Consider the following 922,746-nt stretch of genomic DNA (forward strand, 5'->3'; position numbering starts at 1 on the left):
ATGTTGAATGATGTGATCAGCCAGGTTCAGGCAATTTTCGGCGCCCATGTAGATTGGAAGCAAGTCGTGTTGATGGCGGCAACGCCAATCTTTATTGTGGCATTTATCGTCGAGCTCTATGTGCGCAAGGCCAAAGGGCCTGGCCACCGAATGTGGTCGCAGTTTGAATGGCGGGAGATTCTCACCAATCTCGGTTTGGGTGGAAGCTACCAGGTTTTTGAGTTGCTGCTGCACATCGCCATCACCGGGGCAGTGATTAATTGGATCTATCAGTTCCGCGTATTTGATATTCCGGTGAATGCGTGGACGGTTGTGCCCTTATTCGTGCTGATGGAGTTTTGTTACTACTGGTTCCACCGCGCCAGCCATCGCATCCGCTGGTTTTGGAGTGCGCATGTTGTTCATCACTCCAGCGAAACCATGAATATGACGACGGCGATGCGCCAAAGCCTGCTGTATTCAGTGACTGGCTGGTGGTTGTTCTTCATGCCGATGGTGCTGTTAGGTGTGCACCCAGGCGTTGTATTTACCCTGTACGCGGTGAACCTGTTTTACCAGTATTTCATTCACACCGAGGCGATTGGCAAACTGCACCCCTGGCTGGAGTTTTGGTTTAACACGCCCAGCGCCCACCGCGTTCACCACGGTCGCAACCCCGAATATATCGATCGCAATTACGGCGGTGTGCTGATTATTTTTGACCGTATGTTCGGCACGTACACCGAAGAGCAGGACGATAACCCGGTTGAATATGGCATTGTCGACCAGATCCACTCTCACAATATCATCACGCTCAACTTCCACGAGTTTAACGATATGTGGCGGGACGTATTCGCTGCCGATACGGTAAAAGACGGGATCAAACAGTTGGTGCTGCCGCCCAAGTGGGATCGCCCCCAGTCGTAACGCCTATATTGGCCACTGGCGCCGCGTGCTGAAAAGCCCGCGGCGTTTTTGTATCGCGTGGCCGCAAATGCCTACTAAACTGATTCATTATGATGTGTCGTAGTGCGAGGGTCTGCGCTATGATTAAGACACTTGCCTTAACGGCATAACAATAATGAAAACGTAGGAAGTGATGCGATGATGAAGTGCAGTTGTCGGCGGTGGGCCAGTGGCCTGCTTATTGCCTCGCTCGGGGTGGCAGGTTCAGCGGGTGCGCAGCCAGCCTTGGAAGAAGTGGTGGTGACCGCGCAGAAAAAGGCGGAGAGTTTGCAGGACACGCCAATCGCGCTGGATGCCTTTGGTGAAGAGGCATTGGAGCGCGAAGGCATTGGCGGCGTGGGCGATCTTGCCAACAACGTGCCGGCAATGACCATCCAGCCGTTTCCGATCAATACCACCACTCTGCGTATCTATATTCGCGGTATCGGCCTGATCGATGCCCAGATCACCCAGGATCCACCAGTGGGCGTATATGTCGACGGCGCTTATATCGCCCGTTCTGCGGCTCTAGCTACTGACCTTGCCGATCTAACGCGAATTGAGGTCCTGCGCGGGCCGCAGGGTACGCTCTATGGCCGCAATTCCACCGGCGGCGCCGTTAATCTGATTACTCGCCGCCCCAATGTCGATGCGGCGCAGTTCAAGCAGGCATTTACCCTTGGCGACCGCAATCTATTCAGTAGTAAAACCATGCTGAATACGCCGCTCTGGCAGGGCGCTGCGGCCAAGTTTGCCTACTTCACCAAGCAGGTAGACGGCTATATTGAAAACACCGGCGCAGGTGGTGACTTTGGTGATTCCGATACGATGGGTTACCGCATTGATTTCGCCTGGGATGTTTCAGATAGCGTCCATATCGATTACGCCTATGACCTGGCTGAGGTGACGAACACCAATATGGCCTACTCCCATATCCGGCCTTCCGACCCCATTCCCAATCCAGAAGTCAATCAGGGCATCGCCTTCACCAATTTAATTAACTCGGGGGCGCGGCAGTTTTACAACTTTAATACCTCGGGAAATCGCCCCGACCGAATACACTCGGCTATCCCTATGGAAGAGGCCGATAGCGAAATTTCCGGCCATCAACTGTCGGTCGACTGGCAGATTAGCGAAACACTGGCGGCGAAATACATCTATGCCCAGCGCGAGCTCTACGACAACACGCCAACCATTTTGGCAACTGGCGCGCGCAGCGATGGCTACCGCTTAGATAATAGCCCGGTGTTCAGTTTTCCAGTGGCGGCAACACCCGGTGATTCGGCAGTGTGTAGTCCCTGTATTGGCCGCAGTGAGCAGTACGGGGCGGTTCATCCATTGATCGATCAGGATCAGTTCTCTCACGAATTGCAGTTATCCGGCAGTGCGTTTGCAGGGCGTCTGTCTTACATCACCGGGCTCTACTACTTTGAAGAGACGGCTACCCAGGGCGCGGGCAAGGTAGGGCACCTGCTGTCTGCTCCTTTGGGCAGCACTGCCGATGGCAACAACACCGGCAACCGTATTGAGGTGCTCACCGAGGCGCGTTTTGATATTGAAAACACCGCCATGGCAATGTTTGCGCAGTTTACCTGGCAACCACCGGTGCTGGACGACCGCCTAAGCCTGACCTTTGGTGCGCGCCATTCCGAAGACAACCGAAAGTCTGCCGCGCTGCGCCGCCAGATCAGTTTTGTGGTGGTGCCGGGCGATTTGGATAACACCGACCGCGACAACAACGACATTGCCACCCAGTTGTCTGATGTCTTTTATGATGTGCGCGGCGATAAAGACTTTAAAGACGACTCCTTTAGCTTCATTGCTGAGTATGAGCTGAGCGACGATATCAACCTCTACTTTAAGGTCAATGAAGCCTACAAAAGCGGTGGCTTCAATACCCGCGAGCAGGTTACCGAGGAGGGCGCTCAGCGTTATATCGACGGCTTTGATGAAGAGAAGGTGACCGCCTACGAGCTGGGGCTGAAGTCGCGTTTATTTAGCAATCGCTTACAGGTGAATGCCGATATTTTTCAGCAGGATTTTGTCGACCAACAGCTTAATTTCAGCGTGCCGAATACCACCAGCGACACCACCGTAGCCAATGCCGGCGAGTCCACACTCAAAGGTTTTGAGATGGACACGACCTGGCTGGCGACAGAGCACCTTATGCTCGTGCTCAACTATGCCTACTTAGATGCGGAAATTGCGCCCAGCCGCAATCCGCTATCTGGCGATGTCGACGATGGCTTCGTGTTTGATTCGGCGCCGCGACACGCTTACACGGCGATGCTTGATTGAACGCTATGGAACAGCTTGGACAAGGGCAATATTGCCTTTAATGCCACCTACTCATTTACTGATGAACGCAATGGCGGCGGGCGCAAGGAGTTCGCGACTTTCCAGGCGGACCGTCAGGACGACTTCGCCGTGCTGAATGCGCGCCTGGGTTGGTATCAGTTGCCGGTATTTGACGGCGTGTTGGATGTAGCAGTGTGGAGCAAAAATGTGCTCGACGAGGAATACAGCGTTAACAACGTCCACAATTTACCGCAGGCGGGCCGCTCGGTAATGTTTGGTGAGCCGCGCAGCTACGGTCTGGATTTGATCTACAACTGGGGAGGCTAATCGCCTTCGGTTAGGTGAACACCATCTTGTTTTTCCCCTATGAAGGTCGGCTCTGCCGGCCTTTTTTATTGGCTGATGTCGCTCGTTAGTGGCATCAAGCAAGGCGGCTTAATATGGTCTTGAGAGGCGGGTAACAACAGCTGATATGGAAGAAAGCGCCCACCAGCGGTGCTGGTGGGCAACGTGTTTAAGGCGCCGTTTGTTGTGGTGGGAGTAGCGGCAGATTCACCGAGCCGCTAATTTGCACCGGAATGGGTAGGGGAGACGCTGAGGTGGCGTACTGGCTGGGGTAGGAGCCATAGACCATCAGCACCAGCTTGTCGCCGTTTTGCATACGGCTCATCACCCCGACCAAGTCGACATTGTGATCGCCGAAGCCTCTGAAAGGTGTTACCTGGTTCATCAACGGCGTGGGCGCCTGAAGCGGGTTGCTGTCGCCGGATTCTCTAATTGCCAGTCCGACAAACACAATGGGCTCAAGCAGCGGGGCATCTGCTTGCTGGTCGGCAATGCTCATGCTCAAGCTGATTGTCGGTACGCCGGCGATTACCTCATTGTCGGCCTGGGCGGTGTAGAGTTCGATCTCAGTCGGTAGCAGGTTGGCTTCGTGGGCAATGATCGGCAGCGGGCTGCTAAAGGCAAAGTTGCCTCCGCCGTAGGGCACATCGTTGAGTACGATGCCATCATTGCCTTCACTGCCTAAATTGAAGCAGACCTCTGGAATCTCATCGGCCGCGCCTTGCACAAACTGTAGCTTTTCTTGAAACCAGCTCACGGTTGTGTCGGTAGTATTTAAGCGTCCGCAGACACTTTGACCGTCGCCACTGTCGATGCCGTGGCCGGCGGCTTTGGTGAACAAACGCACATCGCCGCCCTGATCACTCAAACAGCGGTAGTTTCGGTAGGCATCATTAAAGTTAAACAGGGTATCCATGTGGGACTGGGTAATGAACGCGTCAATAGACCGCAGGCTGCCGTCGGCCGTCGTGTCGTTCTCACCGGCGCAGTGTGAGGCCGGGCTGTGGCGGTATAGTAGCGCCAGCTTATCGTCGGCCAGGGTGTTTGCTGCCAAGCCGGTGGCGAGGCCTTCGTTGACTTCCTGGTCTTGATTGCCAGCCAGGTTGCCGCCAGCCGACAGTACGCTCGCCCAAAACGTTTTAAACACATCGTTTGGGTACAGGGAATAGCGCAGATCGTTCCAGGTAATGTCCGGAGCGATCGCGTCCAGGCGGTGTTCTGGGTCAATCGCGTAGATCATTAATTGATAACCGCCACCGTAGGAGCCACCCACGGCGCCGATCAGCGGATTGTCTTTCTCGGTAGCGGGAGTCGGGCCATTATCCGCATAGGCAAGCTGACTCAGATTCTCTTCGGCCCAGTCCAGCACTTGTAGCCAGTCTTTGCCTTCCAGGTCGGGGTCCAAAATGCGGATGGTGCCACCGGAGTCACCGTGGCCACGTTCATCCAGGCTCAGTACGTAAAAGCCTTCGTCGAGTAAGGCTTTCAGCAAGCCACCGGTGGGTCGACTTGACTGACGGCTGCCAGAGTAGCCATGGCTGTGCAAAATCAGCGGATAGCTTTCCTCTGAAGACAGCGACGTGGGTTCGTGCAGGGTGAACGCAATATTTTCGCCATCGACATTTGATGCAAGGTTTACATCGTAGGAGATGCCGTCGGTAATGGTCGCTGGCGGGCAGCCATCGGCTTCAACAGCGGTGCCTGGCGGGGTATCGGGGCACTGGTCATTGCCATTGAGCACTCCGTCGCCGTCGTTGTCATCTTTTTGCACATTACTGCAGCCCTCGCTGTCGACGGTTGCGCCGGCAGTGGTATTGGGGCAGATGTCGTCGGCGTTATTGACGCCATCGTTGTCGTCGTCCAGTTGTGAGGGCGAGCAGCCCTGAACATTGGCGGTTTCCGTTGTCGGGGTGGCCGGGCAGTCGTCTTGACCATTGCTGACACCGTCGCCATCGTCGTCGCGCTGCGCGTCGGAGCAGCCATTTTGGTCAACGCTGGCACCTGCCGGTGTCAGTGGGCAGAGATCCTGGGCATTGCCAACGCCGTCGCCATCGTTGTCGCCGTTTTGACTGTTACTACAGCCATTGGCATCCACCGTGACGCCTGCCGCTGTATTTGGGCAGTTGTCGCTGCTGTTGTCAACGCCGTCATTGTCGTCATCCAGCTGTGAGGCGGAACAGCCATTGGTATCGACGCTTTCTCCCGCTGGCGTGGCTGGGCAGCTGTCGTTGGCATCTGCAACCCCGTCGCCGTCAGCATCTTCAACCGTAATCGCGCAGCCCTGAGCATCGACATCGGTGTTGCTTGGGGTTGCCGGGCAACTGTCAGATTGGTTGCTCACGCCGTCGCCGTCGTCATCCAACTGCGAGGCAGAACAGCCGTTGCTGTTGGCGATTTCGCTACTGGGCGTGGCGGGGCACTGATCTCGGGTGTCGGCAATGCCGTCGCGGTCGCTGTCAGTGCTGCCTCCTGAGTTATTGCTAGAAGAGTTGCTGCTCGAGCCACCACAGGCGGCGAGCATGAGGGTGAGCAAGAGTAAGCCGAGCGACTTCCTCGACGGGAAAAGCAGCGTGCGTAACGTCATGGCAAATGTCCGTATTGTTAGTGTTGTTCGGGTGCTGGCGAGGCGGGCGATGTCACGTTGTAGCAGGGGCAGCCACTGGCTGTGCTTGTGCGAGTCGCCGCCTGAACTGCGAGCAGCAGTCAGAAGTGTGCGCGGCTGACACAGTTATGTCAATTCGTGAAGTTGAGTGCGGGCAGGGTTGCCACAGCCGGGCGAATCATCTGAATGGCGTAATCCGCATAGATGAGTTGCCAGGATTCTCACCTACTGGGACGAGGGGCGGGCTTTACAAAGCTGACTAGATTCGACGTGTGCCCACGAGCACCACAATAATCATTGAATGGAGTCACGTCATGTCACAACAACGCCCGCCTTTTCCTCCCTACCAAATTCAGGCGGAGGACATACCCGACCGCTACCCGAGGGGGTGGTTTTGCCTTGGATTACTCGACGATTTTCGCCCGCCTGCGGACAGCCCGCAAAACATCGACGGTTTTGGCGGCAAGGTCGTCGTGCGTTGTCGCGGCTCACAGATTGACGCGAGTCTCAATGGCAAGCGTCTGCCGACCCTGGCCCGCAACCGCTTGTTGCTCTGCTGGTACGACCCCGATGGCAATCCGCCGCTGGCTATGCAGGAGCCGCCAATTATGGGCGAGTGCAATACGCGCCAGTGGAGCCGCTGGCAGATGCGGGAGTACCGCATACACGCCAATTGCCGCGAGCTGATCGACAATATGGCCGATGCGGCGCACTTTGGTCCCGTGCATGGTGCAAATGTGCGCAGCTTTCGCAACGTTATGGATGGCCACACCTTTGTGCAGGAAATGCGCGGCCACAGCGAACGCCTGTCGGCGGAGAGCGAGCTGTATAGCTACGCCAAATACTATGGCCCGGCCTACCAAACAACGTATATGCGCGGCAGTTACGACGGCCACACCGTTGAAAGCTACCTGCTGCTCAGCCACTTGCCGGTGGCGCGCGAATGCTTTGATATTCGCTACGCGGTGATGGTGAAGCGCCTGCCCCTTTTGAACGAGGCGCAAAATGCTGAGCTGTGCAAAATGTATGCGGAGAAGGCTTTTGAGGCCTTTGCTGAGGATGTGGCGATATGGCACAACAAGACGCGCATCGACAACCCCATTCTCTGCGATGGTGATGGCCCGATCCACAAACTGAGAACCTGGTACGCACAGTTTTATCAGCCGCTGGCGGAGATCAATGAAGAGCGTCTGCGCTACCGCGAGTACCAGTTGCGTTATGACTAACATAGCGGCCCCAATTGGGGCCGCTATTCACCGCTCATGGAAGCAGCGCCGAGCAAAGCAATGTTAAGCAAAGCAATACCAGGGAAAGGAGAGACAAGCATGCGCAGTTTGAAGGATCGCTTAAATATTGATGTTGTCGACAGCATACGCATTCGCGCACCCGCTCAACGGGTATTCGCCACCGTGGCGAATTATCCGGCAATCGCCAACTGGTTCCCACCCTATTCATGCAGTGTGGAGGGCGGTGGCGATATCAAGGAGGGTGCGCTTGTGCAGCACCGCTATGGTCGTCCGCCATTTGTGCTGAGCCGCTTTACACGCCGTATAGAGCGTATCGTGGACGGCGAGCGCATTGAGGAGCGGTATATCGATGGAGACTTGCGTGGCACCGGGGTATGGTGTTTCGAGCAGCACGGGCAGGAAACATTGGCCAGTTATCACTGCCGGGTGGAAGCCCTGAGCTGGTTCGCTCGACTCGGCTTTGTTCTTCAGGGCAGTCGCGCCCACAGCGAGGTGTACCAGCAATACCTGGCGGCCTTAAAGCAGCAGTGCGAGGCCGCTGGCGTTTAACGTATCAAGGAAGAGGTCATGTCTAAAATCGATCAAGCCCCGCAACATGCCGCGTTACCCGGCGGTGGCATTCAGTATTACGACGCGGGCAACGGTCCCTGTGTGATGTTGATCCACGGTTCTGGCCCAGGGGTGAATGCCTGGGCGAATTATCGCGATAATTTGCCGGTATTTGCCGAGCATTTTCGCTGCATCATGCCTGACTTGCCGGGCTACGGCGGCAGCGATGCGCGAGACGGAGGCCCGGTACAAAGCTGCGTGGCCGCCTGTGTTGAGCTGCTCGATACCCTGGATGTTTCCCGCGTACATATTATTGGTAACTCCTTGGGTGGCATCGTCGGTTCGTATATTGCGGCGCAGTATCCCGAGCGGGTCGCTAGCTTTATGACTATCGGCGGAATTGGCTTGAATCTGTTCAGCGCTTTTCCTGGGGAGGGGCTGAACTTGCTAACGGCCTTTACCGAGCAACCCAGCCGCGAAAATTTACGACGTTGGTTGGCGTCCATGGTTTACGATCAGGCGATTATTACTGACGAACTGCTCGAGGCGCGATACGCGGCGGCAACTGAGCCCGTCACCCTGGCGACCACTCGGGCGCTGTATTCTCGGTCGGCGATCGCTGCAATTGCCGATTACCGGCGGGGAGAAAACGCCGCGCAGGTGGTCGCGCATTTGCCCAGCATTCAGGCGCCGACGCTAATTACCTGGGGACGGGATGACCGCGTGAGTCCGCTGGATATCAGCTTGTTGCCTATGCGGATGATCCCCAATGCCGAGTTGCATGTTTTCCCCAACTGCGGTCACTGGGCGATGATTGAGTGCAAAGCGCGCTTTGAGTCTTTGGCCATCGACTTTATTAACGACGCGGAGCGCCGTTGTGCGCAGGTGCAGCCATGAGCGTTGCAGCGATGCTGGGCTTGGCGCTGGCAATGATGGCGCTGGCAGCGCTACCAAGTAGTAGTGTGCGCTGGTAGTCGCCTGCAGTTTGCGCGGTGGTCGGCGCCACGGTCTTGCCGCAGCGCTGGGTATTGTTATTGGCGACCTGCTGTTTGTCGGCCTAGCGATTGGCGGTGTTGCCGCGCTGGCTCAGGCTATGGGCGCGGTGTTTATCGTGGTTAAGATTGCCGCAGCGCTGCTCCTGCTGAGTGTGGGCTTACGCTTGTTGCTATCATCCCGCGCCGGTCGCTCTCAGGCCTTACCGGCGGCGCCCGGCTCGCTTTGCACTAGTGCTATCGCGGGCTTGGTGGTGACACTTGCAGATCTGAAAGCGGTGGTTTTCTACGCCAGTCTATTGCCGCTATTTGTCGACATGCAAAGTGTGTTGCCGGGAGATGTCCTGGCAATTGCGGCAATCACGGTGGCGGCCGTTGGTGGCGTGAAATTGTTATATGTGTTGCTTGCGCAGCGACTGGTGCAAGGATTGCCGGTGATCGCCAAGCGGGGTGAAGCGGCGGCGGGAGTTGGACTGATCGCTGCGTCTGGGGTATTGCTGTTGAAGGATTAGTTGTCGCCGCTACAGAAACAGGCGACCAATAATGCTGGGTACGGCGGTCTCAACTTTCAAAATACGCGGCCCCAGGCTAAAGCCCTGCATTCCGGCGGCCAGCAGTTTTTCCACCTCATAGGGAATAAACCCGCCTTCCGGGCCGATGGCGAGTAGGCGCGGCTGGTTACTTGCCGCCGGCACACCCTGGCTGTGGTAGGGGTGGGCCAATAGGCCTTGCCGATGTTGCAGCAATGCTGGCAATACATCTTCCACGAAGGGCTTAAAGCGGGTGGCGCGTTCAATGCTAGGCAATTGCGTATCGCCACACTGCTCCAAGCCCTCCAGCATGGCCGCGTGGAGGTGAGCGTCGTCGACTAACGGGCTTTGCCAGTAGCTTTTGTCCACCCGGTAACTGTTCAACAAAACAATTTTTTCCACGCCCAGTTCGGTTGCTGAGCGAATGATCCGCCGCGCCGCTTTTGGGCGAGGCAGGGCCAGCAATAAGGTCAAAGGGAGCTTTGCCGGAGCGGGCGTGTTCAGGTTAACGCGCAGTTCTATGGTGCCGCCAAGTCCGATGATTTCCGCACTGCCAATCTGGCCGTTAAGCACGCCGCAGCGCAGCTGCTGGCCAAGTTCAGCGCGAAGTACCTTGCGGATGTGCTGGGCGCGCGTATCGCTGATTTGCACGGTATCGGCGCCAGTGAAATCCGATGGCTGCAGCAGCAGCAAATTCATTGGGCGGGCTCGGCCCACAGGTCGTAGTCGTCAGCGCCTACGACATTCACCAATAGCGCATCGCCTGGGCGAAGGTCGGTAACGCCATCGAGGTAGACTTTGCCATCAATCTCGGGGGCATCCGCATAGCAGCGTCCAATCGCGCCTTCTTCGTCGACGACATCGATCAACACTTCCAATTGCTGGCCGATGCGCTGCTGCAGCTTTTCTGCGGAAATGCGTTGCTGCACTTCCATGAAGCGCTCCCAGCGCTGTTGTTTCACGTCTTCGGGCACGGGGTCTGGTAGGTCGTTGGCGCTGGCCCCATCGACAGGTGAATACTGGAAGCAGCCGACGCGGTCCAGTTGAGCTTCTTCCAGCCAGTCGAGCAGCAACTGGAAGTCTTCTTCGGTTTCGCCCGGAAAGCCGACAATAAACGTTGAGCGTATTACCAGGTCGGGGCAGATTTCTCGCCAGGCTTTGATGCGCTCTAGCGTTTTTTCCTGATTGCCGGGGCGCTTCATCAACTTGAGCACACGCGGGCTGGCATGCTGAAACGGAATATCCAGGTAGGGAAGGATCTTGCCCTCAGCCATGAGGGGTATCATTTTGTCTACGTGGGGGTAGGGGTAGACATAGTGCATGCGTACCCACACGCCGAGCTCGCCCAGTGCAACGGCGAGGTCTTGCATGCGGGTTTCCAGAGCGCGGCCATCGACAAAGTCCAGCTTGTATTTGGTGTCCACACCGTAGGCGCTGGTGTCTTGCGAGATGACCAATAGTTCGCGGCTGCCGGCGGCGACCAGCTGCTTGGCCTCATCGACCACCTCAGCCAACGGGCGGCTGACGAGGTCGCCGCGCATCGCCGGAATAATGCAAAAGCTGCAGCGGTGGTTGCAGCCTTCGGAAATTTTTAAATACGCATAGTGCCGGGGCGTGAGTTTCACACCCTGCGGCGGTACCAAGTCGCGGTGAGGCTGGTAGCTGTCGTCCTGGGGAACATACTGATGAACCGCGCCCACAACGGCGTCAACGGCGGCCGGGCCGCTTACGTCGAGGACTTCTGGGTAGGCATGTTTAATGGCTTCGGCGTCGCTGCCTTTGCCCATGCAGCCAGTAACAATGACCTTGCCGTTTTCATTGATCGCCTCGCCAATCGCGTCCAGCGACTCCTGCTTTGCGCTGTCGATAAAGCCGCAGGTATTCACTACCACAACATCGGCATCGTTGTAGCTGGGAACGACCTCGTAGCCGTCTAAGCGCAGCTGGGTGAGTATGCGCTCGGAATCGACAAGCGCTTTCGGGCAGCCCAAACTAACAAATCCCACTTTTTGGGTTTTGTCAGCGTTTTTCTGCGGTGTGTTGTCGGGTGTGGCCATGGCTACCTCGCTATATAGACGGCGCGCATTTTACCTCAATTGCTGCCAGACTGCTCAATCAGAGAGGTGGGGGCGGCGAACGGTTTGGTTTAGCTTGCGCTGCAGCGATCGAGAGCGCTTCGCCAATTTGGTGCACCGCCTGATGGCGTTGAATAAAGGAGCGGGTCACTATGTCAAAAATACTGGGCTTTGATGTCTACGGCACGCTGGTCAATACGGCGGCGATAGAGACCCCGCTCCGTGAGCTTATGGGTGATCTCGCAGGGGTATTCGCTGCGCGCTGGCGGGAGAAACAATTGGAGTACAGCTTTCGGCGCGGACTGATGCAGCACTATGCCGATTTTTCTGTGTGTACGCGCCAGGCCCTGGATTATTGTTGTGAGGCCATGGCGCAGCCCCTTTCCCGTGAGCAGCGCAGCGCGTCGATTGCTGCCTACGCCGAGCTGCCAATTTTTGCCGATGTGCTCGACGCGCTGGCGCAGCTGGCCGGCGAGGGCCATCGACTTTTCGCCTTCTCCAATGGGGCTAAAGCAGATGTTCAGGCTATCCTGGCGAAGGCAGAAATTAGCGATTGGTTTGAGGGGGTGGTGAGTGCGGAGGAGGTGCGCGTGTTTAAGCCTAGCCCGGCAGTGTATGCGCATTTTCTGCGGTCAACGGGTGGCCTTGTCGGGCACAGTTGGTTGGTGTCGTCTAACCCATTTGATGTGATCGGCGCGCGCAGTGCAGGTATGCAAGCGGCATGGGTAAAGCGCGACGCCAATGCAGTGTACGACCCCTGGGATATCGCACCGAGCGTGTGCGTGAAAAGCCTGGCAGAATTGCCTGCCCAATTAGCAGAGAGGGATGTAAGTGAATAGAGTGTTCGTATTCGTTGCCGTATGGCTGTGGGCGCTGCCCACGTGGGCAGCAGAGGCGGCGTGGCAACAGGCCTATGTCGAGCAAAATATCCGCTTTATTGCCGAGCATACCGGGGCGCCCGCTGGTTTTAAGGCGGGGTTGAGTAACGCCGCGTCGCAGCAGCGTTTTGGCAGCGATAGAACGGTTTATGGCAGTTTGAGCGCGGCGGGCCAGCGGGCCTCGGGTGAGCGTGTCGCGCTGGCGGATTTTTCCCGCGGTATGGTTGAGCTGGAGTTGGCCTTTCAGTTAAACCAAACGGTGGAAGCGCCCATTGCCAGCGTGGCAGAGCTGCAGTCGATCGTTCGCCGCGCGGCCATTGCACTCGAGTTGCCCGACTTGGCGTTATTGCCGGCTAGCCCCACCGCCAAAGAGATTGTTCGCGCCAATGTCGCCGGTAAATATTTTGTTATTGGCAATGGCGTGTCTCCGCAGGGCCTCGACCTGGATGCCCTGCCGTTGCGACTGTTTCGCGATGCGTCAATGATCGCACAGTCCTATGGCGGCGGCGTGAGTGGCGGTCAGTGGCAGGCCTTGTTAGCGCTGGTCAACCAACGTGTTGCCATGGGGTGGCGCATCACTCCTCAGCAGTGGTTGCTGACTGGCGCGCTGGGCGGCATGAATGCGCTGGAGCCCGGCTACTATCATGCCGAGTCTGTAGCGCTTGGCGGCGTCGCAATAACGGTGTACTAAGCAGCCTACATTGCCAGCGTGTCGGGGCGGCTGTGTTGCTGAACGCGCAGTCCCAGGCGTTTTAATGCTGCCAGCAATTCAACGCTGTCTTCGCGATTTAAAAATGCCCCGACGCGAACGGTTTTTGCGCGGCAACACAAGCTGATTTCCAGGGGTGCCCAGGGGTGTTGGTGCTCCAGCACCAATATGCCACTGTGTTGCTGTGGCCACTGCCATTGTTGCTCTGCGCAAAAATAACCGCTTTCAATACGCAGCTGCTGTTCGTTTATGTGAATCACTTGTTGAATCTGCAGTTTGCCAAAGACGCGCCGCAGTAATACCCAGAGCAAAAATAATTCCAGCCCCATAAAGGGCAAGATCATCCATGCGCCAATAGCCAGAAACCCTGAGGCAAATACCAGATTGAGTCCCGCGATGGCCGCTAAGATGCGCCGGTTACTCTGCCAGCTGGCGGAACGGTTCGGGCGCAGCACAATTTGGCTGCCATCTCGGTTTGTTTGCGTTTCAACCACCAGCCTATCCTCGTGCACTGGCTATAGTTTAGAGCAGGAAAACCTCACCGGTAACTATACGTCTCCAGCGACAGTGAAAGATGTTTTTCCATTAAATGGCAAAGGGTGGCGGGCAGGTAAACTGTATCGCTTTACCTGTGCTGGGGTGGTGCAAATTGAGTGCGCTGGCGTGCAGTAACAGCCGGGCCGATGCCTGCCTGGCTTGTTCATGGGCGTAGAACTCGCAGCCGAGGATGGGGTGGCCAATACTGGCGCAATGCACACGCAATTGGTGGGAGCGACCGGTAATGGGGCTGAGCAGCAGGGTGCTATGGCTGTCACTGCGGCGCAGGCATTGGTAGAGGGTTTGTGCAGACTTGCCGTGCTCAAAGTTAATATGCTGGCGAGGGCGGCGCGGCCAGTCGCAGGCCAGCGGCAGATCGATTATGCCTTGAGCAGGGGCAACGCAGCCGCTGACGACGGCGTGATATTGCTTGGTGATCTGGCGTCGCTCGAATTGCTGGCTCAGGCGGCGGTGGCTGTCTTTATTCCGCGCAATCAACATCAGGCCAGAGGTGGCCATATCGAGTCTGTGCACAATTAATGCATCGGCGTATTGCTGCTGAATACGGCTTATCAGGCTATCGCGATTGGCCGGGTGACGGCCGGGAACTGACAATAAGCCCGCCGGTTTACTCACGGCCAGCAGGTCGTCGTCTTCATAGAGAATACTGTGGGACTCATTGCAGGCGGGCACGATAAATTCAGTGGCTTGTGACACGGTAGGCTCTCGACAGTGGCTGGCTAAATTATGCGTGATCAGTGTGCGTGAGGCGAGTGCTCAAACGGCATCAATTTCGCTGGATTGGACGCCGACGTAGCGGCCGGTAGTCCGTATACTATCGCCGCCGAGAGCCGACTGGCGCTTGACTGCTTACCGTTGCCCTTATCGCGCCGGCCTTAAAAACAGGACAAATGATGAAAATACCGTCACTGCAAGCGCGTCTGCGCGAGTACCTCCCGTATGGGCAGTTATCCCGCCAGCGCCTGCCTTTAGCGCCCGAGCTGGAGTTGTGGCTGCTCGATGAAGCCTACCCCCAGCACCTGCTCGACAGTGAGCAAATTCAGCGCATTATGAACTACCCGGCCTATTGGTGTTTTTGCTGGGCGAGTGGCCAGGTTATGGCGCGCTATATTATTGACCACCCCGAGTTGGTGCGCGGCAAGCGGGTGCTGGACTTCGGTTGTGGTTCTGCGGTGGCCGCGATCGCGGCGGCCAAGGCAGGCGCGTCATCGGTGGTCGCCTGTGACCTGGATAGCGATGCATTGGCCGTCAGTAAACTCAATGCCGAGACCAATGCCGTGAACCTCGCGTACAGCGCAGATTTCTTTGCTGACAGTGAATCTTACGATGTGATTTTGGTTGCCGACGTGCTCTACGATCGCGCCAATTTACCGCTGTTAGGCGAGTTTCTGACGCGTGCCAACACGGTGTTGGTGGCGGACTCCCGGGTGAAGGACTTTTCCTTTCCCGGCTATCGCCACCTGCAATTTCAGCGCGCAACCACAATTCCCGATCTGGCGGAGTCCGAGGAATTTTCCCGCGTGAATGTGTACTTGGGAGAGCGTTAGGCGGGCCCGTGTAGCGCATCAAGAAAGGCGCTCGCCAGCGGGCTGAGGCGCTTGCCGCGTTGATAGGCGCTGCACCAGGAGCGCTTAATGGGAAAACCCTCCACCTGTAATGCAACCAGGCTACCGTCGCTAATTCCTTGTTCGGCCACGCTGGCTGGCAGCACGGCGCAATCCTCGGAGTCGACAAGAGCATGGCGTATTGCCTGGTTGCTGCCCAGCACGCGGGTGCGGCGAATCACGCAGCTTTGCTGCTGGCAGTAGTCCTCGAGTACTTGCCTGCTGCCCGAGCCGGGTTCGCGCAGTAGCAGGCGGTTTTCCAGAAATTCATGCAGGCTAAGCGCCCCTGCACCGGCCAGGGGGTGGTGTATGGCAGCTACTGCCAGCAGTTGATGTTCGGCGAAGGGGGTGTACTGCAAGCCCTGGTCGCTGGGGACGCGAGTCATTATCGCGAGGTCATGCATATTGTCGTGCAGGCGTTTTATCAGGTGCTGGTGGTTGTCGACATGCAGGCTCACCTCCGCATCTGGATGCTGCTGGCAGAATCGGTTGATGTAAGCGGGAATCAGGGCCTCGGCGCTCGACTCAATAATAATATTCAGGCTGCCCTGCAACTTGCCGTGTAGCTCGGTAAGTTCTATCTCTAAATTTACCAGCCGCTGCTGCAGGTCGCGGGCCGCCCGCTGTAACAGCTTGCCTGCCGGTGTCAGATAGAGTCGGCGGCCAACGTAGTCGAACAGCGGCTGGCGGATTAATTCCTCCAGGCTGCGTATTTGCGCGCTGACGGCGGGTTGCGTGAGCGACAGCTCTTCGGCGGCGCGCGAGTAGCTCATGTGCTGGCAAACTGCCAGAAAAACATCAACTTGGCGCAGAGTAAGCCGTTGTAAGTAGCTGGTTTGCATCCCCGTCTCCTGCAAAATTTACTCGTTTTATAAGTTATTGCTTATATATAGGCAAATAAATATTAATTTCTTATGAGGAATATTTTCCGCTAGGGTGGATCGCATATTTGATACCGGCTTAGGAAACCAGTCGCTATGCTGAAAAAAATCCTAATTGCCAACCGTGGTGAGATTGCGGTTCGCATTGTTCGCGCCTGTGCCGAGATGGGTATTCGCTCAGCGGCCATCTACACCGAACCCGATCGCTTTTCCCTGCATGTTAAGCGCGCTGACGAGGCTTACAACGTGGGCGCAGACCCCCTGGAGGGGTATTTGAATCCTCGCAAGCTGGTGGCGCTGGCGGTGGAAACGGGCTGCGACGGTCTGCACCCCGGCTACGGTTTTCTTTCCGAGAATGCCGAATTGGCGGAAATCTGTGCTCAGCGCGGCATTACCTTTATTGGCCCCAGTGCAGAGGTTATCCGTCGCATGGGCGATAAAACCGAGGCTCGCCGGGCGATGGTGGCGGCGGGTGTGCCGGTGACACCGGGCACTGAAGACAACCTTGCCGATGTCGAGGAAGCGGTGACGGTCGCTGCAGGCATTGGTTATCCGGTGATGTTGAAAGCCACCTCGGGTGGCGGCGGTCGCGGTATTCGCCGCTGCGACAGCGAAGCAGACTTGCGACGTCAGTTTAGTCGTGTGGTCTCAGAGGCCACCAAGGCTTTCGGTCGCGCTGATGTATTTTTGGAGAAGTGTATTGTCAACCCGCGCCATATTGAGGCGCAAATTTTGGCCGACTCACAGGGCAATGTTATCCACCTGTATGAGCGTGATTGTTCGATACAGCGCCGCAATCAAAAGTTGATTGAAATTGCGCCATCGCCGCAGCTCACGCCGGAGCAGCGCGCCTATATCGGCGACTTAGCGGTGCGCGCGGCAGAGGCGGTGGGCTATGAAAATGCCGGCACCGTAGAGTTTTTGCTTGCCGATAATCAAATTTATTTTATGGAGATGAATACCCGCGTTCAGGTGGAGCACACCATCACCGAGCAAATTACCGGGGTTGATATTGTGCGCGAGCAAATCCGCATTGCCTCCGGCCTGCCGCTTGGGTATCGGCAAGAGGATATTAGCTATCGCGGCTACGCGCTGCAGTTCCGCGTGAACGCCGAAGACCCCAAGAACGGTTTTTTGCCCAGCTTCGGCAAAATCAGCCGCTACTACGCTCCCGGTGGCCCGGGTGTGCGCACCGACACCGCGATATATACCGGCTACAGCATACCGCCGTATTTTGACTCGATGTGCCTGAAACTGGTGGTTTGGGGACTGACCTGGGAAGAAACGCTCAACCGCGGCGCGCGGGCGTTAAATGATATGCGTGTTCAGGGCGTACGAACCACCGCGCCTTACTACCAGCAAATACTTAAGCACGCGGACTTCCGCGCCGCGCATTTCGACACCAGCTTTGTTGATAGTCACCCCGAACTGATCGAGTACTCCGATAAGAGTCGGCCCGAAGAGCTTGCCCTGGCGGTGGCGGCGGCGATCGCTGCTCACGCAGGACTGTAAACCCAATAATGATTGCAGCCGCTCAGCGGCCACGATGTGCACACAGGAAAGGAAGGCACTATGACTACGCCGATTAAAATTACCGATGTCTCCCTGCGAGACGGCCATCAATCGCTTATTGCCACGCGGCTGCGCACCGAGGACATGTTGCCGGTGTGCGCCGAACTGGACGCCCTGGACTATTGGTCTCTGGAGGTATGGGGCGGCGCAACCTTTGATGCCTGCGTGCGTTTTTTGAAAGAGGACCCCTGGGAGCGACTGCGCAAGTTGCGTGAGGCGCTGCCCAATAGCCAGCTGCAAATGTTGCTGCGTGGCCAGAACCTGCTGGGTTATCGCCACTATGCTGACGACGTCGTCGAGGCCTTTATTGCCAAGGCGGCAGACAATGGCATGGATATCTTCCGGATATTCGATGCGATGAACGATGTGCGTAATTTGCAAACGGCGATCGCCGCCGTGAAGGCCGCCGGCAAACATGCTCAGGGTACTATTTGCTACACCACCAGCCCCGTGCACAACACGGAAACGTTCGTCGAGCAGGCGCGTAAGATGGTGGACATGGGCGTAGATTCCCTGGCTATCAAAGATATGGCGGGCCTGCTGACGCCGAGTACCACCGGTGAGTTGGTCGCGGCGTTAAAGGCCGAGTTTGACCTGCCGCTGGCCCTGCATTCGCATATGACATCGGGTTTGGCTGGACTGTGTCAGTTGAAGGCGGTAGAGGCGGGCGTGGATATTATCGATACCGCTATCTCAGCCTTTGCCAACGGCACCAGCCACCCGGCGACCGAAACCATGGTTGCGGGCCTGAAAGACACGCCCTACGACTCGGGCCTGGATCTGGAAGTTTTGCAAAGCGTTTCCAAAAAACTGTGGGCGGTGCGCAAGAAATACCGGCAGTTTGAGAGTGAGTTTACTCGCGAAGATGTCAGCGTTCAGATAAACCAAGTGCCGGGCGGCATGATGTCTAACCTGGCGAACCAGCTAAAAGAGCAGGGTGCCTTGCACCGTATCGATGAAGTCTTCGCGGAGATTCCCCGGGTGCGCAAGGACCTGGGCTTCCCGCCGCTGGTAACACCCACCTCGCAGATTGTCGGTACCCAGGCGGTGATGAATATTCTGGCAGAGGCGCCCTATACCACCATTACCAATGAGGTGAAGCGCTATTTGCAGGGTCACTACGGCGCGGCGCTGGGAACGGTGAATGAAGAATTGCGAGCCAAGGCGATTGGCAGTGAAGCGGTGATCGATGTTCGCCCTGCAGATTTACTGCCGCCTGAAATGGAGAAATTGCGCGCAGAAATTGGCGAGCTGGCCGACAGTGAAGAGGATGTACTGAGTTACGCCATGTTCCCGGATCTGGGCCGCAGCTACCTCCAGCAGCGTCGCGATGGCACATTACAGCCTGAGGTTTTAGAGTCGGAACCCGAGGCCGATCGCCCCGCCGCGGAAAATGCGGTGCCCACCGAGTTTGTGATCGATGTGCACGGTGAAAGTTATCAAGTGGCGATTACCGGCGTCGGCATTAAGGGTAAAGGCAAACGGCACTTGTACATGACGCTGGACGGTATGCCAGAGGAAGTGGTTTTCGAGGCATTGAATGAATACCAGCGCGACGGGGGAAGTGGGCGCCGGCAGGCAACTCAGCCGGGGCATGTTACAACGAATATGCCGGGCAATATCGTCGATGTATTAGTGGCGCAGGGCGATGTGGTTAAGGCGGGCCAGCCAGTGCTCGTCACTGAGGCGATGAAAATGGAAGCGGAAGTGCAGGCGCCGATTGATGGCACAGTTCGTGATATCCACGTTAGCAAGGGAGATCGCGTCACCCCGGGTGAGGTATTAATAGAAATTGAGTAAAGAGCAAGAAAAACGCTTGCAAACCTCAATGATAATGATTATCGTTTAGTTGTGTCGCGGCGGGATGGTGTCTCCCCCCTCTCTCTGACGTTCTTATCCCGTCGCGACCTCTCTCCGTATTGGCCCCGGTTGCTTACCCTGCTTCCGGGGCTCTTTTTTTACGTCCCGCCACGCCTGCCCCTTGTCATGTAAGCAGTTTATGTAATTGCACTACAACGCAGTATTTGTGACATAGCGTCAACATCCTGTTTTCCCTCGCGTAAGCTCTATGGCTCACTCGCTGGTATCAATGCGCGGGGATTACATAACAATAATAGAGGTTGTATCGCAGTGAATAGGGTTATGTTGGGTAGCGGCCTGCTGCCGCTTTGTTTTGGCAGTATCGTCACGGTATTACCGATTTTCAGTGCACCCGCTTACGCGCAGTTAGAGGAGGTGGTCGTCACGGCCAGGCGCCGGGAGGAGAGTCTGCAGGACACGCCGATTTCTGTTTCGGCGATCGGGGCATCGGCGCTGGAGGATGCGGGCATCACATCGCTGGCGGATGTTAAGAACATCGTGCCGAATTTGCAGATAGCGCCGACGGCGACCAAAAGCCAAGCGATTTTTGTGCGGGGTATCGGTCAGCGCGCCTCAACACCTGAGCTCGACCCAGGAGTAGGCCAGTATTTGAATGGTATTTTCATCGCCCGTCAGGACTCTCAACTCCTAGATGCGGTTGATGTTGAAAACATCCAAGTATTGCGCGGGCCACAGGGCACGCTGTTTGGTAAAAACAATACCGGTGGCGCGATGCTGGTGACCACGGTTGCGCCAGATTTTAGTCGCCCGAGCGGCAGCGCCACGGTCACTGCCGGCTCTCACGGCCGCCAAGATATTAAGGCCAGCGTTAATTTGCCATTGATCGAAAATCAAATGGGCCTGAGGCTCAGTGGCACCGTGCGGCGCCTGGATGGCTACGTTAAGAATATTGTCGATGGCACACGCTTTGGCGATGAGGACCGGCAAGCGGTGTCTGCGCGGCTATTGTGGGACCTTACCGAGAACCTGCAACTCGATGTCTTCTCATTCTGGAGCTCGCAGGATGAGAAAGGGCAGGCGAACAATTGCGAAGTAATCAATGCGCAAGCGGCCGCGGCCACATTCTTTGTTCCCCAGCAGCCTGATAATTACGCCCAGCGATGTCAGCAGCAGGAGGGCTTGGCTGAGCAGCGCAAGGTGGCGATCAACACCGAAGCCAGTTTTTATCGCCAGCAGTCACAGCTTCACGCGATAAAGCTGAATTGGCATATGGGGCCGCTTGACCTTGAGTCGATCACCGCCTACAGCCGTCAATATGGCTTGGGTAAGCAGGAGGACGTTGACGGCAGTGACTTTAGCCTCGTGCACAATGGTGAGCGTTTGGCATTAAAAGCCTTGACGGCCTCCGGCGTCGACCCGGATCAAGAAACGCGTTACCAACTCAGTCAGGAGCTGAAATTCAACGGGCGGTTTTTCGAGGACAAGCTCGACCTGACGTTTGGCGCCTTCTACTCTGCAGAGCGCATCGATGGATTTCCCTACCCACAAATTATTGGCGCCAACGGGGTTCTGGGTATTCCCCCGGAATTTCTGCTGAGTAGTGCCGCAGGCGTTGCGCTGCCTGGGGTCGATTTACTGTCGGCGGCTGCCAATAACCTTGTGCTGCCGCTGCTGTCAGCGTCGGTCAATTTAAGCTATATCGAAAATGAAACACGTGCGCTGTTTGTACAGGGTAGTTACGATCTTACGTCCCATCTGCAACTAACGCTGGGTGTGCGTTACACCGAAGATGATAAACAGCGGGAGATTGCTTTATACAACGCCGATTTCAATGCCTTTGGGCTGCGTGAGGGGCTTATTCATGCTCAGGGCGGCATCTATAACCCAGTGCCCAGAGCGTATTTTGACAATATCGACTTTGCACAACCCATTCCGTTTCTCGCGCCGGTGTCGACGTCGTCAGAGCTGTCCTTTGACCAGGTTTCGCCAGCGTTGACGGTGAGCTATATCTGGGAGGAGGCGGACATCGCGGCGATCGGCCTCAATAGTTTGATGACCTATGTGACCGTCAGCGAGGGCTATAAATCGGGCGGTATTGGTCTGCGGGGGCGACGCCTCAATGAGTTCGAGCCAGAGGTGGTGGAGAACAGTGAGGTCGGGTTTAAGCTCGATGCCCTCGATTCGAGTTTGCGTCTCAATGGTGCGATCTACCATATGAGCTACGACCAAATCCAAGTTCAGCAAGCCGAGACGGGCCCCGGTGGGCCGACCGATGTCATTCTGTTTTTGGATAACGCGGGTTCTGCCGTAGTGCAGGGCGCCGAATTGGAGGCAACCTGGCTCTACGAAGGGCTACAGGTCAATGCCAACGCCGGCTATACCGATGCCTATTATCGGGATTACACGGTATTTTTAGCGGATGGCTCCAGCTTTGATCGCAGTGCCGAGCCCTTTGCGGTGGTGCCAAAAAACACCCGCTCGCTCGCTGTGCAATACCATTGGCAAACGCGCTTTGGCGCGTTCATTCCGCGGCTGCATTACTCTTACCGCTCGGAAATTTTTGTCGGCCTGGACGCCAAGGCCAATCTCTACGATGGCGCGACATTGGGCGGGCAGGAGTTGTATAACGCCCGCCTGACCTGGCTGCCCGACGAGAAGCTGCGTGTGGCGATGTACGTGAACAACCTGAAGGACTCGCTGTTCTTTGGCGGCGGGGTGGCTCTGGGTGACAATCTTGGCACAACAACAAAGGCGCAGTTGCCGCCGCGTCACTACGGCCTGGAAATTTCGTATCAATGGGATTAATCGTGGCTGCCAAACAAGCCAATGAAATAACGGTTGAGCAGGCCGTGGCAGAAGCCGAGGCCTCTGCTGAACGGCTCTTGAGTATGGCGCGGGCAATAAATGCGAGGCAGTGCCAGCCGGACACCTGGTCCTGTCGCCGTCAGTGGTGTGCAGATGCCGGGACCTATGTCTATCACAGTCATATCGCTGTGAGTTGTCAGGATCGCGAGCGACTGCATTGGCTGAGCAATGTGTTTTTTCACGCGGCTAGCCTGCACGGTCAGCCTTGGTACCCGGAATTTAAGGGCGGTAAACGCCAGGTATTGGCCCGCCCGCCCGTGGGGCAGGTTGTCGATCATCAACTGTGTTGGGGGCGCTTTGATCTGGGGCTGCCAAGCCCCCGTTATTACCGGCAATTACTGTCTTTGCTTCGCCCGGCAGATGACGCTGCGGTAATCGTTGCCCGCTCTGTGGACCATGGCCCAGCGCTGCCACCTAAGGCCAAGCTGGCTTATACGCTGTCGCCCAATGGCGAGGTCTTGCTGTGGCGCGACGATCAGCTGCACTGGCACCATATCTGCTGTACCCCCGGGGCGGGTATTTTGAATGGTTCTGCTGACCGCTGGCTGATAAATGCCCTACGGTGGCTGCGCTTAGATCAGTCGGAACGGCGCACCTATCGACGTGAAGCGGAGCAGTTGCGAGACTGGTTACACGCCGGTCAGCCCAGTGTCTCGCCGGCGATCCCGGCTTAGCACGCCAGTGTGCGATAGCTGAAGAGTGGAGCATGGAAGAGGTGGCGCCCCGGAGAGGATTCGAACCTCTGACCTGCCCCTTAGGAGGGGGCCGCGCTATCCAGCTGTGCCACCGGGGCGAAAAGCGCAGCGGGAGATTCTACTGACTCTATCTGCGTGGCGCAAAGGCTTCGTCGGCGGTTCGTTATTTAATGAGCGGCTCGCTGTAGCTGTGCTCGATATCCCAAGGGAAATGTATCCAGGTATCTTGAGCGAATTCGCGGGTGTAGTACTCGGCCAGCGCCATCGCCTGAGGTTTGGCGTAGATGGTGACGAATGTGGCCTTGGGCAGCAGCTCGCGGGCAATTTTTGCAGTGCCTCCGGTATCGACGAGGTCGTCAACCAGCAGATAACCGTCACCGTCACCTTCCACTGATTTGAGAATACTAATCTCGCCCTGCTTGTCGTGGTCGTAACTGGCGATACACAGGGTGTCGACGACGCGAAGATTGAGTTCGCGAGCGAGAATGGCGCCCGGTACCAAGCCACCGCGGGCGATACTGATAATGCCTTTCCACGGCGTGGCGGTGAGTTTGCGCGCTAGGTTACGGGTGTCGCGGTGCAGTTCGTCCCAAGTTAGGTAGTACACGGGCGTTTCGCTGGTCGACATGCTGAGATCCTGGCTGAGTGTAGGGAAAGGCAGTAGGGCGCGATTTTGCAGCAAGCGTGGTGCCCGGGCAAGAGGGGAGGTGCTTGTGTCAAAATACCGACATGCTGGTGTGGTTATGCTGCCCGGGCTTGGCTATAGTCAAAAAAACGACAACGGCAAGCAGAGAAAATGTGGCACCCATGCCAACGCGTATCCAGTTACTCATCGACGCAGCCCCCGATATCATCGCCCACTACCGTGTGTTGTTAGAGGCACTAGACCCAAACCAGCAACGGGTGACCTGCGTTGAGGCGTTGGCACAGGCGAATGCCGTGTTGTTGGCCGACGGTGCGCGCCTTGCGCCCGAAGCGCTCGACGAGCGTCCCTGTCTGCTGGCGGGTGCGCTGGCTCAGCAAGGGCGGTGGCCGAACTGCGTGGCCTGTATTGACGCTCCGGTATTTGATTCGCTACTAGAGGGCTTGGGGCGCCTGGGGTCGATGCTCGGCGATGTCCCATCGGACATTGATCACGGCTTAGTTGCCAGCAGTCCGGCAATGCAGGAGTTGACGCACCTGCTAGCCCAAGTTGCCGACAAATCGGTAACGGTGCTGATTAACGGTCCCTCCGGCGCGGGTAAGGAATTGGTTGCACAGGCAATACACCGACTTTCTTCCAGAAGCTCTGGCCCTTTTGTGCCGATCAATTGCGGCGCCATTCCCCGAGAGTTATTAGAGTCAGAATTGTTTGGGCATGAGCGCGGCGCGTTCACGGGCGCGATTTCTAGCCGCGCCGGTCGCTTTGAGCTGGCTGACGGCGGCACTTTGTTTCTGGATGAGATTGGCGACATGCCGCTGGACATGCAGGTGAAGATATTGCGCGCTATTCAGGAGCGCAGTTTTGAGCGTGTTGGTTCCAGCGAGAGCCGCAGCGCCGATGTGCGAATCATCGCCGCGACGCACCGGGATTTGCCGGCAATGATCGACGCGGGGGAATTTCGCGAAGACCTTTACTACCGCTTGAACGTTTTCCCGCTGCAGGTTCCTGCCTTGTCCGAACGTAAAGAGGATATTCCCGCCCTGGTGCGCGACATCATCCGCCAGCTTGCCGACGACGGTTTGGGCACCCTGGCGCTAGCGCCGTCAGCAGTCGCTTCTCTGCAGGCTCACTCTTGGGCGGGCAACGTTCGAGAGTTGGCAAATTTGTTGGAGCGGCTGCTGATTATGTACCCCGACAAAGTGGTGGGGCGCCAGGACTTGCCTGACGCCTACCGCGGTGCTGAGGTGGTGTGGCAGCCACCAGCGCGCGTTGAAGTGCGCACGAGCGGGGCGGCAATCGCCGATGATGAGCTTCCGGTTGAGGGCGTATCGCTCAAGGAAGAGGTGGCTGACTTTGAGCAGCGACGGATTCAACAGGCCCTTCGGGCGGCAGATCATGTTGTGAGCCGGGCGGCGCAGCTGCTCGGCTTGCGGCGAACCACGTTGATCGAAAAAATGCGCAAGTACGGCATGTCTGCCGACGTTTAACAGCCGCCGAACAGCTCAATCCAGTTGCCGTCAGGGTCACATACAAAGGCGAAGCCAATGTTTTCGGCAAAGCGGGTAACATCGACGGCAATCCCGACATTGGCCGCTTTGAGTTGGGCGATAACGCTGTTCAGGTCGGCGACGCCAAAGCTGATATAGCGATAGCCGCAGGCAGCGTGGCCACCGCCAGGAATACATTGCTCGGGCGTTTCGTCACCGTAGTTCACCAGCTTGATGACTGCCGTGCCCAGTCGGTAGCGGTGCATTGTTCCGCCGGGGAAGTCGAGCTTGCCCTCGAAGGCCAAGCCAAGGGTGTTGCCATAGAAGTGACACATGGTGTCGATGTTGTGAGTGACGATGCCGACTTCAATTGTTTCGCTAAGTGCTGTCATGTGAGACGCCTCGATCTTTTTCTTTCAGGCTACCAGAGCGCCTGTACTGACGGCAGGCTTAGCTGGCAAATCTTCATAACAGTATGAACTGCTTAACCACCGGCAAGTTTGACGGTGTAGCCGCGTTCTTCCAATAGGCGCTTCAGGGCTTGGCGCTGATCCCCCTGGAACTCTAGTTGTCCGTCCTTTACCGCGCCGCCAATACTGAGCTTTTGTTTTAACTCCTTGCCGAGTTTTTTCAGGGCGGCGTCGTCTAGCGGTATGCCGCTGACAATACTCACGCCCTTGCCTTTGCGGCCTTTGGTTTCTCGACGAATACGCACAATACCATCGCCGCCGCGGGCGCTGCGTTCAGCGTCGGCGTTGATATCTTTGCAGCGGCACTGTTGTTGGGCTTCTCCACATTGTGGACACATCCGGCCTTGGTCTGTGGAGTAGACGATACGTGACATAAAGAGGGTTCACTCGAAAAATTCTGATGCAAAAAAAGTATAATAACCAGCGAGGGCGGTATAGTAGCCCACGATTTTTTCAGGAGCCTGCACCGATGTCCAGTCGCGAAACAGAGCAGCTAGTGGAGCTGCAAACTCAGTTGGCCTATCAGGAAGACTTACTCAATGCGCTTAACGACAGGGTAAGTGAGCAGGACGGCGAACTGCGTATCTTGCGACAGCAGCTGCGCCAATTGGCGCAAGCCAGTCGTGTAATGCGTGAAACGATGGAAGAACAGGGCTTGGCTCAGCCCGGCTTCGCGGCGGATATGGAGAAGCCGCCGCATTATTAACCCAGTGGTAACGGACGCTAGTCGACGACCGAAACTTCCTCGGCCTGCGGACCCTTTTCGCCTTCGCTGAGCACGAACTCCACGAGTTGTCCTTCCATTAGGCTGCGGCGACCTCGGCCTTTGCCACGGATAGAGCGAAAGTGAACGAATACATCGTCACCACCCTCACGAGTGATAAAACCATAGCCCTTGCTGACGTTGAACCATTTTACGGTACCGCGCTCGCGCTTGCTGCCTAGAGCGTCAATGATGCCGGGTAGTCGTGGAGAGAGCAGCATGGCAAATAGCAGTGCTGCAAATACAAGAGCGGCTGGTAGCGCTGCCAGGCTAGCCAGACCCAATTTGGAGAGAGAAAATACCGTCAGTGCGCTGAGCGCTGCAGAAATAATAATTCTTAGAATTAACAACATAACAATACAAAACCAAAAATAAATAAACAAAACAAGGGATTAAGGGCCAGCAATATCGGCCGCAGCCGGCGGAGTATAGCACTCCAATTACAGTTCGTCGCCGTGCAGCGTACTGAGCTTGAAGCGGCGTGACAGCAACCAATCGGTAACGCGGCTGGGCAACTTACTGAGTGAATACAGCCGCCGATGCCCGTTCGCAACGCCCACGTAGGCGGGGCAGCGTGATCGTTGGCTGGCGTCGAAGATACGCATGGCAACGTCGTCGGCATCACTCGCGTTTTGCTGAGACAGGCTTGCTCGCTCGGCAATGGCTTGTTGCAGTGGCTGGTAGGGCCCCTGCGTTTGCTGTGGCGTCAATTCAGATTCGGCGCGTTCAGCGAATTTAGACCGGATTGCGCCGGCTCTAACCACCATCACCCGAATGCCAAAGGGCGCTAATTCCATGCGCATGGCATCGCTTAATGCGTGCAAGGCGGCTTTGCTGGCGCAGTAGCTGCCGGCAAAGGGTGTCACCAAACTTGCTGACACGCTGCCGATGTTTACAACCGTACTCCCGCGCTTTAATGACTGGCGTGCAGACTGAACAAGCTCGAGCGGCGCGATGCTATTGGTTTGGAATTGCTCGGCGAGTTTTTGTGGGCTAATTTCCAGCATCGGCCCCATCAGGCCAAAGCCCGCGTTATTAATGAGTAGGTCAATCTGGCCGAACTCCTCGTGCAGCTGAGTGCAAAGCGTGCGGATGTGCTCGGGGTCATTAAGGTCTAAAGCGCGCTTGTGAAGGCGGGGGTGTTCCAGAGTAATCGATTCGGGCCTGCGGGCGGTGGCAACCACGTGGTAGCCACGAGCAAGGCCCTGTTCGGCAAGGGCCTTTCCCAAGCCGCTTGAGCAGCCGGTAATCAGCGCTAACTTAAATGAATCTGTCATGGCAACGCTCCATCTGCGGGGTGTTTCATCGCGGTAAGTCACAGGCCTACGTTAGTGGAACTACGCATTTTTATGCCCCGCGTGCTGGGAGATGATGCGCTATATTCATGGGTGTTGGCAACGATGAGCCTTCAGCAAATCAGGGAGGGGTGATATGCGTGCAAGCACCACTGCGCGTCGGTATGTTGTGCGCCGTTGTGCCTTTCGCTTGGTGTGGTTGGCGCTGTTGACGACAAGCCTGGCCGTAGGAAACGCACGGGCTGAAGTTACTGGATTTATCGAGCGACCCGTCCCGTTTGCTGAGACCTTGGCAGAAGTCGACTATTTACTTGACCACGGTGCGGTCATTCCGCGTTTCTTCGACCTGCTGGAAAATTCCGATCTCGCCGCTTTTCAGGCCCTTCAGCAGCAAATGAGTCAGGCGCTGCCCCCATTGGCAACACTACAATCGCTAGGGGGAGAGCAACAAGCCCTGCTATCGCTGCAATCTATTGTGTCCGCTTACTCCGCTTACAAGGTGGGGAATGTCGGCGCCGTTCCACTTAATGCTGAATTGGATCAGCGCATTGTTATCGATGCGCTCAGCAAGCTGCATGGGCAGTTAGTTGCGCAGATCGCGCGGGATGAAAAACGTTGGCAGAGCGCGGAACGCAGCCGCTTGTTGTTGCTATTTGCTTTGGTGTTAATGGCGTCAGCGACTCTGGTGCTGGCAGTGCTGCTGTCGCGGCGTCAGCGCACGGTCTCGGCCTTGAAGGCCAATGTCGAAACAGAGGTATTGCGCCGCCAGACCCTGATGGCATCAATTCCTGGTGCGGTTTTGATATGCGACGCGCAAGGGATGTTGATTGCAGCGAGCGAAACCGCATCCAAGCTATTGGGCTATCGAAATGCCGCATTGATAAAGCGCTCTCTGCGCAGCTTGTTTGCACCGCGATTCGAACACAAATATGAGTTTCTGATGGAGTCCTCGTCAGAGCAGGATGCCAGCTTTAAAGGCATCGAGTTGATGTTGATGAGTCATTCCGGCAGTGAAGTGGCAGTTGAGTTATACCCCGGTTGGTACACCGATGCAGACGGCAGCCGTCGCCTGTTGTTATTGATTCGCGACATGAGTGACCAGTACTTGATGCACGAACAATATCAGCATAGCCAGCAGCGTTTTGATCTGGCGGTTATGGCCTCTCACGACGCCATATGGGATTGGGATTTGCTCGCAAAGGAGGTGTACTTAAGCCCTGCGTGGCTGAAAATGGTCGGGCTGTCTCGCTGCAACGAGCGCGACGGTTTACGCGTGCTGATGAACAGTATTCCGGAAGCGGATCAGCAACGGCTGAACCCGGAATTCATCGCGTTTTTGAAGAGTGATGACAAGCTGTTTTCTGGGGAGCACAAGATACGTCGTCGTGACGGCTCCGTGCTTGAAGTGAGTTTTCAAGCGGCCGTGCAGCGCGATTCTGACGGACGCGTTGTGCGTATGGTGGGCGTTCAATCGGATATCAGCGCGGCGAAGCAGGCAGAGCGACAGCTGCTTGCTGACAAGCGTGGGCTTGAAGATCGTTTGCGGTTGCAAAGTATGCAACTCGAAGAAGCGAATCAGCGGGCAGAGCAGGCCAGTAATGCTAAGTCGGCCTTTTTGTCGGTAATGGGGCATGAGTTTCGCACCCCGATGAATGCTGTGGTGGGTATGACTGACCTGTTGTCAAAGTCGGCCTTGAACCGCGAGCAGCGGTTGATGCTCGATACCATTCGCCGCTCGTCACAGAGTCTATTGGCAACCCTCGACAATATTATCGACTATTCACTGCTTGAAACCGGTGACGTCAAATTAGAGGAGGAGAATGTCCAGCTGTGGGATTACCTAGAGGGAGTCGCCTTGGCGGTAGCGCCAATGGTGGCGCGGAATCAGCAGCAGTTTCTGTTGCGCATCGATCCGCGGTTGCCGGAGCAATTATTTACCGACCCCATTCGCTTGCGGCAGTTACTGTTAGTGCTGCTTGAGAATGCGGTTAAGTTTTCTGTTTACAGTACGCCGAGGGGAATTATTGAGCTGCAAGTGCGTCCGGCCAGCGACGTGGAACGGCAGTACTACGACTGGGCTGAACTTGTATTTGAAGTTCACGACAACGGTGTGGGGATTCCTGAGCAGGGCAGTCGCGAGCTATTTCGACCCTTTGTGCAGGCAGAAAATTCTCGAAACCGCCGTTTTGGCGGGGTGGGCTTGGGGCTGGCTGTCGCCGAAAAACTCGTGTCTCTCATGCGTGGGCATATCCTGGTGAGTAGTGCCGACGATGCCGGTAGCTGCTTCTCGGTGCTGTTACCCGCGCAACAGCTGGAATTGAATCATGCGGATGTCGACGCCGCAGGCCTGCCGATTATCGCGCTGGTCAGTGATGAGCGTTTGCGCTTATCGCTGTCGGCGGCGCTGAGCCGGCGGGGCTGGCGTGCACATTTCGTTACCGATGTTCACGGCCTGCAAAAACAATTGGCCAAAATGCCAAGCGACTCGCCGCAGTTGGTAATTAGTGAGCGACGTGAGACCTGCTTGGAAGCGTTGGACACGGTTATCTATCTGCGAGAGCGGCCTGAACGCGAAGAGTCGCTGCCGGCGGCGAGTGAGCGCGTTGTATTAACTAACCCACTGTTGCCATCGCAACTTTATCGCGCCATTGATGCCGTTATACCGTCGGAGCAGGACTCTGCCACAGCGGTCAAGCTCAGACCTTGAGCACGTCCTCGGCTTGCAGACCCTTGGGGCCTTCTACAAGTTTGAACTCGACATTCTGGCCTTCGTCCAAAGTGCGATAGCCGTCCCCCTGAATGGAGCGAAAGTGGACAAAAACGTCCTCGCCCTCGTTTCGGGTAATAAAGCCAAACCCTTTGGCATTATTAAACCATTTCACGGTGCCAGTTACGCGGTCGCTCATTGCTTATCCTCTTTGTCGCAGTTGGGTCGCATAAAGGTACTTTCGGTCGGGCGGCGAGATAATTGCCACCAGTCCGGGGAAAAGAGATAGGAAGCGGGCAGAGCGGTCTGCTTCGGGGCGGGGAGCCGGACTTGCCGGTTGTCAGCGAAACGAGAAAACATCACAGTTGGGCGAATAGCGCTGCCGAGATTGCTGTTTACTATAACGACTCTAGCGCTGTTGTCCATGCTTTGACCCATTCATTTGGATCAAAGCATGGCAATGAGACGTTACAGCGCCTCTATTTCGCCGCGCTGCTCAACGAGTCGCAGGCGGGCATGCTGCTGGCCTTGCAGCTTTTCTTTTTCCTTCTCGACGACCGCCGCCGGTGCCTTGTCGACAAAGCCGGGGTTACCCAGCTTTCCGCTCAAGCGCTGGATGTCCTTGTCCAGTTTGGCAATTTCCTTGTCGAGGCGAGCCAGCTCCGCGGCCTTATCAATGAGGCCAGCCATCGGGACGAGAACCTCCATATCGCCAACCAGCTGTGTAGCGGCCATCGGCGCTTGCTCGCCGTCGTTCAGGGGGCGAATATCGTCCAGTTTTGCCAGTTTCAGCAGGAACTGCCGATTGGTTTCCAGGCGTCGGGCATCTTCGTCGCTGGTGTTGCGCAGCAGCACATTGAGCGCTTTCGAGGGGGGCACGTTCATCTCGCCGCGAATATTGCGTATTGCGGTGATAACGGCTTTTAGCCACTCGGCATCGCTAAGGGCTTGCTCGTCAATGCCTTGATCATTTGCACAGGGATAGGGCTGCAGCATAATGCTGCTATCGCCCGCATTAATGCCGGCAATCGGGGCCACGCGCTGCCAAATTTCCTCGGTGATGAAGGGCATAAAGGGGTGAGCAAGGCGCAGGGTTGCTTCAAGAACCTGAATGAGCGTACGCCGCGTGCCGCGTTTTGCTTCGGCGCTGGCATTGTCGTCCCAAAGGACGGGCTTGGAGAGTTCCAGGTACCAATCGCAGTACTCGTTCCAGATAAATTCATAGACCTCTTGGGAGGCGTGATCCAAGCGGTAGGCGGCCATCGCATCGGCCACGCGCCGCTGGGCTTGTTCTAAGCGCGCGCAGATCCAGCGGTCGGCGAGGCTGAGTTCTACGGGCTCATTGCCCGTGCCGCAATCTTCGCCCTCCGTATTCATCAATACATAGCGGGCAGCGTTCCAGATCTTGTTACAGAAATTCCGGTAGCCCTCTAAGCGTTTCATGTCCCAGTTGATGTCGCGGCCGGTCGAGGCCAGCGAGTAGAGGGTAAAACGCAGTGCATCGGTGCCGTGGGCGCCAATACCCTCGGGAAAGGCTTTACGCGTTGCTTTGCCAATTTTCTCAGCAAGTTGAGGCTGCATCATATTGCCGGTGCGTTTTTGCAACAGGCTGTCGAGGTCAATGCCGTCGATCATGTCCAAGGGGTCGAGGACGTTGCCCTTGGACTTGGACATTTTTTGCCCTTGCTCGTCGCGTATCAAACCAGTGACGTAAACCGTTTTGAACGGGACTTGGGGGCTGCCGTCTTCGTCTTTCATAAAGTGCATGGTCATCATGATCATGCGAGCGACCCAGAAGAAGATAATGTCGAAGCCGGTTACCAACACATCGGTGGGGTGGAAGGTTTTCAGGCGCTCTGTCGCCTCCGGCCAACCGAGGGTACCAAAGGTCCACAGCGCGGAACTAAACCAGGTGTCGAGTACGTCTTCATCCTGCTGCAGCGCCAGCTCGGGGGGCAAGTCATACTTGCTGCGGGCTTCTTCTTCATTGCGGGCCACATAGATATTGCCCTCGCTGTCATACCATGCGGGCACGCGATGGCCCCACCACAGCTGGCGAGAAATGCACCAGTCTTGGATGTCCCGCATCCAACTGAAATACATATTTTCATACTGCTTGGGTACAAATTGGATGCGGCCGTCTTCTACGGCGGCAATGGCGGGCTCGGCTAATTTTGCCGTCGCCACAAACCACTGGTCGGTGAGCAGGGGCTCGATCACCAGGCCTGAGCGGTCGCCTCGGGGGACTTTCAGCGCGTGATCGTCGACTTTTTCCAGCAGGCCTGCTGCGTCTAAGTCGGCGACAATGGCCTTTCGCGCGGCGTATCGGTCCAGCCCTGCATAGGCCTCAGGCAGGCCGGCATCTAATTCATCGTTCGCGCTACTATCGCTGTTGTAGACGTCTGCGCGGCCGAGGATGGCAGCGTCCTGATCCATAATATTGATCATTGGCAGCTTGTGACGCTGGCCAAGTGCGTAGTCGTTGAAATCGTGCGCGGGGGTGATTTTGACACAGCCAGTGCCGAACTCGCGGTCGACATAGTCGTCGGCAACGATGGGTATACGGCGGCCAACCAGCGGTAGCTCGATAAATTTACCGGCCAGCGACTGGTAGCGCTCGTCTGCGGGGTTTACCGCGACGGCGGTGTCGCCGAGCATGGTTTCCGGACGGGTGGTGGCAACGACAAGGTAGCGGCTGCCATCGGCGGTTGTTTGGCCGTCAGCCAATGGGTAGCGGAAGTGCCAGAGATGACCATTCTCGTCCTTGTTTTCAACTTCCAGGTCGGAAATGGCGGTGTGGAGCTTGGGATCCCAGTTGACCAGGCGCTTACCGCGGTAGATTAATTTGTCGTCGTAAAGGCGAACGAAGACTTCTTGAACGGCCTTGTAGAAGCCGTCATCCATGGTAAACCGTTCGTTTTGCCAGTCGACAGAGGCGCCGAGGCGACGCAGCTGGCGAGTAATTGTGCCGCCAGACTCCTCTTTCCATTCCCATACCTTGTCCAGGAAGGCGTCGCGGCCCAGGTCGTGACGGGTCTGGCCACTTTCCGCAGCGAGTTTGCGCTCGACGACCATCTGGGTGGCAATACCTGCGTGATCGGTTCCCACTTGCCACAGCGCCTTGGCGCCTTTCATGCGCTGATAGCGGGTGAGCGCATCCATGATCGAATCCTGAAACGCATGCCCCATGTGAAGGCTGCCGGTGACATTGGGAGGTGGGATCATGATGCTGTAGGCAGGGCCATCTCCGGCGGGGGAGAAATACCCTTTTTCCTCCCAGGTCTGGTACCACTTGCTTTCAATGTCCGCAGGCTGAAATGTTTTATCCATGGGTTTCCGTTCGGCGATAACTGTTGGGCGCAGAGCGCGGGAAGGCGCTAACGCAAAAAGGCGATAAGTATACTGAGTTTTGGTCCTCTGGGCCAAAGCGCGAGAGGATTGTTTGGAGAGGTTTTACGCTGGGGGCGAGCGCCAGTGCTCTGGCGCGCTGCCTTAGCGCTGACGGCTTTGTTGATACCAGCGCTCGAGTACGTCGCCGTCGAGCTTAAGCAGACGCCTGCGAAGTTCCGCTTCTATGTCGGGCAGCATATCGTCGATCAATTCTTGTAAAAAAATCTCCCTGCTGTGGTCGTCGTCACCGCCGGCCAGCCAGTCACTGTTGTTACTGGCTGTGTGTTCCGCGCTATCTGAAGCCTCGGCGGGCTCGGTATCGGGCGTGTGGATAATGTCGTTCAGCACCGGGATGTCGTCGCCGGTGTCACTGAGGACGGTTTTTAATGATTGCAGTTCGTCTAACAGGGGAAGTTGTTCGTCGTTGGTGTGGCTCATTGCAGTCCCCCTTATTGGCCGACGTTGTGATTGTGCAGCGGGTAGCCGTGACGCTTATAAAAGCTGTAGCGCTGCCGCGATGCCGCCAGCGACTGCTCGCGTTGATCGACAATTTCTGCCAGCCGTGTAAAGCGGCTGAATGGCTCGGGCACATCATGGGCGAGATTGATCAGCAGGTCGCAATGATCGCCCATGGCGGTGTGGTCGCCTGCGTGGCAGATCGCTATGTCAGCGCCACCCTCTGCACCCAGCTCATGGGGGAGAAAACTCTCTGGCTTAAACTGCCAAAGACGGTCGTCGAGTTCGGCGGCTTGCTGGGCATCGGCGCAGTGCATCAATATTTGATGACCACCGCGCCACGCTTTCTCGGCCAGCCGGCAGCTGAAATCCATTGCCGCATCGGCCGAGGTACTTCCGATAATGTAAAAATCGACGCGAGTCACCTAGTCCTTTGCCTTGCTTTGCAGGTAGTTGAAGAGCAGACCTACCGGGCGACCAGTAGCGCCTTTGTTGGCACCGGACAGCCAAGCGGCGCCCGCGATATCCAAATGTGCCCAGCGGTAGTCGTTACAAAAGCGCGACAGGAAGCAGGCGGCGGTAACGCTGCCGGCCTCGGGGCCGCCGATATTTGCCATATCGGCAAAGTTACTGTCCAGTTGCGGCTGGTAGTCATCCCACAAGGGCATAGGCCAGGCGCGGTCGCGTGCCTCGTTACCACAGTTTTGCAGCTCTGCAGCGAAGTCGTCTTGATTACTGTATAGGCCGATAGCGTGTTTACCTAGGGCAACAACGCAGGCGCCTGTCAGCGTTGCGATATCGATGACTGACGCGGGTTTATACTTGCCTGCGTAGGTGAGAGCGTCACAGAGCACCAATCGGCCCTCGGCGTCGGTATTGAGGATTTCGATGGTTTGCCCCGACATACTGGTGACGATATCACCGGGCTTGGTAGCTCGGCCGCTCGGCATATTTTCGGCTGCCGCGATAATGCCGACCACGTTGACCTTTAACTCTGCTCCGGCAACGGCGCGAAGTGTGCCCACCACACTGGCGGCGCCGCACATGTCGTATTTCATTTCATCCATCTTGGCGCCGGGCTTAAGGCTGATACCGCCCGTGTCAAAAGTGACCCCTTTACCCACCAGTACGTGCGGGCGCTGACTCTTCTCCGTGCCTTGATATTCAATGGCAATCAAGCGCGCGGGCTGGTCGCTGCCGGCGCTAACCGAGAGCAGGGCGCCCATACCGAGCTGCTGCATTTTTTTCTCATCGAGCACGCTAACTTTTACTTTCTCGAACTGTCGAGCGAGTTTGCGTGATTCTTTCGCGAGAAAATCCGGCGTGCATATATTGCCGGGCAAATCACCGAGGCGACGAGTGACGTTAATGCCTTCTGCCGTTTGTTGACCATATTCGACGAGCTTACGGTTGCTGTCGCTGTTGCTGCCTTGCAACACGGCGCGCCGCAATGCACTGCCCGGTTTTGCCTTGCTCAAGGTTTCGCTGTAACGGTAGCGGGACACTTCCAGCAGCTGGGCGCTGCGCTGCAGTAGCCAACTGGCTTTGCGCCCGTCGACGCGCAGATCGCCAAACAGAAGACAGCAGTCTTTGCTCTGCTGCTTGTTCAATACGGCAATGCCGCTTTGCAGGAGTTTGTCGGCGTCGGCGTCGCTGACGGTCTCGCTGTCACCAGTGCCGACCAGCAGCAGCCGTTTGGCGCGAATACCGGGTAAATAGGGGATATAAAGTGTTTCTGCGACCGTGCCTTTAAAATCGCCGCGTTTCAGCAGCGCGTCGATTGCGCCATCGCTCGCTTCGTTAATGGCGGTGAGGGCGCCGCTTAACTGGCCATTGCTGAAGACGACAAGACAGTCAGTGGCGATGGTTTTTGGGTCTTTGCAGGGCTTTAGGCTGATTTGCATTGATTCTCTCTCAGACAAACATTCGCAGAGGGCGCCGCGATAAGCGATAATGCGGGCCAGATTTTTATATCGGTGCTTGCTGCGTCCAAAACCGGGACGGGCAGCGTGTTATGACGCTAGTGTAAAGGGTATTATCTGCGCGTGAAACCATTTGCCAGCAGAGGGGCTTGGTAGCTGTGATTCTTTTTCGTTACCTCGCGAGTGAAATTTTTAAATCTGTATTTGCGGTTACTTTAACGCTGCTGGCAATCATTATGAGCGGGCGGTTTGTAAAGTACCTTGCACAGGTGGCGTCGGGCGATTTCTCGCCCGATGTGCTGTTTCTTATTATGTTGTACCGCCTTCCCGGTTTTTTGGAGGTGGTGCTGCCGCTGGGGCTGTTCATCAGTATTTTGCTGACCTACGGCCGCCTCTATGTCGATAGCGAAATGACGGTAATGAGTGCCTGCGGGATGAGTCGTCGCCGATTGCTGCTCTATACCCAAATCCCCGCCTTTATTATTGCTGCCATCGTGGCCTATATCAGCATGGTGGTGAGCCCCGCAGGTATACAGGCCTATGCGGCTAAGCTGGCGGAGAGTCGCGCAGAAATTGGTGTGAAAGCGGCCGTTGAGGGGCGCTTTCGAATTGATAAGGGCAGCGGCAGGGTCACCTATATTGAAAAAACGGATCGCGATTCCCAGACGATGCGCTCTGTGTTTATGGCTCAGGCCGAGCCTCAGCAAAGCGGCGGGGGCGAGCGCCCCTTGGTGTCACTGGTTACCGCCGAGAGCGGTCGATTTGAAGTGGATGCGGCCACTGGTGAGCGCCATTTGGTGTTGGACAAAGGGGTGCGTTATGTTGGCGAGCCTGGGCAGTCCGATTATCAATTTACCCGCTTTGAACGCCTTAGCCAGCTAATGCGCGATCCGGAAGTAAAAACCTATCGCCAAGAGATCGATGGAAAATCAACGCGAGAGTTATGGCGCAGTGACGCCCTGGAGGATATCGCTGCGGTTCAGTGGCGCATCTCTCTGAGCGTGTTGGTGCCCATTGCGGCCTTGATCGCGGTATCGCTGAGTAAAACGGATCATCGTCGCGGGCGCTACGGCAAAATGTTTCCGGCGTTTATGCTCTACATGTTTTATCTGGTGGCGCTCAATGCCGTGCGCGATGCCATTGCCAAGGGCAATTGGCCAGTGCTGCCGGGAATGTGGGTGATTCACCTCATCTTTCTCACGCTGGGGCTTATCCTGCTTTACTGGGATAGTGTGTTGCGGCACTGGTGGCTGACCTGGAGGCGAAGCCGTGGTTGAGTGTCATGCATAAATTAAATCGCTACATCGGGCGCACAGTTGCCGCGGCTATCTTGCTGGTTTTGTTGGTCATCGTCGGTATCGACTTACTCTCCAGCCTGATCGACGAGCTGAAAGAGATACGGGGCGACTATACCTTTGGGTCTGTACTCCAGTATGTCGGCTTGGTGGCGCCGGGCAGTCTCTATAAGTACCTGCCTTTTGCGGCGCTGGTGGGCTGTTTGGCGGGGCTGGGTAGCTTGGCGAGCAGCAGCGAGCTGGTGGTAATGCGAGCGGCGGGCGTATCAACCGCCAAGTTGGTGATGGCGGTGGTGCGGCCGACGCTATTTATCACCTTGATTGGCTTGTTCGTCGCCGAATACGTTGCGCCAGCAGCCCAGCAAATTGCGGAAAGTCAGCGCGCGATTGCGCTGCAGAAGTCGACCAGTAGTCACTCGCGGCATGGAATGTGGCACCGCGAAAGCGACGCCTTTATGCATTTCAATGCGGTGCAGCCCAACGGCGTGTTGTACGGAGTGAGCATCTATCGCTTTGATGATCAGCAACGGCTGGTGCAAAGTACCTACGCTGAACGGGCCAATTACCTCGGTGGCAGCTGGATGCTTGAGGATGTCCGGCAAGTTGATTTCAGTGAACAGCGTGCTGAGCAGCAGTTTTTCCCGCAGCGAGACTGGGAGTCTGATCTGTCACCGGAGCTGCTCAATGTTCTTGTGTTGGATCCTGAAGACCTCTCCATCAGCGGGCTGTGGCGTTATGCCAGTTACCTGAATAAGCAGGGGCTGAATGCGGGCGACTACGAGCTGGCGTTTTGGAATAAGCTGCTGCAGCCGGTAACCATACTGGGTATGGTGTTCGTGGCGATCTCGTTTATCTTTGGCCCGTTGCGCGATGTGACAATGGGTTTTCGTATCTTCGTGGGAGTGATGGTCGGTATCGTGTTCCGCACCCTGCAGGATATTCTGGGGCCATCGAGCCTGGTGTATGGCTTCGACCCCATCTATGCCAGTGTGTGTCCGATCATCATCTGCTTTGCGGTCGGTGGCTTGCTGATGATGAAGCGCACGTAATTAGCGCCTCTATTTCTTATGCTTGGGAAGTTGTACCACGCGGCTAGATGAAGCCATGTCCTGCCAACTTCTTCCCTGCTTATCCAGCCACGCCCACCAGTATCCGGCCCCAAAAAGGAAAAAAGCCAGCGCTGCCACAGGTAGCCGAATCATCACTTGCTGCCATGTGACCTGCTCGCCAGAAGTTGACTCCAGTTTTAGGCGCCAGGCCTGCATGCCCAGGGTTTGCCCGCTTTTTCTCCAGAACCAGCCGTAAAAGGCAACAATAAGTACTAACAGATAGGCGCTGTAGGCCCAGCCTTGCAATGGGGCATTGAGTTCGTGCACCACGCTATCGGTTGCCGGTGAGTTGCCCAGCTGCTCGGCATTAAGCAGAAGTGCCGGTAGTAGCGAGGCGACAAATAACACGGCAAACATCAGGAAGCCGTCATAAACAGCGGCGGCGAGGCGAGGCCAAACGCCGGCCACGGGAAAAGCCTGTTGAGTCATTTTTTTCTACCCAAATAAAAACGGCCGCCATTGTAGCAGAGCTATGGCGGCCGATGTTTATTGCCCTTGGGTCTAGAAGTTTACGGCGACACCGAAGGCCAGTGAGCTGCTGCGGAGATGGAGGTTGTAGTCGACGGCGAAGTTCTTGCTGGATTTCGCGACGCGAACCCGGCCATTTTCATCGGGAAGAAAGTTCATGGATGCACGTTTATGAATAGCGCGGTAAAGTGCTTTGGCGCCGAGTTTGATAAGCTCTTTTTTCGCCGCATTGCCTGTTTTAGCGCGGTGCTGGTTCATCCAGATGCGATTAAAGCGGGCTTCGGTGGCGCTATGGGCGATAAAGCTCCCTGTCATTTCATCTTTTTCGATGCAAAAACGCAGGGTTGGTTGATAGCCAGGGCGGTGGTCGGCGGGTAAAGTGAGCTCGCCATCGTAGCTGTTGCTTTTACCGGCGTGAGCCAGGGTGCAAAGCAGAGTGGCGGCGAGGGCCAGGATCACGCGCTGCAGGGAAGCGGGAATGATTGCGGTCTGAGTGATCGTGATCATGTGCTTGTATCCTCGGCTATGCTGGAATTATCGTTGTTGAGCATGGACTTAGAATATCCAGCGGGGCGCCGGGAAATAATCCGTAGATGTACCGTAGGGGTTTAGCCATAGGCCCTTAGTGGGCAACCGCTGATGCAATAGCGAATGCCAAGAAAAACTGTGTAGTGAGTCACAATAATGAACAAGGGAAGCCGTACGCGATGCGCATACTACTGATCGAAGATGACCTGAGTGTCGCTGAATATATTGTAAAAGGGCTGCGGGAGAGTGGTTATCAGGTTGAGCACGTGGCCGATGGCAAGTCCGGGTTGGTCAAGGCAACCACAGAGGAATACGACGCCCTGATTGTCGATCGTATGTTGCCCAATGTGGATGGCTTAACCATTATTCAAACCCTGCGAGCGGCCAACGACGCCACACCGGCGCTCATCCTGAGCGCCTTGGGTGAGGTAGATGACCGGGTGAAGGGGCTTAAAGCGGGCGGCGACGATTATCTGGTTAAACCCTTCGCCTTCGCCGAACTGCTAGCGCGCATTGAAGTGATACTGCGTCGCCACGAGTCCAGTTCTGCGGTGACACGCCTCAAGGTTGCCGATCTGGAAATGGACCTGTTGGCACACAAAGTGACCCGTGGCGGCGAAACCTTCAACTTGCAGCCTCGCGAGTACAAACTATTGGAATACCTGATGCGCCACGCCGGTCAGGTCGTGACCCGCACCATGCTGTTGGAGAATGTGTGGGACTATCACTTTGACCCCCAAACCAATGTTATCGACGTGCATATCAGCCGGTTGCGGCAGAAAATAGACAAGGGCTTTGATCGTCAATTGCTCAACACTGTTCGCGGCGCCGGGTATATGTTGGATGATTCTGAGTAAGATATTTACCAGCTTTACCTTCCGGTTTTTGGTCAGCTACGTCGCGTGGCTGAGCGTTGCGGTATTTATGGTACTGGCGTTGATTTACGCCTTTATCGCCTACGATTTCTTTAGCGACGTACATCGCTCGGTCAAGCTTGAACTGGAGGCGCTTAGCCAGGCCTATGAAGAGGGTGGTAGCGAAGCCGTTGATGAATTCGTCGAGGTGCACAGCGGGCCGACGCGACTGATTCGGTTTTTTTACTTTGTCGGCGACGCCGAGAAACGCAAAATCGCCGGCAACCTCAATGAGTGGCCCGACGCCAAGGAATACCGCAATGGCTGGATCGGTTTCGACTTTGAGTCCTTAACCAATATGGCGGACCCGGTCGGCAACGAGTTTGTTGCGTTGTCCACTCAGCTGCCAAGTGGCGAGCGCCTGTTAGTGGCACGTCATTATGCCGATGTGCTTAACAGTACAAAGCTGGTCGCTGGGGCATTAACGCGTTCCATGGTCGCGACCATTATCCTCGGGACGATTGGTGGTGCGATCACCGCTGGACTGAGTTTGCGGCGGATCGAGCACATCAATACCACCCTGCACCGCATCATGAGCGGCGATTTCTCCGAGCGCATTGATGTCAGCGGCAGCACCGGAGACTTCCGGCGCCTGTCGGAAAACGTCAACCAGATGCTCGACCGCATTGAGGTGTTGATGACCGGGGTCCGGCAAGTTTCCGATAATATTGCCCACGATTTGAGAACGCCCCTAACACGTCTTAGAAATAAGCTCAGCGATTTACACGACGACTGCAGCGACCCCGCCAATCGCGAGCAGGTGGAGGCATTAATAGAGGAAGCGGACGGCTTGCTCGGCACCTTCAGTGCGTTGCTGCGCATTGCTCAGGTGGAGTCAGGTAATCGCCGCTCCGGTTTCGCCGATGTCGACCTGTGCACCCTTGTGTCTGACGTTATCGAGCTTTATGAACCGCTGGCCATGGAGAAAGACCAGCAGTTCAACACCGCGCTGGCGAGGGTGGGCAAAGTCACCGGGGACCGAAACCTACTCTTTCAAGCGGTGGCGAACCTGGTGGATAACGCCATCAAGTACACACCGGAAGGTGGTGAGGTGCAGGTTGGCTTATCGGTTGAGCCCGATTGCTACCGCGTGTATGTCGCAGATACGGGCATTGGTGTGCCGGATGCTGATCGTGAAAAAGTCTTTCAGCGTTTCTTCCGTGTAGAAAGCAGCCGCGGCTGCCACCCCGGTAATGGTCTGGGCTTGAGTTTGGTACATGCGGTGGTGAAGTTGCATGACGGCACAATTAGCCTGGAGGATAATCGGCCGGGCCTCAAAGTGGTGATGCGCCTGCCTCGCCAGAGCAGTGTGAGTAAAAAGGGGTAGGCGGCCTGCCCTTTTTAAGCCTTGAACTGCCGTGAATGACGTAAGCGTTTTAGTCGTGGTCGAGAATGTGTAGGTGGTCGGTATTGGGCGCCTTTACTGCGGTCTCTCTGGGCTCTTGAAGGCGACTGCCCACTTGCGCCAAAGAGAGGGCGCTTGTGTCTATACTGACAGCATCCACCTGCCGACGTTCGTTTTCGCGCAGTACCGGGCTGCCCGTCGGGCACAGTGACAAGGTATCCTGGCTGTCGCCAATATTCTCAGCGATGGCGCGCTGTTGTGGGGTGCCTTCAGGGCAGGGCCGCGCTTCAGTAAGAATTCCGATTTTGTCGAAGCCGGCCTGCAAGCGCTGTACCTCCGCCGCATTGAGCGCCTTGCGAATACGGCTGCTGCGCCCGCGCAATAGTTTGTCTATTTGGTCGGGCGGGCGCTTAAACAGCGCGGCCAGCTGTTGGACAGCGCGATCGCGGTCGCTGCCAACAGCCAGGTGGCCGGTTAAGAAAAGATCGAAACGTTGCTCTTCCATCACTGTTAAGACACTCTGTTATCCATTTGTGCAAGCGAATCTGCGTTTATTACCTTATCTTCACAACTTAGCAGACAGTGTAGAGGGGTGTTAACATTCTGGCGGTAAATTTGTGACTTGGTTGGGTCTTGCTCCGTCGTGCGGCGGTGCCAGGGGCCAGCAAGCTGTGCATTTGTCCGACACTAATAGCGAAGTTTATGGATCTTGAAGCTGTTCCCAGTCGTTTTGCTCGCTCTCTGCTCAACCTAGCGGTGGAGCGCGGCTACGATGCGGGCAAAATTCTGCAATATGCGCAGATTCCCTTCAATCCGATAGACAGCCGCAGTGACGGCTATCAGCCTCATATCACCGCGATGCAGTACACGCGCCTGTATCAACAGGTAATGAGCCTGATACAGGATGAAGCCTTTGGCTTGATGCTCGGCCACAAGGTGACCCCGGGCGCTTTTCGTATGATGTGTTATTGCCTGTTGGGTTGCGACAACCTAGGCAAAGCGATCAAACGCGCCTGCGAGTTCTTTCGCACCTTCTACGAAGCCGATACCCAGATTCAGTTAGATACACGCCGAGACAGTGCCATCGTGGGTTATGGCAGTGTCAAGAAAGGCTTTGCCGGCGATTTTGTGGAGGCCTCCGACCTCTATGGCCTGAGTTTGTGGCACCGTTTCTTTTGCTGGCTGGTGGGCACAAATATCGAGCTAAAAGAAGTGCGCTTCGCTGGTCAGGCGCCCCGGGAGCGGGCGCGTGTGGTGCGTTATCAGCAGCTGTTCGAATGCCCTGTGTACTATGGCCAGCTGCGTGATGAATTTGTCTTCGACACGCGCTATCTCAATTTTCCGCTAGTGCAGAACGAGCGCAGCTTAAAAGAGTTTTTGCGCACGGCGCCTTATCCGCTCATGGTGCTGAGCAGTGGTCGTGACGATGGCAGCCTGGTCGCCAGGGTACGCGCCATGATCGGCCAGGATTTCTCGCAAGGTTTCCCCAGTTTTGAACGGATCACCGAGGCCCTCAATATGTCGGCGCCAACACTGCGGCGGCGCCTAAAAAAAGAGGGAACGACCTTCCAGCAACTTAAAGACGAGTGTCGGCGTGATGCGGCGATGGCCTACTTGAGTGGCTCAGAGCTCTCCATCAATGGTGTCGCGGCGCTGATGGGATTCACTGACCCCTCGGCGTTTCACCGCTGTTTCAAAAAGTGGACGGGTATCACGCCGGGCGAGTTTCGTCAGCGAGAGCGCGATAGCGAAAGCTAACATCTGCCTTCTTCGGCTAAGTGGCTGTTAAATAAAACGAAATATCATAGATGTCAGTCCATTGACCGGATATGTTATTGCCCGCATCCCAGCTCAGACGCCATGCTTTGCCTATTTGACGTAACCCCAATCTACTTTGGCAGGACACAGCATGGCAGACGCTTTTATTTACGATGCGATTCGCACCCCGCGCGGCAAGGGCAAACAGGGCGGTTCGCTCTACGAAGTAAAACCTATTGACCTGGTGACGAATCTTCTTGAGGAGATGAAAGAGCGCCTCAATTTGGATACCAGCAAGGTCGAAGATTTGATCCTCGCCTGTGGCGAGCCAGTCAAGGAGCAGGGACAGAACATTGCCAAAGCGGCACTGGTCTACTCGAGCTGGGACGACATTACTACCGGTGCGCAGCTTCACCGCTTCTGTGCAGGTGGTCTGGATGCCGTGAATATGGCGGCGGCTAAAGTCGCTTCCGGTTTTGAAGAGCTAGTGGCTGCGGGTGGTGTTGAGTCCATGTCGCGCCTCGGTATTGGTGCCAGCGGCGGTGCAACCGGCGATCCGTGGGTGGCGATGAAGTCCTACTTTATCTCCCAGGGTTTGGGCGCCGACATGATTGCCACCATGGATGGGATCAGTCGTGAAGAGGTGGATGCGTACGCAGCGCGCTCACAGCACCGCGCAGCGCAGGCGCGTGACAATGGCTACTTCAAGTCCATCGTTCCCGTCCGCGATATGAACGGCGTTGTGGTGTTAGAGCAAGATGAGTTGATTCGTGCTGAAACCACTGCCGAGGGTCTGGCCAAACTGAAGCCGGCCTTCCAAATGTTCAACGATTTCGGTCACGGCGGCGTCGCCAAACTGAAATACCCCGAGTTGGAAAATATCGAATGCGTGCACACCGCGGGTAACTCCTCGGGTATTGTCGACGGCGCCGGTCTGGTGTTGATCGGCAGCGAAGCCGCTGGTAGAGAGCAGGGCCTAACACCGCGCGCACGTATCGTTAGCTGTGCGCTGGTTGGCAGTGAGCCCACCATCATGCTGGACGGTCCCGTTCCCGCGACACAGAAAGCGCTGAAAAAAGCTGGCCTGAGCGTTGACGATATCGACCTGTTTGAACTCAACGAGGCCTTCGCGTCGGTGGTGCTGCGTTACCAAAACCGTCTCGGTATTCCCGATGAGAAAATTAACGTCAACGGCGGCGCCATCGCCATGGGTCACCCCATTGGTGCGACGGGTGCAATGATTCTCGGCACCCTGTTGGATGAACTCGAGCGTCGTGACCTGAAGCGCGGCCTGGTTACGCTGTGTGCCGGCGGTGGTATTGGCATCGCGACCATCATCGAGCGCGTGTAATTCGCGGGAATAGTGAATTTTTGGCTCGGCACTGGCTGCCGAGCGGCAAAGAGAGATACAGAACAATGGGATATATTCGTTTAGAGAAAGACGCAGACGGCATCGTTGAATTGATCTTTGATCAGCCGGGTAAAACTGTAAATACCATGGGCCTGGAATACGACGAGGCCATGCGCGCAGCCGTGGCAGAATTGCAGGGTATGGTCGAGGCTGGCGGCGTCACCGGTATTTATCTGCGCAGTGGCAAGCCCAACCAATTCTTTGCTGGTGGCGACATCAAAGAGATGTTGGAGATGGATCTGAATCCACCTGCCGATAAGAAAAAAGAAATGTACGACGGCATTATGGAGACCAAAGCGCCACTGCGTATCCTGGAAACCCTGGGTGTGCCCGTAGCGGTGGGTATGAATGGCCCGGCGCTGGGTGGCGGTTTTGAAATCGCCTTGGCGTGTCACTATCGCGTGGCCGTCAAAGGCATTCAAATGGGCTTGCCAGAGGCGATGATCGGTTTGATGCCTGGTGCCGGCGGTGTTGTGCGTATGACCTACCTGCTGGGTATGCAGGAAGCGATTGGCCTGATTAGCCAGGGCCGACGTCTGAAGGCGGATAAAGCCTTGGAGAAGGGCCTGGTTAATGCCCTGGCCGATGATGAAGCGGATATGCACGCCCAAGCCAAGGCGTGGATCAAGCAAAATGCCAACACTGAGGGCGGTGTTAAGCAACCCTGGGATAGCGAAGGCTACAAAATGCCTGGCGGTGGCCCTGAAGAGGAAGCCAACCAGGGGCTGACCTTCTTTGGCCCCGCCAATGTTATGGTGCAGACCAAGAACCTGATGCCGGCACAAAACGCCATCTTTGCCTGTGTGGTTGATTCTGCCCGTGTCGATTTCGATACTGCGCAGAAGGTTGAAGGTCGCTATTTCCTCAGCTTGCTGCTGGATCAAACGGCCCGCAATATGATGACCGCCTTCTTCGTGCAAATGGAAGCGTTGAACCGCGGCGCCAGCCGTCCGCAGGGCCCTGAGAAATTCAGCTGCCAGAAGCTCGGCATCATCGGTGCCGGTCAAATGGGTGCGGGTATTGCGACAATGGCTGCTCAGAAAGGTATTGACGTCGTACTCAAAGATATCAGCATGGAAAATGCTGAGCGCGGTAAGGCCTACGCCGAAGCCTACTTTGATAAAGGCATCAGCAAGGGCAAGGTGACCGAAGAGAAGAAAGCGGAGTACATGGCGCGCATTCTGCCCAGCGCTGACTACGCAGACTTGAAAGGCTGTGAGCTGGTGATTGAGGCGGTATTTGAAGACCGCAAGATCAAGGCAGCGGTAACGCAGGAAACGGAAGCGGCGCTGGATGCCAGTGCAGTGTTTGCCTCGAATACCTCAGCCTTGCCAATCACCGAGTTGGCGCAGGCGAGCAGCCGCGCTGAAAACTTCATTGGCATGCACTTTTTCTCGCCCGCTGAAAAGATGCCGCTGGTTGAAATTATCCGCGGCGAAAAGACCAGTGACGAGACCTTGGCGAAAGCCTTCGACTTGGCCCAGCAGCTGGGTAAAACCCCCATCGTTGTAAACGATGCACCAGGCTTCTTCACCACTCGGGTCATCGGTAAAACGGTATCTCAAGGGGCTGAAATGCTGGAAGAGGGTGTTAATCCGGTACTTATCGAGTCGGCGGCGCGCGACAATGGTTCACCGGTTGGGCCGCTGGCGGCGATCGATGAAATCAGCCAGGAAACAGCGTACAAAAACGGCCAGCAAGCCAAAGCCGATGCAGAAGCGCAGGGCAAAGTGTGGGAAGACAATGCAGCGTCCCGCATTCTCGACCGCATGGTGAATGAGTTCGGGCGTCGCGGTAAAGTTCACGGTGGCGGCTACTACGAGTATCCCGAAGGTGGCAAAAAGCACATGTGGCCTGGCCTCAAAGAGGCGTATGCGCCAAATGGATACATCGATATGCCCTACGAAGACATTAAGGACCGCCTTGTCTTCAGCCAATGCCTGGAAGCCGTACGCGCGATGGAAGAAGGCGTGGTAACCAACGTCGGCGACGGCAACATCGGTTCCATTATGGGGATTGGTTTTCCCGCGCAAACGGGTGGTGTCTTCCAGGCGATTAATGCCTATGGTTTGAAGGCATTCGTGGCGCGCGCTAAAGAACTACAAGCACGTTACGGCGATGTGTTTGCCGTTCCTGCGCTGCTGGAGCAGCGTGCCGAAAGTGGTGAGCTGTTCCTGTAAGACGCGCGTTTTTTGTGAGTGTAAAGGCCGGCATATGCCGGCCTTTTTTATGCCCGCTGAGTAAAATCCAGAAAGGACTCGCAGAAGATGTGAGAGCGTGAAGCGCCGCGCATAAAAAGGCGCCGCTGATAGTGCCGGACGAAGTCAGTGCTGCCGCTCAGGTAGCAGGCGGTGTCGGACAGCGCTCCCAACTTATCAAGCACATCATCCAGTTCCGAGGCGGCGCTGTCTGCCCAGCTGGCGCTTGCCACGGTGATATCCGCCTGCTTGGCCAGCGCATCTAGCGTCGTGCAGTGGTAGGGTTGCTGTGTCGAGCGATAGGCGTGGATCAATGTAATGGGTGTGGCGGGGAGTTCTTGCAAGGCGTGTTGGGCCAGGGCAAGGAGCGGCGCCAGGCCGGTGCCGTTACCCAGTAATAATATGCGCTTGGTTCGCGCGTCGCTGCGCAGTGTGAAATCTCCGAGTGGGCCTTGCAGCGTGACCTCACTACCTATCTCGGCGCGGCACAGCGCGTCGCTGACTTGCCCGCCCTCGTAGCGGCGAAGTTGCAGCCTCAGGTTGCCATCGTCGGCGAGGTTGCTCGCGGAATAGCAGCGGTAATCGACGCCGTTTACTGACACACTAAAGTACTGACCGGCCTGCCAGCGCAGTCGCGTGCCCAGGGTGAGTTCCCAAACCTGTTCGTTCAGAGCGCTTCGCGCGACAATACTGGCAGTGTGTTGGTCATTTTTTGGGGAAACACCGCGAATTTCTAAGCCTTCTGAGGGCTGTAACTGGCAACTAAGCGCGATACCGTCGGCTCGCTCATCGGGGCGCAGCCCCTGTTGCGCGAGGTGCATTTGCTGCGCCGCCAGTGGGCCGTTTACTTTGACTCGGCAGCTTTGGCAAGCACCTGCTTGGCAACCGTGAGGAATCTGCTGGCGGTGACGCAGTAAACACTGCAGCACAGTCTCCGTTGGCAGGTAGTCCAGGGTTTGATCATTGAAGCGAATGCTGGGCATAGTGAGTTGTCTGCTGCGAGATAACCCGGAAATGGTACTTTGCCTGGCGTGGGCTGTCAGCGACTTTTTAACGGACGAATAGCGGTGCGTAGCGCAATGGAGCGGAGGGAGAAATACGGTGGCTGACAGCGAGAAACAGATAGTAGAGAGCTGGCAAAGGAATGCGGGGCCTTGGGTTGCTGCGCTTGATCAACAGGCAATCGCCAGCCGGGTGACGGTAACAAATGGGGCAATTGTTAACGCTGTGCTGAGCCATCACCCGCAACGCGTTCTGGATGTGGGTTGCGGAGAGGGCTGGCTAATGCGTGAGCTTGCTGGGCACGGTGTTGACGTTGCCGGTTTTGACGCCGTCGCCGAATTGGTGGCGGAGGCAATAGCGCGGGGCAGTAAGAATTGCCAGTGCATTGCCTATGAGGCGCTAGATGAGGTGGCATGGCCGCAAACATTCGATTTGGCGGTGTGTAACTTTTCTCTGCTGGGTGAATCAGTCGAACAGCCCTTGAGGTCGCTCAAGCGGGCCTTGGCGGCTAGTGGCCATTTATTGGTGCAAACCTTGCACCCCTGTTTTATCACACGCGGCGAGAGTTACTGCTCAAGGTGGTTAACGGGCAGCTGGGAAGGCTTGCCTGACCACCTTCATCAGCAATTTAAGGATGCGCCGCCGTGGTATTTTCACACGCTCGGCGACTGGTCTTTAGTATTTCAACGGGCGGGCTATAGCATCGCGAATGTTGAGGAGCCAAACGCGGGCAAGGGTGCGATGCCGTTATCCATTCTATTCCATTTGCGCCCCGTGTAAGGTGGCGTAACGAAAACTGCAAGCAGTGGGAGGGGAAGTGTCTACTAAGTTGTCTGCGCCCGGCAGTGATACTCATAATATCGTTATTGCCTACGTATTGTGGCTATTCGGCTTCATGGGGGCTCACCGTTTCTATTTGGGACGGCCGATAAGCGGAACACTGTATTTTTTTACCCTGGGCTTGTTTTTTATCGGCTGGATTATCGACTTAGTGTTGATTCCCGCCATGGAGCGCTCCGCCGATCGACGCTATCAATCAGGCACTGCCAGCTATTCCGTCGCATGGATATTGCTAACCTTTCTGGGTATTTTCGGTTTGCATCGTTTCTACCTCGGTAAATGGCTGACTGGGATTGTGTATTTACTAACGGGCGGCGTGTTTCTGCTTGGCGTTATATATGACTACTGGACGCTCAACGAACAAATCAGCGAGCACAATACACGCCTCTTCCACTAGCCTGAATGGGCCTGTTCACAGGCCCTGGTAGTCTTAACAGGCTCTAGTAGCGCGTCCAGCTGCTGCCATCGAGTGACAGATAGCTCTCGCCGTCGATACTGAGCATTGTGCTGCCATCATTCTGAGAGACAGGCTCGGTGCGGGGAAGGGTGCTCAGCCAGTCACTGCTGCTAAATTGCTTATTGGCAAAAATATCGGCAGCCATAAAGTCAGCCAGCAGTTGGCCAATGGCTTGATAGCTGCTGGGCTGAGTAATACGCGCGGCGGGGCCCTGACGCTCCAGGTTTGGGCCAATGAGCTTGATGGCAACCGGCACCTTTGTAATCGCCGGTGTGGGAATTTCACGCATTCCCGGAATTTGCATGGCGTCGCCGCGCAGCCCCGCGCCGTGCTCGGGAACTAGCACGACAACAACATTTTTGCCGCTTTGCTGAAGGCGGTCTAAGAAGCGTGAAATATCGCCAAATAAGCGATCCATTCGGCGCTTATAACTTTGGGCGCCGCGCAGATTTTCCCGACTGTCCAGTAGGCGGTTGCCATCGTGCAGACTGGTGGTGTTGTACAGCGCGACTGTTGAGGGAGACGGCGATTGTAGCCGCTGTTGCCACCAGTTCTCCAACACCGCGAGGTCGCTGTATATCGGCGATCCGTCAAAGGCCTTCTGTGCTTGGGGGATGCCCGCAAGGGGAAACAGTTCAGCGTCGACGTGGCCAAGTTGGCGTGTGCTCTCGAGAAAATTGTCGAAGTGACCATCGTGATTCATCAACAGGGCGTGGTCGTAACCCTGTTGCGTAAACTGGGTCATTAGCAGGCACTGGTCACTGGTTTCTTCATAGAGTCCAGAGTGGGGTAGCTGCCCACAACTCGCTCTGCTTAGCCTGAGAACAGCCGGGCCGCTGTAACTGGTGGCCGAGTTAAATTGTTCAAAGACAAAGTCAAAGCGCTGCAATAACGGGTGCTGTCGCTGCTCAACGACATCAAGGTCGTCCCAGGAGAGGGAGCAAACGCTGAGGAAAATAACGTCGAAGGCCTGGCGTTCTTCCGCGAGAGGCGGGAAGCGAACCTGGCGTCGAGCTTCTCGGCTGAAGAAGCTGCTCAGGTAGTTGTTTAGTGCCTCGTCGCCCTGCGGCGAGCCACTCGCCTGCGCTTCATGTTCGCCGTGTCCGTCTGCTGGAAGGCTGGCGATGGGGGCGGTCGGCTGTGGGCTCAGGCTGTGAAGGCTTGCTGCGAAAAGTGCTAATAGCACGAATGATGTTAAACGAAAGTAGCGGTTGGCTATGAGGTAAACGGCAATGCCTACAACCGCGATTAGGGGGTTGATATCGGGCACAAAACGCCAGGCGAGTTCGACGAGATAGTCCGACTCAAAGTGGGAGAGTTGTTCGAGTTGGGCAAATAACCGTTCCAGTGGAGGCAGATTAGAATCCAGGTGGATTAGCCATAGCGCGAAGATCACGGCGCTGATCTGACGAGCCACGCGCAATACAGGAAGAGAAACCGGTAACAAAAGAAAGATCGCAAATGCGATATTTTCCACGACGTGAAACTGCATTTTTCCCTGAAAATACAGCACCAACTTAATTAAAAAATAGGCGTTCCAGATCGCCAGCTCGGGTAGCACTAACTCCTGCGATTGAAGCTTGCGGACCTTGCCATTCATTGTTGGGCGTCATCCTTGTTTGAGGGGGCATTGGCCGTTGGTGTCGTCGGTCGATAGCGGCGAAGATGGCGGGGTTCAAGATGGCGATGCATGAATTGACTAAAACCCAGCAGCGCCTCGCGAAAAAAATAACCCAGCAGTAGTCCGACGACCAGGCTGCAGCTCACAGTGAGCATAAAGTCATGGATATTCATGGCTGCTTACTCGCTCTCACTTTATATTGTGGTGTCCAGTCGGCGGCGTTTTGCAAAGGCGGCCGCGCCACGCTGCTTTTCTGCCGGGGCAAGCGGGCGGTGCTGTGAACGATGGTCCATTAGTTTGCGGGCTCGCTGTGCATTGATGGACGGGGAGGCTAGCAAGAGTTTGTCTAGCAGTTCATCAATATCGTCGGCATCACAGTGCAGCAGGCGGCTGGCGAATAAATCATTCACCGGTAAATCTAAACTGTTGCGCAGCGCCGTATCTACGTCTCGTAAAGAGCAGGCGTAGAGAAAAAAGTACACTTTACCGTCGACCACGGTAAGTAAGTCTCCTTCTCGCCGCAGGCGGCACAGACCAAAAATCTGCTCTATGCTGATGCCTGGCAATGGCATGAGTTCAACAATCAAATGCTGAAGTTCACTGAACAGGCTGTTGTCGAAGGCCCGCCTTGCGTAGCGAGCGAAGGCAGCCGGTTCGGTGTAGCCGTAGTCGCTGGAATAGGGGCGCGTTTCTATCAGTTTATTCAAGCTGCTGGGCAGGTTGCGCGTAAATACGTGGCCTTGAATTGCCGCCACTAAACTGTGTACAGCGCTTGCGTGGACGCCATGGGGGATGATTAGACTGCAGCCAGCTCTGAGCAAGTAGGCCTCATCTGCCGCACGCAGGCAGCGCAGTGACTCGCGTACAAGAATCTTTAGCTGCTCGCCGGCACTTGCGCGAAGCTGGTAAATCATTAGCGCCAGGGTTTCGATATCGTCGGCCTGTTGGCAGTCGAAGATGACGGTTGCCGCGACGACGCCGTCCAGACTTTCAAGCAGTGCGCTGTTGTCGCTTTGCTCGGCAATGACATTCGCACTTTGGTAAAGCTCTTCTTTAAGGCGCTGCACGGTGTAGATGGTGTCAACGTCACTGCTCTCGATCGTGGCGTTTGCCTGTGGCTTCAGTAACTGCTCAAGATGCTCGATCGCATGATGGCTGTCGAGCTCTAGCAAAAATTCCTGGTGTGCCAGCATGCCCTGGGGGCTGAGCCAGTGATCAATGAGCAGCGAGTAGCGCAGCTTGGACATGCGGGTTTGTGTTGCGATCCCGGATAAGGTTTTGCTGTGGCGTTTTAACAGTGGCCGCAGTGTTTCACAGGGGCCGCAAACAAGAAACATGATGCGGTATTGGCCGTGCCGACAAAAGCGACGCCACGCGCCCAGCGCCTGCTGAAGTTTAGCGGGTGAAGAGCGGTCGAAGCTGTCTTCATTCAGGACGACACAAAGCCCGCTTTTACGCGGTAGCGAGAGCCTTTCGGTGTCGCGCAGCAGTTGCTTTAAATTGAGTGTCTTCGAACTGTGGTTGAAAAAGCAGCCCGCTGAACGAGATTGGCAAAGATTTGCCAGCGCCTGCTGGTCTTGCTCATCCAGGCCATTGAAGACGTTTTTCTGCGTTTCTTGAAAGACAAAACTCTGGTGACTTGATGAAAGCAGTGAAAGTGTAGCGATGAAATCGGCGTAGGAATGACCCAGCAAGCAGAACAAGCCGTCCTGTGACAGGGTCTCTTCAAAACTGTGTTGTGTCGCCTGAATACTCATTCGCTGTGCTGTCTCGTATATTTCGGGACGTAATACGCGGTGATTGCACTATAGCGCAGGGGGCGTCAGAATGGCTAGGAATCGCGGCTGTGCCTGCCAAAAACCCTATAAATATAGGTGTGATTGCCAATGGTTGCCGACGCGAGCTTCGGCTAGATTTGGGACTTAGTGTATGGATATTCCGCCCAAGGAAAAAACGATGGAGCTGCAGGAGCACGCTCGAGAATCTCAGCGCGTTGGCAAGCTCAGTGCTGAGCCATTGAGCCGTGATATACGATCGGTGATGCGCGCGCTGGGTGCGGGCGCGGCCTTTTCCTATAAAGAGAACTTCAGAGTGAGTGAACGCTCGCGGCTGATGACTCGCTGGCCGCTATTGCAGGCACTTAATCGCCGCGATGACAATAGCGAGTGCTGACGCGTGCTTGAAACTCACCCAGTGGCTTACGTTGTGACTAGCCTTGCGACTTACGTAGTGGCCTACGTTGTGGAACGCACAGTACTATGTTGACGATTACGGTAAGTGGTATGCACGGCGGTGTTGGCACGACAGCAGTCGTGGCGAATCTATCGGCTGCCCTTCAGCAGCAAGGACTGCGGTGTTTGTGCATCGATGCCAACGTCGACAATATGCTGCGTTTGGCCCTGGCGGTAAACCCCGAAGAAAAGGTGGGATGGGCGAAGGCAAGCCTAGAGGGTGCTTCCTGGAAAGAGGCAACACTGCAGCATGACGATGGGCGCTGGGTATTGCCCTTCGGCGAGCTCGATGCCGATGAGCTATCGCGCTTTTTTCCAACACTGGTGGCAGGTCAATCGCCATTGCACGCCGTTGTAGCGGATCTGGCCTCACTGCCGCTGGACTGCGTATTGATTGATGGCCCGACGTCGCGCTCCCTGCCGCATTACTCGCTGCCCAATGTAGACCTGACCCTATACGTCGCAGCACCGGATGCCGCGAGTTACGCCTTGTTAAAGCAAGATGCGGGGCATTGGCCTGCGTCGAATTATCGAATACTCATCAACCGTTTGCAGCCAGCTCAGGCCCTGGCCAGTGCCATTGCCAACCTGATCGCCGATGATTTCGAAGAGCAAATGGTGCCGGGTGTGGTGCATGAAGACCTGATCATCGCCGAGGCCCAGGCCGAATTAGCATCGGTTATTGCCCGCGCGCCGGATAGCCAAGCGGCTCAGGACTTTCAGAGCCTTGCGCTCTGGTGCCAGAGCGAGTTTCAGAGTCGAGTAGAATGAAGGAGGACTTTTCATCTATTTTGCGGGCGCGATACCGGTACTACGCCGGTGTTAAGGTCGTGTCGCTGCCCGGAAAGTGTGTGTTAGTCAGTTGGTTGCTCTTTTCGGCGCTGTTTTTACGCAACCGAATTGCGGGTTGCGAAAGTTGGCGACTGCCAGAAGTGTTTTTTCCTCATATTTCCTTAATTCGTCCCCAGCTGCTCGACCCGCTGCGCATAGTTGTGCAGATTTTCTGGCTCTTCTTTATGCGCACGCCGCCGCAAAAAAGTCGTACAAGGGGACTCCCACGGCGGTTACGGTATGCGGTCGGCGGGGCCAAGGGCCGTTTGCAGGGGCTGGCAAACAAGACTTGGCTTCAGCCGTCATTCTGGCAAACGCGAGATGCCAATGTTGCCAGGCGCCATCGCCAACCACTAACGATTGCGCTTGCGGCCGTGCTGGCAGTGCTGTGTATTACCGTCCCCCTTGATCCGCTGGCCCAGTTTGTTTTCGCAACGGCGCTGTTTGGCATTCTACTGGTGTTCAACCGTTTGCCCGGTCGTTTCCCGCAGATGCTGATGATCGTACTGTCGCTGTTGATCTCCTGCCGCTATATCTGGTGGCGCTGCAGCTCAACGCTGAACTTTGATGACCCTCTCGGTCTTGCACTTGGCATCGTACTTTTACTCGCTGAACTCTATGCCTGGCTGGTGTTATTACTCGGCTATTTTCAGAATATCTGGCCGCTCAACCGACCGGCAAAATCATTGCCTAAAGATACCGCCGACTGGCCATCGGTAGATATCTTTGTGCCGAGTTACAACGAAGACCTGGAGGTTGTGAGGGCAACAATTTACGCTTGCCAGGGTTTGGATTGGCCCAAAGACAAGCTGGAAATTTACCTCTTAGATGACGGCCGGCGGGATGACTTCCGCGATTTCGCCCGCGACGTGGGCGTGCACTACATTACCCGCGATGATAATCGCCATGCGAAGGCGGGGAACATCAACAACGCTTTAAAACAGTCGCGCGGCGAGTACGTTGCGATATTTGACTGCGACCATATTCCCACCCGCGCCTTTTTGCAGCTGTCGATGGGTTGGTTTTTAGGTGATCCTAAGCTGGCGCTGGTACAGACTCCCCACCATTTTTTCTCACCGGATCCCTTTGAGAGAAACCTCAGCAACTTCAGAAAAGTGCCCAATGAGGGCGGCTTGTTTTACGGCCTGATACAAAATGGCAACGACCTGTGGAACGGCACGTTTTTCTGTGGTTCCTGCGCGATTATTCGCCGTGGCCCGCTGGAGGAAATTGGTGGTGTTGCGGTTGAGACTGTCACCGAAGACGCCCACACCTCGCTGCGGCTGCACCGGCTTGGCTACAACTCCGCTTACATACGCGCGCCGCTGGCGGCCGGGTTGGCGACGGAAACGCTCTCTGCCCACATCGGTCAACGTATTCGCTGGGCGCGGGGCATGGCGCAGATTCTTAGACTGGATAACCCCCTGCGGGGTCCCGGCTTAAAGCTGCGACAGCGCCTGTGTTACTTCAATGCGATGTTGCACTTTCTATCCGGCATTCCCCGCTTAGTATTCCTGTTGGCGCCGCTCGCGTTTTTGCTGCTGCATACTTATATTATCTACGCGCCCGCCATCATGATTTTCCTGTATGTGTTGCCCCATATGCTGTATTCCTCGGTGGTAAACGCCAAAATCCAGGGTCGATATCGGCACTCTTTTTGGGGGGAAGTCTACGAAACGGTGTTGTCTTGGTACATTGCCAGGCCGACCACGGTGGCGCTGTTTGCGCCACACAAGGGCACCTTTAATGTCACCGCTAAAGGCGGGCTGATCCACGAAAAATATTTCGACTGGGTTATGTCCCGGCCGTATATCTTGCTGGTGCTACTCAACGCCTTTGGTTTTTTGGTTGGCTTGTGGCGTTTGTATGCGGGGCCGAGTAATGAGATCAGTGCGGTCTTACTCAATCTGTTCTGGGTGGTTTACAACTTATTGATCCTGGGCGGCGCTGTGGCCGTTGCCGCCGAAGCGAAACAGCTGCGCAGCGACCATCGCGTGCAGGTGAGATTTCCTGTAGCGCTGGAGTTGCCAAGTGGGCATTTGTTGCACGCGCAATTGGTAGACTTTTCCTTAAGCGGTGCGCGGGTTGAGCTATCTCCATATGCTGCAGAGCAAGTGGGGCAGCAAGTGAATGTCATTATGGATCGCGCGGGCAGGGAATACAGTTTCGCCATGACGACAGTGTTTAAAGGGCGAGAGGTTGTCGGCTTGCGTCTGTGTGATCAGTCTCCAAGCAGCATGGTGAATTATGTGCAGTGCACATTTGCGCGCGCTGATAACTGGGTGAGCTGGAAACAAAATATGAGCGTCGATAAACCCCTGACCAGTATGGCAGCGGTAATGAGCATCAGCATACAGGGCTATCGACGTTTACTGAGGGCGGGGCCGCGGCCGCTTCCCCAGTTACTGACTACAATTAATGCGCTGGTGGGGATGGCGAAGAGTCTTCGCCCTCAGCCAATTTTAATTAGGGTGGAAGAAGCATGAGTCAGCGTGACAAGACACTGAGAGCAAGTAACACCTGTCGATGGCTGCTGTTGCTGCTATGGGCAGTGTGTATGCCGACGTGGGCTGAGCAACTGATGCCAGCGCCCTCCGAGTGGCGACAGGCTGAAGAGCTGAGACGCTATGATTACTCGTTGACTGAGTTGGGCTTTCCGCAGAGCGTATTACTGCGCGGTAGTGAAAGTTCGGCTGGACTCAGCTTTGGCTCACGGTTGGACGAGCTCGTTGAAGAAGCCACGCTGGATTTGGGCTTTTCATTTTCACCGTCATTGGTGCCCCATTTATCGCACCTGAAGGTGTATTTGAACGGCGAGTTTATGTCGGCGGTGGCCGTTGATCCTGAAAAACGCTTGCAGCAAAAGGTGAGTATTCCGCTGAACACGCGCTACTTAGCTGACTTTAACCAAGTGCGTGTGCAACTGGTCGGGCAACCACCAGAAGAGTGTTACAGCCCCGATAGCCCAAGCATTTGGGCAGAGTTAACCGGTGACACCCGCCTGCGAACGGTCAGCCGCGTGCTGCCCGTTGCCAACAACCTGCAGCAATTGCCGGCGCCATTTTTCGATCGGCGAGATTACCGCGCCCTGCAATTACCGGTAGTGCTCACTGGTGGCGGTAGCCTGGAAAGGCTGCACGCAGCGGGTATTGTGACATCCTGGTTTGGGGCACTTGCAAGCTGGCGCGGGGCGAGCTTCCCGGTGGAAACGGAGCGCCTGCCTAGGCAGCACGCCTTGGTGTTTATGACCAATACACAGCGTCCGAAAGCGTTGCAGGATTTCCCTCCTGTCAGCGCGCCGACCCTGCAAATGATCAGCCACCCTGAGAACCCCGCAGCCAAGTTGTTGTTGATCCAGGGGCGCGATGATGCCGATTTGGTTCAGGCGGCACGGGGCTTGGTGCTGGGCAGTGAGCTGTTATCCGGGCCTGTCGCAGAGATTCAACGGGCGGTGCAAAGCGAGCCAAGAAAGCCCTACGATGCGCCGAATTGGCTGCCCACCGATCGCCCCGTTCGCTTTGGCGAGCTGGTTGATAACCTCAACCAACTGCAAGTCGAAGGTCGCACACCGCCACCAGTGAGGGTGGGCTTCCAGCTTCCGCCCGATCTGTTCACCTGGCGCAGCCGCGGCATTCCCGTAGAATTGGATTACCGATATTCGCCTCCGGTTGAAGATGGCAGTGGCTCGCAAATGAGCCTGAGCATTAATGAACAGTTTATTGAGGCGTTTAACCTAACTCGCAAAGGGTTCTCCGGTGAGGCCAAGCGCTTCCGTGTGCCTTTGCTGAACGATGGCTTCTTATCGGCCAATCAGCGCCTGCGTATTCCGGCCTTCAAGGTCGGCAGCCGCAATCAGCTGGAGTTTAAGTTTGATTTTGCCGGTATCAATAGTGGCGAGTGTAAAAGCTTGGCGCCCGCCCAGCGCTACGCTGTTGTCGATGCCGATTCAACCGTTGATTTTACCGGCTTCGCGCACTACATCGAGATGCCCAATCTGCGTGCGTTCGCTAACGCCGCCTATCCCTTTACGCGTATGGCCGACCTGTCAGAAACGGCTGTGCTGCTGCCCGACAGCAAGAACAAAGAGATTATCCAAACCTACCTGCAGCTAATGGGCTTTGCGGGAGCCAGTTCCGGTTACCCGGCGTTGGCAATGGCCTTGTATGACGATTGGCAGGAAGCCGCATTAAAGGATCGGGATGTGCTATTGATTGCCGCCAACGGTCAGCTTGCACAAGGCGGTGAGGATTTACCGTTATTGTTTGATCGCAGCGAGCGCATGTTGCAGAAACCGCGCAAAAATATCGTGTCTGAAAGCGATACCTGGGCCGGGGCGGCGCCAACACTGGCATCGGCAACAGCGGAAGTGGAAGTGCGCGCCAGTGGGCCCTTTGCGGCGCTGCTAGGGATGCGCTCTCCCTATAACGACGACAGAAGTGTTGTTGCCGTGCTCGCTGCACACCCGAGTGATATGGCCTTGGTGCGAGAGGCGCTGGCAGATAGCGGAAAAATTGCCGAGATGTATGGCTCGGTGGTGGTATTTCGAGAAGGAGGGCAAGCGAGCTTCAATGTCGGCGATAAATACTATGTCGGTAAACTGCGCGTTTGGGACCTTATCTGGTACCACTTCTCTCGCTATCCAATGCTGCTAGGTATTATCAGCATCATCGTGGTATTGATGTTGGCCGTGGTGCTTTGGCGCTTACTCAGTGGTGTGGCGCGCCGCCGCCTGCAACAGGGGGACGAGTGATTCGTCGGTGTTTGGCACTATTGCTGGCCATGTTCCCGAGCGTGCTGTGGGCGGAGTGTAGCTGGCCCGCATGGCAGCGTTTCGCAGAGCAGTATATAGAGAATGGCCGGGTTATTGATGGCAGTGACCCGCGCCAGATTACGACCTCTGAGGGCCAGTCCTACGCGATGTTTTTTGCCCTGTTGGCAAACGACCGGGAGCGCTTTGCAAACCTCCACACCTGGACAGAGAGACACCTTGCCAAGGGCGATTTAAGCACTCATTTGCCCGCCTGGTTGTGGGGGCGCTCACAGGAAGGTGGCGGGGCAGTGCTGGATGCCAACTCAGCGGCAGACTCCGACACCTGGATCGCCTACTCCCTTGCTGAGGCGGGCCGCCTCTGGGGGGATCACCACTATCGCTCGCAGGGGTATTTTCTAGCCAGGCATATCGCCGAGCAGGAAACGCGCGTCATCGACACCGTTGGCAGGGTGCTAATGCCGGCGCCTGAGGGTTTTGTCAGCGACAATACATTGCGGCTCAATCCGAGTTATTGGATGCCGCAGATCTTTAGCCGCTTTGCTGAGCTGCAGCCCAACTCCGTTTGGCCGGAGTTGGCCGCTGCTTTGCCCGACTTGCTGCGCGACACGGCGGCAAATGGCTTGAGCCCCGACTGGGTGGCCTGGCGCCAGGGCGCGTGGCGACAAGACCCCAAAAGCGGGCAACGGGGTAGTTATGACGCGATACGCGTGTATCTCTGGGTGGGCATGTTGCACCCAGAGGCGAGGGCGGCAGCGGCATTGCGCGATCACTTTGACGTGATGCTGGCGCTTACCCAAGAGCGCGAAAATGTTCCCGAGGTGGTCAATGTTGGCAGTGCAACGGCGCGCGGCAACGGCCCATGGGGCTTCTCTGCCGCACTATTACCGATGCTGTCGAACAGCGGCAAAACGACGCTACTGGAAGCGCAGCAGCAACGTGTCCGCAATGGCAGAACCAATAGCGACAGCCTTGGCCAGCGTGATTATTACAATCGGGTATTGGATTTATTTGCTGACGCATGGATGACGGGTCGGCTGCGGTTTTCGGCTAGTGGCGCGGTGCAGCCAAATTGGCAAGCGGGGTGTTCATGAACCGCGCAGGCCTGCTCTGGCTTATATTGGTGTGCGCGGTGGGCGTATTGTTGTGGCAGCGCGATCCACTGAATTTGCGTGAGGCAGATGAGGGCGCGACGACGGCCGACATCATCGTCACCGGAGGGCGCACTGATTCGCTGACGGTGGATGAGTCCTTACAAAGAAGCATCGAAATACAGCTGATTGAGTCGCAGTTACTGGGCCGGGATGACTTGGTCAGAGCCAAGTTGCAGCGCTTGGATGTGATCAACCCAGATGCACAAAGCGCTTATGTGTACCGAGTGTGGCTTGCGGTTCGCGACGGCAATGTTGAGGACGCAGAGCGCATGCTTTCGGAGTTGAAAGCGCGTTTTGGTGAAACGCAGACATTTTTGCAGCTTACCGATTACCTCGCTCGGCACAGCTACAAAAAATCAGCGATGCAGCAGGTGACTCTGCTGGCGAAAACCGGTCGGGTAAAGGAAGCGGCGCAACAACTCATACAGCTTTACCCTCGCGGCTTTGTGTTGCTATCCAGTGAATTGGAGTATCTGCAGATACTGGCGCGAGTCGACGGAAAAAGGCCCGTCGTTATACGCCGGCTCCGCGCGCTGAACGACAAGTACCCCAACGTAGCGCCATTGCGCTTAGCGCTGGCAGATCAATTGCTCTCGCAGAATCCGGGTAGCCAGGCTGGTCAGCGTATATTACGCGATTTGCTCGATGACCCCTCACTCGCTCAACAAGCGGTGCAACGTTGGCTTGCGGCCCTTGCTGAGCAGCCCATCGGGCCGAGCCGTATACGCACACATACCCTGTTGGCCGAGCGATTTCCCGACAATATAGCAGCGGTACAGGCCAAAGCGCTGGCATTGGAGATGCGGCAGGAGGAGCGCCGTTTAATGCGCGACCCTCACTACCGCGCGCGCAGCCAGGGCTTAGCATTACTGGAGGCGGGCAAGCTCGTCGGGGCAGAGCGCAAATTGCGCTACGCCCTGAACGGCCGCCCCAACGACCCCGAAGTACTGGGTGGCTTGGGGCTTGTCTATTTGCGGCGCGGCGAGCACCAACAGGCACTGAATTACTTTCGCGATGCGGAACGCGTCAACCGCGATCCCGACCAGCAATCGCGTTGGCGTTCCCTGATAGATACTGCGGCATATTGGCGCGCACTTCGTCGTGGCGAAGCGCTTCTGGAAGCCGGGCAATTTGCCAGTGCGCGCAAAGCCTTTTACGACGCATTGGCAATTCAGGGTAGTGAAGTCGAGCCATTGATTGGCTTGGCTGAGCTGGCGCGCAGAGAGGGCGATTTTTCCGGTGCAGACGCCTTCTACCGCCAGGCACTGTCGCGTGAAGCCGATAACCAGGATGCATTGTGGGGGCGAATTCAGCTCCACCGCCAGTGGCGTGGCCCGCAACAAGCTGAGCAGGTTTACCGGCGTTACAGCGCGGCGCAGCGCGCTCGTGTCGCACCGTTGCGGCGAGCGTGGCTGCGCGAGCAAAGTGTTGAGCAATTGGCGCGTGCCCGTGCATCGGGAGATAGCGCGGCGGTGTCGTCGGCACTTGAGGAACTATTGCGCTATCCGCCGCTTTCACCGTGGCAGCGGCTTGATGCCGCAGAGGCCATGATCGAACTTGGCGATAGCGAGCGTGCTGACCAATATATGGCCAAAACGCCTGGGGTTAGCGGCGATGCTGAAGGCGTTTTCGCCTACGCCTTATACCTGTCAGCCAGAGGGCGGCCTGGCCTGGCCATAGAACAGCTGCGCTCGATTCCCAGGGCGCGCCGCAGCAATGCCATGCGCAGCAATTTATTGCGTCTGGAGTTTGCGCAAGCGGTGGCAGGCTTGCCTGTCGATGACCGTCAGGGCCGATTGCAAAGCCTGCAGGCGCTGGAAGAGCGCTATCGCGATGATGCCGATACCCAGCTCAGTCTGGCGGAAATGTGGTGGCAAGAGGGCGAGGAAGAGCGCGCTCGCGCACTGATTGAGCCGCTGTTGCCTATGAGCTCCCAGAGTATCGAGAGGCAGCAACGTGTGGCTTTGCTCTGGTTGGAGATGGGCGACCTCAACGCCTTTGAACGGTGGTATCGGCCACTGCGTACCGAGGCGAATGCAAACGGCTTGAGTGATGCCGAGTTGGAAGCCTTATCAGCGCGCTATGCGATGGCAAAAGGGCAGTACTTCGCTGAGCGTGACAAGGCTATTCTAGCCCGCCGCTACTATAGCGATGCCGCTGATATTCACGGTGAACACCGCCCCCAGGCATTGCTGGCCCTGTTGAGCTTGAGCGGTAAATCTGGCGATCAACGCGCCTTTGCGCAGCATCAGGAAGCGCTGTTTTCAATGCGAGCACGGTTGATGGGTGAGCAGGTGTTAGAGGCGGCGACGCTGCAAAGCCAGTATGGAAAACCAGCATTAAGCGAGCAGTGGCTGGCACTGTTGCCCAAGCGCGGCGACGTTAGCGATCAGCAGTTGCGCACGGCGATGCAGCAGGCCATTGCGGCAAAAGATTGGTCGGCGGCGCAGCGTTATGCCTACGCCGCCTTGCAGCGTGCGCAGGGGCAGCCCGTTGATACGGCGCTGTCTGAAGACGCACGCCGACAACTGTATGACAACGCCGACCGCGAATACTGGCTGGGTAACAGTGTGGTGGCCGCCATTGACGAGCTGCGCGAACGGCAGTCGGGATACATTAAAGCGGGCATAGACCTCACCCAGCGTCGTTCCGGAACTGGCTTGCAGCAAATTCCGATTGAGTTGCGCTGGCCCTTTCCCCGCTACGATGGACACGCGCTACTGCGTGTCGATCGTGTGTCCATCGATTCCGGGAAGGTTGACTATCTCGACCCCGATGGCAATACCCCGCCAGGCATCACGCGCATACCCTTTGAGGAATCGGCAAGCGGCACCGCCGTTGGTGTCGGGTGGCAGGCGCGCAACTGGCAAGTGGATATCGGCACCACGCCACTGGGTTTTACCAAACAAGACTGGGTGGGGGGCGCGTCGATTCGCGGCAAACTGGGTAAGTTCGGCTGGTCTGCCACGGCGTCTCGACGACCCGAAACCGGCACGGCGCTGTCCTACGCGGGTATGACGGTTCCAAGCGGCGCCACCGGGGCTGGTAAGGAGTGGGGCGGGGTGCTGCGCAGCGGCATTAAATTCGGTTTGAACTATGACCAGGGCGGCCGCTACGGCTACTGGTCGAGCGCGCAGGTTCATCAATTGCATGGCGACGATGTCGCCGACAACCAGCGGCTTGGGCTGTTGGGGGGCGTCTACCGTCGTATTATCGCCGAGGAGAACCGCAACCTGCGTATCGGCCTCAATGCCATGTGGTTGAGCTACGATAAGAACCTGAGTGAATACAGCTTGCAACACGGTGCCTATTACAGCCCGCAGCAGTACGTATCGCTGTCCATACCGGTGCGCTACTTCGGTCGCGTTGGTGAACACTGGTCTTACTTGCTCGGCGGAGCCGTGTCGTTCTCGCAGAGCGATGAGGACCCTTTGTATGAGCTCGCCACTGGCGGCGGCGCTGGCGGTGGCCCCGGGTATTTTTTGGAAGCGGCGATAGAGCGGCGCGTGAGTCGCCACTGGTATATCGGCTTGGCAGCGGATATTTATCGAGCTGATTTCTACGAGCCCAATCATGCATCGCTGTATGTGAAGTACCAGTTCGATGATCGCTGGCAGCCCATTTACACGCCGCCTGAGCCTCCCATTCCGTACAGCGATTTTGACTAGCCATCTGAAGGAAGGCGATATTGAGCGCCCCTGAGAACATTTTATATATCGGCCACGTTTGGCCCGAGCCAAATTCGTCTGCGGCGGGGCGGCGCACACTGTCACTGATTCGCTGTCTGCAAGCCGCTGGCGGCCGGGTGACGTTTGCCTGTGCGGCGGCACTGTCTGAACACCGCTACCCGCTTAGCGACATCGCGGTGGATGAGGTCGAGATTCGGCTAAATTGCGATAGCTTCAATCAATTGCTAAGAAAAATGCAGCCAGACCTGGTTGTGTTTGACCGCTTTCTCACCGAGGAGCAATTTTCCTGGCGGGTGGCCAAAGAGTGCCCTCAGGCGATGTGCATACTCGACACTCAGGATCTTCACTGCCTGCGCGACGCCCGCCATCAGGCGCTCAAGCGCGGGCAGAACACCATGCGGCCCGATAGCGAGTTACTGAGTAGTGAGCTGGCGCTGCGCGAGTTGGCATCCATATGGCGATGCGACCTGAGCTTGATGATTTCTACTGCTGAGATATCGCTGCTGCAGTCCCACTACGGTGTTAGTGCCGAGCTGCTGCATCACCTGCCTTTTAGCAGTGGAGGTGGAACGGCGTCGCCGCTGCCTTACGCGCAGCGGCGCCACTTTATCTGTATTGGCAATTTTCGACACGAGCCAAACTGGGACAGCCTGCGTTATTTACGCAGCGAATTGTGGCCCGAGATACGCCGACAACTGCCATCGGCGCAGTGTCATGTGTACGGGGCGTACCCGCCGCCAAAAGCGCAGCAATTGCACAGTGAAAAACAGGGTTTTTTGCTGAAAGGGTGGGCCAAAGATGCCGCCGCCGTGATGCGACAGGCCCGCGTTTGTATCGCGCCTCTGCGCTTTGGGGCCGGGCAAAAGGGCAAGCTGCTGGAGGCGATGGAGCAGGCAACTCCCTCGATAACCACAAGCATTGGTGCGGAGGGGATGGTGGATACGCCAGCCAACTGGGGCGGGGTGGTTGCGGATTCGCCGCAGGCGTTGATTGAGGCAGCGGTGTCGCTATACCGCGATGAATCGAACTGGCGCAGTGCCCAAGAGCGCGCTGTGCGCTGCCTGGCGCCGTTTACGTCCGCAGAGCCAAGCCAAGCACTTCGGTCGCGTATTGGTCGGCTATCTGGCGAGCTGGCTGTTCATCGCCAGGGCAATTTCATCGGTGCCATGCTTCGCCACCACAGCCTGCGCAGTCATCAGTATATGTCTCAGTGGATCGCGGCTAAGTCACAGCTGGCTACTGCGCACTGAGGTTTGCAAAGTGGCTATTCATCTGCCATGTTGGATGCGCTGTATGATTTTTGATCAAGCCCGCCGGGCATCTTCACGGCCCTGAGCAGCGACCCAACGTTGGAGCGGAGTGGCAATGGACCATCTTATTTTCGATGCACATTTGCACATCATCGATCCCGCTTACCCATTGACCAGCAACCAGGGCTTTCTGCCGTCGGCGTTTACTGTCGACGACTACATCCACCAGACCGCTGACCTCGGCATTGCCGGCGGGGCAGTGGTGTCAGGGTCATTTCAGAGCTTTGATCAGTCCTACCTGCAAGCCGCGCTCGCCAGCCTCGGCCCGCACTTTGTGGGCGTTAGCCAGCTGCCCCATGACACCCCCGATGATACTTTGGTGGCACTCGACCGCCAGCGGGTTCGCGCCGTTCGTTTTAATTTGCGGCGCGGGGGTTCGGAGTCGGTGCAGCACCTGTTTTCGTTTGCGAATCGGGTGCACGAGCTATTGGGTTGGCACACGGAAATCTACTGCGACAGCGCAGCACTGGAAGAATTGGAAACGTCGCTGTGCGCACTGCCGGCGGTAAGCATTGATCACCTGGGCTTGAGTAAGGCCGGGTTGCCGCTGCTGTATCGTTTGGTTGAGAAGGGCGTCAAGGTCAAGGCAACGGGCTTTGGACGGGTCGACTTCGCTGTCAGTCAGGTCGTCAAACGCCTCCATAGCATTAACCCAAAGGCCTTGATGTTCGGCACTGACCTACCTTCAACGCGCTCGCCTAGGCCATTTAATCCAATAGATATTGAGATCATCGGCAATGCACTTGGCGATAGCGATGCGCGCTGTGTGTTGTGGGAAAACGCCGTCGAATTCTACCGCTTGCAGGGCGAATAACCGCGCCAACCTTGACCGCCGATTGCCCCTTGATTACAGTCCCGCCCCTTGCATCGACTCACCTGAGATCATGGCTGTGCCCGCGCAGCTCGCCAATACCATGACAGAACTCACTATACCCACCGCAGTACTCGCTCTGCTTGCATTGCTTGCCGATCGTGTATTGGGCGAGCCGCGTCGCTGCCACCCACTGGTTGGCTTTGGCAGATTTGCGCATTATCTGGAGGCCAGGCTAAATCGGGGCAGTGGCTCCCTCAAATTGTGGGCAGGTGCTCTGGCATACACCGTCGCGGTGCTGCCTCCGGTGCTTATGCTCTATGGCATCAGTGTTGTGCTGAGCGAATTCTCCCCTTTGCTGGAGGCGCTGTTGTCCGTGGTCATTTTGTATTTGGCCGTCGGCTGGCAGAGTATGCGCGAGCATGTGCAGCCGATTTTAACGGCGTTAGAACAGCGTGATCTTCCCGGTGCCAGGCAGGCTTTGTCATACATAGTCAGCCGGGACACGGCAGAGCTCAACGACGCCCAGGTGCTCAGTGCCAGCATCGAGACGACGTTGGAAAATAGCAGTGATGCGCTGTTTGCCTCGCTGTTTTGGTTTGCCGTGGCGGGCCCTTGCGGGGTGCTTGTGCACCGTTTGAGCAATACCCTGGATGCGATGTGGGGCTACCGCAATGCGCGTTTTAATTTGTTCGGCCGCGTGGCGGCGCGCTGCGATGATGTGTTGAATTTTATTCCCGCTCAGCTCACCGCGCTGAGCTTTGCGCTGGTGTCTTTCTCTGCGAGCGCGATTCGCTGCCTGGTTTTTCAGGGGTGGCGCTGGAAGAGCATTAACGCCGGCGCGGTAATGGCCAGTGGTGCCGCCGCTTTAGGCATCACTGTCGGAGGCGCCGCCAATTACCATGGGCAGCAGCAACAGCGCGCGACGCTGGGCGCAGGTCGCCTGCCCCAGCCGGGGGATGTGCGGCGGAGTGTGCGTTTAGTGGATACGGTTTGCGCGGTGTGGTTGCTCAGTGCATTGGTGGGAGCATTACTATGAGCGAGCGAATCGTGCCGCCTCGCCACGGTGGCGACCCCAATGAGCTTCACTACCCCGAAGGTATGCCGAGGCCCTTGTTAAATCTGGCCACCGGGATCAACCCCTGGCCATGGCCTGTTCCGGCCCTGCCGAGCCATTGCTTTACGGAATTGCCCTATGAAAACCCCGCATTACAGGCGTCGGCAGCGGCCTATTACCAGGTTGATGTTGCGCAGTTGTTGCTGTGTGGTGGCAGCCAACCGGTAATTCAGTTGCTGCCGCAGTTATACCCCCAGGGCAATGTGCTGTTGCCCGCTGTGGCCTACGAAGAACACGCCTACCGCTGGCAGCTGGGGGGGCATCACTGCCGGTTTTTCAGCGACTACAGCAGCGAGGCAGTGGCCGCGCAAATTCGCGAGCAAGATATTCAGTATTTAGTGCTGATCAGCCCCAATAATCCCGATGGCCAGCAACTCCCGGTCACCGTTGTCGCGCAGTGGTTGGCGCTACTGCCGCCAGAGGGTTGCCTGGTAATTGATCAAGCCTATGTGGATTGTGTGCCGGCCTATCAGGCCAATGCCTTGTTGGCCGATAAGCGCGTTGTGCTGCTGCGCTCGGTAGGAAAGTTCTTTGGTTTGCCCGGGCTGCGTCTGGGCGCCGTGCTGAGTCACCCAGAGACGATTATCCGCTTGCGCGAGCAACTTGGGCCCTGGTCGGTTAATCATGCCGCGCAGCTGATTGGCCAGCAGTTATTCGCCGACCGTGAATGGCAGGAAACGATGAGGCAGCAATTGCCGCTTGCCGCCCACCAACAGGCGCAACAGCTGCTGCGCTGCTTTGGGCGCGACGTCGAGCACTGTGCGGTGACGCCGCTATTTACCACGCTAAAAATGCCGCTGGGGCAGGCGGAAAAGTGGGCGATGCAGGCCCTGAAGCAGGGACTACTGTGCCGGGTTTATCGCTGTGGCGAACACGGTTATATGCGCTGGGGACTCGCTGCCAACGCAGATTTGCTGGCCGAGCGACTGGCGTTAATTGAGGCGGCGCCCTGTGGATGAAGGTATTTCCTACCTGTTGGAGCAGTTACAGCCGCTGGGCGCAGTTAGCGCGCGGCGTATGTTTGGCGGCTACGGCATCTTTTGCGACGGACTGATGTTCGCGCTGATCGCTGATGAGCAGCTGTATTTCAAGGTGGATTCACACAATACCGGCAACTATGAACAGCGCGATTTGCCGCCGTTTCGATACCAACGCCGACATCAATGGGTTGAACTTAGCTACCGGCTTGCACCGGAGGAACTCATTGATGAGGCCGACGAATTAATTCTTTGGGCTGCCGATGCTGTCGCCGCAGCACGGCGTGCTCGCGGTGTATAATGGGCGAGGATTTAGCAGGAGTAGAGCACCATGCACATTGAACAGGCCATTCGCGACAAAATTACAGATGCCTTGTCGCCGACTCACTTTGAAGTGACCAATGAAAGTCATATGCACAGCGTGCCCAAAGACTCTGAAACTCACTTTAAGCTTGTCATTGTTGCCGAGGGCTTTAGCGGTAAGCGGCGAGTGGCCAGACACCAGGCCGTCTACGCTGCACTTGCCGAGGAATTAGCTGGACCGGTACATGCGCTGGCCCTTCACCTGTTTAGCCCTGAGGAATGGCAGGAAAAAACGGCAGCGGTTCCCGATTCGCCGCAGTGCCTCGGTGGCAGTAAAAAGGAGGCCAAGGGCTGATATGTCAAACATTGTTGTAGCGGCGCTGTATAAGTTTGTCAGCCTGCCAGACTTTCACGAACTGAGAGAGCCATTGCTTGACCATTGCCTTGCCCAGAATATTCGCGGCACATTGCTGCTGGCCGAAGAGGGCATTAACGGTACCGTCGCAGGCAGCCGCGAGGCCATCGATAGTCTATTGGCCTATCTGAAAGCTGACCCCAGGTTGGCAGATCTCAGCCATAAAGAGTCCTTCGATAGCAGCCAACCCTTTTACCGTATGAAGGTAAAGCTGAAGAAAGAAATCGTTACCATGGGGATCGACGGCATCGACCCGAACGAAGTCGTGGGCACCTACGTAAAGCCAAAAGATTGGAACGCCTTAATTTCTGACCCCGATGTGGTACTGATCGATACGCGCAACGACTACGAAGTGGAGATTGGCACCTTTAAGGGGGCTGTAGACCCGAAAACCGAGAGCTTCCGCCAATTTCCGGAATATGTACGTCAGAACTACAACCCCGCCAAGCACAAAAAAGTTGCCATGTTTTGCACCGGCGGCATTCGTTGTGAAAAGGCCTCAGCGTTTATGAAACGCGAAGGGTTTGAAGAGGTCTATCACCTGGAGGGCGGCATTCTCAAATACCTGGAGGAGGTCGACCAGCCCGATAGCCTTTGGCAGGGCGAGTGTTTTGTGTTTGATAACAGAGTATCTGTGAAACAAGGCCTGGAGCCGGGTGAATACGCACTGTGCCACGGTTGCCGCTGGCCCATTACCGATGCCGACCGGCAGAGCGATAAATATGAAGAGGGGGTAAGTTGCCCCGCGTGCCATGACACGCTCACTGACGAGCAACGGCAGCGTTTTCGCGATCGCCAAAAGCAGATAGAACTGGCGCGGCAACGCAACGTGCCTCATGTTGGTGCTCCGCCGCCGGAGCGTCAGCGCAGCCGCACCAAGGATGGGCAGAGCTAGGAGTGGGCACTGGCCCAAACTGTCACCAGTATTGGGCCATCAGGCTATAGCGCCGAGCAGCATTCAGTTTTACACTGTTGGAACAAACTGTGCATTGAGCTGGAGAGGTGTGCAGTGTGGCCCCAAAACAATAATTTACTGATCGGCCGTTGCACGGATACAGGAACATGAGGTTTAAAGGATGAAGCAGTTAGGCGTACTCGATACCGCGTTTGTCAATTTGGAACACCCCAATACACCACAGCACGTTGGGGGAATGGGTATTTATGACCCCTCGACGGCGCCGGGTGGTTTTGTGCGCTTTAAGGGTGTGATCGCAAACTTTGAGCGGCGTTTAAAGAAACACTCAATTTTCCGCTCCAGATTGGTGAATGTGCCGGGTAAACTTGACCGTCCCTACTGGGTGCAAGATGCCAATTTTGATGTCGAGTTTCACATTCGCCACCTCGCCTTACCCCAGCCCGGCGATTGGCGCCAGCTGTGTATCCTGATTGCTCGCCTACACGCCCGTCCACTCGATATGTCGCGCCCGCTTTGGGAGGCCTATATTATCGAAGGCCTGGACAATATCCCCGGTGTGCCCAAAGGGGGCTTTGCTATCTACACGAAGATGCATCACTCACTGGTTGATGGCGCTGGCGGCTCGTCAATTATGTCGGTGATTCACGACCTCGAGCCCGACCCCGAAGCGGTGCCGGAAGCCCCGGAAACGGTCATGGTCGATATCGCGCCAAGCCCGCTGTATCTGGGAACGGCGACGGCAGTTAATCAGCTTAAAAACAGTGTGAAAATGCTGGGCGGCGCCGCCAATACCCTGGCGGATTTGGGCAAGCTGGCGTGGGGCGTTGCGCGCAAGCGTATTCCCATGCCGTCTATCACCTCGCCGCGCACGCGCTTTAACACCCCTGTTGGCCCCTACCGCGTGTTTGAAGCAGCAGAGTTCTCGCTGGAAGACGTCAAGCTTGTGAAGAACCATAGCGGCGTCAAAATCAACGATGTGGTGTTATCCGTGGTCGGCGGGGCGATGCGCAAATACCTGCAGCACCACAACGAATTACCCGAGGACAGCCTGGCGGTGTCCATCCCGCTGAACATGCGCACGCGCCGCGGGGTGTCTGATGAGAACAACCAGGTCGGATCGGTGTTCGTTGAAGTGCACACCGAGCTGGATGACCCGCTGGCGCGTTTGAAAGCCATTTATCAAAGCAGCCAGGACGCCAAGACCTTCGGAGAAAACTCCCCCCTTGTCGACGTGCTGCGCTTGGCCGGCGTGATGCCGCCAGCAATGACACGGCCCATCGTCAATACCTACGTCAATAACGAACTGACGCAGCACTTGCCTCTGGGTATCAGCTCCGTGGTGTCAAATGTAGCAGGGCCTCCGTTCCCACTGTATTCCGCGGGTGCGCAGATGGTGCGCTATTACGGGCTGGGCCTGCTCACACCGGGCGTAGGGCTATTCCACTTGGTATTTAGCTCATCCGGTGTCGTGACTATGTCGATTCTGGGCGATCGCGACAGCATGCCGGACCCTGCTTTCTACCGCGAATGTGTCGAGAAAGCCTTCCAGGAACTGCTGGATGCGGTGAAGGCGGATATCAGCAAGCAGGAAGCGGAGGCCAAGAAGCCCAAAGCGCGCAAGAAAGCGCCTGCCAAAAAAGCCGTGAAGAAAGCCGGCAGCGGTGCTGTTGCTAAGGCCCCGGTTAAAAAGGCACGTGCGGCATCCACCAAAGCCAGCTCAACCAAGTCGGCGGCCACAGCCAAGCGCAGTCGTGCTAGCAGTGGCGCAGCGGAGCCTGTTGAGTCGATACTTAAGCCCGAAGCTGAAGTGAGCAGCGGCGCGGCGAGTAACGTTGTTAGCCTGAGTGCAGAGTCGGGTAAATAACAACAGCGGCGCGAACGAAAAACGGGGGCGTTGAAGCCCCCGTTTTTTTATGGCCGAATTCTTTTGCGCGAAAGATGGCGTGATGCGGTCAAGCGCGTGAATCAGGGCTGATAGACACCTGATCCCGTCCCGCTGCCTTTGCCTCGTAAAGTGCTTCGTCGGCTTTTCTAATCAGCTCATCGGGACTGTTATCTTTGATTGGGGTAAACGACGCAACCCCGGCGCTAACCGAGACGACTCCCGATTGCGGCGAGGCTTCGTGGGGGATGGCTAATAAGCGTAAATCGCCTACGAGCCTATTCGCCAACTTCAGGGCATTGGCCTTGGACACATCGAACAGCAGAACAATAAATTCTTCCCCACCCGTGCGGGCAATCACATCGGTTTCGCGGGTGAAGCGTTTTTTCAGTAAGCCGGAAAACTGACGCAATACATGGTCGCCGCCGTCGTGGCCGTAGCGGTCGTTGTACTGTTTGAAGTAATCCAGGTCGAAAACAATGGCACTGAGACTTAGCTGACGGCGTGATGCCAGCTTCCACAGGTAATCCAGGCGTTCCTGGAAAAGGCGGCGATTGCCAATGCCGGTGAGGGCATCTTTGTAAGAGTAGGCTTCGAGCTTGCTGGTGTGGTTGGCAACATGTTCCAGGAGCTCATTGTACTCATCGACCAGTTTGCCCAGCTCGTCATTGTGTTTGTAATTGAGTTTTTGCTGATAGTTACTCGACTGCCGTATTCGTCGCATGGTCTGGGCGAGGTTTTCAATGGGGTAGATAACGGCACGTTTCATAAGCACGATAACCACCGCCCAAGACAGCGTTGCTATGATCAGGGCCGCGACGATGGTCGGGCTGAAAATTTCGTCGTCAAAGGCGCGCGGCGCTGTTTTGAAGCGCATGTGTACGATGACGTCGCCGGCGTCGTTCCTGAGCAGGGAGTACAAGGTGTCATCTTCACTGCGCTGGCCCAGCCCGACGCCATAGTGCTCGCGTTGCTTGATGCTCTCATCGTGAGTCATGGCGTTCACGGTGAGGCCGAGCTGCTCACCCAGCGACGCGATCAGTGCATCATCGATACGGCGCACCGCAATATATATCGACGGCAGTTTATCCGTGCTCCAGTTGGCTCGGCCAGCAGCATAGATCAGAGGGCCGTGCCCCTCGCTTAGTAGCAAGCCGGAAATACTGGCGCTGCCCTGTTGGTCAAGACGCGATATTGCCTCGTTAAATATTTCAACTTGGGTGGCGTTGTCGGGAAGGTGACGGGTTTTTTCCGCGATTTCGCCGGCTTTTACAATTCTGTTCTCACCGGATTCATCCGCGAGGATAAAGTAATCCAGTTCGCCATAGCCGCCTATATGGGCGAGTTGCAAGATTACCGGGGACCAATCGAGTTGCCCTTCAAGGCCCTGAAGCAAGCCTGCTGCCGCGTATATTCTGCCAATGCGGCTCTCCAGATTGGCGCGGTAACGGTCAACCGCCTGCTCGAAGCGATCTACGTCACGCAGGTCGGCAGCGTTCTCGATTTTCTTCAGATGGGGATTAAGTATTAGCTCACGTGCCAGCAAACCAGAAAAAATGGTAAACAGCATGGTGCTAGCGATAATCAGAGTGGCTTTTCGGGTAAGCGTCATGAGATTACTGGATGTCCGTGTCCAAGTGCGCAAAGGATATCTCAGTGCCGCGTTGGTGGCTAACTCTCAATAGCGCTCCTTACAATTTACGTCACAGTAATATAACCCATTAAACCCGTTTTCATGTGTTCAATCACGTGACAGTGAAACATCCAGCGGCCGGGGTTGTCGGCAACGAAGGCGATGCGGGCGCGTTCGTTCTTCTCCAGCAGTATGGTGTCACTCTGATAGGGGTTTACCTTACGTTTATTAGAAGACAATACAGTAAAAATCAACCCGTGTAGATGAATAGGGTGAGCATGCGGCGTGGCGTTGTGCAGCTCGGCGATATAGCTTTTGCCAAGGCTCAGTGTCGCCAGTGGTTCGGGAAGGCTATGGTGGCCGTGCGAACCCCAGGCGCGGCGGTTAATCAGCCAAAAGCTGTGGTCGGTCTTCCCATCCCGGTCAAGCGGCGACAGCGCGCCCTGCCACTCAAAGACAAAGCGCAGTAATTCGGCCTGCTCAAGGTTGGGTATTGCAATCGGGTTGGGCGGCAAACTCGTCACGGTGTTTGACGGCGGTGTTGGCGGTTTACTGTCTACCGTGCGCAGGCGGCACAGCTCGACACCAAAGCGGCCTTTTTGATCGTAGAGAACAAACTCCTTACCGGGCTCCGGGGCGACAAAACCGAGATCCATACGCATGCCCGCACCCAGTGGGGTTACTTCAAAGGGGCGGTGAGGAATTACGGGGCTGCCATCCAGGGCGAGAATGCGCGGCGAATTTCCTTCCAGGCGCGGTCGGTATACCCGCGTGTTGTCCATATTCAGCACGCGCAGGCGCGTGGCCTGGTTGGCGGGAATATCAATGGTGGGTTGCTGGCGGCCATTCACTGTGTTGACGGTGCCGAGTGTGCCATCGCGGAAGGCCTCTCTGGGAATGGAGAGCGGCAGGTAGTCGCCGTTTTTATCCAGCCGCCAATCTTTCAGGCCGATAATCACCTCGTGGTAGGGTTGCGGTTCCCGCTCTTCCACGATCAATACCCCGACCATTCCCATGCCTAGTTGGCGAATGGAGTTGATATGGGGGTGATACCAAAAGGTGCCCGCGTCGGGGCAAACAAAATCGTAGAGGAAGCTTTCACCGGGCTGAACAGGCGCCTGACTCAGCACTGGTACGCCGTCCATCGCGTTGTCAATGCGAATGCCATGCCAGTGAATGGTGCTGGCTTCATCCAGGTGGTTTTCGAAGCGCAGGCGCAGCCGCTCACCCTGGCGAACACGAATGGTCGGTGCGGGGAATTGCCCGTTAAAGCCCAGTATCTCGCTCTGTTTGCCAGGTACTAAGGTTGCGCTACCTCGCTCTGCGCGCAGCACGTAATCGTAGCGCTCGCCGTTGTCACTGTCGCCGCCTGGCGGCGTGGCCATTGCCAGACTAAAACGCGGCAGGCAAGTCAGTGCCGCGCCGCTCAAACCGTGTTTAACAAATTGGCGTCGTTTCATAGCGTCTCTGTGGCTAGCCGAGGGTATTGGCCAGATGTGGTGGGATCAGGCTTAAATGATTGTCCCAGCGCAGGCCCGGTAGGTAGGCCAGTGGTGACAGCTGGTCTTCACCGGCGCGGGCAGCCATTAGCTGCCCGGAGCTGCTGCTTACAATGAACTGTTTGTTGGCGGCGTCATACACGGCGCCAGCGCAATCCCGCAAGCGCCAGCTGTGCAGCAGGCGGCGCTGGGGTATTGACCACAACCCCAGCTGATTGTCGCGGGGGAAGCTGCAAAGCACGTTTTGCTGATCGTCGGTGGCGACGCTGGCGACATAGTCGTTGCGCATGGCCAGCTCGGTGTTGATATCCAGTGCAAGCATCTCACCACCCAGCCGATGGTGATAGATGAGTGGCTTGGCGGAGGGTGTCGTTCCCTGATATTGACCGCCTACCACAACATCGCCGTTGGTATTGACATCCAAATGGCGCAAGCTCAGTTGGGCGTCGGGGGAGGGGATGAATGCGACGACGCGCTGCTCCGCCAAATTCAGGTAGCTCAAACCGGGTTCAAGCGCTCCGGGGTTGAGGGTTTTACGACCACTCGCTGGCAGCGTTTTAATGCCGCCCACCGCCACCACAATGTGCTTGCCATCAGGCATTAAGGCGAGTTCGTGAGGGCCGATGCCGCCGCAATCCATGTGGCTGATCAATCGATACTGGTCGTAGCAATCGTAGACGCCAATAACGCCGCGACCGTTATCCGCAACGTGGTTTTCTGTGGTGTAAAGGTAGCGGCCATCGCCGCTTACACAGCCGTGACCGTAAAAATGGTAGCCCTCGGCGGCGTTGATTTTATGGCGAAGCTTGCCGGTTTTCAGGTCGACAACATAAATGTGGGTGCCGGGGCGACGCGCAAAAAATAGCGCTTCTGCTCGCTCATTGTGTACACAGCTATCGTGGCCACGCTCGTCACCCGGCAGCGTAAAAGCCCAGTGATCACCGTGCATTGCCCCCAGTATTGGTTGGCCCTCGGCATTGTTTGCCGCGCTGCACACCGGGCTGTAGTTGGCCTGCGCTGGGGCGGATGTGAACTGCCAAAGTGCTGCAGCTACAGGTAAACCCAGCGCACCAGCGATCAGGGTGCGGCGTTGCATACTAGTCTCCGTCGGCGCCGTTAAAACTCAGGGTGATACCCAGAGCATCCGGCAGGGCATTTTTTAGCAAGTCGAGTAATTGCTGTACCTCAGTATAAAGTGCGAGCAACTGAGGTTTTTGCGCTGGATCAGTCGCGGCCGAGAAAAGGTCACCCTCAACGGCCTGCGCAGCGACAATGGTTTTTTCAAAGGTGCTGGTAATTTGCTCTGCCAGCTCACTGTGCTGATGCTGCCGCAGATAGTCGTCGATCCCGTATAGTTCATCGGCCAGATAAAGGCGCTGCAACGCATTGAGGTTGCCAATAATGGCTTCGCGAGAGAAGCGGCTACGCCACCACTCAAGCAGGTACACCTGGCTTAGGCCCCGGCTGTTGGCAAAGCCCAGAGGCCGCTCAAGCTTATCGCGTTTTATCAATTCGGCACCGGCAACCAATGATTCCAAAAGCGCTGCAATGGCTTGTTGGCGGTCGGGATAAACCGGGTTTTTAGGGCCGGGCTGCGCAAAGGTGCCAAGGTAGTTTCCGTGATCGGGCAGCCAGGCTTCGTGCAGTGTTTTGCTTAACGTTTTCTGATGCTCGGCGATAGCGCTCAGCACTTGACAACGCAACGGGGCGGTTTGATAACGATCAAGCTGAGCCGCTTTTTCATCGAACAGTAAATACTCCAGCGCACTTAAGCCTTGTACCACGACGCTCGCGTCGGCGATCGTGCTGGCGGTGAAGGGGGTGGCGTCGGCATGCTCGGCGATCAGGCCCTCGAGCTTGCGAGCGACCAGGTTTTTACGATCTGGCCAAAACTGGATTTGCCAGCTTAGATTGTCTTCCATCAGGGGGCCGAAGCTTTTTACTTGCAGCCCCGACCACGCTACCGCGCTGTGTCGCCAATGTTCTTGGGCTGCTTGTAGCCCCGCGTCGTCAGGCGATTTACAAAATGCCTGGGTGGCCTGAGAAAGCTGCTTTGCCGCCAGAGCAAAATCCCGGTGAGCGGGCAGCAAGCTGGTTTGCGCAGTGTCTTCAAGCAGCTGTTGTTCGGGGGGCGGGGTGCAGGCAGCGAGCAGGCTGAAACAGGGCAGCAACAGCCACTTCCGGCAGTGTTGTATCAGGGTCGCTGGGGTAGACATTTACAGTTCCTTTAAAAATTCGAGTAGACGGGCCTGCTGTGCTTGCGATAAGGCGTTGAAACGCTGCCTCGCGGCGCGGGCTTCGCCGCCGTGCCAGGCAATCGCCTCGCGAATACTGTTCGCGCGGCCGTCGTGGAGCAGTCGGGTATTGTCCGCCTCTGCGCTGCGGATTCCAAGCCCCCACAGTGGCGCAGTGCGCCATTCTTCGGGGCGCGCTGCGCCCTCGGCGACGCCGTCATTCAGGCCGTCGCCCATATCGTGAAGCAGCAAATCGCTGTAGGGATAAATCGTGCCGCTGGCCGTGGCGAATGCCGGGCGGTGGCAGCTTGCGCAACCGATTTCGGCAAAGGTTCTGGCGGCGGGGCCATGATGGTCAGCCCTGCTGTCGGGGATCGCTAAATTGGCAATGTAGTGTTCAACCGCGCCGAGAATCTTCGGGCTGATTTCGCTGCCATCGGGCTGGTCGGCGCCAGAGGCGCGCTCACAGCGGGCGCGGGCAGCCATTCTGTCGTTCTCAGAAGCGGCCGCGCTAATTTGGTCGCAGCGGGTGGCGCGACGTATTGCACTGTCGATGCCCATGTCCTCAGCAAAGGCCTGGGCAATTTGCTCGCGCAGCGAGGCTTGGGAAGCTTTCCAGCCAAAGCGGCCAAGCTGCCCGTTATCCAGTGTGGCCGCTCGGCCGGAAACACCGTCATTGTCGCGGTCATCGACATCTTCCCAGGCCAGGATCTGGGCACGATCAATGGCGTCGAGCTTGCCCAAACCGATCAGCATGGGGGCCAAGCGTGCCGAGGCTGAAAGCTGCCGATACTCGGCGATAAGGTATTGCCGGTGGGGGCGGGGCGCATGGCGGGATACTCGCCAGGCAATTCGGCCTTCCGCTGTGAAACCGGGCAGGGCGCGGTCTTGCAGTTGGCTGCCAAACAGGCTGTCTTTCGGCAGCCTCAGTACCGTTCCAAGACCTTTTGCGGGAAGTTGGCCCTGGCCGTTGCCTGGGTGGCAGCCGGCGCAGCTTCGCGCATTAAATAGCGGGCCGAGGCCATCGCGTGCGGTTGTGGTTGCCGGTGACGACACCCACGGGCGGTGGGCAAAGCTGCGGCCGACGGCCCAGTCAAGTTGTTGCTGTGGACTCAGTTCAGGCGCTGGCCGCTCAAGGGCTGGAGTGCCCCAGCTCGATAGTGGTATCAGTGCCAGGGCGACAAGGGTGAAAAAACGGTTGCGAGGCAAGGCGTCAAATCGCGTTGGGGTTGATGCCGAGGCTTGCCGCGGCGTCTTCAATGGCGCGGGTTTGGTTTGTCAGCGCTTGCAGAATACTGCCGAGCAAGTTGCGACCCTGCGCATTGCCTGGGGCGATCAGCATATCGAATTTTTGTGGGCGCTCCGGGTGTTCGGCCACTTGCGTTAGCAACTGCAGGCGCGCCATGGTGGTACTCAGGGCGGCCGTTAATGCTTTGTCAGCCTGCGCTGACGATGCGGCAACCGCTTGGCTCAGCGAGGGGCCGCGAACCCAGCTGCCATCTATGCGCTGGTACTCGCCCTTATACACATTGCTGATGCCCAGGCCATTGTAGTAGTGGGACCAGTGCGTGTTGTCGCTAAAGCAGTCGTGCTCATCCTCGGTTGAGTTGGCTTCCAGGGCCACCTTGATACGCTCGCCACCAAGCTCGCCCAAACTCAGTGAGCCAATGCCGTAGAAGATGCGCGCCAGTGCCTGTTCGGTGGGCAGCGACAGTAATTCACGGCGATAGTTGTCGCCCTCGGCAGCCCATTGCTGGGTCATGTAGGCGAGGTCGCTAACGAGTAATTGTGTCGCGGCCAGCAAATATTGACCGCGGCGCTCGCAGTGCCCGTTTGTGCAGGCTTCACCCTTACTGAAGTCGGTGTAGGGGCGCTCGCCCGCACCGGCTTGATGGCCGTTAAGGTCTTGGCCCCAAAGCAGGAATTCAATCGCGTGGTAGCCGCTGGTCACGTTGGCGGCATTGCCGGCCAGTTCATGTAAGTCCTGTAATAACGCTGGGGTGATCGTGGTGGCGTCTATCGCGCCGCCGCCCAGTGTAATAGTGGGGTTAGCGATGATATTCATATCGGCGGCGATATTGCCCAGGCTCGCGGCGTAGCTTTGGTCCACGTAATCGATCAAGCCTTCATCCAACGGCCAGCTATTGAGCTGCCCCTCCCAGTCGTCAACCACTGGGTTGCCAAAGCGAAAGGCCTCACTTTGCTGGTAGGGGATGCGCGCGGCGACCCAGGCCTGGCGCGCCGCCATTAAGGTTTTTTCTGATGGCTCGGCGAGCAGGGCCTCAACACGACTCAGCAACGTTCGCGCTGTCGTTTCTGCATCGTCGAACACCGCGTGTGCCAAATTGGTGTAGTGCGTCACGATAGCGCGGCGATTGTCCGGCGCGGCTTGCGCAACGCTAAACTGGCACAGCAAGAGCAGTGTTAGCACATATTTAGTCATGAAGAGTCCTCAAGTTGGCGACGGTAAAGCAGCGAGATATTTTGCGCTAATTGAAAATGATTCGCAATTGTAATTCCTCTGGTCCGAGCGATCCACCGGTTAAGCCCTATGCTAGACTTGGCGTTTTTTTGCGGAGTGACCTCAATGGCGTACCTTCCCCGTCGATCAGTGTTATACATGCCTGGCGCGAATACGCGCGCCCTGGAAAAGGCGCGAAGCCTCGACGCCGATGTATTGATCCTCGATCTTGAAGATGCCGTTGCCCCGTCGCAAAAGGTGCAGGCCCGCCAGCACATTCTGGATGCGCTCGCCGAAGGTGGCTACGGGCACCGCGAATTGGTGGTGCGCGTTAACGGCTTTGATACGCCCTGGGGCCGAGAAGAAATAGCCGCCTTTGCTCACGCGCCGATCTCCGCCCTGTGCTTGCCGAAAGTGGAATCCGCCGCCGAAGTGCAGGCCGTGGTGCAGCTACTTGTTCAGGAACAAGCGCCGGAGACGCTCAAGCTTTGGGCAATGGCAGAAACGCCCAGAGGCGTATTGGCCATCGACGAGATAGCGGGCAGCCATTCGCGGCTTGAGGCCATCGTGATGGGCACCTCGGACCTGGCTAAGGAGCTTCGTGTACCGCACACTCCGGACCGGTTGGGCCTGCAGGCATCGCTTAGCCAATGCGTGCTGGCGGCGCGCGCCCACGGTTTGGATGTGCTCGATGGTGTGCATCTTAACCTCGACGATGAGGCGGGCTTTGTGCAAGCCTGTGAGCAGGGCGTGCAATTGGGCTTCGATGGCAAGACGCTGATCCACCCGAAACAGATTGCCGCGGCTAACCAAACCTTTGGCCCGTCCGAGCAACAATTAGCGCAAGCGAAAAAAATTCACCAAGCCTGGGTAGAAGCCGAGGCCCAGGGGTTGGGCGTGGTTGTTGTGGATGGCCGCCTGGTGGAGTCGCTGCATGTTGACGAAGCGCTGCGAATCCTTGCCATTGGTGACGCGCTGGCGGCGCGTTAGGTCATTGTTGCGGCTTCGGTGCTGGCAGCCTGTCGAGGCTGCTGCTTTCGCAGCTGGATGATCTCCAGCATTCGGTCATCGACCCAGCTGTCCAGCCGCCAGTTTTTAACAAAGCCGCAATGGCCGCCAAAGCGCGGCGTTTCTATACTCAGCGGTTTTACCCCGCGCAGTTGCTCGAAGTCCTCGGCAATAATCATTGGGTCATCCTGGGCCGCAATAATATGGGCGGGGTTGCTCAATGTGCTCAGCAGGTCTGCGCTCAGGGCGTAGGCGCGAAAATACTCGTCGGGTTCGTTAAACGGCGTGTGGTTGGGAACAAAATAATCGTTAAAGTCCCTCAGTCGTTTCATGCCGTGCAGTTGCTCAGAAAAGTTCAGCTCGGGGTAGAGCGCCAGTTTCTTTTTCAGCGAGCGCTTCCACTTGCGCACAAAATATTGCTCGTACACCCACCAGCCCTGCTCAATGGCCGCCATGGTTTTTACCGGGTCGACAACGGGGCATATCGCAATGGTTTGGTGAATGTGAATGCCCGCCTCGGTGGCTGCGGCAGCCAGTCGCAGGGCAAAGTTTCCGCCCAGTGAAAAGCCGGCGAGAAACTGCCAATCGTGAGGGTAGTTGGCCTGTATGGCGCGCAATGCGCCGAGCACTTCTTCAAGCAGGGTTGAATTGAAAAGCTCTCGGTTTAAATGGTGGCTGGGGCCGTGGTCGCGAAGATTCAATCGAAACACATCATAGCCAGCGCGGTAGAAGGCAATGGCGGCAGACAGCAAATAGGTCGACCGCGAGCTGCCTTCCCAGCCGTGAATCAGGGTGATTAAACCGCGACTGCGCCCCTGTTGCTGAGGGCTGTATTCACCGAGCAATTGGCTGCCATTGCCGCAGTCCAGAATCACCGACTTGCTGGCACTCTGCAATTGGCGAACCCGTGGCATCAAGCGTATTTTGCGCGGCGCCGTCGAGGCCAGCAGCGATTGCACGTGGGGGTTTTGCAGTAGCGCGGGTGGGGCGAATTCACTGGTGTGAGACATTGTTGAAACTACTCGATTTTTGCTAAGCCGAATGGACGATAGGCCGTGCTGGTTTGGAACTGCGACTATAGGCGGCTACTGGTGTAGCGCATGGATGCACACTCTGCGCTTCCAATAAATAATAAAGCAGTATGACACGGGAGATACTCATGACAAAAATTCTTGGCCGCCGTTCACTTTTGGCAACCGCAATCTGCGGGCTAATGTCGGCTGGTGCCGTTGCCAACGACCTCGCGCTAGAGGAAGTATTGGTAACGGCAGAGAAGCGCGAGAGTTCGCTTCAGGACACCCCCATTTCACTACTGGCCTTTTCCAATGAGCGTTTGGACCGCTTCGGTATTACCGATCTGGCCGACGTCGCCGGTTTAGCACCAAACGTCACCATTACACCGTTCCCCAACAGCCGCAGCTCCCTGGTTATTTTCATGCGCGGCGTGGGTAACAACGACAGCCAAACCACCCAGGATGCCGCCGTCGGTGTCTATATTGATGGCGTGTATGTGGCGCGCAGCATCGGTCTGGGTAGCGACGTTGCCGACCTGGAGCGCATCGAAGTACTGCGTGGCCCGCAAGGCACACTTTACGGCCGCAATACCACGGGCGGTGCCATTAACCTGATTACTGCAAAACCCGCTGACGAATTTGGCGTTAGCCAGAAAGTCAGTGTGGGCAACCGCGACTACTGGCAGTCGCTCACCAAAATTGAAAGCGGCAAGGTTGGTCAATTCGCCGGCAAATTCACCTACATGGAATCGGCCCACGACGGCTGGGTGAAGAACACCGGCAGTGGTGACAACTTCGGTGCCGAAGACAAAAAAGCCGGCCGTGTCGCCGTGCGTTGGGACGCCAGCGAAAACGTCACCGTTGACTACGCCTACGACTTCTCAGAAATCGAAGGCCCTCAGCAGTACTACCAGCCTACCGAGTCTTTTGTACCCGGTTTGTACCCCAATGCCAGCGATCAGCGCTCGGAAACAGGTTCGTGGTCTGGCGGCGTTAAACCCAGTAATACCGATATTTCAGGCCACAGCCTGACCGTCACCTGGGACACCGCTGTGGGTACCCTGAAGTCGATCACCGGCTACCGTGAACTGGAAGAGAGCATTGAACAGAACTACGGCGGCGGTGCGCCCGGCTTTGCTGTAAGCGTGGATATCGACCAGGACCAGTTCTCGCAAGAGTTCCAGCTGGTTGGTGATGCCGGAGCGAATATTCGCTACGTGGCGGGCCTGTACTACTTCGAAGAAGACGGCCTGGAAGAAGAGTTTGACACTGCACCAGTACCGCCTACCTTCGCAATTTTCCCCGTGGAAGACCGTACCATTAAGTCTGACGCCAAGGCCTATGCAGCCTATGGGCAGATCACCTGGTCGCCTGAAGCGCTGGAGCAACGCTTAGACGTTACTCTTGGCGGTCGCTACACCGTGGATAAGCGCTCGGCCACCAAAGACAGCAGCGTGTACTTTGTTGGCGGCGAGCAGTCGGGCAGCGATGAGTGGAGCAACTTCAACCCAAGCCTGACTCTGGATTACGCCTGGAGCGATGACCTGAGCACCTTCGCCAAAGTTGTTACTGCCTACAAAGCGGGTGGCTACAATGTGCGCAGTACCGAAGCCGGCTTCCAGCCACCCTTCGACGAAGAGAACATGACCTCTTTCGAACTGGGTATGAAGTCGAGCTGGCTGAACAATCGCATCACCGCGAATGCTTCGGTATTCCACGCCGAATATGAAGACATGCAGCTTCAGCAGGTAACCAACAATGCCACCATCTTCCTCACCGACGTTTACAACGTGGGTGAAGCTGAAATCGATGGTCTGGAACTGGACGTGATGGCTGTGCTGGTGCCCGGCTTAACCATGCAGCTGTCCTATGGTTATACCGATGCGGACTTTGTTGAGTATATCGACCAGCGCAATGGCGCGCCGACCCAGGGCCAAAACATTGCCGACCAAGCGGAAATGCCCTACGCGCCAGAGCACAATTACACTATTGGTCTGGAGTATCAGCGCGCGGTAGGCACTGGCGCCAACACCTCAATGCTGACCGCATCGCTGGACTACAGCTGGACTGATGAGCGTTATGGCACCGCCTTTAACGACGATATCGAAGGCTATTTCCTGGATGACTATGGCGTCGTCAACGGTCGCGTTGCGCTGTCAGGTATGTCTATCGGTTCCACCGAGCTGGAAGTTGCCTTCTGGGGACGTAACCTCGACGACGAGGAATACAAAGTTCACTCCATCAGTTTGGGAGCGTATCAGTCGGCCTACTTCGGCGAGCCAAAAAGCTACGGTGTCGATGTAAAACTAAGCTTCTAAGTTACACAGTTGCTTGTCCAAGCGCCGCCAGCAATGGCGGCGATTTTGTTTGGGGAATATATGTTTAGAAAAATCATAATGCCGTTCTCAGGCGCTCGTTCATTGCTGCCACTTGCGCTGGGTTATAGCCTGATTACAGGCGCCCAGGCGGATGGTCTCGCATTAGAAGAAATCCTAGTCACAGCGGAAAAAAGAGAAAGCTCACTGCAAGACACGCCGATATCGCTGCTGGCGTTTTCCAATGAGCGCTTGGAACGATTCGGCATTACCGATCTCGCCGATGTTGCGGGGTTAGCCCCTAACGTCACTATTACCCCTTTCCCTAACAGCCGTAGCTCGTTGGTGGTGTTTATGCGCGGCGTGGGTAATAACGACAGTCAAACGACTCAAGACCCTGCAGTAGGGGTGTATATTGATGGCGTGTATGTCGCTCGCAGCGTCGGTTTAAGTAGCGATGTCGCCGACCTGGAGCGCATTGAAGTGCTGCGTGGCCCCCAGGGTACGCTCTATGGACGCAACACCACCGGTGGCGCCATCAACTTGATTACCGCCAAACCCAGCGACGAGTTTGGGTTTAGTCAAAAAGTCGGTGCGGGCAACCGCGGCTTCTGGCAGTCACTCACCAAAATTGAATCAGGCAAAATCGGGCCCGTTGCGGGCAAACTCAGCTACCTTAAATCCGGGCACGATGGCTGGGTAGAGAACATCGGCGAGGGCGACAACTTTGGTGAAGAGCGCAAAGAGGCCGGCCGTGTTGCACTGCGTTGGGATGTTAGCGACAGCATTACCGTTGATTACGCCTACGACTTTTCGGAAATCGAAGGGCCGCAGCACTACTACCAAAAAACCGTCACCCTCGACCCGGTTTTCTCCACGCTGTTCCAACTCAATGCGCCTGCCAACGAAGGTCGCCAGAGTAAGGGATCATGGTGGCGCAAGGCCGATCCCAGCCGCACAGAAATCTCCGGCCACTCACTGACCGTCACCTGGGACACCGCCATTGGCCAGTTGAAGTCGATTACCGGTTATCGCGAATTGGAAGAGAGCATCACCCAAGACTACGGCTCCGGTGACAAATTCTTTGAAGCAAATGTGGATATCGATCAAGACCAGTTCTCCCAGGAGTTTCAGCTGGTGGGCGATGTGGGTGAAAGCTGGCGCTATGTGGCCGGCCTTTACTACTTTGAAGAAGAGTCCTACGAAGCGGAATTTAATCGCGGTATCGGCCTGGTGCCCGGTTCCTATGAGCCGAACGAGGACCGCCAAATTGCCTCAGAAGCGGAGGCCTCAGCGGTTTATGGACAGGTTACTTGGTCGCCCGAAGCACTGGCGCACCGTTTGGACGTGACGCTGGGTGGACGCTACACCGTTGATAAGCGTGCCGCGACCAAGGACAGCGCCATCTACTTCGCTAATGGCGAGCAGTCGGGCAGTGACGAATGGAGCAACTTTAATCCAAGCCTCACGCTGGACTACGCCTGGACAGACCAAGTCAGCACCTTTGCAAAGGTTGTTACCGCTTATAAAGCCGGCGGTTATAACGTTCGCAGCACGGAGGAAGGTTTTCAGCCGCCCTTCGACGAAGAGAATATGACCTCCTACGAGCTTGGTATTAAGTCGAGCTGGCTGGATAACCGCATGACCCTGAACGCGGCGGTTTTCCACGCCGAGTATGAGGACCTGCAAACCCAGCAAATTACTGACAACAGCACCATTTTCCTCACCGACGTGTACAACGTGGGTGAAGCCGAGATCGATGGTTTCGAAATGGACCTGATGGCGGTGCTGGCACGTGGTTTAACCCTGCAAATTTCCTACGGTTATACCGACGCCGACTTTATTGAGTACTTGGATCAGCGCGAGACCGTTGCCAGCCCGATTCCCGGTCAGAACATGGCTAACCCCGACTTCGGTAAAAACGTCGCCGACCGCACAGAGATGCCCTATGCGCCCGAGCACAACTACACCGTTGGCCTTGAATATCAGCGCCCGCTAAGCGGCGGCAATATCCAAGGCGGCGCGATGCTAACGGCTTCCGTTGACTACGCTTGGACCGATGAACGCTACGGCACCGCCTTCAATGACGATATGGAAGGTTTCAAAATGGATGATTACGGCATCGTCAATGCGCGCCTGGCCCTGTCAGACATCGCGGTGGGCGAGGGTGACCTGGAGATCGCGGTGTGGGGGCGAAACCTCGACGATGAGGAATATAAGGTTCATGCCATCAGTCTGGGGCTGTATCGTTCCGCTATTTTTGGCGAGCCAAGAAGTTACGGCCTCGATCTAAAACTGAGCTTTTAAACTATTAAAAAAGGTGGGTGCTGCCCACAAGGGCAGCGCTTTTGGGGAAGTGAATATGTCATACGGAAAGTTAGCGCTGGAAGCCAGTCGTAAATCGGGCGAATACGTGGCGGCGGGTAACCGCGAGGCGTGGCTGGCATTGTTTGCCGACGATGCCGTCGTACAAGACCCGGTCGGTGTCTCCCCACTGGACCCAACAGGGCAGGGGCACAAAGGCAAAGAGGCGATCGCCTCGTTTTGGGATATGATCATTGCCCCAGGCAGTATCGATTTTACTATCCTGAGCTCTCACCCAGCGGGCGACGAATGTGCCAACGTTGTTCATATGGAAAATACTATGCCCGGCGATATGAAAATTATCGTGGATATGGTGGTGGTCTACACCGCCAATGCCGAGGGTAAAATCACCTCGTTGAAAGCCTACTGGGACTACGATGCGGTTATGGCGCAGATGGCATAGCGACCGCTTCAGCGCAGCATCGTTATTCATTACTCATCGCTTGTAAGGATGCTGAGCTAGTCTATGCGTGAAGAACTTGCCGGTTTTATTTGTCCGCGCTGTGGTCACCCTCATGACCCGGATGCCATTAACCCCGAGGGGTTTACCTGTTGGGAATGCCCCAAGTGTGAGGCGGAAATGCGTATACATATTACGCCGGATCGGGCTCGGCGGCAGCGATATGAGAGGGATGGGGAAGGGGGCAGCTAAGCAGCCTTATTCACCTATAGCCGGTCTATCTATCTTGGTTCCGTTTTTGATTCCAAGCCCACGATGCGGAGGGGGGGATTTCGCCTGACCGGTAGGAGCGGGCCTGACCGCGACCGACCCAGCTTCGGAGCAGAGTGGTTGTAGGCGCGGTTTACCCAAAGCACTCCCTGCGGTCGCGAGGCACGCTGTCAACCGCGATGACGTTGCCTGATGGCACGGCGAAGTGCTCATTATTGTAGGTGCTGGTAGCACTGGTTTCGCCCTTGCTGGGCGACCCACTTATTTTTATGCGAAAAATAAGTAGGCAACGACAATGCGTTTTCTGCATTGAGCGCCGCTTGTCGGCGACCCGGAGGGCGAGGCATGTAATGCCGAGTAAAAGCGCACCCCGCATCACTGTCGTCGGCTGTCGCCGCCGATCCCCTGCGCGCGACGCGAGCTGCGCGGGCGCTGCGGAACTCGCTTCGCTCAAACAGTCCTCGTATATGGTCTCCTCCTCGTTTGCAAGACAACGTTATCGATAACACAAGCTAGGCTGCTCTCGTATATCCGGCCTGTTTGTGGGGCTTATCTGCCCCTGGCCTCGATGAAGATGCGCCCGTACTGTCCTAATCGCGCTTACGGCATTAAATGCCTGCGAGGACTCCAGGTTTCCAGTACGGTGGTGTGACCTTGTGTGTCATCAATATTGTTACCTTCGCAACCTAAAAAACTATTTCCTGCCCTGCCTGTAAGCGTTGTTAAGCGTGTGCTACCTGAGCAACCGGTTTCGGGGAGTAAGTTTCCCCTCGTGCGACAATGACCCAGGCAATCCTAATCAACTTATTGGCCAAGGCGACCGTGGCTTTGTTATAGCCTCGGGTCTCAACCAAGCGACTGATCCAACGGCTTAGCGGGTCATCTTTTTTATGAGCCTCGCGCACGACTGCCCTGGCACCATGTACAACTAGTGAACGGGTATATTTATCGCCCCGTTTTGTGATGCCCATTAATCGTATTTTGTCTCCGCTAGTTGCCTGCCTCGGTACTACACCCAGTGCGGCCGAGGCATCACGCCCGCGTTTGAATTGTCGCCCATTGCCCATCCAGCCTTTGACCGCGCTACTGACCACGGGCCCAAAACCAGGCAGGGCCTTAAGTCGTTTGCAGACGTCATCTTCTTTGCTCTGATGGAGCAATTGCTGATCAAACCACTCAACGTCTTCAATCCAGAAGCGTAAGCGCTGATATTCCCGGTTAAGCAGCGCTCGGAAACTAGGTGTCAAACCGTTCTCTGCATCCTCTAATAATAGCGGTAGCTGAGCACGAAGGGCCTGTTTCCCTTGAGGAAGCACAATGCCATATTCACTCAGCAGCCCCCTCAGTTGATTGGCCAAACTACGCAGCTCCTTGATTCTCAATTGCCTGATGCGGTGCAAAGCTTGGTCGTCTTGCTGTTCGACAGTCTTCACAGGGACACTGCGAACTGCTCCATGCGATAGGGCCTCGGCAATAGCCAATGCATCGTTGTAATCGTTCTTCTGGCCTCGAAGGTAGCCTTTCACATGTTGAGGGGGGAGCAGCATGACCTGATGACCATATTCACGAAAGCGCCTCGCCCAATGATGGGCACTACCACAAGCTTCCATCGCAATTGTTGCAGGCTCAAGCTGGCTCACATACTCCGCCAACTGAGCACGCGAAAACTTTCTGCGTTTGATGACTTTGCCTTCAGGCCCGAGCACTATCATGTGGAACACATTTTTTGCCAAATCGATACCAATGCGAGTATGGTTCATTGCGGTCTCCTCTGATCTCGGTCGATTGTTTGTCGCAAATCAATCATGGCACATTACGATGCCGATATTGGGTGAGGAGGAGACCATCCCATCACGCAATTCCCGCACAGCTCCCGCCGTGCTCGGCAGTGCTGAGGGGAGGGGGCGCCACGATAGAGTTTGGTGAAAATACTTGCCTCAAGCATCTAGCAAACTTATCTTAAGTGCTTAACGCAGTGATGGACGTACTGCCCCGCTACCGAAGGAACGGTGTGTTATTTCAGCAAACTCTCACCATTTCTTCTGTATACAAGGCACGGCCTGCTTAACAGGTTTTACTGCAGAATCGTAGGCCATTGTTAATGGGATTTGAGTCGATTTATTTTAGAAATAGTCCTTTACCTGCAATGGGATAGGCGCTCACTGGGCGGATGCTGCTGCGTGATAGATGGCCGCCCGATAATATTTATTATGAGGCCGAACCGGCCTCATAAGCAGGCTGTTAGAAGGCCCGTCAAATCCATCGCAAAGGATATAGTTTTAGGATGCTAAAAGAATTACTAGAAAAAGGATATTTCCCGAGCGAATTACCTGCGCCATTTACCACGCAGGACTATGCCGCTGCAATATGTGACCCTTCGTTACCTACTACTCATCCATATACCTTTGGAAGGAAAGGACCGAAATATAACTCTAAGTGCGCGGTTTTTAACTTAGCTAGAAGAGGAAAACTTAGGCGGGCTCTATCTATTCCTAATCCGATCAATTATTACCACTCAGCAAAATCCATTGCAGATAATTGGTCGGACATTGAAACTCACTATAAAAAATCAAACCAATCATTAAGTAGGCCCGTACCAGACACAAACCGTGCATTAGGCTGGGAAAAAGGGTTTTCTAAGCTTTCTGACTCTAAGCTACGAACTAGGTCTGCTTCAAAGTATCTTCTTCAAGCAGATATTAGTAATTTTTACCCGTCAATCTATACGCATAGTATTCCTTGGGCTCTACATACAAAGCCCGTCGCCAAAAGCAGCTTTGCTTTCTCTGCTAACATTGGAAACCAGATTGATGCCCACATCAGAAACTGCCAAGAAATGCAGACAAAAGGGGTTCCGATTGGCCCCGACGCTTCATTCGCAATTGCCGAAATTGTAATGACATCAATTGATGAGATGTTGGTTCCAATTGTAGGGAATAAGTATCATCGCTATATAGATGACTTTGAATTTGGTTGTAGCTCATATCAACAAGCTGAGACGACGCTGGGTAAGCTACAAGAAGTATTGGAACAGTTTGAATTAACGCTTAACTCATCGAAAACGAAAATCATTGAGTCACCGTGCCGCCTAGATCCTATTTGGCTACACGAGCTAAAGAACTACAGGTTTCGTAGTGAGCCAATCCAGCAACGAAATGATTTTCTTCATTACTTTGATCTCGTAATGGATTATCTCGGCAAATACCCAGACGATCCTATCGTCAAGTATGCCATCCTTAAGTCTTCCTCAAGGTTAATATATTCTGCCAATTGGTCTACTTACCAAAGTATCATTTTGCAGTGGGCAATTGCCGAGCCAGGGATACTTCCAATTGCATTAGATTTTATTAAGTTTTACGAAAGCAAGGGCTTTGCAATAGACAAGGACGAAGTGCAAGAAACAATGGAGTTCCTCATAACCGAACATGCGCCAATGGGGCATACTAGTGAAGTTTCGTATGCCATATTTGTCATGATTTTATTTGGCATTAACTTTTCTGCTAGCACGGTCGGTGTGCTTGAGTCGATTGAAAATCCTATTGTCGCTTTGCTCACGCTAGATGCGCAGCAACAGGGCCTTATTCCCAGCTCCCATGTGTTTGGCTTGTGGCAGTCATTGATGAATCCAACAGAGCTAAAGACTTCAAACTGGTTGCTTGCATACGAGGCGCTAATCAAAGGCTGGCTTCCATCCGCAACCGGCTCAGATTACATAAAAACCGATGATGGATTTAAGTATTTGCAAAGTAAAAATGTACAATTCTACGACCATTCGCTAATAACGTCTTATTCGCCATCAACAAAATATTGGGCGCTGAAAGATATTACACCTGAGCAGCTGAAGTACGTGCTAGAGCCTTCTAAAAAGGCGCTCCAGCCGACCTCGTACCTCGGCGGCTGAGCTTGGCGTTGATCGACGAGGGGCGAATGCGGGAACCGGGTCTGGTGCATGTTCGCGCGGCGCAGGCGGATGGACGTTGGGAAAATGCCTACGCGGTGAGTGAGATGGTGGTGCCGGAGGATTTTCTGGCGGCGCTTGAAAGTGAACCGAAGTCGAAGTCGTTTTTTGATACGCTGAATAAAGCGGGTCGTTTTGTGATTGCCTACGGTTTGATCAGTGCGAAAAAGCCGGAGACGCGTCAGCGGCGTTTTGCCAAATACATAGCCATGCTGGCAAACGAGGAAAAGCCGAAATAAGCGCAAGGCGGTCAGTGGTTTGCTGATGGCGCTTGGCTGGTCAGCCCTGATTCCGATACCATTCGCTGTTCTTTTGCGTATCACTCCATTTCTCTAAAACGATCTCAAGGCCTTTAACATGAAATTGAATGTCTATCTTTCCGGCGAAATCCATACAGACTGGCGGGAGCAAATTATCGCTGGCTGCAAGGGCAGTGGTATTACGTTTTCGTCGGCGGTGACGAATCATGAGGCCAGTGATGCCGCGGGTGATGTGTTGGGCGCGGAGGAGAATAGCTTTTGGCGCGATCACAAGTCGGCAAAGGTGAATGCGATGCGGATATCCACGCTGATCGAGCAGTGCGATATTGCGGTAATCCGCTTTGGCGATAAATATAAGTGACCTTTCCCCCGATTTTGGAACCATGACCAAGATGAGATTTCCAGTTAACCTAACGGGATGGAGATCTCAGTATGAAGAAGCGATACAGCGACGAACAAATCATCAAGGCCATCAAAGAGCATGAGGCTGGAGCCAAGGTTGAAGACATCTGTCGCAACCTGGGGATTTCAACTGGCACGTTCTACAACTGGCGTAGCAAATTCGCCGGGATGGAAGTTAACGAGGCCAAGCGGCTACGTGAACTGGAGAGCGAGAACAACAAGCTTAAGAAGTTATTAGCCGACAAGCTCCTTGAAGTTGAAGCGATGAAGGATGTGCTGTCAAAAAAGTGGTGAAGCCCGTCGGTCGCAAGCAGGTAGCCAAACACATGATCCTTGAACATCGCATCAGTGAACGAGCAGCCTGTCGATTAGCGGGCATCAGCAGGACGGCCTATCGCTATCAGGCGAGACCAAGTAACGATGGAGCTCTGAGAGCACGGCTAAAGGAATTGGCGGTTGAACAGTCTGCTTATGGCTATCTGCTTCTACATGGCCTTCTCAAAGCTGAAGGGCTAGTTGTTAATAAGAAGCGTACGTACCGGATATACACCGAAGAAGGCCTTCAGGTACGCACCAAGAAGCGGAAGAAGCTACAGCGCCCAAGGCTGCCAATGGAGGCGCCTCTGGGCATCAATCAGCGCTGGTCGATGGACTTTGTATCAGACCAGTTGACTAATGGACGACGCTTCCGAGTGCTCAATGTCGTTGATGATTATTCCCGCGAGATGGTTGGGCAATTGGTTTCCGTGTCAATTAGTGGACGGCAAGTTGCTCGCTTTCTTAGCCAATTGATCGAGGCTCGCGGTAAACCGAATATGATTGTCTGCGATAACGGCACCGAATTTACCAGTAAGGCCATGTTTTTCTGGAGCCAGGAGTCCGGAGTAAAGCTTGGCTTCATACAGCCAGGAAAACCAACGCAGAATGCTTTTGTAGAAAGCTTGAATGGAAAGTTCAGGAACGAGTGTTTAAACCGTCATTGGTTCCGGTCAATGGAGGAAGCCAGAGTCGAGATCGACCAGTGGCGGCACCACTACAACCACGTTCGACCACACAGTTCTCTGGATTATCTGCCACCTGTTGCATTTGCAAAACAGGCGGCATAACTTTTGGATAATCTCATCGGGGCTGTGGTACTAACTCTGGGGAAAGGTCATAAGCAGTGGAACGCGGCCTTTGACGCGGGGTATTGCGCGGCGAAGGGTAAGCCCTATATCACGCTGCATGGTGAGGAGATTATTCACCCATTGAAAGAGGTGGATGCCGCCGCGTATGCCTGGGCGACGACGCCTGAGCAGGTAGTGGAAATGTTGACCTACATTGTTGCTGAGTCGTAGGTTGTCCGTATTTTGAGGGGTAAAGGCTGAGCTGTCGCGGTGGGTAACTGCGTCAGCTCACCTTCATTTCAAGCCTGGCGTTAGTTAATCGCCCGTTCCTGATTTTCCCAGTAGGGCTCGCGCAGCACTTTTTTCAGAATTTTCCCGGTTGGGTTTCTCGGCAGTTCGGCAAACACTTTGAGCTGGCGAGGAATTTTGTAGCCTGCTAGGTCATTGCGTAAGAACTCGATCATCTCCGCCTCGTTTAGCTGCTTGCCCTCGGCCAGCACCACGCAGGCCAGAGGCGTTTCGCCAAAGTTTTCACAGGGAATGCCCACTACGGCAACATCGGCTACGGCTGGGTGTTGGCTGAGGGCGTTTTCGATCTCGATAGGATAGATATTTTCGCCGCCGCTAATAATCATGTCTTTAATACGGTCTCGCAGGAAAATATAACCGTGCTCGTCGATCACCGCGGAGTCGCCGGTGTGCACCCAGCCGCCGGCCAGGGTTTCGGCGGTCGCGTCGGGGCGGTTGTAGTATTCCATCATGTTGGCGTCGCAGCGGATGAGCAGTTCGCCGGTTTCGCCATTGGGTAGTGGATTGCCGTCGCGGTCGACCACTTTCACGTCAACGCCTGCTTGGGGTCGGCCGCAGGAGGCGAGCAGTTCGGGGGCGTCGTTCGCTGCGCGGCGGTGATCGTCTGCCGAGAGTGACACGACAGCGCCGCAGGTCTCGGTCATGCCGTATACCTGATAAAAGTTGCAGTCGAATACCTCCATCGCCGCTTGTAATAGTGCGCTGTTGATGGGGGAGGCGCCGTACACAATTTGCCGCAGGTGGCTGAAGTCTCGTTGGCGCAGGTCGGGCACCATATGGATCAGCGCCATGATCATCGCCGGAACCATAAAGGTGTTTTCAATTTTATAACGCTCAAGATCTTCTGCGATTTTAAAGGGATCGAAGGTCTTGTGCAGTACCACGCTGGCGCCGGATAACACTGGCAAGATCAGTGTACCTGCGCCGCCGATATGGAAGTTGGGCGCGCTAACGAGATCGCGGCCGCCAGGCCCGGACTTAACCTCCCAGGACGCGCTGGTCATGCAGTACAGCGACAGGATGTTTCGCTGGCTGAGCACCACCCCTTTGGGGCGGCCGGTGGTGCCGCTGGTGTAGAGCTGGAATAGTGCTGCCGAGCTGTCACTGCTGTTGTCGACCTCGCCAGCATCACTCAGCGAGGACAGCCACTCTGTCCAGCTTTGGTTGTGGCTGGCCAGAATATTCAGCTCGGGCTGGGCTTGTTGCACAGCGTCGCTCAAAGTGGCCAGTTCCTCGTCGGCAACAATCAGTAATTTTGCTTCGCTGTCTTGCACAACGTAGCGAATTTCTTCGGGGGCAAGGCGGTAATTTACCGCACACAACACCGCGCCAATGCGGCTGCAGGCCAGCAGCACGGTGAGAAAGTCCGGACAGTTCTGACACATGATGGCGATGCGGTCGCCGGGTTGAATGCCCCGCGCCAGTAACCCTGCAGCAATGCGGTGAGATTGCTCGGTAATGTCGCCGTAGCTGAGGACGGTGTCTTGGTAAATGATGCAGTCGCTGCTAGCACGCACACGCGCGTGATAGTCGACGAACTGGTGAATCTTCATAGCCGGAGCTCCTTGGCGTGTTATCGGTATTATTTGCTCGCGGCTATCAATGTAAAACGCCTCAGCGCGTTTTGCCAGCCTGTTATGGCAGCGGTTTGGCTGTGTCTTGCTCGGTGCTAATTGTGTTGTTGCGCCGGTATTCGCCGGGGCTGCTGCCGGTCCATTTTTTGAAAGAGCGGATAAAAGCACTGGGCTCAGAAAAGCCGAGTTGATAAGAAATACTTTTGATATCCAGCTCCGGGTCGGCGAGTAAATCGATGGCGAGGTCGCGCAGTAATTCGTGCTTGAGCTGGCGGTAGTCGCAGCCTTCCTGTGCGAGCCGTCGCCGCAGTGTTTGCGCGCCAATGCCGAGTGCCTCGGCAATGTGTTCGTAGTTGGGGAGCTGCGGCAGCGACTTCTTCAAATAGCGCCTGATCTGCTCGGTATAGCTGCCGTCTTGGTCGGGCATGTGCATGAATTCATAGGGCACCCGAGGCAGGAACTCTTCCAGTTCAGCGGCGCTGCGTACTATCGGCAGGCTGAGCAAGCGGCGAGCAAACACAAAGTCTGTATGGGCTTGGGCGAAGCGCGTTTCTGTATGAAACAGGTAGTGGTATTCATCGCGGTGGCGAGGTACGGGGTAGTGCAGGTTGACCCGAAGCAGGGGCAGCCGCGTGCCACACAACCAGCAAAAATAGCGGTGGTGCATCAACATATGCTGCTCGCAGGTCCACGATGTTAATTCAAAGCCCGGCTCCGGGCTCAGTCGATAAAAGGCGTAGTCGTCACGCTGTTGCAGGCTGACCTTGTAACCAAAGTCGAAGAGGTTGAACAGTTCGATATGTCTTTCAAATGCCTGAAGCAGGTCTTCGCTGTTGTGGGCATAGCGCATTAGCGCCAACAGCGTACCCGGTTTTTGAGGGTGTTTGTTGTAGCCGAGTGACTCGTCGCCACTTAGCTCGGTGACGGCTTCAATGAGGCGTGCGAACTGGGCCGGGCGTATGCGGGCGCGGTCGCTGGTGAGCACGCTTTCAGGAATGTCGCACTCGGCGAGCAGCGCCGATTGTTGGTTTGCCGACAGGGGCTGGCGCGCTCCGATGGCCCGCACAAAGGCGGCAGAAATCGTGCGGTGGTCACTGACACTCACTACTGTGGCGCTCCGTCATTCTTTTGTCTTGGCGCGCCAGTCTACGTCGACCTGTAAGAAAATGTCTATCGTCTGTCACAGCAGATCATTGTTCAGGCGGCCCCCCGCGTCCAATCTTTGGTGCACGATTTTCATGCAAAGTGAGAGAACCATCATGAGCAACAGTGCTTTTATCTACGACGCGGTAAGAACACCGCGTGCCAAAGGCAAAATGGGTTCGCCCCTGAGTCAGGTGAAGCCCGTCGATCTTCTTGCTGGCCTGCTAAACGGCCTGCGTGACCGCCACGGTTTAGATACCGCCTTGGTGGATGACGTAGTCATGGGCTGTGTAACGCCAGTGGGTGAGCAGGGTTCCTGTATTGCGAAAACCGCGGTGATGAAGGCGGGCTGGGATGAGTCAGTGGCCGGTGTTCAGCTGGACCGCTTCTGCGCATCTGGCCTTGAGGCCGTAAACCTGGCGGCGATGAAGATTGCCTCGGGCTGGGAAGAGCTGGTGGTTGCCGGTGGTGTGGAAAGCATGTCGCGCGTGCCCATGGGTGCCAACGGCGGCGCCTGGGGTGAAGACCCGCAAACCGCATCAGATACCGCGTTTGTTCCCCAGGGTGTGGGCGCAGACTTGATTGCGACAATGGAAGGCTTTAGCCGCGAAGACGTTGACGCCTTTGCGGTTCGCTCACAAGAGCGCGCAGCGGCGGCCCGCGAGGCCGGTTACTTTGACGGCTCGGTGATTCCGGTGAAAGACGGCAACGGCATGGTCATCTTGCAGCGCGACGACTTTATTAAGCCAGGCACCACCGTAGAAAGCCTGAGCAAGCTGAAGCCCTCCTTTGAGATGATTGGCGGCATGGGTTTTGACGATATTGCCTTGAGCAAATACCCCCACGTTGCGCGTATTAATCACGTTCACCATGCAGGTAACTCCTCAGGTATTGTCGACGGCGCAGCCGCAGTATTGATCGGCAGCGAAGCGGCGGGCGCAAAACTGGGGCTGAAACCCCGCGGCCGCGTAGTGGCAACAGCGGTTACCGGAACCGAGCCCACCATTATGTTGACGGGCCCTGGCCCCGCCACATTTAAGGTACTGGAAAAAGCCGGTATGACGATCGATCAGATCGACCTGTTTGAAATCAACGAAGCGTTTGCGTCGGTGGCGATGCGTTTCCAAAAAGACACCCAAGCCCCCTGGGAAAAGATCAATGTAAACGGTGGCGCCATTGCAATGGGCCACCCCCTGGGCGCGACCGGTGCCATGCTGATCAGCACAGTACTGGATGAACTGGAGCGTCGCCAACAGCGCTTTGGCTTGGTGACCTTGTGTGTGGGCGGCGGTATGGGTATCGCAACGATTGTTGAGCGAGTGTAAGCGCGCTGCCCTGCATTTTTCAGATTTAACAGAATAGGTAAGTCCGATGACTGGAACATTCAACTACGAAAAAGATAGCGACAACATCGTAACGGTGACTATGGACATGAGCGGTCCGGTCAATGCGATGAACGACGAATATGTAGCGCTGATGGGCGAGACCATTGACCGCCTGGAAGCGGAGCGCGAATCCATTGCCGGTGTGGTGCTCACATCTGCAAAAAGCAGTTTCTTTGCTGGCGGTGATATCAAAAGCATGCTCAGCCTGACGCCCGGTGAGGGCGAGGCAGAGATGTTTGAGATGAACCTCAAGATCAAAGGTATGCTGCGCCGCATGGAGAAACTGGGTCGCCCAGTGGTTGCGGCCATTAACGGTGCGGCGCTCGGCGGCGGTTACGAGATTTGCCTGGCCTGTCACCACCGCGTTGCACTCGATAGCAAGGCCGTGCAAGTGGGTCTGCCGGAAGTGAGCCTGGGTCTGCTGCCTGGCGGTGGCGGTATTGTGCGCATGGTGAACAAGTTTGGCGTTGAGCGCGCCATTATGCCGCTGCTGGAAGGCACCCGCTTTAATGCCAAGAAAGCACTGGAAGCCGGTTTGGTTGAAGAGCTGGCTGACGATGTGCCAAGCATGATCAGTAAAGCCAAGGCGTGGATCAAAGCCAACCCGGAGGCGATGAACCCCTGGGATGTGAAGGGCTTTAAAATTCCTGGTGGCAACGCCAAGAACCCCAAGATCACCCAAATGTTGCAGGGTGCCAACCCCATGCTGTTCCAAAAAACGCGGGGCTTGGTGCCAGCGCCCGTTAAGATTTTGGACGTGATTGCCGATGCTCTGCGTGTCGACTTCGACACCGCAATGGAAATTGAGGCGCGGGTTTTTGTTGGCTTGGTGACCACGCCAGTTGCCAAAAACCTGATGAGCTTCTTCCTGCAAATGAATCAGGTGAACGGCGGCGGCAGTCGTCCGGCAGGCATCGAGAAAACCGCTGTGAAGAAAGTCGGTATTCTCGGCGCCGGTATGATGGGGCAGGGGATCGCCTATGTGTCGGCGATGGCTGGTATTGAAGTCATCCTTAAAGATATCAGCCAGGATGCAGCAGATAAGGGTAAGGCTTACAGCGATACACTGCTGACCAAGCGTGTTGCCCGTGGACGCATGACCGAAGAGAAAAAAGCATCAGTGCTGGGCTTGATTACCCCTACTGATAATGCCGATTTGCTCGAAGGCTGCGACCTGATTATTGAGGCGGTGTTTGAGAACGTTGACCTCAAACATAAGATCACAGAAGAGCTACAGGGCAAGCTGGCTGAAAACGGCGTGTGGGGCTCAAACACCTCAACCCTGCCTATTACCCTGCTGGCAGAGCCGGCAAAACGCCCGGAGAACTTCATCGGTATTCACTTCTTCTCGCCCGTCGACAAGATGCCACTGGTGGAAATTATTACCGGTGAACAGACCTCTGATGAAACCCTGGCGCGCGCGTTTGACTACGCTCAGCAGATTCGCAAAACGCCGATTGTGGTCAATGACTCGCGTGGCTTCTTTACCTCGCGCGTATTCGCTACCTATATCGAGGAAGGGGCGCAACTCATTGAAGAAGGTGTCGATCCGGTATTGATCGAAAACCTGGGTCGCGCTGTGGGTATGCCGGTTGGCCCGCTCGCCGTGCAAGACGAAGTGAGCCAGCAATTGGCGGTGAAGGTGAGCGAAACGAATCGCGAACTGGACGAGCGCCTCGGCGACAAGTTTGCCGGAGAAACGGCCAGCTACCGCATTGCCAGCAAAATGCTGAATGAATACGGCCGCGGCGGCCGCGCCCATGGCGGCGGTTACTACGACTACCCAGAGGGTGGCGAAAAGCAGTTGTGGTCGGAGCTTTACTCGCTGTACCACAAGCCCGAGGTGGACCTGCCCGTAGACGATATTAAAGACCGTTTGCTGTTTAGGCAGATTGTTGAGTCGCTGCGCTGCTACGAAGAAAACGTGGTGAACCAAGTGGCGGATGCCAACATCGGCTCCATAATGGGCATTGGTTTCCCGCCTCACACCGGGGGTGTTTTACAGTACGTAAACACCTACGGCTTGAAAGCCTTTGCCACGCGTTTGGCCGAGCTGGAAAGCCGCTACGGCGAGCGCTTCGCTGCACCGCAAGTCCTGCTCGACAAGGCTGAAAAAGGCGAGACCTTCGCCTAAGCCGACGATGAGCTGCCGGCGTTCTCCGGCAGCTCTTTCTCTAATTCTTCGCAACACTGCACAAGCTGTTCCCGCAGCCAGTTAATGCTGGGTTCGTGGTCGGCATTTTTGTGCCAGAACATATGCAATTCCAAAGCGGCGCAGTCGAAGGGCAAGGGCTTGCTGTGCCAAGGGCCAAGTTGGGCCAGGCTCTGGGGAATGGCGGCAAGGTCATCGCTGCGAGCCAGCAGGGATGGCAGGCTGGAGTAGTGTTGCAGGCGCAGGGCGATACGCCGTTGGTGACCAAGGCTGCGCAGCGCCAGATCGATATGCCCGGAGCCGCGGCTGCGACTGGAGATGTGAATATGACGCGCGGCCAGAAAGTCCTCCAGACTCAGCTCGTGTTTGGCGAGCGGATGGTCGCGGCGCATCACGCAAACGTAGTGGTCGCGGCGAAGGGGTTTCGATACCAGCTCACTGTGGTTGATCAGCGGCGCGTCAATCGCGAGCTGCAGCTCGCCCGCCGCCAGTGCCAGCGGGATTTCCCGCCGGCGCATAAATTCCACTTCCAGGTTGATGCCGGGCGCGTGTTTGGCCAGCCGCTCCAACAGGCGAGGGAGTAGGAAGATTTCGGCCTGCTCGGTGGTATGCAGGCGCAGCGTTTGTTTTGCCGTTGCGGCATCGAATTGCTGGCGGGTTTGTACGCACTGTTCCAGACCCTGCAAGGCGTCGCGGATCGGCGTGATCAACTGCCGGGCCAGCGGTGTCGGGCTCATGCCCTGCGGGCTGCGCACGAACAATGGGTCGTCGAGGGTGTTGCGCAGTCGCGTGAGTGCATTGCTAACGGCGGGCTGGGTGACATGTAAAACACCCGCCGCGCGTGTGAGGCTGTGGTGGGTGTAGATGGCATCAAAGACGATAAATAAGTTTAGGTCGATGCGAGAGAGGTTCATATCGCTCACCTTGCTATAAGTTTCGGTGATGATAACCGATAAGAAAAATAAATTTCTTTAATTATAATCGGCTGGGTAGACTCCGTGTAGATGTTCAGGAGGCGATATGAGCGAAGTGTATGTCGTGCGGCATGGTCAGGCAGCCTTTGGCACCGATGACTACGACCGCTTAACCGAAGTTGGCTGGGAGCAGTCGCGTTTGCTGGGTGAATACTGCCACGGCCGCGACCTGCATTTTGACGCGGTCTATACCGGCAGTATGCGCCGCCACCGCGAAACGCTGGCTGGCGTGAAGGATGTGTTGGCCACGACACCCGAGGCCACCGTATTGCCGGGGTTAAACGAATATGACTTCCACTCCTTGGTTGATGCGTATTTACCCAGCCTCGACGAAGACATTGACCTGAACGACGCCCGCGATTTTTACCGCTTACTGCGCCGCGCACTGCTGGCATGGAGCCGGGGTGAAATAGCGGGCGTGAGCGAAAGCTGGCAACAGTTTGAACAGCGGGTGCGAGACACCATGACGGAAATTGGCAGCCAGCGCGGCCGCGTATTGGTAGTGACCTCCGGTGGGGCGAGCAGTGCGATATTGCGCGAGGTGCTCACCTTGGATGTAAACACCATGATCCAGTTGAATTTGCAGGCGAAAAATACCGGCATCAGTCAGTACTTCTGCAAGGCGGGCAGCTTCCAGCTAAACAGCTTCAATGGCGTTCCCCATTTGGAGCGCCCGCAGGACCGCCACTTAATTACCTATACCTAATTACCTACACCGCATTGGCCAGGGCTGCGGCCCAAGGAGAATATGATGGATTTACGACCCTCTGCTAAAGCGCAAGATCTGTTGGCGCGTTTAAAAGACTTTATGGACGCGCATATCTACCCGAATGAGAAGGCCTACGCCGAGCAGTTGGCCGAGGCCAGTAATCGCTATGCGCCAATGCCACTGATGGACGAGCTAAAAGCCAAGGCCAAGGCGGCCGGGCTGTGGAATTTGTTTGTGCCGGAGGAGTACGGCCAATACAGCGAGTGCGGCGGCCTGAGCTTTTTGGACTACGCCCCCCTGTGTGAGGAAATGGGGCGGGTGCTGTGGGCGGCAGAAGTCTTTAACTGCAGCGCGCCGGACACCGGCAATATGGAAGTGTTGATGAAATATGCCACGGATGCGCAGCGCGAGCGCTGGTTAACGCCGCTGTTGGCAGGGGATATTCGCTCGTCCTATGCCATGACGGAGCCGCAGGTGGCGTCCAGTGATGCGACCAATATTGAGCTGCGCATCGAAAAAGACGGCGACGAATGGGTGCTCAATGGTCGCAAGTGGTTTATTACCGGGGCGATGAACGAGCGTACCCAAATTTTTATTGTGATGGGTAAATCTGACCCCGATAACCCCAGCCGACACAAGCAGCAGACACAAGTGCTGGTGCCCAAAGGCACGCCGGGTATGGAGATTATTCGCCCGCTGACAACCTTTGGTTACGATGATGCGCCGGTTGGCCACGCCGAGATGCGCTTTACTGATGTGCGCGTGCCCCTGGAGAATGTGTTGCTGGGTGAGGGTCGTGGCTTTGAAATTGCCCAGGGGCGTCTAGCACCCGGGCGTATGCACCACTGTATGCGGTTGATCGGCGCCGCCCAGCGCTCCCTGGAGCTGGCTTGCCAGCGCGCGGTATCGCGAACCACCTTTGGCCGCACGCTGAGCCGTCATCAGTCGGTTCGCGAGGATATTTCGCGCAGCTTCTCTGAAATAGAAATGGCGCGCCTGCTAATTTTAAAAACCTGCAAACTGATCGACGAGCAGGGCCCCATGGCAACGGTGGATATGATTGCCGCAACGAAAACCACGGTGCCCTTGCTGGTGCAAACGGTGATCGATCGCTGCATGCAATTGCACGGTGCGGGCGGCTTTACCGAAGACTATATGATGGCAGAGGCCTTTAACTATGCGCGCTGGTGTCGTCAGGCCGACGGCCCGGATCAGGTGCACCAAATGGCGCTGGGCAAGCAGATTATCAACCGCTTTAGCGGTGAGGCATAAAAAGGAGGGAATATGGCAGCTTTTGATCTCGATACCGACGCGCTATGCGCCTATCTGGAAACATCCATCGATGGGTTTTCCGGGCCACTTACCGCAGAAAAATTTCCCGGTGGGCAGTCCAACCCCACCTACCGCATTGATGCGGCAAGTGGTGCCTATGTGTTGCGCCGCAAGCCGCCGGGGAAGCTGCTTAAATCTGCACACGCCGTGGATCGCGAGTTTACCGTGATGTCGGCGCTGGCCGGCAGCAAGGTGCCTGTGCCGACCATGCGCATTCTCTGCGAGGATGAGCAGGTGATTGGCTCCATGTTTTATTTGATGGACTACCTCGACGGCGACATATACTGGAACGCCGCGCTGCCGGAGCTCGACCCTGAGCGCCGCAGTGCGATGTACGACAATATGAATCAGCTCCTTGCCGATTTGCACAATGTCGATGTCGAGGCTGTGGGGTTATCCGGCTACGGCAAGCCCGGCAACTATTTCGCCCGGCAGCTGGACCGCTGGACCAAGCAGTATCGGGCCAGTGAAACCCAGCGCCTGGAGCCGGTGGAAACACTCATCAGTTATCTGGAGGCGAATTTGCCCGAGGATGACGGCCAGGTGTGTTTGGTGCACGGCGATTTCCGGCTGGACAATATGATGTTCGCCAAGGGCGGCACCGATATTATCGCGCTGCTGGATTGGGAGCTATCGACCCTGGGCCACCCCTATGCAGACCTCGCCTACCAGTGCATGCAGTGGCGCCTGCCTGGCAGTGCCGCAATTCCCGGCTTGGGGGATGTGGACCGCGAAGCACTGGGTATTCCCAGCGAAAAAGACTATGTGCGCCGTTACTGTGAGCGCCGCGGTATCAGTGCCATTGATGATTGGGTATTCTACCTGGCCTTTTCATTCTTTCGCCTCAGTGCCATTTTGCAGGGTGTTTATAAACGCGCCCTCGACGGCAATGCCTCCAACGACAAGGCAAAACAGCTTGGTGGTATGACTGCCCCCCTGGCGCAAATGGGCGTTCAGGTGGTAGAGCAGGGAGCGTGAGTGCCGTGGGTCGCAACGATGGCGACCCCAGCCCTATCAGGAGAGATTCATGACAGACCGACAAACCGTAATGTTGAGTAGCGAGGGGGCGGTAGCCACCATCCTTCTAAATCGCCCCGACTCGCTCAATGCCTTCACCCGTGAAATGCGCAGTGACTTGCTGGCAGCGTTACAAGAAGTCAGCCAGAACAGCGCCATACGCGTTGTGGTACTTGGCGCTCAAGGGCGCGGGTTTTCCTCGGGTGCAGATTTGTCTGAAGGCCCGGGTCCCGGTCAGAGTGTCGAGCGGCAGCTGCTCGATGAGTACCTGCCTATTTTCACCATGATCGCCTCAATGGAGCAGACCGTTATTGCGGCAGTGCCCGGCGTAATGGCTGGCATTGGCGCGGCGCTGGCCATGCACTGCGACCTGTCGGTGATGGCCGACAGCGGCAGCATGGTGATGGCATTTACCAATATTGGCCTGGTGCCCGATGGCGGTGCCAGCTGGAATTTATTGCGCGGCATGGGCTATCAGCGCGCCTTTGCTTTTATTGCTGAAGGCGGGCGACTGGATGCGGCCCAGTGCCTGGAGCTCGGTTTGGTGAACAAGCTGGCGGCCGCCGACAAGGTTTTGAGCGACGCACAGTCGTGGGCGGCAGCGCTGGCCGAGCGAGCGCCGATTGCACTGCGCGAGACAAAGGCACTGTTGCGCGGCGCGGCGGCGCAGAGTTTTCAGCAAACGTTTATGTCGGAAGCGCGCTCGCAAAACACCTGCCTTGGCAGTGAAGATGCGGCGGAGGCCATCGGCGCCTTTTTGGAAAAGCGCCAGCCGGTATTCAAAGGTAAGTAGCAAGCACGGCATGCGTGCACATAATAACGATAGAAAGGGAGTGGATTATGGCCAATGAAGTTATCGTTGCGGTTGAAGACGGGGTGATGCTGATCACCATCAATCGCCCGGAGGCAAAAAATTCGGTCAATTTGGCCGTTGCCAAAGGGATTGCCGCCGCAATGGAAGAGCTGGACAGCAACGATGAGATTCGCGCTGCGATACTCACCGGCGCGGAGGGAACCTTTTGTTCCGGTATGGACTTGAAAGCCTTTGTCACCGGTGAGCTGCCCATTATTGAAGGCCGCGGTTTTGCCGGGCTTGTTGAAGCGCCGCCGCGCAAGCCGCTTATCGCCGCTGTCGAGGGCTTCGCGTTGGCGGGCGGTTTTGAGCTGGCGATTAGCTGCGACATGATCGTGAGCGCCGGTAACGCCAAGTTTGGTATTCCCGAGGTGAAGCGCGGGCTGGTTGCCGGGGCGGGTGGCTTATTAAAACTGCCACGGCAAATTCCTCGCCGGGTGGCGATGGAGTTGGCCCTGACCGGCGATGCCATCGACGCTCAGCGAGCCTATGACCTTGGCCTGATAAACCGCGTGGTGGAGGCGGGAACGGCGCTGGCTGCAGCGCGTGAGCTGGCCGATAAAATTGCTGCCAACGGGCCGATGGCGGTATTGGCCAGCAAACAGATTATGAACGAGTCGGAAGAGTGGTCATCGGAAGACATGTTCAAAAAACAAAATGATATTGCCTTGCCGGTCTTTGCCAGCAAGGATGCTATTGAAGGCGCGACTGCCTTCGCCGAAAAGCGTCCTCCGCAGTGGAAGGGCTGCTAGTCGACGCGTATCAATCTCCTTCGATACAAAGCCGGCGTATGCCGGCTTTTTTGTGTGAGCGTTCTTTCTTCAGGGGGGCTGATCGTTATGGCTCAGAGCGCGTCCAAACCCCGGTTCAGCGGTTCTGGTAAATAGTCGGAGACAATACGCGGCGGCGGCACGCGGTAGCGATTCAGTTCGTCCCAGGTCAGCAGTGAATAATAGCGGCGTATATTCTCTACATAACGCACCGGCTCATCGCCCCGGGCATAGCCGTAGCGGGTTTGTTTGTACCACTTTCGCTGTCGCAGTAGCGGCAGGGTTTCTTTTACATCGCTCCACAGGTTCGGGTTGCCGCCGCTTTTTTCGGTGAGAATGCGGGCATCTTCCAGGTGGCCCAGGCCAATGTTGTAGGCTGCCAGCGCAAACCAGCTGCGGTCCGGCGGCTCGATGCCGCTGGGCAGGCGGGTGTACAGTTTTTTGTAGTAGCGCGCGCCGCCGCGCAGGCTCTGTAGAGGGTCCAGGCGGTTGTCCACGCCCAACTCTTTGGCTGTGGGACGGGTGAGCATCATCATGCCCCTCACGCCCGTTGGGGATTTTGCTTTGGGATTCCAGAAGGACTCCTGGTAGCTGATGGCGGCGAGAAAGCGCCAGTCCATATCGTATTCTATGGCGACCTGCTCGATCAGGCCTTTATAGCTGGGTAGGCGCTGCTCTTTCATTTTGAGAAAGGTTTGCGTGCGAATAAACGACTGGCGCTCATTAAAGGTAAAGAAGCGATCGATCAGCCGGTCCAGCTCGCCGTTTGCCTTGATCTCTTCAAAGAATGTTTCAAGAGCCTGCTGCAGTGCGGTGTTGTCTGCATTCTTGCTAAGTGCCCAGGCCAGCTTGCCCGGTTTGCCCGCGCTCATGGCGATTCGGAAGTCTGGATAGAAGGCCCGGTTCGCATGAAATTCGTTGGCGTCGACCATGGTGATATCGATCTCACCTTGCTGCAGTTGCTCAAGTAGGTCGATGGTTTCCTGGTCGCGGCTTTCGCTCCACGTTAATGACGGGTACTGCTCGCGCAACTCCCGCAGCACTTCGGCGTGTGAGCTGTTGCCGAGCACGCGAATGCGCAAGTCGGGCAGGGCAGCGTAATCGGCGGGCTTGTCGGTAAGCGTGCGGTTGTAGATAAATAGCTGCTTTACGCTCATGTAGCTGGGGCCGAATTGCAGTGCGGCGCTGCGCTCCGGGGTAATGCTGAGTCCAGCCGCGGCAAGGTTGGCGCGACCTTCGTGGAGGTTTTCAAATAGCTCGTCCAGGCTGACCACCGGGATCATTTCCAGCTCGACATTCAGGTAGTCGGCGAAATCTTTGACTAAATGGTATTCAAAACCGCTGGGGTTGCCCTGGCTTTCGTAGTAAGTGGTTGGGCCGTTGCGGGTCAATACGCGCAAAACGCCTTCCTCGCGGATGGTGTCCAGGGCATCTTGCGGGGGAGAGCACGCGCCGCAAAACAGCAGTAGTAGCCAGACGCTCAGGCGTCGAAAGGGCCACGAATGACTGTTTTTTGTGTTCCTCAATCGCTGTGCTCCGCAGAATTATTTAATCATTGTATCGGGCTTGCAGAGTTCACACCATAAGCCTGAATTTTCCCTTGCGATTCCTGTACAATGTCGGCCTTTATTCCCGTCGACCGAGGTTCTAGACCTGCATGCTGATCGTTCCCGGCGCTGCGGCGCTTTCTGAATTCCGTATTGAAAAACTGCTGACCACCCTGCGCACCGCGATTCCGGAGCTACAGGCGCTCAGTGCGCAGTTTGTGCACTTGGCCGACGTGGAAGGTGAACTCAGTCATGAACAGCAGACAATACTTGAGCAATTGCTGCAGTATGGGCCCGGCTCAGGCGCGGCGCCGGCTGAATTAAGCGGCAGTGAGTTTTTTGTTGTGCCGCGCCCGGGCACGATATCGCCCTGGTCGAGCAAGGCCAGTGATATTGCCCATATCAGCGGCTTGACGACGCTACGCCGCCTGGAGCGAGGTGTTCTTTACCGGCTGGAAAGTGCGCAACCGCTTAGTGAAAGTCAGCGCGCGGCAGTGGCGGCGGCTATTCACGACCGGATGGTGGAAGTGGTTTTAGACTCGGTGCCCGCCGCCGCGCAATTGTTTAGTCAGCATTCCCCCAAACCGATGCAGCGCGTAGACGTGCTTGCCGGTGGGCGCGAGGCTCTGGTGGCGGCGAATGCCGAGCTGGGCCTGGCGCTGGCCGAGGATGAGATTGACTACTTGGTCGATAGCTTCAAAGAACTCCAGCGCAACCCCAGCGATGTTGAACTGATGATGTTCGCGCAGGCCAACTCTGAGCACTGCCGTCACAAAATTTTCAACGCGAGTTGGACGATTGACGGTAAGCCGCAAGACAAGTCGCTATTCGCGATGATCAAAAACACCAACGAATTGGGCGGCGAGAATGTACTCAGCGCCTATTCGGATAATGCCGCGGTTGTAGTGGGTAGCCCTGGTGGGCGTTTTTATCCCGACCCGGTTACGGCGGAGTACCAATTCCACCACGAAGATATTCACCTGCTAATGAAGGTGGAGACGCACAATCACCCTACGGCAATTGCACCATTCTCCGGTGCCGGCACTGGTGCGGGCGGCGAGATTCGCGATGAGGGCGCGGTGGGCCGCGGCTCCAAGCCCAAAGTCGGCCTGACCGGTTTTACCGTGTCTAACTTGCAGGTGCCCGGCTTTGAGCAGGCGTGGGAGCAGGATTACGGCAAGCCTGAGCGCATTGTCTCGGCCCTGGATATTATGATTGAAGGGCCAATTGGTGGCGCGGCATTCAACAACGAGTTTGGCCGCCCTAACTTGTGTGGCTATTTCCGCAGCTACGAGCAGAATATTGTTACTGCGGAGGGCGAAGAGCGCCGCGGCTATCACAAGCCGATTATGTTGGCGGGTGGATACGGCAATATTAAGGCTGAGCATGTCGTCAAAGACGAATTCCCAGCGGGTTATAAGCTGATCGCCCTTGGTGGCCCGGCAATGTTGATTGGCCTGGGTGGTGGTGCGGCCTCGTCGATGAGTTCTGGCTCCTCCAGTGCCGATCTGGACTTCGCTTCCGTGCAGCGTCAAAACCCCGAAATTGAGCGTCGTTGCCAAGAGGTGATCGACCGCTGCTGGGCGCTTGGCGAGAATAACCCCATCGCCTTTATTCACGATGTGGGCGCTGGCGGCCTGTCCAACGCCTTCCCTGAGCTGGTGAAAGACGGTGGCTGCGGCGGTAATTTTGAGCTGCGCGAAGTCCCCAATGACGAGCCCGGTATGTCGCCATTGGAGATTTGGTGTAACGAGTCTCAGGAGCGCTATGTTATTGCCATTGCGCCGGAAAACCTGGCGACCTTCGAAAGCATTTGCGAGCGCGAGCGCGCCCCGTATGCGGTAGTGGGCGAATCGACCGAAGAGAAAACACTGCGTGTCGGCGACCGTCACTTTGATAACAATCCCGTTGATTTGCCGATGTCGGTACTGTTCGGCAAACCCCCGAAGATGCACCGCGAAGCGCAGCGCAGTGACGTGGTTCAGCCCGCGTTCGACTGTGCGCTGAGTGTTGAAGAGTCGCTGGACCGTCTGCTGTGCTTGCCAGCGATTGCCAGCAAAAACTTCCTGATTACCATCGGCGACCGCTCGGTTACCGGCATGGTTCATCGAGACCAAATGGTTGGCCCCTGGCAGGTGCCTGTGGCCGACTGCGCGGTGACCACGGTGAGTTACGACAGCATCGCGGGTGAGGCGATGTCGATGGGCGAGCGCACGCCGTTGGCCTTGGTGAATGCGCCGGCATCGGGTCGCATGGCGGTGGCGGAAGCGATCACCAATATTGCGGCGACGCGCATTGCCCAGTTGTCGGATATCAAGCTGTCAGCAAACTGGATGTGCGCAGCGGGTCACGGCGACGAGGACGCGCGCCTGTACGACACAGTGCAAGCGGTTGGTATGGAGTTTTGCCCAGCCTTGGGGCTGACTATCCCCGTGGGTAAAGACAGTATGTCGATGCGCACCGCATGGCAGGACGACGGTGAAGACAAGGCCGTTACCGCGCCGATGTCGCTGGTAATTTCCGCTTTTGCGCCGGTGGTCGATGTGCGCAAAACCGTGACGCCGGTCCTGGATGCCAAGCAGGACAGCGTGCTGCTGGCCATTGATCTGGGCGCAGGGCAACGCCGCATGGCAGGGTCTTGCCTGGCGCAAGTTTGCGGCGAGCTGGGCAATGATGCGCCGGATATCGATGATCCCGCACTGTTGAAAGCCTTCTTCAATGCCACCCAGGCCTTATTGGAGTCAGGCCATATTCTGGCTTACCACGATCGCTCTGATGGCGGTTTGCTGATTACCCTGTTGGAAATGGCCTTCGCCGGACACTGCGGTTTGGATATTGCGTTGCAAGGTTCTGCGACGCCGCAAGCTGAGCTGTTTGCCGAAGAAGCGGGCGCCGTGATTCAGGTGCGCCGCAGTGGTTTGGCGGCGGTGATGGCGCTGTTTGCCGATTACGGCCTCAGTGATTTGGTTCAGGATATTGGTGTGCCTGTTCTGGGCAGCCAGATTAAGGTGTCGCTGAACGGCGACGAGATTCTGCTGGCAGACCGGTTGGCGCTGCACCGTCGCTGGGCAGAGTTGAGCTACCGTATGCAGGCCCTGCGCGATAACCCCGAGTGCGCCGAGCAGGAATTTGACGCCTTGCGCGAGGACGACACCGGCTTATTTGTCGATCTGAGTTTCGATCCTCAGCAAGACATCGCTGCGCCCTATATTCAGCGAGGTGAGCGGCCCAAGCTGGCAGTGCTGCGTGAGCAGGGCGTCAATGGCCAAATGGAAATGGCCGCGGCCTTTGATCGCGCAGGCTTTGCCGCCGTCGATGTTCACATGAGTGACATTCTCAGCGGTCGCCTCGACCTTGCCGAGTTTAAAGGCTTGGCTGCCTGTGGCGGCTTCTCCTACGGCGATGTGCTGGGTGCGGGCGAAGGCTGGGCGAAGAGCATTTTGTTCAATGCCCGCGCGCGGGATGTGTTCCAGCAGTTTTTCAACCGCCAGGACAGCTTCGCGCTGGGCGTGTGTAACGGCTGTCAGATGATGTCGAATTTGCACTCGCTGATTCCTGGCGCTGAGCACTGGCCGCATTTTGTGCGCAACCGCTCAGAACAGTTTGAGGCGCGGGTGGCGATGGTTGAAATTCCCGAATCGCCCTCCATATTGTTAAGCGGTATGGCCGGTTCGCGCCTGCCGGTAGCGGTGGCGCACGGCGAAGGGCGTGCTGAGTTTGCGAAAGCTGAGCAGCTTCAGGCGATGGCGGCGTCGGGGAATGTCGCACTGCGCTATGTGAATAACGCCGGCGAGCTTACCGAGCAGTATCCGGCGAACCCCAATGGTTCGCCCCAGGGTATTACCGGCGTGAGCTCCAATGACGGCCGTGTGACCATTATGATGCCGCATCCGGAGCGCGTATTCCGCAGCGTTACCAACAGCTGGGCACCTGCTGGTCAGGGTGAAGATAGCGGTTGGATGCGTATGTTCCGCAATGCGCGGGTGTGGGTTGACTAGTCGGCGATCAAATTTATAAAAATGGATACCGCCGTTGCGGTGGTTTTGGTGGATAACAATGCTCAATAAATACCCCCTTTGGAAGAACCTGCTTATCGTGGCGGTTCTGGGGATTGGTTTGCTGTATGCCTCGCCGAATTTGTACCGGCCAGACCCTGCGGTACAGATCTCTGGTGAAAGCAGCGGTACGCAAATTTCTGCCCGGGAAATCGATAAAATCACGGCGGCGTTGACGGCGGCCGATATCGACCATTTCGGTGCTGAAGCGGACACCACTGGCAAAAGTGGTTTGGTGAGGCTCCGCCATGCTGACGACCAGCTCCACGCGCAGAAATTAATTCAGCGCGCCTTGGGTGATGGCTATGTGGTCGCCCTCAATATGGCCTCAAACACCCCTGACTGGCTGAGCGGACTCGGGGCCGGCGCAATGAAGCTGGGGCTTGACCTCAGTGGTGGTGTGCACTTTTTGCTTGAAGTCGACACCGACGCCGCCATTGCTACCCGCCTGGAGCATTACAGTACTGGCATTAAGAAAAAACTGCGTGAAGAGCGTATTCGCGGCTTTGTGCGTTTGGGTGAGCAGGGCATTATTCGCGGTAAATTCAGCAGTGAAGAAAATCGCGACAAAGCCTTAAGTGTGATTCGCAAGGAATATACCGAGCTTACCGCCCAGCGCGTTTCAGCCCCGGAAGGGGAGGAGGCGTTTTATCTCGAGGCGCTGCTTTCTGAAACCAAACGCAAAGAGATTGAAGACTACGCCGTGGGTCAAAACCTGACCACTCTGCGCAACCGCGTCAATGAATTGGGTGTATCAGAGCCCTTGGTTCAGCGCCAGGGGCGCAACCGCATTGTTGTGGAATTACCCGGCATTCAGGATACCGCAGAGGCCAAGCGAATTTTGGGTAAAACGGCGAACCTGGAGTTCCGGCTTGAGGCGCGCTACGACGCCGAGCCCTCTGATCGGGAACAATTTAATTTCCGCAACCCCGGTCGCGGTGAGCCCAACGCCTGGTTGGAGCGCGAAGTGGTGATCACCGGTGAGCGTGTTGCCAACGCCCAAGCCAGCTTCGATGAAAACGGCATGCCTCAGGTAAGCATTACCCTGGACAGCGAGGGCGGCGCATTGATGCACCGTGTTACCCGCCACAATATCAACCGCCGTTTGGGTGTGCTGTTTATTGAGCGCAAGAGCCGCACGCGTTATGAAACCAATGCCGCTGGGGAAGAGCAGGTTGTTCGTGTTCCCTACGACGAGAAAAAAATCATTTCTCTGGCAACCATTCGCGATGCGCTGGGCGTCCAGTTCCGTATTACTGGCCTCGATGCGCCAGGTGAGGCCACTGAACTGGCGCTGTTGCTCCGCGCAGGTGCCCTGGCCGCGCCGATCGATTTTGTTGAAGAGCGGACGGTAGGTCCATCACTCGGGGCAGAGAATATCTCTAAAGGCCTGTTGTCGGTGCAGATCGGTCTCGCTGCGGTAGCGCTATTCATGCTGGTTTACTACCGCGTGTTCGGCATTATCGCCGTGGTGGCGCTGGCTTTTAACATTGTATTGCTTGTCGGCGCCATGTCGCTGCTGGGCGCAACGCTAACCCTGCCGGGTATTGCGGGTATCGTCCTTACCGTGGGTATGGCGGTGGATGCCAATGTGTTGATCTTCTCGCGAATACGGGAGGAAATTGCCGAAGGGGCATCGCCGCAACACGCCATTAATGCGGGCTACGGCCGAGCCTTTGTCACAATCATGGACGCCAATATTACCACCCTGCTGGTGGCGGTGATCCTCTATGCGGTGGGCACTGGCCCAGTGCGCGGCTTTGCCGTAACCCTGTCACTGGGCATTGTGACGTCGATGTTCACAGCGATCATGGGAACGCGTGCAATTGTGAATCTGATCTACGGCCGCCGCCGTGTCAGCAAACTGGCAATATAAGGAAGGGCCCATGTCAGAGGAAAAGAAATTTATCCGTTTTATGAGTGCCCGCAAAGTGGCGGCGGCATTCTCGTTGGCGGCCGTGCTTGCCTCCATATTGTTGATCGCCGTGAAGGGCCTGAACTTCGGTTTGGACTTCACCGGCGGCACATTGATCGAAGTGATCTACGAAGAATCGGTGCCCCTGCAAGAGGTGCGCAATACGCTGGAAACCAATGGCTTTGAGAGTGCCATCGTTGTCAATTTTGGCTCCGATACCGATGTTCTCGTGCGACTGCCCCAGGGCTTGAGCCCCACGCTGGGCGAGCAAGTGTTGTCGGCGCTGCGCGCGGACAGCCCTTACGACGTAGAGCTTCGCCGTATTGAGTTTGTTGGCCCACAGGTCGGTGAGGAGCTGCGTGAACAAGGTGGCCTGGCAGTATTGCTGGCGCTGATTGTGGTGCTGATTTACGTGGCAATGCGCTTCCAGATGAAGTTTGCCTTTGGCGCTGTATTGGCATTGGCGCACGATGTGGTCATCACCTTGGGCGTGTTTTCGCTGGTCGGTTGGGATTTCGACTTAACGGTCTTGGCGGCCGTACTGGCGGTTATCGGTTATTCCTTGAATGACTCCATTGTTGTTGCCGACCGGATTCGCGAGAATCTGCGTGGTATGCGCGGATACTCCCCGGTGGATATCGTCAATATCTCGCTTACCGATACGCTTGGCCGTACGTTGGTGACCTCGGGTACCACCTTGATGGTGCTGGTGGCTCTGGCGCTGGTGGGTGGTGAAATGATCCATAGCTTTGCACTGGCATTGCTGGTCGGTGTGGGTGTGGGTACCTATTCGTCGGTATTTATTGTTGCGAGCTTGTTGGTGGCAATGAAGATCAGTCCAGAGGATTTGATGGTGCCGGAGAAAGAGGGCGCCGAGCTGGACGAATTGCCGTAGCAATATCGCGGTATTTACGGCAAAAAAAAGGGCGCATGTAGCGCCCTTTTTGGTTTTTACAAATGGCTAGTAGCGACTAGCGAATGTGCTCAAGCGGCGGTTTCACTGCCTGCAGCAAGCCTTTTAAGCACTTCGGATTGGCGGCCACGATGTTGCCGCTCTCCAGATAGTTGCCACCGCCTTGGAAGTCGCTAATCAGACCACCGGCCTCGCGAACCAACAGCACGCCAGCAGCAATATCCCACTTGCTCAGGCCGATTTCCCAGAAGCCATCCAGGCGACCCGCCGCAACATAGGCCAGGTCGAGAGCAGCTGAACCCGCGCGGCGGATTCCCGCGGTTTCGCGCGCGACGGCTTCCAGGCTCTTCATGTAAGCAGCGATATGCTGTTCACTGCGCGACTTAAATGGAATACCGGTACCGATCAGGGTGCCTTCCAGGCTGGCGGCCATTGTCACGCGGACTCGACGACCATTTAACTGGGCGCCGCGGCCACGGCTGGCGGTAAATTCTTCGCGGCGGATCGGGTCCAGGACAACGGCGTGCTCAATCTGCCCTTGATGAAGGCAGGCGATCGAGATGCAGTAGTGCGGGATGCCGCGCACGAAATTCGTGGTGCCATCGATGGGGTCGATAATCCACAAGTAATCGCTGTCGGGGTTACCGGTTTCGCCGCTCTCTTCACCGAGAAAGCGGTGCTCGGGGTAGGCTTTTTGGAGGTGGTAGATGATTTCCTGTTCGGCCTTGCGGTCGATTTCGGTAACAAAATCATTCTCGCCCTTTGATTCAATTTTCAGGCGGTCAATCTGCTCGGCGGCGCGGGCGACCAGATCACCGGCCTTGCGCGCGGCGCGCAGGGCGATATTCAACATGGGTTGCATAGAACTAAGACCTTGAATGTGCAAGCAATTAGCCGGGCAGTATAACAGAGCATACGCCTGGCTCAGAGGCCTAATTTCATTGTCTAGGTCGATCCATGCTGTTAAACTGAGCGCCCATCATATAGGGGCCTTTAAAGCATCGCTTTTTTGAGTCCTGCACCCTTACTAGCTCGATATATAGGCATCACATGGCGCGTTTCATCTTCGTCACTGGCGGCGTTGTTTCTTCTCTTGGCAAAGGTATTGCCTCTGCATCGCTCGGGGCGATTCTCGAAGCGCGTGGGCTGAAAGTAACCCTGCTGAAATTGGACCCCTACATCAATGTGGATCCAGGCACCATGAGCCCGTTTCAACACGGCGAGGTGTTCGTAACTGAAGATGGCGCAGAGACCGACCTGGATCTTGGCCACTACGAGCGTTTTGTTCGTGCAAAAATGAACAAGCGTAATAATTTCACCACCGGCCGCGTTTACGAAACCGTATTGCGCAAGGAGCGCCGCGGCGACTACCTGGGTGGCACGGTGCAGGTGATCCCCCATGTTACCGACGAGATTAAGCGCCGCGTCATTGCGGGTGCTGGTGATGCAGATGTCGCCATTGTCGAAATAGGCGGCACCGTTGGTGATATTGAAGGCCTGCCGTTCTTCGAAGCGGCTCGTCAGCTGAAAATAGAGCTCGGCGCCAAGCGCGCGATGCTGATGCACCTGACGCTGGTGCCTTATATTGCGACAGCCGGTGAGACCAAAACCAAGCCAACTCAACACTCGGTGAAGGAGTTGCGCTCTATTGGTCTGCAGCCAGACGTATTGCTTTGCCGCTCAGATCACGAAATCGACCTCAGCAGCCGTCACAAGATTGCTCTGTTTACCAATGTGGAGTCGCGCGCGGTTATTCCTTTGCGCGACGTGGATTCCATCTACCGTATTCCCTCGCTGCTGTCTGCGGAAGGCCTGGACGACTTAGTGGTTGAGCGCTTTGGCCTCGATTGCCCTCAGGCCGACCTGTCGGAGTGGGATAGCGTTATCGACGGTGACTTGCATCAGGATCAGAGCCTGACCATTGCGATGGTGGGCAAGTATATGGAGCTGCTCGACGCGTATAAGTCGCTGAACGAGGCTCTGAAGCACGCCGGTATTCACACGCGCACCAAGGTCAATGTGCGCTATATCGACTCCGAAACCATCGAGACCGAAGGTGTTGATGCGCTGAAGGATGTCGACGGTATTCTTGTACCGGGTGGATTTGGTAATCGCGGCGTCGAAGGTAAAATTCGCACTGTTCAGTACGCCCGCGAAAATAACATTCCCTACTTGGGCATCTGCCTGGGTATGCAAGTTGCCGTTATTGAATTCGCGCGCAATGTCCTGGGTATCAGCGATGCCAACAGTAGTGAATTCGTTGAAGATGGCGCCAACCCGGTTGTTGGTCTGATCACTGAATGGGTAACCTCTGAAGGTGAAACGGAGCAGCGCGACGCTGAATCCGACTTGGGGGGAACCATGCGCTTGGGTGCTCAGATGTGCCACCTCAGCGACGGCTCGTTGGCGAAGGAGATATACGGCGCCGAGCAAATTACCGAGCGTCATCGCCACCGCTATGAGGTGAATAATAATTACGTTCAGGCTCTGCAGGATAATGGCCTGCGCATTGGTGGCTGGTCGGCCGATAAGAGCTTGGTCGAAGTGGTTGAAGTGGCGGACCACCCCTGGTTTGTCGCCTGCCAGTTCCACCCGGAATTTACCTCGACACCGCGCGACGGTCACCCGTTGTTCACCGGTTTCGTGCGTGCTGCCCTGAAGCACCAGCAGGCGTAATGATCGCGCCCGCGCCCCTAACTAAAAACATGGTGGTGCGGGATGCGCGCCGCCTTGCAAGCGGAGTTCCCTATGCAGGATAAACATCTCAACGTTGCTGGCTTGGATGTGGGCAATGATCTGCCCTTCGTGCTTTTCGGTGGTATGAATGTACTGGAGTCGCGAGACCTAGCCATGCGCGTGGCGGAGGCCTACGTGGAGGTGTGCGCCGAGCTGGGTATTCCCTATGTTTTCAAGGCGTCTTTCGATAAAGCCAATCGATCTTCCATTCATTCTTACCGCGGCCCCGGTATGGATGAAGGTTTAAAAATCTTTGAAGAGATCAAGCGCAGCTTTAATGTGCCGGTGATCACCGACATTCACGAAATTCACCAGGCCGCGCCGGTGGCTAAGGTTTGCGATGTTATTCAGCTGCCAGCCTTTCTCGCCCGGCAAACTGATTTAGTTGCGGCGATGGCGGCAACCGATGCGGTGATTAATATCAAAAAGCCGCAGTTCCTGAGCCCCGCGCAAATGAAGAATATCGTCGAGAAATTTGCGGAGTGTGGCAACGAAAAAGTCATGCTGTGCGAGCGCGGCAGTAATTTTGGCTATGACAATCTGGTTGTCGATATGCTGGGTTTTCGCACTATGCGTGAAGTCAGTGGCGGCGCGCCGCTAATTTTTGACGTTACCCACGCCCTGCAGTGTCGCGACCCGATGGGCGCGGCCTCCGGTGGTCGCCGTCACCAGGTTGCGGAGCTGGGTCGGGCGGGGATGAGCCAGGGGCTGGCTGGGCTGTTTCTGGAGGCGCACCCGAATCCGGATCAAGCGTTATGCGATGGCCCCAGCGCGCTACCGCTGTCTGCACTGAAACCGTTTTTACAGCAAATGAAAGCCGTCGATGATCTTGTGAAGTCATTGCCGGCGCTGGACATTCGCTAAACCCTATTCATTTTTTAAAACAATAACGACGCTCGGCGTCGCGATACGACTTATAGGAAGGAGATCACCCCATGGCAGAAATCGTCGATATTAAGGCATACGAGGTACTGGATTCTCGCGGTAACCCCACCGTGGAGGCAGACGTTGTGTTGGCCTCTGGGGCGGTAGGTAGTGCCTGTGCGCCCTCTGGTGCATCGACGGGATCACGTGAAGCCCTCGAACTGCGTGACGGCGATAAGTCGCGCTACCTGGGTAAGGGTGTGACCAAAGCCGTTGCCAATATCAATACCGATATTCGCGACCTGTTGATGGGGATGGATGCCGAAGATCAGCGTGCGATCGACAAAGCGATGATCGACGCCGACGGTACCGAGAACAAAGCGAAGTTTGGCGCCAACGCGATTTTGGCAGTCTCTCTGGCGACTGCAAAGGCGGTTGCGACAGAGAAAGGTATTCCGCTTTACCAGCGCATTGCACAAATTAACGGTACGGAAGGCCAGTACACCATGCCGGTGCCGATGATGAACATTTTGAATGGTGGCGAGCACGCGGATAACAACGTCGACATTCAGGAATTCATGATTCAGCCCGTTGCGGCGCCGACGTTTGCGGAAGCGCTGCGCATTGGCGCTGAAATCTTCCATGCATTGAAAAAGGTGCTTGCCGGCCGTGGTCTCAGCACCGCTGTGGGTGATGAAGGCGGTTTTGCTCCCAACTTGCCCTCGAACGAAGCGGCTCTGGAAGTTATAGCAGAGGCGGTTTCTAACGCCGGTTACACCCTTGGCGAAGACGTGACTCTGGCGCTGGATTGCGCGGCCTCTGAATTTTACAAAGACGGTAAGTACAAGCTTAGCGGCGAAGGTAAAGAGTTTGATGCCGCCGGCTTTGCCGCCTATCTGGACGGCTTGTCTCAGCGCTACCCCATTATTTCTATCGAAGACGGTATGGATGAGAGCGATTGGGACGGCTGGGCCGCACTGACTGAGCTGACTGGTGAGCGTGTGCAGCTGGTGGGCGACGACCTGTTTGTGACCAATACCAGCATCTTGAAGCGCGGTATCGATAACAACATCGCCAACTCAATTTTGATTAAATTCAACCAAATCGGCTCGCTGAGCGAGACACTGGATGCAATCAAAATGGCAAAAGATGCCGGTTACACGGCTGTGATTTCTCACCGCAGCGGTGAGACAGAAGACACCACGATCGCCGATTTGGCGGTTGCAACCTCTGCTGGCCAGATCAAAACCGGATCACTGTGTCGCTCTGACCGCGTTGCTAAGTACAACCGCTTGCTTCGTATTGAAGCAGAACTCGGCGCAGCCTATCGCGGTCGCGATGAGTTCCGCGCCTGATCGCACTGTGTACGTGTGCTCAGAGGCAAACGTGGCCTCTGAGCACCGACAAAGGATAAGCAATGACCCGCCGCCGATTGCTGCTACTGCTACTGGTATTACTGCTTGCGCTGCAATTGCGCCTGTGGAATGGCAGCGGCAGTTGGGAGCAGATTGTTAGTCTGCGGCGGGAAATTGGCGAACAACAGCAACACAATACCGCGCTTCGGCAGCGCAATGATCGGCTGCTGGGTGAGGTGCATAGCCTCAAGAATAACCTCGATAGCATCGAGGAGAGAGCCCGGAATGATATGGGGTTGATTCGCGAGGACGAAACGTTTTATCTCATCATAGAAGACTCACCGTGACACAGCGTTTGTGGGCCATTATTCCAGCGGCCGGCCGAGGCAGCCGTTTTGCCAGTGAGCGTCCCAAGCAGTACATGCCTCTCGCTGGTCGCACGGTTATCGAACACAGTGCATCAGCCCTGCTGGCTGAACCTCAAATATCAGCCGTGTTGTTTGCTCTCCACCCCAGTGACGAGCAGTTTTCCTCTCTGCCCTTAAGCCATCACCCCCGGGTTCGGGCCGTCGTTGGCGGCAGTGAACGTGCTGACTCTGTGGAGATGGCACTGCTGACGCTGCGCGGTGAGGCCAGTGATGCAGATTGGGTGTTGGTGCACGATGCCGCGCGGCCCTGCCTGACGTCGGCCGATTTGTCGGCGCTGATTCAGGCTACGCTTTCTCAGCAGTGCGGTGGCCTGTTGGCGGCGCCGATTGTCGATACTGTAAAACGTGCGGGCCAAGCCAATGAGGTTGAAGAAACCCTGGACCGCAGCGGCTTGTGGCGCGCGCTAACGCCGCAGGTATTTCGCTATGGAGAACTGGTGTCCTCGCTGCGCTACTGCCGAGAGCACCGCTTGACGGTAACCGACGAAGCGTCTGCGATTGAACACTGTGGCGGCAGCGTACTGCTGGTGGCAGGCAGTGCCGCGAATATCAAAGTGACCTATCCCGAGGATTTAGCATTGGCGGAATTCTATTTGCAGGCGCAGTCGCGTGAAGGAGTGCGGTGATGAGTAGTGTGCGTATTGGTCACGGCTACGATGTTCATCGCTTTGGCAGCGGGGATCACATTGTTTTGTGCGGTATTCGGCTCGATCACCACCAAGGGCTGGAGGCGCATTCCGACGGTGATGTTGCCATTCACGCGCTCTGCGATGCGTTGCTCGGTGCCTTGGCACTGGGCGATATTGGTCAGCATTTTCCCGACACCGATGCGGCATACAAGGGCGCCGATAGTGCTGAGCTGTTAACGCATTGTTACGCGCTGATAAAGCAGAAAGGCTATGTACTGGGAAATGCCGATATTACCATCGCCGCTCAGGCGCCAAAGCTCGCCCCGCATATCCCCGTTATGCGTCAGCGCCTTGCGAGCGTCCTGAATGTGGCGCTGGCTGATATTAGCGTGAAGGCAACCACGACTGAAAAACTTGGCTTCGTGGGCCGGGAAGAGGGCATTGCCGTTGACGCTGTTGTATTGCTTGAGCGCGATACCAATGCTGCCTGACTGGCCCACCTATCTCGGCGTTCCTCAGGCGCGCGGACGCCTGCGCAGCGTGCCCGAGGATTTTGAAGTCGAAGAACAGTTTGATGTTGAATTTAGCCTCGATGGTGAATTCGATTGGCTGTGGGTGGAGAAGCGTGGCAATAACACCGAGTATGTTGCCCGTCGTATCGCTGACCTAGCCGGTGTTTCCCTCAAAGCCGTTACCTATAGTGGATTGAAGGACCGATATGCCTTAACTCGGCAATGGTTCTGCGTTCATCTGCCGGGTAAGCAGGGGCGAGACTGGGACGATATTGCTGAGCTATCGGGCGACAGTTTTTGGAAGGTACAGCGCTGGGGGCGGCACCGGCAGAAACTGCGCCCTGGCAGTCACCGTGCCAATCGCTTTGTGATTCGCCTGCGCGAGGTGGTTGGTGACCGCGATGACATCGATCGCCGTCTGAAGATACTGTGCGCCGGCTACCCCAACTATTTCGGTGAACAGCGCTTTGGCCACGAGGGTGCGAATATCGAGCAGTGCCGCGCTTGGTTTGAGGGAGAGAGTAAACCTCAGCGATTTCAGCGAAGTATTTACCTGTCCTCGGCGCGCTCTTACCTGTTTAATGAGGTTTTGGCATTACGATTGCAGGCAGGAACGTGGCTATCGCCCTTAGAGGGTGAGCTATATAGCTTGCGCGACAGCGGCAGTGTTTTTGTGGCTGAGCCGGATGAGGATATCGAAAAACGCATCGCCGAGGGGGATATTCACCCCAGTGGCCCGTTGTTTGGCAAGGTGGCGCGCCACAGTGTTACCGCCGAGGTGGACGCCATTGAACAATCGGTGTTTGCTGCCCATAAAACGCTGTGCGACGGTTTACTGCGCCACGGCATGAAAATGGAGCGGCGCAGTCTGCGGGTTGTTCCAAAGGAATTATGCTGGCAGTGGTTAAGTGATGATCATCTGCAGTTGCAGTTTTCACTGCCCAGTGGCTGTTTCGCTACAGCGCTTGTGAGAGAATTTATTAACGCCTGAAGGCCATAAAACAGAGAAGAGCAAAGGTGAGCAGTATTAACTTGCAAGGTATTGGGATGACGTCCCAGCGTACCCGGGATCGACTGATTGAGCGTTTGCGAGCGCAGGGTATTAGCAATCAAAAAGTCCTGGATACCATTCGCGCCACGCCGCGGCATATTTTCCTGGATGAAGCGCTGGCTCACCGCGCCTATGAGGACAGTTCGCTGCCGATAGGCTTTCAGCAAACCCTGTCTCAGCCCTATATTGTCGCCCGTATGACAGAGCTGTTATTGGCCAATGGCCCGCGTGAGCGCGTGCTGGAAGTGGGCACAGGATCGGGCTATCAAACAGCCATTCTGGCGCAACACGTCGGGCGCGTGTTCAGTGTTGAGCGTATCCGTCCCTTGCAAGAGAAAGCGCGTAAGCGCCTTCGCCATTTGGGCCTGCACAATGTGCATTTGCGCCATGCTGACGGCGGTATGGGCTGGCCTGAGCGTGGGCCCTTCGATGCGATACTCTCGGCGGCGGCGCCAGAGGTGGTGCCAGCTGAGTTATTAGAACAACTCGCGGTGGGCGGCAGGCTGGTTATTCCCGTCGGTGAACAGGGCAAACCGCAGAGTCTATATGTTTACGACCGCCATGAAGACGGCATTGAAGAGCAATGCATTGAACCGGTGTTATTTGTGCCCTTGGTGGGTGGTGTTGTCGCCTAAACGTGTTGCCAAATTCAATTAAGGAAGATGTATGAAGGGCTTTAGCGCCGGCGTGATGCTGCGCGGGGCGGCAATGGGTGCTGCTGATATTGTACCGGGAGTCTCGGGGGGAACGGTTGCCTTCATCACCGGTATTTACGACCAGCTGATTGAAAGTTTGAAAGCCTGCAACCTGCAGGCACTCAAGTTGTTGTTCACGCGTGGTCCGTCGGCGGCATGGCAGTACGTTAACGGCGGTTTTCTGCTGAGTTTATTGCTGGGAATCGCCATTAGTGTGTTGTCGCTGGCACGGGCGATATCCTGGGCTCTGGCTACTCATCCGCTATTGCTGGCAGCCTTCTTTTTCGGGTTGATTCTCGCGTCGGCATTGTTTGTCTACCAACAGATTCCCGGCCGGGGTCAGCCTGTTGGCTTTGTTGTACTGGGCTTGGTTTTCGCGCTGGCCATCTCCGCGCTGCGCCCGGCTGAGGTGCCGGTGAATATGCTGACCGTTTATGGCGCGGGTGCGGTGGCGATATGCGCGATGATCTTGCCGGGAATTTCAGGCAGTTTTATCCTGCTGTTGCTGGGGATGTATGAGCCCATTATCAATGCCATTAAGTCGATGGACCTTGGCATGATCGCGGTGTTCATGCTGGGTTGCGCCACGGGCCTGATGTTATTTGTGCGCCTGCTTAGCTACCTGATGCACACCCACCGGCGCTCGTTGCTGGCTACGCTGACGGGGATTCTGCTGGGATCATTGGCGGTGATCTGGCCGTGGAAGCTTTCCTCAGCGGGGCGGTTATTAACCGATGAGCACAGCGTCGATTGGCATAATGTCTTGCCCATGCAGTACGCTGAACAGGCGGATCCCCAGTGGTTGATGTGTGCGCTGCTGATGGCCGTGGGTTTCGCGACTGTCCTTTTGCTCGAACGCGTAGCCAGTAGAAATTGAGACTTTTTTAAGATTATTTTTACATAAGCCGAGGCGTTTAAATCACTGATAATAATCAAAACCCGCTTGATCCTGCTGCGGATAAAAAGAATCTTTTGTTCGCTTTAGGGTCAATGAGTCGTTGCCAATGACAAATTGCCACTGGAAAGCTCGCTATGAAGGTTCCGCGTCAGTGAAGAGGGTAGGATACACGCTGCTTGTGGCTGTGCTGTTGTTGGCGCTTGGCGCATGCAGTGCTCCCCATCGTGCTGCGCCGGTAGTTGACCGATACAACCCCTCAGAAAAACCGCCGCCCTATTATATTGTCAGCCGTGGTGACACCCTTTTTTCAATCGCATGGCGTTACGGCTTCGACGTTAAACGGTTAGCGAACGCTAACAACATTCGAGCGCCGTACACCATCTTCCCCGGCCAGGCGATCATGTTGAAAGAGCGTTATGCTGCGCCGTCCGCGCCGAAAAAAATCGCGGGGAAATCCGTTTCTTCACCCTCAGTAAAAACCCCTACGCCAACCGTAAAGCCTCAAAAAAAGACCATTGCGAAAAAGCCGTCGCCGCCGCGTAGCGCCGCGAAGGAGTCATGGCGCTGGCCGGTAAAGGGGCCGCTTACGCGAGGGTTTGTTGCGACCGGGCAGGCCCACAAGGGTATTGATATCAAAGGTAAAATGGGTGAGCCTGTAAGGGCATCGAAGAGTGGTGTTGTCGTTTATGCAGGCAGTGGCCTGGTCGGTTACGGCAACCTGCTTATATTGAAACACTCAGAGCGCTACTTAAGTGCCTACGGTCACAATCGGCGCTTGCTGGTAAAAGAGGGAGAGAGCGTTAACGCTGGGCAAACGATCGCTGAACTTGGCGATAGCGGTACGAACTCGGCGAAATTGCATTTTGAAGTTCGAATTGACGGAAAACCGGTTGATCCCTTGAAGCTGCTTCCGCGGCGGTAGAAGAGGAGGAGCAAGAGGGCGTCACCCAAGTCGAAACAATAACAATCTTGCATAAGGATTCGACGATGCGGGTATATGAATCGAACGGAAAAGCGTCGCGGCCTGTTAAGGGCGTGGCAGATACGGATATAGAAAAACAACAAGAATCCACAACTGAGAAAGGCATCAGTCGCTTAAAACGCAGTAAGCGCCACAGCGCTGAGTTAGATGTTACTCAACTATACCTCAACGAAATCGGCTACTCGCCGTTACTCACTGCCGATGAAGAAGTCTATTACTCGCGCCTGGCTCGCAAAGGCGATGAGGCCGGTCGCAAGCGCATGATAGAGAGTAACCTGCGCTTGGTGGTGAAAATTGCCCGCCGCTATCTAAATCGAGGCCTTACTTTGCTCGACTTGGTGGAAGAGGGAAATTTGGGGCTTATTCGCGCCGTTGAGAAGTTTGACCCTGAGCGCGGCTTTCGTTTTTCTACCTATGCCACCTGGTGGATTCGCCAAACTATTGAGCGGGCGATTATGAATCAGACCCGCACGATTCGTTTGCCGATACACGTGGTAAAAGAGCTCAACAGTTATTTGCGCGCGGAGCGCGAGCTGAGCCAAAAGCTGGACCACATGCCCTCGCCTGAAGAGATGGCAAGGGAGTTGAATCGTCCTGTTGCCGAGGCCAAGCGCCTGTGTGGGCTAAAAGAGCGTGTGGCGTCGGTGGATGTGCCCCTGGCGCAGGACTCAGATCAAGTGCTGCTGGATACAATCGCCGACCACAACGCGCTAAACCCCAGTCAAATTCTGCAAAATGATGACCTCTCCGACAGCATTGACCACTGGCTCGATGAGCTGAGCGATAAGCAAAGAGAAGTGGTGGTAAGGCGATTTGGGTTGCGCGGCCACGAGGCGGCAACACTGGAAGAGGTCGGGCGTGAGATCGGCTTGACCCGCGAGCGGGTTCGGCAGATCCAGGTTGAGGCCTTAAAAAGCCTACGGGGCATGTTTGAAAGCAATGGCCTTAGCGCGAGTGCGCTGTTTGCCGACGAGCCCGACTGAGGGGGCTACTCTGACTTTGGAAAACACTCCCCCAGGCGGTAGCGCTTGAGGCCTTGAGTGTTTTCCAGGCTGCGCTCCAGCATCGCTTGTGCCAGTTGTGTGCCTGAAATCGGCCGGTAGTTTTTTAAGCCCGGAAGGTGGCAGGCGGCTTCCATAAGCGGGGCGGAGAGTGATTCTGCCCAGCGGCGTTGGTCGCGAGCACCTGTTAGCAGCGACGGTTGAAATATGCTGGTGCTTGCGAAGTTAAGCGCAATGACCGCGTCCTCTAACTCGCCCTTCATTTGCATGTAGGCGCTAAGACTATCCGCATTCGCGCCCATGGCTGACACAAGCAAATAGTGTGGCACGCCCTGTTGGGCGGCTATTTGAGCGGCGCGAAGCTGATAATCCACGTCGACGCGACGCTGAGCGGCCAGTGAGCCCGCCTGCTTGCGCGTTGTTCCTAGGCAGGAAAAGAGACAGTCGCCCTGAAACGCCTCTGCGTAATTTTCCAATTGCTCAAAATCAGCGTGACAATGCGTTAATTTGGGATGGTCGAGGTGGGGAGCCCGGCGACTGATGCAGCGCACGTTAGAGAATGCTGGGCTGTGAACCAAGAGTTCCAGCAATGCACTGCCAACCAGGCCTGTGCCACCGAGTACCACTGCGGTTTTATTCATTGATATGTCCCCGTTGATGGCTGGTTCTATTTACGCGCTTACAAAAAAGGCGGCCTGAAGGCCGCCTTTTCCTTTACTGCCTGGCACGATGCCTTAGGGCAGCAAGTGCTTAACGCCGTCGCGCTCTTCAGCCAACTCTTGCTCAGTCGCCTGCATTTTCGCACGGCTGAAATCGTTGACGTCAACGCCTTGAACGATCTCCCAGTCACCGCCTTTGCAGCGGCAGGGGAAGGAGTAGATCAGGCCTTCTTGAATGCCGTAGCTACCGTCGCTGTATACGCCCATAGATACCCAGTCGTCACCTTCAGTACCCAGTGCCCAGCTGCGCATGTGGTCGATAGCCGCATTGGCTGCTGACGCTGCAGAAGACGCACCGCGTGCCTTGATGATGGCTGCGCCACGCTGCTGAACCGTTGGGATGAAGTCGTTCTCCAGCCATTCTTGATCAACCAGGTCAGAGGCCGTTTCACCCGCAACTTTTGCGTTGAACAGATCCGGGTACTGAGTGGCAGAGTGGTTGCCCCAGATGGTCATGTTCGTTACGTCGTTAACGGTTTTGCCGGTTTTCTGAGCAATCTGCGTCATCGCGCGGTTGTGGTCCAGGCGAGTCATTGCAGTGAAGTTGCGCGGGTTGATAGAAGGCGCATTGCGCTGCGTGATCAGAGCGTTGGTGTTGGCAGGGTTGCCGACTACCAGTACTTTGATATCTTTGCTGGCGTTTTCGTCGATCGCTTTACCCTGAACAGAGAAGATCGCGGCATTTGCTTCCAGCAGGTCCTTGCGCTCCATGCCGGGGCCACGTGGGCGAGCGCCAACAAGCAGGGCGTAATCGCTGTCCTTGAAGCCAACATTGGGGTCGTCAGTGCAGACAACACCGCTCAGCAGTGGGAAGGCACAGTCTTCAAGCTCCATTTTTACGCCTTCCAGCGCGTCCAGAGCAGGAGTGATGTCCAGCAGTTGCAGAATGACGGGCTGATCGTCGCCCAGCATAGCGCCGGAAGCGATACGGAAAAGCAGTGCATAGCCAATCTGGCCTGCTGCACCGGTAACGGTGACACGAACGGGTTGTTTCATGGAGCGTTCCCTTTCTGGTAAGTGATCTGGTCTTAAGCCGGTTGTGAGCGGGTGCGACCGGACGTGGATTACACAATCCGGCATGCACCCGTGCCGGGGTCTGGCCGTGTAAAAATAACACCTCATGCCAGCAGATTTTGGCGCGCTAATAATAGACACCTAAGGCAAAGATTACCAGTCGCAGCGGCGTTTCCAACGCCGGAAGGGGAATTTTTCAAGCCTTTGTGGCTGATATTTAGCCAACTCTATATAATGCGCCGCTCGTCTTCGTTCACCGATACACAGGCAATAGCTATGTTTTCCGCTTCTGAAACCCCGAGTTCTGCGACGCCGGCAATGTCTAAGCTGGAATTTAACAAGTTGCAGAAGCGCCTTCGCCGCCACACCGGGCAGGCGATAGAGGATTTTCAGATGATCGAAGAGGGCGACCGGGTAATGGTTTGCCTGTCCGGTGGTAAAGACAGTTACACCATGCTCGATATCCTGATGAACCTGCAAAAGAGCGCACCGGTCTCCTTCGAGTTGATCGCGGTGAATATGGACCAGAAGCAGCCGGGTTTCCCTGAGCATGTTCTTCCCGAATACCTCGAGACGCTGGGTATCGAGTACTACATTGTTAACAAAGACACCTACTCAATCGTCAAAGAGAAAATCCCCGAGGGCAAGACCACCTGTGGGTTGTGTTCGCGACTCCGGCGGGGAACACTATACGGCTTTGCCGAGCAAATTGGCGCCACGAAAATCGCACTCGGACACCACAAAGACGATATCGTACAGACGCTGTTTTTAAATATGTTCTATGGCTCCAGGATGGCTGCGATGCCGCCAAAGCTGCTGTCTGACGACAAGCGCAATGTCATTATTCGCCCGCTGGCGTATTGCCGGGAGGCGGATATCGAACGCTTTTCAACCTATAAAGCGTTCCCCATCATTCCCTGCAACCTCTGTGGTTCGCAAGAAAATCTGCAGCGCCAGAATATCCGCAAGATGCTTCTGGAGTGGGAAAAGCAGGATGGTAGCCGCATAGAGAAAATTTTCTCGGCAATGCAAAACATTGCTCCCTCACAGCTCGCAGATCGCGACTTGTTTGACTTTGCCAACCTCAATATTGACCGCTCTGCCGAGCGCGAGGCTCACCCCTTTGACGCCGCCCAGAGCATTGATGCGGGTGGCCCTCAGTCTCTGCCTTTTGTCGAAGTGCGGCTGTAAGCTCAGCTGGCCTAAAACCTGCATTACAGTCAGTGTAGGCAGTAACTAGTCGCGTAAGTCATTGATAACCAATGTATATGCGCAGGTGCTGCTGTCAATAATTTGACGAAACGGGTTTGAGTGGCTTTGAAAATCAGCGCTGTCAAAAAAATGACTATTAGTGGAGGGGCTAGCCAATGGCAATAGCCCCGCGCGTGCTGATTACATTCCAGTTTTTCCTGCTGGTCGCATTGCTCGGCGGTGCAGCGGTCGCGGCGCTGCTCAGGCAGGCGGAGTGGCTCAGTGTGAGCCTGTTGTCCGGCGGCGCAAGCCTCTCCGTTGCGCTATTTATACAACTTATGTCGCAGCCAGCGACCAAACCCCGAGTCAAAAAACATAAACGGGTCGACTACGGTGTTCATTTGCGTTTGCTGCGCACCACCGCTGAGGATGAACCAGCGCGTGTCGCGGCGGTGATTGATCACTGGCTGGACGGGCAAACCTCACAGTGCTCCCCCGAGCAAGCCGCCATGGTGCTAATGGCCCTGGAGGCGAAAGTTGCCGCAAGCGTGATGCGTGAATTCAGCCCGGAACGAATTCAAGCATTGACCGGCTATATGGCCACCCTGGCAACGCCGGATGCCGGGCAGCTAGCGCAATTACTGGCACGCTTTAACGACGATATGCTGCAGTTTTCCCTGGTGCGGCCCAGCCAGGCAGAAGATATTCGCGATTTGCTTGAGGAGGCCCTCGGTGAAGAGCGGGCGGCCCTGGTGAAAAGCAACCTGGCGCTGCAGGGGCAGTCGCAGCAGATCGCTAAATTGAAATGGTTGGCGGCAGATACCATAGCGGACATGCTTCGCAGGGAGCATCCGCAAATACAGGCCGTACTGATCGCCTGTTTGGAACCGGCGCAGGGGGCGGCCGTTATTACCTGTTTTGACCCCCAGCGACGCAGGGAGTTACTCAGCCGTTTGGCGTCGCTGGAGTCCCTGTCGACCGCTGCGTTGGCGGAATTGGATTGGTTGATTGAAGAATACTTGAACGCGCGTGGCCACAGTGGCCGCCGTTTAACCGGGGAAAGCCTGGCAGCCGCGTTGCTTAATGAGCTGGATGTTGCCGATGAAAGTGCGTTGTTGGAGGGCTTGAGGGAGCATCGCCCAGGCCTGGCCGAGCGTGTTGAAGACCAGATGTTTGGGTTTGATCAGTTGCAGCGCTTGACGGAGGCCGATATGAAAAATCTGGTATCTCAGCTCAACCCGCAGACCGCGCTGCGTGCGCTTGAAGGCGCCACCGGTGAATTACGTGCGGCATTGCAAAACGCGTTGCAGAGTCAGCACCCTGAAGAGCGTCTGCTTGGGCAGCCCTCTAACGGCGAAGTAGAGCTCGCCAAACAGGAGCTTGTTGCCGCCGCTAAACGGCTGGCAGGTGTTGGCGAGATCGTGCTCGACAGTCGCAAATTATCACTTGGAAACTAACCAGCTTATTGGCTTTTGCAGGGATAGCTATGACAACAATTGACCAGCAACAATACGATGAACTTCGGCGGGTTATGGGCAGTGATATCGGTGTGTTGGTCGCGAGTTTTGAGCGCGATTGTCAGCAGCGTATCGCTGATGCGCAAGACGCCTTCGCCGCCAGCGACTTTGAGCGGCTGCGACGCATTGCGCACACCTTAAAAGGGGGGGCATTAGGGATGGCTGCATTGGCTTTGGCTGAGGAGTGCAAGTGCCTGGAGGGTGCCGCAAAGGACACAGATTCCGCGGCGGCAAACCTGGCGCTTCGGCGTGTTGAGGAACATTTGGCAACAACACTTCGGGTACTCAGGGAGCGTTGTTAAGTGCGCGTCATTTTTTTGACTAACACAGGCTGGTGGTGGCCGAGGGGGCAGAAGCAGCGATGAAGGATTTGCTTTCTCAAGCAGAGATAGACGCGCTACTGGCCGCCGTGAAGGACGAGCCAGCAGTTCCCGGCATCGAGCCCAAGCCCAGCTATGCCCAGTTTGATCTGGCCAGTCGGCAGCAACCGAAGGCACGTCGCCTGCCGGGTTTAGAGCAACTGAGTAAGCGCTTTGCCGAACATTTTCGCAGTAGTTTGCTCGACGTGCTGGGGCAGGACGTTGATGTCAGCCTGCTGGAGCTACAATTCTCGCCCTACGCGGAATATCTTCACTCGCTGTATATCCCCTCAAGTATGAATTTAATGCGCGTCGAGCCGCTACTGGGTACGGCGATGATGGTCTTTGATGCGCGCTTGGTCTTTCGCTTAGTGGAAATCTACTTCGGCGGCAGTGAGGCCCAGGGTGTGCCGGATGGTCGCGATTTTAGCCCCTCCGAGCGGCGTTTGATCGGCAAGCTCCTCAGCCGCGCTCATGCTGACTTTGAAGAAGCGTGCAAGCCTGTTGCCGCACTGCAGTGTAAGCCGATGGGCACCGAGTTGAATCCCTCGCTGGCCAATATCGTTGGCGCGGCGGACACCGTTGTGGTTTGCCGTTTTCAATTGGATGCCGAGGGCGGTGGCGGTGGCGAGCTGCATATGTGTTTTCCTCTGGCAATGCTCGAGCCCTTGCGAGAGAGTCTCTCTCAGAGTGAGTTGGCGCAGAGCCGGGCACCCGACCCGCAGTGGCAAGGCGCCATGCATCGCGCCGTGCTGGATACGCCACTGCCTACCCGCTGCGTGTTGGCAGATAAGGCGATGACACTGGGGCAGGTCGCCAATTTAAAAGTGGGGGATGTGCTGAGCTTGGGGAGTTGTCAGCAAGCCGAAATTCGCGCATCCGGCGTATCGCTGCTCAAGGCCAGTGTCGGTATGAGCAAGGGGCAGTTGGCGTTAAAAATAAAAGGGCGCGCATAGTGTATAAGGAGTGAGGCAATGACAGAGCCAGAAAACCTGCGGCGAGAGCGTGAGATGCTGCGTCAGCAAATAGAAGCGGAAGAGGGAGAGTCGTCTGGAGCGTCTGACCTGCTGGGGCAGGCCCGGCTTCGAGAGCGCACAGCGGCGGCGCCGGACCTCGATATGGTGATGGACATTCCCGTCCGCGTCACGCTGGAGGTGGGTGGCAGTGACATGGCCATTCGCGACCTGTTGCAACTTCAGCAGGGCGCGGTGGTGGAGTTGGACCGCCAAGCAGGTGAACCGCTGGATGTCCTCGTCAATGGTCGACTGATTGCGCGGGGAGAGGTGGTGGTGGTTGATGACAAACTCGGTATTCGGCTGACCGAGGTTGTGAGTGCCACCGAACGTTTGCAGTCGCTGCGATAGCTTATGAATAAACTGGTATTTGTTATTCCCGACGCACCCGCACTGTCTGCACTGGAATGTTGGGCGCAGATGCAGCGTGAGCAGGGCACGCACTGGCGCCTGCGGTTGTGGGCGAGGGACGATGCGCGTTCTCCGGCAGCGTCGCTGCCACATCTCAATGAGCTGCAGCTGAGTGATATTCCTGGGCTCAGCTGGCGTGGTGCAGTCTGGGCCGCTGTCATGTCAGTGGTGTTGATTACCGTGCTCTGGCCATACAGCCGCGAGCTCTCCGAGGCGATGCAGGCAGTGGTTCGCTACGCCCTGCCCGGCGCGTTGATTTTCTTTGGGCTTTGGCTGGGCGGCTTACTCGGCACCATGCGTGTAAATCCCGTGTATGAGGCATACCGGGAGGCGTGGTCGACCGCCAGCGGCCTGGTATTTGTTGATTGTCCCACGCTTCATCAGCGGCTGCTGAGGCGCGAGCTGGCCCAAATCGGATTGCAATACCTCGATACTCGGCACCGCTATCTTGGTAGCTATCGATACCCGCAAAACACCCTTGCCGGGAGACGCGCTTTATGACGGTTCAGGTTATTGGGGTAAGCGGCGGCAAAGGCGGTGTAGGAAAAACCAATGTCGCTATCAATACCGCTGTGGCGCTGGCGCACCAGGGGAAGCGCGTGGCGATTCTCGACGCCGACTTTGGCTTGGCTAACGTTGATGTTTTGTTGTCGCTGTCGGCCCCGCAGACTATTGAGCAGGTCCTTAGTGGTGAGTGTTCGCTGGAAGACGCAATGATCAGCGGGCCGTCTGGTGTGCGCATTATCCCGGCGTCCTCCGGCGCACGGCAGCTGACTCGCCTGAGTGAGTTACAGCATGCCGGTGTGATCCGGGCATTCAGTGACCTGGCCGCGCAGCTGGACGTATTGATCGTCGACACGGCAGCGGGGATCACCGACACCGTTTTAACCTTTACCAACGCCTGCCAGGAGGTGCTGGTGGTGGTTTGTAATGAGCCCTCGTCACTGACCGACGCCTATGCGCTGATCAAATTATTGAATCGTGATTTTGGCCGCCAACGTTTCCGCATTCTGGCCAATATGGTTAGCGACGAAGACGAGGGGCGCCGCTTGGTTCAAAAGCTGGCAGGTGTCTGCGAGCAGTTTTTAACAGTCAGTCTGATCTACAGCGGCAGCATTCCATTTGACCCGGCATTGAGAGAGGCGGTGAAAAAGCAACGGCCAGTGCTCGATTATGCCCCGAGTGCGCCGGCCTCGCGGGCGTTCCGGGACTTGGCAATGCGGGTGAGCGATTGGCCTCTGCCGCGCAAGCCGTCGGGCCAGCTTGCGTTTTTCCTAGAGAACCTGATTCAGCAGCCCGTTGGAATGGAGGCGCCGCATGAGTGATGAGCGCTCCCCCGATCCTTTTGCCAGCAGTGATGTCGGTAGCGACTCGCCCGCCCGGGGGGCGTCGTCCTTGCGCGATATCAGAATTCTGGTGGTCGAGGATTTCGCCACCATGCGTCGTGTGATGCGCAATTTGCTCAACGATCTGGGTTATGCGCGCATTAGTGAAGCTGATGATGGCAGCGTGGCATTGCCGATGCTTCACAACCAACACTTCGACTTAGTGATTACCGATCTGTTGATGCCTGAAATGGGAGGCTTGGAGCTGTTGCGGGTTATTCGCGCCGATAGTGCCCTGAGGCATATACCGGTGATGATCGTCACGGCTGATGCGCAGCGGGAAAAAATCCTCGCCGCTGCGCAGGCTGGGGTGGATGCCTACATCGTTAAGCCGTTTACGGCGGCAATGCTGGAAAGCAAAATTCGTGAGCTGTTTTGCACGAATACGTCGAAAACATGACCATTTGATTACAAAATTGGCCCTTTGTGACCGGGCCAACAGTGTTACTGCAAGACTTTGCGCATAATTGCCAGCCATTACAAATCCGGATTCGCTGATCCAGCTGGCCTGAGATCAATAACAATAGAGTGCATACTGTGGACGCAAACGAACACGAAGGTATCCTGGCGATATTTTTGGCGGAAGCCGAAGATATTGTTAAGGGCTTGTTTGCGCAGCTGGAAGAGCTGCAGTACGGCTATGATGGTCAGCGAATACTGGATGATATCCACCGTGGCTTTCACACCCTCTATGGCGGTGCTGCGGTCCTGGAACTGGCCGAGCTAACCGAGTGTGCGCGTTTAAGTGAACGCGTAATGGATAGGCTCAGAACGCGGCGTATTGCCCTCAGCCCGAGTCTGGTGTCGCTGATTATCGGTGCGACAAGCGCGATTGAAGTGATGTTGAGCCGGCTGATTAATCACCAAACCGTTAATCGAATTCCCGATGAACTCAGAGGACGCCTGCTGAAGGCTGCAGGGCAGGCTGGTGACGAGTCGAAAGCGAAGCCCGAAGCGCCCGCGCCGCGTAGTGGCGATGCCTTACTGGATGTATTTTTCGACGCGGCTGCAGGGGGGCGGTCATCGGCGGCGAACCCACGGCCTGCCGCCACCTCTGGTCGCGCGCCGCAATCCGATGCAAAATTGAACACCTTGCTGGATAGCCTGTATAGCCCAGCGACTTCGGTGGTGGACAAGGAATTGAAATCGGCACCCGCGGCGGCGCGTGTCAGCGAGCCGCAAATCAGTGACCTCGTCAGCGAATTGGCCTGGGTGCGCAATCGCTTGATGGGATTTCGAGGTGAGAGTGAGGGCGACAAGCTGAATAAGGCGTTAGCCTACCTCGACCTCGTGACCCAGGATATGGAGCGCTGGCTACAGCGCCATCAATCCGGCGGTCAGTAACCGCCACCTCGTAGTGGGTGCACTCACCGGCCTGTCAGCGAGGCTTTTGCCGCTGCGACAAATTGCCGCGCCAGATTCCGGGCGCGGATTTCAATGTTATTTCGTATATACTTACCCGCGTTTTAAATCGGACTGCCGCCATGCGGTGGCCTTTAGCAGCGAGAGTGAGTTTGTCGTCACCAGACCTCAAGTTACACAACCTATACAGCGAGCGAGATGAGCGCGTGTTGTTTGCGGGCCTGTCGCTGTCTGTTAGCGCTGGAGACGTTGTGCAACTGGCCGGCCCCAATGGCAGTGGCAAGACCACGTTGCTAAAGATTCTCGCCGGTTTGTCGTCACGCTACGAGGGCGACATTCACTGGCGGGGTGAGAATTTGATCACCCAACGCGAAGACTTTCGGCAGCACAGCTTGTATCTGGGGCACGGCAGCGGTATCAAAGCGCAGCTGACCGCCCTGGAAAACCTGCGTTGGAGTTGTGCGGTGCGGGGGCAGCATGTTGCCGACACCGATTTGCATCGCGCCCTGACGACAGTGGGGCTGGGCGACTTTATTCAGCAGCCCTGCTACAGCTTGTCAGCGGGTCAGCAGCGACGTGTAAATCTGGCGCGACTATTTTGCTGCCCGGCCCGGCTTTGGTTATTGGATGAGCCTTTCACCGCTATAGATCAGCGCGGTGTCGCGGAAATAGAGCAGTGGATCTGCGACTTTGCCGATAACGGGGGAATGGTGTTGTTAACCACCCACCATCCGCTGTCGTTGCCCCGTCCATTGCGCCGTATAGAGCTGGGGAGGGCGTCGTGATCCCGATGGGCACTGGTGCGGTGATGTTTGCCGTGTTGCGACGCGACTTGCAGGCTGCGCTGCGACGCGGTAGCGAGTGGAGCAACCCCCTGCTGTTTTTCTTAATGGTTTGCAGTTTGTTTCCGCTGGGTATCGGCCCCGAGCGACAGCAATTGGCCGTGTTAGCGCCGGGCATTATCTGGGTGGTGGCCTTGCTGGCGTCAATGATGGCAACAGATGGCCTGTTCCGCGGAGACTACGACGACGCGACTTTGGAACAGCTGTTGTTGAGCCCGCTACCGCTGTACCCCCTGGTGCTGGCGAAGACCTTCGGTCACTGGCTGGTCAGTGGTTTGCCGCTGAGCCTGTTGTCGCCCTTGTTGGCAACCATCCTGCAGTTGCCCTCTGGGGGGCTTGTTGTACTGATGGTTAGCCTGTTGCTTGGCACGGCGGTATTGAGTTTTATCGGTGCGATTGGCGCCGCCTTGACGGTCGGTTTGCGCAAGGGTGGACTATTGCTGTCGTTGATTGTCTTACCCCTGTATATTCCGGTGTTGATTTTTGGCAGTGCAGCGGTGAAAAGCGCCATCGATGGCATGGCATATCTGCCGCCGCTGGCGGTGTTGGCGGCGCTGTTGATGACAGCCCTCGCGCTGGCGCCGCTGGCCATTGGGGGCGCCCTGCGCATTAGCGTGGATCAGTAAGTATTGGTTTGAATTAAGGAAAGACTGGCTTTGGCAAATTGGCAATGGTTTCACAAATGGGGCTCCCCACGCTGGTTTTACCAATTTAGCGGGCGCCTGTTGCCTTGGTTGGCGATTCCCGCCTTGCTATTGCTTGTTGGGGGCTGTGTGTGGGGGCTCGCCTTTGTACCCGCTGATTTTAAGCAGGGTAATAGTTTTCGCATTATCTACATCCACGTTCCCGCCGCCGCCGTTGCGATGGGCGGCTATATGCTGATGGCAACCGCGGCCGCAGTACATTTGATATGGCGTATGAAGCTGGCGGCCATTGTCATGAAATCCGCGGCGCCGATTGGCGCGGCACTGACGTTTCTTGCGCTGTTGACTGGCGCTGTGTGGGGGAAACCCACCTGGGGAACATGGTGGGTGTGGGACGCCCGCATCACGTCCGTATTGATTCTGTTTTTCCTGTATCTGGGGCTGATCGCCCTGCATCAAGCTTTTGAAAACCGCGACGCCGCTGCGCGCGCTTGCGCGGTGCTGGCAATTGTTGGGGCGGTGAACATCCCGATCATCTACTGGTCTGTCGAGTGGTGGTATAGCCTGCACCAGCCTGCCAGCATCAAGTTTGTCGGTGAATCAACAATTCACCCGACGATGTTGCGCCCGTTGATGGCAACGCTCAGCGGTATGTATCTGTTTTTTGGCTGGGTACTGTTGCTGTTCGTTCGCGCCGAAATTATTGAGCGAGAGAAAAATACCCGTTGGGTGCAAGCGTTGGTGAGCGGCAAGTAAGGGAGAGGTAATAGTGGTATTTGCAAATCTTCAACAGCTTTGGCAAATGGATGGTCACGGCCCTTACGTGTGGTTCAGTTTTGCCGCCAGTGCGATCGTGCTGGTTGCTCTGGTATTTGAATCGCGGCGTCGCGGTCGCAATGCGCGGGCGCTAGCGGCGGCAGCGGCCCGCCGTCGTCAGGCTGAAAATCAGTTTTAAATTATTGCTACGGAGGCTGTAATGGCCATGCACCCCCTGCGTAAACAGCGCCTTGGAATCGTCGTGTTTATTTTACTTGCCAGTGCGGCAGCGGCGGCGTTCTTGGGTTACGCCTTGCGAGAGAACATTAACCTGTTTTACCCACCTGCCGATATTGTCGCGGGCAAAGCGCCGGTCGACAAAAAGATTCGCGCTGGCGGGATGGTGGAAGAGGGCTCCGTGGAGCGTGCCACTGACAGCCTGAAAGTTCGCTTTCGCGTGACGGATTACAGTGCCAGCGTAGCGGTGGCCTATGAAGGGATCTTGCCTGATCTCTTCGCCGAGGGCGAAGGCGTGGTGGTTACCGGTCGGCTTGCTGAAGACGGGGTGTTTTACGCGGATGAAGTGCTGGCCAAACACGACGAAAATTATATGCCGCCGGAAGTCAGCGAAGCCCTGGAAAAATCTGCGCAGTCACGTGCCGAGGAGGCGACAGCAGGCAAGGAGTACAACGGCTCGTGATTATTGAACTGGGGCACTTCTCGCTCATTCTTGGTTTTGCTTTTGCGCTGTTATTAGCGGTTGTTCCCATGTTGGGTGTCTGGCGTGGAGACCGGCGCGCAATGGCTGCAGGCGCGACCCTGGCGTGGGGGCAGTGTCTGTTCACCACGCTGGCCATAAGCGCTCTGTTTTACGCTTTTCTCAGCGATGATTTCTCCGTCAATATTGTGGCGCTGCAGTCCAACTCTCAATTACCCGTCGCGTATAAATTCAGTGCGCTGTGGGGTGGTCACGAGGGCTCCTTGTTATTGTGGTTGGAGATTCTGACCCTGTGGACCGTTGCCGTGGCGGTGTTTTCCAAGCAACTCCCCTTGGATATTTTGGCGAGAGTGCTGTCGGTCATGGGCATGGTTGCCATTGGCTTCTTCGGCTTTGCCCTGTTTACCTCGAACCCGTTTGCGCGCAACCTTCTGAATACCCCTGCAGATGGCCAAGACCTCAACCCCCTGCTGCAAGACCCTGGCATGGTCATTCACCCACCGATGCTCTACATCGGCTATGTGGGCTTTTCCGTGGCGTTCGCCTTTGCCATCGCAGCCTTACTCAGCGGGCGTATGGATGCCAGCTGGGCGCGGTGGTCACGACCCTGGACCAATATCGCGTGGTTGTTCTTAACCATTGGTATCACACTGGGTAGCTGGTGGGCCTACTACGAACTTGGCTGGGGTGGCTGGTGGTTTTGGGATCCAGTCGAAAATGCCTCTTTCATGCCTTGGCTCGTAGGCACCGCGTTGATCCATTCCTTGGCGGTCACAGAGAAACGGGGCATTTTTAAGTCCTGGACACTGTTACTGGCGATTTTTGCCTTCTCGTTGAGTTTGCTCGGCACCTTCCTGGTCCGCTCCGGGGTGCTGACGTCGGTGCACGCCTTTGCGGCAGACCCCACCCGAGGAATGTTTATTCTGGCTTTTCTCGTTGTCGTGGTTGGCGGCTCGTTAACTCTGTATGCCTTAAAGGCGCCGTCGCAACATAGTGCCAAGCCATTCGAGTTGCTATCGCGAGAAGCGCTGCTGCTGGCAAATAATATTTTGCTGGTGGTTGCCGCATTGACCGTGCTGCTCGGCACGCTGTTCCCCCTCATTATGGATTTTGCCGGCCTGGGTAAATACTCGGTGGGGCCGCCGTATTTCAATGCTTTGTTTGTACCCATTACCTGCTTGCTGGCGCTGCTGGTGGGTATTGGCCCCAGTTCGCAGTGGAAACGCAGTAATACCCAGCGCTGGATGAGTGCGATGCTTGCGGCGTTGTTGGCCTCAATGCTGTTAGGAGTAGCGGTGCCGTGGCTGTACGGCGGCGAATTTCATTTCGCTGCCAGTGCCGGGGCCTTGCTATTTGTATGGATTGTCGCGACGACACTGATTAATTTGCGCGATAAGACCCGCAATGCGTCGAATGTTGTCGCGGGTTTGCGACGCCTGACACCGTCTTACTACGGCATGCTTGTGGCCCACCTCGGGCTGGCCTTGGCCCTTATCGGCGTGGGTATGGTGACCAGCTTTCAAGACGAACGCGACCTGCGTATGAATGTGGGAGAGAGTACCGAAACCGCCTTTGGCTATCGGGTTGTTTTCGACGACCTTCAGGCCATTAATGGCCCTAACTATCAGGGGCAGCAGGGGCGTTTTAGTTTGTATGACGGTGACACGCTACTGGCGCAGTTAACGCCCGAGAAGCGCCGCTACCACGCCCGCGCATCGCAGGTGATGACCGAGGCGGCGATCGATGCCGGCGTGCTGCGCGATGTGTACATCGCGCTTGGCGAGCCTGTTGCCGAGCGCGCTTGGGCGGTCAGAATACATATTAAACCCTTTGTGCGTTGGATCTGGTTGGGGGGCATCCTCATGGCTTTGGGTGGTTTGTTAGCGATTTGCGATAAGCGCTACCGGGGAAAAATTACTGGTGGTTCGAGGGGGAAAGCGTGAGCAGGATTAAACTATTTTTGCCGCTGATTATCTTTTTAGTGCTGGTGGCCATTTTCTTCGGCGTGCAGCGCCGAGTGCAAACCGGCGACTACAGCCCCACGGCGCTGCCATCGGCATTGCTCAATAAGCCCTTTCCGGAGTTCTCTTTGCCAACCCTGCAAGGTGAGTCGCTCAGCCGGGCAGAGCTTCCAAAACAGTGGTTGCTGGTCAACGTATGGGCAACGTGGTGCCCGACCTGTCATTACGAGCACCCCTTCCTGGTGGAATTAGCGGAGCGCGGCGTGCCAATTTTGGGCGTTGACTACAAGGATCGACGCGAGCCCGCCCTGAAGTGGTTGGCGGAAAAGGGCGACCCCTACTTTGCAACGGTATTTGATGAGCAGGGCACTTTAGGTTTGGATTTGGGGGTGACCGGTGCACCGGAAACCTACCTCGTCGACGCCGAGGGCATTGTGCGCTTCCGTTATCAGGGCGCACTGGATCAAAAAGTCTGGGATGAGCAGTTCGCGCCCATGCTCAGCTCACTGGAGGAGGCGTCGCCGTGAACCACCGCGTGTTGCTCCTCGCACTGCTGCTTTTGGCGTTGCCGTCCTGGGCGGTTATTGAAACCTACCAGTTCGATACCGATTTGCAGCGCCAGCGCTACAATGCCTTTATCGAAGAGCTGCGCTGCCCAAAGTGTCAAAACCAAAATTTGTCTGGTTCCGATTCGGCAATCTCTCAGGATCTTCGTCGGCAGTTACACGCCATGATCATGGCCGGCAAGTCAGACATTGAAATTACCCAATACATGGTTGATCGCTACGGCGACTTCATTTTGTATCGGCCGCGGTTTAATGCCGCGACGGCGGTTCTCTGGTTGTTGCCGGTGGGCTTGCTGCTCGGTGGCTTGGCAATCTGGGCGCTGATGGCGTCGCGGCGAACCCGCCGCGTGCCGATTCAGCCACTCGATGATCACGACCGCGCTGCGCTCGACTCGTTGCTCAGCGACGAAGAAAAGCCTTCTGAACGCTCTGGGGGTAATTCATGAGTCCACTTGTACTCGGTGTTATCTTGCTATTGGCGCTAGCCATGGGCCTGTGCTTGCTGGCGTTTCGTTCGCGCCGGGTGATCGGTGACGATAAAGCACAGCACCGTCAGGCGCAGCGCGATTTTTATCGCCAGCGACAGCGTGAGCTACTCAACGACCGTGAGATGGGTTTGATCAGCGAGGAGCAAATGGCTGAGCTCAACGCTGAGCTGGACAAGCAGTTGCTGGAAGAGAATGCAGAGTTTTCGGCTCGCGCTGGAATTTCGCGCGGGCCGGTGCTTTGGCTGTCATTGCTATTGCTTCCCGCGCTTGCCCTGCCGTTGTACGACTATCTTGGCTATCGGCTGGATTATCGGCTTCTCGACGTTCAGCAGCAGTTATTTGCCGCCGACCAGCCCAGCGAAGATGATCTACATCGGTTCGAGGCGCTGGTCGATGATATTTTAGTTCGCCGGCCTGAGAACGCGGAGTTATTGATGACGATGGCATCAATACGCCGCCAGCAGGGTAATTACGCGGAGGCGGTGAAGTACTACGAGCGCCTGCTTAATTTATTTCCCCAGGATGCCGATATTCTCGCCCAGCTGGCCCAGGCGCGCTATTTATCGGCTAACCGCGTGATAGATGCGCAGACACGCAGCCTGCTTGAGCGCTCACTGGCAGTGAATCCCCAGCAGGGCACGGCTCTGGGCGTGCTCGGTATCGACGCCTTTGCTGCCGGTGACTATCTCAATGCGATCACGTACTGGCAGCGTCTTCAGATGGGGCTCGATCCGCAGACGGGCGAGGCGATGGTTATCGCCGCTGGTTTAAACGAAGCGAAGCGCCTGGCGATTGAAACCGGGGCTATTGAGGGCTTGCAGCTGAGTGTGGATATTGCGCCGGCGCTGGGTGACTTCCCAAATGGCGTGCTGTTTGTGGTTGTGCGAGAGCCCAGTGGCTCGCCTATGCCGGTTGCCGCAGTGCGGCTTCCAGTGCGGGCTGGCACGGCGGCCTTTCCGCTGACGGTGTATGTGACAGACAGTGACGTGATTCGCCAGGGCGCGACCCTCAGTGATTTTGATTCGCTGCGCGTTTCCGCCCACATTAGTGTTAAAGCGGTGGCGATGCGCAGCCCCGGTGACTGGGTGTCGGCAGCCGCCACGTTGCGTGGTGACGCCACGTCGCAGCCGGTCAGTCTGCTTATTGATCAGCTACAGCCCGCCGCACGTTGAATTTCTACTGATGTTGCCCGGTTCTCGGGCTATAATCGCGCTTTGCATACATCTGGTCCTATCCCAACGCAGGCATTCTGCGGATAACAACAAAGGGATAGGCACAAAGCTTGGTTACGGTTTTTATGCGTCTGAAAAGTATCAAACTGGCGGGTTTTAAGTCTTTTGTCGACCCCACCACAGCCCATTTTCCCAGCAATCTGTCTGCGGTTGTTGGTCCAAATGGCTGCGGAAAATCCAATATTATCGACGCGGTGCGCTGGGTCATGGGGGAGAGCTCGGCGAAAAATTTGCGCGGCGAATCGATGACGGACGTCATCTTCAACGGGTCGGTTAACCGCAAGCCCGTTGGCCAAGCCTCTATCGAACTTGTGTTTGACAACACGGCGGGAAAGTTAGGCGGCGAATATGCCCGCTATAACGAAATTGCCATTCGACGCAAAGTCACCCGCGAAGGCGCCTCAGAATACTACCTGAATGGCACCAAGTGTCGGCGCCGGGACATTACCGACATCTTTCTTGGTACCGGTCTTGGGCCGCGTAGTTATGCCATTATTGAGCAGGGCATGATTTCGCGCTTGATCGAATCTAAGCCAGAAGAACTGCGGGTGTTTATCGAAGAGGCGGCCGGTATCTCTAAGTACAAGGAGCGCCGCCGCGAGACCGAAAACCGCATGCGCAGAACGCATGAGAATCTGGAACGTTTAACAGATTTACGCGACGAGTTAGAACGACAACTACAGCACTTGCAGCGCCAGGCCGCCGCCGCTGAAAAATACACCGAATACAAAAAAGAAGAGCGTCTGTTGCGAGCGCAACTGCAGGTGTTGCAGTGGAAGGCGCTGGATGGCCAGGTCGGCGAGAAAGAGGCGGTGATACGCGAACTGGAGCTGGACCGGGAAGCGGTTGTCACCGAACAAGTATCGCTGGGCACTGCCATTGAGCAGTCGCGCGACGAGCACACTCAGCTCAATGATACCTTCAACGAGGTGCAGGGGCGCTTTTACAGTATTGGCGCCGATATCGCCCGCGTAGAACAGAGTATCCAGCATCAGCAAGAGCGCCGTAGCCAATTGGACGCTGACCTGCAGCGGCTCGAAATCAATATTCAGGAGACGGCCGGTCTGCTGGACGGGGACCGCAGTAAAATTCAGCTGTGGGAAGAGGAGCTGGCCGGCATCGAGCCTGAGCTGGAAATCAGCCAGGCAGAAGAGGAGAGTGCCTCAGAGTCCCTGTTGGCAGCAGAAGATGCGATGCAGTCATGGCAGCAGCGCTGGGACGAATTCAACCAGAATGCGGCGGGGCCGCGTCAACGGGCTGAAGTGGAGCAGTCTCGCATTCAGCATTTAGAGCTGAGCATGCAGCGCCTGCAGGAGCGTATTCAGAAAGCCGAAGGAGAGCGCGCCGGGCTGACTGAAGGTGACGACGGTGACCTGGAGTTATTGCAGGAACAAGCAATGGCCCTTGAGCTCGAAGGCGAGGCCTTGCAGGAACGCCACGACCAGCTGCAACCGTCAATTAGCCAATGTCGTGAGCGCATTCGTGAAACCAGTGATGAGGTGGACCGCCAACGCAGTGAAATGCAGCGTTTACGTGGGCGGATGGCATCTCTTGAAGCATTGCAGCAGGCGGCCTTAGGGCAGGGTGACAAAGCCCTTTCTAATTTGTTGCAGCAACATGGCTTGGCAGATAAGCCTATTGTCGCCGAGGCCTTGCAAGTGGAAGAGCGCTGGCAGACCGCCGTCGAAACAGTCCTTGGCGAGCAGCTGCAGTCGCTGTGTATCGACAGCCTGGAGGGTGTTCAAAGACTGTTGTCAGAGCTTCAAGAGGGCCAGCTCTGCGTTGTTGAACAGGCGCAAAGTGGCGATGTTGGCGTGAAGGCGGATAGCCTCGCCGCGATGGTTTCCGGCTCGCCGGCGTTGCAAGGCGTGTTAGCGAATGTGAAAACGGCTGACAGTTTGGCGGACGCCCTGGCGCGTCGAACGAGCCTTGCAGCGGGTGAGTCACTGGTGACCCCGGAGGGCTTGTGGCTGGGGAGAGATTGGCTTCGCGTTCGGCGCGGAGACACGGCGCAAGGCGGCGTATTACAGCGCCAGGAAGAATTGCAAGAACTCAAAGCAGCGATAGATGAGGGCGAAGCGGCGCTAGCGGCGCTTACCGAACAGCTGGATGCAAGCCGGGAGCAGCTGAAGCAGCTGGAGGCCGATCGCGAAACGGTGCAGCGCGAGCTTCAGCAACACAGCCGGCAGCAGAGTGAATTGCGGGCGCAGTTAAGTGCTCAGCAGGCAAAGAGCGAGCAGCAGAGCCAGCGCCGCCAGCGGCTGGACAGTGATATTCACGAGTTGCGCAACCAGTTTGAGATGGAGCAGGAATCGCTGGCCGATGCACGCATGACCTTGCAGGATGCCATTGAGGCGATGGAGCAAGACTCGGGGCGTCGCGAACAACTGCTTAGTGAGCGCGACAACAACCGCTCGCAGCTCGATGCCGTTCGTCAAAAAGCGCGGCAAAGCAAGGATCACGCCCATCAGCTCGCGATGCGCTATCAGTCGCTGCAAACCCAGCGTGATGCTGCCCTGCAAAATATTGCCCGCACAGAGGAGCAATTAGAGCAATTGCGCGAGCGCAAAGAACAGCTCAGAGAGAACCTGGACGACAATGACTCGCCAATCGATGATTTGAAGCTGGATTTAGAGGCCCGCCTTGAGCAGCGCCTGCTTGTTGAAGAAGAGCTCAGCGCGGCGCGTCGCGCATTGGAAGAGGTAGATCAGAAGCTTCGTCAGCACGAGCAAAGACGGCACGACATCGAGCAGCGCCTGCAACAAGTCGCCAGTAAGCTCGAGGGCGCCCGGGTTGAGAATCAGGGCTTGCAGGTACGGCGCAAAGGTCTGCAGGACCAACTTCAAGAAGCACAATTTGACCTTCAGTCCGTTCTCGAAAGCTTGCCCGATGAGGCAAGCGAAGCTGCCTGGCAAGAGCAGTTAGAGGCTGTGGGCCGACGCATTGCCCGCCTGGGGCCGATTAACCTGGCGGCGATAGAGGAATACAAGCAACAGTCAGAGCGCAAAAATTATCTGGATGCACAGAACGCCGATTTAGAGGACGCGTTGGAAACGCTTGAAAATGCCATTCGCCGTATCGACAAAGAAACGCGTAACCGCTTTAAAGAAACCTTTGACCGCGTGAACAATGGCTTGCAGGAGCTGTTCCCGAAAGTGTTCGGCGGCGGTAGCGCCTATCTGGAAATGACCGGCGACGACCTGCTGGATACCGGTATTTCTATCATGGCGAGGCCTCCGGGTAAGCGCAATGCGACCATTCACCTGCTCTCCGGCGGGGAAAAGGCACTCACGGCAATTGCCTTGGTATTCTCAATCTTTCAGCTTAACCCTGCGCCATTTTGTATGTTGGATGAGGTTGACGCGCCGCTGGATGACGCCAACGTTGGCCGTTACTCTCGCATGGTGAAAGAGATGTCCCGCGACGTGCAGTTTATCTACATCAGCCACAATAAAATCGCGATGGAAATGGCCGACCAACTAATGGGGGTCACCATGCATGAGCCAGGTGTCTCACGCCTTGTGTCGGTGGATTTGGAGAAAGCGGCAGAGATGATCGCTTCCTAGATATTTCGGTGCCCGCGTGGAACAATATCGCCAATTGCGACTCGAACAGGACGAAGTCCGCGTCGAGTGTGTTGAGCGGGCCGTATAACAGGCAGATAAGGGCCGAATAATGGATCTCAGCGTAAGAGATTGGTTGATTATCATAGGGGCATTGTTGGCGATAGCCGTTTTGTTAGACGGTTTTCGTCGGATGCGCAATGAGCGTAAAGACACGCTGCGGCTCGCCTCGAAAAAGCGCCGCGAAGCTGAAGAAGAGCTGATTAACCCCGAGCTACCGGGTGAGGCAAGGGTCGTTGCGGTTCGCGAGGCGCCGAGTTTGCACCAGCGCGACGCCAGCCAAAAGCATAGGCCGCAGGCGTCCCACGACGATGACGACGTGTTGATGCGTGATTATTCCGCACCGGAAACCACACAGGACCCTATGGCCGAGACGCCGGTGGAGCCTGATTCAGAGCCAGCACTGGGCAAGGCATCGACAGCTGAGCCCGCTATCGAACCGGACGAGGCATTTACTGACGAGGCAGTGTCTGCGCCGCGACGGGTAGAGCGCGAGCCTGCTCCCCGCCAGTCTGAAAAACCGGCGGCGAGTGAGCCCCAGGAACTCATCGTACTGAATGTCGTTGCTGATGAGGGTAAACCCTATGCCGGGGCCGACTTATTGCAGGTGTTGTTGGCCTGCGACCTGCGCTATGGACGCATGAATATTTTCCACCGTTTTGAAAAGGCCGACGGCAGTGGTGCCGAGCAGTTCAGCGTTGCGAATTTGGTCGAGCCAGGTAATTTCGACTTGGATGCAATCGACGGTTTCTCCACCCCGGGGGTGGTTTTCTTTATGAATATGCCGGGCCCCGAAGATAGCATGCAAGCCTTCGATGCCATGTTGGAAACCGCGCGCTGTTTGGTAAAAAACCTCGGTGGTGAATTGCGAGACCAAACTCACAGTGTGGCGACGAAACAAACGTTGGAGCACTACCGGCAGATCATTCGCGATTTTGAACGCCGCCAACTCACCCTGATGTAATTTCGCTACTACGGTCTTATCAATGTCCGATGCCTCTTCCCGCGCACGCTTGGAAAGCCTGCGCGAGCAGCTTCACGAGCACAGTCACCGCTACTATGTGCTCGACGAACCCAGTATTCCCGACGCGGAGTATGACCGCTTGTTCCGCGAACTCCAGGAGCTGGAAGAGCAATATCCGGAGTGGCGTAGCGACGACTCACCAACGCGCAGGGTGGGGGGAGCACCGCTGGCGGCTTTCAGCCAAGTGCGTCATGAAACGCCAATGCTGTCGCTGGACAACGCTTTTTCAGAGCAGGAACTGCGGGATTTCGATGCGCGTATTCGCGGTCGCTTAGAAAGCGAGCATCCGCTCGGCTATGTCTGTGAACCAAAGCTCGATGGCATCGCCGTTAGCCTGTTATATGTCGACGGCGTGCTGGTTCGGGGAGCGACCCGTGGCGATGGCCAAACAGGCGAAGATATCAGTGAAAATGTCAGAACGATTCAGTCTATCCCCCTGAAATTGAAAGGCGAGGGTTGGCCCTCTGAGCTGGAAGTGCGCGGCGAAATTTATATGCCCCGAGCGGGCTTTGAAAAGCTCAATAATGAGGCTCGGGAGCAGGGCAGCAAAACCTTTGTTAATCCACGCAATGCGGCAGCGGGCAGTTTGCGGCAGCTCGACAGCCGAATCACCGCCAAGCGGCCATTGGAAATGTGTTGCTACGGTGTGGCTGTTGCCGGTGACTCGTGGTTTGAGCGCCACAGTGACGCGCTGGCGCGTTTGGCTGACTGGGGGTTCCGCGTCAATGCTGAAATGGCGGTTGTTGAGGGCGTAGATGCCTGCGTGGATTACTACCATCGCTTGTTGTCTCGCCGGGACAGCCTGAGTTACGACATCGACGGCATTGTTTTTAAAGTAGACGACGTCGCGCTGCAGCAAAAACTGGGCTTTGTGTCACGGGCGCCGCGCTGGGCGATTGCACACAAATTTCCAGCGCAGGAAGAAACTACCGTTCTCCGCGATGTGGAATTTCAGGTAGGCAGAACGGGGGCGGTAACCCCGGTAGCAAAATTGGAGCCGGTATTTGTGGGCGGCGTAACGGTGAGCAATGCCACGCTGCATAACTTTGATGAAATTGATCGTCTCGGCGTAAAAATTGGCGACACGGTGGTTGTGCGTCGCGCCGGGGATGTTATTCCTCAGATCGTGCAGGTGGTGCTGGCGCGCAGAGATGCCAGTGTTAGAGACATCGCGGTGCCGGCGTGTTGCCCTGTTTGTAACAGCGAGCTCGAGCGGGCGCCCGGTGAGGCGGTATTGCGCTGCACGGGGGGGCTGGTGTGCGCAGCTCAGCGCAAAGAAGCGATTAAGCACTTTGCCAGTCGCAAAGCGATGGATATCGATGGCCTCGGCGATAAGTTAGTAGAACAGCTGGTGGATGCCGGGTTGATCGAGACCATGGCAGACCTGTACAACTTGTCTCTCGATCAGTTCGTCGCGCTAGAGCGAATGGGTAAGAAGTCGGCGGAGAATTTATTGGCGGCGCTGACTGCCTCAAAAGATACCAGCTTTGCACGATTCTTGTATGCGCTGGGTATTCGCGAAGTGGGCGAGGCCACGGCGCTGAATTTAGCCCAGCACTTTCAAACACTAGACGCCCTAGCCGAGGCCTCTGAAGAATCGCTCTTGGAGGTTGCTGATGTGGGCCCGATCGTGGCGAGTCATATACATAGCTTTTTTGCGAGTGATCACAACCGCGCGGTGATTCGCCAACTTCGCGACTGTGGTGTTAGTTGGCCAGAGGTGGTTTCGCGCAGCGATACCGACCAGCCGCTTGCCGGGCAGACTTGGGTGTTAACGGGTAACTTAGAATCGATGACGCGTAGTGAGGCCAAGGAAAAGTTGCAGACCTTGGGGGCGAAAGTGGCGGGCAGCGTGTCCTCAAAAACTGACTGTTTGGCCGCCGGGGCGAATGCCGGCTCCAAGCTGCGCAAGGCAGAGGAACTGGGGATTTCAATAATTAACGAGGCCGAGCTGCTGGCACTGTTCGACCGGGAGAAGCTTTGATGCGCTATGTTTTCTTGGTTCTCGCACTGCTGCTATCGACGGCGTGTACGACGGCGCCCCCGCGTAATCCCGGTGATATTTGCGCGATTTTTCGCGAAAAAGACGACTGGTATGACGATGCCAGCGAGGCGTCTAAACGCTGGGACTCGCCCATTCCAGTGATGATGTCGATTATGTATCAGGAATCGCGTTTCGTGGCTGACGCCAAGCCGCCACGCAAATACTGGTTGGGCTTTATTCCTGCAGGGCGTATGTCTGACGCCTACGGCTATCCTCAGGCTAAAGATGCAACCTGGGATTGGTACAAGGATAAGTCGGGCAATTGGGGCGCCGATCGCGATGACTTTGAGGATGCCATAGACTTCATCGGCTGGTACAACAACGTGAGCCGACGCACCAATGGCATCGCCAACACCGATACCTATTCTTTGTATCTGGCTTACCATGAGGGCCACGGCGGTTTTAAACGCCGGACCTTCGCCGGCAAGCCCTGGTTACAGCGTGTTGCCGGCAAAGTGTCGGCGCGCTCGCGCAGCTATGCTGCGCAGTTGGCGCGTTGCGAAGAGGACCTTAAAAAAGGCGGTTGGTTCTTCGGTCTTTTCTAAGGTCTACCACTCGCCGGTATTGGGCATGGACTGCCAAGGCTCTGCCGGAGGCAGCGCCTCACCTGCTTGCAGAAGCTCAATGGAAATATTGTCTGGCGATCGCACGAAGGCCATATGGCCATCGCGAGGAGGTCGGTTAATGACGACCCCGCCGTCTTGCAGCTTTTTACACAAGGCATAAATATCGTCTACCTGGTACGCCAAGTGGCCGAAATTACGTCCTCCATCATACTTCTCTGGGTCCCAATTATAGGTCAGCTCCAGCGTGGGGCATTTGTCCCTTTCTGCTTGTTCTTTATCTGCGCTTGCACTCAGGTAAACCAGCGTGAAGCGCCCTTGCTCGCTGTCATAGCGCGCCACTTCTGTCAGGCCCAGTAGGTTGCAATAGAAATGCATTGACGCCTCAAGGTCGGCGACCCGCACCATGGTATGTAGATACTTCATAAATTCTGGCTTCTTGTTGGTGGTCTATGGATGGCAATGGCTGTGCTGCGTTATCTTACCGCTAGGGGCAGAGCCGAGTGAACACAGTACCAACAAAATATCAGGCGGAGTAAGTGTGGCTAAAAGCAATTTACTTATTGTGTATCACAGTCAGTCGGGCAGAAATTTACGACTCGCCTACGCGGCAGCGCGTTGTGCCGAGGCGGCCGGCGCTAGCGTGCGCCTGCTTCGCGCGAGCGAGGCGGGTAGTCGAGATGTCATATGGGCTGAGGCGCTATTGTTGGTCTTTCCTGAAAATTTTGGTCAGCTTCCTGGCGCATTGAAGGATTTTTTGGATCGAAGTTTTTACCCCGCCTGCGCGCGCGAACTGATTCTTCCCTACGCGGCGTACTTGTGCACCGGCAATGATGGCGAAGGTGCAGTGCGAGCGCTTCAGCGCATTGCTAAAGGCATGGTATTGAAGCCGGTCACCGAGGCGATTATCTGTAAAGGGCCACCGCAAGCTGAAGACTTTGCGGCGCTAGAAGAGCTTGCGGAAGCGATGGTAGCCGGACTGGAGATGGGTATTTATTAAAAAACTACTACTATTCACGCTAACGAATAGGTAAATCCCACATTAGACAGCTATATTCGACTATATAGACTTCATCGGGACATGATCGTGCGCGACAAAAAGTGCGTAAGGTTATGTTTAATACAATAAGTAGCTCCTAGGAGAGTCTGTTCATGAAGATAATGCGTGTGTGCTCCATTGGTTTGGCTTCGGCGGCAATGACAGCAGGGTTAAGTCCACTGTCGTCAGCGATTGCCGCCCCAGCTCTTGAAGAGGTCTTGGTAACCGCAACCCTGCGAACCGAGAGTCTGCAAGACGTGCCGGTGTCGGTGAACGCGGTCAGTGGTGAAAAAATGCAGGAAGCCGGTATCGACAAAATCGAAGACCTGCAGGCCTATGTACCCAACCTGTCAATGTCGGAGACAGGCATTGGCACAAACATCTATATTCGGGGGATCGGGTCTGGGATCAACCCCGGCTTTGAACAGTCCGTCGGTATGTATTTTGATGGCGTTTCATATAGCCGAGCCCAGTTAACGCGGGCACCCTTTCTAGATTTGGCCCGTGTTGAGGTATTGCGTGGTCCGCAAAATATTCTCTACGGAAAGAACAGTATCGCTGGCGCACTGAGCCTGATTTCTGCGCGACCAGGAGACGAGCAGGAAGGCTCGCTATCGGTGTTGTACGAGCCGGATCACGAAGAACAAATTGTCGACTTTATTTTGTCGGGCCCACTTACCGACACCTTGGGCGCGCGCATCGCGATGCGCAAACGCTCGATGGACGGCTACATTGAAAATCTCACCCTGAACCGCGATGAGCCAGCTCGTGATGAGAGTACTTTCCGCGCAATTTTGGACTGGGAGGCGAGTGCAGACCTGACGGCGATGTTGAAATTCGAGTTGGGTAAATTCAATGTTGACGGTCGCCAAATTGAAATTGTGAACGACCAGCCCTCAACGAATCCGGCCTTTGGTGGCGCGAGCTACAGTCAAATTCTTGTAGCGCAGTTTGGTGCGGATCCCTCGGTGCTGAATACCGGATTGGATTACAAGCGCTCCTCGAATGGGGATTACAGCAATAACCGGACGCGTAATTTTACCTTGAACGTTGACTATGCGCTGGGTGAAGGCACGCTGACTTTCATTACCGCGGCATTGGAGTACGAGTTTGATGAGCTCTGTGACTGTGACTTCACTGGCGCCAATGTGTTTAGCATTCCGTTCAGCGAGGACTATGAGCAGTACAGCCAAGAAATTCGCTGGGCCTCACCGGTAGGGGAAACCTTTGAGCATATTGGTGGCTTGTACTATCAGACCAGCAAGCTCGATTTCTATGACAGCATTGTGATTGATAGTGCGATTATCCCCACTGCAGTAGCATTGAGAACAGGCTCGCAAGCGGCGGGTAACTCCATTGCCAATACCACAACACCACGCTACTTCAGCTCAGACGCTGAATTGTGGTCAGTGTTCTGGCAGACCACCTGGAATGTTACAGATCGCTTACGCGCCAACTTTGGTCTGCGTTATTCTGAAGAGGAAAAAGACGGCTCGCGTAGCCTGACAGTTGCTGATCTGCAGGGCAACGAACGGCCACTAGGTACGGTGGACGGTGTTCTAGCGGGGGTTTTCAAAATTGAACGGCATGATTTGGAAGACACTCAAGACACTGACCAGCTCGCACCGTCGATCAATGTTCAGTTTGATGCGACCGATGAGATAATGGTTTACGCAACGGCGAGCCGCGGCTACAAGTCCGGCGGCTTTGATGCACGCTCAAACGCATCGCCAAGCGCTGCCCCCAACGCAGCGGGCAGCGTCATCATTGGCTCATTTGAATACGACGAAGAGGAAGCAACCAGCTTAGAAATCGGCGCCAAGAGCAGTTTTTGGGACGGGCGTGCTGAGCTCAACGTTGCCGTGTTCATGACTGAGTACGACGATCTCCAGGTGAGTATCTTCGACGGTACCCTCGGCTTTAATGTCGGCAATGCTGGTAAGGCTGAAACTCAGGGTATTGAATTCGATGGCCGTATTGCGCTTACCGATGAACTGGTGATGAGTGCAGCGATCGCCTTCCTTGATTTTGAATTCACTGAGTTCGAAAACGGTCAGTGTTTCCAAGGGCAAACTCCAGACTCTGTCGTGAATGGGGTCGCCTTCTGTGACTACAAGGGCAAGACTAACCAATACGTTGCCGATTACTCAGGTAACTTGGCATTCAACTACACGCATAGCTTTGGCGATGCCATGGAGTTTCGTGCGGCCACTGACTTTGTCTTTACCGATGACTACAACTCCTCGCAAAACCTCGATCCTAGCCAGGAGCAAGACGGCTACGTGAAAGTGAATATGCGCTTGGCGATCGCCGATGTGAAGGACGGTTGGGAATTGGCGCTGGTTGGTAAAAACCTGACTGACGAAGAGGTGGTGTCGTATTCCAACGACACGCCGTTGGCGAACAGCAGCTTCGGCAGCGTTAACCACTATGCGTTTATTGAAAGACCACGCAGCGTAGCAGTTCAAGCAAGCTGGCGCTGGTAAGCACAAGCTGGCTTACACTTAGGCGCCGCATTATAGCGGCGCCTTTGCTTTTAACCTTGAGCTATATGCTCTACAACGATAAGCTTTCGTGACATTGCGTAGACACCTTATTTCGTATATGTTGTCGGCGATCACATTACCTTGCGCGCAGCAATGCGACGCGGGAATCCTGGAGGGGACATTACTGGAGCATTCGCGCCAGTGGGGTCAGTCATAATAAAACAAGGCATCTGGAGGTCATATGACCTTGAATAAATCATTAGCACGTTTTCGGCGCTCGGCGCTGGCAGCGGCGGTTTCTGTAGCAGCAACACCGCTGTTTGCAGCACCCGCTTTGGAAGAAGTTATTGTTACTGCAACACTGCGGGCAGAAAGCTTGCAGGATGTTCCGGTATCCGTGAACGCTGTGAGCGGCGACAAAATGGCTGAGGCGGGTATCGCCAAAGTTGAAGACCTGCAAGCATATGTACCCAACCTGACAATGTCAGAGACGGGGATCGGTACGAACATCTACATTCGCGGTATCGGCTCGGGCATCAACCCGGGTTTTGAACAGTCCGTGGGTATGTATTTTGACGGTGTCAGCTACGGCCGTGCGCAGCTGACGCGCGCACCTTTTCTTGACCTGGCCCGCGTCGAAGTTTTGCGTGGCCCGCAGAATATTTTGTTTGGCAAAAACAGCATCGCTGGTGCGCTAAGCTTGATTTCAGCGCGTCCCGGACAAGAGTTTGAAGGCTCTGTGTCGGCGACATACGAGCCCGACTTCAACGAGCAAATTATCGATTTGGTATTGTCTGGTCCGTTAACGGATACCGTGGGTGCGCGTCTTGCGATCCGTAAGCGCGATATCGATGGTCATATGGAAAACCTGACCTTGAATCGCGACGAGCCAACGCGCGACGAGGGGACCATTCGGGCAATCTTTGAATGGGATGCGACGGAAAACTTGGTTGCAGCCTTGAAATTGGAAGTGGGTAAGTTTGATGTTGATGGCCGCCAGATCGAAATCATCAATGATCAGCCGTCAACCTCGAGCACGGGCTCGTTCAACGGCCGCACCTACGCAGAGATTCTCGACTTCACTGAAGTTGCAGCCGGTCCCATTGTATTGGCCTCTGTTGATGCGGACTCTTCTGTACTGAACAACAAACAGGACTTTAAGCGTTCGTCGAACGGTGACTACAGCTACAACGACACGCAGAACATCACGCTGAACGTTGATTATTATCGCGAAGGCCACCAGTTTACTTTCATTACTGGTTTGCTGGGTTACGATACCGAAGAGCTGTGTGACTGTGACTTCACTGGCGCGCCAGTATTCAGTGTGGGCGCTGAAGAAAACTACGACCAGTTCAGCCAGGAATTTCGTTGGGTATCGCCTGTCGGTGAAACCTTTGAATTTATCGCCGGTGGTTTCTATCAAAAGAGTGAGCTTGAGTTCTTTGATAGCATCCGTGTAGACAGTGATATCCTGCCCGGGCTGTTGAATGCTGCGGATATTCAAGAAGCGGGTGCTCGCGGTGAACGCCCACCGGGTGATATTGAAGGCGGCCCTCTGGATAATGTGGCTTTGGGCCTTTTCGCTGGAACTCCCCTTGAGGCACTTTTGCAGCCCGCAGCTGACGCCGGTTTGCTTAACGCGCTGGATTTGGGTGGTTTCGGTGATGCAGGGGATGCAATTCGCGACTTGGGCACCCCCCGTTACTTCACTACGGAGACAGAGCTGTTCTCGGCTTTCCTGCAAACAACGTGGAACGTTACAGACTTGTTCCGAGCAACCATAGGGCTGCGGTATTCGCATGAGACTAAAGATGGTAGCCGTAAGTTAGACTTCGTTAACCGTGCGACGGGTGAGCGCCCAGATGAGGGTGAGATCGACACCGTTGTGGCGAAGAACTTCTCCGCTGAGCGTCACGACTTGAGTGGCTCACGTACCGAGGAAAATATCTCGCCGTCGTTGAACCTGCAGTACGATGTGAACGATGACGCGATGCTCTACGGTACATTGTCGCGTGGTTACAAATCAGGTGGTTATGATGCGCGCTCCAATGCGTCTCCGGCAACCAATCAGATTCGTCCGCTACAGAACTTAGATAACGGCGATCCAGTGGTTCTTGTTGGTAGCTTTGAGTATGAAGAAGAGCAGGCGACGAGCTTGGAAATCGGTGCGAAAACAACGCTGCTGGATGGCGCTGCTGAGTTGAACATCGCGGCATTTTACACTGAGTACGACGACCTTCAGGTAAGTATCTTTGATGGTACGCTCGGCTTCAATGTGGGTAATGCCGGTGCTGCGACGACCATGGGTATCGAGCTTGATGGCCGTATCGCATTAACTGAAAACCTGATGATGACCGGTGCCCTGGCCTTCCTTGACTTTGAATTTACCGACTATGAAAACGGTCAGTGCTATCAAGGACAGACGCCAGATACGGTGACTGCTGAAGGGATTGCTTATTGTGATTACAAAGGTAAGACCAACCAGTACGTAGCTGATTACTCTGGTAACTTGACCTTTGTATACACCACGATGCTGACCAGTGATATCGAATTCCGCGGTGGTGCGGACTTCGTCTTCACCGGTGACTACAACTCGTCGCAAAACCTCGACCCGAGCCAGGAGCAGGATGCCTACGTGAAGACTAACCTGCGTTTGGGGTTGTCAGATGTATCTGCTGGATGGGAAGTGGCGTTACTGGCTAAGAACTTAACCGATGAAACGGTAATTTCTTACTCCAACGACACGCCGCTGGCGAACAGCATCTTCGGTAGCACGGGCCACTACGGTTTCGTTGAGCCGCCACGTAGCTTTGCCATTCAGGGTACTTACCGCTGGTATTGATCCGTCGGTAGTACGCTATAAACGCCGCTTTATGCGGCGTTTTTTTTGCCTTTTTTAAATGGCTGGTTTCATAATGTTGGGGATGTTTAGGGTTGTATAAATCTGGGGATGGCATTTGAAAAATACCGATCAACTGGTTTTGGCTGCTGCGGCGAGCGCCGTTGACGAGGGGCAGGGCGGCTGGCTATGTACGATTGCAGCGACATTTGGCGCGTCGCCCAGGCCGCTCGGGGCGATGGCGTTTTTGGCCGCTGACGGCGCGTTAACAGGTTCGCTGTCCGGTGGGTGTATAGAGGATGATCTCCTGGAGAAGCTGGCATCCGGGCAACTCGCCGCCACTCACTGTGAGTTGCTGGAATATGGTGTCAGCCCAGAGGAGAACGAGCGCTTTGGGCTGCCTTGTGGCGGCCGTATGAAAATTTTCATCGAGCCGCTTACCGCCAGCCACTTAGCAGATATTCGCCGCCTTTTGCTCGCCTTGGATGAGCGCAGGGCGATGCGTAGGCAGGTTGATTTGCAAAGCGGGGATTGGTCTCTGCAAGGCTTGGAACACTGCCAGGCGTTGAGCCTGGGCGAGACGACCTTACAGCAGGATTTTGGCCCCCGCTTTCAGCTATTACTGGTTGGGGCTAACGAGCTGGCTCGCTGCATTGCGGAGCTTGCCTTGGCGATGGATTATCGCGTGCTCGTGTGTGACCCGCGCGATGACCGGCGACAGCGCTGGTCTTTGCCTGCGGTTACGGTGTTGCCCGGCATGCCCGATGACGTGGTGGCAGAACATGCCGCAGATGCGCATAGCATCGTCATTACCCTAACCCACGACCCGCGTATCGACGATATGGCCTTGATGCAGGCCTTGTGCGAAAACTGCTACTACGTCGGCGCCTTGGGTTCATTGCGAACGTCTGAAAAGCGCCGCCAACGCCTGCTTCAGCTCGACTTAAGTGCCGAGCAAATTGATCGCCTTCACGCTCCGGTGGGTTTGCCCATTGGCAGTAAGTCGGCGATGGAAATCGCTGTGGCGGTTATGGCAGAGTTAACCCAGTTGCGCAGTGGTAAACGGGCTGTGTAATGGCGGTGTTGCCGTTATTGTTGTTGGCCGCTGGCCGCAGTCGTCGCTTTGGCGAACAGGACAAGCGATTCACGCCGCTTCCCAAAGGTGGTGAGATGCTGCCTGCCTTAATCCGGCGGGCTGGCAAGGCGGGAGCGCAGGCTTTCGCCGTGTTGAGTGAGTCCGACCGCCACAATAACGTTGCGGCAAAGCTCGATGCGCCGTGTTTCTATGCACGCCGAGCGGAAGAAGGCATGGGCTTCTCCTTGGCCGCGGGTATGCGCGCGTTGTTGCAGCGCTTCGACTGCACCGAGGAGCAGTTGCGCTCTCACGCGTTGCCGCCGAGCTTGCCTGAGGCGGTATTAATCATGCCCGCGGATTTGCCGCTGCTGCGAATTACCACGATTTCTCAGCTGATTAACGCTGCCTCTGCGGACGATATCGTCGTGCCACGTTGTCAGGGGCGGGTCGGTCACCCGGTGGCCTTTGGTAGAAAATATTGGCCGGCGCTATGTGCGGTAATGGGTGAGCAGGGCGGGAAGGGAGTAATCCAAGATCCAGCGTCGACGCGTCGGTTTATCGACGTCAGTGACCCGGGTATTTACAGCGACGTGGATACGCCAGAGCAATTGCTGGCGTTGGCTCCTCACTTCACGCCGCCGTGATCAATATTTGGTAAAAGGTCTATGAAGGCGCGCGATGCATTCGACAGACTGCGGTTGCGGTGGTGTACGCAGCCCAGGGTGCGACTCAGTTGCATGTTCTTCAGTTCCAGGGCGGTAACACTGTCGTCCAGAAGGGTTTGCGGCAGGATGCTCCAACCTAAACCGATGCTCACCATGACCTTGATGGTCTCAAGGTAGTTGGTGGACATACCAATATTCATTTCCAGCCCGGCCTCATCGAAAAGGCGTTTGATAATTTGCCCAGTATAGGTGTTCAGCCCGGGTGGTAGGGCGGTGTGTTGGCTCAACATTTCGGCGGTTACCACACCAGCGTTACTCAGTGGGTGGTCGTTCGCGACCGCCACGGTGAGCTGGTCTTGCCACACCGGCAGGAAGCTCAAATGTTCCTCCTGGCTTGGAGATAGGGTGATCACTGCCAAATCCATCTCACCGTGGAGGATGCGGTGGTGGGCCTGCTCTGAATCCATAAAGTCGATATCCAGCTGGACGTCTGGGTATCGTTGGCTGAATTCCCGCAATACCGGCGGCAGGCGGTGTAGCCCTATGTGGTGGCTGATGCCCATCGACAGGCGGCCCGATACGCTGCCGCGAAGGTCGTCGATGCGTCGGCGGGCTTCGCGGATGTCTTGAAGAATGCGCTGCGCTTCCGGCAGCAGTGCGCGACCGGCTTCGGTAAGGTGAATATGCCGGCCAATGCGGTCAAATAGCTTGGTATTGAGCTGCTTTTCCAGCGTGGCAATACGCTTGCTGATTGCGGGTTGGGTGAGGTGGAGCTGCTCCGCCGCGCCTGAGAATGAGCTGCATTCGGCAACACATAGAAACGCTTGTAGTGATTGTGTGTCCATGGAAGTAAGTTTATTCATTCCTCTTTGGAATTGAAATAATAAAAAATATGAATTTGTTTTATTTTATGTGGCTGCGTAAAATTGCCTGCAATGAGAGGAGACTGGGGGATCATTCATGGCTTCACAAACGCTTTACGACAAATTATGGGCCGCGCATCTGGTAAAAGAGCGCGATGACGGTACCGCCTTGATCTATATTGATCGCCAGCTTGTCCACGAGGTGACATCGCCGCAAGCATTTGAAGGCCTTAGGCTTGCCGGGCGTCAGCCCTGGCGCGTGAGTGCCAATATCGCAACACCGGATCACAACGTGCCCACGGTCCTCGCTGAGCGCAGTGCGGGTGTGAGCGGTATCCAAGATGAAATATCGCGTATCCAGGTTCAAACACTTGATGATAACTGCGATGAGTTCGGGATCACTGAGTTCTCGATCAACGACGAGCGGCAGGGGATTGTTCATGTTGTCGGTCCAGAGCAGGGGGCAACGCTGCCTGGTATGACAGTGGTCTGCGGTGACTCGCATACCGCAACCCACGGCGCGCTGGGCGCGCTGGCCCACGGTATTGGCACCTCTGAGGTCGAGCATGTATTGGCGACCCAGTGCCTGATCCAGAAGAAGAGCAAAAACATGTTGGTGCGCATCGACGGCAAGCTCGGCGTCGGTGTTACCGCCAAAGATGTCGTCCTTGCCGTAATTGGAAAAATCGGTACCGCAGGCGGCACAGGATATGCCATTGAATTTGGCGGACAAGTGATCCGCGACATGTCGATGGAAGGCCGCATGACCATTTGTAATATGGCCATAGAGGCCGGTGCGCGTGTGGGTATGGTTGCCGTGGACGAAACGACCATCGACTATGTAAAAGGTCGGCCGTTTGCCCCCAATGAGCAAGAGTGGGAGCAGGCGGTAAGTTACTGGCAAACACTGCACAGTGACCCCGATGCTTATTTTGATGCGGTGGTTGAGCTTGACGGCAGCAGTATCGAGCCACAAGTGACCTGGGGTACCAGCCCGGAGATGGTGGCGGCAGTCGGTGCGGTAGTCCCCGCTCCCAATGACTTTAGCGACCCTGTCCAGCGCAGTGCTTGTGAGCGTGCGCTGACGTATATGGGGCTTAGCGCGGGGCAAGCCATTACCGATATCACCCTCGACCGGGTGTTTATCGGTTCCTGCACCAACTCTCGTATTGAAGATCTTCGCGAGGCCGCTGCGGTAGTGAAAGGCAAAAAAGTGGCCGAGAGTTTGAAAGAAGCGCTGGTTGTTCCCGGTTCAGGCCTGGTCAAAAAACAAGCCGAAGCAGAGGGACTGGATAAAATCTTTACTGAGGCGGGGCTGCAGTGGCGTGAGCCAGGTTGCTCTATGTGTTTGGCAATGAACGCCGATAAGCTCGGAGCGGGTGAGCACTGTGCCTCAACGTCTAACCGAAATTTTGAGGGGCGTCAGGGCTTTGGTGGTCGAACGCATTTGGTGAGTCCGGCGATGGCGGCAGCAGCGGCTATTGCAGGGCATTTCGTCGACGTGCGCGAGTGGATATAAGGAGCAAACAATGAAAGCGTTTACCCAATTAGACGGACTCGCGGCGCCAATGGATCGCGCGAATGTCGACACGGATATGATCATTCCCAAGCAGTTCCTGAAGTCGATTAAGCGCAGTGGCTTTGGGCCAAATTTGTTCGACGAGCTGCGTTACCTGGACGAAGGGCGCCCGGGCGAAGACTGCAGCCAGCGCCCAATCAACCCGGATTTTCCGCTCAATCACGCCCGTTACCAGGGCGCTTCAGTGTTGTTAGCGAGGGAAAATTTTGGTTGCGGTTCAAGCCGCGAGCACGCTCCCTGGGCATTGGAGGATTACGGCTTTCGTTGCGTTATTGCGCCGAGTTTTGCCGATATCTTTTTTAACAACTGCTTTAAAAATGGCATCTTACCGATAGTGCTGCCAGCGGATGTTGTCGATAATTTGTTCAATGAGATGTACAGCTCAGAGGGCTATCGCTTATTGGTTGACCTGCCCGCGCAGACGATTACCACGCCAGCAGGTGACGTCATAACCTTCGACGTTGATGCCTTTCGCAAGCACTGCCTGATCAATGGTCTGGATGATATCGGCTTAACCCTGCAGGATGCCGATGCTATCCGCGACTTTGAAAAAAACTGGCAGCAAAAATCGCCTTGGTTGTTCCGCGAGCATCGCGCGTAAACATACTGACAAACTACATACGGGAATAGAAACGTGTCTGAAAAAACTGCTCGCAAAGTATTGATGTTGGCCGGCGATGGTATCGGTCCGGAAATTATGGCCGAGGCTCGCAAGGTCTTGGAAGCGATCAATCACTCTCACCAACTTAATTTGTCGCTAGACGATGCGCTGCTTGGCGGCGCCGCTATCGACGCGGTGGGCACGGCACTGCCGGATGAAACCTTCGAGAAGTGCCAGGCAGCTGATGCTATTTTGCTGGGGGCTGTAGGCGGACCTAAGTGGGATCAGTTGCCCCCTGCAGAGCGCCCAGAAAAGGGTGGCCTGCTGGAGATTCGCAAGCGCTTGGATTTGTTTGGCAATTTGCGTCCCGCCATTCTTTATCCGCAGTTAGCCGATGCGTCTTCGCTGAAGCCAGAGCTGGTTGCCGGCTTGGATATACTGATTGTACGCGAGTTGACGGGCGGTATTTACTTCGGTCAGCCACGCGGCATTCGCGAGCTCGATAATGGTGAGCGCGAAGGTTACAACACCTACGTTTACAACGAATCGCAAATCCGCCGGATCGCCAAGGTGGCCTTTGAGTTGGCGCAAAAACGCGGCGGACGTCTGTGCAGTGTTGACAAGGCCAACGTACTGGAAGTGACCATGCTGTGGCGCGAAGTCGTCGACGAGATGGCCAAAGACTATCCGGATGTCGAGCTCAGCCATATGTACGTTGATAACGCCGCCATGCAGTTGGTGCGCGCGCCGAAGCAATTTGACGTTGTCGTTACCGGCAATATGTTTGGCGATATTCTTTCTGACGCCGCAGCGATGTTGACCGGATCAATTGGCATGCTGCCTTCGGCGTCACTAGATGTGAATGGCCGCGGCATGTATGAGCCCTGCCACGGCAGCGCGCCCGACATTGCCGGGCAGGGTATCGCGAATCCACTGGCGACCATTCTGTCGGTGGCAATGATGTTGCGCTATTCCCTGTCTGAGCCCGATGCTGCGCAGTGCATCGAAGACGCAGTAAGCCGTGTGTTGGATAAAGGGCTGCGTACCGCGGATATCTACTCTGAGGGTTGCCAGAAGGTGGGCACCGCGCAGATGGGCGATGCCGTTTTGGCCGCTTTATCGGAAGTGTAAACACTCGTCGTTGGCCGCCTGCGGGGGCTAATGGGGCGCCGGCTTGTGAGTGGGTTGGTCGCCATGTAGGAAAGGAGGAATGAGTAATGAAAGTAGGTTTTGTTGGTTGGAGAGGCATGGTGGGCTCAGTATTGATGGGTCGCATGCTCGAAGAAAACGACTTTGATGGTATCGAACCACAATTTTTCACCACCTCAAATGTCGGTGGGCAGGGCCCGGACATCGGTCGCGATATCGCGCCGTTGAAGGATGCGCACGACATCACTGAACTCGCTGCCATGGACGCGATTATTTCCTGTCAGGGTGGTGATTACACGAAGGCGGTATTCGCCGATCTGCGCGCCAGCGGTTGGCAGGGCTACTGGATTGATGCGGCATCATCACTGCGCATGAGCGATGATGCCATTATCGTACTGGATCCGGTTAACCTCGACGTGGTTAAACAGGGCCTGCAGCGCGGCGTTAAAAACTACATCGGCGGCAACTGCACCGTAAGTTTGATGCTGATGGCCGTTGGCGGTCTGTTCCGCGAGGGCATGGTTGAGTGGGTGAGTGCGCAAACCTACCAGGCGGCTAGCGGCGCCGGTGCCAAAAATATGCGTGAGCTGATCTCACAAATGGGGAGTATTCGCGACGCGGTGGCGCCGGAATTGGCTGATGCACGCAGCAATATCCTGGATATTGATCGCAAGGTGGCCGAGGCGATGCGCGGTGATGCTTTCCCAACACAGGAATTTGGTCATGCGCTGGCCGGTAGCCTGTTGCCTTGGATTGACACCCAGCTTGAGAACGGTCAAAGCCGTGAAGAATGGAAAGGGCAAGCTGAGACAAACAAAATTCTGGGTCGCGACGACTCGCCGATTGCGATTGACGGCAACTGTGTGCGCGTTGGTGCAATGCGCTGTCACAGCCAGGCACTAACCATCAAGTTGAACAAAAATGTACCGATGGGTGACATTGAATCCATCCTTGCCAGTGCCAATGACTGGGTCGATGTGGTTCCCAACGAGCGCAATGCAACACTTGAGCGGCTAACCCCAACGGCGGTGACCGGTACATTGAGCGTACCCGTTGGTCGTTTGCGGAAACTGAATATGGGCGAGCAATACCTCTCGGCTTTCACGGTTGGCGACCAATTGCTGTGGGGCGCTGCTGAGCCTTTGCGCCGGATGTTGCGCATTATCCGAGGTGATATTGCCTAATGACCCACTATGCCATTTTTGCCGCCGATAGCCTGGAGGGAAAGCACCTCCTGGAAGCGCTCAGTGAGTGGGAGGCTGCGCCAACAACGCTGCGGCTATACAGCGCTGCCGCTTACGACGCTGAGCCGGCAATGTATCGTGGGCGTCCGCTGGATTTTCGACCTCTGGATGAGGCGGATTTTAGTGCTGTGGACGTTGCGGTATTTATGCCTGGCGAACCCTTGCCGCAGTTAGTTGATGCCGCAGAGAGTGCAGGCTGCGTGGTCGTTGATGCCGCTAATGTGTTGTCTCAGCGCGGCGATGTGCCGGTATTTTGTGCAGGCAGCGAATTGGCTGAAGGGGAAAAAAGTGTCGCGATTGCCGATGCGGTGAGTAGCCATGTGTACGCATTGCTTGCGCAGCTACCAACGCCCCAGCGCATCGACTTGGCGGTCGCGCAACCCGTATCGAGTGCAGGCAGCAATGGTGTTGAGACCCTCGCGGCAGAAACGGCGCGCCTGCTGAATGCGCAGTCGCTTGAGTCCAGTCAGCTGCCAGCACAGATTGCCTTTAATGTTTTGCCGCTAACTGCCGATAATAGTGCAGATATTGAGCATAATCTGGCTACCCTGCTGACACAGGGGCGGGATGAATTCGCGCAGGTTCACTGTCAGGCTATGTTGGCGCCGGTGTTTTACGGCCATTGCACGCTGCTGCGAGCGGAGTTTGGTGACGCTGTGGCTGCCGCGCAATGGCGCGAGCAGCTGCTGGCAAGCGATGTGTTTCGTTTGCGTGATGGCAACGCGGAAGCACTGGCGAGTCCAGCGGGTCTACAGGGCAGTGAAACGATAGATATTGCTGAGTGGGCTGTCGATCGTCGCGACGAACGTGTTTTGCGCGCAACCATTGTGGCAGACAATTTGCGTAAAGGTGCCGCACTTAACATTATTGAAGCGCTTAAAATCTTGATAAAAACCGACACATAGCTAATATTTACGCTTACTATCGAAGAATAATTCTAGATAACAACGCCTGTAGTTTGCGGTCCACACTGCGAAGCTATTCGATATTCACGCCGCGCTGCGCCTCGTTTCGGGATCGACAGACGCGGTGCAGCAACGAGACGGTGGAAATATGAGCAAGAGTCTGGCCCGTGTAGCAGTATTGGTGGGCGCCATTCAAAGTGGTTTTGTGAGCGCCCTCGGGGTAGGGGACATCGCCCTGGCGTCCTCCCTGAACCAGCCGTTTAAAGCCTTTATTCCACTGCGCGAGGCCGAGGGTTTGGAGGCTGCTCAGTTGCGCGTTGATCTTGCTGACGCGTCGGCTTTCGACAATGCAGGCATTGATCGCACACAATTTCTCAATAGTTTGGATTTTATTGTCGAGGTGGGTGAAAACGGCCGCGGCCGAATTATTGTCACCACAACCCAGCCCGTTGTTGAACCCTATTTAGATTTCATTATTGAAGTTCGCTGGCCAAACGGTCGCATGCTCCGTGAATACACGGTGCTGTTGGATTTGCCCGTTTTTGAATCTGATCTCGCTCCCACCCAAGCTGCACGGGTGCCGGTGTCCAATGTCTCACCCTCACCGGCGCAGCCGTCTTCCCCGGTCGCTGAGCGGGAGCCCGGCGGCTCGCGCGGCAGCGTTAGCGTGGCGCCACCGGTTCCAGTGTCGTCAGTTCAGGATGATTCTGCAAAGTCCCTGCAGCCGCGGCCGCTGGAAAAAAAGACCGATCTGCCGTCGAGTGATCAAGACGGGCAATACCGCGTGCAACATCACGATACGATGTGGCAGGTGGCGGCAAAGCTTCGCCCCAGCGCCTTTGTAACAACCGAACAAACCATGATCGCGCTGCTGCGCAAAAATCCCGAAGCCTTCATAGGTAATAATATCAACCGCGTTAAGTCGGGTTATGTTCTCGAGATCCCCAGTGAAGATGAGATTAACGCGCTCGATCATGAAACAGCGCTTCAGACAATTAGGCAGCAAGCGAAAGATTGGCGACAACGCCGGACTTCCAGTGCGGTTTCCGTAGACGCGGGTGCCGCGTCCGAGCAAAAGGCACCTCAACTCGACGCAACAAAAAAGGCAGAACAAGCACCGGTTGATTCCGCGACCAGTGATGATGTGCGCTTTAGTATTGGCAGTGCGGGTGACACCGCGTCAAGTGAAGAGGTTGATGAGCTGCGTCGCCGACTGAGCGAAGAGCAAGAAGTGCTCGAACAAGTACAGCTTGAGAATGCCTCCATGGCGAGCCGTGTGCGAGAAATGGAGAAGCAAGTTGATACCTTGCAAAAGTTGATCGCACTCAAAAACCGCGAGTTGGCCGCGCTGCAGGCTGGCCTGGCGGCCAACTCTGCCGATGCGACAGAGGAAGCTAACGCCATCTCAGCGGAAATTGCCGAGGTAGAAGCCAGCCTCGAGGAAGACCAGCGTGCTTTGGAAGAGCGCGAGGCTGAGATTACGGCGGCGGCGCGCAATGCCCTGAATGCGACTGCCCCGAATGCGAATGAAGAGGGTGGTGACGCCGAACCTGCCGCTGATGCCGCCGACGTAGCGAGCGAAGCCGCAGAGTCCGTGCCACCAATGTCTAGCGAGCAGGAGCGCTCGCCAGCGCCGGTAGAGACGCCGTGGTACTTAGTGCCGCTATACCAATACGCCGCCGCAGGACTGGGTGTATTGCTACTGCTTCTATTATTGGTGCGTCGCCGAGCTGGCGCCAACGATGATGCAGAGCCACAAATCGAACCACCACTTGCCGATGCCGGTGCGCTCAATAATCTGGATGCGCCCTCGGCTGACGAAATAGCGCCTGTCGATGAGCTTGATGAGCCGAGCGCTGAAGCCGACGCCGCGGCCGAAGAAATTGCCGGTGATTTCGATTTCGACAGTTTAAACGATGACTTCTCGGAGCAGCCCAGCAGCGAATCAGCGGAAGAGTCGGTGGAAGAGGCGGTTCAGCCGCAGACCGGCGACGCGATTTCAGAGGCTGAAATTTATGTGGCTTATGGTCGTTACGATCAGGCGGCGAGCTTACTGAAGAGTGCTATCGCCAATGAGCCGGAAAACACCGAGCTGCGTGTTAAGTTGCTTGATATCTATCTGGATACGCGCGACCGGGAGGCCTTCCTTGAGGCCTATCAGCAGCTAGAAATGCATGGCGATGCCGATGCGCTGGCGCGCGTTAAAGAGTCGATGTCTGCTATCGAGGGTGTTAGCGGTTGGTTGAGTGATGAGCCGTCGTCTGCGGTGACCGAAGAGCTGGAGTCTCTCGATAACCTGGATGAAGAGTTGGCTTTTCTGGACGGAGAAGATCAGCACGAAGATGATGGCAGCGAAGCCCTAGACGAAGAGGTGGACGCTACGCCGATGCCAGAAGCTGACCCGAATTCGGCGGCGGGTGCTGAGGCGCTTTCTCTGGACGATGATTCCAGCACTGGCAGTGAAACGGCAGCCGACGAGCCGGTTTTGGAAGGGCTTGAGGACTTTGATTTTGCTTCCGATGATAGCCTCGACGTCGATGGTCGTGATGACGAGTTGGAATTGGATGCATTGTCGACAGAAGGCAGCGACCTGGAGCTGGACGACGGTAGCTTTGAAGCCTTGGACGAGCTCGGTGACGCTGATCTAGACCTGAGCGAATTATCCGTTGGCGATGATGCCGTTGCAGAGAGCGACACGGTTGCAGAAGGTAATGATCTTGGTGCAGACCTCAGCGACTTTGACTTTAGTCTAGAAGACAGTGACCTCGGTGAGTCAATGTTGAGCACTGACGACAGCGAGCCCCAGCCGGAGGCGGCGGCAGAGGAATTGTCTGAATTGGATGATCTCGACGCCGCATTGGCGGACCTGGATGCCGAGGTAGAGGGTTTGTCGCTGGCTGAGGATGCCGGGGCAGACACCGAGGACCAGGCCATTGAAACCGTGGTCGATGCCGCCGATGCCGATGCTGATCAGGAGCCGCTAACGTCAACCGATGGCGTGGCGCTCGACGAAGCTCAGGGTGACGCCGACGAGGTCGGTGCGCTGAATTTAGATGACTTGGTTTTTGATGAATTCTCTGCTGATTCGGCCGAGGAGGATATGCCTGAGTTGTCAGACAGTGATGATATTTCGAACAAGCTGGATCTCGCCCGCGCGTTTATCGACATGGGCGACGAAGACGGTGCCCGGGATATTATTAATGAAGTGCTGGAGGCGGGTAGCGACGAACAGAAAGCGGCAGCCCAGGCATTAATGGAGCAGTTGAAGTAACATTGAGCACCCCTAGTTTCGAGCCGCAAGCATTCGAGCGCGCCGATACCGAAACGCTACCTGAAGGAACGCGCATAGCCATGGCGCTGGAATATCAAGGTGGCGCTTATCGGGGTTGGCAGAGCCAGGACAAGCCAAAGGTTGCAACCATTCAAGACGCGTTGGAGTCGGCCCTGTCTTCCGTTGCAGCCAGCCCGGTAACCGTGATTTGCGCGGGTAGGACCGATGCGGGCGTTCATGCCAGTCACCAAGTCGTTCATTTCGATGCCCCGGTGGGGCGCAGTGTTAAGGCGTGGCACGCGGGCTGTAATGCCTTGCTTCCCACTGATATCGCTGTGCGTTGGGTGCGCCCTGTCGCCGGTGATTTTCATGCCCGTTTCTCCGCAACTGCACGCCGTTATCGCTATGTAATTCTGAATCAATTGCGGCGCTCCGCGCACTTGGTGGGCGGCGTTACTCATATCGATGTGCCATTAGACGAAGCGTTGATGCATCGAGAGGCGCAAGTGTTGGTGGGTGAACAGGACTTTAGCGCTTTTCGCGCGGCGTCCTGCCAGTCTCACAGCCCGATGCGCAATATCCATTACGTCAACGTAAGCCGCCACGGCCGTTACGTTGTGATAGATATTCAGGGCAATGCCTTTCTTCACCACATGGTGCGCAATATCGCCGGCGTCTTGGTGGCGGTGGGGAGTGGAGCGCAGCCCGTTGGTTGGACCGCAGAGGTGCTTGCCAGTCGAGATCGCAGTCAAGGGGGCGTTACGGCTAAACCCCACGGCCTGTATCTTGTAGATGTGAATTACCCTTCCGAGTTTGACCTCCCTCAACTATCGCCAGGGCCGGAATTTATCCGCTCATTCGGTGCTGAATTTGCGGCAGACAGGCCGTAAATTTGCTAGTATTTCCAGCCTTTAACAGCTTGGCTGAATCTGAGTGTTTCGAACCCGCGTAAAAATTTGTGGCATTCGCCGGCTGGAAGATGCGCAAGCCGCTGTTAACGCCGGTGCAGACGCGCTGGGCTTTGTTTTTTATGAAAAGAGTCCACGGTCAGTGAGCCCTGAACAGGCCGCTGACATCATTGCGCAATTGCCCGCCTTTGTTACCAGCGTTGGCTTGTTTGTCGACGCACCGATTGAGGTGTTGCGAGACACCTTGGCAGTGTGTCCACTCGACCTTGTGCAGTTCCATGGCAATGAGTCGCCGGCATTCTGTGAATCGCTGGGACACCCTTATATGCGCGCACTGCGAATGCGAGAAGGGATGGACGTGAGTGGTGTTGCCGCAAGTTACAGCGGCGCCCGAGCCATTCTGCTCGACAGCTATAAGCCGGGCGTTCCAGGCGGCACAGGCGAGGTCTTCGACTGGCAAAAGATTCCGACGCAAAGGGCGTTTCCGCTGCTGTTAGCCGGTGGCTTGAACAGTGAAAACGTCGGCGCGGCGATTGCGAGTTGTCGTCCTTGGGCGGTGGATGTCAGTGGCGGAGTGGAAAGTGCGCCCGGTGTTAAGTGCGCCGAGCGTATTCGGCAGTTTTTTCAAGCGGTCGCAGAAGCAGACCGACGGGAGTATTGAGTGAGTAAGCAGCAAGAGCACGTTGATTTTAGCCAGTTCCCCAATGCGGAGGGGCATTTCGGCCCTTATGGTGGCCGTTTTGTGTCGGAGACGCTGATTTTTGCCTTGGATGAACTTGCTGAGAATTACCAGCGCTTGAGCCAGGACCCAGAGTTTCGGGCCGAGTTCGATCGCGATCTTGCCTACTATGTAGGTCGACCATCACCGCTGTATCACGCTGAGCGCTGGTCTCGTGAAGTCGGCGGGGCGCAGATCTACCTGAAACGTGAGGACCTAAACCACACCGGGGCTCACAAAGTTAACAACACTATCGGTCAGGCCCTGCTTGCCAAGTACATGGGCAAAAAGCGCGTGATTGCGGAAACTGGCGCTGGCCAGCACGGTGTCGCCTCGGCTACGGTTGCGGCCCGTCTGGGCATGGAATGCCAGGTATTTATGGGCGAAGAGGATATTCGTCGTCAGGCGCTGAACGTGTATCGCATGAAGTTACTTGGTGCCGAAGTGATCTCGGTTAAATCGGGTTCACGCACGCTTAAAGACGCGATGAACGAAGCGATGCGCGACTGGGTTACCAATGTAGATGATACGTTTTACATTATCGGTACGGCGGCCGGCCCGCACCCTTATCCGATGCTGGTGCGCGACTTTCAATCGGTCATTGGTCGCGAAGCGCGTGAGCAACACCTTGAGCAGACCGGCAAACTGCCCGACGCCCTGGTGGCCTGTGTCGGCGGTGGGTCGAATGCCATTGGTTTGTTCCACCCCTTCCTCAATGATGAATCCGTGGCGATGTACGGCGTAGAAGCGGGTGGGCACGGCGTTGCCACCGGTGAGCACGCTGCGCCGCTCAGCGATGGCACCCCGGGGGTATTACACGGCAACCGCACCTACTTGATGCAGGATGAGGCCGGACAGATTATTCATACGCACTCAGTATCTGCCGGCTTGGATTACCCCGGTGTTGGCCCTGAGCACTCATGGTTGAAAGACATTGGCCGCGTTAATTATGTGGCAATTAACGACGATGAAGCGCTCGATGCCTTCCGTAAGCTCACCTTAGTTGAAGGTATTATGCCGGCACTGGAGTCCAGCCACGCCATCGCTTACGCGGAGAAGCTGGCCGCAACAATGCGCCCAGATCAAAGCATTGTGGTGAACTTATCCGGGCGCGGAGATAAGGATATTCATACGGTAGCCGGCATTGACGGCATTGGAATTGATTGACGGGGAAGGACATTGAGTCGTCTAGCGAAAGTATTTGAACAACTTGCCGAGCGCGGTGCGAAAGCCCTGGTGCCATATATTGTTGCGGGTGATCCTGCGCCGCAGCATACGGTCTCTCTGATGCATGCGCTGGTCGACAGCGGTGCAGACATTATTGAGCTGGGGGTACCATTTTCAGACCCCATGGCTGAGGGGCCAACCATTCAGCTGGCTCACGAGCGCGCGTTGGAACACCATGTGTCGCTCTCTCAGGTTTTAGACATGGTGGCGGCGTTTCGCGAAACCAACGCGGACACCCCCGTGGTGTTGATGGGCTACACCAATCCGGTTGAGCACATGGGTTACTCACAGTTTGCCGAGCGCGCCAAGCAGGCAGGCGTTGACGGGCTGCTCACTGTTGACATGCCCCCGGAGGAAGCCGGAGAAACCAGTCAGTTGTTGCGTGACGCTGGTATGGATAACATCTTCTTGCTAGCGCCAACGAGTAGCGATCAGCGCGTTGCGAAAGTGGCCGCTTTGGCGAGTGGCTACCTGTACTGCGTGTCCTTAAAGGGCGTCACTGGTGCGGGTCACTTAGACATAGACAGCGTGCGTGAGCAAATGCAGCGCATTCGCCAGCATAGCGATCTTCCGGTAACCGTTGGTTTCGGTATTAAAGACGGTGAGTCTGCGTCGGCGATTGCGCCCTTGTGTGAGGGCGTTGTGGTCGGTAGTGCACTGGTGGACCGTCTTGCCAAATGGGATAACGCTGCAGATACTGACAAACAAGTAGCGGAGGCGGTGTCACTGATCGCCGATATTCGCAAAGCCATAGATGCGGTAGCCGACGTTTGAAGCGGCGCCACAGTAAAAACTAAAAGCACGATAACAGACAGGAAATAACAATGAGCTGGGTTGATAAAATTCTGCCCTCAGGGGTGCGCCGTTCAGATCCTTCGGAAAAGCGGAAGTCGGGCGGTGTTGTTCCAGAAGGGTTGTGGAAGAAGTGTGTAAAGTGTGAGGCGGTGTTATACCGGCCTGAGCTTGAAGAAAATCAGGATGTATGTCCGAAGTGTGACCACCATATGCGCATTGGCGCCCGACGCCGGATCGCGCTGTTTTTGGACGAGCAGGGTCGCGAAGAAATTCTCAGTGGCATCGAGCCCGTTGACCGCCTGAAGTTCAAAGACAAGAAAAAGTACAAAGACCGCCTCGCCGCGGCACAGAAAAGCACGGGCGAAAAAGACGCTCTTATTGCCTACAAAGGCACAGTGAAAGACGTACCTGTTGTGACGGTGGCCTTCGAGTTTAATTTCCACGGTGGTTCGATGGGCTCGGCAGTGGGGGAGAAGTTCACCCAGGCTGCGAATATTGCCCTGCAAGAGCGCCGTCCATTGGTGTGCTTTTCCGCATCTGGCGGAGCGCGCATGCAGGAAGCACTGATTTCTTTGATGCAAATGGCAAAGACCAGTGCCGTACTTGAGCGCCTCAAGCAAAATGGCGTGCCCTATATCTCGGTAATGACCGATCCAATTTATGGCGGTGTCTCTGCCAGTTTGGCATTGCTTGGCGACATCAATGTGGCAGAGCCGGGCGCTCGCGCTGGGTTTGCTGGGCCGAATATCATCGAGCAGACCATTCGTCAAAAACTCCCGCCGGGCTTCCAGCGTAGCGAGTTTTTGCTGGAACATGGCGCCATCGATATGATTGTTCGTCGTGCAGATATGCGCGACACCCTTGCCAGAGTGCTGGGTAACCTCACTTTCTACCAAAACTAAACAGGTAAGCGCCCCATGCGGTTTGTGCAATTGCAAGATTGGTTGCAATGGATGGAGGCGCAGCACCCTCGCCAGATTGACCTCGGCCTAGACCGCGTTTCAGCGGTCTTTCAGCAAATGAATCTCGCGCTCACCATGCCCGTGATCACCGTTGCCGGTACCAACGGCAAAGGCTCCTGTGTGGCATTGTTGTCGGCAATATTGGAAGCAGAGGGTTACCGGGTGGGGGCCTATACCTCACCGCATTTACTGCGCTATAACGAGCGGGTTCGTATTGATGGTGAAGAGGTGGCAGATGCCGCTCTTGTGCGAGCTTTCGACAAGGTCGATCGGGCTAGTGGCTCACTGTCGCTGAGCTTTTTCGAATTTGGCACCCTGGCTGCGCTGCAGCTTTTCTCCGACGCTCAGCTGGATGTCCTGATTCTTGAAGTCGGCTTAGGAGGGCGCTTGGACGCCGTCAACATTGTCGATGCCGATCTCGCCTTGATCAGTTCCGTGGATCTCGACCACGAAGCATGGCTGGGTAATGACAGAGAAACTATCGCCCGTGAGAAAGCCGGCATTGCCAGGGAGAATACACCGCTGATCTTCGGTGATCCGCGCAGCAGTGCGGCGGTCGTCGATATTGCGCAGCAACTTGATGCGCCGCTCTATGCTCGGGGCAGTGAGTTTTTCTTCGAAGAGGCCGCAGATTGCTGGCATTGGCGGGGGCAGCGACGAGATGGCTCTGAGCGCTTGCTGCGATCGCTACCGCTACCGCCGGTGATGTTGGACAACGCGGCAGCAGTCCTGCAAGCTGTTTGTCTGTTTGAACTACCGGTCAGTGAAACGGCGATTCGAGAGGGCTTGGCGCAGGTTCACATCGCTGCCCGCGGGGAAGTGCTACCCTTGCGTGAGCATGGTTTGCTGCTCGATGTTGCCCACAACCCAGCGGCCCTGTCGCGCTTGGCCAAGCAGTTGGCCGACATGCCCAACGGTGGCAAGTGCACAGCCGTGCTGGCGGTGATGGAAGATAAAAAAATAGCGGGGAGCTTGAGGGAGCTAAGCCCCTATATTGATCAGTGGTACTTGCCGGAATTACCTGGCATAGCGCGGGCGATGGCGCCAGCTGTGTTGGCACGTCACTTGTTAAATGAAGGTGTTGATAGCGCTGCAGTACACACTGTTGGTGATGTTGCCAGCGCCTTACCTGCTATTCGGGCGACGCTGTGTGACAGAGACTGTTTGGTCGTATTCGGCTCGTTCTTTACCGTTTCGGCGGTTATGCAAGCGATGCCTGCTACCGCTTTTGTTGAGACTTTGCACTAATGATGAGACAGCGATTAGTTGGAACTTTGGTTTTGCTTTGTGGTGGCGTGATACTTTGGTCGCTACTCTTTACGGGGCCCGCCGAGTACAAATTGGATCGCAGTACACAAATTCCGCCGGCGCCGCGCATTGAGGCCCCGGAGGTCCAAGAGCCCCAGAAGCCCAAAGATATCCCCTCGGCGTTGGCGCCGATCGTTGAGCCGCAGCAAGTGCTCGAGCCCAGCGATGGTCGCTACAGTGGCGATGGTGTAAAAGCGGCAGCAGCGCTGCCAGAGCGACCGCCGGTATTGCAAAACGAAGTAACCAAAAAGAAAGTAGCGACCGATAGCCGACCAGCACCAACTACACCGGCTGCCAAACCAGCCGCGCCAACCGTTAGCAAAACACCGCCCGCTGAACCCAGTAAGGAAGCACGCGGCTTGCCTGTTGCCTGGGTGATTCAATGTGGCAGTTTTGGCCAGCAAAGTAACGCTGACAATCTTGTGCAGCGCCTGCGCAAGGGCGGCTATAAAGCTTACAGCGAGCCCTTGAAGCGCGGCGATAGAACGCTTTATCGGGTACTTGTTGGGCCGGCTCTGAGTCGTGAGCGCGCCGAGGCCTTGCAAGCGGAAATCAACCGCCGCTTCTCGCTGAAGTCGATACTCAGCCGCTTTGAAGGATAAACGCTTGGGCTGGGCTGCACAGCTTGGTAGAATTCGCCCCTTCACGGGTCGCTGGAGTCGCACGCGGTGCTGACGAGCTTTAATTGGGCTGATTGGGCCATCCTTGCTGTCGTCATTGTTTCTTCACTGATCAGCTTACTGCGCGGCTTTGTCCGCGAGGCGCTATCCCTTGTGTCATGGGCGGTCGCCTTTTTTATTGCTGTTGCATTCCACATGCAAATGGTCGAGGTGTTGGCACCTCTGGTCGATAAGCCGTACCTGCGCGATATTCTCGCTTACGTACTGTTGTTCACGGGGGCGCTGGTACTGGGGAGCCTGGCGACTCACCTGATTGCCGAAGTCGTTAAACGCAGTGGTTTGAGCGGCACCGATCGGTTGTTGGGCATGATTTTTGGCACCACCAGAGGAATGATTGTGGTGCTTGCGGCCTTGGTGCTGCTGCCGTCATTACTTACCGGCATTGAAAACGACCAATGGTGGCAGGAGTCGACGCTGATTCCTGAGTTTCTATTGATGAGAGACTGGTCTGAACAAAGTTTTCACGATCTCGTCGGCTGGGTGTCCTCATTGTGGGATGCTCACCGCTAATTTAACCAATATGCAACAACGAGGTAAGGCTGCATGTGTGGTATCGCTGGCATCGTCGCCAAACGCAACGTCAATCAGGATCTCTATGATGCCCTGACTGTACTCCAGCATCGTGGCCAGGACGCTGCGGGCATCGTTACTTGCCAGGATGGCCGCCTGAATCAACGCAAGGGCAATGGCCTGGTGCGAGATGTTTTCCACACGCGGCATATGCAGCGCCTGGTGGGCACCATGGGGATTGCCCATGTGCGCTACCCAACAGCGGGCAGTTCAAGCCCGGCGCTGGCTCAGCCGTTTTACGTGAATTCACCCTACGGCATTAGCCTGGCTCACAACGGTAACCTGACCAACTCTGAGCAACTGTCGCAAGAGTTATTCCAGTCGGACCTCCGCCACTTGAATACGGAGTCAGACTCTGAAGTTCTGCTTAATGTCTTTGCTCACGAGCTGCAAAAATTGGGCAAACTGGTGCCCAGCGACGACGATATTTTTGCTGCGGTCGCGGGCGTACATAAACGCTGCCGTGGTGGCTATGCGGTAGTGGCAATGATCGCAAACTACGGCGTTGTCGGCTTTCGCGACCCCAACGGCATTCGCCCCCTGGTTTACGGCGTGCGTGAAACCGCACAGGGCAAGGAGTACATGCTCGCGTCGGAAAGCGTGGCTCTGGATGCGCTGGGTTTTCAGCTGGTGGCCGATGTTGCACCCGGCGAAGCCGTCTACATAAGTCATGCGGGTGAGATCACCGTTCGCCAATGCGCGACAGAGACGCATTGCCGCCCCTGTATCTTTGAGCACGTATACTTTGCCCGACCTGACTCGATCATGGATGGCGTATCGGTGTACAAGTCGCGTCTTCGTCAAGGTGAGCGCCTGGCTGAGAAGGTTTTACGCGAGCGCCCGGATCACGATATTGATGTTGTCGTACCCATTCCAGACTCCAGCCGTATTGCTGCCCAATCCATGGCCTCGGTGCTCGGCGTAAAATTCCGTGAAGGCTTGGTGAAGAACCGCTATATCGGTCGTACGTTCATCATGCCGGGCCAGAGCGCGCGCAAGAAGTCGGTTAAACAGAAGCTCAATGCCATTGGCCTGGAATTCAAAGGCAAGAACGTGATGCTGGTAGACGACTCCATTGTGCGTGGTACCACCTGCCAGCAAATTATAGAAATGGCCAGAGATGCGGGTGCGCGCAAGGTGTATTTTGCCTCGGCTGCACCACCGGTTCGTTACCCCAATGTTTACGGTATCGACATGCCATCGGCGCAGGAGCTGATCGCCAATGATCGCAGCGTTGAAGAGATCGAAAAGGAAATAGGGGCAGACTGGCTGCTGTATCAAGACCTGGATGACCTAGTGGAGTGTTCCGCAGAGGGCAACCCCAACATCGACGCCTTTGACTGCGCAGTATTCGACGGCAATTACGTCACGGGTGATGTCGACCAGGCCTATCTGGATAAATTGGCTGCCGATCGCAACGACAGTAAGCAAACTGCGCGTAACGCGGCGGTGGGCGATGGTGCCCTGGTAGGCTTACACAACGATGTGTCGTAGGGAGCGCCAACTATGACAGAAGCGGATTACCAACAGCAGCGCCTCGATGTGCTCGCTGAGTGCGAGTTGGATACCCTGGCTGTCAGGGCGGGGCAGCGCCGCACCGTTGAAGGTGAGCACGCCGAGCCTATTTTTACCACGTCCAGCTACGTGTTTGCCTCTGCGGCGGAAGCCGCTGCGCGCTTTTCCGGTGAGCAGCCAGGCAATGTCTACTCCCGCTATACCAATCCCACCGTTCGCACATTTGAAGAGCGTATTGCCGCGCTAGAAGGTGGTGAGGCGGCTGTGGCGACCTCGTCGGGCATGGCAGCAATTCTCAGCACCTGTATCGCACTGTTAAAAGCCGGCGATCACATCGTTTGCTCGCGCAGTGTGTTTGGTACCACTACCAACTTGCTGAGCAAGTACATGGCCAAACTTGGCGTTGAAACCAGCTTTGTTTCGCCGCTGGATATGGATGCGTGGCGCGATGCGATTCGCCCACAGACTCGCCTGCTGTTTCTGGAGTCGCCCTCCAACCCCTTGGCCGAAGTCGCCGATATTGCGGCGATGGCAGCGCTTGCAAAAGCGAGCGACAGTTTGCTGGTGGTCGACAACTGTTTCTGCACTCCTGCGCTACAGCAGCCCTTGGCTCTGGGCGCAGATATCGTTGTGCATTCGGCGACCAAATATCTCGATGGCCAGGGACGTTGCGTAGGTGGCGCTGTGGTTGGGCGCCGCGAACATATGGATGAGATCCTTGGGTTTATCCGCACCGCCGGCCCGACAATGAGTCCTTTCAATGCCTGGGTATTTTTAAAAGGCCTGGAAACATTGCGTCTTCGTATGATGGCGCACAGTGCGAGTGCGCTGGCACTGGCGCAATGGTTAGCGCAGCAAGATAAGATTGAAACGGTCTATTATGCCGGTTTGCCCTCGCACCCAGGGCACAAACTTGCAGCGCAGCAACAAAAAGCCTTTGGTGGTGTATTGTCTTTCACCGTGAGAGGGCAGCGCGATGCCGCCTGGCGCTTTATCGATGCTACCCGCTTGGTGTCAATCACCGCCAATTTGGGTGATGCAAAGACCACGATTGTTCATCCAGCGACCACCACTCACGGCCGTCTCAGTGACGCGCAGCGCGCCGAGAGTGGCATCAGTGACAATTTGATCCGGCTTGCTGTGGGCCTGGAAGAGCTCACCGATCTCAAGGCCGATTTGCAGAGAGGGCTAGATGCCGTCTGATCTGGAACAGCTGAGCGCCGCGCGCGCAGAGATTGGTAGCGTTCTGCTGGGTAAGGATCGGCAGATACAGCAGGCAATGTGTTGTTTGCTTGCCGGCGGGCACCTGCTGGTCGAGGATTTGCCTGGCGTCGGTAAAACGACGCTCTCCCAGGCCTTTGCGGCGGTGACAGGTTTGGCTTACCGCAGAGTGCAATTCACCAGTGACATGCTGCCGTCGGACATTCTTGGCGTGTCGGTATTTGACCGCAATAGTAACGCCTTTCACTTCCACCCCGGCCCGGTATTCACCCAGTTTTTGCTCGTTGATGAGATCAACCGGGCGAGCCCCAAAACCCAGAGTGCGCTGTTGGAAGCGATGGCAGAGGGCAGGGTGACCACCGAAGGGGAAACGCGGTCGTTGCCGAAACCCTTTTTCGTTATTGCAACGCAGAACCCCTGGTTTCAGTCGGGCACTTTTCCGCTGCCCGAGTCCCAGCTTGACCGCTTCTTAATGCGTATTTCTCTCGGCTATCCCGACGAGCGCTCCGAGCGACAGCTACTGGAGGGCGGTGACCCTAGAGAGATGCTGACGACGCTCCCAAGTTGCCTCGATGACGCGCAAATACAGCGTTTGCAGGAATTGGTAAAACAAGTGGAGGTGCGCAGTAGCGTCGTCAGCTATATTCAGCGCCTCATCGCTTTTAGCCGTCAGGATGCCGAAATAGCCTTTGGTCTCTCGACGCGCGCTGGTCTCGCCCTGCTGCAGTGTGCCAAGGCGTGGGCATTGCTCGAGGGTCGGGACTACCTGCTGCCCGACGATGTGCAGGCTGTGTTAGAGCCGGTGGCGGCGCACCGTTTGCAGCCTGCAGCAGATAGCAATGCCGATGGCGCCGAGCTGGTTGCAAAGATGCTCGCGCAGGTATCGGTACTGGCCTAGCCATGTCAGCATTGCGCTCGGCAATTCAGCGACGCTTCGAGGCGTGGCTGGATAAGCGAAACCCCCGGCGCAACGCGTGGGTACTGAGTCAGAATAAGATCTTCATTTTCCCATCCTCAGCAGGTCTCGGTTTTTTACTGATGCTGTCGGGCTTGCTACTGCTGGCCATTAACTACCAAAACAACCTTATTTTTGCGCTGGCATTCCTGCTGTTCAGCTTGTTCTTAGTGGTGATTCTGCACACCTACACCAATCTGTCGGGTTTGCAGATTCGGGCGGGTGCCTGTGAACCGGTTTTCGCTGGTGATACCGCGCATTTTCACGTTCATATCAACAGCCAGCAACGCCCGCGCTTCCAGTTGCAGGTTGGTTTCCCCCAGCAACGCAAGCAGGTGAGCGAGTTAGCCAAAGGCGAGGGCGTTGAAATTAGGGTGCCCTGTCCGGCACCGCGCCGTGGGAGGCTCTATCCCGGCCGCATACAAGTTCGCTCTGATTACCCATTGGGCGTGATTCGTTGTTGGGCAATGCCGGCTCTGGACTGGCACTGCTTGGTGTACCCGCGCCCGAGAGCGCTGCGGCCACTCATCAGCAGCGCGCGCGGTGATGGGCACGGAGAGGTGTTCGATATGCGCAGTGACAGCGACGAGTTCAGCGGCTTCGAACGCTACCAGCCGGGTGAATCGCCGCGACGTATTTTTTGGAAGGCATATGCCAAAGGGCAGGGCTTGTTTAGCAAGCGCTACGAAGAGAGCAGGGCCGATGACCTATCGTTGGATTGGGAGAGTTTGCCCGAATTGGCAGTGGAGGATCGGTTGAGCACGCTGTGTGCCTGGGCGCTGGAATGTGACCGCCGAGAGTTACCGTTTTCCCTTCATTTACCGACCGCGGATATTTCGGCGGGCCAAGGGCCTGCCCATCTCGCTGCGGTGCTGCGCGAACTGGCCATTTATCCGGCAGAGGCAGGCCGGTGACCAGAAATTCTGCCCCCGCTGTTATGTGGCTGTTGCTGGCGCAGCTCGCCGCGATTGCGCCCTTGGCGCCAACCATACCGATTTGGATGGTCTTGGTCTGGGGGGCAGTGGCGTGGTGGTACTGGCGCATTGTGACAGCGGCTTGGAGCTTTCCGTCGGCACTGGTGAAAGTGGCTTTGGTGGTGTTCTCTGTCGCGGGCATTTACTTGCAATATCGCCAGTGGTTAGCGCTAGAGCCGATGGTGGCAACACTGGTGCTGGCCGTCATTCTCAAAGTCCTGGAGCTGAAACAGCGCCGCGATCACTGGTTGGTACTGCTGCTGTGCTATTTCGTGGTTGCCTGCCGCTTTCTTTTCGAGCAGCAGATCAACGCGGTGCCCGTTGCCGTTTTACAACTGCTGGCGATACTTGCTGCCCAGCAAATGTTATATCGAGAAAAGCCTGCTATTGCCGCGAGTGTGCGCCTTTCAGCGCTGATGTTGATCCAGGCCTTACCGCTAATGCTCTTCCTGTTTTTGGTATTTCCGCGCATTGGCCCGCTGTGGTCCATGCCGTTGCCTAGCGCAAAGGCCCAGACCGGTATGTCGGATGAGCTGCGTTTTGGGGATATTGCGGAGCTGAGTCAAAACGCTGCATTAGCCTTTCGTGTGCGCTTTGAAGGCGGCCAATTGCCTCCCCCGTCGCAGCGCTATTGGCGCGGATTGGTGCTTGAAAATTACGATTCCCAGCGCTGGACGGTCAACCGCATGGGGCGACTGACAACGCCACCACCACCGCCTTTACAAGGGGAGAGACAGCGCTACGTAGTCACGCTGGAGCCGGGGGCTCATGAGTGGCTTTATAGCTTGCCGGTCGCGCGGGTAAACCGGGATGATATTCGATACGCTGGCGCCTATCAGTGGTTGCCAAAAGCGCCGCTGACCGGGCGCCTTCAGTACGTGGTGGATTCTGTGCTGACGCAACCGCGAACCGAGGCCAGCAATCGTGTATTGCAGCGAAACCTGCGACTGCCCGGGAACGATAGCCCCAGAGCGCGGGAACTGGCCTTGCAGTGGGCGAGACAATACCCGGACCCTGCTGATCGCGTCGCTGCCGCGCTGCGGTATTTTAGGAATAGCCCGTTTGAATATACGCTCAAGCCGGCGTTATTGGGGCGGGACAATGTCGACGAGTTCCTTTTTGAGAGCCGGCAGGGCTTTTGCGAGCATTACGCCGGCAGCTTTGTATTCTTGATGCGCGCCGCCGGTGTGCCATCAAGGCTGGTAGTGGGCTATCAAGGTGGCGAGGTCAATACCACCGACAACTATTTATTGGTTCACCAGAGTGATGCCCACGCCTGGGCCGAAGTATGGCTACCAGCGCGAGGCTGGCAGCGAATTGATCCAACATCGACAGTCGCGCCGGATCGTGTGGCATTGGGTGCAGATTCTTTGCTGAGTGCGCAACAGGGATTTCTCGGTAAATCACCGCTGTCTTTGCGACGCTTTGACTGGGCGCGGGATATACGGCTGTACTTGGATAGCGTGAACTACGCATGGGCAAATTGGGTGCTGAATTACGATAGCGAGCGTCAGAGTGGTGTGCTGTCGTCGCTGATGGGAGGGATCAGTGTTAAGCGGATGTTGGTGGGTTTATTGATATTTGGTGCATTGCCGATGGCACTTGTGGCATTAATGATGTTCAAACCCGCCTGGCGTGCGTCTCGCCGCGAGCCAGCATTGCGTTATTATCATACGGCGTGTCGGCGACTGGCTCGGCGAACGGGCCTGCGGCGTGAGCCAGGGGAAACGGTTGCTGCTTTTTCTCGGCGGGTCGGTGAGCAAGCACCGGAGTGGGCGCCGTGGTTTGCCGCGTTGAGCAGCGCCTTTGAGCGCTGTCAGTACCGCCGAGACAGTGACGCGTTATCCCAGTTGCGGGCATTAAAGCGCCCGAAAAAAACTCAATGAGAAGGAAATAGCAAATGCTTAAGGCACTGTTGGCCATTGCTGTGGTTGTGGCCCTTATTTATTTCAATAGAGCCCTTAATCGACTGGTGGACGACTTTGCTGAGCGGCGCTCGATAGCTAGCCGCCGAGTGTTTGCGCTGCGCAAGCTACTCAACTTTTCTATGGTGCTTCTCTCTATATTGGCGGCGTGTTTCGTGCTGGGCCTGGGGTATCACCAGGTGTATATCTTCCTCAGTTCTGTGCTCGCAGTAATTGGTATTGCCCTGTTTGCTCAGTGGTCGATTCTGAGTCATTTAACGGCGGGGGTGATTATCTTCTTTGCCTTCCCGTACCGGGTTGGCGACCGAGTAAAGGTGGTTGATGCCGATGAAGATATTTCCGGCGAGATAGTGGAAATTGCCTCGTTCCATGTGCTGATTCGGCGCGACGACGGTGGCACGATCACCTACCCGAATAGCGCGCTATTGCAGAAGCCGGTGATTAAATTACCGCCGGGGTGGGTAGCGCCGCCGAAGGCATTGAAAGAGGGCGATCAGGCCTCGTAGCGGCAGAGAAACATATCAACGCAGGCGCGGCTGTAATTCGACAGGTCTCTGTTGCTTTCATCGCAGGGCATGCCGAGTAGGGCGCAGGCGTGAGCCTCACCGTGGAGCATGGCAATCAATTGGCTGCAGGCTTGGTCGATATTGGGAATAACCAAATTGCCCAACTGACATTGTTTATTCAAAAAAACGTGCAGTTGATTGCGGATTCTTTCAGGGCCTGCCTGCCAAAACAAGTTGCCGACCTCTGTGCGGTCAGCCTCTGCCACACATACACGGAAAACCTGCAAGGCCTCAGGGCTTACCAGTAGGCGGGCAAGCTGCTCGCAAAATTCCTGCAGGCTGTCTCGGTAGTTGTTGTCGGTGTTGCTCAGGCTGGAGTCGAGTTGGTACTCCTCGCATTTGCATTCAATCGCGGCGCTAAATAGTTGCTCTTTGCCGCCAAAATGGCTGTAGAGCGTCTGTTTTGAGACGCCCGCGAGCTTGGCGATACCGTCCATGCTGGCATTTTCATAGCCTTGCTCCATAAATAGGTCGCCTGCCGCATCAATGATTAAACGGCGTTTTTCCTCGCTCTTACTGCGACCGCGATTTTTCTCTTGACTCACTTCTTAGGCCTTACTTTAGATTGTTGAAATACCGTAACTAAAATGGACTAGACAGTCCAGTCTGATTTCCCTATATTCTAGACTACCGAGTCTAATTAGAGTTCCGCCCTATGTTATATCCGAACTTTCCCTGCCGCCTGACCAGTGTATTACTGCCGTTGTTGATGGGCGTATCGCTGATGTTGGCGGCGGATTGCACGATGGCGAACACGCATCCGGTGAAAACGGTGGTGGTGGAACGCCAAGACAGTTACCAGGTACAGCGATTATTTGCCGGGCGCGTTGTGGGTAGTCAGCGTGCGGATATTGGCTTTGAATTTGCCGGGCGGGTAGTGACCTTACACGTCGAAAATGGCCAGCCAGTAATGCGCGGCGAGGTATTGGCGGAACTCGATACCGAGGCGCTGCGTATCGAGCAGGGAGAGCTGAGGGCTGCTCGCTTAGAAGTTCAGGCACGCTTGCAGCAGATTAAACGGGACTTGGAGCGATTCACCGCTCTGTCGGAAAAAGGGTATGTGTCCGCTGGGCAGATGGATGATATCAATAGCCGTCAAAGGGCGACCAGCGCGCAGCTGAATCAAGTGGAAGAAAAATTGCGAGGCGTAAAGCTACGCTTGCAAAAATCGCGGCTACTGGCCCCTTTTGACGGCGAGATTGCCTCGCTTCAAATTGAAGAGGGAGTGGTCGTTGGCCCGGGCCAGGCGGTTATGCAGCTGGTTGAAACGGGCAATAACGAAGCCGTCTTTGGGGTTTCCGACCAGCTCGGCAGGGACCTGGTTCTCGGCCAGGAGATGCAGATCAGGCGGGGCTCTCAACTGTGGGCGGTAAAGCTGTTGTCGGTGTCGCGAAACCTGGATTGGCGAACGCAGACTCGCAGCATTCGCGTGAAGTTGGTGGACGACACTCCGCTCGTTGATGGCGAGACCGTGCATTTGATTTTGCCGGTCGTGCGCAAAAGCGCGGGATTCTGGCTGCCGATGAGTGCACTGCTGGGTGATGTGCGCGGTACATGGGCGGTCTATCAGGTGAGCCAAGATGACAAGGGTGAATTCCACCTGCGCAAACGTTCGGTGCAGCCTCTGTACCAATACCGCGGGCGCGTCTATGTGCAAGCTGAACTTAACGATGGCGACCAGCTTGTTGAGGCCGGCACGCACCGCTTAGCGCCGGGGCAAAAGGTCACCCTGTGGCAGGGCGAGGAGAGTGTCGATGCTGAATAATCCGCGCTACATTGCCCTCGGCGTTGCGTTGGTCCTCGTCGCCGGTTTGGCGGCGGTGGCCAGTCTGCCCAGGCTGGAAGATCCGCGTTTTGGCAATCGTCACGGAATTGTGTTGTCGAGCCTGCCCGGGGCCAGTGCCGAACGAGTTGAAACACTGATTGTCGAGCCGATAGAAACCGAGCTGCGCAGCATCCCGGAGATCAACCACCTGGACTCCACGGCCAAATCCGGGGTTGCCGCGATCAGTATTGAATTTGCCGATGAAGTAAAGCCCGACGATACCGACCGCCTGTGGTCTGAAGTTCGCGACAAGCTGGAAAAGGCAGCGAAAAATCTGCCCGCCGATGCGGCGCCACCGCAGCTGGATCACGAGCGCAACTACGCCTTTACCTGGATTGGTAGCCTTCGCTGGCAGGGGGAAGGGCAGGCGGACTTACTGCGTATGGGGCGCTACGCAGAAGAATTGGCCAGCCATCTGCGCAATCTTCACGGTACCGATATTGTTAAATTGTGGGGGGCACCGGCCGAGGAAGTTCAGGTTAAGGTGGATGTGATCAAGGCCGGCGCTGTGGGTCTAGACGTGCCTGCAATTGCTGCGCTATTGGGCAATAGCGATGCAAAAACGGCCGCCGGTGAGTTAGTGAGCGATAAGCAACGTCTGTCCATGGAGCTACTGGGTGGCTTCGATCAGATCGAGCGCATTCGTCGCACACCGCTGTTGACCCTGGCTGATGGTGGCTCGTTGCAGCTGCAAGATATTGCCAGGGTCTATCGCGGTGAGCCGGTGGTGCCCAGCGAGCTGGCGATTATTGATGGCGAGCGGAGTATCGCCATTGCAGTGCGAATGCTGCCAACCGTGCGTGGAGATTTGTGGGCCGAGGATCTTCGCCACGAATTGCAGGAATTCACCAAGAATCTCCCCGATGAAATTGTTGTTGAAGAGCTGTTTTCCCAGGAGCGCTATACCAGTGCGAGGCTCAGTGAGTTAGTCAGCAATATCGCCTTGGGCTTTTTGTTTATCTTCTCCATTTTGCTATTTACCCTGGGCTGGCGCTCGGCGGTAATCGTCGCTTTGTCGCTACCGCTGACCATGCTCTACGCGCTGGCCTGCATGAATATCAGCGGCTTGCCCATTCATCAGATGTCGGTAACGGGCTTAATCGTGGCACTGGGCATCATGGTCGACAACGCTATTGTTGTCGCCGATATGGTGCGTCGCTATCGCGAATCCGGCTATTCGGCGGTTGCGGCATCGGTTAAGGCATTTAAACACTTGTGGGTACCGCTGCTGGGCTCCACGCTAACGACCATGCTGACCTTTATGCCGATTGCCATGATGCCGGGGTCCGCTGGTGAATTTATTGGGCCCTTGGCGAACTCGGTGATTTTTGCGCTGTTTGGTAGCTGGATTATTTCACTCTTTATCATCGCGCCTATCGCAGGGCGCTGGCTGTCTGCCGAGCAGGCGCCGGGAATGTCGTCGTCGGCCATCAACCGCTGGTTTCGCGCATTTCTCAGTCGTGCGCTGATGTGGCCGCGACGCGTGGCATTGCTGTGCTGCGTACTTCCGCTTATTGGCTTTATGGTGTTGAAAACCCTGCCCGAGCAATTCTTCCCGCCCTCGGATCGAGACATGATTGATATCGAGGTGTATTTACCGGCAGGTACTGGCATACGCGAAACCCAGCGCGCCACTGAGCGTATGTCCGAGTGGATCAATAGCCACAGTGAGATTGAGGCCCTGCATTGGTTTGTTGGGCGCAGTGCTCCTTCGTTTTACTACAACCTGCTGGATAATCGCGACGGCACGCCAAATTACGCGCAGGCGATGACAACGGTTAGTGACCCAACTAATGCAAACCGTCTTGTTTCAGTGCTGCAAGATGAGCTGGACCAGGCCTTTCCCGAGTATCAGACAATTGTTCGGCGTTTGGGCCAGGGGCCGCCAACCATTGCCCCGGTTGAGCTGCGTATATACGGCAGCGATATTGCACAGCTAAAACGCCTTGGCGATGAGGTGAGGCGTATTGCGCTAGACCTCGATGATGTTGTGCACGTGCGAGACTCTCTCGGCGAAGTGGTGCCGAAATTGTGGCTGGACGTGGAAGAGAGCGAGGCGCAGCGCAGTCAGGTTGGGCTGCGAGATGTTTCACAACTGCTCGCGGCAAGTGTCGATGGTGTTATTAGCAGCAGTTTACTCGATGGCAGCGAGCAGCTGCCGGTTAGGGTGTCTGGGGCGGGCGTGAAAGAAACCAGTGTTGACCGCTTCCTGTCCTTCCCCCTTATTTTACCGACGGGGTCGCGGCCATTGTCGGCGATTTCCAGCGCAGAACTGCGTCCCGCGCAAGCCCAGATCACCCGGCGCGATGGTCGGCGAATGAACAAGGTTGAAATCTATGTTCGCGACGGCGTACTGCCAGCGGTGGTGTTAGCGGCGGTGCGCCAGTCCCTGGATGAGCACGACTTTATCGTTCCAGTGGGCTACGAGCTGGAGATCGGCGGAGAGGCCGAGGGTCGCAACCGGGCCGTTGGTAAGCTGATGAGCAGCGTTGGCATCATATTGGTGTTGCTGATCGTGACCGTGGTAATGGCTTTCAATTCTTTCCGCCTGTCGGCACTGGTGTTTGCAGTGGCCTTTCAGTCGGCGGGACTGGGTATTTTTAGTCTGTGGTTGGCGGGTTATCCCTTCGGCTTTACCGCGATCATCGGTCTGATGGGGCTGATGGGGCTGGCGGTTAACGCGGCGATTGTTATTCTCACGGAGCTAAAGGCATCGCCGTTGGCGATGGCGGGCAATCGCGCAGAGATTGTTGAAACCGTTTCTGAGTGTACACGTCACATTTCCTCGACGACAATTACCACGGTCGCCGGGCTCGTCCCGCTGTTGATCGCTGAGGGAACATTTTGGCCACCCTTTGCGGTGGTACTTGCTGGCGGCACGGTGTTGACCACTATTCTTTCGCTGGTCTTCGTACCCACCAGCTTTCTGGTACTGCGTCGTCCTTACTTGATGAAATACTTCCCCGGCTTGGCTGAGGATGAATTGAAAGCCGAGCCTAAAGAACAGTTGTCAGCGCCGCTTTAGTGTGTGCGAAGGAGAGGGGTAGCGGCTGTATTGATGGCAGCCGCTAGGCTTTTTTCACTGACCTTGGGCCAATGCGTGAACGTTGTTGTCCTGTTCTTGCGACAAGGTCTCTAAGGCTTCGACTTTGCCCTTGCAGGCCTGAACGAGTGCATCCTTATTTTTGGCGAGTAAAATACCGAAATTCTCAGCTTTGGCATCGTCTACACCGGGAACTTCACGCTGTAGTAGCGCGGTAAATTGCTCGGCGAGCTCGAGCATTTTGTCGTAAGCGTCCGCGTCTTTTTTGCTGTCAAACATCGTGTTGTCCCTGTCGCACATCCACTTGGCTACAACCGCCATGGTTCACCTCTTGCTGTAGTGATTTTTTATAACTGTATATGTATACAGTTATTGTTTCAAGGGGAATAAGGCGTCGCTTTTGTTACACTGCGCGCCGTAGCCGTGGGTAAAAGGACCGGGTAGTGAACCTCAATAAAGAAATTCAGCAAATTAATAACAAGCTCGATTTACAGCGCCGAAAGCGTCAAGCGGCGGTGAGTCGGGGTGATGATATCTTGATCGCTCAATTTGACCGTGAAATTGCGGCATTGGAAAAACGACGTGCCAGTATTAAAGGGCAGCAGTCACGCAGTAACAACAGCAAGGCTGAAATGCTGCAGGCAATGAAGTTCAAGCGGGCTCTAAGCAAGGCCGAGCAAGCTGACATGGGTAAATTGAAAAAATCGGTAAAAGGCTTGGTTGTTGTGCACCCGCTTACCGCACTGGGGCGCGAGATGGGGCTTGATGAGGTGACAGGCTTTTCCCCTAAGTCTTTCTAGACCGGGTTAATACGTGCCGCTGGAGGCGAGTGTCGCTTCCAGCCCTTTGAGTTGTGACAAAACCGCCACTACGCTATGCCTTGTAGCTAACTTCTTTTTTCTCCGTGCCGCGCCCAGTTGATTGGCGAGGTTATCGCCGCAACCCATGCAATGACGATTAGCGCTAACAGACTTTCGCGTATTGCAGGCATAAAAAAAGCCGCCCGAAGGCGGCTTGATTTTAACGCAATGGCTTAGGCAGAAACTTCAGTAATCTCTACTGAGGCAATGCGCGCACCTTCTTCAGCGCCTTTCTGGAAGGACTCAATTTGATCGAAGTTCATGTAGCGGTAAATGTCCGCTGACATGCTCTTCAGGTTTTGAGTGTATTCCAGGTATTCTGCAGGCGTAGGCAGGCGACCAACAATCGCGCCAACCGCTGCCAGCTCGGCAGAGGTCAGGTAAACGTTGGCGCCAGTACCCAAGCGGTTGGGGAAGTTACGTGTAGACGTAGACAGCACCGTGGCACCATCGGCAACACGTGCCTGGTTACCCATACACAGCGAGCATCCTGGCATTTCCATACGCGCGCCAGCGGCACCGAAGATGTTGTAGTAACCTTCTTCCATCAGCGTGTGCTGGTCCATCTTGGTTGGTGGCGACAACCACAGCCGGGTAGAGAGGCTGCCTTTGTGGGCGTCCAGCAGTTTACCGGCTGCGCGGAAGTGACCGATATTGGTCATGCAGCTACCGATAAAGACTTCATCAACTTTGTCGCCGGCAACTTCAGACAACAGCTTGGCATCGTCTGGGTCGTTCGGGCAGCAAACCACGGGCTCGGTCAGCTGGTCCAGATCGATTTCGATAACTGCTGCGTATTCTGCATCTGCATCGCCTTCGAGCAGGCTTGGGTTGGCCAGCCACTCTTCCATTTTGCGAGCGCGACGCTCAAGTGTGCGTGCATCGCCGTAGCCTTCGCTGATCATCCAGCGCAGCAGGGTGATGTTTGAACGCAGGTATTCTGAAATTTCCTCGATACCTTGCTTGATGGTACAGCCCGCAGCAGAGCGCTCAGCAGAGGCGTCAGACAATTCAAAGGCTTGTTCTACCGTCAGGCCTTCCAATCCTTCGATCTCAAGAATGCGGCCAGAGAAGATGTTCTTCTTGCCTTTTTTCTCAACCGTCAGGTGACCATCTTTGATGGCTTGGTAGGGAATCGCGTGAACCAGATCGCGCAGGGTAATACCGGGCTGCATTTCGCCTTTAAAGCGCACCAGCACAGACTCGGGCATATCCAGTGGCATAACGCCAGTGGCTGCAGCAAAAGCGACCAGACCAGAACCCGCAGGGAAGGAGATACCCATTGGGAAGCGGGTGTGAGAGTCGCCGCCAGTACCGACTGTGTCAGGAAGCAGCATGCGGTTCAGCCAGCTGTGGATGATACCGTCGCCGGGGCGCAGAGAGACACCGCCGCGCGTCATAATGAAGTCTGGCAGGCTGTGCTGGGTGTCGATGTCAACGGGCTTGGGGTAAGCCGCGGTGTGGCAGAAAGACTGCATGGTCAGATCGGCAGAGAAACCGAGGCAGGCCAGATCTTTCAGCTCGTCGCGGGTCATCGGGCCAGTGGTGTCCTGAGAGCCGACGGTAGTCATTTTGGGTTCGCAGTAAGTGCCGGGGCGTACGCCTTGGCCTTCGGGCAGGCCGCAAGCGCGTCCGACCATTTTCTGGGCCAATGTGAAGCCTTTGCCAGTGTCGGCGGGCTGCGAAGGCACGCGGAACAGAGTCGAGGGCTCAAGGCCTAATGATTCGCGTGCTTTTGTGGTCAGACCACGGCCGATGATCAGGTTGATACGGCCACCAGCGCGCACTTCATCCAGCAGGACGTCGGATTTCAGGCTGAATTCGCTGAGAGTTTCGCCAGTTTCAACGTTCTTGATCACGCCGTCATAGGGGCGAATTTCAATCACATCGCCCATGTTGAGTTTTTCAACGTCGGCTTCAAAAACCAGGGCGCCAGCATCTTCCATGGTGTTGTAGAAGATAGGGGCAACCTTGCCGCCAATACACACACCGCCACCGCGCTTGTTGGGCACGCCGGGGATGTCGTCACCGAAGAACCACAGTACCGAGTTGGTGGCAGATTTACGTGAAGAGCCCGTGCCAACAACGTCGCCAACCATTGCGATTGGGTGGCCTTTCTTCTCCAGCTCAGCAATTTGGGCCAAGGGACCAATTTTGCCTTGCTCGTCGGGCTTGATGCCGTCGCGCTCCATTTTGTACATGGCCAGTGCGTGCAGCGGGATATCAGGACGCGACCACGCGTCTGGCGCGGGTGACAGGTCATCGGTGTTGGTTTCGCCAGTCACCTTGAAGACAGTTTTAACAATGCTTTCGGGCACGTCATCGCGGCTGGTGAACCATTCTCCATCTGCCCAGCTTTGCATAACCGCTTTAGCCAGCTCGTTACCGGCTTTGGCTTTTTCTTCCACGTCGTGGAAGGCATCAAACATCAGCAAGGTGTGCTTGAGCTCTTCGGCAGCCAGAGGAGCCAGTGCTGCGTCGTCGAGGAGTTCAACCAGTGTTGCGATGTTGTAGCCGCCGTGCATATTGCCCAGCAGTTTAACGGCTTCTTCTTTGGTGATGAGAGGGCTGCTAGCCTCGCCTTTAACGATGGCAGACAGGAAGCCTGCTTTTACGTATGCTGCTTCATCTACGCCCGGTGGCACGCGGTTCGAGATCAGGTCCACCAGCGTCTCTTCTTCACCGGCTGGCGGATTCTTGAGTAGCTCAACTAAGCCGGCTACTTGCTCTGCGTTCAGGGGCTTGGGGACGATGCCCTGCGCCGCGCGCTCCTCGACATGCTTGCGATATGCTTCTAGCACTGTTAACTCCTCTCTCTATCAGTTTCGGTACCCGTAGTCCGGGATCGCCGGAGGCCGGGGCTATCGATGCCCGTCATCGATGCGAAATGGGGTGGCAAGTATACTGAAAAACCCTACCCAGGTTAAGGTTTGTTAAGAATAGGGCGCGGATATCGACAGGATTATTACCACTGCTGCGGTTTTCCTCCAAAAAGCCACCGCCGACGTAACATAAGCGTGAATAATGCAGTGATTTGGCTACCTTAATGACGATAGCGGCGTTGGTGCCGCAAGCGGTGAGTGTGCCGCCCCACCTGGAAAGGTGGGCGCGGGGGCACTGGCATCCACCTATTTTTGGCGGTGGGCTGACCCTTGTTTCAGGGGACGCGCTCGCTTACTCTTTTGCCTCGTTTAAAAACGTTCTCGGGAGTTGTTTTGTCTGATTTGCTACGCCGTGTGGCGACACCTTGTATTGGTGTTTGCTCTACAGGTATCGGTGACGATGTTTGCCGTGGCTGCAAGCGTTTTTGTCACGAGGTGATTCACTGGAATAGCTACAGCCAGGAGCAGAAGCGCATCATTGACGAACGCCTGGACCAGTTCCTGGTGCAGGTGATGCAGGACAAACTTCATATTATTAATGCCGAGCTGCTGGCCTGGCAGTTGGGCGTGCAACGTGTCCGCTATCCCGCGCAGAAAGACCCTTATATATGGTTGTTTCAATTGCTGCGCGCCGGTGCCGGGCAAATAACAGAGCCGCGAAAGTATGGCTTTGTTGTCGATAGTGTCTGGCGCGACAGTAGCCTGCTGGAATTGCGGGAGGCCATTGATCGCGAGTTCTACCTGCTCTCGCAGGCCCACTACGAGCGCTACATCGGTCGTTACATGCAAAAAGAGGGCTGAGGCTGGCCCATCGTGCTGATATACTTCCGCGTTTTTTCAGGGCAGTGAGTATGGCCGTCGACATTTCTGAAATTCTGGATTTTCTCCCCTGTGAGACGCCCAATGAATGGGTTGAGGCGGCCTTAGCCCACCCCGAAGAGCTGCTCATTGATCACGCCAACTGCGAAAAAAAGGCCGCGGGCACTGCGCTGAACTTAATGTTTCGCTATGTGGATAAGCTGGATCTTCTCAACAAGATGTCCCGGCTTGCTCGCGAAGAGTTGCGACACTTTGAGCAGGTGCTGGCGATAATGAAAAAACGCGGGGTTGCCTACCGGCATATTTCGTCGGCGCGCTACGCAAACGGTTTGCGCGAGCTGTGCCGCAGCAGCGATCCCGGCAAATTAGTGGATATCCTAGTCTGTGGGGCGTTGATAGAGGCTCGCAGTTGTGAGCGTTTTGCGCGGATCGCGCCGGAACTCGATGACGAACTGGGTGCATTCTACCTCTCCCTGCTCAAGTCCGAGTCCCGGCATTTCAAAGACTATTTAAGCCTTGCACAGCGCTATTCAGACGAGCCCATTGCGCCGCGTGTCGCGCTGTTTTGTGAGCGAGAGAAGGAGTTGATTCTCACGCCTGATGAGGTGTTCCGGTTCCATAGCGGGCCGCTGCTCGCAGCCTAAGGTGCCGGCTGAGCTGGTCTAGCCCATGGAGCCGGTGCTGAGCAGTTGATCCGCTAAGTCTTCAACACTGCGGTTTTGCCGCTGTGCATTTTTCTTTAGCAGGGCCTCGGCCTGGTGAGGAGCAAGCGAGAAGTTGTCCACGATGAAGGTGATAGCTTCATGGGTTTTCAGCCGCTGTTTGGATGAAAATTGCGCAGCAGCGACTTCAGTGTGCAACTGCTGATGGCTGTGAAGCTCGCTAATCGCGATATCAATTAACGCTTGCAGCAAACTGTCGCGAAGGCTGCTGATGGCGTAAAGGCTGATATCCAGTTCGGCGGCTAGCCGAGCGATCCCCTCAGATGCTCTGCCGAAGAGACTGATAATGGTTTGGGGGCTGTCGCGCCGGGTATGGGCGACATGTTCCAGCACATCGCGCCGTGGCGAGCCAGTGCGGGCGAAAATGAGCTCCGGTGGCCAGCGCTCCAGCTCATCGTACAGGTCGCTGTCCTTTTCCGTGCTTCTGCATTCGATACCGGCGCGAGCGAGTGCTGTTGCCAAGTGCTTGACGTCCTCAGGTGCTAGGTCGATAAGTAGTGCTCTCATCCGCGTGCCGATGCCTGTTGGGGGTTCATAAGTCGCAGTGCCGACAATTCGGGCTCTGGTAGCGGCAGCGCTTCGAGATACTTTAAGGTCCCGCCAACCCCAATGATTTTTCCATCTATAAACTGGTTGGGTCCCAGCTGCTGGGAGTCTGAAAACAGCATTTTCTGAGGCAGATTGCCCTCCGTTTTGCGGTCGATCTGGGGGCTGTCGATTCCCAGGGAGGCGGCGACCTGGCGATATAAGTCGGGTTTGAAAATGGCCCTTGCCGTGTCGTCGAGTTTGATGGGCATTTTTAACAGTTGCCAGCGGTACATTTGTGAGATGTACCAATCAATGTGGCTCAGCCAGGGAAAGTTGGCGCAGTAGCGGTGGAAAACATGGAAGTCGGCCACCTCTTCCGGGGCTTCCCCGTGATGGCGCTGAGAGAAGCCACGGAGTGATAGCGCAACAGTGTCCTCGGGTAGGGCGATATAGGCAGCTTGACTAATGATCTTGGCGGCGCGACGACGGTTCTCTTTTTTATCCAGCCATTGGCAGGCCCGAAGCAGCGCTCGAAGCACTGCTCGGTGGCTGTTGGGATGATGGTGGCTCCATTGCTCGGTGACGGCGAAGACTTTCTCCGGGCTGTTGTTCCACAATTGGTATTTGGTCGCCACGACATGCCCGAGTCGTTGTTGAACGGCCAGCGTATTCCACGGTTCGCCAACACAAAAGCCGTCGATATTACCCTCGCTCAACGCGGTAACCATCTTCGGTGGTGGTACCACGACCAGCTCGACATCGCGCTCGGGGTCGATGCCAGCGCTCGCCAGCCAATAACGCAGCTCAAAACTTTGGGTTGAGCAGGGGTAAACGATGCCCAGGCGCAAGGGCGCCGCTGACGCCTCGCGCACTTGAAGGTGCTGCTTTAGTGCCCCTGCGGCGGCGCTGGGGCAGCGAGCGGAATGGGGGTCAATAGCAGCCAGGTGTTGGAACAGCTCATTGCTGAGCGTAATGGCATTGCCGTTGAGATCCAGAACCATGCCGCTGACAAAATCGAAACGTGGACCGCCAATGCCGAGTCGGCTGGCCAGTGGCATGGAGGCGAGCATCTGCGCCCCATCCAGAATTCCCAAGCCTACTTTGTCGCGAATGGCGGCCCATGAGGTTTCCCGGCAAAGCTCAACGTCAAGGCCTTCTGCTGCGAAGTAGCCTTTCTCAAAGGCAATGACCAAGGGTGCGCAATCCGTGAGAGGGATGAAGCCCAGCCGCAGGCGCGGCTTTTCTGGCGGTGTTGCCGTTGTGGGGTGGGGCATGCCAAGAGTTCCTGATATTACCGTATTGGTCGTTATATACGGGGTAACTCAGCAATACTTATGCCAGTCTTCTTGGGGGCTTTCGGGGTGCGTTGTGCAGTGTGGGCGCTAATGACGAGCATGCCATACCGCCCCAGTGAAAAAGAAAGTGCGCGAGTTTGGGGCGGCCTTTCGCAAACGCCCAAAAGTGGTGCGCAATTTAAATATCGAAGGCGCGGAGTACGATCTCGCTATCCTTGCAATCGAGCACCCAGCCTTGGCGGTGCCAGTCGCCGAGTACGATGCGTTCGGCTGGCTTGTTGTTAAGGGTAAAAGCATGTCGCGCGGGACGATGAGTGTGGCCGTGAATCAGTCGCTGGCAATGATGCTGGGTCATGATGCGTTCTACCTCTGAGGGCGTGACGTCCATGATATCTTCGGCCTTGTTGCTATTGGCTTCACTGCTGGCGGCGCGCAGCTGTTTGGCGAGGGCGCGGCGCTCGCTAAGACTTTTGCTTAACACCTGTGCCTGCCACTCTGGAGAGCGAGCCATTGCCCGGAACTGCATATATTCGGCGTCGCCAGTGCATAGGCTATCGCCATGCATCAACAGCGTGGGCTCGCCGAGTAAGTCGATCACGCAGGGGTCGTCGAGGCGTGTTGCCGAGACCGCTTGGCAAAATGCATCACCGACTAAGAAGTCACGATTGCCGTGCATAAAATACACTTGGCAGCCGGTATTGCTGAGTTCGAGGAGGGCGGTTTTGACCTGCTCAATCAGGGGACTACTGTCATCGTCGCCCAGCCAGCTCTCAAAGAAGTCGCCAAGAATGTAGAGCGCGTTCGCCTTGGAGGCGTCGTCTTGCAGAAACTGGCAGAACGCCCGGGTGATATCCGGGCGCTGCTCGTCAAGGTGCAAGTCTGAAATAAACAGACTGCGCATAGCCTAGCCTTGCCACTCCGCTTTTTCGATGATCACATCGTCGGCGGGAACGTCTTGATGACCCGCGGCGCTGGTAGTGCGTACCGCTTTAATTTTTTCAACAACGTCCATACCTTCGCTGACTTTGCCAAATACCGCGTAGCCCCAGCCCTGCATGTTTTTGCCGCTGTGGTTCAGGAAGTCGTTGTCTTTCACATTGATAAAGAATTGCGCGCTGGCAGAGTGTGGGTCCATGGTGCGTGCCATTGCCAGGGTGCCAACAGTGTTTTTGAGGCCATTATCTGCTTCGTTTTCAATGGGCTCGCGGGTTGCTTTTTGTTTCATGCCGGGCTCGAAACCGCCGCCTTGAATCATAAAGCCGTCGATAACGCGGTGGAAGATGGTGCCGTCGTAAAAGCCTTCCTCAACGTACTGCTTAAAATTTTCTGCGGTCTTGGGCGCGTTTTCGAAGTCGAGTTCGATCTTGATGTCACCAAAATTTGTTTTAAAGATAACCATTTGCGTTGATTCTCGCTTATAAGCCGAAATTAAAGCCGCTATAATACGGTTTTTGCATTGGCGGCGAAACCGGGCCTACGTTTGCCGTCGACAACCTTTATGCATCGTGCGCCTGTCACTGGCGCAATAAACCAAGAGATTTGCGATTCAATGAGTGAACAAGACGTCACTGGTAATAACTTTTTGCGCGGCATCATCCGCAAGGATATCGAGGAAGGCCGCCTGAGTGGTTCACTGGTCACCCGATTTCCTCCGGAGCCCAATGGCTTTTTACATATTGGTCACGCCAAGTCGATTTGCCTGAATTTTGGTCTGGCTGAGCATTTTGGCGGCCAGTGTCATTTGCGTTTCGACGACACCAACCCTGCCAAGGAAGAGCAGGCCTATATTGATGCTATTCAGGAAGATATTCAGTGGTTGGGCTATCAGTGGGCAGGGCCAGTACGCTATGCCTCTGATTATTTTGACACGCTCTATGACTACGCGGTGGCATTGATCAACGCCGGCAAGGCATACGTGTGCGAACTTAGCGCAGAGCAGGCGCGAGAGTATCGCGGCACGTTAACTGAGCCGGGCCGAAACAGTCCCTTTCGCGAGCGCAGCCCTGAAGAGAACCTCGCTGAGTTTGAGGCGATGCGCAACGGTGAATACGAAGAGGGCGCGAAAGTGCTGCGTGCCAAAATCGATATGTCAGCGCCGAATATCAATTTGCGCGACCCGATCATTTATCGCATTCGCAAGCAGACCCATCACCAAACGGGTGATAAGTGGTGTATTTATCCTACCTACGACTTCACTCACGGTCAGTCCGATGCCATTGAGGGGATTACGCACTCTATCTGCACCTTGGAGTTTGAAGATCATCGCCCGCTGTACGAATGGTTTATAGAAAATCTGCCGGTGCCGGCCGAGCCCAAGCAGTATGAATTTGCGCGCCTGAATATCAATTACACCGTTACCAGCAAGCGCAAATTGAAAGCTCTGGTTGACGAGAATATTGTCGCTGGCTGGGATGACCCGCGCATGCCGACTATTGCCGGGATGCGTCGCCGTGGCTTTACGCCTGCAGCGCTGCGCCACTTTTGCGAGATGGTGGGTGTGGCCCGCAGTGAGGGGATTGTCGACATGGCGATGCTTGAGCACGCGATCCGCGATGATCTCGATAAAAATGCGCCGCGCGCAATGTGCGTGATGGATCCGCTTAAGCTGGTTATTCACAATTACCCGCAGGGCCAGGTGGAACAGCTTGGTGCACCGGGCCACCCCAATCGCGATGACCTGGGTGAGCGCCAGCTACCGTTCACGCGCGAGGTATATATCGAGCGTGATGATTTCCGTGAAGAGGCGAACAAGAAGTTCAAACGGCTGGTGCTGGGTAAAAAAGTGCGGCTGCGCAATGCCTATGTGCTGCTCGCTGAGCAGGTGGTCAAAGATGAGCAGGGCAATATTGTTGAGGTTCACTGCAGCTATGACCCAGATACTCTCGGTGCAGACCCCAGCGATGGCGTAAAGCCCAAGGGGGTGATTCACTGGGTTTCTGCCAGTGAAGGCCGTCGGGCGACGGTTCGCATTTATGACCGGCTCTTTAACCACGCCTCACCGGATCGCGGCGGTGAAGACTTCTTGGAGCATGTTAACCCCGACTCATTGAGCGTTGTGGAAGACTGTTGGATAGAGCCGGGCTTGGCCAATTGCTCACCGGAAAGCCGTTTCCAATTTGAGCGCACCGGCTATTTCGTTGCTGACCGTTACGAGCACTCGGCGGAGCAGCCCGTATTCAACCGCACAATTGCGCTGCGCGATAGTTGGGGTAAGGCGGAGGCCTGAGGCCACCACATAGGCACGACACATAAATAGTCACTACCCTTAAATAGATACTCGGCGCTTCTCTACGCGCCGACGGAATAAGCGAAAGCATCAGTATGCAGATATACAACACCCTGAGTCGCAAGAAAGAAGCCTTTACACCGATCGAAGCTGGCAAAGTGAAGATGTACGTTTGCGGCATGACCGTCTACGACTACTGCCACTTGGGGCACGCGCGGGTGTTGGTGGCTTTTGATGTGATCAGCCGCTATTTGCGCGCCAAGGGTTACGAGCTGAACTATGTGCGCAATATCACCGACATCGATGACAAGATCCTGCGCCGTGCAGACGAAAACGGCGAGGATTACACCGCGTTGACCGAGCGCTTCATTACGGCGATGCATGAAGATGCAGAGCGTTTGGGGATAGCGCCTCCGGATGCCGAGCCGCGAGCGACCGGTCACATCGATGACATACTGGCAATGATCGCACGGTTGATCGAGCGCGGCTTTGCCTACGCGGCAGACAACGGCGATGTTTACTATCGTGTGAGTCGCTTCGAGGGCTACGGCAAGCTATCCGGTAAGAAGCCAGACGAATTGCTATCGGGAGCGCGAATAGCCGTTGACGAGGCCAAAGAAGACCCGCGCGATTTTGCGCTGTGGAAGGCCGCAAAAAGTGGCGAAGTCAGCTGGCCGTCACCCTGGGGAGAGGGGCGTCCCGGTTGGCACATCGAGTGCTCGGCGATGTCCACCTGCTGCCTGGGCGATAATTTTGACATTCACGGCGGTGGTCCGGATTTGGTTTTCCCTCACCATGAAAACGAAATCGCGCAGTCTGAGGCGGCCACGGGTAAGCCTTATGCGAACACCTGGATGCATGCCGGGGCCGTGCGTGTGGACAACGAAAAGATGTCCAAGTCACTGGGTAACTTCTTCACTATTAGGGAAATTCTCGACAAATATCACCCAGAGGTGGTGCGCTATTTTCTGATCTCCAGTCACTACCGGAGTGCCATCAACTACTCCGAGGATAACCTGCAAATCGCCAGGCAAAACCTCGAGCGCTTCTACCACGCCCTGAAAGGGCTGCCCGTCGAGCCGGTAACGCCATACAACGAATTGCCCGCAGACAATCGCTATGTGCAGCGCTTTGATGCGGCCATGAGTGATGATTTTGCAGCGCCGGAAGCGCTGGCTGTGTTATTTGACCTGGTGCGCGAGCTCAATAACGCCCGCGCCGCTGGCGAGGACGCAGCAGTGACGGAACAGGCGGCGCTGCTGCGTTCGCTCGGTGCGCTTCTGGGTATTCTGGGTTGCGAGGCAGAGGCCTTCCTGCAGGCAGGTGGTGCGGGTGAATTGAGCGCCGAGGAGATTGAATCCTTGATCGCCGAGCGGGTACAGGCCAAGAAAGACCGGGATTTTGCTCGCGCCGACGGTATTCGTGCTCAACTGCTTGAAGGTGGCGTGGTGCTAGAAGACAGTCGCGAGGGGACGACCTGGCGGCGGGCCTAAGCTCGCCGACGTCGGCGTTTAATCATTGCGCCAACCGCGCTCATTATTGCAAAGGCAATAATCACTCCGAGGCTATTGGCAAGCAGGTCGCCGCCTGAAGGCGCGCGGCCGGGCATCCAGGATTGGCCGTATTCCATGGCGGCGCTGTAGAGAATAATCGCGATGGCGAATAGCAGGCGGCCGCGCAGGGTGTTAGCAACCGGATAAGCGAAGCCCATAAACACCGCGTAGGCAATGAAGTGTTGGGCTTTGTCCCAGAGCGTGATGTCCGGCATGGTGCTGGCGGGCGTTAGCGATAGGGCGGTGATTACAGCGGCGTACACGGACAGCAGCAGCCATTGCTGCCAGCGCTTAAGCCACATGGCTATACCTTCTCTTGCCGGTAGTCGTCAGCCAGCAGTCCTTGCAGTCGGCGCTCGGCGACCTTTGTTATCGCGTCCACATCGGTGTCTGCTGAATAATCTTCAAGCGGGAAGCGCTCGTTATGAAATGTCACTGAAGTAAAGGGCAGTGGAACCTTGAATTTGTCCCAGGTTGATTGAATCCGCCAGCCTTTGTAGTCCACACGCATTAAGTAGAGCGGGAGTCCGGTCTTTCTCGCGAGTGCTACCGCGCCGGCTTTCATTTCGTGGCGTGGGCCGCGAGAGCCGTCTACCGTGAATACCGTTACCGATGCCGTTTTACTTCTTCGCAACAGCTGGAAAAACGCATCGCGGCCGCCGCGGCTCGGTGAGCCAAGTGCCACTTGGTAACCGTAGCGCTCCAGGGCTTTACCGATGGCGTAACCAAAGTGATTCTGTGACGCGATCGTGCTGGCGTTGCTGTGCGCAAAGTACTTGCACAGCGGCAGTAGCTCGTCGTGAAACACCGCGATTACGCACGGCGTTTCAATGCTGGGTTTATTGCGAAAGCGCACGCTGCGCGTCAGCAAAAATAAACCGTGCATAAAGCCGATTAAAATACCGCGTGCTGCTTTCTGCCCCGGGCCAATAACCTTGGGCTTGCGTTGTCGTTTTGCCACGGAGTCGCCTTAGGCCAGTGCTTTCTCGCCTGAATCGACGCTTTGGAATATGAGGGTGTTAATGGTCATGGGGCCAACACCGCCCGGTACCGGAGTAATGGCACTTGCGCGCTCGTGCAGCGGGGCGAGCTCAATATCGCCAACGCCGCCTGGGTGGTAACCGGCATCGACGACAACGGCGCCATCTTTCACCCACTCAGCTTTAATAAACTCCGGTTTGCCCACGGCGCCGACGAGAATATCGGCTTGCTTGATCAGTGCGGGCAAATTTTGCGTTCGGGAGTGGCAAATGGTGACTGTGGCATTGGCTTCCAGCAACATCATTGCCATGGGCTTGCCAAGAATCGCGCTGCGGCCAACGACAACAGCGTGCTTGCCTTCGATATCAATCTTATAGTGCTCCAACAGGCGCATGATGCCTTTGGGAGTGGCGCAGCCGTAGGCGTCTTCGCCCATGGCCATGCGGCCGAAGCCCAGGCAGGTGACGCCGTCGACATCTTTATGCAAGGCGATAGCGTCAAAACAGGCGCGCTCATCAATTTGGGCGGGCACGGGGTGTTGAAGGAGGATGCCGTGCACATTGCTGTCGTTATTCAGTTCGTCGATCTTTGCCAGCAACTGCTCGGTGGTCGTGGAGGAGGGCAGCTCAACGGCCATAGAGTCCATGCCGACGCGTCTGCAGGCGTTGCCTTTCATCTTTACGTACGTCGCAGAGGCGGGGTCGTCGCCAACCAAAATCGTTGCCAGAATGGGGGTTTTGCCACCGGACTTTTCTTTGAGTGCTGCCACTCGAGTTGAAAGCTGTTGTTCCCAGCTTGCCGCCAGTGCCTTGCCGTCCAGAATTTGTGCCGCCATCCCGGTTGTCTCCGAAAAAGATGATTGAAAATAAGCTGTTATTGTCGCACGCCGAAAATGCACTGGCCAATAAAGTCGTAAGTTTTTTTTCTAAAATTGTTGACGCCTCAGAGGTGTCTGCGTATCATGCGCAGCTCCTGTAAGGGGGCATGAGTTACACATGTTTCGGGGTATAGCGCAGTCTGGTAGCGCGCCTGCTTTGGGAGCAGGATGTCGGGAGTTCGAATCTCTCTACCCCGACCATTTCGTCAACTCTTGACGCTTTTTGCGCCCGTAGCTCAGCTGGATAGAGCAACGGCCTTCTAAGCCGTCGGTCACAGGTTCGAATCCTGTCGGGCGTGCCATTACAGGTCAAGTCATACGTTATGGTGGCCGTAGCTCAGTTGGTAGAGTCCAGGATTGTGATTCCTGTTGTCGCGGGTTCGAGCCCCGTCGGCCACCCCATCTTATTGTCTTAATTTTCTCCTCGAATTATTTGCCGTACAGCATCGCGACTGTCGTCGTGTCTTCGTGCGTTATGTTTTTATGCTTTGTGTATAGCGTTTGGATGGACATCCCTACGTCGTTCCAGGGGCCTGTGTTTGCGCGCTGCTAATAACGCCGCCTCGCGGGGCAGTCTAGCGCAGGCAGTCCAGGTAGGCGGCAATCGCTCGATCCAGGCCGAGTTCAATAGCGTCCACGGTGAAGGCGTGACCGATCGACACTTCCAGTAGTTGATCCACGCTGCGTTTGAAGAGCGCTAAGTTGTGCAGGTTAAGGTCGTGGCCTGCATTCAGGCCCAAGCCGCTTTCGGCGGCAACGCGGCTGGCGTCGACGAAACGGGCGAGGCAGTTCTCCTGCTGGGGGCTCCCATAGGCCTGGGCATAGGGGCCGGTATACAGCTCGATGCGGTCGGCGCCGAAGGTTTTGGCTAGGCGTATTTGTTCGGCATCGGGGTCCATAAACAGACTGACACGCACACCCATTGCACGAAGCTCTTCGATAATAGGCGCAATTTTTTCTCCGTCGCGCTTGAGGTCGAAACCGTGGTCGGAGGTTAGCTGGCTGTTGTTATCCGGCACCAGGGTGCATTGAGCGGGGCGAGTCCGGCGAATGATCTCCATGAAGCCGGGGTAGTCGCTGACGCCAGTCCGATCGCTTTTCATGGGAGCGGCCAGCGGGTTGCCTTCAATATTAAACTCCACGTCCAGCACGTCTGCTAAGGCGTAGCAGTCGTCTGCCCGTATGTGGCGCTGGTCGGGGCGAGGGTGGACGGTAATACCCTGTGCGCCTGCGGCAATACAGCGCTTCGCGTGTTCGATGACACTTGGGTACTCGGTGTCGCGCGAGTTTCTGATTAAGGCAATTTTGTTCAGGTTGATGCTGAGTGCGGTCATCGCGGCCTCTGGCTATTTAGTGGCGGGGCTAGCCTTGCTGATGCTGATTCGCTCCAGAATAATCGGCTCCATGGGCACGTCCTCAAAGTCGCCGACGCGCTGGGTGCGCACATTGCTAATGTCTCTTACGACATGCTGCCCACCGATGACATGGCCGAACACCGCATAGCCGTCGCGGCCCATGCGTGCGTCGAGCGACAGATTCATTCGCAGGTTAATAAAAAACTGCGAGCGGGCACTATTCGGGTCGTCGGTTCTCGCCATGGCAACCGTCCAGCGCTGATTGCTCAGCCGGCTCGCCTTGGACTCGTTAACAATCGGTTCGCCGTTGGGTTTTTCAACCATATCCGCTGTAAAGCCGCCGCCTTGAACGACAAAGCGGCGAATGACGCGATGAAAAATGGTTCCGTCGTAGAAACCGCTTTTCGCGTAATTGAGGAAATTTTCCACCGTAATGGGCGCGCGGTCTGGCAACAGCTCAATGCGGATATCTCCCTTGCTGGTGTGCAGGGTGACAACGGGCTTATCGCCAGCGTGGGCAGGCGCGATGCTGAGTGAGAGTAAAAGGCATAAAAAAGCGGTTATACGCATCGTCTTAGCCCCATTCGGAACGCCGCTTAGGCATCATGCGTGGGACGATTAGAGCGATCATTACGCCGATAAGCACCGCGAAGGCGCCGTTTAGGAAAAATTCGTTTTCTTTGTTTTCACGCAGGCGAGCGTTATCGGTCTTGAGCACATCGACCTCACTGCTCAGCATCTGGTTGCTCTCAAGCAGGCGGCGGTTGTCGCTGTCGAGTTTAATGGCGTTGGCAGAGATGCGTTTGATCGCGTCCAGCTCTTCGCTGAGGGCGGTGTTCTCGCGTTCTAGCTGTTCCACAATGGAGGCGGTTTGCTCACTGCTTTGCGTGGTGTTTTTGAGTTGCTCGCGGAGGGCTTTGTTTGCCTCACTGAGTCTGCTGAGTTTGGCTTCCGCTTCTTTTAAGCGTGTGCGTGCAACGGGCGCCTCGACAAGGTAGTGGCTGGGCAGCCAGCCTTCGGTACCGCTTGTCGTTTTGACTTTAGAGTAGCCCGTGCTCTCGTTGGTGGTGATGAGTTCAAGCTTAGTGCCACTGGGCAGGCCGCGATGAACGATTCGGTATTTGCTGCCATCCCCAACACGAAGTGGTACATAAACCTTGTCGCTGATATAGCGGGTTTCGGCGAACAGTTGGCCAGAAAGGGTGAGCAGGACGGTCACAAGGCCGAGAAGGGTGAGTTTCTTCACTGTTAATTCCACTTTAAAAAATTGCGGTAAGGTATTAATGAATAAGAGTAATGTACATGGTTGCAGACTGCAATTTGGCGCCCTGTTCTAGGGCAGTACTTTTTTAAACGGTTTTACACTAACTTTGCTGTACACGCCGGCCGCAATGTAAGGGTCTGCATCGGCCCAGCGCTGAGCATCTTCCAGGCTGGGAAATTCGGCTATCACCAGGCTTCCGGTGAAACCCGCGTCTCCCGGGTCGTTGCTGTCAATGGCGGGGTGAGGGCCGGCAACTAAGAGCCTGCCATCGGCTTTTAGTTCCTCTAGGCGCGCGAGGTGGGCAGGGCGCGCGGTCAGGCGCTTTTCTAAGCTGTTGCTGACGTCTTCACTGAGAATGGCGTAAAACATGATTAGTTTTGATCCTGGTGTAATCTAAAAATCTGTTCGAGCTCCAGTGCTGTGAGGCTCTTAACTCTGTTCATTAGGTAGAACAGGGCGCCCATCATCACGATTGTGCAGGGCAGTGCGATGACGGGAAAGCTGAGTCCGGTCATTTTTCCCAGCTCGGCGCTGTACTCAGGGGTGCCGGGAGGACTGACCAAAATAAACTTGGCGAGCAGGTAATTCAGGGTCGAGGACAGGAAAAAAGAGAAAGCCAGTAAGTAGGTTGCTCGGCGAAGGGCTACGTTGAAGGCGTTGTGGGCATTGTGCTCACTAAGCGCCTTCTCGATACGCGCGGTGTCGACAACCTCATCGTTGAACAACAGCGTTTTGATCAGCGGATAGGGCGTGTATAGTGACAGCAACGTAGCAAGGCCTATCAGGCCGGGGATCGCCGCCTCTTTAATGGCGATATATTGAGGGTCCAGCTCCAACAGGCTGATCCCGCCGGTCAGTAAGATGCTGACGAAACCGAGTATGGAAAAAATGTTGGTGCGGCGGGTTTTAATATAATCCCATGCGCCGAAGCTCACGGGAAAAGCCAGTGCGATAATGATGCTCAGGCTAGGCCCCAAGTCTTCTTCGCCGCTGAACTTGGTGAGTATCAGCGTCGGTATCACAATATTGAATAAAAGGTTGGTCACGGCACTGTGCCGTGGCTTGCCCTGATTGTTTGGGGGCATGGTTCGTCCTGTGGTCGGGATTGTCTGCGCGAATGCGCGGCTCACTATAACCATTTTCCCGCGTTATCACTAGCGCAGGGGGTGAGCGCCACAGAGGTGCTGGAGTATTAAAGCTTGATAATCGATTTACACACCCATAGCACCGCCTCCGATGGCGGTTTGACCCCCCAGGAGTTGGTGGCGCGCGCGGTTGATCGTGGCGTTGATCTGTTGGCAATTACTGATCACGATACGGTCGATGCTTACCAGGCGCTAGAAGACCTTCCCGGCGATCTGCAGCTGGTGTGTGGTGCGGAGTTTTCATGCAACTGGAATGGCGTCAACATTCACGTATTGGGTTTGGGGCTGGACGTATCTGAGCCGCTGCTGTGCGATGCCATCGCGGGGCAGAAAGTGGCGCGGGAGCAGCGCAGCGAGACAATTGCCGCCCGTTTAAGCAAGAAGGGCATCGATATTGATGTTGAGGCATTGCGGAGCAGTGTCGCTGACCGGCCGCTGGGTCGACCAGACTTTGCCCGTTATATGGTTGAAAAGGGCTATGTGGGGTCGATGAATGAGGCCTTTGACCGCTTTTTGGGCGCTGGCAAAATTGGCGATGTAAAGGCGATGTGGCCATCGTTGGCGTCTGTGCTGTCATGGATACACGCCGGCGGTGGTGTGGCTGCGATTGCTCACCCTATGCACTACAAAATGACCAATGCAAAGCTGCGTCGCTTGCTTGCAGAGTTTAAAGACCTGGGCGGCGAGGCGCTGGAGGTATGTAATGGTCGGCCTGCGGATCAAGAGTTACGTTACCTACGTGAGCTGTGCAGGCACTTTGAATTTGAAGCGTCGGCTGGCAGTGATTTTCACCACTTAAGCCAGTGGTGTGATCTTGGCTGTGATGCCGAGGTAGTGGGAAATTGTCAGCCGGTATGGCAGCGTTGGCTAAGGGCCAGCTGACCACATTTAAGGATAATTATGAGTCAATTTTTTCAGATCCACCCCGAAAACCCACAGGCACGGTTAATCAAACAGGCGGCCGATATCGTCCGCAGTGGCGGCGTGATCGCTTACCCCACTGATTCGGCCTATGCGCTGGGCTGCCACCTCGGGGATAAAAGTGCATTGGAGCGTATCCGAACGATTCGTCGTTTGGACGACAAGCACAATTTCACGCTGATGTGTCGTGATCTTTCTGAGCTGGGTAATTATGCCCGGGTTGATAACAGCAGCTTTCGCCTGCTCAAAAACCTAATTCCCGGGCCTTACACCTTCATCTTGCGTGCCACGCCCGAGGTCCCTAAGCGCCTTCACCACCCCAAGCGCAAGAGCGTGGGCCTGCGCGTACCCGACAACCAAATTTGCCTGGACCTATTAGCAGAGCTGAATGAGCCACTAATGAGCGTGAGCCTGATTCTGCCAGGCGAAGACTTGCCGATGACGGACCCCTATGACATTCGCGATACGCTGGCGAACCACGTCGATTTGGTGATAGACGGCGGTTACTGTGGCATGGAGGCAACGTCTGTGGTCGATCTCGTGGATGACGTGCCAGTAGTGCTTCGCCGCGGACTTGGCGATGTCAGTCTATTTGAACAAGCGCTGTGACGCTCGAGCAGATAGCCGTATAATCGCCGGCTTAGTGAAAATAGGGGGCGCTCGTGCAGCAGGGCAACGGTCAGGATAACGAACAGCCGGTAGCAGAAAATCTGCCCGGTGCGCCCCGCCGTGCACCCATGCAGCGTGCCATGGACATTGTTAGCCTTAAGGCGCTGCGCAGTCGGCCTCAGCAGGGTGAAATGCCGTTTGCGATCGTCCAGGGTAAGCCGCTTACCGAGTTGCCAAAGGATTTGTATATCCCCCCTGAAGCCTTGGAAGTCTTCCTGGAAGCCTTTGAGGGGCCGCTTGACCTTCTGCTTTACCTGATCAAGCGACAGAACATCGATATTTTGGAGATCAACGTTGCTCAGATCACTGAGCAATACATGCAGTATGTCAATATGATGAACGCCATGCAGTTCGAGCTGGCGTCTGAGTATCTGTTGATGGCGGCGATGTTGGCGGAAATTAAATCCCGGATGCTACTGCCGCGCTCCAGCGAAGAGTTGGAAGACGACGAAGACCCCCGCGCGCAGTTAATAAGACGGCTGCAGGAATACGAGCGCTTCAAGCAGGCCGCAGAGAATATCGATCAGCTGCCGCGAGTAGGGCGCGAAACTTACCTTAGCGAGGTGGCACCGCCGCCAATGAAAAAGGTTAAGCAAGAGCCCGACGTTGATCTGAAAGAATTGATGCTGGTGCTCAGTGAAGTCTTGCAGCGCGCAGATCTGTACATTAGCCACCAGGTCGAGCGGGAAAAGCTGTCCACTCGTGAGAGAATGTCGGAAGTATTAGCGAGGCTGAGCGGCGATACCTTTGTGCCTTTTGTCTCACTGTTCAAACCCGAGGAAGGGCGTCTCGGGGTTGTTGTGACCTTTTTGGCTATTATGGAACTCATTAAGGAGTCTCTGGTTGAAATTGTTCAGTCAGCGCCTTTTGCCCCCATTCACGTTAAAGCTAAGAACACCTGATGATTGACGCGCAGCAGTTACAAAGAATACTCGAAGGGGCGCTGATGGCAGCGGGAAAGCCGCTAACACTCGCTCAGCTGGCTGAACTCTTTGACGAACAACAACGGCCTGCGGCCAATGAAATTCGCGATGCTCTGGCGCAAATAGAGCGGGATTGTGAGGGTCGTGGTTACGAGCTCAAAGTGGTGGCCAGTGGTTATCGCTTTCAAGTGCGAGAAGAGTTCGCGCCCTGGGTAGGTCGCTTGTGGGACGAAAAGCCCCAGCGCTATTCACGCGCGCTGCTAGAGACCCTAGCGCTGATTGCCTACCGCCAACCGATCACTCGCGGTGACATAGAAGAAATACGGGGCGTTGCGGTCAGCTCTCACATTGTTAAAACACTGCTGGAGCGAGAGTGGGTGCGCGTTGTAGGCCACAAAGATGTGCCGGGCCGACCGGCCATGTATGCGACCACGCGTCAGTTTTTGGACTATTTTAATCTCAGTAATCTCGACGAACTGCCCAGTCTGGCTGAGATTGCCGATTTAGATTCTTTGAACTCAGAGCTGCAGTTCGACAAAGACAATCTTGCCGAGGCCAGCGCCGAGTCAAATACTGCCGAAGCCGAAGCCGAAGCCGAAGCCGAAGCCGAAGCCGAAGCCGAAGCCGAAGCCGAAGCCGAAGCCGAAGCCGAAGCCGAAGCCGAAGCCGAAGCCGAAGCCGAAGCCGAAGCCGAAGCCGAAGCCGAAGCCGAAGCCGAAGCCGAAGCCGAAGCCGAAGCCGAAGCCGAAGCCAAACTCGTCGATGAGGACGACACAATGACAGAGATAAAGCACTGATGAGTGCCGAAGACGAAAAGTTACAAAAGGTGCTTGCTCGTGCAGGCTTGGGTTCACGCCGTGAAATGGAGCGCGCGATCAGCGATGGTCGGGTGCAAGTGAATGGCGAGCTCGCGACACTAGGCGATCGCGTAGATAAAACCGCCCGCATCGTGTTCGATGGGCGCCCGCTCAAATCAGATACGGGTAGTAAGCGGCCGCGTGTGCTGCTGTACAACAAGCCCGAAGGGGAAATTTGTAGCCGCAAAGACCCAGAGGGGCGGCGCTCAGTGTTTGATCGGTTGCCGCGATTATCCGGCGAGCGCTGGATCTGCGTAGGGCGGCTTGATTACAACACCACCGGTTTATTGCTGTTTACCACCGATGGTGATCTCGCCAATAAACTCATGCACCCTTCGACAACTATAGAGCGAGAGTACCTGTGCCGCGTTATGGGCAATGCCAGTGAGCATAACCTGCAGGCCTTAGTAGATGGCGTGCAGTTGGATGACGGCGTTGCCCGGTTCACCGATATCGTAGACGGTGGTGGCGAGGGCATTAACCACTGGTACTACGTGGTTATCATGGAGGGGCGCAATCGCGAAGTGCGGCGTTTATGGGAGTCGCAGGGTTTGCAGGTCAATCGCCTGAAGCGTGTGCGCTATGGCAATGTTTTCATCCCTTCAAAAGTGAAAGTGGGTATGTGGACGGAGCTCCCCGAGCACGAAGTCGATGATGTGTATGTGATGGCGGGATTGACGCCGCCGGAGCAAAGCCCCGCGGAGGCTAAGCCGGGAAGGCGCAGCCGTCGCTAGTTAGCAAGCACAAAAAAAGCCCGCTCAAGGCGGGCTTTTATCTAGGACTCAACAGCCAGCACGCTGGCCATTGCTATGGGGCCAGTGACACGAAATTAGTGAAACGCTTGCTTTTGGAGTGCGGTGGCGGTGTCGATACCGTCCCAGTGGTCGACGCGGCCTTCGCGCCATCCAGAGATCCATTCCTGTTTGAGTTGCTGCTGAGTGTGAGGGCAATTTTCTTTGTTTTTTCCGGCGATTCCTGCCTGATAACCACGTTGGTAGGCGCGCTCAGTCATGTCGCGTTTCTGTCTTCTCATAGGGCATAAGCCTCCATTGTTCAACGTGTACTCACTACGCCCAGAGCGGGGCATAGCGAACCAAAGTTGGCGCAGTGTGCGTCAACCGAATTACCATGTAACCAAACTTTCATAAATCTCGCGAAGATCGATTTCGCATAAGGCTAGGGCGTTTTATAGAGTTCATGTATAAAGTCGCTAAGCTATTGAGAAGCAATATGAATTACCTGAATCACAATGTCCCGGGTGGGTGTTTATGAGTCAAATGCAGTCACTAATCCTCAGTTGCCCGAAGGGGCTCGAAGGTTTACTGGGAGATGAAGCCGAACGCCTGGGAGCACAGAAGCGGGGCGAAACGGTCGGGGCGGTGACGGTCGACGCGACGCCCGACGTGATCTACCGGCTATGCCTGTGGTCGCGTCTTGCCAATAGAGTGCTTTTGCCACTGGCCGAGTTCCCTGGCGACAGTGCCCAGCAATTATACGATGGCCTGCATGCCATCGACTGGCCTGCACACATGCGTGAGGGAAGCAGCCTTCTCGTAGACTTTGCCGGGCGCAGCCGCGAGATCCGCAACAGTCACTTCGGCGCACTGCGTTGCAAGGATGCCATCGTTGATCGCTTTATTGAGGCCGGGCAAGAGCGGCCAAACATCGCCAAATCGCAACCTGATATTCGTGTTCATGTGCGGTTGCGCAAGGGCAAGATACTCGTTGCTATCGACTTGTCGGGTGATAGCCTGCACCGGCGTGGCTACCGGCAAAGTGGCGCGCTGGCGCCATTGAAAGAAAATTTAGCGGCTGCGTTGTTGCTGCGGGCAGATTGGCCGGGGGTTGCCAGCCGCGGTGGTGGCTTGATCGACCCCATGTGCGGCAGCGGTACCCTGTTGATCGAAGCGGCCATGATGGCAATGAATATTGCGCCTGGACTGCAGCGCAAGCACTGGGGATTTGCAGCCTGGTCTGGGCATCAGCAGGTCTTGTGGCGGCAACTTCACGATGAAGCAATGGACTTGCAGCGACAGGCTCACCGCCGAAACTGGCCGCAAATTTGGGGCTACGATGCGAACGGTAAAGTCATTGCGCAAGCGCAGGACAATATCCGGCGTGCGGGCCTTGCTCAATTCGTGAAGGTGGCGCGCGGCGAGTTGTCTGAGCTGTCGCCACCCCGTAACGACGCTTTGCCTGGACTGCTGATTTGTAACCCCCCGTATGGCGAGCGGCTTGGCGAAGAAGCGGAGTTGCTGCACTTGTACAGGCGCTTGGGGCAAAGCCTTCGCGAGGACTTTCAAGGTTGGCAGGCGGGGGTGTTTACCGGTAACCCGGACCTCGGGAAGCGAATGGGCATTCGCGCTTGCAAGCAATATCAACTTTTCAACGGCACCATACCGAGCAAGCTGCTGTTGTTTGAGGTTGAACAACGATATTTCGTAACCGAGCGCAAACCTGAGCAGCAACAGGCAGCGGTTACACCAGCACTGAGTGCCGGAGCACAAATGTTCGCCAATCGTTTGCGAAAAAACCTAAAGCGCCTGGATAAGTGGCGTCGCCGCAACGAGATAAGCTGCTTTCGTGTTTACGATGCGGATATGCCTGAATATGCCGTGGCTGTGGATTGCTACGGTGACGCCGTGCATGTCAGCGAATATGCCGCACCGTCATCGGTCAATGACGACGATGCCCGTCGCCGTCTGGGCGAGGTAATGCAGGCTTGTGCTGAGGTGTTTTCACTGCCGGTAACAGATATTGCGCTAAAGGAGCGACGGCGCCAGCGCGGTAAGTCTCAGTACGAACGCCAAGCCCCACAGGGCAAGGTGCTAGAAGTGCGCGAAGGCCAGGCGACGGTGCTGGTGAATCTATACGATTACCTCGATACCGGGTTGTTTCTCGATCACCGCCCGGTGCGTTTGGACATTGCCGAGCGAGCGCGCGGTAAGCGGTTTCTGAATCTCTTCTGTTATACCGCCGTTGCCTCAGTGCACGCGGGGCTGGGGGGCGCGCGCCACACAACGTCGGTTGATATGTCGCACACGTACCTGAAATGGGCGCGACAGAACCTGTCACTCAATGGCTTGAGCGAGGCGCGCCATCGCACCGAGCAGGGGGATGCTAGACAGTGGTTGGCAGATTGTGAGGAGGAGTTTGACCTGATTCTTCTCGATCCACCGACCTTCTCTAATTCAAAGAGAATGGACGATGTGCTGGACACCCAGCGCGATCACGCCGAATTGATTGCTCAGGCGATGCGCTGTTTGGCCAAAGATGGCTTGTTGATTTTTTCCACCAATAAGCGCGACTTCATACTGGATGAGGTGCTGGCTGAGCGTTTTGAAATTGCGGACCGCTGTGCTTGGTCGCTAGACGAGGATTTTAAGCGGCGCAGTAAGCCCATACATTATTGCTGGTACATTACTCACCGCCGGGGCGCGTCTGCCTGACCTTACTTAAAACCGACGACCGAGACGAACGCCGTAGGTGTCTAGCCCGCGGTTGTTGTCGTCGTTGAGGATGCCACCGTTGGAAATGTGGTCTAAGTAAAGGCCGACACTGTACCGCGGGTTAATTTGGTAGCCGAGGTTAAATTCGGTGTGAAACAGCACTCGAGAGCCCATTTCACGACGCTCGGCTGACTTTTTCTCAAGGTCACCATCGTGAACAGCAAGCCCAAAGCCCAGCTCAAAATAGACTGGCGATTCACCGAAGTTCCATTTGGGGTTGAGTCCGCTGTAGAGATAGCTGGTGCCATCGGCTGTGTTAATAACGGCGCCGCCGTGAGCAAATAAGCCGCCCCAATTGTATTGTTTTAAGTGGTGGTAGTACGCCAGCGTGACGTCGGGGCCGTCTTCCGTTTCACTGGCAATGGGGCCTTTATTGTGGGCCAGTACACCAAAACGCCATTCGTGTTCACCGGCTTGGATGAAGGGGCTGACCATTAGGCCAAGAGCCAGTGCTGTAGCTTTTATTGCGGCTTTCATGCGGGGTCCTTTTTGTTGTTTGCGCTGATTAAAGCGTATATCCCTGTAGAAGTGAAAAATATTTCGGTGATGTTTTACGCAGTGCGAATAGGTTGTGATGAAAACGCAGACACAAAAAAGGCGGCTTTCGCCGCCTTCTTGTCACCGCGCTCTATGCTTAGATAACGGTTACGTTCGCTGCCTGAGGGCCTTTTTGACCGCTCTGCACGTCAAACTCAACAGCTTGACCTTCTGCCAGCGTTTTGAAGCCAGAGCCAGAGATGGCGCTGAAGTGAACAAAAACGTCTGGGCCGGAATCCTGCTCAATGAAACCAAAGCCTTTAGTCTCGTTGAACCATTTTACTTTACCAGTGCTTCTGGACATGTCTTAAAACCTCGTTGTCTATAAGTTTGCCTTGTATGGCTTGAGCTGAGATAGGCAGGGTAGTTATGAAACAGAACGAGGTACTAAAAACGACTTCGTGGTGCTTTTACATAAAACCAAGCTGCATCTATAGCCAGCAAGCTCATTATATACACAGTCTGAATAGGTATAGAAAGCCTTTTGCCAGCCATAAAATGAATTTTTTATGTCGTTTTTCTAGGGGGAAGTCCAGTGTGCTGCGTTAGCATGCGGCCGCGCTTCGGGTTTTTACTTTTCCAGTTTGCCGGTTGGCGCGGCGGCACGAGATGCTTTTTGCCATAGCCAATCAAATCCTTGCGTCCCATTTTCAGCAGTGATTCGCGCAGCGCAGGCCAGCCTTCAGGGTCGTGGTAACGCAGGTAGGCTTTATGTAAACGTCGCTGTTTCAATCCCTTAGCGCTGAATACATTTTCACTGCGACGGCTTACCTTGCGTAACGGGTTTTTTCCCGAGTAATACATTGCCGTCGCATTGGCCATTGGAGAGGGGTAGAAGGCCTGCACCTGGTCGGCGCGAAAGCCGTTGCTCTTCAGCCACAGCGCCAGGTTCATCATGTCTTCATCGCGGGTGCCTGGGTGCGCCGCAATAAAGTAGGGAATGAGGTACTGTTCTTTGCCCGCTTGCTTGGAGTATTTGTCGAACATGGCTTTGAAGCGGTCGTAGCTGCCCATGCCCGGTTTCATCATTTTGCTCAGTGGTGAGTCTTCTGAGTGCTCGGGTGCGATTTTTAAATAGCCACCAACGTGGTGGGAGACCAGTTCTTTGACGTACTCGGGTGTTTCCACGGCCAAGTCATAGCGCAGGCCGGAAGCGATAAGGACTTTTTTAACACCTTTCAGGTTGCGAACTTCACGGTACAGCTCGATAAGCGGTGTTTGGTCAGTGTTTAAGTTTTTGCAAATCCCGGGATAGACGCAGGATAGGCGACGACAGCTTTTTTCAATCGCTTCGCTTTTGCAGGTCAGTTGCCACATATTGGCGGTGGGGCCGCCGAGGTCCGACACAACACCGGTGAAGCCCGGCGTTTTGTCGCGAATTTTTTCCACTTCTCTGACAATCGAGTCTTTTGAGCGGCTCTGAATAATCCGTCCTTCGTGTTCGGTGATAGAACAGAAGCTGCAGCCGCCAAAACAGCCGCGCATGATATTCACCGAGTTGCGAATCATTTCATACGCGGGAATCCGCGCCTCGCCGTACCGGGGGTGAGGGCGGCGCTGATAGGGCAACTCAAAGACCCAGTCGAGCTCTTCTGTCGTGAGTGGAATGGGTGGCGGGTTGAGCCAAATTTCCTTGTCGCCATGGCGCTGAACCAGCGCGCGTGCGTTGCCTGGATTGGTTTCCAGGTGAAGCACCCTCGCTGCGTGGGCGTAACTGACGGGGTCTTTTTTTACCGTTTCATAAGCGGGTAGGCGAATAACTGTTCGATCTGCCGGTGCGTCGCTTTTACGGGCCTGCCTGGGGTCGATAATAGTGATGGTCTGTGCAGCGTCTGGCTCGCTTGCTGCCTTTGCCTGTTCGGTTTTGCAACTGGGGTCAGCGCTGGTGTCCACATAGGGACTAGTGATCGGATCCACCTTGCCGGGTCGGTCAATATCGCTGGAGTCCACAACCGTCCAGCCGTTAGGCACTGCGTCGCGAATAAATGCGGTGCCGCGAAGGTCGCGAATTTGCTCCACCGGCTCGCCGCGAGACAGCCGGTGTGCGAGGTCGACAATGGCGCGTTCGGCATTGCCATACAGCAGAATATCCGCGCGCGAGTCCATAAGAATTGAGCGGCGGACTTTGTCGCTCCAGTAATCGTAGTGCGCGATGCGTCGCAGGCTTGCTTCGATGGAGCCGATAACAATGGGGCAGTCTTTATAGGCTTCGCGGCAGCGCTGGGCATAGACGATAACCGCGCGATCGGGGCGCTTGCCACCGACGTTATCCGGTGAGTAGGCATCGTCGTGACGCAGTCGGCGGTCTGCTGTGTAGCGATTAATCATCGAGTCCATGTTTCCGGCGGCGACGCCGAAAAACAGGTTAGGTTTGCCCAGCGTGGTGAAGGGCTCTGCCGACTGCCAGTCTGGCTGGGAAATAATGCCAACGCGAAAGCCCTGCGCTTCCAATACGCGCCCAATAACGGCCATGCCAAAGCTAGGGTGATCCACATAGGCATCGCCGGTGACAATAATGATGTCGCAGCTGTCCCAACCCAAGGCGTCCATTTCCTCGCGGCTGGTTGGCAAGTATGGTGCGGTGCCGAAGCACTCCGCCCAGTAGGGGTGGTGGCTAAAAATGGCCGGTGGTAAAGACATGGCGTAGCTACTCTCGAATGATCGGCCATTGTACCGGAAATCCCAGCTGTTTGCTGTGGGGGTGCAGCCCCAATCAAGTGTGAATTTGCAGCTTTGGCGCTTGCTATTAAGTGAGATCGTGGCTAAATAATGCCTCTCACTTATCGCGTGGCAGCAGGAGCGCACAAATGGATTGGCTGAATAGCTCGATAGAGTACTGGCACTGGATGGTTTTGGGGCTTTTACTGGTTGCCAGCGAGGTCTTTGTTCCCAGCTTTGTCATGCTTTGGTTCGGTGCCAGCGCCATTGCGGTGGGGCTGATCACCGCCGTTGTGGATTTGCCCTTTAGTGTTCAAGTGTTGATCTGGGCGGGGCTGTCAGCGGTCGACTTGTTCCTCTGGTTTAAATTTGTGCATCCGCGTATGAAAGATAAAAGTTTATCGGGCATGTCGCGCGAGCAGGTTGTGGGTCAGGAGGGTATGGTTACGCGCGTTGGGGACCACCGCGAGGGGCAGGTGCGCTTCAGTATACCGGTGCTGGGTAATGACGAATGGAGTTACATTTGTCGCGAGCCCTTGATCGTTGGAGACCGGGTCATTGTTGAAGATATCTCAGGTAATTCATTGATAGTACGCCGCCAACGCGGCGCCAAAGCTGCCGAATAATACCGTTACTGGCGGGCTCATTTCACGAGGTTTTAGGGGAAGAATATGGATGGTTTAGCAATTACAGGGGCGTTGTTTGTATTGGTCGTCGTCACGCTGTCGATGGGGGTGAAGACCGTTCCCCAAGGCTATAAACACATTGTGCAACGCCTTGGTAAATACCACGGCACCTTGAACCCCGGTTTGAACTTTATTATTCCCTATGTTGATCAAGTGGCCTACCGCTTAACAACCAAGGACATTGTGTTGGATATCCCCTCCCAGGAGGTTATCACTGAAGACAATGCGGTGATTATCGCCAACGCGGTGGCCTATATAAATATCGTCTCTCCTGAGAAAGCTGTTTACGGTGTTGAGAATTACACCATTGCCATCCAAAACCTGGTACAGACCGCACTGCGTTCAATTGTAGGCGAGATGTCGTTGGACTCGGCCCTGTCGTCGCGGGAGCAAATCAAGGCCAAGCTCAAGGCGGGGATTTCAGACGATATTTCCGACTGGGGTATCACACTGAAAACGGTGGAAATCCAAGACATTAATCCATCTCCCACTATGCAAAGTGCCATGGAAGAGCAGGCCGCTGCCGAGCGTCAACGCCGCGCGGCGGTGACCAAGGCCGAAGGTGAGAAGCAGGCCGCGATCCTCGAAGCTGAGGGGCGCTTGGAAGCATCGCGTCGCGACGCCCAGGCGGAAGTGGTGTTGGCTAAGGCCAGCGGTGCAGCGATTGAGTTAGTTTCGGAAGCGGTTAAAGGTGATGAATTGCCCGTGCTGTATCTGCTGGGTGAGAAATACGCTGACTCGCTGCGTGAGCTGTCGGCGTCCGACAATGCCAAGACCGTGGTACTTCCCGCAGACCTGCCTCAGGCGGTGCGGGCGATACTGAACAAGGGTTAAGATTTTTTTGCAAGGATGTTGTTGTAAAGATGGAACATACCTACTGTTTGATCACCAGTTGCCCGGACCGCGTTGGCATCGTTGCCAAAGTGAGCCAATTTGTCGCCGATCAAGGGGGCTGGCTAACCGAGGCCAATTATCACGCCGATGCCGACAGCAATTGGTTTTTCATGCGCAACGAGATTAAAGCCGATTCATTGAGCATCGGTGCTGAGGCAGTGCGCGAGGCATTTACGCCCTTGGCGCAGGAATATGACATGGAGTGGGAGCTGGTCGACTCAGCGCGGCGGCGCAAGGTGGTGATTCTGGCAAGCCATGCCTCACACTGTATTGCAGATTTATTGCACCGCTGGCATAGCGGCGAGCTGTACTGTGATATTCCCTGTGTGATCTCAAATCACGAGAACTTGCGCAGCATGGTCGAGTGGCATGGAATTCCGTTTGAGTATGTGCCGGTCGACCCTCAAAACAAGGCACCGGCCCACGCCCGTATTCAAGAGTTAACAGAGAACTATGCCGCTGATTGTGTCGTGCTGGCGCGCTATATGCAGATTATTCCTCCGGAATTTTGCCGTGCGTACAGCGGCAGAATGATCAATATTCACCACAGCTTTTTGCCTTCTTTCATTGGCGCGAACCCCTACCAGAAGGCCTATGATCGCGGCGTAAAATTGATCGGAGCCACCAGCCACTACGTCACTGAGCAGCTGGATGAGGGCCCGATTATCGAGCAGGACGTCATTCGAGTGTCGCATCGCCATAGCAAGGATGACCTGGTGCGTCTGGGTAAGGATGTCGAAAAGAGCGTACTGGCCCGCGCGCTTCGCAATCACCTTGAGGACAGGGTGTTAGTGCACGGTAATAAAACTGTCGTTTTCGACTAAGCTTGGGGCAACGGCTGGCGCCTTGATCGAGTCGTTGTCATATAATTGTCATTAAAGGCCGTTTTAATGCAGGCTCAAGCATCCACAGGCTACAAGGGAAGAGCATGAGCACAAAGACCATCCTCATCGTCGATGACGAAGCCGCCATTCGCGAGATGATCCGCGTAGGGCTAGAGCTTGCCGGTTACGACTGCATCGAAGCGAGCAATGCGCAGGAAGCGCACGGAATTATTGTTGATCAGCGCCCGGATCTGGTACTGCTGGACTGGATGATGCCAGTCACCAGTGGTATTGAGCTGCTGCGCCGCTTGCGCCGGGAAGAATTAACCCGGGATATGCTGGTCATCATGCTCACCGCTAAAGACGATGAAGACAACCGTGTTCAGGGCCTGGATGTCGGTGCCGACGACTATATTACCAAGCCGTTTTCTTCCCGAGAGCTAATGGCGCGCATCAAGGCGGTGTTGCGCCGCGGCAGCTCGCCTGAGCAGGAAGAGACCATTGAGGTGGATGGCCTCAAACTCGACCCCGCCAGTCACCGCGTGTTTGCCAATGGTGAGCCTTTGGATATGGGGCCCACTGAGTTTAAATTACTGAAATTTTTCATGACCCACCAAGAGCGTGCCTATAGCCGTGGTCAACTGCTCGACCAGGTATGGGGCACCAATGTCTATGTTGAAGAGCGCACGGTAGATGTTCATATTCGCCGGCTTCGCAAAGCGCTGCTGACCGACGAGCGAGACTTCGGGCAGCTGATTCAAACCGTTCGCGGTACTGGCTACCGTTTTTCCGCAACGGGGGTGAGCGCCTAGCGCTGCTCTATGCGGTATTACGGCTGGAAGACGGAGCTTGTTCGCGTAGTGCTGCCATTGGCAACGGCGGCAGTGTTTGCAACAGCGTTCGACCTTGGAGTGTGGCCCGTTTTTATCGTTGCAGCGGTGATATGCACCTGGCTGCTATGGCAACTTCAACGACTGAGCGACTGGTTATATAGAGGCTTGGGTACCGAGCCGCCAGAGGCAATTGGCATGTGGGGTCAAATTTTCGACACGATTTACGATATGCAGAAGCATGCGTCGGGAGATCGTGATCAGTTACAAGCAATTATTGATTACTTACATTCATCGTTTGCATCGATGTCAGATGCCGTGGTGATGCTGGATCGTCACGGCAACATCGAATGGTGCAACGATGCGGCGATGGATCTACTTGGGCTGCGCAGGGATGAAGATGTCGGCTTGCAGCTGCTGAATTTAGTGCGCAACCCGAATTTTGTTGCCTACTACGAAGCTGAAAAATACGCCATGCCCTTTGAAATGGCGTCGCCGGTAAACAGCGAGATACAGCTCAGTTTAAGCATCAGCTTTTTCGCGGAGGGTAATCGTTTACTGTTTGCCCGCGATGTCACGCGAACCCACCGTCTCGAAAAAATGCGCAAAGATTTTGTCGCGAATGTGTCACACGAATTGCGCACGCCACTGACGGTGATCAATGGTTACCTGGAGACGTTTTCTGAGCACGGTGGCGACAATCCGCGCTGGGATCGCGCCATCGATCAAATGCTGCGGCAGTCTCGCCGCATGCACCACCTCATTCAAGATTTAATGCTCTTGTCGCGACTGGAATCCGTCCCTCAAGCCAGCGAGCATGAAGTGATACGTATCCGCCCGCTGATGGAAATGGTGCGCGAAGAAGCCCTCGCGGCCGCCAAGGGCAATCGCCAGATCGACATCGAATGTGACGATGCCATTGCCCTGAAAGGGCAGGCGACGGAAATACGCAGCGCGCTGTCTAACTTGGCGGTAAATGCTGCGCGCTACACCGCCGAGGATGACCGAATTGTGCTGCGTTGGTACCAGGATGACAGCCACGGTGTGTTGGAAGTGCAGGACAGCGGGATTGGTATCGAGCCGCAATACATTCCCCGTCTAACCGAGCGCTTCTACCGGGTTGATCAAAGTCGCTCCCTCGATACCGGCGGTACAGGCTTGGGTTTGGCGATCGTGAAACATGTTTTGTTGCGCCACCGGGCCGAGATGAAAATCTCCAGCCAGCCGGGGCATGGCAGTACGTTCAGTTGTTTATTTCCACGTTCATTAATCACTCGGGTAAACTGATTTCTCATTGTAATAAATCCGTCATCTAGCGCCGCTAAAATGACAGCCGTGTTACCAATTTTATTGATCGGGAGATACCTGTGAAACTGAAGCAATGTCTGATGGCGGCCGCATTTGGCCTTTCCTCTATGTGGGTGGCGGCAGCCACTGAAGTTGATCCGGCGCTGCCTGTGTACGAAAAAGCGGCGGGTGTATCGGGCACTTTTTCCAGCGTTGGCTCAGATACCCTGGCAAACCTGATGACGCTTTGGAGCGAAGACTTCAAACGCGCTTACCCAAACGTTAACGTCCAGATTCAAGCAGCCGGTTCCTCTACGGCGCCCCCGGCATTGACAGAAGGCACTTCAAACATGGGGCCAATGAGCCGCAAGATGAAGGACAAAGAGATCGAAGCCTTCGAAGCGAAATATGGCTACAAACCCGTTGCGGTTCCGGTGGCTATTGACGCCCTGGCGGTGTTTGTCCACAAGGACAACCCCATTGAGGGGATGACCATCGCCGAAGTCGATGCGGTTTTCTCAAGCACTCGCAAGTGTGGCCACCCGGAAAATATCCAGCGCTGGGGTCAGCTCGGCATGGATGGATCGTGGTCGGCGCGCGATATTCAAATGTTCGGTCGCAACTCGGTATCGGGCACCTACGGCTACTTTAAAGGCAAGGCACTGTGTAAAGGCGACTTTAAAAATGGTGTAAACGAGCAGCCAGGCTCGGCATCAGTGGTTCAGTCTGTGTCTACCTCTATTAACGGCATCGGTTATTCTGGCATCGGCTACCAGACCTCAAGCGTTCGCGCTATTCCGCTGTCCAAGAATGAGAAGGGCAGTTTTGTAGACGCCACGCCGGAAAATGCGATCAATGGTAGCTACCCGCTGTCACGCTTCCTCTACGTTTACATGAATAAAGCACCCAATAAGCCGTTTACGCCGCTAGAGCGCGAATTCGTTAAGCTGGTGCTGTCAAAGCAGGGTCAGGAAATCGTTGCTAAAGATGGCTACATCCCGCTGCCAGCAAGCGTTGTAGAGAAAATTCGCAAAAAGCTAGAGCTGTAAAAATGCCGACATGATGTCGCTGTAAAATGTGCTGCAAACGTGAGTTTGTGGCACATTTTTTATCTGTAACAAAACTGAAACATTATCGTCATAAAATCCCCGCCAGTTCCTCAAAGAGCCCGAGACTTATGAAGCAATCAGAGGTGCGCGCAACTGCATCGGCCCAACGCAGATGGCGCCAAGTCAAAGATGGCATGACCACAGCAACTATCACCGGCGGTGGTGTTGGGGTATTGCTGTCCATTCTGCTGATCTTTTTCTATCTGCTGTATGAAATTCTGCCGCTGTTTAATTCGGCTGGCATCGAGTCAGAGGAACAGTACCAACTGCCAGTGGCCGCCGCGCCATTGTATCTGGCAATGGAAGAACAGGCCGAGGTGGGTTTTCGCCTTGCCGAAAACGGGGATGCCGTATTTTTTAATACCGAGAATGGTCAACAGGTTCTCAAGCGGTCGCTGCCAACGACTGCAGCGATTAGCAGCTTCGCACTGGAGTCAGAAGAAACCCGCGTGTTCGCGGTGGGGATGGAAGACGGTCGAGCTCTGCTGGCCAAACATGACTATCGCGTGAGCTACCCCGAGGATCAACGCCTGATTACCCCGTCTCTGCGCTTTCCCTATGGCGAAACCGGCATGGAAATTAGCGACGCGGCCCTGAGCCGACTGGCCGTGCGCGACAGTGAGGAAGCCCTGGTGGTGGTCGCCGTGAGTGACGGCCATTTGGTCGGACGCCGCTGGACCAAAGAAGAAGACTTCCTCAGTGAAGAAATCACCCTGGTCGAAGAAAACCTGGCATTGCCAACGCTGGATATCTCCGCCGACTATCTATTGATCGGGCCTCGCCAGCAGTGGCTGTACGTGTTGAGCCAGCAAGGTGGCTACCGGTTGATTAGTCTGCGCAGCCTGGAGATCGTTGATCGCGGCGAAGTGACTGATGGCGCGGCACTGAGTGATGTACGCTTTTTGTTAGGCGGTATTTCTTTGCTCACCGCCGCTGAGGATGGCAGCGTGTCCCAGTGGTTCGTGGTTCGCAATGCTCAGCAGGGCGGACAATACGGTTTGCAGTTTGTGCGCCAGTTTACGGCAGGTGGCCCCTCCGCGATGCTGCTGACCGAACACCGCCGCAAAGGCTTTGTCAGCATTACCGATGACGGTCACCTCGATATCTTCTACAGCACGTCGCAACGCCGTTTGCTGAGTGAAGAGCTGGAATTAAAAAATGTGCTTGGCATGGCAATTTCGCCGCGGGCGGATCGCCTCCTTGTCGAGTTGCAGGGAGGGGAGATTCGTAGCTTCGCCGTGGAAAATGAGCACCCCGAGGTCTCTTGGTCTGTGCTGTGGAGCAAGGTGTGGTACGAAAGCTACCCCGAGCCCGACTATGTTTGGCAGTCCTCGGCGGCAGACAATGATTTTGAGCCAAAGTACAGCTTTGCACCGCTGGCCTTTGGCACCCTGAAAGCCGCTTTTTATGCCATGTTAATTGCGGCGCCATTGGCGATTTGTGGTGCGATTTACACCGCGTATTTCATGGCGCCCTCGCTGCGCCGCAAGGTTAAACCACTCATCGAGTTAATGGAGGCCTTGCCTACCGTTATTCTCGGTTTCTTGGCCGGCCTGTGGCTGGCACCCTTTATCGAGCGCAATTTGCCCGCGGTATTCAGCATCTTTATTGCGCTGCCAGTGGGTATTCTCATTTTCGCTTGGCTGTGGTCGCGGCTACCCGTGAGCGTGAGTCGCCGCGTTCCCGAAGGCTGGCATCCCTTGCTGTTGGTGCCCGTTGTGATTGGTCTGGTAATCGCATGCGTTGAGCTGAGCGCGCCAATGGAGAGGGCATTCTTTGCGGGCGATATGCGCGCCTGGTTGACCAATGATCTGGGCATATCCTTCGACCAGCGCAATGCTCTGGTGGTGGGTGTGGCAATGGGTTTTGCCGTTATCCCCACGATCTTTTCGATTGCCGAAGATGCCATTTTCTCGGTGCCCAAGCACCTTAGTTACGGATCACTCGCTCTCGGCGCAACGCCTTGGCAAAGCCTGGTTGGTGTCGTCATGCCCACCGCCAGCCCGGGTATCTTCTCGGCCCTGATGATCGGCATGGGTCGCGCGGTCGGCGAGACAATGATCGTTCTGATGGCCACTGGTAATACCCCGATTATGGACGCCAATATCTTCGAGGGTATGCGGACGCTGGCGGCAAATATCGCGGTAGAAATTGGTGAAACGGAAGTCGACAGCAGTCACTACCGGGTGTTGTTCTTGGCGGCCTTTGTACTATTTATGTTTACGTTTGTTGTTAACACTGTTGCGGAGACGGTCAGACAGCGTCTGCGTCAGCGCTACGGCAACCTCTGATTGATTCGGGATACATCATGTATTTACAGGATAAAGAAAAGCAGGGGCTGACGGCCTGGTTCAAGGGCGGCGAACCCTTGATTTGGATGAACGCCGCTGCGGTGACCGTCAGCACACTGGCCGTTATCGGTTTGTTAATACTGTTGGCAGTGCGGGGTTTCAGCCACTTTTGGCCCGCCGATGTTTTTGTCGCAGAGTATCAGTTGCCGGATGAGAGTCCAGCGGTGGTGATGGCTGAGCGGGTTGAAAGCGAGGATGTGGCGATCGAGCAGTTGCTCAGCGCTGGCTTTACACTCGATACCGACGAGCCGTTTATCCAGCGAGAGCTGGTGAAAGTCGGCAACCGCGATGTCAGCGGTGCGGATTTTAAATGGGTGTTAAGTCGCTACCTGCAGAACACGTATTACCCAGAACAAGCGATTGTTCTCGAACGCCGTGAGTGGGGCAACTTTTACGGCTTTTTGCGCGGTTTGAAGCGCGATGGCCAGGCGATCGCCGCCGCCGATGACGAAGCACTGTGGCAGGCGTTTCAGCAGAGTATCGAACGTGCTGAAACCATTCACCATGATATCGAGCGCGTCGAAAAGAAAGAGATTGGCGCGATCAACTACCGCTTGGAAAAACTGCGTCTGCGCCAGCGCGGCTTGGAACTCGATGAAGCGTTGCCCGCCGCTGAGCGCGCCCAAAAGCAGCTGGAGATAGACAGCGAACGCGCTGAGCTGGATGCTGCCTATGCGGTATTGCAACAAGAGCTGAATGCACTGTACGCCGAGTGGAACCGAGACAGTTTTATTGTCGAGACCGCGCAGGGCCAGCAGCGCGAGCAACGCGTGTCGACGGTGGTCCACGCCTACAAGCCCAATACCATGAACTTTGCCAACAAGGTCGGTTTTTACTTCGGCAAGTTTGCGGAGTTTCTTACCGATGAGCCCCGCGAAGCGAATACCGAGGGCGGCATCTTTCCCGCGATATTCGGCACGGTGATTATGGTGCTGATTATGTCAGTACTGGTAACGCCCTTCGGTGTGATCGCGGCGGTGTATCTGCGCGAATACGCCAAGCAGGGGCTGATGACGCGAATCGTGCGCATCGCGGTGAATAACCTGGCGGGCGTACCCTCGATTGTATACGGGGTGTTCGGGCTCGGCTTCTTTATCTATTTTGTTGGGGCAGAAATCGACCAGGCCTTATTCCCCGAAGCACTGCCGTCGCCAACTTTTGGTACGCCGGGGCTTCTGTGGGCGTCTGTGACGCTGGCGCTGCTGACGCTGCCGGTGGTTATTGTGGCAACCGAAGAGGGCTTGGCGCGTATTCCCCGCAATCTGCGAGAGGGCAGTCTGGCCCTGGGTGCCACGAAGGCCGAGACCCTTTGGCGGGTGGTGTTGCCCATGACCAGCCCGGCGATGATGACTGGCCTGATTCTGGCCGTTGCTCGTGCCGCCGGGGAGGTTGCGCCGTTGATGCTCGTCGGGGTGGTCAAGTTGGCACCGTCGCTACCGGTGGATGGCAACTTCCCATACTTCCACCTCGATCAGAAGTTTATGCACTTGGGCTTTCACATCTATGATGTTGGTTTTCAAAGCCCGAATGTCGAAGCAGCGCGGCCACTGGTGTACGCTACGGCATTGCTGTTGGTGATTATCATTGCGCTGCTGAACCTCAGTGCCGTGGCACTGCGGAATCATCTGCGCGAAAAATACAAATCTCTGGAAATGTAATTGGCACAGCCATGACGGTAAAATTTATGGATACCAACAAAACTGCTACAGCTGGTCACGCAATCGATATGGAATCGCTCGGCCGGGTACGCAATGAAGCCTCTATTACCGACGAGGACATTACTCTGAATGTCGACGGTTTGGATCTGTACTACGGCGACAAACAAGCGTTGTTTGACGTCAATATGGAGATTCCTCGTCAAAAGGTTACGGCGTTTATCGGCCCCAGCGGTTGCGGTAAGTCGACCCTTCTGCGCTGCTTCAATCGCATGAATGACCTGGTCGATACTTGCCGGGTTGAGGGTGCCATTCGCCTGGACGGCAATGACATCTACGACCGAAGTGTCGATGTGGCAACGCTGCGTCGCCGCGTGGGAATGGTATTTCAAAAGCCGAATCCCTTTCCTAAGTCGATCTATGAGAATGTCGCTTACGGGCTGCGTATCCAGGGTGTGAATAAAAAGCGGGTGCTGGATGAAGTGGTTGAGCGCTCGTTGCGCGGTGCCGCCCTATGGGACGAAGTGAAAGACCGTCTGCACGATAACGCGCTAGGCATGTCTGGCGGCCAGCAGCAGCGTTTGGTCATTGCGCGCACCATTGCGGTTGAGCCGGAAGTCCTGCTGCTGGATGAGCCAGCATCGGCGCTGGATCCCATATCAACGCTCAAGATCGAAGAACTGATCAATGAGCTAAAAGACAAGTACACGATTGTCATCGTTACGCATAATATGCAGCAGGCAGCGCGAGTCTCTGACTACACTGCATTTATGTATATGGGCAAACTGATCGAGTTTGATAATACGGATACCTTGTTTACCAATCCGACCAATAAACAAACTGAAGATTACATAACAGGTCGTTACGGCTAAGGCTAGGCCATTAGCCCGGCGCCAATAGGATGCGGGAATGAAAGATAAAGACTTACACGCTCACCATATCTCTCAGCAGTTCAACTCTGAGCTGGACGATATTAAAACCCGTATGCTGGAAATGGGTGGGGTCGTCGAGAAACAAGTTGCCGATGCGACCACCGCGTTTATGAGTCAGGACAGTGGTCTGGCTGATGAAGTGAAGCGTGGCGACCGTATCGTCAATGCGCTGGAGGTGTCCATCGACGAGGAGTGCACCATTATCCTGGCGCGCCGCCAGCCCGCGGCGACCGACCTCCGCCTGGTGTTGTCGATTAGCCGAATCATCAGTGATCTGGAACGTATGGGCGATGAGGCCACAAAAGTTGCCGAAGCCGCAATTAAGCTGGGTGAACTGGGTGGCCTGCCGCGCAGCGTGTTAGAGATTCGCCACATTGGTGACCATGTCTTGAGCATGGTGCGCAACGCGTTGGACGCGTTTGCCCGTGTAGACAGTGATATGGCTCTGGATGTGGCGGAAGAAGATCACTCCGTCGATATGGAATACGGCACCGCTATGCGCAGCTTGGTGACCTATATGATGGAAGATCCGCGCACCATTTCTTCGGTGCTGCAAGTACTGTGGGCACTGCGTTCCCTGGAGCGTATTGGCGACCACGCGCGCAACATTGCCGAGCACGTTATTTATTTGGCCAAGGGTGCGGATGTTCGCCACGTGAATATCGATGAGATGAGTGCGGCTGTCCAAGAGAAAAAATAAGGCGTGACGCCAGTAATCGAAAGCCGCCCCAGCTTGGCTGAGGGCGGCTTTTTTGTGGCTCTTTTTTATTTCGGCCCTAGTGGAATCCCCAATCCGACCCAGGCCGCCAGTAACAAGGACCAGCTCACGATAAAGCACAGGGAGTAGGGCAGCATCAACGCTAACAGCGTGCCCATACCGGCTTTGCTATCGTGGCGCTGCATAAAGGCCACCACAACGCCAAAATATGGCATTAACGGCGTGATGATGTTGGTGCTGGAGTCACCAATTCGGTAAGCCATTTGCACGGCCTCGGGCGCCACATCGAGCATCGCCAACATGGGGACGAATATCGGCGCCATCAATGCCCATTTTGCCGACGCGCTGCCGATCAATAGGTTGATGGCTGCGCTGCACAGCACAAAGCTAATCAGCAGGCTGGTAGTGGAAAGCTCGAGTCCGGCAAGCCATTGTGCGCCTTTAATTGCCGTTAACGCGCCAATGCCCGTCCAGGAAAAATAATTGACAAACTGGGCGGCAAAGAACATTAGCACCAGATAGCCGGCCAGGGTGCTCATGCCCGACTCCATGGCGTCTACCCAGTCTTTGCTGCGCGTAAAGCGGCCACTGCTGTAGCCGAAAATAATCCCGGCGAGTGCGCCATATGCAGCAATAAACACCACAATTCCCTGCAGCAGAGGCAGGGCTGCCATACCGCTGGGGTCAGGGTTGCGCAATGGACCCTGTGGGTGGACGACCGCGGCGATGAGCACCGCGACATAAAGTACGCTAAAAAGCAGCACGCGGCGCAGCGCTTTTGTCTCGCTGGCCGAGGCTTCCGGGGGCGCGCTTGTGCTCTCTGTCTGCCCAGGGCGCTGCAGTCGAGGCTCTACCAAGGTTTCCGTCACCCACGCGCCAACGAGGGTAATAAGCAGGGTAGAAAAGGCGATGAAGTAATAATTTGCGCTGACGCTCACCGAGGCCTGCGGGTCAATCAGCTGTAGTGACTCGGTGGAGATCCCCGCCAAAATTGCATCGACCGGGCCGAGGAGAATGTTTGCGCTAAACCCGCCAGATACCCCGGCGAAGGCGGCGGCAATGCCCGCTAGCGGCGAGCGTCCGGCGGCGCGAAAAACGATCGCCGCCAATGGGATTAAAACAACATAGCCTGAGTCAAAACCAATACTGGATAATACACCGGTGAATACAATCACCGCACTCAATGCCTTTGGTGGCGCCCGTCGTGCGAATTGTGTCAACACATGGCCGAGCAAGCCGGAGTGTTCCGCGACGGCAATACCCATAATCGCGACGATCACAGAGCCGACAGGTGCGAAGCTCACAAAGTTACCCACCGCATTGTGTAGCATCCACAGCAGTCCGTCGCGGGACAGCAACGAGCGCGTGTAAAGCCATTCGCCACTGCTGGGGTTCTGAACATTAGCGCCTGTTGCCGTGAGCCATGCCGACAGCAAAACGACGATTGCGCAGAAGTAAATGAACAGCACGACCGGGTGTGGCAGGCGATTGCCGGTGCGTTCTATTCGGTCCAGCCAACGCTGGCTCAATGGTACGTCTTGCTGAACCTTTGACATGTTTCCCGCTTGGTTTGTGTTGGCAAAAGGAGTGGCTGTGTAAAATGCATGCTCCGCGAACGGACGATAGCCAGCCGCTATCACGCTGTATCAAAGTGTGCCAGATGGCGTGGCAGATAAAAACCGATGGCAAGAGGATAGCTGAGTGACGGAAACAGGTAGTGCACCGAGGTCTGACTGGCGGGCGATGATTTCGCTTTACGCCGCCATGATGGCGGTGGGGATGGGCCAGAGCGTGGTGTTTGCGGTGCTGCCAATGTTGGGGCGCGAACTGGCCCTGCATGAAATGCTCTGGCAACTCCCCTTTACCGAACTAACGATTGCGCCCAAGGAAATGGCAATCACCTCGCTGTCGGCGCTTACCGCGCTCGTTTTTTTCATGACCTCACCCTACTGGGGAAGAAAGAGCGATGTATGGGGGCGAAAGCCGATCATTATTATCGGTCTGTTCGGCTACACCATTGGTACCATGCTGTTCAACGCGGTCGCGTGGATGGGACTTGTTAGCATACTCGGTGGCGGCCTCCTTTACGTGTTGCTGATGTTCAGCCGCGGCATTCACGCCGCTTTGATGTCGGCGACCCACCCGGCATCGGCTGCCTATATGGTTGATGTCACCGATATTTCCCGGCGCGCGCAGGGGATGGCGAAATTGCAGGCCTTCAATCAACTGGGGGTAATGCTGGGGCCCGCGCTGGCGTGGTTTGTCGCCTTCAGTTATTTAACGCCGCTATATTTACAAGCCGCGCTGGCTGCATTGGTTGCGATTTTGGTCTGGCGTTATTTGCCCGCCATTCCCGCGCATAGCAGCGGCGTTAAGCGGCCGAAGCGAATGGCGTATTTCGACCCCAGGTACCGTCTGTTTATCTTCATCGGTTTTGCGCTTTACAGCCTGCTGGGCATGGTTCAGCAGACGCTGGGGTTTTATTTTCAGGATTTACTGTCACTCGACGGTGTGGCGGCGGCACAGTGGTTTTCCGCTGCGATGATCGTGTCATCAGGTGCCATGCTGTTCGCGCAATTTGTGGTGGTGCAGCGCTACAACGGGTCGCCAATGAACCTGTTGTTTATGGGGCTGCCGTTCAGTTGCGCCGGGTATTTGCTATTAGCATTGTCAGACACGTTGCCGATGTTGTTGTCGGCGATGGGCTTGTTCGGTTTTGGTATGGGTTTGACCGGCCCAGCCTACGGTGCCAGTGCCAGCTTGGTTGTCGAGCCCCATGAGCAGGGCGGTTTGGCTGGACTGCTTGGCTCGGTGGCGGGACTTGGGTTTGTCGCCGGGCCGCTCGTGGGGGGCTTTTTATACCGAATCGCGCCGAGCTACCCGTACTTTTGCGCGGCCGCCGTGATGGCGTTGATCATTGTGGTAATGGTGTCACGTCGCCGCCAGATCGCCAAAGGTTGATCAAAAACTACGCGCGCGACGGCAGCGTTGATGAGACGCCGCTCAGCGGAGAATTGAACAGCCTTATCCACAAGCTTATTCACTGTATCTGGGGAAAACTTGTTGTGGATAAGCGGTGATCCTAGCGCAGTCATGTGACAGTGCTGTGACGCTGACGCTTTTCTTTCACGGCGTGTCGCCAGCTTCGTATTTTGCTTGCCAGCAGTCTGTTATTCAGCGTCGCTTAGGCCACTAACCCGCGTTTGCCGCGCGACTTTTACTCAAAATGTTGTAAGCTGTAGGGTATTGATAAATGTGAAGTGACTCACAACAATAAATGAGAATGCGGCAATGAAGAAACTGCGAGCCCCTGCTTTTATTCCACTGCTACTAGCGGTCGCTGTCAGCCCCGATGCGACAGCCATGGGTTTAGGTCGTGCGGAGCTGGATTCGGTGTTAGGCAAGCCATTGGCCGCACGTGTCGTCATCAGTGGTGCCGAGGGCTTGGATCCCGAACAAATTCTGATTGATGTGAAGCCTGTGTGGGATGCGCAAAGCGATAGTGCGATGGGCGGGCTCGATACCCGAACCCTGACGGTGCGCAGCGAATTAAGTCCCTCTGGCAGTGGCGTAATTTATTTACGTAGCACCACGCCGATCGTTGAACCCTTTTTGAACTTCGTTTTATCGGTGCGCTGGCCGACAGGTACGATAGAGCGTGAATACACATTGCTACTCGACCTGCCTGCGCAGGCACCGGAGCAGGCAAGTGTGGTTCAAGCGGGCGCAGCGAGCACCCGGCTGGCATCGGGTAAACCAGCACAGGGTAATCGCCCAGCGAAACCGTCGCCGCGGCGGCCTATTAACGCCGATGTATCGGCGTATACAACGGTGCGCGGAGATAGCCTTTGGCGAGTGGCGTCGCGCATTCGGCGTGCCCGAGGTGGTGAACAGCTGCCCCTGATGGAGGCGGTCTATCGCCTAAACCCCCACGCCTTTGTGCGCGGCGAAAAAGACATGTTAAAGGAGTCTGTCTCGCTAAATGTTGAGGCGGCAGCACTTGCCGATGTGTTGCTACCCGGTGGCGGCCCAGGTGGTTCCGGCAAACAATCATCGCTTGCGCCGAAAAGCACGGTAAGTAATGAAGCAGAAACGGTGCCAGAAGCATCGACAGAAAGCACCGTTGTAGGCTCCAACGGCGCCCAGTCGATGACCGAAGAGCAGCGCTTGACGGCTTCGTTGGCAGCGGTGACCGAGGAAGTGTCAGCCGTACGCGCAAATATCGAGGCAATGAATAGCCGCTTGCAGGCGCTACAGACGCGCCTGCTCACTTTGCAGGATGAATATACTGCGCTGAAGGGCCAGACCGCAGCGATCCAAGCCGGTGAAAGCGCGCCGGTGCCGGAGGTGAGTGTCGCGCAGCCTTTGGCTGAGGCATCTCAGGCAGAGGAGCAAGCCGTATCAAGCACATTTGTACGTGGTGCTGATGTGGCGTCGGCTTCGCCATCTGAGGTGATTCAAGCTGGCGTTACGGCGACTGACACGGCGCCCATTGGCGAAACCACCGGGGCGCTGCCTGAAAATGCTGAGTGGCGCGGCAGTCCTTGGGCGTTATTGCTGCTGGGTGTTGCAGCGGTGGGCGGGCTATTGTTTTATCGGCGCCGTAAAGCCGCCGCAAAACGCCGCTTGCAAGCGTATCACTATGCAGGCGCAGCCAAGGCTGCTCCCAAGGCGTCGGCCACACATTTTGAAGACGTTTTCGCAGAATTGGGTGATGTCTCTCAAGAACAGTCTGGCAGCGTAGATATTGCCGCGGTGACTGCTCGTGTGGTTGAGGAGGATAACTCGCCGCAGGCGGCCGCAGCGGCGTGCATTGAGTTGGGGGATTACCGCGGTGCTCAGCAGATCGTTGAGCAGGCCCTGCGTGAGGACGAGTCTCTGGCCTTACAAATGCTACTGCTCGATCTATACGCGCGTCAGGGGCAGGCCACGGACTTTGAGGCACTGGCCTTGCAGATGGAGTTTGCCGGCGTAGAGGAAGAATCCCTAAGAGAGATCGATCTCCTGCGGCGTGAGCTCAATGACGCGCAGCAACACCGCACTCAGCAGCAAGGGCAGTAGTCGACCCACCCGTGTATGAACTCGTGTATGAGCACAGTGATTTTTTTGTGCTCAATAAAACTGCCGGTGCTAATTTGCACCGCAACCATCACCATGAAAGCCTGTTAGACCGCCTCAGCACTGAGCGAGGGGAAACCGGCTTGCACCTTGTCCATCGCCTTGACGATGCGACCTCGGGTTTACTCCTTATCGCCCGCAATGCTGAGGCTGCAGCCGAGCTGGGGCGCAGCTTTAGTGAACGGCTTATCGACAAGTTTTATATCGCCATTGCACTCGGCAAGCCTCGAAAAAAACAGGGTGCAGTGGTGGGGGATATCATTAAAGCCCGCGGGGGAAGTTACCGGCTTAGCCGCAGTTGCAATAATCCCTCGCGGACCCGCTTTATCAGCACCAGTATTGCGCCGGGCAAGCGCTGCTATCTACTGAAACCTGCCACCGGTAAAACGCATCAATTGCGCGTGGTGATGGCCAGCCTGGGTGTGCCGATTCTCGGCGATGAGCGGTATGGTAAGTCGCCGGCGGATCGCTGTTACCTGCATGCCTGGGGGCTGCGTTTTGACTACCTAGGCGTGCCAATGTCATTCACTTGTGAGCCAAGCAGTGGTGAGGCCTTTGGCGATAGAGCTGTTGAGGCGGCGCTGGTAGAATGGTCGCCACCTTGGCAGCTCCCCTGGGGAGCTTAATACACCGACTTTGAGACCTACCTGTTCATGACTGACCCGCAAGAAAGTGACGAGCTGCTGACTAAGCTTAATCGCGAGACCGCCAAGATACCCTGGGAGGAATTGCAACGTTTCTACGCTCAGGGCGCCGTACTGGAGGTTTCACCCAAGCTCGATCTTGTTGCCGTGGCCGCAGGCATGGCAAACGACGATACCCAGACCATTAGCCCCTTGCTCACCTCCGGTCAGCTTCGCCGTGTCGACACCGAGTCGGCGCAGAAGTGGACGCAAGAGCAGGCATCGTTATGGGCCGTGGTGGTTGCGCCTTGGGTGCTGGTGCAGACCCATCGCGATCTAGATTAAGGCGATAAGCCCAGTGGACTCTCAGGCTTTTATCGACGACTTGCGCAAGCGTTTGCGTGCGTTCTTCACTGAACAGGCACAGGGCTGGGATGTGCCACCTGCGACCCTGTACCGTTTGGAAGGCGCGATGGCCTCAGCGGTTCAATTGGGGCTAGTGTCCGAGGCGGAACTGCGTGGCTATTTGCTCCATCTTGCTAAAGAATTCCTGGACGAAAATTTGCAGGACATTTACCGAAATGACCGGCAACTGCTGTTGCATCTACACATGCACGAGGCCCCGGTTTATCCCAGTGGCGGTAGCCAATAGTGCAGGCCGACACCTTTTCTCAGTGGTGCACGTCGCGGCGCGCGAGCAATGTCCGCCGCGGTCACCGCCAGCTTATTGTATTAAGCGGTGAACAGCGTTGGGCAGAGGCATTATTATCCGCAGCGATCAACGGCGGCGATGGCGTCTTACTTGTTGCACACGATGCGCTGGCGGGGTTTCAGCCGAGCGGTAAAGCCGCCAGCTTAGGCATCGAAAGTGATTGGGTCATTATCGATGGCCATCGCTACAGTTCGGTTAATCACTGGTTGGCAGCAGCCGGCACATTGCGAGGCGGCGGCTCCCTGGTGTTACTAACGCCGCCTTTAGCGGATTGGCCCCAGGCCTACGCCCTGGCAATGCGGGAGGCGGGTTTCGCGGTTGAGCACTCGGCCTTCATTTCCAGGCTCACGACGTTGCTTCCCCTGCAGCCCGCAGTCTGCTTGATCCAGCAAGGCAGCGTGTCTGCCCAGGTGAGCCACTCGACGTCACTCAACGGCGACAAGGCGCAGGCCTGGCAAGCCGAGGTACCCAGTGCAGATCAATTATCCACCGTTACTGCCATTGTTCGCGCGGCGCGAGGTCGGTCGGGGCGCCCCCTTGTTATTCGCGCCGACCGTGGTCGGGGGAAAACATCGGCGCTCGGCATAGCCGCTGCAGAACTGCTGCGCAGCGGAAGCCAAAAAGTGGTGATATCCGCAGCCAGAGTCGACATGGTTGAGATCGCCTTTCGCCGCGCGATGGAGGTGCTGCCGGGCGCGGTGCGCGATGGTGATAAGCTGGTGTGGCAGGGCGCGGCGCTGGAATATCTCACGCCGGCTGACTTGCTGTCTGCCAGTGCCTGCGACGACTTTCAAGCCGAGCTGGTGATGGTTGACGAGGCGGCTCACTTGCCGCTGCCAGTCTTGGAAACGCTGCTAGGGCGCTTACCGAGGCTGGTATTTTCCACAACCGTGTCAGGATACGAAGGCACAGGAAGAGGGTTCGATATTCGTTTCCGGCGCTGTCTAGACCAGTTACGGCCGCAGTGGCGCCGACAGTTCTTAGCGACGCCGCTGCGCTGGGCTGACGACGACCCCCTTGAGACCACGTTAAACGCCATTTTTTTGCTGGGCACTGCCGACGCCGCACCCGGCACTGTTAAAGGAGGCTTGCGCGTCGATAGCGTCAGTGCGGCGACACTGGTGAACGATGACTTTGCGTTGGCGCAGGTGTTTCAGTTACTGATGGAAGCGCATTACCAAACGACGCCGCAGGATCTTCAATACTTGCTCGACCTTCCTTCTCAGCTGATGATCGCGCGTATCGGTACAACGATCGTTGGGGTTTGTCAGGCGCTTCCGGAAGGGGGGCTGGCCGATGAACAATGTGAACGGGTTAGCCGCGGCCAGCGGCGCATAAAGGGCCACTTGCTGGCTCAGGCCCTGGCACAGCGGAGCGGGCAGACACAGTGGTTGGCGGCGCCGAGCTTGCGTATCAATCGTATCGCGGTGAGCGAAGGGCAGCGACGAAGGGGGATTGCTAGCGCATTGCTCCGGGAGCTTCTGCACAATGCTCGCGGGAGCGGCTGCGCGTTCCTGAGTAGCAGCTTCTCTTGCGAGCCGGAATTATTGGCATTTTGGCGGCGGCAGGGTTTTGCTGCTGTCCATCTGGCCAGTCGGCGAGACACCAGTAGCGGCAGCTATTCACTGATGGTGGTTCGTCCCCTCGGTGATAACTTGCCCCACCTTGATGCCCAGCGTGAGGTGCTTTGCGATGAGTTGCTGAGCTGTACAGAGCTACTGCGCCGGGACATGCCGGCGCCAGCGCTGGCCGCTTTACTGGCGGCGCTGCCGGTGCAGGAGACTGAATACGACAGACAGCAACAACAGCGCTATGTGGCGGGTGAGCTGCCCTTTGAACAGGCGGCAGTGCATTTAAAGCGCGCCTGTATTGGCGCTACGCCATCGCCGTCCGCGTTGGTTGTAGAACGCTTGTACCAAAGCCGCGATTGGCCTGCTTTGGCAGCCGCGTACCGCCTAACAGGGCGAGCGGATTGCGAGCGACAACTAAAACAGTATTTTGCCGGTGTTGACACTGGCGATGATCAACAGGAGTAATCATGGCGAGTATTTTCAGCAAAATTATTGCAGGTGAATTGCCCGGACATTTTGTTTGGCAGGACGATGACTGTGTGGCGATTATGACTATTCAGCCGATTAAGCCGGGCCATATTTTGGTCATTCCCAAAGAGGAAATTGATCACTGGGACGATTTGCCTGAGGCGCTCAGTGCTCACTTACTGGCGGTGTCCAGAAAGCTGGCGAAGGCCCAGAAGCGGGTGTATCAATGCCGTCGCGTGAGCTTGCAGATCGTCGGGCTGGAGGTGCCACATACCCACCTGCATCTCGTGCCAATTGACGAGATGCGTGACATCGACTTTGCCGGGGCTGAAATGGCCGACGCTGCGTCGTTGGCGGCTGAGGCAGAAAAAATACGTGAAGCACTCGCGGCAGGTTAAGGCACCTCTGATTAATTCGGTAATGGCTCAGCGGAGCCTCTCGCGTGCACTGGCGAGGCGCAGCGCGAAGGTCAAGGGTGGTTCTCCTTGACGAGTGTTGCAACGACGGCCAGGGGGCGCGAGAGACCCGCCCTTCGGGGTTTTGCCTTATTTCGCCTGGCGGCGTTGCGCTCATTTGAAAGGCAACCAGCCTTACTGCCTGAGCGCGCCTTGCCAAACGAAATAAGGCAAAGCCTGAGTTATCACCGAATTAATCAGAGGTGCCTTAAGATTGCGCGAGCGCTTCCTGCCCGGGGTGGATCACGCGTACCACTTGCTCTTCAGTGTCGTGCTGAATTTCGCCGCGTAGCCAGGCGCCGCCGTCGGGTTCGTGGAGAATGCTACCGACGCCACCCGGGGTGCGTATTCGCGCTGAGCTCGGGCCGGACTGAAAGCAGCTTTCGTCAGGCGACGACATCTCGTCCAGCGCCCGTTTGCAGCCCAGCGCGTCGAAGCTAAAGGTAACGTCGCGTTCGCTGGCTTCTCCCCAGCGAGGTGAAAGTGCTTGGTCAAGCTCGAGCAGCCTGTGCAAGCGCGCCTTGATCGGCAGTGTGGTACTGGCGCCGGCGTAATCACTCACATAGTGGTTCATTACCCTTTGCACGCACTGATACAGGCGCTGCGGATCGCGCAGGCACTCGGTGAAGATGGCGTTGCGTGACTCGTAAACCGTAAGGGCATCGTCAACATCGACGCTAGGCAAAGCGTCCTGAAATTCCCGGCACACCGCCAGTAGTAGCTCGCGCATCAGTGTTGCGGTCGTAATACCCTCTTGCTGGGCGATGTAGCGAATGCTGTAGGGCAGAATATGGCCGTGAGCAAATAACATATGCGCGGTAATTAATAGGTAGCCCTGCAGGCCCTGTTCACGGCTAAAGCTGTGACAGGCGACCACGTATTCGCCCTTCGCCTTGCCGTAGCCGGCCACCGGAATGGTTTCGATCTGATATTCCTGGCGTTTTTCGTAAAACTCCGTGCCTGGCAGCAGGGTGTAGGCAAAAATATTGAGGTTGGGGAAAACCTGCAGCAGTTCATCGAGGTTGCGCTCAAAATCCGGGAGATTATCGCCGGGTAGGCCCCAAATGAGCTCGGCGGCAATAGGCACCCCTTTACTGGCCATATCTTTGGCAATGGGCTCGTACTTATTGGCGGCCATGTTTTTGCGATTGCTAAGCTCAAGGGCCTTTGGCGTTAGGGTTTGTAGGGCGAGTTGATAGTGCGGCAGTAGCCCGTGCTGGTTAAGCAGCAAGACAATTTCCTGCACCCGCGGGCTGTGTTTCTTTGACCACGAGGTGGCGAAGCTGCTGGGTAGGCCGGTGGTGTTTTTCAGTTCGCAAATGAGTTTGGCTTTGTCTAAGTCTTCTCTCAATGCACCAAAATTGGAATCCGCAAGCCAGATATCCTTGATGCCAGCGGCAACAATTTTGCGCCAGTCCCGCTCAATCCTCTCCATGGAAAACTGGTACATTTTCGAACCGATAGCGCCGGTGCCCCATTCGCAAAACGCGCATTTAAAGGGGCAGCCACGGCTGCTTTCATAGGAAACTGAATCGTAGAGCGGCTTACCCGCATCATCACACAGCGGCACAACATCGAGGGCCGAGGGGAGGGCGTCGAGATCCTGGAGACGCTTGCGCTCGGCAGTTTTTACCAGTTCGCCATCGCGCAAATACGCGAGGCCATCCACGTCTTGCCACTGCTCTCGGCTTTCGCAGTCCAGCCACTGGGCGAAGGTGATTTCTGCCTCGCCCAGAGCAATAACATCAATCGGGTCGTCGTACAGATAATCCTCAGCTTGTTGAACGTGGGGCCCGCCGGCAATGCAAAGGACTTGCGGGCAGTCAGACTTGATTAGCGCGATCAACTCGAGAAATTCCGCTGCATTCCAGGTGTACATACTGAAGCCCACCACCGGTACACCGCCACGTGCGATGCAGGCGATGAATTCCTCTCTAAGCTCGGGCCATGTGGCTTTCCAGGCGTCAGCCGCGTCGCTGTCGCGAAAATGTATCAAGCGTATGTCGTTGCCGGCTGGGTTATTGCCGTAATGCTGGTAGTACGCTTTCAAGCCGCCCGTTGTGGTGGGAACAGCCCAAAAGCCGTCCGAGTCCATGCTGAATAAACAAACGGGGCGAGGGGAGTGCGCTGAGCTCATGTGGGTGGAATGCCTTGTTGTGATTATGGCGCTATTGTCGCATCTTGCGCCGCCATTTGCTCATGAGTAAGCCGAGGGTTAACTAAGCCGTTCGGGTGAGGTTGATCCACCTATTATGCGGCAAGATCGCCGCTGAATAAAAAAAACTTCGGAGAGTCAGATGGTTGAAGTACACGTAGAGCGCGATTTAGATTTCCCCGCCGCAACGGTTTGGGCCTTATTGGAAGATTTTGGCGACATTAACTGGGCGCCGGGTATCGACAAGATTGAGGTAATCGGTGAGGGCATTGGCATGATTCGCCGTTTGCACCTGGCGGGCATGGAGCCGATTGATGAGCAGCTCGAAAGTATGGACGCCAGTACCATGAGTTTTGGCTATACGATCCCTCGCGGTATTCCCATGCCGGTAACCGATTATTCGGCCAATGCCAAGGTGACGGCCATTGATGACGGCCGTTGCCATGTAGACTGGTACGGCCGCGCAACACCACAGGGCGCATCAGACGAAGAGGCGGCCGCGATGATTCGCGGTGCCTATGAAATGCTCTTGCAATGGGTGGACGAGCACCTGAAATCGCGCGCTTAATGCGCTTTTTTGCAGTAGCGCTGTATCAAGCTGGGCATTGTGGCAATGCCCAGTAAGTGGCGGCGCACCAGCTCCATACCCAGTGCCGACACCCACATTTGAAAGGCCTCTCGGTCAAAAGGCAGCACCAAACATTCCGCTTTTAGGTGGTCTTCGCTGCCCCAGGCTATCCATACGGTGCCGACCGGCTTGTCTTCAGAGCCACCATCGGGCCCGGCAATGCCTGTGACGGCCAAGGCCACATCGGCGTGGCCAACGCGTAGGGCGCCCTGCGCCATGGCCAGGGCAACGTCTCTGCTTACTGCGCCATGCTGTTGCAGCAGCGCCTCACTCACACCCAACTGGCTGCTTTTCATCGCATTTGAATAACTGACGATGCCACCGGGAAAGACTTTCGATGCGCCAGCGATGCTGGTGATTTGGGAGGCGATCAGGCCGCCAGTGCAGGACTCTGCCGTGCACAGGGTTTGGCTTCGCTTGCTGAGTTCGTCGACCAATACTGAGGGCAAACTGAGCGGCAGTTCGCCGAGTAAATGTTCGCCGAGCAGGGTTTCAACGGGCGTGCGCCACTCGGCCAAGGTGGTGTTTGCATGTTCACCGCGTGCGGTTAACTTTACTTCCAGCACTGGCATTGAGGCGCGAAAACCCAGTTCGATATTGTCGGGCCAATTGGGTAACTCGCGGTCAATCAGCTCCTGTATGCCGGACTCACCTAAGCCAAAAACGCCAAGACGAAGGGTGTGAATATGGTCCGACTCGAAACGCTGCTGGAGCAGGGGAAGGAGTTCGTCGGTCAGCATCTGACGCAATTCGCTGGGTACCCCCGGCGTCGCCAATACCAGGCAGTTACGATACATAAGCCGTATTCCCACGGCGCTGCCTCGGGCGTTAGCGATAATATCGCAGCCCTCGGGGAGAATGGCTTGCTTGCGGTTAGAGGCGTTCATGCTGAAACCGCGTTGCTTGCACCAATGTGATAAGTGCGCCAATGCCTCGGGGTGTTCGGTAAGCGGCCGGTCGCAGAGCTGGGCCAGCACTGCGGCGGTTAAGTCGTCGACGGTGGGGCCGAGACCGCCATTAATAATCAGTACATCGCCCTCTTCACACAACTGATCAATTTCCTTTTGCAGTAGTGCGCTGTCGTCGCCTACCGTGACCTTTTTATGTATTCTCCAACCTTGTGGCGCCAGTTGCTGGGCAACCATCGCGGAGTTTGAATCAATAATATCGCCGGCCATAAGTTCATTGCCGGTTAACAGTAAATTCAGCTTCATAGTGTTCCGGTTTTTCAAGTTTACTGGCGATTATCACCTAAAACGGGCATACAATGCCTGTGTCGAAAAAGCTCGGAGAGAGCATAGTATGAAATCATCGTTAAACGCGATATTTGCCGTAGCGATTGTTGCGTTGATTGGCTTTGAATATTGGCAGTACCGCCATAGTCAGGCGGAAACGCAGCGTTTGGAGCAGCAACTCGTTGCCTTACAGCAAAGCGTGGACGCCCTGAGCCTGCAGCTAAACAGTGCCAAGGAAGAGGACGCTGCCAGTTCGCTGGGGAATCTTCTCGAGGAAGCCAACAAAGCGTTGGTTGATGGTTGGTCGGTGATGGTCGATGCGGTTGAGCGCGAATTGCAACGCGCGCAACAGCAGATCGAAGAAAGTAAAAAGCCGAAATCAGAAGCGCCTACCGAGACGCCGCAGAGCCACTACGGTCCCGGGGCGCTCTGAGTCGCGAACGTGTCAGTGGCGCAATTGCGCGTCCAACTCGTCTACGAGCTCAGCCCACTCAGCGTCGTCGTCCAGGGCCTGCTTCAAAAAGGCGGCCTGGCTCGGCGACCAGAAGTGAGCCTGGTGCAGGGCCAGGTCTTTGGGGAGTGGCCGGTGACGCCCAATGAATGCTTCAATGTCGCTGGGCGTTGCTGGCAGGCCGAGTTGCTGAAACAGTGCTGACATGCTGTGAAATTCTGCTTCCATATTACCCTCCGTTATTCATGGTGAGTCAGCTGTCAGCCTAAACGATTAGGAGGTCGGCAGTAAATCCAGCCTCAACCCCGCATTCCACCCGCCGTCGACAATAAACTCAGAGCCTGTTGAGTAGCTGCTTTCGTCGGAGGCCAGAAACAGCGACATATTGGCCACTTCGGCGGGAAGGCCGACCCGCGGTAAGGGATGATTGACGTAGAAGGCATTGTCCTCGTCGCTGGGTTGGGCACCTTCTCCCGCGCCGTGCATGTCGGTGTAAATGCCACCTGGGTGGACCGTGTTCACGCGAATATTGTAGGGGCCTAATTCAATGGCGGCCGACTTACTCAGGCCGCGAACCGCCCACTTCGACGATACATAGGCGCTCAAGCCGTTTTTTGCTTGCAGGCCGTCGATAGACGAAATATTAATAATTGAACCGCCGCCGCTGCGCTTCATTGGCTCGATGGCAGCGCGTATGCCGAGGTAGGGACCGAGCTGATTCACCTTGATAACGCGCATGTAGTCATCGCCGTCCGAATCGGCAATGGCGGCTGCGTGGAGTATCGCTGCATTATTTACCAATATATTGAGCGGTCCAAGGGCCTCGGCTTCGGTAATCAGTGTTTGCCAATCCTGTTCGCACGATACATCGGCATGCACGTAGCGAGCATTCTCGCCTAGCTGTTGGGCCAGTGCCTGCCCGGGCTCATCCAGTAGGTCGGCGATTACCACTTTGGCGCCTTCTTCTACAAAACGTTTGGCGGTGAGCGCGCCCATTCCGCGCGCAGCACCGGTGATAATTGCGACTTTTCCCGCGAGCCTAGCCATCGATTTCTCCTGTTATTTTGTTAAATTCTCTGCGCATTTAATCGGTGACAAACTGTGCGGTCAATTGTCCAATAGGAGTAGGGCGTAGGTGTTATTCAATATCGGTGCGCCGCCGTTAAGGGAGGGTAGATGAAAAGTACAATCGGCATCGCGCTGTTGCTGCTGGCGGCAGGTCTAATGTGGTTTTATTACCAACAACAAGCGTGTTGCGTTTCGCCCCTTGAACCGCTGCCCATGACAGAGGGCAAATCCTCCCCCGGGGTGACTTCTAATCCGCCATCGCAAAAACAGGCAACAAAAACAGCAGACGGTGTGCCAACTGCGCCACCACTGGATTCGGCGCCGCCACTGGATTTGCGTTTGCCGGCTGACTACACAGAGGACGCGACGCCATTTGAGCCTCAAACGAGTCGCTATGGTGTTGAGCGTTGGTTTGAAGAGGGCGATAAGCCGGAATCAAAATTAAAACTGAAAAGTAAAATCTACCTTAAAGAAGATGCAACGCTGGATAAAAGTTTCAACGCTTACGATGAAAAGGTCGATGGTGTGGAAATGGGCTTTGAGTACAAAACGCCGTAGGCATGCTGGCAAAGTCAGAAACGTTGAGCAAAAAAAACCCTGCCGAGGCAGGGTTTTTTGTTTTTAGCGCTTGTCCAGTGGGACGAAATCGCGTTTTTCCGGGCCAGTATACAACTGACGTGGGCGACCGATGCGGTAGGCGCCGCTGATCATCTCGTTCCAGTGCGCGATCCAGCCTGGGGTACGACCCAGTGCAAAGATAACGGTGAACATACTGGTTGGGATGCCGATCGCTTTGAGGATAATGCCTGAATAGAAGTCTACGTTGGGGTAGAGCTTCTTCTCAACGAAGTATTCATCTTCCAGGGCGATTTGCTCAAGGCGCTTGGCAATCTTCAGCAGAGGATCATTTTCCAAGCCAAGCTCAGCCAGTACTTCATCAGCTGCTTGCTTCATTACCTTGGCGCGTGGGTCAAAGTTTTTGTAAACACGGTGACCAAAGCCCATCAGGCGGAATGGATCGTTCTTGTCTTTAGCGCGGGCAACAAACTCGTCGATGCGTGAGGCGTCGCCGATTTCTTCCAGCATATCCAGAACAGCTTCGTTCGCGCCGCCGTGAGAAGGTCCCCACAGGGCCGCGATGCCAGCAGAAATACAGGCGAAGGGGTTGGCGCCAGTCGAGCCAGCCAAACGCACAGTAGAGGTAGAAGCATTCTGCTCGTGGTCAGCGTGCAGCAGGAAAATCTTGTCCATGGCCTTAGCCAGTACAGGATTAACATTGCTGGGCTCGCAGGGATTGCCGAACATCATGTGCAGGAAGTTTTCTGAGTAGCTCAGGTGATTCTGCGGGTACATGAAGGGCTGGCCGATGGTGTACTTGTAGGTCATGGCAGCCAGTGTTGGCATTTTTGCAATGAGTCGAATTGCAGAAATTTCGCGATGGTGTTCGTCAGCAATGTCCAGAGAGTCGTGGTAGAACGCTGACAGGGCGCCAACTACGCCACACATAATTGCCATTGGGTGAGCGTCGCGGCGGAAGCCTTTGAAGAACGTGCTCATCTGGTCGTTGACCATGGTGTGCATGCGCACTTTGTTGACGAAGGTTTCTTTTTCAGTTTGGTTGGGGAGCTTGCCGTAGAGCAGCAGGTAACAGGTTTCCAGGTAATCTGACTGTTCTGCCAGTTGTTCGATGGGGTAACCGCCGTGAAGCAGAACACCTGCATTACCATCGATATAGGTAATTTTTGATTCGCAGGCTGCGGTGGAAACAAAACCGGGGTCGTAGGTGAAATATCCGTTACCCGTCAGGGGGCTAACTTCAATCACGTCCGGGCCAATGGTGCCGGAATGGACATTCAACTCCAGCGTTTTGCCATCGATACTCAGAGTGGCTTTCTTATCGCTCATTTGACGGGCTCCTGTTACTTTCTTTTCATAGCTTGTGGCGGTGGTTTCTGCTGTCTGACAATCGGCGTGGTGATGCTGAGCGCAACAGGCAGAAAGGCTCCCTGCAAAATTAGGGAGTCACAAATATAGAGAGCTAAAACGTTTTGTCAACGCTGACCACATTTTACCCTGTGATTGCGGCCGTGGGAATGTTTGATGTTTTCTGCACTTTATGCTGCCCCTGTCGATGCGTGCGCGGTTTTGGTGCGCCGCAAATCTTATGGCGCCATAATGGCGCGAAATAGTCCCGCAAACCCTTGATATAGCGCTTTTTTGGAGGGCAATTTCGACTAAAGGCGTGTTTGTAATTGCGTATGTATAGCCCTATAATGCGCGGCGTTTCTTCTCGAGCCCCAGTGCTTGCACCTCTTAGGAAGAAGCCCGGGAAGGAGAGCCCGGCAAACTTGATAGATCCACTTCCGTTGAACCGCCCGTAGTAAAAGGGCCTGAAATAAAGTGTGGAAAACCGTGAACGATAAACGACCTGTGAACCTGGATATCGGGACAATCGCACTGCCGATTACCGCATATACCTCAATCATGCACCGCGTCAGTGGTGTTTTCCTAGTGGCCGGTATGGCCGTCTTATTCTGGTTGCTGGGCACTAGCCTCAGTGGTCCAGAAGGTTTCGCTCAAGCCAAAGAGTGTTTGTCATCGTTCTGGGGCAAGCTGATCGTCTGGGCAGTATTAGTGGGTATTAGTTACCACGCTGCTGCGGGAGTGAAGCATTTGGTCATGGACGCCGGTATCGGTGAGTCTATGGAAGGTGGCGAGAGAGGGTCCAAGCTGGTGCTGCTGACTACAGCGGTTCTGGTTGTACTGACGGGGTTATGGGTATGGTAGTTAAATCAGTAACAAGTTTTGGTCGCAGCGGTCTTTCAGACTGGCTGGTTCAGCGAGTATCCGGTGTTGTTCTGCTGGCTTACTTCTTAGTCGTAGGTGGCTACTTGGTTTGCGAAGGCAGCACGATGGATTACGCCCAGTGGAGCGCGTTCTTTGCCTCGACATTTATGCGTGTCTTTAGTACTGCAGCGGTGCTGTCGGTAATTGCTCACGCGTGGATAGGTTTGTGGGCGGTCTCTACTGACTACCTGACCGAGCGTATGATGGGTGGCAAGGGTCTTGTCTTGCGCCTGGCGTTTCAGGCTGCATCAGCAGTTGTTCTGTTCACCTACCTCGTTTGGGGCATCCAGATTCTGTGGAGTTAAGTAATGGCTAATGTTCGTACTATTACCTTTGACGGCGTTATCGTCGGCGGTGGTGGCGCAGGTATGCGCGCTGCACTGCAGTTGGCCCAGTCAGGCTACAAAACTGCGGTAATTTCTAAAGTATTCCCTACGCGCTCTCACACAGTATCAGCCCAGGGTGGTATCACTTGCGCGATCGCGAGTGCCGACCCTCAGGATCAGTGGCAGTGGCACATGTACGATACCGTTAAAGGGTCTGACTACATCGGTGACCAAGACGCTATCGAATACATGACCAGTGTTGGCCCAGAAGCGGTTTTCGAGCTGGATCACATGGGTTTGCCGTTCTCGCGCACAGAAGAAGGTCGTATCTATCAGCGTCCCTTCGGTGGCCAATCGAAAAATTTCGGTGAAGGCGGTCAGGCGGCGCGGACATGCGCAGCAGCTGACCGTACCGGTCACGCCCTGCTGCACACCCTTTATCAGGGCAACCTGAAGAACAACACCGTGTTCTTTAATGAGTGGTTCGCCACTGACATTGTAAAGAACCAAGACGGCGCGGTTGTCGGTGTGATGGCGATCTGCATCGAAACGGGTGAAGTTGTCTACGTGAAGGCGAAAGCAACCGTATTCGCGACCGGTGGTGCAGGGCGTATCTACGCATCTACCACTAACGCTCACATCAATACGGGCGACGGCGTGGGCATGGCCCTGCGTGCTGGCTTCCCTGTACAAGACATTGAGATGTGGCAGTTCCACCCCACTGGTATTGCCGGCGCAGGGGTTCTGGTAACAGAAGGCTGCCGTGGTGAAGGCGGCTATCTGATCAATAAAGATGGCGAGCGCTTTATGGAGCGTTACGCGCCGAATGCCAAAGACTTGGCCGGCCGCGACGTCGTTGCTCGCTCAATGACACTGGAAATTCTCGAAGGCCGTGGCTGTGGCCCCAATGGCGACCACGTATTCCTCAAGCTCGACCACCTTGGCGAGGAAGTGCTGGAAAGCCGCCTGCCAGGTATTTGTGAGCTGAGCCGCACCTTCGCCCACGCTGACCCAGTTAAAGAGCCAGTGCCTGTGGTACCAACCTGTCACTACATGATGGGCGGTATTCCCACCAATATTCACGGCCAGGCATTGACGGTTGACGCCAGCGGCAACGACCAAGTGATTCCCGGCTTGTACGCCTGTGGTGAAGTGGCCTGTGTATCGGTACACGGCGCGAACCGTCTGGGTGGTAACTCGCTGCTTGATCTGGTGGTATTTGGTCGCGCTTCAGGTCTGTTTATTGAGAAAGCGCTGCGCGAAGGCATCGATATGCGCGACGCCTCAGAGAGCGATCTCGAGCAGGCCAACGAGCGCTTGAACCGCGTTAACAACAGCAAAGGCGGCGAGAAAGTTGCCGATCTGCGTACCGAGCTGCAAAACGTCATGCAGAACCACTTCGGTGTATTCCGCCGCGGTGACTTCATGCAAGAGGGCGTGAAGAAATTGGCAGATCTTCGTGGTCGCATTGAAAACGCGCATCTGGAAGACAAGAGCAACGCGTATAACACAGCGCGTATCGAAGCGCTTGAACTGCAAAACCTCTTTGAGGTGGCCGAAGCAACGGCTATCGCCGCTGAGGAGCGCAAGGAAAGCCGCGGTGCTCATGCTCGCGAAGATTTCCAAGACCGCGACGATGAGAATTGGCTGTGTCATTCCATGTACTTCCCTGGCGAGAAGCGTGTTGGTAAGCGTGCGGTTAACTTCGCGCCGAAAACCCGCGAAGCTTTCGCGCCTAAAGTACGCACCTACTGATCAGGGGAGAAGAGAAAATGTTGAAAGTCAGTCTCTATCGCTACAATCCTGAAGTCGATCAGGAGCCGTACATGCAGGATGTCGAACTCGACACCGGCGGCAAAGACCTGATGGTACTCGACGTATTGGAACTGCTGAAAGCGAAGGACCCTTCGCTGACCTACCGCCGCTCTTGCCGCGAAGGTGTCTGCGGTTCCGATGGTATGAACATCAATGGTAAAAACGGTTTGGCGTGTATTACGCCAATTTCGGAAGCCTTGAAAAACGGCAAGGGTGGTAACACCTTGGTGCTGCGCCCGCTGCCCGGCTTGCCCGTTATCCGTGACTTGATTATTGATATGAGCTTGTTCTACAAGCAATATGAGAAGATCAAGCCTTACCTGATTAACAACACGCCAGCGCCCGCGATCGAGCGTCTGCAATCACCTGAAGAGCGCGCCAAGCTCGACGGCCTGTACGAGTGTATTCTTTGTGCATGTTGTTCAACGGCTTGCCCGTCTTTCTGGTGGAACCCGGACCGCTTCATCGGCCCCAGCGGCCTGTTGCAAGCTTACCGCTTCCTTGCGGATAGCCGCGACACGGCAACTGAACAGCGTTTGAGCGAACTGGACGATCCTTTTAGCGTCTTCCGTTGCCACGGCATTCAAAACTGTGTCAATGTTTGCCCTAAAGGCTTGAACCCAACCCGGGCTATCGGCCATATTCGCAACATGTTGCTGAATCGGGCGAGCTAATCGCTGAGGGGCTCGAGAGAGCCCCACTTATTAGACCCTGCGAAGATAGGGCTAAAATCTGCGCGTATTGTGTCCTTTGATGTCACAACGTGACACCGGAACAAAATACAACTCGGTGCTTACCGGCACTAGCGAGATAAAAAACGTATTGAGAGGGATTGGCTAAGGCCTGTGGTTTAAGCCGGCCTCGCGGCGTACACTGAGCGTTGCGGGCGTAAGACGATGCAAAACGCCTTATCGGGCGATGCAGCATCCGGCAGCCACGCCTCTCGTTATTAGGTGGACAGGAATGCAGAAAGCGTCAATGGAGCTTCTTTGGAAGAGCTCCCACATATCTGGTGGAAATGCGGGTTACGTCGAAGACCTGTACGAAACCTACCTCACTGATCCCAATGCTGTTCCCGAGGAATGGCGAAACTATTTTCAACAGCTCCCCCGCGTCAGCGAATCCGCTATCCGCGATATCCCTCATTCTCCGATCCGAGATCACTTCGCTCAGTTAGCCAAACAGCCGGTTCGCGCCGCTGCCTCGGCCAGTAGCGAGGTCAGCGAGCATGAGCGCAAGCAGGTACGGGTTATCCAGCTGGTCAGCGCGTATCGTCAGCGGGGCCACCAGGAAGCGCAGCTCGATCCGCTGAACCTGTGGCAGCGCCCGGGCGTACCCGATTTGGAGCTGCAATATCACCAGCTCAGCGAAGCGGACTTCGATACCGTATTCCAGACGGGTAGTCTGTATATCGGTAAAGACCAAGCGACGCTTCGCGAGATCTACGACTCGCTGCGTGAAACCTACTGTCGCTCAGTAGGCGCCGAGTTCATGCACATTGTGGATACCCGCGAGCGTGCATGGATTCAGCAGCGTATGGAGAGTGTACGTTCAAAGCCGGAATACGGTTTTGAGGCGCGCAGCCATCTGCTGGAGCGCTTGACCGCTGCAGAAGGGCTGGAGAAGTCGCTGGGTTCAAAATACCCCGGTACCAAGCGTTTTGGTCTGGAAGGCGGCGAGAGCCTGATCCCAATGATCGACGCCATGATCCAGCGCGGCGGCGAATACGGCGCCAAAGAAATTGTCATTGGTATGGCCCACCGCGGCCGACTCAATGTATTGGTCAATATTCTGGGCAAGAACCCCGCCGAACTTTTCGATGAGTTCGAAGGCAAGGTTCAATACCAGGGCTCGGCCGACGTTAAATACCACCAGGGCTTTTCTTCCAACGTGATGACCCCGGGCGGGGAAGTGCATTTGGCACTGGCCTTCAACCCGTCTCACTTGGAAATTGTATCGCCAGTGGTCGAGGGCTCTGTGCGTGCACGGCAGGATCGTCGTTTTGATCCCGTCGGGGAAAAGGTCGTGCCGATAGTACTCCACGGCGATGCGGCCTTTGCCGGTCAGGGTGTGGTCATGGAGACATTCCAGATGTCCCAGACCCGCGCTTACAAAACCGGTGGCACGATCCACGTCGTCATCAATAACCAAGTGGGTTTCACCACCAGCTTGCAGGAAGACGCGCGCTCCACGGAATACTGTACCGACGTTGCAAAAATGGTACAGGCGCCGATTTTCCACGTTAACGGTGACGATCCCGAAGCGGTGTTGTTCGTGTCGCAGTTGGCCGCCGACTTCCGCCAGGAATTCAAGAAAGACGTGGTGGTTGATTTGATCTGCTACCGCCGTCGCGGTCACAACGAAGCGGACGAGCCGTCAGGCACCCAGCCGCTGATGTACAAGCAAATCAGCAAGCAAAAGAGCACGCGTGAGCTCTACGTCAACAAGCTGCTTGACGATGGCACTATCGACAAAGCGCTGGCCGACAAAATGGCCTCTGAATACCGTCAGGCCTTGGACGACGGTCAGCACGTTGCCAAGAGCTTGGTGAAAGAGCCGAATACCGAGTTGTTTGTCGATTGGACGCCGTATCTGGGACATGCGTGGGATGTCTCGGGTGATACCCGCATTGACGCCAAAGAACTCAAAGAAGTGGCAGAGGCGGTTAACGCCGTGCCAGAGGCCTTTAGCGTGCAGCGCCAAGTGGCGAAGATCTACGAAGATCGCCGCAAAATGGCTGTCGGCGCCATGCCAATCAACTGGGGCTTTGCCGAAACGCTGGCCTACGGTTCCCTGCTCAATGCTGGCCACCAGGTTCGCCTTACCGGGCAAGACGTGGGACGCGGAACCTTCTCGCATCGCCACGCGGTATTGCACAACCAAACAGACGCCAGCCGTTATGTGCCACTGCAACACGTGACCGATGATCAGCCGTCGTTTGATATTTACGACTCGCTGTTGTCCGAAGAGGCGGTACTGGCATTCGAGTACGGTTACGCGACCACCCAGCCCAACGCCTTGGTGATCTGGGAAGCGCAGTTTGGTGATTTCGCCAACGGCGCACAGGTGGTAATCGACCAGTTCATCAGCAGTGGTGAGTTGAAATGGGGTCGTTTATGCGGTCTCACCATGTTGTTACCCCACGGCTATGAAGGCCAGGGGCCTGAGCATTCATCTGCTCGCTTAGAACGCTTCCTGCAATTGTGTGCCGAGCACAACATCCAAGTGTGTGTGCCCTCTACGCCGGCGCAGGTGTTCCATATGTTACGCCGCCAGGTTATCCGCCCGCTGCGCCGCCCACTGGTGGTTATGTCACCGAAGAGTCTGCTGCGCCATAAGGAAGCAGTATCAACGCTGGAAGAGTTGACGGATGGCCAGTTCCAGAATGTGATTGATGAAACCGACGATATCGATAAGTCAAAAGTGACGCGCATGGTGTTGTGTAGCGGCAAGGTCTATTACGACCTGCGCGACGCTCGCCGTGAGCATGGCAAAGACTCTATCGCTATTGTTCGTTTAGAGCAGCTTTATCCCTTCCCCTACGACGATCTGCGTGAAGTTATTGCGCAGTATCCAAACCTGAAGAAAGTGGTTTGGTGTCAGGAAGAGCCGCGCAACCAAGGGGCGTGGTACAACAGTCGCCACCGTATGGCGAGGGTCATTCGCAGCTTTAAACCCGAGAAGAATTTGCTGTTGGGCTACGTCGGTCGCGAACCGTCAGCGTCGCCGGCTGCGGGCTACATGGCCTTGCACATTGAGCAGCAAGAAAAATTCATCAGTCAGGCTTTGAAACTCTAGGCCGGACCAGCGCATAACCATAGACGCGTGCAGCGAACTAACGACAGGATGAAAAATGAGTACTGAAATCAAAGCGCCAACGTTTCCAGAATCTGTTGCTGATGGCTCTATTGCAACATGGCATAAACAAGTCGGTGAGGCGGTAAGCCGCGACGAGCCGCTGGTAGACATCGAAACCGACAAAGTCGTGCTCGAGGTGGTTGCACCAGCCGACGGTGTGTTGAAGGAAATTATCAAAAATGAAGGCGACACGGTATTGAGCGACGAAGTCGTGGCCGTGTTTGAAGAGGGCGCCGCAGGGGAAGCCCCCAAAGCGGAAAGCGCGCCCGAAGCAGCGCAAGCACCTCCTGCCAGTGAAGATCTGAAGATCAGCCCGGCGGCGCGCAAAGCGCTGGAAGAAAAGGGCATTGATGCCAGCGCCGTAAAAGGCACCGGCAAAGGTGGCCTGATCACGAAAGAAGATGTGATGAATTACCAGGCGCCAGCTGCCAAACCGGCCGCTGCAGCACCTGCGCCAGCAGCCGAGGTGGATGTGCCTGCCGGTGAGCGCGTTGAAAAACGTGTGGCGATGACCCGCCTGCGTAAGCGCATTGCCGAGCGACTGCTTGAAGCGAGCCAGACGACCGCGATGCTCACGACCTTCAACGAGGTCAACATGAAGCCGGTGATGGAACTGCGCAAACAGTACAAAGACCTGTTTGAAAAGAGCCACAATGGTACGCGTCTGGGCTTCATGGGTTTCTTCGTTAAGGCGGCTTGCGAAGCACTGAAACGCTTCCCAGCGGTGAATGCCTCAATCGACGGCGACGATATCGTTTACCACGGTTACCAAGACGTTGGTGTGGCAGTGTCTACCGATAAAGGCCTGGTGGTGCCGGTATTGCGTGATGCCGACCACATGAGCCTAGCTAAAATCGAAGACAAAGTACGCGACTTCGGCTTGCGCGCTCGCGACGGCAAGCTGGGCATCGAAGATATGACCGGTGGAACCTTCACCATTACCAACGGTGGTGTGTTTGGTTCGCTGTTGTCGACGCCTATTCTGAACCCGCCGCAAACGGCCATTTTGGGTATGCACAAAATCCAGGAGCGCCCGATGGCTGTGAATGGTCAGGTTGAAGTGCTTCCCATGATGTACTTGGCGCTGTCTTACGATCACCGCTTGATCGACGGCAAAGACGCCGTACAGTTCCTGGTCACCATTAAGGACCTTATCGAAGATCCTGCGCGAATTCTGCTTGAGGTATAAGGCCGCTGCGGGCGTCAATGGAATCCATGGTTTAGGTATTACAGGAAACAGATATGTCTAAGTACGATGTTGTCGTAATCGGGTCAGGACCGGCGGGCTACGTAGCCGCTATTCGCGCTGCGCAGCTGGGTTTAAAAACTGCCTGCGTTGAGAAAAACCGCAACAAGGCGGGCAAGGTTGCTCTGGGTGGCACTTGCCTGAACGTTGGCTGTATCCCTTCTAAAGCGCTGCTGGATAGCAGCTACAAATATCACGAAGCGAAGGACGCCTTTGATGTGCACGGCATTTCTACCGGCAAGGTGAGCATCGATGTGCCTGAGATGATCAAGCGCAAAGACGCCATCGTCGATCAGCTAACTGGTGGTGTCGGCGGCCTGTTTAAGGCCAACGGCGTAACCGCCATTGAAGGCTACGGCAAAGTACTGGCCGGTAAGAAGGTTGAAGTCACCGCGGAAGATGGTTCGACGTCAACGCTGGAAGCGGAAAATATTATTATCGCGGCCGGTTCAGTGCCGGTTGAAATTCCACCGGCGCCCATCGACCAAGAGGTGATTGTCGACTCCACGGGCGCGCTGGAATTCCAATCTGTGCCCAAACGCCTTGGCGTGATCGGCGCGGGTGTTATCGGCCTGGAGTTGGGCAGTGTATGGGCACGCTTGGGCAGCGAGGTTGTGGTATTGGAAGCTCTGGATAGCTTCTTGCCGGCCATGGACCAGCAAATTGCTAAAGAAGCTGCCAAAGTCTTCAAAAAGCAGGGCCTGGATATTCGTCTGGGTGCACGGGTTACCGACACCGAGATCAGCCGCAAAAAAGTTAAAGTGTCTTACACACTGAATGATGAAGAGAAGGATGAAACCTTCGACAAGTTGATCGTGTGCGTGGGTCGCCGTCCGCTGAGCAATGGCCTGTTGGCTGCCGATAGCGGTGTGAACCTCGACGAGCGCGGCTTTATCTTCGTCAACGACCACTGCGAAACCGATGCGCCTGGCATCTACGCGGTGGGCGACATTGTGCGCGGCCCGATGCTCGCTCACAAAGGCTCGGAAGAGGGCGTGATGGTCGCCGAGCGCATCGCTGGCCACAAAGTCAGCATGAACTATGACTGCATTCCGTCCATCATTTACACGCACCCAGAAATTGCGATGGTCGGCGCCACCGAAGAGCAGCTGAAAGCTGACGGCGTACCCTATAAATCAGGCAGTTTCCCCTTCGTTGCCAGCGGCCGCGCCCTGGCAGCCAACGACACCACAGGGATGGTGAAGATTCTCGCCCACGAAGAGACGGACCGCATTTTGGGCTGTCACATCATCGGCCCGAGCGCCGCCGACCTTGTTCAACAAATCGTTATTGCGATGGAATTCGGTTCCTCAGCCGAAGATATCGCCCTGACAGTGTTTGGCCACCCGACCTTGTCGGAAGCGGTTCACGAGGCGGCATTGGCCGTCGATGGCCGCGCCATACACATGCCGAATCGCAAGAAGCGCAAATAGATTTGCGGTAGTTCGCAAAATTCGGGAAAATACTGACCCGAATTTTGCGGCGTGCCGCAATGTGCAGAGGGAGCGGGCCATTCACTGACAGCGTATTGCCCGCTTAACACTTCCACAGACCGAGATGGTAAATCCAACATGAACCTTCACGAGTACCAAGGCAAACAACTGTTTGCTGAATACGGGCTGCCTGTGTCTAAAGGCTACGCCTGTGATACCCCGGAAGAGGCCGCTGCTGCGGCTGAAAAAATCGGCGGAGACAAGTGGGTTGTAAAAGCTCAAGTCCACGCTGGTGGCCGTGGTAAAGCTGGTGGCGTAAAGCTGGTCAGCAGCACCGACGAAATCAAGGCGTTTGCAGAGCAGTGGCTGGGCAAGAACCTGGTTACCTACCAAACAGACGAAAATGGTCAGCCAGTTTCTAAAATTCTGGTTGAGTCTTGCACCGATATCGACCAGGAATTGTACCTGGGCGCCGTGCTTGACCGCGGTACTCGCCGTATCGTCTTCATGGCCTCTACCGAAGGCGGTGTTGAAATCGAGAAAGTTGCCGAAGAGACTCCAGAGAAGATTCTCAAAGCAATCATCGATCCCCTGACTGGCGCTCAGCCTTACCAGGGCCGTGAACTGGCTTTCCAACTGGGTCTGAACCCCACTCAGGTTAAGCAGTTTGTAAACATCTTCCTGGGTCTGGCTAAGCTGTTCCAGGAAAAAGATCTGGCGCTGCTGGAAATTAACCCGCTGGTTATCACCACTGAAGGCAACCTGCACTGCCTGGACGCCAAAGTGGTTATCGACGGCAACGCGGTATACCGCCACAAAGACCTGCAAGCCATGCACGACCCTTCACAGGAAGACGAGCGTGAAGCGCGTGCAGCAGAGTGGGATCTGAACTATGTTGCCCTGACCGGTAATATCGGTTGCATGGTAAACGGTGCCGGCCTGGCGATGGGTACTATGGACATCGTATCTCTGCACGGCGGTTTCCCTGCTAACTTCCTCGACGTAGGTGGCGGCGCGACCAAAGAGCGCGTTACCGAAGCCTTCAAAATCATCCTCGAAGACAGCAATGTTAAAGCCGTATTGGTTAACATCTTTGGCGGTATCGTACGCTGTGATCTGATCGCCGAAGGTATTATCGGCGCAGTGAAAGAAGTGGGTGTGAGCGTACCAGTGGTTGTGCGTCTCGAAGGTAACAATGCCGACCTGGGCTCTAAGTTGTTGTCAGAGTCTGGCTTGGACATCATCGCGGCAACCAGCCTGACCGACGCGGCTCAGCAGGCTGTTAAAGCAGCGGAGGGTAAATAATGGCTATTCTGATCAATAAAGACACCAAGGTTATCTGCCAGGGTTTCACCGGTGGTCAGGGTACCTTCCACTCTGAGCAAGCGATTGCCTACGGCACGAAAATGGTTGGCGGTGTTACGCCAGGCAAAGGCGGCACTGAGCACCTGGGCCTGCCCGTGTTCAATACCGTTAAAGAAGCCGTAGAAGCGACTGGCGCAGAAGCGTCTGTTATCTACGTACCTGCGCCATTCTGCAAAGACTCCATCCTGGAAGCGGCAAACGCGGGTATCAAGCTGATCGTATGTATCACCGAGCACATCCCCGTACTGGACATGCTCGAGTGTAAAGTGAAGTGTGACGAGCTGGGCGTTCGCCTGGTTGGCCCTAACTGCCCAGGTGTTATCACTCCGGGCGAGTGCAAAATCGGCATCATGCCTGGCCACATTCACTTGCCGGGTAAAGTGGGCATCGTATCGCGCTCCGGTACACTGACCTATGAAGCGGTTAAGCAAACCACTGATTACGGTTTCGGCCAATCTACTTGCGTAGGTATCGGTGGTGACCCGATCCCGGGCTCTAACTTTATCGACATTCTGGAAATGTTCGAGAAAGACCCCGGCACTGAAGCGATCGTTATGATCGGTGAAATCGGCGGAACTGCAGAAGAAGAGGCGGCAGCCTACATCAAAGCAAACGTAAGCAAGCCAGTGGTTTCTTACATTGCCGGTGTGACTGCACCTCCAGGCAAACGTATGGGCCACGCTGGCGCCATCATCTCGGGCGGTAAAGGTACTGCCGATGAGAAGTTTGCTGCACTTGAAGATGCAGGCGTTAAAACCGTGCGCTCACTGGCGCAAATCGGTGATGCACTGAAAGAAGTTACTGGCTGGTAAGTTCGGCTGTAACGCTAAGAGGGCGGCTTCGGCCGCCTTTTTTGTGTCTGCTTATTTTGCGGCTTGAATCCGACGCATCGTCTTCAAGTCGAGCTTGTGTTAAAAAGTGAACTATGATTCACTCCTTGTGGTGAGACAGTGTTATGGCTTACAGAGAAACGCCACCCATTGCCAAACGTAAGGCCGAATTGCGTGAGCGGCTGCTGAAAAGCGCCGAATCATTGGTAAGGGAAGGGGGCTTTAAAGCGCTGACCATTCAAGCCCTCGCCGCCGATGCGCAGGTGAGTGTGGGGTCGGTCTACCGGTATTTCAAAAACAAGGACCAACTGGCGACGGAAGTCTTCTCCCATGCCAGCCGCCGCGAAGTGCGGGCCGTTGCCGACGCCCTGGAGGGCGTTGGCGATGCAAGGGGGCAGATCGTTGCCGGCACGCGTTGTTTTGCCGAGCGCGCGTTTATGGCGCCCCAGTTTGCCTGGGCGTTGATCGCCGAGCCGGTCGACCCAGCCGTGGATGAGGCACGTATTAATTTTCGCCGCGACTACACTGCGCTGTTCGAGAAAGTAGTCAAACGCGGGGTTGAGAGCGGAGAGTTTTGCCAACAACCAGCGGCGCTGGTAGCACCCGCACTGGTTGGCGCACTGGCAGAAAGTTTGCTCGGGCCGTTGGCAGAGTCCGAGCGTAGTAGCGACATGATTGATGAACTTTGCCTGTTCTGCTTGCGAGCGGTGGGGGCGAAAGACTAGGAGGGCTTATGGAGCCGTTGAAGAATCAAAACCCCAGTAGCGATGACGCCAATAACACAGTGAATACCCATTCGGTGTTCAACCAATCTCAAGCGCTGGAAAACACCAACCTCTTCGACGACGACATCGCCCTGCAGCAGGCGTTGACCAGCTATGCGCCGGGAGCTGCTCTCGATGCCCTGCGTGACTATGGTCAGCGCTGTGGCAGCGCTGAGGTGATTGCCTGGGGCTTTGACGCCAATGAGCAAAAGCCCCAGTTCGACAGCCACGACCGCTTTGGTCATCGCGTGGATGAGGTGCGCTTTCACCCCTCGTATCACAAGCTGATGAAAATGGCCTTGGAGCAGGGCATTCACGCGATGCCCTGGCAGGGCGACATTGCTCAGGCCCACACACAGCGCGCCGCGTATAGTTATATGCAAAGTCAGGTTGAAGCCGGACACGGCTGCCCGTTGACCATGACCTTTGCCTCAGTGCCCACCTTGAATCTCACGCCGAGTATCGCCAAGCAATGGTTGCCCAAAGTGCTGGCGCAGGGCTATGAGCCCGAGAACAAGCCCTATTTTGAAAAGCAGGCCGTCACCATTGGCATGGGTATGACCGAGAAACAGGGTGGCAGTGATGTGCGTGCCAACACCTCGGTCGCTCGCGCTGTTGGCGCTCAGGGCCCGGGTGAACTCTACGAAATTACCGGCCACAAGTGGTTTTTATCCGCACCGATGTGCGACGCCTTTTTAATGCTGGCGCAGTCGGCGGGCGGCTTGAGCTGTTTTCTGGTGCCGCGCTGGCGACCGGATGGCGAGAAGAACTCGTTGTTTGTACAGCGCCTAAAAAACAAGATGGGCAACGTTTCAAACGCCTCCTCAGAGGTCGAAATGCGCGCTGCTCAGGGTTGGATGGTCGGCGAGGAAGGTCGGGGCGTTCCCGCCATCATAGAAATGGTCGCCTTGACCCGCTTCGACTGCATGGTGGGCTCTACCGCGGGTCAGCGCCAAGCCGTTGCCCAGGCCGCGCACCACGCCAGCCAGCGTGAAGCCTTTGGCAAGCGCTTAATCGAGCAGCCCCTCATGCAAAACGTGCTGGCAGACCTGCAGTTGGAGGTGGAGGGATCGTTGGCCATGACCCTGCGCATGGCCGCCGCGCTGGACGCCAAGACCGACGACGAAAAGCTGCTGCTCCGCTTGGGTTGCGCGGTCGGTAAATTTTGGATCTGCAAACGCACACCCGGCCATGCCTACGAGGCCATGGAGTGCCTCGGCGGCAACGGCGTCATTGAAAATTGCATTATGCCGCGTTTGTACCGCGAGGCGCCGATTAATGCGATATGGGAAGGCTCGGGGAATATTCAGGCGCTGGATGTGCTGCGCGCCTTTAATAAATCGCCCGAGGTTCAGCAGCGTTGGTTTACTGAATTGGAGCAGGTTCGCGGTCTATCGGCAGTACTGGACCAGAGTATCGATGCGCTGCGGCAATCGCTGGCCGATCGCGATGGCGTTGAATACGCCGCCCGTCGCTTGGTTGAGCAAATGGCGCTGTGTCTGCAAGCGGCGCTATTGCTAAAAAATGGCGACCCTGTGGTGGCCGAGGCCTTTATCGCCTCGCGTTTGCAGCAGCCCCACGGCGTGTATGGTTGCCTGCCCAAAGGCGTGGATGTGGCACATATTGTTCGGCGTATTTTACCCGAACGTCTGTAAAGGTCTTGAAATTGGACAGCCTGTCCCCATAAAGCTTACACGTCCCGCTGGGCGAACGATAAATTAGCTTTACAGGTGATAGGCATGTCCACAGCAGAAAAAGAAACTCTGGGATTTCAAACCGAAGCGAAGCAAATGCTTCAGCTGATGATCCACTCCATGTACAGCAACAAGGAAATTTTCCTTCGCGAGCTGGTTTCTAATGCTTCCGATGCGGCTGACAAGCTGCGCTTTGAAGCGCTTTCCAATGACAGCCTGTTTGAAAACGACCCCAATCTTCGTGTGCGTGTAGAGGCCGACAAAGAGGCCGGCACGGTTAGCATTAGCGATAACGGCATTGGTATGAGCCGCGAGGAAGTGGTGGCCAACCTCGGCACTATCGCCCGTTCAGGCACCGCAGAATTTTTGAAAAACCTCAGCGGCGACAACAAGAAAGACTCGCAGCTCATCGGTCAGTTTGGTGTGGGTTTTTACTCGGCCTTTATCGTTGCTGAGCGCGTAGAAGTATTCACCCGTCGCGCAGGTGCCGATGCCTCGGAAGGTGTGCACTGGGAGTCGACTGGCGAAGCCGACTTCTCCATTGAAAGCTGCGAGCGCGCCGAGCGTGGTACCAAGGTGGTACTGCACCTGCGCGAAGAAGACAAAGAATTTGCCGATGATTGGCGACTGCGTTCCATCATCAAGAAATACTCTGACCACATCAGCATTCCCGTAGAAATGCTAAAAACGGTTACCGCGGAAGAGGGTGAAGAAGCCCCCGAGCCAGAGTTTGAAAGCATCAACTCCGCCACAGCGCTCTGGACGCGCCCGCGCAACGAAGTGAAGGACGACGAATACCAAGCCTTCTATAAGCACGTGAGCCACGACTTTGCTGAGCCGCTCACCTGGAGTCACAACAAGGTTGAAGGCAAGCTGGAATACACCAGCCTGCTATACCTGCCATCGCAGCCACCGATGGATATGTGGAATCGCGACGCGGCGCGGGGCGTTAAGCTCTATGTGCAGCGCACCTTCATTATGGACGACGCCGAGCAATTCCTGCCGCTGTACCTGCGCTTTGTAAAAGGTGTGGTGGACTCTAACGACCTGTCGCTCAATGTATCGCGCGAAATTCTTCAGCAAGACCCCGCTGTGGATGCAATGAAAACGGCGCTGACCAAGCGCGTGCTGGACATGTTGGGCAAGCTGGCGAAGAACGATACTGAGAAATACCAAACGTTCTGGAAGGCCTTTGGCCAGGTATTGAAAGAAGGCCCGGCTGAGGACTTCAGCAACCGCGAAAAGATTGCCAAGCTGCTGCGCTTTGCCACCACCCACGATGACAAGGCCGAACAGCTGCACTCGCTGGAAGATTACGTAGCACGTATGAAAGAGGGGCAGGAGAAAATCTACTACGTGGTGGCTGAAAACCATCGCACTGCGTCCAGCAGCCCTCACCTGGAAGTGTTCCGCAAGAAAGGTATTGAAGTCTTACTGCTTTCTGATCGCGTCGACGACTGGCTGATGAATCACCTCGCTGAGTTCGATGGCAAAGCCTTCCAGGATGTTGGCCGCGGCCAGCTGGACCTTGGTGAGCTGGAAAACGAAGAGGAGAAAAAAGCGCAGGAAGAACTGGCTGAAGAGCACAAAGACCTGATTGAGCGCGTTGCCAAGGCGCTGGGTGAAAAGGTTGAAGAGGTGCGCGCGACGAGCCGACTGACCAGTTCGCCGGCGTGTCTGGTAGTGGGTGACCACGATATGGGCGCGCAGATGCGGCGTATTCTTGAAGCCGCTGGCCAGGCGCTGCCCGAGTCCAAGCCGATTTTCGAGCTGAACCCAGAGCACCCGCTGGTGCAAAAACTGGACAAAGAGCCCGATGAAGACCGTTTTGCCGACCTTGTCGACATTCTCTTTAATCAGGCGCATTTGGCCGAGGGCGCGCAGCTGGAAGACCCTGCGGACTACGTTAACAAGCTGAATAAGCTGCTGCTGGAACTCAGCGCCTAGCGTAAGCGCAAGAACCACAGTGAATAGAGCGGCGCTTCGGCGCCGCTTTTTTTCGACGCCGTTCTTCATCGCCGCAGCGCAATGATAAACTGCATGAAAAACAACAAGCGGAGCCGCAATGACGGACAAGCATAAAGTAGCCATAGTGGGTGGGGGCAGTTTCGGTACGGCAATCGCCAATATTGTTGCCGATAACGGCCATGATGTGTGCCTGTGGATGCGTAACGCCGAGCGCGTCGCCGAGGTGAACGAGCAGCACAGTAACAGCGCCTACCTGCCCGATATTTCCCTGAACCCCGCCCTGCGCGCCAGTACCGATCTGGCCGAAACCGTAACGGGCTGCGACGTGGTCTTCGTTGCCGTGCCCAGCAAGTCTTGCCGCGATGTGGCTCGCCAACTGGCGCCGTTATTAGCCGACGGCACTATGGTGGTCAGCACGACCAAGGGTATCGAGGTCGACAGCAATGAACTGATGAGCGAAGTTTTGCGAGAAGAGCTGGGCAATGTCAGCATCGGCGTGATGAGTGGGCCAAACCTTGCCAAAGAGCTGGCAGCTCGGGAAATTACCGGCACGGTTATCGCCAGCGCAGATGAGCGGCTAACCCAGTGTATTCAAGACCTGCTGCAGTGCTCGTATTTTCGTGTATACGCCGGAAGCGATATCTACGGAGTGGAGTTGGCCGGCGCCCTGAAAAACGTTTACGCCATCGTCGCGGGTTTGGCGGCGGCACTGGGCGTGGGCCACAACACGATCAGCATGCTGGTTACCCGCAGCCTGGCGGAAATGAGTCGCTACGCCGTGCAAAAGGGCGCCGACCCCTTAACCTTTTTGGGCCTGGCCGGTGTGGGCGATTTATTCGTAACCTGTACCTCGCCACTGAGCCGCAACTACCGCGTGGGTTATGCGCTGGGGCAGGGGCGGGATCTGAACGAGGTTGTCGCTGAGCTTGGGCAGGTGGCGGAAGGGGTGAATACCCTCAAGCTGCTCAAGCAGCAATCTAAGCAGCTGGATATATACATGCCGTTGGTCAATGGTTTGTACGCCATCATTTACGAGGGCAAAACCGTGCAAGAAGTGATTGGCGATATGATGTGGGCGGAGCAAAACCGCGACGTTGAATTTGCAGTGCAGAAAAGCTGATGGAAATCGTCTTAATTCGCCATGGCGCGGCATCGTGGGATGCCGCTACCGATATGGAGCGCGAACTCACCGAGCGCGGTATTGCCGAAGTTGAAGCCGCGGCGCAGTGGCTTGGCCAGCAAGATTGGCGCCCCGAGGAAATCTGGGTAAGCCCTTACCGCCGCGCCCAGCAAAGCGCCGCCATTATCAATGCCGATTGGCAGCTACCCCAGCGCAATAAAGCCTGTCTGACCCCGGATAACCGACTCGAAGGCCTCGATACCATGCTGTCGACGTTTCGCGGTCAGCGCCTGCTGCTAGTGGGGCACAACCCACTACTCAGTAATGCGCTGGCTCACTGGCAGGGCGAGTCACAATCCTATTGGGGGCTGCAAACTGCCAGTATGGCCCGTGTTGACGCCGACGTGTTCGCCCCGGGCTGTGGCAACTTGCAATGGCTGCGTCACTTTCCGAACTACGCTCACAATGGCCGCTAGTACTATGACGACTGTCTCTGCAGAATCGCTCAGCTTTGAGGTGGAAGGTCTGCACATAGCCGCGCAAGCCTGGGGCCAGGCCGATGGTATTCCAGTGCTTGCCCTGCATGGTTGGCTGGACAATGCCGCCAGTTTTGCCGCTATTGCCGAGTATCTCCAGCAGCAGGGCAACCCGCTGCGCATTGTTGCGCTCGATCTGCCCGGCCACGGGAATAGCGATCACAAACCGCCGTCGGGTAACTACGCCATTTGGGACGATCTGCGAATTATCTGCGGTGTGGCCGAACAACTCGGCTGGTCCCAATACAGCCTGTTGGCCCACTCACGCGGCGCGATGATCGCGGCGCTGCTGGCGTCGGCTATGCCAGACAATATTCGCGCGGTCGTCTGCATCGACGGTTTGCTGGCCGACCCGCAAGCGGGTGAAGAATTCCCCAAACAGCTGCAGCGCTATCTAAACGGATTTTCCAACCAGGGGCGACCGCCACGCGCGTTTGATACCCTGGAAGACGCTGCCGCCGCGCGTATTAAAGTAATGCCCATGAGCAAGCGCTCGGCTCGTGCCATTGCCGAGCGCGGCACTTATCAGGGTGACGACGGCAAATTTTATTGGCGCAGCGATCGCCGCCTTGCACTCGCTTCCCCCCATAAACTGACCGCAGAGCAATGGCGGGCCGTGCTGCAAGGCATTCACGCGCCGCTGCTGTTTATTGCCGCCAAACAAGGCTTTGGCCAGGAAATACTCGCACTAAGCGACGCCAGACCCAAAGCCTTTAGCACACTGGATGTTGATGGCGACCATCACTGCCATATGGATAGCTGCGTTGAGGAGGTGGCTGAGGCGGTTGTGGCGCATTTTCTGTCGCAGGTTTAGCCGTCTTTTTCAGATAACTCCAAAGGAATCTGAGAGCGTGGCTCGTGGTATTGATTTGTATTGCGGCGCGTATATGCTCATGGAAAAGGATTGATCGACAGAACAAAGGGAATTGGTGTTCGTTTATCAGCTTGCGGTCTTTTGCAGCGCATCTATCGAATTCAATATACTCAAATTCCCTACTGGTGAATTGTGCCACGCTAATGCCCGCGGTACGAAAATGGCGTGGGGACGTGGTTCCTTTGTTACATGCTAAGGAGCTTGCAATGAACGAACAAAATAATGAGCTACTTAGGCTCCGGTGCGATATCGCTGATGCTAGATGCGGTGTGGCAGAGGAACTTGGATGGCCCTTTTCTTTAGTATCTGCACTTGCCATGTACTTTAAATGGCAGTCGCTACTTTTAGCCGTTGGTGTAGCCGTCGTCGTATACTATCTCTCAGTCCATCGTTATCAAAAGGCGCGTGACGCAGCATGGGACAAATATGAGCGCGTTACCAATACTGGTCGTTTTTATCGAGATAAGTCTTGAGTGCGAAAACATCTAGCGAGTGCTCGGCCCCCTAAACCCGACTTTGCTCAAGCAACCCGTCAACTGGCCGCGAATTAAACGTGTGCCAGTAAAGCTGCACCTCAGTATTTTGCCTTGCTGCATCTAAAAACGCGGCCGCGGCTTTGGCGGTATAGGTTTGATCCAGGGTAATGCCGCATTCGGCAAACCTCTCCGTGGCGCAGCTTCCCGCTTTGGTGGCCACGCCGTAGCCATCGCCATAGTAACTGTCGATCAGTTTGGCGGTGGGTATTGTTGGCAGTGAGACGCCTGCTTTTGTCAGCGCGGCGCATGTTTGCCTGATGAGTTGATTCACTGTGGCAGGGGTGCAGGTGGGAATGATGCCCAGGTGGGAAGGGGCGACTCTTATGCCAATAATATCGCTTTCTATGCCTGCTAGCGCAGCGCCAACGGTTAAGCCGGCAAGGGTGGCAGAGGAGCCAACGGGTACGAATATCTGGCTGGGCAATGGGCACTGGCCGGTGTCGATTTGCTGCCTTAACTCAAATACTGCGTTGACAAAGCCCATGGTTCCGGCCAAGTTGGAGCCGCCAGCAAACAGAAAGTAGTGCCTGCGTGACAGGCGCTTGGGGTGAAGGTAGTAATGCCGCACGGTATTGGCGAGTGAGCCACAAAATTGTAGCGCGGCGCCAAAGTGTCGCATTCGCGCGAGGTTGTCGCGCACGGTTGTAGAGGGCGGTTGTTCAAATAACAGCACCGTGCAGCGCAGGCCCAATTGTTGGCACAGCATGGCGGTGGCAACGCCGTGGTTGGTACCCGTGGCGCCGAAGGTGATTACATGCGTTTTGCCACGCGCCAGAACATCGGCCAAGATAAATTCCAGCTTGCGGAGTTTGTTGCCGCCATACACCGCGTGGGAAAGGTCGTCGCGTTTAATCCAGGCATTGCTGCCAATTCCGGATACTGGTTCAACCGGCGTGGGTAGGTCAGCGAGGGGGAGCCAGGGTAGGGCGCCGCTCAGTTGCGGGTAGCTGTCGAACAAGGGCCTTGTCCTGGTCACGCCATTTATGTCTCGTTCTGGGGTGGTATACAAGACAGAGGATAGCTGTTTGGCTCCGTCGCGGCGACGCATACCGTAATTTGGTCAATGATGTGGCAATAAAAAAGGGCTATTTCGGCCCTTTGATTTTCCTTGTTGCCCAGCGGGCCAAAGCAACGCTTTATTTGATCAGCGACATAAACTCTGCCCGCGTGGCGGCGTTGTCTTTAAACACGCCCAACATGGCGCTGGTGCGCATAACGGAGTTTTGCTTTTGCACGCCGCGCATCATCATGCACATATGGCGGGCTTCAATGATCACGGCAACGCCTTCGGCGCCAGTCACTTGTTGCACGGTGTTGGCGATCTGCGTGGTCAGGCCTTCTTGAATTTGCAGGCGGCGAGCGTAGAGGTCGACAATGCGAGCCACCTTAGACAGGCCCAAAACTTTGCCGTTGGGAATGTAGGCAACGTGGCATTTGCCGATGAAGGGTAGCAGGTGGTGCTCGCAGAGCGAGTAGAGTTCGATGTCGGAGACCACGACCATTTCGTTGGCGTCGGATTCAAACAGTGCGTCATTCACGACTTCGTCAACACTGCGACGGTAACCCTCGGTAAGGAACTCAAAGGCTTTTGCCGCGCGTTTTGGCGTGTCGAGTAGGCCGTCACGCTCAAGGTCTTCACCAATTTGTTTGATGATCTCTTCGAATGCTTTTTCCACCAGCTTCTCTTTTATGTCCTATAAACGAGCCGCAATGGTATCAGAGCCCTTACGCTTTCCCAAGCATGCTGGGCAGCGCTTTGGGGGCAGTGTAAACTTCGCGCTGGTTATTATTGCTTGCTAAAAACGGGTTTATAGAAGGGCGCTGCGGTGGCACACAACAATGAGATTTGCCAACACCTGACCACGGTTCGGGACTACATTCGCTGGGGCCTGAGTGAATTCAGCCGCGCTGGATTGTTTTTCGGTCATGGCACCGATAATGCCCTGGACGAGGCCCGGCTGCTGGTGCTTCACGCCCTGGAGTTACCCTTCGATAGCTCGGACGCGTTCCTGGATGCCACCTTACTGCCCAGTGAGCGCGAGCATATTGTGCAGCTGCTACAGCGCAGAGTGGAAGAGCGTCTACCCGCCGCTTACTTAACCCATGAGGCGTGGTTTGCCGGGCTGTCATTTTATGTGGATGAGCGAGTATTGGTGCCGCGCTCGCCCATTGCAGAACTGATCGAAAACGGTTTTGAACCGTGGTTAGCGAGCGAACCCCAGCGCATATTGGACCTCTGCACCGGCAGCGCTTGTATTGGTATTGCCTGCGCCTACGCCTTTGACGATGCCGAAATAGATGTTGCGGATATTTCCGACGATGCGCTGGATGTCGCCGGCATCAATATTGCCCGCCACGAACTCGGCCACAGGGTGAAGGCTATTCACTCCGATGTGTTTAGCGGCTTGAAGGGGCAGCGCTATTCCCTGATCGTTAGCAACCCGCCCTACGTAGACGCCAGAGACCTCGCGGAAATGCCTGCGGAATATCACCGCGAGCCCGCGCTGGGGTTGGCGTCGGGCGAGGATGGCCTGGACCTGACTCGCCGAATCCTGCGCGACGCGGCCGACCATTTGGAAGAGGGCGGTTTACTGGTAATCGAGGTAGGCAATAGCTGGGTGGCACTTGAGCAGGCTTACCCGACATTGCCATTTACCTGGCTCGAGTTCGAGCGCGGCGGTCACGGCGTGTTTGCGCTGACCCGAGAGCAGTTGGTAGAGGCCGCGGATAGCCTCTGACTCAGACGCCGCTTTCACGTATAATTCAGGCGCTGTTCGTTCGGCACGGTTTGTCGCGCTTTGTAGAGTAATGATTTACGGCCAGGCAGTTTTGCCGGCCCTATTGTCCCAACGCAGGATTGTTTCATGTCAGGTAACACCATCGGTAAGTTGTTCACCGTCACCACCTTTGGCGAAAGCCACGGCCTTGCCTTGGGCGCAATTATCGATGGCTGCCCGCCGGGGCTGGCAATTTCCGAGAGTGACTTGCAGCGCGACTTAGACCGCCGCAAGCCCGGCACCTCGCGCTATACCACCCAGCGCCGTGAAAACGATGAAGTGAAAATTCTGTCTGGGGTTTTCGAGGGGGAGACCACCGGTACCTCTATTGGGCTGTTGATTGAGAACCAAGATCAGCGCTCGAAGGACTACAGCAAGATCAAAGACCGTTTCCGCCCCATGCATGCCGACTACAGCTACGAGCAAAAATACGGTCAGCGTGACTACCGCGGTGGTGGCCGTTCGTCGGCGCGCGAAACCGCGATGCGAGTCGCTGCCGGGGCAATCGCCAAAAAATACCTGGCGGAGCATCACGGCGTGCAGGTGAGGGGATACTTGTCGCAGCTGGGGCCGATTAAGGCAGATAAGCTCGATTGGGACATTGTTGAAGAGAATCCTTTCTTTTGCCCGGACGCTGATAAAATTCCCGAAATGGAAACCTATATGCAGGCGCTGCGTAAATCCGGCGACTCTGTAGGGGCCAAAATTTCGGTGGTGGCCAGCGGTGTGCCAGTAGGCCTGGGCGAGCCAGTTTTCGATCGCTTGGATGCCGATATCGCCCATGCTCTGATGGGGATTAACGCGGTGAAAGGGGTTGAGATTGGCGCAGGCTTTGACTGCGTAGATGCCCGCGGCAGCGAACACCGAGACGAGCTCACTCCTGAAGGCTTTACCTCAAATAATGCCGGTGGCGTGTTGGGCGGAATTTCCAGTGGGCAGGATATTGTTGCCCATATGGCGCTGAAGCCGACATCGAGCATTTTGATTCCTGGCCAAACCATTAACCAGCAGGGCGAGGCTGTGGACGTGATAACCACTGGCCGCCACGACCCCTGTGTGGGCATTCGCGCGGTACCTATCGCCGAGGCGATGCTGGCGATTGTGCTGATGGACCACCTGTTGCGTAACCGTGGCCAGAATGCCGATGTTCAGTGCCAAACACCGGTGATTCCGGCGCGCCGCTAGGCTAGGCGGCTATGGCGCAGGCAGTGCCGTATTGGCGGCTTTCCGCCTTTTATTTTTTCTACTTTGCCCTGCTGGGCACGTGGTTGCCATATTGGTCGCTGTACCTGAAGTCGCTGGGGTATTCCTCTGGCGAGATCGGGATTCTCTCGGCGCTGGTGATGGTCACCAAGGTACTGGCGCCCAACTTATGGGGCTACCTGGCTGACCGCTATGACTGCCGCACGCGAATTATTCGCCTGGGGGCACTGCTGGCGGTTATCGCCTTTGGTGGAGTGTACTTCCGGCAGGACTTCTACTGGCTCGCCGCCGTGGTGGTGGGCTACAGCTTCTTTTGGAATGCGGTGCTCTCGCAGTTCGACGTGCTAACGCTCAGTCATTTGAGCGGTCAGCATGGCCGCTATTCATTGATCCGTTTGTGGGGCTCGATTGGTTTTATCGCCGCGGTATTGGCGGTGGGTGCCTGGTTGGACCACCACCCGATCGTGCATCTGCTGTACATCATTACCGCATTGTTGTCGGCTATCTGGCTGGGGAGCTTGTTGGTGGCAGAAAACCCCGAGGGCTTAACGCGGGGGGATCGCAGCCCCGGTTCGCTGATGCGAATATTGAAGCAGCCAGCGGTGATTGCCTTCTTTGCCACCAGTTTTCTGCTGCAATTCTCCCACGGGCCGTACTACACCTTTTTCAGTATTCATTTGGAAGCGCAGGGCTATAGCAAGTCGGCAACGGGGATGCTGTGGTCGCTAGGGGTGTTCGCTGAAGTGTTGCTGTTTATGGGTATGCACCGGCTGCTGGAGCGCTTTAGCCTGCGCCAGATTTTGATCGCCAGCCTGGCGCTAACGGCGTTGCGCTGGTGGTTAATTGCTGAATTTGTCGAGTCAGTGGTCATTTTGGTGTTTGCCCAGTGTTTGCACGCGGCCAGTTTTGGCAGTGCTCACGCTGCCGCCGTCGAAACCATACGGCGGTTTTTTACCGCTCACCACGGCCAGGGTATGGCGCTGTACAGTGGCTTGAGCTTCGGCGCCGGTGGTGCGTTGGGCGCGGTGCTGAGTGGTTACGCCTGGGACATCAGCCCGGCCCAGTGTTTCTGGGTGGCCAGCGGCGCCGCAGCACTGGCGGCGATAATTGCCTGGCGCTATTTTGAGACCCCGGACACGCCTCGTTAAGTGTGTCGTCGCGTCGGCGTCATTGCAGCGGTAGACTGAAAGAAAAAGTCGGAAGATCAACTATGGCTCAAGAATCCGTCGTTTACGGCTGCATTACGGATATGTTGTTTGTGCGAGATGGTATCGATTTGCAGGAACGCCGCGAGGTGAATCAGCAAATTACCGATACCTTGCCCTCGGCCGAGGACTGGCCGTTGCTGTGCCGGGAAATGTTTTCCGTGCCACGCCGCGCCGTGGAGTTTGGCGACTGCCAAACCGATGTCATTCACTTTGGCAGTTCCTACAAGGCGATAGAGCACGAGTGGGATGCATGGCTGCGTTTATTTGAGAAAATGCTTAGCAAAATGTATTGGGTGTCGGCAACGGTGCACCTGCAAACGGCCTATAACGGTACACATACCTTTGTATGGCAAGCCGAAGGGGATTACCATGCCCCCGGAGATGACTCCGGTCGCTTGCGTTGTGAGTGGCTGCGAGAGGACAGTTTTGCTTAAGCGAAGAGGGTTTGCCGAAGGTGGCTGAGTGGTTTGTACTGTTTAAACGCTACCGTACGCCGGTGCTGGCGGTGCTGGCAACAGTGATGCTGGTGTGCTCGGCGGTGTGGAGCTTTGATGTACCGTGGCGGGAAGTGCTCGGCTATTTGCTGATGTGCGTGCTCGGTGTTGTGGTGATCGTCGCGGCGGCAACCGCGACGGTGTTTGTGATGAAAAAATTGCGTTGAGCGGCCGTTTCTAGGCGCGCTCAATATCGATATCGACGCTCAGCTGTTCGGCAATCTCTTCCAGGGCGTCGTTCAATTCGTCGAGGTCGCAACCGGCGGGTAAGTCCGCTTTCACGTGGGCGTCGAACAGCGCCTCGCCACTCATCGGCGCACTGGTGATATTCGAGCTGAGTTCAGTCACATTGATCTGGCGATCTTTCAAGGCGCGGCTCACTTCCCGCACGATTCCCGGCCGGTCGTTGCCCAAAATATGCAGTTGGCAGCCGTGTTGTTCGGCGCTGCCGTCGCTGGTTTTGGCGCTGTCATCAATGGTGACTTGAATGCCATCGGTGCTGAGCGCGCGCAGGGCGCTGATCAGGGCATCGCGCTGATCGCCTGCCACATTTACGCGGCCGATGCCGGCAAACTGGCCCGCCAATTGTGTCATTCGGCTTTCCTGCCAACTTCCACCGACACTGGCAATGGCGCTGGAAACCAATTCAACCAACCCGGGTCGGTCCTTGCTGATAAAGGTAAAAACAACAGACGTATTCAATGGTTAATCCTGTAAGTATAGAGACACGTTATAGCAGTAACGATACGATATCTGCTTGAACATATCATCAGCGATGGCTGCTGAGTAGGCCGGTGGGTTAAGAAATGCATGTACATGTGGAACTCTGTGTAATACCGCTCAATGTCGGCGAGTCGCTGTCACCGTATATTGCCGAGTGTCAGCGAATTTTTGATGACAGCGGCCTGACTTACCAACTGCATGCCTTTGGCACCAATGTCGAAGGTGAGTGGGAGGCAGTCATGGCGGCGGTGAAGCTGTGCCATATGCGCATTCACGAGATGGGGGCGCCGCGTATCCACAGCCAGTTAAAAATTGGCACGCGGGTAGACAGAGAGCAGAGCCTACAAGATAAAATTGATAGTGTTGCCGGCTTTCAGGGCAGTGAGTGCTGAGCAGACTGAACGAGGTTGGAATGGCAGATTATTTGGAAATTCCCTGGCAGAAACTGAGCGAGGATGCCTTTCAGGGCATGCTGGAGGAGCTGGTTAGCCGCGACGGCACTGACTATGGCGAGCGCGAGCTGAGCCAGGAAGAAAAAATCGCCCAATTGCGGGCGGCATTAAAAAGTGGCCAGGCGTTTATCGCCTTCTGCGCCGAGACCGAGAGCTGGTCTATTTTGCCGCGCCGCCCTTAAGCCGCGTGTTGATTTTTAGGGCCACGCCGCCACAATACCTCGCCCGTTTGCCCGCATACAGAGTTGAGTAAGTCATGACGAAGGTCGATCACAATCTGGATACCAGTGGTTTAACCTGCCCCGAGCCGGTAATGATGCTGCACAATAAAATTCGTGATATCGCGGCTGGTGAGGTGCTGGAAATTCTGGCAACAGATCCGGCCACGACCCGCGATATTCCAAAATTCTGCGCCTTTCTCGGTCACGAGCTTATCGACCAGCAACAGGAGGGCGAGCACTACCGCTATTGGGTGCGCAAAGCCGCTCCTAGTGCTTGATCAGGCTATGTAACGCGCGCGCCGTCATTTCGCCGCCGCGTTTTATTTGATTGGCGATATGGTATTGGAAGTAGTAGCGCAGGCCTTCGGCTTCGGTTGCCGGGTACAGGCAGGGGTCGCCGGGCAGCACCGGGTGTTGGGTGATTTTTTCAGGGTCAGCGATCATCGCCTGCAGGCGACCGCCAGCGAGCAACTGCCAACTCACTACCGGCTCTAATTGGAATTCGTGGCCGTCGTTCAGCAGAGCGGCATGACTGCCTATCAGGTCGGGAATTTCTTGAATCACGCTATTATCGCTAGACGCCTGTTTGGGGCACAGGCTGTCCAGTATGGCGCTGTGGTGGGCGGGCATCACATCAAAGCGCTGCTCTGCAATAGGGTCAAAGTAACCCTGAGATAAACCCGTTTGGGCATCGTTGAGCTCGCTGCAGCGAGCAACACCGTCGAGCCAGGGCACCAAGGCCACGTCGTCGCCGTTATCGAGCCGTGCCCAGCATAAGATGCGCAGGGCATAGAGTTTGTCTGTGGACAGTGCGTGATGAGCGTATAACAGGCAATAGCCTTGAAATTCCGGTGATACCGCGACGATGCTCGGCTCGGTGCGGGCGGCGTTGGTAGGGAAGGGCAAGATCTGCGCCGAGGGGGTATTGCCTAGGTTACGTGTAGCCATGATGCATCCTCACGTAGCGGGGGCGATCACTTAGCGGCTGACGCGCCAAGCGCGGTGCTATCCCTTTCTGATAAAATTACCTGTAGTTTCCCCTTTTGCCAAGTTTTTCTGGATAGTCTTGCAGTGAGCAGTTGTTACTACTTCGCCTATGGCTCAAATATGAACCCGGCTCGAATGCGTGCCAGGGGCCTTGATTTCCTTACCGCTGAGGCGGCGCGCCTGACGAATTTTGTGCTGTGTTTTAACAAGGAAGCGCACAGTAACCCCGGTGTTGCCTACGCCAATGTGGTGCCTGCCCACGACCAACACGTTGAAGGGGTGCTGTACCGTTTACGGGGCCAGGACGATATTGCCCTGATGGATCACTACGAGGGGACGCCTGTGCGGTATAGCCGCGAGGTGCTACGCGTGCAGACCATCGAGACAACGCAAAACGCATGGGTGTATATGGCGAATCCGGCTTACATCACTCGCGGCTTGCTGCCGCAGAGCCGCTATATTCAACACCTGCTTGCCGGCGCTGAGTTTTTGAGCGAAGGCTACCTGGAGTGGCTACAACAACAGCCTTGCCATCAAGTAGAGGACGGCTGCCCGCAGCGCGGCTTGCAATATAATGACTGAGCGGGCCATACACGTGGCTGCCGTTGCACCCGCAGTTGCACCCGCAGCAGATCAGCGTATCGCCGAGGTGTTTGCCAGGTGCTTTGCTCGCAGCGAAAACTGCCTGCTGTGCGGCGGCGCGGATGAGCCCCTATACCAGCCGGCAAGCGGGGAGCAGGCCAATACGATTTTTTACCGCGACGACTTTGCTCGCAGCGCCCTTCATGAAGTTGCGCACTGGTGCATTGCCGGCGAGCAGCGCCGAAAACTGCTGGACTATGGTTATTGGTATGAGCCCGATGGCCGCAGCGCTGAGCAGCAACAGCAGTTTGAGTTAGTAGAGCGCAAACCCCAAGCGTTAGAGTGGTTATTTTGCTTGGCCTCTGGCCTGCCTTTTGCGTTGAGTATTGATAATTTAGATGCAGCGCCGGGTGATAATTTTTCCTTTGCCCTGGCCGTGTGGCAGCAAGCCCGCAGGTATTTGCGCGAGGGTTTGCCCGGTCGAGCGGCAAGCTTTCAGCAGGCGCTAGCCATTGAGTTTGGCGGGGTCGGGGCGCCGTCTGAGCGCGATCTATCTTTGGCGGCACTGTGGCGATGACACCGCGCCTCTACTGCCTGGATGCATCGATCTATATCTTTCGCGCCTACTTCTCTCAACCAGCGCAATTTTATAGCGAGCAGGGTTACTCGTTGCATGCGGTGCAGGGCTATTTGACGTGTTTGCTGCGGTTTTTGCATGCCGAGCAGCCGAGTCGGGTGCTGGTGGCCTTTGATGAAAGCCTGGGGCAGGGCTTTCGTGAGGCCTTGTATAGTGGTTATAAGTCGCAGCGGGCACTGCCGGACGACGAGCTGGCGTTTCAACTGCGCTGTTGTCGCGCCGTTTCGGAGGCGCTGGGTCTTGCCTGCTGTGCTGATGAGCAATTCGAGGCGGATGACCTGCTAGCGACTGCGGCGAGCGCCGCGCAGCAGCGGGGCGACGCGGTAACAGTATTAAGTCGCGATAAAGACCTGGCGCAAATTCTTCGCAGCGATGCCGATCGCTTGCAGGATATTGGTCGCGATGCGCAGACTCGCCTGGGGTGGCAAGCGGAAAAAGGCGTGAATTGTGAGGCTTTAGCTGATTATCTGGCGGTGGCGGGCGATCGTGTAGATGGTATTCCCGGTTTGCCAGGAGTGGGAGAGGGAACCGCGAAGGTGATATTCCGGCATTTCAGCTCACTCGAGGCGATTTTTAACGACCTTGATGCGCTGGCCAGTTTGCCGGTGCGTGGTGCCAAAGGCCTTGCTCAGCGATTTTCGCAACATCGGGACGCGCTGTTTCTCTACCGTCAGCTCACGCAGTTGCGCCGCGATGTGCCACTGGACGAGCGCTGTCTACAGGGGCTGCGTCATCCGGCAGAGGTATCTTCAATTGGCGCGGCCAGCGGCGGTTTGCCCGAGGCGCTTATCGAACGTTTACTGGCGCGGTATTCACGCGCTTTAATTTGGGGATAGTTGTGCTGCCACTCAAGATATTGGTCGACGAGAATGTGCCTTACGCTGACGCCATGTTCGCGTCCTTTTGCGAGATTCGCCGTTTTGCAGGGCGCACGCTCTCTTCGGCGGAGCTCGGAGACGCCCAAGCGTTGATTGTGCGCTCAGTCACTAAGGTTGACCGCGCTTTGCTTGCCGGCAGTCAAATTAAGTTTGTTGGCTCCTGCACCATTGGCGCAGATCACTTGGATATGGACTATTTGGCGCGTAGCGGCATTGCCGCTTATACCGCCCCCGGTTGCAATGCCAATTCGGTGACGGACTATGTCATCAGCGTTATTTGTGCCTGCGGTGATCGCCTGGAGGTATTGCGACACGGCGGGCGAGTCGGCCTTGTTGGGTTTGGGAATGTGGGGCGAACGGTTGCTGAGCGTTTGGCGCGCCTGAGCATCGATAGCGTGGCTTACGACCCCCTGCTGGCCCAAGACAGCGATCCACGCCTGAGTACACTCGACGAGGTATTGCGATGTGAGGTGATGAGCGTGCACGCGCCACTGACTACCGGCGGTAACTACCCGAGTTATCATATGCTTACGGCGAAGCAGCTAAGCAGTTTGCCGGACGGGGCATTATTGATCAGCGCTGGTCGCGGCGGAGTGATAGCAACTCACGATTTGTTGGCCCTCAAGCAGCAGCGCCCGGATATTCATTTGGCAATGGATGTCTGGGAGGGCGAGCCCAGCGTCGATAAGCGCTTGGCGGATTTATGCTTGATCGCAACGCCGCATATCGCGGGTTACAGTCTCGACGGTAAAGTGGCTGGCACGCGTATGATTGCCGAGCGCTTAGCAGACTATGTGGCAGATAGTGGCAGTGGGGAACTTGCCCTGCCTGGGGTAGCGCTACCGCGCCCGAGTATTGGTTTGAAGGCCGAGGGTGACAACGCGCTGCTGCGTGAAGCAGTTGCGGCGGTGTACGACGTTTGCGCCGACGACAAACGATTTCGAGAGAGTCTACTGACGGAGAACCCCGCCAAGCAATTTGATGCGTTACGCAAACACTACCCGGAGCGCCGGGAGTTTGCGTATTGCGATTACCGGGGAGTGGGTAAAGCGCTGAGCGCAGCGCAGCTTAACTTGCTCGCTGCTTTGCAAGGTAGCAAATAAATTCGTCGTCGCTGCCGCTGAGTGCATCGAGGCAGGATTCAACTTTGTGAGCGTCGATGGGAATTTCCCGGCCGTTATCATCGATCAACCACGCGCCGTAGCGTTTTTCAAAGCGCTCCTGAGCGGCGTGGCTTGGCGAGCTTGCTGTTGGGTTGTGTCTGGACATAGCGAAAATCCTAAACGTTTATTCCAAGGTTAGTTCTACCGAGGGTAAATGCAAATTATGACCGCTATGCTATGGCGCTGCCGTATTGGCTGTCTCTAAGTATTGGCCGCAGATCGCGGCAGAAGTTGAGGTATTAGATGTTTAAGCTGGGCTTGATCGTTAACCCCTACGCTGGATTAGGAGGCCCTGAGGGCTTAAAAGGCAGCGATACACTGCCCGACGGGCTGCGCCAGTCGGTGGCTGAAGAAATGGCGAATAGCCGTTCGCTGCCAAGAGCTGTGCGCTGCTTGGCTGCGCTAGCACCCGTGGCGGAACAGCTTGCGGTGTATGGCTTTGATGGTGCCATGGCTGAGCAGGCGTGCCGCGAAGCGGGTCTTACATTTACGTCGGTTGGCCGCGCCGAGGCGCTGAGCTCAGCGGAAGACACGCGCCGCGCCGCCCAGTGTTTACTAAGCGAACAGGTCGATATTGTGCTGTTTGTTGGCGGCGATGGCACCGCCAGAGATATTTACAGTGCCGTGGGCGAAAGCCTGCCGGTATTGGGCTTGCCAGCAGGAGTGAAAATGCATTCGGCGGTCTATGCCGTTAACCCTCAGGCAGCGGCGGCGATATTGCGGGCGCTGATCGATGGTGATTTGGTGGATATCGGGCTGCAGGAGGTCAGGGATATCGACGAGGCCGCCTTCGCCCAGGGGCGAGTACGTTCACGTCACTACGGCGAACTGATGGTGCCGCGCTTGGGTGGTTTTCTGCAGCAAGTGAAACAGGCCGGCCGGGAAGTTGAAGAATTGGTAATAGCCGATATCGCAGATGAATTAATGGAAAACTATGACGAGGACTGCCTTTACATCGTCGGCCCGGGCAGTACCACAACCGGGTTTATGGAGGCACTGGGTCTGCCCTATACCTTGCTCGGTTTTGACCTTGTGCGCGGCGGTGAATTGCTGCAGGCCGATGCCAATGCCCAGCAAATTAGTGAGGTGATGGATCATCACCAGGGGCTGATAACCGTGCTGATTACCGCGATAGGTGGCCAAGGGCATATCTTAGGGCGGGGCAATCAGCAGCTCACTCCTGCGCTTATTCGCCGTATTGGCCGGGACAATTTTCAGGTGCTGGCGAGCAAGGGCAAGCTGAGCGGATTGGCGGGGCGTCCGCTGCTGGTCGACAGCAACGACGCCGCGCTAGATGCGCAATGGCAGGGCTTTATTGCGGTAACCACGGGCTATCGCGATCAGGTGATGTACCGCGTCAGTGCCGGTGAGGTGTAGCGTGATGGCCGAGCGGGTAGAGGTAAATGTTGAGGGCTTATTGAGCCTGGCAAAGCTTGAGCAATGGCCGCAGCGCTGCGCAGACGGTGAAAGCCGACGTTTGTTTCACGGCCGCGGCCAATGCTATCCCGGCTACGAGTGGTTGACGGTGGATTACTTCTCTCCACTGCTGTGGATCGTGCTGTATCGCGAGCCACCGGGGAATTTTTGGGCTGATTTCTGTGCGGCTCTTGCGGAGACGCTGGCGCCACATTTTACCGCGGCGATAGTGCAACATCGCTATCAGCGCGATGCTGATCTGCAAACTCTCTGGGGCGACGTGCCGAGCCCAATGTATGCCGTGGAGGAGGGTTTACGATTCGCGCTGCAATTGGGCGGACGGCAGAACATTGGTTACTTTATGGATATGCAGCCGGCGCGGCGCTGGCTGACGGCGCGGGCAGATGGCTGTCGGGTACTGAATTTATTTTCCTACACCTGTGCTTTTTCGGTCGCGGCCAGCAAGGCCGGGGCGAGCCAGATCGTCAATATCGATATGAGTAAATCGTCGTTGCGCACCGGGCGGGAGAACCATCGCCTGAACGACGCCGACAGCGGCGCGCCGGTGTTTCTCGGTCACGATATTTTTAAGAGCTGGGGAAAGCTAAAAAAACTCGGCCCCTATGATGTGGTGATCTGTGATCCGCCATCGCGGCAGGCCGGCAGTTTTGATGCGGCGCGAGATTACGGGCGTCTGCTGTCGAGGATGGGCAGTCTCTGCGCGCCGGGGGCGGATGTGCTGATCTGTTTGAATTCGCCGCTGCTGGATGAGGCTTTTCTTCGCGACCGCGTTGCAGAATATTGGCCCGAGGCACAGTTTTGTGAGCGTTTAGCAGGGCGAGCAGATTTCCCTGAGCGCGACACGGATGCCGCCCTCAAGGTGCTTCACTATCGCGCGCCTAGCTAACGGCGCGGAGTTTTTTGCGGTAACCCTGTAAGAAACGGCCAAAGCGCTCAATGGCGTCTGCCAGATCAAGCTTATTGGGCAAAAAGACGATACGCAGGTGGTCCGTGGTGTGCCAGTTGAAACCGGTACCCTGCACCAGCAGTATTTTTTCCTGATTTAGCAGGTCGAGCACCAGTTGCTCGTCATTGGCCACCGGGTAAACCTCGGGGTCCAGCTTGGGGAACATGTAGATAGTGCCGGCGGGCTTGGTGCAACTGACGCCGGGAATATCGTTGAGCATCTGCCATGCGAGGTCGCGCTGTTCAAGCAGGCGCCCACCGGGAAGGATCAACTCGTTAATACTCTGATAACCGCCCAATGCCGTTTGTATGGCGTGCTGAGCCGGTACGTTGGCACACAGCCGCATTGACGACAACATATCTAAACCTTCGATGTAATCGGCGGCGCGGTCTTTAGCGCCGGACACCACCATCCAGCCGCTGCGGAAACCCGCCAGTCGATAGGCTTTGGACAAGCCATTGAAGGTCAGGCATAGCACGTCGCGGCTAATGCTACCCAGAGGAATGTGCACGGCATCATCGTAGAGAATTTTGCTGTAGATCTCGTCGGCAAAAACCACCAGATTGTGTTCTTCTGCAATATCGACCAGCGCTTCGAGCATCTCCCGGCTATACACCGCACCAGTGGGGTTGTTCGGGTTGATGATAACGATGGCGCGGGTTTTGTCGGTGATTTTTGCGCGAATATCGTCAAGTGACGGCTGCCAGTCATTCTCTTCGTCGCAGAGGTAGTGAACCGGCTTGGCACCACTCAGAGATACCACCGCTGTCCATAGCGGATAATCGGGGGAGGGGATAAGCACCTCGTCGCCGATATTTAACAGCGCCTGGGTTGCCATGGTAATTAGCTCACTACAGCCGTTGCCCAGGTAGATGTCATTAACCTCAACACCGGGAATACCGATTTTTTGGCATTCCTGCATGATGGCTTTCCGAGCTGAGTACAAGCCTTTGGAGTCGCTGTAGCCCTCACTCTCCGGTAGCAGCCGAATCACGTCTTGAATGATCTCTTCTGGCGCGTTGAATCCAAATGCCGCCGGGTTGCCTATATTGAGCTTGAGGATGCGATAGCCTTCCTCTTCCAATTCATTGGCGCGGTGCAAAACCGGGCCGCGAATGTCATAACAGACGTTCTGAAGTTTGCTGGATTTGTAATAATGGCTCATGGCGATCTTCTAATCGTAAGTGATTGGTGCTGGCGGAATTGCCTCGCGATCAACAGTTAGCAACAGTATACGTCTTCAAAGGCTTGCAAGTGGAGTGATATTGATGGAAAAAGTCGTAAAATCCGCGGCGCAGTGGCGGGAACTTCTCAGCCCGGAGGAATACCATGTATGTCGCGAGAAGGGCACGGAGCGCGCGTTCACCGGGAAATACTATAAAGAGTCTGCCAACGGCGTATACCGATGCCGTTGCTGTGGTGAGGCGCTGTTCTCGTCAACAACGAAATACGACTCCGGCTCAGGTTGGCCGAGCTTCTACCAGCCAGCCGACGAAGGCGCTCTCGGAATCAATCGCGATACCAGTCATGGCATGATCCGCGAAGAGGTCGTTTGTGCTCGCTGCGATGCTCACCTGGGGCATGTGTTTAGTGACGGGCCGGCGCCCACAGGGCTGCGGTATTGCATCAACTCGGTGTCGCTAACTCTAGATAAATCAGAAGCTTGACCGATTTCTGCGCAGCTTGAATAAAAAATCGACAGAATTACTGAAAAAACGCATTATTTTGCGTTTGCGGTAAATTCAGGCTTGACGGCAGCGAGCAGGCTCCCTAAAATTCGCGCCACTTTCAGGCAACAGTGACTCGCAGCCTGGAAGGTTTGCGGCGTCCCCTTCGTCTAGTGGCCTAGGACACTGCCCTTTCACGGCAGTAACAGGGGTTCGAGTCCCCTAGGGGACGCCATTTATTTCGCCCTGTAGTGCTTGCACTGCAGAGCAGGGAAGAAAAGACCGGCCGTTTTTTCTTTCGCCAGAATGCGGTAATGACAGAGACTTGCCACCTTGACGCGCTCAAGGGCAACTCTTAAAATTGCCGCCGCTCTCGCTCAGGGTAGCAGCTCTAGTGAGAGGTTTGCGGCGTCCCCTTCGTCTAGTGGCCTAGGACACTGCCCTTTCACGGCAGTAACAGGGGTTCGAGTCCCCTAGGGGACGCCATTTATTCTGCTTCATCGGTTGTGAAATACCGGTGCGGTGTCGGCAAAATGACTTAAAGAGATTGCTCTAAGTCGCTGTTGACAAAAGGAAAATGGAGAATTATATTTCTCCGCTGCGCAGTAAGCGCAAAACAGATTTGCGGGAATAGCTCAGTTGGTAGAGCGCAACCTTGCCAAGGTTGAGGTCGCCGGTTCGAACCCGGTTTCCCGCTCCAAAAAATGAAAAGCGAAACACATGTTTCGCTTTTTTTTCGTCTGTACTTTTTGCCCACGCGCGGTGGGCAGTGAGGGGCTAAAGGGCTAGTGCATGCCGAATACCTTGGCACGCAAGTCCCGGTAGTGACCGCTGTCTGCGTCATCTTCATACGCCGTAGCGGCGTGGTAGCGTTCCTCGAGCTGCTGGTATTGCTCAAGTTCAGCGTCGCTGAGGTAGTGCAGGCAATCACCACCGAAATACCACAGCAGGTCGCGGTGCATCATCGGGGTGATGTCGGGGAAGTGCGCAATGATTTGGCACAGCAGGGCCTGGCCTCGCGCCAGGGCATCGTCGCCGCTGAGTTGCTTTTGCAGTGCCTCAAAGCCATTTAGTAAGTCGTCGACAGCGTCTTGTGTGTAGGCACCGTGGCCCTCCAGGCCGTTTTTGCAGGTTTGAAAGAGTTGGTCGAAGAGTTGGTGGAAATACAGCGATCGACTATTCACAGGGGCTCCGTAGCAATGAATTCAGCGCGCCAGTGTATTCGATCTCTGCACCGTGGCAAAATACCGGCCCTTCTCACTATCTAAACGATGGGAAATCACTATGAGCAAAGCCCTAGAAATACGAGGGTTACGCAAGGTCTACGACAATGGCTTTGAAGCACTGAAAGGGATCGATTTATGTGTTGAGGAGGGCGACTTCTTTGCTCTGCTTGGCCCCAATGGCGCAGGAAAGTCGACGACCATTGGCATTATTTGCTCGTTGGTAAAGAAGACGGCGGGCTCGGTGAGTGTGTTTGGCCACTCGATCGATAACGAATTAGCGCTCGCCAAGAAAGAGATTGGCATTGTCCCTCAGGAATTCAATTTTTCGAATTTTGAAAGCGTTTGGGATATTGTCGTTAATCAGGCAGGTTACTACGGCTTGACAAGAGAGTTGGCCGAGCAGCGCGCCGAGACCTACCTTCGGCAGCTGGATTTGTGGGAAAAGCGCAACACTGCCTCACGCATGCTGTCGGGTGGTATGAAGCGCCGCTTGATGATTGCTCGCGCGCTGGTACATGAGCCGCGCCTACTGATCCTCGACGAGCCCACCGCTGGTGTGGACATTGAGCTGCGCCGTTCGATGTGGGCCTTTCTGAAGGAAATCAACCAGCGCGGCACGACCATCATTTTAACGACGCACTACCTCGAAGAAGCGGAAAGCCTGTGCCGGAACATTGCCATTATCGACAGCGGCGAAATTGCTGAAAACACGGCGATGAAGACACTGCTTAAGCAGCTTCACAGAGAGACCTTCGTGCTCGATACCAAAGAGCCGCTGCCCGATACCATTTCAATTGCGGGCTTTGAAACCCACAAAACGGATGAGCAAATGCTGGAAGTCGCGCTGGAGAAGGGCGGTTCCCTGAATGCGGTGTTTGCGGCCCTGAGTGAGCAGGGCGTTGAAGTTACCAGTATGCGTAACAAGGCGAATCGTCTTGAAGAATTATTTGTGTCGTTGCTAGCGAAGAGCTAGCGCGGCTCACTACGAGGTTATAAAACATGACAACGCGTGAACAGTGGATCGCCTTTATCACAATTGTGCGCAAGGAGATCCGGCGGTTTTTGAGAATATGGATGCAAACGCTGTTGCCGCCAGCCATTACCATGTCGCTGTATTTTATAATTTTTGGTGCCTTGATCGGCTCCCGCATTGGCGAGATGGGCGGCTTTACTTACATGGAATTTGTGGTGCCGGGCCTGATTATGATGTCGGTAATCACCAATGCCTACTCCAATGTGGTGTCGTCGTTCTTCGGGGCGAAGTTTCAGCGCTTTGTTGAGGAAATTCTGGTATCCCCGATGTCCAACAACACGGTGTTGTGGGGCTATGTATTGGGCGGTGTGGCACGGGGCTTGTTGGTCGGCCTGATCGTCACCTTGCTGTCACTGTTTTTTACTCGCCTGCATATACAGCATATTGGCGTTACGGTTGGCATTGTGCTGATGACGTCCATCATGTTTTCGTTGGCGGGCTTTATCAATGCGGTGTACGCCAATAACTTTGATGATGTGTCGATTGTGCCGGTGTTCGTGTTAACGCCGCTGACCTACTTGGGTGGTGTTTTTTACTCGATAGATTTGCTGCCAGAATTTTGGGCGGATGTGTCGCGTTTAAATCCCATGCTCTACATCGTGAATGCCTTTCGCTATGGGGTGCTAGGGGTTTCGGATGTGAATGTGGGCACCGCTTTCTTGATGGTGGGGGTATTTACGCTGTTGGCCTATGGCTACTGCATGTATCTGCTTAACACCGGTAAGCGCTTGCGCCAGTAGGGGAGGCATTATGGGCATTCACGGGCCGCTGGGCGCACAGGTAGACTACCCGGAGCACTATGATCCCTCTGTGCTGCATCCCATTGCGCGCAGCGAGGGGCGCCAGCGCCTCGGTATTGACGGCGCGACTCATTTCTACGGTGTAGACGTTTGGAACGCCTTCGAGCTGTCGTGGCTAGACCAACGTGGAAAGCCCCATGTTGCGGTGGGAGAGTTTCATTTTCCGGCGGCGTCACCGTTTATTGTCGAGTCAAAGTCGTTCAAGCTGTATTTAAACTCCTTCAACCAAACCGCCTTTGATTCAGAGCAAGCGGTGTTGTCGGCATTGACGGAGGATCTCAGTCAGGTCTGTGGCGCCGAGGTAAAGGTCATTTTGCACCGACCGGAGCACTGGGATAAAACCTTATGTCCCGAGTCGATGGAAGGGCAGTGCCTGGATTCGCTGGATATCGACATCAGCGATTATCAGCCAAGCGCACAATTGCTGCGCTGTGAAGAAGGTGAGGTCGTCGATCAGCAATACTACAGCCACCTGTTGCGATCGCGCTGCCCGGTGACGGGACAGCCGGATTGGGCCTCCGTGAGCATTCGCTGCCGAGGCCCCAAAATCGATGAAGCAAGTTTGCTGCGGTATTTGGTTTCCTTTCGCCAGCAAAACGATTTTCACGAGCAGTGTGTCGAGCAGATTTTTTGCGACATTCAGCGAGCATGCCAAACAGAAACACTAACGGTCTTCGCGCGCTACTTGCGGCGTGGTGGTCTGGATATCAACCCTTGGCGGGGTAGTAGCGAACCGGCTGAGCCGCTTAATCCGCGGGCGTTTAGGCAGTGATCTTAGGCCGGTAAGTAAATGACCGGATAGTGGTTTTAGCCGCTAATAGCGACAATCTTGTCATCGCCACAGGCCTTGTCAGGAGGTCAAATGCTCATCGCCAGTTATCTCCTTGGTTACGACGACAAAGGAAACGTGAACCACCTGGGTGTGGATCATGTTTTTCCTCGCGTAATTGATGGTGCCTGCTTTGAGTTGCACAAAATCGTTGAGGATGGGCGGGTGAGCATTTACGACCTGCTGATCTTCTTCCCTCAGGGCGAAGAGCCCAAGGACATGCTCTGCCTGCCGGATCTCCCAGAAGCGGCCGTGGCAGTGCTGCTTCACGACATTCCCCTGCCGGTGGTTGATTTTGCCTGCGGGCGCAATGTGCGCGTCGTGCTCGATTCGTCCAAGCCCACACAACACAAGCGCGACTGTGCCTAGGAGGCCTCATGTGGAAGCCTAACCGTGTGCGCAGTAAGCGCTACACCATGCATGGCCCCAGTTCGTCGGTGATGATCTGGTCAGAGCCGCGGCGCTTGGTGTATGTCGCAAATTTTGCCGCACAGATCCCTGCTGTCATCCTTCCTCTGGTAGAGAGCGACGAGCGCGCCAGCCTCGACAGTGCGACGATGCGGCGCCTGCTCAATGCCTCAGAGACATTTCGAGAGCGCTGCATAGCCGCTTCGTAAGTGCTCTTTTCCCATCAATTGTTTATGATGATCCCGTTTTTTAATTACGGGGAAATGCTGGTGTCTACTCACGCTCAACAACAGGCTTTTTGTACCATGCTTGCGATGCAAGACCGGATGAACCAGCGCGTGCATCCGCAGTGGATCGACCAGCAGTACGAGTGGTACCGCGCTGTTTGGATCGAGTGCGGTGAGTTGATGGATCACCAAGGATATAAGTGGTGGAAAAAACAGGACACGGATCTCGAGCAGGTTCAGCTGGAAGTTGTCGATATTTGGCACTTCGGTATGAGCGCCTTATTCGCCGCCGGAAAATCGCACGAGGCTATTGCCGCAGAGATGCTTGCGGAGCTTGAGAATAGCGAGCAAAAGTCGACTGATGTGTTAACCGCAACGGAGGCGCTGGCCAACCACAGCTTGGTTAGTCGTTCATTTTCGGTGGCCCTATTCAGGGATCTACTGCTGGCTGTCGGTTTGGATTTTGTCACCCTCTATCGCCAATATGTTGGCAAGAATGTCTTGAACTTCTTTCGCCAAGACCACGGCTACAAAGACGGTAGCTACATAAAAACCTGGGCGGGCAAGGAAGATAATGTCCACCTCGTGGAAGTGCTGACTGAGTTAGATAGCGACGCGGCGGATTTTGCCGACCAGGTCTATGCGGCGCTGGCATCGCGTTACCCGGGGGCGTAGGTCGTGAGTCAGGACGGCTTGTCGACTTCGGCCCTGGCGCGTCAGCTGGAGCTGCCCGTGCAGCAGCTGTTTGCCACGTTAAAGGACTATGGCTGGATACGGAAAATTGACGATGGTTGGGCGCTGACCGCAAAGGGTGAATTTGAAGGTGGGCGTTACGTAAACAGTAAGCGCTATGGGCGTTATATTGTTTGGCCGCCGGCAATTATCGAACACCGCCTGTTTCAAGCGATGGAGAGTCAGCGTTTGCTGTCGGCGGCAGAACTCGGCAAACCGCTGGGTATTTCCGCCAGGCAGACAAACCGGCTGTTGTGTGCGCTCGGTTATATCGTCTCAGGTCGCCGTGGCTGGGAGGCAAGTGGCAGTGGTCAGGCATTGGGCGGGCAAACCTGTGATAGCCCGCAAAGCGGCCAAAGCTATGTGATGTGGCCTGAGGACATGCTGGCGCATCCACCGTTACGTGAGCTCCACCGGCGCAGTCAGCGCGGTGATGATTTGCTGAGTGAGTGTCGCAGTGCTGATGGCCGTCAGTGTAGTAGCGATGCTCACCGCCAGGTTGCCGACTGGCTGTACTTTGCCGGTTTGCGCTACGCCAGTGAGCAGCCCCTGGCCGCGCCAACGGCAGGCGATGTCGACTTTTTTCTACCGGAATACCAGCTTTGTCTAGAGGTGTGGGGAGGGACTGAGCACCCCGATGTGCTGTCTGCCAGAATGGCACGTGCCGAGATTTGCGCGCAACGCGGCATGACCGTCATCGATATTCACCCAGAAGACCTCGATGCGCTGGATGAATATTTAAGCCGCCGTCTTATCGAGGCCGGCGTTCACGTGTTGTAAACCTAGACTTCCATATCGATAGCGGCCGCCAAGGCAAGGTCGCGGGCGGTAAGGCCGCCGGCGTCGTGACTGGTCAGGGCAATATCGACGCGGTTGTAGCTATTGCTCCAGTCGGGGTGATGATCAATTTTTTCTGCTCGCAGGGCGACGCGCGTCATAAAGGCGAAGGCGTCGACAAAATGATTGAACTCCAGCTGGCGAGTGAGTTTATCGCCTTCTAATTGCCAATGAGGCAGCTGTTTCAATGCATCGGCGATTTCTTTATCTGTCAGTTTGACGGTCATAATTGTCAGAATCCTTGTTGCTATTATTGGCGGCTTTACTGTCTTTGCAGAATCACGCCGCATTCCATGTGGTCAGTGTAGGGGAACTGGTCAAACAGCGCGAAGGCGATTGTGTGATGTGTGCCGCGTAATTGCTCTAGGTCTCTGCGCAATGTCTGCGGATTGCATGAAATGTAGATGATGCGCTCAAAGCGGGCAATGAGCTCGCGCGTACCGGCGTCGAGCCCCGCTCTGGGAGGGTCGACAAGTACGCAGCCAATATCGTAGTCAGCGAGGTCTTTTCCTTCCATTCGCCGAAACTGCCGTTCACCATTGAGTGCGCTGGTAAATTCCTCACTCGACATGCGCAGAATATCGATATTATCCAGGCCGTTGTGAGCGAAGTTTTCCCTAGCGGCTTTTACTGAGGTTTTGGATATTTCTGTGGCCAAAACTTTGCGAAAGCTGCGTGAAAGCGGGGCAGTGAAGTTACCGTTGCCGCAGTAAAGCTCCAACAGATCGCGCTTTTCGTCGCCTTCGGCATGTGCGATGGCCCACTCGATCATTTTGCAGTTTACCTGAGCATTGGGTTGCGTAAAGCCGCCCTCGTATTGGCGATAGTGGTATTGGCTGTTGCCGATTGGGAGGGTCTCTTCCACATAGTCTTGGCCGATAACACACTTCTGTTTTCGGCTGCGGCCGATAATACTAATGCCAAGCTGCTCCGTTAAGGCCGTGGCAGCCGTCTGCCAGGCGTCGTCAAGCCGCCGGTGATATATGAGACTGACTAACATGTCGCCGCTGAGGGTGCTTAGAAATTCGATCTGAAACAGGCGGTGGCGCAGCACGGGTGCGTTAATGAGTTCGGAGCGCAGCACGGGCATCAGCTTGCAGATCGCCTCGCTGGCTACGGGGAAGTCGTCGACACGCAGCGGTACTTTGGGGTCGTTAGGGTCGAACATGGCATAGAACAGGTCATCATTGTTATGCCACACACGAAATTCAGCACGCATACGATAGTGCTTGGGGGAAGACGGAAAAACCTGAGGAGAGGGCAGGCCGAGATCGCCAAACAGGCTGCGACAAGCACTTACTTTTTCGTCTAACAAGTGTTGGTATTGCTCGGGCTGAATGAACTGGCTGGTCATATTGGTGGTTATCCTAAACGGCTACGATTGCGCGCAGACCAGATCTCGGTGGCTTTTGCGTAGGCTGCATCGATATCAAGTTGGGGAGTGCGAAGTTGCACGACAATGGCAATGCTGCCTAATACGGCGTACTTGCCGTATTCACTGATGTTGTCGTCACACCACGCCTCGCGAAGGCACAGGCTGCTGAGCTCGGTTTGCCAGGTTTGGCGGCCGTCGAGCAGTTTTGGCCACTCTTGTTCGCCCAGTACGCCGTTGTGTACCGTTTTCACCTTGCAGATAGCCTCCGGCTTGCGCTCGGCCTCGCCGGCCTCGCCTTTAAATACTGCAGCATGGGGTTGCTGAAGCAGCGCAGCGGCCTGTTGGTGACTGTCGCTATAGGCGGGGTGGAAAATACTTTGCAGAGAGTGGGGCGCGGCGAAGGGGTTGATTAGCCTGGCGAGGCTATGAACCGGGGAGCGCAGTCCAAACAACTGGCGCATCTCCATCATCCGTTGCAGGCCCGGGCAGAATAAACGCAACGGCAGGTAGCAGAAATTACCTTGTTCAAGTGCCGTCGCACATTCTGAGAGGTCTTCTACCACAGGCTCGCCAAGTTCCCGCAAAAGTTGTTCGCTGTAGGCGCGGCCTGCTGTGTGGCCAGCTGCACCGTGCATCACCGTGCGAACGCCGCTATCGGCCAGCGCCAGCGCCGCCAACAGATACCAGGCTTGCTGGCGCCGTTTGCCGGCATAACTTGCCCAGTCCAGGTCCACGGAAAGTCCCGGCAAAGATAGACTGTCGCGCACCGCGTGGACGAAACCTGCGAGTTCCTCTGGGCTTTCTTCTTTCACTCGCAGCAGCATCAAAAACGCGCCGAGCTGGACGTCTTCCACCTCACCATTCAGAAGCATGGTCATGGCGCTACGCGCTTCTTCCAGCGTCAACGAGCGGGAGCCGGATTTACCCTTCCCAAGAATTCGCACATATTGTGCGAAGGGGTGTTCAGTCATAACAGGCCTTTGTTTCCAGGGCGTGCGCTCATGGTGTGGGAGCCGCCCCGATGATGGTTGCACAGAGGGGGAATTTTACCAGCTGAGGCAGTGTCTGTACCGGGTGCACAGTGTAACGAGTTGTGAATAGTTGATGCTTACCGCCTCTGGGTGGCCTTGATCGCCGAGTTGATAATGTTCTTGCGCGCGTTCAAGCCCGATAGATTGCGCATGTTGCGCCGCGAGAGTATTCAGGTAAACCACGACATCACCGCAGGCAATGCACGGTAGGGCGCGTTCCAGGCTGTCGTTAGCCTTTAATAGGTGTAGCGTGGTCAAAAGCTGAGTGCCTTTTCTTCACTGGCAATAAGGGTTTGCAGCGCCGAATCGCTCAGTGCGGTTACCTCAATGCCAGTCGCGTGAGTTGCGGTGGTCGTGGCGCCTGTGGTGTAGATGCGGGTGAGGCCGAATTCCTCGAGTTGCGAGCAAAGCAGCGGATTTGCGCAGAGCGAAGCGAAAACATCAGGCCACAACACAAACTGAACGTCTTGGCCAAACACGAGGGCGGTGAGTGCCAAGTCGCAGGCGTGTTGAAGTGCGTGGTTTTGGCTCACTAGCAGCAGCATGGTCTACCCCGAAAATCGCAGACTGCGTTGTGCTCGGCTGTCTTGCTCGAGCCAGTAGGCCAGCCCGGCTATCGCACAGTGTTCGGGCAGCTTCTCGGGCGTCAATCCTCGTGCGCTCGCGCTATTGCTGCAAAGGCTGAGCTCGGTACCTGATCGCTCAGCGATGGCTTGCCACTGTTCTAGTTCTGAGGCCGAGTCGGGGTCGGAGATTGCCAGTGCAACACTCTCGCCACTGAAAAAAATACAGCCTAACTCATGCCCCGCGGCAAGCAGTGCTTCGCAGAAGCCAATAGCGTGTGGGGTATTGCCCTTTGCGTTGACACCGTTGAGCATAATGGCAAAGCGCATAGTAAAGAATGGTCAGTTACTGAATAGAGATAAGGCCCCACCTGAAAGTGGGGCCGAAACGGGGCTTAATCGTCGCCGCTGAATACACCCAGTAGGTGCAGCAGGTGTACGAATAGGTTGTAGATATCCAGGTACAACGCAACGGTGGCGCGGATATAGTTTGTTTCACCGCCGTGGATAATACGGCTGGTATCAAACAGGATCAGGCCAGACATAATGAAGACGGCTGCTGCCGATATCGCCAAAGACGCCGCTGGCACCTGAAAGAAGATGTTGGCAATACTCGCCACGACGATAACAAGCAGGCCGACCATCAGGAATCCGCCGAGGAAGGAGAAGTCCTTGCGGCTGGTCAGTGCATAGGCTGACAGACCGAAGAAGACCAGCGCTGTGCCGCCAAGGGCTTGCATTACCAGCTCAGGGCCATTGGGAAGTGCCAGATAAGCGCTGAGCATAGGGCCCAGTGCTGCACCCATAAGCGCGGTAAACACAAAGGTTGCAATCAAGCCCTTGCCGGAGTTTGCTGTGGCATTGACAACAAACAGCATTACCAGACCGCCAAGTGACAGGCCCAGGGCTGCACCGCGCCCAAGTTCCATAGCCATTGCCAAACCGGAAAACAGCGCACTATTGAGCAGGGTTAGCCCCAGCAACATATAGGTGTTGCGCAGAACCTTACTAACCTCAACGGCGGGGGCCGTGGTAGTGGACTGAAAAACCGCTTTTTCTTGCATGATTAACTCCGTTGTTAAAAGCATCATCTCATCAAATGATACGCACTAGACACGACTTTGGAAACTCGAAACGCAGCTATTTTTGTACTTGATAGTGATTCGAGGCGAGGAGGGAAGAAATCCGTGCAATGTCTACGATGGGACTGGCTTATTGGCTTGGTAAGCCATTGAAAAGCCTGCTTAAACGTCGTGGAATAGGATATTACTGAATGTTTTCATTCTCCAGCTAGCTCGCTGCAGCGAGGGTATAAATATCAGGCCACTGTTGCTGGGCTGTTGGTAAATGCCACTTTTCATGTGTTTTTGTGAGCGTAGTAGACCGAGCGGTACCAAGCGACTACTGAGGCGGGAGCGGTGATAAGCCCGTACTGCCAGGAAATGTCGTTAAACCCGCCTTCAAAAAATAACATTTCTAGCTCGATGGCCACGGCTTGGATGACGACAAAAAACAATAATAGCGATGCCGGTAGCCGCAGGGCGAATATGCCGCAAATCAGCAGTAAAATGGCCCCGCCAGCCAAGGCCGGGACTAGTGCAACCACAAAACTGAGCCCGGCTATATAGAGCAGCTCCAGCCCGATCGATCGTGCGGCGATGGCTACGAGACCCGCATGGGCAAACGCCGCGAACACCGCCGTAGCCATGGCCGCAGGAAAGAGTTGATGAAGGTATGATGCCGTCAGGCCGACGGGCCTTTGTCCTTCACTCGAAATCATTGGTGATTCCCTTCGTTAGCGTGTCGAGGCCCGGTGTTAACTGCTCTGCCCAATTGCCGGCAATGGCAGTGATGCTCGACACTACATTCGTTTGCTATGGTAGCGTCAAACATTGCTCGCGTCGCTGTCGGTCGTCTGCCGCTCGGTCTGGGCCGCGTAAGGGGAGGAGTCGGTGGATGAAATATTGTGTAATCGCGGTCGTATTGATGCTAGGAATGGCGTGTTATGCCGAGCCTATTTGTGATTTCCCGAAAGAGTATTGTGTGTCCCAGGCGGCGTTTGATGATGCGGAGTCGAGTCTAGCCGGTACCCTGACGTTGATTCAGGCGAAAATTGACGATAATGGCTTTGAGGATTTTTTAGTCGAACGAGAGGAGATCAAGCACAGCCTAATTCAGGGCCAAGCTGCCTGGCAGAATTATCGGGACCAACATTGTGCAGCGGTCTTTCGGTTAATGAGTGGGGGTAGCTCCCGGCACGTGGACGAACTTAGTTGCCTGACAGACCTCACTAACGCGCGGGTGCGCCAGCTGCAGGAGCTCTACGAAGTACAGTGATAATAGGGTGATGTCGGGCAGCCTTATTTTGGCGTGTCGAGTACCTGCCATTTCTCCGTCGATGTAGCGCGTCGAACCTGCCAGTTTTCCCCATCCTGACTGCGGTAGGCCGCGTAAGTGGTGCAGCAGCCTCCTGCACCCAAGGCCTGCGTGCCGATTTCAATTTGAATGTACTTGCCGTCAAACGCGAGTTGTTCTCTCACGCATTGTTGCGGCAAAAAATACGGGGCGGGTTTGAATAGCAGACTCCAGCGCGGTGCTGCGCCCTCGGCGTCTGTCAGCCGGTATACCTTGCAGTCTTTTATGCCAAAAGACACGGCCTTGCCGTGCGCCAGAGGTAGCTTCACAGGCGGTGTCGTGAAGTTTGGCGTGACATTGACGCTGTGCGACGGCTCGCTATCTGGTGGTAGCGAAAACCCCAAACAGAGGGAGGAGAAAAGTGCAAAACCGAATGATGTGACGCTGAGTGCGATCCAACGCGACTGAGCAAGCGATAGGGCGATTGTCATAGTTCCAGCTGCCTCAACATTGAGCGTTCTTGCACCTTCCTTCCGAATGCGGCCAGTTTTGATCAGGCTACTTGCTGCCCAATGTGATTTTCGCGTCGATGGCGCGCTTTAATCGCTCAGTGAGCGAATAAAGTATATCCGTAGAGGGTGTTAGTGCCGAGCTAAGCGAAAATAAAAAGTACCCAGTTGCGCTGGGATGACGTTCCTGGTCGGGCTTTCAGTGCGATACAGGAGCAGAAGAGGGCGGTGAATACTGAGAAAGAAATGGCGGAGGGGCAGGGATTCGAACCCTGGGACGGTCGCCCGTCGCCGGTTTTCAAGACCGGTGCTTTCGACCACTCAGCCACCCCTCCGGAGAAGCCCGAGATTATACCTAGGTTTGTTTCTGAAACAAGCGTATTTCTAAAAAAGACTTATAAATCAGATGGGTGTGGCTAAAAATTAGGCAAAAAAAGCCCGGCAATTGCCGGGCTTAGGTGAGATATCGTCAAACTTAGTTCCGGGGGTCGTTGGCCGCCCTTGGCAGCTTCGGACGATCCGGGTTAGGTTGCGCCATAACACTGGCGTCTAGCACTGGCGCTTGCGGTTGCGCCGTGGTGATATCCACAGTGCCAACCGGGCTGGGTGCAACGCGCGGATCGTTGGCGGCTCTGCCTTGCGGCTTGGCAACGCTGCTGGGAGCGGCGGGGGACGGCGCGGCATTAGGCTCGCTCGCTGCAATCGGCGCTTCGGGCTCTGATGCTGGTTCAGCCGCCGTATCCGGTGCTGACGGCTCAGCCGGTGCTTCAGCGGCTGGTTCGACGTCCTGCGCCGGCGTATCGGACGGTGGTGTCGCTTCAGTGTCCGCTACCACGGCTTCGGTTGCGCTGTCTTCCGTCGCTGTCGATTCGGCCTCTTCATTACGCTTGGCTGGCGCCGGCTCGTTTTCAGTAACGGCGTTTTCAGTTGCCTCTACCTCCACTGAGTCGTTGCTGACGGTGTCCTTCACGTCTGCAGCCGGGGCAGTGGGCGCAGTAGCTTGGTTCGGCGTTTCCTCGCTGCGGGGTGCGGGAGCCTCAGCCGCTGTGATGGGCGCCTCTGTCGTCTGAGCCGCTTCAGTGTTTACCTTCGCATCTTCTGCAGTCTCCTCAGCAACAATACTGTTGCGTGCTTCTTCCGGCAAAGCATCTACGGGTGCGGCACTGCGTTTACGTTCCTGGGGGCCGCGAGGGCGGCGGTTGCCGCGGCGACGCGGGCGATTGTTTGACTCATTGCCCTTGTTATCGCTGTCGGCCTGATCGTTTTCCGGCTTGCGCGTGTCGTTGCTGGGCTTGTCATTGCCTTTGTTCGCCGCCGTATTGTCGCGATCATTGCGATTACGGTTGCGATTGCGGTTGTTGTTGCGGCTATCGCTGCGATTGTCACCGCGCTCGTCATTGCGCTTATCGCGGTTTTGCTTGTTGCCGCCGCGTTCGCTGTTCGCTTTCGCTGTGTCGCTGTCACCACCTTGGTTGTTGCGATTGCGCTGGTCGTTGGGGCGACGATTGCGGTTGCGGTTCTGGCCACCGCGGTTGTTGTTGCGGTTCTGACCGCCGCGGTTGTTGTTGCGGTTGCGATTATTGGCGCGGCGTGGTTCAGGAGTGGGCTCGGGTTCAGGCTCTTCGCCTTTAAAGAAGGCGGCGATACTTTTACCTAGCTTGCTGAAAAAGCCTTCCTCATCCGCCTTTTGCTCAGCAGGCTTATTGTCGGCGGGTTTGTCGCTTGCCGGCGAGGGTGCTGGTGCCGGTGTTTTGGGCGCCAGGGTGCGAACCACAGCAGCGGGGGCGGCGGCCGGCGCTTGTGGGGCCTTGATTTGCTCGTCTTCACTTTCCGCTTCAGCGGCAATTTTGTAGCTGACCTCGGCATCGCCGTCGATGTCGCTCTCGCGCAGGCGGGCTACCTCGAAATGTGGCGTGTCCAGGTGTGGGGCGGGGATCACTACCACACGCACGTTACTGCGCTGTTCGATGTCGTGTATTGCTGTGCGCTTTTCGTTCAGCAGATATGAGCCAACATTGACGGGAACAATGGCGCGAATTTCGGCGCTTTTCTCTTTGTTCGCTTCCTCTTCAACGAGGCGAAGAATCGACAGGGCGAGGGATTTGGTGTCGCGAATAGTGCCCTGGCCGCTACAGCGGGGGCAGACTTTGGCGCTGGTCTCGCCCAGAGAGGGGCGGAGACGTTGGCGAGACATTTCAAGCAGGCCAAAGCGCGAGATTCGCCCGGTTTGGATGCGGGCGCGGTCGGTTGCCATGGCATCCCGAACCCGGTTTTCCACTTCGCGTTGGTTTTTGGCTGCCATCATGTCGATAAAATCGACAACGATCAGGCCACCGATATCACGCAGCCGTAACTGGCGGGCAATCTCATCAGCCGCTTCAAGGTTGGTTTGCAGTGCTGTTTCCTCGATATCGCCGCCCTTGGTTGCTCTGGCAGAGTTGATATCGATGGAGACGAGTGCCTCTGTTGGGTCGATAACGATAGAGCCGCCGCTGGGGAGTTGAACCTCGCGCTGGAAGGCCGATTCAATCTGGGACTCTATCTGGTAACGGTTGAATAGGGGAACCTGGTCTTGGTAGTAGCGCACCTTGTTTTTAAAGTGCGGCATCACCTGTTCAACGAAGTGCATCGCTTCGTTGTAGGACTCCTCAGAATCGATCAAGACCTGGTCGATATCGTCGCGCAAATAGTCGCGAATTGCGCGGATAATAACGTTGCTTTCCTGCAGGATAAGCACCGGAGCCTTGCGCTCTTCACCGGCTTGCTGAATCGCTGACCACAGGTGAAGAAGGTAGTCTAAATCCCACTGCAGTTCTTCCGAGCTGCGGCCGATGCCCGCTGTTCGAACAATGACGCCCATGCTGTCTGGGATGTTGATGCTGTTCAGCGCATCGCGCAAAGCGGCGCGCTCCTCTCCCTCAATGCGACGAGAAATACCGCCGGCACGGGGATTGTTAGGCATCAGTACCATGTAGCGGCCGGCGAGACTAATAAAGGTTGTGAGTGCAGCGCCTTTGTTGCCGCGCTCTTCTTTTTCAACCTGAACGATAACTTCGGTGCCTTCTTTTACAAGGTCCTTGATTTTCGCACGGCCGGAAACGTCAGAAGGGTTGCGGTAGAAATATTCTTTGGAGATTTCTTTAAGGGGAAGAAAACCGTGGCGTTCGGCGCCGAAGTCGACAAAAGCGGCTTCAAGGCTGGGTTCAACGCGGGTAATTTTACCCTTGTATACGTTGGCTTTTTTCTGGACGCGGGTACGGTTCTCGATATCCAGGTCGTAAAGGCGTTGCCCGTCTACGAGGGCAACACGCAACTCTTCTGGCTGAGTTGCGTTAATAAGCATTCTTTTCATGAGCTATCAAATCCCAAAAGCCGGGATCTGTCGGGCCGCTCACGTGATTGAGCATCTATAAGCGTTGCAATGAGTCGATTGGGCCTTATGGGCGCCGGGGCCGTTTTCGGCCAGCGTTCTCATTGTGTGCGGCATGGTCGTTTGTTGCCGCGCTTTTCTCGGCGCGATTGTTCACGCGCTGGTCGTCGTTCGTCTAATACGGTAGGCACAGGGTATACGCGCCAAATATCGGTAACGTCTATTCGTACGTCGCTTTTACAGAGTTCTATCACATCTACGGTGCCGGCAAATCTCGGCAGCACAATGTTTTATGTACCGGCACTACGCTAAAATGCCGCCGGTACACTGTTTGTTCACGTGGTGAGGCGCTGCCAAATTCCCTATGGCGATATCTGCCTCTGTAGACGGTTGGCGGTTTTCCCTTGCAACACAGCCCTGCTGTGGCGGGAACCGGGCCCAACGGCTACGCGTTGGAATATAGCAGTATTCAGTAGTTGTCTCAATGATTTACCGAGGTTTTGAGTGAGTTCAGACGGATTAGTTAATCCCGCAGTGCGGTTTGTCACCGTGACTGACGATTTTGCCGGGCAGAGGCTGGATAACTTTTTAATGAGAGAGTTAAAAGGTGTTCCTAAGTCTAAGATTTATAACATTTTACGCCGTGGCGAAGTGCGAGTGAATAAATCGCGGGCTAAGCCGGCATACAAGCTCATGGCGGGGGATGTGTTACGTATTCCGCCTGTTCGGTTGGCGCAGCGCGAGACGGTGCCTGTGTCGACTTCCCTGGCAGCGCGGATCCGCGATGCGGTGATCTACGAAGATGAGGGCTTGATGATAGTCAATAAGCCCTCGGGATTGGCGGTGCATGGCGGCAGTGGTGTGTCGAAGGGTCTGATTGAATCTCTGCGCCAAATATATCCGGAGTGTCGGCATTTGGAGTTGGTTCACCGCCTTGATCGCGACACCTCAGGCTGTGTCATGGTTTCGAAAAAAAGAAGCGTGCTTAAGGAATTACATCAACTTCTTCAGAAAAAACATGCAGTAGATAAGCGTTATCTTGCGCTGGTGGGTGGGAGTTGGCCTGTACGCAAAAACCAGGTGAATGTGCGACTGCAGAAAAATGTGCTGCAGTCCGGTGAAAGGATGGTTCGTGCAGGTATTGAGGGAAAGGTCTCGCTCACCGAATATCGGCTGCTCAAGCGTATTGAGGGTGCAAGCTTGGTGGAGGCCAGACCAATTACCGGGCGCACCCATCAAATTCGCGTTCACTGCCAGTACGCCGGGCATCCGATTCTCGGCGACGATAAATATGGGGACGACGCGGCGAATCAGCGTTTTCGGGAAAAGGGCTTAAAGCGTTTATTTCTGCATGCCCATTCGTTGTCTTTTACTTTGGGTGAAAGGAAAGTCTCGGTGGAAGCGCCTCTGCCAAGTGACCTGCAAAAAGTTCTAGAAAGCGAGGGTAACTAGCCGTCATGCTTATTATTTTTGACTGGGATGGGACGCTGCTCGATTCATCTGACAAGATCGTGGCGTGCATGCGCCAGGCCGCTGCCGACTGTGGCGTCGCGCCGCCGAGCCCGGCTGAGGTGCGCGATATTATTGGCTTGGAACTGAGTCGCGCGATTGCGATTCTTTTTCCTTCGAGGTCTACAGCGGGTGTCGCCGAGATTCGCGATGCCTACGCACGGCGTTTTGTGGAGGCTGATCGCCAGCCATGCTCCTATTTTGACGGGGTTGAGCGTGGTTTGCGGCGCTTGCACGCGGCGGGCCATCAGTTGTGCGTGGCAACGGGCAAAAGTCGCAAGGGCTTGAACCGGGTATTCTCGCACTTGCCGGAGGCCGCGCTGTTTACTGCCAGTCGCTGCGCCGATGAAACGGCGTCAAAGCCAGATCCGTTGATGTTGCGTGAATTGTGTGAGGCCCTGGGTGTCGCGCCGCATGACGCGGTCATGGTCGGCGATACGGAGTACGACCTGGAGATGGCTCATCGCTTTGGTATGCCGTCGATAGGTGTTAGTTACGGCGTGCATCATCCTGATCGCCTAAAGCAGTGGGGGCCTCGCGCCATTATCGACCATTTCGACCATCTGGATGCGGCGCTGCCGCGCTAAGTCAGGCTCGCGGGGCAGGGTTGCCTAGGGGAGGGCGTAGCCCTCTTTGGTCAAAAAATCCACCAAGCGTATGAGCGGTAAGCCAATCAGGGTATTGGGGTCGTCGCCGCTCAGGCGCTCAAATAAACTAATGCCTAAGCCCTCCATTTTGAAGCCGCCGGCGCAGTCGAACGCGGGCTCATTGTCCACATAGCGAATGATCTGATCGGTGGTCAAGGAGCGAAAATAGACGGTAAACGTTTCTACGCAGTTCTGCTGGCGGCCGCTTTGACTGTTAATCAGGCATAGGCCGGTGTGGAAGTGCAGCGTTTTGCCGGAGCAAGCTTGAAGTTGCTCAATGGTTCGGTCCCGGTCGCCGGGCTTGCCCAGCGCGATGCCGTCGAGGTCTGCAACTTGATCACTGCCAATAACTAGGGCGTCTTTGTGCTGAGTGGCCACGTGGACGGCTTTCTGCCGCGCTAGGCGCAGCGCGGTCTCTGCGGGCTTTTCCGTATTTAATGGTGTTTCGTCGATATTCGGAGCGTGACACTCGGCTTGTATGCCGAGTTGGCTGATTAATTGCTGGCGGTAGCGCGAGCTAGAGGCGAGTACGATCCTGGTGGGGCTGGCCATTTAATGCGGGGTCCGGTCAGAAGTTTCGGGTAGTTTAGCAGAATCCCTGCCGCCAATTTGCAGGGGCTTGGGGGCAGTGGCTTGCCCGCGGTTCTTGTGTGCGCGAGAAGGCGGCGTAAGCGCCTAAAAATACGGCTTTTTGCTTTGACATCGCCCGGTCAAATCCCTATGATTGCGCGCTTATGCAAAGACAGCCCCTGCCTAAGCAGCTGGATGCGAGGAAACTCTGCATCAGCGCTGCGGAAATTTGCGCGAAGATCAGCGTAAGCGAGTTACCCCGTTTTGCGGTGGGACTGGCTTCTGATAACGGCGAAGTACTGGCCGATATCAAGCTGTATCGAGATGAACAGGGGTTTTACCGAGTGGATGGGAAGGCTCGTGCTGCAGTCGAAGTGAGCTGCGAGCGCTGTTTACAGCCCATGCCCATTGAAATTGCGGCGGAATTCGCTCTCGCTCTAGTGTGGACCGAGGAGCAGGCCAAAGCTTTGCCGAAGTCATTGGATCCGGTGATTTTGGGTGAAGAGCTACTGGCGCTCGATGAGTTATTGCAAGACGAGCTGATTATCAGCACGCCTTTCGTTAGCTACCACGATATAGACGAGTGCAAAACCACCGCGCCAACTGACTATCCCGCGCCGGAAGGCGCCGGAATTGAAGAGAAGGGCGAGTCGCCTTTTTCTGTACTGGGGTCATTAAAACCCCAAGATTAAGTGAAGAGGAATTGTTGAGCCATGGCTGTTCAGAAAAGCAAGAAGACCCGTTCTCGTCGCGGCATGCGTCGTTCACACGATGCACTGTCTAGCGCAGCGCTGTCAGTAGACCAGACTAGCGGTGAAAAGCATCTGCGCCATAACGTTACCGCTGACGGTTTCTTCCGTGGCCGTAAAGTAGTCGCTGGTAAAGACGACTAACATTTGCGTGGCATCACTGCGGCTAGCCGTTGATGCAATGGGCGGAGACTTCGGTCTCCGCTCTACGATTCCCGCCTCCGTTCTCGCACTGAACGAGAATTCAGAACTTCATATCACGCTAGTAGGCGACGAGCCCGCTATTCGTGCTGCCCTGGCTGATTCCAGCGCGCCCCTCGACCGCTTATCTATTGTCCATGCGCCGGATGTGGTGCTGATGGATGATAAACCTGCTTCGGCACTTCGAACAAAACGCCAGTCGTCCATGGCGATCGCTTTAGAGCTGCTTCGTGATGGCCAGGTGTCAGCGGTGCTTAGCGCCGGAAACACGGGCGCACTCGTGGCAATGAGCTGCATTATTGTCCAGCGCATGGACGGCATTCGCCGGCCCGCGATCTGCGCCCCAATCCCCTCCGACCACCATCACACCTTCATGCTGGATCTCGGCGCAAATGTCGAGTGCAGTGCTGAAGAACTTCGCCAGTACGCAGTGATGGGGAGTGCTCTGTGCAGCGTTGTGGATGGCGCTGCCCAGCCGCGCGTTGGTTTATTGAACATTGGTGAGGAGCTGATAAAGGGGACCGCACTGATGCAAGACACGGCGGCGCTGTTGAACGAGGAACCACGGCTTAACTACGTGGGCTTCGTTGAAGGAGGGGATATTTTTGGCAGTGAGGTCGATGTGGTGGTTTGCGATGGCTTTGTTGGCAATATCGCCTTGAAGGTGAGTGAAGGTACGGCGTCATTTATCAATCGAACACTGCGTGCTCAGCTGCGCGAAACCCTTCTCGGGCGCTTGGTCGGTTTATTGTTGTTGCCGGTGCTAAAGCGTTTTCAAAAGCGGCACGACCCGCGTCATTACAACGGCGCTGTACTGCTCGGGCTGAAGGGAGTGGTTGTGAAAAGTCATGGCAGCTCTGATGAAAAAGGTTTTCTAGCGGCAATCCAGCAAGCCGCTAGGGCAGTCGGCCAGGATCTACCAGCGCGCATCGCCGAGCATTTGTAGCGCGATGCGCCATTTAAAAATCAATAAGTGAATAGATAACAAAGGATGTACAACTGATGGAAGCAAAGAAGTTAGCATTCGTTTTTCCCGGACAAGGTTCGCAGAAAGTCGGCATGCTTGCCGATTTAGTGGCAGCCTTTCCCGAGGTGAAGAACACCTTTGCCGAGGCCTCTGACGCCCTGGATTACGATATGTGGGCGTTGGTTCAAGAGGGCGAGCAGGCCCAGCTGAATCTGACCGAGACGACACAGCCCGTGTTGCTTACCGCTAGTGTGGCGGTGTGGCGCCTGTGGTTAGCACAGGGTGGCCTGCGCCCGGCGATGATGGCCGGGCACAGCCTGGGTGAGTTCTCTGCGCTGGTCTGTGCCGGTGCAATCGACTTTGCTGACGCCGTGCGACTGGTTCGTGCGCGTGGCCAATATATGCAGACTGCCGTGCCGGTGGGTGAGGGCGCTATGGCGGCTGTGCTGGGGTTGGATGACGCGAAAATTGAAGAGATTTGTGCGGCAACTGAGGGCGTTGTTGAGGCGGTGAATTACAACTCGCCTGGACAGGTGGTTGTGGCGGGACATACCCAGGCTGTGGAAGCGGCGCTGGGTGCGCTGAAAGACGCCGGTGCCAAGCGCGCGATGTTGCTGCCGGTGAGCGCCCCTTTCCATACTTCATTGATGCGCCCAGCGGGTGAAAAGCTAGCCCAAGCCTTGGCAGAATTGACGATTAACGCGCCTGTCATTCCCGTGGTGCACAATGTTCACGCACAAACTGAAGCAAACCCGGCTCAGATCAAGGAATTGCTGACTCAGCAGATATACAGTGCGGTCAAATGGGTGTCCTGTGTGCAGACAATGACCGACTCTGGGATCGAAATGACGGTAGAGTGCGGGCCAGGTAAGGTGCTGAGTGGCTTGAATAAGCGAATTCAGAAATCGCTGCAGTGCTTGAACGTGGAGAGTCCAGAAACCCTAGAGGCCGCACTGGCTGCGGTCGCTGAATAATAAGGAAGTCGTTGTATGAGTGATAAAGTTGCATTGGTGACCGGAGCAAGTCGCGGTATTGGGCGGGCAATCGCTCTGGCACTAGGCGAGGCAGGTTACACCGTCGTTGGCACGGCTACATCGGAGTCAGGCGCAGAGTCAATATCTGCAGGCTTCGCTGAGCAGGGCGTGACGGGCTGCGGAATGGTATTGGATGTTGCGTCATCACAGTCAGTGGACGCCGTGCTTAAGGCTATTGGTGAGCAATACGGTGCACCCACTGTACTGGTGAATAACGCCGGTATTACCAAAGACAATATTATGATGCGAATGAAAGAAGAGGAGTGGTTCGATGTCATCGACACTAATCTCAACTCTCTTTATCGCATTGCAAAAGCCAGCCTGCGCGGCATGACTAAGGCGCGCTGGGGGCGAATTATCAATATCAGCTCTGTTGTGGGCTCAATGGGCAATGCAGGTCAGGCCAATTACGCCGCGGCAAAGGCCGGAATGGACGGCTTTACTCGAGCGCTTGCCCGGGAGATTGGTTCTCGTGGAATCACGGTGAACAGCGTAGCGCCGGGGTTTATTGATACGGACATGACGAAGAAATTGCCCGAGGAGCAGCGTGAATCCCTCGCGGGGCAAATTCCTCTGCAGCGCCTGGGGCAGCCCGAGGAAATTGCGGCCGTTGTCGCGTTTTTGGCGAGTGATGCCGGGGCTTACATTACGGGTGAGACAATTCATGTAAATGGCGGTATGTATATGGCGTAAACATTTGAAAAATAGGGCTTTCTTTCTAGAAATGTCGAATTTTTCTGTTTTAGCTATGCACAAGCGTCGGTAGTCGATGTAGAATTAGCGTCCAAGTGCTGGGCCGTACGCATCACTATTTTCGGTGAACGACTGAGTTGCCCTAGGGTGAGTCAGGCGCTCCAAACTTTAAAAATTAATTAGGAGTCATTTAGGACCATGAGTAGCATTGAAGAACGCGTCAAGAAAATTGTGGCAGAGCAACTCGGTGTTAAGGAAGACGACGTGCAGGAGTCTGCCTCTTTTGTAGAAGATCTGGGCGCAGATTCTCTGGATACCGTTGAGCTGGTAATGGCCCTTGAAGAGGAATTTGAAACTGAAATTCCCGATGAAGAAGCCGAGAAGATCACAACTGTGAAACTGGCCATCGATTACATCAAAGAAAATCTGCAGTAAGTTTTCTGCACAGGCGGGAATTCCCGCAAGGAAAAAGCCGTTTCTATGAACATAGAGCGGCTTTTTTTTATGCCTGAAGATAAAGTTTGCGCGCAGATTGCGATAGTATTCTGCCGGTAAAGGCGGTAGCTCGGTATCAGATAGCCAGTTTCTGTAGGGTAAGCGAGCATAGAAAATAGGTAGCTGGAGGTATTCATGTCAAAGCGCAGAGTGGTGGTAACTGGATTGGGGATGGTGAGCCCACTCGGTAATTCCGTTGCAGAAAGCTGGCAGCAGATTCTCGAGGGGCGCAGCGGGGTTGCCGAAATAAATAGCTTTGACACCTCGGCGTATGCAACGCGCATTGGGGCCTCGATAAAGGATTTTTCTGTCGACGAATATATGTCGGCGAAAGAAGCCAAGCGCTTTGATCCGTTTATCCACTATGGCATTGCGGCAGCAGAGCAGGCCCTGAGTGATTCTGGGCTGGCGATACAAGACAGCAATGCGCATCGCGTAGGAACCGCTATTGGTTCTGGTATTGGCGGTATCGGCTTGATTGAAAAAAGCCGGATGACTATCGAGAAGAGTGGCCCGAGAAAGCTGTCGCCGTTCACAGTACCAGGCGCGATCATCAATATGGTGGCGGGCCTGATGGCGATCCGCCACAACCTTCAGGGGCCAAGCATCGCGATCACCACTGCGTGCACCACGGGTACCCACAATATTGGTATGGCGGCGCGCATGATCGCCTACGGCGATGCCGATGCGATGCTCGTTGGTGGTGCCGAGATGGCAACCACGCCGGTTGGCTTGGGCGGCTTTGCCGCGGCGCGGGCAATGTCGACGCGCAACGATGATCCTCAGGGCGCAAGCCGGCCCTGGGACAAAGAGCGCGATGGCTTCGTATTGGGCGATGGTGCGGGCATGCTAGTACTGGAAGAACTTGAATCTGCCAGGCAGCGCGGCGCGACAATTTACGCTGAGTTGAGCGGTTTTGGTATGAGCTGCGACGCCTTTCATATGACCTCTCCACCAGAAGACGGCCGCGGTGCGTTAGCGGCAATGCAAGCGGCATTGAACGATGCCCAAAAAGATGCCGCGGTACTGGATTATATCAATGCACACGGCACCTCCACGGTGGCGGGCGATGTTGCAGAAAGCCGGGCGATAGAGCGCTTAATGGGATCGGCGGCTGATGCGGTGGCGGTAAGTTCCACCAAATCGATGGTTGGGCATCTGCTGGGCGCAGCTGGCGCTGTTGAGGCGATATTCTCGGTGCTTGCCATTCGCGATCAGGTGGCGCCGCCGACCATAAATCTACAGACGCCGGATGAGGGCTGTACCCTGAATTACGTTCCCAACGCTGCCCAGCAGCGCCGGATTGAGCACGCCATGTCGAATTCGTTCGGTTTTGGTGGCACTAACGGCAGCTTGCTTTTCAGTCGCTATCAAGGCTGAGTTGGCGCTCTCGGATGGTAGATAAACAGGCCATTTTTAACGGCAAGCCCTGTGATCGATCTTTAGCGGCGAATCGAGGTATGGCCTATGGCGACGGGCTGTACGAAACCCTATTGGTGAATGAGGGTAAGCCGTTATGGCTGGACGAGCACCTGGCGAGACTGTTATCCGGTGCGACGCGCTTGCGGTTAGACATCGATAGCGTAGCCTTGCGCGAGGACGTTCGCGCAATCTGCGCGCCGGTAAAAGGTAGGCGAGTCCTTAAGATTCTGTGTTTTCGCCGCAGTGGCGGGCGCGGCTACCAGCCTCAATCGCGCACTGCAGAGCGCTTATTATCCCTCTGGCCAGCACCTGGTGGCGAGTTGTGGCACCACGGCGCCCGGCTTATGTTGTGTCAAACGCGCATGGCAATGAATGCCCAGTTTGCCGGCATTAAACATTGCAACCGGTTGGAGCAGGTAGTGGCCGCCGAGGAGTTGCAACGCAGTACCTGCGATGAGGGCTTGATGCTGGATACCAGTGGCCGCGTAATAGAGGGAACGCGAAGTAACCTGTTTGCCGTAAGTGGTGGAAAACTGTATACACCGTCGCTGAACGAGAGTGGTGTTGCAGGTATCATGCGGGAGAAAATACTGCACTGGGCGAAAGCGCAGGGAATACCGACTCTTCAAGTAAATATGGGCCCGTCAATGCTCCAACGTGCTGACGAAATCTTTGTATGCAACAGTGTTTTTGGCCTGTGGCCGGCGCTGTCTATCGGCTGTCTACAGAAATCTATCGGTCCGATGAGCCGAGCCGCGCAGGCACATTTTGAATCTCAATTTCATGCGTAAATTATTTCGCGCTGCGATAGCGCTTATTTTTCCCGTTGTAATCCTCTGCCTGCTCTTGCTGGCATATGTCGATCGCTACTTTGACCGGGCTCTGAATCTGGGCGAGACTGCCCAAACGTTTGTACTGAACCGGGGAACCGGCTTTTCTGCTGCCATTAATCAGGCCGCCTCACAGGGGTGGCTCACACAACCCGATGTACTGAAGATCTACGGCCGCTTATTTCCATCACAGGCAGAAATTCGCGCGGGGGAATATCGCCTAGAGCCCGGCATCACCGTGGGAGAATGGCTGCAAATGCTCCGCGATGGCGAGGTGCTGAGCCACCAATTGACCTTTGTCGAGGGCTCTACGCTTGGCCAGGTAATACAGCAATTGTCGTCCCACGCATTGATTGATGCTGAGGGTATGAAACCCCCGACCGATGAGCAGTTTTGGTCCAGTCTTGGTATTGAACAGCCGCTGGCAGAAAACCCGGAAGGTTTGTTTTTCCCTGATACCTATGACTTTCATCGCGGTGATTCAGCCGAGATGTTGCTGCGCCGCGCCTACCAGCGATTACAGCGAGTGTTAAATGAAGAGTGGGCGGCGCGAGCGGACGGCTTGCCATATAAAACCGCCTATGAAGCGCTGATTATGGCGTCGATCATCGAGAAAGAGACCGGCGTGCCCCATGAGCGCGGCGAGATCGCCGGCGTATTTGTTCGACGCCTTCAGCGTGGTATGCGTTTGCAGACAGACCCAACTGTCATTTATGGAATGGGGGAGGCCTACCGCGGCAACATCCGTGGGCGAGATCTGCGTGACGCCAGTAACCCTTACAACACATACAGAATCAACGGCTTGCCGCCAACGCCGATAGCATTGGCTGGGCGAGAAGCCATTCACGCAGCCCTTCACCCAGTGGCAGGTGATAGCTTGTTCTTTGTGGCGAAGGGTGATGGCAGCCATCAGTTTTCGGCCACCTTGGCCGAGCATGAGGCTGCGGTGAAACGCTACCAGCTGCGTCGACGCAGTGATTATCGATCCAGCCCTGTGGCTACGGAGAAACGCTAATGCCGACGACTGCGCGATTTATTACCCTGGAAGGTGGGGAGGGCGTCGGAAAGTCCAGCAATATGGCGTTTATCGTCGATACGCTGGCGGCGGCGGGCATCCCCTATATCCAAACCCGCGAGCCGGGCGGTACCGCTTTAGCGGAGAGTATTCGCGAATTGTTGCTCGAGCCTCGCGATGAGCCGATGGCAGAGCTGACGGAGTTATTGCTGGTGTTCGCGGCGAGAGCGCAGCATTTACAACAGAAAATAATCCCTGCGCTAAACGCCGGCACCTGGGTGATTTGTGATCGCTTTACGGATGCCACCATGGCATACCAGGGAGCTGGGAGAGGCCTATCTGTGGCAGTTATTCAGCAGTTGCGCCAATTGGTGCAGGCTGAGTTGCAACCGGATCTTACGCTGTTGCTCGATGCCCCTATTGATGTCGGTATGGGGCGCGCGAGTCGTCGCGGGGAGCTCGATCGCTTCGAGCGCGAGCAGGCAGATTTCTTTCAGCGCGTGCGCCAGGGCTATTTGGATCAGGCGCACGCTGAGCCGGAGCGATACCGGGTGATTGATGCCTCGCAAGCGCTGGAAGCAGTGCAGCAGGATATTCACCAGGTGCTGCAAGAGGTATTGCAGGGGGCTGGGGCATGAGTAGTATGCCGCTGAGTTATCCCTGGCAAATGCCACAATGGCAGCAGCTGGCAGGCTTACATGAAGGGCAGCGGTTTCCCCATGCGCTGTTACTGGGTGGACCCTCGGGTATCGGCAAGCTGCAGTTTGGTCGGGCGCTGCTTTGCAGCCTGTTGTGTGAGCACCCTAAAAATTTTTTGGCTTGTGGTGAATGCCATTCGTGCCAGCTTTACCAAAGCGGTAGTCACCCGGATATCCGCGAGCTTTGCCCGGAAGAGGGCAAGCGCCAGATTGGCGTTGATCAGGTCCGCGCTCTTCAGCAATTTACTTCGCAAAGTGCTTACCGAGAGGGTGGCCGTAAGCTGGTATTGATTCACCCCGCTGAGGCGATGAACCCCTACACCGCAAATGCCTTACTGAAAACCTTGGAGGAGCCGGCGGGCGACACCGTACTGGTTTTGCTGAGTCACTCGCCGAGTCAGTTGTTGGCGACTATTCGCTCGCGCTGCGTGCAGCTTACCTTCCCCCTGCCCGAACACAACAGTGCCCTGAAATGGTTGCAGAATCAGTTAGGGCAGACAGAGGATGCCGAGGCCCTGTTGCGGGAGTCTGGCGGGCGTCCTCTGGCCGCTCAACAGCTTTATGAGAGCGATGGCCTGAGCCAATGGCGAGCGCAGGACGCGGCGCTGGCTGAGGTGGTCGAGGGCAAAAAGACCGTGCTGCAACTGGCCGACAGCTGGCAAGACCGGGAAGTTCCAGACGTACTTGAGTGGTGGCTGAATCGCTTGGCGGCACTGATCAAACACTTGTCGGCCGGTCAGCCGTTGAACGCGCGTTGGCAGGCTTACACGTCTATGTCTTTGCCGGCGGTTTATCTGCAATACGAGCAAGCTTTGAGTTTGCGGGCGACCTTGCTTCGCGGTGCGGCGCTCAATAAACGCCTGGTATTGGAGAAGCTGCTACTGGACTGGTTTGATGCCTTTTATGGCCGTGCGCCGTCGCGGGCTTATTGATATAGTAGAAACATAACTCGCCGAACACCCGATGCAGGCGGTGGGCACAAATGGGGAAGGGTTCATGAGTGGAGCACAGCAGGGCGCGCGCAACGGTATTTTGTCCCTGACAATCCGTGATAAAGCAGTGTTGTATGCGGCATACATGCCGTTTATTCGCGATGGTGGTCTATTTGTGCCAACGACCAAATCCTACAAGGTTGGCGATGAAGTCTTCATGCTGCTGACGCTGATGGACGAAGTGGAAAAAATCCCCGTTGCCGGAAAAGTGGTGTGGATTACCCCGCGTGGTGCCCAAAGTAATCGTGCGGCGGGTATTGGTGTTCAGTTCATTGGTGAAGACAAAACCGCCAACCAAAAAATAGAGCAGCAGTTAGCCGGAATATTGGAGTCGGAAAAACCGACCCATACCATGTAATTGTAGTCCCTCCTCGATAGCAAATTTGGAAACCCTTTTACTATGTTGGTAGACAGCCACTGTCACCTGGATCGCATTGACCTCAGTCCATACGGTGGCGAGCTTGCTGCTGCGGTTCGCGCCGCACAGGAGCGTGGGGTAGATAGAATGTTGTGCATTGGCATCGACTTAAATAATGCCCCCAAAGTCGTAGAGATCGCACAGCAGTTTGACAATATCTATGCATCTGTGGGGGTTCACCCCTTGGATATCAGCGACGATATTTGTGAAGTCGATGCCTTGGCTGAACTCTCAGCCCAGGAGAAAGTGATTGCGATCGGCGAAACCGGGCTCGACTATTACTACAGCGCTGAGAAGAAAGTGCTGCAGCAAGGCAGCTTCGCCAATCACTTGAAGGCGTCAGTAAAAACGGGAAAGCCCGTCATCGTGCACACGCGTGACGCCCGTGAGGATACCCTGTCGTTGATACAGCAGCACGGCGACCCAAAGGTTGCTGGTGTGCTGCACTGCTTCACCGAATCGTGGGAAATGGCCAGCGCAGCCATGGAGATGGGCTACTACATTTCCTTTTCGGGCATTATCACCTTCAAGAATGCCGCCGAGCTGCGCGACGTGGTAAAAAAAGTACCGATGGAGCGCTTGCTGGTGGAAACCGATTCTCCCTATCTTGCGCCGGTGCCTTATCGCGGCAAGAAAAATGAGCCCAAATACGTTCGCGAGGTCGCCGAGTGTGTTGCCGAACTAAAAGGGCTGAGTTTTGAGCAGGTTGCTGAGCAGAGCAGCAGGAATTTCGACCGACTTTTCAATTTAGTGTGAGCTACTTCACCGCATCTTACCGTGGGGACAAATTTTGAGTGATTCCAATCTCCAGCGCACCGCGCTCTACCAGCTTCATATCGACCTTGGCGCAAAAATGGTGCCCTTCGCCGGTTATGAAATGCCTGTGCAATATCCTCTGGGTGTAAAGAAAGAGCACCTTCATACCAGAGAAGCGGCAGGGTTGTTCGATGTATCGCACATGGGGCAAATTCGCCTTCAAGGTGAAAATATAGCTCGGGAGCTGGAGAAAATACTGCCCCAAGATGTGCTCGGTCTGGCAGAGGGGCGTCAACGCTACGGCTTAATGCTAAATGAGCAAGGCGGTATTCGTGACGATCTGATGTTTGCCAATCGCGGCGATGATTTTCTACTAGTGGTCAATGCCGCATGTAAAAACGACGATGCCGCCTGGCTGCGTGAGCACCTGCCTTCATCAATACAGGTTGAGCTGCAAAATGATCGCGCACTACTGGCGTTGCAGGGGCCAAAAGCTCGCGCCGTGCTAAGTAAGTTGGCGCCGACAACGGCTGCCATGCGCTTTATGGATACAGGTTTTATCAGCGTGGCGGGCATTGATTGCTGGCTGAGCTGCTCCGGTTACACTGGCGAGGATGGCTATGAAATTTCCGTGGCCAGCGCCGATGCCGAAAAATTAGCAAAAGCGCTTTTAGCTGAACCTGAAGTGGAGGCTATTGGTCTGGGGGCTCGCGACTCGTTGCGTCTCGAGGCCGGGCTGTGCTTGTACGGGCACGATATGGACCAATCTCGCAGCCCAATTGAAGCGGGCTTGTTGTGGGCAATCCAAAAATGCCGGCGTCCAGGCGGCGAGAGAGAGGGCGGGTACATCGGCGCCAGCGTGATTGCTCAGCAACTTCAAGATGGCGTTGCTGAGAAGCGGGTGCTGTTAGATGTGGAAGGGCGGGCGCCGGTTCGTGAGCACAGCGCCATTGTCAATGCTGACGGCGAACGTGTCGGTGAGGTCTGCAGTGGGGGCTTTGGTCCGTCGACGGGGGGACCGCTGGCGATGGCCTACATCGCGTGTTCGGCGGTGGAGCAGCAAGCGCTGTTTGCCGAGCTGAGAGGCAAGAAAATTCCAGTTGCCGTTCGCAGCGGCAGTTTTGTTCCCCAGCGCTACTATCGCGGCTAATGCATCCCTTTCAGCTGGGTGTCATAGAGGGTTTCTACGGCCGCCAGTGGAGTTGGCCCCAGCGTCAATCTCTGCCGAAGATGCTCGCGGATTGGGGGTATTCGGCGTATATCTACGCCCCGAAAGGCGACAGCAGTCTGCGTAGTCGTTGGCGCGAAGACTTCGACGCAGGGCACTTTGCGCGATTGCGCAGCCTCTCGGAATCCGCGCGCGAAGCCGGTATTGGCTGGGGTGTTGGTCTGTCTCCCGCCGGTCTGCAAGCTCACTTCACAGAAGCGGATGGCGCTGACCTGAGGCGAAAGCTGCAACAAATTAAAGCGCTGTGGCCGTCCCAGCTATGGATTTTGTTTGATGACCTGCCTGCGGGGGTGCCTGAATTAGCAGTGAGTCAATTACGAGTGGTGGATGCAGTTCGGCAAGTGTTGCCCGATACCCCGCTGGCGATTTGCCCGAGCTATTACAGCGAAGACCCGATATTGGAAAGCCTGTTTGGCGATTGCCCGAAGGATTATTTTGCGACCCTCAATGAGGGCTTGTCTGAGGATGTCGATATCCTGTGGACGGGACCGCGGGTTATCACTACTGCCTACGACGCTGACGACATGCATCGAGCCGCGTCGATCCTTGGCCGAAGGCCATTGTTGTGGGATAACTACCCTGTCAATGATGGCAAAAAGAGCAGTCGCTTTCTCAATACCCTGCCATTTTCCGGGCGCCCGTCGTCACTAAAAACGCTGGCGAGCGGACATTTTGTGAACCCGATGAACCAGTTTCACCTATCGTTACTACCGCTGATGGGGCTCGCCTCGGTATATGCAGGCGAAACTATAGCGCAAGACAGCATTTTCAAGGCCGCGCTGGGGAGTTTGCCCGAAGACTTGGCGCAATTATTGGCGGAGTATGCGCCAATGTTCCAGAATGAGGGCTTGGATGGTATGCCGGCGGCATTAAAAGCGGCAATTGCATCCAGGTGTGACCGCATAGCGCATCCCGCTGCAGGGGAGTTGGCTGCTTGGCTGCGTGAGGAGTACAGGTTTGACCCGGATTGCCTGACCGAGTAGGTCGGGTGAGCGGGGATTTTACGTGGCGGCTTGCCATAAATTACGCTTTCCGGTAGTTTTAGCACCCGAATGTTTACATGGTAAACATGTTGCTTCAGGCAAATGCCGCCGCCAACATCTCGACTAGAGAACTCGAATAGAGGGAAAACAATGATTTATCAAGGCAAGGCGTTAAGCGCAAGCTTTCTGGAAGATGGCATCGCGGAGCTCTGCTTCGACCTCCAGGGCGATTCCGTCAACAAATTTAACCGCATCACTCTCGAAGAGTTGGGCGAGGCAACCAAAGCTTTGGCTGCCGAATCCGGATTGAAAGGTGTTGTGGTTACCAGTGGTAAGGCGGTATTTATCGTCGGCGCTGACATCACCGAATTCACCGAGCTGTTCAAGTTGCCAGATGACGAGCTGCGTCAATGGTGCTCGCAAGCTAATGATGTGTTCAACGCTTTTGAAGACCTGCCGGTACCCACTGTCGCTGCCATCAACGGCGTTGCACTGGGCGGTGGTTATGAGATGTGTTTGGCCTGTGACTTCCGCGTGATGTCTAGCAGCGCTGTGGTTGGTCTGCCCGAAGTGAAACTGGGTATCAACCCAGGTTTTGGGGGCACTGTGCGTCTGCCACGTGTTATTGGTTGCGACAACGCGAACCTGTGGGTGGCTACTGGTAACCAGCAAAAGCCTGATGCTGCCTTGAAAGATGGCGGCGTAGATGCGGTGGTTGCACCTGAGTTATTGAAAGATGCCGCCGTTGATTTGCTGAAGAAAACCATTGCCGGTGAGTTTGATTACCAAGCGCGCCGCGAAGAGAAAAAATCGCCAGTCAAGCTGAACGATATTGAGCGCATGATGGCCTTTACTACCGGTAAAGCCATGGTTGCACAGCAAGCAGGTAAGAACATGCCCGCGCCTGTGACTGCCGTAAAATCGATGGAGCGCAACGCGACGTTGAGCCGCGATGAAGCTATCGAAGTTGAAATTGACCATTTCATCAAGCTGGTACGCACCCCGCAGTCCAATGCATTGGTCGGCTTGTTCCTGAACGAGCAGAGCGTTAGCAAAGCAGCCAAAGCCGCCGCGAAAGCCGGTGGCGACGTAAAACAAGGCGCAGTTTTGGGCGCCGGTATCATGGGTGGCGGTATCGCTTACCAATCTGCCTACAAGGGCACGCCCATTTTGATGAAAGATATCGCTGAAGCCGGTCTTGAGCTGGGTTTGAAAGAAGCTGGCAAGTTGCTTTCCAAGCGCGTTGCTCGCGGTCGTATGACCCCGGATAAAATGGCCTCAGTACTGAGCAGCATTCGTCCCACCTTGAATTACGATGGGTTTGACGCTGCCGACGTGATTGTCGAAGCGGTTGTTGAGAACCCCAAAGTGAAGCATGCTGTACTTGCTGAGACCGAAAAGCACATCCGTGAAGATGCGGTTTTGGCCTCTAATACTTCTACAATCTCTATTAGCTATCTTGCCGAAGCTCTTGAAAGACCTGAGAATTTCTGTGGTATGCACTTCTTTAACCCTGTGCATGCTATGCCTTTGGTAGAGGTTATTCGCGGCGAAAAAACCAGCGACGCCACCGTTGCGCGCACCGTTAAATATGCCCTGCAAATGGGTAAAACGCCTATCGTCGTTAACGACTGCCCAGGCTTCTTTGTAAACCGCGTGCTGTTCCCATACTTCGCTGGCTTCGACATGCTGGTTCGCGACGGTGCGGATTTCCGCCACGTAGACAAAGTAATGGAAAGCTTCGGTATGCCAATGGGCCCGGCTTACCTGATGGACGTGGTGGGTATCGATACCGGCTTCCACGCTGCAGAGGTAATGGCAGAAGGCTTCCCGGATCGCATGCGCCACGACTTCAAAGGCATCTCTCAAATGATGTTTGAAGCAAACCGCTACGGCCAGAAAAATGGCCTGGGTTTCTACAAATACGAGGAAGACAAGCGCGGTAAGCCCAAGAAGGCCGAGGACGAAACGGCTCTGTCTATGGCGGCACAAGCGCAGCAAAACAAAGTGGAAATCAGCGATGAGGACATTCTCGCTCGCATGATGATCCCAATGTGTGTTGAAACGGTTCGCTGTTTGGACGAGGGGATTGTTCGCGACCCTGCCGATGCCGATATGGGCTTGGTGATGGGTATCGGTTTCCCGGTATTCCGCGGTGGCGCACTGCGCTACATCGACCAAATGGGCGTGAAGGCATTTGTAGAAATGGCTGATCGCTACGCTGATCTTGGCAAGCTTTACCAGGTTACTGACAGCCTGCGTGAGATGGCGGCCAAAGGCGAATCTTTCTTTAAATAATCGGGCGGAGACTGAAACATGAACTTCAAAGCAAATGATGTAGTCATTGTAGATTGCGCCCGTACTGCGATGGGCCGCTCTAAGAACGGCGTATTTCGCAATGTGCGCGCAGAAAATATGTCGGCGGCGCTGGTAGACGCGTTGCTGGCGCGCAATCCCGGTGTTGATCCCGCTTCCTTCGAAGACGTGATCTGGGGCTGTGTAAACCAAACTAACGAGCAGGGCTGGAATATTGCCCGCATGATGTCGGTGATGACTAAGCTGCCCCACGAAGTGGCTGGTCAGACGGTTAGTCGCCTGTGTGGTTCCTCGATGTCAGCCCTGCATACTGCAGCGGGGTCAATTACTGCAGGCCTCGGCGATACCTTCCTGGTGGGTGGTGTTGAGCACATGGGTCACTTGGCGATGAACCACGGTGTTGACCCCAACCCTCAGGCGAGCAAGTACGTGGCGCGCGCCGCGGGCATGATGGGTATGACCGCCGAAGCGCTGGGTATGTTGCACGGCATTAGCCGTGAGCAGCAGGACGAATTTGGTCTGCGCTCCCACCTGCGTGCAGCTGCCGCGCAGGAGCAGGGTTTATTCGACAACGAAATCGTTGCCATCGAAGGTCACGACGAAGAAGGTCGCAAGATCCTGGTGAAAGCCGATACGACCGTTCGCCCTGAAACCACGCTGGAAAGCCTGGCTCAGTTGCGGCCTGCTTTTGATCCTAAAAATGGTACCGTAACTGCGGGTACCAGCTCGCAGATTGCCGACGGCGCATCAGCAATGATCGTTATGTCTGGTCAGCGGGCGATGGACCTCGGTCTCACGCCGCGCGCGAAAGTGCGCAGCATGGCAGTGGCAGGGGTTGATCCCTCAATCATGGGCTACGGTCCTGTGCCATCAACCCAAAAAGCACTGAAGCGTGTTGGTTTGACGATGGATGATATCGATACTGTTGAGCTGAACGAGGCCTTTGCCGCGCAAGCTCTGCCAGTATTGAAGGACCTGGGTCTGCTGGACAAGATGGATGAGAAAGTGAACCTGAATGGCGGCGCAATCGCGTTGGGTCACCCCTTCGGCTGTTCCGGTACCCGTATCATCGGCACGCTGCTTAACGTTATGGAGCAAAAAGATACCAGTGTGGGTCTTGCTACCATGTGTATCGGCATGGGCCAGGGTATCAGCACGATTATTGAGCGCGTATAAGCGTTCAGCCCCTCCGGCCCCTTTGTGGGGCCTTGTCGCAGGGCTTTGCTTGATTGCGGGCAGACCCTGTGGCACAATTCCGACCCTCGTTTGGCAGCAGTCAAACGAAGTCACGTTAAGTCGTTAGTTTTCAACGATTTACAAGTGTGCGGATGTGGTGAAATTGGTATACACGCCAGATTTAGGTTCTGGTGCCGCAAGGCGTGAGAGTTCGAGTCTCTCCATCCGCACCATTTCATAGAATTCTTTAAGCGGGCTGGCATTGAAAGATCCAGGTCGTGTGATTGATCGCTTTTGAGGAACTTCCATGCAAGTCTCAGTTGAAACGACGTCAGGTCTTGAGCGTCGCTTAATCGTAGGTGTACCTGCCGCTCGTGTTGACAGTGCCGTAGACAGCCGCCTGCAAGAAGCTGCGAAAACCGTCAAGCTGAACGGTTTTCGCCCCGGTAAGGTGCCGATGAAGGTTGTTCGTCAGCGCTTCGGTCAATCTGTGCGTATGGAAGTATTGGGTCAGGTAATGAATGACTCATTTTACGAGGCAATTCAGGAGCAGGGTCTCAAGCCTGCAGGTCGCCCTGAAATTGAGCCCAAAAGCATGGATGAAGGCAAAGATATCGAATTCGTTGCCACATTTGAGGTGTTCCCCGAGATTGAGTTGCTGGATTACAGCAGCATCGAGGTCAAGAAGCCGGTATCTGAAATCACCGACGCCGACCTGGATAAAATGATCGAAAACCTTCGTAAGCAGCGCGCTAGCTGGGAGGCGGTAGAGCGTGAGGCGGCGACGGGCGATCAAGTGAATATCGACTTTGTTGGCACAAAGGACGGTGAAGAATTCGAAGGTGGAAAAGGCGAAGGGACCGATCTGGAATTGGGTTCAGGTCGTATGATTCCAGGCTTCGAAGACGGTATTGTCGGCATGAAGGCTGGCGAAGAGAAAGTGGTAGCGCTGAGCTTCCCTGAGGATTATCACAGTGAAGAGCTCAAAGGTGCCGCGGTAGAATTTGCGATCACCGTGAACGCGGTGAAAGAGCAAGTGCTGCCCGAGCTGAATGAAGAGTTCTTTAAAATGTTCGGTGTGGAAGAGGGTGGCGAAGACGCTTTCCGTGCTGAAGTTAAAAAGAATATGGAACGCGAGTTGAAAAATGCGACAAAGACCCGCATTAAAACTCAAGTGATGGACGGTGTTCTTGACGTGCACGCTGAGCTGCAAGTGCCCAAGGCACTGGTCGCTCAGGAAATTGATGCCTTGCGCAACCAGCAAATGCAGCAATTTGGTGCATTGGCGGAAAAGTTGAACCCCGCGGATATCCTGCCAGACGACCTGTTCCGCGAGAATGCAGAGCGCCGCGTTAAGCTGGGCCTGGTATTGAACGAACTGATTGCTGCGGAAGAGATTAAAGCTGATGCCGATAAAGTGCGTGCCACTTTAGAGGAAATGGCAGCAAGCTATGAAGACAAAGAAGAAGTTATCAACTACTACATGAGCCAGCCGCAGCAATTGCAGCAGATTGAGGGCATGGTTATTGAAGAGGAAGTAGTTGAAAAACTTCTTGAAAAAGCGAAGGTTAGCGAAGAAACTTTAAGCTACGAAGAAGTTATGTCTCCGCCAGCTCAGGAAGACGAAGAAGATTGATCACACTAGTTCACTAGTGCTCTTCGTCAAGCGGCTGAACTTCGGTTCCGCCGCTTGATTTTTTTCTGGCATGCCATAACGTAACAGTCAATTCACGACACAGAAGAGAATTGCGTATGTCCCGAAACTCCTTTGATGGAATCAATAACAATACAATTAACAACTTGGGGCTCGTGCCCATGGTTGTTGAGCAAACGGCACGCGGTGAACGGTCTTACGATATTTACTCCCGCCTGCTCAAAGAGCGCGTGATCTTCTGTGTGGGCCCTGTTGAAGACCACATGGCTAACCTGATTGTGGCGCAGATGCTGTTTTTGGAGTCCGAGAACCCCGATAAAGATATCCATTTGTATATCAATTCGCCCGGCGGGTCGGTAACCGCGGGTTTGTCGATTTACGACACCATGAGCTTTATCAAACCCGACGTAAGTACGATGTGTATTGGCCAAGCGGCCAGTATGGGTGCCTTCCTGTTGAGTGGTGGTGCCAAGGGCAAGCGTTTTATTCTGCCTAACGCGCGGACGATGATTCACCAGCCCAGCGGCGGTGCACAGGGGCAGGCGACAGATATCGATATCCATGCGCGCGAAATTTTGATCATTCGTGAACGTCTGAATCAATTAATGGCTGAGCATACCGGCCAGGATTACGAAACCATTGCTCGCGACACCGAGCGCGACAACTTTATGAATGCTCAGCAGTCGTGCGATTACGGACTTGTTGATCAGGTTATTACGTCACGTAGCTAAGGGGGCGCGTCCTCGCGGGCGCGGCCGTTCACTTGCAAAACAGGGCAAAAGGGGTCATCTTAAGATCAGAAAAAGATGCCCAATACGTCGACAAGGTGATTGTTAATGAGTAGTAAAGACGGCGCAGATGACAACGGCAAGCTGCTGTATTGTTCGTTTTGCGGCAAAAGTCAGCATGAAGTACGCAAGCTGATTGCGGGGCCTTCGGTATTTATCTGTGATGAATGCGTGGACCTCTGTAACGATATTATCCGTGAAGAGGTTCAGGAAGCGGCCAGCGAGGCGGGCAGTGACAAGCTGCCGTCGCCGCAGGAGATTAACGCGACCCTGGATCAGTACGTTATTGGTCAGGCGCGCGCCAAAAAGGTGTTGGCGGTTGCGGTATACAACCACTACAAGCGACTCCGCCACGGCGATAAAAGCAAGGACGAAGTAGAGCTGGGCAAGAGTAATATCTTGTTGGTGGGGCCAACCGGCAGTGGTAAGACGTTGCTGGCCGAGACGCTCGCTCGTTTGTTGGATGTCCCGTTCACAATTGCTGATGCAACAACGCTGACGGAAGCTGGCTACGTCGGCGAAGACGTTGAGAACATCATTCAGAAGCTGTTGCAGAAGTGCGACTACGATGTTGAAAAAGCCCAGATGGGTATTGTCTACATCGATGAGATCGACAAAATCTCTCGCAAGTCAGATAACCCCTCAATTACCCGGGATGTCTCCGGTGAAGGCGTTCAGCAAGCGCTGTTGAAGTTAATTGAGGGCACGGTAGCCTCGGTCCCCCCGCAGGGCGGTCGGAAGCATCCACAGCAGGAGTTTTTGCAGGTAGATACCTCGAACATCCTGTTTATCTGTGGCGGTGCCTTTGCGGGCCTCGATCGCGTCATCCGTGACCGCTCTGAGAAAGGGGGCATCGGCTTTGGTGCGGAGGTCAAAAGCAAGGACGAATCCCGCAATGTGGGTGAAGTACTGGCTGACGTCGAACCAGAGGATCTGGTGCGTTATGGCTTGATCCCCGAGTTTGTCGGCCGACTGCCGGTGATTGCCACGCTCGAAGAGCTCGATGCGGAGGCGCTTGTTAGCATCCTGACTCAGCCGCGTAATGCGCTAACCAAGCAGTACGCCAAGCTCTTCGACATGGAAGGTGTTGAGGTTGATTTTCGTGAAGACGGGCTTCGGGCCGTTGCTGAGAAGGCCATGGTTCGTAAGACGGGTGCGCGGGGGCTGCGCTCGATCCTGGAGTCTGTACTCCTGGATACCATGTATGACCTGCCGTCCACGGATAATGTCAGCAAGGTTGTGGTGGATGCATCGGTGATCAATGGTGAATCGCCACCTATTCTGGTCTACAGCGACCAAAGAAAGGTCGCTCCAGAGGAATAAACCTACGTAAAGCCGCCTGATTCCCAGGCGGCTTTTTTGTCAGTTTGTTTACAGTCAAGTCTTGTATTTCTGCCTTCAAATCCCCATCTTAGAACCATAACCGCCTGCATATCGTAAAACGGTATACCTGCTGTGCGGGCCCAAAATGATTCAAAAAGAGGCGAGCTAATGGCTGACAAGCGTGAAACTCTAGAGTTGCCGCTGCTTCCCCTGCGAGATGTAGTTGTCTATCCCCACATGGTTATCCCTTTGTTCGTAGGCCGAGATAAGTCGATTCGGGCTCTCGAGCTGGCCATGGCTGACAACAAAGAAATTATTCTCGCAGCACAAAAAAATCCAGATGTGGATGAACCTTCCACAGAAGACCTGTATGACATTGGCACCGTCGCCAATATTCTTCAGTTGTTGAAATTGCCTGATGGCACCGTCAAGGTGCTTGTTGAAGGTGATTATCGCGCACAGATAGACGCTATCGCCGCTGAGGACGAGTATTTCAGAGCAGAGGCCTCGCCAATTGTTGAGCGGAAGATCCCGGATGAAGAGTCTGAGGTGATGCTGCGCTCTGCTATCTCCCAGTTTGAGAAATACATTAATTTAAGCAAGAAGATCCCTTCTGAAGTACTGACCTCTCTATCCGGTATTGATGAGCCTGGTCGTCTGGCAGACACCGTTGCCGCTCACATGAGCATGGAGCTCGAGCAGAAGCAGGCGGTATTGGAAATGAGTGATGAGCGCGAGCGCTTAGAGCACTTAATGGCGCTGATGGAGTCGGAGATCGACCTGTTTCAAGTAGAAAAACGCATTCGCGGGCGCGTTAAGAAACAGATGGAAAAGAGCCAGCGTGAGTACTACCTCAATGAACAGATGAAAGCGATCCAGCGCGAGTTGGGCGAATCAGAAGAGGGCGCCAACGAGCTTGAAGAGCTTGAGAAGCGCGTGGCTGAATCTGGTATGAGCAAAGAGGCGCTTGAGAAAGCCAAGGCCGAGCTTTCTAAGCTAAAAATGATGTCGCCAATGTCTGCCGAGGCCTCAGTTGTACGCGGCTATATCGATTGGCTGGTAAATATCCCCTGGCAGAAGCGCTCGCGTGTAAAACATGACCTCAAACGCGCGCAAGAAATCCTTAACAGCGATCACTACGGTCTTGAAGAGGTTAAGGAGCGTATCCTCGAGTATTTGGCTGTACAAAAACGCGTTAAGAAAGTAAAAGGGCCCGTGCTGTGCTTGGTGGGGCCGCCAGGGGTAGGTAAAACATCGCTGGGTGAGTCGATCGCACGTTCAACGAATCGGAAGTTTGTTCGGATGGCGCTTGGCGGGGTTCGCGACGAGGCAGAGATTCGCGGTCATCGCCGCACATACATTGGCTCCATGCCGGGTAAAGTTATTCAGAAAATGTCTAAGACAGGCGTGCGTAACCCGCTGTTCTTGTTAGACGAAATTGACAAGATGGGGATGGATCATCGCGGCGACCCGGCATCGGCGCTGCTTGAAGTGTTGGATCCGGAGCAAAACCACGCCTTTAACGATCATTACCTCGAGGTGGACTACGATTTATCCGACGTCATGTTTATTTGCACGTCGAATTCGTTGAATATTCCCCCGGCATTGCTTGACCGGATGGAAGTCATCCGCATACCCGGATACACCGAAGATGAGAAGATCAACATAGCGCGGCGCTACCTCATTCCTAAACAGCTGAAGAATAACGGCTTGAAGGAAAAAGAAGCGTCTATCGGCGATGAAGTGATTCAAGACATTGTCAGGTACTACACTCGCGAGGCAGGTGTCAGGGGACTGGAAAGAGAGATCGCCAAGGTTTGCCGTAAAATTGTTAAGAATGTGGCGCTTAGCGACGATAAGTCGCCTATAGAGGTCACCTCGGAAAACTTGGAAGAGTACCTGGGTGTTCGCAAATTTACCTTCGGTAAAGCGGAGGAAGAAAACAAGGTTGGTCAAGTAACAGGGCTGGCATGGACGCAAGTGGGTGGCGAGCTGCTAACCATTGAGGCGGTGTCAGTGGTCGGCAAGGGGCGTCACATCCAAACCGGATCGCTGGGCGATGTTATGCAGGAGTCGATTCAAGCTGCTATGACGGTAGTGCGGAGTCGGTCTAAGCGTTTGGGCGTGCCGGCGAAGTATCACGACCGCCACGACATTCATATTCACATGCCTGAAGGGGCAACACCGAAAGACGGACCGTCCGCTGGTATAGGTATGTGTACCGCGCTGGTTTCTGTTATCACCGGAATTCCGGTCCGCAGCGACGTGGCGATGACCGGTGAGATCACTTTGCGCGGTCAGGTATTGGCGATTGGCGGCTTGAAAGAGAAGCTTCTGGCCGCGCACCGCGGCGGTATTACCACAGTGCTGATCCCGGCCGAAAATGAGCGCGACCTTAAAGAAATTCCGGAAAATATTAAAGCCGATCTCGATATTAAGCCGGTCAAGTGGATTGACGAAGTGCTTAATATAGCGCTTGAGCGCGTGCCCGAGGAGATTTCGGAGGAGGAATACCTCGCGGGTTTGAGTGATGAGCAGAAAGCGCTGGAAAACAACCCGGAAGGAGAAAAAGACAGCCGAATCAGTGCCCACTGAGTCGGCTGAGTGCAGGCGGTAGAGCTTGCTGTTCTGGTCACCCAGTGATCAGGCTGCAAGCCGCATGTGCTCTATGCTTCGCAGTTTTACGATAATGCGGCCAGTGATGCAGAGTTTCCTTGACCGCCCCAGAAGCAGTTGGTATAAATCCTTCTCTCTGAGTCGGCGGCTACTGTCATCGTGTTTACATGCTAACGTCGCCACCAGCTTTGCAATACAGTTTTTCATAACAATTCGAAGGGGAAGGATAAGTGAATAAATCTGAGCTAATCGACGCCATTGCCGAGTCAGCAGATCTCTCTAAAGCGTCGGCCGGTCGTGCACTGGACGCAGCAGTTGAAGCCATTACTAACGCGCTGAAGTCTGACGACTCTGTGTCGCTGGTCGGTTTTGGTACTTTCAGTGTTAAAGAGCGCGCTGCTCGCACTGGCCGTAACCCCCAGACTGGTGCGCCAATTGAAATTGCTGCTGCGAAGATTCCTAGCTTCAAGGCTGGTAAAGCGCTGAAAGACGCCTGCAACTAAGTTCAGTTGCGACAGTCATAGCGTTAGACAGAGTCGTCGCGAAGAGGTACCGCCTCTGTCGAAAGGCGCATCGAAAGATGCGCTTTTTTTATATTTGAATGGGTTCAAAGGTAAATGCTGCAAAATATCCGCAACAATATCCAAGGTACCGCTGCCAAGGTCATTATCGCCATTATCGTGGTGCCATTTGCATTCTTTGGTATCGACAGCCTTTTCAGTGGTGGCTCACAGACACCGGCCGCGGTAGTAAATGGTGAAAAAATTTCTCAGGCGGAGTTGCAGCAGGCACTTGCCATGCAGAAACGCCGCTTGATCAACATGATGGGCGATAAACTCGAGCCCTCGATGCTTGACGATGCCGTGTTGCGCAAGCCGGCTTTAGACTCGCTGATTAAACAGCAGTTGCTTTTGCAAGCTGCAGAAGACGCGGGAATTGAGATTTCAGACCAGCAGCTAAATATCACCATCGCCTCCATGCCTCAGTTCCAGGAAGATGGTCGTTTTTCACAAGAGCGCTACCAGCAAGTATTGCGCCTGCAGGGATACAACAGCGCGTTGTTCAAACAATTACTACGCTCTGACTTACTTATTCAGCAGCTGTCGGCATCTGTGGCGGCATCGGCTTTCGTTACTGAAAGAGAGTTGGACGAAGCCATCGCCTATATCCACGAAAGCCGCGATTTTCAAACCGTCACCGTGCCGCTCGAAAAATATCGCAAGTCAATCACGCTGACTGATGAAGAGCTCAAAAGCTACTACGAAGAAAATGGCGCGCGCTTCCAGAGCGAACCCAAGGTAAAAGTGTCATATCTGGAGCTGAAAGAAGAGCAGTTCTACGAGCCTGTGTCTGAACAGCAGGTGGTCGCCGAGTACGAGCGCCTTATCGAGGGGATGACGCAGGATACAGAGCGAGAAGCAGCTCATATACTGTTAGAAATTGACGATGAGCTTGATCGCGACCAAGCGGTAGCCAGGCTCAATGAGGTGAAGCAGCGCCTGTTATCCGGCGAATCGTTCGCCGAATTAGCTCAGTCGTTGTCCGAGGACCCAGGTTCAGCGTCCAATGGCGGAAACCTGGGCTTTACCGCAGGCGATAGCTTTCCAGCAGAATTTGAAGATGCCCTGGCAGCACTTGAAGCGGGGCAAGTCTCCGACCCTGTTGAAACTGAAGCAGGTGTCCACTTGATTAAGTTGCTGAGCGTCAAGCAGCCAGAGGTGCCCAGTTTGGAGTCGGAGCGCTTGGCAATTACTGAAAGACTTCGTCGTCAAAAGGCGCGTCCGAAGTTATTGGCGGCGGTTGAGTCGCTGCGTGATCTCGTCTTTAACGCCGAAAGCCTCGCTATGCCGGCTGCCGAGCTGGAACTGGAAGTTAAGCGCAGCGACTGGCTTTCTTCTGAGGATAATGACGGCTTGTTTGCTGACCAGAGAGTCAAACAAGCCGCGTTTGATAGCGAGTTGAGAGAACAAGAGTTAAACAGCGATGTGTTTGAGCTCAGTCCTGATCACTTCTTGGTGTTGCACGTCGATCAATATCAAGCGCCCCAGCTGCGGCCCTTTGAAGATGTGCGAGCAGAAATTGAAGTGAGCTTGCAAACAGAGAAAGCGGCGCAGCAGGCAAAAGCCGACGCCCAGGAGATAGAACAACAATTAGCTGCCGGTCAGCGTGCAGAGGCAGTTGCCAAGCAGCACGGTCTGGACTGGCAGGCGATGCAGGATATCCGCCGCAGTGACATCAGCGTAGAGCCAGCACTGCGACGTTTCGTTTTTGAATTGGCGGCACCGGCGCAAGATAAGGCCGTTGCGGCGACATTGCATCAACAGAGCGGTGATTACACAGTCGTTCAACTTCTTGCGAGTGAGCCCGGTCAACGCGCCGCTCTCGAGGCCGAAGCATTGTTAAATTTGCGTCGAAGCGTTGCTCAGAATGCGTCATCTCAAGCGTTTGCTAACTATTTTAACAATTTGTGGAACAACGCAGATATCACCATCAACTAACAGGTTGATATCAGGTAAGCGACGAAGTACCCCATACACTACCGGGGCGAATGCCCTGGTAAGGATAGAATAATGAATAAGGCGAGCGAACAACGGCGCCTGTCGGCGGGTCAAGTGGACGTTTGGTGTTGTGCGACTGACGACCCGCGACTATTAGCGAAGATGGATCGCTATTTGAATATGCTCTCTGATGAAGAGAAGCAGGAATACGAGCAGCGTCAGCATGCTGGGCAAGCAGAAGAATACCTGGCCAGTAGAGCGTTTTTGCGCACAGTACTGGCGCAGTACACGGGGCAGGAGCCGGAGCAGCTGATATTCGACAGCAACGACTTCGGTAAACCTTTTCTACCAGCGTACAGCGATAGCGTAAGCTTTAATGCCGCCCACACCCACGGCTTAACGCTTTGTGCAGTGACCAGTGGCTGTGATATTGGCGTGGACGTCGAATTCCAAACCGATAGCCAGGGAATGCTGGACGCTGCTGATGATTATCTTTCTCCCGCGGAAATGCTTGCATTGCGCGAAGTTGAGGAAGAAGGGCGGCTAAGTGTTTTCTTTCGCTCCTGGACATTGAAAGAGGCGTATTTGAAAGCGCGCGGTAAAGGCTTGTCGATTCCGCTGCACGATTTTTCGGTACTACTCAATGGTTTGGACGTAAGCCGCTTCGACGCCGATGACGCCGAGCGTTGGGAATTGCGCTTACTTGCTCAAGATGAAGATTTTACGGCTGCTATCGCTGTGGCCGGAAAAATAGCTGATATCAAAGCGTTCCATTGCTTGCCTCTCGTTGAAATGTCAGAGCTCGGTCAACTCGCTGAATTACTACCTGCGGCTAAATCATAGGCTTGGTTTCTGCTGCAGTCCCTGCCAAGGAGGATGTGTGTACAAAATTCTTACCCTGAACCAAATCTCTGTGAAAGGCCTCGAGCGCCTGCCCCGCGAACAATATGAGATCGCCAGCGAATTTAGCTCACCCGACGCCATTTTGCTGCGCAGCCACAAATTGCAGGGCGCGGATATTCCGCAATCGGTCAAAGCCATCGCTCGCGCAGGGGCTGGCACTAACAACGTGCCCGTCGCAGAGTGCACAGACCGGGGTATCCCGGTATTTAATAGCCCGGGTGCTAATGCCAACGCGGTAAAAGAGCTGGTCATAGCGGGCTTGACGTTGGGTTCGCGCGGTATTCTCGAGGGAATTGCCTACGTGAATACGCTAGGGGACATGAAAGATGGTGCCGCTCTTGCCAAATTATTAGAAAAGGAAAAGAAACGCTTTAAGGGAAATGAGCTGGCGGGCCGCACCCTGGGTATTGTTGGCCTGGGGGCTATTGGCTCGATGATCGCCAGAGCCGCGCTCGATCTGGGCATGAAGGTTATTGGTTACGACCCCGCGCTGTCAGTCGATGCGGCATGGCGTTTGCCAAGCGCGGTGAAAAAAATGGAGAACCTGGGCAGCTTGTTTGCGCGTGCCGATTACATCACTCTCCATCTCCCGGTACTCGATGCAACGCGAGGGCTGGTGAATGCAGAGCTTCTGAGTAATTGTCGCCCAGGCACGTGCTTGCTGAATTTCGCACGTGAAGAGATTGTTGATGTTGCCGCGGTGATCGATGCACTGGAGGCCGGGCAGCTACGTCGCTTTATCACGGACTTTCCAACGCCGGAATTGATTGCGCGTGATGAGGATGTGGTGCTGATGCCGCATATCGGTGCCAGCACCGATGAGGCCGAAGAAAATTGCGCGATCATGGCGGCTGATCAGTTAGATGATTTCCTGCGTAACGGGAACATCAAGAACTCGGTAAACTTTCCGAATCTGCAGCTTGAGCGCAGTGGTGATGTGCGCCTGGCTGTGGCCAATCGCAATGTGCCGAAAATTCTTGGCAGTATCTTGGCGCTGTTATCCGATGCAAACGTAAATATCGTTGATATGCTTAACAAAAGCCGCGATGAAATTGCCTATAACCTTATCGACTTAAACGGCAATGTCGACGACGCATTGCTTGCAAAAATTGCTGACCTAGACGGTGTGGTTAACGTGCGAGTCATTCGCTGAGTGCAGCTCACTTGGCAACCCTAGGGAGAGCCCCATGAGTAGCCTGGAAACCATTGAACGCTTATTGAGAGACCAGGCCGGCAGACCACCGATTGAAAAGTGGCAGCCGGCGCTGAGTGGCGAAATCGACATTCAGATTTTGGCTGACGGGCGTTGGATTCACGAAGGTGGCGAAATCAAGCGCCATGAGTTGGTTAAGCTATTTGCCTCTATTTTGCGGTGCGAAGCGGATGGTCACTATTATTTAGTCACTCCGGTCGAGAAATGGCGCTTACAGGTCGAAGACCTCCCGCTGCTGATCGTTGATATGGAAGTAGGCGAATCAACCTCGGAAGGGCGTAGAATTGCCGTTAAAACTAACGTCGATACATGGCATGAGCTCGGTCCTCAGCATCGGCTCAGTGTGACCGAGTCACCTGATTCGGGGGAGCCGAGGCCGGCCGTTGCTCTCGAGCACGGCTTGTCAGCAAGAGTGAATCGCGCCTGTTTTTACCGCCTGGTAGATCTGGCTGAGCAGCATGGCGATCGACTCATTGTTCGCAGCGCCGGTGAGCAATTTGAGCTAGGGCGTGTATAAGTAACCCCAGACATTTTGGGGAGATGAAAACCAAAAAAGGCAGCCATCTGGCTGCCTTTTTTGTTGAAGCGTCTTAACTACATGTTGGGATAGTTCGGTCCGCCCAAACCTTCAGGAGTCACCCACACAATATTCTGGGCGGGGTCCTTAATGTCACAGGTCTTGCAGTGTACGCAGTTTTGTCCGTTGATTTGGAAGCGCGCTTGGCCACCTTCGTCTTCGACCACCTCATACACCCCTGCTGGGCAGTAACGCTGAGCGGGCTCGGCGTACTTGGGCAGGTTGTCACGAATAGGCAGCTCGGCGTCCTTCAACGTCAGGTGGCAGGGCTGATCTTCTTCGTGGTTAGTGTTAGAGAGGAATACTGACGACAAGCGGTCAAAGCTCAGCTTGTTATCAGGCTTGGGGTACTCAATCTTTTTGCAGCTGTCTGCAGGCTTCATTTGCGCGTAATCAGGCTTGGTATCGCTCAGCGTCCAAGGCAGGTTGCCGCCAAAGATATTCTGATCGATAAAGGCATAGGCTGAGCCGAAGAAGTTGCCGAACTTGTGCTGAGCTGGGCCAAAGTTGCGCTGAGCGTACAGCTCTTTATACAGCCAGGAGCCTTCAAAGGCAGTGGTGTATTCGGTGAGTTCTTCACCGGATTTATTGTCTTCAGTCAGCGCCTTGTGGACAACTTCTGCGGCCAGCAAACCGGACTTCATCGCGGTGTGGCTACCTTTGATCTTGGCAAAGTTCAGCGTGCCCGCGTCACAGCCAATCAGCAGGCCACCTGGGAAGGTCATTTTTGGTAGAGACTGCAGGCCGCCTTTTGCGATAGCCCGAGCGCCGTAGGACACGCGCTCACCGCCATCGAGGTACTGCTTGACGACGGGGTGTTGCTTATAGCGTTGGAATTCCTCGAAGGGAGACAGCCACGGGTTATCGTAGCAGAGGTCGGTAATCAGGCCGATTGCGACTTGGTTGTCTTCCAGGTGGTAGAGGAAAGAGCCACCGAGGGCGCCATTTTCAGAGAGTGGCCAGCCGGCAGTATGAACGACCTTACCTTGTTCGTGCTTGGCGGGATCGATTTTCCAAAGTTCTTTAATGCCGATGCCGTAATGCTGGGGCTCTTTGCCCGCATTCAGGTCGAATTTTTCCATCAAACGCTTGCCGAGGTGACCGCGGCAGCCTTCTGCAAACAGGGTGTATTTTGCATGCAGCTCCATGCCGGGCATGTAGCTGTCTTTTTGGCTGCCGTCTTCGGCAATGCCCATATCGCCAGTGACGATACCTTTTACACTACCGTCGTCATTGTACAGAACATCAGCAGCGGCAAAGCCGGGGTAGATCTCTGCACCCATGCCTTCGGCCTGCTCGGCCAGCCAGCGGCACAGGTTGCCCAGGCTAATAATGTAGTTACCTTCGTTGTGCATCGTTTTGGGCACAGCGAAGTCGGGAACTTTGATGGCTTTTTCACCGCTGGTCATGAAGTAGATATCATCACCAGTCACTGGCGTGTGCAGCGGCGCGCCTTTTTCTTTCCAGTCCGGGAATAGCTCGTCCAGCGCGGTGGGTTCAAATACTGCGCCAGATAGAATGTGGGCGCCGACCTCAGAACCTTTTTCTACAACACAAACGCTGATGTCTTTTCCGCTGGTTTCACTTAACTGGCGAATTTTGCAAGCTGCTGCCAAACCTGCAGGCCCAGCACCGACGATCAGGACGTCAAATTCCATTGATTCGCGTTCCACAGACTCTCTCCTCTAAGATTAAGCATAGGTGTAGCCCTTATTGGCTGGGCGTTTTGACACCATTTTTGAAGGCGCAAGTATAAGTGTCAGCACGTAAAAACGCCACATAAGCACCGCTCGGCTGTCAAACTTAACGTCAGTATTACCCGGGGTTGTCCTTTTTTATATGGCAGGAATGACCGCGCAGATCGTATTTTCGGCGATATTCAGCGAAATAGAACTGCGCTATGCCTGTTATTCAGCGGCTGAATAGCGCACTCATGTTGACCTTGACGGCCAATGCCGTCAATATAACGGCGCTTTTTTTAACGGGGCTAAACGTCTGGACGGATCGAATTATTGATCCGCAGCGTAAAGACGACTAGCTGTTTCATTTCATTTACGCGTTTACTGGGGAATCCATGAAGGTTCTTGTTGCTGTCAAACGAGTTGTTGACTACAACGTCAAAGTGCGTCCGAAGTCGGACGGTACAGACGTTGATCTGAATAATGTCAAAATGGCGATCAATCCATTCTGTGAAATCGCTGTTGAAGAAGCGGTACGCCTGAAAGAGAAAGGTGTTGCTACTGAAATCATCGCTGTCTCAATCGGTCCTAAAGTGGCTCAAGAGCAGATCCGTACTGCGTTGGCCCTAGGCGCTGACCGCGGCATCCTGGTAGAAACGGAAGAAGACGTTCAGCCACTGGGTATCGCTAAAGTACTCAAAGCCGTTGTTGACAAAGAGCAGCCGCAACTCGTGATCATGGGTAAGCAGGCGATCGACGGCGACAACAACCAAACCGGCCAAATGCTGGCGGCATTGACCGGAATGGCTCAGGGTACTTTCGCATCAGAAGTTGCCGTTGACGGCGACAGCGTTGCAGTGACTCGCGAAATTGACGGCGGTCTGCAAACCGTTAAGCTGGCATTGCCCGCAGTCGTAACGACTGACCTGCGCTTGAACGAGCCTCGTTACGCGTCACTGCCTAACATCATGAAGGCGAAGAAGAAGCCTCTCGATACACTGACGCCAGACGAGCTGGGTATCGATGTTACACCACGTGTGAAAACCTTGAAGGTTGAGCCGCCTGCAGAGCGTCAAGCGGGTATCAAGGTTGCGGACGTTGCCGAACTGGTTGAGAAACTGAAGAACGAGGCGAAGGTAATCTAATGAGTATTCTAGTTATTGCAGAACACGATAACGCCTCTATCAATGGGGCAACCCTGAACACAGTCAGCGCAGCGAAAGCTATCGGTGGCGATATCGCCGTACTCGTTGCGGGTGAAGGCTGTGGTGCAGCGGCTGAAGCGGCGGCTAAAATCGACGGCGTTAGCAAGGTGCTGGTTGCAGACAACGCTGCCTACGGTCACCAGCTGGCTGAGAATGTGGCGCTGTTGGTCGCAGAACTGGGCAAAGACTACGGTTACATCTTGGCTCCTGCGACCACTAACGGTAAGAACACGCTTCCGCGTGCTGCCGCGTTGCTGGATGTTGCGCAAATTTCAGAGATCATTTCGGTAGAGAGCGCGGATACCTTCAAGCGCCCCATCTACGCCGGTAACGTTATCGCCACTGTTCAGTCTTCTGACGCGATCAAAGTCATCACTGTTCGTGCAACGGCGTTCGATGCTGCTGCCGCAGAGGGTGGTTCTGCTGCCGTAGAAGCGGTTGCTAGCGCACACGATGCAGGTAAGTCCAGCTTCGAGAAAGAAGAGCTGGCTAAGAGCGATCGTCCAGACCTGACTGCCGCAGACATCGTTGTCTCTGGTGGCCGCGGTATGCAAAATGGCGACAACTTCAGCATGCTGTACTCCCTGGCAGACAAGCTTGGTGCAGCAGTTGGTGCATCGCGCGCGGCTGTTGACGCGGGCTTCGTACCTAACGATATGCAAGTAGGTCAGACGGGTAAAATCGTCGCACCGGGGCTGTACATCGCTGTCGGCATTTCTGGTGCTATCCAGCATTTGGCTGGTATGAAGGACTCAAAAGTCATTGTTGCTATCAACAAAGACGAAGATGCTCCTATCTTCCAGGTTGCTGATTACGGTCTGGTTGCAGACCTGTTTGACGCCTTGCCTGAGCTGGAAAGCGCTATCTAATAGCCCTTCAGCTAGTGAGCACAAAAAACCCGGCTTAGGCCGGGTTTTTTGTGCTCGCAATATCGGGAATTTAGCGTAGTAAATAGAGTCAGATAAAGACAATTGGAGGTCGGGTACTCCGGCGTCTGTTCACGGTGGGAGACAGGTAATGAAAAAAATCGTATTTGGGCTTTGCTTGTATGCCGCAGCGATGGCGACTCAGGCCTTGGAACTGGCTAGCGAATCGTCGATGCTCAATGTGGTGAGCGTAAAAAACAATCGCGTTGCCGAGTTGTTTAGCTTTGATGCTGTTACCGGGCAGCTTAATACCACCACCGGCAAAGCGCTTATCAATATCGACCTGGCAAGCATTGACTCAGGGATTGATATTCGCGACAAGCGAATCAAAAAATACCTTTTTGATGTCGATAGCCAGCCATTGGCCACGTTCAACGCCACAATTGATACGGATGCCCTTGCTGCTATTGAGGTATCTTCGCCGCAAGCGATGACCGTTGAGGGCGAACTGATGCTGGGCGGCAAGCGTCAGGCATTGCGTTTTAATACGCTGGTAAGCCGGCTGGAAAATGGTGATATTCGTGTGGTAACCACGTCGCCGGCGTTTATCGATATCGCCGCTTTGGGCTTGGAGCAGGGCATAGACAAACTGCGACAACTTGCTGGGCTGAATTCCATTACGCTGGCGGTGCCCGTCACCTTTTCGGTGCTGTTTCAATAAAGCGCTTAGTCCCGGCGTAGCTCATCGCGAATAGCGATGGGCGTCGGGCAGTTGAGCACAACAATATACGATGACACAACAAAGCTCAGAATGGCTGTAGCTTGAATGAGATGAGACGCGCTACTGCCAATGACGCCTTGGTCAAAAGCCAGATAGGCGATCAACAGCGAGAATTCGCTGATCTGCCCCAAGCGAAGCCCCAGATCCCAGCATAGCCGCTTAGACGCTAATGTTCGCCGCAGAAGAACGCGAAAACTCAGTGGTTTTATCGTGAGTAGTATCGCGGCGAGAAGGAGGGCTGGGGCGGCTATTTCTGTGATCAGCGCCAGATTGAAGCGTGCCCCCAACGAAAAAAAAAACAATATTAAAAAGAAATCTCTTAACGGCTTAAGGCTAATCGCGATGTACTGGGATATTGGGCTGGTAGCGAGGCTTATGCCGGCGAGAAAGGCGCCCATTTCCGCAGACAGCCCCATCGCATGGGCCGCCTCGGCAAGCCCTAAGCACCAACCTATCGCCAGCAAAAAAATATATTCCTGAAAGCGGTCAAAGCGCTGAATAAGTGGCAGTAATAAGTAGCGTACAGCGACAAACGCCAGGGCGCAGAGCAGGGGGAGCGCGACAAGGGTTTTACCGAGGCTGATGGGCGATAATTCGCCTTGGCTAACGCTGGAAATTAACAGTAGTACGAGTATGGCGATCATGTCTTGCAGCAATAAAATCCCGACCATTAGCTCGCCGTTCTCGCGGTGGTGCAAAACGGTGGTTGGCAGTAATTTAATGCCGATAATCGTGCTGGAAAACATCATCGCGGCCCCGATTATCCACGCCTCGGCCTGAGTAAAGCCAAACGCCACGCCAACACTGTAACCGATGGCCAGGAATATTGTGGAGCTAATTAGCGCTATGCCCGTGGTTTTTCTAAGGCTGTGCAGCAGCGCCTGGGGCTGCATATCCAGACCGAGCAGAAAAAGCAAAAACACGATGCCAAACTCGGCAATCTCTGCCAATAAGCCTAAATCGGTAACCCAGCCGCCACCGTAGGGGCCAATGATTGCGCCCAGTGCAATATAGGCAATGAGTAGCGGCTGACGGCTGATTAAGGCGAGCGAGGCCAGCAAGGCGGCGCCGCTAAAAATAAGAAAAAATGAGAAGGTCAGGCTGGTTTCCACACGCGCTCCTGCTGCTCTACTTGCGCCGTATCACAATGATCCGGCACTACTCAGCATAGCGGAGGGAATGAGAGGCGTAAAAAAACCCGCATAGCGGGTTTAGTGTGCAATTACGCGTGGCGACGCCGGAACAGGGGGAGTGGCTGGTCCACACTGGACTGATAGCTTTCGCTGAAGTCGTTCAGGCTGGCCAGCGCGGCTTCCAGCTCGTCGCTGGGCAGGGCATAGCTGGAAAATCCGCAGCGCTTCATATAGAACAGCTGGTCGCGAATAAAATCACCGACGGCACGAATTTCGCCCTGATATTGGCGTTGCTCGCGTAGCTCGCGGGCATAGCTGAAGCCGCGGCCGTCCATAAACTTCGGAAAGTCTACCGCCACAAAGCTGAGTGCTGACAAGTCATCGTCGCTCAGTGATTTAGGTGACTCGTCACTGGCCAGATAAACGGCTATTTCGCCCAAGGCGAGCAGGGCGTCGCGCTGCTGCTGCCAGAGCGCCAGCGGAACGATAACATGGTCGGTGCTCGGTAAGGTCTCGGCGTCGCGCCAAACTTGCCAGTTGTCGTCAACAACCTGACCATTCTTAATAATCTTAGGCATATACACGCTCCTTAAACGGCGCCAGGCCTATGCGTTCGTAGGTATCGATAAAGCGCTCTTCGGGGTGGCGCTTTTCAAGGTAGCAGTTGAGTATTTTCTCAACGACGTCGGGAATTTCGTCTTGCGCAAAAGAAGGGCCAAGGATCTTACCCAGCGATGCATTCAGCCCCTGCTGACCGCCGAGCGACACTTGATAGAACTCCTGACCTTTTTTATCGACGCCGAGGATACCGATATTACCAATGTGGTGGTGGCCACAAGCATTCATACAGCCGGAGATATTCAGCTCTATGTCGCCCAGGTCGTAAAGGTAGTCCAGATCGTCGAAGCGGCGCTGAATGGCTTCTGCAATGGGGATCGACTTGGCGTTGGCCAGCGAGCAGAAATCACCGCCGGGGCAGCAGATGATATCGTTCATCGTGCCTACCGTCGGGCTGGCAAGCTCCAGGCTGACAAGTTTTTGCCATAGAGCAAAAAGCTGGCGCTGCTGAATATCAGGTAGTACCAGGTTCTGTTGATGGGTTGAGCGAATTTCACCAAAGCCAAACTCCTCGGCGAGGTCCGCGACCGCTTCAAACTGTTCTGCAGTGATATCGCCCGGTGCGACGCCGGTGGTTTTCAGCGACAGCGTAGCGATCGCGTAGCCACGTTGTTTGTGGGCGTGCACGTTGTGGTTGAGCCAGCGGGCGAAATCGACATTCTCGAGGGCGAGGGCCTGGAGATCTTCATTTTCCAGCGCCTCGTAATCCGGGCGAGTGAAAAATGACTGAGCGCGGGCAATTTCCTCGTCGGGAAGGTCTAAATTGCCATCTTTAATAAAGGCCCATTCTTCTTCCACTTTAGCTTTGAAGGCGTCTGCGCCCATGGCGCGAACCAAAATTTTAATACGCGCTTTGAATTTGTTGTCACGGCGGCCCAACTGGTTGTAAACCCGAACGATGGCCTCCAGATAGCTGAGCAGGTGGCGCGGTGGCAAGGCCTCGTGGATAACACTGCCGATAACCGGCGTACGGCCCAAACCGCCGCCTACTATTACTTTGAACGCGGTATTGCCGTTGTCGTCTTTGACGATCTGCAAGCCGATGTCGTGAACCAATACCGCCGCCCGGTCTTGCTCAGAGCCGCACACAGCGATTTTGAATTTACGGGGAAGGAAGGCAAATTCCGGGTGAAAAGTGGACCACTGACGAATGATTTCACACCACGGCCGGGCATCTTCAACTTCATCGGCGGCAACGCCAGAGAACTGGTCTGCGGTGACATTGCGAATGCAGTTACCACTGGTCTGGATGGAGTGCATTTCCACCTCAGCCAGATGCTCCAGAATATCGGGAACTTCTTCCAGTTTCGGCCAATTCAACTGAACATTTTGGCGGGTACTAATGTGTGCATAGCCCTTGTCGTACTCGCGGGTAATAAAGGCTAGCTTGCGCAGCTGCTGGCTGTTCAGCGTGCCATAGGGCACCGCAATGCGCAGCATGGGAGCAAGGCGCTGAACATACAGGCCATTTTGAAGGCGCAGCGGCAAAAACTGTTCCTCAGTGATTTTGCCAGCCAGATAGCGCTCGGTTTGATCCCGATACTGAGCGACGCGTTGGCTGATGATCTGCCGATCGTACTGGTCGTATGCGTACATATAACGTGTAATCTCTCGCGTTAAGTGTCATGCGGTCCCGGCGTGTGACGGCGGGGGGCTTAATTATAAATCGGAGCGAATGATAAATTTTAATCGGTTCTGCCACTAACGCTTTTTGCGGATAAGCCTTATGCGTTTGACCGATTACTTCACTCTCTATCTCAGCAAATAGCAGTCTTTTTCATAATCTTGCTATACTGGCGGCTTTTCCAAGCCGGTTCGCCGGGTGTTAACGTCATTATTCCATTGAGGTTGTCATGTCTGACCAAAACCAAGAAGCCCGTGAAGATAATTTTGCTGACGCCTGTGCGTCTGTAGCGATCCTGACGATTGTTATTGCAACCGTCGTATACTGGTTGTCAGGTATGCCTTCTTAAAGCCATCACCCGTCAGCAACAAAAAAAGGCTGCCAATTGGCAGCCTTTTTTTGTTTCGCTGTCCCGTCCTGAAATAGGTTTACACCCATGAGGCCTATTTGGAGAGCAGTACAAAACGGGGGCAAATCTCCGCACCTAGGTGAATAATCAGGCATAACTTCCTGAAACTGCTAGGCTTATCCCATGCAAAGGAGGTCTGGTATGCCTGAGGTCTATCAGCTTCACATCTTATTGCGCGAGATCAGTCCCGCAATCTGGCGCCGGGTATTGGTCCGCTCTGACAGTACCATCACGGATCTTCACTATACCATCCAGATTCTGATGGGGTGGTCTGACTACCATCTCAACAAGTTTACAATTCACGCGAAGAGCTATGGCGTCTACCACAGGGGCGGCCTGTGCTTTCCGGACGACCCCGACGAAATTCTCCTTTCTGACTTTGAATTTCGCCACAAAGAGCGGTTCCTCTACGAATATGATTTCAACGTCGACTGGATGATCGATATTCGGCTGGAAGAGAGGAGGGCACTGGACCCCAGCCAAATCTACCCAGTCTGCATTTCCGGTAGCAGGGCAGGGCCCCCGGAAGAATGTGGCGGTCCCATTGCTTTTATGGCCTGGGAAGACGAGTTTCATCCATCTCTTGTTGTTTCCCGTCTCCAGGATCTATGCGAAGACCAGGTCGATGAAATGGAGCTCTACCTCCATGAGATCGATCACGCCAAGTGGTGGCTCGGGAAAGAGGAATTCGACCGCAGGGAGATCAACCGGCGTTTAGACATATACAGTAAACGGGACGAAGAATGGTACGGGGCGGTATTCGAGTAGAAGGAGTCTGCTATGAAAGCCAAGGTCCAGGTCGTCATTGAGTCCGAACACGGGCAGCTCATCGTTCACGATGTCGCGACCATAACAAGAACAACATTTTCTACCGGCACACTGGGTTTATCTCTGTCCGAAGGCAAGAACCTGCTGCAACACCTTCAGGCCAGCATCGTCAATCAACAGGTGTCAGAGTGGCTACGGGATACCAGGGATTGCCCAATCTGCGGATCCCCGCGATCCTTGAAGGGACACCACTCCCTGGTCTGCCAAACCGTATTCGGGAAAGTGCAGCTCGATAGCCCACGGCTACGACATTGCCCCTGTGAAAAGGCCGACCATCGCAGTTTCAGCCCGCTCTCGAAGCGGTTATCAGAGCGAACGACACCGGAACTTGCCTATCTGGAGGCAAAGTGGGCTTCGTTGATGTCCTATGGGCTCACGGTAGATATCCTGTCAGAGGTCCTTCCATTGGAGGGCCAGATTAATACCACGTCAATCCGCAGACAGGTAGAACGGGTCGCTGATCGGGTTGAGCAGGCGATGGGACCGGAGAAGGGTATCTACCTGGAAGGCATGGAGCGGGACTGGGGCAAATTACCTCGCCCGGAGGAACCCATTACCGTTGGCATAGATGGTGGCTTCGTCCGTGGTCGGGACGGAAAATCGCGAGGGGAGGGACACTTTGAGGTTATCGCCGGCAAGAGCATCGCTGAGAATGATTCTAAATGCTTTGCCTATGTCACTCGTTACGACGAGAAGCCCAAACGACGACTGTACGAGGTGCTGAAATCTCAAGGCATGCAGATGAATCAGCAGGTCACATTTCTCTCCGACGGAGCAGAGAATGTCCGCACCCTGCAATACGACCTGAATCCACACGCGGAGTATATCTTGGATTGGTTTCACATAACGATGAGACTCACTGTAATGCGCCAGATGGCGAAAGGGCTACCGGGTGAGGAGGATCCGAAAGCGACTGAGAAAGCCCTGGACCACCTCAAGCGCATCAAGTGGTATCTATGGCACGGTAATGTGTATCGAGCGTTGCAGGCTGTCGAGGACCTGACCTGGCATTTGGATTGCCTGGAGCCCGGCGAGGCACAGGCCAAGTTATTCAAGACAGTGGAAGACTTCGAGCGATATATCCATTCGAACCAGACAAATATCACAAACTATGGCTATCGGTACCGGAATGGTGAGAGAATTTCCACGGGGTTCGTGGAGTCAACCATCAACCAGGTCGTAAGCAAGCGATTCGTGAAGAAGCAGCAAATGCGCTGGACAGAGCGAGGCGCCCACCTGTTGCTTCAAGTCCGGACGAAGGTCCTGAATGACCAATTGAGAGACACATTTGAGGGCTGGTACCCCGAAATGAAGGAGGCAGCTTAGCGATTTGCCCCCGGTTTGTCCTGCTCTCCCGAAAAAGAGCACAAGACCACGATTCAGTCGATGCAAACTGAGCAACGGGTGCTACTCAAGCAGCATGCCGAGGAGCGATCGCGGGTAGCGGAGGAGCACGGTACTGCAATTGCAGCTCAGCGTAAGGAACTAGCGCAGGAGGCTGAGCAAACTGAAAACCGATTGATGGTGCTCCTTGACCAGGAGCGACTCGAAGCAAAGGCCAATGCGAAGAAGCTCACGGCTGATCTCGAGAAAATGTCCCATAAATCCCAGACTGCCCGGGAGGCCGTTGTGGCCCTCGAGACGAAGGTCAATGAGCTAACGCGCCAAAAGGATAAGCTCGAAAGTGATATTGCGACGCATCTTGAGGCAAATGCTGAGCTCCAGGAAAGCCTGGATGATCAGAAATCCCTAACAGTGTCTGTTGAGCGAGAATTCAGCGCCTATAAAGAAGAGCACAAACTGGGAGGAGAGCTTGGAGCTCTCCAAGACGCCGTGATAGTGCTGCAGAACCAGCTGCGTGAAAAGGCTGATACGAAAAAGAAGTGAGCACAACACTCCTCATGCTGTAGTCATTGTTCAGAATGAGCCCGGCAAGTCGGAAATATCCGTATTGTTAAGTATTCAGTCCCTCCGGAAAAGTCATCGCGCGGCTTGCCGTTACTATCAAAGCTACCATTCGTTACTGGCCATAAACCGGCTGAAAAAGTCGTCGATCATGAGTGATCTAGCGTATCTTCAAGAGTACCTGGTTTATCTGACCATACCCGCAGTGAGCGGGCTGGTCGGCTATGGCACCAATTGGCTGGCGGTCAAGATGATGATGGGTCCTGTGGAATTCGTCGGCATTGGTCCGCTGGGGTGGCAGGGAGTGATACCAGCCAATGCGCCGAAGATGGCGCGCATCACGGTGGAGCACAGCGTCAAACGTGTTCTCACCCAGGAAGAACTTATCGACCGCATCGATCCCGATCAGTTGATCGAGGCGATCAGTCACCGGCTCGACCCCTTTGTGGAAGAGGTGGTAGACGAGGTGATGGGCCAGGCCACTTCTCCCCAGCTTTCGGTGAGCAATTTCATCTGGAGCGCCGCGCCCGGTGCCATCAAGAAGCGGGTGTACACCGAAGTGCGGAAGAAACTCCCCGCTGCGCTGGAAAATCTGATCGAAGATCTCAAGCCGAATCTCGGTGAACTGGTGGACCTCAACGAGGTGATCGTAGAGCGGCTCAGCAGTGACAAGCTTATGCTGACCCGGGTGTTCCGGGAAGCGGCCGCGCAGGAGTTCAAATTTATCCAGCGCAGCGGCCTGTACTTCGGTATTCCGCTGGGCATCCCGGTGATGTTTATCTGGTACTTCTACCAGCAGTGGTGGCTGCTGCCGGCTTTCGGGCTGTTGGTGGGCTATATCACCAATGCGCTGGCCATCTACCTCATCCAGAAGCCGCTGCAACCGGTGCAGGTGGGGCCATTCAAAGTCCAGGGCTTGTTTATCAAGCGACAGAAAGAGGTGTCGCGCTACTACGGCCGGGTCATGGCTTCCGAACTGGTCACCGCCGAGATCGTGGTTGGCGAGATGCTCAAGATTGAGGAGTCGGTCGATCGCCTGCGGGCGATGATCCACCGGGAGGTCAATCATGCCATTGAGGATGCGCAGGGGGTGCTCAAGCCGCTGGCGGTGGTCAGTATCGGTCCTTCCGAATACGCCAGGATCAGCTGTATCGTCAGCGACCGGGCTTTCGAGGAGGTTATCCGGCCTGATGCGCGCTCATTTGCTTATATTGACGAGGCGCTGGATGTGGAAAACACCATTGCCGAGCGCCTGGGCAGCCTGCCACCAGAGGAATTTTACGAATTACTGCATCCCGTCGTCGCCGAGGATGAATGGAAACTGATTGCCGTTGGTGCGGCCCTGGGGATGGGCGCGGGCTACTGGCAATGGGCATTACTTACCTGAATATCTAGGAGTGAATATGGGGCCTTTAGCGGGCACGAAAGTCGTTGAAATCGCCGGAATCGGTCCCTGCCCGATCGCGGGCATGATGCTGGCCGATCTTGGCGCCGAGGTGATCCTGGTGGAACGCAAGGTTGCCAGTGAGAACGCCGCCGCGGTAGGCGGTGCTACTGACTTCGCCTATTTCCGTCGGGGCAAGCAGTCCATCGCCCTGGACCTGAAAGATCCGGAAGCAATCGAGGTGGTCCTGCAACTGGTGGAGCAGGCGGAGGTCCTGATTGAGGGCTTCCGCCCCGGGGTCATGGAGCGCCTGGGCCTGGGTCCCGAGGCCTGCCTGGCGCGCAAGCCTTCCCTAGTTTACGGCCGAATGACCGGCTGGGGGCAGAGCGGCCCTCTGTCCCATTCCGCGGGACACGATATCAACTATCTCTCCATCACCGGGATTCTGCATTATGGCGGGATTCCCGGCGATGCACCGTACCCCACACCCACGGTGCTGGGTGATATCGGTTCCGGTTCCAATATGCTGGTGCTGGGCATTCTCTCGGCGTTGCTGCATGTGCAACGCGGCGGGGAGGGGCAGGTTATCGATGCCGCGATCTGCGACGGCGCCATCTACAACCAGGCCCTGCTGGCCAGTGTGCGCGAGGAGGGTGCAATCAGCGAGAACCCCGGCGAGACCTTCTTCGGCGCCGCCAGCCCCTGGTGCAACACCTATCCCTGTGCCGATGGCCGCTACGTCACGGTACAGGCCCTGGAGCCGAACTTTTACCGCGAGCTGATCACCCTGTGCGGCTTTGCCGACGATCCGGATTTCGCCCGCCAGCACGACAAGAATGCCTGGCCTGCTGCCCGCGCGAAAATGGCAGCGCTGTTCGCCAATCAGCCGCAGTCTCACTGGAGTGAGCTGCTCTCGGGCACCGACGCCTGTTTCGCCCCGGTGCTGACCCTGCCTGAAGCGGCGGAGAACGCGCATATCAAGGCGCGGGAGTGCTTCGTCGAAGGCAGCGCTGGCCTGCAGCCGGCACCGGCGCCCCGGTTCAGTGTCACCCAACAGGAAGTGGGGCAGATTCCAAAGCCTGGTGAACACGGTGAAGCGATCATGCAGGCACTTGCAAAGGAATAGGCCAGATAATGCGCAAACCCATACCGCCAATGGACCTGATGTTCTTCCTGCTGGAGTCCCCCCAGAGTCCCAAGCATGTGGCTGCTGTGCAGGTCTTCAAAAAGCCGAAGAATGCCCCCGATACCTATCTACGTGACCTGGTGGCCGCCTTTAAGGCCGCCCCTGTGGTAGCGCCATTCAATTACTATCCGCATTTTCCCCGCATGGGAATGCCCGAGTGGCGAGTGCAGGAAGACATGGATATGGACTACCACGTGAGGCACTCCGCGGTACCGGGGCCCGGCTCTGACGAGCAGTTGATGGAAGTGATCCAGCGCCTGCACGCGGGCATGTTGGACCGGCGCCGGCCCGGCTGGATATGCCAGGTTATTGAGGGTCTCGAAAATGATCGCTTCGCGGTCTACAGCAAGATCCATCACGCCTACATCGACGGTATGACTGGCGTGAAGCGGATGTACGGCGCCCTGTCGACGTCCTCCCGGACCAGAAAAATCGTTCCGCCCTGGTCCTATGAACTGGAGCGGCCGTCCTCAGCCGGGAAACGCAGGGACAGCGACCCGCTCAAACCAATTCTCAAGCGGCTCCGCGGCCTGGGGGAGGTGACCGGCCTGCTCAGCGACATGGGGCTACAGTGGCTCAATGTGCGCGAAGGTAAGGCGCAGATTCCCTATTCGGCCACGCCGACACTGCTGAACAAGCCCCTGGAGTGGGAGACCCGTTCCACCGCGGTGTGTACGCTGCCCTTGGACCGGGTGAAGGCCATTGGCAAGGAGCGCGGCTGTACGGTCAACGAGGTGGTGCTGGCGATAATCGATGCGGCCTTGCACGATTACCTGCAGCGGCTCGGTGAGAGCACGGGCGATCCGCTGATAGCCCTCTGTCCCATGATCGCCGTCACGGATCGCTACGATATCGCCAGTATCGGAGGTATAGATGAATTCAGTGCGCGGCCCCTTTTCATCCTTGCCGAGGAAGTAGGGCAGGAAATTGTAGCCGTCCAGATGCACTTTGTAGGACTTGCCGCCAACTCGTTTGCCCTTCTTCAGTTCCGCGATGATGTTGTCATTGCCCGCCGCCGCCATAAGGGTCGGCATCCAGTCCATCATGGCGATGATTTCGTTAGAAACCTGGCCCGCCGCGATCCTGGCTGGCCAGCGCATCATCATCGGCACCCGGTAGCCGCCTTCCCAACTGCTGTTCTTTTCGCCTCGGTATGGGGTGTAGCCGCCGTCCGGCCACAAGGCCAGTTCGGCGCCGTTATCGGTGGAATACATAACGATGGTGTTGTCGGCGATACCCAGCTCGTCCAGCTTGTCGAGCAACTGGCCGACATGACCGTCATGCTCCACCAGTCCGTCGGCGTAAAGGCCCTGTCCCGTCACGCCTTGTGATTCAGGCTTGAGCCGGGTCCACACGTGCATGCGAGTGGCGTTAAACCAGACAAAAAAGGGCTTGCCTGCCCTGTGGGTCTTGTCCATGAATTTCAGGGCCGCACCCAGGAATTCCTCGTCCACGGTCTCCATTCGCTTTTTGGTCAAGGGACCGGTGTCTTCGATTTTTCCATCCGAGTAACTGTGGATCACGCCCCGCGGTCCAAACATCTGCTTGAATGCAGGGTCCTTGGGGTAGTTCGGGTGCTCAGGCTCTTCTTCTGCGTTGAGGTGGTAAAGGTTGCCGAAGAATTCGTCGAAGCCGTGATTGGTGGGCAGGTGTTCGTCGCGATCACCCAGATGATTTTTGCCGAACTGGCCGGTGGCGTAACCCAGGGACTTGAGCAGGGTGGCAATGGTCGGGTCCTTGTCGGACATGCCTTCCTTCGCTCCGGGCAGGCCCACCTTGGTCAGGCCGGTGCGCAGCGGGTGCTGCCCGGTGATGAATCCCGCGCGGCCGGCGGTGCAGCTCTGGTCACCATAGGAGTCGGTGAAAATGATCCCATCGGCCGCGATCTTGTCAATATTGGGCGTCTTATACCCCATACGCCCCATGTTGTAGGCACTGATGTTGTAGGGCCCGATATCATCACCCCAGATGATGAGGATATTGGGTTTATCGGCGGCCCGGGCCTCCGTAGCAATAGACATGTTGAGACATACCACTGCCAGTAAAATGCGTGTCAGCTTATTCATCGAGCACCTCCCGTATCTAACAGGGGGCTACGATAGCGTATAAGGCTTCGGGGGATGCCTGGAAAAACCGAAAGGGCAGCTTTATTGTTCGTTCGGGCTAGTTGGGGTATTCAGGGTCAGGTTGTTAGCCCATTTGTTTAGCTACGGCTCCACACCCTTTTCTCGGCGGTAGTCACGGGGTGACTTTCCTGTCCAGCGCCGAAACGCCCTGGTGAAGCTGCTGGTATCGTTAAACCCCAGCATGAAACTCATCTCGGTGATGCTTATGCGGGACTGTTCCATGTAGTCCAGTGCAAGGGACTTTCGCACCTGGTTCAGTAGGTCCTGGAAGCTCGTTTCCTTTGCCGCCAGTTTCTGCTGCAGGGCGCTGGGGCTCATGGCCAGTTCGCTGGCAACATGCTGCTTCGTACAATTCTCCGAAGGGAGTTTCCGCAGGATGATCCGCTTGACCCGGTTGACGATATCCTCCGCGTCGAGCGCGGCGATGTAGTTTTGCAGGATCTTGTCGTGTTCGCTGGCGATTTCCCGGTTGCCACCCAGCAGGGGGAGGTCGACGATGGCAGAGTCCAGGCAGATTGTACAGTCTGGGGCATCGAAAGTTACCGGCACGTGAAAACTTCTGGTGTACAAGTCCACGTAGCCCTCAGGCAGGGGGCGCGTCAGTCGTACTGATAGGGGCTTGAAATCGGGCCGATAAATCATGCGGAAGACCCGAATGATGAAGGCGTTCCAGGCGTCGATGGTTTCAAAGGCGACGCCGTCTGCAACTACCTCCAGAACCAGGCAGAAGCGGCCTTCGCTCTCCTCGATGCGATAGGAACCCTGGTTGCTGGCAATACGGAAATAGTAGACCAGCCGTTCACAGGCGTCCCGCAGGGTGGCGCTGGCCAGCAGGGCATAGCCCAGGGCGTGGACATTGGAGGGGTGGAGAAAGCGCGCGGCGACCAAGCCGAAAGCGGGGTTGCCGGTAGATTTGACCGCTTCCCGGAACAGCGTGGCCATCTGGACGGTGGTATAGCGATCCAGTGGATCCTGGCTGGGGGCGTCACTCAACCCGGCGGCCTTAAATACAGCGGCCGCATCGTGGCCATTCGCTTCCAGTGCCATGTGGATGGCCATGGTGTAGGAGGCGATAGTCGTAGCGGATGTGGAATCACTCATCCTGCGGTTGTTCCCTCGTTATCGTTATGCCCTCAACGGGATAGCGCTAGCATAACAATTTGATTACGTAGGCAAAAGTGCTGCTTTTAGGGCCTCCATTTGAATCTGCAGGCGAGGCCCCTGTGGGTATAACCCCGACAGTTTTGCCGGGTTATTTGTCGCTAGGGCCAAGTCTGGTACCCGGGATGGGTCTAGCCTGTGTCACAAATAACACATCAACCTAACAGGGAGAGGTCCCAGTGAGCATCCCCACCCAGCAACACATCATCAACGGCGAGTTCGTTCCGCCATCATCCGGCCAGTATATCGACCTGATCGATCCCGTATCCGGCCAGGTTGCCGGCAAGGCCGCGGCGGGTAACGCCGCCGATGTCGACGCGGCTGTCGCGGCGGCAGCAGAAGCGTTCAAGACCTGGAAAAACACCCCGACCAGCGAACGTGCAGGTATCATCGCCCGGATGGCGCTAGTGCTGGGTGCCAACCTGGAGGAATTGCTGACGCTGGAGGCGGCCTGTACCGGCCTCGGCGTCACTCGTCTGAAGGGCTTCGATATTCCTGCGGTCATGCAGTTTATCCAGATCTTCGCCGAGGGGCTGGAAAGCTACCCCTTTGTCGAGTATCCCCCGGTGCGGCTCGCACCCGAGGCGCACGATGTCCGGGTGGTGAAGCAGCCCCTGGGCGTCTGTGGCCTGATCACTGCCTGGAACGGCCCCCTGTTCCTGGCTTTCCTCAAGATGCTGCCGGCGATTGCCGCGGGCAACACCGTGGTCATCAAGCCCGCCGAGACCGCCTCGCTGGCGGTGGTGCGGGCGATGGAACTGATGCAGGACCTGCTGCCCCCCGGGGTGGTCAACGTGGTTACCGGCTACGGCCAGGACGTGGGCGCAGCCCTGTCCTCCCACCCGGGTGTCGCCAAGATTTCCTTCACCGGCTCTGGTCGTACGGGCACCATGATCCAGAAGGCGGCGGCCGAAACCATGAAACGGGTGACCCTGGAACTGGGCGGCAAGGGGCCGGGTATTGTGTTGCCAGATGCCCCCATCGAACTGACCGCCAGGGGCGCCACTTTCGGCTTCCTGCTGGGTTCGGGACAAATCTGTATCTCGGGCACCCGCCTGTTCGTTCACGAGTCCATTCACGACGAACTGGTGGCGCGCATGGTCGAGCTGGTCGGCAATTTGAAGGCCGGCAGCCAGTTTGCCCCTGAAACTACACTGGGCCCCATGGCCTACCGCGAGCACTACGAACGGGTGCTGGGCTATGTGGAGTCCGGCAAGGCAGAAGGTGCGACCCTCGCCTGTGGCGGCGGGCCGCTGCAGGTTGACGAGTACTCCGACGCGATGTTTGTGCAGCCCACCATCTTCACCGATGTTACCCCGGACATGAAGATCTACAACGAGGAGATTTTCGGCCCGGTACTGTCGGTGATCAAGTACAGCGATGTCGAGGACGCCATCGCCCTGGCCAACGACAGCTGCTACGGCCTGTCCGCGGGTGTGTGGACCGGCGACCCCATCGGCGCCCAGGCAGTCGCCCAGCGGCTGGAGGCGGGCACCGTGTGGGTCAACGACTGGCACGCGATCACCGGCGACATGTCCTTCGGCGGCCACAAGCAGAGTGGTTACGGGCGCGAGATCAATATCGCGTCCCTGGAAGGCTACCTGGAAACCAAGAACTACATGACAAGCTTCGAGACCGACCCGAATGCCAAGGCCTTCTTCGGCCTGGTTCACCAGGTCGTCTGAGCCCGGCTGTCATTAACGCTATAGAGGAATAAAAAGATGTCCAGCACTGGCGCATTTCAATACTGGCAGCGGACCATGGTTCACGCGGGCCCCGGCACTGTCATCCGCCTGCCCGGCCTGTTCAGCGGCCTGGGAAGCAAGAAAGTTCTCCTGGTCAGCGACAAGGGCCTGAAAGATGTGGGGATTGTCGACAAGGTAGCAGCCCTGTTTGACGAGCAGCGTGGCCCCGGCGGCGTTCGCCTGGCGGGTGTATTTACCGACACCGCCCCGGACGCGGAGTCCGGCTGTATCGACGACTGTCTGGCGATGGCACGGGCAACTGGCGCCGACGGCCTGCTGGCCGTGGGTGGCGGCAGCGTGCTCGACTCGGTGAAACTGGTCAAGCTCGCCATGTACAACGGGGTGGACAGCGTGGACCAGTTGCTGAAGTCCCCGGTGAAAATGATGAACTGGCCGGAAGTGGAATATATGGGCGTGCCCCATATCTCAGTTCCCACAACTGCTGGTACCGGTGCGGAAGTGACCAATGGCGCGGTGATTTACAACAAGGAACTGGGCATCAAGCACCTGATCGTCAGCAACTACCTGGAGTCGGATATCGCTGTACTGGATGCGCACATGACCACCGGCCTGCCGCCCATGTTGACGGCCGCCACCGGTATGGATGCCCTGACCCACGCAGTTGAAACCATGGGCCATCTCAACACGAACCATTTCACCCTGGCCCACGCCGAGACCAGCGCAAAAGTCATCCTCGAAAACCTGCCGAAGGTGGTCGCCGATGGCTCGGATGTCCTCGCTCGCCAGGCCATGCTCAACGCCAGCGCCATGGCCTGTAACTCGGTGGTGAATGATCTGGGTGCGTCGCCAATACACAATTTCGCTCACGCTCTGGGCGCTGTCTGCCATATTCACCACGGTGAGGCCAACGGCGTACTGCTACCCGTGGTAATGGAAGAATTCCCCGATTTCTATGTGCCGGTGGCGGACCGCCTGAAAGGGGTGTTCGGAGTAGAAGGCGAGGGCAGGGATGCTGTCCTCGCCTGTGCCGCCGCTATTCGCGAGCTGTTGGTGCAGATGGGGCACCCGCTGGACTTTGCCCGTCATGATATTCCCGCATCGAAAATGTCCGAGATCGTTGCGGCCATCGCCGGCGACCCGCTCGCGGCGTTCCTGCCAATCCCGATGGAAATCATTGAGTCCGTGTGCCGCCGCGTCTGTAACTGGTCATAAGGAGAGCTCACCATGAAAATAAATTTCAGCACTATCAGTGAGCGCCTTGCGGGAGGTTGTTGTAGGGCGTACGTTCCCCGGTCTGGACCAGCTTGTCGGCCGACCCGGGCGGCGCGTTATAGCTGCCATCGGGCAGGCGGGTGAAGACGATATCGTTGGGTGGTCGGCGCACATTGACCACATTGGCGTTGAGCTGATTCACCGCCCAGTGGGTAACCAGCACGGTGGCCAGGCGTTCACGCAAACCGGTGCTGCCGGTATTCAGGGTACGCAAGGTGTAAAGCCCGGCAATCATCGCCGAGGCATTCACCGCGGAGTCCCGCCCCATGCCGGCCAGGCCATCACTGCCCTGCTTGGCCGAGATGGAGAAGCTGTGCTTCCAACCACCGCCCAGGTTGGCGCGCTCATAGGCCAGCAGGGCGGGTAGTTGCACAAAGATCGACGGGGTCACGCCATCGACAACCGTGTTGCTGGAGTCGTAGTAGCGTTGGAATGAGAGGCTGTAGGGGAAGTCGCCCACGCCGGTCACCAGGTCCGGTGGCGGACTCAGGGTCAGGTCACCGTTTTGCAGATTGACCCCGTAATACTTCTTGTCCTTGACGGAGTTTTCCTGGAGCTCGACCGATTCCAAAACTGGGAGTGACGGGCACTGGCTGGCAATGTCTAGCAACGGCAGGCATTTCGGCTGAGGGTAAAAGAACTTTCCGCTAAGCGATAGACTGTATGTAAACACAGTATTGCAAGGACGCGGAACATGCCTCATGTGGCGGCCAGGACGGCCAGCCGGGATCGGGATACTGGTCGTTACCAGAGCCACCGACCCGAGGCATTCACCGCGGAGTCCCGCCCCATGCCGGCCAGGCCATCACTGCCCTGCTTGGCCGAGATGGAGAAGCTGTGCTTCCAACCACCGCCCAGGTTGGCGCGCTCATAGGCCAGCAGGGCGGGTAGTTGCACAAAGATCGACGGGGTCACGCCATCGACAACCGTGTTGCTGGAGTCGTAGTAGCGTTGGAATGAGAGGCTGTAGGGGAAGTCGCCCACGCCGGTCACCAGGTCCGGTGGCGGACTCAGGGTCAGGTCACCGTTTTGCAGATTGACCCCGTAATACTTCTTGTCCTTGACGGAGTTTTCCTGGAGCTCGACCGGTTCCAAAACTGGGAGTGACGGGCACTGGCTGGCAATGTCTAGCAACGGCAGGCATTTCGGCTGAGGGTAAAAGAACTTTCCGCTAAGCGATAGACTGTATGTAAACACAGTATTGCAAGGACGCGGAACATGCCTCATGTGGCGGCCAGGACGGCCAGCCGGGATCGGGATACTGGTCGTTACCAGAGCCACCGACCCGAGGCATTCACCGCGGAGTCCCGCCCCATGCCGGCCAGGCCATCACTGCCCTGCTTGGCCGAGATGGAGAAGCTGTGCTTCCAACCACCGCCCAGGTTGGCGCGCTCATAGGCCAGCAGGGCGGGTAGTTGCACAAAGATCGACGGGGTCACGCCATCGACAACCGTGTTGCTGGAGTCGTAGTAGCGTTGGAATGAGAGGCTGTAGGGGAAGTCGCCCACGCCGGTCACCAGGTCCGGTGGCGGACTCAGGGTCAGGTCACCGTTTTGCAGATTGACCCCGTAATACTTCTTGTCCTTGACGGAGTTTTCCTGGAGCTCGACCGATTCCAAAACTGGGAGTGACGGGCACTGGCTGGCAATGTCTAGCAACGGCAGGCATTTCGGCTGAGGGTAAAAGAACTTTCCGCTAAGCGATAGACTGTATGTAAACACAGTATTGCAAGGACGCGGAACATGCCTCATGTGGCGGCCAGGACGGCCAGCCGGGATCGGGATACTGGTCGTTACCAGAGCCACCGACCCGAGCAAACCCTTCTCTATCAGATCGTTGACGAGTATTACCCGGCATTCGCTGCGCTTATGGCAGAGCAGGGAAAGGAATTGCCGGGCTATGTGCAACGGGAATTTGAAGAATTTCTCCAATGCGGGCGGCTGGAGCATGGCTTTCTACGGGTTCGCTGCGAGTCTTGCCACGCCGAGCACCTGGTCGCTTTCAGCTGTAAGCGTCGCGGTTTCTGCCCGAGCTGTGGGGCGCGGCGGATGGCCGAAAGTGCCGCCTTGCTGGTTGATGAAGTACTGCCTGAACAACCCATGCGTCAGTGGGTGTTGAGTTTCCCGTTTCAGCTGCGTTTCCTGTTTGCCAGCCGGCCCGAGATCATGGGGCGGGTGCTGGGCATCGTTTACCGCGTCATTGCCACGCACCTGGTCAAGAAAGCGGGCCATACCCACCAAGTGGCCAAGACGGGCGCGGTCACCCTGATCCAGCGTTTTGGATCGGCGCTCAATCTGAATGTTCACTTCCACATGCTGTTTCTCGACGGTGTGTATGTCGAGCAATCCCACGGCTCAGCGCGTTTCCGCTGGGTCAAGGCGCCGACCAGCCCAGAGCTCACCCAGCTGACGCACACCATCGCCCACCGGGTGGGTCGCTATCTGGAACGGCAAGGCCTGCTGGAACGGGATGTCGAAAACAGCTATCTGGCCTCGGATGCGGTGGATGACGACCCGATGACACCCCTGCTGGGGCACTCGATCACTTACCGTATCGCTGTCGGTTCACAGGCGGGGCGAAAGGTGTGTCACTTTGCAAACTCTGCCGACCAGTGGTGATCCGTTCGGTGACGGGATTGGCAAGGTAGCCGGGTTCAGCCTGCACGCCGGCGTGGCGGCCAGGGCCGATGAACGCAAGAAGCTCGAACGGCTGTGCCGGTACATCAGCCGCCCGGCGGTATCCGAGAAGCGGCTGTCGTTAACACGAGGCGGCAACGTGCGCTACCAGCTCAAGACGCCGTACCGGGACGGCACCACGCACGTCATTTTCGAACCATTGGATTTCATTGCAAGGCTGGCCGCCCTGGTACCGAAGCCCAGAGTCAACCTAACCCGCTTCCACGGGGTGTTCGCACCCAACAGTCGGCACCGGGCGTTGGTCACGCCGGCAAAACGGGGCAGGGGCAACAAGGTCAGGGTGGCTGATGAACCGGCAACACCAGCACAACGGCGAGCGTCGATGACATGGGCGCAACGGCTCAAGCGTGTTTTCAATATCGACATCGAGACCTGCAGCCATTGGATTTCATTGCAAGGCTGGCCGCCCTGGTACCGAAGCCCAGAGTCAACCTAACCCGCTTCCACGGGGTGTTCGCACCCAACAGTCGGCACCGGGCGTTGGTCACGCCGGCAAAACGGGGCAGGGGCAACAAGGTCAGGGTGGCTGATGAACCGGCAACACCAGCACAACGGCGAGCGTCGATGACATGGGCGCAACGGCTCAAGCGTGTTTTCAATATCGACATCGAGACCTGCAGCGGCTGCGGCGGCGCCATGAAAGTCATCGCCTGCATTGAAGACCCTATAGTGATCAAGCAGATCCTTGATCACCTGAAGCACAAAGCCGAAACCAGCGGGACCAGGGCGTTACCCGAAAGCCGGGCGCCACCGGCTGAGCTGCTCCTGGGTCTGTTTGACTGACGAGCCTGAAGGCCAACGATACCAATCAAAATGCTGCGTTCACAGCGCCGCGGCAGGGATCCGCCGTGCTGGTTGTCGGAAAAGGAGCCGCTAGTGGGAAAGAGGAGGGTAAATTTTCAGCGTTGCTGGCTCCCCGTCAGCCGGATTGGGTTGCATCGCAGGGGTGTCGAAAGAGTCAACTGCGGTCCAAAGCTGTTGGACTTGGGTGAAAAGGGCGTTTATTCTTCCTATACGTTGGCCGTGGGTATTGGCTACCTGTGGCTGGGCAGTCAGCTGCAACCCGCCCAATCAACCGTGCCGCCGGATTGGGCGATTACCGCCGCGTACGTCGCGGCACCGGTCGCGCTCAAAATTCTGGTGTTTTTCATGCTGGGCAGACCCCAGCTGCGCTATCTAAATGAGGAGGTGCACAATGCCTAAGCAATTCGTCGCCGTCATACTGACCCTGCTGAGCACTACGCTGCATGCCACACCGTGGGAAACCGTAGCCGCAGACCGTTTCAAACTGCTGTGGAAAGAACTGACCTATACCCAATTGCAGGTCGATCCTCGTCAGGAAGCACCGGCCAACAATGACATTCTGTCGCCCGGCTACAGCAAACAAATTATTATCGAGTACGCCCTGTCAGTTTCTGCCGAGCGCTTCCGCGACCTGACGCAGGAGCAGCTAGAGGACACCTACGACGATGCACAATTGGCCCCGCATCGAGACGATATCGCCCGCTTCAACAGCTGGTATCTGGGCGTAGAGAAAGGAGACCGCTACCAGTTGCGCTGGCAGACAGATGTCGGCCTGCAACTGCAACATAACGATACCGTGCTGGGCACATTGCAAGACCCCGAAGCGGCCAAGCTCATATTGAGTGTCTGGCTGGGGCCTGCGGCCGTGAGTGAATCACAGCGCGACCGTTTTCTCGACGCCTGGCAGCAGGAACTCGCCGCCCGATAAGTTATAACCATATAACGCATCAGTATAGAAAAACCCGCCAGCGCTACAGCACAGTTTGCTAGCATCTGCGCATTTTTCGCTGCTCGTCAGTGTCTTACACGCCCAAGGTAGACTCGCTGTGACCCGTTTTATCTCTCGCGCCTGCGCTGCAGGCCTCGCTGCGGCTATTGCGCCCGGCCTCACTCACGCCGCTGATCGCGGCCTGAGCATTGAAGAAATTGTTGTCACCGCTCAGAAAAAGGAAGAGGGGGCCAACAGTATTCCTCTGGCCATCGCGACCTACACAGGCGAGGATCTCAGCGCATTGGGCATCACCGACACCCGCGACCTAGGGCGACTGCTGCCCGGCTTCTCCTACGCCGATGGCGGGTTCAACGTCCCCATTTACACCCTGCGCGGCGTCGGCTTCAACGAGAATAGCCAGACTGCCAGTGCCACCGTGGGCGTCTACGTCGACGAATTTAACCTGCCGTTTCCGGTAATGAGTAAGGGCAGTAACCTTGATCTGGCTCGGGTAGAGATGCTCAAAGGGCCACAGGGCACGCTGTATGGCCGCAACACGACCGGCGGCGCCATTAACTACATCGCCAACAAGCCCGGCGAAGAATTGGAGTACGGCGCCGATATCAGCTACAGCCGCTTTGACACCACCTCGGTTGAGGGCTTTGTCTCCGGCTCGCTCACCGATACCCTGTTTGCCCGCTTGGCCTACACCACAACGCAATCCGGCGAAGGCTGGCAGCGCAGCCGCACCCGTTATGCGGGCAGCGATGCCTACAATGGCAAAACCGGTCGCGACCCCGGCAATGAGTACGAGCGCTTCGGCTACAGCCGTCTCGGCGAAGTCGACCGCGATGCCGCACGGCTGTTATTGCGCTGGGAAGGCGGCGAAGACTGGACGCTGAACCTGCATCTCAACGGCTGGCGCGACCGCTCCGAGCCTCAAGCCCTGCAGGTCATTGCCATCGAATCGCAGAATGCCATTCTCGGCGAATTCGCCCTGCACCCGGATGTGGCCAACTACCCGGTCAACGATCCCGACACGACCGACGCCCAAGCGGCCGACTGGCCCAATAATGGCCTTAATTTTCGGCTTAATGACCGCTTCGTCTCCGGAGGCATGCGCCTCGACTACCGGCTGGGTGAACGCAGTGACATGGTCCTGCTGCTATCAGCAGGTCAGTTTGAGTCCGATGGCAGCTTCATCCCACAGTCGGGCCTGGATACCGTTAATACCGAGCGCAATGTGTTTGCCACCACCGACTTCTATAATGCCGAACTGCGCTTTTCCGGCGATCTTGGCGACAGCGTTTTCTGGCAGCTCGGCCTGAACTACAGCGAGGATGAAGTCGAGGAATTTCAGCGCCTGCATCACGAGAATGTGAGCATCGTCTTTCCCGTTGGTTATTGATAATCGAGTGGGAGTGACGGGCACTGGCTGGCAATGTCTAGCAACGGCAGGCATTTCGGCTGAGGGTAAAAGAACTTTCCGCTAAGCGATAGACTGTATGTAAACACAGTATTGCAAGGACGCGGAACATGCCTCATGTGGCGGCCAGGACGGCCAGCCGGGATCGGGATACTGGTCGTTACCAGAGCCACCGACCCGAGGCATTCACCGCGGAGTCCCGCCCCATGCCGGCCAGGCCATCACTGCCCTGCTTGGCCGAGATGGAGAAGCTGTGCTTCCAACCACCGCCCAGGTTGGCGCGCTCATAGGCCAGCAGGGCGGGTAGTTGCACAAAGATCGACGGGGTCACGCCATCGACAACCGTGTTGCTGGAGTCGTAGTAGCGTTGGAATGAGAGGCTGTAGGGGAAGTCGCCCACGCCGGTCACCAGGTCCGGTGGCGGACTCAGGGTCAGGTCACCGTTTTGCAGATTGACCCCGTAATACTTCTTGTCCTTGACGGAGTTTTCCTGGAGCTCGACCGATTCCAAAACTGGGAGTGACGGGCACTGGCTGGCAATGTCTAGCAACGGCAGGCATTTCGGCTGAGGGTAAAAGAACTTTCCGCTAAGCGATAGACTGTATGTAAACACAGTATTGCAAGGACGCGGAACATGCCTCATGTGGCGGCCAGGACGGCCAGCCGGGATCGGGATACTGGTCGTTACCAGAGCCACCGACCCGAGCAAACCCTTCTCTATCAGATCGTTGACGAGTATTACCCGGCATTCGCTGCGCTTATGGCAGAGCAGGGAAAGGAATTGCCGGGCTATGTGCAACGGGAATTTGAAGAATTTCTCCAATGCGGGCGGCTGGAGCATGGCTTTCTACGGGTTCGCTGCGAGTCTTGCCACGCCGAGCACCTGGTCGCTTTCAGCTGTAAGCGTCGCGGTTTCTGCCCGAGCTGTGGGGCGCGGCGGATGGCCGAAAGTGCCGCCTTGCTGGTTGATGAAGTACTGCCTGAACAACCCATGCGTCAGTGGGTGTTGAGTTTCCCGTTTCAGCTGCGTTTCCTGTTTGCCAGCCGGCCCGAGATCATGGGGCGGGTGCTGGGCATCGTTTACCGCGTCATTGCCACGCACCTGGTCAAGAAAGCGGGCCATACCCACCAAGTGGCCAAGACGGGCGCGGTCACCCTGATCCAGCGTTTTGGATCGGCGCTCAATCTGAATGTTCACTTCCACATGCTGTTTCTCGACGGTGTGTATGTCGAGCAATCCCACGGCTCAGCGCGTTTCCGCTGGGTCAAGGCGCCGACCAGCCCAGAGCTCACCCAGCTGACGCACACCATCGCCCACCGGGTGGGTCGCTATCTGGAACGGCAAGGCCTGCTGGAACGGGATGTCGAAAACAGCTATCTGGCCTCGGATGCGGTGGATGACGACCCGATGACACCCCTGCTGGGGCACTCGATCACTTACCGTATCGCTGTCGGTTCACAGGCGGGGCGAAAGGTGTTCACTTTGCAAACTCTGCCGACCAGTGGTGATCCGTTCGGTGACGGGATTGGCAAGGTAGCCGGGTTCAGCCTGCACGCCGGCGTGGCGGCCAGGGCCGATGAACGCAAGAAGCTCGAACGGCTGTGCCGGTACATCAGCCGCCCGGCGGTATCCGAGAAGCGGCTGTCGTTAACACGAGGCGGCAACGTGCGCTACCAGCTCAAGACGCCGTACCGGGACGGCACCACGCACGTCATTTTCGAACCATTGGATTTCATTGCAAGGCTGGCCGCCCTGGTACCGAAGCCCAGAGTCAACCTAACCCGCTTCCACGGGGTGTTCGCACCCAACAGTCGGCACCGGGCGTTGGTCACGCCGGCAAAACGGGGCAGGGGCAACAAGGTCAGGGTGGCTGATGAACCGGCAACACCAGCACAACGGCGAGCGTCGATGACATGGGCGCAACGGCTCAAGCGTGTTTTCAATATCGACATCGAGACCTGCAGCGGCTGCGGCGGCGCCATGAAAGTCATCGCCTGCATTGAAGACCCTATAGTGATCAAGCAGATCCTTGATCACCTGAAGCACAAAGCCGAAACCAGCGGGACCAGGGCGTTACCCGAAAGCCGGGCGCCACCGGCTGAGCTGCTCCTGGGTCTGTTTGACTGACGAGCCTGAAGGCCAACGATACCAATCAAAATGCTGCGTTCACAGCGCCGCGGCAGGGATCCGCCGTGCTGGTTGTCGGAAAAGGAGCCGCTAGTGGGAAAGAGGAGGGTAAATTTTCAGCGTTGCTGGCTCCCCGTCAGCCGGATTGGGTTGCATCGCAGGGGTGTCGAAAGAGTCAACTGCGGTCCAAAGCTGTTGGACTCGATGGTTTCAAAGGCGACGCCGTCTGCAACTACCTCCAGAACCAGGCAGAAGCGGCCTTCGCTCTCCTCGATGCGATAGGAACCCTGGTTGCTGGCAATACGGAAATAGTAGACCAGCCGTTCACAGGCGTCCCGCAGGGTGGCGCTGGCCAGCAGGGCATAGCCCAGGGCGTGGACATTGGAGGGGTGGAGAAAGCGCGCGCGGCGACCAAGCCGAAAGCGGGGTTGCCGGTAGATTTGACCGCTTCCCGGAACAGCGTGGCCATCTGGACGGTGGTATAGCGATCCAGTGGATCCTGGCTGGGGGCGTCACTCAACCCGGCGGCCTTAAATACAGCGGCCGCATCGTGGCCATTCGCTTCCAGTGCCATGTGGATGGCCATGGTGTAGGAGGCGATAGTCGTAGCGGATGTGGAATCACTCATCCTGCGGTTGTTCCCTCGTTATCGTTATGCCCTCAACGGGATAGCGCTAGCATAACAATTTGATTACGTAGGCAAAAGTGCTGCTTTTAGGGCCTCCATTTGAATCTGCAGGCGAGGCCCTGTGGGTATAACCCCGACAGTTTTGCCGGGTTATTTGTCGCTAGGGCCAAGTCTGGTACCCGGGATGGGTCTAGCCTGTGTCACAAATAACACATCAACCTAACGAGACCATTTATGAAGAACAACGATCCGACATCCCGCAGGAAATTTTTACGCTCCAGCAGCGCCATTAACTTCCATAGCGGATTTGTCAGCGATCCCTCGACTTATTACGAGGTGCTGGAGCCGGTCACGAAGACCAACAAACCACCGATGGTTCTTATCCACGGCGGGGCGGTTAGCGGCGCTTGTTATATGGTAACAGCCGATGGCAGACCTGGTTGGGCACACGTTTTTGCCGCCAAAGGCTATAAGGTTGTTGTGCCAGATTGGCCTGGGACGGGTCGCAGCGGATATATCCCTTATGACGCCTTGACCGGAGAAACGGTGATACGGGGCTTGGGAAAGCTACTTGCCACGCTTGATCGCCCCGCGATTGTCATGACGCATTCGATGTCGGGCCCTTTCGGCTGGAAGCTGCTCGAACTTTACGGTGACCGGATCGAAAAACTTGTTGCCATCGCCCCTGGAGGGCCAGGGAACGTGAGTGCTCCGACGGAGCTTCTGACAGACACTTCCGACTTCGTAGAGGTACGTTTGGCACCAGGAGCGCCCATACTCAAGATCAGTCGCAAGCAGCCTTTTGTTGCGGGGCCCGGTTGGGCCGCCAAGAAGCTGGTAGGCACCGGTACACGTTTCCCGCGGGAATTCCTGGACGCTTATGTCGCCACGCTGGATGTGATCCCACCCAGGCTTCTGCTGGAGCGGGTGAACTATGCGAACAGTGCGCCTCGTGTCGCAGATTTCTCTGGCTACAAAGGTAAGCACATCGCCCTGATCATGGGGACCAATGATGCGGACCACACGGTCGCGACCGATAAACCTATCGTGGATTGGTTGAATGAAAACGGCGCGCGTGCCGAGTTCATTCATCTCGGTGAAAAAGGCATCCAGGGAAATGGCCACGCGATGATGGTGGAGAGCAATAGCGACCAGTTGGCGAACGCAATTGTGGCGTGGTTGGAAACAGGGAAATTTGTCGCCGCGACATCCTAGGAGCCTGCTCAGGAGTGGGTGAAGGTCGGCTGGCGCTTGTTCACGAAGGCGTCCATGCCTGCCTTCTGGTCGTTGGTGTCAAACAGCGAATGGAACAGGCGGCGCTCAAACATCACACCGTCGGACAAGCCTACAGCATCCCGTAAAAGATTCGTGGTTCGCTTCACAGAAAAAGGGGTCTGACCCCTTTTTATGCGGCGCCCGTCCGCTCAAGCGCGCGATCCAGCAATGGATCGAAAGCCCGCTGGCGCAGAAGATCCTGGCTGGTGCCTACTCGCCGGGAGACGAGGTTGCGGTGGATGTGGAAGCCGGGGAGTTTGTGTTCAGGTAAGCGGTCTGAACTTTCCGCCTGATGTGAAAGAGCCTGCTGATGTTTCAGTGGGCTCTTTTTGTTTGGTCAGTGTTTCGCCCTGACGGGCGAGTGACTTTTCTTTGCTTGTCCAAAGAAAATGCACCAAAAGAAAAGACACCCCCGCGGAGCAGGCCTGCGGCTCCCCTGCGCTTCTCGAAGCGACGGCGAGGCCGGAAACTCGCCGCTGCGCGGCTCAGACAACCGGCCCCTTGACCCGTTTCAGCCTGCGATGCTCGGCTGCTCCGAGGGGGATATACGGTGCTAACTTCAGCTATGACCAGTTTGAAAATCGTTCAAGACTAATCTGCTAGTCGGGATGATTTGCGCACCGCGCTATGCTGCGTCGCGCATTGTCCAATCTGCTGTCCAATGCAATACGCCACACACCAGTGGGAAGAAGTGTGCTGATCCGTCTGGATTCATCGGGCGAGGGTAGGGCGTTACTCAGCGTACAGAATCCGGGGCCAGAAATTCCAGCCGAGCATTTGCTCAGGATTTTCGACCGGTTTTACCGGGTCGATCCTTCCCGGCAACGCCAAAGCGAAGGTGCTGGCTTGGGGCTGGCTATCGTCAAGTCCATAGTCGAGGCCCATGAAGGAAACATCGCGGTGATCTCCGAACGCGGCGTCACGCGCTTTACGATCAGATTTCCCAGAACAGGTGATGCAGGGAATATTGCGATGCGTGGTTAGCATCGAAGGCTCGTGTCGAGAGAACTGTAAAATTGTGAACGTCAGTATTAGGCTGTTGATATTCAATAGGGATGGAGCATTTCTATAGTGCTGGTAGGATTTTGGTCAAGGCTGGTTGGCTCGCGGCCTTTGAATTGACCCGTTTTCAAAAAAAGGATTTATTTTTAAGAAATTTCTGAGCATGGTATTTTTCATGGTATTACCGATTAGCGGGAAAATAAGTCGTTGAATACAAAAGATAAAAATGGCTTATTGATAATCGAGTGGGAGTGACGGGCACTGGCTGGCAATGTCTAGCAACGGCAGGCATTTCGGCTGAGGGTAAAAGAACTTTCCGCTAAGCGATAGACTGTATGTAAACACAGTATTGCAAGGACGCGGAACATGCCTCATGTGGCGGCCAGGACGGCCAGCCGGGATCGGGATACTGGTCGTTACCAGAGCCACCGACCCGAGCAAACCCTTCTCTATCAGATCGTTGACGAGTATTACCCGGCATTCGCTGCGCTTATGGCAGAGCAGGGAAAGGAATTGCCGGGCTATGTGCAACGGGAATTTGAAGAATTTCTCCAATGCGGGCGGCTGGAGCATGGCTTTCTACGGGTTCGCTGCGAGTCTTGCCACGCCGAGCACCTGGTCGCTTTCAGCTGTAAGCGTCGCGGTTTCTGCCCGAGCTGTGGGGCGCGGCGGATGGCCGAAAGTGCCGCCTTGCTGGTTGATGAAGTACTGCCTGAACAACCCATGCGTCAGTGGGTGTTGAGTTTCCCGTTTCAGCTGCGTTTCCTGTTTGCCAGCCGGCCCGAGATCATGGGGCGGGTGCTGGGCATCGTTTACCGCGTCATTGCCACGCACCTGGTCAAGAAAGCGGGCCATACCCACCAAGTGGCCAAGACGGGCGCGGTCACCCTGATCCAGCGTTTTGGATCGGCGCTCAATCTGAATGTTCACTTCCACATGCTGTTTCTCGACGGTGTGTATGTCGAGCAATCCCACGGCTCAGCGCGTTTCCGCTGGGTCAAGGCGCCGACCAGCCCAGAGCTCACCCAGCTGACGCACACCATCGCCCACCGGGTGGGTCGCTATCTGGAACGGCAAGGCCTGCTGGAACGGGATGTCGAAAACAGCTATCTGGCCTCGGATGCGGTGGATGACGACCCGATGACACCCCTGCTGGGGCACTCGATCACTTACCGTATCGCTGTCGGTTCACAGGCGGGGCGAAAGGTGTTCACTTTGCAAACTCTGCCGACCAGTGGTGATCCGTTCGGTGACGGGATTGGCAAGGTAGCCGGGTTCAGCCTGCACGCCGGCGTGGCGGCCAGGGCCGATGAACGCAAGAAGCTCGAACGGCTGTGCCGGTACATCAGCCGCCCGGCGGTATCCGAGAAGCGGCTGTCGTTAACACGAGGCGGCAACGTGCGCTACCAGCTCAAGACGCCGTACCGGGACGGCACCACGCACGTCATTTTCGAACCATTGGATTTCATTGCAAGGCTGGCCGCCCTGGTACCGAAGCCCAGAGTCAACCTAACCCGCTTCCACGGGGTGTTCGCACCCAACAGTCGGCACCGGGCGTTGGTCACGCCGGCAAAACGGGGCAGGGGCAACAAGGTCAGGGTGGCTGATGAACCGGCAACACCAGCACAACGGCGAGCGTCGATGACATGGGCGCAACGGCTCAAGCGTGTTTTCAATATCGACATCGAGACCTGCAGCGGCTGCGGCGGCGCCATGAAAGTCATCGCCTGCATTGAAGACCCTATAGTGATCAAGCAGATCCTTGATCACCTGAAGCACAAAGCCGAAACCAGCGGGACCAGGGCGTTACCCGAAAGCCGGGCGCCACCGGCTGAGCTGCTCCTGGGTCTGTTTGACTGACGAGCCTGAAGGCCAACGATACCAATCAAAATGCTGCGTTCACAGCGCCGCGGCAGGGATCCGCCGTGCTGGTTGTCGGAAAAGGAGCCGCTAGTGGGAAAGAGGAGGGTAAATTTTCAGCGTTGCTGGCTCCCCGTCAGCCGGATTGGGTTGCATCGCAGGGGTGTCGAAAGAGTCAACTGCGGTCCAAAGCTGTTGGACTCGATGGTTTCAAAGGCGACGCCGTCTGCAACTACCTCCAGAACCAGGCAGAAGCGGCCTTCGCTCTCCTCGATGCGATAGGAACCCTGGTTGCTGGCAATACGGAAATAGTAGACCAGCCGTTCACAGGCGTCCCGCAGGGTGGCGCTGGCCAGCAGGGCATAGCCCAGGGCGTGGACATTGGAGGGGTGGAGAAAGCGCGCGGCGACCAAGCCGAAAGCGGGGTTGCCGGTAGATTTGACCGCTTCCCGGAACAGCGTGGCCATCTGGACGGTGGTATAGCGATCCAGTGGATCCTGGCTGGGGGCGTCACTCAACCCGGCGGCCTTAAATACAGCGGCCGCATCGTGGCCATTCGCTTCCAGTGCCATGTGGATGGCCATGGTGTAGGAGGCGATAGTCGTAGCGGATGTGGAATCACTCATCCTGCGGTTGTTCCCTCGTTATCGTTATGCCCTCAACGGGATAGCGCTAGCATAACAATTTGATTACGTAGGCAAAAGTGCTGCTTTTAGGGCCTCCATTTGAATCTGCAGGCGAGGCCCTGTGGGTATAACCCCGACAGTTTTGCCGGGTTATTTGTCGCTAGGGCCAAGTCTGGTACCCGGGATGGGTCTAGCCTGTGTCACAAATAACACATCAACCTAACAGGGAGAGGTCCCAGTGAGCATCCCCACCCAGCAACACATCATCAACGGCGAGTTCGTTCCGCCATCATCCGGCCAGTATATCGACCTGATCGATCCCGTATCCGGCCAGGTTGCCGGCAAGGCCGCGGCGGGTAACGCCGCCGATGTCGACGCGGCTGTCGCGGCGGCAGCAGAAGCGTTCAAGACCTGGAAAAACACCCCGACCAGCGAACGTGCAGGTATCATCGCCCGGATGGCGCTAGTGCTGGGTGCCAACCTGGAGGAATTGCTGACGCTGGAGGCGGCCTGTACCGGCCTCGGCGTCACTCGTCTGAAGGGCTTCGATATTCCTGCGGTCATGCAGTTTATCCAGATCTTCGCCGAGGGGCTGGAAAGCTACCCCTTTGTCGAGTATCCCCCGGTGCGGCTCGCACCCGAGGCGCACGATGTCCGGGTGGTGAAGCAGCCCCTGGGCGTCTGTGGCCTGATCACTGCCTGGAACGGCCCCCTGTTCCTGGCTTTCCTCAAGATGCTGCCGGCGATTGCCGCGGGCAACACCGTGGTCATCAAGCCCGCCGAGACCGCCTCGCTGGCGGTGGTGCGGGCGATGGAACTGATGCAGGACCTGCTGCCCCCCGGGGTGGTCAACGTGGTTACCGGCTACGGCCAGGACGTGGGCGCAGCCCTGTCCTCCCACCCGGGTGTCGCCAAGATTTCCTTCACCGGCTCTGGTCGTACGGGCACCATGATCCAGAAGGCGGCGGCCGAAACCATGAAACGGGTGACCCTGGAACTGGGCGGCAAGGGGCCGGGTATTGTGTTGCCAGATGCCCCCATCGAACTGACCGCCAGGGGCGCCACTTTCGGCTTCCTGCTGGGTTCGGGACAAATCTGTATCTCGGCACCCGCCTGTTCGTTCACGAGTCCATTCACGACGAACTGGTGGCGCGCATGGTCGAGCTGGTCGGCAATTTGAAGGCCGGCAGCCAGTTTGCCCCTGAAACTACACTGGGCCCCATGGCCTACCGCGAGCACTACGAACGGGTGCTGGGCTATGTGGAGTCCGGCAAGGCAGAAGGTGCGACCCTCGCCTGTGGCGGCGGGCCGCTGCAGGTTGACGAGTACTCCGACGCGATGTTTGTGCAGCCCACCATCTTCACCGATGTTACCCCGGACATGAAGATCTACAACGAGGAGATTTTCGGCCCGGTACTGTCGGTGATCAAGTACAGCGATGTCGAGGACGCCATCGCCCTGGCCAACGACAGCTGCTACGGCCTGTCCGCGGGTGTGTGGACCGGCGACCCCATCGGCGCCCAGGCAGTCGCCCAGCGGCTGGAGGCGGGCACCGTGTGGGTCAACGACTGGCACGCGATCACCGGCGACATGTCCTTCGGCGGCCACAAGCAGAGTGGTTACGGGCGCGAGATCAATATCGCGTCCCTGGAAGGCTACCTGGAAACCAAGAACTACATGACAAGCTTCGAGACCGACCCGAATGCCAAGGCCTTCTTCGGCCTGGTTCACCAGGTCGTCTGAGCCCGGCTGTCATTAACGCTATAGAGGAATAAAAGATGTCCAGCACTGGCGCATTTCAATACTGGCAGCGGACCATGGTTCACGCGGGCCCCGGCACTGTCATCCGCCTGCCCGGCCTGTTCAGCGGCCTGGGAAGCAAGAAAGTTCTCCTGGTCAGCGACAAGGGCCTGAAAGATGTGGGGATTGTCGACAAGGTAGCAGCCCTGTTTGACGAGCAGCGTGGCCCCGGCGGCGTTCGCCTGGCGGGTGTATTTACCGACACCGCCCCGGACGCGGAGTCCGGCTGTATCGACGACTGTCTGGCGATGGCACGGGCAACTGGCGCCGACGGCCTGCTGGCCGTGGGTGGCGGCAGCGTGCTCGACTCGGTGAAACTGGTCAAGCTCGCCATGTACAACGGGGTGGACAGCGTGGACCAGTTGCTGAAGTCCCCGGTGAAAATGATGAACTGGCCGGAAGTGGAATATATGGGCGTGCCCCATCCATCTCAGTTCCCACAACTGCTGGTACCGGTGCGGAAGTGACCAATGGCGCGGTGATTTACAACAAGGAACTGGGCATCAAGCACCTGATCGTCAGCAACTACCTGGAGTCGGATATCGCTGTACTGGATGCGCACATGACCACCGGCCTGCCGCCCATGTTGACGGCCGCCACCGGTATGGATGCCCTGACCCACGCAGTTGAAACCATGGGCCATCTCAACACGAACCATTTCACCCTGGCCCACGCCGAGACCAGCGCAAAAGTCATCCTCGAAAACCTGCCGAAGGTGGTCGCCGATGGCTCGGATGTCCTCGCTCGCCAGGCCATGCTCAACGCCAGCGCCATGGCCTGTAACTCGGTGGTGAATGATCTGGGTGCGTCGCCAATACACAATTTCGCTCACGCTCTGGGCGCTGTCTGCCATATTCACCACGGTGAGGCCAACGGCGTACTGCTACCCGTGGTAATGGAAGAATTCCCCGATTTCTATGTGCCGGTGGCGGACCGCCTGAAAGGGGTGTTCGGAGTAGAAGGCGAGGGCAGGGATGCTGTCCTCGCCTGTGCCGCCGCTATTCGCGAGCTGTTGGTGCAGATGGGGCACCCGCTGGACTTTGCCCGTCATGATATTCCCGCATCGAAAATGTCCGAGATCGTTGCGGCCATCGCCGGCGACCCGCTCGCGGCGTTCCTGCCAATCCCGATGGAAATCATTGAGTCCGTGTGCCGCCGCGTCTGTAACTGGTCATAAGGAGAGCTCACCATGAAAATAAATTTCAGCACTATCAGTGAGCGCCTTGCGGATGCTTTCTCAGAGCGCGAGGCTCTGGTGAACATCGAGCGCGGCCGCCGTTATACCTTCCGCGAGTTCCACCTGCTGACCAACCGCATCGTCAATATGATGCGCCACAAGCTGGACCTGCAACGCGGCGATAACGCGGTGATCATCCTGGACAACGACAACGCATCGCTGTTGCACTTTTTCACCGCGGCAAAAGCCGGCACCCCCCTGTGCTACACCAACTACCGCGACAGCCTGGATGATCACACATACCAGGTGGATACGGTCAGCGCCAAGGTGGTGTTCATCGAGGCTGACCTGCTGGAAAGCCACTATGACATGCTGCGCGAGCGCCAGGTCACCATCGTGGCTATGGACAAGCCGGAGAAAGAGTACCAGGGCGTACACTATTTCTGGAACCTGCTGGAGCAGGTGGACGACAGCAACCCCAACGTGGTGATCGACGATCGCGACGACGTGGTGATCATGCGCTTCACCGGTGGCACTACCGGGCGTGGCAAGTGTGCCATGTACACAGCGGACACCTACCTGGCGTGTCGCGACTCCTACTGGGCCCTGCCGGATCCGGCCTGGAACCCCGAGACCCGCTTTATCCACCTGGCGCCGATCACCCACGGCAGCGGCATGATGTTTGCGCCGACCCAGTTCAAGGGCGGTTGTACCGTGACCATGAATGTGCCCGATCTGGATGCCTGGTGTGACAATATCGCCGCCGAGCGGATCACTAACGGTTTCGCCGTGCCGACCCTGCTGTACCGCCTGCTGGATATGGACGAGAAGGGTCGGGCGCGGTTCAAGACAATTGAAAACATGTACTACGGTGCTGCCCCCATGAGCCCGTCCAAGCTGGCGGAACTGCAGGCGGCCTTTGGGAACAACTTCATTCAGGTCTATGGCTCCACCGAGCACTTTGGTGTGGCCCTGTCCATGAGCAAAGCCGACCACCTGGTGGAGGACGGCGATGATTCGCACCTGGCCTCCGCCGGCCGGCCTGCGCCTTTCACCGAGCTTGAGATCATGGACGACGACGGCAACCCGGTGCCGCGGGGAGAGACCGGCGAGATCTGGCTGCGTTCCCGCGCCATTGTGCCGGGCTACTTTGGCAATCCGGAGCAGACCGCTTCTGAGTTCCAGGATGGCTTCTGGAAGTCTGGCGACATTGGCAGGATCGACGAGCGTGGCTTCTTTCATATTGTCGATCGCAAGAAAGACATGATTATCAGTGGCGGCTTCAATATCTACGCCAACGAAGTGGAATCCGCGCTTAACAGCCACCCGGCGGTGCTCATGTCCGCGGTGGTCGGTGTGCCTCATGAGGAGTGGGGCGAATCGGTGCACGCCGAGGTCATGCTCAAGGAAGGCGCCGAGGTTGAAGAGGCGGCCCTTATCCAGCACGTACGCAACGAGTTGGGCGGATACAAGACGCCCAAATCCGTTGAAATCGTTGAGGAGATACCCACTAGCGTGGTGGGCAAGGTGCTGCGCCGGCAGGTGCGCCAGAAATACTGGGAGGAGGCCGGCCGCAAGGTCGGGTGAGCCCAGCACATGAGCAAACTCAAGCAACTGTCGGGGCTCGATGCCTCCTTCATCTATCTGGACACGGACCGCGCCAGTACCGGCGGCACCATGATCTATGTATACGACCAGTCCACAATCCCCGGCGGTGGCCACCTGCGCTTCAAGGAAATCCTCAAACACATCGAATCGCGCACCGCCACCTCGCCGATCTTCCGCCAGAAGCTCAAGCAGGTGCCGATGTCCCTGGACTATCCCTACTGGGTGGAAGATGAGAATTTCCGCATCGAGAACCACGTGTTCCACGTTGCCCTGCCCAAGCCCGGCGACTGGCGGCAGTTCTGTATCATGGCCTCGCGCCTGACCACCCCCCATTTCGATTTCAATCGCCCTCTGTGGGAGATGTACGTGGTTGAGGGGCTGGACAATATCGACTGGCTGCCCAAGGGCAGCTTCGCCATCCTCACCCGCATGCATCACGCGGCCGTAGACGGCACCGCGGCGGCACAATTGACCTGGGCCCTGCACGACCTCGATGCCCGGGGTAAGAAACCGGGGCTGGGCGGAGAGCATGAGACCGAGGGTGTTCGCGCCCCCAGCCAGTTTGAGATGGCCACCCGTGCCTGGTGGAATAATGCGACCTCGCCGATGCGTCTTGCCAGACCCCTGTCCCACCTGCTGCCCAAGGTGGGTGGCAGGTTGCGCAAGGAGGTGCAGAAACGCACTGTGGCTAGGGTCGAGGAACACACTTCTGGAACGAAGGTGCCGACGACCCGCTTCGACGGCCGGGTTTCTCCCTTTCGGGTGTTTACCACCTCACGCTTCCAACTGGACGAGCTCAAGGGCATTCGCAAGGCCGTGGAAGGCAGCACCATCAACGACGTGGTGACGACAATTATATCCGGCGCCCTGCGCCGCTACCTGGACCACCACGGTGAATTGCCCCGGGACACCATGGTGGCGATGATGCCGGTCAACACCCGGTCCGGGACCGATGCCGAGCCTGGCGCCAACAACATCACCTTCATGGGGGCCGCTATCGGTTCCGATATTGCGGACCCGAAAGAACGTCTCGCCTATGTGACCGAACAGACTGCTCGCTCCAAGAGTATCGTCAACGCCATTGGCGCCAGTGACCTGACGGACCTCAACAAGCATATTCCAGCTTCTTTGCTGGCGGCCACAGGGAAGCTGATTTCCCGTATTGGTCTCGATGCGGGTGGCACCGGTAAGCGATTGTTTAATATGGCAATTTCCAATGTGCCTGGGCCGAGCGTGCCGCTGTACCTCCAGGGCGCGAAGCTGAAGTTCTGGTCCATTGTGGCGCCCTGTACCGACGGCATGGGAGCGGTATTCGCGATCACCAGTTACGACCGGGAGATCTATATCTGCCCGACGGCCTGCCGCGAGATTGTGCCGGACCCGGAGTTCCTGGCCCAGTGTCTGGAAGAGAGCTATGCGGAATTGCTGGCGGCCACTGGGGCCAAACCAAAGCGTAAGCCGGCAAAACGCCCGCTAAAAAAGAAAACAACAGCTAAAAAGCCGGTGAGGAAGAACCCCGCAGGAAGAAAAGCGGCAAATTAACACGCGTTCCGGGCTGAATGGACAAATTTAATCATTATTCGGCCAAGAGCCGGACGTTTGTTTGCCATGTAATAACCCACAGTTCCATAACTATATAAGGGGTCCTAGGGATTTTGCCTCCAAATACTGCAAAAGCCTCTGAAGCGCCCATGTTTACTGGCCTGTAGAGAGGCATCAACTTTCACCTTTCGGCCGATACCCCTCAATTGGCGCCATTAAATCATCCAGTTTCGGAAGTTCTCCCGTCGGCGCGAACGTATACGTACCCCGGAAGTTGATATTCTCCCACGCGACAGGTGATGCGCCCTTTACGGTTTCCATGTATTTTTCGCTGCCCTGCTCCTCGAAGCTGTCCAGCAGGTTGCTGAGTACTTTCGAGTTGAAGTAGATAATGGCATTTGCTACCAACCGGGCGCTTTCGTTCCAGATTTGTATCTCCTCGTCGCTATTTCCCCGGAACCGGTCGCTGTTCACGTTGCTGATTGCCCGGCGCAACTGGTGATAAGCTTCTCCCCGATTCAAGGCTCGTTGCACGTGGTTTCTAAGGCTGGCGTCATCGATGTAATCCAGCAGATATTGGGCCTTCAACAGTCGGTTATATTCAGTCAGCGCTTTCAGTAGAGGGTGGTTTTGCTTGTAGCCTGAGAGTTTCCGGACCAATGTGGCTTGGGTGGTTTTCCGGTGAGCCAGTGAGACGGCAATTCGCTGGATGGTGTCCCAGTACTCCATGATGATCTGTGTATTAATCGGTTTACGCAACGCGAGTTTCAAGCGCTGATTCTCGTCCTCGGAGATATTGAACATCTCATTGATGACCCTGCCTACCTGAGCATATCGGGGGGCGAACCGGTATCCAAACAGATCGAGCAAGGCAAAATTGACGTGGTTTACCCCGTGGGTATCCGTGGAGAGCGTATCTGGAATGATCTCAGTACTGTTATTCATCAGAAGATCAAAGATGTAATGGGATTCATGTTCGTTAGCGCCGATCACCCGGGCATTGATTGCCATATGATTGGCGTTCAGGCTGATAGCCGAGACCCCTTTGCTGGTGCCGAAGTATTTTGAGGAATACCGGGTACGGAATGTCTCGCGCTTAGCTTCGAACTTTTGGCCATCGGCGCTGGCATGCAGGTTGTCATCCTGGATATTGTAGTGATTAAAAATGCTCAGTCGCGTAGTGGCGTTGTTGATGCGGTCATTTGCGGCATTCAGTGTTTCCAGTCGAAGGTAGTTCGCCTGGATCGTACTCAGCTGATCGTAGGTGCGGTCGGAGATCTGGGCGATACCATAGATGCCCTGGTTTGTGGCATTAGCGATCAGGATCGCCAGCAAGTCCACTTCATACTGGCGGCTTTTGGAGGTCATGCCCAGCACGTGCTCAAAGTCGTCAATAAATCCGGTATCCTGATCCACCACGCGCAAGACATCGGCGACTCCGATTGCCCTCATTTGCTGGAAGAACGGGTTGTTCACCAGATGTTTTTTGCCGGCAGTCGGTAAGCGCCAAAGGTGTTTACCCCCCTTCGGGCGCAGAATGATATCCCTGTTGTCCAGGCGTTCCAGGTAGTCACTGACCTCGTGTAGCCGAGTGGCCAACTGATCCGTCATGCGCGGGATCAGTTGCTTTGGATCCTCAGTAATTTTGGGCTGCTTCGTACCCTCGACCAAGGCCTGCTTCTGATTTTTCCAAGTCTGTGGTTTTACCAGATCGTCGTCCAGTGCACGATACCGTATGACTTCTGGCAGCACTAACTGGCCGTTTAGGCGGCTGGGAATCTGCAAATACAAGAACCATTCATATCTAGCCTTGTCTATGCCGCCGTCAGATTTCAACAAGAGTGGTCGCGTGGCTTTGGGTGGAAGACGCCTGTCAATACTGACATCCCCGAGCATATTGCCGGCTGCCAGCTCCTGTCGAGCTTGACTCAAGACCGCTGCCAACCGTTGTGTTTTATCGGTGCCATCAATGCGAAGACAACAAAAGAGTGATCGTAACAGGCCGGTTCTCAACGTAGATTCTGTATCCAGGTGTTGCCAGAACGCCTCATCCGCCGACTGCTTCTGATTGCCGAGATACCGGCAGACGGAGCTCAGCTCACTAGCATTGAGAACCTGGAATGCTTGTTTCTGTACAGAGTGGAATGACGTATTGGGATCGATACGATCATCAACGAACAGACGCAAGATTTCCGCAGCTTTACTCACATTGGTAGCCGCCTTTTGCCAATCCCGATAAACTCGGTCCTGCGCCAGCTGATGCGCTCGTTGCTTGACCTGTCGAACGTGATGAATGAACCCTTCGGCCATCCGTTCCAGCCCCTCTTGGTATCGAAACTGTAGGTAGCAAAGCAGATATAGGCACTGATTCTCAGGCGACTGACGTTTTATTTTGGCGCCGTAATAGTGAATCCGTTCGGCATAGTGCTGCTGATTTTTTTGAGACAGAGAAAGCGAGTCGAGGACAGCGGTCACCTCTGCCATCAGCGGTTGAATGTGGTGATACACTGCAAGTTCTTTCTGCAACTCGGTACCGGTGAAATTGCGCGCGCTGCCGCGCAATTGTGTTAACGTAAGCTGGTCATTACCGGATACCAGTGTATTTAGTATAGCCGTCAATTTTGGGCTACACGCGGCACCGATCTTCTCATGCAGTCGCTGCTGATGCTGGTTAACCACCTGGCTGACGATCTTCTGCAGGGTGCTATAGGCAGGAATGGCGATTTTCTGGTGAGCCAGGAACTCAATGGCAGCATCAAAGAGAGCACGCGCCGCGACCCAGCTTTCAGCGCAGACCAGTAAGTGTTCAACAAGCCGGGGTTGATGCTCAGGATCTTTCCAATTTTCATAATCGATCATGGAAAAAATCCGCTCATAAATGCGGGACTTTTGATCAGATTTCAGACTGAAGCGCCGAAATTTCAGGCCATCGAAGTGATTTTGCGCAATAAATTCCAGGTCATCCCGCATGGATTTAAATGTCGGATTGAGCAAGATGGGCTTGCATTTGAAGTAGCCCAACAATGCGATGGCGATACAGCGATACTTGCGTTGCCTTATTCTGGCCAGCTCAGCACGCTCTTTATCATTCAATGTGAAGTAAAACCGCTGATACGATTCGTTGAAGGACGGGACGCCGTATAAATCCTCGATTTCAGCGGCAGTGAGAATCGATAGTCGCTTGTTTCTGCTCATTCTTTGACCCAAAGGCCGAAGAAGATACTGAAACTTGAGCTAAATTAAAATTAATAGTGGCTTGGAGGCCAGTAAATACGGGGACTTCAGCGGTTTTTGCAGTATTTGGGGGCAAAATCCCTAGGACCCCAAAGAGGAGGATGGTGATGTTTAAGCCAATATCAGCAGCGGAGCAAGCAGTCACCCGCCATCCTACTCCGCCCCCCAGCGACCGGGTGATTTATATCGACATGGACGACACCTTGTGTGATTTCCGAGGCCGGTATCATGAAGTCCAAGCTCAGTCGCCGGAGATCACCTATCCGCAGAGCCAGGTTGGCTTCTTTGTGGGCCTACAGCCCTTACCCCGTGCAGTGGAGTCCTTTCATCACCTGAGTGGGCTAGCCAATACCTCGGTCTATATCCTCACCGCGCCCTCAGTACGCAACCCTCACAGTTATACCGAGAAGCGGCTATGGGTCGAGGAGCACCTCGGTTTTGAGGCTGCCTACCGGCTGATTATCTGTCCCAATAAAGCGCTGCTGCAAGGTGACTATCTGATTGATGACCGGGTGGCCGGCAAAGGGCAGGAGAATTTTGCGGGCGAGCTGATCCCATTTGGGTCTCCGAAGTATCCTGATTGGCGCAGCGTGTTGTTCCATCCTGACATTGGCCTTTTTTCTGAGTAACCGCGAGGTATCCACCATGGTGAGTTTTCAATCCCGATCGATTGAGGTGATGGCCTTGCAGATTGCAAGCCAGTGGCAAAGCCCCTTTAAGGATGGCCTAGTGATGCGACTGGGTGAGGGCTGGGAAGCCAGTAATGCCGAGGCCATCGCAGCATGGTTGCAATCTATTAAACTGACAGGAAGGTGTAAGCCGGTCGACATTGAACACGTTCGTGAGAACATGGCGACCTTGCTCCGCACTCAGTCTGAGCAGCTCTGGGAGCGTGGCAGTTGCCCCTTCCCACAGCCTAGGCCTTTCCTGCCGCAAATCGCGCTGAGTCTGCCACTGTGCCAAACGATGGCCCATGCCTTGATCGAGATGCTGGCCACCTGGCAGCCGATTGATGTGGTGGTGACGCACTGTGCCGCGGTATTGCCGGGTAAAGGCAACGGGGTGCAGAAGCTCAGCCAGTGGCTCTATGCGCAGCAGGCCTGCTTTACCTATCACCCCTCAGAACTGACCGAACCCTTGGGTCATGAACTGATTAGGGTGCTGTATCCGGCATTTAAGGCCGGGTACTGACCCCCTTAGAGCAAACGAAGTAGACCCCAATACCCAGCAAGTCAGGAAAGGCAATCAATAGCCCATTTCTGATCTTGAGAACGAGGAAGACGCGATGAAGACACGAGTCCCCGTACAACTGAGCCTGACGCTGCTCAGCGATGTGATTGAAGAGTTTGTCAGCATGGTCGGTGCAACGCTCACCGGTAATGCCTTGGTCCCGATCTTTGGGATAGGTGATGAAGAAGATAACTGGGAAGCCTTACACCATTTCCTGAGTGGCCAGGATGGACGCCGAGTGGGGACCAAAAGTCACCTCCTTAAGTTGCTTCATCAGCGCATTCAGGTCCAGATAGACCTGATGTGTCAGCCTGTTCTCTCTCAAGCAGCCCTCGATATCCATCTAGGCAATAGCCACATTGACGTTAAACACGTCAGGCCGGACCAAGGAAGTGACGAGGACGCACCCCCTGTCGGCAGCCTGTCTCACAGTGAATGCCAAGCCTTGGCCATGGCGATGGTCTTCCTGGCAGAGCACATTGTCCGACAGGAGAAAGCCCGCTGGATTGGCAAGGCCGAGGGTTTACGGATGCTGGAGCACCTAAGAGCCTGGAACCGCAAAGGGCTCTACGCGTATTGCCTGACCCAGATTGAGAAGGGCAACCTGCGATTTCATCACACCCCCGCGGAGTTATTGCCCGCTTTGGCCAACCGCTTCTTCCGCAAGTCGCTGGTGCCATGGCTCCTGAAAGGCATTTCACCTCACAGTCGTTAGTTAGCCGCTAACAACAAATAACCCCCCCAATATTGACTCGAATGTCGCATGAGTACTCAGTGCGGCCACAGGAAAGGTGCGTCTATGCAAAACACCTCATCAAAAATCGAAGCCCTGCGTGAAGAGATCAGCAGGATGCTGTTCAGAGGCATTATCGTGGTGAATCGCACCCAGGCCCTGGAGTTGGCGGAGTCCCTGAACACCGCTGTTATGCGGAACAGCTTCCAACGTTGGCATACTGCGGAATTCAACGCCATTGACCGCGAGACCTGCATCACCTTCTTCAGCCTGGAAGACATGGAGCAGGTCTTGGATGAGATTCTGGACTTCCATGATCGCATCAAGGCAGAGCTGATTTCGCCATACAGTATTCAAGTCATCAATATTAACGCGGTGTATGGCATGTCCGTCGAAGGGAGTTATAACACACTGGCCTTGATTGGCGACTGGGAGCCCGAGATTGTAGTCAAGATACCGAGAGCGAGGGAGCCCTATGAATTTGGAATACCGGAGTTTGAGTTTGGCGTTCAGGATCTGGAAAAGGTAGCGCACTACGACTTAACCGAGGAGGGCAAAGCACTGGTCTATGGTGACGGACAGGGCGACGAAGGCGCTGAAACAGATGAAACCGTACGTCTCCAAGATGCCACCAAAGGCAGTGGTATTCAGTTTCTGGTCAATGCCGATAAGATCGATATCTCTGCAAAAGCGGATCTTTTGCCGTTTCCGCAGTCTGACCTCTTCAGGAATACAATGGAGGGCCTGAGCCAGCCCGTCTCACGCTGGTTGCCAGATGAAGAGAGCCTGACGCAAGTCAAAGCGCTTCGCGAAACCTTACCCCACCTCAGTGAGTTCTTGGATGAGGTCATCCTGGCCATGGACTTGGCGATTCGGTTTAAGGCCACGCGCTTTACTTTGCCGCCAATGATCCTCAATGGCCCGCCTGGCATAGGCAAGACCCATGGCCTATTCCAACTTGCCGAAACCCTGGGGTTTTCTATGGAAAGCATTCCAATGGCAACGACTGACGCGGGTTTTGTATTAACCGGTTGTGAGCGTGGATGGAAAGAACCGATGCCGGGGTTGTTGGCTAAATCAGCGGCCAAGTGCCAACACATCAACCCTATCTTTATCCTGGATGAGTTCGAAAAGAGCAACTTCAGACGGGATTATGGGGTCAACGGAACGGAGTCCGCTGTGTTGCAGATGCTGGAACGTGACAGTGCGGCGCGATTTCGGGATGGCTTCTTAGAACACGAGATAAATCTCTCCGAGGTCAGCTATATCGGTTCTTCCAATTCGGTGGACCAGATCCCGGCACCAATCTTGTCCCGAGTGAAAGTCATAGAGGTGGGTTTTCCGCCCACAGAAGCGCTTCAAGGAATCTACACCGCTATTCTCAATAAAGCACTAAAAGACGACTTCGGTGTGGAAGGTATCACCGTCATGGTGGCGGGCGATATCTGTGAGGCTGCCAGGATGGGCATCACACCCAGAGCCATCAGAAACAACGCTGGGAAGATCCTCAGCGCTGCTCTGAACGATACAAAAGAAGGCGATGGTATCGAAATATCGGGAAAAGCGCTGATGGCTTTGATGAAGCGTTCATCCGTGAATAAGAAAGGTACGGGTATGGGCTTCCTGGCACAGCTTTGAAAGCGGAAAGTGAATCGCCCCCAGTTTGCTAGACACCTTTTAGCCATAGAAAATGGCACAAAGAGAGGTGTTTATGAGCAAGCAGCGTTATCCAGAAGAGTTCAAGATTGAAGCGGTTAAGCAGGTCACGGTATCGGGTCACAGCGTAGCCGATGTGGCCCAACGGCTAGGCACAACAACTCATAGCCTTTACGCATGGATTAAGCGTTACGGCCCTAACTCAGAAGCGCATCGCAAGGAGTCCGATGATGCTGCGGAGATCCGACGTCTACAGAAGGACTTGAAGCGCGTTACTGAAGAGCGTGACCTGTTAAAAAAAGCCGCGGCGTACTTCGCAAGCCACCCCGAGTAAGATACGCCTTTATCGCTGAACACCACAGCTCTCATTCTGTACGGCAGTTATGTCAGCTGTTTGGTGTTCAACCCAGCGGGTACTACGCCTGGAAGAAACATCCAAAATCCAAGCGACAGATTGATGATGAGCGTCTTACTGGTCTCATCAAGCAGTATTGGCTTGAATCAGGCTGCGTCTATGGCTATCGCAAGATTCATAGAGATCTAAGGGACGCGGGTGAGCGTTGTGGCCTAAATCGCGTACATCGTTTGATGAAGCTTGAAGGCATTAAGGCTCAGGTTGGGTACCGCAAGCCCAGACAGCGCGGTGGAGAACGACATGTCATCACACCCAATGTGCTAGACCGGCAGTTTGATCCGGTCATGCCAAATCAGGCTTGGGTTACCGATATTACGTACATCAAGACCCATGAAGGCTGGCTTTACCTCGCAGCGGTGATGGATCTCTTCTCTCGCCGTATCATTGGTTGGTCTATGCAGTCTCGCATAACCAAAGAGCTTGTGCTGGATGCATTACTAATGGCTGTCTGGCGTCGAAAACCTATAAAGGGAGTGCTGGTTCACTCGGATCAGGGCAGCCAATACACAAGCCATGACTGGAGCGAGTTTCTCAGAGAGCATGGCTTGGAGGGGAGCATGAGCCGCCGAGGCAACTGCCACGACAACGCGGTTGCGGAAAGCTTCTTCCAGTTACTAAAGCGAGAACGAATAAAGCGCAAAATATACGCGACACGAGATGCAGCAAGGAGCGATATATTTGATTACATCGAGATGTTCTACAACACAAAACGACAGCATGGTTCCAACAATGGGCTGTCGCCTGTAGATTATGAGCGTCAGTATTTAAAAGAGGCTGAAAAGCGTCTAGTGAACTAGTGGCGATTCAAAGCGATGAAAATCAGATCAATGTTGGGGGTGGCACTCGTCGTTTGGCACGACATGCGGAAGGGCGTCACCCAGATGAGAACAAGGCAGAGCGATCGAGAAACTATCTATTAGTGCTCCATCTCAACCGGGAGGGCGGGATCAGTGCACGAGTCAAAATTTAATCTTCACGGAGGTGCGTCATGATGATTAAAACAATACCCATGAGTAGATTAAAGCGTGAGTCGACGACGATCTTCCGGAATTTGGCAAAGGATCTACCTGTTGTGTATGAGATTACGCTTAACGGCAAGGCCGTTGGGTATTTGCTTTCTAATGAGATAAATAACCAAATAAAACATCGAACAGATAAAGAGAAAATCAGTTAATTACTTGTCTTTTACTCTTAAATTCCAATTTGGGGAATGACCATGAAACATATTACAAAACACTGTATCGAGATAGAAGAGGTTAGCAGCATGACCTGTGATATCTGCCAAACGAAATATGATGATTCTATTGAGATGCAAGGATTCGTCAGTCTCCAAAAGACAGGCAGTTACGGCAGTATCTTTGGCGATGGAAATTTTGTTGAGTGTGATATTTGCCGAGCCTGTAAATAAAACTGTGTAAACCGCCTATCATTGAACCCTTACAGCGTAAAGATAGGCAATATGAAAAAGAAAGAACTTGAAGCCTTCGCACGTGAGGCTGCCAAAACCCTCAAGACTGAGAAAGATCTCAACGAGTTCAGCTAGATGCTGACCAAGATAACTGTCGAAGCGGCGCTGAATGCCGAACTTGACTCGCATCTGGGCTACGACAGGCGCCAGCCCTCCGACAACGCGAACAGCCGCAACGGCTACACCAGCAAGACCCTGAAGACCCAGGACGGTCAGTTTAAGCTAAACACGCCCCGTGACCGCGAGGGCAGCTTCGATCCGCAGCTGGTAAAGAAGGTTCAAACCCGCTTCACCTCCATGGATGACAAGATCCTGAGCCTCTACGCGAAAGGTATGACGACGCGGGAAATCGTCGCCACCTTCAAAGTGATGAACGATGTCGATATCTCGCCCACCCTGGTTTCCAAGGTGACAGAGGCTGTGATCGGTAAAGTTGTGGAGTGGCTGTCTCGTCCCTTGGGTCCTATCTACCCTATCGTCTACCTGGACTGCATCGTGGTCAAAATCCGCCAAGACAAGCAGGTCATCAACAAGGCGATTTATCTGGCCCTGGGTGTCAATTTCGAAGGCCACAAGGAGCTGCTTGGCATGTGGCTCTCGGAAAGTGAAGGAGCAAATTTCTGGTTGGGCGTCCTGACAGAGCTCCAAAATCGCGGTGTGAAGAACATCCTAATTGCCTGCGTGGATGGCCTCAAGGGTGTTGATTTGCATTTAAAACTGACCCAGGATTTTCATCAAAATTTGACCCACCCTGTTCGCCTGATTATGGCGTAATTCTCGGTTTTCTTCCTGCCTGTATTTCCTTCTGATTCGTTGTCGAGTGTTTGTGTCGGTCACTGTCATTTCCGGTTTCTAGGATATGGCAGTGATGGGTAAGCCTGTCGAGCAAGGCCGTCGTCATCTTCTCGTCACCAAAGATGCTCGACCATTATCCGAAGCTGAGGTTGGTCGTAATGATGATGCTGGCGCGCTCGTAGAGTTTGCTGATCAGATGGAACAGCAACGCCCCGCCGGCTTGGCTGAACGGCAGATAGCCAAGCTCGTCCAGGATCACCAGATCGGTGTGTATCAAGCGATTTGCCAGCCGCCCTTGTTGAGCCTGCTGTTTCTCCTGTTCCAGGGCATTGACCTGCTCAATAGTGGATAAGAACCTCACCCGCTGACGATGATGCTGGATAGCCTGCACACCGATGGCCGTAGCGAGGTGAGTCTTGCCCGTGCCCGGCCCACCGACCAAGACGACATTCTGGGTATCCTCCAGGAACTGGCAGCGGTATAGTGACTTCACCAGCGCTTCATCGGCCATACTTTGCTGGAAGTCAAAGCCGGTCAGGTCACGGTAAGCCGGGAACTTCGCAACCTTCATCTGATACTGGGTGGAGCGCACATCGCGCTCAGACGCTTCCGCTTTAAGTAGCATATCCAGCACGGGTAGCGCACTCTGGTAAGCCGGTGAGGCTTGCTCAGAGAGCGTTGAGATCGCATCGGTCATGCCGTGCAGCTTCAGGGACTTCAGCGTGGCGACCATCGCATCAGTGTTTATGGGGTGTTCTCCTCAGCTTGTCATAGCGGGCCGTGTTGGCCAGCGGTTCTGTGACCAGTTTCAAGGCGGGGGGGTTAATGGCTGGGGTCGCTGTGGTTGCCCCACAAGAGTTTGCATCTCGCTCAAATCCGGTAAAGACTAAGCCTTCGGCGCGATTGAGATCACGGTCTTGACCGGCTTAGAGTGCAATGCGTTGGGTTAATTATGGGCAATCCCATGATGTGTGTTTCTCTTGAGGCACCATTGGGTCACAGCACCTATCGTTGAGTGATTTTCAACCGCGATCCCGTTTTTGTCTGTCTAGCCCTGAGGTGTCGTAATGGTGACGGACAAAGGCGGGAACCAGACGCCGCGTGCAATAAATTGAAAATTCCCCTACATCCCCCCGGCGGCTATCGTCGAGGGCTTAGATTGTATGTATGAGTTGGTGTTAGAGGGGGGCGCCTGAAACCCTAAATTCGGCTAGAAGTACATAGGGGCGTACTGTATCGCTATCCTAGCGCAGCGATATAGCTGAATCACGGGTTGGTGCTGTTGGGCTAACTGAAATGACGAATAGGCTAAGCTAAGTGAGATGATTTTGGAGTAATGTGAAAAAATCAAAAATCATAATAGAGTTGTTTGGAAATATGAACATTCGGTTTCTGCCTTTAATGCTTCTTATAGTTTTGTGCTCTGAGCATGAATTTTCACTTGCCGAAAACGGAGGTCAAGGGTATCGACTTGAGGAAGTAACTGTTACAGCTCAAAGACGTACGCAAGATGTTAGAGATGTGCCAATCGCTCTTACTGTAGTTTCTGGCGATGAAATGAGAGATAAAGCTATATCAGACTTAACAGATATGGCTATGTTATTGCCAAATGTGTCAATAAATACAGATTACAATGCAATGTATATGAGGGGTATAGGAACGGCTGAATTGAATTCAATTGGTGAGCAAGCGGTTGCCTACATTTTGGATGATGTTTATGTGCCAAGGCTAGATTTCTTGAAGCCTGGGTTTGTGGATCTAGCGAAAATAGAAGTAATGAAAGGGCCGCAAGGAACATTATATGGTAGGAATGCTACCGGTGGGGTTATAAAGATTGATCATGGTATGCCAACGAGAGAATGGGAGGGCTTTCTAAATCTGGCCTCTGGCGATAGAAACTTTAAAAACTATGAAGGTGCGATATCGGGTCCGTTAACGGATAAAATTTCCTTTCGTTTAGCTTTAAGGAGCGCCGGAGAAGATGGTTTTGTAGAAAACCTAGTTACTGGTGGAAAGTCAAGAAATAAAGATATTGAACAAGCAAGAATTTCTATTAGGGCAGATATTAGCGATAACTTTTCAATTGATGCAAGTTACTATCATCTTGATTATTACATTGGCGCATCCGGTGGGGATGAAATTCATAAGTATCCTTCCCAATTAAGAGCTCTTGGTGAGGTGTTGACGCCTGGATTTGAGTCTAATCTTGATAGGAGGAATTCAAATTCTTCTGAAAATGAATCAAGTGGTAGCGGCTATATTGCTCCGATAAAATTTACTTATGACAAGTGGGATCATACGTTCAGCTATGTTTATGGAATGGTTGGCTTGGATGATGCGTTTCGAGCAGATATTGATGGTCAATCAGCAAATGCTGGCAGATTGTTCACTGATCAAGAGTTTGAGCAAATAAGTCATGAGTTGAGAGTTGTTTCGCCACCTGGGAGATTTCAATACGTAGCTGGGTTGTTCTATTTGGAAACAGACCTTGAGTCAGAGGTCGGTAGCCCAATCTGGGCTGATTTTATAAAGTTTATAAATATTGGTGGTCTCTCTCCTGATGGGCTTGGTCTCGGTGGGGTGTTAGATCTCGTTACAGGCTTGGTAACAAATGATGATGGTGAGTTGTCGAGGCTGGACGGATATTTCACTGTCGATGTTGAGTCGTTTGGCGTGTTTTCCCAAGTTGAATGGTCAATCACTGATTATCTAGTTATGACGTTAGGAGCTCGATATTCAGATGATAAGAAACATGGTACTGGTATTCTTACTGATGCTGGCCCGTATCCAATATGGGATGTGCTGATATTGGGAGGGTATACTGCGGACGAAACTCTTATATTTAGGGACTTCTCACCAAAAATATCTTTAAGCTGGGAGCCTCATGAGAATGTAACAATTTATTCAACATTTTCTCAGGGGTATCGAGCTGGTAGTTTTAATATTGCGGCATTTAGTAAAGATAAATATGAATTTGATGCCGAGACCAGCGATACCCTTGAGGCGGGTGTTAAAACATCGCTGCTCGATCAACGTTTAAGGTTGAATTTGGGGGCTTTTTATACTGAATATGATGGATATCAGCTGGCAACATTTACCGGTTTGACCTACACCCAAAGTAATGCAAATGAAGTGCGAACAAATGGCGTTGAATTTGATATGACTTTACTTGCTGCTGAAGGTTTAATTCTTTCAATGAATGTAGGGTACAACGATGCTAAGTTTGTTGATTTTAAAGATGCCACATGCCGAACGGAGGCTCCCGGAGAGCCCGGGTATCAAGTTCAGGGGATAGGCGCTCTGCCTCCTAGCCCTGAATGTGATTTGTCTGGAAAAGAGCTACATAGGGCTCCAAGGTTGTCAGGTAGCTTCTCATTTAGTTATGAGTCCCAGATTTTGGATTGGCCCTTAAAGTTTGTGCTCGGTGGGGATGCTAATTTTAAAGGTGGGGAATATATGGACCCGGATTTGGATCCAGATGATTATCAAGAGGAATATTGGATATATAACGGTCGAATTGGGTTGAAAAGTCTTTCGGAAAGTTGGGGGCTAGAAGTTCATGTTAAAAATATTAGTGATGAGCTGGTTAAAACCTTTAGTGGAGATGTCCCGCTTCAGCCTGGAGCCCATCATGCGCTAACCAACCCGCCTCGAACTGTTCATGCTGCACTCAGACTTAATTTTTAATTACAATAAAAGGAGATTTTATGCCTAGGGAACATCTGATTAATTGAAGAGAACCGACATGACGGCTGCTAAATTCAATAATCAGGCGCTCATTTCTCTCTTTTCTGCGCTATTTAGCGCGCTTTTGAAGAGCCTTTATGCGCCTGGCGCACCTAGCCCCGATTTTCGGGCGGACTACCCCTGTAGCGCGCCTCGTTGTTTCAATAAATGCTCTTTGGCCATGACCAGATTGATTAACGCACAGGTGGCAAACAGGTAATGGGCATTTTTAGCCAACCCCTTGTATCTGACTTTCCTGAAGCCAAACTGGCCCTTCATGACGCCGAAGGCATGTTCCACTCGCGCACGAACTCTGGATTTTCTACGGTTAAAGTCGCGCTCAGCTTCCGTCAATGTTTGGTGGCGGCTACCTTTCTTCTGAGTCAGATCCAGTGCATTGGGAGCCGCTTCGTTGATCGCGTCACCTTTTCCACTGTAAGCCGAATCACCAAAGACCAGCTCTTCCTCGCCATGCAGCAGGTCGCCAATGACGACCGAGTCGTGAACATTGGCGCCCGTGGCCACCACCGAGTGAATCAACTTGGTTTCCGTATCCACGCCAATATGGGCTTTCATTCCGAAGTACCACTGGTTGCCTTTCTTGGTTTGACGCATATCCGGATCGCGCTGCTTCTTCTTGTTCTTGGTCGAACTGGGCGCACTGATGATGCTGGCATCAACGATGGTGCCGCGGTTCACTTTCAGGCCATTCTCTTTCAGATACTGGTTAACCAGGTGGAAGAACTGGTCTCCCAGATTGCGTTTTTCCATGAGGTGGCGGAATTTGCAGATGGTTGTCTCGTCCGGCGCAGGCTCAGTGCCCAGGTCAATACCGACAAAGCGACGCATAGCACGGGAATCGTAAATCGCCTCTTCAGCGGCGGGATCAGAGAGCTGAAACCAGTGTTGCAAGAAGTAGATGCGCAGCATTCTCTCAATGCCGATAGGACGACGCCCCGCACCTTGCGGGTTGGGATAAAACGGCGTGATGGCATCCACCAATCCTTGCCAGGGAATGATGCGATCCATGTCTTCGAGAAACTGCTCCTTACGGGTTTTCTTGCGGTGCTTCTCAAAGTTATCTGTCAGAGAGAGTTGCTTCATCGTATTTTCTCGGGGCCGTTGAGCGAAGATCCTATTATCCCTCATCGGAAGAATTAATCAGAGATGCCCTAGTTTTAGAGCTGTTTTGCTGAATAAAATATGCAAAATATTATTGCGGTCTTTGTGGGGTGAAGATGCAAATGTTAAAAAATTTCGTAAAAGGATGAGTTTTCTAGAGTTCTTCTTCTTTGGGAAAGTATTCGGCGTTAGTATTTGTAATAAAAAATATAAAGATGTCTCTGCCCATATTATAAAGCCGCGAGGGTGTGACTCCTCAAAAGCGTTACTCTACTTTCATGGCGGTGGATTCGTCTCACATTCCCCTAAAGTTTACCAGCGGTTTTGCTCCCGTTTAGCGAAGGAGCTCAAGTGTGTTGTGATTGTTCCTGACTACCGTTTGGCCCCAGAGCATCCATTCCCTGCTGCACTTGAGGATTGTGTAACTGTCTACCAAGAAATTGTTAAAAAAATTACGGGAGCTAATTTTAGGCTTTGTATTGCAGGTGATTCGGCTGGTGGTAACCTGGCCTTAGCGACCATGTTGAAAATAAAAGAAATTGGTCTTAAACACCCTTGTGCACTATGGCTGATTTCTCCTGCTGTAGATTGTGATTGGTCAAAATATGATTACTCTGATCTTCAAAAATCTGATCCTATGTTTACTGAAAATGCGTTCCCCTTAATGGATGCTTATTTTGGAGATGAAGATAAAAGCAACTACATGATCTCACCTTTAAATGGCGATTTAAGAAACCTTCCCCCAATTTTGGTTGAAGCCGGGGGCGATGAAATTTTTCGTAGGCATCCTATATTGCTTGAAAATGCTTTAAAGTCGTGTGGTGGAGATGTAATCGTGAAGATTTGGCCAAGGATGATGCACGTTTTTCAATTGTTTACTTTTTTGCCAGAAGCAAAAAAATCAATATCCCAGGCTTGTCAGTTTTTGGAAAATAAAATGAACCCGTCAGAGACCTCTAAGAATTAATTGTCACCAATTAGTTAGATACTTCTCGGAAATTCTACGAATTTCTGCGCCCGGTGGTCGCAGAGGCCGAGCGGAAGCTGGTCGCCCTCGCGTCGATTCAGAGCCTAGGGTCCTGCTGGCAGTAGGCCCTGTTGACCTGACACGGGGGAATGAAGACAAAAGATAGGATGGTACCCATGGGGCCACTTGAAGGAATAAAAGTGATAGAGATCGCCGGTATCGGCCCCTGTCCCATTACCGGTATGATGCTGGCGGATCTGGGGGCCGAAGTGATATTGGTGGAGCGCGCGGCAGAGAACCCCAATGGGGCCGGTGTCGGTGGCGTCATCGAATCCGCCTTTTTTCGGCGGGGAAAAAAGTCGATTGCGCTGGATCTGAAAATTCCGGAATCCATCAACGCGGTGCTGCGCCTAGTGGAGGAGGCTGACGTATTGATCGAAGGTTTCCGCCCGGGGGTTATGGAGCGACTGGGACTTGGCCCAAAAGTCTGCCTCGAGCGCAGGCCCGCCCTGATCTACGGGCGCATGACTGGTTGGGGGCAGGTCGGCCCCCTTGCCAGAAGCGCCGGCCACGACCTCAACTACCTAGCGATTTCCGGAGTGCTTCACTACGGGGGCCTGCCGGGGGACACGCCTTATCCCCCCCCCACAGTGCTGGGCGATATCGGTTCTGGTTCGAACATGCTTCTGATCGGGGTTCTTTCCGCTCTTCTGCATGCCAAGGCCACTGGGGAAGGGCAAGTTATCGATGCTGCCATCTGCGACGGGGCGGCCTATAACCAAACACTGCTGGCGAGCGTCCGCGCTGAGGGGGCTATCAGCGAGGAGCCGGGAGAGACGTTCTTCCGGGCTGGTTCGCACTGGTGCAACACTTACGCCTGCGCCGATGGCCGCTACATCACCGTGCAGGCTTTGGAGCCAAATTTTTATCGGGAACTGATTGCGCTGTGTGGGTTTGGAGATGACCCTGACTTTACTCGCCAGCACGACCCGAAAACCTGGCCGGCGGCTCGGCAGAAAATGACCGCGTTGTTCGCCAGTAAACCTCAAGCTCACTGGTGTGAGCTGTTGGAGGGTACCGATGCTTGTTTCGCGCCGGTACTGACCCTGCCCGAGGCGGCGGAGCACCCCCATAACAGGGAGCGCGGCTGCTTCGTGTTGGATGGGGAATTCCTGCTACCGTCACCCGCCCCCCGCTTCAGCCTGACCCCACAGGAGATGGGCGTTATCCCGCGGCTGGGTCAACACAACGAAGAGATACTGGGCAGGTGAGCCAGGAAACTACAACCGGGCGTGCTGTCCTACCTGTTGAGGCCCTGATTTTACCCAAGTACGTGTACGGCGTGCAGATTCAAACGACAGAAGAGCGCGCTGGATTCCAACCCTGCCTCCAAGGCAACCGCTGAAATCAGCATAAATTCTACGAATAACTGTTACGGTGAGTTCGGGATCACATTTTGTCTCTTTGGTCTGCTACGGCTCAATGCTCCGCTCGCGACGGAAGTCCCGTGGAGATTTGCCTGTCCAGCGGCGGAAGGCGCGGGTAAAGCTGCTGGTATCGCTGAAGCCGAGCAGGAAGCTCATCTCTGTGATACTGACCCGGGACTGCTCCATGTAGTCCATAGCCAGGGACTGGCGGATCTGGTTGAGCAGATCTTGGAAGCTGGTGTCCAGCGTGGCCAGCTTCTGTTGCAGGGCGCTGGGGCTCATGGCGAGTTCGCTGGCGACTCTTTGCTTGGTGCAGTTTTCTGACGGTAGGAACTGGACAATAGCTCGCTTGACGCGGGTAATGATATCGTCCTGGTCCAGGGCTGCGATGTATCCCTCCATGATCTGATCGTGCTGGCTGGCAATTTCGCGATTACCGCCCGACAGTGGTTCGTCGACGATCGCGCGCTCCATGCAGATCTGGCAGTTTGGTGCGTCGAATGTCACCGGCACGTGGAAGCTTGTTTTGTATTGCTCTTCAATACCGGGCGGACAGGGTCGTGTCAGGCTGACAGAGAGGGGGGTGAAATCCGGCCTGTAGATCATCCTGAAAATGCGGATAACAAAGGCATTCCAGGCGTCGATGGTTTCGTAGGCGACTCCTTCGGTGGTCACATCGAGGATCAGGCAGAACCGGTCCCCCTCTTCCTCGATCCGATAGATGCCCTGTTCGCTGGCAAGGCGGAAGTAATAGACCAGTCGTTCACAGGCATCCCTGAGGGACGAGCTCGCCAACAGGGCGTAGCCGAGAGCATGAACAGCTCCGGGGTGCATGAATCGTGCCACGGTGAGTCCGAAAGCCGGATTGCCGCTGCGCTTTACCGACTCTCGGTACACGGCGGCCAGTTCGGCGGTGGTGAGGCGATCCATGGGATCGGGCCCGGGCACGCGACCGATCCCTGCTGCCTCGAAAATATCCTCCGCATCGTAGCCATTGGCCTCCAGAGCTTTCTGGATAGCCAGTGAGTAGGAGGCGATGGTGGTGGCTGTTTTGGCTAGATTTTTGGCGTCGTTCATCGGGGTACAGCGTTCTCTGATCGAAATGCCGCAGCTTTAGGCGGCTGGCTTATTATAGCTGCCACATTCTCTGAGCTGTGGCACTGAGCTTCGCTGCAAAGATTAACATCGTGAAATCAAAGGGCAAGTTTACCCTCGCTGGTGTAATGGCTGCTCGAGTTAGGGGTGGGATGGCCGTTGGGCCGGGTATTTTGTCGATTCCGTCAAGTTCGGGTGGGGGTATATCTAAAGTCTAGCTGGCTAATAATTCAAAAGTATTGCAGGGAGTTGCCAGCGTGAGTATCCCGACCCAAAACCATATCATCAATGGAGCATCTGTTCCTCCGTCCTCCGGTCAGTATATCGACTTAGTCGATCCAGTCTCCGGGCAGGTGATCGGCAGGGCAGCATCCGGCAGTGCCGCAGATGTGGATCAGGCTGTGGCGGCAGCGGCCGAGGCTTTCAAGACCTGGAAGCTTACCTCCGTCAGTGAGCGAGCCAATATCATCGCCCGCATGACGCTGGTGCTGGCTGCGAACATGGAAGAGTTGTTGGCTCTGGAGGCGAGCTGTACCGGCCTGGCGGTAACACGCCTGCAGGGATTCGATATACCCGCGGTGATGCAGTTTATCCAGATCTTCGCCGAGGGCCTAGAGAGCTACCCCTTTGTCGAGTACCCGCCGGTGCGCCCCATGCCGGAGGCTCTGGACGTCAAGGTGGTCAAACAGCCCCTGGGTGTATGCGGCCTGATTACGGCTTGGAACGGCCCCCTGTTCCTGGCCTTCCTTAAGATGCTGCCGGCTATAGCGGCGGGCAACACTGTCATTATCAAACCCGCCGAAACGGCCTCCCTGGCGGTGGTGCGAGCGATGGAGCTGATACAGGATCTGCTCCCCCTGGGGGTGGTCAACGTGGTCACCGGTCACGGATCGGACGTGGGCGCTGCGCTCTCTTCCCATCCAGGCATCGCCAAGATCTCCTTCACCGGCTCCGGCCGCACCGGGGTGATGATTCAGAAGGAGGCCGCCGACACCATGAAGCGCGTTACCCTGGAGCTTGGTGGTAAGGGGCCCGGCATCGTGTTGCCGGACGCGCCCCTAGAGCTGACCGCCAAGGGGGCGACCTTCGGTTTCCTGTTGGGTTCAGGACAGATCTGTATCTCTGGCACCCGCCTGTTCGTCCACGAGTCCATCCACGACGAACTTGTGGCGCGTATGGTGGAGCTAGTGAGTAAGCTGAAAGCAGGTAGCCAGTTCGATGCCAGCACCACATTGGGGCCCATGGCTTACCGGGCTCACTACGAGCGGGTTCTGGGTTATGTCGAGTCGGGCAAGGCTGAGGGCGCGACGGTTGCCTGTGGAGGTGGCCCATTGGAGGTAGAGGGGTTTCCCGACGCCATGTTTGTGCAGCCCACAATCTTCACTGGCGTGACCCCCGACATGAAGATCTATAAGGAGGAAATCTTCGGCCCGGTGCTGTCGGTGATCCGGTACAGCAATATCGAGGAGGCCATTGCCATGGCTAACGACTCCTGCTTCGGCCTGTCGGCGGGTGTCTGGACGGGTGACCCAATTGCGGGCCAGGAAGTGGCCTATCGCTTGGAAGCGGGCACCGTGTGGGTCAACGACTGGCACGCGGTTACCGGTGACATCTCCTTCGGCGGCCACAAACAGAGCGGCTACGGGCGCGAGATCAACATCTCTTCCCTAGAGGGATACCTAGAAACCAAGAACTACCTGACCAGCTTCGAGACCGACCCGAGCGCCAAGCCCTTCTTCGGGCTGGTTCACCGGGGTGTCTGAATCTCGCTGTCACTAACGCGTAAGAGGAATAAAAGATGTCCAGCACTGGCGCATTTCAATACTGGCAGCGAACTATGGTTCACGCGGGCCCCGGCACTGTCCTTAGACTGCCCGGCCTGTTCAGCGGCCTGGGAAGTAGTAAAGTTCTCCTCGTCAGTGACCAGGGCCTTAAGGATGCAGGGGTGGTCGACAGGGTCGCTGCTCTGTTCGATGAGCAGCGCGGTCCCGGCGGGGTCCGGTTGGCGGGTGTATTCACTGATACGGCGCCGGACGCCGAGTCCAGCTGTATCGATGACTGCCTGGCAGTGGCTAGGGCCAGCGGAGCAGACGGTCTGCTGGCCCTGGGCGGCGGCAGTGTCCTAGACTCGGTCAAACTGGTCAAGCTTGCCATGTACTCCAAGGTGGACAGCGTGTCTCAGTTGCTGAAGTCGCCGGTCAAGATGATGCAGTGGCCGGAAGTCGAGCACATGGGCGTCCCGCATATATCGGTGCCCACCACCGCGGGTACCGGTGCTGAGGTGACCAACGGCGCGGTGATCTACAACAAGGGGTTGGGCATCAAACACCTGATCGTCAGCCACTACCTAGAGTCGGACATCGCGGTGCTGGATGCTCATATGACCACCGGCCTGCCGCCGATGCTCACCGCCGCCACCGGTATGGACGCGCTGACCCATGCTATCGAAACCATGGGACACCCCAATACGGGGCACTTCACCCTGGCCCACGCGGAGACCAGCGCGAAGATCATCATGCAGAACTTGCCCAAAGTGGTTGCCGATGGATCGGATCTGCTGGCGCGCCAGGCCATGCTCAACGCCAGCGCCATGGCTTGTAACTCGGTGGTGAACGACTTCGGGCCGTCGCCTGTACACAACTTCGCTCACGCCTTTGGCGCCGTCTGTCACATTCATCACGGTGAGGCGAACGGCGTGCTGCTGCCCATCGTGATGGAGGAGTTCGCCGACTTCTACGTGCCGGTAGCAGATCGCCTGAAGGGTGTGTTCGGCGTGGAGGGCGAGGGCCGCGCAGCTGTGTTGGCCTGTGCAGCTAGAATAAGTGCGCTGCTGGAAGAGATGGGCCACCCAAGGGATTTTACTCGCCACGATATCCCGTTATCGAAAATGCCCGACATTGTCTTAGCGATCGCCCACGACCCCATCGCCGCATTCTTGCCCCTGCCCATGGATCTAATCGAGACCGTGTGTAGCCGGGTCTGTAACTGGTCCTGAGGATACCAATATGAAGATAAATTTCAGCGTTATCAGTGAGCGTTTGGCAGACACCTTCGCAGAACGCGAGGCCCTCGTAAATGTGGAGCGCAATCGCCGCTACACCTTCCGGGAATTCCACCGGTTGACCAATCGCATCGTCAACATGATGCGGGAGAAACTAGATCTGCAGCGCGGCGACAACGCGGTGGTAATCCTAGATAACGACAACGCCTCTCTTCTCCACTGGTTTACTGCGGTAAAAGCCGGCACCCCCGTGTGCTATACCAACTACCGCGATAGCCTAGAGGATCACACTTATCAGATCGATACGGTCAGCGCCAAGGTAGTGTTCATGGAGGCTGACCTGCTGGAAAGCCACTACGAGATGCTGCGCGAGCGGCAGATCACTATCGTGGTGATGGATAAGCCTGAAACGGTATATCCCGGGGTACACCTGTTCTGGGATCTACTGGAGCAGGTGGACGACAGCAATCCCAACGTTGTGCTTGACGACCGCGATGACGTGGTGTTCATGCGTTTCACCGGCGGGACCACTGGGCGGGGCAAGTGCGCCATGTATACCGTCGACAATTGGTTTGCCTGCCGCGACTCATTCTGGGCCTTGCCGGATCCCGCCTGGACGCCGGAAACCCGCTTGATTCACTTGGCGCCGATCACTCACGGTAGCGGCATGATGTTTGCGCCGACCCTTTTCAAGGGCGGCTGCACCGTGACGATGAATGTCCCGGATCTTGAAGCTTGGTGTGACAATATTGCTGCCGAGCGCATTACAAACGGCTTTGCGGTGCCAACCTTGTTGTACCGGCTGCTGGACATGGACGAGGCCGGAAGAGCGCGCCTGAAGACCATGGAAAACATGTATTACGGCGCAGCCCCCATGAGCCCCAGCAAACTGGCGGAACTGCAAGAAGCGTTTGGCAACAACTTCATCCAGGTCTACGGATCCACCGAGCACTTCGGTGTTGCGTTGTCCATGAGCAAGTCCGATCACTTAGTGGAGGGCGGCGATGATTCGCACCTAGCCTCCGCTGGCCGTCCGGCGCCTTTTACCGAGTTGGAGATCATGGACGACGACGGTAATCCCGTGCCGCGAGGCGAGACCGGTGAAATCTGGCTGCGCTCACGCGCCATCGTACCGGGCTACCTCGGTAACCCGGAGCAAACCGCCTTAGAATTCCAAGATGGTTTTTGGAAGTCAGGTGACATTGGTCGGATTGACGAGCGTGGCTTTTTCCACATCGTTGATCGTAAGAAGGACATGATTATCAGCGGCGGCTTCAATATCTACGCCAACGAGGTAGAGTCCGCACTTAACAGTCATCCGGCGGTTTTGATGTCTGCTGTGGTGGGCATCCCACACGAAGAGTGGGGCGAGGCGATCCATGCGGAGGTCATGCTAAAGGAGGGTGTATCGGCCTATCCCACTGAATTGATAGAGCACGTGCGTAACGAACTCGGCGGCTACAAGACCCCCAAAACCATCGATATCGTTTCGGAAATCCCCGTCAGTGTGGTCGGCAAGGTGCTGCGTCGTAATGTCAGGGAAAAATACTGGGAAGAGTCTGGCCGCAAGGTGGGGTGACTAAGTTTATGAGTCGGCTCAAGTAACTCTCGGGGTAGGAGGGGATCTTCCTCTACCTAAATACGAGCCGCGCAAGTGCAAGTAGTGCCATGTTTTATGTCTGTGACTAGTTCACCGTCCCGGGGTGCTCACCTACGCTTCAAGTAGATACTGGAACCTGTGGAGTCGCGAACCGTTGATAACCCACCTTTTACCAGAGGCTGATGTCAGTGCCGCTCGTCATACGGGTGGATTCACCCGAACCGGCTCGCAAGTGCCCTGAGCAACTATCGTACAGACAAGTAATTTAACCCTGACGACAAGGGGCAGGCTGCCACTAACGCTTATAGTATTTCAACAATATCGGAGTGAGACGCGCACTGGTCTCTGCAAACTATAAGGGGTCCGTGAGCGGGCCTGTATTAGGAGTTTACCCAATGAGCAACGCCAGCCTTCTGTACGAGAACAGGGATGGGGTGGCCTGGTTGACCATGAACCGGCCCGACGCTATGAATTCTATTAGTCTGGATATGGTGGCCCTGTTCGAGGAGTACCTCACTCAAATCGCCGCCGACGCTGGTATCAGGGTGTTGGTTATCACCGGGAGGGGCAAGGCTTTCTGCGCCGGGGCGGACCTCAAGCAGGTGCTGGACAGCCTCAATGTGCCCCCGGGTGAGCCCGATTTCCTCGACCGCCTCTGTGACAATGTGTTGAACCCGCTACGCGACTTTCCTAAGCCGGTAATCGCCGCCCTCAACGGGATTACCATGGCAGGCGGACTAGAAACCGCCATGTGCGCTGACCTGGTGGTCGCTGTAGAGAGCGCCAGGATCGGTGATGCACACGCCAACTTCGGGGTCTACCCGGGCGCGGGCGGCGCCGCCGTGCTGCCGCGCATAGTGCCCCACAACGTGGCCAAGTACCTGTTGTTCACCGGCAAGACCCTGTCGGCCGAGGAGATGAAAACCTACGGTTTCGTCAACGAGCTGGTGGCAGACGACCAGTTGCAGGAAGCTACTCAAGCGCTGGCCCTTCACATCGCCGCCAAGAGTCCTATTGCCCTGCGTCGCATGAAGATGGTGGCCAACGGCGCTGCTGACAAGTCCCGCGACGACGCCCTGATGCACGAGATGTATGAGTTCCGCAAACACCAGCGCTCTTGGGATATGCAGGAGGGCCTGACCGCCTTCACCGAGAAACGCAAGCCGCAATTTCAGGGTCGGTAACAGGAGTAGAGAAGCATGACTGACGTGTATATCGCCGGTGTCGGCATGACCCCCTTTGGCCGCCACATGGACAAGAGCTACAAGGAACTGACTGCCGAGGCGGTGCAGATGGCCCTCACAGATGCGGGGGCGAATAAAAGTGAGGTAGGCGAGGCCTTTTTTGCGTCCTGCGTCATCGGCTTCCTGCAGGATCAGCACATGGTGCCCGGTCAGGTAGCCTTGCGTTCCATGGGGTTTGAGGGCATCCCCATTTTTAATGTGGAGGGGGCTTGCGCCTCCGCCACCTCAGGGCTGTACCTAGCCGCCCAGGCTATTCGCGCTGGCAGCTGCGACATCGCTCTCGCCGTCGGTACGGAAAAAATGTCCGCCGATGACAAGGCGAAGATGTTTGCTGCCTTCGACTCGGCTTGGGATGTGACTACGGTGGAGTCCAACCAGGAAAACCTGCTGAAAATGGGCGAGGGCATTACCCCGCCCAAAGGCTCCCAGTCCGACAAGCCCTACAGCATGTTTATGGACGTGTACGCCGCTTTCTGCCGCCAGCACATGAAGACCTTCGGTACCACCCAGGAGCAGATCGCGGCGGTTTGCGCCAAGAACCACACCCATTCCGTGCACAACCCTTTTGCCCAGTACCAGGTGCCCTACACGGTGGAGGAGGTGATGACCGCGCCGCCGATCACCTATCCTCTGACCCTGCCCATGTGCGCGCCCATATCCGACGGTTCCGCCGCGGCGGTACTGTGCAGCGCCGAGGGTCTAAAACGTCTTAAGGGCGACGCTTCCCGGGCAGTCAGGTTGCTTAGCAGTGTATTTCGCTCCGGAACAAACCGCGCAGCCGATGAGTACGAGAAACACATCACCGCCCTGGCCGCAGCAGAGGCCTACGAAAAGGCCGGCGTATCACCGGGTGATGTCAGCGTGGTTGAAGTACACGACGCCACCGCCATGGGTGAAATCATCCAGGTGGAAAACCTGCGGCTGGTACCCTGGGGTGAGGGCGGACCTGCCGCCGTGCGCGGCGATTTCACCGTGGGCGGCCGGGTGCCGGTCAATCCCTCCGGCGGCCTGGAGTCCAGGGGGCACCCCATCGGTGCCACCGGCCTAGGCCAGATCTTTGAGCTGGTGACCCAGTTGCGCGGCGAGGCTGGCGCAAGGCAGGTGGAGGGTGCACGGATCGCTGTACAGGAAAATGGCGGCGGCTTGGTAGGCCTCGAAGAGGCAACAGCAGCTGTGAGCATACTCGCAAAGCAGTAAAGGACATTAAAGCGATGAATTTCCAACGAACCGAAGAACAGCAGATGATCATCGAGAATCTGCGTAAATACCTGGACTCGGAAATCGAGCCGGCCTTCCGCGAGCACGGCGAGGGCTTTATTCCCCGGGAGAAAATGCAGAAATGGACTCAGGGGCTGACCCAGTTCGGCATGATCAAGGCGCCGCACAGCGAGGAATGGGGCGGCTTCGGCATGGACTGGCTTACCCACCTCATGGTGTTCGAAGAGGTCGCCTACACCTCGCTGGATATCGCCATCCCCGGCTTTATCAACGCGGTGAATGCTGAGTTATTAGGTCAGCTGGCACCTGACGCCATCAAGGAGAAGTATCTCGCAGATATTATCAACTGCAACAAATTCATTGCTATGGGTATTTCAGAGCCAGACGTGGGTTCAGACGTGTCTGCAGTCAAGACCCGTGCGGTGCTCGATGGCGACCACTGGGTGATCAATGGCGAAAAGACCTGGATTTCGAATGGCGAGTACTCAGACATCTTCATCTGCACCTGTCGTACGGGTGAGAACGAAATCAGCCATATACTGATCGACCGTGAGGAGCACGGTTATGAGACGGTGGGAATCCCCAAGATGGCGCTGAACGGCCAGTCAACAGCACAGGTTTTCATGTCTGATGTGCGGGTGCCGGTGGAGAATGTAGTGGGGGGCCGTGGTACCGGACTCAAGAATACCCTGAAGATATTCGAATTCGCTCGCTGCCACATGGCTATGTGGGGTGTTGGCGTGGCGCGCCGCGCCATGGACGAGGCCATCAAGTATGCCCAGGAGCGCAAGCAGCACGGCAAGTTGATTGGTGGTCACCAGATGATCGCCGACAAGCTTGCTACCATGGCTACCCAGATTGATGCCGCCCGGCTGTTGGCCTACAGGGCCATGGATATGGTGATGCGCGGCGAGCGTGCGGACAAGCAGTGCGCCATGGCCAAGTGGTACGGCACCGAGATAGCGGTGACCGCGACACGGGATGCGCTGGAAATTCACGGTGGTAATGGCGTTACCAAGGAATTCATTGTTGAACGCCTGGCGCGGGAGGCCATTATCGCGCCGATCCCTGATGGCACTACCGAGATTCAAAAGTTACTTATCAGCCGGGCCTTGACTGGTCTAAATGCATTCAGCTGAGTAAAGGAAATTTGGAGGCTTCTTGTGAACCTGAAAGATAAAGTTGTAGTAATCACCGGCGGTGCTTCTGGCCTGGGGCAGGCCACTGCTCGCTACATGGTGAACGAGAAGGGTGCAAAGGTTGCCCTCCTCGACCTGAATGCCGAAGCCGGCGCTGAGACTGTTGCGGAGCTCGGTGAGGAGAGCGCCATCTTCTGCCAGACCGACGTAACCTCCGAGGAGAGCATTGATACCGCTATCGCCGTCATCATGGATAAGTTCGGCGCGATCCACGTGGATATCAATGCCGCGGGCATTCCTCTACCCTGCAAGATCCTGGACCGGGACGGTGTGGCCAGCAGCCTGGCGAAGTACGCCACGGTGATCAACGTGAACCTGATGGGCGTGTTCAACGTGATGGCCAAGTGCGCAGAACAAATGGCCAAGAACGAGCCGGATGAAAAGGGCGAGCGCGGTGTGGTCGTCAACGTCTCATCCGGGGCCGCCTTCGAGGGACAGATCGGCCAAAGCGCCTACTCGGGCTCCAAGGCCGGCGTGAACGGCATGAACATTCCCGCCGCGCGGGAGCTGGGCCCTCTGGGTATCCGTGTCAATTCAATCGCCCCGGGTCTTTTTGGTACCCCCATGGTCAAGTCTTTCGATCAGAAGGTGCAGGACGCCCTGATCCAGATGTGTGAGGCCCCCAAACGCATGGGCGACATGGAGGAGTTCGCACACACCTGCGCCTACTTGGCGGAAAACGCCTATATGAACGGCCGTGTCATCCGCCTGGACGCGGCCACTGTGATGCAGGCTAGGTAGCGTAATGAGATGAAACGCAATCACCAGTTCCCTCGTTTGTCTGCGGGGGCGTGTTTCACGTCAGCAGAAGTTGGACTAACTAGCCTGATTGCCTAAGGGATGGTTTTGGTTCATTTTTAACACGAGAGGGAACTTTGAGGCGGACCATAAAATCGCCGATTGCAAGCTTTATCTAGCCGCCAGCGACATAGAGAATACCCGAATAAAGGCAAGGCGCCGGGAGACGAATGGCATTTTCAATGCGCTCCAATTTTTCCTAGATGGGCCTATTATTTGTGTGATTCACAGAGATCGTTTCAATCTGGCCAGCTCCAAATCTAGTTTGTAGTTGGCCTCTTGTATGCGTTCTTTGGATGGCTTGTAGTCAGCGTAAGCATCCTCGGGCAGTGGCGTTTCTTCCGACAACTCGACGTACCGCTCCATAGGCGTTTTACCTTTATGAGCACCATGAGGCCGATCCCAGTTGTAGTAGTGCTGCCACTCGGCCAGCAGGTCATCGAGTTCTTCTGACGATAGGTCGACGGCTACATAAAATTCGGTCTTATCTGTTTTCTGTGACCGCTCTACTTTACCGTTAAGGTGCGGCGATCCTGGCTTGTTTAGCCGGAACTTTATCCCAAGATCCATCAGCTTTTTCTGTACCTTCGCGGCAAAAAATTCTCTGCCCCGATCGGTTTGTATTTGTTGAATAGGGAATGGCATTTCTTCCATGACGGCGTCGGTGAAATCCAATGTATTAGCAGCCGTACGACGCTTGTATAGTCGCAATACCCTATAGCGGGTGCAGTCATCAATGGATGTGTACTGATAAAGGTTTGGCCCAATCTTGCAAGTATCCATCTGCACTCGGTCGCCAGGTACCGGCCGTTCATACCTGACAAATTCCGACTTCTTCCTGAGCCTTTTAACGGGTTTTACCTGATTCCGCTGGAATACTTTATGTATTGTTGCCAATGACAAGGAAATATCATGCAGCCGAAAAAGTTCGCTTTGAAGCCTTCGGGCTCCAAGATTTCGAGATTTCCTAAGGCCGATAATCAATGCCTCCATTTCGGCATCGACCTTGGCTGCAGGTGAAGAGTGAGGTCGCCGGCTGTGGCTTTCCAGGCTGCTTTCGCCGCTAGCCTGATACCTTTGCCACCATTTCCTTAGGGACGAGACTGCCACTCCACAACTTGACTGTTCACAGCCTCTGTCACCTTGGAAACCAGGGTGGGCGAGATGTCGGCATCGTACATCTCTTTGAAGGTGGCGACGATTTCCCGCGTCGTCATGCCTTTCGCGTAGAGGCTCAGGATCTTGTCATCCATGGCGGTGAAGCGGGTTTGACCCTTCTTTACCAGCTGCGGATCGAAGCTGCCCTCGCGGTCACGGGGCGTGTTTAGCTTAAACTGACCGTCCTCGGTTTTCAGGGTCTTGCTGGTGTAGCCGTTGCGGCTGTTGGCATTATCGGAGGGCTGGTGCCTATCGTAGTCCAGATGCTCGTCGAGTTCGGCATTCAGCGCTGCTTCGACAGTGATCTTGGTCAGCATCTGGCTGAACTCGTTGAGATCTTTCTCGGTTTTGAGGGTTTTGGCAGCCTCACGTGCGAAGGCTTCCAGTTCTTTCTTGTTCATATTGCCTATCCTTACCCTGTAATGGTTCAATGATAGGCGGTTTACACAGTTTTATTTACAGGCCCGTTCCACAAATCGCGATAGACAGGATGGGTCTTTTCATTCCATGTGGGATCGGACAAGACGCTATCGGCCAACATGGCGGTAAAGTGTTCAGCCGCGCAGGTGCCGGCCAATTTGTTGCGCCACGGCAGCAACTTGCGGGCGCGGGTAATCAGCCACATAAATTGCGCGTCCAGCTTTTTCTGGGGCAGACCGTTTTTCTGCATCAACTCGTTATAGACTTCATGCTCACGGCCATGGATTGCTTCTTGTGCAATGAAGCCGCGCATTTGCTCCAGCAGGCGCGGATCATCAATCCGGTCCTTATAGTGGCGCACGGCCTCAATAAAAAAGCGTTCGCCTTCGGGGAAGACGATTGACATGCCGTCAAAGAAGCGGGAGATGGCAGGATCGTCGTCATACCAGTCACGAGGGCATTCCTCGGTCAGGTCAAATTTGATGTTTCGCGGGGGGATCGCGTGATCGCGATGCGCGGTGTCAGGGGTCATTTTTGCTCTTCCTTTTAGAGTAAAGTCTCTAATGTGCAATTTATGTCTTGCTGACACTATGGGAATAGTTAGAGAATGGGACAGCGAGGTATCATTACCGGAAAATGCTGCGGCAGTTCCGCCCGCTTTGTTTTTTATGAGGCAAGGGCGTATAAGCGGCGCTTGAATTTAAGGAGATTGGGTTATGAGCATTCGGGCATCCTTGGTGCGGCTGGTGATGCGGCTGACGGTGAAACGGCAAATCCATAAAGAAAATGGGTTGGAGCCAGCAGCTTTGCGGTTGGCGAGTGATAAACGCGCCCGTCGCGGTGGCTGGCCCGAAGGCGGCAAGGTTGAGGAAGTCTCGGCCAATGGCGTGAAAGCCTTTTGGGTAGATGCTGAGAACGCCGATCCGAACCGGGTGTTCTATTATCTGCATGGCGGTGGCTATATTCTCGGCGCACCGGACACCACGCATAAGGATTTGCTGTGGCGCTTGTCCAAAGCATCGGGCGCACGGGTGCTGGCCATTGATTATCGCCTTGCGCCCGAAGCGCCGTTTCCCGCCGCAGTGGATGATGCGATTGCGGCCTATAATTGGTTGCTGGAACAAGGCTATCGCTCCGAAGCCATTGCCATTGGCGGCGACAGTGCGGGCGGCGGCCTCACCTTCGGCACCCTGTTGCGAATGCGTGATGAACGTATTCCGCTGCCTTCCTGTGCCGTTGGCCTGTCTCCATGGACGGATTTGGCCGGCACGGGTGAGACGGTTATCACCAATCTTCAATCCGACCTGATAATCCCCGGTGACCGTTTGGTGGAAATCGGTGAGCACTATCTGCAAGGACAAGACCCTGAATTGCCTTATGCCTCACCCCTCTATGGTAATCACGTCGGCTTGCCGCCGACCCTGATTCAGGTCGGTGAGCCGGAAGTACTGCTGGATGACAGCCGCCGCCTTGCCGCCAAGCTGAAGCGCGCAGGCGTGCCCGTCGCTTTGGAAATCTGGAAGGGCATGCCGCATGTCTTTCCCCTGCTGGCGCGCTTTATGCCGGAAGGCAAGCGGGCGATTGAGATTATCGGCACCTTTGTGCAGGGCCATTTAGCAGATGAAGCCGACCCGGCTTTGATTGCCGATTTAAGGGGTGAAGCCGCCGCGGCTGAATGTAAGTCGTCAGATGATTTGGGACACGTCGCCTGAGTTTTTGAAGGAGACATTCTTAGTATAGTTTTCGGTTAATGGATTGAACAGGCTTTCTGATTTTCCTCCTTTCTGCGTTGCAAGGTGTGTTGTTTGATTAGCGCTCGTCGATCCATGATTTCCTCCTTGCGCCCATAAAACATATCCGCAGGCGTAATGTTATCCAGTGCCTCGTGATAGCGTTCGTTATTGTAGTGATTCACAAACTGGCTGATGGCTTTCTCAAGCTCCCAGGGATAGTAGTAATTCTCCAGCTTTACAACGTTCTTCATCGTGCGGTGGTACCGCTCGATCTTGCCCTGCGTTTGCGGGTGGTATGGTGCGCCACGCGTATGCTCCATACTCTGAGTACTGAGATAGTCTTTCAGCTCCTGTGACAGGTAACACGGGCCATTATCACTGAGTAATCGGGGGCGATGTTTGACGGCCACCTGATCGACGCCTGTCTTGGCAATTGCGTCATCTAATGTCAGCTTTACATCATCGGCCGCCATGGTTGTCGTCAACTTCCAGCTAATGATGTAACGGCTGTAGTCATCAAGCACCGTGGACATGAAGTACCAGCCCCAACCTACGATCTTGAAGTAGGTAAAGTCGGTCTGCCATAACTCATTGACCCGCCGTGTTGGCGTATGGAATCTGTCACCGGCCTGCATCAGTATGTATCCTGGGCTAGTGATCAGGTCATACTGCTTTAGCAGCCGGTAAACGGTCGACTCCGAGATAAAGTACTCGTGCTTATCGGTGATATACCAAGCCAGCTCACGAGGAGACAGCTCCGGGCGCTCCAGTGCAACATCGATGCATTGCTCTTTCACGCTCTCAGGCAATCGATTCCAGAACTGTCGGGGCGAACGGCTCTTTGCTACTAGGCCGTCATATCCATCATCTTGATAAGCTTTATACCAGCGATAAAACGTACTCCGGTTGATGTCCAATTCTTCCAGAGTACGCTTGACCGAGGGCTCGGGGCTTTCGACTAAGCGGATCACCTCGTATTTCTCCGAGGCTGACAGCGTCATTCGTCGTCCCAAGTCAATCCCGAGCCAAGCACACTTTTTTTGAGAACATTGTTCTTGAGCATCGTTTCGGCCAGCATTTGCTTGAGGTGATTATTTTCCTTTCTCAAGTCCGTGACCTCACGGCTATTAGCCTGACGCTTTGTATCCCCAGCTAGACGTTGCTTACCCGCTTCCAGAAACTCCTTGCTCCAGCTGTAATACTGGCTGGGAACAATGCCTTCGCGGCGGCATAATTCAGCAATGGATTCTTCACCACGCAAGCCTTCCAGCACAATCCTGATCTTTTCTTCAGGCTCATGCTTCTTGCGTGTTTTGCGGCGAATGGTTTTAACTAGGTTTTCAGTTGTATCAGTCATCGTAGACTCCTTGCTTCAGTAAAATGTAGCAGAAGTCTCCTTTAGCGTTAGGCGCTAATGTGTCTCATATGCTCTGACGGGATACACCAACCCCTAATAAGAGGGAACTCTGAATGCCCATTTCCGATGAGCTTATCGATAAACTGCTAGAAGGTCACGATTCTCCTGAAGCCATACTTGGCGATGACGGCCTGCTAAAACAACTCACCAAGCGCGTTGCTGAACGCGCCCTGGAAGCCGAGATGGACGATCATCTCGGTTACAGCAAACACCACCCGAAGGGTAACAACACCGGCAATTCCCGCAACGGCAAGGGTCGCAAAACCGTTCGCAGCCTGCATGGCGAGATTGACTTGGACGTACCCCGCGACCGCAATGGCACCTTCGATCCCAAGCTGGTTAAAAAGGGGGAGAAGCAGCTCAATGGCTTCGATGACCGGATTATCTCGTTGTACGCCCGTGGCATGACCACCCGCGACATCCAGGCTCATTTTGCTGAAGCCTATGGGGTTGAGGTATCCGCTACGTTTATCTCCCAGGTTACCAATGCCGTGCTGGATGAGGTCAAAGCCTGGCAGGGTCGGCCATTAGACAACGTTTACCCAATTGTTTACCTGGATGCCTTGGTCGTACGCAGCCGAGCCTCTGGCGCGGTGCAAAATAAATCGGTGTACCTTGCCCTGGGTATCAACCGCGAAGGGGAGAAGGAAATCCTTGGCTTGTGGATGGCTGAGACAGAAGGCGCGAAGTTCTGGCTGTCCGTGATGACCGACCTCAAGAATCGCGGGCTACAGGATATCTTTATTGCTTGCACCGACGGACTCAAGGGCTTCCCTGAAGCGATTGAGGCCGTCTACCCCCATACACAAGTTCAGCTCTGTATCGTCCATCAAGTTCGTCACTCACTGCGCTATGTCAGCTGGAAGCAGCGTAAAGACGTTGCCGCCGCTCTCAAGCGTATCTACGGGGCGGCTACCCTTGGCGAGGCCGAGCAAGCACTGGAGGAGTTTGCTCAGCAGTGGGATGACCAGCATCCGACGATCAGCCAATCCTGGCGTAATAACTGGGAGAGGCTGACGGTGTTCTTTGATTATCCACCCGCGATACGGAAAGTGATCTACACCACCAATGCTATTGAGTCGCTGAATGCCTCGCTCAGGAAGGTCACGAAAACCCGGCGATCCTTCCCCAATGACGAGTCGGTGATGAAGGTGTTGTATCTTGCCTTGCACCAGATAGCCAAAAAGTGGACGATGCCAGTGCGTGATTGGAAACAGGCCATGAGCCAGTTTACGATCTTGTACAGCGACAGAACTGCGCTGTGATTAACCGCCATTTACACAGTTAAATTTACAGTCTCGGCTTTGAGGGAATTCTAAGTCAGGGAACAAAGCCTTCTGCCTAGCCCACGCTTCCTCGTAGTCACACAGTACATGATCCATGTCCACGTAAATTATTGCTTTAGAACCCTTGGTCACATTTATCCTCGAGAAGCGCAAAATTACACGCCACTAAATTATCATAAAATCAGTTGGTTGGGGCTTTATACGAAGGCTAGAGCTTGAGTATGTCGCAAACGCCCTCCCTTCATAGCATACATAGAGGGTGTTCGGGGCTTGCAAATCAGCGCTAACGAACCTAAAAGCATCCATTTTAGGCTTGTTATGTTCTAGGTTGTGGGTGGTAATACTAGCTAAATCAGTGAGTTACTGGTTTGTAGCATAACTTGGCAGTGCAGAATTTATAGCATAAAGTGGCAAAACTGCCATCTTATGAGTGAATCCACACCAGATGCAAGTAACCAGGATGATAAATGGATGTTTCACGCACGCTTCCTTAGCGCTACGCTTTTAAATTTTCTTAGCGATCGTGCGGCATCGTCCGCGATCACATAGGCGGCTGGTAAAACCAGAAGCGTGAGAATTGTCGACGAAGACATACCACCGATGACAAGAAAACCGACTGGATTACGGAGTTCAGAGCCGTCGCTATTCGCTAACGCCACAGGCACCATACCCAAGACAGTGGACAACGCAGTCATTAGTACTGGCCGTAGTCGCTGAGGGCCTGCACTCAACACCGCGTCCTTCGACGCTTGCCCTGCCTCGCGGAACTGATTTGCAAGGTCTACAAGCAGGATGCCATTCTTCATGACAAGCCCCATGAGCGCAATGAGTGCAATCTGAACAAAAATGTTCAAGGGCTGATTGAAAAAATAGAGCATTGAGAAAGCGCCTATAAAAGAGAGGGGAGCCGTGACCATGACAATTAGGGGCTGCACAAAGCTGTTAAATAAGCTCGCCAGGATCATGTAAAGCGACACGAGGGCTAAAACGAAGGCGAAAATAATCGCGTCTGTGCTGTCCTGCATGCGTCGGGCTTGACCAAGGTATAGACCGGAATAACCTTCGGGCAGGCCGACCTCAGCGACGATGCGGTCTAGCTCCTCTGTTGCAGTCCCGAGCGCAACGCCAGGCTTTGTGTTGGCGAAAATACCAATTTTTCGGGATCGAGACTGGCGCTCAATCTGGGCTGGGCCTGAAGCAAAGCGAAGGTCGGCCAAATTGGCAAAATCAATGAGCGATCTGTCCGACGCCCGCGATTGAATGAGCTCGACCCAGCGCATGTCAGCGCGGTCGTCTTCCTCCATCTGGGCGCGCACCTCGATCCTTTCTCCATTTTCCTCATAGGAAGTGACCTCTATCCCACCCAGCATAATACGCGCGTTGTTGGCAAGGCTTTTGATCGAGACGCCTAAATCTGCCGCTTTGGCACGATCGACATCAATTTGTAGTTCTGGGCGGCCAATTTTGTACGTAGAGTGTATATCCGCATAAATGCCGGTTTCTCGCATACGTCGCATGACCTCGTCGGTAATCCGTTCAAGCTCCCCCAGATCTGAACCGGTCAACGCATATTCCATATCAAAGGACGTAAGACCGCCACCGGTCATGATGGGCATTTCAGAAACAGAGATCGTTTTGGCCTCGGGTATAACCTTGTAGAGCACCTGGCGCGCTTCGGCCATAACGTCAAATTGATCCGATAAGCGATCTTCTTTGTGGACAAGTTTGAGAAAATAGCTGATCTCGTTCACCCGCTCGGTCTGGTTGCCGCCGACGGTGAAGAATACGTTATCAACGTGTTTTATTTTTGCGAGCTCAGCGGCAGCGCGCTTCGCAAGCTCTCGCGACTGGGATATGCCTGCGCCTTGCTCCAATTCAACGTCGGCGATGAACTCTGACCTGTCAAGCGAAGGGATAAAATCGATGGCCAAGCGTTGAGCGACGAGCACGCCAATCACCACGGAACCCAGCGCGGCCGCGACCACAAAATAGCGATAGCGAATGGAAATGCTCAGCATTCGGCTATACCAGTTTTCCAGGCGCGATAGAGCCCGATCGATTAGGGAGCTAATTGCGCCTTTGTGCGCTTGTGGTTTTAAAATTCGAGCACACAGCGCAGGTGTGAGCGTGAGCGACACGAGCAGCGACACTCCAATGGAAAACACTACCGTTAATCCATATTCACGGAAAAAACGGCCAATCACCCCTTCCATAAAAGCGATGGGCACGTAAACCGCCATGATTGCTACTGTCGCCGCAATGACCGCACCGCCCACCCGATCGACGCCGTGGGAGGCTGCGTTCGCCGGGCTCATGCCGCCTTCTATTTCCCGCTGAATACTTTCTAGCACAACAATGGCATCGTCCACCAGAAGACCGATGGCCATGGCGAGGGCAATCAGCGTCATCATGTTGATGGTGAAGTCTGCGGTATAGAAGGCAAAAAAAGTAGCAATTAAAGCACATGGCATGGCGATAGAGACAATCAGCGTTGCCCCTATACTGAGGAGAAAGAACCAGGTGACGATAGCTACGAGACCGATGGCAAATATCATGTCCGCAAATGTGTCTCGAATGCCGGCCTCGGTGAAGAGAGATGCATCTTGAGCTGTGACGATAGTTGTTCCCTCTGGAGCTAAAGCCCGCACCTCATCGAGTGCCTCTTTTACGGCGTTGGCGACTTCGACGACGTTTGTGCCAGATTGCCTGCGAATATCAAGGGAAATACCGGTGCGGCCGTCTAACTCCGCGTAGGTGCGCTCGTCTTCCAACCCATCCTCGATGCGGGACACATCACCGAGCTTTACAGGCGCTTGACGGTCAAATGCGACGATGAGCTCTTCGAATTCACGGATTGAACCGACCTCGCCTTTTGTTTTAACGCCGAATTCGCGATCTTTCATCTCGGTTTCCATGCGGCCGCCTGGTACTTCCACATGTTCTCGCTTTATAGCCTGAACTACTTCATCGGCGGTTAGACCATAAGCGCGCAGGCGTTCTGCATTTAGCCAAATTCGTATTTGCCGTTCACGTCCACCAACGACTGTTACAGTTCCGACGCCGGTAACGCGTTGGAGGCGATTCTTAACGGTGTTCTCTGCAAACACTGTCAGTTCGCTGATTGGCACCGTACTTGCGATCATGACGGACAAAATCGGCGCAGATGCAGGATCGACTTTCTCAACAATGGGCGGCTCGATATCTAAGGGCAAATTACGCCGTGCAACGTCCAGCTTGTCCCGGACATCCTGGACCTTAACATCGAGGTTGTCCTCCATCTCAAATTCGAGAAAGATTTGTGACAGTCCTTCTGAGCTCACAGAACGGAGAAGTTTGAGGCCCGCTATGGTGTTTACAGCTTCTTCAATGACATCAGTGACTTCGGTCTCAATAGTTTCCGGCGATGCCCCCTCGAGCGCTGTGGTTACAGATACGTAGGGTATGTCCAGTTCGGGGAAAAAATTAACACCTAGACGTGCTAGCGAAATCGATCCAAGTACAACCAGTGCGCCGATTAGCATGGTTGCAAAGACCGGTCGTCGGATAGACAGATCGGAAATCCACATCAGTTTTCCAATCCTTCTTTTCTGGTCATGACGACATCGTCAGAAACGTCAGTAAGGTGCGAGCTCGGCAATACGCGCATGCCGGCCTCCAGTCCACTAAGCACCTCAACCGAATCAGTGTTGTGGTCACGTGTTGTTAAGTGGCGTATTCTTGCCTTGCCATCTTCGTAGAGCAAGACATAGGGGTCGTTGGGCGGGCCACGCAATAAAGAACGGGGGAGGAGAACGACTTTGTGCGGCTTGGGAAAAATCTCGGCTCGCGCGAAAAGGCCCGGTTTGATTTTGTAGCCGTCATTGGTGATAACTGAACGTGCGTCAATCGACCGAGAGGCTATATCGATTCGGTCGTTAATAATGTGAATCTCAGATTCAATTACATCCGGTATACCATCGATACGGATTTCGACTTTCGTGCCTAACGTGATTTCGGGTAAGTACTTGGCAGCTATACTCCAGACGGCTACGACAGGATCGGCTTTTTTTACCTGGACCACGGCCGAGTTTCCCATGCCTGAGGCTCGGCTTGAGATGAAAACGCCTTCGTCCACAAACCGTTCGGTGATTACGCCGGTGTAGGGCGCGCGGGCAATAGCATCTTCAAGACTCTGTTCAACCTGGGCGAGTTTTGACTTTGTAATATCGACACGGGCTCTCGCAGTTTCTAAAGCGGCGGCCGAGGTGTCAAATTGCGCTGCTGAAGCTACTCCCTTGTTGCGCAGATTGGAGACCCGATTAAATTCAATCTTTGCCTTTCGAAATTCGGCCGCGTATAGGGCGGATGAAGCAGCGAGTTCCTGCTTTTGTAACCTGAGTACGACGTCTCGCGTTCGAAACAAGGCGTCGCCAGCTTTCACTCGATCGCCAACGCGCACATAGATTTCCTCAATCGTTCCTTCGATCTTGGGGCCAATATTGCTGGATTTTGCAGCCATTATCGTACCGGTTGCCAAAATGGGTTTTACAACGTTTTCAGTAGTGACGGTATGTAAGGCGAATTGGGATGGTTGAGAGTGCTCGGATGGCGGTGCTTGCTCAGTAATTTCGTTCTCTGCCGATGCAAATGCTTTGCCACTATGAAAAGCGGCGATCAGTGGCAGCGACACAAGAAAAATCGATTTGCTGATAAGGCGCAATGGAATACCCTCTTGCAATAAGGCGTTGTACATACTATAAGTATACATAACATATGTAAATAGAGGTTATTCCATGAAGCGAGAGGACTTGGAGTGGAATTTAGGGTACCTGCTAGACGATGCAGCGCGGCTGATGAGGCGGGCCTTCGATGCGCGAATCAGACACTTGGGTTTGACGCGAGCACAGTGGTTTGTGCTTGCACAGCTTTATCGGGAAGATGGGTACACCCAGACTAATCTTGCGAAATTGGCGGATATGGACAGGGCCACGCTGGGCAAAGTTGTCGACCGCCTCCAGGAAAAGGGCTTAATTGAGCGACGTCCACACCCTGAAGACAGACGGGCCAATCTTATCTACATCACAAAAGCATTTGATCGGCTGGTCGCGCCAATGCGTGCAGAATCAATACGACTCTACTCCGACGCCCTGCGCGGGCTTAGTGTCAAGCAGTGCGAGCAATTTACCGCTATGTTAGCCAAGGTCCGCGAAAATTTAATCGGTAAGGCAGAGATTGAAAATGATGGGGTTAGCGAAATGGGTTCGTATATGCCACGTATGGTCGGCGTCCGTGAGCTTACCTGATTGCAGGTTCGGGCAGACAGAGAAGATGCAATAACTTTTAGTAATAATTATTTCCGCTACGCTGTGACTTGCGTGCAGCTGCCGATGCTATGCCAGGCATGCCTCGAGCATCCGGAGCCTTATTAAATATCTAAATGAGGAAAATATGGTGTTTGAGCAAGGAAAAACTGGTATTGGCAGCACTGAAAAGTTATTTGATATGTTCTTCACGCATATTGGTACGCATCGTGACCTTGGATTGACGCTCCAGAATATAGAGGGAGATATCGCTAAAATTCATCTTCCTTTTCAGAGTAAGCATGCTGACTCAATAGAAAATGGCAGTCTTCATACAACCGCAATAGCGACGGCCATAGATAGCGCCTGCGGCTGTGCGGTGATGCTTCATCTCGGCAAGCCGGCAGCCATCGCGACCGTGAATCTAAGAATCGATTACATGCGCAAACCTGAGCCTGGGCGGGGCTTGGTTATCGAAGCTAGTTGCTATCAATATGCGGAGGATTTTATCTATGTTGGTGCGGCGGCTTATCAGGTAAATTCAAAAATAATGTGCTGCAACGCTGTTGGCATATTTAAATCTGACACGCCGGGCCCCGTGCTTGGCATGGAAATAACGTAGGCACGCCGAATGATAAACCAAAAGCTTATCGATTTTCTTGAAGAAACGCCTTATGCCCGTAACTACGGGACCGAAATAATTACTTCAATACCAGAGACGGAGTGCGTAACCCGGTGGCAGAATGTTTTTACGGGTAACCCACTTTTGCGTGCCTGGCACGGAGGCGTAGTTTCAGGTGTTCTTGAGCTGACCGGGACGCTCGCCGTCATAAATTCTGCCAAGACTAAAGAGTGCGCATTGCTTTCTATAAACACGAGCTACCTTCGTCCTGCCTTAGGTGATAAAAGTTTGTTTAGCCGCGCCACTGTCGTTCGAAGCGGAAAACGTGTTCATACGGTCAGCGCTGTTGTGTGGCAAAACTCTCCGGATGAACCAACAGCAATCGCATCATTAACGTTCGCAGGAAAGTAGTAACTCATGGTCTGCAGAAAGTCCGGGGCATCCACTTCAATTGCAATCCCGATTGAGGATTTTTATAAGAGTTGCCCTAAGCGTTCACCAAAACTGCTTTTGTCGTCATGACAAAGCGTGATCTTTACTGACTGAGTAAACACATCTCGCCACACCCTTCATATCACAAGTATCCATCTTTAGATCAAATGCCTCTATTTTTTTTCGAGGTGCCTGTTGCTAGATTACCCAAGTGAAAAGGCCAACACTTTGGGGGCGCGAGCTAAAAGCGCATGGCCAAAATTCATTTCCCATGCTGGTTCCCAATAATACCGTTGATCCTGCGCAGTACGCGCAACAGTTGAGGACGAAAGTCCCGCTTGTATTGGACCCACAAGTCCAATCATTGGGCTGTCACCAATTACGGGAAAACGGAAAGTTCGTAGGACGACCCGGTGAACTGTTCTCTTTCAGCGGGCCAGAAGGCGATTTTTAAGCAGAGGGCCGCAGCTAATTTTTTATGTGTCCACACAACCGTGTCGACACCCCCAGACAGTGACCTTTCCCCCGATTTTGGAACCATGACCAAGATGAGATTTCCAGTTAACCTAACGGGATGGAGATCTCAGTATGAAGAAGCGATACAGCGACGAACAAATCATCAAGGCCATCAAAGAGCATGAGGCTGGAGCCAAGGTTGAAGACATCTGTCGCAACCTGGGGATTTCAACTGGCACGTTCTACAACTGGCGTAGCAAATTCGCCGGGATGGAAGTTAACGAGGCCAAGCGGCTACGTGAACTGGAGAGCGAGAACAACAAGCTTAAGAAGTTATTAGCCGACAAGCTCCTTGAAGTTGAAGCGATGAAGGATGTGCTGTCAAAAAAGTGGTGAAGCCCGTCGGTCGCAAGCAGGTAGCCAAACACATGATCCTTGAACATCGCATCAGTGAACGAGCAGCCTGTCGATTAGCGGGCATCAGCAGGACGGCCTATCGCTATCAGGCGAGACCAAGTAACGATGGAGCTCTGAGAGCACGGCTAAAGGAATTGGCGGTTGAACAGTCTGCTTATGGCTATCTGCTTCTACATGGCCTTCTCAAAGCTGAAGGGCTAGTTGTTAATAAGAAGCGTACGTACCGGATATACACCGAAGAAGGCCTTCAGGTACGCACCAAGAAGCGGAAGAAGCTACAGCGCCCAAGGCTGCCAATGGAGGCGCCTCTGGGCATCAATCAGCGCTGGTCGATGGACTTTGTATCAGACCAGTTGACTAATGGACGACGCTTCCGAGTGCTCAATGTCGTTGATGATTATTCCCGCGAGATGGTTGGGCAATTGGTTTCCGTGTCAATTAGTGGACGGCAAGTTGCTCGCTTTCTTAGCCAATTGATCGAGGCTCGCGGTAAACCGAATATGATTGTCTGCGATAACGGCACCGAATTTACCAGTAAGGCCATGTTTTTCTGGAGCCAGGAGTCCGGAGTAAAGCTTGGCTTCATACAGCCAGGAAAACCAACGCAGAATGCTTTTGTAGAAAGCTTGAATGGAAAGTTCAGGAACGAGTGTTTAAACCGTCATTGGTTCCGGTCAATGGAGGAAGCCAGAGTCGAGATCGACCAGTGGCGGCACCACTACAACCACGTTCGACCACACAGTTCTCTGGATTATCTGCCACCTGTTGCATTTGCAAAACAGGCGGCATAACTTTTGGATAATCTCATCGGGGCTGTGGTACTAACTCTGGGGAAAGGTCAACAGGTGAAGAATTCTATTATGAGCGTTGCCGAATTGGACAACTACAAGCAGGCCGCGGACAACCACGACCTGAAACACATTCCAGGCTCCTTTGGCCTTCCCGTTATAGGGCACTTCTTCGAGATGGTGACGGATCTTTACGGCACCATCGACCGACAGTATTGCCGCTACGGGCCAGTATCGCGGCTAGGAGTGGCGTACCTCAAGGGAGTGCTGCTGATCGGGCCGGATCTCTACGGGGAGGTTTACCTCGACAAGGATAAGAATTTTTCCGCTGAGATGGGGTACGCGCGCACTCTGGGTCGCTTCTACAAAGGAGCGCTGCTGCTGCGGGACCACGGCGAGCATCGCTTCCAGCGCCGCATTATGCAGAGCGCGTTCAAGACCGAAGCCATGCGCGGCTACTTCGGCACTATGGGGCCTATGCTCAAGGAGGCTGTGGAAGGCTGGGACGGTCGCGAAGACTTCCTGTTTTTCCCAGCCATAAAACAGGCCCTGTTGGACGTGGCCGCTACAATTTTTGTCGGGCTGGACAAGGGCGATGATCGCGCCGCCAATTTGAATCATGCCTTCCTGGACATCGCCAATGGCCTGCTGGGGTTTTTCGCCAAGGAAATACCCGGCACTAAATACGCCAGGGGTAAAAAGGCCCAGCGCCATTTGCAGGAGTTCTTCGGTTCGTTGATCGAGGAGCGACGCCGCGGCAAAGGCATCGATACCTTCAGTTACTTCACCCGGGAAACCACTGAGGACGGTGAATACTTCAGCGACGAAGACATTATCGCGCACATGAGCTTCCTGCTCTTCGCTGCGCACGACACCACTACCAGTGCCCTTAGTCACTTGATGCTGCATCTCGGGGAGAATCCCGAGTGGCAGCAGCGCTTGCGCGAGGAAGCGGCGTCGATCGACAAGGACTTTCTGGATTACGACGATCTCGAAAAGATGCCACTGGCCGACGCGGCGGTGAAGGAAACCCTGCGACTGCATCCCTCAGCGATGGTGGCGCAGCGGAGAACAATTCGCGACTGCGAACTCGGCGGTTACCGCATCCCTGCCAACACCCTTCTGCTTCTGGTGCCCCAGTATACCCACCGTATGGCCGAGTACTGGGATAATCCTCATACCTTCGATCCTGAGCGCTGGCTGGAGCCCCGCAATGAGCACAAGCGTCATCCCTTCAGTTTTGTCGGCTTTGGTGGCGGAGCCCACAAATGCATCGGTATGCACTTTGCGCTTATGCAGACCAAGAACTTTTTACACCAGTTTCTGCGTCGCTATGAGTTCTCCTTAGCGGCTAATTCCGGTGAAAAACTTCAGACCGTTCCACTGCCCAAGCCAGCGGATGATCTACCACTGCATTTGAAGCGTTTAGGGTAATACGTCTGCCGGGGCCTCCCTGTAGGCCAACCATCGCACCAGCACAATTTTGGCGTGGTTCGCCGGACTTTTCTGTGGTATGAGGCATGGGTTCGAGTGAGCTTCGCAGATGCTTTGCATCTCATACCCCAGTTTATTCTTTAGGATGGGATAGCCTGTAAGCTTTTGGTGACATGCCATAATGCTTTTTAAATAGCCTAGAAAAATTGTATTGATCGCTGTATCCCACCGCTTGCGCGATTGACTTAATCGACTGATTTGTATTCTGAAGAAGCAGCCGTGCTTTGTTCATTCTTAGGTTGCTAATGTAATCGAAAGGTGGCCTACCTAGCTCTTTCTTGAACAAGCGACTAAATGCCTCCCTTGTCATATTCTGACTGTTAGCCAGATTTTCAATGGCGATATTCTGTGTGTAAGACTGATTCAGGTAGGCGACTGATTTTTGAATGCGATGATCGATTACCGTTCTTTGGGATAACGTGATATCCAATTGGCTTAAGGTGTAACTAACTAAAAGGTTGCTATAAAGTTGTCCAATTAAGCCGTATCGATCTTTCTCTGCCATGGAACTAAGCCGAGTAACCCGATCAATCACTATGTCAATCGCAGGAGCCTTATAGATACCAGGTTCTATATTGAGGTGAATCGATGGCAGGTAAAAATAAAGTACCAACTGGAAAGACGATGAAAGTAGCGTGCCGTATACCTCCGTATGCGGCGGTATTAAATAGATCCAATTTGGCTCAAGAAAAATTTGGCGACCTTCATACTGCAGAGCCGCGGTAACCTCGGCATTGTAGTAAAGACACCACTCTTTGGTGTTCATGGGAACGTTGCCAATATTCTTGTCTACCCAAACATATTCGCAACTGACAAGGTCTACACGGAAATTCCCTTCTTCTTTCATAAACTGTACTTGGCTTTAAAAAAAGATGGCTTATTCTATCCAGCATAAATAATCGGGTGGCCTGCCCTATAATGTATATCACAAATAGCCATCAATTGGTCATATTACACCATTCGTCGGAGGAATGTTTGTTTGGACTTCCCCGAGAAAGATAGACACTTCCGCGCTATTCTTGAGCATAGGAGGAAGTCATATGAGCAGTCAACGATATACCTCGAAATTCAAGGACGAGGCCGTTCGCCAAGTAGTTGACAAAAGGACTTTCAGTCGCTAGTTCGTCAATGCACACCGGTATAAATTTGCGGTAACAACGATGTGTCTTTCACTGAATGTTGCACGAGCCGGCTTCTACCAATGGCCGCAAAAGCCGCTATCTGATCGGGCAATGGAAGATTTATGGTTGCCGGCGTTAATCCGGTCATCGTATGCAGCAAGCCGGGGCGTTTATGGCTCCCCACGGATATTCCTGGATTTGCGCGAAGTCGGAGAAACCTGCGGGATACATCGGGTTGCCAAAACCATGAAAGCCCCCCTTTAAAGGCGGTGCGCGTCCAGATCACACATCTCCATCATTTGGTCAGATATACCTATTTTAGCGCAAGGTTTCTATCGCTATATTTGGAGTTGGAAAGTCCGACACATTGATTAGCAGGAGCTAGAAGGCCGTGGCAACACAATTATTTCCCATGCTGGATCCGAATTATATCGACAATCCTGAGCCGTACTGGCAACAGCTGAGAGAGGAAGCCCCGCTGTATTGGAGCGAGGAATTCAACTTTTGGGTGGTTACTCGCTATGAGGACGTGGATAATTTCGCAAAGCGGCCGGAAGACTTTTCATCTTCGAGCGGCCCTGGCGGTGGTTTGCGAATGGATGATGCTTCAGCTGAGGACGTAGTAGGCTTTTTGCCGATGATTCAAAACGACCCGCCAGAACATACCAGGTTGCGCTCTATATTTGCCAGAAGCTTCACATCGCGCCGCATAACGCAATTGGAATCTGAGATAAGTGGAATCGCCGATCAATTGATTTCTGACTTACAAAACAAATCTTCCGAAGGAAGAGAGTTAGACCTCTACAAAGATTTTGCAAGTCCATTACCGGTGGCAGTTATTGCAAAGCTTTTAGGAATACCGTTGGAATATTACGAGCGGCTTAAATTTTGGAATGAGGCATTGGGAGTTGGTGTCGGCGGAAGCTATACAGAAAAACAGCGTTTTAACGCCACAACTGAAATGAACGACACTTTATCCGAAATCATTGAGGAAAAACGACTCAACCCTGCAGGTGACCTGATTTCGTCGCTCGTTAAATTGGCCGATGAAGATGGCGAGCAGCTAAAGCCGAATGAACTTTTAGGGTTTTGTAAATTGTTGTGGATTGCCGGCAACGAGACAACCACGAATTTAATAACAAACGCTGCGGTTGTACTCCAGGAGCAACCCGAGATACTTGAGAAGCTGAAAAATAATAAAGCACTGATTCCTCAATTTGTCGAAGAAGCACTTCGCTACGTAGGGCCGGTAAATGGGCTCTTCCGTCGAGTAACTCGAGATATTGAATACAAAGGGAAGAAATTTAGGGAAAATGACAATGTCTGGATAATGTTCGCCTCAGCCAACAGGGATGAGAGACATTTTGAAAGCCCGGAAAGTTTCATTATTGAGCGAAGCCCTAATGATCATTTGTCACTGGGAAAGGGAGTGCATTTTTGCATGGGTGCAGCCCTGGCAAGACTTGAGGCACAAATAGCCTTTGAGCATCTGGTAGACGTGCTCCCTGGCTTTGAGTTAAAACCTGAAGAGGGTTTGCGCATTCCCGTACCAGTTCTGCGCGGGTGGATAAAGCTACCCATGATTCGTAAAGTATGACGCCATGAACGCCGCAGGGTTGTCTAATTGCCACGCCTTAACCAGTCGTGGCTGTTCGCGCTATGGCTGCTATGGGTCGGGAGCAGGCACGCCAGCGAAATAGTTGGAATGTCTGGAAAGAGCTGCTACCAGCCATATTGATGTCCAGGCCAGCCGTCCGCTTATTACCAGTAGCTGTCATACGTTGCGCAGTATAAAAACTGTTTTGCCGTAAATTGGCCGCGCAGAATTTTTACCATAAGCTGGCCAAAGCGGACATTTTATGTGTGAATCGACAGTTGCACGCCTAGAATCACAAAACAATGGCTAATGGGATTATGGCCATCTCAGATTGAAAACACCGGAAATGGCCGGGAACGACTTTTGGGTGACTGTAATAGTAGATATTACTTGACGGGTAGAGCTTGGCATTCACCGCAAAGCTGTATCCCGTCAGAGCATATGAGACACATTAGCGCCTAACGCTAAAGGAGACTTCTGCTACATTTTACTGAAGCAAGGAGTCTACGATGACTGATACAACTGAAAACCTAGTTAAAACCATTCGCCGCAAAACACGCAAGAAGCATGAGCCTGAAGAAAAGATCAGGATTGTGCTGGAAGGCTTGCGTGGTGAAGAATCCATTGCTGAATTATGCCGCCGCGAAGGCATTGTTCCCAGCCAGTATTACAGCTGGAGCAAGGAGTTTCTGGAAGCGGGTAAGCAACGTCTAGCTGGGGATACAAAGCGTCAGGCTAATAGCCGTGAGGTCACGGACTTGAGAAAGGAAAATAATCACCTCAAGCAAATGCTGGCCGAAACGATGCTCAAGAACAATGTTCTCAAAAAAAGTGTGCTTGGCTCGGGATTGACTTGGGACGACGAATGACGCTGTCAGCCTCGGAGAAATACGAGGTGATCCGCTTAGTCGAAAGCTCCGAGCTCTCGGTCAAGCGTACTCTGGAAGAATTGGACATCAACCGGAGTACGTTTTATCGCTGGTATAAAGCTTATCAAGATGATGGATATGACGGCCTAGTAGCAAAGAGCCGTTCGCCCCGACAGTTCTGGAATCGATTGCCTGAGAGCGTGAAAGAGCAATGCATCGATGTTGCACTGGAGCGCCCGGAGCTGTCTCCTCGTGAGCTGGCTTGGTATATCACCGATAAGCACGAGTACTTTATCTCGGAGTCGACCGTTTACCGGCTGCTAAAGCAGTATGACCTGATCACTAGCCCAGGATACATACTGATGCAGGCCGGTGACAGATTCCATACGCCAACACGGCGGGTCAATGAGTTATGGCAGACCGACTTTACCTACTTCAAGATCGTAGGTTGGGGCTGGTACTTCATGTCCACGGTGCTTGATGACTACAGCCGTTACATCATTAGCTGGAAGTTGACGACAACCATGGCGGCCGATGATGTAAAGCTGACATTAGATGACGCAATTGCCAAGACAGGCGTCGATCAGGTGGCCGTCAAACATCGCCCCCGATTACTCAGTGATAATGGCCCGTGTTACCTGTCACAGGAGCTGAAAGACTATCTCAGTACTCAGAGTATGGAGCATACGCGTGGCGCACCATACCACCCGCAAACGCAGGGCAAGATCGAGCGGTACCACCGCACGATGAAGAACGTTGTAAAGCTGGAGAATTACTACTATCCCTGGGAGCTTGAGAAAGCCATCAGCCAGTTTGTGAATCACTACAATAACGAACGCTATCACGAGGCACTGGATAACATTACGCCTGCGGATATGTTTTATGGGCGCAAGGAGGAAATCATGGATCGACGAGCGCTAATCAAACAACACACCTTGCAACGCAGAAAGGAGGAAAATCAGAAAGCCTGTTCAATCCATTAACCGAAAACTATACTAAGAATGTCTCCTTCAAAAACTCAGGCGACGTGTCCCAAATCATCTGACGACTTACAATCTTAGACAGGTACTCTAATAGTAAAAATACGATCAGGGTGACCCCCAGGCCGAACAGTATCAACTTTAAATTGCTCGACGAATCTGCCTGAGTTTTGGTAACGCTAATAAAAAGCAGTGCGGGTAGGGTTATGTTGAAAGTGAGCTTGGAACTGATATCAATAAAATTGTCATTAATTAATTGACATCGTCGCAGCCAGAATCCGAGCGCCATAACCACAAAGATGGGAAAGGTCACCGACAGGCTAAAATTCAGAGTGGCAAGGAAATTGGGCATCTAGGCTGGGATTAACCGCAGTGGTCAGGGGGGGCGCCCGAATTACCCGGACGACGTCACAACATCGTATTGCTGCTTTGGCTCAGTGTTTGCGCCTATGCGGCCTCGCGCTAAACAAAGCGCATGGACAGATCAACAGCTTTGCAATCCTTTGTAAGAGCACCTATGGAAATGTAATCAACACCGGCCTGCGCGATTGGCAGCAGGGTCTGGACGTTAATCCCTCCGGAGGCCTCTATCTTGGCCTGCTTTTTAGTTCTTTCTACTGCAGTGCGGATATCGTCAACGGTGAAGTTATCCAGCATGATAATGTCGGCCTTGGCTTTCAAAGCCTGTTCAAACTCATCCATGTTTTCAACCTCAACTTCTACCGGTTTACCTGGCTCCAGTTCTCTGGCAGCCTTGACGGTGGCTGCGATTGAGCCGCAGGCGTTGATATGATTTTCCTTGATCAGAAAGGCGTCATACAAGCCAATACGGTGGTTGAAGCAGCCCCCGGCGGTCACCGCATATTTCTCAGCGATACGTAGACCGGGGAGGGTCTTTCGAGTGTCGAGTAGTTTCACATCTGTTGATGACACCAGTCCGGCATAGTGTCTGCAAACGGTGGCAACGCCAGAGAGGGTCTGCAAGAAGTTGAGAGCAGTGCGTTCACCACTCAGCAATGCCCTAGCATTCCCTTCTAGCTCAACAAGACATTGGTCTTTGGATACTTGTTGTCCTTCCTCGACTTGCCAGGTGATTTTTACAGTGGGATCCAATCGACGGAAGACTTCGTTGACCCAGGGAGTACCGCAAAATGTCGCTACCTGGCGTGAGTAAATTTTTGAGCGAGCGACGGTGGCCTGAGGAATAAGCTTGGCGGAGATATCGCCAGTGCCAATATCTTCGGCGAGCGCGGCGTCTACATTTTGCTTTATGGCTGCATTAAGAACGTCGGGGTTAATCATGAGCTGGCTTTGCCTCATTAAAAAAAGCCGGCCCATGAAGAGCCGGAGCATAAGCGCTGGGTGGAATTTGGTGAACTCAATACTAGCAGAGGATAACCCCGCGAATCGGGAAATATTCCTGCGGCCAGGCCCTTACCATTGCTGGAGCTTTTTGTTCTCGCGCTCTTGAGGATCGGACCAGTCGGCTTCTTTGGGGATGATACCCTGCCAGGAGGGAATAATCTCGTCAGGCCCATTACGATAGACGGATTTTTCGAAATCCTTACCTTCTTCCTGGAATTTTCCCAGCTGGGCCATCATATAGCGGCGGAATTCGACAACTGCGGCATCGCCTGCGCCCAAGGTATCCTCGGAGCGGTTGGCGATGGGCCCCATGGTGACCCACATGGCCATGTCTTGGTTAGGAATACCGGTGATGCCGGTAAAGCTGCCTTCTTTCATTTCCTCCCGATTTTGGAGGAACCAATTACTCTGGTTGCGCTTTGACACCCAGTTTTCATCCAGGTGCTCGCCGGGCACGGCCCCCAGGAAGGCGCGCCATTTGTCCTCATCCATGGCTTTTTCTCCCCACCCAATGAAGTGGAACGCGGTGTGGGTGTCGTCCATCGGCACATTGACGTTCGCGACATTGTATGACGCATTGGGTGGAATCAATACCGTCATCGGGGACACGAAGACCGAAGTCCGCACATAGCTATGGGTGTCCGCCTTTTTGATAGGCCGTCTGATGGCCGCGTAGTGAAAGCCATAGTCTGTGGACTTGGAGCGCATAGTCGGGTTTTTGTCCGTCGAGGGCCGGTACCAGGCGTTGTCATCGGCCTCGGCTTGAACCACACGGGAGGGAACCATGTCACTGGAGTGGAGGCTGGAGCTGTGGGAGCTGTCGATAGCGCCTTCCAGGATCTGTGCCCAGTTACAGGGGATGACGATCTTGGCTATGCTGACTTTAGTATCGGCTGTGGGGGCCCAGGCTGGTGGGATAAACTCGGGTACGTTTTCCGCGTCGCCAAGGAAGACCCAAACCATGCCTGCCCATTCTTTGACCGGCAGAGAGCGGTGTTTGACCTTTTCTCTCAGTGGACTTTCCGGCGGCTCGGAAGGCATGTCTACGACATTGCCGTGGCGGTCCATCTTCCAGCCGTGATAAAGACAGCGCAGACCGCATTCTTCGTTGCGACCGAGTACCAATGAGGCGCGGCGGTGAGGACAAAGCTCGTCCATTACACCGACATCGCCGTTGCTGTCGCGAAAGGCGACGAAGCTTTCGCCCAGTAGCTTTACTTGAATGGGCTTGCTATCGGCTTCTGCGATTTCTTCAGATAGACAGGCGGGCATCCAGTAATGGCGCATGATTTGGCCCATCGGGGCATCGCCCTCGACTCTACATAATAAATCGTTCTCGGCAGGTGTAAGCATTTCGCCTCCTTGTTTTCGACAAGCGTGTGCATCTGGCTTTGGGGGTTGTTATACTTGCCAATATACTTCTATAAAGATGTATATTCAATAGTTTTAATTTTGATGGCTTGGAAACCGGAAGAAGCTGGTCTTGAACAGGCGCTAGTTAAGAGATGTCAGGAGTGGGCTATGTTTGGCGGTGGCCCCATTGTTGCAATTAACTTCTATATAGAATAATATTTTATAGAAAATTGCTTCTATGCGAATATGTTTGGTTTGTCGTTAGTGTTGGTAGGTTGCGTGTGATATGAGTGCAAAAGAGCCCAGTTTAGATGTTGTTATAAAGAAAAAGAGCGAAGTTGCGACCAATATAGTGCTCTTTGAACTATGTTCAGCCGATGGTGGTGTATTGCCACCGTGTGAACTGGGCTCCCACATTGCGGTTGAAACACCATCGGGTGCTAATCGCTGGTACTCCGTCTGTGAGGTGTCGGAGGATAATCGCTCCTATTACATCGCTGTTAAGCGAGAGGACGAAGGGCGGGGCGGTTCGATCAGCATGCTGGATCACGCCGAAGAAGGGTCATTGCTGCGGATCAGCGAACCAGAGTGCGAGTTTGAATTTGTGGATGCGCCGGGGTATCTAATGATCGCTGGGGGGATTGGTATCACCCCCATTTATGCGATGTGGAAGCATTTGGTGAAAATGAATCACCCTCATTTCAAGCTGGTGTACTTGAGTCGGTCTCCGGCCGATGCGCCGTTTCTTGAAGAGCTCTCACAGGATAAATACAAAGATCACGTGCTAATCCACCACAGTGCTGAGGCGGGAAAGCGTTACGATTTTTGGGACCTTCTGGAAAAGCCGACAGCGCAGCATATTTATTGTTGTGGCCCCAAGTCACTGATGACCGAAATCAAGGATATGACCGGCCACTGGCCTCAGTCCCGCCTGCACTTCGAGGATTTCAAACCGGTTGAGGCCGTACGCAAGGATGACAAGCCTTTTCGGGTCCGGGTAGCGGGAGCTGATACAGTGGTTGAGGTTAGTGAGTCCGAGACCATGCTGGATGCGCTTAGGAAGCAGGGCATTAAAATTCACAGTTCGTGTGAAAGCGGAACCTGCGGTTCCTGCAAGGTAACCGTTGTGGAAGGCTTGGTCGATCACAGGGACTTAGTACTGGAAGAAAGTGAAATGAAAACCCATATGATGGCCTGTGTGTCGCGGGCCGAGGGCGACGAAGTCACGATCGATATTCAGGATGCTGGTGTTGATTTATGAGTGAGGCGGCGCCGATCAAACCTGTCAAGCTCGGTGTGGTAGGGCTGGGCCGCGGCTTTATGCTGACATTGCCGGCGCTTCTTGATGACGACCGGGTTGAGCTGGCCGGGGCGGCCACCGGCAGTCAAGCGAAGCAACAGGCGTTTGAACAGCAGTTCGGATATCAAGCTGTTGGCACCACAGAGGAGTTGAACGCCGATCCCGACATCGAGGCGGTCTACATTGCCACCCCTCATGAAATGCACCGCGACAATGTAATTGAGGCCTTGGCCGCTGGTAAACATGTTCTGGTTGAAAAACCGATGACGATCCGCACCAGCGATGCGGCGGCGATTGTCGAGGCGGTGGCCAAGTATGGCAAACAGGTGATCGTCGGCCCCAGCCACAGCTTCGATAAGCCTATAGTCGAGGCCGGCAAGCTGATTGCCAGTGGCCGATACGGGCCGGTGGGGATGATTCACGCCACTTACTACACGGACTTCGTGTTTCGTCCGCGTCGCCCGGAGGAACTGGACGCTGCCCACGGCGGCGGCGTGGTGTTCAACCAGGGAGCCCACCATGCCGATATTCTGCAGACCCTGGCAGGGGCGCGGCCAACCAGCGTGTATGGTTGTGTGGGCAACCTGGATGCCCGGCGGCCCTGTGACGGTGCCTACAGTGCGCTGCTGGAATTTGAAAATGGTTGTATTGGTTCAATGACCTATAGCGGTTACGCTCATTATGACACTGATTCGGAGCTCGACTGGGTAGGCGAGCTAGGTGTGGCCAAAACACCCGAGGTGTATGCTGCGGCCCGACAGCGCCTGCTGCAGGTGGAAGATGAAGTGGAAGCCAAAAAGAATCGCGGTTTTGGCGACGGCAGCAGTAGCGGTGCCTGTCCGGTATTTCACGAGCACTTCGGCAAGATTGTGATTAGCTGCGAGAAAGCCGACCTGCGGCCGACTGCGAAAGGCATACACATTTACAGCGATGATGGCCACGAATTTCTCCCGATGCCGCTGACTGGTTCACCCAGGGAGGAGGTGGTCGCCGAGCTCTACGCCGTGGTACGTCACGGTGTTCCGCCGGTGCACAGTGCGAGGCGGGGCTATATTAATGTGGCCCTCTGCGAAGGGATTTACGAATCGTTTCTGCTTCGGCAGCGGGTGGACATTACCCCGCCTTGGTAATTGCACGCCGGTAAGTACGCGTTGGGAAAACATCTATTGGCAAAATAATGGAGGGGATACCCTGTCCCCCGATTTGAACTAACAGACATCACCTTGTAACCGGGTGATCCCATGGAGAAACCTATGTCAAACCTGTCCCTCTCTGTTGCCATTGGCAACTACGACCGTAACCGTGCTCTGATCGATGGTGACGTTCAGATCGACGGCGTGAATCCGGTGTTTATGAAACTGTCGCCGGAAGAGATCTTCTTCCGCGCCTTTCGTCACCGGGAGTTTGATATCTGCGAGCTGTCGTTCAGCAGCTACACCCTGAGCGTTAGCCGGGGCACGAATGAATACATTGCCATTCCGGCGTTTTTATCCCGTGCCTTCCGTCATAGCTGCATTTACATCCGCAACGACAAGGGCATCAACAGCCCGGCAGACCTGAAGGGCAAGAAGATCGGTGTGGCCGAATACCAGCTGACCGCCAATGTGTGGGCGCGTGCCCTTTTGGAAGACGAATATGGCGTATCGCCCTCAGACATCACATGGGTCCGCGGCGGCATGGAAGTGGCAGATCGCCCCGAAAAAGTTAAGTTGACCCTGCCTGAGGGAGTAGTTATGCAGCCCGCACCTGCAGGGCGGACGCTAAATTCGCTTTTGGAAGAAGGTGAAATTGACGGCTTCATTGGTCCCCGGACCCTTTCATGTTTCGATAACGGCCATCCCAATGTGGTGCGCCTGTTTGCCGACTCTAGAACGGCGGGAATGAATTACTACCAAAAGACCGGTATCTTTCCAATCATGCACGTTGTGGGTGTACGCCGTTCGCTGGTGGAGCAGCATAACTGGTTGCCAATGGCTTTGCTGAAGGCCTTTGATCACTCCAAGGCGGCGGCGTTGACGGCCTTGTCTGATACGTCAGCTACCAAGGTGACATTGCCGTTTGTGGAAGAGCAGATAGAAGATGCCAAAAAACTGCTAGGCGATGATTACTTCTCTTACGGTTACAAGAATAACCTAGAGACATTAGACACCTTCCTAGATCATCACTACCGACAGGGTTTGTCTGAGCGACGGGTGAAGCCGGAGGAACTGTTCTGGCCTGCAACTATGGAAGGCTACAGTATTTAATTACCGTTAAAACATCCCCTTCAAGGGGCATTGCCTTGGGGAGGGATATCTGACACGAGCATTTCTGCATAGCCAATGAGAGCCGTTCCCGCAGTGCATATTAGCTCACCAGAAATGGCGCCGAGGCTCGGGGTTTCACCTCGATTTCGTCACTGGGCGTTTACAGGCCAATTTCGATGCCCTCGCCGGTCGAGTCCTAGGACTAGTTGAATTGCAATTGATAAAAATACGGGATGAAAGACGTAAAAAACTGGTAAATATACACCTAGCCTATCATGCGCATATTTACTTCGACGAAAACAACCGAGGTATTGCAAAGTGGCTTGGCGAGCGAACTGCCGCACTCTTTGCCTTGCCGGTAGGCCGATTACACGAAAAAATGGTTGGTCCGCACCCCTGTTGGAGTTATCAGGTCAGTTTTGAGGCTAAGGATTTTGAAACGTATTTGTTATGGCTGGACGAGCACCGTCGAGGGCTGACGGTGTTAGTACACTGACTAAGTGGCGATGTGACGAAAGATCACAACGATTATGCTTATTGGTTGGGTGAAGAGGTGTCGCTGAACCTCGATGTTTTTTTCAGACAGATGGCGGGGCTAGGTTGGTGCCTTCTAGTCGAGCTCAGCTCAAGGAATTAGTTTACAGAGGGGTATTTTTCCTTGCCAGCGGCTCAAGTCCGGCGTAAGAGTGACACAACTCTTCTACCTGGTTAAAAAATGACAGCGACGAGCGCCTGAACGTGGCCTGGGCGTCCTTATGTAACTCCCAAATTGCCTGCCTCTTTACCCGGCTCTCCCAATTCTATAAAACCCGGCAGCATAGGTCGGTCGCCCGTCGACGGTTGCCGGCACGTTTGAGTCAGAGCGCTTCGTTCCCAAAGTGACAAAAGTCTCTGCAAGGACTCTTGAGGAAAGTGATCAATAGTAACCATCCGGTGAACACACCTTTCGCTGCCGCCTTGGGATCAAGATGATGGTGTCCACCTATTTTTAAGTGGACACCTAATATGGATACTCAAGGATTACTCCCGCCACCGGTTAAGCGGCAACGTCGCCGACACTCTCTGGAATTTAAGCAGCAGGTGCTGGCCGCTTGTGCTGAGCCAGACGCCTCCATCGCGGCAGTGGCGCAACGGTTTAATATCAATGCCAATCTGATCCACAAATGGCGCCGTGCTACAGAGACGATGCACTCATCCGAGAAGAGCGATTTTGTTAAAGTGGCGTTACCAAGACCCGTTGTCTCAACGTCCCCACAAGTGCTCAAGCTGGAACTGACCTGCGCCCACGGCCCAGTTGTCATTCACTGGCCAATGGATCAGTTAAACGCGCTGGCCGATTGGCTTCGCGAATCATGATCCGCATTGACGAGATCTGGTTGGCACGGGAACCCCTGGATATGCGCGCTGGGCCAGATACGACGCTGGCGCGTGTGGTTCAACGCTTTGGCGAGGCCCGTCCTCACTGCGCCTATCTGTTTGCCAACAAGCGTGCTAACCGGATGAAGGTACTAGTTCATGACGGCTTCGGTCTGTGGCTGGCGGCCCGACGTCTGCATCGCGGCAAGTTTATCTGGAGCAGCCTGCGCGAAGGGAGCGCTGTCGTATTGGATGAGGAGCAGTTCCAAGCCTTGGTCACCGGCTTGCCCTGGCAGCGAGCCGGTGGCGCAGCCACCATCTCGGTGTTGTAAATCTTGTTTATTATGCTGCTCTGGCGCAGCATATTTCCCACTCCCAGTCCATTTGCAGAATCGTCATCGCAGGCCGCGCCATGTTCTGGCAAAGTCGGGGCATGACTCAGCCTCAACCTGCCGACCTTCAGAACCTGACTCCCGACCAGCTTCGAGAGATGGTGCTGCAGTTGCGAGGTACGGTTGCACAGCGTGATGCGTCTATCCAGAAGCTGGAAACCCACAACGACAAACTCACTCACGAGTTGGCCCAGCTGCGCCGTCACCGCTTCGGCAAGCGCAGTGAGGGGATGGATAAACAGCAGCTGGCCTTGCTGGATGCACTGGTGGATGAAGACATCGCCGCCATTGAAGCGGAGTTGGAAACCCTCTCTCCGAAGGCCACTGAACAGCGTGAGCGCAAACGGGCCAAGCGTCAGCCCCTGCCCAAGGATTTACCCCGCACCGATATTTACCATGAGCCGGAGAACACAAGCTGTTCCTGTGGCTGCGCCCTGACCCGGATCGGTGAAGATATCAGTGAGAAGCTGGATTATCAGCCCGGCACCTTCAGTGTCGAACGTCATATCCGAGGCAAGTGGTGCTGTCGCGACTGCGATAGCCTGATACAGGCACCGGTCGCGCCCCACATCATCGATAAGGGCATCCCCACCACCAACCTGCTGGCTCAGGTACTGATCAGCAAGTACGCTGACCACCTACCACTGCATCGGCAGGAACAGCAGTTTGCCCGGGCCGGTGTCGTTATCCCGCGCTCCACGCTCGCGGGCTGGGTGGGCCGTTGTGGTGTGGAGCTGCAACCCCTGATTGATGCTTTGCGAGACACCTTGCTCAAGGAAGCTGTACTGCATGCCGATGAAACCCCGGTGTTGATGCTGGCGCCGGGGAAGAAGCGCACCCACAAGGCTTATGTCTGGGCCTATGCCTCAACGCGGTACTCCGCCATCCAGGGTGTGGTCTATGACTTCCAGCCCGGCCGTGCAGGTCAGGCGGCCAGAGACTTCCTGGCGGATTGGCGAGGTAAACTGGTCTGTGACGACTATGGTGGTTACAAAGAGGGCTTTGCCAATGGTATTACCGAGCTTGGCTGCTGGGCTCATGCAAGGCGCAAGTTCCATGATCTGCATGTCGCCAATAAGAGCCAGATAGCTGAGCAGGCGCTCGGCTATATTAAAGACCTGTATCGGATTGAGCGGGACCTAGCTGAGCTGACCCCGGAAGAACGGCAACAACAGCGGCAGAAAAAATCAAAGCCCATCATCGACCAATTACACCACTGGTTGATTGCCAGACGACAGCAGGTGCCTGATGGCAGCGGCACGGCCAGAGCCATCGACTACAGCTTAAAACGCTGGGAGGCCTTAGTCCGTTATCTCGATGATGGCGCTGTCCCCATCGACAACAACTGGGTAGAGAACCAATTCCGGCCTTGGGCGCTCGGTCGCTCAAACTGGCTATTTGCGGGCTCGCTACGCAGTGGTCAGCGGGCGGCAAATATCATGACCTTGATCCAGTCCGCTAAGATCAATGGCCTGGAGCCACAAGCTTACCTAAAAGGCGTGATTGAAAGGCTGCCAACGCAGAAAGCATCGAAGATCGCAGAGCTACTGCCACACAACTGGACAGTCCAGTCGGCCGTGAGTGGATAAAAAATAGCAGGAAGGCCGGCCATCATGGCCATACCCACCTTCCTTAGTGTCCTCTCTCCCTGAGAGTGCCTCCCTGCAACGGGCACGTCCTGTGCCTGCTAACAAATATAGACCTACGGCTCAATTATGCAAACTCGAGTACTGTCAGCATACTAAGCGTCGACTAATCAACTGGGGATCACCGGGCGGTTACGATTGGCTGAGTCATGACCCTGGCGCTTATTTAGAGGGCGCACATATGAGAAGATTGTAGAACTGCGGGCTTTCAATGCCTTTCCCTTCCGGGTTTTTCGGTCCAGTTATGTCATCGGTTCATCATAGTTGGTCGCGGAAGCTCTCTTTTGATTGACAACTCGGCATCATTGCTATAAAACCTTTTCTGATCAATATGTTACCGCTCGTTAGCCGGGTTTTGATTGAGTCCTTGCTCCTTGCCATTTCATCTCAGCGTGGGGTACACTCGCTACTAGAGCCTGTTATATTGAGTGTGGTAGTGGGGCGCTACAACTCTGCTGCACTCGGTGGAATTAATACCAACCCGAGAGAATTTCCCTGCGCAAAATGGCTTCAAATTTAAAAAAAGGCTCACCTAAAACGCGACGTCGAACCCAAGAAGAGCGTCGTGCAGAAACATCCGCCAAACTTCTCAAGGCAACAATCGACCTCCTTCTAGAAAAGGGTTTCTCTAAGTTTCGTATTGCCGACGCCGCAGCGAAAGCCAAGGTATCGCGTGGAGGGCAAACTCACCACTTCGCCACAAAAAATGAGCTGATTGAAGCTGCCATCGAAAGGCTGTTTGAAAGCGAAATTGGACAGGCTGAAGTTGATGCAGCGAATACTGCTGATGGTGATCTCATAGATCATTCCGCACAGCACGCCAGGGACTTTTTTTCCAGCAAGCTCTACCGAGTTAGTCTCAATATGCTGATATCCGTTGGTAGGTCTGATCACTTGGTCGATGGTGTCCGTGATATTGCCGCTCGTAGTCGGGGGCCTATCGAAGAAGTGTGGGTGGATAGATTCATACGGTCTGGGGTGAGCAAGAAAAAAGCCGAAGAAATACTAGTGTTGCTATGGAGTGTGCAACGTGGCTTTGTGGTAGAGCACTTAATTGAGTCTAACGGTCGGGGCGGGCACGGTCGCGAATTGGATTTTACGGTTAGCCTCTTGAGCGATTACCTCCATGACGAACGAAATGACTTCACGGTATGCGAAGACAATAGTTCGAGCCCTGTGGGAATTGAAAATTGAATAGCATGAAATCGCTTGATGGAGCCTTAAAGCATAACCAAATGAGGCGTAGCGCTTCGACAAAAGATAAAATTCTAGATGCTACCTATGATATTTTACGGGACGTAGGGCATGCGGGTCTGAGGTCCGCTAATGTGTGTGATGTCTCAGGAGTCTCACGAGGCGGGCTGTTGCATCACTACCCCACCAAGGAAATATTAGTAGCGGCTGTCTATGCGCGTATTGTCACCCGACTAGAGGAAGCAAGTCGGCAGAAGATTGAAGAGGCAGATGAAGCGAATTTGTTATCTGCAATAGTCGAAGATGCCCAATCGAGGTTTTTAGCTGATTCTTACAAAGTGTTGTTGGATATTCTAATTGCCTCCGCGGACGAAAAACCGTTGGCCGATGTGCGGAAGGCGCTTGCTAAGGGTTTTCAGCCCCCTGTAGTCGAGGCGTGGGCGCAGCGGCTAGCTGGCACTGGGGTGGCCGTGGACGCTGCGGAGGAAATCACCTTATTCCTCTGGAATATGGTTAAAGGCCTTGCCGTTCGCGGGTTAGTCCAAAGGGAGGATGCTCTGAACGAAAAGGTTATCTCTCTAGGACTTGAGCTTGCTAACAAGCGGTACATTAATGCTAGAGAAAAATCCTGAGTAGTAGCCGTTGCCGGTAAGTAACTCTCACCATCGTACGGTTTCCATGTCTATAGCCACTTGCTCAATCATGTGGATTGTATAATTATTCGACTTTTTTGCAACGTGTGACATTAGGTATAAACGATATGGGAGAAATGCTTTGATATCGATTCCTCCCGAGACAAGTCTCGGGTATCAAGTAAGGATTACTCACCGTGCGTTTGATCGTTTGCTGTCGGCGCGCTTGGCTACTTGTGGACTAAAGTCTGGCTATTGGTACTATCTGCGTGTGCTTTGGCTGCAGGAGGGGTTGACCCAGAAGGAGTTGGGCGATGCCATCAATGTAAAGGAAAATACCACGGTGGCGATGATCCTTGGTATGGAAAAAGATGGCCTGGTGACACGAGAGCGTGATGAAATGGATCGTCGAAAAATGTGTATTTATCTGACCCCGAAGGCTCGTAAGCTTGAAAAAGAGCTGCTACCCATCGCGTTGGACATCAACCAGACTGCCACTAAAGGTATTTCAAAACGGGATCTTGATAAGTGTCTTGCCGTGTTGCGCAAGGTGAACGAAAACTTGCAGAACGTCGATTTTTAAAGGCCCAAATATCATTGCGCTTGTGAATTTCTATCCGCTATTTTTCAGTAGCTCAAGAAAACGGCGTTGTAGGCGGGTCGGTTTCCAGTGCTTTCTTAGCGTTATGCCAATATTGCGATGCGTTCCGGCCAACGGCTTAGGGCTGACTGCCAGTATTCCCATTTGCACTTCGAGCGCCACTTGCCGCGCCGGTAACAAAGCAACGCGATCGCTTTCTAGCAGCAGGCTCCTAATTGCCACCAGCGAACTACATTCAATAACGTGCTCGGGTGGAGCAAAACCCTGATCGGCAAAAAAACGGCTGAACGTTTCACGAGCGGGGGTATTGCGGCGTGGGGCGATCCAATCGAGAGCTCTCAGTTCCCCGGCATTGCGGGGGCGGCGGCTAGTGAGTGCATGGCCGGGGCGTACCACGATGTGAAGGGGGTCGCGGAACAGCAGTTTTTGTTCAATGTCTGGACTAGGTGTCGGTTCGCGAAGAGCGCCAACAATGACGTCCAATTGACCATGGAGCAGGCTGTACAGCTGCTCTTCATAAGGGCCATCGATAATGCTTACGCTGGCGGAGGGATACTCCCGCAGTAACTGGGTAACAGCGTGAGGTACCAGTTGCGCTCGCGCCAGGGGGAGGCTGCCGACCCGGACGCGTCCAGCCCTTAGTCCTTGTAGCTCGCCAACTTCTTCCCGTCCCTGTTCAATCTCTGCAAAAAACAGGCTTGCATAGCGGGCCATCTGTCGGGCCTGCCAGCTGGGTTCCACACCTGCCGGCGAGCGACGGAAAAGCGTCTGCTTACAGGCGGATTCGAGTTCCTTTACTGCACGGTGGACTGTGGGTTGTGTCAGCCTTAGTAAGCTGGCTGCCAAGGAGTAACTACCTTGCTCGACGACGCTGATCAAGGCTCTCAATTGTGTCGAGGTCAAGCGACGGTAAAGCGGTTGGGCGCCTCGACTAGCGCGTAATCCGGAAGCTTGGTCGATGGCCTCGAGCCAGTTTATCGCTCGCTCGGCCCGGTGCAGAAATACACTACCAGACTCCGTGGCGTACAAGCCCGTTGCGGAACGGGTAAAAAGCGTCACGCCAAGGTCGTGCTCAAGTTTTGCGAGCCCCTGAGTGATGGCGGACTGGGACAAATGTACCTGCTCGGTGGCGCGGCTGATGCTGCCCAGGCGCCACACAGCCAGCGCGGCGTTAAGGTGGCGTAGGTTGGGCAAAGGGGTGGGGGAGCCTGTTTGAGCCATACTTGCATTATCGCCAAATAGGTCGCTCATTATAGAAAAAACTTATATCCAGGTACAGCTTTCGATCATCCCCGAGCCAAAGGCTTGCTTCATAATGAGTTTAAAAAATCATTAAGGCAAGAGGAGAAGCGATGAATATTTTCGTAATCGACATCGCATGAGTTCCGGCGGCCTGACGGATTCTTAGGATACCGGTATTTGGCTATCTGGCAGTCACTTCTTTGATGGTCTGGGATTTTCGAGAATTTACTCTATGATCAAAATAACAGGTTTAAAAACGCCTCATAAATCTCCGGTTACCCGCGCCTATAGAATACATTCGGGAGCATTGAGGCGCTTTGTTTCGCGTATTTTAGGTGGCCACCAGGATGTAGACGATATTTTGCAGGAAGCGTTTTATCGGGCTTATGCGGCGGAAAAGGGTAAACCGATAGCGCAGCCCAAGCCCTATCTTTTTCGCACCGCAAAGCATCTTGCCCTAAACCATTTAAAAAGGGAATCAATCCGGCCAACCGATTATCTGGGTGAAGAAGGGGGTATTGAAAGCCTGGGAAATAGTCACACATTGGAAGATGAAGTCATGGCGCAGCAGAGGATTGAAGTTCACTGCGCGGCAGTTGCCACCCTGCCAGCCCAGTGCCGCAAAATCTATTTGATGTGCAAGGTCTATGGTCTAAGCTATAAGGAGATAGCCCAAGAGCTAGAAATAACAGTTAGTACTGTTGAAAGCCATCTCGAGAAAGCTTTTTCCCGCTGTCAACGCTATGTTGAAATGCACTTGGAGAATGAACATAAAGCTCGAAGTAGCGAGCCAGCTATTCCGGGAAAAGGTGTATGAGAAAAGTCACTCCTATTAATTCCCGCGACGCCATTCGGGCCGAGGCCCGGCATTGGGTTATCATATTTAACAAAGAGGCAGGCCCTTCACAGGAAGATATAGAACGCTTGCGTTCATGGGCAAGTCAAAGTGCCGCGCATCGGGAAGAGCTGGAGAAGGCGACAAAATTTTGGTCCGATGCGAATAGCTTGTCGATTCTGGCCGTCTCCGTAACGACGCGCTCTCGGAGTAAGCCCTTTTTTCGAAAATATCTCTCATACCTATTGAAAACGCCGGTTCAATATCGCTTTTCTGCTACGGTGTTCATTCTCCTGGCGGGACTAATAGTGGCCTTGTGGCCGTGGCTAATCTCGCCCAAACAGGTAAACGACAACGGCATATACAACACCCTGGTTGGTGAGCAAAAAACAGTGGTGTTGTCCGATAATACCATAATACGTATGGATACCGACACCAAGCTCAGAGTGAGGTATACCGATAGGGAGAGACGAATTGACCTGGTTGATGGTCAAGCTCATTTCGACGTCGCAAAAAACAAACAAAGGCCGTTTGATGTATATACCACTTACGGACTGGTGCGCGCTGTAGGCACGGCCTTTTCAGTCTCATTACTCAGTCGCCAGGATATAAAAGTGATTGTCGACGAGGGCAAGGTGGAGCTCGCTAAGCTCAGTCCTGTGCCCCCAACGGTCGAGAAAGCGGCTAATGAAAATATAAAGTCTGATGCTATAACGGTTAGTCCCGCCGTGCCGGTGCAAGCGGCTACCTTTGTGTCGTTAGAAAAGGGGCAGGCCGCGTCTTTTGATTCCCAGGTATACACTGTCAGGGACCTGCCAGAGGAGGAATTAACCCGTCAGCTTGCCTGGAGCCAGGGGCTATTGGTTTTCGACAATGAACCTCTAAAAGACGTCATTGCTGAGGTGGGGCGTTATACGGATGTTAGGATAGAAATCATAGACTCGGCCCTGGCTGACCTGGAGGTGGGGGGGCGCTTCAGGGTTGGCAGGCTGGATGCGTTGCTTGAGGCTCTCGTCGTGGGGTTCGGTGTCGAGGTACGGCGCGTTAACGAAAAGCATATTCACCTCAGTTCAAGGTCCCACGGCATTGAATAAAACGTAGACTGGCTTGCCGGTTTCCTGGTTGGTGGCTGATACATGTGACTGGGGTAATGGAGTGTTTACAGTAAGCCCGTTTTTAAAGCCCTAAAATGTTGATACGCAGTAGGGGGAATGCGGTTTCTCGTTGTTATAGCTAGTACAGAGCTACCGTAAACCAGCTATTGATTGTTTCTTATTGTTGGTCGATGTGCATTGAAAAAAATAGTAAAAGCACTGTTGCTCGGATTAAATCTGCTGGCCCTGACCGCATTGAGTCTCTCCTCTCATGCGAGCGAAACAGGGAGTTATCAGCTGGACTTGCCAGCGCAAAGCTGTGCCGAGTCGTTAACCAGATTGTCTGAGATAGCGGATGTGATGCTGCTTTTTCCCGCAAAAATCGCCGAAAACATCAGGGCAAACCCGGTAAAAGGGCGTTACACACTAGTTGAAGCGCTCGACATCATGCTCGATGGCACAGGCTTGGTCGGTAGCTTTTCTGATAAAAACGTTTTGATGATCTCAGTAGATGAGTCAAAAGCAGTGAATAAGGAAAAGGCTATGAATACCAAGAAAAGTTTGCTATCCGCTATTGTCGGGGTTTTAGTTGGCAGTGGTCATCATGTTGCTGCGCAAGATACAGAGGAAGGGTCAAGTTAAGATTCAAGAGTGCTGGAGGAGGTGGTTGTCACGGCCAGGAAACGGGCTGAAAGCGCTATGTCGATTCCAGAGTCGATCTCTGCATTTAGCAGTTCGCGCTTGGAGAGAAACGGTATTGATGGTTTGACTGATGTTGGCAATCTGGTGCCGAACATGTTCATGAGTGTCCGGGCGGATGGCTTTCCCAATGTTTCGATTCGCGGGCTAGGTGCCTTCGGCAACACTCAGGGCGTTGGATTCTATGTCGACGATGTTCAGGTCTTTTCGGGTATTAGTTCACGGGTAGGTGATATTGATCGTATAGAAGTCCTAAAAGGGCCTCAGGGCATTCTATACGGCGGCTCAAATATTGGGGGCGCGGTAAAGTTTGTCAGTAAGCGTCCGGTTCCCGAAGAGATTCATGGGCGTGCCAAGACTAAAATCGGCACCGATGATTATTATGATGCTGAATTCGCCCTCAATGCCCCAATTGCCGGCAGTTGGGCTGCTCGTATCTTCGGTTATACCTTGGCTGACGATTCTTTCCTGACTAATCCGGGTACCCCCGGTACCAATACCGATCCTGATGCTGGCAAGCGAAGCGATATGGGTGGGCGTATTGCCATCGCTGGCAATGTGACAGACCGCCTGTCTTTGTATGCAAATCTGCGTTACAGCCATCTCGATGCACCAAACAACTTCTGGGTCAGGGAATTGGATCCAGATTTTGATTACCCATTGACGCTGGACGCGACAAGGAACCCCCGCCATAAAAAGGACAGCCTGTTTGGCACACTGGAATTAACCTACGACCTGGACGCGTTCACGGTGACCTCCTTGTCGTCCTATTTTGACGCGGATTCCGCGCGTACTGTTGATCTCGACCTGTCTCCCGCGTTCATTCTCGGCAGTGAGAGTCTGCACAATTACGAAACCATAACCCAAGAAGTTAGGCTAACCTCTACCGACGATTCACCGTTTCAGTGGTTGGCTGGCGTGTATTATATGGAGCATGAGCGGGATGAACTGTCGAACCTTATCATGCCCCCCGATACCGCTAGCCCTTTTCGCAATTACGATCAGGGGAGTGAGCAGCAGGCGGCCTTTGTCAACCTGACATACCGGTTCGATGCCATTGAGGTGGCCGGTGGTGCGCGGGTCAACCGCTGGGAAAGCTCAAGAACCAACCTGGATACCGGGCTGTCGGGGGAGCAGTCGGAAACAGACCTGTTGTTTCGCGGATCGTTATCGTGGTACTTCGATGAAGACAGTTCGCTTATCTACGGTGTTGTTGCCCAGGGTCTTGAGCCAGGTGGTTTTAACCTTACCAATTTCACCGGTTCCGGATCGCTATTCGGGTTTGGCCCGGAGGAAGCCACCAGCTATGAAATAGGCTACAAGGCACAACTCCTGAATGACAGCATGCAATTCACCCTTGCCGGCTTTTATATCGATTATGACGACAGGCAATTCGAACTCACCGTCGCCGATCCCAATGAGCAAGGCGTTGTTGAAGGAATTATAAACGCCGGTGATTCAACGCAGTGGGGGGTTGAAGGCGAATTGCAGTGGCAGTTTAGTAGAGCTTGGTCGGTCTCTGGCGGCGTTGGGTATCTAGACGCGTCGTGGGATGATGGCCTGGTCTCGCCGGTGAACAATACTGACCTGTCGGGGGAGAGACCGCCGCAGACTCCGGAGTGGAGTGGCACTGCCTCGCTCGATTACAGTAATCAGCTCAATGCCGACATGCGAGTTTTCGGTAGGCTGCAGTTACAATACAAAGCTGAAGTAAGTACCAACGCGCAGTTTATCGACGAGCCGGGTGATGACTTTTCGTTATGGGAAAACCCTTCCTATACCGTTGTAGACTTCAGTCTGGGCGCAAGGTGGAAATCATGGGAGTTCGTATTCTTAGTGGAAAACCTGCTCGATGAGGACTATTACGTTGATAGCGGGGAGTTTCCTAATTTCGATCCCACTATTTCCCAAGGTTCTGTGATTGCGGCGACACCGGAGCAGGTGCGACGCTATAGTTTATCCATGGAGTTCAGTTTCTAACGGGTTGTCTCAACATATAGTCTTGCTGAGATGTCCTCGGAAATACAGAGGATTACCTCTGCTGTATTTCTTCTAGTCCTTTTGGGTCTGTTTTAACTGAAAATGGAAAATACATGAAACTACCTAGTCAAAAATAGGTAGTATGATCTGTTTTTTTATAATATTGCATGTCTGCAAACGTGAATAAGCTGCTCCAAGACAAAGTTGTGCAGAGTCGCGCTGGAGGAAAGTCCTTGATGAACCCGAATAACAACAATAATGCTGCTGATGTTCAGCCAGCTTCCGGTATACAAGCGTGGGGGGGTGGTTGGGTTGGCGGCTGGCGCACAGGCGGTCAGCAATATCGACCAGGCTGTGGTCGGTCTCGCCGCCGAGCCGATTATGGAGGAGCTGTCGCTCACCACCGCGCAGTATGGTTTTGTCGCTGGTAGCCTCTACACACTCTATTCTGTGGGGGGGATCGCTGTCGGCTTGCTGGCTGCGCCGCGCTTTAGCCCGCGTTCGATTTTGATTGTGATGCTTCTGCTCTGGTCGCTCTCTCAGTTGCCGATAGTTCTTGCGGCCTCGTTTACTGTCCTCGTTGCCTGTCGAGTGGTGCTTGGCGCCGCCGGGGGGGCGGGTACCGCGACCAGTATGAATATTTGCCATGAATGGTTTCCGGACAATCGCCGGTCAGTGCCCAGTTCCCTGCTGATGGTGGGCGGGCCAATCGGCACCATGGTAGCGGCGCCCGCGCTTACTTATATCATTATTTATTACGGCTGGCGCAGCGCCTTTCTGACATGTGCTGTGTTGGGGCTGGTCGTTATGTTCGGTTTTCTTCTGGTTCGGAGAAATGGACCCTATGCGGCTGAACCGGTGCCAGATCAAAAGGTGCACGAGGCGCCGGGGGAGTTTCGCCGCCTAGTGCTTGACCCTACCATTATCGGCAACGCCCTAGTTGGGTTATGTGCCTATTGGGTGATCGGTTTCATGATGGCGTGGCTGGCGCCCTATGTTCGGGATCAGGGGGGGCTCTCGGCAATGTCCAGCGGCTGGGCTCTCTCTTTTATCTTTCTTGCCCAGAGTATCATTGTGGTAGCCGTTGCCGCACTGTCGCAACGGTTACTTAATGCAGGGTACAGCTCGCGGGTCGGACGTAGCTATGTGATGGTGGCCTGCCTGCTTGGCAGTGCAGCTTGTTTCATCGCAATGGCGTTGGTTACCAACGGCGCTGCGCGGCTTGTTCTTGTCACGCTTGCTACGTCGTTGGCGGGCTCTATTTTTGCCTTGAGCTCGGCGATGATTACCGAGGTTGTACCTGGTGCAGAACGCTATCGCCTGATGACGATTACTTTTGCTTTGGTAACGCTCTCTGCACTGGTCTCCCCCGGCCTTGCCGGTGCTTCCATTGAGCTGGGCGCAACCCACGGCTGGCGTTTCGCGCTGCTGCAAATCGCGGCGGTGGGTGTGATAGGGGGGCTTATTGGTCTTCGGACCTTGCACCCGGCCGCGACTATTGCCCGCTTTAGTTCGGGGAGTGCGGCAGCGGTGGATGCCAAAGACTCGTCTTGAGGGCGGGGTTAGGGTGCGGGATTAAAATAAGATATAGAAAAATCTTATACCCCGGCGTGGCTTTCGAACATCCCTGAAGCGGTGGCTTGCTCCATAATGACGATTGATATCGTTAAGTCAGGAGAAGCTGCAATGCCAGTTTGTGTAACCGATATTACACGTGTTTCGGCAGCGGTGCTGGAACAGTATCAGGGTGCTGAAGTGGCCACGGTTCACGAAGCGCAGGGCCGCAAGGGCTTGATGGCTTCGTATATGCGCCCTATTTACCGCCCCGCAAATATTGTCGGCAATGCCGTAACCTGTGAGGTGGCGCCGGGTGATAACTGGATGCTGCATGTGGCAGTAGAGCAGTGCCAGCCGGGCGATGTTCTGGTAGTGGCGCCGACCAGCCCTTGTGAAGATGGCTATTTTGGCGACCTGCTGGCTACCTCGCTGATGGCCAGAGGTGTAGTTGGCTTGATAATTGATGCCGGTGTGCGCGATGTGGCCACACTGACTGAAATGGATTTCCCTGTCTGGTCCAAAGCCATTTTTGCTCAGGGCGCGGTCAAGGAAACCGTTGGCAATGTCAATGTTCCTGTGGTTTGTGCCGGTGCGCTGGTTAACCCTGGTGACTTAATTGTTGCGGATGACGATGGGGTTGTGGTTGTGCGCCGCGAAGAGGTGGAGGCCGTACATGCCAAGGCGCAGCAGCGTATAGCCAATGAAGATGTCAAGCGTGAGCGCTTGGCCGCTGGTGAGCTGGGACTGGATATCTACAATATGCGCGAACGTCTGGCGGAAAAGGGCCTGCGTTACGTGAAGTCGCTGGACGAAGCCTAATCATGCAGAAGGCGATTCCCTGTCAGGTTATGCGTGGCGGCACTTCCAAGGGGCTGTACTTTCTGGCTAGTGATCTGCCCACTGAGGCTGAAGCCCGTAACCGCTTGTTGCTGGCGGCAATGGGCTCTCCGGATGCCCGCCAGATTGATGGTATGGGTGGGGCGCACCCGCTCACCAGTAAGGTAGCGGTGATCTCGCCATCGTCGCTGCCCAGTGTGGATGTGGATTACCTGTTCTTGCAGGTAGTGGTGGATAAAGCCGAGGTTAGTGACGCTCAGAATTGCGGCAACATTCTGGCCGGTGTTGGGCCCTTTGCCATTGAGAATGGTTTGGTTGCCGCTGAGGACGGCCATACTGATGTCAGAATCCATATGGTTAATACCGGCGCCCGCGCGACGGCTCGGGTGGAAACCCCCGGCGGTAGCGTGAATTATGTTGGGCAGGCTCGTATCGATGGGGTGCCGGGCACGGCGGCGCCGATCCCGATCGATTTTCTCGATATTGCCGGCTCCAGTTGTGGTGCCTTGTTGCCTACAGGCAACACCCTCGATGTGATTGATGGCGTAGAAGTGAGCTGCATCGATAACGGCATGCCGGTGGTCTTACTGCGGGCGGCAGACTTTGGCCTGAGCGGGTTGGAGTCTCCGGCGGAGCTGGAAGCCAATGCCGAGTTGAAAGCGCGCATCGAATCCATCCGTCTGGCGGCGGGCAAACTGATGAATCTGGGTGACGTGACCAGCAAAACCGTGCCCAAGATGAGTCTGATCTCTGCGCCGCTGGCCGGCGGTTCGATCAATACCCGCACGTTTATCCCTCACCGGGTTCACGAAGCCATTGGTGTGCTGGGTTCGGTCAGTGTGGCCTCCGGCTGCATGTTGCCGGGTTCGGTCGCGCAGTCCGTGGCAGCGGTGCCTGCGGCCGATGGCGTATGTCAGCTGGAGGTGGAGCACCCGACCGGGTTTTTCACTGTAGAGATGGAAGTGGCCGGTAGCGATAGCCTCGATAGCTTTACCGTTAAGCGCGCGGCCCTGTTGCGCACGGCGCGGCTGCTGATGCGCGGTGAGGTGATGGTGCCCGCCGAGTTGGAGAGCGAGCATGGCTGACCTTGAGCTGGCTAAAGTGAAGCGCATCGCGCTGATTGGTTTAGGCGAAGTGGGCCTGGCCGTGGCCGAGGACCTGCTGGCGAAAACCGAACTGGACTTGCAACTGTGGGACGCGCAGTTTGGCACGACCGGCAGTGCGGCAGAAGCGCACTGGGCGTCGTTGGCATCCTCTGACCGGGTGAGTCGGGCTGCGGATGCGGCAAGTGCTGCCAAAGACTGCCAGCTGGTGCTGTCGATGGTGACCGCCGAGCAGGCGGTGCCCGCCGCGGAGTCGGTGTTGGCGGGACTAGCTGCCGAGGCTTGGTTTGTCGACCTTAACTCCATCTCGCCGGCAGCCAAAAAGCAACTGTCAGAAATGGTGACGGCCGCAGGCGGACGCTTTGTCGAGGCCTCGGTGATGTCGCCGATTCACCCCAAGCGCACCGACGCGCCGATCTTGTTGGGTGGCCCCCACGCGGCGGCCTTCGAAGCTATTGGAGAGCAGCTGGGCTTTAGCGACATGCGTGCCACTTCGGCGGAGCTGGGCATCGCGGCGGCTACAAAAATGTGTCGCAGTGTGATTATTAAAGGCATGGAGGCACTGGTAACCGAGTCCTTACTGGCCGCGCGGCACTACGGTGTTGATGAGGTGGTGCTGGCCTCGCTGAATAACCTGTTCCCCCGCCCCGACTGGCCGGAACATGCCCACTACCTGATTACCCGCTCACTACTGCACGGAGAGCGGCGCGCGGCAGAAATGCGTGAAGTGGCCAAGACCGTCAACGAAGCGGGTTTGTCACCGTGGATGAGCGCGGCCTGTGCCGAGCGCCAGGACTGGGCGGCAAAATTCAAAGCCCAGCTGAGTGAAACAGAATTGAACCCTTTGCTGGACGCGATCAACGCCCAAATTAGTACTATGAATGGAGAAGCCTAGAATTATGAAAATTATCGATTGCCACGGGCACTACACTACTGCTCCAGAACCCCATCAATTGTTCCGTGAGGCACAGCTGGAAGCCTTTAAAAAAGGCGAAGCGCTGCCTGAAGTGCCGCAAATCAGCGATGACCAGATTCGTGAGAGCATCGAGCAGAACCAGATGCGCCTGCTGAAAGAGCGTGGCGCCGACATGACCATCTTCTCGCCACGCGCCTCCACCATGGCTCACCATGTTGGCGACGAGGCGGTGTCCAAGCAATGGACCAGCGCCTGTAACGATCTGATTAAGCGAGTAGTCGATCTCTACCCCGAAACCTTTATTGGCGTGTGCCAGTTGCCTCAGTCGCCCGGTGTGCCGATTGCCAACTCCATTGCCGAGCTGGAGCGCTGCGTCAACGAGCTGGGTTTTGTCGGCTGTAACCTGAACCCCGACCCTTCCGGTGGTCACTGGACTTCCGCGCCGCTGACCGATAAAAGCTGGTACCCGTTCTATGAAAAAATGGTTGAGCTGGATGTGCCGGCGATGGTGCACGTGTCCGGTTCCTGCAACCACAACTTCCACGCTACCGGTGCCCACTACATCAACGCCGACACCACCGCGTTTATGCAGTTTCTGCAGGGCGATCTGTTCAAGGATTTCCCTGAGCTGCGCTTTATTATTCCCCACGGCGGCGGCGCGGTGCCCTACCACTGGGGTCGCTACCGTGGTCTGGCCGACATGCTCAAGCAGCCGCCGTTGGACGAGCACGTGATGAAGAATGTGTTCTTCGATACCTGTGTTTACCACCAGCCCGGTATCGACCTGCTGTTCAAGGTGATCGACATCGACAATATTCTGTTTGGCTCGGAAATGGTCGGTGCGGTGCGCGGTATCGACCCGCAAACCGGACAGTATTTCGACGACACCAAACGTTATCTGGATGCGTTGCCGCTTTCCGACGAAGACCGCTACAAGGTCTTTGAAGGCAATGCCCGCCGGGTGTATCCACGACTGGATGCCTCATTGAAGGAGCGAGGAGAATGAGCCAGTTCACCCCCGACGCCGACTGGCTGCACTGGCACCAGTCGCCCAGCAAACCGAGCTACGTGCCACCTGCTGGCGCGGTAGATGCCCACTGCCATGTGTTTGGCCCCGGGGATTTATTCCCCTTTGCGCCGGAGCGCAAGTACACCCCCTGTGACGCCTCCAAAGATCAGTTGTGGGCGTTGCGGGATTATCTCGGCTTTTCCCGTAATGTCATTGTTCAGGCAACCTGCCACGGCGCAGATAACCGCGCGCTGGTTGATGCCTTGAACCACTCCAATGGTTTGGCTCGCGGCGTGGCCACGGTCAAGGCCAGTGTCACCGACAAGGAACTAGCAGCGCTGCACGCCGCCGGCGTGCGCGGTGTGCGCTTTAACTTTGTGAAGCGTCTGGTGGATGCGCTGCCCTTTGACAGCCTGAGCAGTATTGCCGAGCGTATCAAGCCGCTGGGCTGGCACATCGTGATTTATTTCGAGGCGCAGGAACTGCCCGAGCTGTATGACTTTTTTACGGCGCTGCCCACCACTGTGGTGGTGGACCACATGGGTCGCCCCGATGTCAGCAAGCCGGTTGACGGGCCCGAGTTTGAGTTGTTCGTCAAGCTGCTGCGTGAGAACGAGAATTTCTGGTCGAAGGTGACCTGCCCCGAGCGTTTGTCGCTGAGTGGCGCACCGACCTATGACGACTTTGTGCCCTTTGGCCGCCGCATTGTAGAGCTGTTTCCCGACCGCGTATTGTGGGGCACAGACTGGCCGCATCCGAATATGAAAAGCCATATGCCCGACGACGGCCATCTGGTTGATATGATTCCCCGCATTGCACCCACCGCCGAGTTGCAGCAAAAACTGCTGGTGGCTAACCCGATGCGGCTCTACTGGTCGGATTAAGCGGCTGGAATAACAGGAGGCTATTTATGGCACTAGACAAACCCTATCAGGATATTCCCGGTACCACGATTTTTGACGCCGATATGGCACGCCAGGGTTTCCACCTCAATCAGTTCTGTATGTCGCTGATGAAGGCGGAAAACCGCGAGCGCTTCAAGGCGGATCAGCGCGCTTACCTAGATGAGTGGCCGATGACCGAAGACCAAAAGCTGGCGGTACTTGCGCGGGACTACAACCGCATGATGTCACTGGGCGGCAATATTTATTTTCTGGCCAAGATTTTTTCGTCGGATGGACTGAGCTTCCAGCACGCAGCGGCGACTATGACCGGCATGAGTCAGCCTGAATACGCGCAGATGATGCTGGATGGGGGTCGTTCTCCAGAAGGCAATATGTACAAGTAACGCTCTACACTTAATACGCTCCGGTTGGGGCGCAATGAGGTACCACAATGGCAAAAATTACCGCGAGTGTATACTCGTCGCACGTGCCGGCCATCGGCGCGGCACTCGATAACGGCAAGTCTGGTGAGGACTACTGGAAACCACTCTTTGCCGGTTACGACTACTCCAAGGAATGGATCCGCGAGAACAAACCTGATGTGGTGCTGCTGGTATACAACGACCACGCCAGCGCCTTCGACTCCAATTTTGTCCCCACCTTCGCCATTGCCACCGGTGAGGAATTCCAGCCCGCCGATGAAGGTTGGGGGCCGCGCCCGGTGCCGGTGGTCAAAGGCCATTCGCGTCTGGCGGCACACATTGCTCAATCCGTGATTCAGGACGAGTTTGACCTGACGGTGGTCAATTCTCTGGACGTTGACCACGGCCTGACCGTGCCGCTGTCACTGATGTTTGGTCAGCCGGAAGAATGGCCTTGTCTGGTGATTCCTGTGGCGGTCAATGTAGTGCTATATCCGCCACCATCAGGCAAGCGCTGTTTTGCCTTTGGCGAGGCGCTGAAGCGGGCAGTCGAGTCCTTCGACGAAGACCTGAACGTGCAGATCTGGGGCACTGGTGGCATGAGCCACCAGCTGCAGGGGCCGCGTGCGGGGCTGATTAACAAGGAGTTTGATAACGCCTTTCTTGATCGTCTGGCGGATGATCCTCAGGCGCTGGTGGATATTCCCCACATTGACTACGTTCGTCAGGCCGGCTCAGAAGGTATCGAGCTGGTAATGTGGCTGGTTGCTCGTGGCGCCATGCAGAGCAAGGTCGTGCAGAAGCACCGCTTCTACCATGTGCCTGCCTCGAATACCGCAGTAGGCCATATGATTTTGGAAAATCCCTGAGTGATGTTGCAACATCAACGACGCCAAATGAATTAACGATATAAGGAGAACGCAATGAAGGTTCTGGTTTCTGGCCCCGGCGCTTTTGGTATCAAGCACCTGGACGGCATTAAAATTATTGATGGTGTAGAAGTGGTGTCGCTGGTTGGCCGCACCCTAGAAAAAACCCAGGCAGTCGCCGATAACTACGGCATCAAGCACGTCTCGACTGATCTGGCTCAGGCGCTGGCAGAGACCGAAGCCGAGGCAGTGATTCTGTGTACCCCGACTCAGCAACACGCCTCTGAATCGATTCAGTGCATGAAGGCGGGCAAGCACGTACAGGTAGAAATTCCCCTGGCTGACAGCTGGGCCGATGCTGAGGCGGTAATGAAAACCCAGCAGGAAACTGGCCTGGTTTGCATGGTGGGTCACACCCGCCGCTTTAACCCCTCTCACCAGTGGGTGCACAACCGTATTAAGAATGGCGAGCTGAATATTCAGCAAATGGATGTGCAAACCTATTTCTTCCGTCGCCAGAACATTAACGCCAAGGGTGAGGCGCGTAGCTGGACGGATCACCTGCTGTGGCACCATGCGGCTCACACTGTCGATCTGTTTGCCTACCAGGCTGGCGATCCGATTGTGAAAGCCAATGCGGTACAGGGGCCGATTCACCCCGAGCTGGGCATTGCCATGGATATGTCTATCCAGATGCAAACCGCCAGCGGCAAAATCTGTACGCTGTCGCTGTCGTTCAATAACGATGGCCCGCTGGGAACCTTCTTCCGATACATCTGTGATAACGGCACCTATATCGCCCGTTACGACGATCTGGTGAACGGCAAGGAAGAAGCAATTGATGTGTCGAAAGTCGATGTGTCCATGAACGGTATTGAGCTGCAGGATCGGGAATTCTTCGCCGCGATTGCTGAAGGCCGCGAGCCTAACTCCAGCGTTGGCAAAGTACTGCCTTGCTATAAAGTGTTGCACGACCTCGAGCAACAACTGGCTGGCTAAACAAACACCAAAGAGAAAGAAAGGGAAGGGCAATGCAACAGCGTAATATCGGCAGTCATCAGGTTCCGGCCATCGGCTTGGGCTGTATGAATCTCAGTCACGCTTACGGCCACCCGCCGAGTGAAGCCGATGCCATTACGCTATTGCATCGCGCCTTTGAACTGGGCGTGCGGCATTTCGACACCGCGGCACTCTACGGTTTTGGCAGTAACGAAACCCTGGTGGGCAAGGCGCTTAAGTCGCTGCGCGGTGAAATCCATCTGGCCAGCAAATGCGGTATGACCGGGGTTGATGGCAAGCGGGTGATCGACGGTCGGCCGGAAACCCTAGTGAAAACCATTGACGAAGCCCTGCAACGCTTGCAGACAGACCATATCGATCTCTACTACCTGCACCGCTGGGACAAAAGCGTACCCATTGAAGAAAGCATGGGTGCGCTGTCGAAAATGGTGGAGGAGGGCAAAGTCGGCGCACTGGGTTTGTCGGAAGTTTCGGCGGATACCCTGCGCAAGGCCCATGCTGTACATCCTATTACTGCCGTGCAGACCGAGTATTCGCTGTGGACACGCAATGCGGAAATTGCAGTGCTGGATTTGTGCCGTGAAATCGGCGCGACCTTTGTGGCCTTTTCACCGATTGGTCGCGGTTTTCTCTGTGGCGGTATCGACCGCCCCGAGCAGCTTGTAGAGGGCGATATTCGTCGGGGTATGCCGCGTTTTCAAGAGCCATACTTAAGCGCGAACCAGGAATGGATGGCGAAGTTTGCCACTCTGGCGGCCGAGAATAATTGCAGCATGGCACAGCTTTGTCTGGCCTGGTTGCTGACCCGTGGTGAGCATGTGCTGCCTATTCCCGGCACCACCTCACTGGCTCATCTTGAAGAAAACGTGGGCGCGCTGGAGTTGGTCTTGTCTGAAGAAACTCTGGGCAAACTCAACGAACTGATTAACCCGAATACGGTTCAGGGGCCGCGTTACCCGGCGGCGACCCAGCAGGAGATCGATACAGAAGAGTTTGCCTAAGCAAGCACTCTTCTCTGTATTGGCTCGGCATTTTGCTGAATCCTACTTGCAGAACCTCACTTAGCGCGCCATATAAGCAAGACCAAGAGCCGTTTGCTGTTCAGTCGGTGGCTATTGTTCGGATTTTTTCCAAATCTGGTGAAGGCTGGCCTTTAAATACCGCGTCCAGCGCTTCCCGCCAGATTGGGTCGTGCCACTCGGTAATCGCTTTTTCGTAGGCGGGGCGACTCTTCAAGCGGCGGCGATATTTGGGAGCTTTTCTTCTTCAAGAATTGCGCCGAGTGCAACTTCTTCCAGTCGGTGGAAGTGTGCCGCCATCATAATATCGGCTTGGCTGAATTCGCCAAACAAATACTCCTGTCCTGATTGCAGCATAGCCTCGATGTTTTTCAATTCCTCGCCCACATTTTGCAGTGATTTTCTGGATAGTGAGGGCGGTAACGGTAGCGAGCGGGCCATACTTATACCCCAGCGGCGTGCGGGAATAGGGTGCTTGCGGTACTTCCACAATACTGAGAGCGCCGGTTGTTGCTTAAGGCAGTAGCGCAACACCGGTAGTGTGAGCACGGGAGTTGAGGTGCCGAGTGATACGCCCAGGGCACGGGAATCATCCAGTGAAGCCTGTTCGATAAATGCACGCATTTGCGTCTGAGTATTGGCATTCTGCGGGGTCAGCATGGTGCCGCTTTAAATCTGCTTGTCCAGATAATCAATAATCACCCAGCTGTCGTAAACGGGCTGGCCGTTATGAACAAGGGTAGGTACCAGCCTTTCGGGTTAATACGGAGGTACTCGGGTTTGAAGTTGTCGCCTTCCCGTACCAGTTCATTGAGAATGATGGGGCGCGATTTCCAGCTAATACCTTTTTCTTCCAACGCCAGACGAACGGCCTGAGAGCAAAGTGATTCGTGATAGTGGTAAAGCTTGAATTCCGATGCATGTTTAATATTATTCAATGCTAATTTTTTCTCTGCGCCGAGTTTAAATATTGTTATTTACTTGCTGAGTGTACAAAACCGTTCAGGCGCGGGCTAACCAGTTTGGACAAATTTATATTATGATCGTTAAAAAATGAGTTTTAGACGATGTGCTGAGTCGGCTTTTGCAGAGAACTATGTGGTGAAAAGCCACATAAAGCAGCGCTTCGCGGAAAACATTGTGTGAAAAAAATGTTGTGTGAACAACGGTTTGGCTCATGAATTTCATCGTAAAAGGATGATTATGATTACTTCTACCCCTGCTGCGCGCCGTGGTCGCCCTCGTGCTTTTGATCGGGAAGCTGCGCTGGAAAAGGCGATGCAGGCATTCTGGGCGCGTGGCTACGACGGCACTTCAATGGCGCAGCTGGTTGAGGCGATGGGAATTAATTCGCCCAGTATTTATGCGGCATTCGGTTCCAAGGAAGGGCTTTTTTTTGAGGCGGTGGAGCTGTATATCTCTTCTGAAGTAGGGCCTGTTTGGCGTGTGTTGGAGGAGGCAGGCGATACAGCGTCTGCAATTCAGGCCATGCTGTTTGCCCTGATTGATGTTTTTTTTGCCACAGAGCCTTCAAGGGGCTGCCTCATTGGGCTTGGCGCGGGTTATCTGGGCGCTTCAGATGGTGTTGTGCAGGCTTTTCTCCATAAGCAACGAGGGCGCTTACGAAAACGCCTGACAGCCCGTATGCGGTTGGGTATTGAGGCAGGAGATATTCATCCGGACAGTGATCCCTCTGTGCTTGCCGGCTGTGTGCTGGCTTATTTTAGCGGTCTTGCCGTCGAGGCATTAGACGGTGTGACAAAACCAGCGTTGCGCAAATCAGCCACCCTTTTCTGTAAGAGCTTATTCGACGCCTGATACTTTGATCTCCTGGTATTTATGTGTTAATTCATACATAAATATATTGCAATGCTGTATTTTATTGATTTAATATGTAGTGGTCGTTACATAAATAAATATAAAAGGTTAGTCCTATGCGTTTCGATCATTTTTTAATACCAGTTGCTTTTGCGCCTTATCTTTTGACTTGTCTTTCTTTTGGTAAGCGGGGGTTCAACACCTGCTCCGGGTAAATTCTCGACGGCCATTTGCATGATGCTCATGGGTCGAAAATGCCTTTGCCTATTGCTGATGTAAAACGATTTTCAGTAAAAATTTTTTTCAGCTTGAGTAAAAATCCAAAATTAAAGTAAACGGAAGACTGATATGTATAGTTCACAGCGTAATGTATTCAAAAAAGCGACTTTATCCGCCGCAATTGCCCCAATCTTATTGACGGGCGCGTCTGTGCACGCCCAGGAAGGCAAAACACTGCAGCTGGAAGAGGTGGTTGTCAGTGCGCAGCGTAAAACAGAAAGCCTGCAGGATGTGCCCATTGCGGTCGCTGCATTATCGACCGATGAGCTCACCGAGAAGGGTATTCTGGATACTGAAAGTCTCGGGCAGGCGGTACCTGGTCTGGTGATTTCAACGCAAGATGGGCGCTTCTTTCCTCGTTTGCGCGGTGTGGGTAACTCCTTGGTGAGTGCCGGTTATGAAAGCGGTATCGCTACTTATGTTGATGGCGTGTATTACGCATCCGCCACTACCGGCTCTATGGTCTTGTCGAATGTTGAGCGTATCGAGGTTATCAAAGGCCCGCAGGGAACCCTGTTTGGTCGCAACGCCACGGGTGGCCTGATTCAGGTTGTCACCAAAAAGCCCGAGCATGAATTCGGCGGCGATATTTCTATGAGTGTTGCCAATTACGATACCGTGACAGCAACGGGTTATGTGACCGGTGGTATTAACGATAAGGTCGCGGCCGATTTCGAGGGTCGGCCGTCATTCTGGAAAAATTCGCCAAAGTTCATCTAATTGCATGTTTTTAATATAGTTTTTTACTACATCTTGATGTCCTTACTAGTCTAGTTAAGCTCACTGCGGACTGTGTGGGAGCCTTACACATCGTAAAAAAATTAAGACAATATAAGAAAATACCCAGCAGTCGGTCATCTGTGCTCACCGTCCAACTCTTTATTTTATTTTGGCTCCGGCGCTTTTGTTTTTTCCTCCAGTAAACGATTCATCATATCAGTCTTGATTGAAATTTCTGCTTCCAGTTTGCCTATCGATACCGACGCTTCTGCCTTCCAGGCTTGCAGCTCTTCGTTCAGCTTCTTAACTTTATCGAGTTCCTCTACTTGAGCTGCGAGCTCGGAAAGTTGAATTTTAAGCGAGTCAGACTCTTCCGCTTTGGAATCCAGATCCGTGGTAAGTTTGCGTTGCTCGGCTTCCAGTTTTGCAGCTGTTTTCTGTATGGAGCCAAGCTCGGCCGCGAGCCGCCCGTTGTCCTTGTTGAGCTGCGTGATATCGGATTGTTTGACTGCAAGTGTTTGATTCAGAGCGCGAATTTCGGATTGAAGCTGCTGGCTGTGTTGCTCATGCTTTCGTTGATCCTGGTCACGCTGCTCTTTTACCGACTGGCGATAGTGCTCCATTGCTTCTCGACTATGACGATGCTTCTCTTCCAGTGACTCGATCTGGGTTTGTTTTTCGGCTAAAAGCTCCCGAAGTTTTTCTTCGGTTTGAGCGGCTTTGGCTTGTTTTGCTTTTAGCGCTTCTTCGGAGACTTTGCTCTCCTCCAGATCAGCGAGTGCGCTTTGTAATTCGTGCTCATTATCTGAGAGTGTTTTATTGATAGTGGCAAGCGAGTCTTCGAGTTCTTGAATTCGGCCTGTAAGCGACTGCACTTGGTGCTGATGTTTGGAGTGACTTTCATCAATTGCGGCTTGCGCCTCCTGTTTCAGTGCTGCGGCCAGGCGCCCAACAAGCTCCTTAATCGGCTGGCTGAGCAATGCTTCATCATCCAGGCGGGCCGAAGCCTCTTCTTCTATCTCGCGTAGGTATCGATGGATGGTGGACTTGGAGCCAGTATTGCCAAGCTCCACGCGAATGGCGTCAATAGACGGGTTTTCGCCTCGACGGACCAAGGTTTCACGCGCTTTGGATACCAGTGCTTTGTTGACGCCGCCTCTTGCCATATACCACCTCTCACTATATTTCGTACTGTATTACGTACCACGTATATACATACTATATTATATCGCTTTTCGAGACTTGAATAGCTTAAATTTAACTTTAAATAATCAAGAGTTATTGAATGTCAGGTGGATTTCGAGGCGGATTCCTTCAAAATTCAGTACGAATTTGGTACATTCCAACCAATCACGATAATACCCATACCGATCAATGCGATGCAGGCTCCCAGCCAGTCCATAGGAGAAAGTCGTACCCCATCAACCACGCGAAGCCAAACCAACGCTGTCGCCACGTAGACCCCGCCATAGGCCGCATATACCCGACCGCTGGCGGCGGGATGCAGTGTTAGCAACCAGACGAATAGCCCAAGGCATAATGCAGCAGGTAACAGAAGCCAGGTAGATCCCCCCTTGCGCAGCCAAAGATAAGGCAAAAAACACCCTACGATTTCCGCAATCGCGGTGAACACGAAAAGGCCAGCAGTTTTGATTAACAGCATACGTCACTCCTTTGGCACGTCATCACGACAAGGCTCATTGTGTAGTTCAAACTCAACGGTTGTGTGACTTAACTCAAACTCGGCCAGCACAGCGGACAAACGGCGTTTTAAATTTCTTTGATCCTCCAGTGATACATCTGCTGCAAGTTCGATATGAACCGTTAATACATGGCTTTCGCCATCCAGCGACCACAAATGCAGATGGTGAAAATGTTTAAACTCAGAAATGCTTTTAAGTTTCTCTTCGATTCCTTTTGCAATGCCTTGATCGGGTACGCCCTGTAAAAACAGCTTTAAGGTTGAGCCGATGTTTCGAACAACATTCACCAAAATAAATAAGGTGAAGCCGATCGCTAAAATGGGGTCGAGGATCGGCCACTCCACAAACATCAACACAACTGACACAATAAAAACAGCAACCCATCCGAGGACGTCCTCTAGCAAATGCCAGTTGAGCACTTTTTCATTCAGTGTCTCCCCTTTGCTGAGCTTAAATGCGGCGAACCCATTCACGGCAATACCGAAAATGGACAGCGCCAACATACCTTCTGTTACAGGCATTTCCGGATTGAAAAGACGAGGAATGGATTGATATAACACCCAACCTGAACCGGCGATAAGGACAATACCATTGATGAGCGAACCCAATAGCGATAAACGTTTGTAGCCGTAGGAAAATGAACTGGAAGCGGGCTTTTTTCCCAGTTTCGCGAGGACCCACGCCAAACCAATAGACAAACTATCTCCGAGGTCGTGGACGGCATCCGCCATAATCGCGGTGCTATTGGTCAGCACCCCGCCAATAAACTCAATAATCGTGAATCCAACATTGAGAAAGAATGCCCAGCCGATTCGTGTACTACTGTTGTCGTCGTGTGAATGAGAATGCATTGTTCCTCCAGCTCTTTTCTTTTTCTGTTTAGATTCAAAAAAAGTCGGCTCCGGCTTGTGCCGGAGCCAGACGATTATTTTTTGATTTTATTCTCTCGGCGATGAACCCACTGATACAGTACAGGCAGAACCAACAACGTCAGAATCGTTGACGAAATAATGCCCCCGATAACCACGGTTGCGAGTGGTCGCTGAACTTCTGCACCGGTACCAGTGTTTAAGGCCATGGGGACAAAACCGAGACTGGCCACGAGAGCAGTCATCAACACCGGGCGTAAACGAATCATCGCGCCGTCAATAATTGAGTTGGTCAATTCCCCTGTCTCATGCCAAAGCTGACGTATAAAGGCCAACATCACCAGTCCATTTAGTACCGCCACGCCGGACAGTGCGATAAAACCTATTCCAGCAGAGATCGACAGCGGCATGTCCCGTAAATACAGCGATAAAACACCACCAGTGAGCGCGAGCGGCACACCACTGAATATGATCAACGCATCCTTCACTGAGGCAAAGGCCATGACCAGAATACCCAATATCACCAACAAGGTAATCGGTACTACGACGGACAAGCGCTGGCTGGCAGACTCCAGCTGCTCAAAAGTGCCGCCATAGTCCAGCCAATAACCTGGCGGGATATCCGCGTTTTCACGAACACTCGCTTGTACCTCATTGACGAAACTCCCCAGATCACGTCCACGAACATTAGCGGTGACTACGATGCGGCGCTTACCGTTTTCACGACTGATTTGCGCTGGTGCAGGTGAGATGTCCAAGGTCGCGACTTCTTCGAGGGGCACATAATCCCCGTTCGGGAGTGGTACCGGCAGAAACTTCAAACGGTCGATATCGCGACGCGTTGTTTCCGGCAAGCGCACCACCAGCTCAAAGCGCCGATCACCTTCATAAATAATCCCGGCGGATTCACCGCCAATCGCAGCGGACACCCAATCCTGAAGTTCGGCAACATTCAAACCGTAGCGACCCAGGGCGGTGCGGTTCGGAATAACAGAAAGTGTTGGCAATCCCGTTACTTGTTCAACCCTAGCATCCGCAGCACCTTCAATCGAATTGACGACTTTAAGCACATCGTTGGCTGTTAACACCAACTGATCCAGATCATCTCCGAAAATCTTGATACCGAGATCCGCGCGTACACCGGAAATTAATTCGTTAAACCGCATTTGGATGGGTTGCGTAAACTCATAGTTATTGCCCGGCAACTCCTCTAGGGCTCGCTCCATTTCCTCAACAAGTTCCGCTTTGGTTTTGGACGGGTCTGGCCATTCACTATGCGGTTTTAAGGTCACAAAATTATCGGCGACATTGGGCGGCATCGGATCGGTGGCAACTTCCGCCGTGCCGATTCGGGCGAAGACTTTATCCACCTCAGGAAATGCTTTTATTCTCCGCTCAAGAATTTCCTGCATTTCCACGGCTTGCTCCAAACCTGTGCCTGGAATGCGCATCGCGTGCAATGCAATGTCACCCTCATTCAATTGAGGAATGAACTCTGAACCCAGAGTCGTAGCCAACCATAAACAAGACACCACCAAGACTGAGGCAAAACCGACCACGGCCCAGCGAAACTTTAGAGCGAGATTGAGCAGCGGTTTGTAGGCAGATTTTGCCTTGCTGATAACGATGCTTTCTTTTTCGCTGATTTTGCCGTTCATGAACACGGCAACAGCAGCAGGGACCACCGTTAACGAAAGCACCATAGCAGACAATAACGCCATCACTACGGTCGCCGCCATCGGGTGAAACATCTTGCCTTCCACACCGGTCAAACTAAATATCGGGATATAGACGATAGTGATAATGGCCACACCGAATAAGCTGGGACGAATCACTTCGGAGGTTGCGTCAAAAACAGTGTTCAATCGCTCCCGTAAATCTTGTTGACCGCTTTTGTGCTGATTCTCGGCCAGACGACGAACGCAGTTTTCAACAATAATGACCGCTCCGTCTACGATCAAACCAAAATCGAGTGCCCCTAGGCTCATCAAGTTGGCCGATACACCCGTTTTCACCATGCCGGTGATCGTCATCAACATAGCCAGCGGAATAACCGCCGCTGTGATCAAGGCAGCACGGAAATTGCCCAACAAGAGAAACAGCACCACGATAACCAGTAGTGCGCCTTCCATGAGGTTTTTGGACACGGTGGCAATGGCTTTGTCGACTAGCGCGGTGCGGTCGTAGACGGCTTCAGCCACCACGCCCTCCGGCAATGAGACCTGAATTTCTTCGAGCTTGTTAGCTACGTCTTGGGCGACCGTACGCGAATTAGCGCCGATCAGCATCATGGCAGTACCCAATACCGTTTCTACACCATCTCGCGTAGCGGCACCGGTACGTAGCTCTTTGCCAATCGCAATTTCGGCCACATCTTTTATTTTTATCGGTACAGAGTCATGTTCGGTAATGATCACATTACCGATGTCGTCCACCGTTGCGAGCTGACCTGGCGACCGCACCAAAAGCCGCTGACCGTTTCGTTCGATATAGCCCGCGCCCCGATTGTCATTATTGGCCTGCAAGGCTTGCACGACGTTTTCAACACTAACTTTGTAAAGTAGTAATTTTGTGGGGTCGGGCATCACATGATATTGCTTGTTGTAGCCACCGATGCTGTTGACCTCGATAACGCCTTTTACCTGAGCGAGTTGGGGCTTGATAATCCAGTCCTGAATTTCTCGCAATGCGGTCGCGTTATAGGACTCACCGTTAACCATGCGGGCATCAGGATTGGCTTGCACCGTATACATAAAAATTTCGCCCAAGCCGGTAGAAATCGGCCCCATTTCCGGTTCAAGCCCAGGCGGTAAGGCACTTTTGATTGCACCCAGCCTGGCGTTAATCAGGTTGCGTGCAAAATAGATATCAGTGCCTTCTTCAAACACCACCGTGACTTGAGACAAGCCATAACGTGACAGCGAGCGTGTATAGGAAAGTTTGGGTAAACCCGCTAGCGCAGTTTCTACCGGATACGTGATTCGCTGCTCGGACTCTAGCGGCGAGTAACCCGGAGCAGCCGTGTTAATTTGTACCTGCACATTGGTGATATCGGGTACCGCATCAATGGGGAGCTTTTGATAACTCCACACGCCGACTCCAACGATGACAAAAATAAAACAGAGAATTAACAAGCGCCTTTCAACGGCTAGGCGCACAATAGAATCAATCATAATGCGTCCCTTTTAGTGTTCGTGTTCGGCTTCGGATTTTTCGATATCGGCTTTGATCAGGTAGCTGTTTTTACTGACATATTCATCGCCGGACTCAAGCCCATCGACGACCTCATAAAAATGGTCGTCACTTTGACCCAGCACGAGCGGTTTAAAACGATATTCATCATTGATCTTTACAAAAACACCCTGCCGACCACCAAGTATTTGCACCGACTCTTTTGTAACAGCCAAAGAAACTGGAAAGCGACCGACCTGTACACGCGCTTCTACCATCATTCCCGGAGATAAGGTTTGCTTGCTGTTGTCCAGTTTGACTCGCGCTAACTGATAAGGGGATTCCAGCGAGGGCACAATATGATTTACTGTGGATTCGACACTGCCATCGGCAGTCAGAATATGGACGTCCTGACTTTCTGCAACCGAGGACTGCTGAGCGGGATAGACCCGCAGTTCCGCCCACACAGTGTCAAAGTTAGCAATGGAAAACAGAATTTGATCCTGGGTTACTTCGCCGGTGTTGGCGTGACGCTGAACGATGCGGCCTGAAATAGGCGAGTGGAGTTGGTAAGTCTTAAGGCTTTCATTGGATTCAATTTCCGCCAACAGATCACGGGTTTTTACTCGATCACCAATGGTCACACGTACAGATTTGACTAAGCCTTCGAAGCGGGCACGCACATGACTTAATTGTTCTGGCCCCGACACCAACGAGCCGTAAACAGTAATGGTTTGATTAAGTTCCTGGGAACCTGCACGACTGGTTACGATCCCCACTTGCTGTGCCATCTCGCCATCAATACGACTGCTGTTTTCTTCGCCGTGGCCATGCTCATCCTCTCCATCATCCTCATGGCCATATTCTTTGTGATCTGCCGAGGGATTCTCTTCGTGATTAATATGGTCGCCAGCCGCGTGTAGGTAAGTGCTGAAAACAAGGATTAAGACTGTAAGACCGGTGATAATTGCATTTTTCATAGTCATAAATTCCTGAGGTCTGATGGTGATCAAACCCGATGTAAACGATTGATTTAGCGGTTAAGAGCTTCACTGGATAGCTTTTCTATCAGCGCCTGACAGATGAGAGCTGTCGATGCCGCATCGATACGCGCCTGCTTGGTCGCCAGCAACTCTTCCTGAGCGGCAATCAAATCGAGATAGCGATAACGACCATTTTCGTAAGCTTCACGGGTTAATTTAAGTGCGTTTTCTAGCGCTGGGATCACCACATTTTGGGTTTTATTGGCGGCCGCGATGCTTTGCTTTCTGAGCGACCAGGCTTCAAAAAGTTGGGCATGCAAACGCAAGAGCAGATCCTGTCGGGCATAATCCACGGCATTGCGATTGGCCAGAGCCGCTTTCACTTCACCGCTGTTTCTCTTATTAGAGAACAAGGGAATGGAGAGCCCCACGGTGAATGCTGAATCGCCTGTTTCTTCGAAGCGTTTGATGCCTGCACGCCACGTCAGATCACTGCGTCCACCTGCGCGAGCCAATGTCACTGCGGCATCCCTGATCCGCGCCTCACTTGCAAACACCTGAATAGTCGGGGAAGTTTTTATTCGCGCATACAGCTGCTCAAAGCCTGAATTTTCTCCGAATTCAAAAAGGCTCCCCTCCAGTGTGCTAAATGCCGGGGTGGTGTCACCCCAAAACCGAGCGAGCTGCACTTTCTGGCGCTGAAACTGTTCCTCCAACGAAGCAAGACGGATTTCCGCACGCGCAACGGCGGCTTGCCCACGCATGACTTCCGCTTCAGGTGCCGCTCCCTGTTTGGAGCGTGTTTTGAGGGTTTTTAACAACGATTGGGACAGTGCTAGAGATTCCTCAGCGAGCCGAATGTTGGCCTGGGTTGCCAAGCCCTCTATATAGGCGGTCGTCAGCTCACCGAGCACATCAAGGGTAGTGGCTTGTTGTTCCCATTCCGCCTGATTGATACGAGCATCTGTATAGGAAACGCGGGCCTGACGTTTACCTGCCAGTTCAATCACTGACGATATCGCCAGTGTGGTTTCTGCTGAATCAAATCCTGCCGTACTGCCGGATCCAGCGAAGTTTTCTACCTCAAGTTCAAATGCCATCGCTGGGCGTAAGGCGCTGGTTTGCCTTCGGGCGCTCAGCGCTTCCTGTGTGAATCTGTATTGGTAGAGTTGTGGATTGTTTGACAGCGTGCGGGCTAGCGCGTCATTTAGAGTCAGCTTGGTATCGGCGTACGCAGCATTTGCCGTGATGGTCAAACTGCAGAGTAGAAAAGCAAGCCACGCACAGGGCTTATGGCACCTGTAAAAAGTGAGTAATTGCATGGATAAGTCCTAATATAAGTCGTAATTCCGCAAGTGCGGGTAAAAAACGGTACTTAGGGCTTATGCTTTAGGAGGGCGCAGGATGGTTTCGAAGGTATTGGGAAAAGCGCTTTCCGAATAAAAGGAAACAGGTGATGAACTCTTCGTCAATAAAAGCTGATCGGTAGAGACTAGAATAGCGGGACAAAAATGAGCGTGACCGTGGCAGCAGTGATGACAATCCAATGTCGAAGAGGCCGACGTATCTGTAGTAAGAGTTTTGACGTCGTGTTTTTCAACTTCAAGCACGCCAAGATGTTGATGGGCCTCGTCGAAAGTCACATGCTCAGAACTTGACTGGTGCAGTTGATGTGCGTCGCCCATAGACATACCGGATTGCAAAACAATCAGTGCAAGCAAAAAATATGTCAGGACACGTTTAAGCATTTTTTAATCTATCTGATCACTTGATCTCGAAAACAGGTCGCTATCGTAGCAGAAGTATACGCCGAGCGCCGTTTAAAACAATAAAGCCAATAATAACCCCAACCACCAAATCCGGAATGTGTGATCCCGTCATCGCCACTAGAATGCCGGCAATGATGACGCCGGTATTGGCCAACACATCATTGGCTGAGAATATCCAGCTGGCCTTCATATGTGCCCCTTGGTTACGCGATTTGAAGATTAGCAAGAGGCAAGCAATATTCGCTACCAAGGCAACGGCGCCTGCCCCCATCATGAGTACTGAAACGGGTTCGCTCCCGTAGACAGCTCGCCTAAAGACTTCGAGTAGGACGCCCACAGCAAGCGCGAGCTGTAGCCAGCCAGAGAAATGGGCAGCCTTGAGCTTAAGTCGAGCGGCCTTACCCACCGCATACAGCGACGCACCATAGACCGCAGCATCGGCAAACATATCCAGCGAGTCAGCGATTAAGCCAGTGGATTGCGCCACAATGCCCACGCCAAACTCAAGTGCAAACATGACCGCGTTGATTGCCAGCAACCACCGTAATACCCGCGCCTCTCTTACTTCGTCGGACTTTGCCGTTACCTGGGCTTGCCGAACGGCATCAAAATCTACCGGCTCCAATGAAATCAGTTGTGCCCGAAGACCAACAGAGATCATGGTTTTTTCCACTGTCTCCGCAATATCTGGGTGATATATCCGCACCCTGCGGTTGGAAATGTCGAATTCGAAGGTGAGCCCCTCATCAAAACTAGCAAATGCAGTGCGAATCAGGTTCTCTTCTGACGGGCAATCCATATCAGTGACATGAAACACGCTTACGTGGCTGGCTCCAGCCTGCATATCGCTGTTCGCTTCAGCCTGTGTTGGCGCTGTGCTGCTAGAGCCGCAGCACACTTTCGAATCTGTTGACATAGCCGACTCTTGTTAGATGGATATACCAAGGCTACACTCTATAGTAACAATAGAGTCAAGGGGGAAACCTATGAAAATTGGTGAGCTCGCTAAACGCAGTGGCTGTTCGATCCAAGCGATACGCCACTACGAAAAGGAAGGCTTAATCTCCGAGCCTGCTCGTACTGACGGCAACTTCCGTATATATAGTACTGGCGCGCTTGAAAAATTGTCATTCATCAAGAATTGCCGTGCGCTGGATCTGACGTTAAGCGAAATCAAACACCTCATCTCGCTACAACACTCACCAGGCACACCGTGTGAAGCGGTGAATGACATGATTGATGCTCACCTGCACATTGTCGAGACCCGTATCACGGATCTCCAAAATCTTCAGCGTGATCTAAAGCGGTTGCGACATAAATGTGGTCGCGCACGATCTATCGATCAGTGCGGAATATTAAATGAACTATCGCCAAAATCGCAGCATACGTTTACAGATAACAAAAGGAAGTAAGGGTGACAGACCTTGATCACTATATCCGGGCGGCAACACGCGATAACACGCGTTTAAGTTACCGTGCGGCTGTTGAACATTTTGAAAGTCACTGGGGTGGTTTTCTTCCTGCGACCGCCGATAGCGTGGCTCGCTATTTGGTGGATTATGCAAATACTTTGTCAGTAAACACACTGCGTCAACGACTAGCTGGTCTAGCGGCCTGGCATCTTGATCAGGGCTTTCCTGACCCGACCAAAGCCCCGCATGTAAAAAAAGTGTTAAAGGGCATCGCCGAATTGCACCCAGTCGTCCCAAAGCAAGCCAAACCAATTCAGCTTGACCAGCTAACGCTACTGGTAAGCTCGTTTGATCATTTTATTGAAACTGGCTCACCAAAAGAAGCGCTGCAATCGATCCGGGATAAAGCCCTATTGTTGATCGGTTTCTGGCGTGCGTTCCGCAGTGATGAATTAGCCCGACTTAGTGTAGAGCATATTCAGGCGGAGTCTGGAAAAGGGATGGACATATTTGTCCCCCGCAGTAAAGGCGATCATTCTAGACTGGGGCGGCGATACAAGGCTCCTGCATTAAAACAACTTTGTCCTGTCGAAGCTTATTTAGATTGGGTCAGTGCGGCGCAAATAAAGGTCGGGCCGGTTTTTCGTTCGATTAATCGTTGGGGACATATATCCGAAGACGCACTTCATCCCGCAAGCATCATCGGCATTATTCAGCAGTGCTGTTCACGAGCCGACATAGATGAGGCGAACTTGTTTAGCAGTCACTCTCTAAGAAGAGGTTTCGCCACCTGGGCAAATGCGCAAGGTTGGGATACGAAATCCTTGATGGAATACGTGGGTTGGAAAGATGTTCAGTCCGCGATGCGATACATAGACTCGCCAGATCCATTTGCTCAGTATCGTACAGAAACGGGAATTGCTACGGTAATTGCGCCAATCGAACAAGATGAACAAAAAACCATCCAAACGCTATTGGAGGTTCTTCTCGTTCTAGAGCCTTATAGCAAGCTTTCCAAGCGCACTGACAGAGCAAAAAAATTAATCGAGGGGTATTGCTTGTCGCCGTTGTCAATGAATAAAGTCAATTTAGAAGGAAGGCATTACGAGATTATGGTCGAGCACAGTGACTACGATTCATTGGATGAAATCCTAGATGAACTACTTCACCGAATGCACGAGATCGCGTCAGAGAATCAATGCATGCTGGAGGTTAGCGTTCGCGATCCTCGCACCGATAAACACTGGGATTAACAGACTCTGTTTTTAAAGGAATTTGAAATATGAGCAGTCTGCATGAAACTGCCTATCCTCGACTGCGCAACACCATCACAGATAAAGAGCTCAAGGAGTATTACACTCCAACACCAGAAGAACTAATACTGATCTCATCAGAAAAAAGGCCGATTCTACGTGTCGGGCTCATTCTGAATTTAAAATTACTTCAACGACTCGGATACTTTGTGCCTGTGGCCTCAGTGCCACGCTCGATTATGCAGCATGTGCTCGATGCGATGGGTATAAAACGACCGATTACTCTTAAACAGCTCAAAGACTACGACCGGTCGGGGTCTCGATCACGTCAGCAACAACAATTAAGGGAATATCTCGGCATAAAGCCATTCGATTTAAGCGACCAGCCTTGGCTCACTCAAATTGCTGAAAATGCATCAGAGACAAAAGAGATGCTCGCAGATATCATCAACGTGATGCTAGAGGAATTGGCGCATCATCATTTCGAGCTGCCCGGATTTACAGTCCTCAAACGAATCGCTCGCGCAGCAAGAAATAAAGTCAATGATGCCTGTTTTCGCGAGATTGGACTGGATCTCTCGCCAGAAGCCAAACAAAAAATTGATGAATTACTGAACCCGTCCGATGGCGCTTACAGTGCCTGGAATATTCTTAAACGTGAACCCAAAAAGCCGGGTAACAAAGAAGTTCGAAGTTATCTTCAGCATGTTCATTGGCTCCAAACATTAGGTGAAACTCTCCCTGAGGCCAACATTCCGGTTGTGAAATATCGGCAGTTTGCCCTAGAGGCTCGTGCATTAACAGCCCCCGAAATGGCACGACTCAAAGTCCATAAGCGCTATGCACTTGCCGTAATATTGATTCGCCAACAACATAGTAAAGCCTTGGACGATGTTGCAAACTTGTATATCAAGATGCTGCGAAGCATGGAAGCTGGTGCCCAGGCCGCATTGAACAAATATATCCTGGAGCACCAAAAACAAATCGATGCCTTGATTGCAAAATTTCGCGACGTTCTTATCGCTTACGACCAAGATTCTGAACAATTAGCCAAACTGCAAGCGATTGGAGGTGTCTTGGGCGATGACGCTAGCGCGCTGATTGATCGTTGCAATCAGCACATTGCTTATGCCGGAAACAATTACTACCCCTTCATGTTAAGCAATTACCGCCAGAAACGCGCTTTGCTTTTCAATTGTCTGGATATACTGGATTTGCAATCAAGCTCCAGCGATACCAGCAGCACGACATTGCTTATCCTGCTAAAGAGTTTGCGTAGTACTCGATCAGAATTTATCAGCGAAGAGACACTTAATCAGCATTTGCCTGAGCCATTTGATACCAGTTGGTTTACAGAAAAATGGCGCAAGCTGATCCTGTCGAACACGAAGAACGAAACCGGAATAACTCAACGACTTTTCCATAGAAAATACCTTGAACTCTGTTTGTTGTTACACATCAAGCACGAGCTCTCATCGGGCGATTTGTATATTCCGTTTAGCGTCGAATTTGATGACTATCGCGAGCAACTGGTGGACGATGAAACATTGGATGACGAATTAGACGAGTATAGTGAACAGGTGGAGATGCCACTGAATAATGCGCATTTGTTTGTTACTAACTTAAAGCAGGAGCTATCAGATCGATCAAAACAGGTAGACGAGCGATTTCCTGCCAATCTTCACGCCTCGATCAAAGAGGGTAAGCTGTCGATCAGTCCGATAAGAAGTGAACAACCGTTAGCCGAACTGCAAAAACTCGATGCACTGATTACGGAAAACCTCCCTGAAGTAAGCATTATTGACATCCTTACCGACACTGAAAAGTGGCTTGGTCTGCATAAACTATTTGGGCCGTTGTCAGGGAATGAATTACGTATAGATGAACCCGAAAAGCGTTTCATCACCACGTTATTTGAATCCCCCCGGGTTTATCGGAGGCTAACTTTCTTGAGAGAATTAGCTGATGAGCAAACGACCTGGATACTCTCCCGAAGTTCGGGAACGCGCTGTTCGCATGGTGTTAACCGGCGAGCATGAACACAAATCCCGCTGGGCGGCGATACAGTCTGTCGCGGCCAAGATTGGCTGTACCCCTGAGACCTTGCGGTCTTGGGTTAACAAAATAGAAGTAGATAGCGGTGCTGACCTTTCCCCAGAGTTAGTACCACAGCCCCGATGAGATTATCCAAAAGTTATGCCGCCTGTTTTGCAAATGCAACAGGTGGCAGATAATCCAGAGAACTGTGTGGTCGAACGTGGTTGTAGTGGTGCCGCCACTGGTCGATCTCGACTCTGGCTTCCTCCATTGACCGGAACCAATGACGGTTTAAACACTCGTTCCTGAACTTTCCATTCAAGCTTTCTACAAAAGCATTCTGCGTTGGTTTTCCTGGCTGTATGAAGCCAAGCTTTACTCCGGACTCCTGGCTCCAGAAAAACATGGCCTTACTGGTAAATTCGGTGCCGTTATCGCAGACAATCATATTCGGTTTACCGCGAGCCTCGATCAATTGGCTAAGAAAGCGAGCAACTTGCCGTCCACTAATTGACACGGAAACCAATTGCCCAACCATCTCGCGGGAATAATCATCAACGACATTGAGCACTCGGAAGCGTCGTCCATTAGTCAACTGGTCTGATACAAAGTCCATCGACCAGCGCTGATTGATGCCCAGAGGCGCCTCCATTGGCAGCCTTGGGCGCTGTAGCTTCTTCCGCTTCTTGGTGCGTACCTGAAGGCCTTCTTCGGTGTATATCCGGTACGTACGCTTCTTATTAACAACTAGCCCTTCAGCTTTGAGAAGGCCATGTAGAAGCAGATAGCCATAAGCAGACTGTTCAACCGCCAATTCCTTTAGCCGTGCTCTCAGAGCTCCATCGTTACTTGGTCTCGCCTGATAGCGATAGGCCGTCCTGCTGATGCCCGCTAATCGACAGGCTGCTCGTTCACTGATGCGATGTTCAAGGATCATGTGTTTGGCTACCTGCTTGCGACCGACGGGCTTCACCACTTTTTTGACAGCACATCCTTCATCGCTTCAACTTCAAGGAGCTTGTCGGCTAATAACTTCTTAAGCTTGTTGTTCTCGCTCTCCAGTTCACGTAGCCGCTTGGCCTCGTTAACTTCCATCCCGGCGAATTTGCTACGCCAGTTGTAGAACGTGCCAGTTGAAATCCCCAGGTTGCGACAGATGTCTTCAACCTTGGCTCCAGCCTCATGCTCTTTGATGGCCTTGATGATTTGTTCGTCGCTGTATCGCTTCTTCATACTGAGATCTCCATCCCGTTAGGTTAACTGGAAATCTCATCTTGGTCATGGTTCCAAAATCGGGGGAAAGGTCAGTGCCAGACCTGGTGTCACCACTGATCAAGCCGCTCGGCTGAAACAGCTGGAACGAGAGAACCGTGAGCTGATGCGGGCCAATGAGATACTGCGTAAGGCCGCCGCTTTTTTCGCCCAGGCGGAGCTCGACCGCAAACCGAAGTAATGGCGGCGTTTATTGATCAGGAACGCGAGAATCACGGTGTCGAGTCAATCTGCAAGGTGTTGCCGATTGCGCCGTCCACGTATTACCGATTCAAAGACTTGGAAGCCAATCCTGCCAAACGCTGCATGCGTACTCGACGGGACGAGACGTTGAAGCCTGAGATTGTGCGGGTCTTTGATGAGAATCAGCAGGTGTATGGCGCCCGCAAAGTCTGGAAGCAGCTAAATCGGGAATCGATTAGTGTTGCCCGCTGTACGGTTGAGCGGTTGATGTCCGGATTGGGGTTGGAAGGTGTAAAGCGCGGTAAGCGCTGCATCACCACGATCCCTGATGAGCTGGCTGAGAAGCCGCTTGATTTGGTGAGTCGCCAGTTTACCGCGCAGGCCCCGAACCAGCTTTGGGTGGCTGACATCACGTATGTGGCTACTTGGTCAGGCTTTGTCTACGTGGCTTTTGTTGTGGATGTTTTCTCCCGCTATATCGTGGGTTGGCGCGTGCTGAAGAGTTTGCAGACGGATATTGTACTGGACGCCTTGGAGCAGGCGCTGTGGGCGAGAGGCAAGCCCAATGGCGTCATCCATCACAGTGACAGGGGTAGCCAGTATTTGTCGATTCGCTATACCGAACGGCTGGCAGAAGCTGGATTTCAAGCCTCGGTGGGGAGTGTTGGCGATTCCTACGATAATGCTCTGGCGGAAACGATCAATGGACTATACAAGGCTGAGGTCATCCACAAGGATGGGCCATGGAAAGGGTTGGATGAAGTGGAGCGGGCAACGCTGACCTGGGTAGACTGGTTCAACCACCGACGGATACTGAGTTCAATTGGTGATATACCGCCATCGGAATACGAAGATCTGTATTATCAACAAGGCGAGTCTGCAGTTGCATGACTCAAACCAAAAACCCTCCGATAAACCCGGGGGGATTCAATTTTGCTATGGCTGTAATCTAGGGCCAGTTCAAACAGCCAAGTCTGTGAAGAATATCAGCAGAAAGCAGATTGCCTGGCTCAACCTTAGACATGCTTCCGAAGATCGCTTGGACAAAGCGATCACCCAAGTCGTCAATGCTTACAATAAATTTGATCTACCTAAATACTGGGGCAGCGGCAAGCACGCGTCGGCTGATGGAACGATGTGGGATCTGTACGAACAGAACCTGTTAACGGAATACCATATTCGATATGGCGGTTATGGTGGTATTGGTTACTACCATGTTTCCGATACCTACATTGCATTGTTCAGTCATTTTATTCCATGCGGTGTCTATGAAGCGGTGTACATACTAGACGGACTAATGAACAACAAATCTGACATCCAGCCCGATACGTTACATGGCGACACACAGGCGCAAAGCTATCCAGTATTTGGTTTGTCACATTTGCTGGGCATCAATCTCATGCCTCGAATCCGCAACATTCAGGATTTGTTGCTTTTCCGACCTGACAATCGATATCGATACAAAAGTATTGAGCCCTTGTTTGCAGGAAGCATAGACTTCAAATTAATCGAGCGGCATCTTCGAGATATGCTTCGCGTCGTCATATCGATCAAGAAAGGCAAAATTACCGCCTCAACGATTTTGCGTAGGCTTGGGACCTACAGTCGTAGAAACAAGCTATATTTGGCATTTAAAGAGCTGGGAAAGGCGATAAGAACACTCTTTTTACTGCGCTATATCGATGAAATTGAGCTTCGAAAAACCATTCAATCAGCCACAAACAAAAGTGAGGAATTTAACGGTTTTATTAAATGGCTCTTTTTTGGAGGTGAGGGCATCATTGCAGAAAACGTCCGTCATGAGCAGCGGAAAATCGTTAAATACAACCAGCTAGTAGCTAATATGGTGATTCTCTATAACGTTGAGAAAATGACCCATGTTCTGAAGCATTTGTCGAAAGAGGGTGTGATAATCAACAAAGAGCTGCTTAATGGGCTCTCACCATACCGAAATTCTAATATTAATCGCTTTGGTGACTACAATTTGGATCTGGAAAAAGTAATTCCGCCGCTGGATTTTGGAATCAAGATACTGGAGACAGAAAAAGCGAAATAAGACTTATATATCAATAATTTAAGGTACAATTGGCGAATTTTTCCAGAATGACGGCCGACCCTCTATTTATGGATACCACTATACCGCCCCCCAAAAAGCGTACTCAGCGCGATTACACACTGGGCTTTAAATTGTCCGTCGTAGAGCAAGTCGAAAAAGGCGAGCTCACTTACAAGCAGGCCCAAAACCGATATGGCATACAGGGCCGCAGCACGGTTCTCGTCTGGCTTCGCAAACATGGTAAATTGGACTGGTCATCCTCCGGAGGGCGTATGTCTAACACACCTGAAACGCCAGAACAGAAGATCAAACGCTTAGAGCGCGAACTCCAAGATGCGAATGATCTCAATTACTTGCATCGCGAAATGCTGCGACAGGTAGACCATGACTGCGGGACCGATTACGTAAAAAAGTCTTTATCCGCACAGCAAGGTTCTCGCAGGCGAAAGGGCGGCTGAGCTTAGCCAAATCTTGCCGTCTGCATGGGATTAGTCGTCAGGCCGTTTACCAGCGCCTTAGCCGTCATCGGCAGCGCCAGCAAGAACTGGAGCCGGTGAGGGAATGGGTTCTGGATCTGCGGCGCAAGATGCCTCGGCTAGGCACCCGAAAGCTGTATTTCCTGCTCAAGCCTCGCTTGGACGCGAGGTGCATCAAGCTGGGCAGGGACGGATTGTTCACCTACCTGCGAGAGCATCGGCTACTGATTACCCCCAAACGGAGTTATATCAAGACGACGCACAGCAAGCACTGGATGCGAAAGCACCCCAACCTATTTAAGGATATGACCGTGACTCGCCCTGAGCAGGCTTATGTCAGCGACATTACGTATGTGGAGTCTGATGAGGGTGTTCATTATTTATCTTTGGTGACAGATGCTTACAGTAGAAAGATCGTTGGTCATCAACTAAGTCGCGACATGAGTGCTGAGCAGGTGGTCAACGCTCTGAAGCATGCTGGGGACTCCCGGCTAAGCTATCGGCCACTAATTCATCACTCTGATCGGGGGCTGCAATATTGCTCTGCGATCTATCAGGATGAGTTGCGCCAGCAAGCGATTACCCCGTCGATGACTGACGGTTATGATTGTTATCAGAATGCCTTGGCGGAGAGGATCAACGGGATATTGAAACAGGAGTTTCTCGTATCGAGATGCCGCAGCTTCGAGGAACTCAAACGAGTAATCGCCGAGTCTGTAGAGATATACAATACATTACGGCCGCACCTGAGCCTGGGACTTAAAACACCCGAAGAAGTGCATAAAAAAGCCGCCTCCTATACGGAAGCGGCTCCATGAAACCTGACAACCTATGCCAGGACGGGACACGCCACTGTTAGGGATCGTAGTCCAAAATCGGTGACAGCCAGCGTTCCATTGTCGCCATTTCCATCCCTTTTCGCTTCGCGATGTCGGCCACCTGGTCCTTGCCCACACGCCCCACGGCAAAGTAGCGTGACTCCGGGTGGGAGTAGTAGAAACCACTCACGGCGGCCGCAGGGAACATCGCCAAGTGTTCTGTCAAACTAATGCCCGTGTTCTCGGTGGCATTGAGTAATGTAAACAGTGTTTCCTTTTCTGTATGGTCGGGGCAAGCCGGATAGCCGGGAGCAGGGCGTATGCCGCGGTAGGCTTCCTTAATCAGCGCCTCGTTGTCCAGGTCTTCCTCTGGGGCGTAAGGCCAAAACTCCTTGCGAACACGCAGATGCATGTGTTCGGCAAACGATTCTGCCAGGCGATCAGCTAGCGCTTTCACCATAATGGCACTGTAATCGTCATTGGCATCCTCGTAACGCTTCGCTAGCTCTTCCGCGCCGATTCCTGTGGTCACCGCAAAGCCGCCCACGTAGTCTTCGACATCGCTACCCTCGGGTGCAATGTAGTCGGCCAGGCTCATTTGCGGTTTATTGTCCGCTTTTTGGGCCTGTTGGCGCAGGTGATGGAGCAGGGCGATTTCTTCGCCCTGCTCGTTAAACACGGCAATATCATCGCTGCCGCGACGCTTGGCGGGCCAAAAACCAATCACGGCGTTGGCCTTGATGTGCTTCTCGTTAATTAATTTATCGAGCATTTTCTGCGCGTCGTTGTATAGATTTTGCGCAGCCTCGCCGACTTTCTCGTCGTTGAGAATTTTTGGATACTTGCCCGCCAGTCCCCAGGAGATGAAAAACGGCGTCCAGTCGATGGTCTCGCGCAAGGCTTCCAGTGGGTAGTCTTCAAAGACTTTGGTGCCGGTAAAGCTGGGTTTGGGCGGCTGATAGTCACTCCAATCGAAAGGCAGGGCGCGCTCGCAGGCCGCCGAATAGTCCAGCAGTCGGGTTTTCTGGGCATTGCCTGCGCGGCGTGCGCGAATGCGCTCGTATTCATCACGGCGGTCAGCGACGAACTGCGCCTTCAGGTCCTGGCTTATCAGCTGGGTGGCAACGGCGACGCTGCGGGAGGCATCCGGCACGTAGACAGTGACATCATTTTGATACTTCGGCTCAATTTTTACCGCGGTATGCGCCTTCGATGTTGTGGCACCGCCGATCATCAGTGGTACTTGGTAATCCAAGCGTTGCATCTCACTCGCCACGTGGACCATCTCGTCAAGTGAGGGTGTGATCAGCCCGCTAAGGCCGATAATGTCTACCTCTTCGGCTTTCGCCGTTTCCAAGATCTTATCGGCCGAGACCATAACGCCCAGGTCGATTACCTCAAAGTTATTACACTGTAGAACAACGCCAACAATGTTTTTGCCAATGTCGTGAACATCGCCTTTCACCGTCGCCATTAGCACTTTGCCGTTGGCCTTGGCGCCGACCTCTTTGCCAGCTTCAATAAAGGGGTTTAGGTAGGCAACGGCCTGTTTCATCACCCGGGCAGATTTTACAACCTGGGGCAGGAACATCTTGCCATCGCCGAATAGATCACCAACAACGTTCATGCCGTCCATCAACGGGCCTTCAATCACGTCGATGGGTTTTGCCGCTTCTTGTCTTGCGGCCTCGGCATCCTCTTCGATAAACGTGGTGATTCCTTTTACCAAAGAGTGCTCTATACGCTTGGCGACCGGCCATTCACGCCAGCTAAGGTCTTCCTGCTGGGCCATGCCCTTGCCGTCACCGCGGTATTTCTCGGCGATATCGAGCAGCCGCTCGGTGCTGTCGTCGCGGCGATTCAAGATGACGTCTTCCACCGCGTCGCGCAGCTCGTCTGGCAGGTCGTCGTAGATGGCGAGCTGACCCGCGTTAACGATACCCATGTCCATACCGGCTTTGATCGCATGGTAGAGAAACACCGAGTGAATCGCCTCGCGCACCGGGTTGTTGCCGCGGAACGAAAACGACACGTTGGAAACACCGCCAGAAACCATGGCGCCGGGGAGTTTGGCTTTGATATAGGCGGTGGCTTCAATAAAGTCGACGGCGTAGTTGTTGTGCTCGTCGATACCGGTGGCTACCGCAAAAATATTGGGGTCGAAAATAATATCTTCCGCGGGGAAGCCGATCTCATCGACCAAAATATCGTAGGAGCGCTTACAGATTTCTGCTTTGCGCTTAAAGGTATCTGCCTGGCCGTCTTCGTCAAAGGCCATCACCACCACGGCGGCGCCAAACTTCATGCACTGGCGAGCGCGATCGCGAAATTCCTCTTCACCTTCTTTTAGTGAGATCGAATTGACCACGGGTTTTCCCTGAATGCACTTCAGGCCAGCCTCGATAATCTCCCACTTAGACGAGTCCACCATGATGGGCACGCGCGAGATATCGGGTTCAGAGGCAATCAAGTTGAGGAAGGTCACCATTGCCGACTGGGCGTCGAGCATGCCTTCATCCATATTGATGTCGATGATCTGCGCGCCATTTTCCACTTGCTGGCGAGCAACAGATAGCGCTTCGTCGTAATTACCTTCCAAAATCAGCCGCTTGAAGATCGCCGAACCCGTTACATTGCAGCGTTCACCGACGTTGACGAACAGGCTGTCGGCGGTGATGTTGAAGGGCTCCAGGCCAGATAGGCGACATGCGGGCGCTCGCTCGGGCAGCGCTCGGGGAGCGACACCTTCCACGGCGCGTGCGATTGCTTCGATATGGGCTGGGGTCGTGCCGCAGCAACCGCCCACTAGATTCAGGTAGCCGCGCTGTGCAAATTCGCGCAGCTCGCCGTGCATATCATCGGGGGTTTCGTCGTACTCGCCGAATTCATTAGGCAAGCCAGCATTAAAGTGGCCGCTAAAATAGCAGTCTGCCGCGTCGGCGAGCTCTTCAACAAAGGGGCGAATTTCGCTGAATCGACGGCCACAGTTGGTGCCAACGATCAGCGGCTTGGCGTGGGCAATACTATTCCAGAACGCCGTCGGGGTTTGGCCGGAAAGGGTGCGCCCACTGGTGTCGGGAAACGTTACCGATATCATGATCGGTAGCTCAATATTGTGGTCTTCAAAATACTGCAGCACCGCGTATACAGCGGCCTTGGCGTTCAGGCTGTCGAAGATGGTCTCGATTAGCAGCAGATCCGCGCCACCGGTCACCAGACCGCGGGTGGCGGCATAGTAGTCGCTGACCAGCTTGTCGAAATTGATATTGCGCGCGCCCGGGTCATTTACATCGGGAGAAATAGACGCGGTCCGCGGGGTGGGGCCGATAACACCGGCCACAAACCGGGGTTTATCCGGGTTGCGGGCCGTTTCGGCGTCAGCCACCTCTCGGGCAAGCCGGGCGCCTACAACATTGAGCTCTTCGGCGATCTCGCCCAATTCATAGTCATCCTGCGCGACCATGGTGGAGTTAAAGGTATTGGTCTCGATGATATCGGCACCAACATCCAAAAACGCCTGATGAATATCGCGAATCAGCTGAGGCTGGGTCAGTGTTAGTAGATCATTATTGCCACGCACGTCCTTGTGGTAATCGGCAAAGCGTTCGCCTCGGTAAGCAGATTCTTCCAGCTTGTACTGTTGAATCATGCTGCCCATGGCCCCATCTATTACCAGTATGCGGTCTTTGATGGCAGCTTTTAGTAGATCGGCGCGGGCAGTAGAGTGAGTCATGTAGGTCCTGATGCTGTTTTACGTGGGGCAAGTAGCCGTTCATAGGCTGTGGCCGGAATGGCCTTCGTGCTAAACTGCGCAATTCTATCAGATTGTCAGCTTGGCATAGAAATTTCATCTCACTGCCGCTTACGATCCGTCCGGAGTCCATACGAGGTACATATGACGACAGAGCAAGCCGAGGTCAAATTAACCATCACCGAGTCCGCGCAGGGCTACCTGGCTGAACTGCTTTCCAAACAAGACGACGTGATCGGTGTTCGTGTGTTTATTACGCAACCGGGCACGCCAAAGGCGGAAACCTGCATTGCTTATTGTCGCGATGACGACGCGAAAGATGACGATATCGTCATTGATTACAGCGGTTTCAAGGCCTATTTCGAGGGTCGCAGCGTGCCATTTTTGGAAGATGCGCTGATCGACTATTCGAAAGATCGCATGGGTGGTCAGCTAACGATCAAGGCGCCCAACGCTCGTCTGCCAAAGGTCAGTGCCGACAGCCCCCTGGAAGATCGCATCAATTATGTGTTGTACAACGAGGTTAACCCCTCACTTGCTGCCCACGGCGGTGAGGTGTCGCTAGTTGAAATTACCGAAGACCATATTGCCATTTTGAAATTTGGCGGCGGTTGCCAGGGTTGCGGCATGGTCGATGTCACCCTCAAAGAGGGGGTTGAGAAAACCCTGGTTGAGCAGGTGCCCGAATTGAACGGCGTGCGGGATATGACCGACCACAGCAACACGGATAACGCCTACTTTAAATAAGCCTGCTTCCTCGCATTCCGCGCCGCCTGGCGGCGCCAGAAGGATTTGCCATGATTTCGCTTCCCTATACGCGCACCTGCATACAGGTGCGCTTTTCCGACTTAGACTTTCTCGGCCACGTGTCCAACAGCGTCTACGCGCAATATTTTGACTTGGCGCGCATCGATTTTTTTCGCGAGTTGGATAAAGTCTCCAAAGCGCCTCACAACGTGGTGGCGAGTGTGAAAATGGATATGCTGCGTGAAATTCGCTTCGACCACGAGGTTGTGGTCGATACCTGGTGCTCGCACGTTGGCAACAAAAGCATGACCATCGAACACCACATCTATGCCAATGGCGAATGTGCCACCACCTCGAGCAGTGTGATTGTCGGTTTTGATCGCGAGACGCGCAGCGCCATTGCGCTGCCAAGTGACTGGCAAGTCACTGATCCCAGTTTAATTCCTGCAAAACCGGCCTGATGGACGCGGCGTGCCCCTGCGGCAGTGATAGCAACTACGCGGATTGCTGTCAGCGCTATCACACTCATCAGGCCACCGCGAGCACGGCCGAGCAATTGATGCGCTCGCGCTACTGTGCATTCGTGGTGGGCGACAATCGCTACCTTCGCGATAGCTGGCACCCCGATTTTCGCCCGCAAGACCCACTTATTAGCGATGACACGCCCTGGCTAGGCCTGCGTATATTGGCTGCGCCAGCCCCACAGGCGGACGCGGCGACCGTCGAATTTGTGGCATTTTATAGTCAGCAGGGGCGCGTAGCGCAGTTGCATGAGCGCTCTCGGTTTATTCGTATGGACGGCAGGTGGTACTACACCGAAGGTGATCAACTGCCAGCTATCAAGCTTGCGCGCAACGACCGCTGCTGTTGTGGCAGTGGCCGCAAACAGAAACACTGCCATGCGGAATGCTAACTTGTGAAATCGCTGCGAATACTTTCCTATAACGTGCACAAAGGGTTCAGCGCCCGTAATCGGCGCTATTTGCTCGATGAAATTCGCGAAGGCATTCGCAGTGTAAACGCCGACATTGTCTTTCTACAGGAAGTTGTTGGCGAAAACCGCGACCACGCTAAACGCTGGGAAAATTGGGTGGACGCTGGCCAGTTTGAGTACCTGGCTGACAGCGTGTGGCCGCATTTTGCCTACGGCCGCAACGCGATCTATCAGCACGGTCATCACGGCAATGCCATCCTCAGCAAATACCCCATTGTTAACAGCGATAATGTCGATGTGTCAGTGATGAAGCGCTCCCAGCGCGGCTTACTGTTCGCGCAAATTACCCCCGGTGTTCAGCTGGTTTGTGCGCATATGGGCTTGTTGGCCTGGGAGCGACGCCGCCAATTCAAGCAATTGAAGCATCAGCTTATGGCGCGAGGTAGCGCTGCTGAGGGCTTGATTATCGCCGGAGATTTTAACGACTGGCAGTTGCGTCTGCACAAGCATTTCTATCGTGATCTGGATGTTCGGGAGGCGATGACGGAAATACAGGGGCGCCCCGCAAAGAGCTTCCCCGCACCGTATCCACTGTTACCGCTGGATCGCATTTACTACAAGGGCTTGGTATTGCGTGAGGCGAAGGTGCTGCGCGGAGAGCCGTGGCGGTCGCTGTCAGATCACTGCGCCCTCTATGCTGAATTTGCTTTACCCAATCGCTAAAAAAAGCCCCGGATAAACCGGGGCAAAGCCATAGATGGTGTAGAAGCACTTAGCTTTACGCCAAAAATATTCGGGTGGATCAACAAATAATAAAAAAGGCGCCAATTGGCGCCTTTTAATCATTCCGGTGGGGCTTTTAACCGCGCTTGCGGCCGGGGAGCACATCGCGAAGTTTATCGCGCATATCGCGCAGCGCAGCCTCAGTTTCCTCCCAGCCGATGCAGCCATCAGTGACTGATACGCCGTATTCGAGCTCAGAAAGGTCAGCCGGGATTTTTTGGTTGCCGGGCTTGAGGTTACTTTCGATCATCAAACCGACAATCGAGGTGTTACCTTCGATGATCTGGTTAGTGACATTCTCCATAACCAAAGGCTGGAGGCTCGGTTGCTTGTTGGAGTTTGCGTGGCTGCAATCCACCATGATATTGAGTGGGTATCCGGCTTTATCCAGGGCGGCTTCACACAATTTAATATGAACAGAGTCATAGTTAGGCCCGGCGCTACCGCCGCGCAATACCACATGGGCGTAACGGTTGCCGCGCGTGTGGATCACTGCCACCTGGCCTTCGCCGTTAATACCGAGAAAACGGTGGGGTTTTACCGCTGAGCCAATAGCGTTCATGGCAACGTCTAAGCCGCCGTCGGTGCCGTTCTTAAAGCCGACGGCAGAAGACAGGCCGCTGGCCATTTCGCGGTGAGTCTGCGACTCGGTTGTTCTCGCACCAATCGCCGACCAGGAAATGCAATCCTGCAAGTACTGAGGCGAAATAGGGTCCAGAGCTTCGGTTGAGGTCGGCAAGCCCAGCTCGGCAATATCGAGCAGCAATTTGCGGCCGATATGCAAACCCTCTTCAATTTTAAAGGTGTCGTTAAGGTAGGGGTCGTTGATCAAACCCTTCCAACCCACGGTAGTACGCGGTTTTTCAAAATACACGCGCATAACGATCACTAGCGTGTCTTGAAGCTCATCAGCCAGCGTTTTCAAGCGCTGAGCATAATCCATAGCCAGTTCGACATCGTGAATAGAGCAGGGGCCAACCACAATAAACATGCGGTGGTCTTTGCCGTCCAGGATATTGCGCACGGTTTCGCGACCGGCAGAGACAACGGCTTTGGCGCTGTCGCTCATTGGCAGGGCCGCCTTCAGGCGCGCAGGAGTAATCAGCACTTCCTGTGCTTCGACATTAAGGTTTTCGATGATGGTTTCTGACATGGCTTACCGGATTCTGTCCCGAATCAAAACGTTATAGAGCCTGATATTCTAACTGAAAAGCGTGCCAATAAAATATCAACTGGCGGTGAACATGGCTAAAATAGCGGCTTTTCGACGAATAATTGCAAGAGTGCCCTATGCCAACCGCTTTTCCATTGCTTTTCATGCTCGCGGTGTCAGCGCCTGTGGCGGCTGAGACGCCGACGGCACAGCCGCCCATAGAGCGTTGGTCGCCAGCGGTGCGCCCTGCCTCTGAGCCTGCGATCGCACAGTGGCCCTGCGACCGTCTCAGCGAGGTGACCGTTGTGAGTGATAAACAGCAGCGGCAATTGCGAGAGCGGAAAAAGCAATGCTTGCAACGCTACCAGCAATTTATTCCAGCGACGGGGCTGCGCTAGATGGCGACGATTTTCAAACCTTCGAAGCGCAATGCTCGCGCTAAACGCGCAACGCCTGCCGATAAGGGCGTGTTTGAGTTGCACATAGAACGTCTGGCCGATGACGGCAGAGGCATCGCCCATCATAACAACAAGGTGGTGTTCGTCCTGGGTGCACTGCCTGGCGAGCGTGTGCAGGCGCGCGTGCTCAAGCGCCACAAGCGCTTCGATGAAGCAGAGAGTGTCCAGCTGTTGGCGGCGTCCGGTCACCGTGTCACACCGCCGTGTTCGCAGTACGGTCAGTGCGGGGGGTGTCAGCTCCAGCATTTGGCATATCCCGAGCAAGTTGAGCATAAGCGTTTACGCCTGTCAGCGATCATTGATGAGTGCGTTGATATAGAGGTAATGGCTGGGCCGCCAGAGGCTTACCGCCACCGAGCGCGCTTGTCATACCGCGCGGGGCACCTGGGGTTCAAGGCAGCAGCAACCCACCATATTGTCGATACGGCAGCCTGTTCAGTGTTAGAGCCAGCGCTGAATGCGGCAATTGCTGCCGTTCGCGAGCCCTTGTTGCACGCGTTAAAACAGAGCCACCAGGCCGAATTGCTTTTTAGCCTGGGAGAGGGCGGCAGAGTCGGCTTGGCCGTTGAGGACAGTCGCCGCAGAAGCAGAGAGTGGAGCGAATCGTTAGCAAACGCCTTATTACCAGCGGTGCAGCTTTATCAGGTACGTAGTTCGGACGGAATCTGGGTAAATGATTGCGAGCCGCTTCGCTACAGCAGCTCGGTTTCCCATGCCTTGCACTTTACGCCGACTGACTTCACCCAGGCTAACCGCGAGCTGAATACGCAGCTGGTCGAGCGCAGTGTAGCCTGGTTGGACGCGCAGGCCGGAGAATTCGTCATTGATTATTTCTGCGGGCTGGGCAATTTCAGCTTCCCCCTTGCCCAGTCGGGCGCCTCCGTGCTCGCGGTCGACGCCGGCGAGGAGATGTTGGCGCGGGCGCGGCAGCGGACGCAGGAGCAGGCATTAGCCATAGAGTTTGCCTGCGCCGACCTGTTTGAGTCGGCGCAGATTCCGCTTCGCCAGGCCAGCGCCGCCTTATTGGACCCTCCAAGGGCGGGCGCCAGGGCAGTGTGCGAAGCCATTGCTGGCTCACTATCGATGCGCAGGGTGGTGTATGTGTCGTGTGACCCCGCTACCTTGGGCCGCGATCTCGCAATTTTGTGTGAGGCGGGCTTCGAGATAAAAAAAGCGGCGATGGTAGATATGTTCCCGCATACCCACCATATGGAGTCGCTGATTTTGCTGGAGCGCTAGGCCATTTTTGCAATAATGTCCTGCGCATAGCGCAGCACGCCGTCGCGTTTTTTCACCGGGTCGTCGGTATTGCCATGGTAGAACGGCCAGGGTTGAGTCAGGATGTGGGTAATGCCGTTGTCTTCGAGTTTGCGGTAGGCATCGGGGGTAAAGGCGTCTGACGGGGTCGCCATCACTGAGAACTGCTCGGGGTTGAATCCCTGCTCTTCACGGTAGCGGCGAATCAGTTTGACGGAGTCGATGATTTCGTCGCTGGTTTGTAAATCGCTCACCCAACCGTCGTGGTGGGCCGCGCGACGCATGGCCGCCTTACTGATGCCGCCCACCCAGATCGGCGGCAGCTCAGTGGGCGCCGGGTTCATTTCTAAACGGGGAAATTGGTAGAATTGTCCCTGGTAACTCACCATCTCACCGCTCCAGAGCAGCGGCAATATTTCCAGCATTTCATCGGCGCGTTTTCCGCGAGTATGAAAGTCCTGTTGCAACAGCCCGAATTCATCCTTAGACCAGCCGACACCGATCGCGGGAATGACGCGATTATCTGAAACGATAGCCGCGGTGCTAATTGCCTTGGCAACGAGAAATGGGTTGCGCATCGGCAGCACAAAAATATTGTTGGTGAATTTAAGATTTTTGGTCACCGCCGCCAGAGCGGCAATCATAACCCAGGGGTCTGGCCAATCGGTGAAAGGCTGCCAGCGGCGCTCGCCATCTTTTGTATAGGGATAGTCGTGACTCAATGTTTCGGGATTGACCACGTGGTCGGAAAACGACATGGCTTCCCAGCCGCTTTCATCGGCGGCGATGGCGAGTTCACGGAGTTCCTTCAAGGGGCAAAAAGACGAAGAGAGAACGAATTTCACAGTGGGTTCCTGCCGTATTTGATTATTATTTGGGGCGTGACACGCTAAAGTTGGTGCTGCTGACGAATGTGACTCAGTAAGGCGTCGATGGCGTTTTCCAGCGTACGTATGACATGGTCGAACTGTTCGGCGTTGTCATAAAACGGGTCAGGAATCTGGCTGTTACCGCCGTTGCTTTGATAGTGAAGCAGTAGGTTGATCTCCCCGTTAAAGTCCGCCGGTGCCCAGGCCTCAACATTGCTGAGATTTTTGCGGTCCATCACAATGACGTAGTGGCTGCGATGGTAGTCGTCATCGCATATTTGCCGGGCGATCTGTTGGGAAATATCGTAGCCCGCTTTCTCAGCGGCCTGAATTGAGCGTGGGTCGGGCGCCTTGCCAATGTTAAAGGCTGCGGTGCCACAGGAGTCCACTGAAATATGCTCGCTAAGCCCGGCCTCGGCAACTTTATATTCGAGAATACCCTGGGCCGCAGGCGAACGGCAGATATTCCCCAGGCAAACAAACACTACGTGAATAGACATAAACAGCTCAATAAATAACAGAACCGTCAAAGTAGCATGCTGTACCGGAGCGCAGCATCACCCATTTGGTGGGCCGCTACCCCTGCGTTTTCTGCGCTAGCAAAACGACAAACTTCGCGTCCGAACGAAGCACCTCGCAGTTGCCAAAGCGCTTCTTTAACAGTTTGTGGTAGTCAAGATGGCGGTTCCCCACAACGCAGAATTGGCCGCCTGGTGCCAAATGCGCATGGCTGTCTGAGAACATCTGGCGCGCGATGTGATCTCCCAGCTGCTGCTCTTGGTGGAACGGCGGGTTACAAACGATGGTGTCAAACGGGGCGCCGTCGTAACCGTGCATGCAATCGCGAGCATAAAACTGGGCAGCTGCGCCCGGCAGATTATCGCGTACATTGTGCCTGGCGCTGTCTATTGCCATATAGGATTCATCGAAAAAATGCAGCGCCGTCTCCGGCCAACGCTTTCCCGCCATAATGCCCAGCAGGCCATTGCCACAACCCAAGTCCGCCAGTGAGTATGGCGTGTGAAGGTCGCCCAATGCGTTGAGCAGCAAGCGGCTACCCCTGTCTAACTTGCCCCGGGAAAAAACGTTGGCGCGATTGTTGAGTGAAATGCCCAGTTCGCTGCTGTCTAGTGCTAGCGAGTCGTCGTCTACGGCCGCGCCGGGGCTGAGTGATTGCAGGTGTATCAGGCGGGCTTTTTTCCATGCCAGGCTGGCTGCAGCCTCGCCAATGCTTTCTGAAAACACCGCCATGCTTGAGCTGTCCAAGTACTTGGCCATGCAGGCGCCAATAAATACGTCGGGTGAGCGCAGCAGCTGAGCGATGTGCTGGAGCTGATAGCGCAGGTAACTGTGGTTGCGTGGCAAGCGATAGATAATGCGATCGAAGCTGCCTGTGGGTGCCTCGCAGCTGCTCAGCAGTGCGGGAGCATTGCGTTGGTTTGCCGCGCAATTTTCAAGGCATGCCCGGTGGGCAACCGCCGAGTCTGACCAAGAAATACACTCATAGTCCGACAGCGCGGCAGCGAGACAGCCAAAGGCGTCGTTTACGAGCAATAGGCGACTGCCCTTTGGCGGAGGGTTTTCGGCAAGGTAATTGAGCAGGTAGCGGTCGGCCGCATCCCAGGCCTGAAGTACTTCGTTGCGACGGCGGGGCCGGCGCTGCAGGGTGAGTTCGCCGAAAGGACTTTCCAGAGTGGTGGTGTTCAAAGGTTTAGCCGTCTTCGAGTAAAAGCTCGCGAAGCTGCTGACGTGCCAGCGCGTCCAGTTTTAGGCCATGCTCAAAGTAATCCGCCAAGCTGCCGTAGTGCTCATCGATCGCCTCAAAGGCGGCGTTAATAAACTGTGGCTGAACATGAAATAAGGTGCGAATTACCGCTTCGTCGGCGGTTAACATGTCCATTTGGGCAATCTGCTCGATCACCTGGTCGATGCGCTCCGCCGTGTAGTGATTGGTCGCCAGGTAGTCCTCCATTATCGTATCTTCGGGGACGTCCAGGGCGTGAAGCAGTAGCGCGGCGGCAAGGCCGGTTCGATCTTTTCCTGCGGTGCAGTGAAAGAGCTGGGGGTAGTGGTCCTGTTCCAAAAGGGAGTGCATCCACTGACGATAAACGGGTGTGTAGCGCACCACCATCTCGCGATTGGCGTCGACCAGAAAAGCCGCCATATCATCGGCGCTGACATCTTCCTGTTGCAGGCGCGCAGTGACCAGCTCAATTTGTGCCGCATCGACGGTAATGGGCATGGCATCGACCCGAACTGCGTAACCGGCGGCCAGTGCATGGGGTGCTGACAGGCGTTCTTCATCTGACCTAAAGTCGACGATCCGCTTTACCTCCAGCCTCTGCAAGTAACGCTGGTCCTCCTCGCTGAGTGAGGACAGCTTGTCGGTGCGATAAATCATGCCCCATTTAAGTTGCTGACCATCGCGATTTTTATAGCCGCCGAGGTCGCGAAAATTATGCGCTTGTTCAAAGGGCAATTTGCGAAGGCTGTGGCGTTCATGATGGGGCAACTGGCTGGGAATTGGCCGCTGCGCCGCAGTCAAGCCACGGTGTTGGGAGGCCAAGTGGAGGCTTTTTGCAATCTCGTCGTACTGACTCATTGGGCGGGTTTCTCGGCGGAGTGGGGTGACTGCCGGCTGGCGCGATATTCGCCGGGTGTCATGCCGGTCCATTTTTTAAAGGAGCGGTGAAAAGCACTGGGTTCATCGAAGCCCAATAGTGCTGACACGGCATTGATTTTCAGCTCCGGCTGATTGAGCCAACGCAGAGCGTGCTCCTTGCGTAGCTCGTCCTTGAATTGCTGATAGGTGGTTCCCAAATCTTTGAGCCGGCGGCGCAGGGTGCGCACAGACATATTCAGGTTCTCTGCCATTGTCACGACGCTGGGGAATTCGTGGCTGAGATCATTGCCGACGATGCGCTTCATTTGTGACAGCAGAGAGCTGTCGTCATCGTCTTGCGATACCAACAGATGGTAGGGGGCATCGCGAAGGAATTTGCGCAGTGATTCCTCCGTGTGAATCAACGGGCAGTCCAGGCAGTGCTCGGCCAATAAGAACGCGTTGTGTTCACGGCCGTAGTGAATTTCGCAGTTAAACAGGTGTTCAAAGTACTCGGGGTTGTCGGGTGCGCTGGCCTGCATGTGCACGGCAATCAACTCAAGCGGTTTACCGATAAGCCACTGGCAGAAGCGGCGCCAGATCGCCATGGTGTGTGCCATGGTGTAGCGCTGGTCAATGGTGTCATCACTTTCTGCCAGTTCCACGTCGCTGGGGAAGCGGTAAAAGGCGGTACCGTCGCCGAGGCGCTCCACTGGTCGGCGCGCCGCGCTGGGAACGTCGCTCAAGGTTCTGCAAAACACGATAAATTCGGCGGCGCGACGCAGTGCTTGTTCCAGTGTTTCACAGTGGATGATAAACAGTGACAGCATGCGAAAGCTGCCGGCCGGCGTTCGCTGACGAAGGCCCAATCCAAAGGACTCATCTTGCAGCAGCCACATAACGCGGCGATAAATCTGCGAGTAATACTGGGCGTCAATGGGCGAGTCCAGGTCCGCGCTGGGAGACAGCGGGTCTATCGGCAACTGTAGAGACCTGAGGAGTTCGGCACCGTTGTAGCCCTGCGCTTCGGCAACCTGCAGCATGCTGCGGGCATATTTCAGCGGCACGGGGTCTCTTTTAGCGTGGGGGTTGCTGCGCACGACGATTATCCGAGATCAGTTTTGCTGGCTAGTTTACGGTAAATCATCGGGAATTTCCCGCCAGAAGTGGCACGCAATTTCCCGGCCGTCGTGACGTTTTTCCAAACGCGGCGGCTGCGTAAGGCACTCGGCGCGTTGGTGGGGGCAGCGCCCGGCAAAGCGGCAGCCCTCGGGCATTGCCATAGGGGATGGCATATCGCCGCTTAGGGCAGCTTGGGGCAGCGTCGGGCTGGCCAATTGTGGCACTGCAGAAAGCAGGGCGCGGGTGTAGGGGTGAGCGGGGCGCTCGCACAGCGACTCGGCATCACCGATTTCTACCAACTCTCCCAGGTACATCACCGCGATGCGGTCGCTCATGTGTTTGACAACGGAGATGTCGTGAGAAATGAACAGCATCGCCAGTGACAGCCGTTGCTGTATGTCCAATAGCAAATTCAAGATTTGCGCCTGTACTGAGACGTCGAGCGCAGAAACGGCTTCATCGCAGATCAGCAGTTTGGGCTCCAGGGCAATGGCGCGCGCAATACCAATGCGCTGGCGCTGACCGCCGCTAAATTCGTGGGGGTATTTGCTAAGTGCAGAGGACGGAAGGCCAACGAGTTCGAGTAATTCGTTGACGCGGCGACGACGCCAACTGCTGCTGCCCAACCGGTGGATGATCAGCGGCTCTTCAAGAATCGTTGCCACCGTGTGACGGCTGTTCAAGGACTCGAACGGGTCTTGAAATACCATCTGCATATCGCGTCGCAGCGGGCGCATTTGCGCAGCGCTGAGGCCAGTAATATCCCGGCCCTCGAACGATACAGTGCCGGAGGTAGGGCGGTGCAGGTTGAGAAGTGCTTTACCCAGACTGCTTTTGCCGCAGCCGGACTCCCCAACCAACCCTAACGTCTCACCTGGCTGCAAAGCGAAGCTAACGCCGTCCACTGCGCGCAGTAGCAGTTTTGGTTTTAGGAAGCCCTGCGACTGAGGGAAGTGCAGTGATAGGTTTTCGGCCCGTAGCAGTGCTTCAGTCATCAATTACCCTCCAGTGGTGACAGGCAATCTCTGCGCCATTGTCTCGCGGCGTCATAGGTGGAGCGCTTTGCTGGCACAGCGGCGTTGCATGGTCGCAGCGATTGGCGAAGCGGCAGCCTGGCGGCATGGCGTCAATACTGGGCACCTGCCCCCCCAGTGCGTTTAAACGGCTCTTCGGCGCTGCGGCTTTCGCGGGCAGTGCGGCTAACAGGCCTTTTGTATAGGGGTGCCTGGGGTTGGCAAAGAGCGCTGCGGCACGATTTTGCTCAACAATTTCCCCGGCATACATCACTGCCACGCGATCGGCCAGCTGAGAAACCAGTGCGAGGTCATGGGTGATAAACAGCATTGCCATATCGCGTTTTTGTTGCAGGGTTTTAAGGAGCTGGAGTATTTGCGCCTGAATGGTGACATCCAGCGCGGTGGTCGGCTCATCGGCGATAAGCAGTTTGGGCTCGCCGGCCAGTGCCATGGCAATCATCACGCGCTGGCGCATGCCGCCAGAGAGTTGATGGGGGTAGCTGGAAAGCCGCTGCTCGGCGGCGGGCATCCCAACGTCTTGCAGCAGCGCAATACAGCGTTCGCGTCGCTGTTTTCGGCTGAGTTCAGGGCAGTGCAAGCGCAGTGTTTCGCCAATTTGTTGTGCGATCGTGTGTACGGGGTTCAGGGCGGTCATCGGGTCCTGGAAAATAACCGCGATATCGCGACTGCGCAGTGACCGGAAGGCCTGTGCATCGCGGCAGTCGATTTCGCTGCCGCGGTAGTGAATTCGCCCGCCGGAGATCTCCGCCTGGGGCCGGGGTAGCAGGCCCATCAGCGACATGGCGGTAAGGCTCTTGCCGCAGCCTGATTCGCCGACCAGCCCGAGTGTTTCGCCGGGGAAAATCTGCAAGCTCAGTTGGTTGACCAGTTGATGCTGCTGACCGGCATCGTCGGTAATACTGATGCAGAGCTTATCTGCGCGGATAACGGCTGACTCATTCATCGCCGGTTGCCCAGCGTTTGTTCACAATCATGACTGGATCCAGGGCCTTATTGTGGGATTTGGCCTCGTCAACCCGCTGCTGTTCATCACTGTCTATCCAGAATAGGCCGCCTGTGCTGCCCAGCGGATCGAATAGACTGTCGGTGCTGCGAGTACCGTGAAAGTCCGGCAGTTTTAGCCAGCGCCAGAATGCTTCGCGGGTGTAGGGCACTTTAAAGGTCGGAATAAATGAGCCCTGCTCGAACACCAATTGTTCCAATTCGCGTGCTAATTTGACCCGGCTGGCCTTGTCTGTGGCTGCGCGATAGGCATCGATTTTTGCGTCGATTTCCGGGTTGTCGGTGTTGGTCACATTGTTTGTTTGGGGCTTGTGGGCGTTGTCCGAGTGATAGAACTGCCAATAGCGTGGCGACAAGCCGCCGCCTGACCACGCCATCCAAGCCGCTTGATGTTTGTTTTCCAGAATTTGTTTGAAGGCGGCAGAGGGGTCGAGAAGTTGCAGTGACAGCTCTATACCCGCTTTGCGCGCTTCCTGCGCCAAGATCACCAAGCGGTCGTTGTGGCCGCTGCTGTAGTACGTTACGCGAATGCTCAGGCGCTGCCCGTCTTTTTGCCGTATACCGTCGGGACCACGGGTGTCCCAACCGGCGGCATTTAGCAGGCCATTGGCCTTGCCTAAATCGAATTCGCGGGCGCGAATATCGGGGTTGCTGTAATCGCCGTAGCCTTCGTGGGCGGTCTGCAGGCGTTCGTAGTCACCGTGCAGCACGGTGTTAATCACCTTGTCGATATTAAGGGCATGAGCAATGGCATAGCGAACATTGCGGTCGCTGAGCAGAGGGACATCCTCGTTGAGAAATAACCCGGAAATCGGCCTGGGAACGCTGTTATAAAATTTGATTTTACCCGCATAGCCCTGCTCAAAAATGCGCCCCTGGGCTTTTTTATGCCACAGCCGCGGCATGAGCAGGGGGAAGCTATCCAGCTCGCCTTTGCGAAAGTACTGATACGCGATATTGATGTCCCGTATGAGTTTTACACGCAAAAAATCGGGGTTGAAGCGGTGCTGGAAGTAACGCTTGTCATTCCCCCACCAGTCCTGCTTTCGGCGGAACTCAATATATTTGCCCTTGCGAATGGTGTCGATGACGTAAGGGCCGGTGTTCGGCGCTATTTTCCAGTTGTAGTCGCGTACCCAGTTTTCATCCAGTTTGTGGAAATGGGCGGGTACCGGCGAAATACTGTATTCAAACAGCATTTCATCGCGGGGTTTGGCAACACTGCCAAGAATGCCGATAGTGTGGTCGTCATACTTTACGACATCGAGGATCACGGTGTTGTAATGGTTGTTATACCACGGTGCCAATATGAATTTAGAGCGCATAAATTGCAGCGCAAACAGATAGTCATCGGCGGTAACGGGTTTGCCGTCGGACCATCGAGCGTCCGGGTCTAAGCGGTAGTAGAGGCTGTGTCCGTCGTCGCCAAACGCCCAGTGCGTGGCAAGTTCCGGTATGGGGTTGAGCGTGTTCGGGTGTATGCCGACCAGTCCCAGATGGTTGGCGCGCATATAGCTTGCAAAGCTGCCATTGGAGTCGGGGCCTACCAAACGCAGCGTGAGCGGAAAGGTGGTAATAAAGCTGCGAAAGCGGCCGCCGCGTTTGGCTTCAGGGCTGGCGAATATGGGGTCGCTCAGATTGGTTTGCCAGGACAGATTCTCGGGCAACTGTTCGGGTAGCTTAGCGTCTTCGGCGGCGTAAATCCATAAGGGGAAAGCCGCGACGAATAACAACAGCAGTTGTGAGAGGCGTTTATTCATAGAAACTGAATTTTCGTGGATCGTAGGCATCGCGAATCGCCTCGCCGACATAGGCAACAAGCATCAATATTAGGGTCATGGCCACCACTACCGAGCCAACCAGCCACAGCGATTCCATGTTTTCTGTGCCCTGCTTGAGCAGTTCTCCCCAGCTGGGTGTTGGCGCCGGAAGGCCAAAGCCTAAGTAGTCCAAGGCGGTAAGTGCGGTGATACCCGACGCCACGGAGAAGGGAACAAAGGTGATCAGTGTCGATACGCTATTCGGCAGGATATGCCGAAAAACAATGCGGCTACCCGAGGCGCCGAGCGCGCGCGCCGCCATCACGTAATCCCGAGAGACCTCCTTGTACGTTGCGGTACGCATATACCAGGTCATGGCGGTCCAGCCGAAGAAAGCCATAATGAACAGTAGGGTCCAGAACCCCGGGGTGATGATGGAGGCGACAATCATAATCACGTACAGGAAGGGGACATTGGACCAAATTTCGATAATGCGCTGGAAAAATAAGTCAAAGGCGCCACCCCAATATCCCATCATGCAGCCAATGGCGACGCCAATAGCGTAGTTAAATACCAATAGCACAAGCGAGAATAGCATCGCCGTGCGAAAGCCGTAGATCAGCCTGGCAAGGACGTCGCGCCCGCTGGTGTCGGTGCCCAGATAATGCCGTGTGGTGAGCGAGGGTGCGTGAGGCGGGAAATCCCCGGCTATCAGGTCATTTTCCAACGGGCCGTAGGGAATCGGGGGCATGAGCACCCAGTTGCCCTCATCGGCGTCGCGAAACTGCGCCTGTAGTTCCCGGTAATTAGGCTCGTAGTCGATGTCCAGGCCAAAATCCTTGCCGCTGTGCTGCGCCCCAAAGGTGGGGAAATACAGCTCGCCCTGGTAACTCACCAGCAGTGGCCGGTGGTTGGCAAGCAGCTCCGCGCCAAAGCTGAGCGTGGTCAATACCAGCAACAACCAAGCGGAGATATAGCCTCGACGGGATTGTTTGAAACGCTGCCAGCGCTTTTGGGCGACGGGGTTTCGCAGCAGATTCATTAACGGCTCCCTCCACCAAAGCGAATGCGCGGGTCAACAATGGCCACACAGATATCGGAAAGAATGTTGCCGATTAGGTAGAGCAGGGAAGAGATCACCAAGATACCCATCACAATGGGGTAGTCTCGCTCAATAATGGCCTCGTAGCCGAGTAGTCCAATACCGTCGATGTTGAAAATGGTCTCGATCAAAAAGGAGCCGCCAATCAGCAAGGAAATATTATTACCAAAGGAGGTGGCGACGGGAATAAGACTATTGCGCAGCGCGTGCCGGCGAACGCTTTTTCCTAAACTCAGGCCCTTTGCCGCCGCTGTGCGCATGTAGTCAGCTGATAAATTATCCATCAAGGCGTTTTTCATCATCAGGGTTGTTACCGCAAAACTTCCCGCTAAATAGGCAATAAGCGGCAGTGCGGCGTGGTGAAAAACGTCTTTGGCCTTGGCCAGCGGCGAGAGTTCCTCGAAGTTGTCGGAGACAAAGCCGCCGAGAGGAAACCAGTCGTAGTAACCGGCAAACACCGAAATCAACGCAATACCGATGACATAGCTGGGTAGTGCGTAACCCAGAAACACCACTGCTGACGACAAATTGTCAAAGCGGCTGCCGTGGTACATGCCTTTGAGCAGGCCCAGCGGGATGCAGACGAGGTAGGTGAGCACAAGTGTTGTCACGCCGTAGAATACGGAGACAGGAAAGCGCTCCTTGATGATGTCCCAAACGGGGTCCTGATAGCGGGTGGAGAGGCCCAGGTCAAAACGCAGCACCTGTTTTAGCCAGCTGGCATAACTGCTTAGCAAGGGTTTGTCGAAGCCGTAGTAGCGCTTGAGCTCTTCGAGCTGCTCGTCAGATAGCGTGCCACCGCCCTCGCTGCGGTGCAGGCTGCCTGCCTCGCCACCAAGCTGGGCCTGGGTCATCATTCGCTCTATCGGCCCGCCGGGAACAACACGGGTGATACTGAACACCAGCAGGGTGATGCCAATGAATGTAGGGATAATCAACAGGCCGCGACGAACGAAATAGCCAAGCATAGGTACTTCCAGTCAGGTGGCTGTCAACTACAGGTCGGCCCGGGTCACATCGACGTAAAGGGTCAGCGATTGGCCGGGTTGCAAATAACTGCTGCGGCCAATTGAATTCCACTCCAGAATATCGGCAATTTTCAGCTTGAAGCGGCTCGCGATACGCGACAGCGAGTCGCCGCTGCGAACCTTATAGCCCACCTTACGCACGATACCATTGCCTGACGATGGACCTTTTTTCCAGATCGCCAGTTTTTGCCCCGGCTTGATGAGGGCACCTTGATCCAGGCGATTCCAGCGAATGAGTTGCTTGACTGACACCTTGTGCCGTTGAGCAATGCCGCTGAGCGTGTCGCCGCGGCGAACAATATGCTGCGACTGGTGACGGCCGCGCTCAGCAATGCCACGGTCTAAGTTGGGGGAGGTGGTCGCCTGGCTGCTGGCTGGGATCAGGAGCTCTTGGCCGACGCGCAACATATCGCCATTGAGCTTGTTGAAACGCTTAATGCTGGCAATATCGATGTGGTGGCGCTTGGCAATGCTAATCAGGTTGTCACCCGGTGAAACTCGATAGCGCTGCCAGGCAATGCGCTGTTCTTTGGGCAGGGCGGCCAAGCGTGTTTTAAATTTTTCGGCCTGCTTGCTGGGAATCAGAAGGTGGTGAGGGCCCTCCGGCGCTGTCACCCAGCGGTTGAAGCCTGGGTTGTAGCGATATAGCTCCTCGACGCTGATATCCGCCAGGGCAGCGGCTTTGGCGAGGTCTATCTGGCTATCTATGGCCACCTTTTCAAAGCGCGGCGCGTCGGCAACGGCCGGCAAGCTGATGTTGTAGCGTGCGGGGTTTTGGTAAATTTTGACCAGCGCCAGCAGTTTTGGCACGTAGCGCTTGGTTTCCTTGGGGAGTTTTAGCGACCAAAAATCTGTCGGCTTGCCCGCCTTGCGGTTGCGGCGAATGGCGCGATTCACCGTGCCCGCGCCGGCATTGTACGCCGCCAGGGTCAGCATCCAGTCACCGTCGAAGCGCTTGTTTAAGGTGGTGAGGTAATCCAGCGCGGCGTCGGTGGCGACCAGAACATCGCGGCGACCGTCATACCACCAGTTTTGTTGAATGCCGACGTATTTGGCGGTATTCGGAATAAATTGCCAGAGACCCGCAGCGCGGCCATGGGAGTAGGCGAAAGGGTCGTAGGCGCTCTCGACAAAAGGCAGCAGCGCCAGGTCTATCGGCATATCGCGGGCTTCAAGCTCTTTGACGACGTGATAGATATAATTCCCGGCGCGGGCGCTCATCTTGGCCATATAGTGGCCGTGCTTGCTATACCAGTCTTCCAGTTTATCGACTTCGCGGCGCTCGGTTAGCGGCAAGAAACTCAGTTGCGCACTGAGGCGCTCCCAAACATCGCTGTAGCGGCGCTCACTGGCAGGAATCGGTGGCGGCAGTAATTGGTTCTCAAGCTTAGCGATATGCTCACTGCAACCCTCTGTACAAGCGGGTGCGTCGTTTTTGGCTTGCGTGGGCTGGCTGCGATTAGTCGCACAAGCGCCCACGCTGATAAGCGCGGTGGCGAGAGTTAGCCTCAACAAAAGCTGGTAGGTCGTGTTTTTCATGCAAAATTAGCTGTTGTCTTTCCAGCTTCGAAGCGCGGCGAACACCTCTTGCTGGTTTAAGTTATCGTTGCCTTCACGCAGGCAAATGGCCTGGCGAACACCGTCTTGTGCGGTGCGAAGGAATGGGTTGGTTGCCGACTCTTCCTCAATGGTGGAGGGAAGCGTTATCTCTCCGCGTTCACGCAAAGCCAGCACCTGCTCATAACGATTGCGCAGTGTGGCGTTATTGGGCTCTGCCTTCAAGGCGAACCGCAAATTACTTGCTGTGTATTCATGAGCGCAGTAAACCCGAGTAGCGCCAGGTAAAGACTGAAGTTTACTCAGCGAGTTCAACATTTGCGCCGGGCTACCCTCAAAAAGCCTGCCGCATCCGCCGGCAAACAGCGTATCGCCGCAAAAAAGCAGGGCAGACTCCTCATTATAGAAGGCCAGATGATCCAGGGTGTGGCCGGGAACGGCCAATACGCGAAATGTTTCGCCCAGCACGCCAATGGTGTCGTGGTCTGCCAAAGGGCGGGTGATGTGCTTGCAGGATGTTTCCGGGCCACAGACGTCGACGTTGGGGTATTGCGCCAGTAGGGCCTCAACACCGCCAGTATGGTCCCAGTGGTGATGGGTAATTAGAATTGCGGTAAGCTTTAGTTGGGCATGCTTGAGGAAGTTGATGACGGGCGCTGCATCGCCTGGGTCGACGACAACAGCGTCTTCGCCAGATGAGATGCACCAGATGTAATTGTCGCTGAATGCCGCTATTGGCGTGACCGACAGCTTGCCCATAAATAAACCCTCATTTAGCGTCAGGGTATACAGTTTTCCCTTGTCAGACAAGGTATTAGCTCATGGTGACAGGGTCAGCACAGGGGGGAAATCATGGCTAGATGGCGCGCTCAGCATTCGCCTGAAGTATTGTTGCCCGCACTGCGGCAATGGTTTCGCGGTCCCGTCGGCGGCACCGTGTTACACGAAGAGCAGCGTTTGGTGCACCACGCACTCAGCGACCGGAGTACCTCCGGCCGTCAACTGTTGAATTTAAGCGTGATTCCCGAGCGTTTTAACGTTGATCCACAGTTATGCCAGCGCCAATTGCACCTCGGCGGGCTGGGGCAATATGGCTATAGTCAGATTCTGGATGCCGTTTGTGATTTCGACCAATTGCCGCTGGCTAATGAATCTGTGGATATGGTGGTATTGCACCACCTCCTGGAGTTTGTAGAAAACCCCCATACCGTATTGCGCGAGGTCGAGCGGCTGATCGTGCCCCACGGCAAACTGGTCATATGCAGTATCAATCCATGGTCTCCACTGGCCCTGCGAGGGCTAATGGGCAGGCTTAAACGCAGCGCAATGTGGCAGAACCACAGTTTGAGTATTAATCGCATTAATGACTGGCTGTCATTGCTTGGTTTTGAAACCGCAGACGTTAGCTATGGCTTTCACCGCCTGCCGATCAGTTCTCCCAGTTTCTTTATGAACCATCGGCCATTTTCCCCGTCCATGCCAATGGGTGGTGTTTTTGTACTGAGCGCGACAAAATACCGCGCGCCGCTCACTCCGGCAGCAGAGGTCCGTAAGCGCGCTAAAATTCTCCGGCATCCAAGTATGCTCGGGGCAACACGTGATATTAAACATGAGTAACTGAATGACTAGCGGTGACAGTAAAGTTGAAATTTTTACCGATGGTGCCTGCAAGGGTAACCCCGGCCCCGGCGGTTGGGGTGCACTGCTGCGCAGCCGCGGGCAAGAAAAAACGCTGTACGGCGGAGAAGCCGATACAACAAATAACCGCATGGAACTGACCGCCGCTATCGAAGCGCTTCGGGCCCTAAAGCGGCCCTGTCAGGTGGCACTAACCACTGATTCCCAGTACGTCAGAAAAGGCATCACCGAGTGGATGGCCAACTGGAAAAAGCGCAACTGGAAGACGGCTGGCAAAGCACCGGTGAAAAACGCGGATCTGTGGCGCGAGCTGGATGCGTTGAATAGCCAGCACGACATTGAATGGCACTGGGTAAAAGGGCACTCGGGTCACCGGGAAAATGAAATTGCCGATAGCTTGGCTAATCGCGGCATAGATGAGTTGAGACGATAACGATGCGCCAGATTGTCCTCGATACAGAAACCACCGGTATTGACCCTAATGACGGCCACCGGATTATCGAAATTGGTTGTGTGGAGCTCGTTGGCCGAAAGCTGACAGGGCGGCACTTTCACCGCTATATCAACCCCGAGCGCGAAGTGGAAGCGGGGGCGATAGAGGTCCACGGCATTACCAATGAAATGCTTGCCGATAAGCCCTTGTTTTCAGCAGTGGCTGAGGAATTTCTCGATTTTGTTCGCGGCGCCGAACTCGTCATTCACAATGCCCCGTTCGACGTCGGCTTCCTCGATATGGAGCTGGCTAGGCTACCGGGCCGGCAGCCAAAGCTTGCAGAAATCTGCGGTGTGGTCGACACCTTGGTCATGGCGCGCCAGAAGCACCCCGGGCAGCGGAATAGCCTGGATGCATTGTGCCAGCGTTACTATGTAGATAACTCTCAGCGCGACCTTCACGGCGCATTGCTCGATGCTGAAATTCTGGCCGATGTGTATCTAATCATGACCGGTGGCCAGACCAATCTGGCGCTTGCCGGTGAGGATGGCAACGAGGGCGGGGAAGGCGGAAGCAAGGGCATTCGGCGCCTGCCGGCGGACCGACCTGCTTTGACGGTGGTGCGCGCCAGTGAGGATGAGCTGGCCGCTCACTTAGAGCAATTGCAGATCATTGATAAAGCCAGTGGCGGCAATTGCCTTTGGCGCAGCACAGAGGCGAGTGACGGCAACTGATTTCGTGGCGCAGTAGCGCTTTATGCTGTTTGACGCTGTGCATAAGCAAAAATAACTGATAAAAAGACGAATAAATACCGCAGCTTAACTGTCAATTTCACAAGTGGGTTGAGCTTTGTTTGAGCCGCGCCAGGCTCGTGACAACGGGGCATTACCAGTGTTCAAGCAAGCCGCATTGCAGAATGATATTAATAGTAGCTCCTACGCATTGGTGGGGGAGGAGCTGAGTAATACCCTGCAGCAAGCCACCAATATCTTTGAAACCTTCTTGGCCGAGCGCCACGATTTGCGCTTGCTGGATGAGTGCGAGATGGCCCTTCGTCAGATAGGGGGAACCCTGCGGCTTATCGAAGTGCGCGGGGCTGCGCTTATCGCCGATGAAATGCGCTCACTTTGCCAAGCGATTGTCAGTAATACCGCAGCCTTGCCAGACGCCCAGCTAAATGCCTTGAGCACGGCTTTTTTTGTTCTGCCGCGCTACCTGGAATTTGTACAAAGTCGCGGCAACGAAATCCCGTTGATGGCGATTACACACGCCAACGAACTGCGAGAGGCTCACCGCCAATTACTGCTGCCCGATAGCTATTTCTGCAAGAACGACGCCTATGTCTTTAGCCGCGACTCGGAGTTGAAGTTGCGCAGTCACGCAATGGCCCAGGATGCGCTAGCAGAATTGCTTAAGCGTGTTCGGCAAAGTTACCAGCGTGCCTTATTGGGGCTGCTGCGCGACGCGCAACCGGCGATGCAATTCACCCTAATGTCGCGAGCGCTACGTCGCTTGTGCGGGGCACTGCCGGCAGGACGGAACCAGCGTTTTTGGCTGCTGGCCAGCGCCGTCATTGAAGCCTTTGCCCAGGGCGGGTTGGAGCTGAACCCTCGGCGCAAACGCCTACTCACCGGTTTGGATGGCGCTCTGCGGCGACTGGGTTCAGATAAGCCCGGGGATGAAATTCTCGAACAAGAGCTGTTATTCCTGCTTCGATTGTCGTCCTGGCAGGAGGGGTTTAACGGCAAGTTACTGCAGGCGATTGGCACTCGTCCCTTTGATATTAATGATGCAGAAATCCAACGCCTGCGCACGCAGATGCTGGGTTTAAGCTACGACACGGTCTCCTCCGTGCTCAACGAGCTGCGGGCGGAGCTGCGTCATGCCAAAGATATTCTCGAGCTACTTGCACAACACGGCCGCAGCGACGACGAAGAAATTCGCCCGCTCAGCGAATTGCTGCAGCAGGGCGCTGATGTGCTGTTGGTGCTCAACCTGCCATCACTCTCGGAAGTATTGGGGCGCTATGCCGGCGTGTTGCTCGATCTAATCGGTACTGATCTAAGCAATGCCAGAGCGGTACTTGAAGAGTTGGCGGAAACTCTGCTGTTTATCGAAAGTAGCCTGGCACAGATCGACCGGCGCAAGCTCAACTACGATGAGCTCAATGCGCTCAGCATTGATAAACGCGATAGCATCAGCGCCGACAATCAGGTGAGTGAGGCCACGGCAATTGTTATCGAAGAAGCGAAAAGCGCCATTGGCATGATTAAGCGCGCCATCGCCTCCTATATCGACTCTGGCTTTGACAGCACACATATTGCAAACGTCCCGAGCAGTTTGAGCTCGGTGCGGGGCGCTTTCGATATTTTGAAAATGCGCCGTTTGGCGGCGGTCACGGGTTCAGCGACCCGCTTCGTTAAAACCTTTATGGGACGCGAACGCAGCGACGCTCAGCGCGATGCGCAGGCGCTAGAGACGCTCGCCGATGCGATGATCAGCGTCGAGTATTACCTCGGCGAGCTGGAGTCGCGCCACATCCCCGATGAGAAAATTTTACTTATTGCGGAAGACTCATTAAAACAATTGGGCTTTCCGGTAGAGATGGCGCAGGACACGGGAAATGCCGCTTCCTGAGCTCGCTACGCTGTTACTGCTGATTTGCGTCGGCAGTGTTCTTATTTGCGTCGTTCTGCTGCTGTCGCTGCGCCGTCGTCCGCTGTCTTGCGGGCTTTTACTTCTGGCATTTGCGCCGATGACGGCCACGACCGTCCTGGTCAGCCAAGACCTAATCAGTTATCGCAATTTGGCGGTGGAACAGCGCATAGCCACCGTATTCGTTGCCCAGTCCAGTGAGAATAATTTTGCGCTGCGCCTGGATATCGACGGAAACCCCATGCCATTTCACTTTCCCGTGCGCGGCGATGAATGGCGGCTAGAGGGTAGGGTGCTGCGTTGGGATGCTGCGCTGGCAAAGCTGGGGTTGAATAACCTGGTTCGCCTTGAGCGCCTTAGCGGTCGCTATCAACACCCCGAGCGCGAAGCCAATAGCCAGCGAACAGTGCACCCACTACCCAGTGGCGAATGGCTCGACAGTTGGCCAATGCTCAGTAACTACGCGTTTATTTGGCGTTGGGTAGATGTCGACTACGGCAACGGGGTTTATGCACCCTTGCAGGATGGCGCAGTATTTGATGTTTACCTCGGCCGCAGCGGTATGTTTATTCGGCCCAAAAACCCAATTGCTATCAACGCGTTGCGTAATTGGTCAACTTGACTGTTGGTCAGCCCCGTACCACTATGACGAACCTTTTCTAACTGACTTGGAGCCCGTTTTTGGACTTTCTAGTGGATTACAGTCTGTTTCTCGCGAAAGCGGTTACGGCATTGGTATTTATTGTTTTATTGCTCACCGTTATTACCTCGTTTAGCCAGCGCAGCAAACGCGAGGGCGAAGACGGTCACGTTGAAGTCAGCCGTCTGCACGAGCGTTTTGAAGACTGGCAAGACACCATGAACTACGGCTTGCTGAGCGAAGAAAAGTACAAAAAACTGCGCAAGGACAAGAAAAAACAACACAAGGCCGAGCGCAAAGCCAAGCAGGAAAAGACGAAAAAGCGGCTATTTGTTCTCGACTTCGACGGCGATATTCGCGCCTCGGCGGTGGAGTCATTACGCCACGAAATCAGCGCAATACTCACGGTTGCCAATGACCAGGACGAAGTGCTGCTGCGCCTGGAAAGCCCTGGCGGCATGGTGCATAGCTACGGCTTAGCCTCATCGCAACTGCAGCGACTGCGCGACAAGGGTATTCCCCTCACTATCGCTATCGACAGGGTTGCCGCCAGTGGTGGCTATATGATGGCGTGTATCGGCAATCAATTGCTTGCGGCACCCTTTGCAATCATTGGTTCAATCGGCGTCGTGGCGCAAATGCCCAACTTCCATCGCTTGCTGAAAAAGCACGATGTCGATGTCGAATTGCACACCGCTGGCGAGTTCAAGCGCACCCTCACTATGGTTGGCGAGAATACGGATGAAGGGCGGAAAAAATTTATTGAAGAGCTCGAGGAAACTCACCAGTTGTTCAAAGAGTTTGTCAGTGAAAATCGGCCGTCACTGGATATTGAATCCATTGCCACCGGCGAGGTGTGGTATGGCCGCCGCGCACTGGACAAAGGTCTAATTGACGGTATTTCCACCAGCGATGACTATCTGCTGAGCAAACGTGAAGACACCGATATTTATGCGGTGCACTTTAAGCAAAAGCGCAGCCTACCCGAGCGCCTTGGCTTCGCTGCTGAAACAGCGATAGACCGAGGTTTTTGGGGCGTCGTTGAAAAAATTCGCAACAGCCGTTTTGTCGGCTAAATCGGGGGAAATAATGACATTTAAAGCCGTACAGGTCAGAGAAGAGCAGGGCGCCTATCAGTGCAGCGTTGTCGACAAAGACGACTTTGCCCAGCCCGAGAATGGCGAAGTGCGCGTTGCGGTAGAATACTCGTCGCTCAACTATAAAGATGCCTTGTCAGCCGCGGGCAACAAAGGGGTAACCCGCAACTACCCGCATACGCCGGGCATCGATGCCGCGGGCACAGTGCTGGCTTCATCCAGCGATAATTGGAAGGCGGGTGACCGTGTTATCGTGACGGGCTATGACCTGGGTATGAACACCGACGGTGGCCTGGCAGAACAAATTCAAGTGCCCGGTGAATGGTTACTGGCCGCCCCGGATGGCTTGGACAGTGCAGAGGCGATGGCACTCGGCACTGCAGGATTGACGGCCGGCTTATGTGTGGAGAAGCTCCAGCGCCAATTAGGCGAGCTGAGCGGTCTTAAAATTGCCGTAACGGGTGCCAGTGGTGGTGTTGGTAGTGTTGCCATTGCATTGCTTAATCAACTGGGTGCGGAGGTCACCGCGATCAGTGGCAAGGCGCAACAATATGACTTTTTACATAGTATTGGCGCTCAACATTGTGTGGCGCCATCGATGCTGGCAGAGTTCGATAAAAAACCAATGGCGAAGCCATTGTTTGATGCGGCAATTGACACGCTCGGCGGCGATCCACTGGCAAACCTGTTAAAAATTATTCAGCCCGAGGGCGCCGTCGCCTGTTGTGGACTGGCTGCCGGGGTGAATATCAACAGCAGCGTTTTCCCATTTATTCTGCGCGGTGTATGCTTACTGGGTGTCGATTCAGTAGAAATTAGTCAGCAACGGAAAGCTGATATATGGCGGCGTTTTGCCGAGCAGTGGAAGCTCGATGACGCGGCGTGGTCTGCTCTGCTAACTGAAATAACCCTCGAGGAGGTGCCTGACTATTTGGCGCGCTTCCTTGAGGTATCAGTCAGCGGGAGAATTAGAGTAAAGCTATAAATGCACCTTCGCCTCCGTATGGCAAACTCAGGCCCCGGCGCTAGCCGGGGTATTACCCGTCGAGAAATTCTCTTTGTATTGCTGATCGCCTCAGCACTAACGATATATGTAAGTAGCCTTGTTAAGCAGCGTGTCGATGAGGCTTTGCATGAACAAGCAGTGATTGATCTGGAGCGAATTACCCGGGCTCTGCATCAATATAAGCTTGATAATTTGCGTTACCCAAGTCCTGACCAAGGGCTATACGCGCTGTTGGAAAGCCCCGTCTTGGAGCCTCTCAGCCCGCGTTGGGCCGGCCCCTATTTAAGTCGTAGCAGTCTGATTCGCGACCCGTGGAAGCGCGATTATATCTATCACAGCTCCGACGCACCGCCATCCTTCAGCGTGAAAACCTTCGGTGCGGATGGCGTGGAAGGTGGCAGTGGAGAGAACCGGGATTTGCTCGTTGTTTTTGAAAGTGACAGCGACTACTGAGCGCGGCGCCTGGCGAAGCCGTTACTGGCCGATGGCGCCTTGCACCGCGGTTTCTTAAAGCCTTATCGCGCTGGCGATCGCCCTGGCAATAATGCGCCCCTGGGTATTTTTAATCACCCCTTCTGTTGCCAGCAAGCGTTTACCGGGGTGATCGACCCGCGCTTCAATGAGCAGCTCTTCGTCGGGGTCGCGAACGGCGCCGATAAATTTGATCGACAAGTCCGTCATGGTGTGAAATTCACCCGCCGCTAACTTTGTCATCACCGCGGCACCCATTGCCGTGTCCAGCAGTGATGCCAAAATGCCTCCGTGCAGGGAGCCTATTAAATTTTGGTGGCGCGCTTTTGGTGTGTAGCGGTACACCACCTCACCATCATTGATGGAAACAATGTCGTAGCCCAAGTTCGCCGCCATACCGCTGCGCTCGGTCTGAGCCTCAAACTGCTTTACTCGCTCAGTGAATCGGCCGCCAAAAGCTATGCCGCGCAGCAGGGCATTTCGCTGAGTGACATGCCCCGCATCAAAGGCTGGGGGCATCGCTCGTCTGCCATCGACCTGCGCAGTAAGCTGCGCCTTAGCGACGGTCAGCCACTGCTTTTCCCTCATGTAAATCAGCTGATTCGCGACGCCCTAAAACGCGCAGACATGACTGACTTGCTGCAACTCGACGGCCTTGAGGTGCACGACTGTTTTTCCATTACCGAATACACGGTGATCGATCACTGCGGTTTAACGGCGCCCGGTGAAAGCTGGAAAGCAATAGAGGAGGGGCGCATATGCAAAGACGGCGACTTTCCCGTTAATGCCAGCGGCGGCTTGATCGGCCTGGGCCATCCCGTGGGCGCGACCGGCGTACGCATGCTGTTGGACTGCTACAAGCAGGTCAGCGGCCAAGCAGGGGAGACACAAATCACCAACGCCAAAAACATGGCCACCTTCAACCTTGGCGGCAGCGCCACAACCTGTGCCAGCTTTATAGTAGGAATTAACGAATGACACACGCTTATATTTACGACGCTATTCGCACACCGCGCGGCCGTGCCAAGGAAACGGGTAGTCTGCATGCATTGTCGCCACTGGCGCTGCTAAAAACCCTTTACGATGCCCTGGCAGAGCGCAATCCACTGGACAAAAGCCAGGTTGATGATGTGATTCTAGGCTGTGTAACACAGGCGGGTGACCAGGCGGCAAATATTGCCAAAACCTCCCTGTTATATGCTGGCTGGCCCAGCCATGTTCCCGGTATTACCGTTAACCGTTTCTGTTCCTCCGGCTTGGATGCCATCAATTTTGCCGCATTGAAAGTGCAGGGCGGGCAAGCCGGTATGGTCATTGCTGGCGGCGTGGAAATGATGTCCCACGTGCCGATGTTGTCCGACAAAGCCACCGTTTTTACCGACCCCAAGATGGCGGCTCGCTGCCAAATGTTAATGATGGGCAACGGCGCGGACCTGATTGCCTCCCAGTATCAAATCAGTCGCGAGGACGCCGACCACGTTGCCGTAACCAGTCAGCAGCGCGCCGCCCGAGCGCGTGACAATGGCGGTTCCGCTCGGTCGTTCCGGTTGTAAACACAGAGACAGGCGTAAATGTGGCCCACGATGAATGCATCCGCGACAACGCAAACATGGAGTCTCTGGCGCAAATGCCGCCGGCCTTTGCTGAGCTTGGCGCAAAAGGCATCGATGCCTTGCAACTTCAGGGGCATGCCAAACTCACCGAGATCCAGCATATTCACACCGCTGGTAATTCGCCAGCTATGGCCGATGGCGCTGCCTTGGTGTTGGTGGGCGACGAAGCATTGGGCGAAACGCTGGGTAAAGCGCCACGCGCGCGTATCTGCGCCGTCGCCAGTGTTTGCGACGATCCATTAACCGTCATCTCAGGCTGCTGCGCCGCCACGCAAAAGCTTATGCAGGAGCAGGCGTTAACCGCCGACCTGTTCGAACTGCATGAAGGCTTTGCCGCCACGGTGATCAAATGCCAGCGCGACCTCGGTATCAGCGAAGACAAACTCAACATCAATGTCGGAGTGATCGCACTCGGTCATCCCATGGGCGCAACCGGCGCTATCATGGCAGGCACCTTAATTGACGAGCTTGAGCGCCGCGGCCTGAAACGAGGTATTGTTGCGGCAAGCGGCGCCGCAGGCACAGGAACGGCAATGTTGCAGGAGCGGTGTTAACCGCTCCTGGGCGAATCCAGCCTTGATCTAGCAAATACCATATGTTCGCATAATATATATTATGTTAAATATGATATTTGCATGAGAACGAGAGGTTGGCATTTGCGACCCCTCGCTATGGCGGGCTTTTAGCTTTTTAACCACAGCTCGCCTTCATCGACGTTATGTTTGAAATCGACACCGTCGTGCTCACTTACCTGTGTACTGTGGTTGCCGCCGTTCTATCCAGGCTTGCCGGCCTTCTTTGCAGTCGCTGGTGCTGGCCATGCGAGCAAGCTGTTGTTTCAGGCCGCAGCAGCCCTTGTCGGACAAAATGCATCATCGGCTAACTAAGTAGAGGCGCAGCTTGTGTCGTACCTAAATTTGGTCGAGACTAGCTGCCTGATTTTAGGGTGCCTGTGTTGTTGAACCGACTGTTTGGCCTGTTATTGGTATGTGTGTGGTCTGGCGCTGCGGTGGCGGCGCCGCTGCGTATTGCTGTGGCCGCGAATTTCGCTCCCACACTGGAGAAGCTCGCCGCTTATTACGCGACCTTGGGCGGAGTGTCACCTGAGCTTGTTCGCGGTTCGTCGGGCAAGCTATACGCACAAATTCGCCAAGGTGCGCCCTTCGATATGTTTTTCTCAGCTGATATCGCCCGCCCGAAAGCGCTGGAGGATAACGGCTTCGTCATCGATGGCAGCCGCCAGGACTATGCGCGTGGCCGCTTAGTGCTGTGGCCGGTAAAAAAAGATGGGCAGCGTGAACTGACAGCATTTAGCTATTCACGTTTTGCCATTGCCAACCCGCGTTTGGCCCCTTATGGGCGAGCAGCGCAAGATGTTCTGCGGCATTTCAAGCTAGAAAAAGCGGCGGCAAAGCGACTGGTAGTCGGCGAAAATATCGCTCAGGCCTACCAATTTGTGCATTCCAAAAATGCGGAGGCGGGCCTGTTAGCGCGCGCGCAGATGCCCCCCTCTTCCACCGATTATTGGTTAATTCCCGATGACTGGCACCGGCCGATCAGGCAGCAACGAGTGGTGCTAACTCGCTGTGACGATATTGAAGCTGCCCGGGCGTTTCTGGCGTTTTTACAAACCGATATTGCTAAGCAGATCATTCGTAACGATGGTTATCAGCTGCCCACAAGGGAGGGTGCAGAATGATGGGGTTTGATAGCCAGGATATGACCGCGCTTTTACTTACCCTGAAATTGGCACTGGTCGTCACTGTTTTACTGTTGGTGATTTCGACACCGCTGGCCTGGTGGCTAAGCCGCAGTCGCTCTTGGTTGCGCGCTCCGGTAGCGGCGCTGATCACCCTGCCATTGATACTACCGCCTACAGTGCTTGGCTTTTATTTGCTGTTGGCAATGGGGCCGGAGGGGCCCATAGGCTACCTGAGCGAGCGTTTGGGAATGGGGAGCCTGGCGTTCAGCTTTACGGGCTTAGTGATTGGCTCCTTGTTTTATTCGCTGCCCTTTGTGGTACAGCCCATACAAAACGCAATGGAAAGCATGGGCGAGCGCCCTTTTGAAGTGGCCGCCACCTTGCGTGCCGGCCCAATTGATCGTTTCTTCACGGTGTTATTACCGCTGTGCCGAACGGGGTTTATCACTGCGGCGGTGCTGGGTTTTGCCCACACGCTGGGCGAGTTCGGTGTGGTGCTGATGATTGGCGGCAATATTCCGGGTGAAACCCAGGTGCTCTCGGTGCAGCTGTATGAACATGTGGAAGCCCTCGACTACCCCCGTGCGCATCGCCTCGCCGCGCTGATGTTGGCGCTATCCTTTATTACCATGCTACTGCTGCATGGGCTTCGCAGCGGCAAGCGCTCAGCAAAAGTATTGGGTTTCTAGGCGTGGTAAAGCAGCTTTCAGGTCATTTTAGATTGGCGTTTCCCGGCGACAAGTTCGCGCTTGATGCCGAGTTTTCCCTGCCGATGGACCGTGTTACGGCGATATTTGGCCCTTCCGGTTCGGGAAAAACAACGTTGCTGCGCTGCATCGCAGGCTTGCAACGCGCTCGCGGCGAGTTGTTTTTTGGCGACGCTTGCTGGCAGCAAGGGCGCTATTCCCTGCCCTGCCACCGCCGACCGATTGCCTACGTTTTTCAAGAGGCGAGTTTGTTCCCACACCTCAGTGTGGCGGGCAACCTCCGCTATGCACAGCGGCGCGCAGCACCCCAGGCGCCGGCATTGGAAGAAGTGGTGGACTTATTGGACCTTGCCGCATTGATGTCGCACCGGCCAGATCAGTTATCAGGGGGAGAACGCCAGCGTGTGGCGATTGCGCGAGCGCTATTGATCGGCCCAGAGTTGCTGCTGATGGATGAGCCTTTATCCGGCCTGGATGACCGAAGAAAAGCCGAGATATTGCCCTATCTGGAAACACTCTGCCGCGCGTCGAATATTCCTATTCTGTATGTCAGCCACTCGGTTGATGAGGTGTGCCGCCTCGCTGATACCCTGCTAATGCTGGAAAACGGCAAAGTCAGCCACTACGGGCCAATGGAAGAGCTGCTCATGCAGCAGGTAATCGCCCGACCGGGCAGCGCGGATGTGTCGGCGGTACTGCGTGCCAGGGTGAACCGCATTGATGAGCAATGGCAACTCGCGGAATTGGCCTTTAATGGGGGTGCACTTTGGGTACAACACAACGATGAAGCCTTAGGGAGCCAGCAGCGCCTGCGTATTCGGGCGCAGGACGTGAGCATTAGCCTGTCGGCCCACAGCGACAGCAGTATTTTGAATGTGCTGCCCTGCTCGATAACGGCAATCAGTGATGAGGCGGTAGGCGCCATGCAGGTACTAACATTGCAGCTGGGTAGCGAGCGCCTATTGGCGAGGCTCACCCGGCGAAGTATCGACCACTTGGGCTTAACCGTGGGTATGTCGGTCTTTGCACAAATTAAGTCGGTGGCGATCATTCGTTAGGTGACAGGCATTTGGCGGGGCGGCGTTAGGGGGTTGTCATGTTCTCTTCACCCCAAAATGCCTTCATTGCACAGATTTTTCCGGCGTCATTAAAGGTGAATTGGTCGATGACTTCGAGACGCATTTCGCCGTTGCCGGGGTTAAGTTCTACCACAAACGGAAACACCGCATGGTTAGCGGCTAAGCGCACCGCGCCCTCTAATCTTGCAGAAATGCCGGAACTAAATGCGGTCTTGTAGAATCCTAGAATAGCGTCCTTACCGCGAATGACATCTCCACCGACTGGATCTTCCACGGTAGCGTTGTCATCAAAAAGTGCGTCAATTGCGCCGAGGTCGTGCTCAGTCAGCGCCTTGATATATGTTTCAACGGCTGTCACTTTAGGGTTTTTACTCACAATTGCGGGCTCCATCAGTTAGCCTAAGTGGATATTTTCAGTGTAACGCGGTATACCGATACGGGAAATCCGCTGATAGGAAATCACCGGAAAATTAGTCGTAAGGCTGAACCACAGCGGAAAAACACAGGTAATTTATGCTTTTTACTCAACATCGTTCGTCGCGCACCCTTTTCGCTAGCGTTTCACTCCTCTTTTTATTCTTGCTGTCGCCCGCTTATGCGCTGACCGACTTAGAACCCAGCAAAGAGCATCGCAAGGCGATTCGCGACATGCTCAACCAACTGAATAGCAGCCACTATGTAAAATTGGCTGTTGATGACGCCTCGTCGTCGCGTTTGTTGGATGCCTACCTCAGTGACCTGGACCCTAATCGACAGTTTTTACTCGCCGAGGATATTGCCAGTTTTCAGCAATACCGCGACCGCCTGGATGATGAACTGAAAAAAGGTCGCCTGGATACAGGTTTTCTGATTTTTAACCGCTATCGTCAACGCATTGTGAGCCGTTTGGAGCGCAGCCTCGACGATCTGGAAAAAACCGTCGCAGCGATGGACTTCAGTGTCGACGAGAGTTTTTTGCTGGACCGCTCTGAACAGCCCTGGCCAAAAAACCAGACCGAAGCTGATGAGATTTGGCGCAAGCAACTGAAAAATCGTGTTCTCGGTTTAAAGCTGGCGGGCAAAGAAGATAAAGCCATCGTTGAGTTGCTGGAGAAGCGTTTCCGCAATCAGGTGAAGCGCCTGACTCAGCTTGAGGCGGAAGACGCCTTCCAAATCTACGCGAACGCCCTCGCCTCGCTGTACGACCCCCACACTGATTACTTTTCGCCAAGGCTGTCGGAAAACTTCCAGATTAATATGAGCCTGAAGCTGGAGGGGATCGGCGCTGTTCTGCAAATGGAAGACGACTACACCAAGATCGTGCGACTGGTGCCTGCCGGCCCTGCCGATAAACAGGGTGAGTTGCAGCCTGCAGACCGTATTGTCGGTGTTGCCCAGGGCAAGAAGGGTGATATGCAGGACGTTATTGGCTGGCGCTTGGACGATGTTGTCGACTTGATTCGCGGCCCGAAGGGCTCTGTTGTGCGCTTAGAGGTTATTCCTGCATTGGCGCATAGCGACGAAGAGCGCAAGGAAATTGTGATCGAGCGCAACGAGGTGAAGCTCGAAGAGCAAAGTGCCAAGGGAGAGATCCTCGATATTGAAGATGCCTCGGGCAAAGTAAGAAAGATTGGGGTTATCGATATCCCAACCTTTTACTTGGATTTTGACGCCTTCCGCATGGGTGACCCCGACTTCCGCAGCACCACCCGCGATGTGCATCGGATTCTTGGTGAACTACTGGCCGAGGGCGCGGAAGGTATTGTGATCGACCTGCGTGACAATGGCGGCGGCTCGCTTGCCGAGGCCAACGGTCTGGTGGGCCTGTTCATTGAATCCGGGCCGACGGTGCAGATACGCCAGTCCAATTCCCGAGTGATTCGCGAAGGTAAGCGCCGGAGCTCGCCCTATTACACCGGCCCGTTGGCGGTGTTGATCAACCGCATGAGCGCATCTGCGTCGGAGATTTTCGCCGGTGCCATTCAGGACTACCAGCGCGGTATTGTGATCGGTACCCAGTCTTTCGGTAAGGGAACGGTGCAGTCGGTAAACCCGCTGAGTCACGGTCAGTTAAAAATGACCGAGTCGAAGTTTTACCGCATTTCGGGTGACAGCACCCAAAACCGCGGCGTGATTCCCGATATCAGCTTCCCTCCCCTCTACGATTCCGAGCAGATTGGCGAAAGCATTCTCGACAATGCGATGGCGTGGGACCGCATCGCCCGCGCTCGCCACAGCTATTATTACGACCTGCGCAGTGGCCTGGATAAGTTGGAAAAACGCCACGAGGAGCGCGTTGCTAAAGATCCTGATTTTCGTTTTTTGAAAGAGCAATTAGCGGCAATAGAAAAATATCGCGATAGAAAGTACCTGTCGCTGAATATTGCCAAGCGCAAAAAAGAGCGCGAAGAGCAAAAAGCCCTGCAGCTGGCGATGGAAAACCGACGTCGTGTAGCCAAGGGTGAAAAGCCCTTGGATGTGCTGAAAGATGACGAGCTCGAAACCCCGGATGACCTGCTGATCAGCCCGGATACCGAGTCGGAGAATGAGGGTGAAGAGAAAGATAAACGCCCTGACCCGCTGCTAAATGAGGCCGGCCATATTCTGGTGGACGCGATTCCCGCCTTCCAGCAGGAAAGACTCGCCGGGCGGCCCTAAAAGGGCCTTCCCTTGAAGGCCAGCTTATCGGCTGGCCTCGCGCATGGTCACAAACTCCTCAGCGACCGTGGGGTGAATGCCGATAGTGGCGTCGAATACCGCTTTGGTTGCCCCCGCCTTTATCGCCACGGCAAAGCCCTGGATTAACTCGCCGGCATCATCTCCGAGCATATGAACGCCGACAACGCGGTCTGAGGCTTTATCGACAATCAGCTTCAAAAATACCTTTGACGGATTCTCAGTGAGGGTGTGTTTCAGGTGTTTGAACTGCGACGTAAACACGCTGATATCGCCAAATTTCTCCCGCGCTTGTTCCTCGCTGTAGCCAACCGTTCCAATATTGGGTTGGCAGAAGATCGCAGTGGGAATGTATTCGTAGTCCATCGCCTGGTCAATGCCGCCATAGAGTCGCCGAGCGAGATTCATTCCTTCGGCGAGCGCCACGGGCGTCAGTTCCATGCCACCAATGACATCACCCAGCGCATAAATACTGGGCGCCGCCGTTTGGAAGGTGTCCGACACGGCAATAAATCCCTGCTCGTTGAGCGCAACCCGGGTGTGTTCAAGCCCAAGTCCCTCGAGTAGCGGCTGGCGCCCGGTGGCATAAAGCACAGCGCCGGTATTCAGCACGCCGCCGCTCTCCAGCTGAAGCTGCAAGCCGTCGGCGGTTTTCTCGATTGCCGTGACGTTTTCATTGAAACGCAGTTCGATGCCGCGCTGGCGCATTTCCTCTGCAAGGTGGCCGCGTATTTCCTCATCAAAGCCACGCAGAAACAGCGAGCGACGGTAAATTTGTGTGACCTTAACCCCCAGGCCGTTGAGGATGCCGGCAAATTCGGTGGCAATATAGCCTCCGCCCACTACCGTGGCATGTTCTGGCAGCTCATCGAGATAAAACAGCTCATTGGAGCTAATGGCGTGCTCTTTCCCCGGCACATCGGGGATATAGGGCCAGCCGCCAACAGCAATAAGAATCCGTTCGGCGCGATAGTGTTTGCCGTTCACGTCCACTGTATGCTCGTCGATAAAGCGCGCGTGACCGTTGATCAGGTCAACATTGGCATTTTTGAGTATATTGCCGTAGATGCCATTCAAACGCTCAATTTCGCGGGTTTTATTGTCGCGCAGGCGCGGCCAGTCGATCGGGCCGTGCGAAACATCCCAACCAAAGCTGGCTGCATCGTGGAAGTTCTCGGTGAAGTGGGCCGCATAGCTAAACAGTTTTTTAGGCACGCAGCCGACATTTACACAGGTACCACCCAGATAACGGGCTTCGGCCACGGCCACGCGGGCGCCCATCGACGCTGACATTCTGGCCGCGCGAACACCGCCGCTACCGGCACCAATGACAAACAGATCGTAATCAAACTGACTCACAAAACCTCCGAATCAAGTGAATATGGCATTGGGACTCGCCGCAGCGACCGATGTTACAAACTTGGCGACGCGAGATCGTAGTGCTCGTACCAGGCCAGTTTTTCTCGCAAGCTGACCACTTCGCCGACAATAATCAGCGTGGGGGCTTTAACGGGATTTTTTGCCACTTCCTCAACCATGGTTGCCAAGGTGGCTACCACGACCTTTTGATGGCGCGTGGTGCCCTGTTGCACCAGAGCAATTGGTGTATCGGCGCTTCGACCGTGGGCGATGAGCTGCTCGCAGATCACCGGTAGGCCAACCAGGCCCATGTAAAAAACGATCGTTTGGTGGCCATGAACCAGCTCGGCCCAGGGCAGGTTAATGCTGTTGTCTTTCAAATGGCCGGTAACAAAACGCACTGACTGTGCGTAGTCGCGGTGAGTCAGCGGTATACCGGCATAGCTCGCGCAACCGGCCGCAGCAGTTACGCCTGGCACAACCTGAAAAGGGATCGATTCGTTTGCCAGCTGCTCAATTTCCTCACCGCCGCGCCCAAAAATAAAGGGGTCACCGCCTTTTAAGCGAGCGACTTTTCGGCCCTGCTTGGCGTGTTCAACCAACAAGGCGTTGATGTCTTGCTGGGGCACCGCATGATTCGAGCGCGCTTTGCCCACGAAAATACGCTCGGCATCTTTGCGGCACAACTCGACGATTTCCGGTGCGACCAAGCGGTCATACAGCACAACATCCGCGCGCTGTAATAGCCGCAGCGCCTTAAACGTCATTAAGTCCGGGTCGCCAGGCCCGGCACCAATAAGGTATACCTCGCCGCCAGGACGAAGCTCTGCCTCATTGATCAATTTGCTGAGCATTTCGCCGGCCGCTTGTTCTTGCCCGGCATAGACCATCTCCGCCACAGGCCCCTGGAGCGTTTGCTCCCAGAAGTCACGGCGATCTTCTATGTCGTCAAAACGGGCTTTAACGGCGTCGCGAAATTGTCCGACCAAACCGGCTAGTCGCCCGTAAGCGGCGGGAATGCTCGATTCCAACCGCGAGCGAATCATACGGGCCAGCACCGGGCTTTTGCCGCCACTGCTCACTGCCACCACGATGGGCGAGCGATCGATAATTGCTGGCAAAATAAAGCTGCACAGCGGCGGGTTATCCACCACATTCACCGGAATATTGCGGGCGTTGCAGTCTCGCGACACTTGCTCATTGAGGGCTTGGTCATCGGTGGCGGCGATGACTAAAAACACGCTATCCAGGTAATCCAAGCGGTAATCCGCGTGCAAACATTGCCCCGATTCACGGGCAAGCTGTTCCAGCTCAGGGGCAATATCCGGGGCGACAACGCGCAGTATCGCTCCTGCTTTACTGAGAAGCCGGGCTTTGCGCAAGGCGACTTCGCCACCGCCCACCAGCAAACAGGTCTTACCGTCGAGTTTGGTGAACAGCGGCAAAAAGTCCATCAGCCAAGTTCCTCAGCGCTGAGTTGCTCAATATTGCCCATATAGGGCTGCAATACACTCGGTATGGTCACCGAGCCGTCGGCGCGCTGGTAATTTTCCAGTATGGCGACCAGTGTTCGCCCCACTGCCAGCCCTGAGCCGTTCAGGGTGTGGAGCAGCTCAGGTTTACCGGTTTCGGGGTTGCGCCAGCGGGCCATCATACGGCGCGCTTGGAAGTCGCCGAAATTACTGCAAGAGGAGATCTCCCGGTAGGTGTTTTGGGCCGGCAGCCATACTTCCAGGTCATAGGTTTTTTGCGCGGAAAAGCCAAGATCGCCACCGCAGAGCAAGACCTTGCGGTAAGGCAGCTCCAGCTTTTGCAAAATGGCTTCGGCGTGCCCTGTCAGGGTTTCCAGCGCTTGGGCAGAATCGCCGGGCTTAACGAACTGCACCAGCTCCACTTTTTCAAACTGGTGCTGGCGAATCATTCCGCGGGTATCACGGCCGTAGCTGCCCGCCTCTGAGCGGAAGCACGGTGTATGGGCGGTGAACTTTAAGCCCTCTCCCAGCTCGCCCGCTTCGACGATAACATCGCGCAGCATATTGGTAACCGGCACTTCCGCTGTGGGGATCAGGTAGTACTCTGATTCGCTGTTAAGGCGGAACAGGTCCTCTTCAAATTTAGGCAGCTGCCCGGTACCGCGCAGTGAATCGCTGTTGACGATATAGGGCACGTAAACTTCTTGGTAGCCGTGCTCACCGGTGTGCGTGTTGAGCATAAACTGCGTGAGTGCGCGGTGCAGACGCGCCAAACCGCCGCGCATAACGGCAAAGCGACTGCCGGTGATTTTACTCGCGGTATCGAAATCCAGCCCACCGAGGTTGCCGCCGACATCCACGTGATCTTTAACATCGAAGTCGAACTGGCGCGGCTCGCCCCAGCGCGAAATCTCTACATTGGCGTCCTCGTCTGCACCTTCGGGCACTTCCTCTACCGGTACATTGGGTACAGCCATCAACACCGCGTCGAGTTCGTCGTTCGCAGCCTTGGCTTCATTTTTTACGCGCTCGAGGCTCGCTTCTATAGTTGCCAGGGTTTCATTTACCTTGGCTTTGGCCTCATCGACCGACAGGCCGCTCCTTACTAATTCGCCAATTTGCTTAGAGGCTTGTTTGCGCTGTGCAAGCAGCTCCTGACTTTCCACATCGGCTTGCTTGCGACGGGTATCGAGTTGTTGAAAATGCGCCACGTCGAAGTCGTAGGCCTTTTTCTTCAAGGCGGCTGCCACGGCGTCCGGGTCCTGGCGAAGCTGCTTGATATCCAACATTATATAAACTCTCCAAACCTTTGATATTTAAGCTATCTTGTAGCGATTATTCCTAGCCAGCAGGCCAGTACACATGTGGTAACAGTAGTGAGCATGTAGGCCAGCGCCAGCAGCGGTTTGCCCGCCTCCAACAGCGCTACAGACTCAAGGGAAAACGTGGAAAAGGTGGTGAAGGCACCAAAAAAGCCGACCATCAACACATAGCGCCAGTCGCTGTGCAAGGTGCTGCGCTCGGTAATCAGCACGTATACAACGCCAATGGCGGCGGAGCCGAGCACGTTCACTGCAAAGGTTGCCACTGGCCATTGGCTCGCGGGTAGCACCTGGCAAAGCCGGCCAATACCGTAGCGACTCAGCGCGCCGCTGGCACCACCTAAGGCGATCAGTAGATATTGCAGCACGCGCTTTCCCTGTTGGTTAAAGCGGGCATTTTAGCAAGAACTGCGCTCACGGATAACGCTTATGCGGGCTTTGTGCATCCAGTTGCTGTAAATAACGCATTTTTTCAGCAATTTTTCGCTCCAAACCGCGGTCGACGGGTTGGTAGAAATGCTCGCCGTGGAGGGCTTCCGGCAAATAGCTTTCCCCGGCGGCGTAGGCATCGGGCTCATCGTGGGCGTAGCGATAGCCCTCGCCAAAGCCCTGGGCCTTCATTAACTTGCTGGGCGCGTTGCGCAGGTGCATGGGCACATCGTGACTTGGGTCGCTGGCGATGCGTTTTTTTAAAGCATTAAAGGCCGTATAGACCGCGTTACTCTTGGGCGCGGCAGCTAAATAGGCCACGGCTTGCGCCAGTGCCAACTCCCCTTCCGGACTTCCGAGGCGCTCTTGTACATCCCAGGCGTCAAGGCAGATGCGCAGGGCTCTGGGGTCGGCATTACCGATATCTTCACTGGCCATCCGTACCAGACGCCGCGCGACGTAAATAGGATCGCAGCCGCCGTCGAGCATGCGAATAAGCCAGTACAGAGCGCCGTCGGGTGAACTGCCTCTTACCGACTTGTGCAGGGCGGAGATCTGCTCGTAAAACAGGTCGCCGCCTTTGTCGAAGCGCCGGGGTTGATGGCTCATTGCCTGCGAGACAGCATCGGCGTCAATCGTTTGTTTGCTGCCCCGGTCGCGCATGATGTCCATTGCGAGCTCTAGCAGGTTAAGTGCTCGGCGCGCATCGCCGTCTGCCTGCAGAGCGAGTTCTGACAACAGTTCATCACTACACTGCCAGCCTTCCTCTTCACAGGCGTGGCGTAAAATTGCCAGCTGACTCTCGGCGTCAAGCGCGTGGAGTGGGTAAACACGGGCGCGCGACAGCAGTGCGTTATTGATCTCGAAACTGGGGTTTTCGGTAGTGGCACCGACGAAGACTAGTGTTCCATCCTCCACATAGGGAAGAAAGGCATCTTGCTGGGCCTTGTTAAAGCGGTGTACTTCATCGATAAACAAGACCGTCCGACGACCGTACTGGCGCTCCCGCTTGGCCTCTTCAACGGCCTGACGTATATCCTTTACGCCCGCGAGTACCGCTGAGACCGTAATAAAGTGAGCGTCGCTATGCTGGGCGATCAATCTCGCCAGGGTGGTCTTGCCAACTCCCGGCGGCCCCCAAAAAATCATCGAGTGAAGCTGGCCAGAATCAAGCGCTGTGCGCAGCGCTTGGCCCTCAGCGAGCAAATGCGCCTGTCCTCGGTATTCAGCGAGTGATTGCGGGCGCATACGCGCCGCCAGCGGCGCGGGGTTACTCATGAGGGGGCGTTGGATTCAGAAAAGATGAAGGTGTCGTCAGCCAGCGGTACGTTGTAGCGCGGCTTGATAAATTTCACCTCTGTGTACTGTTCCAGGTTGTCGCGCATACTCATGCCGATAAGTTTGCCCTGGCGAAAGCGCAGACTCATTTGGCTGAACATGCCGGGTTGTTTCGGCGTGAGAATAAACTCCCGCAGCGCACCCTGTTTGTTAAACCGCACATCAAACTGGCTTTCTAGCTGCTCAATGCTGGCGCCAATAATCATCGCCGGCGCTTCTGCCAGCTCGTCGCTAAATGGCTCGCTATTGAGCTGCTCCAAGTCGGCGTCGTAACGCCATAGCGTTACACCGTCGCTAATAAGTTGGTAGTGAAAAGGCTCCCGGCTCTCCCAGCGAAGCTTGTTGGGGCGCTCTACCGCAAGTTCGCCGCGGGTGAGCTGCAAAACGTTGCCCCTTTCATCGCGAACCTCTTGCTCAAACTGGGCTTGCAGGGTTTCCAAAGAGGATAAGTGCAAATGCAGTTGCGCAACATCACTGGCGTGTGCTGGCACCGCAAATATTACGCTAATAACGAGGGCCAAAAAGGCATTGTACATAAGGAAATCCTATTCGACCGGTGGCGGCGCCAGAACTTCTCTGCTGCCGTTGCTGGCCATCTCGGAGACTACACCGGCAGACTCCATGGTTTCTATCAATCGAGCAGCGCGATTGTAGCCAATGCGCAGTTTACGCTGCACAGAGGAGATCGACGCCCGACGGCTTTGGGTAACAAAGCGAACCGCTTCATCGTAGAGCGCATCGGCCTCACCGTCGTCATCGCCCCCTTCCGGGGCCATGCCTGGCATGGCATCGCTGCTGCTACCCTCCTCTAATAGACCATCGATATAGCGAGGTTCTCCCCGCTTTTTCCAATCGGCAACAACTCTGTGCACCTCATCATCACTACAGAAGGCGCCGTGCACCCGCACAGGCAGGCCGGAACCAGGTGGCAAATACAACATGTCACCGTGGCCAAGCAGCTGCTCTGCACCACCTTGGTCAAGAATTGTGCGCGAATCGATTTTCGACGAAACCTGGAACGCAATCCGTGTGGGCACGTTGGCTTTGATCAAGCCGGTAATCACATCAACAGATGGGCGCTGCGTGGCAAGAATCAAATGAATACCCGCCGCACGGGCCTTTTGAGCAATTCGTGCGATAAGTTCTTCAACCTTTTTACCCACGATCATCATCATGTCAGCAAATTCGTCGATGACCACCACAATAGCGGGCAGCGGCTCAAGGTCGGGCGCTAGCGCCTCTTCAAGGCCTGGCTGGTAGTTCTCGTCTGGCACGAATAGTGGGTCTTTGATGGGTTCGCCGCTTTGGATGGCATCCTTGATCTTGCGGTTGAAGCCCGCCAGATTCCGAACGCCCATTGCTGACATTAATTTGTAGCGCCGCTCCATTTCAGCAACACACCAGCGCAACCCGTTGGCGGCATCTTTCATATCGGTAATGACTGGCGTCAGCAGATGGGGAATGCCGTCGTAGACCGATAGCTCAAGCATCTTGGGGTCTACCAACAGCAGGCGAACTTCCTCCGGCGATGACTTGTACAGCAAGCTAAGCAGCATCGCGTTAACGCCGACCGATTTACCGGAACCCGTCGTACCGGCAACTAATAAGTGCGGCATCTTAGCGAGGTCAGCGCAAACCGGCTCTCCCGAGATGTCGTGCCCCAAGGCCAGCGTGAGCGCGGACTTAGAGGCCTCAAAAGCCTGAGAGGAAAGCACCTCGCGGAAGTTCACAATCTCGCGATCTTCATTGGGAATTTCTATGCCAACGTAGGGCTTGCCTGGAATAACCTCCACGACGCGCACACTGACTACTGCAAGTGATCTGGCAAGATCCTTAACCAAGTTGCTGATTTTACTTACTTTAACGCCTGCATCTGGCTCCAGCTCGAAGCGCGTAATTACCGGCCCCGGAAACACCGCGACAACCTTTGCTGAGACACCAAAATCCAACAGCTTAATTTCGAGCAGCCGCGACATCGCCTCCAGCGTCTCAGGAGAGAAGCCTTTGTCTGGGTGGTGTTCCGCCGGATCGAGTAGTGATAACGATGGCAAGCTGCCTGTGACGATGCCGTCAAACAGCGAGGTTTGGCGCTCTTTCTCTACACGCGCCGATGGTGCGGCAGGCTTGGGCGGCGGCGCGATAGCCGGTGCAGTTCGGGTCTTTTGTATCTCGTTTTTCTTGGCCACCGACTCCTTGCGCTGTTGCTGCGCCTCGCGAGAGGCCTTGCGCTCTGCCCGCTGCTGGAGGAATTGGTAGTAGCGATCCTGAAGGCGCGCATAAAGCGTGAGGGTAATGCCCCCTAGACGGTCTATTAATTTCAGCCAGGACAGGTCGGTGAATACCGTCATTCCGAACAAAAAGATCGCCAACAGCAGCAGATGACTGCCGAAGTAACTGAAACCGGCGACGGTAGCGCTGCCGATCGCATCGCCCAGAACGCCCCCCGCACCGAATGGCAAGCCACTGTTGCCGTGATCTTCCGTGGCGGCCAGGCCGGTGCTGGCGATCATTACCAGCACAAAACCGATGCAACGCAAGGCGAAGACAACAGAGTCGAAACCGCTGGCATGCAGGCGGTCGCGAAACAGTTGTATCGCCCGAAAGGCCAGCATGGCGGGAAAGAGATAGGCCATGTAGCCGAACAATGCATAAAACACGTCGGCGAGCCAGGCGCCCACGGGGCCACCGGCGTTAGCGATATCTTCCCCACTGCCCGTTCTCGACCAACCAGGGTCGGCGGCGCTATAGCTGATTAGCGAGACAAAAATGTACAGGCAGGCCGCGACCAGAGCGATAAGCAGCCCTTCGCGCAAACGCAAATGCAGGGTGTCGCGGCCTTTGTCGGGAGTGTTGTTCTTTGACTTCGTGGTCTTTGCCAAGGGAAATCGGCTTCCTTCTTATCTTCGTAGCGATAAAACATTGCGCGGGCGCAAGCGAAGCGGTTGAAACCGCGAAATTTGGCCCAATATTAGCACTTCGAAGTGGCGTTTGTCGCCGTGTTAGCTTTTGCTGACCCCGGCCTTTTACCCTATGATAAGCGCCTAATCTCAGTCACCCGGGATGAGTACAAGTTCAATCCCCAAACACGGAATTCTGCCTTCATGAGCGACAGCCAACACCACCGTCTGATTATTCTTGGTTCCGGCCCTGCTGGATACACCGCCGCTGTATATGCTGCCCGCGCCAACCTCGACCCAGTGGTGATTACGGGTATGCAGCAGGGTGGACAGCTGACTACCACCACGGACGTCGACAACTGGCCCGGCGATCAAAACGGCGTTCAAGGCCCTGAACTGATGATGCGTATGCAGGAGCACGCCGAGCGCTTTGATACCAAAGTGCTGTTCGACCACATCGAAAGCGTGGACCTGAAGCAGCGCCCCTTCACGCTCACAGGCAGCAGTACTTACACCTGTGATGCACTGATTATTGCAACGGGAGCCTCTGCTCAATACTTGGGGCTGCCCTCTGAAGAAGCCTTTATGGGCAAAGGCGTGTCGGCATGTGCAACATGTGATGGCTTTTTCTACCGCGGCAAGAAAGTAGCCGTTATTGGCGGTGGTAATACCGCTGTTGAAGAGGCCTTATATCTGTCAAACATTGCCTCAGAGGTGACCTTAGTGCATCGCAGAGACGCGCTGCGTTCTGAAAAAATCCTGCAGGATAAAATTCTTGAGCGCGCTGAGAATGGCAACATCAATATTTTATGGAATCATACTCTCGATGAGGTCCTGGGCGATGATTCAGGGGTAACCGGCTTGCGCCTCGCCAGCACACAAGACAACAGTACGCAGGAAATTGACGTTGCCGGTGTGTTTATTGCGATCGGTCACAAGCCCAATACCGGTATCTTCGAGGGGCAGCTGGATATGCACAACGGCTACCTGAAGATTGCCAGCGGCACAGAGGGCAACGCGACCCAAACTTCAGTAGAGGGCGTGTTCGCGGCGGGCGACGTGGCCGACCATATCTACCGTCAGGCGGTGACCTCTGCAGGCTTTGGCTGTATGGCGGCACTGGACGCTGAGCGCTATTTAGACAACCTCGCCTAAATACGGGCACGTTGCTGTGCCCAGCATTCCCTGGTTAAGCGAAAATTCGCTGCAATTCCCAGAGATTGACTCTGCGCTGGATGACCCCAACGGCCTGCTCGCCGTTGGCGGTGATCTCTCCCCTGCTCGCCTTTTGGAAGCCTACCGACAGGGGATTTTCCCTTGGTATGAAGACCCACAACCCATTTTGTGGTGGTCGCCACGACCGCGAGCAGTGCTTTTCCCCGAAAAGATCTATGTGAACAGAACGCTGCGCAAGCAGTTAAAGCGAGAGCGTTTTCGGATCACCGCCGATCAATGTTTTGGCGAAGTGCTGGATGCCTGCGCCGAACTGAGCCCAAAGCGCCCAGGCACATGGATCACCACAAAAATGCGGAAAGCCTATAAACAATTGCATGAACTCGGCTGGGCGCATTCCATCGAAGTTTGGCAGCAAGGAGAGCTGGTTGGCGGCCTGTACGGCTTAGCATTGGGGCGAATGTTCTTTGGCGAGTCGATGTTCAGCCATCGCAGCAATGGTTCAAAACTCGCGCTGCTGGGGCTGTGCAAACAACTACAGCGATGGGGGTTTGAACTTATCGACTGCCAGGTCGGCAATGACTACCTTTACAGCATGGGCGCCGAAGACCTAGCGCGCGCAGACTTTAAATCGATGCTGGAGACCTTCGCCCAACCGACAGCCAGTGATGCGAGCCACTGGACGCTGGACGCAGACCTGCTAGATAGCTATGAATGACGACCGACAAATTAAGCTCTATGCCACGGCCCCTCACCCATGCAGTTACTTTGATGACCGCGAGGCGCAGACCCTATTTGTAGACCCGGCCTGCGACGTTGGCGCTCCCCTTTATACTCGGCTGTCCCAAACCGGCTTTCGGCGCAGTGGCAGCCACTATTACCGGCCAAATTGCGACGGTTGTAACGCCTGCATTGCCAGCCGGGTTCCTGTCGCCGACTTCAGCTTGAGTCGCAATCAGCGGCGGCAAATCGCCCGCAACAAAGACCTGGATTACTACTGGCGTGAATCGTTAGATGCTGAGGCCTACCCGCTGTATGAACGCTACATCAACGAGCGTCACCGCGATGGCGATATGTACCCCGCGTCGCGCGAACAGTTCGACAGCTTTATTGCCGACAGCCGTCAGGACACGACTTACCTGCATATATACCATCAACGTCAGCTGCTCGCGGTCAGTGTATGCGACCAGATGGGGGACGGGCTGTCGGCGATATACACGTTTTATGCGCCAGAAGCGCAACGTCGCAGCCTCGGCAAGCTGGCGGTTCTGCATATGATCGAAACCTGCCGGCAGCGACAACTGCCCTATTTATATCTCGGTTATTGGATACGAGACTGCCAAAAAATGCGCTACAAAATTGATTATCGCCCCTTAGAGCTGCTTATGAGTCAGCGCTGGGTGCGATTGAATTGATCACAAATTGCCTAATCCCGCTATTTAGGGCAAAATGCGCGCAGTTTTTTCCGGGTCACTAGGCCCCACTCTCTACTTTCAACCACATCTGAGGATTGCTGCCGAATGGCGAAAGAAGACCAGATTGAAATGGAAGGCGAGGTTATTGATACCCTGCCCAACACCACGTTTCGCGTAAAGCTGGAAAACGGCCACGTTGTTACTGCCCACATCTCAGGGAAGATGCGCAAGCACTACATCCGTATTTTGACCGGCGATAAAGTTAAGGTTGAGCTCACGCCTTACGACCTGACCAAAGGCCGCATCACTTTCCGCGGCCGTTAAGCGCTAGCAATGAAACAGAGACCTGTTTCAGGCCTCTGTTTCTGTTTCCCGCTGAGTTTCCGCTTCCAGTGTTAGCGTATCTGCCTCGCTATTCACACTGATGTGCACAACACCTCCCTGCTCTTCCAAGCTACCGAACAACACCATTTCCGCCAGCGGCTTTTTGATGTGTTCTTGAATGACTCTCGCCATCGGGCGGGCACCCATTGTGCGGTCGTAACCTTTTTTCACCAGCCAACGGCGCGCGTCGTCATCAACGTGAAGAGCGACTTTTTTGTCGTCCAGCTGAGCTTGTAGTTCAACCAAGAACTTATCCACGACAGTAAGCACGACCTCTTCAGGCAGGGGCGCAAAGTTAATCACGCTGTCCAGGCGGTTGCGGAACTCTGGCGTAAACAGCCGGTTGATCGCCTCGCTGGCATCAGTGTGGTGATCCTGCTCGGTGAAACCAATAGAGCGGCGGCTAATACTCTCGGCCCCGGCATTGGTTGTCATGATAAAGATAACATTACGGAAATCCGCTTTGCGGCCGTTGTTGTCGGTCAGTGAACCGTGGTCCATCACCTGCAGCAACAGATTGAAAAGCTCTGGGTGTGCTTTTTCGATCTCATCGAGCAACACAACAGAGTGTGGGTGCTTGGTCACCGCATCGGTTAATAACCCGCCCTGGTCAAAGCCGACATAGCCTGGAGGCGCACCGATCAGGCGCGATACCGTATGGCGTTCCATGTACTCAGACATGTCGAAGCGGATCAATTCCAAGCCCAGTATTTTTGCCAATTGGCGACAAACTTCTGTTTTACCCACGCCGGTAGGGCCGGCCAGCAGGAACGAGCCAATCGGCTTGTCCCCGGCTTTCAAGCCAGCTCGCGCCAGCTTGATGGATGCACTCAGCTCGGTGATTGCCTGATCCTGACCGAAGACCACCATTTTGAGATTATCTTCGAGCTTGGCCAGTGACGCTTTGTCATCCGACGATACGCTCTTGGGCGGTATGCGAGCAATTTTGGCGACAATGGCCTCAATATCTGCCACATCGATAACATCGACACGCTGATCCTCGGGCTGCAGGCGCTGATACGCTCCGGCTTCGTCTATTACATCGATGGCTTTATCGGGTAAAAAGCGATCATTGATATAACGCGCCGACAATTCTGCGGCGGTTCGCAACGCTGCGTCACTGTATTTGAGCTCGTGGTGCCCTTCAAAACGTGACTTCAGGCCTTTCAATATATGGAAGGTATCTTCCACACTGGGCTCGCCGATATCCACTTTTTGGAAGCGGCGGCTCAGGGCGCGGTCCTTCTCAAAGATCCCGCGATACTCCTGGAAGGTGGTAGAGCCTATACAGCGAATTTGTCCGCTACTGAGCAGCGGCTTTAATAGATTCGAGGCATCCATAACACCGCCTGACGCGGCCCCTGCGCCGATAATCGTGTGGATCTCGTCGATAAACAGGATCGCACCTTCGCGTTTTTTCAGGTCTGCAAGCAGGCCCTTCAGGCGTTTTTCGAAGTCGCCGCGGTATTTAGTCCCGGCTAATAGCGCCCCCATATCCAGAGAGTAAACGACACTGTCGGCCAGCACGCTGGGGACATCGCCATCGACAATCCGCTTTGCCAAGCCTTCTGCAATAGCAGTTTTACCGACACCAGACTCGCCGACGAGCAAAGGGTTGTTCTTACGACGGCGGCTGAGTATCTGGGCAACGCGCTCTACTTCCTCTGTGCGACCAATTAAGGGGTCAATGCGACCGGACTGCGCCTCTTCGTTGAGGTTGGTCGAGAAGCTTTCCAGTGGGCGTTGCTCGGGATCACTGCCCTCACCCTCGTGCTCGCCGTGTTGCTCGTGCTCACCGGACTCTCCCCCGGACACCTTGGAAATGCCGTGGGTGATGTAATTCACGATGTCCAGGCGGTTAACACTCTGTGACTTCAGGAAATAGACCGCTTGGCTTTCTTGTTCGCTGAAAATAGCAACCAGAACGTTAGCGCCGGTCACTTCTTGTTTGCCGGAGGATTGCACGTGAAACACGGCTCTCTGCAGAACACGCTGGAAGCCTAAAGTGGGTTGGGTATCTCGCTCGACGTCATCGTCGGGAATACGCGGTGTGGTCGCGTCAACAAACTCGCTTAGTTCACCCTTTAACTGGGGTAAATCTGCTCCACAGGCCAGTAGCACCTTCACTGCGGCTTCGTTGTCTGCAAGGGCAAGCAATAAGTGCTCTACCGTCATAAATTCATGCCGACGGCTGCGGGCAGACTTGAATGCCTGGCTGAGTGTCGTTTCTAAATCTTTACTCAACATAGCCTGTTACGCCTTCTGTTGTTGCAAATGGGTACTGCTTTGTACGTGACATGATCAGCCTTCGTTCTCTTCGATTTCGGCGAGTAGAGGATGGCCGCTTTCACGTGAATACTGATTAACCTGCTCCGCTTTTGTTTCAGCGATGTCGCGGGTAAATACGCCGCAAACCCCTTTCCCCTGGGTGTGAACGGTTAGCATCACTTGTGTTGCTTTTTGTCTATCCATATAAAAAAAGTCTTCGAGTACCTCGATGACAAACTCCATTGGGGTGTAGTCATCGTTTAGTAGCACCACTTTATAGAGCGGCGGCTTTTTCAGCTGTGGTTTCGACTCCTGTAGAGCGGTGCCTCCTTCATAATCGGAGTGATCTTCCTGGCTCATAACTGTGTTCGGGTACGGCATAATTCTGTTTACCTGAGCTTAGCATCGCGGTATTCCCCCACAATAGGGGTATTCACGAAGCGCGGCTAGCGAGAAGTCGCGGCTTGACGCCAAGCACTCCGTGTTTTAAAAATGGGTATTAGCGCGAGAAAAACAAGGTCTATCGCGTTAAATGTGACAATAACTATAACGAGAAATCAGGGTGTAAGGCTATGCAAAATGGTGTTGTAAAGTGGTTCAATAACGCCAAAGGTTACGGATTTATTCTCTCCGAAGATGGCGATCAAGAAGTGTTTGCGCACTACTCGGCGATCTCAATGGAAGGCTACAAAACGCTTAAGGCAGGTCAGAGTGTCTGCTTTGATGCCCAGCAGGGCCCGAAAGGCCTACATGCAACAAATATTCAGGCAGATTCTGAATTAGAACAAGAAGTTGAGCAGTGAACCAAGAAAAAGGCTAAGGTTTGCAAAGTGCCTTAGTCGCCACGAATACGTGGGCAATCACTCCGCGCTGTGATCTAAGCCCTCAATAAACGCGCCCACATCGACAGCAAGGCCACCCCGCCAGGGGTGGCCGACACACTTACATGTGCTTGACGATCGCATCACCGAACTCAGAACATTTCAGCAAGGTGGCCCCTTCCATCAAACGCTCAAAGTCATAGGTGACGGTTTTGGCCTGAATCGCGCCGTTCATGCCGTCGATAATCAGGTCCGCTGCTTCATTCCAGCCGAGGTGGCGCAGCATCATTTCAGCCGACAGGATCAGTGAACCGGGGTTAACCTTATCCTGGCCGGTGTATTTTGGTGCTGTACCGTGAGTGGCTTCAAACAGCGCAACGTTGTCGCTGAGGTTTGCACCGGGTGCGATACCGATACCGCCAACCTGCGCCGCAAGCGCATCAGAGAGGTAGTCGCCGTTCAGGTTCAGCGTCGCGATAACGCTGTACTCATCCGGACGCAGCAATACCTGCTGGAGCATCGCGTCGGCAATTACGTCTTTAATGATGATCTCTTTGCCAGTGTTTGGGTTTTTCAGCTTGACCCATGGACCGCCGTCTAGCAGCTCACCACCAAACTCTTCCATGGCTAACTCGTAGCCCCAGTTCTTGAAGGCACCTTCGGTGAACTTCATGATGTTGCCTTTGTGAACCAGTGTCAGCGAAGGCAGGTCTTGATCGATAGTGTACTGAATCGCTTTGCGCACCAGGCGCTTAGTACCCTCTTCCGATACCGGCTTAACACCGATACCACACTCCTGCGGGAATCGGATTTTGGTGACACCCATTTCTTCCTGCATAAAGTTGATCACTTTATCAGCTTCGGGAGTGCCCGCTTTCCATTCAATACCCGCATAAATGTCTTCCGAGTTTTCACGGAAGATCACCATATTGGTTTTGCCTGGCTCTTTAACGGGAGAAGGAACGCCTTCAAACCAGCGAACGGGGCGCTGACAAACGTAGAGGTCCAGTTCCTGGCGCAGTGCAACGTTCAAAGAGCGGAAACCACCACCAACAGGGGTAGTTAGTGGACCTTTGATCGCCACGACGTATTCTTTGATGGCATCCAGTGTTTCTGCGGGGAACCAGTCGCCGTCGTAGAGCTCGGCGGCTTTTTCGCCAGTGAAGATTTCCATCCAGCTGATTTTTTTATTGCCGGCGTAAGCTTTCTCAACCGCTGCATCCACAACGTTGATCATTACCGGAGTGATGTCGATCCCGATGCCATCGCCTTCGATAAAAGGAATAATTGGCCGATCGGGTACGTTCAGGGAAAGATCCGCATTAACGGAGATTTTCTCACCCTCTGTAGGTACCTTGATATGTTGGTATCCCATTTTTGACTCCATGGTTTATAGGTTAGTATCTGAGCTCGTTCGGTGGCGGCAACAGCGCAGTGTCGCTGCTACAATGCCGCCCCTCCAAGTCTGGTCAGCGAGCGCTTTAAAGCCTAGCTTTCTTTAAAAAGCGCCGCATTATAACACTTTATAGTCGAATTTCTTCCATGAATATTAGATTCCCGTGACAGTTCTTTATCTTTTTAATAAGCCCTTTCGGGTTATGAGCCAATTTACCCCCTGCGACGACCGCGAAACGCTGGCGAATTACATTGATATTCCCGCCATCTATCCCGCTGGCCGACTGGATTTTGACTCAGAGGGGTTAATGGTGCTCACCGGAGACGGTTCACTCCAGCACCGTATTAGCCACCCCGACCACAAGCTTAGCAAATGTTATTGGGTACAAGTGGAGGGTGAGATCAATGAATCGGCAATTAACGCCCTGCAAAATGGTGTGGAGCTAAAAGACGGCCTGACCCAGCCCGCGCTAGCGCACGCGATGGACGAGCCTGCCGGACTATGGCCCCGGCAACCACCGGTGCGTTATCGCGCCGCGATTCCCACCAGCTGGCTGTCACTGGAAATCACCGAAGGTAGAAACCGGCAGGTTCGCCGTATGACGGCAGCGGTAGGCTTTCCAACACTTCGGTTGATTCGGGCGAGCATTGGCCCTTGGTCACTCGACGATTTGGCCCCCGGACAATCGCGAATAGTAGAACTGAGTACTTCGGAGCAACGTAAATTATTTCCGAAGGCCGGGCGCGGTAGTAAACGCAATGCTAAAACGCACAAGCCCAGGCCGCGAACTTCGCCCACCCGGCGTGGCAAACGTAGCCCGCGCTAAGCGGTGGCGGTACAATGCCCGGCTTTCGGTGCTGCGACAATTCACAACAGACTAGGAACCACTATGGACTGGCAGGCAAGAGTCACGGTCGCGTGTGTAATAGAAAATGACGGTAAGTTTCTGATCGTTGAAGAGATCCGTGACGGCAAGCGTGTGCTCAACCAGCCCGCTGGCCACCTGGAGGCCGATGAAGGGCTTTGTGAAGCGGCGCTGCGAGAAACGCTGGAAGAAACTCAGTGGAAGGTTGAGTTACAGGGCGTCGTCGGTATTGGCCTGTATAGCCCTCCAGCAAAAAACGCCACATATCATCGCACCACGTTTTTTGGCCGCCCCATGGCGTTTTGCCCTGAGAGCCCGCTGGACAGCGATATCGATAGCGTTCACTGGCTGACTATTGAGCAACTTCGCGAGCGCCGCCATCAGCTGCGCAGCCCCATGGTGCTCGACTGCGTTGAACGCTATCTAGAAGGCCAACGCTTTCCACTGGCGATGATCTACGGAGAACCTTAATGAGCGCCACCGACTACAACCCGCTGGCAGACAAGGCGATTGCCGACACAAAAGTGATCGTCGGCATGTCCGGTGGCGTCGACTCATCGGTAACGGCACTGCTGTTAAAGCAGCAGGGTTATCAGGTCGAAGGCCTGTTCATGAAGAACTGGAATGAGGACGATGGCACAGAATACTGCACCGCCATGGACGACCTCGCCGACGCTGCTGCCGTGTGCCAAAAACTGGATATTTACCTGCACACCGCCAATTTCGCTCAGGAATACTGGGACAATGTCTTTGAGCACTTCCTCGAAGAGTACCGCGCGGGCCGCACCCCTAACCCCGATATTCTTTGCAATCGGGAGATTAAATTTAAGGCCTTTTTGGACTACGCATTGCAGCTGGGCGCCGATGGCATTGCCACCGGTCACTACACCCGGCGCAGCCCGGGCAGAGAGCATACCCAACTCCTGAAAGGCATAGACAACAACAAAGACCAAAGTTACTTCCTGCATGCAGTCAGCGCCGATCAACTGGCCAAGACCTTGTTCCCAGTTGGGGAATTAGAGAAACCTGCCGTCCGCGCCCTCGCCGAGGAGCACGGGCTCGTCACCCACAACAAAAAAGACAGCACCGGGATTTGCTTCATCGGCGAGCGTCGCTTCAAGGATTTTTTGCAGCAATACCTGCCTGCTCAACCGGGCCGTATCGAAAGTCTCGATGGCCAGGATATGGGGCAGCACAGCGGCTTGATGTATCACACTATTGGCCAGCGTCAGGGCCTCGGTATCGGCGGTGTGCGCGGTGCCGGTGAACAGCCCTGGTACGTTGTTGATAAGGACTTGTCACGCAATGTTCTGCGGGTTGCCCAGGGCAGCCAGCACCCTGCGCTGTTTAAAAATTGCCTGCGGCTGTCGAGCATTCACTGGATCACTCCCCCGCCACCCCAGCTGCCCCTGCGTTGCAGTGCAAAAACGCGCTACCGCCAGGCCGACCAACCCTGCGAGCTGCTGGCGACCGAAACCGGCTACGAGGTAATTTTCGATACTCCCCAGCGCGCAATCACCCCTGGGCAGTCAGCGGTTTTCTACCTGGGCGAGCAATGCCTGGGCGGCGGCATTATCGAATCGGGATACAATCGCTAATGGTTTTCTTTCCCAATGCAGAACAACTCACAGAACAAACCCTGGCGTTGGCTGGCGTTCTGCAAGCCGTGACGCTGGTCGATCAAATTGCCCGAACCGGACAAGCTGAACCCGCAGCGCTCGACGCTTCCCTGGCCAGCCTGTTTGCCTTCTCAGGGAATGACACCCGCAGTGTGTTCGGCAATATCAATGCACTTGAGCTGGGTATCCGCGCCCTGCGTGATTTGCTCAGTGGCAATGATTACGGCGAGCGCCAGGCCGTTACGCGCTACTGTATGGGCGTATTGTTCTTACAAAACAAACTGCGCCGGGACCATGCAGCCGCGAGCATCATGCGTAACCGTCTAGAGCACTGCGCCAAACAGCGGGAGTTTGGCGGTGAATTAACGAGCTTGGCGCCGGCTTTGGCGGATATCTATCAAGATACCCTATCCAAATATCGCTTTCGCATTCAGGTCAGTGGTAGCGCTCAGCAACTGCAAAACAATGACAATGCCGCCAAAATTCGTGCACTGCTGTTAGCGGCCATTCGCGGTGCCTATCTCTGGCGAGCGGCGGGCGGCAATCGCTTTAGCCTGATGTTCCTCAGAAATCGCCTTTTTACCGAAGCGCAGCGGCTACTGGGCACTGAAATTCAGCACTGAGCAGTGTATGATTGCGCCCCATTAATTTGCCCTCCGCGTATAGAAAGGTAACCCCATGATGGAATTGTCCGCGCTCTCTGCTATTTCCCCTGTCGACGGCCGCTATGGCAGTAAGACAGCGTCGCTGCGCCCGGTGTTCAGCGAATTCGGTTTGATCAAAAGCCGTTTAATCGTCGAGCTGCGCTGGTTGGCCCAATTGGCGGCAAATCCTGGCATTGAAGAAGTACCGGCTCTCTCAGAAGACGCAGCCGCTAGATTAGAGGCCATGATCGCTGAATTCGGTGAAACACAAGCGGCGCGAGTCAAAGAGATTGAGTCCACCACTAACCACGACGTTAAAGCGATTGAATACTTCATTAAGGAAAGCATTGCAGACAACGCTGAATTAGCGGCGATTTCAGAATTCGTTCACTTTGCCTGCACCTCAGAAGACATCAACAACCTTTCCCACGCCCTGATGCTTCGTGAAGGCCGCGAGGTATTGCTGCAAGACATCGACGCTATCGTTGACAAGCTGGCCGAGCAAGCCCGCGAGTTTGCGGACATTCCGATGCTGTCTCGCACCCACGGCCAAACGGCGAGCCCCACCACAATGGGTAAAGAGCTGGCCAATGTGGTTGCGCGTCTGCGCCGCCAACGCGCCTGCATTGCCGACGTTGCCCTGCTGGGTAAAATCAACGGCGCGGTGGGCAACTATAACGCCCACATCAGTGCCTATGCCGACGTAGACTGGGAAGCCAACGCGCAGAGCTTTGTTGAAGGCCTGGGGCTTAGCTGGAACCCTTACACGACGCAAATCGAACCTCACGACTATATCGCTGAGCTGTTTGATGCCATTGCACGCTTCAACACCATCTTGATCGACTTAGATCGCGACATCTGGGGCTATATTTCACTGGGCTACTTCAAACAGCGCACCATCGCCGGTGAAGTTGGCTCATCCACTATGCCTCACAAGGTCAACCCCATCGACTTCGAAAACTCTGAGGGCAACCTCGGCATTGCCAACGCGGTGCTGCAACACCTGGCGGCGAAGCTGCCGATCTCTCGCTGGCAGCGCGACCTGACTGACTCGACGGTTTTGCGCAATATGGGCGTTGGCATGGCGTACAGCATGATCGCCTATCAAGCCACGCTGAAAGGCTTGGGCAAGCTGCAAATCAACCCAGAGCGACTGGCCGCTGACTTGGATGATGCCTGGGAAGTACTGGCTGAGCCCATTCAAACCGTCATGCGTCGCTACGGCGTAGAAGAGCCCTACGAAAAACTGAAGGCCCTAACCCGCGGTCAGCGCATCACACGGGAGACTTTGGCCAGCTTTATTGACACGCTGGAGATCCCCGAGGCAGCAAAAGCGGAGCTTCGTCAGCTAAGCCCCGCGAGCTATATCGGCAACGCCGTCGCGCAAGCCAAGCGGATATAAAATGGCGCTGCAGGGCTTCGATGCGCAGCAATTCCTCGACGAGGATTGGCAGCGCCGTCCACGGGTGTTGCGCGGCGCCCTGCAGGGTTTTGAATGCCCCGTGGACGGTGATGACCTCGCTGGTCTGGCCTGTGAAGACGAGGTTGATTCACGGCTAATCTCACAACACGGCAGCGACTGGCAGCTACAACACGGGCCGCTGAAGGAGAGTGACTTCGCCGAGCTGCCCGCCAGCCATTGGACTCTCCTGGTTCAATCGGTCGACCAATGGATACCCGGCGTTGCAGAATTACTAAACGATTTCCGTTTTTTACCGCGCTGGCGTATCGATGACATTATGGTCAGCTACGCGGCCGATGGCGGCAGCGTGGGCCCCCACTACGATCAATACGATGTATTTCTCATTCAGGGCAGCGGCCGCCGTCGCTGGCAGCTGGGCCAGCACTGCGACGATAGCAGCGAATTGCTCGGCCACCCTGAATTACGCTTGCTTAAACACTTCGACTGTCAACAGGAAGTGATTCTTGAAGCCGGCGACATACTCTACATTCCCCCGGGTGTCGCACATTGGGGAACCGCTGTCGGCGATGACTGCATCACCCTGTCGGTGGGCTTTAGAGCCCCCTCCGACGCCGAGTTACTGAATAGCTGGTCAATCGAGCGAGAAACCGTGTTGAGCGACGGGCAGCGGTTTAGCGATCAGGCCCTAAATGCCAGCGCGCCCAGTGGCTGGATCCCTGAAGACGTTCTCCCGCAACTGCGAGAGCGCCTGAGCGCAGGGCTAGACGATGATCAAGCCCTTTCACGCTGGTTTGGACAGATGATGACTCACGTCGACCAGCAGCAGCGCTTCGATAACCCAGCGCTGTCATTTGAGGAATATGCTCTCCGCGAACAACAGGTGCCAGCCTGCTTGCGCCTGGGTGCGCGCTTGGCCTTCGACGCCCACTATCTGTTTGCCGACGGTATTGCCTACCCCTACCCCAGTGACTTGCGCCCGGCCGTGGCTGAGTTCTGTGAACAAGAAGGCGGTGATGATGTGATGGGGCTGGTGGTTGAGCTACGCTATCAGCTCTACCAAACAGGCACGGTGTATTTCGATGACGATGTTGAAGATTGAGCGCGTACGCTGGTCAGAACATTGGCGGGAATTAACGGAAATTCGGCGTCGGGTTTTTGTTGAAGAGCAACGCGTTCCCATTGAACTGGAACTAGATGAAGATGACTTCACCGCGCGTCACTGGCTGGCGCGATATGGCAGCGAAGTCGTCGGAACCGTTCGTCTTTTGGCTGACGGCCACGTCGGGCGTATGGCTGTCGCCGCTGACTATCGCGGCAGAGGTATCGGTCGCGCATTGCTACATGCCGTAATTGATGACGCGATCCAACAGCAACTGCCCAAATTGGAGCTCGCGGCCCAAACACACGCCATCGACTTCTACCGGAAAGAAGGTTTTCAGCCCATCGGCGACAGTTTTATGGACGCCGGTATCGCTCACCAGTCAATGACGCGAACGCTGCGGGGTTCGCAACGCCTGGGAGAAGATGGCCGCAAATTTGCTGTTGAGTCACTGCCTGACAGCGCCCTTGCCTTAGCCAGTTTGAGTCGCCGACAGTTGTGGGTGTTTTGCCACAGTCTGGAGCCAGAGGTTTATGCCCAGCCGCGCCTGATTGATATTGTCTCTACCCTCGCTCGAAAGCATCGCGACAGTGAAATACGACTGCTGATCTGCGACGACCGGCCGCTGCGAGAGAGTCGCCATCCCTTGGTAGAACTCAGTCAGCGGCTGAGCAGCAGTATTCATATTCGGGTTTCTAATCCAAAGCAGCACGGCGAACTTAGTGAATACTTCTTGCTCGCCGACAACGAGGCAACCCTCGTTCACAGTATGCGGCGCGGCGGCCGGGCCTGGGGCTGTTTTCATTCGCGGCCGACCGCAAGTGCCTACCGAGAACAGTTTGACCGCCTGTGGCAGCACGCAAAACCCTCTCCCTGGCTGCGCCCGCTGGTCTAATCGCCCAGCATTACACCGAGCTCGTTGTCTCGGTAGACCACCTCATAACACCTCAAGCCCCGACAGGGTTCTTCTGTCGCGTGAAGTAACTCACCACTGCGCAAGTCAAAGCGGTAGTGGTGCTTGGGGCAAACCAAATTCTCACCTCGGATATCCGACGTATCGAGAGGCCAGGCGCGGTGGGGGCAATTACTTTCGATCAAATAGTGCTGGCCGCCGAGCTGCAGCAGCATCAATTGTGCATCATCAATCTTGAAGACTTTTCGGTATCCATCGTAAAGATTGATCAGCTTTTCAAGGCTGTAATAACGCATAATTAAAGGGTTCACCGAGACGTTTGCGCCATAGTAGCGCTTGGCGGACCCCCCTGCCAGCAGAAACAAAAAAGCCCGGTAGCAGTTCGCTCACCGGGCTTTAGCGTAGTTTGCCGAACTTATTTCAGCTTGTCGGCCAAGAACAGCCAGGTCTCCAGTACCGAATCCGGGTTCAGTGACACGCTGTCGATGCCCTGCTCCATCAGCCACTGCGCGAAGTCCGGGTGGTCTGAGGGGCCCTGTCCACAAATACCGATGTATTTGCCTTGCTCCTTACACGCCCGAATCGCATTGGAGAGCAGTACCTTAACGGCCTCGTTGCGCTCATCAAACAGGTGGGCGATCAAGCCGGAGTCGCGATCGAGACCAAGTGTCAGCTGAGTGAGGTCGTTTGAACCAATTGAGAAGCCATCAAAATGCTCGAGGAATTGCTCCGCCAACAGGGCATTGGCAGGTAGCTCACACATCATGATGACCTTCAGGCCGTTTTCACCGCGCTTTAAGCCATTATCGGCCAGTAGCTCTACCACTTGTTTCGCTTCGCCTACGGTGCGCACAAAGGGCACCATAATCTCAACATTTTGCAGATCCATCTCTTCGCGCACTTTCTTCAGCGCGCGGCACTCCAGCTCAAAGCACTCGCGGAACGAGTCAGAGATATAGCGTGAAGCACCTCGGAAACCCAGCATGGGGTTTTCTTCTGAGGGCTCGTAAAGGCTGCCGCCAATCAAGTGTGCGTACTCATTTGATTTAAAGTCGGACATCCGCACAATTACCCGCTCCGGGTAAAACGCGCTAGCAATGCTAGAGATGCCCTCGACCAGCTTCTCGACATAAAACTCAACAGGGTCGGCGTAGCCAGCCACACGACGCTTCACCGCTTGCTGAACATCGCGGGGTAACGTGTCGTAGTTGATCAGTGCTTTGGGGTGCACACCGATCATGCGGTTAATGATAAATTCCAAACGCGCCAAGCCCACACCGGCGTTGGGGTATGCCTGAAAATCAAACGCGCGATCGGGGTTGCCCACGTTCATCATAATTTTAAAGGGCAGCTCGGGCATGGCATCGAGCTTGTTGCGGCTGATATCGAAGTCGAGCTGACCGGCGTACACCATGCCCGTATCACCTTCCGCGCAGGACACAGTCACGTCCTGACCTGAGCTCAAACGCTCAGTGGCATCACCACAGCCAACGACCGCAGGAATACCCAGTTCGCGAGCGATGATAGCCGCGTGGCAGGTACGGCCGCCACGGTTGGTAATAATGGCGGCTGCGCGTTTCATTACCGGCTCCCAGTCGGGGTCGGTCATATCAGTAACCAAGACATCGCCTTGTTGTACTTGATCCATTTCCGCCAGGTTGTCGATCACCCGTACAGGGCCCGCGCCAATGCGCTGACCAATAGAGCGGCCCTCGCAAAGCACTTCGCCTTTTTCTTTCAGCAGGTAGCGCTCCATCATATTGGCCGACTCGCGGCTCTTTACTGTCTCCGGGCGAGCCTGAACGATGTAGAGCTTGCCGTCGTCGCCGTCGCGCGCCCACTCAATATCCATGGGTCGGCCGTAGTGTTTTTCAATAATCAGCGCCTGACGGGCCAGCGACATGACTTCTTCGTCGGTGATGCAGAACTGGCTGCGATCGGCTTCGGGAACATCGACGGTTTCTACCGATTTGCCGGCCGATGCTTCACTGCCGTAGACCATTTTGATCAGCTTGCTACCCAGGTTGCGGCGCAGCACGGCGTGGCGGTCTTTTTCCAGCGTGGCCTTGTGAACGTAAAATTCGTCGGGGTTAACAGCGCCCTGAACCACGGTTTCACCCAAGCCGTAGCTGGCAGTAATGAAGACCACACCGTCAAAGCCAGACTCGGTATCCATGCTGAACATAACGCCTGCGGCGCCGGTTTCTGAGCGCACCATGCGCTGAATACCGGCAGACAAGGCAACATCGGCGTGTTCAAATCCCTTGTGAACGCGGTAGGCAATAGCGCGATCGTTGTACAGTGAGGCAAAGACCTCCTTGATCGCGATCATAATATTGTCGAGGCCGTTGATGTTCAGGAAGGTTTCCTGTTGGCCGGCAAATGAGGCATCGGGCAAATCTTCTGCTGTGGCCGAGGAGCGCACTGCACAGGCCATTGCGGGGTTGCCGTCGATCATTTTAGCGTAGGCTTCGCTGATCGCGTCATTCAATGGCGCGGGAAATGGCGTATCAACGATGGCTTGGCGAATCTCCTTGCCTACCTTGGCAAGGGTTTTGACATCGTCGATATCCAGACCTTTGAGCATGTCCTGAATACGCTGGTTCAGGCCACTTTGGTCGAGGAAGTCGCGGTAGGCTTGCGCCGTGGTGGCAAAGCCATCGGGTACCGATACACCGGCATTAGACAATTGACTGATCATCTCACCGAGAGAGGCGTTTTTGCCCCCAACGACTTCGACATCGTTCATTCCCAGATCCCTGAACCAGATAACGTATTCAGCCATGCGGTGTATCTCCTTTTGCTATGCTTGATGCATAGTGCAATAAGCGTAAAAAAATGCGACGCGAGCATACTAAAACAGCTATTCTGGAAATTCCCGTCGAAAACAACGCAGCATTCGGTAAAAAAACTACATGATGAGAACCGTTTTTTATATTTCTGACAGTACAGGCATCACCGCAGAAACCTTGGGCAGCAGCCTGCTCTCCCAATTTGAACAGTTAAAATTTGACCACGTTGTCGTGCCCTATGTAGACACTGTGGAGAAAGCCCGCGCCGTCGTCGATAAGATCGACCAGGTTGCCGATTCCACGGGGCGCCAGCCGATTATCTTTGATACCTTGGTCAACCAAGAGATTCGCGCAGTAATTGCGACCAGCAAAGGTTTTATCATCGACGTGCTCGACACCTTCCTCAACCAGCTGGAAAGCGCCCTTGGGGAGAAACCCTCTAGCACGGTTGGCCGAGTCAAAAACGCCGACCGCGACGCCCAGTACAAACATCGCATCGACGCCGTTAACTTCGCACTGGACAACGACGACGGTGCAAGAATCAACCGCTACGACCAAGCCCAAGTGATATTGATCGGCGTTTCCCGCAGCGGCAAAACCCCGACCTGCCTTTACTTGGCGATGCAGGGCGGCATTTTCGTCGCCAATTACCCGCTCACCGAAGAAGATCTGGAAGAACGCAGATTGCCAAAACCGCTCGCCGCTTATCGCGATAGGCTCTTTGGTTTGACCATAGAACCGCAGCGACTTGCCGCAATTCGCAGCGAACGCCGTCCCGACAGCCCCTACGCCAGCCTGCGCCGCTGCGAGGATGAGGTGCGCGACGCCGAGGCGCTCTTTAGCCGCTTTGGCATTCCCTACTTGGATACGACACATGCCTCCGTCGAGGAAATTGCTACGCGCGTGCTGGTTGAAACCGGCCTGCGCGGTCAGCGGTCATAGCTGGGAAGTCTAACGATGTCTTGTCCTGACGCCAACGCCAGTCACGCCAACACCGGGCTGATTTTACCCGGCGGTGGCGCTCGTGCGGCCTACCAGGTTGGCGTGCTAAAAGCCATTGCCTCGCTGCACGGCAAGCGGCACAGCAACCCCTTCCCTATCCTGGCAGGAACCTCGGCCGGCGCGATCAATGCCACCTCCCTTGCGGCGGGCGCACACCACTTTACCGGCACGATAGAAACCCTGGAAATCATGTGGAAGCAGCTTTCCACGGACCGGATTTATCGCGCCGATTTAATGGGGGTTCTTCGCAATGCCCTGCGACTGGCCGGCTCCCTGTTTAACTCGGGCATTGCCGTCGGTCGACCGGTAGCGCTGCTGGACAACAGCCCACTGCGCGAACTGCTAGAAGAGCGAATCCGCTTCGAGTCGATCGGCATGAACATCCGCAACGGTGACTTGGACGCACTCTCGCTCACGGCGATGAACTACAGCCTCGGCTTGTCGGAAACCTTCTTTCAGGGCGGGCCGCAGCATGCTGGCTGGCAGCGCTGGCGGCGACAGGGGCTGGCGACACCTATCCAGCTGCAACACCTGATGGCGTCCACAGCCATCCCAACGATCTTTCCACCCGCCAAGGTAGGCCGTTATTTCTACGGCGACGGCGCGCTGCGCCAATTGACCCCTATCAGCCCCGCCATCCATTTAGGTGCAAACAGGGTATTGGTGATTCCCGCCAACGGGCATAAACGGGTTTATCACCACACCCCAAAACCTATTCAGTCTCCGGCGTTCGGACAGATTATTGGTCAGTTACTTAACAGCGCCTTTATCGACAGCATCGAAACCGATATTGAGCGTCTGGAAAGAATCAACGAATTATTGGCGCTGATACCACGGGAAAATATGCAAATGATGGGGCGTGAGCTACTGCCGGTTGAGTGCCTGGTAATCAGCCCCAGCGAAGATATTGACGCCATTGCCGACGAGCATGTGAAAGAACTGCCACGCAGTTTACGTGCTTTCCTGGGGCGCACCGGCAGTAGCCGCGGAGGTAGCGTGAGTATTGCCAGCTACCTGTTATTTACCGAGGAATATTGCGCCAAGCTGATCGATCTAGGCTACCGTGACGGGCTTGCTCAGCGCGATGACATCAGCGCTTTTCTCTACCAATAAAAGCTACTGTTTTAGGCCGACGATCGCGTACAAGCCCTTAAAGCGCGCCGCGACTTCGCCGTTGACAATCACCTCTGAGCACAGTTCGATCTTGGCGCGGCCGCGCTCCTCAAAGCGAGTAAAAAATCCCTGCCAATCGGCGTCCTCTGCGGGCAGCGAGCGCGCGACAATATCGCTGGGCACTGGCAGTAAGTACTCGATCTCCGCTTTGGCCACCACAATATCCGGGTCCAGACCGCGCTCAACACAATGTAGATACACGCTGCCCCAACAAGCCATCACTGCCACCACATAGATGCTGCCACCAAAGGCGGTTTGCTTATCGTTAATACTCGGCCCCAGCGGGGCGGTCAGCGTTAATGCGCCATCGGAATAGTCACTAACAGAAAGCCGCATATGGCGCGCCGTGGGTAAGTGTTCGGCAATAAATTCACTCAGGCGGTGAGCGATCGGCTGCGACATGATTACGCGTCCTCAAACAGCAGGTTTATCAGTTTTTGCGCCGCTAAAAATGGCGTGGTCTGCCCGTCGGTCACCTTTCTATTCAGTTCCGGCAGCAGCGCTTTAACAGACGGGTTTTCCTTGAGCTTAATATCCAGCATCTCGTGCAACAGTTTGTTCATCCACTCCTTGGCCTGGCGGGCACGCTTTTCGGCAAGCGCTCCGTTTTTTGTGGCGTCGACCTGGAAGTCGCTGATCATGCCCCACACCGCTTCGATATTCTCGTTCTTGATCGCCGAGCAGGTCATTACCTGTGGCGTCCAGAAGCTGCTGTGACGGAGCAAATGCAGCGCACTTTGGTAATGACGCCGGGTTTGCGTTGCGAGGTTAATACTCTCTCCGTCGGCCTTGTTAATCACCAATGCATCGGCCAGCTCCATAATGCCTTTTTTGATGCCCTGCAGTTCATCACCGGCATTGGGCAGCATAAGCACCATAAAAAAGTCGACCATACTGGCCACTTCGTATTCCGACTGTCCGACACCCACGGTTTCGACCAAGATAACGTCGTAGCCAGCCGCCTCGCACAGCAACATGGTTTCGCGGGTTTTTAGCGCTACGCCACCCAGTGAGCCCTCGGAAGGCGACGGTCGAATGAAAGCGTCGCTGCTGCGCGACAACATTTCCATGCGGGTTTTATCACCCAGAATTGAGCCGCCCGCAATGGGCGAGCTCGGGTCGACCGCCAATACCGCGACACGCTTGCCCTGACTGACCAAATACAGGCCGAACGCCTCAATGAACGTGGACTTGCCGACACCGGGAATGCCGGTGATACCGATACGGATGCTGTTGCCGGTTTGCGGCAGCACCGCCTCTAAGAGCTCCTGTGCCTGCGCGCGGTGCTCGACTTTTTTGCTCTCTACCAAGGTGATGGCTTTGGCCAGTGCGCGTGAATTGCCCTTGGTTAACGCTTCTATATCAATAGTCATAATCCCTGCCAATATAAAAACGGGAGGCCGGACCATCAGCAACGCTGAGCTCCGCCTCCCGCCTGCCGTTCTCTATGCGTGATTAGCCTTTGTAGGCCTCATTGATCGCATCGAGTACATCACGTGCCGCCAAGGGAATCTTGGTACCGGGACCAAAAATACCTTTTACGCCAGCGTTATACAGGAAGTCGTAGTCAGGACGGGGAATAACGCCACCGGCGACAACAATAATGTCATCGGCGCCCGCCTTTTTCAGCTCCTCAATTAACTGGGGAACCAGCGTTTTGTGGCCAGCAGCCTGGGAAGAAACGCCGACTACGTGCACGTCGTTCTCGACGGCCTGCTTAGCTACTTCTTCAGGTGTTGAGAACATCGGCGAAAGGTCGATATCAAACCCGACATCGGCAAAGGCCGTGGCGATCACTTTCGCGCCGCGGTCGTGACCATCCTGACCCATTTTGCAGACAAGCATACGTGGGCGACGACCGTGTTTTTCAACAAACTGCTCGATGTCGCTGCTGATACCCTGCCAGTTCTCGTCGTCCTGATAGGCACTACCGTAGACACCTGAAACCGTTTGCGCCTGAGCATTAAAGCGACCGAATTCACGTTCCATAGCAAAGCTGATCTCCCCAACTGTTGCACGCAGACGAGTTGCCTTCACGGCCAGATCCAGCAGGTTGCCTTCGCCGCTGCAGGCACATTGATAGATGGCTTCCAGCGCATCTTCAACGGCTTTTTCATCGCGCTCAGCGCGAATACGAGCCAGTGCATCGACCTGCGATTGCCGCACTTTTTCATTGTCGATGTCCAGTACCTCAACATCGTCTTCTTCAGACAAGGTGTATTTGTTCACCCCGACAATCACGTCTTCACCGCGGTCAATACGCGCCTGTTTCTTCGCCGCCGACTCTTCGATACGCAGCTTCGGCATGCCGGTTTCAATGGCCTTGGCCATACCGCCTTTTTCTTCAACTTCTGCAATCAGTTGGCGAGCGCGGTCGGCGATATCTTTGGTCAGCGACTCCATCATGTACGAGCCGCCCCAGGGATCGGCCACCTTGGTGATGCCGGTTTCTTCCTGGATGATCAGCTGAGTATTGCGCGCGATGCGTGATGAGAATTGCGTCGGCAAGGCGATCGCTTCATCCAGTGCATTGGTGTGCAACGATTGTGTGCCACCAAATACTGCCGCCATCGCTTCGATCGTGGTGCGAACGATGTTGTTGTACGGATCCTGCTCGGTGAGCGACCAGCCCGAGGTCTGGCTGTGCGTTCTGAGCATCTTAGAGCGCGGGTTCTTCGGCTCAAATTCAGAGACGATTTCTGCCCACAGCAGACGCGCGGCACGCATTTTGGCAATTTCCATGTAGAAATTCATGCCAATGCCCCAGAAGAAGGACAGGCGGCCGGCAAACTTATCGATGTCCAGGCCAGCGGCGATCGCGGTGCGGATGTACTCTTTACCATCTGCCAGGGTGTAGGCCAGCTCCAGCGCGGCATCAGCACCGGCTTCCTGGATATGGTAGCCAGAAATGGAGATGGTATTAAACTTCGGCATGTTTTCCGAAGCATAGGCAATAATATCGCCGATGATCTTCATTGAGGGCGCGGGCGGGTAAATATAGGTGTTGCGCACCATGAACTCTTTCAGAATGTCGTTCTGAATGGTGCCTGACAACATATCCTGACCAACGCCCTGCTCTTCGGCCGCCACAATGTAGCCCGCCAGCACGGGTAGTACCGCGCCGTTCATCGTCATCGATACAGAGACTTTGTCCAGTGGAATACCGTCGAACAGCACTTTCATGTCTTCGACAGAATCGATTGCGACACCGGCTTTACCGACGTCGCCGGTCACACGGGGGTGATCCGAGTCGTAACCGCGGTGGGTAGCCAGGTCAAAGGCGACAGATACGCCCTGACCGCCCGCTGCCAGTGCTTTGCGGTAGAAAGCGTTAGATTCTTCAGCCGTTGAAAAGCCCGCATACTGACGTATTGTCCAGGGACGGCCGGCATACATAGTTGGCTGCGGCCCGCGGATAAAGGGCTCAACGCCTGGGAAGGTATTGGTATACGGCAGATCAGCAGTATCTTCTGCAGTGTACAGCGGTTTTACATCAATACCCTCTGGGGTATTCCAAACCAAGTCATCCAATGACTTGTTGCTGCGTTCAAGCGATTTATTGGCAATGTTCTGCCATTCGTCCAACGAAATCTCTGGGGCTTTGTAATCGGCCATATACGAGTACCTGTCGTGTGTCAGTGCCACGCCGCTTCTGTGAGTAGCTATGGCGACTAGGAGTGATTAGTGGTCGGCAGCGGGCTGATTGATTTCAATCAGGACGCCGTCGCAAGACTTGGGGTGGATAAAGATAACTTGGCAGCCATGCGCACCGGGTGACGGCGCATCTGACAAAAACTGGTAGCCCTTCTCTTTCAAACGCGCGACATCGGCCTCGATGTCATCGCTGCGAAAGCATAGGTGGTGGATGCCGCCTGGCTTTTTCTCCAGGTACTTGGCGATAGGGCCTTCACCATTAAGCGGGTGAACGAGCTCAATACTGGTTGGGGGAAGTGGGAAAAACGCCGTCGAGGTCTTCGCGCTTTCAACATCTTCAGTGCCTTCAAAAGGCAAACCAAAGTCTTCCATGAAACGTTTGATGGCCTTTTCCAAATCCGGCACAGCGATGGCGATATGGTCTAGTGCAGTGATCATAAATACTCCGAATACGTCAGGGCAAACCGACGCGGGACTTAGCTGCCCCACACCGGTCGCCGTCGATTAGACGAGCTTAAGCAATGTGTTTAAGAAAACCATCGGTCGCAGCGCGACGCTCGGCGGCAATCTGCTCAGGGGTTACCACTTCGATCTTCTCGTCGGGGTTCACTTTGAACAGGGGTTGCCCCTTCTTAATAATCACACCATCGCCGTCGATCAACACCTTCTCGATGGTACCCGAGAACGGTGCAACGACTTTGTTGAACATTTTCATTACTTCAACAATGTAGAGCGTGTCGCCGGCTTCGAAGTGATCACCTTCGTTGACGAATACGTCCATACCCGGCGCTTCGCGCGGGTAGAACATACCGCCGCTGGCAGCGAGGATTTCGTCTGACTTGGCCACCGGCGGTGGTACCAGCACCTTCGCCATGCGCTTTTGCAGTGCGTCATCGGTGAGGCGCTCGGGAATATCAATGCTCAAGTCCGGCTGTACCGCCAAGTCAAAGAACCCGGTGGTTGAGGCAATGTGCGCAAGAATGGCCAATAGCTCCGTTCCCGCCATGTAACCGGCGTGAGCGCTGCGTACTGATGCCCATTCTTCGCTGCTAATACCCTGTGGCGCATCACCCGCGATAGCTTGCTCAATGGCGGTGAAGTCCTGTGTCGCCAACTTCTCTTCCAAGGCCTTGTAGAAGCTAACAGCGTCACTGAGGATCTCTGCATCGTGATCCCAGATCATGTAACGCGCGGGCTTGCCCGTTTCATAATCCATGTTCAAGTAGTGATACAGACGATCGAGCAGAAGAATTGGGTTTTCCAGCCACTGCACGCCGTTGTCGGTCATTTGCAGCGCTTTCTTGTTAATGCTCAGCCAGCCCGACATATAGTGAGGCTCTGCGAACAGGCGCTCCAGCGGGCGTGTAAACAGCAGCTTTTTGGCATCGAGCACCGCCGCCCACTCCGCCGCCTGATCGCTGTTCTCGTCCAGATAACGCTGGCGAATTTCACCGTAGGCGTAATCCAGGTCGAGCTGATTCGCTTGCTCCTTGAGCAAACCAACCAGGGTCAGATACGGCACGATGAACCGGGTGCTTGGGCGAGCATTGATGCCGTTGCCGATAAACCAGTGCACCAAACCGTAGTGGAACTCCAGGTTGGTTGCCAGATCCTTGCCGCGCAGTTCAGTGCGACGCAGAATCTCCGCCAAGCGCTGATAGCTGTCCATCCGGGTTTCACCGGTGGTGAGCAGCAGTGCAATATTTGAGTCGTACGCACCGGCGAGGTGGTACTTCATAAACACGTCGGTATCCGGGTTGTGGGTGGAAATACCCTGGTCATCGCGAATCTCACCGGGAATCGCGTTGGACCAGTTTTCGATAATGCCGCCCGCGTGGGGCTGAAGCGCTTGGTTGGTCGCGTTCATACGCGCTTCCACCGAGGTTTTTTCACGCACAATGCGCTCTGGCTTGGGCAGACGCTTACCGTGACGGGCCAACAGCGCCATCACTTCGACCAAGCTTTCAACAATGAAGAAGTCGCTGGGGTCGTCCGGGTTGGTGAACTTAAGCTTGTAGCACAGCTCAGTAACACGGTGCTCAACCTGAATACGCGTATTCATCTCCATGAAATAGTGCGCTTCACCGTCGACAATACACTCAAAGGTGCCGACAGAGTCGAGTTTTACCGCTTGGCCGAAGATGGCGCCCTCTTCTTCCATTTTTTGAAGAATGACCAGATCTTTCTTCAGTTGAGCCAGCTCGCCCTCTTTGCCCTCGGCTTCAGCGACGGCGATGGCGGCAACCAGCTCTTCCTCGGTCACCGATACCTCTAGCAACTTTTGCTCGTGCATCTGCAATGAGCAGTCGCGACCACCCATCGTCATGCACCACTCACCGTTACCCACCACCTGGATTTCCTGGTGGCGAGTGGTATCGATGTTCATTTCAATCAATACGTTTTTGTTGTCGCCAACACCGTTGGTTTTCAGCTCGATCAAGCACTCGAGCACCAATGAGGGGACATTTTCAGCCGCTTTTTCAACCTTTTCTTCGAGACTGGCGCCTTCGTAAGAATTGGCCGATTGCAGGATACGCTGACCTTTACCACCGCCACCGGCAATGGCTTTCAGGCGGAAGCGGTTGTTGGGCTTTTCAGCCAACATGCGCTTGGCTTCAACCTGCAGGGCTGCGCCGATGTCGGCGGCATCGATAATATCGATACCCGCTTCATAGGACGCCGCGAGCAACGCCAGGGCTTTTTCTTCATCGTCTTTGCAGCTAGCGAAGTCGACATTGAGGTTATTGTCTTTTGCGCAGACTTCAAGGCCATCTTTGCCGTATTTGGCAAACAGCGCCAGACTAGTGGCGTTATTCACACCCGGCGTAACCGATACACCAGTCTCCAGCGCGGTGCGCTTAGCCTGGTCCTTCATACCCGCCGATTTCTGCGTGAATGAACAAGGGCCAATGAAGTTCAGGCCGGCCTTCTCCATCGCTTCGACCATGTCGGCATCTTCCGACATAAAGCCATAGCCCGCGAAGATGGCGTTGTAGCCATTGTCGTGGGCTATGCGAATGATCTGCTGGATGCGCTTGTTGCGTTCTTCTTTGGTGGCACCGGTGTAATCCGGCACACGGTGCACACGATCGGGGTCGGTCAGTGTGCGCAGTTCTGGCGCCAGGGCATTGGTATAGGTGATCGAGTCTTTCTCGGACAGCAAAATGCCGTAGCCGTTAATGCCCATTTCGTCGAAAACATCCATCGCTTCTTTACGGATGGGGCCGCGACAAATAATCAATGGTTTCAAGTCTTTACAAGAAAAACTTCTCACCCATTCTGAGTTAGATTTAGCCAGCTGACGGTCTTTGTGGATCAGCGGGTTGTTCAGGTAGTAATTATTGCTTGTCTGCACGTTGATAACCTCTTAAGCGAATCGTCTAGTAGTTGTTGTCGAGCAAGGCTGCTTAGTGGAACTCGCGCTGAGGGCCGGACATCGGCTCAGGCGTGTACGCTTTCAAGTGCAGCTCCAATTGCTCGCCCAGGACTTTTCGCAGGTCCGCAGGCATGACGATCTGGGAAATCGATCCCAGGCTCAGTGCTTCGTTGGGGTTCATCAGTTCTTTTTCGTAGCGTTGGGTTAACAGCGCTTCTTCTTGCTTTTGCCACTCGGCAACTGCCGCTTCAGCTTGGCTGCGCGCCTCGCCCTCGGCCATGCCAGCGGCAATATTCTGCTGGGTTGCCTCGGCGATGCGAGACTTGATTGAACCACGGATTTTGCGCACTTCATCTTTATAAACGTACTCGACCCCGGCAGGCCCCATTACGGCCAGGCGAGTGGTTGGCAACGCGCAGACGAAATCCGCACCCGTTGGATAGTTGTTGAAGGAGGCGTATGCGCCGCCGAAGGCGTTGCGCACAATCATCAGGAAGCGCGGTGTGCGCAGGTCGATAATCGCGTCGAGCATGGCGCGTCCGGCTTGAACAATACCACCCGTTTCCTGGTCGCGACCGGGCAGGAAGCCGGTGGTGTCTTCCATAAAGATCACCGGAATGTTGTAGACATTACAGAAGCGGATGAAACGCGCGTTTTTGTAGGCGGCGTCTATATCGATCTGACCCGATGACACGGCCGAGTTGTTGGCGACAAAGCCGACAACATTCCCGCCGATACGGCCGAGCGCACAAATGGTGTTACGAGCGCGCTCTGGCTGAATTTCAAAATAGTCGCCGTGATCGCACATCTGTTGAATGATAATGCTAATATCAAAGGGCGTGTTGAAACCGGTTGGGCTGTTAAAGGCCTTCTTCAGCAGCAGGTCGATATCCCAGGTTTTGCGATTCAGTGGGTCAGACGTTGGCTGGAAGGGAGGCTTAGACGATGCGTTGTCTGGCAGGTAGTTCAGCAGCTCTTTAACTTTGCGCAGCGCTGCAACTTCATCGGGCACAACAAAGTCTGTAACGCCAGACTGGCTGTGAACACTGGGGCCACCGAGTTCATCGGCGGTTACGTCTTCACCCAGTACCGACTTAACAACACCTGGGCCAGTCAGGCCAAAGAAGGTGTCGTTGGGCTGAATAACAAATGAGCCCTGACGCGGCAGATAAGCACCGCCACCGGCGTTATAGCCGAACATGCACATAATCGAAGGCACCACACCGTTGATCTTACGCAGTGCCGTAAAGGCCTCGGCATAACCGTCAAGGCCGCCGACACCCGCGGGAATGTACGCCCCCGCAGAGTCGTTCATGCCGACCAGGGGAATACCCAGTTTACCGGCTAGCTGGAAAAGATTGGCCAGCTTGGTGCCGTTGGTGGCATCCATGGAACCCGCGCGAACGGTGAAGTCGTGGCCGTACATCGCGACATCGCGACCGTTAACCTTAACAATGGCGGTTACCAGTGAGGCTCCATCGAGGTTTTTACCCCAGTTTTGGTAGAGCACCTTTGGCTCACTGCCATCGTCCGCAAGCACCTGGATACGTTCCCAGATAGTCATGCGTTTCTTTTCGTGTTGCTTTTGAACGCCTTTAATTCCCGCAGCCTTCATTGGGCGCTGCTGCAAGTCGTAACCTGCTTGAAGCGCAGCTTCATAGAGGCCCGGATCGTAGTCAATTTGACCGGGCACAGTGAATTCCAGCTCGGATTTCTGCGCGAATGGATTATTCAGCGAGGGAGTCAATTGCTCTTTTTTACTCATGCCTGTCAGTCCCAGATGCAATATTGTTTTGTTTCCGCACCCGCATACAGGCTGAAGTAATCCACAGCCACTGAATTTCAGGCTGCCTAGATTCCTGCCAACTGGCATGTGAGCGACGGATGATTGAGAACGTGCCGTTCTAGGTGTCATTCCAACGACGGCTTATTTGATTCTCAAAGCGGCGGCTAACATTACTTTAGGGCGGTGGCGCTGTCAATCTGATATGGGTGACCATACCGATCACTATCGGTGACAAAATGCTAGATTTTTCATAGGCCTAGCACGTACAATCAGTCTTTGCCAACCCGCTTTCAAGAGCACTATCGCCGCAGCAATGCCCAACCTCCAACGCCGTCCTTTAGCCTATTTTGCAGACAGCAGCCGCTACTTCGAGGCTGTGGCGTCGGCGCCGAATCCAGTGTTTATCGATTCGGGAAAGCCCCATAGCGACCGCGGCCGCTACAGCATCATTAGTGCCGATCCCACCACTATAATCAGCATTGCGCCACGTGATAACACGACTATCGGTGTATTGCTTTCACAGGCGGAGGCCGCTATAGAGCAAGCCGTTGCCGGCATGCACAGCGCCGACGATTTGCCCTTCTGCGGCGGGGCGATTGGCTGTATCAACTATGAGCTTGGCGAGGCCAGGGATATACACCTCTCCCCCTCAGCTGAACTGCCGCTGCTGCACGTTGGCATTTACGACTGGGCAATTATTGTCGACCACCACACGCAGTGCGCAGAGCTGGTGTTACAGCCTGACTGCCAAAGCAAGATAGCGCGCCAGCTGTCGTCATCGGCCCTCGAGCACGCCGTCAACGACGCCACATTTATGCTAACTGCGCCATTTCATAGCCATCTGGACTGGCCGGACTACGCTCGCTGCTTCGAGGCGATTCAGCGCTATATCCTCGACGGTGATTGCTACCAGATCAATCTCACTCGCCAGTTTAGCGCGCCCTACTCAGGCTCCCCGTGGCAGGCGTATAAACGCATGAGAAAGGTCGCCGCAGCGCCCTTCTCCGCCTATCTCGATTTAGGGGAATGCCAGCTGTTATCCCTTTCCCCCGAGCGTTTTATTGAAATCGATAAGGGCAGCATGCTAACCCAGCCCATCAAAGGGACCGCGCCACGATCCCCCGACCCGGTAACGGACAAGGCGAATGCCGAGGCCCTGGAGGCCAGCGAAAAAAATCGCGCGGAAAATGTGATGATCGTTGACCTGCTACGCAATGATCTGGGTAAAAACAGCACAGCGGGCAGTGTGCAGGTCGAGCGTTTGCTTGAGCTGCAAAGCTTTAACACGGTTCATCACCTGGTAAGCACCATTCGCAGTACGCTAAAACCCGAGATCACCGCGCTTCGGGCGCTATTGGATTGCTTTCCGGGTGGCTCCATCACCGGCGCGCCAAAACGACGGGCGATGGAGATTATCGCCGAGCTTGAACCAAACCGACGATCGCTGTACTGCGGAAGCGTGTTCTATTTGTCGGCAAGTGGGCGGCTGGACAGCTCGATTACCATTCGAAGCTTTGTTTGCCACAACGGGCAGATTCGCGGCTGGGCCGGCGGCGGCATTGTTGCCGATTCTAAGGCAAAGATGGAATTTGTCGAAACGGAAGAGAAGCTCGGCAAGCTCATGGCGGTGCTTGCCGAGCCTGAGTAGCGCTCGTTACAAGCTAAGGTTGCGGTTAGAGGCCTTCAAAAACTCCAACTTCAGCGCTTCATAGTCGTGCACCGCTGGAAATTGAGGGAACTCTTCGATCACATTGCTCGGTGCTTTGAACAAAATACCGGCGTCTGCTTCCGCGAGCATGGTGGTGTCATTGTATGAATCACCAGCAGCGATAATGCGGTAATACAGGGTTTTCAGCGCCAATACCGACTGGCGTTTAGGGTTTACTTGGCGAATTTTATAGTCGACCACCTTTCCGACATTGTCGGTTTCCAGCTTGTGACACAGCAGGGTTGGCCAGCCGAGCTGGGCCATCAATGGCGCAGCAAACTCGTAAAAGGTATCGGAGAGGATCACCACCTGAAAGCGTGCCCGCAGCCAATCCAAAAACTCGCGCGCACCTTCCATCGGCCGCATATCGGCAATCACCGCTTGAATATCGGGCAGGCCAAGGCCGTTTTCGTCCAACAAACGAAGACGTTGCTGCATCAGCACATCGTAGTCGGGAATATCGCGGGTCGTCGCTTTTAGCGCCTCAATACCCGTGCGTTCGGCGAAGTCGATCCAGATTTCCGGAATCAGTACACCTTCCAGGTCCAGGCATGCGATTTCCACGGCGAAAGTCTCCTCAAGTAAAAAAGGCGGTCAATCTAACGGCTTGCCCCGCTAAAAGCAACGCCTCAGGTCAACACCGGAGCGATCTCGCTAAAGGGTGGGCAACTCGATAGGCGCAAACAGCGCTTCCAGGTCAGCTTTGCTATGACATTGGTAGGCCTGGTCAACGAGCTCCGGCGTCAGATGCGGAGCAAATAATTCGACAAAGTCGTACATAAATTTGCGCATATAGGTGCCGCGGCGGAAGCCCACTTTGGTAACGCTGGCTTCGAAAAGGTGGCTGGCATCGAGGGCAACCAAGTCGCTATCAACCTCGGGGTCGTAAGCCATTTGCGCGACAATACCTATGCCCAGACCAAGCCTGACATAGGTTTTGATAACGTCGGCATCGGTGGCTGTGAACACGACTTTAGGCTCTAAACCGCGCTGTAAAAACGCATCGTCTAATTTTGAGCGACCAGTGAAACCAAATACGTAAGTGACGATAGGATGGGCAGCAACATCCTCCACAGACAGCTTGGAGACGCTGGCTAAAGGATGATCTCGCGGCACCAGTATCGCCCGGTTCCAGCGATAGCAAGGCATCATTATCAGGTCGCTAAACAGCTCCAGAGCCTCAGTGGCGATGGCGAAGTCCACACCGAAATTCGCCGCCAGCTCGGATATTTGCATGGGCGTTCCCTGGTGCATGTGCAGGGACACGTCGGGATAGCGCTCGATAAAGGTTTTGATCACCGGCGGCAATGCGTAGCGCGCCTGCGTGTGCGTGGTGGCAATAGACAGGCTGCCTTTGCTCGGGTTTTTAAACTCCTGAGCGATGCTTTTAATGCCCTCAGCCTTGTGCAGTATTTCTCCGGCTTCTTTTAATATTGCTTCGCCCGCCGGCGTTACCCGTGTCAGATGTTTGCCATTGCGCGCGAAGATTTCCACGCCCAGCTCATCCTCTAGCATCCGAATTTGCTTACTGATCCCTGGCTGGGAGGTAAACAAGCTCTGCGCCGTTGCGGATACGTTCATCTCGTGATGGGCCACTTCCCAGATGTAGCGTAACTGCTGAAGTTTCATTGATTATTGTCTCCAAATACAACGGCTAAGCCTGTGGGGCGTTAGCAATACCGTGCGGGACATGCCCGGCTGGCACATGTTCACTGGCTGATTCACAGTGACTTTGCTGATCGTCGAAAAATACATCCGCACCATAGGCTTTCAAGAACTCGCCCTTTTCAAGGCCACCCAAAAATAGTGACTCATCGATCCGGATATTCCATTCGCGCAGTGTACGTATCACGCGCTTGTGCGCCGGTGCAGACCGGGCGGTCACCAAGGCAGTTCGAATTGGCGGCGCGTCCGATGGGAATTCTCGCTGTAAGGTATTTAGTGCTGACAGGAAGGGTTTAAAGGGGCCGCCACTCAGCGGGCGGTCCGCCGCCTCCACTTCACTGGCAGTAAAGGCCTCCAGCCCCTGCTGTTTGTATATCTGTTCTGCCTCATCGGAAAACAGCACGGCATCACCGTCGAAAGCAAAACGCAGTTCGCGCTGCGTTGACTGCTCAGACTTTTTACTGCGTGGTAACAAGGTCGCTGCAGCAACGCCGTTTTCAAGTGCTCGACGCACGTCTTCGGCATGGGTGGATAAAAACAGGTGGCAGCCAAACGCCGACACGTAATTGTAGGGGCTCGCCCCACCGCTAAAGGCGGCACGCCGTATGTTCAAACCGTAGTGTTCTATGGAGTTAAATATCCGCAGGCCGGTATCCGCGGAATTGCGAGACAATAAAATAACCTCAACGCGCGGTTCTTTCAGCAAGTCGTTAAGTTTGAGTAAGCGTTCAACAATATTGAAGGCCTCGCCTTTATCGAGCACCTCATCTTCGCGATCGATTTGATATTGTTGATACGCGTCCAGCCCCTGCGTTTCAAACACCTGATGACTGTCATCCAAGTTAAACAGCGCCCGTGATGAAATCGCAACGACTAACTTGTCTTCAAATCCCTTGGGCATGAATGTCCCTCAATACGTAGCGCCTCCACTATACAAGATGGCGAAGTGCAGACAAGAGCCGAGGCTAGAATTGCAAACGCTGCCAGTTCATCGAACGTGGTTTGCTGCCCTGACGAATCAAAGCGATATCCTCAATTAACGCCTGGGAGAATACAGCGGCTATCGATGTGGTTGCGATCTCCTCGCTACTAACATTCGCCGACAATACCCCAACCGCTTTCATTCCCTCGCGCAGCATGGCGCCACTTTGGCCAGGCTGATTCAAGCAGTCGAGCCCGACAAGAGCAAGGTCACCACCAGCCTCACTGCGCGGACTCGTCTGGCATTGACTCAACCACAAATCACCAGCGGACGATGCGCTCGGGTAGGAAACCATCTCTACGGCGGCGTCATCTGCAGACAGCGCTGCCAATGGCGCGTTTAAAAACTGGCCGGCGATAGGCGAGGCAAGCTGTACAAGTGCTACGTCACTACCTGCATAGGCAGCGAAGTCGCCAGCAAGCAATTGTGCGTGCTTGTGATCCAAGGTCCACGCCGCCACCGCCGAGATTCCCGGGTTTTGCGCGCCATCGCGCGCCGGGTAGAACACCACCGAATGCGCTCTGCGCGCAGGCGAGCGCGGTTCAAACAAGCAGTGCGCTGCCGTTATCAGCCAGTGCCGTGTTAGTGCCGTGGCAGTACACCAGGCGTCCCCCTTGCGGTACTGGCTGTATAAGCGCCCCACTTGCCATTGCTGGACGCCAGCCTGGGGCCAAACACGGACTCTTCTGGCCTGCGCGTTAATAAAAAACACCGCGCCACTGCTCTGCTCGCGTTGCTGCGTTGCGGCGCTAAGCACCAGTTCAGGTCTGCCGTGCTCCCCTGCTAGCAGGTAGTAGCCCGGATGCGCAGGCAACGCGAGGCCGCGGCGACCCTCAATGGACACCCTTGGCAGAAACTCAGCAAGTCGATTGCTTAGCGCCAGGGCTTTATCCCGATAAATCACCGGCTGTCGATGGAATTCCCGGCGCAGGCGGCGCACCGCAGCCGACACGCTGAAATCTTGCGACGCCCCCAACAAAACATGGGCGACTCTTACGAGGCGCAGTTGATCGCGGGCCGCCACCGAGGTCGCCAGCGCAGCATAATTCGCAGACTCAGCAACGGCCTGCTGCGTTGCGGGCCCGCTGAAAAAAGTCGCCCATGCAAAATCTGCCGCCAGAGTTGGGCAGCGCTCGATAAGGCGACGTTGTGCCTGCATCGCCTGCCAAGCCGACACACTGATATAAAGCGCATCGTCGGCGTCTGCAGGTGAATAGCGCGGCGGGCATTGATTGTCGGACCACGCCGGAGAAACACCGAGCAGAAACACTGTCAGGGTAAACCAGAGGGCGGTAGAATTACGCGGGACGCGACAGCGGTAATCTCTCAACAGGCTTCGGAGCGGCAACATATCTTGCATAATACAACCTGGTTGGAATTTGATGCAGCGGCACTGCGCCACAATCTCGCTGTTGTGAAACAGTTAGCGCCGGGCGGCGCTATCTTAGCCATGCTCAAGGCCAATGGCTACGGTCACGGCGCGAATTGGGTTGCCGACACCCTCGGCGAACGCGCTCAGGGTTTTGGCTTGGCGCGCCTTTGTGAAGCACTGGCACTGCGCGAACACGCGCCGTCCAAACGTTTGCTTCTGCTCGGCACCCTGATTGATGACAACACGCTGAAACACTGCGCCGAGGCGCGCCTGGACTTGGTTATTCATCGCCTAGAGGATGCACAACGGCTTGCCGGCGCTCGCTTAACTACCCCCCTGTCAATTTGGCTTAAGCGCAATGTCGGCATGAACCGTTTGGGCATGAGCCATGAGGATTTTGTGGCCGCGCAGCAGCTTCTCGTCGGTAGCAAAAATGTGAAAGAAGTAATTCACATGAGCCACTTTAGTGATGCCGATACACCTCGGGCGGAAGTCACCGAAGAACAGGCTGAGCGTCTGTTCAGCAGCAGTCGAGCACTGGGCACATTCCCTTTAAGCCTGGCTAATTCCGCCGCGATTATTGCCCACCCGCACACCCATGCACAGTGGCAGCGGCCAGGCATTATGCTCTACGGCGACGACCCCACGGGGACATTAACGGGCGATAACGCGCTGCGCCCGGTGATGCACTTCAAGAGCCGGATTATCGCGCTTAAAACCGTTCACCCGGGCGACGGCGTCGGTTACGGGCGGCGTTGGCAGGCCAGGGAACAACGCCTCATCGCCACTATTGGCGCTGGCTATGCCGATGGCTACCCGCGCCACGCCACTGACGGTACACCGCTAATGGTGAATGGTCAGCGCGCCTCGTTGGCCGGGCGTGTTTCCATGGACTTACTCACCGCCGACGTCACTGACGTCGACCACGTTAAGGTTGGCGACGAGGTCACCCTTTGGGGCCAGGGCGTGAGTGCCGCGGAGGTCGCCGAGCGCTGCGGCACCATCAGCTATGACCTGTTCACTCAGGTGTCATCACGGGTTGAGCGCTACTATGACTAAGCGCACCGCTGGCAACGTTCACCGCCTGCGCAGCGGCGCAAGCAATGGCCTCTACGCCCTATTAACCTTGGTGCTTGCCGCCGGCCTTGCATGGCTGCTATCAGCGCAGCTCAACTACTTTTACGGCTTTTTTCACGACCATATCGGCATCGCTGAAACCATCGCGGAATACGGCCCCCAAAATCGCTTTAAGGATGGCTTTGAAACGACTGACCGAGCACAGCGCATCACGCTCTTTGCGGAGATTGTTCGCGCCGTGCACAGCGATGGTGAAGGCCTTAAGGAGATAAGCTATCGCGCCGCGGGGCGAACCCGCGCTGTCGCCCTGTTGCACGAGGCGGAAATTATCCACCTCCAAGATGTTGCGCATCTGATTAGTGCAACTCGCTTGCTCGTTATCCTTACCGCGATGGCCTGGACCGTTTGGACATTGGCAAAAATACGCCGCAAGGCGCCCTTCCCGCCTCTGACTCAGCAACTGGGTAAATTGCTTGGCGTCTCTGTGTTAATAGCTGGCCTGCTGGGCGTTTTTGGCTTTGAAGCGGTCTTCTACCAACTGCATATTTGGGTGTTTCCGGCAGAGCATCAATGGTTTTTCTATTACCAAGACTCGCTGATGTCGACCATGATGCAAGCGCCGGTGTTATTTGCCTATATTGGCGGCAGCATTGCGGCGCTCGGCGTTGCGCTGTTTTGCGCTATAACGGCGCTATTGCACCGTTATTCGCACAAAAATGCGGGGAAGTAAGTCGTCGCCTTGGCAGGATTAAAAGGGCCAAAACGTCTCGGGTATTCGTCCCTGGCGCAGTAAAGAGGCCACATCCATACCAACCGCGACACCGGCATGAACGAAAAAGCCGCCCCAGATAGATCGCGAGCGCAGCGCCAATATACCCAGAAACAACCCAAACAGGATGGCACCCACCGCTTCAGGCCACAGCTTCGGAAAGTGGATCATCAGATAGGGAACACACATTACCCAGATTGCGTTCGCGCCGATGGCCGGACGCAAGCCTTGCAGCACAAAGCCGCGAAAGAAGAACTCCAGGCAGATAAACTGGGTAAGGTACAGAAGCTCCCAACTAATGAAGTCAAACCAGCTTCTACCCGCCTGTTTATAGAAGGGATAGTGCTGTAAAAAATCGGGCCGAAAGCTGGCCAGGTAGATGAACACAAGAATTGGACTGAGCAACAGCAGATAGCCCTGCCAGTGCCGGTGGGTGTCCCCCCAGCCCCAGCCAAAATGGCGCATGCGCTCGCCCATTACGCGGCGAATTATCAGCCACGGCAGCAGCACGTAGCCAACCACATGCCAAGTGGTCCACCACAGGTAGGACAGCAACTCACCGTAGCCACTGCGACGCAGCTCCCACCACCAATAGTTCGGTGTACGCCCCTGCACTTCACTGAGCCACTGGAGCAGGGTTTGCAGGCTAGAGGAAAACTTTAAGTAGTGGATGAGCAGCAAGCTCACGGACACACAGGCCAGCACCGCAAAAACCCGCCTGAGCGCCGCCGGGCGCGATAAACGGTAACTGTCTGCTTCGGCATCAATATCGTCGAGAAGAACGAGAATCCGCCGCGGGTTCAGGCGCTGCAATGCGCCAGATAAGCTAGCGCCTATACCGCTCATTCGCGCGCTTCCGCTGAGCCATTGCTACCCAGGCGCTCACGCGTCAACGCAAAAACCACCGGACTGAGCAGTAACAATGCCAGCAAGTTCGGCAGCGCCATCAGCGCGTTCAGGGTATCGGCCAATAGCCAGATAAAATCGAGCTCCGCCATCGCGCCGAGGGGAATTGCCGCGACCCAGGCCAGGCGAAAGGCAAAAATAGCGTGAGTGCCAAAAAAATACACCACACAGCGCTCGCCGTAGTAGGCCCAGCCCAGCATGGTGGTAAACGCAAAGACCGCCAAGCCCACGGACACAATAAAGTCACCGCCGCCGATCAAGCTGTCGAAGGCCAACGCCGACAGCGCCGCGCCACTTTCGCCGCCCTGCCATGCCCCGGACAACAGAATGACAAAGCCAGTAATGCTGCACACCAAAATGGTATCGATAAAGGTACCCAGCATGGCGATCAGGCCCTGGTTCACCGAATTGTGTGTTCTTGCGGCGGCGTGGGCAATTGGCGCACTGCCCAAGCCAGCCTCGTTGGAAAATATTCCCCGCGCCACACCAAAGCGTATCGCCGCCACCACACTCGCGCCGGCAAATCCACCAACCGCCGCCGCGCCATTAAAGGCGGCATCGATTACCAGTAAAAACAGAGCCGGAATTTCGCTGATATTCATCGCAATAATAACGAGGCCCATCGCCATATACGCCACCGCCATGACGGGCACTAGCACGCCGGCGACCGAGGCGATTCGCTTCACCCCGCCCAACACCACCAGCGCGACCGCTGTTGCCAACACCGCGCCGGTTACCCATACCGGCAGAGAAAACGTGGCGTGAAGCGCATCGGCCACAGAGTTAGCCTGAACCGTATTGCCAATGCCAAAGCCCGCAAAGACACCGAAAAATGCAAAGGTTGCCGCCAGCCAACGCCACTTTGGCCCCAGACCATTTTTTATGTAATACATCGGGCCGCCGCTGAAGTTGCCCTGCTCGTCTTGTTCGCGATAGTGCACGGCACAGACCGCCTCGGCGTACTTGGTTGCCATACCCACCAATGCTGTGCACCACATCCAAAACAGCGCACCGGGACCGCCGAGCGCGATCGCTGTGGCAACACCGGCGATATTGCCGGTGCCGATCGTTGCTGATAAGGAGGTCATTAAGGCCTGAAAGGGACTGATATCGCCGCTGTCCTGCTCGCCTTTGCGACCGCGAAATAACAGACCAAAGGCCTGGGGGATTCTGCGCAGTGGCATAAAGCCCAGCCCCAACATCAGGTAGGCCCCGGTGCCGAGAATAAGAATAAGCATGGGCCAGCCCCACACCAGACCATTGAGGCCGCCGATGATCGACGTAATTGTTTCCATAGCGCTACCTTATCGTTGTTATTGGGTCGCGGTGCATAGTCACTGCTGGCCCGCTAATAGCAGGCCAAATAGTCATCCACCCAATGAAGTAAAATGCTGCCGATGCGGGAAGACGCCAAAAATGCCGCCGGTATGCACAAAGACGATGTCCCCATCGTCACCAAAGCGGCCGTTGTCGCGCTCTTCCAGCAACGCATGAAAGGCCTTCCCTGTGTACACAGGGTCCAGAATAAGGCCCTCGGTCGCGGCAAGGTCAGCGATGGTTTGATAAACCTTTTCGTCGGCCAACGCATAGCCCGGCCCAACGTAACCATCTATAACACTCACCTGTAAGTCGTCCAATGCGACGTCTAAGTCGTAACGGTGCTGCCAATCATGCAGGTCTTGGGCCACTTTATTTAAGAACCACGCTTCATCATCGCAGACATTCACGCCCCACACGCGGCTACCGGCCAGGTAATAGTGGGCTCCAGCGGTCAAGCCAGCCTGGGTGCCGCCGGAGCCGGTTGCGCAGATAATATGGCGTGGACGAATGTCGTGGTGGCGAAAATCGTCGGCTAACTCGGCACACGCCGAGAAATAGCCCCAAACTCCCACTGCATCGGATGCTCCGGTGGGTATGATAAACGCGCGGCGCCCTCTGTCGGCGTAGTACTGCTGCCACTGCGCGAGTAACTGCGGCAGCTGAGCCTGAAATTGCTTGGCGGGATAAGCCGAAATCTGGGCGCCCGCTAATTGGTCGAGCAGTAAGTTTCCATCGGCATGTTCGGGCTTCTCGCCGCGCAGTAGCAGGTGGCACTTCAAACCGAGCTGAGCGCACAGCAAGGCGGTGGCCCGACAATGGTTGGACTGTAAGCCACCACAGGTAATGATGGTGTCACAGCCCTCTTCCAACGCCTGCGCCAAACTGAATTCCAGCTTGCGTATTTTATTGCCAGACAGTGTGCAGCCCGTTAGGTCGTCGCGCTTTACCCAAATGCGCGGACCAGGGCGAGCTTCCTGCAGACGTGTCAGAGGCTGGAGCGGTGTTGGTAGATTGGCTAGGCCCAGACGTGGGGGCGTGAACTGAGTCGGGATAGTCATGTAAAACCCGCAATCGCTCGTTTATGACGTGAAATGAAAACGGGGCGCTTGATGCGCCCCGTTTACGGTATTAAATGGCTTTGAGCGTGCCCTTGGGCAGCACTGCATGCACGGCAACGCGCTGGAACTTCAGCTCTACGTTGTCCGCAACACTCAACACAACATAGTCATCGTCAAGCTTGGTGACTTTGCCGAGAATACCCGCACTGGTGACCACCTCGTCGCCTTTTGCCAGAGCGGCGACCATTGCCGCGTGCTCTTTTTGACGCTTGCGCTGAGGACGAATCGCAATGAAGTAAAAAAGGCCGAACATCAGCACCAGAAAGCCGATCTGGAACAACTCACCGCCCGGAGGGGCGCCTGCAGCGCCAGCAGTTTGTGCGTGGGCTTGAGAGATAAAAAAGCTCATCGTGTTTCCTTAAACAAAACTAAAAAAGCCGGGCGAAAGCCCTCAATTTGGGCTGCTCGGCAGATCCCGAGCGAAATATAGTACACAAGGCCCAGATTCAAAGCGAGATGTCATAGTCCATTATAAAAGGCGCATGATCGGAAAAGCGTTCTTCGCGGTATACCCAGCCATCGCGAATGCTATCGATGAGCCCGGGGGTGACCACATGGTAGTCGAGCCGCCAACCAACATTGTTGGCATAGGCCTGCCCTCGGTTTGACCACCAGGTGTATACCGCCTCGGTGTTAATCTGCCGAAAGGCGTCAACAAAACCCGCTTCGTCATAGAGCTTATCCAGCCACGCCCGCTCGTGGGGCAAAAAGCCTGAATTTTTGCGATTCGCGCGCCAGTTTTTTAGGTCAATTTCGCGGTGGCACATATTCCAGTCGCCACAAATGATCAGCTCCCTACCCTGGGCTTTTAGCTCGACAAAATGCGGGTATATCTTTTCCAGAAAATCATCTTTCTTTTGCTGCGCCGCGTCACTGCTTGAGCCGGAGGGCATGTAAAGAGAGATAACACTGAGCTTGTCGTAATCGGCTCTGACATACCGCCCCTCGCTGTCCAGCGGGTCCCAGCCCAGCTCGCAAACAAAGCGTTGTGGCGGCGTGCGACAATAAATGGCCGTGCCGCTATACCCTTTCTTGTGCGCATCATTGAAGGCCGATACATAACCCTGGGGGTGGAACAGTGGGTCACTTAGCTGGTGTTGCTGGGCCTTGGTTTCCTGAATACAAACCACATCAGCCTGCTGAGTTTCCAGCCAGGAAAAGAAACCCTTGCGAGCTGCTGCTCGAATACCGTTGGTGTTTACGGTAATTACGCGCACCACGTACCCTCCAAAAAATGGCCGAGCTTAGCAGACCCCGCCTGCCGACAAGTACTGCTGTACATTTTTTTTCACCAAATTCAATATTTTGAAGCCATATAACGTCACCCATACAGAGCATGTTGTTCCGCGTCGCTTACCCTAAAATCAGGGTCGATAACAACCGCATTGCGGCAACATAAAGACCAAACAGGAACATTCGCTATGAACGCCAGCTCCGCTGACCAACTCTTACAGATCGAGGCGATCAAACGTCTCAAATATGTTTACTTGCGCGCAGTAGATACCCACGACTGGCAATTATTGGAAAGCACGCTCAGTGAAGACTGCGTTGCCCGCTACGACGGCGGCAAGTATAGCTTCGACAACCGCAGCGAGCTCATCGCTGGCCTGCGCGGCCACATGGATAGCCCCAATGTACTAACCATGCACAATGGCCACCACCCTGAAATCGAGTTGCTCAGCGAAAGTGAGGCACGCGGAAAGTGGTACCTGCAGGACCTCGTGTTCAATAAGGAGCAAAACTGGATGCTGTTTGGCACGGCCATCTACACGGATCACTATCGCCTGGAAAATGGTGAGTGGAAAATTTGCCGAACGGAATATGAGCGGATAATGGAAACCATCAATGCGCCGATTCCATCGACCCTGAGCTTTACCCACAGTATGTTTGAAAAGAAATAGGCAACCCAGACTATGACCAATATTGCTCAAACGCTTCGCGACTGCCAAAACCAGCTCTGCGCCCCGGGCGCCCCCTATGAGATGGAAGACTGTGTGGTAAACGGGCAGCATTTCCGTCAGTTTAAGCAGGCACCATCGAGCATGCGTGAACTGCTCGATGCCGGCCGCCAGCATGGAGACGGGGAATTTCTGGTGTATGCCGAACCGGGCAAGCCGGAAGAGCGGCGCAGCTTCGCACAATTTTTTCAGCGGGTGGACGCGCTCGCCTACCAGCTTGTCCACCACTATCAACTCAAACAGGGCCAGCGTATCGCGATCGCCATGCGCAACTACCCAGAGTGGATGGAGGCCTACACAGCTATCGCATCACTCGGTGCTATTGTGGTGCCACTGAATAGCTGGGGCAGCGCTGAAGAATTGGAGTTTGTACTGCGCGACAGCGCCGCTGACATTGTCTTCTGCGACGCTCGCCGTCTCGAGCTGCTCACACCAATGCTGGCCGATCTGCCCTGCCGCGCCATCGTTGCACGCAGCCAGGCCAGTGAACACGCCGAAAGTATGGAAGCGCTTATCGCCGGCGCAATGGGCCAAGCCATGCCGCAGCCCTGGCAATGCCAGCTGGATGACCCTGTACAAATCATGTACAGCTCTGGCACCAGTGGTAAGCCCAAGGGAGCACTTTCGAGTCATCGCAATATCATCCAGGCGATTATCAGCTTTGAGGTACAGGCCATCATGTCAGCGATGGCCAACCCGAAGGCGATCGAGGCGATGTTTGCCGGCGGCAATGCTCCCTGCTCACTGCTATCAGTGCCGCTATTTCACGTTTCCGGCTGCTATGCGGCCTTTCTGCTGAACCTTCGCGGCGGTCGCAAAATTGTGATGACCTATAAATGGGACGCCGCCGAGGCCCTGCGTTTGATTGAGCAGGAAACCGTCACGATATTCAGCGCCGCGCCCTCGATGGTGATAGACCTGCTGCAACACCCGGACTTCGACAAACGCGACACCAGTAGTTTGTTTTCTCTCGGTGGCGGTGGCAGTGCCTGCCCTCCAACGTTTAAACGCGTGATTGACGAGCGTTTTGAACAAGCCTACGTGGGCACCGGCTACGGCATGACGGAAAGCAACGCGATCTGCTCCAGCTGCACCGGCGCTGCCTACGAAGAAAAACCCGGCGCCGCTGGAACATTGTCCCCCCTGGTCGACTTTAAAACCTGCGACGAGGAAGGCCGCGACCTCCCGCCGGGGGAAAAGGGGGAAATCTGGCTGCGCTCAGTGTGCAATATCCAGTCTTACTGGCACCGTCCTGAAGCAACCGCCAGCCAGTTTAAAGATGGCTGGATGGCCACCGGCGATATCGGATTCCTAGACGAAGACGGCTTCGTTCATCTCGCAGACCGCGCCAAAGACTTGATTATTCGCGGCGGGGAAAATATCTATCCAGCGGAAATTGAGACACTGCTAAGCCGCCACCCAGCAGTTCTTGAATCCGCAGTTATCGGCTTACCGGATGAGCGTATGGGAGAATCGGTAGCCGCCCTGGTCAGGCTGAATGACGGCGAAACGCTCACGGAAGATGCCCTGCTATCCTTTTTACGCGAGCAATTGGCCGGCTTTAAAGTGCCCTCGGCGCTGCACTTCGTAGCACAGCCCCTGCCCCGCAATGCCGCAGGCAAGCTGCTGAAAAAGCAAATTAAGGAGGAGTACGCTACACTGGCGAAGGTTTAAGTTCTCACGCCCGGCTAACGGCCGGGCCATCCTTCGGAGCGCTAATGAAATTTTTCTCCGAGCGCCGGGCGCGCAAGATTCTTGAAGACGGGGCCGACGACGCCCAACAAGAACAGCTTGAAGCCACCCTGAAAAACCGGCGCCGCATTCTCGATAAAGTCCTCACTAACGCTTCACTGGCCCCTTACCTGGAACAAGTGAAAACCCTGTTTCAACTTGTGCAAGACTATGCTCGGGGCAATTATCGGGAAATACCCTGGTGGTCCATCGGCGCGGTCATTACAGCCCTTGGTTATATTTTAATGCCATTGGACAGCATCCCGGATTTCATTCCTGTAGCCGGCTATCTGGATGACGCCGTGGTGTTAAAACTGTGTTTAGACATGATCGCCCGGGACCTTCAGCAGTACCGTCTGAGTAAAGATGAGGCCGAGCAACAGGGCGAAATAAACAACGAAGACAACGATTAATCGTCAGGCAGGTCACCGGCGAGAATGAAATTGAGGTCAGCGGGCGGTGGTTCGTCATTGAGCACGCTCTGGCAATAACGCACTGCCTCCTCGACGGTATCGCAGGCGACATAGGTCATGCCCGAGTCGGCGTAGGAAAAGTCCAGCGCTTTTAAGTCAACCGAGTTGCAGCCGACATAAACCTGGTCAACACAGCCTTGTAACTGGCACCAGAGCGACAACTTCGGCTGCGCCGCGGTGACTTCCGGGGTATGAAGATCGTAGTCGCGATAATCCACCACTCGACACCACGGCTGCTTGTCATAGCGGGCAACCACGCGCTCCAATTCTTGGAAATACGCCATGGCGCCCTCTATATTCCAGGCCCCGCGCAGGGTGGCAATAACAATATTGCCCTGAGTTTCTACGGAAAAAGAACCGTGTGCGTCGCTGCTCATCGGCATCTCCTGTGACGTTACCTCTTTATAGCAAGCCCACAGAACCTTGCCTATGCGTATTTATGCGCGGTTTCAGTCTAAATCCAGCTCATCGAGCAAGCTGATAACGTCGTCGTGATGGCGCTTGGTATTCACTTTTTCCATCACATGTTTTAAGCGGCCATCTTTGCCAATAATAAAGGTCGTACGCAAAATGCCATCGTACTCACGGCCCATGAACTTCTTGAGCCCCCAGGCGCCGTACTTATCCGCTATGGCGTGGTCTTCATCAGACAACAGGGTAAAGTTTAACGGCGCCTCTTCCTTCTTGGGGTTTTCTTCAAATTTCTTCAATTTCGCAACCGGGTCGGGGCTAACAGCCAGCACCACGGTGTCCCGCTTAGCAAATTCTTTCTGCGTGTCACGAATACCGCAGGCCTGCACGGTACAACCTGGCGTCTTCGCTTTGGGGTAGAAATACAAAACCACATTTTTACTACCCTTGAAATCTTTCAAGCTGACTTTGTCGCCATTTTGATCTTGCAACGTAAAGGCGGGAGCCATATTACCGATTTTGGGGAACGCCATGATTTACTCCTCAATCATCTATCGCTGAATTGTCAGTATCGTCGTGTTGCAGATCAGCGCGATCGCTGAGTGCCGCTGGAATCTGCTTTTTAACCTTCGCGCCCAGAGCCTCCAGTCTGGCAATACGACCGACCACGTTGCCGCGCCCCTCTGTCATACGCTTGAGAGTTTTCTCATAGGCTTGTTGGCCTCTGTCCAGGTGCTTACCCAGGTCTTCCAGAGACTCGGACACCAATACAAATTGGTCGTGCAAGGCACCCGCTTCGCGAGCAATTTTCTCGGCGTTGCGGTTTTGGCGCTCGTAACGCCAGATACTCTGCACCGTGCGCAGCGTCGCCAGTAAGGTTGTCGGCCCGACAACCACAATGTTTTGCTCATACGCGCTGCGAAACAGCTCCGGATCATGTTCAAAAGCCGCCATAAACGCGGCCTCCACCGGGATAAAGATAAACACGAAATCCAGGGTTCGCAGTCCCTCAATATGCTGATAGGCCTTGGTCGACAGGCCCCCAATATGCTGACGCACCGACTGGATATGTTCTTTGAGCGCTGCGCTGCGCTCGCTGTCATCCTCGCTGCTGCAGTAGCGTTCATAAGCGATAAGAGAGACTTTGGCATCAATAATGATGTCTTTGTCGTCAGGCAAGTGGACGATCACGTCGGGTTGGCGGCGGCGCCCCTGTTCATCGGTAAAACTTTGCTGGGTGTCATATTCGTGCCCCTTGCGCAGCCCCGACTCCTCCAACACCCGCTCCAGAATCACTTCGCCCCAGTTGCCCTGCGCCTTGTTGTCCCCTTTAAGCGCGCGCGTTAAGTTGTGCGCCTCGCGACTGATACTGTGGTTCATTTCCTGAAGGGTTTTTAACTGCTCGCGCAATTCACCATGCTGGCGATTTTCGATGTCGTAAATTTGGTTTACGCGCTCCTGAAAGCCCTTAAGTTGTTCGCGAAAGGGATTAAGCGACTGCTGAAGGCTCTGTTGATTACTCTCGCTAAAGCGGCGGGATTTTTCGTCAAAGATCTTGTGCGCCAACTTCTCGAACTGCGCACTCAGTTCCTCCTTGGCCTGCTTGAGCAGGCCAATTTGCTCGGCGCTGGCAGTTTGCAGGTGCTGATAGTCACTCTCTTTGCGTGCCAGCGCCGCCTGAGCGTCCGCCAGTTGCTTGCGGTACGCCTCGGCTTTTACCAGCTCCTCTGCCTGATGGCGCACTCTGTCCTGAGCAACGGCTTCAGCCCGCTGCGCCTCATTAGCCCGTTGCTCAGCGGCATTCAAGCGATGATGTGCGGTGTCTAAACGCGCGTTAAGGTCCTCGCTCTGTGCACGTAATGCGTCCATTTGCTGGTCCGTTTTTTGTCGCTCAAGCACGGCTATGCGATGCCAGATCAGCGCACCAATACCCAGCCCTAGCAGTAGCGCTACCGCGCTGCTAACAAGCAAAATTAGATCTACATTATTCATCGTATTCGGGCTGACCAGAAAGTGAATGGAGTACTATACACCGAGCGCTGACACCCTACCCGGATACCGCGCAGCGGCTATTGGTCGAAGTTCCAGTTTACGTGCTTGGCCCAGAGGGGGCCGGGCTTACCCAGGCGAATGGGGTAATCGTTGCGCCGACGGTCTTCGAAATAATCTATCAAAATATCGGTAACCACCGGAAACGCCAGCTCGGACCAGGGAATGTCTTCTTCTCGGAAAAGCTTACTTTCCAGGCTTTCCGGACCGACGCCGAAATCGCCGTCGAGTTCACCGCGGAAAAATACATACACCTGATTGATATGGGGAATATCGAATAATCGATACAGGCTCTCGTCCTTCACTTTTGCGGCCGCTTCCTCACGGGTTTCCCTGAGAGCGCCCTCCAGCATCGTCTCGCCGTTTTCCATAAAACCGGCGGGAATCGTCCAGAAGCCCAAGCGCGGCTCAATAGCGCGCCGGCAAAGCAGAACCTGATCGCCGATGGTGGGCAGGCAGCCCACCACCACACGGGGGTTTTGGTAATGAATAATGTCGCACTGAGTGCATGTATAACGTGGTCGGTCGTCTCCTTCCGGCACACGGAGTTCAACCGGCGCACCACACTCACTGCAAAACTTCATCTATACCGCTACTCCGCTGAGAGGCAAAGTCCTAGCGCAGTTCCTGATAGCCACCACCGTGGAAAACAAGAGGTTTACCAGTGGGACTCAGGTCCATTTCAGTAACTTTACCAACAAGAATCAAATGATCCCCGCCATCATAGCGCTGCCAGATATCACATTCAAAGCTAGTGAGTGCACCGCGCAGAACCGGCAGGCCACTTTTACCAATGCGGTAGTGATCCTTATCCAGTTGGTGAGCATCTTTCTTCGCATATTGGTTGGACAGGCCAACCTGCTCTTGGCTCAGTACGTTGACCGTAAAGCCATCGGCCGCTTCAAAGGCCGGGTAACATTCGGAGTCGTTACGCAGGCTCCACAGCACCAGAGCCGGGTCCAGCGACACCGAGGCAAATGAATTAACCGTCATACCGAAAGGCTCATAGCCGCGTGGATTGGCGGTAATTACGCACACACCTGTCGCGAACTGACCGAGGGCATTGCGGAAGTTACGGGGATCGAAGCTCATAAATATCCTGTTATCTGTGATTCGCCGCCGACCTGCGTATGGGCCGACGTGAGGAGCGCGTAGTATACAGTGGGAATGCACTGACCGATGCTGTTACAGCTCGTCCGAACGGCTGACGCCCGACCAGCGCGCGGCGGCCCTATCGTCGCTTTCCCTGGCGTCCACCCAACGGCTCTCACCGTTGTGCAGTTGTTCTTTTTTCCAAAATGGCGCCTGGGTTTTAAGGTAGTCCATAACGAACTCACAGGCTTGAAATGCTGCGTGACGGTGCGCCGCGCTCACCGCAACCAGTACAATCTGCTCGCCGGGCAGCACGGTACCAACTCGGTGGATAACGGTGCAGCCAAGCAAGGACCAGCGCTCACTCGCCTCTACCACAATGCGCTCGATGCTGGACTCGGTCATACCGGGGTAATGCTCCAGGTGCATCGATGCCACGGTGTCGCCCTGGTTGTTATCGCGCATTACGCCTAAAAACTGCACAATTGCGCCACTGGCGGTGCTGCGCAGTTGCGCTACTTCAGCGCCTGCATCGAAATCCTCAACCTGAACTAAAACTTTAATCACTTAACTTAACCTCCTGTAACTGGAGGAAAAAAAGCAACCTCATCACCCTTGAAAACAGGGCTTTCGTCGGCAGCAACTTGCTGATTAATCGCGCATAGCAAATTTTCCTGGGCGAACTGCTCGGCCCAACAATCATTGCGCGTGGACAGCTGTGCCTTAAGGCCGGCTACGGTGCCGGCGTAGTCAATATCCAAGTCAGAGGTGCCCAAGGTTTCACGCAGCTTGGCAAAGAACAAGACCTTAATCATGGTCATGCCCCTCCGCCGACCACTCGCCGGAACGCCCGCCTCGCTTGCTGAGAAGGCGGATGCCCTCAATGCACATGCCTTTATCGACAGCCTTACACATGTCGTAGATCGTCAATGCAGCCACAGATACGGCTGTTAGGGCTTCCATCTCGACGCCGGTTTGCGCAGCTAATTTACACCGCGCACGAATGTGCACGCACTGCCCTGCACTGTCGATGTCAAAATCGACCTTGACTGAAGACAGCATCAGCGGATGGCACAAGGGGATCAAATCGCTGCATTTTTTTGCCGCTTGAATTCCCGCCAACCTGGCTACACCGAGCACATCACCCTTTTTATGATTGCCAGCGGCAACCATAGCCAGCGTTTCTGCTTGCATCACCACACGGCCTGTCGCCTCGGCTTCCCTGGCCGTTACCGCTTTATCGGTCACGTCGACCATGCTCGCCTGGCCCTGGGCATCAAAATGCGTGAACTGTTTTTCTTCCACGTGATCACCCATAGCGACTGTCAGCAACGAAAGGATTGGTCTGGCGTTCCTCGCCGAATGTCGAGGTCGGGCCATGGCCGGGGATAAAGGTGACATCATCCCCCAGCGGCCAGAGTTTTTCTCGGATGGACGCAATCAGGGTGTCGTAATCACCGCGCGGGAAGTCGGTGCGACCGATCGAGCCTTGAAATAACACATCACCGACAATCGCCAGCTTGCTCGGCTCATGAAAAAACACCACATGCCCCGGGGTGTGCCCAGGGCAATGACTGACCGCCAGCTGCTGGTTCCCGAAACTAACGGACTCACCGTCATCCAGCCAGCGGTCCGGCGTGAAGGCCTCCGCATGGGGAAAGCCGGACATCTGGCACCATTCAGGCAATTTGTCGATCCAGAATGCATCGTCCTTATGCGGCCCGATGATCTGCACCCCGTATTTCTGGCGCAAGGTATCTGCCGCCGCGCAATGATCCATATGGCCATGGGTCAGCAAAATCACTGACAGTTTGCCGCCCAACTGCTCCAACGCTGCCTCGATGCGGTCAATATCGCCGCCTGGATCAACCACCGCGGCCTGCCCCGTTTCTTCACAGAGCAGCACCGAGCAATTTTGCTGATATGCCGTTACCGGCACCATCGCACACTTCATTTTTTCTTCCACTTCGTTATTCCACATCTGGCGACAATGATAAGCAGTCGACCGGCAACTTCATAGCGCAAGCGGCGATAAATCGATACTGGCACGCTGTTTGCTGCTGTTTGGTGACTGTTACTGAGAAACCACAAACGTCGCAAACACTAGCCTAGCTAGCCATTTACACAGGGAGGTGAGCAGTTCGCCAGGAGGCGATACATTATTAGAGGTAATTTCACTATGCAGCGTGCATTCGCATACACCCTAGCCCCCATCGTCCTCGCACTTGCTGCGTGCGGCGGCTCGTCCAGCTCATCAAGTACCAGCGCGCCGCCCACGCCGCCTACTACTCCAGGTGGGAAATTTGTGCTGGAAGAAGCCACCACGGCGGACGTCCACGCGGCGCTTCGCGGCGATCTCAGCCTTGCCGATGGTCAGCGACTCACCTGCGAAGCCCTCGTTAATATGTATATCCAGCGAATCTTCGCCTATAACGACACCCCTCAACCAAACGGTGGGCTGCCTATTCGCGGCGTGCTTGCTGTTAACCCCGACAGTATCGACCAGGCCAAGGCGCTGGATGCCCTCTATGCACGTGACGGTGGCATCGGCGACCGCCCGCTGCACTGCATGCCCGTTTTATTGAAAGACAACTACGACACCTACGATTACCCAAGCACACAGGGCTCCTACAGTATGCTCGGCCATCAGGCCGGGGTAGATGCCCACTCGGTTGCGGGCTTGCGACAGGCCGGAGCAGTCATTCTCGGCAAGGCCAATCAAGACGAATTCGCCTTTTTTACTACTGGCTTTTCCAATCGCGCCATCCAGGTAAGCAACCCCTATAACACCTCAGAAAGCCCCGCTGGTTCATCCTCTGGCACCGGCGCGTCTATCGCCGCCAACTTTGCCCTCGGCGGCACCGGTAGTGACACCTGCCAGTCAATTCGCCATCCCTCCTCAGTTAACGGCTTAGTGGGCATCCGCCCCAGTTTAGGTGTTATCTCTCAGCACGGTATCTTCCCCCTCAGCCACGAGCGCGACACCGGCGGGCCGATGACAAGAACGGTGCGCGACGCAGCGTTAATGCTCGATGCAATGGCGGGCGTTGATCCCCGCGACCCGAAAACCCTTCTCTACCCTGCCGAATTGCGGCCCGAAAGCTATATGAGCTTTCTGGACCGGGAAAAATATGGTCTGAAGGGAAGAAAAATTGGCGTGGTAAAACAGCTGGGCAGCAACAGCGATGCGGCAGGTACCGGCGCCCAGGGCGAACTGATTAGCGCCGCTGTTGAAAAAATGCGCGAATTGGGCGCAGAGGTCTATGACATCTACCTCCCCGATTTTGAAAGCCGCGGCGCGGGTTCACGGCACTATGATATGAACCAGTACTTCCTCACCTTCGAGGAAGAAGGCGGAGACAGCCCCAGAGCCTGCGTAAGCAGCCTGGCGATTGCCACCAACGGCTCCGACTCCATCGCCCATGAGCGCGAGGCCTGCAGTGGCCTGGACGGCATACTTGAAACGGGCAGAGTGGGACCGCGCACGGCCGCGCTATTCGCGCTTGTTGCCGCAGACGACCCAAATCTTGCGCCTAGCGAAGCCCAGCTCAACGGTCTGATAGAAATGCGTGACTACACCACCTCACTTATGAACGCCTTAGTCGATGAGTCAGGCGAACCGGTACTGGACGAAAGTGGTGCACAGGTGCGCTTGGATGCGCTGATTTTGAGCCCAGGGCCGACCGGCGGCAGAACCTGCGATTTCGGTTCGACTACTCAAATGGGCTCAATCGTCGTGCCAGTCGGCTTTGACGACAGCGTTGGTGTACCGCGAGGCATGGAAATATTCGTTCGTCAGTATGACGAGGGAACCGGACTTGCCATCGCTTACGACTACGAACAGGCAACTCTGCACCGTCAGCCCCCCAGTATTTCGCCCTCTCCCCTGACAGCGGACCAGAGCATTGCAGACTTCAATGCACGCATGCAGCAGGCCTTATCAGAGGCAATGACCGAAGCCCCTGAGAACCTGCCCATTGAGCATTACATTGAAGTTCTGGGAAATATTGGCGGCTAACACCGCCAGCAGAAAACCTTACTTATAAAACACCCGTCCCCGGTACACATGCTTTTTAGCGCCGGGGGCCGGGTTTTGCTGCTCATCAATAGAGGGGATCTTATGTCCCCGGTAAGTAATCTCGGTAATAGCCTCCAGCGATTTTTTCTCCGCCGACTCTCGACCAGCGAGGCTGAGTAGCTCGCCGATGGTGTTTTTCGAGATAGGGTCGCGGGTGCGGGGCGCCAACGCCGACAAAATATCGAGCAATTCCGGATCGGCCAAACGAATACGAATGCCAAACTCGGCATACAATCTGGAGCGCAGCTTCTGAAGGCGCGACACCATCTCCGGGGTATACAACATTGGATATCCTTAGCCGCACAAGGCGTAGCGTGAATAAGCAGCAAAGTCGACGCAAGAAATGTTCCACTCTTAGCGCAGCCGCATGCGCCAATGTAAATTCACAATTGCCAAGGCGTAGAAAATCCCTTAGAGTGTCGGCCCTCAAAACACAGCCTCGGCTGTACCGTTTTTGGTGAGGTGTCTGAGTGGTCGAAAGAGCACGCCTGGAAAGTGTGTGTACGGCAACGTACCGAGGGTTCGAATCCCTCCCTCACCGCCATAAATAAAAAACCCGGCCTTGAGCCGGGTTTTTTATTTATCCCGTGTGGGTCGGTGAGAACCCTCGCCAGGGTTCGATAAAACGCAACGCGTTTTAGACGCCGCCGCAACGCAAAGGCGCCCCGAAGAGATAAGCAAATAGCCATTTATCGTGTAGTAAGGGCTAGGCCGCTCAACCTGCGGATCCAACCCTTTCTCTAAGTCTGCTCAAGACTTGGGCACTGGCTCCAATTTGCGACGGAAGCTGCCCGAGATCCGCACGATATTGTCGCCATCGGGCATGATTTGCTCACCGTCGATAATCAGCGCTGTGGCCTTATAGGTGCCGGTCACATAACCATTGTCATCGGTAAGAATTTCTACCTGACAGGCTGCACCATCCAGCGTCAGCTCTGCCTTGGCGTCACGATCATACTGCGTAGTCTGGTACAGCGCGCCAATCGCCTGCAGATTCACCTGCACCGCGCGATTGTCGGCACTGTTTACATCGGCGCAGTTATACACACCCACTGCACGCGGCATATTGATCACATCCAACTTGAGGCCTTTGCGGCGATCCAGGGTGCGATAACCGTACTGACTGTAAGAACTCTCATAGCTGTAAAGCTGATCGAAGGGGTCATAGATAAATTTGAAACGATCGCCCGTCTGCCAATGGCCGCTGCCGTCTTCAACACGCATGGTCATGCCGACTTCGTCGGGCGCCAGCTCGCCTTCGTCACCGCTGTCATTATCAGGGCGCGTCAGCACAACGGCATAGTTACGGAATTTGCCACTGATTTCCAAACGGCGATCGTCACCCTCCAATAAGTTTTCCTGGGCAAACAACGTCGCGGTGTAGCTAGCGTCATAGAATTTGCCACCACGCGACACGGTTACGATTTCACACTCACCACCGGCATCATCTGAGGTATAGCGTTGCTCCAGCAAATAGGTACCGACTTTTACCCACATGTGCATAGCGCCAGCACGATTTCGGTACTCGGTGCCACAGTGGTAGGTTGCATCCCCAGCAAAGCCACCCTGTGGCTGGGTGCCCGCATGCAGGCTAATGATATCGGAGGCATTGCCGGTAAACGGAGGCGTGCCGTCATCAGGGCTGGTACCGCCGAGACCAACAGGGTTATCCAACAGGAAGTGCTGATCTGAACCCAGTTCATAACTTGGATTATCGGCCAGTTCGATACTGCCAAAATAGTCCCGAGGCAAGTCACCCTCAAGTGTTCCTGGTACACCCTCGTGGTCATATACGCGGAACGGCACATTTTCAAGCTGAATAGCGTAGTCGTCCTTCTCCAGTGTGGCCGCAAGAATAACGCCTTGAATACCCCCCAACTCGCTGACGTAGTCAGTGCGTAGCCTACAGTCGCTGGCCGTGTAATCGCCGCGATTAGCTGGCGCTCCGGTAACGGCATTCATTGACAGTACCATCTGTAGCTGATCGTCGCAGATTTGCTCGCCCAGAACATGAGGAATATTCAGATACATGGCCGCAGGCACTACGCCTTCGTACTCCGTGGTATCAATGTTGTTACGGGTATCGACATTAAACCGCAGCTGCCGAACACCACCCAACGTGGTATACACGCTGGCATAATCCAACAAATAGCGATAATTACTGCCTGCAAACTTCAAGTAAGCGCCGTTCTTACCATTCAGAGAATCGTAAACCGGATTGTCGAGTTCGCCCGCGACGCCACCGCCGCCGGTCTCGCCGCCGGTTTCACCGCCGCCGCTATTTCCGATCGTCGCCTTAAAGTAGCCATTGCTCACCACCCGGCGAGGCTGCTCGCCCGAGAAATTACCGGAGAAGTAACCCTCGTAGACAGGGCCGGCCTGCACCACCTTAATCACGCAGTCGCCATTGTTCGAAGCCAGTCCTGACTGATCGAGATCATCGGCATTGATGTACTGCAGTACCGTGTCGTGGCCGTTATCGTCGCAGGAATAGGTGCCTATTGTTGCCGGCACGTGCACTCGCCACTTCTCGCGTCGCTCACTATCCAGCCCCTCGAGATAAACCAGCCCATTGCCGTTGTTGCTGGTTAGGATGTCGACAACATCAGTGAAGGTATAAGTCACACCATCGATATCGCCAGTGAAACCATCGCCAGTGAAGCGGCCTTTGCCTTGATTATCGACTTCCGGGTCGGTTTGGCCGCCGGTTTCCCCGCCAGTCTCACCACCGGTTTCTCCACCAGACTCGCCTCCGGTATCTCCGCCAGTCTCTCCTCCGGTATCTCCGCCAGTCTCTCCTCCGGTATCTCCGCCAGTCTCTCCTCCGGTTTCTCCGCCAGTCTCTCCTCCGGTTTCTCCCCCAGACTCTCCTCCGGTTTCTCCCCCAGACTCTCCTCCGGTTTCTCCCCCAGACTCTCCTCCGGTTTCTCCCCCAGTCTCACCTCCGGCTTCTCCACCCAACGCGTTGTCACCTATTGTGTTTGAATCGGGAATGAGGACTACTGTGTTTGCCTGTAGAGCAGTGTTGGCTAACAGCGCAGCCTGTGAATTGATCGCTGCAGACAAGTCCGCCACAAAATCAGTATAGGGAACGGCCACTGAAGAACCGTCCGAGACACCATCCAGGGCGCTGTCTTTACCATCGGCAATCAGCGCATTCATGGTGCTCACAGCAGGTAATCCTTCGCCAGAAGACATTTCCGCGAGAGCGGCCAGTAGCAGAGCGTAACGCCCTGCCTCGGTATCATCCAGGCTGTTGGCTTCCGTCGCACCAGACACGAGGCTCGGCACACTGAGAATACTAATTAAACTTGGCGCGATCGCAGTGCGAACCTCATCGTTAATCGCAGTCACAATATCGCTTGTCAGCGGAGAGCTGCCACGGGCCATAGCGATCTCATATGCGAGGTGGGTCAGTGGTGTTACCGCCAAGGCACGATTAGGAGCAATAGCCATCGCGCGCATACTCTGACCCGAAGGAAAAGCCAATGTTGCCCTGGCAGATTCGTCGTAATAGCTAGCACCACCGCCACCGAGCACTTCTACGACTACCGGCCCTTGGTAACGACCGTAGTCCACGCTAACACTGCCGTCAGCAGCCGTTGTTCCGGTACCGATAAGCGTGACGCCATCTGCCTCATAAATGTTAACCAGAGCACTGGACACCAAACCTAGAGACGGCGACACCGCTATCGACTCTGACTCACCGCCCTGAGGATATTTATGATCTTCATTACAAGCTGCCACCGTGACGACCAACGCCAGCACGGGAAGGTGCTTCCAAGCTACAAATTTCATAACGCTCTCCGACTATACGATCATCTAGTTCCGTCGCTGGGATAACAACTGCGCGAAACCTCTGAATAATTTTGCAAGCAGTATTCGCAGGACAAGCCCCTCCAACAACCCCGTATTCAGGGGTGCTGTGTCTAATCAGCGCAAGCTGTGGGTGGCCTTAGTACATTCAAACCGGACTTAATATTTTCCGCCGTAGCATGATTTAACTTGTGGGGATCACTCGTAGAGAAAGGCTTATATTCACCGGGACATGTTGATAATGCGGTAGCTAATGTAAAGGTAAATTGCACGAGAAAGGCTGACTATGCGGATGCAGTTACGACAAAGCAGTGGGTGTAACAGGAGCAATGGCTGCGTATTCGTTTAACTTGACGCTATACCCCCTGCGCAGGTTTAGCATGATGCTCCACTTCAATACATTGAAACGGATATCTCTTCGCTTACTCACAACGCCGCGCTGCTAAGAGTCAGCCATTTGAAGTTGATTCAGTTGGAGGATACAGTGCTGAATCGCAACCAGTGTCGCCATCGCCCGGTTTCTAACGCCGAGGTTTCGGTAAATGTCTTTCACGTATCCGTCTACCGTGCACATGCTGATGGATAAGATATTGGCAAATATCTTATTGCTCTTACCCATCGCGAGTTCGTGGAGTACCTGGCATTCGAGTGGCGTGGCCGTCAGTCCGACTAGAGAGCTATCGAAGTAGTCGGAGATGGCCCGGTACTTATTGATACACGTTGTGTGGGCTTCGTCGATAATTACCAGGTCGAAACGACCAATCCCAAAGCGTCGTTTACCGTCGGTCTTGATTTCAATTAAGCCCATCATAATGGGGTAGATACTAAAATAGACCGCACCCTTGGTGCCTTTCTCAGATACAAGGCTCACCGGGCTAGAATCCGACAGGTGTCCTTTGGACGCATTGACGGCCTACCATGCTTGTTGTCGCAACCCAATGCTTGCAAGCCGAGCATTCAATCGGTGAAACAGATTTCCTTGCCGTTGCCCTGGTCGTAGCAATCGCGGCGATTGGAGCTTGGCGCTGACGGCAACTGGTTTTGCGAGTTGTTGATCATTGTTCTATATGCAGCATCTGCAGCCTGTTTGCGGGCTTGGTCTTTGGCTGCCTGTTTATCGCGTTCCTGCCTGGCATAGAATTCACGCTGCGCCCGGCCCGCCTCATAAGCCTCTTTGGCTAGTTTCTGGCCCCGAATACTATCGAGATATTGCTGACGTTGAGCTGCTGCGATTTTTCGTGCTTTTTCGGCAGCTTCTCGACCCGCTGCGTCGTTTTCCAGCGCGTATTCATAGGCGATGGCAGGAACATATCCACACCCTCGCGCATTGCGATGCTCGATTTGCGAGCGCCCCCAATGCATCAAGGCTTTATCTTTTGCTAGGTAGTGCGTCATTTTCGGCATTGCCGCTGCCGCGTTGCAGAAGTCGGCCGAGAATTCACCGCGAATCAGTCCAATCTCCTCGAAATTGAGCTCTGCGCTGCGCTCACCAAAGCAATCGCCGTAAATCTTTGTCACCATGATCATCGCTTCACGCGGCGGATACTCGGATATTCTGTCGAGAGGAAGCGGCTTGTGCTTTTCCAGCGCTTTTTCCACCTTTTTATCGGGCACAATGCCCCAGCGGTTTGGTTCGCCTTTCTTTAATTTATTGGAGTGATCTTGAGCCCATTTTCCAAATACCTGTGCTGCGAAGTCGCGTCGCATGTAGGAGGCCGCCGTTTGTATCCCCTCTTTGCCCTTCAGGGCCCAAAACGCAACAACACCAAAAGACTTGTCGACAGCGATGAAGGCGTGGGGATTCTCGAGCTGCTCTGAGCTTAAATTACATGCGGGCGGAGGCTGACTGTTCGAGTCCAATTGCGCCACGGCAGAGGAAGAAAAAGACGAAATGGCAACGGTGGCCACTATTGATTTAACTATTGCGGCCGTAAACGCCCGGTCCGCCTTCGTATACTTGGGCATTAGGTTCCCTCTAAAAATATTGCAGCGCTGGGTTGTCTTTACTGAGTTGCAGCGTTGTTCTGAGAAAAGTCTGCCATATCAAGATGGTTCAAATTAAGAATGCCGTGCTGGACGGCGACGAGTGTCGCCATCGCGCGATTTTTAATCCCGAGTTTTCGATAAATGTCTTTCACGTATCCGTCTACCGTGTACATGCTGATAGATAAGATATTTGCAATCATCTTGTTGCTCTTACCTAGTGCAAGTTCCTGAAGCACCTGGCGCTCACGGGGCGTGAGAGGCAGCGGCTTTACGTCGGAATACAGCATACTAGCGTTGTCGAGGGGCATGTTGGCGATCACTTTTCCGTTGCGATTGCCGAGTATCTTCCCCTGTGAATACGGGGCTGACAAATGAATAATTCAGCGCCGTCAGGTTAGATTATCTTATCCGACCATTCTTTAGCGATGATGCCAGACACCCACTGCTGGAAGTCCTGAATGACGCCATCGCCCCGATAGTTGTTGCTATAGGTTAAAAAACATTCCCCGTGCCGCGTCACCTTTTCTGACATTGGCAGTACTAGCTCATCATCACTACGCATGAATTGGTAGGATGTTGGCAGGTAGCCCATTGCAACACCGATATTGCTCTTGACGGCCTCGATACTCGCCTGAACCGTGCTGACTACAAGCTCATTCGCAATATCCGGGAGCAGGCCCCACTGCGTTTGCCATCGTGGCCATTGATAACTGTCGTTGGCGATTTTGATGATCCGGCAACCCGTGAAGTCGCCTTCTGCCAAGCCGGGGTGCTCAGCGAGATAGCGACGCGTGCAGATAGGCGTGAGTGAGATTTCTACCAGGGGATGATAGGTAAGCTCTGGCTCATTACCACATTCGTGACGGATTGCGACGGTGGTTTCCGAGTTTTCTAGATCAACACGAGAAGTATCAGAATCGATCTGAATCGTCAGATCTGGATATTTGGTTTGGAATTCGTGGATATTGGGAAAAAGTAATAGCGTTGCGATATTTGGCAAAGTATTGATAACAAAGCGCCGCTTTTTTTGCTCTTTGCGCACCGCCAGTGTAGCGGTATCAATCAAGTCTAAACCGCGTTTAACATGCAAATAATAGCGTTTGCCCTCCGCTGTCAAAGAGATTTTACGATTCTCTCGTTGAAACAAAGTGACACCAAGATTTTCCTCTAGCGCCTTAATCTGGTGGCTAACAGCCGGGGGAGACACAAACAGTTCATTTGCCGCGTCTTTAAAGCTTAATCGACGCGCGGCGACTTCGAAAACACGAATCAAGTTAAGTGAGGGCAGGTGCGGCGTGGGCATACGATACGACTCAACGATACAGCAGGCTAATCGATATAAACATTGCAGGGCAGAGACAAGAATATCTCAATGTTAGACGCGAGATCATCCTATATTACGGATGGCCTGAAGAGATTGTAAAAAATACTGTGTAAATGGCATTCTCCAACCCCTAATAAGAGGGAACTCTGAATGCCCATTTCCGATGAGCTTATCGATAAACTGCTAGAAGGTCACGATTCTCCTGAAGCCATACTTGGCGATGACGGCCTGCTAAAACAACTCACCAAGCGCGTTGCTGAACGCGCCCTGGAAGCCGAGATGGACGATCATCTCGGTTACAGCAAACACCACCCGAAGGGTAACAACACCGGCAATTCCCGCAACGGCAAGGGTCGCAAAACCGTTCGCAGCCTGCATGGCGAGATTGACTTGGACGTACCCCGCGACCGCAATGGCACCTTCGATCCCAAGCTGGTTAAAAAGGGGGAGAAGCAGCTCAATGGCTTCGATGACCGGATTATCTCGTTGTACGCCCGTGGCATGACCACCCGCGACATCCAGGCTCATTTTGCTGAAGCCTATGGGGTTGAGGTATCCGCTACGTTTATCTCCCAGGTTACCAATGCCGTGCTGGATGAGGTCAAAGCCTGGCAGGGTCGGCCATTAGACAACGTTTACCCAATTGTTTACCTGGATGCCTTGGTCGTACGCAGCCGAGCCTCTGGCGCGGTGCAAAATAAATCGGTGTACCTTGCCCTGGGTATCAACCGCGAAGGGGAGAAGGAAATCCTTGGCTTGTGGATGGCTGAGACAGAAGGCGCGAAGTTCTGGCTGTCCGTGATGACCGACCTCAAGAATCGCGGGCTACAGGATATCTTTATTGCTTGCACCGACGGACTCAAGGGCTTCCCTGAAGCGATTGAGGCCGTCTACCCCCATACACAAGTTCAGCTCTGTATCGTCCATCAAGTTCGTCACTCACTGCGCTATGTCAGCTGGAAGCAGCGTAAAGACGTTGCCGCCGCTCTCAAGCGTATCTACGGGGCGGCTACCCTTGGCGAGGCCGAGCAAGCACTGGAGGAGTTTGCTCAGCAGTGGGATGACCAGCATCCGACGATCAGCCAATCCTGGCGTAATAACTGGGAGAGGCTGACGGTGTTCTTTGATTATCCACCCGCGATACGGAAAGTGATCTACACCACCAATGCTATTGAGTCGCTGAATGCCTCGCTCAGGAAGGTCACGAAAACCCGGCGATCCTTCCCCAATGACGAGTCGGTGATGAAGGTGTTGTATCTTGCCTTGCACCAGATAGCCAAAAAGTGGACGATGCCAGTGCGTGATTGGAAACAGGCCATGAGCCAGTTTACGATCTTGTACAGCGACAGAACTGCGCTGTGATTAACCGCCATTTACACAGTTAAATTTACAGTCTCGGCCTGAAAACCCCTCGCCCCTGTGCCATTCGAAATCCAAACCACTCAAATTATCATTTTCGCCGTTAGCTCGGCGAAATGGGTGAAGCCAAATACAACCGTGTAACCACCTAGTCATATCAGCAAACAGGTGTGAGCCACTCAAGAACAAACCGAATGTATAATCGCCACATGTCATCAACACGAAGCCACACACCTAAGGCAAAGCAGAGCCGATGAGTACTCTGCCTGCACACCATTTCGGCATCAGCATGATCAACCGTACTCAACCGCGGACCACAAACAATTGTGTGCTGTGAATCTGGGCGGTATTATCCCGCCCCGGTTAACCGCCGCTTGTCACGCTCTCTACATCTTTACACAGAGTCTTTACCGCCATGGAAAAAATGTTTGAAAAACTCATGTATTCATCCCGCTGGATCATGGCGCCGATCTATCTCGGCCTCAGCCTGGTCTTGCTTGCTCTTGGCATCAAATTTTTCCAAGAAATTTTCCATGTGTTTCCGCATATCCTTTCGATGAAGGAAGCAGATCTAATTCTCGTCACCCTGTCGTTAATCGACATCGCCCTGGTGGGTGGCCTGATTGTGATGGTGATGTTTTCCGGTTACGAAAATTTTGTTTCCCAGCTGGATGTCGATGATGACGCCGATAAGCTTGGCTGGCTCGGCAAGTTGGATGCGGGCTCACTTAAGAACAAGGTGGCGGCCTCTATCGTGGCAATTTCGTCTATTCATCTGCTTAAGGTATTCATGAACGCCAAGCAGATCGATAACGACAAAATTATGTGGTACTTGCTGCTGCACATCACCTTTGTGGTGTCTGCTTTTGCGATGGGCTATTTGGACAAAATCACCCGCAGCGGCAAGTAAGGCAATGCGCTGGTCTGCATGATCAGCGCATTGGGCGCACTATGCGGCGCCCGCTTCCACCTCTTCGCCACCAAAAGCGGCAATAACTGCTGGGATAAATTTCGCAAATTCGCCCGCCATAATGCTGAAGTCTGCATCGAATTGCTCGGCCATGGTATCGGCATTGATGTCGTCGGCGCGCTCGCGGATCAAGTCACCAAACGCAATACGCTTTATACTCAGTTGATCATCAACCACGAAATCGATCCCGCCGGTCCATGCCATGGCCAACTTGCTGACAAACATACCAGACTGCAAATGGCTTTGAATTTGGTCCGAGGACAGGTCTTGGTTTTTGGCGCGAATGACGGCCGTTTCATCAGCGCGATCACGCAATTCACACTCTCCACCTAATTCAAAACCGGTTGGCGCTGCGCCGGCAACCCATTCGGTCAGACAATGCTGAGCAGTGTTCTTCGCTTTCAAAGGAATGACGGGCAAACTGCCAAGGGTCTCGCGCAACAGGGTGAGAAGCTCCTCGGCCTTTTTGTGGGAGGCGCTGTCGACAAACAGCAAGCCCGCTTCAATGTCGATATAGGCGTACAGCTTTCTGGATCGCGAAAAAGCGCGCGGCAGCAGGTCGAAAACAATCTCTTCCTTCATATCCGTTCGCTCTTTTCGGCCCGGCTTGCGTCCGTCAGCTTCTTGAATTTCGCGAATTTTTTCATCGAGTACTTCGTTAACCACCGCGGCGGGCAAGACTTTTTCCTGCTGTTTAACACACAACATGACGCAGCCGTTTGCCGCGTGCAGATACTCGCTGCCGGCGTCGCCTAAGGGCTTGCTCCACCCATAGCTCGACTGCTCCTGGCTCGAACAGGGGTGGAATGCCGCGGCACTGAGCTTTTCATTAAGTTCTTCCAGGCTGGTGCTAAAGGGACGGGTAAAACGGTAGACGAGCAGATTTTTAAACCACATAAAATCGATAATTCCAGTATAAAAAAGGCGGCAAAAAGGCCGCCCATTGTAGAGTTTTTTGCCGCCGACACCAGCGCTAGCTTACTGGCTATTGGCGCCAAACTCGGCCTGCATTGCGTCGCATCGGTTAATACCGTAGGCCTGCTGGCATATCTGCGCAATGGTCACATCGGCCTGTAGGCGGCACTGCCAGCGCAAGGCATCAAAGCTCTCACCCTGACTCCGGCAAAAGCGCAGCGCCCGCTCTGCATGCAGCGCTTCCAGTTGTTCGCTGTAGTGCTGGTGTTTGGCAAGCAACGCACGGCGCAAGGTTGAGATATCCTTCGCACTGCGGCGCGATGCCCAAGGCCAACGTGAGAGCAGCGCATTAGAGTCTTGCTGCCAGCGCTGATAAAGGCTCAAGGCGCCGGGCAATTGCTTGACGGCATCCGCCGCTGGCTGCTGAAAGGCTTTCACCAGTGCAGATTTCAGCGCTTCCGCCCGGCGCGTGTTTAGACTCCCTGCCCCCTTGGCTTTAAATATCTGCTCCAGGCGCTCAGCCGCGTTGGCTGTTAGGCCATTGAGCGCGGCGTGCTGACTTTCAGATGGCGCGCTTCCCTCGCTGCCTTCGAGGCGGTGGCTGATAAAACGCGGCTCGCCAGCACTAAGCTGCTCAATACCAACGCCAACAGCTTGCCCGTGCTGTGCGTGGTGGGCGGCGCGCAACTGACCGTAATGCCAGTCTAAATACAGACCGTGGGGGCGCAATACCCCCTGCAATAAGGCCTCAGCATCCACCTCAAATTCTGAGGTATTACCGTGGTGCATGATGCGTACTTTGTGGAAGCGGCCGCTGTTATCGATCTGGCTGCTGGCAATACTGAGCACAGAGGCCGGCAGGCTTTCACTCAATGCATAGAAATTGCCACTGTCGCAGTCGTAGGCATAGACGTTGATCAGCTGCTGGGGGACGGTGAGGTTGGGCGCTTCGCAACCGCCGATAATGCTAACCCGCTCAAAGCTGCCCGGTTCAAAGTAAAAGTAATGACTGCGCTGGTCTGGTAATTGATAGTTAAAATACTGGCGCTCAATAACATAGCGCTGGCCGCTACTGAGTTCACGACGAATTTGTGCAACACCGCGCGGCAGGCCGTCTTGATAGTTGGCTTTGACAATGAAGGGCCCCGACACGGGACGGTAGATACTCAACAGTCTGCGGGGGGCGTTAGCGGGGCTGATATCGCGGCGATACTGGCGATACTGCTGTTTGCCCTCCATGGCAAACAACGGCGGCGATATGCGAAACACCGCTGCCGGATATTGGCTCACCCATTGGCTCTTGTGTGACTCAGCCAATACGCGTTGTTTGCTATCGCTCAAAACAAACGCGCCGCGAAAGCGTAACTGCCGCTCGCTGGCGTTATACCGAAACCGGCCATCCAAAGTGAGTGTGAGCGGCTCCCCGAAGCGATCAGAATACACCTGGGTCAGCACACCTTCTTTTGGAAAGCCAGCATCGTCAAAGCGACCGCTAAATTCGCTGCGACTGGCGCTGAACACCAATTTCCCCTCGCGCGGCATGTCGCCATTCATCCGGCCTTCAAACACTACGCTGCCCGCATCACCATCGAACAGCACGCGCTCCTGAGTAGGCAGAGCACAGGCCGACACGAGCAATACACTGGCTAAAAAGCTGTTGCGAAAAACACCCAAGGAACTACATTTCATTTCATTATCTCTTTACCCTGCGTCATCCTAGCCCGGTATTTGTGCGTAGACGTTGATCGCTGTCGCGTCTTTACTGTCTACCTCGCTTCATGCCAATGTGGCGGGCTGTAACGCAAGTTTTTAATTTTGGTGGTTTATGACCCTTACTTTGGTCAGCATTCTGGTTTTAGGTATTTTCTGTCAATGGCTGGCGTGGCGGTTCCGCCTGCCGGCCATTGTACTACTCGCTGCGGGTGGCCTGATACTTGGCCCACTCAGCGGCTGGATCTCGCCGCTGGACGACTTTGGCGACGGTTTAAAAGCCGTTACCTCACTGTTTGTAGCGATCATCCTCTTTGAGGGGGGACTGAACCTTCAGTTCCACGAATTGCGAGAAACCGCAAAAGTTACGCGGCGACTCACGTCCCTCGGGGTGATTTTTGCGTGGCTGCTGGGCACCGCCGCCGCCCATTGGGTTGGCCAGCTCAGTTGGGGCGTCTCGGCGCTACTCGGGGCGATTTTAGTGGTCACTGGCCCCACGGTAATCATGCCGCTGTTAAAACACGCCAAACTAAACCGGCGCACCGCGTCTTACCTGAAGTGGGAAGGTATTATCAACGACCCCATCGGGGTGCTGCTCGCGGTGCTGGTTTACCAGTACTTGCTGTACTCGGGTGAAGGCCCAGCGATCGGCCACGTGTTAACCAGTCTGGGCCTGGCCATCAGCGTATCGCTGCTATTGGGCGGCGGCATTGCCTACGGCCTGGGAGTGAGCTTTCGTCAGGGCTGGATACCGGAATACTTGAAAGCGCCAGTAATCATCGCGTCCGTACTGGCGGTATATGCTCTGGCGGACTTGGTGCAGCACGAATCCGGCCTGCTGGCGACCACCCTGATGGGCATTGTGATGGGCAATATGCGCCTGCGCAGTCTGGATGAAATGCGGCGCTTTAAAGAGTATTTAACACTGATACTCGTGTCATTTTTGTTCGTGGTACTCACCGCCTCACTCACCATGGAATCCATTCGCGCGATACACCCTCCGCTGATATTTATGGTGCTGGCGTTTTTGTTTGTGGTGCGCCCTCTCGCGGTGTACCTGGCGACGATCGGCGCAGGCGGCGACTGGCGCGACCGATTGTTAATTGGCTGGATCGCCCCTCGCGGAGTGGTGGCGGCGGCCTCGGCAGGTGCATTTTCACCAGCGTTGATCGATGCCGGCTTTAGTGATGCTCAGTATCTGGTACCCGCCGTCTTTATGTTGATATTTGTGACGGTACTTGCCCACGGCTTCTCATTGGGACCCCTCACCCGCCTACTGAAATTAGGCTCGCCGGGCAAAGGCCGCATCTTGATTGTCGGCGCCTCACCGTGGGCCATAGAACTCGCACTGGAGCTGAAGAACCTAAAGCAGGATGTGATCATCGCCGACAGCGAGTGGGCGCGATTACAAACGGCCCGTCAGCGCGGTATTGAAACCTGGTTCGGCGAAGTATTGTCCGATATGGCCGAGGAAGCGATGGCGCTGGACAACATATACACCGTGCTGGCGGCCACAGGTAACAACCATTACAACTCCATGGTGTGTAACCACTACGCCCCCCATATTGGGCGCCACCGCGTTTTTCAGCCCCACGACAGTGGCAGCGAGCGCGAAAAACACCAAGTCCCCGAGACCCGTCGCGGAATCACTGCATTTTCAAGCAATGTATCCTACGCCGAAATGTGGACTCGGCTCATTCGCGGCTGGGGCTTTCGTAAAACCAGTATCACCGAGAGCTTCGACGAGTCCCAGTTTCTCAGCAGCCTGCCCGACGAGGCGGTGCAACTGGCGCTAATTCCGGAAAGTGGCAAGCTGGAGTGGTTGAGCAAATCCAGCCGCCGCCTGCAAAACGGCGACACAGTGATCAGCTTCGTGCCGCCGGATGCAAAGAAAGTGACGACTAAACCCGAAGTGGTAACCAGTACTAAGCGCGATGGCGGCACACCTGTGGACCTTCCGGCCTAGGGCTGTCTCTTACAAGGCCATAAAGTCGGGCACATTAAATACCCAGCTGCGCTCTTCACGGCGGCTGGAAATTTGCCAACCATTGTCGCCACGGCGGTATTCATCTACGTACCAGAGGCCCAGCATAAATACTTGGCTCTCTTCACCCAGTGGCATTTCCATCGGGTTAAAGCACATTACCCGCCCGGTTGCCCGGTCACCGTCAACGCGTATCTGAATGTTCGCGTTCAGGTGTTGGGTATTACTGAAAGCAGGCAGCGCTTCCTTCAAAAATGCGATTGTGGTCTCCACATCACCCACTGCGCCACCAAAAGCGCTGTAGTCTATCGCCGCGTCCGGCGTGAACACGTCACGCAGCTCGTCGGCCGCCTGCCGGTCGATAATATCGGCGTAATGGAATAGCAGGTCCTGTATTTCAAGGCGGTCAGAAATCTCTTGCAAGCTCAAGCTCACGGCAATGCCCTCTTATTGTTATCTTTAAAAATATAACGCCAGTACAACGAAAAACGGCAGTCTAGTGACTGCCGTTTTATCGCGCATGACCCAAGCGGGTGAATCAGTCGAGCTTGAACACACGGCGTGCGTTTTCGCTCAGGAACTTCGGCCATACTTCGTCTTTCAGCGGGACATTGGGCAGATCTTTGAAGATGCGGTCCAGTGACAGCCCCATGGGGAAGTAGCCCGCGTACATCACCTTGTCGGCGCCACGGGTGTTGGCGAACTTGATGATTTCTTCCGGGTAGTGCTTGGGCGCAAACGCGGTGGTCATGTAGTACAGGTTGGGGTACTTGAGCATGAGCTTCCACGCCAGTTTTTCCCAGGGCTCGGCGCCGTGACGCATGACCACTTTCAGCTCGGGGAAGAACCAGCAAATTTCGTCCAGCAGCTCCACTTTTTGCGGAGCCATGGGCAGACGCGGCCCGGGCACGCCCACACAGGGACAGAACGGAATATCCAGCTCTACCAGTTTGGCGTAGATCGGATACCATTTTTTGTCGTTGTAAGGCACTTGCGGACACAGGCCAGAGGCGAAGCCCGTAACGGCCTTAATGCCGTACTCTTCGTGCAGCCGCACGATTTTACGCACTTCTTCCATGCCGTTGTTGGGGTTGGCTTCGTAGCTGCAAATAAAGCGGTCGGGATGACGGCGCAGCGCTTCCTTGGCGACTTCGTTGTGGTCGTCGATGCCGGTCATGGCAATTTCGATATTGTGCTTATCCATCTGCTCGATGGTGTAAGCGATGTAATCTTCTTTCTTGCCGGTATCCGGAATGTCTTTAAACATGTACTGAGCGGGCATCTTGAACAGATTGCGGCTCTCTTCGTCCATCAGCAGTGGCTTCATAAACTCGTACCACTGGCTATTGTCTTCGCCGGGCACACTCAGCATCAGGTCGACTACCTTGACGTCACTGGGCATTGGCATGGCATGGCTCCTTGTTTTCGTTGTGTGCACACATTCTCGGGGCAAGGCATCATCGCCTCAATAGCATTAGACGCCAGCGCATGGACAAAATCGGTCAATTACCCGCGGCCAGCGCCTCACGTAACGCCGCCGCGTTAGCAGCTAATTGCTGAGAATCACCTTGGGCGCGACCGTGTATTTGAATGCTCTGCCCCGGAAACGCCGGAATCAAATGCATGTGGTAATGAAAAACGGTTTGCCCGGCAGCGGCGCCGTTTAACTGATGGACACCAATACCCTCTGCTTGGCAGTGCGCCTTTAAAATGGGCGCAAGACGACCGGCAAACTGATTTACTGCCGCCAGCAAAGTGTCTGACATGGTAAAAATGTCATCGTGGTGCTCATGCGGAATTATCAAGCAGTGGCCATTACTGGCCGGTGCGATATCCATAAAACACAGTAACTGATCATCGCGATACACTTCGTGGCAGGGAAGTTGGCCCGCAACAATTTGGCAAAAAATACAATCGCTCATTTCTATACCTCCATCGGGCCATCATCGGGCTGATGCGGGCAGCGCGAGTAAGGGCTGCCATCCGGGTCTAAACTGCTGTAGCGATAAACGCCGTGCTCGTCGAGATACCGCTGTAAGCGCCCCTGGTAATACAAGTAATGCAGGTGGGCAATGGACTCACCGAGGGCCAGCGTTAATTGGCTCATCTCGACCTTGCGCGCGAACAAAACATCGAAAAGCTCAATGGCACATTTGGGCTGTTCACAGGCCTTCTCCACAGCCGCCAAGTGCCCCTTGTGATGATCAATCAAATACTCCAAGCGGTAATGCACGCCGTAGAACGGCGCGTTATGGGCGGGCATCACTAAGGTGTCGGCAGGCAATGCTTCACGAAAGCGCGTGAGGGCGGCAAACCAGTCTGCGAGGGGGTTGGCCTCTGGCTCGCTGGGCATCACGCTAACATTTGACGTGATGCGCGGAATAATTTGGTCGCCGGAAAGCAGCAGTTTGTCGTCGGCAGAAAACAGACTGACGTGCTCTGGCGAATGCCCGCTGCCTGTCATTACCTGCCATCGTCGGCCACCAATCTTTAGCGTTTGACCGTCTCTCAGGCGCTGGTAGGCCTTGGGCATTGGCTCAACGATATTGCCGAAGCCGCGGAATTTATTGCGCATTTTCTCGATGACGTCTGCGGGAATGCCGGCGTTCTGAAAATAGCGCTCAGTGGTCCATTCCAGATCACCCTGCCCCATCGAGCTAAACACGCGCGAGCTGATATATTCGCCAAAGCTCATATACAGGGGCACGCGGTGCTCGCGGCAAAGCCAACCCGCCTGACCAATATGATCGGGGTGCATATGGGTACAGATAACCCCCTTGAGCGGCTTGCCCGCCATCGGGCCGTCGAACAATAGCTGCCAGCGCTCCTGGGTATCCCCTGTTTTCATGCCGGTATCGACGATATACCAACCGTCGCCGTCGTCCAGCACATATAAATTAATGTGATCCAAGGCCATGGGCAGCGCCATCTGCAACCAAAAGACGCCGGGCGCAACTTCAATCCACTCCCCTTTAGCAGGCGCCTGAGAGAAGGGATAACGAATAGGGTTTTGGGATTCGGAACTCATAGATACGGTCCATCGTTGCCGTGAAGAGAGGCAAAAACACCAGTTTGGCAGAAGATTGGCGAAGATGCAGCTAAACACGCCGCCAAAGCGGCGGCGGTTTAATTAGCCTTTATCAGTTCACTGCAGACTTAGCTCAAACGCAAAGGAAGCTCGCGCAGACGCTGCCCGGTCGCCGCAAAAATGGCATTGGCCAGCGCGGGTGCCACGGGTGGCGTACCTGGCTCACCGACGCCGCTGGGCGGGTTGGTACTCGGCAGTATATGAACGTCAATTTCTGGGGATTCGTTAATCCGCAGCAACTGATAATCGTGGAAGTTACTCTGCTGGACGGCGCCGTCCTCAAGGGTGATTTCGCCTTTCAAGGCCGCCGTCAAACCAAAGTTAATGCCGCTTTGCATCTGCCCAACGACGATATCCGGGTTAATCACTTGGCCGCAGTCGACAACACACGTCACCTTGTGCAACCGAATGCGCCCACCGTCAGCTGACACATTCACCACTTCTGCCACCACACTGCCAAAGGATTCATGCACCGCTAAGCCCTGATACTGACCGGCAGGCGGGTTACCCCAATCAGCCAGCTCAGCGGCCTTGCTCAACACCGCAAAGTGGCGAGACTCCGGATCCATATTGGCCAGACGAAAATCCAGCGGATTTTTGTTGGTTTGGTGAGCCAGTTCGTCGATAAAGCCTTCCATAAAGAACGCATTCTGCGAATGGCCCACTGAGCGCCAGTAACCCAGCGGCGCAGAGACATCCTGCATCACGTAGTTACTGCGCTTGTAAGCGAAGTTGTAGGGCGTGTGAATCAAACCTTCCGTTGCCGCGGGGTCTGAGCCCGCCGCCATGCTGCCAATGCCGTCGTGTACACCCGATGGCAACCAGCTCGGTAACAAACTGCGGGTCATCACCGGTAAAAACTGACCAAAAATACTCGGCGCCACCGCTTTGATCTGTACGCTGCTTACGCTGTCGCCATCGATGGTCGCGGCCATCAATGCCGTAGAGTTGGGGCGATAAAAATCGTGGCGAGTGTCGTCTTCACGACTCCATACCAGTCGCACAGGCTTACCAGAAAGTTGGGCAATACGCGCTGCTTCAACCACATAGTCATTTTGAATGCGTCGCCCAAAGCCACCACCTAAAAAGTGGTTATGCAGACGAATCCGCGAACGCTCGATCCCGGTGGCACGCTCTACCGCATCAAGTGCCAACTGCACACCCTGCATACCAGACCAGATTTCTATGCCATCGTCACTGGCAACGGCCAGCGCATTCATCGGCTCCATAGTGGCGTGTGCCAACAGTGGCACGTCGTAGAAAGCTTCAAAGCGCTCCCCTACCGCGGCACTTGCCTCGCCGACCTCTTCAACTTGTTTGCCTTCTTCAGTCTTTGCCAGCTCGTGACGCTGGGCGCGCAGTGCTCGGCTACTCACACCAGCCAGTGGCCCCTTGTTCCACTCAACGCTGATTTTGTTTGCCGCCTGGCGCGCTTGCCAATAATTACCGGCCAATACCGCCACGGCACCGTCGACTTCAAGCACCTGCTCAACACCGGGGCTGGACAAGGCAGCGCTGGCATCAAAGCTTTTTAAGCTGCCGCCAAAATGTGGACAGCGCACCAGCACGGCGCTCAGCGCGCCAGGATACTGGGCATCAAGACCGAAGTCGGCCTGCCCTGTCACTTTTGCCCGAGCGTCTAAGCGCGCATTGTGCTTGCCAATAAAACGGTAGTCGCGCGCGGCTTTGAGCGGCACCTCCTCGGGTAATTCTTGTTGACGAGCCCGATCAATCAGGCTGGCCGGCTTAACCTCTAAATCACCGATATAAACATTTCCATCGCGCAACATCACTGTTGCAATATCCACGCCCGCCTGCTCCGCCGCGGCGCTGCGCAGCAAATACGCAAGGCTGGCGGCAGCTTTACGCAAGGGCTCAAAACTGGTGCGAATCGATGAGCTGCCACCGGTAAGCATTACGTAGAAATCGGGGTCGATAAAATCCGGGTGGAATTGAGCTTGTTCGATATGCAGCATGCTTGGCGGCATATTCAGCTCTTCGGCGGCCATCGTCGCCATTCCTGTGTAGGTTCCCTGACCCATTTCCGATTTGTGCAGCTGCAAGGTTATCTGCCCGTCGGGACTCAGCTGCAAAAACGCATTGGGTTGAAGGTCTGCTGACGCGGCATGCGGCAGCGGCGTTGGCCCGCAACCGGTGAGATTAACGCCTAGAACCAGAGACCCGCCGACGGCGGCACTGCCTTGGATAAAACGGCGACGACGAATACTCATGACGCCACCTCCGCATTATTTGCCTGGGGGTCATAATGTTGCACGCCCGCCGCCGCAGTGTGAATCGCCGCGCGAATTTTTGAATACGTACCACAACGGCAGATATTACCGGACATGGCCGCATCGATATCGGCATCGCTCGGTTGCGGATTGCTTTCCAACAAGGCCACCGCCGACATAATTTGACCGGACTGGCAATATCCACACTGGGGAACATTGTGCTCGATCCACGCTTCCTGAACCGGGTGGAGGCCACCCTGCTCGTCAACCAAGCCTTCAATCGTGGTGATTGCCTGGCCTACGGCCCCCTGAACAGGGAAGCTACAGCTGCGAATAGGGTTGCCGTTTAAGTGCACCGTGCATGCGCCGCACAGCCCCATGCCGCAACCGAACTTGGTGCCGGTCATTGCCAGCTCGTCGCGAATGACCCATAACAGCGGTGTGCTCGGGTCAACATCAAGTTCAACGGCCTTACCGTTTAGCGTAAATGCCAGACTGGTCATATTTTCTCCGTACTAGATCTGCATGCTCAGCAGCGAGCATACGACTATTTTTTATAACCGACGATTATGGAGAAAAGATGCTGACAACCCCATTACAGCTTGTTCATAATTCGCAGAACATGCAGCGAAAATGCATTATTATCGAGTTACATAGCCGTAACTTCCTAGAAGCTCATCACCACATCCAGTGACAACACATCGGCTGCTGACTCAAAGGAGCGGCGGTCATCTTCTAGAGGATAGTAGTCATAGGAAAGCGATACCGCAGCGGCGGGCGAGAACGCCATCATAAAGCCAACGCCCACATAGGGGTCGCTACCCTCAAGGGTGAATTGGCCGCGGCGATCGCTGTCGTCGACCCAGCCCTCCATTGTCCAGCCATACATCCCCGCTCGGAAAAAGGCCGACGCCGGTTCTGACATCGGCGTATGAAAGCGCACACCGAAAAACGCACCGTCTATGTCGCCATCGATCGCAACCGGCCCCGGCGCATAGCCATTATTTAACACCTGGCTACCGTCGGACTGCGCTCTGGCGCTGAGCTCACCCAAATGCGCGTAACCCAACTCCAGCGACAGCGCCTCACTGAGCACAACCCCAAATCCAAAACGCCCAGCGGTAGACTGGTTATCCACCTCGATACCTCTCAGTGAGCCGTCGCCAAAACTGTAGCGAATATCACCGGCATCGGTGGTGAACTCAGAGGCTCCCAGGCCTCCGAATAAATAAAAATTGGGAGAGCGGCTATAAGAAGAATAATGCCCGCCAGCGTGGCCGGCCGTCGCAACACCTGAGGTAGTAGAAAGTAAAAGCGCCCAGCCCATCAGTTGTGGCTTCATTGCAGTACTCCAAGAGTGAACAGTGAAGCCAGTGTGGCGCGCTCAGCCTGAATCGAGCCTGAATAACGACCTTAGCTAGTGGCGCCGTTTTGCAATTTCCACAATGCGCTCACGTAAATCGACTTGCGCTTCCAGCCTGCGCAGCAACCAGTAGCCGCCACTGAGAGAACGAGCGACGAAGGCCAGGTCAGGAACCGGCTTAAATTGCCCCCATACCGGCAGTGCGCGCCGCGCGATCGCCCGGGCGTCGGTAATAAAACTCGGATCTGCAAAATCGAATGGCGGCTCGACAATCATCCGCTCATGCAAAAATTCGGTGCTTTCCGTGTATGCGCGCTCCAGGCCAGCAGAGGGCTGACGGCCCGGCTTGGCCAAACTTCCCATCTCACCCAGCGATTGATGCAGCGCCGCCATATTGCGCTCAACCACCGCACGCACTTGCTCGGCAATCAGTTGTTGGTCTTTGCGATTAACGCGCTTCACGCAACCAAAATCGAAAACAACAATGCTGCCGTCTTCGCGGAAACTGTAGTTACCGGGGTGCGGATCGGCGTGGACAATACCGTGATCAAATATCTGCGCCACCATCCAGTCGACATAGCGCTCACCAATGCGATTGCGCACAGCCTGAGGCCAGCGTTGCGCCACCTCAATGCCGCTACCGCTGACAAACTCCGTCACTACCACCGATGGACTGCAGAGCTCAGTGACGACATCGGGAACGATAATGCCATCGCGATTTGGCAAGCCGGCAAAAATTTCTAAATGTTCTCGCTCACGCTGGTAATCCATCTCCTCGGCCATCCGCTCGCGAACCTCTTCCAGCACGGCCTTCAGGCTGGCGCCATCAAAGGGCAAAATGCCCGCCATCCGCAGTATTCTGCCGAGGTTATTAATATCAGCGTCCATCGCCGCGGCAACACCGGGATAGCGTACTTTTACCGCCACTTTGCGCCCGTCGCGAAGTGTTGCCACATGCACCTGACCAATCGAGGCACTGGCCAGTGGCGCGTGTTCAATCTCTGCAATCAGTTGCCACTGATGCGCTGACCACTGTCCATCAAGCACTTCCCGGATGTTCTCCCAGGGCAACGGCGCGGCATCGGCCTGCAGCCGCGCCAACTGCTTCGACAACTCCGGGGGCAGCACATCGTGATACTGGGATGCTAGCTGGCCAAGTTTCATTGCCGCACCTTTAAGCTCCCCCAGGGTTTCGTACCAGTCGCCTCCTACCCGCGCCCAGTGTGCCCCCGCATCTGATCGGGTAACGGTGCGCACAATGCCGCGCCCTAAGGTACGCGCCCCCGCCGCCAGGATGCGCCGCCCGCGCTTTGTAGAATTCGGCAATGCCATTTCCCTCCGATATAGGTTGGCGATATCCCAACACCGATAAAATTCACCCGCCACGGCGGTGATCACATCACTACTGAGCCGTTTGTTACGGTATACGATGTTACAGCGCGGATTTGGATTACGGTTTATTTAATCGCCCCACAGGCGCGCGGCTGCATTCCCGCCCGCTCAGGTCTATCACTGTACACCCGTACAGTACAAAATGTATGATGAGCGAAGATCGATCAACGCAGTATCGCCAGTCGCTTTCCTCTAACTGCTAAGGCCCCTGCTTCATTCACAAACACCCTCTATGAAAACAGCGCCCCCGGATAAACGCCATCACAACGCAGAAATTCAGCGCGCCTCGCTGAACGATCCGCTGTACTACCTGGCGAATCTGGAAACGGTTATTCACTGGGTACGCAGCCACCACAGTGACTTATTGGAGACGGCAGAACGATCGATACTCGACCAGTTTATCGCGCTACCGAAGCACAGCCGCGCATTACTCGCCAGACTAAGCATGCGCAGTGGCACACTATTTCGTGGCGACACGCTGCGCTATCGAGAGATTCCGTCTATCGATGACGCGCTACGGCCACTGGTCGACGCTGGCTGGGTGGCGCTAAACCCGTCTATAACGGCCAACGATGTTTACAAGCTGTGCCGCCGAGCGGAATTACTGCAATTACTGACCAGCCGCGGCGTTGACTGCCCACGAACACTGCGCAAAAGCGAGATGCTGGCGCCTCTGCAAACCCTGGTTGCCGATCACTCCGTACAAACCATGCAGCAGTGGTGGCCCGAGGGCGCTATTAACACGATCAGCCTACTTCGCGACGCGCTATTGCAGCGAATTCGATTGATGTTCTTCGGCAACCTCTACCAAGACTGGTCGGAATTTGTGCTCGCCGAGCTGGGCTATCAGCGTTACGAGGCCGTGAGCTTCACGCCAAAATCACGCGCGTTTTCAGACCGCAATGACGTCGACGATTACCTCGACATCTACCACTGTCAAACTGCCCTGGCAGAGGGCGTTCCCGTCAATGAGCTTCAGGTGCCTGGTCCCAGCACAAATAGCTGGCTGGAACACCGCCGACAAAAACTACTCTTTCAGCTCGCCCATCACGCTGAGCGCTGCGGTGATATCGATACCGCACTGCAGCTCTATCGCGACAACCCCTTGGAAGAAGCACTGGTCAGGCAGTTTCGCGTGTTGGAAAAATCCACACCCTCACCCGAGCAACTGCTGCCGCGTTTGGATGCGTCACTTCACAACGTGCAGCGCCCGGAAACTCGACTGCACTTACAACGGATTCAGCATCGCCTTCGGCGCAAGGCCGGTCAGCCCAGCCCGACGCGCCGCGTGCAGCCTATTCCCAGCCAGACCCTGCTATTGCGTCAATCTGAACACAGCGTTGAGGTCGCAACGCTAACCGCGCTTACCGAAAATAGCGCGCTTACCGGTTTCTACATTGAAAACACCTTATTCACCGGGCTTTTTGGATTGCTGTTCTGGCCGGTGTTATTTGAACCATTGCCCGGCGCCTTCTTTCATCCTTTTCAGGCCGGCCCCGCCGACTTGTTTCGAGCCGATTTTGTCACTCGCCGACAAACACTAATCGACCAGCGTTTACGCTTGCTCGAAACCAAGGCCTATCAGCAGGAAATATGGAAAATCTGGCGGGCCAAGCACGGTATTTCCTGCACGTTGATACACTGGCCGGCAATGAGCGAAGCGCTGGTCCAAGCGGCGCTACGCTGTATTCCTGCCGAGCATTTGCGCATCGTTTTCCGCCACCTACTCAGTGATCTTCGCCACCACCGGCGCGGTATGCCGGATCTGGTGTTATTCGATACCGCCCAATGCCGCTATCAACTGATTGAAGTCAAAGGCCCCGGCGACCGCCTGCAAGACCATCAGCGCCTGTGGATTGAAACCATGCTTCAGGCCGGTTTGCCCGTATCCGTTGCAGAAGTCGATTGGGAGAGCAAATCATGATCGAGGTATCGGTGCGCAACCTCTGCGAATTTGCCGCGCGAAGCGGCAGCCTGGAGTTTCGCTACACCCCCGCACCGAGCGCCGATGAGGGCATTATCGGCCACCTCACCGTTCAACAACGCCGGCCCGATCCCTATGTCGCGGAATACCGGTTAACCGGGGAGTGCGAGGGCATTGCGATAAGCGGGCGCGTAGACGGCTACTACGCTAACCCCGACAAATGCTATCTGGAAGAAATTAAAACGCATCGGGGAAATATCAACCGCATTGGACCCGGGCGGCGAGCCTTACACTGGGCGCAGCTAAAAGTGTACGGCGCCCTACTGTGCATGCGCGACAAACGCGACAATATCGACCTGCGGCTCACCTACTTTGAAGTCCGCGACGAACAGGAAACGCCGGACACGCAAACCTTCGAGGCCGCGTCACTGACCCAGTTTTTAACCACACTTTGCGACCGCTATCGGCACTGGGCGGAAAGTGAAACCGCACACCGCCACGCGCGGGACGAGGCCCTCGCGGCACTGCGTTTCCCCTACCCGGACTTTCGCACCGGCCAACGGGCACTGTCCGAAAACGTGTACAAGGCCGCAAGGCGCGACAGGCCACTGTTACTCCAAGCGCCGACCGGTATCGGAAAAACCGTCGGTGTTTTATTCCCGGCACTAAAGGCTATGCCGGCCAGCGACCTCGATCGCGTGTTTTTTCTGAGTAATCGCAATACCGGGCGCCAGCTCGGCTTAGATGGCCTTCGCAGCATCCTCGACCACCAAGACGCCACCGTGCCCCTGCGATTCGTGGAGCTCTCTGCGAAAGAAGCCAGCTGTGACCATCCAGACAAAGCCTGTCACGGCGATTCCTGCCCCCTGGCCAATGGTTTTTTCGACAGGCTGAGCGCGGCGCGCCAGCAGGCGACCCAGACGCGCTGTCTCGACCAAACAACGCTTCGCCACATTGCCGCAGAGCACGACATTTGCCGCTACTTTCTCGCCCAGGAAATGGCGCGCTGGTCAGATATTGTGGTGGGCGATGTGAATCATTATTTTGATCAATTCGCCCTCCTCTACAGTTTGGCCCAGCAACATCTATGGCGAGTAATGCCGGTGGTCGACGAAGCCCACAACCTTATCGACCGGGCCCGCGGCATGTACAGCATGGAGCTTTCCGAGGCCGAGTTACTTTACACCGTGCGCAAGGTTCCGGCACCGCTACTCAAACCGCTCTCTGAGTTGGAAACCGCCTGGGCCGCGTTGATTCGCCCCTATCTTGAGGACAGCGAGTTCGAACTTCACCACCAATACTATCTCGACGAGGTGCCGGAGGCGCTCAATAGCGCGCTGTACAGTGTCATTGCCGCCATTACCGACTACCTCACTGACCACCCGGCCGCCGCCGATGTACAGCAGGTACTATTCACCGCCCTCGCCTTTCTGCGCCTGGCTGACAGCTTTGCAGACCACTCCCTTTGTACGCTCAGCTTTGAAACCGTAAGTGGTAGTCTTCAAGCCAAGCGGGGAAGTGGCAAACTGTGTATCGACAACCTCATTCCCGCCGACCATTTGCGGCCTCGCTTTGACGCCGCCGCCTGCACCGTGTTGTTCTCCGCCACCCTGTCCCCTCCTCAGTACCACCAAGACCTGCTGGGACTACCCGCCGATACAGTTTTTAAGGATGTGGAGAGCCCATTTTCTCGCGAGCAAATAGACCTGAGACTCATCACCTCAATCAACACGCGTCAGCAGCAGCGCCAGCACTCACTCGCGCCAATTTGCGACCGTATCGTGCAGCAAATGACCGCGACCCCCGGCAATTATCTGGTGTATGTCAGCAGTTTTGACTACTTGAATGCCCTGTTTGAATACCTGCGAGAGCACGCCCCTACATTGCGGCTATTGCGCCAACGCCCAGGCATGCCTCCCGCTGAAAGAGACAGTTTCATTACTGAGGTCAGCGACGCCACCCCCAGTGTCGGGTTCGCGGTATTAGGCGGGGTGTTTGGCGAGGGCATAGATTTACCGGGCGAACGGCTGATCGGCGTGTTTGTTGCCACCCTCGGCCTTCCTCCCCACAACGACCTGTACGAAGTTCTCCGGCAACGGCTTGAAGCGCGCTACGGCCGCGGTTATGACTACACCTACCTCTACCCCGGCATACAAAAAGTGGTACAAGCGGCAGGGAGATTGATTCGCACCGAGGAGGATCGCGGCGTTATCGAGTTAATCGATGATCGCTTTAGCCGGCCCGCAATCCAGGCATTACTGCCCCAGTGGTGGGGCCTGCGTTGACCGCCATGAATACTACGGTGTGAAAGAATCGGGAAAGACCTTCAGCCGGGCATTATTGAGTTGGGGATCAACCGCCCTGGCTAACAGCCGAACACTTGCGCCGGCCACAGCCGCCAGCACGTCTTGTGGCGTGAGCCGGTGGTCGAGCGAGTGGTTTATTTGCTCGCCCGATAGCATAACCGGCATACGCGGGTGATAGCGGGTAAAATTGCTATCGGCAGGCTGCGTGAGCACCGATACCGACAGTAATTCCCCGCCCCACTCCTCCCAGATAGCCGCTAGTGCCAGCGGCTTTGGGTCACCGGTAAAATAATAGGGCTGCTTCTTACCCGCTACCGTCTGCCATTCCATGAATGCTGACGCCGGAACAATCCCACGCCGGTATTTGAGCGGCCCCTTGTAGGCCCTGCTTGTCTGTACCGACTCGATCCGGGCGTTGAACATCGCAAACTTCGTGCTTGGCCCGTCTGACCAACTTGGCACCAACCACCAACGCATAGGGCTGATCGTCAACTGTCCCTCTAGAAAATGCACAACGGGCACTGCCTCAGTAGGTGCCACATTGGGCAACGACGGCATTTTAAAGTCATTAAACCCCAGTGCTCTGATTAACATTTCAACCGACGCACTGTGTTCAAAAAACAAGCGACCACACATTAGAGCTACCCAAACAACGCGGCCGCGCTCAGCCAAGCACAGCCGCAATTCTTAAAACACGCTTATTGTAATCGACAACAAGCCAGAGCGGTGCTCTTCGCAACCCTACATTGACGGCAACTTACAGCGCTAGCGTTAAGTCCGACTTTGGCCTCGCTGAGCAAAGTAGGATTTTGTTTTTGCCTCCCGGCGGTTGAACGTCGTCGGGATAGCTGACCTCGCCGGAAAGCAAGGTACACTCGCAAGCCTGGCAGGCGCCGTAGCGACAGCCCGAATTGGCATCAATGCCCTGCTCTTCGGCAAAGCTAAGCAAACTCTCCTGTGAAGGGTTCCAGTTTACTGTTTGCTCGCTCTGGCTAAAGTGGATGCGATACGCGGTTTGGTCGCCGTCATCGACGCCAAGGCTAGCACCGAAACTCTCGAAGTGCAGACGTTCTGAGGCAATTCCGCACGCTAACAAGCCATCGTGGAAAGCCTTACTGAATGCCGGTTTTCCGCAGATCAGAACGTCATATTTGTCGACATCAGGTAGTGCAGCGCACACTCTCTCAGGGGTCATGCGACCCGCATGGCTGTCAACAGGCCGCTCACCTCCCTGCCCGGTCACATAAAGCTGTAAGTGGAAATTGGTTAATTGCTGCTTCAGCGCCTCGAGTGCACCTTGGAAAGCAAAATCCTGCGGGTCGCGAATGCCATGAAATAAGTGCACATCCCGTTCGGGGTTTTCTTTAGCGACACTCTGAAGGATCGATAGCATGGGCGTAATACCGATGCCGGTACTAATTAACGCGAGAGGTTGGGAATCTGTCGGCACGGCGCCAAACTGCCCATTGGGATCTTTAACCCCCACCCTATCACCAACGGCGAGTTGATCATGCAGCCAGCCGGAGCCTCTGCCCACCGCCGGTTCATCGCTCACCATGCCGACTTCGCGCTTCACGGATATGCGAAAACTGTCCAATTGATGGCCGGGGCTGGACAGCGTGTAGGGCCGATAAACCAGGCCGCCATCAAGCTGCGGTATGGCCAGCACGATATGCTGACCGGGTACAAAGCGCGGTAGCTTGCTGCGCTCCGGGTCTTGAAACCACAGCGAGATAATATCGCTGGATTCTTGCTCCCGTTTAACCAGAGTAAAAGGATGGAATCCCCGGGGATAAGGCGATTTTAGCGCGGACGACGGATCGCGCTTCTGCTCCTGCCACTGGGCAATACGATTCCCTGCCTTAACGACCTGCGACTTGACTCGACGCCCAACGTCATCAAACCAGACGTAAAGTTTTGTGCTTGCCTGGTCGACCAGCTCAACGCTATCACCGAGCTGAATCCCCGCGCGGTTACGCGGGCTCGCATACGCCCCCAGGTGCTGACCGGCATGCCGCATCACCGTGAGGGGAACATTGGGGTCTTGGTGAATACCAGGCTGCTGCGTGCCGGGCATAGAACAGCGGATAGTCGGGTGATTACAGCGAATGAGGGCATCGCCGATACGCAGGTCACGGCCGCGCCAGCTGTTCTCCACTATGCCCGTTAGCTCGGGGTTCGTTTCGATAACAAAACTCGGCCGGTAGCGCTGGGAGCAAAAGTTTCCCTCAGGGTAAATGGCATTCATGCTATCCAGCGCGGCAGTTGTGATGAAATGCAGCGGATAGACATCGTAGAGCGCACCTGGCGGTGTTGTGTACTTAGACAAATTGGTGAGTACTTTGAGCGAAAACCAAGAAAAATCCGGGTCTGGATCATCCGCTGCCATGCCCAATATATAGCGGATTTCTCGCGGGCTCATCGGCTGAGTCAGGCGGTAGGCAGCCTTATCTCGCGCAGCCGGTCGCGGTATCAAGGTGACGCGTTTGCCGAGATACATCGACAAAATCGCCGACGCATAGGGATCATCAGAGCTCACGCGGCGCCCATCTGGAAATTCGATCTCTACCCGCGACGCCGCCACCGGGCCAAAACCGGTGGTCGGCTCAGTGAGATAGCGGGCCTTTAGCATCATTAGCTTGGGAATACGCCGAGCAGTGGCAATCTCATTGGTCTCGTCATCGCGGATCGCCCAGGTGCGATCATCTGCAAAGCCCGCATAGTCAATGTTTGCTGCGCTGATGCGCTCACCGCCCATCGACTTCACAGGAAAACGCCATATTTCCTTAATGGTGCCTACATGCATTTTTCACCCATACCCTCAGAGAATCACCGACCGTTTTAACGCGAATCACTTGCCGTTTTAAGACAAAGTCTCGATCACTTGAGAAGCGGCGCGCTTCCCCGCGCGCACCGCCCCTTCGAAATAACCATTCCACTGCGTCGCCGTTTCCGTTCCCGCCCAAAACACCCGCTCGTGCGGCGCACGAATGCTATGCCCAACGGACGTCCAGTGGCCCGGGCCAGCAACTCCGGCGTAACAACCACGCGCCCAGTCATCATTCCGCCAACTGTGGTCGTAGTAATCCAGAGGGGTTGCTGCCTCATCGCCAAACCAATTTGTCAGCGCTGCCAAGAAGGCGTTGCGGCGCGCCGATTCACCCAACTCGGTGTATTTAACGCCTTCGCGCCCCTCGATAAAGCCCATAAGAATGCCGCGCGTTTCGTCGGGAGGCGTTACGTCAAAACACACATGTACTGGGGGCACATCCGACACCGCCGAGCCAGACCAACCCTGTTTGCGCCAGAATGGCGTTTCATAAATAGCGAAACACTTAATGGCGCAGCCCGGTTGTAGATTGTTAAGCAGCGCCTTCTTTGCCTGCGGCAAGGGCGGCGTAAATACAATGTCATGCGCCAAAATTGGCGGCGCGGCGCATACTGCTGCCGCTGCCTGCCACTCGCGCGTATCGCTTTTCACTGTTACCGCGCTGCCCGTCTGCTCGACGCTGCACACAGGGGCATTCAGGAAAATCTGCACACCGCGCTGCCGCAGGTGCTTAGCGTAGGCCTCGGCCAAGGGTTGCACGCCTCTCTGCAGACGGTCTTGCTGCGCACCGCCCTCGGACTCCACCAAGGAGAAAAAGCCTCCACCACTGCGAAAATAGAACAGCGCATGCAGCAGGCTGATATCGTCCGGGTGAGCCGCGAAGATACTTTCCACAGCAACACGAAAAACACTGAAGGCATCGGGGTGACGCACATGTTTGCGCATCCACTCCCCCATGCTTTGGCTATCCAGCTCCTGCGCCCTCGGCGACAGCCACGGGCTATTTCTGTCGACCTTTCGCATCAGGCGCAGCAAGCGTAAGTAGCCATAGCCTAAGCTAGAGAGTGCGCGCAGTGGCAAGTTAAGGGGAATGCTGCCGCGATATGCCCCGAGCCGCCCGGAAAACAAGGTGCGGTGCTTGCCAACGGTATACATCGGCCAGGTGCTATGGCCTAAGCGCTTTGCCAGCGCATACATTTCGTTTTGCCCGGGCCCCAGCCATTGACCGCCATAATCCAGCCAAATACCATTTTCCTGTTGCTGCGTGCGCGCTCGTCCACCCACGCGGTCACGCGCTTCCACAATGGTTACCGCCAGGCCCGCTGCATTGAGTGCATCAGCCGCCGCCAGTCCAGAAAAACCCGCTCCGATGACAATGACATTGCTTCCATCCGTAGCGATCATCAGCGCTCTCCTTCAAGCTGAGCATCAGCCTCGGTGCGATAACAGCGATACTGCGATGCAATGTCGTTAACAGCCCCCTCTATGGCGGCCATGCAGACCTCGGTAGCTTCCATAAACGGCATATGACCAACATTTTGGAACACCACCGTTTTGACCCGTTTAATCGCTCCCGCCAACAACAGGGATTGCTCGGCTGGAACAACAGGGTCGTGAGTGCCGGCAAGCAGATGGCACGGTATCGAAATGTCATTCAGCTGCTCAGCAATCTCCAGACGGTTGATACCTCGGAATAAATAAAACAATGCTGAGGAGTCTTGGCTGCGAACATTAGGCCGAATATGGTCGATCATCTTCTGACTCAATGGGCTTGCCAGGTAAGCCTGGCGGTCGTAGGCCAGCAAACTGGCAAACAGGCGCTGAACGAATGCGCTTTTTTTGGCCAACCAGATATTGAACGCAAACAGGCTTCTCGCCCAGCTTCCCGCAGCCGCTAGCTTAACGAGCAAACCTTCCACTCCTCCCCAGTTCCCGCTGTGAAAGCCTGCAATACTGACAATACCAATCACATTCGGCGCACGACGAATCGCCAGATTTAACGCGCAGAAACCGCCAGTGGAATGCCCGATAACAATTGCCTTTCGGCTACCTAGCAATGCGGTAATTGCACCGTGGGTAATGTCGTAAAACCACTGCTCATCCAGGTCTTGAGAAGCGAAGTTTTCGCAAACGGTAGAGGGATGATGGGCGGGCAAACTTAAGGCATACCACGCGCGCTGTTCACGGAAGCTGGCAGGCACACAGTCTCGCCAAAAATTGACTGAGGCCAGCACTCCATGAATAAAGATAATCGCCGGCTGATCATCGCTCGCCAAGTGTTCATTGACCGCCAAATAAGCGAGGCGATGGCCATGCGACTCAACGAAACCCTCTCTGACCTTCATGCCAGCACTCCCCTATCAGCAGCGGATTATTCTAAAAGACCCAGTCTACTCTGTGAGTTGACAGAGGTATTGAACGAAACAGCTATACCAAGGTTGATTGCGCCATCGCGCGCATCGCATCGGAATAGGTGAAGCCAAAAGACGCTGAAAACGCACGGCTCATATGCGCCAGGTCACTAAAACCGGCCTGCATTGCCGCCACCATCGGCGGCTGGCCCGCCAACACCGCATCCACCGCCAGCCTCAACTTGAGCCATTTTTTGTAGCTCCGCAGTGGCACACCAGAACACTCAACAAACCAATGCGAAAAACGACTAGGAGATAAACCCGCGACCGCCGCCAGGGCATCTCGACTGATATCCCGTCCCAACGCCAGCTGCTGGCTGATTTCCTCGGCGACTAAAGCAAATCGCGGATCCATCGTCTGACGTGGCCTGAGCAAGTTCCCCGACTCTACGAGCGCCCGTAAATCTGTCTTTCGGTCAATGCCCGATAACCACTCCGGTAAGGTATCCAATGGCAACGTCGCCCAGCCATCAACCAGCTTAAAATCGACGCTATCGGGAAGCGGCGCTGCCAATGGATCAAGATAGATCGAACAGACAAAGCCCGACTCAAGGCGATGCTCCGTCTTTGAAGAGAAATACACCGCCCCGGCACTGCGCCGACCCGCGCGCGTTTCAAAAATGAGCTCAGAATCCAGCGCTATGGTTAACTGCGACGCCCAGTGGCTATGCAAACGATTATCGCCAACACGACCTCGGTAAATTGCCACCCCTTGGGACACAACAATATCGCCACCCCAGTCTCTACTCGTCAACTAGTCTGCCTCGACAGTATTTTTGTATTGAAGGGCATATTAACGGCATTTCCACAGAAATATGGACCCAGACTACTGAAGAGAAAGAAACGACCCACCGGCAACTTTGCGAAAATACTAAATTCAAGATATTGGGGTATTTGCGCACCGAGGAGTATCCTCTAAAAATACTTTCCAAAAGTAGAAATCGTGGATATGCAGTGAAAATTATTACATGGAATTGTAACGGCGGATTCAGGAAAAAGTACCATTCGCTAGATTGCTTTGATGCTGACCTATTGGTTATCCAAGAATGTGAAGATCCCGCCCAATCGACCCAGGCTTACAGAACTTGGGCAGGTGAATATATCTGGATTGGAGAGTCGAAAAACAAAGGAATCGGCGTATTCCCGAGAAAAGGCCATTCTGTCGAACAGCTAAAGTGGCACGGAAGCTTCAAAATCCCAGGCCTATGCAGCACGAGCTTGAGCCTGTCATGGAGCACCAGCGATCTGAGGCTGTTCTTGCCGTTTAGATTAAGCAACGGCATTACTGCACTCGCAGTGTGGACTAAAGGAAGAGAAAGCCAAGCATTTGGATATATCGGCCAATTCTGGAAATACCTACAAATTCATCGAGCTGAACTTGCTGGCGACCGGACGATGATTCTAGGTGACTTCAACAGCAATGCTCAGTGGGATAAGCCTGATCGATGGTGGAGCCATTCTGACACCGTCACCGAGCTTGAAACAATGGGACTACTAAGCCTGTATCACCAGCAAACACAGGACAAACCTGGGGCGGAAACAAAGCCGACGTTCTACCTCCAGAAAAAGCATGAAAAACCCTATCATATTGATTACGTGTTCCTGACCTCAGCGCTCAGCAAAGGCGCGAAATTGGAGGTCGGCAGGTATGAGCAATGGATTCCGCTCAGTGATCATATGCCAATCACCTTCGAATTGAAGGTTTAGGTAGCATCAGTAACAAGGAAAAGCCGTGACTGCAGCAACGCTAAAAATCTTTCTGGCTTCTGGGGACCCCAAAAGGCTTCGAACAGCAGAGCTATCAAACTGGACCGGCAAAGCGGTAGCCGGCCCAAGAAGTGAATTTGACAAAATACTAGCGCGGGAGGAAAGCCAAAATTCTGGGGTGTATTTTTTAACCGGAATCGAACCAGATACAAATAAAAACGCGATATACGTGGGCGAAGCCGAGTGTGTGAAAGACCGGTTGAAGCAACACCTATCGCGGGACTTCTGGAATAACGTCGTTTTTTTCATATCAAAGGACGAAAATCTCACAAAAGCACATATCAAATATATTGAAGGTCGCTTGATAGATGCCGCCAGACAAGCAGACCGCGTCGTAGTCCTCAACAGCCAGGCAAGTGGGGCACGGCTCCCGGAATCAGACAGGGAAGACATGGAGGTCTTCCTAGGGAAAATGCTGCAAGTACTGCCGGTCCTAGGGGTTGAGGCTTTTGTGCAGAAAACAGCCAATCAAGAAGAGAGTACGCCATCTCAGATTCTAAACTGCGCGATAAAAGGTTTAGTCGCAACCGGGTACTTAACACCCAATGGCATTGTCGTACTTAAGGGCTCGCAAGCCGTACTAGAAGAACGTGAATCAGCCTCGAAGTGGCCGAGTGTGCTCTCTCAGCGAAACCGTTTAATAGAAGATGGTACGCTGATAAAACAGAACGGCGCATACGTATTCACAAAGGATGTGGAGTTTTCTAGCCCCAGTTCAGCTGCTGCAACGATACATGGCGGAAGTGCAAACGGGCTAACCGCCTGGGTAGATCACGAAGGAAAATCGCTTAAACAACTCCAAGAAACGTAAAGCAAACGAAGAACTGGTACAAAAATGCGAAAAAAACACAAACGGCAACCAGAGCACTAATTGGTCATAACGAAAAATCATTGCAAACAGAGAAAGAGCTGTAACTCATTGATTTTATTGGTGCCCGGAGCCGGAATCGAACCGGCACGACCGTGAGGTCGAGAGATTTTAAGTCTCTTGTGTCTACCAATTTCACCATCCGGGCAAAAGGCCGACGAGGCTATTGCAGCCGTCGCGGTTTTTGTAGAGGCGGCAGATTCTACTGCCTACCCCCCTCAAAAACAATGCCTTAGCGCTGTTCTACACTTGAATCAGCGCTTTTTTTTGACGTCGGAAGTGCAACGCCAGCAGCAACAGCAGTAAGCCTGCCGCGCTGCTCAGCGGGTAGCGAATAGAAAGTACCATTGGGTACAGGCCAGCACGAACCACCGATTTTGCCCATTTTCGCTCGGCAATGGCGTTGGCGAGTTTTGGCGAGTGCTGGTAGTAAAAGGCGACAAATTGTCTACCAAGACCAAACTGCAATAGCACGCGGTCTCTGAAGTCCCGCAACAGCTCAACATCTTCGGCAATAAAGCTACCGTAGGCGGCCGTGGCGATAAAACACCCGCCGCCACCACCGCCTCCGCCGGAGCTGCCTCCGACACTACCTCCGCTGCCGCCACCGGTATTGCCGCCGTCATTATCTTGCGGCGGGGTGTCGTCGGTATTGTCATCGTCGCCAACACGCTGCGCTAATAGCTCGGCCGCTGCGCTGGCGTTTAATAAGCCGGGGCCGGTTACATCGTCGTTGCCCGATACGGCGCGAAATCCGGTGACATCAATGGCACTATCGCGCGCGGCACTGATTAACTGCGCGGGCGTTGCGGCCGGAAACGCTTCCAACATCAGCGCAAAAACCGCAGCGACATTGGGGGCAGCGGCCGAGGTGCCGAAGAAATTGGGGAAACCATCGGGCTCGCCGTCTTCGGGGGCTGCACTGCTAGAGGGTGAACCCAGGAAGGTTGTGTTATTGCCATCCACCCCGGCGAAGGCCGGCGGGTTGCGGCTGCTGGGCTGGTAGTTACCCTGGGAATCGAATTGTATGGTTTGGCTGCCACCGCGAGAGGTGAACGGCTCGGGATCGATATCCGGGGTGGTGTAACGGCTGGGTGCAAATTCCGGCGACTCCCACCACGGCACAGCCGCCACCGCGGCAATGCCCGCGGTAAGCGCGTGCCCCCACGTACTGGGGCCGTTGTAGTCGTACTCAACAGAGTCAGGCGATGTACCGGTAAATAGCAGCCGGAATTCCAAGGGCACGCCACTCTGTTGCGGGATGTCTCCCTGGCTGCCGGCATAATGCTCAACAGCCAGGTAAAATGTCTGGGCAGTACTGCCGGTTTCAAGCAATAAAAACTCGACGGCGTCGCCACGCGGGTTATTGGTGGTGCCCTGTGTATTGGCGCCGCGCGCATAGAAGCTTGCATTTGTGGTGGTGAGAGCACTGATATCCGCGCGGGTTGTCGCGTAAAGATCCAGGTCGACTTGCGCGCCGTTGGTTGGGTTTACACTGGCACTGGGTTGATTCCAGTTAAGCAATACAAACGTGGAGGCCCGGGGTGGCAAAGTCACCGCCATAAAACGGTCGGTGCTACTCTGCGACCAATTGTGAAGGTCGCTGCCGGTCGGTGCGTTGCGGTTACCGCCCTCTTCGTCGACCAAACGGTTGCTGTCGCGATAAACAAAGCGATGCCCTTGGTCGCCGTCGTTACCGACCGCACTGACATAGGGAATGCCTTTGGCGACACAATTACTGGCGGCGATCGCCGGCAAATCATCCTGATAGCTGGACTCGGTTAAAAAGAGAACGTCGTCGACAACGATGCTGGCGCCACCATTGCAAAGGTTGCTGATTGCATCGGCGAACTCGCGGCGATTGCCCCCCGCGGTGTGGAATAGAATATCGGCGCCGGGAGCGATGTCGTACACCAGCTCGGCCATAGCGGCGCCTTCATCCGTACCGTCGAAATTCCCACCTTCGTCTCGGCTGCCATCGGCGAGGATGCCCACGGATTGCGGCAAATCGCCACTGTCTTGCGGCCGACTGCCCATTAACGTGCCCGTCTGGCCCACCGCTGGCGTGGTATTGGCGTCACGGACATTACTGGTGTGCGAGAAACTGTCTGAGATAATACCAATCGCTTGACCGCTGCCATCAACGGTATAGCTTGCCGCCAGTTGCTCGCTACGCAGCGCAACGCCTGCTCGGCTTCGGGCTTCGCCACGGCGAAGAATGGCCGGCGGGGCAAAACTAGCCTCGCTCAGCCACGGCTGCTGACTAAGCTGATCGAGCACATCCAGGTTGGAAATACTGATGCGCGCCCAGCGCCTATCGTCGCTCAGATAGCGCAGATCAACGCCCGCCAGGCTGTTTATTTCGCGGCGCAAAGCCTCGTCCGTGACATTCTCCGGGTTGATGCGCAACGTGATGAATAAGCGCGCTTGCTCCATGCTACTGCGCATCAAGCGCGATAGCCCGGCGCTGTCTTGTTGGCCGACGCCTGCGCGCATATCCCGCAAATGGCTGCCCAATCGCTCGCTAATGGCAGTGTCTGCCCCCTGACTCAATGTTACTGAGCTCATGCCCAGGCTCAGTATTCCCGCGATCGCACATCCGATTTTTGCTGGGGCTAGGGTCATATCAGGGTCTCATTTAGAAATTGAGGATTGCATTGGCGCGAGAGATACCGCCGTTATTGCATCGATTTGTTGCAGTTGATGTAGCTTCTCTTCACTGTTCAGGCGCAGTGTAATCTGCAGAAAGGTCGCATTCGTCTTCTCCACAGCGTAGTCGTGGAGTTTTAAGCGCTCAAGTACGTCGGCCAGACTTCCCGCGCGGTAATGCAGCAGAAAACGCTGTTCTGAATTAAACAAAACCTCCGCCCTGCCCCGTTCTATATATTCTCGTAATCGCGGCCCATAAAACCTGTCCGCTCGCCATTGTGCGTCGCCCGCTGAGAGCTTCTGTTCCGGGCTTTCGGAGCACGCTAATAACAACGCGCTGGATAGCGTAATCGCGCAAAGCAGCCAATGTATTACGCGCAGCTTCCCCAACACCGATCCCTCACACTGGGTATGACACAAACACGAGGAAAAGGATAAAGCGAAGACGGTCGAGGAACTGTAAGGGATTCACGCAGTGTTCAGCGCCTCGGCGCTATGTCTGCACGGGCTGACATAAGCCCGCATGACTACTGCACACTTCTCTGCAGATATATGGTTTAACACTAGTTAAGTTAGGGGTTTTCGCGTCATTTCGCAGCAATATACCCGCAGCAATACCATTAGAAAAGGAGACACACTGCACGTTTTTCTGTAACAATAGGGAAAAATACGTATCTGGATTTGTTCCTACGCCAGACCAGAGACATAATAAAACCGTTAGAGCACAGAGGCGGATAAACCATGCGATTTTCAGACCTGAATTGTTTTGTGGACCTAAGCTGTTTTAAACAAACATGCTTTTATGACCTACGACTGGAGGAAGTCGCTCTCAAGGATGTGGCGGAAGCCCTTAACCGCATTGAGTTAATGGACGGTGCAAGCGCTCGGCACGACGCCTTTCACCGTTTACAAATCTCCGCCGAGCAAGCTGAGCAAAACGGCTGGATTGCAACCGCTAACAGCTTGCTGCCAGACCCATTAAGCAATGTGTCAGAAACGGGTTATATGATCTCGCGCTTTGAACGGGGTGAACGCGCCGCCATCTTGTTTGCCTTGAGCGAAAATCTGTCACTACTCGAAGCCATTACCATGAAACGCAGTGATTTGCGCGGCGTAAAGCTAAGCCCCGCGGCCGCGCAGATCGCCAGCCGCCTGACACCGCATTTACACTGTGACTGGCTTTTCTGGCGTGACAGCGACGGCATTGCGGTGCCACTGAGCAATCTACCCGGCCGCTGGCGCCAAAAAATGCCAATGAGCTGGGAGCACTTTAGCCAGGCGCACCGGGGTCACTACGACAACACCCGCCATGTTGGCATCGCCTAACTGCAGATAAAAACGGAAAAACACATTACAAAGCGGCTGATTATTCAGCCGTTTTTTTATGTCTGGGAATTACATCTGAAGAAAAATGGAGGCGCGGGTCGGAATCGAACCGGCGTACACGGAGTTGCAGTCCGCTGCATAACCACTCTGCCACCGCGCCTTTAATACTCGAACCGATGAGTTGCAAGTATTGGAGCGGGAAACCGGGTTCGAACCGGCGACCTCAACCTTGGCAAGGTTGCGCTCTACCAACTGAGCTATTCCCGCAATTTGAGATACCAGACAAGGCCCTACAGGGCGGCAACTCAAGAAGGCGCCTATTCTAGCTTCTCGCCGCTTGCTGTCAAGGAAAGTTGCTGATTTATCGCAGTTTTATCTGTTTTCTTCCACTTTGCCGCGCAAATCCGGCCACGCTGCATGAAGATAGATCAACATCGACCACAGGGTTAATACCGCCGCAACATACAAGCACAGCATATTTGCCTGATACCACAAACTGCCCTCCACGGGCGGCATCATCAGCAGGCCGATAATGGCGACGATTTGCGCCGTCGTTTTAACTTTACCTAAGTAAGAAACGGCCACACTGGTGCGCTTGCCCAATTCCGCCATCCACTCACGCAGAGCGGAAATTACAATTTCCCGACCAATGATTACGATGGCAGGCACGGTAAACCAGAGGGTGTTGTAGCGCTCTATCAACAGCGCCAGGGCAACGGCGACCATAAGCTTGTCGGCCACAGGGTCCAGAAACGCGCCCAGCGGCGTGGACTGCTCAAGCTTGCGGGCAAGGTAGCCGTCGAGCCAGTCGGTCATGCCGGCTATTGCGAATACCGCGGCCGTTGCAATGTAACTACCGGGAAAGTCCAGATAGAACAGGATTACAAACACGGGAATCAATGCAATCCGGAATAGCGTCAAGGCGTTGGGTATATTCATGGGGCTCTCATTTCTTTGAATTGGCGCTATTTTAGGCTTTTTCTAGGCGCTACGCAGTCCTTCATAGATATCACGGGCAATTTTTTCGCTAATACCCGACACGCGACACAGGTCGGCGATACTCGCCTGACGCACCCCTTGTAAGCCGCCAAAATGGCGCAGTAGCTCTCTGCGACGCTTGACGCCCACGCCGGGAATCGCCTCCAACCCCGACTGTCGGCGCGCCTTGTCGCGACGGGCTTTGTGCCCACCAATCGCAAAGCGGTGCGATTCATCGCGGATATGCTGAATAAGATGCAGCGCGGGGCTGTTGTCTGGCAGGCTGAGTTCGCGCCCATTATCGCCGCGAATCAGCACTTCTAATCCCGCGCGGCGATCGGAGCCCTTGGCAACCCCCACAGTCAGCAGATCGCGAATGCCGAGCTCATGCAAAACCTTAAGCGCCTGGTTCAACTGCCCTTTGCCGCCATCGATGAACAGGATGTCAGGTTTGGGAACTTCGCCGCTGGCGATACGCTTGTAACGGCGACTCAGCGCCTGGTTCATGGCCGCGTAATCATCCCCCCCGGTAATACCCTCGATATTCATCCGGCGGTAGTCCGACTTCAGTGGCCCGTTGTCATCAAACACCACGCAGGAGGCCACCGTTGCCTCGCCGCTGCTGTGGCTAATATCAAAACACTCCAGTCGCGATGGCGGCGCGTCCAAATCCAGCAGTTCCTGCAAGGCTCGATAACGACCAGCCATACTCTCCGTTGCCGCCAGGCGATTCTGCAGGTTCTGCTCGGCAGCGGTAATTGCCAGCTGCAACCATTTGGCACGCTGGCTACGCACCCGGTGCGCGATGGAAACACTGCGCCCGGCTTGTTCACTTAAACTGCTGGCCAGTAAAACAGCATCGCCGAGTTCGACATTGAGTACCAGCTCCTTCGGCAAGTCCATCGCGCCGCTACCCGTCAGGTAGTGCTGAGCGATAAACGCTTCGACGTGATCGTGCACGCCCTCCTCCAATGCACTTTTGGGAAAATAACTGCGGCTGCCAAGCACCCGTCCACCGCGCACCGACAGTAGCTGTATGCAACACAGTCCGGCGTTGATAACGCCGGCAACGATATCCAGGTCGCCGGTTTCTCCCTCGATACATTGGCTGGCTTGAACTTGCTGCAGGTAACCAATGCGATCGCGCAGCTCCGCCGCTTTTTCAAACTCCAGGGCCTCGGCACTGCGCTCCATTTCATCGGCCAGTGAGGCTTGTAAATCGGCACTTTTCCCGCTGAGGAACATTTCTGTGTAGGCGACATCGCGTCGATACTCGTCATCGGAAATTTTTCCGACGCAGGGCGCGGTGCAGCGACCAATTTGATATTGCAAACATGGCCGGCTGCGATTGCGATAATAGCTGTCCTCACACTGGCGGACCTTAAAGACTTTTTGCAGCCAGCTCAGGCTCTCGCGCACCGCGCCGGCACTGGGGTAAGGGCCAAAATACGTGCCCTTGGCGCGTTTGCTGCCGCGGTGCAGGCTCAAGCGCGGATGACGATGATCGCTGCTCAGGTAGATATAGGGGTAGGATTTATCGTCACGCAGTAGGATGTTATAGGGCGGTCGGTACTGCTTAATTAAGTTTTGCTCCAACAGCAGAGCTTCTCGCTCTGTGCTGGTAACCGTCACTTCAATTTGATGAATGCGCGCCACCAACGCCATCGTTTTATTGGTCAGCCCCGCGCTTCGGAAATAGCTACTCAGTCGGTTTCGCAGATTTTTGGCCTTGCCGACATAGAGAATATCGGCCGCTTCGCTGAGCATGACATAGACACCCGCTTTTTGGGTGACCGTCTTTAAAAAACGCTGGTGGTCAAAACTCTGCGAAGACGCCATATTGTCCTATCAACTACTGCTCGGAGCCTCAATGAGGCCGTGGCGAATGGCCAGCAGCGTCAGTGCCACGTCGCCATTGACATCGAGCTTCTCAAAGATGCGATAGCGATAGCTGTTCACGGTTTTCGCCTGAATATGCAGGGTATCGGCAATATCCTGCACGCGTAAGCCATTGCCTATCATGATACTGATCTGAATTTCTCGCTCAGACAGGCTGTCAAAGGGCGACGCCGATTGCTCGTCATAGCCCCTGAGCGCCAGGGCCTGGGCAATACTGGGGCTTAAATAGCGCTTGCCGCTGGCCACCTGACGCACGGCAGTCAGTACCTCTTGCCCACTGTCGTCGCCGCCCTTCGTCAGGTAGGCCCAGGCGCCGGCTTTCAATAAGCGGCTGGGCATCGGCTCCTGTTCGCAGGCGCTAACCGCAATAATCCGGGTATCCGGCGCAACCTGCTGAAGTTTTCGGGTGGCTTCAAGGCCGCCCATACCCGGCATTCGTATATCCATCAGTACAATATCAGGCCGAAGTTCGCGGCAGCGTTGAATGGCCTCCTCGCCATTTGCCGCCTCCGCAATGACACTGATATCGTCTGCGTCGTCTAGCATCCTTGCTATGCCCGTCCGCACCATGGCGTGGTCATCTGCAACCAGCACTGTGATCATAGTGTTACTCCCTGTGTAAGACGCAAACGATACCATTTAGGGATATATTCAGGCTACAGTGAGCTCAGCGAATCAGCTGACGAAACGTGATATTTATGCGTGGACCGCGTTTTGCACGCTTAGGGAGGCTATGTTGCCAGTGGGATTGGGTCGGCGGCAGCATCAGCAGCAGCGACCCGTTCTCCAGGGCGATGCTCACAGGCAGATGGCCCGCGGCACACCCCTTGGGCGAGGGCCGAAGCCGAAAATCCCGGCACTCCCCCACACTGATTGAGGCGATGGCCGGCGATGGCCCCAGCTCGCGCTCATTATCACTGTGCCAGCCCATGCAGTCCTTGCCGTCACGGTAGTAATTTAAAAGTGCACAGTTGAATAACAAACCGTATTTATCAGCCAGCGCGGCTTTTAGCGGTAACAGGGCGTCTGGCCACGGCATCCTATCGTGCTGCTGACCGCTGTAGCGATAGCTCAGCCCATCGTCGCCGACAAAGCTCACCAGGCGCGGCGTTGGAGACCAACGCCCGAAAACCTGCAGCATCGGCTGCTGCCACATAACGTGGTCACGCAACTGCTGAAACAACTGATCCGGCGCCGGTACAAAATCCGCCTGATAAATTAGCGCACCGCCGGGAAGTTGTATCTCGCGTTCACCGGTCGCCATCGTCAGTAAACCCGCGGTTCGATGGCCAACTGCACACCAAAACGCCGGGCGACATCGTCAATGATGGCATCGGCGAGGGCAAGAATATCCTCGCCCCTGCCCTGCTGGTAATTCACCAGAACAATGGCCTGCTTGGGGTGCACGCCGACCGGGCCAAGACGGCGCCCTTTCCAGCCGCACTGGTCCACTAACCACGCAGCGGCCAGCTTCACCTGCCCATCGGGCATCGGCCAGTGCGCCATCTCCGGAAAGTCGATAAGTAATTGCTTGGCGACATCAGCACTGACCAGCGGGTTTTTGAAAAAACTGCCGGCATTCGGCTCAGCGTGCACATCGGGAAGCTTAGCGGCACGTATCGCCGCAACGGCTTGCGCAACAACGCGAGGGTGAACCTTCTCGGGTGATTCGCCGTGCTCGACAAGGAATTGCCGCAGCGCAGGATAATCGGTATTGGCGTGGGCGCGATGGCGCAGATGCAGCCCAACCTCAGTAATGATGAATTGATCGCGCAACGCGCCCTTAAAAATACTGTCCCGATAGGCCAGCTGGCACTGCTCTGCCGACAGGCGCCGGCGCTCGCCGAGCCGCCGATCCCAGCCCTCTACCCAGGCCAGGCAATGAGACAGCTCCACCCCGTATGCGCCTATATTTTGCACCGGTGCGGCCCCCACGGACCCGGGAATGGCTATCAGGTTTTCGAGCCCATACCACCCTTGATCCAGACAATACCGCAGCAAGGCATCCCAGTTTTCGCCCGCGGCAACCCGCAGCGCCACGCCGCCCTCAATGGGACTTGCGCTGATACCGCGCTGGCGCATGTGTATCACTAAACCGGGGTAGTCATCACTCAATACTATATTGCTACCGCCGCCCAGTACGAGGCTTGGCAGGCTGTGCTGCTCGGCGTACTGCAGGGCGTCGCGCAAGTCGCCGTCGCTGTCGATCGCGCTGTAGGCGTATGCCTGCGCCGTTACGCCAAGGGTATTGTGATTGAGCAGTGAGACGTTTTTGGCGATTTCCAACATTAACGTTCTCGCTGCAGAGCCTGCAACAGCCCCTCTGATGCGTCCTCGACAAGATCTAACACGGCGTTAAAGCCATCATCGCCGCCGTAGTATGGGTCGGGAACCTCTTCAATCGTGCTGCTGCCAAAGTTCAGTAATAAGGAGACTGTTGCGCTGGCATCATTCGGGGCGATCTCTGCCAAGGAATCCATATTGGCGCGGTCCATCGCCAATATATAGTCAAAGCGATAAAAGTCGGCTTCACATACCTTCCGGGCACGCAGGGCTGATAAATCGTAGCCGCGCCGCGCGGCGAAGGCTTGGCTGCGCTCATCTGGCGACTTGCCGGTATGCCAAGCCGCGGTGCCCGCCGAGTCGATCTCGATCTGCGCCTGCAAACCGGCATCAATCACCTTGTGCAAAAATACGCCGTGCGCCGTCGGCGAGCGGCATATGTTTCCCAGGCAGACAAATAACACCCGCTTAACCACGGCCTGACTCCAAAATGGCGCGCACCGCATTGAGGTCTTCTTCGGTGTCTACACCGCCGGGAATATCGACACAGCTCTGCGCCACATGTATGCGCACGCCGTTCTCCATAGCCCGAAGCTGTTCCAGGCGCTCACAACTCTCCAGCTCGCCCGCGGGCCAGCTAACAAACTGGTGCAGAAAGCCGACGCGGTAGGCGTAGATACCAATATGCCGCCAGTATTCAACGCCCTCAGGCAACACCCCCTGGCCATCGGACCATTGGTCCCGGCAATACGGGATCGGGGCGCGGCTAAAGTACAGTGCTAAACCCTGACGATCGCTCACCACTTTTACCGCATTGGGATTGAAGACCGTCGCGGCATCGTCAATCGGCTCTTTCAGTGTTGCAATGCCGGCCTGAGTATTGGCCGCGAGGTTTTGCGCCACTTGCTCTATTGCCGGCGCGGGCAGCAGGGGCTCGTCACCTTGGACATTGACCACGATATCGTCATCGGCAAGCCCCAATTTGGCAACCACCTCTTGCAAGCGGTCAGTGCCACTCTCGTGCTCAGCACTGGTCATGCAAACTTGCGCCCCAAACGCTTCACAGCGGCGGGCCACGCGTTCATCTTCGGTTGCAATCACCACTCGTTCGGCGCCGCTCTGCGAGGCGCGCAGCCATACATGCTGAATCATCGGCATGCCCGCGATGTCCATCAGCGGTTTCCCCGGCAGACGGCTCGAAGCGTAGCGGGCTGGAATAATAACGGTGTAAGACATGGAAACCTCTGGCGTTTAGGCAACTCGGTCGAGTAACTGATCAAGCGATTCAAAAAACGTGTCGGGCAACACGGCATCAACAGGAAGCATCCAGCTATCCGCCGGACTGATCTGTGCGCATTTAACCGCATCTTTCTCCGTCATCACCAGTGGCAATGATGAGTCCTGCTGTAGGTCTTCGGGTCGATATTCGTAGTGGTCGGGAAAAGCATGCCCCCGACAGTCAAAGCCCAGCGCAGTCAATGCGGCAAAAAAGCGTGGTGGGTGGCCAATACCCGCAATAGCATTCACCCGACGGGCATTCTCGGGCCAGTCTGCTGCCGTGCGTCGCTCGCCCGAGTGAACATTGATCAAGGTGTCGCCCTTCAGGCGCATTTCATAGGCGGATAACGCCGCCAGAACATCGCTTTCAACACGGCCGTTGCTGATGACCAGATCCACCTCTTCACTGCGTCGCGGCGGCTCCCGCAACGGCCCAAGCGGCAGGCAGTGGCCATTGCCAAAGCCGCGCGCTGCGTCAACAAGCAGAATTTCAACATCTCTGTAGAGGCGATAATGCTGCAGACCATCGTCGCTGATAATGACGTTGCAAGCGTGCTCGTCCACTAACAAATTTGCAGCGGCAACCCTGTCTGGCGCTACCGCAACCGGCAGGCCGCTGCGCCGCGCCATCAGGCAGGGTTCATCGCCCGCTTCCGAGGGCAATGTGGCATTGGTGACGAATAAGGGATACTGCGCAGCTTTACCACCATAACCGCGGCTAACGATTCCGGGGTGCCAGCCCTGCTCCTGGAGATGCTGGGCGATCGCTAAAACAGCGGGGGTTTTACCACTGCCACCCACAGCGATATTGCCGACCACAATAACCGGCGCCGAACAGCGCTGTGGGCGGGTATTGCGCCGTCGCAATGCGGCCAATGCGCGAAACAGGCACTCCAGAGGCCAAAATGCATACAGCACTCCCGGCCGCCCGTACCAACGCGCATTCAGCGATTGCTCAAGCTTCACTATCTTCCTCAAAATTGCGGTTATACAACTGAGCGTAGCGTTGCCCCAAGGCCAACAAGTCAGCGTGGCTGCCCCGCTCCAGAATGCGCCCCTCCTCCATCACCACGATTTGGTCGGCACTCTCAATAGTACTGAGTCGGTGGGCAATCACGATGGTTGTGCGGCCTTTCATGACCTCTTCCATCGCTTTTTGAATATGAGATTCCGCTTGGTTATCGAGCGCCGACGTTGCCTCGTCGAGTATCAGCAGCGGCGCATTTTTCAAAAATGCCCGGGCAATGGCCAAACGCTGACGCTGACCGCCGGATAGCATGACGCCGTCCTCACCAATGACGGTATCGATTCCCTCAGGCAAACTGTTAATAAAGTCGCTGGCGTGGGCCGCCTCAACCGCGCGAAGCACCTCCTCACGACTGGCCGATGCCATGCTGCCATAAGCAATATTGTTGTACACCGTGTCATTGAACAGCGTCACTTGCTGGGTAACCAAGGCGATATTGTGGCGCAGGTTATCCAGGGTGTAATCGCGAATATCAACGCCGTCGAGCAACAGCTCACCTTCACTGTGTTGGTAAAAACGCGACAGCAAACTGACCAAGGTGGACTTGCCCGAGCCAGAAAGACCCACCAAGGCTAGCGAAGTACCGGGCTCCACATGCAAATTAATATCAGTGAGCACATTCGGCAGCTCCGGGCCGTAGCGAAAATTGAGGTGGCGGATGTCTATCTCGCCGCGCACACGCTCACACTCTATGCGGCCCTCGTCTTTTTCCTGTTCAGCATCGAGAAATTCAAAAATACTCTCGGCGGCCGCGAGGCCCTTCTGAATCACGCTGCTCACTTCCGCCAGTTGGCGAATGGGTTTGGGCAAAAAGAGCGCCGCGGAAAGGTAGGCCACAAAAGAACCGGGTGTCATTTGGCCGGTAAGCCCCAGAGCAATCCAGATCAACAGGCCCGTCGCCAACACCACCGGAAATTGAATGACTGTTGGACTAATGGCGTTGTAGAACGCCATTTTTATATTCTGATTGCGGTTTTTTTCGCTCGCCGCCTGAAATCGCTTTGCTTCCTGGGCGCTGCCGCCATACAGGCGAATTTCACGATAGGCATTAATACTGTCGTTGGTGACTTGGTTCACCTCGCCCATTGCGTTCTGGATCTTGCGGCTGATCTTGCGAAAGCGCTTGCCCACCCACCACACGGTCACGCCGATCATTGGCAAGGCAAGTAAAAAAACCAGGGTCAGCTGCCAATTCATATACAGGAGGTAGGCCATCAAGCCAATCGCAAAGGTGCCTTCGCGCAGTACCACCTTCAGGGCGTTGACCGCAGCACCCGTCACTTGCTCGACATTAAAGGTAATTTTTGAGATCAGTGCGCCGGTGGAGTTGCGATCGAAATAGCTACTGGGGATGAACTGCATTTTTTGATAGAGCTCTACCCGCAACACGTGCACCAAGCGGTGTGAGATACCGGCAATAAAATAGTTACCCGCGAAAAAGCCCAGCCCGCGACCAACACCCAGTGCCACCAGCGCCACCACGATCCAGGTACGCGCCGAGCCCAGGTGGAAGTCATCACCGCCCAGCGCCCACATCATCTTAGCCGTTACCCCGCCCTCGCCCGGCTTAACATTTCCGCCAATGTAATCGACGATCAGCTGCATCATATCGGCGAGTAAAACCTGCACACCCGAATAGAATGAGAAGCCCAGAACACTGAGCAAAAACAGTGGCCAAAATGGGATAACGTACTTTAAAAGCCGGCCATAAATAGCTAAATCTGAAGGTTTTTTACTCATAATATAAGCCACCCTAGTTTGGGCTGGCATCAGCTTCCTGTGTGGTAATTCTAAGCTTAACAAAGCCCAGGCGGCCCGCCGCATCCATCGCCGTAACAACTGCTTGATGGGGGCTGTTGGCGTCAGCGGTGATAGTGACCGGGCGCATCGTATCACCGCCCGAGGCATTCTGCAGAGCCTTAAGCAATGCCTCTAGACCACCATCACCCAGTGATTGTTCATTGACTTGAAAACGGCCCTGCGCGTTGATGATAATTTCGATCAGGTCGGTGTCATCGCTAAGCGACTCACCCTCGGCCGTGGGCAACTCCAGCTGTAGACGACTTTCCTTAGTAAAGGTTGTAGACACCATAAAGAAAATCAACAGGAGAAATACCACGTCGATCAGCGGCGTCAGGTTTACGCCGCCGTCATCGATACGCTGCCGGCGAAACTTCACGCCGAGCGCCCCGAGTGGCTATTTTCTTTCATTTGCACATCGCCGTGGACGGCATTAATGAGTTTGATGGTATCTTGCTCCATCGTCACAACGATGGCATCAATACGGCGCAAGAAATACCGGTGCATAATCAGCGCGGGAATGGCTACACTCAGTCCGGAGGCGGTGGTGATCAGTGCCTCGGAAATACCTCCAGCCAGTACCCCCGCATTTCCGGTCCCCTGCACCATGATCTCGCTGAATACCCGGATCATGCCGACCACGGTTCCCAGCAAGCCCAGTAGCGGGGTAACAGCAGCAATTGTTCCCAGGGCATTGAGGTAGCGTTCCAGCTCGTGAATAACATGGGAGGCCGCGTCTTCGATGCTCTCCTTCATAATATCGCGGCCGTGTTTGGCGTTGCCAAGCCCGGCGGCAATGATTTCGCCAAGTGGCGAGCCCTTGCGCAGCTGGCGAAGTTTGTCATTGTCCAGCTGCTTGTTTTGCATCCAGCCCCACACCTGATTGAGCAAATTGCGCGGGGCGACCTTGTCGGGGTTCAGCGCTAAAAAACGTTCTACACAAATTGCCAGGGCGAGAATGGAAGAAAGGATGATTGGTAGCATTAGCCAGCCACCAGCTTTGACGAGTTCCAGCACAGCACAGCCTCTTTATTTTTGTCGCTGCATTATACAGCGATGCTGCCAATGAAAAAGTCATCACGGCCCTGAATACGGCACGGCGCACACATCTTTGGGAGTAATCTGCCAGAAGTAGCGCTTTTTCCCGTCATATCGCAAAAGTTGCATGCCCTCGCTTGTCATCTCGAAATGCACACTACCGTGGATGCCTGTTTGCCAACAGCGGCTTCCCAGCCTTTGAAAACGCTCGGTAACGTCTTTGGCAGGGTGTCCGTAGGTATTAAACCGCGAGGCCGCAAAGACAACGTGCTCGGCCTGAGTAGCGCGGAGAAATACATCAGACGAGGAGCTTTTACTACCGTGATGCGCCGCCAGGAGCATGTCCAGCGCTATCTCTGGGGGCCAATTTCGCGCCAATTTTGCTTCAATACCCCGTTCAATATCGCCGGTCAGCAGTACCCGATGATCGCCAGCGCGAATAAGCAGAACGCAGCTGCGGTTATTGCTCTTGCTGTCACGAGAGGGTGAATAGCGTAGAAAACGGTATTCCACACCGTCCCAAAGCCAGGGTGACGCGAGATGACAGTTCTTCGCCGCCAATTCGCGGTGTCGCTCGGGTTCGCCGGACAGTACCTGCTTCACCGGCACCGCGCTCACCAGCCTGTCGGCCGCGCCGGCGTGATCGCGATCTCCGTGGCTGAGAACTAAGCGGTCGACCCGGTGAATGCCGCGGCGACGGAGCAGCGGAAGTAGCACCGCATCAACACTGTTGTAGCGCGCCGAGAAGCTCGGCCCGGTGTCGTAGATCAATGCACGCCGCCCTTGTTGAACCAACACCGACAAGCCCTGACCCACATCTAACACACTCACCCATACATGGCCGGGTGGCGGCGATGGTGGTGTTTGTAACAAAGCTAGCCCCGCAAACATCACCGCCAAAGGGCGACCCAATACGCCGCGGGGCAACAACAGTAAACCCGCAGCCAACAGTAGGCACAGGATCGATAAAACGCTAAGCGCGGGCTGCCAATATGGCAGCTGTGACAGCAGCTCAAGATAATTAAACAGCCACTTGAGCAGCGAATTCGCGGCAGAAAATAGGCCAAAATCGGGCAAGCCTAGCCAAGCCGCCAATAACGCGATAAAGAGCACCGGCATAATGACCAGCGCGAGCGCCGGAATTGCCACTAAATTTGCCGGCAATGCCGCGACGCCAGAGCCAAACCCCCAAATCGCCAGCACCGGTAATAATACGAACAACAGTTGAGCTTGAAGAAGCGGCAGTTTGCGCCACGCGGCCTGGCCCGACTGCACGCCCATTGTCAGCATCAGCAATACGCCCACAGCAACAAATGACAGATAAAACCCAGCGCTGTGCAATGCCAGTGGGTCGCGCATTAGCACCAATACCAGCGCAATCTGAAGGCCCTGCCACGGCGATATACGCCGCTGTAGTAGCAGTCCGACACATAGCACGGCGGCCATGATTAATGCCCGCTGAGTGGGCAGCGTAAACCCGGCCATTGCGGCATAAGCGCTGGCCAGAGCAAACCCAAGAGCCGGCCCCAGCCATACACTGCCCTGCCCGCCTCGGGTCAATACGGCGCCAAGCAGGCGAGCCAGAACAAAGCCCCAAGCCATAACAATGCCAATATGCATACCTGATATGGCCATCAGGTGACTGGTGCCGGTTCGGGAAAGCAGCGCCCAATCCTCGTCGCTGACATCGCGCCGATCCGCGTAGAGCAGCGCCCGCATAATACCCTGCCGCGACAGGCCAACGAGCGCCTCGCGCTGCTGACTCAACAAGCGATTACGTAGTTGCTGATAGCGAACACCAATACTGGCTGCGTGTTCAGCCCCTGCGATTGGCATAATGGCTTTAGCATAACCGCGCCCGGCGTAGCCGTTGGCAATCAGCCACTGGCCGTAGTCAAACGCACCCACTGACCGGGCACCCGTTGGCGGTCGCAAGCGCAGCGTCAACCTCGCCCAGGTGCCAGCTTGAGGGGGACGGGCGCCGTAATAGTTCACACGGTATCGGGCGCGCCCGGCGGGGCAGTAGCCGTCGGCACACTGCCCGGCGGCCAACTGAATATCAAAGCGATAGTAAACCCGCCCATAGCCACTCTGTTCCTCAATTGGGCCGAGGATAAGGGCGTCGAAAACCGCCTTTGTCGGCATGTCTCCTGCCGGGGGAAGCTGAGCGAAACGCTGCTCGCAATAATGGGCGCTGTAGCCGCAAGCGAGGAAAAACGCTACCGCTGCGCTGCGCCACTGCCGTTTTACCATCAGGCCAGCAGCAATCGCAGCGCCGACGAGCAGGCGCCAGTCGATGACCTCTGGCAGAAAAGGAGGCACTGCCAGCCCGGCTGCAGCAAATGTCATCCATGACAACATACTGGTCTCGCTCTCGACTTACATGCATAATACCGCCGCATGGCACTGTGCTAGCGGCTGTCATGTGCATTCATTTTACGTAAAGTGGGGCCAATGGCTCGTAAATTCTTCAAGCGATGGCTTCCGGCTCCCGAGCGCATGCGTGAACACCCCTCAGTGCGCGTGTTCGGCAGTCTTCTTCACGAACCCAATCTGTGGCATTTAAATCGCCGCTCAGTGACCTTTGCGTTTTTTATTGGTCTGTTCACTGCCTTTGTGCCCATTCCCACACAAATGCTCCTTGCGGCACTGCTGGCTATTTTGGTGCGGGCAAATCTGCCGCTATCGGTAATGCTGGTATGGATCACCAACCCCGTTACCATGCCGGCCTTCTTCTATTTTAGCTACAAAGTGGGTGCTGCCCTGCTTGATGTGCCTGCCAAGGACTTCGCCTTTGAGCTGTCTTGGCAGTGGATTCAGGATGAACTGATTTTGTTGTGGCGGCCATTCTTGCTTGGCTGCTTGCTGACCGGGCTATTCTGCGGCCTGGTCGGTGCGGTGAGTATCCACATACTGTGGCGCGTGCACGTTGTGCGCCGCTGGCGTAAACGTCAACAGCAGCGCAGAGCAAAAACACCTAACTGACCCCTGTTACTGCTGCCGCAGGGTATGCGCGGGCGCGAGCCGCGATGCTCGCCATGCGGGATACAAACTGGCAAAAACACTCATAAAATACGCCGCCGCACTAACAATCGCGACGTCGCTGGCGCGAATATCAGTCGGCAGATAACTAATTGGATAAACATCCGAGCGCAACAGCTGCGCCCCGGACACCTGCTCCAGGCCAGCCACAAGATCACCAATCACCAGCGAGAAGAGCACGCCCAGTATGGCGCCGATGAGCGTGCCAATACCGCCAATGATCGCGCCGTACACCATAAAGGTTTTCAGAATGTCGCTCTGTGTGGCGCCCTGGCTGCGCAAAATGGCAATATCCGAGCGCTTGTCATTCACCACAAGCACCAGTGTTGAAACAATGTTGAATACCGCAACGGCCACTACGGCCAACATCATTATCACCACTAACTTTTTCGACATTTGTATCGCGTGATACATATTGCCAAATTGCTGACTCCAATCACGCAACCGGTAGTGTCGACCATGCACTGTTGACAACTCCCAGGCCACTTTCGGCGCTGCAAACACGTCGTGCAGGGCAACCCGCAACGACAACGACTGATTCGACAATAATGACTGGGCCGTAGCCAGCGGCATCAACACCAGCTGTTGGTCAAGCTCCGTGCCACTGCTGAAAATCGCCGCAAGCGTAAAGCGATAAAACCGCACTCCCCCCTTCTCCGGCTGGGGAATTGCCAAGCTCAACGAGTCTCCCGCCGCCAGTCCCAGGCGCGTTGCAAGCCCCTTACCAAGCACGACGCTCTGCTCCTGAAATGCGCTGAAATCAGCGAACTGTGTCATCTGCGACACCGTCGCTTCCTGCGCAAGGTCGACCCCGAAGAACTGCACAGGCTCGGCCTGACTGGACTTCACTAACAGCGCATTGCCCTGCACAAAGGGCGCCACAGCGCGAACCTCAGAATGTGCAAGAACACTGCTGCGAAATGACTGCCAATCGGCGTCGCCGCCATTCCAGGGCACCATACTTATGTGCGGCACAAGGGCGAGAATACGCTGACGCATCTCCCGGTCAAAACCGTTCATTACCGACAACACGGTAATCAGCATGGCAATGCCCAATATCAACCCCGCCATGGACAACCGCGATAGAAATGACATCAGCTGACTGCCATCACCGCCGGTGCTATAGCGCAAACCAATAAATCTGGAGATACCGGCCACTGCTATACCTTCTGGGTCAATTGGCCAGCCCGCAATTCCAGAATCCTGTCCATGCGCTGCGCCAGTTGTAGGTCGTGGGTAACAATTAAAAAACTCGTTGCAGACTCGCGGTTAAGTTCAGCCAGCAGCGCGTGCACAGACTCAGCGGTATCACCGTCCAAATTCCCGGTTGGTTCATCAAGCAACACACAAGCCGGGCGATTGACCAGCGCCCGGGCAATGGCCACGCGCTGCCGCTCGCCACCGGAAAGCTGAGCGGGACGATGGCTGAGCCGACTGCCCAAGCCAACGCGCTCCAGCAAGCTCGCGGCCTCTGCCATTGCCTCACGCCGCTTTCTACCGGCAACAAGCAGCGGCATTGCGGCGTTTTCGACCGCGCTGAATTCTGCCAGCAGGTGGTGAAATTGGTAGACAAAGCCCAGCTCGGCATTGCGCAGACGACTGCGGTCACGGTCATTAAGAGCGGCGATATCACGGTCGTTAATCAGCACCCGACCACTACTGGGCAAGTCTAAGCCTCCCAGCATATGCAACAAGGTGGTTTTACCAGCCCCTGAGGGCCCGACTATCGCCAGCATTTCCCCCTTCTTCACCACCAGCTCGATGTTATCGAGAATGGTGAGCTCGCCGTCGCCCTGACGATAACGCTTGCAGAGGGCTTGGCAGTGTAAAACCGGTTTCGCGGTGCTTAGTTGTTCCATATTTTTCATTTACTCGTAGCGCAATGCTTCTGCCGGCTGGACTTTGGCCGCCTGGCGCGCGGGATACAATGTGGCCAATACACTTAGTGCGAGACCAAAACCGCAAATCCACACAATATCCGTCACCCTCAGCAGCGACGGTATTCGGCTGATAAAGTACACCTGCGGATCAAACACATACAGACCTGTCACGGACTCTAACCACGCGACGACGTCACCAATATTCACTGCCAGCGGCACGCCAATCAGCAAGCCCAACAACACACCGCACAGCCCGGTTGCGACCCCGTAGACAATGAATACCCCGGTGATACTGCCAGGCGATGCACCCATGGTACGCAACACCGCAATGGCGCCGCGCCGAGAGGAAACGGCCATACTTAGAATGGAAATAATATTGAAGGCGGCGATGATGACGATAAACATCAACAGCAGCCGCACCATCAGCTTTTCCATCTTAACGGCTTGAAACAGGCTGCCCTGGCTGATACTCCAGTCCACCACTGTGCTGCCTTTAGGGAGCAAGGGCAGTAGATCGGCAGACCACTTTGCCGACTGGAGAAGGTCGCTAAACTGCAGGCGCAAGCCCTGCACATCAGTGCCCAGTTGATAGAGTTTTTGCGCGTCCTGAAGATGAATAAACGCGGTGCTGGCATCAAGCTGCGCGCCCGCTGAAAACATTCCAACAACGGTGAAAACCCGCTCCCGGGGAAATAAACCAAAGGGCGTGACGGTGACCTTCGGCAAAATCACCCGCAGCGTGTCGCCGGGCATCAAATCCAACTGCCGCGCAAGGATATCGCCGACTACCACTTCGTAGTGACCCGGCGTTTCGCTCAAGTAGCGGCCGGCGATCATTTTTTCGGCGACCGATGACACTGATCGCTCTAATTCGGGGTCGATGCCGTACATCGCAACGCCCTGTATTCTGCCTGCCGCCGACAGCATCGCCTTGCCACCGACGTAGGGTGCTGAGGCTTTTAGCCCTGGCGCCGAGGCTATCGCTTGTCGCTGTGCAGACCAATCATCCAGGCGTTGATTCGGCCCCTCCACATACGCATGGGGTAACACTGACAACACCCGTTTCTGTAGCTCGGCTTCAAAGCCATTCATGACGGCGGTCACGACGATCAGTGAGACAACACCGAGCATCATACCCAATAGTGAAAACCACGACATCAAGGATAGAAAACGGTCATCACCCGCACCCTTGCGAAAGTAGCGAAGACCAATAAAGAATGGGAGTGAAGCTGGCATAGTGTTGCTGGGGGCCGTGAACGGTTGGGCCTCTATACTAGCATTGTCGGGACAAGAAACCGCAGTTATTGCGCCGCTGTGTGCGGCGCACAGGAACCGCTAGTCGCGGCTAGCGTCATAAAATTGCTTGCTGTCAGCCTGCATGGCCGCTTTCTCGGACTCTTCTTTACACTTATTCGGGTCGTTCCCGCAGAGGTCACAGACATAATCCGGATCAGCCAACGCTGCACCCACACCTCCGCAAGAGCCCGCTATCGGCTTGCGTCCAAAGATAACGCCGACTGACATCGCCGCCACGATCAGCAACATCACCAGTACTGCTGCAAAAATAGTCGCCATCACTTACTCCTTCGGTAGATAGGGAGCAAAGGCCGAGCTGTAACGACTGACAAAGCCCTCTTCCCCTTTCTCAATAATATACACAGGTAAATCCTGAGCTTCAGCAAGCGCCAGCGCACGCTCGGTACCCATTACGGACAGCGCGGTCGCCATCGCGTCAGCGAAGGCGCACGATGGATCAAGCACCGTCACCGACGCCAGCGTGTGAGTGATGGGCCTGCCAGTGCGCGGGTCAATAGTATGAGAATAGCGCACACCATCCTGCTCGAAATAGTTGCGGTAGTCACCGGAGGTCGCCACCGCAATATCGCCCAGCGCTATCGCCAACTGAGGGCCACCGCCGGCCGGATTCTCAACACCGATGCGCCAAGCATCGCCGCGCGGGCTCTTCCCCGCTACACGCATTTCGCCGCCGATTTCAACGAGGTAGTCTTTCACACCCAGCGACGTCAGCCAAATCGCGGCAGCGTCGACGCCATAGCCCTTGGCAATGGCTGAAAGATCCATGCTCAATGCCGCAGACTTCATCAGCTTTGGCTCAAGCATATCGAGCTGCAGGCGGGTATAACCCACCCTATCCATCACGTCGGCCAGGGCATCATCACTCGGACGGCCCTCGCGCTTCACCGGCCCGAACCCCCAAAGGTCCACCAGCGGCGCCACGGTAATATCGAATGCCCCGCCGCTAAGCCAGCTCACCTCCAATGCCATGGTTAGAATCGCATATAGCGGCTCACTCAGCTGTTGCCACTCACCGATGGGCGCGCGGTTTAGCTGATTTAGCTCAGAGTCTTCAATATAGGCCGACGCAATTTGGTTAAAGTGCGTGAGCTGATAGTCGAGCTGTTGCTTCAAGCGCTCTGCGCGCAAATCACCGGGGTTTCGCAGCGTGACGTGGTAGGTGGTGCCCATCGTCTCGCCACTGAACTGGATAATTTCCTCTGGCGCCGGACTACAGGCACTTAAAAACAGAAAAAGCAGCACTAAGGCTGCTTTTTCCACGGACAGAGATCGCTTAACCACCGAAGTCATCAAGAAGAATATTCTCCGGTTCTACGCCCAAATCCTCGAGCATTTTAATCACTGCCGCGTTCATCATCGGGGGTCCACACATGTAAAACTCACAATCTTCAGGTGCCTCGTGGTCCTTCAGATAGTTTTCGTACAAAACAGTGTGAATGAAGCCCGTCAAACCTTCCCAATTGTCTTCAGGCTGCGGGTCAGACAGTGCCAAGTGCCACTCGAAGTTGTCGTTTTCTTCCGCCAGCTTGTCGTACTCGTCCATGTAGAACGCCTCGCGCAATGAGCGAGCGCCGTACCAGAAAGAGATCTTACGCTTGGAATTCAAACGCTTGAGCTGGTCAAAGATGTGCGAACGCATTGGCGCCATACCCGCACCACCACCGATGAATACCATCTCTGCCTCAGTTTCCTTAGCAAAGAACTCACCGAAGGGGCCGTACACCTTAACTTTGTCACCGGGTTTCAGGCTGAATACCCAGGAAGACATCTGGCCAGCTGGCAACGAAAGATTATTCGGCGGCGGTGTTGCTGCACGAATATTGAACTTAACAATGCCCTTCTCTTCGGGATAGTTGGCCATTGAGTAAGCGCGCACAACGGTCTCGTCAACTTTTGACTCAACATTGAAGAAGCCAAAACGCTCCCAATCGCCGCGATACTCTTCGGGGATATCAAAGTCAGAGTATTTCACGTGGTGAGGCGGACACTCTAACTGCACGTAACCACCGGCGCGGAAGTCTACGTTCTCACCTTCGGGCAGCTTGAGCGTCAGCTCTTTGATGAAGGTAGCCACGTTGGGGTTAGACTCAACAGTACATTCCCACTGCTTAACGCCAAAGACATCTTCAGGCACTTCAATAACCATGTCCTGCTTGACGGGCGTCTGACAGGACAAACGCCAACCTTCGCGAGCTTCACGGGGGCTGAAGTGTGCCTCTTCAGTAGCAAGCATGGAGCCGCCACCATCTTTTACAATGCACTTACACTGCGCGCAGCTACCGCCGCCACCACAGGCAGATGCCAAAAAGATGCCCTGATTCGAAAGCGTACCCAATAGCTTATCGCCAGCGGGTACGCTGATTGTTTTTTCACCATTTATCTCGATGGTCACATTACCGCTGCTCACCAAGCGCGCGCGAGCAAACAGGATAACGGCTACCAGCGACAACACGATCGCGGTAAACATCGTTACACCGAGAATAACCACTGTATTCATTAAAACGCCTCCAGTTCTTCTTCTCGGTTACAGATCGATGCCGCCGAAGGACATAAAGCCCAACGACATCAAGCCGACAGTAATAAAGGTGATGCCAAGACCGCGGAGGCCTTCGGGAACATCGCTGTACTTGAGCTTTTCGCGGATACCCGCCAAAGCAGTAATCGCCAACGCCCAACCGGTTCCCGCACCGGCGCCGTAAACTACCGACTCAGTGAAGTTGTAATCACGCTCTACCATGAACAGTGAACCACCCATGATTGCGCAGTTCACCGTGATCAGCGGCAAGAATACACCCAGGGCGCTATAGAGTGCCGGGACGAACTTGTCCAGGAACATCTCCATGATTTGCACGATAGCCGCGATAACACCGATGTAGCTCAACAAGCCCAGGAAGCTGAGATCCACATCCGGGAAGCCGGCCCACGCCAGCGCGCCGTCGCGCAACAAATAGGTATAAATCAGGTTGTTAACCGGCACGGTAAGTGTCAGTACAACAATTACCGCAATACCAAGGCCAATGGCGGCCTGGATTTTTTTTGAAATTGCCAAGAAGGTACACATACCAAGAAAGAAGGCCAGAGCCATATTCTCGATAAACACCGACCTGACGAACAGGCTGAGATAGTGTTCCATCAGAAGGCCTCCTTAACGCTGCGTGTATTCTTAGTGATTTTAAATTCTTCCTCTTCTACCTGCTCTTTGTCTGCACTACGCAGGATCCAGATGAAGAAACCGATCAAGAAGAATGCACTGGGAGGCAGCAGCAGCAAGCCATTAGGTACATACCAGCCGCCGTTGTTAATTGTAGCGAGAATCTCGATACCAAACAGGCTTCCGGAACCGAGCAGCTCACGCACGAACGCCACACTGAACAACACCACGCTATAGCCCAAGCCGTTACCGATACCATCGATAAAGCTCGCCAGCGGTGGATTCTTCATTGCGAAGCCTTCAGCGCGCCCCATAACGATACAGTTGGTGATGATCAAACCAACGAATACCGACAGCTGCTTACTGATGGCATAGGCGTAGGCCTTGAGTACCTGGTCAACCACGATAACCAACGAGGCAATAATAACCATCTGTACGATGATACGGATAGCGCCAGGGATGTGGTTGCGAATCATCGATACAGCGAGGTTGGAAAACGCCGTAACGAAAATCACAGAAATACACATTACCAGGGTAACCTTCATGCTTGAGGTTACCGCCAAGGCACTACAAATACCGAGGATCTGCAGCGCTATTGGGTTGTTTTTAAATATGGGTGAGGTCAATGCCTCTTTCATCGTTGCCATTACTTAGGCCTCCCCTGACTGCAGGTTGCTCAAGAAAGGCTTGTAGCCATTCTCGCCCATCCAGAATTGCAGTAGATTGGTTACACCGCGACTGGTCAAAGTTGCTCCACTCAAACCGTCAACCTTGTGCTCTGCTTCTGCCGTGTTGGCATCGACACTGCCCTTGATCAACTGAATTTTTGCATCACCTTCGTCGTAGACCTTTTTACCCGGCCACAGCGCTTTCCAGTTCGGGTTATCAACCTCGCCGCCAAGCCCCGGTGTTTCACCGTGCTCGAAGAAGCCCAAGCCGGCAACGGTATTGAGGTCGTTTTCCAATGCTAAAAAGCCGTGAAGTGTTGACCACAACCCAGCGCCGCGCACCGGAAGAATGATCTTGTCCAGCTCGCCATTGCTCTCAACAAGATAGACCGTCGCGTAATTTTCGCGGCGCTTTATCTTGGCAATGTCGTCACCGCCCAGATCCACTGAAGTTTGCGGATCTTTAGCGACGCTGCTTTGCTCGAAGCTTGCAACATCAAATTGGTCGGTAAATTTGCCTGTGTTGAGGTCAACAATGCGCGTAGTCACACGCTCGAATTGCTCATCGATGCTTTTCTCAGGGTCAAGCATGCCCGCAGCAGCGAGGATATTTGCCTTGCGGTCTTCCGCTTTGTTGGCAACTTGAGCCGGTTTCAGCATGACTGCCGCCGAGGAAACAAACAATGCACAGACGATACAGAGTGTTACCGCGACCAGCAGTGTTTTTTGAATACTGTCGTTATTAGCCACGTGCCAACCTCCGTTTGATGTTTGCTTGAACCACGAAATGGTCAATCAGTGGTGCGAACAGGTTGGCGAAAAGAATTGCCAACATCATACCTTCTGGGAAGGCGGGGTTAACGACGCGGATCAGGACAACCATACAACCGATCAGCAAACCAAAAATGAACTTGCCGGTATTGGTCATGGCTGAGGAAACCGGGTCGGTGGCCATGAAGATCATACCGAAGGCGAAACCACCCAAAACGAAGTGCCAATACCAGGGCATAGCCATCATGGGGTTATCACTTTCGATACCGTTAAACAGCAACGACAGCGCCACCATGCCGCTGAATACACCCAGTACAATGCGCCAGGAAGCGATCCCCGTCCAAAGCAGAACAGCGCCGCCAATAAGGATCGCGATAGTGGATACCTCACCCATGGAGCCGTGCATGTTACCGCTGAACGCATCGAACCATGTCAGTTTGTCCTGCAGTGCCGCCATACCGTCGCTGGCCACAACCGACAATGCCGTCGCGCCGGTGTAACCGTCTACCGCCGTCCACACTGCATCGCCAGAAAGCTGTGCAGGATAGGCGAAGAACAAAAAGGCACGACCGGTCAGCGCTGGGTTAAGGAAGTTTTTACCGGTACCACCGAATACTTCCTTACCAACAACCACACCGAAGCTGATACCCAGGGCAACCTGCCACAGGGGGATGGAGGGAGGACAAATCAACGCAAACAAAATAGAGGTGACAAAGAAGCCTTCATTGACCTCATGGCCGCGCTTCATGGCAAACAACACTTCCCAGAATCCGCCGACCACAAAGGTCACTGCGTATACGGGAATGAAGTACCAAAAGCCGTGCCAAAAGTTGTCCCAGACACTTGCCGGGTTATAACCGGCAAACATGCCGATCATGGCATGACGCCAGCCTTCACCGGCCGCCAGGCCCATATCGGCCATAATGGTGTTGGCCTGAAAACCAATATTCCACATACCGTAGAACATGGCTGGAAAGGCACAGAACCACACGGTGATCATAATGCGCTTCAGGTCGACACCGTCGCGCACGTGGGCGGTGGTTTTCGTAACCGAACCGGGTGAGTAGAAAATGGTATCGACTGCCTCGTACAGGGCATACCACTTTTCAAAACGGCCACCTTTTTCAAAATGCGGTTCCAGATCGTCGAGAATAGTTCGCAGACCCATGATTTAACCCTCCTTCTCAATACGGCTGAGATTGTCACGGAGAATCGGGCCGTATTCATATTTGCCAGGGCAAACGTAGGTACACAGCGCCAAATCTTCTTCGTCCAGTTCGAGGCAGCCCAAATCTTGCGCCATCTGTGTGTCCCCTACGATGAGGGCACGCAACAACTGGGTAGGCAAAATATCTAGGGGCATAACCCGCTCGTAAGCACCGACCGGCACCATAGCGCGCTCGCTACCATTGGTATTGGTGGTGTATGGCAGACGCTTCTTCAGGAATTGGCTGAGGTAAATACGCAGGGTCGAGTGCTTGTTTGCACCGGGCGATAGCCAACCCATGAAATCGCGCTGCACGCCTTCAAGAAGGACACTTACCTGATTGTGGTAGCGGCCGAGATACGCCATTGCGCCGCGTGCGGTTCTACCACCGAGTACGGAACCAGAAATCAATCGGTTTTCGCCCGCTTTCAATTGACCGGCACAAAGCTCTTCCAAGCTCGCACCCAGACGTGTTCTGAGCAGTCGCGGTTGTTCAACTTGCGGGCCGCCCAGTGCGACGACGCGATCCGCTTGCAATTTACCCGTGGTAAACAAGCGTCCGAAGGCAATCACATCCTGATAACCAACGTGCCACAGCTGCTTGCTGAGGCTAGCGCCTTCCAGGAAGTGCATATGCGTGCCCACCAAACCTGCCGGATGCGCACCGGCAAATTCGCTGACCTGCACCTGACTGTTATTGATGCTCGGCGCTTGGCTACCGGCGGCGACACAAAGATGAACTTTGCCAGTGGTGAGCTTGCTCAGCACTTCAAGGCCGTTAGCAAAGTCCTGCTCTGCTTCTGCGATCACTAATTGTGGATCACCAGACAGTGGCTGAGTATCGATTGCCGTAACAAAAATCGCAGCTGGCGAGGCATCTAACGCAGGCACCTTACTGAATGGCCGCGTGCGCAGTGCTGTCCAAAGCCCTGACTGCTGTAAGTTTTCAGCAACCTGGTCTCTGCTCAGCCCGCTTAGCTGCTCGGCAGAATAGCTGGCGAACGCTTCGTAGTCGTCATCTTCAACATCGATAACGACCGACTGCAGCACACGCTTTTCGCCGCGGTTGATGGCCGACACCACACCGGTAGCCGGCGCGGTATAACGTACACCTTCAGTTTTTTTGTCGGTAAAAAGAAGTTGGCCCGTTTTTACACGGTCCCCTACTTTCACCGCCATTGTTGGCTTCATACCAACATAGTCGAACCCGAGTACAGCCACCGAGCGGACCTTGGGTCCTGGCTCAATACGCTGCTCGGGTGCGCCGGATATGGGCAAATCCAGGCCCCTGGAGATTTTGATCATAAGGCTCTCTGACACTCTTATGGTTAAACGCGAAAATAAAAATTCTGCGATTCCGAGCAGATGCTGGCCCGGGAGGCGGGGTGAGCACGGTCACCCAGCTCAAAAAATTGCCGCAAGTATATAGACTCACGGCATAGCCTGTCACGACGAAACTGGCGATACCGGCCAGAACCGCTATGCAAAACGGCCAGCGTCGCTAAGTGCGCTGCTGGCCGTATCGTTGCTTACTCGGCTGGATATACCGCGTAGGAAACCCCTGCCATTTGTTCCAAAATACGGTGCACCTGGCAGCTGTAGCCAAACTCGTTGTCGTACCAGCAGTACAAAATCGCGCTCTTGCCGTTCACGATGGTGGCTTCGCTGTCAAAAATACAGGCGTGGCGAGAGCCGACAAAATCACTGGATACCACTTCGGGTGAGTTTGAGTAGTCGATCTGCTTACGCAGCGGCGAGTGCAGCGCCACTTTGCGCATATACTCGTTCAACTCATCGGCAGTCGTTTCCGTTTTAAGGTTCAGCTTCAAAATAGCCAGCGACACATTCGGGGTTGGCACACGAATCGCGTTACCGGTCAGCTTGCCGAGCATTTGCGGCAACACTTTACCAACAGCTTTCGCTGCGCCCGTTTCAGAGATAACCATGTTCAGCGGTGCGCTGCGGCCGCGACGATCACCCTTGTGATAGTTGTCGATCAAGTTCTGGTCATTGGTGTAAGAGTGAACCGTCTCAACGTGACCATTTTCAATACCAAAGCGGTCATCCAGCACTTTAAGTGGTGGCGCGATAGCATTGGTTGTACAGCTGGCAGCAGAAATAATGGTGTCGCTGTCGAGAATTTCTGCATTGTTAACGCCGGCAACGATATTCTTCATATCGCCTTTGCCAGGCGCCGTTAAGATCACTTTGGCGATGCCGGGGCGCGCCAGGTGTGTCGCCAAGCCTTCGGGGTCACGCCATTTACCGGTGTTATCGACCAGAATTGCATCGTTAATACCGTATTGGGTGTAATCCACTTCTTCAGGAGAGTTGGCGTAAATGACTTTGACTTCTACGCCATTGGCCACGAAAGATTGACGCTCTTCATCAACGCGGATGGTGCCATTAAAGGGGCCGTGCACCGAATCGCGGCGCAACAATGAGGCACGCTTAACCAGATCGTTTTCAGCACCGCCCTGGCGAACAACAACCGCGCGCAGACGCAGGTTGTCACCGCCGCCCGCTTTCTCTACCAAGAGACGGGCCATCAGGCGACCGATGCGACCAAAACCGTAGAGAACGACATCGCGAGGTGGGCGCGCAGGCTCTTTGACGCCACCGATCAGGTCGGCAACCTGGCTGCGAACGAATTCGTCGACACTCTGCCCTGCTGGCTTGCCTTGCTCTTCATAGGCAACAGCAATACGGCCGGCATCAATGTGCGCCGTGCCCAAATCCAAACCAGCAAGTGCTTGAATAACGGGGAAGGTTTCAAATTCAGACAACTCGTTTTGTTCAACCTGACGAACAAAGCGATGCGCCTGCATAATATCCAGAACCGAGAGGTTGACCAGATTCTTTCCGTAGATATAGGTTTTGACGTTATTGCTGCGGTAGAGCTTACCAATCAGAGGGATCATTCCCTCGGCTAATGCTTCGCGCTCTTTCCAGTCGGCGAAGTAATCATCAGGACGCTCTCGTCTTCTCTCAGTCACGGCAGATACCCTTTGCTGTCGGGGGGAAAATTCAGGAGCGCGTATTATCTTTATTCACGCCATCCAGATCAACCTCCACAACTGTCAACTGCTACCAATGTCGGTACTAATCCTGGCAAATTTGCCGTGATCGTCGGGGTTATGACTGCAAGCGCCGACGCGGTACAATGCCCGCCCCTGTCCACCGACGAATATAAGCACAGTGATACAACTTCCCGATACGCTCTCTCTTAGCCACCGTCAAAGCCTTGATCTCGGTAGTGTTACCCCCGCCAGCCAGGCATTTGTCACCGCAGAACTCGCTTCGCGTATTGAGCAGCCCCTGCTGTTGATCACCCCGGATACCGCAAGTGCTTACCGCCTTGAACAAGAGCTGCATTTTTTCGCCGCTGGCTTGCCCGTCAAGCTGCTCCCCGACTGGGAAACTCTGCCCTACGACACCTTCTCCCCGCACGAGGATATTATTTCCGAGCGGCTGCGCTGCCTGACTGAAATTCGTCAGATGACCCGCGGCGTCGTTGTGGTGCCAATCACGTCGCTCATGCAACGCATCGCCCCACCGGAATACCTGGGCAGCCACAGCCTGTCGCTGAAGCGTGGTCAAGCCGTCGACTTAAATGCCTTCCGGCTGGAATTAGAAAATGGCGGTTATAACAACGTCACTACCGTCTTTCAGCACGGCGAATACGCGCTGCGCGGCGCCGTGTTGGATATTTTCCCCATGGGTAGCGACCTGCCCTACCGCCTGGACTTTCTCGATGAAGATATCGATAGCCTGCGCAGCTTCGACCCGGAAACGCAGCGCAGCCTGGAACAGGTTGAGGCAATCGACCTGCTCCCGGGGCGGGAATTCCCGCTGGATGACGACGGCATTGCCGGATTTCGCCGGCGCTGGCACGAGCGCTTCAACGTCGACCACCGCAAATGCCCGGTTTATCAGGATGTGAGTAGCGGTATTGCCCCGGCGGGCGTTGAGTACTACTTACCGTTATTTTTTGAACGCTGCGGCACCCTGTTCGACTATTTACCGGACAATGTCACGCTGCTGCGCTGCGACGGCATAGAAGCCGCCGCGGACCACTACTGGCAGGACATTCACCAACGCTACGAGCAGCGCAACGGCGACACCCAGCGCCCCGTGTTAAGCCCCGCGGAGCTATTCCTGCCGGTGCCAGACCTGTTTGCCAGCATCAAACACTACCCCCGTCTGCGCCTGGGCCGAGACGGCGTCAGCAACCCTGAACACAACCTGGCCGCTGAATCCCTACCCGTCCTCGACATCGACAGCCGCGCCGGCGACCCCGTGGCGGCGCTGCGCGCATTCAGCGAAAACCGGCGGATATTACTGTGTGCAGAATCGGCGGGGCGGCGCGAGGCACTCGTAGAGCTGCTACAGCGCCACCATCTGCGCCCCACCCTGATCGACAGCTGGCAGGCCTTTGAAAGCGCCGACTGCGATTTGGCGATCACTACCGCCGCCCTACAGGAGAGTTTCGCGTTCAGCGCGCCGACGGCTTTCGCGGTTGTCGCCGAGCCGCAGTTGTTTGGTCGCCGGGTCGCACAGAGTCGACGGCGGCGCAAAAACACCAGCAACAATGCCGAAGCGGTAGTCCGCAACCTTGCAGAGCTGCGCATCGGCGCACCCGTTGTCCACGCCGATCACGGGGTGGGCCGCTACCTCGGCCTACACAGCATTGACGTAGACGGGCAAAGCAATGAATTCCTGACTCTGGAATACGCCGACAATGCCAAGCTGTACGTGCCAGTGTCATCACTGCAACTGATAAGTCGCTACAGCGGTGCCGACGAGGAACTGGCTCCTTTACACAAACTTGGCAGCGACCAGTGGAGTCGCAGCAAACGCAAAGCCGCTGAAAAAATTCGCGACGTTGCAGCAGAGCTGCTCGATATTTATGCCCGGCGCGAGGCGCGACAGGGCCGCGCCTTTTCATTGAGCGGCGACTATCAGCAATTTGCGGATGACTTCCCCTTCGAAGAAACGCCAGATCAACAGCTGGCGATCGATGCGGTACTGAGCGACTTGCGCTCCGAGCAACCGATGGACCGACTGGTATGTGGCGATGTCGGCTTTGGCAAAACCGAGGTCGCGGTTCGCGCCGCATTTGTTGCCGTGGAAAACAACACCCAGGTCGCGATCCTGGTGCCCACCACCCTGCTTGCCCAGCAGCACTACGAGTCCTTCCGCGATCGCTTTGCAGACTGGCCGGTCAAAATTGAAGTGCTGTCGCGCTTTCGTTCAGCAGCCGAGCAAAAGCAAGTAATCAGCGACCTGCAAGCCGGCAAGATCGATATTCTTATCGGCACCCACAAGCTTCTCAGCAGTGATATTCGCTATGCCAATCTCGGCCTGGTCATCATTGATGAAGAGCACCGCTTCGGTGTTCGTCAAAAAGAGGCCCTCAAAAATTTGCGCGCCGAAGTCGACGTGCTGACGCTGACCGCCACACCGATCCCTCGAACATTGAATTTGTCGATGTCGGGCATTCGCGATTTATCAATCATTGCCACCCCACCAGCGCGGCGTTTATCGGTAAAAACCTTTGTTCGCGAGCGTGACGACGCGCTGATCAAAGAGGCGATACTGCGAGAGATTCTGCGTGGCGGTCAGGTTTATTACCTGCACAATGAAGTCAAAACCATTGAAAAAGCCGCGCGCGAACTCGAGGCGATGCTACCGGAAATACGTGTCGGTATTGGTCATGGACAAATGCGCGAGCGCGAGCTTGAACAAGTAATGAGCGACTTCTACCACAAGCGCCACAATGTCCTGCTGTGCTCGACCATTATTGAAACAGGTATCGATGTCCCGAATGCCAACACGATAATCATTGAACGCGCCGATAAATTCGGACTGGCGCAACTCCACCAACTGCGAGGTCGGGTCGGACGCTCCCACCACCAGGCCTATGCCTATCTGCTAACGCCTCCGGCCAAGCAGCTCAGCCGCGACGCCGAGAAGCGCCTGACCGCCATTAGCGAGGCCGACGACCTCGGCGCTGGCTTTACCCTTGCGACGCACGACATGGAGATACGCGGCGCCGGCGAGTTGCTCGGCGAAGGCCAGAGCGGCCAAATACACTCCATTGGCTTTAGCCTTTATATGGAAATGCTCGACCGCGCCGTAAAAGCCATTCAAGCAGGGAAAGCAGTGAACCTCGAAGACAGCCAAGCTGACCACACTGAGGTAAACCTGCGTATTCCTGCGCTGATCCCGGACGATTATTTGCCCGATGTGCAAGAACGCTTAATGCTCTACAAGCGCATTGCCAGCGCCACTAGCGACAACGCGCTGCGCGAGCTACAGGTGGAAATGATCGACCGCTTTGGCCTGCTCCCCGAGGCCTGTAAAAACCTGTTCCGCTGTGCCCAGCTCCGCCTGAAAGCAGAAGCGCTGGGTATACGCAAAATCGAGGCATCAGCGGGAGGGGGTCGCCTGGAATTTGCCGAAGACACGCAGGTGGATCCAATGGCTATTGTTCAATTGGTGCAGAAAAATGCTCTGCGCTACCAACTTGATGGCGCTAACGCTATGCGCTTCAAAGAAGAGGTGGAAAGCCCCGAACAGCGTATTAGTGCCGTTGACGACTTGCTAGCAGCACTGACACCCAGTACAAAGTAAACGTCGATGACGGCGCTTAACAACAAGAGACCAGGATATGCCCCGCTTTCAACTCGCTACGCTATTTTTACTTGCTGTCGCAATTGCCGCGCCACTGCACGCTGAGCCCGACAACCGTTACCAAATCGATATTGTGGTCTACGCCAATACCGATCCCGCAGCGAACAATGCCGAGGCATGGCCAGACAACCTGCACCTGCGTTACCCGCGAGATTGGCAAAGCTTGAAAGACACAGGCCGCGGGCACTTGCAACGCACACAGCAGCACCACCCACAATTCGCCAAAGCCCTACGCTCTCTGCAGCTGTCGTCGCGCTACCGTATTCTTACTCAGCAAAGTTGGATTCAAGACCTGCAACCACGCAGCAAAGCACCAGCTATCCTCATTCGCGGCGGGCGGGAAGTCGGCGAGCACTTCGAGCTTGAGGGCTATATTCGCATTGCCTTGGAGCGCTACCTATATGCGCAACCCATGCTTTGGCTTTCTCAGTTCGGTGAACGCGGCGGTAATTACTACTTGCCCCGCCATCCCTACCGACCCGCACCGGAAAACGAGGACGGCTTTGTCGATGAGGCGTTTGAAAATAGTCCAGAGTACGCCGAATTTTTAAAACAGAATCCCCAGCTAGCAGATGCTGAGCCCGCAATCCCTGCCGGGGCGGAGCCGGTAGAGCGCATCGTGGTAATGAAGCAGGAGCGCCGCATGCGCAGCGAAGAGTTACACTACATCGACCACCCCTTGTTTGGCTTACTGGTTATGATCAGCAAGCCTCAGGAATTACCCGTGGCTGGCGATAGCGTGGGAGAGTAACGACTTTACCTGCAACATTCCGGTATCAATAACGGCCTGAATATCTTCCATCGTAATGAGTGTATCGCTCAGGCCAGCACCGGGATTCACCACCAGGCACACGGAGGCGTAATCCAGACCGGCCTCCCGAGCGAGTGCCGCTTCCGGCATTGCGGTCATACCCACCATATCGTTGCCATCGCGCGCCAAGCGGCGTATCTCTGCAGCCGTCTCCAAACGCGGTCCCTGGGTTACCGCGTAGGTGCCGTAGGGCTCAATATCGATATCCGCCTCCTGGGCAGCGGCGCATAATCGTAACCGCAGCTCTTCACAGTAGGGGTAACTGAAGTCCACGTGCTCAACTTTGCCATCACGACCATCGTAGAAGGTATGTTCGCGCCCCCAGGTGTAGTCATTGATTTGCTCAGGTAATGCGATAACACCGGCAACAAAGCGCTCGCTGATTCCCCCTACCGCATTCACTGCGATCACTTCCCCTGCGCCAACAGCCTTCAAGGCGTGAATGTTCGCGCGGTAGTTAATAGCATGTGGCGGCAGCGAATGCCCCACACCGTGCCGGGGCAAAAACAGGAACTCCGCCCCCTGATACTCCATATGCTGAACAGGTGCACTGGGCTCACCGTAGGGCGTTGACACCGCTTCACTGCTCAACATGTGAGCGCCCGGCCAATCACACAGCCCTGTACCGCCGATAACTGCAATGGGTCTACGCATTTTTTTCGTCTCCGGCCGCTCCGCTTTGGCGAGCAGCATTTTCGATCTGTAAGGGGTCCATTTTCACCGTAGTGGTGGGGAACGCCACATCAGCACCATGCTCGTGGACAATCTCTAAGACTTTTAGCAAAACATCTTGCTTAATCTCGTGGTACTTCACCCACTGGGTTGTCTTGGTGAAGGTATAGATAAAGAAATCCAAGGACGACGCGTTGAACTTATTGAAGTTCACAATCAGCGTTTTTCTGAGATCAATCTCGGGGTGCGCTTCCAGCATGGTTTTTACGTCGCTGATAATGCCGGGTAACTTGCTCGCATCTTCATACCTTACGCCCACCGTTTCATAGATACGCCGGTTCAGCATGCGCGATGGGTTCTCGACGGCGATCTGCGTAAACGTGGCATTGGGCACATACAGTGGGCGCTGGTCAAAGGTGCGAATTCGGGTCTGCCGCCAACCAATATTCTCTACCGTGCCCTCTATCTCTTTATCTGGGGAGCGCACCCAGTCGCCCACAGAGAATGGACGGTCTAAATACACCATCAGGCCACCAAAAAAATTCGCCAACAAATCCTTAGCGGCAAAGCCCACCGCTATCCCGCCAATGCCGCCAAAGGCCAGCACACCAGAAATGCTGTAGCCAAGGTTCTGAAGGATCATCAACACCACAACAATGATGACCGCGCTTCGCACCAGTTTGCCCAGCGCCATCACCGTTGTTTGGTCGATCGGCTCGTCGCTATCGCTGTATTCTCTGGAGAGCAGGCCCGCTTCGATCTCGTGAACCAGCTTCACTAGAAACCAGCCCAAAATCGCCATCACCGCAACGGCTCTGAACGGTTGCAGGGCGGTAAAGATGTCGGCGTCAGTGCTACCGGCGATAATCTCCAATACGTGACTGGCGCCGACCACCCATATCAACAATACCAGCGGACGACGCGCAGCGAGCAAAACGGCATCGTCCCACAAGTTATGCGTGCGTTTAAAACGCTCGCCCAGAACATTCAGCAAGCGGCCTGCCAGTAAGTTCGCCGTCAGAACAATAAGAACAACGATGAACACTTCCGTGAGCCAAGGGTAGCTAGAAAACTCTATACCTTTAATCCAATCCATCGACATCAAACGCTGCCCTCTACTTATACAGATTGCTTGTTAACCCCGAGCCACTTATTCATTAGCGTGCTAAAAAACGGGGTAAAAAAAAAGAAAATCAGTTTAACTTAGCCGGCCATCTTACTGAAAGTGCGAAGATTTAAACTTGAAGCCCATAACAACGACACAAAGCCACACCCGGGCTCTCGGATAAATCCCTACTGGACAGCCCGATGGGACATGATAGCTTGGAGATACGTACTTTAGGAGGTGAACGCTATGGCATCATTAAATGCGTTGATAGGCTGCTGGTACAAAGACCTGGAAACCGGTCAGCAGTTTGAAGTTGTGGCTACAGATGAAGGCCTGGACACAATAGAAGTGCAATTAATCGACGGAGAAATCTGCGAGTACGATTTGGACAGTTGGAGGCAGCTAAAGCTCACCAGTATTGAAGAGCCAGAGGACTGGCGAAATGCATTCGAGCTCAGCGATGACGACTACCGCCATTGGGATGATGGCATCATGCCGGAGCAGATCGGCAACCCGCTACACGAAATCGAGAGCGATGTTGTCAACGGCATCCTCGATGAATTCTAGCCACTGAAACACTGAATTTTCCGCGCTCCCCCTCCTGCCTGCCTTCGGGTGGGCTTCTTTTTGTCTATCCTCCCACTTTCAGCCAACATCAAAATACCCGTTCGCGGCTTGCACAGAACAAAATACTGTATATACTCACAGTTACTGTATAGATAAACAGATGCCAGAACATGGAAAAATTAACCGCCAGACAAGCGCAAGTACTCGAGCTGATAAAAAGCCATATCGACGATACCGGCTACCCACCAACCCGTGCAGACATTGCCAGAGAGCTTGGGTTTCGCTCACCTAACGCTGCCGAAGAGCACCTCAAGGCTCTGGCCAGAAAGGGCGCGATCGAAATTATACCCGGCGCCTCAAGAGGCATTCGCCTTCCAGAAGACCTCGGCATTCCTATTGTTGGTCAGGTTGCTGCGGGTAGCCCTATATTGGCTCAGGAGCACATTGAAGACCATTGCGCGATTTCGCCAAACCTATTTTCTCCCTCGGCCGATTACTTCCTTCGCGTGCGCGGCGACAGCATGATCAATGCCGGAATATTTGAAGATGATCTATTGGCCGTACACCGCTGCCAGGTGGCACAGAACGGACAAATCGTCGTTGCGCGAATTGGAGATGAGGTCACTGTAAAGCGCTTGCAACACCAAAAGAACAAACACCAATTGCTATTAATCGCCGAAAACCCCGACTACGCCCCCATTGAAGTTGACCTGCGAGAACAGGACTTCGCCATTGAAGGCTTGAGTGTGGGTGTACTGAGACGCGGGAGTTAAGCATGGCACTGATCGAACAAACATCACTGTTCTCAAACGCTCAGCAGCACAACGCTGCTACGCGCATTACCGATATCGTGTTGAGCAGTCAGGCGCACCTGTCACGCACGCTGCTGGCCGCCATGCTAATGCAGCTAAGCGGACAAACTGAGGAGCGTTGGTTGTGCTGGGTTGCAGACAGACCTCTCAAACCATTACTCGATGCCTGTGGCAAAGATCGCGGCCAGCGAATATTACAGGTTGTGGCGAACGGCGGCAGCCTCTGTAATATTGCGGCTCGAGCGCTGGAGCGCGGGAAAAGTCACACCGTGGCGGTTTTGACGAACACTCCCCTCAGCACAGAACAACGCTGCGCTCTAGAGCGAGCAGCGCTGGCTGGCGACGCCGAGTGCCTGGTGATACAGCTTCAAAATTAACAGCCAAGAGGGACTCAGCAGCCACAATACATAAGGGGTAAAGAGGTGCTCTACATCCTAGTGGAGGGTCTTTGATGGGGGGTGAATATCGTCCTGATCGTCGTCTTGTGCTTCAGCAGCGTCGTCACTAAGCTCTTCGCTCACAACCTGCGCAGCTTCTAGTCCAGCCTGCACCATTGCACGGGCGATCTCTAAACATGAGCCTGGAATTTGCTCTCTGGCCTCACTTGAGAACCGGATCATCACCAATGGCTTTTCGTCGCCTTCGGAACGCTGAAGCACGATATCGCCATTTGCCAATTCAACCAATTCTAAATAAGCCAGCACAGAGTTTCCCTTGTTTGTTATCACCACGCGTTAACGCGTTTGCTAAGTGTAACAAACCCAGCGACCAGTAGGCCAATCTGTCAGTAGACCGAGCTATCAATACTCCAGGAGTGTGCTTCGGTGTCTCGCGATCAACTCGCTGAGGAACTGCAAGCAGCCCTTAGCAAGTTCAATATCGTCCTGATCAGAAACCGTAACGGTGCTTAGCAGCGACGGATTGTACTGTTTTGCATCACCGGGCTGGCGCACAAAACGGTAGTCCAGCATCCACTTCAACTGATCATCGTGTATTTCGCGATCAGCCAACTCTGCAATTTCCGGAGGATGCGCGGCCTTCGTCAATACTTGAGCAGTCATACGCCCAGTGGGCAGAGTCTGGCTGTACAGCGGTTGCTGGATGAGTAAGTCGGCCAAATGGCACTCGTAGGCCAGCCGTAGCTGCCACAACGCAGACTCAACACAAGCTCGCTGATAATGCCCGCTCCACTGTGGCTCGGCGTCCCTTTCACTGTCAGCGAGATACTGCTTAGCGAAGTGTAAATGGAGGTTGCACTGCCCCCGGTAACTCTCTGACATACGCCCTACTTCGCTTTCTTCACTGGCGATTTTTTAGCCGCTTTTTTCTGCTTTACATGCGCCACCCATTTACCGCCTTCATAAAAGGCGGACCAACCACTGGGTTTGCCGTCAACCTCAGACTGCACATACTGCTCCTTGGTCTTACGGCTGTAGCGAATAACAGTATCTCGCCCCTCGTTGTCTTGCACTGGCGCAGAAAACAAGAAAGCGTATTTAGGATCGATCTCTGCCTGGTGAGGCAGAATCTCTTTCACCTTGGGTGCCCGGGTTTCACGGTTTTTGGGGAAGCCACTGGCAGCCAGGAAGAGTCCGGAGGCACCGTCGCGGAGTACGTAGTGGTCATCGACTTTTTCACACTGCAACTCCGGCATAGGAACCGGGTCCATTTTCGGCGGTGCCGCTTCGCCGTTACGCAGTAATTTGCGTGTGTTTTTGCAGCTCTCGCTCGTGCAACCGAAATACTTGCCGAAGCGCCCCGTTTTCAGCTGCATATCGGCACCACACTTATCACATTCGATAATTGGGCCGTCATAGCCTTTAACCTTAAAGGCGCCCTGCTCAATCTCATAGCCGCTGCAATCGGGGTTGTTGCCACAAATATGCAATTTGCGACTTTCGTCTATCAGGTAACTCTCCATTGCCGTGTTGCACAGCTTGCAACGGTGCATACTACGCAAGACCCGAGACTCTGCCTCTTCGTCTTCCGCATCAATACTAATAAATTCCTCGCCGGGAACCAGATTGATGGTTTGCTTACAACGCTCTTTGGGCGGCAAGGCGTAACCCGAGCACCCTAAAAAGACACCGGTGCTGGCCGTGCGGATTTGCATATTACGCCCGCACTTCGGGCAGGGAATATCCGTTTCGGTGGGCTGGTTGCTGCGCATCCCATCTTCACTGCCCTCCGCTTTTTCGAGGGTCGCCCTAAAGTTGCTGTAAAACTCATCCAGCAGCGCCGTCCAGTTTTTGTCGCCAGACGCAACACTATCCAGGGACTCTTCCATTCGTGCGGTGAAACTGTAGTCGAGAAGATTGCTGAAACTCTCAACTAGACGATCGGTAACAATGTCGCCCATTTTTTCGGCGTAGAAGCGTCGATTTTCGACTTTTACGTAACCGCGGTCCTGAATCGTCGAAATAATGGACGCATAGGTCGATGGCCTGCCGATGCCGCGCTTCTCAAGCTCTTTAACCAATGCTGCCTCGCTGTAACGCGGCGCAGGCTTGGTAAAGTGTTGGCTGGGATCAATCTCAAGCAACTCAAGGTGATCTCCGACTTTTACATCGGGCAGTTCCTGATCGTCGTCTTTTTTGCTCGCAGCCGGCGGCTGAACCTTCATAAACCCATCAAAGCGCATCACACGCCCGCGAGTACGCAGCTCAAACTCCCCCGCTTTGACCGTGATAGACGTGCTGGTGAACTCAGCAGGCACCATTTGGCAGGCAACAAACTGCCGCCAGATCAAGGTGTAAAGACGCTCCGCATCTCGCTCCATGCCGGACAATTGGGTCGGCTCGACATTGACATCGGAGGGGCGAATCGCCTCGTGAGCCTCCTGAGCACCGTCTTTGCTTGAGTAGCGTTGGGGCTGCTCAGGCAGGTAACGCGTGGAAAAATTCTGCTCGATGTAGCCTCGGCAGGCTTCCACAGCGTCATTACTCAAATTGGTCGAGTCAGTACGCATATAGGTGATATAACCCGCCTCGTAGAGGCGCTGCGCCAGCATCATGGTTTTCTTAACGCCAAACCCCAAGCGCGTACTCGCCGCTTGTTGCAGCGTAGACGTAATAAAAGGCGCGCCAGGCTTGCTCCGCGTCGGCTTGTCTTCGCGGCCAGCTACTTCAAAGCTTGCGGCTTCAAGTGCGGTCACCGCCGCCATTGCTGACTCTTTGCTATTGGGCCGGAAGTTGTTCGCCCCCTGCTTTTTGACTTCCAGACGCAGCGGCCCTGCCGCAGCGCGATTGTTCGTATGGATTTGCCAGTATTCCTCTGGCACGAAAGCGCGGATTTCCTTCTCGCGCTCAACTATCAGGCGCACTGCCACCGATTGTACTCGGCCTGCACTCAAGCCTCGTGCAATCTTTGCCCACAACAGTGGCGAAACCATATAACCAACAACGCGATCGAGAAAGCGACGCGCCTGCTGGGCATTAACCCTGTTGATATCGAGCTCGGTGGGAGCGGAAAAGGCTTCTTGAATCGCCTTTTTGGTAATTTCGTTGAAAACGACGCGCTTGTAGCGCGAGTCGTCGCCACCAATCGCCTCGCGCAAATGCCAGGCTATCGCCTCCCCTTCGCGGTCAAGGTCGGTCGCGAGATAGATGGTGTCGGCATCGGCGGCCAGCTTTTTCAGGTCGCTGACGACTTTTTCTTTGCCGGGCAGTATTTCATAGCGCGCCTTCCAGCCTTTTTCCGGGTCTACGCCCATTCTCGCCACCAACTGCTCACGCGCCTTTTTCTTTTTGTGGCGCGCTTTCTCTTCCGGCGACATTTTGCGCGTTAGCGCGGCGGCCTTGGCGCGCTCCTTCGGATCTGCCCCGGCCTTGCTGCTGCCGCTAGTGGGTAGGTCCCGGATATGGCCCACACTGGACTTAACAACAAAATCTGACCCCAGATATTTGTTGATCGTCTTAGCTTTGGCCGGCGACTCCACGATTACCAGAGATTTACCCATATTACCCTTATCTGCAAAATGCGATTAGATGACGCGCCAGTGGCGAGGCGACATATATAAGTGTTCAATCCTCGGTGGTCAAGGCTGGTCACAATAATGCCAACCCGACATCGCCCCTAAATGGCTTCCTTATTTTGCTCAATCAGCGCAAAACGGGGCGTTGAGGTACCGTCGATATCAACATGCTCGAGAAACATATCAACAGGCCGAACCCATAGCTCTGACTGCCCGTACAAGGGGCGATATACCACCAGCAGCTCTTCGGATTCACTGTGACGCGCTACGCCGTAGACCTGGTACTCACCACCTTTATAGTGCCGATAACGACCAAGCTCTACCTTTGTCTGTTGCGACATACTCCAACCTTAATCTGATACTAGTGTATTGAGGATATCAGCCAAATTTTCAACTGCCGCGATATCCGCGTTCGCCTCGCGCCAAAACACTTTTACCATTCGGCCACTGGCCTCGATCACTATGGTGTCTTTCGGCAGCCGGTCACGCAGGCCGGCAATGCGATCTTGCACCGCAGCAGGCGGACCGGGCACATCGTCTTCGGCGCCATCGGGCCAATATCGCCAACGCTCGCCGGCGCGGGCTTTTGGCAGTGTCATGGCATAGCATAGCCCGTTGACGGTTTCTTCCTTGCGCACTTTTTGGCGACGGGTTTGCGGCAGCTGAGTGATCTGCACGGTAACACCCAGCGCTCTCGCCCGATCGCGAAGCGCCGCCTGCAAGCGCTGGCGCGGGCTGGGAATGATCCACAATATCGGCGCCAACATAAATGCTAAAACCGCCGCCGCGATGATCCAGAACATGGTTATCCTTAATAAATCATTGCACACTGGTCGTACAACCCGTGCTATAAAATGTCGTATAGACTCACCGCAAGTACAGCGCAAGGAGAAACCATGGCCAACTACCAACGGATATTGACGGCGATCGACCTATCGGATGAGGCGATTCCGGTATTGCAACGCGCGGCAGCCATGGCCCGCCAGCATCAAGCGGAATTGCATCTTCTACACGTCGTTGAACCCCTGAGCCTGGCCTACGGCGGCGATATCCCCATGGACTTCTCAGGGATACAGGAAGAGCTGCAACAACAAGCGGAAAACAGTCTTAAGCGCTATGCCGACCAATACGGCATTCAAACCGACAACTGTCACCTGCTTACTGGCCGCCCGGAGGCCCACATCCACCAACTCAGCGAAGAGCTAGACTGCGACCTGATTGTCGTGGGCAGCCACGGCCGCAAAGGGCTCGCCCTGCTACTTGGCTCCACAGCAAACGCGGTATTACACGGCGCCAAGTGCGACGTTTTGTCTGTGCGAGTGGGTTAGTCTCCCGCCGCCTCAGACAATTCCATCCAGCGCTCCATACAGCTATCCAGTTCCTCTTGGAGCGCCGCTAAGCGCGCCAGCGTATCGTTAACCTTTTGCGCGTCCTGCTGATAGAACTCAGCACTGGCGCTCTGGTCGCTCAACTGCTGCAGCTGACTCTCCAGGTCGTCAATCTTGTCAGGTAAATTGTCGAGCTCGCGCTGATCTTTATAACTTAACTTCTTACGTGCTGCTTTTTTGGCCGGCGCAGCCGTCGCTTTCTTCTCGCCTTTTGGTTTTTCAGGCGCTACCACCGCCCTGCGCGCCTGGTAGGCGGCCACTTCGCTATACCCGCCAATGTGCTCACTGATATTGCCGTTACCTTCGAACAGCAGACAGCTGCTGGCGACGCTGTCGACAAAAGACCTATCGTGGCTGACCAGTAGCACGGTTCCTTTAAAGTCAACGAGTAAGCTCTCCAGCAGCTCGAGGGTCTCCATATCGAGATCGTTGGTCGGCTCGTCCATCACCAGCACATTTGCCGGCTGCGTAAACAGGCATGCCAGCTGCACGCGTGCGCGCTCACCCCCTGACAGCACACCAAAATGGCTGCGAGCACGCTCAGGTGTGAACAGAAAATCACCCAAATACGACATGATGTGCCGTTCGCTGCCATTGATCGAAACCGATTCTCGCCCCTGGCCGACGATATCTACCACACGCTCGTTGGGGTCTAAGCGGTCGCGCAATTGATCAAAATAGGCGACTTGCAGATTGCTCCCCTGCTTGACCTCGCCGCTCTGAGGAGCCAATTCCCCCAGTATCAACCTAAGCAGCGTCGTTTTACCCGCGCCGTTCGGCCCAATCAAAGCCAGCTTGTCGCCGCGATTCAGCAACAGGTTAAAGTTTTTCACCAAGTCGCGGCCGGGCACACTAAAACAAACATCGGTCAGCTCGGCAACAATCTTGCCGGTTTTTGTCCCTTCGTTGACGTTCAGGCGCGCAGTACCCTGCTGCTCACGGCGCTGGGCGCGCTCCCTACGCATTTGCTCAAGCGCCCTGACCCGCCCTTCATTGCGCGTGCGCCGCGCTTTTATACCCTGGCGAATCCAGACTTCTTCCTGGGCCAGACGTTTGTCAAACAACGCATTGTGCTCAGCCTCGACCTCTAGCTCGTGCTCGCGCCGCTGCAGGTACTGACTGTAAGTGCCGTCGTAATTTTTCAGTTGCCCCCGATCCAGCTCAATAATTCGGTTAGCCAGTGACTCAATCAGTGCACGGTCGTGGGTGACGAAAAGCACGCAGCCACCAAAGCTTTTAACGCATTGCTCTAGCCACAGAATGCCCTCAACATCGAGGTGATTAGTCGGCTCGTCCAGCAGCAATACATCGGGCTCTGCGACGAGCGCCCTCGCCAGCGATACGCGACGCAACCACCCACCGGACAGGGATGAGATCGGGGCTTCAGGGTCTAGCTCCAGGCGGCTCAGGGTCGACTCGATACGCTGCTGAAAACGCCAACCATCCGCCGCTTCAATTTGACGCTGTAGACGCTCCAACGCTTTTAACGAGGCATCATTCATTTCGCCGTGCGTCAGACTGTGATAGCCCTTCAACAGATCACCGAGTTCGGAAAGGCCACCTGCAACGACGTCAAAAACACAGTCATCTGCCGACGCGAAGTCCAGGTTTTGCTCCATTCGCGCAATGACCAGCCCTGGCTGGCGCCAAAACTCACCCGCATCCGGCTGAAGGCCACCCTCAACCATGCGCAATAATGTCGACTTTCCGCAACCATTGCGCCCAAGCAAACAGACGCGATCACCATCATCCAGCTGGATATCAGTGTTATCCAACACCGTCTGCTGGCCAATGCTGTGTTGCAATTGAGTGCCGCGAATTAAAGGCATATAGTGGTTTCCATGGGTATTAAGGTTAACTGCCGCGCCATATCGCTGGCCGGAAAAGCAGGTGCACAAGGATGATAAACAAGACGATTGGCACGCGACTCTTCGCGCTGCTTGTTTCAATTGGCGCTGCATCATGCTGGGCGGATAATGCCCAGTTGAACGAGCAGCGGCAAGTATATCGTGAAGCCATGGATGAAATCAGCCGCGGTCGCAGCGAACAGGCCGAGCGCCACCTTCCCGCACTCGCCAACTACCCGCTGCTCCCCTACGTTGAACTGGAGTTGTTAAAAGCACAGATTGACGACGTGGCTAGCGGCACGATCGACTACTATCTACAACAATACCGCAACACCGTCGTTGGTAGCCGTATTCACATTGCCTGGCTACACCAGCTGCGTCGCGCGGGGGACTGGCCGCAATTTATACGTTACTACCGAAAAAAGCCCCTCAACAGCCTGCGTTGCGCCTATATTAGCGCCCTCCGACATACCGGCGACAACGCCTTAGCGGATAAAGAAACGCAAAAACTGTGGCATACCGGGCACTCGCTGCCCACACGTTGCGATGGCGTATTAGATCAGTGGCTCAGCCGCTTAGCACCACAGGAACGCCATCAACAACGCCGCCAGCGAGCGCGCCTGGCAATTGCCGCTGGGCAGCACAATCTAGCGATCTATTTACTTAAAAACGTACCCGGCAGCGATGACGCGCTCGCGCTGCTTAAGCAGCCCAGCCTGCTTTATACCCGTGGCTTCGAGTTGTCGGCCAACGACGACAACCGCCAGCTGGCACTGCTTATCCTGCGCCGCTTGGCAAAAAGCGATTTCGAGCGTGCAAATACGCTCTGGCACCAACTAGAGCGGGAATTGTCTTTCAGTAGCCAGCAAAACTACGCGCTGCGTGACGCCTTCGCCCGGCAAATTATCGCCAGCGACGCGGAATACGCCCGGGATTGGATTAACGCCAATGACCCCGCCTTTGAAGACCCCTACCTCACCGAGTGGCGCGTAAGGCTCGCGTTAAAAGATGGCGACTGGGAGGCAGTACACCACTACATTGCCCTACTGCCGACCAAACTGCGCCAGCAGCCAGACTGGCAGTACTGGTGGGCACGTGCCGACATTGAAAAAAACCAGCGATTCACACCCGAAGCAGAGATGCGGCTTAGGGCCATGGCGACTGATCGCGGCTACTACAGTTTTATGGCGGCCGATTTATTGAATCAGGAATATCGCTTGGGCCACCAACGCAACCTCGACCCCAGCTTGGTGAGCGAAGTACAACAACACAGCGCCATTCTGCGCGCGCGCGAGCTGTACTGGCACGGCGCAACAACCACAGCCCGACTTGAGTGGCGCCAGGCAATGCGAAGCTTAAACACCGCAGAACAAATCGCGGCGGCGCAACTTGCTTTGGATTGGCAGTGGTCTCACCAGGCCATCGCCACCGCTATTCAAGCGGGGCAATGGGACGATTTGTCTCTGCGCTTTCCCACTCCCTACCAGACGGTCTTTGCGCGTATCGCCGAGAAAGAAAATATCGACTTGAAATGGATATACGCGATCGCCCGACAAGAAAGCGCCTTTGCCAGTGATGCCCGTTCCCCCGTTGGTGCCCGCGGTTTAATGCAGCTGATGCCCGGCACCGCTCGCACCCTTGCACGACAAATGGGGCGCCCCGTCCCCCGTGGTAAGGAGTTACTGGAACCCGACACCAACATCGAAATGGGCGGCTTTTACTTGGGCCAGCTACTCAAGCGCTTCAACGGCAATCGCATTCTCGCCACCGCCGCATACAACGCTGGCCCGTCAAGAGTGGAAAGAGTATTGATGCGCCAGGACAGCAATATGCCGGCAGATATCTGGATAGAGAATTTACCCTACGGCGAGACCCGTGAGTACATCAAGAATGTGATGGCCTTCAGTGTGGTGTACGGCAAAAAGCTGCAACTGAGCAAACCTATTCTGGCTCAGCATGAGCGGCGGATCAGCCCCTTCGAGGAGCTTCAAACGCCCTGAGCTAAGCCAGCACCTCAACATCGCCGCCAAGGGTTATCCGCCCTTGGCCGCGCTGAATAACATTCTGCCCAAAAATGATATTTTTTCCCTCACTACAGTGCTCACGCAACAGCGAAAAAACAGCCTTTTCACGCTCGCCCGTCTGCGGATCAATGGTCGGAATCGCGCAGCGGGTGCAGGGCTTGACCACATCGAAAGTAACATCGCCGATACGCAATTGCTGCCACTGCCTTTCCGCAAAGGGTGGCGCGCCGTCAACAACGAGGTTGGGCCGAAAACGCGCCATCGCCAGTGGCTTACCATAGCCTTCAGATAAGGCATCAACACTCTGCTGCAAGCACAGCAAAAAGGGAAAACCGTCGGCAAAGCTGACTCTGTCACCGCGCTGAGCATAAGCGGTATCGACCTGCCGGTGAAAATCATCGGCCATATAACACAGTCGTACCTCCACCCCGAGCCGGCGGGACAACCACTGGGCAGCTTCATCACCACCGTCCGCGGCCGAGCAGCGGTCCTGCCAAACAACAACAGCCATGTTATGACTGCCAGTGGGTTTCACCACCGGCTGAGAGTCGCCGCTGCTCAAGTCTTCCAGGATAATGCCGCCATCGATTTGCCTTGCATGCAGTCGACACATCTGCGGCAACTGCCTTTGGCTAAGGAATTGGCCACGGTGGTCAACAACCATCCAGCGCCGATCGCCATGCGGCCCCCAATCACTGACATCAAGCGTCGAAAGGGACTCTCCGGCCAACGATTTTACCGGATAGCGCCACAATCCACTTACTTGCACAACGCCTCCCCCTCACTGACAAAGGTCACAACGGCAGCGCTATCAAACGGCCACTGCAACTCCCTGTCGCCATCGCCTAATACCGGGATACGCTCCCCATAATCGGCAATCAGGGCATCACTCTCAGCGATATCCACCACTTCTATTTGCCACTGCGGATGGCTGGCAAGCAAGTTAGCCAGCAGGGCTTCAGCTTGCTCACACAAGTGGCACGCCGAGGTGCCATACAGAGTTAATTCACGCATACTTGGTCCAAAAAAAAGCTCGGCAACTGCCGGGCTCCAGGTCAGGTGTTAGGCCATTATAAGTCGTATCCGACTTCGTTGTGGCCAGTAATGTCCAAACCTTCCGATTCTTCATCAGCGGTAACGCGCAGACCAATCAACTTATCAACCAGTTTAAACAGCGCAAAACTCACTACCGCGGTATAGGCAAAGGTCGACCCGATACCAATAAGCTGCACTTTCAGCTGCTCAACAATTGTCACGCCCTCGGCCAAGCCTTGACCACTGAAAACCCCCAGCTCACTGCTGGCAAAAATACCGGCGAGGAAGGTACCGAGAATACCGCCAACACCGTGCACGGGGAATACATCCAGTGAGTCATCAATTTTCAACACTTGCTTGATCCACAGCGTGCAATAGAAACAAATAATGCCTGCGCTCAAACCAATCACCACCGCGCCCGCCGGACCAACATACCCCGATGCTGGTGTGATGGTACCGAGCCCAGCCACCATACCGGTCACAGCGCCCAGCGCACTGGGTTTACCGTAACGCCACCATTCGACCAGTGACCAAGTGAGGCAGCCGGTTGCCGCTGACAGGTGTGTCACCAGCATTGCCATACCGGCGTCGCCATTGGCCGCCAGCGCGCTACCGGCGTTGAAGCCAAACCAACCCACCCAGAGCATTCCCGCGCCGGTGAATGTCATCGTTAAGTTGTGGGGCGGTAAGGCAACATTGCCAAAGCCATTACGCGGCCCCATTACCATCGCCGCTACCAGCGCGGCCACGCCGGCGGTAATGTGCACAACCGTGCCCCCGGCAAAGTCGAGCAGCCCCATTTGGCCGAGCCAGCCACCACCCCATACCCAGTGGGTAATGGGCGCGTAAACGGCCAGCAGCCACAGTGCCGAAAACAGCATCACGGCAGAAAAGCGAATACGCTCAGCAAAACCGCCCACGATGAGTGCCGGCGTAATAATGGCGAATGTCATTTGGAACATTACGAACACCGTCTCGGGGATATCTCCCACCAAGCTGTCTTCCCCTACTCCGGCCAGAAGAACACGGCTGAGACCGCCGACAAAGTCGTTGCCATCAGAGAACGCCATACTGTAGGCCACGGCAAACCACAACAGCGAGGCCACACAGGTAATACTAAAGCACTGCATCAGCACACTGAGGATATTCTTACTGCGGACAAGACCGCCGTAGAACAGTGCCAGCCCGGGTAAGGTCATGAAGAGAACCAACGCCGTGGACGTTAAAATCCACGCCGTATTCGCGCCATCGGCTTCTGCAGCGAGACTGCTTTGCGGCAGCAATGCTGCCAATGCAACAAAAATGGGCAGAGCCGCCCGAACGACAGGAATTTTCATTTACTTTTCTCCAAACTCGCGCAACAAAACGCACTATTTATAAGCACAACCCAGTGAAGCAGCACCGTTAAGGTGCATATTGACGCTAATTCGCAATGACATCGAATTAGCCCTCCCTCACCAGAAAGATATTTTTCATTTAATTTCAAATAGTTATCAATTTTCGACGGCGACTGCGCAGTGTTGCCCGCGCCGTTAATTACCACCGAAAGAGACCGCTGCCCCGCTTCAAAGCAATATCCATGCCCAAAATGGGGCGAGCGCACCATTTTCTTGCAAATTCGTTTTCAGTGACGGAGCGCGTGATAGGTCGAGGCATTCAAGCCCAGATAACGTAGAATAGGCCGCCAACAACGATAACAAGGGAGAACAGTGTGTTTTCCAAACCAACTGCCAGAGTCTTAGCGATTTTGGACTTGTTTATGAGCCACCCCAGCAAAGCCTACGGCTTAACCGAGCTGACGCGCATACTGGGCCTGAACAAGGCCACCTGCCACGCCATATTGAGTACCATGGCCCGCTACGGCTTTCTCGCCCAGGACAGTCGCAGTAAAGCCTATCGCTTGGGGCCAAGCATCGCCGCCGCTGGCATGTCAGCCTTTGCCCAGTTTCCCGTGCTTGAAGTGGCTCGCCCGCGACTGGAGGCGCTCAGTAAAGAGCTGCAGCTGGGCTGTGGCCTGATGGGACGAAGCGGCGACCAGCTCGTGCTGCTCACTAATTACGGCATCCCAGAGCGCCTGGAATTTCCTTTCCACCAAGGCCTGCGTCTGCCCAATGCCGCGCCATTAGGGGCCGCTTTTATCGCCTGGTCGTCACCGAACAAGTTGCAACAATGGTTAGATAGCGCTCAGGCACACTTGCCCGAGTGGGATGAAAATCTAGATAAACGACTGCGCATTTCCGTTATTGGCATACGTGCTCGAGGTTTTGAAGTGACCTTGATTAGCGAGGCAGAGGCCGCGCTGGAGCGGGAATTAGCCAAACCGAAAGAAAACTGGAGCCTTGAGGAAGTCGCTGAACATGTGCAGCACTACCGGGAGTCACTGTGCCGCAGCCACTACCACCTTGACCGTATTGAAGAGGGCCGCCAGTACCATGTCGCCAATATTGCTGTGCCTATCTTCGCCAGTGGTGAAGAGCCGGAACTGGTGATTTCAGCGGGCAGTATTCGCCGCCCCGTGTCGGCGCCGGACATCCTCGCCATCGCCGACCGCCTAAAACTCGCGGCTAAAGAAATCAGCGAAGCCGCCACCGCAACCCTGAGCTACCCCCAGCCTGACCAGGATCCGCCGACCGCATGACCGAAGATCGCCAGCAATACCTCAAGAAAAAGCAATTTTTCCAACAGCTGCTCACTATTTACGGCCGTAAGCCGGTGCTCGAGGCGCTACAAAACCCACAAGTTCGCATTTATAAACTGCACTTGGCGGACAGCAATCGACGCGACGGCATCGTCAAAGAAATCGTAGACGCGGCGGAGCGCGAAGGGATTGAGGTCGCCTGGCACGAGCGCCGTGCCCTATCGCGGATATCGAAAAATGGCAAACAAGACCAGGGGGTTGCTGCGGACCTGCAGCTGAAGGCGTATCGGCCCTGTAGCGATATACCGGCAAGTCGCGACACCACTACTCGGCGTATCTATATCGCGCTCGATGGCGTTAACAACCCTCAAAACCTGGGCATGATTATTCGTTCGGTGGCGGCAAGTGGCATCGATGGCTTAATACTGCCCAAAAAGGGCTGCGCCGCGCTGTCACCGCTGGTGATCAAAGCCAGCGCCGGAGCCCTGTTCAACTGCCCTATTTTTCACTGCGACACACTTCAGCCCGAACTGCAGCGCCTCCAAAAAGCCGGGGTGGAGATCGCCTGCCTCTCTTCCCACGCCGAGCAATCGCTCTTCGAAAGCCAGTCTGACACTAGCCGAGTCTATGTATTGGGGAATGAAACTGAGGGGGTGTCGTCGGCCACACAGGCACTGAGCGACTGCGCACTGCAAATACCGATGGCCAATGGTGTGGAGTCACTCAATGTCGCGGTAACCGCCGCCCTGTTGGCCTTTAGCCATAACAGGGCGGGCGTATAGCGCGGCGCTACTTGGCCAGGTAGGCCATCGCCTCTTCGAGGCCGCCCAGAGTCATGGGGTACATCTGCCCTTCCATAATCTGCTCAACCATGCCAATGGACTGTGTCCAACTCCAATCTTCGGGCGGCACGGGGTTTAGCCATACCACTTTGTCAAAGGTCTCGCGCAGGCGCCGCATCCACAGCTCTCCGGCCTCGTCGTTCCAGTGCTCGACACTGCCGCCTGGCTGCACGATCTCGTAGGGCGACATTGACGCGTCGCCGACAAAGATAATTTTGTAGTCCGCGCTGTATTTGTGCATCACGTCGAGCAGCTGTATTCGCTCACTGTGACGACGCACATTGCTGTCCCACACCGACTCATACAGAAAGTTATGGAAGTAGAAATACTCCATGTGCTTAAACTCGCTGCGCGCGGCGGAAAACAGCTCCTCGCAAACGCGAATATGCGGGTCCATAGAGCCGCCCACATCAAAGAACAGCAGCACTTTAACGGCGTTATGGCGCTCCGGCACCATCTTCAGGTCCAGCAGACCGGCATTGCGGGCCGTCGACGATATCGTGTCGTCGATATCCAGCTCGTCGGCCGCACCGCTGCGGGCAAACTTGCGCAAGCGGCGCAGCGCGATCTTGATATTACGCGTACCAAGCTCAACCGAGTCATCCAGGTCGCGAAAGTCGCGGCGCTCCCAGACCTTTACGGCTTTCTTGTTTTTGCTTTCACCACCGATTCGTATGCCCTCGGGGTGATAACCACTGTGGCCAAACGGTGAGGTACCGCCGGTACCGATCCACTTATTCCCGCCCTCGTGGCGTTCTTTCTGCTCTTCTAGCCGCTTTTTAAATTCCTCAATGAGCTTATCGAGGCCACCCAAAGACTCAATTTTTGCCTTTTCTTCCTCGCTGAGCTGCTTCAAAAACTCTGTACGCAACCAGTCATCGGGAATCAGCGCCTCAATCACGTCGTCAAGGCTCGATAGGTCATTGAAGTAACGCGCAAACGCCTTATCAAAGCGGTCGTAATACTTCTCATCCTTCACCATACAGACGCGAGCGAGCTGATAGAACTCGTCGACGTCCATGAAGGCGAGCCGCGCCTCAAGGCCGGCCATCAAGTCGAGTAGTTCACGAATACTCGCCGGAACACCAGCATTTCGCAGGCCAAAGAAAAACTGAACCAACATAGACTAGCGGCTCTCGCGACGATGCATAAAGGCCAGCCGTTCAAGCAGGTGAACGTCTTGCTCGTTCTTCAGCAATGCGCCGTAGAGCGGCGGGATAGCCTTGCTCGCATCGCGATTTTTAAGAATTTCTTCGGGGATGTCATCGGCCATCAGCAGCTTCAACCAGTCAATCAATTCTGACGTTGAGGGCTTTTTCTTCAGGCCCGGAATCTTGCGAACATCGAAGAAGACTTCTAGTGCTTCCTGAACGAGGGTTTTGGAAATATCGGGATAATGAACCTCCACGATTTTCTCCATCGTTTCGCGATCGGGAAAATTAATAAAGTGAAAGAAACAACGGCGCAGGAAGGCATCTGGCAGCTCTTTCTCGTTGTTGCTGGTGATAATGATAATGGGACGGTGCTTGGCGCGAACGGTTTCACCCGTTTCGTATACAAAGAACTCCATGCGGTCCAGTTCGACCAGCAGGTCATTCGGGAACTCGATGTCTGCCTTGTCGATTTCATCGATCAGCAGCACCACCTGCTCATCGGCGGCAAACGCTTCCCAGAGTTTGCCGCGCTTAATGTAGTTGGCAATGTCGTGCACTTTGTCATCGCCCAGTTGCGAGTCACGCAAACGCGACACCGCATCGTACTCATACAAGCCCTGCTGAGCCTTTGTGGTGGATTTGATATGCCACTGGATCAATTTTTTACCCATTGCCGCCGCTACTTGCTCGGCAAGCAGGGTTTTACCCGTTCCGGGCTCGCCTTTGATCAGCAGCGGGCGTTGCAGGGTGACGGCGGCGTTTACCGCCATGCTCAGCTCTTCGGTGGATACGTAAGAATCAGTACCAGTAAATTTCATCAACTCGTCCTACTCGGGCGCCCGGTTTTATTATTGCCGGACGATCATTACACTGGGCGGCGCTGGCGCCACACTATCTAATAGTCAACGCGAAGCCTACTTGGCTGCTCGACTTACGGCAAGCGTCGCAGCGGCCAGCTATAGTATCGAGTCAGGACAATTTGCCGTGACATTACACTGCCAGGATCAAGGAAACCCAAAATGACCGCAATTTTCGACGACATCAGCCGCAGCATTGGCGAAACGCCGCTCGTGCAGATACGCAGAATCAGCCAACACCGGATTCTTGTAAAACAGGAATCGCGCAATCCTGCCAATAGCGTGAAATGCCGAATTGGCGCCAATATGATCTGGCAAGCTGAACAGAGCGGCGCGCTGAAACCCGGCATGGAAATTGTTGAGCCAACCAGTGGTAATACCGGCATCGCACTGGCCTTTGTCGCCGCGGCTAGGGGCTACCCCATCACATTGACCATGCCCAACACAATGAGCCTGGAGCGCCGCAAAGTACTCATTGCACTGGGCGCCAAACTCCATTTAAGCGATGGCGCCAAGGGGATGAAGGGAGCCATCAGTGCCGCTGAAGACATTTGCGCCCAGGACCCTGAGCGTTATTTTATGCCGCAGCAGTTTAAGAATCCCGCGAACCCAGCGATTCACGAACAGACCACCGGCCCGGAAATTTGGCGGGACACCAACGGCGATATTGATATTTTAGTTAGCGGCGTCGGTACCGGCGGCACAATCAGCGGCGTGTCTCGCTATATTAAAAACCACTGCAACAAAGCCATCTGCTCAGTAGCCGTGGAGCCGGAGAGCTCGACGGTGATTCGCCATGCACTCAACGGCGAAGAACTCAGGCACGCCCCGCATAAAGTTCAGGGCATCGGCGCAGGCTTTCTGCCAGACACGCTAGACCTAAGCGTGGTAGACCGCGTTGAAGCGATAAGCGATGAAGACGCCATGCGCTGGGCGCATCGGCTAATGAAAGAAGAAGGCATTCTGGCCGGCATTTCCAGCGGCGCCGCGATGGCCGTTGCCGAGCGCGTAGCCAGTGAACCTGACAATGCCGGCAAAACCATTGTTGTGATCCTGCCCGATTCGGCGGAGCGCTACCTCAGCAGCCCACTATTTGACGGCGCCTTTAGCGAAATCGAGAGCTGACATCACCCTGCAGCGCATCGCAAACGGCAGCACCTGATCTACGCTGACACTTTCGGCTCGACACGCTCCCCGGCTTTCTCGGCTGCGGGAGCAGAACTTGCAGAGCGCGGCGCGACCAGCGCCCATACTATTGCCGCGACAATGGCGAAGAGTTGGCCCGCGCCAACAATAATCACCGCCGCCATCGCCGATTCAATACCGCTGGTCATCACACTTAGCGCCGCACCGATGGTTGCCGGCATCCACAGTTCCACCGCTTCGGGGTGCCGGCACGGCAGCAGCAGTAAAAAGGCCACTGCGAGAAACGCCCACAACTTGACGGCAGACAGGCGATAAACGCGAATCAGCAAGCCCCAAAGCAGAGTCGCGACCACGCCAAAGGCCCAATAGGCCTGCCAGGCGAGTGTGTAATCATTGTTATCAATCATACTAATCCCTAATCAATCCAGCGGATGATATGGTCCTCAAGCTCGTCATCTGCCACGGTCACTTCACTCACGCAGCGCCCCTTTACCGACACACCCAATGTTTCCATCAGCCGCTGATCACCGGCAATAAGGGGGTGCCAAGGCTCGAGCGGCCGCCCCTCATGAAGCTGTCGATAGGCGCAGCTACTGGGCAGGCTGTACGCAAACGCCGGCAGTGATTCACGCAGATCGAGGCAGCCCGGCACCCGCGTCAGGCGCTGCGGGTAATCCCGGCAACGTATGTGCTCAACATCGAGCAGTCGACACGACACGTCGGTGTAATACACCTCACCGCTGTCTTCGTCTTCAAGCTTGTGCAAGCAGCAGCGGCCACAACCGTCACACAGGGCTTCCCACTCCTGGTCGCTCATCTCTGCGAGCGGCTTTGCCTCCCAAAATGGGCGATGACGAGACGCTATCACCGATCTTCACGCGGTGAGAGAGGCGCCTCTGGCTGCGGAGGAAGCTGAAGATAAAATCCATTTTCATCAATAGCTTGCAACACATCCTTAACATCTGCTCTAGCTAACTTTTTACCCTCTTCGAGCAGCAGTGTCATCGCTCGCTCCGGCTGACCAAAACGCTTCAACAGCGCCTCTGGAACACGCTCTGTGTCTTCCGCCTTGTCGACATAAAGGTACATCCCCTCATGCTTAGCACTGCGATAAATGGTGCAAATCCGCCGCATCACGCCCCCTCCAAACTTTGCAATAACACCTCACCTACCACCTGCTTGCGCCACGCTGTCATCGAATCGGGCAGGCGACGAAGCCTGATCACCTCTTCCATATCACGTTTGCGGCACAACAAACCCGCGGGGATACCCAGCGAATCAGCACAACGCTCTACCCCGCGGCGCATCGCGGCCAGGTATTGCGTCTGCTCTGCTGACAACGGCCGTTCGCCCGGCGGTGGATGTGCAGCGCTATCTTCCTCGCGTGCCTCTCGCACAATAGTAAGCACGTCGTCGCCAAAGCGCCGCAGCGATGCACTGGGCAGGTCTTTAATTCTTGCCAATTCACCGCTACTGGACGGCTGGCGGCGAGCAATTTCGAAGCACACTGGATCCTTAAAAATGCGTCCGCGTGGCACATCTCTCTCCCGCGCCTGCTCTTCCCGCCAGGCACATACGCGCTGCAGTACTAAACGCTGGTAGCCGTTGAGTTTCCAAAGCGATTTATTGCGCAGGTAAAACTGATCCGATGGGGTGCCCTGATCGGCCTGCTCGATAAGTTGCCGACAATCTTCTTGCCACCACGGCAGCCGACCCAACTCCTCGAGTCGCTGACGCAGCAAGGGGTAAATATCCTGCAAATACGCCACATCGAGCGCTGCGTAGTGGCATTGGCTCGCGGTAAGTGGTCGCTGCAACCAATTGGAGCGTGTTTCGCCTTTCTCTACGTGCTGATTCAAGCTGTGAGCGACCAGCTTTTGGTAGCTCAGGCCCTCTCCCCAGCCCGCCAGGCCAGCGCCAATTTGGCTATCTAACAACGGCGCTGGCAGCGCGCCACACAGTCGCTGAAACACTTCGAGATCTTCACTACACGAGTGCAGGACTTTAGGAATACCGGCGTTGTTGAGAAGCCCATTAAAATCGTCCCAGTCGGTAATGGCGATGGGGTCGATCAGCCAACACTCGCCAAGCGCGCCTACCTGTATTAAGCCTGCAATAGGATAAAAGGTATCTCGGCGGATAAACTCGGTGTCCAGGGCGACAAATTCAGCCGACTGCCAACGCTTACAAGCTTGCGCTAGCTGCTCGTTGGAATCCAGATAATGGTATGCATCATTCAAAGCGCTGGCGTCCTTTAAGCGCATGCGACAAGGTACCGCTGTCGACATATTCAAGTTCGCCACCCAAGGGCACACCATGGGCGATACGGCTCACTGCCACCCCCAGGCGCCGCATCTCTTCAGCGATATAAAAGGCGGTTGCCTCCCCCTCTACGGTGGGATTAGTCGCCAGTATCAGCTCGGAGACGTTCAAGGCCTGAACCCGCTCGACCAGGCGGTCAATGCCAATGTCCTCCGGGCCGATGCCATCGATGGGCGACAGTCGGCCCATCAACACAAAATACAGGCCGCGATAGTCCCCGCCCTGTTCGAAGGCGAGCACGTCGGCGGGTGATTCCACCACGCAAATTGTGTGTTGGTCGCGCCGCGGATCGCGACACAATCGACATTCAGGGTCTTCGGTGAGCGTGCGACAGCTTCGGCAATGCCCTACTTTTTCAACGGCATTGTGCAGCGCTTCTGAAAGGCGCTGAGCACCGCCACGGTTTCGCTCCAGCAATTGAAAGCTGATGCGCTGCGCCGACTTGGGGCCAACCCCAGGCAGGCAGCGCAACGCGTCAATCAGCTCATCGATAAGGGGGCTGTAGTTCGACATTAAAAAGGCATCTTGAAGTTACCGGGCATCCCCATCCCTGAAAGCATATCGCCCATTTGTCCCTTGTTGTTTTCCTCAACCTTGCGCACAGCGTCATTCACCGCCGCGGCCAACAGATCTTCCAGCACTTCTTTGTCTTCGCTGAGCAAGCTGTCGTCTATTTGCACACGCCGCACATCGTGGCGCCCGGTCATTACCACGCTCACCAAGCCCGCGCCGGCTTCGCCACGCACTTCTTTATTTGCCAGCTCTTGCTGCGCTTGTTGCATTTTCTCCTGCATTTCGGCAGCTTTTTTCATCAATTCATTAAGGTCTGCTTTCACTCTGGTCTCCTAATCTTGACGACGTTTTTCCGGCAAGCTGATTGATTCAAGGTCTAGTTCGGCCGAAAACTCGGCGATAATTTCCTGCACGAGGGGGTCGCTTTCGATCGCTTGGCGAGCGACAACAAGCCTCTCTTGTAGACGTCGGGCGCGGTACTCCGCCGGTGTCTCCTCTGCGGGTTCACCGATATCGATTGCCACCTTAAGTGCCTGACCAAAGTAATCAGCCAAGGCCTCTTGCAGGCGCTCGATATGACGGTCATTCAGCAGTGTCGCGTTGCCCTGGCTAATTACAAACTGCAGGCGGCTACCCTCTTTGGCGGCTAGCTGACAATGCGAGGCAATACTCCCCAACATTCCAGGCAAGGCGAAAGCGTCGAACTGCTCGCGCCAGAGCCTGGCATCGAGATCAGCGAGCTCAACACTCGGCGCCGCGGCTACAGCCTCTTCCGGTGCCGACGCTGTTGCCACCGGTGGCTCGTCTGAACGCGGCCGCTGAACTTCTACTTGCTCATGCTCCACGACGTCAGCAATTTGCTCGGTCGATGGTGCACTGTTTTGTGCAGCCTCTTGTGGCGGTATTGGCGCTGAGGCTTGCTCTGGTTTGCTCGGCTCAGCAGCGACTGACGGCGCCTCGTCCTCGCGGCTATGTTGTTCAGGAGCCTCATTGGCAGTAGGTGCGGGCTCTGCCGCCGTAACGGCAGTGTTCGGCTCTGCCTCCGGCTCGCCCCCGGCGTCAGACGGCGTCGGCGGCTTTTTTACGGGGGCAGCCTCCCCCTCGGGCGAGGCGCTGGCAGTAAGCGGCTGGCTTGGCGGCGCCATGACACCTTCGGGTTTGAAGGCCACCATACGCAGCAACAACATTTCCAGGCCGCCGCGAAGCTCGGGGGCCAAATTCAAATCGCGTCGCCCTTGAAGCGCCATCTGGTAATAGAACTGGACTTCCTCGGCACTGAGTTCGCCCGCCAGTGCCGTCACGTTCTGTTTATCGCCCAGGCTATTGTCCAGCCCCTCGGGAACGGTTTGCGCAATAGCGATGCGGTGGAGCACCACCAGCAGTTCATTGGCAACGCCGGCAAAATCCACACCCAGCTCGGCCAGCTCCGCCACGATCGCTAACAATTCGGCCCCGTCGCGTTTAGACAGCGCCGAAATTAATCGGTAAACGGCGCCGTGATCGATGGTGCCCAGCATCTGCCGAACATCGTGCTCGCCGAGTTTACCCGAGCCGAAAGCGATTGCCTGATCGGTTAAACTCAAGGCGTCGCGCATACTGCCGTCGGCGGCGCGCCCCAGCAGCCACAGCGCTGCCTCGTCAAAGCTGATCAGCTCTTTTTCGAGTATCTGCTTCAAATACTCTACTACGCGTTCAGGACTTAAGTTTTTCAGGCTGAACTGAAGGCAGCGCGACAAAATGGTCGCGGGAATTTTTTGTGGGTCCGTCGTCGCCAGCAAAAACTTAACGTGAGGCGGCGGCTCTTCCAGCGTTTTTAGCAGCGCATTAAAACTGCTGGCACTGAGCATGTGTACCTCATCGATGAGGTACACCTTGTAGCGCCCCTGTGTCGGGGTGTATTGCACATTGTCGAGAAGCTCGCGGGTGTCCTCAACCTTGGTGCGCGACGCCGCGTCAACCTCGATCAGGTCAACGAAACGCCCCTCGTTGATGGCGACACACGACTGGCATTGGCCGCAGGGCTCTGAGCTGACGCCCTGCTCGCAATTCAGACAACGCGCCAGAATACGCGCGATGGTGGTTTTACCCACGCCACGAGTCCCGGTGAACAAATAAGCGTGGTGAAGCCGATCGTGATCAAGCGCATTGATCAAGGCTTTGAGCACGTGGCTCTGGCCGGCCATTTCCCGGAAGCTTTTGGGTCGCCACTTTCTCGCCAGAACCTGATATGTCATCACAAAATCTCTCGAAATCGATCGTCAAGGATACACTAGCGCTGCGCTGACATAAATAATGTCGGAATTAGAAAAAACGAGAGGAATCACGGGGATAGGAATAAATGGGTGGCGGCCCGACCAGCCACACCCCGGCACACGAGTCGATAACTACCGTTGCTCCCTTCCGGGCCTGGCGGGGTTTGCTACCTATCGTTGCGAGGGGACCGGAAGGACCACCATAACGCGCTTTCGGCCTCGGCCAATTGCGGGGCGCTATTGTGTTCGAAACCCCCTCCACATGCAAGGGGGATAATCGGATTATTGCGCGCTGACTGGCGGAAATTGCGCGAGAATCGTCGCCACAGTTTCATCGATATACGCGCGCCGCTCCACGGGATCTTTTAGTGTGGGTTTGACACGACTTGCGCTGCCTCGCCATACCAAACGGCGATTTTCAGGCTCGATAATATCGATAACAACATTGTCCTGAGTATATTCGCGCACCCAAATATCGTCATCATAGAAATGCGCGTAGCCAAATCCCGGGCGGTGGTAGCAGTGATAGCAAGGGTAGTAACCAAAATGGCTATACCAGCTGCCCACACTTTCCACGCGTGTTTTTTCGACAGTGCCGACATGGTAGCTCACCAGTACTGACGCGCTGTCGACGGCAACTTTCTTCACGCCGCGCAGCGCCATCTGCGCCTCGATAGCATCGCGATAGCGCTCATGCATCAGGGCGTCGTAGGCGGGTTCCCGTTGCTCGTTGTCAGGCGTCAGCCAGGCGTAACTCGCTACGTTAGCGAAATCGTAATCGAGGGCATAATCCTGACTCACTGGCACTGCTGTGCACGCCGCTACTACTGCCGCGATAACGGCAATACCACATCGCTTAATGACTGCTGGTAAATCGTGCATTACGCCCTCCAAGTCGCCTAGTAGCTTCAATTTCGCTTAAGTACTACCCAGTTTGCAAAGCGGCCGCGAATAACGCGCAGCAGCATACCATCATCGCTGCGTGATGCCGCCGCCTGCAGCTCATTAATACTGCGTACGCGCCGCTGATTCACTGACACCAACAAGTCACCGGGGCGCAGCTTAGAGGCCGCCAGGGCATCTTGTTTAACCTCGGTAACCACCACGCCTTTGCCATCGTCGGCGTTTTTCAGGCTAACGCCGTCTAGCAGAGGATGTACCGACCGCGCATCGGCATCGACCTGCTTCTCAGCCGAGCCCAAAACAACCTTATAGCGTTTCTCGCGCCCTTCTCTTAACAGCGTGATCGCCACTTTGTCGCCGACCCGGCGCAAGCCGATGGCGTTTCTCAGTTGCGCAGAACTCAGTACGGCCTTGCCATCCACAGCGATCACGACATCACCCGCCTCTATGCCAGCCTTGTCAGCGGCCGAATCTTCTTGAACCTCTGCCACTACCGCGCCGCGCTGACCCGCTTCAATATCAAAGGCTTCCGCCAACTCGGGCGTCAGGTCCTGGATAATAACGCCCAGCTGCCCCCGGCGTACCTCACCGTGCTGAAGAATCTGCTCAATGCTCGCCATCGCCATATTTGCCGGAATGGCAAAGCCGATGCCTACGTTGCCACCGGAGGGCGCCAGAATCGCGGTATTCACACCAACTAACTCTCCGCGTAGATTTACCAGCGCGCCACCCGAATTACCGGGATTGATAGAGGCGTCGGTTTGGATGAAATTCTCATAGCCCTCAATACCCAGTCCAGTGCGGCCTAAGGCACTAACAATCCCGGTAGTCACCGTTTGCCCCAGGCCAAAGGGGTTACCGATCGCCACAACAAAATCGCCCACACGCAGTTTATCGGAATCAGCAAGGCGCACCGCGGTGAGCTTCTCGCTGGGAATTTTCAGCACTGCGATGTCAACGTCTGGATCAGAGCCGACCAGCTCTGCTGTAAAACTGCGCCCGTCCTCCAGAGACACCGTGATTTCATCCGCGCCGTCAATTACATGGTGGTTGGTGAGCACAGTCCCCTCACCCGCATCGATAATCACACCTGACCCAGCACTCTGCGTGCGGCGCTGGCGCGGCTGCAATTGCTGCTGAGGCATATTGAAGAAACGGCGAAAGAAGGGGTCGTTTAACAGTGGATTCTGCTGGACCCGTTGCGTAGTGTAGGTTGAGATATTCACTACCGCCGGATTCACCGATTTCAACATCGGTGCCAAGCTGGGCAATGGCTCCCCATCGGCCACCGACTTCGGTAGTAGAGCAAAACTGTGTGTGCTTACCGCTAACAGCAGCGCTGCAAAAACCGTTAAATATGAGCGGGAAATGGTAGTTTGCAAAATCCGGGTCATGACTATGACGATCTCCTCATAACGTTGATAACAAGGTTAGAGTGCAGAATCCAAAATTATTTCCCTAAATAAACAGATTCTGCAAGATCAGCAAATCATTGCCTGCTCAGGCCAGTTTTTCTGCCATCGCCTTGGAAAGCTCATCGCGGATTCGCGACTTGAACGGCTTCATCATCATTCCCAGCTGGATGTCGACCTTGACCTCCCCCTCCAACAATTGCAGCACCCCCTGAATACCGGAGCGTTTCAGCTCCAGTTCTCGGTCGCTGCGCCAGTGGGCCTTCATCTCAAAACGGTCACTCAGTTTCACTGCTAAAGCATCGAGCATCTCCCGAACATCTGCGTCGCTTTTCGAGTGGCGTTGGCTAAGAGAAATTTTCGACACGGTCAGTCTCCAGTAAGTCGCATCGGGAATATCAAGCATTCTAGCAGAGTCGTGCTCAGGCGCTGACGGAATTGCAGGCATAAAAAAACCGCCGGTAGGCGGTTCTTTTAATTTGGTGGAGCTAGGCGGGATCGAACCGCCGACCTCTTGCATGCCATGCAAGCGCTCTCCCAGCTGAGCTATAGCCCCGAAAGAGGCTGCGCATATTAAGGTTCGTCCCCTACCTTGTCAACACGCGCAGTGAAAAAAATCCCCTTTAACAACACAGGCGCATTTGCCGCCACCATCAAGGGAGTTGTTGATAGCGTTTTTCCAGCTTCTTAAGTTTTTTCTTGCCCACCCCGCCCAAAATATCAATGGCGTGGCGAATGCGCGCACGACTGATTTCCGGCCCGAGTATTTCCATGGAGTCGACGACTGAAATCGATGCAGTGGTGCCCGCAATGGCAATAAACAGCGGTGGCATCACATCTTTCATGCGCAGCTCCAGACCGTCGACCAGCGCTTTGATATCGGCAAACAAAGTATCGCGCTGCCAATCGGATTCGGCCTCCAAACGCCACAAGCAGCACTGTAAGACCTCAACCAACTGCTCTTCCTCTAAGGTGCACTGAGCAAAACTTTCCTTGCTCAGCGGCAGCATTCCCGATAGGAAAAAACCCGCCAGCGGTGCGATATCGGTAAATACCTCAATACGCTGTTTTAGATGTGGCAGCATTTTGGTCAGCGTTTCCCGATTCAATGCCCAGCTCTGCAGGCGCTCAATTAGCGCGTCGTCGCTCAAGTCCTCTCGCAACCAAAGCCCATTAAGCCAGCGCAGTTTCTCAACATCGAAAATCGGGCCACCCAGGCTGACCCGCTGAATGTCGAAGTGCTCGATCATTGTCTGAAGGCTAAACTTCTCGCGCTCATCGGGCATACTCCAGCCCATCCGCCCCAAGTAATTAAGTAGCGCCTCCGGCAAAAAGCCCATGCGCTGGTAGTACAAAATACTAGTGGGGTTCTTGCGCTTACTGAGCTTACTTTTGTCAGGGTTACGCAACAGTGGCAAATGGCAAAGCTGCGGCATTTCCCAGCCAAAATACTCGTACAGCAACTTGTGCTTAGGCGCAGAATTCAACCATTCTTCGCCGCGCAGCACGTGGGTAATACCCATCAAATGGTCATCCACGACATTGGCCAAGTGGTAGGTAGGCAGGCCATCGGATTTCAACAATATCTGCGCGTCGACCTGGCCCCAATCTAATTCCACGGTACCGCGCAACATATCTTCTATCTCGCAACGGCCCGCTTCTTCGGGCACCACCATGCGAATAACATAGGGCATACCCTCGGCTTCGCGGCGCTGCTGCTCGTCGTCACTCAGGCGCAGATCTGAGGGTTTTAAGGCCGTGTGCTGGCCTTCAGCGCGCCGCGCTTCTCGCAGAGCATCGAGTTCTTCGGGGCTGCGATAACAGCGAAACGCCAAGCCCTTCGCGATAAGTTGCTCGCAGTGCTCCCGGTAAATTTCGCTGCGCTCACTCTGCCGGTAAGGCCCCGCTTGTCCGCCCACATCGGGCCCTTCATCCCAGTCCAAGCCCAGCCAGCGCAGAGAGTCTAAAATGGCCTGTTCTGACTCTGGCGTCGAACGCTGCTGGTCAGTGTCTTCAATGCGCAGCAGAAACTGGCCGCCTTGGCTTTTTGCAAAGCAGTAGTTAAACAGGGCGATGTATGCGGTGCCGACGTGTGGATCACCAGTGGGGGATGGCGCAATGCGAGTGCGAACAGTCATGGAGAGTTGTTTACCATTTCAATACAATTAGCGTTGGCCGCGCGCATAAGCTGCGACATGAAAGGCGCCATTATACGGGCCAGCGGCGATAAGATTCACCTACCCCGGAGGTTTTCCTGGCGAATGCCCAACAATACCCTCGACAGACGCTTCTGCGTAGCGCCAATGCTTGATTGGTTGCACAAAATTTATTATTCATATTTATCAGACAGTTATAACAAGCTTATTAAAGCAGGGGACAATTAGGGGACAGAAGCTTCACAATTATTTCAAGTGTACGGGGGTTGCCTTACCGTTTGATGGACTCCGGCACCGCTGGCAGTTGGCTGTCTTACCCAATATCAAATGCAAGCAATGCGAGCTGACTTTGCATTTTTCCGCACAACCTAGCGGCTTTGGTTGCAATCTGCTCGTCACTGTCTCGCTCTCGGGATTCGAAGTTTTCACCTGTCAGTAAATCGTACAAATCTGAATGAAATTCTAGTGCCGAATCTATTGCTTTTCGCTGATCAACCCCAGACACGTTATCTCTAATGAGCAATAGGTTTTTTTGCATTGTAGGGAAAATAGTTTTTATTTTAATTTCGCTAACCTTCATATCTTTTCTATTTGTGCTACTGGATTTTTGAAGCCAGTAACAGACCGCCTCATTCTCAAGTGTAACGACTTGCTCTCTGACACCATTCACAACTGCTGATCGATTATCAATTTTTCGAGCATGTCTCCAGTGGAAAAAATTGAAGATATAAGCAGCTAAGGCACCCACTACGGCTCCGACAATTGGCAAAAATAAGTCAGAGCCAGTAATACCTGGACTTTCAGCAAGCTGTGCACTTATACCTTGCAAACTTTCATCGATCTGGGCCAGATGTGTTTCAACCTTATCTGGGACACTAAGATAGACGGTACTACTCGCACTACCAGCAGAGCTTTCAGTTATAAGCTCTGGGATAACGAGTTGAGCTGAGCTTGCTTGAGCAGAAACGGCTTTTTCAACAGTCATTTTTTTGTGGACACATATGATTTGGAGTTGAATTTTGCCTCTTTGATGTACTGAATAATTTTTTCTTTATAAAACTCAAAGTCCTCGTCTTGAATGACAACTAATTCGATCTTTTTAAGCAAATCGTCAGCAGTCATATGACCGAACTTTACAACCCCAGCAAACCCTTCTGTCAAAAACGACGAGCCGTAAGATTCGACCCCATCATCTAAAATTATCCGTAACTTCTCATGACCTTCTAACTGCGAGAGCATTGGAAGTAAAAGCTCCTCCCTAAATTGCTCTCCGCTAGAGCCGGTATCATCAGAATAAAATCTTCCGCACGGGTCTGAAGAAAACTTGCTGCCTATATTAAGCTCTGCCATTGTCAATCTCACTGTCAGTCATCTAGTATGACTTTCCAAATAATAAGCGTCCCTTCTACTGGGTTCGTAAATCTTTCGGATTTCACGCGATCATTTCCTGATTCGAGGCTGTACTTATACAATGCATGGCCGCTCAGTATTGACAAATATCCAGCACCTCGATGTTTTATAAATTCGAGTAAATCTTGCAAACCTTTGCCCCTGTCGCTCTCTCCGGTGCTAGTTCTGTCTAATTCTACAGCGGCCTTGAGCATAACTTCATCCTGAAACCTTGTGCCAAGCGGCAACTTGTCAAGCAAGCTGGTTACTATTTCCCATATTTCTGATGCGGGTAAAGATTTTGGAATGCCAATACCCTGATCATAAAAGACAATTTTTAGCTCCCGGTCACTTTTGTTATATGCGCCTGTCAAATACCAATTTTTGTCTTCTTCTAGATACCCGAATTTGGCTGGGTAGGCGTGATGCGTAACATTCGTTATTGCTTCCGAGAGGCCCGAGTCAAGGAATGTCCATTTCCCGACCTTGTCTCCAACAATCGTAGCTATGCTACTTTTAAGTTCTTTAACTTTATTTTTGTCACCACATCTACCCTTAATATATTTAACGACTTGAATATCCCCTTCGGTCACCGAAGGTAATGGTGACACTGGCTTTCTATTAAAAAGCTCGAAGAAGCCCAGCTGGGTAAAACGCTTCAGAATCTCGAGGTTCCACTCCTGTGTTGACGGAACAAGTGTATTGCGTATGCCATCGTCCCACTTTGATAACTCCGCAGTCAGCACTAACGCTGCCGAAGTGGATATTCGCTTGAGCTCAGAGAACCCAACTTTCCCAAGACGATACTTGTAAAATGATCTTTTTTCCGAGGTCAGCTTTCGAATAAAGTTTATATATTTGACCGTTTCCTCATAATGGCTGGAAAAGTTCATGATTTCCGGCAGTGTGACCAAAAGTCGGGTTTTCCTTTTAATTTCAGCGTTTATGCCAGAATCTATCAAGCGCATTATTTCGGCATTAAACGGCACACGGATTTTCTGCCCTGAATTAAAGTTTTTCTTCCCACGTTTTTGAAATTGCCGACGATCCGCTATTGTTCGGCGAACAGACCGTTCCCGTTCCTTGAGAGTGAGTTTTTTCAAAGTTGTGTACCCCCTTCCCTACTCCACCAGCGCCTTCAACATCGCATCCTTGGCATCTGCATAGAACTGCACATCTACTTTCGTCGCCATATCATCGGACAAGTCAAAGAGCTGGCGTCTACAGCTGACGGGAAGCAATACAGCCTGAGCCCCCTTCTCAACGGCCAGCTCGATCACATTGACGGCATTCATCACCGGCTCGATGGAGCCGCCGAGGTTAATCTCGCCGACTAAGATAAGACCGCCACGAACTGATTTCTTGAGCATACTGCTACACAACGCAATCAAAGCCGGCACGCCAAGTTTGGCGCCCTTTTTCGAAGCATCAAAGGCGCGAAGCTGGATAGTGAATTCATGAGCACGAGGATCGCGGTCACCGACCAATTGTGTAGTACGGGAGTAGAGGTTTTGCTCGGCATAGCGAACCGATTCTTTGAAGGCTTGCGGCAACGGATTGTTGAGTATCTTGATCCCACTTCCAGGCCCTTCATTGACCTCAATGCGGTATAACCCAGCATTGTCATCCACATCAGTCCCGCCTTCGCTGATCGCCCATATTTGCCCAGGCTCGAGGGGATCCGAGCCAATCGAGTTATCGGCCTGTAGCTCGGGGGTGGACACAAATTGCTCAACGCCATCATTCCCCATGATATAGCTGAAGTGGGTATTGCGGAATTCAGCGGAGCCAATGCGCTTTTGTTGCTCTTTAACCCGGCGACGAACCTCTAGACCCAAGCGCACAGCCCATTCCAGATCTTCATCGGATACGGATTCGTCCATATCCGGATAAATCAGCTTCAGCAGGCCTGATACCGTTTTGTTGACGCCGTTGGTATCACGTCCACTTAATGCTCCGCCAAAATGAACTCGGCCCTGCATAGAGCTAACCCGACTCTGGCTGCGCAGCTGGCTGAGACATTCTGATAGGAAATCGCTGACCAAACCAAAATGATCAGTCAGTAGGCCCTTGTTCATTTTCGGGACATTCCAACCCGGCAGGTAGCAGTGAATCCTATCCATCCAGGCGGTATCGTCGCGCATTTCTTCTGGAAGTGGGCCAAATAGGTGACCAACCCGTTGCTGGTGCTCTACATCCACATCGAAGTTACCCACAAACACCATGGAGCCATCCCCGCGGATACTTTCCTTCCCGCGACTAAATTCTCCAGACTCCATATAGCCTTTCATAATATTGATGCCGTCTTTGGAGTCGAAGGAGATTCCGCTCACTTCGTCAAAACAGACCACATCGTACTGGCAAACTAAGCCTCGTTGCCCATTGGCGTTGTTCACGAACATCTTGGCAACGGTGGCCTTACCGCCAGAGATCAAATGTGCATAGGGAGAGACCTGTTGGAACAAGTGGCTTTTACCGGTCCCTCTCGGGCCGAGCTCCACCATGTTGTAGTTTCGTTCTACAAAGGGCACCATCCGGAGCAACATGGCATCTTTAGCGTTTTCATCCAGCGTACCAGGTTCCAGGCCGATGGAACGCAGCAGCATGTCTTTCCACTCCTCAGTGGAGAAATGCTTCCTGGCCTCGGCCATAGTCTCCAATACATTGCGTTTGGAGAGCTGAATCGGCTTCAGCGCGAATACGCCGAAGGGCTTACCCCCTTTTTCCTCGGCTATGATCGAGTCATATTCCAGAGTAATTTCAGCGTAAAAGCCGCCCGTCAGTAGACGCTCATTCTCATCAACAATTTTGTCGGGAATGCGTACATTATTGAGCCGAAGGCTGGGTAGCGTCGCCAAGTAGCCCTTGTCGGGAGCGCTAAAACGTACGCTGACCATATCAATCAGCTTCACATTGCCATCTTTATACGCCCGCGCCTTGAAGAGCTCTTCCTCCCCCGCCTTTACCGTTCGGGAGGATAATTGCCGCTGGACAATTTCCAGGCCTTCTTCAATTTCCTTCTCGTCGGTAGTCGCGCAATAGCGCCCCAGCATAAATTCGACGACATAGGTTGGCACCGGGAACTGGCGGCTAAAGGTTCTCACCAAGTCCTTGCGTACGACAAATCCCTCAAACGCTTCTGCCGACTTGCGATCTAGTTGATCTAATTCCATTAATCCTCTCCACCAACCGTTGTTGCCTGCTTCGCTAGCACATTGCCGTCATCATCCATCACAACGACCGTGGCCATCAGGCCTTCATTTTCGTCATCCAACACCTTCAGGCTGGCCTTACCGTCGTCCAATCGCTTAGGCTTCACAAGTGACGTGCTGCTGTCTACCAGCTTGGTGCGCAAATCCAACTGGGGTACCCCGCCCTCGCACTCGACCTCCACTTTGCAGGTCAAACCTAACCAACGGACTTGTTTAATCTCAGCCTTAAGTAACTGCTTGGCTTGCCCCTCGATGGTCATTACCGGCACCAGGCATTCCTGCAGGCTCACGCCACCGTGGGCGTAGCGCCTGCCCGCAATAAAGGAATGAATCCCCTGCGGAAAATGAATCGGAATATTGGCGTTCCAATACCAGCCCAGGGTTAAACCCTCAACGTGGACATCCTGCTTCAACTGCGCGCACCGTCCCCAGCGACTGTCTGCAGCTTGCGCGGGGAGACTCGATTTGGGCATAGCGCCGGGTACCAAGAGCCAACCATGATCGGTAACGAGTCGAATCTTGCGCCATCCCGCGTGCTGAAGCTCCTGAATACGCTCGACAATGCCATCCAGAATGGGGCCAAGGCGTTTTGGCAATTTCAGCTCGCTTTTGTGGCCTTCCTTATCAATATCGCCACACGCCACCCAGGCATTACCGGCGGGATCACCTAACTCGTCATCCGCCAGGTGCTGCCAGGACTCCTCAGCCAGCACCCGCTTAAATCGGTCATGCGACAAGGGGCCATTGTCTTTCACGCTGGGCTCAAAATCCTTGACTGCGCCATCGCCAGTGAGTCGCCTAGTAACGGGGCTAACTGCCGCTTTCGCCGTTGCGGTAACCGAAGGCAAGGCAGACCACTGAGTCTTTAGGTCTGCATCAATGCCCACCCCCGCCAACCGAGCTCTCAGCTTGTGGGCCACATCCAGCCGTAAACCATCGACGAAGAACACTACCTCACCGCCCACTTGATACTGCGCAGTCGCCTCTTCTACCCCATCCACACCGGGGTACCGATCGGCCTTCACATGTTTCTGAAAACGCTCAGTTAAGTCGGCAAGCCAAGGCCGATAAATTGTCGCTAGCACATCTTCCACGACCGACAATTGCTGTTTGCCATCGCAAAGCGCCAATACATCCACAACCAGACCATCGACCTCCCAGCCCTTTTCAGCATAGCGTTGGCCAAGCTCCTCAGCAGACAGCCCTCCAAGGGAGGCTTTTATTTTCTCCGCGATAGCAGCCATAGGCGCCAGCAATACCGCCCAGGGCGATTTGCCCAGCTCCGCCCAAAGGCTGTTACGGCGCGATTGATGGGAAGATTCAAGCTGAATCAGCTTATCCCGGGCTTCGCTAGGGTTAGCGGATGTCAGTGCAATGAGGTCAGCCAGGAGCTGTTCTTCCGCTTTGGCATTTGCCTGTGGGTAGGTTTCAGGATCTGCCAACAAGTCAGGCAGCGGCACCCGCTCCAATAAATCAGGAATTGTAGGATACAAGCCGGGGCTTTCCGCAAAGCGTTGCCATACCTGCTCCCAAACACCTTGCCGAGAACAGAGCATTTCCGCCGCCGCATAGTCGCCATCTTGCTCTATGTTTAATCCATACTCGGCCTTTGCAAGATTGCAGAGCGCCTGCCACCGGGCAGCTGACCACTGACCCGATACTGTTTGGGGGGCATTCATCCAAGACAGGAGATCACGAATCGGATCACTGGATAACAGCTGATTAAAATCACTGGCCTCTAAGCGCTTGCCAGATAGGCTTTCAACAGATGCTGCAACCACGGCCTCCAAAGCCATCAAAAGGGCTTTCTGCGTCGACTGATCTTTTGCAACATCCAGCTCCAAGCCTCCAGTCGCAGAGGTCAAGAAAGCATTAACCGTCCAATCCTTACCGTTGTACTGCCCCCATAACTCGCCGCGATACTGCAACTCCGCCAAAGGCTTAATCGTCTCAGGGCATTCTGCAATCGCTCTAAGATCCAACCGCGACACGCCCGGCATGTAGATGACGGGGGTGGAGCCCTCATCAACAAGAAAATCCTCAATTTGGTTGGCGATCACGCATTTCAGCCAAATCGGCGGACCCGAGCGTAATTCCGGTACATAATCGCCGAGCACCAGCAATTCAGGTATCGCTTCGCGCAACAAGGGTAATACGGGCTCCCACTGGCGTTCCTTATCAGGCCATAACACAGCCACCGGGGCATGTTGCACATTGGCATTGAAAACAGCAGCTTTACGGAGCTCGTCAACAAGATGCGATAAAACGGATGGCATGCCTTAAGACTCCAGCTGATAAATACTGATGAGGTCGCCTATCACCTCATCCAACGAACGGTTCTGAATGCCAAAGGGCTTCAAATCTAAGCCCTCCTGAGCGGGCATGGCATCAAGGAAGGCTCGCATATCGCTCTTAATACTGTCAGCAATATCAATGCGCTGCTCAGGCCCAAGGGCAGGATAAAGCCGAAATACATCATTACGATGTTTTTTGATTTTCTTGCTATCAATAGTCTCCCCTGCCTCCGCACGCTGGCTGAGATCAAGCCAAGCCTTTGCCTTAAAGGGCAAAATGTAGTCGACGCTCAACAATGAAAGTCCTTCGATCACTACTTTGCCATTGTGAATGCACTGGTAGTAATCATCGTCGAGCAGAATGGCTGATAGACTCGACAGCTCGCCATCAGCAGGAATGGGCGTGAGATGACAATCGTCAGGAATGGTTAGCTGGTCAGGTACGCGGGAAAACAACTCCAGCATAGCGGGAAATTCAGGTACACCTGGCTTCTCGAAGCGGTAAAACTGCTTATCGCCGGTGCTTTTTTCCCGATGCTGATATTCACCGGCCCGAACAAACTCCCAGAACCGCTCAATAAACGCCGAATCGAGCGCTTCGGCGCACAGCACAATATCGAAGTCTTTGGTTGCCCGGAATGTTAAGCCCAGCTCTTCCATATTCAGGTCGCAGGCAACACCGCCGATCAGAATGTAGCGATCCTGAAAGTCCTGAAAATACTGCCTAAAGAGATCCAAGCCTTTTACCACGGTAACTGACTCCATACTTGCTCTAGCAGAGACTCACGGGCCATTTCCAACCGCTCGTCATCTTTCGCTTCAATGCTCAACCAAAGGGATAGTGGATCGACGAGTAACCCGTCAAAGATAAAACCATCCTCATTACCATTCGCTGCAGTTGTCGCAGGGCTATAGGCCCATAACTCCAACTCCAACACCTCGCGTTGAGGGGTGTAATTTCGGCCTGGAAGATCCGCTTTCTTAAGCACTTTTATTGATGGCTGAGCATTCAGTTCAGGCCATTGATTCGCAGGTATGGCCCAAACACCGGTCTCTGGTCCGGCCAGCATGGTGTATTTTGCCATCGCGGCTTCACCGGCCAAGCGTGCACCAGCAGCCCCAATCCAACGCTCCTGGTCACGTACAATAACCCAAACGCGGTTTTTCACAGGGCTCTGTAGCACTGGCAGCGCGGCCTTCCACAAGGCTTTGCCGCTAGCCTTAAATTTAAGCCGCTTTTCGCGTCCGATCTTGATTACCTCGATTAATGCCTTATCCTCCAGCTCAGCCATCACTCGGCTAACAGTCATCGCGGTATAACCCAAACGCCTCGCCAGCACTTTGGCCGGCTTTTCAGAGCAGTCTTTTTGCAAGATTTCCCGAATGACCAATGCCTGTGCTGCCGGGCTTAAGGTCGCCTTCTCTTCAGCCAAACCTTGTTTAAAACGCTCGCGTAAATCCACGCCGAGCATCGGCAGATATAATTGATTGCCAGGCACCAGGAAGGGCACCCGCTGTTCGATCAGGCGTTTGCGATTGTAGGAAGTAATCGTCTCCACCAGGTAGATCACATCACCGGGAAATTGTTTGGACACGGCCTGCCAGTGTTTACGTACAACCGCTGGCGTCTCCCCTTCTGGGCTTCGGCTCAGCATTAGCAGGCAGGGCTTCTTGAAGAGTTCGACCTGGAAAAAGGCGTAGCCATCTTGCAGAAAGAAAGGCAGCTGCTTCTCCGCCGCCCAGGGCTCACCCCAGAGGCTATTGACCTCTGCCTCCCCCAGCACCTCTTCAAGATAGCGTTTAGCCTCAGTTAGCGGCTTCTTAAAAGCCATAGGTTTTAATACCCATTATTAAATAACACTTAAAATGCACGATAACACCATTTTAGTTATCGTGCAATTTTGACGTTATCAGTCAATTGATGAGAAAGCAGATAAGCTAACTATCCTTATATTTTAGATAGTTAAGCATCTCTAGCTTTGCGCTTTTCCTCCAAACTCAGATGGTGATCATTAATCCTGGCACCCTCTGATTCCGCATACTCTGGCCCCAGGTGGTACCACGGGGCCGATTCCACATCTTTGCCCCGGTCTTTGTTCCAATTGATATTTAGTTTGGGCTTCTTGTTATGCCTGAGTACACCCGCCGCCATAAACGGCCGAATATTTAGACGTACGCCATCGTTGAGATCTGGCTCCCAGCCAATCGGCTGCTGATCCAGCGGCTTCCAGCGTACAAAAATATCGTAGGGCTCTTCCCCTTCTAGGATGAGCTCTAGGCTCTTCTTCAGGGTCTGCGCCGCAGCCAGTCGTTCACTGGCGCCATCTTTTCCAGCGTTTAACGCGTGATTTTGAGTACGAATCCAATCGTCCAGGTAGGTGTATATGAGTCGCTCAAGGTTCTTCTTGTCGAGTAAGTGGTAGTTCACCAGGGCGGAAAAGCCGTCTTTCAGGCCATCCCAGATGTGCCAAATAAACGGCCGATGTTGGAAAAGCTTACAGTGCTGCTCAAAGAATTTTTCTCGCAACCAAAAGGCCAAGCTTTTGTTTTTGCAGCCAGCCGCTTCCAGCAATTGGTTGCGAACCTGGCTAGACCAACTATCCCCATAGGCCGCTTGCAGTAATGCCTCTAAACGCTCATCCGCAGCTTCTTCACTGCGAACCACGGGCAAGCAGACAATGCCATCGTCATCGGCATAAGGTAGCAAATCTTTGCAGCGGTTTACCCATTCACGTTGTTCAGCGGCCAGGTCCATTTCGGCATCCAGTTCCGCGGGCCAGCGGTAACCGAGCAGGCGGGCGACGGCGATGTGAAGCACGGTGTCGTCAGTGCGCAGTGGGCCGTGAGCGTTCCACTTGGTGGTGTCGTCCCAGATTACCGAGCCGCAGGGGTGGCCGTGGAAGATCCACTGGGTGGGGTCGTTGGTGTAGGGCTGGGGTAGGCCGTTGGGGTAGAGTTCGGCGGCGACCTTGGTCCAGTGGTCGAGGTCGAAGGGAACCTTTACAAGCGTGGCGTTTGCTACGCCAAGCTTTTGATCAATCCGTCGGACGGCAGCGTTATAGTCAGCAGACGAGCAAAAACACCATATTGCAGCGAGATTTTCTTCTTCAATTGCGGGCAAGGCTGAGATATTGCTATCGAATTTCCAGCCGCGGTAGATCGTCGCCGGTAAGTGGCTCATCTGACTGACTGAAACTCCCAATTTCCCCCACCCTGAGAGGCCCTGGAGCCTCGCAATATCGTCACCGTTATGATGCCAATCCACTACTGATTCCATTCCGCCATACGGAACTGTGTGCTCGACCGTGCTCAGCATTGGTTGCCATCGGACAAGGTTACTGACTTCCCAAAAACACCTCCTTTTGCTCGAATCATCTCCCGTTTTTAGGCCCTGATATGAGTTTGCAGACTTCTTCAGTAGCTCGCCCTGGACTTCTTCGAAAGCTATCCGTACATCCGGATTGCTGAGCTGCTTTCGTTGATCCACGCTCTTAACGTCGAGAGTCCGCAGGCCAGCAGACTTTTCCTTGGCGGCCTTGATGCCGGCGACGTCGAGTCCTCGAAGAATTCCTCTATTGCCATCTGCTGAAAACAATTCCAAAGAGGTGCTCTCAAGCCCCTTTCGGGAAAGCGTGAGCATACATATGGTGGTGATATTCCCCGGGCCCTGTTCGAATGCCTCAGCTCCACCACCCAAACGAACAAGAATGTTCCAGTTGGCTCCTAGTAGCAGTTTTTTCCTGAGAGCCTCGTAACTGGTCAGGAACAGCCAGTTCTGCGGCAGCACCACGGAGCTGGAGCCACCCTCGCGGCACAGCTCCAGGCAGCGATCCAGAAACACCGTGGCCAGATCATTTTTACCCGCGGGGAAATGTTTTTCAGCATAATCCCGCAAGCGGTCATCCTGCTTGCCTCGCGCCAGATAAGGCACGTTAGTCACGACCCAACTGTATTGCCCAGCCAACAGCGTGGCGGCTTTCGCCAGGCCGTGCGCCACCACGGCCACCTCGTGTTGTTCGTCAGTACTTTCCTTCTCAAGGGCGTTGTTCAGCGCCTCCGATAGCTGATCCCACTGAACGAGTTTGGCCGCATCGGTTTTGGCTGGGTTCAGCAAGCTGCCGAGTACCGGCGCATCACGAAAAGTGTCGTGCAGCCAGTCCATCGCAATGGCCAGGTTTTTACCACCCAGCCCGCCCTCTTTAACCAAGGCTTTCCATTCGTCTTTGGCTACGCTAATCGATAAGCCAGAACAGGCCACTTGGATCTCCGGCAGCTGTCGGTAGCCTCCCGCACTGGGGTACTTCCAGGCATTCAATGCCAGGGCAAAAGCCGCCAGCTCCACGCAACGCTGATCCAGTTCCAGGCCATGTAGGTTGTCTCGCAGCACGGCATCCACCGCCGCCTCGGCACTTAACTCTTCCATCTCCATACGCAGCGGCGTCAGCATTAGCAGCAGTGACACCAGGAAGTGACCGGAACCACAGCAGGGGTCCAGGCATTTCAGCTCGCTGAGGTGCTCCGGCCAACCCGGAAAAGTGCCCGCTGCAGGCGTCCAGCATTCAATGCCGTCGGCATCCACTTCTCGCACAAAGCGCAGATATTCCAGCGGCACACCGGGGATGGCAGCCTTTTTGCGAAGCTCCTCTTCGCTGGCAGCGGTGCGCAGATCTTGTTCCGTTAATCGCCGCGCCGCCCACCAGGCGCCCAGGGCGTTATCCAACAGGAAGCTGACCATGTACGGCTCGGTAAAGAGCTGGGTGACAGCAGGTAGCTCCCGTGCGCCGATTTTTACTTCGGATTTGTTAATACGCTCTTTATTGTCCGCCTGCCAGAATTGATAGACCCAGCCTAGGGAATCGGAGGCCTGAAAAATCTCTGGAACAAGTGCGCTTAAAAGCTGCTCTAGCTTCTTTTGGTGGTTTGGCACTAGTTCAATATCAAAGACTGGGGAGTCAACCCGAAAAATCTGCGGCAGCATTTTGGCTGCGAAATTGGCGGCGTAGCGCCAGCCATTGGAGCTATCGCCGGTTTCTTCCTCAGCCAGGTCGAAACAATCAGATATAGCCAATGGCGTTACGCCATCTTCGTACATCAGCAAGTTATTTTCAGCGAGAAAGCGGGAAAACAACATGCGGTGCCAATGCTCGTAGGCGATCTCTGAAACCAACAGGCTAATCTCTTGCTCGCCGGAGGGCTTTCTTCTATCGCCTAACTGTCGCCCATGGGCGCGGAGACGGTTGCGGAGTGCGCGCTGCTCTTCCGTTAGATAGTCAGCAGGCGCTTTCGCGCCCACACTGAGCCGTTCGAGCTCTTCCTGTGCAGCCTGCTCTGCAACATCCCGCGCTGATTTAACGGTACTTTCTAATTGTCTGCGAAGTTCGCTCGGTAATGTTTTATTGGTTGAGTGTGCTTGCATGGTTCGTCCTGATAGCCGCTATGTCGTTGGAAGTTGCTTACCCTATAACTGACAACGAGCTATACAATCACCGGGCCTTGCGACAATTTATCTTTGAGCTCCTGCTCGACTTCTTGCAGCCACTGGGCGATGTCCTCTTCTGTTTCCAAGGTTCGTTTAGGTAGGTTTGCTCTGACGGCTTTTGGCATCAGCAGCTGCGCGGCTTCCTCCCGCGCACTGTCAAATTTGCTCTTCAGGGCCGCGGTGCGGTCATTCCACTGTTCAATGGCGCACTCTTCCAGAGATTCGATGACCTGCTCAGGGGTATTGAGTTTGGGCTGCTCGGGCGCTTTGATTGCACTCCTACCGAGCAGTTCTGCCTGCTGCGCCGCGTCTAGCTTCACCCAGTTGGCATCGCTTTCAATATCCTGCAGGGCTTGGTCATAGGCCGCCTTGTAGCCATCAAAATGGTGTTGAATGGCACCTCGCAGGTTATCCGTCGTTTCTTTTATTAGTGCTTCAACCGGGTCGGGATTGGCCAGCAGGTGCCGACCATGTTCAATGGCGTCGACTTCTTTTTGCAGTTCAGCCTGGAAGCTCAAACCACGGCTTAATGCCAACAAGGTATTGAGTTGCGACCAGCCAGGGAGCCGAGCGGTAATCTGCTGAGCCTGTGCTTGCCATTGTGTTACGCAGGCTGCGAGTTCGTCTTTATGATCGAACAACTTCACCAGGCGGCTGTTACCCGCCTCACCGGCAATTTCATCAATCAACGCTGTATCGGGTTTGTGCGGTTGTGGCGCTGCGCCACCGGCGCTGCCAGCCAGCTCTCGCGCGTACCGGAGGAATTCTTCGGTTTTGCGCTCTTCCTCACCGGGATTACAGCCGACGGTATCGACCAGCAGTTTGCGCACCGCCAGTTTTTGCGCTGTGCTAATGGTGACGTTTTCTACCTGGAAGTTGGTTTGGGTGAGGTGTTTACGCTCTAAGCCTTTAGCATCAACCGGATGACCGGTGGCGTTCTTAGCTTTCAGCGCGCCGCAAGCCAGTAGCGAATAAACGGCGCCGTCTATGGCGTCCTGCGGCCAGCCATAGGGAGCGGCTTGAAATTGGTCACGTATTTCACTGCCCTTTTTACCTGAACCAATATACCGAAGAATCGCTGAGCAAACCGGGTGCTTCGCTGGCTCGTCATTGTGGTGAACGACACTCAGTGCTGTTTCGCCGCCGTCTTTGCGCGCCTTTTCCACGACCTTGCCCCAGTTGGCGTCATCGGCCACGTCAAACTGTTTGAAGAGCCGACCGAGTGCATCTTTGGCACCATTCTCCAGCTTATCTTTGAGGTTATTGCCGTCAATCTCTGTGCCACCGGAGATAAACACGCGCACACCGTTAAAAATCTCTTTCAGAAGCTGGTTGCGCGTTTTTTCAGCATCGTTGCGTTTAGTCTCCATCGCCGTACGAGCGTCTTTGCCTTCTGGCGTATTGGGGATACCCCTTTTATTGAGGGTAGCCTCGGCTGCTTTGAGAGTAGTGATCGCCTGATTCAAGTCAGTGCGGTTGCGGGCCGGGATAAACACATACAAGGTGCCGTGCTTTGGGTCATCCGCGCGAGCATCTGCGATGACTGATTGCTCATCCGCTTGCCAGCCATGCTGCACCCAGGCATAAAACTGCTTGTTGGCATCGCGAGGTAGCTCGGGATCAAAGCACAGGGATAATTTACGCGGTTCCTTGCTCGCGCCCTGAGCCAGGCGAATCTCACCCGCCGCTTTGCGGGCTTCTGTGCCGAGCAAATCATCGCGCTCGGTTTCAATACGTTGCGGGTTACCCGAAAGCTCGGCCTCTTCACGGCGAAAGGTATCGTGCCATTCACTGCTTTCGCGAGTTTGCAGGCGATATTCCACCTCGCCGCCGGTGTCCATAGACATGATAGAGCCAGACTTTTTGAGCGCTTCAAGCTGCGCAGGCACCAGTTTGCGGAGCTCAGAAGACCCTTCACTAATATCTTCTACCAACAGATCGGCCAATACATCTTCAGTGGCTTTTACACCGATATTAGCGATTTCATCCGTTGGCAATTTGCCGATCAGGAAAATCAGTGCCAGCAACTTGGACTGTAGCTGCTGAGCCGCATCACCACTGGCCAGTTTGGCAATGGCCTCATACACATCTTTCGAGATAACACCGGTTTGCAATAAATTGGGGGCGATCTGACCGTAGATGAAATCGCCTGTAACAACATGACCCAGTGCCTTGTCTGCCGTGACTTTGGTAGCCTCGTGAATAACTTTTAGCTGGTTACGGAGCTGCGATACGGTACCCGTGGTATCAACAATACGCAGTACCTTCTCCCAGAAACGACGACGCACCGGCAGCACCGGATAGTCGGCCGCCATCATGTTCTCGTCGCTTTGGATAAACTCGACTTTGGTGCCGCGCAAGTGCCGAGAAATCTCGCCCAGGTTGTCTTTAAGCACCTGTTCCACCTGCCCTACTGCTGAGGACTTTTTCTGGAGGATGATTTTGCGAATAACGGACTCTACATCGGTGTCTGACAGTTGCACCGGAACCTGGAAGCGACCCATTAGACGCATCAGGTTGGGCATACCTGACAGCGCGTTTTGCCCGGTGGCGACAAATAACAGCTGTCCTTTGAAGTGCTTACAGCAGGTCTCGACCGTTTCTTGGACTTGATAGGCGCGATTAGCATCATCGCCGATGTACTGCTGTACTTCATCGAGCACGATCAATGTCAGCGGGAATTTACCATCAACCGATAACGCATCTTTTATCGCTTCGACCATCTGATCATTGGAAACGTCATCAACGCGCTTATATTCTTCCCTTAGCAGGGTACGAAGCTCTTTCTCATCCGCCGCCAGGTCAGGCTTGGCAGCTAGCAATGCCTTGGCAATGATGGGTGACATAAACAGGTGGTTGAGTTCTTTCAGCCATTCTTTGCCTTCAGCCTCCACCTGTGAACGCACCTGATCTTCGATGCCTTGCTGGCGCAACCAAATAACAAAGCGCGCCAGGTGGTAAAGTTCCGGCAGGCCTGCAGATTTAAAGACAATACTGAGCAAGGCCATGCGAACCCAGTCGCTTGCGCCCTGCCCTAGCGTTCCAGATGCCGCATGGAGCCCGCCGTAGCGCTTGCCTTGGGTAGAGAGTTCTTTGAATTGGTCATTGATTTCCGTGGGCAGTTGCGCCAAACCGCGTGCGGTGGTGCCATTATTGAAATCGTAATCTGTCCAGAGGGCCCGCAGCATCTTGGCCAGGTGAGATTTACCGGAGCCGTAGAAACCGCTGATCCAAACCCCAGGTTGCTCGGCCCCTTTATCAACATTGGTGAGAAAGGTAGACAGAATCTTGTCGAGGCCCTTCTCGTATTCGCCGTCGCAGACGAAGGTCTCAAGCTCGTAGCGTAATGTTTTGAGGGCTTGCTCGGAGGCGTCATCCTTTACTTCGGCTACACCATTATTGGCCAGCTGGTTTGCTAGGGGGTCTTTGGCGTAGATTTCTTGGTTTAGCACGTTTCTAACTCCTTGAAAGTCCCAAGAAGGGAGTGATCGTTTTTATAAACTTTTATTGGCGGTAATGGGGACCGCCTGATAATTCCAACCTGGACGTGCGTCTAACAGGCGGTAGTTATTGTTTTCATACTCGCCAGGGAATAAGACGAGCAGTCTGCCTTGAACATGGTTGGCCACTTTGGCAATGACTTCCGAACAGTGTGAAAAGCCAAACAAGCTGCCAACACCCTGCAAAGCGACAACGGTATTGTCGTTAGTCTGATCTAACACTGCCATAATTTGTTGCGATACCGTCTGCGTGAAATCCGCCAAGCTATCTTGCAAATCGTCCGGGTATTCAAAATAGCTATCGCGATACTCCTGCTGTGACATCCACTCTGGGAAGGCATCGGTAATATCGACAAGCTGCCACTCGTGCTTGGCGGTTTTGGTTGCGATCTCAAATTCTTCCACCTGGGCACGAATGCGCAATTCATCGTGTTTATCGTAAACCGCGAAAATCACTTTTTGCGGGCCCGCCAGACCCTTCTCCCACGGCAGGTCAATATAGGTCTGGTAGCTTTGAATAAGCCTCGCGATTTTGCTACTCATCGCGCCAGCGCTCCTCTTCAGCTGTTAGGAAGTCAGGAAAACGCACTTCTGTCACGCCCCCGGATTGCTTGAAATCGATAATGCCGCGATGACTCGCCGCAATTGCCAGCTCGTTTAGCTGGTGAGCGGATTGGCCCAGCACTTGGCACCACCGGTTATGGAAAAGCCGCTCTCCGGTTGCCCCTTCCAGGTAGGCCAGGAAAAGCGCTAAAGCCACATTGACTGGTGAAACGGTCGGCTGGGAGCGGTGCTTCTTATTGCGACCGGTGAGAAAACCGGCCTGGGTCCAGCTGCCATTGATGTTCTGGGCAAAGGATTTGAGGGACGCGGGGCTGAAACGCTCCGGATCCGGGGCCTTTAACAGCTCTTCTACATCCTCACGGGATATAGCCTGGCCGGGCTTTGCCTCCATTATTAAAGGAAGGCTTTTCCGCAACAACGGATCCCGAATTAGCGCCAGCTGTAAAGCCAGCACTGGTTGCGCCTGCTTATCTAATGACCAAAGCCGTCGAAAAACCCGAAATAAGGGTATGGCGGTATCCAGTCCGTAAAGGTCGATCAGGTGCCGATAGGTCAGATTCCGCGACTTGGCTGTTGGCTTATCCAGCAGGTTGTAGTCACAAATATCGGATTGATATTGGCTGATCGGCGTGGCGGGGGTGGAATCAGCAAAGAGCGTTTTTAGCTCCACCAGCATCATACTGCGGGCCGAATGGGCACCACTCTGGCCGAATTTGTAGCCGAATTTTGTGAGGGTCTGCTCAGGAGTCATTTCTGCCCCTTAGCATCGTCAGCCGCACCACCTGCCCGCACCCATTCATCAACCTCCTCGGTTTTGAACTTCCACAGGCGCCCAACTTTATGAGCCGGCATCGACTTGTTGGCTATCCAGGCATAGATGGTGTCTTTGCTGACCCCAAGATACTGCCCAATCTCTTCCACCGAGTACCAGCGTTGGCTCATTGTCTCGACCGCTAAAACCTTAAAAGGTGATGATAATCACATAGGCTGAGCCGATTTAAAAGGATTTAGCCTGATCTTATTGGACGCGCCGATCCATAGTTTCGTCGGCGTTATTTGTCATACCGGCTTACCTGCCTATTGATTAATAGCGACCGTACCTCTCGTTCCCAACAATACAGTCAGCCTGCGGTGTGCTGCTACGCCCGTGTTGTCCGCGCCAGCTTGCGCACAGACTGGATTGCCGATCTCTTCAAGGCCCCCTGGACGCAAATCAACCAGCGGGAGCCTCCCATGAACGACAAAACCTACACCACCTACTCCGTCCAAGACAAAAACGGCGAGTACCACGACATCGAACAATCCACCCTCATCAGGGCGGCTCAGGAATGTGTTCGTCAGACCTTTTCCAAGGGCCAGCACCTCACCAGCGCCAGAGCTTCCGCCGACTACCTGCAGGTACTGCTTGGCGGATACGAGCACGAGATGTTCACCGTTGTCTGGCTCGACAACCAGCACAAGGTCATCCGCCACAGCGAACTGTTTCGCGGCACCATCGATAGCGCCGCTGTCTATCCGAGAGAAGTCGTAAAAGACGGGCTGGCAGCAAACGCAGCCGCAGTGATCCTGGCTCACAACCACCCAAGTGGCCTTTCAGAACCCTCAGACGCTGACAAGCGGATCACTAAGCGCCTGAAAGAGGCCTTGGCGCTGGTCGATATTCGGGTGCTGGATCACCTGATCGTCGGTGAAACGGTCACCTCGCTGGCGGAAATGGGGCTAATTTAGCCCCAGATCACTCTCGAAAACAGGAATTTCCCGAAAAATCCTCCAAATTGCATCTTTTCTGCACCTTTGTGGTGGACGCCACAAATTCATATATCCAATCATTAGTGCAACTTTTGAGCAAACGAGGTGCATATTGTGTTTATTAAACTCTGGAAGTTAATCACGGCCAGCGCCCAGCCTAATTACGGCCAAGAAAATTCGAATGAAGAGGAACACGGCTCGGGTCCCGAGGTTGATGATGACCCGAGTCTCGACTTATACGGCTTAAACGCTCTGCCCGAAGACGATGCAACGCTTCGTGATCTAGAGCCCGAAGAATACAAACAACTGGATATCAGGGTGCGCAAGGCAGTTCGCCTTCTGTTAAAGGAAGGACACTGCTATGAGCCCACCAAACTCATGCGGCGCCAAGAGGTGACGTATGCCCTACAGGGCGCCAGGATTCCGGACAGCTTCTTGCGAGAGATGATACTTCCGTGGGCTACTTGCCGAGGATTTATATGGGAAGAGTATGCCGGAAAGCAACTCTGGTCACTGGATGAAGCCGCCTCTCTTTCCGTAGGTATGGATCCGTTGATGTTTGAACAGGAGCCTGGCCAATACTATCCAGGCTGGCGGGAGGAAAGAGAAGGAATTCTGATTAAAACCCGTGAGGCAATTCTTCTCGGGGAGCTCCCAGCAATATCTGAGGGAGATAAATATCATGTGACGCCACTATCATTCTGCTCCTGGGCCACCGAAAAAGGGCTCTTGACCTCGAATCTTGCGAAACCTCTAAGGGATCTCGTCGAGGATCAAACATATATAGAGCACCCTCCCGTTTTGGCAGTTTTTGAAGCCGAATTTTCGACCCTTGCTCAACAGTTAGTACTGCTATCTGGCCTTTCAGAACCCCAGCGAAGGATTCTAGCTCTGTTTAGATTTGCCTTCCAAATTAAACTGGAGTCCCCGGAACTTTCTCGCAAGCATATTGGAAAACTTATATTCGACTCCCTCAGCGAAGACTGCCAAGAACAACCGGGCTTTAAATACGACACCATTCGAAAAGATTTACACAAGTTAGACGATGAGCTCGTAAACCCAGACTGGGAAGAATTCAAATTTTTTGACTGCAGCACTGCTGAACAAGATCTAATGAGAACAGACCCCACGCACCCTTGGTGGAACTCATGGCGCTCAGCAATCACAGAAAGGTTCCCATTATTCGAATTTCCCGGCGATTTCACTAGTTGCACCGCGCCACCGAGCAAGCCAAACCTAACGCATTGAATAAACAATAGATTTCGGAGATTTCAGGTGAAGAATAAAGAGACAAGTAAAGCGGTTACAGCACGATTCCCGCTCCAGGACTATCTGCAACTGCAGGAAGAAGCCGAGCGCCGTGGTACCACCATCGCTGAAATTGTTCGCACATCTTGGTCAAACTACCAACAGCAAAAGTTGATTCAAAATCAACTGGTGCGATTCGAATTACGGCAACGCAGGTCCACGTTCGAAATGCTTTGCGCCGTAGTCGGACTTCAAGATCAAGAACGCCAGCAGGTTGTCGAACAGCTTCAACAAAACGGAGTGAAGTGGTGACACATAATTTGCCACCTTCTGTCCGGAAACAGGAATGGGGTGCCATTGCGGTTATGGCCGGTTCGGCGTTTGTCTTCACTGTAACGCCTTTGACCTACTACACCTGGCAAATCGGCTCGCCCTGGGGCAACTTTTCGGCTCACTGGCCGTATCTCAAAGATGCAGCTACAGACCTTCTAGTTCGCTACAGTTTGAACGACTGGAAGTTATACTGGCACGAAATTGCGCAACGCGGCTGGCAGGCGCATTTCATCGTCCATACGAGCCTGCCTATGATAGCCGCCTCTGCAGTAGCATTCTGGGCTGGAAGCCTTGGTTACTGTCCCGGCGGCAGAGATAGCCTCGTACATATTTCTGGACCTAGGCTGTTTTGGCATGCAGTGGCTATTAAACATGCCAAAGTTCAGCTTAATAAGGAGAAACGTGAACACCCTAATTTGGGCATTAAACTCCACCCCAGGGTTCATATTGCTCGCACACGAGAAAGCGGCAACATTTTCGTGGGAGGTGCCCAAGGCACAGGAAAAACTGTTTTTATAACCCCAATCATTCAACAGGTCATAGAGCGCGGCGAGCGCGCTTTCATCTACGACGAAAAACGAGAATTCACTGCCCTCTTCTTCAAACCGACATCATCCATTTTGATTGCCCCCTGGGATAGTCGCGGCACCCCGTGGAATATCAGCGTAGACGCCAATAACGCAGTTAGTGCGCAGCTGATTGCCGAGCGACTAATTCCAGACTCCAATGACCCCCTGTGGGCAAATGGCGCAAGGATGATTTTCACTGGTGGAATTCAAATCCTAAACCGCACAAAAAAGCAGTGGGGCTGGGTAGAGTTGGCAGAAACTCTGTCACTTGACGAAGTGACCCTTAATAGTCAATTAACACAGCACTATCCAAGAGCGGCTCGGTTTATCGCTGAGAACTCAAAGACAACTCAAAGTTTTTTTGCTCAACTTCTGGGCTCACTTGGGTGGGTATATACACTCGCCGAGGCCTGGCCCAATGCCTATCAAGATGGATTTTCCATAACCTCATGGGCCCAGCAATCCGACACCGACAAGCCAGTGATATTAGTTCAAGCAGACAAGCGCTATAAAGATATTGGTGCCCCAATAGCAAATGCGCTAATTGCACTGATGACGTCGACAATTCTGGCGCAGACGAACACCCCTGAGCGTGAGCTGTGGCTCTTCATTGACGAACTGGCCAATCTACCCAAAAACGACTCTCTTCTAGAGTGGATGAGCCTGGGTCGCTCGAAAGGTTGTCGTTTTGTCGCTGGTACGCAATCCATCTCCCAAATTCAGCAAATTTACACCGACCATGGGGCAGACTCGCTGCTCAATTTGTTCACAATTTTTTCCTCAATGCGGGTTGGCGCAGCTGGTGAGACCGCCGGCTATACTGCCAAGGCATTCGGAGAGCGGGAGGTTGAACGCCCCACCAGCAGTGCTGGGCCTCACGGCGCTCCAGTTACCAACTGGCATCGGGAGAAACTCCCATTAGTAACACCCGCCGATCTCGTGCACTTGCCTCAGGCTGGTAAAAATGGGGCAGAAGGCTATCTACTAATCCCAGGGTGGAACGCTGTCTACCGGCTGCGCTGGCCAATACCCAAACTTTCCAAAATTGCAGAAGAACACTGCCCTGCAAGCTGGCTGTCGGAAATAACGAAACCGGCGAAAAACTCCGAATTACCTACCGCCACCTCCAGTCGTCGCGAACAAATACGGAGGAAGCGCAATGCTAACAATGAATTCGATTAACAGCCTGGACTACTACAGCGACCTGGCATCCGAGGACTACTACACCTCAGGAGGCGAACCCGCTGGCATCTGGTCGGGCTTGGGCGCAAGACTACTTGGCTTACAGGGCAAAATCGACACATCCGAATATCGGAGCATCTTTCGGGGTTATGCGCCAGACGGAACAGCCCTGTGCGAAAGACCAGGAGATGGTCATCGCTCCGGCTGGGATCTGACATTCTCGGCACCTAAATCTGTTTCAATCCTTTGGGCTCGATCGGATGCAATTCTACGTCAGGAGATTCAGGCAGGACAACTTAAAGCCGTTCGGCAAGCCATCACATTTATAGAAAAGCACGCTGCCGTTACTCGAAGAGGTCATGGCGGTTACAAACAAGAAGCTGTTACTGGTTTGGTCGCGGCACTATTCGAACACTCCACTTCAAGAGCTCAAGACCCTCAGCTTCATACCCACTGCCTTATTGCGAACGTTGCACCGCGGAACGACGGAACCTGGGGAACGATAGAATCACGCCAACTCTTTCTGTGGCAGAAAGCAGCGGGGGCGCTGTATCGCTCTACCCTAGCGAATCATTTGCGTGAAATCGGGTTTGGCATTTCACAACCGGAAACTGCTGCCCACTTTGAAGTAGAAGGCATCCCCCAAGGGATTTGCGAACACTTTTCCAAGCGAGCGGAAGCAATTGAAGCTGCGCTTGCAGATTTGAATGTTGCCAGTAGCGCTTCGCACCTCGGGGATGCAATCAAGCTAACGACCAGAACCCACAAGCAAAATATTGACCGGCCTGCTCTATTCAAGCAGTGGCATCAGGAGCTCGATGAGCTTGGACTCTCAGCAGAACAAGCCCAAGCGCTGTGGTCGGCGTACCCTGTAATTAGTGCAGAGCCACTCCCAATATCAATCATTGCGGAACAAATGGTCGAAAAACGATCCGTCTTCCGGCGGCAGGATTTATATGAAGCCCTGGCAATTGAGGCTCAATGGAGCCACGCTGAACTGCATGACATAGAAAATGCAGTCCAGCATTTAGTTGAAGAGCGTGAGATTGTCGCACTAGGTCGCGACGAAGCAAATAATGAACTCTTCTCAACGCCTTCCATGATTTCCAAGGAGCGTGCTCTGGTGCGCTTGGCTGATCAACTGCAAAGCCAATCCCATTATCATTTGGATGACGAGACAATTACAAAAGCCATATCTGCCAGTTCAGAAATTCAAGGTTTTTCACTTAGCGAGGAACAAGCCGAAGGTGTTTTCAGCGTATGCCAGAGCAGTCTAGACATTCTCCAAGGTGCTGCAGGGGCTGGCAAATCTATTTCGATGAGAGCGGTTAAATCCGCTTATGAATCGGCAGGTTTTTCAGTAATTGGTGCCACAGTTGCTCGGCAAGCCGCCAACCAACTGGAAGCTGAAACCGCAATCAAATCCAAAACGATTGCCAAACTCCTCAGCGAAATTAAAACCAGTAATCTTAGCCTGGGAAACACAGTCGTTTTAGTCGACGAGGCTGGCCAGATTTCTACACTTGACCTACTACGTCTCGCCTCGGCAGTTCACCAAGCACACGGTAAATTGATTTTGGTTGGCGAAGAGCAGCAGATGGATGCCATCACCCATGGAGGATGCCTTCGGTATTTATCCCAACGCCAAGGTTGTGCGCGCATCCAAACGATCCGTCGCCAGAATGAATTATGGGCACGCGAAGCCGTCCGACAGTTTCGAGCGGGTAACGCGCTCGAAGCATTGCAGGCCCACCAAGAACGCGGGCTTCTTCACTTTTCGGATAACAGCGCGGACGCCCGCGAATTACTGGTAAGTCGCTGGAGCGAATTCCAACAGCAGAACCCCGAAAAAGATTCGATGATACTGGCCCAGCGCTGGAGAGATGTTATTCCGTTAAATGAAGCCATCCGGAAGTGCCATCAAGAACAAGGAAAAGTTGGGCGGGAGAATATCGAGACCAGTTGCGCTGTGAGCAACCACACAATACGCTGTCAATTTTCGAGCGGCGAACGTGTGCGCTTCACTCGAAATGATTATGACCGTGGATATACCAATGGTGATCTGGGCACAATTCAGCATGTCATAAAAAAAGCCAACGGAGAAATTCATTTCACCGTTCAATGTGACAACGGTCAAATCGCCCGATTTTCAAACACCGACTACTCCGACGAAAAGGGAAACCTGTACGTAGTCCAGGCGTATGCCACCACGGTTTATGCCTCTCAGGGCACCACTGTTAATGGTGATGTCTTCGTCTACTATACGTCGGGGATGGATCGATCAGCATCATACGTAGCTGGCTCCAGGCACAAAGATAATTGCCACTGGTTTACAAACAGGGAAGAGCTAGATGCCTTAAGCGGCGCAAAAGACTCAGGGATAAAAAGTGACGACGGTCAGCGCCTACAGGTTCTCGCCCATAGAATGAGCACCAATAGAATTCCATACCTGGCAATCGAATATTTGGAGAGCAGAAACAAGCAAGACCGAAGTATCTCTCGACAGCAACCAGCTTCCATGCTTGAAGTCGAGACGGAGCTCAGCTGAATGAATACCTTCTTTTGTTTGATGGCAGAATTTGATACGAGTGAGATTCCGCTCTCACAGGTCTGCGACAAATACTTTGGACTATCGCTACAAAAGGCTGCTCAGCAAGCAAGGATTCAAAATTTACCAGTACCAGTTTACCGCGGCGGGAGCCAAAAATCTCAATGGTTGATCTCTGCAAAGGACTTGGCTGATTGGCTTGATACAAAAAAGGAGCAAGCCCGTCACGACTGGGAGCGACTCAATAACGCTAGCGCAATTTGAAATCCTTGTATTTGTCTCCAACTTTTTCAAGATGCGTATAGCGCTGTAGTGAAGTCCAGGCTTTGTGCCCTGAAACCTGGGCCACCCGCGGGATGTCCCACCCCAATTCGAACAGCCAGCTTATACATTCATGACGAAGGTCATGAAACCGTAGACCCTCTATTCCAAGAAACTTGCACGAGCGCGTGAAGTTAGAAGAGACAGTCTTACTGTTGTAGGGAAATATCCGGTCCTCGGTTTTCGGCTGGCGTTGTAGGATCGTCCAGGCCTTTTCTGGTAATGACACCCAGGTATCGACCAATTTTTTGGGATGCTTCATATCTCGAACTAATACCCGCTTCCGCTTCTCATCGATGTCAGCCCAGCGTATACGACATATCTCGTCCTGCCGTCTGGAGCTGAAAACAGCGAACTGCACAATTTCAACCATCGGTGTTACGGCTCGACCGTCCCGTTCTGAGAAATAATCCAGCAGCTGATTCAGCTCCTCAATAGTTGGCCGCCGATCACGCTGTTCAGCCTTAGATATCAAGCCTTCTTTTCGGCAGATGAACGCGGCATCATCGATGGCTTGCAGCTCTAATGGAATATCACGTCCAATTCTGACAGCCCGCATAGCTGTGCGAAGCCAAATAAAATCGTTATTGACCGTCGCTGGGCCAGTTCCCTCTTTCCGTCTTTTCCTAGCATGAGCAACCAACTGCCCTGAGGTGAGCTTCATGGCGTCCAGGACCGCAAATTCATCTCGGTTGATCAGCTGGTCAATGGAATTGAGTTTTGAGCGGCCAAAAGTCGAATTACCTTCATAATCGTCTTTATACCATCGCAGCACCTGGCCAACTGTGATCCCAATATGCGCAAGGCGCTCAAATACCCCCGGAGCTTTGAGTTCAGCCTCTCTCCTATCCGCCCAGGTCTTGGCCAGGCTTTTCTTTTCGAAAGTCTCTGACTCAGTATGCGTGACCCCATTTTTACGGATTCGGATTTTAGCCTGATATACTGTGCCGTTCTTTCGCTTGCGCGCTACTATGGTCGCCATTAGAGTTGTCCCCAATTATTTGGGGACATTCTAGGGACTTTATAGCCTAAAAAACAGTTCAAAATGAGCAAAAATGGTACGGAATAACCAGGATGAAAATCCTTTAAAAACAGTCACAAAACCAATAATTACGCGGTCTGAGCTGGATCGCCGCTTCTGCGTAGCGCCAATGCTGGACTGGTCAGACCGCCACTGCCGTTTTTTTTGGCGAAAAATGAGTCGGCGCGCCGTGCTCTACACAGAAATGATGACCACTGGCGCCCTGCTTCACGGCGACCAACACCGGCATTTGCAGTTCAGCACAGAGGAACAGCCCCTCGCCTTGCAGTTGGGCGGCAGCGATCCCAGCGACTTAGCCAAGGCCGTCAAGCTTGCCAAACAATGGGGCTACGACGAGGTGAATCTGAATTGTGGCTGCCCCTCCGACCGTGTTCAAAATGGCTTTTTTGGCGCGTGTTTAATGGCCCGCCCCAGCCTGGTGGCAGACTGCGTCGCCGCGATGATTGATGCTAGCGACTTGCCGGTAACCGTGAAACACCGCATTGGTATTGATGATCAGGAAGGCTATGAGCCGCTGCACGATTTTGTTGACCAAATTCACCAAGCAGGCTGTAACACGATCATTGTGCATGCCCGCAAAGCGTGGCTACAGGGTCTAAGCCCCAAGGAAAACCGGGAAATTCCGCCGTTGAATTACGATATGGTTTACCAGCTCAAAAATGACTTTCCCGGGCTGGAGGTCATTATCAATGGTGGTATCGACAGTATCGACGACGCGCTATCGCATTTGTCACATGTCGATGGCAGTATGTTGGGGCGCAGTATTTACCAGAACCCCTACCAGCTGGTGGAGGTAGATGAACGTATCTATGCCGACGAAGCCAATCAGCGCAGCCGGCAGGATGTTGTCGAATCACTCTACCCCTACATTGAAAAGGAACTTGCAAGCGGTACTCGACTCCACCATATAACGCGACATATTCTCGGGATTTTTAATGGCCAGGCCGGAGCCCGCCAGTTCCGCCGCCATCTCAGTCAGCATGCGCACCGGAATGATGCTGGACTGGAGGTACTGCAAGAAGCACTGGCCCTGACAACAACGGCGCAACAACGCCTGCAAGACTACGCGCAACAACGTGCTGCCCAAACCCTGCAGGAAAGCGAAATCAAGATACGGTGATAGGATTCATTTAATGAGCAGTATACTGGCACAACTTAAAGCGATGACGGATGTCGTGGCCGACACCGGCGACATCGAGGCAATCAAACGCTTTTCCCCCCAAGATGCGACCACCAACCCCTCACTCATCCTCAAAGCCGCCCAGCTGCCTCAGTATCAGGCGCTGATCGACCGCATCGTTGCCGAAAACATTACCGACCCTAACAACGACGAACAAATTAAAGCTGCCAGCACGCGCCTGGCCGTTGCCATAGGCCGCGAAATTAGTCAGCTGGTACCAGGAAAAGTCTCCACAGAAGTGGACGCTCGGCTCTCCTTCGATACTGCCGCGACCGTCGAACAAGCCAAGACTATCGTCAAGTTATACGAAGAAGCGGGTGTTGGGCGCGACAAGTTATTAGTGAAGATCGCCTCGACGTGGGAAGGCATTCAAGCTGCCGCAGAGCTCGAAAAAGCCGGCATTGAATGTAACCTGACCTTATTGTTCAGCCTGGCACAAGCGGCGGCATGTGCCGAGGCAGGTGCAACATTGATCTCGCCCTTTGTCGGCCGCATTCTCGACTGGCACGTGGCCCGCGGCGACAGCCCCGAAAGCCCGGCACAAGATCCCGGCGTGCAGTCTGTCGCGGGCATCTATGCCTACTACAAACAGCATGGCTACAGCACCATTGTGATGGGCGCGAGCTTTCGAAATACCGGCGAAATTGCTGAGCTAGCGGGGTGTGACCGACTCACAATCAGCCCTGCCCTGCTCGAAGAATTGGATAATGCGCAAGGTCAGCTGCCGCAACGCCTGAGCCCTGACGCCGACTTTGCACCACAACAGAAGCTCGATTCTAGCGAATCATCCTTTCGCTGGGCCATGAATGAAGATGCCATGGCAACAGAAAAGCTGGCAGAAGGGATTCGCGCCTTCGCCGCGGACCAACGGAAACTCGAGGATTTGTTGAGAGGCTGGCAAGGTGTTTGAGTTTATAAAAAACTTGCTGGGCGAGGCCTCCAATGCCGATGGCAGCGACGAGCTTTCGATGGAATTGGTAGCCGCCTCGCTGTTGATAGAAGTCAGCAAATCCGACTACAAGCAAGAGCCGGCAGAAGTGGAGAAGATTCGCCAACTGCTGGTGCAGCACTTTCACCTCAGTGCAGACGAAATTGAAGCCTTTATGGAAAAGGCGCATGAGTCGACCCAAGACAGCACCTCCCTCTACCCCTTTACCCGCTACATCAATGACAATTGCAATAACGCAGAGAAGTTTCAACTAGTGAAGGCGCTGTGGGAAGTTGCGGCAGAAGACGGCGACATAGACAAGTACGAAGAGCACGTCATTCGTAAAATTTCAGAGTTGATTTACCTGCCCCACAAGGACTTTATCAGGGCAAAATTGATGGTTTGTGAAACGCTTGGCCTAACAGCAAAAAAGTAATGCCGCAGGCTTAATAACACTGCCCTTCCAGCAGGGTGACAAGCTCGCGAAACTTAGCCCGATTGCTCTCATTCATTCCCATGAGCACGCGGTGCGCCTCCAGCACTTTGGCGCGAACCGCATCTTCACTGTCGGGCAATACCGGCAGTTCATTCAGGTCCTCGTCGTCTACCACTGGCTCTTGGCGAATACAGAAAACGCGACCAAACCCCATGCTATCCAGCACGCGAGTGATATCAGGATTGGTAGACAAAATAACCGGCACATAGGAAAAGCGTTGCTTGGCTTTGATTGCCAGTTTTGCGAGCAAGCCAAGGGTGGTGCTGTCTATATTGGTTGCATCAACGAGATCAATAACGACACTGGCAAACCCTTTACTGGTTAGCATATCGTCAAAAAAATCATCCATCGTCGTGCAAAGGGTTAGACGGACTTCGCCAACCAATTTAATGACGAAAGCACCATCTTGCTCTGCGACCAAAATCTTACCTGGCTGCATGACTTCCTATAACCTGCTAATGACTAAGATGGCGATATCATCCGGTGCATCACCAATATTGTTTAAGTCGAAGGCCGTTACCAGTTCACTGGACGAACGCTGCCCAGCGCTGAGTAGTGCCAATAGCGCCTCTTCTTTTTCCTTTAGCGAGTCGCGTTGTAACACCTCCAATATACCATCGGAAAACAGTGTCAGCACGGCGCCACTCGGAAAGCAGATCATGTGATCGGTAAAAGCCGCATCGCTAAAAAGCCCCACGGGCATATCGTGTTCGGGCAAAAATTCCGCCTGCCCGTCACAGGCCAGCACCGGCGCCGGAAGGTGCCCCGCAACCGCGTAACAGAGCTGATCACAGTTCAGGTCAAAGACCCCGACACACATGGTCACATGCTTGCCGATACCCATTTCAAGAAGTTCACGGTTGGCAATGGCAAGCATTTTCGCGGGAGACAGTATTGCCGTTGAGCCGCGATGAAGGTAGTCACTGCGCTTGCGAGCGAAAAGGTTTTTCAAAAATACGGTCACAAAGGCGGAACTGGCGCCGTGGCCTGACACATCGGCAACAAAGAATACCGCCCGATCATCGCCGACGAGAAAATAGTCAACGAAGTCGCCACTCAGGTAGAGAGACGGCAAAATAAAATGGCAGAACTGGTAGCCTTCAATGTCTTTAGGCGTATCTGGCAACAACAATTGCTGAACGTGCTTACCGGCCTGCTGATCTTGCTGAAGGTGGGTCAGACTTTCCAATAACTCGCGGTTGGCCGCTTCTAATTTATGGCGATAAGCGAGGTTTTCACGTTTTAATTCGCAGCGCTCCACCGCGCGATTGATGGCATGGCGAATGACATCAGCGCTTTCAGGCGGCAGCATGAGGTAATCGGTAGCGCCGTGGCGTACAGCAGAGAGAACATCGGCCAGGCTCTCGCGCCGGGACACACAGATCAGGGGAAGCTCACGGGGGTCGGCAGCCATATCATCAAGCAAGGTGATACCTTGGCAGTCGGGCAGATCGATATCAATCATCACAATATCGATATCGTCTTCCCGAAAACAGCGCAGCGCCTCTGTGCTGTCGTCGATACTCAACACGATAACGCCGAGGGCCTCTAGGGCTTCGCGCAGTTGCCGGTGAAGGTCATCGCGGTGCTGAACAAGCAGCAGCCGGTGATGTAAGGGTCTGGTCATCTGCCTGTTTTACCTTTACGGCGCCACCGGAGCAAGCCATGTGCCTGTGCAGGATTCACATCCCGCTACCCTGCTATTCAAAATCAAAGGACTCAAAATCCTCGTCGCCAAAGCTATCCTGAAACTCGCCATCGTTAATTAGGAACTGACGGCGCTGCAGATAGGCATCTTTAAGAAAGGTGTACTTATCACCGCTGACCAGCTCATCGGAGCCCAATAATTTTGCACGTAATTGCACAAGATCCAGCGCCATCAAACCCAATTCAGCGGAAAAGGGCTCAACCTCACTGGTCGGTGAAGCATAGCGATCGATAAAGCGGCTGCTACCATCGCGAATGGTACTTGGACCGAGAAGAGGCAGCATTAGAAAGGGGCCGGGCTCTACCCCCCAAACAGCCAGAGTTTGCCCAAAATCCTCTGACTCGCGGGGCAGTCCCAGATGGGTCGCGACATCAAAAAAGCCCAGCACACCCACCGTGGTGTTTATCAGAAAGCGCCCGGCATCAACCATGGCGTCTTTGCCCTCGCCCTGGAGGACATCATTGAAGAAGTTCTTCACCTCACCGAGGTTGTCAAAAACATTGCCGATGCCCTGGTCAACGAATCTCGGCGTCACCTCTTTGTAAGCCTTAGCAACCGGTTTGGCGACGTAGCGATCCGCCCCCTCGTTAAAGGCGAAAATGTGGCGATTGAGGCCTTCCCAGGGGTCGCGGGGATCATTGCCATATTCTGCGGCGAAAGACAGCGGCGCGAACAGACAAATCACCGTAGTGAGCAGTCTATGCAGCAACATGCGAATAGTATTCCCTACTTTTGTATTGCGCCCACTATACCTAAAGCCCACATTAATACCAGCGATGTTATTCGCCAGTGAATGAAGGCTCTGCAAGGCAGAGAATATCCGCCTCCAGCAGCTGTTGTAGCAGGCTCTCAGCGAAGTCAACCAAGCGGCCTTCCTCTGTCGCCAGTTCCGTAGCCAAACTCGCCAAACACTCACGTGGCGAGGCTCCGCCTTCTAGCAGTGCTAACAAGCGAGCGGTGACGGCATTAATTTCCATAAATCGCACCGCGTCGCTGCGGTCCCGGTACACCACCAAATATGTCATGTCTCCCGGCGTGTGGAGAGGTTGATAGGCCTTGGAAATACGATGCACGGGGTATGGGTAACTCAAGCTCCAGGCGAGGGGCGACTTCCGCAAACAGGTATCGACCAAGGGCGTGGACACAGACAGTTTCGCCGGCAGCGCGGCCGTATCTGTATCGAGAGCAAGTTCCACCCACTCATAGTGCGCCAGCGCCCGTAAAAATGGCGGATCATCGGGGTGGTCGCGCGCACCGCTAAGGTAGTGAAGAAACTCCTCAGCAATTTGCAAAAAATACGGGCTCTGGCAGTGATGGACTTTCATAAAGTCCCGCACCATGGCGTGCCACTGATCATCGGGAAAAATACTGCGACAAACCGGAAAGCCACCGCTGATGAAGCCCTCTATGTTCTTGTAGAACAAGTCTCGATACACGGCCAGGCGACGAGGCTCGATCCCCTGCGGCGCTGGGCAAGACTCCGGATCGCGCAAATAGGCGGTTAAGGCCTGCTGCTGTTGCTGAAAGGGGTCCATTACTGCCCTACCTCCCGTGTCGCCTGCACATCGCGAATTCGCGATATCTCATCGAGCAACTCGGCCATTGGTGGAAAGTTAAAATCTCGCTCCAACAATGTCGGCAAAGACCCGCAATGCCCATAGCACTCGCCAAGCAGCTGCCACACGGACTCGATAACGGGCGCACCATGCGTATCCACTTTGAGGTCATCAGCCTCGTCAAAATGACCGGCGATGTGCATATAAGCGGCGCGCTCCAGCGGTAGCTCGCGCAGGAATTGCCGGGCATCGTAGCCGTGGTTCACACTGTTAACGTAAACATTATTCACATCTAACAATAGGCCACAATCGGCCTCTTCGAGCACGCCAGTAATGAACTGCGATTCGGTCATCTGGCTATCAAGCGCGGCGTAGTAGGAGGCATTTTCCAGTAAAATTTTTCGGCCGAGACGCCGCTGCACCTCAATTACGCGCTCGGCAACATGCGCAACCGCCTCATCGGTAAAGGGGATCGGCATCAGGTCGTAGAGGTGGCCGCTGTCGCCGCAGTAGGTAAGGTGCTCGCTGTAGAGGCGACAATCGAAGCGGTCGATGAATGCCGCGATATCGTCGATCAACGCGTAGTCGAGCGGCGCAAAACCGCCGATGTTTAAGCTCAAACCGTGCAGGGTGACCGGGAATTTTTCAGCCAGCGCTTCAAATGCCTTGCCAAACCGTCCGCCGAGGTCAATCCAGTTTTCGGGGGCGACCTCGAAGAAGTCGATATCGCCGGGCTGCAACTCGCTGAAGGCATCGAGCATGCCGCGTCGCAAGCCCAGTCCCACAGCATCTGCCGCTAAGCCCGGTTGAATTGCTGACTGTTGCTGAACGTGATATCGAGGCAAGGCCCTCTCCTCTTCGCCCGTTATTGTTGTATTAGGACGTATGACTCAGCGAATTGTTACATCGTTCTTTAACGCTTGCCAAAGCTGCTTTAGGCGTTTCTCCGATACGGTTTGCACCGTGCCCAAGCGCTGGGCGAACAACGACACGCGAAATTCTTCCAACAGCCAGCGGTATTCTCTGAGCTTTTCTGATTTCTGCCACAACTTGGGATCGCGAGCCAGTGCGTTTTCCAGCTGCTCCTGTAGCGGCTCAATGGCTAGTGTCGACTGGCGATCCCGCTGATAGTGGCCGTCCAGTTTACTGACCCGCTCCTCTATCGCAGCAAGGTATCGCGGGTAGTGGCCAAGCGCCTCGGTAGACACCTGAAAAATAAAGTCGTCGACAAATAGGCCGTCTAACTGGCGCTGAATATCATTAATACTGTGTATCCAGCTCAAGCTGTTTAGCTTCTTCAGCTGCTTTCGGATTCGCGCCTGCGACGCGAGAATATCGCCTAGCAACGCTGCAACCTCTTCGGCACAAGGCACAAATTCCGCACGACCCGACTCCCAAAGGGCATCAAAGGCCTGTTGATCGCGCGGCAGATTATCCGTAGTAACTGCAAAAGCTCGACGCGCTGCCACCAATAGACAGGCCTCTATCCACGCTTTGCGTTGTTGTCCGCAGGCGGCGAACTGTAGCTGTTGGGCATTCCCCTTAAACAACTTAGCGCGCAGACTCTTGCACTGGGCGGGCAAACGCAGAAGTAACAGCCGCAAACAGCCGCGCAAGGACTTGTTCAGCGCCTCCTCCAGCGTTTCGGCCAAGCTGAGCTCCACATCCTGCCCCGAATCCGTCAAGCAGGGAAACGCAGTCAAGGTCGCGCCCGCCTGTTTGAAGCGATGCTCGACAGGCAGTTCGCCAAACTCCCATTGTTGATAGCGGCGCACCTCAAAACCACCCTGGCTCTCTTCAGCGATACTTTTTTGCACCTCTGAAGCGAGCTGCGCCCTCAATGCAACAATATCCCGCCCCGACGCCAGCCGCTTGCCGCCGTCGTCGAGTACCACCACATTCATTTTGTAGTAGTCATCTATGGTCGCCGATGACCATGCCGCTAAATCAATATTGGCGTCGCTAAGCTGCTCCAGCCGAGCAGCTAATGCCGGTAGTAGAGGCTCGTCACTCGGCGTTAGCCGGGCCAATGCCCGATCTACGTAGTCAGGAACCGGCACCAATTGCTTGCGCTGGGCCTTTGGCAACGCCTTAACCAAGGCAATACATTTTTCTCGCAATAACCCTGGCACAAGCCATTCGAAGCGCCCCTCCGGCAGCTTGTGCAACAATACTAGCGGAACGGAAACACTGACGCCGTCATCGCGATGCCCAGGCTCAAAGTGGTAAGACAAGGCCAGCTGTTTACCCCCACAACTCAACTGGGTGGGAAATTGCGCCTCGTCAACGCCACCCTCGCTGCGCATCATCTGCGAGCGAGCCATCTTAAGAGTGGCATCCGCAGAGGATTTTTTCAGCCAGGACTCCAGTTGCCTGGCGGTCGTTATGCCCTCGGGCAGGCGCTCATCATAGAACGCATAGATCTCCTCATCTGAGATCAAAATATCACGCCGGCGCGCCTTGTCTTCCAAGTCGAGTATCTCGCGACGCAAGGCCTGGTTGTGGGCAAAAAATGCCGCCGCACCTCGGTAACGCCCCTCAACCAAGCCCTGGCGGATAAAGACCTCCCTGGCCAGCTTGGCGTCAATAGGGCCAAAGTGAATGCGATGACGGTCGCGCAGAGTCAAGCCGTAAAGCAGGGTTTGTTCATAGGCCATTACCCGCCCGCTACGGGCGTGGAAATGCGGTTCGGCGTAATTGCGCTTCAACAAACTGTCGTTGATACCAAACACCCACTCGGGCTCGATCTTTGCCACACAGCGAGCAAAGAGCTGACTGGTCTCTGCCAGTTCAGCGGCAACAATCCACTTCGGTGTTTTCTTTCGCAGCGACGACCCCGGAAAAATCATCAGTTTACGATTGCGCGCGCCGAGGTATTCCCTGCCTTCGTCATGGTTCGCAATTTGACTGAGAAAGCCCGGCAACAGTGCGCGATGAATGTTTTGGTAATCGGCTGGCTGCTTATTTTGCTCGAGCTTTAACTGCCGGCACATCAGTAGTAGCTGGTGGTGCACCTCTCGCCATTCACGCATGCGAGTCCAGCTGAGAAACTCCTTCTTACACAGTTTGCGCCATTGATTCGCACTGAGTTGTTGGCGCTGCTCCTCCGCGTATTCCCACAGTGCTACAAAGGCGAGGAAATCCGACCCCTCCTGCCAAAAACGCCGGTGCTTTTCGTCCGCCGCCTGCTGTTTATCCGCCGGGCGGTCGCGTGGGTCCTGAATACTCAAGGCACTGGCAATCACCAGTATTTCCCGCAGGCACTGCTGTTCTGCCCCGGCGATAATCAGCCGAGCTATACGCGGATCTACCGGAAAACGCGCCAGCATCTTGCCCTGCGCCGTCATCCGCTCCCCGTCGACGGCCCCGAGTTCCCTCAGCAAGGCGAAGCCATCGCGAATTAAGCGGTTATCCGGCGCGTCGACAAAGGGAAACTTGCGGATATCACCCAGACCCAACTGCAACATCTGGAGGATAACGGCCGCCAGGTTAGTACGTTGAATCTCCGGCTCGGTAAACAGCGGGCGGCGCTCAAAGTCTTCCTTGCTGTACAGGCGATAAGCGATGCCTTCTGCCACGCGCCCGCAGCGGCCCGCGCGCTGATTTGCACTGGCTTGAGACACTGGTTCAATGGGCAGGCGTTGTACCTTACTGCGAACGCTGTAGCGACTCACGCGCGCTGTACCTGCGTCGATCACATAGCGAATGCCTGGCACCGTCAGCGAGGTTTCTGCCACGTTTGTCGCCAACACCACGCGCCAGCCACGCCGGCCTTTAAGGTCGAAAATGCGCTGTTGTTCCGCCGCGCTCAGCCGCGCATACAGCGGCAACACCTCCGCACCCGGCAGTTGCGCTTGACGCAACTGTTTGGCGACGTCGCGTATCTCCCGTTCGCCACTCAAAAAAACCAGAGTATCGCCATGGCGTTGCGCGCCCTCGGCGATCATCTCCCGCAATACCTGTTCTACCCCTTCTCCCAGGTCTTGCTCTGCGCTGATGTCCTCCAAAGGGCGATAGCGAAATTCAACCGGGTAGCTGCGACCGGACACCTCGACGACGGGGGCATTGTCGAAGTGGCGAGAAAAGCGCTCCACATCAATGGTTGCAGAGGTAATAATCAGTTTGAGCTCTGGGCGCTTAGGCAACAGGGTTTTCAGGTAACCCAGCAAAAAATCGATATTGAGGCTGCGTTCATGGGCCTCATCGATGATGATCGTGTCGTAATCGCTCAAATAACGGTCGTTGGCGATTGCAGCGAGCAGGATCCCGTCGGTCATCAACTTTATATAGGTGTTCGGGGTGCTTTGCTCCTGAAAACGCACCTGATAACCCACGGCATCACCCAACGGCGTATTCAATTCATCTGCAATTCGCTGAGCCACCGTCCGCGCCGCAAGACGACGAGGTTGGGTGTGGGCGATCTGCCCATTGACCCCGCGGCCCATTTCCAGACACAACTTCGGCAGCTGCGTGGTTTTACCCGAGCCCGTCTCGCCGGCAATCACCACAACCTGGTGTTTATCGATTGCTGCTCGAATATCGTCAATACGCTGACTGACTGGCAATGCCTCGGGGAAACTCACCGCCGGTACGGCGCGCTGCCGGGAGAGCAGTCGCTCAGCGGAGGCGTTGATGCTCTCCTCAAGTTTGACATAGGCGTCGCCGACAGCTTGCCCGTCTCGCTCTCGTCGCTGCAGTTGTTGCAAACGACGTCGCAATCGATAGTGATCGGGGCGGTAGCTGTCGCCGAGTTTGTCAGCGAGGAGATTCCAATTATGGCCGGACATGAGCGCTAGACTAGGACCTTAAAATAAAAAGGGCGCCACATGGGCGCCCTTGCGTTTTCCAGCGTAAAAATCAGCTGGCGCGCTTGGCGAGCTCTTCGTCTCGCAGAGTGCGGCGAAGTACTTTACCAACGTTCGTTTTGGGCAGTTCGTCACGAACTTCGATATAGCGCGGCATTTTATAGCCGGTAAGACGCTCGCGCAAAAAGTCCTTCAACTCTTTCTCGTCAAGCTCGCCATGCTTGGGCGCAACGAAAATCTTAACGGCTTCACCGGATTTTTCATCAGGCACGCCAATCGCCGCACACTCAGCAATATTTGGATGCGAGCTAAGCACATCCTCGATCTCGTTGGGGTAAACGTTGAAACCGGACACCAAGATCATGTCTTTCTTGCGATCGACAATTTTCAGGTAGCCATCTTCCTTCACCACCGCGACATCGCCAGTCAGCAGCCAGCCGTCTTTAATGGTCTTCTCAGTTTCGTCCGGACGCTGCCAGTAACCCATCATGACCTGCGGGCCACGCACGCAAAGTTCGCCGCGCTCGCCGATACCCACGTCGTTGCCGTCGTCGTCAACCAAACGCACTTCGGTACCCGGCAGCGGCAGGCCGATGGTACCAATTTGGTTGGCACCACCTGGGTTGATCGATACCACTGGTGAGGTTTCGGTCAAACCGTAACCCTCGTAGATCTCCGCGCCGGTCATTTCCTTCCAGGTTTTCGCGGCACCGGCAGTCAGCGCCATTCCGCCAGACAGGGTGACCTTGAGGCCGGAGAAGTCCAAGCTGGCAAATTCCGGGTGTTTACAAAGCTGAACAAACAGCGTGTTGATACCGCTCATTCCCGTCCATTTCCAGCGTTTCATCTCTTTAATAACACTGTCCAGCTCACGCGGATTGGGAATCAAAATTGAGTGGTTACCCTGCATCATGACAACAAACGTCAGCATGAAGGAGTAGATGTGGTACAGCGGCAGCGGCGCGATAAAGGTTTCGCCGCCACTCACCAAGCCATAACTGGAGAAGTTCTCTCGGCTCTGCAATACGTTAGCCATCAGGTTTCTGTGGCTAATCATTGCGCCTTTAGATACCCCGGTGGTACCGCCGGTATATTGCAGCAGCGCCAATGCTTCCAGGTCCGGCGCAGCCTTTTGATATTGCTTGCTACTGCCTTTGGCCAGGGCTTTACGGAAGCTAATGGAGTTCTTGAATTTAACCGAGGGGACTTCTTTGCGTACATACTTAAGTACGCTGTTAATCAATGTCCGCTTCACTGGTGGATGAAGGTCGGCCACTTCAGTAACGATAACCGTACCCACGCCAGTATCACCAACTACCGCGGCCGCTGTTTCGGCAATGTTTGCCAATACGACGATGGCCTTTGCACCGGAGTCGTTCAATTGGTGCTTGAGTTCGCGCTCGCTGTAAAGGGGATTGGTATTCACCACGATCATGCCGGCACGCAGCGCACCGAACAGTACAACCGGGTACTGCAAAATATTAGGCATTTGAATCGCAATGCGATCGCCTGCTTGCAAACCGCTGTGCTCTTGCAGGTAACAGGCAAACTGCGCAGACAAGCGATCCAAATCTGCGTAGCTTAATGTGTGCCCCAAGCAACTGACAGCCGGGTTCGCCGCGTATTGATTGACGCAGTGGTCAAACATACCGACCAAATTCGGGAACTCTTGCAGATCGACGTCATTGGATAGGCCAATGCGTGATCTCGCCGCGTTAATCGTTTCTGCAATTTGCTGTTGCTGCTCAGACAAGGTCGCCCCCTAGCTATATTTTTGTTATCGACGTGCCTCCCCATGCCGGTTGGCACAAGGGCTCGGACGCCTATTCAAGTGAATTTGGCAAGCTAACCAGATTTGTGTTCACTGTCAACACCAGTCGACTCGCCAGCCGCAAACTGATCCGGGTCCACAAACATCAGACGAAAACGCAAATTTCCCGCCTGGCGCTGGTCTACACCCAGTACCAGCGCATTCATCTGCCCCTTTGTTTCGCTGATGACAGGCACAAAAATAACATGTTCTTGCCCCTCTTGATCACTCATCACCCTGGGAGCATTGCCTGTTTTTAGAAAGCGGGCGTAGCTATCCACGAGCATGATCAATTGATTGCGAAATGCACTAAAGTTTAACTGTCCGCGGAACTCATCATAGTTCATATCAAGACTGACGCGCAGGACCGACCCGTCTTCAAGTTTCACATCGTTCAGCAATACCGCCTTACCCGCCTCCAAGGCGCGAAAGAAACGCTTTCCGTCGCTGCGCTGCCCATCAATGATGCACTGTTTAATCAGCGAGGATGCCAATAACATCAGCGCGGGGGTCTCAATATTTACATTCATTGTTGTTATTCCTGATACGTCATTTTCTGGCGACAGCATGCTAATGCATGACACCCCTTCACACCAGCCTCAGCCCGCGGGTGCTGCACCGGCAATATCGTCACTGCGGTGACAGGCTACGGCCCTGCCCTCAGCCTGCGCTTTAAGCCAGGGTGGGGTCTGTCGACATGCTTCAAGGGCGTAGGGGCAACGGTCGGCGAAACGGCAGCCGACATCGGTACTTAACGGCAAGGGCAGCTCCGTGGTCCGCGGGGCGCCCACTTGTACCTTGTTGCGATCGAGCGTCGGCTCGGGGTGAGCAGCCAGCAACTGCTGAGTATAGGGGTGCGCCGGGGTATTCAGCAGCTGCCAGCAGGGCGCTAGCTCAAGTAGTTCGCCAAGGTACATCACCGCAATGCGGTCAGCCAAGCCGCCAAGTACCGCCAGGTCGTGGGTGATAAATACCATTGCGGTACCGAGATCGCTCTGAATCTCCCTCAACAGCGCCAATATTTGCGCTTGCACCGACACATCCAGCGCCGATACCGCCTCGTCGCAAACCACCAGCTGCGGCTCACACAAAAAGGCCCTGGCAATCCCCACCCGCTGGCGCTGCCCGCCGGACAGTTCATGGGGATAGCGCTGGGCAAATCGTGCACCAAGGCCGACCCGCTCCAGCCAATACCCCTGCCGCTGGTGAATCACACTGCGACGCTCACCGCGAGCCAGCAGTGGCTCGGACAAACTGTCGCCGATGGTCATGCGGGGGTTGAGACTCGCGTAGCTGTCCTGAAAAACCATTTGTATCTGCCCCGCGCGGCGGCGCTGGAGCTTCTCAGGTAAAACCGCTCCGTTGAATCGCAGAGTGCCGTGGGAAGGCCGTTGCAGGCCGGCAATGATACGCCCCAGGGTGGACTTACCGGAGCCGCTTTCGCCCACTAGCCCCAGCACTTCGCCAGCGCGGATGGATAAACTCACCCCATCGACAGCGGCAAGATCCTCATTATTGCGCTGAAAATGACAACTGACCTGGTGCAAGGCGAGCAATGGTTCAGTCATGCTGCAGCCTCCAGCGTTCGGGGTAGTCCGGGTGCCAGCGCCAACAGCGCACGCCAGCACCTCGCGGTGAGACCAGCAACGGCGGCGAATCCTCACAAATAGCCATGCGATGTTTACAGCGCGGTGCAAAGGCACAACCGTGAATAGTGCCGCGCATATCGGGCGGTGAACCCGGAATGGCAACCGTAATTTCCCTGCTATGCAAACGCGGCATTGCTGCCTGCAAGGCCTCACTGTAGGGGTGCGCAGGGTGGCGTAACAAACTCGCTACAGAGGCCGACTCCACGGTTTCACCGGCGTACATCACTGATACGGTGTCAGCAATATTGGCCACCACCCCCAGATCATGACTGATAAACAGTAGACTGGTGCCCTGCTCGTGCTGTAATTCACGCAACAGTGCCAACACTTCGGCCTGAACCGTCACATCCAGTGCGGTGGTCGGCTCGTCGGCGATCAATAGTTTCGGTCGACAAGCAACCGCCAGCGCTATCATCACCCGCTGCAACATGCCACCCGAAAACTCAAAGGGGTATTGAGATAGGCGCTGCTCGGCACGCGGAATCGCCAAGCGCTCAAGAAGTGCCGCAGATTCGGCACACGCCTGTCGACGGTCCATATTGCGGTGCAAGCGAAAGCACTCAGACAGCTGCGCTCCGATCGTTCGCGTGGGGCTTAATGCGGTCATCGGGTTTTGAAATATCATGGCGATGCGCCGCCCACGCCACCCTCGCCAATCGCGATGCCCCTGAGCTGGCAGTGGCTGCCCCATTACACTGAACTGCTCGGCATTGAGCACCGCATTGGGCGGTGCCAAACCGAGTAAACACATGGCGGTTAACGACTTGCCGCTGCCAGACTCGCCGACAAGCGCTCGGCATTCTCCCTCGGCCAAACTGAAGGACACCTCTCTCAACACCTGGTTGCCGCTGAGTGCGAGTTGTAAATGCTCTATGGCGACGACGCTCATTGCCCCACCCCGCCGCTGCGTTTATCGGCAGTGTCACGCAATGCGTCACCGAGAATATTAAACGCCAATACCGAAATACTGATCATTGCGGCCGGCCACAATAGCTGCCCGGGGTGGGACAAAAGTGTTTTGATACCATCGTTACACATTGCCCCCCAAGACGTGCTTGGTGGCGACACCCCCATACCAATAAATGAAAGAAAGGCCTCAGTAAAAATCGCCTGGGGTATGGCAAAACTGAATGCCACCATCAACACCGGCAACACATTTGGAAAAATATGTCGCCGGAAAATCCCCCAAGTAGTAACGCCCGAGAGTCGCGCCGAGTCGATAAATGGCTGGCTGCGCAGGGCCAGCACTTGGCCGCGAATAAGCCGCGCACTGCTCGGCCAGCTAAGCAGTAACATCGCCAAAATGAGTGGCAAAATGCCGTCCTCACCGGGACCAATCCCGAAGGCAATACGCAGTAAAATCATGAACAGCAAGAAAGGCAGTGCGACGACAAAATCCGCCGAGCGCATGGCAAATTGGTCAAATTTACCGCCAATATAGCCCGCCAAACCGCCAAAGATCGCACCGAAACTGATAAACAATAGCGGCGCCACAATCCCCACAAACAACGAGCTTCGCCCGCCAGCCATCAGCCTCGCCAGGATGTCGCGGCCCAAGGCATCGGTACCCAGAGGGTGAGCAGGCAATCTAAGGTACTCAGGATAAACCGTCGCAGAGGCAGGTATCAGTCCCTGCAACTGGGCTTCAAATACCGAAATTGCCGGTTCAGGGCGCGTCTCGGTTGAAAACAGCATCAGCCCCGTGTCGGCATCGACCAGGGTGTAACGGTAGATCTGACGCCGCAATTGCAACTCATCGGTATACGACCGGCCCCTACCCTGCCACAGCGGCAGGCCTTTACCCGATTGATGCTGTTTGGCTCGATAGAGGCGAAAACGCTCAACCGAAACGACCTCGGGCCAGGCAAGCTGCACGCGTTCGGTATTACTCTCCAGCACCGTCAAGCGGCTGACGTTACCAGCTCCCTTTGTTGATATGGGGCCGACCACCCTTGCGTATATCCCCGATGTCGGTCCACTGGACACCTGCGACAACCATTGCTGGCTCGGATCCTGCTGCCACACTAACGGGCCAAGGAGCACAAAAAGCAGCATCGCCATCGCCGTGCCTGCGGCCGCTAGTAAGCTGGGGCTCCACCGCCATGACGGGGGCGCCGCGCACTCCACATCAGGAAGTACCGGCGGCTGCCACGGCGCAAAACGAAATACGGGAATGCGCATGTTAGCTGCGCCCCGCCGACAAACGGATGCGAGGGTCGATCAGACCGTAACTGATGTCGACAAGCACGACAATGACCACCAGAAAGGCGCCATAAAATACCGTGGTTCCCATAATGACGGTGTAGTCCAGCTGTTGCACGGCCTGCACGAAATAGCGTCCCAAGCCGGGTATGGCAAAAATCAGCTCAACCACAAACCCGCCTGTCGTTATCGCGGCAACCGCTGGACCGAGTTCAGTCACTACCGGTAACAGGGCATTGCGCAGCTGATAGCGAAAGAAGAGTGATACACCACTGATACCGCGCGCTCGCGCAGCCAATATATAGTCGCTGCTTAGTACCTCGAGCATCGCCGCGCGGCTCAAGCGGCTTAAATATGCCAGGGTACCCAGCCCCAGTACCAGAGCCGGGACCCAAACATGGCTGACACCTCCCCACCCCGCCACCGGCAACACCGTGCTCTCGGCCGCGGCGTTGAGCTTGACGATAATCAATTGAGCCAAACCGGCTATCACAAACCCCGGCACAGAAATCGCTGCAACCACCATGAACATTACGAACTTATCAGGCCACTGGCCGCGGTAATGCGCGGCGATGCTGCCTGCCAATACCCCGCCCACTAACGCAATAGCAATGGCCGCGATTCCCAGGGTTGCCGACACCGGAAAATGCTCGCGTATTATGTCGTTCACACGGCGATTTTCCTGAGTAAAGGAGATACCGAAGTCGCCGTTTATCATATTGCCCATGAAGGTGAAGTACTGCTGGCTGAGCGGCTTATCTAGCCCGTAACGCGCTTCCAACTGCGCGCGAACTGCCGGCGACATCGCTTTGTCCTGGATCAATGGGTCACCCGGAACTGCGTGCATGGCAAAGAACGTCGCCGTTGCAATAAACCAAACCGTTATCGCGCCCCATAGGAGCCGATGCAATACAAACTTGATCATCATTCAGGGCTCAATCCAGGCATCGCGAAAATTGGGGTCACCGCCAAACACTGAACGACGAACGCCCTTTAACTGAGGGTGCTGAACATACAGCATGGCATTCTCGTAGGTGGGCAAAATGGGGACATCATCAACCACCAAATCCTGCAAGGCAGCCATCGCGGCAAATCGCTGGGAAGCACTTGCGCTGCTTTGAGCAACGCGCACCAAGCGATCATATTCCGGGTGACTGTACCGACCACGATTATTGTCATTCCACGAGGCAAACAAATCGGCAAAGGTCATAATATCGTCGTAATCAGGCCCCCAGGCAGCAACCACAATGTCAAAATCGCCGCGGCGCATCTTTTCTATGCGCTGCTTGAATACCTGCTGATCAATACGCAGGTCCAGGCCCAGGCCGCGCTTGAGGAGGTACTGGTAATACTCGGCCTCCTGCACGGCGCGAGGGCTGTCTCCGGCAAGCAGCATAAGCGCTGGGAAGGTCTCAAGGCCGAGCTCCCTTTTCGCTTGCGCCAGATACTGGCGCGCCATGGCCAGGTCCTGTCGCAGTCGCCGAACTGGATACTCCTGACGAAAAGCCTGTCGCTGGCCGCGCACTGTGACCGGAAAAAGAGAATACGCCGGCAGCACGCCCGGCAGGCCGATCACTTTATTGACGAGTACATCTGGGTCCAACAGATACTGAATCGCCTTTCGGAAGCTTCTATTCGCTGTAATCCTGCCTGCGCGAAAATTAAACTCCAGAAAGAACAGCGAGCCACTGTGAAAATGCTGAATGTCATAGCCGCGCTTAACCGCCTCATCCAACAAACCGGTATCTAAATTGGCGAGTGCAATCTGCCCATCTCGAAACAAATTAAACTGTGCACCGGGGTCTGCGGTGATATAGGGCATGTCAATGCGTGATATCTGCAGCGACGACTTGTCCCAGTAATGCGGATTTTTCTCCAAGGTTAAATGCGCACCGTGCACCCATTTGGTCAGGGTAAAAGGCCCGTTGTAGAGCATTTTGTCGGCGTCAGCGGCATAACGGCGCCCCCAGTGCTCTACGAGGTCCTGGCGCAGCGGCATATAACTCATGAAGGCCGTAAGGCTTAGGAAGTAGGGACACGGCTGTGCAAACTCGACATACAACTCGGTGCTGGAGACAGCCCGTACACCCAGTGAATCCGGCGGCGCAAGGCCTTCGTTTACGGCGCGAGCACCTTTAATCGGATAAAAGATAAACGCATACTGGGAGGCGGTTTCCGGGCGCAGGGCATACTGCCATGCAAAAACAAAATCCTGAGCGGTAACCGCCTGCCCGTCACTCCACGTCGCATTCTCGCGCAGCCAAAACCGCGCCCCGTTTTCGTCGATTTGCCAGCGTTCGGCCACCCCGCCCACCAGCTCACCGCTTTCGCCATAGCGCAGCAGCCCCTCCATCATATGAGAGATAACAAAACTCGCGATCGTATCTGTCGCTCTCGCACTGTGCAATGTGGGCGGTTCAGTCGCGAGGGCCAGCGTAATACTTTTTGACTCTGGGTCGACGGCGCCCGCTTGCGCGGGCAGGCCTGGGAGTATCCCCACGACAGCAAATACAATCAGCATTACAGCCGACGCAATTTTGCCTGTTACAATACCTGTTGCCTCTCTCATAGCGTTTACAGGCCTGTCATTGAACGACCACAACAATCCTTATTATCTCCAACCTGCCGAGCTCGACTGGCAAGACGGTGTTCCCTGCGCCAGCGACTTCGGTGATGTATATTTTTCCCGCGATGATGGCAGCGCCGAAAGCCGCTATGTTTTTCTTGACGGCAACCAGCTGGCAGAACGCTGGAGAGCCCTAGATGCCAATAAACCCGGACGCTTTACCATCTGCGAAACCGGCTTTGGTACCGGTCTCAACTTTTTACTGGCCTGGCAATTATGGCAACAATGTGCGCCCGACTCTTGGACCCTGCACTATATTTCCTGCGAAAAGCACCCGCTGAACAGTGGCGACCTTGCCAAAGCCCATCAGCACTGGCCAAGCCTAGCGTCATTGGCGGCGATTCTACAGCACAATTATCCCCCTTTGATACCTGGACACCATCGCCGCTCACTCAGTGAGAGAGGGCCGCACATAGACCTGCTGTTTGGCGACATTGCCGACACCCTGCCCGCATTGATTGACAGTATTGGCAGTCACCCCGACTCGTCACCGCGCGCCGTTGACGCATGGTTTTTAGACGGCTTTGCCCCCTCTGCCAACCCGGGCATGTGGCAAGCGAGTCTTTTTGACGCCATGGCTCGCTTGAGCAAGCCCAATGCAAGCTTTGCGACCTTTACCGCTGCTGGCATAGTCAAACGTGGTCTGCGTGAGCGCGGTTTTACCGTGACCAAAACCAAGGGCTTTGGCCGCAAACGCGACATGCTTGTCGGGCACTTTTCTGCCGCGCAGCCCGACACCGAGCCCGCTTTGCCGCCGAGCCGCCTGCCGTGGCATCAGCCTGCCGCGACCGCAAGCGTGCACTCAGTGGTGGTGGTTGGTGCCGGTTTAGCTGGCTGCACCACCGCCCGCGCACTGGCAGAGCGAGGACTCAGGGTCACCCTTATCGAGCGCCGCGCCAACCCTGCCGAGGAGGCATCCGGCAACCCCCAGGGCATGCTCTACACCAAATTATCGCCGGAACCCGGCTTGCTCAACGTGTTTACTCTGCACAGCTTTCTCTATGCGCTTCACCACTATCATCGTATTGCAAGCAATTCCGATGCCATTGATGGTGAGTTTTGCGGTGTTCTTCAACTCGCCAATTCGCCACGCGAGGAGGCGCTGTTTAAGCGCTTGCAGCAGCAATTGGCCGAACACCACTGGCTAAAATTTGTGGATCGTGATCGAGCCTCTGCATTAAGCGGTATTGATATTCGCCAAGACGGTATCTTCTATCCCGCCGCGGGCTGGCTGTCGCCGCCGAGTGTTTGCAAAGAACGCATTGCTCACCCCAACATTGCGCTACTGACCAACAGTGAGGCACTGTCGCTGCTTGACCACGGAGACCACTGGCAGATCATTGGCAGCGGGCAACATCCAATTGCTGAGGGTGATGCCGTCGTTATTGCCAATAGCCACGACGCAACACAGTTTTCACAGAGCGCGTTCTTACCTCTGCGTAAAATTCGCGGTCAAATTAGTTATTTTCGACAGCAGGATGTTCAGACCTCACCCCGGTGCGTGGTGTGCCACAAAGGCTATGTCGCCCCTGAACATAAGCAACAACTCTGCATTGGCGCGAGCTTTGATCTTCACAACGCCAACAGTGAGGTAACGGCTGAGGACCACGCCTATAACCTCAACACACTCGCCGACCTTAGCCCGAAGCTGCTAAAGCCCGGCAGCGAAGCGATTGGCGGCCGCGCCGCGCTGCGCTGCGCCAGCCCGGATTACGCGCCTATTGTTGGCGCCCTGCCCGATATTGAAGCCTTCGACAATGATTACGCCGCGTTGCGCAAAGATGCTCGCCGCGCCATCGATCAGCCCGGGCGCTATGTGCGCAATTGCTATGTGAATGTCGCCCACGGCTCGCGGGGCCTTACGTCGACCCCCATCGCCGCCGAACTGCTTGCTTCCTATCTATGCAATGAGAATCGGCCACTGCCCAAGCAGTTGTGCGAAAGTTTGTCGCCCGCGCGTTTTATCATTCGTGACTTAATGCGCAGTAAACGCTAGGCTGCCCCCAAACTACCAACACATGATAGGAGCCTGCGTGAGCGACTACACTGCCCTGGAAAAACGTCTGCGCGAACTCGAGGATATTTCAGCAATTTCTGCACTGAAATACCGCTACCTAAATGCCTGTGATGCCAAGCAACCCGAGGAGGTTAGTAACTGCTTTGTTGCGGGAAAGATCGACATCGACTTCGGCCATATCGGGCGCTTTGACAGCCGCGAAGCCTTTGTAAACGTCTTTGAAGAACTTGGCTGCCACGCCCACATTATCGACATGCACCACGCCCAAAACCCCGTTATCCGCATCCTCTCGGAAGACCAGGCAACGGGGCACATCGGCCTGCGTTTTCTGAGCATCAACACCCAGGATAAAACGCGCATTCAGCTGTCTGGACACTACGACGATGAATACCAACGTGTCGATGGAGAGTGGAAGATATCAGCGAGCCGCTTCAACGTGGCGGCTGTTGAGATGATTGATTTCTCTGGTGACCATGCCCGCGTTACCTACACCGGAAACACAATGCCCTCCTTATAGGATGTTCGTCTTGGAGAACAAAGCCTAGCGGCTCATTCAACAAACCAAGCCGCGGATGGATCGCGAGACAACTCAGCCCCTTGGGCCGTACCGGCAAACATGGGGCCTGAAAAGTCACAACGGCTAGGGCGACATTCATTCCAGTCGGTGACAATTTCGCGGTGGCTGAACTGCCACCGGCCTTCACAGTGAATATAACGGTCCAAGTACCGCCCACCCACCAGCAGCTCTTCATCGCCCGAGGCACCAGGGTAACGGTGGTAAGCCTGGCAATACACTTCGCCCTCGGCGCGCTCGCCGTCAACCACAATCAGGTGATTCGTTACCGCGTGCACCGTCAAAGTCATCTGGGATAATTGCTCTGGCAACCACTGAACATAATCGCTCGCTGCGCCAAGGAACATGGCCCCGTGGTCTTCAGTGGCATCAGGGTGATAGAGCTCCGCCAATGCGGCGTAGTCTTTGCGGTCAATGGCCCGGCAGTAGCGCAGTACCAAGTCGCGAATGGCTTCCTTCGCTGACAAGTGCCAGAGAATATCGTCGTTGTTCATCACCCTGAGTGCCCTCCAAATCCTTGCTTAGCCACGGTGCCCGTCATCTGCACGTCAGTGGTGCGCGGCTACCAGCGAAATGGCATAGTAGGAGATTCTGCAAACACTGTGAATGCTGACAATAGTGATGTACCGCTTACACACGCTTATCGCTCTTGTGGTCGTCGCACTGCCACTGCGCGCGGCTGCTAATACGCTTCCTTACGACGTTGTGGGGCACTACCCTCATTCAACAGCGCTCTTCACCCAGGGGCTGGAACTGTTTCACGGCCAGCTTTTTGAGAGCAGCGGTCTTTATGGCCACTCGAAAGTGATTGCACGCCCCTTTCCAGAAGGGAGTACTGCCCCAGAAGGGAGTACTCCCCCTGAAGAAAGCACTGAAACCCTGCGGGGCGTCACCCTGGACAAATCGCTATTCGCAGAGGGCTTAACCTTCCACAGAGGCAGACTTTACCTGCTCACATGGCGCGCTGGCCAATTACTGGAGATAGACCCCGAGCGGTTTGCGCTACTGCGCCGTCACGCATACGAGGGTCAGGGTTGGGGTATTTGCTATCACTCGCGCCGCGACTTATTTGCAATGTCTGACGGCAGCGACGAAATACAATGGCGCCGAACCAGCGACTTCTCATTGGTGGACACCCTCACCATTACCGGAGCCGGTAACTATCAGCACCTCAACGAATTGGAGTGCCATGGCGACTATATCCTCGCCAACCAATGGAAGCAGCCCTACCTCCTTGTCATTGATGCGCGCTCAGGCGAAGTCGTTTCACAACTAGATTTGAGTGCACTCATTCCAGAGGGCCTCCATCAGGAAGCGGTGCTCAACGGTATCGCCTATGATGCCCGCGACGATACCTGGCTGGTGACTGGTAAACTCTGGCCCAAAATCTACCGAATTCGTTTTACGCTTCCAGTATTGGAGACGGCAAAAAGCGCCGCAAAAGCCGGCTAAAAATGCTAGTCTCCCTGAAACGTTTAATCGCTCAAGACAGGATTCTATGACTGCTACCCAACCACGTGCCGCCCACCCTGCTTTTGAATTGCTCAGCAGTAAATCAATCGACGCACTCGGCGTCACCCTTTGCGAATACCGGCACATAGAAACCGGCGCCAGCCACTACCATATTGACGCTGACAATAAAGAAAATGTGTTCCTTGTGGCACTCCGCACCGTCCCTAACGATTCGAAGGGCGTCGCTCATATCCTGGAACACACGGCGCTGTGTGGCAGCGAAAAATACCCGGTGCGCGACCCGTTTTTTATGATGATTCGTCGCTCGCTGAACAGCTTTATGAACGCGTTTACCAGTTCCGACTGGACAGCCTACCCCTTTGCCAGCAGCAACAGGAAAGACTTTGATAACCTGTTACAGGTGTATTTAGATGCCGTTTTCTTCTCACGCCTGCACCCCTTAGATTTCGCCCAAGAGGGTCATCGGTTAGAGTTTAGCGAACGCGGCAATCCCGACTCCGCACTTCAATTTAAAGGTGTGGTTTTCAACGAAATGAAGGGGGCCATGAGCTCGATACCAAGCAGGCTCTGGCACACGCTGTGTAAGTATTTATTTCCCACTGCCACCTATCACCACAACAGCGGCGGCGATCCGGAGGCCATTCCAGACCTCAGCTACGAAGAGCTAAAGGGCTTTTACGAAAGCCATTACCACCCCAGCAACGCCATTTTTATGACCTACGGCGATATTTCTGCCGCCGAGCACCAAGCACGCTTTGAAGAATTGGCCCTCAAGCGCTTTACCGCCCTGGATAAGCACATTGCAGTGGCGGATGAAAAACGCTACCACGCCCCCATTCGCGTGCAAGAGTCCTACCCGCTGCCAGCGGCGGAAGACCCCAAGGGTAAGACCCATATCGTGTTGTCCTGGCTACTGGGCAATAGTACCGACCTTGATAGCCTGCTAGAGGCGCAACTTCTTGCCGGAATATTATTGGATAACAGCTCCAGTCCACTGCTGCATGCGCTTGAAACCAGCGACCTGGGGAGCTCCCCCTCGCCGATGTGTGGTTTAGAGGACTCAATGCGTGAGATGGTGTTTGCCTGCGGACTGGAAGGCAGTGAGGTCGAGCACCGCGATGCCGTAGAGGCCCTGGTGCTCGACACCCTCCGCGGCTTGGTCAAGGAGGGCGTCGACACCGACCAAGTTGAATCAGTCCTTCACCAGCTGGAGCTACAACAACGAGAGATCAGTGGCGACGGCTACCCCTATGGCCTGCAACTGATTTTGAATAGTTTGGGAGCGGCCACCCACCGCGGCAACCCCGTTGATGTCTTGGACCTAGACCCAGCGCTTGCGCGCCTGCGTGAGAAAATCGCTGATGCGGATTATCTTCCCCGCTTGCTGCAGCAGCTAATTGATAACCCTCATCGCGTCACCCTGGTTTTCAGTCCTGACCAACAGTATCAACAGCGCGCCGAAGACGCTGAACAACACCGATTGGCCACAATCCAAGCCTCGCTCAGCGACGCAGAGAAGCAGGCGATTATCGATCAGGCAGAAGCCTTGGCTGAGCGACAAACCCTGCAAGAAGACGAGAGCATCTTGCCCCGAGTAGGCTTGGCAGATGTCGCCCAAGACCTCCCCGAGCTGCCCTATACCGACGCACATTTCGGCAACCTGCCCTACTGCTATTACAACCGCGGCACCAATGGTTTGATTTACCAGCAGTTGTTAATCGAAATGCCGCATCTCAGCGATGACGAGCTCGGCTTACTCCCCCTCTACACCCAAACCGTCACCGAGCTCGGCCTGGGCGAGCGCAGCTACATAGAGGTGCAAGCCCACCAAGCCGCTATTTGTGGCGGCATCTCGGCTTACACCAGTATGCGCGGCGGCATAAACGATGAACAGCAGCAGCAGGCGTACTTAGTACTGTCGTCGAAGGCCTTGCTACGTAATTGCCAGGCGCAAGCAACGCTCATGCGCGACACACTGGAGCAGGTACGCTTTGACGAACATGAACGAATCTACGATATGCTCGCCCACATGAAGGCGCGACGAGAGTCTTCAATCACCGGAAACGGGCACGCGCTGGCCATGGCAGCGGCCTCTTCGGGGATGAGCCCCGTTGCAAGAATTAGCCAAAAGATGTCCGGTTTAGATGGCATTCTGCAGCTTCGACAGCTGAGCGATGCGGCTGAGACAGCGAGCGGCAAAGCAGCCTTGGCTGAGGGATTAGCGGCCATTCACCAGAAAGTGCTCTCTGCCAACCGGCAGCTGTTGGTCGTTGCTGAAGAACAGGGGTTCAATGCTCATCGCTCAGCGCTGGCATCGGTTTGGGATAATTTCCAGGGCGATGGCAACGCGCTATTGCACACCGACACCTGCCGTGAAGCACGTCGTGAATTTTGGTCTGCTAACTCCCAGGTCAACTTCTGCGCCAGCGCCTACCCCACCGTTCCCTCGGGCCATCCGGACGCCGCGATATTGAGTGTGCTGGCTGTGTATCTTCGCAACGGCATCTTGCATCGCAGCATTCGCGAACAGGGCGGCGCCTATGGCGGCGGCGCATCGCAAGACTCCAATATTGCGGCCTTCCGCTTTTATTCCTACCGCGACCCACGCTTGCAAGAAACGCTAAACGATTTCAGCCAAGCCATTGACTGGATGCTGGACACACCCGTTAGCAGCGACGCCCTGGAGCAAGCGATACTGGGCGTTGTCAGCAATATCGACAAACCCGGCTCGCCCGCCGGCGAGGCAAAGCAGGATTTTCACAGCCGTATTTTTGGCCGCAGCATTGATGATCGCCGCACATTCCGAAACCGCGTACTTGCGGTGACTGGCGACGATTTGCAGCGGGTCACCCGAGAGTACCTCAAGGGCGTGGCGCCCAGCATTGCGGTAATCAGTAATAGCGCAACGGCCCAAAACCTTGACGACTGGCTGTCAGCGGAAGGCTTTGAGCAACGGCAACTCTAGCGCCCGCGTGCAGTGCCACCTACTCCATCAGTGATGAAGGTGGCGCTGTATGCGCTGCTGCAGCTGCTGCGCATTGGGCTGCAGGCGTAAATTTTGCTTCGCGGCGCCCAGGTCATTGAGCTCGCTGTCGCTCAGCGCGCGCCCCGAGAATAACAGCGCATTCATGTAACCCTTTTGTGTTTCAAAGGAGTTATCAGTCAACAGCAACAGCTCATCAATTATCGCCCAGCGTTCACCGATATCTCCCCCCGCCTTGGCACCGATTAGCTCACCGTCGAGGTAGGCCTTGAAGCTACCGCCATCGCCACCGGCGTAAAATACCAAGCCGAGTCGATGCCATTTTCCTGGACGGAACTCGCCAAAGTACCCGGAACCGGCACTGGCGATACCCACTCCGCCACTGGCGCTGGATTCGAAGAATATGTCTGCGTCATCATCGTTATTAGGCGTAGTCTGCATAATGGCGCGCCAGAAGCCATCACTGGCCTCTGGCCATAAAATGTCCATAACGAGCGAGTAATCCGATAATTTTCCTTGCTCGGCGAGATCGCCGTTCGCAGGGACGTTGGTCTGCAGTTTCAACCCCTGCTCCGGACTGTATGCATCAAATGCCATCACCACCGAGTCTCCACCCGCTAATTCCGGCACACCAAAGTCTGCCGGCGGGCCGAATTGGGTATCCGCTTGTGTGGCAACGTTAAGGTAGCTCAGGCGCGAGGGCCCAGCGTCTTCTCGCAAGGGCTGCTCATCACTATGGAACTGCCACGTTGTGGTAACGGTGTCTGGTTGACAGCGACTCAGGGTTTTATCGATATCCAGATACAGGCAGTCACTGCTGCGCTGGCGCGCATACGCATCCAGACTTGCCCAGCTTTCTGACAGGTATGTTGCTGAGCGGTCAGCTAAATTGGGGAAGAAAAGCGGCAAATTCCACGCGGCACTTTTATAGAGCACCAGCTTGATGGGCTCTGACTCGGCTGCTTGCGACGAGACAAACACCCAACCTGGCTGCGCCGCACGCATCTCAGCCAGTTCTGCGGCGGATACACTAACTTCATAGAATGCCTTAAAACCTGGCGTATCTGCGGGCTGTCGCTCAACGGGTAGCGCGCGATGAAATTCGGTTGCGGTTACCGTCCCAGGCAGCCAGCGCTCGATAACCTGCGAGGGATCCAGCAACGCGGCATCGGCCCCGTGATGATATAGCGCCGCTTTGGCTGCCAGGGCGGTTAATTGTTGTGCGTTTGGCTGGTCTTCAGCCAAGGCGATTTCGACATGCGCATCGGGGCTGTATTTTTGCACAATGCCCTCAATAACCTGCTGTGTTGTCGCATCGGGCGCAGCAATATCACGCACCTGAATTTCGTCAACACTGGCGTCTAGGAGGCGTTTGTCCGACAGGCGGTAGCGAAGCGTCACGTCACTCAGACCATCGGCGAAAAAGTCTGGCTGGATCAGTATATTGCCCGACGGCAACTGCTCAAACTCGGTACCCAAATGGCTGTGTCCGCCAAGGGCGAGGTCGATCTCTGGGTTGGCGAGTAGGATTTCACGATCCGCACTGGCACCTAGGTGGCTGAGCATCACTAAAACATCCACGTGCTCCCGGTACTGGCTGACCACCCCCTCGGCAATATGCTGCAAGTGCCAATTCATTTTAAAGTCGGGGACGAAATCCGGAATCGGTGCCGTCTCAAGGGGCTCATCAAGCTCATTCCACGGCCCCGAGCTCATACCAAAGAAGCCGACCTTCAAGCAGCCTACCTGAAGTACTGCAAAGCCCTGCGCGCCGAAACTCTCTGCACTGCCGCCTCGGTACTCACTGTTACTGGCAATCACCTGTGCGATTGGGTCCTGGGCGTGGTCGAGTAGCGTGTCCGCCCCCCAGGCAAAATCGTGGTTGCCAATGACGCGTACATCAAACGCCATGGCCTTGGTGACCTCAACCGTCGCGGCTCCCGCCGATAACAACTCAGCGACGCTGCCCTTTTCAAAATCGTCTCCGCCGTTACTGAATACTGTATAGGGCTGTTCTTCAAGCGCCTGACGGTGGTAGGCCTTGATACGACTAAAAAGCTTTTCAGGGCCACCATAGCGTGCATGCAGGTCAGCTACGTGAATAAAGCGCAGCGATTGTTCCTCGGCTTGTGCTTCGCAGTTGCCGTTGACCACGCGCGCCACCTCGGGAGCCTCAGTGGGAACCAAGCGATATTCACCGAACTGGGTGATACTGGCCGTGACACCCGCCTCGCTCTGCACAGAGCTCAATAGCGGCCGCCACTGGCCATCGACATTTCTGGCCACGCTATAGCGCTGATTTTTGGGGTTTTCCGGCAGGGGTAAGAATAACCTAGCAGGCGTTAGCAGCTGTGTTTCCGTGGGCTGCAGCTCATACTGCGTCTGCTCCGCAGCGACGTTCACTTCTAAAGAAATAGACAGGGCTTGCGCTGCGCTGGTCGACGCCAGTTCTAAACGCGCGGTGTCATCGAAGGTTAGCACCGACGCTTCACCTGGAGCTACGCTATAGGAAGGCGCGTCGTCGCGACCGGAGCCGCCCCCACCACCTCCACCGCAGGCAACAAGGGAAAAACATATAAATAGTGGGGTTAAGAAACCCTGTCGCATACTCACAGCTCCATTAATTTACTGCCCATTGCAGCTCGCTATCCTTGCGAATACTACGTGACCCAGCGTAGACGCTATCTAGGTACAAACCGTGATTTCAGCAACCACTATAGGCTCACTGCGCCGCAGAGACTCCGGTTTTTTCTTGGCCAGCTTTGCGCAGTCTTCGATACTCTGCCTGTTGGGAGGGCGTGAGCAAGCCGTAAAATTCCATTTGCGTCTGGAGAATTGACCCCGTGTGGCGGGCCGCAACAGACCCCGCACGCTGGCTCATTGCAGCAATCGTACTGCGCGTCATTTCCGGTAGCGGTTGTAGCTGCATATCTTGTCTAAGTGCGACGCTTTCTTTTTGTAACTCAGCCGCTTTTGCCGCATAGCGAACAATCAGCTTATTAACCTGCTCGCGCTGCTGACTAGTGAGCTCCAGCTTGTCCGCCAGGGCAGCGATGCTGGCGCTGCTAAGCGCCTCTGCCGCTTGAGCCGGCATCACCAGCACCCATGTGCTGAAAAAAAGAATCGAGATAGAGCGAATCAACATTCATTATTCCTTTCAATGAATCTGTCCCAAACAGAGTACTTCTCGGTGCAACATCGTTATGCAGTTCTACACACGCGCCGGATGGACTCTGCGTCGAAGCCACGATGATGAAGAAATCGCTGCCGTTTGGCCAGCTCCCGCCGATCTTTGGGTGGAACATCGGCGTATTTTTTTTGGTAAACACTCTGCAATTGCTCAAACCAGTCGAAACCGGCATCAGCAAACGCCTCATCGATAATCGTTTCTGAAACACCGCGGTCGCGCAGTTCCATGCGAATACGCGAGGGGCCAAAGCCACTATTTGCTCTCATCCGCAGGTAGCTTTCGGCAAAACGCTGATCACTTTGCAGCCGCTCGAGGGCCAAGCGCTCCACAACTATCGCAATGTCCGCCTCACAACTGGGAAAGCGCTGCGCCAACTTGGCCACTAACTCCTTACGGCTGTGCTCCCGTCGGGCCAATAAATCCATTGCTTTCTTTCGTATACCTATGTCACTCAATTTCTACTATCCTAACTGGGGGTAGATGCTCGCCTCTACGGCAAATACTTATTTTTTTTAATCTGTGCAAATAGCAAAGTAACAACACGGTCAACAGGGCGTTATTAGACTCGACCGCTTTCTTTTACCATGGAGTGTAACTATGTTAGTGCAAATTCAAGTATTGTTGATGCAGATTTTTTCTGGTTCCCTGGCTAAATTTCGCGATGATGAGCGCGGTGCAAGTGCCATCGAGTACGCAATTATGGCAGCCGTACTGATCGGCGTTATCATCGCAGCAATTGGCCTGCTTGACCTTGGCGGCATCTTCACTGACATCAACGCAGATATCGACGCAGCCTAAGCGCTTTATTGAAACTGGCGGCGAAAAAGGAATTCCCCGTGTTATGGCCATTGTCATCATCCTGCTACTTGTCGTCTTGGCATATGTTGATTGGTCATCACGGAGAATTCCTAACGCCCTAAATCTGGCGCTATTCATTGCGTCGCTGGGGATTTTTGTCGGCAGTAGTGGCATCAGCGCCTATCAATGGGTGGTGAATATTGTGCTCGCCCTCGCTATTACACTTCCTGGCTACCTTTCAAACAACATGGGAGGTGGCGACGTCAAGCTGCTGCTGGCCCTCTCTCCGCTTTGGCCGCCGACGACGTTACTCTTTGCCTTCGCCTCGGGTACCCTGACGCTGGCATTTATCATGACGCTCATCAAAAAAATCAAGCAGCATGATAAGCATCGAGCGCGCGGACTCCCGATCGGCACTGCGATCAGCCTGGGCGCAGCACTGCTTCCTCTCACGCCACTCCTTTCATTTTCGTTATGACTCACTGTGAGGAAAATATTATGGCCGGGGCGCCAAGTACTACGAAGAACTCGCGCCAGAGCGGTGTAGTCGCTATTGAATTCGCCATTCTATTCCCCGTATTTTTCGCTCTAAGCTATGCAGTGATGGCCTATGGGATGTATTTCCTACTGCTGCAGAGTTTTGCCTATGCGGGCGAAGACGCACTCAGAGCAGCACTAGCTACCGACTGTGCCGCAGCAGTATGCACGGAGGCAGAGCTGGAGCCCGTCGTCGCGGCGCAAGTTCAGAATTCACTTACCTGGTTCTCCGCAGACCTCGTCAATGCAGCAACGGCCGGCGATGATTTCTTCAGCTGCGACGCAACAATGCTATGCACGGTGAGGCTCAGCGCTCCACCTATTTTGGACAGCATAAACCTACCTATTATCGGCAGTATTCCGAACCTGCCCGACCCGGTAGTCAGCCGTTCCAGTCTGCGCATGTAGTAGTCGCGACAAGGAAACTATACGTAGGTGCCACAATATCAGCACAACGTCACACCACCTAACATCAGGGAAAGAGACGCTAAACTAAAATGTAGCGACGGTGTAATACGATAACTTCATCTTAGATGCATTCAAGGGATATACCGATGCAAGCAAGGACTCTCAAGATCATCGCTGCACTGCTAATTATCAGCGCAGTTATCATGGGTATCATTGGTTATCGAATTAGCCAACAAGATGCTATTCGTGACCAACAGCGGCAGACTGTGGCAACGCAGGCCGACTCCTACACATATGCTCAAAAGCTAGTCATTGCAACAAGAGACATCGCCAAGGGAGAGACCCTGACCGAAGAGGAGCTGATGCAAGTTCCTTACGCCATCAAGGTAGAGGGCAGCTTTGCAACGGTCTCAGAGCTACTTAACAAGCGAAGTAAACAAGATATTCTGAAAGGTTCGGTGATTCGTGACAGCGATTTCGAATCCGATAGCAAGTTAGCTGAGCAAATTCAGCCCGGTCACCGCGCCGTTGCCGTTAAAGTTGATGAGGTTATCGGTACGGGTGGCTTCTTAAAGCCCGGGGATTTTGTTGACGTCATCTTTAATAGCCGCGCAACAAAAGAGACCAACGACCGCAGTATGTCTCGACGCGTACTACGCAATATTCGTCTGATCGCGTTTGGCGACGAGGTCGAGGGCGAAAAGCCGCAGCCGGTTACTAACGAAAGCAGTAAAAAAGCGAACAACAAAGATGGCGGAAAACGCAGCCGCTCCGCGGTACTGGAAGTGCCGACAGACGAGGTAAACCGACTCGTGTTAGCTGAGAGCGCCGGGGGGCTTCGATTGGTAGCGATCGGTGAAGCAGACCGCCTGGCGCGCGAGGAGATGATCGCATCCGGTGAAACGCCCGAAGAAAACGAAGACAAAGCAACCTTAATGCGAGAAGTCACGGGCTTTAAACCCGCCCCACCGCCAAAATCCATTTATATGTATAGCGGCGATAAAGTCGAGACAATTCGAGTACGAAACTAATGCAGCAACCACTGGTTCGATATGGAGCATCTATCATGAAACAGGGATTTTTAATTGCTTTGCTGTTAGGGCTAATCACCAGCCTGCATGCAGAGCCCTACAAGACCCTGCGACTGGAACTGGGTGAGCAGCAAATGCTGAGTACCAAATACAGCGTAAAAAGGAGCGCCATTGGGCGTCCGGAAGTTGCGTCACTTAAAGTGCTCAATTCAAGAGAATTTCTTCTGACTGCAAAACAACTTGGTGCAACCTCGCTGTTGCTTTGGCAGGGCGGCAAGGAGCCGACGGAATTTCGCATAGAAGTTGTGCCCAGTTTGTCTCCTAGTACGCGCGACGGCGTTGCGGTGGACAGCAGTGGCCCCTATATCAGCCTGCAGGGCGAGACTCGATCCTTACAACAACATCAGCAGCTACTCACATCGAGTGGCCCCAATGTTTTGGACAACACCGTTCAGCGCGGCTCCATGCAGGTGCAAACGGATATTCGCATTGTTGAATTTAGCCGATCCCAACTCAAGCAGATTGGGACCGCACTGTCCTACGTTGGTGGAGATACCTCTATCGCAACCGGCGGATCTGGTTTACTTCCTCTATTAGAGGGCAATGGGCCACTGGGTGCATTATTAGGTATTACACCAACAGGCGCGGATGCTTCATCAATACTAGTAGGTCATGTAAAAAATGGTTTTAGTGCAGCCATTAATGCCCTTGCTCGAAACGGCTATGCTTATACATTGGCTCAACCCTCACTGGTCAGCATGTCCGGTCAAACAGCAACTTTTTTGGCGGGTGGAGAATTCCCCTACCCAGCGTCAAACCGCGATGGCCAAATTCAAATTGAATACAAAGAGTTTGGTGTGCGGCTGCACTTAACACCAACCGTGCTCAGTGAAAATAGCATCATGCTAAAAGTTGCCCCAGAAGTCAGTGACTTGGACTTCACAAACGGCGTGCAAGCCAGCGGCGTTTCCGTCCCCTCTCTGCGCGTGAGACGCACTGACACCTCGATCCAGCTCGCTCCCGGGGAGAGCTTCATTATCAGTGGTTTGGTAAGCAGAAACACCTTTACCAATGCCGACCGGCTGCCCGGCCTAGGAGACATCCCTATATTGGGTGCCCTATTCCGCTCTACACGGTTTTCGCAGGAAGACAAAGAGCTGATCATGATTGTCACTCCCCACCTGGTAAATCCCATTGCCAAGGACGCGGAGCTGCCAGAACTACCCGGCGAAACCTATAAGCACTACGTCCCCTCATTTACCGATATGCTGTTTCGCGACTTGGATAAATCCAGCGAGCGAGCAGCGAAAAAGGCGCAAAAATCCGATGTCGGATTCGCAGATTAATAAGGGAGCCCAGTGATGAGGCTGATCGACCGGAGAACACCTGAAGCTAAGCTGGAACAACTTGACGATTATGAAACGCTCAAAGCCGCCCTACACCGCTTTGTCATAGATCGTATCGAAGATGACAATATCATCTACGACGATGACTCAAAAAAGTTAGAAGAAGCGATCGCTGCCTACATACGGCAGTATTGTCGTATATACGAGGTGAATATCGGCCGAGAAAAATTCGACAATCTAGAGAAAGAGCTGCTGGACGAAATTGTGGGGTTCGGCCCCCTACAAGTTCTTCTCGACGACCCCGATATCAATGACATCTTGATTAATGGTCCGCGGCGCATCTTTGTCGAACGTCGCGGCGTGTTAGAGCAATCGTCTATGCGGTTTCTAGACGATCGCCATGTGCTTCGGGTTATTCGGCGGATGATATCGCCACTAGGGCGCCGCATCGATGAATCCAGCCCCATCGTTGATGGCCGACTGGCAGATGGTAGCCGTATTAACGCCATCGTACCGCCCCTCGCGCTAGATGGCCCTTGCCTATCCATCCGAAAGTTTCGCAAGGACCCTCTGACTGCCGAAGAACTCCTGGCCGGCGGATCGATAACCAAGGACGCACTGGACTTTCTCAGCGAGTCGGTTGCTAAAAGGCGCAATATCTTAATAAGTGGGGCAACCGGTTCTGGTAAGACCACTTTGCTTAACATTCTGAGCCAGTATATTCCTGCAACCGAGCGCATCGTAACCATCGAGGACGCAGCAGAACTCCAATTGCGCAATAGCCACGTGGTGCGATTAGAAACCCGACCTGAAAACAATGAAGGTGTTGGCCAAGTCACAGCGGGCGAGCTTGTCAAAAATGCCCTTCGCATGCGCCCAGACCGAATTATTGTCGGTGAAAGCCGCGGTGGAGAGGTCGTTGACATGTTGCAAGCCATGAATACCGGCCACAACGGCTCGATGACTACCGTGCATGCCAACTCAGCTAGCGATGCGATCACTAGACTGGAAATGATGGTAGGGATGTCGGGATTCAAAGGCTCAAGCGAGTTAATTCTCAAAATGATTGGCAGTGCATTGGACATGATCGTTCATATCGGCCGCCAATCAAATGGGCATCGCTGTGTAATGCAAATATGCAAACTCACGAATACCGCGAACGGACTGCAACTACGCGAGCTATTCGCTTTGGATGCTGGCGGTAATCTTGCCAGAAACCCCAGTGAGCAAAATGTTCCTCTACTCAACGACGTAATGCCGGGGTCGCCGTGATGTTTTGGATAGCCCTGGTGGCACTAATGATTGGCCTCGCCTTTGTGCTCATGCTGTTGGTCAATGTCGAAGCACCGGCAGAGGTAGAAATCGCCGAGGTCGAACGCAAAGACCCCGTGCCGGAGTTCATTACTAATTATTTAGCCGCCAACGGCGTAGAGCTCCCCGCTGTCGTGATCTACAGCGTCATTGCGAGCCTCGCAGCAATGACGATTCTGTGCATCGCGTTACTGCCGATTAGTATCGCTGCCATCAGTATTCTAACTGGCTACGCCGTTGCATTTCTCAGCATAAAATTTGTCGGCAGCAAACGTCGGGCGAAGATGCTTGAGCAGCTGCCCTCTTTCATCAACCAAGTTACCCGCAGACTTTCGGCGGGTATTTCTGTAGAAAATGCCTTCGCAGACTCAGTTGAAACTCTGGAACGCCCCTTAGGCACCGTCATGCGACGAGTAGTCAGACGGGTACACCTAGGCTACGACCTTCACCAGGCTTTCAGCCGTGAAGCTGGCGTGACGAAACTACACGAATTCAACGTAATTGCGACGGCCCTGCGCATCAACGAACAATACGGCGGGAGCATCCGCTCTATTCTGGATGATATCGTGGGTATATTGCGAATGGATGAGGCCGGCAAGCGTGAACTAGCCGCCATGACTGGAGAAACACGTTTCACAGCGACAGTACTCGCTCTGCTGCCGCCCGGTATCGCCGTATACATGTTTAGTATTAATCCAGACATGATGTTGGAGGTGTGGTCTCAAAGCAGTGGTAAGTCCCTATTTATCATCTCCGCGGTAATGGAAATACTGGGCGTATTCGTACTGTGGCGCATGGTTAACTCAATAGAGTCATAGGCAATAGACATGGAAGCGCAACATTATTTTTTCATTATCGGCGCACTTATATTATGCACCGCACCGGTAATACTCCTAGCTACCGCACACATTAACAGTGATGCCAGCGAGAACACCAAGCTAGAGTTTGGGCGCCATGACACCTGGCGCATGCTTCGCGAGGAAAACACCCATATTGCCTCGCTCTCTCAGCTGCTACGCCGCGCGGGGCTGTTTACCAGCGCACAACAGATCAAAGCGATTTCTTTTACCTTGGTCGCTTGCCTAGTATTGGGCGTAATTGCCGCGGCGGCGAGTCTGTTTAAGGGGCTGGCGATCGGGCAGGTCTTGGCCATCACCGGTGCGACAGTGATTGGCAGTGTTGTACTGGCCTACCTCATTCTAAAAAACCAAGCAGACGAGCGACAAAACGCCTTAGAAAAAGAAACCATGATGTTAATTCAGACCACGCGCATGCTATGGCGTGTCGGCCTGTCTTTACCCAAAACCCTTGGCATTATTTGCGAGCAACTGTCAGAACTGTCACCCAACTGCGCCAAGGAGCTTTCCCTTGCAGCAAATAAAATTGAGTCGGGGCAGAGTCAAGAAGAGGCCCTTTATGAGCTTATCAATAGCTGCAGTGCAGAGGGCTTCAAGGAGTATTTGATTGTAATCCGTCAGCAGTCCATTACTGGCGGCAGTATCGATAAGTCTCTTGACGAACTCTACTTGCTCTTACAAAACCGTCGGCGGCTTAGCTTACAAGAGCAGGTCAATAAAATATCGGGAAAGATGTCATTGGTTATGATGCTGTTTTTATTTCCCGCTTTGGTATTACTTGCAGCTGGCCCTAGCTTTTTCTCCATGGTGCAAGCGCTGAACGAGTTAGGTGGATGATGAATACGTCAATAAACAACGCCTGTTTTCGACGCTTTCTGCCGTTGATGCTGGCATCACTGCTGTTATCAGCATGCGCCTCAGCGCCCTCGCAACTATCGCAAAACCGTGCAGATTGTGGTGCGTCATTGAGCCAAGCCCAACGGGTAAAACTAGATCTCGTTGAGCAGTTATTGTCAGAAGGCAGCTATTTCTCTGCACAGGCGCACCTGGAACAGGATGACAGTAATAGTCCCCGGGCCCTTTGGTTGACCGCCGAAGCACAACGTAAGACGGGGATGCTGAGTGAGGCCTACGACAACTACAGAGACCTCAGCCTAACCTGCATGACCGCTGCCGGACACGCTGGCATGGCGAAGATACTTGCCACCCGTGGCGATCTAGCCATTGCCCATCAGCACATGTTGAAAGCCAGAAACCTCGCCCCTACCAGCGCAGATGTTCGCAATGACTACGGCTTCATTCTCCTGGCAATGCGAGACTTCAAAGCAGCCCAACGAGAGTTTATGACCGCATTGCAACTGAAAAATGGTCATCCGGTCGCTCTGCGTAACATGATCATCAGCCTGATACTTGATGGTGACACCCGAACCGCACTACGCCTCGCTCAAAACAACGACATTAATAGTGCAGAATTTAATCAGCTCCTTGAAAAAGCAAACCATTTCACAGAGCCCACTGTCGCCAAACGCGCCATTGTTAGATAGGGAATTAACGTATGAAAAATCGACTATTGATACTTTCATCACTCGCCTTTAGTTGTGCGGTCACCGCGGGCGAACCTAGCTATGACATTAGTCGCGACACTGCAACAACCCGAGCCCTAGACGCTCAACGTTCAGGAGAAATAGCCTCTGATATTCCTCAGAAGCAGAACGGCGCCTCACGCGCGTTAAGCTACAAGCGCTATACCGAAAGCTTTGACCGCCCGATTCCCGTGTCATTTATCGACACAGACTTTAAAACGGAATAGTAATGAGTTCTGCCCGCCGCTTTATTCGCCAGCCAACGCCTTCGCAACAGCGAGGGGTAATGACGCTGACCTTAGCTGCGTTGATGTTGGCAATAACTGCTTTTCTTGCGCTCTCAGTCGATACTGGCAGGCTCTTTCTTGAGAAGCGCACCCTACAAAGGCAGGCTGACTTAGCGGCCCTGGAAACGTCGTTGACTTATTGTCGCGACCAATCGCTAGATGATGACGGCCTATTTGCGGCCGCCCAGGCGGCATTGGCTAGTGAGCGCAATAATTTTCGTGGCGATGCAGGCGGTATTGCGGTTGTGCTCGGTGAGATTACGAGCGCTGACGACGGCAACGGCGGTAGCGTCAAACAATTCACCGCAAACACAGATGGAAAGGCCGTACAGGTCACGCTGACGCGAACAATACGTGCATCCCTTTTCGGCAGTGTAGTACCTGGCGGCAGCCAAACAATCACTATTGAGGCGCAGGGCGCTGCAGAAGCCTGCCAGCCCGTCGCATCGCTGCATTTGCGCAGCAATTTACTCAATGTCGACTCCAGCCAATCAGCGCTGCTTAACGGCGTCTTAGGCGGCTTGTTAGGTACTACCCTTAACCTCAGTGTCGCACAGTGGGACGGCCTACTGGACACAAACCTCAATTTGCTGAGTTACCTTGATGCTCTGGCCGTTGATCTCGGCATCTCTGCAGGAGACTATGACAGCGTACTTAACGCCGACGTTAGTCTGGGAGATATACTCGACGTCGGCGCAGATGTACTGGAGTTAGGCGGTAATACCGCTGCGGTTAGCGCATTTCGTGATCTCGTCTTAGCCATCCCTGGGGCCACTCCGCTGATATCGCTAGGTGAGCTGCTCGAGGTGCAAACGGGAGCACCCGAAGCCGCACTAGACATTGGCCTACAGGCAATGCAACTTGTTCAAGGCACCATTCAACTGGCGAATAGCAAATCCGCGATCGCCGCCGACATACCCATAAACCTTCTCGGCTTAGCGGGCGCAACGGTTAAACTGCAAGTGACCGACCCGCCAAGACTCATGGCCACGGGCAACCCAAAACTCGCTACAGATGCGCCTTACGGCGGAGATGCGATATTTGTCAGATCAGCCCAAGTGCGCACATTTATTTCGCTGGATCTGCCAATTGTCGGCGCCACCCTAAATACGCTGCTAAGCCTCGTAAATGACAACCCTTTACTGAGCGGCATCGCTGGTACAGTCAGCAGCTTGCTGTCACTGGATATACTCGGCGTACTTCAGGGGCTGAGCTGCGTGGTTTACTGTGATATTCAGAGAGACCTTTTAGATATTGAAGTACTGAGCTCGCCGAGGCTGGATATCCTTCTTGAAGCAGGCAGCGGCGACGGCCGCGTAACCGATTACGATTGCGACGGAGAAGACAAAGCACTGGATGCGCTCGCCAATAGCTCCGCTGTCAGCGTACTGGTCGGCAGCCTGGGCAGCGATATGAATGATGCCGCTACTAACGCCTTCGATGAAGCTTCACCGAGCGTGGAGCCCATTCCAATACTCGATATCGGCACCAAGCGGGTACGCTACCAGTGCACCCTGCTGCTGATTTGCTGGACTGAATACTGGGACGGCAGCGCTTGGGATGGTGATCCCAGTGCCGCCGAGCGGGATGCCTTCTCTGGAGGTGGGCTGGGCCTGAGTTTAGACTCCGATTTGCTCGCGGGCTCAGAAACCCTGAATTTCGCCAATAACCCATCCGATGACTACCTACCCGAGTTCGGTGTAGATCCAATAGATGAGGCCTATCAAAGCGTTGATACTCAAAGCCTGGTTGATAACTTAGAGGGCGATTTGCTGGGCTTAAACCTCGAGTTCTATGCCCCCACCAACAGCGGCGATGGTATTACCGGAAACGCGCTCGGTGGCCTCCTCTTCCTCGTCGGCTCAGCCGCCAATGCGCTGACGGGCGCAGTGGAAGCGATTATCACATCTACGCTTTCTCCACTGCTGACAGCCATTGTTAATCAGCTGTTGGATGCGCTCGGCGTCAGTTTGGCCGAGACCGAAGTAGGCGCAGCCATGACCTGCGAAAGTGATAGAGTGAGGCTCGTAATGTAGCGCGAGCCTTTTCACCTTAATGCTGCCTCCTGCAAAAAAATATAGTCTGACAACCACTACTGTTACACTGTAAAAAAACAAGAATCTGCCGGCTGTAACCACAATGAACTTCAATGACTACCTCACCCTTCTCGCGAAAAATGGCGGCTCCGACTTATTTCTCAGCACCGGCGCTCCGCCGTGCGCGAAATTTCACGGGAAACTCAAACCTCTAGATAAAGACCCATTTACACCGGGCGAGATCAGAGACATCGCCTACGAAATTATGGATGGCGAGCAACAGAAAGAGTTCGACCAAGAACTCGAAATGAACCTTGCATACGCCATTCCTAAAGTTGGCCGTTTTCGCGTCAATATATTTAAACAACGCAACGAAATCTCGATAGTGGCTCGTAATATCGTCACCGATATTCCCAACGTCGACTCCCTGGGGCTACCCTCGGTTTTAAAAGACGTGATTATGACAAAGCGGGGCCTGGTGCTATTCGTTGGCGCAACGGGTTCTGGTAAATCAACGTCTCTGGCAGCACTTATTGACCACCGGAACACCAACAGCAGTGGTCATATAATTACCATCGAAGACCCGATTGAGTTCATACACCGGCACAAGCGCAGCATTGTTAATCAACGCGAAATTGGTGTGGACACGCGCAGCTTCCACCAAGCCCTGAAAAATACCCTCCGGCAGGCACCTGATGTCATTTTAATCGGAGAAATTCGCGACCGTGAAACGATGGAACATGCCATTGCCTTTGCCGAAACTGGGCACTTATGTATTTCCACACTGCATGCCAATAACGCCAACCAAGCACTCGACCGGATCATTAACTTCTTTCCCGAAGAGCGCCGGAATCAATTACTGCTCGACCTCTCTCTCAACTTAAAGTGCTTTGTCTCTCAGCGTCTGATTCCCACCCTAGATGGCAAACGCTGCGCTGCTATCGAGATCTTATTGGGCACGCCAACCGTCGCCCAGGCTATTCACAAAGGCGAAGTCGAGTCGATCAAAGAGATCATGGCAAAATCAGAAAATCTGGGGATGCAAACCTTTGATGCCGCCCTGTTCAAGCTTTACGAGGAAGGGAAAATTTCTTTTGAGGATGCGTTGAAAAACGCTGATTCATCCAACAACCTGCGTCTCAGAATTAAACTAGAAAGCACGAGAGGCATTCCCGCCGGCGAAGAAGAACCTGATACAAGCAGTAGTAATAGAAAAGCTGATAACGCTTTCAGCCTGCAAATTGAGGAAGAACCTCCAGAGCCCGAAAGTTAAACCGAAAGGACTCAGGGGCAGTGGTCAGTGCCCCTGAACCAGTTGGCTGCAACGCTACTCTTCGCTGGCCTCTACACTTTCTTCTGCCTTCTTGGCAGCCGGCTTCGGTAGCAGCTGCTCGCGAATGGCCGATTCAATTTCATTGGCGATTTCGGGGTTCTCACTCAAGAAACGTGCAGCGTTGGCCTTACCCTGACCAATCTTGTCGCCTTTATAGGCATACCAGGCACCAGATTTATCAACTAAGCCCAGTTTGACGCCCAAGTCGATAACTTCACCCATGCGGTAAATACCACGGCCATACATGATTTGAAATTCAGCTTGCTTAAAGGGCGGTGAAACCTTGTTTTTCACAACTTTAACGCGGGTTTCGTTACCAACAACTTCATCGCCCTCCTTCACCGCGCCGGTGCGACGAATATCCATGCGAACTGACGCGTAGAATTTCAGGGCATTCCCGCCAGAGGTGGTTTCGGGGTTACCAAACATAACCCCAATCTTCATACGAATCTGGTTGATGAAAATCACCAGCGTATTGGTCTGCTTGATACTGCCAGTAAGCTTCCTCAGCGCCTGGGACATCAGTCTCGCTTGAAGGCCAACGTGAGAGTCACCCATGTCGCCCTCGATTTCAGCCTTCGGCACCAGCGCGGCGACCGAATCGATAACAATGACATCGACAGAGCCGGACCTAACCAGCATATCGGTAATTTCCAGCGCTTGCTCCCCGGTGTCGGGCTGAGAAACCAGCAAATCTTCCAGGTTTACACCAAGCTTTTCGGCATACTGGGGGTCAAGAGCGTGCTCTGCGTCAACAATCGCCACTGTCTTGCCCAGCTTTTGCGCTTCAGCCATTACCTGCAAACACAGCGTGGTTTTACCCGAAGACTCAGGACCATATATCTCTACGATTCTTCCAAATGGCAGGCCACCGATCCCAAGGGCAACATCCAAACCCAATGAGCCGGTGGAAACAGAGGGCATAATTTCACGAGAGCTATCCCCCATTTTCATAATTGAGCCCTTACCAAACTGGCGCTCAATTTGCCCTAATGCCGACTCCAGAGCCTTCTGTTTGTTGGCGTCCATAGTTTCTCACCCTTCTTCATGTCGCTAGTGGTCTCAACCACACTTGCGAGGCCGCTGACTAATTACTGTATATATACTCAGTATTATATAAGGCGTTGTCAATCCCTGCTGAAAAAAAGTCCTGCTCGCGACGCTGGCGACACAACGAGGCATTCCGTAAACTTCTCGCTTTTCCCCAGCAAAGTGACGAGCGGAGTTTTCCCTCGGGTTCGGAGAGTAATTATGAATGCAGGCATCGACCTGGCCCAGCACACGCCAATGATGCAGCAATACCTGAAAATTAAGGCGCAACATCCGCAGGAATTACTATTTTACCGGATGGGCGACTTTTATGAGCTCTTTTTCGATGACGCAAAACGCGCTTCCGACTTGCTGGATATCACCCTCACCGCCCGCGGAAAATCCGGCGGAAACCCAATTCCCATGTGCGGCGTTCCCTATCACGCCGCGGAAGGCTACCTCGCTCGCCTGGTAAAATATGGCGTTTCCGTCGCAATTTGCGAGCAAGTCGGTGACCCCGCCACCAGCAAAGGCCCGGTGGAAAGAAAGGTCGCGCGCATTGTCACCCCCGGAACACTGAGCGATGAGGCGCTGCTCGATGAACGCCGCGACAATTTACTTGTCGCCTGTTGCCGACAAGAAAATACCTTCGGGCTAGCCGTTCTCGATATGAGCAGCGGCCGCTTCAGCGTATCAGAGTTAACAAATGAGCCAGCCTTGCTAAGCGAGTTGCAACGGCTGCGCCCAGCCGAACTACTAATACCCGAAGATTTTGGCGGCGAGTGGTTGCCAGATTTACCCGGTAGGCGTGCCCTTCCACCTTGGGACTTCGATAGCGAAAGTGCGCTGCGACTGTTGTGTAGCCACTTCCAGGTTCAAGACCTCGCCGGCTTCGGCTGTGACAACCTGCCCGTCGCGATAGCAGCTGCCGGCTGCTTATTGCAATACGTGAAAGATACACAGCGCTGCGAATTACCCCACATTCGACGACTCCAGCACGATGCATGCGAGCGGGCTGTCGCCATGGATGCAGCCACCCGCCGCAACCTCGAGCTTGATACAAATCTCGGCGGCGGTACCGACAACACCCTCGCCTCCGTGATTGATCGCTGCCAGACAGCGATGGGCAGCCGGCTTCTCAAACGCTGGCTTCATCGCCCGCTGCGCGACCGAGCAGTATTAGAGGCCAGGCGAAACAGTATCGCAGCGCTGATTCAGGATTATCACTTTGAATCCATTCGCGAACAGCTAAAAGCCATTGGCGACCTGGAAAGAATTTTGGCGCGTGTTGCGCTGCGTTCGGCCCGCCCCCGGGATCTTTCTCGCCTGCAGAGCTCCCTTGCCATTTTGCCGCCCCTGCAGCAACTTTTAGCGGTAATTCCCACGGAACATATTCGTGGGATCGCGACAGATATCAGTACCTTCCCAACACTCGCCGAGCTGCTACAAACCGCCATTATCGACAATCCGTCTATGGTCATTCGGGACGGCGGCGTCATTGCACCGGGCTATGATGCCGAGCTGGATGAACTACGAAGCCTGAGCAGTGATGCTGGCGAATTTTTGGTGGCAATGGAACAGCGCGAAAAAGAGCGGACCGGACTCAGCAGCTTAAAGGTCGGCTATAACCGTGTGCACGGCTATTACATAGAAATCAGCCGTACACAGGCGGAAAATGCACCAACAGAATATATTCGTCGGCAAACCTTAAAAAATGCCGAGCGCTTTATCACGCCGGAACTCAAAGAGTTCGAGGACCGCGCACTCAGCAGCAAAAGCCGCGCACTCGCACGAGAAAAAGCGCTCTACGAAGCATTACTGGATCGTTTGAATGAGCATCTAGGTGCCCTACAGCTCTCGGCACACGCACTGTGCGAATTAGATGTGTTAAGCAACCTCGCAGAACGCGCCGTACAACTGGACTTCTGTGAACCGGAGTTTACCGACAATGGTTGCATCGATATCGAACAGGGGCGTCACCCCGTGGTCGAGAGCGTTCTAGACGAACCCTTCATCGCCAACGACCTCAACCTGGATCGCCGTCGCAGAACCCTCATCATTACCGGCCCGAATATGGGCGGTAAATCGACCTATATGCGCCAGACCGCGCTGATTGTTCTGCTGGCCCATATCGGCAGCTTTGTTCCGGCGAAACGCGCCAAGCTAAGCGTCGTTGATCAAATCTTCACCCGCATCGGCTCCTCTGACGACCTGGCTGGCGGTCGCTCGACCTTTATGGTGGAAATGACCGAGACGGCAAATATTCTCCACAACGCCACACAAAACAGCCTGGTGTTAATGGATGAAATTGGTCGCGGTACCAGTACCTTTGACGGCCTCTCGCTCGCCTGGGCCAGCGCTATTGAACTCGCGGACAAGGTCAAGGCCTTTACCCTGTTTGCCACCCACTACTTTGAATTAACGGTACTGCCCGAAACTTACCCCTGCGCGGCCAATGTCCACCTAGGTGTGCGGGAATTCAAAGACCATGTCGTCTTCTTGCACCGACTTGAAGAGGGGCCAGCTAATCGCAGTTATGGCCTACAAGTGGCAAAACTTGCCGGAATGCCCGAAAAAGTCATCTCGGCCGCTCGCAGTAAACTCAATGAGCTGGAACAACAGGCAATTGCTCCGGTGATAAAAACCAGTGGCCCGCAAGCGGATTTGTTTGCCAGCCCCACCCTCTCAGCGGTCGACGAGGCACTGGCGGACATCGACCCCGATGCGCTAACTCCCCGCCAAGCGCTGGAAGCCCTCTATCACCTCAAAGAATTGGGTGATAAGTGATCAATATCGGCTCATCAGTAAAACAAATTATGTACACCTAAATTATTGTTAAGGCTGACGCTGTACCGATATTTTTTCCTGGTGTTACAATGCGCGCTTGCCGATTCACAGTCAGAGAGTAAGGGGCTGACCAAAATGACTTTTGTTGTAGGTGAAAATTGCATCAAGTGTAAGCACACAGACTGTGTGGAAGTATGTCCTGTTGACTGTTTTTACGAAGGCCCGAACTTTCTGGTTATTCACCCAGATGAGTGCATCGATTGCGCACTGTGTGAGCCCGAGTGCCCGGTAGAAGCCATTTTCTCGGAAGATGAACTCCCAGATGATCAACAAGTATTCCTCGAGCTGAATGCCGAGCTCGCAGAGGTTTGGCCGAATATCACAGAAATGAAAGATGCTCCGGCCGACGCAGAAGAATGGGCAGGAAAGCCTGACAAACTCCAGTACTTAGAGAGATAATCACTCTTTGCCTGCTGCGAAAAAGCCCGCTCAATGCGGGTTTTTTTATGCCTGACTCCCGCCCATATTCCGCCCCCTCGCCAACGATAAGGGAACAAAGTCGCTGAATTTGCGTCACAGCTACACCATGTCACGACATGGCCAATGCAAAAGAGCTAGCGACAGAAAGACCCATCGTCAGCGTTTGCACAGCGAGGCGCAAGGAACATCGACGCCCGAAACCTAACAACTATGGAGCGTATTCATATGAAGAAATTCACGTCATTCTTTGATCATGTTTTTCTCGGACGAGGCATCTTAATGGTTGCGATAACACTCGGTGGCACAGCTGCTTTAACTGCGTGCGACCGCAACGAGGGCCCTGTTGAAGAAGCGGCTGAAAGCGTTGATGAAAGCTTTGAAAGCGCCAGAGATTCCTATCAAGAGGGCGTGGAAGAAGTTAAAGACGAATACGACGATCACACCACTGAATAAGCCCCTCGCCGGAGAAAGGTCAGCCCTGCTGACCTTTCATATCTTGCCTTTTAGCTTTTGACAGCGCCCCTACACTCTCGCTTTAATTAGCGTTTTCACGCCAACCGAATAGGACTCCCTTGGACGCTGCCAGCATCAACACCCTTTTTCTGATCGGCGCCAGCCTCGTCGCAGCCAGCATCCTCGTTAGCTCCGTGTCCTCACGGCTGGGCATTCCTATTCTTCTCATCTTTTTAGGTGTCGGCATGCTCGCGGGCGAAGAAGGCCCGGGAGGTATTCGCTTCGACAACTTTTCAACCGCCTACCTCATTAGCAATCTTGCCCTGGCGGTTATCCTCCTTGATGGCGGCATGCGCACGCGAATAAGCAGTTTTAGGGTTGCACTGTGGCCCGCCCTGTCACTCGCCACCTTTGGTGTTGTGATTACCGCAGCGCTCACCGGCTGGATCGCCACGCTGCTATTCCCTCTCACCTGGATGGAGGGCCTGCTAATAGGTGCCATCGTCGGCTCCACCGATGCTGCAGCCGTTTTCTCGCTATTAGGTGGTAAGGGCCTCAATGAGCGGGTTGGCGCCACCCTGGAAATAGAGTCGGGCAGCAACGACCCGATGGCGATGTTCCTGACGATCAGTCTTATTGAATTACTGCGCAGCGCCCAACCACTCTCATTTTCACTGGCGGTGGATTTGCTGTGGCAGTTTGGCTTAGGAATCGGCCTGGGTGTCGGCGGCGGCTACCTGCTGTGGCGCTTAATCAATAAAATGGAGCTCGCCAGTGGCCTCTATCCCCTGCTGGCTGTTAGCGGCGGCCTGGTTATCTATGCCCTTACCACCGCAGCTGGCGGTAGCGGTATTCTCGCTATTTACCTGTGTGGTTTGGTGCTAGGGAATCGTCCGGTGCGCAACCGCCACGGTATTTTGCATATGTTTGACGGCTTGGCCTGGCTCAGCCAAATCGCAATGTTCTTGGTGCTGGGACTATTAATTACCCCTAGCGAGTTATTTGCAGTGACCCTGCCTGCCCTCGCACTGGCATTGTGGATGATCCTCTTTGCACGGCCGCTCGCCGTATTCACCAGCCTATTGCCCTTCAGGAGCTTTGCCCTGCGTGAACGAGCCTTTATAGCCTGGGTTGGACTACGCGGCGCAGTACCCATTATCCTGGCGATATTCCCGATGATGGCAGGCTTGGAAGACGCTCAACTCTACTTCAATGTCGCCTTTTTTATTGTTTTAGTATCGCTGTTATTCCAGGGAAGCAGCCTGAGCTGGGCGGCGCGACGCGCCGATGTCGTCGTGCCCGCGACGCCGGCCCCGGTTTCGCGCGTTGGCCTTGAGGTACATATCGCCAGTCAATGGGAGCTCTTCGTCTACACCCTCGCTGCGGACAAGTGGTATATCGGTCGGCCATTAAAGCAGCTGCACATGCCCGAGAATACGCGGATCGCGGCATTATTCCGCGACCGACAGCTCCTCCACCCAAGTGGCAGTACACTGCTCCTAAGCGGAGATATTCTATGTGTCATCGCACACGATGCAGATCTGCCTGCCCTTGGAAAGCTGTTTAGCGAGGCACCAACGCAAGGCTTGGATATGCGCTTCTTCGGCGACTTTATTCTTCAAGCAGATGCGCGCTTAGCCGATATTGCCCAGCTCTATAACTTGAAGGTCAGCGAGAAGAATGCCGGCCTCACCCTCGCGCAATTTTTATCTCGGCGATTGTCCAGCAAACCGGTGTTGGGCGACCACATTCGATGGCAGAATATGATCTGGACGGTCGCCGAGATGAAAGGCAAACGCATCAGCAAAATAGGCTTGCGCAGCGACTCAACTGAGGGCTTGCCTTAGGGCCCGTTTACGCTAGTTACGTTACGCCCGTTGCGGCTAAAAATTGCCACCCCAGCAAGTGCAATTCAATGAATGTGAGCAGGCCCTAGAATAGGGATTTCATCGTTCCGCCATCTACCACCAACGATGAGCCAGTGATGTAACTGGCCGCATCCGACAGCAGAAATGCACCGGCGCGACCGAACTCCTCCGGCTCACCGTAACGCCCGAGCGGAATCAACGCCTCATTGGCGGCCCGTTGCTGCTCCACCGCCACTTCTCTCATCTGCGCCTGATTGGCATCCAGCGACTTTATACGGTCTGTATAGATTATCCCTGGAATCAAATTGTTAACGCGGATTTGGTCAGCAGCCAGGGAACGACTCAGACTCTTTGCCAAACTACTGACGCCCGAACGCATCACATTAGACAACAAGAGAAAATCGATCGGCTCTTTTACCGATGACGACGTCAGCATCAAAATTGCTCCCCCGCCCGCACTGCGCAGGTGAGGAAGGGTTTCCCTCACTAGGCGCACCGCGCTCATCAGGGTTAAGTTGAATGCACTTTGCCAGTCATCATCGGTAAACGCGTCAAAGCCCCCGGGAGGTGGTCCACCAGCATTGACCAAGACCCCATTCACCTCACCAAACTCCTCCACGCCTCGAGCCACCCAAGCGCGAATGCTCTCTGCATCAGCCATATCCAGGGCCGCGCCCACAACGCGGGTGCCGTAACGTTCCGCTAACTGGGCTGCCGATGCCTGCGTTCGCTGTACATCGCGGCTACCCAATAGCAGCGTTGCTCCGGCTTGGGCCAGGTTCTCAGCGATGGCATAGCCCAACCCTTTACTGGCACCCGCCAACAAAAAGACCTTCCCGTTCACACCTAAGTCCATTTCCTCTCTCCTGAAACATGACCCCGCGACAGCGCCCACCCACGCCATAGTGGCCTGAATTACACCTGAGCACCGACAATACCGGCCGTTAAATTATCGAAGTCGGCCACGAAAACCGCCGAATTTCGGGCTTTGTCACGGTTTTGGGGCAAAAATCGCATTTTCGTGAAAAAAAGATGACAAGCCCACTCCCAGCTGTCAACATTGCTGTCGCATCAGCATAGAAGTGACCTTATGGCCAGCAATACATCCTCCAGTTATCACCACGGCAATCTCCGTCAAGAGCTGATGGAGCTTGCAGAAAAACACTTGGTCGAGGGCGGCGTCCGCGACCTGAGCTTGCGTGCCCTCGCCCGCGAAATCGGCGTATCGCAAACCGCTCCCTATCGCCACTTCCGCGACAAGAATGCGCTACTCGCGGCTCTGGCAACAGAGGGCTTTAAACGCTTTTTTGAAATGGGGCGCCCCAGTGAAGAAGAGCCCCGGGCGGACAAAAGCTTACTCTATTTTGGCTTGGCCTATGTAAAGTTTGCCCGAGAGCACACTGAACTATTTCATCTGATGTTCGGCCCGGCCCTGCAGCCTCGGAACCAATACCCCGAATTGTTTGCGGCCGGCCGCGAGGCGATCTATAAAGTGCGCGCGGGCGTGGAGCGTGGTCTCGCCAACGGCGAACTTCGCCCCTTAGACAACGTTGCATCTATCGCCCACACGGTTTGGGCAGCCGTGCACGGCGTGACCACACTGATGCTGGACCACGCGGACACCTATGGCTACCACCGCGACTTGCACCTTCAAGCTGAAAAATCTATGCGCATGATGATCGCAGGCCTCTGCACGGACCCGAGCTACATCTCGACACTGCCTGACGAGTCGACGCACTACCCTCCAGAGTCGGCGCAGAAGGCTTCGGCATAGCTTTCCATCACGCTCCGCGCAGTAACACTGTCGCGGAGCTGCGCAACATTTTTCGGCTACTCGTCAACACCAGCAGTGCTAATATGCCAGCCCCTGCCACACTCGCCAGCGGTATTGCCGCCCAATACAGAAGTACTTCTGACTGCATGACCCAGCGCTGAATAAAAAACAAACAAAAATTGGCACCCAGCCCAGCTACCGCCCCGGCCAGTGCGCCCAGCAACACAAATTCACCGATGACTACCGCGAATAAAAAACGGTTTCTGGCGCCCAAGGTTCGCAACAGCGCGTTTTCCTGTTTGCGGGTTTGGAAACTCAGCATCACATTTGCAGCGCTAATCAGTAAGGCGCTCACCAGCACCAGTAATAGCACCACAGCCAGTGCACGAGATAGCTGCGCAACCACGCCTTGAACCTGTTTAAGTACTGCGCCAATTTCAATCAGACTGACCGTCGGGTAGCGGCCGAGCAAATCGACCAATAGCGGGCGCTGCGAGTCGTCGAGGTAAAAACTGGTAATGTAGCTACCGGCGTAACTGCGCAACGCGTCCTCTGGAAACAGGAAGTAAAAGTTCGGACGCATACTTGCCCAGTCGAGCTGCCGTAAACTCGCAACCGTCGCGGTTAAATCTCTGCCGCCAACGTTAAAACGTAACGCCGTGCCCACAGTAATATTCAGGCGTTGAGCCAATTCTTGCTCCACTGACACAGGGTTTGTCTGCAACGGCTCAGCAGCCTGGCTCCACCACTGACCGGCGATCAGTTGATTGTCCTCTGGCAGCGCCTCTGACCAACTGAGATTCAACTCTCGGTCCACACCCGTATTGCGGGTTTCCAGACCCTCAATGTCCTGCAATGGCATGTTGTCGATTTCTACGAGGCGACCACGAACCATTGGATACAAGCCTGCGTGGTGAATACGGCGGTCAGCGAGGAAGGCCTCCAGCGGCTCGACATCACGACCGGCAATATTGATCAAAAAGTAGTTGGGCGTGTCCTCAGCTACCTGTTGCTGCCAGTCCTTAAGGAGTAATTCCCGTAACAGCAGTAAACTCACCAGCACCATCAAGGCAAGGGCGATGCTGGCAGTTTGAAAGGCGTTGGCGTAGCGCCGCCGATAAATGCTCGACACAGCCAGGCGTTGAGCACTGCCCGGCAGTCGACCGCTGAGGCGACGAATACCTGTCAGCGCCATAAGCACGACGCCAGCCGCCGCCACAAGTAACACTGAACAACCCAGCATCAGCGCAATGACCAGTGAGAGATCTCCGCTATACCAGTACATCAGCAACCCTAAGCCCGCAGCCCCGGCAGCAGTCGCAAGGCGAACCCCACCCGCGAGCGATTCATCGCGGCGCAACACGTGAACGGGCGATACGCGGCTCAAACGCACTATCGGTGGCATGGCAAAGCACAACAGGCACAACGCTGCACTGACAATTGCCATCCAAAGCGGCCGCAAACTTCCGGCCGGCGGGGTTGCAGACACCAGGTCACTGAGGCTGGCAAACAACAAATATTGCACGGCAACGCCAACCAAGCCTCCCAGCACCGAGGCAAGTAGCAATACCAGCAGTAACTGCCGAAGGTAGTGCAGTAAGATATATCGCCGACTCGCGCCCAGGGTTTTCATTAAGGCCACCGCGTCAATATTGCGCTGGCCATAGCGCTGGGCAGCCAGCGCAATGGCCGCCCCCGCCAGTGCCAAGGTAAGGCTAGCAGCCAAAAGAAGGTACTCTTCTGCGCGCGCCAAAGCGCCGGCCAGCGCTGGCTGGTTGTCTTCGATATTCAGCCACTTTTGCCCCGGCAACAAACTGGCGCTGAGAGTTTGCCGATATGCCGCGAATGCCGCGTCATCGCCAGCGAAAAGATAGCGGTAGTCCACAACGCTCCCGGGCTGTACCACCTCGGTGGCACCCAGGTCTTCCAAATTCATAAGCCCGCGAGGACTGTATATATTCAACGCAGAACTGCGGTCGGGCTCATCAACCAATACCCGCGTTGCCACTAGCGCTTTTTCCCCTACCTCAACGGTCTGACCAAGGGTAATACCGAGCGTCGCCATCGCCCGTGAATCCAGCCAAACTTCCCCTGCCAATGGCCCGTGCTCAACCCCCTCCCCATCGGCAAACATCTGCTTGGCTGCGCGAAGCTCGCCTCTCAATGGGTAGGATGCGGAGGCGGCACGCATAGACACCAGCAACATCTCTTCACTGGCATAGACCATTGTGCGAAACGCCACAAGCTGCGCTGTGCGCAGGCCCTCAGAGCGCGCGTTATCCAGCCATTGCGGCTCAATCGGTCGTGGGCTGGTCAGCACATGATCTGCAGCCAAAAAGGTGCGACTTTGCGTCGCCATCGTCGCTTGTAAACGTTCTGAGAAACCGGCAATACCACTAACGCTGGCGACCGCTAGGCTAAGGGCGATACACAATAGGCCCAGCTCGCCACCGCGCCAGGCGCGCAGCCATTGCTTGAGCATCAACATGGGCATTGCCGCGGTAATTCTGACAACTCACCATCGTACATTTCAAATACTCGCTGGCAGTGGTCTGCCAAGCCCTGCTCATGGGTCACCAGTACCAATGTAGTGCCTTTGTCTCGGTTCAAGCTGAACAGCAGCTCGGTGATATGGGCGCCGGTTTTCGCATCGAGATTGCCGGTAGGTTCATCGGCAAACAGGATCGCGGGCTCACTGGCAAAAGCGCGCGCTATCGCTACCCGTTGCTGTTCACCACCGGAGAGCAGCCGCGGATAGTGGTGCTGCCGATGTCCTAACTCCAGCTCCTCAAGCAGCGTTGACGCGCGCTGACGCGGCGCCTCCATACCCGCCAACTCTAGCGGCAGCATCACATTCTCCAGTGCCGTTAGTGAGGGCAGCAGCTGGAAGGACTGAAACACAAACCCCACCGAGCGTGCCCGCAGCGCCGCCCGTTGATCCTCACTCATGGACGCCAAAGACTGGCCTTGAAGCAGAACATCACCTTCGCTCGGCGAGTCCAGGCCTGCCAACAAACCGAGCAACGTAGACTTCCCCGACCCAGACGGCCCAACAATTGCCGCGCTCTGCCCCGCCTTGATTTCGAGATCGATCCCTTTCAGTATTCGTAGCTCGCCATCACCACTGGGGACTGTCTTGCTGAGCTTTTCAACTTTTATCATTCGCCTTCCTGTACTGCATTTGCTGGTCTTCGCCTGCGGCTTTGCGTTTAGTGTATCGCTCCATGCTCAGGACCGCAGTAGCCCGCGACTACTTATTCTTGGTGATAGCCTCAGCGCCGCCTATGGCATGGCACCTGAAAAGGGTTGGGTCGCCCTACTGGCCCGCGACTTAGCCGACAGTGCAACCATTATTAATGCCAGTGTTAGCGGCGAAACGACCGAAGGAGGCCTGCAGCGCTTGCCGGGTTTACTGCAAGAGCATGCCCCGGACGTCGTGGTGCTCGAGTTGGGTGGCAACGATGGTTTGCGGGGCTACCCACTAACACTTGTACGCAACACGCTGAGCGAAATGATCACCCTGAGCAGAGAAAGCGGCGCAAAAATACTCCTTGTGGGAATGCGCATTCCGCCCAACTACGGGCGGCGCTACAGCCTCGGGTTTGAGAACATCTATCCGGCATTGGCCGAGGAGCACACGCTGCCGCTTGTGCCCTTTTTACTCGAAGGCATCGCCGGGAACGCCACACTAATGCAGAATGACGGCATCCACCCCAACGCCCAGGCACAACCTGCGATGGCGGCTACGGTGGGCGATGCACTTCGTCCAATATTGATGGCGCTGGAGGAAAAAAACTAGGCGTGTAAGCCTCCTCGAGTAAGCCGCTCCGGGTCGAGATAGCCTAATAATTCCTCGCGGGAATATGTCGTCATCTCTTCGGCAACATCGAGGATATCGCGCTGTTCGCTGTATGCTCGCTTTGCAATCTCAGCCGCCCTCAAATAGCCAATTAGCGGGTTTAACGCCGTTACCAACACCGGGTTTTTAGCCAGAGCAGCCTGTAAATTGTTGTGATTTACCTGGAAATCAACAATGCATTGATCGGCCAGAGCAGTGCATGACGACGCCATCACATCGATACTCTGCAGCAGGTTATAGGCAATCACCGGCAACATAACATTCAACTGAAAATTCCCCGACTGCCCTGCCATGGCAATGCAGGCATCATTGCCGACCACCTGCGCACAAGCCATCGCTACCGCTTCGGGAATTACCGGATTAACCTTACCGGGCATAATACTGCTACCCGGTTGCAGCGCCCGCAGCTGAATTTCGCCCAGTCCTGAGAGCGGCCCGCTGTTCATCCAGCGCAAGTCATTACTGATTTTCGTCAGAGCCACCGCCAGCGTTTTCAATTGCGACGATGCCGACACCGCCGTGTCCTGGCAGGAGATACCCTCAAAAAAATTATTGTTCGGCCGGAAATCGGTATGGGTGTTGCGAGAAATCACCTCGCAAAATGCCGCCGAAAAGCCCTGCGGCGCATTCACACCGGTACCGACCGCCGTGCCGCCCTGGCTTAACAGCCGCAATTCCGACAGGACATGCTGCAGACGCACCTGAGCTTTCTCAAGCTGACAAGACCACGCCGACATCTCTTGGGCAAGTGTCATCGGCATGGCATCCATTAAATGTGTTCTGCCCGTTTTGACTACGCCTGTCATATCGCCAGCGCGTTCATCAATCGTCGCCTGTAAACGCTTCACTGCTGGGATCAATATTTCCTGCAGCTTAATGGCGGCGCTGCAGTGTATCGCTGTCGGCACCACATCATTGCTGCTCTGGCTCATATTCACGTGGTCGTTGGCACTGATGGATAGGCCAGACATCTCACTCGCGAGGGTCGCCACCACCTCATTCACGTTCATATTTGTACTGGTACCCGAGCCAGTCTGAAACACATCAACGGGAAATTGGTCGCGAAATTCGCCCGCCAATACGCGGTCCACTGCTTGAATAATGGCCTCACTAATCTCGGCGTCCAGCACACCCAGTTCGGCATTGACCTCAGCGGCCGCGCGCTTGATATGCAATACCGCGTCAATAAAGCTGCCGGGAAGTGTCAGCGAACTGATCTGAAAGTTGTCCAATGCCCGCTGGGTTTGGGCGGAAAACTTGGCATCCGCCGGCACTCTGACGTCGCCCATGCTGTCGGTTACCACACGAAATTGGCTCATCTGTTGCCTCCAATCGAGTTATCGCAATGGCCTCCAGTATCCCTACCGCGCTCGGCAGATGCAAAACGCGGCGTCAGCTTCTAGAATAGCTGGCCAGCAACGGAGACCGCTATGCACGATTACAGCAATATCGACACAAGCACTTGGCTCGCTTGGGATCGCGATCATATCTGGCACCCCTATGCGTCTGCGCTATCCGCGCCAGAGATGTTCCCGGTTAAATCTGCCAGTGGTGTTGAAATTGTATTGGCGGACGACAGGCGCTTAATCGATGGCATGTCGTCTTGGTGGTCGGCGATTCACGGCTACAATCATCCCGTGTTAAACGACGCCGCACAGCGTCAGCTGGCAGACATGTCCCACGTTATGTTCGGCGGCCTGACCCACGCCCCCGCGGCAACACTCGGCAAGCGGCTGGTCGACCTGACGCCGCCACCCCTGCAGCGAGTATTTATTTCTGACTCGGGGTCAGTCGCGGTTGAAGTCGCGATTAAAATGGCGCTGCAATACTGGATCGCCAAGGGGCAGTCAGCAAAACATCGACTTATCGCGCTTCGCAATGGTTATCATGGCGACACCTTTGCCACGATGGCAGTGTGTGATCCCGTCAATGGTATGCACCATTTATTCAGCTCGGTGTTGAGTCAGCAACTGTTTGCAGAGGCGCCACAAACACCATTTGGGCAGGCAGCCAGTGATGGCGATATGGCCTCGGTGGAAGCGCTGCTTCGCGAGCACCACGGCGACGTTGCGGCCGTTATTGTCGAACCCATCGTGCAAGGGGCTGGCGGCATGCGATTTTATTCTGCCGACTATTTACGCCGCCTGCGCGCGCTATGCGACCGCTATGATGTATTGCTGATTCACGACGAAATTGCCACCGGTTTCGGCCGTACAGGTAAACTTTTCGCCTGTGAGCACGCCGACATCAGCCCCGACATTATGTGCGTTGGCAAGGGGCTGACCGGCGGTTATCTAAGCCTTGCTGCTACCCTGTGCACTGAAGACATTGCCCAAGGTATTTGCCAGGGTGAGGCCGGCGTATTTATGCACGGCCCGACTTTTATGGGCAACCCTCTGGCTTGCGCCATCGCCAATGCCAGCATCGACCTGCTGCTTGCCAATGACTGGCAGGGCAATATCCAGCGTATCGAGCAGGGATTAAAACAAGGCTTATCACCGGCCAGCGAGATCCCTGGCGTTGCGGATGTGCGCTGCCTCGGCGGCATCGGCGTGATTGAAATGGCCGAACCAGTGACGATGGCCTCTATTCAGCGCCGCTTCGTCGACCACGGTATTTGGATTCGGCCCTTTGGAAAACTCATCTATACCATGCCGCCCTACATCATTGACGACGAGCAACTGGCATTCCTTTGCCGGGAGATTATTGCGGTTATTCGTGAGGAACAGGCACAATGACAGGCGATACCTTCAAGGAGCGCCTTCGCGAGATTATCTTCGGTACTGAGCCAGGTCTGGGCAGGAACTTCGACATCGCGCTTATCATCGTCATCATCGCGAGCGTTTTAGCCCTATTTTTGGACTCCGTGGAGCCCCTGCATGCCGCCTATGGCGAGCTTTTTTACACTGCAGAAATCGCCTTTACCGTGCTGTTTAGTATCGAGTACCTAGCGCGAATATACTGCTCTGTAGACCGAAAACGCTACATCACCAGCTTCTACGGCATCGTCGATCTGCTAGCGACACTGCCCACCTACCTGGCGTTAATTTTACCCGGCGCCCAGCATTTGCTGGTGATTCGCATCTTTCGCGTACTGCGTATTTTCCGCGTGTTTAAGCTTTTCAAGTACATGTCTGAGGCGAATATTCTGGTGCGCTCGATCAAATCGTCGCGCCACAAAATTACCGTGTTCTTCATCACCGTCGTCACACTGGTCATCGTCTTTGGTTCTTTGATGTATTTGGTCGAAGGGCCTGAAAATGGCTTCACGAGTCTGCCGCAAAGCATCTACTGGGCCATCGTCACCGTCACGACAGTCGGCTACGGGGATATTGTTCCCCATTCGCCCCTGGGGCGCGCCATCGCAGCGATGGCAATGGTTACCAGCTACGCCATCATTGCCATCCCAACCGGGATACTCAGCGCGGAGCTCGTGCAAGAAAACCAACGTCAGGCAGGCTTAAAGCGCTGTACGTCTTGCCAACAGGGCAACCACGAACGCGACGCCATTCACTGCAAATACTGCGGTGAATTGCTGCCTGAGCAATGAATTGACACGACGGATTCATGCGAAATGTGGATACAACGAACGATTACTCTGCGCGCGAAGGCGCGTGGCTTCCACCTCATCGACAATGAGATCATCGCGCAACTGCCGGAAATCTCACAATTATCTGTCGGTTTATGTCAGCTGTTTATTCAACACACTTCGGCATCATTAACGCTTAACGAGAATGCCGACCCCACAGTTCGTAGCGACTTTGAGTATTTTTTCTCACGCTGCGTTCCCGAAGGCGATATCCACTACCAGCATACCGATGAGGGCTGCGACGATCTTCCCGCTCATATTAAAGCCAGTCTATTGGGCAGTGACGTGACAATACCCGTAAGCGAGGGACGGCTTGCCTTGGGTACTTGGCAGGGTGTGTACCTTGGAGAGCACCGCAACAGAGGCGGCCAACGCCGCATTGTTGCGACACTTTTTGGCGAATAATGGGTCTCAGTGGAGGTCTCAGCCAATTCAGCCTCGGTTCAGATACGAGGCCGATAATGTGAACTAAGCGTCATCATTGCAACGCGGCGGCTATGCTATTCTGCCGCGCATTGCTTTAACTACTATTATAAGGATCGATTCATGTTGCGTTTATGGAAATCTGTAGCCGTCTCACTGGCTCTGCTTGGCAGCAGCTTGGGTATGGCACTGGAAGTGGGCGGCAATTTACCTACACTGGACGTGCCAAGCCGAGGGGAGCTGGTTATGTCGGGCGACAAGGTGAGCTTCAGCCCTTGGTCTAGCACCAGTATCAGCACGGGCAGCCCAGCACTTATTTTTCACATGCCTGCGCGCATGTCATCAGATGCCGCGATTGCCCCCCTTCGCGCACGGCTGGAAGCCGGTGAGTATCCCACTGAGAGTTTCCAATCAATTTCCGTGGTCAACCTTGATGACGCACTGTGGGGAACCTCGGGCTTGGTCGCTGGTGAGCTCGCCAAGAATAAGCGCGCTCACCCCCAAGCTGTGCTTGTTGCCGACGATGCTGGACGCGGGCTAAAGGCCTGGCAATTAAAGTCTCGAACCATTGCGGTTATTTTGCTCAATACCGAGGGTGAAATTACTTACCTGAAGGAAGGCGAACTGTCGCAGGATGATATTGATACCATTATCGCAAAGCTGGACGCCGAAATTGCCAGTGCGGAGCGTGTTGCGAACAATTGAGTTAGGTCGTAAAAAAGCGCGCCATGTATCAATTGGCGCGCTTCTCCAATAAGCGTTTCAAGTTCTTGAGCATCATTTTCACACCAAAACGCATCACAGGGCTGAATACGGGTAGGAATACCTTACTAAAGCCCTTTGGCTTCATCGCCATTGTCCACCGCACGCGACAGCGGTTATCCGCCAATTCGTCCACTTCGTAGCGCTCGGCAAAGGACTCTATATTGTCCCGGGTAGCGTGTGTGAAACAGAATGCCATTTCCCTGCCCCGCTCCCAGGCAATAAACTCTTCGAAACCCGTAAGCCCGCCCATCATATATACTGTACGAGTCGTCCCGATCCCGAAAGGCCTCGGCGAGGTCCACTCCACGCGCTGGATCGGCATTGCCCAACGGGGCCAGTCATCGGCATTTTCAAAAGATGCAAAGACATCTGCCGCGCTGACACCGAACTCTACCTCGGCAACGTACTTAAACGGTGCTGATTCAAAGAAGGTCATATCCACGGCTTGACACAAAAATTTTTCTGCCACTTATTATCTCCGCTGATTTTTCTGGCATACGTAGTAGTAGATCGGGGAATCTACCCCGCCCAGCCACTAGCGACAAGAAAACCTAGGGAAAATGACAAACTCTTCATCAAACTCGCAAGATAAGGGACCAAAAAGTGCAGAAAACGCCGTTGAGCAACTGCCGCTGCTCTATCGCGACGACGATATTGTTGTGGTCGACAAGCCCAGCGGCCTGCTCGTTCACCGCAGCCCAATAGACCGGCGAGAAACGCGCTTTGCCTTGCAGATACTCCGCGACCAGCTAGGGCAATACATTTACCCCGTTCATCGCCTGGATAAACCCACCTCAGGGGTGATGGTTTTTGGCCTGCACAGCGAGAGTGCCTCGGTGTTAGCCAAACAGTTTGCCCAGCACCAGATCCGCAAGGCCTACCTAGCGACAGTTCGGGGTTACGCCCCAGACAGTGGCTGCATCGATCACCCATTGCGGGCAGACCCCGATCGCTATGCGGGAAGAACGGAGTTCGGGGACGCCAAGCCGGCCATTACCCACTATCAGCGCCTGGCTCAGTACGAACTTGATGCCTGTATCGAAAAATACCCTCAATCGCGCTACTCATTGGTGCTCGCCCAGCCGCTGACCGGGCGGCCCCACCAGATTCGCCGACACTTGAAGCATATCGCCCACCCCATTATTGGTGACGCCAAGCATGGCCGCGGTAGGCATAACCGTTATTTTGCTGAGCATTTTGCCTGCCCTCGCCTGTTACTGCACGCCATGGCCCTGGAGTTCAGCCATCCCGCCAGTGGCCAACGGCAGCGCTTTGTATCGCCGTTAACGGGTGCCTATGCGGCATTAGTGAAGGCGTTTAACTGGCAGACAGCGGTGAACACCGCCGAGCATAGACTTGGCTGGCCGAAGGTTACATAATTATAACTTAACCTTATCGCCCATTCCCTCTACGCTAGTGGGAATAACTTGACCGGCCCCAGCGCCCGAACACCAGTAAAACAATAACGCGAGGCAAACTCACTGTGACTAAGCTCTATGACTACATTATTGTCGGCGCCGGCTCCGCTGGCTGCGCCCTGGCCAATCGCCTCAGTGAGGACGGCCAACGCAATGTCCTGCTCCTAGAGGCAGGTGGGAAAGACAGCAATCCTGTTATTCATATGCCACTGGGTTTTGCCTTCACTATGAAAAACCCCAAATTCAGCTGGTGCTATGCCAGTGAGCCTGAGCCTCATATGAATGATCGCCGCATTGACCAGCCCCGTGGCAAGGTGCTCGGCGGTTCCAGCTCAATTAACGGCATGGTCTATATCCGCGGTCAGAAAGAAGATTACGACCATTGGGCGGCCCTGGGTAACACCGAGTGGAGCTATGACAAACTGCTGCCTATCTTTAAGCGCAACGAGGCCTATGTGGGCCAATGCAGTGACGAATACCACGGGCGCGACGGCCAACTCCACGTCGATGACGTGCAAGACCACTACGAAATGGCGGATCTCTACGTGAAAGCCGCGCAGGAAGTGGGCATCCCCTACAACCCTGATTTCAACGGCGAAACTCAGGAAGGCGCAGGGTTTTATCAAGTGAATATTCGCCGCGGCCGCCGTCAGAGCACCGCACGCACCTATCTGCGCAATGCCGCGAAGCGCAGCAATTTGACGATTGAAACCAACGCCCTGGCCAGCCAGATTATTTTCGAAGGTCATCGCACAACCGGTCTTCGCTATTTGAAAAATGGTAAGGATGTCACCGCTCGCTGCCGGGGAGAAATCATTTTATGCGGTGGCACAATGAACTCACCGCAGCTGTTAGAACTTAGCGGTATCGGCGATGCCGAGCTGCTGCGCCAGAAAGGCATTAAGTCCGTGCACAATTTGCCCGGTGTCGGTGAAAATATGCAGGACCACCTAACCGTGAACACCCAGCGCTCCTTCGAGGGGCTGCGAACGTTCTATGAGGACTCACGCCCGCTGCCAATGATCGGCAACTTATTCAAGTTCTGGTTTAAGGGCAAAGGCATGCTGGCGCATCCGGCCTCGCAGGTTGGTGTTTTCTTCCGCACCTCGGACGACGTCGATCGCCCCGACGCGCAGATTCACTTCACCCCCGCCGCCGGTGATCAGGACGAAAACGGCCGCATGCTTACCGTGCCAGGCACCACGGCGACGGTATGCTATCTGCGACCAAAGAGCCGCGGCTGGGTGCACATTCGCAGCACAGATCCAACCGAGCCACCGGCATTTATTCACAACTACTTAGCGGAAGAGGAAGATCGTCAAAAGATGATCGCAGCGATTCGCAAAACGCGTGAAATTTTTGAGGCTCCCGTCTTCGACTCCTGGCGCCGTGAAGAGCTTGTGCCCGGCCCTGAAGTACAAAGTGACGAAGAGATTCTTGAGTTTGTGCGCAACACCGGCGAGTCTGTATACCACCCTGTTGGCACCTGTAAAATGGGTAACGACGACATGGCCGTGGTCGACCAACACCTCAAAGTACATGGCGTTGAAGGCCTTCGCGTTGCCGATGCATCCGTGATGCCAACAATTATTTCCGGAAACACCAACGCAACTTCAGTGCTGATCGGCGAGCGCTGCGCCGACTTCATCCTCTCCGGCCAGTAGGCCTAGCGCTGGCGGTAGGGTATCTGGCAATAGTCGATACTCCGCTGGCTGAATACCGTGCTTCAGCAGGCACATTTTCAGCGAGTTCATCGACAAACTAATATTGGGTGTGGGACCCAAGTAAACATGATCGAGAGCCATTGCTTCACCCTCTGATGAGGCCAGTGCAAACTTCATATACGGCACCAGCATGCTCCGGCCTTCTCGAAAGAAAACCTCTGCATTGGGGTAGTTGGAAATTACTGGCGAAACCAAACGCCACTCCTGCTCTTCCTCAAACGAGGGGTGCTTCAAAATGGCGGCGATACGCAGCAAGTCGGTTTCCAGGTGAGCAAATAAGCTCGGGAAATCCTTCTGCTCCCCTTCTCCGGCCAACAGCTCAACACCATCGATAATTTCTGCGATCAAACTATGCTGCGCGCTCGGCGCATAGACACAGCGCCCCAGGTTAAAGCTCTGGCTGCTCGCACAGCGGCGAATAAAGGCAGCATTGAAGCCGAGACTTGCGCCTTTACCTACAGAGCTATACCCACGCCATTGGCTCAGTAAATTGCCATTGGAGCGAAACGAAGCACCAAATAAAATATGGCCATTGGTAATACGGTGCTGCACCCAATCGATAAAGGCATTTAGCAGCGCTGGCTGATCATGCCCTTGGCGAATTCGCAGCTCCACCTCGCGCTTCACCAAATCGGCGGTATGCCTGAGCTCCGCAGAATCATTCATGTAGCGTATGTCGCTGGCCCACAGTACACCGCTGCCCAGAATGCCCAAAACGCCGCTCAACGACGTGTAATGGTAAAGCGTGTCCTGGGGTTGCTCTGCGTATAGCTGCGCACTAATGGCATCAATCATGTTAGCACTCAGCCAAAAAGCCAGACACCAGCGCGTTAAATTCACGCGGCTTTTCGGCGTGCAGCCAATGCCCCGTTCCCGCTATGGTTTCGATGCGACTGTCGGGAAACTGCTTCATAATTCCCACCCGGTTCTCATCAATAATGTAGCGAGAGTTCTCTCCGCGGATAAATAGTGTCGGCCCCTCATAGGGCTCTGCAGCGGGCGCATCACGCAGTAAATCGTAGCAGTCTGCAATTACCGAAAGGTTCATGCGCCAGGCCCAACCCTCGCCGTCGCGCACTAGGTTTTTCAGTAAGAACTGTCGTATGGGCAGCTCGGGCACGGCTGCTTGAAGCTGCTCGTCGGCATGCTCTCGGTTACGCAGCGCGCGCAAGTCCATGGCCAATAAACCTTCAATAATGGCATCGTGGCCGCGCCCGTAGCGAACCGGTGCAATATCGGCGACCACAAGTTTCTCTACCAGGTTGGGCTGAGAAGCCGCCAATTGCATCGCCACCTTACCACCGAGGGAGTGGCCTAGAAACGTCGCACTTTGCACCGCCAGCTCGCCGAGGGTTTTGGCCACATCCTCAGCCATACTGGGAATATCCATATAGTCTCGGTGAGGAGACTTACCGTGGTTGCGCAGATCCATGCGTACGACACGATAGTTGGGCTCCAAGTGGCGTGACAGGGTCAATAAATTGCTGGCCGAGCCAAATAGCCCGTGCAATAGCACGACGGTAGGCCCCTCACCCCGCGACTCGCTGTGCAGCACCGCCGCTGCATTTTTTACTTCACTTCTCATGCTCTGATCCGGTTGCTAGAATGCCTGCGCATTCAAATAAATAGGTGTTACTGTGAGAATTTTGCTTCCGATAGTTGCTGCAGCAGGACTGTTGCTCGGTGCCTGCAGCTCCGTGAGCTACAACCCCACTGTGTTCGATTTCTTTATCGCAAAAGACGCTATGTCTGCGAAACCAGTGAAAAAAGTGATTGTTGCCAGTGTCAATGTCACCGGTGAACCCACCCGCTCCATGTTACGGGACAGCGTAACGAAAATCGATTCGATGGTGGTGGACTACCTGCAAGAAAATGGCTTCGAGATCGCACCTCAACATTTATTCAACAATGCCTGGCAGCAAGCCCTGCTAAACTTCGGTGAATTCTACGACCCAACAACGGGCAAAGTCGACCAACAGGGCTGGCAGCAGGTAATGGCCAGCACCTTTCAGAGCCTGCAGGCACATAAAGATATCGATGCGATCGTCTTTACTGATCTAATCGCTCACGACGTGCAGCACAGCACGGGCATGAAACACTATGCCCGCTGGTATGGCGTTACCCGCGAACCTGCCACAGAGGGCGCAAGCGCCAGTGTTCCGGTTGATTTCAATTGGACTCAAGTGATCAAGGGCGCGAGCTTAGTGATTACTCTCTACAGCACCGAAGGGCAGCCGCTGTTCGCCAGCCGCGGTGGTTTGGATACGCTGCATGCGATCGACTCTCGCAAGAGCCAGAAAGGCTTCGTGCGCCGTAAAAAAATCCTTGGGAACAGCAGCCGTATCCAAGAGGGTATTGAGCTCGCCTTTCACCCATTAATTGTTATGGATCGCTATCCGGCGCCGCCCAAAAAGCAGCCTTGAATAAGGCACTCCACTTAGCTGCCAGAGGGAGCTTGCTGCGTGGTCACCCACACAGGCGAGCTCCATGCTCTTTCTTGTATTTGACGTCGGTGATCATCACGGCAGCAGCTTTCATAGCCGGGTGAAATGGTGTCCGGCTGGCTGCAGTCTACTGCGGCCGCCACGCACAGCTGCTGACTCCACCGGCAACGGGGCACTTCGACGGCGCGAGCGTAGTAGTAATGGCGCGCCTCTGGGTCGAAATCCGGATCCTGCCATACCGAGCAAAGCTGTGCGGCGCCACTACCCTGCGTTTGGCAGCTGTTTATGTCTACGGTCGCCGGTTTTCCCGAGCTGGCAATATCAATCACTGTTTCTGAGCGCTGCCCTTCGCTATCAACACTGCCTTTTACAATCTGTAGAGTTTGCAGCGGTAAGCCAGGCCACTTCGCTGTGCCGGGGTCCATTGCAGCCATCACCGCAATACGGGGGGCCGATGATGAATTAAGCTGGAGCTCCCCTCCCATGGGTACGCCGTTCTCATAACCCACTTTGGCAAAATCCGTGCGCTCACATAAATCGCTGGGGAGCTCCTCGCCCGCAAAAACTCTCAGGGCGATACGCGGCCCACTGGTCGCATAGACCTCGCGCCTTAGCAAGGCATCGAAAATGGCGTCGCGACTATTCTCTTCTGCCCATACCGCCGCAAGACCACCCGGATTAAACTCGATATCATCGGGCAATCCCGGCGGCACACTTTCACCCGCCGGCATACCTGCCCCACCATGCCCTAGGAATTCTTCCTCGCTCACCGCTCCAGGCGCAGAAATGTGGGTGTCGCTGCTGGCGATAAAGCCAAAAGCCAGTGGATTGAGCCCCGAGTCGCTGGAGTTGGCGTACGCCAGGCCATCGCGCAATACCTCGCGCAAAAAACCGGATTTTGGCCCTGCCGGTTCACTCAACGAAGGGGAAAGCTTGCCGAGAAACTTACTGCGAAAGCTGCCGTAAGGTAATTGTTCGAAGCCGCACAGCTCATCCTCAGATTGCAGCGGATCGTAGTAGCACTCGGAACTGCCCTTGTGCTGCATAATTTCTACAACGCGCTCTAAACGCGCTCTCTGCGCCTCTCTACTTGGGTCGTTATTTCCCTCTTCGTTCAAGGCGAACATATAGCCATCACTCAAATTACTATTGTGGGGGATCACCAAAACTTCACAGTCTTTGAGAGCGCCCGCTTTTCCACATTGGGCGTCTAACCCATCCCACAGTTGTGGAGCGCTGGGGGCATCGATAAAGGAAACCGGCAACGCTGGCACACTGGCGTTGCGAAAAATAATATTGCGATGGAGGTTGGCGAGATTCTCGGCCGCCCCCGTCCATTCATAGGCCACGAAAGAGGTAAATTCACAGTCATCACTGCGGTCGTAAGCCACTTCAGCTGAGGTTTGAATGTCCTGCCAGGGGCGCAAGGCCGCCTGTCGACAGTATTCGCCATCTTCACCACAAAAGCCTAAGCGACCGGCCATGGCCGCTTTGGTATTGAACAGAAAAAATGCCCCGCGAGGCCAACCGCGATACAAACGACATTGCCAACTGCCATAGCCGCGTTGTGATGGGTCCAAACAAATATCGCGCTCGCCAAATAACTCGGCGTGATCTGTCACCGCCGCGAAGTCCAGAGGTCTCTCTAGCTGCAACTCCCTCAACGCCTCGCCATCAGGGAGCCAGGGCTGAACGGGTAGACGGCCACCTTTTGCAAAACGGTAGGCATCGGCGGGAGAGGTTCGAGTACCTTGAGTACTTGCATCCAGGGAGTACTTGGTGTGTACGTGCAGATCACCAAAAAGTAACTGCCGTTCGGGCTGCCAGTTTTTGCAGCGGGGCTTTGTAACCTGATTCGTGGTGGAGGTGTCCAGGTTTGCAATCGGCTGGGTATAGCCCTGTTGACACAGCATGAGAGCACAAACACTCAAAGCGGCAACTATTATTCTTTTCATATTAGCCATTCCGGGTGGTAAATGACTATTTTGCGCCAACAGCCGATGGGCTACATCCTCCATCCGGCCTAGCCAACTGCCTTAAGTGCAGCGACGTGTGGACCGGCTGGAGGCCTTTGGGCCTAGATCAGCCGACTGATTGTTGTGCTAACTTACTCACCGAAGTGCTGCTTCATGGTATCGAACCACGCCCGCAGTACCGGACAATCTTCAGGAATATCGCGTTTTACCCAGTTGCAGAATCCGAGTACGGCATAGAGGTCGATATCCGCTTGGCTTAAGGACTCCCCCACCAAATACTGGCGATTCTGCAGTTCTTTTTCCATTGTTTGATAAAAAGCGGTAATTCTAAGGTTGCCCCTGTCTTCCAGTTCAGCGATCTGCGGCACGGCTACCGGCCCGGGCAACGCACGGTCTTTAAACGCGGGATTAGTGTTGCGCAGCACCTCTGCAACAGCCGCCAAGCCATCAACATAGAGACGCTGACACCAAGCGACTATTTTTGCACGCTCTAACGCATTCGCACCGAATACACTCTTTTCGGGAAACTGGTCGTCGATATAGAGCGAAATGGCAATGGCATCACACAGGGTATCGCCATTATCGAGTTGCAGAGCAGGCACCGTGCACAGCGGGTTAATTTTGCTGTATTCACCGCTCATCTGCTCGCCTTTCATCAGGTCGACCTGTTCAGAATCAATGTCGATGCCCTTATGTTTTAACATCAGGCTCACCCGCCTGGGGTTTGGCGCGGGATCAAAGGTATAAAGTTTCACACTATTCTCCTTATTGGTTGACGCTGAACAAAGCGGTTCAGCGAAAGTTAAGCCTAGTCCCCCCAAACTGCAAGTGTCTGACAGGACTACCGAACAAAGACACTGAACAATTGAGTTGACTACGGTAACCTATGCATACTAAGTCAGCCCCCGAACGGCCACGCTAACCCGCTAAGCCAGTGACATTATGAATTTTCGACATAGTTTTAAAACCCTTGCCGCAATCGTTTTCGGCATGCTTATTTCAATAAACAGCTACAGTAGCGGTTTGCTGGAAAAAGGCATAAATAACGGCCGAGGGGCACTAGGTGTTTCGCCACGCAACGCCTTGGACCCGCGACGAAATCAGCCACTGATTAGCGCGAGTGAGGCGATCTCAATTGCTGAACGGCGCTACGGCGGCCGCGCCGTCGGCGCTAAAAAAATTCAAACCGTTAACGGCAGTGCCTACCGCGTGCGTATATTGCAAAAAAATGGCAAGGTCAAAAACGTCATCATCGATCAAAGGTAGCTCAGGTGCGTGTATTAATCGTTGAAGACGAGTCTCTGTTGCAAGCCCAGCTTGTCGAGCAATTCACGGCAGCGGGCTTTGCCTGCGACGCCTGCAGTGACGGAGAAGAAGCCCTGTTCCTGGGAAGGGAGCACCCCTACGACCTTGCCATCGTTGATATAGGGCTACCCAAGCTAGATGGCATTAGCGTCGTCGGGCACTGGCGTGAAGATGCCAGAGACTTTCCTGTACTGATTTTAACAGCGAGAGACAGCTGGCAAGACAAAGTAAAGGGCCTAGAATCCGGCGCAGATGACTATGTTGCAAAGCCTTTTCAGATCGAGGAGGTATTGGCACGCGCAAATGCCTTGATTCGGCGCTCAGCCGGGTTTGCCAGCCCGCGCATCAGTTTTGGTGCACTACAAATTGATACCGCTGCCAAATCGGCGACCGTCGCCGGACGTAAATTAGAGCTCACCACCTTTGAGTACAATGCGCTGGAATACCTGGCAATGCGCAGCGGGCAAGTCGTCTCTAAAACGGAGCTCACGGAGCACCTGTATGATCAAGACTTTGATCGCGACAGCAACGTTATAGAGGTCTTTATCGCCAGACTGCGAAAGAAAATTGACCCAACCGGCGAGCTCAAGCCCATCAGCACGCTTCGTGGCCGCGGTTATCGCTTCGAGCTGGGAGAGGACTCGCAACAATAATGGCGACGCGACGCGCCTCAATTAGCCGTCGGCTCATCATCTCGATGATCATTGCTATGCCCCTGCTACTGGGTTTGACCGCCGCTGCTATTGACCGCGCTTATCTGAGTAGTTTGCTGAAAGCCGAGGAAAACCGACTCCAAGCCCAATTCTTTTCTCTATTGGGAGCCGTTGAGTGGAACGAAGAAGATGGCTTTCGCACTGACGATCGGCTCAAGGAGCCTGATTTCTGGCAATTTCGCTCTGGGCTTTACGCGGACATACAATCTCCCGACGGTAAGCAGCTGTGGCGATCGCTAAGCGCCGATACCTTGTCGCTACCCAACAACTTCGAAATATCACGGCCTGGCGAGGCCCTTACCGGCGAAACGCTCATCGACCAAAAACCCTTCCTCTATTACCGCTACCGCGCCCTGTGGGAAACGGACGAAAATGAGGATCTGGCAATTGTTTTTTCTCTGTACTCGGAAAAAACAAATCTCATTCGAGAGCAGAGGCAATTCCGCCGGCAGATGGCGATATGGATGACCATCGTTGCTTTTCTTTCTGTGCTGTTGATATCCGTCATCCAATACTGGGGCTTAAAACCACTGCGCAGACTGGCGAAAGAACTGCGTTTACTGGAGAAAGGCCAGGCCGAGCGGCTCGGCGATAACTACCCCAGTGAACTGGCCGCTATCACCAGCAACCTCAATCAACTGATCGAAAAAGAGCGCCGGCAGCGCGAGCGCTATCGCAATACCCTGGGGGACCTCGCGCACAGTTTGAAAACCCCGCTTGCGGTACTAAAAAGTGGCCAGTTAGACGACACTCAGCGTAACGAACAAATCGAGAGAATGGATAATATTGTTCGCTACCAGCTGCGCAGGGCCGTCAGTAGCGGCCAGCAACAACTACACACCAAAACGCAGATTAAACCCTTAGTGGATAGGCTTATTCACACCCTGCAAAAGGTTTACCACACCAAGTCATTTACTGCTGAGGTCGCGCTCAACGGCCAAACAACCGCGCCCGTAGACGAGCAGGATTTAATGGAATTACTTGGCAATCTGCTCGATAACGCCTGTAAGGCCTGTCATGCACAGGTATGTGTTTATGCCGAGCTGATGGTAAACGGCGCTGTCGCACTGTTTATTGAAAATGACGGCAAGGGCCTAGAACAAGAAGACATCGATAGTATGATGATTCGCGGCAAACGCGGTGATCAATATGGCGACGGCCAGGGCCTGGGGCTGGCCATAGTGCGAGACATTGCCGACAGCTGTGGCATCGAGCTACGTTTTGCCGCGCGCGAGCAAGGCGGCAGTGTTGTCACCCTGCTCTTCCCGTCACCGTCTAATAGCTGACTTTAAGCCGCCAAAAGAAGTCGACCTCGGCAGCATCGAGTAAGCTCTGATTGATATTTTCATCATCAATCGGGTGGGCTACCACAAACTCGCTGCTCAAATAGTCCTTATAGCTAGCTTTTAAGGCGAAGCCTGCGTCGCTAATCATTCTTGTGTCACCGGCATCACCGCGTGCATCTTCGTACCAGACCCAACCTTGCTCGATGAACACAGACGGCTTTATTTCCAAGCCCATGAAAGGCAGTGGGTTAGATTCAAAGCTCAACTTCGCATAGTGGCCCGAATCACCAACCAGCACCCCTGGAAGGTAGGCCGCTAAACCGTTGCTACCTCCCAAATAGAATTGCTGCTGTAGCGGTAATTGGCTGCGATCGGAGTACTGACCGGTGAAACTCGCCGTTAGATTCGCCCAATCAACCACGGCGGATTGCAACGAGAAACGGGGCTTAAAGATAGTAAACTCACTTGTTCTTCTGCCGATGAACACCACGCCTTGACGGTCGTCTGTGGCAAAGGTGCCGCTGTCTGACTTCAAGCCGAAATCGATGAATGCCTGCGCTGTTAACCTGCTAGGAAAGCCTGCTAAACGCAATAAGCGGTTAAACTTAAGCCCCAACTCAAGGTTGGTTTGGGGCTCGTCCAACAGTGCCCCACCGCCGCGCAGATCGATAGTGGAATCGATGTATTCCACGCGTTCGGTGAGCGTCAAGCGGTAAAGGCTATCGCTCATCAACACCTGCTCGCCAGTAAGCGCTGCGGATTGCGTGCGATGCTCTAAGTACACCTCTTCAGACGTTGTTGTGGAGCCGCCACCGCCAATGTTTATCGACGTGCCTGTACCGCCGAGTAGCGCGCACAACAGCGCAATGTCACACGTACCCAGACTGAGCAAAGGGTCATTTGCGGTAGTCACCAAGGCGTCAGCAAAGCGCGCATACTCGACATGGCGCGCTTCGATGCCATAAAGCCCCCATTGACTCGGGTAGTTCAGCCGAAACGTATAGCCATCGTAGTAATCACCACCATTGACCTCACCGAGTTCCGTGAGTGCTCGGTCGTAGACAAACTGTAAATGGAGGCCATTGGCGAAATCATGTTTAGCCGAGACACCACCGAAATAGCGTCCTAAAAAACGATTGCCATAATTGTTAGCGGAAAGGCTTAACACCGTCGCATCATGGTCAGCTTTTTCACGCTCGCTGAATACCATGGTTAAGGCATTGGGGTCCCCGGAGACCTGATAGCTTATGCCATAGTCGAGACCTGCACGGTCACTTTTTAAATTCGCTAACACGCGCTTTGTATCAAATTCACTGCGATGAAGGTCGCTATCGCCAATCAAGGATGAAAAATGCTCTTTGATCCCCTCCGGCGCTTTTATATCGGCCAACGTGCCGTTGATAACATGGACAAAAATTGTCTCGTCGCGCTGGGCGAAATAGATCGTCGTTAACAGGTGTCCCAGGTGATGGTATGACTGGTTTAGCGCATTGACCGCCTGAGCCGGCGTTTTCGCCGCCGCCATCAGCATACCCAATTGCTCGTTGCTAAGGTGACGATTCCCAGTTATCCGCAGCGTATAGCCCGCCACCTCTGCCTCGTACACCGCGTCTTCACGTGCAGAACTGTACTGCACGATCCGCTCAGCAGTGGACGCTTGGGGAGGAATGACTGGGGGTAAATCAATTGCCATACAAAGTCCTTAACCTTTAGCGAGCATCAGATTCGACGCTGTTCTTTGCCACTCGCATCTCGACACGTCTATTCTCTGCGCGAGCCTGGGCCAAGTCACGTCCGCTCAAACCCTCAACACTTACCTTTGGCTGTCTTTCACCGAAGCCAACGGCCTGCAAACGCTGCACCTCAACACCTTCGGCAGCGAGAAAACGTACCACGGCCTGAGCACGCTCTAAAGACAGGCGCATATTATAATCATCATCACCGCGGTCGTCGGTGTGGCCGACAACCTCAATTTCAATTTTCTTAAAGCGCTGTGAATTCAGGATATTGGCGGCCTGCCTGAGGGTAGCCGCAGAAGAAGCGTCGAGCAAAGCGGTATCACTGGCAAAGCTCACCCCGACGAGACGCAGCGTACGCCCGGCTTCGAAATGGCAACCCGAGGGCAATACAATCGCCTCAGCAGGCGAGTTTGGGCAGAGATCTACTTCGTCACATACACTGTCGCGATCCGCATCACGGCACTGCGCCGCAGCAGCGGACCGCGCTAAGGGCTTTTTTGCGCGATTACCATCAACCCTCGCCCCCTCGTCACTCGCTTGCGTGTCGTCGGAAAGCTCTATGGTAAGCACTTCAGGAATAATGTCGCCGTCTCCGGCGGTGTCTTGCAGGAATTCAATAACCGAGCTCTCACCGCCCAAATTATCGAGTAAGGGTGCTAAAGCGTTCCCCCCTCCCTCAACTTCAAGAGGAGACGCTGGCGCTCCCAGCAAAAGGATGTCTTGCCCGGCGATTCCGGCCCCTAACACCGCATCGTCGCTCAAAACATCTAGCGACAACACCGAAATATCATCTTCGCCGCTACCGGCCCCCGGCACGGTAACATCCACCCCGATACCCAGTACATCGACCGAAATCAACTGTGCCTGCGCAATCGGCGCTGCCATGAGCAAGCCGATAAGGAAGGATTGTATAAATGCCCGAAAATTCAAGTGTCGATGCCTATCTGCCGGAACATGACCCAAATTTATATTATGCTTTATTGTGATATAGCTAGCTGAAACTTGAAAGTAAAAAAGCCGGCTCCCTAAGGAAACCGGCTCTACTATATCAGGTCAACACGCCTCGTTAAGGTGTTGGCAATTCAAATACCGGCTCTTGGCCGTCAAACCCGAATGAAAAGCTGAAAGCCGCTGACTCGAAAGAAAACGCTAGTGAAAGCGGCAATGCACTGGGCTCAGAGTCGCTATCACCGCCCTCAGATGGCGCGGGAATAGGCAGTACATCTAATACTGGCTGAAGAGGGTTATTACTTTCACCGCCCTCACCGCCAGCTGCGGCGCTCTCAAATTGGTCAACAAGGGGCTGCAGCGGGTTGTCGCCCTCTCCACCACCCTGAAGCTGATCAAGCAGAGGCTGAAGCGGGTTGTCACCACCGTCACTGCCGCCCTCCGGCGCAAACCCCATCAAGTTCTCTTGCAGATGTGCAAACAGCACTTCCAGTGTCGGTGGAATGGCTTCCACACTCGCTTGAACGGCGGTTGGGTCGGTTGCCAGGGTATCAACGACATCAGTCACTGCGTCTACGGTTCCGTCCTTGCCTGCCAAGTCATTGGCCAAGTCGTCAACCGTCTTCGTCAGCTGCAATGCGTATGGAGCAAGAGGGTTTTCACCACCGCCCTGAAGCTGGTCCAAAATGGGCTGCAAGGGGTTGTCACCGCCACTACCGCCGCCCTGCAATTGATCCAGGATCGGCTGCAGAGGATTATCGCCACCACCATCGAGCGCTGAGAGCTGAGAATCGATTTCGTTTAACGGCGCGATGATTGCGTCGAGCGGCGTTCCCGCCAAGCCTTCAGCAAGCGGTTCGATAATTGGCGCCAAAGGGCCGGCACTTGAGAGTGATGATGCAGCCGCGATGGCTGCCGCTAATGACAATTGTTTCATTGATAGAGTTTTCACAGCATGTCCTCCAGACATTTTTTGTTTTTCCGCGAACAGAATCTACGTTCTGCTTTATTTGTGTTATAGGCGGATAATACGCGTTTATACGTATTGATTATAGTGATTCAAATCACAAAAGCCTGCGTTATGTGAAAAGCGGCTGATCGGAGGTGGCAACTTGCTTGAATGGCGTATTGAATCAGTCAGTTACTGACCGAGTATATGCAGGATAAGGGGCGTCGTTAGAACAGCATGCTATGCAGCAAGCCGGATTAAATAAAATAACAGTCTAAAAATGAAAAAGGGCCGCTAAAGCGGCCCTTTAAATATGGTCGGAACGGCAGGATTCGAACCTGCGACCCCCACACCCCCAGTGTGGTGCGCTACCAGACTGCGCTACGCCCCGAAATGAGGGGCAGAATCATACCCCAACTAAACAGCACTGTGAACTATCTTTTTAGATCTTTTAACAAATCTTCCAGTTCACCGATTAACTGTTTAATCAATAACTTGGACTGGGCGGAATCGCCTTTAGCCTCATCCCCCGACATGCGCTGCCGTGCACCACCAATGGTATAACCTTGTTCATATAACAGGCTGCGGATTTGACGAATCATCAGCACGTCTTGGTGCTGATAATAGCGGCGGTTACCCCTGCGCTTAACGGGTGCCAGCTGAGGAAACTCCTGCTCCCAGTATCTCAGCACATGCGGTTTGACGCAGCAGAGCTCGCTGACTTCACCTATCGTAAAGTAGCGTTTTCCCGGGATCGGTGGCAGCTCGTCGTTATGACTTGGTTCCAGCATAGTCCTCTACCCTGGATTTCAACTTTTGGCCTGGCCTGAAGGTCACCACTCGCCGAGCAGAAATGGGAATTTCTTCACCGGTTTTGGGATTGCGCCCAGGCCGCTGGCTCTTATCACGCAGGTCAAAATTGCCAAAGCCGGAGATTTTGACCTGCTCATTATTCTCTAAACAGTGGCGAATCTGCTCAAAAAACAGCTCGACAAGCTCTTTCGCCTCACGCTTGTTCAGACCGAGCTCTTCATAGAGGCGCTCCGCCATTTCTGCCTTGGTGAGGGACGTCATCACATTCAGTTCCTTAAACTGGCCCCGAAGCGATCCTGCAACGCCTGCACTACCGCCTCTACAGATAGGGTAACTTCTTCCTCGTTAAGAGTGCGGGATGAATGTCGGTACGTCAAGCCCAGGCCCAGGCTTTTCCTTTCTGGATCAATACCTTTACCCTGATAAATATCAAAGAGCTTCAAGTTAACCAGCAACTCCCCGGCCGCGCTCTGCACACAATCCAGAACGGATTGCGCGGTCACATCGCTAGGCAAAATAACCGCTAAGTCACGGCGGAGCTCGGGATAGCGCGAAACAGGTTTAAACGCAGGCACACCTACTTCGAGCAGTGCATCGAGGTCTATTTCGAAGAAATACACGGCCGATGGCAAATCCAAGTCACTCTGTAGCGAGGGGTGAAGCGCACCAATGCGTCCAACGCAGTGCTCTCCTCGATAGACATTTGCTGTTTGCCCAGGGTGCAGCGCCTTGTGCTGCGCCGCCTCAAATCGCAAAGGTGTCGCGGCAGGGGTAATCAGCGCCTCTAAATCGCCCTTAAGATCGAAGAAATCCAGCAATTCGCCACCTGAACTCCAATTTTCCGGATCTCGTCGCCCAGACAACAGCGCACCCAACGTCGGAATCTGCGCCAAGCCCTCAGCTGATGGCACAAAACGCTGCCCAATTTCAAAGAATCGCAAGCGCGCTTGCTGACGCTTGCTATTGTATTCCGCGGTCTTCAAGAGTCCTGGCAAAAGAGAGTCACGCATTTGCGCCATATCGGCACTAATGGGATTCAATAAGGTCACGCAATCTTCGCGCTCGGAGAGTTTCGCGTTGAGCACAGGGTCGACAAAACTGTAGCTAATGGCCTCCTGGTAACCACGGGATACCAAGTGCTGCCGTAAATCCATGACAGCTCGCTGCCCTTCCGGGCGAGACTTTATAGCCAGCTCCGAGCGAATGGGTTTAACCGGCAGGCGATTATAGCCATATACCCGGGCGAGTTCTTCGAGCAAGTCCACTTCGATGGCAATATCAAAACGCCAACTCGGCGGGGTTACCATCCAGCCGCTGTCCTGACGCTCTACCTGCATACCTAAGCCTGTCAGGATTTGCTCGACTTCTTTAGCCAGCAACGGCATCCCCAGCATTTTCTCGATGCGCGCCTCACGCAAGATTACAGGGCTGCGGCTTGGTAAAGCATCGCTGCTCGCCTCGGTCAAAGGCCCTGCTTTGCCACCGCATATTTGCAATATTAATTCGGTGGCGCGCTCAATTGCTCGTTCTGCTAGGGCGAAGTCCACACCACGCTCAAATCTATGCGACGCGTCAGTGTGCAAACCATAAGAGCGCGCCTTGCCGGCAAGCTTCTCTGGGGTGAAAAATGCAGACTCCAAGAATAAGTCTTGAGTCGCGGCAGATACCGCACTGCTCTGCCCGCCCATAATGCCGGCGAGCGCCAACGGTTTCTCATCATCGGCTATTAACAGGCTGTCGTCACGAAGCTCCAACGTTTGCCCGTCAAGCAAATCAAGGCTCTCGCCTGGCGTTGCCGTGCGCACGCTAACGGCGCCGCTGATAGCCGATAAGTCAAAGGCATGCATGGGCTGACCGAGCTCAAGCATAACCAAGTTGGTGACATCCACCACAGGGTCAATGCTACGCGAACCACAGCGGCGCAATTTTTCTTGCAGCCACAAAGGACTTTCTGCCCCCATATTCACACCGCGCACCACGCGGCCCACATAGCGCGCGCAGTGATCCGGTGCCGCAATCTTTACGGTTAGCTGATCGTCGATGGAAGCTTCTACCGCGGCCTGCGCTGGCTCAGCAAAGGCCATATTGTTGAGAACGGCCGCCTCGCGGGCGACCCCGCGAATACTGAGGCAATCCGCGCGATTTGGGGTCAAACCCAGCTCGATAAGCTTATCGTCAAGCCCTAGGTAACTACGAATATCTTCACCCAACGGCGCATCGCTGGGCAATTCGAACAGGCCATCAGAGTGCTCCGCCATTCCTAGCTCTTGCTCGGCACACAACATACCAAAGGACTCTACGCCGCGCAGCTTGGCTTTCTTTATTTTGAAATTACCGGGCAGGACCGCCCCTACCATGGCCATGGGCACTTTGATTCCTACCCGAGCATTGGCGGCGCCGCACACAATTTGGAAACTTTCCTGGCCATTACTCACTTGGCAAACTTGCAGCTTGTCGGCGTCAGGGTGGCGCTCTGCAGCAGTAATCTCAGCAACAACCACACCGCTAAAATCACCCGCGACAGGCTCAATGGCATCGACTTCCAAACCGGCCATCGTCAATTGTGCAGACAGATCGTCACTGTCCACACCGGGGTTTACCCACTCTCGCAACCACTGTTCACTAAATTTCATGCTCTATCCGTATCCGACTGTTAACGTTGCCTAGCTAGTAGCTCGATGCATTTACTGGAATTGCTCGAGGAATTGCAGATCATTTTCGAAAAATAATCGCAGGTCATTGACGCCGTAACGCAGCATGGCCAGGCGCTCCACACCAATACCAAACGCAAAGCCGCTGTATTTTTCAGGATCGATATCAGAGTATTCGAAGACCTTTGGGTGCACCATTCCGCAACCGAGAATTTCGATCCAGCCGGTATGGCTACATACGCGACAACCCTCACCCCCACACATTACGCACTGAATGTCGACTTCTGCCGACGGCTCTGTGAAGGGGAAATATGATGGCCGAAACCGTACGGCGAGGTCTTTTTCGAAAAAGGCGCGCAAAAACGATTCCAGCATGCCTTTCAGGTCGGCAAAACTGGACTCCTGATCAACGAGCAAGCCTTCAACCTGATGAAACATCGGCGTGTGCGTCAAGTCGGAATCACAACGGTACACGCGCCCCGGACAGATCAGCTTTAGCGGCGGCTCACTGGACTCCATCACCCTCACCTGCACGGGCGAGGTATGGGTACGCAGTACCGTACTGGCATCAACGTAGAACGTGTCGTGCATCGCCCTCGCCGGGTGGTGGGCAGGGATATTTAAGGCTTCGAAGTTGTGGTAGTCATCTTCGATTTCAGGCCCTTCAGCGATATCAAAACCAATACCTTCAAAAAATTGGCTGATGCGCTCTATGGTCTTCGTTACCGGGTGCAGGCCACCCAGCTGCTGACCGCGGCCAGGCAGGGTCACGTCGATAGTTTCGGCCGCCAATTTTTCGGCGACAGCAGCCTCTTCCATCTTAGCCTTTCGCTCGCCAATTTGCTGCGCAAGTGCCTGCTTAACCCTATTGATCTCGGCACCCGCTGCCGGGCGCTCCTCGGCCGATAATTTGCCCAAACCTTTGAGCAACGCGGTGATATGCCCTTTCTTTCCCAGGTAATCAACACGCAATTGCTCAAGGGCACGCCCATCATCTGCCGCAGCGATTTTCTCTGCGGCCTCGGCGGCCAAGGCTTCAAGATTCTCCATTCCCCACTCCTGACTCAGGTACTCGGCTGGTAACTGCCGGGCGCAAGCGCCCGAAAAAAAAATAGGGAAAGAGCGAAGCTCTTCCCCTATCCAATAGTGATATCTACAACCGCTGGGCGGTGGCAGGCATCAGGCCAGAGCTGCTTTCGCGCGTTCTACCACGGCAGCAAAGGCTTCTTTGTCGTGCACGGCTAAGTCAGCCAACACGCGACGGTCCAGTGCGATCTCTGCCTTTTTCAAGCCAGCAATCAAACGGCTGTAATTCAAGCCATTGGCACGAGATGCAGCATTAATGCGGGTGATCCACAGTGCACGGAAAGTACGTTTCTTAACACGGCGATCGCGGTAAGCGTATTGACCGGCTTTGATTACCGCCTGCTTAGCTACACGATAGATGCGCGAACGCGCTCCGTAGTAACCCTTGGCTTGCTTCAAAATCTTTTTATGACGACGGTGTGCTGTCACACCACGTTTTACGCGGGGCATAGTCTATTCCTTATCTGTTGAGATGACGGTAATCAAATGGCGCGAAGCATGCGGTCGACCAGAACTTTGTCCGACTTGTGGACAGCACTGGTGCCACGCAGCTGACGCTTACGCTTGGTTGTCATCTTGGTAAGGATGTGACTCTTGTGGGCGCTTTTACGCTTATAACCGCTACCGGTTTTTTTAAAGCGTTTTGCCGCTCCGCTGTGTACTTTAACTTTTGGCATCGTTAGATACTCCGCATTGCATCAATCAATTAAGCAGGCCCTGAGAGCTCACTGCTTTTTCTTTTTCGGGGCAATCACCATCGTCAGCTGACGACCTTCCATTTTTGGATACTGCTCTACAGCGCCGTATTCAGCGAGGTCTGCTTCCACTCGCTGCAACAACTGCATACCCAGTTCCTGGTGGGCCATCTCACGACCGCGGTAACGGAGAGTTACCTTGGCTTTATCCCCATGCTCAAGGAAACGTACCAGGTTGCGCAGTTTTACCTGGTAATCCCCTTCATCCGTCCCAGGTCGGAATTTAATTTCCTTAACCTGAGTACGAACCTGGTTTTTTCGGGCCGCAGCTTGTTGCTTCTTGGCCTCGAAAACATGTTTTCCATAATCCATTATCTTGCAGACCACCGGATCCGAGTCCGCAATCTGCACTAAGTCTAGGCTGGCTTCCTGGGCGGCAGTTAGCGCCTCCGCTAGCGGGACAATGCCCACCTGGTTACCTTCAGCATCGATCAACCTGACTTGACTGGCTTCAATATCTTGATTTATCAGTGCGCGTTTACCGCGCCCTTTTGCGTTATCGCGTTTAATTGCTAGCTCTCCGATATTGCACGGCTGCGGGCAGCCACGCCTTCGGCAAGGATGCTCGCTAACTCATCAAGTGAGATCGAGCCCAGATCCTTACCACCTCTTGCACGCACTGCTACAGTCCGACTTTCCACCTCTTTATCCCCAACTACCAGGATATAAGGCACCTTCTGAATTGTGTGCTCGCGGATTTTAAAGCCGATCTTCTCATTTCTCAAGTCCGAGTCGACCCTAAACCCACGATCTTGCAGGAATTCTTTCACTTCTGACACATATTCACCCTGTGCATCGGTGATATTGCAGACCACCGCCTGCACCGGCGCAAGCCAAAGCGGGAATGCGCCCTCGTAATGCTCGATCAAAATACCGATAAAGCGCTCGAAAGACCCCAATATTGCCCGGTGCAGCATTACCGGCGTCTTGCGCTGGCCGCTCTCGTCCACATATTGCGCGCCCAGGCGGCCCGGCATTGAGAAATCAACCTGAATCGTCCCCAACTGCCAAACCCGACCAATACAATCCTTGAGGGAAAATTCAATCTTCGGCCCGTAGAAAGCGCCCTCTCCTGGCAGCTCTTCCCAGGGCAAAGACTTGCTATCCAAGGCTAGTGCCAGCGCCTCTTCAGCCCGATCCCAATCCTCGTCGCTACCAACCCGCTGCGCAGGGCGCGTTGACAGGCGATAGATAACGTCACTGAAACCAAAATCGGCGTAGACGTCGTGCAAAAAGTCGATAAATTGTGCCACTTCCTGCTGAATCGACTCCTCCGCGCAAAAAATGTGCGCGTCGTCCTGGGTAAAACCACGCACTCGCATAATTCCATGCAGGGACCCTGAGGGCTCGTTGCGATGACACGAACCAAACTCTGCCAACCTCAAGGGCAGATCCCGATAGCTGCGCAGCCCCTGGTTAAATACCTGCACGTGACAAGGGCAGTTCATTGGCTTCACAGCCACTTCACGCTCATCAGCCTGCAGGCGGAACATGCCATCGCTAAACTTGTCGGCGTGTCCCGACTTCTCCCACAGCGAAATATCAACCAGCTGAGGAGTTTTAATCTCTTGGTAACCATGCTTGCGCTGCTGGTCTCGCATATATTGCTCAACAGCCTGATATATGCCCCAGCCCTTGGGGTGCCAAAACACCATTCCTGGCGCCTCTTCCTGCATGTGAAACAGGTCGAGTTTTTTAGCAACCTTGCGGTGATCTCGCTTTTCCGCTTCAGCAATCCGGTTCAAATAGGACTTAAGGGCCTTCTTATTCGCCCAGGCAGTGCCATAAATACGCTGCAACATGGCGTTATTCTGATCGCCTCGCCAATAGGCACCGGCCACCTTGGTGAGTTTAAAGGCTTTCAAACGGCCAGTACTGGGAACATGGGGCCCCCGGCACAAATCCATCCACTCACCCTGCTTGTAAACTGAGATCTCCTCTCCCTCAGGCAGGTCGTGGATAATTTCAACTTTATACTCTTCGCCCATATCGGCGAACGTTTTAGCCGCCTCTTCACGCGACATTACCAATCGCTCGACAGCTAAATCCTGCCCGGCGATGGCCTCCATTCGTGCCTCGATTTTCTGCAGGTCATCAGGTGTAAAAGCACGCTCAAAGGCAAAATCGTAGTAGAAGCCATCTTCCACTGTTGGGCCAATCGTTACCTGCGCGCCCGGGAACTCCTCCTGAACAGCCATCGCCAGCAAATGCGCCGCAGAGTGACGAATAATCTCCAGGCCCTCTTCGTCGCGATCGGTGATAATCGCCAAGTTGGCATCTTGCTCGATAAGGTAGCGAGTATCGACGAGCTCACCGTCCACCCGCCCGGCAAGAGCCGCCTTGGCAAGGCCTGGACCAATGTCGGCCGCTACACCCTCAACGGTAATCGGCGTGTCGAATTCACGGGTACTATTATCGGGGAGAGTAATAACAGGCATGACTGTTCCTTATCCAGTGGTGGCCGCTACGATAGGCCACATGTAAAACGCTATTGCGCAAAAATTGGGGCGGCTATTATGAACACCGATCCCAGGCTCTGCAAGGCTTAAGCCGCAAACAAAAAACCGCGCCGTAGCGCGGTTTATCTACTGACTCTGGAGGGGTATCCAGAGGCGCTAATACTCAGCTACTGGCCTTGTCTGGCGTGGCAGCCGCTTTCTTTGCCGGTGCCTTTTTCGGCGCTGACTTCTTAGCAACTACTTTCTTCTTCGCAACCTTCTTAGCCGCCGCTTTTTTAGGGGCACTTTTCTTCGCGGCGGTTTTGCGAGCTGCTGACTTTTTAGCGGCAGCTTTTTTAACCGCCGCCTTTTTAGATGACGCCTTTTTCTTGGCGGTTGGCGCCGCTGCAGGCTTGGATGCGGTCTTTGCCAATGCCGCTTTGGCGGGCTCTGACAACTTGGCTGTCAGTTGTTTGACCGCCAACTTGTGCTTGCTGACAAGTTTGCGCTCAATAGTAGCGAGCTTCGCTTTGTCCTCTGCGTTGCGCTTCTTGATAAACCGCTGCTCGAACTGTTTAACTGCTTTGGCTAAATCCGCGTCTGCCTTACTCGCCAGCGCTTCGGATCGCTCTTGAATTTTTTGGCGAACCGCAGCCTCCGAGGCAGAGATTTTTGCAATGACTTTTGCATCAGCTAATGCCGACTTACTGCTGACAACCTTCGCACGTACTGTTCGCAATTTTTGGTTTGCCTTACTTGCTGCAGCCGACGCACGCTTGGCAGCATTTTTATCTACCGCCTTGGCCGTTTTCTTTGCCTTCGCCTTAGCAGAATCTAGCTTCGCTTTCGCTGCTGCTACCGCCTTGCGTTCTTTAGCTAACATCGCCTCAACTTTCTTCAAACCTTCCTCGGCTTTTTTAACGACGGCATTTCCGGGGGAAGCGGCTTTTTTAGGCGATGTTTTCTTCTTTGCTGCAGTGGCAACTTTGCGCTTTGCTCTTGGCATTTTATTCTCCTTGGCGAACAGCGTTATGCTATTTGTTTAAAAAATAGCATACATAGTAAACAGCGCAAAATTTTCGCAAAAAAATCAAACGCTTTGTCTAACTTAACGACTTACTTTTTCAGAGACTGAGAAACAAATGGACGACACAATTCAAGCATCAAATCTTGATGGGCATCGCTATCATTCAAACACGGGATGTAATTAAAGCCTTCCCCACCGTGCTCCATGAAAATCTCTTTTGCTTCGCCATCTATCTCCTCCAGTGTTTCAAGGCATTCAACAGCAAACGCTGGACACATTACGTCCAGGGTTTTCACCCCTTCTGCCGGCAACGCTTCTACAGTTTTGTCGGTATAGGGGGTTAACCACTCAGCCTTACCAAGCCGAGATTGAAATGTTCTCAGCCACTGGGTGTCATCCAGTTCAAGGTACTTGGCCACGGCCTCTGCGGTTTCATTGCAATGCTGTTCGTATGGGTCGCCCAAATCCACATTTCGCTTCGGAATTCCGTGAAACGACATGAGTAAGCGCTCTGCCCGGCCGTTCTTTTGCCAGTGTGCTTTAACACTTTCCCCAAGGGCCGCCACATAGGCCTCATGGTTGTGGTAATTGCGCAGCCATGACCACTGAGGTATGTCCCGCATGCGAGCAAAGCAGCGATATACGGCATCCATCGCGGCCGCCGTGGTAGTCGCTGAATACTGTGGGTACAACGGCACAAAAAAGATGTTTTCGACACCGGCGTCGCAGAGCTCATGTATTTGAGACTCCACACTGGGCTGCCCGTACGTCATGGCAAGCCGCACCGTGATATCCGCATCCGGGTACTCCTGAGAGAGTTTACTGGCAACCCCCTCAACTAAACTTTCTGAAAAATGCCTGAGCGGCGAGGTGTCGCCAAACCATATTTGTCGGTAGGCCTTTGCCACACGAGGTGAACGAAAAGGAAGAATAATAAGATAGAGTATCGCCAACCAAATAAGCCTGGGAACCTCGACCACGCGTCGGTCTGACAGAAACTCCCGCAAGAACCGCCGCACCCCAGAGGTATTGGGAGTATCTGGCGTACCCAAATTGATAAAGACTACCGCTGTTTTCATTTTTCACTTTCCAAGGCGTGCGAGATGCATCTTACGCGATTGAACAAACATTCGGTTTATAGCAAAAAAGAAAAACGGCGCCTAAAGGCGCCGCAAATCGCAAAACCAGACTGCCACAACAGCGCCTAGTCTTGAAGCGCCTCGAGCACGCGCCGAGTAATTTCGTCCACGGTGCCCACGCCGTCAATGCGCGAATAGCTCGGCGCATTCTCTCCGTCCAGCTCGCTGTAGAAGGCGACCAAGGGCTTGGTCTGCTCATGGTAGACGTTCAGACGGTTGCGAACAGTCGCTTCCTGGTCATCTTCACGCTGAATCAAAGGCTCGCCGGTAAGGTCATCTTTGCCTTCTTCTTTAGGTGGGTTATAGACCACATGGTAGGTACGACCCGATGCCTCGTGAGTCCGGCGGCCACTCATGCGAGTCACAATCTCTTCATCAGCAACAGCGATCTCCAGCACGTGATCGATATCAACGCCGGCCTCTTGCAGCGCCTCAGCTTGAGGAATCGTTCTGGGAAAGCCGTCAAACAAGAATCCGTTGACACAGTCTGACTGGGCAATACGCTCCTTAACCAAGGCGATAATGATGTCATCGGACACCAGACCGCCGGTCGTCATAATATCTTTGACCTTCAGGCCCAGCTCACTACCCGCCTTTACCGCCGCACGTAACATGTCGCCTGTGGAGATCTGAGGAATACCAAACTTCTCAGTGATGAACTGGGCTTGCGTCCCCTTACCGGCCCCTGGAGGCCCCAACAAAATAACGCGCATGCGTAACAACTCCCAAAGGATTAAAAAAAGCTCTACGGCCAGTAACGGCGCCAACTAATGCGATTGGAATGGCTGGAACATACCTTGCAGCAAAAGCTCTGAATGGCTTTTCTACCAACGTCTGCAAACTGATTAGTCGGTCTCGACGGCTGAGGCGTCGAACTGGTCGCTTTTCAAAGCCGACAACGATACACAGCTAAAGGCCGACACACAAGCCTACTAAGGTCGAAGACCGTCCTGTTGCTACACGACAGCCCCACCCATGGGTAACCGTCGATCTCTGAGCGGCAAGCTAGCGCCTCACTCATTGAATTGCACCTGTGGCAGGCAAAATGGCATCAGCCTTTGCGGCTGTGGCTAAAAATCCACCACTCGTCGCCATTCGTCGCGCATTTGAAATAAGCAAACGCCTCTTCTCATTCCTGTATTGGCGAATTTATAGCTGCAACAGGCGTGACGCAATTAGTGTGAACAGGCCCTAGGCAAGTCCCCAAGCTACGTACTAGTATCAGAGTGTGAATACTCTGCGATGACAGGAACTGGCAAATGAAAGTACGGGATTTGTTATCACTCTGGGAACAAACCGCCAGCAGCGGCTTAACCGAGGATTGCTACAAAATACGGCTACCACTGGAGGACGCCGCCAAGCTGAAAGCGCTGGCAGAGCTCTATCCCAGGCGCCACGTTGAAGAGCTAATCACCGACCTGCTTAGCGCGTCATTGAACGAACTCGAAAGCGCCATGCCCTATGTCCGCGGCAAAAAAGTTGTTACCACCGATGAACTCGGCGACCCCATCTATGAGGACGTTGGCCCTACGCCTCGCTACTTAAGCCTGACTGAAAAGCACATGTCAGCCCTGAGAAACCGCAACAAGCACTGACCACAAGTGGGCTACAGGCCCGCTTGTTTTGCATCTTGCCAATACTGCTCCAGTACGGCTCTCGGTGTCGCGGCAGCGCCTTCCTGCCCCCCGGCCTGCTGTTCAACATAGCGAAAGCGTCGCTCGAATTTCTGGCCCGCCGCTCGCAGTGCGCCTTCGGCGTCGTGCTTAAGATGGCGACTCAGGTTCACCACGGAGAAGAAAACATCGCCGAGCTCATCGGCTATTTCCTCTCTTTGGCCGCCGTCTATCGCTTCTTTGAGCTCGGCCAGCTCATCTTCCAAGGCAGCCAATACACCTGCCACATCGTCCCAATCAAAGCCAAGACGACTCGCCCGCTTTTGCAGTTTTTCTGCACGATTAGTCGCTGGCAGCGCTAATGGAATATCATCTAGGGCACTCAACTGGGCCTTTCCCCGGCGCTCCTCTGCCTTGATTTCCTCCCAGCGCTGCTTGATTGCGGGTTCATCAGGCGGCGCTTCTCCACGCCGACTTTCCAAGGTTCCATCGGGAAAAACATGGGGATGACGGCGCAGAAGTTTGCGAGTGATGTCATCGACAACGTCGTTAAAGGTAAAGTCGCCCTGCTCCTGCGCCAGCTGGCTGTAAAAAATTAACTGGAACAACACGTCGCCCATTTCCTGGCGAATCTGATCCGGGTCAGCGCTCTCGATCGCATCGACGAGCTCATAGACCTCTTCGAGTGTATGAGGGACGATGCTTTTAAAGTCCTGCTTTTGATCCCAGGGACAACCATCTTGAGGGTCGCGCAAACGCGACATCAGTTCGCGCAAGTCATCGATGCTATATTGCTTTGCCACCATCATCCTTCCTTAACACGTTTCACCGCTACGACATTCGGCAAGCCATTTAGGCGGCTCAACAGGCCCGACAAAGCGCCGACATCACTAATTTCCAGGCGAATACGCATCGTGGCCATGTGGCTATTCGTGTCGGTAACCGTATTCAGGGAGATTACATTCACCTTTTCTGTGGCCAACTGCAGGGTGATATCGCGAAGCAGGCCTTGTCGGTCGAAAGCCTGCAATTCGATATCAACAGGATAAGTATCGGTTTGCTCAACTTCCCAGTCGACGGCAATAATTCGGTGCGGCTCCACGCTCTGAAGCTGCAGAAGCTTACTGCAATCTTGGCGGTGAACGCTCACGCCACGCCCCACGGTGATGTATCCCGTAATAGCCTCCCCAGGCAGAGGTTTACAGCACCTGGCGAAGTGCGTTAACAAGTTGCCAACGCCGCTGATCCGCACCTTACTGCTATCTTTGGAGGTTTTGCTCGGCGCCTTCAGGCGTGGCAGCACTTCTTCAGCGGCATTTTCATCTTGCCCGATGAGCTGGTTCGCCAGACGGACAATTTGTAGCATGCTGATTTCGCCGGCCCCCACCGCAGCGTACATATCCTCTACGCTGGCACAATGGGTTTGATCGGCGATGTACTTGTAGTCAACGCTATTGAGCGCCAAGCGGCGAAATTCTTTTTCCAGCAACGCGCGACCAGCGGCAATATTGTCTTCCTTAGCCTGCTGTCGAAACCAATGTTGCACTTTAGTGCGAGCCCGACTGGTTTTTAGATAGCCCAGATTACTCTGCAGCCAATCGCGGCGAGGTTTGCTCTCTTTCCCGGTGAGAATTTCAACGCGCTCGCCGGTATTCAGGGTGTATGTCAGTGGTACGATGCGGCCGTTCACTTTGGCGCCGCGGCAGCGATTACCCACCTCAGTATGAATGTGATACGCAAAATCCAATGGCGTCGCGCCGTTTTGCAAATTCACAACATGGCCATCTGGGGTAAACACGTAGACCCTGTCCTGGGCGCGGGTGAACTGCTCCGCGACGTCACTGCTGCTGCCACTTTCCTCATGCCAGTCCAATACCTGCCGCAACCATGCAATTTTTTCGTCGTAGCTGTTATTACTCTTGGCGGTTTTGTCTGCCCCTTTGTACATCCAGTGAGAGCACACACCAAATTCTGCTTCCTCGTGCATGCTTCTGGTGCGAATTTGCACTTCCAGAACCTTGCCCTGGGGGCCTATCACAGCGGTATGGAGTGAGCGGTAGCCATTTTCTTTGGGGCTGGCGATGTAATCATCGAACTCGTTGGGAATATTTCGCCACAGGCCGTGGACCAGACCAAGCACGGCATAGCAAGCCTTTACATCCGGCACCAGCACGCGCACTGCCCGAATATCGTAGACCTGGGAAAACCCTATCCCCTTGCGCTGCATTTTCCGCCAGATGCTGTAAATGTGCTTCGCTCTGCCGGCGATATCGGCGTCAATGCCATCGGCCTTGATCGCCGTGGTAAGCGTGTGAATGACCTCGTCGATATAGTGTTGGCGGTCTAGTCGCTTCTCATCCAACAGTTTGGCAATTTTTTTGTATGCCGATGGCTGCAGGTAGCGAAAGCTAAGATCCTCTAACTCCCACTTTATGTGGCCAATACCCAGGCGATGAGCCAGAGGCGCGTAGATGTCGAAAACTTCTCTCGCAACACGATAGCGCTTCTCTGGGCGGTTCTTCACCGCGCGAATCGCCGAGGTTCTCTCTGCCAACTTAATCAGTGCAACGCGAACATCGTCGACCAACGCCACCAACATTTTCCGAATGGTTTCGCTTTGCGCCTCGGACTGCCCCAGCACCGGAACATCCAACTCTGCGTTAACTTTGGAAATGGCCGCCATTCCCAACACGCCATCGACCAACTTCGCCACAGAGCCGCCAAATTGCTGCTCCAGGTCACTCAGCGATAACCTCGCTTCTCGAACTGCGCGAAACAAGGTCGCGGCAACCAGGCTGTCTTGGTCCAAATGCAGGTCGGCAAGAATTTCCACCATTTCCAGGGCGGTGAAAAAGCTATCCCCACTGACATCGGGCACTGTGCCCGCACTGCCGCTGGCGCACTGTTCGGCGAGCTCAAAGGCACGGAGCAACTCACTGCGCTCTACGACGCTGTCATCTATCGACAGGCGCTCCATCCAGCGCGGGATATCAACACGCCCGTCGGCTAACTGTGGGTAATCCTCTCGGACCTTTACCATGGTATTAACTCAATCATTTTCCGACTGGTTTCAAACAAGGCGGCAATACCGCCGCCTAGAAAACGCCGGTGGACAAATAGCGGTCACCGCGGTCACAAATAATGGCAACAATTACGGCGTTTTCCACCTGTTCGCTAAGACGAAGCGCTCCGGCGACTGCACCGCCGGAGGACACACCACAAAATATCCCTTCCTGCTCAGCAAGTGCTCGCATGGTTTTTTCAGCCAGTTGCTGATCAATATCCATCACCTGATCGACCCTTGGGGCCTGATATATTTTTGGCAGGTAAGCCTCAGGCCAGCGGCGAATACCGGGAATGCTAGAGCCATCTTCTGGCTGCAGCCCAACGATCTGTACACTGGGGTTTTGCTCCTTAAGGAACCGGGAGACGCCCATAATGGTACCGGTGGTTCCCATCGAGCTGACAAAGTGGGTGATACGTCCATCGGTCTGACGCCAGATCTCAGGGCCAGTTCCCTCATAGTGAGCCAGGGGGTTATCGGGGTTTGCAAATTGATCCAGTACCTTCCCCTCGCCTCTTGCCTGCATCGCCAGGGCCAAGTCTCGAGCCCCTTCCATTCCCTCTTCTTGACTCACCTCGACAAGGGTGGCGCCATAGGCAGACATTGCCAATTTGCGCTCACTGCTCATATGGCTTGGCATGATCAGCACCATCTTATAGCCGCGAATGGCAGCGGCCATCGCCAGCGCGATCCCCGTGTTACCGCTCGTCGCTTCAATAAGCGTGTCACCAGGTTGTATATCGCCCCGAGCCTCCGCGCGCGCTATCATACTCATAGCCGGACGGTCTTTAACGGAACCAGCGGGGTTATTTCCCTCTAGCTTCAGCAAAATCGTATTACTGCTGTCGCGATTAAGGCGTTGCAACCTCACTAAGGGTGTATTGCCAATACATTGCTCAATGGTAGGAAAATCTGTCATTGCAGTAGAGACCTCAAGCCGACTTCAGCAGCGCAGCAGGGGAAATCGTTGCCCCAGCTGCTATAGGCTTCAGTGATAAAGCGGCCACAGGATGGCAACCGCGTAAACTTTTGGCAGTGATAATACCACTGCCCTAGTCATAGGCTCCAGTTCACATGCGCAGGCGATACGGATTTAAACGGCTTATCTTGATCATGGGGCTACTGCCCGTACTTCTCATTTCGGTGGGTTTCAGTGCCTACCTGACTCAACAGCAACTGGCAGACAGCAGAGAGCTGCTTACTCAGCGTGCCAAATCCGCCGCCCAGCAGCTGAGTGTTGTCTCTAGCCATATGATGCAGGACCACCACGAAGATACGCTGGCCTATATTCTACATACGGCGCTTGAGGAGCCCGGTGTACGCGCGGTGAGTATCTACAATAGCGACCTCGAACTCATCTCGCACGCAGGCCCCGGAACGCCACCGCCCAATGTCGAGGGATTGAGCCGGTTTATGCCCTTTAAGGTCATGGATCAAGCCGATGATCTCCAAATTACGTGGGCGATTCATGCACCGCTATCTGCAGAGGGCCATCAGACCGATGCAGATGGCCACCTCGGCTGGGTGCAAATGAGCTATGGCTGGCACCAATATGAGCTAATGAAGTACCAGAGCTACCTCGCCGCGGCGATTTTTCTGGGCCTCAGCGTCCTCGTTTGTATCTTGTTTTTTAGTTATATCAATCACAACATCGGCCGCGACTTACAAATTCTGCGGATGGCAACTCACCGCCTCACCAGCGGCCAGAGAGACTTGCACATTCATGTTCCCGGTGGCGACGAATTCAGTGAGCTAGCCGAGGATCTCAATGAACTGAACGCGGCGCAGGTAAGGGAGCTAAAGGAGCTGCAACTCAACCTCGAACAGTCCAACAGCGACTTACGTGAAACCTTAGAAACGCTTGAAATACAGAATATCGAGCTTGACCTAGCTAGGCGCGAAGCCGTCACTGCAAGCCGAGTTAAATCGGAATTTCTCGCCAATACCAGCCATGAAATTCGCACACCTCTGAACAGTATTCTGGGTTTCAGTAATATTCTTCTCAAGGCGGATATTCGCGGGCGACAGCGCGAAGCGGTAGAGACCATCCGCAACAGCGCCGTTAACCTACTCACCATCATCAACGATATTCTCGACTTCTCCAAGCTTGAGGCTGGGAAGCTGGTGTTCGATAAAGCCCCAGTGCAACTCCGCGAACTTGCTGAAGATACCTTGATCATGCTCGCTCCCGGCGCAGCGGAGAAGCGTCTCGACCTTGCACTGTTTGTCGAGAAAGACACCCCTGAGGCAATCCTCAGCGACTCCCTCCGACTCCGGCAAATGCTGACGAACTTAGTTAGCAATGCGATTAAATTCACCCCAACCGGAACCGTTCGCGTCGATATCTCCTGTAGCGAGCGGGACGACGATTACGCAACACTGACCTTCAAGGTCACTGACAGCGGCATTGGTATGAGCGCAGAGCAGCGCAAGCATATCTTCCGAGACTTTGGCCAAGGCGATGCATCTGTCACTCGTCAATATGGCGGCACCGGGCTGGGACTGGTCATTGTTCAAGGCCTGGTTAAGGAGATGGGCGGCGAAATCGGCGTAGAAAGCGAGCTCGGACACGGCTCTACCTTTTGGTTTAGTCTGCGCTTGGCAATTGATCACAATGCGATGCAAATGCGTGACTTCCAATCCCTACAGGGTAGTACTGTTGCCTTGTATGACAGCAGCCCATTATACGGCCTCGCCATTTGCGACCTGCTCGAAGGCTGGGGCATGAACGTGCAGCTCTGCCAGGGAATTGATGATATTAATACCCAGGCAGACCACTGCATTCTGAGCTTGGATGCAGAGGAGAGCTGCCAACCGCTACCCACTATTCATCGCGACGGCGCCTGCGTGGTTTTGAGCTACCACAGCGAGGAACACCCACAAGACAATAATGTCTGGCTCAGCAAGCCGGTTTCTCATGTTCGTCTTTTTGACGCGCTGAATACGGGCCTGAGCGATGATAACCAACTCAACAACCGACATTTTCGCAATAGCCAAGTGCTCATCGTTGATGACAACCCGTCTAACCTGCTCATACTCTCCACCTTTCTGGAAGATGCCGGCATCAGCCCCGTCAGCGCTCAAAATGGCGTGGAAGCAGTCAGCCATTGCCAGGAGCAGTGTTTCGACTTGATATTTATCGACATCCAGATGCCACAGCTGGACGGCATTGCCGCAAGCCGCCAGATACGCCAGCGCGGAAAGAACCAACACACCCCAATTGTGGCGCTGTCGGCCTACCTCGCACCGGAAAACCCCTCACAGCTGCGCGATGCCGGCATCGATAAATACCTGAGCAAACCGGTAAATGAGCAGCAGCTCACCAATATTTTGCAACACTACCTGGCCCCTTCCTGTGACCTGCCGCCAACCGACGCACACGCACCTGAGGCAGACGCCGACGCCGAGGAGCAATCCAGGCCCGTGGACCTTAAACAGTGCTTATTACTGTCCAAACAGCGCCCAACGCTGGCAAAAAATATGCTTTCAATGCTGCTCGATGAACTGCCAGGTTTGCGTAGTCAGCTCACACAGGCCTTCGATAGCAAGGAGTGGGATACGCTGACCGAACTCAATCACGGTTTGAAAGGGAATTGTTGCTACACCGGCGTCCCACTTCTCAAGCAAGCCGTCTGTGAATTGGAGGCCGATTTATCTGCCCAGAAGCCACCTCAGCAACCGCTCTTCACCGCAGTGATTACGCGAATAGACGAATTGCTGGCATGGCGCGAAGAACACGAGCTGGATGCCCTATTCGACTAACAGCGCCGGCGATTTAGTCTGAGTACTGCCGGAGAAACAGTTTTCGACTGTTCAGTGGCCGGTCCCCCAACAGGGGCGCAAGGATAAGCCGGTTGAGGCGCTTCGCTACTTTAAGCGTGTCGGCGTCCCACTCGGCACGTGCTAACTGCTGCAATAGATGGCCGGAAAACGCTTTCTGGTGAGCGTCCATCGACGCCGATACCTGGCAAAAGCCGTGCTCCGGGTCGTAGATAAAATAGGCCTCGGGGGCGCTCTCAATGGGCGAGAAGTCGACACCGTAGCCCAGCTCGGTAAGTAAAGTTAGCTCAAAGCTGCGCAGTATGGGTTCAACATGGCTCCCTGAGGACAGCTCCAGCAAAGAGCGGCCGTACAACTTGAAAACTTCCGCTTGGGGGTCAAAGGGTTGCAGTAATCTTCCCAATAATTCGTTGATGTAGAATGCGCAGTACAGCGCGTTGCCGCGCAGTGGAAACGTGCTGTTCAGCTGCGCATCAACTAAGGTCTTTAACTCACTGCGCCCCTGCCAGGAGACCTGAATAAGATTGCCAGGCTGCAAGGCCGCACGCCATTGCTGGCGGCTCTTGCTCGACGATTTAAGCCCCTTGGCTACGACGCTTAGATAGCCATAGTCGCGGCTGAATAGATCAATGATCGCACTGCTATCACGATAGGCGCGAAGATGTAACACGTATGCGGGCTGCCCCTCTATACGCGCACTCATGGTCTACTCGAAATCGTTATAACCGAGGCTGCGCAGGGCGCGCTCATCGTCGGACCAGCCAGATTTCACTTTCACCCACAAGCGCAACATGACCTTGCTGTCGAACGCGCGCTCCATATCCTTGCGCGCCTCTGTACCAATCTGCCTGAGGCGACTCCCCTTCTCACCGATCAGTATTTTCTTTTGCCCTTGGCGCTCTACCAGTATCAGTGCGCTGATCTCTATCAGGCGCGGCGATACCTTGAATTCCTCAATTTCGACCGTCATCGCATAGGGCACTTCCTCCCCCAGCTGACGCATAATCTTTTCACGAACAAGCTCTGCCGCAAGAAAACGCTCACTGCGATCGGTTACCTGATCCTCAGGGAAGAGGTGTATCCCCTCTGGGAGGTAGCGTTCAATAACGGCCTCAAGATCATCGCGGTTGTGGCCGCGCAATGCCGAGACAGGCACAATTTCAGTGAAACTGTGCTTCTCGGCAAGCTGTTCCAGCAGTGGCAGTAATTCCGATTTGTCGTTAAGCCGATCGATCTTGTTTACCACCAGCAACACCGGGCAGTCGACCTGCTTCACCTTCTCCAAAACAAGGTCGTCTTCATCGGTCCAGCGATCGCGATCTACCAGAAAAAGCACCAGATCAACATCTTTCAGAGCAGAGCTGGCAGCCCGATTCATGTAGCGGTTAATCGCCTTTTCATCGCGCAAATGCAGTCCGGGGGTGTCGACATAGATCGCCTGCGTATCACCCTCAGTTTTAATCCCCAGCAGCTGGTGGCGCGTCGTTTGGGGCTTTCTTGACGTGATACTCAGTTTTTGACCGAGAATATGGTTAAGTAGCGTGGATTTACCCACATTCGGGCGGCCAACAATTGCCACATAACCACAGCGTGTGCCGCTTTCATTCTGGTGTTTCATGCTTGCTTCTCCAGCCGCGCCAGCACTTGCTCTGCTGCAGCTTGCTCTGCCTTGCGTCGACTACTTGCCGTTGCCACAACTTCCCCGTTCAGCAGCGTTACCTTACATGCGACAGTAAAGGCCTGCTGATGAGACTTGCCCTCTGTCGAGCAGAGGCGGTATTGCGGCAAGGGCTGCTTTCTCGCCTGCAAATATTCCTGTAGCCGCGTTTTAGCGTCTTTGTGACTCGCGGTGGGATCAATACTCTCCAGTCGGCCGGCAAACCAACGATGGACACAGGCCTGACACGACGCCATGCCCCCATCGAGATAGATCGCACCGAGAATGGCCTCAACCGCATCCGCAAGGATGGAGCTGCGCCGCTTACCGCCGCTGTTGCGCTCGCCGCTTCCCAACAGAAGGTGCTCTCCGAGATTCAGTTCAGCAGCGACAGCCGCCAGGGCCTTTCCACTCACTAACGAGGCGCGAATTCTACTCAACTCGCCCTCATCCAAATTTGGAAAACGACGGTACAAAAAATCACTAACGATCATATTCAGCAACGAATCACCAAGAAACTCCAGTCGCTCGTTGTGATCAGCGCTGAGGCTTCGGTGAGTCAGCGCCTGCGTTAACAAGGCGTCGTCATTAAAAGCGTATCCCAGCACATCGGAAAGTGTCGGCATACCAGTTAGCGTTCAACCTGAAAAAGCGCGTCTTCAAACTTAACGACAGCGTCAATATTGATGAATAGCGGCACGCGTTTCTCGTAGGTGGCATCAATCAGCACACCCTCGTCGTTATTTTTGATCTTAATATCGCGCAAAGATATCGATTCGATCCGGTTTGTAATAAACCTGCGCGACAGCTTTTGACGAATCTGTGCAGGCGTCACTTCGGCACCTTTACTCTCTTCGGCCACGTCACTGATAACACGACTGAGCGACCAGTAATCAACGTATAAGGGGGCGAGACGAATTGCCATCGTTCCCAAAACCATGGCAACACCGACGATGATGACAAAGGATAGTAGGCCAATGCCCTGCTGATTTTTCATTATTATCTCCTGTGCACCGTTAACGTATTTGGCCAACGCGATCGAAGCTGGGTAGCTGAGAGAAGGATTGCCAGTGCATCCAGATTGCAAACGCCTGACCGACGATATTCTTCTCAGGAACCTGCCCCCAAACTCGGCTATCGCTGCTGTTGTCGCGATTATCACCCATCATAAAGTAATGACCGGGTTTTACCGTTGTTTCAAAATCACCGCGATAAATGCGTTTATCGTGATGAATCAGGTGCTCTACACTACCGAGCTGCTCGCGAACCACCTGGGTAACAGGCTGCAAGGGCGGAACTTCAGCCACCAGGGTATGGGGCACTAACTCGTCATTCACATAGAGCTTTTTATTAACATAACGCAGTTTATCGCCAGGCAAACCCACGACGCGCTTGATAAAGTAGCGGCTATCACCAGGAGGGAAGAAAACCATAACATCGCCGCGCTCTGGCTCGCCCACTTCTAAAATTTTTGTGCCGACAACCGGCAGGCGCAACCCATAGTTAAACTTATTGACCAGGATGTAATCGCCAACTTCGAGACTGGGAACCATCGACGCGGAGGGAATTTGAAACGGCTCAACGACAAACGAGCGCAATACCAATACCACGAGCAGCACGGGGAAAAATGACCGCGCATTCTCGGCGATCGGCAGCATCCCGCCAAATTCCCGCTTTAGGTTCTCCTGCTCCTGCTTAACAAAGTAGGTAATGTAAACGGCGATTTTGCCGGCGTTAACATAGGCTTGACGGCCCTTTTCAAAAACAAAGCGATCAAGGCCAGCAATCACCCCTGCCAGCGCGGTGAGCACCACCAGGGCCAGTGCAAAATCGCCATCTTTAATCAGCACAACACTGGCAACCCAGAGCAGCCACAGTGCCGATACCAACCGATAGCTCCATTCGACCCAAGCGGGCACAACCTGACGGCGCAACGCCACCGCATCGCTAGCGGTTTTTTTCTCGGCACACCACTGCAATGCGGTTTGCATCTGCCGACGCCCTTTGATTTCCTGAAGTAGCCACACACACAGCGACGTCGCCGCGACGAACAGTAAGATCAAATTAACCATGTGGCCATATACCCCTTATCCATCTACCTTTAAGACGGCAAGAAATGCCGACTGCGGAATCTCTACATTCCCAACTTGCTTCATCCGCTTTTTCCCTGCTTTTTGCTTCTCAAGCAGTTTACGCTTTCGCGACACATCGCCACCATAACACTTGGCAGTTACGTTCTTACGCAGCGCCTTTACCGTCTGACGCGCTATAACATGCCCACCAATTGCCGCCTGAATTGCCACGTCAAACATCTGTCGTGGAATAAGCTCTTTCATCTTTTCCACTAACAGCCGCCCGCGGGACTGCGCGAAATCGCGATGGACAATCATCGCCAGCGCATCAACACGGTCACCATTTATCAGCACATCGAGCTTGACCAGGTTCGCCGCTTCGAAGCGTTCAAAACTGTAGTCAAGCGAGGCAAAGCCACGGCTCACCGACTTCAACCGGTCGAAGAAGTCCAGCACCACTTCGCTCATTGGGATGTCCCATGTCAGCGATACTTGCTGTCCCAAAAACTGCATATCAATCTGAACGCCGCGCTTCTCCGAACACAGGCTCATCACATTGCCGAGGTGTTCCTGCGGGACCAGGATATTCACCCTGGCGATCGGTTCGCGGGTTTCCTCAACCTCGCCGGGGTCAGGCATTGCCGAGGGGTTATCAACCATAACCTCTTCGCCGTTTTTCTTGAGCACTTGATAAATTACGGTGGGCGCCGTCGTTATCAGATCAAGATCGTACTCACGCTCCAAACGCTCTTGAATGATCTCCATATGCAGCGTGCCCAGGAAGCCGCAGCGAAAACCAAAACCCAGGGCATCTGATGTTTCAGGCTCGTAAAACAAAGAAGCATCATTCAATGTCAGCTTCCCTAAGGCCTCCCGGAAGTCTTCGTAGTCTTCGGTAGATACCGTGAACATCCCGGCATAGACCTGCGGCTTTACTTTCTGAAAACCGGGCAGCGCGTCCACATCAGGTGTACTGGCGTGCGTGAAGGTATCCCCCACTGGCGCGCCGTGAATATCTTTAATGCCGGCGATAAGGAAGCCAACTTCGCCAGCTTTGAGCACACCAGTATTGGTTTGCTTGGGCGTGAATATCCCTACGACATCCACCGAATGCGTTTTACCCAGCGACTTACTGATGACCTTATCGCCTTTACGCAAGGTGCCGTTCTTCACTCGCACCAAGGAGACAACCCCTTGGTAGTTGTCGAACCAGGAATCGATGATCAGGGCTTGCAAGGGGGCATCAGGGTCTCCCTCGGGCGCGGGAATGGCGGCAACTAAGTGCTCTAAGGCATCCTCTATGCCCATTCCGGATTTCGCACTGACCGGCACTGCCTCGCTGGCATCCACGCCGATAATTTCTTCGATTTCCTGTTTTACCCGGTCAGGGTCGGCCTGCGGAAGATCCATTTTGTTCAAAATTGGCAGTACTTCGAGCCCCTGCTCTATCGCGGTATAGCAATTTGCCACCGACTGCGCCTCAACACCCTGCGCGGCGTCCACCACCAAGAGCGCGCCTTCACATGCCGCTAACGAGCGCGATACCTCGTAGGAGAAGTCAACATGTCCGGGAGTGTCGATAAAATTGAGCTGATAGGTATTCCCATCCTTCGCAGTGTAATCGAGCGTCACGCTCTGCGCTTTGATAGTGATACCCCGCTCGCGCTCAATATCCATTGAGTCGAGCACTTGCTCGGCCATTTCACGGTCGGCAAGGCCACCACAATACTGGATAAAACGATCCGCCAGGGTCGATTTTCCGTGGTCGATATGGGCAATAATAGAAAAGTTACGAATTAGGTCGAGACTAGGCACGTTTGGCAGAACCCCGGGACAAAGCCATTGAGGAAAATAAAGGCGCGATTGTATCGCAAAGCCCGCTACCTAAGCTATGTGTATTGTCACAGGAGGCGGCTAAATGCCTATTAATGCTCGAAAAACTGCAGTGGCTCGGCGGACGCTCGGCCATGATGCCCGACTAAACGGGGCTGAAAACGCTCGCTGTTTCGGCTCAATAGTGCGTGGACCCGCACACCGCCAAGCCCCAGCAAAAAACCCGCCAGTGCCGACACTGCAGCAACGCTCTCACTGCCCGACAAACTATTCCCAGCAAGCATACCGAGGATCATACTCAGCAAAGGCAGCAGGTAGACAATAAACGCACCACCCACTAACGCTGCCTCGGGAATGGCGATATCCACATCGCTCCCCACGGGGTAGTCACTCGCGGGGAGCCCATTTAGCGCGATACGCAACTGATTGCGGCGACCATCGTGCAAACTGTTCATGAGCCCCTGCCCGCAGCCTTTCTTCGCAGAGCAGCTGGCGCAGCTACTTTGGGACACGGTCTCTACCCACAGAGCCGACGTCTCCACAGCGACAACACGCCCGCGCTCACAAATCATTATTCAGGCCACTCCACACCGAGCGCTACCTGTCTCGCGGTCAGCATGGGAATCTCACCCACCACTGACACGCGTACGCCACGCGATTTGTGGGTAGTGCTGTAACTTACTGACGCGCCTCGCCGCATATGGCTATCACTCTGCGACGCGGCACCCTCGGTGGACTCAACAAAAACCGTGAATACCGCCAAGCCGTCTGTGTAACTGATGCTCGGCGCTTGATCACGAACGGCCAAGGGCGTAAAGCCATCAGGCAGCCAGGATAAGCGCCAGTTAACCTCTGGGACGCTGCCTTGCTCGCCAACGGGGGGGTGTGCGATGAGCTGTGACTCATCGCGCTCAAGCGCTGCCTCATCAAAACTGAGATCGAGCACAACATACTCAAAGCGCTCAAGCACCTTGCCGCGCTTATTAACGATTTCAGAGCGCAACAACAACCCCGTTTCTTTATCCAGAGCGAGCCGGTATCCAAGGCGGTATACGTCTTTAGGCTGAATCGACAACCCTATTGCTGCGCGACCAGCAACGCTGCCCGATTCTCGAAGGGACAAATGGTAAAGCTTCTGCAATTGCTTCGCTTCTGGCGAGTCACCGGCAAGAAGATGCAATAATTCAGGGCCGGGGTGCACACAGCTAATATCGTGCCCCTGACGAATCACCTCATGCTCGCCGTGACTTAGCGCTTCGAGTGACTCGTACTCGCGACCATCTTTGACAACATGACTGACCTTAAAACTGCTAAGTCGGTCGTCGACTTGGTAAGTCACTACACCCTGATAGTTGAGGGTCCGATGGCTGTCAGTCATTCGCTTCAGCCACGTTTCCGGACCATTCGCCCAGCTGACTTGACTAAACGCCAGCGCAGCGACCGCCAATATCACACGACAACGCACTTATTCTGACTCCTGAGACACCACCCGCGCATACGAAACGAAGCCTTGGCCATTATTGAGCGACGCCCGCTCGGTATGCTTGCGAAGCAATACGTCGAAACGCTTGTCGGCTTCGCTCTTCACTGCTGGGCTCATACTGGGCGTACCCCCTGCTATGGCACTTACAGGAACACCGCCATTGGCAGGTGACATTTGAGCGGGGTAAACACGGCCGCTGCTCACCGACGTCTCCGACGCCGCCAGCATTGAGGTGCCACCGCCGAGCATACGTTCACTGCCGGCGAACACGACGACTGCCGCAACACTGGCAGCGACGGCCATACCGGTTAGCGCTTGGCGCCAGGACGAGCCGCGTTTCACCGCGCTTGGCTCATCGTCAATCGCGGCCATCACTCGGCCCGAAATATCGAACCCGGCAAACGGCAGCTCGCCGTCATGCATCACCTGTTGATTGCGGTGGAGCGACGCCCACTCCGCGCGCAAGGCCGCATCTTCTGAGCGCAGAACTCGGCGCAACTCAAGCTCACTGGCTTCACCATCCATCATTGCCGACAGAGATTCTCTGATGCCATCTTTCATATTTACACCTCTTCGCCACTCACTTGGGCTCTTACTCGACTATCCACCGCCTCGCGAGCCCTGAAAATTCGCGACCGCACTGTTCCGACAGGGCAATCCATCACCGCTGCAATATCCTCATAACTGAGACCATCAAATTCACGCAGAGTTAGCGCTGCGCGCAAATCTTCAGGCAAAGTTTTGATCGCGTCCTGAACCACATTTTTTAGCTCTTCGCCATACAAGCGGTTCTCTGGCGTCTCGACTTCTTTTAAAGCAGACGGCCCCTCAAAATATTCGGCATCAGCCACATCCACGTCACTGCCCGGCGGGCGACGGTTGCGAGCGACCAAATAGTTTTTCGCCGTGTTGATCGCAATGCGATACAACCAAGTATAAAAGGCACTGTCCCCACGGAACTTGGGCAAAGCCCGATAGGCTTTAACAAAGGCTTCCTGGGCAACATCCTGCACTTCGTCACTATCTTTGATATAGCGGGATATCAGACCAAATATTTTGTGTTGATACTTAAGTACCAGCAGATCAAAGGCACGCTTATCCCCCTGCTGGACTCGCTCAACGAGCTGCTGGTCTGCCTGTTTAGCTTGGCTCATGTACATTCACCAATGGTCGATCAGCAGCGCTTGCCAAATAGACCAGCGAATTTTGAAGAAGTTCTAACATTACTGTCCTTAAACTACCGCGTGAGAACACCACGCGTGTTGGTCTGCGGCGCAGCTACCAGTATACTTTGCGCCTCTTAAACTCCGACGGCATAGTATCGCCGGACCGCCTCGGGAGCAAACATCCGCAATGAGCCATTTCCATGCCCACGATGTGCTAGTTATCGGCAGCGGCGCTGCTGGCCTATCACTGGCGCTACAGCTTGCCAACCACGCCAAAGTCGCCGTGCTGTGCAAGAGCGAGCTCAACGAGGGCGCAACCTATTGGGCTCAAGGCGGTATTGCCGCTGTCCTCCATAAAAATGACAGTATCGATGCCCATGTCAGCGACACCCTGAACGCCGGCGCACAACTTTGCCACGAAGACGCCGTGCGCTTCACCGTTGAGCACAGCAGCGCCAGTATCGACTGGCTGCTCGCTCAAGGTGTCCAATTCAGCCGTTTTGACAACGACAGCAACGAACTACACCTCACCCGGGAGGGCGGCCATAGCCAGCGCAGAATTATTCACGCGGCTGACGCTACGGGCCGCGCGGTGTCGACAACGCTGAGCACCAAAGCCAAAGAGCACCACAATATCGAGATATTTAACCGTCACGTCGCAATAGACCTCGTCGTCCGCGACGGACGCTGTCATGGCGCCTACGTGCTTAACAGAGACAGCGGCCATGTGGAATTGTTCCACGCCCGCGCCAGCGTTTTGGCAACCGGGGGCGCAAACAAGGCCTACCTTTATACCAGCAACCCTGACGGCGCTACCGGCGACGGTATTGCGATGGCGTGGCGTGCGGGCTGTCGGGTCGCGAATATGGAATTCAATCAATTCCACCCCACGTGCCTGTATCACCCCAAGGCGAAGTCCTTCCTTATCACCGAAGCCATACGGGGAGAAGGTGGGAAATTGCTCAACGCCAAAGGCGAGCGCTTTATGCAGCGCTATGATGAGCGCGGAGAACTCGCCCCTCGCGACGTTGTTGCGCGCGCCATCGACCATGAAATGAAGCGGCTCGGCAGCGACTGCGTCTACCTAGACATTAGCCATAAAAGCTCAGAGTTCCTGCTTGAGCACTTTCCCACTATTAAAGCGCGCTGCCTTGAGCTCGGTATCGACATCAGCCGCGAAGCGATCCCGGTCGTTCCCGCCGCTCACTATACCTGCGGTGGCGTGATGGTCGACCAACGCGGCCGCAGCGATGTTGAGGGACTGTACGCCATCGGTGAAACCGCCTTTACCGGACTGCACGGCGCAAATCGCCTGGCGAGTAACTCACTGCTCGAATGCCTTGTTTATGGCGGCGCGGCCGCAGCAGATATCAACAGCCGCCTCAACGACCTCAGCGCACCGCTTATTGCGCCACCCTGGGATGAGTCAATGGTGACTGACTCTGATGAAGATGTGATCATTTCGCACAACTGGGACGAATTACGGCGCTTTATGTGGGACTACGTCGGCATTGTACGCACCGACAAGCGCCTGCAGCGGGCACTGAACCGCGCCGCCCTATTACAGCAGGAAATTGCTGAATATTATTCCAATTATAAAGTCAGTAATGATTTATTGGAGCTGCGCAATCTCGCCATGGTTGCTGAACTGATTATTCGCAGCGCCATGCAACGGAAAGAGAGCCGAGGCCTCCACTACACGCTGGACTACCCCGCCACGCTGCCCACGGCGCAAGACACCGTATTGGTACCTGACAATTACGGTCATCAGAGCACGAGCTAAACTGCAGCGCTTGGGTAATGACAGACAGTGATACGCTACCAACGGCCATGTAACAGAGCGCGCCGTAAGGCGCGAAAGTCTTCCCGACTTAGTTGATCCGCTAGTATCGGTAGCGACCAACACCGACCATCGGCGCAAAGCTGTAATACCAGTAAATGACGGGAGAAGTACTGGCAGCAGAGGTCCAGGCCCACGACTTTGCCCTCAATGTCTGCTCGCCAACCGCGGCCGTCTACGTGTAACACCAAACCGTTGCCGAAAATAACTGACCGCGTTTTTCGCCAAATCCGCCATACGTAGGCCAGCACGATACATTGAAGAAGCAACACGGCGCTCGCTGCCAGGAAGGCGCTCCCCGCCCAACGCTCAACCGACGGAGCGATGGTGGGTGTAAGCACTAGCGCCAACGCGGCGAGCAGGCAAAATACGCAAAAGCCGATACGCGAAGCGCGCAGCTCAAGCCTTAGCGGCGCGGGAGAATGCGTTGATATCATTCACAATACTGGCCAACTCAGGGTCTTCCGGGCTGGTGGTTCCCAGAAACCACTGGAATAACTCAGTATCCTCACTCTCAAGCAGGCGAATGAAACGCTGCTGATCGCGCTCGTCGAGGGACCGGAAGCGCTGCTCAAAAAAAGGCACCATAACTAGGTCTAATTCGAGCATGCCACGCCGGCAGGCCCAGTAAATTCGCTTGATCTCGTTTTCCGAAAGCATTATTTTCCACTGCATAAAGGGAGAGCCACCAACATTGGCGACATTTACTTGTATAGTATACCGTGATCCTGAGCCAGTATTGCAGTCAAAGCTCCCCCGCCACTGGTAATTCACGCCGCGAAGCGGTTAGCGTCTAACCGAAAGGCGTGAAAATCACACCAGAATACTATCCCTCATTCACCACACGGTACCGACGAAGCGGTAGCACAGGACCCATGAGCACATTTGAAGCGCTACTTTCTAAGCAATTCCCCCAGAGCCAAATCAAACCGAGCGGCTTCTGGGCCAGCGGCGAGCAACAACACGGCGCAGCCGACTGGGTATCACCGCTCTTTCAGTACGACTTTTTACACGTAGATGGACCTGACAGCAGCACTTTTTTGCAGGGGCAAACCAGCTGCGACTGGCGCGCGATCACCCCGGCCCAGGCCAGTCGCGGCGCTTACTGCAATATCAAAGGTCGCGTGCTGAGCAGCTTTATCGGCGCTCAGCCTTCCGAAACACTGGCCCTGTTGCGTATGCGTGCCGATATTTGTGAAAACACCCGCAGCCTGCTGAAAAAATATATTGTGTTCTCAAAAGCCGAAATTGGTGATCAGCCCCGAACGCGCTTTGCCATTGGTGTGGCTGGCCCCGGCGCCAGGCAGCGTTTGCGCACCCACTTCGGCGCCGCCCCCAGCGCGGCGCTGGAGAGCCTCACCGTAGACCCTGACACGATCATCGTTCAACTGGACGACGACGGCCTGCGCTATGAATGCTGGCTCACCGACACGCGCGCCGCCGAACTTTGGCCCGCGCTCTGTGACGGCGTCGCCATCTGCGATAGCGCTGACTGGGAGAGAGATAACATCCTGCAAGGGGTCGGCGAGGTGCACGCTGCAACACAGGACCTCTTCCTGCCCCAACAATTGAACTACCAGTTGGTGGGCGCGGTAAATTTCAAAAAGGGCTGCTACACCGGCCAGGAAGTCGTCGCTCGCATTCAATATCGAGGCAAACTCAAACGCCGTCTCTACGCTGCGAAAGTGGATGCCCTAATAAATGAAAGCGATGCTACGGAGCTGTTTGGCGACGGTGACACGCAGAGTATCGGCAAGCTCGTTTCGCTATATAATGCAGATGACCACAGCATACTGCTGGCGGTACTCGCGGTTGATGCGGTGAACTCGCCTATCTTTACCGCCGACGGCAAGCACCGCGTCACACTGCTACCGCTTCCCTATGAGCTACCGGACCTGTAAATCGTTACGCAGAAGGTAGGCGCCAATCGACAGGTGTCTGCCCTCGCGCCTGTAAATAGGCGTTGGCTTGAGAAAAATGCTTGCAGCCGAAGAAACCTCGGTAGGCCGACAGCGGCGACGGGTGAGGCGCCTTCAGGACGCAGTGCCTGCTCGAATCAATCGCAGCGCCCTTCTTTTGTGCGTGAGAGCCCCACAGTAAAAACACCAAACCGTCGCGATGTTGATTTAGCGAAGACACGATTGCATCGGTGAACCGTTCCCAGCCCTTGCCCTGATGAGCACCCGCCTGTCCTTGCTCGACCGTGAGAACACTGTTGAGCAATAGCACACCCTGCTCAGCCCATGACTGCAGATAACCATGCTGCGCAGGTTCGATCGCTAAATCACTCTGCAGCTCTTGAAAAATATTGACCAGCGACGGCGGCGGCTTTACCCCCGGTTGCACAGAAAAGCACAAGCCGTGGGCTTGGCCAGGGCCGTGATAAGGGTCCTGCCCTAAGATCACTACCTTTACCTGCTTGAAAGGCGTACTGTCTAACGCGGCGAACCATTGAGACGGGCGAGGATAAATCTGTGCCCCCTGCTCGCGACGCTGCTGCAAGAATTGCCGCAGCGTATGCATATACTCCTGCTCGAACTCTCCACGCAATTCCTCAAGCCAGGACGGCTCTAGCTGTATCGTAGCGCTCACCTGCACTCCTCCGCTATTTACAAGCCGGCAAGCATAACAGCAGCGCCCTCGCTCAGGTAGTAAGAAAAAAGGGCTGAGGGCAGCCCAAAGCAAACGTTACGATAAACGTATTAGTGGCGCCAACCAGCGATCGTAATTGGCGGGAAATAAACGTTGAACCCAATCCAGAAAAACGGCGTCGCTGCCAATGAGCAAACGTCGACGGCGGCGGTGCATGGCATGAATAATTTTCGCTGCAGCTCGCTCGGGGCTGGTGCGCGCCACCTTGTCGAAATTTGCCGCTGTGGCGTCCAAATCACTCTCCTGGCCGTGAAGGTCATGAAAATGTCGCCCGTTTCGCGCAATATTCGTTTTAATACCGCCGGGGTGGACGGTCAGCACCGCAACGCCACTGCCCTTTAAATCCTGACGGAGAGACTCTGAGTAGCCACGTACGGCGAATTTTGCCGCGTTGTAGGCCGACTGCGACGGCACCGCCAGCAGGCCAAACAAGCTGGATATATTGACGATACAGCCACCCGCGTCCTTTACGTAAGGCAAAAACGCTTCGCAACCGTTGACGACACCCCAAAAATTGATATTCATCAGCCAGCTAAAGTGCTCTCGGGGCTGCTCCGCGGCATGACAACTCAGCGACACACCCGCATTGTTTATCACCGCATCAATCCGTCCGAAATGTTCTTTTACCTCTGCGGCCCAGAGGGCAACAGCCGTCTGCTCAGCAGCGTCAACGCAACTAAGCAGCAAGTGTTGTTCATCCGCGAGCGGGCGCAAGGCGGCCAAATTTTTTGCTGATATATCCGAGGCTGCGACTGCGCAGCCCTCCCCAATAAGTTGCTTTACCAGCGCTAAACCAATTCCCGACGCCGCACCCGATACGGCAACAACCTGTTTTACCTTAGTCATCAATAGACCTCTTTGAACACTTAGGGAAGCTCTGCACAATCCAGTGCAAGGGGTTCGTGAGCGGATAATGCCGGTTTGGCGCTATCCGCTGCGACAACACGATAGTCCGACAAGGCAAAGCGGCGCGTCATCAGGCGGTAGCGCCACGAAAACCCCGGCCATAGCGTCGTGTTGCGGCCATCTTGGGTCAGATACCAGCTGTTACAGCCCGACATCCAGGTCGTTCCACGAAACATGTTTTGAATACGCTTGTTGTACTGATCCTGCACATCCGCTTTGATGTCCAGACCACAATCTGGCCGTTCGCGCAGCGTCTGCAAGTATTGCAGCACATAGCGAATCTGCGACTCGATGTAGAAGATAACGGAGGTATTACCGGGGCCGGTATTAGGGCCCATCAGGTAAAGCAAGTTCGGGTAGCCAGACACAGTAATGCCCTTGTACGCCTCGGCCCCCTCAGCCCAATCCTCTTCAAGAGAGCGCCCACCCAAGCCGCGAACAGGCATTGGCGCACCCGCAGAGGGAACCTTGAAACCGGTAGCAAGAATCACCGCATCGACTTCGTGCCGTTCACCGTCACTGCTATAAATCGCCGATTCATCCATACGCGCTACCCCGTCGGCCACCACATTTACATTGTTCTGGCAGAGCGCGGGGTAATAATCATCAGACAACAATACGCGCTTGCAGCCCATCGAGTACTGCGGTGTCAGGGCGTTTCTGAGCGCTTCATCTTTAACAACGCTGCGCAGGTATTTGCGCCCGGCCCACTCGCCCAAGCGAGTGAATAGACTGTCCCAGATAAATGCTGGCAAGACGCTTTCCATCTTCACATACTGAAGGCGCCTAATTATCCGCTGCAACAGCGGCCACCGGCGAAAACGCGTGTGTTCATCCGCGGTTAGGCGGCGATCGTTTTTGGGTAGCACCCAGGGCGGCGTACGCTGAAATACCGTGAGTGAACCGACTTCTGGCTGAATAGCGGGAATCACCTGAATAGCACTAGCGCCAGTACCCACCACCGCAACACGCTTGCCGCGTAAGTTAGCATCGCGCTGCCACTGTGCGGTGTGCATCACCACCCCTTTAAAGCGCTCAATACCCTCGATATTGGGGTATTGAGGAATGTTCAGAGCGCCGATGGCAACCACAACAGCACGCGCAAATACGGGGTGCCCGCCTGCCAACTCCAAACGCCACTGAGCGCCGCTTTCACAATAGTCAGCCGCGGTTACCCGCGTGGAGAAGCGAATTTTTGGCCGCAACTGATATTTATCCGCGCAGTGGCGCAGGTAGCGATAAATCTCTTGCTGTGGGCTGAACAAGCGCCCCCAACGAGGATTGGGCTCAAAGGAAAATGAGTAGAGATGCGATGGCACGTCACAGGCCGCTCCCGGGTAGAGATTGTCGCGCCAAACCCCGCCAACGTCCTCCGCTTGTTCGAAGAGCTGAAAGTTATTGATACCCTGCTTCTGCAACTGAATAGCCAGGCCTAGCCCACCGAACCCCGCACCGATAATCGCCACGTCCAACACAGTGTCCTGCGCTCGCTGATGGATATTCGCATTCATAGTGATAGTTCCATTTTGCCGACCCAAAAATCACGAAGCACATTCGCCGTCGCCGCGGGCTCCTCCAACATCGGCAGGTGACCAACGCCCGGCATCACCATCACGTGGCTCTGGGGAATTTGCTGCCGAAAAGCGTCACTGCAACTCACATCAAGTACCCGGTCGCTATCGCCCCACAACACCAGCGTTGGTGCGGATATCCCCTGCAGACAACACCATGTATCGTGCAATGACGTCACGAGAGACTCGAAAAGATACTGATTCACGGGGTGGCGATGACACATTTCTCCGGCCATTGCCCAGGCTAACCCCATCCCCATTAGCCGGTGACGGCGGTGTAGGCAAATCGCCATTACCTTGGCGGTGTCGCTGTGTTGTTTTGGCGCAAGGTAGTTGCGCCCGGCGGCCAAGCCACTTTCCAACACGCTCATTCTGCTACCGGGGGCACCGGCTGCATTCATTAGGCACAGCGCCGCCACGGATTCTGCATGGCGAGCCGCCAGTTGCGCGGCAATTGCCCCACCCATTGAACTGCCCACCACGTAGGCAGGGCCACCCCCTTGTTTAGCCAGGAATGCCGCCATTCTGTCCGCTTGAGCACTCAGTGCATACTCAGCACCGTAGCGGAATTCGCTGACACCAAAACCCGGTAAATCGGGCACCAATAAGCGAAACGTCTGCGCCAGTCTCGGCAATAAAAACGCCCAGTTTTCGCGACTGGCACCAAAGCCATGCAGTAACAGCATGGTAGGCCCTTCCGCCTGTCCGCCTACCCAGTACTGAACTCGGTGACCATCAATCATCGAGACCGCCTGACGCATCCCTGCTCGCAGCGCCATAATTGGCTGCAAACAGCGCCACAGCGAACGTGCCTTTGGCTGCCAGGCAGAAAGCACTGCCGCATCGTGCTGAGCAAGTGGGCCAGCCAGAAACTGCTGCTGCATTTGCAGCAGCGCATCCGCCTCATCGGAAATTGGCACCGCTAAGGTGTTCACGCGGCCGCTCCGGCTGCTTTGTCATAGCCTTCGACTTCGGCGACCAGTTCATCGACGGTCTCTAGATAACGGCGATTGTCGTGATCCCAGGGGTGAAAGCCTGGTTTAAAGAAATCGAGCCAATCCGGAATAACCCGGCGCAACGTACCCGGCGAGCCCCACAGAAAATTAAATGCACCCAGCCAGCCCGTCAGGCTAAATAGCTTGCCCTCTCGGGCTACCATGCCAATGTGGATGGGAATCACCATCACCCAGAACACCAGCGTGGCAACGATCAAGGCGAGGCAGCGGCGAAAATACGCCAACGGCCCCTTGCCGACCACTTGCTGGTACACATCGAAGGCAACGGCCTTATGCTCGGTTTCTTCCAGGGCGTGCCAGCGCCACATAGCGGCAAAGCGCGGCTCTGAACCCGCCAGTGTGCGCGGCTCTCGCAATACAATATCAGCTAAGATTGCGGTTAGGTGTTCCAGGGCAATTGTGATTGCCAACTGCCCGGCGCGCCCTTCAATCTTTCGGGTAATGTTTAGCAGGCCAAGCACAATCCGTGAGTTGCGCTTTGCCGGCATGCCCCGCTGCTCCAGGGCATCGTTATAGTCTTCATGTTCGCGGCCGTGCATCGCTTCCTGACCAATAAAGCCGCGCACTGCCTCTTTCAGTTCCGGGTCGGTCACCTCATCACGATACGCGCGCACGCTGTCGATAAAGAAGCGCTCACCGTCGGGAAAAAACAGCGACATCGCATTGAAGAAATGACTGACATGAACCCCTTTTGCATGCCAATCGCCAACCCGATCTGCGGGCAGATTAAATTCTAAATTACGTCTTATGGGCATCACTGTTGTTTTCATAGCTTGCGCCTCCTGATGAGCCATAAATTTATGTTACACCATTTGATGTATAATTAATGTTACATCAATCTATGTCAAATTAATTTTGACTTATTTTTTGTCTGGCCCGCTGGGGCTAGAACGGATTGAAATTCTGGTATTGCGCTTGCTGAACGACAACGCGCAATTGCTTTAAGGTCTCGAACGGGTTGTCCACAATCAGGCTATTAACCAGGCCAGAGGGCAAGCCGCCGGCAGGGTCCAGATGCAGCTGAAACACCACGTTTGTTGTGCCATCTTCTTGCGGCGTTAACTCAAAGAACCCACGCAACGCGGTAACCCGCTTAACACCTTTGGCCTTTGGAACAGCGTCCCGACTGCTCGCCGGCAGCTCATCCTCGGCGACACTTTCCAGGCTAATTCGCGTCACTCTGGTTGCCGGGTCCTGACTAATTTGATTGCGAATTAGCATTTCGCGATCAGCGGCAGGCCAAGGGAAATCATTTAATAAGTACTGATAGCGATCCAACAACGACGACTTATGGAGTAATACCGCCTGCCGGCAGTTGTACATCCACTCGGTAAAGGCCTCCGTATCATCGAGCACTGCCATAATCTGGTTAATCTCCGCGTCCACCTTTGCCTCACCGCGAAATTCCCTGAAAGCGGAGTTCGCCACCTCACGGGTAAATACCGCTATCCCCTGCTCGCGCTTTTCTTCGCGCCACTCTGCGGCGTGGCTGAATGTAGCCAGCATCATCAAACACACTGCGGCCAGCCACTCGGCGCCGGTAAACTTCTTCATCAACGTCATCATTATCTGTCCTCTTTCAGCGTGCGCCGCTCGGCACTCACAGGCGGTAACTGAATTGCAGGGCAACTGAACGCGGAGCCTCAATAAACCCTGTGTGACTGGTCGTGCCAAACAGTGTCTTGGCAAGTGGGGTATCGGCGGCATAGACGACAATCACTTCATCCGTCAGGTTTTTGCCAACCAGCGCCAGCTCCCAGCTTTGGTCAATGGCCCCCACGCCCAAACGGCCATTGAATTTGTAGAAACCCTCTTGCTCAACGCGCGGGTCAAGGTTGCTGGAAGGGTTGTATTTATCGGTGAAAATGACATCCAGCGAAGCGCCAATGCCGATGGTGGGACTGATAGGTCGAACGTAACCCACAATAAAGGTACCCGACCAATCCGCCACATACTGGTTCGACCACCCGGTATAATCGCAGTCGCGGCCATTGGGTGCGTCGGGCGCTTGGTCCTGGCGACACTGGCCATTTTGGAAATCTTTGAATTCAAAATCGAGCAAGGCCAGCGCCCCCCCGAGAGTGAGATAGTCTGTAACCTGCCAGCGACCGTCCATCTCGATACCCATGGTCACAGCCTCCTTGGCATTCCCCACTTGGAAGCCGATGCTGCCATCAAAAATACTGATCTGCAGGTCGCTGTATTCGGTGTAGAACGCGGCAATATTAAACTCTGCGGCACCGTCAAACAGGCCGGTTTTCAGGCCCAACTCATAACTCAGGGCCTCCTCTTCATCGTATTCGAAGGTGCCCTCAAGAATGGTTTGATTCGGTGCGAGTGCGTTGGGGTTGCGATAGGTCAATTCAGCTTCTGGCGTTTGGTTAGAGCGCGCATCAAAGCCCCCTGCCTTGAAGCCTTTTGTCGCCGTGAAATATGCCATGCCCTCATCGGAATAGTCCCACTGCACATTTATCAGCGGCGAAAACTGGCTTTCGCTGCGCTCGCCCTGTAAGTCATGGCGCTCCATCGCAAAGGTGATTGCTGCCACCGTGTCTACCTCACCCTGCGGCAATTCATTGCCATCAAGATCCGTAATTGTCAGCTTTCTGCTTCCCTTCTTGTTTTCATAGGTATAACGGCCACCCAGGGTTAGCCGCAAGGTATCGTGCAGATTGACGGTTGCCTGCAGGAACGCCGAGGCAATTTTGGATTTACTGGTAAATTCCCGGGGGCCTTTAATGTCTCTAATGGCATTCCCCGCATCACCAAAACCCAGGATTTCGTAGGGGTCTGCAGCCAGTGTTAAGGGGTCAAGATCGCCCCTGGCACCGCCCTCTATGAAGTCGGCGGCATTTAACAGCTCTACCACCAGGTTCGAGTCTTGAATTAACTCATCATTGAACAGCAAGTCGTTCTGCTGGAAATACACCCCGGCGATATAATCCACAAACTCCCCACCGGGAGAGACCCAGCGAAATTCCTGACTGACCTGACGGTAGTCCTCTTCCATCTCAAACTTAAACAACTCTGCGGCAGTGGCATCGCAGTCGCACAAGTCGTTGTACTGGTAATCGAGAATCCCTGTGATAGACCGAAATTCATGACCGCCTGGGCTAACCCAGCTGACATTCAGCGTCAGGTTATTGGTGTCATTATTGCTGTAATTTCCGTTGGAGTGCCCCTTGTAGTCGAGATAGTTATTTCGAACCGAGTCGTCGGTATCAACGTCCAAAAAAGGAGGATAAAAGCTGCGATCAAGAATTTCCGATTGTGTGCGCCCCGCCAAGACAAAATTGCTCGACGTCGAAGGTTCATCGTTGATGATCTCAGCGTGACGCCCCACGGTGTCAAACTTGCCCCGCTCGTATTTTAATTCGGCGCGCAGCTGGTCAGTCACATCCCAGGTGCCCTTCAAGCGAAACGTGGCCTGGTCGTACTGAGGTCCCTCAATATCTAAATTGAGGTCTTCCATATAGCCACCAAACTCCCGCAAGCGCGCAGAAAACCGCAAACCAAAATTGTCGGTAATTGGCCCCGATAACATCACATCGACCACTTTCTCATCAAATTCTGGTTCGTAAAGCGCGGAAAACAGCCCCTCAAGCTCATCGCCGGGCGACGCTGTAATAATATTGATCGCCCCGGCAATACTGTTCTTGCCCTGCAGAATATTTTGCGGGCCGCGCAACACTTCAACGCGCGCAAGGTCGAGAAAAGGCGCGCGGGCTAACTGGGCGCGCCCATAATAAATACCGTCTACATACATCCCTACCGACTGCTCGAACCCCTGGTTCATGCCGGTACCGATACCACGCACGTAGATATCGGTGCTGATACCACTCTCAGTGACAGTAAGATTGGGTACGTAGGCCTGCAGGTCTTCCATGCGGTTAATGCCCGCTTCGAGCATTTTTTCGCCGCCGATGGCGCTCACGGAAACGGGCACATCTTGCAAGCTTTGCTCGCGATGCTGGGCAGTGACTAGCACCTCCTCAAGTTTCGCCGCAAACGAAGACACCGGAACGGCGCAGGCCAGCGCTATGCCGCCCGCGCGTAATATGCTAAAACTACCCATTATGACACGCCCTTATGTTGCAATTTATTATGTTACATTATTTGATGAAACATAAATGGCGACCGTCGCCTTGTCAACACAGTGACGGCATTTTTGTGCAGTACCGACATGCACCCGGGGCTGAAATTACTCAAGCCTTTGATTAGAATAGATTTTCATGGCAGCTCATGTACGCCTGCCAAGCCTTCAACCCAGTCCGAGCAGCAAAAAGCCAATGCATTTCCCCGAAGACACCATGAACAACATCGCTCAATACCTGCCCCAAGGGGCAGAGGCCAATGCCACAAGCGACAGTGAGCAACGTGAATACAGTGTTGAGGAGTTGGCTTTGGCGGCGAACACCACCGTTCGCAACATCCGCGCCTATCAGGACCGCGGTGTCCTGCCACCACCGGCGCTGCGCGGCCGCAAAGGCATTTACAACAACCAGCACCTCTCGCGACTGCGACTAATTAGTAACCTGTTGGAGCGTGGCTATACCCTCTCCTCAATCAGGGAACTGCTCTCGGCAATGGAGCAAGGCATTGGCCTGAGTGAAGTACTGGGAATGGAGTCGGCGATAAATTCGCCCTGGGGGAAGGAAGACCCAATCAACCTGCCAATGACCGAAATGGTAAAAATGTTTGGCACCAAACTGACGCCGACAGCAATAAAAAAAGCGGCTGAGTTGGACTTATTCTCGGTCAACGGCGCGCAACTGCGGGTGACCAGTATGAACACCCTCAAGGTCGCCCAGGAGTTGTGTAAAACCGGTATTCCACTCGAGGATCTGCTCGAGATCCTCACCCTAATGCGGGGCAAGGTGCAGCCCGTCGCAGACTCCTTTGTAAAACTGGTCACTCAGCATGTGCTCGAGCCCTACGGTGAACAGCCCCTTCCGCCCAAAGAGGAGTTTCCGCAAATTGCCGAGTTAGTATGGCGCCTGCGTCCCCTCGCTCAAATTGTAGTAGATGCGGAATTAGGTCGGGCTATGGACTACGCGGCAAGCCGCTTTTTGGCAGACAAGCTCGAGTCCATTTTAAAGCAGCTACCCAAAGAAGATTAAACCGCCGCCAAGGCGTGGGTTAAAAACAGTACTCACTGGTGGGCTGAACATCGATTTCGTTAAAGTCGATGAACTTCGCGCAACTCTCCAGCATGGCTTGCATACGCTGCTGGCAGAGCTCGGGCTGGCCATCTGCGTTGTAGAACGCCTCTGCACTGGTCATTGCCTCAGCAGGAAAGCACTCTTCGACGATCGCCTGATAGGCGCCGCCGTCCTCGTTCAGCCCCGACACCACACGATTTTGCACATAGCGAAAGGTGGACTGTGTGTCGATGGCAATTTGGGTGTGGGTATTTTTCCAGTAGCCCAGCCACTGCTCGTATGTCAGAAATTCAGGACAACGCAGCAGTGCCACCTGACTAAAACCCGGGGTGCGCTGCCCAGCTGCGACCGGATACCGGGTATTTCGCAGAGGCTCTTCTGCCTCCACCTGATACACCGCAACCTTAGCCGCAACGTTTGCAAGCACCGCGATGGCTTGATCAAGCGTTTCATCCGCCTCGCAATAAAAACTGCACATTGCATTAAATAGTGCCACGCCGTCGCTGGCGATACGCTTTTCAGCGGCCGCCGCAACGTCGCCATCGGCAAGGTTTAGTTGCAGGCGGCAAAGCCCCTCCAACGCCAGCAGCGCGGGCGGAACATCCGCCAATACACGGTCAAAAAAGTCCTCGGCAGACCCAGAGGCCCACAAAAAAATTTGTATCTTGCGCATTGGCAGAGAGCCCCTTGCTAAATTAAATACCGATGGGTGGCGTTGCCGTAGCGGCGTTGTCGATCAGCATTTCTGCGGCGTTGACAAAACGAGACTCATCCGAGGCCAGGTAAGTTACCAACGCGGCAATATCCTCGGGCTCACACATTGGGTTTGCCTCGGTAGACAAGGACTCAATCTCCTCGCGGCTAGCGGTCTCAGCACCGGTGGCAACTTTGAATACCATCGGGGTTTTCACGCCATCGGGATGAATGGAGTTACAACGAATACCGTTACGTTTTTCTCGGCAATACAGCGCCACTGCCTTAGTCAATGCGGCCACAGCGCCTTTACTGGCACTGTAGGCGGCAACGAAAGACATACCGTGCAGTGCCGCCACTGAAGACATATTAATAATCGAACCGCCATTGCCGCTGGCTTCCATAGCAGGAATCGCCGTTTTACAACCGAGGAATACCCCTTCGCTATTTACCGAGTTTACCCGGCGATAGTCTTCCAAACTGCACTCTACAATGTTGCCCAGAGCCATCATGCCAGCGTTATTTACCAACACGTCCAAGCGGCCGAACGTCTCCACAGCGGTATTCACAACATTTTGCCAATCCGCTTCACTGCTCACATCGTGCTTGATAAATATCGCTTTCTCACCGATCTGTTCGGCCACTGCTTGGCCATCTTTTTCATTGAGATCGGTCAGCACGACATTCGCGCCCTCAGCGGCCAGCATGATTGCGTCAGCTTTACCCATTCCACTTGCAGCGCCTGTCACAATGCAGACTTTCCCGGCGACTCTACCCATCGTAAAAACCTCTTTCTTCTTAAATTAGTCTCGCCAGTGGAGCGGCCCACTGGCGATGAGTTACACATCTATAACCAGAACAGTAAATCACGCTATCGTGAAAAAACATAGCGCGACGCAATTACGCTTTGGTAAGAATTCAGTGGCAAAAACACCGCCTGCAAGTCATTTTAATTATCCTTTGTATCGACTACGCTCAGCGTGCTAGCCACCTATTCTGCGACACGGGAGACACAATGCGCATCGTCTATCTGGCCGAGAGGCTCGCCTATTTATCACTGATCATGCTGGTAGCAAGCGCCGTTACCGTGCGCGCCGACCTCGCCCATTTTAGAGTGGGGCTGCTGATTTTTGCCGCTTCGGCACTTTTCTCGCTAAGCGCCATCACACTATCCGCCCTATTTAGCCGTCGCTGCAAAGATGCAAATGATCAAAAAAGGCTCAGCCGCGCCGCCGTTATTGCGCTACCCGCCATCGGTTTTATGGCCTTCAATATACTTTCCGGCAGTAATCGCCCTCTGATCCACAACATCAGTACTGACCTGGTGTCACCGCCGAGTTTCATTGCAGCAGCGTCGTTACGCAAGACGGGCGACAACCCGCTGCGCTACACCCAAGAGGTCGCTGACATACAGCGCGCGGCCTACCCAGATCTCGCAGGGATTACCACTGCCTTGCCGCTGGATCGCGCTCAGCAGCTCTGCATCATCACCGCGCAGGACATGGGCTGGGAAATACACTACCAACAACCCGGCCACATAGAGGCGACAAGCCGAAGTTTCTGGTTTGGCTTTACCGACGACATCGTCATCCGGCTGCAAGAAACCGAGGGTGGCAGCAAAATCGACCTGCGCTCCGTATCACGCGTTGGCAAGGGTGATCTCGGCGCGAACGCCGAGAGAATCATGCGCTTCAATGCACAGCTGGCCCAGCGCTTACACACCATGCAACAACCGTAGTTGCGGTCTATAGTAGGTGGACGAAGGACGTTTATTTCGGTTTACCCTAACAGACGTCCTCGCGAGAATGAGTAACCATCTCCGAAACCGAAATACTCGTGCATGAAGCCAAGGGTCGATGATTCCTCTCCTTAATTGACCCCAACTAATACGGAGGCCACAGCACTGTGGGCATAGGGTCACTTAATCGCCCCCGCTGGCTTGTAGCAACCTTGCTGCTGTGGTCTTTCCTCGCCTGCAACTTTTCATCGGCGGGCACCCCCGTCACGCTCATCGCACACGAAAGCGTGAATCTCGACAAGCTCAACACCAGCACCCTGCGGGCGATATTTTCCTTGCGAAAGCGCAGCTGGGAAAACCAAACACCTATCAAGGTTTTTGTACTCCCCGACAACCACCCATTGCATAAAAACTTCTGCAAAACGGTACTGAAAATCTACCCCTATGTTCTTAGAGACCAGTGGGATCGCGTGATTTTCAGCGGCGTGGGAACACCGCCAACCACAGTAAAAGATATTGAGGAGCTGCGGAGGATTGTTACCTCTACTCCTGGTGCCATTGGATATGCGCCTGGCGAATTATCGGTAAATAAGCAGCAGTACTACGCCATCGTGCCCACCGGACTACAGCCATGAATAAATATGCAATTGTCTCGCTACTCGCCCTTATTCCAGCTGCGACACAAGCGCTGGAAATCCCGGGTGGGCAAATTCACGGCTTTGCGTCACAAGGTTACTTGCTTAGTGACAGCAACAATTTTTACGGCGACAGCCAACGCGGGTCTACCGAACTGACCGAAATTGGCCTGAACGCGAATTGGCGGCTTAACAACTCTCTCAATTTTGCCGGGCAATTACTTAGCAGAGATGCCGGCGCCACCGACAACGGCAGCCTTCGCGTGGATTTTCTTTTTGCCGACTATAAAGCAATAGAAAATGATGTCACCGGACTGGGTATCCGTGTTGGGCGCGTTCGCAATGCCTACGGTTTTTACAATGAAACAAGGGATGTCTTATTTACCCGGCCCAGCATTCTTATGCCGCAAGCGATCTACTACGAGGGCAACGGCTTAAGAGAGCTGCTGTTTTCATCTGATGGCGCTCAGCTCTACAGCTACTGGGACGCCGAGGACTCTACGACCAGCTTTTCGCTGACTGCAGGGCGGAATAAACGCCTGTCGAAAGATGTTATTAAGAACTTGCTCGGCACATCAACCTCTCAGTTGATTGCACAGGGTAGTCTCGACCACCCCATTTTTGCGCAGTTTTCTCACGCGATGTCAGGGGGGCGCAGCCGCTTCGCTCTGTCGATGTACAATGTTGGCTTAGACTTCGACACCAACTTTATGGGCGCTGATGGCCTAAATCTCTACGCCAGTGGTTACGTGCTGTCAGCGCAGCACAACCTGCAGGGCTGGTCATTTACCGCGGAATACAGCCTCACCACCGTAAAATATGAGGCAGGCCGAATGGGCAACGCCAAAAATGATATTGAAGCGACCTACCTTCAGGCTGAATACCGGCTATCACCAAAAATCAGCTTACATAGCCGCATTGAGTACAGCGTGAATGACCGTGACAACCGCAACGCGACGGATACACAACACCTCGTCGTCGGCACTAAATGGTCACCATCGCGAAACTGGACGATTGCTGCCGACCTGATGGGCATGCGCGGCACCGGAGGCATTCCCGACATAGACAACCCAAATGGTACCCGTGAGCGAACCGAAATGCTCGCGGTCATGATCGGCTACCGTTTCTAATGAACTCAAAGCTGCCGCATTCCGCACAACTGCGGGAGACTGTGAAGGGGCTGAGCCTATTTCAAAAACTGTGCGCCATCATTTTCGTTATGATCACGCTGATCATGTTTGGTCGGGGGGCGCTCACCTACTACAACACCCTAAATGACTATGAAGCCGGTGTGCACAAGCGTCTGCAGCGGCTGGAATCTACTTTTAAAACCCTTGTTGAGCGCTCAAGCCGAGAGCTATTTCGCAGCGCCGATCACTACCAGCTCCCCAGTATCGAAGCAATTAGCAACAACAATGTACCGCCGCCGTCGTTAATGTCGGGCATCGATTCTGTGGTATTCATATCGATAAACGGGGCCATCTTAGCGTCAGCACACCTTGAAGGCACAAGCTACCAGCCCAGTGAGCAGGACATTCAGCTCGCAGTAGCGAGTATTACTGAAAACCAGCGACCACACGCCTCGATAATCTGTAACCCAAGCTGCACGCAAAGCGTTTTTATTCCACTAATAAACGATGATGGCAACGAGCTAATTGTAAACATCAATCGCTCAGCCTCGCTGTTGGTTGAAGACTTTTTTGATATTACTGGCGCCGAACTGGTTATTTTTTCATCGGCAGAAAGCGATGATGTCGCCCAACAAACACTACTCTCCAGTCATGGCAACAAAAGCGCCCAGATGTTGGCAGGTATACTGGCAACGAGCGGCTCAACCCTCCTTTCGAGCGGCACATTCTTTGGGCCGACAAATGGTGCCTACCTTGGGGCACGCTATTTTGAAATGCCGAGCGGCAACCTGCATCTGGCCATTATCTCTGACGAATCAAATATTTCCTCGCTAGCGAGAGCAACGCTGCGCGAAATACTCATTGCCGCCCTCTCCACCTCGGTACTCGTGATTATCGTCGTCTACTTAACGCTGCGGCCTCCTCTGAGCAAACTCAATACGATTACTGAAACCCTGCCTCTTTTATCTGCCTCGCGATTTGACGAGGCACGCAAGGCCCTGAGCACCGTCCCACGACATCGCCACTATGCCGACGAAATTGACCTTTTACACGACACGGCAGAACAGGTAACCGATGCGCTGGAACTGCTCAACAATGATATCGCTCGCCACCAGTATGAACTTCAAGACAAGGTTCACGCCCTAACAGAAGCCAAGCAGTTTAATGAAATGCTGCTGGAAAACTCGCCAATGGTCGTCGTCACACACCGCTTAGATGGCACGATTCAGAACATCAACGCGATGGGACGCATGCTCAGCGGCTTAAACAGCAACCTACCCGTCAATGCCAATATCAATCAGTGGGTTCGCGATCCGGAGCGCGATGTCACGCTCAGCAATTCACTGCAAAATATGGCCGATAAAAATCAGCGGAAATTTCAAAATGAACTGCCCTTCCTCGCGGCTAATGGGCAAATTCACGACTTCCTTTGGACTCACTCAATTGTTGAGTTAGACAGCACAAAGCTGATCCTGTCGCTGGGCGTAGACATTACCGAAACCCGACGTGCCGAGGAAAGCCTGCGCTGGTTAGGCGAACACGACCGAGTCACCGGACTGCTCAATCGAAGTACCTTTATTGAAGAGGCCGACCGTCGCATTCACCTACTTGAGGACGAGCAAGCCATAAGCCTGATCATGGTCGATATCGACAATTTCTCTGAGTTCAACGACCGCTTCGGCTTTGACTGCGGTGACGACCTACTACGCAAATTCGCGAACCATATTAGTCAGATCCTCGATAACTCGTGCTTGCTAGCGCGCACCGGATCGGGGGAATACTGTGTATTGCTTGCCTCACAGCCTCCTGCCTCACCGCAGCAGCTCGATGCCATCAGTCACTTTGAAATAACCCTCGGCAATCATACCGAGTCTATTAACGCAACGGTCATCGTCGACAAGTACGAACGCGATGCCTGCACTGTGGACGAATTACTCTCCAATGCCACGTCCTTGATGCAAAGAATGAAAAATAAGGCCAAGGGTCATGTCTACTATGCTGATGAAGAGGACAGCCGTGAAAACCGGCAGGAAAAATACTTACTGAAAGAGCAGCTTGTACAAGCACTGAACAATAACCGCCTCGTCCTTTTTTACCAGCCGATCATCGATCTAAAAAGCCAGCGCATTAGTCATTGTGAGAGCCTAGTCAGAATGCTCGATGACGAAGGCAGCTTTATCGCCCCCGCCAAATTCCTGGGCATTGCTAATGAGTCAGGCTTGATGCCACAAATCGACTACTTGGTTATCGAGAAAGCCCTGCGCCAGCTGGCAGCGTGGCAACAAGCCGGGGTAAGCATTCAACTGAGCATCAATATAACGGCGCCAACACTGGAACAGCCCGACTTTTCAGAACGGCTCACGCAAATTATTGATGACACGGGCGTCACACCTGATGCCGTGATTTTCGAGCTCGTTGAGACTGATGCACTGGAAAACATCGACAATGCTCGCACCCTGCTCGAACAGATCAAGTCGAGCGGTGCACAAATCGCTCTGGACGACTTCGGGGTCGGCTTCACCTCGTTCGAATATGTAAGGGAATTGCCGGTGGACTACATCAAAATTGATCAGGCGTTTATTCGTTTTATCCATGAGCGGGAAAACGACCAGGCGCTGGTACGGTCCATCATCGAAATGAGCCACAGCCTAGGCAAGAAAGTCATCGCTGAGGGCGTTGAAGAAAAAGCCGCCATGGACGTGTTAAGCAGCATGCAAGTGGATTACATCCAAGGCTACTACATCAGCCGCCCTGTGCCGATAAGCGCCTTGGATCTGAGTATCCGCGTTTAACTACGAACCCGAGCGACGGCTTTCTTCCAACCGTGATAACGAGTCTCTCGGTCAATCTCGCTCATGGCCGGCATAAAGCTGCGTTCCTCGCGCCACATATCCGCAATTTCACCCAATGAGGCGTACAAGCCTAGCTGTAAGCCAGCCAGGTATGCCGCGCCGAGGGCGGTTGTCTCTGTCACCGCAGGGCGCTGGCAATGACAGGCCAAGGTATCGGATAAGCGCTGCACCAGCCAATCATTCACAACCATGCCGCCATCCACACGCAGGTGCTGAATATCAGCGCCGTCGCCTGCCATTGCCTCAAGTAAGTCGCGCGTTTGATAGCAGACGGACTCGAGCGTCGCTCTGGCAATATGCGCAATACCCGTGTCCCTGGTCAGTCCGAGAATAGCCCCGCGTGCATCGGGGTCCCAATACGGTGCGCCCAGCCCGGTAAATGCCGGCACCATGAACACGCCATTCGCGCTGTCAACGCTCTCAGCAAGCGCCTGGGTTTCAGCTGCCGAACCGATTAATTTCAGACCGTCGCGCAACCACTGCACCGCCGCGCCGGCCATAAATATACTGCCTTCGAGGGCATAGCAGACTTCATTGTTAATGCGGTATGCCACCGTCGTCAGCAGGCGGTTTGTCGAGGTTAATGCGCGGTTGCCTGTATTGAGCATGACAAAGCAACCCGTACCATAGGTGCTTTTTGCCATGCCCGGTTTAAAGCAAGCCTGCCCGACGGTCGCGGCCTGTTGATCACCGATCAACGACGCAATGGGAAGTTCAGCGCCGAGCAGTGAGGCGTCGGCAACGCCAAAGTCGTCGCAGCTGTTTTTCACCGCAGGCAACAGCGACGCAGGAATATTGAACATTTCCAGAAGATCTTCATCCCAGCACTGACGATGAATATTAAACAGTAGAGTCCGCGAGGCATTGCTGGCATCGGTTGCGTGCTCTCGCCCACCGGTCAGACGCCACAGCAGATAACAGTCAACCGTGCCAAAGGCCAACTCGCCGGCATCGGCACGCTGGCGCGCCCCCGGAACATTATCGAGTATCCAAGCAAGCTTACTGCCAGAAAAATAAGGGTCTAACAGCAAGCCTGTGCGCTTGTTTACAGTTCCCTCTAGGCCCTGCTCCTTAAGCTGAGAAATCCAATCGGCGGTTCGTCGATCCTGCCAAACGATTGCTGGATAAACGGGTTCACCCGTTTTTCGATCCCATACCAGCGTTGTTTCGCGCTGATTAGTAATACCAATACCGGCAATTTGATCAGCCGTGATTGCCGCTGCGCTGATCGCCGCTTTACAGCTCGCCAGCGTAGTTTGCCAGATTTCCTCGGGATCGTGCTCTACCCAGCCATCCTTGGGGTAATGTTGGGTGAACTCTTGCTGCCCAACACCGCAGATCTTGCCACGATTATCAAAAACAATAGCCCGGGAACTGGTCGTCCCTTGATCAATGGCAAGAAGGTAGGTCGCCATACGTCACTCCGCTGAAGTCATCTACTAAACGCAGCAAGACTAAACAGCAGCGGCCCACCACACAAGGCGATTTGTCGGCAAAATCACGCAAGAATACCGCCATCTACCCGTATTTCTTCACCGGTAATATGAATACCGTCATCACTGGCCAACAATGCGATAGCGCCAGCCACCACTTCCGGCCCCTTCGCGCCGCTCAGCGAGGTAATTCGGTTCAGGAGGTCAAAATCGGCATCCTCGGGGAAGCTCAGGCCTTCCACCATGCCGGTGTTGATGTCACCGGGGCACACACAGTTCGCCCTGACACCGCGCTTTGCATACTCCACGGCAATACTGCGGGTCATCGCCAGCACGCCGCCTTTGCTTGCACCGTAGGCAACGCCCCAGGGCAGCCCCTGCAGCGACGCCGTTGAGGCGGCATTCACAATCGCCCCCTTCGTTTTGAGCAATTCAGGCAGTACCGCTTTACACAGCATAAAGGTCCCGGTCAGGTTTACCGCGATGATTTTCTGCCACACCTCCAGGGGCGTCTCGTGGGCATTACTAAAACGCAAAATACCGGCCATATTAACCAGTGCATCCAGCCTTCCCCATTGCGCGATCAAACTGGCGAGGCAGTCCTCGGCAGCGCCCTCGGCGGAAATATCAAACCGCTGTGCGATGGCTTCCCCGCCCTGTTGCTGAATGTCCGCTACCAGTTCTTGCAAGGCTTCTTCGTTAATATCCGTACAAAAGACCTTGCCGCCCTCCGATGCCACCCTGAGGGCTGCCGCACGACCTATCCCCGACGCCGCACCAGTCACCATTACCACCTTGTTCTCAAATCGAGTCATAGCTATTCCTAATTATTTTCAATGAACTCGCCGCGCAGTATCGCTGCGCCAACGGCTAACCGACAAGCATCGGCAACTGTCACGTTGGCGTAAACACCCAAAAGTAGGAGAAGCAAATGAAATTAGTGACCCAATATGTCAGTCGGCATGACGCGTTTGGCTCTTGCCTTGCGCCTGCCTTTCGCTAAGCTGAGCAACCATTGAAACCGCCCGGCACGGCTGCCGCGGCACTGCCATATTCCCAATAAAATAGGAGAGCGACGTGGCCGATCTCGACCAATTCCGCCTCGAAGTCAGACAGTGGCTGGAGGACAACTGTCCCGCCTCACAGCGCCTGCCAATTACCCGCGAAGAACAAGTGTGGGCGGGCAAAAACAAACAGTTCCCCAGCGACGATGCAAAGCTGTGGTTTGAGCGCATGCGCGACAAAGGCTGGACAGTACCCGAATGGCCCAGCGAATTGGGCGGTGGCGGCCTCGATGAGCGCCAAGCCAAAGTCCTGAAAGAAGAAATGAAGGCGCTGGGTTGCCGCACCCCGCTTTTTGACCTCGGCATTTGGATGCTTGGGCCCGCCGTACTCGAGTTTGGTAACGACGAGCAAAAGCAGGAACACATTCCCAAAATTGCGCGCGGCGACGTGCGCTGGTGCCAGGGTTACTCAGAACCCGGCGCTGGCTCCGATTTGGCCAGCCTGCAAACCCGCGCCGAAGATATGGGCGACCACTTTTTGGTTAACGGCTCGAAAATCTGGACAACCAATGCCGACAAGGCTGACTGGATCTTCTGCCTGGTCCGCACAGACCCAGACGCAAAAAAACAAGAAGGCATCAGCTTCCTACTCATCGACATGGATGATCCGGGTGTCACCACAACACCGATTGAGTTGATCAGCGGCGAATCTGAGTTTTGCCAAACCTTCTTTGACAACGTGAAAGTGCCCAAGGCCAACTTGATTGGCGAACTGAACAAAGGCTGGTCGGTTGCCAAAGCGCTGCTCAAGCACGAGCGCAAGTTGATGTCAGAAATCGGTGGCGATACCCCTGGCCCCAGCTTTGGCCCCGTTCAAGCGGCACTGGAATATGTCGGCACAGATGAAAACGGCAAGCTCAAAGATCCGGCGCTACGCGACCAGTTGGTGCGCCATGAAATGGCTTACCGCGCCATTGGCCTGACGCATTTCCGCACCTTTGAAGAGCGCATGAGCGGCCAGGCCGACAGCAATGTACCGCTCATTATGAAGTACGTGGGTACGGAAGAAGGTAAGCGCAAAGAAGAACTGTTACTCGCGCTGCTTGGTCACCAGGCACTCGGTTGGGACGGCGACGGCTTTAACGAAGACGAAAAGCTGACGACGCGCGGCTGGCTGTTCTCAAAAGCACTCTCTATTGCCGGTGGCACATCAGAGGTGCAACTCAATATTATTGCCAAGCGTGTCCTTGGCTTGCCTCAGCAGTAATTAAGGGAGCCCAATATGGCACTGGTACTTAATGAAGAACAACGCCTGCTCAAGGACACCGCCAAGGATTTTTTGAGCGAAAACATGCCGGTAGAAGCGCTGCGCACGTTGCGCGACAGTGACGATCCAACCGGCTACTCCCAGCAGCAATGGCAGCAAATGTGTGAACTCGGCTGGGCCAGCATTGTCCTGCCCGAGCAGTACGATGGCCTGGATTTTGGCTTTATGGGCCTGGGCGCAATCATCGAAGAAAGTGGCCGTACGCTGGCCGCATCCCCCCTGCTGAGCACCGTTGTGCTCGGCGCGTCGGCAATTCTGCTGGGCGGCAATGAAGAGCAAAAATCCTCCTTGCTTCCCAAGGTTGCCAGCGGCGAGCTCACCCTCGCTCTCGCCCTCGAAGAGGGGCACCACCACGCACCACTCGATACCGCAATGGCGGCAGAAGCCCACGACGGCGGTTTCCGCCTGAATGGCAATAAAAGTTTCGTTGTCGACGGGCACAGTGCAGATAAGCTGGTCGTGGTTGCGCGCACCAGCGGAACAGCCGGTAGCGCTGATGGCTTGAGCCTGTTTCTCGTAGACGGCGATGCCAAAGGGCTAACTCGTCAGCGCCGTAAAATGGTCGATAGCCGCGGCGCTGCTGCCCTCAGTTTCGATAACGTGGACGTCTCAGCCGATGCGCTTATCGGCGAGCTGGGCCAGGCCTGGCCAGTTCTGGAGGCGGTACTTGATCGCGGCCGCGTTTGCCTGGCAGCAGAGATGCTCGGTGGCGCGCTCGAATGCTTTGAGCGCACCGTGGAGTATTTAAAAGAGCGTGACCAGTTCGGCGTAAAAATTGGCAGTTTTCAAGCCCTGCAGCATCGCGCATCGCTGATGTATATCGAGCTTGAATTGGCAAAATCGGTGCTCTTTGATGCCTTCTCTGCCATTGATGACAAGCGTGCAGACTTGCCTCAGCTTGCCAGCTTAGCCAAAGCGCGTATGAATGATGTTTTCGAGCTGGTAACAAACGAGGCTGTACAGATGCACGGTGGCATCGGTGTGACGGACGAACTCGAAATTGGCTTTTTCCTAAAACGCTCTCGCGTAGCGACTCAACTATTGGGGCACAGCGGCTTCCATCGCGACCGCTATGCCTCATTGTGCGGCTACTAGGGCGCGACGCAAAAAGGGCATCGAGAGATGCCCTTATCACTATTTAGTTGCCGCAAGCCCTCGCCTTTCCATTCGCCGTAAAAACACCTCAATGACCGCCGCGTAAAGCGAGTCGCCGAGTAGCTTATCCTCTATCCCGCTGTCTATGCTGGGATTGTCGTTGACCTCAATGACCACCACCCGACTTCCCTGCTGTTTGATATCCACACCATAAAAACTGTTGCCGATAAGCTGACAGGCGCTGACCGCTGCGCGCAATACGTCGGCTGGGACATCACTGATCGGCACCGCATCAAATCCACCTGATTGGCTTCGCTTGCCGTGACGGTAAATCTGCCAGTGTTTTTTCACCATGTAATAACGACAAGCAAATAACGGTTGGCCGTCCAATACCCCAATACGCCAGTCGTATTCGGTATACATAAACTCCTGCGCAAGAAGCAGCGCCGACTTATCCAGTAGTCGCTGCGCTTCCATACACAGCGCTGCCAGGCTGTCGACTTTAACCACCCCTTTAGAGAACGCACCATCGGGCACCTTTAACACCAGGGGTAAGCCAAGTGCGTCTATCAAGCGCTGCGCTTCCGACTCACTGCCACTTCGCAAATACTCCGTCTTCGGTACAGCAACCGCATTCCGCCTAAGTAAATCAGCGAGATAGATTTTGTTGGTGCAACGCAAGATCGACTGAGAGTCATCGATAACCACCAGGCCTTCCGCTTCCGCGCGCTTGGCAAAGCGGTAACTGACGTTCGCTACCGACGTTGTGGTGCGGATAAACAAACCGTCGTACTCCGCCAGCCGCGAATAATCCGCTCTTCCAATCAGCTCTGCACAGATACCGTATTTCTCCGCGACGCGGATAAATTTCCGTAGGGCGGCGCCGTCGCTCGGCGGCATCGCCTCCTCGGCATCAACCAGAATCGCCAGGTCATAGCGGAAGCGCTTTTGCGCGGGGGCCGGCCGCCATAGTTTTTGACTGAAGCGCTCAAAGCACGCCGCAAAGCTGTCTTGCTCAGTGCTCGACGACAAGGCCCGCAGCGACGCGGCCTGTAATTTATCCATACGCCAGCCCTGGCGATACACCATGCGCAGCTCAAGAATCGGGCAGGGAAAATGTTGGAATGCCGAGCGCGCAAGGTCGGCATATTCTGGCTCCAAAGTCTCGCCGAACCAGCATCGCAACTGTTTCACCTCACCCGCCTGCCCCGGTGCAAGCGCGGCAAGCGTCGGCAACATGCCCTGCCACTGAATAGACGACAGCGGCTTTGCCGACAATTCAGTCAGGGTTTTCAGCGATGGAATAACATGATGCCCGCGGGCTTCAGCCAACAGAGAGCAATAGTAGCCGCTACCGAGATAGCGGTAGTTCCGGCACAGATTAACGACCCTGACGCGCTCGCGAGTCGTTCCAAGACAAAGATAATCATCGAAACTGATGACCGAATGGCTGGGATAATAAGGCCCCCAGTCGCGCACATCATCGACAACAATAACTAAACGGGACATCGGCTCCATGCTCCCAAAATGCTCTCCCCATGCGGGATCAGCGACCGTCTATGCGGTGGCAAAAGCTGCGGCATTCTGCGACCAGTGCAACAGCAAAACAAGCACTATTTTATGTTGTAGACGGCAAATAATGCGCAGTATGATCCGCACATGCGCCGCCATCTGCGGTATTTGTCGAGTCTGCCCCATGTCGCCGTGTATTCGCCCCGCTAGCCCCATAGATTTGCCGGCACTGGTCGAGCTGGAACGACACTGCTTTAGTAGTGACCGGATCTCCCAGCGCAGCTTTAAAGCGTTCATCCGCCACGGCGCCCACCAATTGCTCGTCTGTCGTGAAGCTGACAAACTGTTGGGCTATGCATTGCTACTGTTTCGCCGTGGCACCCTGCTATCCCGCCTTTACTCACTCGCCGTCGCGCCCGACCAACGCGGTAAAGGCGTCGCGATGTTATTACTCGACGCAGCGGAACAACTCGCCCGCGACAGGCAAAGTGTTTTCCTTCGCCTGGAAGTCAGAGAGGACAATGCCGCCGCAATTTCCCTGTACAACCGCCGTGGCTACCGCACTTTTGGCCGTGTCAGTGACTACTACGCCGATGGTTGCAGCGCCGTGCGTATGGAAAAGCGACTGCTAACACCCGCGCAGCGCGGCGCGCACTCACCCCACTACTACCGGCAGACCACGGGTTTTACCTGCGGCCCCGCCAGCTTGATGATGGCCATGCGAGACCTGGATCCGGCATCGCCCTTTTCCCGGCGCGAGGAGCTGCAAATCTGGCGGGAAGCCACCAGCATCTATATGGGTAGCGGTCACGGTGGCTGCACACCACAAGGCTTAATGTTGGCGGCGCTGCGCCGAAAATTTAACGCCACGCTCTTTATTAGCGATACGGCCCCCGCCTTCATCGACAGCGTTCGCTCGCCCTCCAAGCGCCAGCTTATGCGGCTGGTTCACGACGATTTTATGGCGCAGTTGACGGACTATAAGGCGGATATTCGGGTCAATAAGCTCGACACACCCGCCCTGCAGTCGCTATTGATTGAAAACCGTCACGTTGTCGCACTGATCAGCACGTGGGCACTCGACCGCCAACGCATGCCTCACTGGGTATATGTGTACCGAGGAGAGGAAAATACGGTGTATATCAATGACCCCGACAGCAACACCTGTCGGGGCGAATCGTTAGACAGCAGCAAGGGCCACTGGCAGTCTGAGATTGAATACCACCGCGTGCCAATATCACTTGAACAATTCAGCAACATGGCAAGCTTTGGCAAACGTCGTCTACGCTGCATATTAACGCTACAAAAATGAGGCTGTGATGACATCAGACGCCACAAGTTATAAAACAGCGCTGCGCGCGCTCTCGGATGAGCTGATCCGCATTCAAAAGCCAATATTGATACTCGACGCGATCAAGTGGCCCCATGATGTGGAGAAACGTTTTTTTGAGAACGGCGCCAACGCGCTGCCGACCGTGTGCCGTGAAGACTACCTGCGCAACAACCCTCTCAGTTTCAACGCGGCAGAGATTGATGCACAACTGAAAAACTTCCAACAACGGCTCGATAGTGCTCTGGGACACGGCGACGCGCTCGGCCAAATTCTTTGGCAAACCGCCGAACAGTACCGCAGCGTGGTTGACCTACTGGAGCACCGTGGCCAAAAGGCATTCCTGACCGCCAGCCGGCGGCTTTATGGCTCTGCACGCGATCGTCTGCGGGGTGACAGCCTGCCGCTTATCGACATGGGTAAGCGCTTGTGCAGCATTTTTTCCCTTCCCGCTGCCCACCATCTTGCATCCCCCTACCCCAAGGTCATCGATGCGACTGGCGCAGTGGAAATGCTCTCCCAACGACTCAAGCCCTTTTTTCCGGATACCGCTTTCACCGTTCGGGAAACAGATGGCATCGTGTCTGATGCCTCAGCCGGGGGCGACTGCATCAAAATTAATCGCCACGCGCAATTCTCCCTTCTCGATATACAAGTTTTGGAGGTTCACGAAGGTTGGGTGCATGTCGGCACCACATTAAATGGTCGCCGCCAGCCATGGGCCAGCTGGCTAAGCGTCGGCTCTCCCCGTATTACTGCCCTCCAAGAGGGCTTAGCAGTGCTTATCGAGACACTGACGTTTAGCTCTTTTCCCGGTCGGGCGCGAAAAATCAGCGATCGTGTAGTGGCTATCGATATCGCAGAACAAGGGGGCGACTTTCTCGATGTATATCGGCACTTTGTTGGCCAGGGCCTCAGCAACAAGGAAAGCTACAAAATTGCCCAGCGGGTATTCCGCGGTGGAATGGTGGAAGGCGGCGCCTGTTTCACCAAAGATTTGAGCTACGTCAGGGGCTTTGTCGAAACGGTAAACTTTATTCGCAGTGCGATCCTCAGCGACGTGCCGGAAATACTACCAATGCTGTTTGTAGGCAAGGTGTCCCTGGAGGACGTCCCCCATCTCTACCCCTATTGCCAGGAAGGCATCATTGAAGCGCCGCATTATCTGCCGCCTATGTTTCGAGACCTAAATGGCTTGTACGTGTGGTTTGGCTTATCTAGCGGACTCGCGGATATCAATATTCACAGTGTCCAGGAGCACTTTCAAACACTTTTCGAGCACTTGAAAGCCGCTCCGGACGCTATACCTAGCACCAAGTGCGATTAGCCATAAAAACACGCGTAGGCACTGGTCTCTTCCACTTTCAAATCAAACGCGCTGTTGGCCGGCACGTCGAAAGATTGCCCGGCGCTAAAGCGCTGCCAATCGCTGGAACCCGGTAGCAATACAACCAGCGCGCCAGTAATAACTTGCATGCGCTCCGCCGCTTCGGTGCCAAAGCGGTATTCACCGGCTTCCATAACGCCCACCGAGACCGGCTGAGATTTTCCTTCAAAACCCAATGACTGAACTTTTTCGTCAAAATAGCTGTTGTGCTTGATCACGACACACCCTCTTTTTCAGTTAAGGCGCGATCATACCCGTCGCGCCCCGCTTCGGCCAGTACGCCCCCCTCAGCGGAAGACGTGGCGCGGTGGTCTCGCCCTATGTAGTGATACATGGCCGGCACAACGAACAAGGTAAACAGCGTGCCGATGCTCATTCCCGAGGCGATAACCATACCTAGCGAGAAACGCGATGCCGCACCGGCACCACTGGCAACCAGCAGTGGCAACATCGCCATCACCAGCGCCGCCGTGGTCATCAGAATAGGACGCAAACGAATCGACGCGGCCTCTTCTATGGCTTCGCGCTTGGACACGCCCTGCTCCTGCAACCGGTTTGCAAAATCCACCATCAAGATACCGTGTTTGGAGATCACCCCAATCAGGGTTACCAGGCCAACCTGGGTATAGATATTCAGGGTCATACCGGGGAACGTTGTCAGCTGCATACCGTTAGTCAGTGCAAAAATATTAATGCACAGCAACGCGCCACATACCGACATAGGCACGGTCACCAGAATGATCAGCGGGTCCCGGAAAGACTCGAATTGCGCCGCCAAGACGAGGTAAATAATCAGCAGGGCAAATGCAAAGGTTCCCACCAATGCTCCGCCCTCTTGCTTGAACTGCCGAGAGCTCCCCGCGTAGTCCAGTTGAAAGTTGGCGGGCATAATGTCGTTGGCAATACCTTCAAGCAGGGCCAGCGCCTCGCCCTGTGAAACATCGGGGCGCGGCACTGCAATAATCGTATTCGCATTTAATTGCTGGGCATGGGGTATTGATCTTGGCTTGGTTCGCTGCACAACCTCGACGAGTGTGGAGATTGGAATCAGGTCGCCGCTTGCCGCTCGCGTGTAGTACCCGGTCAGTTGCTGAGGATTCAGGCGCTCCTCGCGCTCAACCTGGGCAATGACTTTGTACGAGCGCCCCATGTACGAAAAACGATTCACCTCTGCACCCGCCATCATCGCACTCAGATCTAAGCTCAGACTTTGCATGTCAACGCCGAGTAGACCGGCCTTGTCTCTGTCGACGATAATTTCGGCCTCGGGGCGATCGAAATTTAACTGCGAGGCCACGTAGAAAAAGCGCTTACTGGCCATCGCACGCTTAACCAGCTCATCGCCCACTTCCGCCATCAGCTGTGGCTCAGCCGTCGACTTGAGAATAAACTCCACGGGATAGCCCTGCCCTGGAGTTGGCAGCGGCGGCGGCTGGAATGTCGCCAGGCGCAGCGGCGCCACTGACTCCATGCTCATACTCAAGTCGTTGGCGACATCCCCCATTGTCTTGGTCCGAGCGTCCCAGGGGGTGCCAATCAAACCGATAAAGCCTTTATTGCTTTCACCACTTTCTGAGATGGTGAAGGCAAACGTATGATCCACATTGGGGTGCTCCAACGCCAAATTCTGAGCGGCCAAAAAGGCATTGGTAAAGTACTCTGGCGATGCATAGCCGTCGCCCTCAGCAATGACGCCAGCAAAGCCTAAGTCTTCGGCCGGCGCCAATTCGTTATCACTGCTCTGGTAGAGGAAATAACACGATACCAGCACCACCAAACCGAATACGCCAATCACATTGACCTGATCCATCGCGGAGTGGAGTCGTTGCTTATAGCCCTGGCGCCAGTACTCGAACTTCTCATCTAGGAAACGCTCCAGACGACTGCTACCCGATTCATCGTGCGACTGCAGTATTTTTGCGCACATCATCGGTGTTAACGTCAGGGCAATAACGCCTGAAATCAATACCGCGCCCGCCAGGGTAAAGGCGAACTCGGTAAACAGCTTGCCCGTCATTCCGGTTAAGAAACCAATCGGTGCATACACTGCCACCAGGGTAATTGTCATCGCAATCACCGGCCCCAGAAGCTCGCGCGCGCCCACCAAAGCAGCCTTAGATGGCTCCATGCCCTCTTCAATATGACGATGGATATTTTCCAGCACGATAATCGCATCATCGACCACCATCCCGATGGCCAAGACCATCGCCAATAGCGTTAGCAAATTGATCGAGAAACCCATCGAGTACATCAAAAATAGAGCGCCTACCAACGACAGCGGTACAGTCACCGCCGGGATCATTGAGCTGCGCAGTGATCCCAGGAACAAGAAGATGACCAGAATAACGATAATGACCGCTTCGATCAGTGTTGCCTGTACATCGCTGATTGCCGCGTTGACATAGACCGTGCTGTCATAGGAAATATTCGCCTCAATACTCTCCGGCAAAGCGCGGTGAATACGCGGCCACATTTCGCGTATCTCCGCAGTCACATCCAGCAAGTTAGCATCCGGGCGCACCTCAATACCGATAAACAGGCCTGGCTCGGCATCCCAGTGCGCCACATAGTCGTAGCTCTCATCGCCGAACACCACATCGGCAACATCGCGCAAGCGCACTAGCTGCGTTCCTTCACTGCGCAGCACAAGGTCCCTGAATGCCTCTACTGTGCTCAGATCTGTATCTGCAGAAATGCCGACTTTAACGTACTGCCCTTTCGTTTCTCCCACGGCTGATAGAACGTTTTGCCGCTTAACTGCTGAAAAGGCCTCGCCCGGTGTCATGTTGTGCGCCGCGAGACGTTCCGGGTCAAACCAGATCCGCATGGCGTAATTCCTGCCACCGAGTATCACCGCGCGCTCTACACCGCTAAGAGCAGATAGCTCCGGTTCAACAACCCGCGCCACATAATCAGTAATTTGCGCTTTGCTCAGCGTCTTGGAATAAAACGACAGGTACATCGCCGCGTTGTCACCGGCACCCGCTAACTGAATAACAGGGTCCTCACTGCCTTCCGGTAGCTGACTGCGCAGCTTGTTCACTTTTGCGGATATTTCGGTCAGCGCCTCATTCGGGTCCTTGTCAATTTTCAGGTTCGCAGAGATGCTCGACAATCCCTGAGCAGAATTGGAGGTAAGAAAATCAATACCATCTGCTGACGCTATCTCTCGCTCCAGCGGCGTGGTGATGAAACCTTCGACAAGCTCTGGGTCTGCCCCCGGATAAACCACCGAGATACTGATCCGCGCATTTTGAATTTCAGGGTATTCACGCACGGTCAAATCCTGTGCTGCGCGCAAGCCCAGTAGAAAGATCACCAAGCTGACCACGATGGCCAACACGGGGCGTTTAACAAAGATATCTGTGAAATGCATGACGCCTGTCCTTGTTAGTGGCGTGGGAGAGTCATCAACTTCTTTAGAGGCCATCAAGCTATTTATCGCCGATCACCCCTGCGGGGGGGCAGGCGTCAAGCTAGGCTCGGGACGAAGCGTGTTATCAATCGTAACCGGCTGACCACTGCGCAGCTTCAACAACCCAGTGCTGGCGACTTCGTCGCCTTCTTTAACCCCTGAAATGACTTCAATAAAATCGCCGCGAGCCTCTCCCAAGGTAACGAAGCGTTGAATGACATCCAGGGCCTCGGCGTCGCCACCTTCCTGTTGACGAATAACAAAAACGGAATCGCCGTAAGAGCTGTATTGAATAGCGGTTTTTGGCAAAACCAGTACCTGCGTCGGCTCTCCCAGGTTCACCGTAACTTTTGCAAACAAGCCCGGTTTCAGCACTTTTTCAGGATTGGCGAATCGCGCACGCACATCAAAGTTACGCGTTTGTGCATCAATTTTGGGTTCCACGGCGATAATCTCGCCACTGAACTGGCGGCCACCCAACGCGTCGACAACGATCTCGATCGTTCTGCCAGGGTTCACCTTGCCCAGCTGCTTTTCAGGCAGTGAAAAATCCAGCTCGATGGGGTCTAAAGATTGCAGGGTAACGATCTTGTCACCAGCGCGGAGGTATTGACCCAATGCGACTCGACGAATACCCAGCTCGCCACCAAAAGGCGCCCGCAGGGTTTTTAAATTCAAACGTCCGCGCTGCGCCTCGACAGCCGCCTTGGCCACATTCGTTTCTGCCAGCGCGGTATCATATTCAGACTTAGAAATCGTTCCGCGCTTGTAGAGTTTTTCGCGCCGGCGCTGCTCAATCTCGGCAAGCTTTGCCTGCGCTTCCAAGCGAGCAAGTTCACCGCGTTCGGCGACCGACTCCAAACTCAGTAGTTCGGTGCCCGCCTCAACGCTTTGCCCCGATTCAAAACTAATTTTGGTGATCGTGCCGTCAACTTCAGCCGTTAGGTCGGCGCCCTTCACCGCCACCAAACTGCCCACCGCGTTCAGACGAGCAGCCCACTGTTGCGGGGTAACCGTAGTGCTTGAAATCGTCACCGGCGGAGTCGGCATATTATCGATGAAGTCATTCATCATCTGGTTGCCAAACCACTTCATACCAAACACGCCACCAAAAACAACGCCGCTGATTGCCAGCATTACGACCATACGCTTAGTCATTTGTATTCCTTGTCGACCATCCAGTAGCTGCGAATCGATATAGCAATGTGCCGAACTCGACAAATGTGCCAAGCTCAACAGCTTCCCTATCGCGAGATCACCGCTGTTACCCCTAGAAACAGTAGTACGAATTTTACACAGAGATAGTAACAGGGATGAGAATGAGAATGCATCAACAATTTAACTGTTTACATTGCGTAAACCATTAATTTTAAAGGGGTTATTGAGAATAACTTTGCTCACAAACTAACGCACAAGTAAAGTCTTAGCGCGGCCAACCACTACGGAGTGAGCAAAACCCCAAAATGCGAGCATAAAAAAAGCCCCAGTCGTTAGACTGGGGCTTTTATGTATGGCGGAGAAGGAGGGATTCGAACCCTCGATGAAGCTATTAACCCCATACTCCCTTAGCAGGGGAGCGCCTTCAGCCACTCGGCCACCTCTCCGAATTGTTCCAACTTTCTGTTGGAGGTTCGTTGCTAAGGCCTTGTTTTCAAAAGCGTGTTAGCAACGAAACGCGCGGCATAATACCATACTGAGCGAAGAATCAAAGACCTTTAGGCTAATTTCCCGCTATTCTTTATTACCGTCTTTCTCGCCTTGAATGCGGTCATAAATTTCTTCCCGGTGAACGGCGATATGCTTGGGCGCATTCACACCCAGACGCACTTGATTCCCCTTCACTCCCAATACAGTGACAGTCACTTCGTCACCGACCATGAGCGTCTCACCAATACGACGAGTCAGTATTAACATGTTGCTTTCTCCTATCCAGAGCCAGTATCCGTACCCCGTGCGTATCCGTATGCGCGCAGCAGTTCACGTCTCTGTTTCTACGATGTAGGCGCTTTATCTAGATCAAAAGCTGTATGGAGGGCCCTCACCGCCAGCTCTAGATATTTTTCATCAACGACCACCGAAATCTTAATTTCTGAAGTGGTGATCAGCTGAATGTTGATCGACTCTTCCGCCAAAGTTTTAAACATTTTACTTGCGATGCCAGCGTGTGAGCGCATTCCGACCCCCACGAGCGACACCTTGGCAATTTTATTGTCGGTTTTCACCTCTCGCGCACCCGTTTCTTCAACCAGCTTGCGGACAATTGCCTCTGTTTTCGCGACGTCATTTCGACCGACAGTAAAGGTCAGGTCAGTCGTATTGTCCTCGGCGACGTTTTGAACAATGACGTCTACCTCAATATTTGCATCGCTAACTGGCCCAAGTATCTGGTAGGCCAAGCCCGGTGTATCGGGTACACCGAGTACCGTAATCTTTGCTTCATCGCGCGTGAACGCGATACCCGAAATCGCCGGGTTTTCCATATCTGATTCTTCCTCAAGACTGATCAACGTACCCGGGCCGTCTTCAAAGGCGTGCAATACGCGCAACGGCACATTGTACTTACCTGCAAACTCAACGGCGCGAATTTGCAACACCTTCGAACCCAAGCTAGCCATTTCCAGCATCTCTTCGAAGGTAATGCGTTCAAGCCGACGCGCTTGGCTCTCTACCCTTGGGTCGGTGGTATAAACACCATCCACATCGGTATATATCTGGCATTCATCCGCCTTTAGCGCCGCCGCCAAGGCGACACCCGTGGTATCAGAGCCCCCTCTGCCGAGGGTGGTGATATTACCGCTCTCATCCACGCCCTGAAAGCCAGCCACCACAACCACGTTGCCACCAGCTAGGTCTTCGCGAATACGGTGATCATCAATTTCCCTGATCCGCGCCTTGGTATGGGCCTCGTCGGTGAGAATACGCACTTGGCTGCCCGTGTAGGACTTCGCCCCAACACCGAGCTCATGCAGCGCCATACACAACAATGAAATCGTGACTTGCTCGCCTGTTGCGACGAGAACATCCAACTCCCTTGGGGTGGGGTGCTCCTGCATGGCCTTGGCCATTTCAATCAAGCGGTTAGTCTCGCCACTCATGGCCGACACGACTACCACAACATCATCACCGCGACGCCGAAAGCCTGCAACCTTCTCTGCGACCGCCTTTATCCGGTCAACGGTGCCGACCGAAGTACCGCCAAATTTTTGAACAATCAGACTCATGTTTTCTATCTGCAAATGAACGCCCTGAGCGGAGGGCGCTCATTAAACACCAACTCAAGATTAAAGGAAACGGCAACTATGTCTCTATACGTGATTCACGTAATCTTTGACCGACTGCAAGGCAGCGGGTATCGCGGCAACATCGCTGCCGCCACCCTGCGCCATGTCTGGACGACCACCGCCCTTGCCTCCGACTGCTGCCGCAGCTTGCTTCATAATATCGCCCGCTTTGCAGCGACCCGTGAGGTCTTTCGTTACGCCGGCGACCAGCGATACTTTTTCGCCCTCGCCACTGGCCAGCAGCACCACACCTGAGCCCAACTTGTTCTTCAGCTGGTCCATGCTATCGCGCAAGGTCTTCGCATCAGCGCCTTCTATATTAACGGCGAGGACGCTAATACCGTTGATCTCTTCCACCTCAGACAATAGATCGCGACTGCCCGCGGTTGCCAGCTTGGCCTTTAGACGCTCAAGTTCTTTTTGCTGTTCTCGGTGGCTACTCAGCAGCTGCGCAAGTTTGGCATCAAAATTTTCAGGCGTACTTTTCAATGCCGCACAAGCAGACTGCAGACGGCTGCGATCGCGCCCCGCTTCATTTAGCGCTTCGGCTCCGGTTACCGCCTCAATTCGGCGCACACCGGCAGCAATGCCAGATTCCGCAACGATACGCATCACGCCAATATCGCCGGTGCGACGAACATGGGTGCCGCCACACAGCTCAACAGAGAAGTCGCCGCCCATGCTCAATACACGCACGGTATCGCCATACTTCTCGCCAAACAACATCACCGCGCCCCGCTCTTTGGCAGAGTCGATGTCTGTTTCCACAGTTTCAACCGCGGTATTTCGGCGAATTTCGTCATTCACCATCGCCTCTATTTTCTGCAACTGTTCCGCAGTTACCGCCTCACCATGAGCAAAGTCAAAACGCAGGCGCTCGGCGGTTACCAGCGAGCCCTTTTGCGCTACGTGCTCACCCAGTACCTTGCGCAATGCGGCGTGAAGCAAATGGGTTGCCGAGTGATTCAGCGCGGTAGATTGGCGAATACTGGCATCTACTTCGGCATCTACAGCTTGGCCGGCAACAACTGCTCCCGTCGCAACCACGCCGATATGTACAAAGTGATCACCAGCCTTCTGGGTATCGCGCACTTCTATGCGTAAGCCTTCCGCGCGAATAACACCGCAATCCCCTGCCTGGCCACCGGACTCAGCGTAGAAAGGCGTGCGATCCAGCACCACCAGAACATCATCACCCTCTGCCGCGCGTTCACAGGGCTGGCCATCACGCAGCAGCGCAATAATCTTGGCGTTGTCGCTCAGCGACTGATAGCCAGTGAAGGTGGTGGCGCCGTCCACGTCTAAACGCAGGTCGGCATCCATTTTGAAATTCGATGCTGAGCGAGCCCGCTGGCGCTGCGCCTCCATGGCCGCCTCAAACCCGTCCATATCCAACGTCAGGTCTTTCTCACGGGCGATATCGGCGGTAAGGTCCACGGGGAAGCCATAGGTATCGTATAAACGGAACACCGTTTCACCCGGGATTTGCTGCCCCTTAAGCTCACTCAGGTCTGCCTCGAGAATCTTCATCCCCTGGTCCAGCGTCTTCGCAAACTGCTCTTCTTCCTGGAGCAATGCTTTTTCAATCGCACCCTGCAATTCACGTAGCTCGGGGTAGGCACTGCCCATTTCAACAGCCAGGGCATCAACCAGTTTGTAAAAGAAGGGCTCGGTCGCACCAAGCTTGTTGCCGTGGCGCACTGCGCGGCGAATTATCCGGCGCAACACATAGCCGCGCCCTTCGTTGGATGGCAGTACACCATCGGCAATCAAAAACGCGCAGGAGCGGATATGGTCAGCAATAACACGCAACGACGTGTGTTGACGGCCACCAACACCCAGCACTCTGGCCGTCGCGGCAATGAGGTTGTCGAACAGGTCTATCTCGTAATTGCTGTGAACACCCTGCATCACCGCAGATATGCGCTCCAGCCCCATGCCGGTGTCTACTGATGGCGCAGGCAGCTCAGTCATGGTGCCATCGGCATCGCGATTGAACTGCATGAATACGTTGTTCCAGATTTCGATGTAGCGGTCGCCGTCCTCATCCGGGCTCCCCGGAGGACCACCAGCTACATCTTCACCGTGGTCATAAAAAATTTCTGTACAGGGCCCACAGGGACCTGTGTCACCCATCGACCAGAAGTTATCCGAGGCATATTTGGCGCCCTTGTTGTCGCCGATACGCACCATGCGCTCAGCCGGAACACCAACCTCTTCATTCCATATTTTGTAGGCTTCATCATCGTCGGCATAGACCGTTACCCACAGGCGTGAGCTATCGATATTCAACCACTCTTTCGACGTTAAGAATTCCCACGCAAAGAGAATGGCATCGCGCTTGAAATAGTCGCCAAAGCTAAAATTCCCCAGCATTTCGAAGAAGGTATGGTGGCGAGCGGTGTAGCCAACATTCTCCAAATCGTTGTGCTTACCCCCGGCGCGAACACAGCGCTGACTGCTGACCGCACGACTGTAATTGCGTTTATCGCGACCGAGGAACACGTCTTTAAATTGCACCATCCCCGCATTCGTAAAAAGCAACGTAGGGTCATTACCAGGTACCAACGAACTACTGGCCACCGGGGTGTGTCCCTTGCTTTCAAAGTAGCGAATAAAGGCATCGCGGATAGCAGCGCTTTTCATGAACACGGTCTCACTCTGGGGTCTACATAACGACAAACGCCGGAAGACAGCTTCCGGCGGAAAGGAAAAAGTATAGCGAAATCAGCAGGCGATGTATGCGCCAACGCCTGCGACAACGGGTGAATTAGCCAAGTTTTTCATCAGCAGTCAGTGGTCGCGCCTCTGACTCCAGCATTACCGGAATACCGTCGCGCACCGGGTACGCCAAACCGCTGGCGCGGCACACCAGCTCATTGCGCTCAGCGTCGAACTCGACTGGCGCTTTACTCACCGGGCAAACCAAGATTTCCAACAACTTTTTATCAATCATTCTCAACACTCTAAATCAAAACAACAACGCAGCCCAGGGTGCGCTCATTCAGTGACGGGCGCCAGCTCACTGGGCATCGGCCCTACCAATAGCGCTGGATCTAAACGCTGACCATGCCAGTTCATGCGCCAGTCAAGATGCGGCCCTGTCGCCCGCCCCGTTGCACCTACTTCGGCGATGGGCTGCCCAGTCTCCACCTCTTGCCCAGGCGCAACCAAAATTTTACTCAGATGGATGAACGTGGAAGAGATGCCCTGGCCGTGGTCGATGATCAGGGTTCCCCCCGAGTAAAACATATCGTTGTGAACCAGCGTCACCACGCCGCTGTTGGGCGCGATAACAGTTGTCCCCACGGGTCTCGCCACGTCCACACCATAGTGTGGTCGACCGGGGGTGCCATTATAGACACGCTGACTCCCGAAAACACCAGTGATGGGGCCAATTAGCGGCCATTGATAGGTATTTAAAAAATCCTGCCGGTCTTCACTGCGCCGGCGCGCCTTACCCACCATGGCGGATTCCTGACGAATACGCGCCAGCACCTCTGCCGGCGGTGTCACGGTTTTCTGAGGGACCCCATTTACCCGCTGCACGACGTATTCGCGCTGCGCTATCGCAAGCTCCTGGCTGGCACAGTCGCCGTCGTGGCACACGCGCAACGTCATTGCTGCGGGCGCATCGCGATCAAAACCGGCAACAAATACGCCATTTCCCGCCACTTTCACCGAGTGCTCTCCGAGCTCCACCCGGCTGCCAGGTGCCACTTTGCCGTGGATAAGCCCGCCCTGTATCAACTGCCCCTGCAGCTCAACAGCGCCAAGCTGCACCGACAATAGCGCGCCTATGAAGAGTATTAACGTGCGCATATTCCCTCCTAACAATTCCTGCCTCACACCATATCGCGATATTATGAGCGATTCAGCATCTCGCTTAAGGTTTTGACAACAAATGAGTCGCTATCGTCCGCCCCGTCAACGAGGCTCTCGGTACATCACGCCCGAGGGCGAGCGCGCCCTTCGTGAAGAGCTGCGTCAACTGTGGAAAGTGGAGCGCCCACAAGTCACCCAAACCGTGCACGAGGCGGCAAAGAATGGCGATCGCTCGGAAAACGGCGACTATATCTACGGCAAAAAACGGTTGCGGGAAATCGACAGCCGGGTGCGCTTTCTCAGCAAACGGCTCGATGAACTCACTGTGGTCGACGAATTCCCCAGCGACCGAGAACGGGTCTTCTTCGGCGCATGGGTGTCCGTAGAGGATGAAGACGGTAACGAAAGCCATTACCGTATTGTTGGCCCGGATGAGTTTGATGTCAGCAGTGGCAAACTTTCCATGGACTCGCCGCTGGCGAAAGCCTTGCTTGGCAAGCGAGTAGATGATGAAATTTCCGTCACAACGCCAACCGGCGAAAAGCTTTATTATATTACCGCCATTCAATACGGGCATTCTCCGCGCTGAGTCGCACACATCAACCGAGGCACATTCGCAATGCTGACACTTTCACTCTTCTGGGCATGGTTTAGCTGGAACGCCTACCACCCCTGGAAAGGTAAACCTGAGTTCATGGGCATCGTCAGCTTCATTTTTGGCATGTTAGCGGGCGAACTTGGTCTGCATATCATAGCCATCAATGTGCTGCTCACGGCAGGGATTGTGTTATTCGGCGAACTCGACGGCCTCGCCGATAGCCTCGGACTGCTGATCGCCCTGGCAAGCTGGCTTAGCTTGGGTTTGTTTTACTTCAAGGCGCGAAATAATGAGGCAATTATGCGTGCGGCTGTTTGCGAAGCGCTGGAGACTGACGATTATCCGCAGACCCCCGATAACCTGCACTACACCCCCGACAGCGACCGCCTGCTAAAACCCTTCGCGTTTCGCCACCCGCGGGTCGAGCGTTTGAAGGATATTCCCTATTGCGATGTTAATGGCCGCAAGCTTCATGTCGACATCTATCGCCGCCGGGATTGCCCCAAAAATGCACCGGTACTGCTACAAATACACGGCGGCGCATGGATGCAAAACCTGGGCAGCAAAGAGCAGCAGGCCCTGCCACTGATGACACAGCTGGCCGAAAACGGCTGGATTTGCGTTGCCGTTCAATATCGCCTGAGTCCGGCGGCAACCTTCCCCGACCATATTATCGACTGCAAACGCGCGCTAGTCTGGACCAAAGATCACATCGCCGATTACGGTGGTGACCCCGACTTTATCGTTGCCACGGGCGGCTCTGCTGGTGGTCATTTAAGTAGTCTGTTAGCACTGAGTGCTAACGCCGCCGAGTTTCAGCCGGGCTTTGAAGAGCGCGACACTCAGGTGCAAGCCTGCATCCCGTTTTACGGGGTCTATGATTTTCTGAACAGCAAGGCACAGCGGCACAACGAAGGTTTAGAACAATGGCTGGCTGAGCGCGTGATTAAGAAGACGCGTAGCGAGGGCGGCGAACTGTGGCGCAGCGCCTCACCCGTGTCATGGATACATGAAGATGCACCACCCTTTCTCATTATTCACGGCGAAGCGGACACACTTGTACCGGTGAAAGAGTCGCGTGAGCTCTATGCAGAGTTGAAGGCCAGCTCGAAAAACCCCGTGGCCTACGCCGAACTGCCCGATGCTCAGCACGCCTTCGACTTGGTGATCTCGCTGCGAAGCCAAATTGTGGTCAATGCCCTCTGCGACTATTGCCACTGCCTTCACCAGCGCTACCTGGCGCAAGCCGAAAAGACGACCGCAGCGCTCAGCGATGAATCCAGCCCGGCGTAAACCGGGCTTTAGCGCGAGCCCCTAAAACGGGTTCCAGCTGGCTTTTTTGCTGTACTGCAAATACCCAACATTGGCGCCACTACGCAGACCAACACCCGTGCGGATAGGCGCCAATACGATGTCGCCACTGCGCTGGTAATTCACCCCGACACCGGCCGCAACATAAATACTCCCTTCCACGCCCGGGAAGCGCTGATACAAACGCTCGACGTCGTCAAGCTGATAAACCAGCGTAAAAACCTTGGAGGCATTTGCCCCGAGATCAAAACCGATGGAAGGCCCCTGCCAAAATATCGCGCGCACCTCCCCACCAAGGGTTTGCAATTCACCGCGGCCGTAGCGCACACCAACCCCCAGTGCTGCGGAGACCTCTTCGCCAACAATAATGGCGTTGGGCTCACCTTGTTCGGCAAAAACCTTCTCGACCGCCTTTGCCAACCCCTCGGTTGTTTCGCCGAAAAATAACCCGGCTTTTTCCATCACCTGCTCGCGACTGAAGCCCTTGGTGGACTCTTCCGCATGCGCACCCGCCAGCGTTGACAGCATGACAACCAAAGCAGCAAATACACCCTTGCTCCACCGCATTATCTGTTTCATACGACCTCCTCTTAGGCGCCTATCAAGGGTCCTGTCTTGCCGCCGGCGGCTATTACCGACAACGTTGTTTATATCTCACTGGGCGGAAGGCGCTCAAGCAACGTCCTCCAACAGCCCTCATACTTCAGCAACAAGGCGTGCAGTTTTAGCAGCGCAGCGACGCTGATAGCATCGGTAATCTCACCGGAAAGCGCCATGTCTATTACCTCGGTCAAGGGTAGACGCCGGATTTCAAGCTCCTCGCAGGGCTCCGGCGCGCTTTCGCCAAGCGTTAGGCCCCGCGCGACATAAAGCTCCGCCACTTCATCGGTGCAGGAATTACTGGTGTGCAGCGTCATCAATGAGTGCAGCGCCGTCGCACGCAGGCCGGTCTCTTCAGCCAGCTCGCGCAGCGCTGCCTCCGGCGCGGAGCTGCCGAGAGGGCAACCGCCCTCAGGTATCTCCCAACTGTAGGCTTGCAGCGGGTAGCGATATTGACCCACCAACCAGGTGTAGCCATGCTCATCTACCGGTATCACGCCCACCGCGCGGTTCTTAAAGCAAACCTTCCCGTAGATGCCCGGCGTGTTTCCCGGCGTGGTCACCTCGTGATGCTCAAGCCGCAGCCACGGATTTTCGTAGACATTTTCACTGTGATGCAGCCGCCAGGGCCCAATGATCACTGACTGTTTTTTATCACTCACGACGACTCGCTTAGCAGGGGGTGTATTCGGCGCTGAAACGATGGCAGTAACTGCTCATCAAACCAAGGATTTTGCTTAAACCAACGGATATTTCTTGGCGAGGGATGTGGAAGACTGATAAACCGCCCGTCTAGCGATTGGTTTCGCACACGCTCGGTGAGGTTTTTCTCGTCATCACCGGCATAGCGCTTCTGAGCATACTGGCCGATTAGTAGCACAACCTCTATTTGCGGCATCTGCTGCAATAGGCGCTCATGCCATGTTGGCGCGCACTCGGGGCGAGGCGGCAAATCGCCACTCTTGCCCTTGCCTGGGTAACAAAAGCCCATCGGCAGAATACCCAGGCGCGCGTCGCGATAGAATTGCTCTCGATCGATATTTAACCAGCCGCGAAGACGGTCACCTGAAGGGTCATCCCAGGGCAGCCCGCTATTGTGCACTTTCAGCCCCGGGGCCTGCCCTATAATAAGAATTCGAGCCTCTGGCGCGACCCGCAGAACCGGGCGCGGACCAAGAGGCAGCGCCGATTCACAAAGGCGGCATGCCGCTACTTCATTAAGTAACTGTTGAAGGTTCTCCATAGCCGCATTTTGCAGTCGAATGCATATGGCGGCAAGGGAACAGCATTAGCTAGGGTGCCGCAATGCCCAACGCGTCCAGGGTCTCGACTGACAAACGGCCTGTCGCCAACCCCTTCTCCTGCTGAAAACTGTGAATAGCGGTACGTGTGCGTTTACCGAGAATGCCATCGGCATAGCCCGCATCAAAGCCGCGCTCGTTCAGGGCTCGCTGAACATCGCGAATTCTGGCTTCACTTGCGTCGCGTTTGCACAGAATTTGCCGCCACACCAAGGTCTCATCGGCAATTTTTTCACGATAGCTGTAGCGCTCATACACCGCAGGCACCTTAATACGCTTGACCTTTGCCGGCTCGACAACGTGCTGCACGCGCACCGTTTTGGTTGTTGCAGGCACCTTCACCTCAATGGTGTGTTCTGGCTTGTCGATTACCCGCTTTTTCACCGTCTCGAAAACGGCGGGCTCAACAACGCGGCGGTACACGGCTGGGCGCTTCAACACCTGGCGCTCGACTCGGCGGTACTTGGCAGGCACCTCCACCAAGTGGAGAATCTCGCCGCTGTCTTCATCAATCTTTTCTACCGCACCGCGCCCCGGGCGCCACACCGACTCTGCCGGCTTGCTCAGAATTTTCTCTGTTACTGTCTCGTATTCAGCCCCAGACACCAATTCTTGGCGAACCCTGGCGGGAAGCACCTGCGTTTTTTCTTCAACCCATTTATAGGTCACAGGAACCACCTTTAATTGCGTGTAGGCCTCGCTCACCACAACCTTTTCTTCGCGCCACTCCGTTTTGGCGGGCTGCATCTCCAGTTTCTCACTGGACTCCTTCACCACCCGAGTGGCTTCGCGATCAATAAATTTTGGCGGCAACAGCATTCGAGCATAACAAGCGCCCGTCTGTGCATCGGGCGGCATTGCCGATAGCGCGCTACCACCGTCTCGTGCCTTGAGCTTTTCAATCTGGATCAACGCATCTGCCAGCGCGGTTTCCAGAGAGGCAACACGCTGGCCACCTTGCTCGACGGGTGTGCGGCCACCCCGGTAGTTCGGGGCCATCACACAGGCACTGCAAACAGCGGCGATCAATACGGCAAGCGTGGCACTGCGAATCACTCTATTCTCCTATTGACTACGGCCCACACACCTAACGAGCGAGCTATGTTTACCGCATTTTATAACGAATTTATTTAGCTTATCGACCGCAATTTCCACAATTCGCTAAACCACACAATAAACCGCCTGAATGCGGCGATCTCCAAGGAAAATATCGCTGCTGGCGGCAATAATGCCGGGGAAATTTCAACCACAATATGCTTTAATAAGCGCGCTTTTTTTGAACGCAGGCGCCTTGCAATAATGACCCACTCTCTCAAGCAACTTAGTGACTCAGGTGAATTTCAACAGCGGCACATCGGCCCCAACGAAGAGCAAGTTCGCGCTATGCTCAACAGCTTGGGCAGCAGCTCGCTAGAGACATTAATCAGCGAAACTGTTCCCGCCTCCATCTTGCGTGACTCACTGCCGCTGCCCGACGGGGTCAGCGAACAAGATGCACTCAATGAGTTGGCCAGTATTGCCGCCAAGAACACCATTGCCCGTTCTTATATTGGTATGGGTTACTACGACACCCATACTCCCAAGGTCATTCTGCGCAACGTACTGGAAAACCCGGGTTGGTACACCGCGTACACACCCTACCAGCCGGAGATCGCGCAAGGGCGCCTAGAGGCGTTGCTGAATTTCCAACAAATGGTGATCGACCTCACCGGACTGGATCTCGCCAACGCATCGCTGCTGGACGAAGCTACCGCTGCCGCGGAAGCCATGGCGATGTGCAAACGCGCTGCGCGGAAAAACAAAAGTGATGTATTTTTCGTCGACCAGCACTGCCACCCACAAACTATCGCGGTACTTAAAACGCGCGCCGACGCGCTCGGGCTCGAAATCGTCGTCGGCGACGCCTTTAGCGATCTGGAAGCGCAGCCCTGTTTCGGCGTGCTAGTTCAATACCCACAGACAGGTGGTGAAATTCGTGACCTGCGGGGACTTTGCCAGCTCGCGCAGGAGAAAGACTGCCTTAGCGTGGTCGCTGCCGACCTTCTCAGCCTGATGCTACTCACACCGCCAGGCGAACAGGGTGCCGATATTGTCGTTGGCAGCGCTCAGCGCTTTGGCGTACCCATGGGCTTTGGAGGTCCCCACGCAGCCTTCTTTGCAACCAAAGACAAGCATAAGCGCTCCGTACCTGGCCGCATCATTGGTGTGTCGGTAGACAGCCGCGGAAAACCAGCACTGCGCATGGCCATGCAAACCCGCGAGCAACATATCCGCCGTGAAAAGGCCACGTCCAATATTTGTACCTCGCAGGCGCTGCTGGCCATTATGGCGGTGTTTTACGCCATTTATCATGGTCCTGAGGGGCTTCGCCGAATCGCACTTCGCGTCAATCGCTCTACCGCCATACTCGCATCGGGCCTCAAGCAGCTCGGTTTCGACTGCAACACCCATTTCTTCGACACGCTAACGATCGCCTGTGGCGAGCGCAGCAGTGAGTTGGCCGACAAAGCAGAGGCACTGGGCCTTAACTTCCGACGCAACCGCGACAGCCTCGGCATCAGCCTGGATGAAACCACTCGCAGCGAAGATATCGAGCAAATTTGGTCAGTATTTGCAGCAGACCAATCGCTACCCAGCGTAGCGGATATCGACAGTCAGCTCGGCGAATTGCCGGGAATACCGGTGGATATGCAACGCCACACCAGCGTTCTTGAACACCCGGTCTTTAATAGCTACCACTCCGAAACGGAAATGCTGCGCTATATGAGCCGCCTGGAGCGCAAGGACATTGCGCTTAACCACTCGATGATCGCGCTCGGCTCCTGCACCATGAAACTCAATGCCAGCAGCGAGATGATCCCGGTTACCTGGCCCGAGCTGGGGCGCATCCACCCCTTTGCCCCCGCAAATCAGATAACGGGTTACCTGCAGCTGGTTGATGAATTAGAAAAACAACTGGTGGAATGCACAGGCTACGACAAGTTTTCCATGCAGCCGAATGCGGGCTCTCAAGGCGAATATGCCGGACTGCTTGCCATCCGCCGCTACCATGAAAGCCGCGGCGATGCGCAGCGCGACATCTGCCTGATACCGAGCTCAGCACACGGCACGAACCCCGCGTCAGCAGCGATGGCAAGTATGCGTGTGGTGATCGTCAACTGCGACGAACTGGGCAATGTTGATGTCGCGGATTTGCGGCAAAAAGCCGAGCAACACCGCGACGAGCTCGCCGCACTGATGGTGACCTACCCCTCTACTCACGGCGTTTTCGAAGAAGGCATTCGCGAAATTTGCGACATCGTTCACGAGCACGGTGGCCAGGTTTACGTCGACGGCGCCAATATGAATGCCCTGGTCGGCCTTGCCGCTCCCGGCCATTTTGGTGCCGACGTATCGCACCTCAATCTACACAAGACATTTTGTATTCCCCACGGTGGTGGCGGCCCAGGCATGGGACCTATCGGTGTTAAAGCCCACCTGGCTCCCTTTCTGCCCAATCACCCCGTACAGCCGATTGATGGCCTGGGTAGTGAAAACGATACGGTATCGGCAGCCACCTACGGCAGCGCCAGCATCCTGCCTATTTCCTGGATGTATATCCGCATGATGGGCGGCGCCGGACTTCGCCGCGCCACGGAAGTTGCGATTCTTAACGCCAACTACATGGCCAAGCGCCTGGCTGACCACTACCCCATCCTTTATACCGGCAAACACGGTCGCGTTGCCCACGAGTGCATTATCGACCTGCGCCCCTTAAAAGAAAGCAGTGGCATCAGCGAAGAAGACGTTGCAAAACGTTTAATGGATTATGGTTTTCACGCCCCAACCATGTCCTTCCCGGTGCCCGGCACACTCATGATCGAGCCGACTGAAAGCGAAGCCAAGGCCGAACTCGATCGCTTCTGCGATGCCATGATCCACATTCGCAAGGAAATTGCGCGCGTTGAAGCCGGCCAGCTTCCCGCTGACGACAACCCTCTGGTTAATGCACCGCATACGCAAGCCGATATCATCAGCAGTGACTGGGCGCGCGCCTACAGTCGCGAAGAAGCCGCATGGCCCGTTAACGACTTGAGAGAGTCGAAGTATTGGCCAACGGTCAATCGTATCGACAATGTCTACGGCGACCGCAACTTGATCTGCTCCTGCCCGCCGGTAGAGAGCTATCGATAAACCCCTTCCTCGCCCCACTCAAAAACCCAAGAGTGGGGCGAACTCTCCATATCCACCCTCTGCAATACCGCGATAAGACGAGCCAAAACCACACACGGTAAGGCAAACTCTCCATCAGCTTGCGACATTGCCTAAAATCGCTTTTGTAACAGCGACATAGCGGTCGCTTAGCCCTAGAATAGTGCCAACCTTGGGGCCTAAACGTGCATAGATCACAGAAATTTTTGGCCTTTTTGCTCTAACATCTCTCTTTAGAGGTGACGACTGTTGTTTTTACCTACAACATCCGTAAAACTACGTAACTTAAGCGCACACCCATTTCCTGTTGTACCAGCTTGACTCTCCGGGAGGGGAATACATGAAAAGCATAAAAATAGCGATGTCGCTCGTTTTTGCATCGTTCTTACTCGCAGCGTGTGGAGGCGGTGGCGATGCCCGCAGCCCCGACCGTCCGGGATTAACCATAGACCCTGCAACCCTTCGTATGGAGTTCGTCAATAACGTCTCGACCTTACCGGGCACCGGTAATAGTCGAATTTCTGTGCGCATGCTCGCGCTGCGCTCCGACGGCATTAACAAGAACGTCGGTCCAGAAATGGTTATCACCGATCAGGTTCGCTGGCAGTTGAGTGCGAACCTCGGCTCTCCCGAAAAGGCTGAGCTCGACGTCAATGACGATGGCTCTCCGAAATTCCGCGACACCGTTAGAGACGGCAAGGTCCAGGATATTCTTAACCGGGTGCAGATGGGCGTCGACGATGCGACCATCAATGCAACGGTAACCGGTATCTTTACTAAATCCGGCAAAACCTTCAGCAAGACCCTGCCCTTCACCGTGGTTCCACCCACGCCGGCAGGCAGCCCCAAGATAGTGGGCAAAGAGCTAATTTTGCTCGACCCGCTGATTGAAAACGACTCGGAAACAACGAACTACCGCTTACTGCAGTATTTCACCAATACGCCGATTCCCGAAAATATTACCGATACCGTCTATATTTGCAGCAGCGATACAACGCTGGCTGAACCATCAGCCGACCAACCTGTTGCGCTCAATGGTTCGGTTCCCGTTACCTACAAAAGCCCCTTCACCAGCGATGGCAATAATGCCGAGCGTCAGGTAACCCTGTTTGCCGTTGACGCCGACAGCAATCCCAATGGCTGTGTCGGTGCAACATCGGATGGCATTCGTGAGCTAACGGTAACGATGAAGCCAGCAACCTTCGCCAAGGTGGATATCTGTGCAATCATCAACCCCGATACTGCAGCCTGCGACGCGGGCGGTGTATTAGCTCAGGGCTCAATTGCTAGCTGTAAAGGCTTGGATTCAAACAACATTAGCGTGCCAGCGGCGCAGCGCCTGCAGTTCGTGGCCCGCCTCACCTACAACAATGTACAAAACCCGGGTCAAACCCTGCAGGTTTACCAGTGCAGCGACAACGGCAATGACGTTTGGAGCGCACGTGACGGCGACCTCATTTACAGCACCGACCCGAAAGTCGATCCCAAAGAGGGCTTTGCGGTAACCGTTGACGGCGCTACCTATGACGACCTGAAAGCGGCTGGCGGCATTGCCCTAACCAGTGTGGTAACCGGCAACTTTGGTAATAACGTTCCCGATTTGGCCGACACGCTCGAGCTGAACCTGGTTGGTCCACGTGTTGATGAACTGAAAATCGAACGTGTAGACGGCCTGAATAATGACACCAATGGCCCAGATACCCTGTATGTGAACAGCTTCTTAGACGGTATCGAGTACCGCGCTCTGTGTAAGTTCACTGAACTTGCCGGCGGCACCGGCGCCTTTGAAGCCTGCCCCAACGGTCTGATCGAGTGGGAGTCTAGCGTCCCCACAACGGCGCTTCCTGTGCCCGATACGTCGGTTAACACCACGCTTACCGCCCAAGCTGGCGCCTCAGAGGGACCGCTGGAACTTAAGCTGACCTACTTTGGCAGTGATGAGCCGGTTTCAGTTACTCGTCCCGTGAACGCTGTTGACCCCGGCGCATTGACTGAGCTGCGCCTGTTTATGGTTCCCAATGGCAACGAGCCCGACACGCTTGCAGACGACGAATTCGCCTGTGTCGGTCGCGATGATCTGGTTGGGTCTCTGGAAGACGGCGAACAGTTTGTTCGCGGCGGCCAGCAATTTGAGGCCTATGCCAACTTCAGCAATTTGCAAGGTTCAACAGCGCTACCCACCGAGGGCGATCTACTTGGTGCTGGCAATGACTCGACAACCCGTCTGCTTCGGGTAACCGATCAAAGCCGCATTGCATTTACCGCTATCCCCGGTTTCTGGAGTGGTGACTTTGCTGATCCTGCGGAGTGCCAAACTGCAGTCAATGACTCAATCCCCGTGGGAGATATCAGCGATGGCATCGGCGAATTTGCCGTCGTTGATGGTGCCGCTAGCTTCGACCCGAACCAGAAAGGTCGTTTGCGCTCCGACGGTCTGCTGCGCCTCAGCACTGTATGCGTTCAGGCCCAGGCCGATACCGACTCGGATAGTACATTCGAAACGCAATCCGTCGACGGCGCGAGCGTTTTGGTACTGCCAGCGGCTGATGACAACCTGCTCTCCTTCTCGAATGAGCTGTGTAGCGTCCTTGAGCCCGTATTAACCTTAAGCTCGTTCCCCGGTGTTGGCTTTGAAACACCAGGCGTCATATTGCCTGTTATCTACGGCGTTAGCTTAGTGGCTGATCCATTGCTTGCTACGCTTATTCAAAATGACGACGGCGGCACCATCCCTGCCGAAGCCATTGTCGAAGCCCTGGTAACCGGTGATTTCAGTACGCTGGATCCCTCTGCCCCTGATCTGGGTGCGGGCTTAGGCGATTTAACCAGCCTCTTGCTGACCGGTGGTGACCAACTACCCGCGGGGCTCAACGTAATCGTCGATGCAGTTGATGCTTGTTTAGTCGCTCCTGTCACCTCCGTAGTTGGCGGCATACTGGATACACTGCTCGGCTTCAACATCGAAGATTTCCAAAACTTCGATGAGACGTTCTACGACGATTGCATAAACCTCTTCGGAGATTTGGCACCATAATAAAGAAGGATGAAGCGCGGCCTCTGGGCCGCGCTTTGCCATTGGGTAGTTACTAGGAGAAACTAAATGAAACTGCGTACTCTTGCGCTTGCGATGGCTGCTACGGCGTTGACCTCGCCCCTGCTCGCCGACAGCAGCGATGAAGAATCGGTGTATGATGACCGCTGGCGTGGCCACGTTATGCTCGGCGCAACCGTTGCCGACGACGAAGATTACGACAATGGTGGTATAGGCAAGATTGGTATCGGTAAACCGATCAACCGCTACATCATGATCGACGCCCATATGAACTACGGCGAGCTTAAGACCAGCAAGAACGATGTCTATGAGCGCGCCGCCGCTGGTGTCGATATTCTCTTTTTCCCCTTCGGCGCCTTCGAGCTGGATGCCAGTGCCCTGCAGCCCTACTTCGGCGTTGGCGCGACCTACCACGAAATTGAATTCGTTGGGGACATCGAATCCGACTTCGGCAACGATGCCGTTGCAGGTTTTACTTATGACCTAGGCGGCGCGGCACTGCGTGCAGAAGCCCGCTACCAGATCGACAAAATCAACGAGAAAGACATCCTCGTTGACGATTACTTCTACACCTACGCCTTTATGCTGGGCGTCTCGGTACCCTTCGGCGACGAGCCACTGCCCTACAACTATGATAGTGACGGCGATGGTGTGCCCGATCGCATCGACAAGTGCCCCAACACGCCGCGCGGCACGCCCGTTGACTCTAACGGCTGCCCATTAGATAGCGACGGCGATGGCGTTCCCAACTTCCGCGACAAGTGTCCAAACACCCCACGCGGCGCCAAAGTAAATGTCCACGGCTGCTCCATCGACGATGACCGCGATGGCGTGCCCAATGATATTGACCAGTGCCCAGGCACTCCCCTTGGCGTACCCGTTGATGTTCGCGGTTGCCCGCTCGACAGCGACAACGATGGCGTACCCAACAAGATCGACCAGTGCCCAGGCACGCTGCCCGGAATGAAAGTGAATTCCCGCGGCTGTGTGATCTCACAAAAAGTCGATATCGATGGCGTACACTTCGAATTTAACAAAGCTCGTCTGATGCTTGATTCGAAGACCGTACTGGATAATGTCGCCAAGGCCCTGAACAACGAGCCAGACGTTAGCATTATCATTGCGGGTCACACTGACTCTGTAGGTAGCGATGCTTACAATAAGCGCCTGTCGCAAGAGCGCGCCCAGTCAGTGGTCGACTACTTGATTAGCAAGGGTATTGAAAGCAGCCGCCTGCGCGCGGTGGGTTACGGCGAAAGCAAACCCGTTGCCGACAACTCCACCGACGAGGGCCGTGAGCGCAACCGTCGCGTAGAGCTACAGGTGAATAGCCCGAACCGCTAATCGCAGCTGAAGCAATATTGTAAGGGGCCCCAGGCCCCTTTTTTTGTGTCCCCAACCGCCCTATCTGAAAATTTTATCCACTCGCGTTACACTGCGCGCTGCCGTATTAAAGCTACACTCTAAGAGTATTGTGCAGAAAGCCATTGTCAGTCATCGGCAATATCAATACGCGACACATCAGCTCGCGCGAAACCGTCTCGGTGAATACCTGTTCGCCAGGCATCCGTGGAAAACCGAACAAGGAGCCCGCTCCCCATGTCAGAACCAGGACGCCGTGTTGACCTCTCCCAAATTAACCCCCCGGTTTTTTTCGGCTCGGTCATTCTAATTTTTGCCATTGTTATCTTTGGCGCCAGCACCCCCGATATAGCCGGGAAAGTGTTCAGCAGCACCCAAAGCTGGATTGTTGATAGCTTTGGCTGGCTTTACCTCTTGGCCGTGGCAATCTTTTTATTCTTCTCTTTGTATCTGGCGCTTAGCCGCTACGGCAGTATTCGCCTCGGACCAGAACACTCCCAGCCGGACTTTAGCTACGGCTCGTGGTTTGCCATGCTATTTTCCGCAGGCATGGGTATCGGCTTACTGTTTTACGGCGTCGCCGAACCCGTGCTGCACATGAGCTCACCACCACAGGGAGAAGGACAGACTATCGAAGCCGCTCGCGAAGCGATGGCAACCACCTTCTTTCACTGGGGGCTGCACGCCTGGTCGATTTACGCGGTAGTCGGTCTGTCACTGGCCTATTTTGGTTTTCGCCACCGCTTGCCACTCACATTACGCTCCGCGCTATTTCCAATTATCGGCGAGCGCATGAACGGACCATTGGGCCACGCCGTCGACATCTTCGCGGTGCTCGGAACCATGTTTGGCGTGGCGACATCGTTGGGGCTCGGTGTGATGCAGGTAAACACCGGGCTCAACTATCTCTTTGGGCTCACTATCTCAACCCCGGTACAAATTGGCCTGATTGTCGCGATTACCGGCTTCGCGACGGTCTCGGTTGTTGCCGGTCTTGATGCCGGCATTCGCCGGCTCAGCATACTCAATGTGATGCTGGCCGCAGTACTAATGGTCTATATGGCCGCGAGTGGCCCGACACAGCACCTATTCCAGGCGCTCGTTCAAAATACCGGCCACTACCTCGACACCCTGGTCAATAAAACTTTTAACCTCTATGCCTATGAGCCCACCGACTGGATGGGGGCATGGACACTCTTTTACTGGGGTTGGTGGATCGCGTGGTCCCCCTTTGTCGGCATGTTCATTGCTCGCGTATCTCGAGGGCGAACCATTCGCGAATTTGTGATGGGTGTGCTCTTCGTGCCAGTCGGTTTCACATTCGTGTGGATGACGCTATTTGGCAACACCGCAATCGCGCTGGACTTTGGCATTGCCGACGGCGCCATTTCGGCAGCGGTCAATAGCGATGTCACCACTGCCGTCTTCAAGGTTTTTGAATACCTACCACTGGGCACTGTGGCGTCGCTGCTGGCCACATTGCTGGTAATCACCTTCTTCGTGACCTCTTCTGATTCCGGCTCATTGGTGATCGACATCATCACCTCTGGCGGCAATCACGAACCGCCGGTCTGGCAGCGGGTATTCTGGGCGGTAACTGAAGGCGTCGTAGCAGCTGTGTTACTGCTGGCTGGAGGGCTATCGGCCCTGCAAAGTGCGGCCATTGCCAGCGCCCTGCCCTTCACCTTTATCATGCTGATTATTTGCTATGGCCTGTTCAAAGGCTTGCGACTGGAAGCCCTAAAGCTGGACGCCCGCAACCAATCCGACCTCAGTGTGACCAATGGCGAAGTCCCCTGGCAGGTTCGCTTGAAGCGTATGGTGACCTTCCCAGGAAAAGAGAAAGCCAAAGCATTTCTCAATTCAGAGGTTTTGGATGCCTTCAGTGCTGTGAGTAAAGAGTTGGCAAAACACGACCGTGAATGTCGAGTACAACGCGAGGCCGATAGTATTCAACTCAAGGTCTACCACGGCGATGAGGAAACCTTCCGCTACGGTGTATTTCTCAGCAGTCATATCGCGCCGGGGTTTGTGGTTTCCGATCTCCATATGGATGAAAGCAAGCAGCGCCATTTCTACCGCCTGGATGTTCACCTGACAGAAGGTGCTCAGCACTACGACATCATGGACTACACACGCGAGCAAATTATTAGCGACATCCTCTCGCAATATAACGCTCACCTGCTGTATCTAGATATGGCCCGCGCGGATAACACAACCATTGACCCCAAAAGCCAGGAGACACTCACATGAAAAAGCGCTTAGCGAGTGCCGCTTTATGCTGCGTTCTGCCACTGACGGCGACAGCGGAAAGTGATATTACTGTTGGCGGCGCGGTGCGCTTCCAATACAGCTTTGAAGACTACGACGACGGCAACCGCCAACGTGTGGGCGACATCGACCTGGACACGGTACGCATCAATTTTGATGGCAGTGTCGACAATATCCTGCTTTCCGCCGAGCTGCGCTACTACGAGTATATGGAAGTGGTCCACCACGCCTGGCTTGGCTATCAAATAAACCCTGAGTGGCAAGTACAGCTGGGTATTACTCAGCTACCTTTCGGCAACCTTCCCTACAACTCCCACAGTTTTTTCTTCAGCAGTAATTACTATTTGGGGCTGGAAGATGACTACGACTTCGGCATTAAATTTCTCTACCAAGGCGAGCATCTAGAAAGCCAAATTGCGCTGTTTAAGAATGATGAACAGGGCGGCATTGACGGCTACGTTGACAATCGCAGTGACCGCTACTCTTACGACATTGTCGGCAGCCGCCAGGCCGGCCAGGGCATCTATGACGCCCCCAGCGCTTCGGGTGCACTGGCCGAAACCAACACGCTGGTGTGGCGGGTCGCGAGCGACCTGCTGGATCAGCCCAACGACAGTCTGCAAGCGGGATTCTCTGCCCTGCACGGCCAGCTCCATGACGACCAGGAGACCTCTGCAGGCGACTACAGCGCCTTCGCTCTGCATATGAATGGCCAGTTCGGAGCGTGGAATCTGCAGCTCACCAGCGGTCATTATGAATACAACCCGGACGATGGATCGGAGCTTATGGTGGTGGGTGCCTACTCCTTCTTTGATACTATCGCCGCGTCGGCCGACATCCACAGTGCTAATATCGCCTATCGCTTTGATGCGCCTGTCGACGGCATTGACGCTATCACCGTCTACTTAGACAACAGCGTCGTCAGTGGTAAGTCCGCCGACCTCGACGACACGCGCATGCATGTCCTAGGAGTCTCAGTTAGCAAGGGCAGCCTATTCACCTACATCGACTTGATACACGGTGAAAACCAGCCATTTATTGGCAGTAGCATGGCCGCCAATGCCGGCAACAGCAACACGCGCTTTAACATCAACGTCGGCTTCTATTTTTAGCCGCCACGCGAACAGCTGACCAAAACAAAAAAGCTGCCCGAAATAAAAAAGCCCCGCGGTGACATCACCGCGGGGCTTTTATTTTGTAAAGGCGTCTAATTAGCCTTCGATCTGATAGTAGTCCATCAGAATCTGAGCCACTTCAGGGCGTGAAAACTCTGGTGGTGGCGCAATGCCATTGCCCAGCATTTCACGAACCTTAGTGCCGGACAGCAATACGAAGTCCTCTTTATTGTGATCCGGCGCATCGCGCATCATCACTACTTTATTCAACTTCTTCGAGTAAGCTGTGTGGTCGGCGCGGTAGATATCAATTTCCAGCGCCCCTTCAGGTACTTTCTCATCGAAAATTGTCTGCGCATCGAAACCACCGTAGTAGTCACCCACACCGGCGTGGTCGCGGCCAACAATCAAGTGCGTACAGCCACAGTTCTGGCGGAACACCGCGTGCAATACCGCCTCGCGTGGGCCGGCGTAGAGCATGTCGAAACCGTAGCCGGTAATCATTACCGTGTTCTTGGGGAAGTAAACTTCAACCATTTTGCGGATCGCCGCATCACGCACGTGAGCGGGGATATCTCCGGCCTTCAATTTACCGAGCAGCATGTGAATAAGGATGCCATCGGTACCCAGGTCTTCCATCGCCATGCGGCACAGCTCTTCGTGCGCGCGGTGCATTGGGTTACGCGTTTGGAAAGCAACCACTTTTTCCCAGCCACGCTCTGAAATCTCGTTACGAATTTCAACTGCCGTGCGGAAAGTATCCGGGAAGTCAGCCTGGAAGTAGCTGAAGTTAAGCACTTGGATCGGGCCTGACAGCAAGGTATTGCCCAAAGACTTGAAGGTCTTCACACCGGGGTGCTCAGCATCCAAGGTGCCAAAGATGTTCTCAGCCATGAAGTCGATCTGCTCGTCGCTAACCGACTCAACAGCGTCTACATCCATAATCGCCAATACGGGATTGCCCTCAACATTGGGGTCGCGCAGCGCGATTCGGCTTCCCGCTTCAATGCCTTGCGCATCTTGCACCAGGTTAACAACGGGCACGGGCCAAAACAGGCCTTCTGCGGTGTGAAGCTTCTCAGCCACACTTAGAGAGTCTGCCAGGTTCATGTAGCCAGTCAGCGGGGTGAAGTACCCGGCACCCAGCATCACCGCGTTAGCCGCAGCGGCAGAGCTTACAATAATAGAAGGCAGGGTTTCCGCCTCGGCATTGAGTGCGTGGTGTTTCTCGGTGTCGTAAACAAACAGCGGCTTAAGTTCATCAGCGCCATGGGGCTTAATCATCATAAAACTCCGTAATTTGGTGGTGTCTTCTCGTTCAGTTGCTGATCAAATTGGGCTTAAATAATGCCGCGCTCTTTCAGCATATTCAGCAGAACCTCTACTTCTTCGTCCAGGCTCAGCTCGTGGCTATTGAGAACCAGTTCTGGGCTTTCCGGTGCCTCGTAGGGGTCATCAATACCAGTGAAGTTTTTGATCTCACCTGCACGGGCTTTCTTATACAGGCCTTTGGGGTCGCGCTCTTCAGCCACTTCCAACGGCACGTTAACGTATACCTCGATGAACGCCATATCGCTCTCGTCATGCAGCGCGCGCACCGCATCGCGATCTTCGCGGTATGGGCTGACAAAACTGCTCAGTACGATTACGCCTGTGTCGACAAATAATTTCGACACTTCACCAATGCGGCGAATATTTTCTGCGCGATCTTCTGCACTAAAGCCCAGGTTCTTATTAATACCCATGCGGATATTGTCGCCATCCAGGCGATAGCAAAGGTGACCCTGCTGCATCAGCGCTTTTTCCAACGCCACGGCAACAGTACTCTTGCCGCTGCCAGACAAACCGGTGAACCACAGCGTGGCACCTTTTTGCTTCAACAGTGCATTGCGGTCTTCACGGCTAACTTCGCCGTCGTGCCAGTGAACATTCGTAGCCTTCACTTCGGTCATGGTGGTCTCCACACTTGAGATAGCGTCAAAAGTAGACCGGCCTAACCGGCCAGTCAGAATTGCCGGCAATGATACGACTGCCCCACCAACAAGTAAAACGGCTTATTGCTATACTCAGTATCGATTTTATCGATAGCGGGAACAGCGCGAACACGCTACGCTTAGCCTATGAACTACAGTCTGCGCCAACTTAGTATCTTCCTCGCCGTCGCCCGCCATGAAAACGTATCCAAGGCCGCGGCTGAGCTTAGCCTGTCTCAATCTGCGGCCAGCGCAGCGCTGCAAGCCTTGGAACGAAACTACGGCGTGTCGCTGTTTGAGCGCCAGGGCAACAAACTATCGTTAAACCCGGTCGGCCACAGCCTGCGCAAAGAGGCGGAAACACTGTACGCGCACGCACAGCAGTTTGAGCAACTGCTGCAACGCCACGGCGAGTTCGGGCACTTGAAGGTCGGCGCCAGCTTTACCATTGGCAACCATCTGGTGGTGCGCTATCTCGCCGACTACCTGAGCCACTACCCCGATGCGGATGTTGAACTCGACACGGCCAATACCCCCGAGATCGTTCAGAAGGTCCTCAATTACGAGGTCGACGTTGGCATGATCGAACGGGAGGTTCAGCACAGAGAGCTGGAGTTGATCCCCTGGATGGAGGATGAGCTGATCGTTTTCTGCAGCGCCGCGCATCCCCTTGCCAAGCAGCAAAGCCTTAGTAACAAAGACATAAAAAGTGCTCGGTGGATTTTGCGCGAACCGGATTCAGGCGCGCGACACACCTTCGACAGAGCACTGGCGGGGCTGCTGCCGGAAATTAATATTTATCGGGAATTTCGCCACAACGAGGCGATAAAAAGCGCCGTGGAGTCGGGCCTGGGTATTGGCTGCCTATCACAGGTGGTACTGCAAAATGACTTTCGCAACGGCACCCTGGTGCCACTTAAATTGGCGCGTCGGGATATGCGCCGCCGCTTTTACTTCGCCCTGCCAAAAAAGCGGCACGAAAAAGCGGCAGTGAACTACTGGATAGAACTCTGCCGCCGCCAACGCTAGTCGCCGCGTTAAAGGTATTTGGCGCGGTAGTCGGCAAACATCTCTTTCAACTGCGACTCGGTAAAACCGAATTGCGCTAGCGTGTACTCATGGGCAGGACGTGCGTCGCGTTTATTGTCCTCACGGTAACGCTCCATGGCATCGCGTGCCTCATCGGTGAATGCCATACCAATAAATTGATACACCGACTCCATGCTCTTCAGCGGGTCGCTAATCGTGTCTTTGTACCACACGTCGAGAAAGGCGTCGGGATATTGCTCCCGTGTTGCCATGGTATGCAGCGTACCCCGGGCGTATTTTTTTGCCCATTGTTCGCCTACCACCGTTGGGTCCACATCGTCGCTACCCATAATCCACAGGTTGTAGTTCATACTGGCTGCCGACGGAATGGTTTGCAGCGGGTCGCGGTGGGTCTGTACGATTTTGGCGTCGGGAAAAACCTTCAACAGCACGGCGATATGATGCAAGTGGTGCGGTGTTTTCAGCAACCAGCGTTCAGCCTGTTGGCCATTGCGTTTTTTCTGCCACTGCAAAAACTGCAGCATACGCTTCAAATACTCATAGGCTGGCGTATTGTCGTGGCTGTCGTTCCACTCCCCGTAACTGGGAACATTGCAAAACGCGTCGGGGATCGTGCTGTAAAAGCTGTGCTCCAGCAGCAAAATATCCTCATCGGCACCCACCGGATCCATGGGGTGAATGGCCGCGATCTCTGGGTTAGCCTCCAGCATCGCTGCAATCTCCTGCTCTGCCGAAGTAATCCTTGGGTCCTTGCCGCTAAAATCCCAATCCAGCGCTGGCGCGGGGTTACGCACTTCATACCAAAGTGGCGCGTAGAAGCGCTGGTCACTGGCCAAAATGCGATGGGTGTATGTCGATCCCGTGCGCTGCAAACCGATAATCACCACCGGTGACAGCACTTTCTCGTCGAGGATCTCCGGGTGCTTGCTAATCCAGGCTTCCATTCTCAGACGGTTAATCAAAATATTAAGAATGCGTTGATACTGCCCGAAGCGGCCGGCAGCATTGAGCTTGGCTTCTTCGTTTAACGCCTTTACCAACACCGCCATTGGCTCGCGAAATGACTCGTCGCCAAAATCGCGTAAACCGCCCGTTGCCTCGGTGGCTGCTTGTAAAAGCGAATCAACACTGAGATCCACCTGCGGAATTGCCTGCTCTGTCATGGTGCTTTCCTTACTCGTTTCGCGATTGTTATTGTAGTGTGTTGATTTTTACCACGCTGCAGCGCGGGTCGGTGATGTATGCTGCACCAATCCAGCGAAAGGCCATGGTGCCCTCTCGGTGCCCCGTGGTATCTAACCAATTCGCGCAGCCCGGATCGCGAGCCGCGACGACTATGCGCACGCTGCCATCGTCGCGATACTGCGCGGTATGTTTATTTACATGAATATCGACGTAGCGGTATTCCAGCGACTCCATCCAGTAATTGTTAAGCTGGAAATTCCAGTTGTCGCAATCGGGAATATCGTCGACTTCGATCACGAGCGCTTCATCGTCTGCCAGACAAAAATAGCCGTGGTAGTAATAGATATTGGGGTCGCCACCCAGTTTTTGGCAGTAGGCTTGGTCGGCGGCAGGAAGGCTATTGGGCTGCGCTTTAAAGCCCTCGGCCCAGTCGGCGAACAAGGTAGCGGTACCCTTGACAAAGGCCGCCGTGCTGCGCAGTTTTTGAGCGAACTCTGCAGCGTCCAGGGGCGCTGGCTTAACGCCGTCGCGGTTGAGGCGCTCAATAATCAGGTCTGCCGCGACTTCGGTTTTCCGGTCAAGAAACGTCTGGCGCACCAGCACCGCCACGGTGTCCTCGGTGATCGCCAACCAATTCCCGGGGTGAGGTTTACGGGACAGAATAATGTCGATGCTGCCATCGTCATTCACTTCCAAACCGCCATGGGTATCCAGCGCCGCGACCGAGCGCATATTGCCGTCTTCTTCCTCATAGCCGCCAGCAATCGCGATGAAGCCCAGATACGCGACACTGCCGCGGCTTCCGCGAATTCGATAGTCGTGAGCGCCATTGATCTCGGCACGTTGATAGTAGTTATCCGGGTTGTCCGCACCAATTTTGGCGGTTTCGTGCGAGGGGCGATAAAAGTCGGGGAAGTCCGGATCACTGCACTCGACAAACATATCCAGTGCAATGCGCGTTAAGCGCGTGAGATAGCGCCATCCTTCGGCACGGTGCAGGGCATCTTGCGGGGCTTCAGGACGCAAAATCTGCTGGCCAGCATCTTTGAGTTGATCGCAGAATTCCGCCCAAAGCTCTCCGCTCATTACCGCATCCATCTCAGCGTTTACCGGGCTACCATTCGCCTTAGCATTATCAGTCATCGTGCTCTCCCATTATTATGGCAGGCACTATGGCGTTAAATGGCAACGGTAGGCATCACCCAGAGGGATGAAAATCAGCCTTCACGAATGCGCTTATACCACTGTGCAGGCTCGGCGATTTCACCATCTTGCTCGCGCAACGCCGGGTAGTCCAAGCCGTTCTCACGACAAAAGTCGCGCACTTGCGGATGAGCCCATTCAAACAGGGTTTGCCGGTAGGTCTGTTCATCCAGTCGGGGTCGATCGTACAAACCCTGCTGGTCGCGCTGATACTGCGCCTCCGAAAGGATAATGCCCGCCGCCACCGACACATTGTACGACTGCACCATGCCCATCATCGGAATCGTGATGTGCGCATCAGCCAGGGCGCACGCTTCAGCGCTTACGCCCCGCTTTTCCGCCCCCAGTAATATCGCCGTGGGCCGGGTGTAGTCGGGTTGGCGGTAATCCACCGAGTCTGCGTCAAGGTGGGCGGCAAGGACCTGATAACCATCGCCCTGAAGCCCTGTAATCAACGCCGCAATATCCCGGTGGCGGCGCACCGCTACCCAGCTGTGGCTGCCCATTGCCGTGCCGCGGAAAGCCTTGTAGTCCTTATCGTCGATTACTGCGTGCATTTCCGCGATGCCCGCCGCATCGGCGGTGCGTACTATCGCTGATAAATTACGCCCTTTGTGGACATTATCGGTGATGACCGTCAAATCAGGCTGGCGACGATCCAGCACGGCTCTGAGCCGTTGGTAGCGTTCCGGGGTCATGGTAGATACACGTCAAAAGCCGCCATTATACCTGCATATCAATCACGGCCATGGTCAACCGTGAGATACAGATATCACGCTGTTGCTCGTCGCAGATGCGAATATCCCAAACGTGGGTGGTGCGGCCAATATGAATGGGCTTGGCAACCGCCGTTACGCGGCCGCTTACCACTTTGCGCAGATGGTTGGCATTGATATCCAAACCGACGCAGGCCTTACCGGGTTCTGCAGCCATCATCGCGGCCATACTCCCCACTGTTTCGGCCAGTACCACGGACGCCCCGCCGTGAAGAATACCCATTGGCTGGTGGGTTCTGTGGTCCACCGGCATGCTGGCTGTCAACGAGTCTTCTGCAATCGCCTCAATGCGAATATCCAACACCTCGGCAATGGTGTTTTTCATCATCTCATTGGCTTTTTCAACATCACTATTTTGCTTCCACAAGGTCACGTTTTTCTCCTTTTGTACTACATCCAAGCCCTTTTCCTGCGCGTATGCGGAGCTAGTGGCTTTTAAAGTTTTCCCTGTTAACATGTAGGAAAATAAGGTCAAAATCTATCACAAAGGAGGTCAGCCATGAGCGGCATGCCACGATATATTTACGAAGAAGAACATGAAATGTTCCGCAACTCAGTGCGTAAATTCTTGGAAACTGAGGCAGCGCCCTACCACGCCCAGTGGGAAAAAGATGGCCATGTCGACCGTCAGTTGTGGATTAAAGCCGGCGAGCAAGGCTTCCTTAGCCCCACCGTGGCAGAGGAATACGGCGGCGTCGGCGCAGATTTCCGCTACAACGCCATTGTCGACGAAGAAGTGGGCCGCAGTGGCCTGACTGGTATTGGCTGGGGCTTGCACTCTGATATCGCCGTTCCCTACATCATCAGCTACGGCAACGAGGCACAGAAAGAGAAGTATTTGCCCAAATGCGTGAGCGGCGAAATCATTACCGCCATCGCCATGACAGAGCCCGGTGCCGGCTCCGACCTGCAGGGCATTAAAACCACTGCCGTAAAAGATGGTGACGACTACATTATCAACGGCTCCAAAACCTTCATCACTAACGGGCAGCTCTCTGACCTGGTGATTGTGGTTGCCAAAACCGACCCCAGCGCTGGCGCCAAGGGCGTTAGCTTGTTTTTGGTGGAGTCGGGAACACCCGGATTTAGCAAAGGTGCAAACCTAGAGAAGGTGGGCATGAAGGCTCAGGACACCTCCGAGCTGTTCTTCCAGGATGTGCGCGTCTCCAAAGACCAGCTCCTTGGCGAAGAAGGCATGGGCTTTGTGTATCTCATGCAGGACCTGCCGCAGGAGCGCTTGAGCGTTGCCATTAACGCCGTTGCCAATGCTAAGTCGGTGTTGGAACAAACTGTCGAGTACGTAAAAGAGCGCAAAGCTTTCGGCAAGAGTATCGCCACCTTCCAGAATACCCAGTTCAAGCTGGCGGAGATGGATACCGACATTACGGTGGCCGAAGCCTATATGGATCGCTGCCTGGAGCTTCATATCAACAAGCAGTTCGACTCCGTCGCTGCCGCGAAATGCAAGCTGATGGCCACCGACCTGCAATGCAAGGTCATTGATGAGTGCCTGCAATTGCACGGCGGTTACGGCTTCATGTGGGAGTACCCAGTGGCGCGTGCATTTGCTGACTCGCGCGTGCAGCGCATCTATGCGGGCACCAACGAGATTATGAAGCTCATCATCGGTCGCGAGCTCGTTAAATAACAGCCTACCGCTCGGGGCTGCACCAGTGGCCCCGAGCGGTATTTGCCCTTCGCAAGAAGATCACCCACACTTTGACGATGCGCTCGTCAATCACATCACTCCCTCCCCAACTGATTCACGCATTTACCGGCCCCAACTGTGCCGGCAATCCAGCCTGGGTCGTACCCGTTCAGCCAACGGCAGACATTCACGCAACGGCAGCGCAATACCTTGCTCGGCCCGGCGCGACGGCGTGTGCGCTTTTGCTGCCCGCTACCCATCGCAACAGCTCTATCACGCTTCGCAGCTTCGGCCCTTCTGGGGAAATTCAGCTCTGTGGGCACGCCCTGCTCTGTGCTGCCCACTGGTTGTGGTCACACGGTAAGCAAGAGCCATTGCATTTCGATCTCCCTGCCTGTCAGCAACGCATTCGCGCCACGCGATTACGCGATGAAACGTGCCTGGCGCTGCCCAGTAATAATTACCGGCTTTGCAACCCACCTGAGGGACTGGCAACGCTGATCGGGCAACGGATATTGCGGTGCGCACGAAGCACTTCTCTGCCCGGCAGCCTTATCGTCGAGTTGCACAGTGAATCAGCCGTGCAAGACGTGCAGCTCAACGCCACAGCACTTATGCAGCTAACAACAGACTGCGTACTGATAACGGCCAGAAGTCATCGACCGGGCATTGATGTCGTCAGCCGCTACTTCACACCCGCATACGGCGCCCTTGAGGACCCTGCCACAGGTTCAGCTCACTGTTTAATTGCCAATTGGTGGCGCGGACGATTGGGCTCACGCCCACTACGCTGCTGGCAGGCATCGCCACAGGGCGGCTGGCTGAAAGCCCAACATATGGGTAGTTCAACACGCATATGGGGAAAGTGCTCTACACTGTAACCAATGTGTAGCGTTGGCAGGTGACTATTTAGAAAGTGGTTATTTAGCAAGTGGCTAGTTGTAAGTGTTGCTAGTGACTAAGTTACCCCTATAACAGAAGAGCGACCCCGCGGGAGCAACGAATGCTCGATCACCCTAGGTCGGATCACGGCGACCTTGCAGAACCTACATCGCTTGAGCACCGGTACCAGCGATGCCGCGACGAAACCCTTGCGCTCGTTGCGAGCTTGAGTGATGAAGACTGCCAGTTGCAATCCATGCCCGATGCCAGCCCGGCCAAATGGCATCTGGCACACAGCAGTTGGTTCTTTGAAACCTTTATCTTGCAAGCCCAATTACCGGATTATCAGCCCTTCCATCCCAGTTACGCCGAACTGTTTAATAGCTACTACAACGCGATTGGCAAACAGTTTAGTCGCCCCCATCGCGGCCTGCTGTCGCGGCCTTCACTCGCTGACATTACGCGTTATCGCGCCCACGTCGATCACCATATCCGTGCCCTTATACGCGGTCCTCAGCACGACCCCGGCCCCTTGCTGATCTTGGGCATCCAGCACGAAAAGCAGCACCAGGAGTTGCTGCTTATGGACATCAAACATGCCTTTCATCAAAACCCGCTGTACCCGGCCTATCAGCCAATCCCAACCAACACTGTGGCGTCGCAACACACAGCGCTCAGTTGGTCATGTTTTGACGGCGGGCTGGTCTGTATCGGCGACACCGGCAGCGAATTCAGCTTCGACAACGAGCGCCCCCAGCACAAGGTTTGGCTTAACCCCTTCGAGCTTGCCAACCGGCCGGTAAGCAACGGTGAATTCGCCGAGTTTATTGCCGATGGGGGCTACCAACGACCAGAGCACTGGTTATCCGATGGTTGGGCACAACTGCAAGACACCGGGCGAGGTGCACCGCACTACTGGCATCTGCGTGATGACCAGTGGTGGGAGTTCAGCCTGGCAGGCCTACACCCTCTGCAAGCCGCCTCTTCGGCCTGCCACCTGAATTTTTATGAAGCCACCGCCTACGCTCACTGGGCGGGCGCCCGCCTGCCTACCGAGCAGGAATGGGAACATGCTAGTCGCGCCCTTCCAGTAGCAGGACACTTTGCAAACCGCGCCCGCTATCACCCAGAGGCAGCTCAGCACACCCCATTGGCGCAAATGTTTGGCGATGTCTGGGAATGGACAAACAGCAGTTACCTACCCTACCCGGGGTTCACGCCCTTTGCTGGCGACGCGGGGGAATACAACGGCAAATTCATGTCTGGCCAATTCGTATTACGCGGGGGCTCCTGCCTCAGCCCCGACGACCATCTTCGCCACAGCTACCGCAATTTTTTCTACCCACACCAATATTGGCAATGCGCGGGCCTACGACTCGCTCGCGACCTGACATAAACCATAATGACAACAGGGACTGCTATGCCTTCTACACTCGCCAAAGAACGCACGCTGGACGACCAATACCACACCTTTTTACACGACGTTATTCACGGCCTGCGACAAGCTCAGAAGACCCTGCCCTGCAAGTATTTTTACGACGCTCGCGGCTCGCGCCTATTCGAAGAAATTTGCCTGCTCGACGAATATTACCTAACCCGTACCGAATACAGCATCCTGCGCAGTAGCGGTAAGAGTATCGCCGAGGCGCTAAGCACCTACACCGAAATCATTGAGCCTGGCGCCGGCAGTTGCCAAAAAGTACAGCTGCTACTCAAACAGTTACCGACTTTACCTCGCTACATTCCGCTGGAGATATCCGTAGACGCCCTGGAGCACGCGATCACAACCTTGAAAGAGCGCTTCCCCGCATTGCGGGTTCACCCAGTTGCCGGAGACTTCACCGCCCAGGCCTGCCTCGATGAAGTCAGCACGCTTTGCCAGTCTGGCCGCCGCCTCGTGTTCTTTCCCGGCTCGACCATCGGCAACTTTAACCGCACTGAAGCACTGGGCGTACTCCGCTCACTAAAAGCCCTGGCTGGCCCATCAGGTGCATTGCTGTTAGGCGCCGACCTGATAAAAGATCGACAGCGGCTGCTGGCCGCCTATGACGACAAGCGCGGTGTCACGGCAGAGTTCAACAAGAATATTCTGCGGCGCATTAATCACGATTTGAACGCCAACTTCGATGTTGACGATGGCTTTAAACACCGGGCCATCTTCAACGAAGGACTCAGCCGTATCGAAATGCAGCTGGTCGCCTGCCGAGAGCAAACCGTTAACGTGGCAGGTGAAAAGATGGACTTTCACCGCGGCGAGGTCATCCATACGGAAAATTCGCATAAGTACAGCGAACAAAGTATTGCCGAGTTGGCATCAGCGGCAGATATGGAAATTCACCGGGTCTGGAAAGACCCTCAAGGTGACTTTGGCGTATTCTTACTCGGCCAGAAATAAGCGCACAAATCCTTGAGACGCTGTGCGCCTTCACTGACAATACCTGCCTCAAAATACTCGGCAGATTGATCTTGGAAACACCCAGCGACAATTGGCGGTCTCACACTAGCTCGGCTCACTTTACACTGCAGTGGCCCGAGCCACGACCGTGTTTAAGCTCAGCAGTATTGAATGGCGGGCTGGTCAGCGCGCGGTCACTAATCAACCTGCGCGTCGAGCGCGACGCCAATGTCCCTTTGCACACCCCGGAACATAGTCTCCAGCAAGCTCAGCAGCGCCTTCAACTTCCCGACACCTGTGTCGGTATGATGACCGCAGCCTCAATGGCGTCACTGCGCCAGTCACACAGCCACATCTACGGGGAAGCGCTTGCTGTTTATGTTAGCTGCGGACTGAGCAACGCTCGCCGCGCCGGCGACCCCTGCGACTGGAAGCCCACCCAAGCCATGCCTGTCGGCACCATCAACAGCGTTGTTATCGCCGACCTGAGTTTTTCAACGGCGGGCATGGTGGAGCTCCACGGCTTGATCAGCGAAGCCAAGGCTGCGGTGCTGCAAGACATGAATATCCGCAGCCCGGTATCAGGGCAAATTGCCACAGGAACCGGCACCGACGCCTGCGCAATAATTAGTGGTAGCGGCGCTCCTGTGCGTTGGCTGGGAAAACACACTGACATTGGCGAGCACATTGCCCGCCAGTATATGGATGCACTGCGCAGCAGTATCGACGCCTTCTATTGCTAGCAATCGCAATTGTTCGCACACGGAACTGCCCGATTACTCGCCGCTACTTGCCTTCGCCGCGCGCTTTGCTATTTTTTTCTCTTCGCGGCGGCGCGCGAAAAAAGCCTGCACTTGCGCGCTTGCCTGCTCAGCCAGCACGCCGCCCTGCCACTGAACCCGGTGATTCATTTGCGCTTGATCAAATAACTGCAAATGGCTACTCACCGCCCCTGCCTTAGGCTCACTGGCGCCAAACACCAGTCGCGCCACCCGGCTGTGAATGATCGCGCCCGCGCACATAGCGCAGGGCTCAATGGTGACGTATAAGGTCGCGCCCGGCAGGCGGTAATTTTCAACGTTAGCGGCGGCCTGGCGCAGCGCAATAATCTCCGCATGGGCGCAGGGATCATGCCCGGAAATCGGGCTGTTATAGCCCTCACCCAAGACAACGCCGTCACGTACCACCAACGCACCAACCGGCACCTCATTGAGTTTTTCCGCACGCTCTGCCAATAACAGGGCTTGTTGCATCCAGTATTCGTCGTCGTGCAAAGCTTCTAACACCCTTATATTTATCGTGGCAACACCGCTACAACCAGCGGCGAACCCGGCGTTTGTAGTCTAAGAATTCACTGCCAAAAATCTGTTCTAAAGCGCGCTCTTCCGGACGAATTTGGAAATGCTGAATATAGGCAATAAACAGCGGCAGTCCCAACAGGGCCCATAGCGACGACAAAAACACCGCCCAAGCCAACAAAAATAACGCAAAGCCAACATACATTGGATTGCGGGTGTAGCGGTAAATACCTGTGTCGACCAGTGCCGAGGCTGATTCAGGCTTCAAGGGATTCACCGTCGTTTTTGCGCGCCGAAATGACATCACCCCACCAAGAGAGAATCCAGCGCCCAGCAGATAACACAGAGCCACCAGAGCAAGCCTCGTCGTGTTATCAACGGGCATATTCGGCGTCGCCTCAGCGAGCCCCCACATAGCAGTGGCCACCAATAGGGCCACTGCTGGCGGCGGTATTTTATTCTCTAAGCCTTTCACTCAATATCATCCTTCGTGATAGAGATTATGGCGACGTATTCTACCCCGGCAGCGTCTCGAACGCCTGCAACTGTTCTAAATCGGCATCCCAGGACGCGCGGCTACGCGTAAACAAATGGGCATTGGGGCGCTGTTGTAGCGGCTCATCTACGCTTCCCGCTGGTACCACCAACAGCTCCCCCGCAAGCTGCAGCGATGGCAGCGCCGAGCCACAACGACTGCAAAAACTTTTACAATGACGACTCCCCGCTAAGGTGAAGCTCGTTACCAATGCCTCTCCCTTACGCCACGTTAGCTGCCCGCCATGGGAAAACAGATTTGCCGCGTGGGCTGACCCGGTATCCTTTTGGCAATGGCGACAATGGCACAGGAAAAAATGGTCGAATTTTCCCTCGACTGTGTACTGCACTTCGCCACACAGGCACGACCCACTTATCATCACAACACTCCCTTTGTTATGGCGGGGCGGGGGCAAATAAATACCGCCGGCCCCAATACTCGGCGCAAGACCGTTCATTTCAAGGCCAATTAGTTCAAGGCCACCCAGTTCAACTCAAGCGCAGCCACTCTTTCAATTGGTCGGCAACGCGAGCGTCACTGAGCATACTCAAATGATCCAGCTGACAAAACACCCGCTGCCGGTCTGCGGCAAAGCCTAGCGTTTTTGCCCCCAGCGGGTGTCTCCCCAAAGCGCTATCGGGGTGCACCAAACCATCACTGCGCTGCAGGTAGCCCGCCGACGACCGAGACAGTGTCCCGGCAATTGCGTAATGGTCAATGCCCGGTGGAAGCATGAGCGGCACCCGATGATCGGCATTGTCCTGATGTTCGTCATACAACTGCCAATCGGCGTCGACAATATTTCCATGGCGCAGGTCTGTAATGCCGTCGCTGCGAATGCGGCCCAGCGCAGCAAGCGGCGCAGTATAGGGACTGAATGCCATTGCTCTCTGCAGCCAATAGCCGCCCCGCTCCAACGCAGAGCCGTGGTGGGGTGTACCGATGTACACCACCTTATCCAAAAGCTGTGGCCACCGCTGCGCGTGTTCAAGAGCGCTGTGCATTGCGCTGCGCAGTACCAGCCCGCCCATGCTGAAGCCCACGGCGGTTATCGACTGAACCGGAACAGGCCAGCGCTCGACAAGCCCCTCAAGGTGTTGGGCAAGCTCACGCCCATTTTGTGAAATATGTTTACCGCTGTTGTAACGCACAAACACCGGACTGTAGCCATACTCCTTAGCCAGCATATGTCCGTGGTTGTGCTGCTTCGCTGTCCACTCCAATTCATTCATGCACAGACCATGGGCCAGCAATAAAATATGGCCACCCGCGGTAAACTCGCTGTCGCTCAGGGCCGCGGCACTGGGGTATATCTCAACGGATCTGCGGCAGGTTTCAAATAATGCGGCGCCAGGGGCATCACGTGGCGGCGCGTCCGGCCCCAGCATCACTCTCAGCGTCATTGGGGTCGCTAAGGGGTTGCCACTGCGATGCAGGTGGTCGCCGCATACGCCGTTAAGCGCCGCAATCACTGCCGCTCGATGCGGCCCGGGGGGAAAGTGTCCATCTAAATAATTTCTCAGTGGTGACAGCGCCACATCAGTGGTGCTGCGAACCCCGCCGTTAACGCCGCGAATCACTCGATGCACCAAGCCCGCAATACCGGGAGCAGGCCCCTCTGGCGCGCGACCAAATGGCAGCGGTGTCGCGCTGATATTACGGTACATCTGCTCTACGATGGTATTCACACCGTCTACGCTATCAAAAGCGAGCCGCGCCGCGCCGTGGAGGACTTTTCCTGTTTTCATTGCCTGCTCTCTTCAGTGGTCACTTGCATGGTTTGCTACACCACTTTGCTCAATAATTGACCACTGCGACTATACGCCTTGACCGACAAGTGTCAATACATTTGTATATACACTCGTATATTACAAATCAGCCTGCAAAATATACTGCACATCCGTCAACTCACCTTGCCAAACCTCTTCCACCCCTTGAGGGACGTGCCAAGCGGCACTGGCAGACGTCGGCACTCACATACCTGAGCGGCGTTGGTAATGGCAAAAGCGCCCCTCCCAGGGGCGTTTCTCATAGCCATCGTTAACCCAGCAAAACCGTTCGGGGGTGGGCACCCGCGTGACCTCCCCTTCAGAATTAAAGTGAAAGCGCATGCTCACCGTGTGGCCGCCATCATCGAGTACTGCGACAGCCGAGCCCTTTTCCCCCTCCTGCCACACCAGACAATCGCTTGGTAAAAGCGCCTGTGGATACCAAACCGCTTCAGCCAAATACCGTTGAAGCGCTGCTTCGGCATGCTCATTGCTACCGCCGGCGTGGGCCAAAGGCAGCCCTATAAAATTCAGCTTGGAATAGGCTGCGCCGTCATAGTAGCTATCACGAATTTTTAGTGTGAACCCGAGGGCCAATTGCAGTGTTGCCTGCCAGTCAAAGCCCGGAAACACCAATGTGGAGTGCTGCTGTGCAGAGAATGCCCACCAACGTTGACGGTTCACATCACTGCGCAAACGCCCACGCTGTTGTAATCGCACTGCCGCGTAGTCGCGGGATGCAGTCCCAAAACAGCGATCAAAATAGCGCTCGACAACTGCAGGCAAGGCCGCGTCTACTGGTCGCGAGTGCGGCATTTTTTTATGAGACGCAGCGGCATTTAACAGCTGCCGACGGCGGGCATTCGCTGTAAAAGCAAACATACTCTCAAGCCTCCCGGCAGCCGTTAGCCCATAATAATCGAAACGGCGAATACCAGTGGCGTCAGCAGACTCAACGCCACATTCATTGCCAGTATTCGCGTTAAACCGGTTGGCGTTGGCAAACCATGCCGAAGCCCGTGCAGTACCGGCAGCGCAAGCAGTAGAGGAATCACACAAAGCAGCGACGCAAACGGCAGGCCGAGGTGAGTGACGCCAGCCAGAACCGTTATCAGGCTAGCCGCAATGAATGCCCCGTACGCGCCAATACTTGCCTTCACACCATAGACCGACGGAAATTGCCTGCGGCCCACAGACTCATCGGCGCTGATATCCGGCAGCTGATTGAGTAAAAGTAGATTGTTGCTTAGAAAAAACGGCAACAGCGAAAGGTAAAAAGCCGTGTAGGAATATTGCCCTGTTAAAACATAATCCGTTCCCATCACCATAAGCGGGCCAAACGCCAAGCCAGGTGCAAGCAAGCATAACCAAGGGTGGCGATTAATCCACTGGGTATAGCTGATAATTGTGGCAACTCCCACAAGGCCAAGTGGCAGCAGCGCAAAGCCAGTTACCGCAACAAAATAACCACCGATCAATACTGTCAGTGCCAGGCAGAAACACGCGGCATACAACACGGCTGCTGCCGCTTCGGGCTGGACGACTAGCGAACCACTGCCGCCACTGAAGGGCGTTCGCTGAGTTTTTGCATCCAAACCACTTTTGAAATCAAAAAACTCGTTGAAGAGATTTACGCTGATATGTGAGGCCAGTCCCGCGATTATTACCAGGCTAAAATCGAAGTAGTCGACGCGCGCCAACCGGAGGCTCGCGCTCGCGTAGCCCAGCAGTAGGCACACCGGCGTGAGCACCAGAAATGGCAAGCGCATTGATTGCCCTACCGCCTGAAATCGTTGATGCATCGTCACTCCCTAACCTCGCTAATTCCAAAAGCTGCGCAACGAATGGTCGTCACATCACCTCAGCAATGTGCGCTGCTGCACAGCCTTTAGCATAACTTGTATTAGGGGTTTGAAGCAGCAAACCATACACGTTAGCTTCCTCGCGCTCGCCACTACGACTACCGTTACACGCTCCACAGGAGACAACATGACACTCTCCCTGCGATTATTCGCCGCTGTTTTTGTTTTGCTACTCAGTGGTTGTGCTACGCACACCCCTCTCAACCTAATGGGTTACCACCCACACTACGAAGCGAATGTGGCCCCCTGCCGCAAGCCAAAGCGCTAATTATTACCACTAGCCAAGCAACCCTTGGCGAGGGTGGCAATGCCACCGGCGTATTTGGCTCAGAAATGACCGCGCCTTACTACCGCTTCACTGAGCATGGCCTCTCTGTGGATATCGCGAGTATTGACGGTGGTGAGGTTCCCATCGACCCGATTTCCTTTAAGTGGTACATCATCTCTGAAGATGACCAACGCTATCTTCACGATGCCGAGTTCCAACAAAAAGCTAAGCACTCCATCGCGATCGCCGACGTCAATATTAGTGACTACGATATTGTCTTTTTAGCTGGGGGCTGGGGGGCTGGGGCGCTGCATATGACCTGGGTTACTCGGAGGTACTCGGTGAAAAAATCACACAAGCTTACGCCGCCGCAACGCCCATTGGCGCAGTGTGCCACGGTCCGCTTGGCCTGCTAAAGGCACGACGCCCTGATGACAAGCTGCTGGTAGAAGGCTTGTCGCTCACCGCCGTTACCGACAAACAAATCGAAGAGCTCGGTATCACCGAAACGCCACAACACCCAGAGTCTGCATTACGAGCTGCTGGCGCAGCCTTTGAATCCAATACAAGATTCTACGACCTGCTGGCCAATCACGTTGTGGTCGACGGTATAGTGGTTACCGGGCAGAGCCAAAATGCCGGTTCAGAGGTCGCATTTACCTTAATGGAATTGCTCCACAAACAGCGCCAAATGCCCTCAAAATAGCCTTTATTGATAGGTCACCCCGCGGTGTTTCAACCAACCGTGGGGATGCTTGCCTCTGGGGTCGTGATGCGTCCAGTGGATGACCCCGCCACGCTGATTCCATTCATACTCGCCATAAAAAGCGACTATATCACCGACCTTAAGGTCGTTTATGCGCGGTGCAAGATCAATATTGTGTGCGACGAGCAGAGTCTGCCCGGAAGCTAGACGTAAAATGAACCGTTGATGGCGACTGCCGTCGAGATCATCGCTTAATAACTTTTCTACCACGCCCTGCCCAGACAGTTGCAAATTCGACTGGCGATTCTCATAGGCGTGAAGAAATCGCTCATCGCTACCCTGTGCAACGTCATTGGTGCTGTTTGAAAAGCCAAAGGCCAGCGCAACCGTCGCGAACACCAGCACCCATATCAAACGCATGTGCTCTCCCCCCTACGAATCCATCCTCTCGGGCTAGCCCTGGTGGCTAGAAGTCTGTCAAAACACGGTGTACACAGCCTGGCTCGACATCGCAAACGCTACAATTATCACCGTACTCACTTAGCGATGCCGATATTGACTGGGGCAGTATGCGCGAGTCACCGACGGTGATCGCAAACTAGCATGCTTGGTTTTACGACCGGAGACACGCTTGCGCCAGAGACGAAAGGAAGACCGCTTCAAGGAGCGCCGCATCAGCTGTGTTACCGCCGCCTCTGATAAACCGTAGTCGTTTTCTATCGCCTCGAAGGGAGTCCGATCCTCCCAGGCCATTTCGATAATACGCGATAAATCTTGAGGGCTCATAGTAGCAAAGACCAACAGACAGGTTTTGCTTATAAGCTGTTTAGCAACAAATGGATTTCCGAGCTAACGAAACCGCGGCACTAGCGGAACAGCCCGCCCGTGCCGCCATCACAAAACGAACTTACTCCCACTCAATCGTTGCAGGAGGCTTGCTCGACACATCGTAGGCCACGCGAGAGACATGGGCGATTTCGTTAATGATGCGATTGGAAACCGTCTCCAGTAGCTCGTAAGGCAGGTGCGCCCAGCGGGCAGTCATAAAGTCGATGGTTTCCACCGCTCGCAGTGCAATCACCCATTCGTAACGACGTGCGTCACCGACGACACCCACCGATTTTTGAGGGATAAATACCGCGAAGGCTTGGCTGGTTTTGTGGTACCAGTCGGCTTTGTGAAGCTCTTCCAGGAAGATGGCATCAGCTTCGCGCAGCACATCGGCATAGTCTTTTTTAACTTCACCGAGAATACGTACGCCGAGGCCAGGGCCGGGGAATGGGTGGCGATAAACCATGTCATAGGGCAGGCCCAGCTCCAAACCGATGCGTCGCACCTCATCTTTAAACAGCTCACGCAGCGGCTCGACTAACTCCATTGCCATATCATCGGGCAAGCCCCCGACGTTGTGATGAGATTTAATGACGTGGGCTTTACCGGTTTTTGATGCCGCCGACTCAATAACGTCGGGATAGATGGTTCCCTGAGCTAAAAACGGTACGTCTTTAAGCTTGGCCGCTTCTTCGTCAAAAATTTCGATGAAGGTATTACCGATAATTTTACGTTTTTTCTCGGGGTCGGCCTCGCCCTGCAATTTGCTTAAAAAAGTTTCTTCGGCGTCAACACGGATGACCTTAACACCCATATTGTTGGCGAACATTTCCATTACCTGGTCGCCTTCGTTCTTGCGCAGCAGGCCGTTGTCGACAAAGACACAGGTCAGCTGTTCACCGATCGCTTTGTGGAGCAGCGCCGCGACCACCGAGCTGTCGACACCGCCAGAAAGGCCAAGCAGCACTTTTTGCTTGCCCACTTGCTCACGCACGCGCTCAATGCCGTCCTGAATAATATTTGCCGGCGTCCACAGGGCCTCGCATCCACACAACTGGAGTACAAAGTGCTCAAAAATACGCTGGCCCTGCAGGGTATGGGTTACTTCCGGGTGGAATTGCACACCGTAAAACCGCTTCTCTTCGCACTGCATGGCGGCAATGGGGCACGATGGTGTCGACGCCAATACTTCAAACCCGTCGGGAAGCGCCACCACTTTGTCGCCGTGGCTCATCCATACATCCAACAGCGCCTTACCCGACTCGCTGTCCATGTGGTCGGCAATATCAGCCGTTAACTGACCGCGCGTTTCCACTCGAATTTGTGCGTAGCCAAATTCATGAACCGGCGATGCTTCTACCTTGCCGCCCAACTGCTCGGCCATGGTTTGCATGCCGTAGCAGATCCCCAGTACTGGGATTCCCAGCTCAAATATTTTCTGCGGCGCACGCGGCGAGCCTGCCGCTGTCACCGACTCGGGGCCACCGGCCAGTATTACCCCCGATGGACGAAATTCATCGATCTCTGCGTCTTCAATATCGAAAGCGCGAATCTCACAGTACACGCCGATTTCGCGGATACGGCGCGCAATTAACTGCGTGTACTGAGAACCGAAATCAAGGATCAGAATTCGGTGGGCATGAATATCGGGGCTAGACACGGCATTCTCTCTATTCAGACTGAGGGGTAGTGTAAAAGGTGGGACGGGGACGCCGCAGGCGGCGCCCCATTACGACACTCAGGTCGGGTAGTTTGGTGCTTCCTTGGTGATACTAACATCGTGGACGTGGCTCTCATTCATGCCTGCAGCCGTCACGCGAACAAACTGTGGTTTGCTGCGCATGGTCTCGATGTCCACACTGCCGGTATAACCCATGGCGCTGCGCAAGCCGCCCATCAATTGATGCACGATAGCCGCCAGCGGCCCTTTGTAGGGAACGCGACCTTCAATACCTTCGGGTACCAGCTTTTCTGCACCGTCTTCAGCACTCTGGAAGTAACGGTCACTGGAGCCTTGGGTTTTGGTCATGGCGCCCAGCGAGCCCATACCACGGTAAGACTTGTACGTGCGGCCCTGGTAAAGCTCCACTTCGCCCGGCGCTTCTTCTGTGCCGGCAAACATTGAGCCCATCATTACCGCATTGGCGCCCGCCGCGACGGCTTTTGACAGGTCGCCACTAAAGCGGATACCGCCATCGGCAATCAGCGGCAGTCCGCTGTCTTTAAGTGCCGCCGCCACATTGGCAATAGCGCTGATTTGCGGAACGCCAATGCCGGTGACAATTCGCGTGGTACAAATTGAGCCAGGACCAATGCCGACTTTCACGGCATCGGCACCGGCTTCCAGCAGGGCTAAAGCCGCTTCGCCAGTGGCGATATTGCCGCCAATCACATCCACTTGAGGGTAGTGTTGTTTAATCCACTTAACCCGGTTAAGTACGTTCTTCGAGTGCCCGTGAGCGGTATCTACCACGAGTACATCCACGCCCGCAGCAACCAACGCCGCCACGCGGTCGTCAGTATCGGCACTGGTTCCTACAGAGGCGCCCACCCGCAACTGGCCCGAGCTGTCTTTACAGGCCAGGGGGTACGTTTGCGCATTGTTCATATCTTTAACGGTGATCATCCCGGTCAGCTTGCCGGCATCGTTCACAACCAGAACTTTTTCAATGCGATGCTTGTGCAGTAACTCTCGGGCCACCGACATATCGTCGTTTTCATTAACCGTTACCAACTTGGCCTTGGGGGTCATGATGGTTGAGACCGGCACATCCATTTGCTCTTGGAACAACACGTCACGGCTGGTGACGATACCTACCAAGTCGCCCTTATCGAGCACCGGCACACCGGAAATTTTGTGACGGCGACGCAGCTCAAACAGTTCACTGATGGGAGCCGCCGCATCGATAGTAATCGGGTCTTTAACCACCCCACTTTCATGTTTTTTCACCGCTCGAACTTCGTAAGCCTGCTGTTCGATGGTCATGCTCTTGTGGATGATGCCGATACCACCTTCTTGCGCCAGCGCAATGGCCAGGCCACTTTCGGTGACCGTATCCATTGCAGCAGAAAGCAGAGGAATATTGAGGGTAATATTGCGAGTGAGTCGAGTGCGTAGACTGACGTCTTTGGCGGTTACTTCGGAGTAGCCGGGAAGAAGCAAAACATCGTCGAAGGTCAGTGCTTCTTGTGCGATACGTAACATAGAATGATTCCAATGCCGGTGGCTAGAATCTTGGCAATTTTAAGTGATGACAGCCCCCGAGTAAACCAATTTGACCCCGCAATAGCGCTATATCTTGATATGATTGCGCAATGACTACACAAGAACCCCCACAACAGCTCAGCGTCAGCCAACTCAACCGCCTCGCCAAGCAACTTTTAGAAGATTGCTTCGCTCAGGTGAGTGTTACTGGCGAGCTCTCCACCCTGTCGCGTCCCAGCTCTGGCCACTGGTATTTCACGCTAAAGGACGAGCGCGCACAGATCCGCTGCGCCTTCTTTCGCAACCGCAATATGCGAGTGAATTTTCAACCGCAACCGGGCCAGCAGGTGGTCGTTCGCGGTAAAGTCAGCCTCTATGAAGGGCGCGGCGACTACCAGCTTATTGTCGAGCACATGCAGCCCGCCGGTGCCGGTGCGCTGGCAGCGGCCTTCGAAGCACTCAAGGCAGAACTGCAGGCAGCCGGCTGGTTCGACCCGGCGCTGAAAAAGCCCCTGCCACCGGCTATCAAGCACATTGCCATTATCACCTCACCCACAGGCGCCGCCCTGCAGGATATTGTCGCAGTGCTCAAGCGGCGCTGGCCGGCAATGAAGGTCACCCTGCTGCCTGTGCTGGTGCAGGGCGAGCAGGCGGCTGGTCAGATACAACGCGCCATCGCGCAGGCGAATCAGCTCGCCCGTTCAGCGTCGCATAATTTCGATTTGATCCTACTGACACGCGGCGGTGGTTCACTGGAAGACCTCTGGCCCTTTAACGAGCGGGTGGTGGCCGAGGCCATCTACCAATCGGAACTGCCCGTGGTGAGTGCCGTGGGGCACGAAGTGGACTTCAGCATTGCCGACTTTGTCGCGGATTTGCGCGCTGCAACACCCTCGGCTGCGGCGGAATTGCTCAGCCCTGATCAAAGCGAGATCAATTCGAAGGTCCAGCTGCTGCGCGGCCGCCTGGTTCGGGCGCAGCGGCGACGCCTTCAGCATCAGCGTGAACAATTACAACAATTGAACCGACGCATTCGCGACCCACGGAGCCGACTCAGAGAGCAAGCGCAGCGGCTGGATGAACTTGAAATGCGACTGCGACGCCAGTGGCAAAGTAGCCAGCGCCAGCGCCTGGCGCGCCTCGCGGGCCTGCAACAACAAATGCTGCTGCTCAGCCCCGATCGGCAACATGCGACACGGCTCAATGCCCTGACACAACTTCAAGCAAGGCTGCAGCGCAGCGTACAAGAGCAAATGCGGCGCCGCGCACAACAATTACAGGCACTGCAGTCCCAGTTGCGACAACTGGGCCCCGAGCAGACGCTTAGCCGTGGCTATGCGATTGTTCTCGACCAACAAGGCCGGGCAGTGCGACGCGCCGCCGATCTTCAGCAAGGGCAGCGCTTGCGCGGGCGTTTCGCCGAGGGGCAAGTCGCCCTCACCGTGGATGATAGCGAGTGAGTCGACGGAGGTTACTCGCCGCTCCCGCATAACAAACGGATATCTTCACAGGACTCCCTTTCACCGCTGCGCAAAGGGAAGTCGCGGGCGGAAGCAAAGTGAAAACTCATTCGTTCAGCCCAGCGCGCGTCATCTAGCAGGCGCGCCTCCGCCTGGGCATAGCCCGGCTCTCCCCGCTTTTTCAGCCATCGATCAAACCACGCAACAGTGTATTCAGTAATCATCGGGCGCGCCCAACCGCCCTCACAGCGATTATTATCCGTATTTGGGCACCAAGAACTTGCGGGCAAGGTCGGCCCCAATGAGTAATCCAAGTGCGTCGTACCGGCAATAGTGACACTCACCACAGGAACAGACGCCGCCTGCCATTGTTTAAAGGCATTTTTATGCGCATCCCGATCCGGGTCAGTGATCAACGGTATCGGCGTAAAGCCGTATTCCGACTTAAAACTCAGCGCAGGCTTGTGGGCAACCACTGCCGGGAAGTCACTACCACCGAAGGCGTCGGTAATGGCATTAGTACTGCCGGGCGGCAGTTGCACACTGGTGATGGTGGCGTTATTGCCAGTGTCGGTATAGCCCAGGGCATCCCAGGCCACCACCGCATCGACCGGGTTTTCCGAGCTCAGCAGGCCCGGCCAGTTTTCAGCACCCGGCGCGCCGTAGGCCTGCACCCAGGTCACACCAGCGGCGCCGTAGGAGTGTCCGGCTATCCCAATGCGCTCACGGTCAACAAAGGCGTGAAAGGGGTTAAAGGCACGGGTTTCGGTTGGGTAACTGCCCGCGCAATTCGCTTCATGGGGGTAGTGCAGCGCTGGGCGCGATAAAATAAAGTCGATATCGTTGACCAAGCCCTGGTAAAACACATGGCCATTAATGTTGCCGCCTTGCTCCGCCGAATTTGGTGTTGCCATGTCCGACGCGCCCTGCCCGCGAGGATCGCTGGTCAGCACAACATATCCCGCTCGCACTAGGGCCTGCGCCGCCCACCAGTAAAGCTGCTCGCCTGCCTGCACGGAGCCATTTTTAATCACGACAACAGGCGCCCGCTCTCCAGCCTGCAGGGCGCGTGGCCGCCACACCCGCCCGCTGATGCGTGCACACCCCTCATCGTAATAGACAACGGGCTCGACAATGGCTTCTTGCTCATAGAAGGTCCGACCATCCGGGCCGTCGACACCGGGGTAGCGGAACGGGTCGCCAACGCAGGGCCCCATTCCTGCAGAGCAAAGTGGCGTAAGCGGCGTGGTGCCTTGGGTGGGCGGCAAGCTCCAGCTCGGGTCCTCGGCAATGCGGGCTAGCATCGCCAAGCGGTTAGCGTTTTCCTGCGTTTGAGAACGAATAATAAAATCAGGGGCGAGCTGCTCGACATTGGCCTCCAGCGTTCGCGCATGATTTTCCAGCTCGCACTGCAACCAATCAGCCGACGGATAGACTGCAAGATCGCAGCGCGTATCGACACTGTGGCGCTGAATAAGATTCGCCGCCCCCTGCTCAGCCTGGGTGGGCGACGACCCACCATTGCCACCGCCACACGCACTGACAATCACCATGAATACTGCGAACGGTATCGCTCCTAAACCCCGCATGTTACCTCCTGTTTTATTATTTGCTTTACGGCACCAGAAACGAAAACGGCGCCACTATGGGCGCCGCTGGCATCGAGCTCATCATCCTGGTGAAGATGAGCAGACCCTAGTAGCTCTCCGGCAGCTTCTTCTTGAGAATGATATGTCGACCTTCCACTTCGATATAGTCCCCGATGGTCAGGTCTTTGAGAATACACGCCACCATTTCACGTGACGAGCCCACTCTGTCGGCGATCTCTTGTTGGGTGAGTTTCTCGTTGATCTTCATTTGCCCTTCTTCACCGTGGGGCAACGCCAGCGTATTGCGTAGTTTGAGGCAAAACAGCGACAGCGATTGCCCTCACTGGAAAATCAGTTGCACAGGCTAGGGCCCGAGCAGACTTTAAGTCGCGGTTATGCGGTTGTATTGAACGAACAAGGAACGGCGGTTCGCAATATAGCCACGTTGCATAGAGGCGAGTCATCGCTGGCACGATTTGCCAAAGGCGGTACCGTAGTGCGCCTTGATGAAATACCTAAGCCATAATGGAGCGGCACATCCCTGTGAAGGCGACTCTCGCCACCCCTCATCCTGAGTCCGCCTAGCGAACACTATAGCGGCTCAGACGCAGGCTACACACCCCTGGATTCCGGGGGCTCACTACCTTCCAGCAGCGGCAGAGACAGACTAAGACTTACCCGCCAACACGAACCCAGATGTTCGCGCTTGAGCACCGCGCCCAGCTCGTCGGCTCTCTGCTGCATAATCGCGGTTCCCCGTCCGTATTGAACCGGACTATCAGACACACCATCATTCTCTATAATTATGCACAGCTCATCTCCTTGGTGCTCGATATCTATGCTTACCGCGCTGGGCTTGGCATGACGCAAGGCGTTAGATACGGCCTCGCGAAGAACGCGTTGGCATTGTTGCTGCGACTCGGGGCTCACCAGCAGCGCGGGAACACGTTCCGGCTGCTGCCACTGCAGAGGCACGCCCGCTGTGTGGCAGCGTTCTTCAAGCTCCATACGCCAGGAGGCGAACAGCACTTCCAGCGGCCGCGTTTCGGTGTCTAGCGCCTCCAGCAGGCTACGTAAATCCTTGATCGCCTCACGCACCAACGGGCGCTCACCTTCATTACTGCGATGCAACAAGGTAAGCAGGCGCGCGCCTAGATCGTCGTGAATATCCCGGCGAATTCGCTCCCGCTCAGCCATCCGCCCGCGCTCACTGGCCCGCAAACTGTTTTGAGCGATCTCAAACTGGCTCTGCAGCAAGGTGACCAGTGCCAAATCATCGCGACTGAAAAGTCGCCGGCCCCGGTCCGCTAACTGAAGCTGCATACCGTTTCCCTCGCCCAACACATCGGGGATGTTCATGGCCTGCCCTCCATCCAGCAACAGCACTTGCTGAACACCGAAACAGGGTTGACTGCGCAGCGGTTGAAAGACCTCCTGAAGCAGCTCAAGCCATAGACTGCGCAGCTCTGCCACACTGCGAATCGCGGTAAAGCGTGGAATACTCTGCTGGAGAATACGTTCCAGATTCCGTTCCGGCACGCGCACAAAGCGCTTCCAAAACCATTGTCTTACCGGGAAATACAGCCAGCCGACCATGGCCAGCGACAATGACAGCGCCAGGGTCTGTCCCATGGCGGGCAGAGATACCAGTGCAAGATCAACGGCGATCACTGCCGCCCCACCAAGTAACCAGCCCCACAGCGCAAACCACCAGCGCTCCAGATCAAACAGCCGATAGCGGATCAACCCCAGCGCAACCCCGGCGTACATCAACAGAAATACCGCAAACAGAATCTCCTGAGGCACCAGCAACTCCAGCCCCAGTGCAGCAGGAACGAGTTGTAGGCCGGCAAAGCCCCCCGTACCGGTAAAAATGGCAATCAAAAACCAGAGCAGTGCCGCCCGCTCCAGCGGCTTGTCGCGGGTAAAACGCCATTGCAGGGCCGCAAAAATAAAGCCAACGGCGTAGATAGCCAAGACCAAGAAATAATAGAAATTGGGCGCAGGCTCCCATTGAAAAATGACTACCGCACATGAGGCAAATCCAACAATGAAGCTCAAAGGCGCAACGGGAAAGCGGCCCAATTGCTGCGGATAGTGCCATAGCAAGGCGCTAAAGGACGAAGAAAAAAGCAAGGCACCACAGCTGTTCAAGTCAGAGAGAAAACGAAAAACATCGCCATCAATAAACATCGATCGTGTGCTATACACAGCGGCCGTATTGGTGGCAATAGCCAAGCACAGGCCGCTCGCTGCATACAGCGTCGTAGCCATTCCCGGCTTAGCCGACCAGACCATTCCTCCGATCATCAGAATGATACTGCCTATGCCAATCTGAAACCAAAATAACCAGTGGAGATCACCGAGCTCCCTTTGGCGAAATGGGACCGCTAGATGGTCACCTGATTCGTTGATCAACACCAGATCGCCGCGCTTTATAGCTGCCGAAATAAGGCGTTGTTGGTCCATCAGGCCATTAAATTCCTCAAAGCTCTCAAGGACATCGGGTTCCGCAATCAGCCATCGAGGATTGGCAGGTAGCTCCCGCTCTCCAGCCTTCAGCGCAGCCACAGTGTGGCGCTGACCGCTCGGAGCCGAGTAAATGATCTGCTCACCGTCCAGGCTGAAAAGCCCCTGAGGCTGGGGCAGGTGTAGAGCCAGAGACAGGCTGGCAAGTGCGCCCACCAACAGCAGTGCGACTGCCACAGCCAAGCGAGCATGTAAATTCATCCGTTCCACTTCTATTCATCAAACCTGAACACGAGGTACGACACGCCTACAGGCCCGATATTATCCTTTTCCCCACAAACGAGGGGATGCGTCATAATAACGAATCGGCGATAGTATCCAGCCTAATAGTCATTCACGCAGATTATTTGGAACACACTAGTGAACGCTATAACACATATCCTGATTGTTGAAGACCTGCCAGATGTCTCCGACTGGCTTTCCAGAATTGCAGCCCAATGCTTTCCCGATGCCAGCGTTCAACAGGCTGACAGCCTGGCCAGTGCGCGCGAATTGCTTCCGGCCTGGCCCGCCCAACTTGCACTACTGGACATTGGCCTGCCCGATGGTTCAGGTGTAGCGCTAATACCGGAAATCCTTGCCAAAAACCCCCAATGCAGCTGCGTGATAACAACAATTTTCGACGACTCTGAGCATTTGTTTGCCGCATTAAAAGCAGGCGCGGAAGGCTACCTGCTCAAAGACGAAACCACCGAGGTCTTCAGTCAACGACTAATGGGCATTCTTGCAGGGCAACCGCCGCTATCCCCCAGTATCGCCCGTCGTATGCTGGCATTTTTTCGACCACAAAAGACGATTGAGTATAATCTGACGGCACGGGAAAGCGAGGTGCTGACGCTGATCGCCCATGGTTACAGTGTTCGCAATGCCGCCGAGTCATTGCAATTGAGCCACCATACCGTAGCCGACTATCTAAAAGATATTTACCGCAAGCTCCAGGTGAATTCACGTGCTGAGGCCACTCTCAAAGCTGTCGACCTAGGACTAATTACCTTACGCCATCAGTAGTCACTTCGGTATTTTATTCACGTATCACTATGAAAACGCCCCCGTAAATACGGGGGCGTTTTCATAGAATTCGTACAAATCCTGCATCACTGGAGGCGCGATAGGGTTAGTAGCTCTCCGGCAGCTTCTTCTTGAGAATGATATGTCGACCTTCCACTTCGATATAGTCCCCGATGGTCAGGTCTTTGAGAATACGCGCCACCATTTCCCGCGACGAGCCCACTCTGTCAGCGATCTCTTGTTGGGTGAGTTTCTCGTTGATCTTCATTTGCCCTTCTTCACCGTGGGGCTCGGCTAATCCGGTAAGCACCTTCACCACGCGGCCATAGACATCCTGCAAAGCCAAACTTTTCACATCATTGGTCAACTTGCGAATACGGCGCGTCAGGTTCTTGTTCAAAATACGAGTGATGTTCGGATGCATATCCATAATGGCTTTGAAATCTTCTTTGTAGATAATGCGCACCTGCGTTGCATCCATCGCACGTACCGACGCCGACCGGCGATCATCGTCAAGCAGGGCCAGCTCACCAAAATAGTCGCCCGACTCAAGTATATTCAGCACAAAGTCTTTACCACTTTTGTCGCTACAGTAGACTTTTACCCGGCCGGTTTCGACGACATACAGAGAGTCCGCCACGTCACCTTCGTGAATCAGTACGGTGTTTTTTGCAAACTCACGAAGAATACTGGTATCACGCAAAAGCTTGAGTTCATCTGGCGACAAACCGTCAAACAGATCTACGTTTTCGATACTCATTGCCACACTCCAGGCCCAAAATTTTTATTGGCAACACTATAGCATAGCTGCGCAAGTTGCTGTCTAGCTTGAAGTTATCGCTGAGAATCAGGTCGCAAAGTGCAAGCAATGGGAAGGAGTGGGTGCCGGCAAGCCGGCACCCTAAGGCTTAGCCTTGTGATTCCGGACGCATGTGGGGGAACAATAAAACGTCGCGAATTGACGGCGAATCGGTAAACAGCATCACCAGTCGGTCGATGCCTATTCCCTCACCAGCGGTCGGTGGTAGGCCGTATTCCAAGGCGGCAATATAGTCAGCATCGTAGTGCATTGCTTCATCGTCGCCGGCATCTTTTTCGGCCACTTGCGCCATGAATCGCTCAGCTTGATCTTCGGCGTCATTCAACTCGGAGAAGCCATTGGCGAGCTCGCGACCACCCACGAAAAACTCGAACCGGTCAGTCACAAAGGGGTTGTCGTCGCTGCGACGGGCCAGCGGCGATACCTCGGTGGGGTATTCGGTGATAAACGTGGGTTGATCCAGCTTGTGTTCAACCGTTTCTTCAAAGATCTCAATTTGGATCTTGCCCAGCCCCCAGGAGTCCTTAACCTCGATGCCAAGGCCTTTGGCAATGGCTTTGGCTTGCTCCATATCGGCTAACTGCTCAGCGCTGATGGACGGGTTGTATTGCAGCACGGCGTCAAAGACCGACAGTCGGGTAAACGGCTTGCCAAAGTCGTAGTCACTGCCCTGATAGTGCAAACACGTGGTGCCCAATACTTCCTGAGCTACGTGGCGCAACATTGCCTCAGTCAGGTCCATCAAGTCTTTGTAGTCAGCATAGGCCTGATAAAACTCGATCATGGTGAATTCGGGGTTGTGGCGCGTCGACAAACCCTCATTGCGGAAATTACGGTTGATTTCAAACACCCGCTCGAATCCGCCAACCACCAAGCGCTTGAGATAAAGCTCGGGCGCAATGCGCAGGTACATATCGAGGTCGAGCGCATTGTGATGCGTCACAAACGGCCGCGCAGTGGCACCACCGGGAATCACCTGCATCATCGGGGTTTCAACTTCGACAAAGTCTTTCTGCTGCAAAAAATTACGGATGGAGCTGATCATCTTAGAGCGAATCGCGAAGGTGCGACGCGACTGCTCGTTCATAATCAGGTCGACATAGCGCTGCCGATAGCGCATTTCCTGGTCTTGAAGGCCGTGGAATTTGTCGGGCAGTGGACGCAACGACTTGGTTAGCAATCCGCCCTCTTCCATATACACATACAAATCGCCCTTACCAGATTTGTGCACCGGCCCCTTGGCAAAAATAATGTCGCCGATATCCCAGCTTTTAATCTCTTCAGTCAGCGCTTCAGGCAGTTTTTTCTTATCGATATAAGTCTGGATTCGGCCAGACATATCTTGCAGCACCATAAACGGGCCACGCTTGGCCATAATACGACCGGCAATCGCGGCATGTCTGTCCAGCGCTTCAAGCGTCGCCTTGTCGTGCTCACCCAGCTCTTCTTGCAGTTGCTGGGCGTAGGCATCGCGTCGGAAGTCGTTAGGAAAGGCATTGCGCTTTTCGCGAATCGCCGCCAACTTGGCGCGGCGCTCAGCAATCAGGCGATTTTCTTCCTGCCCGGCTTCCTGGGCTTGCGTGTCGTTCTGCTGTTCAGACATCTGTGTTTCCTTTGGTCGGGCCCGCAATCGGGCCGCGTCATCTCATTGGCTAGGGTGCCGGCCTTATAAGCCAGATTTCAGGCTCGCTTCGATAAACAGGTCAAGGTCGCCATCGAGCACATTGTTGCAATTGCTGGTTTGTACATTGGTGCGCAGGTCTTTAATACGCTGGTCGTCGAGCACGTAGGAGCGTATCTGGCTGCCCCAGCCAATATCTGACTTGCTGTCTTCCAATGCCTGGGCCTCGCTATTGCGTTTTTGCAGCTCCATTTCATAGAGCTTGGCCTTCAACATTTTCCAAGCGTTGTCGCGGTTTTGATGCTGGGAGCGCTCGCTCTGACACTGCACAACGGTATTGGTGGGCTCGTGCGTTAGGCGAACCGCAGAGTCGGTCTTGTTAACGTGCTGACCACCTGCACCACTGGCGCGGTAGGTATCCGTGCGCACATCCGAAGGATCGATATCAATTTCGATATTGTCGTCGATCTCCGGCGACACAAACACCGAACAAAACGATGTGTGGCGGCGGTTGCCCGAATCAAAGGGCGACTTGCGAACCAGGCGGTGAACGCCGGTCTCGGTGCGCAGCCAACCGAAGGCATATTCGCCCTGAATATGGATGGTTGCACTTTTGATCCCCGCCACTTCGCCGTCAGAGACCTCAACCAGTTCTGCCTTGAAGCCTTTGTCTTCGCACCAGCGCAAATACATGCGCAGCACCATATTGGCCCAGTCTTGGGCTTCGGTGCCGCCGGAACCTGACTGAATATCCAAATAACAGTTGTTGGGGTCCATTTCACCGGAGAACATACGGCGGAATTCCAGTTTGGCTAGCACCCCTTCGAGGCGTTCTATATCGCCCTGCACGGCTTCAATGGTGTCTTCATCGTTCTCCTCTGCCGCCATATCGAGCAGTTCAGAAGCGTCGCCAATACCGGCGTCTAACTCATCGATAGCGCCCACCACACCTTCCAGGTTGGCGCGCTCGCGGCCAAGCTCCTGGGCGCGGGCAGGGTCGTCCCACACGGCGGAATCACCGAGCTCCAGCTCGACCTCAGTTAGGCGCTCTTTCTTGTTAGCGTAGTCAAAGATACCCCCTAAGCGTATCGGTACGCTCAGTCATATCCTTAAGGGCATTGCGCAGGGGATTAATTTCTAGCATGGATAGTATCCGGACCACGTGAAAAGGCGGGCATTTTACCCGATGCGTCGCGCGGCGGAAAGCTGGCTGGCATTATGCGCCAGCGCAGGGGCGCAGATGCTCAACCAGTAATTGCAGTGACAGGCGATCACGCCAGAGATTGCTATCTAGCTTGTACACCACTTCCACCTCCGTCACCGCTGGGTCTGGCCACTGGTTGAGGTCGACATTAAACGCAATGGCGTCAATGATCGCCTGCTTGTCATGGCGAGGTGCGAGCGTCATTTTTAAATGCCGCTCGCCGACAAGGCGCTGCTGAACCAGGGTAAATACACCGTGAAACAATGGCTCGGGAAAGCCCTGCCCCCACGGCCCAGCGCTGCGCAGCAGCTCTGCATTTTCGAGTTTAAGTTCTGTCGGGCTCAGCTCGCCGTCGCTGTGAACCACCGCCTCGAGCTGATCGTCACTAAGCTGCTCACGAACGGCGTCAACAAAGGCATCGCTAAAGGCGTCGAAGTCTTTTTCCGCCAGGCTCAACCCCGCCGCCATGGCGTGGCCACCAAACTTACTTAACATCTGCGGGTGACGTTTTGCGACTCTGTCCAAAGTATCGCGCATATGCAGGCCGGGAATAGAACGGGCCGAGCCTTTGATTTCACCGTTATCAGCCTCGGCAAAGGCGATTACCGGACGGTGAAACTGCTCTTTGATCCGCGAGGCCAATATCCCCACAACGCCCTGGTGCCAAGTTGGATCATACAAACACAATCCCGCCGGAACCTTACTAGCGTCTAGCTGCAAATGCGCCAATGCGCGCATGGCGTCGTCTTTCATGCTCTGTTCTATGCTGCGACGCTCTCGATTGAGATCATCCAGCTCGGCCGCCAAGTTCAGGGCTTGCGTCGCATCGTCGGCCAGCAGGCAGCGAATGCCCACCGTCATATCATCCAGCCGGCCCGCCGCATTCAAACGCGGCCCAACGGTAAAACCGAGGTCACTGGCGACCAAGCGCGCAGGCTCCCGCCCGGCAACTCGGAGCAAAGCACTAATTCCCGGACGGCAGCGCCCGGCGCGAATTCGCCGCAAGCCCTGCTCCACTAACACCCGGTTTGCCTGACTCAACGGCACCACATCAGCGACCGTGCCCAGCGCCACGAGGTCGAGCAGCTCAGCAAGATTGGGCCCCTTGCCATCGCGAAAGATACCGCGCTCTCGTAGCGCCGCCCGCAATGACAGCAACACGTAAAACATCACACCGACGCCAGCCAAAGATTTATCTGGGAAGTCACAGCCGGGTTGATTGGGGTTCACAATCGCCAGTGCGTCTGGCAGCTGGTCGCCGGGAAGGTGGTGGTCGGTCACGATAACGGGAATACCGGCCTGCGCCGCCGCGGCAACACCGTCGATGCTGGAGATGCCATTGTCGACGGTAATAATGATATCCGGGCGGCGCTCGGCCGCGACAGCAACAATTTCTGGGCTCAGGCCATAGCCGTATTCAAAGCGATTGGGGACCAAAAAATCGACGTCGGCGGCGCCCAACATTCGCAAGCCGAGCAACGCCAAGGTTGTACTGGTGGCGCCGTCGCAGTCGAAGTCGCCAACCACTAACAAGCGCTTACCCTCACTGATTGCCTCAACCAGCGCTGAGACAGCCGCGTCCATGCCCTTCATAGTGGGTGCAGGCAAGGCATCCAAACCGAGCTTTGCCTGCTCGTCGGACACGATGCCGCGCGCGGCATACAGCCGAGACAAAAGGGGCGGTAATGATGGCAGCGCCACCGTCGCATCTGCGACGGCGACTCTTTCAACGATACGCGGGAAGCGACTCACGTTTAGGCGCGGATATTCTTTGCCATAAAGCTGTGAACGCTCGACATGTCGTTGTCGATCACTTCGTAACGCTCATCAAGGTCGAAAAGGTCCGCCATATGATGCGGCAGCGCTGGCGCACTGGGATAACCGGCTTTCATTACCGCTTCAGGGAATTTCGCTGGATGCGCAGTAGCGAGCGTCACCATTGGTACGCTGCGGTCGCGCCAGCAATCGCGCGCGGCTTTAACACCAATTGCCGAATGCGGATCGAGCAGGTACTCGCTGTCGTCGTAGACGCTGGCGATGGTGGCCACGGTTTCTTCATCGCTGGCACTGGCACTGGCGAACAGTTCGCGCACGCGCTCAAACGCGGCGGCGGGAAGAGATACCGTCTCGGTATTCATTCGTTGCATCAGGTCGGCGATGGCCGCACCGTCGCGATCAAAGCAGTCGAACAGCATCCGTTCGAAGTTGCTGGATACGACAATATCCATACTCGGTGACAATGTGTGCTGCAAATCGTGCTTTTCAAACTGATTGCCGCTGATCACCCGGTGCAGAATGTCGTTTTGATTCGTTGCCACCACCAATTGGTCGATGGGCAGTCCCATCTGCTTGGCGAGGTAGCCGGCATAGATGTCGCCAAAATTACCCGTCGGCACAGAGAAACTGATTTTGCGATCTGGCGCGCCCAATGCAAAAGCGGCGTAGAAGTAGTAGACGATCTGCGCCATGATGCGCGCCCAGTTAATGGAGTTCACCGCTACCAGCTGGCGCCCCTCAGGCAAAAAGCTCTGATCCGCAAAACTCGCTTTCACCATGGCCTGGCAGTGATCAAAGTGTCCTTTCAGGGCGATGTTGTGAATATTGTCGCCCTGCACCGTTGTCATCTGGCGGCGCTGCACCTCCGATACGCGTTGGTAGGGATGCAAAATGAAAATGTCGACATTTTCACAGCGTTTTACACCCTGAATCGCCGCCGAACCGGTATCACCTGACGTGGCGCCCATTACAACGACTTTTTGCTGGCGCTTCTCCAGCACATAATCCAGCAGGCGTCCCAACATCTGCAATGCAAAGTCTTTAAAAGCCAGGGTGGGCCCCTGAAACAGTTCCAACACCCATTCGTTTTGACCCAGCTGCACCAGTGGCGCTACGGCCGGGTGCCTGAAGTCCGAATAGCTATCGTCGATAATCGCTTTGAGATCGGCATCGGGAATGCTGCCCGCAACAAAGGGCTGAACAATTTCAAAGGCCAGCTCGGTGTAGCTTAACGACGACCACGCCGCTATTTGCTCGCGGCTATAGGTAGGCAGGGACTCCGGCACGTAAAGGCCGCCATCCGGCGCCAAGCCGGTAAGCAGTACGTCTTCAAAATTGAGGGCGGGCGCCTGGCCACGGGTGCTGATGTATTTCACGTTACTAACTCTTCATGGAATGTGGGGGCTGCGCCCGAAGGCGCAGTGTAGCGGCGATACTTAGCCTGCCAGTGACTCAACGCGAATACGCGTTACTTCACCAACAATACCTTCCAGTCCTTCAATACGGCTGACTGCGGCAAACAACTTGCTCTCGACGGTGCGGTTGGTAAGGATAATCACCGGAACTAAATTCGCGTCCTCGGCTGGCTGCTTTTGAATCAGCGCTTCAATGCTAATGCCGTCGTCGCTGAGAATCTGCGCCACTTTGGACAGTACGCCGGGCTTATCGAGGGCCGACATGCGCAAGTAGTAGGCGGTTTCCACATCGTCTATCGGCAGCACAGGATGATCGCTCAATGACGTGCGCTGGAATGACAGGAAAGGCACCCGGTGGTGTGGTTCGGCGCTGAGTGTACGCGCGACATCCACAACATCGGCGACAACCGCTGATGCCGTGGGTTCGCTACCGGCACCCGCACCGTAATACAAGGTTGGACCAACGGCATCCGATTGCACCAGTACGGCGTTCATTACACCGTTGACGTTCGCGATCAGGCGCTTTTCTGGAATCAGTGTGGGATGAACGCGCAATTCAATGCCTTTTTCGGTATCGCGGGCAATACCCAAATGCTTGATGCGATAACCCAGCTCTTCGGCGTAGACCACATCTTCCTGTGCGATCCGGCTAATTCCCTCGGTATATACCTTGTCAAATTGCAGCGGGATACCAAAGGCCAGAGACGCCAAAATCACCAACTTGTGCGCGGCATCTATGCCCTCAACGTCGAAAGTCGGGTCTGCCTCGGCGTAGCCCAGGGCCTGAGCCTCGGCCAGTACGTCGTTGAAGTCGCGCCCTTTGTCGCGCATTTCAGTGAGAATAAAGTTTCCAGTGCCGTTGATAATGCCCGCGAGCCACTGCACTTTATTCCCTGCCAAGCCTTCACGCAGTGCTTTGATAATGGGAATACCGCCGGCAACCGCGGCCTCAAAGGCAACCGTAACGCCCTGTTGGGCAGCCGCTTCAAAAATTTCGTTCCCGTGCTCGGCAATCAAGGCCTTGTTGGCGGTCACCACGTGTTTGCCATTGGCAATGGCTTTCAATACCAATTCCTTGGCAACAGTGGTCCCGCCAATCAACTCAACCAAAATATCGACATTGGGGTTTTCTGCAACGGCAAAAATGTCGCGGTTAATGGCCACATCACCCGTATCACAATTGGGGTTGTCGCGACGCGCACCAATTTCAGTTACCACAATATCGGCACCGACACGGGCAGCAATCTCCGCTGCGTTGCGCGTTAATACTGCGTAAGTACCGCTGCCAACGGTACCCAGACCACATATACCTACTCTGACCGGACTCACCGCCACTCCTTTTAAAACTCAATTATTAGCGCGCCGCACATAAGCGCGGCGCTACGAACTTCCCATTTTATGTCAGGATGGGGGCCTAGCGCCATGCTGAAGCGCCAGAGATACGACCAGAGCCCCTCTATTCCTACTTATTGACGATTTCTCAGCGCAGCGCTTGGGGAATCAGCTGATCAGCCGGGCGGTAGCCGGGAATCAGGGCGCCGTCCTCGGTGACGATCGCCGGCGTCCCAGTCACGCCAAGCTGCTGACCCAATTCATACTGGCCAATGATCGGCGTTTGGCACTGCTTATTCGCAATGGGACGGCGGGCCTTGAGCGCATCCATCGCCGCGACGCGGTCATCGGCGCACCAGGCGGATACCATTTTGTTGAATGTTGGCGTGCCAACACCCTGGCGGGGGTAGGCAAGATAGCGCACCTCGATACCACTGGCATTCAGGGCGGGCACCTCTTTATGCAGCTTTTGGCAGAAGCCACAATCCACATCGGTAAATACATACAGCGCGCCTTTTGTTTCCCCTTCCGGGCTAAATATAATCATATCTTCCCGCGGCACTTTGGAGAGCAAGGCCTTGCGCTGGGGCTGCAAGCGGCGCTCGGCGATATCCTCAATGCCATTCGCCGTCAGCTCATACATTTTACCCGCAACAATATATTTGCCGTCGGCGCTCGCATAGACCGTCGGCCCATTGGTCATTTCAACGCGATACACCCCGGGCATCTCGCTACTTTCTACGCCGCTGACCTGCAAATCAGGGCGAGAACTCTTAAACGCACTGCGAATCGCTTGCTCAGCCGCCTTATCAATAAAGGTCGCGGTCTTGGCAGGCTCGGCGTAGGCCACCCCAAAAAAAGTTGAAGCAGCTATTACTGACGCGAATAGAGCGCGCGAAATCAATACTCGGGGGCTATACATAGTCAACGAAAAATCTCCGTACGGAAGGTGTGAAGGCGGTCATCATATACCATTGAGAACCGAGAGAAAGCGCCAAGTTCAACCGCGCGGGTGATGCGCGCGATGCAAAGCCTGCATTCGCTCTCTGGCAACATGGGTGTATATCTGCGTGGTGCTCAAGTCACTGTGACCGAGCAGCAGCTGAACAACCCGCAGGTCAGCACCATGATTCACCAGATGTGTGGCAAACGCGTGACGCAGCGTATGCGGTGAAATACTTGCGCGAATGCCGGCGCGCTGCGCGTAGAGCTTCACGCGGTGCCAAAACGTTTGTCGGGTCATCACCTGACCCCGGCGACTGGGGAACACCACGTCCGACTCGCCATCCGCCAACAACTGTGGCCGTCCGCCACGCAAATACGCTTGTAAGCAGTGCAGAGCCTCTTCCCCCATTGGCACCAAGCGCTCCTTGTTGCCCTTGCCGGTGACTCGCACCACGCCCTGCTCCAGCCCCAACTGCGAAAACCGCAAGCTCACCAGCTCGCTGACTCGCAGGCCGGCAGCATACAGTAGCTCCAGCATTGCCCGGTCACGCTGTTCGATCGCAATTTCGTCGTCGGGCTGCGCAAGCAAGGCCTCAACATCCGCTTCACTCAAGGATTTAGGTAGCGGCCTCCCCAACTTGGGCGCTTCGATATTGGCAAGCGGATCTTCCTGAAGGCGCCCCTCCCGCAGTTGATAACGGTAAAACCCCCGCAGGCAAGAAAGCAAACGTGCGGTACTACGGGCAGATTTGCCCTTGCCGCGCTGCTCGGCCAAATAATCCAGCGCATCGGCGCGACCACATAGCAGCACGCCACTGCCCCGCTGAGCGAGCCAATAGGACCATTGGTATAGGTCGCGGCGGTAAGACTGCAAACTGTTATCGCTAAGCCCTTTCTCTAGCCACAGCGCGTCAATGTAGCGGTCTATGGTTGGCTGATCCTGATCACTGGCCTGCTGCGCCATGAACTCCTCCTCGGTCGTCAGCAAGATTCTATCTCGCCGATGGACGGCGCCACCAGCCAGACAAAAAAAAAGGCAGCCAGTGGCTGCCTTTTCGGAGATGCGAAAACCGTATTACGACTTGGTTGCCAGCTTCTCTTTGATACGAGCTGAACGACCGCTGCGCTCACGCAAGTAGTACAGTTTAGCTTGGCGAACATCACCGCGACGCTTAACCTGAATGCTGTCGATCAGCGTGCTGTAAGTTTGGAAAGTACGCTCAACGCCAACACCGTGAGAAATCTTGCGAACGGTGAAAGAAGAGTTTAACGCGCGGTTTTTCTTGGCGATAACAACACCTTCAAAGGCCTGCAGACGCTCGCGGTTACCTTCTTTAACCTTTACCTGAACGACAACGGTGTCACCGGGGCTGAATTCCGGCAGCTCTTTGGCGGTCTGCTCCGCTTCCAGCTCGGCGATAATTTTGTTGGTGCTCATGGCATGCTCCTGAAATAAAAGTTGGTAGCTTCACAGCTAGCTGTCAATTAGTCGTTACGCTCGCGAAGGTACTCCGCCAGCAGTGTGTTTTCCTCGTCGCTCAGCTCTCTCGATTCGAGCAAGTCCGGGCGCCGTACAAACGTTCGACCCAGCGCCTGCTTTAAGCGCCAGCGTCGTATGGCTCCGTGATTGCCGCTAAGCAACACCTCTGGAACCACATCTTCCCCATACACCTCGGGTCGGGTGTAATGTGGGCAATCTAACAACCCCTCTGCGAAGGAGTCCTGTTCCGCCGACTGCTGATGGCCCAACACGCCCGGCAGCAAACGACTCAAGCCGTCTATCATCACCATCGCAGCTAGCTCGCCACCGCTGATGACATAGTCACCAATAGACCACTCTTCGTCGATCTCACGTTCAATCAAGCGTTCATCAACGCCTTCATAACGCCCGGCTAATAGAATCAACGCATTTTCTTGCGCCAGCTCCTGCAAGCCGCTTTGATCTAACTTTCTACCCTGCGGCGACAGATACACCGTCTTCGCCGGCTTGGCTACCGTTTCGCGCGCTGCCTGCAACGCCTTGCTTAACGGTTCTGGCATCATCACCATACCTGGGCCGCCACCGTAGGGGCGATCATCAACCGTTTGATGGCGATCTTCAGTAAACGACCGCGGGTTGATGCAGCTAAGGTTTAACACCCCTTTTTGTACTGCTCGTCCGGTGACACCATAATCGCTGATCGCGCCGAACATCTCTGGGAACAGGGTTACCACTGCGATATCCATTCTGCCCCCATCACGCGCCACGTTCACTGCGCGTTAGAACTCCGGGTCCCAATCGACAGTAATCGTGCCGCTTTGCAGGTCTATATCCTGCACAAAATCACCCGGCAAGTAAGGGATCAACCGTTCTCGATCGTCGAGGCTTCCCTCACACCGTCGCACCACCATTACATCATTGGCGCCGGTTTCGATCATATGATCCACCACACCCAACAGTTGCTCCGAAGCGATAACCTTCAAACCCACTAATTGGTGCCAGTAAAACTCATTTTCAGCCAGGCTTGGCAACTGTTCTGCCAAAATCCCCAGCTCAAGCCCGCAATACTCGCGAGCCAACTCGCGATCGTCGACACCCTTAATATGGGCTACGATGCCCTTACCATGACGCCGACATTCGTCGAGTTCGATCTCCTGCCACCGGCCTTTTTTGCGCAGCTGGTAGTCAGAGAAATCCAGAAAATTCTCAAGCGGGTCGGTAAAGGAATGTATCTTTACCCACCCTTTTACCCCGTATACCGTCGAGATTTTCGCTATGACGACTGGTGAAGACGAGGTAGACACCCAGCTTACTCGGCTGCAGGTGCTTCTTTGATCAGCTTAGCAACGCGGTCAGACAGCTGAGCGCCTTGAGCAACCCAGTGCTCAACGCGAGCGGTGTCTACACGCAAACGCTCTTCGTTACCACGGGCAACAGGGTTAAAGAACCCAACGCGCTCAATGAAACGACCGTCACGTGAAGTGCGGCTGTCAGTGACTGTCAGGTGGTAGAAGGGGCGCTTTTTAGAGCCGCCACGTGCCAAACGAATAGTGACCATTCTTGTATCAGTTCCTAGCTTTTGGGCAGCGGCGTTGACCGCTACTGCGAATTTTTGATCCTGTTAACGACCCGGAGCCGTAAAGGCGCGGAATTATAAGGGAAAGTGTATGCATTTGAAACAGCTGATACACTTTTTTCCCTCTGCGGTGATGATCACCCCACCACCCTGCCAGGCCGTCACCGTAAAATGCGGGCAAGCGCTTGATTATAGTGCGGTTCTCGGCAGCTCCGGACTACATTCCGGGGAAGCGGCCACCGCCACCGGGGGGCATCATTCCACCCATACCGCGCATCATATTGGTCATGCCGCCCTTCTGACCCATTTTTTTCATCATCTTGGCCATTTGCTTGTGCTGTTTAAGCAGGCGGTTCAGATCCTGGATCTGGGTACCGGAACCCGCCACGATGCGCTTCTTGCGCGACCCATTGAGAAGATCCGGATTGCGGCGCTCGGCTGGCGTCATTGAATTGATGATGGCTTCCATGCGCGTAAACATTTTGGTATCGATCTGGCTTTGCGCCATCTGCGCCATATTGCCCATCCCAGGCAATTTATCGAGCATGCCGGTGAGGCCACCCATGTTTTGCATTTGCTGCAGCTGGTCGCGAAGATCCTCAAGATCAAATTTCTTCCCTTTTTTGATCTTCTTCGCCAATTTTTCGGCTTTCTGCTTATCGAGCTTGGCTTCCGCCTCGTCGATCAGGGAGAGAATATCCCCCATTCCCAGAATTCGTGATGCCACACGATCCGGATGGAAGGGATCCAGAGCGTCGGTTTTCTCACCCACCCCCAAGAACTTGATGGGCTTGCCGGTAATATGTCGCACCGAAAGCGCCGCACCACCCCGGCTATCCGCATCGGCCTTGGTGAGAATAACCCCGGTAAGCGGCAGCGCTTCGCCGAAGGCCTTGGCGGTATTGGCCGCATCCTGACCGGTCATGGCGTCAACCACGAACAGCGTCTCTGTGGGCGTGATCGCCGCGTGCAACTCTTGAATCTCTGTCATCATGTCGGTGTCGACATGCAAACGGCCCGCCGTATCCACGATTACCACATCGTAGAAGCGCAGCTTTGCTTCGGCGAGCGCTGCCTTGCCGATATCCACGGCTTTTTGCTCAGTGCTGCTCGGAAAGAAATCGACACCGACATCGCCAGCCAGGGTCTCAAGCTGCTTGATGGCCGCAGGCCGGTAGATATCGGCACTCACGACCAGTACTTTCTTCTTTTCTTTTTCCTTTAAGTATTTTGCCAGCTTGCCAACCGAGGTGGTTTTACCTGCACCCTGCAGGCCCGCCATCAGGATGACTGCCGGCGGCTGGGTAGAAAAATCCAAGCCTTCGTTCTTGTCACCCATGATGTGTTCCAGCTCTTGCTGGACGATTTTCACGAACATTTGCCCCGGGCTCAGGCTCTTGCTTACCTCCTGACCCACCGCGCGTTGTCGCACCGCCTCAACAAAGTCCTTCACCACGGGCAGCGCGACATCGGCCTCAAGCAATGCCATGCGCACATCGCGCATCGCATCTTTTATATTGTCGTCGCTAAGGCGAGCCTGGCCGGTAACATGGCGCAGGGTTTGCGATAAACGTTCGGTGAGATTTTCAAACATGCCATCAACTCTCTGAAGTCGGAAATGCGCTTGTACTGTAAGCCGTATCGACAGGCTGCAGTGAACACGCTTACAATCAGCCCACGCATAGAACGCAGCGGGCCGACAGAAAGACGCGGAAGTATAACCGAGTCACTGCCCAGACCCAAAACGCAGACAGGGAATCCGGCAAAGCCGAGTACATGAACATTGCAAGCAGCCTGATAGCAGTCCTTCTATACTTCTTTGCCACTGGCGCGCAGGCGAGGCGCCTTCGCCTTGGCAACGGCCAACAACTCAGCCGCGGCGCACTGTGCTTCGGCGCGATAGCCATTACAGCCCATTTTGTGGCAGCGGTAAGCGCCATTGCCACCCCCATGGGCGCAGACCTGGGGCTGTCGCAGCTGTTTTCGCTCCTCACCGGCCTGATTTGTGCGATCACCCTTGGAGCCAGTCTTCGCCGACCCATACACAACCTGCTGCTGGCGCTGTTCCCCCTGGCCATTCTCGCCATTGCTCTGGAGTTACTTCTACCGGGTCAGCAAGTTGGCGAAAAGCACTCTGCAGGCATGTACAGCCACATTATTTTATCAATATTGGCGTACAGCATGCTCACCATCGCCGCCGTTCAGGCACTGGTACTGGCCAGCCAGGACCGTATGCTGCGCCAGCACCAGCTTCGCGGCTTGCCCAGCTTTATGCCGCCACTGCAAACCATGGAGAGCATGTTGTTTGAGCTGGTTGCCGCGAGCTTCCTGCTGCTAACGGCGGCCATTGGCACCGGCGTGGTATTCGTCGATGACCTGTTAGGCCAGAACCTTGCACATAAAACGCTGTTTTCCATCATGGCATGGCTGCTGCTCGGCGTGCTTATTGGTGGGCGGCTCGCCCTCGGCTGGCGCGGCCGCACAGCGATTCGCTGGACACTGTGGGCCTTCGCCTTCCTGCTGCTGGGTTATCTTGGCACCAAAATCGCCCTGAGCTTGATTGCCAGCCCCTAACTTATGAGCCTGGCGGCTTGTGCTGCAGGCGGTTTTTCTTCAAGATTGGCACTGATTTTTTTCTCGGGAGTTTAGGGCTTTTTGAACGAGGCACCGCTGGGTCTTTTATTTGGAATATTGGCCGCGCTGATCTTCTTTTCTGGTTTCTTCTCCGGTTCTGAAACTGGAATGATGTCCCTGAACCGCTACCGCCTGCGCCACAAAGTGAAAACTGGCCACCGCGGTGCCCGGCGCGCTGCACGCTTGTTGGAAAAACCCGACAGTCTGATCAGCACGATATTGATCGGCAACAATCTCATCAACAATCTTGCCGCTGCGCTCGCCACCGTACTCGCGATTCGTCTCTATGGCGACAACGCCGTTGTTCCCGCGTCTATTTTGCTGACCCTGGTCTTCCTGATTTTTGCCGAGATCATCCCCAAGACCATTGCCGCGTATAAATCTGAAATGGTGGCCTATACCGTCAGCCATATCTTGCTACCGCTGCGCAGCCTGCTGTTCCCGGTAATCTGGCTGGTTAGCCATATCACCCATATGGTGCTGCGCATGACGGGCGTTGAGAAGAATGACGGCAGCGAACACATCGGCATGGAGGAGTTGCGGACCATCGTCGGCGATGCCGGCCACCTGATCCCCAAACATCACCGCGGCATGCTCCTGAATATTTTGGACCTAGAGCTCATCACCGTGGACGACATTATGATCCCGCGCAATGAGGTCTACGGCATTGATATTGAAGCCGACACGACGGCCATCATTGAGAAGCTGCGCGACGCCGAGTTTACCCGCATTCCGGTGTATCAAAACGACATTGATAATGTTGTCGGCATTCTCCATCAGCGGGACATCATTAACAGCGTTGATGAGCACGGCAAAGTACAGCGCGACCGCCTGCTACGCGCCCTCCGCGCGCCCTACTTCATTCCGGAAGGCACGCCCCTGCACACCCAGCTATTTAACTTTCAAAAACAAAAGCGGCGCATGGGCATTGTTGTCGATGAGTACGGCGTGATGCAGGGTATTGTCACGCTAGAGGATTTGCTTGAAGAGATTGTCGGCGAGTTCACGTCCAACCTCAGCACTGACACCGACGACATCACCCACCAAAGCGATGGCACATTTGTGATCGACGGCACCACCACCGTGCGGGATATTAATAAAACCCTCAAGTGGGAACTGCCCACCGACGGACCGAAAACACTGAACGGCCTGCTATTGGAAACGCTCGAGAGCTTCCCAGAGGCAATGGTAGGGGTTACGGTTGAGGGCTACTGCTTTGAAATTATGGAAATGAAGGGCAACCTGATTCAGCTGGTAAGAGCCTACCCGAAAGGTCGCAACCGTCGGCGCGCATAGCGCCGACAATTAGCCGTAGCGTTCCTTACAGCGCGCATTGGCCATACGGATAATCTCTCGGCGCTGCGCATCATTTACCGACGACCACTCGCGAATTTCGTCCACCGTTCGGTAACAGCCCAGACAGACATCTTGCTCATCCAGTGCGCACACCGAGACACAGGGCGACTTGACTGGGGTTTCTAATGGCTCAGAACTCATCGTTAAATTCCTCGCCATCACACTTTGCCGACGCCAGGCTCTGGGGCCGCAAGTCGCTGAGAAAACGCTGACCATTCTCCACATAATGCTGAGCCGAGAGCGCCAGGGTTGCCTGCTCCATGTCGCTCAGTGCGCGCTTAACCTTCGCCGGCATTCCCATCACGAGCGAACCGTCGGGTATTTCCATACCCTCTGTCACCAGCGCATTGGCACCAATTAGGCAGTTTTTTCCGACTTTGGCGCCGTTGAGAACCACTGCATTCATGCCGATTAAACTGCCATCGCCAATCGTGCAGCCGTGTAACATGACCTTGTGGCCAACCGTCACATCCTTGCCAATACTCATCGGAAAACCGTGGTCGGTGTGCAGAATACTGCCATCTTGAATATTGCTGCCAGCACCAATGCGAATCTGTTCGGTGTCTCCGCGGATCACCACATTGAACCAAATGCTTACATTTTGGCTCAGCACAACGTCGCCAATCAGCGATGCATTGTCCGCCACAAAGTGACCATCACCGAGCATTTTGACTCGACGGTCACCCAGTTCATACAACATAGCTACTCTCTCGGCCCTCTACAGGCCATCCACTGTTTCGGTGACATCAAAGGCCGGCTCTTCGTATGGGTGGGCACGTCGCAAGGCGTGAACCACATTCTTAAGCGCCGAGGCCTCGCACACCATTTCTACGCGATATTCGGGTACTACCTCTAATTTCCCCGACTCGCCGATATACGGCTGGGCAGCGCTACCAGGCTTGAATTGACCATAACCCAACGTCTGCCAACAGCAGTGTTCATACTCGCCCTGGCGCCCCGCACCGGCAGCGAAAACCGCGTCTTTCACCGCCTCCAAATGCGAGACGGGGACAAAAAACACCAGCTTATACATCCGCCCTACCATCCTGACTTGCGTAAAATTCCTCGGCAAACTCGGCCAAGCGACCTTGCTCTATTGCCTGGCGAATTGCTGCCATATGGTTTTGATAGTACCGCAGGTTATGAATGGTGTTGAGCTGGGCGCCCAATATTTCCCGGCATTTATCCAAATGATGCAGGTAGGCTCGGGAAAAATTTTGGCAGGTATAGCAGTCACAATTCGCATCGAGCGGCTGGTCGCTGTGGCGATGAACCGCGTTGCGAATCTTAATGACTCCCGTTGAAGTGAACAGGTGGCCATTGCGGGCATTGCGGGTTGGCATCACACAGTCAAACATGTCGACACCGCGCATCACGGCTTCAAGAATGTCGGAGGGCTTACCAACGCCCATCAGGTAGCGGGGCTGCTGCTCTGGTAGATGATCCGCAAGACCATCCAGGACTTTGAGCATTTCCTCTTTGGGCTCGCCAACCGACAGCCCGCCGATGGCATAGCCATCAAAGCCAATGTCCTGAAGACCCGCCAGGGATTCGCGGCGCAACTCGGGGTACATGCCACCCTGGATGATCCCAAATAAGGCGGCATCATTGCCTTCGTGGGCGCTTTTACTGCGCTCTGCCCAGCGCAATGACAGCTCCATAGAGCTGCGCGCTTCCGCCTCTGTTGCAGGGTACGGCGTGCACTCATCGAAGATCATAACGATATCGGAGCCCAACTCGCGCTGCACTTCCATTGAGCGCTCCGGGTCCATGTACACCTTGCTGCCATCGACCGGCGACTGAAAAGACACGCCCTCTTCACTAATTTTGCGCAGCTTGCCCAAACTCCATACCTGAAAGCCCCCCGAGTCAGTCAGTATCGGCCCTTCCCAGCCAATAAAGTCATGCAGATCACCGTGAGCTTTAACCACCTCTGTACCGGGGCGCAGCATTAAGTGAAAGGTATTGCCCAGTATGATTTCCGCACCGATCTCGTGGATATCCCGCGGCAGCATTCCCTTTACCGTGCCGTAGGTACCTACCGGCATAAAGGCAGGCGTTTGCACCTTGCCGCGCGGAAAGCTTAATTCGCCGCGTCGCGCCAAGCCATCTTGGGCACTGCGACTGAACTGCATTCGGCAATCATCACGACTGCTGCCAGTATCAGAGGGAGAAGAGGCATCAGTCATTTATGGACTCCTGCTGCAAAGTGGGGAAAACCAGCATGGCATCACCATAACTGAAAAAACGATAGCGTTCGGCCACCGCTTCGCGGTAGGCCGCCATTACCGGCGCCTGACCAGCTAGGGCGCTGACCAGCATAATGAGCGTGGACTCCGGGAGGTGGAAGTTGGTAAACAAGGCATCCACGCTCTTAAACTGATAGCCAGGGTAGATAAAAATTCGACTATCACCGGAAAATGCCGCAATTTCACCACTCTGGGAAGCGCTCTCTAAGCTGCGCACACTGGTGGTACCCACGGCGACCACACGCCCGCCGCGGGCGCGAGTTGCCCTGACCTGCTGAGCAACGGCAGCCGACACCTCAATATACTCGGCGTGCATCTCGTGATCGCGAATGTCATCTGCGCGCACCGGCTGAAAGGTTCCCGCCCCGACATGCAGCGTCACAAAGGCTTGTTCAACGCCCTTTGCCTTACATGCCGCGAGAAAGTCCTCGGTAAAATGCAGACCCGCCGTCGGCGCGGCTACCGCACCATCGCGTTTAGCGTACACCGTTTGGTAGCGCTGCTGATCCTCGGCGTCGTCCGCACGGTCGATATAAGGCGGCAACGGCATGTGGCCATAGGTATTGAGTTGCTCTAACAACGGCGCATCAAAGCGCAACTCAAATAAGGCACCTTGGCGGCCAAGCACCTCAACCGCATCACTGCCAACTGGCGCCTCCGCATCCTCAGCCAGGAACAAGCGGCTGCCCGCCTTCGGCGATTTGCTCGCCCGTATATGGGCCAGGGCATGGTGTTCATCGATCAGGCGCTCGATCAATATCTCAATGCGCCCACCTGATTCCTTTGCGCCAAATAGCCGCGCGGGAATCACTCTGGTGTCGTTAAATACCAGCAAATCCCCCTCGCGCAGATAGTCGAGTAAATCAGGAAACTGCCGGTGCTCGAGCCTGCCGTCACCCTGTAACACCAACAGGCGACTCCCATCGCGCTGCTGGGCAGGATAACGCGCAATCAGTTCATCAGGCAGATCAAAATAAAAGTCGCGGCGCTGCATACTCTCGATCACTAAAAATAAAGGCCGCAAGATTAACGGAAATCGCTTTCGGACTCCATTCATCGACATTTAGCGCGAAAACCGCAATTTTTTTAGTCGATGGATTGACCGATTAAACAAGGCTGCTATAATCCCGCCTCCTCAATGCCAGAGTGATGAAATTGGTAGACATGAGGGATTCAAAAGCGGTAGCATGTGCTTTTAAATTCACGCAACCTACTGATTTTAAAGGATTTAAAAAATTTGGACGGCTATTTCACCTTGTCATAGGTTGTCATAGTCTGACATAGCTTCACGATTTCTAACCAAAAGCGTGAAGCAGGTTGAGATACTCAGTACCTTGACCAAGCACATGATTTTCATCGGCGCATTCTGCGCTCGAAAACAGGTTATGTGCCGGAGTGGTGAAATTGGTAGACACGTCGGATAAGCGAGAGCCAGTGTCTTAAAAAAATGAGTCCGCCCCACCAGTAATGATGGGTGAAAAATTGGGTGAATTGCTGGAAAGCTACCTCTCCTCGGAGACACGCTAATCAGCAGCCAAGCCGTCAGAGACGGAAGGTTCAGAGACTACCTGAGCAGTTGCGAGATTGCTTAATAACAGGAAGTAGCCAAGCTTAGTCACTTGGTGAAACAGCGCCCAACCCCTGCCAAGGGTGATGATATAGTCCGGCTACTGCGAAAGCAGATAGATAAACGTCAAAATCCGATGCCCTTAAAAGCGTGCCGGTTCGAGTCCGGCCTCCGGTACCACTACAAAAAAGCCCAGCTCATTGAGCTGGGCTTTTTACTTTCTATTTACATTTCTCAATTGCATCTTTGCAGATTGGACTGCCCCGGGTTTCATAGGCACTCCTAGTCTATTCCAAATAGATTACCCCGACTGCCTCTAGCTCTCAGAGTCTTTCTATCAATTAGAAAATATGCTCCCTCAGTACTAGGCAATTCTCTAAAACCCAAAAGACCTATTTTTTTTGAATAAAAAATCTCAAAATCACGATCCCTCGCTGCCCTTTTTTTCAGAGTATTTCCAACCATCACATATCGACTTTTCTTAACATATAATTGATAAACATTGTTCAGCTTTAACCCGCCAATAACGATGGAGTCGTGAAACTTATCAACAGTAACCACTGAATTGTTCCATTCTGCTACATAATCTACAGTCAAATTATTTGGAACTAATAACTCTGTCATGCCGAAAGAAAGGCAAACCAAAAAATCACCTGAGTAGCATGGATGCGCACCCTGTGAAACATCGCCAATGGTCAGGTAATAAGTTCCATCTACGCTTAACTCGATGTTGACCTTAGTCCCAACTGAATCGCCACCAATCTTCTAGGTACTCGCCAGCCTCTCGTGGTGCTGCTTCTCAAACTCTACAGGTGACAGCTGGTTATTAAAACCATGGCGACGCCTGCTGTTGTAAAACAGTTCTATGTAATCAAATATGTCACTGCGGGCTTCGTCCCGGGTGCTGTAAATTTTACGCTTGATTCGCTCGCGCTTTAGTAGCTGGAAAAAGCTTTCAGCCACCGCATTGTCGTGACAATTTCCCCGCCGGCTCATACTGCCTTCCAATCCATGAGCTTTAAGAAAGGCGCTCCAGTCGTGGCTGGTGTATTGGCTTCCTTGGTCAGAGTGCACCGTCACCATCGATTGGGGATTCCGACGCCAGACAGCCATGAGCAATGCATCAAGCACCAGCTCTTTGGTAATCCGTGATTGCATAGACCAGCCAATCACCCTCCGGGAGAACAAGTCGACAACTACCGCCAAGTACAGCCAACCTTCGTGCGTACGGATGTGGGTAATATCGGTGACCCAGCTCTGATCTGGTGATTCAGGACTAAATTGCCGCTGTAACCGGTTAGGAGTAACAATATGCACCGTGCCGCCAGGTGCTCTGGGTTTCCTATAACCAACCTGAGCCCGTAATCCTGCCTGCCTCATGAGCCGGCGGACGCGATTCGGCCCACATTGCTCCCCATGATCGCGCAGGTCGCTGTGTATCTTGCGATAACCGTACACACCGCCAGACTCAAGCCAGAATTGTTTGATCATCCCAGTCAGGCGCTCATCAGCTTTGCTGCGCTTGGACTTAGGCTGCTTTAACCAAGCGTAGTAGCCGCTTGGATGAACATCCATCAAGCCGCAGAGGGTGAGAACGGGCAGTCTGGAGGCCTGCTCACGAATAAAGGCGTACCTCACTCGGGGTGGCTGGCGAAGTACGCCGCGGCTTTTTTTAAGATGTCACGCTCCTCGGTGACACGCTGGAGCTCTTTCTTTAATCGCCGAATCTCTGCCTGCTCGTCAGTTTTGGCTTGGTAATCGTTCGCTTCAGGCCCGTACTTCTTGATCCAGGCATACAGACTATGCGTTGTGGTGCCAAGTCGGCTGGCAACCTCCGCGACACTGTGACCGCGATCGGTAACCTGTTTAACCGCTTCTATCTTGAATTCTTCTGGGTAACGCTTGTTGCTCATACATACCTCTCTTTAAGCCATTTTCTCTGGCCGGGAGGTATCTAGCAAACTGGGGGCGATTCAAACAGCACCACGATAGACACCGACCACGCCATTCGACGCGCTACAGCCTGAGACAAAGGAGGCAAGTAATAAAAGTGACCTTTCCCCAGAGTTAGTACCACAGCCCCGATGAGATTATCCAAAAGTTATGCCGCCTGTTTTGCAAATGCAACAGGTGGCAGATAATCCAGAGAACTGTGTGGTCGAACGTGGTTGTAGTGGTGCCGCCACTGGTCGATCTCGACTCTGGCTTCCTCCATTGACCGGAACCAATGACGGTTTAAACACTCGTTCCTGAACTTTCCATTCAAGCTTTCTACAAAAGCATTCTGCGTTGGTTTTCCTGGCTGTATGAAGCCAAGCTTTACTCCGGACTCCTGGCTCCAGAAAAACATGGCCTTACTGGTAAATTCGGTGCCGTTATCGCAGACAATCATATTCGGTTTACCGCGAGCCTCGATCAATTGGCTAAGAAAGCGAGCAACTTGCCGTCCACTAATTGACACGGAAACCAATTGCCCAACCATCTCGCGGGAATAATCATCAACGACATTGAGCACTCGGAAGCGTCGTCCATTAGTCAACTGGTCTGATACAAAGTCCATCGACCAGCGCTGATTGATGCCCAGAGGCGCCTCCATTGGCAGCCTTGGGCGCTGTAGCTTCTTCCGCTTCTTGGTGCGTACCTGAAGGCCTTCTTCGGTGTATATCCGGTACGTACGCTTCTTATTAACAACTAGCCCTTCAGCTTTGAGAAGGCCATGTAGAAGCAGATAGCCATAAGCAGACTGTTCAACCGCCAATTCCTTTAGCCGTGCTCTCAGAGCTCCATCGTTACTTGGTCTCGCCTGATAGCGATAGGCCGTCCTGCTGATGCCCGCTAATCGACAGGCTGCTCGTTCACTGATGCGATGTTCAAGGATCATGTGTTTGGCTACCTGCTTGCGACCGACGGGCTTCACCACTTTTTTGACAGCACATCCTTCATCGCTTCAACTTCAAGGAGCTTGTCGGCTAATAACTTCTTAAGCTTGTTGTTCTCGCTCTCCAGTTCACGTAGCCGCTTGGCCTCGTTAACTTCCATCCCGGCGAATTTGCTACGCCAGTTGTAGAACGTGCCAGTTGAAATCCCCAGGTTGCGACAGATGTCTTCAACCTTGGCTCCAGCCTCATGCTCTTTGATGGCCTTGATGATTTGTTCGTCGCTGTATCGCTTCTTCATACTGAGATCTCCATCCCGTTAGGTTAACTGGAAATCTCATCTTGGTCATGGTTCCAAAATCGGGGGAAAGGTCAAAAGTAAAAGAGTTTTCTTAGTAGCCATAGTATTCCCTGACCTTTTTTTCCGTCACGGCCAAATTCGAGAAGTCAGGATATTTCTACTTCGTCAGTCTTCATAAAATTTCGGCCACGTAACGCCCACGCCAGGGGCAGACAAAGTGGAGTGCGTTTTTGTGCAACAATGAGCGCAGCGATTGCACAAAAAGGTGCGGAGCTTTGGCTGTCCCGCCGCGCTTTTCAGCGGCATACTGCGCGTGCTTATTATGAGTTGGATTCAAGAAAGTCAACGACGTATTTCCTTTCACGTTCATGGATTGACTCTACTTTCTTATAATGAACTGTGGGGCTACATGAGGACACCATAGCTCCTCCTTCAACTTCCCAGCCATTATCTGCTGACTCTTTCGTGCCAATGTAAGCAAATACAACGTATTCAACGCCTGCCTTGAATGGGTAACCACAGGCGTTAATCGTAGGCCTTGTGAACACTGTCGTTTTATCCTGCTTCCCTTTGTAAGACTTGGTGACTTCCATTTTCACTTTATTTAAAGTATTTGGAAACCAATAACCTTTTTCCCAAACCCATTTACTACCAATACTTTTCACGACGCCACGAAATACAATCTCATATTCGTTGAAAGCGTCTTCAATATTATAACCTCGACAGTCACACGCAAAAGACCAACTAGATAGCGTCGCAAGAAGAAGTATTAATATAGTTTTCATTGCGTGTACTCTTAACATTGTAATAGCGAGCACGCTCGCTTTATCATTTCTTTGATTTTCATACTGTCATCAAAGCCCCTCTGCAGATGGCATTGCAGGTTAGCGGCCAACAGCTTACAAAAACAAAACGAGCGTGCGCGTTAACCAAGCAATTTCCTTTTGTACCTGTCTGGCTTGCATATCAGCACTCAACACTTTTTATAGCAGACTTCCGCAAGGAGTGGCCAATAACCGGACGGCTGAAGCATTCACTAAATGCTGATATGCGCAAATTACTAGGCCAATCAAGCCAGAAAATTTCCGTCTTAAGAGCAACGATTTGTCATAGAACAAGAATCATACAGAAAAATAATTTATTTTCTTTATTTATCAATATGTTACGAGACAGCAAATAGCTGTGACGGATTCAAAATCCCTTGCCTTCACGGGCGTGCCGGTTCGAGTCCGGCCTCTGGTACCATCTCTTCCTAAGTTAGCTAATAAACATAGCCAACTTATTCATAAGTAGAAAAAACCAAGAAAGATTCGGCCTTTGCTTTCGCTGCTTTGCGAATCTTCTTTAACCCTCTAGTCCGATCGCTACGTACCTGATTTGTTTTCTGCTCTCCTATCAAGAAGTAGCCACTAGTCGCGTCGTAAAAATGTAGAGGCAGATTGTCCACTGGCGTGTCCTCAGAAGCGAACACTTGAAGTCGCTCTGTGCCAAACGGTGGCGAAACTTCGAACTCGCCCAACGACACCCACCTGTTCACTTGCTCGGCAGATACATATTGAACAAATTGCTCGCGACCACTGCCGTAAGAAACCGGCAATAAATACTGTATGTCTCTGCCATTTTCGGCACTATAACCGACCACATAAAAATAACCGGGACGATTTAGTTTCACTAAAAGCTCCAGCGAGTCCCCCGCCTCAAAAGCCAAATTCCGCATACCTTTATTTGTGGCCACCGCAACCGAAAAATCGCCAGAGATAGCTAAACCTTTGCGCAATAGCTGGTCGAAATCTATTGAACTGGGCTCGGTCTCATAGATGGAATACGCCTCTGGAAGCAGATGAATTTGCTTTACTTGCACAGTGCTATTGCCCTGCAGATCGACTAGTTCGTAACTAAGATCCATACCCTTATCGTTCACCATATAACTGCCAAGCAGTTTATAGCGCGGTGCCTGCTTTTTTAGTCTGGCGCCTAGCTGCGTCTCAAGCTCCTTGAGAAATGCGCGCCCAAATGGGGTCAACTCTTGCGAATCCGGCGTAAACGGCGGCGCAACGCTCACACTTTCCCCTGAAACATCGTCAACAATAAGCGCAGCGGCGGCGCGCAGCGACGAAACATTAAAGCGAGCTGACGACTGCCATTTTTCCACAACCGAGGCGATATCACGGTGGTTGAACTCAGAGCCCAAGCCCAGAAATCCAGCGACGCGGCGAAGCTTTTGATAATTATTCAAGGCGGTGGCCAAGGCTTTTCCAGCGGGGTACTTCGCATCGGCGCTTGCTGATTGATAGCGGACGTAGTCGTCACGTAGCCCAATTTCAGATTGCGTTAGGGCGCTCTGGTAGCGCGGACGAGCGGCCTCAGAGTCAAATACTGCGTGACACTCGTACTCCTTACTCGTGACCTCGCAGCTAACGGGAACCTGCAAAAGGGGAATATCCGTCTCTGAAATCGAGCGTTGGGAAAAACTACTGCCCTCATAGCTTTGCCGAACTTCGGTTGTGGACTCCACTCGCACAAAGAGCTGCTGAGCCAAATCAACATATGCAAGCTGCACTGCCTTCTCTCTGGAGTCGCCATAACCCACCCCAACCATCTCTTGTGCATAGCTGCCATGAGCACAGAACAGGGCGATCCATACTGACATAAAAGAAATCTGTTTACACCGGTCAGCCATCATCATTGACATCACCTTAAAATCAGTCATATTGCCCCGTTAGCTGGAAGGCTGCCCAGTAGTAAGGATGGCCATACTCTCCCCCCTTCAATGCCAACTGCGCCTGCCGCAACGCCGCGCTCTTCCCCTGCTCCGGCAAACCTTGATAAAAGGCCTGCATCAGCTTATTGGTCGCCGCATCGCTTACCTTCCACAAACTGGAGACGATCGACTCCGCCCCCGCGTACAGAAAACCGCGGGTAAAACCGATCACATCGTCGCCGCCAGTAACTTCTCCGAGCGCAGTCTCGCAGGCCGAGAGCGTGACCAGATCCGCATTTAGCCGCAAATCAAATAACTCTGCGACCGATAACAACCCATCGTCCCGATCACTCGCCGAAAGCAGTAAAGCGGAAGCCATCGGGTCTTCGGCGTTAAAAATACCGTGGGACGCGATGTGTAAGTATCGATAATTTCCAGCATTAGCCTTCAGCAGGGTCTCGCTGGCGTTTTTACGCAGCAAAACATTGGTACCGGGGCGTATCTGACCGAGATTAATAGCCTCAACCTCGGCACCCGGCAGGTCCATCGAGGCATCGTCTAGATCAGGGTTACCCAGCACCAACATACGACGGTTTTCGCTTTGCGAGTCTTTATCTAAAAATTGGAGAACCGAGGCACTTGGCAAGACGCGAACTTCAAAGTGCTCGAGCAAATAACGCTCACCGTCGTACAAGGCTGCAAAAGGCAGGTAATGCAGTGTTCCATGAGGGACAACTGTAAGGCGTTTAAAACCCTGTATCGCGTCTTCTACGGGCTGCACTAGGCTGGCGTATAATTGGTGGCTGCTGCGCTCAAACTGGGTGGAGTTGGGGTTTTGCAAATCACTGCGCAGCGCCGCCACTTGGGTGTCGAGGTTAGTGACCGGTAGTTTGGCCGCAGACACACCTTCACGACTAAGGATAAACACCCAGAGATCGTCACCCTCGCCAAAGTATTCCAACAGGCCTTCGCCCTCCTGCAAGGAGGATTGCAGTTGGGCAATACGCGGCGAGGTCACAGTCCGCAATGAGGTGAATTCCGGCGCCATTTCTTGAAGGCTGTTCTGGTATTTACGCAGCAATCCTCGGGTAACTGAACGCTGACTATCATCATTCAGATTAATCGCCGCGAGAGAGGTCTCCGCATCGTTAATAGAGGCGAGAAGCTCTTGCAGTTGATCGCTACCTTGCGGCTCAGGGTGCGCATCACGGGAGGCCAACAAATCAATCAGCGCCCGTGCCTTTGCACGCTCGGCGTATTCTATTGCGCGATCAGCTTGGTCTCGCGATACATACAGGGCGACCAAGTCGCGATACACCGAGAGCTTGTCATTGACGAAACCCAGTTTGGAGGTATCCAGCGATAGACTCGAGCGCTGCGCTTCAAGCAGCTCAACTGCTTCACTCAGTACGCTGATGGCAATGTCGTCGCTGCCTGCGGATAACTGTAGCCGACCGTATTCTTGCAGTGCGGCAAATTTCAAGCCGCCAAATACATCAATAAATTCATGCTGCAATAATTGCTGATAGCAGGACTCGGCACTTTTTGCCTTCAGCTTGTAAAGGGTGTGGCACAGCATCGCTTCGCTTTCCAAGCTGAAGTACCGACCCCACTTATCGGTTGATACCCCCGTCACCGCGCCCACTAAATAGTAGGCTGGATTGAGCTTCATCATTGCCTCGTAGAGCAGCTTATCGGTTTTGGCCTCCTCATTGCTTAGCGTATTAAGCGCCGAGATATAGTCTCCAATCGCAATATACCCCCTGGCCAGCCAAGCACGCTTTTCAGGCTCCATATAACTAACTAGCATACGACTCATGTCAACTGCAGATAGCTCTTGCAAATATTCCCGTGCTACATTCGTGGAGCCATACAGCCCCTCATAGACGGCCGCAACACCGAGTACACGAGGGGCTACTAGAGCACGCCCGATATCGATGTATTTCACTTCATTGAATTTATAGTCGCCGGGCTGACCTCGCACGGCATTAACGGCAGGCTCTAAGTACACCGGCACCATCTCAATCTGGGCTCGACTCAAAGCCGCTTCGGCTTTAAGGCCACTAATGAACGCCGTCGTAAAATCGCGTGACTTCTTGTCGTACCCCGTTGGATGTCTGAACAACAAGCGCCCGTCAGCAACATGATGCAACTCCATCTGCTCAATACAATGATCAAAGCCTTTGAAGTTCTGCACCTTTACGAAATTCATGCATAAATTTCGTACGCCATTCACATGCAAATTTGCGTAATCATGCTGGTAGTTTCCAGCGATCGCATTTTCGCGCCCCCACTGACCGGACAAATCAAGGCCCGCGCAGCCGCCTATAGCAATTAGCGGCAACAAGAGTATGGATTTGAATAAATTCCGTGCAAAGATATGCATAAAGATGCCTTATTGTCTGCGCCCAACGAAATACCATCAGCAGTTTACCCTAGCGGTGTTTGTTGCGCGTTTATTAAAAAAACGGCTCTCATCGACGCGACATGATGCAGCGAGCCATAGCCTCCCCTTGGTCGCACCATTAAGTATGCCTCCACATACTAACAAGCCCCGATATAGCAACCGATAAAAACAACCGCTCACTAGATACGCCTCGCAAGGACTTTGCAAGCATAACGGTGGCTATTACACTGCGGCTCTTGTTTTATTTAGTCATTACAATAAGGAACGACGGACACATGTCGGCCAATACTGCCTCATCGCAATTGCTTCGCCTCAGTCGGGCGCTACAGGAAAGTCTAGAACTCAGCATTGACGTTAACGCCGATGCGGAGCGGCTCGCTGAACTTGCCAGCCAGGTGGAAGCGCTGAACGATCAGCTCAGTGCTCACCAGGGCGAGAAGATCATGCCCTATTTCAATATGGAGTTTGGTGATGAGCTGCGCGAGGCCCTGCCCTACGGCCCCGCCACCGGCCGCTACAATGCGTACTCTCCCGATATGGAAGTTGTGGTAGAGAATGACCGCGTAGTCAGTGATATCTGCTTCGGCAAACGTCACGAGGGCCCGCCAAATAGCGTGCACGGCGGCGTGACGAGCCTGGTTTTCGACCAATTACTGGCCTTTGCCTGCCTGCGCAATGGCACCCCGGGCTATACCGCATCGCTGAAGGTCAATTACCGGCGCCCTGTCCCGCTATACAAAACGCTGCGCTTCGACACGTGGCTGGAAGATATCGGTGAGCGCAAAATTATCGCCCACGGTGAGTGTCGTGATGGCGACGACGTACTTGCCTCATCTGAAGGCTTGTTTATCCGAATCGTGTAATATTCAACCTGCTACTAGCCACCCTGACACTAACGGGATCGAACCGAATGAATCTTGTAAGACTGCGCCCACTAAGCCTGCTGTTGGCAGGCATGAGCCCTATACTCTGGGCGGATCAGGCACCAAGCACCAGCACAACGATGGAGCAAGTGTCCGTTACGGCTAGCCGAACTGAGCGCGACCCGCAGGATTTAAGCGTCGCTATCAGCGTGATAGACCAAGACAGCCTCGACCGAATCGGTCATACCCACATTAGCGAGCTACTGAGCCGTGCGCCGGGGGTGTGGATAAGCCGCGGCAACGGTCAGGAACACCTCACCGCGATTCGCTCCGGGGTGCTCACAGGCGCGGGAAGTTGTGGCGCGTTCTACTTCGCTGAAGACGGTATCCCGCTGCGCGGCCCTGGCTTCTGCAACGTCAACCAACTTTTTGATGTAAACAGCGAACAAGCGGCCCGCATTGAAGTGATTCGCGGCCCCGGTACTGCCGTGCACGGCAGCAACGCTCTCAATGGCGTTATCAACGTTGTCAGCCGGGCGCCCAGCGAAACACCAGAAACGCAGATCGCCGCGGAAGGCGGCCCCAATGACTACGGCCGCCTCAAGTTTAGCCATAGCAACACCGTGGGCAAGCACGGCTATCGCATTAGCGCACACGGCAGCAGCGATGGCGGTTACAAAGATGATTCTGGCTATGACCAGCAAAAGCTGTCGCTACGCCACAACTACAGCGGCGCAGTCTGGTCGGTGCAGTCGCTGCTATCCGCGGCAAACTTGCAACAAGAAACCGCGGGATACGTGCTCGGCAAAGACGCCTACAAAGACGACAGCCGCAAGCGTGAAAACCCCAACCCCGACGCATACCGCAATAGCAAAAATGTGCGCTTTTACAGCCGTTTTGAACGCGATGGCACCCAGGACAGCCACTTTGTAGTCACGCCGTATCTGCGCTACACCAATATGAGCTTTCTACAGCATTTTCTTCCCGGCACCCCGCTTGAAGAAAATGGCGAGCGCAGCGTCGGTGTGCAAACGGCGTTCTACCAGCAAAGCAGCGACAAACTTACCCTGCACAACGGCTTTGACATGGAACTGAGCCAAGCCTACCTGGAGCAGCAGCAGGACAGCGCCGGCTTTGGCCCCTTCCCTCAGGGAAAACACTACGACTACGAAGTCGATGCCCGCTACTTCGCCTGGTTTGTTGGCGGTGACTACGAGGTAAATGATACAACTCGCCTAAACTTCGGCGGGCGTTACGATATTCAGTTTTACGACTACGACAACCGCATGATTAGCGGCAACACCGCCGACGATGGCACCCCCTGTGCAACGGGCAACGGTGCTTGTCGCTACGCGCGGCCAGACGACCAAAGCGAACGTTTTAGAAATTGGTCTTTCCACGGCGGAGTGGTCCACCAGTTAAACGCCCATCACAGCTTTACCGCCAACCTCGCCCACGGGTTTCGGGCGCCTCAGGCCAGTGAACTCTATCGCCTGCAAAATCAGCAGCTCACATCCAAACTGGAGGAAGAGCTGCTGAATAGTGCAGAGATCGGACTGCGCGGCGAGTGGCAGGATTTCAGCTATCGAAGTGCGGTGTACTGGCTGCAAAAAGACGACGTCATTATTCAAGACAGCAACCGCCAGAATGTAAACGGCGGGCGCACAGAAAGCCGCGGCCTGGAACTTGAAGTGAACTGGGCGCTCACCGAGCAGCTGCTTTGGCGCCTGCAAGGCAGCTACGGCAAGCACCAGTACGACAACGATGCACTGACCAAAGCCGGCAACGAACTCGACACTGCCCCACGTCAGCTCGCCAGCACACAACTCGTCTGGCAGGCCACCCCAAGCACGGTGCTCAGCCTTGAAGCCGTGCACCAGAGTGAGTACTTCCTCGAAGCCGACAACCGCTTCCGCTACCCCGGGCATACACTGCTTCATGCTCGCTGGGTGCAGCACTACGGTGAGCACGTCTACAGCGTGGTACGGGTAAATAACATCGAGGATGTCGACTACGCAGAGCGCGCCGACTATGCGTTTGGCAACTACCGTTACTTTATCGGCGAGCCCCGCAGCGTCTTTGTTGAGCTTGGCGTCAATTTCTAGCCCCAATAGCCTGGGCAGGGTCTTACCCTGCCTAGGTATAACTCCATAGCTACGCTGCGGCTTACCCAAACACAGCGAGACCCAGGTCACCTTCCCGCGCTTCCCGTATTTTCTCTGTTCGGCAATTTCGCAATAGTCAGTAACCAGCGACACCGCGAATTCGGAGAGCAGCGATGACATACACCGCCATATTTACAGCCCTGTTAATATTACTGCTCAGTAGTGCAGCCAGCGCTCAGACTGAACGCGATTTTGCCGGCCAGTCGCTCGATCAGGTTATCGTGACCCCGGAGACCGTACGCTCAGCGATTGTGCCCGCGCAGCGGCTGCCAAAGTTGCAGCTTCGGTCCGACTCGGAGCGCTTCGAGCTCTCGCTGCGCCATCGCAATGGCACAACACTCACCCTCGGCCCCTTGGGCATTTCACTGTCTGCACGTTTTTAGTGCAAGAACCTAGCCGAAGCGTGACAAACCGACTGCACCGCGTACTTTATCGAGCATCGTTGCCGCCTCGGCGCGGGCTTTCTCTGCGCCTTTGGCCAGCTCAGCATCGAGGTAACTGCCGTCGTTAAGCATGGCATCGTAACGCTCGCGCGCCGCAGAAATTTGATCGTTGATCAATTCAAATAACTGCTTTTTAGCCTCGCCCCAGGCAATACCGTTTTCAAACTCGCGGCGCATGTACGCCGTTTGCTCGGCATTGGCAAAGGCCTGCCAAATTTGAAAAACCGTTGAGTCATCTGGGTCTTTGGGCTCACCCGGCTCCAACAGATTGGTTTTGATTTTATTGATGTGTTTTTTGAGTTTTTTCTCAGGCAAAAACAGCGGAATGGTATTGCCGTAGCTTTTACTCATTTTTCTGCCATCCAAGCCACTGAGCACCGCCACGTCTTCATCGACAACGGCCTCTGGCAGGGCAAATGTTTCACCGTAAATATGGTTAAAACGCTGAGCGATATCGCGCGCCATTTCCAAGTGCTGGGTTTGATCACGCCCCACCGGCACACGCTGCGCGTTAAACATCAGGATATCTGCCGCCATTAACACCGGGTAACAGAACAGCCCCATGGTGACACCGAAATCGGCGTCCTCGCCTTTTTCCTGATTGTCCTGCACCGCCGCCTTATAGGCGTGGGCACGGTTCATCAACCCCTTGCTCGCCACACAGTTGAGCACCCACATCAACTCCGTGATTTCCGGCACATCAGACTGGCGATAAAAGGTCGTGCGATCCGTATCCAGGCCCAACGCCAGCCACGTAGCCGCAATCTCACGGGCAGACTGATGCACCGCCGCCGGATCCTGACATTTGATCAACGCGTGGTAGTCGGCCAGAAAGAAAAAACTGTGTTGCTCGGTGGACTGACTCTCTGCAATTGCAGGGCGAATTGCCCCAACATAGTTGCCCAAATGCGGCGTGCCAGTGGTGGTAATACCGGTGAGAACCCGGGGCTTGGCCATGATGCTGTCCTGTATTCACGGAAAACGAAAAGCCGCCTATGATACTGACTGCTAGATGCGCTGTCACCGCCGCTTAGCGGCAAAGCGCCTCGAAATGACGCTGATACTCCGCGGCGATACACGGCCAATATAAGTCGGAAATATCGGGCGTCTGTAGCGCCCCGCAGCGCTTCTCTGCCAGCAATGCAGCCAGTGCCTGGCCGACCGACTCCGCTTCGACAGCGGGCGCATCCAGGGCGCTGTCGTATAAATACGGCGCATCAAACCACTGCGGGTAACACAAGCGCGCTGGCAACAATGGTCGGCAACCCGCCGCGACAGCCTCCATCACTGCCAAACCCTGAAAATCGTGCAGCGCCGTCGACAGCACCACATCACTGGCGGCCAAGAGTTTTTCGTACTGTTCGCGGCTTTCCATGTAACCAAAATGTTCGCAAGCCAGCGACTTGCTGCGGTTAAGCAAGCGCTCAATGTCACCGAAGACCTTGGGGCGTTTGCGAAACTGCTGGCCAATGATGTGTATGTCGAGAGGCAAGGCGGCGCGCTCGCAGGCCTGCAATACCGCGAGCAATTGCTCCGGGCCTTTATCGTATTCCCAGCGGTGATTCCACAACACCGACAAGCGCTCGCTCGGCAAGCGCGGCGCCGCTGGTGCTGGCGGTGCAATACCCACTGGCAGCACCTCGCTGTCGCTAAGACGGGTCATCACCTCACTGCGCGGGCTGAAGTCCGGCAACTTCGCCAGCAGCCTATCGGCACCCTCGATAAACGTTTGGCGGTTATAGTCGCTATTGAACAGCACCTTGTCTGCCGCCAGAGCGGTGTACAAATTTAGCATCTGAGGTTCAACGCCCTGTCGCTGCTGCGCGCTCACAGGGTAGGCGAACTGGTTTTCGTGGAAATACACCAGCGTCGGCAAGCGGCAAAGCGACGGGCATAACCCTCGCAGAGCAGATAAATCGGTCATCGATGTGGCGACCAGCAGATCGTAGTCGGCGTTTAGCGCTTCACTTTGCAACATTGCCCAACTCAGGCTATTACCGCGTAATCGCCAGCTAAAATGGCGTGGCGGCAGCGTCAGCACCGTCCACTGATGTGCTGGCATCGCCGCCACCAGACCGTCAGCCCAGGCTTTGTGACTATTCGCGTGGTAGGCCGACAATAGCAAGATCCGCACAGTTTCCCCTCACATTACAAAATCGTCGAAAGTATACTCGTTGACCCGACTACAGTGCTGCACTACCCTTCTTTCCCCACTATCTGGCCCCGCGCCACGTTCATTCACAACAATAGGCAAGCACTGACATGAGCCAATTTGACACCCTGCGCTTCGAACTTGAAAACGGTATCGCTCGCATTTCGCTAAACCGCCCCGACGCGGCACACAGTCTAAATCTACAAATGGCTCAGGAGCTGGCGCAAGCGGCCATTTTATGTGACAGCAATTCCGATGTGCGCGCGGTCGTGCTCACTGCTGACGGCAAAATGTTTTGTGCCGGCGGCGATGTACAAAGCTTTCATCAAGCGGGCGATGAGGCACCGCAACTGATTAAAGAAATTACCGCCAACCTGCACGCCGCCAACTCGCGTTTTGCCCGTATGCGCGCGCCGCTGATTGTCGCGGTAAATGGCACTGCCGCTGGCGCCGGTTTTAGCCTGGCGATGTCTGGCGATATTGTGCTGGCTTCCGAAAAGGCGAAGTTCACTATGGCCTACACCGGCATTGCGGTCAGCCCGGATGGCGGCTCGACCACCTGGCTGCCGCGCTTGGTCGGCCTGCGCCGCGCGCAGGAGTTGATTTACACCAACCGCGTTCTCAGTGCTGCCGAGGCGCTGGACTGGGGATTGCTCACCAAGGTGGTTGCCGACGAGGACCTCGCTACGGAAACCGACAAGATTGCCGCGCAACTCGCAGCGGGCCCTACCGAAGCCTATGCGCGCGCACGCGCACTGCTGCTGAGCAGCTACGAAAACGGACTGGAATGCCAGCTCGAACAGGAGAGCCGCGGAATTTCACACTGCGTGGGCAGCGCAGATGGTCAAGAGGGCTTGGCCGCGTTTGTAGAGCGCCGCAAGCCAAGCTTCAAGGGCGAGTAACACATTTGCGCCATGGGGCGTTCTGCGCGCAGCACTATTGCCGCGCGTAGAACGCTGCCAGTACCTGACTTAATCCAACCGCATCATCGGCGCCGGCAAGCTCACGTATTGAGTGCATAGCAAAGGTCGGCACACCGATATCCAGCGTTGCCACACCCAGTGCAGAGGATGTAATCGGCCCGATCGTGCTCCCACAAGCCATGTCGCTGCGCACCACAAAACTCTGCACCGGCTGCTGACACTGCTGGCATAGATGTCGGAAGGCCGCGCTGGTTTCACTGTTGGTGGCGTAGCGCTGATTGACGTTAATTTTTATTACGGCGCCGCGGTTCAGCAGCGGCCCATGATTCGCGTCGTGGCGGTCACTGAAATTGGGGTGAACACCGTGCGCATTGTCTGCCGAGATCATTAAAGAATGAGCAATGGCCCGCTGCCAGCGGCTTTCATCTCCGGCAATACGGCGCAACACCGACTCCAACATGGGCCCCTGAGCACCACTGCTCGACATACTGCCAACTTCTTCATGGTCGTTGCTGACAAGCACACTGTGTTGATCGGAGGGTGCCGACAGCAAGGCTTGCAAGCCGATAAAACAAGACAGCAGATTGTCCAAACGCGCACTGGCAATAAACTCCTGCTCAAGCCCGATTAGGGCAGCGCCCTGCACGTCGTAAAAGCTCAGTTCGTAGTCTAAAACCGTGTCGACATCACTACCGCCCTGCTCAATCAGCAACTGTTTGAGCAGAGCGTTGAAGTCGGGGGCTTTCTCAGGCTGACTGATCAATACCGGCAGATCGGTCTGGGCATTGATACTACGGTTACTGTTGGCCTCTCGGTCCAAATGAATCGCCAAGCTGGGAATACAACCAATCGCTCGCTCGGTGTTAATCAGGCGATTACGTAACTCGCCATCCTGGCTGCGGTAGCTAATGCGGCCTGCCAGGCCTAGGTCGCGATCAAACCAGGGGTTGAGCAGCGCGCCGCCGTACACATCCACACCGAGCTGAAAATACCCCTTCTTGTGCAGTACCGGGTTGGGCTTCACCTTCAAGCAGGGGCTGTCAGTGTGGGCACCGACCATCTTCCAGCCCTGCTGGGCAACATCACCCTGACCCACTCGAAAGGCTACAATTGAAGCGCCGTTGCGCAGGGTATAGTAGCCCTTGCCCGCTTCAAGCGACCAATCATCACGCTCATCCAGCGCGATAAACCCCGCGGCGTCCAGCGCTGCAGCCATATTGCTCGCCGCGTGAAACGGCGTCGGGCTGGCATCTAAAAATGCCATCAATTGCTGGTTAAACGTTTGCTTATCCATATTCAATCCGATCACTCGCTAACCCTTGTCGCTGGAAGAACGTGCGTGGTGCTGCGAAGCCTGCAATGCTAACAGCAAACTTGATGTGTCTTTCCTACCGCCGCCCAGGCTTTGCACCTGTGCGTAAAATTGGTCGACCAAGGCCGTGACAGGCAGACTGCTGCCCTGCCGACGCGCCTCGTCGAGTACATACGACAGGTCCTTGCGCATCCAGTCCACGGCAAAGCCAAAGTCAAATTCCCCGGCCAGCATGGTTTCCGCTCGATTATCCATCTGCCAGGACTGGGCGGCACCCGCGCTGATCACATCCACAACCGCCGACATATCCAAGCCTGCGCGCTGACCAAAGTTCATTCCTTCCGCCAGACCCTGCAGCAGGCCGGCAATGCAGATCTGGTTGACCATTTTCGCCAACTGACCACTGCCAACCGCGCCAAGAAGACGGTACCGCGCCGCATAGCACTGTAATAACGGCTCAGCCTTGGCGAAAGCTGCCGGCTCACCGCCCGCCATTATTGTGAGCTTGCCGGACTCCGCTCCCGCTTGGCCACCCGATACGGGTGCATCAACAAACTGCAGGCCGGCATGTGCAGCGGACTGCGCCATCTCTCTTGCCAGCTCGGCAGAGGTCGTGGAATGGTCGACCACAACACCGCCACGCGGCATATGGGCAAACACACCTTGTTCGCCACACAGCACCTCGCGCACATCAGCGTCGGCGCCCAGACAAACTGCGACAACGTCGCGACCTGCCACCGCATCCGCGACGCTCGCGGCAACGCAGTCGGAATAGGTCGCTTGCCAGCGTTGGGCTTTTTCCACACTGCGGTTGTATACGCGCAGGTCTACCCCGGCCTTCGCAGCATGCCCCGCCATCGGAAAGCCCATCACACCCAAACCTAAAAATGCTGCCTTCATCACCCTCACCCGTTTTGTTTCACCGCGTTGCTGTGCTGCTCGATCAGGCTAGCACGACAGCGTAGATAATGATCGCCAGTACCACTCGGTATATGGCAAAGGGCATCATGCCGACCCGCTCCACCCACTTCATAAATACGCTGATACAGGCGTAGGCTGTTACCGCCGAAACGGCCAGACCGATTGCCAGCAGCTGCCAGGCGACATCACTGCCATGCTGCAGTAATTCCAGTAATTTATAACTACCCGCCGCCGCAATAATGGGCATGGACAACAAGAAGGAGAAGCGCGCGGCATCGCTGCGCCCCAAGCCTAATAACAGTGCCGCGGTCATGGTGATCCCCGAACGCGACGTGCCCGGCACCAACGCCAGCGCTTGTGCGAAGCCAACCAGCAATGCAATGCGCAGGCCGATATCAGCAATACTGCGACTGTGGCTCGAGTAGCGATCAACCAAACCGAGAATCACGCCAAACACTAACGTCGTTGTTGCCAGCACCACCCCACCGCGCAGGTGTTGCTCGATAATATCGTTAAAGATCAGTCCGGCAACCACGGCGGGCAGTGTTGCCACAATCACCATCCATGCAAGCCGGCTGTCGGCGCTGTGTTGCCGTGCCACCACACTTTGCGTCCAGGCGGTAAGCAGTGTGCTAACGTCTTTACGAAAATACGCCAGCACCGCCAACAGCGACCCCACATGCACGGCAACATCAAAAGCAAGGCCCTGATCTTCCCAGCCCAGCAAGGTTTGCGGCAGGACTAAATGCCCGGAACTGGAGATCGGCAAAAACTCCGTTAAGCCCTGAATTGCCGCCAATATCACCGCTTGCAGTGCATCCATTACACGCTTTCCTTTCTATCGAATTTGCTTGAGGCTGTTTATGCCAGTGCAATTGTAGTGTGAGCAGGGCCTTGGGCCGACCCACACTGTGACTGATTTTCTATTGTTTATAACGTACCGATTATTGCTTCTTCCATGCCACGCTTTCGCGTAAATAAACCGGCTGGGCCTGCTCGGCAGGCAACACCTTCCCTGCCAACACATCTGGCTTTGCCAGCTGCAGCGCGGCGGCGGCACTCGGCAGGATCGTTTGGTCAACAGTGGCTGGCGGGGCATCGCCAAAGCGCTCTGCATAGGTCCAGCCATCGCCGATACCCGCTGCGCCCGCAGCCGTATTGTCGACTTGCTCAGGTGGCAGCAACTGATCAGCGTTTAGCGGTGCAACCACGCCATCGCGGTACTGATAGCGACCGAAATACACCTCGTCCATGCGCGCATCCAGCGCCGGCAATATCATTGCGCCTTCGGCCACGCCCTCTCGGTCAGCGTAGAACTGCGCCATCGCCGCCAGGGTTGAAACCGGCACTACTGGCAATTCCGCCGCAAAAGCCAAGCCCTGAACTGTGGCAATGGCCACCCGCAAGCCCGTAAAAGAACCGGGGCCTGCCGTAAAAACGAGTGCATCCATCTGCGCGAGCGGCAGTGAATGCGCAGCTAACATCTCATCCACCATGGGCAGTAAAAATCGCGTGTGGGCGCGAGGCAGCATACGAAAATCTTCGTACACCTGCCCTTCATGCATCAGCGCAACAGAACACGCCGATGTTGAAGCATCGATGGCAAGCAGGGTTGTCATAGGGAGAGTATCCGACAGCGCTAAAAAACGCTGGCATGATAGCACAGCACAGCCCTAACATAGGCAGCGAACACGCCGAACTCATGGATAAAACAGGGTTTTCCTCAATGCCAGAAACCAATGCTGCCCAACCCTATAGCCTGTTAATTCTGGCTGGCGGACAGGGGCGCCGAATGCAGGGCAAAGACAAGGGCCTGCTGGACTGGCAAGGCCGACCGCTCATCGCCCACATTGTCGATGCGCTTGCTGAGAATGCCCATGAAGTGTTGGTAAGCTGCAACCGCAATAGCGACCGCTACCGGGACTATGGACGCCCCCTGCCCGACACACTTCCCGACTTCCCCGGCCCTTTGGCAGGGATCCTGGCCGGGCTTGAGGGCGCATCCCACGCGCAGGTTTTGGTGGTGCCCTGCGACAACCCCCGCCCGCCCACCGACCTCTATCAGCGACTGAGCGAGCAAAGCAGCAACGCAATTCGTTTTGCCTTTGACGGAGAGCAGGACCAGGTGTTGTACGCACTTATTCCTGTGAACCTCCGCGCAAGCCTGCACGGCTACTTACAGCGAGGCCGGCGCAGCGTTAAAGGCTGGTTCGAACGATGCCATGCTGAAAGAGTGGATTTCTCCGATCAGGCCGAGCGCTTTAAGAATATGAACCGGCCAAGCGATGCCGGACCTAAGCCGCAGTAGTGTAGGCAACAAAAAAGACGCGCCGGGGCGCGTCTTCAGGCCAAAGCATGGGACTAGCAGCGGTTATTACAAATCAAATCGATCCGCATTCATCACCTTCACCCACGCAGCGACAAAGTCGCGGACAAATTTTTCCTTGGCGTCGTCCTGGGCATAAACCTCGGCATAGGAGCGCAGAATCGAATTCGAACCAAACACCAGATCAACGCGTGTCGCCGTCCACTTCACCTCGCCACTAGCGCGGTCACGCAGCTCGAACAGGTTGTCGCTTACCGGCTTCCAGGCGTAGCGCATATCGGTTAGCGTGACAAAGAAGTCGTTAGTCAAACTGCCCACGCGGTCGGTAAACACGCCATGCTGGCTCCCACCGGCATTCGCGCCCAACACACGCATCCCGCCGATCAAGACTGTCATTTCTGGCGCGCTGAGCCCCAGCAACTGACTACGGTCCAACATCAACTCTTCGGCAGACACTGTGAAGTCAGCTTTCAGCCAATTTCGGAAAGCGTCGTGCAGCGGCTCCAACACCGCGAAAGACTCAATGTCTGTCATCTCTGCGGTGGCATCGCCGCGCCCGGGTGAAAACGGCACAGTGACTGCCACCCCGGCGTTTTGTGCGGCGTGTTCAACAGCCGCACTACCGGCCAGTACAATGAGGTCTGCCATGCTTACCGACACGCCCCGCGCTTCGCGCACCTTCTCGAGGGTTGTTAACACTTTGTTAAGGCGCTCGGGCTCGTTGCCCACCCAGTCACGCTGGGGTGCCAAGCGAATACGGCCACCATTCGCCCCGCCGCGACAATCCGAGTTTCGGAAAGTGCGCGCACTGTCCCAGGCGGTGGCGACCAACTCAGATACTGTCAAGCCACTGGCAAGTACAGCGCGTTTCAAGACTGCCACGTCACCTTCAGACAAGCGGGTTTCTGACGCCGGAATTGGGTCTTGCCAAATTAAGTCCTCGGCAGGCACGTCAGCGCCCAGATAACGGCTTTTAGGCCCGAGGTCGCGGTGCGTTAACTTAAACCAAGCGCGGGCGAACACCTCGGAAAAGTACGCCGGGTCTTTGTAGAACCGCTCGGCAATAACGCGATAGGCGGGGTCTTTAATCATCGCCATATCGGCATCAGTCATAATCGGATTATGGCGCTGCGACGGGTCGTTGGCATCAACCGGCTTGTCTTCTTCCTTGATGTCTATCGGCTCCCACTGCCAGGCGCCAGCCGGGCTCTTTTTCAGCTCCCAGTCGTAGGTAAACAGCAGGTAGAAGTAGCCGTTGTCCCACTGGGTGGGGTTGGTTGTCCAGGCACCCTCAAGACCACTGGTCACAGCGTCACGGCCTACCCCGCTTCCATTGGGGTTACGCCAGCCCAGGCCTTGCTCAGCAACATCGGCACCTTCCGGCTCGGGACCGAGGGCTTCCGCGTCGCCATTGCCGTGACATTTACCCACCGTGTGACCGCCAGCAGTGAGCGCTACAGTCTCCTCGTCGTTCATCGCCATGCGCGCAAAGGTAAGGCGAACATCCTCAGCAGTTTTTAGCGGGTCGGGCTTGCCATCAACGCCCTCTGGGTTAACGTAAATCAGGCCCATTTGCACTGCCGCGAGGGGATTGTCGAGCGCGCCGCGCTCATCACTATTCATGCGGTCTTGGCCCTTGCCAAGCCATTCGCTCTCAGACCCCCAATTAATATCCTTTTCCGGGTGCCAAATATCTTCGCGCCCGCCGGCGAAACCGTAGGTCTTCAGCCCCATCGACTCGTAAGCCATATTACCGGCCAGAATCATCAGGTCTGCCCAAGACAGCTTGTTACCGTACTTTTTCTTGATCGGCCACAACAGGCGCCGGGCTTTATCCAGATTGGCATTATCAGGCCAGCTATTTAGCGGGGCGAAGCGCTGGTTACCGGTAGCCGCACCGCCACGTCCATCGGCAATGCGGTAGGTGCCAGCAGCGTGCCATGCCATGCGAATCATCAGACCACCGTAGTGCCCCCAGTCGGCAGGCCACCAATCTTGCGAGTCCGTCATCAATGCCTTGAGGTCACTCTTAACCGCCTCCAGATCCAGCTGCTTAAACGCCTCTGCATAGTTGAAATCCTCGGCCATTGGATTGCTCTTGCGGTCGTGCTGGTGAAGCAAATCCAGATCCAGCGAATTGGGCCACCAGGATGCAACCTGCGTTTCTTGGCGTGTATTCGCGCCGTGCATTACCGGGCATTTACCACCCGAGGTAGAAGAACCAGTCATTGTCGATCTCCATTCATTAAGTCAGCGTATTCATTTTTTTAGCAACACCACCTGCCCTTGAACCTAGCACAGCTTTCTGACCAAGGTCGTCATTCAGCGTTCAGCAGCATTCTTTCCCTGTTCCGCAAAACGCGACAACGCGCTTTTCGGTCCAGGCACGACTAGTAAGCCTGCAGACAGAAAAAAGATAAAATCGATTATTAATATTAAAATGATAGATTTTGACAATGAACACTCAAACTGAGCGCCCAGTTAGTCCCGAAGAAAAGCCAGAAATGAAAAAGGCCCGCCATAGGCGAGCCTTTAAATTTGGTACGACCGAGTGGATTCGAACCACCGACCCCCACCATGTCAAGGTGGTGCTCTAACCAACTGAGCTACGGTCGTATTGTTGAGAGCCGCGCATTATAAGCAGGCAATTCGGGGAAGACAAGCCCGGTCGCCAATTAGCTAATAAACATGCGCTCCTTAATCTCGTGAAGCTTGTCGCGCAGTTTGGCCGCCGCTTCAAACTCGAGGTTTTTAGCGTGTTCCTGCATCTGCTGTTCCATCGTTTTAAGCATTTTCGCTAGTTCATTCGGCGCCAGGCTCTCTGCATCGAGCAGATAATCACCGGCGGGCTCAGCTGCTTTGCGCTGGTCACGTCCACGACGATTGGCTTTTGACCCCGGCGCCGCCGCTGCTTCCAAAATATCCTCAACGGACTTGTGCACGCCCTTGGGCACAATGCCGTGCGCCTCGTTGTGGGCAAGCTGCTTCTCGCGACGGCGCTCGGTCTCGTCAATAGCGCGGCGCATGGATCCGGTAATATTATCGCCGTACAAAATTGCCTTGCCGTTCAAGTTTCGCGCCGCGCGGCCAATTGTCTGTATTAAAGAGCGCTCAGAGCGCAGAAAGCCCTCTTTGTCTGCATCGAGTATCGCCACCAGCGACACTTCCGGCATGTCCAAACCCTCTCGCAGCAAGTTGATGCCGACAAGCACGTCGAATTTGCCGAGGCGTAAATCCCGGATGATCTCTACGCGCTCGACCGTGTCGATATCAGAGTGCAAATACCGGCAGCGAATATCATGCTCGTCGAGGTACTCAGATAAGTCCTCGGCCATGCGTTTGGTCAAGGTGGTGACCAACACCCGCTCTTTCTTTTCCACCCTCACGTTGATTTCTGACAGCAGATCATCAACCTGGGTACTGGCCGGACGGACCTCAACCGCGGGATCCACCAGCCCTGTGGGGCGCACGACTTGCTCAACGACACGCGCCGCGTGCTCTTCTTCATAAGGCCCTGGTGTTGCTGACACCAGAATTAACTGCGGCACAAGGCGCTCCCACTCCTCAAAGCGCATCGGTCGATTATCCAGCGCCGACGGCAGCCGGAAACCATACTGCACCAGCGTTTCTTTACGGGAGCGGTCACCTTTATACATCGCGCCAATTTGTGGAATGGTCACGTGAGACTCATCGATGACGACCAAGGCATTTTCAGGCAAATAATCAAACAAGGTTGGCGGCGCCGCCCCGGGCTCTCTGCCAGACAAATACCGAGAGTAGTTTTCGATGCCGTTGCAATAGCCCAGCTCGCGAATCATCTCCAGATCGTAGCGGGTGCGCTGCTCCAAGCGCTGCGCCTCGACGAGCAGCTCATTGCTGCGCAGTTGTTCCAAACGGTCCTTAAGCTCTAGCTCAATTTTATCCACTGCAGACAGCAGCGTTTCTCGCGGCGTTACATAGTGGCTTTTCGGGTAAATAGTGACCCGCGGCATCTTGCCGTACGACTCGCCCGTCAGCGGATCAAAACCGCTGATGCTGTCGATCTCGTCGTCAAACAATTCGACCCGCACCGCATCCTTTTCACTCTCGGCAGGAAAAATATCAATCACATCGCCCCGAACGCGGTAGGTGCCGCGCTGGAAAGCCATATCGTTGCGGGTGTATTGCAACTCGGCAAGGCGGCGCAGCAGCTTGCGCTGGTCGATACGTTCACCACGCACTAGGTGAAGCACCATTTTAAAATACAGCTCGGGGTCCCCCAGGCCGTAGATCGATGATACCGACGACACAATAATGGCATCGGAACGCTCCATCAGCGCCTTTGTCGCCGACAAACGCATTTGTTCAATATGGTCGTTTACCGACGCGTCTTTCTCTATGAACGTGTCTGACGCCGGCACATAGGCTTCGGGCTGGTAGTAATCGTAGTAGGAGACGAAATACTCCACCGCATTATTCGGGAAAAACTCTTTAAACTCGCCGTAAAGCTGAGCCGCAAGGGTTTTATTGGGCGCCATTACGATAGTCGGCCGCTGCAGTTGTTCCACCACATTTGCAATGGTGAAGGTTTTACCCGAACCGGTTACCCCCAGCAGCGTCTGCGCATGCAGACCCGCGTTCACCCCTTCCACCAAGCCCTTAATTGCAGAAGGCTGATCTCCGGCCGGAGCAAACTTGGAAACAACTTGAAAGGGCTTAGCCATAACTCTCCTCAACACTGGAATTGCTGGCAAAGCGGCCAGTTTACACCATTGTTGAGGGAGTACGCAGAAGCGCGTTCAAGCGATGGCTAAGCAGAGGAAAACGCTAGAAAAAATGCTTTTTAAAATTTTCTTGGCCAAAAGCTTGACGCCCCAAAGAATGGCCTTTAATATGCGCGGCCTCAGCTGTTGAGACAGCTATTCCGCCTTAGCTCAGTTGGTAGAGCAAATGACTGTTAATCATTGGGTCGCTGGTTCGAGCCCAGCAGGCGGAGCCAAACAAATCAAAGGGTTACATCGCAAGGTGTAACCCTTTTTTGTTGTTTGTCTAATAGCTGTCTAATAGACGATCCAAAAAGTGCTCACTCTCCCTCAAAGCAAAAGCCTCTCCGCTGGTCTACTATCAAGGCAGATCATGGAGGATCGCAGATGCTATTACTCGTCAGACGACCAGGCGAGGCGCTTGTCATTAACAGCAAATCACTTCGAGTCAAAGCAGTCCAACCGGGACGGATTGAATTGGAAATAGAGACCTTGAAGAGACCTAGGCCAAGTGGGAAAGCATAGAAGCCAAAGAACCGTTCCCAACCCTAAGCTGCATCGGCTGCTGCGCTTACTCATCAGGTATTTTTGTGTAAACCTCGCTGCCGTCAACAAGCTCACTTTTCAGTTTCATTGCAGAACTATCTTCACCAATCAAAGGGAAATACCAGTTACTGATCACTTGCCGCATTTCTTCTGCCGAAGGGTCGATCGACAGGTCCACCGATAAATTCTTCACGCGCCCAAAGTCAAATAAACGGTTACAAAGCGCCTGCACGTGAATAACATCTAATAGCTCGGAAACAACGTTTTCTTGTTTACATATAGGGCTTGGGGACTGGATATCAGCACTCAGGCCCCGAATTCTCGAACCTATAATTTGCAACCTATTTAGAATCTCGGTCAGATACTCTGCATATTCTGGCTCGGCGTAACGAATGGATGACCGAAATACCTCCCGGTACGATTCTGGTATTTCAGGCAGCCCAAAGCGTAGAAATATAGACTCCCTCTTTAAAGGGTCATCCTCATCAAAACCCGAGTAGACCAACCGATACTGCGACTCTACTCGCTGGAAGTAGAAATTTAACTCCGCCAGCGACTCTGTCAGAAAAGCCCTAGCCGCAACAAATTCTCGCCTACGCTGATCTTCAGCCAACTCCTCCTGCTTTTTGGCATGACGCCTAGCCGCGTATAAGCCGACAAAGCTTGCACAGAGAGCGATCATTGCCGCATTAAATGTTTGCCACTGACTCCACACGTCCTGCACATAACCCCAGCTTCGCCCTTGCGACCAGGGGATAACTACCATCGACAGAAAATACACAACCAGAACCAGCGAAATAACTATGACGCCAACTTTCTGAATTATCGGGTAAAAGTCCCTTTTCACACCACCACCCCAACTAGCACCAAGATACTTTTTTGCCGCCATCGTACGGCACTGCGTGCCCGGCGGCGATCAGGTCGGCGCCCAGGCTTTTGCCATCAATCCAAACGTCGGCGAGTAGCCGGAAGTATTTGCCCCGTTCTATCGCCCGCAGCTGGATTATGTTGCCGGCGCGGAGTTTGGCAACACTGAATTGTTTTGCGGCTCTGGCGGCCTCTTTCTCTGCCTGGCATTTCCCCCGCAGCTCGGGCGTGTCGATGCCCTTTATTCTTATGGGCATGCTCTCCCCGACGACCGATGGCCAGCCTTCGATGTTCGCGCGAAAAGTGTCGCCGTCGTAGATGGTGCGCACCTCACTTACCACTGCTGAGCCATATTCTTTGGCCACTGATTCCATCGTTGCGAGCAGCACCGCGAGGGCCCCAAGCACCCTGACACCTCTATTCAATATTCCCATCATCGTTATCGCTTCTTAACCACCACGCACTCTGCATTGACTGCAGGATGCTGGTCTTTGGTATTGGAGCGAATACCCTGCCTTTCCCTGTTTTTACCTACCATTTGAATCAGCTTTCCAGCCAACTTCCCTTTGGCAGACTCGCATAGCAGCGCCGTACGGAAACCATCTACCATCTCCATTTGCACATCGCGAATCGTCCCTTGGGCCGACGAAATATTCAGCGTCAGTACTAATACCCATTCCATAGCCACCCTCCATAATTGGCCCTAGCGTAGTCGATTGCGCCCTGAAAAATATACTGTATATTTATACAGCTATGATTTCACTGCGCTTTCAATTCAACGGCATAATGACGGTGCTTGCAGAGGGCAAGACGCCAAAGTTTTGCTGTGCGCCGGTGTTACTGAGAGACGGCGATTTTCAGCGCGTTCATTGGCTTGGGTTTATTGACCTGGAAGATGCAAAGGAGCTGACGGCGGCAAAGCCAGTGAAGCTGGATATACGGCAGTACAGCGTCACCCCCAGCTCATGGCCAAAGTGGCGCCCTATTCCACCGCACCTAGCGGTGCAAGGCTGCCTGACAGGTGACGGCGTTTACGCGGTGACTAAAGATGGAGCGCCGAGGCTGGTTGAGCGTAGGCGCAAGGTCAGGTAGCTCCTCTACAGGCCCAGCGCCGCGCGCTGGTCGCGCCCCCACTGTCGACACTCTTCTACGAACTCGCCAAAGGCGGCCACGGCTTCGGCTTCGCCGGGCTCAAAGGTGTATTGGCCTGTGAGCGCTCCGACGGAGATGCGAGCGAAATATAGTTCGTCTTCAAGGCTGTAGTGCTGCCGAATTCGCTCTTCCATTCGCTTGGCGATGAGCTTGCAGTGGGGGCTAGCCGCTTTGATGTTGTTGCGCAGAGTGTCGGTCATCTGCACTGGCTCTATGCTATCGGCGATCTGCTCAGGCTGATCTTCAGGGAGGGCTTCGCCCGCCGGAATTGCCACGTAGGTGATCCCGCCGAGCGTGCACAGCTCAGTGGAGCCTTCCGGTGCATTAAGGGTTTTGGTGGTTTCGCTGTCGATATGCTTTTGGTAGCTGACAATAGAGGTCATGATTTTGCTCCTGTGAACGAATAGCCAACTTTAAAGGGCCATACTTCTCATGCTTGGGGAAATAGTTAGTTAGATATTCAGCTGCGCTGCGAATTGCACATACCGCCTATCCAGCGCAGCTTCTGAGTGAAGGCCCATCGCTACCGCTCAGGCCTCAAAGGTACAAGGCCGCACGGAACCCGTAGTAATGGCTCGAGGACGTGCGCGAAGCGCTCAAATACAACGCCCACACGCCCGCAGTGCCACTGCCGTTCCAGCCGCCGCCGGCGAGGGGGAGCAGCTGATTGGTCGAGTAGTCATTTATTCGGTCATTCCCGAAGGCGTTGCTACCATCGGCCACGAGCGGAACGCCCGCCCCTGTCATTGCCCAGAGCGTGCCGCTGACTGCATTTGAAAATACCTGTCCAGCTCCACCCACATCGATAGCGCGATCCGTAAAACTCAGCGCCGTACTCGTGAATGCATTCATCACGCCGAGATCGTCGTATAGCGCCGCAAGCCCGGCAGCCCCCCAGAGATCGGTGGCGAGAGAGGTGCCGCTTGTGACGTCTTTCATCGCCGCGCTGGTGGAGAGCACATAAAAATGGCCGACGCTTTCGTCACTGTCATCCATCGTCAGGCCAGGGCACACCTCCCACATATTGCCGTTCAGGTCCACCACGCCACTGTTTTGGCCGTTGTGCGCGGTTTTCGCCAGAATGTTTGCGCTGCCCGTCAGCGCAGCATTGTCGTAGCCGCTGCTGTCAAAGCTAAGCGAGTTGTCGTTAACGTCGCCCAGTGCATTGTTATTGCAGCCCTTGGGGAAGTTGGTAATGCCTGCGGCGTCGTACCATGCGCAATAGGTTGTAGCAGTGCTGGCGCGCCCACGTGCATAGCTCAACAGTGCGAGCGCTTTGAAAATAAAGATCGAATTGCAAAAAAAGTCGGCGCCCCGCGTCTTAGCGGCATCGATAAAGCCGCTGTTATTGTTTGCCGGAGTGCCCGTGAGGTCGCCTATTGGGTTATTGAGGGCGCTTGATGACAATGGCGCGCCACCCTGAATGCTCGATGCTACGCCGCCGTTATTGCTGCACAGGTATTTATCAACAAACACACCTGTTTTGACTTGCCCGCCATCATAGAACGCACGATGCAGTGCGTACCCGTCGGCATTGGCCTTACTCACCGAGGTGTACGCGTCGAACGCTTTTACATCACACTCGTTCACCGCCAAGCCGTTGGAGCCAGTGCCGTATTTGTAGTAAAACGCAGGCACCCAGCACATAATGGAGCCGTCACTGTACTGGTAGTTGCCATAGTTGTCGCTCAGCACGTCGGTGTAGCCAGGCAGGGCCGTAAAGCCTGCTGGCAACTCTGGCGCAATGCCTACACCAAAGCCCGGCTGACCGGGAGCGCCGATGTTATTAATGCCACCAGCACCAGACGTGCCGACGCTGATACCGTTGGGGAAGTAGACGGGCGCGCCGTCTTTGCCTTTAATTTCTTTTACAATTAGTTCGCTCATACGATGCTCCAGGTTGCGTTGTCTGCGACGGTGACGGTGATGTTGTTGCCAATAGCAATAGGGCTAGCACTCAAACCGTTATGGCCGCCAGGGATGGTGGTGTTTTCGGTAATGGTTCGCGGGTTGATGCGTATGGCTGCGTTGGGGTTTGTGCTAGCCGCTAGTGATGCTGCCTCTTCAGCGCGGTCGGCTTCGCTCTCTGCACGATCGGCCTGCGCCGAAGCAAGCCCCGTTTGTGTGGCGGCATCTTGCGCGTAGCTGTAGGCGTCCAGCTTGGATTGCTCAGCGTTAGCCTCTGCCGTTTCTGCTGCGTCTTTTGCGGCGCTGGACTCACCCGCCTTGGTTAGCACAAAGCTCGCAACGGCTACGGTTTCGGCCAGCGCGGGTACAAAGCGGGTGCGGTGGCCGCCCTGGGCAAGGCCGGTGGACGGGTCAGCGTCGTCGGTAACGGTTGAGCCGTCGCCGCCCAAGGCGGGGTCAAAATACACAGAGCTCATTACAGAATTTCCTCAAGTGATAGTGCGTGGGTGTGCCGCGCGGCGTCGGGGTGCGCAATGGGGTCTGCTTGCGCCGCTGTGGCTAGCATGGTGCGCTGCATCCAGCGCGCATTGAGCGAAAGTTCTTGCGCAAACAACACCTCTTCGGTAATGCCGATGTCGCGCCGCATGCGGAGCAACCGCGAAAAGGCCTCGTCTTCGCTTAACCAGTCCAGCGCAAAGGAGCAGGCCCGCAGGCGTGGTGCGAGCGCAAAGTATTTGGTTTTGTCCAGCGCTTGATCGATCTCGCTTTCGTCGCGCACGGTCCAGCGCACGCCGTAGCTCATGTTGACGGCAGGCTGGTACACATCTGAAAGAAACAGTCGGCCAAAGTGCAGGCTGCCCGCCGGGTTGGCGTCGTCCGCTATATCGATCACCACCTTTTTTACCTGCCAGGCTTTGTCGGCAAACCAAATGGCCTGCGTGGTGAAGCGCGCAAGATCCTCTTCATCTGGCTTGCCGAGCCAGAAGTTGTCGTCTTCCCACGCCAGCTCGTAGCTTTGGAATACCGAGGGCCACACGCCTTGCCAGCCGCTGTCTTCCAGCAGCGCGTCGGCGGCATCGAACAGGCACACCCGCCAGCGAGCATCGGCCGAGAGGTTATGGCTGAATAGACCAACGCAGCCCACAGGGCGGGATTTGTCGAGCGTTGCCGTGATGCTAAGCGTAGTGTCGGTGGTGATAGCCCTGTCTTTTAGTACCCGCTTTTGCAGGCGATTTAATGGCCTGGCAAAGCTGGCCGAGCTACTGGTTAGCACGCACTTGTCGGCAAGGTTGGGCCAGCACAGAGTGACTTTGTTTTGCTCAAACGGCATGCATTAGCCCCACAGAATTAAGGTTAGGCGGTCGCGCTTGGCATCGGGCCGGCGCCCCAGCAGCACAAAATTGCGCGGGTAGCCAAGGCGACTGGTGTTTAGCTTTACGGTGGCGCCGAGTGCCAGCGCCGCCAGCTCGGCATCGCTTAGCACTACACGGCACTCCACGGTGTCGCGGCGTACCGATAGCAACGCCAGCAGGCTGGACGCCAAACCGGCGGCGTCGCTAACGCTGCGCAGCGGGCTAATAAGGGTGATTGCCTTGCTAAGTGGGTGGCGCGCAAGTGTTGGCGCGCTTTCTGCCACGGCGTCGCGGTATTCGCTGGCGTAGCGCGCTTGGTTTGGCGCGGCTGCTGCCAGGTCTTCCTGCACGGTTTCGATTTTGTCGGCCTGCACGGTAACGCTGCTCACGGGCAGGCCGTTGCCACCACTGCCCGTGGCCGAGCGCGAAAGGCCGGTAATTTGCCAGTCTTCAATGGTGGCATCTGCCGATACCGCCGGCGCCGAGAGAATGCGCGCACGGAGGTCGCCCGCTGCATCCTGCCACCATAGCGCACCAACACCTTGAGCGAGCCGCGCAAGCAGCTCTTGCCCGGTGGCGTCATCAGTAACGGTTAGCCCTACCGCGCCCACGGCATTCAGCGCCGCCACGTCGCCAGCGGGCACGCTCAGCGCATAGAGCGCCGCCAGCTCGGCAAACACGTCGCCTGCTAGTGTGCCGGTGCGCGCGGCGTCGCAGGTTATTGCCTGCCCAGCAGCACCCAGAGCGAAATAGCCTTGGTAGCGCCGCCACTCGCCCGCCGCAGGCGGCGTTGTGAGCAGGTCGGTTAGGTCGGTGGCCGCGCCACCAAAGGTGAGCGCAACGCCACGGTCGCGCACCTCGGTAATGGTGACGTCTGCGCCGTCATGCACTTGGTAAATAAGTTTGGCGGTGTTCACCAGTACCGGGCTGGCATTGCTTACCTCGCCAAATACCAGGGGTTTGCGCGTGCCGCCTATGTCGTCGGCAGTACCCTCAACGCCGTCGGGCAAGCTGTTATCGCCCGCGTAGCGGCTGCCGGGCACTGGTTGCTCTAGCATGGCAAGCGGGTTACGCAGCGACAGTGTGATGCGCCGCTCTGAAAAACGCATGCGCTCCACGGTGGCCGTCAGCACTGGCGTAGCAATGCCGCCGTGGATATAGCGCAAGGTGAGTGCACGGCCGTCCACCGCGTAGTCAACCAGGGCATCCAGCTCGCCGTCGGTATTGAGCAGTTCAACACTGCCAATACTGGCCTCGCCACCAATGCTCGGTAGCAGCTCGCCGGTAAATGCGACCAGGTTAACAATGGCTGGCTGCACCAGCCGTGGCGCGTAGTAATGGAAATTGCTGCCGTCTTGCTCGGTATAGTCGCCGCTGGCGTAGCGCAGGGTTACCGGCTGGTTGGCGGCGTCCCATGCTGCTATGTCAATTGCCCACACGCCCATCAGCTTACTACTCGCGCCGTTTCCAGCTCGGCCTCTATGTCGGCTACGCGCCGGTTCAGACGCTTGAGCTCAGCAACAGTTTGGCGGGCCGCTTCGGCGTTAAGGCGGGTTTGGTGTTCAACCTCACGATTGAGCGTAGCGATTGCTTCAACCATTCGACGGTCGTCAAACGCCGGACTTTGTGCGCGAACACCCAGGGAGCCATCAGGGCCTTTGTGCAGCGGCATGATGGCCTCGGGGCCTGCCTCGCCCATTTCGCCAAAGCTGAAGCGCGTGGGTGAGTCGACAATGCTATTGGTGAAGGCTCCGCCTTTGGCGAACTTGCGCAGGCGATCGTCAGCCAGTGCTTTACCATAGTCCGACATGACCCGCACACGGTCGCGGCTGCCGAGCGTTCTTGTGAATGCGTTATAGTGCCCCGCCACATCCACCGCGATCTGGCCGCTAGTGTTTCGTATGGTATCGAGCAAACTTCTGACATTGCTTAATCCATAGGATGTTGTTTGTGTGCTGTCTTTTATCGCAGAAAGCAAATCGCCTAGTGTTGCATCGGTGCGCAGCAGCACATCGCCATCGAGGTTGACATTAGCCTCACCATTCAGCGCGTTCAAAATGGCCTGCTGATCGGCATTCAGGTACCCACCCGAGGCCTGTATGGTTTTGGTAATGGTGCTGCTATAGGCCTGCGCGATGGATGCCGCCTGATAGTCGTAGCCGCTGGCTTTTAGCGCCTTCACGTATTTGACGATTTCGCCGCCAACGCCGACAGCCAGGTTAATGGCTTGTTGGTCTGAGCCGCTATCCAACAGCGCCGTTACCGTGGTGCTGAGGAAGTTGTCGCCCAGGTTTGCCAGCGCGATGGCGTCTACGTCGGCATCTGACGCAAGCATGGCATTGACGGTGGTCATAATGCTGCGGGACTCGGCGAGCGCCAGCTCCATGATCTCTGGCGACAGCTGTTGGCCAGAGACGAAGTCGACTGTTTTCGCCAGGGTGCCCGCCGTTGAGAGCGCTAACAGCTTGTTGTCGTGGCTGAGGTCTGCACCCAGCACAAAGTCGATGGTCTGGATAAAGTCGCCGGATGACTCCAGCGCCAGGCGCTTTAGATCCGCAGGCAGGTCAGCCCCAACAACAAAGTCGACCGCGGCCGCAAAGTTATTGCCGGCACCAAGGGCAAGGGCCTTGGCATCATCGGGCAGCGTGGTACCAACAATGTAGTCGACCACCGCCTGGTAGATATTGCCCGTGCCAATTGCCAGCGCAATCATCGACTCATCAGGCTGAGAGCCAACCAGGTAGTTGATCGTTTTGGCAAAGCTATTGCCCGACCCCAGCGCAAGCGCTTTCAGGTCTGCCGACAGCTCTGCCCCCACAAAAAAGTCGACCGTGGCCGAATAGCTGCCCACCGCGTTTAGCGCCAAGCGTTTTAAGTCATCCGACAGCTGCGAGCCCACCACAAAGTTGGCTGTCTTGGTCAGCGTTGAGGCGGTGTCCAGGGCGAGATTGCGCAAGTCTACCGGCAGTACCTGCCCGGCAATAAAGTCGACCGTTTTGGTAAATACCCCACCGGCAGAGAGCGCAAGCGCCTTGAGATCGTCGGGGAGTTGGTCGGTGTCGGTCACGAACGTGATCAGCTTTTCGATCTCTGACTTTGCCGTGGCCGTTAGCTCAACAGTTAGGCTATTGCCCAAGGCATCGAGCGCATCGATCTGTTCTTGCTGCAGGCGCAGCATGGCCTCTTCGTAGCTTTCGATATTGATGTTGTCTGCCACGTTAGCCAAGGTGTTTTTTACCTCGCTATACAAGGCCTGAAACTGTGCGCCGCTGGCAAAGGCAGCCTCACCCAAGCTTAGCGCCGACGACGCGGCACCCGTGAGCTGCTGCGCTGCTTCGGCATCACCCGCCAACGCCGACTGCGCCAGCGCCCGAAACTGCTGCATGGCTGTATTGGATTGCTCCAAAGGATTACCCTGGTACTCACTAATCGCCAGGCCAGACAGGTATTCGCGAATGCCTTGCGCTATGCCCTGCATTTGCTCCATGGCCCGCACCGCCTCTGCGGCCGCCGACTGCTGATCCTTTAGCGCTTGAATTTGGTCATAGAGTGCGCGATTGCTCTCATCGATGGCCTCGCGCTCCCGACGGCGCAGCTCTGCCGTATTCCCCTGCAATTGCAGTAATTGCGTCTCCAGCTGGGTGCGCTCATTAAGGATGGCCGCCGCATCCTTGGATACTGGCAGCAGCGCTTTAATAGCATCAGCGAAGGGCTCAAGCCCCGCCTTTTGTGTGTCGGTTAAGTCGACAAACAAGGCTTGCAGCGCAACACTGCCACCGGCGGCCGCGGTTTCCACTATGTCGAGGTTCAGCCCCACCTGCGCCAGCGCCTCACTCAGCGGCTTGGATCCATCCTCAATACCCAGCGCCGTATCAAAGCGATAGGCAGCACCGGCATAGTCTTCCAGCTGGTCGAAAAAGTCGCCCAGCAATTCGCTTGCCGCGGTAACGGCGGTAAAGGCTTGCTGGCCTGATTCGGTGGTGAGGTCGAGACTGCGGACGAACTCAGACAGCGACGCCCGCGAGTCAGGCACTTCTTCACCCAGCTCTGCAAAAACGGTACCCAGGCCGGCGGTTAGGCGTTCGAATTTTTCCGCATCGCTAAGCGCAATATCGACAAAGTTGCTGGCGTTTCCTGCGAAAGACTCAAGCCCGCCGGATAACTCTGCGATGGCATCAGCCGCGAAAAGCATATCTTGGCGAGATAATGACATTCCCAAGCTGTCGGTGATATCGCCCAATATTAGCGACTGCGTCGCCAGGCGAGACAGGGTTTCAAACGCCCCCTCACCAACATTCTGAAACTCGACAACCGCAGGCATTACGCTAGTGGCCACGGTGTCAGCAAAGTTAGATAACACCGCCTCTATCTCGGCTTGAGCTTCCTCGGCGCTAAGGCCTTTTGTCGAGATTTTCAGGCCTTCAAACGCCGTGAGACTAGCAAAGCTACCCACACCAGTAAGGTCTACAAAGTCAGCGGCCGCGCCATAGATGCTGCCGATGATCTGCCCAAATTGCCCGCTAATCTCGTCGCCCAGCTCTTTGGTTTTGGTGGAGTAGCTGGTTTTTGTATTTCCCCACTTTTTCTTTTTGGTACGGATGCGCGCATAGGCAAACGCATCTACAACGCCCTGCTCCATGATCTCGGCTATGGCGCCACCCGCAAGCTTGAGACCCTCATCTACTTTTTTGCTTTTCTTGCTACTGATGCCACTGACTACCGAGCCGATAACATCATCGACAAACTCGCCCACCTTGCCGCCGACACCGAGCGTGGCGAAATCCAGCATCCCCAGCGACAGGCTATTTGCAACGTCGTAAGCACCGCTTGCACCGCCCGCATTGCCTAGCACAGAGTAGTTGTTATACGCGTCTAACGAACTCGACGAGAAGCCCGTGTTTGCCGAAACCAAGCCGCCGCGAAAGTCTAATTTGCGACCAAGCAAATTACCCAGCCCTGCAATATTCGCATTGAGGCTTTGCAGCTCGCCAAGCATTCCGACATTGACGCCAAGAATTCCATCCAGGTGGCTCTCCATTAGATCAAGCGCCTTGAATGCACTCTCCGACTTCGCTGACTTGTCACCTAACACAGTGCCGGTGCCTTGGGATTCCTGAATTTGGCTGGAGATTGAGGCACCGCCGCCGCTGCCGCCTTTCCACCCAATGGATGCGAGGGCAGCCAGCGTTGCGCCAAACGCAGCAAAGCTGGCAGGAGGTGGAATAGTCAGAGACGAGCTGAGCGCCAGCTTGCCAGTGGAGAGGAAAAGCGCTGCGTTTTTTGCCATCTTCGCAGCGACTTCAGCGGCATTCATCGCGATGGACTTTAAGCTCATGGCTAGCTCTACTGCCCTGAATGCCATCTCGGCCTTCTCAAGCGCTTTGTAGCCGTCTGTTTTTTCTTTAAAAAAGCCTTTCGCTGCGCCAGTAATATCGCCGTAGGCGGATATCTGGTTTTGCGCTTGCCGCGCATTGATCTTGGCGACTTGCTCGGCAGTAATGCCCTCGGCCGCTTTCAGTTCGTTGAAAGCCGCCTGGCGATCCACCATTTCATTCAGCGCATCGACCACGCCGTACATGGATTTACCGAGCTGGTCGAATGCCTCAAAGGCCTTGCTGTCGAAACCGTCTGACAAAAAATTATCAAGCTTGGAGGCAAGCTCTTGAGCACTTTTTTCAGCCGCTTTAGACAGCTTTTTCGCTACTGTTTCAGCTTCTTTATAACCGTCAATGATCCCCTTTTGCTCTCGCTGCTGTCGCATCAGCGCCTGAGTAACGGCATTGGCTGACGCATATGCAGCGACAAATTTTGCTTCTTCCAGGGTGTAGCCCAGCTTTAAGAGTGCGTTCTCCTCTTTGAGCAAGGCGATTCGCGCGCTGATCTCTTTGTTTTTCTCTGCCTCTTGCTCCAGCAGCCTTTCGCGATCGGCAGCATCACCGGCATCTATGTCTGCTAGCCGGGCATTAAAGGCGCCTAGCTGCCCTGTCAGCATCGCCAACGAGGACTCAACTTCAGTCAAAGCCTCAGATTCGCCGTGCAGCTGGTCACGGCTGAAGCCTAAAATGCCACCACGGTTTTTGAGCGCACCAGTGCCGCGAAGATTAGCCGACCTGATGTCCTTGGCGCGCCGCTCTAGGTCTGCCTTTGCCGCCTCAAGCGCGCGAATATTCGCCTCTGTGGTGACCCTGTCGAGATCGCGTATTTCATCAGAGAGGTCAGAAACCGCATTGGCAACGGTGCGCGCCGTCGTGTCAACTAAACCAAGCTCTTCCCTGAAGGCATAAAGCCCAGCGGCAGCAACAACCGCAACCCCCACAGGCCCGCCCAGCATCGCCATTGCACCAGACGCAATAGACCCCGCAGCGGCCAACGCCCGCGCACTTAGTGTTGCAGCAGTCGCAGCAGAGGTGTAGTTAGCTGTGGCGGCAGTGGCGCGCGCAGTCGCAGCCGCCTGAGCATTAAGAGTCGCCACGTGCGCCGCTTCTGCTTTGGTCAGCGCCGCAGTCGCTACAGCCAGCTCTCCCCGGATAGCGATCATTCGCTGCTGAGATGCCGTCCGGCCAGCCTGACTTATCTGCGCTTTATGGCGCACCATTTCAAGCTGCATTTCGCTCTTAATGGAGCCGAGCACTGCCCTCTGTGATTCGACTTCAGCAGCCGCTGCCGCCACCGTTGCTCGAGCTTTTGTAGCTTCGGCAAGTGCGCTTTTTTTCAATGCCGCAGCATTAATAGCCTCTGCTCGCGCGCCCTCATAGACAACAAAATTGCTTTTTAGCCTGGCAGCCGTGTTTGCCACCTGGGCTGCTGTCATAGCCCCGTAGCCCTGAATTGCTGGGCCATAAAGCCGAGCCACCATTACAGCGCCAACCACCACGGCCGCGTTTGCCAGCGAGTCCAGTCCGTCAACAATCGTGTCAACGGCGGCATCAGCCAGCTCGGCGGCTGTACCATACCCTTCAGCAAGACCAAGAGCTTCTTCAGCTGCCTTTGTTATGGCCGGACTGACCCTAACGGTTAGCTGCTTCCAGAACCCCTCAGACGCCCTACTCAACAATGTCATTGCATCGTTGGCTTGTTCAATTTTGCTGGCGTCAACACGCGTTAAGGCAAGGCCCCACTGCTCGGTGAATTGCTGGGCTTCCAGGGCTGCTGCGCTGCCACCACGCAGAGTGTTAACCAGGGCTACACCTTCGCTATCGAACAGCTTGAACGACAGGCGCACGCGCTCGCCTTGGTTACTAACCCCCTCCATCGCATCGGCAATCGCGGCGAACTGCTGGTCCGGGGATAGCTGCGCCAATTCTTTAGCGTCAAGTCCTAGCTGCTTAATAGCCTCTTGCGCTTCACCGGTGCCGCGCGCCGCCTCAGCCACACGACGAGTCATGCGCTGCAACCCCATGTCCAGCGTCTTCTGGCCCGCACCAGTCAGCTCAGCCTGCAATCGAAGCGCTGTGAGCTTTTCAGTGGCGATGCCGAGCTTGTCCGAGACTTTGGCAGTGGAGTCGATCAAGCCCAACTGCTGCTTGATCATGATGGCCGCACCCGCCGCTGCCGTACCACCTAAGGCCGCGCCGTACTTAACACCAGTACCCGCAATATTACTCAGTTGCGCGCTTACGCTTTTGCCACGATTCTCAAGCTTGCCGAGCTCGCGCTCAGTTGCCTTCGTTACCTTTATCGCGCCGTCGGCATTGCCGGTGATCACGATGGCGGTTTTGAATTGCTTAGGACTAGCCATTGGCTTTGTCACTCCAGGCGGCAAGGGCGCCCCGCTCCAGGTGCTGTATGCGCCAGAGCAGGTCTTTTTGGTGTTTTTGTTTCACGTAGAACATTCGCATAACGGATTCGACGGCGGGGTAGTCCAACCCGGTAGGGCCGGCCATTCCCACTCGCCATTGGGTGCTGCACGCGCAGAAGAGCTCCCACGCCTTGTGGTTTTCAGGTAGCAGATAGAAGTCTTCTTCCTCTGCCTCGGTGGCGCCCGGCAGGTTTAGCCATTCGCGATCTTCTTCGGTGCCGTCTTTACCAGGCGGCTGCACCCATTGCCGCCCAGCAGCTTCTAGTTTTTTGCTTCAAGCATCCGGCGAAAGCCTTCGTCTTGCACTTTCACGCACTCGCTGGCGAGCGGGGCCATTACGTAGTCCACGCCCTGCTCTTCCATCACGTCGAAGAAGTCGGCGAGCACCTCGTCGCTAAGCTTCAGCGCATCGCCATTTTCGTCGGTGGCGAACCAGTCCAGCTTGTTGAGCTTTACGACCATTTCGCGAGCGATATCCACATCCAGACGCTCGTGAATGTTTTCAAGAAAGTCTTTCTTCTCGTCGCCGTAGAGTTTTTTAATTTCGGCCTCGAAGGTTTGACGGTCGTAGCCGGCGCGCTTGCTGGATGGCACCTTGCAGGTGATGGTGGTTTTTACTGTGTTTTTGGTGGCGAGTTTAATGCCCATGGTGATACCTCGGTCCGTTTGTCCGTTGAGTTGGGTGTTCAGTTATTGATGGTGTCCGTGGGAAGGATCGGGCCTGAGCAGGGTGACGGACGGGCACCCTGCTCAGCAGATAACGCGGTTATTTGACCGTGATGGTCACCTCGTCATCACCCGAATCGGAGGGCACCCACAGGGTGTTCATGCCCATAACGCTGAGGCCGTCGCTGTCATTCAGCGTTGGCTGGCTTAGCTGCACGCGCGCGCCATCAATGGCCACAATGTTGCCCGCTGTGGTGCCGTGCTCAATGGCGACCGGCACCAGGGTTTCGGCTTTGGCCAGGGCCCAGAAGTTTTTATCGGCAATGCGCTCTTGCTCAAACTTGAGCGTACCCGCTGGCGCGCGGTCGGTAATGATCACCGACTCGCTGTTCACCACATTGCGGTAGACCACGCTGTTGGCGATATCCAGGGTGAACTCTTCCGCGCGCACATCGAAACCGTCCACGGTGTACACCGGTGTGTTGGCCTCGGTAACCGGCAGCGGCTTAACGAAGGCACTGGTGTCGGGCGTGATGACTACGGGTTCGGTTGGGTCGTTGTGCAGGCCGGTGAAGGTGAAACTCATCATCGGGATGCCGTCGCGGCTTAAATTGAAGCTCACGGTGCCACGTGCGCCGGTCATTTTATGCAGCTCGCCATCGTGGAAGTAATACAGCGTGACGGACTCAAAGCCGCTGGAGACTGGCGAATACACCACAGACGTACCCGGCGTTACCACCTCAGAGAACGCACACGCCCGCAGCAAGGTGCCGTAGCCAGGCACATCGCCAGCGCCACCCGCACCCGCAAGCTCCACATCGAAGCTGATGCTGGTGTTCAGGCCGGTGGCAATTTCCAAGTCGTTACCCAGGGCGGCGCGATCTAAGTCGCGACTCACGCGGTTGCCCTGCTGCGGACTGATCTGGCAGTTTTTGGTTAGGATGGCATCAGCCCCCGCCGGAGTGGAGTCGTCGCCATAGATGCCTTCGATTTTGGCAAGCACGTATTTTTTGCGGTAGAGCATGATTAGCCTTCCTCGCTTTCGCTGGTGTTGTCATCGGTTTCAGGGTCTGTTGGGCCTTCAAATACCGGCTCAACATCAAAGGGAATGGCGGCGTCATCCTCTGCCACCTTGCGCCCGCGAGGGGCCTCTTCAGTGCGATGCAACAAACGCTCATCGCCATTTTCGTCACGCAAATAGCTGCCGCCAGAACGGGCCATTACAGCCTCCTGTAGGGGTTAAGTGAGTGGGTGTGGAAAGTTAGCTGGAGCGAATATGCTCAGCTGTCATGTAGGTATCGCGCCACCAGATGTGGCTGCCGCGAATGCCTTGCACGTCGCCCTGCACAAACTGACAAGGCAGCCAGTCATCGCCAATCTGAAAGCCCAGCAAATGTTGCTGCACAGCTTTGCGACTGGCCTCCAGGTTCGCCACGGTATCGACGAACAGCAACTCAATGTGGCGCCCCACCTTTTGCTGAGTGATACCGTCAAAGTCATTGGTAGCGGCTTTGTCGGCGCCGGGGTAAACCATTAGCAATGGCACCTCGCCTTTAAGGTCTTCCACGGGCTCCAAGGTCCAGGCCAGCTCAATGCGATTAAGGCCGCCAACACTGGCTTTAAGGTGGTCAATAATTTCGGTGATCATTTATATCCCGCCTTTTCCAGCAGCAGTTGCATTTGGCGCTCGAACTCGTCGCGCTGCGTTTTTTCAACCGTTCGCGCCACGCTTGCCAATACGGCTGGCGAGTCGACCATTGACGGGATGGATGGACCAAACAGTTGCTTGGTGGCGCTGTCGCTTTGTTTGGTTTTGCGCTGCGCAATAAGTTTGGCACCGTTACCCAGCGGCATAACAAAACCGCCAGTGAGCTTTTGCCTGCTGGCTTTTAGCACCCGCGCTTTGGCGCCATAGCGCCGACCTCTTGGCGTAGCGACGCGCGACGGCTTGAGCGTGGAGAAGCGCCGCAGCGGCATAGCGTAGCCGGTGTAAATCAGCGCGCGCTCTATGGTTGGGTCATTCTTGCCGCGTTTAACCTTTACCGCAGCAGCGATGTCTTTCGCCTTCACCGCGTATCGAGCGCGCACACGACGGCTTACCTCGGTTTTGGCCTTGCGCTCTGTCAGGTTGATGGCTCGCTTGTGGGCAGTCGCCACCAGCTTGGGGTCGTAGGCTTTGCGCAGCTGCTCGATGTTTTCCAGCTTGAGACTGATCACTTGACGATCACCACAATGAAATGGCCGTCGTCGCTGATGCGCTGGTCGTACACCCAGTCGCGGCCGCCCGCCCAATACTGAGGGTCATCCCACCTCAGGCCGCTATTCACGCTCCATGCGCTGGCAGCGCGAAACACATCGCCAGGCTTGAGGTGCAGAATATCCTGCCGATGGGCTTCGATGGTAGCCACTTTGACCGGGGCCTGCTGGTAGTCCAGCATGTACTCCACGCCCTCGGTAAGCACCCCGCGCACAACCTTTTGGCCGCCGTGGCCGTCTGGTATGCGCAGCGGGTTACCGAACACCTGCTGCACGCCGGTGTTTAACACCTTTGCGCAGCGGTCGAATAGCGCCATTAGAAGTTGCTATTTAGGCGCACGACTGCAGTTTCGGCTCCATCGGCTGCCACCAAGGCAAATACACCTACCTTGGTGTTGCCAACCGACACTGCCGTGACCTTTTTGGCCGATGCGTCCCAGTACGCCGCCACCAGGGCATTGCCGCCGGTGCCAACTCCGGTAGACTTGGGAAGCTCCCACACGCCGCCGATTTCCAGCTCGTACTCTTCACCAATCTCGGCACTGGTAGCTGCAACGCCAAAAGCATCTTCCACTACCTGAAAGTCGCCACTAACGACAGTCGCCGCCGCAACAACCGTAAGCACGTTGCCGCGCAGAACAAAGTTTTTAGCCATGAGTAAAATCCTCAAAATGGTGAGCGCTACCCACCGCGGGCAGCGCTGAAGGCTGAAGGGTTATGCGCCGCCTGCGTTTTTGAACAGGCCGCGATAGTCGATGGCGCCCGCGCCGAAGTCGAGGCGCGCTTTAATCTTCACGCCGTCTACGTCGAAGCCTTGCTGGGTTTCGATGTACACGCCACGCTCGCCACTCAGGTAGGCGTATTCAATGGTGTCGATGCGCGACGGCGCCGCCGCCAGGTACCAAGCGGTTTCGCTCTTCTCGTCAAGGCGGGGCTCAACGATCAGCTGCAGCGTGCCCGCGAACGGGTTCACGTCGGCCGCTTTGGCCGAAAGAATTTCGCTAAGGATCTGCTGACCCTTGGTTTCCAATGCCGCCGGCACAATCAGGTATTGCGCCATGAGGTTGAGCGGGCGGCTGGTGTTCAGGCCTTTTTGGCGACGCATTTTCTTGCGCGCCTCAGTCAGCGTGGCAACATCCAGTGCACCGGCGGTGCCGAGGTTGCCGTGATCGGCGTGGAACAAAGCTTTGCCGTCCGACATTTTCACGTTGTCAGTAATCAACCCCCACACAGCATTGCTTTCCAGCTCAGCTCCAGCCGCGCCAAAGGCGATAGGCACGCGAGAGAAGGCATCCAGGTCATCGTTGATGATGGTTTGGCGCGTAAGCGGAATGATTTTGCCGAAGGTTTCCAGACGGTACCGAGCGCCGTCTTCACCCATTTTGCCGTACTTGAATTCGCCAGACTCGTTAACCTTTTCCAGCTCGGGTGCCTCACCCAACTGAGCGCGATTGATGTTTTTGAAATCGCTCGCTTCTGTCTCGCGACAGAATGGCATAAAGGTGCGCGGCGCCGCCTCGTAGCCTTCGCGCAGGGTTTTGTTGGCAACGTCGGCCAGAATAGCCGGGAAGTCGGAGGTAGACAGCGCCTTCGCCGCTACTTCCATTGGCGTCATGCCGCGCGCGGTACCACCACCCACTTCAATAACCATGCGCCCCATATCGATGAGTGACATGCCACGGAATTCGCGAGCCGCGTCAGGGAGGGCATTTTTCGCCGGGTTAACGCGGTGCATAATTGCCGCCTTCATGCCTTCGCGCAGGGCTTCACCGTCGTGACCTACCACGCTAATGTGGCCGCGCGGCATGGTTTGCTCATCGCGACTGGCGAGGATATCCAGCACCTTGCTGCGTGCCTGAGCCTCATCGGTGCCGTCGTCGATCATTTCGCCCACTTCGTCGTCGGTGAGGCGGTGAGTTTTGCCCAGAGCGCGAATGCTCGCCACACGGCGGCGCTCTTGCTCTACGGCGGCAACAGCGTCAGTCGCGCTCGCCTGGGGAGTGGGTTGCTGCTGCGCCTGCTGATTTGCCGGCGCGTCATCGGTTTTTTTAGCTTGAGGCATAACGCCCTCCAAGTTTTGCTGGGGTGTTGCAGCTTGTGCTGCAGGGTTAGCCGGCGCCGGCGGCGTCGGTGTGTTCGAAAGCAGTTGGGCGGCCGCTTCCGGCACATTGCCGAAGCGGCTGAGGTCTAGCTGGGCCGCTGCTTGCAGTGGGTCGGTGATGCTGTCAGCAAAGCCCATGTCTACAGCTTCGCTTGCACTGATCCACGTTTCGGCAGCGAGCATGGCTTTGATTTGGTCTTCAGCGATGCCGGTGCGCGCGTGATAGGTACCGATCAAAGACTCTTCAAATTGGTCCAGCACATCGGCGCTACGGCGCAGCTCTTCTGCGTCGCCCGCCACCCGATTCCACGGCTTGTGGATCATCAGAAAGCTATTGCTGGGCATGACCACAGTGTCGCCCGCCATAGCCACCACGCTGGCCATGCTGGCCGCGATGCCGTCGATAGTGACATGCACGCGCTTGGACGAGCCCTTTAATGCGTTGTAGATCGCCAGGCCTTCAGTGATGTAGCCGCCATCGGAGTGGATGCGCACGCGGATTTCGTCACCCTCCATTCGCTCTAGCTGGCGCACAACACCCAGGGCATCCAGGTCATCCCACCAGTCGCCAATAATCCCGTAGAGCAGTAGCTCGCCGCTGGCGCTGATGGCATTTTTGGCAGACGTAGCGTTGCCACCTCGCGCACTGGCGCGTGGTTGATGTTTTCCGTGCATGGAGGTTCTCCAGTTATTTACGCAGCAGCGCCGCCGCTAGCTGAACGACTTCGTCGTCATCTTCAGGGTTGCGCTGACCGTTGCCCGGCTGACGCGGGTCGGTGTCGAGGGTGAAACCTTTTTTGTCGAGCAGATCGATGAGCTTTTTGATTTCGTCCATAACTTGCTCGGGGTCGCCGCCACGCGAGCGGATCTGATCGAACAGGCTTTCGTAGCCCGCTCGCGCCGCCAGGATCATGGCGGGGATTTCTCGCGTTGGGTCTTGCAGTTCACGCCGTGGAGGGGTCCAGCTCCATTCGACGCCGGTGGTATCAATGCCTGCCAGCATGGCGGCTTCGTTCCACCATTGGGCAATGCGCCCACACAGCCGAGGGATTAGCAAGGTGCCGCGCCATTGGTCGATATTGCGCTGAAATTCCAGCCAGCCGATGCGGCCGCTGGAGTAGTTCACTTGGCGCAGGTTGCCGGTGAGCGACTCATAGCTGACGCCATACGCAATGGCGATGGCGCGCTGTTCTTCGTTTACGTATTCCGCGTGGCCGCTCACAGCGGGTGGGTTGTTAAAGATTACGTCTTGCCCGTAGCCCAGCTCGGGGAACATGCCGGGCTCCAGACGCTCTGGCAGCAATCCACCCTTAGCGTCTTGATCCTCGTTTTTAATCACGCCACCGAAGCATGCCGCGACCTTCATTTGCTCGAGGCGCGCGTCCTGAAAATCGTCGAGCGCTTTCATGCGCATAAAGGCAGCGACGCCACGCGGAATGCCGCGCACTTGCCCCGGGCGAAGCACTTCAAACAGGTGGATCACCTGATCGGCCGAGACAAAGCGGCTGGTTGCTAGCGCACCACTGCGCTCACCCGGGTGTTGGTCAAATAGCCAATAACCTTTCCGCTCACCATCTTTGCCGAACACGACGCCCTGAATAGTTTGCTCGCCGCTGGCAATGCGCTCATTTTTGTTGTGGTCGAGATAATCGCCCTCCAGCACACGCAAGCGCAGAGGTACGCGCAAGCCCGGTGTGCGCTTAAATTGCCGCACAATAAGCGCCTCACCCGACTCGGCCAGGGTGCGCATGGCCAGCGCTTCCATGCCGTAGAGGGTGTGCAGGCCGTCGTAGTCAGCAACGGTATTACTGGCCCACAGGTTCATTTCGCGCTGTGCAGTTTCAACACGCTTTCTGGCATTGCCGGTTGCGTAAGGGCGAATACCGGTACCCACGGTGTTGGTTGTGATTACCCTTACAGCCGCTGCCGCGTAGGGGTTGTTGCGCACGAGCTCGCGTGACCGGGCACGCAATAGCGGCAAGCCAGCGCGAATTTCAGCATTGGCGCTGGTATCGCTGCCACGCGTCCAGGTGTTGCGCCGCCCTTTACCGGCAGCGTCGTAGCCGTTTTGGGCATCCAGCATTTTAATCTGGGCACGCGCGCGCACCCGACTAAGAGCCCGCTGAGGCGAGAAAACAGCAATGCTCTTATCGAGCAGGTTCATTACTGGTAACCCTTATCAAATGTGGGTGCGTAGTAACGCGGCGCGCGGCTTTGACTGCTGGCTTGTAGATCCGCCTCCATCGAACGGAGCACCGAGCGCATTTCGGCTAAGCTGCGATATTTCACCGTTTTACCGTTATGTGTGACTTCGGTGGCACCCAGGGCAATCGCCTCTTTGAGTGCATCGACGTGTTCTTGGGTATATGCCATTACCGGTCCCAGTAGTTTGATTTGCGACGCGCGGTCGGTTTGGCGTCGTCAATGTCTTTGGCTATTAGCGCGCCAGCCTGGTCAAATAGATTGGCTTGGAGGAGCTGCCGCTCCATGTCGTCCCACTGCGATGGCCGCAGCTGGTTCACTCGGCGGGCTCTCGCGGCATGCAATGCGTAGACTTCGCAGTCCCATGCTTCTATTGGCCGCCCCGGCTTTTGCTCCCACACTTTGCGACCTTTGAGCCGACGCGACGGTATCTTTGCTTCGCCAGTCATTTGCTCGAAGTAGTCGGCGCGCATTTGCTCTGGGTTGTAGTAGTGGAAGCGGCCGGGGCCGCTACCCTCAAAGCCCATGCTGGTGCTGATCAGGTCTTTCGCTTTGTTGGTGCCAACGAAATACAGCTTCACGCCAAGGCGGTCGGCCTTGGTCATTTTGTCGGGGCGCCGGTGATCTAAGCTCTTCGCACGGGGCTGTGTGAATATTTCAGGGTCAACGCTGGATGACCCCTTAATTGCCATCAGCAGCACGCTCGGATATTTCTTGCTGCGACTACGCACCCAATTCAGCACCGCCTCGCTGGTGGTGCCGTCGGATGAGTCAATGGAGATTGCCGAGGCATAAATGGCCGCGCCGCTCGCATGTTTGAAGGGCCTGAATACCAGGTCATCAAGCGCCGACCAGACCGCATCGGTTTCGTCTGCCGTGCGACGCTCGGCTGCAATCTCGCCCCAGTACATCAG

General features: G+C 54.9%; 838 protein-coding genes, 18 tRNA genes, 1 other RNA gene, 16 pseudogenes and 1 other annotated feature (1 of these 874 only partly in view). Of the genes and pseudogenes, 453 read left to right on the forward strand and 420 right to left on the reverse strand.

Going from position 1 to position 922,746, the window contains the following annotated elements:
- The 3 genes from AC2Q8J_RS00005 to AC2Q8J_RS00015 all read left to right on the forward strand — a co-directional run bounded on the left by AC2Q8J_RS00005 (position 1) and on the right by AC2Q8J_RS00015 (position 3,549).
- Positions 1 to 906, forward strand: a complete 906-nt coding sequence (locus AC2Q8J_RS00005; RefSeq protein ID WP_286695830.1) for a sterol desaturase family protein — start codon at positions 1 to 3, stop codon at positions 904 to 906.
- Between the two features lie 177 nt (positions 907 to 1,083).
- A complete protein-coding gene (locus tag AC2Q8J_RS00010; protein ID WP_486451824.1) occupies positions 1,084 to 3,222 on the forward strand; it encodes a TonB-dependent receptor in 2,139 nt (712 codons plus the stop codon).
- Between the two features lie 15 nt (positions 3,223 to 3,237).
- Positions 3,238 to 3,549: a hypothetical protein gene (locus tag AC2Q8J_RS00015; protein ID WP_486451825.1), complete on the forward strand. Its 312-nt coding sequence runs from the start codon at positions 3,238 to 3,240 to the stop codon at positions 3,547 to 3,549.
- A gap of 187 nt (positions 3,550 to 3,736) precedes the next feature.
- On the opposite strand, the gene AC2Q8J_RS00020 is transcribed toward AC2Q8J_RS00015, so the two are convergent.
- Positions 3,737 to 6,151, reverse strand: coding sequence for a thrombospondin type 3 repeat-containing protein (locus tag AC2Q8J_RS00020; RefSeq protein WP_486451826.1), 2,415 nt, complete (start codon positions 6,149 to 6,151; stop codon positions 3,737 to 3,739).
- Between the two features lie 332 nt (positions 6,152 to 6,483).
- Between AC2Q8J_RS00020 and AC2Q8J_RS00025 the strand changes: the two genes are divergently transcribed.
- From AC2Q8J_RS00025 to AC2Q8J_RS00040, 4 genes are all read left to right on the forward strand, one after another.
- Positions 6,484 to 7,395, forward strand: a complete 912-nt coding sequence (locus tag AC2Q8J_RS00025) for a 3-ketosteroid-9-alpha-monooxygenase, oxygenase component (protein WP_486451827.1) — start codon at positions 6,484 to 6,486, stop codon at positions 7,393 to 7,395.
- Between the two features lie 99 nt (positions 7,396 to 7,494).
- Positions 7,495 to 7,965, forward strand: a complete 471-nt coding sequence (locus AC2Q8J_RS00030) for an SRPBCC family protein (protein WP_286839276.1) — start codon at positions 7,495 to 7,497, stop codon at positions 7,963 to 7,965.
- A gap of 18 nt (positions 7,966 to 7,983) precedes the next feature.
- Positions 7,984 to 8,862 (forward strand): alpha/beta fold hydrolase, encoded by an 879-nt coding sequence (locus AC2Q8J_RS00035; protein WP_486451828.1) that lies wholly within the window; start codon positions 7,984 to 7,986, stop codon positions 8,860 to 8,862.
- A gap of 70 nt (positions 8,863 to 8,932) precedes the next feature.
- Positions 8,933 to 9,469, forward strand: a complete 537-nt coding sequence (locus tag AC2Q8J_RS00040) for a LysE family translocator (RefSeq protein ID WP_486452621.1) — start codon at positions 8,933 to 8,935, stop codon at positions 9,467 to 9,469.
- Positions 9,470 to 9,478: 9 nt separating this feature from the next.
- Here the strand turns inward: AC2Q8J_RS00040 and AC2Q8J_RS00045 are convergent, their stop codons facing one another.
- Together AC2Q8J_RS00045 and rimO are read right to left on the reverse strand one after the other, a co-directional pair.
- The gene (locus AC2Q8J_RS00045; RefSeq protein ID WP_204995877.1) at positions 9,479 to 10,186 is read right to left on the reverse strand and encodes a 16S rRNA (uracil(1498)-N(3))-methyltransferase; all 708 of its coding nucleotides are present in this window, start codon (positions 10,184 to 10,186) and stop codon (positions 9,479 to 9,481) included.
- Positions 10,183 to 11,544 carry a 30S ribosomal protein S12 methylthiotransferase RimO gene (gene rimO, locus AC2Q8J_RS00050; protein WP_486451829.1) on the reverse strand — a complete coding sequence of 454 codons (1,362 nt, stop codon included), beginning with the start codon at positions 11,542 to 11,544 and terminating at the stop codon, positions 10,183 to 10,185. Before rimO ends, AC2Q8J_RS00045 begins: the two co-directional genes overlap by 4 nt.
- 170 nt (positions 11,545 to 11,714) lie before the next feature.
- Here rimO and AC2Q8J_RS00055 point away from each other — a divergent pair, with 170 nt between their 5' ends.
- Together AC2Q8J_RS00055 and AC2Q8J_RS00060 are read left to right on the forward strand one after the other, a co-directional pair.
- On the forward strand, positions 11,715 to 12,401 hold the full coding sequence (locus tag AC2Q8J_RS00055) for a haloacid dehalogenase type II (protein WP_486451830.1): 687 nt from the start codon (positions 11,715 to 11,717) through the stop codon (positions 12,399 to 12,401).
- Entirely contained in the window at positions 12,394 to 13,131 is a 738-nt protein-coding gene (locus AC2Q8J_RS00060; protein ID WP_486451831.1) for a hypothetical protein, read from the forward strand. Before AC2Q8J_RS00055 ends, AC2Q8J_RS00060 begins: the two co-directional genes overlap by 8 nt.
- A 5-nt stretch (positions 13,132 to 13,136) precedes the next feature.
- Here the strand turns inward: AC2Q8J_RS00060 and AC2Q8J_RS00065 are convergent, their stop codons facing one another.
- On the reverse strand, positions 13,137 to 13,643 hold the full coding sequence (locus AC2Q8J_RS00065; protein ID WP_374972912.1) for a DUF2244 domain-containing protein: 507 nt from the start codon (positions 13,641 to 13,643) through the stop codon (positions 13,137 to 13,139).
- 91 nt (positions 13,644 to 13,734) lie between these two features.
- Positions 13,735 to 14,403: an RluA family pseudouridine synthase gene (locus AC2Q8J_RS00070; protein ID WP_486451832.1), complete on the reverse strand. Its 669-nt coding sequence runs from the start codon at positions 14,401 to 14,403 to the stop codon at positions 13,735 to 13,737.
- A gap of 197 nt (positions 14,404 to 14,600) precedes the next feature.
- On the opposite strand from AC2Q8J_RS00070, the gene AC2Q8J_RS00075 reads away from it, so the two are divergent.
- A complete protein-coding gene (locus AC2Q8J_RS00075) occupies positions 14,601 to 15,254 on the forward strand; it encodes a class I SAM-dependent methyltransferase (protein ID WP_486451833.1) in 654 nt (217 codons plus the stop codon).
- On the opposite strand, the gene AC2Q8J_RS00080 is transcribed toward AC2Q8J_RS00075, so the two are convergent.
- Entirely contained in the window at positions 15,251 to 16,153 is a 903-nt protein-coding gene (locus tag AC2Q8J_RS00080; protein ID WP_204995871.1) for a LysR family transcriptional regulator, read from the reverse strand. The two genes, AC2Q8J_RS00075 and AC2Q8J_RS00080, sit on opposite strands and share 4 nt — an antisense overlap.
- A 135-nt stretch (positions 16,154 to 16,288) precedes the next feature.
- On the opposite strand from AC2Q8J_RS00080, the gene AC2Q8J_RS00085 reads away from it, so the two are divergent.
- The 4 genes from AC2Q8J_RS00085 (at position 16,289) to AC2Q8J_RS00100 (ending at position 23,124) form a co-directional block, all read left to right on the forward strand.
- Entirely contained in the window at positions 16,289 to 17,704 is a 1,416-nt protein-coding gene (locus AC2Q8J_RS00085; RefSeq protein ID WP_204995870.1) for an acetyl-CoA carboxylase biotin carboxylase subunit, read from the forward strand.
- A 60-nt stretch (positions 17,705 to 17,764) separates the two neighbouring features.
- Positions 17,765 to 19,564: a sodium-extruding oxaloacetate decarboxylase subunit alpha gene (gene oadA, locus AC2Q8J_RS00090; RefSeq protein ID WP_486451834.1), complete on the forward strand. Its 1,800-nt coding sequence runs from the start codon at positions 17,765 to 17,767 to the stop codon at positions 19,562 to 19,564.
- A gap of 330 nt (positions 19,565 to 19,894) precedes the next feature.
- Positions 19,895 to 22,390, forward strand: a complete 2,496-nt coding sequence (locus AC2Q8J_RS00095; protein ID WP_486451835.1) for a TonB-dependent receptor — start codon at positions 19,895 to 19,897, stop codon at positions 22,388 to 22,390.
- A gap of 2 nt (positions 22,391 to 22,392) precedes the next feature.
- Positions 22,393 to 23,124, forward strand: a complete 732-nt coding sequence (locus tag AC2Q8J_RS00100; RefSeq protein WP_486451836.1) for a hypothetical protein — start codon at positions 22,393 to 22,395, stop codon at positions 23,122 to 23,124.
- A gap of 42 nt (positions 23,125 to 23,166) precedes the next feature.
- On the opposite strand, the gene AC2Q8J_RS00105 is transcribed toward AC2Q8J_RS00100, so the two are convergent.
- Together AC2Q8J_RS00105 and gpt are read right to left on the reverse strand one after the other, a co-directional pair.
- Positions 23,167 to 23,243: transfer RNA gene (locus AC2Q8J_RS00105), tRNA-Arg, on the reverse strand.
- Positions 23,244 to 23,308: 65 nt separating this feature from the next.
- Positions 23,309 to 23,773 (reverse strand): xanthine phosphoribosyltransferase, encoded by a 465-nt coding sequence (gene gpt, locus AC2Q8J_RS00110; protein WP_027873691.1) that lies wholly within the window; start codon positions 23,771 to 23,773, stop codon positions 23,309 to 23,311.
- 179 nt (positions 23,774 to 23,952) lie between these two features.
- On the opposite strand from gpt, the gene AC2Q8J_RS00115 reads away from it, so the two are divergent.
- On the forward strand, positions 23,953 to 25,275 hold the full coding sequence (locus AC2Q8J_RS00115; RefSeq protein WP_486451837.1) for a sigma-54 interaction domain-containing protein: 1,323 nt from the start codon (positions 23,953 to 23,955) through the stop codon (positions 25,273 to 25,275).
- On the opposite strand, the gene AC2Q8J_RS00120 is transcribed toward AC2Q8J_RS00115, so the two are convergent.
- Both AC2Q8J_RS00120 and AC2Q8J_RS00125 read right to left on the reverse strand, forming a co-directional pair.
- Complete coding sequence (locus tag AC2Q8J_RS00120) at positions 25,272 to 25,667, reverse strand: VOC family protein (protein ID WP_288362274.1); 396 nt, start codon at positions 25,665 to 25,667, stop codon at positions 25,272 to 25,274. The two genes, AC2Q8J_RS00115 and AC2Q8J_RS00120, sit on opposite strands and share 4 nt — an antisense overlap.
- 92 nt (positions 25,668 to 25,759) lie before the next feature.
- Positions 25,760 to 26,119, reverse strand: coding sequence for an SUI1 family translation initiation factor (locus AC2Q8J_RS00125; protein WP_288362273.1), 360 nt, complete (start codon positions 26,117 to 26,119; stop codon positions 25,760 to 25,762).
- Between the two features lie 95 nt (positions 26,120 to 26,214).
- Here AC2Q8J_RS00125 and AC2Q8J_RS00130 point away from each other — a divergent pair, with 95 nt between their 5' ends.
- Positions 26,215 to 26,451: a SlyX family protein gene (locus AC2Q8J_RS00130; RefSeq protein WP_204995864.1), complete on the forward strand. Its 237-nt coding sequence runs from the start codon at positions 26,215 to 26,217 to the stop codon at positions 26,449 to 26,451.
- A 17-nt stretch (positions 26,452 to 26,468) separates the two neighbouring features.
- On the opposite strand, the gene AC2Q8J_RS00135 is transcribed toward AC2Q8J_RS00130, so the two are convergent.
- On the reverse strand, positions 26,469 to 26,729 hold the full coding sequence (locus AC2Q8J_RS00135) for a cold-shock protein (RefSeq protein WP_154653860.1): 261 nt from the start codon (positions 26,727 to 26,729) through the stop codon (positions 26,469 to 26,471).
- Positions 26,730 to 26,948: 219 nt separating this feature from the next.
- Positions 26,949 to 27,785: an SDR family NAD(P)-dependent oxidoreductase gene (locus tag AC2Q8J_RS00140; protein WP_486451838.1), complete on the reverse strand. Its 837-nt coding sequence runs from the start codon at positions 27,783 to 27,785 to the stop codon at positions 26,949 to 26,951.
- A 154-nt stretch (positions 27,786 to 27,939) separates the two neighbouring features.
- On the opposite strand from AC2Q8J_RS00140, the gene AC2Q8J_RS00145 reads away from it, so the two are divergent.
- The gene (locus AC2Q8J_RS00145) at positions 27,940 to 30,510 is read left to right on the forward strand and encodes a sensor histidine kinase (RefSeq protein ID WP_486451839.1); all 2,571 of its coding nucleotides are present in this window, start codon (positions 27,940 to 27,942) and stop codon (positions 30,508 to 30,510) included.
- On the opposite strand, the gene AC2Q8J_RS00150 is transcribed toward AC2Q8J_RS00145, so the two are convergent.
- From AC2Q8J_RS00150 to AC2Q8J_RS00170, 5 genes are all read right to left on the reverse strand, one after another.
- Positions 30,500 to 30,709: a cold-shock protein gene (locus AC2Q8J_RS00150; RefSeq protein ID WP_204995861.1), complete on the reverse strand. Its 210-nt coding sequence runs from the start codon at positions 30,707 to 30,709 to the stop codon at positions 30,500 to 30,502. The two genes, AC2Q8J_RS00145 and AC2Q8J_RS00150, sit on opposite strands and share 11 nt — an antisense overlap.
- 269 nt (positions 30,710 to 30,978) lie before the next feature.
- A complete protein-coding gene (locus AC2Q8J_RS00155) occupies positions 30,979 to 33,840 on the reverse strand; it encodes a valine--tRNA ligase (protein ID WP_486451840.1) in 2,862 nt (953 codons plus the stop codon).
- A 162-nt stretch (positions 33,841 to 34,002) separates the two neighbouring features.
- Entirely contained in the window at positions 34,003 to 34,338 is a 336-nt protein-coding gene (locus AC2Q8J_RS00160; RefSeq protein WP_486451841.1) for a hypothetical protein, read from the reverse strand.
- Positions 34,339 to 34,349: 11 nt separating this feature from the next.
- Positions 34,350 to 34,781, reverse strand: coding sequence for a DNA polymerase III subunit chi (locus AC2Q8J_RS00165; RefSeq protein WP_486451842.1), 432 nt, complete (start codon positions 34,779 to 34,781; stop codon positions 34,350 to 34,352).
- Positions 34,782 to 36,260 (reverse strand): leucyl aminopeptidase, encoded by a 1,479-nt coding sequence (locus AC2Q8J_RS00170; RefSeq protein ID WP_486451843.1) that lies wholly within the window; start codon positions 36,258 to 36,260, stop codon positions 34,782 to 34,784.
- Between the two features lie 176 nt (positions 36,261 to 36,436).
- Between AC2Q8J_RS00170 and lptF the strand changes: the two genes are divergently transcribed.
- Positions 36,437 to 37,555 (forward strand): LPS export ABC transporter permease LptF, encoded by a 1,119-nt coding sequence (lptF, locus tag AC2Q8J_RS00175; RefSeq protein WP_027873703.1) that lies wholly within the window; start codon positions 36,437 to 36,439, stop codon positions 37,553 to 37,555.
- Between the two features lie 5 nt (positions 37,556 to 37,560).
- Positions 37,561 to 38,622 (forward strand): LPS export ABC transporter permease LptG, encoded by a 1,062-nt coding sequence (lptG, locus tag AC2Q8J_RS00180; protein ID WP_486451844.1) that lies wholly within the window; start codon positions 37,561 to 37,563, stop codon positions 38,620 to 38,622.
- A 9-nt stretch (positions 38,623 to 38,631) separates the two neighbouring features.
- Here the strand turns inward: lptG and AC2Q8J_RS00185 are convergent, their stop codons facing one another.
- Positions 38,632 to 39,111: an RDD family protein gene (locus AC2Q8J_RS00185; protein ID WP_204995855.1), complete on the reverse strand. Its 480-nt coding sequence runs from the start codon at positions 39,109 to 39,111 to the stop codon at positions 38,632 to 38,634.
- 72 nt (positions 39,112 to 39,183) lie between these two features.
- Positions 39,184 to 39,657: a hypothetical protein gene (locus tag AC2Q8J_RS00190; protein WP_204995854.1), complete on the reverse strand. Its 474-nt coding sequence runs from the start codon at positions 39,655 to 39,657 to the stop codon at positions 39,184 to 39,186.
- 200 nt (positions 39,658 to 39,857) lie between these two features.
- On the opposite strand from AC2Q8J_RS00190, the gene AC2Q8J_RS00195 reads away from it, so the two are divergent.
- On the forward strand, positions 39,858 to 40,535 hold the full coding sequence (locus AC2Q8J_RS00195; RefSeq protein ID WP_027873707.1) for a response regulator transcription factor: 678 nt from the start codon (positions 39,858 to 39,860) through the stop codon (positions 40,533 to 40,535).
- The gene (locus AC2Q8J_RS00200) at positions 40,522 to 41,919 is read left to right on the forward strand and encodes a sensor histidine kinase (RefSeq protein ID WP_486451845.1); all 1,398 of its coding nucleotides are present in this window, start codon (positions 40,522 to 40,524) and stop codon (positions 41,917 to 41,919) included. The genes AC2Q8J_RS00195 and AC2Q8J_RS00200 overlap by 14 nt, the downstream gene beginning before the upstream one ends.
- Positions 41,920 to 41,968: 49 nt before the next feature.
- On the opposite strand, the gene AC2Q8J_RS00205 is transcribed toward AC2Q8J_RS00200, so the two are convergent.
- Complete coding sequence (locus AC2Q8J_RS00205; RefSeq protein ID WP_424143290.1) at positions 41,969 to 42,442, reverse strand: hypothetical protein; 474 nt, start codon at positions 42,440 to 42,442, stop codon at positions 41,969 to 41,971.
- Positions 42,443 to 42,639: 197 nt separating this feature from the next.
- On the opposite strand from AC2Q8J_RS00205, the gene AC2Q8J_RS00210 reads away from it, so the two are divergent.
- From AC2Q8J_RS00210 to AC2Q8J_RS00220, 3 genes are all read left to right on the forward strand, one after another.
- Positions 42,640 to 43,695, forward strand: a complete 1,056-nt coding sequence (locus AC2Q8J_RS00210) for an AraC family transcriptional regulator (RefSeq protein WP_286695799.1) — start codon at positions 42,640 to 42,642, stop codon at positions 43,693 to 43,695.
- A 151-nt stretch (positions 43,696 to 43,846) separates the two neighbouring features.
- Positions 43,847 to 45,046 carry an acetyl-CoA C-acetyltransferase gene (locus AC2Q8J_RS00215; RefSeq protein WP_486451846.1) on the forward strand — a complete coding sequence of 400 codons (1,200 nt, stop codon included), beginning with the start codon at positions 43,847 to 43,849 and terminating at the stop codon, positions 45,044 to 45,046.
- Between the two features lie 65 nt (positions 45,047 to 45,111).
- Positions 45,112 to 47,286 carry a 3-hydroxyacyl-CoA dehydrogenase NAD-binding domain-containing protein gene (locus tag AC2Q8J_RS00220; RefSeq protein ID WP_486451847.1) on the forward strand — a complete coding sequence of 725 codons (2,175 nt, stop codon included), beginning with the start codon at positions 45,112 to 45,114 and terminating at the stop codon, positions 47,284 to 47,286.
- 47 nt (positions 47,287 to 47,333) lie between these two features.
- Here the strand turns inward: AC2Q8J_RS00220 and AC2Q8J_RS00225 are convergent, their stop codons facing one another.
- Complete coding sequence (locus AC2Q8J_RS00225) at positions 47,334 to 48,287, reverse strand: 2Fe-2S iron-sulfur cluster-binding protein (protein ID WP_486451848.1); 954 nt, start codon at positions 48,285 to 48,287, stop codon at positions 47,334 to 47,336.
- A gap of 118 nt (positions 48,288 to 48,405) precedes the next feature.
- Between AC2Q8J_RS00225 and AC2Q8J_RS00230 the strand changes: the two genes are divergently transcribed.
- Positions 48,406 to 49,086: a class I SAM-dependent methyltransferase gene (locus AC2Q8J_RS00230; RefSeq protein ID WP_486451849.1), complete on the forward strand. Its 681-nt coding sequence runs from the start codon at positions 48,406 to 48,408 to the stop codon at positions 49,084 to 49,086.
- A gap of 37 nt (positions 49,087 to 49,123) precedes the next feature.
- Complete coding sequence (locus AC2Q8J_RS00235) at positions 49,124 to 49,543, forward strand: TM2 domain-containing protein (RefSeq protein ID WP_374972931.1); 420 nt, start codon at positions 49,124 to 49,126, stop codon at positions 49,541 to 49,543.
- Positions 49,544 to 49,586: 43 nt separating this feature from the next.
- Here the strand turns inward: AC2Q8J_RS00235 and bcsG are convergent, their stop codons facing one another.
- Genes bcsG through bcsE form a run of 3 tightly spaced genes read right to left on the reverse strand, consistent with a single transcriptional unit; the run spans position 49,587 to position 52,981 of the window.
- Positions 49,587 to 51,203, reverse strand: a complete 1,617-nt coding sequence (gene bcsG, locus AC2Q8J_RS00240) for a cellulose biosynthesis protein BcsG (RefSeq protein ID WP_486451850.1) — start codon at positions 51,201 to 51,203, stop codon at positions 49,587 to 49,589.
- Positions 51,200 to 51,397 (reverse strand): hypothetical protein, encoded by a 198-nt coding sequence (locus tag AC2Q8J_RS00245; protein ID WP_204995845.1) that lies wholly within the window; start codon positions 51,395 to 51,397, stop codon positions 51,200 to 51,202. The genes bcsG and AC2Q8J_RS00245 overlap by 4 nt, the downstream gene beginning before the upstream one ends.
- A gap of 21 nt (positions 51,398 to 51,418) precedes the next feature.
- Positions 51,419 to 52,981: a cellulose biosynthesis protein BcsE gene (gene bcsE, locus AC2Q8J_RS00250; protein ID WP_486451851.1), complete on the reverse strand. Its 1,563-nt coding sequence runs from the start codon at positions 52,979 to 52,981 to the stop codon at positions 51,419 to 51,421.
- A gap of 172 nt (positions 52,982 to 53,153) precedes the next feature.
- Between bcsE and AC2Q8J_RS00255 the strand changes: the two genes are divergently transcribed.
- The 14 genes from AC2Q8J_RS00255 to AC2Q8J_RS00320 all read left to right on the forward strand — a co-directional run bounded on the left by AC2Q8J_RS00255 (position 53,154) and on the right by AC2Q8J_RS00320 (position 71,610).
- Positions 53,154 to 53,396 (forward strand): hypothetical protein, encoded by a 243-nt coding sequence (locus tag AC2Q8J_RS00255; RefSeq protein WP_286695793.1) that lies wholly within the window; start codon positions 53,154 to 53,156, stop codon positions 53,394 to 53,396.
- An 86-nt stretch (positions 53,397 to 53,482) separates the two neighbouring features.
- Complete coding sequence (gene bcsQ, locus AC2Q8J_RS00260) at positions 53,483 to 54,226, forward strand: cellulose biosynthesis protein BcsQ (RefSeq protein WP_288364491.1); 744 nt, start codon at positions 53,483 to 53,485, stop codon at positions 54,224 to 54,226.
- Positions 54,223 to 56,772 carry a UDP-forming cellulose synthase catalytic subunit gene (gene bcsA, locus AC2Q8J_RS00265; protein ID WP_486451852.1) on the forward strand — a complete coding sequence of 850 codons (2,550 nt, stop codon included), beginning with the start codon at positions 54,223 to 54,225 and terminating at the stop codon, positions 56,770 to 56,772. Before bcsQ ends, bcsA begins: the two co-directional genes overlap by 4 nt.
- Complete coding sequence (gene bcsB / locus AC2Q8J_RS00270; protein ID WP_486451853.1) at positions 56,769 to 59,036, forward strand: cellulose biosynthesis cyclic di-GMP-binding regulatory protein BcsB; 2,268 nt, start codon at positions 56,769 to 56,771, stop codon at positions 59,034 to 59,036. The genes bcsA and bcsB overlap by 4 nt, the downstream gene beginning before the upstream one ends.
- Positions 59,033 to 60,148 carry a cellulose synthase complex periplasmic endoglucanase BcsZ gene (gene bcsZ / locus AC2Q8J_RS00275; protein ID WP_486451854.1) on the forward strand — a complete coding sequence of 372 codons (1,116 nt, stop codon included), beginning with the start codon at positions 59,033 to 59,035 and terminating at the stop codon, positions 60,146 to 60,148. The genes bcsB and bcsZ overlap by 4 nt, the downstream gene beginning before the upstream one ends.
- Positions 60,145 to 63,876 carry a cellulose synthase subunit BcsC-related outer membrane protein gene (locus AC2Q8J_RS00280; protein ID WP_486451855.1) on the forward strand — a complete coding sequence of 1,244 codons (3,732 nt, stop codon included), beginning with the start codon at positions 60,145 to 60,147 and terminating at the stop codon, positions 63,874 to 63,876. The genes bcsZ and AC2Q8J_RS00280 overlap by 4 nt, the downstream gene beginning before the upstream one ends.
- Before the next feature lie 20 nt (positions 63,877 to 63,896).
- Positions 63,897 to 65,147: a glycosyltransferase family 4 protein gene (locus AC2Q8J_RS00285; RefSeq protein ID WP_486451856.1), complete on the forward strand. Its 1,251-nt coding sequence runs from the start codon at positions 63,897 to 63,899 to the stop codon at positions 65,145 to 65,147.
- A gap of 115 nt (positions 65,148 to 65,262) precedes the next feature.
- A complete protein-coding gene (locus AC2Q8J_RS00290; protein WP_486451857.1) occupies positions 65,263 to 66,021 on the forward strand; it encodes an amidohydrolase family protein in 759 nt (252 codons plus the stop codon).
- Positions 66,022 to 66,121: 100 nt separating this feature from the next.
- Positions 66,122 to 67,057, forward strand: a complete 936-nt coding sequence (cbiB, locus tag AC2Q8J_RS00295) for an adenosylcobinamide-phosphate synthase CbiB (protein ID WP_286695786.1) — start codon at positions 66,122 to 66,124, stop codon at positions 67,055 to 67,057.
- Complete coding sequence (locus tag AC2Q8J_RS00300) at positions 67,054 to 68,094, forward strand: aminotransferase class I/II-fold pyridoxal phosphate-dependent enzyme (protein ID WP_486451858.1); 1,041 nt, start codon at positions 67,054 to 67,056, stop codon at positions 68,092 to 68,094. Before cbiB ends, AC2Q8J_RS00300 begins: the two co-directional genes overlap by 4 nt.
- Positions 68,087 to 68,413 (forward strand): TfoX/Sxy family protein, encoded by a 327-nt coding sequence (locus AC2Q8J_RS00305; protein WP_286695784.1) that lies wholly within the window; start codon positions 68,087 to 68,089, stop codon positions 68,411 to 68,413. Before AC2Q8J_RS00300 ends, AC2Q8J_RS00305 begins: the two co-directional genes overlap by 8 nt.
- Before the next feature lie 30 nt (positions 68,414 to 68,443).
- Positions 68,444 to 68,770, forward strand: a complete 327-nt coding sequence (locus AC2Q8J_RS00310; protein ID WP_204995833.1) for a BolA family protein — start codon at positions 68,444 to 68,446, stop codon at positions 68,768 to 68,770.
- 1 nt (position 68,771) lies between these two features.
- On the forward strand, positions 68,772 to 69,725 hold the full coding sequence (gene trhO, locus AC2Q8J_RS00315; protein ID WP_486451859.1) for an oxygen-dependent tRNA uridine(34) hydroxylase TrhO: 954 nt from the start codon (positions 68,772 to 68,774) through the stop codon (positions 69,723 to 69,725).
- Positions 69,726 to 69,906: 181 nt separating this feature from the next.
- Positions 69,907 to 71,610, forward strand: coding sequence for a WS/DGAT/MGAT family O-acyltransferase (locus AC2Q8J_RS00320; RefSeq protein ID WP_486451860.1), 1,704 nt, complete (start codon positions 69,907 to 69,909; stop codon positions 71,608 to 71,610).
- Between the two features lie 88 nt (positions 71,611 to 71,698).
- Here AC2Q8J_RS00320 and AC2Q8J_RS00325 read toward each other — a convergent pair whose 3' ends face one another.
- The 6 genes from AC2Q8J_RS00325 to AC2Q8J_RS00350 all read right to left on the reverse strand — a co-directional run bounded on the left by AC2Q8J_RS00325 (position 71,699) and on the right by AC2Q8J_RS00350 (position 79,437).
- The gene (locus tag AC2Q8J_RS00325) at positions 71,699 to 73,240 is read right to left on the reverse strand and encodes a GGDEF domain-containing protein (RefSeq protein ID WP_486451861.1); all 1,542 of its coding nucleotides are present in this window, start codon (positions 73,238 to 73,240) and stop codon (positions 71,699 to 71,701) included.
- Between the two features lie 86 nt (positions 73,241 to 73,326).
- The gene (locus AC2Q8J_RS00330) at positions 73,327 to 74,721 is read right to left on the reverse strand and encodes a multicopper oxidase family protein (RefSeq protein ID WP_486451862.1); all 1,395 of its coding nucleotides are present in this window, start codon (positions 74,719 to 74,721) and stop codon (positions 73,327 to 73,329) included.
- Between the two features lie 13 nt (positions 74,722 to 74,734).
- On the reverse strand, positions 74,735 to 75,856 hold the full coding sequence (locus AC2Q8J_RS00335; RefSeq protein ID WP_204995828.1) for a DUF1513 domain-containing protein: 1,122 nt from the start codon (positions 75,854 to 75,856) through the stop codon (positions 74,735 to 74,737).
- A 1-nt stretch (position 75,857) separates the two neighbouring features.
- Positions 75,858 to 76,976, reverse strand: coding sequence for an imelysin family protein (locus AC2Q8J_RS00340; RefSeq protein WP_486451863.1), 1,119 nt, complete (start codon positions 76,974 to 76,976; stop codon positions 75,858 to 75,860).
- Positions 76,977 to 78,254 carry a di-heme oxidoredictase family protein gene (locus tag AC2Q8J_RS00345; protein WP_486451864.1) on the reverse strand — a complete coding sequence of 426 codons (1,278 nt, stop codon included), beginning with the start codon at positions 78,252 to 78,254 and terminating at the stop codon, positions 76,977 to 76,979.
- Complete coding sequence (locus AC2Q8J_RS00350; RefSeq protein WP_486451865.1) at positions 78,208 to 79,437, reverse strand: imelysin family protein; 1,230 nt, start codon at positions 79,435 to 79,437, stop codon at positions 78,208 to 78,210. The genes AC2Q8J_RS00345 and AC2Q8J_RS00350 overlap by 47 nt, the downstream gene beginning before the upstream one ends.
- A 144-nt stretch (positions 79,438 to 79,581) precedes the next feature.
- Here AC2Q8J_RS00350 and AC2Q8J_RS00355 point away from each other — a divergent pair, with 144 nt between their 5' ends.
- Positions 79,582 to 80,445 (forward strand): HpcH/HpaI aldolase/citrate lyase family protein, encoded by an 864-nt coding sequence (locus AC2Q8J_RS00355; protein ID WP_486451866.1) that lies wholly within the window; start codon positions 79,582 to 79,584, stop codon positions 80,443 to 80,445.
- Here AC2Q8J_RS00355 and AC2Q8J_RS00360 read toward each other — a convergent pair.
- Positions 80,442 to 81,473, reverse strand: a complete 1,032-nt coding sequence (locus AC2Q8J_RS00360; RefSeq protein ID WP_486451867.1) for a YheT family hydrolase — start codon at positions 81,471 to 81,473, stop codon at positions 80,442 to 80,444. The two genes, AC2Q8J_RS00355 and AC2Q8J_RS00360, sit on opposite strands and share 4 nt — an antisense overlap.
- A 149-nt stretch (positions 81,474 to 81,622) precedes the next feature.
- Between AC2Q8J_RS00360 and AC2Q8J_RS00365 the strand changes: the two genes are divergently transcribed.
- From AC2Q8J_RS00365 to AC2Q8J_RS00375, 3 genes are read left to right on the forward strand one after another with little or no spacing between them, the layout of a single operon-like run.
- Positions 81,623 to 83,794: a TonB-dependent receptor gene (locus AC2Q8J_RS00365; protein ID WP_486451868.1), complete on the forward strand. Its 2,172-nt coding sequence runs from the start codon at positions 81,623 to 81,625 to the stop codon at positions 83,792 to 83,794.
- Between the two features lie 60 nt (positions 83,795 to 83,854).
- Positions 83,855 to 86,098: a TonB-dependent receptor gene (locus AC2Q8J_RS00370; protein ID WP_486451869.1), complete on the forward strand. Its 2,244-nt coding sequence runs from the start codon at positions 83,855 to 83,857 to the stop codon at positions 86,096 to 86,098.
- Positions 86,099 to 86,153: 55 nt separating this feature from the next.
- Positions 86,154 to 86,558 carry a nuclear transport factor 2 family protein gene (locus AC2Q8J_RS00375; protein ID WP_486451870.1) on the forward strand — a complete coding sequence of 135 codons (405 nt, stop codon included), beginning with the start codon at positions 86,154 to 86,156 and terminating at the stop codon, positions 86,556 to 86,558.
- A gap of 989 nt (positions 86,559 to 87,547) precedes the next feature.
- Here the strand turns inward: AC2Q8J_RS00375 and AC2Q8J_RS00380 are convergent.
- Positions 87,548 to 88,585, reverse strand: coding sequence for an IS110 family RNA-guided transposase (locus AC2Q8J_RS00380; protein WP_486451871.1), 1,038 nt, complete (start codon positions 88,583 to 88,585; stop codon positions 87,548 to 87,550).
- Positions 88,586 to 89,109: 524 nt separating this feature from the next.
- Between AC2Q8J_RS00380 and AC2Q8J_RS00385 the strand changes: the two genes are divergently transcribed.
- The 5 genes from AC2Q8J_RS00385 to AC2Q8J_RS00405 all read left to right on the forward strand — a co-directional run bounded on the left by AC2Q8J_RS00385 (position 89,110) and on the right by AC2Q8J_RS00405 (position 92,782).
- Positions 89,110 to 90,726, forward strand: coding sequence for an RNA-directed DNA polymerase (locus AC2Q8J_RS00385; RefSeq protein ID WP_486451872.1), 1,617 nt, complete (start codon positions 89,110 to 89,112; stop codon positions 90,724 to 90,726).
- A 26-nt stretch (positions 90,727 to 90,752) separates the two neighbouring features.
- A complete protein-coding gene (locus AC2Q8J_RS00390) occupies positions 90,753 to 91,022 on the forward strand; it encodes a YdeI/OmpD-associated family protein (RefSeq protein ID WP_486451873.1) in 270 nt (89 codons plus the stop codon).
- Between the two features lie 118 nt (positions 91,023 to 91,140).
- Positions 91,141 to 91,404 carry a YtoQ family protein gene (locus tag AC2Q8J_RS00395; RefSeq protein ID WP_486451874.1) on the forward strand — a complete coding sequence of 88 codons (264 nt, stop codon included), beginning with the start codon at positions 91,141 to 91,143 and terminating at the stop codon, positions 91,402 to 91,404.
- A 71-nt stretch (positions 91,405 to 91,475) separates the two neighbouring features.
- Positions 91,476 to 92,551, forward strand: a protein-coding gene (locus AC2Q8J_RS00400; RefSeq protein ID WP_286838887.1) for an IS3 family transposase whose coding sequence is annotated in 2 segments (ribosomal slippage) — positions 91,476 to 91,725 and positions 91,725 to 92,551 — 1,077 coding nt in all. Because the reading frame shifts where the segments join, the coding sequence is not laid out codon by codon here.
- A gap of 3 nt (positions 92,552 to 92,554) precedes the next feature.
- Entirely contained in the window at positions 92,555 to 92,782 is a 228-nt protein-coding gene (locus tag AC2Q8J_RS00405) for a YtoQ family protein (RefSeq protein ID WP_486451875.1), read from the forward strand.
- 80 nt (positions 92,783 to 92,862) lie between these two features.
- Here AC2Q8J_RS00405 and AC2Q8J_RS00410 read toward each other — a convergent pair whose 3' ends face one another.
- A complete protein-coding gene (locus AC2Q8J_RS00410; protein WP_486451876.1) occupies positions 92,863 to 94,413 on the reverse strand; it encodes a long-chain-fatty-acid--CoA ligase in 1,551 nt (516 codons plus the stop codon).
- A gap of 82 nt (positions 94,414 to 94,495) precedes the next feature.
- A complete protein-coding gene (locus tag AC2Q8J_RS00415) occupies positions 94,496 to 95,539 on the reverse strand; it encodes an AraC family transcriptional regulator (protein WP_486451877.1) in 1,044 nt (347 codons plus the stop codon).
- 154 nt (positions 95,540 to 95,693) lie between these two features.
- Here AC2Q8J_RS00415 and AC2Q8J_RS00420 point away from each other — a divergent pair, with 154 nt between their 5' ends.
- Positions 95,694 to 96,902, forward strand: coding sequence for an acetyl-CoA C-acetyltransferase (locus AC2Q8J_RS00420; protein WP_486451878.1), 1,209 nt, complete (start codon positions 95,694 to 95,696; stop codon positions 96,900 to 96,902).
- Between the two features lie 46 nt (positions 96,903 to 96,948).
- Entirely contained in the window at positions 96,949 to 99,096 is a 2,148-nt protein-coding gene (locus AC2Q8J_RS00425; RefSeq protein ID WP_486451879.1) for a 3-hydroxyacyl-CoA dehydrogenase NAD-binding domain-containing protein, read from the forward strand.
- Here AC2Q8J_RS00425 and AC2Q8J_RS00430 read toward each other — a convergent pair.
- Positions 99,093 to 100,028 (reverse strand): LysR family transcriptional regulator, encoded by a 936-nt coding sequence (locus AC2Q8J_RS00430; RefSeq protein WP_286695762.1) that lies wholly within the window; start codon positions 100,026 to 100,028, stop codon positions 99,093 to 99,095. The two genes, AC2Q8J_RS00425 and AC2Q8J_RS00430, sit on opposite strands and share 4 nt — an antisense overlap.
- Before the next feature lie 106 nt (positions 100,029 to 100,134).
- Between AC2Q8J_RS00430 and AC2Q8J_RS00435 the strand changes: the two genes are divergently transcribed.
- From AC2Q8J_RS00435 to AC2Q8J_RS00455, 5 genes are read left to right on the forward strand one after another with little or no spacing between them, the layout of a single operon-like run.
- Positions 100,135 to 100,794: a histidine phosphatase family protein gene (locus AC2Q8J_RS00435; RefSeq protein ID WP_486451880.1), complete on the forward strand. Its 660-nt coding sequence runs from the start codon at positions 100,135 to 100,137 to the stop codon at positions 100,792 to 100,794.
- Between the two features lie 45 nt (positions 100,795 to 100,839).
- Positions 100,840 to 102,069, forward strand: coding sequence for an acyl-CoA dehydrogenase family protein (locus tag AC2Q8J_RS00440; RefSeq protein ID WP_204995812.1), 1,230 nt, complete (start codon positions 100,840 to 100,842; stop codon positions 102,067 to 102,069).
- 12 nt (positions 102,070 to 102,081) lie between these two features.
- Complete coding sequence (locus AC2Q8J_RS00445) at positions 102,082 to 103,107, forward strand: phosphotransferase family protein (protein WP_204995811.1); 1,026 nt, start codon at positions 102,082 to 102,084, stop codon at positions 103,105 to 103,107.
- A gap of 49 nt (positions 103,108 to 103,156) precedes the next feature.
- Positions 103,157 to 103,939: an enoyl-CoA hydratase/isomerase family protein gene (locus AC2Q8J_RS00450; protein ID WP_424143175.1), complete on the forward strand. Its 783-nt coding sequence runs from the start codon at positions 103,157 to 103,159 to the stop codon at positions 103,937 to 103,939.
- Between the two features lie 47 nt (positions 103,940 to 103,986).
- A complete protein-coding gene (locus AC2Q8J_RS00455) occupies positions 103,987 to 104,751 on the forward strand; it encodes a crotonase/enoyl-CoA hydratase family protein (RefSeq protein WP_286695757.1) in 765 nt (254 codons plus the stop codon).
- Between the two features lie 92 nt (positions 104,752 to 104,843).
- On the opposite strand, the gene mltF is transcribed toward AC2Q8J_RS00455, so the two are convergent.
- Complete coding sequence (mltF, locus tag AC2Q8J_RS00460; RefSeq protein ID WP_486451881.1) at positions 104,844 to 106,295, reverse strand: membrane-bound lytic murein transglycosylase MltF; 1,452 nt, start codon at positions 106,293 to 106,295, stop codon at positions 104,844 to 104,846.
- Between the two features lie 131 nt (positions 106,296 to 106,426).
- Here mltF and purL point away from each other — a divergent pair, with 131 nt between their 5' ends.
- Genes purL through secF form a run of 3 tightly spaced genes read left to right on the forward strand, consistent with a single transcriptional unit; the run spans position 106,427 to position 113,181 of the window.
- Positions 106,427 to 110,314 (forward strand): phosphoribosylformylglycinamidine synthase, encoded by a 3,888-nt coding sequence (gene purL, locus AC2Q8J_RS00465; protein ID WP_486451882.1) that lies wholly within the window; start codon positions 106,427 to 106,429, stop codon positions 110,312 to 110,314.
- Positions 110,315 to 110,372: 58 nt separating this feature from the next.
- Entirely contained in the window at positions 110,373 to 112,247 is a 1,875-nt protein-coding gene (gene secD / locus AC2Q8J_RS00470; RefSeq protein WP_204995804.1) for a protein translocase subunit SecD, read from the forward strand.
- A 10-nt stretch (positions 112,248 to 112,257) separates the two neighbouring features.
- Complete coding sequence (gene secF / locus AC2Q8J_RS00475) at positions 112,258 to 113,181, forward strand: protein translocase subunit SecF (RefSeq protein ID WP_348655281.1); 924 nt, start codon at positions 112,258 to 112,260, stop codon at positions 113,179 to 113,181.
- A 76-nt stretch (positions 113,182 to 113,257) separates the two neighbouring features.
- Here secF and suhB read toward each other — a convergent pair whose 3' ends face one another.
- Entirely contained in the window at positions 113,258 to 114,061 is an 804-nt protein-coding gene (gene suhB, locus AC2Q8J_RS00480; protein WP_204995802.1) for an inositol-1-monophosphatase, read from the reverse strand.
- A 188-nt stretch (positions 114,062 to 114,249) separates the two neighbouring features.
- Here suhB and pyrG point away from each other — a divergent pair, with 188 nt between their 5' ends.
- From pyrG to rpoS, 11 genes are all read left to right on the forward strand, one after another.
- Positions 114,250 to 115,875: a CTP synthase gene (gene pyrG, locus AC2Q8J_RS00485; protein ID WP_374973519.1), complete on the forward strand. Its 1,626-nt coding sequence runs from the start codon at positions 114,250 to 114,252 to the stop codon at positions 115,873 to 115,875.
- A gap of 72 nt (positions 115,876 to 115,947) precedes the next feature.
- Positions 115,948 to 116,799: a 3-deoxy-8-phosphooctulonate synthase gene (gene kdsA, locus AC2Q8J_RS00490; RefSeq protein ID WP_204995800.1), complete on the forward strand. Its 852-nt coding sequence runs from the start codon at positions 115,948 to 115,950 to the stop codon at positions 116,797 to 116,799.
- Positions 116,800 to 116,870: 71 nt separating this feature from the next.
- On the forward strand, positions 116,871 to 118,154 hold the full coding sequence (eno, locus tag AC2Q8J_RS00495; RefSeq protein ID WP_486451883.1) for a phosphopyruvate hydratase: 1,284 nt from the start codon (positions 116,871 to 116,873) through the stop codon (positions 118,152 to 118,154).
- A gap of 62 nt (positions 118,155 to 118,216) precedes the next feature.
- Entirely contained in the window at positions 118,217 to 118,501 is a 285-nt protein-coding gene (ftsB, locus tag AC2Q8J_RS00500; protein WP_286695753.1) for a cell division protein FtsB, read from the forward strand.
- Positions 118,498 to 119,208 (forward strand): 2-C-methyl-D-erythritol 4-phosphate cytidylyltransferase, encoded by a 711-nt coding sequence (gene ispD / locus AC2Q8J_RS00505; RefSeq protein WP_486451884.1) that lies wholly within the window; start codon positions 118,498 to 118,500, stop codon positions 119,206 to 119,208. Before ftsB ends, ispD begins: the two co-directional genes overlap by 4 nt.
- Complete coding sequence (gene ispF / locus AC2Q8J_RS00510) at positions 119,208 to 119,702, forward strand: 2-C-methyl-D-erythritol 2,4-cyclodiphosphate synthase (protein ID WP_486451885.1); 495 nt, start codon at positions 119,208 to 119,210, stop codon at positions 119,700 to 119,702. Before ispD ends, ispF begins: the two co-directional genes overlap by 1 nt.
- Positions 119,692 to 120,714, forward strand: a complete 1,023-nt coding sequence (gene truD, locus AC2Q8J_RS00515) for a tRNA pseudouridine(13) synthase TruD (RefSeq protein WP_486451886.1) — start codon at positions 119,692 to 119,694, stop codon at positions 120,712 to 120,714. The genes ispF and truD overlap by 11 nt, the downstream gene beginning before the upstream one ends.
- A 56-nt stretch (positions 120,715 to 120,770) precedes the next feature.
- Positions 120,771 to 121,409, forward strand: coding sequence for a protein-L-isoaspartate(D-aspartate) O-methyltransferase (locus tag AC2Q8J_RS00520; RefSeq protein WP_204996048.1), 639 nt, complete (start codon positions 120,771 to 120,773; stop codon positions 121,407 to 121,409).
- Positions 121,410 to 121,440: 31 nt separating this feature from the next.
- Positions 121,441 to 122,346: a DUF368 domain-containing protein gene (locus AC2Q8J_RS00525; protein ID WP_486451887.1), complete on the forward strand. Its 906-nt coding sequence runs from the start codon at positions 121,441 to 121,443 to the stop codon at positions 122,344 to 122,346.
- Between the two features lie 172 nt (positions 122,347 to 122,518).
- Complete coding sequence (locus tag AC2Q8J_RS00530; protein ID WP_338061826.1) at positions 122,519 to 123,289, forward strand: peptidoglycan DD-metalloendopeptidase family protein; 771 nt, start codon at positions 122,519 to 122,521, stop codon at positions 123,287 to 123,289.
- A gap of 65 nt (positions 123,290 to 123,354) precedes the next feature.
- Positions 123,355 to 124,332, forward strand: coding sequence for an RNA polymerase sigma factor RpoS (gene rpoS, locus AC2Q8J_RS00535; protein WP_204995794.1), 978 nt, complete (start codon positions 123,355 to 123,357; stop codon positions 124,330 to 124,332).
- Between the two features lie 5 nt (positions 124,333 to 124,337).
- Here rpoS and AC2Q8J_RS00540 read toward each other — a convergent pair whose 3' ends face one another.
- Complete coding sequence (locus AC2Q8J_RS00540; protein WP_424142513.1) at positions 124,338 to 124,991, reverse strand: NAD(P)H-binding protein; 654 nt, start codon at positions 124,989 to 124,991, stop codon at positions 124,338 to 124,340.
- Between the two features lie 93 nt (positions 124,992 to 125,084).
- Positions 125,085 to 126,065 carry a malate dehydrogenase gene (locus tag AC2Q8J_RS00545; RefSeq protein WP_204995792.1) on the reverse strand — a complete coding sequence of 327 codons (981 nt, stop codon included), beginning with the start codon at positions 126,063 to 126,065 and terminating at the stop codon, positions 125,085 to 125,087.
- A gap of 336 nt (positions 126,066 to 126,401) precedes the next feature.
- Here AC2Q8J_RS00545 and ttcA point away from each other — a divergent pair, with 336 nt between their 5' ends.
- The 22 genes from ttcA to AC2Q8J_RS00655 all read left to right on the forward strand — a co-directional run bounded on the left by ttcA (position 126,402) and on the right by AC2Q8J_RS00655 (position 147,764).
- Positions 126,402 to 127,274, forward strand: coding sequence for a tRNA 2-thiocytidine(32) synthetase TtcA (gene ttcA / locus AC2Q8J_RS00550; RefSeq protein ID WP_424142524.1), 873 nt, complete (start codon positions 126,402 to 126,404; stop codon positions 127,272 to 127,274).
- A 176-nt stretch (positions 127,275 to 127,450) separates the two neighbouring features.
- Positions 127,451 to 128,731: a FliG C-terminal domain-containing protein gene (locus AC2Q8J_RS00555; RefSeq protein ID WP_424142514.1), complete on the forward strand. Its 1,281-nt coding sequence runs from the start codon at positions 127,451 to 127,453 to the stop codon at positions 128,729 to 128,731.
- A gap of 29 nt (positions 128,732 to 128,760) precedes the next feature.
- Positions 128,761 to 129,093, forward strand: a complete 333-nt coding sequence (locus AC2Q8J_RS00560) for an Hpt domain-containing protein (protein ID WP_424142515.1) — start codon at positions 128,761 to 128,763, stop codon at positions 129,091 to 129,093.
- 59 nt (positions 129,094 to 129,152) lie between these two features.
- Entirely contained in the window at positions 129,153 to 130,106 is a 954-nt protein-coding gene (gene fliM, locus AC2Q8J_RS00565) for a flagellar motor switch protein FliM (protein WP_486451888.1), read from the forward strand.
- Positions 130,107 to 130,124: 18 nt separating this feature from the next.
- On the forward strand, positions 130,125 to 130,514 hold the full coding sequence (gene fliN, locus AC2Q8J_RS00570; protein ID WP_204995788.1) for a flagellar motor switch protein FliN: 390 nt from the start codon (positions 130,125 to 130,127) through the stop codon (positions 130,512 to 130,514).
- Positions 130,515 to 130,517: 3 nt separating this feature from the next.
- Positions 130,518 to 131,075 carry a hypothetical protein gene (locus AC2Q8J_RS00575; protein WP_486451889.1) on the forward strand — a complete coding sequence of 186 codons (558 nt, stop codon included), beginning with the start codon at positions 130,518 to 130,520 and terminating at the stop codon, positions 131,073 to 131,075.
- Positions 131,072 to 131,899, forward strand: a complete 828-nt coding sequence (locus AC2Q8J_RS00580) for a MinD/ParA family ATP-binding protein (protein WP_486451890.1) — start codon at positions 131,072 to 131,074, stop codon at positions 131,897 to 131,899. Before AC2Q8J_RS00575 ends, AC2Q8J_RS00580 begins: the two co-directional genes overlap by 4 nt.
- 79 nt (positions 131,900 to 131,978) lie before the next feature.
- Complete coding sequence (locus tag AC2Q8J_RS00585; protein WP_286696198.1) at positions 131,979 to 132,359, forward strand: response regulator; 381 nt, start codon at positions 131,979 to 131,981, stop codon at positions 132,357 to 132,359.
- A 137-nt stretch (positions 132,360 to 132,496) separates the two neighbouring features.
- Positions 132,497 to 133,303, forward strand: coding sequence for an Hpt domain-containing protein (locus AC2Q8J_RS00590; protein WP_286695740.1), 807 nt, complete (start codon positions 132,497 to 132,499; stop codon positions 133,301 to 133,303).
- A gap of 140 nt (positions 133,304 to 133,443) precedes the next feature.
- Positions 133,444 to 134,106: a cytochrome c biogenesis heme-transporting ATPase CcmA gene (ccmA, locus tag AC2Q8J_RS00595; RefSeq protein WP_348655269.1), complete on the forward strand. Its 663-nt coding sequence runs from the start codon at positions 133,444 to 133,446 to the stop codon at positions 134,104 to 134,106.
- Positions 134,107 to 134,111: 5 nt separating this feature from the next.
- Positions 134,112 to 134,789, forward strand: a complete 678-nt coding sequence (gene ccmB, locus AC2Q8J_RS00600; protein ID WP_348655285.1) for a heme exporter protein CcmB — start codon at positions 134,112 to 134,114, stop codon at positions 134,787 to 134,789.
- Positions 134,790 to 134,819: 30 nt separating this feature from the next.
- Complete coding sequence (locus AC2Q8J_RS00605; protein WP_027873936.1) at positions 134,820 to 135,563, forward strand: heme ABC transporter permease; 744 nt, start codon at positions 134,820 to 134,822, stop codon at positions 135,561 to 135,563.
- A 13-nt stretch (positions 135,564 to 135,576) separates the two neighbouring features.
- Positions 135,577 to 135,762 carry a heme exporter protein CcmD gene (gene ccmD, locus AC2Q8J_RS00610; RefSeq protein ID WP_348655268.1) on the forward strand — a complete coding sequence of 62 codons (186 nt, stop codon included), beginning with the start codon at positions 135,577 to 135,579 and terminating at the stop codon, positions 135,760 to 135,762.
- Between the two features lie 27 nt (positions 135,763 to 135,789).
- Positions 135,790 to 136,263: a cytochrome c maturation protein CcmE gene (gene ccmE, locus AC2Q8J_RS00615; RefSeq protein ID WP_204996043.1), complete on the forward strand. Its 474-nt coding sequence runs from the start codon at positions 135,790 to 135,792 to the stop codon at positions 136,261 to 136,263.
- Positions 136,260 to 138,224, forward strand: a complete 1,965-nt coding sequence (locus AC2Q8J_RS00620) for a heme lyase CcmF/NrfE family subunit (RefSeq protein ID WP_288362696.1) — start codon at positions 136,260 to 136,262, stop codon at positions 138,222 to 138,224. Before ccmE ends, AC2Q8J_RS00620 begins: the two co-directional genes overlap by 4 nt.
- Positions 138,221 to 138,769, forward strand: coding sequence for a DsbE family thiol:disulfide interchange protein (locus AC2Q8J_RS00625; protein WP_204995781.1), 549 nt, complete (start codon positions 138,221 to 138,223; stop codon positions 138,767 to 138,769). The genes AC2Q8J_RS00620 and AC2Q8J_RS00625 overlap by 4 nt, the downstream gene beginning before the upstream one ends.
- The gene (locus tag AC2Q8J_RS00630) at positions 138,766 to 139,254 is read left to right on the forward strand and encodes a cytochrome c-type biogenesis protein (RefSeq protein WP_204995780.1); all 489 of its coding nucleotides are present in this window, start codon (positions 138,766 to 138,768) and stop codon (positions 139,252 to 139,254) included. The genes AC2Q8J_RS00625 and AC2Q8J_RS00630 overlap by 4 nt, the downstream gene beginning before the upstream one ends.
- Positions 139,251 to 140,468, forward strand: coding sequence for a c-type cytochrome biogenesis protein CcmI (ccmI, locus tag AC2Q8J_RS00635; protein WP_348655266.1), 1,218 nt, complete (start codon positions 139,251 to 139,253; stop codon positions 140,466 to 140,468). The genes AC2Q8J_RS00630 and ccmI overlap by 4 nt, the downstream gene beginning before the upstream one ends.
- Before the next feature lie 125 nt (positions 140,469 to 140,593).
- The gene (gene smc, locus AC2Q8J_RS00640; protein WP_486451891.1) at positions 140,594 to 144,094 is read left to right on the forward strand and encodes a chromosome segregation protein SMC; all 3,501 of its coding nucleotides are present in this window, start codon (positions 140,594 to 140,596) and stop codon (positions 144,092 to 144,094) included.
- A 109-nt stretch (positions 144,095 to 144,203) separates the two neighbouring features.
- Positions 144,204 to 145,115, forward strand: a complete 912-nt coding sequence (gene zipA, locus AC2Q8J_RS00645) for a cell division protein ZipA (RefSeq protein WP_486451892.1) — start codon at positions 144,204 to 144,206, stop codon at positions 145,113 to 145,115.
- A 22-nt stretch (positions 145,116 to 145,137) separates the two neighbouring features.
- Positions 145,138 to 147,159, forward strand: coding sequence for an NAD-dependent DNA ligase LigA (gene ligA / locus AC2Q8J_RS00650; RefSeq protein ID WP_486451893.1), 2,022 nt, complete (start codon positions 145,138 to 145,140; stop codon positions 147,157 to 147,159).
- Complete coding sequence (locus tag AC2Q8J_RS00655) at positions 147,159 to 147,764, forward strand: transglycosylase SLT domain-containing protein (protein ID WP_027873927.1); 606 nt, start codon at positions 147,159 to 147,161, stop codon at positions 147,762 to 147,764. Before ligA (AC2Q8J_RS00650) ends, AC2Q8J_RS00655 begins: the two co-directional genes overlap by 1 nt.
- Positions 147,765 to 147,767: 3 nt before the next feature.
- On the opposite strand, the gene AC2Q8J_RS00660 is transcribed toward AC2Q8J_RS00655, so the two are convergent.
- A complete protein-coding gene (locus AC2Q8J_RS00660) occupies positions 147,768 to 148,208 on the reverse strand; it encodes a VOC family protein (RefSeq protein WP_204995775.1) in 441 nt (146 codons plus the stop codon).
- Between the two features lie 115 nt (positions 148,209 to 148,323).
- Here AC2Q8J_RS00660 and AC2Q8J_RS00665 point away from each other — a divergent pair, with 115 nt between their 5' ends.
- The 5 genes from AC2Q8J_RS00665 to AC2Q8J_RS00685 all read left to right on the forward strand — a co-directional run bounded on the left by AC2Q8J_RS00665 (position 148,324) and on the right by AC2Q8J_RS00685 (position 155,865).
- On the forward strand, positions 148,324 to 148,782 hold the full coding sequence (locus tag AC2Q8J_RS00665; RefSeq protein WP_239547685.1) for an NAD(P)H-dependent oxidoreductase: 459 nt from the start codon (positions 148,324 to 148,326) through the stop codon (positions 148,780 to 148,782).
- A 152-nt stretch (positions 148,783 to 148,934) separates the two neighbouring features.
- A complete protein-coding gene (locus AC2Q8J_RS00670) occupies positions 148,935 to 151,307 on the forward strand; it encodes a TonB-dependent receptor (RefSeq protein ID WP_486451894.1) in 2,373 nt (790 codons plus the stop codon).
- A 241-nt stretch (positions 151,308 to 151,548) separates the two neighbouring features.
- The gene (locus AC2Q8J_RS00675; protein WP_204995772.1) at positions 151,549 to 154,149 is read left to right on the forward strand and encodes a TonB-dependent receptor; all 2,601 of its coding nucleotides are present in this window, start codon (positions 151,549 to 151,551) and stop codon (positions 154,147 to 154,149) included.
- 115 nt (positions 154,150 to 154,264) lie between these two features.
- Complete coding sequence (locus AC2Q8J_RS00680) at positions 154,265 to 155,221, forward strand: XdhC family protein (protein ID WP_286695729.1); 957 nt, start codon at positions 154,265 to 154,267, stop codon at positions 155,219 to 155,221.
- Positions 155,221 to 155,865, forward strand: a complete 645-nt coding sequence (locus AC2Q8J_RS00685) for a nucleotidyltransferase family protein (RefSeq protein WP_486451895.1) — start codon at positions 155,221 to 155,223, stop codon at positions 155,863 to 155,865. Before AC2Q8J_RS00680 ends, AC2Q8J_RS00685 begins: the two co-directional genes overlap by 1 nt.
- Here the strand turns inward: AC2Q8J_RS00685 and AC2Q8J_RS00690 are convergent.
- Positions 155,847 to 156,731, reverse strand: coding sequence for a LysR family transcriptional regulator (locus AC2Q8J_RS00690; RefSeq protein WP_424142403.1), 885 nt, complete (start codon positions 156,729 to 156,731; stop codon positions 155,847 to 155,849). The genes AC2Q8J_RS00685 and AC2Q8J_RS00690 overlap by 19 nt on opposite strands.
- Before the next feature lie 115 nt (positions 156,732 to 156,846).
- Here AC2Q8J_RS00690 and leuC point away from each other — a divergent pair, with 115 nt between their 5' ends.
- The 20 genes from leuC (at position 156,847) to AC2Q8J_RS00790 (ending at position 179,762) form a co-directional block, all read left to right on the forward strand.
- Positions 156,847 to 158,268 (forward strand): 3-isopropylmalate dehydratase large subunit, encoded by a 1,422-nt coding sequence (leuC, locus tag AC2Q8J_RS00695; RefSeq protein ID WP_486451896.1) that lies wholly within the window; start codon positions 156,847 to 156,849, stop codon positions 158,266 to 158,268.
- Between the two features lie 10 nt (positions 158,269 to 158,278).
- Positions 158,279 to 158,929, forward strand: a complete 651-nt coding sequence (gene leuD / locus AC2Q8J_RS00700) for a 3-isopropylmalate dehydratase small subunit (protein WP_204995769.1) — start codon at positions 158,279 to 158,281, stop codon at positions 158,927 to 158,929.
- 63 nt (positions 158,930 to 158,992) lie between these two features.
- Positions 158,993 to 160,060, forward strand: a complete 1,068-nt coding sequence (gene leuB, locus AC2Q8J_RS00705) for a 3-isopropylmalate dehydrogenase (protein ID WP_348655283.1) — start codon at positions 158,993 to 158,995, stop codon at positions 160,058 to 160,060.
- Positions 160,061 to 160,146: 86 nt separating this feature from the next.
- On the forward strand, positions 160,147 to 161,262 hold the full coding sequence (asd, locus tag AC2Q8J_RS00710; protein WP_424145694.1) for an aspartate-semialdehyde dehydrogenase: 1,116 nt from the start codon (positions 160,147 to 160,149) through the stop codon (positions 161,260 to 161,262).
- Positions 161,262 to 162,227, forward strand: coding sequence for an Asd/ArgC dimerization domain-containing protein (locus AC2Q8J_RS00715; RefSeq protein ID WP_486451897.1), 966 nt, complete (start codon positions 161,262 to 161,264; stop codon positions 162,225 to 162,227). Before asd ends, AC2Q8J_RS00715 begins: the two co-directional genes overlap by 1 nt.
- Positions 162,228 to 162,375: 148 nt before the next feature.
- Entirely contained in the window at positions 162,376 to 165,498 is a 3,123-nt protein-coding gene (locus AC2Q8J_RS00720; RefSeq protein WP_486451898.1) for a FimV/HubP family polar landmark protein, read from the forward strand.
- Positions 165,499 to 165,500: 2 nt separating this feature from the next.
- Positions 165,501 to 166,388, forward strand: coding sequence for a tRNA pseudouridine(38-40) synthase TruA (gene truA / locus AC2Q8J_RS00725; protein ID WP_239547683.1), 888 nt, complete (start codon positions 165,501 to 165,503; stop codon positions 166,386 to 166,388).
- Between the two features lie 43 nt (positions 166,389 to 166,431).
- Positions 166,432 to 167,067 carry a phosphoribosylanthranilate isomerase gene (locus AC2Q8J_RS00730; RefSeq protein WP_204995765.1) on the forward strand — a complete coding sequence of 212 codons (636 nt, stop codon included), beginning with the start codon at positions 166,432 to 166,434 and terminating at the stop codon, positions 167,065 to 167,067.
- The gene (trpB, locus tag AC2Q8J_RS00735; protein ID WP_486451899.1) at positions 167,068 to 168,291 is read left to right on the forward strand and encodes a tryptophan synthase subunit beta; all 1,224 of its coding nucleotides are present in this window, start codon (positions 167,068 to 167,070) and stop codon (positions 168,289 to 168,291) included. It abuts the gene before it with no gap.
- A 12-nt stretch (positions 168,292 to 168,303) separates the two neighbouring features.
- Positions 168,304 to 169,125: a tryptophan synthase subunit alpha gene (gene trpA, locus AC2Q8J_RS00740; protein WP_486451900.1), complete on the forward strand. Its 822-nt coding sequence runs from the start codon at positions 168,304 to 168,306 to the stop codon at positions 169,123 to 169,125.
- A gap of 50 nt (positions 169,126 to 169,175) precedes the next feature.
- A complete protein-coding gene (gene accD, locus AC2Q8J_RS00745) occupies positions 169,176 to 170,048 on the forward strand; it encodes an acetyl-CoA carboxylase, carboxyltransferase subunit beta (protein ID WP_027873910.1) in 873 nt (290 codons plus the stop codon).
- 15 nt (positions 170,049 to 170,063) lie between these two features.
- Entirely contained in the window at positions 170,064 to 171,356 is a 1,293-nt protein-coding gene (gene folC / locus AC2Q8J_RS00750; protein ID WP_486451901.1) for a bifunctional tetrahydrofolate synthase/dihydrofolate synthase, read from the forward strand.
- 92 nt (positions 171,357 to 171,448) lie between these two features.
- Positions 171,449 to 172,018: an SPOR domain-containing protein gene (locus AC2Q8J_RS00755; RefSeq protein ID WP_486451902.1), complete on the forward strand. Its 570-nt coding sequence runs from the start codon at positions 171,449 to 171,451 to the stop codon at positions 172,016 to 172,018.
- A gap of 66 nt (positions 172,019 to 172,084) precedes the next feature.
- Positions 172,085 to 172,606, forward strand: coding sequence for a CvpA family protein (locus AC2Q8J_RS00760; protein ID WP_051171142.1), 522 nt, complete (start codon positions 172,085 to 172,087; stop codon positions 172,604 to 172,606).
- A 33-nt stretch (positions 172,607 to 172,639) separates the two neighbouring features.
- Entirely contained in the window at positions 172,640 to 174,160 is a 1,521-nt protein-coding gene (purF, locus tag AC2Q8J_RS00765; protein WP_204995760.1) for an amidophosphoribosyltransferase, read from the forward strand.
- 12 nt (positions 174,161 to 174,172) lie between these two features.
- The gene (locus tag AC2Q8J_RS00770; protein WP_204995759.1) at positions 174,173 to 175,384 is read left to right on the forward strand and encodes an O-succinylhomoserine sulfhydrylase; all 1,212 of its coding nucleotides are present in this window, start codon (positions 174,173 to 174,175) and stop codon (positions 175,382 to 175,384) included.
- Positions 175,374 to 176,300: an AAA family ATPase gene (locus AC2Q8J_RS00775; protein ID WP_348655253.1), complete on the forward strand. Its 927-nt coding sequence runs from the start codon at positions 175,374 to 175,376 to the stop codon at positions 176,298 to 176,300. Before AC2Q8J_RS00770 ends, AC2Q8J_RS00775 begins: the two co-directional genes overlap by 11 nt.
- A 2-nt stretch (positions 176,301 to 176,302) precedes the next feature.
- On the forward strand, positions 176,303 to 177,271 hold the full coding sequence (locus AC2Q8J_RS00780) for a DUF58 domain-containing protein (protein ID WP_204995757.1): 969 nt from the start codon (positions 176,303 to 176,305) through the stop codon (positions 177,269 to 177,271).
- On the forward strand, positions 177,268 to 179,217 hold the full coding sequence (locus tag AC2Q8J_RS00785) for a transglutaminase TgpA family protein (protein WP_486451903.1): 1,950 nt from the start codon (positions 177,268 to 177,270) through the stop codon (positions 179,215 to 179,217). Before AC2Q8J_RS00780 ends, AC2Q8J_RS00785 begins: the two co-directional genes overlap by 4 nt.
- Positions 179,218 to 179,231: 14 nt before the next feature.
- Positions 179,232 to 179,762, forward strand: coding sequence for a mechanosensitive ion channel domain-containing protein (locus AC2Q8J_RS00790; protein WP_486451904.1), 531 nt, complete (start codon positions 179,232 to 179,234; stop codon positions 179,760 to 179,762).
- Here AC2Q8J_RS00790 and AC2Q8J_RS00795 read toward each other — a convergent pair.
- Positions 179,750 to 180,367: a TetR/AcrR family transcriptional regulator gene (locus tag AC2Q8J_RS00795; RefSeq protein WP_204995754.1), complete on the reverse strand. Its 618-nt coding sequence runs from the start codon at positions 180,365 to 180,367 to the stop codon at positions 179,750 to 179,752. The two genes, AC2Q8J_RS00790 and AC2Q8J_RS00795, sit on opposite strands and share 13 nt — an antisense overlap.
- Positions 180,368 to 180,477: 110 nt before the next feature.
- Between AC2Q8J_RS00795 and AC2Q8J_RS00800 the strand changes: the two genes are divergently transcribed.
- Positions 180,478 to 181,587 carry an efflux RND transporter periplasmic adaptor subunit gene (locus AC2Q8J_RS00800; RefSeq protein ID WP_288363288.1) on the forward strand — a complete coding sequence of 370 codons (1,110 nt, stop codon included), beginning with the start codon at positions 180,478 to 180,480 and terminating at the stop codon, positions 181,585 to 181,587.
- Positions 181,577 to 184,672, forward strand: a complete 3,096-nt coding sequence (locus AC2Q8J_RS00805; protein ID WP_204995752.1) for an efflux RND transporter permease subunit — start codon at positions 181,577 to 181,579, stop codon at positions 184,670 to 184,672. The genes AC2Q8J_RS00800 and AC2Q8J_RS00805 overlap by 11 nt, the downstream gene beginning before the upstream one ends.
- A gap of 54 nt (positions 184,673 to 184,726) precedes the next feature.
- Here AC2Q8J_RS00805 and AC2Q8J_RS00810 read toward each other — a convergent pair whose 3' ends face one another.
- Positions 184,727 to 185,011, reverse strand: coding sequence for a YebG family protein (locus AC2Q8J_RS00810; protein ID WP_204995751.1), 285 nt, complete (start codon positions 185,009 to 185,011; stop codon positions 184,727 to 184,729).
- Positions 185,012 to 185,133: 122 nt separating this feature from the next.
- Here AC2Q8J_RS00810 and AC2Q8J_RS00815 point away from each other — a divergent pair, with 122 nt between their 5' ends.
- On the forward strand, positions 185,134 to 185,490 hold the full coding sequence (locus tag AC2Q8J_RS00815; RefSeq protein WP_204996349.1) for a YibL family ribosome-associated protein: 357 nt from the start codon (positions 185,134 to 185,136) through the stop codon (positions 185,488 to 185,490).
- Positions 185,491 to 185,723: 233 nt separating this feature from the next.
- Here the strand turns inward: AC2Q8J_RS00815 and acnB are convergent, their stop codons facing one another.
- Positions 185,724 to 188,351 (reverse strand): bifunctional aconitate hydratase 2/2-methylisocitrate dehydratase, encoded by a 2,628-nt coding sequence (gene acnB, locus AC2Q8J_RS00820; RefSeq protein WP_027873897.1) that lies wholly within the window; start codon positions 188,349 to 188,351, stop codon positions 185,724 to 185,726.
- A gap of 414 nt (positions 188,352 to 188,765) precedes the next feature.
- Here acnB and AC2Q8J_RS00825 point away from each other — a divergent pair, with 414 nt between their 5' ends.
- Positions 188,766 to 189,233, forward strand: a complete 468-nt coding sequence (locus AC2Q8J_RS00825) for a DUF1289 domain-containing protein (protein ID WP_286838317.1) — start codon at positions 188,766 to 188,768, stop codon at positions 189,231 to 189,233.
- A gap of 50 nt (positions 189,234 to 189,283) precedes the next feature.
- Positions 189,284 to 189,895 carry a MiaE family protein gene (locus tag AC2Q8J_RS00830; protein ID WP_486451905.1) on the forward strand — a complete coding sequence of 204 codons (612 nt, stop codon included), beginning with the start codon at positions 189,284 to 189,286 and terminating at the stop codon, positions 189,893 to 189,895.
- Positions 189,896 to 189,913: 18 nt separating this feature from the next.
- On the opposite strand, the gene AC2Q8J_RS00835 is transcribed toward AC2Q8J_RS00830, so the two are convergent.
- The 4 genes from AC2Q8J_RS00835 to AC2Q8J_RS00850 form a co-directional block, all read right to left on the reverse strand.
- The gene (locus AC2Q8J_RS00835; protein WP_486451906.1) at positions 189,914 to 190,480 is read right to left on the reverse strand and encodes an ANTAR domain-containing response regulator; all 567 of its coding nucleotides are present in this window, start codon (positions 190,478 to 190,480) and stop codon (positions 189,914 to 189,916) included.
- Positions 190,477 to 191,775 (reverse strand): CmpA/NrtA family ABC transporter substrate-binding protein, encoded by a 1,299-nt coding sequence (locus tag AC2Q8J_RS00840; protein ID WP_204996353.1) that lies wholly within the window; start codon positions 191,773 to 191,775, stop codon positions 190,477 to 190,479. The genes AC2Q8J_RS00835 and AC2Q8J_RS00840 overlap by 4 nt, the downstream gene beginning before the upstream one ends.
- 199 nt (positions 191,776 to 191,974) lie before the next feature.
- Positions 191,975 to 192,697, reverse strand: coding sequence for a UDP-2,3-diacylglucosamine diphosphatase (locus tag AC2Q8J_RS00845; RefSeq protein WP_486451907.1), 723 nt, complete (start codon positions 192,695 to 192,697; stop codon positions 191,975 to 191,977).
- A gap of 3 nt (positions 192,698 to 192,700) precedes the next feature.
- Complete coding sequence (locus AC2Q8J_RS00850; RefSeq protein ID WP_204996355.1) at positions 192,701 to 193,195, reverse strand: peptidylprolyl isomerase; 495 nt, start codon at positions 193,193 to 193,195, stop codon at positions 192,701 to 192,703.
- A 150-nt stretch (positions 193,196 to 193,345) separates the two neighbouring features.
- On the opposite strand from AC2Q8J_RS00850, the gene AC2Q8J_RS00855 reads away from it, so the two are divergent.
- On the forward strand, positions 193,346 to 195,022 hold the full coding sequence (locus AC2Q8J_RS00855; protein WP_424146239.1) for a glutamine--tRNA ligase/YqeY domain fusion protein: 1,677 nt from the start codon (positions 193,346 to 193,348) through the stop codon (positions 195,020 to 195,022).
- Between the two features lie 95 nt (positions 195,023 to 195,117).
- Complete coding sequence (gene cysS, locus AC2Q8J_RS00860; RefSeq protein WP_486451908.1) at positions 195,118 to 196,515, forward strand: cysteine--tRNA ligase; 1,398 nt, start codon at positions 195,118 to 195,120, stop codon at positions 196,513 to 196,515.
- Here the strand turns inward: cysS and AC2Q8J_RS00865 are convergent.
- Genes AC2Q8J_RS00865 through folD form a run of 3 tightly spaced genes read right to left on the reverse strand, consistent with a single transcriptional unit; the run spans position 196,512 to position 198,391 of the window.
- Complete coding sequence (locus AC2Q8J_RS00865; RefSeq protein ID WP_486451909.1) at positions 196,512 to 196,877, reverse strand: VanZ family protein; 366 nt, start codon at positions 196,875 to 196,877, stop codon at positions 196,512 to 196,514. The genes cysS and AC2Q8J_RS00865 overlap by 4 nt on opposite strands.
- A gap of 2 nt (positions 196,878 to 196,879) precedes the next feature.
- Complete coding sequence (locus AC2Q8J_RS00870) at positions 196,880 to 197,536, reverse strand: lysophospholipid acyltransferase family protein (protein ID WP_204996358.1); 657 nt, start codon at positions 197,534 to 197,536, stop codon at positions 196,880 to 196,882.
- 9 nt (positions 197,537 to 197,545) lie between these two features.
- Entirely contained in the window at positions 197,546 to 198,391 is an 846-nt protein-coding gene (folD, locus tag AC2Q8J_RS00875; protein WP_027873889.1) for a bifunctional methylenetetrahydrofolate dehydrogenase/methenyltetrahydrofolate cyclohydrolase FolD, read from the reverse strand.
- A 166-nt stretch (positions 198,392 to 198,557) separates the two neighbouring features.
- Between folD and AC2Q8J_RS00880 the strand changes: the two genes are divergently transcribed.
- From AC2Q8J_RS00880 to AC2Q8J_RS00890, 3 genes are all read left to right on the forward strand, one after another.
- Positions 198,558 to 198,634 (forward strand) — tRNA-Pro (locus AC2Q8J_RS00880).
- Between the two features lie 24 nt (positions 198,635 to 198,658).
- A tRNA-Arg gene (locus AC2Q8J_RS00885) sits at positions 198,659 to 198,735 on the forward strand.
- Between the two features lie 24 nt (positions 198,736 to 198,759).
- Positions 198,760 to 198,835 (forward strand) — tRNA-His (locus AC2Q8J_RS00890).
- Between the two features lie 173 nt (positions 198,836 to 199,008).
- Here the strand turns inward: AC2Q8J_RS00890 and AC2Q8J_RS00895 are convergent.
- From AC2Q8J_RS00895 to AC2Q8J_RS00915, 5 genes are all read right to left on the reverse strand, one after another.
- On the reverse strand, positions 199,009 to 199,767 hold the full coding sequence (locus AC2Q8J_RS00895) for a pyridoxine 5'-phosphate synthase (protein ID WP_288363960.1): 759 nt from the start codon (positions 199,765 to 199,767) through the stop codon (positions 199,009 to 199,011).
- A 12-nt stretch (positions 199,768 to 199,779) separates the two neighbouring features.
- Positions 199,780 to 200,358, reverse strand: a complete 579-nt coding sequence (locus AC2Q8J_RS00900; RefSeq protein WP_486451910.1) for a peptidylprolyl isomerase — start codon at positions 200,356 to 200,358, stop codon at positions 199,780 to 199,782.
- A gap of 4 nt (positions 200,359 to 200,362) precedes the next feature.
- Entirely contained in the window at positions 200,363 to 201,034 is a 672-nt protein-coding gene (locus tag AC2Q8J_RS00905; protein WP_204996361.1) for a TIGR04211 family SH3 domain-containing protein, read from the reverse strand.
- 87 nt (positions 201,035 to 201,121) lie between these two features.
- Positions 201,122 to 201,421, reverse strand: a complete 300-nt coding sequence (locus tag AC2Q8J_RS00910) for a YciI family protein (protein ID WP_204996362.1) — start codon at positions 201,419 to 201,421, stop codon at positions 201,122 to 201,124.
- Positions 201,422 to 201,423: 2 nt separating this feature from the next.
- Positions 201,424 to 202,137, reverse strand: a complete 714-nt coding sequence (locus tag AC2Q8J_RS00915; RefSeq protein ID WP_204996363.1) for a VC0807 family protein — start codon at positions 202,135 to 202,137, stop codon at positions 201,424 to 201,426.
- A gap of 114 nt (positions 202,138 to 202,251) precedes the next feature.
- On the opposite strand from AC2Q8J_RS00915, the gene AC2Q8J_RS00920 reads away from it, so the two are divergent.
- The 5 genes from AC2Q8J_RS00920 to rluB all read left to right on the forward strand — a co-directional run bounded on the left by AC2Q8J_RS00920 (position 202,252) and on the right by rluB (position 206,301).
- Complete coding sequence (locus AC2Q8J_RS00920; protein WP_288363280.1) at positions 202,252 to 203,079, forward strand: PHP domain-containing protein; 828 nt, start codon at positions 202,252 to 202,254, stop codon at positions 203,077 to 203,079.
- An 18-nt stretch (positions 203,080 to 203,097) separates the two neighbouring features.
- The gene (locus tag AC2Q8J_RS00925; RefSeq protein ID WP_486451911.1) at positions 203,098 to 203,727 is read left to right on the forward strand and encodes an L-threonylcarbamoyladenylate synthase; all 630 of its coding nucleotides are present in this window, start codon (positions 203,098 to 203,100) and stop codon (positions 203,725 to 203,727) included.
- 128 nt (positions 203,728 to 203,855) lie between these two features.
- On the forward strand, positions 203,856 to 204,689 hold the full coding sequence (locus tag AC2Q8J_RS00930; protein WP_204996583.1) for a segregation and condensation protein A: 834 nt from the start codon (positions 203,856 to 203,858) through the stop codon (positions 204,687 to 204,689).
- Positions 204,689 to 205,507: an SMC-Scp complex subunit ScpB gene (gene scpB, locus AC2Q8J_RS00935; protein WP_486451912.1), complete on the forward strand. Its 819-nt coding sequence runs from the start codon at positions 204,689 to 204,691 to the stop codon at positions 205,505 to 205,507. The genes AC2Q8J_RS00930 and scpB overlap by 1 nt, the downstream gene beginning before the upstream one ends.
- Positions 205,507 to 206,301, forward strand: a complete 795-nt coding sequence (gene rluB, locus AC2Q8J_RS00940) for a 23S rRNA pseudouridine(2605) synthase RluB (RefSeq protein ID WP_486451913.1) — start codon at positions 205,507 to 205,509, stop codon at positions 206,299 to 206,301. The genes scpB and rluB overlap by 1 nt, the downstream gene beginning before the upstream one ends.
- A 95-nt stretch (positions 206,302 to 206,396) precedes the next feature.
- Here the strand turns inward: rluB and rmf are convergent, their stop codons facing one another.
- Positions 206,397 to 206,600: a ribosome modulation factor gene (rmf, locus tag AC2Q8J_RS00945; protein ID WP_027873880.1), complete on the reverse strand. Its 204-nt coding sequence runs from the start codon at positions 206,598 to 206,600 to the stop codon at positions 206,397 to 206,399.
- Between the two features lie 235 nt (positions 206,601 to 206,835).
- Here rmf and rlmKL point away from each other — a divergent pair, with 235 nt between their 5' ends.
- On the forward strand, positions 206,836 to 209,016 hold the full coding sequence (gene rlmKL / locus AC2Q8J_RS00950) for a bifunctional 23S rRNA (guanine(2069)-N(7))-methyltransferase RlmK/23S rRNA (guanine(2445)-N(2))-methyltransferase RlmL (RefSeq protein ID WP_486451914.1): 2,181 nt from the start codon (positions 206,836 to 206,838) through the stop codon (positions 209,014 to 209,016).
- A 6-nt stretch (positions 209,017 to 209,022) separates the two neighbouring features.
- Here rlmKL and AC2Q8J_RS00955 read toward each other — a convergent pair whose 3' ends face one another.
- From AC2Q8J_RS00955 to AC2Q8J_RS00965, 3 genes are all read right to left on the reverse strand, one after another.
- Positions 209,023 to 209,553 carry an acyloxyacyl hydrolase gene (locus tag AC2Q8J_RS00955; RefSeq protein ID WP_424146580.1) on the reverse strand — a complete coding sequence of 177 codons (531 nt, stop codon included), beginning with the start codon at positions 209,551 to 209,553 and terminating at the stop codon, positions 209,023 to 209,025.
- A 157-nt stretch (positions 209,554 to 209,710) separates the two neighbouring features.
- Positions 209,711 to 209,917: a cold-shock protein gene (locus AC2Q8J_RS00960; protein ID WP_022957413.1), complete on the reverse strand. Its 207-nt coding sequence runs from the start codon at positions 209,915 to 209,917 to the stop codon at positions 209,711 to 209,713.
- A 203-nt stretch (positions 209,918 to 210,120) separates the two neighbouring features.
- The gene (locus AC2Q8J_RS00965; protein ID WP_486451915.1) at positions 210,121 to 212,253 is read right to left on the reverse strand and encodes a YgiQ family radical SAM protein; all 2,133 of its coding nucleotides are present in this window, start codon (positions 212,251 to 212,253) and stop codon (positions 210,121 to 210,123) included.
- A gap of 167 nt (positions 212,254 to 212,420) precedes the next feature.
- Between AC2Q8J_RS00965 and AC2Q8J_RS00970 the strand changes: the two genes are divergently transcribed.
- The 10 genes from AC2Q8J_RS00970 to phoU all read left to right on the forward strand — a co-directional run bounded on the left by AC2Q8J_RS00970 (position 212,421) and on the right by phoU (position 223,539).
- A complete protein-coding gene (locus AC2Q8J_RS00970) occupies positions 212,421 to 212,897 on the forward strand; it encodes an NfeD family protein (RefSeq protein WP_027873877.1) in 477 nt (158 codons plus the stop codon).
- Between the two features lie 45 nt (positions 212,898 to 212,942).
- On the forward strand, positions 212,943 to 213,791 hold the full coding sequence (locus tag AC2Q8J_RS00975; RefSeq protein WP_027873876.1) for an SPFH domain-containing protein: 849 nt from the start codon (positions 212,943 to 212,945) through the stop codon (positions 213,789 to 213,791).
- Between the two features lie 29 nt (positions 213,792 to 213,820).
- A complete protein-coding gene (gene purU, locus AC2Q8J_RS00980; protein ID WP_486451916.1) occupies positions 213,821 to 214,675 on the forward strand; it encodes a formyltetrahydrofolate deformylase in 855 nt (284 codons plus the stop codon).
- Positions 214,676 to 214,779: 104 nt separating this feature from the next.
- On the forward strand, positions 214,780 to 215,487 hold the full coding sequence (phoB, locus tag AC2Q8J_RS00985; RefSeq protein ID WP_486451917.1) for a phosphate regulon transcriptional regulator PhoB: 708 nt from the start codon (positions 214,780 to 214,782) through the stop codon (positions 215,485 to 215,487).
- 9 nt (positions 215,488 to 215,496) lie between these two features.
- Positions 215,497 to 216,792, forward strand: coding sequence for a phosphate regulon sensor histidine kinase PhoR (phoR, locus tag AC2Q8J_RS00990; RefSeq protein WP_486451918.1), 1,296 nt, complete (start codon positions 215,497 to 215,499; stop codon positions 216,790 to 216,792).
- 80 nt (positions 216,793 to 216,872) lie between these two features.
- Positions 216,873 to 217,841 (forward strand): PstS family phosphate ABC transporter substrate-binding protein, encoded by a 969-nt coding sequence (locus AC2Q8J_RS00995; protein WP_027873872.1) that lies wholly within the window; start codon positions 216,873 to 216,875, stop codon positions 217,839 to 217,841.
- 194 nt (positions 217,842 to 218,035) lie between these two features.
- Positions 218,036 to 220,192, forward strand: coding sequence for an ABC transporter permease subunit (locus tag AC2Q8J_RS01000; RefSeq protein ID WP_486451919.1), 2,157 nt, complete (start codon positions 218,036 to 218,038; stop codon positions 220,190 to 220,192).
- A gap of 17 nt (positions 220,193 to 220,209) precedes the next feature.
- Positions 220,210 to 221,910, forward strand: coding sequence for a phosphate ABC transporter permease PstA (gene pstA / locus AC2Q8J_RS01005; protein WP_486451920.1), 1,701 nt, complete (start codon positions 220,210 to 220,212; stop codon positions 221,908 to 221,910).
- 68 nt (positions 221,911 to 221,978) lie between these two features.
- A complete protein-coding gene (gene pstB, locus AC2Q8J_RS01010; RefSeq protein WP_286696193.1) occupies positions 221,979 to 222,779 on the forward strand; it encodes a phosphate ABC transporter ATP-binding protein PstB in 801 nt (266 codons plus the stop codon).
- Between the two features lie 37 nt (positions 222,780 to 222,816).
- Complete coding sequence (gene phoU, locus AC2Q8J_RS01015) at positions 222,817 to 223,539, forward strand: phosphate signaling complex protein PhoU (RefSeq protein ID WP_027873868.1); 723 nt, start codon at positions 222,817 to 222,819, stop codon at positions 223,537 to 223,539.
- Between the two features lie 65 nt (positions 223,540 to 223,604).
- Here the strand turns inward: phoU and AC2Q8J_RS01020 are convergent, their stop codons facing one another.
- Positions 223,605 to 225,113: an AbgT family transporter gene (locus AC2Q8J_RS01020; RefSeq protein WP_486451921.1), complete on the reverse strand. Its 1,509-nt coding sequence runs from the start codon at positions 225,111 to 225,113 to the stop codon at positions 223,605 to 223,607.
- A 145-nt stretch (positions 225,114 to 225,258) separates the two neighbouring features.
- Here AC2Q8J_RS01020 and AC2Q8J_RS01025 point away from each other — a divergent pair, with 145 nt between their 5' ends.
- The 7 genes from AC2Q8J_RS01025 to AC2Q8J_RS01055 all read left to right on the forward strand — a co-directional run bounded on the left by AC2Q8J_RS01025 (position 225,259) and on the right by AC2Q8J_RS01055 (position 232,447).
- Positions 225,259 to 226,518, forward strand: a complete 1,260-nt coding sequence (locus AC2Q8J_RS01025; protein WP_486451922.1) for an MFS transporter — start codon at positions 225,259 to 225,261, stop codon at positions 226,516 to 226,518.
- Between the two features lie 330 nt (positions 226,519 to 226,848).
- Positions 226,849 to 228,618: a type IV pilus assembly protein FimV gene (locus AC2Q8J_RS01030; RefSeq protein WP_486451923.1), complete on the forward strand. Its 1,770-nt coding sequence runs from the start codon at positions 226,849 to 226,851 to the stop codon at positions 228,616 to 228,618.
- A gap of 11 nt (positions 228,619 to 228,629) precedes the next feature.
- The gene (locus AC2Q8J_RS01035; RefSeq protein WP_486451924.1) at positions 228,630 to 229,301 is read left to right on the forward strand and encodes a TIGR01621 family pseudouridine synthase; all 672 of its coding nucleotides are present in this window, start codon (positions 228,630 to 228,632) and stop codon (positions 229,299 to 229,301) included.
- A gap of 27 nt (positions 229,302 to 229,328) precedes the next feature.
- Positions 229,329 to 229,643, forward strand: a complete 315-nt coding sequence (locus AC2Q8J_RS01040; protein ID WP_486451925.1) for a DUF2288 domain-containing protein — start codon at positions 229,329 to 229,331, stop codon at positions 229,641 to 229,643.
- 13 nt (positions 229,644 to 229,656) lie between these two features.
- Complete coding sequence (locus AC2Q8J_RS01045; protein WP_486451926.1) at positions 229,657 to 229,950, forward strand: hypothetical protein; 294 nt, start codon at positions 229,657 to 229,659, stop codon at positions 229,948 to 229,950.
- On the forward strand, positions 229,950 to 232,046 hold the full coding sequence (locus AC2Q8J_RS01050) for a GNAT family N-acetyltransferase (protein ID WP_486451927.1): 2,097 nt from the start codon (positions 229,950 to 229,952) through the stop codon (positions 232,044 to 232,046). Before AC2Q8J_RS01045 ends, AC2Q8J_RS01050 begins: the two co-directional genes overlap by 1 nt.
- A 2-nt stretch (positions 232,047 to 232,048) precedes the next feature.
- Positions 232,049 to 232,447 carry an HIT family protein gene (locus AC2Q8J_RS01055; protein WP_286695689.1) on the forward strand — a complete coding sequence of 133 codons (399 nt, stop codon included), beginning with the start codon at positions 232,049 to 232,051 and terminating at the stop codon, positions 232,445 to 232,447.
- Between the two features lie 265 nt (positions 232,448 to 232,712).
- On the opposite strand, the gene AC2Q8J_RS01060 is transcribed toward AC2Q8J_RS01055, so the two are convergent.
- Positions 232,713 to 234,641 (reverse strand): B12-binding domain-containing radical SAM protein, encoded by a 1,929-nt coding sequence (locus AC2Q8J_RS01060; protein ID WP_486451928.1) that lies wholly within the window; start codon positions 234,639 to 234,641, stop codon positions 232,713 to 232,715.
- Positions 234,642 to 234,801: 160 nt separating this feature from the next.
- Between AC2Q8J_RS01060 and AC2Q8J_RS01065 the strand changes: the two genes are divergently transcribed.
- Positions 234,802 to 235,227, forward strand: a complete 426-nt coding sequence (locus AC2Q8J_RS01065) for an SRPBCC family protein (protein ID WP_204996385.1) — start codon at positions 234,802 to 234,804, stop codon at positions 235,225 to 235,227.
- Here AC2Q8J_RS01065 and AC2Q8J_RS01070 read toward each other — a convergent pair.
- Entirely contained in the window at positions 235,224 to 236,501 is a 1,278-nt protein-coding gene (locus tag AC2Q8J_RS01070) for a CinA family nicotinamide mononucleotide deamidase-related protein (RefSeq protein ID WP_486451929.1), read from the reverse strand. The two genes, AC2Q8J_RS01065 and AC2Q8J_RS01070, sit on opposite strands and share 4 nt — an antisense overlap.
- Before the next feature lie 88 nt (positions 236,502 to 236,589).
- Between AC2Q8J_RS01070 and AC2Q8J_RS01075 the strand changes: the two genes are divergently transcribed.
- On the forward strand, positions 236,590 to 236,955 hold the full coding sequence (locus AC2Q8J_RS01075) for a hypothetical protein (RefSeq protein ID WP_486451930.1): 366 nt from the start codon (positions 236,590 to 236,592) through the stop codon (positions 236,953 to 236,955).
- 12 nt (positions 236,956 to 236,967) lie between these two features.
- On the opposite strand, the gene AC2Q8J_RS01080 is transcribed toward AC2Q8J_RS01075, so the two are convergent.
- Together AC2Q8J_RS01080 and AC2Q8J_RS01085 are read right to left on the reverse strand one after the other, a co-directional pair.
- Positions 236,968 to 237,201, reverse strand: coding sequence for a DUF2789 domain-containing protein (locus tag AC2Q8J_RS01080; RefSeq protein WP_286695684.1), 234 nt, complete (start codon positions 237,199 to 237,201; stop codon positions 236,968 to 236,970).
- Positions 237,202 to 237,246: 45 nt separating this feature from the next.
- Positions 237,247 to 238,020 carry a glucose 1-dehydrogenase gene (locus AC2Q8J_RS01085; protein WP_288363384.1) on the reverse strand — a complete coding sequence of 258 codons (774 nt, stop codon included), beginning with the start codon at positions 238,018 to 238,020 and terminating at the stop codon, positions 237,247 to 237,249.
- Positions 238,021 to 238,149: 129 nt separating this feature from the next.
- Between AC2Q8J_RS01085 and AC2Q8J_RS01090 the strand changes: the two genes are divergently transcribed.
- Complete coding sequence (locus tag AC2Q8J_RS01090) at positions 238,150 to 238,599, forward strand: hypothetical protein (protein WP_486451931.1); 450 nt, start codon at positions 238,150 to 238,152, stop codon at positions 238,597 to 238,599.
- Positions 238,600 to 238,662: 63 nt separating this feature from the next.
- Here AC2Q8J_RS01090 and gltA read toward each other — a convergent pair whose 3' ends face one another.
- Positions 238,663 to 239,946 (reverse strand): citrate synthase, encoded by a 1,284-nt coding sequence (gene gltA, locus AC2Q8J_RS01095; protein ID WP_204996391.1) that lies wholly within the window; start codon positions 239,944 to 239,946, stop codon positions 238,663 to 238,665.
- A 507-nt stretch (positions 239,947 to 240,453) separates the two neighbouring features.
- On the opposite strand from gltA, the gene sdhC reads away from it, so the two are divergent.
- The 16 genes from sdhC to AC2Q8J_RS01175 all read left to right on the forward strand — a co-directional run bounded on the left by sdhC (position 240,454) and on the right by AC2Q8J_RS01175 (position 259,190).
- Positions 240,454 to 240,828, forward strand: coding sequence for a succinate dehydrogenase, cytochrome b556 subunit (gene sdhC / locus AC2Q8J_RS01100; RefSeq protein WP_204996392.1), 375 nt, complete (start codon positions 240,454 to 240,456; stop codon positions 240,826 to 240,828).
- Positions 240,822 to 241,193 (forward strand): succinate dehydrogenase, hydrophobic membrane anchor protein, encoded by a 372-nt coding sequence (gene sdhD / locus AC2Q8J_RS01105; protein ID WP_036256246.1) that lies wholly within the window; start codon positions 240,822 to 240,824, stop codon positions 241,191 to 241,193. The genes sdhC and sdhD overlap by 7 nt, the downstream gene beginning before the upstream one ends.
- A 3-nt stretch (positions 241,194 to 241,196) precedes the next feature.
- On the forward strand, positions 241,197 to 242,969 hold the full coding sequence (gene sdhA / locus AC2Q8J_RS01110; RefSeq protein WP_027873851.1) for a succinate dehydrogenase flavoprotein subunit: 1,773 nt from the start codon (positions 241,197 to 241,199) through the stop codon (positions 242,967 to 242,969).
- A gap of 17 nt (positions 242,970 to 242,986) precedes the next feature.
- Positions 242,987 to 243,703 (forward strand): succinate dehydrogenase iron-sulfur subunit, encoded by a 717-nt coding sequence (locus AC2Q8J_RS01115; RefSeq protein ID WP_027873850.1) that lies wholly within the window; start codon positions 242,987 to 242,989, stop codon positions 243,701 to 243,703.
- Between the two features lie 289 nt (positions 243,704 to 243,992).
- The gene (locus tag AC2Q8J_RS01120) at positions 243,993 to 246,827 is read left to right on the forward strand and encodes a 2-oxoglutarate dehydrogenase E1 component (RefSeq protein WP_486451932.1); all 2,835 of its coding nucleotides are present in this window, start codon (positions 243,993 to 243,995) and stop codon (positions 246,825 to 246,827) included.
- A 55-nt stretch (positions 246,828 to 246,882) separates the two neighbouring features.
- Positions 246,883 to 248,076 (forward strand): 2-oxoglutarate dehydrogenase complex dihydrolipoyllysine-residue succinyltransferase, encoded by a 1,194-nt coding sequence (gene odhB, locus AC2Q8J_RS01125; RefSeq protein WP_486451933.1) that lies wholly within the window; start codon positions 246,883 to 246,885, stop codon positions 248,074 to 248,076.
- A 53-nt stretch (positions 248,077 to 248,129) separates the two neighbouring features.
- On the forward strand, positions 248,130 to 249,566 hold the full coding sequence (gene lpdA, locus AC2Q8J_RS01130) for a dihydrolipoyl dehydrogenase (protein ID WP_027873847.1): 1,437 nt from the start codon (positions 248,130 to 248,132) through the stop codon (positions 249,564 to 249,566).
- A 138-nt stretch (positions 249,567 to 249,704) separates the two neighbouring features.
- Positions 249,705 to 250,871 carry an ADP-forming succinate--CoA ligase subunit beta gene (gene sucC / locus AC2Q8J_RS01135; RefSeq protein WP_027873846.1) on the forward strand — a complete coding sequence of 389 codons (1,167 nt, stop codon included), beginning with the start codon at positions 249,705 to 249,707 and terminating at the stop codon, positions 250,869 to 250,871.
- On the forward strand, positions 250,871 to 251,743 hold the full coding sequence (gene sucD, locus AC2Q8J_RS01140) for a succinate--CoA ligase subunit alpha (protein WP_027873845.1): 873 nt from the start codon (positions 250,871 to 250,873) through the stop codon (positions 251,741 to 251,743). The genes sucC and sucD overlap by 1 nt, the downstream gene beginning before the upstream one ends.
- Before the next feature lie 143 nt (positions 251,744 to 251,886).
- Positions 251,887 to 252,486 carry a TetR/AcrR family transcriptional regulator gene (locus AC2Q8J_RS01145; RefSeq protein WP_204996396.1) on the forward strand — a complete coding sequence of 200 codons (600 nt, stop codon included), beginning with the start codon at positions 251,887 to 251,889 and terminating at the stop codon, positions 252,484 to 252,486.
- 8 nt (positions 252,487 to 252,494) lie between these two features.
- Positions 252,495 to 254,180 (forward strand): acyl-CoA dehydrogenase family protein, encoded by a 1,686-nt coding sequence (locus AC2Q8J_RS01150; RefSeq protein ID WP_486451934.1) that lies wholly within the window; start codon positions 252,495 to 252,497, stop codon positions 254,178 to 254,180.
- An 84-nt stretch (positions 254,181 to 254,264) separates the two neighbouring features.
- Entirely contained in the window at positions 254,265 to 256,166 is a 1,902-nt protein-coding gene (htpG, locus tag AC2Q8J_RS01155) for a molecular chaperone HtpG (protein WP_424145369.1), read from the forward strand.
- Positions 256,167 to 256,284: 118 nt separating this feature from the next.
- Positions 256,285 to 257,307 (forward strand): NAD(P)H-dependent glycerol-3-phosphate dehydrogenase, encoded by a 1,023-nt coding sequence (locus AC2Q8J_RS01160; RefSeq protein WP_486451935.1) that lies wholly within the window; start codon positions 256,285 to 256,287, stop codon positions 257,305 to 257,307.
- The gene (gene sixA / locus AC2Q8J_RS01165) at positions 257,307 to 257,783 is read left to right on the forward strand and encodes a phosphohistidine phosphatase SixA (protein ID WP_486451936.1); all 477 of its coding nucleotides are present in this window, start codon (positions 257,307 to 257,309) and stop codon (positions 257,781 to 257,783) included. The genes AC2Q8J_RS01160 and sixA overlap by 1 nt, the downstream gene beginning before the upstream one ends.
- Before the next feature lie 4 nt (positions 257,784 to 257,787).
- On the forward strand, positions 257,788 to 258,657 hold the full coding sequence (locus AC2Q8J_RS01170) for an alpha/beta fold hydrolase (RefSeq protein ID WP_289083500.1): 870 nt from the start codon (positions 257,788 to 257,790) through the stop codon (positions 258,655 to 258,657).
- Between the two features lie 266 nt (positions 258,658 to 258,923).
- On the forward strand, positions 258,924 to 259,190 hold the full coding sequence (locus tag AC2Q8J_RS01175; protein ID WP_289083501.1) for a hypothetical protein: 267 nt from the start codon (positions 258,924 to 258,926) through the stop codon (positions 259,188 to 259,190).
- Between the two features lie 31 nt (positions 259,191 to 259,221).
- On the opposite strand, the gene AC2Q8J_RS01180 is transcribed toward AC2Q8J_RS01175, so the two are convergent.
- Complete coding sequence (locus tag AC2Q8J_RS01180; protein ID WP_486451937.1) at positions 259,222 to 260,211, reverse strand: 1-aminocyclopropane-1-carboxylate deaminase/D-cysteine desulfhydrase; 990 nt, start codon at positions 260,209 to 260,211, stop codon at positions 259,222 to 259,224.
- A 178-nt stretch (positions 260,212 to 260,389) separates the two neighbouring features.
- On the reverse strand, positions 260,390 to 260,929 hold the full coding sequence (gene folE / locus AC2Q8J_RS01185; protein ID WP_204996404.1) for a GTP cyclohydrolase I FolE: 540 nt from the start codon (positions 260,927 to 260,929) through the stop codon (positions 260,390 to 260,392).
- A 150-nt stretch (positions 260,930 to 261,079) separates the two neighbouring features.
- Here folE and prmB point away from each other — a divergent pair, with 150 nt between their 5' ends.
- From prmB to AC2Q8J_RS01210, 5 genes are all read left to right on the forward strand, one after another.
- Positions 261,080 to 261,991 (forward strand): 50S ribosomal protein L3 N(5)-glutamine methyltransferase, encoded by a 912-nt coding sequence (gene prmB / locus AC2Q8J_RS01190; RefSeq protein ID WP_486451938.1) that lies wholly within the window; start codon positions 261,080 to 261,082, stop codon positions 261,989 to 261,991.
- Positions 261,992 to 262,117: 126 nt separating this feature from the next.
- Positions 262,118 to 263,215 carry a chorismate synthase gene (aroC, locus tag AC2Q8J_RS01195; RefSeq protein WP_286838248.1) on the forward strand — a complete coding sequence of 366 codons (1,098 nt, stop codon included), beginning with the start codon at positions 262,118 to 262,120 and terminating at the stop codon, positions 263,213 to 263,215.
- A gap of 11 nt (positions 263,216 to 263,226) precedes the next feature.
- Positions 263,227 to 264,381, forward strand: a complete 1,155-nt coding sequence (locus AC2Q8J_RS01200; RefSeq protein ID WP_286695671.1) for an MFS transporter — start codon at positions 263,227 to 263,229, stop codon at positions 264,379 to 264,381.
- A gap of 62 nt (positions 264,382 to 264,443) precedes the next feature.
- The gene (locus AC2Q8J_RS01205; protein ID WP_372879495.1) at positions 264,444 to 264,875 is read left to right on the forward strand and encodes a hypothetical protein; all 432 of its coding nucleotides are present in this window, start codon (positions 264,444 to 264,446) and stop codon (positions 264,873 to 264,875) included.
- Positions 264,876 to 264,895: 20 nt separating this feature from the next.
- A complete protein-coding gene (locus AC2Q8J_RS01210; RefSeq protein WP_286695670.1) occupies positions 264,896 to 265,102 on the forward strand; it encodes a hypothetical protein in 207 nt (68 codons plus the stop codon).
- Between the two features lie 10 nt (positions 265,103 to 265,112).
- On the opposite strand, the gene AC2Q8J_RS01215 is transcribed toward AC2Q8J_RS01210, so the two are convergent.
- The gene (locus AC2Q8J_RS01215) at positions 265,113 to 265,637 is read right to left on the reverse strand and encodes a glycine cleavage system transcriptional repressor (RefSeq protein ID WP_486451939.1); all 525 of its coding nucleotides are present in this window, start codon (positions 265,635 to 265,637) and stop codon (positions 265,113 to 265,115) included.
- 104 nt (positions 265,638 to 265,741) lie between these two features.
- Here AC2Q8J_RS01215 and AC2Q8J_RS01220 point away from each other — a divergent pair, with 104 nt between their 5' ends.
- The 3 genes from AC2Q8J_RS01220 (at position 265,742) to tusA (ending at position 266,609) form a co-directional block, all read left to right on the forward strand.
- The gene (locus tag AC2Q8J_RS01220) at positions 265,742 to 266,050 is read left to right on the forward strand and encodes an MTH1187 family thiamine-binding protein (protein WP_286695668.1); all 309 of its coding nucleotides are present in this window, start codon (positions 265,742 to 265,744) and stop codon (positions 266,048 to 266,050) included.
- A gap of 20 nt (positions 266,051 to 266,070) precedes the next feature.
- A complete protein-coding gene (locus AC2Q8J_RS01225; RefSeq protein WP_204996411.1) occupies positions 266,071 to 266,292 on the forward strand; it encodes a YheU family protein in 222 nt (73 codons plus the stop codon).
- 74 nt (positions 266,293 to 266,366) lie between these two features.
- Positions 266,367 to 266,609, forward strand: coding sequence for a sulfurtransferase TusA (gene tusA / locus AC2Q8J_RS01230; RefSeq protein WP_204996412.1), 243 nt, complete (start codon positions 266,367 to 266,369; stop codon positions 266,607 to 266,609).
- Here the strand turns inward: tusA and AC2Q8J_RS01235 are convergent.
- Entirely contained in the window at positions 266,599 to 267,279 is a 681-nt protein-coding gene (locus AC2Q8J_RS01235) for a hypothetical protein (RefSeq protein WP_286695666.1), read from the reverse strand. The two genes, tusA and AC2Q8J_RS01235, sit on opposite strands and share 11 nt — an antisense overlap.
- A 123-nt stretch (positions 267,280 to 267,402) precedes the next feature.
- Here AC2Q8J_RS01235 and AC2Q8J_RS01240 point away from each other — a divergent pair, with 123 nt between their 5' ends.
- From AC2Q8J_RS01240 to AC2Q8J_RS01255, 4 genes are read left to right on the forward strand one after another with little or no spacing between them, the layout of a single operon-like run.
- The gene (locus tag AC2Q8J_RS01240; protein ID WP_486451940.1) at positions 267,403 to 267,900 is read left to right on the forward strand and encodes a gamma-glutamylcyclotransferase family protein; all 498 of its coding nucleotides are present in this window, start codon (positions 267,403 to 267,405) and stop codon (positions 267,898 to 267,900) included.
- A gap of 13 nt (positions 267,901 to 267,913) precedes the next feature.
- Complete coding sequence (locus AC2Q8J_RS01245) at positions 267,914 to 268,477, forward strand: elongation factor P hydroxylase (protein WP_486451941.1); 564 nt, start codon at positions 267,914 to 267,916, stop codon at positions 268,475 to 268,477.
- A complete protein-coding gene (locus AC2Q8J_RS01250) occupies positions 268,474 to 269,373 on the forward strand; it encodes a 5'-3' exonuclease (protein WP_486452622.1) in 900 nt (299 codons plus the stop codon). Before AC2Q8J_RS01245 ends, AC2Q8J_RS01250 begins: the two co-directional genes overlap by 4 nt.
- Before the next feature lie 2 nt (positions 269,374 to 269,375).
- Positions 269,376 to 270,518 (forward strand): 4-phosphoerythronate dehydrogenase, encoded by a 1,143-nt coding sequence (locus AC2Q8J_RS01255; protein ID WP_486451942.1) that lies wholly within the window; start codon positions 269,376 to 269,378, stop codon positions 270,516 to 270,518.
- Here AC2Q8J_RS01255 and AC2Q8J_RS01260 read toward each other — a convergent pair.
- A complete protein-coding gene (locus AC2Q8J_RS01260) occupies positions 270,484 to 270,684 on the reverse strand; it encodes a hypothetical protein (protein WP_204996418.1) in 201 nt (66 codons plus the stop codon). The two genes, AC2Q8J_RS01255 and AC2Q8J_RS01260, sit on opposite strands and share 35 nt — an antisense overlap.
- 137 nt (positions 270,685 to 270,821) lie before the next feature.
- On the opposite strand from AC2Q8J_RS01260, the gene AC2Q8J_RS01265 reads away from it, so the two are divergent.
- Positions 270,822 to 271,955, forward strand: a complete 1,134-nt coding sequence (locus AC2Q8J_RS01265) for an ATP-NAD kinase family protein (protein ID WP_486451943.1) — start codon at positions 270,822 to 270,824, stop codon at positions 271,953 to 271,955.
- A gap of 4 nt (positions 271,956 to 271,959) precedes the next feature.
- A complete protein-coding gene (locus AC2Q8J_RS01270; protein ID WP_486451944.1) occupies positions 271,960 to 272,901 on the forward strand; it encodes a class I SAM-dependent methyltransferase in 942 nt (313 codons plus the stop codon).
- Here AC2Q8J_RS01270 and AC2Q8J_RS01275 read toward each other — a convergent pair.
- Complete coding sequence (locus AC2Q8J_RS01275) at positions 272,894 to 274,126, reverse strand: pyridoxal phosphate-dependent aminotransferase (protein ID WP_204996421.1); 1,233 nt, start codon at positions 274,124 to 274,126, stop codon at positions 272,894 to 272,896. The genes AC2Q8J_RS01270 and AC2Q8J_RS01275 overlap by 8 nt on opposite strands.
- Before the next feature lie 103 nt (positions 274,127 to 274,229).
- Here AC2Q8J_RS01275 and msrB point away from each other — a divergent pair, with 103 nt between their 5' ends.
- The 4 genes from msrB to AC2Q8J_RS01295 all read left to right on the forward strand — a co-directional run bounded on the left by msrB (position 274,230) and on the right by AC2Q8J_RS01295 (position 275,328).
- Positions 274,230 to 274,628: a peptide-methionine (R)-S-oxide reductase MsrB gene (gene msrB / locus AC2Q8J_RS01280; protein WP_374973626.1), complete on the forward strand. Its 399-nt coding sequence runs from the start codon at positions 274,230 to 274,232 to the stop codon at positions 274,626 to 274,628.
- A 159-nt stretch (positions 274,629 to 274,787) separates the two neighbouring features.
- Positions 274,788 to 274,863, forward strand: a tRNA-Glu gene (locus AC2Q8J_RS01285).
- Between the two features lie 175 nt (positions 274,864 to 275,038).
- Positions 275,039 to 275,114, forward strand: a tRNA-Glu gene (locus tag AC2Q8J_RS01290).
- A gap of 138 nt (positions 275,115 to 275,252) precedes the next feature.
- Positions 275,253 to 275,328: transfer RNA gene (locus AC2Q8J_RS01295), tRNA-Gly, on the forward strand.
- 85 nt (positions 275,329 to 275,413) lie between these two features.
- On the opposite strand, the gene AC2Q8J_RS01300 is transcribed toward AC2Q8J_RS01295, so the two are convergent.
- Positions 275,414 to 275,812 carry a PA2817 family protein gene (locus AC2Q8J_RS01300; protein ID WP_486451945.1) on the reverse strand — a complete coding sequence of 133 codons (399 nt, stop codon included), beginning with the start codon at positions 275,810 to 275,812 and terminating at the stop codon, positions 275,414 to 275,416.
- A gap of 100 nt (positions 275,813 to 275,912) precedes the next feature.
- Between AC2Q8J_RS01300 and AC2Q8J_RS01305 the strand changes: the two genes are divergently transcribed.
- The 7 genes from AC2Q8J_RS01305 to AC2Q8J_RS01335 all read left to right on the forward strand — a co-directional run bounded on the left by AC2Q8J_RS01305 (position 275,913) and on the right by AC2Q8J_RS01335 (position 280,663).
- Entirely contained in the window at positions 275,913 to 276,827 is a 915-nt protein-coding gene (locus tag AC2Q8J_RS01305) for an ABC transporter ATP-binding protein (protein WP_286837946.1), read from the forward strand.
- A gap of 26 nt (positions 276,828 to 276,853) precedes the next feature.
- Positions 276,854 to 277,627 carry an ABC transporter permease gene (locus AC2Q8J_RS01310; protein ID WP_027873819.1) on the forward strand — a complete coding sequence of 258 codons (774 nt, stop codon included), beginning with the start codon at positions 276,854 to 276,856 and terminating at the stop codon, positions 277,625 to 277,627.
- A 10-nt stretch (positions 277,628 to 277,637) separates the two neighbouring features.
- The gene (queF, locus tag AC2Q8J_RS01315) at positions 277,638 to 278,459 is read left to right on the forward strand and encodes an NADPH-dependent 7-cyano-7-deazaguanine reductase QueF (protein ID WP_486451946.1); all 822 of its coding nucleotides are present in this window, start codon (positions 277,638 to 277,640) and stop codon (positions 278,457 to 278,459) included.
- A 90-nt stretch (positions 278,460 to 278,549) separates the two neighbouring features.
- On the forward strand, positions 278,550 to 278,885 hold the full coding sequence (locus AC2Q8J_RS01320; RefSeq protein ID WP_204996426.1) for a hypothetical protein: 336 nt from the start codon (positions 278,550 to 278,552) through the stop codon (positions 278,883 to 278,885).
- Positions 278,886 to 278,893: 8 nt separating this feature from the next.
- Positions 278,894 to 279,133, forward strand: a complete 240-nt coding sequence (locus AC2Q8J_RS01325) for a hypothetical protein (RefSeq protein WP_486451947.1) — start codon at positions 278,894 to 278,896, stop codon at positions 279,131 to 279,133.
- A 24-nt stretch (positions 279,134 to 279,157) separates the two neighbouring features.
- Positions 279,158 to 279,826, forward strand: coding sequence for a dUTP diphosphatase (locus tag AC2Q8J_RS01330; RefSeq protein ID WP_486451948.1), 669 nt, complete (start codon positions 279,158 to 279,160; stop codon positions 279,824 to 279,826).
- 3 nt (positions 279,827 to 279,829) lie between these two features.
- Positions 279,830 to 280,663 (forward strand): hypothetical protein, encoded by an 834-nt coding sequence (locus AC2Q8J_RS01335; RefSeq protein WP_486451949.1) that lies wholly within the window; start codon positions 279,830 to 279,832, stop codon positions 280,661 to 280,663.
- A 2-nt stretch (positions 280,664 to 280,665) separates the two neighbouring features.
- Here AC2Q8J_RS01335 and AC2Q8J_RS01340 read toward each other — a convergent pair whose 3' ends face one another.
- The 7 genes from AC2Q8J_RS01340 to AC2Q8J_RS01370 all read right to left on the reverse strand — a co-directional run bounded on the left by AC2Q8J_RS01340 (position 280,666) and on the right by AC2Q8J_RS01370 (position 285,469).
- Positions 280,666 to 280,947, reverse strand: coding sequence for a 4a-hydroxytetrahydrobiopterin dehydratase (locus AC2Q8J_RS01340; RefSeq protein WP_288363027.1), 282 nt, complete (start codon positions 280,945 to 280,947; stop codon positions 280,666 to 280,668).
- Between the two features lie 35 nt (positions 280,948 to 280,982).
- A complete protein-coding gene (gene trmA / locus AC2Q8J_RS01345; protein ID WP_424143524.1) occupies positions 280,983 to 282,074 on the reverse strand; it encodes a tRNA (uridine(54)-C5)-methyltransferase TrmA in 1,092 nt (363 codons plus the stop codon).
- Positions 282,075 to 282,082: 8 nt separating this feature from the next.
- The gene (locus AC2Q8J_RS01350) at positions 282,083 to 283,066 is read right to left on the reverse strand and encodes a glycosyl transferase family protein (RefSeq protein WP_486451950.1); all 984 of its coding nucleotides are present in this window, start codon (positions 283,064 to 283,066) and stop codon (positions 282,083 to 282,085) included.
- Between the two features lie 314 nt (positions 283,067 to 283,380).
- Positions 283,381 to 283,671, reverse strand: a complete 291-nt coding sequence (locus AC2Q8J_RS01355) for a hypothetical protein (RefSeq protein WP_424143525.1) — start codon at positions 283,669 to 283,671, stop codon at positions 283,381 to 283,383.
- A gap of 3 nt (positions 283,672 to 283,674) precedes the next feature.
- A complete protein-coding gene (locus AC2Q8J_RS01360; protein WP_486451951.1) occupies positions 283,675 to 284,019 on the reverse strand; it encodes a DsrE family protein in 345 nt (114 codons plus the stop codon).
- Between the two features lie 65 nt (positions 284,020 to 284,084).
- Positions 284,085 to 284,753, reverse strand: coding sequence for a Bax inhibitor-1/YccA family protein (locus AC2Q8J_RS01365; RefSeq protein ID WP_486451952.1), 669 nt, complete (start codon positions 284,751 to 284,753; stop codon positions 284,085 to 284,087).
- A gap of 293 nt (positions 284,754 to 285,046) precedes the next feature.
- Positions 285,047 to 285,469, reverse strand: coding sequence for a hypothetical protein (locus tag AC2Q8J_RS01370; protein ID WP_374973798.1), 423 nt, complete (start codon positions 285,467 to 285,469; stop codon positions 285,047 to 285,049).
- 176 nt (positions 285,470 to 285,645) lie between these two features.
- On the opposite strand from AC2Q8J_RS01370, the gene AC2Q8J_RS01375 reads away from it, so the two are divergent.
- On the forward strand, positions 285,646 to 286,026 hold the full coding sequence (locus AC2Q8J_RS01375) for a lysozyme inhibitor LprI family protein (protein ID WP_424143492.1): 381 nt from the start codon (positions 285,646 to 285,648) through the stop codon (positions 286,024 to 286,026).
- 23 nt (positions 286,027 to 286,049) lie between these two features.
- On the opposite strand, the gene AC2Q8J_RS01380 is transcribed toward AC2Q8J_RS01375, so the two are convergent.
- From AC2Q8J_RS01380 to rne, 3 genes are all read right to left on the reverse strand, one after another.
- On the reverse strand, positions 286,050 to 286,535 hold the full coding sequence (locus tag AC2Q8J_RS01380; RefSeq protein ID WP_424143493.1) for a hypothetical protein: 486 nt from the start codon (positions 286,533 to 286,535) through the stop codon (positions 286,050 to 286,052).
- Positions 286,536 to 286,800: 265 nt separating this feature from the next.
- Positions 286,801 to 286,888, reverse strand: a tRNA-Ser gene (locus AC2Q8J_RS01385).
- A 140-nt stretch (positions 286,889 to 287,028) separates the two neighbouring features.
- Entirely contained in the window at positions 287,029 to 289,905 is a 2,877-nt protein-coding gene (gene rne / locus AC2Q8J_RS01390) for a ribonuclease E (RefSeq protein WP_486451953.1), read from the reverse strand.
- Between the two features lie 522 nt (positions 289,906 to 290,427).
- Here rne and rluC point away from each other — a divergent pair.
- Positions 290,428 to 291,375 carry a 23S rRNA pseudouridine(955/2504/2580) synthase RluC gene (gene rluC / locus AC2Q8J_RS01395; protein WP_486451954.1) on the forward strand — a complete coding sequence of 316 codons (948 nt, stop codon included), beginning with the start codon at positions 290,428 to 290,430 and terminating at the stop codon, positions 291,373 to 291,375.
- A gap of 5 nt (positions 291,376 to 291,380) precedes the next feature.
- Positions 291,381 to 292,019, forward strand: a complete 639-nt coding sequence (locus AC2Q8J_RS01400; protein ID WP_486451955.1) for an HAD family hydrolase — start codon at positions 291,381 to 291,383, stop codon at positions 292,017 to 292,019.
- Positions 292,020 to 292,043: 24 nt separating this feature from the next.
- Here the strand turns inward: AC2Q8J_RS01400 and AC2Q8J_RS01405 are convergent, their stop codons facing one another.
- Entirely contained in the window at positions 292,044 to 292,631 is a 588-nt protein-coding gene (locus tag AC2Q8J_RS01405; RefSeq protein WP_486451956.1) for a Maf family protein, read from the reverse strand.
- 182 nt (positions 292,632 to 292,813) lie between these two features.
- Here AC2Q8J_RS01405 and AC2Q8J_RS01410 point away from each other — a divergent pair, with 182 nt between their 5' ends.
- From AC2Q8J_RS01410 to AC2Q8J_RS01540, 27 genes are all read left to right on the forward strand, one after another.
- Positions 292,814 to 293,341 (forward strand): YceD family protein, encoded by a 528-nt coding sequence (locus tag AC2Q8J_RS01410; protein WP_486451957.1) that lies wholly within the window; start codon positions 292,814 to 292,816, stop codon positions 293,339 to 293,341.
- A 21-nt stretch (positions 293,342 to 293,362) separates the two neighbouring features.
- Positions 293,363 to 293,542, forward strand: coding sequence for a 50S ribosomal protein L32 (rpmF, locus tag AC2Q8J_RS01415; RefSeq protein ID WP_022957239.1), 180 nt, complete (start codon positions 293,363 to 293,365; stop codon positions 293,540 to 293,542).
- A gap of 7 nt (positions 293,543 to 293,549) precedes the next feature.
- Complete coding sequence (plsX, locus tag AC2Q8J_RS01420; RefSeq protein ID WP_486451958.1) at positions 293,550 to 294,545, forward strand: phosphate acyltransferase PlsX; 996 nt, start codon at positions 293,550 to 293,552, stop codon at positions 294,543 to 294,545.
- A 56-nt stretch (positions 294,546 to 294,601) separates the two neighbouring features.
- Positions 294,602 to 295,540 (forward strand): ACP S-malonyltransferase, encoded by a 939-nt coding sequence (gene fabD, locus AC2Q8J_RS01425; protein WP_486451959.1) that lies wholly within the window; start codon positions 294,602 to 294,604, stop codon positions 295,538 to 295,540.
- A gap of 15 nt (positions 295,541 to 295,555) precedes the next feature.
- On the forward strand, positions 295,556 to 296,293 hold the full coding sequence (gene fabG, locus AC2Q8J_RS01430) for a 3-oxoacyl-ACP reductase FabG (RefSeq protein ID WP_027873800.1): 738 nt from the start codon (positions 295,556 to 295,558) through the stop codon (positions 296,291 to 296,293).
- A gap of 198 nt (positions 296,294 to 296,491) precedes the next feature.
- Complete coding sequence (gene acpP / locus AC2Q8J_RS01435) at positions 296,492 to 296,728, forward strand: acyl carrier protein (RefSeq protein WP_022957235.1); 237 nt, start codon at positions 296,492 to 296,494, stop codon at positions 296,726 to 296,728.
- A 195-nt stretch (positions 296,729 to 296,923) separates the two neighbouring features.
- Positions 296,924 to 298,168 (forward strand): beta-ketoacyl-ACP synthase II, encoded by a 1,245-nt coding sequence (gene fabF, locus AC2Q8J_RS01440; RefSeq protein WP_286695093.1) that lies wholly within the window; start codon positions 296,924 to 296,926, stop codon positions 298,166 to 298,168.
- Between the two features lie 14 nt (positions 298,169 to 298,182).
- Complete coding sequence (pabC, locus tag AC2Q8J_RS01445) at positions 298,183 to 299,001, forward strand: aminodeoxychorismate lyase (protein ID WP_486451960.1); 819 nt, start codon at positions 298,183 to 298,185, stop codon at positions 298,999 to 299,001.
- A complete protein-coding gene (gene mltG / locus AC2Q8J_RS01450) occupies positions 298,994 to 300,055 on the forward strand; it encodes an endolytic transglycosylase MltG (RefSeq protein WP_486451961.1) in 1,062 nt (353 codons plus the stop codon). Before pabC ends, mltG begins: the two co-directional genes overlap by 8 nt.
- Complete coding sequence (gene tmk / locus AC2Q8J_RS01455; RefSeq protein ID WP_204996486.1) at positions 300,055 to 300,693, forward strand: dTMP kinase; 639 nt, start codon at positions 300,055 to 300,057, stop codon at positions 300,691 to 300,693. The genes mltG and tmk overlap by 1 nt, the downstream gene beginning before the upstream one ends.
- The gene (locus AC2Q8J_RS01460) at positions 300,690 to 301,685 is read left to right on the forward strand and encodes a DNA polymerase III subunit delta' (RefSeq protein WP_486451962.1); all 996 of its coding nucleotides are present in this window, start codon (positions 300,690 to 300,692) and stop codon (positions 301,683 to 301,685) included. Before tmk ends, AC2Q8J_RS01460 begins: the two co-directional genes overlap by 4 nt.
- A gap of 64 nt (positions 301,686 to 301,749) precedes the next feature.
- Positions 301,750 to 302,103, forward strand: coding sequence for a PilZ domain-containing protein (locus tag AC2Q8J_RS01465; RefSeq protein ID WP_027873795.1), 354 nt, complete (start codon positions 301,750 to 301,752; stop codon positions 302,101 to 302,103).
- A 42-nt stretch (positions 302,104 to 302,145) separates the two neighbouring features.
- Positions 302,146 to 302,919 (forward strand): TatD family hydrolase, encoded by a 774-nt coding sequence (locus tag AC2Q8J_RS01470; RefSeq protein WP_486451963.1) that lies wholly within the window; start codon positions 302,146 to 302,148, stop codon positions 302,917 to 302,919.
- Positions 302,920 to 302,953: 34 nt separating this feature from the next.
- Complete coding sequence (gene gcvT / locus AC2Q8J_RS01475) at positions 302,954 to 304,069, forward strand: glycine cleavage system aminomethyltransferase GcvT (RefSeq protein WP_486451964.1); 1,116 nt, start codon at positions 302,954 to 302,956, stop codon at positions 304,067 to 304,069.
- Entirely contained in the window at positions 304,069 to 305,130 is a 1,062-nt protein-coding gene (locus AC2Q8J_RS01480; RefSeq protein WP_486451965.1) for a beta-N-acetylglucosaminidase domain-containing protein, read from the forward strand. Before gcvT ends, AC2Q8J_RS01480 begins: the two co-directional genes overlap by 1 nt.
- A gap of 150 nt (positions 305,131 to 305,280) precedes the next feature.
- Positions 305,281 to 307,428 (forward strand): fatty acid oxidation complex subunit alpha FadB, encoded by a 2,148-nt coding sequence (fadB, locus tag AC2Q8J_RS01485; protein ID WP_286695085.1) that lies wholly within the window; start codon positions 305,281 to 305,283, stop codon positions 307,426 to 307,428.
- Between the two features lie 18 nt (positions 307,429 to 307,446).
- Positions 307,447 to 308,622: an acetyl-CoA C-acyltransferase FadA gene (gene fadA, locus AC2Q8J_RS01490; protein WP_486451966.1), complete on the forward strand. Its 1,176-nt coding sequence runs from the start codon at positions 307,447 to 307,449 to the stop codon at positions 308,620 to 308,622.
- A 148-nt stretch (positions 308,623 to 308,770) separates the two neighbouring features.
- Positions 308,771 to 308,855: transfer RNA gene (locus AC2Q8J_RS01495), tRNA-Leu, on the forward strand.
- A 74-nt stretch (positions 308,856 to 308,929) separates the two neighbouring features.
- Positions 308,930 to 310,258 (forward strand): trigger factor, encoded by a 1,329-nt coding sequence (gene tig, locus AC2Q8J_RS01500; protein ID WP_424143244.1) that lies wholly within the window; start codon positions 308,930 to 308,932, stop codon positions 310,256 to 310,258.
- 116 nt (positions 310,259 to 310,374) lie between these two features.
- Positions 310,375 to 311,007, forward strand: a complete 633-nt coding sequence (gene clpP, locus AC2Q8J_RS01505) for an ATP-dependent Clp endopeptidase proteolytic subunit ClpP (protein ID WP_036256150.1) — start codon at positions 310,375 to 310,377, stop codon at positions 311,005 to 311,007.
- Positions 311,008 to 311,112: 105 nt separating this feature from the next.
- Complete coding sequence (clpX, locus tag AC2Q8J_RS01510; RefSeq protein WP_027873787.1) at positions 311,113 to 312,387, forward strand: ATP-dependent Clp protease ATP-binding subunit ClpX; 1,275 nt, start codon at positions 311,113 to 311,115, stop codon at positions 312,385 to 312,387.
- Positions 312,388 to 312,555: 168 nt separating this feature from the next.
- Positions 312,556 to 314,982 carry an endopeptidase La gene (lon, locus tag AC2Q8J_RS01515; RefSeq protein WP_288363156.1) on the forward strand — a complete coding sequence of 809 codons (2,427 nt, stop codon included), beginning with the start codon at positions 312,556 to 312,558 and terminating at the stop codon, positions 314,980 to 314,982.
- A 251-nt stretch (positions 314,983 to 315,233) separates the two neighbouring features.
- Complete coding sequence (locus tag AC2Q8J_RS01520; protein ID WP_027873785.1) at positions 315,234 to 315,506, forward strand: HU family DNA-binding protein; 273 nt, start codon at positions 315,234 to 315,236, stop codon at positions 315,504 to 315,506.
- 114 nt (positions 315,507 to 315,620) lie between these two features.
- Positions 315,621 to 317,501 (forward strand): SurA N-terminal domain-containing protein, encoded by a 1,881-nt coding sequence (locus tag AC2Q8J_RS01525; protein WP_486451967.1) that lies wholly within the window; start codon positions 315,621 to 315,623, stop codon positions 317,499 to 317,501.
- Between the two features lie 72 nt (positions 317,502 to 317,573).
- A complete protein-coding gene (locus AC2Q8J_RS01530; protein ID WP_486451968.1) occupies positions 317,574 to 318,344 on the forward strand; it encodes a 4'-phosphopantetheinyl transferase family protein in 771 nt (256 codons plus the stop codon).
- A gap of 37 nt (positions 318,345 to 318,381) precedes the next feature.
- A complete protein-coding gene (locus tag AC2Q8J_RS01535) occupies positions 318,382 to 319,557 on the forward strand; it encodes a phosphoglycerate dehydrogenase (protein WP_486451969.1) in 1,176 nt (391 codons plus the stop codon).
- 34 nt (positions 319,558 to 319,591) lie between these two features.
- Complete coding sequence (locus AC2Q8J_RS01540) at positions 319,592 to 320,134, forward strand: DUF1285 domain-containing protein (protein ID WP_424145036.1); 543 nt, start codon at positions 319,592 to 319,594, stop codon at positions 320,132 to 320,134.
- 77 nt (positions 320,135 to 320,211) lie between these two features.
- On the opposite strand, the gene AC2Q8J_RS01545 is transcribed toward AC2Q8J_RS01540, so the two are convergent.
- Entirely contained in the window at positions 320,212 to 321,867 is a 1,656-nt protein-coding gene (locus AC2Q8J_RS01545) for an electron transfer flavoprotein-ubiquinone oxidoreductase (RefSeq protein WP_204996500.1), read from the reverse strand.
- Positions 321,868 to 322,268: 401 nt separating this feature from the next.
- Between AC2Q8J_RS01545 and AC2Q8J_RS01550 the strand changes: the two genes are divergently transcribed.
- The 3 genes from AC2Q8J_RS01550 (at position 322,269) to AC2Q8J_RS01560 (ending at position 324,665) form a co-directional block, all read left to right on the forward strand.
- Positions 322,269 to 323,018, forward strand: coding sequence for an electron transfer flavoprotein subunit beta/FixA family protein (locus tag AC2Q8J_RS01550; protein ID WP_204996501.1), 750 nt, complete (start codon positions 322,269 to 322,271; stop codon positions 323,016 to 323,018).
- Complete coding sequence (locus tag AC2Q8J_RS01555) at positions 323,018 to 323,947, forward strand: electron transfer flavoprotein subunit alpha/FixB family protein (RefSeq protein WP_204996502.1); 930 nt, start codon at positions 323,018 to 323,020, stop codon at positions 323,945 to 323,947. Before AC2Q8J_RS01550 ends, AC2Q8J_RS01555 begins: the two co-directional genes overlap by 1 nt.
- Before the next feature lie 148 nt (positions 323,948 to 324,095).
- On the forward strand, positions 324,096 to 324,665 hold the full coding sequence (locus tag AC2Q8J_RS01560; RefSeq protein ID WP_286695079.1) for a YceI family protein: 570 nt from the start codon (positions 324,096 to 324,098) through the stop codon (positions 324,663 to 324,665).
- A 5-nt stretch (positions 324,666 to 324,670) separates the two neighbouring features.
- On the opposite strand, the gene AC2Q8J_RS01565 is transcribed toward AC2Q8J_RS01560, so the two are convergent.
- The 3 genes from AC2Q8J_RS01565 to AC2Q8J_RS01575 form a co-directional block, all read right to left on the reverse strand.
- Positions 324,671 to 325,837 carry a cation:proton antiporter gene (locus tag AC2Q8J_RS01565; protein WP_286838002.1) on the reverse strand — a complete coding sequence of 389 codons (1,167 nt, stop codon included), beginning with the start codon at positions 325,835 to 325,837 and terminating at the stop codon, positions 324,671 to 324,673.
- Positions 325,838 to 325,947: 110 nt separating this feature from the next.
- Positions 325,948 to 326,436, reverse strand: coding sequence for a DUF934 domain-containing protein (locus AC2Q8J_RS01570; RefSeq protein ID WP_486451970.1), 489 nt, complete (start codon positions 326,434 to 326,436; stop codon positions 325,948 to 325,950).
- Positions 326,429 to 328,072, reverse strand: a complete 1,644-nt coding sequence (locus AC2Q8J_RS01575) for a nitrite/sulfite reductase (protein WP_286695076.1) — start codon at positions 328,070 to 328,072, stop codon at positions 326,429 to 326,431. The genes AC2Q8J_RS01570 and AC2Q8J_RS01575 overlap by 8 nt, the downstream gene beginning before the upstream one ends.
- Positions 328,073 to 328,632: 560 nt before the next feature.
- Between AC2Q8J_RS01575 and AC2Q8J_RS01580 the strand changes: the two genes are divergently transcribed.
- The 6 genes and pseudogenes from AC2Q8J_RS01580 to AC2Q8J_RS01605 form a co-directional block, all read left to right on the forward strand.
- Positions 328,633 to 329,277 (forward strand): plasmid pRiA4b ORF-3 family protein, encoded by a 645-nt coding sequence (locus AC2Q8J_RS01580; protein WP_286838006.1) that lies wholly within the window; start codon positions 328,633 to 328,635, stop codon positions 329,275 to 329,277.
- 12 nt (positions 329,278 to 329,289) lie between these two features.
- The gene (locus tag AC2Q8J_RS01585; protein ID WP_286838008.1) at positions 329,290 to 330,663 is read left to right on the forward strand and encodes an ISKra4 family transposase; all 1,374 of its coding nucleotides are present in this window, start codon (positions 329,290 to 329,292) and stop codon (positions 330,661 to 330,663) included.
- Positions 330,664 to 330,723: 60 nt separating this feature from the next.
- Complete coding sequence (locus tag AC2Q8J_RS01590; protein ID WP_286838010.1) at positions 330,724 to 331,224, forward strand: hypothetical protein; 501 nt, start codon at positions 330,724 to 330,726, stop codon at positions 331,222 to 331,224.
- A gap of 169 nt (positions 331,225 to 331,393) precedes the next feature.
- A complete protein-coding gene (locus AC2Q8J_RS01595) occupies positions 331,394 to 332,629 on the forward strand; it encodes a DUF445 domain-containing protein (RefSeq protein ID WP_286838012.1) in 1,236 nt (411 codons plus the stop codon).
- Between the two features lie 16 nt (positions 332,630 to 332,645).
- On the forward strand, positions 332,646 to 333,752 hold the full coding sequence (locus AC2Q8J_RS01600) for a CaiB/BaiF CoA transferase family protein (protein ID WP_286838014.1): 1,107 nt from the start codon (positions 332,646 to 332,648) through the stop codon (positions 333,750 to 333,752).
- A gap of 38 nt (positions 333,753 to 333,790) precedes the next feature.
- A pseudogene (locus tag AC2Q8J_RS01605) lies at positions 333,791 to 334,492 on the forward strand (wax ester/triacylglycerol synthase domain-containing protein); the annotation flags it as partial.
- On the opposite strand, the gene AC2Q8J_RS01610 reads toward AC2Q8J_RS01605, so the two are convergent.
- Both AC2Q8J_RS01610 and AC2Q8J_RS01615 read right to left on the reverse strand, forming a co-directional pair.
- Positions 334,379 to 335,878, reverse strand: coding sequence for an arylsulfatase (locus tag AC2Q8J_RS01610; RefSeq protein ID WP_286838016.1), 1,500 nt, complete (start codon positions 335,876 to 335,878; stop codon positions 334,379 to 334,381). The pseudogene AC2Q8J_RS01605 and the gene AC2Q8J_RS01610 sit on opposite strands and share 114 nt — an antisense overlap.
- 141 nt (positions 335,879 to 336,019) lie before the next feature.
- A complete protein-coding gene (locus AC2Q8J_RS01615) occupies positions 336,020 to 337,039 on the reverse strand; it encodes an AraC family transcriptional regulator ligand-binding domain-containing protein (RefSeq protein ID WP_287434128.1) in 1,020 nt (339 codons plus the stop codon).
- A gap of 239 nt (positions 337,040 to 337,278) precedes the next feature.
- On the opposite strand from AC2Q8J_RS01615, the gene AC2Q8J_RS01620 reads away from it, so the two are divergent.
- Positions 337,279 to 338,784, forward strand: a complete 1,506-nt coding sequence (locus tag AC2Q8J_RS01620; protein WP_190767020.1) for an aldehyde dehydrogenase family protein — start codon at positions 337,279 to 337,281, stop codon at positions 338,782 to 338,784.
- 36 nt (positions 338,785 to 338,820) lie between these two features.
- Positions 338,821 to 340,017, forward strand: coding sequence for an iron-containing alcohol dehydrogenase (locus tag AC2Q8J_RS01625; protein ID WP_008250929.1), 1,197 nt, complete (start codon positions 338,821 to 338,823; stop codon positions 340,015 to 340,017).
- Between the two features lie 34 nt (positions 340,018 to 340,051).
- Here AC2Q8J_RS01625 and AC2Q8J_RS01630 read toward each other — a convergent pair whose 3' ends face one another.
- The 3 genes from AC2Q8J_RS01630 to AC2Q8J_RS01640 form a co-directional block, all read right to left on the reverse strand.
- A complete protein-coding gene (locus AC2Q8J_RS01630) occupies positions 340,052 to 340,750 on the reverse strand; it encodes a hypothetical protein (RefSeq protein WP_486451971.1) in 699 nt (232 codons plus the stop codon).
- Positions 340,751 to 340,821: 71 nt separating this feature from the next.
- Complete coding sequence (locus AC2Q8J_RS01635) at positions 340,822 to 341,274, reverse strand: hypothetical protein (protein WP_486452626.1); 453 nt, start codon at positions 341,272 to 341,274, stop codon at positions 340,822 to 340,824.
- Positions 341,275 to 341,345: 71 nt separating this feature from the next.
- A complete protein-coding gene (locus tag AC2Q8J_RS01640; RefSeq protein WP_486452627.1) occupies positions 341,346 to 341,798 on the reverse strand; it encodes a hypothetical protein in 453 nt (150 codons plus the stop codon).
- A 21-nt stretch (positions 341,799 to 341,819) separates the two neighbouring features.
- Between AC2Q8J_RS01640 and AC2Q8J_RS01645 the strand changes: the two are divergent.
- The 5 genes and pseudogenes from AC2Q8J_RS01645 to AC2Q8J_RS01665 all read left to right on the forward strand — a co-directional run.
- Positions 341,820 to 343,155, forward strand: a pseudogene (locus AC2Q8J_RS01645) (IS91-like element ISCR2 family transposase); the annotation flags it as partial.
- 182 nt (positions 343,156 to 343,337) lie between these two features.
- The gene (locus AC2Q8J_RS01650) at positions 343,338 to 343,556 is read left to right on the forward strand and encodes an IS91 family transposase (RefSeq protein ID WP_000219600.1); all 219 of its coding nucleotides are present in this window, start codon (positions 343,338 to 343,340) and stop codon (positions 343,554 to 343,556) included.
- A 201-nt stretch (positions 343,557 to 343,757) separates the two neighbouring features.
- On the forward strand, positions 343,758 to 343,976 hold the full coding sequence (locus tag AC2Q8J_RS01655) for a hypothetical protein (protein ID WP_486451972.1): 219 nt from the start codon (positions 343,758 to 343,760) through the stop codon (positions 343,974 to 343,976).
- On the forward strand, positions 343,969 to 344,505 hold the full coding sequence (locus AC2Q8J_RS01660) for a chalcone isomerase family protein (protein ID WP_289083255.1): 537 nt from the start codon (positions 343,969 to 343,971) through the stop codon (positions 344,503 to 344,505). Before AC2Q8J_RS01655 ends, AC2Q8J_RS01660 begins: the two co-directional genes overlap by 8 nt.
- A 118-nt stretch (positions 344,506 to 344,623) precedes the next feature.
- Positions 344,624 to 345,916 (forward strand): TonB-dependent receptor plug domain-containing protein, encoded by a 1,293-nt coding sequence (locus AC2Q8J_RS01665; protein ID WP_348655393.1) that lies wholly within the window; start codon positions 344,624 to 344,626, stop codon positions 345,914 to 345,916.
- A 178-nt stretch (positions 345,917 to 346,094) separates the two neighbouring features.
- Here AC2Q8J_RS01665 and AC2Q8J_RS01670 read toward each other — a convergent pair whose 3' ends face one another.
- Positions 346,095 to 346,547: a hypothetical protein gene (locus tag AC2Q8J_RS01670; protein WP_486452627.1), complete on the reverse strand. Its 453-nt coding sequence runs from the start codon at positions 346,545 to 346,547 to the stop codon at positions 346,095 to 346,097.
- Between the two features lie 21 nt (positions 346,548 to 346,568).
- Here AC2Q8J_RS01670 and AC2Q8J_RS01675 point away from each other — a divergent pair, with 21 nt between their 5' ends.
- On the forward strand, positions 346,569 to 348,062 hold the full coding sequence (locus AC2Q8J_RS01675; protein ID WP_108565998.1) for an IS91-like element ISCR2 family transposase: 1,494 nt from the start codon (positions 346,569 to 346,571) through the stop codon (positions 348,060 to 348,062).
- Between the two features lie 116 nt (positions 348,063 to 348,178).
- Here the strand turns inward: AC2Q8J_RS01675 and AC2Q8J_RS01680 are convergent, their stop codons facing one another.
- The gene (locus AC2Q8J_RS01680) at positions 348,179 to 348,403 is read right to left on the reverse strand and encodes a hypothetical protein (RefSeq protein WP_486452623.1); all 225 of its coding nucleotides are present in this window, start codon (positions 348,401 to 348,403) and stop codon (positions 348,179 to 348,181) included.
- Positions 348,295 to 348,690, reverse strand: coding sequence for an AraC family transcriptional regulator ligand-binding domain-containing protein (locus AC2Q8J_RS01685; protein WP_486451973.1), 396 nt, complete (start codon positions 348,688 to 348,690; stop codon positions 348,295 to 348,297). The genes AC2Q8J_RS01680 and AC2Q8J_RS01685 overlap by 109 nt, the downstream gene beginning before the upstream one ends.
- Positions 348,691 to 348,924: 234 nt before the next feature.
- Here AC2Q8J_RS01685 and AC2Q8J_RS01690 point away from each other — a divergent pair, with 234 nt between their 5' ends.
- Positions 348,925 to 349,905, forward strand: coding sequence for an alpha/beta fold hydrolase (locus tag AC2Q8J_RS01690; protein WP_008250612.1), 981 nt, complete (start codon positions 348,925 to 348,927; stop codon positions 349,903 to 349,905).
- 8 nt (positions 349,906 to 349,913) lie between these two features.
- Here AC2Q8J_RS01690 and AC2Q8J_RS01695 read toward each other — a convergent pair whose 3' ends face one another.
- The gene (locus AC2Q8J_RS01695) at positions 349,914 to 350,072 is read right to left on the reverse strand and encodes an enoyl-CoA hydratase/isomerase (RefSeq protein ID WP_008250611.1); all 159 of its coding nucleotides are present in this window, start codon (positions 350,070 to 350,072) and stop codon (positions 349,914 to 349,916) included.
- Positions 350,073 to 350,089: 17 nt separating this feature from the next.
- Between AC2Q8J_RS01695 and AC2Q8J_RS01700 the strand changes: the two are divergent.
- The 3 genes and pseudogenes from AC2Q8J_RS01700 to AC2Q8J_RS01710 all read left to right on the forward strand — a co-directional run.
- A pseudogene (locus AC2Q8J_RS01700) lies at positions 350,090 to 350,236 on the forward strand (hypothetical protein); the annotation flags it as partial.
- Positions 350,237 to 350,592: 356 nt separating this feature from the next.
- Positions 350,593 to 350,949, forward strand: a complete 357-nt coding sequence (locus AC2Q8J_RS01705; RefSeq protein WP_288959983.1) for an ATP-binding protein — start codon at positions 350,593 to 350,595, stop codon at positions 350,947 to 350,949.
- Between the two features lie 384 nt (positions 350,950 to 351,333).
- Positions 351,334 to 352,827, forward strand: coding sequence for an IS91-like element ISCR2 family transposase (locus AC2Q8J_RS01710; protein ID WP_108565998.1), 1,494 nt, complete (start codon positions 351,334 to 351,336; stop codon positions 352,825 to 352,827).
- Positions 352,828 to 352,943: 116 nt separating this feature from the next.
- Here the strand turns inward: AC2Q8J_RS01710 and AC2Q8J_RS01715 are convergent, their stop codons facing one another.
- The gene (locus AC2Q8J_RS01715; RefSeq protein ID WP_486451974.1) at positions 352,944 to 353,453 is read right to left on the reverse strand and encodes an AraC family transcriptional regulator ligand-binding domain-containing protein; all 510 of its coding nucleotides are present in this window, start codon (positions 353,451 to 353,453) and stop codon (positions 352,944 to 352,946) included.
- Between the two features lie 238 nt (positions 353,454 to 353,691).
- On the opposite strand from AC2Q8J_RS01715, the pseudogene AC2Q8J_RS01720 reads away from it, so the two are divergent.
- From AC2Q8J_RS01720 to AC2Q8J_RS01740, 5 genes and pseudogenes are all read left to right on the forward strand, one after another.
- A pseudogene (locus AC2Q8J_RS01720) lies at positions 353,692 to 355,196 on the forward strand (aldehyde dehydrogenase family protein).
- 35 nt (positions 355,197 to 355,231) lie between these two features.
- Positions 355,232 to 355,720 (forward strand): iron-containing alcohol dehydrogenase, encoded by a 489-nt coding sequence (locus AC2Q8J_RS01725; protein ID WP_486451975.1) that lies wholly within the window; start codon positions 355,232 to 355,234, stop codon positions 355,718 to 355,720.
- Positions 355,717 to 356,430 (forward strand): dehydroquinate synthase/iron-containing alcohol dehydrogenase family protein, encoded by a 714-nt coding sequence (locus AC2Q8J_RS01730; RefSeq protein ID WP_486451976.1) that lies wholly within the window; start codon positions 355,717 to 355,719, stop codon positions 356,428 to 356,430. The genes AC2Q8J_RS01725 and AC2Q8J_RS01730 overlap by 4 nt, the downstream gene beginning before the upstream one ends.
- 12 nt (positions 356,431 to 356,442) lie before the next feature.
- Positions 356,443 to 358,017 carry a class I adenylate-forming enzyme family protein gene (locus tag AC2Q8J_RS01735; RefSeq protein WP_190766990.1) on the forward strand — a complete coding sequence of 525 codons (1,575 nt, stop codon included), beginning with the start codon at positions 356,443 to 356,445 and terminating at the stop codon, positions 358,015 to 358,017.
- A 9-nt stretch (positions 358,018 to 358,026) separates the two neighbouring features.
- A complete protein-coding gene (locus AC2Q8J_RS01740; RefSeq protein ID WP_372747377.1) occupies positions 358,027 to 359,580 on the forward strand; it encodes a wax ester/triacylglycerol synthase family O-acyltransferase in 1,554 nt (517 codons plus the stop codon).
- A gap of 174 nt (positions 359,581 to 359,754) precedes the next feature.
- On the opposite strand, the gene AC2Q8J_RS01745 is transcribed toward AC2Q8J_RS01740, so the two are convergent.
- Complete coding sequence (locus AC2Q8J_RS01745) at positions 359,755 to 362,775, reverse strand: Tn3 family transposase (protein WP_008250625.1); 3,021 nt, start codon at positions 362,773 to 362,775, stop codon at positions 359,755 to 359,757.
- A gap of 146 nt (positions 362,776 to 362,921) precedes the next feature.
- Here AC2Q8J_RS01745 and AC2Q8J_RS01750 point away from each other — a divergent pair, with 146 nt between their 5' ends.
- From AC2Q8J_RS01750 to AC2Q8J_RS01780, 7 genes and pseudogenes are all read left to right on the forward strand, one after another.
- Positions 362,922 to 363,443 carry a 5' nucleotidase, NT5C type gene (locus AC2Q8J_RS01750; protein WP_190766889.1) on the forward strand — a complete coding sequence of 174 codons (522 nt, stop codon included), beginning with the start codon at positions 362,922 to 362,924 and terminating at the stop codon, positions 363,441 to 363,443.
- A gap of 16 nt (positions 363,444 to 363,459) precedes the next feature.
- The gene (locus AC2Q8J_RS01755; protein WP_190766887.1) at positions 363,460 to 364,005 is read left to right on the forward strand and encodes a hypothetical protein; all 546 of its coding nucleotides are present in this window, start codon (positions 363,460 to 363,462) and stop codon (positions 364,003 to 364,005) included.
- Positions 364,006 to 364,099: 94 nt separating this feature from the next.
- Entirely contained in the window at positions 364,100 to 364,759 is a 660-nt protein-coding gene (locus AC2Q8J_RS01760; RefSeq protein WP_190766885.1) for a hypothetical protein, read from the forward strand.
- An 84-nt stretch (positions 364,760 to 364,843) separates the two neighbouring features.
- The gene (locus AC2Q8J_RS01765) at positions 364,844 to 366,415 is read left to right on the forward strand and encodes an AAA family ATPase (RefSeq protein WP_190766883.1); all 1,572 of its coding nucleotides are present in this window, start codon (positions 364,844 to 364,846) and stop codon (positions 366,413 to 366,415) included.
- 73 nt (positions 366,416 to 366,488) lie between these two features.
- Positions 366,489 to 367,645 (forward strand): IS3 family transposase gene (locus tag AC2Q8J_RS01770; RefSeq protein ID WP_374964823.1). Its coding sequence is split into 2 segments (ribosomal slippage): positions 366,489 to 366,734 and positions 366,737 to 367,645, totalling 1,155 coding nucleotides; the frame shifts between segments, so codons are not numbered across the junction.
- A gap of 419 nt (positions 367,646 to 368,064) precedes the next feature.
- The gene (locus tag AC2Q8J_RS01775) at positions 368,065 to 368,256 is read left to right on the forward strand and encodes a hypothetical protein (RefSeq protein WP_190766881.1); all 192 of its coding nucleotides are present in this window, start codon (positions 368,065 to 368,067) and stop codon (positions 368,254 to 368,256) included.
- Between the two features lie 51 nt (positions 368,257 to 368,307).
- Positions 368,308 to 369,015: pseudogene (locus AC2Q8J_RS01780) on the forward strand (IS256 family transposase); the annotation flags it as partial.
- Between the two features lie 64 nt (positions 369,016 to 369,079).
- Here AC2Q8J_RS01780 and istB read toward each other — a convergent pair.
- Positions 369,080 to 369,844, reverse strand: a pseudogene (gene istB / locus AC2Q8J_RS01785) (IS21-like element helper ATPase IstB).
- Positions 369,845 to 370,449: 605 nt separating this feature from the next.
- Here istB and AC2Q8J_RS01790 point away from each other — a divergent pair.
- Positions 370,450 to 372,798 (forward strand): TonB-dependent receptor, encoded by a 2,349-nt coding sequence (locus tag AC2Q8J_RS01790; RefSeq protein ID WP_486451977.1) that lies wholly within the window; start codon positions 370,450 to 370,452, stop codon positions 372,796 to 372,798.
- Positions 372,799 to 372,972: 174 nt separating this feature from the next.
- Here AC2Q8J_RS01790 and AC2Q8J_RS01795 read toward each other — a convergent pair whose 3' ends face one another.
- Positions 372,973 to 373,941 carry an IS5 family transposase gene (locus tag AC2Q8J_RS01795; protein ID WP_040803804.1) on the reverse strand — a complete coding sequence of 323 codons (969 nt, stop codon included), beginning with the start codon at positions 373,939 to 373,941 and terminating at the stop codon, positions 372,973 to 372,975.
- Between the two features lie 85 nt (positions 373,942 to 374,026).
- On the opposite strand from AC2Q8J_RS01795, the gene AC2Q8J_RS01800 reads away from it, so the two are divergent.
- Together AC2Q8J_RS01800 and AC2Q8J_RS01805 are read left to right on the forward strand one after the other, a co-directional pair.
- Entirely contained in the window at positions 374,027 to 374,926 is a 900-nt protein-coding gene (locus AC2Q8J_RS01800; RefSeq protein WP_190766877.1) for an alpha/beta hydrolase, read from the forward strand.
- 176 nt (positions 374,927 to 375,102) lie between these two features.
- On the forward strand, positions 375,103 to 376,197 hold the full coding sequence (locus tag AC2Q8J_RS01805) for a CaiB/BaiF CoA transferase family protein (RefSeq protein WP_008250926.1): 1,095 nt from the start codon (positions 375,103 to 375,105) through the stop codon (positions 376,195 to 376,197).
- A gap of 201 nt (positions 376,198 to 376,398) precedes the next feature.
- Here AC2Q8J_RS01805 and AC2Q8J_RS01810 read toward each other — a convergent pair whose 3' ends face one another.
- The gene (locus AC2Q8J_RS01810; RefSeq protein ID WP_008250927.1) at positions 376,399 to 377,430 is read right to left on the reverse strand and encodes an AraC family transcriptional regulator; all 1,032 of its coding nucleotides are present in this window, start codon (positions 377,428 to 377,430) and stop codon (positions 376,399 to 376,401) included.
- Positions 377,431 to 377,705: 275 nt separating this feature from the next.
- Between AC2Q8J_RS01810 and AC2Q8J_RS01815 the strand changes: the two genes are divergently transcribed.
- The 7 genes from AC2Q8J_RS01815 (at position 377,706) to AC2Q8J_RS01845 (ending at position 386,451) form a co-directional block, all read left to right on the forward strand.
- On the forward strand, positions 377,706 to 379,211 hold the full coding sequence (locus AC2Q8J_RS01815) for an aldehyde dehydrogenase family protein (protein WP_287433549.1): 1,506 nt from the start codon (positions 377,706 to 377,708) through the stop codon (positions 379,209 to 379,211).
- 35 nt (positions 379,212 to 379,246) lie between these two features.
- The gene (locus AC2Q8J_RS01820) at positions 379,247 to 380,443 is read left to right on the forward strand and encodes an iron-containing alcohol dehydrogenase (RefSeq protein ID WP_287433548.1); all 1,197 of its coding nucleotides are present in this window, start codon (positions 379,247 to 379,249) and stop codon (positions 380,441 to 380,443) included.
- 10 nt (positions 380,444 to 380,453) lie between these two features.
- Positions 380,454 to 382,028 (forward strand): class I adenylate-forming enzyme family protein, encoded by a 1,575-nt coding sequence (locus AC2Q8J_RS01825; protein ID WP_486451978.1) that lies wholly within the window; start codon positions 380,454 to 380,456, stop codon positions 382,026 to 382,028.
- Between the two features lie 416 nt (positions 382,029 to 382,444).
- Entirely contained in the window at positions 382,445 to 383,233 is a 789-nt protein-coding gene (locus tag AC2Q8J_RS01830; protein ID WP_372747875.1) for an enoyl-CoA hydratase/isomerase family protein, read from the forward strand.
- 15 nt (positions 383,234 to 383,248) lie between these two features.
- A complete protein-coding gene (locus tag AC2Q8J_RS01835; protein ID WP_372747874.1) occupies positions 383,249 to 384,490 on the forward strand; it encodes a thiolase family protein in 1,242 nt (413 codons plus the stop codon).
- A 14-nt stretch (positions 384,491 to 384,504) separates the two neighbouring features.
- Positions 384,505 to 385,650 (forward strand): acyl-CoA dehydrogenase family protein, encoded by a 1,146-nt coding sequence (locus AC2Q8J_RS01840; RefSeq protein ID WP_008250933.1) that lies wholly within the window; start codon positions 384,505 to 384,507, stop codon positions 385,648 to 385,650.
- 24 nt (positions 385,651 to 385,674) lie between these two features.
- A complete protein-coding gene (locus tag AC2Q8J_RS01845) occupies positions 385,675 to 386,451 on the forward strand; it encodes an SDR family NAD(P)-dependent oxidoreductase (RefSeq protein ID WP_008250934.1) in 777 nt (258 codons plus the stop codon).
- A 282-nt stretch (positions 386,452 to 386,733) separates the two neighbouring features.
- On the opposite strand, the pseudogene AC2Q8J_RS01850 reads toward AC2Q8J_RS01845, so the two are convergent.
- From AC2Q8J_RS01850 to AC2Q8J_RS01860, 3 genes and pseudogenes are all read right to left on the reverse strand, one after another.
- Positions 386,734 to 387,651, reverse strand: a pseudogene (locus tag AC2Q8J_RS01850) (IS481 family transposase); the annotation flags it as partial.
- Positions 387,603 to 388,067, reverse strand: a pseudogene (locus AC2Q8J_RS01855) (transposase); the annotation flags it as partial. The pseudogenes AC2Q8J_RS01855 and AC2Q8J_RS01850, both read right to left, overlap by 49 nt.
- A 41-nt stretch (positions 388,068 to 388,108) precedes the next feature.
- A complete protein-coding gene (locus AC2Q8J_RS01860; protein WP_486451979.1) occupies positions 388,109 to 388,618 on the reverse strand; it encodes a metal-dependent hydrolase in 510 nt (169 codons plus the stop codon).
- A gap of 184 nt (positions 388,619 to 388,802) precedes the next feature.
- On the opposite strand from AC2Q8J_RS01860, the gene AC2Q8J_RS01865 reads away from it, so the two are divergent.
- Positions 388,803 to 389,798, forward strand: coding sequence for an alpha/beta hydrolase (locus AC2Q8J_RS01865; protein WP_486451980.1), 996 nt, complete (start codon positions 388,803 to 388,805; stop codon positions 389,796 to 389,798).
- A gap of 35 nt (positions 389,799 to 389,833) precedes the next feature.
- Here AC2Q8J_RS01865 and AC2Q8J_RS01870 read toward each other — a convergent pair.
- Positions 389,834 to 391,176 (reverse strand): IS3 family transposase gene (locus AC2Q8J_RS01870; protein WP_486451981.1). Its coding sequence is split into 2 segments (ribosomal slippage): positions 389,834 to 390,829 and positions 390,832 to 391,176, totalling 1,341 coding nucleotides; the frame shifts between segments, so codons are not numbered across the junction.
- Between the two features lie 113 nt (positions 391,177 to 391,289).
- Here AC2Q8J_RS01870 and AC2Q8J_RS01875 point away from each other — a divergent pair.
- Entirely contained in the window at positions 391,290 to 392,501 is a 1,212-nt protein-coding gene (locus tag AC2Q8J_RS01875) for an IS256 family transposase (RefSeq protein WP_486451982.1), read from the forward strand.
- A 497-nt stretch (positions 392,502 to 392,998) separates the two neighbouring features.
- Here AC2Q8J_RS01875 and AC2Q8J_RS01880 read toward each other — a convergent pair whose 3' ends face one another.
- On the reverse strand, positions 392,999 to 396,088 hold the full coding sequence (locus AC2Q8J_RS01880; RefSeq protein WP_486451983.1) for an efflux RND transporter permease subunit: 3,090 nt from the start codon (positions 396,086 to 396,088) through the stop codon (positions 392,999 to 393,001).
- Entirely contained in the window at positions 396,088 to 397,254 is a 1,167-nt protein-coding gene (locus AC2Q8J_RS01885) for an efflux RND transporter periplasmic adaptor subunit (protein ID WP_161624250.1), read from the reverse strand. Before AC2Q8J_RS01885 ends, AC2Q8J_RS01880 begins: the two co-directional genes overlap by 1 nt.
- Before the next feature lie 40 nt (positions 397,255 to 397,294).
- Here AC2Q8J_RS01885 and AC2Q8J_RS01890 point away from each other — a divergent pair, with 40 nt between their 5' ends.
- From AC2Q8J_RS01890 to AC2Q8J_RS01910, 5 genes are all read left to right on the forward strand, one after another.
- Complete coding sequence (locus AC2Q8J_RS01890; protein ID WP_339678449.1) at positions 397,295 to 397,804, forward strand: MarR family winged helix-turn-helix transcriptional regulator; 510 nt, start codon at positions 397,295 to 397,297, stop codon at positions 397,802 to 397,804.
- Positions 397,805 to 397,949: 145 nt separating this feature from the next.
- Entirely contained in the window at positions 397,950 to 398,423 is a 474-nt protein-coding gene (locus AC2Q8J_RS01895; protein WP_486451984.1) for a PaaI family thioesterase, read from the forward strand.
- A gap of 9 nt (positions 398,424 to 398,432) precedes the next feature.
- On the forward strand, positions 398,433 to 398,834 hold the full coding sequence (locus tag AC2Q8J_RS01900) for a PaaI family thioesterase (protein WP_084498002.1): 402 nt from the start codon (positions 398,433 to 398,435) through the stop codon (positions 398,832 to 398,834).
- 609 nt (positions 398,835 to 399,443) lie between these two features.
- Positions 399,444 to 400,519, forward strand: a protein-coding gene (locus AC2Q8J_RS01905; RefSeq protein WP_286838887.1) for an IS3 family transposase whose coding sequence is annotated in 2 segments (ribosomal slippage) — positions 399,444 to 399,693 and positions 399,693 to 400,519 — 1,077 coding nt in all. Because the reading frame shifts where the segments join, the coding sequence is not laid out codon by codon here.
- Between the two features lie 54 nt (positions 400,520 to 400,573).
- Positions 400,574 to 401,950 (forward strand): cytochrome P450, encoded by a 1,377-nt coding sequence (locus tag AC2Q8J_RS01910; RefSeq protein WP_486451985.1) that lies wholly within the window; start codon positions 400,574 to 400,576, stop codon positions 401,948 to 401,950.
- Between the two features lie 133 nt (positions 401,951 to 402,083).
- Here the strand turns inward: AC2Q8J_RS01910 and AC2Q8J_RS01915 are convergent, their stop codons facing one another.
- On the reverse strand, positions 402,084 to 402,857 hold the full coding sequence (locus AC2Q8J_RS01915; RefSeq protein ID WP_486451986.1) for a helix-turn-helix transcriptional regulator: 774 nt from the start codon (positions 402,855 to 402,857) through the stop codon (positions 402,084 to 402,086).
- A 304-nt stretch (positions 402,858 to 403,161) separates the two neighbouring features.
- Between AC2Q8J_RS01915 and AC2Q8J_RS01920 the strand changes: the two are divergent.
- From AC2Q8J_RS01920 to AC2Q8J_RS01930, 3 genes and pseudogenes are all read left to right on the forward strand, one after another.
- Positions 403,162 to 403,383, forward strand: a pseudogene (locus AC2Q8J_RS01920) (IS3 family transposase); the annotation flags it as partial.
- Between the two features lie 139 nt (positions 403,384 to 403,522).
- The gene (locus AC2Q8J_RS01925) at positions 403,523 to 404,728 is read left to right on the forward strand and encodes a cytochrome P450 (protein ID WP_486451987.1); all 1,206 of its coding nucleotides are present in this window, start codon (positions 403,523 to 403,525) and stop codon (positions 404,726 to 404,728) included.
- Between the two features lie 509 nt (positions 404,729 to 405,237).
- Positions 405,238 to 406,580, forward strand: a protein-coding gene (locus AC2Q8J_RS01930) for an IS3 family transposase (RefSeq protein WP_486451988.1) whose coding sequence is annotated in 2 segments (ribosomal slippage) — positions 405,238 to 405,582 and positions 405,585 to 406,580 — 1,341 coding nt in all. Because the reading frame shifts where the segments join, the coding sequence is not laid out codon by codon here.
- 7 nt (positions 406,581 to 406,587) lie between these two features.
- On the opposite strand, the gene AC2Q8J_RS01935 is transcribed toward AC2Q8J_RS01930, so the two are convergent.
- The 3 genes from AC2Q8J_RS01935 to AC2Q8J_RS01945 form a co-directional block, all read right to left on the reverse strand.
- Positions 406,588 to 406,929 (reverse strand): AEC family transporter, encoded by a 342-nt coding sequence (locus AC2Q8J_RS01935; RefSeq protein WP_486451989.1) that lies wholly within the window; start codon positions 406,927 to 406,929, stop codon positions 406,588 to 406,590.
- A gap of 110 nt (positions 406,930 to 407,039) precedes the next feature.
- Positions 407,040 to 407,879 carry a carboxylating nicotinate-nucleotide diphosphorylase gene (gene nadC, locus AC2Q8J_RS01940; RefSeq protein ID WP_286855179.1) on the reverse strand — a complete coding sequence of 280 codons (840 nt, stop codon included), beginning with the start codon at positions 407,877 to 407,879 and terminating at the stop codon, positions 407,040 to 407,042.
- Positions 407,880 to 408,011: 132 nt separating this feature from the next.
- Entirely contained in the window at positions 408,012 to 409,295 is a 1,284-nt protein-coding gene (locus tag AC2Q8J_RS01945; protein ID WP_286855180.1) for a Rieske 2Fe-2S domain-containing protein, read from the reverse strand.
- A gap of 286 nt (positions 409,296 to 409,581) precedes the next feature.
- On the opposite strand from AC2Q8J_RS01945, the gene AC2Q8J_RS01950 reads away from it, so the two are divergent.
- From AC2Q8J_RS01950 to AC2Q8J_RS01995, 10 genes are all read left to right on the forward strand, one after another.
- The gene (locus AC2Q8J_RS01950; RefSeq protein WP_372747169.1) at positions 409,582 to 410,556 is read left to right on the forward strand and encodes a PDR/VanB family oxidoreductase; all 975 of its coding nucleotides are present in this window, start codon (positions 409,582 to 409,584) and stop codon (positions 410,554 to 410,556) included.
- Entirely contained in the window at positions 410,553 to 411,725 is a 1,173-nt protein-coding gene (locus AC2Q8J_RS01955) for a Gfo/Idh/MocA family oxidoreductase (protein WP_486451990.1), read from the forward strand. The genes AC2Q8J_RS01950 and AC2Q8J_RS01955 overlap by 4 nt, the downstream gene beginning before the upstream one ends.
- 123 nt (positions 411,726 to 411,848) lie before the next feature.
- Positions 411,849 to 412,841 carry an ABC transporter substrate-binding protein gene (locus AC2Q8J_RS01960; protein ID WP_372747167.1) on the forward strand — a complete coding sequence of 331 codons (993 nt, stop codon included), beginning with the start codon at positions 411,849 to 411,851 and terminating at the stop codon, positions 412,839 to 412,841.
- Between the two features lie 217 nt (positions 412,842 to 413,058).
- Positions 413,059 to 413,337, forward strand: coding sequence for a DOPA 4,5-dioxygenase family protein (locus tag AC2Q8J_RS01965; protein WP_486452624.1), 279 nt, complete (start codon positions 413,059 to 413,061; stop codon positions 413,335 to 413,337).
- A 509-nt stretch (positions 413,338 to 413,846) separates the two neighbouring features.
- Positions 413,847 to 414,197, forward strand: coding sequence for a transposase (locus AC2Q8J_RS01970; protein WP_372747165.1), 351 nt, complete (start codon positions 413,847 to 413,849; stop codon positions 414,195 to 414,197).
- Positions 414,194 to 414,529, forward strand: a complete 336-nt coding sequence (tnpB, locus tag AC2Q8J_RS01975; RefSeq protein ID WP_372747164.1) for an IS66 family insertion sequence element accessory protein TnpB — start codon at positions 414,194 to 414,196, stop codon at positions 414,527 to 414,529. Before AC2Q8J_RS01970 ends, tnpB begins: the two co-directional genes overlap by 4 nt.
- A gap of 101 nt (positions 414,530 to 414,630) precedes the next feature.
- The gene (tnpC, locus tag AC2Q8J_RS01980) at positions 414,631 to 416,178 is read left to right on the forward strand and encodes an IS66 family transposase (RefSeq protein WP_372747163.1); all 1,548 of its coding nucleotides are present in this window, start codon (positions 414,631 to 414,633) and stop codon (positions 416,176 to 416,178) included.
- Positions 416,179 to 416,739: 561 nt separating this feature from the next.
- Positions 416,740 to 417,429 (forward strand): TetR/AcrR family transcriptional regulator, encoded by a 690-nt coding sequence (locus tag AC2Q8J_RS01985; protein ID WP_372747162.1) that lies wholly within the window; start codon positions 416,740 to 416,742, stop codon positions 417,427 to 417,429.
- A gap of 5 nt (positions 417,430 to 417,434) precedes the next feature.
- Positions 417,435 to 418,061 carry a TetR/AcrR family transcriptional regulator gene (locus tag AC2Q8J_RS01990; protein WP_372747161.1) on the forward strand — a complete coding sequence of 209 codons (627 nt, stop codon included), beginning with the start codon at positions 417,435 to 417,437 and terminating at the stop codon, positions 418,059 to 418,061.
- 142 nt (positions 418,062 to 418,203) lie between these two features.
- Entirely contained in the window at positions 418,204 to 418,644 is a 441-nt protein-coding gene (locus tag AC2Q8J_RS01995) for a MarR family winged helix-turn-helix transcriptional regulator (RefSeq protein ID WP_372747160.1), read from the forward strand.
- A gap of 30 nt (positions 418,645 to 418,674) precedes the next feature.
- Here the strand turns inward: AC2Q8J_RS01995 and AC2Q8J_RS02000 are convergent, their stop codons facing one another.
- On the reverse strand, positions 418,675 to 419,883 hold the full coding sequence (locus AC2Q8J_RS02000) for a LysR family transcriptional regulator (RefSeq protein ID WP_372747159.1): 1,209 nt from the start codon (positions 419,881 to 419,883) through the stop codon (positions 418,675 to 418,677).
- Between the two features lie 253 nt (positions 419,884 to 420,136).
- On the opposite strand from AC2Q8J_RS02000, the gene AC2Q8J_RS02005 reads away from it, so the two are divergent.
- The 14 genes from AC2Q8J_RS02005 (at position 420,137) to AC2Q8J_RS02070 (ending at position 434,130) form a co-directional block, all read left to right on the forward strand.
- Positions 420,137 to 420,721 (forward strand): RNA polymerase sigma factor, encoded by a 585-nt coding sequence (locus tag AC2Q8J_RS02005; RefSeq protein ID WP_372747158.1) that lies wholly within the window; start codon positions 420,137 to 420,139, stop codon positions 420,719 to 420,721.
- A complete protein-coding gene (locus AC2Q8J_RS02010) occupies positions 420,718 to 421,833 on the forward strand; it encodes a FecR family protein (protein WP_372747157.1) in 1,116 nt (371 codons plus the stop codon). Before AC2Q8J_RS02005 ends, AC2Q8J_RS02010 begins: the two co-directional genes overlap by 4 nt.
- Positions 421,834 to 422,031: 198 nt before the next feature.
- Positions 422,032 to 422,475: an STN domain-containing protein gene (locus AC2Q8J_RS02015; protein WP_486451991.1), complete on the forward strand. Its 444-nt coding sequence runs from the start codon at positions 422,032 to 422,034 to the stop codon at positions 422,473 to 422,475.
- Between the two features lie 57 nt (positions 422,476 to 422,532).
- On the forward strand, positions 422,533 to 424,512 hold the full coding sequence (locus AC2Q8J_RS02020) for a TonB-dependent receptor (RefSeq protein WP_424145427.1): 1,980 nt from the start codon (positions 422,533 to 422,535) through the stop codon (positions 424,510 to 424,512).
- A gap of 258 nt (positions 424,513 to 424,770) precedes the next feature.
- Positions 424,771 to 426,066: an MFS transporter gene (locus AC2Q8J_RS02025; protein ID WP_486451992.1), complete on the forward strand. Its 1,296-nt coding sequence runs from the start codon at positions 424,771 to 424,773 to the stop codon at positions 426,064 to 426,066.
- Between the two features lie 132 nt (positions 426,067 to 426,198).
- A complete protein-coding gene (locus AC2Q8J_RS02030) occupies positions 426,199 to 426,888 on the forward strand; it encodes a 4-carboxy-4-hydroxy-2-oxoadipate aldolase/oxaloacetate decarboxylase (protein ID WP_273009886.1) in 690 nt (229 codons plus the stop codon).
- Between the two features lie 2 nt (positions 426,889 to 426,890).
- A complete protein-coding gene (locus tag AC2Q8J_RS02035) occupies positions 426,891 to 427,991 on the forward strand; it encodes a 4-oxalomesaconate tautomerase (RefSeq protein WP_372747153.1) in 1,101 nt (366 codons plus the stop codon).
- Entirely contained in the window at positions 427,984 to 428,904 is a 921-nt protein-coding gene (locus AC2Q8J_RS02040) for an NAD(P)-dependent oxidoreductase (protein WP_008250897.1), read from the forward strand. Before AC2Q8J_RS02035 ends, AC2Q8J_RS02040 begins: the two co-directional genes overlap by 8 nt.
- A 4-nt stretch (positions 428,905 to 428,908) precedes the next feature.
- On the forward strand, positions 428,909 to 429,931 hold the full coding sequence (locus AC2Q8J_RS02045) for an amidohydrolase family protein (RefSeq protein ID WP_008250899.1): 1,023 nt from the start codon (positions 428,909 to 428,911) through the stop codon (positions 429,929 to 429,931).
- A complete protein-coding gene (locus tag AC2Q8J_RS02050) occupies positions 429,928 to 430,818 on the forward strand; it encodes an amidohydrolase family protein (protein WP_008250900.1) in 891 nt (296 codons plus the stop codon). Before AC2Q8J_RS02045 ends, AC2Q8J_RS02050 begins: the two co-directional genes overlap by 4 nt.
- A gap of 26 nt (positions 430,819 to 430,844) precedes the next feature.
- Entirely contained in the window at positions 430,845 to 431,222 is a 378-nt protein-coding gene (gene ligA, locus AC2Q8J_RS02055; protein ID WP_008250901.1) for a protocatechuate 4,5-dioxygenase subunit alpha, read from the forward strand.
- Between the two features lie 47 nt (positions 431,223 to 431,269).
- Positions 431,270 to 432,109 (forward strand): class III extradiol dioxygenase subunit beta, encoded by an 840-nt coding sequence (locus AC2Q8J_RS02060; RefSeq protein WP_008250902.1) that lies wholly within the window; start codon positions 431,270 to 431,272, stop codon positions 432,107 to 432,109.
- A 54-nt stretch (positions 432,110 to 432,163) separates the two neighbouring features.
- A complete protein-coding gene (locus tag AC2Q8J_RS02065; protein WP_008250903.1) occupies positions 432,164 to 433,108 on the forward strand; it encodes a Gfo/Idh/MocA family oxidoreductase in 945 nt (314 codons plus the stop codon).
- Positions 433,109 to 433,140: 32 nt separating this feature from the next.
- Positions 433,141 to 434,130, forward strand: a complete 990-nt coding sequence (locus AC2Q8J_RS02070; RefSeq protein ID WP_008250904.1) for an aldo/keto reductase — start codon at positions 433,141 to 433,143, stop codon at positions 434,128 to 434,130.
- A gap of 231 nt (positions 434,131 to 434,361) precedes the next feature.
- On the opposite strand, the gene AC2Q8J_RS02075 is transcribed toward AC2Q8J_RS02070, so the two are convergent.
- Both AC2Q8J_RS02075 and AC2Q8J_RS02080 read right to left on the reverse strand, forming a co-directional pair.
- Positions 434,362 to 434,808, reverse strand: coding sequence for a glutathione S-transferase family protein (locus tag AC2Q8J_RS02075; protein WP_008250905.1), 447 nt, complete (start codon positions 434,806 to 434,808; stop codon positions 434,362 to 434,364).
- 9 nt (positions 434,809 to 434,817) lie between these two features.
- A pseudogene (locus tag AC2Q8J_RS02080) lies at positions 434,818 to 435,086 on the reverse strand (glutathione S-transferase family protein).
- A 220-nt stretch (positions 435,087 to 435,306) separates the two neighbouring features.
- On the opposite strand from AC2Q8J_RS02080, the gene AC2Q8J_RS02085 reads away from it, so the two are divergent.
- The gene (locus AC2Q8J_RS02085; protein ID WP_486451993.1) at positions 435,307 to 435,966 is read left to right on the forward strand and encodes a TetR/AcrR family transcriptional regulator; all 660 of its coding nucleotides are present in this window, start codon (positions 435,307 to 435,309) and stop codon (positions 435,964 to 435,966) included.
- A 429-nt stretch (positions 435,967 to 436,395) separates the two neighbouring features.
- The gene (locus AC2Q8J_RS02090) at positions 436,396 to 436,965 is read left to right on the forward strand and encodes a TonB-dependent receptor (protein WP_486451994.1); all 570 of its coding nucleotides are present in this window, start codon (positions 436,396 to 436,398) and stop codon (positions 436,963 to 436,965) included.
- Between the two features lie 164 nt (positions 436,966 to 437,129).
- Here the strand turns inward: AC2Q8J_RS02090 and AC2Q8J_RS02095 are convergent, their stop codons facing one another.
- From AC2Q8J_RS02095 to AC2Q8J_RS02130, 8 genes are all read right to left on the reverse strand, one after another.
- Entirely contained in the window at positions 437,130 to 438,131 is a 1,002-nt protein-coding gene (locus AC2Q8J_RS02095) for a DNA-binding protein (protein ID WP_486451995.1), read from the reverse strand.
- Positions 438,132 to 438,286: 155 nt separating this feature from the next.
- Positions 438,287 to 438,628, reverse strand: coding sequence for a YnfA family protein (locus AC2Q8J_RS02100; protein WP_008251016.1), 342 nt, complete (start codon positions 438,626 to 438,628; stop codon positions 438,287 to 438,289).
- 3 nt (positions 438,629 to 438,631) lie between these two features.
- Positions 438,632 to 439,519 carry a cation diffusion facilitator family transporter gene (locus tag AC2Q8J_RS02105; protein ID WP_008251018.1) on the reverse strand — a complete coding sequence of 296 codons (888 nt, stop codon included), beginning with the start codon at positions 439,517 to 439,519 and terminating at the stop codon, positions 438,632 to 438,634.
- Between the two features lie 74 nt (positions 439,520 to 439,593).
- On the reverse strand, positions 439,594 to 442,710 hold the full coding sequence (locus tag AC2Q8J_RS02110) for an efflux RND transporter permease subunit (RefSeq protein WP_008251023.1): 3,117 nt from the start codon (positions 442,708 to 442,710) through the stop codon (positions 439,594 to 439,596).
- A 12-nt stretch (positions 442,711 to 442,722) separates the two neighbouring features.
- Entirely contained in the window at positions 442,723 to 443,688 is a 966-nt protein-coding gene (locus AC2Q8J_RS02115) for an efflux RND transporter periplasmic adaptor subunit (RefSeq protein WP_008251025.1), read from the reverse strand.
- Positions 443,689 to 443,741: 53 nt separating this feature from the next.
- On the reverse strand, positions 443,742 to 445,013 hold the full coding sequence (locus tag AC2Q8J_RS02120; RefSeq protein ID WP_008251026.1) for a TolC family protein: 1,272 nt from the start codon (positions 445,011 to 445,013) through the stop codon (positions 443,742 to 443,744).
- Positions 445,014 to 445,073: 60 nt separating this feature from the next.
- Positions 445,074 to 445,439 (reverse strand): hypothetical protein, encoded by a 366-nt coding sequence (locus AC2Q8J_RS02125; protein WP_081482686.1) that lies wholly within the window; start codon positions 445,437 to 445,439, stop codon positions 445,074 to 445,076.
- A 40-nt stretch (positions 445,440 to 445,479) separates the two neighbouring features.
- Positions 445,480 to 446,376, reverse strand: coding sequence for a cation efflux transmembrane domain-containing protein (locus AC2Q8J_RS02130; RefSeq protein ID WP_008251027.1), 897 nt, complete (start codon positions 446,374 to 446,376; stop codon positions 445,480 to 445,482).
- A gap of 70 nt (positions 446,377 to 446,446) precedes the next feature.
- Between AC2Q8J_RS02130 and cadR the strand changes: the two genes are divergently transcribed.
- From cadR to AC2Q8J_RS02150, 4 genes and pseudogenes are all read left to right on the forward strand, one after another.
- On the forward strand, positions 446,447 to 446,872 hold the full coding sequence (gene cadR / locus AC2Q8J_RS02135; RefSeq protein ID WP_008251028.1) for a Cd(II)/Pb(II)-responsive transcriptional regulator: 426 nt from the start codon (positions 446,447 to 446,449) through the stop codon (positions 446,870 to 446,872).
- Positions 446,873 to 446,874: 2 nt separating this feature from the next.
- On the forward strand, positions 446,875 to 448,125 hold the full coding sequence (locus AC2Q8J_RS02140; RefSeq protein ID WP_008251029.1) for a site-specific integrase: 1,251 nt from the start codon (positions 446,875 to 446,877) through the stop codon (positions 448,123 to 448,125).
- 29 nt (positions 448,126 to 448,154) lie between these two features.
- Positions 448,155 to 450,041 (forward strand): annotated as a pseudogene (locus AC2Q8J_RS02145) (DUF4158 domain-containing protein); the annotation flags it as partial.
- A gap of 49 nt (positions 450,042 to 450,090) precedes the next feature.
- Positions 450,091 to 450,267: pseudogene (locus tag AC2Q8J_RS02150) on the forward strand (transposase); the annotation flags it as partial.
- Between the two features lie 52 nt (positions 450,268 to 450,319).
- Here the strand turns inward: AC2Q8J_RS02150 and AC2Q8J_RS02155 are convergent.
- Positions 450,320 to 451,395 (reverse strand): IS3 family transposase gene (locus tag AC2Q8J_RS02155; protein WP_286838887.1). Its coding sequence is split into 2 segments (ribosomal slippage): positions 450,320 to 451,146 and positions 451,146 to 451,395, totalling 1,077 coding nucleotides; the frame shifts between segments, so codons are not numbered across the junction.
- A gap of 79 nt (positions 451,396 to 451,474) precedes the next feature.
- On the opposite strand from AC2Q8J_RS02155, the pseudogene AC2Q8J_RS02160 reads away from it, so the two are divergent.
- The 3 genes and pseudogenes from AC2Q8J_RS02160 to AC2Q8J_RS02170 all read left to right on the forward strand — a co-directional run.
- A pseudogene (locus AC2Q8J_RS02160) lies at positions 451,475 to 452,508 on the forward strand (IS3 family transposase); the annotation flags it as partial.
- Positions 451,573 to 451,689 (forward strand) — a sequence feature (AL1L pseudoknot). Its footprint overlaps the pseudogene before it by 117 nt.
- Positions 452,509 to 452,548: 40 nt before the next feature.
- Positions 452,549 to 453,673, forward strand: a pseudogene (locus AC2Q8J_RS02165) (transposase); the annotation flags it as partial.
- Between the two features lie 68 nt (positions 453,674 to 453,741).
- A protein-coding gene (locus AC2Q8J_RS02170; protein ID WP_486451996.1) for an IS3 family transposase occupies positions 453,742 to 454,967 on the forward strand; the annotation gives its coding sequence in 2 pieces (ribosomal slippage) (positions 453,742 to 454,072 and positions 454,072 to 454,967; 1,227 coding nt in all).
- A 37-nt stretch (positions 454,968 to 455,004) separates the two neighbouring features.
- On the opposite strand, the gene metH is transcribed toward AC2Q8J_RS02170, so the two are convergent.
- Complete coding sequence (metH, locus tag AC2Q8J_RS02175) at positions 455,005 to 458,700, reverse strand: methionine synthase (protein WP_286838488.1); 3,696 nt, start codon at positions 458,698 to 458,700, stop codon at positions 455,005 to 455,007.
- A 162-nt stretch (positions 458,701 to 458,862) separates the two neighbouring features.
- Between metH and nfuA the strand changes: the two genes are divergently transcribed.
- Genes nfuA through AC2Q8J_RS02195 form a run of 4 tightly spaced genes read left to right on the forward strand, consistent with a single transcriptional unit; the run spans position 458,863 to position 461,122 of the window.
- Complete coding sequence (gene nfuA, locus AC2Q8J_RS02180; protein ID WP_027873774.1) at positions 458,863 to 459,465, forward strand: Fe-S biogenesis protein NfuA; 603 nt, start codon at positions 458,863 to 458,865, stop codon at positions 459,463 to 459,465.
- A gap of 50 nt (positions 459,466 to 459,515) precedes the next feature.
- Positions 459,516 to 459,926 (forward strand): acyl-CoA thioesterase, encoded by a 411-nt coding sequence (locus AC2Q8J_RS02185; protein WP_286695074.1) that lies wholly within the window; start codon positions 459,516 to 459,518, stop codon positions 459,924 to 459,926.
- Positions 459,926 to 460,378: a YchJ family protein gene (locus tag AC2Q8J_RS02190; RefSeq protein WP_286695073.1), complete on the forward strand. Its 453-nt coding sequence runs from the start codon at positions 459,926 to 459,928 to the stop codon at positions 460,376 to 460,378. Before AC2Q8J_RS02185 ends, AC2Q8J_RS02190 begins: the two co-directional genes overlap by 1 nt.
- 3 nt (positions 460,379 to 460,381) lie before the next feature.
- The gene (locus tag AC2Q8J_RS02195; RefSeq protein ID WP_286838485.1) at positions 460,382 to 461,122 is read left to right on the forward strand and encodes an endonuclease/exonuclease/phosphatase family protein; all 741 of its coding nucleotides are present in this window, start codon (positions 460,382 to 460,384) and stop codon (positions 461,120 to 461,122) included.
- Between the two features lie 136 nt (positions 461,123 to 461,258).
- Here the strand turns inward: AC2Q8J_RS02195 and AC2Q8J_RS02200 are convergent, their stop codons facing one another.
- The gene (locus tag AC2Q8J_RS02200) at positions 461,259 to 462,335 is read right to left on the reverse strand and encodes a 3-deoxy-7-phosphoheptulonate synthase (RefSeq protein ID WP_286838483.1); all 1,077 of its coding nucleotides are present in this window, start codon (positions 462,333 to 462,335) and stop codon (positions 461,259 to 461,261) included.
- A gap of 137 nt (positions 462,336 to 462,472) precedes the next feature.
- On the opposite strand from AC2Q8J_RS02200, the gene AC2Q8J_RS02205 reads away from it, so the two are divergent.
- A complete protein-coding gene (locus tag AC2Q8J_RS02205) occupies positions 462,473 to 462,733 on the forward strand; it encodes a hypothetical protein (protein ID WP_286838482.1) in 261 nt (86 codons plus the stop codon).
- Positions 462,734 to 464,032: a methyltransferase domain-containing protein gene (locus AC2Q8J_RS02210; RefSeq protein WP_286838480.1), complete on the forward strand. Its 1,299-nt coding sequence runs from the start codon at positions 462,734 to 462,736 to the stop codon at positions 464,030 to 464,032.
- Here AC2Q8J_RS02210 and AC2Q8J_RS02215 read toward each other — a convergent pair.
- The 12 genes from AC2Q8J_RS02215 to gloB all read right to left on the reverse strand — a co-directional run bounded on the left by AC2Q8J_RS02215 (position 464,029) and on the right by gloB (position 476,939).
- On the reverse strand, positions 464,029 to 464,895 hold the full coding sequence (locus AC2Q8J_RS02215) for a TIGR03619 family F420-dependent LLM class oxidoreductase (RefSeq protein ID WP_286838478.1): 867 nt from the start codon (positions 464,893 to 464,895) through the stop codon (positions 464,029 to 464,031). The genes AC2Q8J_RS02210 and AC2Q8J_RS02215 overlap by 4 nt on opposite strands.
- A gap of 44 nt (positions 464,896 to 464,939) precedes the next feature.
- Positions 464,940 to 465,419, reverse strand: coding sequence for a low molecular weight protein-tyrosine-phosphatase (locus AC2Q8J_RS02220; RefSeq protein WP_286838476.1), 480 nt, complete (start codon positions 465,417 to 465,419; stop codon positions 464,940 to 464,942).
- A 76-nt stretch (positions 465,420 to 465,495) separates the two neighbouring features.
- Complete coding sequence (locus AC2Q8J_RS02225) at positions 465,496 to 466,626, reverse strand: methyltransferase (protein WP_286838474.1); 1,131 nt, start codon at positions 466,624 to 466,626, stop codon at positions 465,496 to 465,498.
- Between the two features lie 4 nt (positions 466,627 to 466,630).
- Entirely contained in the window at positions 466,631 to 467,521 is an 891-nt protein-coding gene (locus tag AC2Q8J_RS02230) for a tyrosine-protein phosphatase (protein ID WP_286838472.1), read from the reverse strand.
- Complete coding sequence (locus AC2Q8J_RS02235) at positions 467,518 to 468,588, reverse strand: AraC family transcriptional regulator (RefSeq protein WP_036256146.1); 1,071 nt, start codon at positions 468,586 to 468,588, stop codon at positions 467,518 to 467,520. Before AC2Q8J_RS02235 ends, AC2Q8J_RS02230 begins: the two co-directional genes overlap by 4 nt.
- Before the next feature lie 66 nt (positions 468,589 to 468,654).
- The gene (locus tag AC2Q8J_RS02240) at positions 468,655 to 469,638 is read right to left on the reverse strand and encodes an ABC transporter ATP-binding protein (RefSeq protein ID WP_286838469.1); all 984 of its coding nucleotides are present in this window, start codon (positions 469,636 to 469,638) and stop codon (positions 468,655 to 468,657) included.
- Positions 469,631 to 470,623: an ABC transporter ATP-binding protein gene (locus tag AC2Q8J_RS02245; RefSeq protein ID WP_286838467.1), complete on the reverse strand. Its 993-nt coding sequence runs from the start codon at positions 470,621 to 470,623 to the stop codon at positions 469,631 to 469,633. Before AC2Q8J_RS02245 ends, AC2Q8J_RS02240 begins: the two co-directional genes overlap by 8 nt.
- Complete coding sequence (locus tag AC2Q8J_RS02250; protein ID WP_286838466.1) at positions 470,616 to 472,442, reverse strand: extracellular solute-binding protein; 1,827 nt, start codon at positions 472,440 to 472,442, stop codon at positions 470,616 to 470,618. Before AC2Q8J_RS02250 ends, AC2Q8J_RS02245 begins: the two co-directional genes overlap by 8 nt.
- Complete coding sequence (locus AC2Q8J_RS02255) at positions 472,435 to 473,484, reverse strand: ABC transporter permease (RefSeq protein WP_286838464.1); 1,050 nt, start codon at positions 473,482 to 473,484, stop codon at positions 472,435 to 472,437. The genes AC2Q8J_RS02250 and AC2Q8J_RS02255 overlap by 8 nt, the downstream gene beginning before the upstream one ends.
- A complete protein-coding gene (locus tag AC2Q8J_RS02260; protein WP_027873761.1) occupies positions 473,484 to 474,512 on the reverse strand; it encodes an ABC transporter permease subunit in 1,029 nt (342 codons plus the stop codon). The genes AC2Q8J_RS02255 and AC2Q8J_RS02260 overlap by 1 nt, the downstream gene beginning before the upstream one ends.
- Before the next feature lie 27 nt (positions 474,513 to 474,539).
- The gene (locus AC2Q8J_RS02265) at positions 474,540 to 476,111 is read right to left on the reverse strand and encodes a lytic transglycosylase (RefSeq protein WP_286695060.1); all 1,572 of its coding nucleotides are present in this window, start codon (positions 476,109 to 476,111) and stop codon (positions 474,540 to 474,542) included.
- Between the two features lie 6 nt (positions 476,112 to 476,117).
- The gene (gloB, locus tag AC2Q8J_RS02270) at positions 476,118 to 476,939 is read right to left on the reverse strand and encodes a hydroxyacylglutathione hydrolase (RefSeq protein WP_286838460.1); all 822 of its coding nucleotides are present in this window, start codon (positions 476,937 to 476,939) and stop codon (positions 476,118 to 476,120) included.
- A 42-nt stretch (positions 476,940 to 476,981) separates the two neighbouring features.
- Here gloB and AC2Q8J_RS02275 point away from each other — a divergent pair, with 42 nt between their 5' ends.
- The 8 genes from AC2Q8J_RS02275 to gspG all read left to right on the forward strand — a co-directional run bounded on the left by AC2Q8J_RS02275 (position 476,982) and on the right by gspG (position 484,051).
- Positions 476,982 to 477,746, forward strand: a complete 765-nt coding sequence (locus AC2Q8J_RS02275) for a class I SAM-dependent methyltransferase (RefSeq protein WP_204996525.1) — start codon at positions 476,982 to 476,984, stop codon at positions 477,744 to 477,746.
- 4 nt (positions 477,747 to 477,750) lie between these two features.
- Positions 477,751 to 478,200: a ribonuclease HI gene (gene rnhA, locus AC2Q8J_RS02280; RefSeq protein WP_204996526.1), complete on the forward strand. Its 450-nt coding sequence runs from the start codon at positions 477,751 to 477,753 to the stop codon at positions 478,198 to 478,200.
- Between the two features lie 2 nt (positions 478,201 to 478,202).
- Complete coding sequence (dnaQ, locus tag AC2Q8J_RS02285) at positions 478,203 to 478,934, forward strand: DNA polymerase III subunit epsilon (protein WP_286838457.1); 732 nt, start codon at positions 478,203 to 478,205, stop codon at positions 478,932 to 478,934.
- Positions 478,935 to 479,091: 157 nt separating this feature from the next.
- Positions 479,092 to 480,837, forward strand: a complete 1,746-nt coding sequence (locus AC2Q8J_RS02290) for a FimL-related protein (protein ID WP_286838455.1) — start codon at positions 479,092 to 479,094, stop codon at positions 480,835 to 480,837.
- Positions 480,824 to 481,477, forward strand: coding sequence for a hypothetical protein (locus AC2Q8J_RS02295; protein WP_286838452.1), 654 nt, complete (start codon positions 480,824 to 480,826; stop codon positions 481,475 to 481,477). Before AC2Q8J_RS02290 ends, AC2Q8J_RS02295 begins: the two co-directional genes overlap by 14 nt.
- A 59-nt stretch (positions 481,478 to 481,536) precedes the next feature.
- Entirely contained in the window at positions 481,537 to 482,571 is a 1,035-nt protein-coding gene (sohB, locus tag AC2Q8J_RS02300; RefSeq protein ID WP_286695054.1) for a protease SohB, read from the forward strand.
- 13 nt (positions 482,572 to 482,584) lie between these two features.
- Complete coding sequence (locus tag AC2Q8J_RS02305) at positions 482,585 to 483,577, forward strand: YhdH/YhfP family quinone oxidoreductase (RefSeq protein ID WP_286836573.1); 993 nt, start codon at positions 482,585 to 482,587, stop codon at positions 483,575 to 483,577.
- A complete protein-coding gene (gene gspG, locus AC2Q8J_RS02310) occupies positions 483,578 to 484,051 on the forward strand; it encodes a type II secretion system major pseudopilin GspG (RefSeq protein ID WP_204996532.1) in 474 nt (157 codons plus the stop codon).
- Positions 484,052 to 484,105: 54 nt separating this feature from the next.
- On the opposite strand, the gene AC2Q8J_RS02315 is transcribed toward gspG, so the two are convergent.
- Positions 484,106 to 484,588, reverse strand: coding sequence for a PaaI family thioesterase (locus tag AC2Q8J_RS02315; RefSeq protein WP_286836571.1), 483 nt, complete (start codon positions 484,586 to 484,588; stop codon positions 484,106 to 484,108).
- Here AC2Q8J_RS02315 and AC2Q8J_RS02320 point away from each other — a divergent pair.
- From AC2Q8J_RS02320 to modC, 6 genes are all read left to right on the forward strand, one after another.
- A complete protein-coding gene (locus AC2Q8J_RS02320; RefSeq protein ID WP_286836569.1) occupies positions 484,562 to 485,047 on the forward strand; it encodes a thiolase C-terminal domain-containing protein in 486 nt (161 codons plus the stop codon). The two genes, AC2Q8J_RS02315 and AC2Q8J_RS02320, sit on opposite strands and share 27 nt — an antisense overlap.
- Complete coding sequence (locus AC2Q8J_RS02325) at positions 485,044 to 485,622, forward strand: thiolase family protein (protein WP_286836567.1); 579 nt, start codon at positions 485,044 to 485,046, stop codon at positions 485,620 to 485,622. Before AC2Q8J_RS02320 ends, AC2Q8J_RS02325 begins: the two co-directional genes overlap by 4 nt.
- A gap of 20 nt (positions 485,623 to 485,642) precedes the next feature.
- Positions 485,643 to 486,236, forward strand: a complete 594-nt coding sequence (locus AC2Q8J_RS02330; RefSeq protein ID WP_486451997.1) for a hypothetical protein — start codon at positions 485,643 to 485,645, stop codon at positions 486,234 to 486,236.
- Between the two features lie 401 nt (positions 486,237 to 486,637).
- On the forward strand, positions 486,638 to 487,381 hold the full coding sequence (gene modA / locus AC2Q8J_RS02335) for a molybdate ABC transporter substrate-binding protein (RefSeq protein ID WP_486451998.1): 744 nt from the start codon (positions 486,638 to 486,640) through the stop codon (positions 487,379 to 487,381).
- Entirely contained in the window at positions 487,378 to 488,073 is a 696-nt protein-coding gene (gene modB, locus AC2Q8J_RS02340; protein WP_444804248.1) for a molybdate ABC transporter permease subunit, read from the forward strand. The genes modA and modB overlap by 4 nt, the downstream gene beginning before the upstream one ends.
- 32 nt (positions 488,074 to 488,105) lie before the next feature.
- Positions 488,106 to 489,149 carry a molybdenum ABC transporter ATP-binding protein gene (modC, locus tag AC2Q8J_RS02345; protein WP_486451999.1) on the forward strand — a complete coding sequence of 348 codons (1,044 nt, stop codon included), beginning with the start codon at positions 488,106 to 488,108 and terminating at the stop codon, positions 489,147 to 489,149.
- A 25-nt stretch (positions 489,150 to 489,174) separates the two neighbouring features.
- On the opposite strand, the gene AC2Q8J_RS02350 is transcribed toward modC, so the two are convergent.
- Positions 489,175 to 489,561 carry a nuclear transport factor 2 family protein gene (locus tag AC2Q8J_RS02350; protein WP_239547625.1) on the reverse strand — a complete coding sequence of 129 codons (387 nt, stop codon included), beginning with the start codon at positions 489,559 to 489,561 and terminating at the stop codon, positions 489,175 to 489,177.
- Between the two features lie 122 nt (positions 489,562 to 489,683).
- On the opposite strand from AC2Q8J_RS02350, the gene AC2Q8J_RS02355 reads away from it, so the two are divergent.
- On the forward strand, positions 489,684 to 491,807 hold the full coding sequence (locus AC2Q8J_RS02355) for a carboxy terminal-processing peptidase (protein ID WP_486452000.1): 2,124 nt from the start codon (positions 489,684 to 489,686) through the stop codon (positions 491,805 to 491,807).
- A gap of 24 nt (positions 491,808 to 491,831) precedes the next feature.
- Here AC2Q8J_RS02355 and gorA read toward each other — a convergent pair whose 3' ends face one another.
- Genes gorA through AC2Q8J_RS02390 form a run of 7 tightly spaced genes read right to left on the reverse strand, consistent with a single transcriptional unit; the run spans position 491,832 to position 500,624 of the window.
- Positions 491,832 to 493,184: a glutathione-disulfide reductase gene (gorA, locus tag AC2Q8J_RS02360; protein ID WP_486452001.1), complete on the reverse strand. Its 1,353-nt coding sequence runs from the start codon at positions 493,182 to 493,184 to the stop codon at positions 491,832 to 491,834.
- 53 nt (positions 493,185 to 493,237) lie between these two features.
- The gene (gene cysG / locus AC2Q8J_RS02365; RefSeq protein WP_486452002.1) at positions 493,238 to 494,638 is read right to left on the reverse strand and encodes a siroheme synthase CysG; all 1,401 of its coding nucleotides are present in this window, start codon (positions 494,636 to 494,638) and stop codon (positions 493,238 to 493,240) included.
- Positions 494,638 to 495,945, reverse strand: a complete 1,308-nt coding sequence (gene serS, locus AC2Q8J_RS02370; protein ID WP_486452003.1) for a serine--tRNA ligase — start codon at positions 495,943 to 495,945, stop codon at positions 494,638 to 494,640. The genes cysG and serS overlap by 1 nt, the downstream gene beginning before the upstream one ends.
- A gap of 32 nt (positions 495,946 to 495,977) precedes the next feature.
- Complete coding sequence (crcB, locus tag AC2Q8J_RS02375) at positions 495,978 to 496,346, reverse strand: fluoride efflux transporter CrcB (protein WP_027872497.1); 369 nt, start codon at positions 496,344 to 496,346, stop codon at positions 495,978 to 495,980.
- A 46-nt stretch (positions 496,347 to 496,392) separates the two neighbouring features.
- Positions 496,393 to 497,685 carry a replication-associated recombination protein A gene (locus tag AC2Q8J_RS02380; protein WP_486452004.1) on the reverse strand — a complete coding sequence of 431 codons (1,293 nt, stop codon included), beginning with the start codon at positions 497,683 to 497,685 and terminating at the stop codon, positions 496,393 to 496,395.
- Positions 497,682 to 498,281, reverse strand: coding sequence for an outer membrane lipoprotein periplasmic chaperone LolA (lolA, locus tag AC2Q8J_RS02385; protein WP_486452005.1), 600 nt, complete (start codon positions 498,279 to 498,281; stop codon positions 497,682 to 497,684). The genes AC2Q8J_RS02380 and lolA overlap by 4 nt, the downstream gene beginning before the upstream one ends.
- A 9-nt stretch (positions 498,282 to 498,290) precedes the next feature.
- Positions 498,291 to 500,624: a DNA translocase FtsK gene (locus tag AC2Q8J_RS02390; protein ID WP_027872500.1), complete on the reverse strand. Its 2,334-nt coding sequence runs from the start codon at positions 500,622 to 500,624 to the stop codon at positions 498,291 to 498,293.
- A gap of 222 nt (positions 500,625 to 500,846) precedes the next feature.
- Here AC2Q8J_RS02390 and trxB point away from each other — a divergent pair, with 222 nt between their 5' ends.
- The 4 genes from trxB to infA all read left to right on the forward strand — a co-directional run bounded on the left by trxB (position 500,847) and on the right by infA (position 503,554).
- The gene (gene trxB, locus AC2Q8J_RS02395) at positions 500,847 to 501,797 is read left to right on the forward strand and encodes a thioredoxin-disulfide reductase (protein ID WP_486452006.1); all 951 of its coding nucleotides are present in this window, start codon (positions 500,847 to 500,849) and stop codon (positions 501,795 to 501,797) included.
- Between the two features lie 16 nt (positions 501,798 to 501,813).
- Positions 501,814 to 502,533, forward strand: coding sequence for a leucyl/phenylalanyl-tRNA--protein transferase (aat, locus tag AC2Q8J_RS02400; RefSeq protein WP_486452007.1), 720 nt, complete (start codon positions 501,814 to 501,816; stop codon positions 502,531 to 502,533).
- Positions 502,526 to 503,230, forward strand: a complete 705-nt coding sequence (locus AC2Q8J_RS02405) for an arginyltransferase (protein ID WP_486452008.1) — start codon at positions 502,526 to 502,528, stop codon at positions 503,228 to 503,230. Before aat ends, AC2Q8J_RS02405 begins: the two co-directional genes overlap by 8 nt.
- Before the next feature lie 105 nt (positions 503,231 to 503,335).
- Positions 503,336 to 503,554, forward strand: coding sequence for a translation initiation factor IF-1 (infA, locus tag AC2Q8J_RS02410; protein ID WP_027872503.1), 219 nt, complete (start codon positions 503,336 to 503,338; stop codon positions 503,552 to 503,554).
- A 27-nt stretch (positions 503,555 to 503,581) separates the two neighbouring features.
- On the opposite strand, the gene clpA is transcribed toward infA, so the two are convergent.
- Both clpA and clpS read right to left on the reverse strand, forming a co-directional pair.
- On the reverse strand, positions 503,582 to 505,861 hold the full coding sequence (gene clpA, locus AC2Q8J_RS02415; RefSeq protein ID WP_027872504.1) for an ATP-dependent Clp protease ATP-binding subunit ClpA: 2,280 nt from the start codon (positions 505,859 to 505,861) through the stop codon (positions 503,582 to 503,584).
- Between the two features lie 54 nt (positions 505,862 to 505,915).
- Positions 505,916 to 506,242: an ATP-dependent Clp protease adapter ClpS gene (gene clpS / locus AC2Q8J_RS02420; protein ID WP_084497787.1), complete on the reverse strand. Its 327-nt coding sequence runs from the start codon at positions 506,240 to 506,242 to the stop codon at positions 505,916 to 505,918.
- A 212-nt stretch (positions 506,243 to 506,454) separates the two neighbouring features.
- On the opposite strand from clpS, the gene AC2Q8J_RS02425 reads away from it, so the two are divergent.
- Positions 506,455 to 506,685, forward strand: coding sequence for a cold-shock protein (locus AC2Q8J_RS02425; RefSeq protein ID WP_486452009.1), 231 nt, complete (start codon positions 506,455 to 506,457; stop codon positions 506,683 to 506,685).
- 139 nt (positions 506,686 to 506,824) lie between these two features.
- On the opposite strand, the gene icd is transcribed toward AC2Q8J_RS02425, so the two are convergent.
- Positions 506,825 to 508,078 (reverse strand): NADP-dependent isocitrate dehydrogenase, encoded by a 1,254-nt coding sequence (icd, locus tag AC2Q8J_RS02430; RefSeq protein ID WP_027872507.1) that lies wholly within the window; start codon positions 508,076 to 508,078, stop codon positions 506,825 to 506,827.
- 184 nt (positions 508,079 to 508,262) lie between these two features.
- On the opposite strand from icd, the gene AC2Q8J_RS02435 reads away from it, so the two are divergent.
- The 7 genes from AC2Q8J_RS02435 (at position 508,263) to AC2Q8J_RS02465 (ending at position 514,644) form a co-directional block, all read left to right on the forward strand.
- Positions 508,263 to 508,925, forward strand: coding sequence for a pseudouridine synthase (locus AC2Q8J_RS02435; protein ID WP_374973883.1), 663 nt, complete (start codon positions 508,263 to 508,265; stop codon positions 508,923 to 508,925).
- A gap of 63 nt (positions 508,926 to 508,988) precedes the next feature.
- Positions 508,989 to 509,435 carry an NUDIX hydrolase gene (locus AC2Q8J_RS02440; protein ID WP_027872509.1) on the forward strand — a complete coding sequence of 149 codons (447 nt, stop codon included), beginning with the start codon at positions 508,989 to 508,991 and terminating at the stop codon, positions 509,433 to 509,435.
- Positions 509,435 to 510,562: a tRNA 2-thiouridine(34) synthase MnmA gene (gene mnmA / locus AC2Q8J_RS02445; RefSeq protein WP_051170761.1), complete on the forward strand. Its 1,128-nt coding sequence runs from the start codon at positions 509,435 to 509,437 to the stop codon at positions 510,560 to 510,562. Before AC2Q8J_RS02440 ends, mnmA begins: the two co-directional genes overlap by 1 nt.
- Entirely contained in the window at positions 510,562 to 511,206 is a 645-nt protein-coding gene (gene hflD, locus AC2Q8J_RS02450; protein WP_486452010.1) for a high frequency lysogenization protein HflD, read from the forward strand. Before mnmA ends, hflD begins: the two co-directional genes overlap by 1 nt.
- Before the next feature lie 58 nt (positions 511,207 to 511,264).
- Positions 511,265 to 512,629 carry an adenylosuccinate lyase gene (gene purB / locus AC2Q8J_RS02455; RefSeq protein WP_027872512.1) on the forward strand — a complete coding sequence of 455 codons (1,365 nt, stop codon included), beginning with the start codon at positions 511,265 to 511,267 and terminating at the stop codon, positions 512,627 to 512,629.
- A 1-nt stretch (position 512,630) separates the two neighbouring features.
- Complete coding sequence (locus AC2Q8J_RS02460; RefSeq protein ID WP_374973886.1) at positions 512,631 to 513,749, forward strand: cupin domain-containing protein; 1,119 nt, start codon at positions 512,631 to 512,633, stop codon at positions 513,747 to 513,749.
- Entirely contained in the window at positions 513,730 to 514,644 is a 915-nt protein-coding gene (locus AC2Q8J_RS02465) for a GNAT family N-acetyltransferase (RefSeq protein WP_486452011.1), read from the forward strand. Before AC2Q8J_RS02460 ends, AC2Q8J_RS02465 begins: the two co-directional genes overlap by 20 nt.
- On the opposite strand, the gene AC2Q8J_RS02470 is transcribed toward AC2Q8J_RS02465, so the two are convergent.
- Together AC2Q8J_RS02470 and ppsA are read right to left on the reverse strand one after the other, a co-directional pair.
- Positions 514,641 to 514,973 (reverse strand): Rieske (2Fe-2S) protein, encoded by a 333-nt coding sequence (locus AC2Q8J_RS02470; RefSeq protein ID WP_289131698.1) that lies wholly within the window; start codon positions 514,971 to 514,973, stop codon positions 514,641 to 514,643. The genes AC2Q8J_RS02465 and AC2Q8J_RS02470 overlap by 4 nt on opposite strands.
- A 104-nt stretch (positions 514,974 to 515,077) precedes the next feature.
- On the reverse strand, positions 515,078 to 517,447 hold the full coding sequence (gene ppsA, locus AC2Q8J_RS02475; protein WP_204995389.1) for a phosphoenolpyruvate synthase: 2,370 nt from the start codon (positions 517,445 to 517,447) through the stop codon (positions 515,078 to 515,080).
- 130 nt (positions 517,448 to 517,577) lie between these two features.
- On the opposite strand from ppsA, the gene ppsR reads away from it, so the two are divergent.
- Positions 517,578 to 518,396: a posphoenolpyruvate synthetase regulatory kinase/phosphorylase PpsR gene (gene ppsR / locus AC2Q8J_RS02480; protein WP_288363011.1), complete on the forward strand. Its 819-nt coding sequence runs from the start codon at positions 517,578 to 517,580 to the stop codon at positions 518,394 to 518,396.
- A 15-nt stretch (positions 518,397 to 518,411) separates the two neighbouring features.
- Positions 518,412 to 519,569, forward strand: coding sequence for a patatin-like phospholipase family protein (locus tag AC2Q8J_RS02485; RefSeq protein ID WP_486452012.1), 1,158 nt, complete (start codon positions 518,412 to 518,414; stop codon positions 519,567 to 519,569).
- 3 nt (positions 519,570 to 519,572) lie between these two features.
- Here the strand turns inward: AC2Q8J_RS02485 and AC2Q8J_RS02490 are convergent, their stop codons facing one another.
- From AC2Q8J_RS02490 to AC2Q8J_RS02515, 6 genes are all read right to left on the reverse strand, one after another.
- Positions 519,573 to 520,031: a YiiD C-terminal domain-containing protein gene (locus AC2Q8J_RS02490; protein ID WP_027872519.1), complete on the reverse strand. Its 459-nt coding sequence runs from the start codon at positions 520,029 to 520,031 to the stop codon at positions 519,573 to 519,575.
- 2 nt (positions 520,032 to 520,033) lie between these two features.
- Positions 520,034 to 521,002: a methylmalonyl Co-A mutase-associated GTPase MeaB gene (gene meaB, locus AC2Q8J_RS02495; protein WP_288364357.1), complete on the reverse strand. Its 969-nt coding sequence runs from the start codon at positions 521,000 to 521,002 to the stop codon at positions 520,034 to 520,036.
- A gap of 82 nt (positions 521,003 to 521,084) precedes the next feature.
- On the reverse strand, positions 521,085 to 523,244 hold the full coding sequence (gene scpA, locus AC2Q8J_RS02500; RefSeq protein WP_204995394.1) for a methylmalonyl-CoA mutase: 2,160 nt from the start codon (positions 523,242 to 523,244) through the stop codon (positions 521,085 to 521,087).
- A gap of 66 nt (positions 523,245 to 523,310) precedes the next feature.
- Positions 523,311 to 523,721, reverse strand: coding sequence for a methylmalonyl-CoA epimerase (gene mce / locus AC2Q8J_RS02505; protein ID WP_027872522.1), 411 nt, complete (start codon positions 523,719 to 523,721; stop codon positions 523,311 to 523,313).
- 76 nt (positions 523,722 to 523,797) lie between these two features.
- A complete protein-coding gene (locus AC2Q8J_RS02510; protein WP_486452013.1) occupies positions 523,798 to 526,638 on the reverse strand; it encodes an ATP-binding protein in 2,841 nt (946 codons plus the stop codon).
- Positions 526,639 to 526,690: 52 nt separating this feature from the next.
- Positions 526,691 to 528,424 carry an acyl-CoA carboxylase subunit beta gene (locus AC2Q8J_RS02515; RefSeq protein WP_204995396.1) on the reverse strand — a complete coding sequence of 578 codons (1,734 nt, stop codon included), beginning with the start codon at positions 528,422 to 528,424 and terminating at the stop codon, positions 526,691 to 526,693.
- 334 nt (positions 528,425 to 528,758) lie between these two features.
- On the opposite strand from AC2Q8J_RS02515, the gene pabB reads away from it, so the two are divergent.
- Positions 528,759 to 530,093, forward strand: a complete 1,335-nt coding sequence (gene pabB, locus AC2Q8J_RS02520; RefSeq protein WP_027872525.1) for an aminodeoxychorismate synthase component I — start codon at positions 528,759 to 528,761, stop codon at positions 530,091 to 530,093.
- 6 nt (positions 530,094 to 530,099) lie between these two features.
- Here the strand turns inward: pabB and thrH are convergent, their stop codons facing one another.
- The 4 genes from thrH to AC2Q8J_RS02540 all read right to left on the reverse strand — a co-directional run bounded on the left by thrH (position 530,100) and on the right by AC2Q8J_RS02540 (position 534,160).
- Positions 530,100 to 530,717, reverse strand: a complete 618-nt coding sequence (gene thrH, locus AC2Q8J_RS02525) for a bifunctional phosphoserine phosphatase/homoserine phosphotransferase ThrH (protein WP_027872526.1) — start codon at positions 530,715 to 530,717, stop codon at positions 530,100 to 530,102.
- A 90-nt stretch (positions 530,718 to 530,807) separates the two neighbouring features.
- Positions 530,808 to 531,782 (reverse strand): HTH-type transcriptional regulator CysB, encoded by a 975-nt coding sequence (cysB, locus tag AC2Q8J_RS02530; RefSeq protein WP_204995398.1) that lies wholly within the window; start codon positions 531,780 to 531,782, stop codon positions 530,808 to 530,810.
- Positions 531,783 to 531,807: 25 nt separating this feature from the next.
- Positions 531,808 to 532,719 (reverse strand): 5'-nucleotidase, encoded by a 912-nt coding sequence (locus AC2Q8J_RS02535; protein ID WP_027872528.1) that lies wholly within the window; start codon positions 532,717 to 532,719, stop codon positions 531,808 to 531,810.
- A gap of 64 nt (positions 532,720 to 532,783) precedes the next feature.
- Entirely contained in the window at positions 532,784 to 534,160 is a 1,377-nt protein-coding gene (locus AC2Q8J_RS02540) for a trypsin-like serine peptidase (RefSeq protein WP_486452014.1), read from the reverse strand.
- Between AC2Q8J_RS02540 and alr the strand changes: the two genes are divergently transcribed.
- Positions 534,155 to 535,231 carry an alanine racemase gene (gene alr, locus AC2Q8J_RS02545; protein WP_486452015.1) on the forward strand — a complete coding sequence of 359 codons (1,077 nt, stop codon included), beginning with the start codon at positions 534,155 to 534,157 and terminating at the stop codon, positions 535,229 to 535,231. The two genes, AC2Q8J_RS02540 and alr, sit on opposite strands and share 6 nt — an antisense overlap.
- Positions 535,224 to 535,979, forward strand: coding sequence for a lipoprotein intramolecular transacylase Lit (locus AC2Q8J_RS02550; protein WP_486452016.1), 756 nt, complete (start codon positions 535,224 to 535,226; stop codon positions 535,977 to 535,979). The genes alr and AC2Q8J_RS02550 overlap by 8 nt, the downstream gene beginning before the upstream one ends.
- An 18-nt stretch (positions 535,980 to 535,997) precedes the next feature.
- Here the strand turns inward: AC2Q8J_RS02550 and AC2Q8J_RS02555 are convergent, their stop codons facing one another.
- From AC2Q8J_RS02555 to AC2Q8J_RS02575, 5 genes are all read right to left on the reverse strand, one after another.
- Positions 535,998 to 536,864 carry a CPBP family intramembrane glutamic endopeptidase gene (locus AC2Q8J_RS02555; RefSeq protein WP_154653802.1) on the reverse strand — a complete coding sequence of 289 codons (867 nt, stop codon included), beginning with the start codon at positions 536,862 to 536,864 and terminating at the stop codon, positions 535,998 to 536,000.
- Complete coding sequence (locus AC2Q8J_RS02560; RefSeq protein ID WP_486452017.1) at positions 536,861 to 538,219, reverse strand: alanine/glycine:cation symporter family protein; 1,359 nt, start codon at positions 538,217 to 538,219, stop codon at positions 536,861 to 536,863. The genes AC2Q8J_RS02555 and AC2Q8J_RS02560 overlap by 4 nt, the downstream gene beginning before the upstream one ends.
- 72 nt (positions 538,220 to 538,291) lie before the next feature.
- Positions 538,292 to 539,302 (reverse strand): D-cysteine desulfhydrase family protein, encoded by a 1,011-nt coding sequence (locus AC2Q8J_RS02565; protein ID WP_486452018.1) that lies wholly within the window; start codon positions 539,300 to 539,302, stop codon positions 538,292 to 538,294.
- Positions 539,303 to 539,372: 70 nt separating this feature from the next.
- Entirely contained in the window at positions 539,373 to 539,711 is a 339-nt protein-coding gene (gene yajC / locus AC2Q8J_RS02570; protein ID WP_027872534.1) for a preprotein translocase subunit YajC, read from the reverse strand.
- Positions 539,712 to 539,808: 97 nt separating this feature from the next.
- Complete coding sequence (locus AC2Q8J_RS02575; RefSeq protein WP_027872535.1) at positions 539,809 to 540,579, reverse strand: exodeoxyribonuclease III; 771 nt, start codon at positions 540,577 to 540,579, stop codon at positions 539,809 to 539,811.
- A gap of 204 nt (positions 540,580 to 540,783) precedes the next feature.
- Here AC2Q8J_RS02575 and AC2Q8J_RS02580 point away from each other — a divergent pair, with 204 nt between their 5' ends.
- From AC2Q8J_RS02580 to AC2Q8J_RS02590, 3 genes are read left to right on the forward strand one after another with little or no spacing between them, the layout of a single operon-like run.
- Positions 540,784 to 541,263 carry a nuclear transport factor 2 family protein gene (locus AC2Q8J_RS02580; RefSeq protein WP_027872536.1) on the forward strand — a complete coding sequence of 160 codons (480 nt, stop codon included), beginning with the start codon at positions 540,784 to 540,786 and terminating at the stop codon, positions 541,261 to 541,263.
- 12 nt (positions 541,264 to 541,275) lie between these two features.
- Positions 541,276 to 542,994: a class I adenylate-forming enzyme family protein gene (locus AC2Q8J_RS02585; protein ID WP_027872537.1), complete on the forward strand. Its 1,719-nt coding sequence runs from the start codon at positions 541,276 to 541,278 to the stop codon at positions 542,992 to 542,994.
- A 44-nt stretch (positions 542,995 to 543,038) separates the two neighbouring features.
- Positions 543,039 to 543,464 carry a YkvA family protein gene (locus AC2Q8J_RS02590; protein WP_486452019.1) on the forward strand — a complete coding sequence of 142 codons (426 nt, stop codon included), beginning with the start codon at positions 543,039 to 543,041 and terminating at the stop codon, positions 543,462 to 543,464.
- Here AC2Q8J_RS02590 and AC2Q8J_RS02595 read toward each other — a convergent pair.
- From AC2Q8J_RS02595 to AC2Q8J_RS02635, 9 genes are all read right to left on the reverse strand, one after another.
- Positions 543,461 to 543,901: a hypothetical protein gene (locus tag AC2Q8J_RS02595; protein ID WP_374973469.1), complete on the reverse strand. Its 441-nt coding sequence runs from the start codon at positions 543,899 to 543,901 to the stop codon at positions 543,461 to 543,463. The two genes, AC2Q8J_RS02590 and AC2Q8J_RS02595, sit on opposite strands and share 4 nt — an antisense overlap.
- Positions 543,902 to 543,973: 72 nt before the next feature.
- Entirely contained in the window at positions 543,974 to 544,468 is a 495-nt protein-coding gene (bcp, locus tag AC2Q8J_RS02600) for a thioredoxin-dependent thiol peroxidase (RefSeq protein ID WP_486452020.1), read from the reverse strand.
- Between the two features lie 10 nt (positions 544,469 to 544,478).
- Positions 544,479 to 545,927, reverse strand: coding sequence for a DNA recombination protein RmuC (locus AC2Q8J_RS02605; RefSeq protein ID WP_486452021.1), 1,449 nt, complete (start codon positions 545,925 to 545,927; stop codon positions 544,479 to 544,481).
- A 77-nt stretch (positions 545,928 to 546,004) separates the two neighbouring features.
- Positions 546,005 to 546,568: an NUDIX hydrolase gene (locus AC2Q8J_RS02610; RefSeq protein WP_027872541.1), complete on the reverse strand. Its 564-nt coding sequence runs from the start codon at positions 546,566 to 546,568 to the stop codon at positions 546,005 to 546,007.
- A 31-nt stretch (positions 546,569 to 546,599) separates the two neighbouring features.
- Positions 546,600 to 547,076, reverse strand: a complete 477-nt coding sequence (locus AC2Q8J_RS02615) for a flavin reductase family protein (protein ID WP_027872542.1) — start codon at positions 547,074 to 547,076, stop codon at positions 546,600 to 546,602.
- Positions 547,077 to 547,169: 93 nt separating this feature from the next.
- Positions 547,170 to 547,640, reverse strand: a complete 471-nt coding sequence (gene moaE, locus AC2Q8J_RS02620; RefSeq protein WP_486452625.1) for a molybdopterin synthase catalytic subunit MoaE — start codon at positions 547,638 to 547,640, stop codon at positions 547,170 to 547,172.
- 8 nt (positions 547,641 to 547,648) lie between these two features.
- A complete protein-coding gene (moaD, locus tag AC2Q8J_RS02625) occupies positions 547,649 to 547,897 on the reverse strand; it encodes a molybdopterin converting factor subunit 1 (protein WP_486452022.1) in 249 nt (82 codons plus the stop codon).
- A complete protein-coding gene (moaC, locus tag AC2Q8J_RS02630) occupies positions 547,884 to 548,381 on the reverse strand; it encodes a cyclic pyranopterin monophosphate synthase MoaC (protein WP_267878891.1) in 498 nt (165 codons plus the stop codon). Before moaC ends, moaD begins: the two co-directional genes overlap by 14 nt.
- Positions 548,382 to 548,385: 4 nt before the next feature.
- Positions 548,386 to 549,030 (reverse strand): MBL fold metallo-hydrolase, encoded by a 645-nt coding sequence (locus AC2Q8J_RS02635; protein WP_424142796.1) that lies wholly within the window; start codon positions 549,028 to 549,030, stop codon positions 548,386 to 548,388.
- A 351-nt stretch (positions 549,031 to 549,381) separates the two neighbouring features.
- On the opposite strand from AC2Q8J_RS02635, the gene AC2Q8J_RS02640 reads away from it, so the two are divergent.
- Entirely contained in the window at positions 549,382 to 551,094 is a 1,713-nt protein-coding gene (locus tag AC2Q8J_RS02640; RefSeq protein WP_486452023.1) for an amidase family protein, read from the forward strand.
- Positions 551,095 to 551,112: 18 nt separating this feature from the next.
- On the opposite strand, the gene AC2Q8J_RS02645 is transcribed toward AC2Q8J_RS02640, so the two are convergent.
- Positions 551,113 to 551,439, reverse strand: coding sequence for a hypothetical protein (locus tag AC2Q8J_RS02645; RefSeq protein ID WP_204995421.1), 327 nt, complete (start codon positions 551,437 to 551,439; stop codon positions 551,113 to 551,115).
- Positions 551,440 to 551,610: 171 nt separating this feature from the next.
- Here AC2Q8J_RS02645 and AC2Q8J_RS02650 point away from each other — a divergent pair.
- Positions 551,611 to 551,698: transfer RNA gene (locus AC2Q8J_RS02650), tRNA-Ser, on the forward strand.
- Positions 551,699 to 551,904: 206 nt separating this feature from the next.
- Here AC2Q8J_RS02650 and AC2Q8J_RS02655 read toward each other — a convergent pair.
- The 5 genes from AC2Q8J_RS02655 to AC2Q8J_RS02675 all read right to left on the reverse strand — a co-directional run bounded on the left by AC2Q8J_RS02655 (position 551,905) and on the right by AC2Q8J_RS02675 (position 558,259).
- Positions 551,905 to 554,952 carry a hypothetical protein gene (locus tag AC2Q8J_RS02655; protein ID WP_486452024.1) on the reverse strand — a complete coding sequence of 1,016 codons (3,048 nt, stop codon included), beginning with the start codon at positions 554,950 to 554,952 and terminating at the stop codon, positions 551,905 to 551,907.
- A 460-nt stretch (positions 554,953 to 555,412) separates the two neighbouring features.
- Positions 555,413 to 555,841 carry a LuxR C-terminal-related transcriptional regulator gene (locus AC2Q8J_RS02660; protein WP_486452025.1) on the reverse strand — a complete coding sequence of 143 codons (429 nt, stop codon included), beginning with the start codon at positions 555,839 to 555,841 and terminating at the stop codon, positions 555,413 to 555,415.
- 86 nt (positions 555,842 to 555,927) lie between these two features.
- Entirely contained in the window at positions 555,928 to 556,878 is a 951-nt protein-coding gene (locus AC2Q8J_RS02665) for a hypothetical protein (protein WP_486452026.1), read from the reverse strand.
- Between the two features lie 95 nt (positions 556,879 to 556,973).
- Positions 556,974 to 557,264, reverse strand: a complete 291-nt coding sequence (locus tag AC2Q8J_RS02670) for a response regulator transcription factor (RefSeq protein WP_204995429.1) — start codon at positions 557,262 to 557,264, stop codon at positions 556,974 to 556,976.
- 86 nt (positions 557,265 to 557,350) lie between these two features.
- The gene (locus tag AC2Q8J_RS02675) at positions 557,351 to 558,259 is read right to left on the reverse strand and encodes a LysR family transcriptional regulator (protein WP_286694194.1); all 909 of its coding nucleotides are present in this window, start codon (positions 558,257 to 558,259) and stop codon (positions 557,351 to 557,353) included.
- A gap of 171 nt (positions 558,260 to 558,430) precedes the next feature.
- On the opposite strand from AC2Q8J_RS02675, the gene AC2Q8J_RS02680 reads away from it, so the two are divergent.
- Together AC2Q8J_RS02680 and AC2Q8J_RS02685 are read left to right on the forward strand one after the other, a co-directional pair.
- Positions 558,431 to 559,642, forward strand: a complete 1,212-nt coding sequence (locus AC2Q8J_RS02680; RefSeq protein WP_486451982.1) for an IS256 family transposase — start codon at positions 558,431 to 558,433, stop codon at positions 559,640 to 559,642.
- 412 nt (positions 559,643 to 560,054) lie between these two features.
- A complete protein-coding gene (locus tag AC2Q8J_RS02685) occupies positions 560,055 to 560,549 on the forward strand; it encodes a TIGR00645 family protein (RefSeq protein WP_027872556.1) in 495 nt (164 codons plus the stop codon).
- Positions 560,550 to 560,588: 39 nt separating this feature from the next.
- Here AC2Q8J_RS02685 and rdgC read toward each other — a convergent pair whose 3' ends face one another.
- Complete coding sequence (rdgC, locus tag AC2Q8J_RS02690) at positions 560,589 to 561,506, reverse strand: recombination-associated protein RdgC (RefSeq protein ID WP_486452027.1); 918 nt, start codon at positions 561,504 to 561,506, stop codon at positions 560,589 to 560,591.
- Positions 561,507 to 561,587: 81 nt separating this feature from the next.
- Positions 561,588 to 563,213, reverse strand: coding sequence for a hypothetical protein (locus tag AC2Q8J_RS02695; RefSeq protein WP_486452028.1), 1,626 nt, complete (start codon positions 563,211 to 563,213; stop codon positions 561,588 to 561,590).
- A gap of 136 nt (positions 563,214 to 563,349) precedes the next feature.
- Between AC2Q8J_RS02695 and AC2Q8J_RS02700 the strand changes: the two genes are divergently transcribed.
- Complete coding sequence (locus AC2Q8J_RS02700) at positions 563,350 to 565,200, forward strand: cation:proton antiporter (RefSeq protein WP_372877486.1); 1,851 nt, start codon at positions 563,350 to 563,352, stop codon at positions 565,198 to 565,200.
- 9 nt (positions 565,201 to 565,209) lie between these two features.
- Here the strand turns inward: AC2Q8J_RS02700 and AC2Q8J_RS02705 are convergent, their stop codons facing one another.
- The 8 genes from AC2Q8J_RS02705 to AC2Q8J_RS02740 form a co-directional block, all read right to left on the reverse strand.
- Positions 565,210 to 565,653 carry a nuclear transport factor 2 family protein gene (locus AC2Q8J_RS02705; RefSeq protein ID WP_486452029.1) on the reverse strand — a complete coding sequence of 148 codons (444 nt, stop codon included), beginning with the start codon at positions 565,651 to 565,653 and terminating at the stop codon, positions 565,210 to 565,212.
- Positions 565,654 to 565,756: 103 nt separating this feature from the next.
- Complete coding sequence (locus tag AC2Q8J_RS02710) at positions 565,757 to 566,626, reverse strand: amidohydrolase family protein (RefSeq protein ID WP_027872561.1); 870 nt, start codon at positions 566,624 to 566,626, stop codon at positions 565,757 to 565,759.
- A 94-nt stretch (positions 566,627 to 566,720) separates the two neighbouring features.
- Positions 566,721 to 567,140 carry an HIT family protein gene (locus AC2Q8J_RS02715; RefSeq protein WP_486452030.1) on the reverse strand — a complete coding sequence of 140 codons (420 nt, stop codon included), beginning with the start codon at positions 567,138 to 567,140 and terminating at the stop codon, positions 566,721 to 566,723.
- Between the two features lie 2 nt (positions 567,141 to 567,142).
- Complete coding sequence (locus tag AC2Q8J_RS02720) at positions 567,143 to 568,246, reverse strand: MBL fold metallo-hydrolase (protein ID WP_288363659.1); 1,104 nt, start codon at positions 568,244 to 568,246, stop codon at positions 567,143 to 567,145.
- 128 nt (positions 568,247 to 568,374) lie between these two features.
- A complete protein-coding gene (locus AC2Q8J_RS02725; protein ID WP_288363657.1) occupies positions 568,375 to 570,537 on the reverse strand; it encodes a xanthine dehydrogenase family protein molybdopterin-binding subunit in 2,163 nt (720 codons plus the stop codon).
- Entirely contained in the window at positions 570,534 to 571,040 is a 507-nt protein-coding gene (locus tag AC2Q8J_RS02730) for a (2Fe-2S)-binding protein (RefSeq protein WP_288363656.1), read from the reverse strand. The genes AC2Q8J_RS02725 and AC2Q8J_RS02730 overlap by 4 nt, the downstream gene beginning before the upstream one ends.
- 164 nt (positions 571,041 to 571,204) lie before the next feature.
- Positions 571,205 to 571,879, reverse strand: a complete 675-nt coding sequence (locus tag AC2Q8J_RS02735) for a porin family protein (protein WP_486452031.1) — start codon at positions 571,877 to 571,879, stop codon at positions 571,205 to 571,207.
- 75 nt (positions 571,880 to 571,954) lie between these two features.
- Positions 571,955 to 573,226, reverse strand: coding sequence for an ABC1 kinase family protein (locus tag AC2Q8J_RS02740; RefSeq protein ID WP_486452032.1), 1,272 nt, complete (start codon positions 573,224 to 573,226; stop codon positions 571,955 to 571,957).
- 298 nt (positions 573,227 to 573,524) lie between these two features.
- Here AC2Q8J_RS02740 and AC2Q8J_RS02745 point away from each other — a divergent pair, with 298 nt between their 5' ends.
- Both AC2Q8J_RS02745 and AC2Q8J_RS02750 read left to right on the forward strand, forming a co-directional pair.
- The gene (locus AC2Q8J_RS02745) at positions 573,525 to 575,216 is read left to right on the forward strand and encodes a VRR-NUC domain-containing protein (RefSeq protein ID WP_486452033.1); all 1,692 of its coding nucleotides are present in this window, start codon (positions 573,525 to 573,527) and stop codon (positions 575,214 to 575,216) included.
- Positions 575,213 to 577,501 carry an ATP-dependent DNA helicase gene (locus tag AC2Q8J_RS02750; protein ID WP_486452034.1) on the forward strand — a complete coding sequence of 763 codons (2,289 nt, stop codon included), beginning with the start codon at positions 575,213 to 575,215 and terminating at the stop codon, positions 577,499 to 577,501. Before AC2Q8J_RS02745 ends, AC2Q8J_RS02750 begins: the two co-directional genes overlap by 4 nt.
- Before the next feature lie 12 nt (positions 577,502 to 577,513).
- On the opposite strand, the gene AC2Q8J_RS02755 is transcribed toward AC2Q8J_RS02750, so the two are convergent.
- The 5 genes from AC2Q8J_RS02755 to AC2Q8J_RS02775 form a co-directional block, all read right to left on the reverse strand.
- Positions 577,514 to 578,158, reverse strand: a complete 645-nt coding sequence (locus tag AC2Q8J_RS02755; protein ID WP_486452035.1) for an SOS response-associated peptidase — start codon at positions 578,156 to 578,158, stop codon at positions 577,514 to 577,516.
- 121 nt (positions 578,159 to 578,279) lie between these two features.
- Positions 578,280 to 580,328, reverse strand: coding sequence for an MOSC N-terminal beta barrel domain-containing protein (locus tag AC2Q8J_RS02760; protein ID WP_486452036.1), 2,049 nt, complete (start codon positions 580,326 to 580,328; stop codon positions 578,280 to 578,282).
- A 57-nt stretch (positions 580,329 to 580,385) separates the two neighbouring features.
- Complete coding sequence (locus AC2Q8J_RS02765; RefSeq protein ID WP_486452037.1) at positions 580,386 to 581,756, reverse strand: flavin monoamine oxidase family protein; 1,371 nt, start codon at positions 581,754 to 581,756, stop codon at positions 580,386 to 580,388.
- Positions 581,756 to 582,697, reverse strand: a complete 942-nt coding sequence (locus tag AC2Q8J_RS02770; protein ID WP_486452038.1) for an alpha/beta fold hydrolase — start codon at positions 582,695 to 582,697, stop codon at positions 581,756 to 581,758. The genes AC2Q8J_RS02765 and AC2Q8J_RS02770 overlap by 1 nt, the downstream gene beginning before the upstream one ends.
- A gap of 82 nt (positions 582,698 to 582,779) precedes the next feature.
- A complete protein-coding gene (locus AC2Q8J_RS02775) occupies positions 582,780 to 583,517 on the reverse strand; it encodes a helix-turn-helix domain-containing protein (protein ID WP_486452039.1) in 738 nt (245 codons plus the stop codon).
- A gap of 200 nt (positions 583,518 to 583,717) precedes the next feature.
- Here AC2Q8J_RS02775 and AC2Q8J_RS02780 point away from each other — a divergent pair, with 200 nt between their 5' ends.
- Together AC2Q8J_RS02780 and AC2Q8J_RS02785 are read left to right on the forward strand one after the other, a co-directional pair.
- On the forward strand, positions 583,718 to 584,470 hold the full coding sequence (locus AC2Q8J_RS02780) for an endonuclease/exonuclease/phosphatase family protein (protein ID WP_486452040.1): 753 nt from the start codon (positions 583,718 to 583,720) through the stop codon (positions 584,468 to 584,470).
- Between the two features lie 25 nt (positions 584,471 to 584,495).
- Positions 584,496 to 585,341: a GIY-YIG nuclease family protein gene (locus tag AC2Q8J_RS02785; protein WP_486452041.1), complete on the forward strand. Its 846-nt coding sequence runs from the start codon at positions 584,496 to 584,498 to the stop codon at positions 585,339 to 585,341.
- Positions 585,342 to 585,459: 118 nt separating this feature from the next.
- On the opposite strand, the gene AC2Q8J_RS02790 is transcribed toward AC2Q8J_RS02785, so the two are convergent.
- The 3 genes from AC2Q8J_RS02790 to AC2Q8J_RS02800 form a co-directional block, all read right to left on the reverse strand.
- Positions 585,460 to 585,546, reverse strand: a tRNA-Leu gene (locus AC2Q8J_RS02790).
- 95 nt (positions 585,547 to 585,641) lie between these two features.
- A complete protein-coding gene (locus tag AC2Q8J_RS02795; RefSeq protein ID WP_486452042.1) occupies positions 585,642 to 587,966 on the reverse strand; it encodes a S8 family peptidase in 2,325 nt (774 codons plus the stop codon).
- Between the two features lie 66 nt (positions 587,967 to 588,032).
- Positions 588,033 to 588,257, reverse strand: coding sequence for a hypothetical protein (locus AC2Q8J_RS02800; RefSeq protein ID WP_486452043.1), 225 nt, complete (start codon positions 588,255 to 588,257; stop codon positions 588,033 to 588,035).
- A gap of 531 nt (positions 588,258 to 588,788) precedes the next feature.
- On the opposite strand from AC2Q8J_RS02800, the gene AC2Q8J_RS02805 reads away from it, so the two are divergent.
- On the forward strand, positions 588,789 to 589,373 hold the full coding sequence (locus tag AC2Q8J_RS02805) for a hypothetical protein (protein ID WP_286838136.1): 585 nt from the start codon (positions 588,789 to 588,791) through the stop codon (positions 589,371 to 589,373).
- Between the two features lie 86 nt (positions 589,374 to 589,459).
- Here the strand turns inward: AC2Q8J_RS02805 and AC2Q8J_RS02810 are convergent.
- The 14 genes from AC2Q8J_RS02810 to AC2Q8J_RS02875 all read right to left on the reverse strand — a co-directional run bounded on the left by AC2Q8J_RS02810 (position 589,460) and on the right by AC2Q8J_RS02875 (position 602,037).
- Positions 589,460 to 589,533 (reverse strand) — tRNA-Cys (locus AC2Q8J_RS02810).
- A gap of 31 nt (positions 589,534 to 589,564) precedes the next feature.
- Positions 589,565 to 589,640 (reverse strand) — tRNA-Gly (locus AC2Q8J_RS02815).
- Positions 589,641 to 589,745: 105 nt separating this feature from the next.
- The gene (gene pgsA / locus AC2Q8J_RS02820) at positions 589,746 to 590,312 is read right to left on the reverse strand and encodes a CDP-diacylglycerol--glycerol-3-phosphate 3-phosphatidyltransferase (RefSeq protein WP_286694176.1); all 567 of its coding nucleotides are present in this window, start codon (positions 590,310 to 590,312) and stop codon (positions 589,746 to 589,748) included.
- Between the two features lie 42 nt (positions 590,313 to 590,354).
- Positions 590,355 to 592,190 carry an excinuclease ABC subunit UvrC gene (gene uvrC, locus AC2Q8J_RS02825; RefSeq protein ID WP_486452044.1) on the reverse strand — a complete coding sequence of 612 codons (1,836 nt, stop codon included), beginning with the start codon at positions 592,188 to 592,190 and terminating at the stop codon, positions 590,355 to 590,357.
- A gap of 9 nt (positions 592,191 to 592,199) precedes the next feature.
- On the reverse strand, positions 592,200 to 592,853 hold the full coding sequence (locus AC2Q8J_RS02830) for a response regulator (protein WP_286694174.1): 654 nt from the start codon (positions 592,851 to 592,853) through the stop codon (positions 592,200 to 592,202).
- 64 nt (positions 592,854 to 592,917) lie between these two features.
- Positions 592,918 to 593,514: an alpha-ketoglutarate-dependent dioxygenase AlkB family protein gene (locus tag AC2Q8J_RS02835; protein ID WP_486452045.1), complete on the reverse strand. Its 597-nt coding sequence runs from the start codon at positions 593,512 to 593,514 to the stop codon at positions 592,918 to 592,920.
- 2 nt (positions 593,515 to 593,516) lie between these two features.
- Positions 593,517 to 594,539: a UDP-N-acetylmuramate dehydrogenase gene (murB, locus tag AC2Q8J_RS02840; protein WP_486452046.1), complete on the reverse strand. Its 1,023-nt coding sequence runs from the start codon at positions 594,537 to 594,539 to the stop codon at positions 593,517 to 593,519.
- Complete coding sequence (locus AC2Q8J_RS02845) at positions 594,539 to 595,039, reverse strand: low molecular weight protein-tyrosine-phosphatase (RefSeq protein ID WP_486452047.1); 501 nt, start codon at positions 595,037 to 595,039, stop codon at positions 594,539 to 594,541. Before AC2Q8J_RS02845 ends, murB begins: the two co-directional genes overlap by 1 nt.
- Positions 595,002 to 595,769, reverse strand: a complete 768-nt coding sequence (gene kdsB, locus AC2Q8J_RS02850) for a 3-deoxy-manno-octulosonate cytidylyltransferase (RefSeq protein ID WP_286840117.1) — start codon at positions 595,767 to 595,769, stop codon at positions 595,002 to 595,004. The genes AC2Q8J_RS02845 and kdsB overlap by 38 nt, the downstream gene beginning before the upstream one ends.
- A 15-nt stretch (positions 595,770 to 595,784) precedes the next feature.
- On the reverse strand, positions 595,785 to 596,777 hold the full coding sequence (lpxK, locus tag AC2Q8J_RS02855) for a tetraacyldisaccharide 4'-kinase (protein ID WP_486452048.1): 993 nt from the start codon (positions 596,775 to 596,777) through the stop codon (positions 595,785 to 595,787).
- Entirely contained in the window at positions 596,767 to 598,578 is a 1,812-nt protein-coding gene (gene msbA, locus AC2Q8J_RS02860; RefSeq protein ID WP_372877442.1) for a lipid A export permease/ATP-binding protein MsbA, read from the reverse strand. The genes lpxK and msbA overlap by 11 nt, the downstream gene beginning before the upstream one ends.
- A gap of 13 nt (positions 598,579 to 598,591) precedes the next feature.
- Positions 598,592 to 599,017: an ExbD/TolR family protein gene (locus tag AC2Q8J_RS02865; RefSeq protein ID WP_286840123.1), complete on the reverse strand. Its 426-nt coding sequence runs from the start codon at positions 599,015 to 599,017 to the stop codon at positions 598,592 to 598,594.
- Positions 599,014 to 599,655, reverse strand: a complete 642-nt coding sequence (locus AC2Q8J_RS02870) for a MotA/TolQ/ExbB proton channel family protein (protein ID WP_486452049.1) — start codon at positions 599,653 to 599,655, stop codon at positions 599,014 to 599,016. Before AC2Q8J_RS02870 ends, AC2Q8J_RS02865 begins: the two co-directional genes overlap by 4 nt.
- A gap of 60 nt (positions 599,656 to 599,715) precedes the next feature.
- A complete protein-coding gene (locus AC2Q8J_RS02875; protein WP_486452050.1) occupies positions 599,716 to 602,037 on the reverse strand; it encodes a DNA internalization-related competence protein ComEC/Rec2 in 2,322 nt (773 codons plus the stop codon).
- Positions 602,038 to 602,130: 93 nt separating this feature from the next.
- Between AC2Q8J_RS02875 and AC2Q8J_RS02880 the strand changes: the two genes are divergently transcribed.
- Positions 602,131 to 602,661 carry a DUF2062 domain-containing protein gene (locus AC2Q8J_RS02880; protein WP_486452051.1) on the forward strand — a complete coding sequence of 177 codons (531 nt, stop codon included), beginning with the start codon at positions 602,131 to 602,133 and terminating at the stop codon, positions 602,659 to 602,661.
- A 6-nt stretch (positions 602,662 to 602,667) separates the two neighbouring features.
- Here the strand turns inward: AC2Q8J_RS02880 and AC2Q8J_RS02885 are convergent, their stop codons facing one another.
- The 12 genes from AC2Q8J_RS02885 to AC2Q8J_RS02940 all read right to left on the reverse strand — a co-directional run bounded on the left by AC2Q8J_RS02885 (position 602,668) and on the right by AC2Q8J_RS02940 (position 614,708).
- The gene (locus tag AC2Q8J_RS02885; protein WP_286840145.1) at positions 602,668 to 603,876 is read right to left on the reverse strand and encodes a lipoprotein-releasing ABC transporter permease subunit; all 1,209 of its coding nucleotides are present in this window, start codon (positions 603,874 to 603,876) and stop codon (positions 602,668 to 602,670) included.
- A 2-nt stretch (positions 603,877 to 603,878) separates the two neighbouring features.
- Entirely contained in the window at positions 603,879 to 604,577 is a 699-nt protein-coding gene (gene lolD, locus AC2Q8J_RS02890) for a lipoprotein-releasing ABC transporter ATP-binding protein LolD (RefSeq protein WP_204995487.1), read from the reverse strand.
- Positions 604,578 to 604,586: 9 nt separating this feature from the next.
- Positions 604,587 to 605,834 carry a lipoprotein-releasing ABC transporter permease subunit gene (locus AC2Q8J_RS02895; RefSeq protein ID WP_486452052.1) on the reverse strand — a complete coding sequence of 416 codons (1,248 nt, stop codon included), beginning with the start codon at positions 605,832 to 605,834 and terminating at the stop codon, positions 604,587 to 604,589.
- A gap of 99 nt (positions 605,835 to 605,933) precedes the next feature.
- Complete coding sequence (gene nqrM, locus AC2Q8J_RS02900) at positions 605,934 to 606,173, reverse strand: (Na+)-NQR maturation NqrM (protein ID WP_027872589.1); 240 nt, start codon at positions 606,171 to 606,173, stop codon at positions 605,934 to 605,936.
- A 3-nt stretch (positions 606,174 to 606,176) separates the two neighbouring features.
- Positions 606,177 to 607,175, reverse strand: coding sequence for an FAD:protein FMN transferase (locus AC2Q8J_RS02905; protein WP_486452053.1), 999 nt, complete (start codon positions 607,173 to 607,175; stop codon positions 606,177 to 606,179).
- 13 nt (positions 607,176 to 607,188) lie between these two features.
- Entirely contained in the window at positions 607,189 to 608,412 is a 1,224-nt protein-coding gene (gene nqrF / locus AC2Q8J_RS02910) for an NADH:ubiquinone reductase (Na(+)-transporting) subunit F (protein WP_286694160.1), read from the reverse strand.
- A gap of 27 nt (positions 608,413 to 608,439) precedes the next feature.
- Complete coding sequence (nqrE, locus tag AC2Q8J_RS02915; protein WP_027872592.1) at positions 608,440 to 609,048, reverse strand: NADH:ubiquinone reductase (Na(+)-transporting) subunit E; 609 nt, start codon at positions 609,046 to 609,048, stop codon at positions 608,440 to 608,442.
- Positions 609,048 to 609,713 carry an NADH:ubiquinone reductase (Na(+)-transporting) subunit D gene (locus AC2Q8J_RS02920; protein WP_027872593.1) on the reverse strand — a complete coding sequence of 222 codons (666 nt, stop codon included), beginning with the start codon at positions 609,711 to 609,713 and terminating at the stop codon, positions 609,048 to 609,050. Before AC2Q8J_RS02920 ends, nqrE begins: the two co-directional genes overlap by 1 nt.
- Positions 609,714 to 609,716: 3 nt before the next feature.
- Complete coding sequence (locus AC2Q8J_RS02925) at positions 609,717 to 610,484, reverse strand: Na(+)-translocating NADH-quinone reductase subunit C (RefSeq protein ID WP_286694159.1); 768 nt, start codon at positions 610,482 to 610,484, stop codon at positions 609,717 to 609,719.
- Positions 610,477 to 611,673 carry an NADH:ubiquinone reductase (Na(+)-transporting) subunit B gene (locus AC2Q8J_RS02930; RefSeq protein WP_486452054.1) on the reverse strand — a complete coding sequence of 399 codons (1,197 nt, stop codon included), beginning with the start codon at positions 611,671 to 611,673 and terminating at the stop codon, positions 610,477 to 610,479. The genes AC2Q8J_RS02925 and AC2Q8J_RS02930 overlap by 8 nt, the downstream gene beginning before the upstream one ends.
- 3 nt (positions 611,674 to 611,676) lie before the next feature.
- On the reverse strand, positions 611,677 to 613,017 hold the full coding sequence (locus AC2Q8J_RS02935) for a Na(+)-translocating NADH-quinone reductase subunit A (protein ID WP_286694157.1): 1,341 nt from the start codon (positions 613,015 to 613,017) through the stop codon (positions 611,677 to 611,679).
- 224 nt (positions 613,018 to 613,241) lie between these two features.
- On the reverse strand, positions 613,242 to 614,708 hold the full coding sequence (locus AC2Q8J_RS02940; protein ID WP_027872597.1) for a glyceraldehyde-3-phosphate dehydrogenase: 1,467 nt from the start codon (positions 614,706 to 614,708) through the stop codon (positions 613,242 to 613,244).
- 202 nt (positions 614,709 to 614,910) lie between these two features.
- Between AC2Q8J_RS02940 and mfd the strand changes: the two genes are divergently transcribed.
- On the forward strand, positions 614,911 to 618,348 hold the full coding sequence (gene mfd, locus AC2Q8J_RS02945; RefSeq protein ID WP_486452055.1) for a transcription-repair coupling factor: 3,438 nt from the start codon (positions 614,911 to 614,913) through the stop codon (positions 618,346 to 618,348).
- 37 nt (positions 618,349 to 618,385) lie between these two features.
- Positions 618,386 to 619,159, forward strand: a complete 774-nt coding sequence (locus AC2Q8J_RS02950) for a CsiV family protein (protein WP_286840132.1) — start codon at positions 618,386 to 618,388, stop codon at positions 619,157 to 619,159.
- Here the strand turns inward: AC2Q8J_RS02950 and AC2Q8J_RS02955 are convergent.
- The gene (locus AC2Q8J_RS02955; RefSeq protein ID WP_486452056.1) at positions 619,127 to 619,873 is read right to left on the reverse strand and encodes an S-methyl-5'-thioinosine phosphorylase; all 747 of its coding nucleotides are present in this window, start codon (positions 619,871 to 619,873) and stop codon (positions 619,127 to 619,129) included. The genes AC2Q8J_RS02950 and AC2Q8J_RS02955 overlap by 33 nt on opposite strands.
- Positions 619,866 to 620,993, reverse strand: coding sequence for a mechanosensitive ion channel family protein (locus AC2Q8J_RS02960; protein ID WP_288363260.1), 1,128 nt, complete (start codon positions 620,991 to 620,993; stop codon positions 619,866 to 619,868). The genes AC2Q8J_RS02955 and AC2Q8J_RS02960 overlap by 8 nt, the downstream gene beginning before the upstream one ends.
- Before the next feature lie 252 nt (positions 620,994 to 621,245).
- On the opposite strand from AC2Q8J_RS02960, the gene AC2Q8J_RS02965 reads away from it, so the two are divergent.
- The 3 genes from AC2Q8J_RS02965 to AC2Q8J_RS02975 all read left to right on the forward strand — a co-directional run bounded on the left by AC2Q8J_RS02965 (position 621,246) and on the right by AC2Q8J_RS02975 (position 622,755).
- Positions 621,246 to 621,566 carry a DUF6763 family protein gene (locus AC2Q8J_RS02965; protein ID WP_486452057.1) on the forward strand — a complete coding sequence of 107 codons (321 nt, stop codon included), beginning with the start codon at positions 621,246 to 621,248 and terminating at the stop codon, positions 621,564 to 621,566.
- Between the two features lie 170 nt (positions 621,567 to 621,736).
- Positions 621,737 to 622,339, forward strand: coding sequence for a transcriptional repressor LexA (gene lexA, locus AC2Q8J_RS02970; RefSeq protein ID WP_486452058.1), 603 nt, complete (start codon positions 621,737 to 621,739; stop codon positions 622,337 to 622,339).
- Between the two features lie 2 nt (positions 622,340 to 622,341).
- On the forward strand, positions 622,342 to 622,755 hold the full coding sequence (locus AC2Q8J_RS02975; RefSeq protein ID WP_027872604.1) for a hypothetical protein: 414 nt from the start codon (positions 622,342 to 622,344) through the stop codon (positions 622,753 to 622,755).
- A gap of 57 nt (positions 622,756 to 622,812) precedes the next feature.
- Here the strand turns inward: AC2Q8J_RS02975 and AC2Q8J_RS02980 are convergent, their stop codons facing one another.
- The 5 genes from AC2Q8J_RS02980 to AC2Q8J_RS03000 all read right to left on the reverse strand — a co-directional run bounded on the left by AC2Q8J_RS02980 (position 622,813) and on the right by AC2Q8J_RS03000 (position 627,154).
- Positions 622,813 to 623,082 carry a hypothetical protein gene (locus AC2Q8J_RS02980; protein ID WP_204995494.1) on the reverse strand — a complete coding sequence of 90 codons (270 nt, stop codon included), beginning with the start codon at positions 623,080 to 623,082 and terminating at the stop codon, positions 622,813 to 622,815.
- Between the two features lie 96 nt (positions 623,083 to 623,178).
- Positions 623,179 to 623,658 (reverse strand): DUF6586 family protein, encoded by a 480-nt coding sequence (locus AC2Q8J_RS02985; RefSeq protein WP_486452059.1) that lies wholly within the window; start codon positions 623,656 to 623,658, stop codon positions 623,179 to 623,181.
- Positions 623,659 to 623,663: 5 nt separating this feature from the next.
- Positions 623,664 to 626,336, reverse strand: coding sequence for a type I DNA topoisomerase (gene topA / locus AC2Q8J_RS02990; protein WP_486452060.1), 2,673 nt, complete (start codon positions 626,334 to 626,336; stop codon positions 623,664 to 623,666).
- A 116-nt stretch (positions 626,337 to 626,452) separates the two neighbouring features.
- The gene (locus AC2Q8J_RS02995) at positions 626,453 to 626,692 is read right to left on the reverse strand and encodes a DUF1653 domain-containing protein (RefSeq protein WP_286694148.1); all 240 of its coding nucleotides are present in this window, start codon (positions 626,690 to 626,692) and stop codon (positions 626,453 to 626,455) included.
- 9 nt (positions 626,693 to 626,701) lie between these two features.
- A complete protein-coding gene (locus tag AC2Q8J_RS03000; protein WP_286694147.1) occupies positions 626,702 to 627,154 on the reverse strand; it encodes a hypothetical protein in 453 nt (150 codons plus the stop codon).
- A 93-nt stretch (positions 627,155 to 627,247) separates the two neighbouring features.
- On the opposite strand from AC2Q8J_RS03000, the gene AC2Q8J_RS03005 reads away from it, so the two are divergent.
- The gene (locus AC2Q8J_RS03005) at positions 627,248 to 627,679 is read left to right on the forward strand and encodes a universal stress protein (RefSeq protein ID WP_027872610.1); all 432 of its coding nucleotides are present in this window, start codon (positions 627,248 to 627,250) and stop codon (positions 627,677 to 627,679) included.
- On the opposite strand, the gene AC2Q8J_RS03010 is transcribed toward AC2Q8J_RS03005, so the two are convergent.
- Positions 627,676 to 629,568, reverse strand: coding sequence for an ATP-binding cassette domain-containing protein (locus tag AC2Q8J_RS03010; protein WP_204995499.1), 1,893 nt, complete (start codon positions 629,566 to 629,568; stop codon positions 627,676 to 627,678). The genes AC2Q8J_RS03005 and AC2Q8J_RS03010 overlap by 4 nt on opposite strands.
- A gap of 71 nt (positions 629,569 to 629,639) precedes the next feature.
- Between AC2Q8J_RS03010 and AC2Q8J_RS03015 the strand changes: the two genes are divergently transcribed.
- Positions 629,640 to 631,586, forward strand: a complete 1,947-nt coding sequence (locus tag AC2Q8J_RS03015; protein ID WP_486452061.1) for a transglycosylase SLT domain-containing protein — start codon at positions 629,640 to 629,642, stop codon at positions 631,584 to 631,586.
- A gap of 1 nt (position 631,587) precedes the next feature.
- Here the strand turns inward: AC2Q8J_RS03015 and AC2Q8J_RS03020 are convergent, their stop codons facing one another.
- From AC2Q8J_RS03020 to AC2Q8J_RS03030, 3 genes are read right to left on the reverse strand one after another with little or no spacing between them, the layout of a single operon-like run.
- Complete coding sequence (locus tag AC2Q8J_RS03020) at positions 631,588 to 632,379, reverse strand: MOSC domain-containing protein (RefSeq protein WP_486452062.1); 792 nt, start codon at positions 632,377 to 632,379, stop codon at positions 631,588 to 631,590.
- A complete protein-coding gene (locus AC2Q8J_RS03025) occupies positions 632,370 to 632,624 on the reverse strand; it encodes a glutaredoxin family protein (protein WP_204995502.1) in 255 nt (84 codons plus the stop codon). The genes AC2Q8J_RS03020 and AC2Q8J_RS03025 overlap by 10 nt, the downstream gene beginning before the upstream one ends.
- A gap of 56 nt (positions 632,625 to 632,680) precedes the next feature.
- Positions 632,681 to 633,982, reverse strand: coding sequence for an ammonium transporter (locus AC2Q8J_RS03030; RefSeq protein WP_424145921.1), 1,302 nt, complete (start codon positions 633,980 to 633,982; stop codon positions 632,681 to 632,683).
- Positions 633,983 to 634,356: 374 nt separating this feature from the next.
- On the opposite strand from AC2Q8J_RS03030, the gene AC2Q8J_RS03035 reads away from it, so the two are divergent.
- Positions 634,357 to 635,283 carry an IclR family transcriptional regulator gene (locus AC2Q8J_RS03035; protein ID WP_486452063.1) on the forward strand — a complete coding sequence of 309 codons (927 nt, stop codon included), beginning with the start codon at positions 634,357 to 634,359 and terminating at the stop codon, positions 635,281 to 635,283.
- A complete protein-coding gene (locus AC2Q8J_RS03040) occupies positions 635,280 to 636,065 on the forward strand; it encodes a TrmH family RNA methyltransferase (protein ID WP_486452064.1) in 786 nt (261 codons plus the stop codon). Before AC2Q8J_RS03035 ends, AC2Q8J_RS03040 begins: the two co-directional genes overlap by 4 nt.
- A 7-nt stretch (positions 636,066 to 636,072) precedes the next feature.
- On the opposite strand, the gene AC2Q8J_RS03045 is transcribed toward AC2Q8J_RS03040, so the two are convergent.
- Together AC2Q8J_RS03045 and AC2Q8J_RS03050 are read right to left on the reverse strand one after the other, a co-directional pair.
- Positions 636,073 to 637,248 (reverse strand): vWA domain-containing protein, encoded by a 1,176-nt coding sequence (locus AC2Q8J_RS03045; RefSeq protein WP_027872619.1) that lies wholly within the window; start codon positions 637,246 to 637,248, stop codon positions 636,073 to 636,075.
- A 3-nt stretch (positions 637,249 to 637,251) separates the two neighbouring features.
- Complete coding sequence (locus tag AC2Q8J_RS03050; protein ID WP_027872620.1) at positions 637,252 to 638,097, reverse strand: AAA family ATPase; 846 nt, start codon at positions 638,095 to 638,097, stop codon at positions 637,252 to 637,254.
- 201 nt (positions 638,098 to 638,298) lie between these two features.
- Here AC2Q8J_RS03050 and cysK point away from each other — a divergent pair, with 201 nt between their 5' ends.
- The gene (cysK, locus tag AC2Q8J_RS03055; protein WP_204995506.1) at positions 638,299 to 639,261 is read left to right on the forward strand and encodes a cysteine synthase A; all 963 of its coding nucleotides are present in this window, start codon (positions 638,299 to 638,301) and stop codon (positions 639,259 to 639,261) included.
- A gap of 38 nt (positions 639,262 to 639,299) precedes the next feature.
- Here cysK and AC2Q8J_RS03060 read toward each other — a convergent pair whose 3' ends face one another.
- The 25 genes from AC2Q8J_RS03060 to AC2Q8J_RS03180 form a co-directional block, all read right to left on the reverse strand.
- Complete coding sequence (locus tag AC2Q8J_RS03060) at positions 639,300 to 639,689, reverse strand: hypothetical protein (protein WP_204995507.1); 390 nt, start codon at positions 639,687 to 639,689, stop codon at positions 639,300 to 639,302.
- A gap of 8 nt (positions 639,690 to 639,697) precedes the next feature.
- Positions 639,698 to 640,147 (reverse strand): YcgN family cysteine cluster protein, encoded by a 450-nt coding sequence (locus AC2Q8J_RS03065; protein ID WP_288364550.1) that lies wholly within the window; start codon positions 640,145 to 640,147, stop codon positions 639,698 to 639,700.
- Complete coding sequence (locus tag AC2Q8J_RS03070) at positions 640,147 to 640,416, reverse strand: YcgL domain-containing protein (protein WP_286694234.1); 270 nt, start codon at positions 640,414 to 640,416, stop codon at positions 640,147 to 640,149. Before AC2Q8J_RS03070 ends, AC2Q8J_RS03065 begins: the two co-directional genes overlap by 1 nt.
- Complete coding sequence (gene rnd / locus AC2Q8J_RS03075; RefSeq protein WP_486452065.1) at positions 640,416 to 641,522, reverse strand: ribonuclease D; 1,107 nt, start codon at positions 641,520 to 641,522, stop codon at positions 640,416 to 640,418. The genes AC2Q8J_RS03070 and rnd overlap by 1 nt, the downstream gene beginning before the upstream one ends.
- Positions 641,515 to 642,117 (reverse strand): recombination mediator RecR, encoded by a 603-nt coding sequence (recR, locus tag AC2Q8J_RS03080; RefSeq protein ID WP_286694136.1) that lies wholly within the window; start codon positions 642,115 to 642,117, stop codon positions 641,515 to 641,517. Before recR ends, rnd begins: the two co-directional genes overlap by 8 nt.
- Positions 642,117 to 642,440 carry a YbaB/EbfC family nucleoid-associated protein gene (locus AC2Q8J_RS03085; protein ID WP_027872627.1) on the reverse strand — a complete coding sequence of 108 codons (324 nt, stop codon included), beginning with the start codon at positions 642,438 to 642,440 and terminating at the stop codon, positions 642,117 to 642,119. Before AC2Q8J_RS03085 ends, recR begins: the two co-directional genes overlap by 1 nt.
- 9 nt (positions 642,441 to 642,449) lie before the next feature.
- Positions 642,450 to 644,351 (reverse strand): DNA polymerase III subunit gamma/tau, encoded by a 1,902-nt coding sequence (gene dnaX, locus AC2Q8J_RS03090; RefSeq protein ID WP_486452066.1) that lies wholly within the window; start codon positions 644,349 to 644,351, stop codon positions 642,450 to 642,452.
- Between the two features lie 115 nt (positions 644,352 to 644,466).
- An RNA gene (ffs, locus tag AC2Q8J_RS03095) (signal recognition particle sRNA small type) lies at positions 644,467 to 644,563 on the reverse strand.
- Positions 644,564 to 644,651: 88 nt separating this feature from the next.
- Positions 644,652 to 645,251 (reverse strand): DUF4136 domain-containing protein, encoded by a 600-nt coding sequence (locus tag AC2Q8J_RS03100; protein WP_486452067.1) that lies wholly within the window; start codon positions 645,249 to 645,251, stop codon positions 644,652 to 644,654.
- Positions 645,252 to 645,277: 26 nt separating this feature from the next.
- Positions 645,278 to 646,666 carry a DegQ family serine endoprotease gene (locus AC2Q8J_RS03105; protein WP_204995513.1) on the reverse strand — a complete coding sequence of 463 codons (1,389 nt, stop codon included), beginning with the start codon at positions 646,664 to 646,666 and terminating at the stop codon, positions 645,278 to 645,280.
- 106 nt (positions 646,667 to 646,772) lie between these two features.
- Positions 646,773 to 647,051, reverse strand: coding sequence for a polyhydroxyalkanoic acid system family protein (locus AC2Q8J_RS03110; protein ID WP_161624218.1), 279 nt, complete (start codon positions 647,049 to 647,051; stop codon positions 646,773 to 646,775).
- 113 nt (positions 647,052 to 647,164) lie between these two features.
- Positions 647,165 to 647,240 (reverse strand) — tRNA-Ala (locus AC2Q8J_RS03115).
- 97 nt (positions 647,241 to 647,337) lie between these two features.
- Positions 647,338 to 648,822: a glutamate--tRNA ligase gene (gene gltX, locus AC2Q8J_RS03120; RefSeq protein ID WP_204995515.1), complete on the reverse strand. Its 1,485-nt coding sequence runs from the start codon at positions 648,820 to 648,822 to the stop codon at positions 647,338 to 647,340.
- A 331-nt stretch (positions 648,823 to 649,153) separates the two neighbouring features.
- Positions 649,154 to 649,825, reverse strand: a complete 672-nt coding sequence (locus tag AC2Q8J_RS03125; RefSeq protein ID WP_486452068.1) for a hypothetical protein — start codon at positions 649,823 to 649,825, stop codon at positions 649,154 to 649,156.
- Positions 649,822 to 650,190 (reverse strand): STAS-like domain-containing protein, encoded by a 369-nt coding sequence (locus AC2Q8J_RS03130; protein WP_486452069.1) that lies wholly within the window; start codon positions 650,188 to 650,190, stop codon positions 649,822 to 649,824. The genes AC2Q8J_RS03125 and AC2Q8J_RS03130 overlap by 4 nt, the downstream gene beginning before the upstream one ends.
- 14 nt (positions 650,191 to 650,204) lie before the next feature.
- Positions 650,205 to 651,332 carry a hypothetical protein gene (locus AC2Q8J_RS03135; RefSeq protein ID WP_486452070.1) on the reverse strand — a complete coding sequence of 376 codons (1,128 nt, stop codon included), beginning with the start codon at positions 651,330 to 651,332 and terminating at the stop codon, positions 650,205 to 650,207.
- A gap of 18 nt (positions 651,333 to 651,350) precedes the next feature.
- Positions 651,351 to 653,402 (reverse strand): protease Lon-related BREX system protein BrxL, encoded by a 2,052-nt coding sequence (brxL, locus tag AC2Q8J_RS03140; RefSeq protein WP_486452071.1) that lies wholly within the window; start codon positions 653,400 to 653,402, stop codon positions 651,351 to 651,353.
- On the reverse strand, positions 653,402 to 655,717 hold the full coding sequence (gene pglZ / locus AC2Q8J_RS03145; RefSeq protein ID WP_486452072.1) for a BREX-1 system phosphatase PglZ type B: 2,316 nt from the start codon (positions 655,715 to 655,717) through the stop codon (positions 653,402 to 653,404). Before pglZ ends, brxL begins: the two co-directional genes overlap by 1 nt.
- A 3-nt stretch (positions 655,718 to 655,720) precedes the next feature.
- Positions 655,721 to 656,500: a hypothetical protein gene (locus AC2Q8J_RS03150; protein ID WP_486452073.1), complete on the reverse strand. Its 780-nt coding sequence runs from the start codon at positions 656,498 to 656,500 to the stop codon at positions 655,721 to 655,723.
- Positions 656,479 to 657,567, reverse strand: a complete 1,089-nt coding sequence (locus AC2Q8J_RS03155) for a helix-turn-helix transcriptional regulator (protein WP_486452074.1) — start codon at positions 657,565 to 657,567, stop codon at positions 656,479 to 656,481. The genes AC2Q8J_RS03150 and AC2Q8J_RS03155 overlap by 22 nt, the downstream gene beginning before the upstream one ends.
- Positions 657,568 to 657,698: 131 nt before the next feature.
- A complete protein-coding gene (locus AC2Q8J_RS03160; RefSeq protein WP_486452075.1) occupies positions 657,699 to 661,151 on the reverse strand; it encodes an Eco57I restriction-modification methylase domain-containing protein in 3,453 nt (1,150 codons plus the stop codon).
- Positions 661,152 to 661,210: 59 nt separating this feature from the next.
- On the reverse strand, positions 661,211 to 664,666 hold the full coding sequence (brxC, locus tag AC2Q8J_RS03165) for a BREX system P-loop protein BrxC (RefSeq protein WP_486452076.1): 3,456 nt from the start codon (positions 664,664 to 664,666) through the stop codon (positions 661,211 to 661,213).
- A gap of 42 nt (positions 664,667 to 664,708) precedes the next feature.
- The gene (locus AC2Q8J_RS03170) at positions 664,709 to 665,257 is read right to left on the reverse strand and encodes a BREX protein BrxB domain-containing protein (protein ID WP_486452077.1); all 549 of its coding nucleotides are present in this window, start codon (positions 665,255 to 665,257) and stop codon (positions 664,709 to 664,711) included.
- Positions 665,250 to 666,029, reverse strand: a complete 780-nt coding sequence (locus AC2Q8J_RS03175; protein WP_486452078.1) for a hypothetical protein — start codon at positions 666,027 to 666,029, stop codon at positions 665,250 to 665,252. The genes AC2Q8J_RS03170 and AC2Q8J_RS03175 overlap by 8 nt, the downstream gene beginning before the upstream one ends.
- Positions 666,026 to 666,220, reverse strand: coding sequence for a helix-turn-helix domain-containing protein (locus tag AC2Q8J_RS03180; protein WP_486452079.1), 195 nt, complete (start codon positions 666,218 to 666,220; stop codon positions 666,026 to 666,028). The genes AC2Q8J_RS03175 and AC2Q8J_RS03180 overlap by 4 nt, the downstream gene beginning before the upstream one ends.
- 291 nt (positions 666,221 to 666,511) lie before the next feature.
- Here AC2Q8J_RS03180 and AC2Q8J_RS03185 point away from each other — a divergent pair, with 291 nt between their 5' ends.
- The 6 genes from AC2Q8J_RS03185 (at position 666,512) to AC2Q8J_RS03210 (ending at position 673,171) form a co-directional block, all read left to right on the forward strand.
- Entirely contained in the window at positions 666,512 to 667,006 is a 495-nt protein-coding gene (locus tag AC2Q8J_RS03185) for a JAB domain-containing protein (RefSeq protein WP_486452080.1), read from the forward strand.
- Positions 667,007 to 667,141: 135 nt separating this feature from the next.
- Positions 667,142 to 668,275 (forward strand): hypothetical protein, encoded by a 1,134-nt coding sequence (locus tag AC2Q8J_RS03190; protein ID WP_486452081.1) that lies wholly within the window; start codon positions 667,142 to 667,144, stop codon positions 668,273 to 668,275.
- Positions 668,276 to 668,302: 27 nt separating this feature from the next.
- Positions 668,303 to 668,587 carry a hypothetical protein gene (locus tag AC2Q8J_RS03195; protein WP_486452082.1) on the forward strand — a complete coding sequence of 95 codons (285 nt, stop codon included), beginning with the start codon at positions 668,303 to 668,305 and terminating at the stop codon, positions 668,585 to 668,587.
- On the forward strand, positions 668,584 to 670,359 hold the full coding sequence (locus tag AC2Q8J_RS03200) for a type IV secretion system DNA-binding domain-containing protein (protein WP_486452083.1): 1,776 nt from the start codon (positions 668,584 to 668,586) through the stop codon (positions 670,357 to 670,359). The genes AC2Q8J_RS03195 and AC2Q8J_RS03200 overlap by 4 nt, the downstream gene beginning before the upstream one ends.
- Positions 670,337 to 672,907, forward strand: a complete 2,571-nt coding sequence (mobF, locus tag AC2Q8J_RS03205; protein WP_486452084.1) for a MobF family relaxase — start codon at positions 670,337 to 670,339, stop codon at positions 672,905 to 672,907. Before AC2Q8J_RS03200 ends, mobF begins: the two co-directional genes overlap by 23 nt.
- Positions 672,908 to 673,171, forward strand: coding sequence for a pyocin activator PrtN family protein (locus AC2Q8J_RS03210; RefSeq protein WP_486452085.1), 264 nt, complete (start codon positions 672,908 to 672,910; stop codon positions 673,169 to 673,171).
- On the opposite strand, the gene AC2Q8J_RS03215 is transcribed toward AC2Q8J_RS03210, so the two are convergent.
- Positions 673,158 to 674,210, reverse strand: a complete 1,053-nt coding sequence (locus AC2Q8J_RS03215; protein ID WP_486452086.1) for a site-specific integrase — start codon at positions 674,208 to 674,210, stop codon at positions 673,158 to 673,160. The two genes, AC2Q8J_RS03210 and AC2Q8J_RS03215, sit on opposite strands and share 14 nt — an antisense overlap.
- 73 nt (positions 674,211 to 674,283) lie before the next feature.
- On the opposite strand from AC2Q8J_RS03215, the gene dusA reads away from it, so the two are divergent.
- From dusA to AC2Q8J_RS03230, 3 genes are read left to right on the forward strand one after another with little or no spacing between them, the layout of a single operon-like run.
- Positions 674,284 to 675,390, forward strand: coding sequence for a tRNA dihydrouridine(20/20a) synthase DusA (gene dusA, locus AC2Q8J_RS03220; protein ID WP_486452087.1), 1,107 nt, complete (start codon positions 674,284 to 674,286; stop codon positions 675,388 to 675,390).
- A 13-nt stretch (positions 675,391 to 675,403) separates the two neighbouring features.
- Positions 675,404 to 676,360, forward strand: coding sequence for a transaldolase (gene tal, locus AC2Q8J_RS03225; RefSeq protein WP_204995517.1), 957 nt, complete (start codon positions 675,404 to 675,406; stop codon positions 676,358 to 676,360).
- Complete coding sequence (locus tag AC2Q8J_RS03230; RefSeq protein ID WP_204995518.1) at positions 676,353 to 676,814, forward strand: tellurite resistance TerB family protein; 462 nt, start codon at positions 676,353 to 676,355, stop codon at positions 676,812 to 676,814. Before tal ends, AC2Q8J_RS03230 begins: the two co-directional genes overlap by 8 nt.
- A 10-nt stretch (positions 676,815 to 676,824) precedes the next feature.
- Here AC2Q8J_RS03230 and AC2Q8J_RS03235 read toward each other — a convergent pair whose 3' ends face one another.
- From AC2Q8J_RS03235 to AC2Q8J_RS03295, 13 genes are all read right to left on the reverse strand, one after another.
- Positions 676,825 to 677,313 (reverse strand): STAS domain-containing protein, encoded by a 489-nt coding sequence (locus AC2Q8J_RS03235; RefSeq protein WP_204995519.1) that lies wholly within the window; start codon positions 677,311 to 677,313, stop codon positions 676,825 to 676,827.
- A 6-nt stretch (positions 677,314 to 677,319) separates the two neighbouring features.
- Complete coding sequence (locus AC2Q8J_RS03240) at positions 677,320 to 678,501, reverse strand: PP2C family protein-serine/threonine phosphatase (protein WP_204995520.1); 1,182 nt, start codon at positions 678,499 to 678,501, stop codon at positions 677,320 to 677,322.
- Positions 678,502 to 678,574: 73 nt separating this feature from the next.
- Positions 678,575 to 679,294 carry an MlaA family lipoprotein gene (locus AC2Q8J_RS03245; RefSeq protein ID WP_486452088.1) on the reverse strand — a complete coding sequence of 240 codons (720 nt, stop codon included), beginning with the start codon at positions 679,292 to 679,294 and terminating at the stop codon, positions 678,575 to 678,577.
- A gap of 67 nt (positions 679,295 to 679,361) precedes the next feature.
- Positions 679,362 to 680,117, reverse strand: coding sequence for an HvfC family RiPP maturation protein (locus tag AC2Q8J_RS03250; RefSeq protein WP_486452089.1), 756 nt, complete (start codon positions 680,115 to 680,117; stop codon positions 679,362 to 679,364).
- Entirely contained in the window at positions 680,117 to 680,983 is an 867-nt protein-coding gene (locus tag AC2Q8J_RS03255; protein WP_486452090.1) for an HvfB family MNIO-type RiPP peptide maturase, read from the reverse strand. Before AC2Q8J_RS03255 ends, AC2Q8J_RS03250 begins: the two co-directional genes overlap by 1 nt.
- A gap of 45 nt (positions 680,984 to 681,028) precedes the next feature.
- Positions 681,029 to 684,925: an ATP-dependent RNA helicase HrpA gene (gene hrpA, locus AC2Q8J_RS03260; protein ID WP_486452091.1), complete on the reverse strand. Its 3,897-nt coding sequence runs from the start codon at positions 684,923 to 684,925 to the stop codon at positions 681,029 to 681,031.
- A 70-nt stretch (positions 684,926 to 684,995) separates the two neighbouring features.
- Entirely contained in the window at positions 684,996 to 686,696 is a 1,701-nt protein-coding gene (locus AC2Q8J_RS03265; RefSeq protein WP_286839368.1) for an AMP-binding protein, read from the reverse strand.
- Positions 686,697 to 686,788: 92 nt separating this feature from the next.
- A complete protein-coding gene (locus AC2Q8J_RS03270; RefSeq protein WP_204995524.1) occupies positions 686,789 to 687,283 on the reverse strand; it encodes a hypothetical protein in 495 nt (164 codons plus the stop codon).
- Positions 687,284 to 687,352: 69 nt separating this feature from the next.
- Entirely contained in the window at positions 687,353 to 688,321 is a 969-nt protein-coding gene (locus tag AC2Q8J_RS03275; protein ID WP_486452092.1) for an ABC transporter ATP-binding protein, read from the reverse strand.
- On the reverse strand, positions 688,314 to 689,291 hold the full coding sequence (locus tag AC2Q8J_RS03280) for an ABC transporter ATP-binding protein (RefSeq protein WP_486452093.1): 978 nt from the start codon (positions 689,289 to 689,291) through the stop codon (positions 688,314 to 688,316). Before AC2Q8J_RS03280 ends, AC2Q8J_RS03275 begins: the two co-directional genes overlap by 8 nt.
- A complete protein-coding gene (locus AC2Q8J_RS03285; RefSeq protein ID WP_424142742.1) occupies positions 689,288 to 690,583 on the reverse strand; it encodes an ABC transporter permease in 1,296 nt (431 codons plus the stop codon). Before AC2Q8J_RS03285 ends, AC2Q8J_RS03280 begins: the two co-directional genes overlap by 4 nt.
- A 1-nt stretch (position 690,584) precedes the next feature.
- Complete coding sequence (locus AC2Q8J_RS03290) at positions 690,585 to 691,532, reverse strand: ABC transporter permease (protein WP_486452094.1); 948 nt, start codon at positions 691,530 to 691,532, stop codon at positions 690,585 to 690,587.
- Positions 691,533 to 693,173 (reverse strand): peptide ABC transporter substrate-binding protein, encoded by a 1,641-nt coding sequence (locus tag AC2Q8J_RS03295; protein ID WP_486452095.1) that lies wholly within the window; start codon positions 693,171 to 693,173, stop codon positions 691,533 to 691,535.
- 19 nt (positions 693,174 to 693,192) lie between these two features.
- On the opposite strand from AC2Q8J_RS03295, the gene mnmC reads away from it, so the two are divergent.
- Together mnmC and AC2Q8J_RS03305 are read left to right on the forward strand one after the other, a co-directional pair.
- Complete coding sequence (gene mnmC / locus AC2Q8J_RS03300; RefSeq protein ID WP_486452096.1) at positions 693,193 to 695,226, forward strand: bifunctional tRNA (5-methylaminomethyl-2-thiouridine)(34)-methyltransferase MnmC2/FAD-dependent 5-carboxymethylaminomethyl-2-thiouridine(34) oxidoreductase MnmC1; 2,034 nt, start codon at positions 693,193 to 693,195, stop codon at positions 695,224 to 695,226.
- A gap of 37 nt (positions 695,227 to 695,263) precedes the next feature.
- A complete protein-coding gene (locus tag AC2Q8J_RS03305; protein ID WP_288362585.1) occupies positions 695,264 to 695,764 on the forward strand; it encodes a nuclear transport factor 2 family protein in 501 nt (166 codons plus the stop codon).
- A gap of 32 nt (positions 695,765 to 695,796) precedes the next feature.
- Here the strand turns inward: AC2Q8J_RS03305 and AC2Q8J_RS03310 are convergent, their stop codons facing one another.
- Positions 695,797 to 696,315 carry a nuclear transport factor 2 family protein gene (locus tag AC2Q8J_RS03310; protein WP_486452608.1) on the reverse strand — a complete coding sequence of 173 codons (519 nt, stop codon included), beginning with the start codon at positions 696,313 to 696,315 and terminating at the stop codon, positions 695,797 to 695,799.
- Between the two features lie 112 nt (positions 696,316 to 696,427).
- On the opposite strand from AC2Q8J_RS03310, the gene AC2Q8J_RS03315 reads away from it, so the two are divergent.
- The gene (locus AC2Q8J_RS03315; RefSeq protein ID WP_486452097.1) at positions 696,428 to 697,273 is read left to right on the forward strand and encodes a glutaminyl-peptide cyclotransferase; all 846 of its coding nucleotides are present in this window, start codon (positions 696,428 to 696,430) and stop codon (positions 697,271 to 697,273) included.
- Positions 697,274 to 697,319: 46 nt separating this feature from the next.
- On the forward strand, positions 697,320 to 700,259 hold the full coding sequence (locus tag AC2Q8J_RS03320) for an insulinase family protein (protein WP_424142736.1): 2,940 nt from the start codon (positions 697,320 to 697,322) through the stop codon (positions 700,257 to 700,259).
- A gap of 27 nt (positions 700,260 to 700,286) precedes the next feature.
- Here the strand turns inward: AC2Q8J_RS03320 and AC2Q8J_RS03325 are convergent, their stop codons facing one another.
- From AC2Q8J_RS03325 to AC2Q8J_RS03335, 3 genes are all read right to left on the reverse strand, one after another.
- Positions 700,287 to 702,758, reverse strand: a complete 2,472-nt coding sequence (locus tag AC2Q8J_RS03325; protein WP_486452098.1) for a metallophosphoesterase — start codon at positions 702,756 to 702,758, stop codon at positions 700,287 to 700,289.
- A gap of 241 nt (positions 702,759 to 702,999) precedes the next feature.
- Positions 703,000 to 703,422, reverse strand: coding sequence for a Spy/CpxP family protein refolding chaperone (locus AC2Q8J_RS03330; RefSeq protein WP_204995535.1), 423 nt, complete (start codon positions 703,420 to 703,422; stop codon positions 703,000 to 703,002).
- A 56-nt stretch (positions 703,423 to 703,478) separates the two neighbouring features.
- Entirely contained in the window at positions 703,479 to 703,922 is a 444-nt protein-coding gene (locus AC2Q8J_RS03335; protein WP_486452099.1) for a regulatory protein RecX, read from the reverse strand.
- 142 nt (positions 703,923 to 704,064) lie between these two features.
- On the opposite strand from AC2Q8J_RS03335, the gene AC2Q8J_RS03340 reads away from it, so the two are divergent.
- From AC2Q8J_RS03340 to AC2Q8J_RS03395, 12 genes are all read left to right on the forward strand, one after another.
- Positions 704,065 to 704,265: a Flp family type IVb pilin gene (locus AC2Q8J_RS03340; RefSeq protein WP_036255425.1), complete on the forward strand. Its 201-nt coding sequence runs from the start codon at positions 704,065 to 704,067 to the stop codon at positions 704,263 to 704,265.
- A 43-nt stretch (positions 704,266 to 704,308) separates the two neighbouring features.
- Positions 704,309 to 704,743 (forward strand): prepilin peptidase, encoded by a 435-nt coding sequence (locus tag AC2Q8J_RS03345; protein WP_372877328.1) that lies wholly within the window; start codon positions 704,309 to 704,311, stop codon positions 704,741 to 704,743.
- Between the two features lie 20 nt (positions 704,744 to 704,763).
- Positions 704,764 to 705,210 (forward strand): TadE/TadG family type IV pilus assembly protein, encoded by a 447-nt coding sequence (locus AC2Q8J_RS03350; protein ID WP_372877326.1) that lies wholly within the window; start codon positions 704,764 to 704,766, stop codon positions 705,208 to 705,210.
- Positions 705,211 to 705,356: 146 nt separating this feature from the next.
- Positions 705,357 to 706,241 carry a Flp pilus assembly protein CpaB gene (cpaB, locus tag AC2Q8J_RS03355; protein ID WP_204995539.1) on the forward strand — a complete coding sequence of 295 codons (885 nt, stop codon included), beginning with the start codon at positions 705,357 to 705,359 and terminating at the stop codon, positions 706,239 to 706,241.
- A gap of 35 nt (positions 706,242 to 706,276) precedes the next feature.
- Positions 706,277 to 707,587 carry a type II and III secretion system protein family protein gene (locus AC2Q8J_RS03360; RefSeq protein ID WP_286694112.1) on the forward strand — a complete coding sequence of 437 codons (1,311 nt, stop codon included), beginning with the start codon at positions 706,277 to 706,279 and terminating at the stop codon, positions 707,585 to 707,587.
- Between the two features lie 15 nt (positions 707,588 to 707,602).
- Positions 707,603 to 708,859, forward strand: a complete 1,257-nt coding sequence (locus AC2Q8J_RS03365; protein WP_486452100.1) for a TadA family conjugal transfer-associated ATPase — start codon at positions 707,603 to 707,605, stop codon at positions 708,857 to 708,859.
- Complete coding sequence (locus tag AC2Q8J_RS03370) at positions 708,859 to 709,716, forward strand: type II secretion system F family protein (RefSeq protein ID WP_051170801.1); 858 nt, start codon at positions 708,859 to 708,861, stop codon at positions 709,714 to 709,716. Before AC2Q8J_RS03365 ends, AC2Q8J_RS03370 begins: the two co-directional genes overlap by 1 nt.
- Before the next feature lie 9 nt (positions 709,717 to 709,725).
- Complete coding sequence (locus AC2Q8J_RS03375; RefSeq protein WP_204995543.1) at positions 709,726 to 710,592, forward strand: type II secretion system F family protein; 867 nt, start codon at positions 709,726 to 709,728, stop codon at positions 710,590 to 710,592.
- Positions 710,589 to 711,299, forward strand: a complete 711-nt coding sequence (locus tag AC2Q8J_RS03380) for a hypothetical protein (RefSeq protein ID WP_486452101.1) — start codon at positions 710,589 to 710,591, stop codon at positions 711,297 to 711,299. Before AC2Q8J_RS03375 ends, AC2Q8J_RS03380 begins: the two co-directional genes overlap by 4 nt.
- A gap of 11 nt (positions 711,300 to 711,310) precedes the next feature.
- A complete protein-coding gene (locus AC2Q8J_RS03385) occupies positions 711,311 to 711,565 on the forward strand; it encodes a DUF3613 domain-containing protein (RefSeq protein WP_204995545.1) in 255 nt (84 codons plus the stop codon).
- Positions 711,566 to 711,567: 2 nt separating this feature from the next.
- The gene (locus tag AC2Q8J_RS03390) at positions 711,568 to 713,661 is read left to right on the forward strand and encodes a TadG family pilus assembly protein (RefSeq protein WP_486452102.1); all 2,094 of its coding nucleotides are present in this window, start codon (positions 711,568 to 711,570) and stop codon (positions 713,659 to 713,661) included.
- A gap of 103 nt (positions 713,662 to 713,764) precedes the next feature.
- Positions 713,765 to 714,934, forward strand: coding sequence for a PilT/PilU family type 4a pilus ATPase (locus tag AC2Q8J_RS03395; RefSeq protein ID WP_204995547.1), 1,170 nt, complete (start codon positions 713,765 to 713,767; stop codon positions 714,932 to 714,934).
- A 54-nt stretch (positions 714,935 to 714,988) separates the two neighbouring features.
- Here the strand turns inward: AC2Q8J_RS03395 and recA are convergent, their stop codons facing one another.
- Positions 714,989 to 716,023: a recombinase RecA gene (recA, locus tag AC2Q8J_RS03400; RefSeq protein WP_204995548.1), complete on the reverse strand. Its 1,035-nt coding sequence runs from the start codon at positions 716,021 to 716,023 to the stop codon at positions 714,989 to 714,991.
- 222 nt (positions 716,024 to 716,245) lie between these two features.
- On the opposite strand from recA, the gene mutS reads away from it, so the two are divergent.
- The 4 genes from mutS (at position 716,246) to AC2Q8J_RS03420 (ending at position 721,590) form a co-directional block, all read left to right on the forward strand.
- On the forward strand, positions 716,246 to 718,810 hold the full coding sequence (gene mutS, locus AC2Q8J_RS03405) for a DNA mismatch repair protein MutS (RefSeq protein ID WP_486452103.1): 2,565 nt from the start codon (positions 716,246 to 716,248) through the stop codon (positions 718,808 to 718,810).
- Between the two features lie 135 nt (positions 718,811 to 718,945).
- Complete coding sequence (fdxA, locus tag AC2Q8J_RS03410; protein ID WP_027872654.1) at positions 718,946 to 719,269, forward strand: ferredoxin FdxA; 324 nt, start codon at positions 718,946 to 718,948, stop codon at positions 719,267 to 719,269.
- Positions 719,270 to 719,515: 246 nt separating this feature from the next.
- A complete protein-coding gene (locus AC2Q8J_RS03415; RefSeq protein ID WP_204995549.1) occupies positions 719,516 to 719,743 on the forward strand; it encodes a hypothetical protein in 228 nt (75 codons plus the stop codon).
- Positions 719,744 to 719,862: 119 nt separating this feature from the next.
- The gene (locus AC2Q8J_RS03420; RefSeq protein WP_486452104.1) at positions 719,863 to 721,590 is read left to right on the forward strand and encodes a potassium/proton antiporter; all 1,728 of its coding nucleotides are present in this window, start codon (positions 719,863 to 719,865) and stop codon (positions 721,588 to 721,590) included.
- A gap of 85 nt (positions 721,591 to 721,675) precedes the next feature.
- Here the strand turns inward: AC2Q8J_RS03420 and AC2Q8J_RS03425 are convergent, their stop codons facing one another.
- Entirely contained in the window at positions 721,676 to 722,467 is a 792-nt protein-coding gene (locus AC2Q8J_RS03425; protein ID WP_286694107.1) for an SDR family oxidoreductase, read from the reverse strand.
- Between the two features lie 234 nt (positions 722,468 to 722,701).
- Between AC2Q8J_RS03425 and AC2Q8J_RS03430 the strand changes: the two genes are divergently transcribed.
- The gene (locus AC2Q8J_RS03430; protein WP_051170802.1) at positions 722,702 to 723,385 is read left to right on the forward strand and encodes a TetR/AcrR family transcriptional regulator; all 684 of its coding nucleotides are present in this window, start codon (positions 722,702 to 722,704) and stop codon (positions 723,383 to 723,385) included.
- Positions 723,386 to 723,392: 7 nt separating this feature from the next.
- Here AC2Q8J_RS03430 and AC2Q8J_RS03435 read toward each other — a convergent pair whose 3' ends face one another.
- Positions 723,393 to 725,873, reverse strand: a complete 2,481-nt coding sequence (locus AC2Q8J_RS03435; RefSeq protein WP_486452105.1) for an ABC transporter permease — start codon at positions 725,871 to 725,873, stop codon at positions 723,393 to 723,395.
- Positions 725,867 to 726,547, reverse strand: a complete 681-nt coding sequence (locus AC2Q8J_RS03440) for an ABC transporter ATP-binding protein (RefSeq protein ID WP_486452106.1) — start codon at positions 726,545 to 726,547, stop codon at positions 725,867 to 725,869. Before AC2Q8J_RS03440 ends, AC2Q8J_RS03435 begins: the two co-directional genes overlap by 7 nt.
- Here AC2Q8J_RS03440 and AC2Q8J_RS03445 point away from each other — a divergent pair.
- Positions 726,522 to 727,184, forward strand: a complete 663-nt coding sequence (locus tag AC2Q8J_RS03445) for an arylesterase (RefSeq protein ID WP_486452107.1) — start codon at positions 726,522 to 726,524, stop codon at positions 727,182 to 727,184. The genes AC2Q8J_RS03440 and AC2Q8J_RS03445 overlap by 26 nt on opposite strands.
- On the opposite strand, the gene AC2Q8J_RS03450 is transcribed toward AC2Q8J_RS03445, so the two are convergent.
- Positions 727,181 to 728,563, reverse strand: coding sequence for a class II fumarate hydratase (locus AC2Q8J_RS03450; protein WP_486452108.1), 1,383 nt, complete (start codon positions 728,561 to 728,563; stop codon positions 727,181 to 727,183). The genes AC2Q8J_RS03445 and AC2Q8J_RS03450 overlap by 4 nt on opposite strands.
- Before the next feature lie 111 nt (positions 728,564 to 728,674).
- Between AC2Q8J_RS03450 and bioA the strand changes: the two genes are divergently transcribed.
- The 4 genes from bioA (at position 728,675) to AC2Q8J_RS03470 (ending at position 731,961) form a co-directional block, all read left to right on the forward strand.
- Complete coding sequence (gene bioA, locus AC2Q8J_RS03455; RefSeq protein ID WP_486452109.1) at positions 728,675 to 729,982, forward strand: adenosylmethionine--8-amino-7-oxononanoate transaminase; 1,308 nt, start codon at positions 728,675 to 728,677, stop codon at positions 729,980 to 729,982.
- Positions 729,979 to 730,794, forward strand: coding sequence for an ion transporter (locus AC2Q8J_RS03460; RefSeq protein WP_204995556.1), 816 nt, complete (start codon positions 729,979 to 729,981; stop codon positions 730,792 to 730,794). The genes bioA and AC2Q8J_RS03460 overlap by 4 nt, the downstream gene beginning before the upstream one ends.
- A 24-nt stretch (positions 730,795 to 730,818) precedes the next feature.
- Entirely contained in the window at positions 730,819 to 731,238 is a 420-nt protein-coding gene (locus AC2Q8J_RS03465) for a secondary thiamine-phosphate synthase enzyme YjbQ (protein WP_286694101.1), read from the forward strand.
- A gap of 141 nt (positions 731,239 to 731,379) precedes the next feature.
- Positions 731,380 to 731,961, forward strand: a complete 582-nt coding sequence (locus AC2Q8J_RS03470) for a YtfJ family protein (protein WP_486452110.1) — start codon at positions 731,380 to 731,382, stop codon at positions 731,959 to 731,961.
- A gap of 28 nt (positions 731,962 to 731,989) precedes the next feature.
- On the opposite strand, the gene AC2Q8J_RS03475 is transcribed toward AC2Q8J_RS03470, so the two are convergent.
- Entirely contained in the window at positions 731,990 to 732,490 is a 501-nt protein-coding gene (locus tag AC2Q8J_RS03475; protein WP_027872665.1) for an SRPBCC family protein, read from the reverse strand.
- A gap of 91 nt (positions 732,491 to 732,581) precedes the next feature.
- On the opposite strand from AC2Q8J_RS03475, the gene AC2Q8J_RS03480 reads away from it, so the two are divergent.
- Together AC2Q8J_RS03480 and AC2Q8J_RS03485 are read left to right on the forward strand one after the other, a co-directional pair.
- Positions 732,582 to 733,400, forward strand: coding sequence for a pseudouridine synthase (locus AC2Q8J_RS03480; RefSeq protein WP_486452111.1), 819 nt, complete (start codon positions 732,582 to 732,584; stop codon positions 733,398 to 733,400).
- A 104-nt stretch (positions 733,401 to 733,504) separates the two neighbouring features.
- Positions 733,505 to 735,103, forward strand: coding sequence for a GMC family oxidoreductase (locus tag AC2Q8J_RS03485; RefSeq protein WP_338061813.1), 1,599 nt, complete (start codon positions 733,505 to 733,507; stop codon positions 735,101 to 735,103).
- Here AC2Q8J_RS03485 and AC2Q8J_RS03490 read toward each other — a convergent pair.
- Together AC2Q8J_RS03490 and AC2Q8J_RS03495 are read right to left on the reverse strand one after the other, a co-directional pair.
- A complete protein-coding gene (locus tag AC2Q8J_RS03490; protein ID WP_486452112.1) occupies positions 735,053 to 735,958 on the reverse strand; it encodes a DUF2971 domain-containing protein in 906 nt (301 codons plus the stop codon). The genes AC2Q8J_RS03485 and AC2Q8J_RS03490 overlap by 51 nt on opposite strands.
- Position 735,959: 1 nt before the next feature.
- Positions 735,960 to 736,748: an alpha/beta fold hydrolase gene (locus tag AC2Q8J_RS03495; RefSeq protein ID WP_486452113.1), complete on the reverse strand. Its 789-nt coding sequence runs from the start codon at positions 736,746 to 736,748 to the stop codon at positions 735,960 to 735,962.
- Positions 736,749 to 736,908: 160 nt separating this feature from the next.
- Here AC2Q8J_RS03495 and AC2Q8J_RS03500 point away from each other — a divergent pair, with 160 nt between their 5' ends.
- Positions 736,909 to 737,586: a hypothetical protein gene (locus AC2Q8J_RS03500; protein ID WP_486452114.1), complete on the forward strand. Its 678-nt coding sequence runs from the start codon at positions 736,909 to 736,911 to the stop codon at positions 737,584 to 737,586.
- A 14-nt stretch (positions 737,587 to 737,600) separates the two neighbouring features.
- Here the strand turns inward: AC2Q8J_RS03500 and AC2Q8J_RS03505 are convergent, their stop codons facing one another.
- Positions 737,601 to 739,562 (reverse strand): DUF3604 domain-containing protein, encoded by a 1,962-nt coding sequence (locus AC2Q8J_RS03505; RefSeq protein WP_486452115.1) that lies wholly within the window; start codon positions 739,560 to 739,562, stop codon positions 737,601 to 737,603.
- A 152-nt stretch (positions 739,563 to 739,714) separates the two neighbouring features.
- Positions 739,715 to 740,338 carry a glutathione S-transferase family protein gene (locus tag AC2Q8J_RS03510; RefSeq protein WP_486452116.1) on the reverse strand — a complete coding sequence of 208 codons (624 nt, stop codon included), beginning with the start codon at positions 740,336 to 740,338 and terminating at the stop codon, positions 739,715 to 739,717.
- A 187-nt stretch (positions 740,339 to 740,525) separates the two neighbouring features.
- Here AC2Q8J_RS03510 and AC2Q8J_RS03515 point away from each other — a divergent pair, with 187 nt between their 5' ends.
- The 3 genes from AC2Q8J_RS03515 to AC2Q8J_RS03525 are packed head-to-tail and all read left to right on the forward strand — an operon-like array spanning position 740,526 to position 742,887.
- Positions 740,526 to 740,849: a PepSY domain-containing protein gene (locus AC2Q8J_RS03515; RefSeq protein ID WP_204995565.1), complete on the forward strand. Its 324-nt coding sequence runs from the start codon at positions 740,526 to 740,528 to the stop codon at positions 740,847 to 740,849.
- Positions 740,850 to 740,854: 5 nt separating this feature from the next.
- Positions 740,855 to 741,541, forward strand: coding sequence for a response regulator transcription factor (locus AC2Q8J_RS03520; RefSeq protein ID WP_204995566.1), 687 nt, complete (start codon positions 740,855 to 740,857; stop codon positions 741,539 to 741,541).
- Complete coding sequence (locus tag AC2Q8J_RS03525; protein ID WP_486452117.1) at positions 741,541 to 742,887, forward strand: ATP-binding protein; 1,347 nt, start codon at positions 741,541 to 741,543, stop codon at positions 742,885 to 742,887. The genes AC2Q8J_RS03520 and AC2Q8J_RS03525 overlap by 1 nt, the downstream gene beginning before the upstream one ends.
- Here AC2Q8J_RS03525 and AC2Q8J_RS03530 read toward each other — a convergent pair.
- From AC2Q8J_RS03530 to adk, 15 genes are all read right to left on the reverse strand, one after another.
- The gene (locus AC2Q8J_RS03530) at positions 742,877 to 744,580 is read right to left on the reverse strand and encodes a ShlB/FhaC/HecB family hemolysin secretion/activation protein (protein WP_486452118.1); all 1,704 of its coding nucleotides are present in this window, start codon (positions 744,578 to 744,580) and stop codon (positions 742,877 to 742,879) included. The two genes, AC2Q8J_RS03525 and AC2Q8J_RS03530, sit on opposite strands and share 11 nt — an antisense overlap.
- A 16-nt stretch (positions 744,581 to 744,596) precedes the next feature.
- Positions 744,597 to 745,511, reverse strand: coding sequence for an OmpA family protein (locus AC2Q8J_RS03535; RefSeq protein WP_486452119.1), 915 nt, complete (start codon positions 745,509 to 745,511; stop codon positions 744,597 to 744,599).
- Between the two features lie 181 nt (positions 745,512 to 745,692).
- Positions 745,693 to 746,526 carry a hypothetical protein gene (locus AC2Q8J_RS03540; protein ID WP_486452120.1) on the reverse strand — a complete coding sequence of 278 codons (834 nt, stop codon included), beginning with the start codon at positions 746,524 to 746,526 and terminating at the stop codon, positions 745,693 to 745,695.
- Between the two features lie 311 nt (positions 746,527 to 746,837).
- Positions 746,838 to 746,914: transfer RNA gene (locus tag AC2Q8J_RS03545), tRNA-Pro, on the reverse strand.
- Positions 746,915 to 746,957: 43 nt separating this feature from the next.
- A complete protein-coding gene (locus tag AC2Q8J_RS03550; protein WP_027872676.1) occupies positions 746,958 to 747,314 on the reverse strand; it encodes a MerR family transcriptional regulator in 357 nt (118 codons plus the stop codon).
- Positions 747,295 to 747,597: an integration host factor subunit alpha gene (ihfA, locus tag AC2Q8J_RS03555; RefSeq protein WP_022960519.1), complete on the reverse strand. Its 303-nt coding sequence runs from the start codon at positions 747,595 to 747,597 to the stop codon at positions 747,295 to 747,297. The genes AC2Q8J_RS03550 and ihfA overlap by 20 nt, the downstream gene beginning before the upstream one ends.
- Before the next feature lie 5 nt (positions 747,598 to 747,602).
- Complete coding sequence (pheT, locus tag AC2Q8J_RS03560) at positions 747,603 to 749,969, reverse strand: phenylalanine--tRNA ligase subunit beta (RefSeq protein WP_486452121.1); 2,367 nt, start codon at positions 749,967 to 749,969, stop codon at positions 747,603 to 747,605.
- 51 nt (positions 749,970 to 750,020) lie between these two features.
- On the reverse strand, positions 750,021 to 751,037 hold the full coding sequence (gene pheS, locus AC2Q8J_RS03565) for a phenylalanine--tRNA ligase subunit alpha (protein WP_286694033.1): 1,017 nt from the start codon (positions 751,035 to 751,037) through the stop codon (positions 750,021 to 750,023).
- Between the two features lie 129 nt (positions 751,038 to 751,166).
- Complete coding sequence (gene rplT / locus AC2Q8J_RS03570; protein WP_027872679.1) at positions 751,167 to 751,523, reverse strand: 50S ribosomal protein L20; 357 nt, start codon at positions 751,521 to 751,523, stop codon at positions 751,167 to 751,169.
- A gap of 32 nt (positions 751,524 to 751,555) precedes the next feature.
- On the reverse strand, positions 751,556 to 751,750 hold the full coding sequence (gene rpmI / locus AC2Q8J_RS03575; protein ID WP_022960515.1) for a 50S ribosomal protein L35: 195 nt from the start codon (positions 751,748 to 751,750) through the stop codon (positions 751,556 to 751,558).
- Between the two features lie 48 nt (positions 751,751 to 751,798).
- Complete coding sequence (gene infC / locus AC2Q8J_RS03580) at positions 751,799 to 752,353, reverse strand: translation initiation factor IF-3 (protein WP_204995738.1); 555 nt, start codon at positions 752,351 to 752,353, stop codon at positions 751,799 to 751,801.
- Positions 752,341 to 754,266 carry a threonine--tRNA ligase gene (thrS, locus tag AC2Q8J_RS03585; RefSeq protein WP_486452122.1) on the reverse strand — a complete coding sequence of 642 codons (1,926 nt, stop codon included), beginning with the start codon at positions 754,264 to 754,266 and terminating at the stop codon, positions 752,341 to 752,343. The genes infC and thrS overlap by 13 nt, the downstream gene beginning before the upstream one ends.
- A 184-nt stretch (positions 754,267 to 754,450) precedes the next feature.
- Entirely contained in the window at positions 754,451 to 755,272 is an 822-nt protein-coding gene (locus AC2Q8J_RS03590; RefSeq protein ID WP_288362735.1) for a hypothetical protein, read from the reverse strand.
- Between the two features lie 110 nt (positions 755,273 to 755,382).
- Positions 755,383 to 756,372, reverse strand: coding sequence for a ferrochelatase (gene hemH / locus AC2Q8J_RS03595; RefSeq protein WP_288362736.1), 990 nt, complete (start codon positions 756,370 to 756,372; stop codon positions 755,383 to 755,385).
- A 125-nt stretch (positions 756,373 to 756,497) separates the two neighbouring features.
- Complete coding sequence (adk, locus tag AC2Q8J_RS03600) at positions 756,498 to 757,145, reverse strand: adenylate kinase (RefSeq protein ID WP_027872684.1); 648 nt, start codon at positions 757,143 to 757,145, stop codon at positions 756,498 to 756,500.
- A 546-nt stretch (positions 757,146 to 757,691) separates the two neighbouring features.
- On the opposite strand from adk, the gene AC2Q8J_RS03605 reads away from it, so the two are divergent.
- Positions 757,692 to 758,027, forward strand: coding sequence for a type 1 pili tip component (locus AC2Q8J_RS03605; protein ID WP_204995578.1), 336 nt, complete (start codon positions 757,692 to 757,694; stop codon positions 758,025 to 758,027).
- An 11-nt stretch (positions 758,028 to 758,038) separates the two neighbouring features.
- Here AC2Q8J_RS03605 and mazG read toward each other — a convergent pair whose 3' ends face one another.
- The 3 genes from mazG to cysM are packed head-to-tail and all read right to left on the reverse strand — an operon-like array spanning position 758,039 to position 762,028.
- The gene (mazG, locus tag AC2Q8J_RS03610) at positions 758,039 to 758,851 is read right to left on the reverse strand and encodes a nucleoside triphosphate pyrophosphohydrolase (RefSeq protein WP_374973368.1); all 813 of its coding nucleotides are present in this window, start codon (positions 758,849 to 758,851) and stop codon (positions 758,039 to 758,041) included.
- Positions 758,851 to 761,085, reverse strand: coding sequence for a GTP diphosphokinase (gene relA / locus AC2Q8J_RS03615; RefSeq protein ID WP_288362737.1), 2,235 nt, complete (start codon positions 761,083 to 761,085; stop codon positions 758,851 to 758,853). The genes mazG and relA overlap by 1 nt, the downstream gene beginning before the upstream one ends.
- A 55-nt stretch (positions 761,086 to 761,140) precedes the next feature.
- Complete coding sequence (cysM, locus tag AC2Q8J_RS03620; RefSeq protein WP_204995581.1) at positions 761,141 to 762,028, reverse strand: cysteine synthase CysM; 888 nt, start codon at positions 762,026 to 762,028, stop codon at positions 761,141 to 761,143.
- Between the two features lie 155 nt (positions 762,029 to 762,183).
- Between cysM and AC2Q8J_RS03625 the strand changes: the two genes are divergently transcribed.
- The gene (locus AC2Q8J_RS03625; protein ID WP_486452123.1) at positions 762,184 to 764,871 is read left to right on the forward strand and encodes an ATP-binding protein; all 2,688 of its coding nucleotides are present in this window, start codon (positions 762,184 to 762,186) and stop codon (positions 764,869 to 764,871) included.
- A 13-nt stretch (positions 764,872 to 764,884) separates the two neighbouring features.
- Here AC2Q8J_RS03625 and recO read toward each other — a convergent pair whose 3' ends face one another.
- The 10 genes from recO to rpoE all read right to left on the reverse strand — a co-directional run bounded on the left by recO (position 764,885) and on the right by rpoE (position 773,094).
- Entirely contained in the window at positions 764,885 to 765,592 is a 708-nt protein-coding gene (recO, locus tag AC2Q8J_RS03630; protein ID WP_288362739.1) for a DNA repair protein RecO, read from the reverse strand.
- A gap of 3 nt (positions 765,593 to 765,595) precedes the next feature.
- Complete coding sequence (gene era / locus AC2Q8J_RS03635) at positions 765,596 to 766,507, reverse strand: GTPase Era (RefSeq protein WP_204995584.1); 912 nt, start codon at positions 766,505 to 766,507, stop codon at positions 765,596 to 765,598.
- On the reverse strand, positions 766,504 to 767,172 hold the full coding sequence (gene rnc / locus AC2Q8J_RS03640) for a ribonuclease III (protein WP_286694025.1): 669 nt from the start codon (positions 767,170 to 767,172) through the stop codon (positions 766,504 to 766,506). The genes era and rnc overlap by 4 nt, the downstream gene beginning before the upstream one ends.
- 5 nt (positions 767,173 to 767,177) lie before the next feature.
- Positions 767,178 to 767,543, reverse strand: a complete 366-nt coding sequence (locus AC2Q8J_RS03645) for a DUF4845 domain-containing protein (RefSeq protein ID WP_204995586.1) — start codon at positions 767,541 to 767,543, stop codon at positions 767,178 to 767,180.
- Positions 767,544 to 767,562: 19 nt separating this feature from the next.
- On the reverse strand, positions 767,563 to 768,618 hold the full coding sequence (gene lepB, locus AC2Q8J_RS03650) for a signal peptidase I (RefSeq protein ID WP_204995587.1): 1,056 nt from the start codon (positions 768,616 to 768,618) through the stop codon (positions 767,563 to 767,565).
- A 15-nt stretch (positions 768,619 to 768,633) separates the two neighbouring features.
- A complete protein-coding gene (gene lepA, locus AC2Q8J_RS03655) occupies positions 768,634 to 770,433 on the reverse strand; it encodes a translation elongation factor 4 (protein WP_027872695.1) in 1,800 nt (599 codons plus the stop codon).
- 110 nt (positions 770,434 to 770,543) lie between these two features.
- Entirely contained in the window at positions 770,544 to 771,023 is a 480-nt protein-coding gene (locus AC2Q8J_RS03660) for a SoxR reducing system RseC family protein (RefSeq protein WP_424142836.1), read from the reverse strand.
- Positions 771,023 to 771,916: a MucB/RseB C-terminal domain-containing protein gene (locus tag AC2Q8J_RS03665; protein WP_288362741.1), complete on the reverse strand. Its 894-nt coding sequence runs from the start codon at positions 771,914 to 771,916 to the stop codon at positions 771,023 to 771,025. The genes AC2Q8J_RS03660 and AC2Q8J_RS03665 overlap by 1 nt, the downstream gene beginning before the upstream one ends.
- Positions 771,917 to 772,495: a sigma-E factor negative regulatory protein gene (locus tag AC2Q8J_RS03670; RefSeq protein ID WP_286694021.1), complete on the reverse strand. Its 579-nt coding sequence runs from the start codon at positions 772,493 to 772,495 to the stop codon at positions 771,917 to 771,919.
- A 2-nt stretch (positions 772,496 to 772,497) separates the two neighbouring features.
- The gene (gene rpoE / locus AC2Q8J_RS03675; RefSeq protein ID WP_027872698.1) at positions 772,498 to 773,094 is read right to left on the reverse strand and encodes an RNA polymerase sigma factor RpoE; all 597 of its coding nucleotides are present in this window, start codon (positions 773,092 to 773,094) and stop codon (positions 772,498 to 772,500) included.
- A gap of 193 nt (positions 773,095 to 773,287) precedes the next feature.
- Between rpoE and nadB the strand changes: the two genes are divergently transcribed.
- The gene (nadB, locus tag AC2Q8J_RS03680) at positions 773,288 to 774,883 is read left to right on the forward strand and encodes an L-aspartate oxidase (protein WP_486452124.1); all 1,596 of its coding nucleotides are present in this window, start codon (positions 773,288 to 773,290) and stop codon (positions 774,881 to 774,883) included.
- Between the two features lie 35 nt (positions 774,884 to 774,918).
- On the opposite strand, the gene AC2Q8J_RS03685 is transcribed toward nadB, so the two are convergent.
- The gene (locus AC2Q8J_RS03685) at positions 774,919 to 775,377 is read right to left on the reverse strand and encodes a protein YgfX (protein WP_486452125.1); all 459 of its coding nucleotides are present in this window, start codon (positions 775,375 to 775,377) and stop codon (positions 774,919 to 774,921) included.
- Positions 775,340 to 775,600 (reverse strand): FAD assembly factor SdhE, encoded by a 261-nt coding sequence (locus AC2Q8J_RS03690; protein ID WP_027872700.1) that lies wholly within the window; start codon positions 775,598 to 775,600, stop codon positions 775,340 to 775,342. The genes AC2Q8J_RS03685 and AC2Q8J_RS03690 overlap by 38 nt, the downstream gene beginning before the upstream one ends.
- 215 nt (positions 775,601 to 775,815) lie before the next feature.
- Between AC2Q8J_RS03690 and ygfZ the strand changes: the two genes are divergently transcribed.
- Positions 775,816 to 776,841: a CAF17-like 4Fe-4S cluster assembly/insertion protein YgfZ gene (ygfZ, locus tag AC2Q8J_RS03695; RefSeq protein WP_486452126.1), complete on the forward strand. Its 1,026-nt coding sequence runs from the start codon at positions 775,816 to 775,818 to the stop codon at positions 776,839 to 776,841.
- A 4-nt stretch (positions 776,842 to 776,845) separates the two neighbouring features.
- Here the strand turns inward: ygfZ and ung are convergent, their stop codons facing one another.
- From ung to AC2Q8J_RS03730, 7 genes are all read right to left on the reverse strand, one after another.
- Positions 776,846 to 777,532: a uracil-DNA glycosylase gene (ung, locus tag AC2Q8J_RS03700; protein ID WP_424142832.1), complete on the reverse strand. Its 687-nt coding sequence runs from the start codon at positions 777,530 to 777,532 to the stop codon at positions 776,846 to 776,848.
- Positions 777,533 to 777,628: 96 nt separating this feature from the next.
- On the reverse strand, positions 777,629 to 778,438 hold the full coding sequence (locus tag AC2Q8J_RS03705; protein ID WP_486452127.1) for an SDR family NAD(P)-dependent oxidoreductase: 810 nt from the start codon (positions 778,436 to 778,438) through the stop codon (positions 777,629 to 777,631).
- Positions 778,439 to 778,458: 20 nt separating this feature from the next.
- Positions 778,459 to 780,009 (reverse strand): flavin-containing monooxygenase, encoded by a 1,551-nt coding sequence (locus tag AC2Q8J_RS03710; RefSeq protein WP_486452128.1) that lies wholly within the window; start codon positions 780,007 to 780,009, stop codon positions 778,459 to 778,461.
- Positions 780,006 to 781,004, reverse strand: coding sequence for an alpha/beta fold hydrolase (locus AC2Q8J_RS03715; RefSeq protein ID WP_486452129.1), 999 nt, complete (start codon positions 781,002 to 781,004; stop codon positions 780,006 to 780,008). The genes AC2Q8J_RS03710 and AC2Q8J_RS03715 overlap by 4 nt, the downstream gene beginning before the upstream one ends.
- Positions 781,001 to 781,855: a metal-dependent hydrolase gene (locus AC2Q8J_RS03720; protein WP_486452130.1), complete on the reverse strand. Its 855-nt coding sequence runs from the start codon at positions 781,853 to 781,855 to the stop codon at positions 781,001 to 781,003. The genes AC2Q8J_RS03715 and AC2Q8J_RS03720 overlap by 4 nt, the downstream gene beginning before the upstream one ends.
- A 115-nt stretch (positions 781,856 to 781,970) precedes the next feature.
- Positions 781,971 to 782,651: an START domain-containing protein gene (locus tag AC2Q8J_RS03725; RefSeq protein ID WP_424144118.1), complete on the reverse strand. Its 681-nt coding sequence runs from the start codon at positions 782,649 to 782,651 to the stop codon at positions 781,971 to 781,973.
- Positions 782,652 to 782,685: 34 nt separating this feature from the next.
- Positions 782,686 to 785,160, reverse strand: a complete 2,475-nt coding sequence (locus AC2Q8J_RS03730) for a TonB-dependent receptor (RefSeq protein WP_486452131.1) — start codon at positions 785,158 to 785,160, stop codon at positions 782,686 to 782,688.
- Between the two features lie 157 nt (positions 785,161 to 785,317).
- Between AC2Q8J_RS03730 and AC2Q8J_RS03735 the strand changes: the two genes are divergently transcribed.
- Positions 785,318 to 786,205, forward strand: coding sequence for a MerR family transcriptional regulator (locus tag AC2Q8J_RS03735; RefSeq protein ID WP_286695029.1), 888 nt, complete (start codon positions 785,318 to 785,320; stop codon positions 786,203 to 786,205).
- A gap of 19 nt (positions 786,206 to 786,224) precedes the next feature.
- Here AC2Q8J_RS03735 and AC2Q8J_RS03740 read toward each other — a convergent pair whose 3' ends face one another.
- The gene (locus AC2Q8J_RS03740) at positions 786,225 to 786,920 is read right to left on the reverse strand and encodes an EthD domain-containing protein (RefSeq protein WP_486452132.1); all 696 of its coding nucleotides are present in this window, start codon (positions 786,918 to 786,920) and stop codon (positions 786,225 to 786,227) included.
- 22 nt (positions 786,921 to 786,942) lie between these two features.
- On the reverse strand, positions 786,943 to 787,719 hold the full coding sequence (locus tag AC2Q8J_RS03745; RefSeq protein ID WP_204995604.1) for an SDR family oxidoreductase: 777 nt from the start codon (positions 787,717 to 787,719) through the stop codon (positions 786,943 to 786,945).
- A 236-nt stretch (positions 787,720 to 787,955) separates the two neighbouring features.
- On the opposite strand from AC2Q8J_RS03745, the gene AC2Q8J_RS03750 reads away from it, so the two are divergent.
- The 4 genes from AC2Q8J_RS03750 (at position 787,956) to AC2Q8J_RS03765 (ending at position 793,235) form a co-directional block, all read left to right on the forward strand.
- Positions 787,956 to 788,678, forward strand: coding sequence for a DUF1499 domain-containing protein (locus AC2Q8J_RS03750; RefSeq protein WP_486452133.1), 723 nt, complete (start codon positions 787,956 to 787,958; stop codon positions 788,676 to 788,678).
- A 167-nt stretch (positions 788,679 to 788,845) separates the two neighbouring features.
- Positions 788,846 to 789,313 carry a hypothetical protein gene (locus tag AC2Q8J_RS03755; protein ID WP_286836959.1) on the forward strand — a complete coding sequence of 156 codons (468 nt, stop codon included), beginning with the start codon at positions 788,846 to 788,848 and terminating at the stop codon, positions 789,311 to 789,313.
- On the forward strand, positions 789,310 to 790,443 hold the full coding sequence (locus tag AC2Q8J_RS03760) for a hypothetical protein (RefSeq protein ID WP_486452134.1): 1,134 nt from the start codon (positions 789,310 to 789,312) through the stop codon (positions 790,441 to 790,443). The genes AC2Q8J_RS03755 and AC2Q8J_RS03760 overlap by 4 nt, the downstream gene beginning before the upstream one ends.
- On the forward strand, positions 790,443 to 793,235 hold the full coding sequence (locus tag AC2Q8J_RS03765; RefSeq protein WP_486452135.1) for a putative bifunctional diguanylate cyclase/phosphodiesterase: 2,793 nt from the start codon (positions 790,443 to 790,445) through the stop codon (positions 793,233 to 793,235). The genes AC2Q8J_RS03760 and AC2Q8J_RS03765 overlap by 1 nt, the downstream gene beginning before the upstream one ends.
- Here the strand turns inward: AC2Q8J_RS03765 and glpK are convergent.
- Positions 793,232 to 794,710: a glycerol kinase GlpK gene (gene glpK, locus AC2Q8J_RS03770; protein WP_486452136.1), complete on the reverse strand. Its 1,479-nt coding sequence runs from the start codon at positions 794,708 to 794,710 to the stop codon at positions 793,232 to 793,234. The two genes, AC2Q8J_RS03765 and glpK, sit on opposite strands and share 4 nt — an antisense overlap.
- Before the next feature lie 83 nt (positions 794,711 to 794,793).
- Positions 794,794 to 795,543: an SDR family NAD(P)-dependent oxidoreductase gene (locus AC2Q8J_RS03775; protein WP_486452137.1), complete on the reverse strand. Its 750-nt coding sequence runs from the start codon at positions 795,541 to 795,543 to the stop codon at positions 794,794 to 794,796.
- A 262-nt stretch (positions 795,544 to 795,805) separates the two neighbouring features.
- On the opposite strand from AC2Q8J_RS03775, the gene AC2Q8J_RS03780 reads away from it, so the two are divergent.
- Together AC2Q8J_RS03780 and AC2Q8J_RS03785 are read left to right on the forward strand one after the other, a co-directional pair.
- Positions 795,806 to 796,999 carry an acyl-CoA dehydrogenase family protein gene (locus AC2Q8J_RS03780; RefSeq protein WP_486452138.1) on the forward strand — a complete coding sequence of 398 codons (1,194 nt, stop codon included), beginning with the start codon at positions 795,806 to 795,808 and terminating at the stop codon, positions 796,997 to 796,999.
- Positions 797,000 to 797,014: 15 nt separating this feature from the next.
- Complete coding sequence (locus tag AC2Q8J_RS03785; RefSeq protein ID WP_286695021.1) at positions 797,015 to 798,154, forward strand: acyl-CoA dehydrogenase family protein; 1,140 nt, start codon at positions 797,015 to 797,017, stop codon at positions 798,152 to 798,154.
- 39 nt (positions 798,155 to 798,193) lie between these two features.
- Here AC2Q8J_RS03785 and AC2Q8J_RS03790 read toward each other — a convergent pair whose 3' ends face one another.
- Positions 798,194 to 799,663, reverse strand: a complete 1,470-nt coding sequence (locus AC2Q8J_RS03790; RefSeq protein ID WP_486452139.1) for a RimK family protein — start codon at positions 799,661 to 799,663, stop codon at positions 798,194 to 798,196.
- 130 nt (positions 799,664 to 799,793) lie between these two features.
- On the opposite strand from AC2Q8J_RS03790, the gene AC2Q8J_RS03795 reads away from it, so the two are divergent.
- Together AC2Q8J_RS03795 and AC2Q8J_RS03800 are read left to right on the forward strand one after the other, a co-directional pair.
- Positions 799,794 to 800,978, forward strand: coding sequence for a GNAT family N-acetyltransferase/peptidase C39 family protein (locus AC2Q8J_RS03795; RefSeq protein WP_486452140.1), 1,185 nt, complete (start codon positions 799,794 to 799,796; stop codon positions 800,976 to 800,978).
- Positions 800,979 to 800,985: 7 nt separating this feature from the next.
- Positions 800,986 to 802,323 (forward strand): flavohemoglobin expression-modulating QEGLA motif protein, encoded by a 1,338-nt coding sequence (locus AC2Q8J_RS03800; RefSeq protein WP_286836946.1) that lies wholly within the window; start codon positions 800,986 to 800,988, stop codon positions 802,321 to 802,323.
- Here the strand turns inward: AC2Q8J_RS03800 and ppnP are convergent.
- From ppnP to AC2Q8J_RS03845, 9 genes are all read right to left on the reverse strand, one after another.
- Entirely contained in the window at positions 802,320 to 802,601 is a 282-nt protein-coding gene (ppnP, locus tag AC2Q8J_RS03805; protein ID WP_027872718.1) for a pyrimidine/purine nucleoside phosphorylase, read from the reverse strand. The genes AC2Q8J_RS03800 and ppnP overlap by 4 nt on opposite strands.
- Entirely contained in the window at positions 802,598 to 805,759 is a 3,162-nt protein-coding gene (locus AC2Q8J_RS03810; RefSeq protein WP_051170830.1) for an efflux RND transporter permease subunit, read from the reverse strand. The genes ppnP and AC2Q8J_RS03810 overlap by 4 nt, the downstream gene beginning before the upstream one ends.
- A 72-nt stretch (positions 805,760 to 805,831) precedes the next feature.
- The gene (locus AC2Q8J_RS03815; protein ID WP_486452141.1) at positions 805,832 to 806,956 is read right to left on the reverse strand and encodes an efflux RND transporter periplasmic adaptor subunit; all 1,125 of its coding nucleotides are present in this window, start codon (positions 806,954 to 806,956) and stop codon (positions 805,832 to 805,834) included.
- 353 nt (positions 806,957 to 807,309) lie between these two features.
- Positions 807,310 to 807,402: transfer RNA gene (locus AC2Q8J_RS03820), tRNA-Ser, on the reverse strand.
- Between the two features lie 127 nt (positions 807,403 to 807,529).
- Positions 807,530 to 807,712 carry a carbon storage regulator CsrA gene (gene csrA / locus AC2Q8J_RS03825; protein WP_027872724.1) on the reverse strand — a complete coding sequence of 61 codons (183 nt, stop codon included), beginning with the start codon at positions 807,710 to 807,712 and terminating at the stop codon, positions 807,530 to 807,532.
- A gap of 77 nt (positions 807,713 to 807,789) precedes the next feature.
- Complete coding sequence (locus AC2Q8J_RS03830; RefSeq protein ID WP_204995618.1) at positions 807,790 to 809,019, reverse strand: aspartate kinase; 1,230 nt, start codon at positions 809,017 to 809,019, stop codon at positions 807,790 to 807,792.
- Positions 809,020 to 809,103: 84 nt separating this feature from the next.
- Positions 809,104 to 811,725, reverse strand: a complete 2,622-nt coding sequence (alaS, locus tag AC2Q8J_RS03835; RefSeq protein WP_486452142.1) for an alanine--tRNA ligase — start codon at positions 811,723 to 811,725, stop codon at positions 809,104 to 809,106.
- Positions 811,726 to 811,849: 124 nt separating this feature from the next.
- Positions 811,850 to 812,035 carry a Trm112 family protein gene (locus tag AC2Q8J_RS03840; RefSeq protein WP_027872727.1) on the reverse strand — a complete coding sequence of 62 codons (186 nt, stop codon included), beginning with the start codon at positions 812,033 to 812,035 and terminating at the stop codon, positions 811,850 to 811,852.
- A gap of 44 nt (positions 812,036 to 812,079) precedes the next feature.
- Positions 812,080 to 812,901, reverse strand: coding sequence for a M23 family metallopeptidase (locus AC2Q8J_RS03845; protein ID WP_486452143.1), 822 nt, complete (start codon positions 812,899 to 812,901; stop codon positions 812,080 to 812,082).
- A gap of 82 nt (positions 812,902 to 812,983) precedes the next feature.
- Here AC2Q8J_RS03845 and greB point away from each other — a divergent pair, with 82 nt between their 5' ends.
- Positions 812,984 to 813,493 (forward strand): transcription elongation factor GreB, encoded by a 510-nt coding sequence (greB, locus tag AC2Q8J_RS03850; protein WP_288363503.1) that lies wholly within the window; start codon positions 812,984 to 812,986, stop codon positions 813,491 to 813,493.
- A 30-nt stretch (positions 813,494 to 813,523) separates the two neighbouring features.
- Positions 813,524 to 814,795, forward strand: coding sequence for an alpha/beta hydrolase (locus tag AC2Q8J_RS03855; protein ID WP_288363502.1), 1,272 nt, complete (start codon positions 813,524 to 813,526; stop codon positions 814,793 to 814,795).
- 21 nt (positions 814,796 to 814,816) lie between these two features.
- On the opposite strand, the gene AC2Q8J_RS03860 is transcribed toward AC2Q8J_RS03855, so the two are convergent.
- From AC2Q8J_RS03860 to AC2Q8J_RS03875, 4 genes are all read right to left on the reverse strand, one after another.
- Entirely contained in the window at positions 814,817 to 815,392 is a 576-nt protein-coding gene (locus AC2Q8J_RS03860; RefSeq protein WP_204995633.1) for a DUF1134 domain-containing protein, read from the reverse strand.
- A gap of 68 nt (positions 815,393 to 815,460) precedes the next feature.
- Positions 815,461 to 816,075 carry an NUDIX domain-containing protein gene (locus AC2Q8J_RS03865; RefSeq protein WP_288363501.1) on the reverse strand — a complete coding sequence of 205 codons (615 nt, stop codon included), beginning with the start codon at positions 816,073 to 816,075 and terminating at the stop codon, positions 815,461 to 815,463.
- The gene (locus AC2Q8J_RS03870) at positions 816,072 to 816,656 is read right to left on the reverse strand and encodes a uracil-DNA glycosylase family protein (RefSeq protein ID WP_286694954.1); all 585 of its coding nucleotides are present in this window, start codon (positions 816,654 to 816,656) and stop codon (positions 816,072 to 816,074) included. The genes AC2Q8J_RS03865 and AC2Q8J_RS03870 overlap by 4 nt, the downstream gene beginning before the upstream one ends.
- Before the next feature lie 49 nt (positions 816,657 to 816,705).
- Positions 816,706 to 817,770: a peptidoglycan-binding domain-containing protein gene (locus AC2Q8J_RS03875; RefSeq protein WP_486452144.1), complete on the reverse strand. Its 1,065-nt coding sequence runs from the start codon at positions 817,768 to 817,770 to the stop codon at positions 816,706 to 816,708.
- A gap of 243 nt (positions 817,771 to 818,013) precedes the next feature.
- Here AC2Q8J_RS03875 and gcvP point away from each other — a divergent pair, with 243 nt between their 5' ends.
- The 5 genes from gcvP to AC2Q8J_RS03900 all read left to right on the forward strand — a co-directional run bounded on the left by gcvP (position 818,014) and on the right by AC2Q8J_RS03900 (position 828,702).
- Positions 818,014 to 820,887 carry an aminomethyl-transferring glycine dehydrogenase gene (gene gcvP, locus AC2Q8J_RS03880; protein ID WP_486452145.1) on the forward strand — a complete coding sequence of 958 codons (2,874 nt, stop codon included), beginning with the start codon at positions 818,014 to 818,016 and terminating at the stop codon, positions 820,885 to 820,887.
- A gap of 358 nt (positions 820,888 to 821,245) precedes the next feature.
- Complete coding sequence (locus AC2Q8J_RS03885) at positions 821,246 to 823,939, forward strand: hypothetical protein (RefSeq protein WP_486452146.1); 2,694 nt, start codon at positions 821,246 to 821,248, stop codon at positions 823,937 to 823,939.
- Between the two features lie 66 nt (positions 823,940 to 824,005).
- Positions 824,006 to 825,301, forward strand: coding sequence for an OmpA family protein (locus tag AC2Q8J_RS03890; protein WP_204995638.1), 1,296 nt, complete (start codon positions 824,006 to 824,008; stop codon positions 825,299 to 825,301).
- Positions 825,302 to 825,556: 255 nt separating this feature from the next.
- Positions 825,557 to 827,572 (forward strand): BCCT family transporter, encoded by a 2,016-nt coding sequence (locus tag AC2Q8J_RS03895; protein ID WP_204995639.1) that lies wholly within the window; start codon positions 825,557 to 825,559, stop codon positions 827,570 to 827,572.
- On the forward strand, positions 827,569 to 828,702 hold the full coding sequence (locus AC2Q8J_RS03900; RefSeq protein WP_486452147.1) for a carbohydrate porin: 1,134 nt from the start codon (positions 827,569 to 827,571) through the stop codon (positions 828,700 to 828,702). Before AC2Q8J_RS03895 ends, AC2Q8J_RS03900 begins: the two co-directional genes overlap by 4 nt.
- 99 nt (positions 828,703 to 828,801) lie before the next feature.
- Here the strand turns inward: AC2Q8J_RS03900 and sat are convergent, their stop codons facing one another.
- Together sat and cysC are read right to left on the reverse strand one after the other, a co-directional pair.
- Positions 828,802 to 829,989 (reverse strand): sulfate adenylyltransferase, encoded by a 1,188-nt coding sequence (sat, locus tag AC2Q8J_RS03905; RefSeq protein ID WP_204995743.1) that lies wholly within the window; start codon positions 829,987 to 829,989, stop codon positions 828,802 to 828,804.
- A 56-nt stretch (positions 829,990 to 830,045) separates the two neighbouring features.
- Positions 830,046 to 830,657, reverse strand: coding sequence for an adenylyl-sulfate kinase (gene cysC / locus AC2Q8J_RS03910; protein WP_027872737.1), 612 nt, complete (start codon positions 830,655 to 830,657; stop codon positions 830,046 to 830,048).
- A gap of 168 nt (positions 830,658 to 830,825) precedes the next feature.
- Here cysC and AC2Q8J_RS03915 point away from each other — a divergent pair, with 168 nt between their 5' ends.
- The gene (locus AC2Q8J_RS03915) at positions 830,826 to 831,707 is read left to right on the forward strand and encodes a LysR family transcriptional regulator (protein ID WP_204995641.1); all 882 of its coding nucleotides are present in this window, start codon (positions 830,826 to 830,828) and stop codon (positions 831,705 to 831,707) included.
- Between the two features lie 8 nt (positions 831,708 to 831,715).
- On the opposite strand, the gene AC2Q8J_RS03920 is transcribed toward AC2Q8J_RS03915, so the two are convergent.
- The 4 genes from AC2Q8J_RS03920 to AC2Q8J_RS03935 form a co-directional block, all read right to left on the reverse strand.
- A complete protein-coding gene (locus AC2Q8J_RS03920; RefSeq protein WP_204995642.1) occupies positions 831,716 to 832,891 on the reverse strand; it encodes a sulfotransferase family protein in 1,176 nt (391 codons plus the stop codon).
- Positions 832,892 to 832,919: 28 nt separating this feature from the next.
- Positions 832,920 to 834,056 (reverse strand): DUF1214 domain-containing protein, encoded by a 1,137-nt coding sequence (locus AC2Q8J_RS03925; RefSeq protein WP_486452148.1) that lies wholly within the window; start codon positions 834,054 to 834,056, stop codon positions 832,920 to 832,922.
- A gap of 74 nt (positions 834,057 to 834,130) precedes the next feature.
- Positions 834,131 to 834,814, reverse strand: a complete 684-nt coding sequence (trmH, locus tag AC2Q8J_RS03930) for a tRNA (guanosine(18)-2'-O)-methyltransferase TrmH (protein ID WP_204995643.1) — start codon at positions 834,812 to 834,814, stop codon at positions 834,131 to 834,133.
- Positions 834,815 to 834,839: 25 nt separating this feature from the next.
- Positions 834,840 to 835,292 carry a hotdog fold thioesterase gene (locus AC2Q8J_RS03935; RefSeq protein WP_286694945.1) on the reverse strand — a complete coding sequence of 151 codons (453 nt, stop codon included), beginning with the start codon at positions 835,290 to 835,292 and terminating at the stop codon, positions 834,840 to 834,842.
- Positions 835,293 to 835,391: 99 nt separating this feature from the next.
- Here AC2Q8J_RS03935 and AC2Q8J_RS03940 point away from each other — a divergent pair, with 99 nt between their 5' ends.
- The 5 genes from AC2Q8J_RS03940 (at position 835,392) to AC2Q8J_RS03960 (ending at position 840,560) form a co-directional block, all read left to right on the forward strand.
- Entirely contained in the window at positions 835,392 to 836,540 is a 1,149-nt protein-coding gene (locus AC2Q8J_RS03940; RefSeq protein ID WP_027872743.1) for an acyl-CoA dehydrogenase family protein, read from the forward strand.
- Between the two features lie 77 nt (positions 836,541 to 836,617).
- Positions 836,618 to 837,421, forward strand: coding sequence for a PhzF family phenazine biosynthesis protein (locus tag AC2Q8J_RS03945; RefSeq protein ID WP_486452609.1), 804 nt, complete (start codon positions 836,618 to 836,620; stop codon positions 837,419 to 837,421).
- A 122-nt stretch (positions 837,422 to 837,543) separates the two neighbouring features.
- Positions 837,544 to 838,818: an ergothioneine biosynthesis protein EgtB gene (gene egtB, locus AC2Q8J_RS03950; RefSeq protein ID WP_486452149.1), complete on the forward strand. Its 1,275-nt coding sequence runs from the start codon at positions 837,544 to 837,546 to the stop codon at positions 838,816 to 838,818.
- A 24-nt stretch (positions 838,819 to 838,842) separates the two neighbouring features.
- On the forward strand, positions 838,843 to 839,817 hold the full coding sequence (gene egtD, locus AC2Q8J_RS03955; protein ID WP_486452150.1) for an L-histidine N(alpha)-methyltransferase: 975 nt from the start codon (positions 838,843 to 838,845) through the stop codon (positions 839,815 to 839,817).
- A gap of 71 nt (positions 839,818 to 839,888) precedes the next feature.
- Entirely contained in the window at positions 839,889 to 840,560 is a 672-nt protein-coding gene (locus AC2Q8J_RS03960; protein WP_486452151.1) for an adenosylcobinamide amidohydrolase, read from the forward strand.
- Between the two features lie 33 nt (positions 840,561 to 840,593).
- On the opposite strand, the gene tadA is transcribed toward AC2Q8J_RS03960, so the two are convergent.
- From tadA to AC2Q8J_RS03990, 6 genes are all read right to left on the reverse strand, one after another.
- Positions 840,594 to 841,103 (reverse strand): tRNA adenosine(34) deaminase TadA, encoded by a 510-nt coding sequence (tadA, locus tag AC2Q8J_RS03965; RefSeq protein ID WP_288362613.1) that lies wholly within the window; start codon positions 841,101 to 841,103, stop codon positions 840,594 to 840,596.
- A 25-nt stretch (positions 841,104 to 841,128) separates the two neighbouring features.
- On the reverse strand, positions 841,129 to 841,590 hold the full coding sequence (locus AC2Q8J_RS03970; protein WP_486452152.1) for a methyltransferase family protein: 462 nt from the start codon (positions 841,588 to 841,590) through the stop codon (positions 841,129 to 841,131).
- Between the two features lie 40 nt (positions 841,591 to 841,630).
- Positions 841,631 to 842,029: a GFA family protein gene (locus AC2Q8J_RS03975; RefSeq protein WP_486452153.1), complete on the reverse strand. Its 399-nt coding sequence runs from the start codon at positions 842,027 to 842,029 to the stop codon at positions 841,631 to 841,633.
- 109 nt (positions 842,030 to 842,138) lie between these two features.
- On the reverse strand, positions 842,139 to 843,398 hold the full coding sequence (locus tag AC2Q8J_RS03980; RefSeq protein ID WP_486452154.1) for an esterase/lipase family protein: 1,260 nt from the start codon (positions 843,396 to 843,398) through the stop codon (positions 842,139 to 842,141).
- Positions 843,399 to 843,623: 225 nt separating this feature from the next.
- Positions 843,624 to 844,301, reverse strand: coding sequence for a DUF6920 family protein (locus AC2Q8J_RS03985; RefSeq protein WP_486452155.1), 678 nt, complete (start codon positions 844,299 to 844,301; stop codon positions 843,624 to 843,626).
- Positions 844,302 to 844,324: 23 nt separating this feature from the next.
- Positions 844,325 to 845,221: a prenyltransferase gene (locus AC2Q8J_RS03990; protein WP_288362608.1), complete on the reverse strand. Its 897-nt coding sequence runs from the start codon at positions 845,219 to 845,221 to the stop codon at positions 844,325 to 844,327.
- Between the two features lie 393 nt (positions 845,222 to 845,614).
- On the opposite strand from AC2Q8J_RS03990, the gene AC2Q8J_RS03995 reads away from it, so the two are divergent.
- Both AC2Q8J_RS03995 and AC2Q8J_RS04000 read left to right on the forward strand, forming a co-directional pair.
- Positions 845,615 to 845,965 (forward strand): type 1 glutamine amidotransferase family protein, encoded by a 351-nt coding sequence (locus tag AC2Q8J_RS03995; RefSeq protein ID WP_486452156.1) that lies wholly within the window; start codon positions 845,615 to 845,617, stop codon positions 845,963 to 845,965.
- Complete coding sequence (locus AC2Q8J_RS04000) at positions 845,899 to 846,255, forward strand: type 1 glutamine amidotransferase family protein (protein ID WP_486452610.1); 357 nt, start codon at positions 845,899 to 845,901, stop codon at positions 846,253 to 846,255. Before AC2Q8J_RS03995 ends, AC2Q8J_RS04000 begins: the two co-directional genes overlap by 67 nt.
- Before the next feature lie 3 nt (positions 846,256 to 846,258).
- Here AC2Q8J_RS04000 and AC2Q8J_RS04005 read toward each other — a convergent pair whose 3' ends face one another.
- From AC2Q8J_RS04005 to guaB, 4 genes are all read right to left on the reverse strand, one after another.
- Entirely contained in the window at positions 846,259 to 846,675 is a 417-nt protein-coding gene (locus AC2Q8J_RS04005) for a DUF3465 domain-containing protein (protein ID WP_486452157.1), read from the reverse strand.
- 120 nt (positions 846,676 to 846,795) lie between these two features.
- Entirely contained in the window at positions 846,796 to 847,041 is a 246-nt protein-coding gene (locus AC2Q8J_RS04010) for a TIGR03643 family protein (RefSeq protein ID WP_288362605.1), read from the reverse strand.
- Between the two features lie 121 nt (positions 847,042 to 847,162).
- The gene (guaA, locus tag AC2Q8J_RS04015; protein WP_288362603.1) at positions 847,163 to 848,746 is read right to left on the reverse strand and encodes a glutamine-hydrolyzing GMP synthase; all 1,584 of its coding nucleotides are present in this window, start codon (positions 848,744 to 848,746) and stop codon (positions 847,163 to 847,165) included.
- Positions 848,747 to 848,824: 78 nt separating this feature from the next.
- Positions 848,825 to 850,291 (reverse strand): IMP dehydrogenase, encoded by a 1,467-nt coding sequence (gene guaB, locus AC2Q8J_RS04020; protein WP_027872753.1) that lies wholly within the window; start codon positions 850,289 to 850,291, stop codon positions 848,825 to 848,827.
- A gap of 110 nt (positions 850,292 to 850,401) precedes the next feature.
- Between guaB and xseA the strand changes: the two genes are divergently transcribed.
- Positions 850,402 to 851,751, forward strand: coding sequence for an exodeoxyribonuclease VII large subunit (gene xseA / locus AC2Q8J_RS04025; protein ID WP_486452158.1), 1,350 nt, complete (start codon positions 850,402 to 850,404; stop codon positions 851,749 to 851,751).
- A gap of 11 nt (positions 851,752 to 851,762) precedes the next feature.
- Here xseA and AC2Q8J_RS04030 read toward each other — a convergent pair whose 3' ends face one another.
- Both AC2Q8J_RS04030 and AC2Q8J_RS04035 read right to left on the reverse strand, forming a co-directional pair.
- Positions 851,763 to 853,340 carry an alpha/beta hydrolase family protein gene (locus tag AC2Q8J_RS04030; RefSeq protein ID WP_486452159.1) on the reverse strand — a complete coding sequence of 526 codons (1,578 nt, stop codon included), beginning with the start codon at positions 853,338 to 853,340 and terminating at the stop codon, positions 851,763 to 851,765.
- 106 nt (positions 853,341 to 853,446) lie between these two features.
- Positions 853,447 to 853,638: pseudogene (locus AC2Q8J_RS04035) on the reverse strand (helix-turn-helix domain-containing protein); the annotation flags it as partial.
- A gap of 33 nt (positions 853,639 to 853,671) precedes the next feature.
- On the opposite strand from AC2Q8J_RS04035, the pseudogene AC2Q8J_RS04040 reads away from it, so the two are divergent.
- Positions 853,672 to 853,866 (forward strand): annotated as a pseudogene (locus AC2Q8J_RS04040) (exodeoxyribonuclease VII large subunit); the annotation flags it as partial.
- Between the two features lie 86 nt (positions 853,867 to 853,952).
- Here AC2Q8J_RS04040 and AC2Q8J_RS04045 read toward each other — a convergent pair.
- The gene (locus tag AC2Q8J_RS04045) at positions 853,953 to 856,070 is read right to left on the reverse strand and encodes an ATP-binding protein (protein ID WP_486452160.1); all 2,118 of its coding nucleotides are present in this window, start codon (positions 856,068 to 856,070) and stop codon (positions 853,953 to 853,955) included.
- A 159-nt stretch (positions 856,071 to 856,229) separates the two neighbouring features.
- Here AC2Q8J_RS04045 and AC2Q8J_RS04050 point away from each other — a divergent pair, with 159 nt between their 5' ends.
- A complete protein-coding gene (locus AC2Q8J_RS04050) occupies positions 856,230 to 856,877 on the forward strand; it encodes a response regulator (protein ID WP_288364233.1) in 648 nt (215 codons plus the stop codon).
- A 106-nt stretch (positions 856,878 to 856,983) separates the two neighbouring features.
- Here AC2Q8J_RS04050 and AC2Q8J_RS04055 read toward each other — a convergent pair whose 3' ends face one another.
- The 13 genes from AC2Q8J_RS04055 to ffh form a co-directional block, all read right to left on the reverse strand.
- A complete protein-coding gene (locus AC2Q8J_RS04055; protein ID WP_027872756.1) occupies positions 856,984 to 857,637 on the reverse strand; it encodes a Crp/Fnr family transcriptional regulator in 654 nt (217 codons plus the stop codon).
- 148 nt (positions 857,638 to 857,785) lie between these two features.
- Complete coding sequence (gene lysS, locus AC2Q8J_RS04060; RefSeq protein ID WP_486452161.1) at positions 857,786 to 859,300, reverse strand: lysine--tRNA ligase; 1,515 nt, start codon at positions 859,298 to 859,300, stop codon at positions 857,786 to 857,788.
- Positions 859,301 to 859,363: 63 nt separating this feature from the next.
- Positions 859,364 to 860,462, reverse strand: a protein-coding gene (gene prfB / locus AC2Q8J_RS04065; protein WP_154653813.1) for a peptide chain release factor 2 whose coding sequence is annotated in 2 segments (ribosomal slippage) — positions 859,364 to 860,386 and positions 860,388 to 860,462 — 1,098 coding nt in all. Because the reading frame shifts where the segments join, the coding sequence is not laid out codon by codon here.
- A gap of 72 nt (positions 860,463 to 860,534) precedes the next feature.
- Positions 860,535 to 862,274 (reverse strand): single-stranded-DNA-specific exonuclease RecJ, encoded by a 1,740-nt coding sequence (gene recJ, locus AC2Q8J_RS04070; RefSeq protein WP_486452162.1) that lies wholly within the window; start codon positions 862,272 to 862,274, stop codon positions 860,535 to 860,537.
- Positions 862,275 to 862,276: 2 nt separating this feature from the next.
- Positions 862,277 to 863,674 (reverse strand): threonine synthase, encoded by a 1,398-nt coding sequence (thrC, locus tag AC2Q8J_RS04075; protein WP_204995696.1) that lies wholly within the window; start codon positions 863,672 to 863,674, stop codon positions 862,277 to 862,279.
- A 60-nt stretch (positions 863,675 to 863,734) separates the two neighbouring features.
- A complete protein-coding gene (locus tag AC2Q8J_RS04080) occupies positions 863,735 to 865,042 on the reverse strand; it encodes a homoserine dehydrogenase (RefSeq protein WP_204995697.1) in 1,308 nt (435 codons plus the stop codon).
- A gap of 151 nt (positions 865,043 to 865,193) precedes the next feature.
- Complete coding sequence (locus tag AC2Q8J_RS04085; protein WP_204995698.1) at positions 865,194 to 865,895, reverse strand: thioredoxin fold domain-containing protein; 702 nt, start codon at positions 865,893 to 865,895, stop codon at positions 865,194 to 865,196.
- Positions 865,896 to 866,045: 150 nt separating this feature from the next.
- Positions 866,046 to 866,954: a site-specific tyrosine recombinase XerD gene (gene xerD / locus AC2Q8J_RS04090; RefSeq protein ID WP_486452163.1), complete on the reverse strand. Its 909-nt coding sequence runs from the start codon at positions 866,952 to 866,954 to the stop codon at positions 866,046 to 866,048.
- Positions 866,955 to 867,065: 111 nt separating this feature from the next.
- The gene (rplS, locus tag AC2Q8J_RS04095; RefSeq protein WP_027872763.1) at positions 867,066 to 867,428 is read right to left on the reverse strand and encodes a 50S ribosomal protein L19; all 363 of its coding nucleotides are present in this window, start codon (positions 867,426 to 867,428) and stop codon (positions 867,066 to 867,068) included.
- 47 nt (positions 867,429 to 867,475) lie between these two features.
- Positions 867,476 to 868,216: a tRNA (guanosine(37)-N1)-methyltransferase TrmD gene (trmD, locus tag AC2Q8J_RS04100; protein ID WP_204995700.1), complete on the reverse strand. Its 741-nt coding sequence runs from the start codon at positions 868,214 to 868,216 to the stop codon at positions 867,476 to 867,478.
- 33 nt (positions 868,217 to 868,249) lie between these two features.
- Positions 868,250 to 868,774, reverse strand: a complete 525-nt coding sequence (gene rimM / locus AC2Q8J_RS04105) for a ribosome maturation factor RimM (RefSeq protein ID WP_204995701.1) — start codon at positions 868,772 to 868,774, stop codon at positions 868,250 to 868,252.
- Positions 868,775 to 868,779: 5 nt separating this feature from the next.
- Positions 868,780 to 869,028: a 30S ribosomal protein S16 gene (rpsP, locus tag AC2Q8J_RS04110; RefSeq protein WP_027872766.1), complete on the reverse strand. Its 249-nt coding sequence runs from the start codon at positions 869,026 to 869,028 to the stop codon at positions 868,780 to 868,782.
- Positions 869,029 to 869,263: 235 nt separating this feature from the next.
- Positions 869,264 to 870,640 (reverse strand): signal recognition particle protein, encoded by a 1,377-nt coding sequence (ffh, locus tag AC2Q8J_RS04115; RefSeq protein WP_486452164.1) that lies wholly within the window; start codon positions 870,638 to 870,640, stop codon positions 869,264 to 869,266.
- A gap of 182 nt (positions 870,641 to 870,822) precedes the next feature.
- On the opposite strand from ffh, the gene AC2Q8J_RS04120 reads away from it, so the two are divergent.
- Positions 870,823 to 871,620 carry a cytochrome C assembly family protein gene (locus AC2Q8J_RS04120; protein WP_486452165.1) on the forward strand — a complete coding sequence of 266 codons (798 nt, stop codon included), beginning with the start codon at positions 870,823 to 870,825 and terminating at the stop codon, positions 871,618 to 871,620.
- Between the two features lie 81 nt (positions 871,621 to 871,701).
- On the forward strand, positions 871,702 to 872,976 hold the full coding sequence (locus AC2Q8J_RS04125; RefSeq protein ID WP_204995704.1) for an HlyC/CorC family transporter: 1,275 nt from the start codon (positions 871,702 to 871,704) through the stop codon (positions 872,974 to 872,976).
- Between the two features lie 9 nt (positions 872,977 to 872,985).
- On the opposite strand, the gene AC2Q8J_RS04130 is transcribed toward AC2Q8J_RS04125, so the two are convergent.
- The 11 genes from AC2Q8J_RS04130 to AC2Q8J_RS04180 all read right to left on the reverse strand — a co-directional run bounded on the left by AC2Q8J_RS04130 (position 872,986) and on the right by AC2Q8J_RS04180 (position 884,942).
- Positions 872,986 to 873,177: a DUF1289 domain-containing protein gene (locus AC2Q8J_RS04130; protein WP_204995705.1), complete on the reverse strand. Its 192-nt coding sequence runs from the start codon at positions 873,175 to 873,177 to the stop codon at positions 872,986 to 872,988.
- A complete protein-coding gene (locus AC2Q8J_RS04135) occupies positions 873,167 to 873,736 on the reverse strand; it encodes a gamma carbonic anhydrase family protein (protein WP_486452166.1) in 570 nt (189 codons plus the stop codon). Before AC2Q8J_RS04135 ends, AC2Q8J_RS04130 begins: the two co-directional genes overlap by 11 nt.
- Positions 873,737 to 873,754: 18 nt before the next feature.
- The gene (locus AC2Q8J_RS04140) at positions 873,755 to 874,069 is read right to left on the reverse strand and encodes a YqfO family protein (protein ID WP_372877087.1); all 315 of its coding nucleotides are present in this window, start codon (positions 874,067 to 874,069) and stop codon (positions 873,755 to 873,757) included.
- Positions 874,062 to 875,171, reverse strand: a complete 1,110-nt coding sequence (tgt, locus tag AC2Q8J_RS04145) for a tRNA guanosine(34) transglycosylase Tgt (RefSeq protein ID WP_027872772.1) — start codon at positions 875,169 to 875,171, stop codon at positions 874,062 to 874,064. Before tgt ends, AC2Q8J_RS04140 begins: the two co-directional genes overlap by 8 nt.
- 46 nt (positions 875,172 to 875,217) lie before the next feature.
- Positions 875,218 to 876,279 carry a tRNA preQ1(34) S-adenosylmethionine ribosyltransferase-isomerase QueA gene (queA, locus tag AC2Q8J_RS04150; RefSeq protein ID WP_486452167.1) on the reverse strand — a complete coding sequence of 354 codons (1,062 nt, stop codon included), beginning with the start codon at positions 876,277 to 876,279 and terminating at the stop codon, positions 875,218 to 875,220.
- A gap of 855 nt (positions 876,280 to 877,134) precedes the next feature.
- Positions 877,135 to 877,476, reverse strand: a complete 342-nt coding sequence (locus AC2Q8J_RS04155) for a hypothetical protein (protein ID WP_486452168.1) — start codon at positions 877,474 to 877,476, stop codon at positions 877,135 to 877,137.
- A gap of 141 nt (positions 877,477 to 877,617) precedes the next feature.
- Positions 877,618 to 878,765, reverse strand: a protein-coding gene (locus AC2Q8J_RS04160; RefSeq protein WP_486452169.1) for an IS3 family transposase whose coding sequence is annotated in 2 segments (ribosomal slippage) — positions 877,618 to 878,531 and positions 878,531 to 878,765 — 1,149 coding nt in all. Because the reading frame shifts where the segments join, the coding sequence is not laid out codon by codon here.
- A gap of 188 nt (positions 878,766 to 878,953) precedes the next feature.
- A protein-coding gene (locus tag AC2Q8J_RS04165) for an IS3 family transposase (protein ID WP_286838887.1) occupies positions 878,954 to 880,029 on the reverse strand; the annotation gives its coding sequence in 2 pieces (ribosomal slippage) (positions 878,954 to 879,780 and positions 879,780 to 880,029; 1,077 coding nt in all).
- 320 nt (positions 880,030 to 880,349) lie between these two features.
- Positions 880,350 to 880,814: a hypothetical protein gene (locus AC2Q8J_RS04170; RefSeq protein WP_486452170.1), complete on the reverse strand. Its 465-nt coding sequence runs from the start codon at positions 880,812 to 880,814 to the stop codon at positions 880,350 to 880,352.
- 494 nt (positions 880,815 to 881,308) lie between these two features.
- Positions 881,309 to 882,739, reverse strand: coding sequence for a DUF4384 domain-containing protein (locus AC2Q8J_RS04175; RefSeq protein WP_486452171.1), 1,431 nt, complete (start codon positions 882,737 to 882,739; stop codon positions 881,309 to 881,311).
- On the reverse strand, positions 882,732 to 884,942 hold the full coding sequence (locus AC2Q8J_RS04180; RefSeq protein ID WP_486452172.1) for a CHAT domain-containing protein: 2,211 nt from the start codon (positions 884,940 to 884,942) through the stop codon (positions 882,732 to 882,734). Before AC2Q8J_RS04180 ends, AC2Q8J_RS04175 begins: the two co-directional genes overlap by 8 nt.
- A gap of 470 nt (positions 884,943 to 885,412) precedes the next feature.
- Between AC2Q8J_RS04180 and AC2Q8J_RS04185 the strand changes: the two genes are divergently transcribed.
- From AC2Q8J_RS04185 to AC2Q8J_RS04195, 3 genes are all read left to right on the forward strand, one after another.
- Positions 885,413 to 886,000 (forward strand): PaaI family thioesterase, encoded by a 588-nt coding sequence (locus tag AC2Q8J_RS04185; RefSeq protein ID WP_204995710.1) that lies wholly within the window; start codon positions 885,413 to 885,415, stop codon positions 885,998 to 886,000.
- 47 nt (positions 886,001 to 886,047) lie between these two features.
- A complete protein-coding gene (locus AC2Q8J_RS04190; RefSeq protein ID WP_486452173.1) occupies positions 886,048 to 888,105 on the forward strand; it encodes a TonB-dependent receptor in 2,058 nt (685 codons plus the stop codon).
- 173 nt (positions 888,106 to 888,278) lie between these two features.
- On the forward strand, positions 888,279 to 888,548 hold the full coding sequence (locus AC2Q8J_RS04195) for a hypothetical protein (protein WP_286694913.1): 270 nt from the start codon (positions 888,279 to 888,281) through the stop codon (positions 888,546 to 888,548).
- A 9-nt stretch (positions 888,549 to 888,557) separates the two neighbouring features.
- Here the strand turns inward: AC2Q8J_RS04195 and AC2Q8J_RS04200 are convergent, their stop codons facing one another.
- On the reverse strand, positions 888,558 to 889,565 hold the full coding sequence (locus AC2Q8J_RS04200) for a tryptophan--tRNA ligase (RefSeq protein WP_486452174.1): 1,008 nt from the start codon (positions 889,563 to 889,565) through the stop codon (positions 888,558 to 888,560).
- Between the two features lie 73 nt (positions 889,566 to 889,638).
- Positions 889,639 to 890,742, reverse strand: a complete 1,104-nt coding sequence (locus AC2Q8J_RS04205) for a tRNA-queuosine alpha-mannosyltransferase domain-containing protein (RefSeq protein ID WP_486452175.1) — start codon at positions 890,740 to 890,742, stop codon at positions 889,639 to 889,641.
- 128 nt (positions 890,743 to 890,870) lie between these two features.
- On the opposite strand from AC2Q8J_RS04205, the gene AC2Q8J_RS04210 reads away from it, so the two are divergent.
- Positions 890,871 to 891,662, forward strand: coding sequence for an enoyl-CoA hydratase/isomerase family protein (locus AC2Q8J_RS04210; RefSeq protein WP_486452176.1), 792 nt, complete (start codon positions 890,871 to 890,873; stop codon positions 891,660 to 891,662).
- Positions 891,663 to 891,696: 34 nt separating this feature from the next.
- On the opposite strand, the gene AC2Q8J_RS04215 is transcribed toward AC2Q8J_RS04210, so the two are convergent.
- The 4 genes from AC2Q8J_RS04215 to tsaB all read right to left on the reverse strand — a co-directional run bounded on the left by AC2Q8J_RS04215 (position 891,697) and on the right by tsaB (position 895,535).
- A complete protein-coding gene (locus AC2Q8J_RS04215; protein ID WP_486452177.1) occupies positions 891,697 to 892,977 on the reverse strand; it encodes a M18 family aminopeptidase in 1,281 nt (426 codons plus the stop codon).
- A gap of 18 nt (positions 892,978 to 892,995) precedes the next feature.
- Entirely contained in the window at positions 892,996 to 893,895 is a 900-nt protein-coding gene (locus AC2Q8J_RS04220; protein WP_486452178.1) for an NAD(P)-dependent oxidoreductase, read from the reverse strand.
- 43 nt (positions 893,896 to 893,938) lie between these two features.
- Positions 893,939 to 894,739, reverse strand: a complete 801-nt coding sequence (locus tag AC2Q8J_RS04225) for an undecaprenyl-diphosphate phosphatase (RefSeq protein ID WP_027872785.1) — start codon at positions 894,737 to 894,739, stop codon at positions 893,939 to 893,941.
- A 121-nt stretch (positions 894,740 to 894,860) separates the two neighbouring features.
- Positions 894,861 to 895,535 (reverse strand): tRNA (adenosine(37)-N6)-threonylcarbamoyltransferase complex dimerization subunit type 1 TsaB, encoded by a 675-nt coding sequence (gene tsaB, locus AC2Q8J_RS04230; RefSeq protein WP_486452179.1) that lies wholly within the window; start codon positions 895,533 to 895,535, stop codon positions 894,861 to 894,863.
- Positions 895,536 to 895,642: 107 nt separating this feature from the next.
- Here tsaB and mobA point away from each other — a divergent pair, with 107 nt between their 5' ends.
- A complete protein-coding gene (gene mobA, locus AC2Q8J_RS04235; RefSeq protein ID WP_486452180.1) occupies positions 895,643 to 896,224 on the forward strand; it encodes a molybdenum cofactor guanylyltransferase MobA in 582 nt (193 codons plus the stop codon).
- A 66-nt stretch (positions 896,225 to 896,290) separates the two neighbouring features.
- Here mobA and katG read toward each other — a convergent pair whose 3' ends face one another.
- The 3 genes from katG to uvrB all read right to left on the reverse strand — a co-directional run bounded on the left by katG (position 896,291) and on the right by uvrB (position 900,945).
- Positions 896,291 to 898,471, reverse strand: coding sequence for a catalase/peroxidase HPI (gene katG, locus AC2Q8J_RS04240; RefSeq protein WP_486452181.1), 2,181 nt, complete (start codon positions 898,469 to 898,471; stop codon positions 896,291 to 896,293).
- A 310-nt stretch (positions 898,472 to 898,781) separates the two neighbouring features.
- Positions 898,782 to 898,858: transfer RNA gene (locus AC2Q8J_RS04245), tRNA-Val, on the reverse strand.
- Between the two features lie 59 nt (positions 898,859 to 898,917).
- On the reverse strand, positions 898,918 to 900,945 hold the full coding sequence (gene uvrB / locus AC2Q8J_RS04250; protein WP_204997058.1) for an excinuclease ABC subunit UvrB: 2,028 nt from the start codon (positions 900,943 to 900,945) through the stop codon (positions 898,918 to 898,920).
- A 199-nt stretch (positions 900,946 to 901,144) separates the two neighbouring features.
- On the opposite strand from uvrB, the gene AC2Q8J_RS04255 reads away from it, so the two are divergent.
- Positions 901,145 to 901,220, forward strand: a tRNA-Asn gene (locus AC2Q8J_RS04255).
- Positions 901,221 to 901,555: 335 nt separating this feature from the next.
- Here AC2Q8J_RS04255 and AC2Q8J_RS04260 read toward each other — a convergent pair.
- From AC2Q8J_RS04260 to AC2Q8J_RS04270, 3 genes are read right to left on the reverse strand one after another with little or no spacing between them, the layout of a single operon-like run.
- Positions 901,556 to 902,419, reverse strand: coding sequence for a hypothetical protein (locus AC2Q8J_RS04260; RefSeq protein ID WP_486452182.1), 864 nt, complete (start codon positions 902,417 to 902,419; stop codon positions 901,556 to 901,558).
- A complete protein-coding gene (locus tag AC2Q8J_RS04265; RefSeq protein ID WP_486452183.1) occupies positions 902,391 to 902,804 on the reverse strand; it encodes a thermonuclease family protein in 414 nt (137 codons plus the stop codon). Before AC2Q8J_RS04265 ends, AC2Q8J_RS04260 begins: the two co-directional genes overlap by 29 nt.
- A gap of 32 nt (positions 902,805 to 902,836) precedes the next feature.
- Positions 902,837 to 903,079 carry a hypothetical protein gene (locus AC2Q8J_RS04270; RefSeq protein ID WP_486452184.1) on the reverse strand — a complete coding sequence of 81 codons (243 nt, stop codon included), beginning with the start codon at positions 903,077 to 903,079 and terminating at the stop codon, positions 902,837 to 902,839.
- Between the two features lie 71 nt (positions 903,080 to 903,150).
- Here AC2Q8J_RS04270 and AC2Q8J_RS04275 point away from each other — a divergent pair, with 71 nt between their 5' ends.
- Positions 903,151 to 903,489 carry a hypothetical protein gene (locus tag AC2Q8J_RS04275; RefSeq protein WP_486452185.1) on the forward strand — a complete coding sequence of 113 codons (339 nt, stop codon included), beginning with the start codon at positions 903,151 to 903,153 and terminating at the stop codon, positions 903,487 to 903,489.
- A 5-nt stretch (positions 903,490 to 903,494) separates the two neighbouring features.
- Here the strand turns inward: AC2Q8J_RS04275 and AC2Q8J_RS04280 are convergent, their stop codons facing one another.
- The 18 genes from AC2Q8J_RS04280 to AC2Q8J_RS04365 form a co-directional block, all read right to left on the reverse strand.
- Positions 903,495 to 903,932: a hypothetical protein gene (locus tag AC2Q8J_RS04280; RefSeq protein ID WP_486452186.1), complete on the reverse strand. Its 438-nt coding sequence runs from the start codon at positions 903,930 to 903,932 to the stop codon at positions 903,495 to 903,497.
- Positions 903,933 to 904,086: 154 nt separating this feature from the next.
- A complete protein-coding gene (locus AC2Q8J_RS04285) occupies positions 904,087 to 905,436 on the reverse strand; it encodes a hypothetical protein (RefSeq protein ID WP_486452187.1) in 1,350 nt (449 codons plus the stop codon).
- On the reverse strand, positions 905,433 to 905,933 hold the full coding sequence (locus AC2Q8J_RS04290) for a hypothetical protein (RefSeq protein ID WP_486452188.1): 501 nt from the start codon (positions 905,931 to 905,933) through the stop codon (positions 905,433 to 905,435). Before AC2Q8J_RS04290 ends, AC2Q8J_RS04285 begins: the two co-directional genes overlap by 4 nt.
- Positions 905,933 to 906,787 carry a hypothetical protein gene (locus AC2Q8J_RS04295; RefSeq protein WP_486452189.1) on the reverse strand — a complete coding sequence of 285 codons (855 nt, stop codon included), beginning with the start codon at positions 906,785 to 906,787 and terminating at the stop codon, positions 905,933 to 905,935. Before AC2Q8J_RS04295 ends, AC2Q8J_RS04290 begins: the two co-directional genes overlap by 1 nt.
- 3 nt (positions 906,788 to 906,790) lie before the next feature.
- Entirely contained in the window at positions 906,791 to 908,248 is a 1,458-nt protein-coding gene (locus tag AC2Q8J_RS04300; RefSeq protein ID WP_486452190.1) for a hypothetical protein, read from the reverse strand.
- Between the two features lie 5 nt (positions 908,249 to 908,253).
- Entirely contained in the window at positions 908,254 to 914,547 is a 6,294-nt protein-coding gene (locus AC2Q8J_RS04305; protein ID WP_486452191.1) for a hypothetical protein, read from the reverse strand.
- A complete protein-coding gene (locus tag AC2Q8J_RS04310; RefSeq protein ID WP_486452192.1) occupies positions 914,540 to 914,848 on the reverse strand; it encodes a DUF1799 domain-containing protein in 309 nt (102 codons plus the stop codon). The genes AC2Q8J_RS04305 and AC2Q8J_RS04310 overlap by 8 nt, the downstream gene beginning before the upstream one ends.
- A 20-nt stretch (positions 914,849 to 914,868) precedes the next feature.
- Positions 914,869 to 915,255, reverse strand: a complete 387-nt coding sequence (locus tag AC2Q8J_RS04315) for a hypothetical protein (RefSeq protein WP_486452193.1) — start codon at positions 915,253 to 915,255, stop codon at positions 914,869 to 914,871.
- 118 nt (positions 915,256 to 915,373) lie between these two features.
- Positions 915,374 to 916,297 (reverse strand): phage tail tube protein, encoded by a 924-nt coding sequence (locus AC2Q8J_RS04320; protein ID WP_486452194.1) that lies wholly within the window; start codon positions 916,295 to 916,297, stop codon positions 915,374 to 915,376.
- A 2-nt stretch (positions 916,298 to 916,299) separates the two neighbouring features.
- Complete coding sequence (locus AC2Q8J_RS04325; protein ID WP_486452195.1) at positions 916,300 to 916,494, reverse strand: hypothetical protein; 195 nt, start codon at positions 916,492 to 916,494, stop codon at positions 916,300 to 916,302.
- Between the two features lie 40 nt (positions 916,495 to 916,534).
- Entirely contained in the window at positions 916,535 to 916,921 is a 387-nt protein-coding gene (locus AC2Q8J_RS04330) for a phage tail terminator protein (protein WP_486452196.1), read from the reverse strand.
- Positions 916,918 to 917,490: a phage tail protein gene (locus AC2Q8J_RS04335; protein ID WP_486452197.1), complete on the reverse strand. Its 573-nt coding sequence runs from the start codon at positions 917,488 to 917,490 to the stop codon at positions 916,918 to 916,920. The genes AC2Q8J_RS04330 and AC2Q8J_RS04335 overlap by 4 nt, the downstream gene beginning before the upstream one ends.
- Positions 917,487 to 917,846: a hypothetical protein gene (locus AC2Q8J_RS04340; RefSeq protein ID WP_486452198.1), complete on the reverse strand. Its 360-nt coding sequence runs from the start codon at positions 917,844 to 917,846 to the stop codon at positions 917,487 to 917,489. Before AC2Q8J_RS04340 ends, AC2Q8J_RS04335 begins: the two co-directional genes overlap by 4 nt.
- A complete protein-coding gene (locus AC2Q8J_RS04345; protein ID WP_486452199.1) occupies positions 917,846 to 918,184 on the reverse strand; it encodes a DUF2190 family protein in 339 nt (112 codons plus the stop codon). Before AC2Q8J_RS04345 ends, AC2Q8J_RS04340 begins: the two co-directional genes overlap by 1 nt.
- A gap of 60 nt (positions 918,185 to 918,244) precedes the next feature.
- Positions 918,245 to 920,305, reverse strand: coding sequence for a ClpP-like prohead protease/major capsid protein fusion protein (locus AC2Q8J_RS04350; protein ID WP_486452200.1), 2,061 nt, complete (start codon positions 920,303 to 920,305; stop codon positions 918,245 to 918,247).
- Positions 920,306 to 920,318: 13 nt separating this feature from the next.
- Complete coding sequence (locus AC2Q8J_RS04355) at positions 920,319 to 921,794, reverse strand: phage portal protein (protein WP_486452201.1); 1,476 nt, start codon at positions 921,792 to 921,794, stop codon at positions 920,319 to 920,321.
- Positions 921,794 to 922,003, reverse strand: coding sequence for a phage head-tail joining protein (locus tag AC2Q8J_RS04360; protein ID WP_486452202.1), 210 nt, complete (start codon positions 922,001 to 922,003; stop codon positions 921,794 to 921,796). The genes AC2Q8J_RS04355 and AC2Q8J_RS04360 overlap by 1 nt, the downstream gene beginning before the upstream one ends.
- On the reverse strand, positions 922,003 to 922,746 hold the end of the coding sequence (locus AC2Q8J_RS04365) for a phage terminase large subunit family protein (protein WP_486452203.1). The gene runs 1,284 nt beyond the window's last position; 744 of the gene's 2,028 nt are visible here — the last part of the coding sequence; its start codon lies off the right edge, out of view; it ends in the stop codon at positions 922,003 to 922,005. Before AC2Q8J_RS04365 ends, AC2Q8J_RS04360 begins: the two co-directional genes overlap by 1 nt.

Source organism: Spongiibacter sp. C9W (assembly GCF_057370015.1).

Excerpts from the sequence above, each read along its gene's own strand:
- AC2Q8J_RS00005 (WP_286695830.1), top strand. The coding sequence starts at position 1 with ATGTTGAATGATGTGATCAGCCAGGTTCAGGCAATTTTCGGCGCCCAT.
- AC2Q8J_RS00010 (WP_486451824.1), top strand. The coding sequence starts at position 1,084 with ATGATGAAGTGCAGTTGTCGGCGGTGGGCCAGTGGCCTGCTTATTGCC.
- AC2Q8J_RS00020 (WP_486451826.1), bottom strand. The coding sequence starts at position 6,151 with ATGACGTTACGCACGCTGCTTTTCCCGTCGAGGAAGTCGCTCGGCTTA.
- AC2Q8J_RS00025 (WP_486451827.1), top strand. The coding sequence starts at position 6,484 with ATGTCACAACAACGCCCGCCTTTTCCTCCCTACCAAATTCAGGCGGAG.
- AC2Q8J_RS00030 (WP_286839276.1), top strand. The coding sequence starts at position 7,495 with ATGCGCAGTTTGAAGGATCGCTTAAATATTGATGTTGTCGACAGCATA.
- AC2Q8J_RS00035 (WP_486451828.1), top strand. The coding sequence starts at position 7,984 with ATGTCTAAAATCGATCAAGCCCCGCAACATGCCGCGTTACCCGGCGGT.
- AC2Q8J_RS00045 (WP_204995877.1), bottom strand. The coding sequence starts at position 10,186 with ATGAATTTGCTGCTGCTGCAGCCATCGGATTTCACTGGCGCCGATACC.
- rimO (WP_486451829.1), bottom strand. The coding sequence starts at position 11,544 with ATGGCCACACCCGACAACACACCGCAGAAAAACGCTGACAAAACCCAA.
- AC2Q8J_RS00055 (WP_486451830.1), top strand. The coding sequence starts at position 11,715 with ATGTCAAAAATACTGGGCTTTGATGTCTACGGCACGCTGGTCAATACG.
- AC2Q8J_RS00075 (WP_486451833.1), top strand. The coding sequence starts at position 14,601 with ATGAAAATACCGTCACTGCAAGCGCGTCTGCGCGAGTACCTCCCGTAT.
- AC2Q8J_RS00080 (WP_204995871.1), bottom strand. The coding sequence starts at position 16,153 with ATGCAAACCAGCTACTTACAACGGCTTACTCTGCGCCAAGTTGATGTT.
- AC2Q8J_RS00085 (WP_204995870.1), top strand. The coding sequence starts at position 16,289 with ATGCTGAAAAAAATCCTAATTGCCAACCGTGGTGAGATTGCGGTTCGC.
- oadA (WP_486451834.1), top strand. The coding sequence starts at position 17,765 with ATGACTACGCCGATTAAAATTACCGATGTCTCCCTGCGAGACGGCCAT.
- gpt (WP_027873691.1), bottom strand. The coding sequence starts at position 23,773 with ATGTCGACCAGCGAAACGCCCGTGTACTACCTAACTTGGGACGAACTG.
- AC2Q8J_RS00115 (WP_486451837.1), top strand. The coding sequence starts at position 23,953 with ATGCCAACGCGTATCCAGTTACTCATCGACGCAGCCCCCGATATCATC.
- AC2Q8J_RS00120 (WP_288362274.1), bottom strand. The coding sequence starts at position 25,667 with ATGACAGCACTTAGCGAAACAATTGAAGTCGGCATCGTCACTCACAAC.
- AC2Q8J_RS00125 (WP_288362273.1), bottom strand. The coding sequence starts at position 26,119 with ATGTCACGTATCGTCTACTCCACAGACCAAGGCCGGATGTGTCCACAA.
- AC2Q8J_RS00130 (WP_204995864.1), top strand. The coding sequence starts at position 26,215 with ATGTCCAGTCGCGAAACAGAGCAGCTAGTGGAGCTGCAAACTCAGTTG.
- AC2Q8J_RS00135 (WP_154653860.1), bottom strand. The coding sequence starts at position 26,729 with ATGCTGCTCTCTCCACGACTACCCGGCATCATTGACGCTCTAGGCAGC.
- AC2Q8J_RS00140 (WP_486451838.1), bottom strand. The coding sequence starts at position 27,785 with ATGACAGATTCATTTAAGTTAGCGCTGATTACCGGCTGCTCAAGCGGC.
- AC2Q8J_RS00145 (WP_486451839.1), top strand. The coding sequence starts at position 27,940 with ATGCGTGCAAGCACCACTGCGCGTCGGTATGTTGTGCGCCGTTGTGCC.
- AC2Q8J_RS00150 (WP_204995861.1), bottom strand. The coding sequence starts at position 30,709 with ATGAGCGACCGCGTAACTGGCACCGTGAAATGGTTTAATAATGCCAAA.
- AC2Q8J_RS00155 (WP_486451840.1), bottom strand. The coding sequence starts at position 33,840 with ATGGATAAAACATTTCAGCCTGCGGACATTGAAAGCAAGTGGTACCAG.
- AC2Q8J_RS00160 (WP_486451841.1), bottom strand. The coding sequence starts at position 34,338 with ATGAGCCACACCAACGACGAACAACTTCCCCTGTTAGACGAACTGCAA.
- AC2Q8J_RS00170 (WP_486451843.1), bottom strand. The coding sequence starts at position 36,260 with ATGCAAATCAGCCTAAAGCCCTGCAAAGACCCAAAAACCATCGCCACT.
- lptG (WP_486451844.1), top strand. The coding sequence starts at position 37,561 with ATGCATAAATTAAATCGCTACATCGGGCGCACAGTTGCCGCGGCTATC.
- AC2Q8J_RS00185 (WP_204995855.1), bottom strand. The coding sequence starts at position 39,111 with ATGACTCAACAGGCTTTTCCCGTGGCCGGCGTTTGGCCTCGCCTCGCC.
- AC2Q8J_RS00190 (WP_204995854.1), bottom strand. The coding sequence starts at position 39,657 with ATGATCACGATCACTCAGACCGCAATCATTCCCGCTTCCCTGCAGCGC.
- AC2Q8J_RS00195 (WP_027873707.1), top strand. The coding sequence starts at position 39,858 with ATGCGCATACTACTGATCGAAGATGACCTGAGTGTCGCTGAATATATT.
- AC2Q8J_RS00200 (WP_486451845.1), top strand. The coding sequence starts at position 40,522 with ATGATTCTGAGTAAGATATTTACCAGCTTTACCTTCCGGTTTTTGGTC.
- AC2Q8J_RS00205 (WP_424143290.1), bottom strand. The coding sequence starts at position 42,442 with ATGGAAGAGCAACGTTTCGATCTTTTCTTAACCGGCCACCTGGCTGTT.
- AC2Q8J_RS00210 (WP_286695799.1), top strand. The coding sequence starts at position 42,640 with ATGGATCTTGAAGCTGTTCCCAGTCGTTTTGCTCGCTCTCTGCTCAAC.
- AC2Q8J_RS00215 (WP_486451846.1), top strand. The coding sequence starts at position 43,847 with ATGGCAGACGCTTTTATTTACGATGCGATTCGCACCCCGCGCGGCAAG.
- AC2Q8J_RS00220 (WP_486451847.1), top strand. The coding sequence starts at position 45,112 with ATGGGATATATTCGTTTAGAGAAAGACGCAGACGGCATCGTTGAATTG.
- AC2Q8J_RS00225 (WP_486451848.1), bottom strand. The coding sequence starts at position 48,287 with ATGCCCAGCATTCGCTTCAATGATCAAACCCTGGACTACCTGCCAACG.
- bcsG (WP_486451850.1), bottom strand. The coding sequence starts at position 51,203 with ATGAATGGCAAGGTCCGCAAGCTTCAATCGCAGGAGTTAGTGCTACCC.
- AC2Q8J_RS00245 (WP_204995845.1), bottom strand. The coding sequence starts at position 51,397 with ATGAATATCCATGACTTTATGCTCACTGTGAGCTGCAGCCTGGTCGTC.
- bcsE (WP_486451851.1), bottom strand. The coding sequence starts at position 52,981 with ATGAGTATTCAGGCGACACAACACAGTTTTGAAGAGACCCTGTCACAG.
- AC2Q8J_RS00255 (WP_286695793.1), top strand. The coding sequence starts at position 53,154 with ATGGATATTCCGCCCAAGGAAAAAACGATGGAGCTGCAGGAGCACGCT.
- bcsQ (WP_288364491.1), top strand. The coding sequence starts at position 53,483 with ATGTTGACGATTACGGTAAGTGGTATGCACGGCGGTGTTGGCACGACA.
- bcsA (WP_486451852.1), top strand. The coding sequence starts at position 54,223 with ATGAAGGAGGACTTTTCATCTATTTTGCGGGCGCGATACCGGTACTAC.
- bcsB (WP_486451853.1), top strand. The coding sequence starts at position 56,769 with ATGAGTCAGCGTGACAAGACACTGAGAGCAAGTAACACCTGTCGATGG.
- AC2Q8J_RS00280 (WP_486451855.1), top strand. The coding sequence starts at position 60,145 with ATGAACCGCGCAGGCCTGCTCTGGCTTATATTGGTGTGCGCGGTGGGC.
- AC2Q8J_RS00290 (WP_486451857.1), top strand. The coding sequence starts at position 65,263 with ATGGACCATCTTATTTTCGATGCACATTTGCACATCATCGATCCCGCT.
- cbiB (WP_286695786.1), top strand. The coding sequence starts at position 66,122 with ATGACAGAACTCACTATACCCACCGCAGTACTCGCTCTGCTTGCATTG.
- AC2Q8J_RS00300 (WP_486451858.1), top strand. The coding sequence starts at position 67,054 with ATGAGCGAGCGAATCGTGCCGCCTCGCCACGGTGGCGACCCCAATGAG.
- AC2Q8J_RS00310 (WP_204995833.1), top strand. The coding sequence starts at position 68,444 with ATGCACATTGAACAGGCCATTCGCGACAAAATTACAGATGCCTTGTCG.
- trhO (WP_486451859.1), top strand. The coding sequence starts at position 68,772 with ATGTCAAACATTGTTGTAGCGGCGCTGTATAAGTTTGTCAGCCTGCCA.
- AC2Q8J_RS00320 (WP_486451860.1), top strand. The coding sequence starts at position 69,907 with ATGAAGCAGTTAGGCGTACTCGATACCGCGTTTGTCAATTTGGAACAC.
- AC2Q8J_RS00325 (WP_486451861.1), bottom strand. The coding sequence starts at position 73,240 with ATGACGCTTACCCGAAAAGCCACTCTGATTATCGCTAGCACCATGCTG.
- AC2Q8J_RS00330 (WP_486451862.1), bottom strand. The coding sequence starts at position 74,721 with ATGAAACGACGCCAATTTGTTAAACACGGTTTGAGCGGCGCGGCACTG.
- AC2Q8J_RS00335 (WP_204995828.1), bottom strand. The coding sequence starts at position 75,856 with ATGCAACGCCGCACCCTGATCGCTGGTGCGCTGGGTTTACCTGTAGCT.
- AC2Q8J_RS00340 (WP_486451863.1), bottom strand. The coding sequence starts at position 76,976 with ATGTCTACCCCAGCGACCCTGATACAACACTGCCGGAAGTGGCTGTTG.
- AC2Q8J_RS00350 (WP_486451865.1), bottom strand. The coding sequence starts at position 79,437 with ATGACTAAATATGTGCTAACACTGCTCTTGCTGTGCCAGTTTAGCGTT.
- AC2Q8J_RS00355 (WP_486451866.1), top strand. The coding sequence starts at position 79,582 with ATGGCGTACCTTCCCCGTCGATCAGTGTTATACATGCCTGGCGCGAAT.
- AC2Q8J_RS00360 (WP_486451867.1), bottom strand. The coding sequence starts at position 81,473 with ATGTCTCACACCAGTGAATTCGCCCCACCCGCGCTACTGCAAAACCCC.
- AC2Q8J_RS00365 (WP_486451868.1), top strand. The coding sequence starts at position 81,623 with ATGACAAAAATTCTTGGCCGCCGTTCACTTTTGGCAACCGCAATCTGC.
- AC2Q8J_RS00370 (WP_486451869.1), top strand. The coding sequence starts at position 83,855 with ATGTTTAGAAAAATCATAATGCCGTTCTCAGGCGCTCGTTCATTGCTG.
- AC2Q8J_RS00375 (WP_486451870.1), top strand. The coding sequence starts at position 86,154 with ATGTCATACGGAAAGTTAGCGCTGGAAGCCAGTCGTAAATCGGGCGAA.
- AC2Q8J_RS00380 (WP_486451871.1), bottom strand. The coding sequence starts at position 88,585 with ATGAACCATACTCGCATTGGTATCGATTTGGCAAAAAATGTGTTCCAC.
- AC2Q8J_RS00385 (WP_486451872.1), top strand. The coding sequence starts at position 89,110 with ATGCTAAAAGAATTACTAGAAAAAGGATATTTCCCGAGCGAATTACCT.
- AC2Q8J_RS00390 (WP_486451873.1), top strand. The coding sequence starts at position 90,753 with ATGCGGGAACCGGGTCTGGTGCATGTTCGCGCGGCGCAGGCGGATGGA.
- AC2Q8J_RS00395 (WP_486451874.1), top strand. The coding sequence starts at position 91,141 with ATGAAATTGAATGTCTATCTTTCCGGCGAAATCCATACAGACTGGCGG.
- AC2Q8J_RS00410 (WP_486451876.1), bottom strand. The coding sequence starts at position 94,413 with ATGAAGATTCACCAGTTCGTCGACTATCACGCGCGTGTGCGTGCTAGC.
- AC2Q8J_RS00420 (WP_486451878.1), top strand. The coding sequence starts at position 95,694 with ATGAGCAACAGTGCTTTTATCTACGACGCGGTAAGAACACCGCGTGCC.
- AC2Q8J_RS00425 (WP_486451879.1), top strand. The coding sequence starts at position 96,949 with ATGACTGGAACATTCAACTACGAAAAAGATAGCGACAACATCGTAACG.
- AC2Q8J_RS00430 (WP_286695762.1), bottom strand. The coding sequence starts at position 100,028 with ATGAACCTCTCTCGCATCGACCTAAACTTATTTATCGTCTTTGATGCC.
- AC2Q8J_RS00435 (WP_486451880.1), top strand. The coding sequence starts at position 100,135 with ATGAGCGAAGTGTATGTCGTGCGGCATGGTCAGGCAGCCTTTGGCACC.
- AC2Q8J_RS00440 (WP_204995812.1), top strand. The coding sequence starts at position 100,840 with ATGGATTTACGACCCTCTGCTAAAGCGCAAGATCTGTTGGCGCGTTTA.
- AC2Q8J_RS00445 (WP_204995811.1), top strand. The coding sequence starts at position 102,082 with ATGGCAGCTTTTGATCTCGATACCGACGCGCTATGCGCCTATCTGGAA.
- AC2Q8J_RS00450 (WP_424143175.1), top strand. The coding sequence starts at position 103,157 with ATGACAGACCGACAAACCGTAATGTTGAGTAGCGAGGGGGCGGTAGCC.
- AC2Q8J_RS00455 (WP_286695757.1), top strand. The coding sequence starts at position 103,987 with ATGGCCAATGAAGTTATCGTTGCGGTTGAAGACGGGGTGATGCTGATC.
- purL (WP_486451882.1), top strand. The coding sequence starts at position 106,427 with ATGCTGATCGTTCCCGGCGCTGCGGCGCTTTCTGAATTCCGTATTGAA.
- secD (WP_204995804.1), top strand. The coding sequence starts at position 110,373 with ATGCTCAATAAATACCCCCTTTGGAAGAACCTGCTTATCGTGGCGGTT.
- secF (WP_348655281.1), top strand. The coding sequence starts at position 112,258 with ATGTCAGAGGAAAAGAAATTTATCCGTTTTATGAGTGCCCGCAAAGTG.
- suhB (WP_204995802.1), bottom strand. The coding sequence starts at position 114,061 with ATGCAACCCATGTTGAATATCGCCCTGCGCGCCGCGCGCAAGGCCGGT.
- pyrG (WP_374973519.1), top strand. The coding sequence starts at position 114,250 with ATGGCGCGTTTCATCTTCGTCACTGGCGGCGTTGTTTCTTCTCTTGGC.
- kdsA (WP_204995800.1), top strand. The coding sequence starts at position 115,948 with ATGCAGGATAAACATCTCAACGTTGCTGGCTTGGATGTGGGCAATGAT.
- eno (WP_486451883.1), top strand. The coding sequence starts at position 116,871 with ATGGCAGAAATCGTCGATATTAAGGCATACGAGGTACTGGATTCTCGC.
- ftsB (WP_286695753.1), top strand. The coding sequence starts at position 118,217 with ATGACCCGCCGCCGATTGCTGCTACTGCTACTGGTATTACTGCTTGCG.
- ispF (WP_486451885.1), top strand. The coding sequence starts at position 119,208 with ATGAGTAGTGTGCGTATTGGTCACGGCTACGATGTTCATCGCTTTGGC.
- truD (WP_486451886.1), top strand. The coding sequence starts at position 119,692 with ATGCTGCCTGACTGGCCCACCTATCTCGGCGTTCCTCAGGCGCGCGGA.
- AC2Q8J_RS00520 (WP_204996048.1), top strand. The coding sequence starts at position 120,771 with ATGACGTCCCAGCGTACCCGGGATCGACTGATTGAGCGTTTGCGAGCG.
- AC2Q8J_RS00525 (WP_486451887.1), top strand. The coding sequence starts at position 121,441 with ATGAAGGGCTTTAGCGCCGGCGTGATGCTGCGCGGGGCGGCAATGGGT.
- rpoS (WP_204995794.1), top strand. The coding sequence starts at position 123,355 with ATGCGGGTATATGAATCGAACGGAAAAGCGTCGCGGCCTGTTAAGGGC.
- AC2Q8J_RS00540 (WP_424142513.1), bottom strand. The coding sequence starts at position 124,991 with ATGAATAAAACCGCAGTGGTACTCGGTGGCACAGGCCTGGTTGGCAGT.
- AC2Q8J_RS00545 (WP_204995792.1), bottom strand. The coding sequence starts at position 126,065 with ATGAAACAACCCGTTCGTGTCACCGTTACCGGTGCAGCAGGCCAGATT.
- ttcA (WP_424142524.1), top strand. The coding sequence starts at position 126,402 with ATGTCTAAGCTGGAATTTAACAAGTTGCAGAAGCGCCTTCGCCGCCAC.
- AC2Q8J_RS00555 (WP_424142514.1), top strand. The coding sequence starts at position 127,451 with ATGGCAATAGCCCCGCGCGTGCTGATTACATTCCAGTTTTTCCTGCTG.
- AC2Q8J_RS00560 (WP_424142515.1), top strand. The coding sequence starts at position 128,761 with ATGACAACAATTGACCAGCAACAATACGATGAACTTCGGCGGGTTATG.
- fliM (WP_486451888.1), top strand. The coding sequence starts at position 129,153 with ATGAAGGATTTGCTTTCTCAAGCAGAGATAGACGCGCTACTGGCCGCC.
- fliN (WP_204995788.1), top strand. The coding sequence starts at position 130,125 with ATGACAGAGCCAGAAAACCTGCGGCGAGAGCGTGAGATGCTGCGTCAG.
- AC2Q8J_RS00575 (WP_486451889.1), top strand. The coding sequence starts at position 130,518 with ATGAATAAACTGGTATTTGTTATTCCCGACGCACCCGCACTGTCTGCA.
- AC2Q8J_RS00580 (WP_486451890.1), top strand. The coding sequence starts at position 131,072 with ATGACGGTTCAGGTTATTGGGGTAAGCGGCGGCAAAGGCGGTGTAGGA.
- ccmA (WP_348655269.1), top strand. The coding sequence starts at position 133,444 with ATGCGGTGGCCTTTAGCAGCGAGAGTGAGTTTGTCGTCACCAGACCTC.
- ccmB (WP_348655285.1), top strand. The coding sequence starts at position 134,112 with ATGGGCACTGGTGCGGTGATGTTTGCCGTGTTGCGACGCGACTTGCAG.
- ccmE (WP_204996043.1), top strand. The coding sequence starts at position 135,790 with ATGCACCCCCTGCGTAAACAGCGCCTTGGAATCGTCGTGTTTATTTTA.
- ccmI (WP_348655266.1), top strand. The coding sequence starts at position 139,251 with ATGAGTCCACTTGTACTCGGTGTTATCTTGCTATTGGCGCTAGCCATG.
- smc (WP_486451891.1), top strand. The coding sequence starts at position 140,594 with ATGCGTCTGAAAAGTATCAAACTGGCGGGTTTTAAGTCTTTTGTCGAC.
- zipA (WP_486451892.1), top strand. The coding sequence starts at position 144,204 with ATGGATCTCAGCGTAAGAGATTGGTTGATTATCATAGGGGCATTGTTG.
- ligA (WP_486451893.1), top strand. The coding sequence starts at position 145,138 with ATGTCCGATGCCTCTTCCCGCGCACGCTTGGAAAGCCTGCGCGAGCAG.
- AC2Q8J_RS00655 (WP_027873927.1), top strand. The coding sequence starts at position 147,159 with ATGCGCTATGTTTTCTTGGTTCTCGCACTGCTGCTATCGACGGCGTGT.
- AC2Q8J_RS00660 (WP_204995775.1), bottom strand. The coding sequence starts at position 148,208 with ATGAAGTATCTACATACCATGGTGCGGGTCGCCGACCTTGAGGCGTCA.
- AC2Q8J_RS00670 (WP_486451894.1), top strand. The coding sequence starts at position 148,935 with ATGAAGATAATGCGTGTGTGCTCCATTGGTTTGGCTTCGGCGGCAATG.
- AC2Q8J_RS00675 (WP_204995772.1), top strand. The coding sequence starts at position 151,549 with ATGACCTTGAATAAATCATTAGCACGTTTTCGGCGCTCGGCGCTGGCA.
- AC2Q8J_RS00685 (WP_486451895.1), top strand. The coding sequence starts at position 155,221 with ATGGCGGTGTTGCCGTTATTGTTGTTGGCCGCTGGCCGCAGTCGTCGC.
- AC2Q8J_RS00690 (WP_424142403.1), bottom strand. The coding sequence starts at position 156,731 with ATGGACACACAATCACTACAAGCGTTTCTATGTGTTGCCGAATGCAGC.
- leuC (WP_486451896.1), top strand. The coding sequence starts at position 156,847 with ATGGCTTCACAAACGCTTTACGACAAATTATGGGCCGCGCATCTGGTA.
- leuD (WP_204995769.1), top strand. The coding sequence starts at position 158,279 with ATGAAAGCGTTTACCCAATTAGACGGACTCGCGGCGCCAATGGATCGC.
- leuB (WP_348655283.1), top strand. The coding sequence starts at position 158,993 with ATGTTGGCCGGCGATGGTATCGGTCCGGAAATTATGGCCGAGGCTCGC.
- asd (WP_424145694.1), top strand. The coding sequence starts at position 160,147 with ATGAAAGTAGGTTTTGTTGGTTGGAGAGGCATGGTGGGCTCAGTATTG.
- AC2Q8J_RS00715 (WP_486451897.1), top strand. The coding sequence starts at position 161,262 with ATGACCCACTATGCCATTTTTGCCGCCGATAGCCTGGAGGGAAAGCAC.
- AC2Q8J_RS00720 (WP_486451898.1), top strand. The coding sequence starts at position 162,376 with ATGAGCAAGAGTCTGGCCCGTGTAGCAGTATTGGTGGGCGCCATTCAA.
- accD (WP_027873910.1), top strand. The coding sequence starts at position 169,176 with ATGAGCTGGGTTGATAAAATTCTGCCCTCAGGGGTGCGCCGTTCAGAT.
- folC (WP_486451901.1), top strand. The coding sequence starts at position 170,064 with ATGCGGTTTGTGCAATTGCAAGATTGGTTGCAATGGATGGAGGCGCAG.
- purF (WP_204995760.1), top strand. The coding sequence starts at position 172,640 with ATGTGTGGTATCGCTGGCATCGTCGCCAAACGCAACGTCAATCAGGAT.
- AC2Q8J_RS00770 (WP_204995759.1), top strand. The coding sequence starts at position 174,173 with ATGACAGAAGCGGATTACCAACAGCAGCGCCTCGATGTGCTCGCTGAG.
- AC2Q8J_RS00775 (WP_348655253.1), top strand. The coding sequence starts at position 175,374 with ATGCCGTCTGATCTGGAACAGCTGAGCGCCGCGCGCGCAGAGATTGGT.
- AC2Q8J_RS00780 (WP_204995757.1), top strand. The coding sequence starts at position 176,303 with ATGTCAGCATTGCGCTCGGCAATTCAGCGACGCTTCGAGGCGTGGCTG.
- AC2Q8J_RS00790 (WP_486451904.1), top strand. The coding sequence starts at position 179,232 with ATGCTTAAGGCACTGTTGGCCATTGCTGTGGTTGTGGCCCTTATTTAT.
- AC2Q8J_RS00800 (WP_288363288.1), top strand. The coding sequence starts at position 180,478 with ATGTTATATCCGAACTTTCCCTGCCGCCTGACCAGTGTATTACTGCCG.
- AC2Q8J_RS00805 (WP_204995752.1), top strand. The coding sequence starts at position 181,577 with ATGCTGAATAATCCGCGCTACATTGCCCTCGGCGTTGCGTTGGTCCTC.
- AC2Q8J_RS00810 (WP_204995751.1), bottom strand. The coding sequence starts at position 185,011 with ATGGCGGTTGTAGCCAAGTGGATGTGCGACAGGGACAACACGATGTTT.
- AC2Q8J_RS00830 (WP_486451905.1), top strand. The coding sequence starts at position 189,284 with ATGGCCGTCGACATTTCTGAAATTCTGGATTTTCTCCCCTGTGAGACG.
- AC2Q8J_RS00835 (WP_486451906.1), bottom strand. The coding sequence starts at position 190,480 with ATGAGAGCACTACTTATCGACCTAGCACCTGAGGACGTCAAGCACTTG.
- AC2Q8J_RS00840 (WP_204996353.1), bottom strand. The coding sequence starts at position 191,775 with ATGCCCCACCCCACAACGGCAACACCGCCAGAAAAGCCGCGCCTGCGG.
- AC2Q8J_RS00845 (WP_486451907.1), bottom strand. The coding sequence starts at position 192,697 with ATGCGCAGTCTGTTTATTTCAGACTTGCACCTTGACGAGCAGCGCCCG.
- AC2Q8J_RS00850 (WP_204996355.1), bottom strand. The coding sequence starts at position 193,195 with ATGGTTATCTTTAAAACAAATTTTGGTGACATCAAGATCGAACTCGAC.
- AC2Q8J_RS00855 (WP_424146239.1), top strand. The coding sequence starts at position 193,346 with ATGAGTGAACAAGACGTCACTGGTAATAACTTTTTGCGCGGCATCATC.
- cysS (WP_486451908.1), top strand. The coding sequence starts at position 195,118 with ATGCAGATATACAACACCCTGAGTCGCAAGAAAGAAGCCTTTACACCG.
- AC2Q8J_RS00865 (WP_486451909.1), bottom strand. The coding sequence starts at position 196,877 with ATGTGGCTTAAGCGCTGGCAGCAATGGCTGCTGCTGTCCGTGTACGCC.
- folD (WP_027873889.1), bottom strand. The coding sequence starts at position 198,391 with ATGGCGGCACAAATTCTGGACGGCAAGGCACTGGCGGCAAGCTGGGAA.
- AC2Q8J_RS00895 (WP_288363960.1), bottom strand. The coding sequence starts at position 199,767 with ATGACCGCACTCAGCATCAACCTGAACAAAATTGCCTTAATCAGAAAC.
- AC2Q8J_RS00900 (WP_486451910.1), bottom strand. The coding sequence starts at position 200,358 with ATGCGTATAACCGCTTTTTTATGCCTTTTACTCTCACTCAGCATCGCG.
- AC2Q8J_RS00910 (WP_204996362.1), bottom strand. The coding sequence starts at position 201,421 with ATGTTTTACGCCATTCTCAGTGAAGACGTCAGCAACAGCTTAGAAAAG.
- AC2Q8J_RS00915 (WP_204996363.1), bottom strand. The coding sequence starts at position 202,137 with ATGCCCCCAAACAATCAGGGCAAGCCACGGCACAGTGCCGTGACCAAC.
- AC2Q8J_RS00925 (WP_486451911.1), top strand. The coding sequence starts at position 203,098 with ATGAGTCAATTTTTTCAGATCCACCCCGAAAACCCACAGGCACGGTTA.
- AC2Q8J_RS00930 (WP_204996583.1), top strand. The coding sequence starts at position 203,856 with ATGCAGCGTGCCATGGACATTGTTAGCCTTAAGGCGCTGCGCAGTCGG.
- scpB (WP_486451912.1), top strand. The coding sequence starts at position 204,689 with ATGATTGACGCGCAGCAGTTACAAAGAATACTCGAAGGGGCGCTGATG.
- rluB (WP_486451913.1), top strand. The coding sequence starts at position 205,507 with ATGAGTGCCGAAGACGAAAAGTTACAAAAGGTGCTTGCTCGTGCAGGC.
- rmf (WP_027873880.1), bottom strand. The coding sequence starts at position 206,600 with ATGAGAAGACAGAAACGCGACATGACTGAGCGCGCCTACCAACGTGGT.
- rlmKL (WP_486451914.1), top strand. The coding sequence starts at position 206,836 with ATGAGTCAAATGCAGTCACTAATCCTCAGTTGCCCGAAGGGGCTCGAA.
- AC2Q8J_RS00955 (WP_424146580.1), bottom strand. The coding sequence starts at position 209,553 with ATGAAAGCCGCAATAAAAGCTACAGCACTGGCTCTTGGCCTAATGGTC.
- AC2Q8J_RS00960 (WP_022957413.1), bottom strand. The coding sequence starts at position 209,917 with ATGTCCAGAAGCACTGGTAAAGTAAAATGGTTCAACGAGACTAAAGGC.
- AC2Q8J_RS00965 (WP_486451915.1), bottom strand. The coding sequence starts at position 212,253 with ATGTCTTTACCACCGGCCATTTTTAGCCACCACCCCTACTGGGCGGAG.
- AC2Q8J_RS00970 (WP_027873877.1), top strand. The coding sequence starts at position 212,421 with ATGGATTGGCTGAATAGCTCGATAGAGTACTGGCACTGGATGGTTTTG.
- AC2Q8J_RS00975 (WP_027873876.1), top strand. The coding sequence starts at position 212,943 with ATGGATGGTTTAGCAATTACAGGGGCGTTGTTTGTATTGGTCGTCGTC.
- purU (WP_486451916.1), top strand. The coding sequence starts at position 213,821 with ATGGAACATACCTACTGTTTGATCACCAGTTGCCCGGACCGCGTTGGC.
- phoB (WP_486451917.1), top strand. The coding sequence starts at position 214,780 with ATGAGCACAAAGACCATCCTCATCGTCGATGACGAAGCCGCCATTCGC.
- phoR (WP_486451918.1), top strand. The coding sequence starts at position 215,497 with ATGCGGTATTACGGCTGGAAGACGGAGCTTGTTCGCGTAGTGCTGCCA.
- AC2Q8J_RS01000 (WP_486451919.1), top strand. The coding sequence starts at position 218,036 with ATGACCACAGCAACTATCACCGGCGGTGGTGTTGGGGTATTGCTGTCC.
- pstA (WP_486451920.1), top strand. The coding sequence starts at position 220,210 with ATGTATTTACAGGATAAAGAAAAGCAGGGGCTGACGGCCTGGTTCAAG.
- pstB (WP_286696193.1), top strand. The coding sequence starts at position 221,979 with ATGGAATCGCTCGGCCGGGTACGCAATGAAGCCTCTATTACCGACGAG.
- phoU (WP_027873868.1), top strand. The coding sequence starts at position 222,817 with ATGAAAGATAAAGACTTACACGCTCACCATATCTCTCAGCAGTTCAAC.
- AC2Q8J_RS01020 (WP_486451921.1), bottom strand. The coding sequence starts at position 225,113 with ATGTCAAAGGTTCAGCAAGACGTACCATTGAGCCAGCGTTGGCTGGAC.
- AC2Q8J_RS01030 (WP_486451923.1), top strand. The coding sequence starts at position 226,849 with ATGAAGAAACTGCGAGCCCCTGCTTTTATTCCACTGCTACTAGCGGTC.
- AC2Q8J_RS01040 (WP_486451925.1), top strand. The coding sequence starts at position 229,329 with ATGACTGACCCGCAAGAAAGTGACGAGCTGCTGACTAAGCTTAATCGC.
- AC2Q8J_RS01055 (WP_286695689.1), top strand. The coding sequence starts at position 232,049 with ATGGCGAGTATTTTCAGCAAAATTATTGCAGGTGAATTGCCCGGACAT.
- AC2Q8J_RS01060 (WP_486451928.1), bottom strand. The coding sequence starts at position 234,641 with ATGAGCTCAGCGCACTCCCCTCGCCCCGTTTGTTTATTCAGCATGGAC.
- AC2Q8J_RS01065 (WP_204996385.1), top strand. The coding sequence starts at position 234,802 with ATGGTTGAAGTACACGTAGAGCGCGATTTAGATTTCCCCGCCGCAACG.
- AC2Q8J_RS01070 (WP_486451929.1), bottom strand. The coding sequence starts at position 236,501 with ATGAAGCTGAATTTACTGTTAACCGGCAATGAACTTATGGCCGGCGAT.
- AC2Q8J_RS01075 (WP_486451930.1), top strand. The coding sequence starts at position 236,590 with ATGAAATCATCGTTAAACGCGATATTTGCCGTAGCGATTGTTGCGTTG.
- AC2Q8J_RS01080 (WP_286695684.1), bottom strand. The coding sequence starts at position 237,201 with ATGGAAGCAGAATTTCACAGCATGTCAGCACTGTTTCAGCAACTCGGC.
- AC2Q8J_RS01085 (WP_288363384.1), bottom strand. The coding sequence starts at position 238,020 with ATGGCTAGGCTCGCGGGAAAAGTCGCAATTATCACCGGTGCTGCGCGC.
- AC2Q8J_RS01090 (WP_486451931.1), top strand. The coding sequence starts at position 238,150 with ATGAAAAGTACAATCGGCATCGCGCTGTTGCTGCTGGCGGCAGGTCTA.
- gltA (WP_204996391.1), bottom strand. The coding sequence starts at position 239,946 with ATGAGCGATAAGAAAGCCACTCTGAGTATCGATGGCAAAACGCTGGAG.
- sdhD (WP_036256246.1), top strand. The coding sequence starts at position 240,822 with ATGGTAGTTAAATCAGTAACAAGTTTTGGTCGCAGCGGTCTTTCAGAC.
- sdhA (WP_027873851.1), top strand. The coding sequence starts at position 241,197 with ATGGCTAATGTTCGTACTATTACCTTTGACGGCGTTATCGTCGGCGGT.
- AC2Q8J_RS01115 (WP_027873850.1), top strand. The coding sequence starts at position 242,987 with ATGTTGAAAGTCAGTCTCTATCGCTACAATCCTGAAGTCGATCAGGAG.
- AC2Q8J_RS01120 (WP_486451932.1), top strand. The coding sequence starts at position 243,993 with ATGCAGAAAGCGTCAATGGAGCTTCTTTGGAAGAGCTCCCACATATCT.
- odhB (WP_486451933.1), top strand. The coding sequence starts at position 246,883 with ATGAGTACTGAAATCAAAGCGCCAACGTTTCCAGAATCTGTTGCTGAT.
- lpdA (WP_027873847.1), top strand. The coding sequence starts at position 248,130 with ATGTCTAAGTACGATGTTGTCGTAATCGGGTCAGGACCGGCGGGCTAC.
- sucC (WP_027873846.1), top strand. The coding sequence starts at position 249,705 with ATGAACCTTCACGAGTACCAAGGCAAACAACTGTTTGCTGAATACGGG.
- sucD (WP_027873845.1), top strand. The coding sequence starts at position 250,871 with ATGGCTATTCTGATCAATAAAGACACCAAGGTTATCTGCCAGGGTTTC.
- AC2Q8J_RS01145 (WP_204996396.1), top strand. The coding sequence starts at position 251,887 with ATGGCTTACAGAGAAACGCCACCCATTGCCAAACGTAAGGCCGAATTG.
- AC2Q8J_RS01150 (WP_486451934.1), top strand. The coding sequence starts at position 252,495 with ATGGAGCCGTTGAAGAATCAAAACCCCAGTAGCGATGACGCCAATAAC.
- htpG (WP_424145369.1), top strand. The coding sequence starts at position 254,265 with ATGTCCACAGCAGAAAAAGAAACTCTGGGATTTCAAACCGAAGCGAAG.
- AC2Q8J_RS01160 (WP_486451935.1), top strand. The coding sequence starts at position 256,285 with ATGACGGACAAGCATAAAGTAGCCATAGTGGGTGGGGGCAGTTTCGGT.
- sixA (WP_486451936.1), top strand. The coding sequence starts at position 257,307 with ATGGAAATCGTCTTAATTCGCCATGGCGCGGCATCGTGGGATGCCGCT.
- AC2Q8J_RS01170 (WP_289083500.1), top strand. The coding sequence starts at position 257,788 with ATGACGACTGTCTCTGCAGAATCGCTCAGCTTTGAGGTGGAAGGTCTG.
- AC2Q8J_RS01175 (WP_289083501.1), top strand. The coding sequence starts at position 258,924 with ATGAACGAACAAAATAATGAGCTACTTAGGCTCCGGTGCGATATCGCT.
- aroC (WP_286838248.1), top strand. The coding sequence starts at position 262,118 with ATGTCAGGTAACACCATCGGTAAGTTGTTCACCGTCACCACCTTTGGC.
- AC2Q8J_RS01200 (WP_286695671.1), top strand. The coding sequence starts at position 263,227 with ATGGCGCAGGCAGTGCCGTATTGGCGGCTTTCCGCCTTTTATTTTTTC.
- AC2Q8J_RS01205 (WP_372879495.1), top strand. The coding sequence starts at position 264,444 with ATGGCTCAAGAATCCGTCGTTTACGGCTGCATTACGGATATGTTGTTT.
- AC2Q8J_RS01220 (WP_286695668.1), top strand. The coding sequence starts at position 265,742 with ATGCATGTACATGTGGAACTCTGTGTAATACCGCTCAATGTCGGCGAG.
- AC2Q8J_RS01225 (WP_204996411.1), top strand. The coding sequence starts at position 266,071 with ATGGCAGATTATTTGGAAATTCCCTGGCAGAAACTGAGCGAGGATGCC.
- tusA (WP_204996412.1), top strand. The coding sequence starts at position 266,367 with ATGACGAAGGTCGATCACAATCTGGATACCAGTGGTTTAACCTGCCCC.
- AC2Q8J_RS01235 (WP_286695666.1), bottom strand. The coding sequence starts at position 267,279 with ATGGCTACACGTAACCTAGGCAATACCCCCTCGGCGCAGATCTTGCCC.
- AC2Q8J_RS01250 (WP_486452622.1), top strand. The coding sequence starts at position 268,474 with ATGACACCGCGCCTCTACTGCCTGGATGCATCGATCTATATCTTTCGC.
- AC2Q8J_RS01260 (WP_204996418.1), bottom strand. The coding sequence starts at position 270,684 with ATGTCCAGACACAACCCAACAGCAAGCTCGCCAAGCCACGCCGCTCAG.
- AC2Q8J_RS01265 (WP_486451943.1), top strand. The coding sequence starts at position 270,822 with ATGTTTAAGCTGGGCTTGATCGTTAACCCCTACGCTGGATTAGGAGGC.
- AC2Q8J_RS01270 (WP_486451944.1), top strand. The coding sequence starts at position 271,960 with ATGGCCGAGCGGGTAGAGGTAAATGTTGAGGGCTTATTGAGCCTGGCA.
- AC2Q8J_RS01275 (WP_204996421.1), bottom strand. The coding sequence starts at position 274,126 with ATGAGCCATTATTACAAATCCAGCAAACTTCAGAACGTCTGTTATGAC.
- msrB (WP_374973626.1), top strand. The coding sequence starts at position 274,230 with ATGGAAAAAGTCGTAAAATCCGCGGCGCAGTGGCGGGAACTTCTCAGC.
- AC2Q8J_RS01305 (WP_286837946.1), top strand. The coding sequence starts at position 275,913 with ATGAGCAAAGCCCTAGAAATACGAGGGTTACGCAAGGTCTACGACAAT.
- AC2Q8J_RS01310 (WP_027873819.1), top strand. The coding sequence starts at position 276,854 with ATGACAACGCGTGAACAGTGGATCGCCTTTATCACAATTGTGCGCAAG.
- queF (WP_486451946.1), top strand. The coding sequence starts at position 277,638 with ATGGGCATTCACGGGCCGCTGGGCGCACAGGTAGACTACCCGGAGCAC.
- AC2Q8J_RS01320 (WP_204996426.1), top strand. The coding sequence starts at position 278,550 with ATGCTCATCGCCAGTTATCTCCTTGGTTACGACGACAAAGGAAACGTG.
- AC2Q8J_RS01325 (WP_486451947.1), top strand. The coding sequence starts at position 278,894 with ATGTGGAAGCCTAACCGTGTGCGCAGTAAGCGCTACACCATGCATGGC.
- AC2Q8J_RS01330 (WP_486451948.1), top strand. The coding sequence starts at position 279,158 with ATGATGATCCCGTTTTTTAATTACGGGGAAATGCTGGTGTCTACTCAC.
- AC2Q8J_RS01340 (WP_288363027.1), bottom strand. The coding sequence starts at position 280,947 with ATGACCGTCAAACTGACAGATAAAGAAATCGCCGATGCATTGAAACAG.
- trmA (WP_424143524.1), bottom strand. The coding sequence starts at position 282,074 with ATGACCAGCCAGTTCATTCAGCCCGAGCAATACCAACACTTGTTAGAC.
- AC2Q8J_RS01350 (WP_486451950.1), bottom strand. The coding sequence starts at position 283,066 with ATGACTGAACACCCCTTCGCACAATATGTGCGAATTCTTGGGAAGGGT.
- AC2Q8J_RS01355 (WP_424143525.1), bottom strand. The coding sequence starts at position 283,671 with ATGCTGCTGCTAGTGAGCCAAAACCACGCACTTCAACACGCCTGCGAC.
- AC2Q8J_RS01360 (WP_486451951.1), bottom strand. The coding sequence starts at position 284,019 with ATGCGCTTTGCCATTATGCTCAACGGTGTCAACGCAAAGGGCAATACC.
- AC2Q8J_RS01365 (WP_486451952.1), bottom strand. The coding sequence starts at position 284,753 with ATGCAAGAAAAAGCGGTTTTTCAGTCCACTACCACGGCCCCCGCCGTT.
- AC2Q8J_RS01370 (WP_374973798.1), bottom strand. The coding sequence starts at position 285,469 with ATGATTTCGAGTGAAGGACAAAGGCCCGTCGGCCTGACGGCATCATAC.
- AC2Q8J_RS01375 (WP_424143492.1), top strand. The coding sequence starts at position 285,646 with ATGAAATATTGTGTAATCGCGGTCGTATTGATGCTAGGAATGGCGTGT.
- AC2Q8J_RS01380 (WP_424143493.1), bottom strand. The coding sequence starts at position 286,535 with ATGACAATCGCCCTATCGCTTGCTCAGTCGCGTTGGATCGCACTCAGC.
- rne (WP_486451953.1), bottom strand. The coding sequence starts at position 289,905 with ATGAAAAGAATGCTTATTAACGCAACTCAGCCAGAAGAGTTGCGTGTT.
- AC2Q8J_RS01400 (WP_486451955.1), top strand. The coding sequence starts at position 291,381 with ATGCTTATTATTTTTGACTGGGATGGGACGCTGCTCGATTCATCTGAC.
- AC2Q8J_RS01405 (WP_486451956.1), bottom strand. The coding sequence starts at position 292,631 with ATGGCCAGCCCCACCAGGATCGTACTCGCCTCTAGCTCGCGCTACCGC.
- AC2Q8J_RS01410 (WP_486451957.1), top strand. The coding sequence starts at position 292,814 with ATGCAAAGACAGCCCCTGCCTAAGCAGCTGGATGCGAGGAAACTCTGC.
- rpmF (WP_022957239.1), top strand. The coding sequence starts at position 293,363 with ATGGCTGTTCAGAAAAGCAAGAAGACCCGTTCTCGTCGCGGCATGCGT.
- fabD (WP_486451959.1), top strand. The coding sequence starts at position 294,602 with ATGGAAGCAAAGAAGTTAGCATTCGTTTTTCCCGGACAAGGTTCGCAG.
- fabG (WP_027873800.1), top strand. The coding sequence starts at position 295,556 with ATGAGTGATAAAGTTGCATTGGTGACCGGAGCAAGTCGCGGTATTGGG.
- acpP (WP_022957235.1), top strand. The coding sequence starts at position 296,492 with ATGAGTAGCATTGAAGAACGCGTCAAGAAAATTGTGGCAGAGCAACTC.
- fabF (WP_286695093.1), top strand. The coding sequence starts at position 296,924 with ATGTCAAAGCGCAGAGTGGTGGTAACTGGATTGGGGATGGTGAGCCCA.
- pabC (WP_486451960.1), top strand. The coding sequence starts at position 298,183 with ATGGTAGATAAACAGGCCATTTTTAACGGCAAGCCCTGTGATCGATCT.
- mltG (WP_486451961.1), top strand. The coding sequence starts at position 298,994 with ATGCGTAAATTATTTCGCGCTGCGATAGCGCTTATTTTTCCCGTTGTA.
- tmk (WP_204996486.1), top strand. The coding sequence starts at position 300,055 with ATGCCGACGACTGCGCGATTTATTACCCTGGAAGGTGGGGAGGGCGTC.
- AC2Q8J_RS01460 (WP_486451962.1), top strand. The coding sequence starts at position 300,690 with ATGAGTAGTATGCCGCTGAGTTATCCCTGGCAAATGCCACAATGGCAG.
- AC2Q8J_RS01465 (WP_027873795.1), top strand. The coding sequence starts at position 301,750 with ATGAGTGGAGCACAGCAGGGCGCGCGCAACGGTATTTTGTCCCTGACA.
- AC2Q8J_RS01470 (WP_486451963.1), top strand. The coding sequence starts at position 302,146 with ATGTTGGTAGACAGCCACTGTCACCTGGATCGCATTGACCTCAGTCCA.
- AC2Q8J_RS01480 (WP_486451965.1), top strand. The coding sequence starts at position 304,069 with ATGCATCCCTTTCAGCTGGGTGTCATAGAGGGTTTCTACGGCCGCCAG.
- fadB (WP_286695085.1), top strand. The coding sequence starts at position 305,281 with ATGATTTATCAAGGCAAGGCGTTAAGCGCAAGCTTTCTGGAAGATGGC.
- fadA (WP_486451966.1), top strand. The coding sequence starts at position 307,447 with ATGAACTTCAAAGCAAATGATGTAGTCATTGTAGATTGCGCCCGTACT.
- tig (WP_424143244.1), top strand. The coding sequence starts at position 308,930 with ATGCAAGTCTCAGTTGAAACGACGTCAGGTCTTGAGCGTCGCTTAATC.
- clpP (WP_036256150.1), top strand. The coding sequence starts at position 310,375 with ATGTCCCGAAACTCCTTTGATGGAATCAATAACAATACAATTAACAAC.
- clpX (WP_027873787.1), top strand. The coding sequence starts at position 311,113 with ATGAGTAGTAAAGACGGCGCAGATGACAACGGCAAGCTGCTGTATTGT.
- lon (WP_288363156.1), top strand. The coding sequence starts at position 312,556 with ATGGCTGACAAGCGTGAAACTCTAGAGTTGCCGCTGCTTCCCCTGCGA.
- AC2Q8J_RS01525 (WP_486451967.1), top strand. The coding sequence starts at position 315,621 with ATGCTGCAAAATATCCGCAACAATATCCAAGGTACCGCTGCCAAGGTC.
- AC2Q8J_RS01530 (WP_486451968.1), top strand. The coding sequence starts at position 317,574 with ATGAATAAGGCGAGCGAACAACGGCGCCTGTCGGCGGGTCAAGTGGAC.
- AC2Q8J_RS01540 (WP_424145036.1), top strand. The coding sequence starts at position 319,592 with ATGAGTAGCCTGGAAACCATTGAACGCTTATTGAGAGACCAGGCCGGC.
- AC2Q8J_RS01550 (WP_204996501.1), top strand. The coding sequence starts at position 322,269 with ATGAAGGTTCTTGTTGCTGTCAAACGAGTTGTTGACTACAACGTCAAA.
- AC2Q8J_RS01555 (WP_204996502.1), top strand. The coding sequence starts at position 323,018 with ATGAGTATTCTAGTTATTGCAGAACACGATAACGCCTCTATCAATGGG.
- AC2Q8J_RS01560 (WP_286695079.1), top strand. The coding sequence starts at position 324,096 with ATGAAAAAAATCGTATTTGGGCTTTGCTTGTATGCCGCAGCGATGGCG.
- AC2Q8J_RS01570 (WP_486451970.1), bottom strand. The coding sequence starts at position 326,436 with ATGCCTAAGATTATTAAGAATGGTCAGGTTGTTGACGACAACTGGCAA.
- AC2Q8J_RS01575 (WP_286695076.1), bottom strand. The coding sequence starts at position 328,072 with ATGTACGCATACGACCAGTACGATCGGCAGATCATCAGCCAACGCGTC.
- AC2Q8J_RS01580 (WP_286838006.1), top strand. The coding sequence starts at position 328,633 with ATGCAAAGGAGGTCTGGTATGCCTGAGGTCTATCAGCTTCACATCTTA.
- AC2Q8J_RS01585 (WP_286838008.1), top strand. The coding sequence starts at position 329,290 with ATGAAAGCCAAGGTCCAGGTCGTCATTGAGTCCGAACACGGGCAGCTC.
- AC2Q8J_RS01590 (WP_286838010.1), top strand. The coding sequence starts at position 330,724 with ATGCAAACTGAGCAACGGGTGCTACTCAAGCAGCATGCCGAGGAGCGA.
- AC2Q8J_RS01595 (WP_286838012.1), top strand. The coding sequence starts at position 331,394 with ATGAGTGATCTAGCGTATCTTCAAGAGTACCTGGTTTATCTGACCATA.
- AC2Q8J_RS01600 (WP_286838014.1), top strand. The coding sequence starts at position 332,646 with ATGGGGCCTTTAGCGGGCACGAAAGTCGTTGAAATCGCCGGAATCGGT.
- AC2Q8J_RS01610 (WP_286838016.1), bottom strand. The coding sequence starts at position 335,878 with ATGAATAAGCTGACACGCATTTTACTGGCAGTGGTATGTCTCAACATG.
- AC2Q8J_RS01615 (WP_287434128.1), bottom strand. The coding sequence starts at position 337,039 with ATGAGTGATTCCACATCCGCTACGACTATCGCCTCCTACACCATGGCC.
- AC2Q8J_RS01625 (WP_008250929.1), top strand. The coding sequence starts at position 338,821 with ATGTCCAGCACTGGCGCATTTCAATACTGGCAGCGGACCATGGTTCAC.
- AC2Q8J_RS01650 (WP_000219600.1), top strand. The coding sequence starts at position 343,338 with ATGACATGGGCGCAACGGCTCAAGCGTGTTTTCAATATCGACATCGAG.
- AC2Q8J_RS01660 (WP_289083255.1), top strand. The coding sequence starts at position 343,969 with ATGCCTAAGCAATTCGTCGCCGTCATACTGACCCTGCTGAGCACTACG.
- AC2Q8J_RS01675 (WP_108565998.1), top strand. The coding sequence starts at position 346,569 with ATGCCTCATGTGGCGGCCAGGACGGCCAGCCGGGATCGGGATACTGGT.
- AC2Q8J_RS01685 (WP_486451973.1), bottom strand. The coding sequence starts at position 348,690 with ATGAGTGATTCCACATCCGCTACGACTATCGCCTCCTACACCATGGCC.
- AC2Q8J_RS01690 (WP_008250612.1), top strand. The coding sequence starts at position 348,925 with ATGAAGAACAACGATCCGACATCCCGCAGGAAATTTTTACGCTCCAGC.
- AC2Q8J_RS01705 (WP_288959983.1), top strand. The coding sequence starts at position 350,593 with ATGCTGCGTCGCGCATTGTCCAATCTGCTGTCCAATGCAATACGCCAC.
- AC2Q8J_RS01710 (WP_108565998.1), top strand. The coding sequence starts at position 351,334 with ATGCCTCATGTGGCGGCCAGGACGGCCAGCCGGGATCGGGATACTGGT.
- AC2Q8J_RS01715 (WP_486451974.1), bottom strand. The coding sequence starts at position 353,453 with ATGAGTGATTCCACATCCGCTACGACTATCGCCTCCTACACCATGGCC.
- AC2Q8J_RS01725 (WP_486451975.1), top strand. The coding sequence starts at position 355,232 with ATGTCCAGCACTGGCGCATTTCAATACTGGCAGCGGACCATGGTTCAC.
- AC2Q8J_RS01735 (WP_190766990.1), top strand. The coding sequence starts at position 356,443 with ATGAAAATAAATTTCAGCACTATCAGTGAGCGCCTTGCGGATGCTTTC.
- AC2Q8J_RS01740 (WP_372747377.1), top strand. The coding sequence starts at position 358,027 with ATGAGCAAACTCAAGCAACTGTCGGGGCTCGATGCCTCCTTCATCTAT.
- AC2Q8J_RS01745 (WP_008250625.1), bottom strand. The coding sequence starts at position 362,775 with ATGAGCAGAAACAAGCGACTATCGATTCTCACTGCCGCTGAAATCGAG.
- AC2Q8J_RS01750 (WP_190766889.1), top strand. The coding sequence starts at position 362,922 with ATGTTTAAGCCAATATCAGCAGCGGAGCAAGCAGTCACCCGCCATCCT.
- AC2Q8J_RS01755 (WP_190766887.1), top strand. The coding sequence starts at position 363,460 with ATGGTGAGTTTTCAATCCCGATCGATTGAGGTGATGGCCTTGCAGATT.
- AC2Q8J_RS01760 (WP_190766885.1), top strand. The coding sequence starts at position 364,100 with ATGAAGACACGAGTCCCCGTACAACTGAGCCTGACGCTGCTCAGCGAT.
- AC2Q8J_RS01765 (WP_190766883.1), top strand. The coding sequence starts at position 364,844 with ATGCAAAACACCTCATCAAAAATCGAAGCCCTGCGTGAAGAGATCAGC.
- AC2Q8J_RS01775 (WP_190766881.1), top strand. The coding sequence starts at position 368,065 with ATGAAACATATTACAAAACACTGTATCGAGATAGAAGAGGTTAGCAGC.
- AC2Q8J_RS01795 (WP_040803804.1), bottom strand. The coding sequence starts at position 373,941 with ATGAAGCAACTCTCTCTGACAGATAACTTTGAGAAGCACCGCAAGAAA.
- AC2Q8J_RS01805 (WP_008250926.1), top strand. The coding sequence starts at position 375,103 with ATGGGGCCACTTGAAGGAATAAAAGTGATAGAGATCGCCGGTATCGGC.
- AC2Q8J_RS01810 (WP_008250927.1), bottom strand. The coding sequence starts at position 377,430 with ATGAACGACGCCAAAAATCTAGCCAAAACAGCCACCACCATCGCCTCC.
- AC2Q8J_RS01820 (WP_287433548.1), top strand. The coding sequence starts at position 379,247 with ATGTCCAGCACTGGCGCATTTCAATACTGGCAGCGAACTATGGTTCAC.
- AC2Q8J_RS01825 (WP_486451978.1), top strand. The coding sequence starts at position 380,454 with ATGAAGATAAATTTCAGCGTTATCAGTGAGCGTTTGGCAGACACCTTC.
- AC2Q8J_RS01830 (WP_372747875.1), top strand. The coding sequence starts at position 382,445 with ATGAGCAACGCCAGCCTTCTGTACGAGAACAGGGATGGGGTGGCCTGG.
- AC2Q8J_RS01835 (WP_372747874.1), top strand. The coding sequence starts at position 383,249 with ATGACTGACGTGTATATCGCCGGTGTCGGCATGACCCCCTTTGGCCGC.
- AC2Q8J_RS01840 (WP_008250933.1), top strand. The coding sequence starts at position 384,505 with ATGAATTTCCAACGAACCGAAGAACAGCAGATGATCATCGAGAATCTG.
- AC2Q8J_RS01860 (WP_486451979.1), bottom strand. The coding sequence starts at position 388,618 with ATGACCCCTGACACCGCGCATCGCGATCACGCGATCCCCCCGCGAAAC.
- AC2Q8J_RS01865 (WP_486451980.1), top strand. The coding sequence starts at position 388,803 with ATGAGCATTCGGGCATCCTTGGTGCGGCTGGTGATGCGGCTGACGGTG.
- AC2Q8J_RS01875 (WP_486451982.1), top strand. The coding sequence starts at position 391,290 with ATGCCCATTTCCGATGAGCTTATCGATAAACTGCTAGAAGGTCACGAT.
- AC2Q8J_RS01880 (WP_486451983.1), bottom strand. The coding sequence starts at position 396,088 with ATGTGGATTTCCGATCTGTCTATCCGACGACCGGTCTTTGCAACCATG.
- AC2Q8J_RS01885 (WP_161624250.1), bottom strand. The coding sequence starts at position 397,254 with ATGTACAACGCCTTATTGCAAGAGGGTATTCCATTGCGCCTTATCAGC.
- AC2Q8J_RS01890 (WP_339678449.1), top strand. The coding sequence starts at position 397,295 with ATGAAGCGAGAGGACTTGGAGTGGAATTTAGGGTACCTGCTAGACGAT.
- AC2Q8J_RS01895 (WP_486451984.1), top strand. The coding sequence starts at position 397,950 with ATGGTGTTTGAGCAAGGAAAAACTGGTATTGGCAGCACTGAAAAGTTA.
- AC2Q8J_RS01900 (WP_084498002.1), top strand. The coding sequence starts at position 398,433 with ATGATAAACCAAAAGCTTATCGATTTTCTTGAAGAAACGCCTTATGCC.
- AC2Q8J_RS01915 (WP_486451986.1), bottom strand. The coding sequence starts at position 402,857 with ATGAAAGAAGAAGGGAATTTCCGTGTAGACCTTGTCAGTTGCGAATAT.
- AC2Q8J_RS01935 (WP_486451989.1), bottom strand. The coding sequence starts at position 406,929 with ATGCCCAATTTCCTTGCCACTCTGAATTTTAGCCTGTCGGTGACCTTT.
- nadC (WP_286855179.1), bottom strand. The coding sequence starts at position 407,879 with ATGATTAACCCCGACGTTCTTAATGCAGCCATAAAGCAAAATGTAGAC.
- AC2Q8J_RS01945 (WP_286855180.1), bottom strand. The coding sequence starts at position 409,295 with ATGCTTACACCTGCCGAGAACGATTTATTATGTAGAGTCGAGGGCGAT.
- AC2Q8J_RS01950 (WP_372747169.1), top strand. The coding sequence starts at position 409,582 with ATGAGTGCAAAAGAGCCCAGTTTAGATGTTGTTATAAAGAAAAAGAGC.
- AC2Q8J_RS01955 (WP_486451990.1), top strand. The coding sequence starts at position 410,553 with ATGAGTGAGGCGGCGCCGATCAAACCTGTCAAGCTCGGTGTGGTAGGG.
- AC2Q8J_RS01960 (WP_372747167.1), top strand. The coding sequence starts at position 411,849 with ATGTCAAACCTGTCCCTCTCTGTTGCCATTGGCAACTACGACCGTAAC.
- AC2Q8J_RS01970 (WP_372747165.1), top strand. The coding sequence starts at position 413,847 with ATGGATACTCAAGGATTACTCCCGCCACCGGTTAAGCGGCAACGTCGC.
- tnpB (WP_372747164.1), top strand. The coding sequence starts at position 414,194 with ATGATCCGCATTGACGAGATCTGGTTGGCACGGGAACCCCTGGATATG.
- tnpC (WP_372747163.1), top strand. The coding sequence starts at position 414,631 with ATGACTCAGCCTCAACCTGCCGACCTTCAGAACCTGACTCCCGACCAG.
- AC2Q8J_RS01985 (WP_372747162.1), top strand. The coding sequence starts at position 416,740 with ATGGCTTCAAATTTAAAAAAAGGCTCACCTAAAACGCGACGTCGAACC.
- AC2Q8J_RS01990 (WP_372747161.1), top strand. The coding sequence starts at position 417,435 with ATGAAATCGCTTGATGGAGCCTTAAAGCATAACCAAATGAGGCGTAGC.
- AC2Q8J_RS02000 (WP_372747159.1), bottom strand. The coding sequence starts at position 419,883 with ATGGCTCAAACAGGCTCCCCCACCCCTTTGCCCAACCTACGCCACCTT.
- AC2Q8J_RS02005 (WP_372747158.1), top strand. The coding sequence starts at position 420,137 with ATGATCAAAATAACAGGTTTAAAAACGCCTCATAAATCTCCGGTTACC.
- AC2Q8J_RS02010 (WP_372747157.1), top strand. The coding sequence starts at position 420,718 with ATGAGAAAAGTCACTCCTATTAATTCCCGCGACGCCATTCGGGCCGAG.
- AC2Q8J_RS02020 (WP_424145427.1), top strand. The coding sequence starts at position 422,533 with ATGTCGATTCCAGAGTCGATCTCTGCATTTAGCAGTTCGCGCTTGGAG.
- AC2Q8J_RS02025 (WP_486451992.1), top strand. The coding sequence starts at position 424,771 with ATGCTGCTGATGTTCAGCCAGCTTCCGGTATACAAGCGTGGGGGGGTG.
- AC2Q8J_RS02030 (WP_273009886.1), top strand. The coding sequence starts at position 426,199 with ATGCCAGTTTGTGTAACCGATATTACACGTGTTTCGGCAGCGGTGCTG.
- AC2Q8J_RS02035 (WP_372747153.1), top strand. The coding sequence starts at position 426,891 with ATGCAGAAGGCGATTCCCTGTCAGGTTATGCGTGGCGGCACTTCCAAG.
- AC2Q8J_RS02040 (WP_008250897.1), top strand. The coding sequence starts at position 427,984 with ATGGCTGACCTTGAGCTGGCTAAAGTGAAGCGCATCGCGCTGATTGGT.
- AC2Q8J_RS02045 (WP_008250899.1), top strand. The coding sequence starts at position 428,909 with ATGAAAATTATCGATTGCCACGGGCACTACACTACTGCTCCAGAACCC.
- AC2Q8J_RS02050 (WP_008250900.1), top strand. The coding sequence starts at position 429,928 with ATGAGCCAGTTCACCCCCGACGCCGACTGGCTGCACTGGCACCAGTCG.
- ligA (WP_008250901.1), top strand. The coding sequence starts at position 430,845 with ATGGCACTAGACAAACCCTATCAGGATATTCCCGGTACCACGATTTTT.
- AC2Q8J_RS02060 (WP_008250902.1), top strand. The coding sequence starts at position 431,270 with ATGGCAAAAATTACCGCGAGTGTATACTCGTCGCACGTGCCGGCCATC.
- AC2Q8J_RS02065 (WP_008250903.1), top strand. The coding sequence starts at position 432,164 with ATGAAGGTTCTGGTTTCTGGCCCCGGCGCTTTTGGTATCAAGCACCTG.
- AC2Q8J_RS02070 (WP_008250904.1), top strand. The coding sequence starts at position 433,141 with ATGCAACAGCGTAATATCGGCAGTCATCAGGTTCCGGCCATCGGCTTG.
- AC2Q8J_RS02075 (WP_008250905.1), bottom strand. The coding sequence starts at position 434,808 with ATGCTGACCCCGCAGAATGCCAATACTCAGACGCAAATGCGTGCATTT.
- AC2Q8J_RS02095 (WP_486451995.1), bottom strand. The coding sequence starts at position 438,131 with ATGGCAAGAGGCGGCGTCAACAAAGCACTGGTATCCAAAGCGCGTGAA.
- AC2Q8J_RS02100 (WP_008251016.1), bottom strand. The coding sequence starts at position 438,628 with ATGCTGTTAATCAAAACTGCTGGCCTTTTCGTGTTCACCGCGATTGCG.
- AC2Q8J_RS02105 (WP_008251018.1), bottom strand. The coding sequence starts at position 439,519 with ATGCATTCTCATTCACACGACGACAACAGTAGTACACGAATCGGCTGG.
- AC2Q8J_RS02110 (WP_008251023.1), bottom strand. The coding sequence starts at position 442,710 with ATGATTGATTCTATTGTGCGCCTAGCCGTTGAAAGGCGCTTGTTAATT.
- AC2Q8J_RS02115 (WP_008251025.1), bottom strand. The coding sequence starts at position 443,688 with ATGAAAAATGCAATTATCACCGGTCTTACAGTCTTAATCCTTGTTTTC.
- AC2Q8J_RS02120 (WP_008251026.1), bottom strand. The coding sequence starts at position 445,013 with ATGCAATTACTCACTTTTTACAGGTGCCATAAGCCCTGTGCGTGGCTT.
- AC2Q8J_RS02125 (WP_081482686.1), bottom strand. The coding sequence starts at position 445,439 with ATGCTTAAACGTGTCCTGACATATTTTTTGCTTGCACTGATTGTTTTG.
- AC2Q8J_RS02130 (WP_008251027.1), bottom strand. The coding sequence starts at position 446,376 with ATGTCAACAGATTCGAAAGTGTGCTGCGGCTCTAGCAGCACAGCGCCA.
- cadR (WP_008251028.1), top strand. The coding sequence starts at position 446,447 with ATGAAAATTGGTGAGCTCGCTAAACGCAGTGGCTGTTCGATCCAAGCG.
- metH (WP_286838488.1), bottom strand. The coding sequence starts at position 458,700 with ATGACTCACTCTACTGCCCGCGCCGATCTACTAAAAGCTGCCATCAAA.
- nfuA (WP_027873774.1), top strand. The coding sequence starts at position 458,863 with ATGACGACAGAGCAAGCCGAGGTCAAATTAACCATCACCGAGTCCGCG.
- AC2Q8J_RS02185 (WP_286695074.1), top strand. The coding sequence starts at position 459,516 with ATGATTTCGCTTCCCTATACGCGCACCTGCATACAGGTGCGCTTTTCC.
- AC2Q8J_RS02190 (WP_286695073.1), top strand. The coding sequence starts at position 459,926 with ATGGACGCGGCGTGCCCCTGCGGCAGTGATAGCAACTACGCGGATTGC.
- AC2Q8J_RS02200 (WP_286838483.1), bottom strand. The coding sequence starts at position 462,335 with ATGTCAGAAACCATCATCGAAAACCTTAATGTCGAAGCACAGGAAGTG.
- AC2Q8J_RS02205 (WP_286838482.1), top strand. The coding sequence starts at position 462,473 with ATGCCAACCGCTTTTCCATTGCTTTTCATGCTCGCGGTGTCAGCGCCT.
- AC2Q8J_RS02210 (WP_286838480.1), top strand. The coding sequence starts at position 462,734 with ATGGCGACGATTTTCAAACCTTCGAAGCGCAATGCTCGCGCTAAACGC.
- AC2Q8J_RS02220 (WP_286838476.1), bottom strand. The coding sequence starts at position 465,419 with ATGTCTATTCACGTAGTGTTTGTTTGCCTGGGGAATATCTGCCGTTCG.
- AC2Q8J_RS02230 (WP_286838472.1), bottom strand. The coding sequence starts at position 467,521 with ATGAGTCAGTACGACGAGATTGCAAAAAGCCTCCACTTGGCCTCCCAA.
- AC2Q8J_RS02240 (WP_286838469.1), bottom strand. The coding sequence starts at position 469,638 with ATGACTGAAGCACTGCTACGGGCCGAAAACCTATCACTGCACTTCCCT.
- AC2Q8J_RS02245 (WP_286838467.1), bottom strand. The coding sequence starts at position 470,623 with ATGAATGAGTCAGCCGTTATCCGCGCAGATAAGCTCTGCATCAGTATT.
- AC2Q8J_RS02250 (WP_286838466.1), bottom strand. The coding sequence starts at position 472,442 with ATGAATAAACGCCTCTCACAACTGCTGTTGTTATTCGTCGCGGCTTTC.
- AC2Q8J_RS02255 (WP_286838464.1), bottom strand. The coding sequence starts at position 473,484 with ATGAATCTGCTGCGAAACCCCGTCGCCCAAAAGCGCTGGCAGCGTTTC.
- AC2Q8J_RS02260 (WP_027873761.1), bottom strand. The coding sequence starts at position 474,512 with ATGCTTGGCTATTTCGTTCGTCGCGGCCTGTTGATTATCCCTACATTC.
- AC2Q8J_RS02265 (WP_286695060.1), bottom strand. The coding sequence starts at position 476,111 with ATGAAAAACACGACCTACCAGCTTTTGTTGAGGCTAACTCTCGCCACC.
- AC2Q8J_RS02275 (WP_204996525.1), top strand. The coding sequence starts at position 476,982 with ATGGCTAGATGGCGCGCTCAGCATTCGCCTGAAGTATTGTTGCCCGCA.
- rnhA (WP_204996526.1), top strand. The coding sequence starts at position 477,751 with ATGACTAGCGGTGACAGTAAAGTTGAAATTTTTACCGATGGTGCCTGC.
- dnaQ (WP_286838457.1), top strand. The coding sequence starts at position 478,203 with ATGCGCCAGATTGTCCTCGATACAGAAACCACCGGTATTGACCCTAAT.
- AC2Q8J_RS02295 (WP_286838452.1), top strand. The coding sequence starts at position 480,824 with ATGCCGCTTCCTGAGCTCGCTACGCTGTTACTGCTGATTTGCGTCGGC.
- AC2Q8J_RS02305 (WP_286836573.1), top strand. The coding sequence starts at position 482,585 with ATGACATTTAAAGCCGTACAGGTCAGAGAAGAGCAGGGCGCCTATCAG.
- gspG (WP_204996532.1), top strand. The coding sequence starts at position 483,578 with ATGCACCTTCGCCTCCGTATGGCAAACTCAGGCCCCGGCGCTAGCCGG.
- AC2Q8J_RS02320 (WP_286836569.1), top strand. The coding sequence starts at position 484,562 with ATGCCCCGCATCAAAGGCTGGGGGCATCGCTCGTCTGCCATCGACCTG.
- AC2Q8J_RS02315 (WP_286836571.1), bottom strand. The coding sequence starts at position 484,588 with ATGCCCCCAGCCTTTGATGCGGGGCATGTCACTCAGCGAAATGCCCTG.
- AC2Q8J_RS02325 (WP_286836567.1), top strand. The coding sequence starts at position 485,044 with ATGACACACGCTTATATTTACGACGCTATTCGCACACCGCGCGGCCGT.
- modB (WP_444804248.1), top strand. The coding sequence starts at position 487,378 with ATGATGGGGTTTGATAGCCAGGATATGACCGCGCTTTTACTTACCCTG.
- AC2Q8J_RS02350 (WP_239547625.1), bottom strand. The coding sequence starts at position 489,561 with ATGGAGCCCGCAATTGTGAGTAAAAACCCTAAAGTGACAGCCGTTGAA.
- AC2Q8J_RS02355 (WP_486452000.1), top strand. The coding sequence starts at position 489,684 with ATGCTTTTTACTCAACATCGTTCGTCGCGCACCCTTTTCGCTAGCGTT.
- cysG (WP_486452002.1), bottom strand. The coding sequence starts at position 494,638 with ATGGACTTTTTGCCGCTGTTCACCAAACTCGACGGTAAGACCTGTTTG.
- serS (WP_486452003.1), bottom strand. The coding sequence starts at position 495,945 with ATGTTGGATATCAAGCAGCTTCGCCAGGACCCGGACGCCGTGGCAGCC.
- AC2Q8J_RS02380 (WP_486452004.1), bottom strand. The coding sequence starts at position 497,685 with ATGAGTAACCCCGCGCCGCTGGCGGCGCGTATGCGCCCGCAATCACTC.
- lolA (WP_486452005.1), bottom strand. The coding sequence starts at position 498,281 with ATGTACAATGCCTTTTTGGCCCTCGTTATTAGCGTAATATTTGCGGTG.
- trxB (WP_486452006.1), top strand. The coding sequence starts at position 500,847 with ATGAGCGACAGCCAACACCACCGTCTGATTATTCTTGGTTCCGGCCCT.
- AC2Q8J_RS02405 (WP_486452008.1), top strand. The coding sequence starts at position 502,526 with ATGAATGACGACCGACAAATTAAGCTCTATGCCACGGCCCCTCACCCA.
- infA (WP_027872503.1), top strand. The coding sequence starts at position 503,336 with ATGGCGAAAGAAGACCAGATTGAAATGGAAGGCGAGGTTATTGATACC.
- clpA (WP_027872504.1), bottom strand. The coding sequence starts at position 505,861 with ATGTTGAGTAAAGATTTAGAAACGACACTCAGCCAGGCATTCAAGTCT.
- clpS (WP_084497787.1), bottom strand. The coding sequence starts at position 506,242 with ATGAGCCAGGAAGATCACTCCGATTATGAAGGAGGCACCGCTCTACAG.
- AC2Q8J_RS02425 (WP_486452009.1), top strand. The coding sequence starts at position 506,455 with ATGCAAAATGGTGTTGTAAAGTGGTTCAATAACGCCAAAGGTTACGGA.
- icd (WP_027872507.1), bottom strand. The coding sequence starts at position 508,078 with ATGGGATACCAACATATCAAGGTACCTACAGAGGGTGAGAAAATCTCC.
- AC2Q8J_RS02440 (WP_027872509.1), top strand. The coding sequence starts at position 508,989 with ATGGACTGGCAGGCAAGAGTCACGGTCGCGTGTGTAATAGAAAATGAC.
- mnmA (WP_051170761.1), top strand. The coding sequence starts at position 509,435 with ATGAGCGCCACCGACTACAACCCGCTGGCAGACAAGGCGATTGCCGAC.
- hflD (WP_486452010.1), top strand. The coding sequence starts at position 510,562 with ATGGTTTTCTTTCCCAATGCAGAACAACTCACAGAACAAACCCTGGCG.
- purB (WP_027872512.1), top strand. The coding sequence starts at position 511,265 with ATGGAATTGTCCGCGCTCTCTGCTATTTCCCCTGTCGACGGCCGCTAT.
- AC2Q8J_RS02460 (WP_374973886.1), top strand. The coding sequence starts at position 512,631 with ATGGCGCTGCAGGGCTTCGATGCGCAGCAATTCCTCGACGAGGATTGG.
- AC2Q8J_RS02465 (WP_486452011.1), top strand. The coding sequence starts at position 513,730 with ATGACGATGTTGAAGATTGAGCGCGTACGCTGGTCAGAACATTGGCGG.
- ppsA (WP_204995389.1), bottom strand. The coding sequence starts at position 517,447 with ATGGCTGAATACGTTATCTGGTTCAGGGATCTGGGAATGAACGATGTC.
- ppsR (WP_288363011.1), top strand. The coding sequence starts at position 517,578 with ATGATGAGAACCGTTTTTTATATTTCTGACAGTACAGGCATCACCGCA.
- AC2Q8J_RS02485 (WP_486452012.1), top strand. The coding sequence starts at position 518,412 with ATGTCTTGTCCTGACGCCAACGCCAGTCACGCCAACACCGGGCTGATT.
- AC2Q8J_RS02490 (WP_027872519.1), bottom strand. The coding sequence starts at position 520,031 with ATGTCGCAGCCGATCGCTCACCGCCTGAGTGAATTTATTGCCGAACAC.
- meaB (WP_288364357.1), bottom strand. The coding sequence starts at position 521,002 with ATGACTATTGATATAGAAGCGTTAACCAAGGGCAATTCACGCGCACTG.
- scpA (WP_204995394.1), bottom strand. The coding sequence starts at position 523,244 with ATGGCCGATTACAAAGCCCCAGAGATTTCGTTGGACGAATGGCAGAAC.
- mce (WP_027872522.1), bottom strand. The coding sequence starts at position 523,721 with ATGATCACTGCACTAGACCATATCGCCATCGCTGTGCCGGATTTGGAA.
- AC2Q8J_RS02515 (WP_204995396.1), bottom strand. The coding sequence starts at position 528,424 with ATGAGTAAAAAAGAGCAATTGACTCCCTCGCTGAATAATCCATTCGCG.
- pabB (WP_027872525.1), top strand. The coding sequence starts at position 528,759 with ATGCCCAACCTCCAACGCCGTCCTTTAGCCTATTTTGCAGACAGCAGC.
- cysB (WP_204995398.1), bottom strand. The coding sequence starts at position 531,782 with ATGAAACTTCAGCAGTTACGCTACATCTGGGAAGTGGCCCATCACGAG.
- AC2Q8J_RS02535 (WP_027872528.1), bottom strand. The coding sequence starts at position 532,719 with ATGCCCAAGGGATTTGAAGACAAGTTAGTCGTTGCGATTTCATCACGG.
- AC2Q8J_RS02540 (WP_486452014.1), bottom strand. The coding sequence starts at position 534,160 with ATGCAAGATATGTTGCCGCTCCGAAGCCTGTTGAGAGATTACCGCTGT.
- AC2Q8J_RS02550 (WP_486452016.1), top strand. The coding sequence starts at position 535,224 with ATGACTAAGCGCACCGCTGGCAACGTTCACCGCCTGCGCAGCGGCGCA.
- AC2Q8J_RS02555 (WP_154653802.1), bottom strand. The coding sequence starts at position 536,864 with ATGAGCGGTATAGGCGCTAGCTTATCTGGCGCATTGCAGCGCCTGAAC.
- AC2Q8J_RS02560 (WP_486452017.1), bottom strand. The coding sequence starts at position 538,219 with ATGGAAACAATTACGTCGATCATCGGCGGCCTCAATGGTCTGGTGTGG.
- AC2Q8J_RS02565 (WP_486452018.1), bottom strand. The coding sequence starts at position 539,302 with ATGACTATCCCGACTCAGTTCACGCCCCCACGTCTGGGCCTAGCCAAT.
- yajC (WP_027872534.1), bottom strand. The coding sequence starts at position 539,711 with ATGAGCTTTTTTATCTCTCAAGCCCACGCACAAACTGCTGGCGCTGCA.
- AC2Q8J_RS02580 (WP_027872536.1), top strand. The coding sequence starts at position 540,784 with ATGAACGCCAGCTCCGCTGACCAACTCTTACAGATCGAGGCGATCAAA.
- AC2Q8J_RS02585 (WP_027872537.1), top strand. The coding sequence starts at position 541,276 with ATGACCAATATTGCTCAAACGCTTCGCGACTGCCAAAACCAGCTCTGC.
- AC2Q8J_RS02590 (WP_486452019.1), top strand. The coding sequence starts at position 543,039 with ATGAAATTTTTCTCCGAGCGCCGGGCGCGCAAGATTCTTGAAGACGGG.
- AC2Q8J_RS02595 (WP_374973469.1), bottom strand. The coding sequence starts at position 543,901 with ATGAGCAGCGACGCACACGGTTCTTTTTCCGTAGAAACTCAGGGCAAT.
- bcp (WP_486452020.1), bottom strand. The coding sequence starts at position 544,468 with ATGGCGTTCCCCAAAATCGGTAATATGGCTCCCGCCTTTACGTTGCAA.
- AC2Q8J_RS02605 (WP_486452021.1), bottom strand. The coding sequence starts at position 545,927 with ATGAATAATGTAGATCTAATTTTGCTTGTTAGCAGCGCGGTAGCGCTA.
- AC2Q8J_RS02610 (WP_027872541.1), bottom strand. The coding sequence starts at position 546,568 with ATGAAGTTTTGCAGTGAGTGTGGTGCGCCGGTTGAACTCCGTGTGCCG.
- AC2Q8J_RS02615 (WP_027872542.1), bottom strand. The coding sequence starts at position 547,076 with ATGAGCTTCGATCCCCGTAACTTCCGCAATGCCCTCGGTCAGTTCGCG.
- moaD (WP_486452022.1), bottom strand. The coding sequence starts at position 547,897 with ATGACCATGATTAAGGTCTTGTTCTTTGCCAAGCTGCGTGAAACCTTG.
- AC2Q8J_RS02635 (WP_424142796.1), bottom strand. The coding sequence starts at position 549,030 with ATGAAGTGTGCGATGGTGCCGGTAACGGCATATCAGCAAAATTGCTCG.
- AC2Q8J_RS02645 (WP_204995421.1), bottom strand. The coding sequence starts at position 551,439 with ATGTTGTATACCCCGGAGATGGTGTCGCGCCTTCAGAAGCTGCGCTCC.
- AC2Q8J_RS02655 (WP_486452024.1), bottom strand. The coding sequence starts at position 554,952 with ATGAAATTTGTAGCTTGGAAGCACCTTCCCGTGCTGGCGTTGGTCGTC.
- AC2Q8J_RS02670 (WP_204995429.1), bottom strand. The coding sequence starts at position 557,264 with ATGCCCCTCGACAACGCTAGTATGCTGTATTCCGACGTAAAGCCGCTG.
- AC2Q8J_RS02675 (WP_286694194.1), bottom strand. The coding sequence starts at position 558,259 with ATGCCCACGCCGCACCTGCCCTCACTTAACTTGATTCGTGTTTTCGAA.
- AC2Q8J_RS02680 (WP_486451982.1), top strand. The coding sequence starts at position 558,431 with ATGCCCATTTCCGATGAGCTTATCGATAAACTGCTAGAAGGTCACGAT.
- AC2Q8J_RS02685 (WP_027872556.1), top strand. The coding sequence starts at position 560,055 with ATGGAAAAAATGTTTGAAAAACTCATGTATTCATCCCGCTGGATCATG.
- rdgC (WP_486452027.1), bottom strand. The coding sequence starts at position 561,506 with ATGTGGTTTAAAAATCTGCTCGTCTACCGTTTTACCCGTCCCTTTAGC.
- AC2Q8J_RS02695 (WP_486452028.1), bottom strand. The coding sequence starts at position 563,213 with ATGAAATGTAGTTCCTTGGGTGTTTTTCGCAACAGCTTTTTAGCCAGT.
- AC2Q8J_RS02700 (WP_372877486.1), top strand. The coding sequence starts at position 563,350 with ATGACCCTTACTTTGGTCAGCATTCTGGTTTTAGGTATTTTCTGTCAA.
- AC2Q8J_RS02710 (WP_027872561.1), bottom strand. The coding sequence starts at position 566,626 with ATGCCAATGCCCAGTGACGTCAAGGTAGTCGACCTGATGCTGAGTGTG.
- AC2Q8J_RS02715 (WP_486452030.1), bottom strand. The coding sequence starts at position 567,140 with ATGAGCGATTGTATTTTTTGCCAAATTGTTGCGGGCCAACTTCCCTGC.
- AC2Q8J_RS02720 (WP_288363659.1), bottom strand. The coding sequence starts at position 568,246 with ATGAGTTCCGAATCCCAAAACCCTATTCGTTATCCCTTCTCTCAGGCG.
- AC2Q8J_RS02725 (WP_288363657.1), bottom strand. The coding sequence starts at position 570,537 with ATGAGTATTCGTCGTCGCCGTTTTATCCAAGGCAGTGCCGCCGTCGGC.
- AC2Q8J_RS02730 (WP_288363656.1), bottom strand. The coding sequence starts at position 571,040 with ATGACCAGTCTGGCATTTACGCTAAACGGTAAGGCCGTTGAACTTGAT.
- AC2Q8J_RS02735 (WP_486452031.1), bottom strand. The coding sequence starts at position 571,879 with ATGAAGCCACAACTGATGGGCTGGGCGCTTTTACTTTCTACTACCTCA.
- AC2Q8J_RS02745 (WP_486452033.1), top strand. The coding sequence starts at position 573,525 with ATGAAAACAGCGCCCCCGGATAAACGCCATCACAACGCAGAAATTCAG.
- AC2Q8J_RS02750 (WP_486452034.1), top strand. The coding sequence starts at position 575,213 with ATGATCGAGGTATCGGTGCGCAACCTCTGCGAATTTGCCGCGCGAAGC.
- AC2Q8J_RS02755 (WP_486452035.1), bottom strand. The coding sequence starts at position 578,158 with ATGTGTGGTCGCTTGTTTTTTGAACACAGTGCGTCGGTTGAAATGTTA.
- AC2Q8J_RS02760 (WP_486452036.1), bottom strand. The coding sequence starts at position 580,328 with ATGCATGTAGGCACCATTAAGGAAATATGGCGTTTTCCTGTGAAGTCG.
- AC2Q8J_RS02765 (WP_486452037.1), bottom strand. The coding sequence starts at position 581,756 with ATGATCGCTACGGATGGAAGCAATGTCATTGTCATCGGAGCGGGTTTT.
- AC2Q8J_RS02770 (WP_486452038.1), bottom strand. The coding sequence starts at position 582,697 with ATGAAGGTCAGAGAGGGTTTCGTTGAGTCGCATGGCCATCGCCTCGCT.
- AC2Q8J_RS02795 (WP_486452042.1), bottom strand. The coding sequence starts at position 587,966 with ATGAGCTCAGTAACATTGAGTCAGGGGGCAGACACTGCCATTAGCGAG.
- AC2Q8J_RS02805 (WP_286838136.1), top strand. The coding sequence starts at position 588,789 with ATGCGATTTTCAGACCTGAATTGTTTTGTGGACCTAAGCTGTTTTAAA.
- pgsA (WP_286694176.1), bottom strand. The coding sequence starts at position 590,312 with ATGAATATACCCAACGCCTTGACGCTATTCCGGATTGCATTGATTCCC.
- uvrC (WP_486452044.1), bottom strand. The coding sequence starts at position 592,190 with ATGGCGTCTTCGCAGAGTTTTGACCACCAGCGTTTTTTAAAGACGGTC.
- AC2Q8J_RS02830 (WP_286694174.1), bottom strand. The coding sequence starts at position 592,853 with ATGATCACAGTGCTGGTTGCAGATGACCACGCCATGGTGCGGACGGGC.
- AC2Q8J_RS02835 (WP_486452045.1), bottom strand. The coding sequence starts at position 593,514 with ATGGCGACCGGTGAACGCGAGATACAACTTCCCGGCGGTGCGCTAATT.
- murB (WP_486452046.1), bottom strand. The coding sequence starts at position 594,539 with ATGTTGGAAATCGCCAAAAACGTCTCACTGCTCAATCACAATACCCTT.
- AC2Q8J_RS02845 (WP_486452047.1), bottom strand. The coding sequence starts at position 595,039 with ATGCGGTGCGCGCCATTTTGGAGTCAGGCCGTGGTTAAGCGGGTGTTA.
- kdsB (WP_286840117.1), bottom strand. The coding sequence starts at position 595,769 with ATGTCTTACACCGTTATTATTCCAGCCCGCTACGCTTCGAGCCGTCTG.
- msbA (WP_372877442.1), bottom strand. The coding sequence starts at position 598,578 with ATGAGTAAAAAACCTTCAGATTTAGCTATTTATGGCCGGCTTTTAAAG.
- AC2Q8J_RS02875 (WP_486452050.1), bottom strand. The coding sequence starts at position 602,037 with ATGTTGTCATGGATGACATTTGCTGCAGCCGGGCTGGCAGTGCCTCCT.
- AC2Q8J_RS02880 (WP_486452051.1), top strand. The coding sequence starts at position 602,131 with ATGGCTCGTAAATTCTTCAAGCGATGGCTTCCGGCTCCCGAGCGCATG.
- lolD (WP_204995487.1), bottom strand. The coding sequence starts at position 604,577 with ATGGAACAACTAAGCACCGCGAAACCGGTTTTACACTGCCAAGCCCTC.
- AC2Q8J_RS02895 (WP_486452052.1), bottom strand. The coding sequence starts at position 605,834 with ATGCCAGCTTCACTCCCATTCTTTATTGGTCTTCGCTACTTTCGCAAG.
- nqrM (WP_027872589.1), bottom strand. The coding sequence starts at position 606,173 with ATGGCGACTATTTTTGCAGCAGTACTGGTGATGTTGCTGATCGTGGCG.
- nqrF (WP_286694160.1), bottom strand. The coding sequence starts at position 608,412 with ATGAATACAGTGGTTATTCTCGGTGTAACGATGTTTACCGCGATCGTG.
- nqrE (WP_027872592.1), bottom strand. The coding sequence starts at position 609,048 with ATGGAACACTATCTCAGCCTGTTCGTCAGGTCGGTGTTTATCGAGAAT.
- AC2Q8J_RS02920 (WP_027872593.1), bottom strand. The coding sequence starts at position 609,713 with ATGGCAACGATGAAAGAGGCATTGACCTCACCCATATTTAAAAACAAC.
- AC2Q8J_RS02930 (WP_486452054.1), bottom strand. The coding sequence starts at position 611,673 with ATGGGTCTGCGAACTATTCTCGACGATCTGGAACCGCATTTTGAAAAA.
- AC2Q8J_RS02935 (WP_286694157.1), bottom strand. The coding sequence starts at position 613,017 with ATGATCAAAATCTCCAGGGGCCTGGATTTGCCCATATCCGGCGCACCC.
- AC2Q8J_RS02950 (WP_286840132.1), top strand. The coding sequence starts at position 618,386 with ATGCCCCGCTTTCAACTCGCTACGCTATTTTTACTTGCTGTCGCAATT.
- AC2Q8J_RS02955 (WP_486452056.1), bottom strand. The coding sequence starts at position 619,873 with ATGCGTAGACCCATTGCAGTTATCGGCGGTACAGGGCTGTGTGATTGG.
- AC2Q8J_RS02960 (WP_288363260.1), bottom strand. The coding sequence starts at position 620,993 with ATGTCGATGGATTGGATTAAAGGTATAGAGTTTTCTAGCTACCCTTGG.
- AC2Q8J_RS02965 (WP_486452057.1), top strand. The coding sequence starts at position 621,246 with ATGGCATCATTAAATGCGTTGATAGGCTGCTGGTACAAAGACCTGGAA.
- lexA (WP_486452058.1), top strand. The coding sequence starts at position 621,737 with ATGGAAAAATTAACCGCCAGACAAGCGCAAGTACTCGAGCTGATAAAA.
- AC2Q8J_RS02975 (WP_027872604.1), top strand. The coding sequence starts at position 622,342 with ATGGCACTGATCGAACAAACATCACTGTTCTCAAACGCTCAGCAGCAC.
- AC2Q8J_RS02985 (WP_486452059.1), bottom strand. The coding sequence starts at position 623,658 with ATGTCAGAGAGTTACCGGGGGCAGTGCAACCTCCATTTACACTTCGCT.
- topA (WP_486452060.1), bottom strand. The coding sequence starts at position 626,336 with ATGGGTAAATCTCTGGTAATCGTGGAGTCGCCGGCCAAAGCTAAGACG.
- AC2Q8J_RS02995 (WP_286694148.1), bottom strand. The coding sequence starts at position 626,692 with ATGTCGCAACAGACAAAGGTAGAGCTTGGTCGTTATCGGCACTATAAA.
- AC2Q8J_RS03000 (WP_286694147.1), bottom strand. The coding sequence starts at position 627,154 with ATGTTCTGGATCATCGCGGCGGCGGTTTTAGCATTTATGTTGGCGCCG.
- AC2Q8J_RS03005 (WP_027872610.1), top strand. The coding sequence starts at position 627,248 with ATGGCCAACTACCAACGGATATTGACGGCGATCGACCTATCGGATGAG.
- AC2Q8J_RS03010 (WP_204995499.1), bottom strand. The coding sequence starts at position 629,568 with ATGCCTTTAATTCGCGGCACTCAATTGCAACACAGCATTGGCCAGCAG.
- AC2Q8J_RS03015 (WP_486452061.1), top strand. The coding sequence starts at position 629,640 with ATGATAAACAAGACGATTGGCACGCGACTCTTCGCGCTGCTTGTTTCA.
- AC2Q8J_RS03025 (WP_204995502.1), bottom strand. The coding sequence starts at position 632,624 with ATGCGTGAATTAACTCTGTATGGCACCTCGGCGTGCCACTTGTGTGAG.
- AC2Q8J_RS03030 (WP_424145921.1), bottom strand. The coding sequence starts at position 633,982 with ATGAAAATTCCTGTCGTTCGGGCGGCTCTGCCCATTTTTGTTGCATTG.
- AC2Q8J_RS03040 (WP_486452064.1), top strand. The coding sequence starts at position 635,280 with ATGACCGAAGATCGCCAGCAATACCTCAAGAAAAAGCAATTTTTCCAA.
- AC2Q8J_RS03045 (WP_027872619.1), bottom strand. The coding sequence starts at position 637,248 with ATGTTGGTTCAGTTTTTCTTTGGCCTGCGAAATGCTGGTGTTCCGGCG.
- AC2Q8J_RS03050 (WP_027872620.1), bottom strand. The coding sequence starts at position 638,097 with ATGAAATTTACTGGTACTGATTCTTACGTATCCACCGAAGAGCTGAGC.
- cysK (WP_204995506.1), top strand. The coding sequence starts at position 638,299 with ATGACCGCAATTTTCGACGACATCAGCCGCAGCATTGGCGAAACGCCG.
- AC2Q8J_RS03060 (WP_204995507.1), bottom strand. The coding sequence starts at position 639,689 with ATGATTGATAACAATGATTACACACTCGCCTGGCAGGCCTATTGGGCC.
- AC2Q8J_RS03070 (WP_286694234.1), bottom strand. The coding sequence starts at position 640,416 with ATGCGGCGGATTTGCACCATTTATCGCAGTGCTAAGCATGAGGGGATG.
- recR (WP_286694136.1), bottom strand. The coding sequence starts at position 642,117 with ATGTCGAACTACAGCCCCCTTATCGATGAGCTGATTGACGCGTTGCGC.
- dnaX (WP_486452066.1), bottom strand. The coding sequence starts at position 644,351 with ATGACATATCAGGTTCTGGCGAGAAAGTGGCGACCCAAAAGCTTCCGG.
- AC2Q8J_RS03100 (WP_486452067.1), bottom strand. The coding sequence starts at position 645,251 with ATGCACGATTTACCAGCAGTCATTAAGCGATGTGGTATTGCCGTTATC.
- AC2Q8J_RS03105 (WP_204995513.1), bottom strand. The coding sequence starts at position 646,666 with ATGACCCGGATTTTGCAAACTACCATTTCCCGCTCATATTTAACGGTT.
- gltX (WP_204995515.1), bottom strand. The coding sequence starts at position 648,822 with ATGACTGTTCGCACTCGCATTGCGCCATCCCCCACTGGTGATCCACAC.
- AC2Q8J_RS03125 (WP_486452068.1), bottom strand. The coding sequence starts at position 649,825 with ATGACTGTTGAAAAAGCCGTTTCTGCTCAAGCAAGCTCAGCTCAACTC.
- AC2Q8J_RS03130 (WP_486452069.1), bottom strand. The coding sequence starts at position 650,190 with ATGGCAGAGCTTAATATAGGCAGCAAGTTTTCTTCAGACCCGTGCGGA.
- brxL (WP_486452071.1), bottom strand. The coding sequence starts at position 653,402 with ATGGAATTAGATCAACTAGATCGCAAGTCGGCAGAAGCGTTTGAGGGA.
- pglZ (WP_486452072.1), bottom strand. The coding sequence starts at position 655,717 with ATGCCATCCGTTTTATCGCATCTTGTTGACGAGCTCCGTAAAGCTGCT.
- AC2Q8J_RS03150 (WP_486452073.1), bottom strand. The coding sequence starts at position 656,500 with ATGGAGTCAGTTACCGTGGTAAAAGGCTTGGATCTCTTTAGGCAGTAT.
- AC2Q8J_RS03155 (WP_486452074.1), bottom strand. The coding sequence starts at position 657,567 with ATGGCTTTTAAGAAGCCGCTAACTGAGGCTAAACGCTATCTTGAAGAG.
- AC2Q8J_RS03160 (WP_486452075.1), bottom strand. The coding sequence starts at position 661,151 with ATGCAAGCACACTCAACCAATAAAACATTACCGAGCGAACTTCGCAGA.
- AC2Q8J_RS03170 (WP_486452077.1), bottom strand. The coding sequence starts at position 665,257 with ATGAGTAGCAAAATCGCGAGGCTTATTCAAAGCTACCAGACCTATATT.
- AC2Q8J_RS03175 (WP_486452078.1), bottom strand. The coding sequence starts at position 666,029 with ATGACTCCTGAGCAGACCCTCACAAAATTCGGCTACAAATTCGGCCAG.
- AC2Q8J_RS03180 (WP_486452079.1), bottom strand. The coding sequence starts at position 666,220 with ATGAGCCAACGCTGGTACTCGGTGGAAGAGATTGGGCAGTATCTTGGG.
- AC2Q8J_RS03185 (WP_486452080.1), top strand. The coding sequence starts at position 666,512 with ATGAACGACAAAACCTACACCACCTACTCCGTCCAAGACAAAAACGGC.
- mobF (WP_486452084.1), top strand. The coding sequence starts at position 670,337 with ATGCTAACAATGAATTCGATTAACAGCCTGGACTACTACAGCGACCTG.
- AC2Q8J_RS03210 (WP_486452085.1), top strand. The coding sequence starts at position 672,908 with ATGAATACCTTCTTTTGTTTGATGGCAGAATTTGATACGAGTGAGATT.
- AC2Q8J_RS03215 (WP_486452086.1), bottom strand. The coding sequence starts at position 674,210 with ATGGCGACCATAGTAGCGCGCAAGCGAAAGAACGGCACAGTATATCAG.
- dusA (WP_486452087.1), top strand. The coding sequence starts at position 674,284 with ATGGTACGGAATAACCAGGATGAAAATCCTTTAAAAACAGTCACAAAA.
- tal (WP_204995517.1), top strand. The coding sequence starts at position 675,404 with ATGAGCAGTATACTGGCACAACTTAAAGCGATGACGGATGTCGTGGCC.
- AC2Q8J_RS03235 (WP_204995519.1), bottom strand. The coding sequence starts at position 677,313 with ATGCAGCCAGGTAAGATTTTGGTCGCAGAGCAAGATGGTGCTTTCGTC.
- AC2Q8J_RS03240 (WP_204995520.1), bottom strand. The coding sequence starts at position 678,501 with ATGACCAGACCCTTACATCACCGGCTGCTGCTTGTTCAGCACCGCGAT.
- AC2Q8J_RS03245 (WP_486452088.1), bottom strand. The coding sequence starts at position 679,294 with ATGTTGCTGCATAGACTGCTCACTACGGTGATTTGTCTGTTCGCGCCG.
- AC2Q8J_RS03250 (WP_486452089.1), bottom strand. The coding sequence starts at position 680,117 with ATGGACCCCTTTCAGCAACAGCAGCAGGCCTTAACCGCCTATTTGCGC.
- hrpA (WP_486452091.1), bottom strand. The coding sequence starts at position 684,925 with ATGTCCGGCCATAATTGGAATCTCCTCGCTGACAAACTCGGCGACAGC.
- AC2Q8J_RS03270 (WP_204995524.1), bottom strand. The coding sequence starts at position 687,283 with ATGAATGTAAATATTGAGACCCCCGCGCTGATGTTATTGGCATCCTCG.
- AC2Q8J_RS03275 (WP_486452092.1), bottom strand. The coding sequence starts at position 688,321 with ATGACTGAACCATTGCTCGCCTTGCACCAGGTCAGTTGTCATTTTCAG.
- AC2Q8J_RS03280 (WP_486452093.1), bottom strand. The coding sequence starts at position 689,291 with ATGAGCGTCGTCGCCATAGAGCATTTACAACTCGCACTCAGCGGCAAC.
- AC2Q8J_RS03285 (WP_424142742.1), bottom strand. The coding sequence starts at position 690,583 with ATGCGCATTCCCGTATTTCGTTTTGCGCCGTGGCAGCCGCCGGTACTT.
- AC2Q8J_RS03290 (WP_486452094.1), bottom strand. The coding sequence starts at position 691,532 with ATGATGATCAAGTTTGTATTGCATCGGCTCCTATGGGGCGCGATAACG.
- AC2Q8J_RS03295 (WP_486452095.1), bottom strand. The coding sequence starts at position 693,173 with ATGAGAGAGGCAACAGGTATTGTAACAGGCAAAATTGCGTCGGCTGTA.
- AC2Q8J_RS03310 (WP_486452608.1), bottom strand. The coding sequence starts at position 696,315 with ATGAACAACGACGATATTCTCTGGCACTTGTCAGCGAAGGAAGCCATT.
- AC2Q8J_RS03315 (WP_486452097.1), top strand. The coding sequence starts at position 696,428 with ATGCTGACAATAGTGATGTACCGCTTACACACGCTTATCGCTCTTGTG.
- AC2Q8J_RS03320 (WP_424142736.1), top strand. The coding sequence starts at position 697,320 with ATGACTGCTACCCAACCACGTGCCGCCCACCCTGCTTTTGAATTGCTC.
- AC2Q8J_RS03330 (WP_204995535.1), bottom strand. The coding sequence starts at position 703,422 with ATGTTGATTCGCTCTATCTCGATTCTTTTTTTCAGCACATGGGTGCTG.
- AC2Q8J_RS03340 (WP_036255425.1), top strand. The coding sequence starts at position 704,065 with ATGTTAGTGCAAATTCAAGTATTGTTGATGCAGATTTTTTCTGGTTCC.
- AC2Q8J_RS03345 (WP_372877328.1), top strand. The coding sequence starts at position 704,309 with ATGGCCATTGTCATCATCCTGCTACTTGTCGTCTTGGCATATGTTGAT.
- AC2Q8J_RS03350 (WP_372877326.1), top strand. The coding sequence starts at position 704,764 with ATGGCCGGGGCGCCAAGTACTACGAAGAACTCGCGCCAGAGCGGTGTA.
- cpaB (WP_204995539.1), top strand. The coding sequence starts at position 705,357 with ATGCAAGCAAGGACTCTCAAGATCATCGCTGCACTGCTAATTATCAGC.
- AC2Q8J_RS03360 (WP_286694112.1), top strand. The coding sequence starts at position 706,277 with ATGAAACAGGGATTTTTAATTGCTTTGCTGTTAGGGCTAATCACCAGC.
- AC2Q8J_RS03365 (WP_486452100.1), top strand. The coding sequence starts at position 707,603 with ATGAGGCTGATCGACCGGAGAACACCTGAAGCTAAGCTGGAACAACTT.
- AC2Q8J_RS03370 (WP_051170801.1), top strand. The coding sequence starts at position 708,859 with ATGTTTTGGATAGCCCTGGTGGCACTAATGATTGGCCTCGCCTTTGTG.
- AC2Q8J_RS03375 (WP_204995543.1), top strand. The coding sequence starts at position 709,726 with ATGGAAGCGCAACATTATTTTTTCATTATCGGCGCACTTATATTATGC.
- AC2Q8J_RS03380 (WP_486452101.1), top strand. The coding sequence starts at position 710,589 with ATGATGAATACGTCAATAAACAACGCCTGTTTTCGACGCTTTCTGCCG.
- AC2Q8J_RS03385 (WP_204995545.1), top strand. The coding sequence starts at position 711,311 with ATGAAAAATCGACTATTGATACTTTCATCACTCGCCTTTAGTTGTGCG.
- AC2Q8J_RS03390 (WP_486452102.1), top strand. The coding sequence starts at position 711,568 with ATGAGTTCTGCCCGCCGCTTTATTCGCCAGCCAACGCCTTCGCAACAG.
- AC2Q8J_RS03395 (WP_204995547.1), top strand. The coding sequence starts at position 713,765 with ATGAACTTCAATGACTACCTCACCCTTCTCGCGAAAAATGGCGGCTCC.
- recA (WP_204995548.1), bottom strand. The coding sequence starts at position 716,023 with ATGGACGCCAACAAACAGAAGGCTCTGGAGTCGGCATTAGGGCAAATT.
- mutS (WP_486452103.1), top strand. The coding sequence starts at position 716,246 with ATGAATGCAGGCATCGACCTGGCCCAGCACACGCCAATGATGCAGCAA.
- fdxA (WP_027872654.1), top strand. The coding sequence starts at position 718,946 with ATGACTTTTGTTGTAGGTGAAAATTGCATCAAGTGTAAGCACACAGAC.
- AC2Q8J_RS03415 (WP_204995549.1), top strand. The coding sequence starts at position 719,516 with ATGAAGAAATTCACGTCATTCTTTGATCATGTTTTTCTCGGACGAGGC.
- AC2Q8J_RS03425 (WP_286694107.1), bottom strand. The coding sequence starts at position 722,467 with ATGGACTTAGGTGTGAACGGGAAGGTCTTTTTGTTGGCGGGTGCCAGT.
- AC2Q8J_RS03430 (WP_051170802.1), top strand. The coding sequence starts at position 722,702 with ATGGCCAGCAATACATCCTCCAGTTATCACCACGGCAATCTCCGTCAA.
- AC2Q8J_RS03435 (WP_486452105.1), bottom strand. The coding sequence starts at position 725,873 with ATGTTGATGCTCAAGCAATGGCTGCGCGCCTGGCGCGGTGGCGAGCTG.
- AC2Q8J_RS03440 (WP_486452106.1), bottom strand. The coding sequence starts at position 726,547 with ATGATAAAAGTTGAAAAGCTCAGCAAGACAGTCCCCAGTGGTGATGGC.
- AC2Q8J_RS03450 (WP_486452108.1), bottom strand. The coding sequence starts at position 728,563 with ATGAGCCAATTTCGTGTGGTAACCGACAGCATGGGCGACGTCAGAGTG.
- bioA (WP_486452109.1), top strand. The coding sequence starts at position 728,675 with ATGCACGATTACAGCAATATCGACACAAGCACTTGGCTCGCTTGGGAT.
- AC2Q8J_RS03460 (WP_204995556.1), top strand. The coding sequence starts at position 729,979 with ATGACAGGCGATACCTTCAAGGAGCGCCTTCGCGAGATTATCTTCGGT.
- AC2Q8J_RS03465 (WP_286694101.1), top strand. The coding sequence starts at position 730,819 with ATGTGGATACAACGAACGATTACTCTGCGCGCGAAGGCGCGTGGCTTC.
- AC2Q8J_RS03470 (WP_486452110.1), top strand. The coding sequence starts at position 731,380 with ATGTTGCGTTTATGGAAATCTGTAGCCGTCTCACTGGCTCTGCTTGGC.
- AC2Q8J_RS03480 (WP_486452111.1), top strand. The coding sequence starts at position 732,582 with ATGACAAACTCTTCATCAAACTCGCAAGATAAGGGACCAAAAAGTGCA.
- AC2Q8J_RS03490 (WP_486452112.1), bottom strand. The coding sequence starts at position 735,958 with ATGATTGATGCCATTAGTGCGCAGCTATACGCAGAGCAACCCCAGGAC.
- AC2Q8J_RS03495 (WP_486452113.1), bottom strand. The coding sequence starts at position 736,748 with ATGAGAAGTGAAGTAAAAAATGCAGCGGCGGTGCTGCACAGCGAGTCG.
- AC2Q8J_RS03500 (WP_486452114.1), top strand. The coding sequence starts at position 736,909 with ATGTCTGCGAAACCAGTGAAAAAAGTGATTGTTGCCAGTGTCAATGTC.
- AC2Q8J_RS03505 (WP_486452115.1), bottom strand. The coding sequence starts at position 739,562 with ATGAAAAGAATAATAGTTGCCGCTTTGAGTGTTTGTGCTCTCATGCTG.
- AC2Q8J_RS03515 (WP_204995565.1), top strand. The coding sequence starts at position 740,526 with ATGAATTTTCGACATAGTTTTAAAACCCTTGCCGCAATCGTTTTCGGC.
- AC2Q8J_RS03525 (WP_486452117.1), top strand. The coding sequence starts at position 741,541 with ATGGCGACGCGACGCGCCTCAATTAGCCGTCGGCTCATCATCTCGATG.
- AC2Q8J_RS03530 (WP_486452118.1), bottom strand. The coding sequence starts at position 744,580 with ATGGCAATTGATTTACCCCCAGTCATTCCTCCCCAAGCGTCCACTGCT.
- AC2Q8J_RS03535 (WP_486452119.1), bottom strand. The coding sequence starts at position 745,511 with ATGGCAGCGCCGATTGCGCAGGCACAGTTGATTTCGGTCGATGTACTG.
- AC2Q8J_RS03550 (WP_027872676.1), bottom strand. The coding sequence starts at position 747,314 with ATGCTGGAACCAAGTCATAACGACGAGCTGCCACCGATCCCGGGAAAA.
- ihfA (WP_022960519.1), bottom strand. The coding sequence starts at position 747,597 with ATGACGTCCCTCACCAAGGCAGAAATGGCGGAGCGCCTCTATGAAGAG.
- pheT (WP_486452121.1), bottom strand. The coding sequence starts at position 749,969 with ATGAAATTTAGTGAACAGTGGTTGCGAGAGTGGGTAAACCCCGGTGTG.
- pheS (WP_286694033.1), bottom strand. The coding sequence starts at position 751,037 with ATGGAGAATCTTGAAGCCTTGGCCGCCGAGGCCGCAGAGAAAATCGCT.
- rplT (WP_027872679.1), bottom strand. The coding sequence starts at position 751,523 with ATGCCCCGCGTAAAACGTGGTGTGACAGCACACCGTCGTCATAAAAAG.
- rpmI (WP_022960515.1), bottom strand. The coding sequence starts at position 751,750 with ATGCCAAAAGTTAAAGTACACAGCGGAGCGGCAAAACGCTTTAAAAAA.
- thrS (WP_486452122.1), bottom strand. The coding sequence starts at position 754,266 with ATGCCTGTTATTACTCTCCCCGATAATAGTACCCGTGAATTCGACACG.
- AC2Q8J_RS03590 (WP_288362735.1), bottom strand. The coding sequence starts at position 755,272 with ATGCCAAGAGCAAAGCGCAAAGTTGCCACTGCAGCAAAGAAGAAAACA.
- hemH (WP_288362736.1), bottom strand. The coding sequence starts at position 756,372 with ATGAAAACAGCGGTAGTCTTTATCAATTTGGGTACGCCAGATACTCCC.
- adk (WP_027872684.1), bottom strand. The coding sequence starts at position 757,145 with ATGCGCGTTATTTTGTTGGGGCCTCCAGGGGCCGGTAAGGGGACGCAA.
- AC2Q8J_RS03605 (WP_204995578.1), top strand. The coding sequence starts at position 757,692 with ATGAAAGTACGGGATTTGTTATCACTCTGGGAACAAACCGCCAGCAGC.
- mazG (WP_374973368.1), bottom strand. The coding sequence starts at position 758,851 with ATGGTGGCAAAGCAATATAGCATCGATGACTTGCGCGAACTGATGTCG.
- relA (WP_288362737.1), bottom strand. The coding sequence starts at position 761,085 with ATGGTAAAGGTCCGAGAGGATTACCCACAGTTAGCCGACGGGCGTGTT.
- cysM (WP_204995581.1), bottom strand. The coding sequence starts at position 762,028 with ATGACAGATTTTCCTACCATTGAGCAATGTATTGGCAATACACCCTTA.
- AC2Q8J_RS03625 (WP_486452123.1), top strand. The coding sequence starts at position 762,184 with ATGCGCAGGCGATACGGATTTAAACGGCTTATCTTGATCATGGGGCTA.
- recO (WP_288362739.1), bottom strand. The coding sequence starts at position 765,592 with ATGAGTGCGCGTATAGAGGGGCAGCCCGCATACGTGTTACATCTTCGC.
- era (WP_204995584.1), bottom strand. The coding sequence starts at position 766,507 with ATGAAACACCAGAATGAAAGCGGCACACGCTGTGGTTATGTGGCAATT.
- rnc (WP_286694025.1), bottom strand. The coding sequence starts at position 767,172 with ATGCCGACACTTTCCGATGTGCTGGGATACGCTTTTAATGACGACGCC.
- AC2Q8J_RS03645 (WP_204995586.1), bottom strand. The coding sequence starts at position 767,543 with ATGAAAAATCAGCAGGGCATTGGCCTACTATCCTTTGTCATCATCGTC.
- lepB (WP_204995587.1), bottom strand. The coding sequence starts at position 768,618 with ATGGTTAATTTGATCTTACTGTTCGTCGCGGCGACGTCGCTGTGTGTG.
- AC2Q8J_RS03660 (WP_424142836.1), bottom strand. The coding sequence starts at position 771,023 with ATGATTTGTGAGCGCGGGCGTGTTGTCGCTGTGGAGACGTCGGCTCTG.
- AC2Q8J_RS03670 (WP_286694021.1), bottom strand. The coding sequence starts at position 772,495 with ATGAAAGATGGCATCAGAGAATCTCTGTCGGCAATGATGGATGGTGAA.
- rpoE (WP_027872698.1), bottom strand. The coding sequence starts at position 773,094 with ATGTACATGAGCCAAGCTAAACAGGCAGACCAGCAGCTCGTTGAGCGA.
- nadB (WP_486452124.1), top strand. The coding sequence starts at position 773,288 with ATGAGCCATTTCCATGCCCACGATGTGCTAGTTATCGGCAGCGGCGCT.
- AC2Q8J_RS03685 (WP_486452125.1), bottom strand. The coding sequence starts at position 775,377 with ATGATATCAACGCATTCTCCCGCGCCGCTAAGGCTTGAGCTGCGCGCT.
- AC2Q8J_RS03690 (WP_027872700.1), bottom strand. The coding sequence starts at position 775,600 with ATGCTTTCGGAAAACGAGATCAAGCGAATTTACTGGGCCTGCCGGCGT.
- ygfZ (WP_486452126.1), top strand. The coding sequence starts at position 775,816 with ATGAGCACATTTGAAGCGCTACTTTCTAAGCAATTCCCCCAGAGCCAA.
- AC2Q8J_RS03705 (WP_486452127.1), bottom strand. The coding sequence starts at position 778,438 with ATGACTAAGGTAAAACAGGTTGTTGCCGTATCGGGTGCGGCGTCGGGA.
- AC2Q8J_RS03710 (WP_486452128.1), bottom strand. The coding sequence starts at position 780,009 with ATGAATGCGAATATCCATCAGCGAGCGCAGGACACTGTGTTGGACGTG.
- AC2Q8J_RS03720 (WP_486452130.1), bottom strand. The coding sequence starts at position 781,855 with ATGAAAACAACAGTGATGCCCATAAGACGTAATTTAGAATTTAATCTG.
- AC2Q8J_RS03725 (WP_424144118.1), bottom strand. The coding sequence starts at position 782,651 with ATGATGACGTTGATGAAGAAGTTTACCGGCGCCGAGTGGCTGGCCGCA.
- AC2Q8J_RS03730 (WP_486452131.1), bottom strand. The coding sequence starts at position 785,160 with ATGGGTAGTTTTAGCATATTACGCGCGGGCGGCATAGCGCTGGCCTGC.
- AC2Q8J_RS03735 (WP_286695029.1), top strand. The coding sequence starts at position 785,318 with ATGGCAGCTCATGTACGCCTGCCAAGCCTTCAACCCAGTCCGAGCAGC.
- AC2Q8J_RS03740 (WP_486452132.1), bottom strand. The coding sequence starts at position 786,920 with ATGCGCAAGATACAAATTTTTTTGTGGGCCTCTGGGTCTGCCGAGGAC.
- AC2Q8J_RS03745 (WP_204995604.1), bottom strand. The coding sequence starts at position 787,719 with ATGGGTAGAGTCGCCGGGAAAGTCTGCATTGTGACAGGCGCTGCAAGT.
- AC2Q8J_RS03750 (WP_486452133.1), top strand. The coding sequence starts at position 787,956 with ATGCGCATCGTCTATCTGGCCGAGAGGCTCGCCTATTTATCACTGATC.
- AC2Q8J_RS03760 (WP_486452134.1), top strand. The coding sequence starts at position 789,310 with ATGAATAAATATGCAATTGTCTCGCTACTCGCCCTTATTCCAGCTGCG.
- AC2Q8J_RS03765 (WP_486452135.1), top strand. The coding sequence starts at position 790,443 with ATGAACTCAAAGCTGCCGCATTCCGCACAACTGCGGGAGACTGTGAAG.
- glpK (WP_486452136.1), bottom strand. The coding sequence starts at position 794,710 with ATGGCGACCTACCTTCTTGCCATTGATCAAGGGACGACCAGTTCCCGG.
- AC2Q8J_RS03775 (WP_486452137.1), bottom strand. The coding sequence starts at position 795,543 with ATGACTCGATTTGAGAACAAGGTGGTAATGGTGACTGGTGCGGCGTCG.
- AC2Q8J_RS03785 (WP_286695021.1), top strand. The coding sequence starts at position 797,015 with ATGGCACTGGTACTTAATGAAGAACAACGCCTGCTCAAGGACACCGCC.
- AC2Q8J_RS03790 (WP_486452139.1), bottom strand. The coding sequence starts at position 799,663 with ATGTCCCGTTTAGTTATTGTTGTCGATGATGTGCGCGACTGGGGGCCT.
- AC2Q8J_RS03795 (WP_486452140.1), top strand. The coding sequence starts at position 799,794 with ATGCGCAGTATGATCCGCACATGCGCCGCCATCTGCGGTATTTGTCGA.
- AC2Q8J_RS03800 (WP_286836946.1), top strand. The coding sequence starts at position 800,986 with ATGACATCAGACGCCACAAGTTATAAAACAGCGCTGCGCGCGCTCTCG.
- AC2Q8J_RS03810 (WP_051170830.1), bottom strand. The coding sequence starts at position 805,759 with ATGCATTTCACAGATATCTTTGTTAAACGCCCCGTGTTGGCCATCGTG.
- AC2Q8J_RS03815 (WP_486452141.1), bottom strand. The coding sequence starts at position 806,956 with ATGACTAAGCGTATGGTCGTAATGCTGGCAATCAGCGGCGTTGTTTTT.
- csrA (WP_027872724.1), bottom strand. The coding sequence starts at position 807,712 with ATGTTAATACTGACTCGTCGTATTGGTGAGACGCTCATGGTCGGTGAC.
- AC2Q8J_RS03830 (WP_204995618.1), bottom strand. The coding sequence starts at position 809,019 with ATGAGTCTGATTGTTCAAAAATTTGGCGGTACTTCGGTCGGCACCGTT.
- alaS (WP_486452142.1), bottom strand. The coding sequence starts at position 811,725 with ATGAAAAGCGCTGCTATCCGCGATGCCTTTATTCGCTACTTTGAAAGC.
- AC2Q8J_RS03840 (WP_027872727.1), bottom strand. The coding sequence starts at position 812,035 with ATGATTGATAAAAAGTTGTTGGAAATCTTGGTTTGCCCGGTGAGTAAA.
- AC2Q8J_RS03845 (WP_486452143.1), bottom strand. The coding sequence starts at position 812,901 with ATGCGCACGTTAATACTCTTCATAGGCGCGCTATTGTCGGTGCAGCTT.
- greB (WP_288363503.1), top strand. The coding sequence starts at position 812,984 with ATGAGTCGCTATCGTCCGCCCCGTCAACGAGGCTCTCGGTACATCACG.
- AC2Q8J_RS03855 (WP_288363502.1), top strand. The coding sequence starts at position 813,524 with ATGCTGACACTTTCACTCTTCTGGGCATGGTTTAGCTGGAACGCCTAC.
- AC2Q8J_RS03860 (WP_204995633.1), bottom strand. The coding sequence starts at position 815,392 with ATGAAACAGATAATGCGGTGGAGCAAGGGTGTATTTGCTGCTTTGGTT.
- AC2Q8J_RS03870 (WP_286694954.1), bottom strand. The coding sequence starts at position 816,656 with ATGGAGAACCTTCAACAGTTACTTAATGAAGTAGCGGCATGCCGCCTT.
- gcvP (WP_486452145.1), top strand. The coding sequence starts at position 818,014 with ATGACCCACTCTCTCAAGCAACTTAGTGACTCAGGTGAATTTCAACAG.
- AC2Q8J_RS03885 (WP_486452146.1), top strand. The coding sequence starts at position 821,246 with ATGAAAAGCATAAAAATAGCGATGTCGCTCGTTTTTGCATCGTTCTTA.
- AC2Q8J_RS03890 (WP_204995638.1), top strand. The coding sequence starts at position 824,006 with ATGAAACTGCGTACTCTTGCGCTTGCGATGGCTGCTACGGCGTTGACC.
- AC2Q8J_RS03895 (WP_204995639.1), top strand. The coding sequence starts at position 825,557 with ATGTCAGAACCAGGACGCCGTGTTGACCTCTCCCAAATTAACCCCCCG.
- AC2Q8J_RS03900 (WP_486452147.1), top strand. The coding sequence starts at position 827,569 with ATGAAAAAGCGCTTAGCGAGTGCCGCTTTATGCTGCGTTCTGCCACTG.
- sat (WP_204995743.1), bottom strand. The coding sequence starts at position 829,989 with ATGATTAAGCCCCATGGCGCTGATGAACTTAAGCCGCTGTTTGTTTAC.
- cysC (WP_027872737.1), bottom strand. The coding sequence starts at position 830,657 with ATGACCGAAGTGAAGGCTACGAATGTTCACTGGCACGACGGCGAAGTT.
- AC2Q8J_RS03915 (WP_204995641.1), top strand. The coding sequence starts at position 830,826 with ATGAACTACAGTCTGCGCCAACTTAGTATCTTCCTCGCCGTCGCCCGC.
- AC2Q8J_RS03920 (WP_204995642.1), bottom strand. The coding sequence starts at position 832,891 with ATGACAGAGCAGGCAATTCCGCAGGTGGATCTCAGTGTTGATTCGCTT.
- AC2Q8J_RS03925 (WP_486452148.1), bottom strand. The coding sequence starts at position 834,056 with ATGACTGATAATGCTAAGGCGAATGGTAGCCCGGTAAACGCTGAGATG.
- trmH (WP_204995643.1), bottom strand. The coding sequence starts at position 834,814 with ATGACCCCGGAACGCTACCAACGGCTCAGAGCCGTGCTGGATCGTCGC.
- AC2Q8J_RS03940 (WP_027872743.1), top strand. The coding sequence starts at position 835,392 with ATGAGCGGCATGCCACGATATATTTACGAAGAAGAACATGAAATGTTC.
- AC2Q8J_RS03945 (WP_486452609.1), top strand. The coding sequence starts at position 836,618 with ATGCGCTCGTCAATCACATCACTCCCTCCCCAACTGATTCACGCATTT.
- egtB (WP_486452149.1), top strand. The coding sequence starts at position 837,544 with ATGCTCGATCACCCTAGGTCGGATCACGGCGACCTTGCAGAACCTACA.
- egtD (WP_486452150.1), top strand. The coding sequence starts at position 838,843 with ATGCCTTCTACACTCGCCAAAGAACGCACGCTGGACGACCAATACCAC.
- AC2Q8J_RS03975 (WP_486452153.1), bottom strand. The coding sequence starts at position 842,029 with ATGATAAGTGGGTCGTGCCTGTGTGGCGAAGTGCAGTACACAGTCGAG.
- AC2Q8J_RS03980 (WP_486452154.1), bottom strand. The coding sequence starts at position 843,398 with ATGAAAACAGGAAAAGTCCTCCACGGCGCGGCGCGGCTCGCTTTTGAT.
- AC2Q8J_RS03985 (WP_486452155.1), bottom strand. The coding sequence starts at position 844,301 with ATGTTTGCTTTTACAGCGAATGCCCGCCGTCGGCAGCTGTTAAATGCC.
- AC2Q8J_RS03990 (WP_288362608.1), bottom strand. The coding sequence starts at position 845,221 with ATGCATCAACGATTTCAGGCGGTAGGGCAATCAATGCGCTTGCCATTT.
- AC2Q8J_RS03995 (WP_486452156.1), top strand. The coding sequence starts at position 845,615 with ATGACCGCGCCTTACTACCGCTTCACTGAGCATGGCCTCTCTGTGGAT.
- AC2Q8J_RS04005 (WP_486452157.1), bottom strand. The coding sequence starts at position 846,675 with ATGCGTTTGATATGGGTGCTGGTGTTCGCGACGGTTGCGCTGGCCTTT.
- AC2Q8J_RS04010 (WP_288362605.1), bottom strand. The coding sequence starts at position 847,041 with ATGAGCCCTCAAGATTTATCGCGTATTATCGAAATGGCCTGGGAGGAT.
- guaB (WP_027872753.1), bottom strand. The coding sequence starts at position 850,291 with ATGTTACGTATCGCACAAGAAGCACTGACCTTCGACGATGTTTTGCTT.
- xseA (WP_486452158.1), top strand. The coding sequence starts at position 850,402 with ATGACTACACAAGAACCCCCACAACAGCTCAGCGTCAGCCAACTCAAC.
- AC2Q8J_RS04030 (WP_486452159.1), bottom strand. The coding sequence starts at position 853,340 with ATGCGGGGTTTAGGAGCGATACCGTTCGCAGTATTCATGGTGATTGTC.
- AC2Q8J_RS04045 (WP_486452160.1), bottom strand. The coding sequence starts at position 856,070 with ATGAATTTACATGCTCGCTTGGCTGTGGCAGTCGCACTGCTGTTGGTG.
- AC2Q8J_RS04055 (WP_027872756.1), bottom strand. The coding sequence starts at position 857,637 with ATGAGTATCGAAAACGTAGATCTGTTTGACGGTTTGTCGCCAGATGAA.
- lysS (WP_486452161.1), bottom strand. The coding sequence starts at position 859,300 with ATGTCTGAACAGCAGAACGACACGCAAGCCCAGGAAGCCGGGCAGGAA.
- xerD (WP_486452163.1), bottom strand. The coding sequence starts at position 866,954 with ATGGCGCAGCAGGCCAGTGATCAGGATCAGCCAACCATAGACCGCTAC.
- rplS (WP_027872763.1), bottom strand. The coding sequence starts at position 867,428 with ATGAGCACCAACAAAATTATCGCCGAGCTGGAAGCGGAGCAGACCGCC.
- trmD (WP_204995700.1), bottom strand. The coding sequence starts at position 868,216 with ATGGATATCGCAGTGGTAACCCTGTTCCCAGAGATGTTCGGCGCGATC.
- rpsP (WP_027872766.1), bottom strand. The coding sequence starts at position 869,028 with ATGGTCACTATTCGTTTGGCACGTGGCGGCTCTAAAAAGCGCCCCTTC.
- ffh (WP_486452164.1), bottom strand. The coding sequence starts at position 870,640 with ATGTTTGAAAATCTCACCGAACGTTTATCGCAAACCCTGCGCCATGTT.
- AC2Q8J_RS04120 (WP_486452165.1), top strand. The coding sequence starts at position 870,823 with ATGAACATTGCAAGCAGCCTGATAGCAGTCCTTCTATACTTCTTTGCC.
- AC2Q8J_RS04130 (WP_204995705.1), bottom strand. The coding sequence starts at position 873,177 with ATGAGTTCTGAGCCATTAGAAACCCCAGTCAAGTCGCCCTGTGTCTCG.
- AC2Q8J_RS04135 (WP_486452166.1), bottom strand. The coding sequence starts at position 873,736 with ATGTTGTATGAACTGGGTGACCGTCGAGTCAAAATGCTCGGTGATGGT.
- AC2Q8J_RS04140 (WP_372877087.1), bottom strand. The coding sequence starts at position 874,069 with ATGTATAAGCTGGTGTTTTTTGTCCCCGTCTCGCATTTGGAGGCGGTG.
- tgt (WP_027872772.1), bottom strand. The coding sequence starts at position 875,171 with ATGCAGTTCAGTCGCAGTGCCCAAGATGGCTTGGCGCGACGCGGCGAA.
- queA (WP_486452167.1), bottom strand. The coding sequence starts at position 876,279 with ATGCAGCGCCGCGACTTTTATTTTGATCTGCCTGATGAACTGATTGCG.
- AC2Q8J_RS04155 (WP_486452168.1), bottom strand. The coding sequence starts at position 877,476 with ATGACAGAGTTATTAGTTCCAAATAATTTGACTGTAGATTATGTAGCA.
- AC2Q8J_RS04170 (WP_486452170.1), bottom strand. The coding sequence starts at position 880,814 with ATGAAAACTATATTAATACTTCTTCTTGCGACGCTATCTAGTTGGTCT.
- AC2Q8J_RS04175 (WP_486452171.1), bottom strand. The coding sequence starts at position 882,739 with ATGACTGATTTTAAGGTGATGTCAATGATGATGGCTGACCGGTGTAAA.
- AC2Q8J_RS04180 (WP_486452172.1), bottom strand. The coding sequence starts at position 884,942 with ATGAATTTCGTAAAGGTGCAGAACTTCAAAGGCTTTGATCATTGTATT.
- AC2Q8J_RS04185 (WP_204995710.1), top strand. The coding sequence starts at position 885,413 with ATGTCGGCCAATACTGCCTCATCGCAATTGCTTCGCCTCAGTCGGGCG.
- AC2Q8J_RS04190 (WP_486452173.1), top strand. The coding sequence starts at position 886,048 with ATGAATCTTGTAAGACTGCGCCCACTAAGCCTGCTGTTGGCAGGCATG.
- AC2Q8J_RS04195 (WP_286694913.1), top strand. The coding sequence starts at position 888,279 with ATGACATACACCGCCATATTTACAGCCCTGTTAATATTACTGCTCAGT.
- AC2Q8J_RS04200 (WP_486452174.1), bottom strand. The coding sequence starts at position 889,565 with ATGGCCAAGCCCCGGGTTCTCACCGGTATTACCACCACTGGCACGCCG.
- AC2Q8J_RS04210 (WP_486452176.1), top strand. The coding sequence starts at position 890,871 with ATGAGCCAATTTGACACCCTGCGCTTCGAACTTGAAAACGGTATCGCT.
- AC2Q8J_RS04215 (WP_486452177.1), bottom strand. The coding sequence starts at position 892,977 with ATGGATAAGCAAACGTTTAACCAGCAATTGATGGCATTTTTAGATGCC.
- AC2Q8J_RS04220 (WP_486452178.1), bottom strand. The coding sequence starts at position 893,895 with ATGAAGGCAGCATTTTTAGGTTTGGGTGTGATGGGCTTTCCGATGGCG.
- AC2Q8J_RS04225 (WP_027872785.1), bottom strand. The coding sequence starts at position 894,739 with ATGGATGCACTGCAAGCGGTGATATTGGCGGCAATTCAGGGCTTAACG.
- tsaB (WP_486452179.1), bottom strand. The coding sequence starts at position 895,535 with ATGACAACCCTGCTTGCCATCGATGCTTCAACATCGGCGTGTTCTGTT.
- mobA (WP_486452180.1), top strand. The coding sequence starts at position 895,643 with ATGCCAGAAACCAATGCTGCCCAACCCTATAGCCTGTTAATTCTGGCT.
- katG (WP_486452181.1), bottom strand. The coding sequence starts at position 898,471 with ATGACTGGTTCTTCTACCTCGGGTGGTAAATGCCCGGTAATGCACGGC.
- uvrB (WP_204997058.1), bottom strand. The coding sequence starts at position 900,945 with ATGGCTAAGCCCTTTCAAGTTGTTTCCAAGTTTGCTCCGGCCGGAGAT.
- AC2Q8J_RS04260 (WP_486452182.1), bottom strand. The coding sequence starts at position 902,419 with ATGGCGGCAAAAAAGTATCTTGGTGCTAGTTGGGGTGGTGGTGTGAAA.
- AC2Q8J_RS04270 (WP_486452184.1), bottom strand. The coding sequence starts at position 903,079 with ATGGAATGGGTATTAGTACTGACGCTGAATATTTCGTCGGCCCAAGGG.
- AC2Q8J_RS04275 (WP_486452185.1), top strand. The coding sequence starts at position 903,151 with ATGATTTCACTGCGCTTTCAATTCAACGGCATAATGACGGTGCTTGCA.
- AC2Q8J_RS04280 (WP_486452186.1), bottom strand. The coding sequence starts at position 903,932 with ATGACCTCTATTGTCAGCTACCAAAAGCATATCGACAGCGAAACCACC.
- AC2Q8J_RS04285 (WP_486452187.1), bottom strand. The coding sequence starts at position 905,436 with ATGAGCGAACTAATTGTAAAAGAAATTAAAGGCAAAGACGGCGCGCCC.
- AC2Q8J_RS04290 (WP_486452188.1), bottom strand. The coding sequence starts at position 905,933 with ATGAGCTCTGTGTATTTTGACCCCGCCTTGGGCGGCGACGGCTCAACC.
- AC2Q8J_RS04295 (WP_486452189.1), bottom strand. The coding sequence starts at position 906,787 with ATGCCGTTTGAGCAAAACAAAGTCACTCTGTGCTGGCCCAACCTTGCC.
- AC2Q8J_RS04305 (WP_486452191.1), bottom strand. The coding sequence starts at position 914,547 with ATGGCTAGTCCTAAGCAATTCAAAACCGCCATCGTGATCACCGGCAAT.
- AC2Q8J_RS04315 (WP_486452193.1), bottom strand. The coding sequence starts at position 915,255 with ATGGGCATTAAACTCGCCACCAAAAACACAGTAAAAACCACCATCACC.
- AC2Q8J_RS04320 (WP_486452194.1), bottom strand. The coding sequence starts at position 916,297 with ATGCTCTACCGCAAAAAATACGTGCTTGCCAAAATCGAAGGCATCTAT.
- AC2Q8J_RS04325 (WP_486452195.1), bottom strand. The coding sequence starts at position 916,494 with ATGGCCCGTTCTGGCGGCAGCTATTTGCGTGACGAAAATGGCGATGAG.
- AC2Q8J_RS04330 (WP_486452196.1), bottom strand. The coding sequence starts at position 916,921 with ATGATCACCGAAATTATTGACCACCTTAAAGCCAGTGTTGGCGGCCTT.
- AC2Q8J_RS04340 (WP_486452198.1), bottom strand. The coding sequence starts at position 917,846 with ATGGCGCTATTCGACCGCTGCGCAAAGGTGTTAAACACCGGCGTGCAG.
- AC2Q8J_RS04345 (WP_486452199.1), bottom strand. The coding sequence starts at position 918,184 with ATGGCTAAAAACTTTGTTCTGCGCGGCAACGTGCTTACGGTTGTTGCG.
- AC2Q8J_RS04350 (WP_486452200.1), bottom strand. The coding sequence starts at position 920,305 with ATGCACGGAAAACATCAACCACGCGCCAGTGCGCGAGGTGGCAACGCT.
- AC2Q8J_RS04355 (WP_486452201.1), bottom strand. The coding sequence starts at position 921,794 with ATGAACCTGCTCGATAAGAGCATTGCTGTTTTCTCGCCTCAGCGGGCT.
- AC2Q8J_RS04360 (WP_486452202.1), bottom strand. The coding sequence starts at position 922,003 with ATGGCATATACCCAAGAACACGTCGATGCACTCAAAGAGGCGATTGCC.